This is a genomic window from Paenibacillus sp. S25, from assembly GCF_019454085.1.
GTDB classification, from domain to species: Bacteria; Bacillota; Bacilli; order Paenibacillales; family Paenibacillaceae; genus Paenibacillus; species Paenibacillus polymyxa_B.
The window spans coordinates 1,088,185-2,010,930 of sequence record NZ_CP073683.1 but is presented as its reverse complement, the minus strand read 5'-3'; the positions used below and the strand labels follow the sequence as shown (position 1 = coordinate 2,010,930).

785 protein-coding genes, 11 tRNA genes, 1 other RNA gene, 11 pseudogenes, 6 riboswitches and 1 other annotated feature (2 of these 815 cut by a window edge) are annotated in these 922,746 nt (G+C 45.6%); of the genes and pseudogenes, 216 read left to right on the top strand and 592 right to left on the bottom strand.

Going from position 1 to position 922,746, the window contains the following annotated elements; all coding sequences use genetic code 11:
- Window positions 1-989 carry the 3' portion of an MFS transporter gene (locus KAI37_RS08850; protein ID WP_076292697.1) on the top strand. Its footprint begins 247 nt before the window's first position, so only the last 989 of its 1,236 coding nucleotides appear in the window; its start codon lies off the left edge, out of view; it ends in the stop codon at window positions 987-989.
- A gap of 84 nt (window positions 990-1,073) precedes the next feature.
- Here the strand turns inward: KAI37_RS08850 and KAI37_RS08845 are convergent, their stop codons facing one another.
- From KAI37_RS08845 to fabF, 4 genes are all read right to left on the bottom strand, one after another.
- On the bottom strand, window positions 1,074-1,814 hold the full coding sequence (locus KAI37_RS08845; protein WP_076292577.1) for a zinc ribbon domain-containing protein: 741 nt from the start codon (window positions 1,812-1,814) through the stop codon (window positions 1,074-1,076).
- A gap of 94 nt (window positions 1,815-1,908) precedes the next feature.
- A complete protein-coding gene (locus KAI37_RS08840; RefSeq protein WP_220031083.1) occupies window positions 1,909-2,865 on the bottom strand; it encodes a helix-turn-helix transcriptional regulator in 957 nt (318 codons plus the stop codon).
- Between the two features lie 20 nt (window positions 2,866-2,885).
- Window positions 2,886-3,392 (bottom strand): GNAT family N-acetyltransferase, encoded by a 507-nt coding sequence (locus tag KAI37_RS08835; RefSeq protein ID WP_071640294.1) that lies wholly within the window; start codon window positions 3,390-3,392, stop codon window positions 2,886-2,888.
- 140 nt (window positions 3,393-3,532) lie between these two features.
- Window positions 3,533-4,771, bottom strand: coding sequence for a beta-ketoacyl-ACP synthase II (fabF, locus tag KAI37_RS08830; RefSeq protein ID WP_023988058.1), 1,239 nt, complete (start codon window positions 4,769-4,771; stop codon window positions 3,533-3,535).
- A 163-nt stretch (window positions 4,772-4,934) separates the two neighbouring features.
- Here fabF and KAI37_RS08825 point away from each other — a divergent pair, with 163 nt between their 5' ends.
- The 4 genes from KAI37_RS08825 to KAI37_RS08810 all read left to right on the top strand — a co-directional run bounded on the left by KAI37_RS08825 (window position 4,935) and on the right by KAI37_RS08810 (window position 9,991).
- Entirely contained in the window at window positions 4,935-5,774 is an 840-nt protein-coding gene (locus KAI37_RS08825; protein ID WP_220031082.1) for a helix-turn-helix transcriptional regulator, read from the top strand.
- Between the two features lie 135 nt (window positions 5,775-5,909).
- Window positions 5,910-7,724, top strand: a complete 1,815-nt coding sequence (locus KAI37_RS08820) for a DEAD/DEAH box helicase (RefSeq protein WP_220031081.1) — start codon at window positions 5,910-5,912, stop codon at window positions 7,722-7,724.
- Window position 7,725: 1 nt separating this feature from the next.
- Complete coding sequence (locus KAI37_RS08815) at window positions 7,726-8,676, top strand: YqhG family protein (protein ID WP_071640289.1); 951 nt, start codon at window positions 7,726-7,728, stop codon at window positions 8,674-8,676.
- A gap of 58 nt (window positions 8,677-8,734) precedes the next feature.
- The gene (locus tag KAI37_RS08810; RefSeq protein ID WP_258383057.1) at window positions 8,735-9,991 is read left to right on the top strand and encodes a hypothetical protein; all 1,257 of its coding nucleotides are present in this window, start codon (window positions 8,735-8,737) and stop codon (window positions 9,989-9,991) included.
- A 99-nt stretch (window positions 9,992-10,090) separates the two neighbouring features.
- Here KAI37_RS08810 and KAI37_RS08805 read toward each other — a convergent pair whose 3' ends face one another.
- Entirely contained in the window at window positions 10,091-10,282 is a 192-nt protein-coding gene (locus KAI37_RS08805; protein WP_220031080.1) for a YqzE family protein, read from the bottom strand.
- Between the two features lie 290 nt (window positions 10,283-10,572).
- Here KAI37_RS08805 and KAI37_RS08800 point away from each other — a divergent pair, with 290 nt between their 5' ends.
- Window positions 10,573-11,334 carry an N-acetylmuramoyl-L-alanine amidase gene (locus KAI37_RS08800; protein ID WP_104495931.1) on the top strand — a complete coding sequence of 254 codons (762 nt, stop codon included), beginning with the start codon at window positions 10,573-10,575 and terminating at the stop codon, window positions 11,332-11,334.
- Here the strand turns inward: KAI37_RS08800 and KAI37_RS08795 are convergent.
- The 3 genes from KAI37_RS08795 to KAI37_RS08785 all read right to left on the bottom strand — a co-directional run bounded on the left by KAI37_RS08795 (window position 11,309) and on the right by KAI37_RS08785 (window position 13,245).
- Window positions 11,309-12,244 (bottom strand): divergent polysaccharide deacetylase family protein, encoded by a 936-nt coding sequence (locus KAI37_RS08795; RefSeq protein ID WP_220031079.1) that lies wholly within the window; start codon window positions 12,242-12,244, stop codon window positions 11,309-11,311. The genes KAI37_RS08800 and KAI37_RS08795 overlap by 26 nt on opposite strands.
- Window positions 12,245-12,369: 125 nt before the next feature.
- On the bottom strand, window positions 12,370-12,882 hold the full coding sequence (gene msrA, locus KAI37_RS08790; RefSeq protein WP_220031078.1) for a peptide-methionine (S)-S-oxide reductase MsrA: 513 nt from the start codon (window positions 12,880-12,882) through the stop codon (window positions 12,370-12,372).
- A gap of 279 nt (window positions 12,883-13,161) precedes the next feature.
- A tRNA-Leu gene (locus tag KAI37_RS08785) sits at window positions 13,162-13,245 on the bottom strand.
- A 222-nt stretch (window positions 13,246-13,467) separates the two neighbouring features.
- Here KAI37_RS08785 and KAI37_RS08780 point away from each other — a divergent pair.
- Complete coding sequence (locus tag KAI37_RS08780) at window positions 13,468-14,004, top strand: YhjD family protein (RefSeq protein WP_071640279.1); 537 nt, start codon at window positions 13,468-13,470, stop codon at window positions 14,002-14,004.
- 143 nt (window positions 14,005-14,147) lie between these two features.
- Here KAI37_RS08780 and KAI37_RS08775 read toward each other — a convergent pair whose 3' ends face one another.
- The 5 genes from KAI37_RS08775 to KAI37_RS08755 all read right to left on the bottom strand — a co-directional run bounded on the left by KAI37_RS08775 (window position 14,148) and on the right by KAI37_RS08755 (window position 16,665).
- Window positions 14,148-14,477 carry a carboxymuconolactone decarboxylase family protein gene (locus KAI37_RS08775; protein ID WP_013309744.1) on the bottom strand — a complete coding sequence of 110 codons (330 nt, stop codon included), beginning with the start codon at window positions 14,475-14,477 and terminating at the stop codon, window positions 14,148-14,150.
- A 117-nt stretch (window positions 14,478-14,594) separates the two neighbouring features.
- Complete coding sequence (locus KAI37_RS08770; RefSeq protein ID WP_025720071.1) at window positions 14,595-14,816, bottom strand: hypothetical protein; 222 nt, start codon at window positions 14,814-14,816, stop codon at window positions 14,595-14,597.
- 140 nt (window positions 14,817-14,956) lie between these two features.
- Window positions 14,957-15,301 (bottom strand): hypothetical protein, encoded by a 345-nt coding sequence (locus KAI37_RS08765; RefSeq protein WP_007429850.1) that lies wholly within the window; start codon window positions 15,299-15,301, stop codon window positions 14,957-14,959.
- Window positions 15,302-15,402: 101 nt separating this feature from the next.
- Window positions 15,403-15,975 (bottom strand): xanthine phosphoribosyltransferase, encoded by a 573-nt coding sequence (locus KAI37_RS08760; protein ID WP_013309742.1) that lies wholly within the window; start codon window positions 15,973-15,975, stop codon window positions 15,403-15,405.
- A gap of 84 nt (window positions 15,976-16,059) precedes the next feature.
- Window positions 16,060-16,665, bottom strand: a complete 606-nt coding sequence (locus KAI37_RS08755) for a DedA family protein (protein WP_071640277.1) — start codon at window positions 16,663-16,665, stop codon at window positions 16,060-16,062.
- Between the two features lie 140 nt (window positions 16,666-16,805).
- Between KAI37_RS08755 and KAI37_RS08750 the strand changes: the two genes are divergently transcribed.
- On the top strand, window positions 16,806-17,912 hold the full coding sequence (locus KAI37_RS08750) for a YkvI family membrane protein (RefSeq protein ID WP_023988041.1): 1,107 nt from the start codon (window positions 16,806-16,808) through the stop codon (window positions 17,910-17,912).
- On the opposite strand, the gene KAI37_RS08745 is transcribed toward KAI37_RS08750, so the two are convergent.
- The gene (locus KAI37_RS08745; RefSeq protein WP_023988040.1) at window positions 17,909-19,033 is read right to left on the bottom strand and encodes a glycosyltransferase family 4 protein; all 1,125 of its coding nucleotides are present in this window, start codon (window positions 19,031-19,033) and stop codon (window positions 17,909-17,911) included. The two genes, KAI37_RS08750 and KAI37_RS08745, sit on opposite strands and share 4 nt — an antisense overlap.
- A gap of 206 nt (window positions 19,034-19,239) precedes the next feature.
- Between KAI37_RS08745 and KAI37_RS08740 the strand changes: the two genes are divergently transcribed.
- A complete protein-coding gene (locus tag KAI37_RS08740; protein WP_220031077.1) occupies window positions 19,240-20,421 on the top strand; it encodes a GGDEF domain-containing protein in 1,182 nt (393 codons plus the stop codon).
- A 125-nt stretch (window positions 20,422-20,546) separates the two neighbouring features.
- Here the strand turns inward: KAI37_RS08740 and KAI37_RS08735 are convergent, their stop codons facing one another.
- Both KAI37_RS08735 and KAI37_RS08730 read right to left on the bottom strand, forming a co-directional pair.
- Window positions 20,547-21,329, bottom strand: coding sequence for a pseudouridine synthase (locus KAI37_RS08735; protein WP_220031076.1), 783 nt, complete (start codon window positions 21,327-21,329; stop codon window positions 20,547-20,549).
- Window positions 21,326-22,990 carry an RsmB/NOP family class I SAM-dependent RNA methyltransferase gene (locus KAI37_RS08730; RefSeq protein WP_220031075.1) on the bottom strand — a complete coding sequence of 555 codons (1,665 nt, stop codon included), beginning with the start codon at window positions 22,988-22,990 and terminating at the stop codon, window positions 21,326-21,328. The genes KAI37_RS08735 and KAI37_RS08730 overlap by 4 nt, the downstream gene beginning before the upstream one ends.
- Before the next feature lie 163 nt (window positions 22,991-23,153).
- Here KAI37_RS08730 and KAI37_RS08725 point away from each other — a divergent pair, with 163 nt between their 5' ends.
- Complete coding sequence (locus tag KAI37_RS08725; protein ID WP_013309735.1) at window positions 23,154-23,681, top strand: thioredoxin family protein; 528 nt, start codon at window positions 23,154-23,156, stop codon at window positions 23,679-23,681.
- Window positions 23,682-23,765: 84 nt separating this feature from the next.
- Here the strand turns inward: KAI37_RS08725 and KAI37_RS08720 are convergent, their stop codons facing one another.
- Genes KAI37_RS08720 through KAI37_RS08710 form a run of 3 tightly spaced genes read right to left on the bottom strand, consistent with a single transcriptional unit; the run spans window position 23,766 to window position 26,277 of the window.
- On the bottom strand, window positions 23,766-24,335 hold the full coding sequence (locus tag KAI37_RS08720; protein ID WP_220031074.1) for a DUF309 domain-containing protein: 570 nt from the start codon (window positions 24,333-24,335) through the stop codon (window positions 23,766-23,768).
- Window positions 24,336-25,148: a GTP diphosphokinase gene (gene yjbM / locus KAI37_RS08715; RefSeq protein ID WP_023988035.1), complete on the bottom strand. Its 813-nt coding sequence runs from the start codon at window positions 25,146-25,148 to the stop codon at window positions 24,336-24,338. It abuts the gene before it with no gap.
- A 34-nt stretch (window positions 25,149-25,182) separates the two neighbouring features.
- The gene (locus KAI37_RS08710) at window positions 25,183-26,277 is read right to left on the bottom strand and encodes a quinone-dependent dihydroorotate dehydrogenase (protein WP_025720086.1); all 1,095 of its coding nucleotides are present in this window, start codon (window positions 26,275-26,277) and stop codon (window positions 25,183-25,185) included.
- 218 nt (window positions 26,278-26,495) lie between these two features.
- On the opposite strand from KAI37_RS08710, the gene KAI37_RS08705 reads away from it, so the two are divergent.
- The gene (locus KAI37_RS08705; protein WP_023988033.1) at window positions 26,496-26,642 is read left to right on the top strand and encodes a hypothetical protein; all 147 of its coding nucleotides are present in this window, start codon (window positions 26,496-26,498) and stop codon (window positions 26,640-26,642) included.
- A 27-nt stretch (window positions 26,643-26,669) separates the two neighbouring features.
- Here the strand turns inward: KAI37_RS08705 and KAI37_RS08700 are convergent, their stop codons facing one another.
- From KAI37_RS08700 to KAI37_RS08690, 3 genes are all read right to left on the bottom strand, one after another.
- The gene (locus tag KAI37_RS08700; protein WP_071640268.1) at window positions 26,670-28,094 is read right to left on the bottom strand and encodes a L,D-transpeptidase; all 1,425 of its coding nucleotides are present in this window, start codon (window positions 28,092-28,094) and stop codon (window positions 26,670-26,672) included.
- 267 nt (window positions 28,095-28,361) lie between these two features.
- Window positions 28,362-28,604 (bottom strand): ferredoxin, encoded by a 243-nt coding sequence (locus tag KAI37_RS08695; protein ID WP_023988031.1) that lies wholly within the window; start codon window positions 28,602-28,604, stop codon window positions 28,362-28,364.
- 161 nt (window positions 28,605-28,765) lie between these two features.
- The gene (locus KAI37_RS08690) at window positions 28,766-30,046 is read right to left on the bottom strand and encodes a DNA polymerase IV (protein ID WP_071640266.1); all 1,281 of its coding nucleotides are present in this window, start codon (window positions 30,044-30,046) and stop codon (window positions 28,766-28,768) included.
- Between the two features lie 293 nt (window positions 30,047-30,339).
- Between KAI37_RS08690 and cimA the strand changes: the two genes are divergently transcribed.
- Window positions 30,340-31,956 carry a citramalate synthase gene (cimA, locus tag KAI37_RS08685; protein WP_013309728.1) on the top strand — a complete coding sequence of 539 codons (1,617 nt, stop codon included), beginning with the start codon at window positions 30,340-30,342 and terminating at the stop codon, window positions 31,954-31,956.
- A gap of 38 nt (window positions 31,957-31,994) precedes the next feature.
- Here the strand turns inward: cimA and KAI37_RS08680 are convergent, their stop codons facing one another.
- From KAI37_RS08680 to KAI37_RS08665, 4 genes are all read right to left on the bottom strand, one after another.
- Window positions 31,995-32,639, bottom strand: coding sequence for a TlpA family protein disulfide reductase (locus KAI37_RS08680; RefSeq protein ID WP_071640264.1), 645 nt, complete (start codon window positions 32,637-32,639; stop codon window positions 31,995-31,997).
- A gap of 170 nt (window positions 32,640-32,809) precedes the next feature.
- Entirely contained in the window at window positions 32,810-33,547 is a 738-nt protein-coding gene (locus KAI37_RS08675) for an exonuclease domain-containing protein (protein ID WP_071640262.1), read from the bottom strand.
- Complete coding sequence (locus KAI37_RS08670) at window positions 33,544-34,626, bottom strand: DUF294 nucleotidyltransferase-like domain-containing protein (protein WP_071640260.1); 1,083 nt, start codon at window positions 34,624-34,626, stop codon at window positions 33,544-33,546. The genes KAI37_RS08675 and KAI37_RS08670 overlap by 4 nt, the downstream gene beginning before the upstream one ends.
- 48 nt (window positions 34,627-34,674) lie before the next feature.
- Complete coding sequence (locus KAI37_RS08665) at window positions 34,675-36,078, bottom strand: ammonium transporter (RefSeq protein ID WP_013309724.1); 1,404 nt, start codon at window positions 36,076-36,078, stop codon at window positions 34,675-34,677.
- Between the two features lie 295 nt (window positions 36,079-36,373).
- Here KAI37_RS08665 and KAI37_RS08660 point away from each other — a divergent pair, with 295 nt between their 5' ends.
- Both KAI37_RS08660 and KAI37_RS08655 read left to right on the top strand, forming a co-directional pair.
- The gene (locus tag KAI37_RS08660; protein ID WP_049816952.1) at window positions 36,374-36,805 is read left to right on the top strand and encodes a MerR family transcriptional regulator; all 432 of its coding nucleotides are present in this window, start codon (window positions 36,374-36,376) and stop codon (window positions 36,803-36,805) included.
- A 40-nt stretch (window positions 36,806-36,845) separates the two neighbouring features.
- Window positions 36,846-37,517: a zinc metallopeptidase gene (locus KAI37_RS08655; RefSeq protein ID WP_013309722.1), complete on the top strand. Its 672-nt coding sequence runs from the start codon at window positions 36,846-36,848 to the stop codon at window positions 37,515-37,517.
- Window positions 37,518-37,596: 79 nt separating this feature from the next.
- Here KAI37_RS08655 and gltC read toward each other — a convergent pair whose 3' ends face one another.
- Window positions 37,597-38,535 (bottom strand): glutamate biosynthesis transcriptional regulator GltC, encoded by a 939-nt coding sequence (gene gltC, locus KAI37_RS08650; RefSeq protein WP_071640258.1) that lies wholly within the window; start codon window positions 38,533-38,535, stop codon window positions 37,597-37,599.
- 97 nt (window positions 38,536-38,632) lie between these two features.
- The gene (locus KAI37_RS08645) at window positions 38,633-39,256 is read right to left on the bottom strand and encodes a rhomboid family intramembrane serine protease (RefSeq protein ID WP_023988021.1); all 624 of its coding nucleotides are present in this window, start codon (window positions 39,254-39,256) and stop codon (window positions 38,633-38,635) included.
- Window positions 39,257-39,375: 119 nt separating this feature from the next.
- On the opposite strand from KAI37_RS08645, the gene tpx reads away from it, so the two are divergent.
- The gene (tpx, locus tag KAI37_RS08640) at window positions 39,376-39,894 is read left to right on the top strand and encodes a thiol peroxidase (protein ID WP_220031073.1); all 519 of its coding nucleotides are present in this window, start codon (window positions 39,376-39,378) and stop codon (window positions 39,892-39,894) included.
- A 92-nt stretch (window positions 39,895-39,986) separates the two neighbouring features.
- Here the strand turns inward: tpx and KAI37_RS08635 are convergent, their stop codons facing one another.
- From KAI37_RS08635 to cshA, 4 genes are all read right to left on the bottom strand, one after another.
- On the bottom strand, window positions 39,987-40,379 hold the full coding sequence (locus KAI37_RS08635) for a DUF1499 domain-containing protein (protein ID WP_013309718.1): 393 nt from the start codon (window positions 40,377-40,379) through the stop codon (window positions 39,987-39,989).
- 211 nt (window positions 40,380-40,590) lie between these two features.
- A non-coding RNA gene (gene ssrS / locus KAI37_RS08630) (6S RNA) lies at window positions 40,591-40,785 on the bottom strand.
- 58 nt (window positions 40,786-40,843) lie between these two features.
- Entirely contained in the window at window positions 40,844-41,605 is a 762-nt protein-coding gene (locus KAI37_RS08625; protein WP_220031072.1) for a YesL family protein, read from the bottom strand.
- Window positions 41,606-41,827: 222 nt separating this feature from the next.
- Entirely contained in the window at window positions 41,828-43,417 is a 1,590-nt protein-coding gene (gene cshA / locus KAI37_RS08620; RefSeq protein WP_023988018.1) for a degradosome RNA helicase CshA, read from the bottom strand.
- Window positions 43,418-43,742: 325 nt separating this feature from the next.
- Between cshA and KAI37_RS08615 the strand changes: the two genes are divergently transcribed.
- The 4 genes from KAI37_RS08615 to KAI37_RS08600 all read left to right on the top strand — a co-directional run bounded on the left by KAI37_RS08615 (window position 43,743) and on the right by KAI37_RS08600 (window position 47,887).
- Window positions 43,743-44,564 (top strand): YitT family protein, encoded by an 822-nt coding sequence (locus tag KAI37_RS08615; RefSeq protein ID WP_025722295.1) that lies wholly within the window; start codon window positions 43,743-43,745, stop codon window positions 44,562-44,564.
- Between the two features lie 172 nt (window positions 44,565-44,736).
- A complete protein-coding gene (locus KAI37_RS08610; protein ID WP_080683009.1) occupies window positions 44,737-44,925 on the top strand; it encodes a hypothetical protein in 189 nt (62 codons plus the stop codon).
- Window positions 44,926-45,141: 216 nt separating this feature from the next.
- A complete protein-coding gene (locus KAI37_RS08605) occupies window positions 45,142-46,320 on the top strand; it encodes a putative glycoside hydrolase (protein WP_071640252.1) in 1,179 nt (392 codons plus the stop codon).
- A 196-nt stretch (window positions 46,321-46,516) separates the two neighbouring features.
- The gene (locus tag KAI37_RS08600; protein ID WP_220031071.1) at window positions 46,517-47,887 is read left to right on the top strand and encodes an MATE family efflux transporter; all 1,371 of its coding nucleotides are present in this window, start codon (window positions 46,517-46,519) and stop codon (window positions 47,885-47,887) included.
- Here KAI37_RS08600 and KAI37_RS08595 read toward each other — a convergent pair.
- The 5 genes from KAI37_RS08595 to KAI37_RS08575 form a co-directional block, all read right to left on the bottom strand.
- Window positions 47,884-48,093 carry a DUF3906 family protein gene (locus KAI37_RS08595; RefSeq protein ID WP_220031070.1) on the bottom strand — a complete coding sequence of 70 codons (210 nt, stop codon included), beginning with the start codon at window positions 48,091-48,093 and terminating at the stop codon, window positions 47,884-47,886. The genes KAI37_RS08600 and KAI37_RS08595 overlap by 4 nt on opposite strands.
- Window positions 48,094-48,210: 117 nt before the next feature.
- Window positions 48,211-49,182: a 6-phosphofructokinase gene (gene pfkA / locus KAI37_RS08590; protein WP_023988013.1), complete on the bottom strand. Its 972-nt coding sequence runs from the start codon at window positions 49,180-49,182 to the stop codon at window positions 48,211-48,213.
- A gap of 23 nt (window positions 49,183-49,205) precedes the next feature.
- Window positions 49,206-50,285, bottom strand: coding sequence for a tetraprenyl-beta-curcumene synthase family protein (locus KAI37_RS08585; protein WP_013309708.1), 1,080 nt, complete (start codon window positions 50,283-50,285; stop codon window positions 49,206-49,208).
- A gap of 237 nt (window positions 50,286-50,522) precedes the next feature.
- A complete protein-coding gene (locus tag KAI37_RS08580) occupies window positions 50,523-51,938 on the bottom strand; it encodes an MATE family efflux transporter (protein WP_220031069.1) in 1,416 nt (471 codons plus the stop codon).
- A 208-nt stretch (window positions 51,939-52,146) separates the two neighbouring features.
- On the bottom strand, window positions 52,147-52,344 hold the full coding sequence (locus KAI37_RS08575; protein ID WP_013309706.1) for a cold shock domain-containing protein: 198 nt from the start codon (window positions 52,342-52,344) through the stop codon (window positions 52,147-52,149).
- Window positions 52,345-52,517: 173 nt separating this feature from the next.
- Between KAI37_RS08575 and KAI37_RS08570 the strand changes: the two genes are divergently transcribed.
- The 6 genes from KAI37_RS08570 (at window position 52,518) to KAI37_RS08550 (ending at window position 57,446) form a co-directional block, all read left to right on the top strand.
- Window positions 52,518-52,751 (top strand): hypothetical protein, encoded by a 234-nt coding sequence (locus KAI37_RS08570; RefSeq protein WP_013309704.1) that lies wholly within the window; start codon window positions 52,518-52,520, stop codon window positions 52,749-52,751.
- 7 nt (window positions 52,752-52,758) lie between these two features.
- Complete coding sequence (locus KAI37_RS26315) at window positions 52,759-52,947, top strand: hypothetical protein (RefSeq protein ID WP_025715827.1); 189 nt, start codon at window positions 52,759-52,761, stop codon at window positions 52,945-52,947.
- A 199-nt stretch (window positions 52,948-53,146) separates the two neighbouring features.
- A complete protein-coding gene (pepF, locus tag KAI37_RS08565) occupies window positions 53,147-54,943 on the top strand; it encodes an oligoendopeptidase F (protein ID WP_025722300.1) in 1,797 nt (598 codons plus the stop codon).
- 56 nt (window positions 54,944-54,999) lie between these two features.
- Entirely contained in the window at window positions 55,000-55,422 is a 423-nt protein-coding gene (locus KAI37_RS08560; RefSeq protein ID WP_049827665.1) for a LapA family protein, read from the top strand.
- Window positions 55,423-55,435: 13 nt separating this feature from the next.
- A complete protein-coding gene (locus tag KAI37_RS08555; protein ID WP_025722302.1) occupies window positions 55,436-56,473 on the top strand; it encodes a M42 family metallopeptidase in 1,038 nt (345 codons plus the stop codon).
- Between the two features lie 73 nt (window positions 56,474-56,546).
- A complete protein-coding gene (locus KAI37_RS08550) occupies window positions 56,547-57,446 on the top strand; it encodes a LysR substrate-binding domain-containing protein (protein ID WP_220031068.1) in 900 nt (299 codons plus the stop codon).
- A gap of 19 nt (window positions 57,447-57,465) precedes the next feature.
- On the opposite strand, the gene KAI37_RS08545 is transcribed toward KAI37_RS08550, so the two are convergent.
- From KAI37_RS08545 to hemE, 10 genes are all read right to left on the bottom strand, one after another.
- Window positions 57,466-58,455, bottom strand: coding sequence for an aldo/keto reductase family protein (locus KAI37_RS08545; protein ID WP_071640241.1), 990 nt, complete (start codon window positions 58,453-58,455; stop codon window positions 57,466-57,468).
- A gap of 151 nt (window positions 58,456-58,606) precedes the next feature.
- Window positions 58,607-60,556 carry an ABC-F family ATP-binding cassette domain-containing protein gene (locus KAI37_RS08540; protein WP_025722305.1) on the bottom strand — a complete coding sequence of 650 codons (1,950 nt, stop codon included), beginning with the start codon at window positions 60,554-60,556 and terminating at the stop codon, window positions 58,607-58,609.
- 121 nt (window positions 60,557-60,677) lie between these two features.
- Window positions 60,678-61,256 carry a TetR/AcrR family transcriptional regulator gene (locus KAI37_RS08535; RefSeq protein WP_076292561.1) on the bottom strand — a complete coding sequence of 193 codons (579 nt, stop codon included), beginning with the start codon at window positions 61,254-61,256 and terminating at the stop codon, window positions 60,678-60,680.
- Window positions 61,257-61,338: 82 nt separating this feature from the next.
- Window positions 61,339-62,145, bottom strand: coding sequence for a DUF92 domain-containing protein (locus KAI37_RS08530; protein ID WP_220031067.1), 807 nt, complete (start codon window positions 62,143-62,145; stop codon window positions 61,339-61,341).
- A 214-nt stretch (window positions 62,146-62,359) separates the two neighbouring features.
- The gene (locus tag KAI37_RS08525; RefSeq protein ID WP_220031066.1) at window positions 62,360-62,983 is read right to left on the bottom strand and encodes a fumarylacetoacetate hydrolase family protein; all 624 of its coding nucleotides are present in this window, start codon (window positions 62,981-62,983) and stop codon (window positions 62,360-62,362) included.
- Window positions 62,984-63,022: 39 nt separating this feature from the next.
- Complete coding sequence (locus tag KAI37_RS08520) at window positions 63,023-63,793, bottom strand: glycerophosphodiester phosphodiesterase (protein ID WP_220031065.1); 771 nt, start codon at window positions 63,791-63,793, stop codon at window positions 63,023-63,025.
- Between the two features lie 82 nt (window positions 63,794-63,875).
- Window positions 63,876-65,354 carry a CapA family protein gene (locus KAI37_RS08515; protein ID WP_220031064.1) on the bottom strand — a complete coding sequence of 493 codons (1,479 nt, stop codon included), beginning with the start codon at window positions 65,352-65,354 and terminating at the stop codon, window positions 63,876-63,878.
- Window positions 65,355-65,491: 137 nt separating this feature from the next.
- The gene (gene hemY / locus KAI37_RS08510) at window positions 65,492-66,937 is read right to left on the bottom strand and encodes a protoporphyrinogen oxidase (RefSeq protein WP_076292556.1); all 1,446 of its coding nucleotides are present in this window, start codon (window positions 66,935-66,937) and stop codon (window positions 65,492-65,494) included.
- A 7-nt stretch (window positions 66,938-66,944) separates the two neighbouring features.
- Window positions 66,945-67,886 (bottom strand): ferrochelatase, encoded by a 942-nt coding sequence (gene hemH / locus KAI37_RS08505; RefSeq protein ID WP_220031063.1) that lies wholly within the window; start codon window positions 67,884-67,886, stop codon window positions 66,945-66,947.
- Window positions 67,887-67,917: 31 nt separating this feature from the next.
- On the bottom strand, window positions 67,918-68,964 hold the full coding sequence (gene hemE / locus KAI37_RS08500) for a uroporphyrinogen decarboxylase (RefSeq protein WP_061828618.1): 1,047 nt from the start codon (window positions 68,962-68,964) through the stop codon (window positions 67,918-67,920).
- 233 nt (window positions 68,965-69,197) lie between these two features.
- On the opposite strand from hemE, the gene KAI37_RS08495 reads away from it, so the two are divergent.
- Window positions 69,198-70,418 carry an MFS transporter gene (locus KAI37_RS08495; protein WP_071640232.1) on the top strand — a complete coding sequence of 407 codons (1,221 nt, stop codon included), beginning with the start codon at window positions 69,198-69,200 and terminating at the stop codon, window positions 70,416-70,418.
- A 107-nt stretch (window positions 70,419-70,525) separates the two neighbouring features.
- Here the strand turns inward: KAI37_RS08495 and KAI37_RS08490 are convergent, their stop codons facing one another.
- Window positions 70,526-71,170 (bottom strand): O-methyltransferase, encoded by a 645-nt coding sequence (locus KAI37_RS08490; protein ID WP_023987995.1) that lies wholly within the window; start codon window positions 71,168-71,170, stop codon window positions 70,526-70,528.
- Between the two features lie 157 nt (window positions 71,171-71,327).
- Between KAI37_RS08490 and KAI37_RS08485 the strand changes: the two genes are divergently transcribed.
- Entirely contained in the window at window positions 71,328-72,488 is a 1,161-nt protein-coding gene (locus tag KAI37_RS08485; RefSeq protein ID WP_023987994.1) for a THUMP domain-containing class I SAM-dependent RNA methyltransferase, read from the top strand.
- A gap of 188 nt (window positions 72,489-72,676) precedes the next feature.
- A complete protein-coding gene (locus KAI37_RS08480; RefSeq protein WP_220031062.1) occupies window positions 72,677-74,659 on the top strand; it encodes an LTA synthase family protein in 1,983 nt (660 codons plus the stop codon).
- A 173-nt stretch (window positions 74,660-74,832) separates the two neighbouring features.
- Here the strand turns inward: KAI37_RS08480 and KAI37_RS08475 are convergent, their stop codons facing one another.
- From KAI37_RS08475 to KAI37_RS08415, 13 genes are all read right to left on the bottom strand, one after another.
- The gene (locus KAI37_RS08475; RefSeq protein ID WP_023987992.1) at window positions 74,833-75,102 is read right to left on the bottom strand and encodes a hypothetical protein; all 270 of its coding nucleotides are present in this window, start codon (window positions 75,100-75,102) and stop codon (window positions 74,833-74,835) included.
- Between the two features lie 94 nt (window positions 75,103-75,196).
- Window positions 75,197-75,418, bottom strand: a complete 222-nt coding sequence (locus tag KAI37_RS08470; protein WP_007429791.1) for a YuzB family protein — start codon at window positions 75,416-75,418, stop codon at window positions 75,197-75,199.
- Between the two features lie 23 nt (window positions 75,419-75,441).
- Window positions 75,442-75,744, bottom strand: coding sequence for an iron-sulfur cluster assembly accessory protein (locus KAI37_RS08465; protein ID WP_013309686.1), 303 nt, complete (start codon window positions 75,742-75,744; stop codon window positions 75,442-75,444).
- 261 nt (window positions 75,745-76,005) lie between these two features.
- Complete coding sequence (locus tag KAI37_RS08460) at window positions 76,006-76,272, bottom strand: hypothetical protein (protein WP_071640230.1); 267 nt, start codon at window positions 76,270-76,272, stop codon at window positions 76,006-76,008.
- Window positions 76,273-76,407: 135 nt separating this feature from the next.
- Window positions 76,408-77,628 (bottom strand): M14 family metallopeptidase, encoded by a 1,221-nt coding sequence (locus tag KAI37_RS08455; protein WP_104495898.1) that lies wholly within the window; start codon window positions 77,626-77,628, stop codon window positions 76,408-76,410.
- A gap of 120 nt (window positions 77,629-77,748) precedes the next feature.
- Complete coding sequence (gene racE, locus KAI37_RS08450) at window positions 77,749-78,558, bottom strand: glutamate racemase (RefSeq protein ID WP_023987989.1); 810 nt, start codon at window positions 78,556-78,558, stop codon at window positions 77,749-77,751.
- A gap of 207 nt (window positions 78,559-78,765) precedes the next feature.
- On the bottom strand, window positions 78,766-79,089 hold the full coding sequence (locus KAI37_RS08445; RefSeq protein ID WP_023987988.1) for a YtxH domain-containing protein: 324 nt from the start codon (window positions 79,087-79,089) through the stop codon (window positions 78,766-78,768).
- A gap of 96 nt (window positions 79,090-79,185) precedes the next feature.
- Window positions 79,186-79,833 (bottom strand): helix-turn-helix transcriptional regulator, encoded by a 648-nt coding sequence (locus tag KAI37_RS08440; protein ID WP_023987987.1) that lies wholly within the window; start codon window positions 79,831-79,833, stop codon window positions 79,186-79,188.
- Window positions 79,834-79,841: 8 nt separating this feature from the next.
- On the bottom strand, window positions 79,842-80,282 hold the full coding sequence (locus KAI37_RS08435; protein ID WP_071640228.1) for a DUF86 domain-containing protein: 441 nt from the start codon (window positions 80,280-80,282) through the stop codon (window positions 79,842-79,844).
- A gap of 24 nt (window positions 80,283-80,306) precedes the next feature.
- Window positions 80,307-80,594 (bottom strand): Dabb family protein, encoded by a 288-nt coding sequence (locus KAI37_RS08430; protein WP_220031061.1) that lies wholly within the window; start codon window positions 80,592-80,594, stop codon window positions 80,307-80,309.
- Between the two features lie 80 nt (window positions 80,595-80,674).
- Window positions 80,675-81,100 carry a phage holin family protein gene (locus KAI37_RS08425; protein ID WP_076292550.1) on the bottom strand — a complete coding sequence of 142 codons (426 nt, stop codon included), beginning with the start codon at window positions 81,098-81,100 and terminating at the stop codon, window positions 80,675-80,677.
- A 206-nt stretch (window positions 81,101-81,306) separates the two neighbouring features.
- Window positions 81,307-82,443: a polysaccharide deacetylase family protein gene (locus tag KAI37_RS08420; RefSeq protein ID WP_220031060.1), complete on the bottom strand. Its 1,137-nt coding sequence runs from the start codon at window positions 82,441-82,443 to the stop codon at window positions 81,307-81,309.
- A gap of 599 nt (window positions 82,444-83,042) precedes the next feature.
- The gene (locus KAI37_RS08415; protein ID WP_220031059.1) at window positions 83,043-83,636 is read right to left on the bottom strand and encodes a hypothetical protein; all 594 of its coding nucleotides are present in this window, start codon (window positions 83,634-83,636) and stop codon (window positions 83,043-83,045) included.
- Between the two features lie 502 nt (window positions 83,637-84,138).
- Between KAI37_RS08415 and KAI37_RS08410 the strand changes: the two genes are divergently transcribed.
- On the top strand, window positions 84,139-84,723 hold the full coding sequence (locus KAI37_RS08410; RefSeq protein ID WP_007429779.1) for a helix-turn-helix domain-containing protein: 585 nt from the start codon (window positions 84,139-84,141) through the stop codon (window positions 84,721-84,723).
- Window positions 84,724-84,927: 204 nt separating this feature from the next.
- Here KAI37_RS08410 and KAI37_RS08405 read toward each other — a convergent pair whose 3' ends face one another.
- From KAI37_RS08405 to KAI37_RS08390, 4 genes and pseudogenes are all read right to left on the bottom strand, one after another.
- Window positions 84,928-86,625, bottom strand: coding sequence for a ribulokinase (locus KAI37_RS08405; protein ID WP_220031058.1), 1,698 nt, complete (start codon window positions 86,623-86,625; stop codon window positions 84,928-84,930).
- A 112-nt stretch (window positions 86,626-86,737) separates the two neighbouring features.
- Window positions 86,738-86,874, bottom strand: a pseudogene (locus KAI37_RS26755) (class II aldolase/adducin family protein); the annotation flags it as partial.
- 388 nt (window positions 86,875-87,262) lie between these two features.
- Entirely contained in the window at window positions 87,263-88,369 is a 1,107-nt protein-coding gene (locus KAI37_RS08395; RefSeq protein ID WP_220031057.1) for a GntR family transcriptional regulator, read from the bottom strand.
- A gap of 196 nt (window positions 88,370-88,565) precedes the next feature.
- Window positions 88,566-89,717: a sn-glycerol-1-phosphate dehydrogenase gene (locus tag KAI37_RS08390; protein WP_071640223.1), complete on the bottom strand. Its 1,152-nt coding sequence runs from the start codon at window positions 89,715-89,717 to the stop codon at window positions 88,566-88,568.
- A 168-nt stretch (window positions 89,718-89,885) separates the two neighbouring features.
- On the opposite strand from KAI37_RS08390, the gene KAI37_RS08385 reads away from it, so the two are divergent.
- Complete coding sequence (locus KAI37_RS08385; RefSeq protein ID WP_025719624.1) at window positions 89,886-90,089, top strand: hypothetical protein; 204 nt, start codon at window positions 89,886-89,888, stop codon at window positions 90,087-90,089.
- A 104-nt stretch (window positions 90,090-90,193) separates the two neighbouring features.
- Here KAI37_RS08385 and fabV read toward each other — a convergent pair whose 3' ends face one another.
- Window positions 90,194-91,375 (bottom strand): enoyl-ACP reductase FabV, encoded by a 1,182-nt coding sequence (gene fabV, locus KAI37_RS08380; protein WP_071640221.1) that lies wholly within the window; start codon window positions 91,373-91,375, stop codon window positions 90,194-90,196.
- A gap of 877 nt (window positions 91,376-92,252) precedes the next feature.
- Between fabV and xynC the strand changes: the two are divergent.
- Window positions 92,253-93,512: pseudogene (xynC, locus tag KAI37_RS08375) on the top strand (glucuronoarabinoxylan endo-1,4-beta-xylanase XynC); the annotation flags it as partial.
- Between the two features lie 6 nt (window positions 93,513-93,518).
- Complete coding sequence (locus KAI37_RS26310; RefSeq protein WP_258383083.1) at window positions 93,519-93,926, top strand: carbohydrate-binding protein; 408 nt, start codon at window positions 93,519-93,521, stop codon at window positions 93,924-93,926.
- 443 nt (window positions 93,927-94,369) lie between these two features.
- On the opposite strand, the gene KAI37_RS08370 is transcribed toward KAI37_RS26310, so the two are convergent.
- The 9 genes from KAI37_RS08370 to KAI37_RS08330 all read right to left on the bottom strand — a co-directional run bounded on the left by KAI37_RS08370 (window position 94,370) and on the right by KAI37_RS08330 (window position 108,789).
- The gene (locus KAI37_RS08370) at window positions 94,370-95,395 is read right to left on the bottom strand and encodes an endo-1,4-beta-xylanase (protein WP_076292541.1); all 1,026 of its coding nucleotides are present in this window, start codon (window positions 95,393-95,395) and stop codon (window positions 94,370-94,372) included.
- A gap of 40 nt (window positions 95,396-95,435) precedes the next feature.
- Entirely contained in the window at window positions 95,436-96,995 is a 1,560-nt protein-coding gene (locus KAI37_RS08365) for a glycoside hydrolase family 43 protein (protein WP_220031055.1), read from the bottom strand.
- Window positions 96,996-97,931 carry a carbohydrate ABC transporter permease gene (locus KAI37_RS08360; protein ID WP_372238691.1) on the bottom strand — a complete coding sequence of 312 codons (936 nt, stop codon included), beginning with the start codon at window positions 97,929-97,931 and terminating at the stop codon, window positions 96,996-96,998. It abuts the gene before it with no gap.
- A 17-nt stretch (window positions 97,932-97,948) separates the two neighbouring features.
- A complete protein-coding gene (locus KAI37_RS08355) occupies window positions 97,949-98,923 on the bottom strand; it encodes an ABC transporter permease (RefSeq protein ID WP_220031054.1) in 975 nt (324 codons plus the stop codon).
- 74 nt (window positions 98,924-98,997) lie between these two features.
- Complete coding sequence (locus tag KAI37_RS08350; RefSeq protein ID WP_220031053.1) at window positions 98,998-100,683, bottom strand: ABC transporter substrate-binding protein; 1,686 nt, start codon at window positions 100,681-100,683, stop codon at window positions 98,998-99,000.
- 69 nt (window positions 100,684-100,752) lie between these two features.
- Complete coding sequence (locus tag KAI37_RS08345; RefSeq protein ID WP_076292539.1) at window positions 100,753-102,336, bottom strand: response regulator; 1,584 nt, start codon at window positions 102,334-102,336, stop codon at window positions 100,753-100,755.
- The gene (locus KAI37_RS08340; protein WP_179085890.1) at window positions 102,326-104,164 is read right to left on the bottom strand and encodes a sensor histidine kinase; all 1,839 of its coding nucleotides are present in this window, start codon (window positions 104,162-104,164) and stop codon (window positions 102,326-102,328) included. The genes KAI37_RS08345 and KAI37_RS08340 overlap by 11 nt, the downstream gene beginning before the upstream one ends.
- Window positions 104,165-104,198: 34 nt before the next feature.
- Window positions 104,199-105,725: a response regulator transcription factor gene (locus KAI37_RS08335; protein ID WP_220031052.1), complete on the bottom strand. Its 1,527-nt coding sequence runs from the start codon at window positions 105,723-105,725 to the stop codon at window positions 104,199-104,201.
- Between the two features lie 196 nt (window positions 105,726-105,921).
- Window positions 105,922-108,789, bottom strand: coding sequence for a glycosyl hydrolase 115 family protein (locus KAI37_RS08330; protein ID WP_220031051.1), 2,868 nt, complete (start codon window positions 108,787-108,789; stop codon window positions 105,922-105,924).
- Between the two features lie 177 nt (window positions 108,790-108,966).
- On the opposite strand from KAI37_RS08330, the gene KAI37_RS26750 reads away from it, so the two are divergent.
- From KAI37_RS26750 to KAI37_RS26660, 3 genes are read left to right on the top strand one after another with little or no spacing between them, the layout of a single operon-like run.
- Complete coding sequence (locus KAI37_RS26750) at window positions 108,967-109,254, top strand: cupin domain-containing protein (protein WP_481856593.1); 288 nt, start codon at window positions 108,967-108,969, stop codon at window positions 109,252-109,254.
- Between the two features lie 45 nt (window positions 109,255-109,299).
- Complete coding sequence (locus tag KAI37_RS26665; protein WP_345945620.1) at window positions 109,300-109,545, top strand: hypothetical protein; 246 nt, start codon at window positions 109,300-109,302, stop codon at window positions 109,543-109,545.
- On the top strand, window positions 109,500-109,673 hold the full coding sequence (locus KAI37_RS26660) for a helix-turn-helix domain-containing protein (protein ID WP_345945627.1): 174 nt from the start codon (window positions 109,500-109,502) through the stop codon (window positions 109,671-109,673). The genes KAI37_RS26665 and KAI37_RS26660 overlap by 46 nt, the downstream gene beginning before the upstream one ends.
- Before the next feature lie 22 nt (window positions 109,674-109,695).
- Here KAI37_RS26660 and KAI37_RS08320 read toward each other — a convergent pair whose 3' ends face one another.
- A complete protein-coding gene (locus KAI37_RS08320; RefSeq protein WP_220031050.1) occupies window positions 109,696-111,435 on the bottom strand; it encodes an SGNH/GDSL hydrolase family protein in 1,740 nt (579 codons plus the stop codon).
- A gap of 1,166 nt (window positions 111,436-112,601) precedes the next feature.
- Between KAI37_RS08320 and KAI37_RS08315 the strand changes: the two genes are divergently transcribed.
- Entirely contained in the window at window positions 112,602-113,042 is a 441-nt protein-coding gene (locus KAI37_RS08315; protein WP_104495883.1) for an N-acetyltransferase, read from the top strand.
- Window positions 113,043-113,056: 14 nt separating this feature from the next.
- Here the strand turns inward: KAI37_RS08315 and KAI37_RS08310 are convergent, their stop codons facing one another.
- A complete protein-coding gene (locus tag KAI37_RS08310) occupies window positions 113,057-113,575 on the bottom strand; it encodes a GNAT family N-acetyltransferase (RefSeq protein ID WP_220031049.1) in 519 nt (172 codons plus the stop codon).
- 69 nt (window positions 113,576-113,644) lie between these two features.
- Window positions 113,645-114,160: a hypothetical protein gene (locus tag KAI37_RS08305; RefSeq protein WP_220031048.1), complete on the bottom strand. Its 516-nt coding sequence runs from the start codon at window positions 114,158-114,160 to the stop codon at window positions 113,645-113,647.
- 307 nt (window positions 114,161-114,467) lie between these two features.
- On the opposite strand from KAI37_RS08305, the gene KAI37_RS08300 reads away from it, so the two are divergent.
- Together KAI37_RS08300 and KAI37_RS08295 are read left to right on the top strand one after the other, a co-directional pair.
- Window positions 114,468-114,971, top strand: coding sequence for a hypothetical protein (locus KAI37_RS08300; RefSeq protein WP_220031047.1), 504 nt, complete (start codon window positions 114,468-114,470; stop codon window positions 114,969-114,971).
- A gap of 238 nt (window positions 114,972-115,209) precedes the next feature.
- On the top strand, window positions 115,210-115,707 hold the full coding sequence (locus KAI37_RS08295; protein ID WP_220031046.1) for a hypothetical protein: 498 nt from the start codon (window positions 115,210-115,212) through the stop codon (window positions 115,705-115,707).
- Window positions 115,708-115,946: 239 nt separating this feature from the next.
- Here the strand turns inward: KAI37_RS08295 and nspC are convergent, their stop codons facing one another.
- The 7 genes from nspC to KAI37_RS08260 form a co-directional block, all read right to left on the bottom strand.
- A complete protein-coding gene (gene nspC / locus KAI37_RS08290; protein ID WP_013309650.1) occupies window positions 115,947-117,086 on the bottom strand; it encodes a carboxynorspermidine decarboxylase in 1,140 nt (379 codons plus the stop codon).
- 8 nt (window positions 117,087-117,094) lie between these two features.
- Window positions 117,095-118,294: a saccharopine dehydrogenase family protein gene (locus tag KAI37_RS08285; protein ID WP_013309649.1), complete on the bottom strand. Its 1,200-nt coding sequence runs from the start codon at window positions 118,292-118,294 to the stop codon at window positions 117,095-117,097.
- Window positions 118,295-118,609: 315 nt separating this feature from the next.
- Window positions 118,610-118,870, bottom strand: a complete 261-nt coding sequence (locus KAI37_RS08280; protein WP_071640204.1) for a bacteriocin immunity protein — start codon at window positions 118,868-118,870, stop codon at window positions 118,610-118,612.
- Between the two features lie 154 nt (window positions 118,871-119,024).
- Complete coding sequence (htpG, locus tag KAI37_RS08275) at window positions 119,025-120,905, bottom strand: molecular chaperone HtpG (protein WP_071640203.1); 1,881 nt, start codon at window positions 120,903-120,905, stop codon at window positions 119,025-119,027.
- A 180-nt stretch (window positions 120,906-121,085) separates the two neighbouring features.
- Window positions 121,086-121,709, bottom strand: a complete 624-nt coding sequence (locus tag KAI37_RS08270) for an SMI1/KNR4 family protein (RefSeq protein ID WP_220031045.1) — start codon at window positions 121,707-121,709, stop codon at window positions 121,086-121,088.
- Window positions 121,710-121,864: 155 nt separating this feature from the next.
- On the bottom strand, window positions 121,865-123,178 hold the full coding sequence (locus KAI37_RS08265) for a PQQ-binding-like beta-propeller repeat protein (protein WP_220031044.1): 1,314 nt from the start codon (window positions 123,176-123,178) through the stop codon (window positions 121,865-121,867).
- A gap of 54 nt (window positions 123,179-123,232) precedes the next feature.
- Window positions 123,233-123,703 (bottom strand): DUF7716 domain-containing protein, encoded by a 471-nt coding sequence (locus KAI37_RS08260; protein WP_076292529.1) that lies wholly within the window; start codon window positions 123,701-123,703, stop codon window positions 123,233-123,235.
- 132 nt (window positions 123,704-123,835) lie between these two features.
- On the opposite strand from KAI37_RS08260, the gene KAI37_RS08255 reads away from it, so the two are divergent.
- A complete protein-coding gene (locus tag KAI37_RS08255) occupies window positions 123,836-124,966 on the top strand; it encodes a phosphodiester glycosidase family protein (protein WP_220031043.1) in 1,131 nt (376 codons plus the stop codon).
- A gap of 133 nt (window positions 124,967-125,099) precedes the next feature.
- On the opposite strand, the gene KAI37_RS08250 is transcribed toward KAI37_RS08255, so the two are convergent.
- Both KAI37_RS08250 and KAI37_RS08245 read right to left on the bottom strand, forming a co-directional pair.
- Window positions 125,100-125,549: a DUF6386 family protein gene (locus KAI37_RS08250; protein WP_220031042.1), complete on the bottom strand. Its 450-nt coding sequence runs from the start codon at window positions 125,547-125,549 to the stop codon at window positions 125,100-125,102.
- A 220-nt stretch (window positions 125,550-125,769) separates the two neighbouring features.
- The gene (locus KAI37_RS08245) at window positions 125,770-125,868 is read right to left on the bottom strand and encodes a hypothetical protein (RefSeq protein WP_014599622.1); all 99 of its coding nucleotides are present in this window, start codon (window positions 125,866-125,868) and stop codon (window positions 125,770-125,772) included.
- 724 nt (window positions 125,869-126,592) lie between these two features.
- Here KAI37_RS08245 and KAI37_RS08240 point away from each other — a divergent pair.
- A complete protein-coding gene (locus KAI37_RS08240) occupies window positions 126,593-126,931 on the top strand; it encodes a helix-turn-helix domain-containing protein (protein ID WP_076292525.1) in 339 nt (112 codons plus the stop codon).
- Here KAI37_RS08240 and KAI37_RS08235 read toward each other — a convergent pair.
- A complete protein-coding gene (locus KAI37_RS08235; protein ID WP_220031041.1) occupies window positions 126,928-127,521 on the bottom strand; it encodes a hypothetical protein in 594 nt (197 codons plus the stop codon). The two genes, KAI37_RS08240 and KAI37_RS08235, sit on opposite strands and share 4 nt — an antisense overlap.
- Before the next feature lie 440 nt (window positions 127,522-127,961).
- Between KAI37_RS08235 and KAI37_RS08230 the strand changes: the two genes are divergently transcribed.
- The gene (locus KAI37_RS08230) at window positions 127,962-128,384 is read left to right on the top strand and encodes a transposase (RefSeq protein WP_220031450.1); all 423 of its coding nucleotides are present in this window, start codon (window positions 127,962-127,964) and stop codon (window positions 128,382-128,384) included.
- Between the two features lie 311 nt (window positions 128,385-128,695).
- On the top strand, window positions 128,696-128,965 hold the full coding sequence (locus KAI37_RS26745; RefSeq protein WP_081396520.1) for a helix-turn-helix domain-containing protein: 270 nt from the start codon (window positions 128,696-128,698) through the stop codon (window positions 128,963-128,965).
- Window positions 128,966-129,144: 179 nt separating this feature from the next.
- On the opposite strand, the gene KAI37_RS08220 is transcribed toward KAI37_RS26745, so the two are convergent.
- From KAI37_RS08220 to KAI37_RS08210, 3 genes are read right to left on the bottom strand one after another with little or no spacing between them, the layout of a single operon-like run.
- A complete protein-coding gene (locus KAI37_RS08220; protein WP_220031040.1) occupies window positions 129,145-130,527 on the bottom strand; it encodes a lanthionine synthetase C family protein in 1,383 nt (460 codons plus the stop codon).
- A 16-nt stretch (window positions 130,528-130,543) separates the two neighbouring features.
- Window positions 130,544-132,409 (bottom strand): ABC transporter ATP-binding protein, encoded by a 1,866-nt coding sequence (locus tag KAI37_RS08215; RefSeq protein ID WP_053325124.1) that lies wholly within the window; start codon window positions 132,407-132,409, stop codon window positions 130,544-130,546.
- Window positions 132,406-135,594, bottom strand: coding sequence for a lantibiotic dehydratase (locus tag KAI37_RS08210; RefSeq protein WP_220031039.1), 3,189 nt, complete (start codon window positions 135,592-135,594; stop codon window positions 132,406-132,408). Before KAI37_RS08210 ends, KAI37_RS08215 begins: the two co-directional genes overlap by 4 nt.
- Window positions 135,595-136,127: 533 nt before the next feature.
- On the opposite strand from KAI37_RS08210, the gene KAI37_RS08205 reads away from it, so the two are divergent.
- Complete coding sequence (locus tag KAI37_RS08205; protein WP_220031038.1) at window positions 136,128-136,367, top strand: transposase; 240 nt, start codon at window positions 136,128-136,130, stop codon at window positions 136,365-136,367.
- Window positions 136,368-136,500: 133 nt separating this feature from the next.
- Window positions 136,501-136,617, top strand: a complete 117-nt coding sequence (locus tag KAI37_RS26740; RefSeq protein ID WP_209435656.1) for an IS3 family transposase — start codon at window positions 136,501-136,503, stop codon at window positions 136,615-136,617.
- Between the two features lie 512 nt (window positions 136,618-137,129).
- On the opposite strand, the gene KAI37_RS08195 is transcribed toward KAI37_RS26740, so the two are convergent.
- The 6 genes and pseudogenes from KAI37_RS08195 to KAI37_RS08170 all read right to left on the bottom strand — a co-directional run.
- The gene (locus tag KAI37_RS08195) at window positions 137,130-137,897 is read right to left on the bottom strand and encodes a hypothetical protein (RefSeq protein ID WP_053325122.1); all 768 of its coding nucleotides are present in this window, start codon (window positions 137,895-137,897) and stop codon (window positions 137,130-137,132) included.
- Window positions 137,898-137,909: 12 nt separating this feature from the next.
- Window positions 137,910-138,743 (bottom strand): ABC transporter permease, encoded by an 834-nt coding sequence (locus KAI37_RS08190; RefSeq protein ID WP_053325121.1) that lies wholly within the window; start codon window positions 138,741-138,743, stop codon window positions 137,910-137,912.
- Window positions 138,740-139,468 carry an ABC transporter ATP-binding protein gene (locus KAI37_RS08185; RefSeq protein ID WP_053325120.1) on the bottom strand — a complete coding sequence of 243 codons (729 nt, stop codon included), beginning with the start codon at window positions 139,466-139,468 and terminating at the stop codon, window positions 138,740-138,742. Before KAI37_RS08185 ends, KAI37_RS08190 begins: the two co-directional genes overlap by 4 nt.
- A gap of 156 nt (window positions 139,469-139,624) precedes the next feature.
- On the bottom strand, window positions 139,625-139,798 hold the full coding sequence (locus KAI37_RS08180; RefSeq protein ID WP_081047461.1) for a gallidermin/nisin family lantibiotic: 174 nt from the start codon (window positions 139,796-139,798) through the stop codon (window positions 139,625-139,627).
- 181 nt (window positions 139,799-139,979) lie between these two features.
- Entirely contained in the window at window positions 139,980-140,621 is a 642-nt protein-coding gene (locus KAI37_RS08175; RefSeq protein WP_179085888.1) for a response regulator transcription factor, read from the bottom strand.
- Window positions 140,622-140,867: 246 nt separating this feature from the next.
- Window positions 140,868-141,851: pseudogene (locus KAI37_RS08170) on the bottom strand (helix-turn-helix domain-containing protein); the annotation flags it as partial.
- Between the two features lie 314 nt (window positions 141,852-142,165).
- On the opposite strand from KAI37_RS08170, the pseudogene KAI37_RS26655 reads away from it, so the two are divergent.
- Both KAI37_RS26655 and KAI37_RS08165 read left to right on the top strand, forming a co-directional pair.
- Window positions 142,166-142,288 (top strand): annotated as a pseudogene (locus KAI37_RS26655) (Tn3 family transposase); the annotation flags it as partial.
- 2 nt (window positions 142,289-142,290) lie between these two features.
- Window positions 142,291-142,761, top strand: a pseudogene (locus KAI37_RS08165) (IS3 family transposase); the annotation flags it as partial.
- A gap of 71 nt (window positions 142,762-142,832) precedes the next feature.
- Here KAI37_RS08165 and KAI37_RS08160 read toward each other — a convergent pair.
- From KAI37_RS08160 to garR, 8 genes are all read right to left on the bottom strand, one after another.
- A complete protein-coding gene (locus tag KAI37_RS08160; RefSeq protein WP_076292518.1) occupies window positions 142,833-143,972 on the bottom strand; it encodes a 5-methyltetrahydropteroyltriglutamate--homocysteine S-methyltransferase in 1,140 nt (379 codons plus the stop codon).
- Window positions 143,973-144,095: 123 nt separating this feature from the next.
- Window positions 144,096-144,998 carry a LysR family transcriptional regulator gene (locus KAI37_RS08155; protein ID WP_023987954.1) on the bottom strand — a complete coding sequence of 301 codons (903 nt, stop codon included), beginning with the start codon at window positions 144,996-144,998 and terminating at the stop codon, window positions 144,096-144,098.
- Between the two features lie 180 nt (window positions 144,999-145,178).
- Window positions 145,179-146,588, bottom strand: a complete 1,410-nt coding sequence (locus tag KAI37_RS08150; RefSeq protein WP_076292517.1) for a glycoside hydrolase family 1 protein — start codon at window positions 146,586-146,588, stop codon at window positions 145,179-145,181.
- Window positions 146,589-146,664: 76 nt separating this feature from the next.
- Complete coding sequence (locus KAI37_RS08145; RefSeq protein ID WP_076292516.1) at window positions 146,665-148,545, bottom strand: beta-glucoside-specific PTS transporter subunit IIABC; 1,881 nt, start codon at window positions 148,543-148,545, stop codon at window positions 146,665-146,667.
- A gap of 184 nt (window positions 148,546-148,729) precedes the next feature.
- On the bottom strand, window positions 148,730-149,587 hold the full coding sequence (gene licT / locus KAI37_RS08140; protein WP_076292515.1) for a BglG family transcription antiterminator LicT: 858 nt from the start codon (window positions 149,585-149,587) through the stop codon (window positions 148,730-148,732).
- A gap of 221 nt (window positions 149,588-149,808) precedes the next feature.
- The gene (locus KAI37_RS08135) at window positions 149,809-151,167 is read right to left on the bottom strand and encodes a GntP family permease (RefSeq protein WP_076292514.1); all 1,359 of its coding nucleotides are present in this window, start codon (window positions 151,165-151,167) and stop codon (window positions 149,809-149,811) included.
- A 53-nt stretch (window positions 151,168-151,220) separates the two neighbouring features.
- Complete coding sequence (locus tag KAI37_RS08130; protein ID WP_220031037.1) at window positions 151,221-152,666, bottom strand: four-carbon acid sugar kinase family protein; 1,446 nt, start codon at window positions 152,664-152,666, stop codon at window positions 151,221-151,223.
- Window positions 152,667-152,708: 42 nt separating this feature from the next.
- The gene (garR, locus tag KAI37_RS08125; protein ID WP_053325116.1) at window positions 152,709-153,602 is read right to left on the bottom strand and encodes a 2-hydroxy-3-oxopropionate reductase; all 894 of its coding nucleotides are present in this window, start codon (window positions 153,600-153,602) and stop codon (window positions 152,709-152,711) included.
- A gap of 241 nt (window positions 153,603-153,843) precedes the next feature.
- On the opposite strand from garR, the gene KAI37_RS08120 reads away from it, so the two are divergent.
- Complete coding sequence (locus KAI37_RS08120) at window positions 153,844-154,464, top strand: GntR family transcriptional regulator (protein ID WP_053325115.1); 621 nt, start codon at window positions 153,844-153,846, stop codon at window positions 154,462-154,464.
- Window positions 154,465-154,557: 93 nt separating this feature from the next.
- Here the strand turns inward: KAI37_RS08120 and KAI37_RS08115 are convergent, their stop codons facing one another.
- Window positions 154,558-154,887 (bottom strand): carboxymuconolactone decarboxylase family protein, encoded by a 330-nt coding sequence (locus KAI37_RS08115; RefSeq protein WP_071640188.1) that lies wholly within the window; start codon window positions 154,885-154,887, stop codon window positions 154,558-154,560.
- The gene (locus tag KAI37_RS08110) at window positions 154,884-155,270 is read right to left on the bottom strand and encodes a tautomerase family protein (protein WP_220031036.1); all 387 of its coding nucleotides are present in this window, start codon (window positions 155,268-155,270) and stop codon (window positions 154,884-154,886) included. The genes KAI37_RS08115 and KAI37_RS08110 overlap by 4 nt, the downstream gene beginning before the upstream one ends.
- Before the next feature lie 111 nt (window positions 155,271-155,381).
- On the opposite strand from KAI37_RS08110, the gene KAI37_RS08105 reads away from it, so the two are divergent.
- Window positions 155,382-156,257 (top strand): LysR family transcriptional regulator, encoded by an 876-nt coding sequence (locus KAI37_RS08105; protein ID WP_220031035.1) that lies wholly within the window; start codon window positions 155,382-155,384, stop codon window positions 156,255-156,257.
- Between the two features lie 163 nt (window positions 156,258-156,420).
- Here KAI37_RS08105 and KAI37_RS08100 read toward each other — a convergent pair whose 3' ends face one another.
- The 4 genes and pseudogenes from KAI37_RS08100 to KAI37_RS08085 form a co-directional block, all read right to left on the bottom strand.
- Complete coding sequence (locus KAI37_RS08100; protein WP_220031034.1) at window positions 156,421-158,337, bottom strand: PTS fructose transporter subunit IIABC; 1,917 nt, start codon at window positions 158,335-158,337, stop codon at window positions 156,421-156,423.
- Window positions 158,338-158,404: 67 nt separating this feature from the next.
- Window positions 158,405-159,316 (bottom strand): 1-phosphofructokinase, encoded by a 912-nt coding sequence (pfkB, locus tag KAI37_RS08095; RefSeq protein ID WP_071640184.1) that lies wholly within the window; start codon window positions 159,314-159,316, stop codon window positions 158,405-158,407.
- A 2-nt stretch (window positions 159,317-159,318) separates the two neighbouring features.
- The gene (locus tag KAI37_RS08090; RefSeq protein ID WP_071640183.1) at window positions 159,319-160,065 is read right to left on the bottom strand and encodes a DeoR/GlpR family DNA-binding transcription regulator; all 747 of its coding nucleotides are present in this window, start codon (window positions 160,063-160,065) and stop codon (window positions 159,319-159,321) included.
- 350 nt (window positions 160,066-160,415) lie between these two features.
- Window positions 160,416-160,631, bottom strand: a pseudogene (locus tag KAI37_RS08085) (O-methyltransferase); the annotation flags it as partial.
- On the opposite strand from KAI37_RS08085, the pseudogene KAI37_RS08080 reads away from it, so the two are divergent.
- Window positions 160,630-160,872 (top strand): annotated as a pseudogene (locus KAI37_RS08080) (LysR substrate-binding domain-containing protein); the annotation flags it as partial. The pseudogenes KAI37_RS08085 and KAI37_RS08080 overlap by 2 nt on opposite strands.
- Window positions 160,873-160,961: 89 nt before the next feature.
- Here KAI37_RS08080 and KAI37_RS08075 read toward each other — a convergent pair.
- Window positions 160,962-162,044, bottom strand: coding sequence for an ankyrin repeat domain-containing protein (locus tag KAI37_RS08075; protein WP_076292509.1), 1,083 nt, complete (start codon window positions 162,042-162,044; stop codon window positions 160,962-160,964).
- A gap of 205 nt (window positions 162,045-162,249) precedes the next feature.
- On the opposite strand from KAI37_RS08075, the gene KAI37_RS08070 reads away from it, so the two are divergent.
- The 3 genes from KAI37_RS08070 (at window position 162,250) to KAI37_RS08060 (ending at window position 164,313) form a co-directional block, all read left to right on the top strand.
- Window positions 162,250-162,924, top strand: coding sequence for a Crp/Fnr family transcriptional regulator (locus KAI37_RS08070; RefSeq protein ID WP_071640181.1), 675 nt, complete (start codon window positions 162,250-162,252; stop codon window positions 162,922-162,924).
- 76 nt (window positions 162,925-163,000) lie between these two features.
- Window positions 163,001-163,813 carry a DNA alkylation repair protein gene (locus KAI37_RS08065; RefSeq protein WP_076292508.1) on the top strand — a complete coding sequence of 271 codons (813 nt, stop codon included), beginning with the start codon at window positions 163,001-163,003 and terminating at the stop codon, window positions 163,811-163,813.
- A gap of 89 nt (window positions 163,814-163,902) precedes the next feature.
- Window positions 163,903-164,313 carry a DUF4183 domain-containing protein gene (locus KAI37_RS08060; RefSeq protein ID WP_071640179.1) on the top strand — a complete coding sequence of 137 codons (411 nt, stop codon included), beginning with the start codon at window positions 163,903-163,905 and terminating at the stop codon, window positions 164,311-164,313.
- Window positions 164,314-164,406: 93 nt separating this feature from the next.
- Here the strand turns inward: KAI37_RS08060 and KAI37_RS08055 are convergent, their stop codons facing one another.
- The 3 genes from KAI37_RS08055 to lpdA all read right to left on the bottom strand — a co-directional run bounded on the left by KAI37_RS08055 (window position 164,407) and on the right by lpdA (window position 169,938).
- Window positions 164,407-166,101 carry a methyl-accepting chemotaxis protein gene (locus tag KAI37_RS08055; RefSeq protein ID WP_220031033.1) on the bottom strand — a complete coding sequence of 565 codons (1,695 nt, stop codon included), beginning with the start codon at window positions 166,099-166,101 and terminating at the stop codon, window positions 164,407-164,409.
- 348 nt (window positions 166,102-166,449) lie between these two features.
- Window positions 166,450-168,432 carry an AraC family transcriptional regulator gene (locus tag KAI37_RS08050; RefSeq protein WP_220031032.1) on the bottom strand — a complete coding sequence of 661 codons (1,983 nt, stop codon included), beginning with the start codon at window positions 168,430-168,432 and terminating at the stop codon, window positions 166,450-166,452.
- Window positions 168,433-168,552: 120 nt separating this feature from the next.
- On the bottom strand, window positions 168,553-169,938 hold the full coding sequence (gene lpdA / locus KAI37_RS08045; protein ID WP_076292506.1) for a dihydrolipoyl dehydrogenase: 1,386 nt from the start codon (window positions 169,936-169,938) through the stop codon (window positions 168,553-168,555).
- 196 nt (window positions 169,939-170,134) lie between these two features.
- Here lpdA and KAI37_RS08040 point away from each other — a divergent pair, with 196 nt between their 5' ends.
- Window positions 170,135-170,701, top strand: a complete 567-nt coding sequence (locus KAI37_RS08040) for a TetR/AcrR family transcriptional regulator (RefSeq protein WP_076292505.1) — start codon at window positions 170,135-170,137, stop codon at window positions 170,699-170,701.
- Between the two features lie 143 nt (window positions 170,702-170,844).
- On the opposite strand, the gene KAI37_RS08035 is transcribed toward KAI37_RS08040, so the two are convergent.
- Window positions 170,845-171,723: a radical SAM/SPASM domain-containing protein gene (locus KAI37_RS08035; RefSeq protein ID WP_025719701.1), complete on the bottom strand. Its 879-nt coding sequence runs from the start codon at window positions 171,721-171,723 to the stop codon at window positions 170,845-170,847.
- Window positions 171,724-171,952: 229 nt separating this feature from the next.
- On the opposite strand from KAI37_RS08035, the gene KAI37_RS08030 reads away from it, so the two are divergent.
- Genes KAI37_RS08030 through KAI37_RS08020 form a run of 4 tightly spaced genes read left to right on the top strand, consistent with a single transcriptional unit; the run spans window position 171,953 to window position 174,376 of the window.
- On the top strand, window positions 171,953-172,708 hold the full coding sequence (locus KAI37_RS08030) for a helix-turn-helix domain-containing protein (RefSeq protein WP_103744397.1): 756 nt from the start codon (window positions 171,953-171,955) through the stop codon (window positions 172,706-172,708).
- Between the two features lie 17 nt (window positions 172,709-172,725).
- Window positions 172,726-173,004 (top strand): hypothetical protein, encoded by a 279-nt coding sequence (locus KAI37_RS26305; RefSeq protein ID WP_258383055.1) that lies wholly within the window; start codon window positions 172,726-172,728, stop codon window positions 173,002-173,004.
- Window positions 172,956-173,375 carry a GNAT family N-acetyltransferase gene (locus tag KAI37_RS26300; protein ID WP_345945619.1) on the top strand — a complete coding sequence of 140 codons (420 nt, stop codon included), beginning with the start codon at window positions 172,956-172,958 and terminating at the stop codon, window positions 173,373-173,375. The genes KAI37_RS26305 and KAI37_RS26300 overlap by 49 nt, the downstream gene beginning before the upstream one ends.
- Window positions 173,372-174,376 carry an alpha/beta hydrolase family protein gene (locus tag KAI37_RS08020; protein ID WP_076292504.1) on the top strand — a complete coding sequence of 335 codons (1,005 nt, stop codon included), beginning with the start codon at window positions 173,372-173,374 and terminating at the stop codon, window positions 174,374-174,376. Before KAI37_RS26300 ends, KAI37_RS08020 begins: the two co-directional genes overlap by 4 nt.
- Here KAI37_RS08020 and KAI37_RS08015 read toward each other — a convergent pair.
- The 5 genes from KAI37_RS08015 to nrdR form a co-directional block, all read right to left on the bottom strand.
- Window positions 174,363-174,980, bottom strand: coding sequence for a GNAT family N-acetyltransferase (locus tag KAI37_RS08015; protein WP_076292503.1), 618 nt, complete (start codon window positions 174,978-174,980; stop codon window positions 174,363-174,365). The genes KAI37_RS08020 and KAI37_RS08015 overlap by 14 nt on opposite strands.
- 23 nt (window positions 174,981-175,003) lie before the next feature.
- Window positions 175,004-175,297 carry a hypothetical protein gene (locus tag KAI37_RS08010; RefSeq protein WP_076292502.1) on the bottom strand — a complete coding sequence of 98 codons (294 nt, stop codon included), beginning with the start codon at window positions 175,295-175,297 and terminating at the stop codon, window positions 175,004-175,006.
- A gap of 653 nt (window positions 175,298-175,950) precedes the next feature.
- Window positions 175,951-176,023, bottom strand: a tRNA-Lys gene (locus KAI37_RS08005).
- A gap of 12 nt (window positions 176,024-176,035) precedes the next feature.
- Window positions 176,036-176,111, bottom strand: a tRNA-Ala gene (locus tag KAI37_RS08000).
- 130 nt (window positions 176,112-176,241) lie between these two features.
- Window positions 176,242-176,709, bottom strand: coding sequence for a transcriptional regulator NrdR (nrdR, locus tag KAI37_RS07995; RefSeq protein ID WP_013309614.1), 468 nt, complete (start codon window positions 176,707-176,709; stop codon window positions 176,242-176,244).
- Window positions 176,710-176,814: 105 nt separating this feature from the next.
- On the opposite strand from nrdR, the gene KAI37_RS07990 reads away from it, so the two are divergent.
- Entirely contained in the window at window positions 176,815-177,039 is a 225-nt protein-coding gene (locus tag KAI37_RS07990; RefSeq protein ID WP_013309613.1) for an alpha/beta-type small acid-soluble spore protein, read from the top strand.
- A 118-nt stretch (window positions 177,040-177,157) separates the two neighbouring features.
- Here the strand turns inward: KAI37_RS07990 and KAI37_RS07985 are convergent, their stop codons facing one another.
- From KAI37_RS07985 to citZ, 15 genes are all read right to left on the bottom strand, one after another.
- Window positions 177,158-177,721 (bottom strand): lytic transglycosylase domain-containing protein, encoded by a 564-nt coding sequence (locus tag KAI37_RS07985; protein ID WP_025721988.1) that lies wholly within the window; start codon window positions 177,719-177,721, stop codon window positions 177,158-177,160.
- The gene (coaE, locus tag KAI37_RS07980; protein WP_220031031.1) at window positions 177,718-178,314 is read right to left on the bottom strand and encodes a dephospho-CoA kinase; all 597 of its coding nucleotides are present in this window, start codon (window positions 178,312-178,314) and stop codon (window positions 177,718-177,720) included. Before coaE ends, KAI37_RS07985 begins: the two co-directional genes overlap by 4 nt.
- An 11-nt stretch (window positions 178,315-178,325) precedes the next feature.
- Window positions 178,326-179,117: an MntP/YtaF family protein gene (locus KAI37_RS07975; RefSeq protein WP_104495855.1), complete on the bottom strand. Its 792-nt coding sequence runs from the start codon at window positions 179,115-179,117 to the stop codon at window positions 178,326-178,328.
- Window positions 179,118-179,228: 111 nt separating this feature from the next.
- Window positions 179,229-180,059, bottom strand: coding sequence for a DNA-formamidopyrimidine glycosylase (mutM, locus tag KAI37_RS07970; protein ID WP_076292499.1), 831 nt, complete (start codon window positions 180,057-180,059; stop codon window positions 179,229-179,231).
- A 71-nt stretch (window positions 180,060-180,130) separates the two neighbouring features.
- A complete protein-coding gene (gene polA, locus KAI37_RS07965) occupies window positions 180,131-182,785 on the bottom strand; it encodes a DNA polymerase I (protein ID WP_220031030.1) in 2,655 nt (884 codons plus the stop codon).
- A 177-nt stretch (window positions 182,786-182,962) separates the two neighbouring features.
- Window positions 182,963-183,622 (bottom strand): phosphate signaling complex protein PhoU, encoded by a 660-nt coding sequence (phoU, locus tag KAI37_RS07960; protein WP_023987923.1) that lies wholly within the window; start codon window positions 183,620-183,622, stop codon window positions 182,963-182,965.
- 39 nt (window positions 183,623-183,661) lie between these two features.
- Window positions 183,662-184,420 carry a phosphate ABC transporter ATP-binding protein PstB gene (gene pstB, locus KAI37_RS07955; protein ID WP_220031029.1) on the bottom strand — a complete coding sequence of 253 codons (759 nt, stop codon included), beginning with the start codon at window positions 184,418-184,420 and terminating at the stop codon, window positions 183,662-183,664.
- A gap of 127 nt (window positions 184,421-184,547) precedes the next feature.
- Window positions 184,548-185,672, bottom strand: a complete 1,125-nt coding sequence (locus tag KAI37_RS07950; protein ID WP_076292497.1) for a methyl-accepting chemotaxis protein — start codon at window positions 185,670-185,672, stop codon at window positions 184,548-184,550.
- 159 nt (window positions 185,673-185,831) lie between these two features.
- Entirely contained in the window at window positions 185,832-186,563 is a 732-nt protein-coding gene (locus tag KAI37_RS07945) for a response regulator transcription factor (RefSeq protein WP_013309604.1), read from the bottom strand.
- Window positions 186,564-186,691: 128 nt separating this feature from the next.
- A complete protein-coding gene (gene pnpS / locus KAI37_RS07940) occupies window positions 186,692-188,494 on the bottom strand; it encodes a two-component system histidine kinase PnpS (protein ID WP_025721995.1) in 1,803 nt (600 codons plus the stop codon).
- 120 nt (window positions 188,495-188,614) lie between these two features.
- On the bottom strand, window positions 188,615-189,484 hold the full coding sequence (locus KAI37_RS07935) for an SDR family oxidoreductase (protein ID WP_071640166.1): 870 nt from the start codon (window positions 189,482-189,484) through the stop codon (window positions 188,615-188,617).
- A 214-nt stretch (window positions 189,485-189,698) separates the two neighbouring features.
- Window positions 189,699-190,115, bottom strand: coding sequence for a hypothetical protein (locus KAI37_RS07930; protein WP_023987918.1), 417 nt, complete (start codon window positions 190,113-190,115; stop codon window positions 189,699-189,701).
- 304 nt (window positions 190,116-190,419) lie between these two features.
- The gene (gene mdh / locus KAI37_RS07925; protein ID WP_028542892.1) at window positions 190,420-191,361 is read right to left on the bottom strand and encodes a malate dehydrogenase; all 942 of its coding nucleotides are present in this window, start codon (window positions 191,359-191,361) and stop codon (window positions 190,420-190,422) included.
- A 16-nt stretch (window positions 191,362-191,377) separates the two neighbouring features.
- Window positions 191,378-192,673: an NADP-dependent isocitrate dehydrogenase gene (gene icd, locus KAI37_RS07920; protein ID WP_029516624.1), complete on the bottom strand. Its 1,296-nt coding sequence runs from the start codon at window positions 192,671-192,673 to the stop codon at window positions 191,378-191,380.
- 151 nt (window positions 192,674-192,824) lie between these two features.
- Window positions 192,825-193,937, bottom strand: a complete 1,113-nt coding sequence (gene citZ / locus KAI37_RS07915; protein ID WP_028542893.1) for a citrate synthase — start codon at window positions 193,935-193,937, stop codon at window positions 192,825-192,827.
- 345 nt (window positions 193,938-194,282) lie between these two features.
- Between citZ and ytvI the strand changes: the two genes are divergently transcribed.
- Entirely contained in the window at window positions 194,283-195,401 is a 1,119-nt protein-coding gene (gene ytvI / locus KAI37_RS07910; protein WP_220031028.1) for a sporulation integral membrane protein YtvI, read from the top strand.
- Between the two features lie 29 nt (window positions 195,402-195,430).
- Here ytvI and KAI37_RS07905 read toward each other — a convergent pair whose 3' ends face one another.
- From KAI37_RS07905 to KAI37_RS07875, 7 genes are all read right to left on the bottom strand, one after another.
- Window positions 195,431-195,829: an FxsA family protein gene (locus tag KAI37_RS07905; RefSeq protein ID WP_025722001.1), complete on the bottom strand. Its 399-nt coding sequence runs from the start codon at window positions 195,827-195,829 to the stop codon at window positions 195,431-195,433.
- Entirely contained in the window at window positions 195,826-196,344 is a 519-nt protein-coding gene (locus KAI37_RS07900) for an acyl-CoA thioesterase (RefSeq protein WP_023987913.1), read from the bottom strand. Before KAI37_RS07900 ends, KAI37_RS07905 begins: the two co-directional genes overlap by 4 nt.
- A 134-nt stretch (window positions 196,345-196,478) precedes the next feature.
- Window positions 196,479-197,765 carry a pectate lyase gene (gene pelA / locus KAI37_RS07895; protein ID WP_220031027.1) on the bottom strand — a complete coding sequence of 429 codons (1,287 nt, stop codon included), beginning with the start codon at window positions 197,763-197,765 and terminating at the stop codon, window positions 196,479-196,481.
- Between the two features lie 288 nt (window positions 197,766-198,053).
- On the bottom strand, window positions 198,054-198,896 hold the full coding sequence (gene pstB / locus KAI37_RS07890) for a phosphate ABC transporter ATP-binding protein PstB (RefSeq protein WP_023987911.1): 843 nt from the start codon (window positions 198,894-198,896) through the stop codon (window positions 198,054-198,056).
- A 17-nt stretch (window positions 198,897-198,913) separates the two neighbouring features.
- Window positions 198,914-199,810, bottom strand: coding sequence for a phosphate ABC transporter permease PstA (gene pstA, locus KAI37_RS07885; RefSeq protein ID WP_023987910.1), 897 nt, complete (start codon window positions 199,808-199,810; stop codon window positions 198,914-198,916).
- Entirely contained in the window at window positions 199,810-200,742 is a 933-nt protein-coding gene (pstC, locus tag KAI37_RS07880) for a phosphate ABC transporter permease subunit PstC (protein ID WP_013370343.1), read from the bottom strand. The genes pstA and pstC overlap by 1 nt, the downstream gene beginning before the upstream one ends.
- A gap of 108 nt (window positions 200,743-200,850) precedes the next feature.
- Window positions 200,851-201,774 (bottom strand): phosphate ABC transporter substrate-binding protein PstS family protein, encoded by a 924-nt coding sequence (locus KAI37_RS07875; RefSeq protein WP_025722004.1) that lies wholly within the window; start codon window positions 201,772-201,774, stop codon window positions 200,851-200,853.
- Window positions 201,775-201,981: 207 nt separating this feature from the next.
- Between KAI37_RS07875 and KAI37_RS07870 the strand changes: the two genes are divergently transcribed.
- Window positions 201,982-202,878 carry a LysR family transcriptional regulator gene (locus KAI37_RS07870; protein ID WP_076292495.1) on the top strand — a complete coding sequence of 299 codons (897 nt, stop codon included), beginning with the start codon at window positions 201,982-201,984 and terminating at the stop codon, window positions 202,876-202,878.
- A 98-nt stretch (window positions 202,879-202,976) separates the two neighbouring features.
- Here KAI37_RS07870 and pyk read toward each other — a convergent pair whose 3' ends face one another.
- From pyk to KAI37_RS07840, 6 genes are all read right to left on the bottom strand, one after another.
- Window positions 202,977-204,407, bottom strand: a complete 1,431-nt coding sequence (gene pyk, locus KAI37_RS07865) for a pyruvate kinase (protein ID WP_029516614.1) — start codon at window positions 204,405-204,407, stop codon at window positions 202,977-202,979.
- Window positions 204,408-204,532: 125 nt separating this feature from the next.
- Entirely contained in the window at window positions 204,533-205,516 is a 984-nt protein-coding gene (locus tag KAI37_RS07860) for an acetyl-CoA carboxylase carboxyltransferase subunit alpha (protein ID WP_013309587.1), read from the bottom strand.
- Window positions 205,517-206,410, bottom strand: coding sequence for an acetyl-CoA carboxylase, carboxyltransferase subunit beta (gene accD, locus KAI37_RS07855; RefSeq protein ID WP_071640161.1), 894 nt, complete (start codon window positions 206,408-206,410; stop codon window positions 205,517-205,519). It lies immediately after the preceding gene.
- 180 nt (window positions 206,411-206,590) lie between these two features.
- A complete protein-coding gene (locus KAI37_RS07850; protein WP_013309585.1) occupies window positions 206,591-206,779 on the bottom strand; it encodes a hypothetical protein in 189 nt (62 codons plus the stop codon).
- A gap of 153 nt (window positions 206,780-206,932) precedes the next feature.
- Window positions 206,933-207,430 carry a phosphatidylglycerophosphatase A family protein gene (locus tag KAI37_RS07845; RefSeq protein ID WP_071640160.1) on the bottom strand — a complete coding sequence of 166 codons (498 nt, stop codon included), beginning with the start codon at window positions 207,428-207,430 and terminating at the stop codon, window positions 206,933-206,935.
- Window positions 207,431-207,597: 167 nt separating this feature from the next.
- Window positions 207,598-211,263: a DNA polymerase III subunit alpha gene (locus KAI37_RS07840; RefSeq protein ID WP_220031026.1), complete on the bottom strand. Its 3,666-nt coding sequence runs from the start codon at window positions 211,261-211,263 to the stop codon at window positions 207,598-207,600.
- Between the two features lie 137 nt (window positions 211,264-211,400).
- Between KAI37_RS07840 and KAI37_RS07835 the strand changes: the two genes are divergently transcribed.
- Together KAI37_RS07835 and KAI37_RS07830 are read left to right on the top strand one after the other, a co-directional pair.
- A complete protein-coding gene (locus KAI37_RS07835) occupies window positions 211,401-211,730 on the top strand; it encodes a YtrH family sporulation protein (protein WP_013309582.1) in 330 nt (109 codons plus the stop codon).
- A gap of 12 nt (window positions 211,731-211,742) precedes the next feature.
- Window positions 211,743-212,240 (top strand): sporulation membrane protein YtrI, encoded by a 498-nt coding sequence (locus KAI37_RS07830; RefSeq protein ID WP_220031025.1) that lies wholly within the window; start codon window positions 211,743-211,745, stop codon window positions 212,238-212,240.
- Between the two features lie 44 nt (window positions 212,241-212,284).
- Here the strand turns inward: KAI37_RS07830 and KAI37_RS07825 are convergent, their stop codons facing one another.
- The 3 genes from KAI37_RS07825 to KAI37_RS07815 form a co-directional block, all read right to left on the bottom strand.
- On the bottom strand, window positions 212,285-213,619 hold the full coding sequence (locus tag KAI37_RS07825) for a DRTGG domain-containing protein (protein ID WP_013309580.1): 1,335 nt from the start codon (window positions 213,617-213,619) through the stop codon (window positions 212,285-212,287).
- Window positions 213,620-213,817: 198 nt separating this feature from the next.
- Window positions 213,818-214,102 (bottom strand): hypothetical protein, encoded by a 285-nt coding sequence (locus KAI37_RS07820; protein ID WP_013309579.1) that lies wholly within the window; start codon window positions 214,100-214,102, stop codon window positions 213,818-213,820.
- A 72-nt stretch (window positions 214,103-214,174) separates the two neighbouring features.
- On the bottom strand, window positions 214,175-214,519 hold the full coding sequence (locus KAI37_RS07815; protein ID WP_013309578.1) for a YlbF/YmcA family competence regulator: 345 nt from the start codon (window positions 214,517-214,519) through the stop codon (window positions 214,175-214,177).
- 162 nt (window positions 214,520-214,681) lie between these two features.
- Here KAI37_RS07815 and KAI37_RS07810 point away from each other — a divergent pair, with 162 nt between their 5' ends.
- Genes KAI37_RS07810 through KAI37_RS07785 form a run of 6 tightly spaced genes read left to right on the top strand, consistent with a single transcriptional unit; the run spans window position 214,682 to window position 221,479 of the window.
- Window positions 214,682-216,052, top strand: a complete 1,371-nt coding sequence (locus KAI37_RS07810) for a YheC/YheD family endospore coat-associated protein (RefSeq protein ID WP_220031024.1) — start codon at window positions 214,682-214,684, stop codon at window positions 216,050-216,052.
- Window positions 216,053-216,095: 43 nt separating this feature from the next.
- Entirely contained in the window at window positions 216,096-217,250 is a 1,155-nt protein-coding gene (locus KAI37_RS07805; protein ID WP_220031023.1) for a YheC/YheD family endospore coat-associated protein, read from the top strand.
- A 12-nt stretch (window positions 217,251-217,262) separates the two neighbouring features.
- Window positions 217,263-218,633, top strand: coding sequence for a YheC/YheD family endospore coat-associated protein (locus tag KAI37_RS07800; protein WP_071640156.1), 1,371 nt, complete (start codon window positions 217,263-217,265; stop codon window positions 218,631-218,633).
- Entirely contained in the window at window positions 218,630-219,739 is a 1,110-nt protein-coding gene (locus KAI37_RS07795) for a YheC/YheD family endospore coat-associated protein (protein WP_025722533.1), read from the top strand. Before KAI37_RS07800 ends, KAI37_RS07795 begins: the two co-directional genes overlap by 4 nt.
- 16 nt (window positions 219,740-219,755) lie before the next feature.
- On the top strand, window positions 219,756-220,271 hold the full coding sequence (locus tag KAI37_RS07790) for a GNAT family protein (protein ID WP_071640155.1): 516 nt from the start codon (window positions 219,756-219,758) through the stop codon (window positions 220,269-220,271).
- Window positions 220,253-221,479: a YheC/YheD family endospore coat-associated protein gene (locus tag KAI37_RS07785; protein WP_220031022.1), complete on the top strand. Its 1,227-nt coding sequence runs from the start codon at window positions 220,253-220,255 to the stop codon at window positions 221,477-221,479. The genes KAI37_RS07790 and KAI37_RS07785 overlap by 19 nt, the downstream gene beginning before the upstream one ends.
- A gap of 103 nt (window positions 221,480-221,582) precedes the next feature.
- Here the strand turns inward: KAI37_RS07785 and KAI37_RS07780 are convergent, their stop codons facing one another.
- From KAI37_RS07780 to KAI37_RS07770, 3 genes are all read right to left on the bottom strand, one after another.
- On the bottom strand, window positions 221,583-222,284 hold the full coding sequence (locus tag KAI37_RS07780) for an HAD family hydrolase (RefSeq protein ID WP_013309571.1): 702 nt from the start codon (window positions 222,282-222,284) through the stop codon (window positions 221,583-221,585).
- 84 nt (window positions 222,285-222,368) lie between these two features.
- Complete coding sequence (locus KAI37_RS07775) at window positions 222,369-223,031, bottom strand: class I SAM-dependent methyltransferase (protein WP_071640153.1); 663 nt, start codon at window positions 223,029-223,031, stop codon at window positions 222,369-222,371.
- 25 nt (window positions 223,032-223,056) lie between these two features.
- Window positions 223,057-225,864 carry a bifunctional glycosyltransferase/class I SAM-dependent methyltransferase gene (locus KAI37_RS07770; RefSeq protein WP_071640152.1) on the bottom strand — a complete coding sequence of 936 codons (2,808 nt, stop codon included), beginning with the start codon at window positions 225,862-225,864 and terminating at the stop codon, window positions 223,057-223,059.
- A gap of 430 nt (window positions 225,865-226,294) precedes the next feature.
- On the opposite strand from KAI37_RS07770, the gene KAI37_RS07765 reads away from it, so the two are divergent.
- Window positions 226,295-227,365 carry a glycosyltransferase family 2 protein gene (locus KAI37_RS07765; protein WP_071640151.1) on the top strand — a complete coding sequence of 357 codons (1,071 nt, stop codon included), beginning with the start codon at window positions 226,295-226,297 and terminating at the stop codon, window positions 227,363-227,365.
- A 248-nt stretch (window positions 227,366-227,613) separates the two neighbouring features.
- On the opposite strand, the gene KAI37_RS07760 is transcribed toward KAI37_RS07765, so the two are convergent.
- The 7 genes from KAI37_RS07760 to KAI37_RS07730 all read right to left on the bottom strand — a co-directional run bounded on the left by KAI37_RS07760 (window position 227,614) and on the right by KAI37_RS07730 (window position 234,384).
- On the bottom strand, window positions 227,614-228,183 hold the full coding sequence (locus tag KAI37_RS07760) for a manganese catalase family protein (protein WP_013309567.1): 570 nt from the start codon (window positions 228,181-228,183) through the stop codon (window positions 227,614-227,616).
- A 33-nt stretch (window positions 228,184-228,216) separates the two neighbouring features.
- On the bottom strand, window positions 228,217-228,666 hold the full coding sequence (locus KAI37_RS26630) for a spore coat protein CotJB (RefSeq protein ID WP_275955753.1): 450 nt from the start codon (window positions 228,664-228,666) through the stop codon (window positions 228,217-228,219).
- 1 nt (window position 228,667) lies between these two features.
- Window positions 228,668-228,892 (bottom strand): spore coat associated protein CotJA, encoded by a 225-nt coding sequence (locus tag KAI37_RS07750; protein ID WP_025722540.1) that lies wholly within the window; start codon window positions 228,890-228,892, stop codon window positions 228,668-228,670.
- A 238-nt stretch (window positions 228,893-229,130) separates the two neighbouring features.
- Window positions 229,131-230,480 (bottom strand): hemolysin family protein, encoded by a 1,350-nt coding sequence (locus tag KAI37_RS07745; RefSeq protein ID WP_104495840.1) that lies wholly within the window; start codon window positions 230,478-230,480, stop codon window positions 229,131-229,133.
- 107 nt (window positions 230,481-230,587) lie between these two features.
- On the bottom strand, window positions 230,588-231,718 hold the full coding sequence (gene yfkAB / locus KAI37_RS07740) for a radical SAM/CxCxxxxC motif protein YfkAB (protein WP_220031021.1): 1,131 nt from the start codon (window positions 231,716-231,718) through the stop codon (window positions 230,588-230,590).
- A gap of 97 nt (window positions 231,719-231,815) precedes the next feature.
- Window positions 231,816-232,976, bottom strand: coding sequence for an HD-GYP domain-containing protein (locus KAI37_RS07735; RefSeq protein ID WP_104495838.1), 1,161 nt, complete (start codon window positions 232,974-232,976; stop codon window positions 231,816-231,818).
- Complete coding sequence (locus KAI37_RS07730; RefSeq protein WP_220031020.1) at window positions 232,930-234,384, bottom strand: bifunctional metallophosphatase/5'-nucleotidase; 1,455 nt, start codon at window positions 234,382-234,384, stop codon at window positions 232,930-232,932. Before KAI37_RS07730 ends, KAI37_RS07735 begins: the two co-directional genes overlap by 47 nt.
- Before the next feature lie 318 nt (window positions 234,385-234,702).
- Here KAI37_RS07730 and KAI37_RS07725 point away from each other — a divergent pair, with 318 nt between their 5' ends.
- A complete protein-coding gene (locus KAI37_RS07725; protein ID WP_071640146.1) occupies window positions 234,703-235,767 on the top strand; it encodes an HD-GYP domain-containing protein in 1,065 nt (354 codons plus the stop codon).
- A gap of 213 nt (window positions 235,768-235,980) precedes the next feature.
- Here the strand turns inward: KAI37_RS07725 and KAI37_RS07720 are convergent, their stop codons facing one another.
- From KAI37_RS07720 to KAI37_RS07690, 7 genes are all read right to left on the bottom strand, one after another.
- Window positions 235,981-236,343, bottom strand: coding sequence for a YmaF family protein (locus tag KAI37_RS07720; RefSeq protein ID WP_025722545.1), 363 nt, complete (start codon window positions 236,341-236,343; stop codon window positions 235,981-235,983).
- Window positions 236,344-236,645: 302 nt separating this feature from the next.
- A complete protein-coding gene (gene sufB, locus KAI37_RS07715) occupies window positions 236,646-238,043 on the bottom strand; it encodes a Fe-S cluster assembly protein SufB (protein WP_071640145.1) in 1,398 nt (465 codons plus the stop codon).
- Between the two features lie 30 nt (window positions 238,044-238,073).
- Window positions 238,074-238,496 carry a Fe-S cluster assembly sulfur transfer protein SufU gene (gene sufU, locus KAI37_RS07710; protein ID WP_013309555.1) on the bottom strand — a complete coding sequence of 141 codons (423 nt, stop codon included), beginning with the start codon at window positions 238,494-238,496 and terminating at the stop codon, window positions 238,074-238,076.
- The gene (locus KAI37_RS07705) at window positions 238,486-239,709 is read right to left on the bottom strand and encodes a cysteine desulfurase (protein ID WP_209941536.1); all 1,224 of its coding nucleotides are present in this window, start codon (window positions 239,707-239,709) and stop codon (window positions 238,486-238,488) included. The genes sufU and KAI37_RS07705 overlap by 11 nt, the downstream gene beginning before the upstream one ends.
- Window positions 239,706-241,010 carry a Fe-S cluster assembly protein SufD gene (gene sufD / locus KAI37_RS07700; RefSeq protein ID WP_220031019.1) on the bottom strand — a complete coding sequence of 435 codons (1,305 nt, stop codon included), beginning with the start codon at window positions 241,008-241,010 and terminating at the stop codon, window positions 239,706-239,708. Before sufD ends, KAI37_RS07705 begins: the two co-directional genes overlap by 4 nt.
- A 23-nt stretch (window positions 241,011-241,033) precedes the next feature.
- On the bottom strand, window positions 241,034-241,816 hold the full coding sequence (sufC, locus tag KAI37_RS07695) for a Fe-S cluster assembly ATPase SufC (RefSeq protein ID WP_013309552.1): 783 nt from the start codon (window positions 241,814-241,816) through the stop codon (window positions 241,034-241,036).
- 445 nt (window positions 241,817-242,261) lie between these two features.
- Window positions 242,262-242,732: a Dps family protein gene (locus KAI37_RS07690; protein WP_013309551.1), complete on the bottom strand. Its 471-nt coding sequence runs from the start codon at window positions 242,730-242,732 to the stop codon at window positions 242,262-242,264.
- Window positions 242,733-243,045: 313 nt separating this feature from the next.
- Here KAI37_RS07690 and mtnK point away from each other — a divergent pair, with 313 nt between their 5' ends.
- Both mtnK and mtnA read left to right on the top strand, forming a co-directional pair.
- The gene (mtnK, locus tag KAI37_RS07685; protein WP_220031018.1) at window positions 243,046-244,269 is read left to right on the top strand and encodes an S-methyl-5-thioribose kinase; all 1,224 of its coding nucleotides are present in this window, start codon (window positions 243,046-243,048) and stop codon (window positions 244,267-244,269) included.
- Between the two features lie 5 nt (window positions 244,270-244,274).
- Window positions 244,275-245,384, top strand: coding sequence for an S-methyl-5-thioribose-1-phosphate isomerase (mtnA, locus tag KAI37_RS07680; RefSeq protein ID WP_220031017.1), 1,110 nt, complete (start codon window positions 244,275-244,277; stop codon window positions 245,382-245,384).
- Window positions 245,385-245,535: 151 nt separating this feature from the next.
- Here mtnA and KAI37_RS07675 read toward each other — a convergent pair whose 3' ends face one another.
- The 16 genes from KAI37_RS07675 to KAI37_RS07600 all read right to left on the bottom strand — a co-directional run bounded on the left by KAI37_RS07675 (window position 245,536) and on the right by KAI37_RS07600 (window position 260,573).
- A complete protein-coding gene (locus KAI37_RS07675) occupies window positions 245,536-245,838 on the bottom strand; it encodes a YunC family protein (protein WP_220031449.1) in 303 nt (100 codons plus the stop codon).
- A gap of 439 nt (window positions 245,839-246,277) precedes the next feature.
- Entirely contained in the window at window positions 246,278-246,499 is a 222-nt protein-coding gene (locus KAI37_RS07670) for a hypothetical protein (RefSeq protein ID WP_220031016.1), read from the bottom strand.
- Between the two features lie 402 nt (window positions 246,500-246,901).
- A complete protein-coding gene (locus KAI37_RS07665; RefSeq protein ID WP_220031015.1) occupies window positions 246,902-247,231 on the bottom strand; it encodes a hypothetical protein in 330 nt (109 codons plus the stop codon).
- Window positions 247,232-247,246: 15 nt separating this feature from the next.
- Window positions 247,247-248,374 carry a polymorphic toxin type 50 domain-containing protein gene (locus KAI37_RS07660; RefSeq protein ID WP_220031014.1) on the bottom strand — a complete coding sequence of 376 codons (1,128 nt, stop codon included), beginning with the start codon at window positions 248,372-248,374 and terminating at the stop codon, window positions 247,247-247,249.
- Between the two features lie 360 nt (window positions 248,375-248,734).
- Entirely contained in the window at window positions 248,735-249,280 is a 546-nt protein-coding gene (locus tag KAI37_RS07655; RefSeq protein WP_220031448.1) for an RNA 2'-phosphotransferase, read from the bottom strand.
- A 33-nt stretch (window positions 249,281-249,313) separates the two neighbouring features.
- A complete protein-coding gene (locus tag KAI37_RS07650; RefSeq protein ID WP_023987867.1) occupies window positions 249,314-249,514 on the bottom strand; it encodes a hypothetical protein in 201 nt (66 codons plus the stop codon).
- A gap of 179 nt (window positions 249,515-249,693) precedes the next feature.
- Entirely contained in the window at window positions 249,694-250,239 is a 546-nt protein-coding gene (locus KAI37_RS07645) for a hypothetical protein (protein ID WP_220031013.1), read from the bottom strand.
- A 366-nt stretch (window positions 250,240-250,605) separates the two neighbouring features.
- Window positions 250,606-251,979: a helix-turn-helix domain-containing protein gene (locus tag KAI37_RS07640; RefSeq protein ID WP_220031012.1), complete on the bottom strand. Its 1,374-nt coding sequence runs from the start codon at window positions 251,977-251,979 to the stop codon at window positions 250,606-250,608.
- A 428-nt stretch (window positions 251,980-252,407) separates the two neighbouring features.
- Window positions 252,408-253,775, bottom strand: a complete 1,368-nt coding sequence (locus KAI37_RS07635) for a helix-turn-helix domain-containing protein (protein ID WP_220031011.1) — start codon at window positions 253,773-253,775, stop codon at window positions 252,408-252,410.
- 179 nt (window positions 253,776-253,954) lie between these two features.
- A complete protein-coding gene (locus KAI37_RS07630; protein ID WP_220031010.1) occupies window positions 253,955-254,410 on the bottom strand; it encodes a GNAT family N-acetyltransferase in 456 nt (151 codons plus the stop codon).
- Between the two features lie 82 nt (window positions 254,411-254,492).
- Window positions 254,493-255,167 (bottom strand): VOC family protein, encoded by a 675-nt coding sequence (locus tag KAI37_RS07625; protein ID WP_220031009.1) that lies wholly within the window; start codon window positions 255,165-255,167, stop codon window positions 254,493-254,495.
- 94 nt (window positions 255,168-255,261) lie between these two features.
- The gene (locus KAI37_RS07620; protein WP_220031008.1) at window positions 255,262-255,786 is read right to left on the bottom strand and encodes a hypothetical protein; all 525 of its coding nucleotides are present in this window, start codon (window positions 255,784-255,786) and stop codon (window positions 255,262-255,264) included.
- A 52-nt stretch (window positions 255,787-255,838) separates the two neighbouring features.
- On the bottom strand, window positions 255,839-257,014 hold the full coding sequence (locus tag KAI37_RS07615; protein ID WP_220031007.1) for an MFS transporter: 1,176 nt from the start codon (window positions 257,012-257,014) through the stop codon (window positions 255,839-255,841).
- A 76-nt stretch (window positions 257,015-257,090) separates the two neighbouring features.
- Window positions 257,091-257,402, bottom strand: coding sequence for an ArsR/SmtB family transcription factor (locus KAI37_RS07610; RefSeq protein WP_220031006.1), 312 nt, complete (start codon window positions 257,400-257,402; stop codon window positions 257,091-257,093).
- Between the two features lie 130 nt (window positions 257,403-257,532).
- On the bottom strand, window positions 257,533-259,581 hold the full coding sequence (locus KAI37_RS07605; RefSeq protein ID WP_071640108.1) for an iron ABC transporter permease: 2,049 nt from the start codon (window positions 259,579-259,581) through the stop codon (window positions 257,533-257,535).
- Entirely contained in the window at window positions 259,578-260,573 is a 996-nt protein-coding gene (locus tag KAI37_RS07600) for an ABC transporter substrate-binding protein (RefSeq protein WP_071640107.1), read from the bottom strand. Before KAI37_RS07600 ends, KAI37_RS07605 begins: the two co-directional genes overlap by 4 nt.
- Before the next feature lie 168 nt (window positions 260,574-260,741).
- On the opposite strand from KAI37_RS07600, the gene infC (KAI37_RS07595) reads away from it, so the two are divergent.
- The 3 genes from infC (KAI37_RS07595) to KAI37_RS07585 all read left to right on the top strand — a co-directional run bounded on the left by infC (KAI37_RS07595) (window position 260,742) and on the right by KAI37_RS07585 (window position 263,072).
- On the top strand, window positions 260,742-261,257 hold the full coding sequence (infC, locus tag KAI37_RS07595) for a translation initiation factor IF-3 (protein ID WP_071640106.1): 516 nt from the start codon (window positions 260,742-260,744) through the stop codon (window positions 261,255-261,257).
- A 60-nt stretch (window positions 261,258-261,317) separates the two neighbouring features.
- The gene (locus KAI37_RS07590) at window positions 261,318-262,088 is read left to right on the top strand and encodes an ANT(4')-I family aminoglycoside nucleotidyltransferase (protein ID WP_071640105.1); all 771 of its coding nucleotides are present in this window, start codon (window positions 261,318-261,320) and stop codon (window positions 262,086-262,088) included.
- A 435-nt stretch (window positions 262,089-262,523) separates the two neighbouring features.
- A complete protein-coding gene (locus KAI37_RS07585) occupies window positions 262,524-263,072 on the top strand; it encodes a hypothetical protein (RefSeq protein ID WP_220031005.1) in 549 nt (182 codons plus the stop codon).
- Window positions 263,073-263,178: 106 nt separating this feature from the next.
- On the opposite strand, the gene KAI37_RS07580 is transcribed toward KAI37_RS07585, so the two are convergent.
- Window positions 263,179-263,562 (bottom strand): DUF423 domain-containing protein, encoded by a 384-nt coding sequence (locus KAI37_RS07580; RefSeq protein ID WP_071640103.1) that lies wholly within the window; start codon window positions 263,560-263,562, stop codon window positions 263,179-263,181.
- Between the two features lie 218 nt (window positions 263,563-263,780).
- On the opposite strand from KAI37_RS07580, the gene KAI37_RS07575 reads away from it, so the two are divergent.
- The 3 genes from KAI37_RS07575 to KAI37_RS07565 all read left to right on the top strand — a co-directional run bounded on the left by KAI37_RS07575 (window position 263,781) and on the right by KAI37_RS07565 (window position 266,921).
- Complete coding sequence (locus tag KAI37_RS07575) at window positions 263,781-264,254, top strand: hypothetical protein (protein ID WP_220031004.1); 474 nt, start codon at window positions 263,781-263,783, stop codon at window positions 264,252-264,254.
- A gap of 32 nt (window positions 264,255-264,286) precedes the next feature.
- Window positions 264,287-265,138 carry a DegV family protein gene (locus tag KAI37_RS07570; protein WP_220031003.1) on the top strand — a complete coding sequence of 284 codons (852 nt, stop codon included), beginning with the start codon at window positions 264,287-264,289 and terminating at the stop codon, window positions 265,136-265,138.
- 157 nt (window positions 265,139-265,295) lie between these two features.
- Window positions 265,296-266,921 carry an S-layer homology domain-containing protein gene (locus tag KAI37_RS07565; protein WP_220031002.1) on the top strand — a complete coding sequence of 542 codons (1,626 nt, stop codon included), beginning with the start codon at window positions 265,296-265,298 and terminating at the stop codon, window positions 266,919-266,921.
- Window positions 266,922-266,990: 69 nt separating this feature from the next.
- Here KAI37_RS07565 and KAI37_RS07560 read toward each other — a convergent pair whose 3' ends face one another.
- Together KAI37_RS07560 and KAI37_RS07555 are read right to left on the bottom strand one after the other, a co-directional pair.
- The gene (locus KAI37_RS07560) at window positions 266,991-268,580 is read right to left on the bottom strand and encodes an amidohydrolase (protein ID WP_220031001.1); all 1,590 of its coding nucleotides are present in this window, start codon (window positions 268,578-268,580) and stop codon (window positions 266,991-266,993) included.
- Window positions 268,581-268,625: 45 nt separating this feature from the next.
- Window positions 268,626-269,324 (bottom strand): 4'-phosphopantetheinyl transferase family protein, encoded by a 699-nt coding sequence (locus KAI37_RS07555; protein WP_220031000.1) that lies wholly within the window; start codon window positions 269,322-269,324, stop codon window positions 268,626-268,628.
- A 227-nt stretch (window positions 269,325-269,551) separates the two neighbouring features.
- On the opposite strand from KAI37_RS07555, the gene KAI37_RS07550 reads away from it, so the two are divergent.
- The gene (locus KAI37_RS07550; RefSeq protein ID WP_220030999.1) at window positions 269,552-271,018 is read left to right on the top strand and encodes an RICIN domain-containing protein; all 1,467 of its coding nucleotides are present in this window, start codon (window positions 269,552-269,554) and stop codon (window positions 271,016-271,018) included.
- A 109-nt stretch (window positions 271,019-271,127) separates the two neighbouring features.
- On the opposite strand, the gene KAI37_RS07545 is transcribed toward KAI37_RS07550, so the two are convergent.
- Together KAI37_RS07545 and KAI37_RS07540 are read right to left on the bottom strand one after the other, a co-directional pair.
- Window positions 271,128-271,643 (bottom strand): acyl-CoA thioesterase, encoded by a 516-nt coding sequence (locus KAI37_RS07545; protein WP_220030998.1) that lies wholly within the window; start codon window positions 271,641-271,643, stop codon window positions 271,128-271,130.
- A 100-nt stretch (window positions 271,644-271,743) separates the two neighbouring features.
- Window positions 271,744-272,292 carry a helix-turn-helix domain-containing protein gene (locus KAI37_RS07540; RefSeq protein WP_029516544.1) on the bottom strand — a complete coding sequence of 183 codons (549 nt, stop codon included), beginning with the start codon at window positions 272,290-272,292 and terminating at the stop codon, window positions 271,744-271,746.
- A gap of 407 nt (window positions 272,293-272,699) precedes the next feature.
- Between KAI37_RS07540 and KAI37_RS07535 the strand changes: the two genes are divergently transcribed.
- Window positions 272,700-273,938, top strand: coding sequence for an MFS transporter (locus KAI37_RS07535; protein WP_025723964.1), 1,239 nt, complete (start codon window positions 272,700-272,702; stop codon window positions 273,936-273,938).
- 73 nt (window positions 273,939-274,011) lie between these two features.
- On the opposite strand, the gene KAI37_RS07530 is transcribed toward KAI37_RS07535, so the two are convergent.
- Window positions 274,012-274,185: a hypothetical protein gene (locus tag KAI37_RS07530; RefSeq protein WP_179085935.1), complete on the bottom strand. Its 174-nt coding sequence runs from the start codon at window positions 274,183-274,185 to the stop codon at window positions 274,012-274,014.
- Window positions 274,186-274,339: 154 nt separating this feature from the next.
- Here KAI37_RS07530 and KAI37_RS07525 point away from each other — a divergent pair, with 154 nt between their 5' ends.
- Window positions 274,340-275,065, top strand: coding sequence for an AzlC family ABC transporter permease (locus KAI37_RS07525; protein ID WP_023987840.1), 726 nt, complete (start codon window positions 274,340-274,342; stop codon window positions 275,063-275,065).
- Complete coding sequence (locus tag KAI37_RS07520) at window positions 275,062-275,385, top strand: AzlD domain-containing protein (RefSeq protein WP_025723962.1); 324 nt, start codon at window positions 275,062-275,064, stop codon at window positions 275,383-275,385. The genes KAI37_RS07525 and KAI37_RS07520 overlap by 4 nt, the downstream gene beginning before the upstream one ends.
- A gap of 44 nt (window positions 275,386-275,429) precedes the next feature.
- On the opposite strand, the gene KAI37_RS07515 is transcribed toward KAI37_RS07520, so the two are convergent.
- The 5 genes from KAI37_RS07515 to KAI37_RS07495 all read right to left on the bottom strand — a co-directional run bounded on the left by KAI37_RS07515 (window position 275,430) and on the right by KAI37_RS07495 (window position 282,762).
- Window positions 275,430-277,163 (bottom strand): ABC transporter ATP-binding protein, encoded by a 1,734-nt coding sequence (locus KAI37_RS07515; protein ID WP_258383054.1) that lies wholly within the window; start codon window positions 277,161-277,163, stop codon window positions 275,430-275,432.
- A 154-nt stretch (window positions 277,164-277,317) separates the two neighbouring features.
- The gene (locus KAI37_RS07510) at window positions 277,318-280,419 is read right to left on the bottom strand and encodes a lantibiotic dehydratase (RefSeq protein WP_258383081.1); all 3,102 of its coding nucleotides are present in this window, start codon (window positions 280,417-280,419) and stop codon (window positions 277,318-277,320) included.
- Window positions 280,420-280,546: 127 nt separating this feature from the next.
- Window positions 280,547-281,221: a winged helix-turn-helix domain-containing protein gene (locus KAI37_RS07505; RefSeq protein ID WP_076293730.1), complete on the bottom strand. Its 675-nt coding sequence runs from the start codon at window positions 281,219-281,221 to the stop codon at window positions 280,547-280,549.
- A gap of 49 nt (window positions 281,222-281,270) precedes the next feature.
- Complete coding sequence (locus tag KAI37_RS07500) at window positions 281,271-282,533, bottom strand: lanthionine synthetase C family protein (protein WP_076293731.1); 1,263 nt, start codon at window positions 282,531-282,533, stop codon at window positions 281,271-281,273.
- Window positions 282,534-282,609: 76 nt separating this feature from the next.
- Window positions 282,610-282,762 (bottom strand): FDLD family class I lanthipeptide, encoded by a 153-nt coding sequence (locus KAI37_RS07495; RefSeq protein ID WP_071640090.1) that lies wholly within the window; start codon window positions 282,760-282,762, stop codon window positions 282,610-282,612.
- Between the two features lie 197 nt (window positions 282,763-282,959).
- On the opposite strand from KAI37_RS07495, the gene KAI37_RS07490 reads away from it, so the two are divergent.
- Window positions 282,960-284,321, top strand: a complete 1,362-nt coding sequence (locus KAI37_RS07490) for a lanthionine synthetase C family protein (RefSeq protein WP_220030995.1) — start codon at window positions 282,960-282,962, stop codon at window positions 284,319-284,321.
- On the opposite strand, the gene KAI37_RS07485 is transcribed toward KAI37_RS07490, so the two are convergent.
- From KAI37_RS07485 to KAI37_RS07465, 5 genes are all read right to left on the bottom strand, one after another.
- Window positions 284,322-285,056 (bottom strand): ABC transporter permease, encoded by a 735-nt coding sequence (locus tag KAI37_RS07485; protein WP_025723954.1) that lies wholly within the window; start codon window positions 285,054-285,056, stop codon window positions 284,322-284,324.
- Window positions 285,057-285,070: 14 nt separating this feature from the next.
- Window positions 285,071-285,778, bottom strand: coding sequence for an ABC transporter permease (locus tag KAI37_RS07480; protein ID WP_025723953.1), 708 nt, complete (start codon window positions 285,776-285,778; stop codon window positions 285,071-285,073).
- Window positions 285,775-286,698, bottom strand: a complete 924-nt coding sequence (locus KAI37_RS07475; RefSeq protein WP_029516536.1) for an ABC transporter ATP-binding protein — start codon at window positions 286,696-286,698, stop codon at window positions 285,775-285,777. Before KAI37_RS07475 ends, KAI37_RS07480 begins: the two co-directional genes overlap by 4 nt.
- Window positions 286,699-286,843: 145 nt before the next feature.
- Entirely contained in the window at window positions 286,844-287,914 is a 1,071-nt protein-coding gene (locus KAI37_RS07470) for a sensor histidine kinase (RefSeq protein WP_220030994.1), read from the bottom strand.
- Window positions 287,911-288,630: a response regulator transcription factor gene (locus KAI37_RS07465; protein WP_071640087.1), complete on the bottom strand. Its 720-nt coding sequence runs from the start codon at window positions 288,628-288,630 to the stop codon at window positions 287,911-287,913. The genes KAI37_RS07470 and KAI37_RS07465 overlap by 4 nt, the downstream gene beginning before the upstream one ends.
- 164 nt (window positions 288,631-288,794) lie before the next feature.
- Between KAI37_RS07465 and yhbH the strand changes: the two genes are divergently transcribed.
- The 3 genes from yhbH (at window position 288,795) to KAI37_RS07450 (ending at window position 292,646) form a co-directional block, all read left to right on the top strand.
- Entirely contained in the window at window positions 288,795-289,961 is a 1,167-nt protein-coding gene (yhbH, locus tag KAI37_RS07460) for a sporulation protein YhbH (protein ID WP_025723949.1), read from the top strand.
- Complete coding sequence (locus KAI37_RS07455; RefSeq protein WP_071640086.1) at window positions 289,958-291,400, top strand: SpoVR family protein; 1,443 nt, start codon at window positions 289,958-289,960, stop codon at window positions 291,398-291,400. The genes yhbH and KAI37_RS07455 overlap by 4 nt, the downstream gene beginning before the upstream one ends.
- Before the next feature lie 214 nt (window positions 291,401-291,614).
- Entirely contained in the window at window positions 291,615-292,646 is a 1,032-nt protein-coding gene (locus KAI37_RS07450) for an aromatic ring-hydroxylating oxygenase subunit alpha (RefSeq protein WP_071640085.1), read from the top strand.
- On the opposite strand, the gene KAI37_RS07445 is transcribed toward KAI37_RS07450, so the two are convergent.
- From KAI37_RS07445 to KAI37_RS07415, 7 genes are all read right to left on the bottom strand, one after another.
- A complete protein-coding gene (locus tag KAI37_RS07445; protein WP_069080726.1) occupies window positions 292,633-293,814 on the bottom strand; it encodes a TolB-like translocation protein in 1,182 nt (393 codons plus the stop codon). The genes KAI37_RS07450 and KAI37_RS07445 overlap by 14 nt on opposite strands.
- Before the next feature lie 122 nt (window positions 293,815-293,936).
- Complete coding sequence (locus KAI37_RS07440) at window positions 293,937-295,520, bottom strand: sensor histidine kinase (RefSeq protein WP_053325049.1); 1,584 nt, start codon at window positions 295,518-295,520, stop codon at window positions 293,937-293,939.
- Window positions 295,517-296,203, bottom strand: coding sequence for a response regulator transcription factor (locus KAI37_RS07435; protein ID WP_025723943.1), 687 nt, complete (start codon window positions 296,201-296,203; stop codon window positions 295,517-295,519). The genes KAI37_RS07440 and KAI37_RS07435 overlap by 4 nt, the downstream gene beginning before the upstream one ends.
- Window positions 296,204-296,237: 34 nt before the next feature.
- Window positions 296,238-297,773 carry a PucR family transcriptional regulator gene (locus KAI37_RS07430; protein WP_069080724.1) on the bottom strand — a complete coding sequence of 512 codons (1,536 nt, stop codon included), beginning with the start codon at window positions 297,771-297,773 and terminating at the stop codon, window positions 296,238-296,240.
- A 258-nt stretch (window positions 297,774-298,031) separates the two neighbouring features.
- Complete coding sequence (locus tag KAI37_RS07425) at window positions 298,032-298,658, bottom strand: aspartate/glutamate racemase family protein (protein ID WP_071640083.1); 627 nt, start codon at window positions 298,656-298,658, stop codon at window positions 298,032-298,034.
- 15 nt (window positions 298,659-298,673) lie between these two features.
- Window positions 298,674-299,624 (bottom strand): aminopeptidase, encoded by a 951-nt coding sequence (locus KAI37_RS07420; RefSeq protein WP_220030993.1) that lies wholly within the window; start codon window positions 299,622-299,624, stop codon window positions 298,674-298,676.
- Window positions 299,625-299,650: 26 nt separating this feature from the next.
- Complete coding sequence (locus KAI37_RS07415; protein ID WP_071640081.1) at window positions 299,651-300,346, bottom strand: AroM family protein; 696 nt, start codon at window positions 300,344-300,346, stop codon at window positions 299,651-299,653.
- A 321-nt stretch (window positions 300,347-300,667) separates the two neighbouring features.
- Between KAI37_RS07415 and KAI37_RS07410 the strand changes: the two genes are divergently transcribed.
- The 6 genes from KAI37_RS07410 to KAI37_RS07385 all read left to right on the top strand — a co-directional run bounded on the left by KAI37_RS07410 (window position 300,668) and on the right by KAI37_RS07385 (window position 306,157).
- Window positions 300,668-301,369, top strand: a complete 702-nt coding sequence (locus KAI37_RS07410) for a response regulator transcription factor (RefSeq protein ID WP_076293736.1) — start codon at window positions 300,668-300,670, stop codon at window positions 301,367-301,369.
- On the top strand, window positions 301,366-302,727 hold the full coding sequence (locus KAI37_RS07405; protein ID WP_220030992.1) for a sensor histidine kinase: 1,362 nt from the start codon (window positions 301,366-301,368) through the stop codon (window positions 302,725-302,727). Before KAI37_RS07410 ends, KAI37_RS07405 begins: the two co-directional genes overlap by 4 nt.
- A 22-nt stretch (window positions 302,728-302,749) precedes the next feature.
- Window positions 302,750-303,343, top strand: a complete 594-nt coding sequence (locus tag KAI37_RS07400; RefSeq protein ID WP_071640078.1) for a PepSY domain-containing protein — start codon at window positions 302,750-302,752, stop codon at window positions 303,341-303,343.
- Between the two features lie 130 nt (window positions 303,344-303,473).
- Window positions 303,474-304,025, top strand: coding sequence for a PepSY domain-containing protein (locus KAI37_RS07395; RefSeq protein ID WP_023987815.1), 552 nt, complete (start codon window positions 303,474-303,476; stop codon window positions 304,023-304,025).
- A gap of 206 nt (window positions 304,026-304,231) precedes the next feature.
- Window positions 304,232-305,242, top strand: a complete 1,011-nt coding sequence (locus KAI37_RS07390; protein WP_220030991.1) for an aminoglycoside phosphotransferase family protein — start codon at window positions 304,232-304,234, stop codon at window positions 305,240-305,242.
- An 18-nt stretch (window positions 305,243-305,260) separates the two neighbouring features.
- Complete coding sequence (locus tag KAI37_RS07385; protein ID WP_220030990.1) at window positions 305,261-306,157, top strand: aminoglycoside phosphotransferase family protein; 897 nt, start codon at window positions 305,261-305,263, stop codon at window positions 306,155-306,157.
- 140 nt (window positions 306,158-306,297) lie between these two features.
- Here the strand turns inward: KAI37_RS07385 and KAI37_RS07380 are convergent, their stop codons facing one another.
- Both KAI37_RS07380 and KAI37_RS07375 read right to left on the bottom strand, forming a co-directional pair.
- A complete protein-coding gene (locus tag KAI37_RS07380) occupies window positions 306,298-307,299 on the bottom strand; it encodes a globin-coupled sensor protein (protein WP_220030989.1) in 1,002 nt (333 codons plus the stop codon).
- A gap of 293 nt (window positions 307,300-307,592) precedes the next feature.
- Window positions 307,593-309,488, bottom strand: coding sequence for a PrkA family serine protein kinase (locus KAI37_RS07375; protein WP_023987811.1), 1,896 nt, complete (start codon window positions 309,486-309,488; stop codon window positions 307,593-307,595).
- A gap of 283 nt (window positions 309,489-309,771) precedes the next feature.
- Here KAI37_RS07375 and KAI37_RS07370 point away from each other — a divergent pair, with 283 nt between their 5' ends.
- Entirely contained in the window at window positions 309,772-310,605 is an 834-nt protein-coding gene (locus tag KAI37_RS07370) for a DUF2161 domain-containing phosphodiesterase (protein WP_104495125.1), read from the top strand.
- Between the two features lie 19 nt (window positions 310,606-310,624).
- Here the strand turns inward: KAI37_RS07370 and KAI37_RS07365 are convergent, their stop codons facing one another.
- Both KAI37_RS07365 and KAI37_RS07360 read right to left on the bottom strand, forming a co-directional pair.
- The gene (locus KAI37_RS07365) at window positions 310,625-311,878 is read right to left on the bottom strand and encodes an aminotransferase-like domain-containing protein (RefSeq protein ID WP_029516518.1); all 1,254 of its coding nucleotides are present in this window, start codon (window positions 311,876-311,878) and stop codon (window positions 310,625-310,627) included.
- Window positions 311,879-311,928: 50 nt separating this feature from the next.
- On the bottom strand, window positions 311,929-312,585 hold the full coding sequence (locus KAI37_RS07360) for a response regulator transcription factor (RefSeq protein WP_023987808.1): 657 nt from the start codon (window positions 312,583-312,585) through the stop codon (window positions 311,929-311,931).
- 276 nt (window positions 312,586-312,861) lie between these two features.
- On the opposite strand from KAI37_RS07360, the gene KAI37_RS07355 reads away from it, so the two are divergent.
- Entirely contained in the window at window positions 312,862-313,269 is a 408-nt protein-coding gene (locus KAI37_RS07355) for a hypothetical protein (RefSeq protein WP_071640072.1), read from the top strand.
- Window positions 313,266-314,333 carry a phosphodiester glycosidase family protein gene (locus KAI37_RS07350; protein ID WP_071640071.1) on the top strand — a complete coding sequence of 356 codons (1,068 nt, stop codon included), beginning with the start codon at window positions 313,266-313,268 and terminating at the stop codon, window positions 314,331-314,333. Before KAI37_RS07355 ends, KAI37_RS07350 begins: the two co-directional genes overlap by 4 nt.
- 98 nt (window positions 314,334-314,431) lie before the next feature.
- Here the strand turns inward: KAI37_RS07350 and KAI37_RS07345 are convergent, their stop codons facing one another.
- From KAI37_RS07345 to KAI37_RS07290, 12 genes are all read right to left on the bottom strand, one after another.
- Entirely contained in the window at window positions 314,432-314,680 is a 249-nt protein-coding gene (locus tag KAI37_RS07345) for an AbrB/MazE/SpoVT family DNA-binding domain-containing protein (protein WP_013309439.1), read from the bottom strand.
- Window positions 314,681-315,056: 376 nt separating this feature from the next.
- Complete coding sequence (trmL, locus tag KAI37_RS07340; RefSeq protein ID WP_071640070.1) at window positions 315,057-315,521, bottom strand: tRNA (uridine(34)/cytosine(34)/5-carboxymethylaminomethyluridine(34)-2'-O)-methyltransferase TrmL; 465 nt, start codon at window positions 315,519-315,521, stop codon at window positions 315,057-315,059.
- 239 nt (window positions 315,522-315,760) lie between these two features.
- Window positions 315,761-316,852, bottom strand: coding sequence for a 3-phosphoserine/phosphohydroxythreonine transaminase (gene serC, locus KAI37_RS07335; protein ID WP_028542950.1), 1,092 nt, complete (start codon window positions 316,850-316,852; stop codon window positions 315,761-315,763).
- Window positions 316,853-317,117: 265 nt separating this feature from the next.
- Complete coding sequence (glnA, locus tag KAI37_RS07330; RefSeq protein WP_071640069.1) at window positions 317,118-318,542, bottom strand: type I glutamate--ammonia ligase; 1,425 nt, start codon at window positions 318,540-318,542, stop codon at window positions 317,118-317,120.
- 271 nt (window positions 318,543-318,813) lie between these two features.
- Window positions 318,814-319,851 (bottom strand): 3-deoxy-7-phosphoheptulonate synthase, encoded by a 1,038-nt coding sequence (aroF, locus tag KAI37_RS07325; RefSeq protein WP_023987802.1) that lies wholly within the window; start codon window positions 319,849-319,851, stop codon window positions 318,814-318,816.
- A 263-nt stretch (window positions 319,852-320,114) separates the two neighbouring features.
- Window positions 320,115-321,071: a 4-hydroxy-3-methylbut-2-enyl diphosphate reductase gene (locus tag KAI37_RS07320; RefSeq protein ID WP_013309434.1), complete on the bottom strand. Its 957-nt coding sequence runs from the start codon at window positions 321,069-321,071 to the stop codon at window positions 320,115-320,117.
- 111 nt (window positions 321,072-321,182) lie between these two features.
- On the bottom strand, window positions 321,183-322,661 hold the full coding sequence (locus KAI37_RS07315; RefSeq protein WP_068940117.1) for a sensor histidine kinase: 1,479 nt from the start codon (window positions 322,659-322,661) through the stop codon (window positions 321,183-321,185).
- Window position 322,662: 1 nt separating this feature from the next.
- Complete coding sequence (locus tag KAI37_RS07310; protein ID WP_013309432.1) at window positions 322,663-323,352, bottom strand: response regulator transcription factor; 690 nt, start codon at window positions 323,350-323,352, stop codon at window positions 322,663-322,665.
- A gap of 149 nt (window positions 323,353-323,501) precedes the next feature.
- Window positions 323,502-325,088, bottom strand: coding sequence for a S1C family serine protease (locus KAI37_RS07305; RefSeq protein ID WP_076293744.1), 1,587 nt, complete (start codon window positions 325,086-325,088; stop codon window positions 323,502-323,504).
- A gap of 195 nt (window positions 325,089-325,283) precedes the next feature.
- Window positions 325,284-325,592, bottom strand: coding sequence for a hypothetical protein (locus tag KAI37_RS07300; protein WP_023987799.1), 309 nt, complete (start codon window positions 325,590-325,592; stop codon window positions 325,284-325,286).
- 84 nt (window positions 325,593-325,676) lie between these two features.
- Window positions 325,677-326,252 (bottom strand): 3D domain-containing protein, encoded by a 576-nt coding sequence (locus KAI37_RS07295; RefSeq protein ID WP_025723299.1) that lies wholly within the window; start codon window positions 326,250-326,252, stop codon window positions 325,677-325,679.
- A 61-nt stretch (window positions 326,253-326,313) separates the two neighbouring features.
- The gene (locus tag KAI37_RS07290) at window positions 326,314-327,195 is read right to left on the bottom strand and encodes a putative sporulation protein YtxC (RefSeq protein WP_220030988.1); all 882 of its coding nucleotides are present in this window, start codon (window positions 327,193-327,195) and stop codon (window positions 326,314-326,316) included.
- A 240-nt stretch (window positions 327,196-327,435) separates the two neighbouring features.
- Here KAI37_RS07290 and KAI37_RS07285 point away from each other — a divergent pair, with 240 nt between their 5' ends.
- The 4 genes from KAI37_RS07285 to KAI37_RS07270 all read left to right on the top strand — a co-directional run bounded on the left by KAI37_RS07285 (window position 327,436) and on the right by KAI37_RS07270 (window position 330,712).
- On the top strand, window positions 327,436-327,831 hold the full coding sequence (locus tag KAI37_RS07285; protein WP_025723301.1) for a hypothetical protein: 396 nt from the start codon (window positions 327,436-327,438) through the stop codon (window positions 327,829-327,831).
- A gap of 207 nt (window positions 327,832-328,038) precedes the next feature.
- Window positions 328,039-328,533 carry a cation:proton antiporter regulatory subunit gene (locus KAI37_RS07280; RefSeq protein ID WP_025723302.1) on the top strand — a complete coding sequence of 165 codons (495 nt, stop codon included), beginning with the start codon at window positions 328,039-328,041 and terminating at the stop codon, window positions 328,531-328,533.
- Between the two features lie 4 nt (window positions 328,534-328,537).
- Window positions 328,538-329,764 carry a cation:proton antiporter gene (locus tag KAI37_RS07275; RefSeq protein ID WP_220030987.1) on the top strand — a complete coding sequence of 409 codons (1,227 nt, stop codon included), beginning with the start codon at window positions 328,538-328,540 and terminating at the stop codon, window positions 329,762-329,764.
- Between the two features lie 84 nt (window positions 329,765-329,848).
- A complete protein-coding gene (locus KAI37_RS07270; protein WP_071640064.1) occupies window positions 329,849-330,712 on the top strand; it encodes a YitT family protein in 864 nt (287 codons plus the stop codon).
- Between the two features lie 96 nt (window positions 330,713-330,808).
- Here KAI37_RS07270 and mqnC read toward each other — a convergent pair whose 3' ends face one another.
- The 4 genes from mqnC to metA all read right to left on the bottom strand — a co-directional run bounded on the left by mqnC (window position 330,809) and on the right by metA (window position 335,777).
- Window positions 330,809-331,942 (bottom strand): cyclic dehypoxanthinyl futalosine synthase, encoded by a 1,134-nt coding sequence (gene mqnC, locus KAI37_RS07265; protein ID WP_220030986.1) that lies wholly within the window; start codon window positions 331,940-331,942, stop codon window positions 330,809-330,811.
- A 433-nt stretch (window positions 331,943-332,375) separates the two neighbouring features.
- Window positions 332,376-333,554: an aminotransferase class I/II-fold pyridoxal phosphate-dependent enzyme gene (locus tag KAI37_RS07260; protein WP_071640063.1), complete on the bottom strand. Its 1,179-nt coding sequence runs from the start codon at window positions 333,552-333,554 to the stop codon at window positions 332,376-332,378.
- Window positions 333,551-334,735 carry a PLP-dependent transferase gene (locus KAI37_RS07255; protein WP_071640062.1) on the bottom strand — a complete coding sequence of 395 codons (1,185 nt, stop codon included), beginning with the start codon at window positions 334,733-334,735 and terminating at the stop codon, window positions 333,551-333,553. Before KAI37_RS07255 ends, KAI37_RS07260 begins: the two co-directional genes overlap by 4 nt.
- Window positions 334,736-334,859: 124 nt before the next feature.
- Window positions 334,860-335,777, bottom strand: coding sequence for a homoserine O-acetyltransferase MetA (metA, locus tag KAI37_RS07250; protein ID WP_071640061.1), 918 nt, complete (start codon window positions 335,775-335,777; stop codon window positions 334,860-334,862).
- 118 nt (window positions 335,778-335,895) lie between these two features.
- A riboswitch (SAM riboswitch) is annotated at window positions 335,896-336,021 on the bottom strand.
- Window positions 336,022-336,573: 552 nt separating this feature from the next.
- On the opposite strand from metA, the gene corA reads away from it, so the two are divergent.
- Window positions 336,574-337,509 (top strand): magnesium/cobalt transporter CorA, encoded by a 936-nt coding sequence (gene corA / locus KAI37_RS07245; RefSeq protein ID WP_023987788.1) that lies wholly within the window; start codon window positions 336,574-336,576, stop codon window positions 337,507-337,509.
- A 160-nt stretch (window positions 337,510-337,669) separates the two neighbouring features.
- Here corA and KAI37_RS07240 read toward each other — a convergent pair whose 3' ends face one another.
- The 12 genes from KAI37_RS07240 to KAI37_RS07185 all read right to left on the bottom strand — a co-directional run bounded on the left by KAI37_RS07240 (window position 337,670) and on the right by KAI37_RS07185 (window position 346,404).
- Window positions 337,670-338,677 (bottom strand): HRDC domain-containing protein, encoded by a 1,008-nt coding sequence (locus KAI37_RS07240; protein ID WP_220030985.1) that lies wholly within the window; start codon window positions 338,675-338,677, stop codon window positions 337,670-337,672.
- Window positions 338,678-338,843: 166 nt separating this feature from the next.
- The gene (locus tag KAI37_RS07235; RefSeq protein ID WP_220030984.1) at window positions 338,844-339,722 is read right to left on the bottom strand and encodes an ROK family protein; all 879 of its coding nucleotides are present in this window, start codon (window positions 339,720-339,722) and stop codon (window positions 338,844-338,846) included.
- A gap of 223 nt (window positions 339,723-339,945) precedes the next feature.
- Window positions 339,946-340,842: a 5'-3' exonuclease gene (locus KAI37_RS07230; protein ID WP_081366883.1), complete on the bottom strand. Its 897-nt coding sequence runs from the start codon at window positions 340,840-340,842 to the stop codon at window positions 339,946-339,948.
- Window positions 340,843-340,914: 72 nt separating this feature from the next.
- Entirely contained in the window at window positions 340,915-341,280 is a 366-nt protein-coding gene (locus KAI37_RS07225) for an arsenate reductase family protein (RefSeq protein ID WP_013309414.1), read from the bottom strand.
- 43 nt (window positions 341,281-341,323) lie between these two features.
- On the bottom strand, window positions 341,324-342,283 hold the full coding sequence (locus KAI37_RS07220; protein WP_071640057.1) for an RluA family pseudouridine synthase: 960 nt from the start codon (window positions 342,281-342,283) through the stop codon (window positions 341,324-341,326).
- A gap of 21 nt (window positions 342,284-342,304) precedes the next feature.
- Window positions 342,305-342,868, bottom strand: a complete 564-nt coding sequence (locus KAI37_RS07215) for a cob(I)yrinic acid a,c-diamide adenosyltransferase (RefSeq protein ID WP_220030983.1) — start codon at window positions 342,866-342,868, stop codon at window positions 342,305-342,307.
- 18 nt (window positions 342,869-342,886) lie between these two features.
- Window positions 342,887-343,456 carry a type 2 periplasmic-binding domain-containing protein gene (locus tag KAI37_RS07210; protein ID WP_220030982.1) on the bottom strand — a complete coding sequence of 190 codons (570 nt, stop codon included), beginning with the start codon at window positions 343,454-343,456 and terminating at the stop codon, window positions 342,887-342,889.
- Between the two features lie 101 nt (window positions 343,457-343,557).
- Window positions 343,558-343,764, bottom strand: coding sequence for an aspartyl-phosphate phosphatase Spo0E family protein (locus KAI37_RS07205; RefSeq protein ID WP_025723314.1), 207 nt, complete (start codon window positions 343,762-343,764; stop codon window positions 343,558-343,560).
- Window positions 343,765-343,878: 114 nt separating this feature from the next.
- A complete protein-coding gene (locus tag KAI37_RS07200; protein WP_025723315.1) occupies window positions 343,879-345,090 on the bottom strand; it encodes an aminotransferase class I/II-fold pyridoxal phosphate-dependent enzyme in 1,212 nt (403 codons plus the stop codon).
- Between the two features lie 12 nt (window positions 345,091-345,102).
- On the bottom strand, window positions 345,103-345,603 hold the full coding sequence (locus KAI37_RS07195) for an Lrp/AsnC family transcriptional regulator (protein ID WP_023987779.1): 501 nt from the start codon (window positions 345,601-345,603) through the stop codon (window positions 345,103-345,105).
- A 143-nt stretch (window positions 345,604-345,746) separates the two neighbouring features.
- Window positions 345,747-346,133: a spore coat protein gene (locus KAI37_RS07190; protein WP_013309407.1), complete on the bottom strand. Its 387-nt coding sequence runs from the start codon at window positions 346,131-346,133 to the stop codon at window positions 345,747-345,749.
- A 34-nt stretch (window positions 346,134-346,167) separates the two neighbouring features.
- Entirely contained in the window at window positions 346,168-346,404 is a 237-nt protein-coding gene (locus KAI37_RS07185) for a hypothetical protein (protein WP_013309406.1), read from the bottom strand.
- Between the two features lie 113 nt (window positions 346,405-346,517).
- Here KAI37_RS07185 and KAI37_RS07180 point away from each other — a divergent pair, with 113 nt between their 5' ends.
- Complete coding sequence (locus KAI37_RS07180) at window positions 346,518-347,756, top strand: NAD(P)/FAD-dependent oxidoreductase (protein WP_220030981.1); 1,239 nt, start codon at window positions 346,518-346,520, stop codon at window positions 347,754-347,756.
- A gap of 74 nt (window positions 347,757-347,830) precedes the next feature.
- On the opposite strand, the gene KAI37_RS07175 is transcribed toward KAI37_RS07180, so the two are convergent.
- From KAI37_RS07175 to KAI37_RS07160, 4 genes are all read right to left on the bottom strand, one after another.
- On the bottom strand, window positions 347,831-349,084 hold the full coding sequence (locus KAI37_RS07175) for an MFS transporter (RefSeq protein ID WP_104495099.1): 1,254 nt from the start codon (window positions 349,082-349,084) through the stop codon (window positions 347,831-347,833).
- A 116-nt stretch (window positions 349,085-349,200) separates the two neighbouring features.
- Window positions 349,201-349,908, bottom strand: coding sequence for a hypothetical protein (locus KAI37_RS07170; protein WP_071640052.1), 708 nt, complete (start codon window positions 349,906-349,908; stop codon window positions 349,201-349,203).
- A 54-nt stretch (window positions 349,909-349,962) separates the two neighbouring features.
- A complete protein-coding gene (locus KAI37_RS07165) occupies window positions 349,963-350,376 on the bottom strand; it encodes a DUF350 domain-containing protein (RefSeq protein ID WP_013309402.1) in 414 nt (137 codons plus the stop codon).
- Window positions 350,377-350,434: 58 nt separating this feature from the next.
- Window positions 350,435-352,804 (bottom strand): endonuclease MutS2, encoded by a 2,370-nt coding sequence (locus tag KAI37_RS07160; RefSeq protein WP_220030980.1) that lies wholly within the window; start codon window positions 352,802-352,804, stop codon window positions 350,435-350,437.
- A 152-nt stretch (window positions 352,805-352,956) separates the two neighbouring features.
- Here KAI37_RS07160 and KAI37_RS07155 point away from each other — a divergent pair, with 152 nt between their 5' ends.
- Window positions 352,957-353,316, top strand: a complete 360-nt coding sequence (locus KAI37_RS07155) for a phage holin family protein (RefSeq protein ID WP_220030979.1) — start codon at window positions 352,957-352,959, stop codon at window positions 353,314-353,316.
- Between the two features lie 151 nt (window positions 353,317-353,467).
- Here KAI37_RS07155 and zapA read toward each other — a convergent pair whose 3' ends face one another.
- The 15 genes from zapA to ilvB all read right to left on the bottom strand — a co-directional run bounded on the left by zapA (window position 353,468) and on the right by ilvB (window position 375,162).
- A complete protein-coding gene (gene zapA, locus KAI37_RS07150; RefSeq protein ID WP_220030978.1) occupies window positions 353,468-355,492 on the bottom strand; it encodes a cell division protein ZapA in 2,025 nt (674 codons plus the stop codon).
- 207 nt (window positions 355,493-355,699) lie between these two features.
- Entirely contained in the window at window positions 355,700-358,147 is a 2,448-nt protein-coding gene (gene pheT / locus KAI37_RS07145) for a phenylalanine--tRNA ligase subunit beta (protein ID WP_076293750.1), read from the bottom strand.
- A gap of 28 nt (window positions 358,148-358,175) precedes the next feature.
- Window positions 358,176-359,207: a phenylalanine--tRNA ligase subunit alpha gene (gene pheS, locus KAI37_RS07140; RefSeq protein ID WP_269321413.1), complete on the bottom strand. Its 1,032-nt coding sequence runs from the start codon at window positions 359,205-359,207 to the stop codon at window positions 358,176-358,178.
- 450 nt (window positions 359,208-359,657) lie between these two features.
- Entirely contained in the window at window positions 359,658-361,508 is a 1,851-nt protein-coding gene (gene abc-f, locus KAI37_RS07135; protein ID WP_220030977.1) for a ribosomal protection-like ABC-F family protein, read from the bottom strand.
- 366 nt (window positions 361,509-361,874) lie between these two features.
- Window positions 361,875-362,915: a polysaccharide lyase family 1 protein gene (locus tag KAI37_RS07130; protein WP_220030976.1), complete on the bottom strand. Its 1,041-nt coding sequence runs from the start codon at window positions 362,913-362,915 to the stop codon at window positions 361,875-361,877.
- Between the two features lie 271 nt (window positions 362,916-363,186).
- Window positions 363,187-363,257, bottom strand: a tRNA-Gly gene (locus tag KAI37_RS07125).
- A gap of 107 nt (window positions 363,258-363,364) precedes the next feature.
- A complete protein-coding gene (locus KAI37_RS07120; RefSeq protein WP_071640045.1) occupies window positions 363,365-365,506 on the bottom strand; it encodes a putative bifunctional diguanylate cyclase/phosphodiesterase in 2,142 nt (713 codons plus the stop codon).
- Window positions 365,507-365,847: 341 nt separating this feature from the next.
- Window positions 365,848-366,951 carry an ATP-binding protein gene (locus tag KAI37_RS07115; RefSeq protein ID WP_071640044.1) on the bottom strand — a complete coding sequence of 368 codons (1,104 nt, stop codon included), beginning with the start codon at window positions 366,949-366,951 and terminating at the stop codon, window positions 365,848-365,850.
- Between the two features lie 337 nt (window positions 366,952-367,288).
- Complete coding sequence (locus KAI37_RS07110; RefSeq protein WP_013309391.1) at window positions 367,289-367,705, bottom strand: hypothetical protein; 417 nt, start codon at window positions 367,703-367,705, stop codon at window positions 367,289-367,291.
- Window positions 367,706-367,965: 260 nt separating this feature from the next.
- Window positions 367,966-368,505 (bottom strand): peroxiredoxin, encoded by a 540-nt coding sequence (locus KAI37_RS07105; RefSeq protein ID WP_023987763.1) that lies wholly within the window; start codon window positions 368,503-368,505, stop codon window positions 367,966-367,968.
- A gap of 321 nt (window positions 368,506-368,826) precedes the next feature.
- Entirely contained in the window at window positions 368,827-369,903 is a 1,077-nt protein-coding gene (gene leuB / locus KAI37_RS07100; protein WP_028542967.1) for a 3-isopropylmalate dehydrogenase, read from the bottom strand.
- Window positions 369,904-370,107: 204 nt separating this feature from the next.
- Window positions 370,108-371,649, bottom strand: coding sequence for a 2-isopropylmalate synthase (locus KAI37_RS07095; protein WP_025724101.1), 1,542 nt, complete (start codon window positions 371,647-371,649; stop codon window positions 370,108-370,110).
- A gap of 124 nt (window positions 371,650-371,773) precedes the next feature.
- Window positions 371,774-372,766 carry a ketol-acid reductoisomerase gene (ilvC, locus tag KAI37_RS07090; RefSeq protein WP_013309387.1) on the bottom strand — a complete coding sequence of 331 codons (993 nt, stop codon included), beginning with the start codon at window positions 372,764-372,766 and terminating at the stop codon, window positions 371,774-371,776.
- A 163-nt stretch (window positions 372,767-372,929) separates the two neighbouring features.
- Entirely contained in the window at window positions 372,930-373,415 is a 486-nt protein-coding gene (gene ilvN / locus KAI37_RS07085; RefSeq protein ID WP_023987760.1) for an acetolactate synthase small subunit, read from the bottom strand.
- Window position 373,416: 1 nt separating this feature from the next.
- A complete protein-coding gene (ilvB, locus tag KAI37_RS07080; protein WP_220030975.1) occupies window positions 373,417-375,162 on the bottom strand; it encodes a biosynthetic-type acetolactate synthase large subunit in 1,746 nt (581 codons plus the stop codon).
- A 613-nt stretch (window positions 375,163-375,775) separates the two neighbouring features.
- On the opposite strand from ilvB, the gene KAI37_RS07075 reads away from it, so the two are divergent.
- Window positions 375,776-376,216: a GNAT family N-acetyltransferase gene (locus KAI37_RS07075; protein ID WP_025724102.1), complete on the top strand. Its 441-nt coding sequence runs from the start codon at window positions 375,776-375,778 to the stop codon at window positions 376,214-376,216.
- A gap of 34 nt (window positions 376,217-376,250) precedes the next feature.
- On the opposite strand, the gene KAI37_RS07070 is transcribed toward KAI37_RS07075, so the two are convergent.
- From KAI37_RS07070 to KAI37_RS07030, 9 genes are all read right to left on the bottom strand, one after another.
- On the bottom strand, window positions 376,251-376,598 hold the full coding sequence (locus KAI37_RS07070; RefSeq protein ID WP_023987757.1) for a hypothetical protein: 348 nt from the start codon (window positions 376,596-376,598) through the stop codon (window positions 376,251-376,253).
- 265 nt (window positions 376,599-376,863) lie between these two features.
- The gene (locus KAI37_RS07065) at window positions 376,864-377,823 is read right to left on the bottom strand and encodes an ABC transporter permease (RefSeq protein ID WP_220030974.1); all 960 of its coding nucleotides are present in this window, start codon (window positions 377,821-377,823) and stop codon (window positions 376,864-376,866) included.
- 1 nt (window position 377,824) lies between these two features.
- Window positions 377,825-378,904, bottom strand: coding sequence for an ABC transporter permease (locus KAI37_RS07060; protein WP_013309382.1), 1,080 nt, complete (start codon window positions 378,902-378,904; stop codon window positions 377,825-377,827).
- Window positions 378,897-380,435 (bottom strand): ABC transporter ATP-binding protein, encoded by a 1,539-nt coding sequence (locus KAI37_RS07055; protein ID WP_023987756.1) that lies wholly within the window; start codon window positions 380,433-380,435, stop codon window positions 378,897-378,899. Before KAI37_RS07055 ends, KAI37_RS07060 begins: the two co-directional genes overlap by 8 nt.
- A gap of 141 nt (window positions 380,436-380,576) precedes the next feature.
- The gene (locus tag KAI37_RS07050; protein ID WP_025724105.1) at window positions 380,577-381,614 is read right to left on the bottom strand and encodes a BMP family lipoprotein; all 1,038 of its coding nucleotides are present in this window, start codon (window positions 381,612-381,614) and stop codon (window positions 380,577-380,579) included.
- Window positions 381,615-381,991: 377 nt separating this feature from the next.
- The gene (rplT, locus tag KAI37_RS07045; protein WP_007429517.1) at window positions 381,992-382,351 is read right to left on the bottom strand and encodes a 50S ribosomal protein L20; all 360 of its coding nucleotides are present in this window, start codon (window positions 382,349-382,351) and stop codon (window positions 381,992-381,994) included.
- A 52-nt stretch (window positions 382,352-382,403) separates the two neighbouring features.
- Complete coding sequence (gene rpmI / locus KAI37_RS07040) at window positions 382,404-382,604, bottom strand: 50S ribosomal protein L35 (RefSeq protein WP_013309379.1); 201 nt, start codon at window positions 382,602-382,604, stop codon at window positions 382,404-382,406.
- 20 nt (window positions 382,605-382,624) lie between these two features.
- Window positions 382,625-383,122, bottom strand: a complete 498-nt coding sequence (infC, locus tag KAI37_RS07035) for a translation initiation factor IF-3 (protein WP_013309378.1) — start codon at window positions 383,120-383,122, stop codon at window positions 382,625-382,627.
- A 308-nt stretch (window positions 383,123-383,430) separates the two neighbouring features.
- Window positions 383,431-384,669 (bottom strand): glycosyltransferase family 2 protein, encoded by a 1,239-nt coding sequence (locus KAI37_RS07030; protein WP_071640043.1) that lies wholly within the window; start codon window positions 384,667-384,669, stop codon window positions 383,431-383,433.
- Between the two features lie 610 nt (window positions 384,670-385,279).
- Between KAI37_RS07030 and KAI37_RS07025 the strand changes: the two genes are divergently transcribed.
- Both KAI37_RS07025 and KAI37_RS07020 read left to right on the top strand, forming a co-directional pair.
- Window positions 385,280-385,807 (top strand): phosphatase PAP2 family protein, encoded by a 528-nt coding sequence (locus KAI37_RS07025; protein ID WP_071640042.1) that lies wholly within the window; start codon window positions 385,280-385,282, stop codon window positions 385,805-385,807.
- A 51-nt stretch (window positions 385,808-385,858) separates the two neighbouring features.
- Complete coding sequence (locus KAI37_RS07020) at window positions 385,859-386,992, top strand: MGDG synthase family glycosyltransferase (protein ID WP_023987753.1); 1,134 nt, start codon at window positions 385,859-385,861, stop codon at window positions 386,990-386,992.
- 40 nt (window positions 386,993-387,032) lie between these two features.
- Here the strand turns inward: KAI37_RS07020 and trmB are convergent, their stop codons facing one another.
- Complete coding sequence (gene trmB / locus KAI37_RS07015; protein ID WP_023987752.1) at window positions 387,033-387,746, bottom strand: tRNA (guanosine(46)-N7)-methyltransferase TrmB; 714 nt, start codon at window positions 387,744-387,746, stop codon at window positions 387,033-387,035.
- Window positions 387,747-387,850: 104 nt separating this feature from the next.
- Window positions 387,851-388,048 (bottom strand): hypothetical protein, encoded by a 198-nt coding sequence (locus KAI37_RS07010; RefSeq protein WP_203055902.1) that lies wholly within the window; start codon window positions 388,046-388,048, stop codon window positions 387,851-387,853.
- A 306-nt stretch (window positions 388,049-388,354) separates the two neighbouring features.
- On the opposite strand from KAI37_RS07010, the gene mnmL reads away from it, so the two are divergent.
- The 4 genes from mnmL (at window position 388,355) to KAI37_RS06990 (ending at window position 392,067) form a co-directional block, all read left to right on the top strand.
- Complete coding sequence (mnmL, locus tag KAI37_RS07005; protein WP_071640041.1) at window positions 388,355-389,308, top strand: tRNA modification radical SAM protein MnmL/YtqA; 954 nt, start codon at window positions 388,355-388,357, stop codon at window positions 389,306-389,308.
- Window positions 389,309-389,890, top strand: coding sequence for a tRNA 5-(aminomethyl)-2-thiouridylate-methyltransferase MnmM (gene mnmM / locus KAI37_RS07000; protein WP_220030973.1), 582 nt, complete (start codon window positions 389,309-389,311; stop codon window positions 389,888-389,890).
- Between the two features lie 169 nt (window positions 389,891-390,059).
- Window positions 390,060-391,034 (top strand): type I phosphomannose isomerase catalytic subunit, encoded by a 975-nt coding sequence (locus tag KAI37_RS06995; protein WP_023987749.1) that lies wholly within the window; start codon window positions 390,060-390,062, stop codon window positions 391,032-391,034.
- A 25-nt stretch (window positions 391,035-391,059) separates the two neighbouring features.
- Window positions 391,060-392,067, top strand: coding sequence for an alpha/beta fold hydrolase (locus KAI37_RS06990; protein ID WP_076293757.1), 1,008 nt, complete (start codon window positions 391,060-391,062; stop codon window positions 392,065-392,067).
- 94 nt (window positions 392,068-392,161) lie between these two features.
- Here KAI37_RS06990 and KAI37_RS06985 read toward each other — a convergent pair whose 3' ends face one another.
- The 3 genes from KAI37_RS06985 to KAI37_RS06975 form a co-directional block, all read right to left on the bottom strand.
- Window positions 392,162-392,692 (bottom strand): YfiT family bacillithiol transferase, encoded by a 531-nt coding sequence (locus tag KAI37_RS06985; protein ID WP_071640037.1) that lies wholly within the window; start codon window positions 392,690-392,692, stop codon window positions 392,162-392,164.
- A gap of 136 nt (window positions 392,693-392,828) precedes the next feature.
- Window positions 392,829-394,127, bottom strand: coding sequence for a 2-oxoglutarate dehydrogenase complex dihydrolipoyllysine-residue succinyltransferase (gene odhB / locus KAI37_RS06980; RefSeq protein ID WP_220030972.1), 1,299 nt, complete (start codon window positions 394,125-394,127; stop codon window positions 392,829-392,831).
- A 5-nt stretch (window positions 394,128-394,132) separates the two neighbouring features.
- On the bottom strand, window positions 394,133-397,024 hold the full coding sequence (locus KAI37_RS06975) for a 2-oxoglutarate dehydrogenase E1 component (RefSeq protein WP_220030971.1): 2,892 nt from the start codon (window positions 397,022-397,024) through the stop codon (window positions 394,133-394,135).
- Window positions 397,025-397,732: 708 nt separating this feature from the next.
- Here KAI37_RS06975 and KAI37_RS06970 point away from each other — a divergent pair.
- Window positions 397,733-399,004 (top strand): MFS transporter, encoded by a 1,272-nt coding sequence (locus KAI37_RS06970; protein WP_071640034.1) that lies wholly within the window; start codon window positions 397,733-397,735, stop codon window positions 399,002-399,004.
- Between the two features lie 215 nt (window positions 399,005-399,219).
- Here the strand turns inward: KAI37_RS06970 and KAI37_RS06965 are convergent.
- Window positions 399,220-399,293: transfer RNA gene (locus KAI37_RS06965), tRNA-Pro, on the bottom strand.
- Between the two features lie 164 nt (window positions 399,294-399,457).
- Here KAI37_RS06965 and KAI37_RS06960 point away from each other — a divergent pair.
- A complete protein-coding gene (locus tag KAI37_RS06960; RefSeq protein WP_071640033.1) occupies window positions 399,458-399,763 on the top strand; it encodes a hypothetical protein in 306 nt (101 codons plus the stop codon).
- 47 nt (window positions 399,764-399,810) lie between these two features.
- Here KAI37_RS06960 and KAI37_RS06955 read toward each other — a convergent pair.
- Window positions 399,811-400,210, bottom strand: a pseudogene (locus KAI37_RS06955) (hypothetical protein).
- 284 nt (window positions 400,211-400,494) lie between these two features.
- Here KAI37_RS06955 and KAI37_RS06950 point away from each other — a divergent pair.
- Together KAI37_RS06950 and KAI37_RS06945 are read left to right on the top strand one after the other, a co-directional pair.
- Window positions 400,495-400,707 (top strand): helix-turn-helix domain-containing protein, encoded by a 213-nt coding sequence (locus KAI37_RS06950; RefSeq protein WP_023987741.1) that lies wholly within the window; start codon window positions 400,495-400,497, stop codon window positions 400,705-400,707.
- 151 nt (window positions 400,708-400,858) lie between these two features.
- Window positions 400,859-401,080 carry a helix-turn-helix domain-containing protein gene (locus KAI37_RS06945; RefSeq protein WP_010349271.1) on the top strand — a complete coding sequence of 74 codons (222 nt, stop codon included), beginning with the start codon at window positions 400,859-400,861 and terminating at the stop codon, window positions 401,078-401,080.
- Between the two features lie 105 nt (window positions 401,081-401,185).
- On the opposite strand, the gene KAI37_RS06940 is transcribed toward KAI37_RS06945, so the two are convergent.
- The 5 genes from KAI37_RS06940 to KAI37_RS06920 all read right to left on the bottom strand — a co-directional run bounded on the left by KAI37_RS06940 (window position 401,186) and on the right by KAI37_RS06920 (window position 411,333).
- Window positions 401,186-401,743, bottom strand: a complete 558-nt coding sequence (locus tag KAI37_RS06940) for a hypothetical protein (RefSeq protein WP_071640032.1) — start codon at window positions 401,741-401,743, stop codon at window positions 401,186-401,188.
- A gap of 28 nt (window positions 401,744-401,771) precedes the next feature.
- A complete protein-coding gene (locus KAI37_RS06935; RefSeq protein ID WP_071640031.1) occupies window positions 401,772-402,572 on the bottom strand; it encodes a barstar family protein in 801 nt (266 codons plus the stop codon).
- Window positions 402,573-402,635: 63 nt separating this feature from the next.
- Entirely contained in the window at window positions 402,636-403,280 is a 645-nt protein-coding gene (locus KAI37_RS06930; protein ID WP_071640030.1) for a YfjL-like protein, read from the bottom strand.
- A gap of 114 nt (window positions 403,281-403,394) precedes the next feature.
- Window positions 403,395-409,238 carry an RHS repeat-associated core domain-containing protein gene (locus KAI37_RS06925; protein ID WP_481856614.1) on the bottom strand — a complete coding sequence of 1,948 codons (5,844 nt, stop codon included), beginning with the start codon at window positions 409,236-409,238 and terminating at the stop codon, window positions 403,395-403,397.
- A gap of 79 nt (window positions 409,239-409,317) precedes the next feature.
- Window positions 409,318-411,333 carry a fibronectin type III domain-containing protein gene (locus KAI37_RS06920; RefSeq protein ID WP_220030969.1) on the bottom strand — a complete coding sequence of 672 codons (2,016 nt, stop codon included), beginning with the start codon at window positions 411,331-411,333 and terminating at the stop codon, window positions 409,318-409,320.
- A gap of 358 nt (window positions 411,334-411,691) precedes the next feature.
- On the opposite strand from KAI37_RS06920, the gene KAI37_RS06915 reads away from it, so the two are divergent.
- Window positions 411,692-412,450: a DUF2087 domain-containing protein gene (locus tag KAI37_RS06915; RefSeq protein ID WP_220030968.1), complete on the top strand. Its 759-nt coding sequence runs from the start codon at window positions 411,692-411,694 to the stop codon at window positions 412,448-412,450.
- Between the two features lie 33 nt (window positions 412,451-412,483).
- The gene (locus tag KAI37_RS06910; RefSeq protein WP_104495054.1) at window positions 412,484-412,825 is read left to right on the top strand and encodes a GIY-YIG nuclease family protein; all 342 of its coding nucleotides are present in this window, start codon (window positions 412,484-412,486) and stop codon (window positions 412,823-412,825) included.
- Between the two features lie 2 nt (window positions 412,826-412,827).
- Here KAI37_RS06910 and KAI37_RS06905 read toward each other — a convergent pair whose 3' ends face one another.
- The 10 genes from KAI37_RS06905 to KAI37_RS06860 form a co-directional block, all read right to left on the bottom strand.
- The gene (locus KAI37_RS06905) at window positions 412,828-413,388 is read right to left on the bottom strand and encodes a GNAT family N-acetyltransferase (RefSeq protein ID WP_220031447.1); all 561 of its coding nucleotides are present in this window, start codon (window positions 413,386-413,388) and stop codon (window positions 412,828-412,830) included.
- 29 nt (window positions 413,389-413,417) lie between these two features.
- Window positions 413,418-413,975 carry a hypothetical protein gene (locus KAI37_RS06900; RefSeq protein WP_220030967.1) on the bottom strand — a complete coding sequence of 186 codons (558 nt, stop codon included), beginning with the start codon at window positions 413,973-413,975 and terminating at the stop codon, window positions 413,418-413,420.
- A gap of 309 nt (window positions 413,976-414,284) precedes the next feature.
- Complete coding sequence (locus tag KAI37_RS06895) at window positions 414,285-415,229, bottom strand: class I SAM-dependent methyltransferase (RefSeq protein ID WP_076293765.1); 945 nt, start codon at window positions 415,227-415,229, stop codon at window positions 414,285-414,287.
- 115 nt (window positions 415,230-415,344) lie between these two features.
- Window positions 415,345-416,556, bottom strand: coding sequence for a rhamnogalacturonan acetylesterase (locus tag KAI37_RS06890; protein ID WP_076293766.1), 1,212 nt, complete (start codon window positions 416,554-416,556; stop codon window positions 415,345-415,347).
- 60 nt (window positions 416,557-416,616) lie between these two features.
- Window positions 416,617-417,099: a ribosomal maturation YjgA family protein gene (locus KAI37_RS06885; protein WP_104495044.1), complete on the bottom strand. Its 483-nt coding sequence runs from the start codon at window positions 417,097-417,099 to the stop codon at window positions 416,617-416,619.
- A gap of 217 nt (window positions 417,100-417,316) precedes the next feature.
- On the bottom strand, window positions 417,317-417,904 hold the full coding sequence (locus KAI37_RS06880) for a GNAT family N-acetyltransferase (protein ID WP_220030966.1): 588 nt from the start codon (window positions 417,902-417,904) through the stop codon (window positions 417,317-417,319).
- Complete coding sequence (locus tag KAI37_RS06875) at window positions 417,901-418,614, bottom strand: HAD family hydrolase (RefSeq protein WP_220030965.1); 714 nt, start codon at window positions 418,612-418,614, stop codon at window positions 417,901-417,903. The genes KAI37_RS06880 and KAI37_RS06875 overlap by 4 nt, the downstream gene beginning before the upstream one ends.
- A gap of 250 nt (window positions 418,615-418,864) precedes the next feature.
- Window positions 418,865-419,422 carry an SMI1/KNR4 family protein gene (locus tag KAI37_RS06870; RefSeq protein ID WP_220030964.1) on the bottom strand — a complete coding sequence of 186 codons (558 nt, stop codon included), beginning with the start codon at window positions 419,420-419,422 and terminating at the stop codon, window positions 418,865-418,867.
- 240 nt (window positions 419,423-419,662) lie between these two features.
- Entirely contained in the window at window positions 419,663-420,748 is a 1,086-nt protein-coding gene (locus KAI37_RS06865; RefSeq protein ID WP_220030963.1) for a saccharopine dehydrogenase family protein, read from the bottom strand.
- Window positions 420,735-421,550 (bottom strand): class I SAM-dependent methyltransferase, encoded by an 816-nt coding sequence (locus KAI37_RS06860; protein WP_076293769.1) that lies wholly within the window; start codon window positions 421,548-421,550, stop codon window positions 420,735-420,737. The genes KAI37_RS06865 and KAI37_RS06860 overlap by 14 nt, the downstream gene beginning before the upstream one ends.
- 172 nt (window positions 421,551-421,722) lie before the next feature.
- On the opposite strand from KAI37_RS06860, the gene KAI37_RS06855 reads away from it, so the two are divergent.
- The gene (locus KAI37_RS06855) at window positions 421,723-422,814 is read left to right on the top strand and encodes a LuxR C-terminal-related transcriptional regulator (protein WP_071640015.1); all 1,092 of its coding nucleotides are present in this window, start codon (window positions 421,723-421,725) and stop codon (window positions 422,812-422,814) included.
- A gap of 76 nt (window positions 422,815-422,890) precedes the next feature.
- Here the strand turns inward: KAI37_RS06855 and KAI37_RS06850 are convergent, their stop codons facing one another.
- From KAI37_RS06850 to KAI37_RS06770, 17 genes are all read right to left on the bottom strand, one after another.
- Window positions 422,891-423,070 carry a hypothetical protein gene (locus KAI37_RS06850; protein ID WP_013309345.1) on the bottom strand — a complete coding sequence of 60 codons (180 nt, stop codon included), beginning with the start codon at window positions 423,068-423,070 and terminating at the stop codon, window positions 422,891-422,893.
- A gap of 78 nt (window positions 423,071-423,148) precedes the next feature.
- Window positions 423,149-424,150 (bottom strand): NAD(+)/NADH kinase, encoded by a 1,002-nt coding sequence (locus KAI37_RS06845; protein ID WP_025724282.1) that lies wholly within the window; start codon window positions 424,148-424,150, stop codon window positions 423,149-423,151.
- Window positions 424,147-425,208, bottom strand: a complete 1,062-nt coding sequence (locus KAI37_RS06840; protein ID WP_220030962.1) for an SPFH domain-containing protein — start codon at window positions 425,206-425,208, stop codon at window positions 424,147-424,149. Before KAI37_RS06840 ends, KAI37_RS06845 begins: the two co-directional genes overlap by 4 nt.
- 170 nt (window positions 425,209-425,378) lie before the next feature.
- Window positions 425,379-426,044, bottom strand: coding sequence for an HD domain-containing protein (locus KAI37_RS06835; RefSeq protein WP_220030961.1), 666 nt, complete (start codon window positions 426,042-426,044; stop codon window positions 425,379-425,381).
- 52 nt (window positions 426,045-426,096) lie between these two features.
- Complete coding sequence (locus tag KAI37_RS06830) at window positions 426,097-426,816, bottom strand: HEAT repeat domain-containing protein (RefSeq protein WP_220030960.1); 720 nt, start codon at window positions 426,814-426,816, stop codon at window positions 426,097-426,099.
- Between the two features lie 224 nt (window positions 426,817-427,040).
- Window positions 427,041-428,075, bottom strand: coding sequence for an NAD(P)/FAD-dependent oxidoreductase (locus tag KAI37_RS06825; protein WP_104495019.1), 1,035 nt, complete (start codon window positions 428,073-428,075; stop codon window positions 427,041-427,043).
- A 153-nt stretch (window positions 428,076-428,228) separates the two neighbouring features.
- Window positions 428,229-428,732, bottom strand: coding sequence for a DinB family protein (locus KAI37_RS06820; protein WP_220030959.1), 504 nt, complete (start codon window positions 428,730-428,732; stop codon window positions 428,229-428,231).
- Between the two features lie 24 nt (window positions 428,733-428,756).
- The gene (locus KAI37_RS06815) at window positions 428,757-429,206 is read right to left on the bottom strand and encodes a hypothetical protein (RefSeq protein ID WP_220030958.1); all 450 of its coding nucleotides are present in this window, start codon (window positions 429,204-429,206) and stop codon (window positions 428,757-428,759) included.
- A gap of 28 nt (window positions 429,207-429,234) precedes the next feature.
- Complete coding sequence (locus KAI37_RS06810) at window positions 429,235-429,756, bottom strand: GNAT family N-acetyltransferase (protein WP_220030957.1); 522 nt, start codon at window positions 429,754-429,756, stop codon at window positions 429,235-429,237.
- A gap of 39 nt (window positions 429,757-429,795) precedes the next feature.
- The gene (locus KAI37_RS06805; RefSeq protein ID WP_258383053.1) at window positions 429,796-430,017 is read right to left on the bottom strand and encodes a hypothetical protein; all 222 of its coding nucleotides are present in this window, start codon (window positions 430,015-430,017) and stop codon (window positions 429,796-429,798) included.
- Between the two features lie 15 nt (window positions 430,018-430,032).
- Window positions 430,033-430,524, bottom strand: coding sequence for an 8-oxo-dGTP diphosphatase (locus KAI37_RS06800; protein WP_028542993.1), 492 nt, complete (start codon window positions 430,522-430,524; stop codon window positions 430,033-430,035).
- Between the two features lie 267 nt (window positions 430,525-430,791).
- Complete coding sequence (locus tag KAI37_RS06795; protein WP_071640007.1) at window positions 430,792-431,748, bottom strand: aldo/keto reductase; 957 nt, start codon at window positions 431,746-431,748, stop codon at window positions 430,792-430,794.
- A gap of 108 nt (window positions 431,749-431,856) precedes the next feature.
- On the bottom strand, window positions 431,857-432,663 hold the full coding sequence (locus KAI37_RS06790) for a helix-turn-helix transcriptional regulator (RefSeq protein ID WP_071640006.1): 807 nt from the start codon (window positions 432,661-432,663) through the stop codon (window positions 431,857-431,859).
- A gap of 36 nt (window positions 432,664-432,699) precedes the next feature.
- Entirely contained in the window at window positions 432,700-433,161 is a 462-nt protein-coding gene (locus tag KAI37_RS06785) for a hypothetical protein (protein ID WP_220030956.1), read from the bottom strand.
- Window positions 433,162-433,172: 11 nt separating this feature from the next.
- Window positions 433,173-433,601 (bottom strand): GNAT family N-acetyltransferase, encoded by a 429-nt coding sequence (locus KAI37_RS06780; protein ID WP_071640004.1) that lies wholly within the window; start codon window positions 433,599-433,601, stop codon window positions 433,173-433,175.
- Window positions 433,602-433,888: 287 nt separating this feature from the next.
- A complete protein-coding gene (locus KAI37_RS06775) occupies window positions 433,889-434,242 on the bottom strand; it encodes a FlxA-like family protein (protein ID WP_076293773.1) in 354 nt (117 codons plus the stop codon).
- Between the two features lie 81 nt (window positions 434,243-434,323).
- On the bottom strand, window positions 434,324-435,160 hold the full coding sequence (locus tag KAI37_RS06770) for a hypothetical protein (protein ID WP_220030955.1): 837 nt from the start codon (window positions 435,158-435,160) through the stop codon (window positions 434,324-434,326).
- A 286-nt stretch (window positions 435,161-435,446) separates the two neighbouring features.
- Between KAI37_RS06770 and KAI37_RS06765 the strand changes: the two genes are divergently transcribed.
- The 3 genes from KAI37_RS06765 (at window position 435,447) to KAI37_RS26735 (ending at window position 436,936) form a co-directional block, all read left to right on the top strand.
- Window positions 435,447-436,022, top strand: coding sequence for a class I SAM-dependent methyltransferase (locus KAI37_RS06765; RefSeq protein ID WP_220030954.1), 576 nt, complete (start codon window positions 435,447-435,449; stop codon window positions 436,020-436,022).
- Window positions 436,023-436,037: 15 nt separating this feature from the next.
- Window positions 436,038-436,643, top strand: coding sequence for a DedA family protein (locus tag KAI37_RS06760; RefSeq protein ID WP_071639999.1), 606 nt, complete (start codon window positions 436,038-436,040; stop codon window positions 436,641-436,643).
- A 203-nt stretch (window positions 436,644-436,846) separates the two neighbouring features.
- Window positions 436,847-436,936: a putative holin-like toxin gene (locus KAI37_RS26735; RefSeq protein ID WP_007429455.1), complete on the top strand. Its 90-nt coding sequence runs from the start codon at window positions 436,847-436,849 to the stop codon at window positions 436,934-436,936.
- 210 nt (window positions 436,937-437,146) lie between these two features.
- Here the strand turns inward: KAI37_RS26735 and KAI37_RS06750 are convergent, their stop codons facing one another.
- The 3 genes from KAI37_RS06750 to recQ all read right to left on the bottom strand — a co-directional run bounded on the left by KAI37_RS06750 (window position 437,147) and on the right by recQ (window position 442,466).
- Window positions 437,147-438,460, bottom strand: coding sequence for an alkaline phosphatase (locus tag KAI37_RS06750; RefSeq protein ID WP_071639998.1), 1,314 nt, complete (start codon window positions 438,458-438,460; stop codon window positions 437,147-437,149).
- Between the two features lie 184 nt (window positions 438,461-438,644).
- Entirely contained in the window at window positions 438,645-440,513 is a 1,869-nt protein-coding gene (locus KAI37_RS06745) for a B12-binding domain-containing radical SAM protein (protein WP_071639997.1), read from the bottom strand.
- Between the two features lie 54 nt (window positions 440,514-440,567).
- The gene (gene recQ, locus KAI37_RS06740; RefSeq protein WP_025724305.1) at window positions 440,568-442,466 is read right to left on the bottom strand and encodes a DNA helicase RecQ; all 1,899 of its coding nucleotides are present in this window, start codon (window positions 442,464-442,466) and stop codon (window positions 440,568-440,570) included.
- A gap of 223 nt (window positions 442,467-442,689) precedes the next feature.
- Between recQ and KAI37_RS06735 the strand changes: the two genes are divergently transcribed.
- Complete coding sequence (locus KAI37_RS06735; protein WP_220030953.1) at window positions 442,690-443,703, top strand: RluA family pseudouridine synthase; 1,014 nt, start codon at window positions 442,690-442,692, stop codon at window positions 443,701-443,703.
- An 85-nt stretch (window positions 443,704-443,788) separates the two neighbouring features.
- Here KAI37_RS06735 and KAI37_RS06730 read toward each other — a convergent pair whose 3' ends face one another.
- Window positions 443,789-444,637: a hypothetical protein gene (locus KAI37_RS06730; protein WP_071639994.1), complete on the bottom strand. Its 849-nt coding sequence runs from the start codon at window positions 444,635-444,637 to the stop codon at window positions 443,789-443,791.
- Window positions 444,638-445,444: 807 nt separating this feature from the next.
- On the opposite strand from KAI37_RS06730, the gene speD reads away from it, so the two are divergent.
- Window positions 445,445-446,251, top strand: a complete 807-nt coding sequence (speD, locus tag KAI37_RS06725; RefSeq protein ID WP_013309324.1) for an adenosylmethionine decarboxylase — start codon at window positions 445,445-445,447, stop codon at window positions 446,249-446,251.
- A gap of 272 nt (window positions 446,252-446,523) precedes the next feature.
- Window positions 446,524-447,942 (top strand): NAD-dependent malic enzyme, encoded by a 1,419-nt coding sequence (locus KAI37_RS06720; RefSeq protein ID WP_023987698.1) that lies wholly within the window; start codon window positions 446,524-446,526, stop codon window positions 447,940-447,942.
- Between the two features lie 86 nt (window positions 447,943-448,028).
- On the opposite strand, the gene KAI37_RS06715 is transcribed toward KAI37_RS06720, so the two are convergent.
- The gene (locus tag KAI37_RS06715) at window positions 448,029-448,709 is read right to left on the bottom strand and encodes a serine/threonine-protein kinase (protein ID WP_023987697.1); all 681 of its coding nucleotides are present in this window, start codon (window positions 448,707-448,709) and stop codon (window positions 448,029-448,031) included.
- A 136-nt stretch (window positions 448,710-448,845) separates the two neighbouring features.
- Window positions 448,846-449,577, bottom strand: coding sequence for an HAD family hydrolase (locus KAI37_RS06710; protein WP_076293776.1), 732 nt, complete (start codon window positions 449,575-449,577; stop codon window positions 448,846-448,848).
- 359 nt (window positions 449,578-449,936) lie between these two features.
- Here KAI37_RS06710 and KAI37_RS06705 point away from each other — a divergent pair, with 359 nt between their 5' ends.
- From KAI37_RS06705 to KAI37_RS06695, 3 genes are all read left to right on the top strand, one after another.
- Window positions 449,937-450,791, top strand: coding sequence for a hypothetical protein (locus tag KAI37_RS06705; RefSeq protein WP_071639990.1), 855 nt, complete (start codon window positions 449,937-449,939; stop codon window positions 450,789-450,791).
- A 112-nt stretch (window positions 450,792-450,903) separates the two neighbouring features.
- Window positions 450,904-451,659: a threonine/serine exporter family protein gene (locus KAI37_RS06700; RefSeq protein ID WP_013309319.1), complete on the top strand. Its 756-nt coding sequence runs from the start codon at window positions 450,904-450,906 to the stop codon at window positions 451,657-451,659.
- A gap of 20 nt (window positions 451,660-451,679) precedes the next feature.
- On the top strand, window positions 451,680-452,114 hold the full coding sequence (locus KAI37_RS06695) for a threonine/serine exporter family protein (RefSeq protein WP_104494995.1): 435 nt from the start codon (window positions 451,680-451,682) through the stop codon (window positions 452,112-452,114).
- Between the two features lie 121 nt (window positions 452,115-452,235).
- Here the strand turns inward: KAI37_RS06695 and KAI37_RS06690 are convergent, their stop codons facing one another.
- Complete coding sequence (locus tag KAI37_RS06690) at window positions 452,236-452,748, bottom strand: GNAT family N-acetyltransferase (protein ID WP_068939939.1); 513 nt, start codon at window positions 452,746-452,748, stop codon at window positions 452,236-452,238.
- Between the two features lie 197 nt (window positions 452,749-452,945).
- On the opposite strand from KAI37_RS06690, the gene KAI37_RS06685 reads away from it, so the two are divergent.
- Entirely contained in the window at window positions 452,946-453,674 is a 729-nt protein-coding gene (locus KAI37_RS06685; protein ID WP_220030952.1) for an MBL fold metallo-hydrolase, read from the top strand.
- A gap of 72 nt (window positions 453,675-453,746) precedes the next feature.
- On the top strand, window positions 453,747-454,835 hold the full coding sequence (locus KAI37_RS06680; protein WP_068939934.1) for a M24 family metallopeptidase: 1,089 nt from the start codon (window positions 453,747-453,749) through the stop codon (window positions 454,833-454,835).
- A gap of 65 nt (window positions 454,836-454,900) precedes the next feature.
- Here the strand turns inward: KAI37_RS06680 and KAI37_RS06675 are convergent, their stop codons facing one another.
- From KAI37_RS06675 to KAI37_RS06655, 5 genes are all read right to left on the bottom strand, one after another.
- Window positions 454,901-455,599, bottom strand: coding sequence for a queuosine precursor transporter (locus tag KAI37_RS06675; protein ID WP_023987659.1), 699 nt, complete (start codon window positions 455,597-455,599; stop codon window positions 454,901-454,903).
- A 250-nt stretch (window positions 455,600-455,849) separates the two neighbouring features.
- Entirely contained in the window at window positions 455,850-457,247 is a 1,398-nt protein-coding gene (locus KAI37_RS06670) for an L-cystine transporter (protein WP_025724316.1), read from the bottom strand.
- A gap of 243 nt (window positions 457,248-457,490) precedes the next feature.
- Window positions 457,491-459,395 carry a beta-glucoside-specific PTS transporter subunit IIABC gene (locus KAI37_RS06665; protein WP_220030951.1) on the bottom strand — a complete coding sequence of 635 codons (1,905 nt, stop codon included), beginning with the start codon at window positions 459,393-459,395 and terminating at the stop codon, window positions 457,491-457,493.
- Between the two features lie 170 nt (window positions 459,396-459,565).
- Complete coding sequence (gene licT / locus KAI37_RS06660) at window positions 459,566-460,399, bottom strand: BglG family transcription antiterminator LicT (RefSeq protein WP_076293780.1); 834 nt, start codon at window positions 460,397-460,399, stop codon at window positions 459,566-459,568.
- A gap of 208 nt (window positions 460,400-460,607) precedes the next feature.
- Window positions 460,608-461,873 carry a PTS transporter subunit EIIC gene (locus KAI37_RS06655; protein ID WP_220030950.1) on the bottom strand — a complete coding sequence of 422 codons (1,266 nt, stop codon included), beginning with the start codon at window positions 461,871-461,873 and terminating at the stop codon, window positions 460,608-460,610.
- 502 nt (window positions 461,874-462,375) lie between these two features.
- Here KAI37_RS06655 and KAI37_RS06650 point away from each other — a divergent pair.
- Entirely contained in the window at window positions 462,376-464,076 is a 1,701-nt protein-coding gene (locus KAI37_RS06650) for a methyl-accepting chemotaxis protein (protein WP_220030949.1), read from the top strand.
- 155 nt (window positions 464,077-464,231) lie between these two features.
- Here the strand turns inward: KAI37_RS06650 and KAI37_RS06645 are convergent, their stop codons facing one another.
- The 10 genes from KAI37_RS06645 to cobD form a co-directional block, all read right to left on the bottom strand.
- The gene (locus KAI37_RS06645; protein WP_220030948.1) at window positions 464,232-465,851 is read right to left on the bottom strand and encodes a cobyric acid synthase; all 1,620 of its coding nucleotides are present in this window, start codon (window positions 465,849-465,851) and stop codon (window positions 464,232-464,234) included.
- A gap of 38 nt (window positions 465,852-465,889) precedes the next feature.
- Complete coding sequence (gene cobS / locus KAI37_RS06640; RefSeq protein ID WP_220030947.1) at window positions 465,890-466,759, bottom strand: adenosylcobinamide-GDP ribazoletransferase; 870 nt, start codon at window positions 466,757-466,759, stop codon at window positions 465,890-465,892.
- On the bottom strand, window positions 466,756-467,322 hold the full coding sequence (gene cobU, locus KAI37_RS06635; RefSeq protein ID WP_053324914.1) for a bifunctional adenosylcobinamide kinase/adenosylcobinamide-phosphate guanylyltransferase: 567 nt from the start codon (window positions 467,320-467,322) through the stop codon (window positions 466,756-466,758). The genes cobS and cobU overlap by 4 nt, the downstream gene beginning before the upstream one ends.
- Window positions 467,319-468,389 (bottom strand): nicotinate-nucleotide--dimethylbenzimidazole phosphoribosyltransferase, encoded by a 1,071-nt coding sequence (cobT, locus tag KAI37_RS06630; RefSeq protein WP_220030946.1) that lies wholly within the window; start codon window positions 468,387-468,389, stop codon window positions 467,319-467,321. Before cobT ends, cobU begins: the two co-directional genes overlap by 4 nt.
- 43 nt (window positions 468,390-468,432) lie before the next feature.
- Complete coding sequence (locus KAI37_RS06625; RefSeq protein WP_220030945.1) at window positions 468,433-469,266, bottom strand: ABC transporter ATP-binding protein; 834 nt, start codon at window positions 469,264-469,266, stop codon at window positions 468,433-468,435.
- Window positions 469,263-470,309 (bottom strand): FecCD family ABC transporter permease, encoded by a 1,047-nt coding sequence (locus KAI37_RS06620; RefSeq protein WP_025722675.1) that lies wholly within the window; start codon window positions 470,307-470,309, stop codon window positions 469,263-469,265. Before KAI37_RS06620 ends, KAI37_RS06625 begins: the two co-directional genes overlap by 4 nt.
- A complete protein-coding gene (locus KAI37_RS06615; RefSeq protein WP_220030944.1) occupies window positions 470,306-471,313 on the bottom strand; it encodes an ABC transporter substrate-binding protein in 1,008 nt (335 codons plus the stop codon). The genes KAI37_RS06620 and KAI37_RS06615 overlap by 4 nt, the downstream gene beginning before the upstream one ends.
- A gap of 208 nt (window positions 471,314-471,521) precedes the next feature.
- A riboswitch (cobalamin riboswitch) is annotated at window positions 471,522-471,715 on the bottom strand.
- 122 nt (window positions 471,716-471,837) lie between these two features.
- Window positions 471,838-472,590, bottom strand: coding sequence for a histidine phosphatase family protein (locus KAI37_RS06610; RefSeq protein ID WP_220030943.1), 753 nt, complete (start codon window positions 472,588-472,590; stop codon window positions 471,838-471,840).
- A gap of 43 nt (window positions 472,591-472,633) precedes the next feature.
- Window positions 472,634-473,605: an adenosylcobinamide-phosphate synthase CbiB gene (gene cbiB, locus KAI37_RS06605; protein ID WP_220030942.1), complete on the bottom strand. Its 972-nt coding sequence runs from the start codon at window positions 473,603-473,605 to the stop codon at window positions 472,634-472,636.
- Complete coding sequence (gene cobD, locus KAI37_RS06600) at window positions 473,595-474,698, bottom strand: threonine-phosphate decarboxylase CobD (RefSeq protein WP_076293790.1); 1,104 nt, start codon at window positions 474,696-474,698, stop codon at window positions 473,595-473,597. Before cobD ends, cbiB begins: the two co-directional genes overlap by 11 nt.
- Before the next feature lie 159 nt (window positions 474,699-474,857).
- Here cobD and lplA point away from each other — a divergent pair, with 159 nt between their 5' ends.
- Together lplA and KAI37_RS06590 are read left to right on the top strand one after the other, a co-directional pair.
- Window positions 474,858-475,859 carry a lipoate--protein ligase gene (lplA, locus tag KAI37_RS06595; RefSeq protein WP_071644246.1) on the top strand — a complete coding sequence of 334 codons (1,002 nt, stop codon included), beginning with the start codon at window positions 474,858-474,860 and terminating at the stop codon, window positions 475,857-475,859.
- 162 nt (window positions 475,860-476,021) lie between these two features.
- Window positions 476,022-476,822 carry a Cof-type HAD-IIB family hydrolase gene (locus KAI37_RS06590; protein WP_023987642.1) on the top strand — a complete coding sequence of 267 codons (801 nt, stop codon included), beginning with the start codon at window positions 476,022-476,024 and terminating at the stop codon, window positions 476,820-476,822.
- Between the two features lie 138 nt (window positions 476,823-476,960).
- Here the strand turns inward: KAI37_RS06590 and KAI37_RS06585 are convergent, their stop codons facing one another.
- On the bottom strand, window positions 476,961-477,872 hold the full coding sequence (locus KAI37_RS06585; protein ID WP_013309297.1) for a DMT family transporter: 912 nt from the start codon (window positions 477,870-477,872) through the stop codon (window positions 476,961-476,963).
- A gap of 132 nt (window positions 477,873-478,004) precedes the next feature.
- On the opposite strand from KAI37_RS06585, the gene KAI37_RS06580 reads away from it, so the two are divergent.
- Entirely contained in the window at window positions 478,005-479,498 is a 1,494-nt protein-coding gene (locus tag KAI37_RS06580) for an aminotransferase-like domain-containing protein (protein ID WP_220030941.1), read from the top strand.
- 15 nt (window positions 479,499-479,513) lie between these two features.
- Here the strand turns inward: KAI37_RS06580 and KAI37_RS06575 are convergent, their stop codons facing one another.
- Both KAI37_RS06575 and KAI37_RS06570 read right to left on the bottom strand, forming a co-directional pair.
- Entirely contained in the window at window positions 479,514-480,284 is a 771-nt protein-coding gene (locus tag KAI37_RS06575; RefSeq protein WP_071639972.1) for an MBL fold metallo-hydrolase, read from the bottom strand.
- 165 nt (window positions 480,285-480,449) lie between these two features.
- Entirely contained in the window at window positions 480,450-481,511 is a 1,062-nt protein-coding gene (locus tag KAI37_RS06570; protein ID WP_061829549.1) for a sulfate/molybdate ABC transporter ATP-binding protein, read from the bottom strand.
- Between the two features lie 222 nt (window positions 481,512-481,733).
- On the opposite strand from KAI37_RS06570, the gene KAI37_RS06565 reads away from it, so the two are divergent.
- A complete protein-coding gene (locus KAI37_RS06565; protein ID WP_023987637.1) occupies window positions 481,734-482,135 on the top strand; it encodes a secondary thiamine-phosphate synthase enzyme YjbQ in 402 nt (133 codons plus the stop codon).
- A gap of 173 nt (window positions 482,136-482,308) precedes the next feature.
- On the opposite strand, the gene KAI37_RS06560 is transcribed toward KAI37_RS06565, so the two are convergent.
- The 3 genes from KAI37_RS06560 to KAI37_RS06550 all read right to left on the bottom strand — a co-directional run bounded on the left by KAI37_RS06560 (window position 482,309) and on the right by KAI37_RS06550 (window position 485,025).
- Window positions 482,309-482,890, bottom strand: coding sequence for a TetR/AcrR family transcriptional regulator (locus tag KAI37_RS06560; protein WP_023987636.1), 582 nt, complete (start codon window positions 482,888-482,890; stop codon window positions 482,309-482,311).
- A gap of 5 nt (window positions 482,891-482,895) precedes the next feature.
- The gene (locus tag KAI37_RS06555; protein WP_023987635.1) at window positions 482,896-483,528 is read right to left on the bottom strand and encodes a YigZ family protein; all 633 of its coding nucleotides are present in this window, start codon (window positions 483,526-483,528) and stop codon (window positions 482,896-482,898) included.
- 141 nt (window positions 483,529-483,669) lie between these two features.
- Entirely contained in the window at window positions 483,670-485,025 is a 1,356-nt protein-coding gene (locus tag KAI37_RS06550) for a glucose-6-phosphate isomerase (RefSeq protein WP_013369975.1), read from the bottom strand.
- Between the two features lie 250 nt (window positions 485,026-485,275).
- Here KAI37_RS06550 and KAI37_RS06545 point away from each other — a divergent pair, with 250 nt between their 5' ends.
- Window positions 485,276-486,175 (top strand): NAD(P)-dependent oxidoreductase, encoded by a 900-nt coding sequence (locus KAI37_RS06545; RefSeq protein WP_071639971.1) that lies wholly within the window; start codon window positions 485,276-485,278, stop codon window positions 486,173-486,175.
- Between the two features lie 108 nt (window positions 486,176-486,283).
- Here the strand turns inward: KAI37_RS06545 and ppnP are convergent, their stop codons facing one another.
- The 4 genes from ppnP to KAI37_RS06525 form a co-directional block, all read right to left on the bottom strand.
- Complete coding sequence (gene ppnP / locus KAI37_RS06540; protein ID WP_025722684.1) at window positions 486,284-486,598, bottom strand: pyrimidine/purine nucleoside phosphorylase; 315 nt, start codon at window positions 486,596-486,598, stop codon at window positions 486,284-486,286.
- A gap of 214 nt (window positions 486,599-486,812) precedes the next feature.
- Window positions 486,813-488,858: a transketolase gene (gene tkt / locus KAI37_RS06535; protein WP_069080966.1), complete on the bottom strand. Its 2,046-nt coding sequence runs from the start codon at window positions 488,856-488,858 to the stop codon at window positions 486,813-486,815.
- Between the two features lie 415 nt (window positions 488,859-489,273).
- Window positions 489,274-490,173 carry a formyltetrahydrofolate deformylase gene (gene purU / locus KAI37_RS06530; RefSeq protein WP_220030940.1) on the bottom strand — a complete coding sequence of 300 codons (900 nt, stop codon included), beginning with the start codon at window positions 490,171-490,173 and terminating at the stop codon, window positions 489,274-489,276.
- Between the two features lie 22 nt (window positions 490,174-490,195).
- Window positions 490,196-491,323 carry a deoxyribonuclease IV gene (locus tag KAI37_RS06525; RefSeq protein ID WP_220030939.1) on the bottom strand — a complete coding sequence of 376 codons (1,128 nt, stop codon included), beginning with the start codon at window positions 491,321-491,323 and terminating at the stop codon, window positions 490,196-490,198.
- Between the two features lie 419 nt (window positions 491,324-491,742).
- Between KAI37_RS06525 and KAI37_RS06520 the strand changes: the two genes are divergently transcribed.
- Window positions 491,743-492,657: a TIGR01777 family oxidoreductase gene (locus KAI37_RS06520; RefSeq protein WP_220030938.1), complete on the top strand. Its 915-nt coding sequence runs from the start codon at window positions 491,743-491,745 to the stop codon at window positions 492,655-492,657.
- Window positions 492,658-492,769: 112 nt separating this feature from the next.
- Here KAI37_RS06520 and KAI37_RS06515 read toward each other — a convergent pair whose 3' ends face one another.
- From KAI37_RS06515 to KAI37_RS06430, 18 genes are all read right to left on the bottom strand, one after another.
- A complete protein-coding gene (locus KAI37_RS06515) occupies window positions 492,770-493,291 on the bottom strand; it encodes a hypothetical protein (protein WP_252508776.1) in 522 nt (173 codons plus the stop codon).
- Window positions 493,292-493,488: 197 nt separating this feature from the next.
- Window positions 493,489-493,731, bottom strand: coding sequence for a DUF1871 family protein (locus KAI37_RS06510; protein WP_069080969.1), 243 nt, complete (start codon window positions 493,729-493,731; stop codon window positions 493,489-493,491).
- A 12-nt stretch (window positions 493,732-493,743) separates the two neighbouring features.
- The gene (locus tag KAI37_RS06505) at window positions 493,744-494,898 is read right to left on the bottom strand and encodes a WXG100 family type VII secretion target (protein WP_233901839.1); all 1,155 of its coding nucleotides are present in this window, start codon (window positions 494,896-494,898) and stop codon (window positions 493,744-493,746) included.
- Between the two features lie 306 nt (window positions 494,899-495,204).
- Entirely contained in the window at window positions 495,205-497,019 is a 1,815-nt protein-coding gene (locus KAI37_RS06500) for a DUF6382 domain-containing protein (protein WP_220030937.1), read from the bottom strand.
- Window positions 497,020-497,082: 63 nt separating this feature from the next.
- Window positions 497,083-497,595: an A24 family peptidase gene (locus KAI37_RS06495; RefSeq protein WP_025722689.1), complete on the bottom strand. Its 513-nt coding sequence runs from the start codon at window positions 497,593-497,595 to the stop codon at window positions 497,083-497,085.
- 94 nt (window positions 497,596-497,689) lie between these two features.
- On the bottom strand, window positions 497,690-498,685 hold the full coding sequence (locus tag KAI37_RS06490) for a TadE/TadG family type IV pilus assembly protein (protein ID WP_076292461.1): 996 nt from the start codon (window positions 498,683-498,685) through the stop codon (window positions 497,690-497,692).
- Entirely contained in the window at window positions 498,654-500,870 is a 2,217-nt protein-coding gene (locus KAI37_RS06485; RefSeq protein WP_220030936.1) for a DUF5702 domain-containing protein, read from the bottom strand. The genes KAI37_RS06490 and KAI37_RS06485 overlap by 32 nt, the downstream gene beginning before the upstream one ends.
- Before the next feature lie 40 nt (window positions 500,871-500,910).
- Entirely contained in the window at window positions 500,911-501,579 is a 669-nt protein-coding gene (locus tag KAI37_RS06480; protein ID WP_220030935.1) for a TadE family protein, read from the bottom strand.
- On the bottom strand, window positions 501,579-501,770 hold the full coding sequence (locus KAI37_RS06475; RefSeq protein WP_013309278.1) for a Flp1 family type IVb pilin: 192 nt from the start codon (window positions 501,768-501,770) through the stop codon (window positions 501,579-501,581). Before KAI37_RS06475 ends, KAI37_RS06480 begins: the two co-directional genes overlap by 1 nt.
- Before the next feature lie 13 nt (window positions 501,771-501,783).
- Window positions 501,784-502,656 carry a type II secretion system F family protein gene (locus KAI37_RS06470; protein ID WP_071644244.1) on the bottom strand — a complete coding sequence of 291 codons (873 nt, stop codon included), beginning with the start codon at window positions 502,654-502,656 and terminating at the stop codon, window positions 501,784-501,786.
- Between the two features lie 18 nt (window positions 502,657-502,674).
- Window positions 502,675-503,466: a type II secretion system F family protein gene (locus KAI37_RS06465; protein ID WP_220030934.1), complete on the bottom strand. Its 792-nt coding sequence runs from the start codon at window positions 503,464-503,466 to the stop codon at window positions 502,675-502,677.
- The gene (locus KAI37_RS06460; RefSeq protein WP_071639963.1) at window positions 503,463-504,710 is read right to left on the bottom strand and encodes a TadA family conjugal transfer-associated ATPase; all 1,248 of its coding nucleotides are present in this window, start codon (window positions 504,708-504,710) and stop codon (window positions 503,463-503,465) included. The genes KAI37_RS06465 and KAI37_RS06460 overlap by 4 nt, the downstream gene beginning before the upstream one ends.
- Before the next feature lie 15 nt (window positions 504,711-504,725).
- Window positions 504,726-505,883, bottom strand: a complete 1,158-nt coding sequence (locus KAI37_RS06455) for a P-loop NTPase family protein (RefSeq protein ID WP_076292457.1) — start codon at window positions 505,881-505,883, stop codon at window positions 504,726-504,728.
- Between the two features lie 518 nt (window positions 505,884-506,401).
- Window positions 506,402-508,729 (bottom strand): histidine kinase, encoded by a 2,328-nt coding sequence (locus KAI37_RS06450; RefSeq protein WP_071639961.1) that lies wholly within the window; start codon window positions 508,727-508,729, stop codon window positions 506,402-506,404.
- 215 nt (window positions 508,730-508,944) lie between these two features.
- Window positions 508,945-509,832, bottom strand: coding sequence for a metal ABC transporter permease (locus KAI37_RS06445; protein ID WP_220030933.1), 888 nt, complete (start codon window positions 509,830-509,832; stop codon window positions 508,945-508,947).
- Window positions 509,829-510,758, bottom strand: a complete 930-nt coding sequence (locus KAI37_RS06440; RefSeq protein ID WP_071639959.1) for a metal ABC transporter permease — start codon at window positions 510,756-510,758, stop codon at window positions 509,829-509,831. Before KAI37_RS06440 ends, KAI37_RS06445 begins: the two co-directional genes overlap by 4 nt.
- A 5-nt stretch (window positions 510,759-510,763) precedes the next feature.
- Window positions 510,764-511,528 (bottom strand): metal ABC transporter ATP-binding protein, encoded by a 765-nt coding sequence (locus KAI37_RS06435; RefSeq protein ID WP_023987614.1) that lies wholly within the window; start codon window positions 511,526-511,528, stop codon window positions 510,764-510,766.
- 14 nt (window positions 511,529-511,542) lie between these two features.
- The gene (locus KAI37_RS06430; RefSeq protein WP_068939875.1) at window positions 511,543-512,514 is read right to left on the bottom strand and encodes a metal ABC transporter solute-binding protein, Zn/Mn family; all 972 of its coding nucleotides are present in this window, start codon (window positions 512,512-512,514) and stop codon (window positions 511,543-511,545) included.
- Window positions 512,515-512,749: 235 nt separating this feature from the next.
- Between KAI37_RS06430 and KAI37_RS06425 the strand changes: the two genes are divergently transcribed.
- Complete coding sequence (locus KAI37_RS06425; RefSeq protein ID WP_071639957.1) at window positions 512,750-513,526, top strand: DUF3153 domain-containing protein; 777 nt, start codon at window positions 512,750-512,752, stop codon at window positions 513,524-513,526.
- Between the two features lie 192 nt (window positions 513,527-513,718).
- On the opposite strand, the gene KAI37_RS06420 is transcribed toward KAI37_RS06425, so the two are convergent.
- From KAI37_RS06420 to KAI37_RS06410, 3 genes are all read right to left on the bottom strand, one after another.
- The gene (locus tag KAI37_RS06420) at window positions 513,719-514,144 is read right to left on the bottom strand and encodes a thiol-disulfide oxidoreductase DCC family protein (protein ID WP_076292454.1); all 426 of its coding nucleotides are present in this window, start codon (window positions 514,142-514,144) and stop codon (window positions 513,719-513,721) included.
- Window positions 514,145-514,273: 129 nt separating this feature from the next.
- Complete coding sequence (locus KAI37_RS06415) at window positions 514,274-514,600, bottom strand: hypothetical protein (RefSeq protein WP_013309265.1); 327 nt, start codon at window positions 514,598-514,600, stop codon at window positions 514,274-514,276.
- 123 nt (window positions 514,601-514,723) lie between these two features.
- Window positions 514,724-515,143, bottom strand: coding sequence for an organic hydroperoxide resistance protein (locus tag KAI37_RS06410; RefSeq protein ID WP_013309264.1), 420 nt, complete (start codon window positions 515,141-515,143; stop codon window positions 514,724-514,726).
- Window positions 515,144-515,407: 264 nt separating this feature from the next.
- Between KAI37_RS06410 and KAI37_RS06405 the strand changes: the two are divergent.
- Window positions 515,408-515,700, top strand: a pseudogene (locus tag KAI37_RS06405) (manganese catalase family protein); the annotation flags it as partial.
- Window positions 515,701-515,911: 211 nt separating this feature from the next.
- Complete coding sequence (locus KAI37_RS06400; protein ID WP_071639954.1) at window positions 515,912-517,231, top strand: Nramp family divalent metal transporter; 1,320 nt, start codon at window positions 515,912-515,914, stop codon at window positions 517,229-517,231.
- 76 nt (window positions 517,232-517,307) lie between these two features.
- Here the strand turns inward: KAI37_RS06400 and KAI37_RS06395 are convergent, their stop codons facing one another.
- Genes KAI37_RS06395 through cysE form a run of 5 tightly spaced genes read right to left on the bottom strand, consistent with a single transcriptional unit; the run spans window position 517,308 to window position 540,038 of the window.
- On the bottom strand, window positions 517,308-531,899 hold the full coding sequence (locus tag KAI37_RS06395) for a non-ribosomal peptide synthetase (protein WP_220030932.1): 14,592 nt from the start codon (window positions 531,897-531,899) through the stop codon (window positions 517,308-517,310).
- A gap of 16 nt (window positions 531,900-531,915) precedes the next feature.
- Complete coding sequence (locus KAI37_RS06390) at window positions 531,916-535,191, bottom strand: non-ribosomal peptide synthetase (protein WP_220030931.1); 3,276 nt, start codon at window positions 535,189-535,191, stop codon at window positions 531,916-531,918.
- Window positions 535,192-535,217: 26 nt separating this feature from the next.
- Entirely contained in the window at window positions 535,218-538,397 is a 3,180-nt protein-coding gene (locus KAI37_RS06385) for a non-ribosomal peptide synthetase (protein ID WP_220030930.1), read from the bottom strand.
- A gap of 37 nt (window positions 538,398-538,434) precedes the next feature.
- Window positions 538,435-539,445, bottom strand: coding sequence for a SagB/ThcOx family dehydrogenase (locus KAI37_RS06380; RefSeq protein ID WP_211201801.1), 1,011 nt, complete (start codon window positions 539,443-539,445; stop codon window positions 538,435-538,437).
- 20 nt (window positions 539,446-539,465) lie between these two features.
- Window positions 539,466-540,038 (bottom strand): serine O-acetyltransferase, encoded by a 573-nt coding sequence (gene cysE / locus KAI37_RS06375; RefSeq protein WP_071639949.1) that lies wholly within the window; start codon window positions 540,036-540,038, stop codon window positions 539,466-539,468.
- 514 nt (window positions 540,039-540,552) lie between these two features.
- Here cysE and KAI37_RS06370 point away from each other — a divergent pair.
- Window positions 540,553-541,095: a PadR family transcriptional regulator gene (locus tag KAI37_RS06370; RefSeq protein ID WP_071639948.1), complete on the top strand. Its 543-nt coding sequence runs from the start codon at window positions 540,553-540,555 to the stop codon at window positions 541,093-541,095.
- Between the two features lie 13 nt (window positions 541,096-541,108).
- The gene (locus KAI37_RS06365) at window positions 541,109-542,317 is read left to right on the top strand and encodes an MFS transporter (RefSeq protein WP_071639947.1); all 1,209 of its coding nucleotides are present in this window, start codon (window positions 541,109-541,111) and stop codon (window positions 542,315-542,317) included.
- Window positions 542,318-542,450: 133 nt separating this feature from the next.
- On the opposite strand, the gene kdpC is transcribed toward KAI37_RS06365, so the two are convergent.
- The 5 genes from kdpC to KAI37_RS06340 all read right to left on the bottom strand — a co-directional run bounded on the left by kdpC (window position 542,451) and on the right by KAI37_RS06340 (window position 547,754).
- Entirely contained in the window at window positions 542,451-543,182 is a 732-nt protein-coding gene (kdpC, locus tag KAI37_RS06360) for a potassium-transporting ATPase subunit KdpC (protein WP_071639946.1), read from the bottom strand.
- A 19-nt stretch (window positions 543,183-543,201) separates the two neighbouring features.
- Window positions 543,202-545,232: a potassium-transporting ATPase subunit KdpB gene (gene kdpB / locus KAI37_RS06355; protein WP_071639945.1), complete on the bottom strand. Its 2,031-nt coding sequence runs from the start codon at window positions 545,230-545,232 to the stop codon at window positions 543,202-543,204.
- A gap of 37 nt (window positions 545,233-545,269) precedes the next feature.
- Window positions 545,270-546,946 carry a potassium-transporting ATPase subunit KdpA gene (gene kdpA / locus KAI37_RS06350; protein ID WP_220030929.1) on the bottom strand — a complete coding sequence of 559 codons (1,677 nt, stop codon included), beginning with the start codon at window positions 546,944-546,946 and terminating at the stop codon, window positions 545,270-545,272.
- A gap of 151 nt (window positions 546,947-547,097) precedes the next feature.
- Window positions 547,098-547,175 (bottom strand): potassium-transporting ATPase subunit F, encoded by a 78-nt coding sequence (locus KAI37_RS26730; protein WP_071559652.1) that lies wholly within the window; start codon window positions 547,173-547,175, stop codon window positions 547,098-547,100.
- A 183-nt stretch (window positions 547,176-547,358) separates the two neighbouring features.
- Window positions 547,359-547,754, bottom strand: coding sequence for a hypothetical protein (locus KAI37_RS06340; protein WP_023987603.1), 396 nt, complete (start codon window positions 547,752-547,754; stop codon window positions 547,359-547,361).
- 115 nt (window positions 547,755-547,869) lie between these two features.
- Window positions 547,870-548,042: riboswitch (cyclic di-AMP (ydaO/yuaA leader) on the bottom strand.
- Between the two features lie 466 nt (window positions 548,043-548,508).
- Here KAI37_RS06340 and KAI37_RS06335 point away from each other — a divergent pair.
- Entirely contained in the window at window positions 548,509-548,994 is a 486-nt protein-coding gene (locus KAI37_RS06335; RefSeq protein WP_071639943.1) for a glutathione peroxidase, read from the top strand.
- Between the two features lie 146 nt (window positions 548,995-549,140).
- Here KAI37_RS06335 and KAI37_RS06330 read toward each other — a convergent pair.
- Window positions 549,141-549,223, bottom strand: a tRNA-Leu gene (locus tag KAI37_RS06330).
- 263 nt (window positions 549,224-549,486) lie between these two features.
- On the opposite strand from KAI37_RS06330, the gene KAI37_RS06325 reads away from it, so the two are divergent.
- Window positions 549,487-550,224 (top strand): urease accessory protein UreF, encoded by a 738-nt coding sequence (locus tag KAI37_RS06325; RefSeq protein WP_104496718.1) that lies wholly within the window; start codon window positions 549,487-549,489, stop codon window positions 550,222-550,224.
- 296 nt (window positions 550,225-550,520) lie between these two features.
- Window positions 550,521-550,769 carry a hypothetical protein gene (locus KAI37_RS06320; protein ID WP_013309254.1) on the top strand — a complete coding sequence of 83 codons (249 nt, stop codon included), beginning with the start codon at window positions 550,521-550,523 and terminating at the stop codon, window positions 550,767-550,769.
- Between the two features lie 95 nt (window positions 550,770-550,864).
- Here the strand turns inward: KAI37_RS06320 and KAI37_RS06315 are convergent, their stop codons facing one another.
- From KAI37_RS06315 to KAI37_RS06290, 6 genes are all read right to left on the bottom strand, one after another.
- Window positions 550,865-551,248, bottom strand: coding sequence for a helix-turn-helix domain-containing protein (locus tag KAI37_RS06315; RefSeq protein WP_013309253.1), 384 nt, complete (start codon window positions 551,246-551,248; stop codon window positions 550,865-550,867).
- A 92-nt stretch (window positions 551,249-551,340) separates the two neighbouring features.
- Window positions 551,341-551,715, bottom strand: a complete 375-nt coding sequence (locus KAI37_RS06310; RefSeq protein WP_028543045.1) for a helix-turn-helix domain-containing protein — start codon at window positions 551,713-551,715, stop codon at window positions 551,341-551,343.
- A 185-nt stretch (window positions 551,716-551,900) separates the two neighbouring features.
- A complete protein-coding gene (locus KAI37_RS06305; RefSeq protein ID WP_071639942.1) occupies window positions 551,901-552,356 on the bottom strand; it encodes a MarR family winged helix-turn-helix transcriptional regulator in 456 nt (151 codons plus the stop codon).
- Window positions 552,357-552,519: 163 nt separating this feature from the next.
- A tRNA-Leu gene (locus KAI37_RS06300) sits at window positions 552,520-552,602 on the bottom strand.
- Between the two features lie 15 nt (window positions 552,603-552,617).
- Window positions 552,618-552,693: transfer RNA gene (locus KAI37_RS06295), tRNA-Lys, on the bottom strand.
- A gap of 86 nt (window positions 552,694-552,779) precedes the next feature.
- Window positions 552,780-552,851, bottom strand: a tRNA-Glu gene (locus KAI37_RS06290).
- 244 nt (window positions 552,852-553,095) lie between these two features.
- On the opposite strand from KAI37_RS06290, the gene KAI37_RS06285 reads away from it, so the two are divergent.
- Both KAI37_RS06285 and KAI37_RS06280 read left to right on the top strand, forming a co-directional pair.
- On the top strand, window positions 553,096-553,857 hold the full coding sequence (locus KAI37_RS06285; RefSeq protein ID WP_071639941.1) for a DeoR/GlpR family DNA-binding transcription regulator: 762 nt from the start codon (window positions 553,096-553,098) through the stop codon (window positions 553,855-553,857).
- Between the two features lie 69 nt (window positions 553,858-553,926).
- Window positions 553,927-554,802, top strand: coding sequence for a Cof-type HAD-IIB family hydrolase (locus KAI37_RS06280; protein WP_220030928.1), 876 nt, complete (start codon window positions 553,927-553,929; stop codon window positions 554,800-554,802).
- A 179-nt stretch (window positions 554,803-554,981) separates the two neighbouring features.
- Here the strand turns inward: KAI37_RS06280 and KAI37_RS06275 are convergent.
- The 3 genes from KAI37_RS06275 to KAI37_RS06265 all read right to left on the bottom strand — a co-directional run bounded on the left by KAI37_RS06275 (window position 554,982) and on the right by KAI37_RS06265 (window position 555,704).
- A tRNA-Ser gene (locus tag KAI37_RS06275) sits at window positions 554,982-555,070 on the bottom strand.
- 1 nt (window position 555,071) lies between these two features.
- A tRNA-Asn gene (locus tag KAI37_RS06270) sits at window positions 555,072-555,147 on the bottom strand.
- A gap of 44 nt (window positions 555,148-555,191) precedes the next feature.
- On the bottom strand, window positions 555,192-555,704 hold the full coding sequence (locus KAI37_RS06265; protein WP_071639939.1) for a SprT family protein: 513 nt from the start codon (window positions 555,702-555,704) through the stop codon (window positions 555,192-555,194).
- A gap of 144 nt (window positions 555,705-555,848) precedes the next feature.
- Between KAI37_RS06265 and cmpA the strand changes: the two genes are divergently transcribed.
- Window positions 555,849-555,983: a cortex morphogenetic protein CmpA gene (cmpA, locus tag KAI37_RS06260; protein ID WP_007429337.1), complete on the top strand. Its 135-nt coding sequence runs from the start codon at window positions 555,849-555,851 to the stop codon at window positions 555,981-555,983.
- Window positions 555,984-556,087: 104 nt separating this feature from the next.
- On the opposite strand, the gene KAI37_RS06255 is transcribed toward cmpA, so the two are convergent.
- From KAI37_RS06255 to KAI37_RS06230, 6 genes are all read right to left on the bottom strand, one after another.
- Entirely contained in the window at window positions 556,088-558,310 is a 2,223-nt protein-coding gene (locus KAI37_RS06255) for a Tex family protein (RefSeq protein WP_179085886.1), read from the bottom strand.
- A gap of 179 nt (window positions 558,311-558,489) precedes the next feature.
- Window positions 558,490-558,840 (bottom strand): type II toxin-antitoxin system PemK/MazF family toxin, encoded by a 351-nt coding sequence (locus KAI37_RS06250; protein ID WP_007429335.1) that lies wholly within the window; start codon window positions 558,838-558,840, stop codon window positions 558,490-558,492.
- 6 nt (window positions 558,841-558,846) lie between these two features.
- On the bottom strand, window positions 558,847-559,128 hold the full coding sequence (locus KAI37_RS06245) for a CopG family ribbon-helix-helix protein (protein ID WP_007429334.1): 282 nt from the start codon (window positions 559,126-559,128) through the stop codon (window positions 558,847-558,849).
- Window positions 559,129-559,421: 293 nt separating this feature from the next.
- Entirely contained in the window at window positions 559,422-560,618 is a 1,197-nt protein-coding gene (alr, locus tag KAI37_RS06240; RefSeq protein ID WP_028543050.1) for an alanine racemase, read from the bottom strand.
- A gap of 258 nt (window positions 560,619-560,876) precedes the next feature.
- Window positions 560,877-562,154: an outer membrane lipoprotein-sorting protein gene (locus KAI37_RS06235; RefSeq protein WP_076292444.1), complete on the bottom strand. Its 1,278-nt coding sequence runs from the start codon at window positions 562,152-562,154 to the stop codon at window positions 560,877-560,879.
- Between the two features lie 110 nt (window positions 562,155-562,264).
- A complete protein-coding gene (locus KAI37_RS06230) occupies window positions 562,265-562,897 on the bottom strand; it encodes a LysE family translocator (RefSeq protein WP_220030927.1) in 633 nt (210 codons plus the stop codon).
- A 234-nt stretch (window positions 562,898-563,131) separates the two neighbouring features.
- On the opposite strand from KAI37_RS06230, the gene KAI37_RS06225 reads away from it, so the two are divergent.
- Window positions 563,132-564,124: an ABC transporter substrate-binding protein gene (locus KAI37_RS06225; RefSeq protein WP_220030926.1), complete on the top strand. Its 993-nt coding sequence runs from the start codon at window positions 563,132-563,134 to the stop codon at window positions 564,122-564,124.
- 108 nt (window positions 564,125-564,232) lie between these two features.
- A complete protein-coding gene (locus KAI37_RS06220; protein ID WP_220030925.1) occupies window positions 564,233-565,963 on the top strand; it encodes an ABC transporter substrate-binding protein in 1,731 nt (576 codons plus the stop codon).
- A 24-nt stretch (window positions 565,964-565,987) separates the two neighbouring features.
- On the opposite strand, the gene KAI37_RS06215 is transcribed toward KAI37_RS06220, so the two are convergent.
- From KAI37_RS06215 to KAI37_RS06205, 3 genes are all read right to left on the bottom strand, one after another.
- Window positions 565,988-567,619 (bottom strand): formate--tetrahydrofolate ligase, encoded by a 1,632-nt coding sequence (locus KAI37_RS06215; protein WP_071639934.1) that lies wholly within the window; start codon window positions 567,617-567,619, stop codon window positions 565,988-565,990.
- Between the two features lie 212 nt (window positions 567,620-567,831).
- Window positions 567,832-568,140, bottom strand: a complete 309-nt coding sequence (locus KAI37_RS06210) for a hypothetical protein (RefSeq protein WP_013309242.1) — start codon at window positions 568,138-568,140, stop codon at window positions 567,832-567,834.
- A 100-nt stretch (window positions 568,141-568,240) separates the two neighbouring features.
- Window positions 568,241-568,744, bottom strand: a complete 504-nt coding sequence (locus KAI37_RS06205) for a DUF6933 domain-containing protein (protein WP_023987589.1) — start codon at window positions 568,742-568,744, stop codon at window positions 568,241-568,243.
- 268 nt (window positions 568,745-569,012) lie between these two features.
- Between KAI37_RS06205 and KAI37_RS06200 the strand changes: the two genes are divergently transcribed.
- The 6 genes from KAI37_RS06200 (at window position 569,013) to KAI37_RS06175 (ending at window position 576,050) form a co-directional block, all read left to right on the top strand.
- Window positions 569,013-569,720, top strand: a complete 708-nt coding sequence (locus KAI37_RS06200) for a response regulator transcription factor (RefSeq protein ID WP_220030924.1) — start codon at window positions 569,013-569,015, stop codon at window positions 569,718-569,720.
- A 1-nt stretch (window position 569,721) separates the two neighbouring features.
- Window positions 569,722-570,666 carry a sensor histidine kinase gene (locus tag KAI37_RS06195; RefSeq protein WP_220030923.1) on the top strand — a complete coding sequence of 315 codons (945 nt, stop codon included), beginning with the start codon at window positions 569,722-569,724 and terminating at the stop codon, window positions 570,664-570,666.
- Window positions 570,667-570,774: 108 nt separating this feature from the next.
- Entirely contained in the window at window positions 570,775-571,698 is a 924-nt protein-coding gene (locus KAI37_RS06190; protein ID WP_076292440.1) for an ABC transporter ATP-binding protein, read from the top strand.
- Complete coding sequence (locus KAI37_RS06185; protein ID WP_220030922.1) at window positions 571,691-572,386, top strand: ABC transporter permease; 696 nt, start codon at window positions 571,691-571,693, stop codon at window positions 572,384-572,386. Before KAI37_RS06190 ends, KAI37_RS06185 begins: the two co-directional genes overlap by 8 nt.
- A 121-nt stretch (window positions 572,387-572,507) precedes the next feature.
- Window positions 572,508-572,652: riboswitch (FMN riboswitch) on the top strand.
- A gap of 172 nt (window positions 572,653-572,824) precedes the next feature.
- A complete protein-coding gene (locus KAI37_RS06180) occupies window positions 572,825-573,772 on the top strand; it encodes a DMT family transporter (protein WP_076292438.1) in 948 nt (315 codons plus the stop codon).
- 247 nt (window positions 573,773-574,019) lie between these two features.
- Complete coding sequence (locus tag KAI37_RS06175) at window positions 574,020-576,050, top strand: methyl-accepting chemotaxis protein (RefSeq protein WP_220030921.1); 2,031 nt, start codon at window positions 574,020-574,022, stop codon at window positions 576,048-576,050.
- A 167-nt stretch (window positions 576,051-576,217) separates the two neighbouring features.
- On the opposite strand, the gene KAI37_RS06170 is transcribed toward KAI37_RS06175, so the two are convergent.
- Window positions 576,218-577,699, bottom strand: coding sequence for a carboxylesterase/lipase family protein (locus tag KAI37_RS06170; protein WP_220031446.1), 1,482 nt, complete (start codon window positions 577,697-577,699; stop codon window positions 576,218-576,220).
- A 154-nt stretch (window positions 577,700-577,853) separates the two neighbouring features.
- The gene (locus KAI37_RS06165) at window positions 577,854-578,417 is read right to left on the bottom strand and encodes a GbsR/MarR family transcriptional regulator (RefSeq protein WP_071639926.1); all 564 of its coding nucleotides are present in this window, start codon (window positions 578,415-578,417) and stop codon (window positions 577,854-577,856) included.
- 515 nt (window positions 578,418-578,932) lie between these two features.
- On the opposite strand from KAI37_RS06165, the gene KAI37_RS06160 reads away from it, so the two are divergent.
- Both KAI37_RS06160 and KAI37_RS06155 read left to right on the top strand, forming a co-directional pair.
- Entirely contained in the window at window positions 578,933-580,156 is a 1,224-nt protein-coding gene (locus KAI37_RS06160) for a quaternary amine ABC transporter ATP-binding protein (protein ID WP_029516322.1), read from the top strand.
- A complete protein-coding gene (locus KAI37_RS06155; RefSeq protein ID WP_258383052.1) occupies window positions 580,131-582,728 on the top strand; it encodes a glycine betaine ABC transporter substrate-binding protein in 2,598 nt (865 codons plus the stop codon). Before KAI37_RS06160 ends, KAI37_RS06155 begins: the two co-directional genes overlap by 26 nt.
- A 96-nt stretch (window positions 582,729-582,824) precedes the next feature.
- Here the strand turns inward: KAI37_RS06155 and KAI37_RS06150 are convergent, their stop codons facing one another.
- The 6 genes from KAI37_RS06150 to KAI37_RS06125 form a co-directional block, all read right to left on the bottom strand.
- Entirely contained in the window at window positions 582,825-584,048 is a 1,224-nt protein-coding gene (locus KAI37_RS06150) for an ABC transporter permease (RefSeq protein ID WP_220030919.1), read from the bottom strand.
- Between the two features lies 1 nt (window position 584,049).
- The gene (locus KAI37_RS06145) at window positions 584,050-585,414 is read right to left on the bottom strand and encodes an HlyD family secretion protein (protein WP_076292433.1); all 1,365 of its coding nucleotides are present in this window, start codon (window positions 585,412-585,414) and stop codon (window positions 584,050-584,052) included.
- Between the two features lie 23 nt (window positions 585,415-585,437).
- The gene (locus KAI37_RS06140) at window positions 585,438-586,022 is read right to left on the bottom strand and encodes a TetR/AcrR family transcriptional regulator (protein ID WP_071639923.1); all 585 of its coding nucleotides are present in this window, start codon (window positions 586,020-586,022) and stop codon (window positions 585,438-585,440) included.
- 256 nt (window positions 586,023-586,278) lie between these two features.
- On the bottom strand, window positions 586,279-587,643 hold the full coding sequence (locus KAI37_RS06135; RefSeq protein WP_220030918.1) for an ABC transporter substrate-binding protein: 1,365 nt from the start codon (window positions 587,641-587,643) through the stop codon (window positions 586,279-586,281).
- 125 nt (window positions 587,644-587,768) lie between these two features.
- Window positions 587,769-588,590, bottom strand: a complete 822-nt coding sequence (locus tag KAI37_RS06130) for a carbohydrate ABC transporter permease (protein ID WP_025721535.1) — start codon at window positions 588,588-588,590, stop codon at window positions 587,769-587,771.
- The gene (locus tag KAI37_RS06125; protein ID WP_023987573.1) at window positions 588,587-589,552 is read right to left on the bottom strand and encodes a carbohydrate ABC transporter permease; all 966 of its coding nucleotides are present in this window, start codon (window positions 589,550-589,552) and stop codon (window positions 588,587-588,589) included. Before KAI37_RS06125 ends, KAI37_RS06130 begins: the two co-directional genes overlap by 4 nt.
- A gap of 191 nt (window positions 589,553-589,743) precedes the next feature.
- On the opposite strand from KAI37_RS06125, the gene KAI37_RS06120 reads away from it, so the two are divergent.
- A complete protein-coding gene (locus KAI37_RS06120) occupies window positions 589,744-590,064 on the top strand; it encodes a hypothetical protein (protein WP_071639921.1) in 321 nt (106 codons plus the stop codon).
- A gap of 112 nt (window positions 590,065-590,176) precedes the next feature.
- Here the strand turns inward: KAI37_RS06120 and KAI37_RS06115 are convergent, their stop codons facing one another.
- The gene (locus KAI37_RS06115) at window positions 590,177-590,551 is read right to left on the bottom strand and encodes a PH domain-containing protein (RefSeq protein ID WP_220030917.1); all 375 of its coding nucleotides are present in this window, start codon (window positions 590,549-590,551) and stop codon (window positions 590,177-590,179) included.
- Window positions 590,552-590,922: 371 nt separating this feature from the next.
- Between KAI37_RS06115 and KAI37_RS06110 the strand changes: the two genes are divergently transcribed.
- A complete protein-coding gene (locus KAI37_RS06110; RefSeq protein WP_220030916.1) occupies window positions 590,923-591,711 on the top strand; it encodes a polysaccharide deacetylase family protein in 789 nt (262 codons plus the stop codon).
- 73 nt (window positions 591,712-591,784) lie between these two features.
- Here the strand turns inward: KAI37_RS06110 and KAI37_RS06105 are convergent, their stop codons facing one another.
- A complete protein-coding gene (locus KAI37_RS06105; RefSeq protein WP_220030915.1) occupies window positions 591,785-592,744 on the bottom strand; it encodes a sugar-binding transcriptional regulator in 960 nt (319 codons plus the stop codon).
- 167 nt (window positions 592,745-592,911) lie between these two features.
- On the opposite strand from KAI37_RS06105, the gene KAI37_RS06100 reads away from it, so the two are divergent.
- Window positions 592,912-593,880 (top strand): Gfo/Idh/MocA family protein, encoded by a 969-nt coding sequence (locus KAI37_RS06100; protein WP_220030914.1) that lies wholly within the window; start codon window positions 592,912-592,914, stop codon window positions 593,878-593,880.
- 122 nt (window positions 593,881-594,002) lie between these two features.
- On the opposite strand, the gene KAI37_RS06095 is transcribed toward KAI37_RS06100, so the two are convergent.
- The 5 genes from KAI37_RS06095 to KAI37_RS06075 form a co-directional block, all read right to left on the bottom strand.
- Entirely contained in the window at window positions 594,003-595,331 is a 1,329-nt protein-coding gene (locus KAI37_RS06095) for a prolyl oligopeptidase family serine peptidase (protein ID WP_220030913.1), read from the bottom strand.
- A 101-nt stretch (window positions 595,332-595,432) separates the two neighbouring features.
- Window positions 595,433-596,314, bottom strand: coding sequence for an AraC family transcriptional regulator (locus tag KAI37_RS06090; protein ID WP_220030912.1), 882 nt, complete (start codon window positions 596,312-596,314; stop codon window positions 595,433-595,435).
- Window positions 596,315-596,650: 336 nt separating this feature from the next.
- Window positions 596,651-598,324, bottom strand: a complete 1,674-nt coding sequence (locus tag KAI37_RS06085) for a hypothetical protein (protein ID WP_220030911.1) — start codon at window positions 598,322-598,324, stop codon at window positions 596,651-596,653.
- Window positions 598,325-598,354: 30 nt separating this feature from the next.
- Window positions 598,355-599,383: a LamG domain-containing protein gene (locus KAI37_RS06080; RefSeq protein WP_220030910.1), complete on the bottom strand. Its 1,029-nt coding sequence runs from the start codon at window positions 599,381-599,383 to the stop codon at window positions 598,355-598,357.
- 1,041 nt (window positions 599,384-600,424) lie between these two features.
- Window positions 600,425-601,249 carry a collagen-like domain-containing protein gene (locus KAI37_RS06075; protein WP_220031538.1) on the bottom strand — a complete coding sequence of 275 codons (825 nt, stop codon included), beginning with the start codon at window positions 601,247-601,249 and terminating at the stop codon, window positions 600,425-600,427.
- 377 nt (window positions 601,250-601,626) lie between these two features.
- On the opposite strand from KAI37_RS06075, the gene KAI37_RS06070 reads away from it, so the two are divergent.
- Window positions 601,627-601,854, top strand: coding sequence for a tyrosine-type recombinase/integrase (locus tag KAI37_RS06070; RefSeq protein ID WP_233901837.1), 228 nt, complete (start codon window positions 601,627-601,629; stop codon window positions 601,852-601,854).
- 660 nt (window positions 601,855-602,514) lie between these two features.
- Here the strand turns inward: KAI37_RS06070 and KAI37_RS06065 are convergent.
- Window positions 602,515-603,459, bottom strand: a complete 945-nt coding sequence (locus KAI37_RS06065; RefSeq protein WP_220030909.1) for an MBL fold metallo-hydrolase — start codon at window positions 603,457-603,459, stop codon at window positions 602,515-602,517.
- Between the two features lie 229 nt (window positions 603,460-603,688).
- Between KAI37_RS06065 and KAI37_RS06060 the strand changes: the two genes are divergently transcribed.
- Window positions 603,689-604,099, top strand: coding sequence for a MerR family transcriptional regulator (locus KAI37_RS06060; protein ID WP_071639909.1), 411 nt, complete (start codon window positions 603,689-603,691; stop codon window positions 604,097-604,099).
- A gap of 340 nt (window positions 604,100-604,439) precedes the next feature.
- Here the strand turns inward: KAI37_RS06060 and KAI37_RS06055 are convergent, their stop codons facing one another.
- Together KAI37_RS06055 and KAI37_RS06050 are read right to left on the bottom strand one after the other, a co-directional pair.
- On the bottom strand, window positions 604,440-604,862 hold the full coding sequence (locus KAI37_RS06055; RefSeq protein ID WP_420538174.1) for a hypothetical protein: 423 nt from the start codon (window positions 604,860-604,862) through the stop codon (window positions 604,440-604,442).
- Between the two features lie 73 nt (window positions 604,863-604,935).
- Complete coding sequence (locus KAI37_RS06050; protein ID WP_071639907.1) at window positions 604,936-605,139, bottom strand: hypothetical protein; 204 nt, start codon at window positions 605,137-605,139, stop codon at window positions 604,936-604,938.
- A gap of 382 nt (window positions 605,140-605,521) precedes the next feature.
- Here KAI37_RS06050 and KAI37_RS06045 point away from each other — a divergent pair.
- Window positions 605,522-605,812 (top strand): annotated as a pseudogene (locus KAI37_RS06045) (tyrosine-type recombinase/integrase); the annotation flags it as partial.
- A gap of 99 nt (window positions 605,813-605,911) precedes the next feature.
- Here the strand turns inward: KAI37_RS06045 and groL are convergent.
- The 7 genes from groL to KAI37_RS06010 form a co-directional block, all read right to left on the bottom strand.
- Window positions 605,912-607,540, bottom strand: a complete 1,629-nt coding sequence (groL, locus tag KAI37_RS06040) for a chaperonin GroEL (RefSeq protein WP_013309215.1) — start codon at window positions 607,538-607,540, stop codon at window positions 605,912-605,914.
- Between the two features lie 73 nt (window positions 607,541-607,613).
- Window positions 607,614-607,895 (bottom strand): co-chaperone GroES, encoded by a 282-nt coding sequence (gene groES / locus KAI37_RS06035; RefSeq protein WP_007429271.1) that lies wholly within the window; start codon window positions 607,893-607,895, stop codon window positions 607,614-607,616.
- Between the two features lie 359 nt (window positions 607,896-608,254).
- The gene (gene tatC, locus KAI37_RS06030) at window positions 608,255-609,022 is read right to left on the bottom strand and encodes a twin-arginine translocase subunit TatC (RefSeq protein WP_220030908.1); all 768 of its coding nucleotides are present in this window, start codon (window positions 609,020-609,022) and stop codon (window positions 608,255-608,257) included.
- Between the two features lie 111 nt (window positions 609,023-609,133).
- A complete protein-coding gene (locus KAI37_RS06025) occupies window positions 609,134-609,385 on the bottom strand; it encodes a twin-arginine translocase TatA/TatE family subunit (protein WP_013309213.1) in 252 nt (83 codons plus the stop codon).
- A gap of 103 nt (window positions 609,386-609,488) precedes the next feature.
- On the bottom strand, window positions 609,489-609,971 hold the full coding sequence (locus KAI37_RS06020) for a MogA/MoaB family molybdenum cofactor biosynthesis protein (RefSeq protein ID WP_013309212.1): 483 nt from the start codon (window positions 609,969-609,971) through the stop codon (window positions 609,489-609,491).
- A gap of 113 nt (window positions 609,972-610,084) precedes the next feature.
- Window positions 610,085-610,573, bottom strand: coding sequence for a cyclic pyranopterin monophosphate synthase MoaC (gene moaC, locus KAI37_RS06015; protein ID WP_013309211.1), 489 nt, complete (start codon window positions 610,571-610,573; stop codon window positions 610,085-610,087).
- 38 nt (window positions 610,574-610,611) lie between these two features.
- The gene (locus KAI37_RS06010; protein ID WP_071639900.1) at window positions 610,612-611,265 is read right to left on the bottom strand and encodes a 5-formyltetrahydrofolate cyclo-ligase; all 654 of its coding nucleotides are present in this window, start codon (window positions 611,263-611,265) and stop codon (window positions 610,612-610,614) included.
- A 270-nt stretch (window positions 611,266-611,535) separates the two neighbouring features.
- Between KAI37_RS06010 and KAI37_RS06005 the strand changes: the two genes are divergently transcribed.
- Window positions 611,536-613,500, top strand: a complete 1,965-nt coding sequence (locus KAI37_RS06005) for an ABC-F family ATP-binding cassette domain-containing protein (protein WP_220031444.1) — start codon at window positions 611,536-611,538, stop codon at window positions 613,498-613,500.
- Window positions 613,501-614,046: 546 nt separating this feature from the next.
- On the opposite strand, the gene tsaD is transcribed toward KAI37_RS06005, so the two are convergent.
- From tsaD to tsaE, 4 genes are read right to left on the bottom strand one after another with little or no spacing between them, the layout of a single operon-like run.
- Window positions 614,047-615,111, bottom strand: coding sequence for a tRNA (adenosine(37)-N6)-threonylcarbamoyltransferase complex transferase subunit TsaD (gene tsaD / locus KAI37_RS06000; protein ID WP_023987471.1), 1,065 nt, complete (start codon window positions 615,109-615,111; stop codon window positions 614,047-614,049).
- Window positions 615,108-615,623, bottom strand: coding sequence for a ribosomal protein S18-alanine N-acetyltransferase (gene rimI, locus KAI37_RS05995; protein WP_071639897.1), 516 nt, complete (start codon window positions 615,621-615,623; stop codon window positions 615,108-615,110). Before rimI ends, tsaD begins: the two co-directional genes overlap by 4 nt.
- Window positions 615,624-615,640: 17 nt before the next feature.
- Window positions 615,641-616,477: a tRNA (adenosine(37)-N6)-threonylcarbamoyltransferase complex dimerization subunit type 1 TsaB gene (gene tsaB, locus KAI37_RS05990; protein WP_071639896.1), complete on the bottom strand. Its 837-nt coding sequence runs from the start codon at window positions 616,475-616,477 to the stop codon at window positions 615,641-615,643.
- Between the two features lie 3 nt (window positions 616,478-616,480).
- Window positions 616,481-616,960 carry a tRNA (adenosine(37)-N6)-threonylcarbamoyltransferase complex ATPase subunit type 1 TsaE gene (gene tsaE, locus KAI37_RS05985; RefSeq protein ID WP_071639895.1) on the bottom strand — a complete coding sequence of 160 codons (480 nt, stop codon included), beginning with the start codon at window positions 616,958-616,960 and terminating at the stop codon, window positions 616,481-616,483.
- 134 nt (window positions 616,961-617,094) lie between these two features.
- Here tsaE and KAI37_RS05980 point away from each other — a divergent pair, with 134 nt between their 5' ends.
- The 5 genes from KAI37_RS05980 (at window position 617,095) to KAI37_RS05960 (ending at window position 621,580) form a co-directional block, all read left to right on the top strand.
- A complete protein-coding gene (locus tag KAI37_RS05980) occupies window positions 617,095-617,625 on the top strand; it encodes a cysteine hydrolase family protein (protein WP_025718312.1) in 531 nt (176 codons plus the stop codon).
- 614 nt (window positions 617,626-618,239) lie between these two features.
- Complete coding sequence (locus KAI37_RS05975) at window positions 618,240-619,424, top strand: acetyl-CoA C-acetyltransferase (protein WP_028543085.1); 1,185 nt, start codon at window positions 618,240-618,242, stop codon at window positions 619,422-619,424.
- Window positions 619,425-619,479: 55 nt separating this feature from the next.
- Window positions 619,480-620,220, top strand: coding sequence for an acetoacetate decarboxylase (locus KAI37_RS05970; protein ID WP_071639892.1), 741 nt, complete (start codon window positions 619,480-619,482; stop codon window positions 620,218-620,220).
- A gap of 41 nt (window positions 620,221-620,261) precedes the next feature.
- Window positions 620,262-620,927 carry a CoA transferase subunit A gene (locus KAI37_RS05965; protein WP_071639891.1) on the top strand — a complete coding sequence of 222 codons (666 nt, stop codon included), beginning with the start codon at window positions 620,262-620,264 and terminating at the stop codon, window positions 620,925-620,927.
- Window positions 620,924-621,580: a 3-oxoacid CoA-transferase subunit B gene (locus KAI37_RS05960; RefSeq protein WP_071639890.1), complete on the top strand. Its 657-nt coding sequence runs from the start codon at window positions 620,924-620,926 to the stop codon at window positions 621,578-621,580. The genes KAI37_RS05965 and KAI37_RS05960 overlap by 4 nt, the downstream gene beginning before the upstream one ends.
- A gap of 240 nt (window positions 621,581-621,820) precedes the next feature.
- On the opposite strand, the gene KAI37_RS05955 is transcribed toward KAI37_RS05960, so the two are convergent.
- From KAI37_RS05955 to KAI37_RS05945, 3 genes are all read right to left on the bottom strand, one after another.
- On the bottom strand, window positions 621,821-622,000 hold the full coding sequence (locus KAI37_RS05955) for an H-type small acid-soluble spore protein (RefSeq protein ID WP_023987462.1): 180 nt from the start codon (window positions 621,998-622,000) through the stop codon (window positions 621,821-621,823).
- Between the two features lie 56 nt (window positions 622,001-622,056).
- Entirely contained in the window at window positions 622,057-622,296 is a 240-nt protein-coding gene (locus KAI37_RS05950; RefSeq protein WP_071639889.1) for a hypothetical protein, read from the bottom strand.
- A gap of 334 nt (window positions 622,297-622,630) precedes the next feature.
- Entirely contained in the window at window positions 622,631-623,029 is a 399-nt protein-coding gene (locus KAI37_RS05945; RefSeq protein ID WP_071639888.1) for a RidA family protein, read from the bottom strand.
- A gap of 412 nt (window positions 623,030-623,441) precedes the next feature.
- Between KAI37_RS05945 and ku the strand changes: the two genes are divergently transcribed.
- Window positions 623,442-624,356: a non-homologous end joining protein Ku gene (ku, locus tag KAI37_RS05940; RefSeq protein WP_220030907.1), complete on the top strand. Its 915-nt coding sequence runs from the start codon at window positions 623,442-623,444 to the stop codon at window positions 624,354-624,356.
- Between the two features lie 22 nt (window positions 624,357-624,378).
- Here ku and KAI37_RS05935 read toward each other — a convergent pair whose 3' ends face one another.
- The 8 genes from KAI37_RS05935 to KAI37_RS05900 form a co-directional block, all read right to left on the bottom strand.
- The gene (locus KAI37_RS05935; protein WP_220030906.1) at window positions 624,379-626,184 is read right to left on the bottom strand and encodes an ABC transporter ATP-binding protein; all 1,806 of its coding nucleotides are present in this window, start codon (window positions 626,182-626,184) and stop codon (window positions 624,379-624,381) included.
- Window positions 626,185-626,206: 22 nt separating this feature from the next.
- Entirely contained in the window at window positions 626,207-627,703 is a 1,497-nt protein-coding gene (locus tag KAI37_RS05930; RefSeq protein WP_220030905.1) for a nucleotidyltransferase domain-containing protein, read from the bottom strand.
- A gap of 28 nt (window positions 627,704-627,731) precedes the next feature.
- Complete coding sequence (locus KAI37_RS05925) at window positions 627,732-628,217, bottom strand: lasso peptide biosynthesis B2 protein (protein WP_076292338.1); 486 nt, start codon at window positions 628,215-628,217, stop codon at window positions 627,732-627,734.
- Window position 628,218: 1 nt separating this feature from the next.
- Window positions 628,219-628,521, bottom strand: a complete 303-nt coding sequence (locus KAI37_RS05920; RefSeq protein ID WP_071639883.1) for a lasso peptide biosynthesis PqqD family chaperone — start codon at window positions 628,519-628,521, stop codon at window positions 628,219-628,221.
- Complete coding sequence (locus KAI37_RS05915) at window positions 628,508-629,551, bottom strand: dephospho-CoA kinase (RefSeq protein ID WP_220030904.1); 1,044 nt, start codon at window positions 629,549-629,551, stop codon at window positions 628,508-628,510. The genes KAI37_RS05920 and KAI37_RS05915 overlap by 14 nt, the downstream gene beginning before the upstream one ends.
- Before the next feature lie 190 nt (window positions 629,552-629,741).
- Window positions 629,742-629,870: a paeninodin family lasso peptide gene (locus KAI37_RS05910; RefSeq protein WP_023987454.1), complete on the bottom strand. Its 129-nt coding sequence runs from the start codon at window positions 629,868-629,870 to the stop codon at window positions 629,742-629,744.
- Between the two features lie 52 nt (window positions 629,871-629,922).
- Window positions 629,923-631,848: an asparagine synthase-related protein gene (locus KAI37_RS05905; RefSeq protein ID WP_071639881.1), complete on the bottom strand. Its 1,926-nt coding sequence runs from the start codon at window positions 631,846-631,848 to the stop codon at window positions 629,923-629,925.
- Window positions 631,845-633,113, bottom strand: a complete 1,269-nt coding sequence (locus KAI37_RS05900) for a sulfotransferase family protein (protein ID WP_220030903.1) — start codon at window positions 633,111-633,113, stop codon at window positions 631,845-631,847. Before KAI37_RS05900 ends, KAI37_RS05905 begins: the two co-directional genes overlap by 4 nt.
- Window positions 633,114-633,327: 214 nt before the next feature.
- On the opposite strand from KAI37_RS05900, the gene ligD reads away from it, so the two are divergent.
- Window positions 633,328-634,230, top strand: coding sequence for a non-homologous end-joining DNA ligase (ligD, locus tag KAI37_RS05895; RefSeq protein WP_071639880.1), 903 nt, complete (start codon window positions 633,328-633,330; stop codon window positions 634,228-634,230).
- 69 nt (window positions 634,231-634,299) lie between these two features.
- Here ligD and KAI37_RS05890 read toward each other — a convergent pair whose 3' ends face one another.
- Window positions 634,300-635,244 (bottom strand): YitT family protein, encoded by a 945-nt coding sequence (locus tag KAI37_RS05890; RefSeq protein ID WP_025720446.1) that lies wholly within the window; start codon window positions 635,242-635,244, stop codon window positions 634,300-634,302.
- Window positions 635,245-635,439: 195 nt separating this feature from the next.
- Window positions 635,440-636,870 carry a cardiolipin synthase gene (cls, locus tag KAI37_RS05885; protein ID WP_071639879.1) on the bottom strand — a complete coding sequence of 477 codons (1,431 nt, stop codon included), beginning with the start codon at window positions 636,868-636,870 and terminating at the stop codon, window positions 635,440-635,442.
- Between the two features lie 146 nt (window positions 636,871-637,016).
- On the opposite strand from cls, the gene KAI37_RS05880 reads away from it, so the two are divergent.
- Both KAI37_RS05880 and KAI37_RS05875 read left to right on the top strand, forming a co-directional pair.
- Entirely contained in the window at window positions 637,017-638,048 is a 1,032-nt protein-coding gene (locus KAI37_RS05880) for a M23 family metallopeptidase (protein WP_076292336.1), read from the top strand.
- 45 nt (window positions 638,049-638,093) lie between these two features.
- On the top strand, window positions 638,094-638,555 hold the full coding sequence (locus KAI37_RS05875) for a bactofilin family protein (protein WP_025720451.1): 462 nt from the start codon (window positions 638,094-638,096) through the stop codon (window positions 638,553-638,555).
- Between the two features lie 39 nt (window positions 638,556-638,594).
- On the opposite strand, the gene KAI37_RS05870 is transcribed toward KAI37_RS05875, so the two are convergent.
- The 16 genes from KAI37_RS05870 to KAI37_RS05795 all read right to left on the bottom strand — a co-directional run bounded on the left by KAI37_RS05870 (window position 638,595) and on the right by KAI37_RS05795 (window position 655,552).
- The gene (locus KAI37_RS05870; protein ID WP_071639876.1) at window positions 638,595-639,680 is read right to left on the bottom strand and encodes an AI-2E family transporter; all 1,086 of its coding nucleotides are present in this window, start codon (window positions 639,678-639,680) and stop codon (window positions 638,595-638,597) included.
- Between the two features lie 240 nt (window positions 639,681-639,920).
- Entirely contained in the window at window positions 639,921-640,703 is a 783-nt protein-coding gene (locus tag KAI37_RS05865; protein WP_025720453.1) for an ABC transporter permease, read from the bottom strand.
- Window positions 640,696-641,616 (bottom strand): ABC transporter ATP-binding protein, encoded by a 921-nt coding sequence (locus tag KAI37_RS05860; protein WP_071639875.1) that lies wholly within the window; start codon window positions 641,614-641,616, stop codon window positions 640,696-640,698. Before KAI37_RS05860 ends, KAI37_RS05865 begins: the two co-directional genes overlap by 8 nt.
- Window positions 641,617-641,725: 109 nt before the next feature.
- On the bottom strand, window positions 641,726-642,217 hold the full coding sequence (locus tag KAI37_RS05855) for a hypothetical protein (RefSeq protein WP_071639874.1): 492 nt from the start codon (window positions 642,215-642,217) through the stop codon (window positions 641,726-641,728).
- 131 nt (window positions 642,218-642,348) lie between these two features.
- Window positions 642,349-643,326 (bottom strand): LCP family glycopolymer transferase, encoded by a 978-nt coding sequence (locus KAI37_RS05850; protein ID WP_071639873.1) that lies wholly within the window; start codon window positions 643,324-643,326, stop codon window positions 642,349-642,351.
- 14 nt (window positions 643,327-643,340) lie between these two features.
- Window positions 643,341-644,681, bottom strand: a complete 1,341-nt coding sequence (locus KAI37_RS05845; protein WP_071639872.1) for a UDP-glucose dehydrogenase family protein — start codon at window positions 644,679-644,681, stop codon at window positions 643,341-643,343.
- A 51-nt stretch (window positions 644,682-644,732) separates the two neighbouring features.
- Window positions 644,733-645,542 (bottom strand): WecB/TagA/CpsF family glycosyltransferase, encoded by an 810-nt coding sequence (locus KAI37_RS05840; RefSeq protein ID WP_071639871.1) that lies wholly within the window; start codon window positions 645,540-645,542, stop codon window positions 644,733-644,735.
- Window positions 645,520-646,761 (bottom strand): glycosyltransferase family 4 protein, encoded by a 1,242-nt coding sequence (locus KAI37_RS05835; RefSeq protein WP_220030902.1) that lies wholly within the window; start codon window positions 646,759-646,761, stop codon window positions 645,520-645,522. Before KAI37_RS05835 ends, KAI37_RS05840 begins: the two co-directional genes overlap by 23 nt.
- Window positions 646,758-647,990 carry a glycosyltransferase family 4 protein gene (locus tag KAI37_RS05830; protein WP_076292335.1) on the bottom strand — a complete coding sequence of 411 codons (1,233 nt, stop codon included), beginning with the start codon at window positions 647,988-647,990 and terminating at the stop codon, window positions 646,758-646,760. Before KAI37_RS05830 ends, KAI37_RS05835 begins: the two co-directional genes overlap by 4 nt.
- Before the next feature lie 705 nt (window positions 647,991-648,695).
- The gene (locus KAI37_RS05825) at window positions 648,696-649,958 is read right to left on the bottom strand and encodes a hypothetical protein (RefSeq protein ID WP_071639868.1); all 1,263 of its coding nucleotides are present in this window, start codon (window positions 649,956-649,958) and stop codon (window positions 648,696-648,698) included.
- The gene (locus KAI37_RS05820) at window positions 649,945-651,288 is read right to left on the bottom strand and encodes a flippase (protein ID WP_053324853.1); all 1,344 of its coding nucleotides are present in this window, start codon (window positions 651,286-651,288) and stop codon (window positions 649,945-649,947) included. Before KAI37_RS05820 ends, KAI37_RS05825 begins: the two co-directional genes overlap by 14 nt.
- 77 nt (window positions 651,289-651,365) lie before the next feature.
- On the bottom strand, window positions 651,366-652,355 hold the full coding sequence (gene gmd, locus KAI37_RS05815) for a GDP-mannose 4,6-dehydratase (protein WP_071639867.1): 990 nt from the start codon (window positions 652,353-652,355) through the stop codon (window positions 651,366-651,368).
- A 21-nt stretch (window positions 652,356-652,376) separates the two neighbouring features.
- Window positions 652,377-653,315 carry a GDP-L-fucose synthase gene (gene fcl / locus KAI37_RS05810; RefSeq protein WP_071639866.1) on the bottom strand — a complete coding sequence of 313 codons (939 nt, stop codon included), beginning with the start codon at window positions 653,313-653,315 and terminating at the stop codon, window positions 652,377-652,379.
- 36 nt (window positions 653,316-653,351) lie between these two features.
- The gene (locus KAI37_RS05805) at window positions 653,352-654,050 is read right to left on the bottom strand and encodes a sugar transferase (RefSeq protein WP_023987434.1); all 699 of its coding nucleotides are present in this window, start codon (window positions 654,048-654,050) and stop codon (window positions 653,352-653,354) included.
- Between the two features lie 85 nt (window positions 654,051-654,135).
- The gene (locus KAI37_RS05800; protein ID WP_023987433.1) at window positions 654,136-654,822 is read right to left on the bottom strand and encodes a CpsD/CapB family tyrosine-protein kinase; all 687 of its coding nucleotides are present in this window, start codon (window positions 654,820-654,822) and stop codon (window positions 654,136-654,138) included.
- Window positions 654,803-655,552 carry a YveK family protein gene (locus KAI37_RS05795; protein ID WP_023987432.1) on the bottom strand — a complete coding sequence of 250 codons (750 nt, stop codon included), beginning with the start codon at window positions 655,550-655,552 and terminating at the stop codon, window positions 654,803-654,805. Before KAI37_RS05795 ends, KAI37_RS05800 begins: the two co-directional genes overlap by 20 nt.
- Window positions 655,553-655,879: 327 nt before the next feature.
- Here KAI37_RS05795 and KAI37_RS05790 point away from each other — a divergent pair, with 327 nt between their 5' ends.
- Window positions 655,880-656,248: a helix-turn-helix domain-containing protein gene (locus tag KAI37_RS05790; RefSeq protein WP_025720479.1), complete on the top strand. Its 369-nt coding sequence runs from the start codon at window positions 655,880-655,882 to the stop codon at window positions 656,246-656,248.
- A 53-nt stretch (window positions 656,249-656,301) separates the two neighbouring features.
- Here KAI37_RS05790 and KAI37_RS05785 read toward each other — a convergent pair whose 3' ends face one another.
- The 25 genes from KAI37_RS05785 to thpR form a co-directional block, all read right to left on the bottom strand.
- Complete coding sequence (locus tag KAI37_RS05785; protein ID WP_025720481.1) at window positions 656,302-656,484, bottom strand: hypothetical protein; 183 nt, start codon at window positions 656,482-656,484, stop codon at window positions 656,302-656,304.
- A 311-nt stretch (window positions 656,485-656,795) separates the two neighbouring features.
- Window positions 656,796-659,093, bottom strand: coding sequence for a PD-(D/E)XK nuclease family protein (locus KAI37_RS05780; RefSeq protein ID WP_220030901.1), 2,298 nt, complete (start codon window positions 659,091-659,093; stop codon window positions 656,796-656,798).
- A gap of 48 nt (window positions 659,094-659,141) precedes the next feature.
- Window positions 659,142-660,716 carry a glycosyl hydrolase gene (locus KAI37_RS05775; protein ID WP_071639864.1) on the bottom strand — a complete coding sequence of 525 codons (1,575 nt, stop codon included), beginning with the start codon at window positions 660,714-660,716 and terminating at the stop codon, window positions 659,142-659,144.
- Between the two features lie 13 nt (window positions 660,717-660,729).
- A riboswitch (cyclic di-GMP riboswitch) is annotated at window positions 660,730-660,810 on the bottom strand.
- A gap of 156 nt (window positions 660,811-660,966) precedes the next feature.
- Window positions 660,967-662,343 (bottom strand): sugar phosphate nucleotidyltransferase, encoded by a 1,377-nt coding sequence (locus tag KAI37_RS05770; RefSeq protein ID WP_025720487.1) that lies wholly within the window; start codon window positions 662,341-662,343, stop codon window positions 660,967-660,969.
- 255 nt (window positions 662,344-662,598) lie between these two features.
- Complete coding sequence (locus tag KAI37_RS05765) at window positions 662,599-662,745, bottom strand: hypothetical protein (protein WP_158659097.1); 147 nt, start codon at window positions 662,743-662,745, stop codon at window positions 662,599-662,601.
- Window positions 662,746-662,986: 241 nt separating this feature from the next.
- A complete protein-coding gene (locus tag KAI37_RS05760; protein ID WP_220030900.1) occupies window positions 662,987-664,315 on the bottom strand; it encodes a UDP-glucose dehydrogenase family protein in 1,329 nt (442 codons plus the stop codon).
- 5 nt (window positions 664,316-664,320) lie between these two features.
- Entirely contained in the window at window positions 664,321-665,421 is a 1,101-nt protein-coding gene (locus tag KAI37_RS05755; protein WP_025720491.1) for a glycosyltransferase, read from the bottom strand.
- Window positions 665,422-665,449: 28 nt separating this feature from the next.
- On the bottom strand, window positions 665,450-666,598 hold the full coding sequence (locus KAI37_RS05750; RefSeq protein ID WP_071639862.1) for a glycosyltransferase family 4 protein: 1,149 nt from the start codon (window positions 666,596-666,598) through the stop codon (window positions 665,450-665,452).
- On the bottom strand, window positions 666,595-667,782 hold the full coding sequence (locus tag KAI37_RS05745; protein ID WP_071639861.1) for a glycosyltransferase family 4 protein: 1,188 nt from the start codon (window positions 667,780-667,782) through the stop codon (window positions 666,595-666,597). The genes KAI37_RS05750 and KAI37_RS05745 overlap by 4 nt, the downstream gene beginning before the upstream one ends.
- On the bottom strand, window positions 667,769-668,608 hold the full coding sequence (locus tag KAI37_RS05740) for a glycosyltransferase family 2 protein (protein WP_023987421.1): 840 nt from the start codon (window positions 668,606-668,608) through the stop codon (window positions 667,769-667,771). Before KAI37_RS05740 ends, KAI37_RS05745 begins: the two co-directional genes overlap by 14 nt.
- A 22-nt stretch (window positions 668,609-668,630) precedes the next feature.
- Window positions 668,631-670,010, bottom strand: coding sequence for a lipopolysaccharide biosynthesis protein (locus KAI37_RS05735; RefSeq protein ID WP_013309157.1), 1,380 nt, complete (start codon window positions 670,008-670,010; stop codon window positions 668,631-668,633).
- A 5-nt stretch (window positions 670,011-670,015) separates the two neighbouring features.
- Window positions 670,016-671,458: an O-antigen ligase family protein gene (locus KAI37_RS05730; protein ID WP_220030899.1), complete on the bottom strand. Its 1,443-nt coding sequence runs from the start codon at window positions 671,456-671,458 to the stop codon at window positions 670,016-670,018.
- 5 nt (window positions 671,459-671,463) lie between these two features.
- Window positions 671,464-672,234, bottom strand: coding sequence for a WecB/TagA/CpsF family glycosyltransferase (locus KAI37_RS05725; protein ID WP_013309155.1), 771 nt, complete (start codon window positions 672,232-672,234; stop codon window positions 671,464-671,466).
- Between the two features lie 4 nt (window positions 672,235-672,238).
- A complete protein-coding gene (locus KAI37_RS05720; protein WP_071639860.1) occupies window positions 672,239-673,576 on the bottom strand; it encodes an O-antigen ligase family protein in 1,338 nt (445 codons plus the stop codon).
- A 10-nt stretch (window positions 673,577-673,586) separates the two neighbouring features.
- A complete protein-coding gene (locus tag KAI37_RS05715) occupies window positions 673,587-674,522 on the bottom strand; it encodes a glycosyltransferase (protein WP_061830280.1) in 936 nt (311 codons plus the stop codon).
- Window positions 674,522-675,220: a sugar transferase gene (locus tag KAI37_RS05710; RefSeq protein WP_013309152.1), complete on the bottom strand. Its 699-nt coding sequence runs from the start codon at window positions 675,218-675,220 to the stop codon at window positions 674,522-674,524. Before KAI37_RS05710 ends, KAI37_RS05715 begins: the two co-directional genes overlap by 1 nt.
- A 16-nt stretch (window positions 675,221-675,236) precedes the next feature.
- Window positions 675,237-676,130 carry a UTP--glucose-1-phosphate uridylyltransferase GalU gene (galU, locus tag KAI37_RS05705; protein WP_071639859.1) on the bottom strand — a complete coding sequence of 298 codons (894 nt, stop codon included), beginning with the start codon at window positions 676,128-676,130 and terminating at the stop codon, window positions 675,237-675,239.
- 39 nt (window positions 676,131-676,169) lie between these two features.
- Complete coding sequence (locus KAI37_RS05700) at window positions 676,170-676,808, bottom strand: CpsD/CapB family tyrosine-protein kinase (protein ID WP_013309150.1); 639 nt, start codon at window positions 676,806-676,808, stop codon at window positions 676,170-676,172.
- Window positions 676,792-677,535, bottom strand: a complete 744-nt coding sequence (locus KAI37_RS05695) for a YveK family protein (RefSeq protein ID WP_071639858.1) — start codon at window positions 677,533-677,535, stop codon at window positions 676,792-676,794. The genes KAI37_RS05700 and KAI37_RS05695 overlap by 17 nt, the downstream gene beginning before the upstream one ends.
- Window positions 677,536-677,817: 282 nt before the next feature.
- Window positions 677,818-678,456 carry a response regulator gene (locus tag KAI37_RS05690; protein WP_013309148.1) on the bottom strand — a complete coding sequence of 213 codons (639 nt, stop codon included), beginning with the start codon at window positions 678,454-678,456 and terminating at the stop codon, window positions 677,818-677,820.
- Window positions 678,457-678,572: 116 nt separating this feature from the next.
- Complete coding sequence (locus KAI37_RS05685) at window positions 678,573-680,210, bottom strand: sensor histidine kinase (RefSeq protein ID WP_076292334.1); 1,638 nt, start codon at window positions 680,208-680,210, stop codon at window positions 678,573-678,575.
- Between the two features lie 321 nt (window positions 680,211-680,531).
- A complete protein-coding gene (gene gltB / locus KAI37_RS05680; RefSeq protein WP_068938671.1) occupies window positions 680,532-685,130 on the bottom strand; it encodes a glutamate synthase large subunit in 4,599 nt (1,532 codons plus the stop codon).
- Between the two features lie 464 nt (window positions 685,131-685,594).
- Window positions 685,595-686,278, bottom strand: coding sequence for a metal-dependent hydrolase (locus KAI37_RS05675; RefSeq protein ID WP_071639857.1), 684 nt, complete (start codon window positions 686,276-686,278; stop codon window positions 685,595-685,597).
- Window positions 686,279-686,496: 218 nt separating this feature from the next.
- The gene (locus KAI37_RS05670; protein ID WP_071639856.1) at window positions 686,497-687,309 is read right to left on the bottom strand and encodes a cell wall hydrolase; all 813 of its coding nucleotides are present in this window, start codon (window positions 687,307-687,309) and stop codon (window positions 686,497-686,499) included.
- A 111-nt stretch (window positions 687,310-687,420) separates the two neighbouring features.
- Window positions 687,421-687,987 (bottom strand): RNA 2',3'-cyclic phosphodiesterase, encoded by a 567-nt coding sequence (thpR, locus tag KAI37_RS05665; protein ID WP_071639855.1) that lies wholly within the window; start codon window positions 687,985-687,987, stop codon window positions 687,421-687,423.
- Between the two features lie 227 nt (window positions 687,988-688,214).
- On the opposite strand from thpR, the gene KAI37_RS05660 reads away from it, so the two are divergent.
- Complete coding sequence (locus KAI37_RS05660; RefSeq protein ID WP_071639854.1) at window positions 688,215-689,171, top strand: D-2-hydroxyacid dehydrogenase; 957 nt, start codon at window positions 688,215-688,217, stop codon at window positions 689,169-689,171.
- 4 nt (window positions 689,172-689,175) lie between these two features.
- Here the strand turns inward: KAI37_RS05660 and KAI37_RS05655 are convergent, their stop codons facing one another.
- The 21 genes from KAI37_RS05655 to KAI37_RS05555 form a co-directional block, all read right to left on the bottom strand.
- A complete protein-coding gene (locus KAI37_RS05655; RefSeq protein WP_071639853.1) occupies window positions 689,176-690,162 on the bottom strand; it encodes a TRM11 family SAM-dependent methyltransferase in 987 nt (328 codons plus the stop codon).
- Window positions 690,163-690,175: 13 nt separating this feature from the next.
- Window positions 690,176-691,120: an MsnO8 family LLM class oxidoreductase gene (locus KAI37_RS05650; protein ID WP_071639852.1), complete on the bottom strand. Its 945-nt coding sequence runs from the start codon at window positions 691,118-691,120 to the stop codon at window positions 690,176-690,178.
- Between the two features lie 69 nt (window positions 691,121-691,189).
- Window positions 691,190-692,605, bottom strand: a complete 1,416-nt coding sequence (locus tag KAI37_RS05645) for a deoxyguanosinetriphosphate triphosphohydrolase family protein (protein WP_076292330.1) — start codon at window positions 692,603-692,605, stop codon at window positions 691,190-691,192.
- Window positions 692,606-692,848: 243 nt separating this feature from the next.
- On the bottom strand, window positions 692,849-693,760 hold the full coding sequence (nikC, locus tag KAI37_RS05640; protein ID WP_023987407.1) for a nickel transporter permease: 912 nt from the start codon (window positions 693,758-693,760) through the stop codon (window positions 692,849-692,851).
- Between the two features lie 35 nt (window positions 693,761-693,795).
- Window positions 693,796-694,800, bottom strand: coding sequence for an ABC transporter permease (locus KAI37_RS05635; RefSeq protein ID WP_220030898.1), 1,005 nt, complete (start codon window positions 694,798-694,800; stop codon window positions 693,796-693,798).
- Between the two features lie 29 nt (window positions 694,801-694,829).
- On the bottom strand, window positions 694,830-696,485 hold the full coding sequence (locus KAI37_RS05630; RefSeq protein ID WP_076292329.1) for an ABC transporter substrate-binding protein: 1,656 nt from the start codon (window positions 696,483-696,485) through the stop codon (window positions 694,830-694,832).
- A gap of 497 nt (window positions 696,486-696,982) precedes the next feature.
- Window positions 696,983-700,852 carry a non-ribosomal peptide synthetase gene (locus KAI37_RS05625; protein ID WP_220030897.1) on the bottom strand — a complete coding sequence of 1,290 codons (3,870 nt, stop codon included), beginning with the start codon at window positions 700,850-700,852 and terminating at the stop codon, window positions 696,983-696,985.
- Window positions 700,853-700,856: 4 nt separating this feature from the next.
- A complete protein-coding gene (locus KAI37_RS05620) occupies window positions 700,857-712,172 on the bottom strand; it encodes a hybrid non-ribosomal peptide synthetase/type I polyketide synthase (protein WP_258383051.1) in 11,316 nt (3,771 codons plus the stop codon).
- 33 nt (window positions 712,173-712,205) lie between these two features.
- The gene (gene fabD, locus KAI37_RS05615) at window positions 712,206-713,453 is read right to left on the bottom strand and encodes an ACP S-malonyltransferase (protein ID WP_071639847.1); all 1,248 of its coding nucleotides are present in this window, start codon (window positions 713,451-713,453) and stop codon (window positions 712,206-712,208) included.
- Between the two features lie 13 nt (window positions 713,454-713,466).
- Window positions 713,467-720,600 carry a non-ribosomal peptide synthetase gene (locus KAI37_RS05610; RefSeq protein WP_220030896.1) on the bottom strand — a complete coding sequence of 2,378 codons (7,134 nt, stop codon included), beginning with the start codon at window positions 720,598-720,600 and terminating at the stop codon, window positions 713,467-713,469.
- A 36-nt stretch (window positions 720,601-720,636) separates the two neighbouring features.
- On the bottom strand, window positions 720,637-722,271 hold the full coding sequence (locus KAI37_RS05605) for a carbamoyltransferase N-terminal domain-containing protein (protein WP_220030895.1): 1,635 nt from the start codon (window positions 722,269-722,271) through the stop codon (window positions 720,637-720,639).
- A gap of 41 nt (window positions 722,272-722,312) precedes the next feature.
- Window positions 722,313-726,347 (bottom strand): type I polyketide synthase, encoded by a 4,035-nt coding sequence (locus KAI37_RS05600; RefSeq protein ID WP_220030894.1) that lies wholly within the window; start codon window positions 726,345-726,347, stop codon window positions 722,313-722,315.
- A 3-nt stretch (window positions 726,348-726,350) separates the two neighbouring features.
- Entirely contained in the window at window positions 726,351-728,375 is a 2,025-nt protein-coding gene (locus KAI37_RS05595; RefSeq protein WP_220030893.1) for a non-ribosomal peptide synthetase, read from the bottom strand.
- Window positions 728,376-728,380: 5 nt separating this feature from the next.
- On the bottom strand, window positions 728,381-729,592 hold the full coding sequence (locus KAI37_RS05590) for a pyridoxal phosphate-dependent aminotransferase (RefSeq protein WP_071639842.1): 1,212 nt from the start codon (window positions 729,590-729,592) through the stop codon (window positions 728,381-728,383).
- Window positions 729,593-729,623: 31 nt separating this feature from the next.
- On the bottom strand, window positions 729,624-734,543 hold the full coding sequence (locus KAI37_RS05585) for a condensation domain-containing protein (protein WP_220030892.1): 4,920 nt from the start codon (window positions 734,541-734,543) through the stop codon (window positions 729,624-729,626).
- Window positions 734,540-742,162: an amino acid adenylation domain-containing protein gene (locus tag KAI37_RS05580; RefSeq protein ID WP_220030891.1), complete on the bottom strand. Its 7,623-nt coding sequence runs from the start codon at window positions 742,160-742,162 to the stop codon at window positions 734,540-734,542. Before KAI37_RS05580 ends, KAI37_RS05585 begins: the two co-directional genes overlap by 4 nt.
- An 83-nt stretch (window positions 742,163-742,245) precedes the next feature.
- Complete coding sequence (locus tag KAI37_RS05575; RefSeq protein WP_071639839.1) at window positions 742,246-743,394, bottom strand: archaeosine biosynthesis radical SAM protein RaSEA; 1,149 nt, start codon at window positions 743,392-743,394, stop codon at window positions 742,246-742,248.
- A 2-nt stretch (window positions 743,395-743,396) separates the two neighbouring features.
- A complete protein-coding gene (locus KAI37_RS05570; protein WP_220030890.1) occupies window positions 743,397-744,803 on the bottom strand; it encodes a condensation domain-containing protein in 1,407 nt (468 codons plus the stop codon).
- Window positions 744,804-744,818: 15 nt separating this feature from the next.
- Complete coding sequence (locus KAI37_RS05565; RefSeq protein ID WP_076292320.1) at window positions 744,819-745,850, bottom strand: class I SAM-dependent methyltransferase; 1,032 nt, start codon at window positions 745,848-745,850, stop codon at window positions 744,819-744,821.
- The gene (gene uvrA, locus KAI37_RS05560) at window positions 745,847-748,762 is read right to left on the bottom strand and encodes an excinuclease ABC subunit UvrA (protein WP_220030889.1); all 2,916 of its coding nucleotides are present in this window, start codon (window positions 748,760-748,762) and stop codon (window positions 745,847-745,849) included. Before uvrA ends, KAI37_RS05565 begins: the two co-directional genes overlap by 4 nt.
- A 38-nt stretch (window positions 748,763-748,800) precedes the next feature.
- Window positions 748,801-751,896 (bottom strand): cyclic peptide export ABC transporter, encoded by a 3,096-nt coding sequence (locus KAI37_RS05555; RefSeq protein WP_258383050.1) that lies wholly within the window; start codon window positions 751,894-751,896, stop codon window positions 748,801-748,803.
- A 576-nt stretch (window positions 751,897-752,472) separates the two neighbouring features.
- Here KAI37_RS05555 and KAI37_RS05550 point away from each other — a divergent pair.
- Window positions 752,473-756,963, top strand: a complete 4,491-nt coding sequence (locus KAI37_RS05550; protein WP_220030887.1) for a non-ribosomal peptide synthetase — start codon at window positions 752,473-752,475, stop codon at window positions 756,961-756,963.
- Window positions 756,964-757,080: 117 nt separating this feature from the next.
- Here the strand turns inward: KAI37_RS05550 and KAI37_RS05545 are convergent, their stop codons facing one another.
- From KAI37_RS05545 to KAI37_RS05435, 24 genes are all read right to left on the bottom strand, one after another.
- On the bottom strand, window positions 757,081-758,046 hold the full coding sequence (locus KAI37_RS05545) for a glycoside hydrolase family 25 protein (RefSeq protein WP_220030886.1): 966 nt from the start codon (window positions 758,044-758,046) through the stop codon (window positions 757,081-757,083).
- A gap of 158 nt (window positions 758,047-758,204) precedes the next feature.
- The gene (locus KAI37_RS05540) at window positions 758,205-758,651 is read right to left on the bottom strand and encodes a phage holin family protein (RefSeq protein WP_040101929.1); all 447 of its coding nucleotides are present in this window, start codon (window positions 758,649-758,651) and stop codon (window positions 758,205-758,207) included.
- Window positions 758,652-758,743: 92 nt separating this feature from the next.
- Complete coding sequence (locus tag KAI37_RS05535) at window positions 758,744-758,887, bottom strand: CD1375 family protein (protein ID WP_220030885.1); 144 nt, start codon at window positions 758,885-758,887, stop codon at window positions 758,744-758,746.
- Window positions 758,888-758,946: 59 nt separating this feature from the next.
- Window positions 758,947-759,234 carry a hypothetical protein gene (locus KAI37_RS05530; protein ID WP_061830295.1) on the bottom strand — a complete coding sequence of 96 codons (288 nt, stop codon included), beginning with the start codon at window positions 759,232-759,234 and terminating at the stop codon, window positions 758,947-758,949.
- Between the two features lie 15 nt (window positions 759,235-759,249).
- Window positions 759,250-759,927: a phage tail protein gene (locus KAI37_RS26295; protein WP_258383049.1), complete on the bottom strand. Its 678-nt coding sequence runs from the start codon at window positions 759,925-759,927 to the stop codon at window positions 759,250-759,252.
- 15 nt (window positions 759,928-759,942) lie between these two features.
- On the bottom strand, window positions 759,943-760,332 hold the full coding sequence (locus KAI37_RS05520; RefSeq protein ID WP_220030884.1) for a phage tail-collar fiber domain-containing protein: 390 nt from the start codon (window positions 760,330-760,332) through the stop codon (window positions 759,943-759,945).
- Between the two features lie 42 nt (window positions 760,333-760,374).
- Window positions 760,375-761,142 (bottom strand): putative phage tail protein, encoded by a 768-nt coding sequence (locus tag KAI37_RS05515; protein ID WP_220031442.1) that lies wholly within the window; start codon window positions 761,140-761,142, stop codon window positions 760,375-760,377.
- A 52-nt stretch (window positions 761,143-761,194) separates the two neighbouring features.
- Window positions 761,195-761,326 (bottom strand): hypothetical protein, encoded by a 132-nt coding sequence (locus KAI37_RS26290; RefSeq protein ID WP_258383047.1) that lies wholly within the window; start codon window positions 761,324-761,326, stop codon window positions 761,195-761,197.
- A 69-nt stretch (window positions 761,327-761,395) separates the two neighbouring features.
- A complete protein-coding gene (locus tag KAI37_RS05510; RefSeq protein ID WP_220030883.1) occupies window positions 761,396-761,662 on the bottom strand; it encodes a hypothetical protein in 267 nt (88 codons plus the stop codon).
- A gap of 60 nt (window positions 761,663-761,722) precedes the next feature.
- Window positions 761,723-762,271, bottom strand: a complete 549-nt coding sequence (locus KAI37_RS05505; RefSeq protein WP_220030882.1) for a hypothetical protein — start codon at window positions 762,269-762,271, stop codon at window positions 761,723-761,725.
- Window positions 762,272-762,275: 4 nt separating this feature from the next.
- Window positions 762,276-764,996 carry a hypothetical protein gene (locus KAI37_RS05500; protein WP_220030881.1) on the bottom strand — a complete coding sequence of 907 codons (2,721 nt, stop codon included), beginning with the start codon at window positions 764,994-764,996 and terminating at the stop codon, window positions 762,276-762,278.
- A 1-nt stretch (window position 764,997) separates the two neighbouring features.
- On the bottom strand, window positions 764,998-765,672 hold the full coding sequence (locus tag KAI37_RS05495; protein WP_220030880.1) for a YmfQ family protein: 675 nt from the start codon (window positions 765,670-765,672) through the stop codon (window positions 764,998-765,000).
- Window positions 765,665-766,816 carry a baseplate J/gp47 family protein gene (locus KAI37_RS05490; RefSeq protein WP_220030879.1) on the bottom strand — a complete coding sequence of 384 codons (1,152 nt, stop codon included), beginning with the start codon at window positions 766,814-766,816 and terminating at the stop codon, window positions 765,665-765,667. Before KAI37_RS05490 ends, KAI37_RS05495 begins: the two co-directional genes overlap by 8 nt.
- A complete protein-coding gene (locus KAI37_RS05485; protein ID WP_081047455.1) occupies window positions 766,816-767,286 on the bottom strand; it encodes a DUF2634 domain-containing protein in 471 nt (156 codons plus the stop codon). Before KAI37_RS05485 ends, KAI37_RS05490 begins: the two co-directional genes overlap by 1 nt.
- Window positions 767,273-767,680 carry a hypothetical protein gene (locus KAI37_RS05480; RefSeq protein ID WP_023987380.1) on the bottom strand — a complete coding sequence of 136 codons (408 nt, stop codon included), beginning with the start codon at window positions 767,678-767,680 and terminating at the stop codon, window positions 767,273-767,275. Before KAI37_RS05480 ends, KAI37_RS05485 begins: the two co-directional genes overlap by 14 nt.
- Window positions 767,673-768,650 (bottom strand): XkdQ/YqbQ family protein, encoded by a 978-nt coding sequence (locus tag KAI37_RS05475; RefSeq protein WP_104496537.1) that lies wholly within the window; start codon window positions 768,648-768,650, stop codon window positions 767,673-767,675. Before KAI37_RS05475 ends, KAI37_RS05480 begins: the two co-directional genes overlap by 8 nt.
- Window positions 768,647-769,291, bottom strand: a complete 645-nt coding sequence (locus KAI37_RS05470) for a LysM peptidoglycan-binding domain-containing protein (RefSeq protein ID WP_220030878.1) — start codon at window positions 769,289-769,291, stop codon at window positions 768,647-768,649. Before KAI37_RS05470 ends, KAI37_RS05475 begins: the two co-directional genes overlap by 4 nt.
- Before the next feature lie 36 nt (window positions 769,292-769,327).
- Window positions 769,328-771,121, bottom strand: a complete 1,794-nt coding sequence (locus KAI37_RS05465) for a hypothetical protein (RefSeq protein ID WP_220030877.1) — start codon at window positions 771,119-771,121, stop codon at window positions 769,328-769,330.
- Window positions 771,122-771,297: 176 nt separating this feature from the next.
- On the bottom strand, window positions 771,298-771,732 hold the full coding sequence (locus KAI37_RS05460; protein ID WP_007429164.1) for a phage tail assembly chaperone: 435 nt from the start codon (window positions 771,730-771,732) through the stop codon (window positions 771,298-771,300).
- A 100-nt stretch (window positions 771,733-771,832) separates the two neighbouring features.
- Window positions 771,833-772,240 carry a phage tail tube protein gene (locus tag KAI37_RS05455; RefSeq protein WP_013309122.1) on the bottom strand — a complete coding sequence of 136 codons (408 nt, stop codon included), beginning with the start codon at window positions 772,238-772,240 and terminating at the stop codon, window positions 771,833-771,835.
- A 122-nt stretch (window positions 772,241-772,362) separates the two neighbouring features.
- On the bottom strand, window positions 772,363-773,829 hold the full coding sequence (locus KAI37_RS05450) for a phage tail sheath family protein (RefSeq protein WP_076264413.1): 1,467 nt from the start codon (window positions 773,827-773,829) through the stop codon (window positions 772,363-772,365).
- Between the two features lie 2 nt (window positions 773,830-773,831).
- The gene (locus KAI37_RS05445; RefSeq protein ID WP_013309120.1) at window positions 773,832-774,050 is read right to left on the bottom strand and encodes a YqzN/YkzM domain-containing protein; all 219 of its coding nucleotides are present in this window, start codon (window positions 774,048-774,050) and stop codon (window positions 773,832-773,834) included.
- A 10-nt stretch (window positions 774,051-774,060) separates the two neighbouring features.
- A complete protein-coding gene (locus KAI37_RS05440) occupies window positions 774,061-774,921 on the bottom strand; it encodes a hypothetical protein (protein ID WP_220030876.1) in 861 nt (286 codons plus the stop codon).
- 469 nt (window positions 774,922-775,390) lie between these two features.
- Window positions 775,391-775,867, bottom strand: coding sequence for an ArpU family phage packaging/lysis transcriptional regulator (locus tag KAI37_RS05435; RefSeq protein ID WP_220030875.1), 477 nt, complete (start codon window positions 775,865-775,867; stop codon window positions 775,391-775,393).
- A 328-nt stretch (window positions 775,868-776,195) separates the two neighbouring features.
- Here KAI37_RS05435 and KAI37_RS05430 point away from each other — a divergent pair, with 328 nt between their 5' ends.
- The 4 genes from KAI37_RS05430 (at window position 776,196) to KAI37_RS05415 (ending at window position 780,110) form a co-directional block, all read left to right on the top strand.
- Window positions 776,196-776,669, top strand: coding sequence for a helix-turn-helix domain-containing protein (locus KAI37_RS05430; RefSeq protein WP_220027205.1), 474 nt, complete (start codon window positions 776,196-776,198; stop codon window positions 776,667-776,669).
- An 11-nt stretch (window positions 776,670-776,680) separates the two neighbouring features.
- On the top strand, window positions 776,681-777,106 hold the full coding sequence (locus KAI37_RS05425) for an ImmA/IrrE family metallo-endopeptidase (protein WP_071639820.1): 426 nt from the start codon (window positions 776,681-776,683) through the stop codon (window positions 777,104-777,106).
- 195 nt (window positions 777,107-777,301) lie between these two features.
- Window positions 777,302-779,194 (top strand): 5'-nucleotidase C-terminal domain-containing protein, encoded by a 1,893-nt coding sequence (locus KAI37_RS05420; RefSeq protein WP_220030874.1) that lies wholly within the window; start codon window positions 777,302-777,304, stop codon window positions 779,192-779,194.
- 244 nt (window positions 779,195-779,438) lie between these two features.
- A complete protein-coding gene (locus KAI37_RS05415) occupies window positions 779,439-780,110 on the top strand; it encodes a 3'-5' exonuclease (protein WP_023987369.1) in 672 nt (223 codons plus the stop codon).
- 40 nt (window positions 780,111-780,150) lie between these two features.
- Here KAI37_RS05415 and KAI37_RS05410 read toward each other — a convergent pair whose 3' ends face one another.
- The 3 genes from KAI37_RS05410 to KAI37_RS05400 all read right to left on the bottom strand — a co-directional run bounded on the left by KAI37_RS05410 (window position 780,151) and on the right by KAI37_RS05400 (window position 782,352).
- Complete coding sequence (locus tag KAI37_RS05410; protein WP_013309113.1) at window positions 780,151-781,134, bottom strand: helix-turn-helix transcriptional regulator; 984 nt, start codon at window positions 781,132-781,134, stop codon at window positions 780,151-780,153.
- Window positions 781,135-781,205: 71 nt separating this feature from the next.
- Complete coding sequence (locus tag KAI37_RS05405; protein ID WP_220030873.1) at window positions 781,206-781,973, bottom strand: hypothetical protein; 768 nt, start codon at window positions 781,971-781,973, stop codon at window positions 781,206-781,208.
- 223 nt (window positions 781,974-782,196) lie between these two features.
- Window positions 782,197-782,352, bottom strand: coding sequence for a hypothetical protein (locus tag KAI37_RS05400; protein ID WP_023987366.1), 156 nt, complete (start codon window positions 782,350-782,352; stop codon window positions 782,197-782,199).
- 313 nt (window positions 782,353-782,665) lie between these two features.
- Between KAI37_RS05400 and KAI37_RS05395 the strand changes: the two genes are divergently transcribed.
- From KAI37_RS05395 to queF, 6 genes are all read left to right on the top strand, one after another.
- Window positions 782,666-783,106 (top strand): SH3 domain-containing protein, encoded by a 441-nt coding sequence (locus KAI37_RS05395; protein ID WP_071639817.1) that lies wholly within the window; start codon window positions 782,666-782,668, stop codon window positions 783,104-783,106.
- Window positions 783,107-783,131: 25 nt separating this feature from the next.
- The gene (locus KAI37_RS05390) at window positions 783,132-783,836 is read left to right on the top strand and encodes an AIM24 family protein (protein ID WP_013309110.1); all 705 of its coding nucleotides are present in this window, start codon (window positions 783,132-783,134) and stop codon (window positions 783,834-783,836) included.
- Window positions 783,837-783,915: 79 nt separating this feature from the next.
- Window positions 783,916-783,959, top strand: a riboswitch (PreQ1 riboswitch).
- A 134-nt stretch (window positions 783,960-784,093) separates the two neighbouring features.
- Complete coding sequence (gene queC / locus KAI37_RS05385) at window positions 784,094-784,777, top strand: 7-cyano-7-deazaguanine synthase QueC (RefSeq protein ID WP_220030872.1); 684 nt, start codon at window positions 784,094-784,096, stop codon at window positions 784,775-784,777.
- Entirely contained in the window at window positions 784,770-785,261 is a 492-nt protein-coding gene (gene queD / locus KAI37_RS05380) for a 6-carboxytetrahydropterin synthase QueD (RefSeq protein WP_071639815.1), read from the top strand. Before queC ends, queD begins: the two co-directional genes overlap by 8 nt.
- Window positions 785,254-786,117, top strand: coding sequence for a 7-carboxy-7-deazaguanine synthase QueE (gene queE / locus KAI37_RS05375; RefSeq protein ID WP_220030871.1), 864 nt, complete (start codon window positions 785,254-785,256; stop codon window positions 786,115-786,117). Before queD ends, queE begins: the two co-directional genes overlap by 8 nt.
- Before the next feature lie 414 nt (window positions 786,118-786,531).
- On the top strand, window positions 786,532-787,029 hold the full coding sequence (gene queF, locus KAI37_RS05370; RefSeq protein WP_013309106.1) for a preQ(1) synthase: 498 nt from the start codon (window positions 786,532-786,534) through the stop codon (window positions 787,027-787,029).
- Window positions 787,030-787,141: 112 nt separating this feature from the next.
- On the opposite strand, the gene KAI37_RS05365 is transcribed toward queF, so the two are convergent.
- The 6 genes from KAI37_RS05365 to KAI37_RS05340 form a co-directional block, all read right to left on the bottom strand.
- Window positions 787,142-787,975, bottom strand: coding sequence for a helix-turn-helix domain-containing protein (locus KAI37_RS05365; RefSeq protein ID WP_220030870.1), 834 nt, complete (start codon window positions 787,973-787,975; stop codon window positions 787,142-787,144).
- A 215-nt stretch (window positions 787,976-788,190) separates the two neighbouring features.
- Window positions 788,191-789,570, bottom strand: a complete 1,380-nt coding sequence (locus KAI37_RS05360) for a glycoside hydrolase family 32 protein (RefSeq protein ID WP_071639812.1) — start codon at window positions 789,568-789,570, stop codon at window positions 788,191-788,193.
- Window positions 789,563-791,818, bottom strand: a complete 2,256-nt coding sequence (gene bglX, locus KAI37_RS05355) for a beta-glucosidase BglX (RefSeq protein ID WP_220030869.1) — start codon at window positions 791,816-791,818, stop codon at window positions 789,563-789,565. Before bglX ends, KAI37_RS05360 begins: the two co-directional genes overlap by 8 nt.
- Before the next feature lie 18 nt (window positions 791,819-791,836).
- The gene (locus KAI37_RS05350; RefSeq protein ID WP_220030868.1) at window positions 791,837-793,243 is read right to left on the bottom strand and encodes a sucrose-specific PTS transporter subunit IIBC; all 1,407 of its coding nucleotides are present in this window, start codon (window positions 793,241-793,243) and stop codon (window positions 791,837-791,839) included.
- A 269-nt stretch (window positions 793,244-793,512) separates the two neighbouring features.
- Complete coding sequence (locus KAI37_RS05345) at window positions 793,513-795,282, bottom strand: acid phosphatase (protein ID WP_220031441.1); 1,770 nt, start codon at window positions 795,280-795,282, stop codon at window positions 793,513-793,515.
- Between the two features lie 209 nt (window positions 795,283-795,491).
- On the bottom strand, window positions 795,492-797,483 hold the full coding sequence (locus KAI37_RS05340) for a stalk domain-containing protein (protein WP_220030867.1): 1,992 nt from the start codon (window positions 797,481-797,483) through the stop codon (window positions 795,492-795,494).
- Window positions 797,484-797,838: 355 nt separating this feature from the next.
- Between KAI37_RS05340 and KAI37_RS05335 the strand changes: the two genes are divergently transcribed.
- Entirely contained in the window at window positions 797,839-799,107 is a 1,269-nt protein-coding gene (locus tag KAI37_RS05335) for an MFS transporter (protein ID WP_075153862.1), read from the top strand.
- Window positions 799,108-799,210: 103 nt separating this feature from the next.
- Here the strand turns inward: KAI37_RS05335 and KAI37_RS05330 are convergent, their stop codons facing one another.
- The gene (locus KAI37_RS05330; protein ID WP_220030866.1) at window positions 799,211-800,125 is read right to left on the bottom strand and encodes an EcsC family protein; all 915 of its coding nucleotides are present in this window, start codon (window positions 800,123-800,125) and stop codon (window positions 799,211-799,213) included.
- A 133-nt stretch (window positions 800,126-800,258) separates the two neighbouring features.
- On the opposite strand from KAI37_RS05330, the gene KAI37_RS05325 reads away from it, so the two are divergent.
- Entirely contained in the window at window positions 800,259-800,735 is a 477-nt protein-coding gene (locus KAI37_RS05325; RefSeq protein ID WP_025720599.1) for a GNAT family N-acetyltransferase, read from the top strand.
- A gap of 66 nt (window positions 800,736-800,801) precedes the next feature.
- Here the strand turns inward: KAI37_RS05325 and KAI37_RS05320 are convergent, their stop codons facing one another.
- Window positions 800,802-801,227, bottom strand: a complete 426-nt coding sequence (locus KAI37_RS05320; protein ID WP_071639805.1) for an Lrp/AsnC family transcriptional regulator — start codon at window positions 801,225-801,227, stop codon at window positions 800,802-800,804.
- A 159-nt stretch (window positions 801,228-801,386) separates the two neighbouring features.
- On the opposite strand from KAI37_RS05320, the gene KAI37_RS05315 reads away from it, so the two are divergent.
- Entirely contained in the window at window positions 801,387-802,139 is a 753-nt protein-coding gene (locus KAI37_RS05315; RefSeq protein ID WP_220030865.1) for an MBL fold metallo-hydrolase, read from the top strand.
- Between the two features lie 119 nt (window positions 802,140-802,258).
- On the opposite strand, the gene mmsB is transcribed toward KAI37_RS05315, so the two are convergent.
- The 3 genes from mmsB to chvE are packed head-to-tail and all read right to left on the bottom strand — an operon-like array spanning window position 802,259 to window position 806,074.
- The gene (gene mmsB / locus KAI37_RS05310) at window positions 802,259-803,422 is read right to left on the bottom strand and encodes a multiple monosaccharide ABC transporter permease (protein WP_071639803.1); all 1,164 of its coding nucleotides are present in this window, start codon (window positions 803,420-803,422) and stop codon (window positions 802,259-802,261) included.
- Window positions 803,406-804,956, bottom strand: coding sequence for a multiple monosaccharide ABC transporter ATP-binding protein (mmsA, locus tag KAI37_RS05305; protein WP_025722458.1), 1,551 nt, complete (start codon window positions 804,954-804,956; stop codon window positions 803,406-803,408). Before mmsA ends, mmsB begins: the two co-directional genes overlap by 17 nt.
- Before the next feature lie 32 nt (window positions 804,957-804,988).
- Window positions 804,989-806,074: a multiple monosaccharide ABC transporter substrate-binding protein gene (gene chvE, locus KAI37_RS05300; RefSeq protein ID WP_220030864.1), complete on the bottom strand. Its 1,086-nt coding sequence runs from the start codon at window positions 806,072-806,074 to the stop codon at window positions 804,989-804,991.
- A gap of 365 nt (window positions 806,075-806,439) precedes the next feature.
- On the opposite strand from chvE, the gene dndB reads away from it, so the two are divergent.
- From dndB to KAI37_RS05275, 5 genes are read left to right on the top strand one after another with little or no spacing between them, the layout of a single operon-like run.
- Window positions 806,440-807,534: a DNA sulfur modification protein DndB gene (gene dndB, locus KAI37_RS05295; RefSeq protein WP_345945618.1), complete on the top strand. Its 1,095-nt coding sequence runs from the start codon at window positions 806,440-806,442 to the stop codon at window positions 807,532-807,534.
- Complete coding sequence (gene dndC, locus KAI37_RS05290) at window positions 807,524-809,017, top strand: DNA phosphorothioation system sulfurtransferase DndC (RefSeq protein WP_220030862.1); 1,494 nt, start codon at window positions 807,524-807,526, stop codon at window positions 809,015-809,017. Before dndB ends, dndC begins: the two co-directional genes overlap by 11 nt.
- A gap of 17 nt (window positions 809,018-809,034) precedes the next feature.
- Window positions 809,035-811,032: a DNA sulfur modification protein DndD gene (gene dndD / locus KAI37_RS05285; RefSeq protein ID WP_220030861.1), complete on the top strand. Its 1,998-nt coding sequence runs from the start codon at window positions 809,035-809,037 to the stop codon at window positions 811,030-811,032.
- A complete protein-coding gene (locus KAI37_RS05280) occupies window positions 811,029-811,406 on the top strand; it encodes a DndE family protein (protein ID WP_220030860.1) in 378 nt (125 codons plus the stop codon). Before dndD ends, KAI37_RS05280 begins: the two co-directional genes overlap by 4 nt.
- A 17-nt stretch (window positions 811,407-811,423) precedes the next feature.
- The gene (locus KAI37_RS05275; RefSeq protein ID WP_220030859.1) at window positions 811,424-812,557 is read left to right on the top strand and encodes a cysteine desulfurase family protein; all 1,134 of its coding nucleotides are present in this window, start codon (window positions 811,424-811,426) and stop codon (window positions 812,555-812,557) included.
- A gap of 357 nt (window positions 812,558-812,914) precedes the next feature.
- Here the strand turns inward: KAI37_RS05275 and KAI37_RS05270 are convergent, their stop codons facing one another.
- The 7 genes from KAI37_RS05270 to KAI37_RS05240 form a co-directional block, all read right to left on the bottom strand.
- Entirely contained in the window at window positions 812,915-815,485 is a 2,571-nt protein-coding gene (locus tag KAI37_RS05270) for a DUF4357 domain-containing protein (RefSeq protein WP_220030858.1), read from the bottom strand.
- Window positions 815,455-815,871 carry a GIY-YIG nuclease family protein gene (locus KAI37_RS05265; protein ID WP_220030857.1) on the bottom strand — a complete coding sequence of 139 codons (417 nt, stop codon included), beginning with the start codon at window positions 815,869-815,871 and terminating at the stop codon, window positions 815,455-815,457. Before KAI37_RS05265 ends, KAI37_RS05270 begins: the two co-directional genes overlap by 31 nt.
- A gap of 59 nt (window positions 815,872-815,930) precedes the next feature.
- The gene (gene dptH / locus KAI37_RS05260; protein WP_220030856.1) at window positions 815,931-821,129 is read right to left on the bottom strand and encodes a DNA phosphorothioation-dependent restriction protein DptH; all 5,199 of its coding nucleotides are present in this window, start codon (window positions 821,127-821,129) and stop codon (window positions 815,931-815,933) included.
- Window positions 821,110-822,495 carry a DNA phosphorothioation-dependent restriction protein DptG gene (dptG, locus tag KAI37_RS05255; RefSeq protein ID WP_220030855.1) on the bottom strand — a complete coding sequence of 462 codons (1,386 nt, stop codon included), beginning with the start codon at window positions 822,493-822,495 and terminating at the stop codon, window positions 821,110-821,112. Before dptG ends, dptH begins: the two co-directional genes overlap by 20 nt.
- A 5-nt stretch (window positions 822,496-822,500) precedes the next feature.
- Window positions 822,501-824,309: a DNA phosphorothioation-dependent restriction protein DptF gene (dptF, locus tag KAI37_RS05250; RefSeq protein ID WP_220030854.1), complete on the bottom strand. Its 1,809-nt coding sequence runs from the start codon at window positions 824,307-824,309 to the stop codon at window positions 822,501-822,503.
- Between the two features lie 273 nt (window positions 824,310-824,582).
- On the bottom strand, window positions 824,583-824,921 hold the full coding sequence (locus tag KAI37_RS05245; protein WP_220030853.1) for a nucleoside triphosphate pyrophosphohydrolase: 339 nt from the start codon (window positions 824,919-824,921) through the stop codon (window positions 824,583-824,585).
- Window positions 824,922-824,996: 75 nt separating this feature from the next.
- Window positions 824,997-825,539 (bottom strand): hypothetical protein, encoded by a 543-nt coding sequence (locus KAI37_RS05240; RefSeq protein ID WP_220030852.1) that lies wholly within the window; start codon window positions 825,537-825,539, stop codon window positions 824,997-824,999.
- Window positions 825,540-825,992: 453 nt separating this feature from the next.
- Here KAI37_RS05240 and KAI37_RS05235 point away from each other — a divergent pair, with 453 nt between their 5' ends.
- On the top strand, window positions 825,993-826,340 hold the full coding sequence (locus KAI37_RS05235; protein ID WP_023987345.1) for a helix-turn-helix domain-containing protein: 348 nt from the start codon (window positions 825,993-825,995) through the stop codon (window positions 826,338-826,340).
- 41 nt (window positions 826,341-826,381) lie between these two features.
- Here KAI37_RS05235 and hcp read toward each other — a convergent pair whose 3' ends face one another.
- The 4 genes from hcp to KAI37_RS05215 all read right to left on the bottom strand — a co-directional run bounded on the left by hcp (window position 826,382) and on the right by KAI37_RS05215 (window position 832,111).
- Window positions 826,382-827,674: a hydroxylamine reductase gene (gene hcp, locus KAI37_RS05230; protein WP_220030851.1), complete on the bottom strand. Its 1,293-nt coding sequence runs from the start codon at window positions 827,672-827,674 to the stop codon at window positions 826,382-826,384.
- A gap of 142 nt (window positions 827,675-827,816) precedes the next feature.
- Window positions 827,817-829,118 (bottom strand): response regulator, encoded by a 1,302-nt coding sequence (locus KAI37_RS05225; protein ID WP_071639799.1) that lies wholly within the window; start codon window positions 829,116-829,118, stop codon window positions 827,817-827,819.
- The gene (locus KAI37_RS05220) at window positions 829,069-831,066 is read right to left on the bottom strand and encodes a cache domain-containing sensor histidine kinase (RefSeq protein WP_104411460.1); all 1,998 of its coding nucleotides are present in this window, start codon (window positions 831,064-831,066) and stop codon (window positions 829,069-829,071) included. The genes KAI37_RS05225 and KAI37_RS05220 overlap by 50 nt, the downstream gene beginning before the upstream one ends.
- Window positions 831,067-831,103: 37 nt before the next feature.
- Window positions 831,104-832,111: a substrate-binding domain-containing protein gene (locus tag KAI37_RS05215; protein WP_023987342.1), complete on the bottom strand. Its 1,008-nt coding sequence runs from the start codon at window positions 832,109-832,111 to the stop codon at window positions 831,104-831,106.
- Between the two features lie 218 nt (window positions 832,112-832,329).
- Between KAI37_RS05215 and KAI37_RS05210 the strand changes: the two genes are divergently transcribed.
- Window positions 832,330-833,556, top strand: coding sequence for an acyltransferase (locus KAI37_RS05210; protein ID WP_071639797.1), 1,227 nt, complete (start codon window positions 832,330-832,332; stop codon window positions 833,554-833,556).
- A 268-nt stretch (window positions 833,557-833,824) separates the two neighbouring features.
- Here KAI37_RS05210 and KAI37_RS05205 read toward each other — a convergent pair whose 3' ends face one another.
- Window positions 833,825-834,010, bottom strand: coding sequence for an aspartyl-phosphate phosphatase Spo0E family protein (locus KAI37_RS05205; RefSeq protein WP_076293429.1), 186 nt, complete (start codon window positions 834,008-834,010; stop codon window positions 833,825-833,827).
- Window positions 834,011-834,236: 226 nt separating this feature from the next.
- Window positions 834,237-835,634: a helix-turn-helix domain-containing protein gene (locus KAI37_RS05200; protein ID WP_220030850.1), complete on the bottom strand. Its 1,398-nt coding sequence runs from the start codon at window positions 835,632-835,634 to the stop codon at window positions 834,237-834,239.
- A gap of 198 nt (window positions 835,635-835,832) precedes the next feature.
- Between KAI37_RS05200 and KAI37_RS05195 the strand changes: the two are divergent.
- From KAI37_RS05195 to KAI37_RS05185, 3 genes and pseudogenes are all read left to right on the top strand, one after another.
- Window positions 835,833-836,240: pseudogene (locus tag KAI37_RS05195) on the top strand (AbrB/MazE/SpoVT family DNA-binding domain-containing protein).
- A gap of 207 nt (window positions 836,241-836,447) precedes the next feature.
- Window positions 836,448-836,954 (top strand): DJ-1/PfpI family protein, encoded by a 507-nt coding sequence (locus tag KAI37_RS05190; protein WP_071639794.1) that lies wholly within the window; start codon window positions 836,448-836,450, stop codon window positions 836,952-836,954.
- A gap of 94 nt (window positions 836,955-837,048) precedes the next feature.
- Window positions 837,049-837,543: a hypothetical protein gene (locus KAI37_RS05185; RefSeq protein WP_071639793.1), complete on the top strand. Its 495-nt coding sequence runs from the start codon at window positions 837,049-837,051 to the stop codon at window positions 837,541-837,543.
- A gap of 87 nt (window positions 837,544-837,630) precedes the next feature.
- Here KAI37_RS05185 and KAI37_RS05180 read toward each other — a convergent pair whose 3' ends face one another.
- The gene (locus KAI37_RS05180) at window positions 837,631-838,107 is read right to left on the bottom strand and encodes a hypothetical protein (protein ID WP_071639792.1); all 477 of its coding nucleotides are present in this window, start codon (window positions 838,105-838,107) and stop codon (window positions 837,631-837,633) included.
- A gap of 376 nt (window positions 838,108-838,483) precedes the next feature.
- On the opposite strand from KAI37_RS05180, the gene KAI37_RS05175 reads away from it, so the two are divergent.
- The 4 genes from KAI37_RS05175 to KAI37_RS05160 all read left to right on the top strand — a co-directional run bounded on the left by KAI37_RS05175 (window position 838,484) and on the right by KAI37_RS05160 (window position 842,106).
- Window positions 838,484-839,572, top strand: a complete 1,089-nt coding sequence (locus tag KAI37_RS05175) for a glycoside hydrolase family 11 protein (protein ID WP_220030849.1) — start codon at window positions 838,484-838,486, stop codon at window positions 839,570-839,572.
- Window positions 839,573-839,609: 37 nt separating this feature from the next.
- Window positions 839,610-840,683, top strand: coding sequence for a polysaccharide deacetylase family protein (locus KAI37_RS05170; protein ID WP_220030848.1), 1,074 nt, complete (start codon window positions 839,610-839,612; stop codon window positions 840,681-840,683).
- A 175-nt stretch (window positions 840,684-840,858) separates the two neighbouring features.
- On the top strand, window positions 840,859-841,794 hold the full coding sequence (locus KAI37_RS05165) for a hypothetical protein (protein ID WP_220030847.1): 936 nt from the start codon (window positions 840,859-840,861) through the stop codon (window positions 841,792-841,794).
- Window positions 841,795-841,869: 75 nt separating this feature from the next.
- Window positions 841,870-842,106 carry an NHLP leader peptide family RiPP precursor gene (locus KAI37_RS05160; protein ID WP_013309068.1) on the top strand — a complete coding sequence of 79 codons (237 nt, stop codon included), beginning with the start codon at window positions 841,870-841,872 and terminating at the stop codon, window positions 842,104-842,106.
- A gap of 99 nt (window positions 842,107-842,205) precedes the next feature.
- Here the strand turns inward: KAI37_RS05160 and KAI37_RS05155 are convergent, their stop codons facing one another.
- Both KAI37_RS05155 and KAI37_RS05150 read right to left on the bottom strand, forming a co-directional pair.
- Window positions 842,206-844,095: a sensor histidine kinase gene (locus KAI37_RS05155; protein ID WP_076293425.1), complete on the bottom strand. Its 1,890-nt coding sequence runs from the start codon at window positions 844,093-844,095 to the stop codon at window positions 842,206-842,208.
- A gap of 132 nt (window positions 844,096-844,227) precedes the next feature.
- Complete coding sequence (locus KAI37_RS05150) at window positions 844,228-844,515, bottom strand: hypothetical protein (protein ID WP_023987328.1); 288 nt, start codon at window positions 844,513-844,515, stop codon at window positions 844,228-844,230.
- 183 nt (window positions 844,516-844,698) lie between these two features.
- Between KAI37_RS05150 and KAI37_RS05145 the strand changes: the two genes are divergently transcribed.
- The 3 genes from KAI37_RS05145 (at window position 844,699) to KAI37_RS05135 (ending at window position 848,723) form a co-directional block, all read left to right on the top strand.
- Window positions 844,699-844,959 carry a hypothetical protein gene (locus KAI37_RS05145; RefSeq protein WP_025723196.1) on the top strand — a complete coding sequence of 87 codons (261 nt, stop codon included), beginning with the start codon at window positions 844,699-844,701 and terminating at the stop codon, window positions 844,957-844,959.
- A 464-nt stretch (window positions 844,960-845,423) separates the two neighbouring features.
- Window positions 845,424-845,695 (top strand) — a binding site (T-box leader).
- An 87-nt stretch (window positions 845,696-845,782) separates the two neighbouring features.
- A complete protein-coding gene (locus KAI37_RS05140; protein ID WP_013309063.1) occupies window positions 845,783-846,865 on the top strand; it encodes a bifunctional 3-deoxy-7-phosphoheptulonate synthase/chorismate mutase in 1,083 nt (360 codons plus the stop codon).
- A 235-nt stretch (window positions 846,866-847,100) separates the two neighbouring features.
- A complete protein-coding gene (locus KAI37_RS05135; RefSeq protein WP_104496567.1) occupies window positions 847,101-848,723 on the top strand; it encodes a DUF1593 domain-containing protein in 1,623 nt (540 codons plus the stop codon).
- Window positions 848,724-848,809: 86 nt separating this feature from the next.
- Here KAI37_RS05135 and KAI37_RS05130 read toward each other — a convergent pair whose 3' ends face one another.
- Window positions 848,810-849,670, bottom strand: coding sequence for a TrmB family transcriptional regulator (locus KAI37_RS05130; protein ID WP_071639785.1), 861 nt, complete (start codon window positions 849,668-849,670; stop codon window positions 848,810-848,812).
- A gap of 155 nt (window positions 849,671-849,825) precedes the next feature.
- On the opposite strand from KAI37_RS05130, the gene KAI37_RS05125 reads away from it, so the two are divergent.
- On the top strand, window positions 849,826-850,728 hold the full coding sequence (locus KAI37_RS05125) for a DMT family transporter (protein WP_071639784.1): 903 nt from the start codon (window positions 849,826-849,828) through the stop codon (window positions 850,726-850,728).
- Between the two features lie 116 nt (window positions 850,729-850,844).
- Here KAI37_RS05125 and KAI37_RS05120 read toward each other — a convergent pair whose 3' ends face one another.
- Entirely contained in the window at window positions 850,845-851,024 is a 180-nt protein-coding gene (locus KAI37_RS05120; protein ID WP_023987319.1) for an aspartyl-phosphate phosphatase Spo0E family protein, read from the bottom strand.
- A gap of 150 nt (window positions 851,025-851,174) precedes the next feature.
- Window positions 851,175-852,407 (bottom strand): MFS transporter, encoded by a 1,233-nt coding sequence (locus tag KAI37_RS05115; RefSeq protein WP_071639783.1) that lies wholly within the window; start codon window positions 852,405-852,407, stop codon window positions 851,175-851,177.
- 131 nt (window positions 852,408-852,538) lie between these two features.
- Between KAI37_RS05115 and KAI37_RS05110 the strand changes: the two genes are divergently transcribed.
- Window positions 852,539-852,796: a YqkE family protein gene (locus tag KAI37_RS05110; protein ID WP_023987317.1), complete on the top strand. Its 258-nt coding sequence runs from the start codon at window positions 852,539-852,541 to the stop codon at window positions 852,794-852,796.
- Between the two features lie 330 nt (window positions 852,797-853,126).
- On the top strand, window positions 853,127-853,804 hold the full coding sequence (locus KAI37_RS05105) for a peptidylprolyl isomerase (RefSeq protein WP_071639782.1): 678 nt from the start codon (window positions 853,127-853,129) through the stop codon (window positions 853,802-853,804).
- Between the two features lie 226 nt (window positions 853,805-854,030).
- Here KAI37_RS05105 and KAI37_RS05100 read toward each other — a convergent pair whose 3' ends face one another.
- Together KAI37_RS05100 and KAI37_RS05095 are read right to left on the bottom strand one after the other, a co-directional pair.
- Complete coding sequence (locus KAI37_RS05100) at window positions 854,031-854,702, bottom strand: MgtC/SapB family protein (RefSeq protein ID WP_025723207.1); 672 nt, start codon at window positions 854,700-854,702, stop codon at window positions 854,031-854,033.
- Window positions 854,703-854,823: 121 nt separating this feature from the next.
- Window positions 854,824-856,206, bottom strand: a complete 1,383-nt coding sequence (locus KAI37_RS05095) for an N-acyl-D-glucosamine 2-epimerase (RefSeq protein WP_220031440.1) — start codon at window positions 856,204-856,206, stop codon at window positions 854,824-854,826.
- Window positions 856,207-856,464: 258 nt separating this feature from the next.
- Between KAI37_RS05095 and KAI37_RS05090 the strand changes: the two genes are divergently transcribed.
- Window positions 856,465-857,256: an SDR family oxidoreductase gene (locus KAI37_RS05090; RefSeq protein ID WP_220030846.1), complete on the top strand. Its 792-nt coding sequence runs from the start codon at window positions 856,465-856,467 to the stop codon at window positions 857,254-857,256.
- A 112-nt stretch (window positions 857,257-857,368) separates the two neighbouring features.
- Here the strand turns inward: KAI37_RS05090 and KAI37_RS05085 are convergent, their stop codons facing one another.
- Entirely contained in the window at window positions 857,369-858,151 is a 783-nt protein-coding gene (locus tag KAI37_RS05085) for a YwaF family protein (RefSeq protein ID WP_071639780.1), read from the bottom strand.
- A gap of 140 nt (window positions 858,152-858,291) precedes the next feature.
- Here KAI37_RS05085 and KAI37_RS05080 point away from each other — a divergent pair, with 140 nt between their 5' ends.
- On the top strand, window positions 858,292-858,504 hold the full coding sequence (locus KAI37_RS05080) for a hypothetical protein (protein WP_013309048.1): 213 nt from the start codon (window positions 858,292-858,294) through the stop codon (window positions 858,502-858,504).
- Between the two features lie 93 nt (window positions 858,505-858,597).
- Here the strand turns inward: KAI37_RS05080 and KAI37_RS05075 are convergent, their stop codons facing one another.
- The 7 genes from KAI37_RS05075 to KAI37_RS05045 form a co-directional block, all read right to left on the bottom strand.
- Window positions 858,598-859,869 carry a methyl-accepting chemotaxis protein gene (locus tag KAI37_RS05075; RefSeq protein WP_023987309.1) on the bottom strand — a complete coding sequence of 424 codons (1,272 nt, stop codon included), beginning with the start codon at window positions 859,867-859,869 and terminating at the stop codon, window positions 858,598-858,600.
- A gap of 263 nt (window positions 859,870-860,132) precedes the next feature.
- Window positions 860,133-861,473: a hemolysin family protein gene (locus KAI37_RS05070; RefSeq protein ID WP_220030845.1), complete on the bottom strand. Its 1,341-nt coding sequence runs from the start codon at window positions 861,471-861,473 to the stop codon at window positions 860,133-860,135.
- Window positions 861,474-861,614: 141 nt separating this feature from the next.
- On the bottom strand, window positions 861,615-862,274 hold the full coding sequence (locus tag KAI37_RS05065; RefSeq protein WP_220027167.1) for an SGNH/GDSL hydrolase family protein: 660 nt from the start codon (window positions 862,272-862,274) through the stop codon (window positions 861,615-861,617).
- Between the two features lie 169 nt (window positions 862,275-862,443).
- Window positions 862,444-863,361 carry a PD-(D/E)XK nuclease family protein gene (locus tag KAI37_RS05060; RefSeq protein WP_071639777.1) on the bottom strand — a complete coding sequence of 306 codons (918 nt, stop codon included), beginning with the start codon at window positions 863,359-863,361 and terminating at the stop codon, window positions 862,444-862,446.
- A 131-nt stretch (window positions 863,362-863,492) separates the two neighbouring features.
- Window positions 863,493-864,788 carry a galactokinase gene (locus KAI37_RS05055; RefSeq protein WP_071639776.1) on the bottom strand — a complete coding sequence of 432 codons (1,296 nt, stop codon included), beginning with the start codon at window positions 864,786-864,788 and terminating at the stop codon, window positions 863,493-863,495.
- Between the two features lie 189 nt (window positions 864,789-864,977).
- Window positions 864,978-866,501, bottom strand: a complete 1,524-nt coding sequence (locus KAI37_RS05050; RefSeq protein WP_071639775.1) for a copper amine oxidase N-terminal domain-containing protein — start codon at window positions 866,499-866,501, stop codon at window positions 864,978-864,980.
- Window positions 866,502-866,602: 101 nt separating this feature from the next.
- Window positions 866,603-868,267 carry a PucR family transcriptional regulator gene (locus KAI37_RS05045; RefSeq protein WP_025723746.1) on the bottom strand — a complete coding sequence of 555 codons (1,665 nt, stop codon included), beginning with the start codon at window positions 868,265-868,267 and terminating at the stop codon, window positions 866,603-866,605.
- 244 nt (window positions 868,268-868,511) lie between these two features.
- Between KAI37_RS05045 and ald the strand changes: the two genes are divergently transcribed.
- Window positions 868,512-869,642, top strand: coding sequence for an alanine dehydrogenase (gene ald, locus KAI37_RS05040; RefSeq protein ID WP_071639774.1), 1,131 nt, complete (start codon window positions 868,512-868,514; stop codon window positions 869,640-869,642).
- An 89-nt stretch (window positions 869,643-869,731) separates the two neighbouring features.
- Here ald and KAI37_RS05035 read toward each other — a convergent pair whose 3' ends face one another.
- The 11 genes from KAI37_RS05035 to melA all read right to left on the bottom strand — a co-directional run bounded on the left by KAI37_RS05035 (window position 869,732) and on the right by melA (window position 885,901).
- Window positions 869,732-870,268: a mismatch-specific DNA-glycosylase gene (locus tag KAI37_RS05035; RefSeq protein ID WP_071639773.1), complete on the bottom strand. Its 537-nt coding sequence runs from the start codon at window positions 870,266-870,268 to the stop codon at window positions 869,732-869,734.
- Between the two features lie 14 nt (window positions 870,269-870,282).
- Complete coding sequence (locus KAI37_RS05030) at window positions 870,283-871,146, bottom strand: aldo/keto reductase (protein WP_220030844.1); 864 nt, start codon at window positions 871,144-871,146, stop codon at window positions 870,283-870,285.
- A 13-nt stretch (window positions 871,147-871,159) separates the two neighbouring features.
- Window positions 871,160-872,452: a beta propeller repeat protein gene (locus KAI37_RS05025; protein ID WP_220030843.1), complete on the bottom strand. Its 1,293-nt coding sequence runs from the start codon at window positions 872,450-872,452 to the stop codon at window positions 871,160-871,162.
- 146 nt (window positions 872,453-872,598) lie between these two features.
- A complete protein-coding gene (locus KAI37_RS05020; protein WP_220030842.1) occupies window positions 872,599-874,053 on the bottom strand; it encodes a PstS family phosphate ABC transporter substrate-binding protein in 1,455 nt (484 codons plus the stop codon).
- Between the two features lie 192 nt (window positions 874,054-874,245).
- A complete protein-coding gene (locus KAI37_RS05015; RefSeq protein ID WP_220030841.1) occupies window positions 874,246-876,345 on the bottom strand; it encodes a DUF6449 domain-containing protein in 2,100 nt (699 codons plus the stop codon).
- Entirely contained in the window at window positions 876,320-877,222 is a 903-nt protein-coding gene (locus KAI37_RS05010) for an ABC transporter ATP-binding protein (RefSeq protein ID WP_220030840.1), read from the bottom strand. Before KAI37_RS05010 ends, KAI37_RS05015 begins: the two co-directional genes overlap by 26 nt.
- Window positions 877,215-877,604: a GntR family transcriptional regulator gene (locus KAI37_RS05005; protein WP_025723754.1), complete on the bottom strand. Its 390-nt coding sequence runs from the start codon at window positions 877,602-877,604 to the stop codon at window positions 877,215-877,217. Before KAI37_RS05005 ends, KAI37_RS05010 begins: the two co-directional genes overlap by 8 nt.
- Before the next feature lie 164 nt (window positions 877,605-877,768).
- Window positions 877,769-880,444: a PAS domain S-box protein gene (locus tag KAI37_RS05000; protein WP_071639767.1), complete on the bottom strand. Its 2,676-nt coding sequence runs from the start codon at window positions 880,442-880,444 to the stop codon at window positions 877,769-877,771.
- A 164-nt stretch (window positions 880,445-880,608) separates the two neighbouring features.
- Window positions 880,609-881,544, bottom strand: a complete 936-nt coding sequence (locus KAI37_RS04995; RefSeq protein ID WP_220030839.1) for a nucleoside hydrolase — start codon at window positions 881,542-881,544, stop codon at window positions 880,609-880,611.
- A 175-nt stretch (window positions 881,545-881,719) separates the two neighbouring features.
- On the bottom strand, window positions 881,720-883,858 hold the full coding sequence (locus KAI37_RS04990) for a glycoside hydrolase family 6 protein (protein WP_220030838.1): 2,139 nt from the start codon (window positions 883,856-883,858) through the stop codon (window positions 881,720-881,722).
- Between the two features lie 543 nt (window positions 883,859-884,401).
- The gene (melA, locus tag KAI37_RS04985) at window positions 884,402-885,901 is read right to left on the bottom strand and encodes an alpha-glucosidase/alpha-galactosidase (protein ID WP_071639765.1); all 1,500 of its coding nucleotides are present in this window, start codon (window positions 885,899-885,901) and stop codon (window positions 884,402-884,404) included.
- Between the two features lie 263 nt (window positions 885,902-886,164).
- Between melA and KAI37_RS04980 the strand changes: the two genes are divergently transcribed.
- The 5 genes from KAI37_RS04980 to KAI37_RS04960 all read left to right on the top strand — a co-directional run bounded on the left by KAI37_RS04980 (window position 886,165) and on the right by KAI37_RS04960 (window position 892,718).
- On the top strand, window positions 886,165-887,010 hold the full coding sequence (locus tag KAI37_RS04980) for a Cof-type HAD-IIB family hydrolase (RefSeq protein WP_076293417.1): 846 nt from the start codon (window positions 886,165-886,167) through the stop codon (window positions 887,008-887,010).
- 327 nt (window positions 887,011-887,337) lie between these two features.
- Window positions 887,338-888,336, top strand: coding sequence for a sugar-binding protein (locus KAI37_RS04975; RefSeq protein WP_071639763.1), 999 nt, complete (start codon window positions 887,338-887,340; stop codon window positions 888,334-888,336).
- Window positions 888,333-889,778 (top strand): sensor histidine kinase, encoded by a 1,446-nt coding sequence (locus tag KAI37_RS04970; RefSeq protein WP_071639762.1) that lies wholly within the window; start codon window positions 888,333-888,335, stop codon window positions 889,776-889,778. Before KAI37_RS04975 ends, KAI37_RS04970 begins: the two co-directional genes overlap by 4 nt.
- Window positions 889,753-891,090 carry an AraC family transcriptional regulator gene (locus KAI37_RS04965; RefSeq protein ID WP_025722404.1) on the top strand — a complete coding sequence of 446 codons (1,338 nt, stop codon included), beginning with the start codon at window positions 889,753-889,755 and terminating at the stop codon, window positions 891,088-891,090. Before KAI37_RS04970 ends, KAI37_RS04965 begins: the two co-directional genes overlap by 26 nt.
- Before the next feature lie 227 nt (window positions 891,091-891,317).
- Window positions 891,318-892,718: a sugar porter family MFS transporter gene (locus tag KAI37_RS04960; protein WP_071639760.1), complete on the top strand. Its 1,401-nt coding sequence runs from the start codon at window positions 891,318-891,320 to the stop codon at window positions 892,716-892,718.
- Window positions 892,719-892,826: 108 nt separating this feature from the next.
- On the opposite strand, the gene KAI37_RS04955 is transcribed toward KAI37_RS04960, so the two are convergent.
- The 20 genes from KAI37_RS04955 to KAI37_RS04860 all read right to left on the bottom strand — a co-directional run bounded on the left by KAI37_RS04955 (window position 892,827) and on the right by KAI37_RS04860 (window position 919,627).
- Window positions 892,827-893,738 carry an AraC family transcriptional regulator gene (locus KAI37_RS04955; RefSeq protein WP_071639759.1) on the bottom strand — a complete coding sequence of 304 codons (912 nt, stop codon included), beginning with the start codon at window positions 893,736-893,738 and terminating at the stop codon, window positions 892,827-892,829.
- A gap of 148 nt (window positions 893,739-893,886) precedes the next feature.
- Window positions 893,887-894,546: a TetR/AcrR family transcriptional regulator gene (locus KAI37_RS04950; protein ID WP_220030837.1), complete on the bottom strand. Its 660-nt coding sequence runs from the start codon at window positions 894,544-894,546 to the stop codon at window positions 893,887-893,889.
- Window positions 894,539-895,738, bottom strand: coding sequence for an MFS transporter (locus KAI37_RS04945; protein WP_220030836.1), 1,200 nt, complete (start codon window positions 895,736-895,738; stop codon window positions 894,539-894,541). Before KAI37_RS04945 ends, KAI37_RS04950 begins: the two co-directional genes overlap by 8 nt.
- 143 nt (window positions 895,739-895,881) lie before the next feature.
- Complete coding sequence (locus tag KAI37_RS04940; RefSeq protein WP_220030835.1) at window positions 895,882-896,538, bottom strand: DJ-1/PfpI family protein; 657 nt, start codon at window positions 896,536-896,538, stop codon at window positions 895,882-895,884.
- A gap of 231 nt (window positions 896,539-896,769) precedes the next feature.
- Window positions 896,770-898,608 (bottom strand): ABC transporter ATP-binding protein, encoded by a 1,839-nt coding sequence (locus KAI37_RS04935; protein WP_220030834.1) that lies wholly within the window; start codon window positions 898,606-898,608, stop codon window positions 896,770-896,772.
- A complete protein-coding gene (locus tag KAI37_RS04930; protein WP_220031439.1) occupies window positions 898,589-900,325 on the bottom strand; it encodes an ABC transporter ATP-binding protein in 1,737 nt (578 codons plus the stop codon). Before KAI37_RS04930 ends, KAI37_RS04935 begins: the two co-directional genes overlap by 20 nt.
- Before the next feature lie 244 nt (window positions 900,326-900,569).
- A complete protein-coding gene (locus KAI37_RS04925) occupies window positions 900,570-901,706 on the bottom strand; it encodes a homocitrate synthase/isopropylmalate synthase family protein (RefSeq protein WP_220030833.1) in 1,137 nt (378 codons plus the stop codon).
- The gene (locus KAI37_RS04920) at window positions 901,684-902,448 is read right to left on the bottom strand and encodes a HesA/MoeB/ThiF family protein (protein ID WP_220030832.1); all 765 of its coding nucleotides are present in this window, start codon (window positions 902,446-902,448) and stop codon (window positions 901,684-901,686) included. The genes KAI37_RS04925 and KAI37_RS04920 overlap by 23 nt, the downstream gene beginning before the upstream one ends.
- A 92-nt stretch (window positions 902,449-902,540) precedes the next feature.
- Window positions 902,541-902,930 (bottom strand): NifB/NifX family molybdenum-iron cluster-binding protein, encoded by a 390-nt coding sequence (locus KAI37_RS04915; RefSeq protein WP_220030831.1) that lies wholly within the window; start codon window positions 902,928-902,930, stop codon window positions 902,541-902,543.
- Window positions 902,927-904,234, bottom strand: coding sequence for a nitrogenase iron-molybdenum cofactor biosynthesis protein NifN (gene nifN, locus KAI37_RS04910; protein WP_071639751.1), 1,308 nt, complete (start codon window positions 904,232-904,234; stop codon window positions 902,927-902,929). The genes KAI37_RS04915 and nifN overlap by 4 nt, the downstream gene beginning before the upstream one ends.
- Window positions 904,224-905,585: a nitrogenase iron-molybdenum cofactor biosynthesis protein NifE gene (nifE, locus tag KAI37_RS04905; protein ID WP_220030830.1), complete on the bottom strand. Its 1,362-nt coding sequence runs from the start codon at window positions 905,583-905,585 to the stop codon at window positions 904,224-904,226. The genes nifN and nifE overlap by 11 nt, the downstream gene beginning before the upstream one ends.
- 79 nt (window positions 905,586-905,664) lie before the next feature.
- Entirely contained in the window at window positions 905,665-907,194 is a 1,530-nt protein-coding gene (gene nifK, locus KAI37_RS04900; protein ID WP_076293409.1) for a nitrogenase molybdenum-iron protein subunit beta, read from the bottom strand.
- The gene (gene nifD, locus KAI37_RS04895; RefSeq protein ID WP_025720286.1) at window positions 907,191-908,639 is read right to left on the bottom strand and encodes a nitrogenase molybdenum-iron protein alpha chain; all 1,449 of its coding nucleotides are present in this window, start codon (window positions 908,637-908,639) and stop codon (window positions 907,191-907,193) included. Before nifD ends, nifK begins: the two co-directional genes overlap by 4 nt.
- An 88-nt stretch (window positions 908,640-908,727) precedes the next feature.
- On the bottom strand, window positions 908,728-909,594 hold the full coding sequence (gene nifH, locus KAI37_RS04890; RefSeq protein WP_071639747.1) for a nitrogenase iron protein: 867 nt from the start codon (window positions 909,592-909,594) through the stop codon (window positions 908,728-908,730).
- Window positions 909,595-909,600: 6 nt separating this feature from the next.
- Window positions 909,601-911,100, bottom strand: a complete 1,500-nt coding sequence (gene nifB / locus KAI37_RS04885; RefSeq protein WP_071639746.1) for a nitrogenase cofactor biosynthesis protein NifB — start codon at window positions 911,098-911,100, stop codon at window positions 909,601-909,603.
- A gap of 271 nt (window positions 911,101-911,371) precedes the next feature.
- Window positions 911,372-914,629, bottom strand: coding sequence for a glycoside hydrolase family 32 protein (locus tag KAI37_RS04880; RefSeq protein WP_143756778.1), 3,258 nt, complete (start codon window positions 914,627-914,629; stop codon window positions 911,372-911,374).
- Window positions 914,626-916,092: a glycoside hydrolase family 32 protein gene (locus KAI37_RS04875; protein WP_076293445.1), complete on the bottom strand. Its 1,467-nt coding sequence runs from the start codon at window positions 916,090-916,092 to the stop codon at window positions 914,626-914,628. Before KAI37_RS04875 ends, KAI37_RS04880 begins: the two co-directional genes overlap by 4 nt.
- A gap of 25 nt (window positions 916,093-916,117) precedes the next feature.
- Complete coding sequence (locus KAI37_RS04870) at window positions 916,118-917,707, bottom strand: ABC transporter substrate-binding protein (protein WP_220030829.1); 1,590 nt, start codon at window positions 917,705-917,707, stop codon at window positions 916,118-916,120.
- A gap of 60 nt (window positions 917,708-917,767) precedes the next feature.
- Window positions 917,768-918,649, bottom strand: a complete 882-nt coding sequence (locus KAI37_RS04865; protein ID WP_071639743.1) for a carbohydrate ABC transporter permease — start codon at window positions 918,647-918,649, stop codon at window positions 917,768-917,770.
- A 15-nt stretch (window positions 918,650-918,664) separates the two neighbouring features.
- Complete coding sequence (locus KAI37_RS04860; protein WP_071639742.1) at window positions 918,665-919,627, bottom strand: ABC transporter permease; 963 nt, start codon at window positions 919,625-919,627, stop codon at window positions 918,665-918,667.
- Window positions 919,628-920,036: 409 nt separating this feature from the next.
- Here KAI37_RS04860 and KAI37_RS04855 point away from each other — a divergent pair, with 409 nt between their 5' ends.
- On the top strand, window positions 920,037-921,086 hold the full coding sequence (locus tag KAI37_RS04855; protein WP_076293406.1) for a substrate-binding domain-containing protein: 1,050 nt from the start codon (window positions 920,037-920,039) through the stop codon (window positions 921,084-921,086).
- A gap of 335 nt (window positions 921,087-921,421) precedes the next feature.
- Here the strand turns inward: KAI37_RS04855 and KAI37_RS04850 are convergent, their stop codons facing one another.
- Window positions 921,422-922,746, bottom strand: partial view of a rhamnogalacturonan lyase gene (locus tag KAI37_RS04850; RefSeq protein ID WP_220030828.1) — the 3' portion only. The gene runs 1,216 nt beyond the window's last position; only the last 1,325 of its 2,541 coding nucleotides appear in the window; its start codon lies beyond the right edge, outside the window; the stop codon is at window positions 921,422-921,424.

Here is a 922,746-nt window from a genome sequence, read left to right as displayed (position 1 = left end):
TATTGCTGCTCGTCCCGCTTGGCGATCTTTTGAATCGACGGCGACTGATTACAGGGCAAATGCTGCTATCCGTGCTGGCACTAATCGTGGTTAGCTTTGCTCCTACCCGTACAATACTGCTTATGGGAATGGCAATAGTTGGACTGCTGGCTGTAGTCACTCAAACACTCGTGGCTTTCGCCTCTACCTTGGCTAATCCGACTGAACGTGGGCGTATCGTAGGTCTGGTGACCAGTGGAGTCGTTATCGGCATTCTGCTGGCACGAACCGTGGCCGGTGTATTAACTGATCTGTCAGGCTGGCGTTCAGTTTACCTTGTTTCTGCTATACTTACGCTGTTTATGGCTGTAGCTCTGTTGCGGGTGTTGCCAAAGAACGAACCCACAAGTGTGACACTTTCCTATCCGCAGCTACTCCGCTCGGTTATCGTACTGTTCGTGCAAGAACGAATTCTGCGCATTCGTGCTGTCCTTGCGATGCTCATTTTTACGGCATTCAGCATATTGTGGACTTCGCTTGTGTTACCTCTCAGTGCCCCGCCTCTATCTCTTTCACATACAGCCATCGGAGCCTTTGGCCTGGCTGGAGTCGCCGGGGCATTAGCAGCAGCACGAGCAGGGCGTCTTGCCGATCAGGGCTTGGGACAACGGACAACGGGTATCGCACTAGTTGTATTGCTGCTATCCTGGTTACCTATCCGCTACACCGAGCATTCTTTGTTCGCTTTAGTTCTTGGCGTAATACTTTTGGATTTGGCCGTACAGGCTGTACATGTCACCAACCAAAGCCTGATTTTCAATGTTCGCCCTGAGGCACGGAGCCGACTTACTGCAGGCTACATGATATTTTATTCCATCGGTAGCGCCACCGGGGCCATTGCTTCCACTCATATGTACATCTATGCCGGATGGAACGGGGTGTGTCTATTAGGAGCTGGTGTCAGTGCTCTGGCTCTCATCTTTTGGGCTGTAACTCGACGTTCAACTTGAAGGGGACTGCTATTGATTGAATCAGAAAAAACCGCTTGGTCCACAATAATGGCCAGGCGGTTCTCTTCTGTCACGACAAAATCATCACTTGATTGCAATATAAATCAAAACAGGTTCATCTGGACTGCCATACACTTCAAAATCACCTGTATATGTCCGCTCCCCTTGTCCCATGGCAGCCCACTCCCAAATCGTCTGCCATACACGGAAGACAGAAGAGGGTTCCTGAGTTGCCTGAAAAATAGCATAGCGTGCAGCCGGAATGACAAGTTCTTCAAGATCGTCAGGAGTCTGGAAATCTACAGCCGCTTCCTTCCCGATAAAAAATGTATACTCGCCCAAAGCTCCATTTTCATAGTCAGTATAGCAACCATAGACAGATGCATGTTCTGCTTTTTCCTTTATCCGGCCAGGCACGTCCTCACTCCAAAAACGTTCCCACATGTTTGGAATGATCCCGTGAGATGTTTGTTCATTCTGATTACTTGTACGTGCTTTCAACCCAATCAAACGGATCTCACCTCGATATTCTTCCCGAATGGGTCCATCCAGTGTAAGCCCCGTATCCTCTGAGGACCGCCATCGTTTCAAAAACGGCAGGTAATTACGCAGCATCGAAGTCGCTTCTTCTTCCTGCATTCCCTTCTCTACCAGGAAAGGCACAGACTGCTGAATCATTCCCTCCATAGTCAATTCAGGCTGTACAAATTCGCCTTCCTTGTAACAATACTTGCAATACTCATCCGTTTTATGATGTTGTGCATCCGTTCCATATTGGTCCTCATGCTCCAACGGCATCCCGCAACTTTGACAAGCTTTATCCATCCTCGTAAATCCCCTTTCGCTAACTGATATCAGGTATGCCACCAGTATAACGAAACAAACCTGACAACTATGGGTCAGGTTTGTTTTACTTAATCTAAGATAATTCCCGAACTTCTTCATAATTAGACGCAATACGCAACGCCATCTTATGAATCTTGTCTCGTAAATGAGCTGGCTCCTTGACAACCACATCCGGCCCCAGGCTTAAAATAAATCCGTACGCCCATGCATCCTCGGGAAACGGGACCGAAACCGTATAGATCCCTTCCTCCTGCTCGGTCAATGCTTCTACGCCAAACCAGTCCTCCGCCAAATGCCTTGAGTTACGGTTAAATTGTAGCGTAAATGGTTGTACGGCTCTGGATGCCTCCATCCGTCCCTCATTCCACGGTAGCACTTCATAAGAAAGATCCCTGCGAGCAAAAACAGTCTCTGTAACCACAAGGTCACTCATGCGGGAGAGTTTGAATAGACGAAACTGCTCCCTATCGGGACAATACGCATATACAAACCATTGTTGTCCTTTCAGAACGAGCGTATGCGGTTCAACATTTCGTTCCGTTATGGCTCCTTCTGCATTTCGATAGGTAAAAGCGAGAGTACGCGCTTGGCTCATTGCTTCTTTCACCTTTTTCAATTTGCCTTCCTGTGCAGCTTGATTTCCCCATCCCGAATGATCGACGATAAACTGTGTGGTTCGGACACTAAATCGCTCTTTCCCGGACTCCGGTATAATACTTTCAAATTTATGAAGTAACCGCGACACATTTGGGCCGCCCAACGACGAGGACAAACTCTGCAGCCCCATCACAATGTCCTTGACATCGTTATCCGTCAGCATACTGCGATCCAGGCGGTATCCTTCCATCAGACCGATTCCCCCATTGGCTCCCTGATAAGTCACCACCGGAATACCTGCCATACTAATCGCTTCAATATCTCTATAGATCGTCCGGATCGAAACCTCATATAAATCAGCCAGTTCCTTTGCTTGTACTCTATTTTTCTTTAGCAGCAAAATGACGATAGAAAGTAATCGGTCAATTTTCATTTTTTCAAAACCTTTCACCCTTAGTAAAAATAAGCCATGAGTTCCTCATTATATTCCTGTCCGTGATATTCTAAAGCATTCTTTTCTATACCATAGGTTTCAAATCCCAACTTCCTATACAGCTTAACAGCAGCTTGATTGGTAGTTACCACACTCAGGTTAATTTGCTTCAAACCTTCCAATTTTCTACCTTGGCTGATGACTTCCAATAAAAGTTTTTTAGCGATCCCCTGACCTCGGTAAGTCGATGGTACATAAACTCCCCAAATCGTTCCTTTATGCTGCGTTTTTATTTTTTGCTCTCTTCTAAATCCAGTCATACCAGCCAGCTGATGATCCTTTGTAAATGCGCCAAGTATGTAATGATCTCGTTTATTTTGTATCTGCTTCACCACATCAGATAATGGAACTTGTGCAGCTTCCTCATAGGAGGTTCCAAAAGCTTCAGGGTTCATTTGCAGGGCTTCCAGTCTCAAATTCCAATACGTTTCAGCGTCTGCTGGTTGTATGTTCCTGATTAAAATCATGGTTTCCCGTCCCTCCAAATGTTTTCCTTCATCTTACTCTATCTCTTCTCTAAAATGAATCTGTTATTCTTCGATTAAAATAACCTCAGGTGCTCTATCCAGCCGGATAGAATGCCTGAGGTTTCAATAACTTCTTACAATTATGACTCGTAGCGCTTCAGCACAATCACCGCATTATGACCACCGAAGCCGAAAGAATTAGATAGCCCAATATTTAGTGGAACCTTTCGCGCTTCATGAGGCACATAATCCAGATCGCAAGCAGGGTCTGGATTATCCAGATGCATGGTTGGCGGAATGATACCTTCTCGCAGGCTTTGCACAAGTGCAATCGCTTCAACACCGCCCGCAGCCCCCAGCATATGACCCAGCATGGACTTATTCGCAGTAACCGGAATCTGATAGGCATAATCACCAAAAAGCTTGTGGATTGCAAGGGTCTCAGCGACATCCCCGACAGACGTACTCGTCGCGTGGGCGCTAATCACGTCCACTTCTTCAGGGGAGATGTGAGCCGAACGCAGGGCCGCTTTCATCGCCAAGTAAGCTCCGGTTCCTTCGGGATGCGGTGCAACCATGTGATAAGCATCCGAACTGGCTCCATAACCGATGACCTCACCATAGATTTCCGCACCACGTCGGATAGCGTGTTCCAGTGACTCCAGTACCAGAATACCTGCACCTTCACTCATGACAAAGCCGTCCCGATTCTGATCAAAAGGTCGACTTGCTATAGAAGGCTCCTCGTTACGTGTGGATAAGGCAGTCGCATTAGCGAAACTCGCCAAGGCCAATCTAGTTACCGCCGCTTCAGCCCCACCGGCAAAAATGACATCCGCATCTCCTGTACGAATCGTCCGAAACGCCTCTCCAATTGCTGTATTCCCAATAGAGCAAGCCGTCACGGGTGAAAGCGTAGGTCCCATCGCTCCAAACGCGATACTAATTTGAGCAGCAGCCATATTCGAGATCATCATAGGTACCAGCGTTGGGCTAACTCTACCCGGTCCACGATGTAGCAGCACATCTACATTGTCCACCAACGTATCCAAACCGCCGACTCCCGATCCCACATAAACACCGACACGCTCCAAATCGGTGTGATCCAGTTCCAGACCGGAATCCTTGAGCGCTTGCTCTGCCGCATATAATGCAAACTGAGTAAACCGATCCATTCGTCTAGCATCTTTACGTCCCCATTGCTTTTCTGCATCAAAATCCTGTACCAGTCCAGCAATTTGCGCTTTCAAATCGGACACATCGAATGTATCAATTTTACGTATACCTGAATTGCCTTCCAGCAAATTCTTCCACAACGTGTCCACTTCATTACCCAGTGGGGAAACGACACCCATACCTGTTATCACTACTCTTTGCATAAGCTATTCATTCCTCCTGCTCGGTGACTTACTTATAATCCTCATTTTAACCTTGTCTTATCCTATTACAAGTGTTTGTTTATCCTGGTATAATGAACACTACTATAGTAAACGCATTATTTGCTCACTTCGGATATACCCATTGAATGGAGAGAAAATACCTATGAAAACGGAAGCACGTCTGGAAGCACTATCTGTTTTTCTAAAAACAAAAAGAGCCCGTCTACACCCACATATGGTCGGTCTCCCCCAAGGATCACGTCGCAGAACACCAGGCTTGCGCAGAGAAGAAGTCGCTCAACTGGCAGGTGTCAGTACGACCTGGTATACCTGGCTGGAGCAAGGACGAGATATTAAGGTGTCCGCCTCTGTGTTGGATGCTATTGCTGCCGCATTGCAGTTGAACACAGACGAGCGCAAATATTTGTATGATTTGGCGATCGAGGCCGGGTCTCACAGCCTTCCTGCTCCTGAAGAGCAAGCCGTCATTTCCCCCTCTCTGCAAAAGATCGTACAAGAGCTACACTACTGCCCTGCTATTATTTCAGATCGGCGCTGTCATATTGTCGGCTGGAACGCCGCTGCTGCTCATGTTTTTATGGATTTTGCCGAGCTACCCCATGAGCAACGCAATATGATTGAACTGCTATTCACCAAAAAGGAGTTTAAAAGTCTAGCCGTGAACTGGGAACACTTTGTAAAGGGATTCCTTGCTATTTTCCGCGCTTATTACGGGCAATACGTGACAGACCCCTGGTATGCACAATTTATACAAAGTATGAGCCAGGCCTACCCAGAGTTTAACGAGCTTTGGAATCAGAGCGAAGTAAGCTCCGCACCGGAGGTGCTCATTGAATTTCGACATGCCAAGGCTGGCAAAATGCTATTTGACCTGACTTCTCTTCAGGTACAAGGCAGTGTTGATCTCCGTTGTAGCATTTACACCCCCAATGCGCAAACCTCTACGGAAAGTAAACTCCAAAAGTTAATGGAAGGCAGCTAAAGGATTTCATCCCTCCTGTTATGAAGATATCTTTTTCCGTCCATACTACATCTACGATCTGTGCTAAATAGATGCCACATATGTGACAGAACCAAGAGCTTCAACTGTGCTACTACCAGGAGGGAGGGAATCATCATGAAAGCCAAATCGACAAGTTCCCCGCATATACACAATCAAGCGCCACTGCCTGTTCCGGTGCAATTTGATCGAAGCTGGCAGGATGAGCTGGAGCAACGCCTACGCAAAGGTGGCCCTTGGGGAGATTGGAATCTGTATCAGCTGGCCATTGAGGCTGAAAAAGCCAAGCTGGTGCCGAACTTCGATGAGCTTCAATGTCTACAGCATTTGCAAGACCTCACTCCACTACCCCATCAGCTGGATACCGCTCGGAAGGTACTGTTTCAAATGTCCGGACGTGCCATTCTTGCCGATGAAGTCGGCCTAGGCAAAACGATCGAAGCTGGAATGATCCTAAAAGAATATCTGGTTCGCGGGCTGGCTTCCAAAGTGCTTATTCTTGTACCCGCATCCCTGGTCCTACAATGGGTGCGTGAGCTGAACAGCAAATTCGGTATTCCCGCTGTCGCCCAGAAGAAAGCGTATTCTTGGTCTTCCGAGGTCGTCGTGGCCTCTATGGATACCGCCAAGCGGGAGCCCCATAGTAACATCCTGCTAGATACCGATTATGACCTGCTCATTATAGACGAGGCTCATAAGCTGAAAAATAAAAAGACATCCAACTACCAGTTCATTATGAAGCTGCGTAAAAAATATTGTTTGCTCCTAACAGCAACACCTGTACAAAACGATTTGTCTGAGCTGTTTAACCTGATTACACTGCTCAAGCCCGGTCAATTGGGAAGACATGGCGATTTTTCAGCCAACTTTGTTGTAGATAAACGTCTGCCTAAAAATGAAGATCAGCTCAAGGATGAGCTGTCTAAAGTCATGATCCGTAATCGTCGCGGAGAAGGCCCGGTTCAATTCACCAAACGAAATGTTTCTAACATTCACTTGGAACTTTCGCCGGAAGAGCAAGCGCTGTACGATGGGGTGACCTCTTTTGTCAAAGAGCAATACCAGGCGAATGGTGGAAATTTAAGTAGCATGCTGTCTCTCGTCACCCTTCAACGGGAAGTGTGCAGCAGCCGGGACGCTGTGTTCGTGACGCTGGTCAATTTATCCAAAAAGATGGCCCCAGACTCTCCTCTACGCGATCGTGTCTGGGATTTGGTTGCACACATTAAAGCGATCAAGGCCAATTCCAAAGCAGAAAAAGCGCTTGAGCTTATCCGTCAGATGAACGAAAAAGTGATCATTTTTACAGAATACCGAGCCACACAGGAGTATTTGCTGAACTATTTCCGTGACCGTGGCCTATCTGCTGTTCCTTACCGAGGCGGTATGAACCGTGGACGCAAGGATTGGATGATGGATCTGTTCCGTGGGCGCATTCAGGTCATGATTGCAACTGAAGCGGGTGGTGAAGGCATTAACCTGCAATTTTGTCACCATATGATTAACTTCGATTTACCGTGGAATCCCATGCGCGTGGAGCAGCGGATCGGACGGGTACATCGCCTTGGACAGACGCATGATGTTAATATTTTTAACTTGTCCACAACTGGAACGATTGAGGAGCATATTCTGCATCTGCTGCATGAAAAGATAAATATGTTTGAGATGGTCATTGGCGGATTGGACGTTATTCTGGAGAAGTTTGAGAAGAAAGAATCCATTGAAAAAAGTTTGTATAAAATTATGCTTGAATCCAGTAGCGATGATGAAATTCGCAAAAAAATGCAAAATCTGGGTCACTCGCTGGATTCCATCAAACAGGAAATGGAACAACTGCGCACAGACCAGCCAAACACCGAGGATGTATTAGGCTTAGCAGGCAATACGGTTTCTCCAGGCAAAGCTCGACGCAGTGTGAAGGGAGGTCGCTAGTTTGACCATGAATGCACAGCAAGTCCAACGCTTTGTCCACACCTATCTGGAAGCTACCGGGTGTAGTGTCATCGAGAGGTCGCCCCACCATGTAACCGTTAAGCTTTCTCCAGAAGCGGATAAAGCCTTAACAAACCGCCCCTACTATTGGGGATACGTAGAGCGTACTGGCGTTCCAGCGCAGACGATGTCCTTCACTTTCATCTTTGATAGGGAAGCCTATCGCACAGAACAGGAACGTTTAGCGGATCATACGCCACCAACTCCAGCATCAGGCAACGCAGCACAAGATCAGGTCATGGGGCGTTACTTCGGTCATGTACCAACGTTACCACAATTAGGACCTGGACGTATTTTGCAGGAGGAGCTTCGATATGGAAGCCGTCGGCTGCATCAAATTTTTGAAGCCGCACGGGATGGAGGGAAATATGTTTATTTGTTTGAGCAGCCTGATGCCCGTCAGCTGTCTGCCCGCTCTCCCGTAGTCTATGAAGCTTGGCTCAGCATTTGCTATAAGATTGAATTCGCCTGCGATTTGAAGCGTGAGGAACTTCAGTGGCTAGGTATTTCGCTCAAAAGCGGCACTATTGTAACCGATTTTGGCGCCATGCTCGAAACCCGGCAGCTCAGCCCGCTGCTGGCGGGCAATATGCATGTACAGCCTGCCAAGCTATCTGTCCCTGAAGCTTCTACCTCGCTTGAAAGCTACCTCACTGAACAACTCCGTCAGCAAGATTATGGTTGGGCTGAGCAGGCGAAGGAACGATTGCGCGAGGAATTGGAGGTTATTGACCACTACTACGATGATCTAATCAAAGAGCAGAAAGAGGAAGAGGATAAAAAAGAAGCCATTTCAGAGCAGCATCAAGCCCGCCGTAAAGAAATGGTATGGCAATATGAGCCAAAGGTACTCGTATCCGCCATTAACTGCGGGATATTTCATCTGCGGTAACCGATATCTCTCGCTCCTTCGCAGGAAAGTTGCAGAGGTATCGTCAGCTTGTAACATCTTGCTTCAGCCTACATCAGTTTCCGCTGCTGTAGCCACAAGTTTGGTTAAACATGTCTCCTATGTATCGACAGCAAAAAACGAACCTGGATACGACATTTACGCCGACAAGGTGCAGCAGTCTTTTTATCGGACAGGCTGTATGCTGGATAAAAAAGAATGCCTCCGTCGGGCAATCAAGCCGACAGAAAGGTGGATTACATTGAATAAGAGTCATTCCGGGCACTATAGCATAGGTATGATCGCAGCTGTTCTGATCGGCCTGTCCACAGTCTGTCCGTTCACTTCCATTCATGCGGCTCCCTCAGTCGCACAAGGCAACAATTTAAACTCGGTGTCTCTCTACAACGAAAGCTCGTGGGTTCCTCCATTGAACTCCACGAGTCCTGTTACCCCTTCCCCGGGTGACGTTTCAGCAAGTTTTCCTACTGAGGAGCAAGGCGTGCCCGCAGACGTAAAACAGACTGCGGACAACACGGTACAATCCCTATCGTCGCAGCCCCCTTTTGCCTCGTGGAAAGATGCTGAGCTTAGCTATCATCCGCTCGGACCTGGAACCCATAGTTGGCTTGTTCAAGTAAACCGTGCGGGAGAATACATCGGCTACCTGATTATCGGATCAGACTCCAATGGCGCATTTCAACTCAACGAATACGGGAATGGTCCGGGCGGGCCTTATAGTATGGCTGTACTTCGTCAATCCCTGGTGTCGCTCACAGATACTGATCTTTCATCTATCGACAAGCTGCAAATCACACCTATGTATGAGGAACCGTTACTAGCCTACTGGCTGGTGCGTTCCTCTACAGGCAGCGAAATATGTATTGATGCTGTAACTGGCGATCCGTTACCTGTAGAAGTGGCAGATGGGAGTTGGAAACATAAGCTTCAGAACAACGCATTCTCTTCATCTGTACCCTTTTTGAAAACACAGGCGCAAGCGGTTACAGTCTCGTCTGCTCCTTTTGATCCCTATGACGATCTGGGTTGGCTTCAACCCAAGCAAAAACTTACTGTCCGTAACACAGCCCAATTTATGGATACACTGAGCATTTCACCGCGTATTATATTTTCTGCCACAGGTATCAATTTTGCCTTTGGAGGGCCCTTATCCATTAGTGGGTATCAGTCTTGGATATCCCCAGATCAGCCGTCCCAACCCATTTTATATGCGTTATCCCACCACAATGGACTTTCCCGTTTTGTACCACTAAAACAGTTGTTGTCAGCTGGTGAATTTTATCGTTTGGACTCTTAGTTATTAAGAAACACGCAAAATGATTCGGAATGATCCCTACAACACAAAAAGAGACCTCAAATGGCATACCCTATGCCTCTTGTGGTCTCTTTGGCGAGTTTAATGTCGCTCTTTTCTTTCTCTGCGTGTGGATTTCATCCACATTTTCAGAGCCAGAGGCAACATGCCAAACCATTTGCTCACCCACGGCTCTCTGGCTTGTTTTTGACTGCGCCGGACATCACGCGGCGTTTCCATATAGCGAACAATCCGCTGCGTAATATACGTCACCAGTTCGTCACTCTTCGCCATCCTCCACGACCTCCTCCATTCTGCCCCTATCATGTCCATTCACATTGCTTGGAAATATCGGATTTACACGTTAGGTGCAGATACAACTAGCTTGCTCATTTTCCAAAAGGTCTAACCCCTGTGGGAATAACTATGCATGGTTTCCCTTAAATGGAACATACTATCTTCAACATAACAGTTGCCTCAAGGCTAATTGTTATGTTTGAAGGCAGCTACGCTGCATTAGATTTGATGTCTGTTATGCATGGTTTTTCAGTAAACAATTAATTCGTCCACTGGAGGAATAGAACGTGCGAAAAAAAAAGTTAAACAAGATATGGCTGAAAGGGCTGGGGTTGAGTCTATGCATCCTTTGCAGTGCTGTATTTGCCCCATTTACCTATATAGCTGCTCAGCCCAACGAGAAGAATAGCGAACCGAACAAGTATATAGAGGGTCCATCCAACGTACATTCGTCCTTTCACGCTTTTGCCAAGCCCGTTGTCCTGATTGATGTAGGCCATGGCGGTGTGGATGGTGGAACAAGTCATAAAGGGCTTTTGGAAAAAGATATCAATCTCGCCATTGCTCAAAAGCTGTACTTGATCTTACGCTCCCAGGGCTACCCTGCTGTCCTGAATCGGGACAAGGACTACGCACTGAGTGACGATAACCGTTGGTTGCAGTCCAAATCCCGGCACCTTAAAGACCTGGCTCAACGTAAAAGTCTAACAGAACAACTGCCCACCGCTTTGGTTGTAAGCCTGCATGTCAATTGGACCAAACGTACCGAAAAACGGGGACCCATTGTGCTGTATCAGGATGAAGGCAGCAGCTATCTGTTGGCTGAACGGATTCAACATTCATTAAACCGCTTATTTTGCATGAATAGAGAAACAGTGTACGGAAAACCCTTTTATCTTCTGAATAAAATCCAGCATCCCGCTGTAATTGTGGAAACCGGATTTATAAGTAACGAACAGGACAGAGCTATGCTTTCCGAGGATCGTGGTCAAAAAAGCATTGCTGAAGCTGTTGCCGAAGGCATTATTGCGCATCTGACGGCATGGTAGTGTTGGTGGCTGGGTCTCCAGTCCATCCCCATACAGCACGCACCAAATCGCTAATACCCACAAATTTGGCGTGCTCCTTTAGCTTGGGAACCGATGAATGAAGAGCCGAGGATGTATACATGCCAGACACGCCAACGTGCCCAATCGTTACGCATGTATCGTGCTCGTCCAGCCACTCAACTACTTTTGTAAGTTGCCGATTCACATGAGCGAGTGTATGGACATCATCCAGGAAAACATCATTGCGTACTGGTGGCATTCCCTTTTTAGCGGCAAGTTCAGGCACCACTGACCAATAATTAGTACGGCTGTCGACAAAAAATAGTCCATGCTCCTTACAAACATCAAGAACAATAGACATAATGCGTTTATCCGAAGTGACCTTGGAACCCATGTGGTTGTTCATTCCTATCGCATAAGGAACATCCTTTATAGCTGCTGTCACCTTAGCGCGTACTTCTTCATCCGTCATATTTGCCTTAATTGCTCCGGGTCCAAGCCATTCGGGCTTTCCCTGCTTTGGTTCCATCGGAAGATGGACGATGACATCATGACCACGCTTATGCGCTTCCATAGCGTCCTGCTTGGTTGTAGGCAGGAAAGGCATCACAGCCACGGTAATCTTAACGGGTAAATTTAAAATTTGCTCAGTCCCTTTCATATTATTTCCCAGATCGTCGATAATGACGGCAACCATCTTTTGCGGCACGGCCTGTTTGTCTAATGCTTTTGCAACACCAGTACTATAGACCATGAATAACATGCATACCGAAATACAGAGTACTACGGTTCTCCGAATTTTAGAGCTTGAATGGAATACAGGTACATAAGTTGGCTCTTTCTGGCCGCGAGATGCCTTTAAAGCCTTTTTTATTATGTTTCTCATGTGTAGCTTCCGTCGTGTACTCATTGCGGGTCAGCCTCCTTCTCTGTCCCTTCATTGTGTGAGTAACCTCGTCTAAATATGTATAAGGCAGATCCATGGAATACTCCCTGATCTGCCTTATCGTGCGTAGAAACGTATATTAAAGCTGCTTACCAGTTCTTATCAATAAATTCATCACGGCCTGATTGGGCCCGATCTTCCTTATAGTGCTTCACATTTTTCTTGTGGTAATCCTGATGATAATCCTCTGCCGAATAAAAAATCGAAGCAGGAAGGATCTCCGTTACAATTGGCTTATCAAAGCGTCCACTTTGTGCCAACTGCTCCTTGGACTGTTGCGCAAGCTCACGTTGCTGCTCTGTATGATAAAAAATTGCGGGTTTATACTGTGTACCTCGGTCCTGAAATTGACCTTCCTCGTCGGTAGGATCTGTTTGCGGCCAATATAATTCGAGCAGCTTTTCATAAGGAAACAGCTCAGGCTCAAAAGTAATCTGCACCACCTCGTAGTGACCTGTAGTTCCTGTTTTAACCTGCTCGTAGGTCGGATCGGGAATCGTTCCTCCAGTGTATCCTGACACAATGCCATGAATGCCCGGCTGTTCTTCAAACGGAGTCACCATACACCAGAAGCATCCACCTGCAAAAGTTGCTTTCTCCATCTTACATCCAACCTTTCAAATACTTCATCATAAAGTGCGTTATTTTCTATCATATCTTAAAAGATAACCTTATAAAAGAATTGTTTATAAACTTGAGGATTTTGCAAAATCCTGACTTAAATGAAATCAAGTAATTTGTCAGAATCCTTTATTGAAATCCATAGTTTGCGTGAAGACAAGAAACATGTTCAGCTTAGACTATGAGCAAATCCCCAGAAATATAAGAAAAAGGTCTCTAAAACTGCTACGAGAGCAATTCTATAGACCTTTTCTAATGGATGCGGTCGAGAGGACTCGAACCTCCACGGGGGTTAGCCCACACGGACCTGAACCGTGCGCGTCTGCCAATTCCGCCACGACCGCATATAAGTTGTCTTTTATCCTCGAAAGAGCAATCTTTCTTAGTGACAAGATAGATCATACCATGCCTATATCAAGATGTCAAACCTTTTATGTTCGTTAATTTTCTCTTGATAAAAAAGGAATAATAAACTAAAATAAGAACATAGGTTCCCGGGAACAAAAGTTCCTTTTCTTCAATCGGTTATGAATTATCATCACATTTTCCTAAGGCGGTGAATGGTAATGACCTCTTTAGATACTACTCAGCATGAATGGTCTCTTGTGAAAAGTTATCTGCTCCTTACCTTTATTCAAAAAGTATTTGAGCGGGACAGCCTAATTCTTGAAGAAAGCGGTATGCTGAAAACCCCTGATCTTTATGTCGAAATGGTTAACGCAGGTGTAGATCGTACCGGAATCCTGCTGTCTGAAATAAAACATGAATTTAATAAATATCACATTCATGTTCTGGACATACAACAAAACCACTCCGGCATTCACGCCACCTATATAAGTAAAGGCAATCAAGAGCAGTTCAGTATGGGAATGCCAGCATTCCGCAAAGAAATGTATGAGCGGATGCGAGCATATCTGGGGCTCCCAACCTCTATGCCCCATACAGCTGCCCTTCCTTTACTAGAGAAACATTGCCCCGAATTACCAAACAATTCAACTTCCAAACCTCTACGCATCGTTGAACGAAGTTTGGTTACATCCTCTTTGGCCTATAAGCGTAAAACGTCTCGCCCTGCTACTTTCGCTGCAAGTAGAAGAGCATAATCCCCGCACAACAAACATGAAAAAGAAAAAAAGCTTCCGCAGACACCAACTGTGCTCGGAAGCTCCTTTCCATATTCATCATATATCCAATTCGATCTATAACCGCTATGACGAAGCATAAGCTCATCAATTAATGATTCGCCTTATTGCAACGCCTTCTGTACACGCGTAACCCCTTGACTTAGAGCATGTCCTCCACCTACTGCTGCGGCCACAGCAATGGTCTCCATAATTTCCTGATCACTTGCTCCTTTGGACCGCGCCTCGTCCACGTGATAAAACGTGCATACTTCATTGTTGGCAAATAAGCCAATGCCTAGCGCAATCAGTTGCTTGGTTTTCTCATCTAAGCTGCCGGCTTGAAAGCACTCTCCAGTAAAGCGATGATATGCATGAACTACCTCGGGCAACTGATCTTCCAAATGGCTGATTTGATCCTTGTATGCATGTACTTTTTCGTCCATAACCGTCATTGACACAGCACGTCCTCTCTGTTGGATTTTCCATCATTACTGTGTCCGATTTAGAGTTTCTGTATGCCTAATGAATCACCCAGTTATTTTTATCCAACACCCATTTGGAACCCATTCCTAATCCAGATCTATCGGATTGTGACGCGGCTCGCTGAACGACTGGTATGTATAGCTACGATCCAATTTGACCACACGTCGATTCTGTCGGCGAATAAGCACTTGTTCATCATCCCATGCCAGTACAATACCAACAACATCGTTGGACTCCAATCCATCGCGTACGACACGCACCTTTTCACCGGAGAGTCGATAAGCATCCAATTCTTCGTCCATAATCATCCTTGTCCCCTCCTTTTTTACTTTTTTAACACAGCGACCATGATTCTATATACATGAAAAAAGTTTAAAAAGAGACCTAAACGAATCATTTAGGTCTCTTCTCTCTTACTACTTATATGGATTGCCAACAGAGCGACAAATTATCCCGACTGATTTACACTGTGATCATGTTCTTTTGTATCGTTCTTCTCGTACCAGAAGTCCAGCACTTGTGCAGACAACACTCGCTGATCTACATACTCCACTTGGTGAGCAGTAAATTCTTCTTTCCAAGAGAAGGACAATTCTTCGCATAGGTTAACCAACGTCAACAACTCAGACCAGGCCACATAGCGTTTATACCAAAAAAACTGAGGATGTTCAATCATATAGGGATACAAATCGTCGAATTCCGTATGCTTACAATCCAAGGCACGCTCAAAGTGTACTTTAGCCGCTGCCAGTTTTTCCAGAAAAAACTGTTCGGTCAATTGTTCTTTCCCCATGTTGCTGCCTCCTCTCCAAAACCTTATCTATATTATAAGCGAAATTGAAGCTCATGCAAAGGTTATTATTAGAAATAAGGATCAGGAGTTTTGAATTGTTACTATTCAGCAAACTCAATCTTGCCGTCAGCTAACGACGAAATTTTGACCAATGACTCTACACGAATACCTTGCTCACGGATGGTTCTCGCTCCGGCCTGAAAGCTTTTTTCCACCGCGACACCGAATCCAACCAACTCCGCTCCGGAGCGTTGAATGATTTTAACCATGCCTCGCGCCGCATCACCATTAGCGATAATATCATCAATGAACAGAACACGATCATCTTCGTGAATAAATTGACGAGACAGCATAATATCCGTAACAATACCTTTAGTAAACGAAGGTACGCGTTCACACAGCGCGTCTGGATCAGCTAATAGGGTCTTTTTACGACGAGCGAATACCAACGGTACACCCAATTCCAATGCTGTCGCAAACCCGATGGCAATGCCTGAGGACTCCACGGTCACTACTCTGGTGATTTTCTCTTCCCGGAAACGTGCTGCAAACTCTCGTCCCATTGCCATTGTCAGCTCTGGATCAACCTGGTGATTAAGCAAACCATCCAGCTTCAGCACCTGATCTGATGCAATCACGCCTTCATTTAAAATTCGTTTCTTTAATACTTCCATTACATGACCTCCCACGGCATTCCTATGCGGTAAAAGTACCATACTTCACCCGCCGCTTTCAAGCTATAGCTGCTTTCCATGCGGTCAGTTGACATTTTTTTTACGCTTGTTCCAGAACCATGCGGTGATTCCTCCCACAACGATTAAAAGAATAACGACCAGCCCTATCCGATGCGTCACCTTCTCCATTAGCTTCGCCACCTGCTCCCAATGCATGCCCACCGCATGTCCAATCCCCAAAAATGTACCGCACCACAGCAAAGCTCCTGCTGACGCATAACTGATATAGCGAAAAACGCCTAGACGGGTTGTACCTGCTAGATATGAGGATACATGTCTCAAGCCGGGGACAAAATATCCGAACAGGATTCCCCAGGTACCATAGCGCCCAAACCAATTTTCAGAAGAGGCAATTCTAGAAGGCGTAAGCCTCACCCATTTTCCGTATCGATGCAAAAGTGGTTTGCCCAGCAGACGCCCCAGTGTGTAGCTAAGCATCATACCCGTCATGCTACCGAAAAATGTGACTGCCAGTGCGGCAATGAAGTTGTAGTGCCCTTGAGACACGAGCCCGCCGAAGGCGATCATTAGCACTTCGTCGGGTATAGGCATACCCGCTACTCCAAGTGCAAGCAAGCCGAACATTGCCAAATATCCGTATTCCAGTATCCATGCAAGGATTTGACCCATAAATTACGCTCCCGTCAAGCTATTCATTAATTCACCTTAATTATTTTCAGTCTCATCCAGTCATGTCCTATTTCAGTTGAACATAGTTTGTATTATATGCTCGCTGCAGCGTTATTCAAGCAGGCAAGGAGGGACTGGGGATGAAACGTAATATTCATGTTTTTCAGATTGCTTTTACATACATCGGTACAATCGTCGGTGCCGGCTTTGCTACCGGACAAGAAATTCTGCAATTTTTTACGCAGTACGGTCGTTGGGCTACACTCACTATTATGCTATCCACAATCATATTTGTATGGTTGGGTACGAAAATGATGCTGATCGCTCATGATATTTCAGCCAAATCCTACGAGGACCTGAACAAACATCTTTTTGGCGCCAATGCCGGGAAATGGATTAGCTGGTTCACACTCATCGTGCTGATTGGCGTAAACAGCGTCATGCTGGCAGGAGCCGGCTCTGTTTTTGTAGAACACCTTCACCTGCATTACCAAACCGGACTTCTTATTACACTGATTGGAACTTATTTGCTGCTAAGTAAAGGCATCAAAGCCATCTTGCACATGAACACTGTGGTTGTCCCTTTGATGATCATTATGTCTCTTCTGCTCGTTCACAGCACGCTCTCCATGCCCAATCCTCAGAGTTTTATTACGAATACGACAGATCACAGTACATTTCGAACCTTGCTCTCTCCACTGCTATACACGTCCTTCAACCTAACTATGGCCCAAGCCGTGCTTGTACCACTTGGCAGCCAAACCTTTTCCCGAAGAACCATCCGCTGGGGCGGAGTTTTGGGAGGAATTGGTGTCGGATTTATGCTGATGGCTGCGCACTTTGCCATGTCAGCACATATGCCAGGCATTCAGCAATTTGAAATCCCTATGGGAAGCATTGCTTACCGTCTGGGTGCCTTTGTCGAAATCATATACATTCTACTCATTTTCATGGAAATCTTCAGTACCTTTGTAGCCGACATTTATGGAGTCAGTCTGCAAATTCGTCAGCATGTCCAAATTTCGCCCAAGCTCATCACACTATTCATTATGCTCACCTGTTTTTTAATCAGTCAGTTCGGCTTCAGTTCACTGTTATCTGTCCTTTATCCTATTTTCGGAATGCTCAGTCTGATGTGGGTTAGTAAACTGATCATAGCAGGACGCGGGAGACCTTTCCGTTCCTCACGTCCTCGCTCCAGCTTTCGGCATTCCGATTCCAAACCAGGTGATACTCGTCATGGTTAATGTGGAAATTTCAAATACATTTTCTTCAATTCGTTAACCGCCCGACTTAAAGAATAGCTTGATTTAGCCTTATCGCAGGCAGATCTAGCCAGCTCATAACGATAGGCAGGGTCAGCAATGACCTTCTCTAAAGCGTCTGCCAGTGCCCTCGGATTGTCGGGTGGCACGAGCAGGCCATTTACCCCATCCTCAATCTGCTCCGGTATTCCTCCCACTTCTGTACCTACCAATGCCAGACAACTCAACGCTGCTTCCGCAAATACCGAACCAAAGGCCTCCGCCCGAGAAGGCAAAACAAATACATCAAAGAAAGGCATAAACTCTTCTGGATGAAGGGTATATCCATAAAAAATCGTCTCATGGTATATATCGAGCTGTCGTGCCATCTCTTCCAGCTCAGGGCGAACCGGACCGTCTCCAATAATATGAAGCACAAATTCCAGATTTCTTTTTTTAAGTTCAGCACAGGCCCGCAATAAAATATCTAGTCCTTTCGCCGGAACAAGGCGGCAAACAGTTATGAGCTGTGTCACTTCATTTTCGTGTGGAATGGGCTTGAAGCGCTTCTCATCATATCCGTTCGGAATGACTGCAATGTCTTGCGGATTCTGAACGTAAGGAGTTAAGTAATGCTGAAAAGAATGAGATACCGCTATCAATCGATCCGCCTTCTGCTCCATTTCCCCATACAGTGACACTAAGAATTGGTGTTCAGGCCCGTTCTCCTCTATTTTCCCGTTTAGAATTAACTCCTTCTCATAGGAAGAGTGAATCGTCTGTACGAGCGGAATGTCAGGAAAAACAGTTTTCATGGCGATTCCGGCAATAGGATGATGGGCATGAATGAGGTCATAGGGCTTCTGAATACGAAGCCGTGTCCACCACAAATAGTCACGGTACGTCTGAATATATTTCTGGACGATTGGATATTGTTCATATCTCGTCCAGTCAAAGGTATCAAAAGTTACTTCGTCCCTACCCTTGTTACGAATCCGTTTAGGGATTGAAAATAGCTCCATTTCCCAACGGGGGGATGTAAATCGCTCTTGCAGATATGGAATCATGGATGAAACGCCTCCCGGTTGCTCGGGTGGGAAAAAGAGAGCCTGTAGCAATTTCATGACGTGCTTCCCCTTTCAAGCATTAAACTGCCCGGATCACAGATTGTATGTATAGGTTTCCGGATTTTCTGAAAGATGATATATTGAAAATAAATGTTAGTCACAAAAGAAAATTATAACATTTTAAATGGAATAAATCCTGTCTATTGTATCGGAACGATATCATCCGTTCAATAGATTGACTACTTTTGCAAATGGAGTCGGTGATGTTGACGTTGTTGTCCTTATCGGGAACCTTGGGTTTCCCATCTCTAGCCGGGGCCGTAAGTGCAGCCTGCGGTTTGTATATTATACTCATGATGGCACTGATGTGCGTGATCATATATAGCAGACAACGAAAAAAAGCCTATATCCTTTTTTCGGTTGCCGCTATTATTATTATGACATATGAAGCCATGAATCTCTATTCAGCAGGCGGAGGCAAGATGCAACTCCAAGGAATCGTGTGGAAAAATGCGCTGGAGGCGTCTGCCTTCGTGCTCATCAATGCCGCTGTATTTCAACTCTACCGGAAGCTGAAACGTGTGCAGACATGGACCTTGATGCTGCTGGGTGCGTTATTGATATTGCCGGTTATTGCCTGGACTGCAGGTTTGTTGCCCGCTTGGATCAGCGCAGCGAAACTCGTTGGGTTCACTCTGTTTTATCGAATACTGGTACTTATACTGAGCCTTGTGTTCATAACCCCACGAATCGGGCAGCCAAAGAAGTATGTAGCGGGCTTATTCATGTATTTGCTCTGGCTCGGCTATTTGTGGCTGCGAAATGACATCCCTGAAGAAGCAGGCAGTTCAAACGCTGTCCTATATATGTCATTTTTACCATTGCTGTACTACACTACGTTGTTCATCATCCTGTTTGAACGAATTGTGGAGCTGCTCCAAAGGATTTACCGTTCTTCCATCACCGATGGTCTGACAGGGCTGTACAACCGTAAATACTTTTCGGGCCGACTTCGGCGATATATGGATCAAGGAATCCGCGTGTCGGTCATTTTTTGCGATATTGACAATTTCAAAAAGCTGAATGATACGCAGGGCCATGCTCGTGCGGATGAAGTACTCAAACAGGTCGCACAGATTATGGAGGATGAACTGGATGAAATCGGACTGACCGGACGATACGGTGGCGAGGAACTGGTCGCAATGGTTGTGGACCGACGTGCCAAGGTTGGACATGTTGCAGAACGTATCCGCGAGCGGGTCGCGGAAGAAAGCATTGTCACGATCAGTGTCGGACACAGTATAGTGAAGAAGGAAATGAACCCGGATGAACTGGTCAAGCAGGCCGATCAAGCAATGTACATATCTAAAACGACAGGTAAAAACAAGGTTACAGCTTATAAAGCAGCCGAAGTGAAAAAGAGTCGGGCAGCACGCGCACAATAATTCGTAACCTGCGATTCAGTGTTGAACGTTGAGTTTGAATAATTCTCTGTCTGGTTGCCTATATCATAAAATGACGCACAGGAATCTCATAAGAGCCTGTGCGTCATTTATATTTAATCTGACTATCAAACTTCTGACGTCGCAGATGCTATATCCCGGCCGATCCATGCCAGTTCTTCACTAGTCAGCTCTCGATAGCTGCCCATTGGAAGCTGTTCATCCAGCTTCAATGGCCCCATGGCCGTTCTTTTCAAATAGGTCACCTTTTTACCAACCGCCTCGAACATACGCTTTACTTGATGAAACTTACCCTCATGGATTACAAGCGAAATATAGGAAATAACTTCTCCATCTGCCTGGTACGGATGTTCGTGACGAAGAATGGTCAACTGCGAGGGAAGGGTAACATACCCATCATCCAGTTCCACTCCTGCTGTAAATTGATGAATATCCTCCTCCGTGACATGACCAGACACGGTAGCCTCATACGTTTTAGGGACATGCCGCCGTGGAGAAAGTAGTTCGTGCGCTAGCTTACCATCGTTGGTCAACAACAATAGTCCTTCTGTATCTTTATCTAAGCGTCCTACTGGAAAGGGCTCAAAATGTCGTTCTTCCGCACTCAGCAAATCCAGCACCGTCCGCTCCCTTGTATCTTCAGTTGCAGATATGACGCCCGGTGGCTTGTGCAGCATGATGTAAATATACTCCCGAAAAACAACACGTTCCCCGTTCACTTCAATCTGATCCTGATAGGGATGAACCTGTAAGCCGCTATCCTTAGTGGTTCTCCCGTTTACCGTGATCATCCCTTGCTTCACCAGTCTCTTGATATCACTACGGGAGCCATATCCCATATGGGTTAAAACTTTGTCCAAACGTTGCGTTTGTCTCCCTTTTCCACTCATACCGATGTCCACCTCCAGCCTGTAGGGTATTCATTTTTGAGCATGCCGTCCTGCCATTTGCCCCACCCAGCCGAATAACCATCAATGCACACGAGAGTATAGCCTTTGGGCTGGACTTCGTTCCGCAGTGCCATTCTCTCAACGGGGATGGACAAGGTCTCACCTTTTAAATACCGGATGGCCTCAGCATCTGAACTGGAGAGATTGATGCTTCTAACCGCATCTGAAGGGCGTAATGCCACCGCCAGCGGGTGTGAAGGCACAAAGCGACCATTCTTGTCGGTACCCATAAACCAGCCTGGTCGCACCACCTTAAGGCCATCCAAACGATGTGATGCCAGTGGCGACTGATAAATGCGATCTCCGTAAACCACCGTATAGCCTGTTAAGCACACCTCCAGCTGCTCCTTCACAAATTGGTGATAGGACTCCAGCACATCCTGTGGAGAGCGTGCAGCGGATTTTACATTCTCTTTGCCAGAACGAGACTTATTGCCACCCAAGCCGCGCGCGGACTTTCCTTTACCGGACTTCCCGTTCATTCCTTTACCACTTCGTTTAGGCTCACCAGTCACATGTCTTCCTTGACCGCTTGGCGTCAGCGCTTCCTTGACGGACAAAAGCTGCTTCTTCCGTGGATACGCTGCATCTATGTTCAACGCCCTGTCATCCTTGTCCTCAAATGGAGTCAAATCCTCTGATTCAGTGTGATCTTCTGTCCCAGTGACACGACCACCCTGGTGTTGCAACACAGCGATAAAATGGCCTTCTCCCTCTACGAGATGCGGCCAAAGGCGTGCTGTTCCCCGCAGTTCGGGGTGTGCTGCCGCGACATCTTCACTCATCCATTCCGGGTGGCCTGGTGCAAAGCCTGCTTCCGATGGAACAGGGACTACGTCAAAATCGGGATGAGCCTCCAGAAATTCTGCGATCATTCCTTCATTTTCTTCTGGCGCAAAGGTGCAGGTCGAATAGACAATTCTCCCTCCTGCGCTCAGCATTGAGGCCGCTACACGCAAAATGTCCCGTTGCATGACTACACATTTATCCACCGAATGCGTTTCCCATTGTTTTGCCATATCCTCATCCTTGCGGAACATACCTTCTCCCGAGCAAGGTGCGTCAATTAGTATCTTGTCAAAAAAATGTGGAAAGGCAGCGGCGATTCGATCCGGGCTTTCATTCAGTACCACGGCATTACGCACACCGTACAATTCCACATTTTTAGCCAACGCTTTGGTTCGGTCCGTGCTAATATCATTTGTCACCAATACGCCGCTTCCTTGTAGTTTGGCAGCTATTTGGGTCGATTTGCCGCCCGGTGCAGCACACAAGTCCAATACAGCTTCGTCCTGAGCTACATTGAGCAGCTCAACTGGAGACATTGCACTCGGTTCCTGTACATAGTACAGCCCCGCATGGTAGTAAGGATGTAATCCCGGCTTTGTACCGTGCGGAATGTAAAAACCCGTGGCACACCACGGAATAGGCCGCAGTTCGAAAGGAGAACGTTCCTTAAAGTCCTCCATCGGAATTTTTAACGTATTGACGCGAATCCCGGCATGGGGCATGTGGTCATAGGCGGTCATAAATGCTTCAAATTCGTCGCCGAGCAATTGCTCCATGCGCTTTACAAATGCTGTGGGGAGCTGTACACCCATAATCGTAATCATCCTGTCCTTTTAAAATAAATTTTATTGTACCATATTCAACCTGTTATCCTGCAATATCGGTGTGATTTACAAACTTTCACTACAAGCTGTAATGTTGTATAATAATGAGATTCATAGCTACATATTTTGAATTTTGATAGGAGAGATTGCATTGAACGCACAAAAATCCAACAAAAAAAAGCTTATACCTGTCATCGGCTTTTTTGTTGTGCTGGTCATTTTGCTTGGAGTGCTGCTCGCTTTAAATTCAGGCACTAAAAACAAGCTGTATGGCGTTTCCACAGCCTCGTTAAATCCTGCTACTCAAGAGTTGCTGAATGACCCGAACTATCAACAAATTATTAAGCCGGAAGATCTACAGAGCAAAATTGACAAAAAGGAAAACTTTTTCGTCTATCATTTCGCGTCCGACTGTGTGCATTGCCGCGCCACTACTCCCAAGCTCTTACCTTTGAGCAAGCAGGAGAACATCACGATGCACGAATTTAACCTGCGTGAGTATGAGGATGGCTGGGACAAGTATAAGATTGAGTATACCCCTACGCTCATTTATTACGAAAAAGGCGTGGAAAAGGAACGTATGGTAGGCGGGTTGAAGGAAAGTCCTTCGGACAATGGGTACACACTCGACGATTTCAAAGCCTTCTTTGAGAAATATAAAAAGAACGTAACCTCCTAGTCAAACGTTCACACACCTGAAACGATAAAGCAGCCCGATCCCCATGAAACGGATCGGGCTGCTTGCTTATCATGTGCTTTAAACTCAAGGCGCATCCTTCGTTTCCACCGAGACAGAGCCTGATCCGCCAGCGGCCTGTCTTCGCCTAATTGAAGCTTCCAGCGCCTGCTGACGCTGCTCATGCTTTTCCCCACGCCGAGGACCTCTCTGCTGCGGGATGTTGACTGGAATGGACGACGATGCCTTCTCCACGGCCCGGCGCAACCCGGGCTCGACGATTTCAATCGTCAAATCCCGATAAACCGGCGGTTGGTGCTGAAGCACTTCCGTGCAGGTCATAACAGCTTCAGCAAGCTGACGGGCGCAAACGCGCGCCTCGTCCACCAGTTTCGCCATATTAATGCCCAGCGTCTGCGAAGGAGCATGTTCCAGCCGGTGGACCGCACTATCCAGCATCATATGTCCACCACGATAGTTACCATTTCGAAAATGATACAGTCCTACAGCAACTTGCAGCAAACCTTTATATACAGGGTCACGGTCCAGCTTAAGCCACAGCTCTTCCAGTACCTCATGACATTCAAAGTAATCCCGATCCCGATTGAAGTATACCAAATAAGTCACGTACAGCGGTTCGTAGGAAAGGTTTGCCATTTAATATTCATCCCTGTCTTCTTCCTTGGTAGAGGCTTCTAGCATCTCTTTAACCTCATCGTGAAGCAGCTTGATTCCTTCCATGTCATGCCGTTCCCACAGTTCATTAAATCTGCGCTGCGCATCAATCGTTTCACTGATCTTATGGTAGAAATACAGCCGATGCATACCTGTTAGCACTTTGGATACGATATTGGCTTCATCCTCGAACTTTTTCTGCGCTTCCAATATTTCAAGACGCATGGAAGACATCTCATTATCCAATACAAAAGCTGCCTCAGCTGCCTTTTTCAACCGTGTGCGCATATTATCAGGCAAGCTTTCACGATACTTATAGCTAAGAGAATGCTCTATGGTTGCCCAAAAATTCATAGCCAAAGTACGGATTTGAATCTCTGCCAGCACGATTTTCAGCCCCACTGCTGTTTGAACCGGATACTCCACAATCATATGAAAGCTGCGATAGCCGCTGTCTTTATAATTGGTGATATAGTCCTTTTCATACAGTACGGTCAAATCCTTACGTCTTCTGATATATTCGGCCACCCGCCGAATATCCTCTACAAATTGACACATAATGCGAATGCCTGCAATATCCTCGATTCCCGTCTCCAGCTGATCAGAAGGAACCTGTAATCTCTTCGCCTTATCGAGGATGCTTGATATTTTTTTAACCCGTCCGGTTACGAATTCGATAGGAGCGTATTCCTCGCGCTTTTTCAGCTCCGCACGCATTGTTTTGAACTTGACCTTAAGCTCTTCCACCGCCTGATCGTATGGCAGTAAAAATGTTCCCCAGTCTCTTCCGTCCATCCCCGTACCTCCTGTCTCTTCCGACAACACTTTTTTATCTGTGATCTGCACCAACAGCCTCGTTAATGTGTCTAAAGCCGTCCTTTCGAAGCAGCTCACGCAGGCCAGCATGTATAGCCCTATTCACTTCCGGCCCTTCGTAGATCAATGCTGTATAAATTTCAATCAGGCTTGCGCCTGCTTTAATTTTGTCATAGGCATCACGACTCGTGAAGATGCCGCCTGATCCGATAATAGGCAGCTTACCTTCCGTCTGGCGGTACACCCGTCCGATGACCTCTGTGGAACGGTCACGCAGCGGCTTACCACTCAGCCCTCCTGTTTCACTCGCATTTCGGTGCGTCAGACCAGCTCTGGATATTGTTGTATTGGTCGCAATAATGCCGTCTACTCCACTGGCAGCAATCGCATCTGTCATATATTCCAATTCCTCATCCGATACATCCGGCGCAATTTTAACCAGTACAGACTTGGCATTGCCATACTTTTTCGCCTGGACTCCCATCTCTGCCCGAACCGCTTCCAATAACGACTTCAGTTCATGACCATGCTGGAGCTTTCGTAAATCCGGCGTATTCGGCGAGCTAATATTCACTACAAAGAAGTCCGCATACGGATACAGTGCGGAAATACACTTTTCATAGTCCTTATGAGCATCCTCATTGGGCGTGATTTTATTTTTACCGATATTAACTGCGACCGGAACAGGTCGATGTTTGAGTGCAGCCAGACGTTTGGCCATGCTCTCAGCACCCAGATTGTTAAAGCCCATCCGATTGACTAACGCCTCATCGGGAGGCAGCCGGAACAAACGGGGCCGATCATTGCCGGGCTGTCCCACAGGTGTCACCGTACCCACTTCCATAAATCCAAACCCGATAGAAGAAAAACCAGTAACCGCTTCTGCATTTTTATCCAGTCCTGCAGCCAGTCCAATCGGGTTGGGAAAATGAATGCCAAACAGATCAACGGCAAGATCCTCCGTTTCCTTGACTCCGTACATCCCTCGCAGTGTCGCTGCTCCACCAGGAAGTGAGCCCGCATGTTTTAAGCCGTCAATGACTACATGATGGGCCGTCTCTGGACTCATTTTAAAAAAAACAGGTTTCGCAATCCTTCGATACAACACGATTCATCCACTCCGTTCTATGCCCTTGCACAATCCTAAAAAAACATCTCTACAAAATAGTTTAGCTTTTTCCATACCAAAAAGAAAGTAATTTGCGAGGTGCAGTATCAGAACAATTCAGTTGTCATGGAGATGTCATTGAAAATGTATAATCAAACCATTTACAATGGACATAGTAAGACAAGACCTTAGCCCGTTAGAAAAGAGGGATTGCTGATATGAAGACCAAGCGCAAGCCGCCCAGTCTGCAAAAGAAAAAGGATGAGGTGAACAAGAAAGCGATTGTATGGACCGCCGTCAGCTTTGTTCTCCTCATCATTGTGATTATTCTGGTCATTGTTTTAGCACAAGCAGGAAATCGTTAAACACCAAGTAGCAATAGCATCAAAACGTTAATTTAGCCAGTGATAGGTTTTGCGGGGATTTGTCTGGTCATGCTGCGGCTCACTCGTAAATCGAGAACCAGGCACAAGCACTTGATCAGGCAATCCCCCGTTACCAATGACCACCTCCGTACCCGAAGGTACGAGTGCAAACAATTCCTCCACATCCTCTTTCCCCATTCGGACGCAACCCAACGACTCATTTTTGCCAATGCTGTCCGGCTCGTTCGTGCCATGAATGGCATAATTCGTTGCAGACAGTTGCATTCCACGACTACCAAACTCACCGTTGGATTTGCCGTTCGGATTTACTACTTTATCGGTAATCACAAATTTCCCTTCTGGTGTTCTTTCTCCACCCAAACCGATAGGATAATTTCGAATAAGTACATTGCCACTTACCAGAGCGAGCCTGTGCTTGGATTTGTCCACCACAATTCGCAGCGGTTGCCCTAGAAAAGGTCGTCCGTGCAATGACGATGCCAGTAATGGACTTCTTTCGGCCGACGAGTCAGCGTCTAAATCTACTGCCTTCCCTGTTCCCTGTCCAGGTGAAGCAAGTAAATTACGCATAGGTGTAAAAGCCTTCTTCATCCCGTCTGTCGTACCGTACATCGTGTTAGCGGGAAAGTCTCGAGTTAGTTCATCAAGACTCTGGGGAAGACGTTGATGCTGTGAGCGAAAAGCACGCATGGAGCTATTCAACACAGCTAATTCCTCCTGTCCAGCAGCCCATTTCAGACCTGCTTTGCGAAGATTTTCACTGTCTGACGGCTTGCAAGCACACGCAGCGGCGTCGTAAGACTGAACAGCTAATCCGCCGTTTCCTTTGTTCTGTACACTAAGTAATGGCTTCATACCCTCTCTCCAGAGCAGCCACGAGCCCCCTTGCTCCATGCCCAACACCGTAGTCTTGGACGGCAAGCGGCTAGTCTTAGCCAACATATCAGTAAGCCCCGTTCCAGCTCCACTCCCTTTTCGAGCTTGAGCCGTAAACACACCACCAACCACACCGATCTGGGCCATCCCCTTCGGATCAGCAGTGGCCACTTTCGTAACTTCAATATTATCAATTGCTGCCTGCTCAGTTCCGGATGGAACAGATGTATTTTCATTTGAAGGTCTCGGTGAATTGGCTGAAGGAACCCATATGAGCAGTAGTACCATTAACGCAGTTAACAGGTGGCGTGTTCGAGCCGTCCTTCGCTCCTTCTCCTTGGACATCTGAACCAGTTTATCCTGATATTCCATCCATACGTCTGCCGGAATCTGTTTATGCTCGAAGGCTTCGAACACTTCTCCTGCGCGATTGAAGCAATAATTTGCCTTCCCCTCCTGACCGCTGCTCTCATACTCTTTGCCGAGTAAATACCAGGCCATTTTATTATCAGGGTGTTTTTTTACATACGATTTAAGATGAGGCGAATGGTTCATCGGATCCTCCTGATCGTGTAATCTTGCATACTTCCTATTATGTATATCGGTAAAAATAGACTCGATGAACAGCGCATAAAAAAACGTCTATCGATGAACTTTCACGGAAGCCAGACCCGCGTTTGGCAGAAGTTTTTCTTGTGATTATAGAATGGCTCAGCTCCGCTGAACCATTTATAATCTAAAAAAAACAGCACCAACAGCTTACTTTCACCGTTATACGGCGAAGGGAGCTGTCGGTGCTGTGCCTATCAAAGAAGACTACGCTTAACCTTCTTTATTGAACGGCTCGTCTGCTACTTTAATGGAATCTGTAGGGCAACCGTCACAAGCATCCTGCATATCATCAAACAAATCATCCGAGATTGCCTTGATGCCTTGGTTTGCATCCCCTTCAAAGATCACTTCAGCCAAACCTTCATCATCATAATCATAAATGTCAGGTGCTGTAGCGCCACAGGCTCCGCAAGCAATGCATGTATCTTTTTCTACCCAAGTGTATTTAGCCATAACTTTTCTCTTCCTCCTATACAATCAAACAAACCAGCTTTTACATTCTATTCACATATTAATACAAACCCAATATTATTACAAATTATTTTCCTTTATCCTTCGTGTAAAAAATGCTTATAACGTAAGCTTCTGATGCTTGCAATAATCTATCCAATAGCTCACTCCGGAGTTGGTAGATTGTCTTTTTGCAGCGAAGTTCCGCGCAGCTTGGAGTTGCGAAGAAGTACCGAAGGATCATCTCCCAGCATCCCAGCGGTCAAAATTGCATTTTCACCAAACTTGTCGCGCAGCGCATCCATCGTCTTCAATAAACTTTCTTTCTTAGGCTGATCCTGGTATTCAAATAAATCCATTTGAACGGCCGCTTCCTCCTTTGGAATGAGCTGCTGTAACGTAATCCCCAGTAAGCGCACAGGCTTATCTTCTCCCCAATGGCGACGATACAACGCACAAGCTTCCTTATATATGTCCTCTGCGCTTTCCGTAGGAGTGCTCCTGACTTGAGAACGCGTAAAGGTCTTCATATCCGGCGTCCGAATCGTCAATTGTATACCTCCTGCCAGCATACCGTGTCGTCGAAGCCGCCGGGCTACCTGATCACTAATGTTAAGAAGTACCCGTTGGGCTTCTTCCAGCTTTACCACATCCATAGGCAGGGTAGTCGTGTGACCAATGGACTTGTTTGGCTCCCGTTCAGCGCTGACTGGTGAATGGTTAATTCCGTTAGCGGCCAATTTTAACCACGAACCCGTCACACCAAATACGCCAACCAGCATATGCTCATCGGCCTTAGCCAGTTGCCCAATGGTACGAATATTCATTTGTAGAAGCTTATCTGCCGTTTTGCGGCCCACACCAAACAATTGACCACAAGGAAGATTCCACAAAATATTGGGTACATCACGCAAACGTAGAATAGATATCCCGCGTGGTTTTTTCAGATCAGAAGCCATTTTGGCCAGCAACTTGTTAGGAGCAACTCCAATTGAACAGGGCAGGCCCAGCTCGTCTTCTACTCTGCGCTGGATTTCCTCAGCAATTTCCATAGGTGTTCCAAACTGTTTGGAGCCAGAAATATCCAGATAGCACTCATCAATTGAAGTCGCTTCAAGCATAGGCGTATACGAATATGCAATGCTCATAAATGCTTTGGAATACCGACGATACAAGTGAAAATCAGGCTGTATTACAATGAGCTGTGGACAGATCCGGCGAGCCTGCTGAACGACCATCCCTGTTGAAATGCCCAATCGTCGGGCTTCATAAGAGCAGGTTACAATTACACCTTTGCGCAGCTCACTACTGCCTGCCACCGCGGTAGGCAGTCCCTTATATTTCTCCGGCTCCTCCGCTGCATGAACGGAACAATAAAATGCATTCATATCCACATGCAGAATAACTCGCCCACCAGCCGGATAATAAGCACTGACATCTTTCATGCTCAACCCTTCTTTTTAACTGTAAATTCACCCGTCACCGCGGGAATATGTGTTTTGATTTTATACTTGAGACACCCTTAAATGCTATTTCTATTTTACATAAAAAATAAAGGTTTTGCGGCTAAAAATGATAATTATATATTACAATTGAAGTCATAAGTTGATATAATCGACTAACATACGAACACGACAAACTAACGCTTTCCTGTTTTTAAGCGTTAAACAACTAAATTAATATGCTTAAAAAAGCAGAGCATCACCAATCTGAGCAATCCGCAAAGGAGGAGTCCCTCATGTCCACCGCTATTTCTATCTTTGACACAACGCTGCGAGACGGCACTCAAGGAGAAGGAATTAGCTTGTCTGCTGATGACAAATTGAAAATCGCCAAAAAACTCGATGATCTCGGTGTTCATTATATTGAAGGCGGGATTCCCGGAAGCAACAGCAAGGATATCGAATTTTTCAAACGGGTACAAGAGCTGGGCCTTCAGGCAAAGATTGTCGCCTTCGGTAGCACGCGCCGCAAAGATAGCATCGCAGCACAGGATGTCAATCTGCAACGAATTCTGGAATCCGGCGCTCAGGCTGCTACACTTGTGGGTAAATCATGGGATTTTCATGTGCACACCGCCTTACAGACGACACTGGAGGAAAATCTGTCTATGATTTACGACTCCATTGCCTTTTTAAAGCAAGGGGGCATGGAGGTTATTTTTGATGCCGAACATTTTTTCGACGGATATAAAAACAATCCCGAGTATGCAATGGCCGTTATGAAAAAAGCTGAAGAAGCAGGCGCTGATTGGCTCGTGATGTGCGATACAAACGGCGGTACCCTACCGCATGAGATTCAGGAAATTGTCACTATGCTGCAAAGCCAGATAACGAGGTCACAGTTGGGTATTCATACACACAATGACTGCGAATTGGCAGTAGCGAACTCTCTAAGTGCTGTACAAGCAGGCGCAAGGCAGGTTCAGGGTACCATCAACGGCTACGGTGAACGGTGTGGTAACGCAAACCTGTGCTCCGTCATTCCTAATTTGCAGCTCAAACTGGGCTACGACTGTCTAGATATTGAAAAGTTAAATCAACTCCACAATACAGCCCGCTTTGTCAGCGAAGTCGCCAACGTCAATATGCCTGTGAACCAGCCTTATGTTGGCAATGCAGCTTTTGCCCATAAGGGCGGCATCCACGTGTCAGCCATTCTGCGCGACTCGCGAACTTATGAGCACATCGCTCCTGAACTCGTGGGAAACAAACAGCGGGTTTTGGTCTCCGAACTGGCCGGGCAAAGCAACGTGGTATCCAAAGCGCAAGAGCTGGGCATCACCCTTGACCCATCCAGTGATGAGGCACGTGGCGTAATTAGCCGCATCAAGGAACTGGAGCATCAGGGATACCAGTTTGAAGGCGCGGATGCTTCGCTGGAACTGCTCATTCGTGAAGCAGGCGGTGAAGTGAAGGAAATGTTCTCTTTTGAGTCCTTCAAAGTGCTGGTAGAGAAAACAGCCGGCCGCCCGGTCGTATCCGAGGCATTCTTGAAACTGAATGTCGCAGGGACGAGTGTCTATACCGCAGCTGAAGGCAACGGTCCTGTCAACGCGCTCGATAACGCACTCCGCAAGGCTCTTTCTCAATATTTCCCTGCCTTGCGGGACATGCATTTGGCCGACTACAAGGTACGTGTGCTTGACGAAAAGGATGCCACCGCCGCCAAGGTACGTGTGCTCATTGAGTCTAAAAATTACGAGGACGTCTGGAGTAACGTAGGTGTATCCGAAAATGTAATTGAAGCCAGCTGGGAAGCTCTCTTGGACAGTTTCCGTTACGCATTGTTGGAAGCACCAACTCCAAAAAACGATCAGGCAGAGCTTACTCATCATGGATTAGTTAATCACTAATCAGGTGCTCGCATGAGCTATAAGGTGCCTTTGGCTGTCTACTCGGCTCCCAAAGACACCTTCTTTTTTTGAAGAGTTTCTATTTTGCGTTCCAACTCCTGCTCATCGAGCATGCCAATTATGATTTCGCGGACCTGTCCATGATGATCAACCAGTACATGGGTCGGAAAAGCCACCCCTCCAAATCGTTCAAACAATGCTCCTTGCTCATCAAGTAAAACGGGAAATTGGAGATCCAAAGAGCGGGAAAACTTCTGTACATCCTCCAATCGATCATAGCGAGTTACATTGATACCATAAACATCCACATCATCTTTGTACTTACTATACAACTCATTCAGCATAGGCGCTTCTAATCGGCACGGGTCGCACCACGAAGCCCAAAAGCTAATAACCAAAGCTTTATTGCGCGTGGCCCCTACATCGTAGGACTTGCCATTTAACCCCTTTAAAATCATAGAAGGAAGCCGTTGCCCAGGCTTTATCTTTTTCATTACCTCTACCGCATGTGTTTTAGCTTCTACCTCTTTCTCAGCTTCAAGTCTTTCTCTACCATATTCCTCTTTTAATGGTACATTTTTTAAGGACAGGCTTACTGCATAAGTTGTGTTTGCAATAACTCCACATGAAGCCCCAATCACAACCAGCATAACCATCGCTCTGATGAAAAGAAATCTTTTCACGTCTTATCACCTGTCTTTCATCTAAATGACCCTTACCTTCTCCATAGGATGCCCATACTGTTCCCACCTCTAACCTTCTAAATCTGAACTGGACGCAAAAAAACAGCAAACCCACGAAATCGCGAACTTGCTGTTTTTATGTGTATATGAATGCTATGCCTTGTACTGAATCAGGCATGACTTAGATGCGCGTAGACATCTGCCAAATTGGTCACGTTACGCTTCAGCATTTCCTGAACATACGCAACCCACAGCTTAGCCGTCATTTTCGCATCCTCTAACGCATGGTGCCGTCCTTCAATCGGAATGGATTGGTAGGCCAACAATTCATCCAAACTGTAGGTTTGATGTTGCTGTGGCTCGAGCCATTTGGCAAGCATCATCGTATCCAGAACACGATGAGTCAATTGGACTTTAGATGTTTTCCATAATGCAGCATTCAAAAAGGCCTTATCATGAGCGCTAGCATGTGCTACAAGTACTCGACCACCTACAAAGGACATAAAGTCGTGCAGTCCATTCATAAGTGGTGGAGCTTGATCCGTCATTTCCCGGGTAATCCCAGTTAGCTCGGTAATGTGCTCAGGAATCACAGTCCGTGGATTAACAAGCGTATAAAACTGCTCTTTTTCCATAATCCTGTCCCCGACAACCCGAATCGCCCCGAACGATAAAATCTCATCACCATGCTGTGCTGAAAATCCCGTTGTCTCCAGATCAAAAACTACCGTCTCCAAACGATCCAGCGGGGTCCGCAATACTTCAGAGCGCCGTTGCTCCCGGGTTAAGGAGCGAATAAACGCCATCTGCTGAGCCGTAGGAGCCCCCATTACAGACGCGATCGCAGACGGCACTCCTCCTCTGCGGAGAGCGCTCCAGAAGCCACTTCCCTGCGCTGGTTCCTTCATGACCTTCTCCCTTCCATAAATCGCAACTGCCTTTGCAACGCACGATGCAGCCGTCGTACCGTCGAAAGCGCCTCACGCAACTCATGCCAGCCTTTACCTTGTTTCAGCGGCTTTACAGCCAGGTAGCCATTGCTGACCAGCAACCCATCATTCTCCTTCACTGGCGTAGCCATTCGTAGCTGAAGCGCAATCCGAAAGGCTCGCTCGCAAGCATCGAGTAAAGGCAACGGTGCCGCTTCCAGCGATGCGAGACGACTGAGCCTTTTGAAGGTAGAGGTTTCCTCCACACCATGTTGCAATGCCAAAAAACGGACTGCGTTCACCAGCGGAATGTACAACCCGTATTTCACATCAAAATCGCCCGCATGCTCACCGAAGCGCTCAGTAACGATCTGACCTAAAATATTAAGTGTCGCTTTATGCCTCACTGTGTTCCTAAGTACCGCCGAGGGTAAATCAGGATGTTTTCGGAACAACTCATAAAAACTTCGTTTCCAGTTTGCAGATAATCGCTCATCTCCAGCGATATGCCTCATATCAGACGAGATAATCAGATAACGGATCGGCTCCCAAGCAAAATCATCCGACCATTTCGTTAGCTGTTTTTGCCATTCAGACAATGTTTGACGCCACAAGGGCTCCGAGCACATTACTTTCCCTTCACATTTGGGATATCCCAAATACTCTAACATCGCAGACACTCTGCGACCAAACTCTCTAAAATACAATTCTTTGTCAGCAGATATTGTGTCACTGATAATCATACCGTTATCCTGGTCACTCCACAGCGTCGATTCCGAGCGCCCCATGCTTCCGAAGGCTATAAATGCGTAAGGGACGGGAGGAGGGCCGAAGCCATCCTCAACCATCCCTTTTTCGCACATTTGTACAGCTCTGGCCGCGATGCGGTCATGCATTTCATTCGCCGTTCGTAACCAGTCTGATAACGGAGCGGAGGCTTGGGAAGCCAGCAGCCATTTTTGAGAGTCGACCCTGGCCTGCCTTAGCGATTCAGGTGTATCTGCATGATCAATCGCTTCGGCGGAACTCACCCAAGGGGCCATATTTTGCAGTTCCATACTTCCATCTCCTCCGCTCATCCATACTGGTTCTTTATATTTTACATATTAGTTCACAATTCCAGAACGCTTTTCAGCCTCGGCAACCAACTTCATTTGCTCAGGATAGCCGTACGTACCGTGTTCACTGATATCCAGTCCCATCGTTTCTTCCTCTTCCGTAACGCGAATACCCATAATCGCTTTCATCGCACCCAGAATAATGAAGGAAATGACGAACACGAAAGCCAAGGTGCCTATCAGTCCAAGCAGCTGTACCCCTAATTGTGTAAATCCACCACCATAGAACAGACCCGCTTGACCTACACCTGTTATTTTTACAAGCTCAGGAGTAGCGAACAACCCTGTAGACACTGCGCCCCACATCCCTGCAACACCATGCACGGAGAAAGCATATACCGGGTCATCTACTCTTGCACGCTCGAACCATTGCGCTGTGAAGAAAGTGACGATCCCTGCAACTGCACCAATGACCAGTGCCGCCCAAGGTGCTACAAAGGCACAAGAACCAGTAATGGCAACCAAAGCCGCCAGCACACCGTTTAGCATAGCAGGAATATCTGCCTTTCCGTATACCATCCAGGATACGAGCAAAGCGAAAACCCCACCTGCCGCAGCAGCAATATTGGTAGTCAAGGCCACATATCCAAAGAATCCGTCATTCATAGCCGATACAGCACTACCTGGGTTAAATCCAAACCAACCAAACCAGAGAATAATAACACCCAAGATAGAGTACACCTGATTATGACCAGGGATAATGTTCGGCTTGCCATCTTTATTGAACTTGCCTAGACGCGGTTTGAGCAGCAGTGTAGCGACGAGTGCCGCCGTAGCGCCTGTCAAATGGACTACCGTCGAACCAGCATAATCCTGCATTCCCAACTTACCAAGCCATCCGCCGCCCCACACCCAGTGAGCTACAACCGGATAGATTACGATGGAGAATAAAATACCGAAGATAATGTATACACTTAATTTTGCACGCTCTGCCATCCCCCCGCATGCGATAGAAAGTGATACCGCAGCGAAAGCAAAGTGGAACAAAAACATAATTGTAATCGGAACATCTAAACCTGAAAGAGCATCAAACGATACTGCAGCATCTGTACCACTCATGAAGAAACCCGTCAGTCCCATAAATCCGTTGCCGCCATCATTACCAAAGCCGAATCCAAATCCAAGTGCCCAGAAGGATAAAGCCGCAACACCCGTGGTGAGAATCGTTTTACCAGCGACATGGCCCGCATTCTTCATTCGTGTCGAGCCTGCCTCCAGCAATGCAAATCCCGCTTGCATAAAAAATACAAGTATAAATGCCAAGAACGTAAAGGCCGTGTTTAGCCCAGCTTGAAGTTGAATATTTGTCGGACCGTCAGCAGCAAACGCACCTACCGGAAAAGCTAATACTGTCAGCATGGCCAATAATACAACTAACCACTTTTTTCTCATGAAGCCCACTCCCTCGAATGTTAAGTTTCTTTACATTTCGTGAAATTCTTATTGTCATTATAATCAGAATACATGAAAGTTGACAAGATTTTTTTTATTATGTTAAAAAAACGCGGTCTCAAACACTTCATGTCATATTTACTAACTGTAAAAGTAGCTTGTTTCTATCTAAAAAAAAGCATGACGTTTGACTGTATGGTTGCGAATCATGTAAAATATTCTTTATAAACACTCCGTTTGCAAATGCTAATATTGAAGGTTGAACGAAGAGCGCGAGGTGAAGACAGATGGGGATATGAAGCTGTATCGAATTGGTGAGCTAGCCAAGACGGCTGGTGTCAGCGAACGAACTATTGATTATTACACAAAGCTTGGTTTGATCACACCTGAAGAACGATCATTGAAAAATTATCGGCTCTATAATGATGAAACCTTAAACAGGCTTGAACGTATTAACCAAATGAAACAAGAGAAGTATAGCCTCGAGGAAATCAGACAAACACTGATTAAATGGAACTCGGTCGCAGGGGAAGAGCACGTCACTGACAAACTAACGAGTCTAGAGATGCACATGCAGCGTCTGGAACGTGAAGTCAATGAACTACAGCCTCTTCTGGGGCAGCTCAAGCCCGTTCAAGCGCGCAAGTTGCTTACTGGTCTACTACCACAAAGCGCCGCTTGTATCGAAGCTCTGAAGTATCTGCTGGAGCATAGTTCTATGATGTAGATGCCCGGGCTAGTGATGAACAATAATGGAGGGTTGCTTTATGATGGGTATGTATATATTGATTATTCTTGCGTTCGGATTATCCTTATGGGCGCAATTCCGTGTAAAAGGTACTTTTAATAAATGGTCTGATGTCCCAAACGAAAATGGGTTGACCGGTTATGATGCAGCTCGGCACATGCTGGATCGCAATGGTTTGCATGATGTGCCTATTGAACCAGTACCTGGTGCTTTATCTGACCATTATGATCCAATACAAAGAGTCGTACGGCTGTCCGAGCCCGTTTATTATGAAAAATCCATTTCTGCAGTTGCCGTAGCTTGTCACGAGGTTGGTCATGCCATTCAGCATAAAGAGCATTATCCCATGCTGGCACTCCGTCACCGGATCTTTCCGATCGTAAACTTCGCTTCCGGGATTGCACCGTTTCTGCTGATTGCTGGTTTCTTATTCAGCTACACGAACCTGATTGGCTTGGGTATCATCTTTTTCTCGGCTACTGTTGCTTTTCAATTAATCACATTACCGGTTGAATTTAATGCTTCCAACCGTGCCCGAGAAATTATGGTTTCCGAAGGGTTTATCCGTAGTGACGAAGAACGGGGTATAGCCAAAGTATTAAATGCTGCTGCATTAACTTATGTGGCTGCTGCTCTCGTTTCCTTGCTGGAACTAATCCGCTTAATCGGTATCTTTAACAGCCGGGATTAATTGCTTGTATTACAAAAAAGGTTGTTCCTTCACCAAGAGGAACAACCTTTTTTCTTTATCTAAAACCAATCAGCTATACTCACTGCCCTAAATCCGCTTTAGCAATTCCATTCGGAATAGCAGCACTACCTTTAAGGCCAAAATATTGCAACAAAAAAGTTCGGAATGACTTTGCAACTAATGGTAATTTATCATCTCTGCGATGAATCAAGCCAATAGTACGCGTGACCTCTGGATCAACAATCGACACTCTTGCAGGTTGAAGCGGGTTGGTCTGAAACAACGCCATTTCAGGCAAAAGACTGACTCCCATACCAGCTGCAACTAATCCGCGAATCGTATCTGTCTCTTCACCTTCAAAAGCGATATCCGGCGTAAATCCTGCCTCCAGACAAGCCTGCCAGACAATCGGACGTAACGAATATCCATCTCTGAACAGGATGAATTTTTCTCCTTTAAGCTGACTCAGCGTGATGTGTTTGGCCGTAGCTAAAGGATGATTGGGCGGGAGAACAGCAAACAGCTCCTCGGTTAGTACCACGTCCCCCTCTACATGATCATGACGATCCGGAAAAGGAGATACAAAAGCCAAATCCACCTCCCCCGCTAACACATCACGAATTAAACTCGGGTACATCCCCTGTTTAAATCTGAATTTAACATTGGGATACCGCTTTCGGAATTCAGCCACCACTGTAGGAATAAGATGAATCCCCAAACTGTGCGGAAAACCGATGCGGATTTCGCCCCCCTCAGGATCCAAAAACTCATGAACTTCCAAAACAGCTCGCTCTAGATCTTTTATAATCGTCTCAACCCGTTTGCAAAATAGTTGTCCCACTGGCGTAAGCTGCAAATTGCGACCCTTTTGCATAAAAAGATTGACTCCCAGCTCCTCTTCAAGCTGATGAATTTGCCGACTTACCGCAGATTGCGCCACATGTAACTCCTCGGCTGCCTGAGTGACATGTTCTTTTTGCGCTACCTTCATGAAGTATTGCAACTGTCGTAATTCCACTCCGATATTCGCTCCAATCTGTTTTTCAACATCCGGAAGAAGACGTCAATCGAACATTATCCTCTTTCTTCCCTGCTAACTAACGGTAAAACTGTCTTTAGTGACGTTTGCGTTGGCCAGTCAATCTGATCATTAATCCATAAAGGAAAAACCCACTGAGCAATCCCCCGAAGTGAGCGGTCCAGTTAATGTTCGCTACAGCGAAAGAAAACAGGATACCAAACCCAAGCAGCGTGTACAGCGTTTTGCGCGAGGCGTCATCCATCAATGACCGCTGGAACAGGGCAACGTATAGGAATGCTCCATAGATGCCATAAATCGCTCCTGAAGCTCCCACAGAGACTGTCGTTTCCGTCATCATATTGTAATGCGCGATGGACAGTATGTTCCCTACAATGCCCGTGACCAGATACAATAACACATAGCGGAAGGACCCCAGCAAACGCTCCAGCGGAGGAGCGAAGACGAGTATGGCGAAGGAATTGAACAGAAGATGATCAAACCCTGCATGCAAAAACATGGCTGATACATATCGCCACAGTTGATCAGTGAATGGCGCTTCATTAATCAAAGCTCCATATCGGATCAACGTCAAACTATTTTCCGATCCACCCTGTACGGTGAGTACAATAAACATCACAATATTAATGAGCAGAATCAGACAGGTTACTGGGTAAAACCGCAAATAACTTTTCCAGTTCTCATAACGTAAAAAAATCAAGGCAATCCTTCCTTCATGGGTGTCTCCACCTTATTCAAATTGGACAATGTCTTTTATAAAAGATTATAATAGATTTCGGCAACGATAACCAATGCTAAAAACCAAGGAGGCTATTACATATGGCACAAGAACGTACAGGAGCTGCTACTTTTAAAGGCAATCCTTTGACACTCTTAGGTCCTGAACTGAAGGTTGGAGATCAGGCACCTGATTTCAAATTACAGAAAAACCTGCTAGAAGCAGCTACGCTCCAAGACTTTGCAGGCAAAATCAAATTGATCAGTGTTGTTCCTTCTTTGGATACAGGCGTGTGTGACGCACAGACTCGACGTTTTAACCAGGAAGCTGATTCCCTTGGGGATCAAGTCGTGGTGCTGACTGTCAGCGTCGATCTGCCTTTCGCTCAAGCTCGTTGGTGCGGTGCTGCCGGTATCGACCGCGTATTGACACTGTCCGACTATAAGGATCATTCCTTCGGCGAAGCTTATGGTGTATTCATCAAGGAATTCCATTTGGATCATAGAGCTATTTTTGTGATTGATCAAAATGGCAAAATCGCTTACGTAGAATACTTGAGCGAAATGTCCGAACATCCTGACTATGACCAAGCGATTGCAGCAGTGAAAAAACTCGTCTAAATCAAGACTAAATATTAAAAAAGCGAGTGAAGGGTTGCCTTCCTCGCTTTTTTTGACGTTTGTCTGCCACATCACTGCTCACACATCTACAATTACTGCACGACCTTATGAGCGGACAGCTTCTTGTCAATCACAGCGAACAATTGCAAAATGATGCGGTAATTCGCGCCCAAGTCCCCTAGCGATCCGCGTGAAGCAGAATAAATATCCACTGCACTCCGAACTGGCGAGACGGACAATATAGAAACGGTAATGTCGACGGTTCTACCGAACGCCGTTCGCTTCTCTAACGTAATCTCACCTACAGATGCTACCTCATGGAGTACCTTGTAGCCAGGAATTTTTTTCAAAATAGATGATACTTCTTCCCAAGCCTTGTCTCTCGATAAGTTATAATAGCGTGTCTTCATTTGGGGGTCCTTGACCCGGTCGCTTGTACCTTCTTGGCTGCGCACAATCCCTACCAGAGTCCTCTTCAACGACAAGACATTTCCTCCTTCACGATAATCGTTGCCATAATGCAGCACATCGGTTTTTTTGCTGCAAGCGCTTTATAAAAACGTTAAACAACAAAAAGTTAACCGACCATACCTGTGGTATGCGACCTTAGTACCTCATGTCTTAGTTTAACATTGTTGCATACAAAAAACACCCTGTTTCTGCACGAAGCATAAACAGAGTGTATTCGTTATCTTTGGAGTACCCGCCGATGCCGTCCGACCATAGCGTCTTCTGAACCTGCTTTAGCAGGTGGGTGACCGCAGGATAAACTTTTGAAGTCCCCTTGTCAGGAATTGACAGGGCTTTTCAGCTGTTCATCCGTATAGATCTCCCTAGACATTGTCATTGGTTCAAAACAACAAATGACCGTAACGTGCATCGCAGGATGTGACCTTATTATAGCGCTTCTCACTCAGAAAGTAAATGCTAGGAGAAATATGTTTTATTTTTAGAGGTTATCACTTTTCTTGTCTTCAATGGTTGCCATATCTTCATCTTTCTGCTTCATCTTTTCCATTTGATCCTGCATTTTGAGGAATGTTCCATAAAAATTAAAGAAAGCGAACCAGGCAACCACGCTGCCGATGAAGAATAGGAAAAGCACAGGATATTTGACTCCGATAAATATAACAACGGCGCTGCCGAGCATGGTGGAAAATACACGGAATGGTCGAATCAGCGTCAGTAAAACCGCATTTTTAATAATTTGTCCGGTAGACATATGATAATGAGCCACCATCGAAAAGAAGTTAAACATAGACACAAGCAAAATAATGATAAGAATAAGCATAATAACGCCCACGATTTGCAAGTTGCTGAGTTGTGTCATATATACGGTATAATCTACATACATGATGACAAACAACAATGTGTAAAAGATACCCCCGATCAGACTCTGCTTATAATTCTCTTTATACCCTTTAAAAAAGGTACGAAACACGCCCGTATCGGTATCCCCCATTACCCATTTGCGAACCACTGCGAACATAGCCGATGTGGCTGGAAATAAAGTAAGCGGTGCCAAAACAGCCATCGCCCAATTCATTTGTAAAGACTCATTAGCCAAATTCTGATTCATTACAAGTAGTTTCAGTATGAGGCAGAATACAAAAGGCGACGAACATAACACCCATAACAAATTTGTAGCCGCCAGTCGGGTAATCCACTCGGTCAGGCGGTAAATACCACCCATAGCTCCTTTAAACTCCAATGTCAGTCTCTCCCTCCGCAAGCCTTGGCAGTTCCAAGACTCATGTTGCTATGCCTATAAATTCCGGCTCTTGACTATATCATACCGTATTTCATCCCTAATACGCCAGAGAAATCAATACGTGACCCATTAAAGCAGATCGCTAAAAGGTTCATTCATAATGATCAATCATAACAAAAAAGCCGAAGCTTCATCTGCTTCGACTTTTCATTATTTCATTTCTTATTCGGAAGAGGAATCTTCACGTCTTGCAGGACGACGAGTTTCTCCATTGCTGCTCGGGCGTGGTTTACGATCTCCACTGTAGCGACTTCCGGAATCACGGTTGTAGCCACCGCCTTCTTTGCCACGGTTGTAACCGCCATATCCACCTTTACTTCCACTACCGCCGGTACCGCCAGAACGGTTGGAATTGTAACCACCGTTGCTGCGACCGCTATAGTTGGAAGGCTTGCGACCACCAGAACGCACGTCTGGTTTACGACGTTTTGCACGGATCGGATCTTCTGGAGTCAACTCAATCGATGCTTCTCTTTTCTCACCAGTCATCAGTTTCAGAGCTGCGGAGAGAAGTTGTACAGAATCATATTGCTCCAGCATTTGAATAGCCAAACCTTTGTACTCGTTCAGCTCACCGCTTTCTACAGCCTCTAGGAGACGTTCAGCAATGATACGTTGTTTGCCTTCCAGAGCTTCAGCCAACGTTGGAAGCGGCTTGCGTGGAATGCGGTGACGAGTTACACGTTCGATAAAGTGCAGATGGTCAATTTCACGAGGCGTAACGAAAGACCAAGCTTCCCCTTCTTTACCTGCACGTCCAGTACGTCCAATACGGTGAACATAGCTTTCTGGATCTTGCGGAAGGTCAAAGTTCACAACGTGAGTTACGCCGGAAACGTCCAAACCACGGGCAGCTACGTCAGTCGCTACGAGCACATCGATGCTTCCGTCACGGAATTTACGCATTACAGCATCACGTTGGTTTTGAGACAAGTCACCGTGCAAACCGTCTGCAGAATATCCGCGTTTTTGCAGAGCTTCAGCCAGCTCGTCTACCCGACGCTTAGTACGACCAAATACGATAGCAAGTTCTGGGGATTCCATGTCGATCAAACGGCTCAATGCTTCGAATTTTTGACGCTCAGGAACTTCGATATAGGCCTGATCAATCAGTGGAGCACTAACTTGTTTAGGAATAACTGAAACATGCTCAGGATTTTTGAGGAATTGCTCAGCCAATCTTTTAATATTAGGAGGCATTGTAGCCGAGAAAAGCATCGTTTGGCGCTCGTCTGGAACTTGCTTCAGAATGGATTGAATATCTTCCATGAAGCCCATATCCAACATTTCATCTGCTTCATCCAAAACAACTGTGTTTACATCTTCCAGCTTAATGGTTTTGCGATTAATATGGTCAAGCAAGCGTCCTGGCGTACCAATAATAATTTGAGGTTTCTTTTTCAAAGCACGAATCTGGCGTACGATATCTTGTCCACCATAGATTGGCAAAGTACGAAGACCTTTGAAACGGGATAGTTTTTCGATTTCTTCAGCTACCTGGATAGCAAGCTCACGTGTTGGTGCCATGATCAGGGCTCTGATTTTTTCGTCGCTTCTAGAAATTTTGTTGATCAGCGGAATACCAAACGCAGCAGTTTTACCAGTACCTGTTTGGGCTTGGCCAATCATGTCTCTGCCTTGCAGTGCAATCGGGATGGATTGGGATTGAATTGGTGTTGCTTCTTCAAAACCCAGTTCTGTAATCGCCTGAATTACTTTCGGTTCAAGATCAAATTCTGCAAATGTCGTCAAATTTATTCAAACTCCTTCATAATGGTGGATGTGGTGGACAATCCACAATGTTGTCTGTATTCTTAAGTAGCGATATTATTGTATAAGTTTTCCCCAATACAGTGACAGTTTATTTAGACCTATAACTGCATCTTTCTGTAATGAATTTGGGGAACCTATCCGATACATCTTAAACGAATTTATCCTTTTTAAAACAGTTTAAATTTTAAGTGTTTCTCTGGACATAGGTCCCTACTCAAGAATATCCACATCGCATTATAGCACAGAACAATTCATGAATACCAGCAAGTTGCTTCCCGTATAATTTAAATGAGGTGAAATTAAGTTGTTAAAAATAGTGTTAAACTGCTTAACTGTCATTCTTGGAGCCGCTGCCATTGCATGCGGTTTTAATCTGTTTCTCGTGCCACACCACTTGCTGAGCGGAGGAGTAGCCGGGCTTTCCATGTTAATCGGCTACTTCACAAAATTTGATATCAGCGCGATGTATTTTATTATCAATATCCCGATGCTTATTGCAGGCTGGTTTATTTTAGGCAAGCGTTTTATTAGCCTCAGCATTTTATCCGTTGTCGTTACAACGTGGATTTTGGCGTGGGTACCGGTGCAATCTGTCGTGTCGGACCCCCTGCTGGCCTCCGTTTTTGGTGGGGTAATGATCGGCGTTGGAGCAGGAATTTCCTTTCGGGTAGGGGGGTCTACGGGCGGTTTTGACATTATCGGTTCCATCGTCACTCGTTATCGTGACTTCCCCGTAGGAACTGTACTTGTTGGCATGAATGGACTGGTCATTCTTGCAGCAGGATATTTGAACGATGATTGGAATATTGCACTTGCGTCGATGCTATCTATTTTTGTGACTGGCAAGGTATTGGATCAAATCTATGTCAGTCACACGAAGATTACCGTCTACATTATTACAGAACACACCGACAAGCTACTGGAGCGGATGTTGACCACACCACGCGGTGTTAGCAAAATAAAAATTGAAGGCGCATTTTCACATACCGAAAAGGACATGCTGATGACTGTCACGACACGCTACGAGCTAGTTGAATTAAAACGCATCATTAAAGAAGTGGACCCTTCTGCTTTTGTCAATATTGTGGAAACGGTTGGGGTGATGGGTTCATTTCGCCGAAGATAAGCACAAAGCCAAGTGTCAAAATACAGTTTCTGTGGTACACTATATGTGCGCTGTTCCCATAGTATATAAAGACCAGCTTTACCTGCTATTTCACAGGCACTTTGCTTTTCCGAATCGTATTGGATGATTCTTTTGGAATGATTCCGAGCAGGAAAGGGTGATTTTTGTGGAAATGGAAACGGTAAAACTGTCCGACATTGTCTTAAGATGGTACCCGGAAATGCTCCCTTCTCTCAAAAAGGATGAGCTTAACTCGATGATTGTGCTTCGGGACGGGATGGCCATACTCAAGCCAACGGATGCGCTAGAAATTATTCAGTACAGTATTTGCGAGCATCAAGACAATAATTATCTTCAATAAATTTCTTTACCAAGTGCCGCTTCTTCCGGTTGCATCTACGACCGCGAAGAGAGCGGCATTATTTATGCATTTTTATGGATTCAATGAGCACCGGTTGGGTTAATCATGTAAGACTGTGCCTGATGATTCCAGTATTGGTTACAAGCGTGTTGTTTTTCGATACATAACTTTACGTATAATCAGGTAAGCGACATACATAAGGGAGAGAGTTAGGAAATGAATATGATTTGGGCAATTATGCTATTGGCGATGGGGATAGGCGGAAACGGGGATCAGTCAGCCAACGCTCCAAATGTAAAAGATACGGTGTCAACAACAATTAGCAGCGCCATGATTCAGGCTCAGCACAATAATATGAAGGTGGATGCCTCCAATCCTCCAGTTAAAATTGACCCACAACCGACGACTCCTGCTATCAAGGGCATCTATGTCACGGCTTATAGCGCAGGCGGTTCGCGTATGACCCAGTTGCTTGAACTGCTTGACAAGACAGAGCTCAATTCCATGGTTATTGATATTAAAGACGATGCAGGTTACATCACTTATCCAACGACCACTCCCGAGCTGCTCAAATTGGGCAAGCCGCAAAAATTCATTCGGGATATTTCCGGTTTGATGGACCGACTAAAAAAGCATAATGTTTACCCGATTGCTCGTATTGTCGTATTTAAAGATACGGTACTGGCCAACAAAAATCCCGAGATGTCTTTCCGTAATCCTGACGGCTCTGTCTGGAAAAACGGCAAAGGAGACGGGTTCGTTAATCCCTATAATAAAGAAGTATGGGATTATAATATCGCCATCGCTAAGGAAGCAGCCAAACTTGGTTTTAAGGAAATTCAATTTGACTATGTACGTTTTCCCGAAGGCTTTGAGAAAAGAGCAGACAAGCTGAAATATACCAAATCAGATCAATCCCGCTCGGATGCAGTCGCTGAATTCGTACAATACGCCCGCAAAGAGCTTGCTCCATTAGGTGTACGAGTATCGGTAGATATTTTCGGATATGCTGCATCCGTTCCTGCTGCGGAGGGGATCGGACAGGATTTCACTAAAATCTCCGAAAATGTGGATGTCATTTCACCCATGGTTTATCCAAGTCACTACACCACAGGCTGGTTCGGTGTAAAAGACCCCGATAAGAATCCTTACCAGACGATTAAAGGCTCCATGGCCGATACACACAAAAAGCTCGATCCGACGGGCAAGCTAAAGCCAATTATTCGTCCTTGGATCCAGGATTTTACCGCAAGTTGGTTGGGGAGCGGACATTATGCCAAATATGGGAAAACTCAAGTAGAGGATCAAATTCGAGCGCTTAAGGATATGAAAGTGGATGAATATTTACTCTGGAATGCCACAAACCGCTATACAAGTGGAGTAACTTACAAATAATTTATCTCTCCGGACTTCTCGTTTTCTTATACAAAATTTAGAAATTATATAATTATTTCGAAGGCTGTCCCGTTGTTTGGCGAACGGGTGCAGTCTTTTTTATTACTGTTCAAATGTAGCGGTATCCCTTACAATAAATACTTACATGTTATGATATATACAAATAATCAATCCCTAGTAAATGAGGAAAACAAAAATGCAATTGACACTAACAACGGGGCAGAAATGGAAGCAGCTTTTCTACATTTTGCTCCCTATCCTGATTACCCAGCTTGCACTATCTGCCATGACTTTTTTTGATACGAATATGTCGGGACACTTTTCCCCTGCCGATCTGGCTGGAGTAGCCATTGGAGTAAGCCTATGGATTCCTGTACAAACAGGCCTTAATGGAATACTTATGGCTATCACGCCCATTGTATCTCAATTGGTAGGAGCACAGCGCAAAGATAAAGTCTCCTACTATGTCATTCAAGCACTTTGGCTCTCTCTCGCCCTGTCTATGGTCGTTTTGATTGCTGGCATTATTTTGGTCAAACCTATTTTGAACGGTATGAATTTGGAACTGAGAGTTCATAATGTGGCCCTATACTACCTTTGTGCCATGGCCTTCGGGATTGTTCCTCTATTTGCCTACACTGTGCTCCGAAGCTTTATGGATGCATTGGGACAAACCCGCTTTACGATGTTAATCACGCTCATGTCGTTACCCATCAATGTATTGTTAAATTATCTACTTATTTATGGAAACTGGGGTTTTCCGCGTCTGGGGGGTGTGGGTTCCGGGGTAGCGACGGCGACCACCTACTGGATCATCATGCTGGTTGCCGGTATCACTGCGCATCGTGGAAAAATATTTGCCGAATACCGAATCTTTAGCAAAATATACGGGATTGCTGCTGGTGCTTTGAAAGAGCTCATCAAGATTGGAGTACCGATTGGATTTGCTATATTTTTTGAGACTGCCGTCTTTTCAGCCGTCACTCTCTTCATGAGCAGCTATAATACAGCTACCATAGCCGCACATCAGGCCGCCATGAACTTTGCATCTACGCTGTATATGATCCCACTCAGCATTTGCATGGCACTTACGATTCTGGTTGGCTATGAAACCGGAGCTACTCGCCCGCGGGATGCCAAAGCTTATAGTGTAATGGGTATCAGCAGCGCAGTAGGTTTATCACTGATTACAGCTATTGTACTGCTTATCTGGAGTGAACAGGTCGCTCGACTTTACTCCACCGATCCGCAGGTTATTCAATTGGCACAGCATTTTCTAATCTATGCGATTTTCTTTCAGATATCTGATGCTGTCGCTACACCTACACAAGGAGCGCTACGCGGATATAAAGACGTCAATTCAGCCTTTTTGCTCACATTCCTCTCCTATTGGGTCATTGGGCTTCCTGTAGGATATATACTGGCACGCTGGACTTCACTAGGCCCCTACGGCTACTGGATCGGTTTGATTACAGGATTGGCAGTAGGTGCTATTTTACTTCTCTGGCGTCTGGTGAGAGTACAACGTCGTTTCTCCGAAAAAAAACAACACGCAGAGGCAATTTAGCCTTTGCGTGTCTCGATTACATATGCTGCGCCTAAAGTTATTCGTTTTTTCTCCACAATCGCCACTTCGTTCAGCTTGGGAGGATATAGAAAGTGTCTCTCCACATGTTGTTCAATCTCCTCAAATGCCTGTTCTTCATTTTCAGCAGCGAGAATGACGGTCAGTACTCCTTCCGAACTGTCCACTTCGATTTTGAATAGGTACATGTATGACTACCTCCTGATAGGACTCAAAGCTAAAAAAATAGCGGATGACTCGGGTCATCCGCATAATTTTGATCTTTTCCAATATCAGAGCCGATCTATTTTACATAAAGGCTCTTATTATTGGGACAAACGCAAGGCCAGCTCATAAAGCTCCATATTGAAATCTTTTTTGGTATTTACAACCTTGTCAATATCTGTAGCTACCAACTTACCGTCGATCGTTCCGCAAGCCTTGTCAGATATGCCCTCGATCAATTGGCGAACAGCAAAGTCACCCAAGCGGCTCGCCAGGTTGCGGTCAAACGCTGTTGGTGTACCTCCACGTTGAATGTGTCCAAGCACTGTAACACGAGGCTCATAATCCGGACAGTTTTCTTGGATAACCTGTGCTACTGTTTCGCCTTTGCCTACACCCTCAGCAACGATAATGATACTATGGCGTTTGCCATGCTTAAAGTTTTGTTTCATCCGATCGGAAACTTCATTCAGGTCAAATTCTACCTCAGGCACCAAAATCGTTTCTGCGCCAGAAGCCAGACCTGCATGCAGAGCAATATCGCCACAATGACGTCCCATAACTTCCACAATGGATGAACGTTCATGGGATGACATCGTATCACGCAGTTTGTTGATTGCATCCACTACGATACTAACCGCTGTATCAAAACCAATAGTATAGTCCGTGAAAGAAATGTCATTGTCAATCGTACCCGGAAGACACATGGTTTTAATGCCTTGCTTGGTAAGTTTGTTAGCTCCTTGATAGGAACCGTCTCCACCAATCACGACTACGCCGTCAATTCCACGGTTACGCAAAATTTGAGCGCCTTTTTTCTGCCCTTCTTCAGTCGTAAATTCCAGGCATCTTGCAGATTGAAGTACAGTACCCCCACGTTGGATAATATCTCCGACGCTTCTCAGATCCATTGGAAAAATATCGTCGTTCAAAAGGCCTTGATAACCGCGTTGAATCCCGAATACTTCCAGTCCAAAATACAATCCGCTACGTACGACGGCGCGAACTGCCGCGTTCATCCCTTGTGAATCTCCACCACTTGTTAATACTGCAATTTTCTTAACTGCTGTCATGATTTATGACCTCCTCAAAATAATCATATAAGCCTTCTTATCCATCGACTGTTTAATAAGAAAAACAAACGCATGAGCGGACTATTTTTCATTAAACGTCTCGAAACAGCGCGAACGTCCTGCTGCTCGCTAACTTTAGGGTCGGATAAATATAAAGCCAGCAATCCCTCGATAATCATCCGGTGAAAGGAGCTGGCAGGGACATCTGCAATATCAGCCCGCGCCCGATTCACAACGTAGGCGATCCGGTCTAGCATCATGTCGGTATCTTCATAATAATTGCAAAAGTTAAGATCTCCGCCCTTCCGGTCTTCGTCTTGATCGATTAGATAATCCAGCAAAATATGAAGACTGCACACATGTGGAAAATACGATGCATGTATTGAGGCAGCCCCCGCATCGGTCAGATGCTGGTCGCTGGCAGCAAGAAACAGCATAAAGACCCCCAGAGTTGAACCGGTAGCCGCAGCAAACTCATTCCAGCGCAACTCTGGTGTACGGTCTTTATGAAGCGACCACCAGTCCAAAAGCGCTTGTTCCCGCAGCTCGGGTTTAATATGCTTGTATACTTGCAAATCCGTGTATAATCGCGCCAAATCCTGAACGTAAGGCATTGCCGCCTCATAGCCCGGAAGCCTGCTTACACAAGACTGACAGGTTGTCACCAGCCCGGTCAAATAACCGCCATCCTCCTGCTCACGACGCAACTCATAATAATTCACTGGCCTAGCCGTCGGATTAACCGCATCCAGCATAGCCTGATGCAACAGCCTGAAATCATCCGGGTCCATGGACGTACTGCGATCACACAGGTTGTCCAGATAATCACTAATGGTCTGATACGCTACGATCAGCGGAATTAGCGTCTGCCGGGCAGACATATTGGCTGCGGCATAAACCGCCCCACCCACGCAGTGAAACGTCTTATCCGCTATGCTCGCAAGCGCCTGGCTTCGCAGCTCAGGGTCCGGAATTTGTTCGGCCTTGCTCTTCCAGTTACTCAATTCTAGTTTCGTTTCAGGGAGAATGTGCTTGTACATTCGGCTCATTAGACCTATGGGGCCTCTCGGTACTTGATAACGTCCTTGCTCAACATAACTCAAATGACGGTGCCTCCACATTGTTGTCTACGTAATTATACCTATCCAAACCATATCCATTATAATATGTTCGTCCTTTTAGCACAAATGAACAACCTCACTTTTTTCTTTAAAATTCAAGAAAAATGAGCTATTCTCACAAAAAGACTTTATGCCTGTAATATTTAATTAGTCAAAAATAGGAGTTACACAAAATCTATCCTTATAAGACTTTAATCGCAAATAGTATAAATGGCCTACCTATCCCTTGTCCTCTGCTGGCTTCACGCCTTGGATTCCCTCTCCCATGCTTGCCTGCTTCCATTTCCCGAAAGCATAATAGAAAATGACTGCTATGGCAGAGATAGCAAAACCAACAGGAAAACTCCACCATACAGCATCTAGACCATAATCATCGACAAATGCATAGGCCAAAGGTATACGAATGCCCCATAATGAAATAATGGTAATTAAAAGCGGTATCATTACGGAACCCGTTGATCGAACAACACCTGTAATGACATTGGTAACACCGAATATAACAAAAGACCACAAAGTGATCAGATTAATCCGCATGCCCAATTCCAATGCACCCCCCGTAGAAGGAAGGAACATAAGCAAGGCCTGACGGTTAAACACGTAAATTAATACCACAGCTCCACCAGTCAACACAAAATTATACACAATCCCAATCCAGGTTGTCATGCGCACTCGATCCCAACGTCCGGCTCCGATATTTTGAGCGGCAAAGGAAGATACAGCTGCGCCTAACGCCATTGCCGGCATCTGCACATAGCTGGACAAATTATTGGCTGCTGTATAAGCTGCTGCTGCCACTGTTCCGTAGCCATTAATCAGATTCATTAAAGCAATCGCGCTGGTGGAGACAGCAATCATTTGCAACCCCATCGGCACTCCCTTACGGATTAGGGTCCAAATAATCTTCCAATCAAATCTGAGTAAATGAAGCTCTGAAGAAGTAATGCGCAAAAAATATTTTACTCGATATAGGTAAATGAGGATCAACACAAAGCTGATCCCTTGAGCGATCAGAGTAGCAGTAGCGGAACCTCCAATGCCCATAGCAGGAATCGGTCCCCATCCGAATATTAACAGCGGGTTGAGTAGTACATCCAGTACGACGGAAACAATTAGAAAATAAAATGGTGTTTTGGAATCTCCAGCCCCTCTCATTACAGTCATTATGTAGTTATAGCCGTACAAAAAGGGCATACCTGCGAAAATAATACGTGTATACGTGATCGCCATATCCACCGATTCGGCAGGTGTATTGAGTACATGAAGAATCCAAGGCGCACTCAAAAATCCGATAATACCTATAGCAAAAGCGAGCACCAGAAAAAAGACTGCACTTGTACCTACTACACGCTTTGTTTCAGCTACGTCTCCTGCTCCGATATTTTGTCCGATCATAATAGTGGCCGCCATGGTGACGCCAAAAATCGAACTGATAAGAAAAAACATTATAATATTTCCGTTGGAAGCGGCAGTCAATGCGGCTTCTCCCAGAAACTTTCCAACCCAGATCGAATTAATCGTTCCATTCAGGGATTGCAGAATGTTTCCGAACAGCATCGGCAAAGAGAACATAAACAGCGTTTTGGCAATAGGACCTTCAATCAGGGAAGGCTTACGACTAGCCTCTGCTGCACTCATTTTCTCAACTCCTTCAATTTAAGATGTCTTCTGCTTAGTTTTATTACGTATAATACCCTATTCCTGCTCAATCTTCTCATATCATAAACGTATTTACGCAAAAAAGCGCAGTCCCTTAAATGTAAGGAACTGCGCTCTCAATTCATAGTTTAACCGTAATATATAAGACATCCGTAGAAACGGAACCATTCTTACAATTCAGTTACACTTACAGTTTGATTACGTTAGCTGCTTGGGGTCCACGGTTACCTTCAGTAATTTCGAATTCAACCGCTTGACCTTCTTCCAAAGTTTTAAAGCCGTCGCCTTGGATTGCGGAGAAATGTACGAATACGTCCTCGCCACCATCCATTTGAATGAAGCCATAACCTTTTTCTGCGTTAAACCATTTAACTGTACCTTTCAAGTGAACAACCTCCTAAAAATACCGCCATCTATGGCGAATATCCATATTATACTTCATGCTTTTTCACAATGCAATTGATGTTTTTCCTGGTTTTTCGGGCTGGAATGATTTGCTTTTGCGGCGGAAACTGCGGTATCATGAACCAAAACATCTATAAAATCGGAGACATGCATATGATGAAAAAACACGAAATATACAAAAAAGACAATTGGAACATGATGACTGTCGAGGTGCAGGGCCGTTACATCGTTCTACGGGAAATATCCGATGATTGGGGCGAGGAAGCCCACACGTTTTTAAGCCGTCCGGCGCTGATGCATTGGGCTCAAAATCGGTTTCCCAAGCAGTCCTTTCAAGATAATGAGGAAGAGTGGCAGCGGATCATGAACGCTTTCAAACAGGTCTAGCCTATTCATGGTGTCCAACAGCTATCTCATCTTCATTATTCTGGCCTTCACGCTGGGCGGAGTGCTGATCATGAAGCGTGATACGATACCGACTCCTCTCAAAAAGTGGATGGCCCTCACTGCTGTAATCATGGTTTGCCTTGCCTTTTATCTTATTGTATACAGCTTATTAAATATAGGTTCCAACCCACAGTAAGGAAAATTATACTTTCGGGCGTAAGAGGTCATACTATGGCATAACAAGCCATGGTATAAGGAGGATCTGCCGTTACATGCATCCTGTAAAACCTCTTGCCCTGCTGCTTACGGTAAGCGTGGCGGTTTCTTCGTTTTGGCATCCGTCCCTTACTGCCGCAGCCCTACCCCACATTACGTTCGATCAGAGGAGGCTCTCCATGAGTGAAATTGTAAAACGCGCTGATGCGCCAGTGGAAAATACATGGAAACTGGAAGATTTGTTTCCCAACCGCAAAGCATGGGATCAAGAATACGAAGAAGTCAAACAACTAGCCAAAAAGGCTGAACAATTTCAAGGCAAGCTCAATTCCGCAGAGTCGATTGGCAGCTGCTTTAAATTGGAAGATGAATTATCGCTTAAAACCGAGCGTGTATATGTGTACGCACATCTGCATCATGATGAGGATACAGCTGAACCTACATACCAGGGTCTTTCGCAAAAAGCCAAAAAATTAGGCGTTGAGGTTAGCGAGTCTCTTTCTTTTGTGACGCCTGAAATTTTGGCACTGCCGGATCATCAGCTTGATGCCTTCATTGAAGATCCAAAGCTTGCAGATTATCGGTTTACACTTCAAGAAATGAAGCGGGAAAAAGCACATATTTTGGGGAAGACAGAAGAAGCGCTGCTCGCTCAGGTTGGCAATCTGGCTCAAGCCCCACAAACGATTTTTGGCATGCTCAACAACGCTGATCTGAAGTTTCCAAAAATTAAGGATGAGAACGGCAAAGAGGTTGAGCTGACTCATGGCAGCTACATTCAATTCCTCGAAAGTCCGCACCGCGAAGTACGCGAACGTGCTTTTAAAGCGGTATATGACACATATGCCAAAAATAAAAATACAATTGCTTCTACACTAAGTGCCAATGTAAACAAGAATATTTTTTATTCTCGTGTTCGCAAATACCCTTCTGTACTGGAAATGTCACTGTACGGTGACAATATTCCGAAGGAAGTGTATACGAATCTCATTGACACCATTCATGAAAGCTTACCCCTGCTCCATCGTTACATCAAGCTGCGTAAAAAGTTGTTAGGTGTGGATGAGCTCCATATGTATGATTTGTTCGCTCCGCTTGTGGACGAATACAAGATGGACATTACGTATGAAGACGCCAAAACGCAAACAAAAGAAGGCCTTAAGCCACTGGGCGAGGACTATCTCGCTTCGCTGCAAAAAGGCTATGATGAGCGCTGGATCGATGTATACGAAAACGAAAACAAACGTACTGGTGCATACAGTTGGGGAGCTTATGGTACCCACCCATATGTGCTGCTGAACCATAAAGATAACCTGAACAGCATGTTCACACTAGCTCATGAAATGGGGCATGCGTTGCATTCGTACTATTCAGACAACGCATTGAAGTATAGAGATGCACAGTACACCATTTTCCTAGCTGAAGTGGCATCCACAACCAATGAAGCGTTGCTAATGGACTACCTGCTGAACAAATCAACCGATCCGAAAGAGAAAATGTACCTTCTCACCTACTATGCAGATCAATTCCGCACAACGGTATTCCGTCAAACCATGTTTGCGGAATTTGAGAAAATTGTACATGAACGCGCTGAACAGGGGGAATCCCTTACACCGCAGCTTTTATCGGAAATTTACTATGATCTGAATGTGAAATATCACGGGCCTGGCATGAAGGTAGACAAAGACATTGAAATGGAATGGGCACGGATCCCTCATTTTTATAACAGTTTTTATGTCTACAAATATGCTACTGGCTTCTCGGCAGCAACTAGTTTCTCGAAACAGATTCTGGAAGAAGGCCAACCCGCCGTTGACCGTTACTTGGGCTTCTTAAAGAGCGGTGGCAGTGATTATTCAATTAATATTTTGAAAAAAGCTGGCGTTGACATGTCCTCTCCGCAGCCGATCCGCGAAGCGATGAGCGTATTCGAAGAAGTCATTACAGAAATGGAAAAGCTAACTGAAGGAAAGTAAAACCGTGCGCACTTAAAATCCAGCATTGAAATGATGCACGGATAAATCCCTTGTCCATGGCGGGCAAGGGATTTTATAATGTAACGGGAGGAGGTGGCATTTTGAAAACACAATGGTCTTTGATCGCAGCTCTTGTTATTGCTCTGTTAACAGCTGTATTTGCTGTTATTAATGTGAATTCGGTTCAAGTGAACCTTCTATTCAGTATGGTTAGTATTCCTTTGATTCTGCTTATTCTTGGTTGCACTCTTCTAGGTGGACTTATTGTCGGTTCTTTCGGTATTTTCCGCCAATATAGGCTTCAGAGAGAGATTAAACGTCTGACTACTCAGCTTCATACATTACAAGAAGAGCACACATCCACGGTGGAAGCAAACGCGGATGTGACCTATGACAAGACTGGTTCTTCCAGCACAGGGTCTACTTTCGACCAAGATATAGAGCAACCGTCCTCTAACCCTGATCGGTTGTCCAAATGAGGAGGAGCAACAAATGACGATTCAATTAAATGAAGATTATATGATGAACTTTTTAAATCAGCTACTGAACACGCCCAGTCCCAGTGGGTACACACACCATGTGATGGAGTTGATTCGTAAGGAAGCTGAGAGCCTTGGGGTACCCATCGAATGGAATGCAAAAGGCGGTGCCATCTTGACTCTGGAAGGTCAGGAAACGGACCGTACGGTGGCGCTGAGCGCACATGTGGATACATTGGGCGCGATGGTGCGTTCGATTACAGCACAAGGCACCCTACGTCTGACATCCGTAGGCGGTTTCATGATGAACAGCATTGAGAACGAATACTGCCTTATTCATACCCGAAGCGGACAAACGTATACGGGCACTATTCTGTCCAGCCATCCATCCGTGCACGTCTATGATGATGCACGAAGCTTTGAGCGCAAGGAGAGCCATATGGAGGTTCGGATTGACGAGCTTGTTGAGTCAAAAGAAGACGTGCTTCAGCTCGGTATTGCGGTGGGCGATTTTATCTCGTTCGATGCGCGCCCATTCGTAACACCGAGTGGATTTATCAAGTCACGGCATCTGGATGATAAAGCTAGTGTAGCTGCACTTTTTGGTCTACTGGAATCTGCTGTACATGGAAACTGGAAGCCTCGACATACCGTTAAATTGCTCATTTCCAACTACGAGGAAGTGGGGCACGGAGCGGCTTACATACCTGAAGGAATCAGTGAGATGATAGCTGTCGACATGGGCTGTATGGGTGAAGATCTGAGCTGCAAGGAAACGGATGTTTCTATCTGTGCCAAAGATTCCTCAGGGCCTTACGACTATAATATGACGACCCGTCTGATTGAGCTGGCCAAAGAGCTAAATATTCCGTATGCGGTAGATATTTATCCGCACTACGGTTCGGACGCTTCGGCTGCACTAAGAGCGGGTAATAACATCCGGGCTGCGTTGATCGGCCCTGGCGTACACGCCTCCCATGCAATGGAGCGCACCCACAAGCAGGCCGTGGTGAACACTGCACGTTTGCTTGCAGCTTATGTGACAGTTTAATTCGAACGATAAAAACCGACCTGTTCCACTGGAGAATAGGTCGGGGAAGGCTTAGTGAAAGGAAATCACAGCTATGGATCTGAAAAAACTACGTTACTTTATCGCAGTAGCGGAAGAACTGCATTTTAACCGTGCTGCGAAAAAACTGAATATCACCCAACCTCCCTTGAGCCAACAAATTCAAAGCCTTGAAGAAGAGCTTGGTGTGAAGCTTTTGGAACGAACCAAAAGACAAGTTCGACTTACGTCAGCAGGATCGATATTTTTAGAAGAATCCAGAAATATGGTTGCTCAATTGGAAAGATCTATTAAGATCACACAGCTTGCAAGTCAGGGGAAGTTCGGACATTTATCCATCGCTTTTGTAGATTCAGCCTCTGGCAGTCTGATGGTTAATGCCTTGAAGAAATTCCGAGAGCGCTTCCCAGATGTGAAGCTTACGTTATTTGAAATGACATCTGTCCAACAACTGAAAGCCATACACGATGGCAAAGTTCATGTGGGCTTCCTGCGCAGTGCAGATCCATCTATACATATCACTTCTCGTCTTTACACCAACGAATCGCTCATGGCCGTTCTTCCTCAAACACATCCGTTAGCCCACCATTCAACCTTGTCTTTACGTTCTTTAGCGGACGATTCTTTTATCCTGTCTCCGCCTCATATGGGAGCTTCTTTTCATAATCTCATACTTGACTTTTGCGGACAACACGGATTTCAGCCTCAAATCGTACAGGAAGCCGTTCAAATGTATACGATCGTTAACTTGGTAGCGGCTGGTATAGGTATCTCCATTGTCCCCTCTTCCGTTTCTGTCTTTCAACGCAGTGATGTCGTATTTCGTTCCTTTCAAGAAGAGTCTCCGTCCATACCACTTTATGCTGCATGGAAAACAGGTGCTCATGAAACTGTTCTGACTCATTTTCTGGAAGTGGTTGAAGAAACAGCTTGTAACGAAGAGTTAGACATGTAAATCTCCTTGATCGTATATCTTAACCTGTTTTTCTCGGATCACGTTCAACAATACCATTTAAAATGCTATCCAATTGTCTCATGACCTGTCCATCTAGACGGACACCCGCAGCTTTTACGTTCTCTTTAACCTGCTCGGGCTTGGAAGCACCGATAATAGCTGAGGTCACTTGCGGGTTTTGTAAAACCCATGCGACTGCAAGCTGGGGCAGCGTCAGTCCGCATTCTTCTGCAATCGGCTGAATTTTCTTTACTGCCAAAAGGACTTCTTTACGTAACCATTGTCCAGCCAAACGTTCGAAAAATGGTGACCCTGCTGTCGTAGAAGCTCGTGAACCCTCGGGTAACGGCTTGTCTGCTGCATATTTACCAGAAAGAATACCTTGTGCCAGAGGTGACCAAACCACCTGCCCAATCCCTTCCTGCTCACAAGCGGGAATCACTTCAGCTTCAATGACACGCCATAGCATGGAATATTGGGGCTGACTTGCCACGAAAGGGACCTTTAATTCCCTAGCCAGAGCAGCTCCTTGCTTTATCTGCTCGGCTGTCCACTCGCTTACTCCTACATACAAAACCTTCCCTTGCCGCACCAAGTCGGATAAGGCCAAAAAAGTTTCTTCAAGCGATACGGTTGGATCAAAACGGTGTGCATAATATACATCAATATAATCCGTTTGTAGGCGTCGAAGAGAAGCATGGCAGGCCTCCATGATATGTTTACGAGACAGCCCTTTATCATTCTGTCCGGTACCTGTGGGATGAAAAACCTTAGTACATAGTTCAATACTTTCACGGCGTATTCCCTTTAAAGAATGACCTAAAACCGTTTCCGCCATAGTATCCGAATACACATCAGCGGTGTCAAACGTGGTAATCCCTGAGTCTAGTGCAGCCTTCACGCAGGCTTGCGCTATGGTATCATCCACTTGAGCACCGTGGGTGATCCAGTTTCCCAATGCAATCTCACTTACCATCAAACCACTTTTTCCAAGTTTACGATATTCCATTTTCAATTCCTCCCCTCCATATGCAGTCCATTATACCCACTGTAATTTAATATTAGAAATATATAATTCACTCGCTTTTAATATGAAAAACATATTAATAATTCGATAAAAAAACAAGCCCCCACTCTGAATGGTGACTTGCTTTGTGTTTTTAAGATTTACTTTGTTCAATCTGCTCGGCTAGCTCATTCAGATAAGTCCAGCGTTCCATTTGGTGCTCCAGATGCTGTTCGGCCTTTGCTTGCTCAGCCATGAGCTCCTGTAGTCGTGCTGAATCACTGAAAGACTCTTCCATCTGCCGCTGAATGTCGGCCAACTTCTGTTCAGCTTGTTCAATCAGCTCATCAATTTGCTCATATTCCCGCTGTTCCTTGAAGGTGAATTTAAGCTTGGTTTTACTTGTCTCCTTGACTGAATCGGAAGGCCCCGCAGACTTAGGCGCGGAAGAGCGATTCGAGGAAGCCGTACTCGTCGAGACAGACGTGTTCACAGAAGATTGAGCATTTTTACTGATCCATTCTGCATACTCGCTATAGTCGCCTACATGTACACGTACCTGTCCATCCCCTTCAAACGCCAGTATTTTGTCCACTGTCCGATCCAGGAAATAGCGATCATGAGAAACAATAAACACCACGCCCGGGAATTCATCCAGATAGTCTTCCAAAACGGAAAGGGTTTGAATATCCAGATCATTTGTTGGTTCATCCAGCAATAGCACATTCGGTGCCGACATCAGAACACGAAGCAGATACAAGCGCCGTTTCTCGCCCCCGGACAGCCTGGAAATAACCGTCCATTGCGCGCTTGGTGCAAACAGGAAACGCTCCAGCATTTGTGCAGCTGTAATCGTCGAACCGTCTGCTGTACGAATCACTTCGGCTTCTTCCTTAATATACTCAATAACACGCAGTGATTCGTTCATTTCCTGATGTTCCTGAGTAAAATAGCCTATCTTCACGGTCGGCCCCAGCACAACGCTGCCGGAATCGGGTTCTACACGCTGTGCAATCATTTGGAGCAGGGTGGATTTCCCACTACCGTTAGGACCTAGGATACCAACACGATCACCAGGAACCGCAATGTAGCTCAAATCCTGTATCAGCTTACGGGAATCTACCGATTTGGACAGATGCTCGATCTCCAATATTTTTTTACCCAGACGTGTGGAGGCGACAGACATATCTACAGATCCAGAACGAGCCTCCGGTTGCTGATCCCTAAGCTGCTCATATCGGTCAATACGCGCTTTCTGCTTGGTGGAACGAGCCTTTGCTCCACGACGAATCCAGGCCAGCTCATTTCGCAGCAGGTTCTTCCTTTTTTGTTCCGTAGACGCTTCCCGCTCCTCGCGTTCTGCCTTCAGCTCCAGAAAACGGGTATAGTTAGCCTCATAACGGAAAAGGCGGCCATGATCCAGCTCCAGCATGACATTTGCAACTCTATCCAGAAAATAGCGATCATGCGTGATCATTAACAACGCACCACGTCTTTTTTGCAAATACTGCTCCAACCATTCAACGGACTCATTATCAATATGGTTTGTAGGCTCGTCCAGAATGAGCAACTCGCAGGGTTGGATCAAAGCCGCCGCCAAAGCCACCCGCTTACGCTGCCCGCCGGATAGAACGCCCATACGAGACTCAAACTGGGTGATCCCCAGTCGGGTAAGTATATTTTTGGCCTCACTCTCCAGCTGCCATGCCTGGAACGTATCCATTTGCTGACTCGCTCGCAATAGACGGTTTTGAAGCTCCTCGCTACCCGGATTTAACTCCAGCAACTCCATGATTTCCGTATATTCACGCACCGCTTTCATCTCAGGCTGGTTGCCATGAAAAATATGCTGGAGTACCTTCATTTCGGGATCAAACTCTGGATTTTGTGCTAGATACTGAATTCGCACATCGTTGTTCACTGCAATATTGCCATCATCTGGCGGCTCTAAACCGGAAATTACCCGTAAAAAAGTTGATTTGCCGGTACCATTTACACCGACGACCCCTATTTTGTCACGTTCATCCATACCAAAGGAAGCATCCTCAAACAACATTTTCTCGCCATAGCTTTTCGTTATATGTTCAACGGTCATAATATTCATACGGATTCCCTACTCTTCCCCAATTTTGTGATGCATCCTGTTTATTTTAACACAGACACAGCCAATGATTAAAAAAACCGTTACCTGAACGAAGTCAGTACGGTTTTTTAGCAACAAGATGTCAGGATTTTTGTACCCCCGCTTTACAGCCATGCATAAATAAGTTCGCCGCTAATTCAGCCGTCTGATCCACGTCACATTCACGGAAATCTTTATTCAATAAAATATCCATTTTTAGGCGTTCCAACATACCAATGAATGCCTTCGCATGAAACTCGGACTGCTGTACCCCCTCTGACGCCAGTTTATTTTTGACCAAATCAGTATAGTCCTGAATAAATCCCCACATAAACTCCATTAAATCGGGGTCACTGTTGGGGGTCATAAAAAATAATTTAGTATGCTGCTTGCGCTTGAAATAGTAGTGCAGATGCAAATTTGCCATCCGCAGCAGTCCTTCTCCCAAAGTACGATTGATTAATGCGCCTTGCATTTCGGCTAGGTATTGCTCGCAATCTCTACGTGTGACTGCTGTAAATAGCTGCTCTTTGCTTTTAAAGTACAAGTATACTGTACCTTTGGCAACTCCCGCTTGTTCTGCAATCTCGGAAATTTTGCTTTCATAAAAGCCTTTGGTGCCAAAGACGGTGTAAGCGGCGTCCAAAATAGCTTCATATTTATCTCCGTGTATATCGCCCATCTTAGCACCTCCTTATACAAGGATTAAAACACCGTCAATTCTTATAACAATTTTTTCCTTGTAATGATCTCCAGCCCTGTGTTCAAAGTATAAAAAAAATACCTGCAACAGCGACCAATCCTCCGAAAATAGAACTAATGCTATTCACCCGATCATTGCTCATCCAACGCCAGCCTCGTACATAGACCGTCGTTTGTCCACAATGTGAGTCTACTTCTACTTCCCGTCCGCAAATCGTGCAGGAACGCATCATTTGCACCGTAGCACCTAGATAGGAATCAGCAAAGGCCCCTGCGCTACCAGATATACCTCCAACCAGTGCCCACAGCCATAACGGCAAGCTCGGCGTTCCTATGGCGTGTCCAAAGCCCCATGCACCTATGCCGATCAGTACACCCCCAGCCAAGGCCGCAGCCGTTCCCAATACAGATACTCCTCCTGAGGTTCCGGGTACCAGCACCTTCCCGTTAAGCACCGAACGGGGTGGCCTACGACTCAGGCTGCCAAATTCCGTTGCCCACGTATCGGATGTTACCGTAGCCATGACACCGACAAAAGCCAGCTGCCACGTAACATGAGGCCATATCGCATAGCCCAGGCATAACAGCATACCTAATCCCCCATTGGCCCATACTTGGCCTGCATCCCGGTTTCCGGTTTTGGCATACGATTTTTCCAGCTCAACCTTGCGCTCCTTTTTGAACCTCGACAGGAGGGTCGACGTGATAAAGAACAAGAGCAATGTGCCGAACCAGAACAGGTTACCCGCCCCATAATATACGGTTCCCATCAGTACAGCCGCGGCAAAGCCAGATAAGGTTAAGGATTTTTTATAAAATGCAGCTCCCGCCACCACAGCAGCACAAAGCAATCCGATGATCCAGTCCATGTTATACCCCCGCTTTTGAAATGAATCTCCGTTTTTCTTTTTTCGTTCTGTATATTATTGTACAATGCTCTACGCTTATATAAAAGCCGTGTCCCATGCTTTGGCACAGGACACGGCCTTCACAATGCTTATCTACGGAAATCGCTCTTTACTTCCCAACTACCAAGAACATTCCCTTTTTTTAATCCTCATCCATGAACTGTCATTCCCAAGTTTATGTAATGGTGAAGCTCCCCTGACGATCACTCCCCCAGAAAAGCTCAAAGCGATCCCCGCTTGCTGTAGGCCCTACTCCTGCTGGAGTACCTGTAAAAATAATATCTCCTTCACCCAGCCCATAATGAGTCGCTATATATTCGACGATGTGCTGGATAGAAAAAATCATATCCTTTACATGTCCACGCTGGACTTCCTGTCCATTTTTGAACAAGGAAAAATCCTGCTGCTCCAGCATGTCCAATTTTTCTAAAGGCAGGAATGGTGTCACGGGAGCAGACGATTTAAAGCCTTTGGCGGCGGTCCATGGATGGCCTTTTTTCTTGAGAACACTTTGTACATCACGCAGGGTAAAATCAATACCGATTGCAAATGCGTTCAGACACGTATCTGCAGACATGCCTGGTTCGTATTTACGTCCTACAGCCACGACCAGCTCAGTCTCAAAATGAATATCTCCCTGCCCCTGAGGAAGCTCCAGTGTGGCACCATCCAGCGGCACAACCGCATGAGACGGCTTCAAAAAAATCATCGGTTCTGCGGGAACCTCATTACCCAGCTCCTCCGCATGCAGCTTATAATTGCGCCCAACACAGTAAACATTACGAATTTCCACGTTCATTACGATCCGTCACCCTTCCCGCGTATGTAGTCCAATTGATTAACGAATAAGTTTACGTATATAGTGCCACATCCGGTGCTTGGAAAGCAAAAAAACCTGCTCCCAGCGATCCGGCCAATTAGTGCAAATCATCAATTCAGGATGCAATGAGGACAATTTCCGCATTATACGGCGGTCATCCACCGTCCACGCCATGACAGTAATACCGCGGCCAGTGAGATCTTTCATCAGGTATCGATCCAAACACGGATAGCCCATGGATAAAAAAGTACATTGTAGCTGCTCCAGTTGCTTTGCCAAATCATCTGGACGCGCGTCGATAATCAATCCGGTACGAGTCTCAGGAGAAAGCTCCTTAGCCCGGCGTAATGCGGCACGCTCAAAAGAGGTTAATACCACCTCTCCCTCCATCCCTCTCATCACAATTTCACGGAGTACGGCTTTCTCCAGTCCCGGATACATATCTCCCGCTGTTTTAAGCTCAATATTGAGTGATACGCGGCCACGACATAAATCCAGTACCTGTGCAAGGGAAGGGATCATTTCTCCACGGTATTCTGCACTTTTCCAGCTACCAGCATCAAGTTGTTGCAATGCTTTCCAGTCTGAATCCTTTACTCTCCCTGTACCAGTCGTCGTTCGCTCCAGCGTAAAATCATGAATTACCACCGGAACACCGTCCTTTGACAGCTGTACATCCAGCTCAACCCAGTGTACAAACGGCTGCTCCAACGCAAGCTTAAAGGCTGCCATCGTGTTCTCGGGAGCAATCCCCGAAAAACCGCGGTGAGCCACGCACAAATGATTCATCTTGTTATGACCTCCATCCACAAAGGAGTCCCTCATACGACCATTCCGTCAATTTCCATTTAAAAAATTTCTTTTCGAACTTCTATTGAGCGCTTACTGTACCATCCGTCCCTATCGAGACATTTCCCGGTGACTGTGTCGCCACTCTCTGCAAAATTTTGCTGGCCTCCGTATCCTTCAATGGGATCGGTTGCCCCAGCTCCGCCCGGTAAGGGGTCAGCTTCATTTCGCAAGCCCCTTTTCGGGTACAGATTGCCTGAAAAATTGCCGTATCCCAAGTGGCTGGCACCGTTGATTTAGAAAAAATAAAATTACCTGTGCTGTATGCGATCCATTTACCTTTATATTGCTCCATCCCTTGAAGCACATGTGGATGACCGCCAATGACAAGATCAGCTCCAGCATCAATAAAAGCATGCGATAACTCGGTCTGATGGGGCTCAAGTGCAGTAGCGCGCTCCTTCCCCCAATGGGCAATGACAATCACCAGATCGGCCTGCATTCGTGCCTCACGGATGGACTTTACGATAGCGGACGAATCATAGGCTCCTGCTACTCCGGGCAGTTTGGCGCCCGCATTCCAGTTGGCTTCAGGCATGACACGTGTAGTCCCTAATAACGCAATTTTGATCCCTTTACGTTCAAAATAATGCGGCGCATACGCTTCTTTTGCATTACGTCCGGCTCCAGCATGGGCAATACCTTTTTCATCCAGATATTTCAGTGTATCCAGTAATCCGCCTGTGCCCTGATCCAAAATGTGATTGTTGGCCAAATTGACAGCATCTATCCCTGCCGCAGCCAACGCAGTTAACGCCTTGGGCGAAGATTTATACACATACGTTTTATTTAACGCACCCACACCATTCGTTGTCACGGGCGTTTCCAGATTGGCAATCGTCAGATCGTCTTTATGAAACAAGTTTCCGAGATATTGATACGGAAAATCAAACCCATTCTGTTCCAATCGCTGCTCAACTTTACCGGAAAATTGCACATCCCCTACAAAGTGAAGCGTGACTGTCGGAGAATCTGCATCGTCTGTTTTGGATTTTTTTACATCCTCCGTTCCTCCCTTATCGGCGGATGGATTACCGTCGTATACATCCTTGGACGTATCGTTCCCTGCCTGCCCGTCTTTCCCCGAGGATAATTTTGCTCCTGAAGAGCTGCCTTCGGGAGCATTTGTGTCAGACGTTGCCGCGGGAAGATGGCTTGTGTCTGAAGCAGCAGATTGCTTCGTTTCATTGTCAGCGAATTGCTTATCTGCATGAGGGCCTTCGTCCAGCTGTTTATTTGACAAAGCTGTAACACTTTCACTGACCGAGGGAGTAGGTAGCTCTTCACTAGCAGATCCCGTTTGGATTTTCTTCTCCGTTTGCGAATACCTGGCATTTTCCGCAAGAGAGCCACTGTTGTCGTGTTCAAATATGTAATAATAACCGAAAAGACCTACGATCATAAGCAGCAGGACCAGATTCGTAATGATCCAAACCTTGCCTATTTTTGGTTTTCTTGCTTTCTTGCGACCTTCATTTCTCTGTGATCTGGGAGGGTACATTCTTCACTCCTTCTATGCTATTGCATATGCATAACTTCTTTATTAGCTGGCGAATTTTACACCTTCTCCATTATATATCAAATTTCAATATAAATAGAACCCCTCGCCTGGATCGCGAAGGGTTCATCATTGAACATTTACACCTGTACCTTGACCGCTTCCTGCTGTGTCGTTTGGACGGCATGGGAGGCCCATTCCTTAGCCTGACGGATGCAATCCGGTAAACCAATCGCATCATAGCCAGCACCCAACACATACACTCCTGGCATGGCAGTGCGTAATTCTTCCCGCAAATCAGCTATAGCCTGCGGATGCCCTACCGGATATTGCGGCATGGAGTTGCGAAGACGTGTAATTTCCGTGAACAGCGGAGTTGCTGTAACTCCCATCATCTCTTTCAAATCCTTACGTACCAGTGCAATCAGCTCATCATCCGGTAACTCTACAGTGTCTTCAGCTCCTGCTCGCCCTACATAACAGCGCAACAGCACCTTATCATCCGGGCTAGTATGTAGCCACTTGGCAGACGTCCATGTACAAGCGGTTACGCTGCGTCCTTCTTTGCGAGGGACCAGAAAACCAGAACCGTCAAAGACATTCTCAATATCTGTTTTATCGAAGGCCATGACCACGTTTGCTACGGAGACGTAATTAACGGCTTCCAGTGCAGCCACATTGACATGATCTCGCAATAGCGGCGCAGCAGCAAAGTTGGGAGTCGTTACAAAAATATCATCTGCCTCCAGCGTCTCTCCATTGTCCAGCATAACGCGATATGGGCTGTCTTCACTATCCGTTGTCTTTGTGAATTCTGTAACAGCAATTCCGGTGCGTAAATCACAGTCATACAAATCATTCAGCAACGCATGCACCAAACTTTGCAAACCTTGACGGAAGGTCAAAAAGGCACTTTTTTTCGTACCCGTATGTGTTTCAGCTGGTTTTCGGCCTGTCATCATCCCGTGAATGAGGCTTCCGTATTGTTGCTCTACCTCAGCAAATTGTGGGAAGGTCGCCTGCAAACTTAGTGTCTTCATGTTGGCAGCATAAATCCCCGCCAGCAGTGGCTCGGTTACATTTTCCAGTACTTCTTTGCCCAGTCGGCGTTCAATAAAATCACCCAACGCCTCATCTCCCGGTACACGGCGAGGCGGAATGACAAAATCCATCATAGCCCGCATTTTCCCGCCTAGAGAGATCAAGCCGCTGCGCAAAAAGGGTTTCAGCTCTGTTGGAATCCCAAGCACCAGCCCAGGAGGCATCGGATGAAGCTGTCCTTCATGCAAAATGTATGTCTTTTTAGCCTCAGGATTTGTGCTCACCAACTCATGATCCAACTCCAGCTCTTTTGCCAGGTCTATCATGGCCGTTTTACGGGCCAGAAAGGAATCTGGCCCCTTTTCAATTACAAAACCATCTTTATGCAGCGTCTCAATTTTCCCGCCCAGCACGGAAGCTTTCTCCACCAGCGTAATTCGAGGTGTATAGCCAGCTTCTTTGTACATTTTTCGTGTATAAAAAGCAGTGCTAAGCCCGGTCAAGCCTCCGCCTACAATTACAATATTACGTAACTTTTGCTCCATTATGTCCTCATCCCTTTTTCCATTGGTCTATGATGACATCACTAAGCGTCTCCATGTACAGTGGATCACTGTTGAGTGAATCAATACGCTGAAAACGCATATCCAATTCCTTCGCCAACGCCTGTGCTTCGATATCCAGATCGTATAACACCTCTAAGTGATCAGAAACAAAGCCAACTGGCGCAGCCAGCACATACTCCACTTGCTCCTCTTTAAGACTGTGCATGGTATCCAAAATGTCTGGCCCCAGCCATGGCTCTGCTGTACGACCGGCGCTTTGCCACGTAAACTGCCAGTTGGTAATTCCCGCCTTGTCCGCAACAGCCTGCGATGTAGCCATTAATTGCTCCACATAAGGATCACCCATAGCCAAAATCCGTTCAGGCAAGCTGTGCGCACTAAATAGAACACGAACCTCATCCCGCTTGGCTCCAGCTTCTTCAAAAAGCGCCAGTTTGGCATTTACACGCTCAGTCAGCGTCTTAATCAGCTTTGGATGAAGATAATAGCTCTCCACAAATGATATGGCCAGATCCAGTTCCTGTGCCTTAGCCTGTGCGCGCTTAATATAAGTGCCTACACTCATAACGGAATAATGCGGAGCCAGCACGACACCCACCGCTGCACGAATGCCATCTTGCACCATGGCTTCCACACCGTCCTCAATAAACGGTTTGGCATGTTTGAGCCCCTGATAACAGACAAATTCAATATCAGGGTTGTGATTTTCCCGATTTAAGGTTTCCTGCAGGTTTTGAACCTGCCGATCCGTATTCTGCCGCAACGGAAACACACCGCCCACAATAGCTTCATAACGATCCTTTAATTCCTTTAACTGCTTCGGCGAGGGAGCATTACCGCGACGAATATGTGTATAATAGGCTTCCACCTGATCCAGACTCTCCGGCGTCCCGTAGGACATGACCAGTACACCCACTTTGGTTTTCATTAGCAGATCACCTCTTAACGTTTCTAATGTATTAATTTTTTGACAAAACCGAGCGGGAATACTCATGTACATAGTTAGTAAGCTCTCTTAGCTTATCTAGCGAGGCCTCAGGAAATAAACCATGACCGAGATTGAAAATGTAACCCGGCTCTAAGATGCCTTCATCTACAATGGTTTTTGCATACTGCTTGATAACATCGATTGGTGCAGTAAGCACATAGGGATCCAGATTTCCCTGTACACCAAAACCGTTCCCCAAGCGACGACGTCCTTCAGGTATACTTACCCGCCAGTCCAGTCCAATCACATCGGCTTTTAACCCATTCAAGTGTGGGAGCAATTCACCAGAACTTACGCCCGGGAAATAAATTTTAGGTACATCCAGATCAGATAGTTCATGGAAAATACGTGTGATAGTCGGCAACACAAAAGTTTGAAAATCATAAGGCGAGAGCGCACCTACCCAACTATCAAACAATTGAAAAGCCTTACCGCCATTAGCGATATGGGCACGCACGTATGTAATAACCATGTCCCCTAGCTTATCCATCAGGCGATGCCACAGTTCAGGCTCTCCATACATCATCGCTTTGGTGCGAATATATCCTTTGGAGGGCCTTCCTTCTATTAAATAGCTTGCAATGGTAAAAGGTGCTCCAGCGAACGTAATCAATGGCACGTTTAGTTCACGGTCCAAAATACGGATCGTTTCCAAAATATGACCCAAATCGCGTTCCACATCAATTGGACGCAACTTATCTACGTCTGCGGCTGACCGGATCGGATTATCAATAACCGGGCCAATATTTTTGACAATATCAAAATCAACCCCTAGCGAGGCTACCGGATTCATAATATCAGAATATAAAATTGCAGCGTCCACCCCAAGCTTGCGCACGGGCATCAAAGTCACTTCTGCGGCCAACTCGGGCTGGCGGCATATTTCAAGCAACGTGTATTTTTCTTTAATTTTGCGATACTCAGGGTCATACCTTCCGGCCTGCCGCATGTACCATACGGGAATATGATCCACAGCTTGCTTGCGGCAAGCGCGGATAAAAGTATCATTGTAGGTCATGACTTCAGCCTCCAGTTCGAATCATAAATACTATATTTTATTATGCCCTTTTTCAAGAGTCGTAACAACCGCAGCTCTCGAACAAACCATGACAAACCCATGACATTTGGATAAAGTTTCAATGAAGTGTGCTATACTAGAGAAATGGCTTTTTTAAAGCTCCGGAGAAGTTATGCTTTGATAAGTAGGATTTACAACAGGATGAGAATGGGCAGAAAGGAAGTGAAAGCACATTGAAAACGTGGGAGACGTGGAAAATCAATCTCATTGTGCTTTGGTTCGGTCAGTTTCTGGTCAATGCGGGTATTACGATGATTACTCCGTTCCTCGCCCTGTATCTGGCTCAGGACCTTCATGTGAAGGGAGAGCACGATATTGGTCTATGGGCCGGAGTTATTTTTGCCGCTAACTTTTTGACTTCATTTATGTTCCAGCCTTTGTGGGGCAAGCTGGCTGACCGATATGGACGTAAAGTCATGCTGCTTCGCTCAGGCTTTGGTATGGCTTTGGTCATCGGATGTATGGGTTTGGTCACCCACCCGTGGCAACTGCTGGCGCTTCGCCTGCTGAACGGTACGATTTCGGGTTTCAATCCGGCATCGATTTCCCTAGTGTCGGGTACCACTCCCAAAGAGCGAACCGGATTCGCTATGGGGATTATGCAATCCGGTCAGATGGCTGGCACGATTCTCGGCCCTCTGCTAGGCGGATTTTTGGCTGACTGGGTCGGATTCAGACCGATCTTCTATATTACAGGCTCTCTAATTTTTATAGCCTCGCTCATCGCAATGTTTCTGGTTAAAGAAAATTTTAGCAAAACGGAAGCCGCACGCATACCGCAAATTTCGGTTCTTGCCGGATTAAAGGAGCTTAGCCATACGCCCCAGCTTCCGGCTTTGTTCACCGTAACGTTTCTGCTCCAGTTTGCCATGATCAGTACGGTATCTCTGCTGCCGTTATATGTGCAAAAACTGTATGGGTCGGCAGAAGGAATTGCGTTGATTGCCGGATTCGTTACGGCTATTACAGGCGTATCCAATATGGTTGCTGCACCGCTCCTTGGAAGATTGAGTGACAAGATAGGGGCGCACAAGATTTTGACCATTGCACTGCTCGGAACGGCGGTTATGCTCATTCCGCAGGCTTTTGTCAATGAAGTATGGCAACTTGTCATTATCCGTTTTTTCATGGGTGTATTTATGGGCGGTCTGCTACCAAGCGTAAATGCTTTGATTCGCACGTATACACCGGAAGGAATGGAAAGCCGTTCTTTCGGCTTCAATACCAGTTCGCTAGCGCTCGGAAATATGCTGGGTGCTGTCATTGGCGGGGTGCTATCCGGGTTTATCGGCATCGAAGGACTGTTTATCATGTCAGGTGTCCTGTTAATCGTCAACATATTCTGGGTACGCATGAAGCTCTTTGATCGTAAGGCTACGCCTGATTTCAGGTAAGATAACCTTCGGGTAAGACAAGCCTGCCTTAACAGATAAGAACCTCTTGTCCACGCCACCGTGGACAAGAGGTTCTTATCTGTATAGCTATATATAGGGAATGAACGCTATTTAACTCGAGCTAGCGCCAATCCATCGTAAGCTGGCAATAGCGTGCTGACCAGCCGCGGATCTGTTGCTATCGTTTCGTTAAACCGTCTCACGGCCTGGACGGCAGGGCCATTCTTATCCGTATTCAGCGTCCGTCCCCGAAGGAAACAGTTGTCTCCCGCAATAATGGCACCCGGATTCGCCAGAGCAATCGCATATTCCAGATACACTGGGTAATTTTCCTTATCTGCATCAATGAAGAAAAAATCGAAAGTTCTTCCCTCTTCCTGAAGTTCCTTCAAGCTATCCGCTGCGGGTCCGATACGGTATTCGACACGGTCACCGTAGCCGTTGTTTTCCATATGTCGATGTGCCAGCGCTGCGTACGCTTCTTTTAGCTCGAGTGACACAATGCGGCCCTTTTCTCCCAGCCCACGGGCCAGACATAATCCACTGTAGCCGCCTAATGCGCCGATTTCCAGTACATGCTGTGCGCCAGATACTTCAATTAGAAAGGTCAACAGTTTTCCGTAAGGATGAGCAACGGATACTTCCGGCATACCTTCTTTAACGATAGCCTCCCTAATACTGCGCAGTGCTTCATCTTCTTGTACCAGCTGGTCTACATATTGTTCAGGCGTCATATTTGGTGTAATTTCCACGGTTCATCTCTCCTTCTTGCTTAATCATAGCGCAGGTTGGACGTGGTGTCCTTCGTAAATTTTTCACCTTAATGATTTGTCTCTTCGAGTACAATGACCTATACTATAGGGATTGAACCAAGCTTACATGATTATGGGGACGGAGTGAATACGTTTAATGACTCAACTGCAACTAATTGCAACTGCGCCAATGGGACTTGAAGCCGTCGTGGCCCGGGAACTCAGAGAACTCGGATACGAAGATCTGACCGTTGAAAATGGCCGCGTCGTTTTTACCGGAGATTATATGGATATATGCCGGTGTAACCTGTGGCTTCGCACATCAGACCGCGTGCTTATAAAAATGGGTGAATTTGCTGCAACTACCTTCGACGAGCTGTTCGAGGGTACCAAAGCATTGCCTTGGCAGGATTGGATTCCTGTAGATGGTGAATTTCCCGTAGAGGGACGTTCGCACAAATCACAGCTTAGTAGCGTACCAGCCAGTCAGGGAATCGTCAAGAAGGCGATTGTAGAGAAGCTCAAGGAAACCTACCACACAGATTGGTTTGCTGAAGATGGCCCTCGTTACGTCATTGAGGTTATTCTATTGAATGATCGTGCGTTGCTGACACTTGATACGACTGGTCCAGGACTGCACAAACGCGGCTACCGCAAGCTCGTTACAGAGGCGCCTCTCAAAGAAACAATGGCTTCTGCTCTTATTCAGCTTAGTCGCTGGAGCCCTGACCGACCATTCTATGACCCATGCTGCGGTTCCGGTACTTTGTTGGTCGAAGCTGCCATGCAAGCCTGGAACATTGCGCCAGGCCTGAGACGTACCTTTAACTCGGAAGACTGGCCTGTCATTGGCAGAGAATTATGGGATCAGGCTCGCGACGAAGCGATGGATTTGACCCGCGATGACATTCCTTTTGAGATTGCAGGTAGCGATATCGATCCAAATGCCATACAAGTTGCTGAGGCAGCTGTAAAAGCAGCAGGCTTTGCTAAAGACATCCCTCTTAAGGTAATGCCTGTAACTAAAGTCAGACTCGAAGGACAATATGGTGTGATGATTACAAACCCACCTTATGGCGAGAGACTGAGCGAGCAATCCGAGGTGGAAAAGCTGATCCGTTCACTCGCACGCACGGCAGCCGAGATGAAGACTTGGTCCTTCTTTGCCATCAGCTCCACCAAGCAATTTGAGCATTATTGGGGCCGTAAAGCAGACAAGCGCCGGAAGTTGTTTAACGGCCGGATCGAATGCCAATACTATCAGTATCTGGGCCCTCTGCCTCCGCGCCGCAAAGATACTTCGCCGTTGCAGCCTTAAATATGATGAAGTTTAGGCCAGGAAACGAACCCTCTGTTCGTTCTTCTGGCCTGATTTGTGCTGTATTTTCTTTACTTAATCATTGAAATGCGTGAGATGAGCGCTATAATAATTAAAGGCATTTCGGTTTTAACATTACGTTAATATGTAGTTTATACTAGCCGAACATTTCTGCCGGAGGGGGTAAAGTGTTGGTTATTCGCACGTCCAGTGCAAATCGCACTGGTAACACGTTCAGCAGAATGCTGCTGTCTCGATATTTTGGATTAGGTCTGTTTTTTGTACTTATGATCGGCAAGCTCGTACTGATTCACTATAACTTGCATGCCCAAAATATTGACATGAATCCGCTGGATTATGTCATCGCTATTGGTTCGCTTTTACTTGTGAGCTTCTGGACCTTATGGCTGCCACGTCGCGGACGTTTGATTGCTCTTGTGGTGCTCGATGTTTTGCTCACTGCGCTCATTTATTCCGACATGGTTTATTATCGGTATTTCCAGGATTTCATTACGATTCCCGTCTTACTTCAAGCAGGACAAGTTGATTCTCTGGGCGGAAGTATCGCATCCCTTATGTACTGGTGGGACCTTTTCTTTTTTGCGGACTGGATTCTATTCATTCCGTATGTCATATTTGTGGCTTCCTTACGGCGTCGGTTTACAACAAATGATACTTATTTAGAAGCATCCCGAAGCTCGTTCACAAGGAGGTTCCTGCTTCGCTTCTCCAAAGGAGCATTGGCCTTCCTGATTGGCTATGTATTAACATTTGGACCGATCAAGTATTATACCTCCACGTGGGCAACTGGCATATTTGTCGGCAACTGGTGGTCAATGGCCTTGTACAACGTAACCGGATTGATCGGATTTCATGGATATGACATCTACCGTTATGGTCAGGATCATCTTGGTCCCCAGCCAACATTGGCTCAAGCGGAATCCGATAAGGATAAGGAATGGTTTAATCAGCACCAAAAGTTGCTTCAGGTTAAAAATGATCTATCAGGCAAGTATAAGGGAAAAAACGTGATGGTCATTCAAGCTGAAGCGTTCATGAACTTTTTTATCGGCAAACAGATCAACGGTCAAGCGATTACGCCTAACTTTGACAAACTGACGAAGGAAAGCATGTATTTCAACAATTATTTTCACCAGACTGCGCAGGGTCGTACTTCGGACGCGGACTTCTCTACACATGCTTCGCTGCATCCACTCCCTACTGGCTCGGTATTTATCCGTTATGCGGACCATAAATTCGATACGTTACCTTCCATTTTGAAGGATACTGGGTATAGTCCCAATGCGTTTCACGTGTATGACAGCAGCTTCTGGAACCGTTACACCATGTATAAAGCAATGAACTATGACAAGTTCTACAGTAAAAAAGATTTTAAAATAGATGAGCCACTGGGTTGGTCACTGGGGGATAAATCCTTTTTCCGTCAAACGCTCAATGATCTCACCACCGAAGTTAAGCAGCCGTTCTACGCCTATATGGTCGGTATCTCCAGCCATCATCCGTACAACCTGTCACCTGACGCGGTAGATTTGGACGTTGGCGAGTTTGAAGGTACCATGTTCGGAGACTATCTGAAATCTGTCCATTATGTAGATGAAGCACTGGGCGAATTGGTAGATCAGATGAAGAAAGACGGACTGTGGGATGATACGATCCTGATGTTTTATGGGGATCATGACAATTCTATTAAAGACAAAGCACTGTATGAGAAGTTTTTAGGCAAGCCACTTACGGATCTGGACATGCAGAAAATCATGAATCAAGTGCCATTGCTTGTGCATCTTCCCGACGGAAGTCAGGCGGGCACGTATACGGAACCAGCAGGTCAGTTGGATCTGACGCCTTCCGTAATGCACCTACTTGGGATTTCTACAAAACCATATCATTTTATGGGAAATGATCTGTTTAGCGGGAAGCCTCGTATGGTTGTGCTGCGTACCGGTGCTTTCACAGATGGACGAGTGTACTACATTCCATCTGAAGACGGTACATTCTCCAAAGGGACCTGTTACAACCTGAATACAGGTCAGCCTACAGATGTAAACGCCTGCGGACCGGGCTATACCGAAGCTCTCAATCGGTTGAACATATCCGATCAGGTTATCACATACGATCTTATTCGCGAATGGGAACCACAAACAAAGAAGTAACTCCTTCTGTATCTAATAGACTTTCTGTAGGAGGTTGCTAACATAGCATCCTCCCCGGACTCCTTGAAGGATGTTGATCGCATAACTGCCCTGTATATAACAAAAAAGCACGATCCATCAGCTTGTAAGTGCTGTGGATCGTGCTTTTTTATATGGATTGTCACTCGACTGCACTAGGAACGCAACGTTTTTTTAGCTTGTTCAAGCCGTTGTACCTCTTCACCAAGCATGTCCTCCGCAACTTCTACTGAGTCGTCACCAAGGCTATCCTTTGCCTGCTGTATGGCATGTTCAGCATGAGTGCGAGATTGCTCCGCCTGTTCAATCAGTTGCTCAGCCGGATGTGACAATGCCTGAGAGACGGCATTGTGTAGCCTGTCCACCGAGTTTTGTGTTTGAGCTTCAACACTGTGATTGTCGAGATTAGAATCATATTGGGCCATGAGTCACTCCTCCTTCTGGGCAGTGGTCTACATCCATTAGCATGGATCAGAAGAAGGGGAACTATTCAAAAATTGTGAATGCTGCGTACTGGAACTATTTGATAAAGCGCGCAGCCTTCTCCAATACTTCATCCTCTGTGGCCGCACTCACATAACGTCCGTTCACATATACAAACGCTCGTTTCCCACAAGGACCGCAATACGATTTGCAGCCGATTTTGATCTCGGCATCTGGTGCCATCTTTTGCAACTTGGGCAAGATCGTTTTCAAGCGGATATGATTGCATTCATCACATACGCGAATATCATTGGCCATCTGTCATTCCTCCGAGCTCCGGCTTAGTGGTCGCCGTGATTACCTTGGGAAGGGTTAGTAATGACAAATCCTTCTTCGGGGAAGTACAAGTAATCAATTTTTACACCATCCAGCAGCGGCTGGCCGTTTTCCAAAATTACGTCAATACCTTTATCTGTAGATACGACAGTATCTGTTTCTTTAGGCGTGTCCAAATCCAGCCCGTAATGAGCATGATCTCCATGAGCATGAGTAATAACAACGCGCAGGCTCTTCCCTTGGTTCTCTTCCTTATCCAGTTCAAGTTTCAATACTTTAGCTGCGTTACGAGTAATTTTGCAGTTCATCAAACTTCATCTCCTTCATATTCATTAAATGAAATGTGGTTCATTGGATACATATCCACACCACACAACCTAGCGGGTAAAATCAACAACTCAAATAATTAGCCTCTATCCCAGAGGGAAGGAGGTACTATGGCAGCATAGCTGCGTCTGAAACATCATCATGAGCCAATAGATCACAATTATATTCAGCATAGCAAAAGGCAATATTCCTATTGTAAAGAAAATCGTGAAAAATCGCAATCACGAAATTCATAAGCTTATCTACCGAACACGTACATGCTGCTTTTCAAGCACATCTGGATATTTTCGTTCGGCACGGGTGACAAACCAATTCATAAGCAATAGCGTCACACCAATATCGTCGATGGGCATAAATGGCATGACATCAGGTAATATCCAATAGAGCAATACAGGCACCGCAAAGAGTAACTTTTCTCCCAGCGGAATCCTTGATGAAGTAATAAATCGGGGCATACGACGAAATACATGTGACCATTGACGGAGAGATAGTAATCTTTTCCACTTCATAGTTGTTCACTCCATTTCGAATGCTCCTAAGTATATATCCCCCATTGAAGGGACATGTAAAGAGGAACACTTATAAAAAACGTGTTCCTCCTAATACGCGCAAATGATTCGATACGTTTCAGTAGGCCGAATTTTTCACCATGACAGCACTGTTGCCATTAACATGCCCACTTCTGCTGCAATATCATCGTAATCACGCATGGGCAGCGGATTTACACCTAGACCGACTTCAACGGTAAACCCTGGTTTACCAAATCGCTGTATAAACCAATCCTTGTACCCTGCATCGCTCCCACCCAGCTTTACCGCCCGGTACCCTGTTGCGGCAGCTAGCCGTAAGGCCCAATCTCGGCTCTCCTTAGGCTCTAGATCCCGATAATTCCAATAGATCTCCTGTCCCTGACTGTGTATGGATAACACCATGTCGAACTGTTCGCGCTCCGTCAGATCAGCAAGCGCTTTGGACTCTGGTTCAGACAAAGGTGCAGGTCCTGCATAGTCTCGTCGAGACGGACCTATTTTACCGCGTCTGCGTACCTCCTCTTCCCAATATGCCGGAAATTGATCGTTGAGGTCGACACCACGAATATTGGCCTTCCAACCGCGATAATCAGCACGTCCTTCATTCCACTTTTTGAGGTCATGATACAACGGATGAGTTGGGAGTACACCTTGTTGCACCAGCTCTACCCCATCCGGGTTGACCATCGGAACCACCCATAGGGAAGTATGCTCCAGCAAATCCTGCGGAGAACCTCCATACACCCATTGAGAGGTCCCTATATGTTCTTCAGTCCCATCGATCCCTTGTGCATATTGCTCTATAAAACGCAGCAAACAAGGCGTCGTCAGCCATTCATTAGCATGAACAGAAGCATTGGCATGAATTTTACGCGTTCCCTGCCCAATACGTACATAAGGAATATCCTTCCCCATGACACTGGTGCCAATGCTGCCAACTTCAATAAACGGATATCTGCGGGCCAAGGCCGCTAGGTCTTCCTTTAAATCTTCATATCCATACTCTCCACGTAATCGTACAATCTGATCCTGATGGTCTTCAGGAATAACAATTGTTTTTCCTTCCGTAAAATCATGCTCCGCAAGTCCTGGATTGGCTAGCCGTAACTCATCAAGCTCCACACCAAACTGCTTGGCAATCTGTCTTGCATACTCACCAGGCTGAATAACGTATTTACGATCCGTAGACGGACGAATATATAACACTTGACCACTAATCAGGTAGGGTTGCGTGGCGGCCCACGGATTATCTACGATCAAAGTATCCACCGATAGTTTAAAAGCCGAGGCGACCCGGTGCAATGTATCTCCTTTTTGAACGATATATTCCCTCATCTTACTACGCCCCTTCCATCTGCCTTATTGCATGTTATGCAGACGCGGCGTGTCTTGATGTAGCGAAAAGCAAAACAACCGACTTCTTTTGTCCAATGACAAAAAAAGTCGGCTGTCTCGTTAATCCAAATTGGTGACTTGCCAGACGACAGGCGTTTGGCGAATTTGCTCCCCGAGCCACTGTGCGGCAATGCGCTGGAACAATTCAGGATCGCCGGAACAAAAGAGCTGATGTACCGGCGTTTCGTCCCCAGCTTCCAACTTGCCTTTGTTATACAAAATAGTACTCGTCTCACGCGCCGTTTCATCTGCCGAGCTAATGAGCTTTACTGCAGGCCCCATGACTTCTTGAATCGTTTCCTTCAAAAAGGGATAATGCGTACAACCAAGAATCAGACAATCAATCGGATACGTTTGAATAGGTCTCAATGTCTCCTCCACAACCTGCGATGTCGTCTTGGAGCGGAATAAGCCTTGTTCCACCAATGGAACAAGCGCAGGACAAGCATGGCTCACCACGTCTACATAAGGAGACAATTGCTTGAGCGCAGCTGTATACGCTCCGCTTCGAATCGTACCGACAGTCCCAATCACCCCGACATGCCCGGTAGCAGTCGCACTAATCGCAGCACGAGCCCCAGGGTGAATGACTCCGATCACCGGAATGGATACCTTTTGGCTTATATAGTCCAATGCCGCGGCAGTAGCCGTGTTACAAGCAATAATAATGACTTTCGGATCAAATTGAATCAGAAAATCAACCATTTGCTCTGTAAATTTTTTAACCTCTTCCGATGGTCGGGGGCCATACGGAGTGCGCGCAGTGTCTCCAAAATAAATGATTTTTTCCCGTGGAAGCTGACGCATGACTTCTTTTACAACCGTCAAACCTCCTACACCGGAATCCAAAATTGCAATCGCTTGCTGCACGTACACACCGCTTCCTTTTTGTTCAAATATGAGTTGTTTCATCTCGGAAAGCTATCCGTTGCTACATACCTTATGTCGTATTAATGTAAAAGGTACCCCAAAAGATTACCCTAAAACGAGGAAGTGATCAATAAAAAGGCTCCACCCCAACGGGAGAAGCCACGAATTCAAACTGTATTCAGTGTTTCACCTACGTTTTACAGACCGTTACAGAGCATCTTTTTCCGTATCTTCTTGAACCGTCGCTGATGAAATACTAACCTCAGGAATAATTTCACCCTTTTTACGCCATTGCCCGATTTCATGAATGACGGCTGAGGCTGTCTCCTTAATTTTGTCAGTATACTCAATTGAGGTGTCTGAAATTTTCCCCGCTAGCTCCTGTCCCTTATCACTTACGTTGCGCGCCTGATCTGTAATATTCTGACGCAGCTCGCGACCTGACTTAGGGGCAAATAACAAAGCAGCAACCGAACCAACAATGCTGCCTGCCAACGCGCCTCGGATAAAACTTTTGCAGTTCTCCTTCATCATCATCTCTCCCTTGTGCCCGGGCGAATGCCCATCTGTTAGTGCATTATAAGCATGGAGAGCTTGTCATGATACAGAAAACAAGCCTGAAAAGTTTTACTTTTTTTTAGAGCGGATACGATACAGGCAGCAACGGCCCCCATCCGCCAAGCAATCCTCACGAACAACCTCGGCATCAAGCAGCTCCTCAAACATTTGCTGCTCGCATTCACAAGCCTTGCGATAACGGCCTGCAATTTGAGAGATAGGACAATTGTATTCCACAATAGAGTAGCTACCGTCCTCTTCCTCTCGCCACTCTGCCATATATCCGGAAGCATTTTGAATGCCCGAAAGCTTTTCCACACGTGAAGCCAGTGTAGTCTCCCCCTCCATATGAGGGGCGTAGCGCTTCATCATTTTACGTTTTCTACCATCAAACAGCGAGTAAACAGCTTCCATTCCCTGCTCTTCGTCCAGCTCCTCTAACAGTTCCAGTAACAGATGATCATAATTACGAGGAAACTGCTCGCTTCCCTGCTCGCTCAGGCTGTATAAAAACGTCGGGCGTCCCATCGCCTGTCTCACGATCGTAGCCACGATCAGACCATCCTGCTCCATCAATTTGAGATGCCTGCGCACTCCCATTTCGGTAATGCCCAATTGAGCTGCCAAGCTTCCGACGCCCACAGGTCCCTGGGTTTTCAATAATGTCATGATCATGCGCCTAGTGGGCATTTCGGGTACGATATACTTATCCGTCACTTTTGCCTTTACACTCCCTCGGGCTGGGGACCCAATTCCTTATTTAAATAATCATGCACGTTAGATGCAAAAAGCTCCAGCAACCCAGGCAGCTTTAGTGTAAGCGGGTGAAGGCTTGTCCGGTCCCAATGGAAGTACTCCTGTACTAGGGGTTTACGTAAGCCTACCAGCTCTACTAGCGAATGAAATACGGTATCATCCAGTACACCTTCCTCATGAATGATACCGATAATATCCTCATAGCTACTAGCGTCACGCATAATAAATCCGTCGATGATATAGCTTCCTACGTCCGTTACCGTCTCAATTGCCAGATGAAGGCAGCGCTCCTGCACTAGCCCCTGCAACAGATCGCCGTTCCAGACAGCAGAAGTCTGGCGAAGTCCGGCGACAATGTCGGGAACAGCCCCTAGTCGAAGCTCAATTTGTTCCCGGTTGACATAATACAAGGTCCTGCACCTCCAGTAATCGCTTTAGATTTCATAATCAACTGCGATAGATACATCCTTCACTTCATTCATGTGTACAATAATTTCCTGGTGCACAGGGTGTACCTGATACGTTTGCAAATCCTCCAGTGTTTCGACAACAGCGGTAAGGGAAATATCATAAGAACGTTCCGAACGAATCACATCCGTACCTACTTCGAGTGACAGCAGCTCTTTGATTTTGCCGTTCATGCTGCGCAAGATGGATGCTGTTTGCTCAATGCTTTCGGGGGAGCGGTCTTTCAATTTGAACAAAACAATATGTTTAATCATGCGTATAGGCTCCTTATCTTAAAATGTTCTCTTGAAAATTTTATCATAACGCCCCACATACGGAAAGAAACTTTGTAATTCTAGTGATCTTTTCCGCCATTTTTACCATCAGACTCCTTGTCCTTTAATAGGGCAAAAAAATTCTTGAGCTTCGGTGGGAGCGGCAGACCCATTCGTGAACAGTTTTCCGTAATAGAGATTAATTCATTGGATAAATAAAAATACGTCGCTGCCCCTTTCATGATTTCGGTACCCATCAGGAGATCCACGTGATGCGCCAAAGAAATCACCATTAGCATTAAAGCCTTTCTCGCCAGCCCCCAAAAGCCGGCTTTACTGCTTAAACCTTGCCCAGTCTTAATTGCTGCGGCGACTCCAGTCACATAATCAACAGCCATTGCAACCGTGAATAGCACCATTAGCTGATTCCAGCCGCCAAAGGCAAACGTAATAAGGGCTCCTGCGGTAGCACAAATCATACTAAACATACTCGGATTAATATTCATACCTCTCCTCCTCTCGGGGCGGTTACTGTAATATATGCAGCGACGTGGTAACCCGTAAAGTCATATGACCTGTGCATAGACATGAATTCATAGATTCATATAAAGCATGCTGCAAACTTCACAATTTCGAGCGAATACAACAAAAAGACACCTTTTCAACCACTATACAATGGTTGAAAAGGTGTCTTTTCTTTCATGCTATTCAATTAACGATGATCATTCCAAAAATTAAGCGGAGTCAGGTTATCATTCAACGGCTCGAACGAATATCCTTCTTTCTGCAAAGCGGCCATGATTTGTGGAAGAACCTTGATCGTAGATGGCTTATCATGCATAAGAACGACTGGTGTTCTGCCTTGCTTTTTCAATCTTCTAATATCACTTAGGACAGTCTGTACAAAATGCTCTGGATTTTTAGTATAACGCCAATCATTGGAATCAATGTTCCAGTCCCAAATATGATAGCCTGCACCCGTCAGTTGATCGCGGTATGCTTTCTTCAAATATGGTTTGCTGCCATAAGGTGTACGAATCAAAGAAGTGCGTTTCCCTGTGGCCTGAAATAAAATCTCGTTATCCTGATTCATCTCTGCGAGTGCTGCTGCCGGGGATGCATAGATTTTCTTCACCTGATGCGTCATCCCATGCAGGCCCAAACCATGACCCGCCTCTACCATTCTTTTCATCACTGAGCTATGTTGACGAATCTCAGGTCCCAGCATGAAGAAAGTAGCCTTCGCATTATATTTATCCAAAATATCCAACAGTTGCGAAGTGTGCGCCGTTGGGCCATCATCGAAGCTCAAATAAATCGTACGGCTGGATGATGAGGCGGTCCCCTTGTTGCCTGTATTGCTGGCTTTGCCCGGTTTGACAGCTGCATACTGTTTAATTTCTGTTGCGAATGCATTCAAAAACTGAGCATCAGACAAACTAGCATTTGCGTTCTGAATTCGATATAGATTACTTGTTGGAAGCGTAATAGTGAAGCCGAACGCATCTGTCAAAGTGCGGATAGGCACCATCGTACGTCCTCCACGTTCGAACACATCCTCCTGGTTCAAATTCAGCGTAAAGCTGCGATTATGCCCAGTCAGCACCAATGTATTTCCGTTGGCAGAAGTAGAAATGCCCATCTTTTGCCCTAATGTAACGACAGGTACATACAACTTATTATTTTCCATTACGGGCTGAATCGTATTTGAATCTAGCAACACATCATTGACCCCCAGCAAAGGAGCCTTCGCTTGTGCACTCGCCGTATTCGTATGTATACCTAGCAAACCCAAACAACAGATTGCCATCAAGCATACAGCCATCCATTTTGCATTTAAAAGCTTCATTCATTACACCATCCTGTGCTGTATTTTATAATGTGCGGGAGCTATCTCTAGCTTGTCTATGAAGTTATACAGACATGACGATATGGACATGGCAATATAGACATTCACTCAACATATAGAACATAAACGTATATGAACCGACTGAACCGGACGTCTTTTCGTTCCCCCTATATATATTAATAGATTAACAGACTATAGTAGGTAAATATAGTAAAACAATTTGAAAACAATCTCGCAACCCCCCTGCCAGAGAAGGTTACAAAGTTGTGAATAAATCGACTGTGTTTAGAAGGATAAAAATGAAATGGATTGTATGCCTTCTCCTATGAAGAAGCTATATCCCCCAAATGTCATAGTTATGTTACTAGATTTATAGAATTATACGGAGACGCAAAAAAAAAGCACCTGAAATCACCATAAGGAATTTCAAGTGCTTTATAATTTAGTTTTAAGTTACTCGTATAGTCGTCCTTTGCAGCTTTGATAATGACATAATATACACACGTTGAAAACTGATTATTACTAAAACAAGCTAGAATAGTCTCATTTGTGTTTTAATAAAGCCGCTTCTCGAAAAACGAAATTTTTCATTTTTCTTATTATTTGGCTTCAGGAAAATTATCCTTGATTGGTGGGGTAGAGTCCCAACTTATCAATTTAATACGGTATTTATTAAGTAATTCATTTGAATTGGAAAATTGAGTGTTAATAGTCCTTCCATCATTTTCAAAAACCCTTCCATCTTTTTTAATGATAATGCCTTCTTGTTCAATAAATATAGAGTCAGCAACGGTTTGCTGATACTCGTCGGTACTTTCCAAATCCCCCATATAGTACTCTGCAATCCCTGGATAATAGGATATTTCCATTCTGCTATTGACTTCTAGCAACGGTAGTAGTCTATTTCCGCCGGCTAATACTTCCCTCCACTTACGATATTTTCCGCGACCTTCATTTGAACCAATACCATCATATTCACATATTAACGTATCTTGAATAACCTTTCGTTGCCCGTTAATTTCATATTCCAAACGAAATGGAAATTTCCCATATGTGATTTCAGGGTGTGAAGGATTAGGTTCTAATTGATTCCCTATGAATATTAGAAGCCAAGGTAAAGCAATGAACGCTATGATTGCAAATGCCAACAACAACGGAATGCTTAGTAATAACAATGTTTTTTTCACTTTCATTTATACCTCTTCTCCTGCAAAGCATTTATTACGGAGTCCATTTTATGGTTTCTGACCATTTGCCAAGCCTTATATGCTTTAGAGTGCCACCACTTAATTTTATACTGCGTAGGTAAGTAAACCGTTTTTCCAGTGCCTACTTCACCCAAAGTCTTGTTCAAAATTCCGTCCTTTAACTACATAATTTAATGCGGTTGCGGTATAGTCCTTAACACTTAAACCATATTTACCTAGTGAAGGTACTGCAGGACTAACTGTAATGACATTTTTATTAGTCTCTGTAATCCTACAATCGCAAGAGAAGAACATATTACCTCCATTTCCATTAATAATGTCACGTTTTAATATATCGACACCTTAAAATTCCATTTTTATAGGCCAAATGGACCTTATTTTCCATAAACCGGTTAAGCCCATGGGATTAAAAGAAAATCAGGAGAGGAGTCACTTGCAAACCCCCCTTCGGGTATAGTAGTATGTGGTTAAAAAAATCGGAGGGTATATGCCTAAACAACAAGATAAACATTCCATTCAGGCGTGGTCTCTGATCAATCGCAAATATTTGGGAAAAGGCGTGCGTGTCAAACGTTTTCGTAAACCAACACGCTGTCAAGTGCGCAATCGCGTTTTGCTTGCCGTTTTGATGGCTAATGACATTAAACTGTCCCAACTTGCCGAGGAGCTTTCCATTTCCTCCCGTAGTGTCAGTGCGTGGGTATATGAAGGTCGCATTCCCGGCAACACTAATCTGGAAAAGACGTGTAATACACTTGGTTATCCGCACCATATTCTATTTAATGAAGAGGTTGTCCGGCGTTCACCACTCATCTGTCAACCAGCGCCGTCCCGTTTTATGAAACGGACTGTGACTCGTTCTCCGGTTAAAAATCGGATCTTGGCGGGTCTATGCATGGTACATGATATTTCGGTGACCGATGTGAGTCATTGGATTGGCGTTCACCCCGGTACATTTCGGAAATGGTTGCATCAGGGTACCGTTCCTTCGCAAACCTTCCAGGATCAGGCGGAACAGTTTTTCCGTATTCCAAAATCCATTTTGTTTGCTGATGCCATGCTGAAAAAGTAAAATGTCCGTAAAAGAGAAATGCTTGTGATTTTCATGAAAGTCTTTGAAAGGAACGCATTACCATCTTTCATCCACTGAGACTTTCACATCATGTAATTCACAGAATATAAAATGCAAAAAAGCACAGTCTGCCGATTCCTCGGCGTACTGTGCTTTTTAGATAACAGAGCTTTAAATACTGCTTGCTTATATTTTGTCAGTTTCTTAAGAATGAATGCTTGCCGTTTCAGTTGAACGTTTGGCTTCTTCCTTGATGGACTTTAGCTTTTTCATCATCGGATTGCCTCCACGTCCAAAGTAGTCGTGAAGACGGCTGTATTCATCGTACAGCTTATCATACACGGCCGCGTTCTCAGGGATCGGCTTGAAGCTCTCGTCCCGTACACGTGCCATATGACGCGCTGCTACGACAATATCGTCGTACCCTCCAGTTTCAGCTCCCGCAGCCACTGCTGCGAACATAGCAGCGCCCAACGCAGGAGTTTGGGTGGAAGCAGCAACCTTAATTTCCCGTCCGGTTACGTCGGCATAAATTTGCATCAGCAGTTGATTTTTCTGCGGCAAACCACCGCACGCATACAATACGTGTACTGGCACGCCGTTATGATGGAACGCATCGACAATTTTACGTGTTCCGAACGCAGTTGCTTCCAGCAATGTACGGTACACTTCCTCTGGCTTCGTCAGCAACGTATATCCGACAATCAGCCCCGTCAGGTTGGTGTCGACCAACAGAGAACGATTACCGTTCCACCAATCCAGGGCCAGCAATCCGGTTTCGCCCGGTTTATATTCAGCCGCTTTACGCTCCAGCCATACATGGACGTTCATACCTTCCGCAGCTGCCTGCTCCTTCACTTCGCCCGAAACAGCATGATCCACAAACCATGCGAAAATGTCTCCTACCGCCGATTGTCCAGCCTCATACCCGTAATAGCCCGGAATAATTCCGTTCTCTACAACGCCACACATACCCTCTACTTCTTTTTCTTCCTCACCGAGGAGCATATGGCAAATGGAAGTTCCCATCGCCATCACTAGCTTGCCTGGTGTGACGACGCCTACTGCCGGAACAGCCGCATGTGCATCCACATTGCCTACCGCTACTGCCGTTCCCGGATTCAGTCCGAGTTTTGCGGCCATATCCTCTGTTAATCCACCCGCACGGGCACCCAATTCATAAATCTCACCGCGCAGCTTCGTATCCGTCAAATTTTCTAGACGCGGATCGAGCGCTCTGAAAAATTCACGATCCGGATAACCATCGCGATGATGGTAAATAGACTTGTAGCCAGCTGTACACTGATTACGCTTCAGTTCCCCGCTGAGCTGGGAAATTACCCAGTCAGTCGCTTCTACAAAGCGGTCTGTTTGATTATAAATGTCCGGTGCCTCGTTCAGAATCTGCCAAATTTTTGCGATCATCCATTCGGAAGAAATTTTCCCTCCATAGCGGGGCTGAAACGCCTCTCCGCGCTGCGAGGCAATGTTATTTAAACGGTCCGCTTCATCCTGTGCTGCATGATGCTTCCACAGCTTCACCCAACTATGCGGGTTATCTTTTAGGTTCTCGTCAAAGCACAACGGTTGTCCCTGTGCGTCAATCGGCAGCATCGTACATGCTGTGAAATCAATTCCAATTCCGATGATATCGTCTGGAGAAATCCCAGTCTCCTTCATAACAGCAGGTACGGAAGTAGTAAGCACTTCAATGTAATCAGCCGGATGTTCCAGCGCCCAATCCATATCCAATTTGCGTCCGCTACCAGGCAATACTTCATCAATAACTCCATGACGGTAAAGTGTAACATGTGTAGCAATTTCAGTTCCGTCAGACAGGTCAACAATAACCGCACGGCCGGACTCCGTTCCATAATCGACACCAATAGTATACTTGCTCATTTGTGTGCCTCCTCCTTTATCGTTGACCATCATAAGCGTTCGCCCCATGCTTGCGCAGAAAATGCTTATCCAGCAGCGCCTGATCCATTGAGGTGAATTCTGTATTCAGAACGAAAGAACGGTACAATGCCAGATGTGTAGGCGTATCTGACGAAGGCCGAAGGTCATCTTCGACAATATCGCCTTGTAGATTCATTACAACCAGTTGCTCCGCTCAGTTCTTCATAGGCCGCGCCTTGGAAGAGCCAAATTGGCCTCCCATACTTCCTTTTTCAATTGTTCTACTATGTATAAGGCACACCTTTTACTATCATTTCTGAAATCTGCAATGGAGGAGGTGACTAAAACCAGCTTCATATGGGAAATTATAGGTGGGTTGTAACGACCCTTTATTCTTGGTTCCGCTTTCATTATATGCTTGTACGTACAACTTAGCTAGTCTTTTTTATGTATTTTTTCGATAGATTTTTGTACTCATTTTCAGAAAAAACATAGCAAAAACAGTCTATTTCTGCAATCCAGAAAACAGACTGTTCGGTATCGCGAGAAACATGCCCATCAAATATTAAACGTTGAAGCTGTACACTTACTAACTTGTCCTGACATGTTAAGTAATAAAAGCGACTGGTCTCCTAGCCTAGTGTTCTCCAGGCATGACCTGGACAGGCCCCGTAGATTCACGAACTATGAGCTCAGGCGGTAGAATTAACTGACGATCTTCTTCATGGTACCCCTTCTCTTCAATCATCGACAGCATGGTATCGGCAGCACGTAACCCCAATTCTTCCTTTGGATGCCGAATTGTCGTTAGCTTGATTTCCGTTGCTGTCGCCAAAAATGAATCATCAAACCCAACCAGCGATAGATCATTGGGAATGTTCAGGCCCGCCGAACGTACAATATCCAGGAGTCGAACAGCCAGCTCATCATTATAGGTCACCCATCCAGTAGGACGCTCTCCCGCCTCCATCGCCAGCAGACTCGACGCACGTTGTAGCGGAATCTCATTTTTTTCTTCTGTCCGGTAAGTCGTTACTGCGTTCGGGTGTAATGTCACTCCATATTTGCGGTGAGCAGCCACAAATCCTTTCATACGAAGAATCCCTTGCATATCATCGGTTTTGAAAAATCCGGCCAAGCGTCGGTGTCCCAGCTTAATCAGATGCTCGGCCGCCAAAAAACCACCCTTTTCATCATCTACTCGCAGACATGGCGCATCCATTTCCTCATAACGCGCATTGATCATCAAATAAGGGATTTGGCGATTTTCCACGGTTAAATAATAGTTCAGATTGGGGTTACGCTCTCCACTTTTAGTCGGTTCAATAATAATTCCGCTCAGCGGTTGACTCAACAGCATTTCCAGGCACTGACTTTCTTGCTCAGGGTCATTACCTGTGCTTGACAGCAGCATCTTGTATCCCTGGCGACTCAATTTAGATTCAATTCCCTGTACAATAGATGGGAAAATATAATCCGATATATAGGTTGTAACGACTCCAATCGTCTTTGGATCTTCGGGCTGCTTGCTGTCCCGTGTCGCGACAAAGGTTCCCTTGCCCTGCATCCGAAACAGCCATCCTTCCTGCACCAGCTCACCCAGCGCCTGACGCACCGTTTGCCGACTAACGGCAAATTGTTCAGACATTTCATGCTCAGATGGAAGCTGGCTTTGTGGTTCCAGTTTAGATGAATGAATCCAGGACAAAATTTCCTGTTTAACTTGTATATATTTGGGCGCCATAATTTCCTCCGTACTTGCAATATCGTGTACCTGTTCATATTCCACGATTATAGCATACCGTTCATTTGTACATACAAGTGTTACAGGAGCAGGATATCGTCGTATTGCTGCCGGAGGTGTAAACCCATTCACTTATCCTACCTTGCCACACATAACTGGCCGAATATCTAAGGACAATTTGTGTAGATGTTGCACATTACGAACGAAGCAATTGATGTTCATTCATATACTTGAGTCCAGTATAGCGATCACGTAAGGTATGAGCCGTGCGCAATGCACGAGCAAGCTGTTCCTCCGTAACCCCCAGCTCGGCAATGGTAGATGGGCCTCCAACCTGAGACAGCCATGCACGCATCTGCTCCGACGTAGGCAAAGCCCGATACACCTTAAAAGCCTCTACATCCTGACTGGCTGCTAAATCCCTGTACAGGTCAGACAGCAATGCGGATGCTACGCCTACTTTGGCACCATGCAAAACTTGCTTGCGTCCCTCTGCAATAAAATCCATTTCAATTCGGTGGGAAATATGGTGCTCTCCCCCTGACGCTGGACGAGAATGATCTATCATCAGCATCGAAATACCGGATGCAATCAGCGCATTCATCAATACCTCGACACCAGCCTTGCTGCCTGCCGCAATCTCATCGACATGCTCTACACAGTCACGCAGAGCCTCCTCGGTAATGCGATTAGCCACAGGTGAATACGGCTCGTTTCCCAAATCTCTGGAAACATGCCAGTCCGCTAGTGAGGTGAACTTACCGAGCATATCGCCAAAACCGGCGGCAGTCATCGTCTGTGGCGCATTTGCCAGCACGGACAAATCAGCAAAGATCGCCTCTGGCGGAACTGCTTGGAATGTCTGCTTGCTGCCGTCCACAATTAGTGGTGCGCCTGCGGAGGTAAAACCATCCACCGAAGCAGCCGTCGGTACTGACAAGAACGGACGATTCATTTTATAACATACGAAGCGAACCAGATCATGAATTGTGCCGGAGCCTACAGCAAGTACAGCCTGACTCTTATCCACCACACCCAGCAGCACTTTCATAATATAGGTTTCATCAGCAATGACATCCCCTACAGCATTCGGAGGTAAGCGAACTACATCAACTGTCAGACCTACCTCACGGATCAGCTCAGCCACTTTTTTTCCTGCCGCCGCCGAAGTATGCTCATCTTCTACTAGAGTTACATGACGATAATCCAGTTGGTTCAAATAAGGAACAACAGACTCCAGTGCTCCATCTCGTACCTCGATACACAATTCAACCTTTCGGTGAGGATGGTCAGTGTTACTAGCCTGCGCCTCTTCGTTCCACAACTTGATCTGTTCATTCATATTCATTTCATCAGCCTCCTGAAAAAGGAATAATTTGCACAAGAATGATCCATAATGACTAATAGATTCCGTTTGAAAACGATTACTATTTAATTGTACGCACAAGTGTGTGTCCAAGTCCAGAAAAAAAGTACAAGTTACTTTTTAATTTATATATTCGAAAGGAACATGTTTATGAAATTTGGAACGGATATTGCCTGTGCACTTGGGTTACTGGCAGGTACAACGTTTGGCAGTGGTATTGCTTTTTTGTTCGGCTGGCAAGCTTATCGGGCCCTGACTTCTGTTGCAGTCTTTGGCGTAGCAGGGATTATCATAACCATTGCCATTTTTCGCTTGCTGCACCGTAAGTCACTTTCCACGTCTAATTCTCGATAAATGCTGTTAGTGAACTTGTTTTTTTTGACAGTATACATAAAAAACGGGTCTCTTAAGCAGTTGCATCGCTTGAGAGTACCCGTTTTTGTTTTACAAATATTCACTTATAAAGTTGTATCAACCTCTGGATTAACATCTAATTCATAATCAATTTCATCAAACCCGAATCCAAATAATTGGAGGAAATCCAGACGGTATTGTTCGAGATCACCTAATTCAGATACATTTTCTGTAGTGATTTCGGACCAAGCTGCTTTGACAGCCTGCTGCACATCGTCTCTCATTTCCCAGTTATCCAGGCGGATGCGTCCTTCTTCATCCGTTTCCACAGTGGACCCACTGTATAGCGTCTCAAACAGACGTTGTGCCTGCTCAATACATCCCTCGTGCAGTCCCTTTTCTTTCATGACCTTAAACAACAAAGAAATATACAAAGGCACGACCGGAATAGCCGAACTGGATTGTGTAACCAAAGCTTTATTCACAGAAACATAGGCTTTTCCATGATAACGTTCCAGTTGCTTTGTTAGAGTGTGTGCTGTAGCTTCCAAATCATTTTTAGCTTGGCCAATGGTTCCTTTACGATAGATAGCCTCTGTAATTTCGGGACCAATATACGAGTAAGCCAATGTGGTTACCCCTTCAGCCAGCAGATCAGCTTCTTCCAACGCTTTTAGCCACAAGGACCAATCTTCGCCACCCATTACCGTGATGGTGTTCTCAATTTCCTCCTGCGTAGCCGGTTCTAGCGTAATTTCTGATACGACACCTGTATTGGTATTCACTGTTTTATTCGAAAAAGACTGTCCGATAGGCTTGAGAACGGAATTAAAGGTCTCACCCGTGTCGGGATGTGTCCGTCGCGGTGAAGCGACACTATACACAATCAGGTCTACCTTGCCCAGCTTTTCCTTTACCAGCTTCAACGTCTCCTGCTTAATTTCATGAGAGAAAGCATCTCCGTTAATACTTTCTGCTATGTAGCCAGCTGCTCTGGCCGCTCTTTCAAAGGCTACTGTATTATACCAGCCTGCTGAAGCCGTACGCCCCTCTGATGCGGGACGTTCATAGGATACCCCTATGGTGTCCGCTCCCAGACCGAAGCTCGCAGCAATACGAGAAGCCAGCCCATATCCAGTAGATGCTCCGATCACAAGTACCTTTTTAGCTCCTTGTAGTGATGTGCTGTCTTTGATGTAGTTGATCTGACGATTAACATGAGCCGCGCATCCTGCAGGATGTGCAGTCGTACATATGAAACCACGAATTTTCGGTTTAATAATCATTGCAAGGGTCCCCCTACTTTGGCATTCATTTAATATGGATGGAATGGTTGTCCAGTCACAACTATATAGTAAATCAGCTTGCGGCTCAACCTAGACTGCAGTATATGAAATATCACTAACAACAAAATCAGCATCTCATTATATTATGAGACAATAGAACTACACATTTTTGGTTACGGAGATGCAAGCCGTAATAGTGAATTCGGCCGTCATTAATAGGCGTAACCAGTTAGGTGCTCAGCAAATGTCGAAGAGCTTCTCTATGCTTCTAACAAAAAAACCTAAATATGTTTATATTCATAATTTTTAGTGAATAAAAAAATTCACAAAACAGCAATTTCGTGATATAAATAAGATGAAATAACAGTTTATTATCTTTTTAATAGACTAAATTCAATGTCTCATCACTCGTGTTTAAGAGCTAGAACGTTATCTCGGGCAAAACAACCAGAACAGTAGCAATCCTCCTTTTTAGTAAGCCCCCAGGATTTTACGCAATCAGACTGAATAAACGCTTCCTTTCGGAAATAAAGACCTTTCCCTTCAATATCCAACATCCAGATAAGATTGTAATTAAAGTGCTTTTATATCTATTATAAAGCGCTCTCAATGATTAAAGATCTATTTTAACTGTTATTATTTGCTGCCCTTGGACTAAACCTGTCCTTTGAGGGCTGATCTTGTAGGAAAAGTTCCAAGCGAAACCTCATTTATGGGGGACTTCAATGAAACAAGGTAAGAAATGGGTGACCCGGTGCTCCACAATACGAAAGGGGGTGATCAGAATAGAACGATCGTTTGAACATTCGTAAAATAGAAATTATATTTCCACAGCTACAGGTTTAGGAAATTATTATTTTTATTAGGAGATGAAAGAATGATTTCACGTGTAAAAAAATCAATTTGCGTATTATTGGCATTTGTAACTGCACTACCGCTCATGTTTAGCATATCAGCACCTTCAGAAGTTTCAGCAGCAAGTGATGTAACCATTAACTTATCGGCACAAAAACAAGTGATTCGCGGTTTTGGAGGAATAAACCATCCGGCTTGGATTGGGGATTTGACAGCATCTCAAAGAGAAACAGCTTTTGGTAATGGAAATAATCAGTTAGGTTTTTCAGTGTTAAGAATTTATGTAGACGACAATAAAAATAACTGGTACAAAGAAATACCAACTGCAAAACGTGCGATTCAAAGTGGAGGAATCGTTTTTGCTTCACCATGGAATCCTCCAAGTGACATGACTGAGACCTTTAATCATGAAGGTGATACAAAAGCAAAACGCCTTAAATACGATAAGTACGCTGCATATGCGCAGCATCTTAACGATTTCGTATCTTACATGAAGAATAATGGCGTGGATCTATATGCTATCTCCGTTCAAAATGAACCTGATTATGCACATACTTGGACATGGTGGACTCCAAAAGAAATGCTTCGTTTTATGAAAGAAAATGCTGGATCTATTAACTGCAGAGTTATCGCTCCTGAGTCATTTTCATACTTAAAAAATATGTCAGACCCAATTCTAAACGATCCGCAGGCTCTTGCTAATATGGATATTCTTGGTACTCATACTTATGGTACTAAATTTAGTGACTTCCTTTATCCTCTTTTCAAACAAAAAGGAGCGGGAAAAGAACTTTGGATGACGGAAGTATACTATCCAAATAGCGACAATAACTCGGCAGATCGCTGGCCCGAGGCATTGGATGTTTCATATCATATGCACAATGCTATGGTAGAGGGAGATTTTCAGACATATGTATGGTGGTACATTCGTAGACAATACGGTCCTATGAATGAGGACGGTACAATAAGCAAACGTGGTTATAATATGGCTCATTTCTCGAAATTTGTTCGTCCCGGATATGTACGAGTAGATGCAACGAAGAATCCAAATACAAACATCTACACCTCTGCATATAAAGGTGACAACAAGGTAGTTATTGTTGCAATTAATCGAGGTACTTCAGCAGTAAACCAAAGGTTCGCCCTACAGAACGGGACTGCATCGAGAGTATCTTCATGGGTAACGGACGGCAGTAGAAATCTGGCAGCAGGATCGGCCATTAATCTGTCTGGCGGTGCCTTTACAGCCCAGCTCCCTGCCCAAAGTGTTACAACTTTTGTAGGTGAATTGGGTGGCAAGTCCATCAGCAACACGACTTATGGAGCGGAGGCGGATACAACATTGACCCACTCCGTAGTAGAAGCCACCTATTCGGGTGATGACACTATCCAATATGCCAACTTTAATGCTTCAACCGATGCAACCATACAGTGGAATAGCATCTACTGCGCTGTTAATGGAACTAAAAATGTGAAATTCCGGTATGCGCTAGATACAGGGACTCGAAATCTAGATGTTTATGTTAACGGAACGAAAGTGATCAGTAATGCTGCCTTTACAGCAACTGGTAGCTGGGCAACCTGGGGCGAAAAAACGATCCAGGTACCTATGAATAGCGGAAACAACACTTTTAAAGTGGTAACTACTGGTATGGAAGGACCGAATATAGAAAGTATAAACGTCTCAGCCGAGTAAGTGCATTCGGCGAAAAACTCGAGAACCCGGGTCTTTTCAAAGACTCGGGTTCTCTTTTTCTCAAAAGGATATTGTCTACAAAGACCTAACCAGTCCTTGTTTCTACATTGTTCTACGCCTGATTCAAAGCTGTTTAGAGCTTATCCGGATATTTAGCACGCCTAAATCCTCATCCAATTAAATGGAATTGTTTACTTCAACTGCAACAAGAGGTAGGATAACCGGAACGTTACAACCACTCACCTCTCGTATAAGGAGTAGCTTCTGGAAAATGCTCCCCGCCAAGGGCTCAGGTGATGAGCAATACATTGCAATTTTCCGATGATATCAAAAAACTCCTGATCGCCATAAGGGCAAATTCAGGAGCTATTGCATTAAAGCTTAAATATTTCAACTATTAAAACAGAGAACTTTATCTTTGTACATCTATTTGAGTGGCTTGACTATGGTTGAATCGCCAGCGCAGCAACACGCTCATAAGCCAGCTTCGGACGGTGCGATTGATCGAATAACAAAGGCCAGTTCTTCCGGCCTCTGACCGGAAAGCCGTCCAGCCAGGTATAATCGTCGGCAGCCCCCCAGAATGTGACTGCGCTGATACAGTCGCGGTATTCCCTCAGGAGACGGAAAATCGCCTCGTAAAGCTCCGCTTGCCGTTCCAGCATTTCCTCCGAAGGTTGAAGCAGGTCGGTACGTCTGTCATCAAAGCGAAAAACTGACAGATCCAGTTCCGTTAGTTGGAGCTGAAGTCCCAGCTCTGCATATTTTTCGATGGCTGCGCGGATGTCGTTTAGAGAAGGATCGAACAAATTCCAATGCGCCTGAAGACCCACGCCGTGAATCGGCACTCCCTGGTCCAGCAGCGACCTGACCAGCCGATAGATACGATCCCGTTTATAAGGATGGGACTCATTATAGTCGTTGTAGAACAGCAGAGCCTTGGGATCTGCTTCATGCGCATATTCGAAAGCCTTGGCGATAAAATCAGGTCCGACGATGTCTAGCCATTTCGACGGGCGAAGGAACTCCTCCTTGTCTGACTCCTCGTCCGAGATGACCTCATTCACCACATCCCAGCAGTATACAGTATCCTTATACCGTCCAACCACCGTTTGGATATGCGAGCGGAGCCGCTCCAGCAGCAAGGCACGATCCGCCGGACCGCCTTGTTCATTCTCAAACAGCCAATCCGGCGTTTGATTATGCCAGACCAGGGTGTGACCGCGCATTGCCATCCCATGCTCCTTGGCAAATGCAGCTAGTCGGTCGGCATTCTCGAAGGTATACACCTCCTCCTCTGGATGCAAGCTTGAGAACTTCATTTCATTTTCCGCTGTAATACTGTTAAAGTGGTAAGCAAGCAACGATTTCTGAATCTCAATAGTTAGAGGATTGACCGCCGCTCCGATCTGGAAATCGTCTTTGTATAATTCTTTTAATGAAGCTTCTTTCCGCGTCGATAAATTCATCCTTTTCCTCCTTGGGCAGGCTATCGGTAAACACTTACGGCTACTTAGCCTGATACTTAAACCAATCGAAGTGCGCAGGTACCCCACTTAAGCTGCCATTTCCTGTTGCATACAGCCCAATGACTACCCCAGTAAAGCACATTTTATTTACAAAATCCTCCGGAGACAACGCCCGTGCCGGACCTGTAGCTATACTGGACCAGTTCTCGCCATCCTCCGAATAGGATAGAGCATATTCATCCTCAGTCGCTTCAATTCTTAGCAAAACTCGCTCCGATTCTGTCTCAGCCCCATAGACGATCTGGGATTCTCCGCGAATGGTCAGACGGGCCATGACTCGGTTGCGGTTTCCAGAACGCAACACCCCGATCTCATAATGGGCATCCTCATCCCGGCGTGCACATAATCCGGCCTCTTCACCTTCAGCGGTTGGCGTAAACGACATACGAGTGGTGAAGCTTGCCTGCTTATGCTGCTGTCTTTTGCCTGCAAAAGCAATCCGGCCGACATCCCCGAGTCCCGCCGCCTGTCCATGCAATGTCAAAGACCCAGGAGCTTCATCAAGCGAATAACTACCATCGGCCGGATTTCGCACAAAGATCCACTCGGGTCCGAGATGGTCTGCGGCAAAATCGTCCCGGCCTTCGCCCACAGTGACGCCCGTAGCGTTGGGTGTCGCTGCGGGCAGACGCACAACCGACATTTCCAGCTTGACACAGCCCTCGTTATTGTCGATATACGGCCATTCGTCCTTCCAGATGACCGGAGCCAGAAAGGTTTCACGACCAAGTACGCTGTAACCATCCTCAGTCAACCGAACGCCGAGAAAAACAGCCCACCAATCCCCTTTTACATCTTCTACCAGGTCAGCATGGCCCAAATATTGAATCGGATGATCAAGCCCCCGATGCGTCAGGATCGGCTCCGGATAACGTTCAAACGGACCATAAGGATTGTTGCTCCGTCCGATAATCTCCCTGTGTTCCTTTGCTGTTCCGCCAGAGGCGGACATCATATAATACATTCCATTAATCTTGTATAGATGAGGACCTTCTGTCCATGGACCCCCATCACCATACCAAACCACCTGCGGCTCCGAAAGCGCTTCTCCAGTCACAATATTAATTTCATACTGGATGGCATGGGAGTCGTAGTCCGCTCCCTGCTGCGCGGTGACGTACACCTTGCCGTCATCGTCAAAAAACAGTGAAGGATCAATACCACCGTAAGGAACATGGATCGGATTCGACCAAGGTCCGGCCGGATCGGTCGCTGTAACATAAAAATTCCCGATCCCCCCTACATCGGTTGTAATCATGTAGAAGGTGCCCTCAAAATAACGAATTGATGGTGCATAAATGCCGTCAGAGCTCTTGCGATCCGTCAGATCAAGCTGATTGGGTCGGTTCAGCACATGACCCACTTGTTCCCATTGAATCAGATCCCGACTCCGGAAGATGGGGACACCAGGAAAATATTCAAACGAACTGCAAATCAGATAAAAGTACTCTCCCGCTCTAGTAATGCTAGGATCAGGATAAAAGCCGGGAAGTATGGGATTTGAGTAACGAATAGTTTGCGATACCAATGGGTTATTCATTTATTCCTTCACACTCCCAACGTTAAGCCCAACAACAAAATATTTTTGCATGAACGGATAAACTACCAGGATTGGAATAGAAGCTACTACAGTGACAGCAGCGCGAATTGAAATGGGTGTAACCTGGGTAGCATTCTGCATTCCAACACCATTGGACACTGATGGATTGCTGTTGGCATTCATACTAGAGGAGAGCAGCTTCATTAATTCGTATTGCAGTGTGCTCAGTTCCTGTTGGGACGAGGTATACAAAAAGGCGTCGAACCAAGAGTTCCAGGCACCTACCGCAACAAACAACGCAATAGTAGCCAGCACAGGCTTACAGAGCGGTAAAATAATTCTCCAAAAAATCTTAAAATCTCCTGCCCCATCTATTTTAGCCGATTCCACCAAGCTCTCTGGAATTGTATAGATATAGGTACGGATAACAATTAGGTTAAATGCGCTGATCATTGACGGCAGTACATATACGAAGAAATTATTAATTAAATTCAGGTCCTTCATCAAGAAATAGCCCGGAATCAAACCTGCATTAAAATACATGGTCAGGACAAAAACTGTAGTAATAGGCTTGCGGAACACAAAATTCCGTCGACTAAGTGCATAAGCCAGCATTGTGGTCAAGAAAATATTCAGCAAGGTCGAAAGCACGGTACGTGCAACCGAAATCAGGAATGCATTATAAATAGTGCCCGAAACGAATACCGCTTTATAATTCTGCAACGTGAACTGCCGAGGCCACAGATAGAGACCGCCTCTGATCGTGTCGTTCCCCGCATTAAACGACACTACAATTGTATTTAGGAACGGATATAAGGTAACAATGACCAGGATAATCATAAATATTGTATTAAGTGTGCTGAAAACAAACGGCTCTAATCCCCTGCTTCCTGGACGGCGTCTGGAGATTGCAATTGTACTCTCTGGGCCAGCCATCTGAGTTTTCTTCATCATTATAATAACCTCTCTTCCCCAAGCCGCTTTGCTGTCCAGTTTGCGAGCAGCAACATTGTAATACTGACAATGGTCTTGAATATGCCTCCCGCAGTGGCCAAGGAATAGTTACTTTGCGCAATACCGTATTTGAGAACGAAAATATCAATCGTTTCTGACCAATCCACAATAAGTCCGTTGCCTAGCAAATACTGTACTTCAAAACCAGCTTCTAAAATATGTCCAATTGACATAATCAACAGAATAACAATAGTTGGCTTAATGCCTGGCAAAGTAACGCTCCACATTTTTTGATATCTGTTGGCCCCGTCAATATCAGCGGCTTCATACAAAGCCGGATCAATAGAGGCTATGGCGGCCAAATAAATAATTGTATTCCAGCCAACTTCTTTCCATACGTGTGAGGCTCCCACTACTCCCCAAAAATACTTTCCTTCACTCAACCATAAAATGGGTTTATCAATCAAATGCAGTTTCATCAACATTTCGTTGACAATGCCGTCAGAGGCAAGAGAAGTGGCAACAATTCCCGTAACGATAATCCATGACAAAAAGTGTGGCAAATACGAAATGGTCTGAACGGCTCTCTTCCAGAAAATCTTTTTAATTTCATTAAGCAGCAATGCCAAAATAATGGCAGTGACAAACCCAAAAATCAGGTTGATCATACTCATAGCAAGTGTATTACGAAGGACACGTAAAAAATTATCATCTGTAAACAGGAACTTAAAATGTTTGAAGCCAACCCAGGTTTGTTCATCAAAGCTTCGTGCGGGCTTGTAATCTTGAAATGCCATCGACCAGCCCCAGATCGGCACATAAGCAAATAAGACTATATAAGCAAGCAGAGGAACTGACATATAGATAAGTTGTCTCTGATCCTTGATAATAGCCCAGGTCACGCGTTTGTCGCTGCGTTTCTTCTTCGGGTCTACCTGTTTAACTGGCTTGGTACCAACTGCAATCTCCTCCATAGTATCAAACTCCCTATCCATTCTTATATTTTACGGAAAGGGAGGAGTGCTCCCTTTCCGGTTTAGGAATAGTTCTATTTAGTAGTCCAATGCTCAATTCTCCACTTCAGCACTTCGTTTATTTTGTCTTCATAGGCCTTAATGTCAAGCTTATGAATCTCGGAGGTGTATTCGTTCCATACAGAGTTGAAGCTAGACGGACTTGACAGGATTGCTTTTGGCAGATACTTTGTAGAAACCTCGTTCAGCTTTGTGTTGGCAATCTTGGCCGGAGAACCATCCACGATATCGGCAGACCAAGCCGGGTAGTAGACAGGGTTCTCAGGAGGAGCACTGAAGAAGTCAACGTAGCTATTAATCCCGTATGCCTTTAGAACTTCCTTGTCGAATGGCTTCAAGCTTGCTTGATACTCTTCAGGCTGGTTGGTTGCCGTGGTGGCGTTGCCATCGCTAAAATAACCCTCTAGCTTCGGTGCGGAAGCGTATAAAGCCTCGGCCTTATTGGCGAGCTTCCAGGTAGCATCATCAGTGTTAGTACGCTGCTCTGGTGTTTTCATGAAGCGACCTTGCTTATTGACATAAAAATCTTGGCCTTCAACACCCCAAGTAAATAGCTTTTGCCATTTTTCATCCATTAGTTTATCGAGTACTTTTAGGATTTTTACCGGATCCTTAGCGTTAACCGTAATACCAAAACCATTATTCAGATTAAGCGCTGGACGATCCCGATAGTAATCCTTAATGCTGGAATCATATACCAGAGGGAAGCCTACATATGTCCGCTCCAGCTTCTTCTGCGTCTTCAGTGAATCCTCAGCTTTGAGAAAGTTCCAGTGCTGATCGAACATCCCCAGTACATTACCGTTAGACAACTTCGCCAAGTACTGATCATAGTTCTGTGTAAACGTTTCCTTATCGAGCAAGTCTTGAGCATTAATTTCATTCAGCTTCTGGTAGTACCTCTTAGCGAAATCTTTATCAGCAAAAATTTCTGCCACACCTTTGTTTACAACTACACCGCCATCGTTTGGATGACCAATCAAATGTTGTGGAGGATTCAGCAATCCCCAGGTTTTCCAGTCATAGTTCAGGATTTCAAAACCAATAGTTGGGCTACCATCAATCGTTGGATATTTCTCTTTGTACTTTTTAATCAGATCGAAGTATTCATCTAATGTTTTAGGAGTCGGATAGTTGAACTCCTTGAGAACAGCCTTTTGAATCCAGAAGGCTGGACCACCGTAATAGGTATCAGCAACTTCACCATTGTAGGCACCATAGTTTGGCAAATAGTAAATATGTCCATCATTAGGGTCCTTCATTTGGTTCCAATACTTTGCATAGTGTTTCTTCAGATTAGGCGCATGCTTCTCGATCAGATCTTCCAACGGGATGACGCTTCCCGCAGCGGTCAGCTTTGTATCTGCCGAGATCAGGTCCGGGTAGTCCCCGCCAGCAATCATAACGCCGAGCTTCTGGTTCTTGTCGCCCGCAAGAAATTCAAATTTGAAGGTAACGCCAAGCTCATCCTTCAGCTTTTTGTAAATTTTGTTGTCCGCTGTTGGCTGCTGTCCAGCTTCATTCAAGAAGACTGAGATTTCAATTGGATTTGCCGCTCCAACCTCTCCGCTGTTGACACTGTCCGCTTTGGAATTTCCACCTTTGCTGCTGCCGCTGATTGAGCAGCCAGATAGAACAACGCTCAGTGACAAAAGTGCTACCGCTCCAATACGAAGTAACGATTTTTTTCTGCCCCCCATAAGACACCTCCGAAAGTTTTGTAATACCAATAATGAAAGCCCTTACAATTAACTAATTTTAGTTTAAATTTATATCTGATCGGAAACTATATTCGAATTAAAGCTTTTCACTTGAAAAGCTTTGATTTTCTTATATTCGTTTGGTGACATACCCAAGCGCTTCTCAAATTGCTTCAGAAAATGGTTATAATTGGTATAACCTACCATTTCTGATAGCTCACTATTTTTATATTGATTCATACGAAGCAGGCGACTCGCCTCTTCAATCCTCAGATCATGGAGCAATTCATTGAACCCGATACCGTTTTTGCGTATCAACAATTGTCCCAGATAGGTAGGATGCAGAAAAAATTGCTCTGCCAGTTGTTTAATGGTCAGACTTTCCCGGAAATAACTGCGGATGTAGTCATTGATATCCTGCACGATTCCCTGAGGCTCAATCATGCTCTGTTTGAGAAGAAGTTCAAAGCAAACCTGTCCACAAGAGCGTAGTATCCCAATCATATCGTCAAAGGTCAGCAATGCCTCGTCCATATTGGGAATATCGAACAGATAGTCGGAAGGCTCCCTGTCATTGGTAAAATGCACACTCATATACGCCCTGATTTCGTGAAGGATAAAGACGACAAATTTTTGGACCTCATCAGGATACACTCGCGTATCCCAAAATACTTGCTCCATCGAATCGACAATTGACCGATAGCCAGCATAGTCGATGATTTCAAATGTCTCCAATATGCGTTCCAAAAGTTCCACCTGATTGTAGCAATGTTGAAACACGCTGTCTTTAATCATGTCATAATGAATAATTCCATTATTTTCCGACTCATAAAATGCATGCAGTAGCGCCTTGGACGCTGTCTTGTAGGCGGTTCCAATTTCAGTTAATGAGCCTACCGGGGCACCAACAGCCATGAAGACACGAAAACCCGCCAAGCGACGGGCCAGTGCTTCTATAGTCTTCTCAGCACTGACTCCATCACCTGGATACGCCGAGTCGCCGAACACAATGACGAAATGTTCCATGGACAGATGCACCAAATATGCTGTCTCTAAGTCATCGAGTAATTCAAGTGCAAACTCGCCCAGTCGTGCGGACTGGTCCCGATGCGCCTGCACCAGACAAACATTCCATAAATCGGCGGATTGGGAGACAGATTCCATGAAATCGTTACCCTCCATGGACATCGATTTGCCCAGTAGTACCTCCTTAATCATCTGTAGCACCTCTTCCCGACGAGCAATCTGGCTGATGTAAATGAGCTCCTGTTCCTCCAACAATTCGCGCTGGATTGCCCGAATCTCCAGTTCAGTCTGCTCCTCATCCAAAGGCTTCAGTAAATAACGGGAGACTCTGTATTTGAGAGCCTTTCGAGCGTAATCAAATTCGCTGTACCCGGTAAGAATGATAAATTTCGTGGAGACATTCCCTCTTTGCCGCCATTGCTTTATCATTTCCAAGCCATCCATTATCGGCATATGGATATCCACCATCACCAGGTCTGGGCTCAATTCCTCCATTAGCCTCAAACCATCCATTCCGTTGCCGCAGATACCACACACCTCAAAGCCCATCTCTCCCCAATCAATACAAATCTGCATGCCCTCCAGTGCCCAAGGCTCATCGTCAATCAGCAACACTTTAAACCCCATTTCCATTCCCTCCTTCTCCATTCTGACATTTCAACAACTGCATCGGAATTTCGAAGGACACCTCGGTACCTTCTCCCACCTTGCTAATCAGGTTAAAATTAACCCTGTCATTGTAGTACAACTCCAGCCGTCGGTATACATTACGGATACCGATATTACCTCCTATAGTCTCCTTTTCGCTGCGCATGTTGTACAAAACCTCCTTTAACCGCTCCTCATCAATACCTTTGCCATTATCCGATACAACCACGCGCAGCTGCTCATCAGCTACTTCGGCGCGAATTTTAACAACTCCAAGCCCCTCAATAGCCTGTATACCATACTTGCAGGCGTTCTCCGCGAGTTGTTGAATACTCATTTTCGGTATCTTGTAGTGACGCACTTCCTCGGTGATCTCGATGGAATAATCGAATTTGTCCCGGAACCTAAATTTCTCGATATCAAGATACATTACAGTAAAATTTATCTCTTCCTCCAGCAGCACTAGATCGTCCTTCCAGTTCAGCAAGCGGCGGAGTAGCTTCGATAAGTCCTTGATAATGTCCCTGACATCTGTGTAATTGTTTTTGGTACTGACCACAAGAAGCGCATTCAGCGTATTGAACAGGAAATGGGGATTCATCTGACTCTGAAGCAGATTGAGCTCAGCTCGGACGCGCTCGGTTTCCTGGCTTTTTTGCTGAATTTCCAGCTTATACACATTATTAATCAAAGAATGGATCTGAGAGGTCATCATATTAAAATTGCGGATCAGATGCCCAATTTCGTCACGACCCTCATCCATTTTGATCAATTCGAACTTCTCGTTCCTTACCTTTTGCATATGCCGGGCCAGGCGCTTGACTCGGTGATTATACGAGCGCAGCAGGACGTAAATGAACACCGAGGTAAACAATGTAATCAGGCCGACCAGTATACTAAAATAAATCCGCATATCCATCATGGCCTTGCTAACGCGCGTCCCCTGAGGCACACCAATCAGCTTCCATCCTCGCACATAGCTGGCGTTACCAATTGGCAAGGTGTGCAGATCGTTGTCCGCCTCATTATCCATTTTGAATAAAGGAAAGCTAGAGGTATTTTCACGCCGGTATCCGCTGTCCATAGATACGATGACCTCGTTTTGGTCGTTAACCAAATAGAGATCCAGATAATTCCGCTCGCGGGCGATGACATCGTAAAAGCGGCTGAGATCGAAATCTATCCGCACCAGCTTCTGGTAAGATTTATTGACATCATAATCATCCATTTTCTCAACGACACTGAGATAAGGAGTGGCGGTTGTGGAGATTTTAGCCCCCGTGTCCAGATACGCAGATACCAGCACAGTTCCGTGGAACGACTTCCACTTCTGATACCAGGAACTAGATAAAATCGATTCATTCAAGTAATAGTAGTCACTACCCGGCACAATCGTCGGATTGTCCGTGTAAATACCAATTCGCTTGATCTGATTGTTAACCGGAATATAGGATGTAACACGATGACGGAGCTGTTCGTTGAACGTATTATAGAAATCCAGTGAATCTTTATAATCACGATCCAGAGTCTCGTACAGGAGCTTATCTGTAATCAGGGCATGACTGACCGCAACTCCGCCATCAATCATACCGTGGATATCCTTTCTCGCCCGCTCCAACGAGATTTGCAGATTCTGCTCTTCCCGCTCCTTGATCAGCCAAGACATCCGGTCCATAAATAAATAATTGATTATGACAATAGGTAGTAAAATTGCAATTACATAAATTAGCATGAATTTGTAATTAAGCGGGATATCGTTCACTATACTGCGAAATCTGAATTTTCTAATCACGGCTTCAACCACCATCTCCCATTGAACACTCTTTCGGCCTGAGCCGTCTCTATTCCCGCCGTCTGAATGCAGACGGCGCCATCCCTGTTATCCGTTTGAACTGGCTTTTAAAATAATCAGTGTTGGGATAGCCGGAATTCGCCGCCACCTCGGCTATGCTCAGCTGTCCTTGTCGCAAAAGTCGCTTTGCCTCTTCAATCCGCTTATCGTTCAAATATTCTCGGAACGACTTACCGGTCTGCTGCTTGAACAGCTGCCCCATATATATAGGATTTATATGGAATAGCTGGGCAAGCTCCTGAAGTTGTAGCTTTTCCCGGAATTTCTGGTCCACATGCTGCACTACCCGAAAGATCGTGCGGCACTCGCTACGTTCACGCTGCTCGCAAAGAGCCGCCGCTCCGCTCAGGCATAACGCCAGGGCATACCGACGAAAAGCCGGAAAAGAGGCTGTCTCCGTCAGTGTACCGAGCTCTCCCTGTATGCCCCGCATAAAGGCATCGCCGTCTCCGCCCAGTTCCTTCAGCTTCTTAGAGATACCCATTTCGAGAGCGGACAGCTGAATCCGCACATATTCGATATCCGGTAGCCCGGAGGACGGTGCAGCAAGTAGGATATCCGCCGCAGCCTCAATCTCTTCGAGATGGTCCGAGGAGAGCCGTTCGATCAAGGAATCCAGGGCTGCTTTGTTCACTTCCTTCATGCATTCGCTCCTCGGAAGCTCGTTGCAGGCGATAATACCTCCCTCATTCCAATAGCGTTTCCATTTGAGCGCCGCCAGTGCTTTTTCGTAAATAGACCGAAGTGCAGACGCCCCTCCCTGCCCACAACCCAACGCCGCAATTGCGGGGACTGGAGCCTCACCAGGCCATTCTTCACATAACCGGTGTCCAAGTGCTACAAGCTGTTCTGTAGCATGTGGGTTCCCGGAAGCAATCATCACTACTCTTCCTTCGGGGTCCGTGAACAGCTCCGGCAGTTCCAGACCGGCAAGCTCCGGGATTTGACGCTTCAACTCTTCTTCATTCATTTCAGTATCAATCAGTAGGCAGCTAATCTCCTCACCGCTTCCGATATTTAACAAAGTCGCAGCTTCATTCTCAAGCTCAATACCCACCTCGCCCTGAATCAGCCGATTGAGCAGACTATTGACGTACAGAGAACGGTCGCGGCGGCGGAGCTCCTCCTGGGCCGTCTCTTCCTGGATTTTGCGGCTCACCTGGTCTAACACCGCCTCAATCTCATCCTTGTTAATCGGCTTAAGCAGATAATCATCGACGCGTTGATCAAGCGCCGACACTGCATACTCGAAGTTATTGTACCCGCTCAATACGACAAACCGCGGCGGCTTTGCCAGCTTATGCTGTGAGCGGTCGATAAGCTCTAGCCCGCTCACAGAAGGTATTTGAATATCGGTAAACACTAGTTCGGGCTGAAGCCGCTCAATCAGAGACCAAGCGGAGCTGCCGTTCGAGGCCTCCCCACAGACCCTGAAGCCATATTTATCCCAGTTCACAATTGTGCGCAAGCCCTCAAGAACCCACGGTTCATCGTCTACCAACAGCACATTCATCATCTATCCTTCTCCCCCTTCGTTAAATGAACCTTGCCTTGTATACATGAAAGCGCACTCACTTTTACGGTTCAGATATCAAATTTGCCCCGCGGGTTGAAGTGTCCCGGCCTAGCGTTCCCGCCGTTAATGCAGAGCATTTAGCTGATCAGCTGTATGCCTGTCGACAATACCGCTTACGAAGAAATAGGTATTGATACTAATCTTCCTTACAGAAGCTCTCCTCGGGGCCAAAATAAGAGCAGAGAAGCGGCTCGCGGGACAAGACCAGCTTCTGTAGCACGAGGCCTGCATCCAGCACATACAATCGTAGGGTGTGCATGCCGGCAGTCAATGAATGCTGCGTTGTGGAAGTATGGATATTATTCATAACGGACTCTGACCAATGCCGGGATTCGCCCGCAGCAAACTCCAGAGGCAGCATATCTGTCAAAACCGGTTGAAGACCATCAAAAGCCACCGCATATTTCAGCCGTCTACCCTCTCCCAGGGGATTAGTCGGGGCTGCATAAACCGTTAAGCTATAGATCTGTTCTTCCGCGGTGCAGATACGATATTCCAGATATGGAGCGTCTTCGATCCGCTCAAAAAGAGCTGTTGTCGGGAACAGCTTCATGGAGGACAAGGAGCGTCCATATCCCTTGATTATCTCCCAGCGAAGCTCCCCAGCAGCTTCCCGGCCACAAGTGTGCTCTGCTTCAATTGCAATCACACCGTGTGCTTCAGCAAAGGTCAGATCGGGTAAATTATCGGTGTGTACAACCTCTGCGAAGACCGTTGCCTTTACCCTCTGATCGCCGCAGACAATCATAATTTCCCCCGTTGCCGATGCGTCAAGCCGTCCCCAATCGACATCCACCTCAATGGTTTCCCCGGTCAAAACGCTTCCATGCGTTGGATCAGTCTTGATCCATTCAGCGTCAGTCTCCAGATGATAAGCAAACGCCTGTTTTCCGGCATTACTGACGGTTATACGGTAGCGTTCCTTTTGCAAACTAGTGAATGGCGGGAGCGCTACCGTTCCAGTGGTAAACCCTCCGTTGGTCCCTTCTACATCAACAATCATCATCGCTTTTTCCTTAGGCTCGAAATACTTGAACTCTGGATACTGCCAGCCTTCGTCATTCCAGTTTACATAACCGATATGGGCAGAGGACATCATTCCCTCCCATTTGCCTCTGGAAATTTTTTTATTGTAGTCCTCTTGCATTTGTACATCTTTGGCAATGGCTTCCTCTACCAAAGCCGCATAATGATTGGCAAGAACGCTCTGAGGTTGGAATCCGCTGTATTTGTGATTTAAGCTCGCGTATATCTGCATTTTGGTCACATTGGCCGATGCTACGGCCGGATAATACACAAGCTGATAGTAGGCATCCTTCTGCTCATTTTGCACAAGCTCATAATACGTCTGGGCGTCCTTCTCCAACCGGATCGCTTTCTCCAGCACCCGCTGCGCTTCGTTGTAGTGAAACAAGCTGTATGTGTCAGCATAGGTCACTTCCGGCTTGCGGCTCCCATTCATTTTTGTATAGTCCGCCAAAACCCGGGCAATGCCCTCGGTGGTCTCTTCATCAGCAGCATGACCAAACTGTCGCTCCGTCCATGTCTGCAAAAATTCTCCCGTACGATTGGGATTTCCTGTTCCCCAGGTCTCGAAATCATAGGCTAGCTCCATGAAATAGGAAATGGGCAGTTCCATCGGCTTCAAGTCGCCGACATTCACAATCCAGAGGTCTCGGATTCCATAGTCATAGGCCAGAGACATCTGCTCCCATGTTTTCTCAAGCGGAACCGTATTAACCCATTCATAAGACCGGGGGCCACCATGGTAATCAAAATGATAGTACATCCCCCAGCCAGCTTTGCGTTTCCGATCTGGGGCTTCGGGAAGCTTCCGCATATTGCCGAAGTTATCATCAGACAAAATGATGGTCACATCATCCAGCACCTCCCAATGCTTCAGACCCTGAACCGTATCTGTCCCATGCCAGAATGTCTCCACTTCCTTGTAGATCGTCAATGCTTGCGGTGCATTGTCCAGGCCATACTTATGCAACAAGGCCTTCTGGGTCAAAATGATGTCCTTCAGGCGCTGAATATTCTGCTCCAGGGTGCCACCAAGAGCCGAATCCTGTTCGCCGCGCATTCCCAGCGTAATCATATTGGACAAATGCTTATTACGGATGACACCATCCTCCCAAAATTTCGTAATGGCCTCTGTATTAGCCCAATAATCCCACAAGCCGCTATCCCCATAATGTTGATTTATCTTTCTCCATTCCTCGCCAGCTCGAAACATGGGCTCATGGTGGGAGGTACCCATCACAATGCCGTATGCCTCGGCAAGCTCAGCATTAGCCAGTGGATGACTTTTCCCATCCTCGCTGAAAACAGCGCTCCACATGGCCGGCCATAGATAGTTGCCCTTCAGCCGCAGCAATAGTTCGAATATTTTCTCATACATCCCTTCGTTAAAACCCCCGCAATGATCTCTCGACCATGATCCCAGTGAGGGCCATTCGTCGTTCAGGAAAAAACCTCGGTAACGAATGGAGGGCTCTTTAGAAGTGTATTCCAATTGTTCCTTGGTAAAGACCAGTTCCTGCCGCCTCGAGGGATGTACATCTGCCCAATACACCAAGGGACTGACTCCAATCAGTTCTGAAATATGGTACAGCCCATACAGCGTCCCCCGCTTATCACTACCCACAATAACAATGGCTTTATCTAATTCCGGGCATGGACGCTCTAAAACCCGGATCATATAGGTCTCCCGGCGATTCTGCAAATCTGAAACATCAAGCCTGTATTCTGCAATCAGGGAATCAATGATATCATTATGTCCGGCGGAGCCGACGATGACCGCGATCCCGCTTAACTGCGCCCTGTCTGTAATCAGCTTGGGCAAAACGGCGGTAACCAGCTCAATGTCCTTGGCCAGTGATAAGGAGACACGCCGAATACCGTCATAGTCGTTTCCCTTCGCATCGGTGTATATGGGGGTCGCCTTGCCCTTCTGTACGAAAACGGCCGTTTCCTTTGAGTATTGCTTTGCATCGTTCATAATCACAGCACCTTCGTTTCATTTTCTAGTTCATAATCAACGGTTATGCGCTTCTGACATGCCATAAAAGATACCGCTTTCATCATATGAGGAGGAGATTATTTGAATTTGGCTTATGACGAGCATCTGATCCCCCAAGTATTCCTGTTTGTAGACCGCAAATGCTTTGCAGATTAGTTGATTAGAAAAGCAAAAATAGAGTTTCATGATCTCACCTTCGTTATTAGCGGAAAAGCCTGCTATTACATCAATGAAGAAGAGGTCATCGTTGAAGCAGGCGACTTGTTGTACATTCCAGAAGACTGCACCCGGGAAGCTCATACCTTCAAGGAGTTGCCCATGCATTGGTATCCCTTTAACTTTCATTGGGCTGCTCCGTATAATGACGTCCATCTTCCACTCGAATACGTAAGCAAGAAAATGAGTACTAAAGAGATCCTTGACTATATTCGTGAATTCAAATAAGCATGGATGAATAGGAAGCCGCTCTACACCTTCGAGACCCGTGCATTGTTTGAATTGATTCTTCACCGACTGCTCTCCGATTATCACCTGCTATCAGCGACCACAATTGATCCGAGAATCAAAAACGCAACCTACTACATTAACGAGCACTATCCGGACAATATAACAGTTGGCATCCTGGCTGAACAGGCAAACCTAAATACGGTTTACTTTGGCAAGCTGTTCAAAGAAACTACCGACTCAACCTGCAAGGAATCCTCAATCGCATCCGCATCAACATTGCTGAGATGATGTTGTCCTCAGGCGACTTCAACGTGTCGGAAACAGCCGAGCGCTGCGGCTTTCACGATATTTCTTATTTCAGTAATCTGTTTAAAACGATGAGGGGCTACTCTCCATCCTCAGTAAGAAAAAAATAAGAACTTTGAAATAGATAAATTCTTAAATATATCCGAATCCAAGTATAGTAAAGCGTTTTGTTTCATGTCCGGGAGCCATGCGGATCACCACCGTATGCTCCTTGGACACCTGCTCGTTGTACAATATTACGGCATTGCAATGTGTCCAATTGTTCTCATGGGGATCGGCTGTCTTGAAATATTTTTCATCCACCCAAATATCCGCGCATCCAAAATCGCTATTCCCCGAGTCCTTGAACACCAGGATAAGACGTTTGCTACAAATGGTTATTTTAAATTCGGAGGCACCATTTTCCGGATGATGCATCCAGTTATAAGGAAACTGGGGAGAGCTGTACGGGTGATCATCCATTTCCACCATTTGCAGGTCTGTATCAGTTTCGGTGAAACTACCCATATTGATTGTGGCAATATGCTCCGAATTACTGCGATCAAGCAGCTTTGTTTCGGCAAAATCACAACCAATGACAGGAGGCTTACTGGTATCCACATCCGTCTGATCGGGTGATGCCTCATCTGCTATGTCGAACAGCCATCCCAAACAATCAGCCATTACCCGGTGCCCGGCATTGGCCGGATGGTAGATGTCAAAGAAAAACTGTCGTTTAGAAATCACATTTCCTCCTGCCTTGGAAAGCCGGAACTGCTCCTCTACAGCATCCTTTACGCTGACCATAGGAAGATCATAATGCCAGCCCACAGGTGACAGCCGTTCCTGCAGGTTCCAGTCATTGACAAACACACTGAACAGTAAAATTACCGCAGGTTTATTGGATGCGTTCAAGGCCTTCAATGTCAGGCTTTCATAACAATTTCCCTTTGTCTCATCACCCGCATCATTCACGGCAAATTCGATTACCACAATATCCGGCTCTACTGTTCCTTCCCGAAGCACATCCCGATCATAGCGGACAATACCCAATTCCGATGGGGTACCGCCTACGCCTGCTTTTACCATATGAACCGATTCCCCACCCTTTTTACTAAATTTTTTCTTAAAAAGAGCGTAGGACTGGTATGCATAGCAATTTTCATGAATTGGAACGGCCCCTGCCCCCTGTGTAATGGAGCCTCCAATATAGGCCACAGTCACCTCTTCTCCTCTTTTGGCCTTTTCAATTGCAGCCTTGAGCCTTTTGTTATTGCCTTTATTCAAAAGTGATTTAGCAATCATCTCGCGATAGGCTTGCGAATCGAAATCCACCAGTTCCTCCATGGAAACTTCGGGAACATGGAACCCGTCGTGCAGGTAGAACGTAATGTTGACTGTAGCCAGTTCTCCCACCCGGTCGAAGAGAAAGACGAAGCTTCCTGGAACATCATCATCCAAAGACCAGTCGTATTCCTCCATAACCAGCATAGTTTCAGAGCCATCTGCCGGACAAATAAGCTCAAGGCGGGTGCCGGATTCGTACTTGCTGGTTTTACCCCAGTTATGGTACACAAACCTAACGTCAGCTACTTCCGGATTATGCGCCTTCACGGTAATCCCGATACTATGGACCAATCGGCGCAAGCCTTCGCAATTGGTTAGTAGCCCCAGTATGTCCTCATCTCCAACTCCTCCCGTATACTTGGCCTTATCAGCCAGCCTCCCCTCCAAATAAATCTCCTGGGCAAAGCTTCCGTCTGGCCGAGGGGTTCCTTCGATCATGGTTTCATACATAACGGAAAATCCACTTCGTCTTGTCACCGGGTCTTTAGGCGCCTTGGGGCCTTCCATCTCATCCTGCTGCGTAAGTCCTAAAAAACTGTCATTCATGGAAATGTCTCCTTTTACTTTTTATTAGTGGATAAGGACAATGCTGCTAGTGAGGAGCGTGTTTGAACACACCAATACTCCCTGGAGTACAATCAACTAAACCAGAACCAACCAAAGTCGAAATTAGAGCCCGGCAAAAATATGAACGTAACCTTCTACATTCCCTTTACCGGCTCCAGCATGAATGTCCACTCCTCGTAGCCTTTGTCATATGTAGTCTACAAGTTGTCTCCTTCCCCCTTCTGCTCCTTGTCCGCCACCAGTTGCTTCTTATCCGGCAATACCAGCCGGAGGAGTCTTTGAAACCAGCGGTAATTTTGTAATCGTTTTCACTATAAACTATGGCATTCTCCGACCATTCTGCTGTTTCCAAATCGCTTATTTGCAAATTCCCATTATCATTAAATATTACCTTTGAATTTCTAAACAATTACCTCCCCTCTTTCGGATTATGTTTACCTACAATCTTTCAGATTCTACCTTGTTCATCCATAGTATGGCATATTTCTCCTTTTTCGTCTTTGTAAAAATTAAAGATTTATAGAAAAAAAGGGGGCTTAAGGGACTTGGAAAATAAATACTTGGAAAAACCCAACTATTAAAAAGGCTTTATTTCTAATCAAGTATATGACTTAGCCTTATAAAAGATTAATTATTATAGTCGGGCACAGTTTGGGAATAGCCATTATTCCATGACCGCCAACATCTATGTTCATCTTGAATACAGCTCAAAAATTTCTTCGGCTCAAGTAATAGGGCAATACATTGTAAATTCCTTATGCAAAAAAAGCTCCTAAATCGCCACAAGGACAAATTTAGGAGCTAGTTGATTAGGAATATATCTCCCATGGAACATAAAATCAAGCCAATTTTATATTATAATATCTATGAATCATTTGTATAAATACAAGAAATTCACTGGATATCACAAACCATATATGGTAAAATGGGTCCATCAGGAAAGGAGGTGCGTCAACATCAATAATCACATGTTGAGCGTATCCCTTACCCGGTCCGTTATTCTCTAATTTACAGAGTTGACGGAGGCGCGGGATACGGATCAAAGCTTTAATTAAGCGCCACGGGTAGAGACCGTCCTCGGACGGTCTTTTTTATTTCAACAACATCCATAAGATTACATACTGCACTGTGAAGGAGGAGACACAATGTCGATTAGACCCGCAAATGTGGAAGAGCTCAACGAGTTGGCAGCCATCTGGCTGGATGCTTCCATAGAAGCCCATCATTTTATTGCTCCGCAGTATTGGGCATCACAAGTTACCGAGATGGAAAACAGGTACCTTCCTCTCGCTCAAAACTACGTTATCATACAAGATGATCATAGCATTGGCGGCTTCGTTTCCATGTTGGATGGATACTTGGCGGCTCTGTTTATACGTGTTGATTCTCAAAGAAAAGGCTATGGCAAGTTACTACTAGATTGGATCAAAAAGCAACATAATGAGATTCACTTAAAGGTATACCAGTCGAACACGAAAGCATTCAACTTCTACACTAAAAATGGATTTACCATTCAAGCGGAATCTGTTGATACCGAAACTAACGAGAAAGAATTTGTAATGGCATGGACAAAACATGAACGATAATGAAGCACCTTTAGCTATATAGTCTTCTTATTTAACCCATAGACCTCGGTATATAAAATCTCTTTAAACGGAGCAAAATCCTGTTCAGCCAGCTCACCTGGATAGCTCATAATTTGAAGCCGCAGATCAGCCTGTCCTTCTCTTAAAGGGGGCTGTACATAGTCAAAATGGTTCAGATGAAACCCTAAACGTTCATAAAAACCAATTCTTCTCCGAGTCCATTCATCCACTGGTGGCTCAACCTCCAGTACTACCGGTTTACCGGACTGTGAAATAAACGTGCTCATAAGCTCCTTACCTAACCCGCCACCTCGTATAGCCGAATCTACGGCAATGTGCTCTACAAACCGAAAATCTGTAAACTCCCATCCCGCCAAAAAAGCAATTATTTTCCCTTGTTCGTCCTTTTTGGTAAGTAAACGATAACATGGATGATGAAGCAGAGCCCTCTGTAACTCGGATGTTCTGCATTCCGTTTCAGGAAAAGAAGCCTCCATAATCGCATACACTTGAGAGAATTCAAGTTCATTCATTATACTTTCAACTCCTCTAACGTTAACTTGTTGGTCTACTAATGTCATTTACATTAGGGCCCTAACCCTTTAGACCTTGTTTAATTCCATAAGCGTCAGCAATATGTGTTCCAACAGCTCTGGAATGTCTTCCATCTGATCTTCGTTAATTTGTCTGGAAAATCGGAGTTCAATCCTGTTTTGGTATGTAGACATCTTTTCTCCGTAAATCTGACTAAGCGTTTGTACCGGTCGAAGATCGGGCTTCCAAATTTCGGTCAGTATATTTTCAATCCGGCTGCATTGTGACTCAATCTCACGAATTTCCATGTAAAAACTCAGCAACAAGACACATCCCGGAACTTGATCTTTGATTTCCAAAATTTCCGCAGCCAAGTTGTTTAAATCCGCCTTTAGTTGAATCTCTGCTGTCACACCCGGGTGTTCTCTCAGTCTGAATTGGACAGCAAATTCACGTGACATCACAGACATTTCCAATCTGTCAATCCGCTGTGTAATGTCAATACGTGAATCCAAATTATCCAGATCGTATACTGTATTTTCTATGGCCACTTTTAAATTATCAAAAACCGTCGGGTCGAACATATCTATATTTTTCACCTCCAATTATGGAGTATAACATAACACCTGTTACTCCCAAAATAAAATGCCCCTTTTCACTAAAGCATATTAAGATGGGATTTTATAGTATACAGTAAGTTGGTCGATTCCTATGTCGAAGTTTAGTGAATATATTTGTAAAAACACATAATTGTAACAAAAAATATATTTTTTTGATTATTATCCTATATTATATTCCAATATACTGGAATATAATATATAATATTGGATGGGATTGGTTATACATATTCATATAAATCCCAAAATAAAAAGAAGGGAAGAATTCATAAATATGAAAAAAGCGATTTTTTCCACACTAGGTCTTGCACTTCTATTAAGCACATCCACCGCTGTTGCATCTGCTCAAGAAACAGCACCCACATTACAAAAAGAGCCTATCCAGCTTTTATCTTCATGGTATACCGACGTAGAGCCTAATAACTGGTTTGATCAAGCCACTGGAATAACAGTAGGAGATGGCATCGATATTTATGGGACCTTTGGAAAATTCATTTCTGAAGGCAATATAGGTTATGACTTTGCAGATTATTATAAGTTTACAGCTCCTCGGTCTGGATTTTATGAATTTAACATTCAAGGGAATATATATCCCAAATCATGGATGATGCTTAGTGTGGCTGACAGCAACGGAAGGATCAAAAGAAGTGCAGCAGATCGTCAATACCGTTTAGGTATAAATCTTGAAGCCGGACAAAATTACTATTTATTAGTCGAGGCAACCAATGCTGAGATTGGTCAACTGTTCGACTATAGAGTTACTTCCACGATTAAATAAATCAAACAGCCAATTTGGAGCCTAACAAAAAACGTGATCCTCTTTACAAGGACCAAGTTTTTATATCTTTGAGCACCTATTGTCTTATGACAAACGCAGCTATATCCTCATAGGAGAACACTGTTCCTTTTCTTGTATATCATTTAGCTAGTGAACAATATACAATGATAATTTTAGAATAAATAACTAATATATCATTTAAATAAATATAAATCCTAAAAAGTGAGGTAGTTTATTCATGAAAAAAACGTTGTTAGCTTCATTAGGCCTTACACTTATGCTGAGTGCTACTGCCAGTGTCGCTTTAGCCGAAGAAGCAAATCCTGTACCAGTAGCAAAGGAATCAACTCTAACCTCTGTACTTGAATATAATGAACAGGAGCCAAATGATAGTTTTGAACAAGCTAACTATTTTTTTATAGGTGATGCTGTCATCGGAACCCTTGGTAAAGAGGTTCAAGGAGGCTGGGAAGCCTACGATGTATTTAAAATTAAGGTTTTTAGATCGAACGAAGTTCAGTTTATAATTGAAGGCAACAAATATCCTGATTCTTGGATGGAACTAACTCTTTACGATAGTAATGGTAAACGAATTAAACGTTCAAAAAACTCCCAATATTCTTTGAATGCTGATCTTGAAAAAGGTAAGGAATACTACCTAGCTGTCGATGTACCAGGACTTCAACCTGGAGGAAAGGTATTCGACTATAAAATCTCTACTGAAGTTATAAGGTAGCCTAAATAAATTTATGTAACTTTCCAAATAGTTAAATTATTATTTACTGCCTGCTGTTTGTGTTGGATACATACAAAAGGCGCGTACAAAAATCAAAAAACTCTAACTACACCAAGAGCCTAGCCCCTTTTTTAAGGGGCTAGGCTCTTTTTTAAGGGGCTAGGCTCTTTTTTAAGGGGCTAGGCTCTTTTTTAAGATCATGCAATTAATACACTCTGTTATTTCACATTCCCCTTGTCTTAAGACAAACGTGAGCTAAAGTCCTCGTAGGAGAACTGACGGATTACCTTGATGCCTTCTTCGTCGTTGTAGCTGGCGATGGCTGGCAGGTTGACTCCGTTGAACATGTGGTTTTTGACCATCGTGTAATGGGCCATGTCGCAGAATACAAGCTTGTCTCCTGGCTTCAATGGCTCTTTAAAGGAATAGTCTCCAATCACATCTCCAGCCAAGCACGTAAGTCCACCAAGTCTGTAGGTGTAAGCATACTCACCAGGCTTGCCTGCATCAATGATATTCGGGCGATATGGCATAGCCAGCACATCAGGCATATGACATTCAGCCGAAGTATCCAGAATGGCAATATCCATTCCGTTTTTCATCGTATCCAATACGGTAGCCACCAGATATCCAGTATTCAAAGCAATAGCTTCGCCTGGCTCCAGATAAACCTGCACACCATATTTATCCTGAAAATATTGAATACAGCGTACCAGCGTGTCCAGATCATAGTCTTCTCTGGTAATATGGTGACCGCCGCCGAAATTGAGCCATTTCATGTTCTTAATGTATGGCCCGAATTTCTCATCCACAACTTTAATGGTGCGCTCCAGCGTATCTGAATTCTGTTCACACATCGTATGAAAATGAATACCGTCCACGCCATCCAGATCCTCAGGTCTAAAGTTAGCCAGGGTCACACCCATTCTGGAGTTGTTGTAGCAAGGATCATACAACGGCGTTTCGATTTCCGAATATTCCGGATTAACCCTAATGCCGATGTCAATTTTTTTGGAAGTTACGCCTTGCACTCTGCTTTTGTAGCGTTTCAGTTGATCAAAGGAGTTGAAAACAATATGGTCAACATACTCCAATAGCTCGTCAAATTCACTGTCAACATAAGCAGGTGCGTATACGTGAACCTCCTTGTCCATTTTTTCGCGACCAAGTCGTGCCTCGAACAACGAACTGGAGGTTACGCCTTTTAAGTATTTGCCAACCAGAGGAAAGGTCGAAAACATCGAAAATCCCTTAAGAGCGAGCAAAATACTGCAGCCTGTCCGCTCTTGGACGGAATTTAAAACCTCAAGGTTTTTGACAAGTAGTCTTTCGTCAACAAGATAACAAGGTGATGGAAGTCCTGTAATATCAATATTCATCGCAGGCCTCAATCAAGCAACGTTGGCGTAAAGTTCTCTTGCCATGGCAATCCGTGTTTATTTAGTGCTTCCATAAATGGATCTGGATCAAATTCCTCAACGTTGTAAACGCCTGGTTTTTTCCAGATACCTTTGATGATAAGCATTGCGCCGATCATGGCAGGAACACCAGTTGTGTAAGAAATGGCTTGGGAGCCAACCTCTGCATAACATTCCTCATGATCACAAACATTGTAAACATAATATGTTTTTGGCTTTCCATCTTTTACGCCTTGGATGATGCAACCAATGTTCGTTTTGCCTTTTGTTCTTGGTCCCAGAGAAGCCGGGTCTGGCAAAATAGCTTTCAGGAATTGCAGTGGAATGATTTGTTGTCCTTCGTAATCAATAGGCTCGATCGAAGTCATGCCTACGTTTTGAAGTACATTCAAATGATTCAGATAATTGTCCGAGAACGTCATCCAGAAGCGGATTTTTTTCACGCCTTTAATATTCACTGCAAGAGATTCCAGTTCTTCATGGTACAAAAGATATATATTTTTCGGTCCAATTTCAGGAAGGTCGTATACCTTTTTCTCAGAAAGTGGCTCAGTTTCAATCCATTCTCCGTTTTCAAAGTAACGGCCCTTCGCCGTAATTTCACGAATATTAATTTCCGGATTAAAATTAGTTGCAAAAGGATATCCGTGGTCCCCTGCATTCGCATCCACAATATCAATCGTATGAATTTCATCAAAGTAGTGCTTTTGAGCATAAGCCGTAAATACTCCAGTTACGCCTGGATCAAAACCACTGCCCAGCAGAGCTGTAATTCCTGCTTTTTCGAATCTTTCTTTGTAGGCCCATTGCCAGCTGTATTCAAACTTCGGCGTATCCGGCGGTTCATAGTTCGCCGTATCAACGTAATGAACACCTGTCTCAAGGCAAGCATCCATTATCGTCAAATCCTGATAAGGGAGAGCCACATTGATAACTACATCCGGTTGAAAGCTTCGAATCAAGTCAATGACCATGTCGGTGTTGTCAGCATCAAGCTGAGCCGTTTGTATCTTCGTACGACCTCCACCCAGCTTCTCTTTAAGCGCATCGCATTTCTCAACAGTTCTGCTTGCGATACAAATTTCTTCAAATACATCTGGGTTTTGGCAACATTTATGCACCACAACGCTGGCCACGCCACCGGCGCCAATAATCAATGCTTTTCCCAAAATAAATAACCTCCTTATTCCATACGCTAATCGCTAATCATTCTTGCAAACAAAATGATTATAAAGACATCCCACCAAATAATCAAGAAAAACGACAATTTGCTGTATCAAAATTCACAGGAGCATGTCACAAAAACTTTACAAATCCCAAAATTAGGAATAAAAACTCCGTAAAGTGAGCAGAAAACAAACATTACCCCATACACACCAGGGAAGTCAGCACACGTTTAACGGAAGTTTTTTTGAATATAATGCTCATAGCCCTAAAGAGTTAATATTATCTTATTTCTAAACAAAAGACCACCCCTCCGCATCCTATGAAGAAGATTCATGTGGGGGTAAAATTATGGGCTGATAGCGTAATGCCTCATCTACGATCTCTGCCGCACTCAAATCACGATCATCCCAGTAGATCAAATTACTGATCCCCGGATGGGGCGTATTTTGCATCACTATGGTCAGCATGCTTTCGATTTCCGCTTCTGTTCCCTCACCTCTAATGATTTTTTCCACCAACTGTATAAGCTCACTTCGGTTTAAATTTTGGAGTTCCTCGCTGGCTCGATCTAGACTCATGTAATCGCCCTCCTTTGTATTGAGTATGATCGGCATTGTGTGGGCCCATCCCTTTTTCTGTAAGCGCTATATGACCTATTATGGAGCTTTAAGGAGCGTTTATGATAAATAAAGCCGCCCCCAGTGCGGGAACGGCTCTATACAGTAAAGCTTGTTAAACCATGATTTTGCAAATATCATTCGTGAATTCAACCGGATCTTGCAGCGGCAAGCCTTCGATCAGCAAAGCCTGATTATACAGTAATGCCGTATAGAGGTTTACTTTCTCCTTATCCTCGGCAAAAGCTTCTTTCAAAGAGTTGAACACCGCATGGTTTACGTTGATTTCCAGCACTTTATTCGCTTTGACATCAGCGTTATTAGGCATGGCGTTTAAGATTTTCTCCATCTCAATCGTCACTTCACCGTCTGCGGACAGACATACCGGATGTGTCTTCAAGCGCTTGGAGGCTTTAACACTGGATACCTTGCCTTCCAACAAGCCCTTCATGTACTCGAACAGCTCTTTGTTGTCGTTTTGTTCTGCTTCTGTTTCTTTCTCGTTTTCGTCAGGCTCAATTCCCAGATCGCCGCTAGACACAGATTTGAATTCTTTCTCTTTGTAGCTTAAGAGCATTTTAATAGCGAACTCATCAATATCATCGGTGAAGTACAGAATTTCGTAGCCTTTATCGGCCACCATTTCGGTTTGCGGCAGTTTTTCAATACGCTCGTTGGACTCGCCGGAAGCATAATAAATATACTTCTGATCCTCTGGCATACGTGATACGTATTCGTCCAAAGTAACCTGCTTTTTCTCTGTAGAAGAGTAGAACATGAGCAGATCCTGGAGAGTTTCTTTATGTCTGCCGTAATCGTTATAGACACCAAATTTCAATTGTCTGCCAAATGATTTGTAGAATTGATCATATTTCTCCCGGTCATTTTTGAGCAAGGTCAGCAATTGGCCTTTGATTTTGCTTTCGATATTTTTGGCAATCAGCTTCAACTGACGGTCATGCTGCAACATTTCTCTGGAAATGTTGAGTGATAGGCTTTCGGAGTCAACCATACCTTTGACAAAGCTAAAATAATCCGGCAGCAGGTCAGGAGATTTTTCCATAATCAGCACACCGTTGGCATATAACTCCAGCCCTTTTTCATATTCCTTGGAGTAGAAATCAAACGGGATATTTTCAGGAATAAACAGAATAGCTTGGTACACTACCGCGCCATCCGCGCTGACATGGATATGCTGGAGCGGCTTGTCGTAGCCATAGCGTTTTTCCGCATAGAAATTTTGATAATCCTCGTCGGTCAACTCGCTTTTGTTTTTTCTCCAGATAGGAACCATGCTGTTGATAAGCTGTTCTTCTTCGTAATCCTCGAACTCGTTGTCGCTTCCCTCTTTCAGACGCTTGCCTGTAATATCCATTTTAATCGGATAGCGGATAAAGTCGGAGTATTTTTTAATCAGTGCTTTTAAACGATACTCGTCCAAATATTCGTCGTAGGACTCATCTTCGGTGTTTGCTTTGATTTTCAGAACTATCTCGGTTCCAACCTCGTCCTTCTCAGCTGCTTCAATGGTATACCCGTCTGCACCTGTGGATTCCCATTTATAAGCAGTATCACTTCCCAAAGCCTTGGTAGTCACTGTAACCACATCAGCTACCATAAAAGCTGAATAGAAGCCGACGCCGAATTGACCAATGATGTCATGACCATCCTTGGATTCATTTTCATTTTTGAATGCCAGTGAGCCGCTTTTAGCAATAACACCCAGGTTATTTTCTAGTTCTTCCTTGGTCATACCAATCCCGGTATCACGCAGGGTTAGCGTTCTGTTATCCTTATCGGCAGTTACTTTGATATAATAATTTTCTTTGTCAAAGACCAGTTGATCATCCGTCAATGCTTTGTAATAAATTTTGTCAATCGCATCACTTGCATTGGAGATCAGCTCTCTTAGGAAAATTTCTTTTTGCGTGTAAATCGAGTTAATCATCATTTCTAGCAGACGCTTGGACTCAGCCTGAAACTGTTTTTTCTCCATTCGGATATCTCCTTTCAGATATGAACCTATGTAAGGCCAGCAGATATGAGCTATGCAAACGATTCAACTTTGTTAGCACTCCCATCATTCGAGTGCTAGCCTACCTTTTTTATAACATTCCTCATTTTTTATGTCAATATCTCGGTTGCCTGAGCAGTAAAATTACATTTTAGGAAATCGCTAGTGTCTAATGTGCTTAAACATCACGTTAAACATTTCGACAGAAGATGGAAACAGCCCCTGTACATGGGGAAGCAGATTACTTCTGATTCGTAGCTCATCCTCATCCAAATGCTGTAGGTCCTCATGAAAGAACCAAACAATAGGATAATCGCCGTCCTTATGTCTGCTGCCTGCATTTAAACAAACGGGACCCTGATCGTCCTCTGCTATTGCAAAGGGAATGTAGCCTGCTGACAGCAGAGGTGACCATTGATCGAGCAAATCATAAAATGCCTTTAAGCCCTGACCTACAGGCAGTCGTGGAAACTCAACAAACGTACAATCGCTCCAGTATACTCCCGGAATCGATTCATTATCGAATTGTAAAGATACATAATGGTAGGACATGATAAAGCTCCTCAGCAGGGGCGGTAGCTCAAAATGGTATTTTTCCTCCATCTCCCGAACTTCCTGTTCAGTAATCTGCGAAGGGAGAGGCTTCCACTTGATCCATCCCTCCTCGTCGACATTCCCATCACGCATTTCAATTGGAACATTTTCTTCCACATCCATAAAAAAGGCTTCATCCATCTGAGCAAATAGTTCTTTCATGGAAGTACGAATATCCGCTTTCTTGTCCATGTCCTCACACCTCTTTCCTCTCTATTCACATTTTGCATCATGGGTTAATGCCAAATGCCCTCTATCTGAAAATAGCTTTGTAATCATGTGCTACTACACTTTTTAAGTTCAGCTTATCAGAACTTGCTTTTATCACCATTTGCGGAATATTAGTATTACCAGCGCAATGGCTCGTAGTTCCGCCAGATCACCCAACGCGCTGTCTCGTGAAATGGCGCGGTGCCAATGCTATATTCGTCCTTCGTGCCGCTCTGCAAATCAATCAAATGAAGCATACCGCCATACGTTCCAACCGCTAACATACCTTCATCAGGTGAAACTGCCAGCCCGGATATCGTACTGCCGACAAAATAGCGCCAAAGTTCACGACCCTCCCTGTCAATCAGACGGAGATAACCGTAGGCATCACCCAAAATAGATCCTTGTGTCAGCGCTGTTGCGGCGTATACTCGCATTTCTTCATTCATCATCGGCCATTCTTCCTTATTCTGAGCAAGACCCTGCTCCATCTCAGCAATCGACACTTGAATGGTAGCACCGTTGTAGAAATGACAGGCATTATACCAGACATCCAGATCATCTTTGGAAAACAGAGCATAATGCGGATAACTAGAACTTGGCTCCAATGTATGCACCGTCTTATCGGACAGATCCATAAGCATATGCTCACTCATCTGGCTGCCGTAAGCGATCCAGCGTCCATCCCTCGACACAGCTCCATGGGCCATATCCACAATCGTGTCTTCCAGCTTTAGTTCTCTCCGTTCAGACGCCTTGGGATGAATCAAATCCACCTGATCACCAGCCAGCAAATAAACGCCGTAACCGCAGACCAGCAGAAGTCGCTGTCCATCGCCAAACGGAATCACTTCATCTAATATATCCTCAGGATGATCCTCATCTCCCAAGCACTCCAGATCAGGAATGGATGCTTTTAAGCGTCCTTGTATATCCTTCCACTGAAAATGTGCTGTCTCTTCTCCTTGCAGATTTCGGTCCGGTTGACGAACAATACGAATCCCCTGTCCATCCACCAACGCAAAATAAGTCCCGTCCGGCGAACAGCCTACTCGATGCAGTCCGGGGATTTGCAAGATTCTATCTTTTCCCGTCACATAGATCGTCCCACGTTCCCGAGGATTGCCCGCATGTACAATGATTTCATTGCCTCCATTCACAAAAGCTATCGGCCTAACGGCTTGCAAAGCTTCCTCGAACGCTGGTGTAAGCGGCCAAGACGCGGCTGGAATCTCTCGACGTAACTGCTCCATTTCACCAGCCTGATTTGCCTCCTGAATCATACGAAAAATATCTTTGGCCATCTTGGGGCGTTCGTCCCGCTTTGGCTCTGATTGCTCCTGCTGCCATTCACTTTCCATGCCGACTCTGACAAATTCATTCACATCTGCGGCATACCTTTTCCCTTCCTGTCGCCACTTTGCTGCCATTTCATGATTCAACCAACTCATTTGCTTCCCCCATCCAGTGTATGTATGCCCCGTTTGTTCTACAGGCTTTGTTCATTATGTAAGGTGGTTTCTCACCTTTGTCAGCACAGACCACAGGTCTGTTACTGCCTTCACCTCTTCATAGTCCAGATAGGCATCTCGCTTGTCATAGTATTTTACCGCCATAATCACCATCTGAAGCGTCACTGGCTGTCCGGCAGCCTTAAGGACTTCCACAATACTTTCGAAGGTCGCCAGCTCAAACCAGGTTTGAACCTGACGATCCGACACACACTCGGGAATATACTCGTCCTGTTCGTTGGTTATGGCTGTACCCTTCTCTGCACATTCCTCCAGCCAATGCTCATCCCAATAATAAATCGGTGTGTGAACAGGGTCCTGATCCCATTGATCCACATTCACATATAACCAGTTATTATGCAGTTGCCCCACGCTACGCACCAATTCCTGTAATCCTTCAAATACACGATAGGACGGGCGCTCTCTGCGACGGTAATCCTCAAGTCTTGTCTCATACCTGCTCATCTCCAACCTCCCGCTTCCTATATCAGCTAAACACTCAAAATTCGCATAACATACATTTATAACTTATAAAACCCGATATAATTACAAGCACCTCGTAAAGTGTCAAGACTACATAAGGAGATTGATCTATTCATGAAAAGAATCACCGCACTTGTCATCCTGTCCTTGCTATTACTTGTATCCCCGATCTACGCTGCTGCCCCAGCACCTATGCTGGTCTATGTGGACCAGAGTAACCACTCGTTCATCCCGCTTCGTCTCCTGAACAGCTATGAAGGGATCACACTCAACATGACGGCAGCGGACAAAAAAATAGAAATTGCGCAAGGCAATACTCGGATTACCCTATTTACCGGAAAATCTACTGCCAAAGTGAACGATCAAACGGTCCGTTTGCAAAATGCTCCTTTTAACGATAATGGTTCGACCTATGTACCCTTGCAGTTCATCAGCCAATATCTAAACCTGCAAGTCTCATGGCAAAAGGAAACCTCAGCTGTACGCATTAAGCAGGGTACAACGTCCGTCACGCTTCCGGTACTTACCGGTAAGCTCCCCGGAAATACTACACCCATTACGACGGCTCATAAAAGCTTCAAGGTCGGATCTCGTACCTTTTCCGCTAAGGTGGTCACCATCTCTATGCTCCATCCCAAGGTAAGCCTGGATGTGGCTCTGGCAGGCAATACTATCGGCAAAGTGGAAGACTTGAGCAGTCTCGCCAAACGCAATCAAGCGGTTGTAGCCATAAATGGCACATTCTTTGACGCCTATACCAAAAGCTCCTACAAAACGCCTTACGGCTACCTAGTCAGTCACGGAAAGATATTGAAAAAAAGCTCCGGCGACCAACGGACGGTCTTCACCTACGATGCTAACCATTTATCCGAGCTAATGTCGGGTTCTGCCTTTGAACAAAGATTAAGCCAAGGTAACATCGAAGGTGCCCTGCAAGCTGGGCCTCGTCTGGTCACGAACGGACAGGTTTCCCTAAATGTCAAAGCCGAAGGCTTCAAGGACCCTAAAATATTAACAGGCGGCGGCGCCCGCAGCGCACTCGGAATGAGTCGGGATCATAAGCTGATCCTCCTGACCACAAGTGGAGCGACTATACCGCAGCTCGCCCAAATGATGAAGCAGGCCGGCGCTTATCAGGCCATGAATCTGGACGGCGGTGCTTCCAGCGGGCTGTATTACAACGGCTCCTACCTCACCACACCCGGCCGCCAAATCAGCAATGCCATTATTGTAAAGTATCAATAGACAGATAAAGGGCTATCTTCACGGATGTGTAAGCCGTGGGGATAACCCTTTTTTCATTTTCCCCGGTTTCAGTTGTTCCTGCTTCCACCGGTTCAGGTGGCTTGTATGGGCCGTTACGGGTTGAGCCTGCAACCTACAATCGAATCAGACCTGTAAAGCTATTGCTGCCTTCGCTTCCTTTTTTTAAAGAAAGATAAATACGGTTGCCTTCTTTGCTCGCCAAGCATTCATAAAGTCCCGGTTGCACAGAAAGGAACGTCCCTCCCCATACACATTCAGGCTCCAGTCCACCACCTGTGGCTTCCTCCCCTGCTCCAATAAATAGGTTGCCTGAGGGAACCTTCAAAAACAGCCGTACAGCAGGCTTGTCGATATGATCTGTCATCCCAACCTCATAGGTCCCATCGGCTCCAAGATTCAAAAAAGCTACATTTCCTTTGTTCAACTCGCCCAGCTCGTCCTCTTCGATGGACCACCAATCCGGATCATCGTCCAAGCGGTGCTTAAGAGCTTGCGTATCAAATAAGCAAAGAGTCGCCGTATCTGTTGTAAATTGAAATGGACTGCTTGCCGTATTCATCATGCGATCCTCCTGATTTGGTCAGCGAATTTCTGTTTTTCCACGTCTTACGCTATCCATATTGCAATATACTTGAGGGAAAATCTCCCTGTATGTAAAGTATAGCAATGCTTGCAGGACCAGACAACATGTTGGGCTAACACCCATTCTGCATAAAAAAGCCCTCCCTCACGATGTCGAGAAAGAAGGCGGATTTGTGGATTTAAGCGATGCTAACCTGCTGTTAGATCAGAAAAGACTTAGTAATAATTACCAACAAAATAAACAATACCAAAATCGCTCCTGTGGATGTCCATGCTCCACCGTAACCTACTTCACCCATGTCTGAATCCCTCCTTGCGTTAAAGCTTACTCTTATCGTATGAAGAAACGCGGATAACGACAGGGCGAATCGGCAAGTTTATTTGCCATGGAAGGGCTACTCAGAAAATGGACTGATACGTTTGAGATAGATCGCTAATGACTCTGGATGACAACTGGCAGAGAATGTCGTCCGTTCTTCGCAGTAACCTGCTCACATCCTTGTACTTCATTTTTTGAAGGAGAGAGCTTTCTAGCTGAGATGAAAGAAATTGAGTGGTGCCTATAAATACGACAACATCCAATCCCGGGTTGGTTTCGGTATGTAATAAGTGCAGCAGGTCAGTCATAGACAGGAATCCGGGAGGGAAAAGGCTGTTGTTTTCTTTCATATATATAGCTTTTAACATGGAGGTTAACGCCCAGTCACATAGGATAATGCAGCATTGGACTTGATTGTGCTTGTACAGGATTTGGGCTAGTTTCATGTGGTATTGAGATAGAGTGTGGAAATCGGTTATTGATTTATGTAGGTGTAGTGAGGGTCTGGATGGTTGGGTGGGACTTGGAATAAAGGTAGAAGGAGCTTCTTTCATATCTATTCCTCCAGAGAATTTCAATATTAGTCTTATTATATCCTAAAATAATACTTATAGATATAATGAATGCTAAATATACGATTCTTAATCTCATGTTTACCCAAGAAAATCTTGTCTACACTTTTTAGTATGAAGGGGTGTAGACAAATGCAGGACAAAGAAGTATTAAAGCTAGTTGGGGCTAGAATAAGAGTGTTACGCAAAGAAAAAGGCCTCTCACAAGAAGCTCTTGGAGAAAAAGGTGGATTTCATTTTACATACATTGGACAGATCGAACGTGGAGAAAAGAATGTTTCTTTAATAAATGTAGCTAAGATCGCAAAAGCACTAGACGTAAACTTAATTCAGTTATTTTCATATGTAAGCGAGGACCCTAAAATTATGGAGTCTGATGAAGATGTTATACAAATTATTACGATGCTCAAAAAATCGAGTCCTGAGAAAGTACGTTTGGCGAAGAATGTGATAAGGGAGATTACAAATTAAAAGGATTTTTTTGTTTTCAAAATTGGGGAAGTATCAGGTCGTAGTAACTCTGACTTTACACGGGATAAATTAACGGGTTCTGTTTGTGGTTCTAAAGGTGATAAACTGATCCAACCATTCCCTTTCTCTGTAATTCGAACTTTTTCGTTTTTGGATAGCCCGCGATCCATTTTCTCCAATCCATCTTTCATAGCTTCTTTCAGCATTTCAATAAAGGCATGGGCGTCCAAAGATTGCTTTAGGGCCTTGTAGTTTTCTTCACGTCGTTCCTCAAAATCGGTAGATAAGTCATCATCCGGGTTCCGATATCGGTTCGCACCGACCGCCCATATTTCCTTACAGCGAAGCTTATCTCTTAATGCTTGCAAAACACTGATCTCATAATTCATACGATTTATGCGCTCTTGCCCTTTCTCGTCTTTCTCTACAATGATTTCTCTATTAACGTTACGTATGACTCCATCAATCGGGACATCTTCCAACAGGGGTAAATAGTGTTGGCCTGTATCTGAATACCTTTTGACCAGTTCCAGCGCGAGGATTACTGGCTGATGAACCTCGTTATTGGAGCGGAAGTCCAGGATACCCAATGGCTCCCATAGGAAGCACGGATAATCGTATGAACTTTCTCGCGATAAGCCGGGCCTGTATGCTTGCTCTCTTTTACTAGATCCCTCAATGTTTGCTCGTTGACGATTGGAAAGATCACATCCCGTACAATTCCATCCGGATTATTGACGGCAGATTGTGCTAGGTTAAATAAGATACCGTACTTATTGCCCACTTTCCGCAGGTCGTTCAGCCCGAACGCCGATACAGTGAACAATCTGAATGAGCAGTTCAATTAAATTATCTGTAATCTCCATGCTCTGGAGCCAAAAAAAGGCCGACCAGAAGTTTCTGGCTGACCTAATAATACGAAAAAAAAGCAGAGACGGTAGACGCAGGCCGTTCCGCTCCTTTTACTCTTCTTCTTGTTAGGCATTCTATTTAAGATACCAAAACCCCATTACGCAGATTACCTCGTGGTATTTACGGCGTTGATTTCTTCGCTCATCAGACTAGGGTTTGTCTTCAAACTATAAAACAAGCAAAGAGTCTCAAGGATGAAGATCTGAAAACGGCAAAAGCGTATCACTTGAAGCTCACATTTTCGAAGTTGTGGAAGCAGGAAACGCCTGAGAAAGCGGAAGTGTTCTTGGATAGCTGGTATTTTTGGGCGACACATAATCAAATCCCTGATATGGTGAAATCTGCGAAAACGATTCGTCAGCATGCAACAGGGATCTTAAAGTGGTTTACATCGAAAATAACAAACGGTATTATGGAGGTCATTAACGGTCTTATTCAATGTGCCAAACGACGGGCACACGGCTACAGGTCGCTCAAAAACCTGAAGACGACGATTTATTTGTTCGCTGGCAGACTTAAGCTGAAGAAAGTCGAGATTTAAAACAAAAGAGAACCGCGATCAGTTTGGAGCCACAACCCGCTCATCTCACCGAACACGATTCCCTTGTCCGATTTTTATAGATTTACGTGACCCAAGCTAAACTACGAATAACCCGAAATAACTATAAGGTCATAAAAGCGACGGTGAAAATATGGAACAGACACAAGGATTTATTGAATTGAAGCTTTGATGAAAAAGGAGAAAGATAGGCGTATGTTCGAGCATTATCAAGACATTTATCAGCATTTGAAAGAAAAGAATGCACAAGAGATCTCAGAAATCATCGACAGAACGGAACGAACGGTCTACAAATAAGTAGTCGAACTACAAGTGACTACGCGGTTCCACACGAAGTCGGATTTCTAAAAAAATATTGTTGGGCTCTATCTCTTATTGGCGAATACATCAAGCGGGAGTTTGGTCATCCCTATTCTCTGCGTGGTATTTCTAAAATGGTGCACCGACTTGGACTCAATCACACCAAACCCACATATAACTTGGCCGCGGCGGATGAAGCTAAGCAGAAGATATTTACCGAAGTGACTTTCCCCGGTTTGAAAAACGACGGGGGAACGAGCTGACTGCTCATACTGCCTCTTTTCGACGTTGTCCCTCAACATTCTACGAATGCTTGAAGCTCTAGCCAGACCAATGAAGAATCACATCGTTTGTGAAATACCCATGGATAAAGGGTCTGAAGATTTTTTCCTCAGACCCTTCTGTCATCAGTCCCGGCGGTGTTCGGTAGTATGGTGTTAACCTATCGTATCAACAAAGCCATATCCCAATCCGGGCTTTCCTCGTAAAGCAAAGAAGCTAGCACAAGTGCCACGCCCGCGGCACCCGTCAAAAAGCCCGCTTCATCCACTTGCTCATACTTGCCATTCACAAAATGTTCATCATAATAACCAAACTTCGACTCTGCCGCATACTTATCCAGCACAGCCACAACTAGTTCATCACGCATCACGCCAAGCGTCACATGACCCGTATCCGAATACATACGTTGAATCATATGAAGCAGTCCCCCTACACCGTGGCACAAGGTAGAGGCGGTGAGTCCACCCATAGTCTGGATGCGATTCTCTATCTCTACATACGCCTGCAATCCAATTGCGCTCCATTCCTGATTATCCATCGCTTGCCCAGCTAGCCAGATGGATCGTGCAATCCCAGGCACCCCATAGCACCAGGAGTCCCACGGGTCTCGGATACTGCTCGGATGCAATTCACCCTGAAGTACCTCTTCAACAGCGACTCGCCCCGGCCAGAACGTTCCCGCTTCACCGCTCACTCGCCATCGACATGTCCACTCGGTGAGCCGCCGTAGATCTGCACGCATCGCTTCTGTTGTCATGCCCTGCAATTGCGATAGACTCAGAAAAGCCAGCGGTCCTGAGATACCATGGGATAGACCTACGTTAAAATTCCCATTTGGATACTGCACCTTTTCATGTTCGAGGAACTGATTCGCAGACGGGATATGCCAAGCAGGGATCCGATGTCCTAGATAATCTTTTTCCCCACAGAAGATATGGAATACTTCAACAATCCGTTGCCAGATGATCTTCATCTGCGGTCGATCTGAGAAAGCCAACACAACTCGTCCAATTCCTGTCAAACCTTCGATTGTATCGTACTGACTAATACGCAATTGCCCTTCTTCCCACTGGTTTTTGCATATCTCTACATAATTTAACACGGCTTCCTCGAACCAACTAGCCAGTGTATCTAGCATGCCTTGGTAGCGCGTATTCTTTCGTGACAGAGCACGGACGCCTATCAAAATACCCGCTAACCCACTGTATAAAGATAGAGTATGAATACCTTGCTGTTCGATTACCTGTTGAATCTTTTGCAGGTAACTATGCCCTACCATATCCCAACCTTCATCAGGATATAACTGATCCAGTTGTCCCATTAATACACAAATACCTGTAAATCCACCCGAGAAGCTTGTGTCTGACCATCGTGCTACCTGTTTCCCTTCAATCACTTGCCCAGGAACTTGCTTCATCTGGGCACGTACCTGATCAGGATCCTTATAACGCTGCACAATCGCCTGCAACACTTGTGCTACTTGCTTTCTAACTTCCCCTTTTAAGGGGATCCATTGTGTTGATACCGCACTTGCCGCTTTCACCCTCAATCATCTCCTTCTAATTCACCCCAACTTCTTCTGCAAATGAACTTGCTTGCACTTGATACATCTGCGCATATACCCCACCTAAACGCATCAATTCAGCATGCGATCCCTGCTCAATGATCCGGCCGTCCTCCATGACTAAAATCTGATCCGCTAGACGCGCAGACGAGATACGATGTGTAATGAAAATCCCTATCGTATCTCTCATTAAATGTATGAACAATTGCAGTAAGTCCCGTTCAGCCAATGGATCCAAGAACGAGCTCGGCTCGTCTAGAACATATACATCCGCACTTCGCAGAATGGCTCTTGCAATTGCAATACGTTGCCACTGTCCCCCCGAAAGTTGATGTCCTTCATCGAACCATTTGCCAAGTTGTGTATCGAGACCGCTTGGCAAATTCGCAATCATTTGGTCAATAGCTGCAACTTTGGCTGCATCCATCAATCGCTCATCTTGTTCGAGCTCAGCCAATGAGCCGAAGCCAATATTATGGCGAGCCGACATTTCATAGTGAACAAAATCTTGAAACACAACCCCCATGCGTTCTTGGACTTGTTGCAGATCGTAGTCGAGAACATTACGGCCATTGACTTGGATGGTACCACGATAATCCGTGTACAATTGCATTAACAGCTTCACGAGTGTGGACTTACCCGAACCATTCTTCCCTACAATAGCCACAGTCTGCCCCTTCTTGAATGTCACATCCACTTCTCGAATCGTATCCGAATCTTGTCCTGGATAAGCGAAAGATACCTGATCGAACGAAATCTGTGTAATCTGGATACTTGCATTTGCGTCACACGATAGTTCTGTTGCATTGGGAAACTGTTTCTGTCGATGAACAGGATCTGACGTGGGCAATTGCAAGAACAAGAGCAATTGCTCCATGTAAAGATTGTTCTGTGAGAACTGGACAAGCCCCTGAATAACCCCCTTCGTCTGGTTCTGCGTGAGCATAATCGCTTGGATATACCCATACAAACTCCCGATCATCATCGCTCCTATAAATGTCTCGTGAATTACAAGCCCAATTAACCAGAACAAAGCCACCATTTCTAGCATATCGTACAGAAAAGTAACTCGAATTCGCTTCAACAATATACGACGATCCACAAGGAAGAAGCCGTGCAACAAATCGCGGTATCGGTTTAACAAGTAAGAACCCAATTGGAATATTTTCACTTCCTTAAATGTGCTATCGTTTGTTAATAGATACGTCATGTACCACGATTCTCGATTCTGCGGAGTGCGATCCAAGTAGATTTGGAACTGTTCTCGATTGATTTTGAAAATCGAATAGATAGAAACCGTTGATATCATGAGAATCACGAGCACCACCCACCATTTCCACAGAACAAGTAAGATAGCAGATGAAATAAGTGTAATGAGTCCAGAAGCTATGCCAGCCATCTGGCTATACAATTGATAGGGGCGATAAGTGGCTTCTTGTGAAACCCTTTTTAATTGGTCATTAATCGAAGCATTCTCAAAATCAGCCAATCCCAACGTGGTTGATTTCTCGCAGATCATGACATTCATCGAATTGGAAATGACCGCCTGAAGATTACCCTCCACATAGCTTTGAGCGACGTCGATGAAATTCTTCAAAACATAGATGACGATGAACCAAACAAATTGAGAAAGTACCCAATATTCCCCTTCTTTCCATCCAACGGAAACACTATTCAACAAATTCTGTGTAACCATTAATGTCATCACAGGCACAGCGCCTTGAATGATGTGTAGTATCATACTTGGAATCATATACTGTTTATTCATGTGAAAAATCAATTGGAAGAGTTGCAGCCCGTGTCGAACCGTCTTCCAGAGTGAAGCTAATTCATGCTGACATCCCTTCCAAATAAAGTTCATTGGCTCTTCCTCCAATATTGCAACAAGCTATTAAGGGCATGACGAGCCATAATCATTACCTTACGTTCTTTATCTCGATCAATCCCAATCAAGCGGTTTAAGTACATATGAATCACACTGAATAGGATATCGTCTTTGTTGTTCATAAGAGTGCCCTGCCGCTCATGCTCAAGAAGTGCTTGCTGATAACACTTGACAGCCTCTTCCCTGTGCTGACCAATCTGATGAATCAGCTTACCTTCTTGATGCAATGATACTAATTCGGATGAATCCCTCCCTAACAACTGCAGGAATAAACGCCGTTCATTACGGAAGTCATCCAGATATTCTTTTACATCGAAGCGCTCATTGAGGAGCTCGTAAACCTTCTGCTCGTTGTAACCAAACTGAGTCATGTATTGTATCACACTACACACCGCCACGACCTCCTGACTTAGCTGTATCTGCTTAAATCGAAGCAGCCGAACCAAATTCGCTGTGACATCGCTGTCACAAGCAAACATACGTTCCGCTAATAGCATAAGCTCAGGTCCACCATATCGTTCGATCTCTGGTTCATACGTATCCACAACAACCTTATTTATCATTCCATCTTGAAGTAACATAGTCGTCCATTCATGGAAGATTGGGATGAACGAAGATATGTCATTACCGCTTGGCATGTTGAACCGTACCCGAATATGACGAGTTGGATCGGAGTAACGAATGAAATACGCTTGTTCAATTACACCTGCCTCACGGCATTTCTGAACAAAATCTCCCCACTGACGACCAATGAATTCATCTTGGCGACTGTCTATCCCATAGAACTTGGCATAGAACCACGATCCACCCGGCAACTGCACACGCTGCGATGCATCAACAACAGTCAGGCGAGAGATTTCTGTCTCCTTACTTACCGCCACTTCCGCTTGGGTCAGATCCATCTCTTCCGTGCGTCTAACGAGTGGGAAGACAAATTCCGCCGTCAGGCGCCCATCGCTCCGCTGGATCGGCATATCCTCGAATCCCCCTATATGCTCGATCAGCGTCACTTGACCATTTGATTTCAAGTCTTTGCAGATCTCCTCCACATGCAGAGAATGCTCCATATCGAACAAGATACGATTATCGAATTGGGTCATATACACATACCGAGGTACTTTCCACTGTATACTGAATTCCCTAACCAGAAGCGCCAATTTCTCCTCGCTCTCGCGCTCAGATGTCTTGTCACTCAATTGTATACGCCATGTCGCTGGACTTAACACGATGTTCCCATACCTTAAACGCGGAGTAAAGGGGGATTGATCCATTACTCCCCATTCTAATGTCGACCATTGTCGATATCCTTCCTGACTAACTTCCACCAAAAACCGGTACACATTCGGTGCACCCTGGTAGTTCAGCATATGCCCCGCTGTCGGGATCACTTCGCAATTGTGCTTGCGTGACTTCAAATAAAACTTATCGTCTCGCACCCCAACCATCAGATCGGACACATGAATCTGTTGATCCTCTGGTACAGTGTGATTCGTGCCAATTCCGATTTCATAAGTGCGAAAATTTTCCGTGAGAACGACATTCGTCGATCTGGCTGCACTGGGTAAGTACGAAATCTCTGCAAGTAGTTTACCTGGTGATAGGCGTTGCTCTTCCTCATGAATCTCATTGAACATGTTTTTAAACGAGACACCCATTAAATCAATAAATCGTCCGAACGTTTTCCCCGCGCCACTCGATCCAGGATTCGGTCCAAGTACTAACGTGTACTCTCCGCGATTGAGCGCTTCCTGATCCTGCACAACCATTAAAAAGTAGAGTTCCATTGACGGAGTAGGAATTAACTCACTGGTGGTTTTATCAGATTCATCCTCCAAGATCTGTTGAATCCTTTCGTTCGTGAGAACAATCTCTTGTTCACCCTGATGCATACACGAGACGAACCATTTGAAGAGTAATTGTTCACACTTCGTACTGAATGGCACACTCGGATTCTTCAACTGCCTATGAACGCTGCTCGGATTTTGATAGGTGGCCGGTGCCCCTAACCCAATCTCCTCATCCAGCAACTCCAGAATTGGTATCTCTCGATACGGACCGTATTTCTCTAGGAATTCATTGCAGTATTCCTCCAGGTGTCGGTACTTACGCGTAGAAATTCGACTAAACAAATGTGCAACTTTCTCAACATCCTCACGAACCTGAGAGGGCAAGGTCACGGAACGGTCTTCCAAGGACAAGTCAACCTGTACCGTCGTCTTCACCTCCGCCAAAGCATTCATCATCTGTCGCAACTGAAGTAGTTGCTCCTCGCCCTGCCCAATTGATCGGCTATTATAAGAGCGAATATTCCGACGAATTTCATTGAGAGCAACCTTCCATTCATCTATACCCTCTACCCGATCCAACACAGACAAGATATGATCGAAGGGCTCTATACTCGTCGTCGGAGGTCGCAATTCCGAAATTAAGAATTCTTGTTCAAAAAGCTGCCAAATGTAATGATGAATCGTATCTAATTCTGCCTCCATGAAAGCACTCTTAATCCGGGATACGAGTTCTAGGTACGGAATTGGATTCATACTAGCTTCCATCACTAGATCGAATACTGCAGAGGCTCGTACGGATACGCTATCACTTTCTCCGACGCCGAGATCGCCATATCTCGCTACGTAAGGAATCTTTGCTCGTTCGCCTTGACGGTAGATAAGAGAGTTGCGCTGAATACGAAACTGAACCACAACTTCACGTTGTTTCTCGATCTTATCAACAATCTTTAACAACCATTCCATATCTGGTCGCACGCGTTTGCGATACGTAGCGATGCCTTCTATGTTCATCTGCGACTGTTCGGCGAATTGCCCGTAAGTCACACCGGAAAACAGGCCAAATGGTGTGGGACGCGTCATCATGCGGAGCAGATAGCGCATGAAACCTTTGATAGCCTGCGCTTTCTTTCGTGCATTCTGGTCATTACCAAGATGAGAAAGTGACTCAAGCAAGCTCGGGCTCGCTACCGCAATCGCTTCGCGAATGATCGGGTCATTGGATAATTCGACAAGTTTATTTAGCGAATAACGCTTAAGCTCTTCTTGGTCTTTCCAATCGGAAGGAAAACACTGTATAAACAAATTGAATGGCAAAACAGGCGTACGAATCATAAAAAAATCGAGTGCACGATAAATATTGGGTTCTTTCGTCATGTTTCCTCCTAATTATAGTGGACTAAAAAAAAGATTTAGGGAGTAGTTTTAGAGCCTAAATACTTTCAGACCTCTTTACATTCGACACATACCCGAAATCTTTTATAATCCTAAATTTTGAAAGCACGTAACAGCGTTGAATCAAATAGAAGGATGATCAGTATGACTATAATAAAATGGAAAATATATAAAAAATGTTTATTACCAAAAATGAAGAATATTCACCTCTTCCCCACGAACAGGGCAAAGTAATCTCCATGTTAAATTATGAGTATTATTATTCTAAATCGGCTATGCTGAATTGATGAGCAAGTCAATCTCATCAACGGTAAAGTCACTAGTCGTACCGCATCACCACACTGCTCACATCCAAACTACGGTGCATTGGTTAAATGCTACTAGAGTAGAAAGTGGACATGGAGAACCGAGAATGCGAAAATAAAAAAATCAGCATTCGAGGTGAGCGATATGACTAAGAACTACGACAAAGAATTTAAAATCCAAACCGTACAGATGATGAAGAGAGTAAGTCGGTGGCGCAGGTAGCCCGCGAGCTTGGCATCAGCACGAACACGTTATATCGCTGGAAAGCTGAATATGTACAGCATGGAAAACAGGCTTTCCCAGGCAGCGGGAATTTGTCGCCCGCAGATCAGGCTATGCGTGGTCTGCAGAAGCAGATCCGTGAACTGCAGGAGGAAAACGAAGTCTTAGCACTACTTCGCAAAAGACCAGCGCTAATCTTTTCTTTCATCCACAATCACCACTTCTAGCTCCGTGTCGTGAAGATGTGTATGTATTTAAGGTTTCACGAAGCAATTATTATGAAGGGGTAAAGAACAAGGCAAGGAAACCCTGCGTAAGAAAAAACGGAAGGAGCTCGAGCAACGCATACGCCGAATCTTTTTGGATTCGTGTCGCCTTTACGGTAGCCGAAAAATAAAGGAAGCGCTAGAGCAGCAAGGCGTTTATGTGACGGGAAAAACCGTTGCACGCATCATGAAAGAACTGGGCTTTGCTTGAAATCGCGAACCATCAAGAAGTATAAAGCAACTACGAACTCTAAGCCTAACTTACCCGTACATGAAAACGTGCTGGACCGCGCGGCGAAGTTCTCCACTTTTCAGATCGTGGTAGCCAGTATGCTTTCCTGGAATACCAAGCACGATTGCAGAAATACGGGATGAAAAGCAGCATGAGCCGCAAAGACAATTACTACGATAACGCGTGTACAAGCCAAGAAGAGCATATTCGTGTATATTACCTGCTTCTATAATGGCAAACAAATTCATTCTGCCATCGGGTACTTAACGCCCAACCAATGCGAACGTGTGTACCGTCCCGCGGCGTAATCTTCTCAATTCTATGTGTCCAATCTATTCATTCACCTTTACCACACCCTAAAACAAGCTGCGGATTAACTTTTTTCTGTCTTCCTTTCTTTGGGGCTTCTTCTTTTCATTTGATTGGTTTCACTCCCGGGTTGCTACGAAAGACTATGTGGGTTTTATCTGTATCAACAATAATGCGTGCTTTTACATTCCTCTCTTACTCCAAATCCAGAAACTGATGATTGGACATATCACAACAATCCCGGTTAAGTACACCCAGAAGATCATACTTCCTTGTCCGCAAAGTACTCTCAAAATACTGACAAACGGATCATGCAGAAAACGAAGTTCAGAGACGATGACATAACTGCCAAGCAACCCTAAAATGGTGCATGCATACACAATTGAAACTCGTGTGATAAGGATAGAAAAAACACTGCATATCACAAGCACCGCAATGCTAGTCAGTACAAGAAGGAGATCGTATTGGATCGTTAGCCACAACACATTGCCATATCCAATCGATTCTGGCACTAAGTACACCACTGTCGATTGCGGATGAGAAAAGAACAACCATCCACACGCTAGCGAGACCAGCGTTGTCCCAAAGATAAACGAGACAATCAAAACGATCTGTGTAAGTAATTTAACTAGCCAGTGCTGATAGCGATCGAACGAACGTAACATATATATGCGATACGCACCCGAATGTATCTCATCAGCAAGCGACTCTACAAATAAGCCCGGCAACACAAACAATTGCAACAAGAACGACATATCCTTCATAATGAATACCGGCAGATTTAGTGCATCAACCGAAAACCACGAGCTTAGGTCAATTTTAATACCGCCTGTTAGACGTAAGAATCCAATATCGATCAATAGAGCGAGTAGATAAACGCATCCAAACGCTCGAATCCGCTTCCCCTTCCATATCCGTTCCAGTTCACTGATCCACAAGCCAGTGTTCACACGCCAACACTCCTAATTTAAATAATCTGCTCTCGTAAATTTTCTACGAGCAGCTACAATACATACGAAAAAGTAAATAACTAAACCCACGGCTATTGAAATTTGTGCATATTCATCGCCCGTCAATGCCTTCTCCACACCAACAATCTGCATACCTGGAATTAACCCTGCATAAATCAAGGCAAGCAAGAATGCATTTTCCGTTATTAAAGGACTTCCCGGATCGAAAATACTTGTAGCAAATATTGATATAATGATATAGATCATCGCAATACCAATTGTACGGGCCGCAGTCCTACAGTACATGGCAATCCAAATAAACAAACCGCCCCCCCCGATCAATGTAGCGAAATCAAGTGCATATTGTTTCAAAGTATAGAATAGTATTGCAACATTTGTGGAAGGAATCCTATTCCCTGATATCATTACCTCTGGGGGAGATGGAAGTTTCATTACGCCAAAAATCGTAAACGATACGCCTAAAATAACCATCATCAACAGGATGAATAAATTCATTATCATCCATTTGCTAACAAAGATTTGACCCCGAGAATAGCTTCTTAAAAAAAACATTCGCAATTTACCACCCTGAAACTCTTCTGTGTATAAGAGACCAGCCAACAGCGCGACCATTAAATTCCCAAATAAATATATACTTTCTTTCATCCCTCTCGATGCCGACATGCTCGCAGCTACATAGAATGGGCTATCAGGTAGATGTCGCTGATCAACCCACACAAAATATGTTATCAATGCATAAGCAAACGGAATGCAAGAAACTAATATGAACCATGCCCATTTCTGATGGATCAACTTCTCGAATTCAATCCTGATTAACACTTTCATGACAACATCAACTCCAAGAATGCGTCTTCTAGCCTCTGACCATCCACAATCAAATCATTCACATTCCCCGTCCATATGACCACCCCTGCTCGAATAACAATGAGATGGTCACACATGAGTTGCAGCTCATCTAGAAGGTGGCTGGATACGAAGAATGATAAACCTCGTGATTCCCTCAGCCGGAGGATCAGATTACGAAGTTCCCGCATACCTAGCGGATCAAGTCCATTGGATGGCTCATCCAAAAGCAGCAGGTCGGGGGACCCTAACATAGCTTGCGCGATACCTAATCGTTGCTTCATCCCTAACGAATAAGTCTTCACTTTATCATCTGCTCGGGACTGCAATTCCACACTCTGGAGCAACTGATCGATGTGCTTTTCTCGATCTGCTGAGCGAATTTCAGAGTGCAATCGAGATAAATTTCGAAGCACCTGCCTTCCGGTCATATACTCAAAAAAGATGGGGGATTCTATAATCGCCCCTACATTAGCTAGTGCCTGTTTTCTTTGCTTTTGCACATCATATGTCCCAATGCGAATCGCTCCGCTTGTTGGCTGGATAAGCCCTGTCATTAATCGCATTAATGTTGTTTTTCCTGCTCCATTAGGGCCTATAAATCCGTAGATCATACCTTTTTCCAATTTAAAGGACGTCTCTTGAATAAGAGTCTTATTACCTATTCGCTTCGTCACACGATCCACTTCCAGAATCAGTTCGGTCATCAGTCACACCTCTGTATGCTATATTGGTTACTCTCTTCCTTTCACTACAAAAAAGTGCAGACATCTGTCTTGCATTAGCCCACACGACTAACAACTAGACAGAAGCCTGCAGAACGTTAACATTACTGACTACATATGATCATACTTGGTTTTTTATTAACAAAGTCTCGATGTTGTTTTACCACAAGGCACAGTTCCGCACTCACTAGATCCACAATTCGGTCCAGTAATACATCCTGGAGTGCAAGCAAACACACTGGTAACTTGAGGCTCGATTTTACCAACATTTTTGCTTACTTGTACATCAAGATCAAATTGATTATTAGACATAATAACTACCTCCTCAGATTTTCATTGTCTCTCGGTATTTCACCAAGCTAGACAAATTCCTAATTAGAGAAGCAGTGATAGCAATCTATACCGGCGCCAATACAGATAGCGCGATCCAGCTCCTCTATTACAAATTATATTATAGATTCTATTTTTTACTAGGGTTACATTTTTCTCCCCCCTATCGCATAACGTAATTGTTGTCAAACAATCCTCGCCGTCTTGCTACTTTGACTGCGTCTTTGCAACTACCCACATCTAGCTTTGTGAGTATATGTTTCACATGTGTTTTAATTGTTTCCGGTTCGACATGCAGAACTTCGCTTATTTTTGATTTAGAGTACCCTTCGTGTAGATACACGATTACTTGTCGCTCGGTCCGCGTAAGGGAGCGTTCAAGCTCTTCCAATCTTAGTTTGCGGAACTCATCGCACAGCACGCTAGCAGCGTCAGGATGAATCGCTACGCGATTATGATACGCATCGCGAATAGCCGTAGCAAGATCCGTGTAGTTCTTCTTCATAATATAGTTGACGGCTCCAACGCTAAAGGAGTCTGCAATCACTTCCAAATTATCTACTGAAGATAAGATAATAATGCTAACATGTTTTCTCATCAAAATCTCTCTCACTGCATCCAACCCATCATACTGCGAAGAGGTCAGTGTTACATCCATCACGATAACATCGACTTTATACTGTTCTGCAAAATGAATGGCTTCCTGCTCCGTTGCTATACTTGCGACATATTTCATATCTGGCTGCTGCTTCACATATTTGCAGATTAAATCACGCCATACCGAATCAGTCTCCACATGTAACACACTGATAAACTCCATAATTTGTAATAGCCGCGCAATATTTCCTAACAACAAACCTAAAGGTATACTTTTTAGCGCAGCAAGTACCTCCTTTTCATTTTGTAATTCTTGGTACTAGACAACGTTTTCTTAAACGTACGAGCCTCCTTGAAATACGACGATCAACAGCACCAGAGATGTTACCCATAAAAATACGTTTTTCACATTTCATTTACATGGGGTAGTATCAGCTACGCTGGAACTACCCCATGTTGCAGCGATATATTCAATATAATCATGTAGTACATTTATATCTCCCGACAAAAGCTTATATACGTAAGTATTGCCTTCCGCCCATTGTTGAAACAAACCAATCCAGTGTCGGGTATCCTCATCAGTCTCTATGGCCCAATCTAAATCAGCGTAGTCATATGTATATTGTAGAACTTGTTGATAATCGCCTTGGGCTTCACAGACACTAGCACACAGTAGATCAGCATAAATGATGTACACAAAGATGGGACGACTTAGCTTCTTGGCGGAATCATCATGCTCTCGACTTTCTTGTTGATGTTTCATCGAATATTGGATTTCCGCTTTAGCCCTCATTTCCTCGCCATTTCGTCAAACTTGTCCCATTTACGCAAAGACCTATACATTAGCCAGATCCTTCAATACGTTAAGCTGCTCTATTTCATCCAGTCGTTCGACAAAAGCTTCAAAAACGGCTACTGCCCTGACATTTCGGCTTTGATCGTCTCCAACCTGAATCGTGAATATACGATACTGACAGACTGCCAAGCGCTCGGAGTACTTATATTTTTCTAGTTATGCCACATTATAACAGTTAAATAGTGCAGCGGCATGTTGTCGCTGTGAAAATAATGTTTCTGCAATTTGATATAGTCTGGGAAAGTACATAAGCTTGTCCATAATATGTCCAACCAATCGACGGATCGCTTCCAGCTTGTCCAGCTCCGTACAACGATATAACAATGGTTCAATTCGTCTCATGTTTAGGGGGAGGTCAATGATGTAGTTTTCTATGTATAGATCGTAAAAGTGACCTTCCGATAAACCCATAGTCACAGTGATTCGATCAAGCTGCTGCACGGAAAGTGGACGATGCTGAATAATCCAATTACTAAGTGTTCTTTGATGGACACCTGAATATTCCGCAAATTGAGCCAGTGTCATATCGTTTAGTTTTAGATAATCTTCAAACTTCGCCGGAACTGTAGGTGTATTGTACAAAAATAACCACCCCTTATCAGGAACATATAGAAAATCAACTCATGAAACGAGGACTACTGCAATCAGATGAATCGCATAGACCTTTCCGCAATTCATCATACCATTTTCTAGAATAAAATCACATACATATCAAAATTTACTTAGAATACCTATTTAGATACTTTGCAATGATGTCATTATTAAGGGTATCGCCATTTTTCTTATGTCAGTATTTTCATAATTCAATTTCCAACGCTCGTAGTTACAATATATAGACGAACTAAAACGTTTCGATTTATATATTGCTGATTGGAAAACGCCCCTGGGCTGCTATTAGACCGGAACTAGGCATGACCGATGCTTATCCGAATTTGCAACCGATACTGACTCGCCCGATCAATTGGGAACTGGTTAGGCAGCAGTACAACCAAATGATGAAGTATGCTACTGCTTTACGCCCAAGCTGGTTACCGATATTACATACATACGAGCTGGAGAGCGGTTTGTATATCTCTCTGTCATTCAAGATCTGTTTAGCTATGAAATTGTGGCTTGGCGTCTTTCGGAACGAAATGACCTTGCTCTAGTTAGCGAGACGCTAGACGTTCTAAGTAAGAACGTGAACATGGAGGGTGTCATTCTCCATTCAGACCAGGGGTTTCAGTATACCTCCAAGCCGTTTAACCGCAAACTTAAGCGGCTTGGAATGCTTGGAAGCCATTCAAGGCGTGGAAATTGCCTAGACAATGCCTGTATAGAATCCTTCTTTTCCCATCTTAAAACAGAGAAGATTTATTTAACGAAACCCGGAACCCTAGCGGAGGTAGAACAACACGTACGGGAGTACATCTTATTTTATAATGAAAATAGATTTCAGAAAAAATTAAACAACCGTTCCCCGATTGAATACCGAGAAACGGTTGCCGCTTAAAGATGTCTTTTTAGTTCTGTCTACTTGACAGGGGTATGACCAAATTTCTCCAAGGTATTTCTCCTAAACCCTTACTTCCAAATCTCGTCCGCAATCTCTTTAATGAAAGCAAGCTTTTTCCACTGCTGCTCTTCTGTCAGAACATTGCCCTCTTCTGTCGAAGCAAAACCGCATTGTGGGCTGAGGCAGATGTGGTTGATGTCGACGAATTGAGTCGCTTCCTTAATACGATTAATGACCGTCTGCTTGTCTTCCAGTTCACCCGTTTTGGAGGAAACGAGGCCCAGTACGACCTGCTTTTGATCTTTCAGATGCTTAAGCGGTGTGAAATCACCTGCACGGTCGGTATCGAATTCGAGGTAGTAGCCGTCGATGTTATCGATGCCGAACAGGGTTTCAGCTACAGGCTCATAGCCTCCAGAAGATGCCCAGGTGGAATGGTAGTTACCACGACATACGTGGGTCGTAACGACCAAATCAGCTGGGAGATCCTTCACCGTTTCCTGATTCACACGGGCAAACAGCTTTTTGGTATCTTCCACATTCTCACCCGCATGCTGTCTAGCTTCCCAATAGTTTTTATCACAGAGCATACCCCATGTGCAATCATCCAGTTGCAAACTGCGGCAGCCCTCATTGTACAACGCTTGAATCACGGATTTGTAAGCTTTGGCGATATCCGTCACCAGCTCATCCAGATTGCTGTAATACGTATCGGTTGTTTCTTTATTTTCGCCACGCAACAGCTCGGCCAGGAATTGCGCAGGTGCCGGGATCGTCTGGCGCGCGATCGCATCCTCACCTGCTACTTGCTTCAGGAATTTGAAATCTTCAATGAAAGGATGACGGGAATGTCCGATTTTACCGGACAAGCGTGCGGTTTCCGCTCTTGTTTCCACACCCTGGAATTGGTAGCCGTTCGAAAGCTGTACCTTTTCCACGCCGTCCAGACCCCACATAAAATCAAGATGCCACCAGGAGCGTCTGAATTCACCGTCTGTCACGGCTTGAAGTCCTACGGATTTTTGCTTTTCCACTAGCTTGATAATTTCGTTATCTTCAATCTTTCTCAGCTCGTCCGCAGAGATTTCATTATTTTGAAATTGAATTCTGGCGTCTTTAATCGCTTGCGGGCGCAAAAAGCTGCCGACCATATCATGTCTAAAAGGGGTCACTTTACGTTGGGATGCATTGTCAAGAATGCTGCTCATTAGGGTTATCTCCTTTTTCGCTTCTGTAGTGAAGTTCTTGTAAGAAAGATAACATACATTTTCAGTTATAAGGTAACTCCAATAAACTATAGCTAGTTATAACCTAAGGCTATATCCAATCTTTTATTCCCCTATCGCCTCATGCAGCGCTTCTACATAGACGGTAGCCAGCTTGGAGAGTGCAGCGTTTTTATGGCAAATCCATCCCACATTAATAGACTCATCACATTCCAGAGGGACGGAAATAATGTCGTTACCGTTCAGATCCGCACTGATCACCCCGGTAGAAATCGTATAGCCGTTCAAGCCAATGAGCAAATTAAAAAGGGTCGCCCGATCATGGACACGAATGCTTTTGGGATGTGACAACGTACTGAGAATCTCCTCGGAAAAGTGAAAGGAATTGTACTCCCCTTGTTCAAAGGACAAATACGGATACGGATGAAGCTGATCAATGGTCACGATAGACTGTCGAGATAGCGGATTATTGGCACTGATAAAAATATGCGGCTTGGCCGTAAACAGGCTATTGAATTGCAGATTCGCATCTTTTAGCAGCTTGTTGATGACCTTGGCGTTAAATTCGTTCAGATACAGGATTCCAATCTCACTGCGCAGGCTTTTGACATCCTGTATGATTTCATGGGTTTTGGTCTCTCGTAAAGCCAATTCATACTCTTCTTGACCATATTGATTCACCAGATTCACAAATGCATTTACAGCAAAAGCGTAATGCTGCGTGGACACAGCAAAATGCTGTGGTGAAGGCTTGGCATCCAGATAGCGACTTTCCAGTAACTCCGCCTGCTCAACGACCTGGCGTGCATAACCGAGAAATTCCACGCCTTCCTTGGACAAAGAAATCCCCTTATTGGTACGCTCAAAAATGGTGATATGAATTTCTTCCTCCAAATCACGAATCGCGTTCGACAGACTGGGCTGGGAAATGAACAACCGCTTCGCCGCCTCATTCATGGAGCCACGATTGGCAACCTCAATGACATATTTTAATTGTTGTAAGGTCAATGCATGATGTCCTTTCCGTTTGTGTTTCTTCTATTATATAATACATAATCACACTTCTGGAAAAGGGATAATTGTTGCTTAAATGAAATCAGCCTCTCCCCTAAGGTTTAAAAAAATATAAACACCTCCCTAAATGGAAATCTTCCATTTCAAGGAGGTGCTTTTTCACGGCTGCATTAATTAACGAATTTCACCGTTTGTGGAGATCAGCTTTTGATACCAATAGAAGCTTTGTTTACGAATACGACGCAGATCCTTGAGATCAAACTCCTCACGATCCACATAAATAAACCCGTAACGCTTGCTGGAGCCCTGATGGGTACTAACAAGATCTATTGCAGACCACGGACAGAAGCCGAATACTTCTACACCGTCTGTAATAGCCAGTTGAATCTGCTCAATATGCTTCTTGAAAAAGTCAATGCGGTAAGGATCATTCACTACATCCCCTTCTTCAAGCTTGTCAAAAGCGCCCAAGCCGTTCTCTGTCACGATTAGAGGCAAGTGGTAGCGAGAATAAATTTGGCGTAATGTGGTTCTAAAACCGACCGGATCAATCTCCCAACCAAACTCTGTCGTTTGCAGGTTGGGGTTGACGGAACCTCGATATGCTCCGGGTTCACCCACAATTTCATGCTGATCTCCTGTATGTGAAAAATCATTTCCGTCATCTAAACTTTCTCCTACGGTTTGAGAGGTATAATAGTTAAATGCGATAAAGTCCGGGTTCCCCTTCGCTAAAATGTCCATATCCCCTTCTTCAATGACAGGCTCATAGCCTTTCTCGACCAAATAGCTCCAGGCAATGTGATTGTAACGGCCAAATACAGCCATATCCAGATAGAGCCAGTTGCGAATCGCTGCATAGTTATCAGCCGCCAGTGTATCTTCCGGCTTGGAACTGGCTGGATAGATAACCCCGATATTCGGCGCTGGTCCAATTTTCGCGTCAGGTAGCATTTCATGGCACAATACCATTGCTTTCGCCTGCGCGACTAACATATGATGATTTTGTTGATACAGTATCTTTTGTGGATTTTCCAGACTTGTATCTAATGTGCCAATAGAACCGGGATGGAGAATCAGCATGTTCTGCTCATTAATGGTTAACCAATATTTCACCCTATCTCCAAAGTTCTCAAACAATGTTTTGGCATACTGTTCGAAGGCATCAATCGTCTCCCTCTTCGACCAACCGCCTTGTTTTTCAAGAGCATAAGGCAGATCAAAATGATACATAGTAACAATCGGTTCAATCCCGTATTTAATTAGTTCGTCAATTAATGAGCTGTAAAACGCGATTCCCTTCTGATTAACTTCACCTGCGCCCTGGGGATAAATACGTGTCCAAGCAATAGAGAAACGATATGCTTTAAAGCCCATTTCAGCCATCAGAGCTACGTCTTCTTTGAACATATGGTAATGATCACTGGTTACTTTAAAATCAGTGACCCCTTCGACGTGATTAGCCATATCAATGACAGAAGGTCCTTTTCCATCTTCGTCCCATGCACCCTCTACTTGATAAGCGGAAGTGGAAGCTCCCCAGAAAAAATTTTCAGGAAACGCCTTCAATTGATTATGTTTCATGATATAGTCCCTCCAGTTATAGTTATATCCTTCTGATGTTCGCAATTCATATATGTGATGATGATGCTTGCCAGTATCACACAACCAGAGTTAACAATACTTCATTTTTTTGAATCTGCTCCTGATTTGTCTCAAATACGTCCACTTTATGTTGCGTAAGTGTGACGATGACAGGTGTTACGATTTCGTATCCCGCTTCTATAATCTGTTCCCTGTCAAACTGAATTAGCAAATCGCCCTGTTTCACGCTGTCGCCTTCTTTAACCACTGGATTAAAATGCTTCCCTTTCAGGGCAACGGTGTTAATTCCGATATGAATTAATATCTCTGTACCCGCATTGGAAGTCAATCCTATGGCATGTCCTGTAGGGAACAGCGAGGTTACGACTCCATCTATTGGGGCTACAACCTCACCGACAGACGGTTCAATGGCTAACCCTTTTCCCATGGCCCCTGTAGAAAATGCAGAATCATTTACTTGACTCAATGGTGTGGTCCTGCCTGTGATCGGGCTGTATATCGTTTCTTTCTTGATATCAACGGCCTTGGTTGCTGTAACAACAGGCTCTGGTTCTGCTGTTTTCACGGATTCAACTGTTTCTGGGGCCTCCCCCTTCACCTTGCTTTCATATCCAAAAATAAGGATCAGCATCGTTGCAGCTATAAATGAACATGCAATGGCGATAACGTAAATTAAGGTTGGCGTATATACTGGAATTGCAAAAATGTTGTGAAAAACATAAGCCGTCATTTTCACTCCAAAATGTCCATTGATAGCCCCGCCTAGAGCGCCTGCGATAATGACAATCGGAATGACACGTTTATAACGAAGCACCAGACCATACACAATCGGCTCTGTCACACCAGCCAGCAATCCTGTAATACTCGTGGAACCGGCAAGAGTTCTAAGTGTTTTATCTTTTCTCGCCTTCAGGAAGATACCAAATGCGACACCAATTTGAGCAAATACAGCTGCTGCAGCCATCGCCTCAATCGGATCACCGCCAACACCGATATTTTGAATCGTAATGGGTGTAAAACCCCAGTGAAGTCCGAAGACGACCATAAAGGTCATAAAACCGCCAAGAACAATCCCTGACAAAATTCCACTTACACCGATTAACCATGTCACACCTGAAGAAATCCAATCTCCTACCCCTGTACCGAAAGGTCCGAAAGCCATCGCAGATAGCGGAACCATAATCATTAAAGCCAGCATCGGAACTAAAAATAGTTGTAAATCCTTAAGAATGATCTTCTTCAAAAACTTATCCACCAACGCATATATGCTAATGGATATGAAAATCGGGAAAACACTGGCGGAGTAGTTCATCATGACCACCGGTATTCCCAAGAACGATACATCAGAGCCTTTGTCCATCAGCCCCGTAAAGTTGGGTTCCATGAGAGCCGCACCGATCACACCAGCTACATAAGGATTCGCCTTCAGCTTTATACCAAGCGTGATCCCAAGTAAAATCGGCAAAAAGTAAAACACAGCATTCCCTGCAGCAGACAGGATCATATAAGTATCACTTGTTGCAGACATCCATCCCAGCAAGGTTAGAACCGTCAGGAGTGCTTTTATCATTCCCGAGCCCGCCATCGCCGGAATCAACGGGGAGAAACTGCCGGAAATGACTTCAAAGATTATGGATATGACCGATGTTTTTTTACCACTGGATTCACTGGCTGTAGAGGAATTCGATCCAAAATTCCTGTTTTTCATGATCTCCGCATATACATAGGCAACATGGCTGCCAATAACAACTTGAAATTGTCCTCCGCTTTCAACAACTGTAATGATCCCCTCGTGCTTCTCAAGCGCTTCTCTTTCGGCTTTTCGTGAATCCTTCAGGTCAAATCGGAGTCGTGTAGCACAATGGACAAGCCCATTGATATTTTCTTCTCCTCCAACGAGACGTACGATGTCTTCGCCCATTTTCTTATGGTCCATGTTCATTCTCCTCTTGGGCAGATTGCCAGAAAACAAAAAAATACCTAAACGAAAGGCCTGTATGATCAAAGAAAATGATCACTGCCATTCATTTAGGTATCGCCTGCTTAACCAGTAACAATCCTTATATTTAAGTTGTGAGCCTACTATAAATCACTTAGAAATCGTTTGCAAGCTTTTTTTTCTAAGAAGTAGCCATATCGTTTCTGGAGGTTACACGCTGTATATGAATCGTCAAATACACTTTTTCGTCAATTGACATAGCACTTTCATGCTTTAATTCCAAATATTGATTGATTAATTGGGTGCACTGAAAGGCCCTCTCGTATTTATCTTTGACTTGGTCATACAAGAAATTATCCCCCGAAGCTAGTTGTTCTTGTTCATTGCTCAGCAATCGTTGAGCAAAGTACTGCAAATGAGTAATAAACCGGGAATAATTGAACGAAGTTTCATCCAGTGTAATCTGATAGTAATCGGTTACAATGTTGAAAATGTCATCAATGACCTCGGTAATCTCAACCGTTTGTTTCATTCCCTGACCGTCTTGTCTTGCATTTACAAAATGCATAGCAATAAAGCTTGCTTCATGCTCATCCATTTGGATGCCAAATTGAGCATGGATGATGTCCAATGCATTCATTCCGATCATAAATTCTTTTTTGTAAAATTTTTTAATTTGCCATAACAGTGAATTTTTAAGTCCCACGGATTTTCTGTATCGAGAGATGGCAAATTGAATATGGTCAATCAGAGAAATATAGATATTGTCACTAAAAATATCTCCCATTTCCTTTTTCGCGCTGCCTACAATTTCATCCGCCACCTTTAAATACTCTACAGATGTTTCTCCAATGAGATCAATTAATTTTCGAGGAATTTTATCAGACTTTAATACAAAGGTTTTTTCTATTTTTTCCTCATCAACCCTCTGACCATTTTTCTTTTTAAAGCCTAGACCATTCCCGATGACAACAAATTCATGACCCACCTGATTTTCGGCCCGGATGACATTGTTGTTAAATATTTGCCGGATGATCATTTATCTGCTCACCTCATTGATGTAATGACAAAGTTTGTAATAACAAAAAAACCAAATAACGACTAAATCAATTAGTCATTATTTGGGTATCGCCTGCTAAACAGTAACAATCCCGAAGGGCACTTGACCCTTCATTCAATTACTCTTACTATACCGCTTTCAAAGCAGAATAACAATACAAACATGTTGAAAAGCCTTCTGGAAAGATAGGTTTGACCAAATCAGATAAAAATACTGAGTATCATCACGATGCCAAAAGCACTGAACCCGAGAATGGTTTCCATCACTGTCCACGTTTTCAGCGTTTGAGGTACGGACAGGTTCATGTATTCTTTAACAATCCAGAAGCCGGAGTCATTCACGTGGGACAAAATGATGGAGCCTGCTCCAGTAGCCAACACCAGTAGTTCCGGGCTTACCCCCGGCATCGTGGCTGCAATCGGAGCGACAATACCAGCCGCCGTTGTCATAGCTACCGTAGCGGAACCGACGGCAGCACGGATAAGACCTGCAATCACAAAAGCCAGTACAAGCGGAGATAAATGTGCATGCTGGGCAAAACCTGCAATCGCGTCACCCACACCGCTGGCAGTCAGAATCTTGTTGAAACCACCGCCTGCACCGATCAGCAGGATGATAGAAGCCACCGGACCCAAGCAATCGTTCGTGAATTTCAATAGCTGCTTGCTATCGAAGTTGCGTGCATAACCAAAAGAGTAAAGTGAGAACAGCAAAGCAATCAGCAACGCAATAATCGGACTGCCAATGAAATCAATGACCTGTCTGAAGACGTTGGCTTCTGGCAAAATCAGATCGACAATCGTCGCCAGCAGCATCAGAATGACGGGAAGCATAATGGTGAAGAGTGTAATACCAAAGCCCGGCAATTCTCTTTCTTTCGTTTCCGTAAATTGCTCCATCAATTCACTCGAAGTCTCCACCTTGATACGCTTGGAAATCCAACTTCCATAGATTGGTCCTGCAATCGCTGCAGATGGCAGCGCTACGATGAGCGCAAGAAAGATCGTTTTACCAATATTCGCGTTAAAGATACCTACGGCTAGCATCGCTGCTGGATGTGGCGGAATGAGACTATGCACAACCGCCAATCCAGCCACGAGAGAAATTCCGATTTTGATCAGCGAAGTTCCGGTATGCTTGGCGATAACAAATACGAGCGGAAATAATAGTACAATACCTACTTGAATGAATACCGGAATACCACAAATAACAGCGACCACCATCATGGCCCAGTGGACATTTTTCTCACCAAACACCCGAACCATGGTCTTGGCAATCTGCTCCGCACCACCAGACTCAGCCATCAGCTTACCCAACATCGTACCCAGACCAAGAACAATGGCGATAAATCCGAGCACACTGGCCACACCTTCTTGATAAGCTGTCACAATACTTTTCAGTGGCATACCTGCAATAAGACCCATAAACACAGCACCGACGATGAGCGCGACAAACGGGTTCATTTTGACTTTAGCGATCAGCAGAATCAGTCCAATAATAGAAATAAGTGCATACAATAACAAACTTGCATCATGACTGAGTCCGAATACGGAATACATGTTATAACCCCCTCATTAAGTAAGCGCTCTCTAAGTTTGTTGAAAAACAGGGGTTAACCCTGCTCGTTTTCAATTTTCTCTACGGTTTCCAGCAATGTTCGTTCTCCGCCCACATTACCAGGGAACACGATATACGGAATGCCGCTGAATTTGGCTTCGTCTCCGGTCAGCCACACAGGGATGCCTGCCGCAACCTGGCCGAGTACACGTGCTTTTCGGATAGCAAGACCTTTGGTTGCCACATCACTGGAAGTAATGCCGCCTTTGGCGATGATAAACTTAGGCACCGTCTCAAGCGACTGTACAATTTCGACCAGTGCACTGGATACCGTTTGACTAATTTTGAAATTATCAGCTTTATTATCTACCGCAATGAGTTTGCGGCTACTGTATACCACCACATTGTTGCCCGTAGCCAGTTGTGTATTGGCTTCTGCGATAACGCGGCTTAATTCCTGTGTGTAACCCTCAGAGTCCAACACCCGTTCCACATCAATTTCAAGACCCACAATTTCCGGGTACGTAAGTAACTGTTCCAGCTGTTTTGTTGTTTTTTGAACATAGGAACCGACAACCACAATACCACCGTGACCTTCCTGCCCACTTGCAATCAGTCGTTCCTTTGGCAAATATTCCTGGTCAGATATCCCGGCATACGATTTCACAAAAGAAGCGGCTGTGCGGAAAATAAACGTTTTCCCTTGCTCTTCTGCTTTCAGCAGCCCCAGTGACAGTACATCCATATCCGCATACGAAAGTACGTTGACGATGATCGGTACGTTATCCTTCGCTTCTAGCAATACCTCTTGCACAGAATCCGGGCCCTTGCGAATCTGTTCCAGTGAAATAACAAGACATTCCGAGGCTTGAATACGGCCTTCTGTCTTTTCTTCTACCCAAGCCGTTAAATCGCCGTTTTCATAGCCAAAGACCTTATCCTTAGCAAACTCCGACTCATGTACGGGGATTAGTGTATCGTCCTCCACCATGTAGTGGGTGTTGCCCCCGGTTACTCGTCCAGCTTCGAAAAAGGCTGGAATGATCAAATGACCGTCGTAGCTCCGTCCACTTTGACGCGATCCTTCTTCTGCCAGTACGTTCGTTTCCAGCGGGTAATACCCACGCAACATGGAATCACTACGGCTGACAAAGGTAAATGATTTTCCCTTTTCGGTGGCGACAGCCTGCACGTTGCGAGCAATCTCGCGGTTAATCCGTTCTGCGGTTTGTGCATCAAGTCCGCGTGTATTGGTCAGGATATAAAAAAGCGTTTCCGGTGAGTCGAATGCTTCACGAAGCAATGCTTCATCCCACTGCGTCAAAACGTCGATATCATGAACGGTTTGTACCCCAGTCGGATCATCGTCCAATACGATAATTTTCCGTCCTCTGGCGTCATTAATCCGGCGAATTTCCTGACGCAATCCTTTGCTGTCCCATTCAGGAGGCAATTCTGCTTGAAGAGCTGACAACGAAGTATATCCTGCATTTACATTCATGTGATCTCCACCTTATTCAAATTCTTGATTAGCATGCTCTAGCTACTCTGCTTTTACCTGTACGCCTGCGAGTTTTTCAAAATATTGCACGATTCCGCCGTGATCATCCGCCGCTTTACCATCCACTTTGAGTGCGTGAAATATTTCCAGCAGTTGGCTACTAAGCGGCAACGGTACACCGATGTCATGCGCCGTTTCCATAACGTTCGTGATGTCCTTGAGGTTAATATCAATCCGACCCCCAGCTACAAAATTCCGTTGCAAGATCAAAGGAACTTTAGCATCCAGTACCGCACTACCTGCCAATCCACCACGAATCGCTTGCACCATTTTTTCAATACTAATTCCCGCCTTGGCTGCAAATACAAGCGCTTCGGACATGGCTGCGATATTCAGGTTCACCATGATCTGGTTAGCCAGCTTTGCCGTTGTGCCACAGCCGTTATCACCAACCAAGGTGACATCCTGACCCAGCACATGCAGAACATCCAAGACATGCTCAAACACTGATTCTTTGCCACCAACCATAATCGCCAATGTCCCATCAATTGCTTTCGGTTCGCCACCACTGACAGGGGCATCCAGCATGTGCAGACCAGCCTCAACGGCTTTCACCGACAGCTCTTTGGAGACGACTGGAGAAATCGAGCTCATATCTACGATAACGCTTCCAATACTAGCCCCTTTTAAAATCCCGTTCTCACCCAAAATGACTTCTTTCACATGATTGGAATTCGGCAGCATCGTAAAAATGATTTCACTGCGCTCCGCAACTTCCTTCGGGGATGCCGCTGCATGTGCGCCTGACGCAACCAAAGCAGCGACGGTGTCCTGATTAATATCAAATACGGTCAGCTCATAGTCCGCTTTCAAAAGATTTAACGACATCGGACGACCCATAATACCTAATCCAATAAATCCAATTTTCTTTGTCATGTAAATTCCCTCCATAGCTTTTTGAATTCGATTTCCTATTCAGGATTTTAGATAAATCCATTTGTAAACGCTTTTTATCACATGTAAGCGCTATTAATTCGTTTTTATATCTGCGATTGTACACAATAAATTCGTTTTTGTATACAAAAAAATAAAATTTGTATCAATTTTTATCAAATACATAGGAAAGACATTGTTTAACCTCTATCTTTTCGCTAAAGTAGACGTAGAGGTGAATGACATGCAGTACAGCAGCAATAACTCTCGAACGGCACACCAGCAATCTTATGAAACACTGCGTGATATGATCCTGAACGGAACCATCCCTCAAGGAACCAAGTTGGTCGAGGAAAAGCTTGCCACGCAGCTCGGTGTAAGCCGCACGCCTATCCGTGAATCCATCCGCAAATTGGAGCAGGAAGGGCTTATCGTCAATAAACGTGTAGTCAAGCTATCTGAAACCGATCTGCGTAACACCTTTGAGCTACGGATGCTGCTTGAAGGGCATGCGGCGCGCAGCGCGGCTACCTACTTGTCCGAGACAGAGCTACTGGCTTTGGAGCAATGTGTGGACATCGGGCGTTCCGGCTCGCTGGATGAGGTGATGCATGCGAACAAAGAGTTTCATGAGATCATTATGAAGGCCAGCAATAATTCGATGATGATTGATTTGTTTGATCGGATGCAATCCGTTATTTATTTATTCCGTCATACCGTCGTCTACTATCATCGTCCCTTTCTGATTGATGAGCACCAGCATATTTGTGAGGCTATCCGCGCACATGACGGCGATACAGCAGAACGGCTGATGAAGGAGCATCTCCAGGCCGATCTGGACTTTTGCCTGCATCTGATCAGATAGTCCTTCGCTTCTCCATTTCTATGCCATGCAAAAAAACCGCCAAACACTCGGAATCCCTTGTGCTTAGCGGTTTTTTTAGGTCCATACTTAACTCTATTTCTCTTTACAAAATACCTCTTTGGCAACCTGAATAGCTGAGGCTGCCCGGGGCCACCCTACATAAAAGGCAAGCTGTGTAATGACCTCAACCAGCTCTTCCTCAGAAATCTCGTTCTCCTTGGCCAGTTTCAGATGATACGGAAGTTGATTTACATGCTCACCCGCTACCAATGCGGAGACGGTAATGAGACTCCTTTCTCTGAGAGATAGCTCACTTCTTCTCCATACATCTCCAAAAAGAACATCCTCTGTATAACCTACAAAAGCGGGAGCAAAATCACCGATCGTTTCCCGAACACTCGATCTGATCAATTTATGCTTCATACAATCATCTGGGCAAGTCCGTTGCCAAAGGACCAATCCTCTAATTCAGTCTCTATCAGTGTCACAAATACATCCTCCGGTCTAATCTTACATTTAATAGATAAGAGTTCCGCTAACTTTTGGTAGAAACTCTTTTTTTGTTCCGTAGTTCTACCCGTTCCCATTGTAATTTGGATATACAGCAGCTTGTCTGTTCTGGGTACATTCAAATAATCGGGACTATAATAAAACTCGCTTTGCTTATGAGCATGAAAAACCTGAAAGTAATCTTTTTCCGGAACCTGAAAATGTTCGATCAAAGCGTTCATGATACAACGACTAATCCAAGGCAGCTCTTGCTCTGTGTATTGCTGCTCCATGTATCCAACTCGTACAAATGGCATGTTCATCTCTCCTATCAGTTGGGATAAGATAATTGTACTCCCCTTACTTTCATCTGTATAATTAAAAATAATCATAAATATATTCAATTTCATCGATGGAGATGAGCATGCGTGGATCTGAAAGAATTAACTACATTTCGTACCATAATCGAAGAAGGAACGTTTTCAAAAGCTGCTGCCAAATTAAACTACGCTCAGTCTACAGTCACGAGCCAAATCCAGAGGCTAGAGAAAGAGCTGGGATTTCAGCTTTTTAAAAGGGGTTGGGATGCGGAGTTAACGTCCCCAGGCAAACTATATGCCGAGGAGATAGACGGGCTTATTCAGCATTGGAATTTTGTAATGGACCAGGCGAAGTCTCTGAAAAAGGAGGAGATTGGCACGCTCCATATCGGTGTGATTGAAACGGTGGCGGCTACCGTACTGCCCTTGGTTCTGCGTCAGTTTCGAGAGCATAAACCAAATATTACATGCCATTTTACAGTTGCAAACACGGATGCACTCGCACATGCTTTGGTGGACGGTAAGCTGGATTTTGCAATCTCCGGGGAACCTCACTTGATTCCTTCCTTACACTTTGAACCCTTGTATAACGAACACATCGCCTTTATTGTGTCCCGTAATCACCCTTTTGCAGTAAAAAGTGAGCTTCATCTCGAAGATCTGTACGAGTATCCGCTTATCGTCGGAGGTAAGAACTGCTTGTACCATATACGACTGGAAAAAGAGCTTTCCCGCTTCTCGTCGATGCCGTTTTTTTATACTGTCAGTCAAATCTCGTCGATCCCCACATTCGTAAAAACGATTCCTTCAGTTGGAGTGATTCTATCGTCAATGTCTATGCAGGAGGAACTGGTCACCGTCCCCCTCCAGTTAACAGACCCGAATATTCCTATTGGACTCCTACAAAACACCCATCACCAGCAGTATATGTCTTCGGCCCGAAAGCTGTTTATACAGCTGGTTAAGGAGCTTTGTAGGCTATAGCTCCAATGCAATAACTACTAATAAGCTATATAGACAAAGCCGACATCTCTGCATAAAGAAAAAGCCGCCAAACACTCAGAAACCTGGTGTTTAGCGGCTTTACTATTTTGAAGGCCTAAGGAAATGTGGCCCTCTTTTTATTTTTCCACTCCTGTGATACCCGTTATTTCGCTTCGAGCGGTTTTTTCCACAATCCCAGAATGAGCGCGGAAATCACGGAACCAATCGCGACTGCAAGCAAGAACAACAAAGCATGATTGGCAAGAGCTGCTACAAAAATTCCGCCATGTGGAGCTGGAAGATTGATTTGCCAGAACTGCGTCAGACCACCAGCAATCGCTGAACCTACAATACAAGAGGTCAGGACACGCAGAGGATCAGCAGCTGCGAATGGAATGGCTCCTTCCGTAATGAAGGACAATCCAAGTACATAGTTCGTCAAGCCAGACTTGCGCTCTTGCTCAGTAAACTTATTTTTGAAGAACGTCGAAGCTAATGCGATCGCCAACGGAGGTACCATACCACCCGCCATAACAGCCGCCATCATAGCTCCGTTCGTGTTACCACTGGAAGTAAAGACACCGATCGAAAATGCGTAAGCTGCTTTGTTAAAAGGTCCACCCATGTCGATCGACATCATTCCGCCCAGAATCAGACCCAAAATAACCGCATTACCTGTTCCCAAATTGTTCAGAACATTGACAAGCCACGTATTAATACCACCGAAAATCGGATCGAACAGGTAGAACATAATCGCGCCTGAAATTAGGAGTCCAAATACAGGGTATAACAAGATTGGTTTTAAACCATCCAGTGCTTTCGGCAGACCTGCAAAAGCTTTACGCAGGAAGATCACCACATAACCAGCCATGAAACCAGCTGCCAGACCGCCAAGGAAACCTGCATTAGAGTTTACAGCCATCAGACCCCCAACCATACCTGGCATCAGTGCCGGGCGGTCTCCAATGCTCATCGCGATAAATCCGGCCAGTATCGGAATCAGGAAGTGGAACGCACCTGTTCCGCCGCCAATTGTCTGCAACAGTTGGAACAATACATTGTCTTTTCCTGCCACTTGTTCAATCAAGAAGGAAATTGCTAACAAAATCCCCCCACCTACAACAAATGGCAGCATATGAGAAATACCGTTCATTAAATCCTTGTAGATTTTGCTACCAACGCTGCTCTTCTCCGCTTTCGACTCATCAGCGCTGCCTTTACCTTCACTACGATAAATTGGGGCATCGCCGTTCAGCGCTTTGCGGATCAGTTCCTCAGATTTACGGATACCGTCGCTTACCGGTCTTTGCAATACAGGTTTACCGTCAAATCTGGCCATTTCAACCTTCTTGTCAGCTGCGACGATTACACCTTTGGCACGGCGAATTTCATCCGCTGTCAGTACGTTTTGTGCGCCTTCCGAGCCGTTCGTCTCTACACGGATATTTACACCCATTTCTTTCGCTTTCTTAATGAGAGCATCTTCTGCCATAAACGTGTGTGCAATGCCTGTAGGACAAGCGGTCACTGCAACCACAAACTCGTCAGAATTCGGATTGCCAACGATAACGTCTGGCGTTTGCTGTGCTTTGGCAGCCTCTTTTGCTTTCTTGGCAGCTTCTTCTTCCGCCTGCTTGGTATCAAACAGCATAGCTACTTCATCCGGTGTTTGCGTTTTCATAAGGTTCCCGATAAAATCGGTATCAATCAACAGCCGGGAAAGGGCAGCCAGTGTGCGAAGATGCGTATTTGCTGCTCCCTCCGGAGCCGCAATCATGAAGAATACTTTCGCCGGCTCACCGTCCAACGATTCGAATTCTACGCCTTTACTGCTTTTGGCGAAAACGACGGTCGCTTCATTCACGGCTTTGGTCTTGGCATGCGGCATCGCAATGCCGCCGCCAATTCCAGTGCTGGACTCTGCTTCGCGTTTGTAAATCATTTCTTTAAACAACGCCCGGTCATTAATACGTCCACTTGCTTCGAGACTAGCGATGAGCTCCTCAATCGCCTCGTCTTTTGTCGTCGCCTGCAGGTCCATGATCATCGTTTCTTTAATCATCAGGTCTGTTATTCTCATTTTTCACACTCTCCTAAGTTCGATCAGCGTGTTGACACACGCATAATAAGCTCATGATGCAGATGGATTACCGTTTTGAAATCGTGACTTGCGGCCGTAATTGTTCAATCTTCTCTCTAGTAGCCAGATCATCGGAGAACGCAGTTGCGCTTCCGGATGCCACTCCTGCACGGAATGCTTCGATCGGATCGCCATGAAGAGCCAGCGTACCCACGAATCCAGCAATCATTGAATCACCTGCGCCTACAGAATTTTTCACCGTTCCTGCTGGTACATTTGCGTGATACACTTCATCTGCCGTAATGAACAAAGCCCCTTCTCCTGCCATGGAAATCAGTACATTTTTTGCACCTGCTTCCAGCAGCTTACGACCGTAAGTGACGATCTCCTCCTTTGTATGAATAGTTACGCCAAACAACTCAGCCAGCTCATGGTGATTCGGCTTGATGAGCAGCGGTTTATGAACCAGTGCCTTCATCAGCGCCTCACCTGTGGTGTCGATGACGAATTCAGCTCCAGTTTGCTGGCATACGCTAATCAGCCGATCATAGAAGTCTCCTCCAAGTGACGGCGGGATACTTCCTGACAAGACGACAATGTCATTTTTCTGGAGTCCCGCCAGCCTTTGCACCAACGCATCGGCCTCTTGCTGACGAATCGCAGGTCCCAAACCGTTAATTTCCGTTTCATCGCCATGCTTGAGCTTAATGTTAATCCGTGTGTCATCTTCGATAATTACAAAATCAGTTTTAATGGATTCTTCCCGCAATGTATCGTCGATAAACCTGCCTGTGAATCCTCCGAGAAAACCAATCGCCGTGCTATCTGCTCCCAACTGGTTCAGTACACGTGATACATTAATTCCTTTACCACCTGGCAGTTTTAAATCACGTTTCATCCGGTTCAAATCACCAAGCTTCAAATCGTCAACTTCCACGATATAATCAATGGAAGGGTTCAGCGTTACTGTATATATCATTGTTATCCCTCGATTATCTTAGTTTTCTGAGCGATGGACCGGCGTGAGCGTTCTGGCATCGATTCGGTAATAAGTATAGCTTCCTTGAGCTCGAATAGTTTGGCGAAGGTTACTTCTCCAATTTTGCTGGAATCGGCCAACACATACGTTTTGCCGGACAGCTGGTGGGCTCGCCGCTTGATTAGCGCCTCTTCAGGATCAGGAGTCGTATACCCCATCTCCATATCCACGCCGTTCGTTCCTAGAAAGCACTTGTCGAATCGAAAATTGTCCAAATTTTGTAGAGCAATACTCCCAATTACGGCTTTGGTATGAATTTTCATCATCCCTCCCAGTAGATAGCTTCTGATTCTTTTGCTTACCAGTGCTTCTACGTGAGATAGACCATTCGTCACGACCGTCACGTCTTTAGCTTCAATGTAAGGAATCATCGCCATCGTTGTTGTTCCCGCATCCAGATAAATACATTCGCCATCCAAAATTTCTTTGGCTGCCATACGGGCGACTGCGTTTTTTTGTTGAACGTTTTTGAATGTTTTTTCTTCCATGCCAGGTTCCTGACTTTTCTGATTCAGTAAGGTTGCCCCACCATGAATCCGTTTTAACAACTGACGGCCCTCAAGATCTATCAAATCGCGCCGAATTGTTGATTCAGAAGCTCCCAACAAATCAGCCAATTCCTGCAACTTTACAACACCACGTTCTTGTAAGCGCTGTATTATCAAATTGTATCTTTCTTCCGTCAGCATTTTCATTCCCCCAACTGTTTATATCGTACCATAAACCTGACAAAAAACAATCATTTTTCTTCAAAAAGATTCAAAAAAATTCATATCCGATTCATTTTTTTACAAAATGGTGAATTCCCGCTCCAATCATCATGATTGCGTTTACATTTTAAAGAAAATCCATCTACTTTTATGTAAATTCATTCTTCTTACATAGGAATTCAGCAATAAACGTTCAAAAACGTTCTGATGCTTCCATCAGCACCATTTTACCATTAAGCGCACAAATCGTCCCAACCTTCTCTACTCAGAAAAAAGCTAAACACCGGGAACGCTCTCCTCTGTGTTTAGCTAAACGAGACGCTTCATGCTCAGTCCTTAACGATTCCAATGACGAAACCGTCATACCCCTTGCTCCCCACGGTTTGAATAGCTGTAGCTGTAATTCTTGATTCTTCAGCCAGCATATCATAAAACTTTCTTACTCCCTGCACCCGAGGGTCTGTGCTATAAGCTTGAACTACTTCTCCTTCACGGATAACATTATCACCGATAATAACGGTAACAGGATGCGAGAAGCGAAGTGCCCCCCAAGTCACCCTAAACTTCACAGGGCTGCATGAGGCGATTACCGCAGTTATTGCCGGATATGGTGCCAACTTTGTGTCCTCACTGGTCGTGCGTGAATATGTAGAACGCGGCGAGCTGTGCCGGGTATATGTAGAAGACATCCAGCTTCTCAATTCAATCGCCATCTGTACCCGCAAGAACGAACCCCTATCTACCGCTACTCTAAATCTCATTCAGCTCATACGTAACCATTCCTGATGAGCATTAGGCACCTGTGTACACTAGCGCTGTATTTTAAAATAACAAGAGCCATGACTGCGTGCATACCTCATTCATGGCTCACCTCGTTATGATAAATATTCACCCTCAATAATCTTCTCCAGATAATCTTCCGGGAGTGCAAGAAACTCGGCAAAGCTGCACACATCCGCATATTCCTGATGCTCCTCGTCATAATAACCCAGGCACTTCTGCTTCGGATTCCACACCAATATAATATCCGAGTAATTATCTACTTTTAGAGACAAACGCAACAGCTTTTGCCGACCCACCTTCATCTCAACCGTATCTATGAATGAGAAGAACTCAACAAATTGAATATCAAGATCATTTTCTGACAGGTCCACACGGGGCTGATCCCCCGTCAGAAAGGCTATAAGCTCCTTCGGAAGCTTGTAGCTTTTTAAAGCATGTCGTTTATTTTCCAGATTATGAAATGCTGGAGGCTCTAAGGACTTTAAATACTCAGCCATTTCCACGTTTTTATTACTTAGTGCAATTGTATATGCCCGTTCTCCATCTTTTTCTGCCAGCGTCACATCAGCGCCTTGCTGAACCAAATACTTCACCATCGCAAAATCGTTGTTGCGTGCCGCCACTGTCAAAGGCGTGGCTTTATAAGGATATACCATATTTGGAGCATTGAAATTAATATCTACGCCATGTTCCAATAGTAATGCTACTGTTTTCAGGTCATGCTTACTAACTGCGTTGCGGAGTGTTGCTCCAGCATGCTGCTTCATATCGAGGCCCAACTCATGGATAAGCAACATATTGCTTTTGTTACCGTAGTAGGCTTGCTCATAGGCACCGGATTTGACATGATTTTTCCCGTCCAGCTTGGCGCCATGGGCAACCACATAACGGACAATCTCTTCGGTACCATAGCGAACAGCCGTCAGGAATGCGGGATTATCCTTCACATTAAGTTGAACCCCCTCTTCGACCAGTAGCTTCAAGACTTCCATTTGCTCAGTGATGAGTGTAATATCCAATGGACTTAATGTCGTATATTTGCTGAGTACGATTCCTTGTTCTATATCCCAGCCTTCGGTCAGAGCTTGGCGTAAAGCGGATATATTGCCTTGAACGATATGCATCGCTATCTCAGGAAGAACCTCGAAATTGCCTACATCTTTTAATTTAATCATCGTTATTCCCTCACTCTTTATGTACCTACTATCAAACATGCATATCTATTTTATACCAACCTCCCCTTTACGTAAATCCGACAGATTCCCCAAAATTCATTATTCAATCTAGCGCAAACAAGTGAGTAATAGAGGTCAAAATACCTTAGAGAAGCTATAATTGTATTATGATTCTGTATACCCTGTGCAACGAAAAGGAGAACATATGAATAGCATTCAATACCTGTCCCAATTTAATTTGCTTCATAGTCTCTCATTAGAAGATTTAATTGAAATGGACCAAATGACCTCTATTACGACTATAGCGAAAAAAACCTTTATACAAACCCCAGAGACCTTTTCCGAGGGACTTTATTTTGTGAAAAAGGGAAAAGTACGTCTGTATAAGCTAAACGCTGACGGAAAGCAATTTACTTTGGACATCCTCAGCGAAGGAAATGTATTTGGTGAAATGGATATGATTTCACTAGGGACAAGGGATATGTATATAGAAACGATAGAAGAATGCGATATCTGCCGGATGGACAAAGACCGATTCGAGCATTTTTTAATAGAACATCCCCGGTTCATGATGAACATGATCAAGGTGTTAAGTGACCGAATCTCAGGAATGAGCAGTCTGGCCCAGCATTTAGCTTTGGGAAATTTACAGGATAAAATTTTGTATGTTCTTATGAAATTGTCCGATCAGTTCGCCCTCCAAAGCCGTGAAGAGTATTGCAAAATCAATTTTCCTCTCTCCCATCAGGAAATTGCGAATCTGGTCGGGGCCACCCGTGAGGCTGTAACAACTGCCCTTCAGGAGCTTGTCAAAGAAAAGGTCATTAAAACCGGCTTTAAGACGATTTACATCCATCGCGAAAAGCTAATGAAGTTGTAAACTACATTACATCTATACTCCAACCCAAAAAAGTATCGTATACCTATCAGACAATTTACGATATGGAGTGGATGTAATGTTACAACGTAAAGGTGCTCGCAAAGGAACAGATATTCCTAAGGATGTGCTTCGGCTACTACAGCAGGGGCGGCTTGAGACGGTGAATCTCACCGAATGGCTGGCTGTCGATCATGTTGTACTATTGCAATATACTCTTGATGAATTTGGCTTGCAGCGATCATCCGATGTCTTCATGACCGAATTGAATCAGCTGAAGGAAAAGAAGATCATGAAAATGATACCCGCAATCGCGCGAGCGTGGCTTCATGTGTTTGAGCAACAAGCGATAGAAGAACGTATTCGCATCTTTGATGCGATGGCCTCCCATCTTTCAGACAGCATTCGCTGCTGGGCGGCCTACATCATCGGGGTTGATCCCCGTTTAAGTATAGAGGAAAAATTGGCTGGCATTCGCCCCTTTGCAGCGGATTCCCATTTCGGTGTACGTGAAATGGCCTGGATGGCCGTGAGAGAATCCATATCCTTGCAACTGCTTGAAGGGCTTGCCCTGTTAGACAGTTGGGTGCGAGATGAGGATGCTAACATACGTCGTTTTGCCATTGAACTAATCCGGCCACAAGGCGTTTGGGCCAAGCAAATCCCTGAACTAAAAGAACATCCCGAGCTGGCTCTTCCTCTCTTGGAGGCTGTTCAGTCCGATCCGGCCAAATATGTCCAGGACTCCGTTGGTAATTGGTTGAATGACGCCAGCAAAACCAACCCAGAATGGGTTCTTCAAGTTTGTAATGCTTGGCTGATGATTTCGGATACCAAAGAAACGAAGCGAATAGTAACCCGGGCCCAAAGAAGCTTGAACAAAGAGAAATAATTGGAAGACCCCTCCCCATCCAATCCATATCTAGAATATTCACATAAACTATAATATTTATCTGGAATATTAGGAATGGAGGAATTCCTATGTCTATTATTCGAATCTATCTGGAGGCAGACAGTATCGTATCTGGAAACATTGCTATCACAACAAGTATCAATGTCACTCCAGTGGTTAATCGTTACACAGCTATTGTCGTGCTTGGTAATATATTAGGTGGAGTGACCACTATCCCGGCACAAAGTTTTACGAATGATAGTGGTACTTCAGTCGCGGCAAACAGTCTTGTTGTTCCGACCAGTAGTGGATACTACAATGTATTTGTAAATGGGACGTTGCAGCGAGGCGGCTTAACAACGCTTTCTGCTACAAATCTAATTATAAATACAGGCCTGATTGTTGGTGCAACAGTAGTCGTTGAGGTTGTTAATTTCAACTCTAGTGCTTCCTCAACCTCTGTCAACAATGTCACAGTAACGACTACCATAAGCGACTGAGAGAAAACCTTCGTAAAATTACTATAAAAAAACCGCCAAACACAGGGTTTCCCCTCGTCTTTAGCGGTTTATTTCTCTTTGAACCTCGAATATTTAAATCTTGAAGTTCTCCACAAGCACCTGAAGCTTCTCGGCCAGTGATGAGAGGAGCGCTGCGGAGGATTCCACTTCTTGCATGGCAGCAAGCTGTTGCTCCGAAGAGGCGGACAGGGACTCTGCCCCTTTAGCCGTATGGTTAGAGACCATTACGGTATTCTGAATGGCTTCAACGAGCCCTTCAGAGATCAGCGCCAGATCCCGAACTGTGGCTGATATTTGCTCGCTTTGGGAAGACATGTCGGAGATGGAGACTTCAATCTCAGAGAAGGAGCGCCCGGCTGATACGATCAACTCCTTGCCCTGCATCATTTCGTCCGTGGAACGCTTCATAGTTTCTCCTGCTTTGTCCATTTGGGCGATAATCAGACTGATCAGCTCGCTGATTTGTGTGGCAGAATTGGCAGAACGTTCGGCCAGTTTGCGGACAGAGCCAGCGACAACGGCAAAGCCCTGACCTTCTTCTCCGGCGCGCGCAGCTTCTATCGCTGCATTCAAAGACAGCAAGTTGGTCTCCTCGGCGATGCTGGCAATGGTGCCAACAATGTTCTCAATCTCCTTGGAGTGGCTGCCAAGCGTATGAATAATGCTTGAGAGATCGCCGATGCTTTCGCTGACAACTCCCATTTGGGAGGTGGTGGAATCCATCGATTCCCGGCCAAGGCGTGCTTTCTGGACATTATCCGCGGCCTTGTTCATTGCGATGTCCGCATTGCCAGCAATATCGCTGATGAAGCGGGACATATCCTGAATAGCTTTATAGCTTCCTTCCAGGTTTTGCAGTTGGGTATGCGCCCCATCAGCCAACTCAATCGTAACATTCGCGCTATGCTCTCCAGCACGGTTCGTTGCCTGTGCGCTGGCAGACAGCTCTTGAGAGGAAGAAGCGACCAGCATAGAGGTGTCATTGACCTGAGTAATCAGGTTGCGCAGGTTCATGGTCATATCATTGAAGTCGCGGGCCAGCGTCCCGATTTCATCCTTGTTTTTGAAGAGAAGCGGTTCATGAGTAAGGTCGCCCTTGGTAATGGTGTTCACAGAGGCTGACAGCTTGGTAAGCGGACTTACCATATGGCGAATCAACAGGTAAACAACAAGGATAGCCACGATGAAAATGGAGCCGCCAATAATAAAGGGCTGAACAATAATATCCAACGTCCGTTCCTGAATTAACGAGCCGTCAAAATTGATGGCCATCAGTGCAACAATGGGCTTGGTGGGATCATGGTCCTGATAAATGGGGCCGTATCCAGTTTTGAGCGTGGTTCCTTCATATGTATAAACCTTGGAATATGCTGAATGCTTCATGGTGGTTATCATTTCTTTGTCTTCGTCTGTGAAGTAAAAGGAATCGCCAGCTTGATAGCCTCTTTGCTTGAAGTTGGCATCGGCGGCCAAAATTTTTCCATCCAAAGAGATAATAAAAGCCTCCTTAAAAATAGGCTTATGTGCTACAATCCAGCCGATCCGGTCTTCAATAGCAGCAAGTTTGCTGTTATCTCCACTGACCAGAGCCGATATATCCGCAGGATCTATAAGGCCAGTCGTAATATTGGCGCAACCCACCAGCTCGATCCCAGCAGCTTCATCCACTTGATGATAAGCAGTACGATATCCGAAGTATCCAATGGAGGAGCCTACGAGAAGCAGTATGATGAGCATCATCCAGGTTAATTTTGTTGCCAGCTTCATTATTTGAACCACCAATCCTGACTCTAATAAATTTTTGTGACTATCCGTTTTCACTGCTACGATTATAGCCTATCAACACTTACTATAATATGGCATTCCAGTGTCGGAAGATGTCGTTTTTTGTGAGAATAGTCACTGTTTTTTGTAAATGGGGACGTTGCAGCGAACGGCAGTCATTAATGGCGGCGTGGTGAGGACTACAATAAGCGACTGAGGTGAGTATCTCTGTTGAATTACGACAAAAAAACTGCTAAACACAGAGGTTTACCCTCGTTTTCAGCAGTTTTTTGTCTATGAATCAAGTGTTCCATCGGTAGCGTATTTTCGATTTTATAGCTGTATTCAGCTTTATTTTTTGTGGGCTAATAAGAGATTAACTATGGTATCCAGCTGAAGCTCCAATGAATAAGGGTCTTCCATCACAAACTCATCCCCTTTATCGCTGAATGAACCGTACATATAAACCTGTCCTTTTTTTACAGCCGGAAGGCCTTTCCATAGCTCACTATGCAGAATCTGATTAGCCCCTTCATCTTCTGAACCGTATACAAAGATGTGATCTCCCATATACTCGGGTAAAACCTCAAGCGAAATATTTTCAAATCCTTCTTTCATGTTCAATGCCTTCTTGGTAGGTGGCAGCTTTAGCATCTGATAAATGGTCGGACTTCCGTAATTGCCGCCTTTCGCTGCCAAAACGTATATCGATTTATTGGCGACTTGTACAATTGAAACCGTCTCTCCATCTTTAACGATACCTTGAATTTTCGTTCTAGCCTCTGCAGCTTTCTTCTCATATTCAGTAATCCACTGCTCGGCTTCTTTCTGCTTGCCAAAGATTTCGCTAATTCTGCGGAATTTATCCAGCGGTCCCGCTGTAGATTCTCCCTCCCAATACGGCAGGAACACGGTCGTTCCTACCTTTTGGTAGCTATCGATGTTCTTTTCGATTGAACCGATAATTAAATCCGGTTGCAGAACGGTCAGTTCCTCCAAATCCATAGGAAATTCACCGAGATCCTTGATTCCGGCCAACTTCTCTTTGGGATATCCCGATTGATCAATCCAAGCCTCATTCAGCATAAAGCTTCTGACCCCCACCGGAATAATCCCCAGCTTCAAAAGATGACCCATATACTGATCCGATGCGACTCGTTTCGGGTTTGCAGGTACTTCCACATCGCCTTTTAATGTCTTAACCGTTCTTGTCTGTGCTTGCACTGCCGCTTGTCCATCGCTGTTGGATGTTGTCGCTGTATGATTAGCCTTCGTTTGCGAGCTTCCGTTTGTATTCGTCGAAGCCGAGCAAGCTCCCAGCATCAATGATAAACACAGCATAATCATCATGGCCGTTATTTTAACTCTTCCGTGCATAAACAAATCTCCTTCCGCGTTATACCGATATTGATAATCAATATCAGTATAACGTGCGAAAGATGTCCGCTGAAGGGCATATTTAAGCATCGTTTGGGGCATATCCTGATCTTGCTTCCGGGCATGATGCTCCCGCTCCTTTTTGAATCGTACGGGAGATAGTCCCTTATATTTCTTGAAGCTGCGACTTAAAGAATGGGCATCTGGATATCCCACACGCTCTGCGATCTCCTGCAAAGTGGCGTCCGTCTGCATGAGCAGTTCTGCCGCTCGATCTGCTCTTACTTGGCCCAAGTAATGAATCGGACTGGTATGCATTTTATTTTTGAACAACCTGGATAAATGTCCAGTACTGCATTCTAGCTCCTCCGCAATGGACTCAAGTGTCATAGGCCGACTAAAATGCTCACGAATATAGGCTGCAGCCTGCGATACAAGATCGGGCTTAAGAGGCTCAATGCCCTGTCGATACAACTGCTGCAACAACTCATATACAAATTGTTGAAATAAGGCTTTGACATGCAGTTTGCCAAGTGCAGAAGCTTCACGCCATTCTTGCTCCAACAGCTTCACTTTATCGTACAATGGCAGTGGGTAACGAGGTGCGAAAGCATACTGGTTCTGAAAAGGATTTTCCTTTTCCAGCAATTGTGCAATCTCTTTGCGGCTAGGCAGGGCCAACGTTGCCTTGTACAAAATGATGTAATATTCAAGCACCTCTTCCGCCAGGATACTTAGGCACATTCCTTTTCCGCCATGCAGTACATGAAAACGCTCTACCCTGTGAATACTGTCATCCAACCGTACCCGTGCGTTTCCACGCACGGCATACAAGAACGCACTGGCAGGAAGTCGATAGGTTCGTAGCTCCTCCCCTTTTTCGATCTTCTTATGACGAACATCCATTACCTGTATAAAAACATGATTCCACAGCAAAATGTGATCATTCAACTTCATTGCTTTTGTTCAGCCCCCGATCCAACCATCCACGTACCTGCTCAAACTCATACTCAAACTATAATATATTATAGTTGATAATTATTCTCACAGGCAATGAAGTGATTTCATACGGAGCCTCTACTTTGGACGGTCCATTTTTCTGATCGCATTCTCCGCAGCCTCCATGATTACTTCTCCCAATGTAGGATGGGGATGAATGGTTAGAGCTAAGTCTTCTACGGTTGCTCCCATCTCGATAGCCAGAGCAAGCTCGGAAATGAGTGTTGAAGCTTCGACGCCGACGATTTGCGCCCCCAGTACGATCCCCGACCCCTGCTTCGCTACGATTTTGATGTACCCCTCTGCCGCCCTTAGCGCCAATGCCCTGCCGTTAATTGCAAAGGAAGCTCTGCCAATGACAATCGGTAAGGCTTTTTCCTTTGCTTCTGTTTCACTTAGGCCAACACTAGCCAGCTCTGGTTCAGAAAAGACAACCAACGGCATGGCTTTATAATCCACTTTAGCAGCTTGACCTGCAATCGCTTCTGCCGCAATCTTCGCTTCATAGGAAGCCTTATGGGCAAGGGCTGGACCCTCCGTAATATCTCCAATGGCAAAAATATGCGGAATAGCCGTTCTACACTGCTCGTCTGTCTCGATCAACCCCCTGCTCGTCAGTGGCAAGCCAATGTGCTCCAATCCTAATCTGCCATCCGTATTCGGTTTTCTGCCTACAGTAACTAATACAAACTCAGCGGTGACATGATGCTGCTCTTGATCTTTTGAATAATGCAGCGTAATAGTATCCGTATTCTGCACGACTTTTTCGGCTATCGCCCCGGTTACGATGCTTACACCATCTGTTTTCAATTGCTTAACAACAGGGGCCACAAGGTCCGTCTCAAATCCCGGCAGCACCCGCTCCCCTCCCTCCAGGATCGTTACCTTTGTTCCAAATTTGGCATACATTTGTCCAAGCTCAATGCCAATATATCCACCACCTATCACGATCAGGCTGGACGGAACCGCTGGAAGCGAAAGCGCCTCTGTAGAGGACAAAATACGTCCGCCAAACGGAAATGCTTTCAGCTCGATTGGACGGGAGCCGGTTGCCAATATGGCATACTTAAAGGATATCGTTTGTTCCGCTCCATTTTGATTGATGATGGCTGTATGCCCATCAACCAAGCTTGCCTCCCCTTCCAGAATGCTCACACCTGCCGTTTTCATTAAAAAGCCGACTCCGCCTGCCTGCTTATTCACAATCCCCTGTTTGAAAGCCTGAGCATTCACGAATGACACCGCTGCATCTGCCTGATTTACCTGCCTGAGTATCTCATAGCGATGTGCTTCGGCAATCAAAGCTTTGGATGGAATGCAGCCCACATGCGTGCACACTCCACCTAGCTGACTGCGTTCAACAATCGCCGTTTTCATTCCAAGCTGAGAAGAACGCAATGCCGCCACATAACCTCCTGGCCCTGATCCAATGACCAGTGTTTCTACAGTTTCAAGCTTGCTCATAACTAATACCTCCTGTTAAAATGGCATGATTTAAAATATGATGATTGTAATATATTATAGTCATCATATTTTAAAAGCGTCAATAGTCTTGATCAGCCTTTCTGAAGTTGTCGTTATAGGAAGACAAATTGACACGTTTTATTATGATGATTATAATATTTTGAAGTTAGCATTATGAACCCGTGGAGTGATTACAATGCCTTATCCAAAAGGCCATAAGATGAAAGTGCGGAGTAAGATCGTTGAAAGTGCTGCCCAGGCTTTCCGCGCCAACGGTATTCACGATGTAAGTGTTCCCTTTATTATGAAAGGGGCCGGATTAACTCACGGCGGGTTTTATTCACACTTTGATAACAAAGGACAGCTAGTCGCAGAAGCCTGTCGCTATGCCGTCAGCGATACCCTCGCACTGCTTCAGGAGGCCATTGACCAAGAAAAGCAAGCTCCCAAAATCAATGTTGTCATCGACTACTATTTAAGCACCCATCACCGCGATCGAACCGAAATAGGCTGTATTATTCCTGCCCTTTCCGTAGAAATAGCCCGTTCTTCCGAAGAAATCCGGCAGATATTCACGCAGGAGTTGGAAAGAATGATTACGTTTATCTCCAATTTGGCGGGAATGGATCTATCCAAGAGTAGCGCATTGTTCAGTAGTATGGTTGGTTCTCTTGTGCTTGCACGTTCTGTTAATGATCCTAAACTGAGTGACAGCCTTCTCTCGGCAGGCAAACAGTATGCCAAAGCACTGGTTAATAGTTGAATGTAAGTATGTTTTACGTATGCAAAAAATCCGCTAAACACCAAGAAATCCTTGATGTTTAGCGGATTTTTCCTAAGAATCTAAACTCAAAACGGAGGTAACGATTTGTCAGAGATTCGAGGTCTCCACCTGCCAAATCTCCGTTATGTTCCAAATCGTTTGCGGTACCCGCATTTTCGGCATAACTCTTCTACCGCTTCTCTCTTAGAGAACCCGAAGTACAGACGGTTTGCACGCTCCCCTTCCACAATGTCGGAAAAAGATTGCTCATGCACGTTACCTAAATTAATGACACCTTCTCCATCCAGACAGCAAGGGACCACCGTTCCATCCACCAATACCGCCGCTTGGCTACGGAGTGCATGGCAAAAGCCTTTTCCGTCATCTTCGGGGGCACTGAGGCTTGGCCATTCAAATTCATGGTCTTGATTCAAATAAACGTTTGGTGCGATTTTGACCCCACTGCCCGGTATCACCTTTTCCTCAATCCGATAGTCCAGTCCAAACTCTTGCTCCAGTCGTTCAAGTGTTTCCCGGTTGCGCTGACGCTGCACATTAGTCAAATTATCTTCAGTCAAGTTCCAGAGACGGAACGAAATAATGACATTGTGTTTCACCGCTTCTCTTACAAACGTGAAAATATTACCCAAATATCCTTCTCGATCGACGGAGCCTTCATGCCCGTCAAAACTGTGGAGAGAGAAGTTCATCTGACGCAGCGCTGGTTGCCCAAGCAGCTTATGTCCGGTCTTCGGCAGCAAGGTACCATTGGTGGTTATATTGACCTTCAAGCCTTTCTCATGAGCACTTTCCAGCAAAAGATCAATTTTCGGATGGAGCAACGGCTCTCCTTTTACATGCAAATAGATGTAATCCGTGTGTGGTTTGACCTGATCAAGCACATTTCGAAAGACTTCCGGATCAATAAATTTTTTGACACGCTGTGTTTGAGGACAAAAACTGCATGCGAGATTGCAAATGCTCGTTATCTCAATATATACCTTTTTAAAAGTTTTCAACATGATTTCCCCATTCTAACCTTCATCCGGAGCATCTTGTTTATGCTCACTAATCTTATGATTATAACGGGTTATCACCGACAGGTAAACTCTTCAGTCTCTCCCTTGGTGTGGGCATCAAATGCTCGACACATACGCCTATCCAAGATTTGATTTGATATTTTCTATTGACCCTAGGTCTGACCTAAGGTTTATAGTGGAGTTATTCAACTATCAGTAAGGAGTCCTGCCATTGAAAGAACATATTACGATCAGCCAGCTTGCTCAGCTCATGAATGTGTCTGTACATCAACTGCGTTATTTTGAAGAAAAGGGAGTCCTGTATCCATCACATACAGAAGAAAATCAATATCGAATGTACGGTCTTCATGAGATTTATCAGCTTTCGCATATTTTATTATTACGCAAATTAAATGTCCCTGTCGGTCAGATTCAAGAATGTATGACTTCCTATGCTGCCGATGACTATAACCAGCTTTTAGAGCATTCGTTGCAGAAGGTACAGGCTGAAATAGCTAACTTGAAGATGCATGAACAGTTTATTCACAAAGTGTTAGAAGAACATAATAATCGGACCCAGCAGGACGATGAATATCAGGTCAAACGATTAGGTCCCCGTCATTTAAAGCTATGGTTTGCATTGGAGAATGGTCAAGAGCTCACTGCCGGAAACCTATTTGAACACCGCCCTGCCCCACCTCGATTATTTGAAAATGACCTGCATTACTTGTCTGATGCTGGACAGGCGAAGCTATGTTATGAAACGGCGGATGTGGCTGACTATATTCTGGAAGAGGGCAACTATCTTTATAAGCATCTTTCCGTCATTGAAGAACCGGAGATTGATTATGAAATTAAACAAATGGAACGATATGTAGCTCATCACCAATATAACTGCCAAAGCAAGATTGTTCTAGTAGAAAAATCTTATCTTTCGATGTTCGACAACAACAAGCTGCAATACGAAATTCAGGTTAAAGTAGAATAAATCTTGGAGGGCGTTAAATGAGTGCAAAATCCTTTGACATTGTTGCATACCAGAAACAAGACCATGAAGCTGTTTGCAGACTTTTAGTCGAATCGTTTAAAGCAAAATTCCAATCTCTTGTTACACTGGAGGAGCAAGATATACAGAAGTTGTTAATGCAGGTTTGGGTTCAAAATCCTTATTCTTCATCTATGAAACAATTTGTAGCCAAAGAGAACGAAGATGTTGTCGGTGTTCTTTCCCTCAAATGGAAGGCCCCTCCTCTTCACTTCCTGAAACAAATCCCATTTCTTTAGCTCCGCTCCTAAAACAGTTTGGTTGCTTCAATGTATTTAAATTTTTGACAGGTATGCATGCTCTGGAGTATACCCCCGCTGCAAATGAGTGTTACATTGATCATTTGGCGATTCGTTCAAGTCATCGTAACCAGGGAATAGGACGCCGTCTTCTAGCTTTCGCACAGCAATTTACGGTTGAATCTGGGTTTCATGCATTGACGCTTCATGTAGCGCATAAGAACCAAGGGGCTATCCGTTTGTATCACAAACTGGCGTTTGAAGTAGAACAATCCAAATATAATGGGTTACGGCATTTTTGGTTCAAGGAGCCTGTATGGAATCTGATGAGTTGGAAAGAGAACCTGCATTCGAGGAGAGAACATCGTTGAAAAAAACATTCAAGCTTACTTTTGGTATTGCGGCAGCTCTGGCTGTTGCCTTGATACTAATTGTTCTATATCAAAATTCCTATAAGATGACAGAAGAAAAAATACAAATTAAGACACCTAAAGGGCTGTTAACAGGTACATTAGCTTTGCCTAAGAACTACTCGGGAAAGGTTGGATTGGTTGTTTTTATCCATGGGGATGGTCCTATTAATGACACATATGATGATGGATACAAACCACTGTGGGAAAAGTTCGCTTCCAAGGGTTATGCCTCCCTGTCACTGAATAAGCCCGGTATTAACAGCGCTCCTGGCAATTGGCTCGACCAAAGCATGGAGGACCGTGCACAGGAGATCCGATATGCAATAGACTGGGCAAGAAGCTTACCGATGATTGATAAGCAAAAAATCGGCCTATGGGGAGCCAGTCAAGCAGGATGGGTCATTCCAAAGATCGTTAAAGAGGAGCATGATATTGCATTCAGCATCCTTGTATCGCCTGCCGTGAACTGGATTTCCCAAGGACAATTTAATACCAGAAAAGAAATGGAACAAGAAGGAGCTACTCCGCAAGAAATTCAAAAGACATTGAATTACGATCAAGAAATTCTACAGTTACTGAAAAAACATGCTTCTTATGAAGAATATCTAGGCATAGCCGATCCTGACGATATGATTTCCAAAGAAAGATGGAGCTTTATAGGCAACAATTTTCTGTCTGATTCCACCGAAGAATTAAGTCACTTCCATTCTCCTGTACTCTTGGTTCTGGCTGGCAAAGATATTAATGTTGATGTAAAGGGTACCGAGCGAGTCTATCGCCAGAAAATACCTCCAGAACTGCTGTCCGTGATTCATTTACCTGAAGCCGACCATTCCATGATGGATGAAAAAATCGCGCGTTCAAAATCTCTAACTTTCTTAACAGCCGTATTCGCCCCAAGAAAATTGGTGAATGACGAGTACCTGGAAATCCTTGCTGATTATGTCAGTCAGCGTTAAACAATGATGTTCTTTTTTGCCATACTTCTTTTGAATATGCTAATGAAAACCCCAACGAAAGATAAAAGGGCTGATCGGAACCCACAAAAATTCTTTCTGCACCTTTGTCCTTGACTCTTTTTATGGCTTCATAAATAACGGCTTTTCCAAGCCCCATTTTTCTATACTTAGGTATCGTACCTACCGGCTCCAGTATTCCTATTTTATTTAGCTCGTCGTACCAGAGAGTAGTGAAAGAAGCAACTTCATTGTTTTGATCCAGGATGACTACATCCAATTCCGGTATATAATCAGGGGCATTTCTCAATGATATATAACATCGTTCAGCGACATTATGATCTGGATAATCGCCCTTGTAATACCCAAATGCTCTTCCATGAGCAAACCCTTTTTCAAAATCCCCCACTTCATTCGCATCCGAAATTCTAAACCCTTTTGGTAATTCTACCTTTACATCATGGGGTACATTCATATAGGACGTCGTTTCTTTCCCATCCTGCATGATATAACTTCTTTTTTTCAAAAGCTCCTTAAGTTGTTCTCCCTCCTCGTTTACGATTAAATCTAAAGTGGTTACTCCCTCATTGTGTAAAGCTAATTTCATTTCAGCATAATCTATTAATTCATTTAGTATTCATTTGAAAAATCTCGATCTGCAAGCTGGAAATAGGCTTCACCTATGTTACCTTCTCCTTCCGGGTGAACAACAGCAACAATTTCTTTATGCTCATCCTCCCAAATCCCAACAGTCTCAGGCCACATTTCAAATCTATTGTGCATGATTTGTCCCCAATATCTACAAAAATTCCATCGGTCTATAAACCAATTTTTGAGGTTGGGGCTACTTTTGAGGGAGTGTTTCAAAAAATCTCTAATCCTTAAAAAGTCATGCGTTTCGAATTTTTTCTGAGTATACTTCATTATTTACCTCCTGCTCTTCTGCAATGACCTTATTGTAAAGATTCTGGAAGTTTAGATATATGCCAAGTTCTTTTATCAAATGTTTGTAACATTATACTTATAAGAAGACAACAAAAACCCACAGATCATCTCTGCGGGCACATTTTTTATTTTTTTAATATACGATTTTCTTAATGCGGTCTACAGACAGTCCGTATTGTTCTGAGAGTTCGTCAATGGGCACCCTCTTACATTTTAAGGGCAAAGCCTGCGTCTGCCAATAACTAATCCTTACAGGCGAAATATATTCGCTCCATACCAAGCTTCGCCTTGTTTATTCCGCAGGCTTTGCATGGAGCAGATTGAGTACGAAATCAATGATACGATACATCGTTCCCCCTCCTTTTAGACATCACATTGGTTTTCACTTAGCTCAGTTCAATAATTAGGAACTCAACTCATGTTATTGTAAAATACGAACTGCAATGAAACAACGATTAAAGTTACACTCGTGAACAATGGGTTTCTATTCCAATCGACGTCTATTTCCTGTAGGGTCCGGTTTATGTGCAGTCAGTTACGCGCTCATTCAACCCATAACTGTTCTCGGTTAGACTGGGAATAGATCTATAAACAACAAAAAAACGGCATCTCTGCCGTTTTTTCTAAAAGGATGGACTCTCAGGGACTCGAACCCTGGACCAATTGATTAAGAGTCAACTGCTCTACCAACTGAGCTAAGAGTCCATAATAAAAGTTTGGTGGAGCCTAGGGGGATCGAACCCCTGACCTCATCGCTGCCAGCGATGCGCTCTCCCAGCTGAGCTAAGGCCCCATTATAAGTAAGTTAATCAACGTTTCAAGCGACTTCTATATCATATAAAATTTTTATTCCTGTGTCAATACTTTTATAAAAAAAATATAATCATCTTCTCACCTTGACCCAAGAAAGATACAGTCAGCGATCAGTCGCTGGCTGTATCTTTAGATAACAGTGTTTTCAGTTCCTTCATAAACATATTGATGTCTTTAAACTGACGATAGACGGACGCAAAACGTACGTAGGCGACTTCATCCACTGGGTAAAGCTGTTCCATGACCAGCTCTCCGATCTGCTGGCTATCCACTTCTGTGGCTGCTGTGTTGCGGATAGCGTTCTCCACTTGGGATACGATCATATCCAATTGCTCGACGGATACTGGGCGCTTCTCGCAGGCTCGAATGAGACCGCGCAGCATTTTATCACGACTAAACTCTTCACGGCTGCCGTCTTTTTTGATGACCATGAGTGGGGTTTCCTCCACCATTTCAAAGGTGGTAAAACGCCTGGCACACTGCTCACATTCACGGCGGCGACGGATGGACTTGTTATCATTCGCAGGTCGCGAATCCAACACTTTCGTGCCATTGTAGGCACAATACGGACATTTCATAATCTCACCACTTTCTTTTTCCAATAAATTCCCGAAGATTTTTAGTAATAATTTTGTCAAAACGGATCATAATATGTTTACCACATCGCGAGGAGGTGAACAACAATGGCACAAGGAAACAATGGCAACTCCAACAACCTGGTAGTCAGCAGATCCTCCGGCGCTCTGGAGCAAATGAAATATGAAATCGCTCAAGAGCTGGGTATCAGCATTCCTCAAGATGGATACCAAGGTAACATGACTTCCTATGAGAACGGTTCGATCGGGGGCTACATCACAAAACGCCTCGTAACGATCGCCGAACAACAATTGGCAGGTCAATACCAATAATCGCGGTAATAATGCAGAAATAACAAGAAAAAGTGTATGGACGGGCTGCTAAAAACAGCCTGTCCTGCGCTTTTTTCATTTTAAAGCGAAAAGGCTCATCATGTCATTAACTTGTCATTTAAAAATCATTATAAATTTTCGTGTATTGCCTGTAGTAATAAATGACCCGCTGTACGTAATGTCGTGTCTCACCAAAAGGGATTTGCTTAATGGACTCTTCTTTTCCATCCCACACTCCCTTATCGAGCCACTCTTGAACTTTACCCGGCCCTGCATTGTAAGCAGCTACGATTGCTACAGGATTATCCTGAAACTTCACGGATAGGTTATGCAAATACCAGGTTCCCAGCTCAATATTGGTGCCAGGCTCGTGCTTGACACTGTCCAGCGGAACCTTTTGAATCTGGGCGCTGTCCATAATCCAATTTGCTGTATTCGGCATAATCTGCATCAGGCCTAGTGCACCCTTATGCGATTGCTTGCTGGTTTTAAAATTGGTTTCTACGCGGATAATAGACGCCACTAAAAATGGGTCCACTTCATACGTTTGTGAATACTGCCGAATCTCATCCTTATATTGAATCGGATAGAACCAAGACATCCAATTTGAATTAAGGAACAGAATCAGGACAAACCCGACAAACAAAGTGAGCAGGACTCTTTTCTTTCGCAAAATATTCATGCAAGTCCCTTCCGCTGCCAAAATTGATCAATTTGTCGTTTCGTCTCAGACTGTGTTCCGCTATTATCGATAACGATATCGGCCAAGTTTTTCTTTTGTTCAATATCCATTTGTGCGGACAGCCGAAGTCCAGCTTGCTCCTCCGTCAGACCGTCTCTGAGCATCAGACGCTGGAGCTGAATATCACGTGGTACGTACACAACCATAATTTCCTCGTACAAGCTCTCCAGCCCGGACTCGTACATTAACGGGATATCTGCCAAAACAAGCTTGTCCGGCTGTTCCCGTTCATATGCTTCCATACGCAGTCGCATTTCCTCACGAATAGCAGGATGTGTAATATCGTTAAGTGCCTGCCGCTGGGCAGGGTCTCCGAATACAATCTCACCCAGTTTTTTGCGATGCAGGGTTCCGTCACTGTTCACTATAGCTTGTCCAAAATGCTTTATGACCGCCGCCAGCACCGGATGCCCCGGAAGCATCACTTCCCGGGCAATGGCATCTGCGTCGATCAGCAGCGCACCTTTGGCGACCAAAAGAGCCGACACGGTGCTTTTTCCGGTAGCAATGCCTCCGGTTAATCCGATATTCATGCTCTTTCACCTCATAACAGCTTCAATATGCCCATCATAATCAGTAATAATGCCGGCAATACACCCAGCGCCTTCATAAATCGAAATGCTGATAGAAAGAAGCCTGCCTTCATCCCTGCAATCAAAAATGTTCCACTGAATAACGTAATAGCCAGCGCAGTAGACAGTGGCTGAAAACCAAGCATAGCTGCCCCTAATCCCGCTCCGAACGCATCGACCGATAATGCAATACCCAGCCAAACCGCTTCGGTAGCAGATATACTGCCGGAACGGTCCATGTCCGCAGCAGACGGGCTTCGAAGAATCCGAATAACAAGTCCCCATTTGCGGAACTCCAGATAAAATAGCGTTCTCTCCTGCTGCTCTATAGAAGCTTCTGCCGACAGATCTTTTCTTGAGCTAAGGAAAGACTCTGTATCAGCATCCTCTATACTCTTCTTCTCTCCAAGAACAGATCTGCTCACTGGCTCAGTCTGTTCTGTAAGAAGCAGCCCCCGAGAGGCCTCCGCTGAATCCTCTAGCGAATCCTCTTTGCGGTGCAGAGCTTGAAACAAAGAGTAACAACCGATACAGATCAGGATGACAGCGCCGAAAACGGTCGTATATACAGGAGACAGGACACGAGATAGTAATGCGCCCAATTGCATGGATATGCCAATCACCAAACCTGAACATACAGAGATGATAGCAATCGACAACAGTGGAATTTTCATTTTGCGCAGACCATATGTAACACCGACTCCGAAACTGTCCAAACTTAGCGCAAATGCCAGTAACAGCAGGGCTCCCCAATGATTAGCCACTCCAATTCCCTCCCATTGCGAAGGCAGGGCCTTATAACAACCGAAACCCTCCGCAGTATTGGTACTTGGAACAATATATGAGAGGGATGGGCTTGGGGTGACTGTGCCTGTTTAGCGCAGAGGTTGGCAGACCGGACAATGATGTGTGCCACGTCCGGCTACGACAGATTTTTCGATCAATGTACCACAGTTAATGCAAGGCTTCGCGTTACGTCCATAGATTTGCAATTGATGCTGGAAGTCGCCCGTTTTGCCCTGTCCATTAACGAACGATTTAATGGACGAGCCTCCAACCTGAATCGACGCACCCAACGTGGAGACAATAGCTTCATGCAAGACATGAAATTGGCTATCCGTTAGGCTTTTGGCTGGCTGCGCTGGATGAATCCCCGCCTTAAACAGCGATTCATCTACATAAATATTCCCGATGCCCACCACATATGACTGGTTTAACAGCGCTGCCTTGATCGAAGTCGAACGAGTTCCAACAGCGGCACGCAGCATTTCCGGTGTAAAGGCCTCGTCCATCGGCTCCAAACCAAGCTTGTTCAGCGGCTTTTCTAGCAAATCCTGTCCTGCCGGAAATAAGTGCATCGTGCCAAACTGGCGCACATCCTGATAACGCAGCTCCGTACCATCTTTAAAATGAAAGATGACATGGGTATGCTTTTCCACAGGATCATGTTGTGAATACAATCCATATCGCCCTTCCATTCGAAGATGGGAGACCAACACCAGCCCGTCCAGCAAAATCCGCAGAAACTTTCCGCGTCTCTCCACCCCTGTAATCCGGTGATCGGCCAATTCCATCGCAAAAGCATGGATATCATCGGGCCGTTGAATGATCCGCGGTAAATTAACGGTGACATGATCTATATGTTTATCAACGATAAGCTCGTTTAGCGTTCGTTTAATTGTTTCTACTTCCGGTAATTCCGGCATGATGTCTTCACCTCACCCTATATTATAACGGAAGCAACGTCAAATTGGGACTATCTACTCATTGAAATATCTTACTTGGCCTCATACCAATTGCTTCCATAGCTTACTTCGGCTTTGAGCGGCACAGCCAGCTTTAATGCAGCTTCCATGGTAGCCGGGACAAGCTCTTTCATCGTTTCCATTTCCTCAGGCGGAACCTCGAACACAAGCTCATCATGTACTTGGAGCAGCATTCTGCTGCGAAGATTACGTTCACGTAGCACCTTATCCATCTGTACCATCGCCAACTTGATAATATCGGCAGCGGTACCTTGAATCGGCGTATTCATCGCTGTACGCTCAGCGAATGAACGCAGGTTGAAATTACTGGCGTTAATCTCCGGTAAATAGCGTCTGCGTTCCAACAGCGTTTTTACGTAGCCGTCCCGCTTCGCATCCTTCACAATATCATCCATGTAACGGCGAACGCCTTGGAACACATCAAAATACTGGTCGATAAAGCGAGCCGCTTCCTTCCGCGTAATATTCAAATTTTGTGACAGACCATAATCACTGATTCCGTAGACAATCCCAAAGTTGACTGCCTTCGCAGAACGCCGCATGTTGGAGTCCACATCTTCCGCTGCTACACCAAACACATCGGATGCGGTCTTGGTATGGATGTCCATATCGTGGACAAAGGCTTCCTTCAAACGTTCATCATCCGAAATATCAGCCAGCACTCGCAGCTCAATCTGTGAGTAGTCGGCCGCCAAAATAGACCAGCCCGGTTCGGACGGAACAAACACTTTGCGGATTTTACGACCCTCTTCAAGACGAATCGGAATGTTTTGCAAATTCGGAAATTGACTGCTCAAGCGTCCAGTTGCTGCAACCGTCTGCCGGAAATACGTATGCACCTTACCCGTTTTCTCCGAAATTTCTTTCAGCAATCCTTCGACATACGTCGATTGGAGTTTGGCAATTGTGCGGTACTGCAAAATGTTTTGTACAATATCATGATAGGGGGCCAGCTTTTCCAGAACCTCTGCATCAGTCGAGTAACCCGTTTTCGTCTTTTTAATGACAGGCAAACCCAGTTTATCAAACAAAATCTCACCCAACTGCTTGGGCGAATTTAGATTGAACTCTACTCCGGCAATACTGTAGATTTCATCCACCAACGTTGCAATCTGGGCTTCAAATTCTTTCCCCAAAGCGCGTAGTTCTTCTACGTTCACCAAAATACCCTGCTTCTCCATATCCGCCAAAATGCGGGACAACGGCATCTCCAGCTCATGAAACAGCTTATGCATTTCCGTTTTTTCCAGCTCAGCCTGCTGCACAGGCACCAAAGCTTCAATCACCGCTGCCTTACGCGCCACATGATCGGACAGTACATCCACGTCAGGGACTTTATATTTTGCTCCTTTGCCGAACACTTCTTCGTCTGGACGGATCGAAGACAAGCCATATTTGGCTGCCAATCCGCTCAATGTCTGGTTTGCATCGGTTGGGTCCAGCAAGTACCCTGCCAGTTGCACATCAAACTCGGCACCTGCAAACTCAATTCCATGCCAGTGTAAAGCCAAATCCGTTCGATGCAGATCATGACCGCGTTTTTTGCGTTCAGGGTCAGCAAGCCATGCGCGAATAGGTGTAGCTGCATCGCTTTGCAGTACATCCAGTGTCATAAAAAACTGCTGTCCCGTTGCGGCAAATATCAGACCTACGATGTCAGCATGATGCGGATTATCACCATGCGTCTCAACATGCAGCACATCCACACGATCCAACACTTCTACCAATTCGCTAATTCGCTGCTCATCCAGGACTGTTACGTCAACCGCGGCTTCCTCTACGTCTACCCCAGTACTGCCAACCTCACCTGAAAAGGATAAACGCTCCAGCAAGGACTTGAACTCCAGCTTCGCCAGAGCTGGCCCGGCTGTTTCTGCTTGCAGCCCGCCGAAGGCCACATCATCCAGCTGCTTGTCCAACGTTACATCCCGATAAATGGTCGCTAAATCTTTGCTCATTCGCGCGTCGTCAGCATGTGTCTCTACGCGTTCTTTCATTTTGCCCTTCAGCTCATTCGTGTGCGCCAGCACTTCTTCGACTGAACCGTATTGATGCAGCAGCTTGAGCGCTGTTTTTTCACCCACCCCGGGAATACCAGGAATATTATCCGACGTATCACCCATCAGACCCTTAAGATCAATAATTTGCAGCGGCTTCAGGCCATATCGTTCCTGAATTTGCTCAGGTCCATACGTCTCCACCTCAGTAACCCCTTTGCGGGTCAAGCCGACTGTGACATGGTCTGAAGCCAATTGAAGCATATCCTTGTCCCCGGTCACGACCAGTACATTAAAACCGGCTTCGTCTGCTGTCTTGGACAGGGTGCCTATAATATCGTCCGCCTCATAGCCATCCAGTTCAAACTGAGCAATGCCGAAAGCGGTCAATAGCTCTTTCAGCAACGGAAATTGCTGGGACAGCTCTGGCGGTGTTTTCTCCCGCCCACCTTTGTAATCCTCGTATCCTTTATGGCGAAACGTTATTTTACCGGCATCGAAGGCAACCAGAATATGTGTTGGTTTGTGCTCCTCCAAGAGCCGCAATAACATCGTCGTAAATCCGTACACCGCGTTCGTCTGCTGCCCGCTCGAATTCGTTAACGGTGGCATAGCAAAAAACGCCCGGTAAATGATACTGTTACCATCTATAAGCATGAGTTTATCCATTTAGCACCTCGCAAGTTCATCAATGCATTCGTAACGTTCTTACGTTTTACGCATTCCTCTTCCTATCTTAACATACAAGACTCCTTTTTCAGAAAAAAACGGCTGCTTCCTAACCAAATTTGCCTTTTGCTCAAAGACAAGTCTGGGTCAGAAACAACCGCTATATACCTGAATGCTCTACTGGTTCAAATCTGGCCTCTCCCCTGTCACGAGATATACAGTGCTTTCACCGATATTCGTAGCATGGTCACCAATTCGTTCAATGTATCGTCCTACAAGCAGTTGCAGCATAGCTTGTGAAGCCTCTGCCGGCTTTTCTACCATAAAGGCGTACAGATCGCTGATCATGTGGCTATACATGGAATCCACACGATCATCCTCTTTGGCCATTTTGTAGGCCAGATCTGTATTTTCATCCAAATAGGATTTGATCGCATCATCTATCATTTCTTTAACAATGGAAGCCATGTGCGGAATATCCACCAAAGGCTTAATGATCTGCTGCCCTTCCAAACGAAGTGTCACCTTGGCAATATCAAGTGCCAAATCGCCCATTCGTTCCAGATCACTGGAAATTTTAAATGCAACAATGATCCGGCGCAAATCCTTCGCTACCGGTTGCTGGGTAATAATGAGCTTGGAACCCATATCGAGAATATTCTCTTCCAGCGTATTGAGGGATGCATCATTTTTGACCACCTGCTGAGCCAATTCTATATTTTTGGTCTGCAAACATTCAATGGCCTGATCGAGCGCCTTCGAAACGTGTGCACCCATTTCGCGCAGTACGGCTCTCAGTTCATCTAACCCTTCATCAAAACCTTTTCTACGTATCATTTCGAAGTCACCCCTTCTGGCATATTCATCTGGTAGGCTTTAGCCAAATCGCCCTGAAATATAATCTTCTGTACGTGAATCTTGCGGCGTGGAAAACATCATCTCTGTATCCGCCGCTTCCACCACAACACCATTCAAAAAGAACGCAGTTCGACCGGACACACGCGCTGCCTGATGCATGTTATGCGTCACCATGACGATGGTATATGTGTCTCGTAATTCCTGAACCAGTTCTTCAATTTTCATCGTGGAGATCGGATCTAGCGCAGATGTCGCCTCGTCCATCAGCAAGATATCTGGTTGTACGGCAAGCGCCCGGGCAATGCACAACCGCTGCTGTTGTCCACCGGACAAGCTCAGAGCTGAACGCTTCAGAAAGTCCTTGACCTCTTCCCAGAGTGCCGCCTGCCGTAGGCTTTGCTCGACCAATTCGTCCAACTTGTCCTTTTGCCGAACTCCATGCAGACGTGGGCCGTAGGCCACGTTATCATAAATCGATTTGGGAAATGGGTTAGGCTGTTGAAAAACCATTCCCACCTGCTTACGCAGAGTTTCTACTTCCATAGTATCGCCGTATATATCCTGACCTGCGATACTCACGGTGCCTTCAATACGCGTTCCCGGTATCATGTCATTCATCCGGTTCAGCGTACGCAGCAGGGTCGATTTGCCGCAGCCGGACGGGCCGATAAAGGCAGTTACCGTTTTTTCAGGAATATCGAGGTTTATATGTTTCAGCGCGTGAAATTTCTCATAATATAAATTCAGCTTATCAATCCGGATTACGGAATCATTCATGGATTTATGATCTCCTTCGTGTTGCAGTTATGATCCTCAAGCATTGCACCTGATTTGCACAATATGAAGATTATATAAGCTGTGTGTAAATTTAGTGTGGTGGATTTGTTAACGGTATGTAAAATGATCAAGAACTTAGCATGAGCTCAAGCTCCTGTGCAATTTCGGCTGCATTCAAAGCCGCTTCCTCTGCGGAATGGGCCATTTCGCTGTTTTTGGCTTCAATTTCATCGACAGCCTGCAATAGTTTGGAGAAAGTTTGTGTTCCAGCAGAAATATATTGAGAGCCTGTATGAATCTGCTGCATACTCGTATCCGTCAGTTCAGCAGTGTCACGCAGCATCTGCTCGATATGGGTGAGTAAGCTTGTAATCTGCGTGGAAAAAGCTTTCGTCTGGAGTGACATATTCCGCACCTCCTGAGACACAATCTGGAAGCCTCGTCCGTGTTCGCCAGCATGCGCCGCTTCAATGGACGCATTGATCGCCAGCAGTCCGCTTTGATCTGCCAGTGCACGAATGGATGAGGCCATGCCCGCAATGTCATTCAGCGATTGGGTCAGCGCCGTCATCTGCTCATGCTGGCGCTTCATTTGCTCCGTGACCGCACGATAGGAGAGCAAAACATCCTCCAATTCTACTTTGCCACGGCGGGATAATTCACTCATTGAGCGGGTTAGCCGCACACTGTCATCGGCCTCTTTAGCTGCATCCAGCACGGTCAGCTGAATACGCTGGACTCCGTCATAGCTATGCCGAATCACATCGCCCCGCTCTTCGTCCGCTTCTCTTTGCATTCGCTGCACAACGGACAGGATATCTCGAATCGTGAGTACGCCGAGTAATCGTGTGCCTTCCTTAACCAACACACAATCGTAAAAACGCTGTTCTTCGCGCAACATCGCCAGTTCCACAATGTCCGATGCCCGGCTTTTCAAATCCACAATTAATGTATCGGGGTCAGCAAATATGGCCGCAGGCTTGTCATAGAACAACGCCGCAGCAAATCTGCCGGTAAAATGGCGATTATACGCATCTCTCATAATAATGCCCAGTGGAAGATCATTTTTATCCACAACAATAACACAAGGTATATCTTCCTGTGTTTTCATAAGTGCTAATAGTTCTTTACAAGACATGTCCGTACCAATGATCGGAACCTCCCGGCATGGCACATAGGTAGTAATCGGCTTGTATGCTTCACGTTCAATCACGGCAGTGGAACTCGGCTGGGTCTTTGGTTCCGTTATCATCGTTCTGAAGTCCCCTTTTTTTAACTACTTGGAGTGACGGGAACATCATATCGGTCATTTGTTGATTCTAGCGACTAGTTTTGTTAACGAAATGTAAAATCACGAAATGGACACAAAAGTCGCCGGACACTGCCATGGATAAAGAAAAACGCTCCTCATTTATAATAAATGAGAAGCGCTTCTTTTTTTATTTACAACCAGCTTGTACCCCACTCCACGGATCGAATCAATATGAACCGAGTCGGGATCTAGCTCCAGCTTTTTACGTAAGGAACTGACGTGCACATCCACGGTCCGTTGACCGCCAATGTAGTCAAATCCCCAAACAGCATTCATCAGATCATCCCGGGTCAATACCACACCCGGCTTGCGAGACAAATAAAGAAGTACCTCAAATTCCTTTGGTCTGAGGCTGATGGACTGACCTCCAAGAATGACTTCATATTTTTCGGGGTAAATCTCCAGCTCGCCCAATTGAATTTTGGAGCTATCTTTCTGATCAGACAACACTCCTTCATCCCCGCCGGAAGTTCTTCGCAGCACAGCCGTCACGCGGGCCAACAGCTCAGAAACGCCAAAAGGCTTCGTGATGTAATCATCCGCACCCGACTTCAGCCCTTGGACAACCTCGGCTTCACCGTTTTTGGCTGTTAAGATAATGATAGGCGTCGTCAGCCCTTGATGGCGAAGTCTGCTCAGAATGTCCAGTCCGTTCATTCCTGGCAGCATCAAATCCAGCAGGATCAAATCGTAGGACTCTCTGGAGGCTTTTTCAAAACCGGCACTGCCATGATCCTCCGTGTCCACTTCGAAGCCTTCTTGTATCAAATTGTAGGATAGCAATCTGGCAAGCGTTGGTTCATCCTCAATAACCAGCAAGCGTTGTCCCATAAATAACTTCATCTCCTGTTTACCTGTTAAAGGCGCATTGGTCAAAATCCTGAAACCTTCTCCATACTCATGCGACACCCGTTTATTTTATCACGGCATTGTTAACAGAATGTAAAAAATGTTCTAGTTCATTCTTCCTGTTGCAATAGCGGTAATTCAACTGTAAATGTGGTACCCAATCCAAGCTCACTTTCCACCGAAAGGGTGCCATGATGCAAATCGACCAAGTGTTTGACGATCGACAATCCCAGCCCCGTTCCGCCAGAGTTGCGCGAGCGTCCTTTGTCCACCCGGTAAAAGCGCTCAAAGATACGTGGCAGGTCCTTCTTCGGAATTCCAATACCTGTATCACTGACTGTAAATACGACCTTTTCCGTGTCATTCTCCCGCTGTATCGTTAGAACCTTAATCTTTACCTTGCCACCATCAAGTGTATAGTTGATGCCATTAGACAAAAGGTTCAAGAAAATCTGCTGAAGCTTATCTTCATCTGCCTCCATAAACAACTCATCCGGGATATCCATGTGTAGCGTAATTCTTTTTTTGGCCGCAACATTGTTCAGTTTTTCCAGCAATGATTCTATGAACGACGAAACGTGCACCGGCGAGCAATCCAGCGGAGAACGCTTGGATTCAATTTTGGATAGCTCCAGAATGTCACCGATCAGCCGATTCAATCGTTCGCTTTCATCATATATAATTTGCAAAAATGAACGGGCCGTCTCTTCATCTTTAACCCCGCCACCGAGTAACGTCTCGGCAAAGCCCTTGACCGCGGCAATCGGTGTTTTTAGCTCATGAGAAACGTTAGCCACAAATTCGCTCCGCATATTTTCCAACCGTCGAATGGCCGTAATATCCTGTAAAAGGAACAGCATCCCGCGGTATCCGCCTTCATCCTCATACATCGGGACACCGTCCAGCAACACGAGTCTCTCCTCGGGATTGTACAAATGAACCTCACCATGCAACCTCTCTCGGCTTTGTATGCTGCCCTCAATTAGCTTTGTGAGCTCATAGTGCTTCTTCAGCTCATGATACGGCTTGTCCGTCACCCGTTTACCCACGACACCTAGCATTCGCTCAGACTCACGGTTTACAAGCGCAATACACTCACTTGCGTCAATCATTAGAATCCCGCCTGTCATATTACTCATAACGCTCTGGAGGAGATCCTCATTGTCACGTATCGTTTTCATTTGGTTTTGGAGACTGTCAGCCATACGATTAATGGCTTCACCCAATTGCCCTACCTCATCCCGGCGCTGTACACCGACTCTTGCGTCATAATCCAGCCCTGATATGCGGTTGGCTACCCCTGTAATATGTTCAATAGGCGAGGTCAGACTGCGAGCAATACGATAGCTCACCAATCCGGCAGCAATAAACAGCAGCACAAGACCAATCCCGATGGCCGTCCAGCCGCGTTGCACTCCCTCTTCCACCGCTTTAAGGCTCATGGACAAACGGATATACCCGTCAAAGCCCTTGTCCGATACAACAGGTTCAGCGACGTATAGCATGTTTCGTTGCAGAGTTTCGCTGTAGCGTATTGTCCGACCGATTCCTTCCGCCGTGGCTTGCCGTATTTCATCACGTGATGCGTGGTTTTCCATCTTACGCGGATCACTTAACGAATCGCCAACCACCGTCCCGTCCTTGCGAATGAAGGTAACCCGCGATTCCGTCAGACGAGCAATTTCCTTCGCCTTTTGAGAATAATAAGAGACATAATCCGTGCTGGACAGGGCATCTGCATTTACAAAAGGGAATGTAGCGCGAAGCAGGTCGATCTCCCGTCCCATATTCTCCTCTAGCACCTTCATATTCGAATTTTTAAAAATTTGTCCCATCGTGATTCCAGCAGCAAGGACAGATACGCCAATCAAAATCAGCATGATCAGGGTAAGCCTGAAACGAAACGATTTCATAAAATATGCCCATCCTTTATGTAGGTTAAGTCTCATTCTACAGGCTACCTTCATTATGTTCCACTGTGAAAAGAAAAAAAGGCCAGGGCATAACACGGCCCCAGCCTTTCCTTTATCCTCTTATCCGTTTATAACTTCACCGCCATTGATATGAATAACCTGCCCGCTTACATATGAAGAATCATCAGAAGCAAGGTACACATAGGCTGGCGCCAATTCTTCCGGCTGACCCGGACGCTTCATTGGCTGTGCTCCTCCAAACTCGCTGACCGTCTTGGCATCAAATGTAGACGGGATTAACGGCGTCCAGATTGGCCCTGGTGCTACAGCGTTCACCCGAATACCTTGATCCGCCAAATTGAGTGAAAGCGAACGAGTAAAGGATGTGATTGCCCCTTTGGTCGATGAATAATCAATGAGTGTCTTGTTCCCAGCGTACGCGGTAATCGATGTTGTGTTGACGATAGTGCTCCCTTTCTTCAAATGCGGCAATGCTGCTTGCGTCAGGAAGAACATACCGAAAATGTTCGTACGGAAAGTGCGCTCCAACTGTTCTTTGGTGATATCCTCCAGCTTTTGCTGTGGATGCTGCTCTGCCGCATTGTTCACGACAATGTCGAGCTTGCCCAGCTCGTGAACCGTCTGTTGAACCGCTTTTTTGGCAAATTGGTCATCTCCGATATCGCCAGGAATCAACACGCATTTGCGTCCCTCCTGCTCTACCTGACTTTTTGTTTCTTCCGCGTCCTTATGCTCATTCAAGTAGATGATAGCTACGTCCGCACCTTCTTTGGCATACGTGACAGCTACAGCCCGTCCAATTCCACTGTCTCCACCAGTAATAAGTGCAACTTTACCTGTTAGCTTGCCAGCGGCTTTGTAAGTTGGTTTTTCAAACTGGGGTGCAGGCGACATTTTGGACTCAATCCCCGGTTGCTGGTCCTGATGCTGTGGGGGCAAAGTTTGCTGAGGTTGATTACTTTTAGGCATTATACATTCTCCCTTCAAAATCAGATATTTTTTTAGGATGCAACAATTGCATCCACTCTACTCCTGATTTACCACACAAAGTTATTCGTTAAACGAAAAAGAAAAATGTAGTTATTGAGCGCACAAAAAAAACGGCCTATGCTTATTCAGCACAGACCGTTTTTTCACTTAGCATTTGTCATCATTCGATTATAGGCTCTCACCAAATGCATAATTAAATAATATGGCTGTATACCATTAAAAACGTAATTAAAATCAGGAAGACGGCAAGCAGTGTACTGAACATTCGCATTTTGCCAGCGTATTGCGTAATAGGCTGTTGGCTACGAATCGCTTCCAACGACAGCCGTAACGGCTTACCCATGGCTCCTGCGATACCAGAAATGGCGAGAAACAACAGCAAAACGACAACGATCCATGCTACCGAATAAGAACCCCAGGGAAAAATCATATAGATACCGCTAACAAGCACAAGAATCAGTGCAAATTGAGCCAACCGGTTCAATAGCTGAACAGCCGATATCGTTCCTTCCTGCACGCTAGGAGCCAATTTGTCGATTTTGCCCACAACGAAGGGGAGCAATAAATAAAAACCCATCGCCAGTGATCCAATAATGTGAATAAAAAACATTCTTTACAACCTCCATTTCTTTGTTTTCTCACAAACTCTTTTTCCATAGAACGATCATATTCCAACAAATGACTACCATCTTTTCAGTGTTTTGGGACATGCTTTTCTATGCCAGGATTTTGCAAATCCTCATGTAACTATCAATACATATGAACTCTATTATACCGGGGAAGTGGGTCAAAGCAAAGGAATAAGGAAGAAAACGAATAGATTACTTAAAAATAAAAGAGGTGTCCGGCGGCCATGACTATGGCTTGGGACACCTCTTCAAGTAAAAGTACACCGTTTTAGTAGAAAATTGAATCTATACGGTAACTATTTTAATCACACTGCGGACCGATTCGGCGGATTGATCGAGCGCTGCTTTTTCTTCGGCTGTCAATTCCAACTCGAACACTTTTTCGATGCCATTGCCGCCAAGAAGTGTCGGTACGCCAAGAAATAAATCCTGGTAGCCGTACTCTCCCTCCAGGTAGGCAATGACCGGAATAATCCGTTTTTTATCTTTTACAATCGCTTCTGTCATCTGTGCAAGCGAAGCTGCCGGAGCATAATATGCGCTACCATTACCCAACAGGTTAACGATCTCTCCGCCACCTCCGCGTGTACGTTGTACGATCGCTTCGATACGTTCCTGCGAAATCAGGGTTTCGATAGGTATACCTCCAACGCTGGAATAGCGTACCAAGGGCACCATATCATCACCGTGACCACCCATAACGAAGCCGCGCACGTCTTCGACGGAAACGTTCAGTTCTTGTGCAATAAAGGTACAATATCGCGCTGTGTCCAGCACACCTGATTGGCCAATAACCCGATTTTTCGGGAACCCAAGCGTTTGATAGGCAGTATAGGTCATAGCATCTACCGGATTACTCAGAATAATGACGATAGAATCCGGCGCATACTTCTTCACGTTCTCACAAACGGATTTTACAATTCCTGCGTTCGTATTTACCAAATCATCACGGCTCATACCCGGCTTGCGTGCAATCCCGGCTGTAATAATGACGATATCCGAGTTAGCTGCATCCTCGTAATTGGAAGTGCCCGTGATCTGGCTGTCAAATCCCTGTACCGGACCGGCCTCCAAAATATCAAGCGCCTTGCCTTTGGTCGGATTCTCTAGTTGCGGAATATCGATTAGCACGATATCACCTAGCTCCTTTTGAGCCAGCAGCAATGCGGTAGTGGCACCGGTAAAACCGGCGCCAACAATGGATATTTTTTTACGTTGAATGGACAAGTGGTATTCCCCTTCCTTACAGGTTACTAATAATGGTATCTGCGAACTCGGAGCATTTCACTTGTGTAGCACCATCCATCAGACGAGCAAAGTCATAAGTTACAATCTTCTTATTAATGGACGTCTCCAGCCCTTTGTAGATCAGGTCAGCCGCTTCTTTCCAACCCAAGTGTTCAAGCAACATTACGCCCGACAGAATTACGGAACCAGGGTTCACTACGTCTTTGTCGGCGTATTTTGGAGCTGTACCATGTGTAGCTTCAAAGATAGCATGCCCTGTTACATAGTTAATGTTTGCACCTGGCGCAATACCAATTCCACCAACTTGGGCAGCAAGAGCATCGGACAGATAGTCCCCGTTCAGGTTGAGCGTAGCAATCACATCAAATTCAGAAGGACGAGTCAGTACTTGCTGAAGTGCGATATCAGCAATCGCATCCTTGATAATGATTTTGCCTGCATCTTCAGCTGCTTTTTGAGCTGCATTTGCCGCATCCTCACCATCTTTTTCCTTGATTACATCATATTGAGCCCAAGTAAATACTTTATCTGCAAATTCTTCCTCAGCCACTTCATAACCCCAGTTTTTGAAGGCACCCTCGGTAAATTTCATAATGTTACCTTTGTGTACGAGCGTTACACTCTTGCGTCCGTGGTCAACAGCATACTGAATGGCTGCCCGTACCAGACGCTTTGAACCCTCGGAAGAAACTGGCTTAATTCCAATACCAGAGGTTTCAGGGAAACGGATTTTGTTCACACCCAGCTCTTGCTGGAGGAACTGAATAACCTTTTTCACGTCTTCGGACCCTTCAGCATACTCGATCCCCGCGTAAATATCTTCTGTGTTCTCACGGAAAATAACCATGTCTACCAATTCAGGACGTTTCACTGGAGAAGGAACACCGTTAAAATAACGAACAGGACGCAGACATACGTATAAATCCAGTTCCTGACGCAAGGCCACATTCAACGAACGGATACCACCGCCAATAGGTGTTGTAAGTGGACCTTTGATGGCTACAATATACTCACGGATGGCTTCCAAAGTATCGTTAGGGAGCCATTCGCCGTATGTATTGAAAGCTTTCTCACCAGCGAATACTTCATACCAGGCAATTTTTTTGCTGCCGTTATATGCTTTTTCTACAGCTGCGTCCAGTACGCGCTTGGAAGCTTTCCAGATGTCGCGACCCGTGCCGTCACCTTCGATAAACGGAATTACCGGATGGTTCGGAACCTGTAGTTGACCGTTATCAATTGTAATTTTTTCGCCTTCAGTTGGGAGCTCAAACTTTTCAAATTTCGCCATAAGTTCCTTTTCCTCCTCAGATATGAATGGGTACAGGACGAAAGACATGATCTTTATCACAGACAAAAACGTACATCTCTCGTCGTCCCCTCTATTGTACCTTATTTTTTAAATTCAGGGTATACAACCTCAATCTTCCTTCGACAAAGGGTTAGCGCAACTCTGGTGATACATATTTTTGATCCATTGGACCTGTATATTCGGCGCGAGGACGAATCAGGCGGTTATTTTCATACTGCTCTAAAATGTGTGCAGTCCACCCGGATACACGACTCACAGCAAAAATAGGTGTAAACAGATCTCTCTTGATACCCAGTTGGGTATACACAGAGGCAGAATAAAAATCCACATTGGGCTTCAAGCCTTTTTGCCCTGTTACAATTCCTTCAATTCGAACTGACATATCAAACAACGTTGTGTCACCATTCATTTCCCCCAGCTCGCGGGACATTTTGTGCAAGTGCTTGGCACGCGGATCACCGTTTTTATAGACTCGGTGTCCAAAGCCCATAATTTTTTCGCGGTTATCCAGTTTCGCCTGAATATAGGAGTCCACCTGATCCAAACCACCAATCTCCTCCAGCGTTTTGGCCACAGCCTCATTGGCCCCACCATGCAGTGGTCCTTTTAAAGCTCCAATAGCAGATGTGATTCCGGAATAAATATCCGACAATGTGGCTACCGTTACACGCGCAGCAAAGGTAGAAGCATTCAATTCATGATCGGCGTGCAGCACGAGAGCCTGATTGAACGCTTTAATAGCCGTCTCCTCCGGGTCCTTGCCAGTCAGCTGATACAAAAAGTTTTCAGCGATGGAAATCCCCTTTTTAGGCGCAATCGGCTCCAAGCCCTCGCGTATACGTGCTATGGCTGCCACAATGGTAGGCAATTGCGCCTGAAGCTTGACGGTTTTAGTCACGTTAGACTCTCTCGACATATCATCCGCTTCTGGGTCATACAAAGCGAGAGATGATACGGCTGACCTCAAGGCAGCCATCGTGCTCAAATTTTTCGGGTATAACTTTAATTGAGTAACAATTTCATCCGGAATAGCAGCGTATTCGCTTAACTGGTTGCGAAGCTCCTGCAATTGCTCTTTATCAGGTAATTTTCCAAACCACAACAAATAAGCTACCTCTTCAAAATCGGCGTTAACAGCCAAATCATCAATGTTATAACCCCGGTACGTGAGAACGCCATCTACGATAGAGCTTATGGAGGAAGTGGTCGCTACGATCCCTTCCAGACCTTTAGTCGCTGTCATCGTTACATCTCTCCTTTGTAAAAACATTGTGAACGGACTTGCAATGTAAACATTTTCAAAAGTAAGATATGTCTTTTAAATAGCTGAGTAATGTTAACGCCATATGTCAATATTTAAACCTTCTTTCACTATACTGGATTTTGTCGTTTATGTGAACATTGAGGGCTATTCCAACACATTCAAATGTTTTATCGCTTCCATAAATAAATTTTTGAAACCCCTTACAAAAAATATTGATTTATTTGCACTTTTTTACACAGGTCTTGTCTCCCCCCTTTCCCGCATATGTATAGTAGAGCATTTATTTTATGAAAAACTATCGTAAAAGAAAGGAGCCGTGAGAGCTTGAGCCGGTTAATCCTAAATCGCATATTTCGTGCTCTATGGGTGGCAATCGTGATTGTAGCTCTGTTACTGGGCATATATGCGCTTTTCCCTCTCATCTATCCTTTCCTATTCGCCTGGCTTGTGGCTTATGCCATGAATCCACTAGTTAGTTTTCTGCGTAACAAAGCCCGTATGCCGCGTTGGACGGCTGTCACGGTCTCATTATTTGTATATTTAGGTGGAATTGCAATTATCCTATCTGCAGCAATCACCCGCATGGTCCGAGAAGTTATAAAGTTGGCCATGACTTTCGACGGACATATTGAGCGTTTTAAAAGTCTGTTTATCGATTGGACACAAAGCGATTTGATTCAAAATGTAATTATTGAAATTAACCATTTTATCCGGGATAATCCGGATTATCAACATACCATTAACAGTAATATTGATAAGACAACTCAAACCGTGAGTTCGGCTGTCACTACGCTAGTCGCTCAATTTTTTAATGGAGTTTTGAACTTGCTAACCTCTCTGCCTAATATGGGAGCAGTTATAATGGTTATTGTATTAGCAGCCTTTTTTATTAGTAAGGACTGGGACCGACATAGTCGGATGCTCTCAAATACGATTCCTGATACGATTCGCAAACCATTGTCGGATATATGGCACGATCTGCGTAAAGCACTGTACGGCTATTTGCGTGCACAGTTTATTATCATCTCCATTACGGCATTAACAGTCATTGTTGGGCTGTTCATATTGCGCGTGGAATCCGCCTTTACCATCGGTTTGATGATCGGGCTGGTGGACTTGCTACCTTATTTGGGGGTTGGCATTGTGATGATTCCTTGGATACTGTATGCGTATATGTCTGGTAATTTGGCACTAGGGGTAGGATTGTCGATCCTTTATATCATCCTGTTGATTGGACGACAGATCGTGGAGCCTAAGGTGCTGGCCAGCAGCGTGGGCTTGAACCCGCTTCCCACCCTCATCGGTATGTTCATCGGGCTCAAGCTATTTGGCGTTTTAGGATTAATTATCGGACCTGTATCACTCATTGTCGTTGATGCACTGAATCGCGCGAATGTCATTCAGGACCTGCGCAACTATATTCTCGCTGGAAGAGTCCGCTAGATCATGGATAGGAAAAACGGCAGTTCACGTCAAAACCGCCGAAACGTAATACTGCCGTTTTTCATTTTTTTCTCCAGCCACTTCAATAAAAAGCGCCGGTACAACGCTCGTGTTAAAGGGAAAACCAACGTAAAACCAATAATATCTGTTAAAAATCCCGGGATAAGCAGCAAGCTCCCACCGAAAAAGACACATAATCCATCCAGCATTTTACGGCCGGGCATTTGCCCCCGGTTCATTTCATTTTTCGCATCGGCAATCACCTTACGACCTTCAAATTGCATCATGGCAGCCCCGATTAGGGTCGTCAGAATAATGAGTAAAATCGTTTTGCCCGCTCCAATCCAATGACTTACCCATATAAACCCGTACAGCTCCACCAAAGGAATGAGCAGCAGCAACAGCCACAGACGTTTACGCATCATCATGACTTCTGCCCCTCCCCGCCTGTAAAAGCAAACCTTAATGCAGTGTACAGCTCAGGTAGTGCCTGATCTAGTCGAACAGGCTTCCATTCGGTGTTCAACCATACGTGACGTGTCATCCCTGTGACAAGCAGCTCTCCCGGCAGCGTGTCTGCCTGGGTCCATACCTTTCCCAGATACCTTTGATGCTCATCGTCTGTTACCCGTCGAACCTCATAGGTATAGTTTAGACGTAGTCTGGAGAAGTCCGTAATTGCGGTATAAATGGTAATTAAATCATCATATCGAGCAGGACTCGCATATTTCGCATTGATTTCAATAACTGGCAGCAAGACTCCTCGTTCCTCCATGCTCCGATAGTTAAAACCCGCCTGCCGGATCATTTCGGTGCGCCCGATCTCAAACCAGTTCAAATAATTTGCATGATATACGACCCCCATCTGGTCGCTTTCCTGATAACGGACACGTAGCGGTGCGCCATACCAGCGTAATTCCGTTTGTTTCTCCTCTTGAGTCATACAAGCTCTCCTATCTTTGTGCATCTTTATCTCTATTTTGCCCTCTCTCCATTAAACCATATTTACAGGCCAGGAACAAAAAGAGGGCAGACCGACCGGTCCACCCTCGCCAATCATATATAATAATGCCTTTATTATTGTGGCAACGGCTTGGACAGTTTATAATATCCGCTATCCGAAGCCAGCTTAAGCAAGCTCTTAGCCTGGCTTCCCGCCCAGGCGTAACCAAGTCGTCTTTCCTCACTAATTTTCATGATGTCAGTATACTTTTTGCCATCCCGATCTGAAAAGAAATACTTGTTGTCTTCTACATTATAGAACCGATACCACATTACGCTTGATGCGTCCTTTTGGAAAAACTCCGGACCTTGACGATTGTATTTGATACCGTCGATTCGGTTCGCGTCGAACCATTTCAAAGCGCTCTGAGCCGCTTTTTTCACTTCAGCGGTTTGCGGCTGGGACATGAGAAAAGCAGTAATGCCTACTGATTCCGTAGTTGTTTTGGAAGGTAGCTCAAATGCCCGGGCAGCAACCGATACATAAGTAACTGGATCGTGCTGTGCACCCCAGATTGTTGGTGTACCATTATTTACAATTTGAGATTTAATTGTGTATTGGATACCTTTGTTTAGTGCTTGCTGAAGTCTGGAACGGTAAGCGTTATCCAGAATATCGCTATCAAACGGCTGCTTCTTGTTCACAATATCGTCAGCCAAAACCATAACTCTGACCATCGCATCATCATTGTAAGTTACAGCATCGGAATAATTACCACGTTTAGGGTATACCTGAGGCCAGCCACCGGAGGAATATTGAGAGGTTAGAACGAAGTCAATTGCTTTTTGTACACTGTTCTTAATGTCTTTATTTTTTGTTTTTTTGTATACATCCGCCAAAAAGCGAATCTCGGTTGTCGTGGCCTCGTTATCGAACGTTCCGAGCTCAACACCATCCTTGCTCTTCCATGTGGAGCGTGCAGTTTTGCCATCCCATTTGGATTTATAATTTTTTTCCATAGCTTTGAAGAATCCGCCATGTGGTAATTGCCAGGATACAATATTTAAGGCAAGTGTAGTATCCTTTGAGGTATTCCCCGTTGAGAACTTGCTAAAGTCGCGCATTTTGTTCAGGAGGCTGTCTGTATTCACAACAGCGGTTGGCTTCGCCACAGCCGACAGCCCAAATAATTGCTCGCGATCCAAAACACCTGAATTTACATCACCACCATAAACGTCCCGTCCCACAGCTGAATCTGTGGTAAGTTCATAAGCAGTCGCCGATTCACGTCCTGAATCATATGTAGCCGGCACCATCTCCTGTGCCGCAGCCCATGAGGGACTTAGGAGTCCTGACGTTACTGTAATCGCCAAACTTGAAAGCGCTATCATCTTTGCGGTTGGACACATCTTCTTCTTCATTTGAACCTCTCCCTTATTTTGAGTTGGTTAATTGCGTTCAGTTTAAACCTATATATTCTTGCTGAAGATTCTTTTTGATAGCGAAGGGAACTGAACCACTATTTATGCATCATAAATAGTTAGTTGTATTATATGAAAATATACCCAAACGATCAATATATTTTAATTTACTAATAGATTAAAAAAGTTACAAAACGTTGAAAACAATAAAAATCCTCTTACTAATGCTGGATTAGTAAGAGGATTTTACGTGGAGCTAATATAAAATAGGTCGATGAGCAACATCGCTTAACCAAATCGACCCATGATGTACTCCTGAGTCAGCTCATTTTCAGGATTCGTGAAAATATCATTCGTTTTCCCATGCTCAACCAGACTTCCGATATAAAAATAAGCAGTATAATCGGAAATCCGTGCAGCCTGCTGCATATTGTGCGTCACAATAACGATGCGCAGTTCCTTTTTTAATTCAGTAATGAGCTCTTCTACCTTGCCTGTAGACACAGGGTCCAGCGCGGAGGCTGGCTCGTCAAGCAATAGAATTTTCGGTTGAACGGATAGTGCACGTGCAATGCAAAGCCGCTGCTGTTGCCCGCCAGACAGCGCCAGAGCGGAGTCGTGAAGGCGATCCTTGACCTCATCCCATAATGCTGCTTTACGTAGGCTGCTTTCGACGATTTCATCAAGCTGCTTCTTCTTGCGCACCCCACGGTATTTGGGACCGAAGGCGATATTATTGTAAATGGATTTGTAAAAAGGGTTGGGACGCTGCCACACCATGCCAATTTGCTGACGCAGCTTGATCACGTCCGTTTCCGGTGCCGTCAAATCCTGTCCATCCATCCAGATGTGCCCCGTTGTAGAGGAAGACGCAATCTCATCATTCATCCGATTAAGGGAGCGCAAAAAGGTCGATTTACCGCAGCCGGAGGGCCCGATCAAGGCAGTCACTGTCTGCTCGGGAAAGGCCAGATTCACTTTTTTCACAGCCTCAAAGCTGCCATAATAAATACTCAAATCCTCAGTACTGAACGGATGCGGCGGTTGCCCCGCAAGCTGTTCCGAACGCGTAGACTGAACGGATGTTGCTGGTGCGGCGGTTTTTGCCGTTCGCGTAATCACATGTTCCATTGTTCTCCATCCCCTTTCTAATCCATACGTTTGGCAGCTGTCAGACGGCGGTATACAACTCTTCCGAACCATCTTGCACTCAAGTTGAATGCAAGCACAAGCAGCACCAGTACGGCAGAAGCGCCTGCAGCAATATCTTTGGAGTCAGGAGCAATTCCCTCACTGTTGACCTTCCAAATATGAACAGCCAATGTTTCAGCAGGTCGCATCGGGTTAATAGGCGATCTGGCATGCAATGGATTCCAATCGGTAAAATCAAGCGGCGGCGTACTCATCCCTGCTGTAAACAGCAATGCGGCGGCTTCCCCGAAAATACGGCCTGCGGCCAAAATGGTACCCGTAATCAAGCTTGGCAGCGCAGCTGGCAACAAAATGGAGGTGATAATTTTCCACTTGGACAATCCAAGCGCAAGTCCAGCTTCCTTTTGCTCCTTCGGCACAGCTCGAAAAGCCTGTTCTGTTGTACGAACCATCAGCGGCAGGTTGAATACCGCTAGAGCCAAGGCTCCTGATAAGAGAGAAAAGCCAAAATCAAACGTATTTACGATAAGTAGTAGTCCAAATAATCCGATGACGATAGACGGGAACGAGGACAATACTTCGACGACAAGTCGTATAAAGTCCGTAATTTTCCCCGGCTTTGCATATTGCGCCATGTAAATACCTGCGCCCCAGCCAATCGGAATGGTGATAATCAAAGTTAAGATTAACAAAAATACGGAATTAAATAGTTGTGGGCCAATGCCACCGCCTGCACGTAATGTTTGGGGAGCACTGGTTAAAAAGTCAAAAGAAATATGACTGACTCCGCGGGCCAAAATGAAGCCCAGTAATCCCACCAAAAGTGCAACAATGAACAAGGCGAAGAAACAGATTACAAATGTAGCGATCTTGTCGGTCGTTTTAGCTTTCATCAAACCCGGTTTCTCCTTTCAAGCAGCCTTACCAGCAGCACGAAAATGAATGTCATGAGCAGAAGAACAAGCGCCATGCTCCAGAGAGCATTGTTATGAACGGAGCCCATTGCTGTATTCCCCATGCTAAGTGTAATGACGCTGGTCAAGGTCGAAGCGGATTCCAGCAAGGAATGCGGTATATGCGGAGCATTCCCGATTACCATCTGTACAGCCAACGCTTCTCCGAAGGCACGAGCCATACCGAGAATAATTCCTGTTAAAAGAGCAGGCAACAGCGTCGGAATAATAACACGGGCAATTGTCTGCCAGCGGGTAGCACCCAAAGCATAAGAGGATTCACGCAGCCCCCCCGGTAAGGAAGACAACGCATCCGCCATAATACTCGTAATCGTCGGCAAAATCATGACTGACAACACTAGGCAGCCTGCCAGAATGCCGATACCTTGTCCTCCAAACACGTTCCGCAGCAGCGGGACGATCACGGTCAAGCCAACAAAGCCATATACAACAGACGGAATACCGGATAATAATTCAATCGCGGGTTGAAGGATACGTTTACCCGATTTCGGCACGATTTCCGTCATAAATAAAGCGGCACATAAGCTGAGCGGACTGGCAATTAAAGCCGCCAGTATGGTTACTGCAAAAGAACCCGTAATAAACGGAAGCGCGCCGAAGGACTTAGGCTCGCCATCCGGGCTCCATTTGGTTCCAAAGAAAAACTCTCGCAGACTGACTCCATTCACCGCAAATGTAGCTACACCTTTGGAGGCAACAAAATATACGATGGAGACAATGACCGCAACTAAAAAAACGACACAAACCGACGTATATATGCGGCCGGTCCATTCTTCCCAGTAATGTCTTTCTTTCATAACTCGGGATCGTTTATTCTGTTCCATGTATGCCTTCCCTTCAATTGGTTCCATACTGTAACTCCTTTAACCGAAGAATAGAGGCCGGACGCTAGTCCGCCTCTTCTTCGTGAATATACTCGCGTTAGCTGCGTTCATCCGAACAGGAGGTTGTGGCTCTCCTTATTTCGTGATATTACCGTCAGCATCACGTTTCACTTGCATGCCTGCTACTGGAATGTATCCCAAGTCTACGACATCCGTTTTTTGGATTTCATCAGACAGAATGTAGTCCAGGAATGCTTTCACATGCTCTTTTGGCTCACCTTTAGTGTACATATGCTCGTAAGCCCATACTGGATATTTACCTTGTTCTACATTTTCAACGTTAGCTTCAACGCCATCGTATTTCAAAGTAGTTACTGTGTTGTCGATGTAGGACAGAGCCAGATAACCAATCGCACCCGGTGTTTCAGCAATCAGCTTTTTCACAGTACCGGAGGAATCTTCTTGAATGGAGCCCGGCAGATCTTCCGTTTTTTGTCCCAATGCGTATTTTTCAAATGTTGCACGAGTACCGGAGCTGCTTGGACGGTTTACGATAACGATTTTTTGATCTGCACCGCCAACTTCTTTCCAGTTCGTGATTTTACCTGTAAAGATTTGTACCAATTGATCTTTTTTCAGGTCTGTAACGCCTACTTTAGGATTCGCTACCGCTGACATGGCTACAACAGCTACTTGGTGATCGACCAGCTCATCTGCGCCGCTCTCCAGTTTTTCTTTTGCAAACACGTCGGAGTTACCGATGTCCGCTTGTCCGCCGGAAACCTGAGTCAAGCCAGTACCGCTACCGCCGCCCTGTACTTGAACTGCAATGCCTTTATATTTATCGACAGCCATAAATTTTTGTCCCGCTTGCTCTACCAATGGTTGAAGTGCAGTGGAGCCAACAGCCAGAATATTTCCTGTCAGTTCAGCAGCTGCTTTATTGTCTGTTCCTGTAGCAGCTTCTCCTTGTGGTGCAGCATTGTTACCTGATCCGCAAGCTGCAAGTGCAAATACCATGGTGAGAGTCATCAGAATGAACGGCCATTTTTTCAACATTTTTTATTGTCCTCCCCTTAGTTAAGTGACGGTTTTTTATTTATGACCATCAACACTTTTACATTGTAGGCCTGGAATGTTAGACGAACGACGTGGTTTTGTAAAACAAATATAAAATATTGATAGATAAATTATTTTTCGGTATATAATTAATCTATAGTTTGAAATTCACATATGAATGTCATATAAGGAGAGCTGTTAGATTCCATGAATATTCTAAAATTGCGTATCTTGATGCTGATCGACAAATTCCATAAGGCGACGGATGTGGCCGAAGCTTTGCAAGTTAAACAACCTACCGTCAGCTTTCATATGAAAAGCTTGGAAAAGGAAATGGGTGTTTCCCTATTCTCTCTTCAACAAGGCAGGATTATGCTAACGGAAGCTGGAAAAAAATTATTACCTTACGCAAAGCAGATCATCTCTCTGGAGCAAGAAGCTAGACAAGCTGTAGATGAATGGACAGAAGAGTCACAGGGTCAATTACATCTGAGTGCAGAGTCGATATCAGGTACGTATCTCCTCCCCGCTTTGATGGCTAAGTTTGCTCAACGATATCCAGATTGTCGTATACAGTTGGAGATTCAATCCCCGGATGCCATTAAGCAGCTACTGAAACAGGGAGAAATTGATTTTGCTTTTCTCGACGATAGAGATTCTCTTCCAGAGTTTACGGTGGCAGAGCCAGTGACTTCAGATCAAGTAGGAGTTATCCGTTCTGCATCTGCACTTGCACCTGCATCCAAATCAGAGGAGTTCGATGGACCCGATATGCTGGGCAAGCACACATGGGTAAAATATAGCGGTTCATCAGTTGTAGATCAGTATTCTTCGCTAGTTAACCCTCATCTGGAAATCAACTCTTGGGAAGCGGTAAAGCAAGTCGTAAGCGGCGGAGAAGCGCTTGCCTTCTTTCCTGCAAGTGGAGTCGATAATAATGAAAATGCTGTTCCCTCGGTGGAATGGCTTCCTTATCCCGAGGCTGATAACAAAAAGAGCCATTATCAAATAAACATCGTGTACCAACAAGATATACACATGAACTTGATGCAACAGGCATTCCTTGATTTCATAAGACGAGAAGGACTGGAAATGAACAGCTAGAGAACATAAAAAAAGAGCATCCAAGTCTTATTGACTTGAATGCTCTTTTGCGTGTTGTAACGAATACATACAGCCTCGGTATTATTTCGAGACTTTAATTACGCTTGCGCCGGAACGCAGCTAATTTTGATCAGGTTCGTAGAACCGGAATCACCAAGAGGTACGCCTGCAGTAATCACAACCAAATCGCCCTCTTTAACGAGGCCAGATTTGCGACCACCTTCCAGCGCGTTGTCAAACAGACTGTCTGTTGTGTCAACAATTGGTCTGCCTTGTACTGCATGTACACCCCAGATCAGAGCCAAACGGCGAACTGTTCTTTCCTGTGTTGTAACAGCGACAATCGGAGCTTCTGGACGGTATTTAGAGATCATACGCGCCGTTGTTCCGCTTTGTGTGGACGTCAGGATCGCTTTGGCATGCAGGTCAAGTGCAGAAATAGAAACGGATTGGCTGATTGCTTCTGTGATACTAATTTCTTGAGCCGTTCTTTGTTTTTTGAACAAATCACGGTAGTTCAGAGAAGACTCAGCTTTTTCTGCAATACGTGACATCGTCAATACGGATTCTACCGGATATTTACCCGCAGCTGTTTCGCCGGACAGCATAATTGCGTCTGTTCCGTCAAAAATAGCATTCGCTACGTCACTTGCTTCCGCACGAGTCGGACGCGGGTTACGTTGCATGGAATCCAGCATTTGTGTTGCCGTAATAACAGGCTTGCCAGCTACATTACATTTGTTAATCATCAATTTTTGCGCCAGAGGCACTTCTTCAGCAGGAATTTCCACACCGAGGTCGCCACGAGCAACCATCAGGCCATCCGAAGCTTCCAAAATTTCATCCAGGTTGTCAACACCTTGCTGATTTTCTATTTTGGAGATGATTTGAATATGACTTGCGTTGTGTTTCGCCAGCAATTCGCGGATTTCCAACACATCACTTGCTTTACGAACAAAAGAAGCCGCGATGAAATCAATGTCCTGCTCAATACCGAAAATGATATCATTAGCATCTTTTTCCGTAATACCAGGCAAAGAAATAGCGACGCCAGGAACGTTAACGCCCTTCTTGCTTTTGATGGTTCCGCCATTAACAATGCGGCATTTGATTTCGGTGCCTGATACTTCAATAACAGTGAGTCCAATCAGACCATCGTCGATCAGAATGGTGGAGCCGGGCTCCACGTCCGAGGGAAGATCTTTGTACGTAATAGAAATACGATCTTGCGTACCGAGAATTTCTTCCGTTGTCAGCGTAATGAACTCGTCCTGAACAAGCTCAATAGGTTCAACTTCGAGCTTTCCTGTCCGGATTTCCGGCCCCTTCGTATCGAGCAAAATAGCAACGTTTTTGTTAAGCTCCTTACAAGCTTGACGGATGTTTTTAATCCGGTTGCCATGCTCCTCGAAATCACCGTGAGAGAAATTCAGGCGGGCTACGTTCATACCAGCCAAAATCAGTTTCTTCACATTTTCCAATGACTCACTGGAAGGACCGATGGTACATACAATCTTAGTTTTGCGCATTTGGGTTTTTCCTCCGTTTTCAAAGGTGCTACTCTTTATATCTTTTTCCAACAATTAAATCTACTACACTTTTTCCTATTTGTATAGGAAGTTCGTCATATTTATTGTTACCCGTTTACAGCGTATTACAACATAGGCTCAGATTCCGAAGGCTTCAAGAAGGTGTATTGACCTATTTTTCGGAATTTTTGATACCGATCTTCCCTCAATTCATCGCAGCTCATATTCGTAAGGTCTGCCAAATGACGTTCCAATAGCTCCTTGATTGCGGCAGCGGTCACTTCATAGTTACGATGCGCGCCCCCTTTCGGCTCCGGCACAATATCCTCGATAATTTCCATGCGCAGGAGGTCATTAGCCGTAATCTTCATGGCTTCAGCTGCCTGATCGGCCTTGGAAGCATCTTTCCATAGAATCGAGGCAGCACCGTTTGGAGAAATGGCCGAATAAATGGCATGTTCCAGCATCAGCACACGGTTACCGACTGCAAACGCAAGCGCACCGCCGCTTCCACCCTCGCCGATGACCACACAAATAACAGGCACCGAAAGCTTTGCCATCTCCCGCAAGTTGCGGGCAATCGCTTCCGATTGACCTCTCTCCTCTGCTGTATTACCCGGATAAGCGCCCTTCGTATCAATGAATGTAATAATAGGGCGTTTGAATTTATCAGCCTGCTGCATAAGACGCAAGCCTTTACGAAATCCTTCCGGATGAGCACTACCAAAAAAACGTGCAATGTTATCTTTCGTATCCTTACCACGCTGTTGACCAATGACGGTCACCGGAATACCATTTAGCTTGGCAATTCCGCCCACAACCGCCAGATCGTCTCCAAACAAGCGGTCGCCGTGTAATTCAATAAAGTCCGTAAACACCTGCTCAATCAGATCAAGAGACGTTGGTCTTTGATGATGACGGGCCAAATGCATTTTTTGTGGTGCTGTAATGTTCGAATATATTTCTTCTTCCATCTCGAGATAACGGTCCTCGAGACGGTTGATTTCATCTGTAAAATCAATTTGCTTATCCTGTCCGAATTGCTTGAGTTCTTCGATCTTCTGTCGCATCTCGACCAGGGGCTTTTCATAAGGCAATTCACCAGCCATCTATTCCACCCCTTTCACACTGTGCAGATCAAGCAGTTGCCCGAGGGTATCACGCAGTTCCTTGCGGTGTACAACCATATCCAATTGTCCATGCTGCAAATTAAATTCGGATGTTTGAAAATCATCCGGCAACTTCTGTCTGATTGTCTGTTCAATTACAATACGCCCTGCAAAGCCGAATACAGCTCCTGGCTCCGCAATATTAATATCTCCAAGCGTAGCAAAGCTGGCGGATACTCCGCCTGTAGTCGGGTCGGTGATAACAGAAATATAGAGCAAGCCCTGCTCATCCAGACGAGCAAGAGCAGCACTTGTTTTGGCCATCTGCATCAAGCTTAAAATACTTTCCTGCATACGTGCCCCGCCGGAAGTTGAGAAAATAATTAGTGGCAGACGCTTGTCTATTGCTTGCTCAATGGCGCGGGTAATTTTCTCTCCTACGACCGAACCCATACTGCCAGTAAAAAAGTCAAAGCTCATCACAGCAACGACAACAGGATGTCCATAAATAAGGCCGTCGCCTGTAACGACAGCCTCTCGCAAGCCAGATTTCAGGGTCTGTTGCTCCAGCTTGCTCGCATATCCTGGAAAGTCCAGCGGGTCAACCGAAATCATATCGGCATCATATTCCGTATACGTGTCTTCGTCGAGCACCATGCGAATACGATCCATTGCATTCAAACGCATATGGTATCCGCACACCGGACACACTTTCAAATTTTTCTCTAGTTCTTTGCTGTATTGAATACTTCCGCACTTGCCACATTTGGTCATAAGACCTTCGGGAATTTCCCGTTTGGGACGATCCGGCATGTCCGCTTGATCGCCGCTCAGCGCCCGTTCCGAAGGGATGGTCGCGTATTTACGCTTCTTTTGGAATAAATCTTTAAACACAACTACACCTCTCCAGCCGTTTATTTGTCAGCCGTAACCGATACAAGGTCCTCTGCCGTCTATGCGGCACCTCTAAGCATTATGTTCATACACACGTCAACGCCTGTTACTAAAACATTACCGCCGATCGTGCATCCTTTGTTCCACCCATGCTGCTGTATCACTTCCGCCGTTCCGGACTCAAGGGCGCAAAATCGAATTAAGCACTTCCTGAATTTCTTCGACTTCACCCGAAGGCACAAGTATCTCAAACTGTTGCTTGGATGCGCTGATGGCCCGGGCCTGCACCATAAAACCTTCTTCAGACAGTTTGAGCTTAATCATGTCAGCCAGTCTGGCCGTCGGTGCAATATAAATCACCGTCCACATGCCTTGTTTCTACCCCCTAAGCCTCAAGTTTTGAGCCCATATAATAGACTCATGATAACATACCTTACTTTTTTCCCGCAACAAAAGCCCTCCTGATCATTCAAGTTCCGTCGGAGGGCCTAGAAAATCATCAACTCTGTTTACACAGGTCAATTAAGCGTCCAATGATGCAGGATAGTGCTTGGCATGGAGGCTCCGATGTGCAATGCGCGAAGAAGCAGCGGCAGCCAGTCCAGCGACAAGATCGTCTAAAAACACATGAATACCACTGCCTTTTTGGTTCAGCTGTTCAATAATCCCCGTCTTTTCCTTATCCAGGTAACCAAAACTGGTTAAGCCAATCATGCCGTACACACTCGTAATTCCAAGAGCCAGTGTCTCGTCCACTCCATACAGCGGTTCGTCAGCCTCCATAATGGCTTGCAATGGCTGGGGAAGAAGTTTTTTTTCGGCCAGCTCATCAAGCGCAATACCTGTGAGCAACGTATATTGAACCTCACGTTTTTGCAAAACCGCTTTGACACTGTCTATACATTCTTCCATCGTCAAATGAGGATAATATTTTAGCTGAAGCTGATAAACAATGTCCGCAATGGACTCGATCCGAATGCCTCTGCGATTTAACAAAGTTTCTGCATATTCATAGGACATAATTTCCCTCCCGCTTTCACCGTGCAGTTCTATTCTTTCACCGTACGGGACCTTATGGTGCAGGGTACGTGTTGAATCTCCTGTTCCGCCAGTTTTCCAAGTGTATGCGGGAGGAAAGGAAAATGTTCATTAAACCGTTACAATAAGGGCAGTTTACTGTGTGCCTATCATTTGACTTTCACCGTGCCTTCACCCAACATCGACTCCATTTGATCAAAAAGCTGAGGAGAAGGCTTAATGTTGTAAGCATCGCTCAACGCCAGCAGACGCTGGTTGCTCTCATAAAAAAGTACGGTAGGCATAGCACCGGGATGCTCCTGTAGCAGTGCCTTGAGACTGACCAGCAAGCTGGCGTCCTCCTCGGCCTGGCGGGTGATTTTGACAAACACCCGCTGACGAGTGGTTGGCTCCGAGTTGCGCGGGCCCGGCACCTGCTCACCGCGAACAGCTTCGGCTCCGCGCGGTGAAGCAGCCGTCACGGGACGGGCCGCCTTCGGCTGAGGCGAAGCAGATGCATGGGCTGCCGAAGGCGGGGGCGACACACGTGACGCTCTTCCGCCTGGACCGCCAGCAGCTGGTACGGATGCTCCAGCTATGGCGGACGAGCGCGTACTGGCACGTCGGCGCTGGAGGAGCCGTGCCAGTGAGTCTTCGGCCAGCGGGGCGGTCTCATCCGCAAGGAGCTTGAAGTGCTCGTCCTGCTGCTGCATCTTGGCTCGAAGCGTAAGCAAAGCTCCCTTTTCAATCCACTGCTGGCTTCGCTTCCATACCTCAGGAAACAGCACAACCTCACAGCGCTCAATCTGATCCTCCAGTTCAATAAAGGCCATTGCCTTACCCTGCTTGGTCGTAATCGTTTTGAGTGACACTACCATGCCAGCAGTCACAACAATCGTTTCATCTGGGACATCGCCCAGCTCCATCAAACGATCCGCCTCGCTACTTTCCAACAGCGACTCAAAATCATCCAACGGATGCCCCGATAAATACAGTCCCAGCAGTTCACGTTCCAGCTCTAATTGCTGGCTGGCGCTGAATTGGGGTACATTGGGATATTCGATATCCCAATTGGGCATTTCCACAAAACCAAACATATCAATTTGCAAGTCATCCCGTTCCTTGCGCCATTTGACGGCTGCATCCACCGTTTCATCCAGCATAGCAAGCAACTGTGCCCGATGACCCGTCAACGAATCAAAGGCCCCTGCCTGAATAAGCGATTCAATTACTCTTTTATTACATACCCGTAAATCGACACGTCGACAAAAATCGAGCAGGCTGTCGAAAGGCCGTTCCTTGCGCACAGCGAGAATGCTCTCCATCGCCTGTGTGCCGACATTTTTAATCGCAGCCAGGCCGAAGCGGATGCCTCCCTGCTGTAACGGAGTAAACAGCACCCCGCTCTCATTCACATCAGGTGGCAACACTGCGATATCCATACGACGGCATTCGACGACATATTCAGCCACTTTCCGATGACTTCCCATCACCGCTGTTAGCATTGAAGCCATAAATTGTACCGGATAATGGGCCTTTAAATAAGCCGTCTGAAATGCTAGCACACCATAAGCAGCTGCATGGGCACGTGGGAAGCCGTAGTCAGCAAAACGGACAATCATATCGTAAACCCTTCCGGCCTCCTCCTCCGTGTATCCCTGCTTGATACTGCCTTCGACAAAATGCCCGCGCTCCAGATCCAGCACTTCGCGCTTTTTCTTGGACACAGCCCGGCGCAACAGATCGGCTTCTCCCAGGGAAAAACCCGCCATGCGTGAAGCAATCTGCATGATTTGCTCCTGATACACAATAATACCGTACGTATCCTTTAAGATCGGTTCCAGGTCAGGATGCGGATAAATAATCTCAATCTGACCATGCTTGGCCTGTATAAAGTTAGGAATAAAGCCCATCGGGCCCGGACGATACAAAGCCAGGACAGAAATGATATCCTCGAATACACTCGGCTTCAAATCCTTGAGTACCCGGCGTACACCGGCCGACTCCAGCTGGAATACGCCTCCTGTATCTCCTTTGCCCAGCAAGTCATAGGTATGCGGATCATTATCGGGAATACGGCTAAAATCAGGCGTTTCTTCATGGTCTTCCGCAATCCAGTGTATGCACCGTTCAATAATGGAGAGCGTACGCAGCCCGAGGAAATCCATTTTAAGCAAACCAATGCGCTCTAGATTTTCCATCGAGTACTGCGTCAAAGGTACCCCTTCGCTCCCCTCTTGAAGCGGAACCGCATCGGTCAATGGAGTCCGCGAAATGACAACACCTGCTGCATGTGTCGAAGCATGACGAGGCATTCCTTCAACCTTGATCGCCATATCCAGCAGTTCACGTGTCTTAGGCTTCGTTTCATATAGCGTTTTCAGCTCCGGGGTAATTTCCAACGCATGACGGATATTAATGCCTAGCTGCGCCGGAATCAGCTTGGCTGCCTTGTCCACCTCGCCATATGGCACGTTCAATACACGACCGACGTCACGGACAGCGGCTCTTGCCGCCAGCGTTCCAAAGGTAATAATTTGCGCTACATGCTCATTTCCGTACTTCTGCACTACATAGTCGATAACCTCGTCACGCCGTTCATCACTAAAATCAATATCTATATCCGGCATACTAATTCGTTCGGGATTCAGAAACCGTTCAAAGAGCAGGTTGTATTTCATCGGATCGACATTCGTGATGTTAAGCACATAGGCAACCAAACTGCCTGCTGAGGAACCCCGCCCCGGTCCCGTTGCAATCTTATGCTTATGAGCGAAGGCAATAAAATCCCATACAATCAGGAAATAATCGCTGAAACCCATACTGTCAATGGTATTTAACTCATAGTTCAGTCGTTGGTTCAGCCTTTCCCGTTCCTCCGGCTGCTCCCATCCGGGATCGCTTCCATAGCGACGCTCCAGCCCTTGCACGCACAAATTGCGTAAATAGGACGAAGAGGTCATTCCTTCCGGCAGTGGACGATATTCAGGTAAAATGGATTGACCGAATTCCAGCTCCAGTTCGCATTTTTCAGCAATACGCACCGTGTTGGCGATGGCTTCTGCCACATGTGGGAATAAGCGAGCCATATCCTCCTGACTTTTCAGATACAACTGACGTGTTGGTATACGCAAGCGCTCCTCATCGTCAACTGTCTTCCCTGTCCCGATACAGATCAGAACGTCCTGCACGTCTGCATCTGGCTCAGTCAAGTAATGCACATCATTCGTCGCCACCAGTGGAATATCCAGTTCCTTCGCCAGTGCGATCAAGAGAGGATTTACACGTTTTTGCTCCGAAAGACCATGATCCTGGAGTTCCAGATAAAAATCATCGCCAAAAATGTTACGATATCGCTCCGCTGCTCGTCGTGCTTCAGCTTCCCGACCATGCAGTAAATGCTGTGGCACTTCACCGCCCAAACAAGCGCTCAGGCATATGATGCCTTCATGATGGGCAGCCAAAGCCTCCATGTCGATGCGCGGCTTGTAGTGAAAGCCCTCCAAATGGCCGATGGAGCACAGCTTCATCAGATTTTGATAGCCTGTTTTATTTTTGGCGAGCAAAATTAAATGATATATGGGCTGATCCTTCCGGCTGCCACGCTCCTTGCGCGATCCTGCCGTCATATAGGCCTCACACCCGATAATCGGCTTAATGCCGTTTTCTACACACGCTCTATAAAAAGGAATGGCACCGTACATGACCCCGTGATCTGTAAGGGCCAGCGCCTTCATTCCGTAAGCTGATGCCTGTTTGACCAACTCCGCGGTACGAGCCGCGCCGTCCAGCAGGCTGTACTCGCTATGAACATGCAAATGCACAAATGAACTCATGCGCTTCTCTTCCTTTCACCGCTTGATTTTCTTCAAACTATTTTATCATATCCGCGTTAGTAGCGCCCATAGAATAAAAGTACAGACCTCGGCGGACAAGCGCGGTCCTGATTCGTATACCTAAGGAGGAAAAGAGCATGAGCACTTTTATATCCAAAGCGATTCTCGACTTCTTCATTGCCTTCGGCATCGTGCTCGGGGGAGCCATGCTCGGCGGAATGGGAGCTGTGGTATCGCTTCAGCCGCCTACCCAGACAATGCTGGAGGTTGCTGGAAGAATTAAAATATGGGCGCTTGCCGCCGCTGTGGGGGGGACGATGGACCCGATCCGGGTCATTGAAAGCAATATGTTGGATGGTAATTTGTCACCTGCCATTAAGCAGATATTGTATTTGATTTTCGCCTTTTTAGGCGCTCATATGGGTGCAGAGCTGGTCAAGTGGGTATGCGGCAACGGACGACCGTGAGGTGAAACGACTATGAGAGTCCCCCCTTTTGAGCGCCTGCGCCCTTTTATGCAATTATCCTCCGTCTTTGTACTCGGTATGATTACGGGAGGAATGATCTACAATGCCATCTGGCATGCCAGCTTCAATCACCTATGGACGAACAATCAGGATCTTCAATTCCAGCTCCAGCAAGCCGAGGAGGACAACAAAACATTGCGCAAATACAGCAAGCGCCAAACCGTTGTCAAAGAAATCAAGCTGATTCCGGAGGAAGCTTCGGCCGAAAAAATTGATTCTATCAACCTAAAGGAACTTCTGCGCCGTGTCAGTCGTGATCTGGAGGTGCTGCGTGGCAGAGATATGTTTGAGATTGACTCTGACAGCAAGCTGGTACGTATGTTGCTGCACCAAAAAAAATACACCGTTCGTGACAAGGAGTATACGATCCAGGTCAAAACGATGCTTGTAATGGAAGGTGTGCTGCAAATTTGGCTAGAAGCAAAAGAAAGACTGCCTGAAAGCCACTAAGTCGATCTATTCGACTTCACACCTTGCTCCAATCCATTGGTAGACTAACCATGTTCAATGGATTGAAGCGTCATCACTGCTTTGCATACCAAATGATTTTCCCGTGAAATTGCAATTTCTAGCTTGCAGGTGCGGCGACTCATCTCAAGCAACAACGGACGAAGAACGACAGCATCCTCTATCTGTACGGGTCTAATAAAATAAGTCGTCAAATTGTCCAGCACATAATCCTTGCCGGTCATGTCTCTAGCTGCCCGGTAGCCCGCTTGTGTCATCACGTTGACCAGTACGCCTTCCGAGATCGTACCTAAATTGGTCGCCATCTGCGGAATGATAAAACCGCGGAAAAATAACGATCCATCCTCATTACGCTCTTCAGCAAACCCGTTCCAGATCAGCTGGTCGAACGTCTCGCCAAGTTGTGGCTGCTTTTGGGCGTTACGCAGTGCCTCCAGCACCTCACGCCGTGTAACGGACCCGAGCAGCTTGCGGTTGCGGTCCACGACCGGCAAGTAATCCACACCTTCCCACGCCATCATTTGCGCGGCTGAAGCCAGCGAGGTCTGGTAGGTGACCGTTATCGGATTGCGGATCAGACATTTATCCATCGTATGCTCAGGTTGAAGCCCCTCTACATCTTTGCGGCTGACGATACCAATTAAACGATTCCATTCATCCACTATTGCAAAATGATGATGTCCGGTCGTCACCGAAAGTTCTTCAAACTCGGTAAGCGTGCTGTTGATTTTCAAGGTCAACGTTTTCGGTTTGCCTGCCGCAATGTCTTCAATCAGCATAATTTTCTTTTTGATCAAGCGGTCAAATATGGCTCTATTAATCATAGATGCCACTGTAAAAGTATCATGGCGTGAGGAAATAATCGGCAGACTGATCTTGTCTGCGAGCTGCTTAACCTCTCGGCTCGTACCAAATCCCCCTGTAATCAGCACACCTGCCCCCTGCTCCAATGCAAGTGAATGCGCATCCTCACGGTTACCTACGATCAGCAAACTGCCAGCGTCAATATAACGGGCCATAGCTTCCTCGCGCATCGCTCCGATCACATACTTGTGCAAGGGCTTCTCCAGCCCCTCACTTCCGCCCAGCACATGTCCCTCTACAATATTCACGACATCTGCAAAGGTCAGCTGTTCGGACAAGCCGCGCGGGCGCTTCTCCACTCGTACTGTTCCGATCCGTTCCTTGGTAATGACAATTCCCAGGTTCTCGGCTTCCTTCACGGCCCGATAGGCCGTTCCTTCGCTGACGCTCATTTCTTTAGCCAACCTGCGCACAGAAATTTTGGAGCCTATTTTCAACTGCTCGATATGTCGCAATAGCTGCTCATGCTTCGTAACTGTTTCATCTAGCCCGTCCAACTCTGTTACACCCCCAACGTTCAATCTGTATCATTCTGTATCTATTATAGCACAAAATCCCTTTATTTTAGACCTTTGTTCATTTTGAGTTTTCTGCTTCGGAAATAGCAAAAAAGCGATCCCCTCTATTACAAGGACCGCTTCTTACTATGATTGATTTGTAATCTGGGGGGCAAGCCAGGACAAGCTGAAAAAAACTCACTGCATGCTGCCTTTGTCAGCTTTTTTATCCCATTTCATCTGCCACTGCTGCATTTTGGCCCGCCGCACACGCTCCAGCGTTTTGCGCTTTTCCTCATCCACACCCAGCAAAAAATGCATGTTCGCCCCGATGACTAGCAGCGCAAAAAGTACCCATACTATCCCAAAGCCGTTGACCCAGTTCAAACCGCCTGCAAGCGAGATGCGTGGTAACGCAACCAAGACCATAGCCAGCGCAATCAGTGTGTACAAACCGTGTTTCCATTTTTTAAAAGAACCCAATCGTATCCCTTCCTCTCCCTGTGACTCTATGTATCTAGTCTATGAGAGGACAGGAAGGAATATGAGACAAACTTACAGAGATGAACCGTACAAATCTTGAAGACTGTCTGCAATAATTTTGTTAACGTCCTCAATAATCACGCTCAGGCGGCGTTCAGCGTCGAACAGGCGACGGATGTTGAGGTTCAAGCTAAGTACCTCAAACAACTTCTCCATCTTTTCCATCTCTTCCTGTGCTGGCATATCGCCGCTCATCATCCGTTGCTGTACTTCCATTTGGCGTTCACGGAAATCGTCGAGCATTTTCTTGGCTTCTGGATCGGTTTCGATCAGCTTCATCGCTGACGTAATTTCCTCTACCTCTTTGCTTTCCTTCAATGCTTTCGCTAAATCATGGGCTTTGTCATAGATGTTCATGATTGTTTATTCCTCCAATACAAGTTTAGTGTCAACATTTCACATTGTCCGTCAATCACCAAGGGATATATGTCCTCATATGATGAATCAGTGCTATTACAGCCCATTCACGTTTCCCGTTACTTTCAAGACATCAAGTTGCTGCCCGGAAGGAGATCCACGATGTCCATCAAAAAAACAACGATTCAAATCATCGGATCGGGCATCTTGCAGGATGACGTACTCATGGTCGGCGAGTCCCTGCTTCGCAAATGGAAAATATCCGCTGGCCACCCCGTTCAGCTCGCCTTCGGTTCGTTCCGCCAAGAGGTTACCGTCATATCGGTGCCCCGCTACAGCGGCCTACGTGTGGGAAGCGTGCTAGCCCGAAAAATGGGGCTTCATGCCAATTGTGATCTGCGAGTAACCTACAGCCGAGGTCGCCGGACACTTCGAGTGGGCCCACTTATTAGCGTGCTGGTCAGTCGGGACTATCCCGAACAGCCCGACAAGCCTTTCGGGTCGATCACCCTGTTCTGCCGTGAACTAGTCGGGGAATGCCGCAGACAAGGAGCATATGTGTATTTTTTCACCCCGGAGCATATCGGAAGTCAGCCCGGGCGAGTTCAGGGATGGGTGTATGACGGAGGCTGGAAAAAGACGGTCATGCCCGCCGGCGATGTCGTCAATAACCGTCTTACCTCCCGTAAACTCGAGAACAGAACTAGCGTACAGCATTTCATGAAAGAAGTAAAATCGCAGTACAGCACGACCATCTTTAACGAAAAGTTTCTGGATAAGAATGAAGTTTTTGATGCGCTTAAATCAAATTCTTCCCTGCGCAAGTATTTACCCGAATCCCACTTGCTGCAAACCTTTGCTGTTTTCAAAAAAATGTGCAACCAGTATCCCGCTGTTTTTCTCAAGCCAGTGCGCGGAAGCTTGGGTAAAGGCATAATGCGCATTAACAAGCAAACCGATGGCACCTTTTCGGTGCTATCCACAACAGCGGGTACGCCCCGCAAGCAAACGTATGCCAACGTAGATAAGCTGTACAAAAGCTTAGCGGGAAAAATGAAAACAACACGCTTTCAACTCCAACAGGGACTTACCTTGATTGATCACGGTAAGCGTCCGGTCGACTTTCGTGCGCTTGTACAGAAAAATTCGTCCGGAACCTGGACCGTAACATCCATTGTCGCCCGGATCGCTGGAGGAAGCCACTTTGTGTCCAATCTGGCAAGAGGCGGCACGCTGAGCACAGTCAAGGAAGCACTTGCCAAAACCACGCTGCCCGCAACCGTTAAATCGAATGGGCATACCTCTCTGAAAACAGCAGCACTGGATATCGCAAGCGGAGTGGAAAAAGCAATTCCGGCCCATTTCGCGGAATTTGGTATTGATCTGGCAATAGACAGCACGGGGCGCATCTGGTTGCTGGAGGTCAATTCGAAGCCATCAAAGAATGACAACACGCCGTTAAATGATCAGAAAACTCGCCCGTCCGTTAAAAAAATGATTGAATACTGCTGTTATTCAGCCGGCTTCAAATGAATTCATCTCTTCCAGAGTCTGGCTGCCAAAGGAGCTGTTGTCGGTGTCTCTTGTTGTGCCAGGTACGCTGGGCGTGCTTGTTAGCCGGAATCAGGCCGTCACTCCCCCTATTACCGAAGCCGATTTTTGCCGCAGGCTAAGTCTGTTGGGCAGGCGCTCTGGTCTTAGCGTAATGGCGTTTACCGCCGAAGGAGTCTCACCTGAAGATCACTCCATACGAGGTTATGTTTATCGTAACGGAGTATGGACATCCGGTCGCTTTCCGTTGCCGGACATTGTGTATAACCGCTGTCTCCATATCCACGAGAGCCAGAATGTCAGGCGCACACTGGAAGACATGGCGGAGCAAAAATCGCGCAAGCTCATCTACTGGTCGCGTAACTTGCCTGGCAAATGGCAGGTGTATCGCGCTTTACATGCGGTAGATAAAGTGCGTCCCTTTGTGCCGCCTACGGCGCCTTACCGGGACACGACTCAGCTTGTGGAATGGCTACGACGCCATTCGGAGCTGTTTATGAAGCCACAGACCGGAACACATGGCAAGAGCACACTGTATCTCCGGCTGGCAGAAGGAGGCCAGGGACTACTTGTACAGGGTAGAGACTCCCGTAACCGCCCGTTCCGGCGCTTGTTTTCCGAATTGGATGCAGGATTGTCATGGATCCACGGAATTGCACATAAACGCGCTTATATCGTGCAGCCTTATTTGAAATTAACAAGCCAGAGCAATCATCCCTTTGATGTTCGTGCACTCATGCAAAAGGATGGCAACGGCTATTGGTGCCTGACGGGCTTTGCCGTAAGAGAAGGCAGGAAAGGAACCCTGACTTCTAATCTGCATGGTGGGGGCGAAGCCCATCCGGCTGAGCCTTACCTTCGTGAACAATTTGGCGCGGACACCACGCGTCTCATCATCGGGCAGATGATGGCGCTGTCCTTGACCATTACCAGGGCGCTGGAGGAACGTTATGGCCGCCTTGGCGAGTTGGGAATTGATTACGGTATTGACCGGAGCGGGAACATCTGGCTATTGGAGGTTAATTCCCGACCTGGGCGGGCCTCCTTTTTTCAGACCCGTCAGCCCGAGTGCGCTTTCCAGTCGGTCAACCGCCCGCTCGAATATGCTCGATATTTAATGACCCATTCCAAAGCGACAGGGCCAAAGGGCGCGGACGCCTCCCTTGAACATACGGTATAGGAGGATAAACAGATGAGTTTAACGCATTGTAATGTGCATTTCTCACAGCAGCCCGACAAGGTGGCGTATATATCCACTGCCTTGTTGAAAAGCCTTAAATTATCCGGAGCCAAGTCCGTTCGTCTGCGGCTCGGTAAGGATCAGATCCCCGCTACAGTAAAACCAATTCAGAAGGCGGGACGCCATTTATACTTGACCTCCGGCTTACGTAACGCAATCCGTGTTCCCAAAAGCGGGTCCATCTATTTGCGAAATCTGGATGGTGATATACAGCTAGGGCCGTTGATTGGCGTGCTGTCTGACGGTACCACCTCCACCACTCGCCCTTTCGGATCACGCACAGGCTTTATTAAGCAACTGCTGAAGGAAGGTAGCAAAAAATCTTATATTTTTGCCTTCACCCCACGGGATATCAACTGGCAAAATGATACGATTAACGGCTATTTTCTGTCATCCAACGGGGAATTCACACGTAAACTTGTACCTTTGCCGGACGTGATCTATAACCGTTTGCCGAGCCGTCGCTCTGATTTTTCCCCGGCGATCAATCAACTACGCGAACGCTTTTCCCGCAAACGAATTCCCTTCTTTAACTGGAGCTTTTTCAATAAGTCTGATATCTATAATCTGCTGGAGAATAACCCAGATGTTAACCGCTATGTCCCTGAATCATACACGAATCCCAGCTCTGAACGTATCCGAAGTATGCTGGAGCGACATCAATTTGCTTATTACAAGCCAAGTGGAGGCAGTCTCGGTAAAGGAATCTACCGTCTGTCCCATGTTCCCAAGCAAGGATATTATGTGAGGTACCGTAAGAAAAATAGCAATGTATTGCTAAAATTCACCTCTTTTAACTCCATGCTCAGGATGCTTCACTCCAATCAGGGACAGATGCTAAAGGGTTATGTCATCCAACAGGGCATCCAGCTGATCGAGATTGACAATTGCCCGATTGATTTCCGGTTTCACATGCATAAAAATGGAAATAACCAGTGGGTCGTTGTCGGCATTGGAGCCAAAAAATCCGGACGTGGCAGTGTCACGACCCATATCAAAAATGGCGGCTCTCTTATGACACCTGAACAGGCGTTGAACCGGGTATTCGGAGACCGGGCGGGTGAAGTGCTTCAACGTGCCAAGAACGTAGCAGTTACGCTCGCTGAAGCCATTGAACACCACCACCAGCATCTACTGGGTGAAATCGGCTTTGATCTGGGTATTGATCAGGATGAAAAGGTATGGATGTTTGAAGCCAACTCCAAGCCAGGCCGATCCATTTTTCAGCATCCATCGTTGCGTGCGGAGGGTAAAGCATCCGTGGAGCATATTTTGGACCACTGTCTTTACCTCAGTAAATTCCGCAGAAAAGAGGAACTATGAATACCCGGGCGGAGCATAAGCCAGTCGTTGCTGTATTGACAGTGCACGACGAAGGGCAATTTTTCAAGGGCAATCAGCGCAATTTCAGGGATATTCTTGAAACGGGAACACGGATGGGATATCAGGTGTACATTGTTACCGTCAGGGACCTGAAACTAGCAGATGAGACGGTTAAGGGCTATGTCTACAACAAGAGCTTACAGACGTGGGAGGAACAGAATTTCCCACCTCCACAGGTCATTTATAATCGCATCCCAAACCGTAATTATGAACTTAAAACCTCTGTGCGCACAAAGTTGGATGAAATTTCACATGCCTCAGGCATTGAACTGTACAATCCAGGATTTTTTAACAAATGGGAACTGTTCAAGTGGTTGCGTACCTCGGAAACCACTCGTCAGCTTGTTCCGGCAACCAAACGGTTAAGCAACCTGTCTTCATTAGGAAAAATGCTGTCTGCGTATCCATACCTGTATCTCAAGCCGGAAAACGGTAAGGCCGGAAAAGGGATTATGATTCTTAAATTCCACCCAGACCATCTCATGGCTTACAGACTGACCATTCAGCATGACAAAAAAAGTGTAACCTACAGATCTGTATCGCTATCCCGGCTGTGGGGACGTATCCGCCGGGAAGCAGGCAACTCGCCTTATATCATTCAACAGGGTATCGATCTGGCAACTTATCAGAAAAAACCCTTTGACCTGCGTATCCTGGTACAAAAAAATATCCGTGGCTCCTGGAGTATAACCGGAGTTGGTGCCAGACTGGCGGGTAAGGGGAGCATTACCACACATGTCCCGCGTGGCGGGAGTGTAGAGGACCCGTTCAAGCTACTGTCCTCGCTGTTTGGGCCTGAGGACAGCACGGATCTACTGAACAAAGTTAAAAGTACGGCCATACAGATTGCACGTCAAATTGAACGTGCATCCGGTCTTTCTCATGGCGAAATGTCCATGGATTTGGGCGTGGATACGCTCGGTACACTCTGGTTTTTTGAGGCCAATGCCAAACCGATGAAATTTGACGAGCCGGAAATCCGCCAAAAGTCGCTTAGACGTATATTCCAGTACAGCTCCTTTTTGGCCGGACGAATGAAATCATGATCAAGGAAGTGGAACCATGCCGCAAATTAGCGATGTTCAACATTTGCCTGCCCGGAGCTGGCTGCTGAGACGACGACAGTTGCTGTTTTTGGCCCGCAGCTCAGGGGGCATGCGCATTACTCGTAATGCTCTGCGGCAGTTGGCAGTTTTAACGCCCGAGCAATTGAACACCCCTGGCTCCTCCCTCCTGTGCGCATATGTGCGCACGGAGAAGGGGCTGCGGATTGCGGGATTTTCCCTCGCTCTGAATTACGGGAAGGATGCTTGCATCGTAATTGTTCGTCCGCTTTACCGGGGCCGCAGACTGGGCGCTAGACTGCTGTCCGCCCAGCTCAAACAGCTGCGCCGTCTGACGTGCAGCGTAGCCGCCGACAATATGTCCAGTCTCAAAACCTGTTTCCGCGCTGGACTTGTTGCGCACGAAATGACGACTGGACCGACCGGGAAACCCACGCTGATATTTCACGGGGAGTTATCCCAAGATAAGCAGACGGCAGAGGAAGGTGGAATGCTGTGCCAAAACCTGTCCTAGGCATCATGACCTTGTATTTGAACAACAAGAAGCAATTGGAGGAGCGCGACATATATGAGCGCATGATTGCAGAAGGGAAAAGGCTGGGACTGGATATGTATGTATTCACTCCTGCAGATGTCCATAAGGATCGCAGGCTGCTCCTTGCCCAAATCTATGATCCACACAGCGGAAAATGGACCCGAAAATGGCGAGAGTTTCCAGATATGATTTTTGACCGTTGCCGGGTACAGCGCAGTGAGCGATATCGTCAGTTGAAGCAGTTCCGATTGCAATACACAGACCTTGTATATTTAAACCGACCGCTGAGTAACAAGTGGGTCATTCATCAGCAGCTTGCGAGAAGGTCTGCCTTTCGCGCCCATTTGCCTGCAACAGAGCTGTTCAGTGGATTTCATAGTGTAAAACGGATGCTCAAACAGAATTCACTAGTGTACCTCAAGCCGATTAACGGTACGGGAGGCCGCGGTATTTTACGTATTGAACCTGTTAACAAGCAAGGAGGCCTGTATCTGATTGAGGGCCGCAATCGCAAACGCCATATTATTCCCCAGCAGCGGGTACGTCTAGACCGTCTGGAGCCGCGTCTGAGCAGCTGGAACATGGATAACTACATTGTTCAGGAAGGCATTCCTGTGCAGTTACCGAATGGCAGAGTCCATGATTACCGTATGCTGGTACAGAAAAATAGCCAAGGAGTATGGGAGCTGACCGGATGTGCCGGGCGAATCGGGGCGCATCGGAGTGTCACTTCCAACCTGCATGGTGGAGGCAAGGCGGTACCGATGAGCCAATTGCTGACGCAATGGATTCGTAATGAAAGCCATAGAGAGAAAATCATCAAGCAAGGGGAAAAACTCGGACTGGACATTGCTGCGTATCTGGAAGAAAGCTACGGGGCATTGTGCGAGCTTGCGCTCGATTTGGCAATTAATAAGGACGGTCATATATACGTGCTGGAAGTCAACCCGAAGCCAGCCCGTGAGGTCTTTTCGCGTATTGGTGAAAAAGAAACCTATCGCCGTTCCATCGCCAAGCCCATGGAATATGCTTTGTGGGTCTACCACACACAAATTAATCCTAAGCCTCAGACGGACTACAAAGCAGAAGATAAAACAGAAGATAAAGCAGAAAATAAAGCAGAAAATAAGACAGAGAATAAGACAGAGAATAAGACAGAGAATAAGACAAAGGAAGGCTCCACGTAAAGTGGCTGCCTTCCTTTCTTTTTTCGTCTGTCCGACAGTACCAGCATGTTTTAATTATATGGTGCGTCGAGCCTATTTATAACCAATTACCTGTGTTTCACAGTTACTCGGCGTTTTTATAAAGTGTAAGCAGTTGCGTAAAGTCTGTAATAATCGCATCGGACCCCTTCAACTCATCGTTCACACCAAATCCAGCATAAGCGCAACCAATCACCGTCTGTCCGTTCTTTTTGCCTGCTTCCACATCTGAGGAACGATCTCCTACCATCCATACGTTCGAAATATCGTGCTTGCTCAACAGAATTTCCAGCAAATTCACTTTGGAGAGCGTGCTGTACTCCCCAGCACTGTACAGTCCTTCAAAAATGGGAACCATTTCATACGCAGCAGCGATCCCCTTTACATAGTCCTCCAGCCCGTTACTTGCTACGAACAATCGAACACCTTGCTCATGAAGGGTCTGGAGTGTTTCTTTTACATGTGGATACAAGGCATGACTTCCGTTCTTCAATCCTTCCAGTTCCAGCTGAAGCAGCAGCTCGTCCGCTCTTCTATGGGCCGCTTCGCTGGCTTCCGGCATCACTCTTCTCCAGATTTCATCCAGCAGCATGCCCAAACTATTCAAAATAAGCTCCTCTGGAGGAGTCTCTCCTTCATAAAGCCCTTCGGCGCGCAGCGTATCAAACAGCTTGTGGTACGCGGGAAGCAATAGCGTCTCCGTCTGAAAAAGTGTACCGTCCATATCAAATACCATAGCCTCAGGTTTCTTCAACACAGGTGCATTGTTCATGTAGTTATCAGTCATTCCTTTCCTATGTAGGTTTACAACTCTAACCCCTCTCATGATAAGCAATAAGAGAGGTCCGTGTAAACCTCATTGCGCATACCGCTAACTCTTATATTTTTTTAAAACAGTCCTGAAACAATGCAAACCGCCCCACATATCCGTGTGTAAAGCCCCCCGTGGAAGCTTGAGATCCACACCATTCCAATACGAAAATCCCGCCTGCTCTATCCATTGCTCCATCGCTGACAGATCCACTGTAGGGTAATCAAACGTCAGCAGAAGCATTCCGTCATCGCGTAAGGTCCGGTGAAATTCACGTAAGGCTGCCAAAGATTCATCAGGTGTTAAATGCTCCAGCACCGAAATACATACAATTTTGTCAAAACTGGCCTCCTCATAGGGTAGAGCTGTCAAATTGGCATGTGCGGAGTGAAGCCGAACCGGTAAAATCTCCTGAATGCGCTCGGCGGCCTCCTCTCCGATATCCCGCCGCACCTCGGCCAAAATGGCATCCACGGAAACGATCCGAATATCCAGATCGCAGGCATAGACCTGAGCGCAACGGCGGGCCAACTCAAATTTGAATGGATGTGGGATTCCACATGCTGCGTCCAGCACTGTATCTTGCCCAGACATAAATTGAAGACACCACTCATACTCATAGGGGCGACTCCACCAGCTTTGGGGGAGTCTGTAAATCATGCTGGAGGAGCTGGGATCAGAATATACAAAAAAGCGAGACAGATACGGGTCAGACATGTTCATGGATACTGCCTCCTTTTAGGGATGATTAAATTACTCTTGCGACACAGCACAGTTCATGACCCCGTTTCTCGCCTTGAAGTTTGGCTAACAATCCCATTTGCTCCGTAAGGGTAAGCTCACCGTACAAAGGATGGGCTTGCAGCAAGGCATCCAAACCAGAGGGAAGCTGGCGGGTGAACAAAGCCACCGGGCGCAAGCCAGACTTTGCCAGTAAGAGCGCAAGCGTATGCTCAGAATAATGATACAAATGATCTTCCTCCGTAAATAAAGGCGAATAAACACCATAAGCCTCATTGGTGAACGAGTTTTTGTTAGGCACCGTAATATACAACGTCCCGTCAGGTTGAAGCTGTTCACGTAAATCTGTCAAAAATGTAACAGGGTCCGCAATATGCTCCAGCACATGCCAGCATGCTACGGCCTCGTATTTGTGATCCAGTGATAAGTCAGTATCTTCTTCTGCTTCTTGTTCTTCATTCAATTCCTGTATTTCATGTGCTTCTTCGGTTTGAGTATCTTCTTCGGCTTCATCGTCCCAGTAACCCGGCAATAAATCCACGTCATATTTGTATTTGGCGTAAGCACGCGAGTCTATGGAAGGTTCAATGCCCACTGCATCCCAGCCGGCTTGAAGGGCAGCATGAATAAATTCTCCGGTACCTGATCCAATCTCAAGCAATTTTCCTTTACTGGTACTGAACATATCCAGCAGCATAAGTCCAAAAAGGGCATGATCTCCATAAGTTGAAGCTGCTGCACTATCCCGCATAGCAACCCATTCGGCATTATAAATTTTTGCAATCATATCCTCTGGCTGTATATGATCCACATCATTACGAAAAACCAATCCGCAGGAGCCGCATCCCATCAAGGTAAAGCGTTCATAGCTATGAAATACTGCCGTGTCAGATGAGCCACACAGTTTGCATTTACTATAAAGTAAGTCCTTTGTTTCACTTTTTATTTGTAGGTCGGAATTATTAATAACCTGGACACTCGCAATCTCAGCAACATCCATGGCGTTCACATCATCGGCAGCTTCATACTCTGGTGCAGTTTCTTTTTCTGCATTTATGTTGTCCTGATCTACCCAAAGCGTGAGTCGGGGGTTCGGGTCCAAAATAGATTCATATTGCTCTTTCCAGCCATAACGAGCACTTGGATCAAGCAACTGGTATCGCTGAAATTTGGCCATGCGAATAGCAGGTGTACACCATCCCCAATGCTGGATACGGTAGTTGCTGATTTCACTGGGTAGGTCAAGCACATTTTCGGGAAATCTCCCACAGTGCAAGGACTGCTCCTTCCATTTATAAGAAAACCCTTCCTTATATCGAATTAAAAAAGGACGGTAATACTGATGAGCCTGCCAATAATCATCATCGCGATAATGCGTGGAATTCCACATATCAAACAACCTGAAACAAATCGTATCCGCTTTCGTTCCCGCTAACAACGAATGTACCCCTTGAGCAAAACGGGATTCGAACATTTCGTCAGCGTCCATGTTTAATATCCATTCGGGAGAGGAAGCCAACGTCTCTCTCCACTGCTGTTTTCGCAGCTCTAATTCATTGGTAAAAGAAGCTGTTTCATTGCGTATTAAACGCAACGGGATTCCCTTTAGGATCTCACGGCACAACTCTCCGCTATCATCCTGACTGCCATCATCAATAATGACCGCTTCATCAATATATTCCCGATGACTCCGCAGCACGTCAATGAGCTTGCGATCTGCCTCATTGTATACCGTCATGGTCAGCGTCAATTTGGGTTTGGAGACAGGCGGCGTATGAAGTTCACTTTGTCGTGGACCAGAAAACGTTTGTGATGCAACAGAAGAATCCGCAGTGTACTTGGCAAAGACAGCTGACTCACGGAGATCATACGGTATAACAGGAGGTTCAGGGAACTTAGAGGGACTTGATGATGCAGAACGATTGAAGGCAGGAGAGTTTGTAGAAGTATCGGAGTGACCCAGATATGCTAAATGTTCTGAATGGTCCGTATGAACAGCACTCGTTGTAAAATACTTTAGGGTGAATAGTAGCTGCTCTGCCTTTATTCTGTCCGCTTCCCGGTACAGATGCATCGCCGGATAGTGTGTATCCACAAAAAGTGGAAATCCAAATGCAGCTGCCCGAATACAGAAATGTCGATCTTCTCCCCAATAGGAAACGTTTTTGATTTTACCAAAGTGAATTCCTGCTTCCAGTGCACGTCTGCGGATTAGGGTGCAAGCGCCTAGACCACCCACCTCATACAAACCAGGAACGTGCAATTGGTGTATGAAATGCAACTCGCGTTGCGCTCGCTCCTCTGCCGACAACACTTCGCCTTCTTCACGATGGAACAAATTATATTCATCACTAACCCACACCTGAGGCAATAGAGGCCCCTCCGGCTGCCAGCGTGTCCAGAAAATCTCAGATACAATATCCTTCTCCGCCTCTACCAGTTTACATAAGGTACGGGAATGGAGAATGAGGTCTGAATCGACCAAAAACAGCGCGTCATAATTATGCTGAAGTGCATAATCAATAAGGCGATTTTTAAAATCAGCCACTTTCCAGACGAGGGCAGGCGGCCAATAATGAGTGTGCTCATCACTTCGATTCTCCACTTGCTGTGAGCCTGTCAACAAGGGCAAAACCCTGCCCGGCAGCCGATTGGAAAAATCGGCAAGCCATTGGCTTGAAGTCGGATTGTCATTATCATCGACAAATAAATAATCGGGCAGCACGTCAGGTGCCTCCAGTCGCTCCAAAGCTTGAAGAAATAAAGACAATATTTCCGGTTTCTGGTGCACCGGGCTACCGATTAGTATACGCATGATTCAACGCCTCCATCAGGCAGAAGCCTCATAAACCGTTCTCCCTCCATGTCCTAAGGCATACCTTAATTGCGACCAAGCGATATGGGAGTGAGCGTAGTATGAATGGACTTACACCTGGAAATATCAATGAAAACGACATCAAAACAAAAATACAATCTTAACATCCAGTTAACTGCCTTTTTTCTTTTTTCTGTTTTCCAACTACATTTAGCCATCAAATTTATTTCCCGGTCGCACTTGATAAATTGAATTTCGCACAATCTCCTCCCCCTTCATATCAGACTTTGATTTTCTAATTTATTAGAGCAAGTTTGAATTTATGATCATTACACATCCTCTAAAAGCTCCATCGGAATTACTACATAATGAGCAAGCTATCCTACATAAAATGGAGATTATATCAAGTTTTTTGGGAGGGACAAAGAGCATGGTAACTGTCAGCTTATGTATGATTGTCAAAAATGAAGAAGAAGCACTTCATACCTGTCTGAAATCAGTCCATGACCTGGTAGATGAAATCATTATCGTTGATACTGGCTCTACCGACAGTACCCAAGAGGTAGCTGCATCGTTCAACGCTCGGATATACCCTTTTGAATGGTGTGATGATTTTTCCGCAGCCCGCAATTATGCGTTTGATCAGGCAACACAGGAATATCAATTTTGGCTGGATGCCGACGACATCTTAGAAGAGCAAGACCGACTGGCTTTTCTCGACTGGAAAAAACAAGCCACCGTCTCGTATGACAGCATTACGATGGATTATGTGCTATCTGTAGATGAACAGGGGCAGCCGCTGCATAAGCTCAAAAGAAACCGAATGGTGCGACGTGACCGTAAATTCAGATGGATCGGATTTGTTCACGAATTCCTGAATGTGACAGGCAGTACCTTTCACAGTAATATGGCGGTGACTCATAAAAAGACACGTGCTTACACTGATCGTAATTTGCATATCTATCTCAAGCATCGGGAGCAAGGCACCACATTTTCTGAACGAGATCACTACTACTTCGCTAATGAACTTTATGATAACGGACGCATACTAGAAGCCATCCAGCAGTACAAACACTATCTGGGGCTAGATCTCGGATGGATTGAAGATCGGATTGCTGCTTGCTTTAAGCTAGCGGATTGCTACGCTCACCAGGGTCAAAAACAGGAACAGCGTATGGCTCTGCTTCGCACACTTAACCTTGATGTACCACGCGCCCAGTTCTGCTGTGTCTTTGGCAATTTGTTGATTGAAGACGAACGGTACGCTCTAGCCATTTACTGGTTTCGCCAGGCGACGCTGATAGAGCCTCCACAAGATGTGATGGCCTTAACCAATTCGTCGTACTATACCTGGTTTCCACACTTGCAATTATGCCTGTGTTACGACCGAATCGGTGACATCGAAAAGGCAAAATCGCATCATCGCATAGCAAAGTTGCACCATCCTACCCATCCAAGCGTGTTATATAACGAGCAATATTTTGCACAACTGAAGCAATAGGGATGAGAAAGACGCGCCGGGGAAGATCGTTTAGTGTAGGCGGCCTTTTAGTCATCATGCCGATATGTGCTCGGCACGATACCCGGGCTGACAGCCTGCAATTTTGGGGGCTTTTATTTTTGCCCCCGCTTATATACAAAATGCCCATTGCTACTTCTTGGGAACGACCATTTCATAGCTTAGATGACTTCAAAAGAAAAAGTCTCCTGCAAGCTTAAGCTCACCAAGAGACCTTGTGTATCATTTTCTCAGAACACTTTCTTCCGGTCTCTTTCCCCCTTCAAAATTTCCACAGACTCATGGAAACGGAGCGAATGGATTATTTCGCGTTCACGCAGAAACTTCAGACTATCCTGCAAATCCACATCATCTGTTAAATCAATCAGCCACTGATATGTAGCTCTCGCCTTTTCTTCTGCCGCAATATCCTCATACAAATCCGCAATTGGATCACCCTTGGCTTGAAAATAGGTCGCTGTAAAAGGAACTCCGCCTGCGCTCTGGTAATACAGCGCATGATCATGCGCCGCATAATATTCCCCCAGCCCGGCTGCCTTCATTTGCTCTACACTCGCATCCTTGGTCAGCTTGTAAATCATAGTCGCAATCATTTCGAGGTGCGCAAATTCTTCCGTACCTATATCATTAAGTACGCCGATAACCTTATCCGGAATCGTATACCGCTGATTCAGATACCGCAAAGCCGCCGCCAGCTCGCCATCCGCTCCACCATACTGCTCCATAAGCAGTTTGGCCATATGAGGATCACATTTGCTGACACGTACGGGATATTGCAGTTTTTTCTCATATACCCACATTCATGTTCCTCCTTTATAAAAGGTTGTACCTACCTAGACCTGCCACGGCCAAGGAGTTTGGTTCCATTCCCAAGGATACTTGGAATAGGCACGGCCAAAATTTTGTAAAGGCCCATATAAGATCTGGTACTCGTTAGCAATCGCCGTTCTTTCCTGCGTCAGCTTATTGAACTGTTCGATAGCCTGTAAATCATCCGGGTGTGTATTGAGATACAAATTCAGCTCCACCAACACAAAATCCACTGCTTGGAGCTTCTCCAGCAACGCATAAAACTGGGCATCACCCGGCTTGGTTTGGGGCGTGCAGCCTTGGGCTGGGTTTCCGGCTTGACTATAGTCCTGAGCTTGGCTCTGATACTGATTCTGGTATGGATACGGATTTGAATAAGGGCTTTGATAGGGATTCGGCTGTTGATACCCACTCTCTTGCTGAATTTGCTGTTGGAATGGGTTTGGGGACTGACTCTGTTTTGGATTCTCCATTCTATTCGCCTCCCCCCTGGTTTCTCATAGGCTCATAAGGGCTGTAAAGTAGAGGCCATAGCGTCCCCTTCGTCAGCGCCTCATCTGGACTGAATTGCGGTAGACCAGGGGGCTGAAATTGTACAAATAAGTTTGGCGGAAGCACATAAGTCTTGCACAGGACGGGTGGACACGGATCGAACGGGCCGACAAACGGGGCATACTCACCTTGCTGTGGAAATTTCACGGGCCGGGACCTCCTTTGATTGATCCATCTGCTTTACTATTCAACATATGCCGCATCGCCCAAGTCTCGAACAAAAAATCACAGATAAAAATAATTGTTCAAAGAAATAACTATAGAACTGTTTCTAATCAAAAAAGAGCCTTAAAACCACGGTACGTGGATTTAAAGGCTCTTTCTTCAGCACTCTATAATAACTTACATACCTCAACTGATCTTACCTATCTCTGTGGATCAGGAATCAATCGGTAGAAAGCTCATCTTCAAGCACAGGCTCAGGCTTGCGGTGAATCTTCACTCTCATTATGCGAAGCCTTGTTGCTTCCTCCACCTCAAAGGTAAGGTTATAAAACTCAATTTTCTTCCCTTTTACCGGAATGCCTTCCAATTCCTTGAACAGCCATCCCCCGATGGAATCCACCTCGTCGTCTTCAATATTCACTCCAGTCAAATCATTGACATCCTCAATGAGCATACGACCGTCCACAGAGATGAAGTTCTCCTTCATTTCCACACTCGGGCGTTCATCCTCAAATTCATCATAGAGATCCCCGACGATTTCCTCCAAAATTTCCTCCGCTGTCAGCAGCCCGGCCGTTCCACCGTACTCATCTACCACGAGAGTCATTTGGGAATGTTTTTTCTGCATAAGGCGTAGCACGTGACTCACTTCCATGGACTCCGGCACATTCAAAATAGGACGGACCACCGAAGCCAGATCCAGTTGCTCTCCCTGCTCAGCTAGCAGAAGATCCGTAATATGGACAAAACCGATAATCTGGTCTTTATCCTCAACCGCTACCGGGTAGCGGGAATGCTTGGTCTCGCTGATAATCTTGAGATTTTCCTTAAACGACAAATTCGTGTACAAACAATCCATATCTGTACGCGGCAGCATGATTTCGCGGGCAAGCAAGTCAGAAAAATCAAAAATATTATCCATCAGCTTAATTTCGTCTTTATCAATCACACCGCTTTTGGCGCTCTGATTCATCAATATACGAATCTCTTCCTCCGAATGAGCCGCTTCGGCTTCACTCGCCGGCTGAATGCCGAATGCACGCAACAGTAAGTTTGCCGCAGCATTCAATACCCAGATCACAGGCAGAAAGACCTTATAAAAAAGCAGCAAAGGCGCCGATAAAAACAACGCCACACCTTCGGTCTTCTGAATCGCTAAGGACTTTGGCGCCAGTTCCCCCAATACGATATGCAAAAAGGTAATTACGCAAAATCCGACGATAACGGATACCGTTGTAATCAGTGTACCGTCAGTTACACCGAGTTTGTGCATGAGTGGCTCTATCAGGTAGCCGGATATTGCTGGCTCTCCAATCCAACCTAGGCCCAATGAAGCCAGCGTAATGCCCAATTGGGTGGCGGACAGATAAGCATCCAACTTTTGGTTCACCTTCAGCGCATAGCCTGCCAGGCGATGACCCTCGCTTTGGAGCTGCGTCAATCGGGATTGGCGCATTTTGACCAACGAAAATTCTGCGGCCACAAATACACCATTTAGAAAGACAAGCAGCAGTACCAAGAGGAGATTCACAGCTAGCAATCCCCAATGAAACTCGGTATGACCATCCAATACGAACTCCCCATTTCTATAGTTTGCATTTTGCATCTTTGGTTTGCAAGCATTTCAATCCAAATATTATTGATTGGAAGCTGCTAATTAGAATCATGCAAAAATACTCATAATTGTAATGCTTTTCTTGATTTAAAATCTATTCCTTTGTAGTACATATCTGCCACGAGCAGGTTCGGTCCACAGCAGGCAGCGGCATCACAATGACAGTTCACAGTCTGATTCAACGGATGCTCATTCAGCCATTCACCAAAAATATCGTCCAGACTGTCTTCCTGAATGTTTCCGAAAGCCGGAATGTCTGCAAAATCCGTCACATACACACTACCCGTGAACATATTCACATTCACACGGTTTCTTCCGTCCGGATCATTACGCACCGTAATATTCGGTTCCTGACGCAAGCGGCGAAGCAGTTTGCGGTCTTCTTCCCGATCCGAACAAGCAAAGAACGGTAATGTGCCAAACAACATCCACATGTCCTGATTACGTACATCCAGCAGCTTATGGATAGAGTTTCGCATATCGTCGAGTGAAAGCACAGGCAAAGCAGAGGCAAAATTCGACGCATACATTGGATGAACTTCATGCCGTCGGCATCCCATTTCGTTGATTAACTGATGAATGCCCCCCAGCTTCGTGTGTGTCCGATAATTAATCATGGATTCAGCTGAAATGAACATTCCCATTTCACTCAATCTGCGGGCATTTTCCATCATTTTTTCATACAGACGAACAGCGCCAGCACGTGGAGTCGGCCGGCCGGTATTTGCAAAACCCACTTCATAAAAATCGTCCGCATTCAAATAGTTAAACGAAATATGCATCACATCCAGATAAGGAAGCATCTTCTCATATCTGCGAATATCTAACGTCAAATTGGAGTTGATTTGCGAGCGAATACCGCGCTCTTTGGCATATTTCAGCAGTGGAACGATCACTTCATCCACTGTTTTATCGAGCAAAGCAGGTTCCCCGCCTGTAATACTGATGGTCTCCAGATGCTCGACTTCATCCAGACGCTTCAGCATTAGGTCTAACGGCAGGAAAGGGGCCTCCTTCATAACTAACATGTCGCCAACAGCGCAATGCTCACAGCGCATATTACATAGATGCGTTACGGTCATTTCCACACTCGTTAGCAAATGACGACCATGTGTACGCAGTGAGACAATCGGGTCCCACGGATCATAGGTTGGCGATATTTGGGGGAGCGTGTTATTTTGTAGAACTGTCATTATGTTTTCACCTTATTTCTGTTATTAACCTCAAAAGACGTATAATTATCATATCATGATGTGTAAAGTGTCTGCATGCTTTCTTCCACATCATCTGCTAATCTACGTGTACTCCTCCGAAAGGGGCGGCAGTAGCGCCCAATGTGTTTGTAATCATAACCGAGAGGGACACGGACAAATCCACATCATAAGGTGCCTTCACTTCCTGCCCATCCCGGTCCCTTACAATGCGAATGACGGGTCTTTGTGGGATTTTGGGATGTATACGCACCACGACCCCCTCTTCCCCCGTGTTGAGCACCACAGAGAGTCCCAGGGGGTAAATAGCTACACAGTCACGAAAGGCTTCCAGCATTCGCTGCTCATATAACGTTCCTGCCCCGGCGTACAGCACTTCCATCGCTTCATAAGGCAACAAAGCCTGTTTATATATCCGACTTGCTGTCATTGCGTCGTACGAGTCCGCCAGACCGATCCATTTCGCATATTCGTGGATCTGGTCCTTTTTCCAACCATGTGGGTACCCGCTGCCGTCGATACGCTCATGATGCTGTAATGCACAATGAGCCGACAACAAGGGAATTCCAGGTTCGTCTTTGAGCAGCTTGTAGCCGATCACCGTGTGTGTTTTCATATGCTCATATTCCTCATCCGTCAATTTACCCGGCTTATAGAGTACTTGAGGTGAAATTTTCATTTTACCGATATCGTGCAGTAGTGAACCTATCCCCAGCTCCATGAGCTGGTTATTATCGTAGCCATTGGATATTCCAAGTACTAGTGAATATAAACATACGTTCAAAGAATGATGATACAAATCCTGATCTGCGGCCCCGATATCCATCAACATAATGACGGCGTCCTGACGGCCTCCAATATCGTCCAGAATGGATTCCATCACCTTATAAAATGACTTGCCAAAATATTTGTGCTTATGATCTACGGAGTAGGATGACAACCCTTGAAACTGCTTTTTGATTTCCTGTAGCGCCGCGGCCCTTGTCTGTTCATGGATCATCTCAGGAATGACGATATCTTCTGTCACAGCATCCTCAATGTATACATATCCAATACCGACTTGGCCTAGACGTTCAATCAATCGCGAAGTAAGCTCAACACCTTCCGAGAGCAGCACCATTCCGTTTTCATTGTATATTTTTTTGCCCAGCTTCATGCCGGCTCTCAATAATGTAACAGGTACCAGTCGCAGCTTAATCCTCTCCCGATTGTTTTGATACCTGAAGCCACCTAGCTGCAAAACATTCTTCCATCGCGCCCGGACGCTTCAACTCCATTTCAATCAAATCCCGTAAAAATTCTGGAAGCATAAATCGGAGATCTGTTCCGTTCGCAAGCACTTCATAACCTGCTTTGAAAGTGAACATATCCAACGTGCCCACTGTGTATTCCTCATGCTCTTCCAAAGGTTGACCCGCTACACGGATGTCCGTCACTTTTTCATAAGGAGCACGGCCAGGGTCATACTGAATGGCCATGCCTTCCACACACATCGTGCCAAGCACTTTGCCTCTGAAGCCGAAGCCCGTCATGGGCTTGTCTGTAAATTCAGGCAGCAAGGACTGCTCCAGCGCCAACCGAATATCTCTTCCCCGCAACTTCATAACACAGGCATTAATCGGCGAAGGGCATAAGGAATGTAGTATTCCTTTGCTGATATCCCCTTGAGGTAATGGGCCGAGCAGTTGTCCCGCATTGACGAGGGCAATTTCTGTTCCTGTAAAATGGGACACCGCTTGTGCCAGCATATTCCCAAAAGTGGATTCCTGATCATATGCGATCTCCAGTTTCCGATCCGTCACCGCAATGGTGCTCTCCATGGCGCGCTCTGCTTGTCTGCGATGCACCGCAATGGCCGATGCCACTTTTTCGTCCAGTAGTGTCTGATCTACAGGAACTACGCCGCCTGACGTGACTCGAAACGGTTCGAGGCTATTTTTACGACTTAGTGTCACTTCACCCAGCAGCGTTCCGAACTTACCCGCCCCACATAAAGCTGTTTTTCCGATCCAAAGTGGTTCCTCCAGTACATGATGGGTGTGACCTCCAAGGATAACGTCAATTTCAGGAAACTGTGACGCTAATTTTTGATCGGAAGGTAGACCCAGGTGCGACATCACGACCAAAACATCAACCTGCTTTCTCAGTGCCGCGATCTGCTTCCCCAGCACCTCAAACGGATTGAGCACATCCCAGCCCAGCAATTGATAAAACTCTACAAAAGGAGCCGTCACACCGAGTAAACCGACCTTGATTCCAGCTTTGTCTACGATAAGGGATTCTTTCATCCACGAAGGGCTCATCCCCGTAGCACGCTCTCTCATATTGCCGCATACGACCGGACAATGAATCCCCGCATATGCCTGTTCAATCATATCCGGGGTGAAAGTCAGTCCCTCATTGTTACCGATCGTAATTGCATCGTATCCTGTTAGATTAATCACATCCACATTTGCCCCACCGAGCGTTCCTTCCGTTTCGGGGGCCATCCGGTCCATGTGGTCTCCTATGTCGAGCACAAGCAGCGCATCCCCTGATGCGGCTCTTCGTTCATCAATCATCGCGGCTATCGAAGGCATACTGCCAAAATGACTATGGATATCATTGGTATGCAAAATGGTCAACGTTTGCCGAGTCGTCATCTCCATAACCGCCCTCCTCTATACTTTATATATATCGACTTTGGAGCTTCTAATGTTTAAGCATACCATGTTATTTAGCAATATGGTACATATGAGTGGACATAGTCCTTAAGCTTCGCTGTACTCTCTGAACAATCTCACACCATAAACATAGTGAAAAGCATTGACTTATCTACTGTAGGTATCTGATAGGAAACGGGTTCCTGGGACCTATTTTACAGCTTGGAATAATAGTAATTTAGTCGTTGTCATCCCATATAATTCTTGATATATTAGGGTTGTTTCATATTTTCGACAAATTTACGACAATAAGGAGGTTAGCACATGAGAGTTCACGTTACCGATGCCAAGCCGGGAGATCGCCTCAAATCCGATACATACAACGGGCACGGTGTACCTGTCATGATTCAGGGCACCGAGCTTCAGCATGACGACATTTCCAAACTCATTATGCATGGTGTCGATTATATCGACATTGATGCCGGTTCTGCGAGCATTCCGGTTGACTTTGCCCCCGATGTTCCAGCTTCCCCTGAATCCCTCAAACGCGCCGTTCCCCTCATGGAGCAGACGATCAGTGGCTTTGAAAGCATGTTTCTCGAAGCTTCCTCAACTGGAAAATTTGATGAATATCGAGTTGATGAACTGTTCGGCCCTCTCGTTTCAGAGCTGGCTCGTCAAAAAGATGTCGTATCTCTGCTGTTAATTATGGAGCGGGGAGATCACTATACCTATAATCATTCTCTCCAAGTAGGCGTACTGTCATATTACATTGCCACATGGCTTGGATATACGGAAGAAGAAGCATATGCCGCCGGTAAAGCTGGATATTTACATGATATAGGCAAGTCCATGATACCGGATGAAATTTTGAACAAACCGGATAAACTGACACCCGAAGAATTCCATGAGATGAAAAAACATTCGCTATATGGCTATGATATTATTCGCAATTCAACCAGCGATGAGATTTCTGCAATTGTTGCCTTGCAGCATCACGAGCGTGAAGATGGAAGTGGATATCCCCATGGACTGTTCAAGGAAGAAATTCATCCTTTTGCCAGCATAACAGCTATTGCAGACGTGTATAGCGCGATGATTTCCAATCGTGTGTACCAGACGAAGCAGGAGCTACTCGCCGTATTACGCGAGCTGCACAGCATGAGTTTTGGACATTTAAACCCAGAAGCTACCCAAGTGTTCATCAGACATATGCTTCCTAATTTCATTAATAAGCAGGTTCTGCTGACTACAGGGCAGACAGGAACGATTATTCTGAACAATCCTGCTGATTACTTCAGACCCTTAGTGAGAATTAACGATGATGAATATGTAGATTTGTCTAGGAAACGCCATGTATCCATTGATGAAATCTATTTGGAATCCTGATCCGCTACTGCCTCCCGGCGTTACTTCGGTGGAACGAAATGTTTTGCCGAAGCCCAGGCTACGCGAATAAAAAGAGACTGTCCTTGATTCGTAGGTTCTTCTACGAAGGACAGCCTCTTTTTATGTTAGAGATATTAACCTAGTCACAATTTACAACGATCAAAAACAATAAAAACGCGTTTCTACCACTATATTATTTGCTACATTTGTTTATTAAATAAGAGGTTCCTGAATCAATGTTGCGAAATTGAACTGGTGCACATGACCATCATTTAATGTGGTTTGGCCTGTAACAAAATGTACGTGCTTGCCATTTCCGACTGGAATAGCGGGTCCTGTTCTAATCCTTCTCAGATTATGAAAATGGTTCACGAAATCAGTTTTTGAAAGATCAATTTCATGGACATGACTTCTTCCAACTCGAATCGCTTGCCCAGTAACACCTGCAAAGCGGTGGTTATGTCGGTCTGCGCCTTCTTCAGCCAGTTTGGTACTACCTTCAAATTCATGTACATGCCTCTGTGTCTGTTTAGAAGAGATTGTTTTCTTCTTTACTGTAGGTTTATTCTTCTGCATCCGTTGCCTGCCTCCTTATGTTTTGTGGCTTTACAATATCCTATTAAGCAAACATAGTTAAGTGCTAGGCAATTATCCGCAGTCCTAACAATAATTTTTTAATTCTATCTCCCCTTATAAAAGCGGTTTCATAAAACTGCCGAAGTCTTTTTAGACATTACGGAAAAAATAGAAGAAGACGAACTTAAAAAGTTCGCCTTCTATACTAGTAGGAAATCCGAGTCGGCACAAAATCGGCACGACTCCGATTTAACAGCTTTAGAATACCTCAAAAACCTTGTCACACCAAGGATTACGGCGTTTTAACCGATACTACCTTCCATTTCGAACTTGATCAAACGGTTCATTTCTACCGCATATTCCATCGGCAGCTCTTTGGTGAACGGCTCAATAAAGCCCATAACGATCATTTGCGTTGCCTCTGCTTCAGTCAAACCACGGCTCATCAGATAGAACAGCTGATCTTCCGATACCTTGGAAACCGTTGCTTCGTGCTCAAGCGTGATGTCGTCATTCATGATTTCATTATAAGGAATAGTATCTGAAGTTGATTGATTATCCAAAATCAGCGTATCACACTTGATATTCGATTTTGCACCTTGAGCCTGACGACCGAATGAAGCTAATCCGCGATACGTTACTTTACCGCCGTGCTTACTGATCGACTTGGATACAATTGTGGATGTGGTGTCTGGTGCCAAGTGGATCATTTTCGCACCTGCATCCTGATGCTGGCCTTTGCCTGCAACAGCGATGGACAGGACCATTCCTTTCGCTCCACGGCCTTTCAATACAACGGCTGGATACTTCATCGTCAACTTGGAACCGATGTTACCATCGACCCATTCCATCGTTGCGTTTTCTTCTGCAACCGCACGTTTGGTTACCAGGTTATAGATGTTTGGTGCCCAGTTCTGGATCGTTGTATAACGAACGCGTGCGTTCTTCTTACAAATAATTTCGACCACGGCACTATGCAGCGAGTTCGTGCTGTAAATTGGAGCTGTGCAGCCTTCTACATAATGCACAAAGCTGTCTTCGTCGGCAATAATGAGCGTACGCTCAAATTGACCCATGTTTTCCGAGTTGATACGGAAGTAAGCCTGCAATGGAACTTCACATTTCACACCTTTTGGTACATAGATGAAGCTACCGCCTGACCATACCGCACTGTTCAGTGCAGCAAACTTATTATCCGCAGGAGGTATAACTGTTGCAAAATACTCTTTCAGAATCTCAGGATGCTCACGCAACGCCGTATCGGTATCCATGAAAATAACGCCCTGATCTTCCAGTTCCTTTTGCATACTGTGGTAGACAACCTCGGATTCATACTGTGCGGATACACCAGCCAAAAACTTTTGCTCCGCCTCAGGAATACCCAGTTTATCAAAGGTTTCTTTAATTTCCGTCGGAACTTCTTCCCATGTCTTCCCTTGTTTCTCGGAAGGTCTTACATAGTACTGGATATCGTTGAAATCCAGTTCATCCATATCTCCGCCCCAAGTTGGCATCGGCATTTTTTCAAACTGTTTCAGTGCTTTCAGACGGAACTCCAGCATCCATTCTGGCTCATCCTTAATTTTGGAGATTTCCTTTACAATTTCCGGAGTGAGACCCTTACCTGTTTGGAAAATGGACTTGTGCTCGTCACGAAAGCCATATTTATACTCTTCCATTTCCGGTGCTTTCTTGGCCATGTTTCTCAAACCTCCTCTGTTCTATTTAAATTATTTATCTTCATCAATCCCTTTGCGCAGCGCGTTCCAAGCCAGTGTCGCACATTTGATGCGGGCCGGGAACTTATTTACGCCTGACAAAGCTTCCAATTCTTCATAATCATCGAATTCGACGGCTTCTCCCTTCATTAAAGAAGAGAAGCGGCTCGCCATATCCAGTGCCTGGTCAATCGTTTTTCCTTTGACCGCTTCTGTCATCATCGAAGCTGAGGACATACTTATCGAGCAGCCTTCGCCAGTAAAACGGGCATCTTCAACCACGCCGTCTTTTGTTTTGAGTTGAAGAGAAATCCGGTCACCACACGTAGGATTATTCAAATCCACCGTAACGGCATCGTCCTCAAAACGTCCGCGATTGCGCGGATTTTTATAATGATCCATAATCACGCGTCGGTACAAGTCATCAAGTTGCATCGCCAAAATACTCCTTTGTTTGGATTAAGGCGCTGACCAAAGCGTCGACTTCCTCTTCCGTGTTATAGAGGTAAAAGCTGGCACGTGCAGTCGCACTGGCTTTCAGCCAGCGCATCAATGGCTGGCAGCAATGATGGCCTGCACGTACAGCCACCCCTTTGCTATCCAATACGGTAGCTACATCATGCGGATGCACATCATCCAAGTTGAATGTTACGAGCCCAACATGACGGTCTGCAGGTCCGTAAATCGTCAACCCCTCCACTTCACGGAGACGTTTGAGAGCATAGTCGACCAGACGGCTTTCATGCTGTGCAATGGCGTCCAGTCCGATGCTTTCCAGAAAATCAATGGCAGCTCCCAAGCCAACGGCTCCAGCTATAATCGGGGTTCCACCTTCGAATTTCCAAGGCAGCTCCTTCCATGTGGATTCATACAATCCCACATCGTCGATCATTTCACCGCCGAACTCAATGGGCTCCATGTTTTCCAGCAGCGCCTTCTTGCCGTACAGTGCACCGATCCCAGTAGGAGCACACATTTTGTGACCCGAAAAGGCATAAAAGTCAGCATCGATGTCTTGCACGTCTACTTTCATATGTGGTGTGCTTTGTGCACCATCTATAACGATGACTGCGCCTTTGCGATGCGCAATAGCTGCAATCTCTTTGACAGGGTTCACAACACCAAGCACATTGGAGACATGCGCAATCGCTACAATTTTCGTATTTTCTGTAACGGTATTCTCCACATCAGCAAGATCAACGCTACCATCCTCTTGAAGTGGAATATATTTCAAAGTCGCGCCTGTGGCTTTGGCTACCTGTTGCCACGGAATCAGATTACTGTGATGCTCCATTTGTGTGATGACAATTTCATCACCTGCCTGGCAATTAGCTCTGCCATAGGAAGAAGCGACCAGATTCAGCGCCGTTGTTGTTCCTCTTGTAAAAATAATTTCCTGACTGCGCTTTGCATTCAGAAAGCGGGCTACCTTCTCCCGCGCACCTTCATAAGCATCCGTTGCGCGACTACCCAAGGTATGCACACCACGGTGAACATTTGAATTATCATATTCGTAGTAGTGCTTGATCGCCTCGATGACCGCCAGCGGTTTTTGCGAAGTGGCCGCATTATCCAAATAAACCAGCGGATGACCGTTAATCTCCTGATGTAAAATCGGGAACTGTTCACGGATCAATGCAGTATTCATTGGCCTAACTTCCTTTCAACAAGGCTTTGCAGCTGATGTTGAAGTCCTTCGAGCGGAATTTCAGATACGACAGGTGCCAAGAAGCCATAAATAATCAGACGTTCAGCTTCTGCACGGCAAATCCCGCGGGACATCAAGTAATACACTTGTTCACGGTTAACCTGACCAACCGATGCTGCGTGACCTGCCGTTACATCATCTTCATCAATCAGCAGAATCGGGTTAGCGTCACCACGCGCTTTCGGGCTGAGCATCAGAACACGTTCTGTTTGCTGACCGTCTGCTTTGGTAGCACCTTTTTCAATTTTTGTAATTCCGTTAATGATGGAAGACGCTTCTTCACGCATTACTGCGCGCGTAATCATCTGACTGGCGGAATTTTTACCAAAATGCTGTGCTTGTGTCGTATAGTTCAACTTTTGTGAGCCAGAACCAACAGCAATGATCTTGGCATCCGAATTGGAGCCATTGCCTTTGAGCACGGACATGGTATTGCTTGCTGTATTGCCGTTGTTCATTTCGCCCACAATCCATTCGATAGCTGCGTCATTTCCCAACGTAGCACGACGAATCGAAATATCCGTTACTTGCTCTCCAAACTGATGGACTGTCGCATAACGTACTTTAGCTCCTGCATTTGCAACAACTTCTACCGCACCGTTATGAAGAACAGGTGCCGCCAAATCCGCAGATACATAGTTGTCTACGTAAGTCACGGAACTGTGGCTTTCAACAATGAGCAGCACATGCGGTGCAAACGTTGCAGTCGCATCGTCCGTCAGGAATACAGCTTGAAGCGGGACGTTCAGTTCTACATTTTTAGGCACATAAGCAAATACTCCACCGTTCCAGAGTGCTGCGTGCAATGCAGATAACGAATTTTCTTCAGCCTTAATAACTGTGTTCAGATGAGCTTTAACCAAATCAGCATGCTCTTTAACCGCTGTTTGTAAATCCGTGAAAATGACGCCTTGCGCCGCCAATTCCTCGCTCAGCTTCACATATACCGCGCCGGAGTTGCGCTGAATAATCAGACCGCCCTCCTGTTGCTCTTTGACCAGATCAGCAATGGCTGCAGGAACCTGCCCTACCGATGCAATGACCTCACTCTGTTTATGTTGACCGTAATCGTTTAATTTCCAACGTTCGATTTTTGTTTTTTCAAATACCGGAAGCTCCAGTTTGCCTGCAAGCTCAAGTGCTTTTTGTCTGTCTTCGGCCAACCAAGATGGTTCGCCGTTACGTTCGGACAGAACACGCAGTTGCTCGGAATCTACCGGAAGGATTGTTTGTGTAGTCATTAGTTTTCCTCCTCGCTTCCGGCTTACGCCTCTTGTCCTACAGTTTCATCAACGATACCCAGCTCTTCCTTGATCCAGTCGTAACCGTCCGCTTCCAGACGCTCAGCAAGCTCAGGACCACCGGATTTAACGATACGTCCTTGCATCATCACATGTACATAATCTGGTTTAACGTAGTTTAACAGACGTTGATAGTGAGTAATGATAAGGAAACCACGCTCTTCGGAACGCATAGCATTGACACCGCTAGCCACGATTCTCAAAGCATCGATATCCAGACCGGAGTCGATTTCATCAAGAATGACAATTTTCGGATCAATCATCATCATTTGCAAAATTTCATTCCGTTTTTTCTCACCACCAGAGAAGCCTTCGTTCAGGTAACGGTGAGCAAACTCAGGATTCATTTCGAGCTCTTTCATTTTGCTTTCCATTTGACGGATAAACTTAATCAGGGAGATTTCTTGTCCTTCTTCACGGCGTGCGTTAATCGCGCTACGCAAAAAGTCGGAGTTCGTTACCCCTGCAATTTCACTCGGATACTGCATCGCCAAGAACAATCCTGCACGTGCACGCTCATCCACTTCCATATCCAGCACGTCTTCTCCATCCAAAGTTACTTTACCATCTGTGACTTCATATTTAGGATGACCCATCAAAGCAGACGCGAGTGTACTTTTACCCGTACCGTTAGGACCCATGATGGCATGGATTTCTCCGCCCTTCATTTCGAGGTTAATACCTTTCAAAATTTCCTTGCCTTCAATGGTCGCTTTGAGACCTTCAATCTTAAAGTTTGTAGCCATATTCGCAATACCCTCCAAAAAATGTAGTGTGGTGTCGAAATCAGAAAGTATATTTAAACAGGGGAGCCCCCTGATTTCAAGTAATATTTAAAAATTTATTTATAATCATTCTAAACTGATTCTCAATGATTCTCAAGTTATTTTATAATAAATATCTTGAAGGGTGCAACCAACAGACACACGTTATCCAACTTTCTTCATAAAATGTTCACCCTACCAGGCACACAAATAGCAAAATTCTTCCTGTGGTTGTTCATGTAATTATAAATTTGCACAAAAAACATGGGTTGCATGATCTCTTTCCAGCCATAAAAACGCTACTGACAGCATGACGTCAGTAGCGTTTTACATGTAGAGAGTTTATTTCAGAGCGTAACCCCATCACTATGAAGTGGAATTAATTTCACCGAACTAGGCATTGAGTGATGGAGCGAAATTCTGCCAATTAGCCCAAATAAGAGCGAAGCATCCACATATGTTTCTCCAGATCCGCTTTATAACCAATCAGCAAATCTGCAGTTGGCTGGTCGGAATTGCTTTCCGCCAGTTCGATACCTTCCTGAAACTCCTCGCATACTGTTGCAAAATCCTCGATCAAGGTTTGTACCATCTTAGGAGCATCTTCGTTGCCGGTTGCTTCCTGAATCGACGACAGCTCCAGGTATTCCTTCAACGTTGCGGAAGGAGAACCTTTCAACGCGAGCAAACGCTCGGCGATCTCATCCATTTTCAATGTCACTTCATTGTATAACTCTTCAAATTTAACATGGAGTGTGTAGAAACTAGAGCCTTTCACATACCAGTGATAGTTATGAATTTTTACATATAACACATTGAGGTTAGCGACTTGACGGTTTAAAAGTTCCTCCACCGATTTGGTTTGCGTATTTTTCGAGTTACTTGTTGTTTTAGCCATCATAAATCCCTTCCTTTTTCATCAAATTGATTTTCAGGAACGTTTACGTATCCATCACCGTCATTGCTGACGGTAAGACGCCAGCGGGCATCCTAATATCACCTGCCGGACGTCTGTCTCATATTTACCCTCTCTATACGGAGACGAAACAAAAAAAGAGTACTCCTTTCTTCCTCTTTCAATCCCCATAAAAAAAATGTACAAAACTTCAATGATTTTCGTTATACTTTCTCTATCCCATCAAAATACTTGGTTTAATATTGTGATATTTTTTAAACTATTTACATGCGCACATTTTATGGAGGTGACTTCGTTGTCCCAATATCATCCTTTAACGACTGAAGAAGCAATCGAATTCGTGAAGAGCATCCCCGGATTTTTTAGTCAGGAAGCTCGTCTGGAATGCCGAGAAATCGGTGATGGTAACTTAAATCTGGTTTTTCATATTACGGATTCTGAATCTAACAAGAGTATCATTGCCAAGCAGGCACTTCCCTATGTAAAAATTGTGGGTGAATCCTGGCCGCTTTCACTGGATCGTGCCCGTATTGAACGCGAGGCACTTCAGCAAGAACACCACATTTGCCCCGAATTGGTTCCTGCGGTACTGGCGTATGACGATGAGCTTGCGTTGACCGTGATGGAGGATCTTAGCTCACACACCATCATGCGCAAGGGACTAATAGAAGGAAACACCTATCCATATTTCGCTAATCATATTGGGAAGTTTCTGGCACGTACGCTTTTCTTCACCTCAGATTTGGGCATGAATCAGCAGGATAAAAAAGACCTGGTTAAACGCTTTATCAACCCGGATCTCTGCAAAATAACTGAGGATCTGATTCTGGATGAACCGTATCGGTTCTCAGATAATAACAACTATGGTGCGTACATCGAAGACGAAGCAGAGGCACTACGTACAGATCAAGTGCTTCATCTGGAAGTGGCTTTGCTGCGAGAAAAGTTTTTGACACGAACTGAAGCGCTTCTGCACGGTGACCTTCATACTGGTAGCATTTTTGTAACGACCGACTCGACTAAAGTCATTGATCCTGAATTTGCCTACTACGGACCCATGGGCTTTGATATCGGAGCGGTGATCGCCAATCTGCTGTTGAACTACGCAGCACAACCCGGATGGACTTCTGGCGAGAAGGCTCTAAAGGAAAGGCGTGACTGGGTTCTGGAGACCGCCATTCAGGTATGGGAGCAGTTTGAGCGTAGGTTCCGCAAACTGTGGGATGAGCATGTCACCGATCATATGGCACGTACAGCGGGATATCAGGACTTGTATCTCCAGAAAGTACTGCAAGATACGATTGGTTTTGCAGGGTGCAAAGTGATTCGCCGTATCATCAGCCTGTCGCATGTGGCAGATATCGACACCATTGCCGATCCTGCTATCAAGGAAGCTGCGGAACGTCTGGCGTTATCTATCGGTAAATCCTTGGTTCTTCGCAATCGCGAGCTTCATTCGATTCGGGAACTGGGAGACATTGTTCGGACAGCAACAGCTGCCCAAACTAAAGGAGCTTAATGAATATGAGTGAAAAGAAAGAATCGTCGCCCGTAACCTCTGGGAAAGCTGCAGTGTCCAGTCAGGCTCTATCTTCGCTGGTGTGGAAAGGCAATCGCTTGTCTATGTTGGATCAGCGTCTGCTGCCCGAAACGATTGTCATGCTGGATTTATTCACGTCCGAGGAAGTATGGGATGGCATACATGCCATGAAGGTACGTGGTGCGCCCGCTATCGGGATGGCTGCGGCCTACGGCGTTGTGCTAGGAGCTACCGCCTACGACGGCACCGACGCTGCTGGGTGGCTGCAGCATGTACACGCCGTGTGCGGACATTTGGCTACTTCACGCCCGACGGCAGTGAACCTGTTCTGGGCCTTGGACCGCATGAAGAAGCGGGCTGGGGAACTCATCGTTGAAGCTAGCGGAGGTCAGGTCGAAGACTGGAATGCCGGGCTGGAGCGTGAAGCCACAGCCATTCAGACAGAGGATGAGGAAGTATGTCGCCAGATCGGCATCCATGCTTTACCTCTGTTCGAGGACGGGATGGGCGTACTTACTCACTGCAATGCAGGCGGATTGGCGACAGCGAAATACGGAACAGCGCTCGCGCCGATGTACCTTGCGCAGGAGAACGGCATTCACCTCAAAGTATTTGCCGACGAAACCCGCCCCGTGCTGCAGGGGGCGCGCCTGACCGCTTTCGAGCTTCAGCAGGCAGGAATTGATGTCACCCTGCTCTGTGACAATATGGCGGGCATGGTGATGTCCAAAGGATGGGTACAGGCCGTTATTGTCGGCACAGATAGAGTCGCTGCTAATGGAGATGTTGCCAACAAAATCGGCACCTATAGCCTAGCTGTGCTAGCGAAGGCGCATGGCATTCCTTTTTATGTCGCTTCGCCACTATCTACCATTGATTTGCAGACCGCAACAGGCGCAGATATTCCGATTGAAGAGCGTTCTGCTGAGGAAGTTACCGAAAGCTTTGGTAAAAGGACCGCCCCGCAGGGCATCAAAGTCTACAACCCAGCTTTCGATGTTACACCTCATGAGTACATTACCGCCATCATTACCGAAAAAGGAATTGTACAAGCACCCTTTAGCGAGAACCTGAACAATTTGCTTACCGAATAATTGTTCTTGCAGGTCATATAGTTCGTATATAATTCAAATGATTCTACTCGATAGAATAAAACTTTTCACAGAAAAAAACCGGAGCCAAAAAGTCCGGTTTTTTTTCGTTCTTGTTCCTCTACTTTTATGCAACATATGCACATAGGCTTCATTACACCAGTTTCAAAAGTACTTCGTATCCTGGCATACCTGGCTTAATCCCCAGTTGCTCCGCTTCTGTCGTCACCGATTCCATCGGCGCTTCCAACAATTCTTTCAGCGTTTTTACCCCCACAGCTCGTGCGGCAAGAATTTTCCGATCCGCCAGCCGCTCATTGAGCAGCCCAACATCCAGTGCACCACACATGATGTAACCACGGGAGTTGGAGATAGTTAACAGCGTTGTTTTAGGCAGTTTGACCTCGACTCCAATAAATGTATGCTCACCCACTTGTACGGGTTCCAAGTGTATCATTGTTCTCACATGCACCTCCTCTTAGTTCACCCGGGATATTTTATGCGGCATTTCCGGGTAAGTGTGGACGCCCGTGGATACATTCAAAATTTCAGGTGGTTTATGGGTTTAAATTAGAACGTGAACACCGAGAATACGAGATCAAAATCAAATTCATTCGAGGTGTTTCTTTATGAGTAAAAACTGCGACACGCTTTTATTTTCTCCAATATCGGTAATATCTTTTAGATGGACATTTTATTCATCTGCTTGATTCCCATATCCTTAGCTCAACAATTTGATCATGATTGATATTGGAACATGGTTACCTGAATTTGACGCACCTTCGTTTGAAGCAAGGTGGTTGTAAATATCATCCTCATTTATTCAGATTGGCTAACTATGTAAAAAGGCCCACTCCCGTTTTTATTGTTAAGGAGCAGACTCAAATTGTACTTTTTTAAATCTCTATGCTATCCCACAACTCTAAAATAGTCTTATCATCTATCTTCCCATTAATGAACAACTCTCTTGCTGATTCAAATGATTGCGAAAAACTGTCCCTTTCACGAGTAAGAAAGTAATCTTCTTCATTCTGGCTAATCCAATAGCTATCATTTTTATAGTAGAACTGAAACTCTTCCCCCATTTCAAAACGTTCCACCAATTCATTGTATTCCAAAATAGTCCCCTCCTACTTCTTGTTAACTCTTTTAAATGTCCCATCTTCTTTCCATTCAAAAACATGTTCATGAGGCCACTCTGGATGCTGCTTTGAATTTCCATGATTCGTGTAGTCTACATCGCGTGTAGCGCAATTGTTTTAATTTTCTTAGGTGTAATGGCATCCTACTACTTTATAACGAATGTTAGACCATAGGGGACTATATGCTTTGTCGTGCTTACAATTTATGTGGTACCCATACACAACATCCAGACCACAAAAAGCACTTTAGATGAGGCTTTATTTTTTCAGTTTTAAAAAACATAAATCCTCTCTAACCCACACAAACCAAAAAGGCTAGATGGATAATCCCATCTAGCCTCGATTGAGTGAAAAATACACAATTGAGGATTTCCAGAGTTATTCATATTTCCAAATAATAGATCCATCAGTAGATGTTATCATGCTGGGAGGATCGTTATGGAGAGAAATTTCAATAAAGGGGCTCTTTCCTTTTTGTAACCAATTATATATACTTCCTTCGTCGTTAATCGGCTTAGATACTATCTTTTTAACTTCAATAACCGCAGCATCATATTCAATGAATCCATTATCATCTTCATCTAAACCATTGTTTGTTTCATAAATGGTGTCCCTAGTACCAATAATCTTTAATCCACTTCCCCACTGAATAGTTAATTCTTCTTTCGGTACTGAAATAATGGCTTTAATCAAAGAATCATATCCCATATATTCCTCCTTGGTTTAAGGCGCTGCTGGTACAATATGTGCGCCATCTTTACTGTAATGAATAATTCCTTTTGTTGTTTCTTCGAACATACCAGTATCTCTATTATAGTATTTCCCGATAGGTTTTCCGAAATCAATCCTTTCTCGCCCTGCTTTAAACATAGCACCTTTTCCAGAATAACTATCAAGTAATTCTTGTGCGGTTTTGTTATCACCATAGAAAATACTCTTGTTCTTACCATTGGCTAAGTCTTGTTTGTAGTTGGGCGTCCCAACAATATGCTTCTCCTGATCTCCGTGTTTTACTTTTACAGGGTAACTGTCAACTTCACGATAAGGACCTGCTGGAACAGATTTTTTCCCATAAGAAGGTACACCTTCTCCTTTCGCCATCTGCCACAATTCCGCTGAGCTTTTTCCTATTCCGCTTGCGCCTTTAACTGCGGTTGTACCTCCATGTGCCGCTAAAGCTGCTGAGCCAATCAATCCAGGTATTCCGATAATACTACCAACTCCCGTGGATGAAACAGCAACTGATAATCCTTCTCCACCTATTCCAGCTACTACCTCACCAGCCCCCTGCAATGTCGTAGCTACGTGACCGAGAATTTCACCTACTTTAGCAGCCATAGGATGATCATAATCACGGTCTTTGTCAGGCAGCATCCCCAAGGTTAAATCTTCCTGAATAGCACCTTTCGCTCCCTGAGCAGTATCCCACAAAATTTCCCCTTGAAGCTTACTAGCTTCCATCTGAGCTTCGGCTTTTGTGATCTCAGCTTTACCGATCTGTTCAAAAATTTTATGTAACCAACCTTCACCGCTTGATGCCGTTTTAACAGGCACACCATTCCCCGGCACATCCAGTACGACTTTTTTTCCATCTACCTGTGTGAAGTTTTTTGAAATAAAAATGAGTTCTTGTGCAACCGTAGAAAGTCGTTCAAGCGTCACGCCCATGGATTGTCTAGAGACCTGAAAATCTTGGAAAAACCTCTCTCGGGTAGCACCAGACCAACCTTGTTGGACAAAATCAATTCTTCCATTCAGTAAATTCAACATACGTTCCATTTCGTGTTTACCATGCAAGAACTGGTCAGCCACTTCCATTAGCTTATCAGGTGGAACCAATATTCTCCCCAATTGATCACGTCCATTTTAATTTAGATGGAAATAATCTTATCAGAAGGAGATGTTTAGGGATATCCACCTGTTATCCTGAAATTTCCTTTTATATTATGTGACAAATGGACTGATATAAACGGATTTACTATGTCAAAAGTATTGTATAAATACCTGGCAAAGTAAATGATTTGACTTCACTCTTTTGAGAGCATCCAATTTTATCTTGTTAATTTTGATAAAAGTAATAAATCCATAGCATTTATTTTTTTGTTTATAAAATACACAAATAGCTCCTTATATAAGTTGCCGATAGATGGTGATTCACTAATAGATTCAAGTAATACAACTGACTTTTTAATATAAATGAAAATATCAGTGTTAAATTTTTTTAACATATTGTGGGGGCACAAAATCGGCAAGCCAAACACCATTGTTAGCGATATAGAACTTCACATTGTTAGCCATTGATTTTACTGTATCGATTTCAAGAATGACTAATTCACCACGTCTCTTACCTGCCAATGTTGCAAATTCAAGTGTCTCAGATAGATGAACATACTTTCTCCCCATGGGTTTAATTCCCTCGGTAATAATTTTATCAACTACTTTGCTATTTGTTCCGTGATAAAGAGCAGTTGGCGGAATGGATTCTTCGTAATCTAATCTTCCTGCACTGTGCCCGTAGTTCGCTCGTATGTATCCATTTACCATGTGGTATCGCTTCTTTGGACAATTAGTTACGACTTGATCAATCCCTGCTTCTCCTATATCCGACCATCTATTCTCTGACTTAATTGCTGAAATTAAGTCATGCACGTGACAATAACCTTCATGATCCAACTTAATTCCAAACTGTTCTGGTGTATGCCTAAGAATTTTACTCATAAATTTACTAAGGCTCTCTTCTTGTTTTGGTGATAACATCATATACTCCTTGTAATGAAATATTTGTTTTATCTATAGTAACCAATCTGATGATTCATAGCTTCTTGTGAAATAAAGCACCAATCCCCCGATAAGGAAAAATGTAGCTCCAATTAAAAAACCTCTTAGACTATATCTGCTATAAGCCTCCAATAATACTGCAACTCCCAGCCCACAAGGGAAATACCCGAAAATACCCCTTATCAAAGCCATGATAAAAAACTTACGATTCATAAATTTTTCTCCTCGCTAATCGTACTTCATTATATAAAAACGAACAAATTCATTTCATCCATATCCATATATCCTCTTTGTCCCCATTTCACAGCAATCCAAAGTCGACTAACAATACCTTTCCATTCTAAGCCTAAATTAAAAAGACAACAGGTGATACCTGCTGCCTTTACTCACCATTATTCAGCTTCCGTCAACATTTTTAAAATGCCAGTAAATGAGCCGTCAATCGACATAATATCTCCATTAACTTGTTTGCTAAATTGAGACTCCGTAAGTTTATCTTTTCCTGCTGTGTGATTCTTAATGAATTTTATAAGCTCTGCTTTCTGATTTGCAATATCCTTTAATGCTTGTTCGCTTTCTTTTTTGTAATTTTTAACTGTTTTATTTAGTTCCACTTTAGCCACGCTGAGCTGCTTCTTTAATTTATCATAGTCTGCTTTGGCTTGAGCTATTACCGCTTTACTAGACTTATTTTTCACTTCGTTTTTATAGCGCGCTGATGCTTGACTTAATCTCTGAGTTAGCTCACGAACTTCTGCCCCCAGAACAGCATTAAGTTTTTTTTGTGCAATTTTAATTTCCTTCACACGATCTTTGTAATTCTCAAAGTATATTTTTTCGATTTCACTTGTTGACATTGCTTTTGTAGATGTTGCTGCCAATACTTGTGATGGAATTAAGATAGCAAACATTAATAGTAGTAGAATAGCTTTCTTCATATGTATCTCCTTCTTTGGTAGTAGTGCAATTATCATAAGGGAAATGAAGGGAATAGGCAATATGTCTTGTTATTTAAATACTACTTTCCACATTTTATAATCTTCCAATGATCGAATAAGCATTTGACAGATAAAAGTCCAAGCTAAGTCACTTCTAGAAGCTTATTTATGTAGAGCAAAACAAACGATATAAAAAAAGCTAGACGGATAATTCCATCTAACCTCTTGATCATAGTTAATTTTCTAGGTCTATTGTGATCTTAAACTTGAGATTATTTTATTCCAACATTCCTCCATGTTGTCCAGTTGGATCGTAATTACTAATGCTACTGACATAAAACTGGATACTAGGAGGGTGGAATCAACTTACTCTTCATCTTCATTAACCACTTTAATTAGATTTCCGTAGACTGCCCTCGTATGAGCAGATGCATGTTCTTTAAAATACGTAAACAACCTCATACATCTAATTGCTTGTATTTTATTATTAACTTCAGCAGACTTTTCCAAACAACTTAACAAAAATGTGAAGCCGTCTGAAAACTTCCCTTTACGTAAAAGATAGATTGCCAATTCCCTTGAAAAATGAGTGTATCGCTCCGTTGTGAATCGATGAGAATACAACCCTTCAACTTTTTCCTGCTCCAGAAAGGAGATAATTTCTCTTTCAAATTGCTTTAAAATATCATCTACATCAAAATGGTATCGGTTTGCTGCCTCAATCATAATATCAAGTGCGGGAAGAATCTCATCTTTTCTTGAAGAAATATAAGCTACATAATCAGAAAGAACGCTCTTATCGCCAGAAAGAAGCTTATTAACATACGTGTTTACTACTGCCCAGTCTTCGTACTTTTTTCTCCATTTCAAAGCTTCTTCATCTGTATCAGTAACCCAACTTAAATCAGCGTATTTTTTAATGTGTTGAAGTCCCTTTTCATAGTCTTTCCTCTCACCACATGCTTGTGAACGAAGTAAATGCGAGAATGCCCAATACGCAAACAAAGGAAAATTAGGTTTCTTCGAATTGTCTTTGTGTACATGATGCCGCTGTTGTTGCAGTTTGTATTGAATTTTTGCCTTGTCTCCCATTGCTTTAGCGAATAGTTCTACTTTATCCCATTTTCGTAACGAGCGGTATGTATTCGCCAAGTCTTTTAAGGCATCTAACTGATCTACCTCATCTAATCGATCAACGTAAGGCTCAAATTGAATGGCTGCATCATAGTTTTTCTCTTGATCGTCTCCAATACGAATCGTAAACAATCGATACTGGCAAACCGCCAATCGTTCTGAATACTGATACTTTTCCCCTTCTGACACGTTTTCATAAAGGAACGCCGCTGCTTCAGTATTACCCTTTTTAAAAGAATCCTCGGCTACTTCAAAAAGTGAAGGAAGATAAACAGGATTATCTAGCAACATACCTACAACTCTTCGCAAGCAATCAAGTCGTCCTAACACCACGCATCGGTACAAAAAAGGGCTGATTCTTCGCCAGTTGAGCGGTTCTTCTTCAATACATTCATCAATATAACGTTCATAAAAATAATCCGGTGGCAAATTCATACCCATAGTGATACGATCTAGCTGGTGAACAGAAATAGGTCGGTTGCCCGTCACAATGCCACTAACTGTTCCTACATTCAAATCAATAATGTGACCAAACTCGGTCATGGTTAAGCTTTTTCTTATCAGATAGGTTTGAACTTCTGCTCTAATCGTAGGTGTGATCTCCATAGATAAACCACCCTTTCAACGTAGACTCGGCATATGATACATAATTAAACCATGTAATGAGAAACAGTTAGTAAGAATTACTTTAGCCCATCATTGTCTTTTGGAACAAAGTCATATACCCTTCAGTTGTTTACAACAGCACACATAACATTTTTGCACTTTTTACATATATTTCTCAAAAGAAGATTTCCTCATATTGCTTATATACAGCAAAACGCAATAAAAAGGCTAGACGGATCATTCCGTCTAACCACTTAATAATAGTAATTTTTTAGGTTCTACTGTGCCTTATACTGGAGACTTTTTATTCTTAGATTCCCCCGTGGTGCCCTGTTGGTTCGTATCTAGACCCAAACTCTTGATATTGGAAAGGAGCAACCACTATCGTCATTAATAGAAAGCTAGTCACCAATATGGTTAGAACAATTTTATGCTTCATCTTCCTCCACCTCTTTAATCAAATTTCTATACGCTGTCTTTGTTTCAGGTGATGCATACTCTTGATAGGACTCATAGAGTCTTACACATTTGATTATATATGATTTATTATTAATAGCTGTAGATTTTTCCAAACAACTCAACAAAAAACGAAACCCTTCTGGATATATCCCTTTATTCAAATAGTATTTTGCTAATTCATTGGAGAAATGAGTAAAACGTTCTAAAATAATTTGTTGAGTATATACGCCTACTCGATTTTGTTCATTCAAAAAAGATTGAATTTCTACTTCAAACAATGCAAGTATATGATCTACATTTATATTGTATCGATTAGCCGCCTCGATTATGTTATCTATTGCGGGAAGTATTTCATCTTCCTTCGAAGAAAAATAAGCAACATAATCAGAGAGTACGCTTACATCGCCAGACATAAGCCTATTCACATAAGTATTGGCGTCGGCCCATTCTTTAAATTGATTTTTCCATTTTAAAGTTGTATCATCTTGTTCTTCTACCCAGCTTAAGTCGGCATACTTTTGAATATGCTGAAGCGCTGTCTCATAATCTTTATTAGCATCACAAATTTCAGCACGAATTAAATGCGAAAATGCCCAATAAACAAATGGAGGATAAAAAGGCTTCTTTGTTTGCTCACTCTTTGTATGCTGCTGGTCAATTTTATATTGTATTTCAGCTTTATTGCCCAAAGCCGTAGCAAAGTTATTTGCCTTATCCCACTTTCGCAATGAACGACAAGTATTTACTAAATCTCTTAACGCATCTAACTGGTCCGCTTCATCCAAACGTTCCACGTAAGCCTCAAATTGAACAACCGCATCATAATTTTTTTCTTGATTATCTCCTTGCCTCGTTTGGAACAGTCGATATTGGCAAATTGCTAAACGTTCCGAATACTGTTTTTTCTCACTCATAGCTACATTCTCGTACAGAATAGTTGCCGCTTCATAACATTCTTCTTTAAACAGCTCTTCAGCAAGCTCAAATAAGGATTCTGAATAGCCCAACTTATCCATCAATAGATTGACCACATCATGAATGCAGTCCAGTTTGTTCAATTTCGCACAATTATGTATAAAAGGACTCATTCGACGCCAATTCGGATTAGCCTCTGTTAAATACTCAGACACATACCGTTCGTAGTAATAGCCAACGGGATGCCCCATTGCTTTTGTAATTCGGTCTAGCTGATCCACTGAAAGAGTGCGGTTCCCATTAATAATACTACTCATGGTTCCCGGATTCATTTCTGCCTCTCTGGCAAGATCACTAAGGATTAAATCTTTATCTTTCATATGTTTTGTTATCTCTGTGAGTATCGTGGTTGTGTTGTACAAAAGTAACCACCCCTTATCAGGAACTTGTTAGGATATCAACTCATTAAAAAGAGGACTATTGCAATCCAATGATTGTATAGCCTTTCCGCAATTTATTGTACCATCTTTTGGCACAATATCATATACCTTTCAGAACCTTACTTAAGATACCTTTGAAGGGTTTGCAAAGAAATTAAGCTCTATAAATCCTGAGACATACGAATCATATCTCTACACTGTATGCCATTCTCATAAATTTCTTCTAGATAGTTATGTCTGACAAAGAAATCTAGATCTACACCGACAATTCTGAACCCACATTTTTGGTAGAGAGCTAACTGCCCAATGCTAGAGTTTCCTGTGCCCATTTCCATCGTTTTATAACCTTGTGCCCTAGCTGTTTCAATTGCATGTGTTGCTAATTGTCTGCCTATTCCTTTACCATGCATACCTTCTGATACTGCTATATTCACTAACTCAACTGTTTCAGGTCTTGTAGGTAAAAGAACATAGACTCCAACAATATGATGGTCAATCTCTGCTACAAAACACTGCCCTCTTTTTAAATATTCCTCAACAAGTTGGTGCGATGGATCAGCTAGTAACAAGAGCTCTATTGGATATTTTTCATTTAAATGAAGTAGTCTAATATTCATATATTCTCTCCTGAATGTATTATGGCCCCCCGGATTTCCCCTTTGTGTAGGCTTTATTCCAGAAATCCGGGGAAGTCCTAAATCAGTTTGATCTCAATTCATACAAACCATTGTGAAGCGAAAGACTGGCAGAGCATGGAGCTTCAAACAAGACTCTGGTGTTAAATACGGCCGGAAGCCTATTATCAGGAAACCAAGGCCGTTGCTTGTCTATGACTATAAATGATCCTTCTACATCCCCTAGCGGCGCGAATTTCTGTCCAGCCCCTCCCCATGAATCAAGTTGGAACGTTTCGGTGATTATCCTAGATACTTCGGAGACATCATCGACAGGAAGGCCGATCTCGCTTATACGAAGTAGAGAGTGGGGCCCGAAAGCTTCAGTGACTGCGTTGTTGAGTGTATGGTGAGCGATGAACTCGACAAGGTTATGATCCGGATCATAGAAGTAAAGCGCTGTTGCATTCCAGATTTCGAAAAAAAACTCATCTTCTTGGGGTCTTGAAATCAATGAAATTCCACGGTCGATTATCCACTGTTTTGCTTCTATGAATTTATTCGTTGGAATCGTAACCGCAATATGATAAAATTCATTTTCCATGTGAGAAGATTCCTGAAAAGCAAGAACCGATTCCCCTACTTGTAAAGACAATCGCGAAGGGTTTTCCTCCACAACCTGCAAATCCAAGAGAGAGCCGTAAAAAGCTTTTATCGCTTCGAAACTGTGGGTGCCTAAAAGCACTTCTTTTAATTTCAATGCATTGGTCCTCCTCATAAATAATATTGAAACCCATTTTCCGTCGTATCCAGATCAACATTTTATCTCAGACTGTATGAGGCCATTTCATTGGTTATTGATTATCCTTCAAATCGCTTAGAAGTTTGGCATTCACATCTAACGCCGCAAATTGAAGTAGTATATCCTGTTCATCCAGAGCTTCACTTTTCGCCATTTTGAGATAAAGCTTGGGCTGGTCCCGAAATGCTCTTGCACTCCCAATCGAGTATGCCTTCTGGAGATATTCATAAGCTAATACAGGCTTGCTCTGATGAAGAAGTGTTTCCGCCATCTGGATATAAGGTTCAGCATGTATAATCCGGTACCCTGAACCTTCCAAATCTATAATCTCCCCATTTAAAAGCTCTACTGATCGCTGAGTATGCCCGTTATAATTGAGAATTTGAACGTATTGATGTAGGGTTACACCTGTAATGCCCCATGTATGCTTAGGTTCGGGTATTAGATCCCAGGCCCTCTGTGCTTTTTCCTCAGCTAAGTTGCTATCTAATGGGAGTATATGAGCTGCTTCCTCACCAAGAGCCCAAATTTCCTCTTCCAATTGAGCCTCCAGATCATGATACATTCGAATATTCATCTATTCCTCCCAATACATAATGTAGAGTACTCTTCTAATGTCTATCCATATTTTAACGCACGCTGGCTTCCGTTGCATTCGAATTGAACAATTTTATTTTTATAATCATAGATAAAAACGCTAGCAGTGCAAACATCATTCCGCTCCAGATGAGCTGGTGTATTCCCAAGTGAGAGATAAACCAGCCGCCTATAGCAGCTCCCATCGTAATACCTAGATTAGAAAATGAGACAAACAGGCTGTTACCAAACTCTGGAGCTTCTTTCGCTTCAGTGGTTAACCATGTTTGACTAATAATAAGCCCCCCGGAATGCACGGCCCCCCAAATGAGCACAACCACAATCATCGGTAGGAAAGAAGTCCTCAGAGCATAAGTGAATACGTAAATGACCATATATAGCAATGGGAACATGATGACGGTCTTAGTCAGATTTTTATGTAATAATCCCCCAAATAAAAAGTTTCCAAAAATCATGACGATTCCAAAGACCATCAACATCATACTGATCCATGACCCGTTCATAAGAGTTACTTCTCCAAGATATTCAGCAAAGTAGCTATACACCGAAAACATAGCTGCAAAGATAAAAATAACAGTCACAATGTTGAACCACAATTGAGGTTTACGTAATATACCAAGCTGTTTGCCATAAGACATCTTTTCCTGAACTGGCAGGGAAGGAAGCCATACGAGTATTCCTACAAATGCAATCATGCTTACGACAGCACCAAATAAGAAAGCAGCTTCTAACGATATCTTTTCAGCAAGATAGGAAGTCAAAGGCACGCCAAACGCAAATCCTACTGTAATTCCAGCGAAAACCTTGGTGACCGCTTTACTACTCTTTTCAGGGGGGACAAGATGAGATGCAGTCACGAGAGCGACCGAAAAAAAGACAGGATGAAAAATAGCAGGAAGAACACGAAAAATGAGCATGACCTCAAAATGAGTGGTATAGGCATACACTATATTGGAAATGACAAAACTGAATACAGCGGTTAATAGAATGACTTTACGATTCATGCCGGAAACGAGTAAGGTCAAGAACGGACCTGAAATGGCAACAACTAAAGAAAAAATACTGACGAGCCAACCAGCCTGGGCAGCTGATACATTGAATTTTTGGGTTACTTGAGGAAGAACGCCTATAATCCCCATTTCCGTTGTAATAATGCCGAATACGCCTAAAGCCAGAATGATAATAAGTAACGGGTTAACCTTTTTCATTTTAAGTATATGCCTCCAATTTAATTATATATATAGATTTGTAGATATGTTATGTGAAAAAAAACCTCCTTTCAGTTTATAGTTGCTTTTGAACGTACTCGGCAAATTCCTGGATTGTTTTTTCATTCCGACGATAGTACGTCCACTTCCCAATACGCTCAGACTCTAACAAACCGGATTTTTGCATCGTTAATAAATAACTTGAAATCACAGACTGCGCAAGTCCCGCTTTAGCCTGTATATCTCCCACACATACACCAATTTGAAAATTAAGCCCTTGCTTTAGATAAGCCTGTTCATCAAAAAACTCTTCTGGTTTTTTTAACCACAGCATAATTAGACGACGAGTTTCGTTTGACAATGCTTTATAAATCAATGACGGTTCCATATAAAATATTATATCTATTTTATTAGATTTGTAAATACAAAGCCCAATGACTACGTAGGAGAATTAATAATAAAAGCTGCTTCCCCACAGAAAATCCGCTGGGAAACAGCCTGTTTGTGTACATATTCAACTACACTGACTTACTCTTATTGGAGCGATACATCAAGTACAGGAAATACGGTGCACCGATCAGTGCGATCAGCAATCCGGAAGGAATTTCGGTCGGCGCAAGCACTGTCCGGCCAATCGTATCAGCCAGCACCAGCATCACCGCTCCCAAGATGCTCGACAGAACAATGGAGCGGCGTACATGGTGCCCAATCAACGTACGCACGATATGCGGGGCAATCAGCCCGATGAAGCCAACTGTACCCACACAGGCCACCGCTCCGCCTGCCAGCAGCACACCCACTGCCATGGCCAGCAGCCGGGTGCGGCGCACCGGAAGTCCCAGTCCCATGGCGCTGCTATCGTCAAACACCAAAAGATCGAAGCGGCGAGCTAGCCACCAGGCTATTGGCAACAACACGAGCAGAAAAGCCAGAATCGTCGCCACCTGCCCCCAGTTTCGAGCGTAGGTACTACCGGTCAGCCAAATATAGCCTGTGCTGCCCCAAAGCGAACCTTGGATAATCAGTATCTGAATGCCAGCTGCTCCGATCGCTGATACGGCAATCCCAAGTAGGATGACCACAGACGGGTTTAGGTGCTTGTTCCATGATAAAAAGAAGATCACCGCCGCCGACACCGTCGCTCCGGCAATCGCCGCGATGGGCAGCATATAAACAGGCAGCCCCGGCCAAACGATAATCACTGCAAGCGCGCCGAAACCAGCCCCTGAAGAAACACCAATGATCGAGGCATCCGCTAAGGGATTACGAACAGCTAATTGGATCAAGACACCGCTGACCGCAAGCGCGATACCAGCCCCGGCTGCCACCAGCGTGCGCGGAATTCTAAACTGCAGCAAGGCCGAATTTGCGTTCTCACCGCCGAACAGGCCGGACAACAAATCGCTGACCGGAATTCGCATTCCTCCAAACATCAGGCTGAATACGGTCAACAGCACGGCACCGCACCCTAGCAACATAACGAGCCTGCCATACGGTAATTTCCGAGAGCGCACACCTATGTTCATTGAAGACTGTCCACTAATACCAGAAGGCAGCTTCATCTTCCACAGAATCAACCAAATTAACCAAGGAGCCCCAATCAGGGCCATCATTGCTCCGGTCGGCAGATCCATGCTTGATTGGTGGACCATTTTCGCCAGCACATCAGCGCCGGTCAACAGTAATGCCCCCCACAGGAAGGAACCAGGCAGCACCCAGCGATGCATTTTCAGACCGCTTAAGCGCACCAAATGCGGAGCTACCAAACCCACAAAACCAATGGGTCCAATGACGCTGACTGTAATGGTCGACAGCAGGACAGCCAATACAATTCCCACCGCACGGGTCAAGCTAACCTTTTGTCCGAGTGACGTGGATGTGGACTCATCCAGATCCAGAACATCAAACTGCCGTGACAGCAGAACGGCAATGATCGAGAGTCCTACGACCCAGGGCCAGGCGTAAGTCGTCCCGCTCCAGTCGTTTTGCACAAGCGAGCCAGAACCCCAGAGAAACAATCCTTGCGTTTCAAATGAATAAAAGATATGCAAAGCTCCGGTAAACGAACCGAGAACCATGGATACAATCAAGCCGGCAAGCGCCAACCGAATCGGACTTCCAGCTCGTCCCCCGCCCATGAAGTAAGCCAGCACCGCTGCAAGCAGGCCGCCGACAGCGGCAAATAGAAACGGCGCCTGGTGCAGCAATCCGGGAAACATCACTGCGCCAAGGACGACCACAAAGTAGGCACCGGCGTTAATTCCTAGTGTATCAGAAGCCGCCAGCGGATTTTTGGTGATGGCCTGGAGCAGAGCACCAGCGATGGCCAGCGCACCACCAGCCAGGATTCCGATGACCGTACGCGGCATTCGGAGATCCCACACCATGTTATGATCAAGCGTATTCTGACGCTGGGTCAACGCCTCAATTACTGTATGCAGCGGGATTGAAGCCTCTCCATAACACAAGCTTACAAAAAAAAGCACGATGAGGACGATCAATCCGCCCCCAAAGATGCTTCCTACACGCCAAGTCTTCGATAAACCCGTTGTGCCTGTTCGGGTCATTTCGTTAGAGCTCCGACTACTTGATCAACCAGCACTTTGGATGAGATTGGGCCGCCGAACGTCCATGTTGTACCATCCAGTGGGTAGGTCCGTTTTTCTTTGACAAAGTTCAGTCCGTTCCATACCGAGTTGTTCTTCATCGCGGCTCCAAATACATCGTCCGTCTTTTGTGTAATATAGATAAAATTACTATTCTGAACAGCAGGAAGAGCTTCAATGCCTACGGTGCTAAACCCGTATTTCTCGGTCTTGTCCGACTTCCAGTCGTTCACCATGCCGATTTTCGCAAGCGTTCCCACTACAACCGAATTTTCTTTGAACATTCGCAGACTGGCAGCATTTTGAGCTGTAAAGGCCTGTGTCAGCGCATAGTGAAAGTCTGCTTTGCCTGCCTTCTCCAATGTAGCCTTTGCATCTATATAGTGCTGGTCAAGTTCGCTTAGGACCTTATCAGCCTGTTCCGTTTTTCCGGTAGCCACAGCAACTTGCTTGAAAATTTCGACCATACGGTCGTAATCATAACCGTTCCCCTTATAAGGATCAAATTCTATCGTTGGTGCAATCCCCTTAAGCTGTGCATAGATCGCTGCATTGTTATCGGCGTTAGAGATAATAAGATCCGGCTTGAGCGCTGCAATCGCTTCTAGATTCGGTTCGCCCCGTGTGCCGATATCAGTTACGGTATCAGCCAGCTTTGCCTCCGGTGTTACCCACAGCTTGTAGTTTTCATTGTCCGCATTGCCGACAGGCTGCACGCCAAGTGCAATGAGGTCCTCGGTAAACGTCCATTCGAGTACAACGACCCGTTCCGCTGGCTTGTCCAGCTTGACTTCCCCATGGTCGTCCTTAACCGTAACCGGACCAGCCGTTGTGGATGTCTGCTCAGACCCTGCAGTACCTTCCGTCTTCGAGCTATCCCCAGCCGCACCGCAGCCCGCCAATACAATAGTAAAAACTACAAATAATAATAGGCTATTCAACATCTTTTTCATTTCTCTCAATCACCCCTATATGTATATTACATTGGAAAATGATAATCATTATCAGTAAAAGATTATAGGGCTTAGTGACTTTTGTCAATACGGATAAATCTAAAATTGAATCGCAAACAGGTTCCGTATATGATAGCTTTATCATTGTTTAAGGGAGGCTACATTTACGTGGCAGTATTAATCAACGAGCAAATTAAAGCTGACGAAGTGGTACTCACTGGACTCGCAGGGGAGAAGCTCGGCGTTGTCTCCAAGTCAGAGGCCTTGGCCTTGGCCCGATCTAAAGGGGTGGACCTGGTCTGCACTTCACTGATGAGCAGTCCACCACCCTGTAGTTTGGTCGCAAAGGGCAAAGGAAAAGCGCTTGCGCAAAAAGAAGCCGCAGCAAGCAAAACGAATGTCGGTCGAGCCGCAAGAAACAGCGGCAAAGAAAAGGTCAAGGAGCTTCGCTTCACTGCTCATATTGAGGAGCATGATTACGACACGAAGCTGCGTCAGGCAGACAAACATCTGCGTTCCGGCAAACCGGTGCAGTTGGTCGTTAAAGCGTCTGGTGCAAAAGAAGCACCTGTCGCCAAAGCGGTACTAGAGCGGTTACTAGTCGATCTGAAGGAAGCCGGAGTCAAGGATACTGGAATTCAGACGGGCGGCAAGGGCTCACAAGTGAAATTAAACCCTCGCTGAATGGCAAATCCGTAAATTGGACAAATCACTAAGACCGTAGGAAGCAGAGGGAGATCACTAATGGACATGAATGGACCTGTCAACATTTCTCGAAGTGAGAGACTTCAGACTTGCCACGAAATAGCTGCGAGGTTACATGAAGTATACAGAGACAAAATTCTGGCTATAGGGATCTATGGATCTGTTGCCAAAGGTACTGATAGCCCTTTTTCGGACATTGAAATGTTTTGTGTACTAAGTGAACCAAACGGCCCCGTAGAATTTAGCCATGAATGGTCGGCGGGGCCCTGGAAAGCTGAGGTGAACGTCTGTAGTTCAGACATTCTTCTTAAAATTGCCTCTACTGTTGAGGGCGATTGGCCGTTGACACATGGACCCTTCTTTTCCCCACTTCGTCTGTATGATCCTAAAAACTTTTTTTCTATATTAAAGGAAGCGGCCGAATCCCCAACAAAGGAAGATTTCAGGCATGCCATCAACGAAGTGCTTGTAGGTGAAATGTACGAGTTTATAGGAAAGCTTAGAAATGTCCGTGTAAACGGCCCTCATACCTACTTGCCGTACTTGGTAATGCAGTTTGCCCAATATGGGGCTATGTTAGTTGGGTTGCACAATCAGAAGCTTTTCTCAACGGGTTCAATGGTTCTACCGGAGGCCCTGGAACTGCCGAGTCGTCCAGAAGGATTTGATGATGTAGTTAAGTTGGTGATGTCCGGAGATTTAGCTGAACCAGCGAAGATCATTTCAGCCTGTGAAGATTTCTGGAGTGGTCTTGTGAGTTGGGCAGTCGAACATGACTACCTTATTCGATCACAACGAATCCCATTTTGATCGAAAATAAAATTTACTTTAATTGCGCTTACTATAATATATCATGTTTTTGATATGCCCCCTCCCCCTTTCGTAAAGGGGGATTTTACTTTTCTTCTGGATGGATGATACTGCTTCGTTATATTTTCCCACTGTAATATATTTAAAATTTAAACTACTTGATTTCACCCCCTACCTCCTTTATTCTCTGTATATGTAACTCTGGCTTTGCTTATCTATATCTGGTGCTCACATACTGACCTTATTCGTGTACACATGCAAAAATGTACAATTCCAGTGTACTCCATTAAAATTTTACACATAGGGATTTATATAGATTTTATTTTTGTTAATATCCAACAACAGGGCCTTAGGCACTATGATAGATTACGTTTTAATGATATATTGATAGGTACTATAAAAGACTAATTACCCATGGCTTGGGCTGGAGGATGTATGAAAAAGGAATCAAATCAAGACGAAACCAGTTATTTATTTAATGTAGATGTATTAGTTAAAGGCCGTTCGAATGTAGAGGCCCTTCAGTTCCTGCTTAATCTCTTGAGCCAAAACGAACACATTGCGGATAGCCGGATTCAATCTGGTATCGAACTTGGCAATTTAATTGAAGCTGCACTGTACCTAAAAAAACAGTCAGCCGTGAATAGCCCATCTGATGCAGCCGCTACGCTCGCGGAAAAGTTCTCCAAAAAGAAGTCAGCCGCAGTTACAAACAAGCCGCCAGTCGTTCAAGAGAACAAACAATCCCACGTACAGCCAAAGCCTGCAACACAACAAGAACTTAGTACGTATGAATGGATCAAACGCTATATACAAGATAATACGCTTGTACGGTTAATCGTGAACCGCTATGGCGGACAGCGTAGCATCCCTTGCCGCATCCTCAATCTGGATCATGATAATAGCCTGCTGAGTGTGTATCATGTAGATGAGAAGCAAGTGTACTCCTTTAAAATGAATGAGATCGATGAAATCACATCGTAAATGTAAATACTTCATAAAAAAACGAAGCATAAAAAAAGAGAATGGGCAGGAAAAACATGACGTCTTTCTTACCCATTCTCTTTTTTTGCATTATCCGAAAAGAACTCTAATCCTCTTTCTTCAGACCCATGGCAGCCCATGCCAACAATATCCATCCTGCAATAAAGCACACGCCTCCTAAGGGGGTGATAGCCCCCAGCACACGGATTCCGGTCAAACTTAGCACATACAAGCTGCCGGAAAACAAAATGATACCCGTTAATAACAGACGCGCTGCCCATCTTAAACGGTTGGAAGAACCCCACTGTCCAGCAGCCAACGCAATGATCAGCAAACCGACAGCGTGAATCATATGATATTTTACGCCTGTTTCATACACGGCCAAAGCATCGGCGTCGATCCGAGCTTTCACAATATGTGCCCCGAACGCTCCAATGGCTACCGCCAACATCATCATTATAGATCCCACAAATATCCATTTTCGTTGCATGTTTGTGTACTCCTTTTCATCTCATCCTTTTAGCCGAATGTTCTTCTTATTTTATCGAAACCGTATGAAGTTTACCAGCCAGCGTGTGGAACAGACCACGTAAAGAATTGGATGATTAGACCCTGTCTTTTGAAGGGTAATGTGTAAGGTAGCTTGCTTTTTTGTTTATTTTGTGGAAAATTAGTACCTGTTCGGACTATGTTCAAGGAGTTGAAAAAATGAGTTACCAAGATCCTAATTTGCAAAAGCCTGCTGCGTCTGAGGAGCACCCTGTTTTTTCAGAAGCTCCTGTGTTCCAGCCTCCGGTCAAGCTCAAACATTCCGGTCCCGGGATTGCTTCTTTTATTATGTCGCTTGTCAGCCTGATTGGATATATTATTCTGGCTATTATGGTTATTAATCTGCTGGCTCATTTCGGCCAATACCAAACGATAAACCCGGAAGTCGCTCTGCAACAAACCGGAACGGTACTGCTTCCTTTTATTTTTTTAGGCAGCCTGTTGCTGAATTGTAGCGGACTTGTGGTCGGTATCATTGGAATTGCGTTAAAAAACCGTAAGAAAACCTTTGCTATTACAGGCTTAATCATTAATGCACTTATTATTGTGGGCTTTATTGCACTTCTTGCCATCGGTCTTTCCGTTCCGAATAGCACAGCGGATATCTATCCTTCCTCCGTGCAATCTTTATAATTTTTCTGCATCACACAGAGAGGATTCAATGTATGAACAAAATTAAAATTTTTGCCGACAGTACCAGTGATATTCCTACTCACTGGCGCCAACAGTACGATATTAGCATTGTGCCATTGTATACAGTATTTGGTGATGAAGCATTGCAGGATGGTGTAAACATTCACCCAGAACAATTATTTCAACGTGTAAGCCGCGAGGGACATTTACCGCGTACCGCCGCACCTTCTCCGTCGGATTTTATTCAAGCCTTTGCGCCCTACATAGAACAAGGGGACGACATTTTATATATCAGTCTGTCTTCCGAGCTATCATCGACGTACCAGAATGCGCTACTCGCTGCCTCCGAATTTCCGGAAGGCCGCATTACGGTTTTTGATTCCTTGAATTTGTCGTGCGGCTTTGGCCTGCTTGTGATGAAAGCTGCTCGTGCGGCAGCCAACGGCAATACGATAGAGCAAATTGTAGACATGTTGACAAAAACCAGGCCGTTAATAGACACGGAATTTGTCATTGATACACTTGAATACCTGTATAAAGGCGGAAGATGCTCAGGCATGCAAAACCTGATCGGCAGTCTGCTCAAAATTCGTCCGGTGATCAAAGTGATTGACGGAAAAATGACGCCTGCTTACAAAGTCCGCGGCAAACGTGAAAAAGCACTGGATCAGATGCTGCAAAACGCTCTGAATCAACGAGATCAGATGGATAACGATATCATTATTGTCGTGCACGCTTTGGCCGAGGAAGATGCGCTGATGCTGCAAGCTCGCTTGAAAGAAGAAACGAACGCACAAGAGGTACTGCTAACGACAGCAGGCTGTGTCATTTCCAGTCATTGTGGTCCACAGACTATCGGTATTATGTATGCCAAAAAAGCATAGTTTATCCAATATCAAACCCGTTGCCGCATAGGTAGCGGGTTTTTTGGTATTTTTCCAGCAATTTAGCAATGAATAACTTTCCTCTTTTTGATAGTATTATTCGTCGAGTAACGATATATGAATCTACAATCTATCATAAAAAAGAAGGTTATTTGGTATGAGTTCCAAACGATCACGTTGGTTAACCCGGCTCACCCTATCAGCAACTACAGCCATCACAATATTCACCACATCCACATCATATTTAGCTGCTCCAGCAGCAGCATCTGGTGCTACGTTCCAAGATATTGCACACAGCTATGCCTATCAGTCTATTATTTCCCTGCACGCTAAAGGAATTTTGAACGGTACACAATCTGGTTACTTCTCTCCTAAAAAGGCTATTACCAGAGCCGAATGGGTTACCGCATTGGACCGTACACTCGGTCTGGAGCCTGTACAAGCGGCCGTTTCTTCCTACCGAGATGTTGCCAAAAAGACGTGGTACTATGGATGGATTGAAGCAGCTTCTCAACTCAATATCGTTCAGGGGGGAACATCTGCCACATTTCAACCTAATAGTCCTATAACCCGTCAAGAAGCAGCCTTGATGATCGCACGTCTCATCCGCTCTTCGGGCGGATCAGGAAATGCTACTTCCTCCTTCACAGATACTGGGGAAATTGCAGATTGGGCTCTTGATGCGGTAACCACCGTAAATCGTTACGGCTTTATGAAAGGTGAAAGTAACTATTTTCGCCCAGCATCCTCTCTAACCCGCGAAGAAACAGCGGCATTGCTGGAGCGTCTGCTAACGTATTTAACTAAGCATGCTAACCAAACTGCTTCCACCGCTTCTTCCATCCGAATAGGCTGGCAATATGATCAAACCGTTCAACAGTTTGAAAATACGGTGCTCCAATCCAACATCAACACCCTGTCACCACGTTGGTTTTTTCTAAATGAAACAGGTAGTATAAGCGACTATACCAATTCTTCGCTGCTCACCTGGGCCAAACAGCATCATAAAAATATCTGGGCTATGGTAGGCAACCGTTCCAACCTGGTGCTGACGCACCAAATTCTATCCAGTGAGGTTCTACGGAATAAAACTATAACTCAGCTTGCCAACGCCGTATCTGTATACGGTTTGAACGGACTTGTCATTGATTTTGAAAATGTAGATGGTCCGGATCGTGCCAATTTAACATTGTTCGTCCAACAATTAAAAGCTAAGTTGAAGAGTCAGAATGCGGTACTGGCGATTTGTGTATCTCCTGATTACGGAACGGACTGGACTGCCGCCTTTGATTATAAACAGCTTGGTGCTGCGGCAGACTATCTGATCCTGATGGGATATGACGAGCATTGGGGAGGTAGCTCGATCCCCGGCTCTGTGTCCTCACTGCCATGGCTCCGTGAAAGCGTGCGGCGTTTTGTACAAACCACCTATCCGGAGAAATCGATCTTGGCGTTGCCATTATTTACACGGAACTGGACGCTTAACGCTAGCGGACATTCAATCGCTTCCTCTGATATATCACTAGATCAGCAAAACCAGCTAGTATCCCGTTCCGTCTCCAAACCAATCTGGAATGAGGATATTCAGCAGTATACCGTGTCTTACAAAGACACGCAGCTTCATAAGCTGTGGCTTGAAGAAGGACGATCCTTCACTCGTAAGTATCGCTTGGGGCAGGATGCTGGGTTTGCTGGCTTCGCCTACTGGTATCCGGGCGGAGCAAGCTCTGATCTGTGGTCCAGTGTAAAAAACGCAGACCGATTTATACAGCGTGGTTTATAAAATACAAAGCCTTCAACCTCACGTGAAAAGTGACGTTGAAGGCTTTTGGCATATATACTTATCACCAGCCTATGACCGATATGCAACTTTCCCGTTTACAACTGTCATTCGTACCTTAACATCAAGTAAAGCTTGCGGGCTTTCCGATACATCACGGTCAATGACTGTAAAGTCAGCCGCTTTCCCTTCAGCTATCGCCCCTCTTTCATCAGCTTCCCCGGCTGCTACTGCGCTTCCCGTGGTAAACAGACGAATGGCTTCATGTACATCCAGCTTTTCAGCGGGAAGATAGCCCTCATGCATTTGTTCCGGCTTGGCGCGAGTCACTGCCGCATGAATACCAAGAAAAGGGTTTAACGGCTCAATCGGCGCGTCACTACCTCCAGCACATGGAATGCCTGCTTCCAGCAGCTTTTTCCAGGCATATAAATATTCAGTCCGTTCTTTCCCCACCCGATCCAGTACCCAAGGGAAGTCACTTGCGACAAAACGGGGCTGGATGTCCGCAATCAGCGGCAGCTTCACCATTCTCTTGACCAAATCTCTTCTAAGCAACTGTCCATGGATCAGACGATCTGGCAAACCGCTTTCCTCCGTGAGCACATGGACCTCCATCGCTGTCAGGATCATGTGCGCTGCCCCATCCCCTATAGCATGTACAGCCACCGGAAAGCCTGCGGTCCTGGCAGCTGCCACCATCTGATTCAGCTCTGGCTGCGGTTGAATCGCCATTCCGCAGGTATGTGGAGCATCACTATAAGGTTCAGACAATAATGCCGTTCTTCCACCAATAGCGCCATCGGCAAACATTTTAATCGCACCGATTTTAAACCATTCATTTCCGGTACCTGCACGCAGCCCTTGCACTTTCGCTTCCTCCATAAATGGATGATAGATGAGCTGGTGTGTGCGAAAAACAAGACCTTCTTCCCTCAGCTCCCTGTAAATTCGCTGCATCGTCTCCACGCTGCCTAAAAAACGTAAATCTTCCGTGTGTGCAGCAGTCAGACCAAGCCGTAGCGCATCCAGGCAAGCCCGCCGAATCGTGTCCTTCTTAACCGAATAATCCGGCTCTGGCTGCACGCTAGTAAAGGCAAAGGATGCTTCCTCATAAATTAATCCGTTCAACCGTCCATCTGCGTCTCGTCCATAGGCTCCCGAAGCTGGGTCAGGGGTGTCCTCGCTAATACCTGCACGCCGAAATGCCTCTGAATTGGCCAAGAACGTATGAAAGCACGTACGAGTGAGATATACCGGATGCTGATCTGTAATGGCATCCAGCTCGGCTATACCTGGAATTTCAACAGGAATAAACGCATTTTCATTCCAGTTGAGTCCTAAAATCCACTCTCCCGGCGGTGTTACAGCGACCCGTTTGCGCAGCATAGCCAGCATCTCTTCCTTGGAGGTAGCTGATGTTAAATCCAGCATAGCCAGCTTCATACCATGCATAGACAAATGCATATGTGAATCGGTTAAGCCTGGCAGTACATAGGCGTCTTCCCAATCCACAGTTTCATATTCCTTACCGGTCAACTGCAATTCAAGCTCCCGAGCATATCCGATGGCTTGTATCCGACCCTGCTGTACAACGATGGAGTCTCCTTTGGAAGCCCACTCCCCATACAACCGGCCGTGCTTGAACAAAACAAATGTCAACGCCACTCATCTCCTTTTTTCAACTATACGCATATCCACCTCATATTACGCCTGTGTTGCCACTTCCAAGCGTAGTGTGTTTATATCTAACTGCTGCACCTGCTGGGCAAATTGGTCATGAGCTGCACAGACAGCCATTTTATAATCCTGATCCAGCTCATACTGCTTAAAATGACAATACTCGGTGGTAAAGCCCTCTGTCGTGAAGCCTATGAACGGTTGTGCCTTCAGCTCGAATGAAAAAGACTTCAACGGTAGGGTTAGTCCCTGCCCCTCGGCCTTCACAAAGCTTTCCTTAAGCGTCCATAGATCGTAAAAGTAGGACAATCGGCTGTCTGCGTCCTGACGCATTAACGCATCATACTCTGTGTCCGAAAAGCACACTCTACCTACCTCAAAATCAATAGGACGGAGCTGTTCAATGTCGATTCCAAGCGGGTGATCATCAATAGCGCACACCACCCATTTTCCCGAGTGAGAAACATTAAAATGGAATGCGGGTGCATTTATCAAGGAAGGCTTACCGAATGCATTGTATGTAAATTGAAGACTGGCATTAGATATCTTCAATTGCCGGCAGGCCAACCATCTTAGCAGCACATCGGCATATAAGCCCCTCAAAGCATCTTCCCGATGTAAAAAACGATCTAACTTGTGCTGCTTTTCCAGCGAAACCCGATTTACCAGTATTTCGTAATGCTCCTCAGCCTCCGGCTTGCTCGTATCAATCGCGTATATTTTCATGGTTGCCTCCTGTATACCTAATGAATATCAGCCAGTTAGTAACACTCACCGTTCGATGGAAGTCTGTTAGATATGGATGGCGTGTGCCGTGTACATGGTCAATATACTACTCTAGCACTTTCAATTCAATATGGATACAATTGGGATAAGCATCTCTATTAAAACTACTTCATAGAGCCCATTAATGAAAGCGCTTTAAAATAACGCATACAGAGGAGGACGAAACAATGAAATATGATTTTGCCCGCTTGCTGTGTATTATGCTCTCTATTTTGCTGACGTTGAGCATTTTTCAGATGTTTTCTCCTAAGATCGCTTCAGCCGCTTCAGCGAATGTTGTGAATGGCATTCAGTTTAAAGATACAGATGGAAACGTGGTCCATGCCCATGGGGGTGGTATGATTAAAGTAGACGGTTACTATTATTGGTTTGGTGAAAATCGTAATCCCAACGGCACGTTCAAGGCGGTATCCGCCTACCGTTCCTCTGATTTAAAAAACTGGGAGTTTCGTAAAAACGTACTGACCAGCAGCTCCGCTGTAGAGCTGAATGTTTCGAATATTGAACGTCCGAAAGTGATTTACAATGAAAAAACACGTAAATACGTATTATGGATGCATAAGGAGAATGGGGTTAATTACAACGAGGCCCGAGTGGCTGTTGCTTCTTCCGATACCGTGGACGGCGATTACACCTATCAGGGCAGCTTCCGTCCTCTGGATTACGATTCGCGCGATATGACCGTATACAACGATAACGGTACAGCTTACCTGATTTCGGCTACCCGAGTAAACGCGGATCTGAACATTTATCGTCTGACACCGGATTTTCTGCAAGTTGAATCGCTGGTGACTACACTTTGGCCAGGACAATATCGTGAAGCTCCGGCGATGTTCAAAAAAGGAGACGTCTACTTCCTGATTACATCCGGGGCAACCGGCTGGAATCCCAATCAAGCCAAGTATGCTACCGCATCCAGCATTGAAGGAACCTGGAGTAATACGATAAACTTCGGAGACGGTACGACTTATGGTTCACAGTCGGCTTACGTGATTCCTGTTGAGGGTGCCCAGACAACTTCATACCTGTATTTGGGCGACCGTTGGGCGGGTGCCTGGAGCGGTCCTGTGCAGGATTCTCAATATGTATGGTTGCCACTGCGTTTTCCAACAGCGACTTCATTAGCCATGGATTGGTTCGACAGCATTAATATTGACACCGCCAGTGGTGCGGTCGAGGGGATAACAACGCCAATTGCCATTGATCCGGATGCCTATTATCAGCTAGTGAATCGCAAGAGCAATAAGCCACTAAGCATTATTGGCAATGCAACGACGGACGGCGCAGACCTGGAGCAACGTGCAAATTCCGGAGCAGCAAACCAGCAATGGCAGCTCAAGGATGCAGGCAGCGGATATTATAAAATTGTGAACCGCAACAGCGGAAAGCTAATTGGTGTTGAAAGCGGTACCACAACAGACGGTACAGTTATTGAGCAGTGGAGTGACGGAGGCTGGTCCAGTCAGCATTGGCAATTAGTATCCGTAACCGGTGGTTATTACAAGCTGAAAAATCGGGCAACCGGCAAGCTGATCGATATTTCTGAAGGCGCCACCGCCGATGGAGCCAAAGCCATTCAATGGGGCGATAATGGTGGGACGAATCAGCATTTCCGTGTAGTTAAAGTAGAATAGCTCAAGTTATTTTCAAAAGGAGCCGTATTCCGAGTAGATCATGGTGACTGCTAACGGAAAAGACGGCTCCTTTTTACGTAAAACGATGAAATTGATAATCTCTAGTACGTTACAGTTCCCACGGATAATCTGTGGTCAGAAAACTAGCCAGCTGCTTGCTTTCTTCCCTCCGCTGACGCCGTATGGCTGCACGTGATGGAGCCGTCTGGTGCAATTGTAACTGCTCTTCTGTTTCTGGAATCACCTGCGGGACGGTCACTTTACGGTTGTTCTCGTCCAATGCCACAAAGGTCAGGAAGGCGGTGGCTGCGATTTTACGGTCGCCAGTCATCAGTCCTTCACGAATCACCTTTACGAACACCTCCATCGAGCTGCGGCCTGTCCAGGTTACGAACGCTTCTAGCGTGACAGAATCACTCGGATGGATAGGTAGCAAAAAATCCACCGAATCCGTAGAGGCTGTAACCGTGTTCATACGACACAGCTTAGCAGCTGCAATAGATGCGATATCGTCGATATACGACATCAATCGGCCGCCGAAGAGCGTGTTATGATTGTTGATATCGTTGGGAAATACTCGGGACGTCTTGAAGCAGTAGGTTTCTCGGATGTACTTGCTTTCCATGGGTTCTTTCCTCTCTTTTCCTCGTTGCTCTCTTTTTATATCTCAGGATTTTGCAAAATCCTGATGTGGAAGCCTGTTTTAGACTATGCTAATCATCCCACTAATCCGCATAATAAATCAATACATAAAAATCGGCATCCTCATCCGAATCATTCCGGTAGGTATGTATGTCAGATACTTGAAATTGCACAGCATCCCCTGCACTCAGCTTGAGCTGTTGCCCCTGCATTTCAAAGTACATTTCCCCACGGATCATGAGAATCGTTTCCTCTCCCAAATGCTTCTCTGCCTGGTGTGTAAAGCCTGGCTTCAGACTTACCGTGAACACCTCAAACTTCTTTTCAGCGTGATACGGGAATACAGGGTAAACAAAATAATTACCGTCCTCATCAATAACCGGATGCAGGTCTTCCCTCCGAATCTTCGTGATTTGCGGCGGGTCTTCTTTAAGAAAGGTGGAGAAGGATACGTGCAAACCGTTCGCAATTTTCCAAAGGGTTGTTACCGTAGGATTGGATTTCCCCTTCTCAATCTGAGCCAGCATCCCTTTGCTGACTCCTGTCAGTTCAGCCACCTTATCCAAACTTAATCCTCTAGTCTTCCTGATTTGAGCCAAATTAGAGCCAATAATATACTGCATTGAATCCACGGACGATGCCTCCTTGTATCCAAAAGTCTATATAAGAAGAATACACAAAAGACTGTGTGTTCGCTATATATAGACTGTATCGTAAAATATCATTTATCTTTTGCAATTTTGGATGCACGACTTATTATCCACAGTAAATTAAGTGTAGCCGATCAAGGTAATACAAAGCTTAAACGGGAAGTAGACATGCTACAATTTACTGTAATATGGTCAGGTTCCTCGCTTACTTCAACATGCAATAAAAACATTTGACATTGAATAAAAATGTCCTTAAACTTTTCACTTATTAAAACTTTTTTCAAAACTATTGTAATATCCTGAAGGAGGGCTGCTATCCTATGACTTTTCCGTCCCTGAACACCCAACAGGTGAGAAAATCAAGTTTGGCTATCTAGGAGGGACTAAATTTGAATCTGCAAACCCGCAAGTCCCGCCACATGTATACGATGCAGCTGGCGACAATTTTTATTGGCTTTATTGTATTTGGCATCTCGGAAAATATTAAAGGCCCTGCCATTCCACGCATCCAATTCGACTTCAATCTGGATGAACAGCAGCTCGGAACATTGTTGTCTCTAAACGCACTTGGTTATTTGATTGCCTGCTCGTTCACCGCTGTCCTTGTCCGTAAGTGGGGAATCAAGGCGGTCAGCATCATTTCCTTTGCTTCCATGATCATCTCGGGAGTGTTCATCTACCTGTCGCACACGTATCCGTTCTTCGCCTCGTCCTACTTCTTGATGTATATCGGGAACGGCATGCTGGAGATTGCGCTCGCAATTTTGGGGGCGAGGATTTTTGTGAAAAATACCGGCACGATGATGAATTTGTCCCACTTTTTCTATGGGCTCAGCTCAACAGTCGCCCCTTTGCTGGCGACGGGAGTCATGTCACTGACGGTATTTGGACATATGCTGGACTGGCGGGGGATGTATCTGGCTATGTTGTCGCTCTGCCTGCTGCCGATTGTGGCCGCACTGCTCAGCACCTTCCCGGGTGACGATTTGCAGCATGAGGATCGAACCTCACTCAAGACGCTAACCCGCGATCCAGCACTCTGGATGATGGTAATGATCCTGTCGTTTGGAGTAGTCTCTGAGCTCGCAGTTGGGGGCTGGCTGGTCAACTTTTTAGAGAAAGCGTATTCATGGAGCACGGTGAAGGCGTCCAGCATGCTCTCAGCGTTCTTTCTTACCTTCTCGTTGGGGCGCCTGTTGCTTGGTCCGCTCACAGACCGGATGGGGTTCGTGCTTTCGACGATTCTATTCTCCGCCTTCTCAGCGATATGTACGTTCGCAGCAATCGCGGGTGGAGAGAGACTGGCGTTTCTCTTTGCCGTATCGGGTGCAGGTATTGCAATGATCTATCCGACCGTGATGGCGTTCATAGCAAGGAGATATCCGAAGGACAGTGATACAGCTATTACGTTCGTCGTCACGCTGATGGGCATAGGTAGTGTCATTGGCAACTATGTGATCGGCTGGGTAATCGAAGGAGTCAAGATAGTCTACGGCGCAACCACTGAGCTTGGCATACTGCGCGGGCTTCAGGCGGGTTATGGAGTTATCGGTCTATGCGCAGCCATCTGCGCGATCTCGGGAATTATTCTCTACGGATATCTAAAAAAGCGGCAGGAGCTTATATAAATCATCACCTTAGGGTTGTCCCATAAGTCATGAACTGACTGGGACGCCCTTTTTTTACGAGTTCCCCATTCAGTCAAAACAGCCCTTGTATGAACACATCCGAGCTGCTTTGATTCATCATCAGTTCTTGCCCGTTTGCCATTTCGAAGAACTCATCGGGAGTACATTTGAACACCGCTTTTGGATGACTAGCTGCTGCCAAATCGTCTGGAACCGGAACACGACCGAACCTTATTGGTAAATACATAGCCTTCATTGGGTTGTCAACAGTAAAACAGCTTTTTAAGAGCAATTCTCCTGTAGGAACTATTCAATATAACATACAAACGTATAATATATTGATGCTTTACAATTTACGTTATATACTATTATAAAATTTATACACTGGGGGTAAGGTTAAAATGTCCATAGCTTCGGAGTTGAGCGGAACGAAGCACGATTCACTCAGCTTTTTACAAGGGGTTAAAGATTGTATTCCTACATTGCTCGGTTATGTATGTATTGGGTTCGCGGCAGGCATTGTGGGTGCCTCATCAGGGGTTAGCACCATGGAAATTGCCTTCATGTCGGCGCTTGTATACGCAGGAGCCTCCCAGTTTATTATGTGCTCGATGCTGGCTGCAGCCAGTCCTCCATCCGTCATTATTTTAACGACTTTCATTGTGAATGCTCGTCACCTGCTATTAAGTGCATCGCTGGCTCCTTACTTTTCTAAATATTCATTGTGGAAAAACATAGGCATCGGTGTTCTTTTGACGGACGAATCCTTTGGAGTAGCATCGGATAAATTGGCTAAAGGCGGGCAGGTCAGTGACCGCTGGATGAACGGGCTTAATATTACAGCTTATCTCGCCTGGATTGCATCCTGTGTGGCGGGAGGGGTTCTCGGGAACTGGATTTCCCGACCGGAGGCTTTTGGTCTGGACTTTGCCTTGCCTGCGATGTTTCTTGCCTTACTCATTTCCCAGCTCCAAAGTGTCCAGACCTCCAAACTCAAGCATCGTCTGCTGCTTGTGCTATGTATGGCTGTTCTGATGTACCTTTTGGCCTGGTGGGTGCCATCACATATCGCCGTCATTATAGCGACCATGATCACCGCAACGATTGGAGTGTTAACCGACAAATGAACATTAATCCCAATGTCCTGTATATCATTATCAGTGCCATGATTGTCACGGCGATTCCAAGGATCATTCCCTTTGTCGTGCTGCAAAGGCTGGCGCTACCCAAGCCAGTGCTACAATGGCTTTCCTATATTCCCATCTGCATATTCACGGCCCTCGTGATGGAAAATCTGCTCGTTCGAACCGAGACCTCAGTCACTCTTAATGGGCAAGTGCTTATGGCTGTTCTTCCTACGCTAGTGACCGCCTTGTGGAGCAAAAACCTGCTGGCTACCGTCGTTGTCGGTATTGTGAGTATGGCTGTAGTTCGACTTTTGTGGTGAAGATAAAAATTACCCTCCTACAATAGGAGGGCATCTGTCCTTTCTTATGATCCACCTGTCGTCCTTACTAACGAGGGCGACAGATTTTCTTCCTCAAAACCACGTTCTCGTTGTGAAAGATACGAGGAGGCTTGGAGCCTGAACATTTCTGCATACACTCCGTCTATATCCATTAAGCGTTCATGGCTACCTGCTTCTACAATTCTACCCTCCTCCATTAAAATAATGATATCGGCCATACGTGCAGAGGACAATCTGTGTGAAATAAACACTCCAATTTTCTCATGAATAAGCTGATCAAACTTTTGAAAAACCTCTTTCTCCGCGTGTGGATCCAAAAAAGAGCTCGGTTCATCCAAGACATATATATCGGCATTTCTCATAAAAGCCCTAGCTATTGCAATACGCTGCCATTGTCCTCCAGATAGCTGCTGTCCATCTTCAAACCATTTTCCAAGCAAGCTATTTATTTTATCAGGCAGGCCGACTATCAAATCTGTGATTCCCGCCTTATCTATAGCTGTCCAAATAGCCTCATCATTTTCTCTGGAAGCCACATTACCAAAGCCTATATTATCTCTAACAGCCATCTCATAATGTACAAAATCCTGAAAAACAACGCCTATTTTGGCTCTAAAACTGTCTTTATCCAATTCATGTATAGAGTGTCCATTAATTAAGATTTCTCCCTCAAAATCGGAATACAAATGAGTCATTAACTTCACAATTGTTGATTTACCCGATCCATTTTTCCCTACAATGGCCAGCTTCTCTCCTTGATGAAGCTTGAAGCTAACATTAGAAATGGCATTCTCCTCCGTGTTCGGATATCTAAACGATACATTCCGAAATTCAATACTGTGAATAGCGGACAAAGGCAATTGCTGAACTGATTTTTGTATTTTTGCCTCTTCCGGCATATCCAAAAAGTCAAATAGCTGCTTGATATACAAATTATTTTGACACAAGCTTAAAATCCCTTGTACAATGCTCTGCGATGTTGACTGGGTTAACGTGATACCCTGAATTAAGCTCACCAAGTTCCCCACTAAAATTTGACCAACATAAGTGGCTTGTATGGCCATGAAAATAATAAATGCACACGCACCCTGATTTACAATCTGAAATACAAGAGAAGTATAGGATCTACGAACTGCTAGCACTTTATCCTCGCGATAAAACCCTTCGAGTATCGTTTTGTATCTTTTTCGCAGATAGTCTCCCAATTGAAATATTTTCACTTCTTTAAAACTATTATCTCTTGTCACTAAAAACGACAAATACCAGGATTCACGTTGTCTTCCTGCTCTTTGAAAGTGAACATTAAATTCTCTTTGTCCGATACGTAAAAAAGAATAAAATGATAAGCATGGAATGAGAAAAATGAATAAGAACGCCCACCATCTCCATGCGATGAGAATAGCACCCGTCGAGAATAAGGTTACAACACTGCTAATAATGGCAAGGATTTGAGTAAATATTTCAAACGGCCTAAAATCTGCCTCTCCCTGAGCACGTTGGAGCATATTTTGCACATCTGCATCCTCAAACGACTGCAAAGACATCTTTTGTGCTTTTTCAATAATTCTGATATTTACCTGGTTCGATAGCCGGCTTTGAAACATTTTACGAAAAAAGCTTTCGCCAATATTGATCAGATCGTACAGCAAATTGACACCGATCAAGACGCCAAAAGCTATAAAAACAGGTTGAAAGCTTCCTCCTGACGCTCCGGCCACGACACTGTTGATTAATTCTCTCGTAGTTAAAAGGATCACAGCAGGAATTGCGCCCTTCAATAAATTCGTAATGAGTATAGCAATCAAAAAGGAAGGATGTGTGTCCCAAAGCAGCCTGAATATACGAGGCCAAAATAAAAAGGTACGAAATATATTTTTATAGGACAAAGAGATCAGGTCATTGGTTTGTCCATCAGACTGTGACATAGCTTACCCCTTTCCTATGCAACAGGTTAGCTACTGTATGCTTAGCTAAAGCCATACATTTTATTTCTCGCTCCCTATTTACACCAAGCAGACGATTCAAATGCATATGAATGATACTGCCTAAAATATCATCAGGATGATTGGTAAGTTCGTGATTATTTTTAGCCAGGATTATCGCTTGAGCATACTTCTGAATCATAGTCTGTCTTTTTTCTACAAGCGCTAAGAAAGCAACCTGTGTGTTCGTATCTGCTTGTCCAATCCATTCATAATTCGACTCTACAGCGGTAATCAATGTTTTTTTGACATCCCTGAATGCCTTCATATGAGGCTTGCAATCAATTCTCTCTTCTAGCCATTTCACTTGCTCCTGAATCGTTAAACCAAAACCACTCAGATAATGAATAATGTTCATCACAGCCACAATCTCTATGTCCAGATTGAAAGCATTAGAGCGAATTCCCTTCATATAGGCGATGACCCATTGACTATCCACGTCAAAAACCTGTTCTGCCAGCTCCATAAGTGTCTGTCCTCCATACCTCTCCCATTCAGGATGGTATGTATCTATGACCATATTTGTTATTAGCCCCTCTTCACGTAACTCGGCTGCCCACTGATTTAATTGCGCCAAACCAGCTGTCCATAGCTTATCGGGCTCTCCCTGAAAACGTAAACGGATATGATGTTCAGGATCAACGTATCGCAAAAAGTAAAATTTTTGACTCCAATCCTTAAACCCCGGCTGTTTTAAGAGATGCCCTAGGCTTAAGCCTACCAGGTCAGTCTCTCTTTCCTTGATTCCGTACAATTTAAGGTATAGCCACTCCCCTCCTGGAAATATGCCTCTATGAATGCTGGAAGGAGTATGAGTAATGAAGTTTTGAGAAACAATATGGTTTTGTGAACTAGGGATACTCGGTTTCACCTTTATTTTTTTCTTCTTTAGTGGAAACACAAATTCTCCCATATATCTTCCTGCCGTCCCCTGTACTGGGGTATGGAAGGGATTACCCAAACACTCGGTAAGAAGAAGTTCCTGTCCTTCACGTGTCTTGCTCACCTCATGTAGCAATTCTTTGATATGGAAAAGGTTGCATAGGTCTAATAAAAGGCGATTATCCCCCATCGTTAGGTAAACATAACGCGGTACATTCCATTGTTGTCTCCACACATGGAAAAGTTCTTCTCCTTCTTTGGACTCGCATGATTCTGAAATATTCAATGAAGCTTTGCTCAGTTTCCACTGCGCAGCACTAATAATGATCTTTTTATATACTAGTCTTGGCAAAAAAGGGGATTGCTCTAATGGCCCCCAGTCAAAATAAGACCACGTACCAATCTCTTTATTGGTAATATCCGTTAGAAATCTGAATATATGTGGTGAAAGCTTGTAATTCAGCATGTGTGTTTGCAAGGGGATTATTTCCTTACCCAAACGTCTGGACTTGACATAAAAACGATCATGAGTAGCACCCACCACTAAATCATCAATACAGAGCGTATGGTCCTCATCTTTAGAAGAGGTGGTTCCCGACACAATCTCATATGCCATTAAATTTTTGCTTAATGAGATATTTGATATTTTCCCCTGTTCCGGCATAAAAACCATCTCTGACAATAACGCATCGGGATGAAAGCATCGGTGATGATCATATATTTCAGAGAATTTTTGTACAAACTCCTCACTCAACATATCCAGAAAACGTCCAAAGGTTTTACCCGCTCTATTCGAGCCAGCACTGGCTCCAAGTAAAAGCGAATAGTCTCCAGAATCAACTTTTTCAGGAGAATCAGCAAATATACTGTAATAAATCTCCATTGATTCTGGGGAAGTGTCGTAGTTATCAGAAATCATCAGTTGCTCTAATTGTTCATCTGTAAGGGCGAGTTCTATTTCATGATTAGAAATGGCATCCGAAACCCATTGAAAGAGAACAGCGTTGCGTTTAAAAGCCTCCATGCCCATTGATTTTTTTTCATTTGAACGATACATTTCCGGTATACCCAAACCCCAATCCTCATCAAACAGTTCATGAATAGGAACCTCCTGATACACACCGTACTTTTCCAAGAAACGATTCAAATATTCATCCAATTCGTCCGTTTTGGGGGATGCATACAATTTGCACATGACTTCAGCCCCTAATGAAACCTCATCAAGCACATGTTTCGGCAGCGTTACTTCTTTATCCAATTTAACATCAACTTGTACAGGTGTTTTTACAGAAATGATATCCAGCATTTTGTCACATAATTTCCGGTAGACCTTCTCTCCTTCTCCAATCGTGCACTGATTATATTGAAGTAATAAAGCATCAATTTCGTGTAAAATGTGAATCCAAGGATCGGAAATGTCCAGTTTTTTAATTTTTTCGAATATGTAATGAAAGGGTGAATGATCCATTAACGGAGGTCTAAGCTCGCTCAGAATAAACTCTTGCTCTACTAGTTGCTGCAAATAATCAGCTATGATTTCCAAAGTAGCGTCAGGGAATGCCTTTAATAGTATTTCTTTGAGTTCCATCACCCGAATGGGATGTTCCGCAGCTTCAAACGTCATTCGAACAACGTCAGTAAGCCGAATGGAATTAAAAATTTCTGCCGAATCATCAGCTTCTGCTGCTCCATGCTTAGGTCGGAATGGTAATTTGGCTCGATTCCCTTTGATCATAACCGTTTTGTTTAGGAAGACCTTAAGTTGATTAAATATGGCTGGATCAGCTTCTATTTTTTGAATCAGTTTATATATCCATTCCATGTCGGGTCTGGCTCTCTTCAGATGCTTAGGATAGCTACCAATATCCAGATCGGTAGTCTTCCCGCAAATCCCCTGCCCCACTCCTGAAAATAACCCAAATGGAGTCGTTCGGGTAGTCATCCGAATAAAATAACGATAAAAGCTGTTCAGCGTCTTCTCATACTTTTGTAGCTCTCCTTTATCATCCAAAGCATGACCATCATTCAAGTAATGTAGAAACTGCATTAGGGACGGAGAGGCTAATGATATGGCTTCTTGAACAACAGCTTCTTGGGATATCAACTTTAATCGACGAGTTATTTCCTCCAAAGTAAGCTGGCTGTCCACATCTTGATCCGAAAACACCTGAAAATATTGGTCTAGCGATAGTAATGGAGCTCTGATTAGAAAAAAATCACATGCACTAAACCATCTTTCATCCCGATCTCTCACTTCATTATGTAGTTTATGCGCATCAGTGTAATGCAGTTGTCTCTTCACAACTGACCACCTCCAAGTTTTTAGGAAATATATTCAACTTGTAACCGATTCCATGACATGTTACCAGAATTTTTGGATGACTTGGATCATCTTCTATTTTCTCTCTCAATTTTCGGATGTGCACATACACCGTATTAGACGTAGTAAAAGCATCCACTCCCCAGACTCTGTCTATAATGTGATCAATCGTAGAAGCACACTCTTTTGCAGTAAGAAGATACATTAATAATCGAAATTCCATCATAGTCAGCATATGCTCATGCCCTTGCTTCCAAATAACCTTTCCAGCAGGATCAAAAATGACATTGGGTGATAAACTAATAGCCTGCTGTTCTCTTTCCATTCCATATTTAGATGATGCCATTGAAAACAGTTGTTTGAGGAGATCCAATTGCTGTTGGTCACTATGATAGGAAAGAAAGATAAATGGAACCTTAAATTTTTCTTTAATGCTGTGCCAGTAAGACAAGTCCTCTAGTGTTATATGATCCTGATTCAAAGCTACACCGATACACTGCTCATCAATCTCCGTTATAGCCTGGTAAAGCGAATCATAAAACATGATTTGAATGTTTTCTGGAGTGCTTAAAGTCTCAAAAAAATGCTTGATCTTCCTAAAAGATGATATAACCATAAATTTTTGTTTCATCTAATCCCTCCAAAACCAATGCTTCAGATAAAGCAATAAGGTAGCACCCTTAAGAAATTAGAAACAATTCACTCCATCTCCCTGAATATTTAGGATGTTCTTTCCCAATTCCATAGTCCAGCAAACTTAATGCAATCCCTGTTGCTCCTTGTAGTATTCCTACATTATGAACATGAGTTGTCCCCTCCAAATCCTGGTATCCAAATGGGAGTTCTTCATCGTATAAATTTACTAACTTTAAAGCTATCTGATCGGCAAAGCGTAACGCTGCTATATTATCGGTTAAGCTAGAGAATCTATGGGCCATATGAAGCAAACCAGCCAACCCGTGACAGAAAGTAGGGGATAGCGCGTTTAGTAGCTCATCATCTAAGCAAAATATGGATTCCATAGCTTTTTCCGCTATCTTTTTCCATTCTTCATTACTGCACTCAATTCCTGCTCTGAGTAATGTCCAAGCTATTCCAAAGGTTCCATGACACCAGCCTTCAATTTCTCTCATCCCTACTTTTTTCTCTCTCTTGTTCATTGAAGATGCTTGAGAGTTTACAGGCCAATACCAGCCATATTGATCCTCCTGAATTTGAATAAGCAAAAAATCGGCTATATGTTTTATAGCCTCATGTAGTCCTTCAACTTTGATCTTTTTTTGTAGGGCAGTGACAAGCAGTGCAAGTATTCCGGTGATACCATGCGCCAAACCTAGATCGATTGAAGCCGAATCTTCCCTTGACGATAAATGTATATATTCAGGTATGAAGTGCGTAATGGTGTCTAATAATTGACGAGACAGATCACACATCGTCTTGTCTTCAGCAACCTCCAGAGTGTATCTGCCCACCCCGAGCAGCCCATTAATGATATCCATTTGCCTACTGAACTCTGTAATTGTGCCAATTACAGGTAAATCCCCCCACTTTACTTCAATATACTTATTAAGCTGAGAGATTAGTTTGTTATAATTAGCTCTGTTATTGGAAGCTAATAATATGCCATAAGCTACTCCTGTTGTTCCATAATAAAGAGAAATACGAGGCAATAATAATAGAGAGTTAGCATCTAAGTACCGTAACTGACTATGCACATGCTCTGCCCAATTTTGATCTGGCTCCAGGTAACCCCATTCGGACAACAGCGCAAACACACCCGGAATTCCATCGGCAAGCGAGCCGGGATTCCAAGGGGGATTTCCACGTGAAGGTGAAAGGTTGTTTGTATGATTAACTATCTTTTCTGTATATGATAGGTCTATTAGCTTTTGTGCTATATACTTACTGATTTCAACTGATCTCCCCTTCAAATCTTCAACCATAAATCCTTCCCTCATTTTCATAACTGGAAAAGACACGGTTATAGAAACCGTGCCTTTTTTCCATGTATTTTCGTTATTAACACGTTTTGCAGAAGGTAAGACTAACTTGACAATTCAAAGTACCTGTTGCACATGAAGGAGTACAGATAATACCACTGGCTGGTTGAACCCCTTTTGAAGCAACCTCATCTTTAGCTACTTGCAAGTCCAGATCAAATTGATTTTTCATCTTGTTACCTCCTTTTATTTTTTACATTTTTATTATAAGTTATATAATCTTAACTAGACTTTATATAATTCTTACATTTTTCTTAATTTCAACGAGTACATTTAAGATAAACCTTCATTATTTTTCAGTATTTTTAAGGACAACACACTAGATTTTAGTGACAATATAATGAAGAAAAAAATAATGGAGGCTTTCATATGAAAATTGATAGTTTTGTTATACAACAATCCGACCAAGTTCGTGCAAGAGATATTAGTAAAAAAATTGCTTTACGTCTATGCGAGCCCGAATCCGTCTATGCAGCAGTCCAATCGGAACACAATGTTTCGCCAGAAACAAAGTACCACCCATGGGGAGAAACTTCACTTTCGCATGGTTATCCTGGTAACATTCATTTACTATCGCAATGGCGTGCTACAGACCCTTCGTATGATTGGAATACAGCCATACATTCAAACATGGCTCAGATTCAATCCTCACTCTCTAAAAATGGTCTTCACGATCTCTCTCTTTACAGTGGCTGGGCAGGCATCGCTTCGTCCGTAAGAGAGGCTTCTAATCATGGGAAATACTACAGTAATTTCTTACAGCAAATACATCAATGGATGATGCCTCTTACAGAGCAATGGCTTCAGTCGAACACAGAACAATTAAGCCTTCACGAAGGTATGCCCATGCAAGCCTTTGACACCATTTCGGGAGCTTCAGGGATTGGAAGATATATTTTGATGAACTCAACCGATCCTATCTGTACTCCTCTTGTTGAGCCAATTCTTCAATTTCTTACCGATCTTACACATCCCATACATATTCACAATCGTTATGTCCCAGGGTGGTACTCCCCGCAAAAGTTTCAATTTTTAGACCGGGATAAACGTAACTATCCTCTGGGCAATTTTAATTGTGGAATGGCACACGGTATTCCTGGACCGTTGGCTTTATTATCTGTAGCTTACAGTGCTGGAATTGAAGTAAAAGGCCAATATCAAGCGATTGAAACCATTGCGGAATGGTTGCTTAAGTATAAATATGAAGATGAATATGGTAGCTACTGGCCTCATATTGTTCCATTCGAAGCTGAAACAGGCTCTCTACAGTTTGATTTGGAACGAGCAAGAGAAGCATGGTGTTACGGTACCCCCGGCATTGCCTGTACGCTATTTCTTGCCGGAAAGGCTCTCCATAATGAAGAACTGCAAAAATTGGCTGTGAAAGCTTGTGTCGGTGCAATCTCCCATGAGATAGCTAAGCGGGAAATGGACTCTTCTGCACTCTGTCACGGTCTTGCCGGATTACTTACCATCTCTTGGCGAATGTGGTGTCACAGTAAAGAGCCTGCGTTTTTCCCGCTTATTCAACAGTTAACGAATTGTCTGCTTGATCGCTTTCAAATGGATAGCCCACTTGGATATCTGGACCCCGAGCCAAGGTCAGATGGCTCTTTAACTTGGCTGACAAAAGCGGGCATGCTTGAAGGCGTTGCTGGGATTGCAGCTGCTTTATTAAGTGTTTCTGAGAACAAAGAGATCGGTTGGGATTACATCCTCATGCTATCCTAACTACAACCAGTCTCTATTCACAAACATCTTTCTTCCACCATACAGATAGGCTAAAAACGTAAAAATGACAATCAGTCCGAGACTGTAAGGCTCAACTCTGGGTGCATAAGTCGCTGTTTGCGGCATCATAATATAATAAGGAATCGTAAAAGGAAACCACGCACCTATGGAAGAGTGAAAGCCTGTTATGACAATATTAGGAACCACACAACAAATAGACATTCCCAGAGAAGCTCCAAAATTCCGAATTTTTATCGAGAGCATAAGCTGTAGTGCTGCCAGGGGAAAAATCCCGAGCCACCCTCCCAAACCGGTAGAAAGAACGACAGACCAAGGGATTTCTCCTGGAGCACCTGCTATATTTCCACTTACAAAATAGCCTGCTATAAATATAAGCTGATCCAGACCCAGTATGAGAATGAGCAATATATATTTTGCATAATAAATTTGCTGACGAGGATACGGGCTACTTAATAAAATCTTCCATCCCCCATCCCGATGCTCGTACGCACACAAAAGAGAAGCGATAATTCCACAATAGAGCGGATAAAAAAACATAGAGTGAAATTGCGCTGAATAAGTATATAAAGTTAACCAACTGGGCGAAAAAAACTGTTTCAAATCATTCAGTTCCAGGACTCCCATTAAAGAATTTATGACCGCATCCAATATAATGAGAATCCATACCATGATCCATTGAAGCTTTATTGTCTCCACGCGTAAAATAGAGCCCATGTATCTTCTCCTCTCTATTTGAATTCATGCTTGGTAAACTGTAATGTACCAAGTCCCGTAAAGATGACTCCTGCGCTTAAAGCAACGATCACCCAAATCATGTGTTCCTTCATCAGAGGACTTGATAGTGCAGGGTACGACCAAGGCAATATTTTAATCCACAGAATACTTGTGCGTGCCAAAAACAAGCTTGCAATAGAACCGAATATACCAAACGCTAATGGGAATGCCTGATTAGTGAAAAGCGTAGACAGCCAAAGTTGAATTGCAAGTACTGGTAGGGTAGCCAAGCTTGCATTAATCGGCTGTAACAGCATGATCCGCCAAGGAATGGGTTCGTTTGTATATAACACCCAGATGAGGCTCATACCTGCTACAGTGATCAAGGCGGTACCCAACTGCAGAATCACGATCCATACAATTTTGGATAAATAGATATAACTTCTGGGAACAGGCATGACCATAAGCTGCTTCCATGTTTGAGTATCATGCTCTGTACCAGCCATAATGCTCGCCAAAAGTGTACCGCCAAGCAGCATCACAAACGAAAGGAACATAAACATAACGGCAAAACCAGCATAGACACCTCCTGGTCCTTGCCGAAAGTAAAGATACCATTCCACGGCAGTCATGCCTGTAAGTACACACCCCTGTATAAGAGGAATCCACCAGCATATTTTCTTCAGCTTAAGCCCCTCTGACTTTATAACCCGGAGTATCATAAGCTTCGCTCCTTACCTGTCAGTTCCAGGAATATCTCCTCCAATGTTTTTTTCTTCTCTGTGACCCGATAAATGGGATGATTGTGTTCCACAAGCACCTTGATCATCTCCGAAGATTGTTGCCGATCTACAATAGGAGTCACGACCTCATTTTGTTCAATCGATTCAGCTCCGGCCGTCCACCCATGCTGAATCAGTGCACCGGCAGCCAGAACAGGATCTGGGGTTTCAATGAATAATTGAGGCTTGCTTTTGGCGGTGAGTTCCTTCATCGTTCCCTGGAAGATCATTTCACCCTGATTAATAATTCCTACATAGGTTGCAATCTGCTCAATTTCGCTTAATAAATGGCTCGAAACCAGTACCGTCATTCCGTAAGCACCAGGAAGGCTCATAATTAACTCCCGAATTTCCTGAATACCAGATGGGTCCAAACCATTCGTCGGTTCATCAAGTATCAATAATTTGGGGTTGGCAATAAGCGCCATAGCAATCCCCAGTCTTTGTCGCATCCCCAAGGAATATCCCTTTACCGGACGATACGCATCCTTGGCTAATCTCACTAAATCCAGCACTTCATGAATTCTTCGGGTCGGCAGTCCACGCATGGTTGTAACGATTTCTAAATTTCGATATGCGGATAAATGGGCATAATAGGCAGGTGATTCAACCAAGGAACCAACATCCTTTAATATTTCCATACGCTGATCCTTCAGCTTTTTCCCAAAAATCTCAATTTCTCCGGAGGTGGATTTAATCAGCCCAAGCAGCATACGAATCGTGGTTGTTTTACCCGCCCCATTAGGTCCTAAAAATCCATAAATCTGCTGTCCGGGTACCTGGAGATTTATTCGTTTTACAAATTCCCGTTTTCCAAAACGCCTAGTTAGCTGCTGTGTATGTATTACATATTCAGACATTTCCTGATCTCCTCTCGACTTCTAATGCTGAAGCTTAAGTTACATATAGTTTACTGAAGTAAAGTAAACATCAAGTAAACAGTCCCTAAACAACAGGCAAAAAAAACCGAGCAAACTGCGAAATGTGAGATTAGATGTTAAAAAGTTAGATGTTTAGCGGCAGTGAAATCTCCATCCTAGTACCCGCTTTACTGCCTGAAAGGATATGAAGCGTTCCGTTATGCGCCTCAATAAAGCTTTTGGCAATAGGTATTCCATGCCCTTGGGAATGAGATATCTGCATGTACTCATTGGGATTCATTCCTATTCCGTCATCTTCGATAGAAATATGAAGCTTATCGTTCGTTTTACTTACTTCCATGGAAACGTGTGTACCTGGAGGATTATGAATGATCGCGTTGATCAAAAAATTCTGCAGCGCTCTGCCTAGTAATTTGCTATCGAAGGGCATGATACATGCCGCCTCCATTGACGTAAAAGAAAATTCGTATTGCTCAGCCGAAGGATGGTTAGCGATATCTATGACTGTACTACGGAGAAACTCCACAATGTCCTCCTTCTCCAATTGGATTGGCAATGGACTTTCCTTAAGCTGCATAGAAGCATTCAAATCCTGAATCAACTGCTTCATTTCAGTCACTTTCTCACTGATACTCATACTAAAGCTTCTTCTTTCTTCCTCAGACCAGTCATACTCTTGAGCAGTTAGCATAGCCGCATATCCTTCAATATAAGATAATGGTGTTTTCAGATCATGGCCTACACCTGCTACCCACTGCTGTTTACGTTTCTCTAATTCCACTCTCTCTTCCTCATTGCTGCGCAATTGAGCCGATAAGATGTTCATTTGTTCAAAAACTTCTTTATACAATTGATACGGAGGTTTATAACTATTTTTCTGATTTTTTTTGCCCTCTGGCAGTTCCAGTTCACTTAGCGGCGCTTGGAATTCCCCTGTCGCAATATTTCCAATCCATTTAATTACATACACCAAAGGTTTGCCTATATACCATCCGTAGGCAGCTATGAACACAACACTCTGCACGATACCAAGTCCTGTCCAGAATAGATCAATATTTATATTTTGAGATGCTCCAAATATACTTTTTATAAAAATATATAAGATCGTGCAAATAACAAAACATAGGACATAGGCCAGTACAAAGCATAACGTTACTTTCATAAAGCGAAAGGACATCTTAACCAGAGAGTTCATTCTTGCTCCCCCATCTTGACTGACATCATTTTATAACCAAGCCCTCTTACATTGATTAAAAATTGCGGGTGCTTGGGATCAGGTTCTATTTTTTTCCGCAAACGGGAGATATGAATCACTACGGTCTTCTCATCACCCAAGAAGGCCTCGCTCCATATCGTCTCATAAAGCTGCCGTACACTGAAAATCCGGTTAGGATGCTTGCACAAAAAAACCAGCAGTAGCCATTCACGTGCCGGACAATCGACCTCCTTTCCCTCCACATACAATACACCGGATTCCAGCTCCAGACGAAAATATCCAAAATCTAAAGTGCGTAAGGTCGGTTTCATGGCCACTGTCGAAACTTTCCGATATTTCATTCGAGCTTTCATACGCGCAACGACTTCCAGCGGGTTAAACGGTTTGGTAATATAATCGTCCCCTCCGATACCAAACCCCATTAATTTGTCTAGGTCTGTATCTCTTGCCGTCAAAAAAAGAATAGGGGCATCCGTATATAGACGCATTTGACGACACACCTCAAACCCATCGCTATCAGGCAGCATGACATCAAGTACAATCACATCCATATGAGATTCCATCACGACTTGCAGCGCTTCCCGACCCGTTGCAGCATGCTTGACTTGAAGGAATCCTTCTTTTTTTAACACCGTTGTCAGCATATCCCGCAACCCCTGCTCATCGTCTACTATAAGTACTGCAATTTCTTCCATAACCCAAGGTTCTCCATTCTTTTTTTACATTTTTTACTTTCATTATAAAAGCAAACGGGCAGAATTTAAATCGAGTTCCATCACATATCGTTCATCCCCGTGAATATACTTAATAACCAACAAGGCCAAACTGTGCCGTGTATCCACTTGGGGGGTGCCTAATAATGCCGGAACCACGCCAGCCATATTCATTCGTCGTATCCCGCGAAGATTGGTCGCTGCATCGCAAAGGGTACCAGGACCAGCAACGTCATCAGCAGAAGGTCAAAGATGTCATTAAGCAAAATCTACCCGATCTGATAACGGAAGAAAATATTATTATGTCGGACGGTCAACAGATTATCAAAGTGCCGATTCGCAGTCTGGATGAATATCGCTTCATTTATAACTATCAAAAGCAAAAGCATGTAGGTCAAGGGGATGGAGATAGTCAGGTGGGGGATGTCATCGGACGTGATCCTGCCTCCCAGAAGCCTGGTAAAGGTGAGAAAGCCGGCGATCAGCCGGGACACGATATTATGGAAACGGAAGTCAGCATAGAAGAACTGGAAGATATGCTGTTCGAGGAAATGGAATTGCCGAATTTACAGCAAAAAGACAAGGATCAAATTGAGGTTGAATCTATTGTGTTCAATGATATACGTAAAAAAGGCATGCAAGCGAACATTGACAAGAAACGAACCATTCTCGAAAATCTGCGCCGCAACGCCCGTGAAGGGAAACCGGGCATTCATCATATTAGTCCGGACGATCTTCGCTACAAAACATGGGAAGAGAAGACCATTCCCCAATCCAACGCGGTGATTATAGCCATGATGGATACATCAGGCTCGATGGGCTCTTTTGAAAAATATTGCGCTCGCAGCTTCTTTTTCTGGATGACCCGCTTTTTGCGCCGTCAGTATGAAAAGGTGGAAATTGTCTTTCTCGCGCATCATACCGAGGCTAAAGAGGTTACGGAAGAAGAATTTTTTACCCGCGGAGAAAGTGGCGGCACGATCTGCTCTTCCGCTTATTTGAAAGCACTAGAAATTATCGACAAACGATATCCTCCTTCCAGCTACAATATTTATCCCTTCCATTTCTCGGATGGCGATAACCTGACCTCGGACAATGAGCGGTGTGTGAAGCTAATCGAGGAACTTATAAAGCGGAGTAATATGTTCGGCTATGGAGAAGTGAATCAATATAATCGTAGCAGCACGCTGATGTCAGCCTACAAGAATATTAAAAAGGATCAGTTTATGTACTATGTCATCAAGGAAAAAGGTGAGGTATACCAAGCCTTACGTACCTTTTTTCGCAAACGGGAAGGGGGAACGGTGGGATGAGCACCGACCAGAAGGAGCTAGAATATGCGATATCAGAAATTATGGAGATTGCAGATGGCTTCGGGCTCGACTACTACCCGATGCGGTATGAAATTTGTCCGGCGGACATTGTATACACGTTCGGAGCCTATGGTATGCCCACGCGCTTCAGCCACTGGAGTTTTGGAAAAACATTTCACAAGATGAAAATGCAGTACGATTTTGGATTGAGCAAAATCTATGAGCTGGTCATTAACTCCAATCCCTGCTACGCCTTCCTGCTGGAAGGAAATTCTTTGGTGCAAAATAAACTGATTGTCGCCCATGTACTGGCACACTGTGATTTTTTCAAACACAACGCCCGCTTTTCAGCTTCTAATCGCAATATGGTGGAGAGTATGTCGGCCACAGCAGATCGAATCAACAGCTATGAAATGGAATACGGTTCAAAGGCTGTGGAATCCTTCATTGACTCTGTACTGGCGATACAAGAGCATGTGGATCCACAGATCATCAAACCAAGGCATCTGGATAAACAGCGTTACATGGAGCTCAAAATTCGGGAGCAGAAAGAACCTGGAAAACGCCAACGTCCCCCTGGGCCTTACGATGATCTGTGGTCACTGGACACAGTGAAGCAGCATGATCCGGCCGAGACCGAGGGCATCAAAGTACGCCAGTTTCCACCGGAACCTGAAAAAGATATCGTCTGGTTTATTCAGGAATTCTCAGAGGTGCTGGAGGACTGGCAGCGGGACATTATGACGATGCTGCGGGACGAAATGCTGTATTTCTGGCCCCAAATGGAGACCAAAATAATGAATGAAGGCTGGGCCTCCTATTGGCACCAGCGGATTGTAAGGGAACTGGATTTGACCGGGGAGGAAACCGTTGAATTTGCGATGCTGAACGCCTCTGTCGTACAGCCTTCCAAGCAAAGCCTGAACCCGTACTATTTGGGACTGAAAATATTTGAGGATATTGAAAAACGATGGGATAACCCAACCCGTGAGGAACAAGAGCGACAAGGACGCAAACCGGGCGAAGGACGCGCTAAGATGTTCGAGGTACGAGAGTTCGACTCAGACACTTCTTTTATACGCAATTACATGACCAAGAAACTGACAGAAGATTTGGATCTATACGTGTTTGAGAAACGGGGACCCGATTGGAAAATTACCGATAAATCCTGGGAAAACATACGAGATCAGCTTGTGTTTTCACGTGTGAATGGAGGCTCCCCTTATATCGTCGTCGAGGATGGAGATTACCTGCATACGGGCGAGTTGAAGCTCAAGCACCAGTACGAAGGCATTGAGCTGGATTTAAAATATATGGAGCGCACGCTTCCATATGTATATCAGCTGTGGGGACGCACCGTTCATTTGGAAACATTGATTGAGGGTAAGCTCGCCCTATTCTCATATGACGGTAAGAAACATCATCGTAAGTTTGTATAGTCATACCAAATCAAATAGCCAGCCTAATTTAAAAAAGGTGCATTCCTAAAAAGGATATGCGCCTTTTCTTACTATTTCATACAACCTTAAGCGACCTTCGTTTCTTGCCAATTTCAGGACACCTGTTTCGTTTTGGTTCAGGGGTGTATTATACTAATATGATAAATGACCCACGGGTCATAGTTGAGAAGCAGAACGAGGAGCGTTGATATAGATGAACACCCATCCCAGCTTTCGTGAAGTTCGTGAAAGTGATCAGCAGGTATTCCCAATCGCCTGGTATGCCGTTGGCTGGTCCAAGGAACTAAAGAATAAACCGCTTAAAAAGCGACTGCTTGGCAAAGATATTGTCCTGTACCGTGATGATCATCGTCAGGTACATGCCATCCATGCTTATTGCCCGCACCGAGGAGCTGATTTGTCGCTAGGCTATTGTCAAAACGGGCACATCACATGCCCATATCATGCATGGTCTTTCGATGAGAGTGGGCAGTGTGTCGATATTCCGGCACATCCGGGACGGGCTATTCCTGAGTTTGCTCATACCTATGCCTATCCCGCGACTGAAAAAGCCGGCCTGCTGTGGGTATATCCTCAGGCCGTTGGCTCAAATTCTGAAATAAACTCAGGGTTGGGGACATCCACATCCCCACCTCCTCTGGAGATTTTTCCCGAGCTGGAGGACCCCTCTCTCATTTTGTCTCCCTACGATTCCATGTGGAAGGCACATCTGACGAGAGTTGTGGAAAGCGTGCTGGATGTCGCTCATTTGCCAATTGTCCATAACAAAACAATCGGTAAAAAATCCTCCACCGACATTCATATCGAGTTTGAAGCGGATGACAATCATATTCGAGTGAAAAACGGGAAAGGTCTATTACAATATACCTTTCCACAGCAATGGATTTTGACTCCCGCCAAGGAAGGACGCAGCAAGTTTATTAATTTCGTCACCTTCACTCCGATTGAGCAAGAGTTAACTGCCATCTACGGACTGGCTGGACGTAATTTTGCCAGATTTGTACCGGGCATGAGCCACATTTTTTCGAGATACAGTGGTAAGGTGCTGGAAGAGGATCGGGCCGTGGTGGAAAGCCAGCATCCGCGTCCAATCCCAGAAGCGCTGCGAATGGAGGCACACGTCCCCGCTGATGGACCTCAGGTTCGGTTTCGCAACCGCTGGTATGATTTCCTTGTCAACGATGAGCCTCGTGTACGACTGGGTCCAGAAACTACTTCCTCTTAAATTCGACGATGTAGCTTTGATTGAGCTGTTTTCCACCTTCCGAGATGTTCTGGTACATGGATAGAAACCGGGCGGATGGGCTCCATACCGTTGGGCTGTCATAGGATTGGATATCGGTCGTAACCGGAGTGGTTTTACCCGTGGACTGGTCAAACACATACAGCCCTCTCATGCCTTGCTGATCCTCATCATAAATGGAATAAGCAAGCTTGGACCCGTCGCTGGACCAGCTTCCACGACTCATTAAAGTGCCTTGACCGACGATTCCTTTCTCTTTGCCCTGTTCATCCAAAATGATCATACGGGCTGGTTCGGATGTATTCCATTTCCGCTTTTCAATGGCAATAGACTTACCATCAGGCGACACGGCAAAGGACATGGCCCCCTCTGCAATAGTCACAGCCTGAGGATGATTAAGGGTGAACCGATTCAGCACCGGATACCCTTGTTTATCACTGCCTGTATAAAATATGGCGTTACCCACTTTTTCGACATGAGACATCAATTCAGAGCGATTCGGATCTTGAAAACTCAATTCTTTAGCTTTGCCGTCCAGACCAATCAGCTGGATTTTACCATCCGGTGTGCCTGTAATGAGATCATTCTCATCGCTCCAGCTCACTTCGTTAGTCATATCCAGCTTGCCGATCGGTGTAACCTTACCACTGCTTAGCTCCAAAATGTAGCCCTGGATATCATATTTGCTGCTAGTGCTACCTTCAGTAAAAAAGACATGGCGCTGATCCGGTGATACCACAGCAAGTAACTGCGGAGCCTTACGACCTGGTGTTAAAATCCGCTCCTTGTCCGTCTCTACATTATGAATCCACAGCTGGGTTTTACGCTCCACAATCAGCTCTTCGTCGCTCAGCCAAGACCTCGCGTAGACATCCCCCAGCCTGTCGATAGACGATACCACCAGCTCGTCCGTTACTTGCTGCTGGGCTGCATCCGTGTCAATCACAGTAAGCTGTTGGCCCGGTTTCATACCGGATGCTGGATTTGTCTCTCCTGCGCTTTTCATGCCGCAACCGCTGAGCAATCCCCCGGCGATTAAGCCGGCCATGAGCACCCCCGTAGCTTTCTGTCTGAAAACTCTTGTGCGGGAATCTTCGCGACGAGGGGAGCCGTTCTTTTGCCCATAGCTGTCTATGTTTTTCTTTATCATGTACAACGGCCTCCTTGTTAACGATACCCCCAGTTTAATGCCCGAACATCTCATGAATACATCGGATTGTTTCCAAGTTGTAAACAAGACACCATTTTAGCCCTGTGCTAACAATCGGCCGTTTACAGGGAGCCATCGTGAACCAAGAGAGGGAGTCTAAGCGAAAATTCATTCCCACTTACATTTGTATGCCCGTTGTCATTTTCCAACCCACTATGATCTGAAGCTGTAAGCTGCAACTCTCCCCCCATGCGCTCCGCCAGTCTGCGCGCCAGAGGAAGACCAAGTCCCGTACCGCTGTCCTGACGAGATCGATCACGACTTAAGGTAGCAAACGGCTCAAAAATCATGTCCCATTGCTCCCTAGGAATCCATGGGCCGGAATTGCGTATACACACAATCACGGTGTCCTGTTCTACTCGATTCGATAACGTAATCCATCCACCGTCCCGATTGTACTTCACTGCATTATCCAGCAAATTCAGTACAATATGCATCAGATGCTTAGGGTCTCCCCACACCTGGGCAGGAACGGTATCTATCGAAAAATTCAGTCTACGCGCTGCCGCTTTTCCTCGAATACGGCTCCCTGCATCTTCCAGTAACGAATGCAGTTTCACAGCCTCCGTATGCAATTCAAAATCATATTTATCCAGCACAGATAGCCGCAGCGAGTCCTCGACAAGCTCGTATAACCGTTTTGTTTCCTTACTGATACTTTCTCTCGCTTCACGCACCAGTTCAGGATCATCCCCATACATATCCAGTAAATCAGCATAAGCCTGAATAGAGGTTAATGGAGTCTTCAGTTCATGGCTGATATTTCCAATAAAAGATTTTTGCTGCTGCTCCAGCTCTCTCAAACGCTGAACCGCTTCTTCCAGCCGAAGCTTTTCGTTTTCCAGCGCAGTAATGCTCTCCCGGATCACATGACTCATCTGAAGCATTCCTTCATCCAGTCTTCCCAGCTCATCCTGCCGCCGCAGCAGTCTGGTTTCCGGATAATGCCCTGCCGATATCTGTTCGGAAGCGCGAGTCAGGCGTCCGATATCTCTCGTCTGGCGGCTGACATAGCCTAAGCCCAAAATAAAGCTCAATACCAGCACCGCCCCCCCTGTCCATAGAAACAACTGGGCAATAGCCTGGTAGAACTGCTGCTGCGCTTCTGTTGAGCTATGAAGCTGTACCACTCCCAGTAAGCCGTCCGGACCTTGAAGCGGAGCCAAATAGGTGACTGCGCTACCTTCCGTAATATACGCAATTTTGCCTTGGAGCGCATAGGAAAGGGCCTGGCTGACATTTGTTCTAAAAGCCAGCGGTAGAGAATTGCCAACCTCATGCCCCTGACCATCATATAAAATAACGCGCATATTGCTGGATACGCCCAGTTCCACTGCGAGTTGGGGCGCCTGCTTCTTCATGAAGCCTTCCGGTGATTGGCGTACTCCCAACAGGTAAGACTGTTTTACACGCATTTCTACAATTTCGGCCTGGCGCTTTAAACTGCGTTCCATTTGGTCTGTCTGGTTAGCGCGAATGCCAGTAAGCACGAGCCAGCTCAGCACACCGACAGTAAACAGCAGCAAAGCCGCCAGTACCAGGGGAAATTTCCAACGCAGGCTTAAGCCTGTAGGTTTGCGTTTGCGTTTCTGTTGGTCGGTGGACCGCAAGCTTCCTTGCTGATGGAGTGAATGATGTTCGTTCACGTCATTTTCTCTGCCTTATAGCCGATACCATACACGGTCTGCAATATCGCCTGATGTGGCTCAAGCTTCTTGCGCAAGCGCTGGATATGAATATCCACCGTCCGCGTTCCGCCCACATAATCGAAGCTCCATACCTGCTCCAGCAGCTCGTCCCGTGTATACACCCTCCCGGCATGAGACACCAACAGCGCCAGCACATCAAACTCCTTGGGGGTCAGATCCAGCGCTATGGCTCCAAGTTCAGCCGTTCGGCTGGACGGACGTACCCGTAATGGGCCGAGTACCATTTCTGTTCCTTCCGGGGCAGGCGCTCCTTCTCGCTCCAGTCTCCGTACCAATGCTTTAATACGAGCGAGCAGCTCCCTTAGGTCAAACGGTTTGCTCATAAAATCGTCCGCACCCAGCTCCAGCCCGAGTACCTTATCAACAATATCGTTTTTGGCCGTCAGCAGTAAAATACCGATGCCCTTCCGACTTTCCAAACGGCGGCACACCTCATATCCACCCAGTTTGGGCATCATCACATCCAGTATGAGCACATCCGGGTGGAACAAACGCACTTTTTCCAAGGCGTCCTCCCCATCAACAGCGGTTTCCACCAAAAAACCCTCTCGCTTTAACGCATAAGCCAGCGCATTCCGAATGCTCGCCTCATCGTCCGCTATCAGTATTTTTTTATCCATGTCCTGCCCTCCCTGCATTAAAAAAACGCTCCAGCTACCTATGTTCCCGCAAATAATAATGAATCAGACATGTATGACATATAAACTGCTCACGTGGATCGTTAAGATCAAAATCTGTCATGTCGCGTATCCGTTCCAATCTGTATTTTACTGAGTTACGATGTATAAAAAGATAATTGGCTGTATCTACCAGACTGCCCCTGTTTTCCAAATAATAAAATAACGTTTTGAGTAAGTCACTGCCATGTGAGCGATCATATTGCTGAAGTCTCCCCAGCTTGCGTTCAAACAAATTTGAAAATTCCTCTTTGTCCATCGCTTCTCCAAGCATATAGTGCATCTCTATATCGCTGTATTTGCATACACGTTTATCAGGATACAGCCGCTGGGCTACAGTAATGGCACGACGTGCTTCATTGTAGCTTTGCAGCAGCTCCCATAACTTTTTGGCACTTCCGATGCCTAAATAATAATCGGCGGTACCCCAGGCTTTTTCAGTTGACCAGTTTTTCAGCGTATCACTCCAGGACGTTTCCTGATCAGAGCCGGGTGCGTTCTGATGATCATTCGGCTGAAGAGTCGGCAGAAATAATATCGCACGATTTGAACGGAACTCAATATGAGACACCACACGCCGTCGTGTCGATTCCATACTCAATAACCCAGAAAGAATCTCTTCTGGCGGAGCCGTAGCACTTTCCAGTACAGCCACCTCCCAGTTATATTCCGGGTTGAATCCCAATTGACGACCTCTCCGCTCAACCTCATGCCGCACCGGCAACGGAGGTGTCATGAGCTCATCTATAAAATTCCCCCGTAGTCGGCTTTCCGTATCTTCTACTGCCTTTTCACGCATTAATTCTAACGCCATCACCAGCCGTGCCTGCTCAATACCAACCTGCTCCATATCATCCAGTTCATTGCGGGCAATGACCAACTTGGCGACTGTACGTTTATCCACACTAATGGGAAAATGACGAGCATCTTGTACCTTCGCCCAATCCCAATCTTGTGGTGAAGTGACAATGGCTTGACCACCATTATCAATCAAAGCAACCGGAGCTTTAAAAAGCTCTGCTATATTATCGCTTACAGCCTGTATGCCACTGTTCTCCAGCACCATCGTCGTTAACGTTCGATAGATTTCTTCCGAACGTCGCAGCAGCTCTGCCTGTCGGTTCAACACCATATCCATGACACGCTGCGTAATATCCGTATAGGGAATATCGGCTGGAATCTCAATCACAGGCAGGCCACAGGCATTGCTTTCTTCAAGCGCACTATGGGGAATTTCCGTGAGAAAGCGTGTAGGCTTGATCACAAGCGCCGCCGCCCCGCCCTGATGCAGTAATTGAATAATTTGACACAATACCTCAGGCTCATGACGGATCGAATAAGCCGTTGTCATCAACAATACACCTTCCCGGACCCAGCCTTTCAGGTCAGGGACTTCCATAATGTCAATAAACCGGACAACCCGGCTTAGCCCTTGTTCTCCGCTTAATACCTTCGCCTCCTTCAACACGGGTATTGCCATGAGCTCTTGAACTGTTACACCCGGTATTTTCATAAAGACAGACCACCCTGCTATTTATTTTGCAAAATCCTTAGTTCATCTAATTTTCAGGATAGTGTACCAAAAAAGTCTACAAAACAAAACCTTTTACCGCTTGGTCAAGTCTATCCACACCAGCCCATTCCTATCTTTAGGAGCTCAATGGAACATAAATAAACCGCCCTTTTCTGGAAAAGGCGGTTTATTTTAATATTCTACTATTTATTATGCAGTTTAAGAACTATCCTGCTTGTATCCCACACGAATTGGCTGCTAGCGTACCGAAACAGCTGCACCCAACGCCACAATCGGGTCAATAGCCCGAATCCCTAGTGTACGCTCCAGCTCTGGCGCAAAGTTCATCGTTACAAAACCTGTGCAGGCAAGTACGATTACCTCAGCCCCCTTCTCCTGAAGCCGCAACGCTGCTGCCATAGCTGCCTCTTTACCTTGTGGAGTGTTCAAGTCCAGTGTCGTCTGCACACCTATGGGACGCTCTGTACCGATATAGGAATCGCCCAAAATGCGGCGAATCAGCGGCGGAGCCTCCTCCAAAATGGTCAACACGCCTACACGGCTGGCCGATGTCAGAGCCAAGAGTGCCGCACAGGACCCCGCCCCGTATACAGGTACAGATACAACCTGACGAGTTTCCTCTAGCGCTGGATCAGCCGCGCAGCTAATACCGATAGACGTACAGCCTTGTTCAACGAGTTGTTGCGCCGCGAGCACAATTTTAGGCACCGCTTCCCGGTCTGTGATATCATCGTAGATTCCTTTCGGCTGATCGGGAATACATACACTGGTGACAGGCAGCCCGTAGTGCTGCTCAATGACCCGGCCGTGAAGGTCGATAGCTACTTTGTCCTGCATGGTAAGCACTCTGATCATTCCAAGCATGATAACTTCCTCCCTTTATCGCTCTAGCAACTGACCAGCCTTCATAATCAGACGATCGTCCAGATATACATCCGGTTTTTGTACGACTCCGTCAATATGTACACCCGCAGCGACAGTTCCCCCGAAGGTATTATTGCTGCCAAAAGCGACATGAATCGTGCCATATACTTTCTCGTCCTCTAACACAACACCTGTAATGCGGGCTTTATCATTCGTTCCAATACCAAATTCGGCCAGCATTCTACCATCGCCTTCGCCGAGCATATCCAACAGGGACTGTCCGGCTTCCCCTTCTGCGGCGATTAATCTGCCATTTTGCACCGTCAGCAGCAGCGGGTCTTTTAAGGCACCGATTCCCGCCACAGAACCATCCACCACAATCTGACCTTGTGCCGTTCCTTCCAGCGGAGCAATATACGCTTCACCGGAAGGCAGGTTGCCCGATTCGCCGGGATTCAAATACATACCTGTGCTGGGAACGCCGTTGCGCCCTTCTATGGTAAAGTTCAGACTATTTCCTTCCTTTTCAATCCGTACCTGCTTGGCAGCAGTCAGCAATGCGGTCACCTCTTCGGTCAGCGCCTTGACCTTCGGATAATCAGCAGCAATTGCTCCATTCATGAACATATCGTCTGTCATGCCGGGCATGGTTGCTAGGCGTGCTCCAGCAGCTGCGGCTTGCTTACGGGCACTTGTATGTGTCAGTGAATACCGGGTGACACATACAACAACGTTGGAGCGAAGCATGGCTTCGGCAACAGGGGCCGGAGGCTCCTCGCCCGATTTGGAGCGAACCTTCATCGTCAAAATAGCTGCTTCTGCCCCCAGTGCCTTGCCAGCTTCATATATGGACTCGCCCAATTCTTTTTTATCATCGTCGGTTACGACCAGAAGCGTCTCCCCAGCGGTAAGTCCCAAGCATTTTTGCAATACATTTTTACTGATTTCAATACGTTGTTGACTCATAGTTCTTACCTCCAATTTTTAGCTCCTTACACCATTTCCGATACCAGTTTGCCAATCAAGGCATTGGACAATACAACGGGAACCCCTGAGTAATGCGCCGCTAGCTCTCTATGCGTTTCCGTATAGCCCATGCAATCCAGTACGATCAGATCGGCTTGATTCTTGAACTGTCCTGCTGCTCGGCGAAATTCTTCCTCACTGCCACTGTAAGGCGAGGCCGCCGCAAACTTTGGATTCAATCCATAAGGGCTGAATTTAAGCTTGAGGTTGTTCTTCTGTTCTTCGAGCGGTCCAATGAGACCCAACCTTCTTCCGCTGGACATGGCCTTTAGTACAGGAGGAAGCACATGATCTGGCTCAATTAGAAAAGCGCTTCGGGTATGCAATCCAGGAAACACACCGGTACAGAGTAACAAAATAGTACGTATGCCCTGCTCCTCCAAACGTGTGATTTTGTCCTGGAGCAGTGGCTGGATTTTTTCGCGTGAAATGACCACCGACTCCCCGGTCGTCAAGCGGGAGGTTAATACATATTCTCCTGGTGATGGTGATAGATGCTGTTGTATATAGTCCAATGAGAGCCCATCCAGCGCACCGGCCTGTACCAGCTCTGCCCGTCCTTCCAAGGCCTTTTCTACGATAGGGGCCACATCTGACCGGGGGGCTTGCCCAATCGTAATCATCCCAAGCTTATGCATTTTGAATCCCTGCTTTCGCTTCATTTTACGCTCCTGGCGACAAAGGGCAAGCCCGCGGTCTGCCTTTATTTCGGTTCTGGTGAATAGTTTTAACTTATGTTACTGCAACTTTCCTAACATAAACAATGTTCGTCCTGACCAAAACAAAGGCTTGTTTGTTGTGCATAAAGGATAAAAAAACAAAATCATAGCGCTATTATTACATTTTATCCCTTTATAATGTCAAGAAATATAACGCAGTATAAACATCTCTTCCCTCACTGCCCTGCGCTTTGGAGTGTCTTACCTGTCCGTATATGCTAAAATACTTCCGTATCGGCTATTCGCCTACAGGAGGGCATGATCATGAAACAATCTATTTTGATCGTAGAAGACGAAGAAAAGATTGCTCGGCTTCTAGAGATCGAACTTCAATTTGAAGGCTATCAAGTATGTAAAGAAAAAAACGGAATTGATGGGCTGGAGACGTATTGCAAAGGCAATTGGGATCTAGTGTTGCTGGATATTATGATTCCCGGTCTCAATGGCATTGAGCTACTTCGGAGGATTCGTAAGCATGATACGAACGTTCCTGTCATTTTGCTGACGGCTAAAAGTTCCATTGCAGATAAGGTCGAGGGACTCGATTTGGGAGCCAATGATTATGTTACCAAACCGTTTGTGATCGAAGAGCTGCTTGCACGTGTACGGGCTGCACTCAGAGTGGGTGCAACGATAGACATGGCTCCACAAGTGGTAGATAAGTGGCTTAGTGCCGGGGATTTACGTCTCCATGAAGGTACTCGTGAAGTTCTTCGAGGAGAGCACAACATTGAGCTTACACCGCGAGAGTTTGACTTGCTCGTTCATTTACTCAGACACCAGCGGCAGGTACTTAGCCGTGAACAATTACTGGAGAATGTATGGGGCATAGATTATATGGGCGATACCAATGTGGTCGATGTGTATATTCGCTACGTGCGCAATAAAATCGACCCTACGCGCCAGCTCCCTGAGCTGATCCATACTGTACGCGGAATTGGTTATGTACTGAAGGAATCTTTATGAAGCTACAAAACAAAATCCATACGTACACCTCGTTATTATTCGCGGTCTTACTTGTAGTCATTAATTTTTCGATCTATTTCCTATTCAGCCAACTTTCGATAGACAGTCGAAAAGACCAGGTAGAGGCCGCAGCAGAGAACATGATTCGTGGCATTCAACGCGCTTCGGTATCCGTAGCCGCAGAGGACCTTCTCCGAGCCTATGTACCGCTGGATGGCATGCTTCGGCTGATGAGGCCGGAAGGCGAATTTCTTCCCCCTATCACCTCTTCTTCCGAGCAGTCTCTCAGCTTGATGAAGGGCGTTTTTGATGAAACACGGCAGGTTCGCATGATTACCTATGAAAGCAACCGTTACATTCTTGTATCGGTCCCCATGATTTGGACCAATGGTGAGGTTGTCAATCTCCAAGTGACCGAAAGCCTGCAACCAACGATGCAGACGCTACAGGTACTCAGAATCGTACTTGTTGCTGTCACTGGAATTGCGCTCATTCCTGTCGTGGTATCGGGAAAACTGCTCGGCAGACTGATCACACGTCCAATCACATCTATGATTAGCACGATGAAAGAAATTCAGCGCAGCGGGAAATTTAAACGTCTTCCGCTCAATTCATCATCACGCGACGAACTGGTCGAAATGGGTGAAACATTTAATGACATGATTGAGCTGCTGGAGCGGAATTTCGTCAGGCAAGAACAATTTGTATCTAATGCGTCCCACGAATTGAAGACACCTCTCACCATTATTGAAAGTTATGCCAGCCTGCTCAAACGGCGGGGGTTGCAGCATCCCAACATTTTCGCCGAATCCGTTGAAGCGATCCATTCCGAGGCGATTCGAATGAAGGACATGGCAGAGCAGCTTCTTCTGTTGGCCAGAAACGAAGAACAATGGAATGTCGTGCTGAAGCCTGTACGCCTGACCAGAATAGCGATAGAATTAAAAGCTACATTTGAAAATGCGTTCGCCCGACAAATTCAACTGGATGTACAGGCAGACTGCATTGGCTATACCGATGAAAATAAGCTGAAGCAGCTCCTATTTATCTTTTTGGATAATGCACGCAAATACAGTGACGAGCCGATACACCTGATGATTGATACGGTGGGCGGTACAGCTCAACCCTGCATAAGAATCACAGATCAAGGAATTGGAATCCCGGAAGAAAAGTTATCTAAAGTATTCGACCGCTTCTATCGTGTGGATGAAGCCAGAAGCCGCGAGAAAGGTGGGGCTGGACTAGGCTTATCATTGGCTACAGGAATTGCACAAGCTATACATGCTCAAATCGGGCTAGAAAGTGTAGAGGGGAGCGGAACAACTGCAACGATCATCCTCCCTACCGTTCCAAAATAATAAGCCAAAGGAGGGAATAACGATGAAAGCCATCTATGTGTGGATGATTGGGGGTACGTTGGCGGCTGTATTGATTACAATTTGTCTTTTACAGTGGCCTTGGGCACGGTCGTTAGCAGCTTCTCCATTGGAAGAAAAAGCCGTCATCCAATCCGTTTTGCATCAGTATCCCGGCGAGGTGCTCGAATCCCAACGCTTGGGTGATTTTTATCTGATCAGGCTGGAACGCGCCAAAGGGAAGTACGATATAAAAGCCAATGCCTATGACGGTGTCATCGACTCCATTAAGCGGACACAGGCTTATACAGATGCGAAGCAGGAGCCCCAAGATCATAAGCCCGGTACCTCACCAACCAGAGACACATCGAATCCAGCTAATAAACCTGACCCGGTTTCTCTCGTTATTACAGAGAAAGAAGCAGCCAGGCTTGCTGCCAAAGCAGTTAACGGAACATCCGATGATATTGAGCTTCATCGCAACGACAAAGGCCTCTACTATCTGGTTGAGGTTGAGGTAAAAGATGGGCGTGAAGCAGTAGTGCAGGTCAATGCAGTATCGGGCTCTATCGACTCTATAACTTGGGAAAAAGAAAAACAGGAGCACAACGAATCATGACGACTTGATGATCAACTCAGCTCATGTTTTCTCATGGTTTTCTCATAGTTTTCTCATGATTCTATTATGTTCCTCTCATGTTCAAGAGATAAGCTGTATTCATGCTTATAGCACAAGGAGGAATTATGTAATGAAAAAAAACTATACATTAGGAATTATGGCAGCCACGGTTCTGCTTGGAGTTACGGTTACGGGTGTCTCAGCGAATGCCGTATGGGCCGCTAAACCTACGGGCCTTATTGGAGCGACCGCAGCTGCCAACATTGCCAAGAAGGCTGTGGGGAATAATGCACAAGTTGAAGATGTCGAACTGGAGCGCAAGAACGGAAAAGTCTACTATGAGGTGGATCTCCAGCAAGGGGATAAAGATTGGGATATAGATGTTGATGCTTATACTGGGAAAACCATCCGTTCCCATTCTGAGCTTGATCATGACTCGAATGACGAGTCCTCCCTTAACAAACCAAATCACATCACCCTGACTGAAAAGCAGGCTGGACAAATTGCGCTTAAGCACGTGCCCGGGAGTACCCTTTTGTCTTCTAAATTGGATAAGGAAGATGGACAGTTCATCTACGAGGTAAAGGTACTCACCAACGAAGGAACCGTTGAGCTTGAAATCCATGCATCATCTGGCGCAATCGTGGATACAGACGAAGATGATGATGACAACGAATATTAATCACCCAGGTCATAATCAGGGTAACTAAATACAGAGCTAATTAAAACGGAGCAGCGAACTTTCGCTGCTCCGTTTTTTTGACCAATGTGACACAGGAAAAGAACGAAAATGGCTCCATAAAACTGCACCTATTATTTCTTCACGAATAGACTGATAACTAACAGAGGATTACCTTTTTCTTCAATCCAAAGTCAAGTGAGGTTCTTATGGCGAAATCCTATACTAAAGCACAGATTCGCAAAATTACCCGTCGTTTCGGCCTGATCCCGTTAAAATCAAGCTTAGTCTCCTCATTATACCGAAAAAATGCAGTGATCCAGGTGAAGACGAAAAAGGGAACTTATGCATTAAAGCCCTTTAGTCGTACAAAGATGGTCGGTTCAAATACGATTCAACAGATGGAACGAGCTGCGAGTCATATCAGGCTTTTGAAAAAGAGAAAGTATACCTACATGCCCGCATGGCTCCCCACTCATTCCGGCAAGTTATGGACTCTATATCAAGGGACTCCATTTTATGTAAGTCAGTGGATCAAAGGACGGGGACTGGAGACCGCTGAAGATTTCGAAAAACTGGGGCGGGCACTTGCCACACTTCACGCCACCTCCACCGGCTTGCATCGGATGGATAAAGGAAAGTCCCCTCCGACCATTCAACAATTGCGGATATGGAAAAACCAGGATCGTCTTTTTCAAAGAAAAATGATAAAAAACAGTCGCCATGATAAAACGTACCGCAACTGGTACAATGCTCACGGCGAAGACTGCAAACGTTTATCCATGCGAGCATGGAAGGATTTACAGGATGCATCCATCATAAGGCTGCTTCGGATGGAACATCGGCATCCCTCCTTGATACACAGTGATATCACTACCCCAAATGTCATTATTTCGGATGACGGTCATCTCAAAATCATTGATTGGGATCGGGCTAAGATCGGCTCAATCTATGCTGATTTGGCAAAGGCCCTTATGAATACGACTCAATTCAATCCTGAATTTGTGCAATCCTTGCTGAAGGGATACCAGAAGCGCAAACCACTAAGCCGTACTGAACGGAAGATTGTTACAGCTTTATATAAACTACCACGAGAAGCCTGGCATGCTTCCCGACACCCGAATCGTTCAAGAGATCGCGAAATCCTGGACAATTGGGATCAGTCGTGGCCTCTTCGATTACAAATCATCCATATTTTGCAGGAGTGGGCTCATGTATAAAAGAAAGTGAGGATCAAAATGTCGATTTTATCGAACGTTGAGCAGATGTACGGAATCAAAATTCAGCGTACCCGTCAAATGAAGGACATTCACAAGATTGAGACCGCTAATACGACTTATTGCTTAAAACCCTACAAATTCCCGGAAGAAGAGATCCGTTTTATTACACGTGTCTTGTCCTACTTGGATGAGCGCGGGTTTACACGCAGCCAAAAGGTCTATCCAACAGTACAACAAACGGCTTACATGACCTATGAAGGTGTTTCGTATACATTAACCAATTGGGTTCATGGACTCAGACCAGAATTTACAAAAAGAATAGACTTCAAAAAGGGAATTGCTACTTTAGCCAAATTCCATTCCAGTGCCGTGGGCTTTCCTGTCACCGAAGCTCCGCCATCCAGAATTCGTTATGAAGGCTTGAGCGATGAAATAGCTGGATACAAAAAACGCCTCATCCCATACAGAGGCACAGCACATCTTGTAGCTCTTTGTGAAGAAGTGTCCCATCGCCTACAGCAGCCCAAAGTTAGAGAAGCCATTGCTCAAGAGCAAAAAGCCGCCGCATTTATACACGGTGACTATAATTATCCCAATCTGATTAAAGACAAACAGCTCAAAATCCATTTGATCGACTTTGAAAATTGCTCCCTACATGTAAGGATGAAAGATCTCTCCCATCTTCTTCATCGGAATTGTCTTTGGAATGGGACAAAGATGCTGCGCGCGATAGATTACTATCAACGAAATCGTCCATTGAGCACCCATGATTTGCATCTGCTTCACGCACTATTGATCTCTCCCTATCATGTGGTCCGCAATATCAGAATAGGCGGCTTCCGTTCTGCCAAGCGAGTCATTCCGTCGTTCGTGCATTTGAACAAATACCGACGTGAACTTAGATCATTATTATAATCTGTCAGCTTGGAACTAAACAAAAAAAACAGACCCGATGAAAAGGTCTGTTTTTTTGTGTTCTGACACCGACTACAGGAAAAGCGCATGCCGCTAAAGCCAATCGACTTGCTGTCCCCATAGTACATTCAAGCCACATCTTACACCTGCAGCATTTCCAATTCCTTCACCATGTTTTCGATCAGCTTTGTGAACGAAGCCAATTCCTCTGAGCTGGAAGCCTGTTGCCGGGCACTGGCTGTTGTGGCAGCTGTTTCGGATTGTACACTGTCAAGCATACGGGCAATATCCAGCACCTTGCGCTGAATTTGCTCCTGTGCTTGCTTCGAATTAGATGCAAGCTTTCGCACCTCCTGTGCCACAATTTGAAACCCGCGCCCTGCTTCCTGCGCATGGGCAGCCTCAATCGCCGCATTCAGTCCCAGCAGATGAGTCTGATCAGACAGTTCCCGGATCGTACCGCTCATCTGCTCAATATGCTTAATCTCGTCACTCAAATGCTGTACCAATTCCTCTGTATGTTCCTGCGAAGAAGCAGTGTTGCAGGCACTCTCCGCGATATTATCCGTATTTTCCCTAAGCTCAGCAATCATCCCGGTCAAATTTTGCGCAATTCGGGACACAACGGTCAGCACCTGCGTTTGTTCGTCGGCCAGCTCGTTGATTTGTTCCTTTTCCTTTTCCTGATAAGCTTCCAGTACAAGCTGGGAATCCAGGTTGAACATTTTGGAAAGAGCATGCACAATAGAAAACCAGTCCTCTATCCCCGAACGCTTTAAAATGTCCACTGCAATATCAAGATAAGCAATGTACGTGCCCAAATAATAATCGGAAGACAATCCGATTCGGGAATGTACCTGCCCCACAAAAAGACGGTGTTCGATAAACGGATCATCTATTTTTCCATCTGCGAGAGAAAGCCAGTATTCACGTTGTGTTTGTTTTAGTCGTTCAATATTCGACCATTTGGAAATAATCGACATGAGATGCGGAACCTTTTCTACATGCTCATAAAACCGATCGACCACCTCATTCACAATAGATTGGAATAGTCCCTGATAATGATGCAATAAAGCCAAATCATCATCAGTAATACCAATATATTGTATCTGTTTTAATCTACTCTCCGCGACATGAATCATAAGTTCCTCCAAATAATAGTTTACATAGATTTTACATTACCATATTTATCGGTAACTTTTTAGAAAATGTTAAAAAAGCAGAAGATTGATTATGATTTTTTTCATAGCAATTTCAGAAAATATATAATCACAACTGGCCTGATGATACAAAAAAAGAATCCGACAGCACCTGAAATTCCCTGTGCTTGCCGAATTCCCTCTACGAAACACGTTGATCGGATACCTCACAACCGTGTAGCACCATCCAGATCAACCCATGGTTTCACCATACTGTACTTGTTTATTATTTCGTCTTACCGATTCAGGAGGCTACCTACATACCTCAACAGATCGTTAGCGCTGGCTCCTGTGTAGCCATGCTCCTCAATCAGTCGCTTAATTACTTCATTCATCCGTTTGAGCTGATTAGCGTCAGGCGTTTTGGTCGAAGTCGTAATCTTCACAATATCCTTCAAATCGGCGAACAGCTTCTTCTCAATGGCTTCTCGCAGCCGATCATGATGATGATACTCAAACTTCCGTCCCTTGCGAGAATACGCGGAAATACGGATTAATATTTCTTCACGGAACGCTTTTTTCGCATTTTCCGATACCCCGATTTGCTCCTCAATAGAGCGCATGAGCCGCTCATCCGGGTCGAGTTCCTCATCTGTGAGTGGATCGCGAATTTTCGCCCAATTGCAAAAAGCTTCGATGTTATCCAAGTAGTTGTCAAACAGCGTCTTGGCTGATTCCTCGAAAGAGTACACAAAGGCCTTCTGCACTTCTTTTTTTGCCAATTCGTCATATTCCTTACGAGCCACGGAAATGAAATTCAGATAGCGTTCTCGCTCTTCCTTTGTGATGGAGGCATGCTGATCCAGACCATCCTTAATTGCTCGTAAAATGTCCAGGGCATTGATGGATTCCACATTTTGCTTAATCAATGCACTAGAAATACGATTAATGACGTACCGCGGGTCTACCCCGGACATACCTTCCTCCAGAAACTCACTTTGCATTTCTTTCAGATCGGCTTCCTTGTATCCTTCGACCTCTTCACCGTCATACATGCGCATCTTTTTGACCAGATCCATCCCCTGTTTCTTCGTCTCCTTCAAGCGCGTAAGCACGGAGAAAATGGCAGCCGTTCGCAGCGCATGAGGCGCAATGTGGATATGTTTCATATCACTTTGTTCAATGAGCTTGGCGTAAATCTTTTCTTCCTCAGATACTTTCAGGTTATAAGGAATCGGCATTACAATCATCCGTGATTGCAACGCCTCGTTCTTTTTGTTTGCAATAAAGCTTTTATACTCGGATTCATTGGTGTGAGCCACGATCAGTTCATCTGCACTGATGAGCGCAAACCGCCCAGCCTTGAAGTTTCCCTCTTGGGTCAGAGAAAGCAAATTCCACAAAAACTTCTCATCGCATTTCAGCATTTCCTGAAACTCCATCAGTCCACGATTCGCTTTGTTCAATTCTCCGTCAAACCGATATGCACGCGGGTCGGATTCCGAACCATACTCCGTAATCGTGGAAAAGTCGATGCTGCCCGTCAAATCAGCAATATCCTGTGACTTCGGATCAGAAGGACTGAACGTACCAATACCAATCCGGTTTTCTTCCGATATAAATACCCGCTCCACGCGGACCTTTTCAATATCGCCATCAAATTCCGTGCGCAATCTCATCTGGCAGGATGGGCAGAGATTACCTTCAATCCGTACACCCAGCTCCTTTTCAAAATCGGGACGCAACTCATGGGGAATCAGATGAAGCGGGTCCTCGTGCATGGGGCAGCCTTCAATCGCGTATACAGCTCCCTGATCCGTTCTCGAAAATTTCTCCAGACCACGTTTTAGCAACGTGACCAATGTCGATTTCCCCCCACTGACGGGTCCCATCAAAAGAAGGATACGCTTGCGCACATCGAGCCGCCTGGCTGAGGAATGGAAATATTCCTCCACCAACTTTTCCAGCGCTCGATCCAGTCCAAAGATCTCCTGCTCAAAAAATTTGTATCGCTTATGCCCCCCAACCTCTTCTACACCAAAAGATTCAATCATCTTGTAAACCCGTGCATGAGCTGTCATCGCCGGCGTCGGGTCTTTCTTGAGTATCTCAATATACTCTCTAAAAGTGCCGCTCCAGGCCAGACGGTTGTTTTCCGCCCGGTACTCCGCAACGCGTTCAAAAATATTCATGCTCGGTTCCTCCCATGACTGCGTAATGACTATCCTCCACTCCTGATGATTATGGCTACACTCGTCACGCCTTTCAGGATATGATGCAATCCCCTTAAAAAAAGTGTAATACATACCTATGCAGATTGATTTAAGAATTGACCTATTTTTTATGACAGGTCTCTCTGCTTTTTCGAAAAAAACAAGGGATACACTGTGCTAAAATATACAACAACGACGCGGACCTGACGCATTATGGTACAATATAAGCTCGGAATAATGGGATAAAGGAGCGGAAGAAGTCATGGCGGTTCGGCATGAGACGGAGCTGTACGCTCCGGTGAAAGCCTTTTTTGAGAACTTGGGATATGAAGTCAAAGGAGAGGTGCGCAACTGCGATTTGGTGGGTATCAAGCCAGGGCAGCAGACACCACTGATTGTGGAGATCAAAAAGACGTTTAACCTGGCGCTTGTGCTGCAAGGCATGCAGCGTTTAAAACTAAGCAGCAATGTATATGTAGCTGTGGAACGGAATCGCGCCAAAAAAGGGGCAGTGAATCAGCGCTGGAACGAGCTGGTCGGACTGTGCCGCCAGTTAGGACTTGGCTTGCTCACTGTCACCCATTTTAAAACTAAGCCGCCGCTCGTTGAGGTACTGTGTAAGCCTGCGGCGCCTAGCGACAATGTCCACAATGCAGCAAAGGTACGCCCCGGCTCACGCAAGGAAAAGCTGCTGCGGGAATTTCACGCACGCAGCGGTGACCACAATATCGGCGGCAGCACCCGACGCAAGCTGGTCACTGCCTATCGGGAAAAAGCGCTGCGCGTAGCCGTAGCCTTGCAGAGCTTAGGGGAAGCCGCTCCGGCGCAGCTCGCCCGCATAGCAGCCGTCAGCACAGCTGCTGCCGTACTTCAGCACAACTACTACGGCTGGTTTGAGCGCGTATCCCGCGGCCGCTATCATCTGACTCCGTTTGGCGAAGCTGCCCTGAACGAGTATGCGGCAGTGCTGCAAGAGCATGGCATTAAAACGGCCACTGGTATGGACGCAGAGCTTGACGAGGACAGTGGACAGCGCCAGATTGCGGAAGCGCCAATCACTTACTCCACCGTTGCTGCGGAAGCGGAGGATGACTAACATGGGGCTATGGTTTTTGCTAGCTCCGCGCAGTAAATTCACTGATCGTCTCACCGATCAGATTCATGCCCATAAGCAATTGCTCACGGCCCGGATGGCTAAAATTGAGTCGGATATGGGACGCGCCTTCACTGCCAACCGCACATAGCGCACCTGGCATAAAGGCTACGCCTTTGGGTAACGCCGCCTTTAGCAGCAATGCGCTGTCCAGCCCATCGGGCAACTGCACCCATACATACATGCCACCGGACGGAATATGATATGTCACGTCTTTCCAAAACGGGCGCTTGAGCAGCTCCAAGATTAATTGAAGTCGAGTCGAATATTCCTTGTTCAACATCGCCAAGTGCTCGTGCCATTGAAAACGCGAGCTGGTCAGCAATTGGAACAGCAGCCGTTGGTTCATCGTACTGGATTGCATATCAGCCAACTGTTTTAAGGCGTACATTCCTTCAATCAGCGGCGCAGGACCAGCAGCCCAACCCGTTCTCAGCGCAGGAGCAACTGTTTTATTGAACGAACCGATATAGAGTACTTGACCTCCCTGGCCCGCATGATCCAGCGCAAATAGTGAGGGGTAAGTCTCTGCAAATTTTCGACTCTGACCATGCGGACTCTTGTCATGGGACTCATTTTTTTGCTTCAAATGCAATTCACCATAAGAATCATCCTCAACTACTAGCACCTCATGATGCCTGCACAGATCCAAAATTTCCTGCCGCCTTGCCGCGCTCCACAAGGAGCCCGTCGGGTTTGTAAACGTTGGCGTGGCAAAAAAAAGCTTGGGTCGATAACGGATCATTAAAGCTTCAAGCTTATCAGGAATGACACCTTCCCCATCCGATTCTACAGGAACGATCTGCGCACCCTGCATAGATAGTACTTGTAAACATCCAGGAGATGTAGGGTTTTCAACCAATACCGGATCACGCTCATCCACCATCAGCCTTATGATCAGGTCAATGGCCTGCTGACTGCCTGTCGTGAGAAGGATTTGACCTGGTGGTACTCTTACTCCTTTACGCTGTTCCCACTCTCCCGCAAGCCATGCCCGCAAAGGGAAATAGCCCTCCGGTTCACCATACTGGAGGGCGTCAGGGCCGGAGCCAAACACATCATGGGCCGCTTCTTCCAGCAACTTCACCGGAAACAGCTCTTGTGCAGGTAGTTCTTCAGCCAGAGATATAAAGGAGTGTCTTCTCGCATTTTCCCGGATATGACGCACTGGAGAAGCCAACATCGCAGCCGTTCGTGAAGCAAAGGAATATTGCATGAACATCCTCCTTCTCCTGAAAAATAGGTCATGATCTCCGGGCTGACGCGTCAGGCATATAGCTGCTTCATCTGACGCGCATATAAGGCGTAACGTTCAATCGCCTGCGCCCGGCTGGACACGCCTAATTTCGCATAAATTTTACGTAGATAATTATCAATGGAGCGCCGGCTAACTTCGATCTCGATAGCAATTTTGTCATATGTAATACCTTGTACAATACGTTCCATAATAAACACTTCGGTTTGTGTCAATTCGTCAAAAGGCTCGGATGCCATTAACGGCATAAAGGGCCAGTTTCCACACCGAATCCAGTCCATTGGTAAAGAAGCAAATCCTTCGCGTAAACCGTTGATCAGATGGATTAACTGGCTCGGTGATGCCTGCTTGGATAGCATTCCATTTGCTCCAAGCGAAATTAGCTGCTGAAACAACGTAATATTATCCTCATCCGTCATAATAACAATATGGCTGTCCGGAGACAAGGCCCGCATTTGTGTTAAAAATGGTTCCGCCGTTCCCTCAGGCAACCTGTAGTCCATTAAAATGATTTCCGGTCGAATGGAGCAAGCCAGCTCCAAGCCTTCCGTTCCGGAGGAAGACATCCCTCTGACAAGCAAATCCTGCTGGTCTTCCAAAATAAGCTTTGTTCCCAGCATACTTGTAGGATGGATATCTATGATGACCACCTGCCATACTTTTCTCATATCTAAACCTCCTGATTTTACAAAAAAAATACATAGTTAGTAGCAAAAATAATTTTAAAATTGGGGATTGCATATGTAGAAATTGCGCGAATGTGAACGTATAGGAAGCGAAAAACGTTTAAGGAAATTGTATCCTAGGACTTCCTTCCGATGCAATCTCTTTTTCCAATATTTTTATACGACTATTTCGCTTTTGCGAAATAAATAGGCCCATGATAGAATTGGAACTGCAAATAAAGACTGGAAATTTGACTTTACACGGGAGTTGAAAATCGTATGCAAGCTTCACCTGAACATCCTCCTACCGAAGCTCGGCGGAGCAATTCAAGAAAGGGGTTACCCGTAAAGGCTTTTCTGCTATTTTGGTTCATTCTTATTATACTAGGTGCTCTCGCAACCTATCTGTATAGCAATCACTTGAAGCAGCAAATGCTAAACGAGATGCAAACCCATACAGACCAACAGATTCAAGCACTCAAATCTGACTATGAAAAGCAACTGACTGCTCTTTCCAAGGAAGTTAGCGGATTGCAGGGAAAAGTCCAGTCCTTCAATGAACTACTGACCTTTACGAAGGATAATGCAAACAATAAGACCGATAACAGCAATAAACTGTATACCCAATTAAACGAAGTCAAGCAGCAACTCAATACGCTTCAGAAAAAAATGGACTTGCTAAAATGAATGTAGACGCAAAACAAGTGAACCGGTTCTTTATGTTGGCCCTTGCTCCTTTTATCGGTTTGTTGGGGTGTATTTTGTTAGTGCAACCCTCATTGAGCTTTCCTGGGTCTACTTCTTCGAGTCTGCAAAAAGCTGAAGTCACTCTACAAACGCAATCAGTAGGCAAGCAGCTTGATGAAGCCAAGCAAACGGCAACATACACCTTGTCTACGATTCGCCGGACTTCTGAGCTATACAAGCAAACGACCCAAACGATGAATCAGCTTGTCGTGACTGCCTCTAGGCAGTCCAAGCGGCCCGCGGTCATCTATGATCGACGCATCACCGCCAAACTGGGGGTTCCCTATGAGCGGGTAGATAGCAACCGGATTACCATTGAATTGTTTAAGGTAAACCCGGGAATTTATCATGGCTACGCTATGAAGGTTAAACTTAAAGATCCTACTGCTATGAAAATGTCTTTGGGAAGTGACAAATTGGGTGGCTCCGAAACCACCATGCGTGCAGTCTTGAGACACGGAGCTATTGCAGGCATCAATGCAGGCGGCTTTGCGGATGGAGACGGCAAACGCTATCCATTAAGCACTACTGTCTTGAACGGCCACTACCTTACTGGCTTTCAGTCCAGTTTTAAGGATTTGTCCTTCGTCGGACTGAGTAACGATGGCAAGCTTATCGGTGGCAAATTTTACAGTCAAAGTGCTCTCGACAGCTTAAAGCCTGCCTTTGGGGCTACCTTCGTTCCCGTCCTGCTACAAAGGGGACAAAAAATGCCTATTCCTGACAAATGGAAAGTCTCCCCCAAGCGGGCCCCACGTACGGTCATTGGCAACTATAAAGATGATCAGTTGCTCATTATTGTCGTAGACGGCTACAATGAAAGCGGGGGTTCGGGCGCGACGCTCGAAGAACTGCAAGGGAAAATGTACAATCTAGGTGTTCAAGATGCCTATAATTTGGACGGAGGCGGTTCTTCTTCGCTTATACTAAACGGTCGAGTTGTAAACAAACCGTCAGATGGTAATTTGCGTCCAGTCCCTACTCATTTTTTGTTCTATAAATAGCTACCTGTAGTCTACTACTAAATTAAATATGCTACCCGACGTACGGCTCTATCCGAAAAAAAGCATCACGAACGAATGTCGTGATGCTTTTGCCTCATTTAGGAGGAATACTGTGTCATTTCTGTCAGGCATTGAGCACAAATATAACGGTCTTTGAAATCGTTCACTTGTTCTACTGACCCGCAGAATACACATTTTGGACGGTAACGCTCCAAAATAATGTGGTCACCCTGAACCAAAATTTCGACAGGATCTCCCTCATTCATTTGGTATCTTTTACGCAGTGACTTAGGCAAAACTATTCTCCCCAGCTGATCAACTTTACGTACCACACCGGCAGGTTTCATCGTGATCGTACACCTCTCCTATTGAGTAATAACTTACAAATTTCTTACCATGCGAAAAACTAGGTACAAAGACACTATTCTTTATGTAGTATTCGCTGTCTTTTTGTCGAATCCTGCTGATCACAGGAAATTTTATTACATTTTTTCATAAAATCATGAACCATATCAAAGTATGGTACAGAATGTCTATAATATTTTTATCGACCGGAAAGCCAATTCTCATTAGCCCTCGCTGAGAAATTTCGCAAATTTTCGACCATACAACCTTTATTTAAGCTCCACTGTCATGTACCTTTGAGCAATAAAAGTAAAACTTTTATTAGCAACTAAGGTCCTGGTTCTTTATTCGCATTTATACTTGTTCACTCGATGCTCTTTATGATAAATCCGGAAAATCCATTTGTCTCAGCGCTTCATATACAATAATCGCAGCGGAATTCGACAAGTTTAGAGATCTTACTTTATCAGACATAGGCATCTTGATACATGTATCTGGATTAGCAGCTAGCAGCTCTGGAGGCAAACCTTTCGTTTCTTTACCAAATACCAAGAAGTCTCCATCCTGAAATGCAATATCACTATATCGCTGATTCGCTTTGGTCGTCGCATAAAAAAAGCGGCCTTCCTGATATTTCTCCTGCACTTCAGCAAAAGAATCGTGATATTCAATGTGGACAGCATACCAATAATCAAGTCCAGCCCGTTTTAACGTGGCATCGTCGGTACGGAAGCCCAGCGGCTTTACCAGATGCAGATGAGTTCCGGTTGCAGCACACGTTCTGGCAATATTTCCTGTGTTAGCCGGGATTTCCGGCTCGACAAGCACAATATGTAATGGCATCACGTTTCGTTCCCTTCATCATTAAATTCATCAGACAAATAACCTACAGTTTAACCAAAGTGTATACATTAAAAACATACACATTCTTTTATTTTAACAAAATCAGACAGATATGAACATCAAACGACAAAAATTTCAACCCACACCACTAAAAGCCTTCCCCTATACACATTCAGGGAAGGCTCTACATTTACTTTTTCGATTTTAAATATCGTGTATCGAAATATATGTCCGCGTAATTAACTGTTACGTTGCTTGAATCCGTCCATAAACTCGGCTAATGCTTGACAGTTCTCCAGTGGAACAGCATTGTAGATCGAGGCGCGAAGCCCTCCTACACTGCGATGTCCCTTCAGTCCGATAAATCCGGCCTGTTCGGATTCCTTAATAAATTGTTTTTCCAGATCCTCATTCGCGAGGCGGAAGGTTACATTCATGATAGAGCGATCAGCGCTGTCCACACAACCCCGATAGAAGCCTTCGCTACTGTCAATACGGTCGTATAGCAAAGCAGCTTTCTGCTGGTTCACACGCTCAATGCCTTCCAAACCGCCTTCTTCCTGGATCCATTTCAGCACTTCATTCACCATGTATATGGCAAAGGATGGGGGAGTATTGTAGAGAGAGTTATTTTTTTCATATGTGCTATAACGCAACATCGTAGGAATATTGTCCGGTGAGGAAGTCAGCAACTCTTCACGGGCAATCACGACCGTCACACCAGAAGGTCCCAGATTTTTTTGTGCGCCAGCATAAATCAATCCAAATTGAGTAACATCAAAAGGCTTGCAAAAAATATCGCTGGACATGTCCACAATCAATGGTACGGAACCCGTATCCGGGAATTGCTTAAATTGTGTACCTTCAATCGTTTCGTTGGACGTCATATGCACATAAGCAGTATTCTCAGGCAAGTCCAAGGAATCCACATTCGGAAGACGCATGTACTTCTCATCAGCGGAGGATGCGGCAATATGAGCCTTGCCCAGTAGCTTGGCTTCTTTATATGCCTTGTCCGACCAGCTACCTGTCATTACATAGCTCGCAGTCTGTCCTTCGCGCAAGAAATTTAAAGGTAGCATTGCAAACTGCGTACTTGCGCCCCCTTGTAGGAATAACACCTTGTAGCCTTGTGGATTGCCCAGCAGAGATAACAGACGTTCCTGCGCCTCATTATGAACAGATTCATACACAGCTCCACGGTGAGACATTTCCATGATCGACATCCCTGTTCCCTGGAAATCTACGAATTCAGCTTGTACACGTTCCAGTACTTTGAGCGGCAATGCCGCTGGTCCTGCATTAAAATTGTAGGCTCTCTTACTCAACAAATTCCCATCCCTTCTCTACTCTGGTGTGGATATTATCGCTATGATAGCAGTATTCATAAATGCGTTCAAGACTTGTATAAAAATGTTTTCAATTTCATTTATGATGTGACAAAACTGTGAATGTTAACATATTTAACATCTTTATTTTGTAATTTTCGCTTTAATATTAAAAGGTCCCCGGCATAAGACCGGAGACCTATCTTGATTAACAAATGTTACCCGTAAGCTCATGCTTGTTATTCAAAGCAGCTATGCTATCGATTTATTAGCAGTCAAAATACAGGCTATATTCGTGCGGATGAACACGGATGTTCACCGATTTAGCTTCAGAGCGTTTGAACTCTACATAGTTATCAATAAAGTCCTTCGTAAATACGCCGCCTTCTGTCAAGAATTCGTAGTCAGCTTCCAGAGCGTCCAGAGCCTCATCCAATGAACCAGGTACGCTACGGATTTTACCTTTTTCAGCGTCAGACAGCTCGTAGATGTTGGTGTCAAGTGGACCATAACCCAATTCGATTGGGTTCAATTTGCGCTTGATACCATCCAGACCCGCCATCAGCATCGCTGAGAAGGCAAGGTAAGGGTTAGCAGTGGAGTCTGGTGTACGGAACTCGATCCGACAGCCTTTTGGAGTAACAGCCGCTACTGGAATACGTACAGCCGCAGAACGGTTACCTTTGGAGAATACCAGGTTAACTGGTGCTTCGTAGCCAGGAACGAGACGTTTGAACGAGTTTGTGCTTGGATTTGTCAAAGCGATCAATGCAGGTGCATGGTACAGAATACCGCCAATATAATGAAGGGCCATTTCGCTCAGATTAGCATAAGCACCTTTTTCGTAGAACAAAGGAGTGTCGCCATCGAAAATGGATTGGTGAACGTGCATACCACTTCCGTTGTCTCCGAAAATTGGTTTCGGCATGAATGTTGCTACTTTACCATATTGACGAGCTGTGTTGTGTACAATGTATTTATAAACGAGCAGGTTATCTGCTGTTTTCTTGAGTGTGTCAAAACGGAAGTTGATTTCCGCTTGGCCTGCCGTAGCTACCTCATGGTGATGGCGCTCAATTCTCAGACCTGCTTCTTCAAGCAAACGGCACATTTCACTACGGATATCTTGTTGGGTGTCTACTGGCGCTACAGGTACATATCCGCCCTTCACTCCCACTTTAAAGCCCAGGTTGCCGCCTTCTTCCTTACGGTTCGTGTTCCAAGCTGCTTCCTCGGAATCTACGAAGAAGGAGGAGCTATTCATGCCGCTTTCGTAGCGAACATCATCAAAGATGAAAAACTCGGACTCAGGTGCAAAAAATGCTGCTGTGCCCACTCCTGCGGATTGCAGAAATTCCTCAGCTTTTTTTGCAATGCCGCGAGGATCGCGGTCGTATTTTTCGCCATCTGGCGTAGCAATGTCACACAGAATATTCAGTGTAGGATGCTGAGTGAAAGGGTCGATAAAAACCGCTTCTGGATCGGGCAGCATAACCATGTCGGATTCCTCGATGCCACGATAGCCGGGAATGGAAGAACCGTCGAAAGCAACACCGTTAACAAATGTTTCTGCATCTACTTCGGAAGCTGGCAATGAAATATGGTGAGCACGACCAGACAAATCTACAAAACGAAAATCTACCCACTCAATATTATTTTCCTGAATTGTTTTCAATACGTTTTCAACGGACATGTCTTCTTCCTCCCAATTTTTCCGAACATTAAGTCTTATACAACCCTGAAATGTTCATGATCGAATGTTTTTTTCTGTCGTCATTATAAATCTCAAACATGACACGGGTCAATAGCTATGTAAGGTATTTTTTAAACTAATGTTAGATATGCTTACGCCCTTGATAACATTTGAATAGCACAAAAAGCCCGAAACATCGGGCTTTTAGGTAATTTAAATCTCATTACTGCGTTGCAGCAAAACTTTTATGCATTAATGTTAAACATTGGTTTTAAGCAATGGTACTAGGCGTGTGAAATGTTTTCCCCACAGCAGGAGCCAATATTTCCAAATCTTTCAGCAAATCTGAAAATTGATCTGGGAACAGGGATTGTACGCCGTCACCCGTCATCGAGTTGTCGGGATCTGTATGCATTTCAATAATTAGTCCGTCCGCTCCAGCAGCGACCGAAGCCTTCGTCATAGGAACAACCAATTCACGTCTACCCGTGCCATGGCTAGGATCGGAAATAACCGGCAAATGGCTCAACTGTTGCAACACAGGGATCGCAGACAAATCGAGTGTATTTCTGGTGTAGGTTTCAAATGTGCGGATACCGCGCTCACACAGCATAACATTCGGATTGCCACCTGCCAAGATGTACTCGGCAGCATTCAAGAACTCGTCATAAGTCGAGCTAAAGCCGCGTTTGAGCAACACTGGCTTGCCGCAAGTACCCAACTTGCGCAGCAGATCGAAGTTTTGCATATTACGTGTACCTACTTGCAGGATATCGGCATATTCCGCACAAATGTCTACGTATTCAGGTGTCATGACCTCTGTGATGGTCAGGAGGTCGTGCTTTTGACCTGCCTCAGCCATCATGATCAAACCTTCTACACCAGTTCCCTGGAAGCTGTAAGGCCCTGTACGCGGCTTAAAAGCACCTCCACGGAGAACTTGCGCGCCTGCTGCTTTGACCAATCCGGCAATTTCATCTATCTGTGCAGCAGATTCAACGGCACATGGTCCACCCATAATGACAAGCTCGCCCCCGCCGATATTTACACCTTTAATGGAGATAACCGTATTTTCCGGATGAAAATCACGGCTGGCCAATTTGTAGGACTTCGATATTTTAACCACATTTTCTACGCCTTTCATTTGACGCAGATGTTCAGCCAGTTTGGGCTCTACGCTACCGATCAGTCCGATGATCGTGCGATCCGATCCCCTTGATACATGAGCCTGCAATCCTTCTTTCTCAATAACTTCAACAATAGCTTGAATATGCTCTTCAGGTGTTTGAACACCAGCGATAACGATCATTTTTTTCTTCCTCTCTATGATACATATTTTATTAACCCATTATAGACTGATATTATGACACTTAGACGCTTGTTCGCTTTTAAGCTTTTATTCGTTAAAGCAACTATACCTGTTTTAGCTATACTCGTCAAGGCTTAATTATCCCGAATTATTCAATATTCTAACTTAGTGAAGCTAACCGAATAATATCTATAAATTAAAACAATTTAAAAAGCCGCTATCCGGATGGTTGTATCCGAATAACGGCTGTAATCAATCACATACTATTTCGTCGTTTTTGACTTCTCCCGTACAGGAGGCAGCAGTTTTTTCATATCTATGGTTCGCTGAATCTCCCACGTATCCGGGTTAGCCGCATCATACTGCTCCAAATACGTAATAACCTCTTTGGTAATCAGTGTCGGCGTGGAAGCCCCAGAAGTCACAGCCACTTTGGCTACGCCCTCAAGCCACTCCCTCTTCAGCTCGGTCACATCAGAGATACGATAAGCTGTTGTACCAGCAATTTCCTCCGAAACCTGAGCCAATCGGTTTGAATTGTTACTGCGCGGATCACCGACAACGATCACCAGATCCGCCTGTCCAGCCTGCTCAGCTACCGCTTCCTGACGTACCTGCGTCGCCAAACAGATTTCATTGTGTATCTCAGCACCTGGGAACTTCTCCAGCAGCTTCTTCATAATGTGCTTAATGTCCCATTGACTCATGGTCGTCTGATTCGTGATAAGGATTTTGCCAGCTGGTAACGTAAGACTGTCGATCTCTTCTTCCTTTTCAATCAGATGAACATGGTCAGGAGCAATACCGATAGCTCCCTCCGGCTCTGGATGATTCTTTTTGCCAATATAAACAATCTGATAGCCTTCGGCAGACTTCTCCCGAATCAGATCATGCGTTTTTGTGACGTCAGGGCAAGTCGCGTCTACCGTAGTCAGCCCCTTGTCTCGTGCCAGCTTGCGAACCTCTGGTGATACGCCATGAGCAGTGAAGATAACAGTGCCGCTCTCTACCTGGCTTAAAATCTCCATACGGTTCGGCCCGTCCAGTGTAATAATCCCTTCGTCTTCAAAGGAATTGGTGACATGACTGTTATGCACAATCATGCCTAATATATAAATAGGCCGGGGTAAGTCCAGATTTCTGGCTGCCTGACGTGCCAATACCATGGCATCGACTACGCCGTAGCAGTAACCCCGGGGCGAAATTCTGAGTACTTCCAAAATGAGCCCCCGCTTTCTTCGACACAGTATACAGCTCCGATAACTCGGTAGCTGTGGGCATCCAAGCCTTTACCGGCCAATTCTATGATGTAGTTGCCTTCCTATTATAGCCTATTCCAAAGGCGCGGAAAAGCTGACCGGAAGCCAGATGACAAATGTCGTTCCTTCTCCTTGGCGCGTAACCACTTCCACAGACCCGTGATGTTCATCAATAATCCACTTGGCAATAGATAGCCCCAACCCAATTCCCTCCGTCACCCCGCGTGACTCATCTGCCCGGTAAAAGCGGTCAAAAATAAAGGGAACCTCACTCTTATCCATTCCAATGCCCGTATCACTGATCCGTAGCCCCACCTGTCCTTGATAAATAATGGCATCAAATCGAACTGTGCCTTCAGGTGTATATTTGAATGCATTATCAATGAAGATGAATAGCATTTGCTGCAAATAATCCTTGCTGCCATCCATATAAATACCATTCAGCAACGAAAAATCGCCCACATTCCATTCGGCCGTTCGCTCTAAAAACTGAGCACGACGGGCAACCTCACTTACAAGCGGTTCCAACGCAACGGGAGTCTTATCGAACGTTTTCCCTGTGTCCGCTCTCGCGAGTGACAACATATCACTCACCAAACGGCTCATCCGTTTGCCTTCATCCGCCATGTCATTTAATGCCTCCATAGAAAGCTCGCGAATCATCTCTTCATCCATATTCGGCCGCTCTCCTGGTTCGGTAGTCCACATTTTGAGCAAAAAATCAACGTTGCCACGGATTGTCGTTAGCGGCGTACGAAGCTCATGGGAAGCATCGGCCACAAAACGGCGCTGTGCACCGTACGCATCTTCCAGCTCCTTGTAAAACACCTCTGTACGCCCCAGCATGTTGTTAACCGTCCCGATTAATTGTCCAATTTCATCTGGTGGTCCGTCATATTCAATCCGTACACTCAAATCATTACTGGATTGAATCTGATTGGCCCCCTCAATGACCTTGACCAGCGGCTTCATAGACTTGCGAGCCAGAAAGAGACCTGAAGTCGCAGCAGCGAGTAATGCAAACAACGAACCGTATACAAGCACATTTTGTAACCTGTTCATGAGTCGATCCTGAGAGCCCGTGAATTGTCCTACCTGTAGCAGCCCGACCACCAAGCCCAACTCCTCGGATTTGATCGGCTGTTGAATAATCATAAAGGAATCCCCATTTACGTTCACACGTCGAATCCCCTCATTTTGAACTGCTCCTGCCGCTGTAGATGGAACAGGGAAGGTAATATTGAGGTCTTTCATATTTTGTGTGGTTTTGGTAACCCCGGACGTATAATTGTAAATTTGTACATATAGCTGTGAGTCATCTATTCCACGCCCCTGCTCCAATCCTAAATCCAGGTTAGGGACTTCAAACAATCCCCCTTTAATAATAAGGCGTAATTGCTTGTTAATCTGTGGCGCCTGAGTCATAAGCTGACTTTTCACTTCATTATATGTGTAGTAATATACTAGTCCGTAAATAGCCAGACCAAAAATGACAAGTACAATAGCCAAGATGCTCGAATACCAAGCTGTCAGCCGCCACCGAATAGACATATTACACATCACCTCTTAAAATATAACCAGCTCCCCGAATTGTACGAATGAGTCGTTTACCGCCATCCTGCTCCGTTTTTTGTCGTAGCATGGCAATATATACTTCCAGCACATTCGATTCTCCGCTATAGTCATAGCCCCAAATTTTGTCCATAATCAGATCACGCGACAGAACACGCTTGGGGTTTTGCATGAACAAATGGAGCAGTTCAAATTCTTTGGCTGTCAGTTCCAAGCGTTTGCCGCCACGAACCACTTCACGGGATTCGTTATCCAGTTGTAAATCCTCGAAGGTAAGCCGATTTCCGTTATTGTCCTGTTGTTCGGTTTTACGCCGCAAAAGCGCTCGCACTCGTGCCAGCAACTCCTCTAAAGCAAACGGCTTGACGAGATAATCATCGGCCCCTAGATCCAAGCCCTTAACCCGATTCTCAACCTCATCCTTGGCTGTAAGCATCAGAACAGGTACCGTGCTTCCACCCTCCCGCATGCGACGGCATACCTCAAAACCATCGACCTGCGGCATCATTACGTCCAGCACGACCACATCAGGCTCAGCTGTCAGCATTTTATTTAATCCCTCTGCTCCATTGGCGGCTGTCAGCACTTCATAGCCTTCAAATGCCAGCCCTCTGCGCAGCATGGAAACAATTTTTTCATCGTCATCAATAATCAGAATAGTAGAACGCATACACGATCGAACTCCTTTATCTCTTCTTTTCCCTCTATTGTAGCAGGAGTAGACGCGTGTAGCATCTGGCTGCTCCATACAGCAAGAAACGGAAGGGATCTTCCTTCCGTTTCTTGCGTGCACATGTTCATTTTTGTAGAGTTATCAGCTTATTGCTGAAGCGTCGAGCTAAAGTCATTTTTGTTGCCTATTTTCAGCTGAACATCTTTTTTCTGCCCAGCTCGTTCGATGTTAAGCGTCAGTGCTGTACCCACTTTTTGTTTTTGAATGAACTGGATCAGCTCTTGTGAAGTGCTATAAGGCGTGCCATTGGCTCCGATAATCACATCGTAAGGACGCAGATCAGCCTGATAAGCTGGTGATTTGTATATAATATCCCGTACAACCGAGCCTTCGGTCAGGGATGTACCCAGTTCTTTGGCTACTTCAGGACTCAAATTTAACAGACTTGCACCAATGAAAGGTACAGGCTCTTTGGGGATAGGCTGGTTATTTTTCAGCTTATCGACGACTTCCAAAATTGTATTGGACGGAATCGCAAACCCGATTCCCTGTGCGTCTGCACTAACAGCTACGTTCATACCGATAACCTGCCCTTGCAGATTTAACAGCGGTCCGCCAGAGTTACCAGGGTTAATGGACGCATCCGTCTGAATGAGATGCTTGTATTGCGTCGGTTTTCCAGTCGATTCACTATTAATGGTGATCGTACGTTCTTTCGCACTTAGCACCCCGGCTGTTACCGAATGCTCAAAGCCTTCAGGGTTGCCGATTGCCACCATCCACTCGCCGACTTTAGCGTTATCGGAGTCACCCAAAGTTACTGTCGGAAAGTTGTTTTTGCCTTCAATTTTAAGTACCGCCAAATCAAGATCAGCATTTTTGCCCAAGACTTTGGCTTCGTAAGGCTTATTAGTCCCCTCTACTGTAACCTGAACCACACTCGCGCCTTCAACAACATGGTTGTTGGTTAGGATGTAACCCGATTTATCAAAAATAAAACCGGAACCAATACCAAGCGGAGTCAACTGTCCGCTGTTGCTACCTTCATTTTCATTACTGTTACCGCTGCTGCCACTGTCACCATACTGATTACCGAAAAAGTATTGATACAGTGGGTCATTGTAATAAGGGCTGCTTTGTCTGCCGCTACTGCCACTGGTTTGTTTGGCAAGCGTTTCGATTTTGACGACTGCCGGCCCAGCCTTGGCCACAACAGATTGAACATCAGCGGTACCTGAAGGCATCACAGCCGGAACTGCGCTTGGAGTCGAGCCGGTTGTTCCTGAATTAGTCGTTTCTCCGCTTTCAGCTGCCGCCGAAGTCAACGCCGTCTCGGGTGTGAACATATTTGTTCGGTCAGCTGTGTACATTAATACCGTAATGACCAGCATCCCGGCCAAAAAAGATAAGAAAATTGTTTTCACCTGCGACTTGGGCTTATTCGGTTTGAATTGCCAGTTGCCGCCATTCCGACCCGAACCATCCTGTTGCTCAGGCATAGCGCGATGGTATGAGGGAGGAAGAGGTCTCACTGCCTGTGGTGGCGTAATCTCAACATCCTTTTCCACCGATTGCCCTTCCTTACGTTGTCCGTCCGATTGAACTGAAGAAAAAGGGCCGTAAGAATAATAATATGAGGAACCGTTCGAATCGTTTTGCCGAGTTGCGTTATCGGTATCAACCTGATCGTTGTCGTTCCGGCGTCCGGAGTTATTATTTTTAAATTCGTCCATTGTATATCTCCTCCCAAACCCTATGCTTCAAGGTGGTGTTGTTTAACTGACTTTATTTTGCACTTTAAACCTTAATTCCACCTTAAAAACAATTAAAAAGGAGATAAAACCTTAGACCTATTGTACCTAATCACTTTCACTTAAAACGAAATGCCCCGGATATAATCCGGAGCATTATCAATTGTATATGCTTTTTTATTTCGTGTTAAAGTTTTCGTCGAACTTTTCGTTCGGTGTTTGAGCATTGTTTTGAACTTTGTTGCGACTGGAGTTTTGAACTTTTTGAGCTACAGCACCTGTACCGCCTTGTTCTGTTGCAAATTCTTCATCATACTTCTCATTTGGTGTCTGAAAGTTGTCTTGAATTTTATTTTGTTCAGACTGCTTTACCTTTTGTGAAACGACACCTACCGTATTGTCTTGTGCAAATTCCGCTTTGAACTGATTTCCTGCGCTTGCCTTGAAGCCTTTGTTCGTAAAAGAACTTCCGCCTTGATTTGGCATAATTCTCAACCTCCCAGTATGTTTTGCGGGATAAGCTCATCCCGCAACATAGTATGTGATGTTGGAAAAAACAATATTCAAGGATTATATGGAAGCATCCAGTGTCGCGGTCGGAATAGTTTTATGCGTTTCTATCGCCTTTTGGAGCGATTTGACCATCTTTTCCGTACATTTTCCGTTCCCTTTTTTTATGATTTGAACATCTACATCTTTCTTGCCCCATTCAGAATACACCTGCCGGGTTGTTTTAAAATACAAGTCAATTTTATTGCCCTTAATCGCAGAACCTGTATCTGCTACAATCCCGTATCCATAACCTGGAATGTACAATATGCTTCCCAAAGGAAACGTTTTGGGATCAGCCGCAATCGTAGACAGTGTGTTCTTGTCACGGCGCACTTTTACACCGGAATACGTAATACCGTAACCGGGATGACTTGGCCGTTTGCCAGTCGATTCATAGCCTGCTGTATACCCTGTTGCCGTGACCGTCATGGTCGTAATAACCTGCTCTTCACGTGGAGCTAAAACAGGTGTGGACTGCCATTTTTTATGCTGGATCGGTTCTTTGTGACCGTAAACTTCATTGCCGGGCAATACCAGACAGGTTGCAATTAACACGGTTCCCAAAATCCGTTTCCATACCAACATGGATCTCATAAAAAACCTCCCCTTGAGGCAAAGGCTTTCCAGAAATCCATTAGTTTATACGAACAGATTATTATTTTTGAACATCCTGACCTGGATAAAGTCTACTCAGCTTCACTTTATCTTCAAAAATATGCAGGAGTGTCCGCACTATGGGGGTGTGCTCATCGTCTGTGTGCAATATAATGGAAGCAGGAGAAATCGAAATAAGGGTGCTCACGATTCGATCCTCGACCTCCATTTCCAGTTCAATGCCTGGCATCTCGACAATGATGTCATCTGCATCAGGAGTCGGTATGGGCACCATGGCACTATCTAGAATCGTAAAATTATGTCCGCCTTGGTGAAGTACGTGTACGAGCGGAACTTTGCTTTCCTGAAAAAAAACAAAATATTTAAGCAGCCCCATAAATTCTTCGTATTGCCGATCTGCCCAGAATTCTTCCATAGCATAGTCGACGATTTCTTCAAGCTCTTTTTTATACGCATGGAGCCTAAATTGAATCAGTCCTTCCAAATTGATCACACGAAGCTCCTTGAAATCCTTCTCTAGGAGAGTAGTCAGCTTACCATGACGCTTCAAACGACCTCTGGGGCCATCATCGTTTAACAGTGAACGAATCATACTGCGAATTTGCTCTGTATCCTCTTTCTCCAGCAGCGAACAGGCTTTGGTGAGAATGAGATTGAGCAGCCCCCACTCCTTGACTTCGATAATATAATCCGATATTGCCGAAGACATGATGCTGTATACACAGGGGAGAAAGCTTTCAAACGCCGAATTGCTTTCTGTGCCCTTGCAGGTCCATGCCACTTTGTTATCCAGCTGTCTGAAAGTGAATCGAAATCCGCGCCGTGACATATGTAGTCCCTTTGTTCTACTTTTGACCACTTCGTAAAACCGGTCGGTTTCCTGATCTCCGTCTGTATTGGTCCACACTGTAAACAGTTCCATTGGCTCACTCCTTTCGATCACTGCTTTCAGTATATGGCGGCCTCTGAAGGGTTATACGAAGTGAACGACTGGAAACAGAAAGACATATTCAAAAGAGGATGATCTGGTTTCAAAAAGCCGGTTGGCGTGTTATAAACATTACTGTGATATAGGAAAAAAAACGAAAGACGTTTGAATATTTAGGGTGGGGTATGTTAAGGTTATAGTGATATGAATTTTTCACAAGAGGGAGGAGATAAGATGTCAACGATGCTGAACATGCTGCGTACATTCATGATTGTCATATTGAGCCTCGTTCAGATTTTGTCCCTTCCTGTGACGTTTCATGCGGAGGACACCACTCAATCCCTTCAGTTTACGGCGGGATCTTCTCTTATGCCTCATGCTGATATTTCCTCGTTAGAAACAGACTCTCACGGGCTGGAGCACCATTCCAAACCAGCTATACGCAAATCCTCCCCTTTACTTCATCTGGTGATTGCTGCGGCCAAATCACTTCCCTTTGTCATTTTGATAGCGCTTGTGCTGCTATTGAGCATCCCTAAACTACGTCTGCCTTTTATTCCTGTCATTTGCAAACTAAAGAAGCAATTGTACTTGTTCCCCATCAAATTCACCTCTAGTTATGTGGCTTAACCTCCCTTTGCATGCACATCACCACATTTGCATGTCTATTTGTTAACCTTTCCCAATAAGTGTAATACGTAAAGTGTATTTATCAGGTTTTTTATGTTAATTTATAAAATTTAATACAAAAAGAAAGTTTCCATGTCACTCCCAAAGTATGTGATTTATTTCCCATACCATTCATTTAAATAACGTATCATACAGGAGGCTTTACAAATGGATATTCGAGAGTCTATTTTGCCAGGAATCGGGATTAAGTATCGAATAGATGCAGAAAGTGGCGACCGAATTGTCATTATTATTCATGATGATGGCAGGCGCGAGTTGTATCACTTTGATTACGAGGATCTGGAACAAAGTATTTCTATGACAACCCTGAATGATCAGGAAGCGCGATTGGTAGCCTCCATCATCGGTGGTATGACATATAAGCCCAAACAGCTTGAAAGTGTAGAAATGACGTTTGACGATTTTATTATCGAATGGTATAGAGTGGAATCTCATTATGCAAGTGTCGGTAAATCCATCGGTGAGCTGGATGTAAGACAAAATTCGGGAGCCACTGTTATTGCCATTGTGGAGAAAAAAGGAAAGAAATATGTAAATCCTGGTCCTGAAGTGATTATTAACGATGATGCCACTGTAGTGGTTGTTGGGGAACGCGATCAGCAAAAACGCTTTAAACAAATCCTTATGAACGGAAGCGGGTGATTGGATGGATCATCTGGTATTTGAGGTTGGATTGGCTATTGCTCTCATCGCTGCAGCCGGACTTATTTCCTCCAAACTGCGCTTCTCAGTCATCCCTTTTTATATCCTGATCGGAATGGCAGTTGGACCGCATGCGATGGAGCTATGGCATTTTGATTTTCGCTTTATCGAAAGTGCCCCTTTTATTGATTTTATGGGAAGAATCGGAGTGCTGTTTCTTCTCTTCTACTTGGGTCTCGAGTTCTCAGTAGGTCGGTTAATTAAATCAGGCCGTTCCATTGCCGTGGGCGGTACCATTTATATTGGCATCAATTTTACACTGGGGCTGGCTCTTGGCTTCCTGTGCGGCTTTCCTGTAGCAGAGACACTGGTTATCGCCGGAATTACAACAATATCATCCAGTGCTATTGCTGCGAAAGTGCTGGTAGATCTCAAGCGGACCGCCAATGCTGAAACTGAAATGATTTTGGGCATTATTATGTTCGAGGATGTTTTCCTCGCCGTATACATCTCCATCCTCTCCGGATTGGTTCTTAGCGATTCATCCTCGCTCGGGGGTGTGCTGCTATCAGCGCTAATCGCGCTAGGCTTTATGCTTGCAGTCATTATCATCGGCCGTAAGGCCGTCCCTCTGTTAAATCGAATTCTCCGTATTCGCTCCAATGAGGTATTCGGACTTGTTGTTTTCGGCTCTCTGTTTCTGGTGGCTGGTTTTTCGGAAACGATTCATGTGGCGGAAGCTATCGGCGCCCTGTTGGTCGGTCTGGTACTAGCCGAAACGGAACACGCCAAACGGATCGAGCATTTAATTGTTCCTTTCCGCGATTTCTTTGGCGCCCTGTTTTTCTTCAGCTTTGGACTATCCATTAATCCACTGTCCCTGGGAGGAAACGCGATATGGCTTGCACTGGTAGCAGTCATCCTCACGTTGTTTGGAAACATTTGGGCAGGAATGCTGGCTGGGCGTACAGCCTCCTTATCTCCCAAAGCGTCAGCAAATATCGGCCTGACCATTGTGGCACGGGGTGAATTTTCGATTATCATGGCCAACTTGGGTAAAGAAGGCGGTTTGCTTGATATTGTTCAACCCTTTGCAGCCATCTATGTACTCATACTGGCGATTCTTGGACCACTTCTGACAAAGCAGTCAAAACCTATTTTTAATATGTTAAACAAAATATTTAAGTTCAAGGACCCCCGCCTACGAAAGGAAGAAAGTAACTCGGCGTAACTGTAAAAGCTGGATACGACAATCCATAGGAGGGAAGGCTATGCCGCACGCTGTAAAACATGCCGAAACTCTATGAGGCGGCTTGTGAAGCCCGCTTCAGGAGACGCGAGCAGGTTCCCTGTCTTTTATACGGTGATTGGCGGAATTACGGCATCCGTCGGTCTGGAATTGTTTTTGCATCCGCATGATATGATCGCTGGAGGCGTCACGGGGATCTCCAGACTCATGTCGCTCTATACACAGGAGCATTTTGGGTTACTGCTATTCGTTTTGAACTTGCCACTCATGCTGCTGTATTCTCTGTCTACTCACAAACCCATGCTGCTTCGCGCACTACCCGGCTTGTTCGCCTTTTCGGGCTCAGCCATTATTCTTTCGCCTTTTCCGGCAGTGAGCGGCCATCCGGTCGTATGTGCTTTGGGCGGTGGAATCTGTATAGGGCTTGGCGCAGGGCTGGCAGCTCGTCACGGTGGTCTGCTCGATTCACTAGGACTTAACGAGTCCGAGGATGGCCGTCCATCCACATTATTGCTAACACATCGCAAGATTCCGTTAATACAGATTGTTATGCTATGTAATGGTCTGCTGCTCATTACGGCTGGCTTTGTGCTAGGCTGGGAGCCAGCTCTCTATTCAGCCTTATCCTGCCTCGCCGCCTATGAAACGACCCGGCTGATGTTTACCGGTCTGACGCGTATGGTTTGTGTTGTCAGCAAGAAACAGCAAACCATCGAGAATGCCATATATCGCAGGCTGCGTATACACAGCACGCCTGTGGGAGGCTCTGCCCAGATAGAGGGCAAGATTAAAAGCGAATCTGAGGATAAAAAAGAACAAATGGTCATCGTTTACAGCGTTCATCTGCTGGATTTGCAGCGCTTTAAGGCAGTCATCCAAATGGCAGACCCACAGGCTGAGATCATGTATATGAAACGATGGAAAGCATAGCAAAGTAACACATCAAAAAACGCTTATCCACACTAATCCTTGTACATAGATTAGTGATGGATAAGCGTTTTGTAATTAACAATATATTAACGTATATTAATTTTGCATGATAAAATCATGTTCAATACTACTGGCACTGTCAAAAGTACGAATAATATCATAACGGGTATTGCGCTGTGCCGGAACGTGACCCGTCTCGCGGATCAACTGTAAAATGGATTCAATGTTAACCTTATACGTTGCGCCTGCAGCGGAAACTACGTTTTCCTCAATCATGGTGCTGCCAAAATCATCACAACCGTAGTACAACGATTTTTTACCGATTTCAGGTCCCATGGTTACCCATGAAGACTGAATATGCTTGATGTTATCCAATACAAGACGACTGATCGCAACGGTCTTCAAATATTCCTCCGGCGTCTGGCGTTCCTTCTTCAGATTGGTGTTGTCTGGCTGGAAGGTCCAAGGAATAAAGGCCAAAAATCCTTCAGAATTATATTTGTTTTCAATGCATTCGTCCTGAGCATCACGAACACGCAATAAATGCAGCGCACGCTCTTCCATCAACTCGCCAAAGCCGATAACCATCGTAGCAGTCGTGTTCATCCCGACCTTGTGAGCCGTTTGCATCACATCCATCCAATCACGCCAAGAGCCTTTGAGACGGCTAATTTTGCGGCGTGTGCGGTCATCCAAAATTTCTCCGCCTCCGCCCGGAAGCGAATCCAATCCAGCTTCATGAATGGTTCGAATCGTGTCTTCCATGGATAGACCGGATTTTTCCTTCATTTTATGAATTTCAGCTGGCGAGAAGGAGTGCATCGTAATATCGGGAAAACGCTCCTTGATGGCTTTCAGCAAATCCGTATAATAACTGAACGGCAGATTCGGATTCACACCGCCTTGCATTAGAATTTCGGTGCCACCTACATCCTGCGTTTCCTTGATCTTCTGAAAGATCACTTCATCCGGCAAAACATAACCTTCATCAGAACCCGGTCTACGGTAAAAAGCGCAGAAGCGACAGTATACGTCACATACGTTCGTATAGTTAATATTTCGTCCGATGACGAAGGTTTTAATGGGATCGGGGTGCATGCGATTCATAACTTTATTCGCCGCATGACCTATTTTTTCTACCTCATCTGATTCAAACAAAGCAACGGTATCCTCTAAATTCAGGCGTTCGCCGCGTAGAGCTTTATCTAAAATATGGTCGATTACACTCATGGTGTATCCTCCTTCGCTGTCACAGGGCGACGAAATGAAAGACAGGACTTATGAACGAGAATGCTTTCACAAACCTGCGTTCGAACCCTGCCGTAATGTATGTTCATGACTGGCCTTGTATGTTGTCTGTGCTATTTAGCATAGTAAAACCTAATGATAATACTAACATATCTTTAGGTAAGGAACCATACTTATTCCCGCTTCTTTCTGCTTTTCACCTAGGAAAACAGGCAACTGCCAAGCTTATCTCAACATTGCATATAGCCAAGAAATAAGAAAATAGAACTGAAAAGTGCCTTTTTTCACACTGTCCTTCATGTCATTCTTATAGAAAACAGCAAGCCTCCTGAATGACTGGAAACTTGCTGTTTAGTACTGTACATATTTGCTCCCGGCCTGAAAACGACAAAGATACTACTGATGTGCTAACGCTCTAGCGCAGCGCCTCATCCAGATCACTAATCAGGTCGCCGATATCCTCCAGACCTACGGAGAAACGAAGTAGTCCGTCCGTAATCCCGCGCTCCAATCGTACACTATGAGGCATAGCCGCATGTGACATCATCGCCGGATACGACAAGATGCTTTCCACAGCTCCCAGACTCACCGCTACAATTGGAATACATACGCGACTGAGGACTTTTTTTGCACGCTCACCAGAACCTACATCAAACGATATCACTGCACCATAACCGCTGGATTGACGCTCATGAACTTCACGTCCTGGATGATTCTCCAGCCCCGGGTAGTATACCGCCTCAATGTCCTTGCGCTCGTTCAGCCAGTTAGCGAGCTTCGCTGCACTCTTTTCGCTGTGAGCCATACGAGCCTCCAGCGTCTTCATACCGCGCATGAGCAACCATGACTCCTGCGGAGCCAGCACGGTACCCAGTCCATTTTGAAGCTGCTTGATTTGTCTCCCCAACGATTCGGTACGCGCTACCGCAAGTCCTGCCAGCACATCGCTGTGTCCGCCCAGAAACTTGGTCGCACTGTGCAATACAATATCGACTCCCTGCTCAATCGGACGTTGATAATAAGGTGTCATAAAAGTATTATCCAATAACGTCAAAAGTCCATTATCCCGCGCCCAAGAGGTTATTCCTGCTACATCGGTAATTTTGAGTGTCGGATTGGACGGAGTTTCCATATATACAGCCCTTGTATTCTCTTGCAACGCCTCTTTCACAAGGTTGAGGTCTGTCATGTCGACGAAGGTCGTTTCGATATTCATCCGTTTCAAAATGGAGGTCAGCAGTCGATATGTTCCTCCATATACGTCCTCGGAAACAATGACATGATCTCCAGCAGACAAGAGCATAAATGTAGTAGAGATGGCCGCCATACCTGATGCAAAGGCAAAACCGCTAGCTCCGCCTTCTAATAAGGCGATATAATCCTCCAAAGCTTGTCGTGTCGGATTACCTGAACGGCTATAGTCATGCTGTGGAGGATTAAAAATATCATGATGGTGAAAGGTAGAAGCTTGATAGATCGGGACGCTCGATGCCCCCGTCACACTGTCAATTTCAGAGCCGAAATGCAGCAGCTTGGTAGCAAACTTCCGCTCTTTGTTCAGATCCTGCCCGATCCTCCTCGCATCCTCTATCATTGCAGCTCTCCTCCTTCTACTTCTTGACGTGCCGCTTCCAACGCCGAACGCAAATCTTCAATTAGGTCGTCTGTATGTTCAATGCCTACGGAGAAACGCAACAGCCTGTCATCTACCCCGACTGCATCCCGAATTTCTGCGGGTATGTCCGCATGTGTCTGCACAGCGGGATAGGTCATTAGCGATTCCACACCGCCGAGACTTTCCGCAAACGCAATGAGCTTAATGTGACGAAGCAAAGGCTCCACATAACGAGCATCCTTTACTTTAAAGGAGAAGATACCTGTATTTCCGCTGGATTGTTTATTTTGAATCTCACGACCTGGGTGGCCTTCGAGAGCTGGATAAAATACTTCCGCCACCGCCGGATGCGTCAGTAAATAGTTAGACAGCACTGTTGCATTATGCTGATGTCGGTCCATACGCAGCGCTAACGTCTTCATCCCCTTCATCAACTGATAGCAGTCGCTCGGGGAAAGCACGGCCCCTATGGAATTGTGCAGGAAGGAAATTTCAGCCGATAGCTCTTTGCCTTTGGTTACGATCAACCCTGCCAGCACATCGTTGTGTCCGCCCAAATATTTGGTTGCGCTATGTACCACAATATCCGCGCCCAGCTCCAATGGCCGCTGGAAATATGGGGTTAGCAGCGTATTATCTACAATGGTAAGCAACTGATGTTGTGATGCCCACTCGGCAACCGCTCGAATATCAGTAATCATCATTAACGGATTTGTAGGTGTTTCTATGAATACAGCTTTGGTATTCGGTCGACATGACTGTTCGAGTGCTTCAAGATCATTCGTATCCACATAACTTGCTGTTACACCAAATTTAGATAAAATACGCTCCAGCAAGCGATATGTCCCGCCATACAGATCCAGCGATACAATGAGGTGATCTCCCTGTCCAAACAATGCAAATACCGTTTGCAGCGCCGCCATACCTGAGCTACATGCAAAGCCTGCATCACCAGATTCAAGTGCAGCAGAAGCCTCTTCTAGTACCTTTCGCGTGGGATTGATCGTCCGAATGTAATCAAATCCTGTGCTTTGACCTAGACGGGGATGGCGGAACGCCGTAGATTGGTAAATCGGGTAATTAACAGCCCCGGTTACTGGCTCCTCTACTGAACCGATTTGTGCCAATCTGCTTTCGATTTTCCACTGTTTCTCACTCATATGAATCCTCCTGTTAACTTCCATAGTGGGTGCTATAACATATCCTGCAAAAATGGATGTCAAAGACTATACTGCTGCGCTACTGCAAGGTGGTACTGTACAGGGGTAAACTACAAGCCCCTTTTTAAATCTGGGGCCCGATATCGTAAGGTGTTTCTTGGTATACATAATAGTTCAGCCAATTCGAGAATAATAAATTGGCGTGTGCCCGCCAGATTGAGGGCGGTGTGCGCTTGGGATCATCATTAGGAAAATAATTTTTGGGGACTTCAATATCCATTCCTTTGGCCACATCGCGGTCGTATTCCCATTTCAGGGAAAGCGGGTCATATTCAGAGTGCCCAGTTACAAAAATTTGTTTACCGTCAAGCGTGGCTACGAGGTACACTCCAGCTTCCTCGGATTCGGATAAAACTTCTAATTCGGCAATATGATCAATATCTTCCCGCCGAACCTCCGTATGTCTGGAGTGAGGGGCATAAAACAGTTCATCAAAGCCGCGTAGCAATTTTACCTTAGGTTTAATCACGGTGTGTGGAAATACGCCAAAGCATTTGTAGTCGAGTCCGTATTTAGGGACAGCGAAATGATGGTATAAGCCTGCCTGTGAGGCCCAACAGATATGCATGGTCGAAGTTACATTCGTTTTCGTCCATTCAAAGATTTGCCGGATCTCCTCCCAGTAATTCACATCCTCAAACTCAAGCTGTTCAACCGGGGCTCCTGTAATGACCATGCCGTCAAAACGACTGTTCTTGATCTCGTCAAACGTTTTATAGAACATGTTCAAATATTCTTGCGATGTATTTTTGGATACATGAGACTTCATGTGCACCAGCGTGACGTCCACTTGCAGCGGCGTATTGCCGACCAAGCGCAACAGTTGGGTTTCCGTCGTCTCCTTTGTAGGCATTAAATTCAAAATGGCGATACGCAACGGACGAATATCCTGATGATAAGCTAAGCTTTCATCCATTACGAAAATATTTTCGCCCTCCAGCACTTCCTTTGCAGGTAGCGTGTCTGGGATTTTAATCGGCATGTAAACTCACTCCTTGTTCGGTAAGTTTTGCGAAAATCGTCTTGTTGAGATGCCGGGCATATAATAAAAAGACCTTTCTCAGGTTAGAGAAAGGTCATATTTGTATCCATATGCGCCTCTCTCATCTGTCAGGGCAACGCGCTTTGTACAAAGCGCGCGTCCTGCAAGAATTAGCACCGTGCGATTAAAATCGCCGGTTGCCGGGTATCATCGGGCTAGTCCCTCCACCTGCTCTTGATAAGATTTCGCTATATTCATTTTAAGTTCACAAAGTTCTTGTTGTTCACTTTAATGCATCGGCTGGGCTTCGTCAAGATAGGACTTTTAAATTTGTACCCTGCATTCACATTTTGTCTACCTTTTCCATAGGTTAAATCATATACCTCCTATCGCTGAAGCTCTTGCCACTACTGTTGATTTAGCCCATGATTTTGCGCTTGAAAGGCCGTAGGCCGAGCGTTATACTATACAAGTGCTATTAGGCAAAAATATGGAGCAGTAGTGCAGGATTTGAGTGTTTTCTGCGATACTGTGGCAATCTAAAAAAGAACATTTGAGAGGTGAATCCGGAATGGAAGGCGACCCGAGTCCGAATAGGCGGCGATCCCTGAACAACAGCATAGGAATGACTTCAGCTTGCCGAAAGACGGGACGCCAGGCTCTGCATGCTCCAAAAGCCTCCGGCTTTTGATGGGAGTGCACGCTTACCCGCACCGGCTAACTGGCTAACTGAGTCCATTCCTTATGCTTAAGGTAAACGTATTTCCGTTACGACGGAGCATAAGGAGTGACATATATGAAAATCCGTTTGGTCAACAACGGGGTTTTTACCCCTGTCGAAGAAATTGAAATGGCGCTTACTGCACCGGCAGAAGGTTTTTATTGGATTGATGCCGATGTCGATGATTTGGCAGTGCTCCAGCCTTTATTTTCCATGCATGATCTTGCAGTAGAAGACTGTTTGAGTGAAGAAGAACAGCGTCCGAAGATTGAAATTTATGAAAGCCATTATTTTATCGTTGTAAATAGCATTCGTTTTGATGATGAAGAAATATTTTTGCGAGCTTTGAACATTTTTCTCGGCCGCCATTTTATCATTACGGTGACCAAGCAGAAAATAAATGAGCTTCGTACCCTCAAGCCTATGCTGTGGGAGCAAGAAGTCAGCCAGCCTGACCGTTTTATGTATCTGTTGGTCGACTTGATTGTTGACAACTATTTTCTGGTTGGTGACCGGATTGAGGTTCGCATTGAGAAGCTGGAAGAAGATATTCTAATGCATACGAAAAAGTCGCATTTGAACGAAATCATCGGCTTACGCAGTGAGATTCTGTGGCTGAAAAAAGTGCTGGGTCCGCAAAAAGAAGTCATCAATACCCTGAATAAACGGGATTTGCGGCTCATCGACGATCAATTGCAAAAATATTTCAGCGACATTTATGAAAATGCTGTGAAAATTTCGGAGACTTTTGAAACTTACCGCGACTTGATGGGTAACCTTCGAGAAGCTTATCAATCCAGTATCGCCAACCGTGCCAATGAAATTATGCGTGTGTTTACGGCAATTACGACCGTATTTATGCCATTGACAGTCATTACCGGAATATATGGGATGAACTTCGATAATATGCCTGAGCTTCATACACGTTATGGTTATTTTGTCGTCATTGGTATTATGGTGGCATTAGGTGTCAGTATGTTCTGTATTTTCCGCAAGAAAGACTGGGTTTAAAAAGAAAAGGGGAAAAAGTACCGATTTGGATACTTATTTCGATTTTAAGCTTGGTCATAAAAAGCAGCAGCCGAGTCCTGTGTGGAACTCGCTGCTGCTTTTTAGTATGTTGAACCCTGAATGTACTTTAATACTTTAGCTTTATCCAATCGGTTCTATATTATCCAACATGTCGGTCGGGTACCTGCTGATGACGAAACCGTATACGGATCAGACGCAGACGCTCGTAAATTTGATCCAGTCCTGTTTCGGTTGCCTTTTCTTCCCCATACACTTTCAGCATGACGGGCTTGAGCAGCGTATCCCCCAACTCTTCATAAGCAGACCAGACGGCTGCCTGCTCCTCCTCAGATACATTCACCAACTCCTTGCGGATCAGCTTCTCCATATCAATGCCATCCCTGTCCAAATGCTCCACAGCTTCAATCATCTCTCTACGATGCAAACCTGTCGTCATTCCGATATGCTCCAGTGAAAGACCGTCCGAAATGCCTTCGATAATCGTTCTAGTTAGGCTGAATTTGTTCAGCTCCTGCCTGTACTGGTTCTCTTTTTGCTTGTATAGCCATGACAAAAAAACTTCTTCTTCCAGCGTCTCTGTTACCCAGTTCAACGGAAATGGCGTGGTCCGGTCATTTTGTGTCGTAATAGCCAATAGCTCCGTCCCATATTGCGACACTTTACCCTGACCCATACCAGGCAGCTCCAACAGTTCTTCTTCGGTATGGGGAAGATAGACGCTAATGAGTCGAAGCAGCCGATTCGTAGCGATAAAATAAGGGGCTTTTCGTTCCGTTGCTGCCTTTTGCCGTCTCCACATCGTCAACTGCTCATACACTTCATCACGTGGAAACAAATCACTGTAGCAATACAGCTTTTGCAGCGTTTGTCCTCGTCCTGATGATCCTTCTTGCTCATGAAAAACGCCATGGATTAAGGGCCTGTAACCCTCAGCCATTTTGAGTGCCAGCTCATGACGGTATACATGCAGTAATTCCTGCCACAAGCTGCCCTCATACCAAAGGTCGTCTATACTTTCATCCGGGACATGGTGTGTGCTCCAGCCTGCACTCCATCCCCCTTCATGCTGCCCAATCCATACCTGAGCAAAGTCCTCATAGCCCTGTTCATTCCGTTTGGACAAGCGATTTAAAAATACAATCTCCATGATTTCTTCCTCCCTCATATCGTTGAAAGACAGTCCCGCACAACACAAAAACGCAAAAAAAGCACCTATCCTGCGTATTCGCAAGAAAGGTGCTTCCCTTTTTGAGCCGTACTTATACTGTTGCCTATATAATAACCGTACCTTGGAGTGCCGTCAACCATAATTTCTAATGATTCAGCTTTTCCTTTGCCAATGCCAGAGCACCGCACAATCCAGCATTGTCACCCAATCCCGGAGATACGATATATTGCTCAATATCTGTTGTCAGACTCGAATGCTGTACGTATCCGTTCAAAAGTTCTTGAAGCTTGGTACGAATGAGCGGGAACAGTTGGTCCTGCTTCATCACTCCCCCGCCCATAATAATTTTCTGCGGTGACAGGATTAATACATAGCTCATTAAAGCCTGTGCCAAATAGTACGCTTCCATTTCCCAGGCCGGGTGATCGACAGAAAGCTCATGTCCTTTAACCTTCCATCTTTTTTCGAGCGCAGGACCTGCTGCCAGTCCCTCCAAACAATCTCCGTGATAAGGACATGTCCCCTCGTAAGTATCTTCTGGGTGACGACGTACCAGAATATGCCCCATTTCCGGGTGGGATAATCCATGTATCAGCTTTCCACCAACCAAAGCACCTGCCCCGATGCCTGTACCTATCGTAATATACAGACAGCTGTCCAAGCCTTTGGCAGCACCCCAAATAGACTCACCAAGTGCTGCTCCATTCACATCCGTGTCAAACCCCATAGGCACATCAAAATGCTCTTTCAGTTTGCCAATCAGATTGTAATTTCCCCAATGCGGCTTTGGCGTTGTTGTAATATAGCCATATGTATCACTACCTTCGATAGGATCAATCGGCCCGAACGAGCCTACGCCCAATGCTTCAATGCCCTTGCCTTCAAAAAATGCGATGACATTCTCCATTGTTTCTGCTGGGGTTGTTGTTGGAAAGCTCGCCCGTTCCAGTACCTCCCCATGTTCGTTGCCAATTCCACATACAAATTTGGTACCGCCTGCCTCAATTGCTCCCAATACTGTCATCGTTGCTGTTGTCCCCTTTCGATAATCCGGTTCTCTCTCCACTATATTCACCTGAAATGTACCTGAGGTCAATCCCCTTATTGCAATTGTATATAATCCTTCACATGACCATATAACTCCGTCGACATATGGGTATACAAATAAGGACACTAACGCACCAAGCGTCAGCATCCCTATATTACTTACTTTACCTGAATTGTACGTACCAAGCCTAACAGCTTCATTAAGATCCGGTTGCGACACCCATCAATGTACACAAGCTTTTCATTTCAAGCTGCTCAAACTTGTCTACAATTTGCACGTGATCCAGCGTCAGCAGACAGCTATCCAAAGCACATGCTACAGGTACACCACAGTGAATTTCAGCAAGTTTGCGTGAAAGATGCAGCATATCCAAATCACTCTCAATTTTTTTACGGACCGAGGGTGTTAATTGATCCAGATTCTCCAGAATGCCCTCAATAGAGTCGTATTCCTGAACCAGCTTGAGTGCCGTTTTCTCACCAATACCTCGTACTCCAGGATAATTATCGCTTGCATCCCCCATCAGGCCTTTAAGGTCCACCACTTGACGTGGCTTAAGCCCTTTTTCAGTCAGCAGGGTCTCCGGGGTGTATACCATATAATTGCCGTGCCCTTTTTTCATAATAATGACCCGTGTCCGCTCATCCACTAATTGAAGTAAATCATGATCTCCTGAGAGAATCATTACATCCATATCCTCATTTTGCGAATAATGACGTGCAAGCGTACCGATACAATCATCGGCTTCAAAGCCTGCCGCTCCAATGTTGGGTATGCCGAGGCTGTCCGTCACTTCACGAATCAATGTAAATTGAGGGATCAAATCATCTGGTGCATCGGCTCGGTTTCCTTTATACGCAGCAAAATGCTCCCCACGGAATGTCGTTCCGCCCATATCCCAGCAGCAAATGACATGTGTAGGATTAAACGTTTGGACTGCATCCCAAAAATATCGAATAAAACCATATATGGCGTTCGTTGGCACCCCAGCTTTTGTACGACGGATATAACCGTTTGCGGCGGTTGCATAATAAGCGCGAAATAGCAGGGCCATGCCGTCAACCAGCATTACGGATTGTTCATTGCGTTGTGTCACAGATTGTATTGCTCCCATTCATCATAATATTTAACCCCCACAGTATAACATATCGTGAGTGTAAATTGGGCGTTATTGAGCTCCCCATGTGCCCTCAAATGTTTCCTCTTTGAATCCTATCGTTACTTTGTTCCCGTCGGTTACAATCGGGCGTTTGATTAATCTTCCATTCGAGGATAAAAGCGAAATTTGCTCTTCGCGACTCATGTCTCCAAGCTTATCTTTCAGCTTTAACTCTTTGTACACCTCACCGCTTGTATTAAAAAACTTTTTTAGCTCCAGCCCGCTTTTTCGAATTAAGTCTTCCAATTCCTCCGGGCCGGGCGGCTGTTCAAAAATAGGAATAAGTTCCGTCTCATGTCCCTTGTTTTGCAGCCATTTCACTGCATTACGGCAGGTACTGCATTTAGAATACTGATATACTTTCAGTTGGCTCATCGCTAGATTAACCTCCATTTGGTTTTGATAGCTTATTTATATTTTATTCTGAAAAATATTGCGCTCTTAATAGCTCCTGCATTTCAGCCATATCGTCAGGTAGAGGAGCATAGAACGTCAGCCGCTCCCCGGTTACAGGATGCTCCAAGGACAGTTCTGAGGCATGCAAGGCTTGTCGAGGCATCCTGGCATCAAGCTGATCATATCGCTCACGTTGCGCAGCATCATCGGATGTAATCCGGTACATTTTATCTCCGATCAACGGACAACCGATATAAGTCATATGCACTCGAATTTGGTGCGTACGCCCGGATTCCAACTTTAGTCCGATGCGACTTCCCCCGTTCCACACTTCCTCCAGCTTATACAGCGTAAGGGCAGGATAACCATCCGGGGTTACCATACGTAAATGCGGATTATCCGGGTTGCGGTCAATCGGTCCGTCTACCTTACCTTCCTGCAGCTCAGGACGCCCATGCACCAGAGCCGTATAGCGCTTATCCACCGTTCCCGCAATCATCTGCTCAGAAATATGCTGGTGTACATACGGATTTTTGGCTACTACCAGCACACCCGTTGTCTCTTGATCAAGACGATGAACAGGACGAAACCGGAACAGTTCTCCCTTGGCCTGCCAATAATGCACAACCCCATTAGCCAGTGTTCCTGTGTAATGACCGTGAGTCGGGTGGACAATCATGCCCGCCGCCTTGTTCACCACTAACAAATGTTCATCCTCAAACAAAATCTCAAAAGGAATGGGTTCAGGTAAAATATCATCAGAACGCTCGCGCTCCATGCGAATTTCTACTTGATCCCCGGACTTCACCTTTACGCTGATGTACACACGTGTCCCGTTCAGCATAATACCTTGCTCGGTCAGCTTGAGTTTGGATATTAACTTTCGAGAAATGTTCATACGTTTTTGTAAAATAGTCTTTAACAGCATGCCCTCCTCCTCAGGAGGGATCGTATATACGATAGGTTCATAGTACAAGCTCATCACAAATTCCCGGTTGCCTCCTTATTTGCGGAACACTTTTTTGCTGCGCACATATTCGACATCGGACACACCCTGACGGACATTCGCTGTGCGAGCAACGGCAAAGAAATAATCGGAAAGGCGGTTCAAATACCGACGTACCGCCGGATTAATGTCCGTATGCTTACCTAGTGTAACAGCACGGCGTTCCGCGCGTCGGCAAACCGTGCGGCAAACATGAAGCGTTGAGGACAATGTGCTACCACCCGGTATAATAAAACGCTCCACCTTCGGATTTTCCTCCTGACATGCATCAATCCATCCTTCCAGACGCTCTGCCAGCTCGCCTTTCACCTTATATTTGCTTTCACTGATTTTAACAAACGCCAAGTCAGAACCACAATCAAACAGCTCCTGCTGTATTTCCTCCAATTGAGTCCGAATATCCGCAAACTTTTCCCCTTCGGCAAAGCTGATCGCTTGTCCTACAAAGCTGTTCAGCTCGTCAATTGTACCGTATGCCTCCACACGGTCATCATCTTTGGACACTCGACCTCCAATCACAGAAGTTTGTCCTTCATCACCTGTTCTGGTATAGATCCCCATATTACTCCATCCCCCTTATCATTCCGTAAGTGCTTTCAGCACCTTGATGGCTTCTTCCTTATTGCTTGTACGAGGCGGCACGGTAGCAAATAATGTTTTTGAGTTATATTTTAGATCCTTAAACATCTTCATCTGCTCCACCGGAATTCCGAACAAATGAGTTTCCTTGCTTACATCTGTTTCTTCTTTCTCCTGCCCCTTCTTCTTAAATACGCCGCCCTCGAACACGCCCCGAGCGTACGTCTTTTTGTCAAAAGCATCATCTAACGGCAAATTCGAACCATTCTGTCCATACAGCTTCATGTCCTCTTCCGGCAAAAGAAACAGATCATGCTCCCCAGCCGCATATTCTACAACCAGCTTCTGCTGGTTATACAGCGGACTGACTGAAATCTCAATAGTCGGAGCCTGTTCGCCCAGCTTATCCTTAAGCTTTTGTGCCAGCTCTTCACGGATGACTGAAGCATCCCCTTTATCCATAATAAAAATGGAGAAGCTGTCCTTATCCCGTCCCCCACATCCAGCCAATAATACAAGTGCCAACATTCCGATGATCCATGGCGATAGCCTTTTTAGCCCTGCTCTCATATGTACGCCCCCTCTTCCATGCCATTAATATATCATAAGTTGTGAACGCAAAAAAAGAAGGCACTATGGCCTTCTTCTTACCTTTGGCTGACTTCACACGGTTAAACCTTGCATTCCGTACCATACAGTTTCATGTATTCATTGATTTTCAAATCGAGCTTGCAACTAATCTCGATGACAAGATCAGAGGTGAAGGACTGCTCTTCCTGAAACGTCCGCATCATCTCATTGCGCAGGAACAAAATTTCATCTTCTAGGGAAATGTCGTATCCTATTGAACTAGACGAATTATATCCAACATATGACATGAGCATTCCTCCTACAATTGAAAAATTGAACTTCCTGCTTCCGATTTCAAATTATAGCATAGAAATTTAGAAATAAAAGACTATTTTTTATGAATTACCCATAAAAAAATAATTTTAACCTTCTTTTCTTACTTTTTCTACAAAATGACCAATCCGATCCAGTGCCTCCGTCAGCTGAGCAACAGAAGTCGCGTATGAGCAACGAAGATAGCCTTCGCCTCCCAAACCGAACACATTACCCGGTACAGCCGCAACTTTAGCCTCTGCCAATAGACGCTGTGCAAATTCATCTGAGCTGAGTCCCGTGCTTTGAATACTAGGGAAAACATAAAAAGCCCCTCTTGGCTCATGGCACTCCAGGCCGATTTCCCGGAACCCTTCAACCATCAGACGGCGACGCTGATTATAGGCTTCTACCATACGATCTTTCTCACCCAAACCATTCCGCAAGCCTTCCAGTGCCGCAACTTGCCCCATAGAAGGCGCACACATTACGGTGTACTGATGGATTTTGAGCATAGCCGCAATCAGATCTGGATGTCCGCATGTATATCCAATACGCCAACCTGTCATGGCGAAGGCTTTGGAGAAACCACTGACAAGAATCGTACGATCCATCATACCAGGCATAGCGGCAAAACTAACATGCTTCTCTCCATAATTCAATTCAGCATAAATTTCATCAGAAATGACGATCAAATCATGCTTTTCCACGACTTCGGCAATCGGAAGCCAATCTTCATAAGTCATCGTAGCCCCAGTTGGATTGCTCGGATAGCATAAAATCAGCACCTTGGATTTAGGTGTAATTTTTGCCTCCAACGCCTCAGCCGTCAGCTTAAATTCATCCTTAGCAAATGTTTCAATACCTACCGGAATCCCGCCTCCAATCGAAGTGATTGGAGAATATGAAATGTAGCACGGCTCGGGCACGAGAATTTCGTCGCCAGGTACAATTAACGCACGCAAAGCAAGATCAATCGCCTCGCTTCCCCCAACGGTCACGATAATCTCATTTTTAGGATCATAATTAACTTCAAATTGCTCATTCAGATAATCACTAATCGCTTCACGCAGTTCTGGCGTTCCCGCATTAGACGTATAGCTGGTAAAACCTCGCTCTAATGAATAGACACAGGCTTCCCGCATATGCCAAGGGGTTGTAAAATCCGGTTCGCCTACACCAAGGGTAATAATATCCTTGTTGCCACCCACCAAGTCAAAAAACTTACGAATGCCCGAAGATGGGATTTCGCGCACCAACGGGGACAAATAGGAACTCATGGCTTTGTTACTGTCGGTAAATGTTTCTGTTTTGAGATTCATCATGATCTTCCTTTACGGCGAAATCACCAGACGATTATCTTCCTGATGATCCTCAAAGATAATTCCGTCCTGCTTGTATTTTTTAAGCGTAAAATTAGTCTTGGTGGACAAGACCGAGTCAATAGGAGACAGTTTCTCCGACACAAAATTAGCAACCTCACGGAGGTTGCGGCCTTCAACTTCTACCAGCAAGTCGTATGCTCCGGACATGAGATAAACCGATTTAACTTGCGGATACAAATAAATCCGTTCTGCAATACCTTCAAATCCTCTTCCACGCTCGGGTGTAATCTGTACTTCAATCAAAGCAGTAACCTTTTCGTCGTCGACTTTATCCCAATTGACTACGGCGGCGTACTTAACGATTACATGTTGGTCTTCGAGCTCTTTAATTGAGGTGCGTACATCCTGCTCATCAACCCCCAGTAAAGTAGCCAACAAAGTCGGTGTTCTTCTTGCATCTTCTTTTAACAATTCCAGCACTTTTAATTTCAAACCATTTAGCTCTGTCATTCTACATAAGGCCTCCATCGAAAGAGATTACTATACATCATACAATACGCACTTTAAACCTGCAAAGAAAAACCGTCCGCCCCGGTAAACCCGGCAGACGGACGGCTGTTATGGGAAATTGCTTCAAAAACGGAATATCCCGTTTACATATAGTAAGGGTTGTTTTGGTGAGTAGGCTGCCCTTGCTGATGCATAGGTTGACCATATCCCCCCGCTGATGACGACTTTTGCTGAATGAACTGTTGGCATTCGTGTTGGGTCTTGCGAGCTTCTTGAATCTGTTTGTCCAAATCGATGCGCAGTGCTTTTGACGAAGTGGAGTACATATTGTTCTGACTCATCAGACGATACAAATCACCTTGTAGGCGCAGCGTATCGTTCGTAAGGTCGGTGAACATCTGACGCACAGACGGACAATTGGATTCCGTTGTCGCTGTTGTATACTCTCCCACCGTGCGTTTCATATCGGCAAGAATGGTATAGAGCAAATCTTCTTCGGGCATAAATGACGTATTGTTCTGTGAAAACATCGTGATATTACCTCCTTTATTGGTTAATCCATAATTACTGCTGCGGTTGCATAGGAGCAAGCTGCTGGTGCTGTTGAAGTGCATTGGAAAGCAGGTTCAGGTGGTTCTCATGAGTTCTCGCGAATTGCAGACAAGCTTGCTGAATAGCTGGATGCTGAATGGATGCTGCTGTCGCCGTACATTGCTTGAGCAGCAGTTCTTCATTGGAAATGGAGTCCACGATGTACTCCAGCTCTTTGCCTGTCAAGGGTTGCATGTTGGTAGATTGCATAGTCTCTGTGCCTCCTTAAATGTTTTGTTGCACGCTGGTTATCTTGTCCGTTTGGCGAAATACTATGTACACATAAGAGATACTACATATTGCCTATAAGGAGTGCTGTTTATATGGAATTGATTAGCGGGAATACGTATTGGCCGAGTACCTTGGAGCAAACATCGGATTTTCCGCCTTTGGCAGAGGATTTAAATTGTGATGTACTGATCATCGGAGGCGGGATGGGCGGGTCCATCTGCTCCCGGCTATTGGGAGAACGACAGGTAGACACCGTGGTTATTGACAAACGCAAGCTGGTACATGGAAGTTCTTCGGCCAATACTGGACTGCTGCAATATAGCAATGATAAGACCTTAACCTCCTTCATCAATACGTTTGGTGAAACGAACGGTGTACTGTTTTACCGTATGTGTAAAGATGCTCTGGATCAGTTGGAAAAGCTGTCTACCACCCTGGAAATTGATCCGTCCTTTATACGCCGCAGTAGCCTGTACTATGCAAGTACATCGGAGGATGTGCAGACGCTTCAGGAAGAGTACAAACAGCTAACCCGGTTTGGATTTCCCGTCGAATACTGGGATGAGCAACTGATTGCAGCCCGATTTCCTTTTCGAAAATCAGCAGCCTTGTACACGCACGAAGATGCCGAGGTTAATCCATTTTTGTTTGCCCAAGGACTGTTGCAATCCGCCAGCCGACTCGGTGTACGCTTATATGAGCATACGGAAGCCAAGCATTTTGAATTTAATGAAAATGAAGTTGTTTGTCATACCAGCGGTGGAATTATCCGAGCGAAAAAAATCATTTTTGCAACGGGTTATGAAACACAGGAGATTAAAACAGATCGCGGAGCCGTTCTAGAAAGCTCTTATGCTATCGCCACCAAGCCAATCGGAGATGTTCCCTTGTGGTATGAGCAGTGTTTGATTTGGGAAACTGCTCGTCCTTATCTGTACATACGCTCAACACCGGAAGGACGCATCATTATTGGCGGTTTAGATGAACCTGTACTGGACGCCAATCAACGTGAAATCAGACTGCTACACCAACAGCAAAAGCTACTGCAAACACTAGAGGAGCATTTTCCCGGTGTTCCATTTCAGATCGACTATGCCTGGGCGGCTGTATTCGGCTCCTCTCACGACGGTTTGCCCTATATTGGTCCACATCCACGTTTTCCAAACTGCTATTTTTTGGAGGGTTACGGGGGAAATGGGACGGTTACGAGTATGATGGCCGCACAGCTATTGGCTGATGAACTGACAGGCACACACCGACCTGAAATGGAGCTTTATTCTCTAATTCGCACTACCAAGCCCTCGCCTGAAACAACGGAGCCAATGGTCTAACATATGGAATACAAAAAAGAACCTCCTTCCCCTACTAATTGGGTCTGGAGGTCTTTTTTAAATGTATTTTCAAACTATTCGGTTTGCTTGTGCCAGCGGTGTACATGGGAATGAGATTTGCTCTGCTTCGTCTTTTGTTCCATTTTCAGCACACTTCGCATAAAAAACCATCCGAGCACTGGCATCAATGCAAGGCCAATCAACAACCAGATCATCGCCGTAGGAGCCTTGCTGATACTTAGGACACCCAAGAAAATGAGTGTTCCGGTCAACCGGCCTACCATTAAGCATAGTTCGCGCAATACAACCAGTTCCACTCTCTGATTGGCATCTCCTTTACTCGTACCCATTAAATCAAAGCTCGCAGAAATCATGGGAATTAAATATAAAGGCATAAATAAAGCGGTGCCGATCCCCATAATTAGTAGCGTGCTATACTCCATACGCCACAATAACGGTAATAGCGCGATCACCAACAACACGGCACCCAACAGCATACCCGCCGAACGATAGTGTGGCTTGAGCCATTTTCCGACAGCCCAAAAGCTGAAAAATGATACCGCCGACGTGATAAGTGAAAACTGTGCAAGCTTCCATTCTTGTTGAGTAGCTACATATACGAGCAGCGTAATCAGGAAAGCAAACACCCCTTCACGGATGCCCTGAGCAATAAGCGATAACGACAACGGACGCCACATACTCCCTTTTTGTGACAATCGTTGCTTGGGCTCTTTCCAATTGTAATTTCCTGTCGGCTTACGCTTGCGAAGAAAGAAACTAAGCACCACTCCTACGACATAAAAGGCCAAGGAAATACTGAATATCACGCGATAACCTGCGTCATCCTCCATACGGGCAATAATCCAACCGGATAACCAAGGACCCACTATACCGGAAAATGAGCCCAGCAGACCCACCCATCCGTTAAAATGATCACGGCTTGCCTGATCCGTGACTTCGAAAAAAATCACATTAAACGCCAGCCAGAATAAACCTAATGCTGCACCCAGCAGCATCCCGAGCGGCCATATGTAGTTCACAGCCTGCGGTCCCGTATATAACACGATCAGATAAAATAGGCCTGATAATGCGGTGCCCACGCGTAGGGCATTCATTTTGTTATGTTCCTTGACCCACTTTCCAGCCACCCAGACCATAATTCCCAGTGCAATTTGTTGACTGACATTAAACCAGCCGATCATCGCGTAATCCTGCCTGCTTTTCCACAAATACACGTTAAGAAATGTGCCTGACAATGCTGCTGCAAACACAAACAATCCATTCAAGCTTAATAGCAGAATGGATTGTCCGTTCAGGTTTGATTTCAATGCAGTTCCCCCTAACCGAAAAATCACCAATCAGCTTATTTCAAGCCAGCTTGTTCAAAGATTTCTTCGATTTAAGATGCCCGTATTGAGCTTGGGCCTATCCCGGGGATTGCTATTTAATTGTTGGAAATACCGCTGAGCTTCTCCAGCATCCGCAGTCGGTCATTCTCTGACAGTGTCTGCTGGACATGGAAGCAGCTAGGGCACACATAAACATTCAAGACGAACGGCAAATCCAGAACGGGCTTGCCAAGCGCTGGAGACATCGACGGTTCAAAACCTTCTCTGGTTACGGTTTGCGAACCTGCATGCAGCATGTACTCCCCACATTGAGAACATTCAAGAACCTCATCTTGTCTGTCGAGTATTTGTTCAGCGCCTTGTTCATAAGCCATCAGATCCGCACCGCTTTCTTCAAATTTTTGCAAAGTATGCAGCACGGGCAACTTATGAAGCTCATTGTCCTGCAACAACGGTGCATCAACCGGTTTTTCAACTACGATTTCGTCCTCTGCCTCATATAAAATATCCTGCTCCTCATCATCACCGAGCTGAATACTCAATGTCCGATAACCCTTCAGGTCTTCTTTTCCATGAGAGTGGGGCACCGGGGTTACAGAAGCCACATGATCATGTTTCGTCTCTTCATGTCCATGCTCACCTACATGTCTATGAACAGGTGGAGAAACAGACTCATCTTCATCATCGGTGATGTCAGAGTACCCTTTCAGATCATTATGGCAATAAGGACACTCTTCCTCAGGTCCTAATTCTTCATCCCAAATAATTTCCATGTTACACCATGGACAAATAGTCATTTCCAAGCTTTATCATCCTTCCGTTCCAAGCGTATACCAAGCTCTAGTATACAAGATGTGTCAAGTTACACTGGCGCCGATCACATAAGATAACGATATGGAAATAATCATGGAGAACAAGCCGACAGCACGATTATCCTCTTTAATCTGTTGATCGATAGAAAATACCGGTGTCAGAAACTCAAAAAGAAAGTACGCCGCAAGAAGCAGTAAAAAGCCAACGAACGACCAAATCATCGTATCATACACGCTGGATTTGGCTTCCATTGCAAAGCGGAGTACGTTGCAAATACCGAACATTTTCCCTCCCGTAGCCATGGCTACCGAAACATTACCGCGCTTGATCTCTTCCCAGCATTTATAGCGGGTTACCAGCTCAAAACACGACAAAAATACAATTAGCTCCAGCACCGCCACCGAGAAATAACCCAGCATCATCCCCAACGGATGTGACAGCAATTCATCAATCGCCATCTTCACTTCGTCCCTCCCGTTCTACCAAGCGTTCCCGGGCAAAGCCGGCAACCCATAGCTATTCCAATTCAGCAACTGTTACGCCTGTGCCGCCTTCATTGTAATTACCGATACGGTAGCTTTTCACATGCTTATGCTTGCGGAGGTACTCCTGAATACCGGTTCTCAGGACACCTGTACCTTTGCCATGAATAATGTGTACCTGACCCAGATTGGCTAGAAACGCTTCATCCATGAAGCGGTCCACTTCCATCAAGGCTTCCTCCACGTTAGCCCCCCGAAGATCAAGTTCACTTCGTACGTTATCATCCCGTGTCCGCTTAACGCCAGTCACTGGTTTTTGAACTCTTGGAGTCGTTGTTTGGGCAGGTTGCAGTAGTTCCAGATCATCCAGACTGACCTTCATCTTCATGATTCCCAGTTGAACCACAGCTTCCTTGGTACCGGACAGTTCAACCACGTGGCCTTTTTTATTCAGACTGTGGACGGATACTTCATCGCCAGCCATGATAGAACGAGTACGCGTAGCAGCCGGACGTTTGACGGCACTTTTTTTGCGTTGCTTCGGTTCAGCCTCATCCAGTTCTCTGCGAGCTGCAATCAACTTATGCTCCTTAACCGAGGCCCCTTCTTCCTGAGCCAATTTACGCAAATCAGTAATGATTTTCTCTGCTTCACTACGAGCCTTATCCACGAGAACTCTTGCTTCATCCTCAGCTTTTTCCAGCATACGGTCCCGTTGGGACTCCAGCTTATCCAGCTCCATCTGATGACGGCTACGCAATGCTTCCATTTCCTTACGCAGCTGCTCCGCTTTTTCCCGTTCTTGCTCAGCTGTTAAACGGTTCTGCTCCAGTGACGCGATCATGTGCTCAACGCGCTGGTCTTCTTCCGTTACCTCACCACGGGCATAGTCTAAAATACGCCCTGGCAATCCCAATCGCTCGGCAATGGCAAATGCATTACTTCGTCCGGGTACACCGACCAGAAGGCGGTAAGTCGGGCTTAATGTAGCGACATCAAACTCCATGCTTGCATTAATAATTCCTTTGCGCTCATAGGCATACGCCTTCAATTCACTATAGTGAGTCGTCGCAACCATGCGGCAACCCATGGCATGTATATGCTCCAAAATAGAGACAGCCAGAGCCGAACCTTCCGCGGGGTCCGTTCCTGCCCCCACTTCGTCAAGCAATACAAGACTTTTTGGCGTCATATTTTTCAGGATGCTAATGATATTGGTCATGTGACTGGAAAATGTACTCAAGTTTTGCTCAATGCTCTGCTCGTCACCAATATCGGCATAGATTGCATCAAATACACACAGCTGACTTTCATCCTCAACAGGTACAAACAGTCCAGACATCGCCATCAAACTAAGTAGACCGATGGTTTTCAGAGTAACGGTTTTCCCCCCTGTGTTCGGTCCGGTAACGATAATAGAGGTGTATGAGTTGCCTAACTCCACATCAATGGGAACAACCTGCTCCAACGGAATTAGAGGATGTCTGCCCTTTTTCAGCTTCAAATATCCGCGGTCATTCATTAAAGGCAAGGTTGCCTTCATTTCACGGGCGAGACGCGCTTTGGCAAAAATAAAATCAAGATTGCCCAATATGTCCACATCATACAGCAACATATCTGCTTGTTCTGCGACGAGTGCGGTCAGCTTTTGTAAAATGACTTCAATTTCACGCTCTTCTCTCAGCCTTGTTTCCCTCAACTTATTGTTCATGGCTACGATGGATTCAGGCTCGATAAACAATGTTGCACCAGACCCGGATTGATCATGAACAATTCCGCCAAAATAAGAACGGTATTCGGCCTTAACCGGGATCACAAACCGATCTCCGCGAATCGTAATCAACTGATCTTGAAGCATTTTGGATACAGTTGAGGAACGAATCATGGAATCCAGCTTTTCACGAATACGCACTTCTCCCGAGCGCAGCTCCCGACGGATTTGAGAAAGCTCTGTGCTGGCAGAATCCAGCACCTCCGCATTTTCGTCAATACAGCCTTTAATGGAGTTTTCCAAACCTTTCTGCTCCGAAAGCTGCTCACTCCAATACAGCAATGTTTCGACAGGATTTTCCTCATGCAAACTTGTCACGTATACCTGTATACGGCGTGCGGCCTGAACTGTTGTCCGAATGCCGAGCAACTCCTGCGGGCTTAACGTTCCGCCAATACGGGCACGCTTTACCGCCGGAGTGATATCCACTACTCCGTTAAAAGAAGGCACTCCTTTGAGGCGATCAGCAGCATAGGCCTCATCCGTGCCTTTCAGCATTTTCTTGATATGCTCCAAATCATCGCTGGGCTGTAATCGAAGGGCTGTCTGTTGTCCCGTTGCCGTTTGGGCATAGTGACTTAGTTTATTTAGAATTTTTTGATATTCAAGGGTTTTGAAAATTTTAGAGTCCAACTTCACTACTCCTTTCACTTATATCTATATTATACCGAAAGCAGCAAACTTACGCTATTTGCCAACTCTGTTTTACACATAAGAAAGCTCTTCATGCCACACACTAACCTTTGTCTAACCCTGTAAATTCAAAAAACAAAGGAGGTTATTCCGTGAGCATTCTCGGGCACATTGTACGTTTCATCGTTGCCGCTCTGGTGCTGATGGTCGTAAGCTGGATCGTTCCCGGATTTAGTGTAGGCGGCTTTTGGAGCGCGCTGATTCTTGCCATTGTCATTGCCTTGGTTGGTTACATCATCGAGGCAGTGTTCGGCCGACGCGTTTCTCCATTTGGACGCGGTATCGTAGGTTTTCTAGTGAGCGCTCTGGTTATCTGGATCGCTCAGTATGTGGTGACCAATGTCAGTGTTTCCGTTCTAGGCGCATTGCTCGCTGCATTGGTTATCGGGATTATCGACCTGTTCATTCCGGTATCGACACCGTTTGAAGCCGGTCGCAAAAACGGGAATTAATTTCAGTAATCGCTTCTGGCAAAGCTGTCCCGAAGCAGAATTCATCTGCCAAAGGACAGCTTTTTGTCATTTTCACCTCTGAGTGGATACAATAAACAAACAATCCCCGGCGATGAGCAGCCGGGGATTGCCTTACAATTATAATCCGTATCTACTGATCCTGTTCGATAAGTTCAATCCATTCATTGTACTCCGTTTGAAGCTTAGTGTATTCTTCCTGTAATTGACGTAATTCTGTAGAAATCTTCTCCGTATTTTCCCGATCTACATCCTGTTGTACTTGTAACAAACGAAGCTGATGCGCCGCCATTTCATATTTTTGACCCACTTCGTCCAATTCAGACTGCAAGGCCATTCGTTCCTGCTCTATGGACTGCTGCTCAGCTTTCGCCGTTTTGGCAGCTTCAACCGCCAAACGAGTCTCCTCCTGAAGCTGTTCCTTTTGTTCAACTGTTACCGCTATTTCGCGTTCCCAAGATGCAAATTCTTCCTTACGGGCAGCATCTTCAGCTTCCAGACGTTCCGCTTCTGCCTTCAACTGATCGTATTTAAGTTGCCACTCCAGAGATTCTTCCTCAGCATGTTCCAGCTTACTCCGCCGTTCGTGATCTTCCTGTTGAAGCTGCTTGATATTTTGCTCCAGCTGTCCAGCTCGGCTCTTCATGCTTCCATATTGCTCCTGAAGCGATTGATACGCCTTCGCTCCCTCTTGCTCTCGGACTTTGGCTTTTTCAAGCTCATCCTGAACACGAATCAGCTCAGGTGAAAGCTCCTTGATTCTCGCTTCGAGTTGAACTAGCCGTTGCTGTTGTGAAGCAAATTTATCATTAATAGCTTCGAGCTCAGCTGCTGCGTGCTGTAATTGCTCCTGTATCGCTTCCTTCTGTTCACGTGCTTCCAGCAGGGAGAGCTCCAGCTCATCAACTGCCAACTGGCGTTCTTCTGCAAGTTTCCTCCATGACTTCTCGCTTTCAGCTAGCGTAGCCAGCTCACTTTGCAGCTTGCGAGAAGATACGTGAGCTTGCTCCAGCAGCTTCTGCATCCGCCGCTGTTCTTCCTCCAGCTTAGCCGTCTGCTGCTGCGCAGCCTTGGCTTCAGCTTCTAATTGATCATATCGGCTTTGCAGTTCTTCACGTGCAAGCGTATCTGCCTGCTCTCGCTCTATCGCAACCTGTCGCTGTGTTTCCAGCACAGACTCCAGCTCGGACTGTTGTTGCTTCAGTACTCTTGCTTGCTCTTGAGCCTCTCCCAGACGAGAAGAAAGCTCTGTACTGCCTGCCTGTACTTGTTCTAATTGTTCCTGAAGCTCCTCAACCCGAATCTCCTGCTCCAGTGCAGCTTCATCAGCTCGTTTCTGCGCTTCCTGATGCTGGAGCTTTTCTTCATTCAACGCCAATTCAGCCTGTTTACGTTCCTGCTCCAGCTGCTCATTCAGCCCGGAGCACTTGGTCTGCCATTCGCTTACCTTCTTACTATGCTCTTGCTGCAAAGCAGATCGCAGCTTGTCCAGTTCTGTACGCTTTTGCTCCTGATGAGTCTTCTCTGCAGCTGACAGCTTGGCTTCAGCCTGCTTAGCCGCTTCAGCCACTTCCTTCTTCATCTGCTCTTCTATCTGCCGGATACGAGCATTGGCCGCCTCCTGCTGCTCTTTCAGCTTGCGAGAAGCTTCTTGATGAGACTCCTCTAATTCACGTTTAGCTTGTTTTTGTCCATTTTCAAGTTCAGCCGCTTTTTTCTCCTGCTGTTCCAGCTTTGCCTTCAATTGGGCAATCTCCTTGGCTGATACAGATTCGGTTTCCATCAACTTCTTCTGCGTTGCTTCCTTTTCTTCCTTTAGTTGAATAAGAGATTGATGCATATCTGTATTTTTTTGCTGCTGTTCCCCTAGAGCCGTCTGGAGTTGCGCCAGATCTCCCCGGAGCTCTGCTCGTTCCGCTGCTAAGCGGTTCATATGACTCTGAATTTCCTGGATTTGTACAGCTTCCTCTGCCATATGAACCGCAGCCAGCACGGCAATTCGGGGCATATCCAGACGCGAATGAGCTTGAGAAATGCTGTGCATACGCTCATCCACGTAATTGGCAACCTGCTTCATATAATCGGTATTGCTGCCGACGAGTTTATAAGAAGTACCGTAGATCTCTACAGTGACGCGAGTACGATCTGGTGTAGTCACAATTATGCCCTCCTTCAATACTACTGTATGTTGATTCTAAGGTGTGTCCGGTACTATGGTAACCCGCCTTCCGTGAAGCGTTCAACCTTAAGTCCGGCTTCCCCGCAGCGGGTAAATATCAGAGTAAGAGAGCTCCTATGATGATAGGCCAAAAAGCCGTATCGAACCTCTGTCACTAAGATTCGATACAGCTTCCCGCATTTCCTGCTACTTTCTCAATTCCGCTCCAAAAGTTTGTTCCAGAGACGTAACGACAGGAGTATGCGCCGCATTGATCTCTTCATCCGTCAACGTATGTTCCCAATGACGATAGGTCAGAGAGATAGCTACGCTCTTCTTATCTTCACCAAGCTTACTGCCTGTAAATACATCAAACACTCGCGCATCCTGCAATAGCTCTCCGCCTGCAGCGTGAATAACACGAAGCAGTTCACCTGCCTCAACGTCTTTATTTACCACGAGGGCAATGTCACGTTCCACGGATGGGAAGCGAGCCAGCTCTCTGAACTGAATATGAGAGTTTGCGTGTTCAACGACCTGTTGCAACGCAATTTCCGCTACATACGTATCATTCAGCCCATAAGATTGTTGAAGCTCCGGATGAATCTGCCCAATGGTACCGATCCGTTGAGAGTTCCCATTCACATCCAGCCATACCGAAGCGGAACGGCCCGGATGGTAGCTTTGCGGTTGGTCAGCCACATAACGAATGCTGGCACTCAACCCGAAATAGTCAAACACCGTTTCAAGCGCGCCTTTAATATCAAAGAAATCAACCTTTTCAGCACCAATATTCCATTGTTTTTCACGGCGTACCCCAGTCAGCAGTAGACTAAGCACTTGAATTTCCTGCGGCTGACGGGTTAATGTTTGTTCCTCTGTATAAAATACCGTTCCCATCTCAAAAATCGCCAGATTGTCTTGCTTGCGATTCATGTTGTACACCGCTGTATCCAGCATCTGTGGAATGATACTCGTACGCAAAACACTACGGTCTTCGCTCATAGGCATAGCCAAACGTACCGGATGGCTACCTTCTGTCAGGGCATTAAATAACCCCGTACTTTGCGGATGTACAAAAGAGTAACTGATCGTCTCCTGCCAACCACCATGAGCCAGCAATCTGCGCAGGGAGCGGCGCAATGATTGCGATGCTGTCAAAGCTCCCGGAGTTGTCGGCCCTTCAATCGGCGTGGTCGGGATATTGTCGTATCCATACAGACGAGCTACCTCTTCGATTAAGTCCACGTCAATGGTAATATCTCCACGGCGTGTAGGTACTTCAACTTCCAGTACCCCTTGCTCTGCGTCGCCACATCCGAAATGAAGTCTACCGAAAATCGTTTTCACCTCAAGCAAAGACAGTTCGGTTCCCAAATATCGGTTTATTTTATCTAGCGACAGCTTGATAATGCGGTTTTCAGCTTTTGCAGACGCAGATTCTACGATGCCCTGGTGTACAGTGCCTCCCGCATAACGCTGAATCAGCGCAGCTGCACGATTCACAGCAGGCACGACAGCTCCTGGATCAACCTCTTTTTCAAAACGCAGACTTGCTTCCGAACGCAGTCCAAGTTGACGGGATGTTTTGCGAACTGTACCGCCGTCAAACTTCGCAGATTCCAGCGCAATGCTGACCGTCGCATCCGTAACCTCTGAATTGGCTCCACCCATCACGCCTGCCAATGCAATTGGTTTCACACCGTCTGTAATCAGCAGCATATGCGGCTCCAACTTACGCTCCTGATCGTCAAGGGTAATCAATGTTTCGCCGGCACGAGCGAGTCGAACTTCAATATTTCCATTTTCCAGCTTATCCGCATCAAAAGCATGCAACGGCTGACCGTATTCCAGCATGACGTAGTTCGTAATATCTACGATGTTGTTGATCGGACGAACACCTGCCGCCATCAGACGGTTTTGAATCCATAACGGGGAAGCCCCCACTTTTACACCTGTGATATAACGAGCCGCATAGTGCGTACACAGTTCAGGAGTATCTACCTTCACAGACAGATGATCTGCTGCTGCATCGCTAATTTCCACCAGATCCTTAGCCGGGTCAGTCAGCGAAATGTCACGTCCCAGAATCGCACTCACTTCATATGCTGCTCCGTGCATGCTCAGGCAATCCGAACGGTTGGGTGTTAGATCAAAATCCAGCACCTGATCATCCAGCGCCAGCAGCTTCGTAATTGGCATACCAATTTCAGCATCCTCAGGCAGCACCAAAATACCTTCTTGCAATTCCTTTGGAAGCAGCTTGTCATTCATGCCCAGTTCTTTGGCCGAGCAGATCATGCCCATGGATACAACACCGCGTAGCTTGGCTTTTTTAATGTGGAAATCTCCCGGCAACTTTGCCCCTACAACTGCAACAGGAACCTTTTGACCTGCATCCACGTTTTTGGCACCACACACGATTTGCAGATCTTCCTCTTGACCTGCATCGACAATACATACATTCAGCTTATCAGCATCTGGATGCTTTTCCTTGCTTTTAACATAGCCGACAACGACGCCAGTAATCCCTTGATTGCGCTGCTCGACCTCATCAATTTCTATACCCGAACGGGTGATTTTCTCTGCTAGATCCTCCGCGCTTACCTGATCCAGCGATACATACTCGGACAGCCACTCGAATGATACTTTCATATGGGTTCACTTCCCTTGATATAGTTGTTTATTGACGCGCAAACTGTTTCAGGAACGACAGGTCACTGTTATAAAAATGACGAATATCGTCGATACCGTATTTCAATATAGCAATCCGCTCTACACCCATACCGAATGCAAAACCGCTGTACACCTCAGGATCAAAACCGCCCATCTCCAGCACTTTCGGATGGACCATGCCACAGCCCAAAATTTCGATCCATACACGTTCGCCATTTTTCTTCACAAAAGTCACGTCTACTTCAGCACTCGGCTCTGTGAACGGGAAGAAGCTTGGGCGCAAACGGATTTCGGTCGATTCTCCGAACATTTCGCGTGCAAATTGAAGTAAGGTTCCTTTCAAATCACTCATACGAATGTCTTTTCCAATGACAAGCCCTTCAATTTGGTGGAATTGAAAAGAATGCGTTGCATCGTCATCATCACGTCGGAAAACCGTACCCGGACAGATAACCTTAATAGGCGTTTCGCCCTTCATCGCTTCCATCGCGCGAATCTGAACCGGTGACGTATGGGTACGCATCAACAGATCCTCGGTCAGGTAAAATGAATCCTGCATATCCCGTGCTGGGTGATTTTTAGGCAGGTTCAATGCTTCGAAGTTATAATAATCCGTCTCTGCCTGTGGACCTTCAGCCACTCGATAGCCCATACCTGTAAAAATATCCTCGATTTGCTCAATCACTTTGTTGAGCGGGTGCAGTCCACCTTGCGGCAACGCGCGTCCAGGCAGCGTAACGTCGATCTTTTCCGCTTGCAGACGCTCATTCGTTTCTGCTTTCGTGAACTCGTCCTGCTTACGGTTAACGACTTCTTCAATCGCCTCGCGCACCTCATTGGCTACCTGTCCAACAACCGGACGCTCTTCCGCGCTCAGCTTGCCCATACCGCGCAAGATTTCAGTCAGTGCGCCCTTTTTCCCCGAATATTTGACCCGTAAATCAGCCAGCTCCTTGGGTGTTGCCACTTTCTCCAATACTTCCAGTGCTTCTTCCTTCAAGGCCAGCAAATGTTCCTTCATTTGGATGGTTTCGCTCATCGCCTGTTCAGTCCCCTTTCTTCATATCCAGCTTTTCAGACAACAAAAAAAGGTCTTTTCTCCCGGTAAGGGACGAAAAGACCGTGGTACCACCCTCGTTAGACAATAAGCTCAGCTCACCCGGCGTTCAGCCTTACGGCAACTAGTTACAGGTGATTGTTCATGCTATGCATCATTGTCTCGCTCTGCACGTTGTAACGGTCGTGAACCGGTATCCCCTACTTGCACATTCGCCATTCACATGGCGCCTGAGGTTCAAGGAACTGCTCCGGAGCGAACTTCAACAGCCCAGTATTTGCAGAAACGCTCTCAATCCTACGGCGCTTCCTCCCTGTTCAATCGGACACTGTCTACTCTTCTCCATCAAGACATTTTCAAAAATTCGAACTATTGTTCATTATTATATGCAAACTACCGCGCTTTGGCAAGCAGGGCATACGTTTCATTTCTTTAGATATCGAGATCATCCAACCGCTCCAGATTTGCACGAATGCGCCTGATTTCGCTCAACAACTTCTCATTTTCGTCATTCGTGCCCGTCATTCCCATCAACTCTGTAAGACGCAATTGTAACCGAAGACGTTCCTCACGCCGCTCCTGGTCTTCTGGCTCCCGTTGACGGCTCCGCTCATCTTCTTGCTTTTCGTCGGCTGTCCCCTCATAGATTTCATATCCGCCCCCCGGCTTCATATCGAGTAACCGAGTTGCCGTGCACCTCACCAGCTCCCGATCATGTGAGACGAGCACCAGTGCTCCATCATAGTTACGCAAAGAATCCTCTACAATTTCACGGGTTTCAATGTCAAAATAATTCGTCGGTTCATCCAGCACCAGCAGATTGGCTCCACTAAAGTACAGACGCAGAAAAGCTACCCTGCATTTTTCTCCCATACTGAGTGTCCCTATCCTTTTAAACACGTCCTCTTTCGCAAAAAGAAAGCAGCCCAAAACCGTTCTCGCTTCTGTTTGAGTCATCGTCGGGAGCGCAAGCAGACTGTCCAGCAACGTTCGATCCTCCGGAAGTTGCTCCAACTCCTGTGAAAAATATCCGATGTTCAACTGTGGGTTGGCAGTGATTTTTCCTGTCTGCGGCTCCAGTTGACCTGTTAATAACCGAAGCAGCGTGGTTTTACCAATTCCATTGGGCCCCCGAACAGCCAGACGGTCTCCACGTGCAACGATCAGATTTAGATTTTTCACAATGATACGGTCGTCGTAGCTAAAGTCGACCTGCTCAGCACGCAACAAATATTTTGCCTGAAACCCGCTGTCACTTAATTTCATGTGCAAAGACGCAGCCTCACGCGGTTGCTCTACTCTATTGGCCTCTAGTCGCTCCAGTTCCTTCTCCTTCGCATGATAACGGGAAATATTTTTTTTAGCCTTGGCCTTATAAAAGCTCTGCGTAACGGCCATCTCAACCTTGGATGCGCCACGCTGCGCCTGATGAAACCATTCCCTGTAATTTCGAATCGTTTCCTCCAGCGCCTGTTTCGCCAGCTCCTGCTTTCTATAGCTGGCTTCCTGCTCTCGCAGTTCCCGCTCCTTTTGCGCTTTATATTCCTTATAGCCGCCTTTATAGCGCCCAATACCTGTCGATGTGAGCTCAACTATACTCGTAGCCACCTGATCCAAAAAGGCTCTGTCATGCGATACAAACAGCAGCGTTCCCGGATACGTAGACAGCCACTGCTCCAGCCAAAGCAAGCTTTCGGCATCCAAATGGTTGGTCGGCTCATCCAACACCAGCAGCTTCGGCTGCCTGACCATGAGTCCGGCCAATCGCACTCTCGTCTTCTGCCCGCCACTCAGGTCACCATAAGCAATGGACCACGTCTGAACAGGCATTCCCATTCGAGTGAGCGCCTTTTCCACCTCAGACTCCCAGGCAAAGCCTTGCAGGCGTTCGTATTCATCCATCAGCTCGCCGTAACGCTCCAGATGATGCTCCATATCCTTCCCAGCATCGGCTAGGTCAGCTTCCAGCTGTCCCAACGCTTGCTTGAGACGCCAATGCCGAGGGCTGGCCTGCTGTGCGGCCTCCAGTGCGGTTCGAGACCAAGCCACCGTATCCTGCTGCTTCAGCCAGCCCCGCTCTTCCAGTGGCAAATCATGCTCTACTTGACCATAGGTTGGTGCTTCATCTCCCAGTAATATTCGCAATAGCGTCGTTTTACCTGCTCCATTTCTTCCAAACAGTGCGAGCCGTTCCCCTTCCATAACATCCAGCGACACATTCTCAAATAAAGATGTCCCGTTCCAATCCTTTACTACATTGCGAATACGCAAAATTGTTCTCATACCACGATCATCCTTTCCCAGTCCGGTTTTTTGATCCCGGAAGCAATAAAAAAAGCCGCAGAAGGCTGCGGCTTGCATACAAGGAATATAGAATGACTGTTATGAATCGTTTCAGAACATACGCTTATGAAAAATAACACCGCAAACGAATAAGCCAATCCCGTTTCGGAATAAACGCATACGTCCCTACATTCATTTTCAGACACACTTCTCCCGTTGCAGCTTACAGCCGCCTGCCAGTAACTGTGCAGTTAAGTGGGAAAATCAGTGTGCTTACTTCATCGGACGTATGGTTACCTTCCTTTTCATGGGATACTTACTTGCAGTCAGTATAGCAGATCACAACACATTTGCAAGTAACCCGCGTTATTTTCCAAATACCAAAGTTGTATTAGACGAACCTGCATATTTCGTTACAAACTCTTTAGTATATTCAGGAGTCTGAACCTGATAGCTATAGTTTTTGCTTGGGTTCCAGTTGGTTACACGCGATTTTTGGTTGTTGATAGCGGGAAAACTCCCCACATCTTTAAACTCGCCATTGGCTTTATCATCAAGAATACCGCCCTTTTCACTACCTTTTCCAAAGTAGTTGTACTCAGAATAGATTCTTGCATTCGTAGCAATGGTGTAAGCAAGCTGGAAATTATTAATATAATTATTTTTAACATGGAAATATCCATATCTCATAAGTCCTGGGCCACGTACAAGCAAGTTTTCAAAGTAATTATTAGCGATCGTGATATGGGGCATGCCATCATAATTTTTATTGCCATCATCAGGGTATCCCAAAATGAGACCATATTTATGATTGGCAAATTTGGAGTTACTAATGGTTACATAATCAGCCGATTGACCTATGTACAAAAGTTTGTCCAGATCCGAGCCATTCGCATTATAATTGTGACCTGCAAATGTAACATGATCAATCCAATAATTTGTACCTGCCGTAAGATAAAGTTGGATGTCATCGTTACCGTTAATGTTGGCACTGTGCTCAAAAGTTAAATTTTGAAAGATCACATTTCCCGAATTATTTGTTGTTTTCAAATGAATGTTAACCAGCTTGTTTTGCGCGTAAGAACCAATGAGTGATTTGTTGGAACCAATGTTGACCACGGTTTTAGAGGAGGCAGAAATATTTTTTTCGATTACCAGAATTTTAGAAGTTGAATCCCCTAACTGGTTTTTCAAATCGTTTAGATTATTGATATAGATGACCTGACCACCTTTTCCCCCCGTTGTGGCAGACTTCGTAGCTCCATTTTCACTTTTAGCCTGTCCGGCAAAACCAGTCATTCCATTCGTCGACGTATTTGGAAAATCAGCAGCGGCGAACGTAGAACTTGCTGGAAAAGTAAACAGCAGCAAAGTTAATGCTAAAAACAGAAAAGAAAATTTCCTCATTGCAGCTACACCATCCTTTTTTTAGTTAAATCCCAACAATGCGACTATACTTATTTTTTAGCAATTGGTAAATAGTTCTTTTTATCTGTTTATTTATAGCATATAAGCTAAATATTTTATATTTTATTTTGTACAGCAATGTAAAAATAGTTCGTAAGAACGCAAAAAAGCCGTGATACCCCGTTGGCACCCCGGCTATAATGTATTTATCCAGCTCCAAACAAAACAAAAACCCTTGCGTCACAAGGGTTCCGAACATCTTATAACAGTAAGCGGGTGATGGGAATCGAACCCACGCTATCAGCTTGGAAGGCTGAAGTTCTACCATTGAACTACACCCGCATTTTATAACATCTCGATTCTTATGTATGACACGCTCAACCTATCGTCAAGCAGCTGAATCAGGATGTTATTTAGTATAACTTACCTTTCAGCAAAACGCAAGCATACTACAAACTATCCTGAGCCAGCCAATTCATAGGTTTACGTAAAAACAATTTTTCAAAGACTTCTGCCGGAATGGGGCGACTAAAGTAATATCCCTGACCCTCATGACAATCCTGTGCCTGCAAAAAATGAAGTTGCTCCTCATTTTCCACCCCTTCAGCCGTAACCTTCAGCTTCAAATGGTGAGCCATGGAGGCAATAGTAGATACAATTGCCGCATTTTTGCTGTCGACCAGTACCTCATTTACAAAGGAACGGTCAATTTTTAGACGATCAATCGGGAGATTCTTCAAATAATGCAATGAGCTATAGCCAGTTCCAAAATCATCAATACTGATTGCGACACCAATAGCCTTTATTTTTTTCAACTGTTCAAAGGCCCGATCCTTATCAAAGGTCATACTTTCGGTAATCTCCAGCTCTAGATAGCGTGCTTCAAGTTCCGTATAGGCCAAAATGCCCCGAATTACATCCACCAGCTTTTTTTGCTGAAATTGGCGCATGGATAAATTGACCGAAATCGGGATTGGTGGGTACCCGAGCTCCTGCCACTGCTTATTTTGCAGACAGGCCTCCCTCAACACCCATTCCCCCAAGGGCACAATTAAACCACTTTCTTCAGCCACCGGAATAAAATCGCCCGGCATCACCATCCCACGATGAGGATGATTCCAGCGCACCAGCGCCTCCAAACTCGTGAGCTCGCCACTTTGCAGGTGGACACGTGGTTGATATACCAATGAAAATTCCTCATTTTCAAGCGCTCGCCGCAGATCATTTTCCAGCTGGAGTCTTTCATGCGCTCGCATCTGCATCACGCTGGCATACCGCTGAAAATTCACTCCCTGCTCTTTGGCACTATGGACAGCCGTATCCGCCTGCTGAATAAGCTGTTCACTCTGATTCGCATCCAACGGGTATAAAGCTATACCAACGCTCACCGTCACATGATAAGACTCACCATCAATATCGAAAGGCTGATCGAACAGCTTCACCATATCATCAATACGATTTCTCATAGCATCTGTATCTTCGTATCCCGTTAGAAGAAAGGCAAATTCATCTCCACCCATGCTAAAGACAGCTTCCCCTTCATGGCTAAAATGCCCTAAGCGTTCGCCTACTGCATACAGCAAATAATTCCCTGCCATATGTCCAAGCGAATCATTAATTGCCTTGAAACGATCAATATTTAGCACTAAAAGCGCTACTGTCTCATCCGATTTTAATGATTTGCGCAATATTTTATCTAAGCGTTGGGAAAGGCGACGACGATTGGGGAGTCCTGTTATATCATCATTATAAGCAATGTGATTAAACTCAGATTCTGCTGCCTGCTTTTCACGATAAGGAACCAGAACCATCAACCGAACCAGCCCGCTCAACATATTATAAAATGCTATCGCGTTGGTCAAAAGTCCCAGAAGGTGATTAATATCGCTCATTTGCTCAGCAAATAAATAGAACAACTGACTCACAACACACAGCCCAATCCCACGAATAATAAGCAACATGCCCAACTCTGCCGGGCGGGCTTTCCGATATTTTCTCACCCCGAATATAAAAGTGAGCACAAGCAGTAACATCACAGCCAGATTTAACGTCCAACCCAGGTTGCCTATTTCGTATCGTATACGTAGATCCGGTAAGCCTGCACCAAATGTCTTAATAACTCCTAGAATCAGCAAAGTGCAGCCTATCCCCGCCCACAAAGCCACTGTTTTGTATTCAGACTTCGTCTTGCTAAACGGGAGGAAACAAACACATAAGAGCAAGACAGCGGTAAAGGCACGATTTACAAATAGCAGCCATAACGAAATGCCCGAAGACAAAGCAAAGTCCGTCAGGCTTACGAAACTAAACGAAACAATATGAACAAGGTAAAGCAGACCAGCCACCAAAAACGTCGGGGCAATAAGAAGCCTCTGCAAAGATAACTGTTCCAGTAAAACGGACCAGGATTGATAAAAAATAGAAAAACAAATCGCAGCACAGGCAAATCCTACAATCGGATATAACAAGAAAAAAACATTATGGGAGTATATCTTATTCAAAGTTACGTGAAATAACTGAACCAAGACAAACAAAACTATCGAAGCAATGCCGATACCTATCGTTTTTTTTACTTCCAGCCGTATACTCATTCAGCCTCTTCAGCCCCCTGCATATCGGAGATTCCGATCATCTAAGACGTTTGACAGCTTTGGAAGCCGTTGTTTAAGTCTATAGTATCAAAAATAATGTTGTATTCTGGTATATAATAGCATTTAATCTGTGAAAGGTGAATCATTTTTTTGTCTTAAATTCGTGAATTCATTTTCGCATTTACGCAAATAACCGAGCTTACAGCACCAAAAAAGCGCATCATCTTGTCAGATTATGCGCTTCAGACAACCTTTTCCAAAAAGGTGATACCTATACCCCAACGCTGCACAACATAAAAGAAATAGTATGTACAGGACCCCTCTGCGAAAACCTCCCCATATTAAACTACAGGAAGCGTGATTTTAAATTGTGTGCCACTTCCATGTTTACTGTCTACATGTATGAAGCCTCCGTGATTTTTGATAATTCGATAGCTCACAGCCAATCCCAATCCGGTTCCACTTTCTTTTGTTGTAAAAAAAGGATCAAATAAACGCGCCAAGGTATTATGATCCATACCTAAACCGTTATCTCCAATACAAATGTGAACATAATTGCCCTCAAGCACTGTATGGATATCGATACAGCCCTCTCGCTCCCCACCAATGCTTTCAATGGCATCCATCGCATTTTTAATCATATTGAGGATAACCTGCTTAATCTGCTTCACGTCAATGGAAACCTTCATGAGCTCATTATTTTCGTCCAATGCAATCTGGCAACCCTTCATCAATGCTTCGCTTTCTGTCAGCATCACTACCTCTTTCAGCAGCCCCATCACAGATACAGCCGTTTTTTGCGGAGCCGAAGGCTTGGACGAATTTAAGAACTCATAAATAATGTCGTTCGCACGATCAATTTCTGTTAATATAATGCGAGCATACTCATCCCTGCCCAATTCCACCAAATGCGGTCGAAGCAATTGAATAAAACCCCGGATTGCGGTAAGCGGGTTACGGATTTCATGGGCGATAGAGGCAGAGATGCGTCCCAGCATTGCCAGCTTATCGTTTTGATACGCCGTCTGCTCAATCTGCTTATAATCCGACACATCTTTGACGCTAAACAAAAAATCGCCATCCATCTGATCACCATAGGTCACTGTTATCAACCAATGCCGACCATACTCATCAATCAACTCATGATAGCGCTTTCTATGAAAGATAGTTTCTTTATAAATCCGCATGATTTTCTTCTTCTTAAACCGACTTAACTCAGGATGATGCAAAATTTGCATCAAATTGCGACCTGCTAGCGAACTCCGTGGTAGCTCCAGCAATTTCGCCATTTGCACGTTAATAAAGGTCAGTACCCCGTCACTGTCAAACAGCATGATACCACTATCCAGGTTCTCCAGCACATTTTCATACTTGTTATTGGCGATCTGTGTGGAAGGACAAGCTCCCACGGTATCAAGCAAGGCTTCTTGGAATTCACTGATCATGCCAGGCTTCCCCCTTGTTTCGGAATGACAAACTGGCCGTATCGGACGCGTAATAATCTTGAAGAAGAGAAAGGCATCTATCGACTACCCTTCAATGGTGTAGAAAACAGTTTCACAGAAATCCGACCATCTCTTTCCAATTCGAGTCTTATTTTATGATAGACAAGATTAAGGATCGCAGTCAATCGGAAAAAGTGTCGAATCCACATTTTTATCCTGTTTTCTTTCGTCATAATATCTGCGCAACATTACCAAAATGAAAGATTACGTTAGGAACAAGCGCCCTACACACCAAAGAAGCTCTCCAGAATTGAGAGCTTCTTTGGTGTGTAGGATGTCAACTGCCGCTCTTATTATGTTGAAGCCGGGATCGTCTTTGGCTCATAACGGCCAGTCTTCTCTTAAGCTCTCCCTGCCATTTTTCATCATTCATCTGTTTGGCTACCATCAATAAATCCAGGGATATGTCAATTTGACGCTTCACAATTTCAAACGCATCTTCACTTTCACGATTCACACAATTTTCAAATATCGTATCATCATCTTCCATGACATAATCCTGAAAATCAATCTCGGTTGCTCCATCTCCATGTGCATATTCAGCCAGAATTTCATACTCATTTTCGACTTTATAATGAACTTCAATGCGACGACATACCGGGCAAAACAGCAAAGGAACATTATGAACTTGGGTGCGGTAATGCTTCAGCGTTCCCTTGGTTCCTACCATGCTTGCTCCACAGCAATAACTCATCCGGGCTCAGCCTCCTCTGAACAAAACCTGTTCTGCCTTGTTTATCTTCTACAATACCTTATTCGCTTTCATCAGGCAAAATTCCTCCAGAACACAACAACATTTCCATAATTATTTGTTACTTCACTCTGTAATGTCTCATTTAATCAGGCTATCCTCACATCTTCCGCTGCACAGAGCAGGCAAGCAAGCCCCCAATAACGGCAGAGTAACCGCTAGTTGGGGGCTTGCTTGTTTAATTTTAACTTGTGAAGCTTATATTACAGATTTTGATCGCCTGGTTTCCAGTTCATTGGGCACAAGCCACCGGATTGTAAAGCTTGCAGTACACGCAAAGTTTCTTCCACACTGCGGCCTACGTCGTTGTGGTTAACCACTTGATATTTCAATTCGCCTTCTGGATCAATGATGAACAAGCCGCGCAATGCAACGCCTTCTTCTTCGATCAGAACGCCATAATCGCTTGCTGTTTTTTTCGTGATGTCAGAAGCCAATGGGAAGTTCAGTTTGCCCAGACCGTTGTTTTCTTTAGCTGTGTTAATCCATGCTTTGTGACTGTGCACGGAGTCTACACTGATACCCAGAATTTCAGTATCCAGCTCTTTGAATTGGTCAGCAGCATCGCTCAATGCTGTAATTTCCGTAGGGCACACAAAAGTGAAATCCAGTGGATAGAAGAAAAATACGAGCCACTTGCCACGGTAATCGGAAAGCTTCACCGAACCAAATTCTTGACCGTCTCCAGTCACTGTTTCCAATGCAAAATCAGGGGCGGGTCTTCCTACCAATCTTTCTGCCATAATATGAAATCCTCCTTTAAAATATGTAAGAAAAACACCGAATGTGCTTTCCTCAATCATCTGTATTGTAATGAACAACTTACTTGATAAATGTTATCATTCGCTGAAATCAAAGTCAATATTGTAACCATTACTTTTTTATAATTATTTTAAACTAGCTTAAAAATTCACAACTTATTCACATTTTGAACTTTCGAATATACAAGTAGCTCCTGATTACTCAGGAGCTACTGTGCTAAACATTTGCCGAAAAGGCTGTACTGTATAACCTTACTATATAATAGGAAGCTTTTTTTCAGAACGGGTACATTTACGGAGCTTTTAACGAATAGCTGCTGCGATTAGATCGCCCATTTGAGTTGTCGAGATCGCTTGAGATTTATCCACCGCAATATCCGCCGTACGGTGCCCTGCATCCAGTACCTCAGCTACCGCTTTCTCAATGGCATCAGCTGCCTTCTCGTACCCGAAGGTGAGACGGAACATCAAAGCAACGGACAAAATCGTTGCAATGGGATTCGCCAGCCCTTGACCTGCAATGTCAGGCGCCGAGCCATGTACCGGCTCGTATAGGCCAAAGCTGCCTTGTCCAAGTGATGCGGAGGAGAGCATGCCGATGGATCCGGTCAGCATAGCCGCTTCATCACTGAGAATGTCACCAAACATATTTTCCGTCACGATGACGTCAAAGCTAGATGGACGACGTAGCAATTGCATGGCACAGTTATCAACCAATACATGCTCCAGCTCGACATCCGGGTAGTCTACAGCAACCCGGTTAACTACTTCACGCCATAAACGGGAGGTTTCCAGTACATTAGCCTTATCCACCGATGCAAGTTTTTTGCGACGTTTTTGTGCAATTTCGAAAGATTGGCGCACTATACGCTCTACCTCTGTTACATTATATGCACAAGTATCAACGGCTTCCTCACCTTGAGGACTTTCTCGTCTGAACTTCTCACCGAAATAAATGCCGCCCGTCAGTTCGCGCACCACGATCAGGTCCGTTCCTTCCAACACTTCCGGTTTCAATGTAGACGCGTCCTTGAGGCAGTCGAAGACCACAGCAGGACGAAGATTCGAAAACAGACCAAGCTCTTTGCGAATGCCCAGCAATCCGGTTTCAGGACGAAGTTCCTTTGGATTGTTGTCCCATTGCGGTCCTCCTACCGCCCCCAGCAGAACAGCATCTGCTGATTGACATACTGCCAGTGTTTCTTCTGGCAATGGTGTGCCCTTCTTATCAATGGCAATCCCACCGAACAGCGCATGCTCCGTTTCAAATGAAAGACCGAACACTTCTTCCGTACGTTTCAAAATTTTCTCTGCCTCTGCGACCACTTCCGGTCCAATTCCATCTCCCGCTATTACCGCAATCTTTTTAACGTCTGCCATCACGTACACTCCTCTTGTTATACAGCTATACAACTGTATTTTTCATACCTTCTTTGTAACATACATGGCAGGGCTTTGACCAAGATATAGAATCTATCAATTCAATAGGCACAGCCTATAAGCTTGTTTTTTCATCAGAGAAAAAGAAAACAGGACCGGAAACACCCGATCCTGTATATATCCAACTCTTAAGTCTGCATATAATTAAGATTTATAATCTACTCGATTACTGTAGTTTTTACGCTTGTCGATCAAACCATTCAGCGCATCCACGTAAGCCCGAGCACTTGCTTCCAGAATATCGGTGCTTACCCCGCGTCCCTGTACAGACAGTCCGTTTTGCGTCAGCACCACATGGACTTCACCCAGAGCGTCCTTACCATGGGTAACAGACTTGATGGAGTAATCTGAAAGTACAACGCTCTCGCTGCTGGCTTGGTCAATCGCATTATAGATCGCATCGACTGAACCATTTCCTTCAGCTTCTGTCTCGATAACCTGACCCTCATCGTTAACCAGACGCACTTGTGCGGAAGGCGTAGCCTTGTTCCCATAGGTAACAAAGATGGTTTCCAGCTTGAAGACTTCAGGTGCATCGGCCAATTTTTCTTCCAGCAATGCCAAAATATCATCGTCCGAAACTTCCTTCTTCTTATCAGCCAAATCCTTGAACTGCCCAAAAGCGCGATTCAGATCTTCTTCGTTCAATTCATAGCCCAGCTCGATCAAACGCTCACGGAAAGCATGACGACCTGAGTGCTTACCGAGTACCAGTTTGCTTTCTTTCAGACCGATACTTTCTGGTGTCATGATTTCATAGGTCGTTTTCTCTTTCAGCATACCGTCTTGATGAATACCTGATTCGTGCGCAAAAGCATTGGCTCCAACAATCGCCTTGTTGCCCGGCACTACCATCCCCGTCAAACGGCTAACCAAACGGCTCGTGCGCGCAATTTCAGACAATTGAAGAGACGTTTTGGCCTGAAAAAATTCCTGTCTCGTCTCCAGTGCCATAGCGATTTCCTCAATAGCCGTGTTCCCAGCGCGTTCACCGATACCATTAATGGTTCCCTCGATCTGATCCGCACCGTTCAGAATGGCAGCAAGTGTATTAGCGGTAGCCATTCCGAGGTCATTGTGGCAATGTGCACTCAATTGAATCTTCTCCACATCGACCACATTTTCCTTAATGTGTTTGAATATATTTCCATACTCGTAGGGTGTCAAGTAACCTACCGTATCTGGAATATTGACGACAGAAGCCCCTTCTTGTACAGCCATTGTGACCATTTCAACCACAAAATCAAGCTCTGTACGACCTGCATCCTCCAAAGAAAACTCCACTTTAGGCAAATATTTCAACCCATAGCGTATGGCAGCACGAGCGGTTTCCAATACCTGTGCCTTCTCCATCCGCAGCTTATGCTGACGGTGAATAGGTGAAGTTGCCAAAAAGATATGGATACACGGGTCCTGAGCTCCCTTGAGTGCCTCGCGAACCGCATCAATATCCTGTTCCCTTGCACGTGAAAGGCCAATAACCGTCGAATTTTTTACAGCTTTTGCTACTGCATTAACAGCCGCCAGATCACCCGGAGAAGCAGCCGGGAACCCAGCCTCCATACGATCGATTCCCAGCTTCTCCAACTGATGAGCGATCTCCACTTTCTCACGAGTATTCAAGTTCACGCCAGGTGACTGTTCTCCGTCTCTCAACGTTGTGTCAAATATATATATTTTGCGCAACCTAACGCACCTCCTCAGGATTAGGACCCTTAAATTACAATGCGGCTCACGCAATAAGCAGGGCCGCATTGTAATTAATATTTATAAATAATTCATGTTGTCGAGTTCATAGTACAAAAGATTATTACTTTTTGATCCAGTGCATCATTTCACGCAATTGTCCGCCCACCACTTCAATCGGATGGTTAGCTTCATTACGACGAGTAGCCGTCAGGAATGCACGTCCAGATTGATTTTCAAGGATGAAGTCACGAGCAAATTTACCTTGTTGAATGTCAGTCAATACATCCTTCATGGCTTTCTTCGTATCTTCCGTTACCACGCGTGGTCCAGTTACATAATCGCCATATTCCGCTGTATTACTGATGGAATCACGCATCGTTGCCAATCCACCTTCATACATCAGGTCAACGATCAGTTTAAGCTCATGCAAGCATTCAAAGTATGCCATCTCAGGAGCATAACCTGCTTCAGTCAATGTTTCAAAGCCCGCTTTTACAAGTGCGCTCACGCCGCCACACAATACTGCCTGCTCACCGAACAGATCCGTCTCCGTTTCTTCACGGAAGGAGGTTTCAATTACGCCCGCACGTGTACAGCCAATGCCTTTTGCGTAAGCAAGACCGATTTCTTTGGCTTGACCCGTTGCGTCCTGCTCAATTGCGATCAACCCCGGTACCCCAAACCCTTCTACATAGGTACGACGTACCATATGTCCTGGGGATTTTGGAGCAACCAGCAATACATCGCTATCTTTAGGAGCTACGATTTGTCCAAAATGAACGTTGAAACCATGGGAGAACAGAAGAGCTGCGCCTTTTTTCAGGTTAGGTTCAATTTCATTTTTGTACACAGAAGCTTGAGTTTCATCAGGTAACAAAATTTGAACCACATCTGCACGGCTTGTTGCATCAGCTACGTTCAGAACTTCGAAACCGTCGTTTCTTGCGACATCAGCTGATTTGCCTTCACGCAAACCAATAACAACATTCACACCACTGTCACGCAAGTTTTGTGCTTGAGCATGTCCTTGGCTACCGTAACCGATAACGGCCACTGTCTTTCCTTTCAATACGCTGAGTTCTGCATCTTTTTCGTAGTACGTTGTAACTGCCATGGTTAATTTCCTCCTTTTAATTGGACCCTTCATAATGAGCGGGTACTCCAAGAGACTTTCCCTCGTGATTAGTATCTAAAAATCTCTTCGAGCCCCCGCTCTTATGCGGACGGTTCTTTATTGATGTAATGCGCTATAAGCGGTAATTCGTTAAAGCTCTATATTAAGCATTGCCACGTATCATAGCTGTAACCCCGGTTCGAGTCAACTCCCGAATACCGTAAGGCTTCAACAACTCGATCATGGCATCAATTTTTTCTGTATCGCCAATGACCTGTACGATCAAGCTCGTCGTTCCAACATCAATGACAGCTGCTCTGAATGTTTCTACCACGCCCATGATCTCTGGCCGCTGAGGCGGTTCTGCCTTTACCTTTATCATCGCCAATTCCCGAGCTACCATCGGCTTGGAACTGAGATCAATGACCTTGATCACATCAACCAGCTTGTAAAGCTGCTTTTCAATCTGCTCCAGATTGTTCTCATCCCCTACAGTCACAATGACCATACGAGATAATCCAACTTCTTCCGATTGTCCCACAGTTATGCTCTCAATGTTAAAGCCTCGGCGACCGAACAGGCCGGACACACGTTGCAAAACGCCGGGTTGATCATTTACCAGTACAGCAATGGTATTTTTTGTTGTCATTTTACTCGTCCCCCATCAGCATTTGATCAATTGTCGAACCTTGCGTCACCATCGGATATACATTCTCTTCCTTGCTGACTACAAACTCGACAACGACCGGTCCGGGTGTATCAAGCGCCTCCTGCCAAGCCCGACGTGCCTCTTCCTTATTCGTAGCACGCAGTCCTTTGACACCGTATGCTTCGGCAAGTTTCACAAAATCCGGACTTCCAGCCAGGTCAATGTGACTATACCGATTGTTATAGATCAATTCCTGCCATTGGCGAACCATTCCAAGCACCTGGTTGTTGATAATTACGATTTTAACCGGAATGTTATTGATTGCACAGATGGCTAATTCCTGCGAACACATCTGCATACCGCCGTCCCCGTTAATCGATATTACTAATCTGTCGGGATTGGCCATCTGAGCACCGATTGCAGAAGGGAAACCAAATCCCATCGTACCGAGTCCACCAGAGGTGACCCATGACCGTGGCTGATTGAATTTGTAATACTGCGCTGCCCACATTTGATGCTGTCCCACGTCCGTCGTTACGATTGCACCGCCCTTAGTCGTTTCATCCAACAACTCAACAACCCATTGTGGTTTAAGCACCGTTTCAGAATCCTTATAAGAATAAGGTTTCTCATTCTTCCAATGCTGAATTTGCGCTCTCCATGCATCAGCTCGATCCGCGCGTTTCACATCCTGATTCAGCAATTCCAGCACTGCCTTCACGTCACCCACGATAGGAATATCCGCTGCAACATTTTTTCCAATTTCAGCAGGGTCGATATCAATGTGGACTATTTTAGCTTGAGGAGCAAACCCATCCAACTTGCCTGTTACCCGATCATCGAAGCGGGCTCCGATACAGATCAACAGATCTGACTGTTGAATCGCCTGATTGGAGGTGTATGTTCCATGCATCCCCGGCATCCCCGTCCACAGTTCATGTCCACTTGGGAAACCACCCAATCCGAGCAATGTTGTCGTAATAGGAATTTCCGTTTTACGAACAAACTCGTAAAGTGCTTCATGTCCACCGGAGTATACAACTCCTCCACCTGCCAGAATGAATGGACGTTCTGCTTCGGAAATAGCTTGAGTTAGCTTGTCTAGTTGAATTTTGTTGGGCAGCACTTTCGGGTTATAACCCCGCATGGTCACTGGTCCCGTTTGTGGAACGAACAACGTCTGGGCTGCGGAAATATCCTTCGGAATATCAATCAGCACCGGTCCCTTCCGCCCTGTGTTGGCAATATAAAATGCCTCATGGATGATTCGCGGCAGATCCTCTACATCTCTTACCAGATAGCTGTGCTTCGTAATCGGCATTGTAATTCCCGTGATATCGGCTTCCTGGAAAGCATCCGTACCGATCAGGGAAGATATAACGTTACCCGTGATGACCACCAACGGCACCGAATCCATAAAAGCCGTCGCAATACCAGTTACCAGGTTTGTCGCTCCAGGTCCGGAAGTCGCGATACATACGCCCACTTTACCGCTCGCCCGTGCATAACCATCTGCCGCATGAATAGCTCCTTGCTCGTGACGAGTGAGGACATGCTTGAAATCCTTAAAGCCATACATGGCATCATAGATATAAAGCACTGCACCACCAGGATATCCGAAGACACAATCTACTCCCTCCAGCAATAGGCTACGGAGTAAAATTTCCGAACCTGTAATCACTTCAGGCTTCATCCACTTTTCACGTAATTCATTGGTTGACCTAACTTCAGGAATTTGTGCACTCATTGGTCATCCTCCTTTACAAAATTTACATACATCTGACATTTGTAAAAACAAAAAAACCTTTCATCCCTAGAACAGACTTGCTGTTACTGAGGGACGAAAGGCTGTAGCTTCCGTGGTACCACCCGTGTTTGCCCGATATTTCGCAATATCGAACCTTGGCAGGTACAGAAATCGCAAAGGATCTCCATATCTGGCGTCTGTAACGTAGACCGTACGATTTTCCCTAATAGGTGATTCAGCGCACCGTTAATATTATCGGGCCCAAATACTTTTCAGGAAAACAGCTCCAAGGTGAGCTCGTTAAAAAGGGATTTTGGTGAAGCTTGCAGCTAATGCCTCACTCTCTGAACAAAAGAGCCCTAATCACTTCGTCCTCTTCATTGCCGTTGAGTTCATGTCATTCTTTCAAATGTTTAGACACATTATATGTCTCACATCTGGGATAGTCAATACCCATATTTCATAAAAATTTATGTTTCTTTTCTGAAGCACCTCAGAGTCGCACGCTTGTAAGAGGTACCCGCATATTATAAAAAAGACCACACGGTGAGACAGTGCACTCCTCCAAAGCCACGTCTTATCTTGTTAAAAGGGTAGAAAAGGAGGCCCGTTTATGATTCGAAAACGCAGCTCTCAAGATGACACCATCATCTTTCGTCTCATCGAGCAAGAGCTTGTCCCCCTATCGCATTTAAGTGCCCAAGAAATGGAACAAATACGTAAAGAATTACCCCGGCGCTTAAACCGGGGCATCACTTTTGTAGCTTGCAGACCGGATAATGCACAGGTTGTTGGCTTCATTCATGTTATGCTGCATGGCGAACTATTATACATTGATTTGATCGCAATCTCTTCGGCTCATCAAGGTATGCGATACGGAAAAAAACTGCTGGAGCATGCCGAACACTACGGACGACTGCGTCGCTGCAAGCGGGCTAAAGTTATGGTGGACGAAGACAATATCAGGGGGATCCATTTTTATCTGCGTCATCAATATCAAATGCTGCGATACGTAGCTCTGAGCCGATGCCATGAACTCGAAAAGTCACTGTAAAAAGTATCTTTTTCGGGTCCAAGATTTTGTATGACTAAAATAAATTAGGGTAATACGGATATCCTACCCCGGGGTATCCCCCGTCTGTATACGGGCCTGGCTGCGGACCATATCCTGGTCCTCCATAACCTGGACCGTAGCCACCATATCCCCCACCATAGGCACCAATGTATGGAGCTGTGCCGATGGCAAGCAAGTCAAACAGCACCAGAGGAATAATCGCCTTCGTGTTTACTTTTTTCTTGCGGTTTGGTTGAAGAACCAGTCGGTTACCCGAAATGCGAATCAGCTTGCCGCTGACCTGGGAACCATCCTTGCGAGTAGCGAAGATGACTTTGCCGACAAGCTTCTCCACCTGCTTTCTGGTTACTGCCTGTTTCATCGTATTTCCTCCTTCTTTCTCAACGGATGGACAGATTGAACGGCTCCTTGATAGCTCATCACCACCACAAAATAGACCGGAGCTGACAGGGGCCGAGCGTCCCGTCCAATCTGCATAGCACAGTCTATTCCATTCATGCCAGTAGCGTATGTTTAAATGCCTGCACAATATAAAAAAAAATCTGGTACCTGCACATGCAGATACCAGATTTTTTACACACCATTGTACATATTTCACTGCGTACAGCGTCCGCTGTTGAACCGTTTTAACGCTTGCCTGGATCATAAAGCTGACCCAAGGCGGCCGGAGCGCGTGAACGTCCGACAGCCGCTACCAGTACAATAATCGTCAGGAGATATGGCAACATAAAAATAATTTCCTGGGGAATACTTTGCGACCATGCGAACAGCTGCACATAGTTGCGAATGGCTTGTGAAAAACCAAAAAACACTGCTGCGCCAAAAGCGCCAAGCGGATTCCATTTACCGAAAATCATAGCGGCAATAGCAATATATCCCTGCCCCGAAACTGTATTGTGTGAGAACATGTTGGTTGTAGTCAGGGTTATTGTAGCTCCACCAATCCCAGCCAATGCCCCACTGATCATAACACCAATATAACGAAGACGATTTACTTTAATCCCCACTGTATCGGCCGCTCCTGGATGCTCCCCAACGGAACGCAAACGTAAGCCAAACGGTGTTTTATACAATGTAAAATAGCCAATAATAACTAATAGAATGGCTAAATATGTCGTTGGGTAAGCTTGGAAAAAGGCTTTTCCTGCAATCGGGATATCCACAAGGTAAGGGATGGATATTTCGTTAAAACCCTGAATCCGACCGGTGTCACCATCTCCCTCAAATAAAAGCTTGACCATGTACAGTGTACTACCTGCTGCCAGAAAGTTAATAACTATACCGCTTATTACCTGATCGGCTTTAAACGTAATAGAGGCTACAGCATGAATTAACGAAACCAAAATACCGAACACCGCAGCTGACAGCACACCTACCCAAGCCGCAGAGGTGCCTCCTAGTCCAGCTTGCTCGGCATAAAATCCGCCAACACCCGCTGCAAACGCTCCAAATACCATAAGTCCTTCCAACCCGAGATTCGTTACACCGGATTTCTCTGAAAAAACTCCGCCGAGAGACGCAAAAATAATCGCCGTCGCAAAAACGAGCGTTGTATGGATTAATTCACCAAGTGTTAACCAACTCATTTTACAACACCTTCTCTTTCTTCCGCTTGGAGTAGAGCGGCTTCACAACCCAACGTACGATACCTTGGGCCGCAATGAAGAAAATAATCGAGCCAATGACAACCCGGATAATCTCGGGCGGTACATCTGCGCTAAAGCTCATCCCCGCAGAACCATACGTAAGCGTTCCGAACAAAACAGAACCGAGCAGCACACCGAATGGGTTATTCATCCCAATCAGAGCTACAGCGATACCATCAAAACCCGTTCCCGGTGATCCTGCCATGACAGATTGATAATGGAATACTCCCAGCACTTCAAAGGCGCCTGCCAATCCGGCAAAAACCCCACTAATAAACATCGCTTTTATGATATTACGATTTACATTCATACCTGCATAACGGGATGCATCCTGATTAAATCCGACAGCCCGAAGCTCATAGCCTTGCTTTGTTTTCCACATGAAAATGTAGAAAAAGACTGCCGCCAGCACAGCAATAACTGTGCCCCAATGTACCCGAGCATTCCCCATCATCTGGGACAGCCATTCGATGGAAATTGAAGCAGAAGGCTGAATATCCACAGAACGATTTTCGCCATCCATAAGTGCGAACTGATTGATCACCAAATTAGCCAAATACAGACCGATCCAGTTCATCATAATACATGTAATAACTTCATTCACGCCTCGTTTGGCCTTCAAATAGCCAGCAATCGCAGCCCACAGACCTCCGAAAACTGCACCTGCAATTACAGCTAGCGGTGCATGAATGATAGCTGGCAACCCATGGAGTTTAATACCCACAATCGAAGCAGCTGTCATACCTACCAGAAACTGACCTTCGCCGCCGATATTAAACAATCCGGCGCGGGCCGCAAAAGCAAATGCCAACCCCGTTAAAATCAGCGGAGTCATCTCACGGATAGCCTCTCCAAAGTTGTAGGAATCTCCGTATACACGGCTAAACAATGCAGAATAGGCCACAATAGGGTCATACCCGCCAATCAGCATCACAATAGCACCCAGAAGGAGACCCAAAATAATAGAGACCAGCGCCAGTACAAAGGAGTCTTTTGTGAATATTTTCAATAGATTAGCCATTCTCTACTCCTTTCTTCACTGCACTTCCTGCCATCATGAGTCCCAGTTCCTGGTCATTCGTTTCTTCTGGCAGCACTTCCCCGACAATCTTGCCCTCATAGATGACAGCAATTCGGTCGGATACATTCATAATCTCGTCCAGTTCAAAAGATATGAGCAACACAGCTTTACCTTGGTCCCGTTGGGCAATCAGTTGTTTCTGGACAAACTCAATAGCTCCGACATCCAGACCGCGTGTAGGCTGTGCTGCAATGAGAAGGTCTGGATTTTTATCAATTTCACGCGCAATGATAGCCTTCTGCTGGTTCCCACCAGATAATGCTCTTGCCTTCGTGTGAATATCCGGTGTTCTTACATCAAACTTTTCGATAAGACTTTTGGCCTGTTTCTCTATAGCATCTTTGTTCAAGAAGCCATTTTTACTGTAAGGCGCCTGGTAATACGTCTCCAGCACCATATTTTCACTCATAGAAAAATCGAGCACCAACCCATGCTTATGACGGTCCTCCGGTATATGTGAAACGCCTGCCTCTGAAATTTTGCGTGGTGGCTGATTGGCGACCTCTTGTCCGAGCAAACGAATGCTCCCACCATCCACCTTGCGTAAGCCTGTCAAAGCTTCGATCAGTTCACTCTGTCCATTGCCATCTACTCCGGCAATCCCCAAAATCTCGCCCGCCTTGACCTGCAGGTTCAACTCATTTAGAACGTTAATGCCATCCTTGTTTTTAGAAATTACATTGTTCATTTCCAGTACCGTTTGTCCTGGTTGCGCAAGCTGCTTGTCCACTTTAAAGGACACACGACGACCCACCATTTTCTCAGCCAGCTCATTTGGTGTTGTTTCAGACGTCTTGACCGTATCAATAACCTGACCTCGGCGAATGATCGTAACAGTATCTGCAATTTGCATAATTTCTTTAAGTTTATGAGTAATAAGAATAATTGATTTGCCTTCAGCGACCAAGCGTTTCATAATGTCTAGCAACTCAGTGATCTCCTGCGGTGTCAGTACTGCTGTAGGCTCATCGAAAATCAGAATATCTGCACCACGATAGAGCGTTTTGATAATTTCTACACGCTGCTGCATACCAACAGATATATCCTCAATTTTGGCATTCGGATTTACCTGAAGGCCGTACTGCTCAGACAACCGCTGTACTTCTGCGGCAGCCTTTTTATAATTGATTTTCAGACCCTTACGAGGCTCCGAGCCCAGGACAATATTTTCGGTCACGGTAAATGGCTGTACGAGTTTAAAATGCTGATGCACCATGCCAATCCCCAGATCAATCGCCTTATTTGGACTATCAATCTGTACGGGTTTACCTCCGATTTCAATTGTCCCTTCATCCGGCTGATACAGTCCGAAAAGAATATTCATAAGCGTAGATTTACCCGCGCCATTCTCACCCAAAAGGGCATGAATTTCTCCCTTATGCAGCTTGATGCTGATGGAGTCGTTGGCAACGATGCCGGGGAATCGTTTTGTAATTTGCTTTAACTCAACGACGGGGGTCGCTGCATCCATGAGATCACCCTTATACACTTTATAGTATGTGCTCCAATGAGCTGATTTTGCCCGTTATAATTCATATAACTCCAGACGTAAGAACAAGGCTAGTCTTATGAACCAGCCTTGTCGCCACTTATATGTTCTTCAAGCCAAAACTTATTTCGAAGGAACTGTAATTTCGCCCTTAATAATTTTTTGCTTGTATTGTTCTACAAGATCAAGCACATCTTTAGGTACATTTTTCGTTGATGTGTCTGCCAAACCAATTCCATTATCCTTCAGAGCCAGTGTTTCGATACCGCCCTTGAAATTACCGTCAATTACTTCTTTAGATACGCGTTTTACAGCTTCATCTACACGTTTTACCATCGAAGTCAATGTTACGTCGTCACCAAACTCAAGCGATTGGTCTTTATCTACGCCAATAACCCATACTTGCTGACCTTGTTGCTTACGTGCGAGCGCTTCGTTGAATACACCTGTACCAGATCCGCCAGCTGCATGGAAAATAATATCCGCACCACTGTTGTAGATCGTTGCAGCTGCTGCTTTACCCAGGTCCGGCTTATCAAATGCACCTGTATAGTTAACTTCCAATTTTGCATTTGGATTTACAGCTTTAATTCCTGCTTCGAATCCTTTTTCAAAACGTTTGATCAACGGGCTGTCTTGTCCACCCACAAAACCAATTTTGTTTGTTTTGGTAAGCTTACCAGCTACAACTCCCACCAAGAAGGAACCTTCATTTTCAGCAAAAACAACCGATTTTACGTTAGGCGCATCCACGACACTGTCAATGATCGCCAAGTTTTTGCTTGGGTTGTCTTTCGCTACTTGTCCAATCGCATTCGCCAGATTAAAACCGATTCCCCAAGTCAAGTTAAAATCACCCTTAACAAATTGGTTCAGGTTAGGAATATAATCTTGATCGGATTTACTTTGCAGGTATTTAACTTTAGCGCCTGATTCTTTCTCAGTGGCTTGTAGTGCCTCCCAAGCAGATTGGTTAAACGATTTGTCGTTTACTCCACCCACATCTGTAACCATGCCAATTTGGACATTCGATGTTTTGGCAGAACCACCTGTGTCTCCACCATTTGCGTTGGACGCACCTTGATTTTTGTTACCGCAGCCTGCGAGAATGACCGAGATCGCCAGCAGCATAACCAAAGACATACTGAACATTTTCTTCATGCTGATACTGTTCCCCCTTAGTGTTAGATCCCTGGACTGTCTCTTTTCTTTGAACATGTACATGCTCATACATGTCATTTACTGACGAGACAGATCGTACAGAAGACTTACTTTAGAGATTATACAATTATGATCGGCTAAAATCTAGACAATTAATAACCTTGGGTCAATTTTTTTTAAAAAACCATCAATGTAAGCGCTACAAAGTTAAAAAAAACATACATTCTTCCATCTCACGTCATATTTATTCGTATTTTAGAGAAAACGAAGTCTTTACCGTAACATTGAGTATGTACAAAAAAAGGCATCCCTACACAGCGTACTGCTTGGGATACCTTTTTACCACTTTCGTGGTTTCCACGCTTTATTATTAATAATTAAGCGTTGATTTTGCCTTTAGCAACAGTTGCCAAAGAGTTGAATGCATTAATATCATTGACTGCAAGATCAGCCAAGATTTTGCGGTTAATGTCCACACCAGCCAATTTCAGGCCGTGCATCAATTTGCTGTAAGACAAACCGTTCAAACGAGCTGCTGCGTTGATACGCACGATCCACAGTCTGCGGAAGTTACGTTTCGTCTGACGACGGTCACGGTATGCGTAAACAAGCGATTTCATTACCTGCTCGTTAGCTGTTTTAAAAATGCGGTGTTTGGAACCAAAATAACCTTTAGCAAGCTTCAATACTTTTTTATGACGACGACGAACGACGAATCCGCCCTTTACTCTTGCCATATCAATAGACCTCCCAAATAATGTTTATACTTCATTCATTGCAGTGCTAGTGCTATTTCAGGTTAGCAAGACCTTGTTTCAGACGTTTAACGTCCCCAGGTGCCATCTCAGGGTTAGTACCCAGAACGCGTTTCGCACGTTTGGATTTGTGGGAAAGCAAATGGTTTTTGTAAGCTTTGTAACGCATTACTTTACCAGTACCGGTAATTTTGAAGCGGCCTTTAAGGCTGCTATGTGTTTTCATTTTAGGCATTGAACTTCCTCCTTAATTTGTCATTGACTCTTTGGAGCCAATATCATAATCATGCTGCGTCCTTCGAGCTTGGGTTGGCGCTCCACGGTACAAAGATCAGCAACTTCCAATTTCACACGTTCGAGAATTTTTTGACCCACATTAGCATGAGTAATTTCACGACCGCGGAAACGAACGGAGCATTTCACCTTGTCCCCTTCATTCAGGAACTTCACCACATTGCGAAACTTGGTTTGGTAGTCATGTTCCTCGATGTTGGAACGGAACCATACCTCTTTGATGTCAACGATCTTCTGGTTTTTACGGGCTTCCTTTTCTTTCTTCTGTTGCTCATAGCGGAATTTTCCGTAATCCATAATCCGACACACGGGCGGCTTCGCTTGAGGCGCCACGTTCACGAGATCCAAGTTTGCGTCAATCGCCATTTGCAAAGCTTCACGCGTCGGTGTAATCCCGATTTGTTCACCGTTCGCACCAACTAGACGTACTTCTCTCACTCGAATCTCATCATTGATCATATGTTCCTTACTAATAACCCTCCACCTCCAGAACCTGTTATTGTTGTATTGTGTTTAAGCACAAAAAAGGGATGACGACTACACAGCCGACATCCCTGTTTGATACTCAATTCATCATGAAAGTTCAATTCACAAATCATTGGATCATGACCAGCCGGCAATACCGGACAGGTGAGAAGTCGGACCTTCTACTTGTTAATCCATATTTTCAATTAACATACTCGAATATCTTATCACGTCGCAATTAAGGTGTCAACACTTTTATAAAAGTTGATGACACCGAGCTCTAGCCTTATTCCACAGTCCAATTAACCTTGCTTACTCTGAACCTCTTCCAAACGAACGACACGCGTATGCTGGGTATGGCTCCATTGCTTATTGTTCTGTGTGAAGAACGCATAAACCGTAATCGGATACCACGATATCGCATAGACCGGGAACAGCAATAAGTACAGATATACTTTTTTGAATGTGACCTTTTCCAAAATCATTGCGAGCACAAAAGTAGCTACATTCAGACCAATAGCTATAACACCGGTCCAAGCTGGTAACTGTACATAGATGTTCTCGATATTAGGTCCACCAAAGAAGGCGATATCTATCCACATCGCTACTGTCATCAAGAAGGTGAGCAGTACGATATACACGTTCAGACCATAAAGAGCCATATCGAATTTAATCAGGCTTCTATGCTTGATACTTTGCCACAGCAACGGGAAGAAATAACGACGAGCTACCGTAAAGTGACCTTGCATCCAGCGCAAACGCTGTCTGGACGAAGCTTTGAACGTCAACGGCTTTTCATCATATACCTTGGCATCGTAATTAAATCTTGGATATACGTTGCGTTGTGTGCAGCGCATGGTGAATTCCAAATCCTCTACGAGACTTGTCGCACCCCAGCCCATTTCCTTAAGCAGATTTGTTTCAAAGCACATGCCTGTACCACCGAGGAAATTAGCCATGTTCAGATTGTGACGTGACAGCTGCCACAAACGGTTGATGTACCAATAAGATACCCCGTATGCCGCTGTAATCCAAGAATCCTCAGGATTCTTAGTATCAATGTACCCCTGGATAACACGAGCACCTGTGCACAGATCATTGTTCATTTCACTCAAAAAATTGGTATGCGCCAAATTGTCAGCATCAAACATGACAATGGCATCATATTGGCGCGGCATAGCCCATAATTCCTTGAGCATCCACTCAATAGCGTAGCCTTTACCACGCAGATTCGGATTCGTACGTTCACAAGCATTCATGCCGTGAGCGCGAACGATGTCCGCAGTCTTATCTGTACAGTTATCACAGATTACGAACACATCGTAAAGTTCCTTCGGATAATCAAGTTGCTTCAAATTTTCCATCAATGCTCCGACAACCTGTTCTTCGTTGTGGGCAGCGACTAAAATGGCAAATGATTTTTCTGGAGCCGCGTGCTCTTTCCTTTTCTTGCGAACCAATCCGAACAAGGAGAATGCAAACTGATAGACTGCGATCACCGCCAGTATAATCTGGAGCGTCACGAAAATAGCGTCTAACATGATCTCTTGTTACCCCCTTTTTATACCCCTTAAAATCTTGCGTTTGTTTGTTTTCTATCTGTGTAGCGCAAGTTGCGGCGCTTTGCGCGCCTTTTCTGTAGTTTTTGACCCGACCCTTGCTTTCTTCATTGGCTGTGCGCAGCCCCCTTTTGGCTGACACAGGAATGCCATTACGATTTTCGTTGGTTTTCAATCTTTTGTCAAAGCCCTTAAACCGGTCTCAGCAGCAAAAAAACACAACAAACTCCCGTTTGAACCGGGAATGCGGCGCTGGACTTCTCATTCATGACGCTTAGGTCTTATTTTCATCCATTTGCTAACTTTTTATTTCTTTGGTCCCTCCTTTTTGTGGGCCAATTAGCAACCACTTCTAAACACTCTATCTTATTAGACGGATGAACGCAAAGAAAGTTATACAATTTGGCTTATATTCCATTAACATTTTTGTGTAGAATTGAACCAAGTAAGTTATGAATCTTTAGTGATTCTTGAAATGAACAGCGTTTAAAAATATGATGAGAGCAAGAGAATAATTACTTATGGTCTGATTATGTCAAAATGACTCAAAATATTTGCCGACTGACCTGAACCGGCAACCGGAGGAAACCAAATGCAACGTCTAGTCGTAAAACTTGTAAATCTGGAGCAGCAGTTGTTCAAATGGATCAACGGACGCTTACACAACCGTTTTTTGAACTTCTGGCTTTATTATCTCACACATTTAGGTGGGGCTACCTTTACTATAGCCTCCACACTCCTTATTTGGTGGCTCGCTCCGAATCCGTGGAAAGATTCCGGTATGAAGGGAGCCATCGCTCTCGGGGTCAGTCACATCCCCGTAGCTATCGTTAAAAAGCTGTACCCGCGGATTCGCCCGTATTTGGCGCTACCAGGTACAAATACATTCCGCAACCCCTTGTCGGACCATTCTTTTCCCTCAGGGCACACGACCGCTATTTTTTCAGCTACCGTGCCTTTTATGTTACAGTCACCGATGCTAACACTGCTGCTGTTGCCTGTAGCGACCATTGTAGGTTTTTCTCGGATTTATCTGGGTCTTCACTACCCAACGGATGTACTCGCAGGAGCGGTCATCGGAACGTCTGCAGCAATAGGAACGGTTGCATTCTGGCCTTAAAGCCGATATGGTATGATTGAGAACATCCCAGCAGGAACAGGTGAAATGAGAGTGGCTAAAAAACGAGTGTTATTATTATCGGAAGGTTTCGGTGCCGGACATACTCAAGCTGCCTACGCGCTCTCAAGCAGTTTGCGGAAGCTTTCTCCGAATGTGCAGACAAGAGTGCTGGAGCTGGGGAGTTTTTTGAATCCAAGAATGGCCCCGCTTATTATTACAGCATACAAGAAGACTGTTGTATCGCAGCCTCGCCTAGTCGGATTGGTTTACCGTCATCAGTACAAAAAATCATTAAACCGTCTTACAACGCTCGCTTTGCACCGTCTGTTCTACACGCAGACCCGAAACATTCTCCGGCAGCTTCGTCCCGATTTGGTGGTATGTACTCACCCCATCCCAAGCGCGGTAATTTCACGTTTGAAGCGCTTAGGCTTACATGTTCCGCTTTGTACTGTCATTACAGACTACGATGCACATGGAACATGGATTAGTCCCGAGGTTGACCGGTACTTTGTATCTACGCCTGAAGTCATGCGTAAGCTGCGCGCGCGCGGAGTACCCGTTTCGAAAATCCAGGTGACCGGTATTCCCGTTCATCCAAATTTTTGGGAACATCCTGGGCACGATGAAATTAGAGAACAATTTGGACTTAAACCCATCCCGACCGTACTCGTTATGGGTGGCGGCTGGGGCCTTATGAATGACGAAGTCATACATCGTTCGCTTACTCAGTGGAGAGAAAACATTCAATTTATTTTTTGTTTGGGGCATAATGATAAAATTCGTCGTAAAATGCAATTGGATCCCAGGTTTAATCATCCAAATATTCATATCTTCGGATTTACACGGGAAATCGACAAATTAATGGAGGTATCGAATCTACTCATTACCAAACCCGGCGGAATGACATGCACCGAGGGATTGGCCAAAGGGATTCCGATGCTGTTTCACAAACCTCTCCCTGGACAGGAGGAGGAAAATTGTCAATACTTTACGGCTCAAGGCTTCGGAGAACCGATTACTTCGCTGGATGTTGTCGTTAAATGGATGAACCGACTGCTACACGATTTTCCAGAAATCGTCCGCAAGCGACAGGAGCACGTCCATAATGTAGCGCGATATTATCCTCTTCAGAGCGCACAGAGTATTTTGGATATACTGGAACCGAACAGGGTGCTTTCCTAAAAGGAAGCACCCTGTCTTATTTTATCCGTTTGATCTGTTTTTATTTCCCGTACTTTTCAAGGCGTGTTTTTCCGTACTCTTCCAAAGCATCTTTGCCGATCAGCACCTCGACTCGATGAATATTCATACCTTTGCCCATGAACTTTTGTTCGTATTCTGTCATGACATGCTCCTCGTTGATCCCCTCACGATGAAGGTTTAACGAAATATTCGTCATCTGCAAACCGCTATCGGCAAACGAATTCAGAGAAAACTCAAACAGTGTCTCCGAATCGGTCTTAAAATGAATTTGTCCTTTGCTGTTCAAAAGCTGACGGTACTTGTCCAAAAAACGCGGATGCGTCAAACGACGACGTGCATGCTTGGCTTTAGGCCAGGGATCACTAAAATTCAGATAAATGCGTTCAATCTCTCCTGGTTCAAAAACATTCTCGATCTGTTCAATGTTTGCCAGTGCCAATTTGATATTAGGCGGCGTATCAACCTCTGAATTACTCCAGGCCAGACGAGACTTTTCTGTTGCACGGCGAACCAGCTCATCATACATATCAAAGCCAATATAGTTAACCTCCGGATTCCGGAAGCTCATTTGGCTTATAAATTGCCCTTTACCCATACCGAATTCCACATGAATGGGACGATCATTACCAAAAACCTGCTGCCATTTCCCCTTATACTGTGCTGGCTCCAAGATGACTAGGTCCTGCTGTTCTTCCAGACTTTCCCGTATTCCTTTTCTTCCGCGTAAACGCATGTTACTCCTCCATATACTCTGTTATCAAGGAAAAAGGAATTTCACCCCCGCTTGAAGATACGGAAATGAAATTCCTTTTTCAATATATTTGGATTGGGGTCCAACTAATTTAATTGTTCATAGTCTACCCTATCAGCAGGTGAAAAATCAATTGTCTTTTGGCAAGCCGCTCTGATTTTTTGACGTGCGGTCGTTCCAATCTGACGATCCTGCCCAAAACGGACACCAGTCAATGCCAACGCCTCATCAAAGGTTAACTCAACAGTAACTTTATCCATACGCGTCTTATCCTGCGCATTCATAAAAGATCACCTCACGGGTTATTTGTGATGGAACCGACGTGCACTTACCCTAAAACAGGCGATAGAAACAGCATAGCTGCCTCCCTGAAGAATAATCATCAGCAACGGATAACTTTTATCTTCAGGATCAAAAACAGTCCTTTTATTGTATGTCTGGTACCGCTTACAATATAACACATTGTGTAACCTTTTTCAATCCGCAACGCCATAAAATCCGCACATTTTATTGACTTGTTCGGTCAAATGATTCCCAATGAAGACTGATTTTTGTTACAATAGGGTGATCGTAAAAAAAGGAGTACACCCATGAAAACAGATTTATTGCCTGCTCCTCTCCTGTGGGGAGATAAACGGTTCCATACTTGGAATTACGAAATGCGTGAGCAATTTCAAAATAAAGTGTTCAAAGTCATGCTGGATGCGGGTTTTACCTGTCCGAATCGCGATGGTTCTATCGCTAAAGGGGGTTGCACCTTTTGTAGCGCACGCGGATCGGGTGATTTTGCTGGGCGTCGTCGTGATGATCTGGTCACCCAGTTCAATACGATTCGGGATCGGCAGCATCTAAAATGGCCAAACGCCAAATATATTGGCTATTTCCAAGCCTACACTAATACGTATGCCCCGGTTGAGGAACTGCGAGAATACTTTGAGGTTATTCTGGAGCAGCCCGGCGTTGTCGGTCTGTCCATCGCTACACGTCCTGACTGCCTGCCTGATGATGTAGTGGATTACCTTGCTGAGCTAAACGAACGCACGTACCTGTGGGTCGAAATGGGCCTGCAAACTGTCCATGAATCGACCTCAGAGCTGATTAACCGTGCTCATGATACTCAATGCTATCTGGATGCGGTGGAAAAGCTGCGCAAGCGGAATATTCGTGTGTGCGCCCACATTATTTATGGTCTGCCCCAAGAGACGCATGAAATGATGCTCGATACGGGACGTGCAGTAGCGGCTATGGATGTGCAGGGTATCAAAATCCACCTGCTGCATCTCATGCGCAAAACGCCCATGGTCAAGCAGTATGAAGCGGGATTGCTACGCTTTCTGGAAAAGGACGAATACGTTAAGCTGATAGTTGATACGCTGGAGTTTTTACCTCCCGAAATGATCGTTCATCGGTTAACCGGAGATGCCCCACGCGATTTGCTAGTGGGACCCCTGTGGTCGCTTAAAAAATGGGAAGTGCTTAATGCCATCGATCATGAACTGAAGTCACGTGAAACGTGGCAGGGAAAATACTGGAGGCAACCTTAAATGGGGTTCTTATCCGTTCTTAGCTACGCTCATCAATTGGTGGCTGCGCGGGTGCAGCCAGGTGATACTGCTATAGATGCTACCGTCGGCACAGGAGCAGATACGTTGTTTCTGGCAAAAGCTGCTGGCAAACGGGGCCGTGTCTATGGCTTCGACATCCAGCAAGAAGCACTGCATTGCGCCCGGCGTCGACTGGAAGAAAACGCTTCGCCTTCATTAGCAGAAGTATCGCTACTGCTACAAGGTCACGAGCAAATGCGGGAGGCCGTTCCAGACATGCTGCATGGCAAAGTCGCTGCGGTCATGTTTAACCTCGGCTACTTGCCATCCGAAGGCGCCGATCCGACTGTCATCACGCATACAGACAGCACGCTCGTCGCACTTAATGCTGCCTTACAATTGCTGCGACCACGCGGCATTCTGACTGCCGTACTCTATCCAGGGCATGCTGGAGGCAGCGAAGAAGCAGAAGCCGTCCTTCAATGGGCTTCAGCTCTCCCGGTCTCCAGCGGTCAAAGCATTATTTATCGTCAATTACAACGAGCCGCTTCGCCTTACGTAGTGGCGATTGAAAAGAAATAATGTCGGATTTTAAACTCAGGTTATGAGCGGCTTTTTTAGCCGCCTTACATATATCATTTTTTAAGCTCGTTCGGGCGCTATTCATCCCAGTTTATTGCCCCAGCGGCACGTTATTGATTTCCCTATTCTGTTAGGTCGCACTCATTACTCATTATGGAGGAGAGAAATTATGCTAAAGCCATACCCGCTGCAATTTCAACCTGAGTTCAAAGAGAGAGTTTGGGGAGGACGGGCCTTAGAACAATTTGGTCTAACCCCACCAGAAGGACATATCGGGGAAGGATGGATGATTGCCGATCATCCAAACGGAACAACAACGGTCATCAATGGTGAGCTAGCAGGCAAAGGACTGGATGAAATCCGCGAGACCTACGGGCAGGATTGGCTCGGGGCCAAGGGTGTATCGGAAAAAGGCGGACGATTTCCACTTTTGATCAAACTACTGGATTGTAATGATGACTTATCCGTTCAGGTGCATCCAACAGATGATTACGCAGGACTTCCAGCCGGAGAATTAGGGAAAACTGAAATGTGGTACGTGCTTGATGCCAAGCCAGACGCCAAGATTATTTATGGTCTGACCGAAGGTGTAACTCGCGAGAGTCTGCGCACAGCTCTTGAAAGTGGGGACATCCTCGGCAGTTTGCGTCAGGTTCCAGTCGAAGCAGGCGATACGTTCTTCATCCCCGCCGGAACCGTACATGCACTGTGTGCAGGCGTTGTCGTTGCTGAAATCCAACAAAATTCGGATACTACCTATCGCTTATATGACTACAATCGCCCCGGACTGGACGGCAAGCCTCGTGAGTTGCATATCGAGGATTCCCTCAATGTAACCTCCTACGAGGGTGCAGGCGCAACAACGATGAAAACGGACGGCTTACAGCCTGGTAAATGGCTCCAGTTGGCAGCCTGTGAGTATTTTGTTGTGGAAAAGGGTATCGTAGATGGAAGTTGGGCACTTTCTACAACAGAAGACAGCTTCACCATTCTCGTGATTTGTGAAGGCAGTGGGACCATAACATGGAACAATAATACCGAGTCTCTTTCCTGTAAAGCTGGAGATTGCTTCCTGTTGCCCGCTAACCTGAGCGGTTACACGCTGAATGACGGAATGACCGTACTTAGATCTTATCTTCCTTAAAGCTTAAAGGATGTGATGTCTAATTATGCGGGAATACACCTTCACCATCGCTGAAAATGACGGAACAGAGCTTTTTGCCTACCGCTGGCTGCCTGATCAGAATTTGCCCATTAAGGGGATTGTTCAAATTTCGCATGGTATGTGCGAGACATCCTATCGCTACATTCGATTGGCCGAAAAGCTTACTGGTTGCGGTTATGGTGTGTATGCCAACGATCACATCGGTCACGGGCGTACGGCTGGCGATCCTGATAAGCTGGGTATGCCGGGAGCTAATGCGTTTAATCGAATGGCAAACGGCATGCTGGAGCTAGGCGAAATTGCGGCTAAGGAATTCCCTGATCAGTCTCGTTTTTTGCTGGGTCACAGCATGGGGTCCTTTTTAACCCAGAAAATTATGTATGATGATCGGCAAACGTATCACGGGTTTATTTTATCGGGAACCAACGGACGGCGTGGTCTCCTAAAACTCGGAGAGCAAGTTGCTCTACTGCAAGCCAAGCTGCAAGGAATGGATCATCGCAGCATGCTGCTCAACGCTATGGTCTTTGGCGGCTTTAACCGCGCCTTTCGTCCGGTGCGTACGGCGTTTGACTGGCTGTCCCGTGATCCTGAGGAAGTAGATCAGTTCGTACATGACCCATTATGTGGAGCTATTTGCACGACAGGCTTTTTTCTGGATTTTTTCAGGCTATTGCAAGAAATCCACTGGCCTTCCTCGCTGAAACACATCAACCCCAAGCTACCAGTTTATATTTTTGCCGGGGATCGTGATCCAGTGGGTTTGTTCGGTAAAGGTGTGTTGTCACTAGTGGAAATGTATCGAAGCCTAGAGCTTCAGGACATGGAGTATCGCCTCTATCCTGACGGTCGCCATGAGATGCTTCATGAAACAAACCGCGACGAGGTGATGAGTGACATCGTAGACTGGCTCGACCGTCATGTTAACACAGGGGTGACCTCTGTTTCCGCATTGTCTGGAGCCTCCGAGGCACCTGAACAATCAACCTCGCCCAAGTCATCAGCCTTGTGAGGAAATAAGAAAAGAAACCTTTAAAACCACGATTAAAGTGGGATTGAAGGTTTCTTTTTTTCCTTTATATTTCATTCGGGTATAGTTTTAAAAATCACCATGCATTTCGTTCTCTCAAGGAAGTAATATGAGCTGTATGATGCTTGCCATGCCAGGCATAGATGCCGATGTTTCGTTCCAGGCGGATCGTCTGGCCCGATTCAGGATGAATAAACGATCGGTGTAGCTGATCCTCTCCCAACGATCGCAACACGGTCACCCACCGTTTATGGAGTCCTTCTAGCAATTGCAACGAAGGTTCAAGTGGAAGCTCCCTGGCGTCTGGTATTTCGGCCCAACGTCCCTCATCATATGGCTTGATCGTGGGTGTATCCTCCGTTAGTGCCAGCTTAAAACGGATATAGCTGTTCATATGGCTGTCTGCCACATGATGAACTACCTGCCGAATCGTCCAGCCCCCTTCGCGATAAGGCGTATTTAGCTGCTGCTCATTCAGTCCTTCGACCGCCTGACGCAGCTGTGCAGGCAATTCAGCAATGTCGTGAATCCATGCGATAAGCTGTTCTTCTGTAATGGTATCTGGAACAACGAATGATCCTATCGGATAGCGCAAGTCTTTGTCCAAAACAGTTCCCGCCCTTCTCTACATCTACTACCTGTCATATCAGTTGATTTATGCTATAACTATGCAGGAAAAAAAGCAGACTCGCAAGAGTCTGCTTTTGTCATACACGTAAAGAGAAGATCCACTTACCTTTATTTTATCCTTCCAGTAACAATGATTCCGGATCTTCCAGCAATTCTTTGACCGTTACCAGAAAACGAACCGCCTCACTACCATCTATGATCCGGTGATCGTAGGACAACGCGATATACATCATCGGACGATTTTCCATTCGTTCCTCGTCGATGGCAATCGGTCGAAGTTGGATTTTATGCATTCCCAAAATACCCACTTGCGGCGTATTAAGAATCGGCGTAGACAGCAGGGAACCGAAAATACCTCCATTGGTTATAGTAAAAGTTCCCCCTTGCAAGTCGGCCAGAGAAAGTGAATTGGAGCGAGCTTTGCCAGCCAAATCCGCAATGCTCTTCTCAATTTCAGCAAAGCCGAGACGATCGGCATCCCGCACAACTGGCACGACCAAACCTTCCTTGGCAGATACAGCGATCCCGATATCATAGTATTTTTTCAGTACGATATCATCGCCATTAATTTCTGCATTCACGGTAGGGAAGCGCTTGAGTGCACCAACCACTGCCTTTGTAAAGAAGGACATAAAACCCAAGCCTACATCATGTTTTTCCTTAAACTTATCTTTACGGCGTTTACGCACATCGAGAATGGCGGTCATATCCACTTCATTAAAAGTGGTGAGCATGGCAGCTGTTTGCTGTGCTTCAACAAGACGCTTAGCAATCGTTGCTCTGCGTCGAGACATCCGCTGGCGTTCCACAGGCTTGCTGTACTCCGTTTGAGCTGGAGACGGAGGCGCAGGCTTGCTAGTAGCGGGAGACGCAGGTACAGATGCTGTACGTGACACTTCAGCGCTGTTATGCGTTTTTACGTCCTCCTGGAAAACACGTCCGAGCGGGTCCTTTCCCTGTACCTGCTCAAGATCAATCCCGCGCTCACGCGCCAACTTCCGGGCGGATGGTGATGCCGTCTGGCCATTCCCGTCGCCATTCGATGAAATAGGCGGTGCAGACTTTTCTTCTGCTTTAACCCCGCCTCCTACGGAAGACGGTGAAGTCGCTACGGATGGTGCTTCAGGCGCTTGAGTCGCTGCAACTTCTCCAGCACCGGTTGATTCCGCACCACCACTGCCGCTTCCGATCAAGCCAACAGCTTCACCAATGACCACAGTATCTCCCTCCTGACGAAGGATTTTCTGGACCACACCTGCTTCTTCCGCACTAATTTCCAGATTGACCTTATCGGTTTCCAGCTCCAGTAGAACATCTCCCTGTCCTACGGAATCCCCTTCCTTCACAAGCCATTTGGAGATTGTTCCTTCCGTGATGGATTCTCCCATTGCTGGCACTATAATATCGCTCACAGCCGCTACCTCCCAAGTGTAATATTGTTTTTGGAATCCTGCTTCAACGCCGATTGAATAATTCGCTGTTGTTCTAGGCTGTGTACTTGCTGATAACCGCTGGCCGGGCTTGAACGATCTGGTCTGCCTGCGTAACGAATTTCCGCTCCCTGTGGCACAACATTCCGCAGACGAGGTTCAATGTAACTCCAAGCCCCCATATTTTTAGGTTCTTCCTGAGCCCATACAAACTCTTTAGCATGCGGGAAGCGGCCGAAAATATTCCGAATTTCCTCTTCCGGGAAAGGGTATAACTGTTCCACACGAATAATATGCAGACGCTCTTCTGCCTCATTCTTATCCTTTTCCAATGCTTCTTCGAGATCAATGGCAATCTTGCCACTGCACAGTACAATGCGCTCTACACGATCCGGACGTGCCCCCAGACCAGGCTGTTCCAACACAGGACGGAATGCTCCTTCGCTGAATTCAGAAGCAGGCGAAGCGACACGATTGTTACGAATCAGGCTCTTCGGCGACATCATCACAAGCGGGCGGGCTTCCTCACTTTCGCTTAATGCAGCCTGACGGCGCAGCAGATGGAAATACTGTGAGGCACTGCTCAAATTAGCGACAGTCCAGTTATTTTGTGCGGACAACTGGAGAAAACGCTCCAGACGTGCGCTCGTGTGCTCTGGTCCTTGTCCTTCGCTACCATGCGGTAACAGCATCACCAGACTCGATTTCTGTCTCCATTTAGCACGGCCCGCAGAAATGAATTGATCAAAAATAACCTGTGCACAGTTGGCAAAATCGCCGAATTGCGCTTCCCAAATCACTAACGTTTCAGGAGAATACACGTTATAGCCGTATTCAAAGCCGAGGACAGATGCCTCAGACAATGGACTGTTATGAATACTGAACGAAGCACGTGCTTCTGGCAATGTGTGCAACGGGCAATGTGTACGTCCTGTTTCAGGCTCATGCAGCACGAGGTTACGGTGAGCAAATGTAGCTCGCTCCGCATCCTGACCTGTCATACGAATAGGCTTGCCGTCTGCGAGAATGGTGGCCAAAGCCAGCGTCTCCGCCAAGCTCCAATCTACCTTTTCTCCCTCGTTCAGAGCGGTTTTTCTACGCTGTAAAATTCGATCCAGCTTCGGATATACATGAAAAGCCTGTGGCCATTTGAGCAAGTTTTCATTGATTTGGCGCAGCTTTTTCAATTCCACTGCAGTACGCACCATAGAGCTCTGAATTTTTTTCGCCTTCACAGGTGTCATTTCCGGCTCTTGTTCCGGTTGATTCTTCACATGCTCATGCGCTTCCTTCAGTCTGGTTTGGACCTTTTCAATAAGGCCGGCACTAAACGCTTCATCCACAACCCCCTGCTTCATCAGCTTTTGAGCATACAATTTGCTCACCGTCGGATGATTCTTCACCTTACGATATACCAGTGGTTGTGTTGTTTCCGGGTCATCGGATTCATTGTGACCATAACGACGGTAACCAATCAGATCAATCAGAAAATCCTTTTTGAAACGATTGCGGTATTCGCCAGCCATACGAGCAGCTGCAATACAAGCTTCAGGATTATCCGCGTTCACATGCACAATTGGAATTTCATAGCCTTTAGCCAGATCACTGGCATAACGGGTCGAACGGGAATCGACACTTTCCGTTGTAAAACCCAGACGATTATTCACAATAATATGGACCGTGCCGCCATTACGGAAGCCACGCAAATTGGTGAAATTAAGTGATTCTGCCACGATACCTTCACCTGGGAAAGCCGCATCACCGTGCATAATAATTGTAGCTGCCTTGCTCACATCCAGCTTCGGATATCCAGCCTCACTGCGGTCTTCCTGTGCAGCTCGTGAAAATCCTTGTACCACCGGGTTCACATATTCCAGGTGACTTGGGTTATTCGCCAATGTCAGACGGGCCTGCACCGCTCCCCCATCTTTTACAAAACGATCAGCACCCAGATGATATTTCACATCGCCAGTCCAGCCGTAGTTAATTCCTGTGGAACCTTCTGACGGGATCAAATCTTTATTCGGCGAATGATGAAATTCAGAGAAAATTTTACTGTAAGGCTTGCCCAGCACATGTGCCAGTACATTCAAACGGCCGCGATGCGCCATACCCATCAGGACATGACTTGCTCCTGCATTTGTGGTTAGACGAATAATCTCGTCGAGTACAGGGACAAGCACATCATTACCCTCAATGGAAAAACGTTTCTGTCCGACGAATGTTTTATGCAAAAACTCTTCAAACTGTTCTACTTCTACCAATCTGCCCAGCAACGACTTGCGTTCCTGTGTTGTAAGTGGCTTGGAGGACCAGCCGGATTCTGCATAGCTGTTCAGCCAGCGGCGCTCCTCCTCGTTATGAATATGACTAAATTCATAGGCAATCGGACCTGTGTATGCTACACGTAACCGTTGAATGGCTTCCCATCCGTTAAGTGTTCCCGCAGGAGCGTTATCCCATATTAAAGAGGCTGGAAAAGCCTTTAAGTCTTGTTCAGTTAAACCGTAAGATGCTGGATTAAGCAAGCGAGTATCCTGCTCTGCATCCAGTTCCAGCGGATCGATTTGGGCGGCTAAATGTCCGTATTCACGGATATTCCACACCATTTTCCCCGCTGTAACCGCTTTCTGCAATGTGTTCGAATCAAGGTGCCCCAAAGCACTTGGGGGGGGGCCTTGCAATTTGTTGTCTATCATGGAAGCAGCCGAGTATTCGGATTGTGGCGGCTCACCCCATTGATCAAACAGCTCGCGGTAAGCCGGATCAACCGTTCCGGGGTCCGCTACATACTTTTCATACTGGTCTTGCACATAACCTAGATTAGGTCCGTAATACGCCTGCCAAGGTACCTGTCTGCTGCTCTCTTCCATTGTCATCTCGTTCCCTCCGTCAAATTTTGAAATTCATAGCTGGACGGAAATCATTTTCATTTTTTATTAAGTCTTCAATTTAAGTTGTTCACAATATGCTCACATTATATGAAATCCTTCATCAAAAGTCGAATTTCACAATTCTTATTCCTCTTCCATTGTATAAAGTTTTCTAGCTATGAGCATTTCCTTTTTCTCAACATATCCATGCGTAAATGAGATGAATCGGGCTATTCTGTAATTCTTACACCCTCATTATAGACGATTACCGTATGGATTATTTCAGACAACATATCGGACAATTTAAAGAAGCCATTCCACAAAAAGAAGAAAAACTTTGACTGGTATAAAAAAGAGAGTGCTACAAATGGCAAGGATTTAGCTTCATTAAGATTGAAGATTGACACCCATTTGTGAGTCAGGAATCAAACACCTAGCAACTAAAATAACCAGCCGTCGGATATCAACCGACGGCTGGTTATTTTAGTTTATTGTTGCTTCTCATACTACGCCAAACCATTTTGAAAACAACTTCCCAGTCCACCCCCCTGTGATTATCGTTAACAGCAGAATTTAAAAGGCAGAGGGTCTGATACGATGCAAATTCAAACTTAAAGTGACATTAAAGTCACTTTTCTGTACAATATTCCTACTTTTCACTATTATTTTACTTAGGCATCTAAAAACCGCTTTGAAAGCGAAAGGGATGGAACTGTGACTGGATTAAAACAAGTACTCAGAAACAAGAATTATGTCAGGTTTTTTCTGGCAACCTTCGCCTCACAAATGGGAGGAATTATCGGGGTTACTGCATTCATGTTTTATTTATTGAAACGGTTTACAAATCAGCCATACTATGCAACGCTTGCCGAGTTAATGTATTCGCTCCCGATGCTGGTAGTATTTCTCGTGGTTGGAGTGCTGGCAGATCGGATGGATCGACAAAAAATTGCTGTTAATTGTGACTGGATCAGCGCTTTTTTATCCTTATGTTTGCTTATTTTTATTTGGGTCGATTCGATTCCTTTGATATTTGCTCTCCTCTTTATCCGTAGTGCTGCCTCCAAATTTTTCTTCCCAGCCGAAAGTGCCATTATACAGGGAATATTAAACGAAGATGATTACACTATTGCCGCAGGCCTCAATCAAATGATGGGGAGTCTTTTCATGTTATTTGGAGGAACTCTGGGGGCCGTCGTTTACTGGCACTTTGGAATTACTGGAGCCATCCTAATTGATGCAATTTCTTTTATTGTGTCTGCACTGCTTATTCGTTCCTGCAAAATTCCAAAGGAAGTACGCCTTCCGAACGGGGCACATCAATTCAAACAATTAAAATTCAAACTTGTCATGATCGATTTTAAACAAGGGTTTCTTTACATATTACGCAACAGACTATTGCTTTGGTTGGTTTCAGGCTTTTTTATGTTCGGTATTTTAAATGGTGGATTTAGCGTTTTACCGATGTTTATTCTTAAATATAAGCTAGCTCCAGGCAACTATGAGCAGTATATGGTTTGGACAGGTATTATTTTTGGAGCTGGTGTGTTGCTTGGTACCCTAATCGCGTCCCTCATCTCCGCCAAGCTAAAGCTACACCAAATGATTGCAGCGGGAGTCCTGGTAGCCGGGATGGGTATGTGCACACTTGGATTTGTTAGCCACCTCTATGCTTTTCTGATTATCAACTTTGTCATTGCACTGATACTGCCGTTCATTAACATTGGCATAGGAGGATGGCTTCCTCGTATTGTAGATCCTCAAATGATGGGACGTGTGCAAGGCTTGATTAATCCGTTAATGATGCTGTCCCAGTCTCTTACATTAGGTTTCATTGCTGTAAGCTTTCCTTCATTTATTTCAATTGAAGTCTTGTTTTTATTAGTTGGGGTCTGTACCGTTATTGTAGGAATATACTACACTATTGTGCTTCCCCGTTATGCTGATTACAGCACTTCTTCCAAGGCTCTTCAGGAATCTTTATAGGCAAATTAAAAAAGTCATACATCCGACCATTCCGCCAGCGATTGTTGAATTGCCACTTCTGCCTCCAATTCCAGTGCAGAGGTGGCTTCATACATTCGTTGCATGCAACTAGCTCGTCATAACCCAGTAGAGACAAAAACGATAGGGTATGTAATATTCAAAAAAAAACGCCCGGCAGACGCATTAGCTGCATCAGCAGGACATTTTGATTGAAATCGGAGTAGCGGGATTCGAACCCACGACCTCACCCACCCCAAGGGTGCGCGCTACCTGACTGCGCTATACCCCGATAACCAAGTGTATGTAGATCGATGCTGTTATTTACCATTATATTCTGGTCATAAAATCCTGTAAAGGGATTATTTCCTCATTCTTCCGTTGCATTTTAAGTTCTTTTCATTATGGTAGATACAAAAGTTAAGAGGTCAAAAACAGAGATCATAGGAGCTAGCCATGCAGAGCAAAAAAGTGCTTATACCCGTTGCATTACTTCTTTTAATACAGTTAAGTGTTCCTATCTGCTATACCTGTGCACAGGATAACCTTGTCATAGATCATGAAACGAAAGAGAGAATTAAAGGACAATATGGCTTGGATGAACCGGAATTTCCTTCATCAAAGCAGCAGCAAAACATATTATTGAGAGGTGATTTTGGATTTACTCCCTCTGTTGATGCTGTTGTGGTGGAATTGACCATATTGATTCGATATCCGCTCATTTCCATCAGTCAACAACTGGTACATTCACTGAAATCATAAGTTTTTTTCTATTCGATAAGTTCCATGATATGGAGCATAAGAATCATTTATTTCGTAGCAAGTTGTCTGCCACTTGGGGTCACTTCATCCTTCTTAAAAAGGTTTAATTCAATGGGTCCCCTCCCATGTAGCCACAGCAGTTCATCGAATAAAAATGTCAGTCCATCCTTAGCGCGTAAGCGTTCGATGATCTCCGTGACAACTTGCAAAACTTCCCCTTGTACACCCTCTGCCAGTTGCAAGCCTCCGCTCTCCATCTAGGTAAAGATGTGTATGATATGATTGCTCCACCTTCTTCACATGGCGCAGATACAGTATGCCATTTTCGAGGTAAAAGAAGTATTGATGGTCATAAAGAACCCCTTCGCATATCTCATATGCATGAGGTGAATCATACGGCCCCTGAACCATGGATACCCGTTCCAATCCCATTACCCATTCTGTCATACATCCTCGCTCCATTCCTTTGTTCAAAGTTTCTTATTTGCCAATATACTTTCTTCTACAGGTAGCTTTTCACACTAGGTGATTGAACGATAATTAATTGCTAATTGTAAAACGTTTTGGTACGATAAGCATATTACTACGACGTTCACAAATAACATTTCAATAAACCAAATGCACATTACAGTGTTATTTTTGTTGTTTTCAGAACACATCGAACAGTGTTTATTGTCAATACTTTGATGTTGCTTTTTAACACTATAGAATGCATTTAGCTGGAGGAAAATATGATAAAGATTCATCTTTCCCGTATTATGGGCGAAAAACGAATAAATATTGCCGAGCTTTCCCGCATGACTGGATTACATAGAAACGGAATCACCAAACTTTACAACGAAGAAACAGACGGTGTGAAATTTGATACGCTAGATAAAATCTGTAAAGCTCTAGATTGCCATGTTCAAGATGTTATCGAGTATGTAGAGGATGATACAGACTAGAACTGTTGCTAATTTTAAAACATTTTGATACTATGAAGGCATTAAATTAGTTTACTTATAATCTTGTTAACTAGATTACTTATTTACAAATATATTCCCCCTAATCTACACTTATCAGCTAGTTTACTTGATTACTTTTGGAGGAATTGTTGTGATTAGATTTTCTCTTGATAAAATTATGAAAGACCGTGGGCTCGAACAGAAAGATATTGTTTCTATTACGGGAATTAATAGGAATACGGTTAAAGCTCTGGCCTCCAACGCAAATGCCCGAATTGACTTTCCAACCTTGAATACACTTTGTAGAACCCTTGGCGTACTCCCTGGTGAACTGATCGAATACTTGCCGGAAGACGACGAAGAGAGCCGTTAACATGTTACGGCTCTATGTTTCTTGTATAATATTCAAAATACTTTTTTACCGATCTTCCCACTCAATTAGATTCGATCATCGTTAACCCCTTCATAATTAGCGATTTCAAATAAACTCTTCCCATGTATGATAAATATCAAATAATGCATTAGGGTCACGTTGTCCTTTTAAAATTGAGTACATTTTATTCGTTACGATCATGATCACATCCATATCTTTTTCCTTAGTTAAACCAGTGATAACAGGACGATTTACGCTAATATAAGACTTTGGTTTAAAGACAACTCCCCAGTTCAACCCACTGTGATTACTTTTTACAACCTCTCCTAGATAAATGGCAATATCCAGTGTAAAAGCTTGAGACTTTGTGTCGAGTTTTTTTTCATATATGTAGCTCTTCAACCCTTCTTCGGTTTCTGAATGCTCCTCATCTAATTCTGAAGCACTTTTACTTTGAATCTGTATATTCCCTAGATACCATTCCCAAATATCTATGAGCGAACGATCAGTGTAATCCAGATGTATCTGTGAAAATGCGCCAAGTTGCTCTAAACGCGAAGGTATTTGCTGTTTAAACCAATTAAAATGTTTTTTAGCTTCGTTTTTACTCATTTCAGAGTATTCTTTCATGTCAAAAGGTGGTTGCATTAATTTATATTCCATTTCAAAAATCCCTTCTTGCTTAGCTATCTTAATTCGAAGAAAAATTCACGGTAACACCACCTGATACTAAGATCGTTAGAAGATCCGTAAAATATTGCTGTGGTGAAAATCCATAACATCTCTCTTCTTGATCCCATTCTTCCTCGAATCTTTCCAAGAAATAATGTGCGTTTTCCCAATGGATCGTGAACGGTCCTACTGTCCCAAAACCTCCACAGAGACAGTCCGATATACTGTCCAAGCTAAATCCATAGTACCCTCCGGGGCCATTAATCGCTTCACCAAGTGCTATAAAAAATGTTATAAAATCAGATATGTATTCGCCGTCTAAGGTGTAGACTTCTCCTCGTTTATCCTGTCTGGCAAAATGATTAGATGCAGAATGTATTCTAGTCACGTTTAGCCACCCAGACCGTTCTTCTTTAGAAAAGCCTTGCCATATATTATTTTCAAGCGACTGAGCGCCCTTTAAAAACTCCCATAATCTTAATTCCACAGGGGAGGGCTTCGTTTCAAGTATACCTGTTAACTCCAGATTGAAGTTTCCTTTATTGTGGTTTAGTTTATGGATTATGTAGGATTCAGGTAGGTGATAATGATAGCTTCCAATCACTGTTTCTTCATCATTTAAAATAGCAATGTACAAGTTGTATACAGATTGTTTTGTCTTTGTTATGTTTTCTATGAATTCTTCGTTAAATACAAATTGCTCAAAAATGACCTTTTCATATGTTTCGACAATGATATCACCCGTTAAACCAACCACATCTCTACAATAGCCAACTGTGAGCCCAATTTCATCGTCAATGACAGCAAATCTATATTTCATATCATATCTCCTCACAATAATTTTAAGGAATGTAGAATTTAGCATTTCGGAATAGAGCAATAATCAATTATTTTGAAGCCGATAAGGATTGAGATCCTCTGGCTTTTTAATTTTTTTCAGATCTTCAGTAGGTAAATAGAAGTAAACGTCCTTATCTTTGGGCTCAAACGTTAACGAAGCATCATACTTCTTTTCAACAATCCACTGCTTTATTTCCAACATCTCTTGAAGATAACGAGTGGCTGAAAAGTTACCTTTAATATAAATTGAAGCTTCTGAGGAGAGTTTTTGACTAACCTTAGAATAGCTTGGAACCTCGTCATGGTAGGTTAAAGCATCCCGCCCCATATGAGAAACATTTATGATGACTTCTGCATCTGATCCTGTAACTTGCTTTACTTTTTGGGCCACTGCCGTCTTTAGCTCATCCCTCCAGACGGAAGATGCATAATTATCTATTATCTGCCCGTTAAAGTCTTCTACAATAAAAGAGGTCCCAGATTTAGACGTTACATTAGCCGAAAAATTATCTCTTTTAAAATCATAATCAACTGAATCAATTTTCCAGTTCATAGTGTACGTTTTATGTAGGTAGTCAGTAACATTGCTCCGAAATTGGACTCTTTTTATCGGACTTCCTGTTGTAATTGATACAACTGTATATGCAATTACAATAATGATCACGAATAAAACAGCTTTTTTCACCACTCTATTAAACCCTCCTGTTATAAATACATTGTCGGCAATCTGAGTAGAAGCAATAATTCTACTCAGATTGCCGATTTATTTAGTAATATATTTCTTACTTATGGAGATCACTGTTTAAAGATCAATGGCCCCTGGTAAATCTGTTCTTCCTAATAATATATTAATTCGATACATATTAAATTGAGCAAAGTTCATTTTACTATTTAACCAACCCATACGTGAGTATGAATCATAAGAATCATGCAATTGTTTATTGTAATCACTTATTGTAAAAGCATCGTTATAAAAAGTGCTTTTAAATTCCTTGGCAGCATTATTTGGAATTTGGTCTCCAGTTGTCTCATCACTCCAAATACCATCAAAAAATCTGGATGCACTAGTTCCATTGTACAACTTACCTAGTGAAAGTATTTGTACTGTCATATCAAGACAACTTGATCCTATAAACGCATAATCATTGTTCTTACCATTTTTTAAATGAGTGTTTTCCAAATTAACAGCTTTCTTTGAACTTTCATTAAAATCTCCTTTTATATATGTTGATGTTGTATAACCAGCCTTATCAAATCCAGGCAGCTTTTTTTCGTTTCCCCATTTATTTAAATTTTCCAAGCTTTTTAAAGCTTTAGAATCTTTGATCTGCTCATACTGTACATTTTTATTTCCCCAATAAAAATAAGACCAAATTTTATTCTTATCTTGAATTAATGCCGAAGTATGCCCAAATCCAACTGCAAGTTCAGGATTTGTAATAATAATCGCATCATGCCCATTTGGGTCAACATAGCTCAACGGATTATTTTTCACATACGTATACAAATTCAAACTCAATGTATCATTAATTTCCCCATCGTACGTATCTTCATTAATAAACCTTCCACTATCAGGATCATACCATCTGGCACGTAGGTATTGCAGTTCTGTTGTATCATCCCACAGTTCGCCAGAGTAACGGAATGGATTATGGACTTTTTCTTCCTTGACCTCTTCATTGCCCCAGATATCATACTGATATTGATTCAGCAAGGCTCCAGATGAATCTCTTATTTCAATAATATCTCCGTGACCATTATAGACTGGATAGGCTTTGGTTTGATCCGCATAGGCTATAGCCTCTAATTTCAGACCGCGAATATAATTGGCTTTTAAAACAGGCTTTCCATTTTCAATCGTAGCCTCTGCTATGATTTGGGCACTGTTTCCATCGTAGTAGTATCGGGTATGAGCGCCATCCTGTATACGGTCTGTCAGTAACCCATCCCCGTTGTATTGGTACTCTACGAGCTTTCCATTGACCTTGACTTGAGTCAATCGGTTCTGATCGTCGAAGCGATTCTCACGCGGCTTCGTATGAGGAGCTCTCTCCGTTTCCATCGTAAGACGATTCCCTCTAGCATCATACGAATAAGCATCCTGATTTTCGGTGGAGGTAGCAATCCGATTCAGCTTGTCATACGTAAATGAATCCTCTACACCATTTTGAGTACGTTTCGTAATATTTTTACCAGGATCGTAGCTATATTGAAAGCTGTTCGTTTCCACATCAGATCGTGTGTGCTTTAATTCAACTAACTCAATCCCATTATATTTGTTTTGCTGGCGATAACCATTTGCAGATACTGTTGAATCCAGCAATCCATTCTTGGTGTAAGAATATTCCGAAACAGGCTTATCTTTTGTGCTGCCTACGGTCTTCAATCTGTTCAATTGATCATACGTGTAGTTTACTTGCTCGCCAAATGGTCCTGTCATTTCAGCTCGATTCCCATTAGCATCATACTGATTGGAGAGCTTTAGACCATCCGGGTAAGACAAGGTATCTAATTGCTCCGTATACGGATCATACGCATAGGATGTTGTACCCGTCTGATCTGTCATACTTAGGCGTTTGCCCGCAGCATCATATACGTAGCTGACCGTCTCATCTTTTCCTACACGCGACTTCAAGCGATTACGGCTGTCATATTCAAATGAAGTGACGTTCCCATTGCGGTCTGTTTTCTTGGATAAGTTCCCGTTGGTATCAAAATAACGCTTCTCTACCTGGTTTTTCTCATCCTTGGTTTGAATCACTCTACCCAATTCATCATACGCCTTCACCTTGGCATGACCATCCGGATATGTGATCTGAGTGAGATTCCCCAGCATATCATAAGTGTACTTCGTCGTTTCACCGTTTGGCTCCGTCACAGATGTTTGGTCACCCAAGGCATTATATGAAAATTGAGTCTCATTACCATTGACATCGGTTTGTTTTAAAATCTGATCGTTTACAGCATCATACTCTACTTTGGAAGTTATTTTCTCAATACCGTCCATTGCTGATTTTTCCTTGTTTTGCACCAGACGATTCCATTTATCGTAAATTTGAATTTGTTCATTAAGCTCGCCATCTCGTTGAGTTACTTGACGAAGAGCATCATTATACTCGACTACTGCTTGTGATCCGTCCGCGTAGGCTGTTGACGTTGTACGGCTCCAAGCGTCATAGCCATAACGTGTCAGGTGCCCAAGCGCATCTTCACTGGATACTAATCTGCCATTAGCGTCATAAGCTGATTTGGACTTAATCACGTAATCGTTACCTTCATACAGCCCTGACTCGATATTCCAACCCAAAGCATTGTAACGTGTTTTTGTTCGTATCCCCAGCTCATTCGTAACCGTTACGGTGTTCTCAAGATCATCGTAGGCAACACGGATACTTTTACCGTCCGGATAGGTTACAGCCTTTACGCGATCAAGAGCATCGTATTGATACCCAGTTTTCTGACCTTTCCCATCCAGCGAGGAAGTTATTAAACCAGTTGACTTATCATACTCTGACTGAATGGTTACAATAGATTTTTCTCCATCAATATTTGTAACCCCTACAGTTTGTTGCGTAGGAAAAGCATAATCGTAGGCTGGGCTGTAATCCGTTGTTGTGGTCACGGACTTGTTACCATTTGCAATCGTCTGAATCTTTGTATTTCCGTAAGCATCGTAAACTGCGTAATTTACTTTTTGTAGTAATTCTCCCCCGGAATGATCCTTGTAGACGCTGACCTGCGTTACTTTCCCCTGTGGATTTCGAATGTACTCTGTAACTCCAGTGCTGTTGGAATCAATCGGTTCCGTAACTGTTTTAATCCTATGCTTGTCGTCATACGTGTACGCAGTTTGTGAACCTTTTTCATCCACTGAGCTTGTCATATTGCCGTAATCATCATACTCAACGGCCGTTGTCAAAACGTCTCCATTTTGATTATTGCTGGACGAAGTGCGGGTTGGAACAGGTACCGTATAGGCTTTGCCTGTCACCTGCTTGCCGTATTGATAAGCTGTACTCTTTTCAGAATCTCCTGCTTTTACCACAGATTGATCCAGATAATACTGTGGTGGCGTGTCTGCACTAATAAACTTTTTAGTATAATTGAAGGTCGAGCGAACTAATCCATTGTCAGTTACAGTAGAGAACGAATTATCTTTCACATAGCTCTCAGCCATATCAGAATTATAATGAATCGTTTCCTGATTATAGTTTTCCGTTCGATTATTTTGATATGTGATTTGATCTACACGTGAGACCGCTCTATATGCCTCGTTTACCGAATTGGAGCCAATATAGCGTTTTACTGGCTGGTCTTCGTAAGTATACAAAGTAGAGGCTCCTGTAGGATGAAAGACTTTGGTTAACAAAGCGTACGGATTAGAGATTTGTCTTTCTGGATGTGACGCACTCAAATTAAACTTGGCCGGTGCTAGTGTATAGGAATATGTCGTTTTTCTGCCTTCGGCATCTGTCACTGAATCCAGTAATTCAACACCTTGTTCTGTATGTTTATGATAGACAACTGTGCGGTTTCCTTTAGACAAAGTAACGTCTGTAGCCGTATATTGAATATCAATCGAGTCGCCGATTGCATCTTCTACCTTACTAAGCAATTTACGTTTATAAGTAGCATTGAGTTCATAATTGAACTTTATCGTGTTATGATATGCATCTTCAATTTGTAGCAACTGCCCGTCTTTGGAGAAATATTGTTTTTTCGTTCCATCAACAGAAGTTAATACATAGGCTGAATTTTCTCCATTAACTGTTACTGAAGTATCAGGAGTAAAGGTGAGTCCTTTCCAGTCGTAACCTTTGAGCTGGTCACCCTCAATTTCATAGCTGCCACCATCCCCCAAGTGTATGTACTGCTTGCCCTCCTTGGTTTCTACATAAGGTAAATTCCATGACCACCCCTTGCCAAGAGGGCTCAATTGATCTTCCATGGCAGGATAGGTACGGTTTTGAAAAATAAATGAAGGTTGATAGGCTACAATCTCAGCAAAAACGGTAGCATCCGCATCTGCTGCGATATAATATTTATTCCCATCATCACTCGGAATTTCAGTCTGAGGATTACTGTTAATTAAGTCCCTATAAAGCTCAGCCTCAGCAATCGTTGTGAACAGGGCTGTCTGCCGACGAACAGCCGTTTCGAGCCCCTCTGAAACAATCGTTTCAATTTGCGGTGAGCCCTCCATGGTAAAGGCCGTTCTTGTCCTTCCGCCTTTTCCGTTGCTAGTCCACTCGCTATAACCAATATCGCTGGTATAACCTGGCTTAGTAACGGTTCCGCTGTAATCTTGCCTCCATTCTCGGGTATCATACCCTGGTTTTGAAACAGATCCTTTGTAATATTTAGTGCCTGATACATAGCATATAGAATTTGCTCTAGAACTATCATAACTTGGACAAGTCGAAGAATAATAAGTATTGTAGGCATAAAGTGTCCCACTAAATCCATTAGCAGAAGAGTAAGACATTGAATTACCACAATTTGTAATACTACTACCAGAATAATACCCTTGTGAGTTGTAAGATCCCATACCAAAAAAACTACACGAATCAACTGCACCCATAGAAACAGGCTGAGATTCGCTCCCAGAAATAACATAAGGTGAACCACTTTGAGAAAGAGTCCCTTTAAATCCATGATGATCATATTTTATGGAACTAACAAAATCATTTCTGGATTTACTTCTTCTATAATCTGTTTCTGTTCTGGATTCCGAAGGTGTAGTATAGGTTATTTTTTGCCCCGCTGCTTGACTAGCAGCTTCATAGGTTGTGTATGTGCCTATAACTTTTGTTTCCGGCTGAAGATTATAGGTATTCACATCAACATTCCCATCACCGTCTGTGTCCTCTTGCACCCATCTTTTTTGCTGATAGGCTACCTTGTACGACTTGGTAACAGGTTTCATCATCGCCTTAAAGTAGACATAGTAATTTTGCACAGCAGCACTGTTATCAACAATTTCAGCGCCTTTGTCAAAAAATTGAGCACGATTAGTATCATATTGACGCGTCAAAGAAAAACCCAGTCCGTTTCGTCCAGGCAGCGTTAAATCTGTATTTTGCAGCGATAAGCTGCCTGATAGAGTGGATATCGATTCTTTATCATCGCCAACAGAATAAGGAGCCTCATTAAATGAAGATTTATTGTAAACAGGCGCTTCCTCTCTAATAGGTGGAAGCTGCGGCACATTCGCCATGAGACTTTGTTTGAGGAAATCCGTCTGATATACATCTTCGGTGACTTTGTTCGCAGGATTCGTAGGATCAGGATTAACTGTTGGATAAACATCATCTGTAACACTATGAGAAATCAGGTTATCTAGTGGAGCATCCGATAGCTTATTATATACGTCACTTGTTACAGTCTGTGATTGGTTTTCCTCTGAAGGAAATAACAAAGCTACTGCCTGATCGTAGCTTATATGATCCTGTTCAGCCATATATAACGCTGTATAAATTTGATTTAATGAATAACCTTTCTTTAATTGTTCCGAAAGAAAAGATGATGTGACTCCAAATCGGGCAGCCATTTGATCCGCCGAATATTGCGAATTGTCCTTCCCTGCACCGAATACATTTGGAGGAACAAGGCCGCTAATTGTGCCAAAAATAAATGTAATAATCATGATTATCGCTATATGACGTCTTACTGTTCTAAATCGCAAGTTCTTCTCTCCATTCCCGACTTTAAATTAAATTACTCATTTATTTGGAGCTGCTCACTTTTATAATCTGTATCAGGTTACCATTAGAGTCATATTGATATTGGAAAACAACCTGACCATCCTGTTCAATATGCTCAAGCCTTCCATTAGCGTCATAAATATATTTACATTTTCTGGATAAGCCACTTTTGACACTATTGCTAAACTCCGAATAGTTTCCAGCCGCATCCTTGGCTTTTAATGCGAACATATATATCTTTTGAGGTTCTAATGAGTCTACATGAAAGGTTAAATCCTTAGTAGTGCCTATCATTTGACCATTACGATAAACATCGTAGCCAACGACCCCAACATCATCGGTAGATGCTTCCCATGTTAAAACAATGCTATTCGGCGTAGGTCTGGAGCCTGCTAATTTCTTAGGTTTGGAAGGACTTGTTATATCCTTAGGCAAATCATCAATAGCTGGTATATGATCTAATCGGTCGTTAAGCTGTTGTTTGTCTGCATCATTGAGATTTATTACTAGAGCTCGGGCCATATTAATCTCAGTTTGTAATTTTGAAGCTTCTGCTTTTTCAACTGCCTGCGTAGCTGTCGTTAGCTGTTCAGCATAGGCAGCTTTTGCATCAATGATTTTCTGTAATGCTACTACCCTTTCAACAAGCTTGCCCTTGTCCGGATCACGAAGTTTGTTTATTAACTCTACAGCTGCATTTACATCATTTTGTAATTGGGTTGTCTCGGCTTGCACTACCGTTGCTGTAGCTTTGGCCAATTGTTCTATATATTTGGTATCCAAAACTTTTACAACAAAATTCTGCGTTATAGACTTACCTAATGGGTCTGTAGCTATTACCGTTATTGTGGATTCTCCCGAGCTTTGGGGTTGCAAATTCAGTATTGAGGTACTTCCCTTTGAGTCCTTGACCAATTGATGGGTGACTACGGCTGAGTTGGAATTCGTACACGAATATTGAAGTTGCTGATGGTCAGGGTCTGTAAAATATTCGGATACATCTTTAATTAAGACTCCCTCATCCATTTCAATCGTGGTAGCTGGAATGCTCTTAACCAGTACTGGCGCTCTATTAATCAAATTCAGGACCGATTCCGTGACTTGCGAAATATTTCCGGCACTATCTGTTGCGCGTGCCTGTATGCGCGTTCCATACTCATTGACATCAATGGGAGAGTTATACACCTTCCATTCGCTTTGATTGACACGGTATTCCCTTGTCGCTGCATCAGTAGGATAGTTGATTGTCACTCTGATATTATTTGCTACTTCATTCGGAGGGCTATTACTAAATGACGGTGGGGCAGGTGGTGTTTTATCAATGTTGCTAATCACCAATGAATTCACAGTGCTGAGGTTTCCGTATTTATCTGTACAACGAGCAAAAATAGTAGTGTTTTCAGACACCTGAAATGGATTACTATATGGAGTCCACGTACCATTCACACCGATTTTATACTCGCTTTTAGAATTGGCAGGCACTCCATCCAATTGGATAAGAACATTTTGATTCGTCATCCCTGTAATATTGGAACTTATGTGTGGACTGGCTGGAGTGGTTAAGACAATTCCTGAGTATGTAAAAGTTCCTGAGGATTTGGATCCATTCCACTCATTTATATAAAAGTAATTTACCGTTATAGCATTGGAAGATACCGAGACATTGTAAAATTTAACCGATAATGCAGCCCCAAGATTTTTGGAATAAACGACTACATTGTTTCGAATGAAATTGATATAAGGGGAACTTGCCTGCACATGTACAATCGAACCATCCGACAACGTTACAGTTTCATGTGTAGACGATGGTTCTGAAGGCGTTGGCTTTTCTTCAGGAGGCCCAATTGATCCTCCTCTGTCTGGTGGTGGATACAGATCTGGTATTCCACCCGTAAATGCTGCTGACACTACTGCTTGAGGAAACACAGCTACGCTCCACGGAGATAAAAAAACAAATAAGCAAAGCATGATTAAAAAGAATTGTTTAGCATTCTTTCCTTTCCCTCGCTGCCTCATTTCGTTTAAAAAAAATTTCATTTTTAAAATCATCCTCCTGCATATAGTGGTAATGCCTAGTTAGAAGAATACTGAAATTAAAAATAATTTATAATTCAATCATATTTGGCCCTCTTTCAGAAAAATGTATTTTGATTTACATATGATAACAATGTCGTATTAAATTTGTATATAGCGAAGATTGTCGAAATAAAGGAAAATATATAAATATTTTTAAATTGCCATAAATTATGTTTAAAACAATAACATCCTTTTTTAAACATTATATGAATTTGAATATCCAGTATACTTTTAGAATCCTCCCACTCATTGATTTAAAATAAACAAAATGTTATATTGTCTATAAAATAATCATCATTTAATTGAGGTGTTTGCTAAAATGGATCATTCCGAACTGTTCTGGAATGCTGGTATCGAAGAACTGAAGCGTGGATATATTCGCCAAGGAGAGCAGGTAATTTGCCTGTTGGACGGACAGCGATATGAGCAAGGCATTATATATCAGGATCAAGGGGTATTTTATGATGCCGAGAGGTACATGCGCCTTCATATTGAGCGGACGTATGGTTCAGTCTTTGACTATTTGATCGGCCTGGACAAAAAGTTAACCGGACTGACAGATCATCAGAATCGATTGCTCCAATTATTTTATCAAGGCATGGGCGATGCGGATATTCAAAAGGAAACCGGAATCGGTAGCGCATCCACCATACGCAATCATCGCTTTGGTCTCAAAGAAAAAGAACGGCAAGCCAAGGTATTTCTCACATTAATGGAGCTGCTAAAGGAGAAAGACCGTCACGCTCCCACCATTGTAGAAGTACCCATAGGAGCACGGATGGTGGACGAACGCTACAACATTACGGAAGACGAAAGGCAAAAAGTACTCACGAAGTATTTTCCGAATGGGACAGACGGACGCCTAAAGACCTTTAAAATGCAAGAAAAGCACAAGCTGATTGTGCTGCGTGAAATTTCGGGCCGTTTTGTGAAGGGACAAATATATCATGAGAAGGATATCAATGCGATTTTACAGGAAGTGTATGACGATTATGTCACGGTGCGAAGATATATGATTGAATATAGTCTATTGGATCGCAAGCCGGATGGCAGTGAATATTGGTTGAAGGAATCTTGAATCTCAACGTTTATACAATAGGAGGATTCGACAATGAATCGAAGAAAAGAACTGGTGCAGCAGTACATGGAGATTAAAACGGAAGCAGGAATCTATTGCATTCGCAATACACGTAATGGGAAAATTTTCGTCTCTTCCACACCGAATTTAAAGTCGCTGAATGGACGGCGTTTTGAGCTGAACATGGGTGGATTTAAGAACAAACAACTACAACAGGAATGGAATGAATACGGCGAAGATTCGTTTGAATTTGAAGTGCTGGACGTTTTGAAGAAAAAGGACTCCGTGTTCTTTGATGTCAAAGATGCACTAGCAAAGCTGGAGCAGACCTGGCTTGATCGACTCCAGCCTTACGGGGACAAAGGGTATTTGTAAACTTACCGATCCACAGGATGCTCTTCCCGAAGGTATCCAAAAATAACAGCGTCGACAAATTGACCTTTTTCATAAAAATAGTCTCTTAGGTGACCTTCTTTAGTAAAGCCACTTTTGAGCAGCAGCCATTTGGAGCCTTCGTTATCTGGATCAATGAAGGCTTCTATACGGTGAACATGCGGCAAACGAAAGCCATAATCCACGACCACCTTCATCGCCTCTGTCATCAAACCTTGCCGCCAATATTCCGGTGCCAGCTCATAGCCGATTTCAATACGGGAGTGCTTCTTCTGCCAGTTATGAAATCCAATTGTACCCACGATCCGCTCAGGAGCTTCTTTTAACGTAATCCCCCAACGAAAGCCCTCTTGCTTCTCATATCTGGTTAGCATCGAACGAATAAATTTTTCGGCTTGCTCTACCTCTGTAAAGCTTTCCAAGTCATAATATTGTGTGACCTCATCCTTGGAGAAATAGCCGAACACATCCTCCGCATCCCCAACTGTAAGCTGTCTTAAACGAAGCCTGTCGGTTTCTAAAATCGGAAACGTTTCCATTGATATTATCCATCTCCTCCTTTACATCGAAGAACCTACCTTATCAGCCACCAGCCAATCCCAACCATCACTCCATTTATGAAGAATAATACAATACATGCTCTCCACTTGTTGCTTTCACTTGTTTGAAAAAAAACAGTCACTTTACTACGACACATGAACAACGTAAACAACAAATTCCAAATAATACGCATACCATATTTTACGTAGTATAGAGCAGGGTTTAGCTGTACACCGCCCAACGTTGGAGGGACATCCGGAATAAACAGAATTGCACACGTATAACGCATGGTCTCATATGTAAAATAAAATACTGCGAGCCACCAAGCCCACTTCTTACCAAATAACATGCCGACACCGGCAGTCGTCCCTGCCAAACCGAGTAACGCGATAAACCCTTGAAACATCCCCCTACAAATGCCTACAAACGTAGAAGCCTCATTTAATGCATTAAGCGTCAATAACTGGGTCACCAATAGAAGTGCTCCATTAAAGATCAATAAAATGGCTGAAATGCTTACACCTAAAGGTCGTTCGAAAACCACGTTCGTTACATAATCTTCTACTTCTTTTTTCGTATACAGATCTGACACTTCTTCTACTCTCCTAACCCAAATTATATATATCCATTTTCGGGCGGGTATAATAACAGTATGTTCTCGCCTCATTCCCATATATCGGCTTTTAGGAAAATATGGTTTAATCTTTCCTGAAAATTCCGTTATCCGTAGGCTAATCATTATTATTTAGTGCAGCCATGCTGCTAATGATCATCCTATAATGGTGTCAAATTATCATCATGAGAATCTCTATCATTAACTGAATCCCAAATAGAGTAATATCTATCCTTATACTACCATTCCAAGAATGAATCTGACAAATGAATGGACTACTACTCGCGCTTATGAATGAATACGCGTTATTTTCGTGGCCCTGTAACCTTCAGATGACTGGATATACTCTACTTGATAACCCATTCGAGCATCCAAAAGCTCTTCCATAAATGGAAGGCACGGACTGTAAATAAAACTCCCTCCTGGCCGAATGGCTCTAAGCAATTCCATATATTTGCGAGCGTACTCATGAATATTACCATCTGCCTTCAGATGATGATGTATAAAATGATTGGAGAATGCCATATGTGAAATGATCGTCCCCCATGCACTTTCTCCAAAGGTGGTCTCTAACCAATCTCCTCGAGTGATACAACCTTCTGTTTCAGCCAACCGATCTGTTCCGTAAGCCTCAATTCCACAGGCACGTAAATAAGTAACCAACCGCGCCTCAGATCCGCAACCAACATCTAGAACAGGCTCTTGCACACGAGCAATGTCCAATCCTAGCAGATTGGCTTGCAGCTCCGGCGTATATTCCTCACAAGGTATCCAAAAGGTATACTCACACTCTGCATACTTAGCAAACATTTCACGTCCATTGGTACGAATTAAAAAATCCCTCAAATGCCCGTAATGCTGCTGGAGCAGCAAGTCCAGGGTTGCTCTATCTATAAATTTCTTCTGGAACAGTTTTTCAATCCGAGTAAAGAGTCGATCATACAGCTCCGTAAGCTCCCTCGCATGATCTGTGTGAAAATGTAGATACTGATTGGTATTTACAAACTGGGACAGTATTTTAGCCGCTACATCCTTCACAAAAGCGTTATACATATGCTGGCGCTTCATGCTTTGAAGCATGAGAATCAGTTCTGAGCTTCTCTGCGTCAGCCAGTACGTCATTTCTGATGAAGGTCCTAACAGAACAGAACCCTCGCGCATATAAAATAAACTCCGATGCTGATTGTACAGGAGTTGACCGTTAATAAGATTATGAAGTTGAGCGACTGCCATTCTCGCTTCCTCCTTAAGATCCAGAACATTAAAGCCCTACCCAAGCCTAAACAATGTTATCTTTGGGTAGGGCCAGCTTATTTACTAAGTATACCATGGCTATGGAAATCGTGTTTTATTGCGAATCCTCCGTCTGTACATAAGAGGATAAAGGAATATTCAGCTCACGGATCCCCTGGGCTACCAGGCGAGCTATTTGCTCCGCACCGTATTCCTGAAAATGTGTATCATCCTTCACTCCATCAGGAAATGCAGGATACACCCCTGGCTCCAAGTGTAAAAATAACGGGAGTGTTCCTTCCAGACCAAGTGTATCATAGTACGCTACACTCAAGCGGCTAAGATCGACCAGCGCAACATCTGTCTCCGATGCTGTTTCCTTCATGGCCTGCACATATTCCGGGAAACTAATCCGAAACGAGGCACTTGCCGCATCATAATCCCGGCGGCCAACAGGAGTAATTAGCACAGGTGTTGCACCGCGTTGGATGGCTCCTTGGATGTAGGTTTTTAAGTAAACTTTGTAATCCGCGGGTGAAACATAACGCTCTTGGTTGTTGATCGCGGCATCATTATGCCCAAACTGTATGAGCAGATAATCTCCTGGACGGATATTGCGTAAAATATCATCTAACCGCCCTTGTACCAGAAAGGTTTTCGTGCTTCGTCCACCAATAGAACGGTTCACAAAAATAGGCTCATCAGTGAAGAACGGAGCAATCTTTTGCCCCCAGCCCGCCTGAGGCTTCATCGCGGATTTATAGGTTTGAACCGTAGAATCTCCCGCAAGGTATACCGAAGGGTGTTCTCCAGCCGTTCGAGCATCCTTTGGAGTAATAACCAAAGCGTTAATCTTCGCTTCATTACCTGAGAAATACAATTCGAGCTGACCATCGATGAGTGCAAGTTCAAATCCAGCCTCGACAAATTGTCCTGCTGTTTTGGCAGTAGGTTCTACCTTGACGATGGACTCGGCTTTAACCGTGATGTCTGTGTTTCCGGCAGTATCTCCGGCAATGAGGGAAAGCGTGTAATCCGCAGGTGGTAAATTGACAACAAATGTTGATCCTTGAACACGAACAAAATCTGAGCGTATAGCATCACTTCCACCACGATCCTCTTCATTCACTTTGGAAAGATCGGTAAATCCATAGCCTCGCTCAGGAGTGTAAGCATCCTTGGCAGTGACTTGGGTGTAGCCGTCAGCTACGTTCCCAGGGCCAAAGTCAAATCGAAGAGGCGCCGCAAGCTGTCTTTCGGCCAGTGCCTGCCCTGGGATAAGTATGGTTGCAAACAACAAGCTGAACCCTGCGCATAATCCAATCATCTTACCGAACAACCTGTGACGCTTTCCCTTTTGTTTCAAGCGCAACCCTCGCTTTTCAGGTTATTTGAGTGGTTTGTCATTGTCTATACGTGTATTGATCCCCGCCAGCTTTTGACAGCCTTGGTCCAGCGCCCAGGATACCACAATGCCAACTGTGTACCTGATCAGATCCGCGGTCAGGAACCCTTTCCCAAGCACCAAGCCGCCCAGCGTCGTTGCCCGAATATGGTTAATCCAGGGAGCCTGGTACATCTGGCTGAACTCAATGGCGAAGCAAAACAGTAAGCTGCCCCACAGGGCTACAGACAATTGACGATTCACCCACAACATTCTCAGCCCAAAATAAATCATGCACGCCCACAAGGCATCCCCAAAGTGATCAGCAACGAATTCAGGCAACCGGGAGGAGTAAACCCGGCTTCCCAAACCCAACAAAATCGTGACCAGCACAGCAATTAGGTACGCAGCGCGAGCCTTCCAGCGGAATTCCGCCTTTATTTCCCGATTGGCCTTCCTGATGACGCTCTTACGAACGCTCCTCATGCTAAATCACCTGTCCTAATGCTAGGACATCTCCGCCAAGCTACTGGAAATTCGTAAAGCATCCTCTCTTGGATAGCGCTTGCAAGATTGCTTTTGCTGATGTCATATTGTATGCACACCAGCTTGTCTGTATTTTTCATAATATAATTAATCATAATAAGCCTCCGTAATATCGTACAAACGTATCAGCAACTTCCAAACTGTTCGTGTGAGGATACTAAAATTCAATACCACGCACCTTGGCAAAAACCATTTGGTGTACCATGCTTCCCTCTTCATCATACTCGACGTTTCTTAAAATCCCCTCCAGTGTAAAACCTGCACGTTCCGCTACCTTGGCGCTGCGCGTGTTTCTGGAATCACAACGAATCTCCACCCGATTGGCATGCAAATGCTGTATGGCAAAATCCGTAATACCGTGCACGGCCTCTGTTATAATGCCTTTTCCGGTCCATGATGTTCTGAGCCAATACCCAATTTCAAATCTTCGTGCATCCCAATCAATACGATGCAGACCGCTGCTGGCTACAAATTCTCCCGAAACCGTATCAAATATATACAACATCATATCAGACCGATCCAGAAATTTAAGTCTGGCTTGGCGTGAACGGATTTCAGATTCCTCTGCCGTAGGAAGATTTCTTGCAAACGGAAGCCAAGGCCGCAGTTCATTCGTACTCTCTCGTATCGCCTCATTGACTGCCGCCCCATCCCCCCATTGCGGAGCGCGTATGGTCAATCGTGCCGTCTGGAATTGGTCAGGGAACGATAAGAGAATGGGATTCGGTTGCTGCTCCATACTCATGATGCCCCCTCCTCCTTATTCGTTGAATAACTGCGACGATCCAGCCAACCTGTGATTTCACGCAAACTCCCAATCTGATAGTCCGGTACAATGCCCGTTTCCTGCCACGTCATAAAGCCTTCGAGCCAGATGGTATGCAATCCTGCACTTTGTGCACCACGAATATCATTTGTCGGGTGATCGCCTACATAACAGGCATGGCCGGAATCGACAATGTCCAGCTCATTCAGAGCCAACTCGAAAATTCGAGGATTAGGCTTCTGGATGTTGACGCCGCCCGATACGATAATAGAATCCACATAGTCCCTCAGCATAACTCGGTCGATTTTCGCTTGCTGTGTACGGAGTGAGCCGTTGGTAATAATACCAAGCTTCAAGCCACGCGACCGCAGTTCGGACAGCACTTCCTTGGCCCCGTCCATCAACACCGTAAACTTATGAAATTCACCATACCAAAAGCCCAGCATCTCTTCTACTGACGTATCGGGATTTTTCAGTTCCAAGTCTGCATGCAGCTCGGTATACAGTTCCCTCTTATCCCGGTACCCGTCCTGATCCGCCAAACGTATCCGTTCAACGACAGCCGCGCGGCTCGCCGGTTCTTCTGCCACAATAAATCGTTCTATAAAGCGCTCTGTATATGCCGCAAACGCCTGTTTACGATGAATAAGAGTATTATCCAGATCAAAAATAATCGCTTCTATGGACATAAATAGCTCCCTTCCTTCATCCTCTTGCACCGATTAGGTTGAAACAAATTGAATAATTCCTATTAGAAATAAAAGAAAAAAAATAGACAAGAAAATAATGATCATGTACTTCAAGATTCTCTTGGAGGTCGACTTTTGTTCCAGTTGTGTCTCGATCTGAGTCAACCTTTCTTTGATTTCTTCCAAATCCTGCTCCACCTTCACATCATGCTCCCCTTCCTTCGTTTCGACTTATTCATCTTCCGGACACTCACTCACACAAGTTGCTCCAAAAACGCACTTTTTTTACGGCATTAAAATCAATTTGTTCATAAGGCTTTTCCCCAAATTCCAGCTTGAAATACTCCTGCAAACATTCCCCATACACGATAATATCCGTTTGATACACTGAAAATACCGGATTTCCTTCTTCACATGGCTGCTCTGGGATATATCGATGTCCGTTGATCGGGATTAGCTTGGGCACACGTAAAAACTCACGTTTACATATATCAACGGCTTCCGCCGAATCTGTCGGTTTTTCGCCCCATTCGGGAGGCCAGAATATATGCTGCTCTACATCAAAAATCATACCTTCCAGCGGCCAATCCAACCTTTGCCGAATTACACCCATCCGCTGTGGTGATGTATCTCTCCAAGGGATAAAGCCTTTACCGATGGGAAGAACACTCATCAGAAGCTCCCTCAAATCGGGCGGGAAGTGAATATCATACCTGCCTTCGACGTCGGCAACCTCTTGCATGGATAATCCTGGAGCTAAGGTCACATCGTGTTTACGTAATAAATCTATGATATAAGCGATATCCATCTTTTATCGACTCCTCAGCAGCTAGCTAGTTGACCGGATTGGTCAAGAGGCCTACCAGGCTTGTAACTTCAACTTCACCAACACGGCGGGCCTTCCATAAAATATCCCCTTAGGTCTTTTCCAAAAATATGTACTTCTTTCTAGTGTAATTCAATAGGAAAAGAAATCCAAGACCTATCCGCAATACATTGCTGAATAAGCTTGGATTATATGAAAGTCCTTTATTAGAATGTATGACTTCTATACTTGCTGTCCGTTCACCTGAATATCTACGGCTACTTGCTGCCCCAACCAAGCCTGCATGCGATTCCACGAAAAAACCTGCTCCATGTGAAATACACCATATGGAAGTTCTGAACGGTACAGGGCGAGCGCTGCAAAGACGGTTGCCTTAGCGGTTAAATCAGACTGATGGTGCCCCCTTAGCCGGCATTCGACCTTCGTCTCCTTGCCATTGAGAGTTCCTCGAGCATCTACCTTGACCGCTACAGCATTCCCTCCTATATGTACCTTGCCAAAGCTGCGAACCACTGCATCACGCACGGTTTTCTGTCGGAGTAGACCTGATACTCCTATCGTTCGAAGCCCTGCCAGAAGCCGGGTGGTCAAGCGCGAATCGAAGCAAAGGCGTGTGCTAACCGTAGGAACTTTGAGCGTACGAGGAAGTGTCTGCTGATCCGAAAAAGGAAATCGATACGCCCGATGACGACCCACTCCTGCACCAAAGTCTGCTACTATGCCGTCGGTAAAGCTTTTTCGAGTCACAGAGCGTCCCTGTTCTATAACCTCCAAATCGGCATGAATCTGATCTACTGTCCACTCAATGGCAGCCTGACCGTGTCGATCCCCCAAGCCCAGCATCAAAGATATATTCAACTCATCCGTCTGATCCATGAGCTGTGTCGCTTGCAGTGCCAACAGATTGGTCAGTCCCGGAGCTAATCCTACGCTTAACAGGGCTGTGCCCTGATAAGATCGGGCCTCCTGATGACACTGCTCCACCTGACTCAAAAAGTCCGCATTCGCGGTAATATCCATGTAATGCACCCCATGTTGAAGACAAGCACGTACCAAGGCCGTATTGTCCTGATCCAGACACATGATCACCAATTTGGCTTGCTCTAATATCGACGGGTCCACCGGCTCATGAATATTAAGCTGCAAGGGCCGTATCTTACCATTCGATTGTTGGCTAAATTCAGTGGCCCGCTCCAGGCTACGACCTGCTGCAAATACCTTGCCGGGAAACATTTCACTTAATTCCGTGCATATAATTTTTCCAACATGCCCATACCCACCAATGATGATGATGTTATCCTTTGTCATAAGTCGTCACTCCCTCTTTAACCGCAAACCATGCATTTACTAAAAAAGCGCCATAATACCGGGTGATGTGGGTAAAGCCTGCATCTATCAACAGTTCCTGTATTGCCGCATTGGACACCGGGTTTGACTCACGACCGATGGAAGCAGCGAATCGTTCCCAATCCTCCAGTGAAATGCCCTGACTCAGCATATGACCTTTCCACGCCTGCATTTGGATGGAAAAAGAAGGCTCCTGCGGATTCCCATTAATAGAAGCTAGACAAAAAGGTGCACCCGGCTTGAGTCGAGCGGATATCTGGCGAAGCAATGCCTGCTTACTTTCCAAGCTCTGAAGAAAATGAAGCACCAGCAAGCAGGTAGCAGCGTCATAGACCGATTCTCTGCATGACTCTTCGCCGTGCTTTTCGTGCTGTTCTTCAGGCTGTTCTCCAGACAACTCTTCCAATGTACCTGCAACAAACGATATTTTTGAACTGATGCCCGCATGTGTCACACGCTTACGTGCCAAATCCAGCATGTGCTCAGAGGGATCAACTGCCGTAAAGGACCTTGCTTCATGGCGCCCTCCGAGTGTTATCAATTCCTGACCGCCTCCAGCTCCGACAATTAGCACATTTGGATCTATATTTCTAGTATGAGCCTGTGCCTCAAGCTGTGCGGTTATCAGACAGTCTGTCATCTCATACAAATGAGCATATCCAGGTATTTTTAAAGCAATCGTATCCGCGTACTTATGCACGTTCGGATGATTCCAGCTCATAGGTTGATTTGAGTCCGTATTTCCAATATGGGTATGTCTCATATGTGCTCTCCTCCAACATTTAGCCTTGATCTTCTCAGACCATTCGTTTATTGTAGATTTAATTAAGAATCATTCTCAATTATAAAGACAATACGAATATCCACCATCCCATAAATGTGGGATTTAAATAAGCGCGCTTGAGAATCTCCAGCTTTCACGATAGGAGTAAGTGATGAACGCACACTACACGCAATTTGCACAGCTTAAGGACGCCCGACAGCAAATCATTGATCTGGGGAAAAAAGCCCCCTCATCTCTAACGTACAAGCACACCCTAATCGACCGCTTGCGTACTCAGATTGCTTTCGATGCGGCATGCTGCACCTCAGTAGATCCGCGCACACTGCTTTCCACGGGGGCATTTACAGAGTCGGGTGTGGAGGACATTCATAACAAACTTCTGGAATACGAATATCTGCACGACGATATGATGAACTATGATCATTTGGTGCGAGAAGGACAGTCTGTAGCGACGCTACATGGGTCTACACAAGGCCAACCGGATCGGAGCACACGATATAGAGATGTTTTGCAACCCGCCGGATTCGGGGACGAGCTACGTGTTCCGTTTATGTACAAAGGGAGCTGTTGGGGATTTCTTACGTTGTTCCGTCATCATGGAAAGCCTGTATTCAGCGAGGAAGAGCAACAACTGCTTGAAGCGTTAGCACCGTCCATAGCCTACCATCTGCGTCAGGCCAGTGTCGGTTTATCTCCAGCCCCTGTCATGATCACGGAAAATGAACTTGAGCCAGGGATTCTCATGCTTTCCGATAAGCTAGAACCGGTCTCGTCCAATACAGTAGCAGAGCAGTGGCTACAGCTGCTTCGGCAGCAGGAGGGAATCCATGAAGACAGCCTTCCGGCTCCTGTCCGGGCGGTATGCTTGCGAGCGCTATCCACTGCCACTGCACCAGCCCGACTATGTATCCCCTCCGCAGACGCAGGAACCCCATGGGTAACCATCAGGGCCACCCTTCTGCAAGGCGGACAGGAGCATACGGGCCAGAAGCAGCTAGCCGTATGGTTCGAGGCTGCTAAAGCAACTGACATGCTGCCGCTTATGGCTGAGGTGTACTCATGGTCCGAACGAGAGAGACAAATTGTCCAACTCATTGTTCAGGGCTTTTCGACCAAGGAGCTGGCCAGCGCACTTCATATTACTGCCTACACGGTGCAGGATCATCTGAAAGCAATTTTCTTAAAAACGGATGTAAGCAGCCGTCGTGAGCTAGTATGGAAGGTTTATTCTAGATTCAATTAACCTATGTAAAAAAGACAGATGACCCGATTAGGGATCATCTGTCTTTGCATCACTGCTCTATTGGGACGCAAGAGCCTTATTTCTTCGAAGAGGAGTTCGTATCATCGTATGACACTGGTGAGGGCTTCGCAATCCATTCATCAGCCTCAGGCTCGATATCCACGCCATTTTCCAGCTTCGTTTTCTCCATCAAGGAATCTCCGTCCTCGTCCTTCTTGTTGCGGATTTTCGCTTCGTCTTGAGTGTGGTCGCTCATGTTGATTCCTCCTTTGTTTAATTTCATCTGATGGTTGTACCTTACTCATAATTACCCATTGCCGTCTTGTACAAACCTCTACACGACCAGATGCCCTTTTTTCTCCGCCGGTCCAATGGTCGCCTCAATGCCAGCATTAAACTCCAGAAAGTCGCTTTCTATTCCATCACTGAAAATAACTCCATTTTCCGGCATCTGCGATGCAATCCGTAACGGCTTTTCGGCTGCTACCTGACCAGACACGAGATCCGCAGCAGTCGTTCGACTGGGGAATGGTTCTCTCACCGTAAAATAAAGCGATGGCGAACTCCAGGTTGCACGATGATCATGACTCATTCCGTCTGCTGCCCCTTCCTGAGTGAAGGCTACACCGGGCATCAGCTGGCCTGGAGTCAGCGAGATTGGATGCCGTGTAGCACTGCCGACAATTCCGGCTGCTCCAGCCAGCACACTGGTCAGCCAACCTGTCGCTCCCAATCCGGTTGAAACGATAATGCCGCTGGATGATTGTTGCTCTACCTGATCCTCCAGCCTTAGCTCATATCTCGCGGAGACATGAGTTTTGCGCCCAATGAACAAATCATTTACAGCATACAAGGATTGCCCATCATTTAATTGGGCCTTAGCCAGCGTAACTTCCTTAATTGGCCGTCTGTGCACGAACACATCCGGCACCACCCAGCGCAGGTCGGAAACAGTAAACGGCAGCAATACCCCGTCCCAGCGCAATGGATCTGGATTCACACCGATAAGCGGCTGCTCGGTCAAATATTTTAACGTGTTGGCTACCAGCCCATCCTGACCCAGCACCACCACTGTATCCTGCTCACCAAAAATAAAGTTCGGCACATGCTCTCGCTCCACAATCTGAACACGACCCAAGGCCGTTAACTCCGACGTTGCCGTTGCCACCGCCCTGCGGTAATTTTCGTCCTCCAGCACATAATCACTGAAATCCGCACCCAACCGTTCCATAAAGAAGCGCGCCTGCTGCACCGTATTGTATCGGACAATCAGTTCCTCCAGTCGCGTTTTACGCTTCACCAAAATGATCTTCTGCTCTGTCATTCGGCTACTCATCGTGTTCTTCCTCCAGACCCTCTCGATCCTGCTGATCCGCTAGCTCCCGTATCTGACATGAGACCTTGCAGCAGATCCGGCGTAATATTCAGCTGACCGATTTTGCCTGCATTTTCTGCAAGCTCCTGGAATGCAATCGCAATTAGCTTATCCGGGCTCATATCCATGTTGGCCATAGCTTGAAGTACGTTCGGCTCAACATCCTCCAACGATTTCATGACTGCGGTCAGCTCGTAGGCCTTGGCATCGGCTTCTGCTTTTTTATTCGTTACGGTCAGCTCAATCAGCTCGCGTTTTTTCTCCTCCAAGGCCGTGTCAAATCGTAGCTGCTCCTCTTTCATCTCGCTTTGCTTTTGCTTCACAGAACGCTCGGCAACGAGTTGAGTTTCGCGGATTTGTTTCTTTTTCATCTCCACTGCAATCTCAGTGTTCAGCTCGTTTTCCTTCACACGCCGCTCTTGCTCAATAGATGCATTACGACGTTCATACAAAGCATGATCCGCGTTGCGAAGAATCTCTTCCCTCGCTTGAGCCTCCAGCGCTCTCATCGTCTCTTTATTGGGTAGAATCGCCAAAATCGACAGCCCCATAACCTCAATGCCGAGCTTTTCCATTTCCGTATGCTGAGCAATATCCTTCGTCATGTTTTGGGCCAGACGTTCACTGGACTGAACAGCTTCTTTGAGCGGGACACGCTCCAAATACTTTTTGGTAAGCACCTTGGCGATGTTAATCACCCGTTGGGCCAGCTTGCTCGGATCATCCGAAATGTAGCGTCGTTCCTTCAAGTCATACGTATAGTTTAAAATCTGCGTCGTTCTCCGATAATCCACAATTCGATACGTCAGTTGCCCCTGCACCGTCACCGCCTGAAAATCATTCGTCATGTCCTCAAACATGAACGGCGCATCAATGGAAGAGACGGGCACGACAACAACTGAGGTGGTTGGGGCGTAGTAATAAAAAGATAATCCAACTCCCTCCCGAACCACCTTCCCGTTTTTCACTTTCATCACATATTCACTGGGCTGAAATTTAACAAAATTAAATCCAAACATAGCCGCTTCCCCGCTTTCATTATATTTTATAACATATTGTTATTATCATTTTATTATTAACAATAAAATAACACACATTTTCAATAATATCAATATGACATTTATAAAAAAACAAAGGCCATTTCCCCTCCGATATGCTCGGTTAGAGGAAACAGCCTTATTGAAACACTTTATTTATTATCCACATTCCATTCTCTATAAAATTGCTCCAAGTACATCTCCATCCATTGATGCCGGGCCTCCGCCAGCTCTTGAGCATAAGCGGTATTCATTAAATCCTTGAGCTTGAGCAGCTTTTCGTAAAAATGGTATATGGCACTTTTACCTGCGGCACGATACTCATGCTGTGAAAAGTCTTTATCCGGGTGATGCATCATACTGCCTTTTGAGCCTGCATACATAAAGGTTCTTGCTATCCCAATTGCTCCAAGAGCATCCAACCGATCCGCATCCTGCACAACTTGACCTTCCAGCGTTTCCATAGGCGGGTTTTGTCCACCATTGTAGGACATCGTAGCTATAATAGTCATCACGTGCGTGATCACATCTGGATCACTTACATGCAGAAGCAGCCACTGCTCTACTTTATCCAGGCCCGCTTGCTTGGAATCATTTAATTTTTCATCCGCTACATCATGCAACAGTGCTGCCAGTTCACAAATAAACGAATCTGCGCCCTCTTTGGCAGCAATTTTAAGGGACAGCTTTCTCACCCGGTCTATATGAAACCAATCGTGACCACTATGATCATGCTCCAACTGCTGCTGTACAAAGGGCTCCGCCTTTTGAATAATATCTGCCAAAATCGCTTCCTGTTGCTCCGTTCGTCTCTTCATATGTCACCTTTCAATCCCGTCCATACTTTCTATGGTAGGTTCGTTTAATTTTTTAATGCTTGTCCATTTGCTTACTACGAATCATTGAGAGCGCCTTACGGGCTGCCAGCTTCCCATTCGGGCTTCCATGCTTCACCACTTCTTTTAATAACTCGGTCGCTGGTTCATATCCATGATGTCCAAAAAGGACACATGCTCGTTCCTGTACATACATATCCTCATCGTCCAAATAGGGAAGCAATGAGTCTAGTTCGCAGGTAGGCGTGATCGCCATTAAGCTATAAAGATGCTGACATCTCACATCATCATCTACAGGTGAATCCTTTTCTAGCGAGGCTCTTAGTTCATTCATGCAACGAATATCTTCCGCTAATTGTTCTGTGCTAATGTCATCGCCGGACGGATAATCCTTACGTAGCTGTTCCCACTCCAGTGCTGGATTTTGCTCCAACTCTGCAATCAGAGAAAACGAACTTCTGTACGCCGGTGACAAATCCGTTTCCTCGTGACTTATATAACACAACTTATATGCTAACGGTCCCTCCACATATATGCCAACATAATTAGAATGGTCATCTGTCCATAGAGGGACGATATGTTTAAATACCTCGATCTGCCCCATCCACTTGATGCCCTCGGCAAGCTCTTGCTCATTCATGAGTCGAAGCTTAACGTTCCGTCCCTCTCGTTCCTTGCTATGTACGTGCAAAGCTTCCACCATGTCGTCTGGCAGATGAATTGCTAGCAGTTCAAGTACCTCTTGTAAGCTCATTTTTCACGCTCCTTATCTTCTCTACTTAAAATCTACTATATAAGACCGAAAAGGACAGGCTATCTTCATTTTATTCTATATGGTGTATGCATCCAACCTTTAGAACGAGAAGTCAGTAACCTGACAAAAAAAGAACCTCCAAAACCACATGAATTGTAGTCGCGGAAGTTCTTTTACATTTTCCCTACCCTATCTGTAATCCTATATAACTTATTTCCGTATTCTTACTCCACGACACCAAGCTCGCGGTTTTTTTCCTTGAATCGGCTGTTATGAGAAGATACATATGCCGCTTTGTCAGCTGCTGGATCAATGTACAGCTTGGCGCTGTTCAGTGCAAGGGCGGCATCTGTGAACGTACCAGCAATTAGATACAGTTTGCTTCCGTATTCGACAAAATCGCCTGCCGCGAAAATCCCTGGCAGATTCGTTTCTAGCTTTTCGCTCACTCGGGCATGCCACTCACCCATATCCAGCCCCCAATCCCGAAGCGGGCCGAAGTCGGATTTAAGTCCATGATTCACGATGACGGCATCGACATTCAACACCTGTATTTCGCCCGTATCCACATGACTGATCGTAACCTGTTCAATCGTCTCTCCGTTGTTGCTATGTAGCTGACTCACCGCGTATGGTGTGAGAATACGGACCGAGGATGATTTCATACGAGCTACATTTTTCTCATGTCCGCCAAAGTGATCCCGACGATGTACGACAGTCACACTCGCCGCAATAGACTCCAGCTCATTCGCCCAATCCACTGCCGAGTCGCCTCCACCAGAAATCAGGACGTGCTTGCCCCGGAATGGCTCCAGCTCTTGTACAGTATAATGCAGGTTCGTAACCTCATAGCGGTCCGCCCCCTCAATCTCCAGCTTAGCCATTTTGAGAATACCATAGCCTACTGCCAGAACGATCGTGCGTGTCCAATGCTGTTCCCCTGTGGCAGAAGTTAGCAGGAACGTGCCATCCTCTTGCCGGTCCAAACCAGTGATCTGCTGTCCCAGCACAATGGTAGGCTCGAACGTCCGTGCCTGCTGCTCCAGCTGATCAATCAGCTTTTCACATAAAACCGGGGTAACCCCCCCGACATCCCAAATCATCTTCTCTGGGTATATGCGCATCCGTCCGCCCAGCTCATGCTTGGCTTCGATCAGCTTGGTTTTCATATCTCTCATTCCACTGTAAAATGCGGTATACATACCGGCAGGACCACCGCCGATGATCGTTACATCATATAATTCCAAGGACACTGTCACTCTGCAACTCTCCCTATCATAACGTAATATGTCTGCTCCTATTATAAGTGATAATAATTATCAATATCAATTAAGAAATAAAAACATGACCATTAGAGAGGTTTTTGTGACCTTAGAACTACATTTTATAGGTTTATATAGCTACTGCTTCTGTTATTCTCGTAGATTATGCAAGGTTTGCTGCACTATCGCATGCAATGCTTTTTCATTAAGTCCTGTCTGTACAAATTGAAAACGGTGATCTGCCAATCTCTGAACTCGGTCTATGATCTGCCCCAGATGATAAGCCGTATGCTCCACCACATGGTATACGTCATACATATTCATCGCCCCCGTATGGTCCAATGCTGCACAGAAGGATGAAAAAGCTTCTTCTACCTCATCCATCAGTTGTTCCTTGTTTTGTATGGAAGGTATAAAGCTATCCTCCATTCCTTGCTTGTATGTAATCGTCGGATCTATGAGCTTGGCTGCGTTTCTGCGCACATGTACCATGATATGGTTGATGATCCCACCAATGCTATTCGTTTCCGCCTCACCGACGCGCCATAGCACCTGTTCATCCAAAAGCACAATGCATGCCCGCAACTTTACCAAATATTGATCGTACATTCTGTGCTTGGATATGATTTTAAACTCATGCATGGAAGAATCCATATATTCATTTCCTCCTTCGTCCTATCAAGTGAATTTCTCAAAAAAATCACTTCCATCGATCATCCAATATTGTTCAGGTGAAGGTACCTTGTTCAAAAAGTTTTGATATTCCCCTTTCCACCCCGCTGGGACATAGTGTTCAAACGAAGCTGGCTCAGGAAATAGCGAATAGAGAATTTTCTCGTCAAAGTTAACATAGAGAGCAGGACAGAACTCCAACAATTCATCCTTATGCTGAATAGCATCATTAAGAAATTGGAGCATTGAAGTTAGTTCCCCAGTAGCCACCTTATATTCATAGATGTGATCCAAAAATGCTCCCGCTGTGGTTTCATCCAACATAGGGATACCGAACCGTTCCTCCATCTCGGTATTCAAAAACCAATACTCTCTTTCCGTCACATACCAATTCCATTTCCCTTTAAAAATAACACCAACAATGATGTTTTGCGCATATTCAGGCCATAATTTCATGAGCTTCTCGCGTTCCCCTCTTTCTCACTCACAGTTCGATCCAAAACCGGTTTACACGGTTTCCGTCTTCCTCTATGTAATCCTTGTCCGGCGTTCCGCCATTTTGTATGATTGTTTTTTTGGAGGCAATATTATCGGAGTCGCATACAACCAAGGCACGGGAAATCCCCAGCTCTTTTGCTTTTTCTAACGCCAAGGCCAGCATTGTAACAGCGTACCTGTTCCCTCGTGCAGAAGGACGGATACCGTAACCGATATGACCTCCGGCATTCATTAGGTGTTCGTTAAGGTCATGCCTGATATTTACTGCTCCCACGACCTGTTCATTCGCATTCACAAGCCAGTATGTTGAGCTTTTGACCCAGCCTTCAGACAGGTTGATTCCATTTTCCTGATTACTTAAAACCGTCAGCATACCTTCAAAATCGTACGGTTCTAAAGAAATCACCCAAGGTACCATATGCTCCTGACTCTGTTTCCATTCCTCATAAAATGAAAGATAAGCGACCTTCCAGCTCTGATCCGGCTGTACCAATTTGACGGTCTGCATCCCGCTCACTCCCCCCTCTTTAAACATTCAATTCATCTGCTATTGCTTGTATTCAATATCCATGAATTTTTGCGCCCAAGCTGCAAAAGAGAGCTTATCATCCCAAGTGACTTGCTTCATCGCTTTGGCACATCCCCAGTTTAGAACCTGCTGATGCAGCATATGTACCCGGAAACGCTCAGTAAATCCTTCTTTAGATTTCATCCCTTGTGCGTAAGCAGTAAGAAAACTTTGTGCCAACTCTTCTTCGCCGTTCTCCAAATGCCGTCGTCATCTCTACACACCATAGCTCTTAATCGTTGCTTCTAGGGTTTCATCTGTATCCGCCAGCCAAACGAAACTAACCTCAAACGTTCCCGGCTCAAAAAACAATGGAAATCTCCGCTTAAACCAATCCTGCATCGGCAGATTTAGCGCCTCCTTCATATCCACCCACAGCAATTCTCCCTCAGGGGGATTTTTTAATAGCTCACCTTCAGTGGCTGTAGCCAAATAGTTAAAGACCATATATCTCAGCCCTTGACTTGGGTCACAATATTCGTCGATTCCTTTAAATACAATTTCCGTAACGGTTAAGCCTGTTTCTTCCTTTACTTCACGAATGGCCCCATTCACAATGCTTTCTGGAAACTCTACTTTTCCTCCTGGAGCAATATAACCCGGAAACCCCTTTCGATTTGGTCTATTCATAAGCAATACCTTGCTTCCGTCTTGAATCATACACATGGTATATATTTTGTGTGTCACTTCTGTTGTCAATCCGATCATACCTTTCTTTATTCACGATTCACTATAATCTAGCTTTTAACTTTCACACCGACATACTGTGGTTAAATATGGCATTTCCCATACTTTAACTCGTTATTTTGTAGAGCGCAATAACTCTAACCATAGACTAGATTAGAGAACTCATGCCTAAGTCGGTCAAAACTAGCAAAAAAGACCGCCTTTCTGCAGAGCCGTTGGTACTACCAAGCGACTCCAGAAAGGAACGGTCTTATCCTAAACTTAATCATCATGCCAATACTCAGTTTTCTAGGCACGCCCCGGATAACGAGAACCTGCTGCGAAACCTTTGGGCGAAATACGCTCGATCTCTTGAAGCTCTGCTTCCGACAAGGAGACCTCTAGAGCACCAAGATTTTCACGCACTCTTTCCAGTCTCTTCGTTCCCGGAATCGGGACGATATGGTCGCCTTGCGCCAGCAACCATGCCAGCCCCAACTGAGCAGAAGTACAGCCTTTTTGGGCAGCCAGTTTTTCGATCAGGAGGACAACCTCTAGATTTTTGTTGAAATTCTCGCCTTGGAAGCGAGGGAAATGACGGCGGTAATCATCCTCTGGCAGATCGTCAAATTTCTTGATCTGTCCCGTGAGGAAACCTCGACCCAGTGGACTGTAGGGTACGAAGCCGATTCCCAATTCGTTCAGAAGTGGAAGAACATCATCTTCCACTTCTCTGCTCCACAAGGAATATTCGGTTTCTACTGCGGTAATTGGATGCACCGCATGCGCGCGGCGGATCTGTTCAGCCGACGCTTCTGACAAGCCGATATAACGGATTTTCCCTTCCTTAACCAAATCGGCCATCGTTCCGACGGTCTCTTCAATTGGAGTATTGGGATCAACTCGATGCTGATAATACAGGTCGATATAATCGATCCCCAGATGAAATAGACTGGCGTCCACAGATTTTTTAATATATGCCGGATCTCCCTTGGGTCCCTGAGTGTGCGTGATCCCGAATTTAGTGGCAATCACTACCTCCTCCCGACGACCCTTGAGCGCACGTCCAACCAGCTTCTCATTGCCGCCGAACTTCTGCTGTGCATATTCCTCACCATAAAGATCTGCTGTATCAAACAGCGTTACACCAAGGTCCAGCGCTCCCTGAAGTGTGCGCACCGACTCCTCGTTGTTCGGCATCATCATCGTGCCAAGGCCCAGAGCTGATACCTCCAGCCCTTCACGTCCCAGTTTCCTTTTCAGCATATCATGGTTCCCTCTTTTCTTTGGGTAAATGGATGGAATGAACATGTACTCATTCTAATGGACCCGTATGGAGGCAACCACAGTACGTTTATACTAGTAACAAGATCACTAGGCAGAGGATTGGCTTACTGGCGTGTAGATACAAAAGTGCAGACCCGGTTGGTCCGTAATACTTGCTAAAGAATTAATATCATAAGAAACGGCCTCCACAGCGCCAGGAACTTGAAAGGAAACCCGATTCACTTTTTTGAGCTGGATATGATGCAGCTTCCACATGGTGTCAAACTCCATACTTTCCACACGCAGCCCTTCTACCGTCTCCTCAAACCAAGGATCTCCTAAATACTTGTCATAATAAGTTCTAAAAACAGCCACCGAATAGGACGCAAATTCTTCCCAGTTAACCATTCGACGACGTAATTCGGAATCCACGAACAATAAACGAATCATGACACGTTCAGAAACGGACAGGGAAGAAAAATCGGTAATGACCTCATTCGCCGCGCTATTCCAAGCAAGCACTTCCGCTTTCTCATTGCTGATGAAGGATGGATAGGACAACTGATCAATAATATGTTGCCACTGTGGATTCAGCGTTGTATGGATGGGCGAAATAGCAACCGTCTCATTGGGATTCCACAATTGAATTAGATGTGCTCTCTCATCATGAGTTAATTGTAGAGCTTCTCCTATACTTTCGATAATCTCCTTAGATGCCGTTACTTCTCTACCTTGTTCCAGCCATGTGTAATACGTCGCACTGACACCTGCCAGCATAGCAACTTCTTCTCGGCGAAGCCCCGGTGTTCTTCGCTGACCCTGTGAAAGTCTAAGACCTGCCTGCTCTGGTTGAAGTCGATTTCGACGTGATTTCAGAAAAGCACCCAACGTTTTGGATTTACTATAATCATTCATGTGTCACCTCTTTTCGAATCAATCGCCATAGAACGATCACAGTCCCTCCTCAAACAACTGTAGGCCTATGATTTCAAAGGCGACACCGTCGCCCGCTTTAACGTTGACATCACCATTCATTTCTTCAGAATCCAAAATAAACGTAGTGTCTCCTACTACAATCTCCAGACATTCTATTTCGCCTGCTACGTTGTGCAGCACTTGATGTATCATTCCTTGAATCCAATAGTCGCCTAGCTTGGGTTGAGGCCGAAAAATCCCTGTCTCTTCAGTAGACTTCAGCCTTCTGAACCCTTCTATACTGGATTGAGAAGTCTCGACCGAAATCACACAACCGGGAATCAACTTATCCAAGCTTTGTTCATACGGGACAACATACGCATATCCAGAAGTCAGTTCATGCCAGAAATATGTCCAGTAGCCGTATACTTTTTCCTTGCCAATACTACGAATGATGATATGCTGATCTTTATTTATTTCCTTGATCTGTACGCGCATATATAGAGTCCTCAGTAGATACTTTTCTTATAATAATAGTGTTTAAAGCCTCTTGGAGCATCGTCAATGACACCAACGACTTCATACCCCTGCTTTTCATAGAATTCGGGCGCTTGAAAAGTAAAGGTATTAAGTTGTATAAAATTACACCCTTTATCTTTAGCAATTTGTTCGATTTCACCAAGCAGTTGCGAACCGTAGCCCTTTCCTCTGTAGCGCTGATCTACCCACAAAATGTCAACCTCCACCCAGTTCCAACATAGTACACTTAGGAGACCGCCTATCACCTGACCGACTTCATTTTTAAGCGTAAGATTAATCTCTTCGTATTGGGTTCGAATATCTGCTGGGACGTGTTTCGCATTATACTCAATCAACTTGTTTCTGACTAAACGCGCTTCATCCCTACTACCTCGACTTATTTGAGGTTCCAGCGTCATGGCATAAATCCTCCAATTTAAAATGAATACTAGCACTTACTGATTTAAATATAATGGTTAAAATACCTTCATCTTCTTACTGTTATATATTGTATATACTTTTCTATGTTTAGTCACATGATTCATTTAACGGATAGAATTATTCCGATCTAATTAGCGCTGATTGAAAGTCGCTCCCTGGATTCATGTAAAATATTTAGTAAACGAAAAAAGCAGGCCTCGATGAAACGGAGAGCCTGCTATCGTTTGTATCCATCGTCTGTCCTACAGGAGAAGAGATGCGATGATCAAATTGAAATATCCAGTGATTTCCCCACTCCCGTAATATCACTGCTGTTAGCGCTGTTGATACGAGTTGTTTCCGTGTTACTTGGAGCGGGCTTTTCCATTTTTGGAGCTGACGTGCTGCTGGATTGCGAACTTTGCTGTGCAATTTGAGCTTCAATCTGTTTAATTTGCTGCTGAAGCTGCTTTATTTTTGTTCCTTTTGTATCTTTATTATCCTTACTTTGCTGTACCTTATTGTACTCCGCTTCAAGTTGAGCTTTTTGCTTTTCCAGACTAGCTGTATCGTTGGTACTGGATGAAGATGAAGTGCTTGTAATAGATATTGAACTGCTGGATGTGGATGAAATGTTCATACGAGATTTCCCCTTTATAAAAGTATGAGTTTTACACGTGTGGGCTAACCGGTTCTAAGCTATGGTATTGCACTCTAATGACTATGACGACGATGATACAGATTGTTCAAAAATCTTAGCGATTTTATCGAATAAAGCCGATATTTCTTCATCTGTGGCATTCGATTCATCTGTATTTCCCCACGCTTCTTTTAATGCAGAAAGCAGATCTGTTTCCTGATCTTTGTCCGAAGCTGTTGACCCGGATATAAGACTGGAACTCAGAACGCTTTGCAAATCACTCAGCAAGGATCTTTTTTCATCTACTGTAAGCTCTTTCTCAGATGTAGCACTGTTATCCTCTTGATTGGAAGTCTCTTGGATATTCCAAGCGAATGGAGGCATAATTCCACCCATTGCCTGCATCATAGGAGGCAGAACACTGCTATCCATTTCAGGGTGGGACGGGTCCCCTTCAGGCGGCGGTGCAGGACGATTATTTTGGATCGTTTCTGCTATCTTATCGAATAGCTCCGATACTTCCTCATCTGTTGCCGTCGAAAGATCCACACCGGCTAATAAGTCGCTAACCGAAGCCAACGGATTCTTCGTGCTATTGGTGAGTTCATCTGTATCAGAGGAAGCACTTGAAGACATCAGATAACTTTGCAGGTCAGACAACAGCGTTTTCTGTTGGTCTGCAGTTATTGCAATGGTATCCTGATCGTCGTACTTGTAATCATTACTGTAGTTTTCCGTAGGAAGCGGAGCCTGCATTCCTCCCGTGTATTCCATAAATTCCTTGCTCAATTCGAGTGAATCGTTAGATTTCTTGTGTGTGGTATGACCCGTGGTATTTAGTCCATTCTCATTTGACTTCACCGTATTCGATTGATCATAGGAAGTCGTGATGAGATGCCTGTTAATGGATAGTGGCAAAGTAGATCCCCTCTCAGTGTACATAATGTTTTTAGCTGCCCACCTACCTTTCATCGGCAGCAAATCTGAATGCAACCTGAGGGTATGCTGAATGATAACTGAATACATACAGACTCACTAATACCGTAATCCTTTTTTATTTCCTAGACCATAGTCAAGGAAAATCCCCTCCGCAGGACGGGGGGATTAACCCTACTCGAGACAGGAGTAAGTAAAGGGATAATTTGTTACTCTTAGCAAAGAATAATTGAACGTATTCTAAAAATTGAAAGTAGGGGAATGATGTATGATCCGTATTAGCCATTTGGTTCACGAGAGACTTATGTTCCTATTCAAATTTTTGTACTCGCCTGCATATGTGGGTAGTGTAACACCAAGTTCCAGATTTTTAGCTAAAAATATGATAGAATCCATTCTATGGAGTGAAGTTCATGCTGTTGCCGAGCTTGGTGCTGGCACGGGGGCAATTACTCAATACATCCCGTCTGCTGCCAATTTTCAACCAAAGGTTTTACTCTTTGAAAAGGACCAGGCCATGCAGCAGAATTTAAAAAGAAGATTCCCGAATTATCTGTGCTATTCCGACTCGCGTGAGCTTCAGCTTGCTATGAAAAATGCCCAAATAGAACAGCTTGACTGCATAATTAGCGGGCTGCCATTTTTCAATTTTCCACAAGCGATGCGAAATCAAATTGTAGAACAAATTCATCTATCGCTCAGGGATGGAGGAATGTTTGTGGCCTTTCAATACTCTAAACAGATGAAGCAACAGTTAGGTGAATGGTTTGATATTGAAGAAATTAAGTTTGTGCCTATGAATATTCCACCTGCATTCGTGTATGTATGCCGAAAGAAAGCATAAGAAAGGAGTATAGGTATGGACGTGGAATATTTAATTTCCATCATCGAACAATACGGCTATGCAGCATTATTCTTTTCTCTATGGCTCGGAATTGTGGGTCTGCCCATCCCGGATGAAGTCATTGTGATGACTGGCGGGGCTGTAACAGGCATGGGCATACTTCACCCGTTACCCGCTTTTTTAATTGTATATCTTGGGGTTATATCAGGCTTGTCCTTAGGTTATGTATTGGGGAGAACCGTGGGTACACCGATTCTAGAACGTTTGCGCCGGAAGAAAAAAATGGACAAGTACATTACGTTTTCAGAAAAATTAGTACATAAGTATGGAAACTTCACTATTTGCATCAGTTATTTGCTGCCGATCGTCCGTCACATTATCCCATATATTGTCGGAATCAATAAAATGAGCTTCAAACGCTATGCACTCTTCTCTTATTCAACAGGCTTGATCTGGACGCTAATCTTCTTTCTGCTCGGACGTATCTTTGGCGATCATATACAAGCAGCAGGAGAACTGATCCATCGTTATGGCCTGCAGATGGCATTGCTTCTCATCATGCTGACAATTATATTTTTTACAATGAAATTTGTGTGGGGGAAGAAAACAACGGAGGAGTAAAGGTTGAGTATATTCGGCATGTTCATAATATAAGCGAATTTAAAAGTTACCTTTGGTGCTTCCCATCCGACTGCGCATTGGCACGACAGGTAACTTTTTAGTTCAGGTTTGTCCTTTTTAGCAATACTATCCATATGATATACTATAAACTAACAACAGAATGGCTTAGATGGGCGGCCGGCTAGTCTCCTGCAAAGGAGGTGATGCCTGTGGAGGTTAAAGATACATTAATGTTGATGATTCAATTTGCAACGTTGGTGATCTTGATTATTTCCTTCAACAAAAAGAAATAGACCGCCCTCTGGAAAAGGAATGCGGTCATATTTCGATGACTAAAACTTTTTGAACAGCCACCGCCCTTATAAGCGGCTGTTGTAAAAGAGTGAGGATGTTGGTAGCATCCTTACTCTTTTTTAGTATATACTTATTAGTTTTAGTTTATCACAGGAAAAACCATATTGCCAATATGGCAAATCTTTTTAAGGGGCAGCTTTCACACTACGTTACTTCTTTAATTGAAGTAGCTTAACCAGCTTGTCATGAATGGCAGTATTCGGGTAATTCCCGCTAAACTGAGAAGAGCCGGGGCCCATTGCGGTTAACGCCACATCAACAGATGTATGTCCTCCCGTGGTCCAGTCGATATAAAACTTTTCATTAGAGCCTTTTACAGTAAAAGGACCATCTTCTTTGGAGACGCCTTCACCGGATTCATCCTCCGCATCTTCGCCTTCAATCGCCAAACCGCCCGTTTCATGATCTGCCGTCACCAACACTAATGTATCTGGATGTGCTTTGGCATAATCCTTTGCTACTTTAACAGCCTTATCGAGCTGTTGCCCAGCCTTAATTGTTAACTCACCTTCATTGTCATGCGCCATCTCATCCGTTCCTTCTTCCTCTACCATCAGGAAAAAACCTTTTTGGTTTTTGGAAAGAACATCAATCGCTTTAGCCGTCATATCTGGTAGAGAAACCGTTGGGTTGTAAGAGTTACCCAGCTTGTTGTGAGCTTGAAACATTTCTTCATTGGCGAACAGCCCTAACAACTTAGAACCTTTAGCTGCTTTCATTTCTGTCTGATTTGTCACATAGCTATAACCCAACTTCTTCGCTTGTTCTACCAAATTTCCTTGAGTTCCCTTACTAGCTTCCTCAGGATCTTCTGCCGGTGCATCTGGATGTTTGCCTACTGTTCCGGCAGGGTACCAGAAATCCTCACCACCGCCCAGAATAACGTCCACCTTGCTTTTCTCCAGATACTGCTTGGCAATCTCGCTTTGAGCGGAGCGTTTTTCGACATGCGCACCAAAGGCGGCCCCCGTTGCGTCTGTCACTTGGCTTGTCGTCACGACACCTGTAGACATGCCTGCTTTTTTAGCCAGCTCCATAATCGTTGTCACTGGTTTTTTATTCAAATCCATTCCGATCGCGCCGTTATACGTTTTCACACCTGTTGCAATTGCAGTCGCAGCGGCGGCAGAATCCGTAACCAGATTATCCCCTGAACTTGTGCTAACCAAGCCGGTTACAGGCATGTTGTCCATTTCAAGTAATCCCGATTTCCCTACCGTCGCCAAGCGAATCGCGTTGCGACTTGCTTCTCCCATACCATCGCCGATAAAGAGAATGACATTCTTAGGAGCATCGACTTTCGCTGACGAAGTTTTCAGTCCTTTGGATACCTGTGCGGTAGTAGACTTGGTATTAGATGAGGCTGCAAAAGCGTTGGGGATATTAGCAGATAACAATGGCGCACTCAAAACGGTAATGGCACCTAAAGCAAGGATACTCTTTTTCATCGAACGCTTTTTCACAAGGTCACACTCCAATAAATTTAATATTCATATATGATAAAGTAATCATATATCTGCTTTGTAAAGCATCGTAAAGCAATAGATTACACGAATGTAAAATTTGGAGTGACCACCTATTTTTTATAAAACAAAAGAAGACACCGACTCTTAATTTATCAAAGTCGATGCCCTCTGGCGTTTTTATTTAAATGGCGGCGATATTTTTGCCGATCGGCATGGTGTAGTAGAGCGGTTTTTGCTGTCCATTTTGCTGATAGACTACAAGCAACAGCGTGCGGCCTTCGGCTGTCAATGGGCTTCCCCCACTCAGGATATGATCCAGACTAAACGGCAGTACATCCAGCACAGCGTGCTTTTGCAGTTCCTTTTCACTCAGCTTCAATGAAGCAAAGGCTGGAATAATCTCGCGGTATGGCTGAGGCTGTTGATTGCCTACATTCGCCTCACCTGTACTCTCCTTGCTCGCATCTGCCACTAAATCTGCAACCGCAGGTGACAACAGCGCGTCCGGGTGCTGGAGAATCATTTTCATGTAGCTGGACCAATCGTCCTTCTCCAAGGTATGCTCCCACCAGATTTTACGCGGCTTGTATTTATGGTTCAGGAAATAATCAAGCTTCATCAGTCCAAGCACCATATCCATTCGCTTTGTTCCACGCGATTCCAAGAAGGACTGGAGACGCGTGAACAAATCTTCGAGCTGATGTCCAATTTTTTGCCAGCCCTGTCCTTCCCAGTAGTCTCCGAATTCCTGAAAGAAATCAAAAGCGGACGAGAATTCACGCTCAATCAGATAGTTGACTGTATGATCCATACGATGAGAGTTCCAGTATTTCTCCAATACATCTTCCAAGCGCTTGAGCCGGACGATATCGGCAAAGGAAAGGACGTCATTGCTCAGCATTTCATAAGGCGCCACGTCCATGTACTTGTAGTTGTACTTATCTGCGTCGATACGCAGTCCAGTGCCACGCAGCATTTTAAGGAAGCCAAGTTGAAGCTCTTCCGGGCCGAGCGCAAAAACGTCATTAAACGTTTTACGGAATGTGTTGTAGTCCTCCAAAGGCAATCCGGCGATCAAATCCAAATGCTGGTCGATTTTACCGCTTTGTTTGACCTTGGTAACAGTACGGGAAAGCTTGGTAAAGTTCTGGCGACGTTTAACCAGCTCATTGGTAGGATCATTCGTTGATTGGACGCCGATTTCAAATCGAAATACGCCCGGCGGCGCGTTTTCCGCCAAATAATCCAATACCTCAGGACGCATAATATCTGCCGTAATCTCAAACTGGAAGACACAGCCACGGTGATTTTCAATCAAAAATTTGAACATTTCCAATGCATAATCGCGTTTAATATTAAACGTCCGATCCACGAACTTGATTAGGTTGGCTCCATTGTCGATCAGATACAAAATATCTGACTTTGTGCGCTCGATATCGTAATAACGCACCCCAACCTCAATGCTGGACAGACAAAACTGGCAGCTGAACGGACAGCCCCGGCTCGTTTCAAAATAAACAACCCGTTTCCCGAGTTCCGGTATATCCTCTGCAAAACGATAGGGCGACGGCAGCTCGTTCAAGTCTGCTTTCGGGCGGCCGGGCATCTGAATAACCTCTTCTCCCTTACGGTAAGCCAGTCCATAGACAAAATGGAACTTGCGATCCCCTTCCAGCTCCTGCAGCAGTTGATGGAAGGTTTCCTCTCCTTCACCAACCACGATAAAATCCACATTCGCCAAACGCTTCATCCAGTGATCCGTATCGTAGGATACCTCCGGACCACCCAGAACAATTTTGACCTCGGGCATAATCTTTTTCAACACATCAATGACTTTAATCGTCTCTTCAATGTTCCAAATATAACAGGAAAAGCCGATGACATCTGCCCCCCGTTGAAACAAATCGGATACGATGTTCATCACCGGGTCCTTAATTGTGTATTCCGCCAGCTCGATATCAAAGTCCTTTTCACTGTAGGCTTTGAGGCATCGAATTGCCAGCGAGGTATGAATATATTTTGCATTTAACGTTGATAAAATGACTTTCATAGGTCACAACCTTCTATAGTTTGCATGGACTGTTATAGCCTTACCTTAGTATAGCTATTCAAAATCCTCGTACACATCGTCTGCATAAATCTCGTCCTCGCTTACCGTTCCCCCGATATTCCCCTGATTTTGAAAAAAATCAAGAAACGGCTTGCCGTACTTACGGAACTTCACTTCGCCGACACCCTTGATCCGCAACATGTCTGCCTCGGATTGCGGGCTCGCTACGCTCATCTCACGCAGCGTCGCATCATTAAAAATGATATAAGACGGTACATGCTCCTGGGCGGCCAGATCGCGGCGGATCAGGCGCAATTGCTCAAACACGGTTTCGTTGACTGCAGCCGGGTATGCATCGCGTCCCTGTCTTCCGCGTGAACCTGCTCCACCTGCAAAAGCCGTGGCATGTCGCACCACACGCTGCATGACTTCTCGCTGGCCTTTCAGCACTTCAGCCGCAAGCTGCTGCAAGCGTACGACCGGATATTGTCCCTCGGACAACATCAGATAGCCTTCCGAAACAAGAACATTGATAATTTCAGCAATTTCTTTTTCCGTCCGGTTGCCCATCACGCCATAGGTTGGCAGGCTGTCAAAACCATACTGCAGCACTTTTTTGTTACGCGAGCCTTTCAACACCGAGGCGACCATCGAGACCCCATAACGTTCCCGCATGCGATGAATGCACGAAAAAATCTTTTGCGCATCTATGGTCATATCAACCAGTTCCCGCTCATCTGTACATGAACTACATATGCCGCAAGCTTCATGCTCTTCCGCTTCTCCGAAATACTCAAGCTGTGCCGTACGTAGGCAACGAGTCGTGTAGCAATAATCAACCATCTGCTGGAGCTTGCGGTAGTCGTTACGCTTGCGGTCTTCATCCTGTGGATTTTGCTCAATCAGAAACTTCTGCGTCACAATATCTTGCGGTCCGAACAGCAAAATACATTGACTCGGGTCGCCATCACGTCCTGCGCGTCCCGCCTCTTGCACGTAAGCCTCCATATTTTTAGGCATGTTGTAGTGAATGACATAGCGTACGTTCGATTTATCTATCCCCATGCCGAAGGCATTGGTTGCTACAATGACACGGATATCGTCGTACAGAAACCCTTCCTGGCTATCTGCACGTTCCTGATCTGTCATCCCGGCATGATAACGCCCGGCTGCCATGCCTGCGTCACGCAGCCGTTGGTACAAATCGTCCACGTCCTTACGTGTCGCCGCATAAATAATGCCCGATTCACCCTCATGCTCACGGGCATAATTCAGTAAAAAGCTGCGTTTGTCTTCCCCGCGTAGCACACTGAACGCCAAATTTGGCCGTCCAAGGCCTGTAACGAACGTCTCCGGTGAGCGCAGACGAAGTAGGCGCACGATGTCATCCATGACCTGCGGTGTCGCCGTTGCCGTAAACGCCGCCACGATTGGGCGTTCATACAGCCCGTCCACGAATGGAGCCACAGCCAGATAGCTGGTACGGAAATCATGGCCCCACTGGGATACGCAGTGCGCCTCATCTACCGCAACGCAGGAAATTGGCAACTGAGCCATTTCATCCCGAAACCAGTCCAGTTCCAGTCGTTCCGGTGCGACATACAGCAACTTCAAGTCACCATTTCGTGCGGCTCGTATGCGGTCATTCACTTCTCGACCACTCAACGTACTATTGATGTAGGCAGCAGCAATCCCCATTGTAGTCAGCGCATCCACCTGGTCCTTCATCAGCGAGATGAGCGGTGACACGACAATGGTCAGCCCCTCATGCAGCAACGCGGGGATCTGGTAGCATATCGATTTTCCGCCCCCTGTCGGCATGATGCCCAACGTATCGTTGCCCTCCAGCATACTGGCCACAATTTTCTTTTGTCCCTCCCGGAAATCGGGATAGCCATAAAATTTTTGCAGCAAGTCCTGCGCCCGTTCCAATGTTGGTGCTTGTACACTCATAGTTTCAAAACTCCTCATATTTCTAGCGTCCTTGACGCATATCGGCTTTTCTTTCGTTACCTTTAGTTTACCGGGGTTCAGGGTAATGTTCAACCGCTAGAAGACTGCCAATCTGGTTTAGTCCCTTATGGCGTTCGCTGTTTTCTCATGATATAGTGAACACGGTGCCGCAAATTTGTCCATAACTATGAAGAGACACGGTTCCAAGAAGGAGAAAGAATCCATGAACAATCGGAAACCCCAAAGGAAAAATCATACAAAATCTACGTCAAACGCAAGCCATTCCAAACGCAGTCATAAACCTGCCGGAAGATCTGGCTCCCATAGACCGGAAGCTCAACGGAGAACGAATGCTTTAGATAAAGCCCCTGCCAAAACATACATCGTCCAGGAGCCTGCCGAGCTATTGAGCTTTTTAGTAGAACATGTGACTGGCATGGGTCGTAACTCCATTAAATCAGCACTGGCTCGTGGGCAGGTGTCCGTCAACGGCATCCCGCGTACCGTGCATAATTTTCCACTGGAGCAAGGTCAGACTGTCGCTCTTTCCAAGGAAAAAGTAACTCCCGTTGTACCACTGACTGGGCTACGTATTTTGCATGAGGATGAAGCCATTATCGTTATCCATAAGGATGCCGGGTTGCTGTCCGTGGCTTCAGCGCAGGAGCAGGAAGTAACAGCATATCGCCAGCTTACGGCCCATGTGAGGCGCGAACATCCGTACAATCGTATTTTTGTACTGCATCGTTTGGATCGTGATACGTCAGGAGTGATGATGTTTGCGAAAAGCGAAGCCATACAGCAGGAAATGCAAAAAGCGTGGAAGGAAGTTGTGTATGAACGAACATACATTGCTCTTGTCGAAGGGCAAGTTAAAAAAGCTGAGGGTACAATCACTTCATGGCTGAAAGAAAGCAAGACGCTAAAAATGTATTCCAGTCCTTATCCGAATGACGGACAGCACGCAGTCACTCATTACAAGCTGCTTCAAGCCAATCGGCATTTTTCTTTGCTGGAAGTACGTTTGGAAACCGGACGCAAAAATCAAATCCGCGTACATATGGAGGATATCGGTCATCCAATTGTTGGAGATAAAAAATACGGTTCCAAATCCAAGTCGATTGGGCGCCTTGGCCTACATGCGAGGGTATTGTCATTTATTCATCCCGTCACCGGAGTATTGCTGCGTTTTGAATCCGACATTCCTAAAACCTTTTTGAATCTGTTTCGGGAGTAGAATTGGGCAAAGCATACGGAGATTAGATGGAAAAATATAAGAGGAAATGAGGGGGCTGTAGAAGACAGCACCCTTTTTTGATTGATTAAGCGGTATACCTCCGAACACCATCAGCCATTTTCATCAACTCATCCCATATATATATGGGCGTATTACACACTGGACAATCTACCCAACCGTTTAAATAGGGTAACTGGGCAAGCAGCTTGTTTTCTTCAATTTTTTGGGCATATTCGTGTAACCACTGCATATTAGCACCTCTATGGTCCAATGAACGGGGGCGGATCGGATGGGGAACCAGATTGTCTGAATTTACAGGATCCTTATCATAGACAACCAGGGTGTCATTCTGTTCATCAGGCCAAATATAGAGCGGGGTACCGCAATGGGGACAATCCAGCGTATATTCGTCACCTGTATCGAAGCTTTGTAGCATATAAGCTACGCAGCGATAACCCTGAAAAGCGGCACCCGCAGCCAGAACATAGCGTTTACCGACATCTCCTTCGTGCTCTTTCGCATAGAGCACCATTTCTTCAGTCAATTCTGCAAGTCGGACAATGGCACACCGATATTGTGCATAAATATATTCAGCCAGACTAGAATCCACTTTTACCTGATCCCTTGTAAATTCCAATGGAACTTTGGTATGTAAGGGATTGTTATTCTTCGCTTCGAATATTCCGCAAATGTTATATATATCTGCACGAATCCCTATATCAGAACTTTTTAACGCAATGTCCACAAGGTAAGGTACAGCTGCAAATGTACAAGTATACAACGTATTTTGGTGATACAGTTCCTCCCAATACAAGGTGTCAGCCATTTCGCCGTCATATCCGGCTTGGAGCTGCTTCAACATTTCTGGGACGTATTGAGAAGAACCGTAGGGGCCTTGGAGCAGAGTCCAGACCGGATCGGACAAAGCCAGCATCTTGATACTCCTTCCACCGTTTTTCTTCCAGTAGAGGATTTTGCAAAAATCCAATAAACGACTTCCAATGAATAAGATATAGATCGAAATGGTTTAGTTCGTCTATATCTTGCACTTCGGAGCGACTGGAATCGAATTTTGCAAAATCCTGATAGTAACATGGGATCGGTTTTTAATTTAAATTTTGCTAACAAAATTCATTTTAACTTCATAATTCTCAGCTTCTTACGTTTATTTTATTATACGCATATTATTAGCTGAAGTTGCTTTTCTCGATTTACGCAATATACAAAATCACTATTTTTTCGGGTCTATAATCATATTCGGTTAAGCTTTCTGCATTGTGAAGGTGATACACATTAAATTAATGAATTAATTACCCGGTTTTTATGTTTTACTACGAGTCCTCTGTCCATTCAGTTCCTTCTTCATATACATAGTTCATATTATAAGTCCTGTTACTTAAAAATTGCTGAGTAAGAAATAAAGTATATATACTTTAAAATTTCCATACATGTAAAAACAAAGCCGCTCCCCTGCCTGTTTTTAATTATGCCAAACGGGTAAGACATACTTGTTCAGGCCTTTAATCTAACACTAGAATCAATTTCATAAATGATTAAACCAACGAAGTGTATACTACATATAGACAAATTAAACCATTTTGATCTATATGTACTCTTTATTAAAGCTACTAAAAGTATTATGAAATGGATTCACTACAGAACTGATTTTATGAATCGGTATATGAAAAGGCGTGTTGGGAATATTATGTACGAATACTGCGACTATAAGGGGAAATAGCCTATGACCATAACACCGGAACAGCGGATTACCCTGCACGGATTTAACAATTTGACCAAATCATTAAGCTTCAACATGTACGATATTTGTTATACCAAAACCAAAGAAGAACGCGAGGCGTATATCGAATATATTGATGAACAATACAACTCAGATCGGCTGACAGCTATTTTAAAAAATGTATCTGACATTATCGGCGCCCACGTGCTCAACGTAGCCCAGCAGGATTATGTTCCTCAAGGAGCCAGCGTAACAGTACTTATATCAGAAGGACCCATTGTGGAGGTACCGACTGAATCTTATGCCGAGTCACCAGGCCCCCTACCTGAATCCGTCGTGATACAGCTGGATAAAAGCCACATTACGGTTCACACCTACCCGGAATATCATCCAGACGAGGGGATCAGTACGTTTCGAGCTGATATTGATGTCTCTACCTGTGGGGAAATCTCCCCACTCAAGGCACTCCACTATTTGACTCATTCTTTCGACACCGACATTATGACGATTGATTACCGGGTACGCGGCTTCACACGTGATACGAATGGACATAAGCTTTTCATCGACCATGATATCGCCTCCATTCAAAACTATATTCCAGACGAAGTACGCAGTCAGTATGACATGATCGATGTGAATGTGTATCAGGAAAATATTTTCCATACCAAATGTAAGCTAAAACAATTCGATCTGGACAATTACCTGTTCGGCTACACCAAGGAAAGCCTGAGTGAAAAAGAGCAACAAAATATATCAACACGTCTCAAGATCGAAATGGACGAAATTTACTACGGTAAAAATATGACGTAACAGATCGAATGCGTGAAAATAAAATAGATCATTTTATTGAAAAAAGGATGATCGCTTGGACTGGAATACAGCCGGGCTTTCGTCCTTTTTTCAATACAAAATAATAGATATTACTCAACTTGATCTGTACAAGCGAGAGATTGTTCACTATGATAGGGGAAGAAACCACTAATTTAAAATATCAGCATAGATTTTACATCCGCTTCTTATTGTAAGCGCAATCAATTGATCCTACGTATGATTTTGTTATGGAAGACAAAGGAGGAATTTGTATGCAAGGCGGTATTGGCGGTAAAAACATCATTTTGCGATTGGAAATTTCCACCGGACACATCCAATTTGGTCAATTGATTACGCTGGTAAACGAACATGGCGGAGATGTGATTGCCATTGACGTCATTAGCACCTCTGAGAAGGTCACTGTGAGGGATATTACAGTTACCATTGCCGATCCAGCAGAAATCGACCGAATGATTGCCCGGATTAAAAAAGCACAAGGTGTTAAGGTACTATCCATCTCAGATCGTACCTTCCTATTACACCTCGGGGGCAAAATTGAAATGCAGCCCAAAGTCCCAATTCAAAACCGCGATGACTTATCCCGGGTATATACCCCCGATGTGGCACGCGTATGCATGGCGATTCACGAGGAACCGGACAAAGCTTTCCGTTTGACGATCAAGCGTAACACGGTCGCTGTCGTCTCTGACGGAAGCGCTGTTCTCGGGTTAGGTAACATCGGTCCCTATGCAGCCATGCCGGTTATGGAAGGCAAAGCCATGCTGTTCAAGCAGCTCGGCTCCGTCGATGCCTTTCCAATCTGTCTGGATACGCAGGACACCGAAGAGATCATTAAGGCCATTAAACAAATGGCCCCAGCTTTTGGCGGGATTAATCTGGAGGATATTTCGTCGCCACGATGCTTTGAGATTGAACAGCGGTTACGTAAAGAGCTGGACATACCTGTTTTTCATGACGATCAGCACGGCACAGCTGTCGTTTTATACGCAGGGCTGATCAATGCGCTCAAAGTTGTCGGCAAAGCCCTGTCTGACGTCAAAATTGTCGTCTGTGGTATCGGGGCTGCGGGTGTGGCCTGCACAAAAATATTGCTATCTGCAGGAGCAGTCAACATCATTGGCGTAGATCGTCACGGAGCGCTTACAGCCGATGAAACATACGAGCATCCGATGTGGAACTGGTATGCGCAGCATACCAACCCTGAACGGCTGTCCGGCACGCTGTCCGAGGTTCTGAAGGATGCTGACGTGTTTATCGGACTGTCGGCAGGTGGACTACTGCAACGAGAAGACGTGAAACGTATGAAAGAAGCCCCGGTGCTGTTCACTATGGCTAACCCGGTTCCCGAAATTGCGCCAGAGGACGTCGAGGACATTGCGGGTGTCATCGCCACCGGACGTTCGGACTATCCTAACCAAATTAACAATGTGCTTTGTTTCCCTGGCATCTTTCGAGCGGCGCTCGACTGCCGTGCCCGTGAAATCAACGAAGAGATGAAGCTGGCGGCCGCAGAGGCCATCGCAGGCACGATCCGTCCTGAAGAACTAAACAAGCTGTATATTATCCCTGGCGTATTTAACGAGAGTGCGGTTCAACGGGTGCGTGAAAAGGTGATTCAAGCCGCGATTGCGAGCGGTACAGCCAGAAGAGTGCCTCGGGATTTCAGATAAAAGAAAAGGATTGCTCCCTTAAATGCGGGTGCAATCCTTTTTTGCTATGGAAAGGTCAGTCTTCATATTCGTTATCTTTACAGCGGTTATGACCTCCATTTAGAGAACAATTGACTGGCACGCTGGGCAAACTCCTCCAGATTAAAGTTGGAGTTGTCCAGCTTGTAGTACCATTTTTTAATCGTATCCAAAATCCATGAGGGAACCTTAACCTCCGAGATACCGGAATAAAACGTATGATACGCCCACACCAAATGCTCCCAGCGCTTGTCATCGCCTTCCTTCACGTATTCAGATACGTCCAATACCTTGGCACGCCCGTCTTGCATAAGTACATTCTTGAGGTGAATATCACGGGGATTCAGCCCTTTGGATCGGACGAATTCCCTTGCCTTTTCCACATCCAGAATGACCTGCTCTGGCACAGGAATTCCTTGCAGCAGACAATCCAGCAGCGTAATACCAGATTCATAACTTATGACAATATACTTGTCGCCTTTTCCGTAATAATGAGGAAAAAAGTCAGACCCTCGCAAACGCTCATATACGTCGGCCTCCGCATCTTTCTTCTCGATCGCCATGTCTGAGTATACCTTGAACGCGTAGCCTGGCAACGTATCGAGAGTAAATACGGCCGCATCTGTCCCGATGCCAATACAGCGGACGTCTTGAGTGCCTGTTTTAATGGTAACCGGATCATTATCCTCCGTACTGTATACGGTCACTTGACTTATGATGTCTTCTGCCTGCCTCCATTGTTCTACCATGCGCGATCCCCTCCTTCTCTGTTCTAAACCAATACCAATAAAGTTAGTTCTATAACAGATAAACAGTATTACGGGTTATCTTTTGGAATGGCTTCAAAATAGGTTGATTCTTTTATAAATACGGTATGTACCGTGTCTATCGAGCGTCCGACAGAAGCAACCTTCTTAACTCTGCATAGCTTGCTGCTGTTTTATAGATCCCCAGCACGTCAGTCTCCGGGGGAGCGTTCCTGTGATTGAACCAGATCACCTGCCAATTCGCAGCTATAGCTCCCGCCACGTCATTACGCCAGGAATCCCCAATATAGCAGCAGTGCTCTGCTAACGTTCCTGTCCGTTCGTTCACTACTTCAAAAATGCGCGGATCAGGCTTGGCATAGCCAACGGTCCCAGATACAAAGATATGCTCTGCTGCAACATGATTCTCCAGTGCCATGGCCTTGATCTTGCTCATCTGGTGTTCCTCAAGACCGTTTGTAATTAATCCAACTAAAAAGCCAGCCGAGCTCAAATCATTTATTAACGAGGTCGCCCCCTCAAAAGGCTCAATTCGGTACTGACGATCCAAGTATTCTTGTTGAACATGTACTGCCTGCTCACGGGTAATTTCTACCCCGAATTCTTGTAAAGCCAGAATGAAACGGCCTTCCCTCATCTCATCCAGTTCATCCGGCCCTGCCTTCCCCTCCAATAGTCCTCCTTTAGCCGATAGTACATCGCTGTAATAGCGAATACGATGGTAGGTTTTCTCATAAGGAAAACGGTCACTCAATCCTAATACTGTACGCAATGCATCGCGTGTAGGGTGCAAATGATCGTACATCGTATCATCTACATCAAAAAAAACAGCCTTCTTTTGCATGTTCATATGCCCACTTCTTTCTGTTAAATCTTCGGATGACGCTCCTTTTCACCTTGTCCTGATATTATACCCGTTGGCCTGTTACGTTGCACCTTGTCCTTCACACTGCGCATCCTGCAATCACACTTCACGTTTGCTAACATACACTGAAAAGACCGCATTTTCGCAAACTCACTTTACTTCTCTACCGAGCTAACATAGGTATCTTGTCCTGCTTTGCCCGAAAGCGTTTTATTTGACAACACACGGGTAAAAGGTCACATTTTTGAAAATATTCGTCATACAGGTTTACATTTCGTGTAAAATCACGTACCTTTTAGGGATGAACGCTTTACGGATGTACTTGGATAAGGGAGGCATACACGATGGATTCCGGTTCTAACCTAGCCTATGGATCAGCTACACCTTTGATTGAGGCACTTATAGAATTTGAAAAAGAGCTCGAAGCGAACCGGCATTCTCTGAGTTTTGATTTGGGATTGATTATGGAGCAGGGCCGCGCGCCACGATATATGGCTACACCACCAGATGTTGTTCCTTTTGCCCACGCAGGGGTGGACGGAATACATTATGGCTTTTTAACGGATTTTGGGCTTGAAAAGGACCTTTCCCGGGCCCCTATAGTATGTGTATCTCCCGTCGATTGGACGGGTGTGTGGGTGGTTGCCCGTCATTTGCAGGATTTTTTAAGCGTTGTTTATACAGAGAACAGTTCATTAAAACGATACTACGCCAGTGGAGATGACTATTCTGGACATGCAGGTCAGCGACTGCCTCAGATTGTAGATGAACGCACCGCGTTTGTACGCGAATGCTTTCGAGAACGCTTTGGTATCGAACCGATTCAGGATATGGCTGCGTATATCGACAGCTTGCGAACAGAACGGAAGCACAATGAAGCAGCTCCTACGCTAAACGGGTTGGGCATCCAGTTATCTTCTTCTGCCAAGCATAGCTCTTCTATGGAGAGTGCCCTCTTGACCGTAACGGAGCCTTTCCTTTGGGAACAACAAGGCGAAGCTGTGCGTGAGTTGTTCCACAACGGTTCGCGTGAAGCCAGACTGGCTTTTATTCGGGATGCCCAGACACGGCATCTGTTCACCCATTCTGCCCTTCGTGCTTTTGTAGCTGGACAGCTTAAGTTGATGGGCCTATCTGAGGCCGCAACATATCTGGAAGAGTCCTACTATACCGTTATTCCCGATATGATAGAATCTTGACGAAAACTTCGATTCCCCCTAACATAACCGCCTCTGAAAAGGCGGCTTTTTGTGCTACAATAAATGAAAATAATAGGGTCGAACGGCCCGGTACGAATGAAAGAGAGCGAGTATGAATAATCATTCCTATCCTACTCCTGAAATCATTGAAGTTTGTCTGTTGGCGGGCAAACTGATGATGCAAAATGGAGCCGAAACCTATCGTGTTGAAGACACGATGTCCCGCATTGCTTCAGCCTATGGCATATCCCAGTCCCATAGCTATGTAACACCAACTGGGATTTTTTTTGCCATTAATGATTCGGAGCCTGCCAAGCTCATCCGCATCGTAGAGCGGACCACCGATTTGCACAAGGTGACAGAGGTCAATTCCATTTCACGTAAAATCAGCACAGGTGATTTGTCTCCCCGCGCTGCCGTCAAGGAGCTTTCGGAGATTGAGCGTGGCCCCCTCCGCTATTCCAACCGTGTACAGCTGATGGCTGCTGCGTTGGCCAGCGGTTGCTTTATGATTATGTTTGGTGGTGTCTGGCGAGACTTCCCCGCAGCTGTGTTATGCGGCGGTATCGGATTTGCAGCCGTACAGTATTTTCACAGGCTCGTTAAGGTCAAGTTTTTCTCAGAGTTTTCTGCATCTTTTCTAATCGGCTTGCTGGCGGCTCTGTTAACGATAGTAGGCTGGGGACAGATGATGGATAAAATTATAATTGGCTCTGTCATGCCACTGGTTCCAGGCTTGTTAATTACAAATGCCATCCGTGATTTAATGTCCGGGCACCTTGTTTCGGGTCTTTCCAAGGGAGCCGATGCTTGCCTGACGTCTTTCGGCATTGGAGCTGGCGTTGCGGTTATCATTTCTTATATGTGATTCGGAGGAGATTCAAGTCTATGCTTGCACAATTATTCACAAGCTTTATTGCCACCGCTGCTTTCGGCATACTTTTCCATGCCCCCCGGCGTTCACTACTGCAATGCGGTTTTGTTGGTATGCTAGGCTGGCTTGTCTATTATTCAACCACGGACAGCATGGGACCTGTGAGCGCCAGCCTTTTGGCAACGATTCTCATCGGCATCGTCAGTCAAGGCTTTGCGCGGCTGTACAAAATGCCTGTGATTATTTTCAGTGTGGCAGGCATGATCCCTCTCGTTCCAGGGGGAATGGCCTATAATGCCATGCGCCAGTTCGTACAACATAATTATCCTCAGGCACTGGAGCTGGCCATGAGCACGCTGATGATCGCAGGAGCTATTGCTGTCGGTTTGGTGCTGTCTGAGGTGCTTAATCAAATTTTTCACAGCATACGTTTTAAACCACAGCGCTAAAAGCGATGAAAATAGCAAAGTAAAAGAGGCTGCTCCTAAAATCATCCGCAGTGTTTGAGACGATTTTGGAAACAGCCTTTTTCTGTACACATTACAAAAAATATTTATATGTCATAAGCTATTATTCATCCACTCGCTTACCTAATATCGCCAAATCTCGCTCTATGCTGTCGAGCACAGCTACACGCGGATAGTAACCCCATTGCTCAAAACCAAACTTCCGCAGCAGCCCAATACTTGGCTCATTATGACCAAAAACAAATCCCAACAACGTTGTGATCCCCAGTCTCGGACATTCATTTAGCAAGTGCTGTACCAGTCGACTTCCCGTTCCTGTTCCACGAGAATCCTCATGGACGTAAATGCTAATTTCTGCTGTACCGTTATAAGCTGGACGCCCATAAAAGGACTGAAGGCTGGCCCATCCGGCAATTGCACCCTTTTGTTTTAATACCCACAAAGGGCGGTGATTTTCCTGATGAGCCTCAAACCATGGAATTCTACTCTCCACTGTCACCGGTTCCAGATCTGCCGTGACCATTCGTCCTGCGATCGTAGAATTATAAATGTCCACAATATCGGGAAGATCCTCTTTGCACGCAAATTCAATGGAAAAAGATTGGTCCTTATTCATTATTCGTATCCGCCTCCTATTGTGTGATTTATTTATTGTACAAGACAAGCGCCCGATCAGCCATATCGAGTTGTTTTGCGGATTAGTCCCAAAGGGTTTTATAATAGAGCTTGAAGAAAAACAAAAACGAGGTAAGCGATTTAACACAATGAGACGGGAGGTATGTTTCGGAGTCAGGGATTCTGAAGCAGCTTAATATGAATATTGGAAATCAACTCTTGATTTTGAAAGTACCTATAGAATCTTTTTTTGGAAAAACGACCATTTATCCTGTGCTGCTCAAGGACGAGGATGGACTTACACTGATTGACACGGGAATGCTCGGCCAATTGGAGCCATTACGCAAGGCTATTTCAGATGTGGGTGAGGATATCAGCCGCCTGAAAAGAATTATTTTAACACATCAGGATATTGACCATATCGGAAATGTTCATGCACTACTGGACTTGCTGCCGAATACTGCCCTGTTAGCCCATAAGGATGACGTTCCTTATATGACAGGAGAGCGACCGTTTGTGAAGCTGACGCCGGAACGGATCAAACAGATGGATACTGTGTTCAGGCAGCAAGCAGAGGATATGATTCGCCGACTGCCAGATTTGCGCTTTGCTCATATTCTTGAGGACGGTGAGCATCTGCCTTATGGTGGGGGCATACAGATTATTCATACACCCGGTCACACGCCCGGGCATATCAGCTTGTATGTGCCCGCACAAAAGCTACTGTTAGCAGCAGATGAACTTTTGGTAGTCGAAGGTGAACTGGTCGGTCCCGCTGAGTCAGCTACGCCGGATATGCCATTGGCTCTGAAGAGCCTCGATAAACTAACTGTATTGGATGTCGAGAAGGTACTCTGCTACCATGGTGGTTACTATGATCAGAATGTACAGGCACGACTGCAAACATTGTGTCAGGAAAGAGAATAAGTCATTCAATGCTATAAATAATTATGTATGAAGAGCTATAATGAATAAATAGACAGAAAGGAATGAGACTTTATGAATGAGAAAATAACCCGACTGTATGATGAACTGAAGTCACAGTCTTGGGACGGCCTGCTTGTGACCGATCCTAAACATATTTACTATCTGACGGGCTTTGCCAGTGATCCGCATGAGCGTTTTCTGGGTCTGGTGTTGCTTCGGGACCAAGAACCAGAACTGATCGTACCCGCCCTGGATGCAGAAGCCGCCCAAGCTGCTTCTTCTGTGACTCGTATATCCACCCACACCGATACGGACAATCCATATGATCTGCTGCGTCAACGTACAGGCACCGGAGTGAGAACATTCGCGCTGGAAAAGGAACACGTCTCCGTCCTCCGTTATGAACAGCTACATACTGCTATTGGCGCGGCTCAATATGTGGATCTGGGTCCTGTACTTCAAGAAATGCGTGTGAGAAAAACCCCTGAGGAAATACAACGTCTGAAACATGCAGCTCGTTTGGTGGAAGATGCTCTTCGCCACGGCCTCACCCATGTGCGCGAAGGAGTGACGGAAGTCGAGCTGGTGGCAGAAATCGAATACCAGATGAAAAAAATCGGCGCAGACGGCCCGTCCTTTGACACAACAGTGCTGTCTGGACCCAAAACAGCCTTGCCTCATGGTGTTCCAGGCACCCGCAAGCTACAGCATGGCGATCTGCTCATGTTTGATATGGGCGTATACTCCGATGGCTATGCTTCGGATATTACACGTACTTTTGCTTTTGGAAAGCTATCGGCTGAGCTGGAGACGATTTATAATACGGTTCTTCGCTCGAACGAAGCGGGAATTGCCGCCATTCGCCCGGGAGTTTCCTGCGCATCCGTAGATCAGGCAGCACGGGCTGTTGTTGAAGCCGCTGGATATGGTCCTGCCTTTAACCATCGAGTTGGACACGGCCTTGGCATGAGTGTTCACGAATATCCATCTGTACACGGAGGCAATAGCGATCTACTTCATGAAGGCTTCGTGTTCACAATCGAACCCGGTATCTATGTGCCAGGCCTCGGCGGTGTGCGGATTGAAGATGACGTTCTGGTCACCTCTGATGGTGTTGAAGTGCTTACCTCTTTTCCAAAAGAACTGACAGTGCTGGGATAAAAACATCGCTATTCATTATATCGGTATGTAAAAAGTATGAAAAAAGGAGGGGCAACCCCAAGCCATCATGGCTTGAGGGTTTGCTCCTCCTCTTCTATAAAGCGGAAATTGCGTGCGATGTACAAAATGGGTGTACCCGCCGCGGTCAGTACAAATTTTAAGATGTAGGTGGTGAATAATATCTCGAGCCATATCCCCCACGCATAACCGTAAAAGGCAATAGTACAGAAAATGAGCGTATCTATAAACGAGCTGATCATCGTGCTGCCATTGCCACGAATCCAGAGCTGATGACGTTCCGGAAAAAACTTGCGAATCCAGGCGTACAGACGCACGTCCAGCAATTGACTGACCGCATAGGCTGTCAAGCTGGCAAGCGCAAGCCTTGGCAACAATCCAAACAGCTGTTGCATCGGTGTCTGGGCAAAATCCGTTGCAGTAGGCTGGAACTGCAGCACCATTTGCATCGTTATCGTCGTCATAATCAGAGTGAAAAAGCCGAACCACACAGCTTTACGCGCCTCTTTAGGCCCATATTTTTCATTCAGTAAGTCACTGGCCATATACATAGAAACATACATCGTATTTCCCAATGTCGTGGTAATGCCGACCAGATCAATCGTTTTGGTTACCTGAATGTTGGCTAGTACAGTAGCAACACCAATCCAGGCGTACAGCCCTTTTTTACCGAACAACCGAAAACATAACAAAAAGAACATAAAATTGACGAGGACAAAAGCCGCCCCCCATAACAGATTAAACATGAAATCCTCCTAGTTTTGATAGCGCGGGATGGTTGCGAACCGCGGTTCATCCGAAGCAAGCCGGAAAAACATTATTTTAATGTATCACAGATTAGGATTCGTGAACAGCTATAATTTACACTGTCCTAAACTCAATACAAAGAGCCGACCTTATGGCCGGCTCTTTGTATTGAGTACATTCTGTACGTGTGTTATATAGGCTACAGATGCGATAGGGGAATGCATCGTACACCATTCGTTTATCATTTACTTAGGAGTGTGCCGTTGCATCCAAATCCATGCCATGATTGTTGAACACGTCTTGATCGTTCTCCTTGAGCACCTTGCCTGAAATGAGACCTGCGGTAATAGAATCATTGACATTTAACGCTGTGCGTCCCATATCAATCAACGGTTCGACTGAGATGAGCAATCCTGCCAATGCCACTGGAAGATTCATGGTGGAAAGCACGATCAGGGAAGCGAAAGTGGCACCACCGCCTACACCCGCCACGCCGAACGAGCTGACCGTAACGACCAGAATAAGCGTGAGGATAAAATCCCAGCTCGTTGGATCAATACCCACGGTTGGAGCAATCATAACCGCCAGCATTGCCGGATAAATACCAGCACAGCCGTTTTGCCCAATAGTCGCTCCCAAGGTCGCAGACAGATTCGCGATGCCGTCGGACACACCAAGCTTTTTCGTTTGTGTTTCAACATTTAACGGAATGGTCGCTGCACTGGAACGAGAAGTAAAAGCAAAAACCAGTGTAGGCAATACCTTTTTCACATACGTCACCGGATTGTAGCCGAACAAGGCCAGCAAAATAAGATGAATGATAAACATGACCAACAAAGCCACATAAGAAGCGAGCACAAACTTGATTAGCTTCAAAATTTCATCTGGATTGGTCGTAGCTACTACTTTAGTGATCAGGGCTAAAATGCCGTAAGGTGTCAATCTCAGCACCAGAGTTACAATCCGCATCACTACAGCGTACACTGCATCGATCACTTTACGGAAGGTTTGCGCCTGTTCCGGTTTTTTGCGATCCAATCCGAGCACAGCCACACCGATAAAGGCCGAGAAAATGACTACCGCCAGCGTCGACGTACGACGTGCTCCCGTCATATCCTCAAAAGGATTTGAAGGAATAAATTCCAGCACCTGCTGTGGAATGGTCATGTCCTGAACTGTTCCAAGGCGCTCTTCCATCTTCAAGCCCTGTGCTTGTTCCTTTTCCCCACCTTGAATCTCAATTGCCTTTAGATCAAACGACAAGCTGGTTACAATACTAACTGAAGCAGCAATTGCCGTTGTAATCAGTAGTACTGCAATAATGGACACGCTGATTTTGCCAAGGTTCTGTCTTCCCTTCAAATTCATAATAGCCGAAATAATCGACACCATGATAAGCGGAATAACTACCATTTGCAGCAAACGGACATAACCATTACCTGCGAGGTTGAACCAATCAACTGATTTTGTAATGACCTCTGAGCCTGCCCCATAGGCATATTGTAGAACAGCCCCGTAGATCAGTCCGAAGCCAAGTCCGGCAAATACCCTTTTTGTGAAGGAGATGTGCTTTTTCTGCATCCAGACCAATACGCCTAGCAGCAAAAGCAGCACGATTACATTTAAAATAATAAAGAAGGTATCCATGTATTATTTCCTCCAAACTTATACTTAATATGTTTTATAAGGTGATCCTTCAATCCGAAGATTACTATATCACAAAACCAACTATTTTTGTAGGTTTTCTAACGATAAAATAGTTAAGCAACTTCCACTTTGGATTTTATCGAAAACGCCAAACAGCAAGCCTTCATCTTTCGAAGGCTTGCTGTTTTTTGACCTGAACACAACGACATGTATTCATCTTAGGCGTAAAATTTTTATCAGCCGTTAGACGATCACTGTGTATAACAGTTCCTGTTCCTTAACCACTTTATGCTGATTATCAGCGGACTCCAACTCGCTAAACTGAGCTACATTCGTAACAATAACAGGCGTTATCGTTTCGTAACCAGCCTTGCGGATTTCCACCAGATCAAACTCCAGCACGAGGTCTCCTACCTTCACGCGATCTCCTGCTTTAAGATGAGGCGTAAAATGAAGTCCTTTTAGTTTAACCGTATCCATCCCAACGTGAATGAGCATTTCAAGTCCTGAATCACTCACCAATCCAACAGCATGCCCACTTTTGGAAATGGAGAACACTGTACCATCAACTGGGGAAACAACCCGGCCTTCGGATGGTTCAATAGCCCAACCTCTACCCATGATTTCTTGAGAAAATGCAGGGTCATTGACTTCACTGAGCGGCTTAACTTCACCCATAATCGGGCTGTATACCGGGATTTTCTCACCTTTCGGCAGTGAGGACACAGCAGATTGTGCTATTTCATCAGTAGAGATGTCTCCGGCAGCGTCTGTTGTTGCTTGTGTTGCTTCTTCGTTCTTTTCATCTGTAAAGCCGATCAAATAGGTAACAATCGTAGCAACCACAAATGCAATAATGAGACCAAGGATTGCGTACAAGAAAGTCGGTCCAATAAACATCGCCAGACCAGGCACACCAACTAACCCACCCATGACATACGCTTTTGTACCAAACAAGCTCATGAAGCCCCCGCCGACGGCTCCGCCGATCAACGCAGCAGTAAATGGTTTTTTAAACCGCATATTCACACCATACATTGCAGGCTCAGTTACACCCATAATAGCTGTTAAGCTCGTCGAGAAAGCCACTGTTTTGACTTTGGCATTTTTTGATTTTAAGAATACGCCCAATGCAGCACCAGCCTGTGCCAAGTTGGCTGCTCCCATAATTGGAATCATGTAGTCAAAGCCCAACGTTGCAATCGATCCAATCATAATAGGAACCAACGCATAGTGCATACCTGTCATAATGATCAAGGAGAAGGTACCGCCTAGCAGCAGACCTGCAAGTGCACCTGTATTTTCAAACAACCAAGAGATACCGCCTGACAGGCCATTACCAATAATGGAGCCGAGCGGCCCTACAGCAACCAAAGTCAAAGGTACAATAATCAATAAAGTCAATGTCGGAACAACGAGCAACTTCAGTGATGCATGTGTATACTTATCAATGAATTTTTCAACATAAGATGCCAGCCAGACCGCAATAACGATTGGAATAACGGTCGAAGAATACGTGGCCGCTGTCACCGGAAGACCAATAAAGCTAACCTTCACGTTAGATGCCAGTAATGCTGTAATCGTCGGGTGCAAAATGGAAGCACCAATCGCCGCACCAATAAACATATTACTGCCGAGTTTTCTAGCAGCACTGACAGCCAGAATAATAGGCAGGAAGTAGAACGCACCGTCACCTATTGCCGCTAAAATCGTATAGGTTTGGCTCTTATCGGACATCCAGTTCATGGCCACTAAAAGAGCAATGATCCCTTTGATCATACCTGCGCCGGTGATCGCTGGTAAAATCGGTGTAAACATACCCGCAATAAAGTCAAATAGTTTGCTGATCGGGTTTTGTTTTTTCTTAGATGCAGTGCTTGCTCCTGAGTCACTTTGCGGAGCCTTGGACATGTTGCCCACCAACGATTTGTACACGTTAGCTACATCATTACCGATAATAACCTGAAACTGGCCGCCACTCTCCATGACTCCCATGACGCCATCCGTTTTCTGCAACTGCTCTTTCTGAGCTTTCTTATCATCATGAAGGTTGAAGCGCAAGCGGGTCATGCAGTGAATGACCTGCTGTACGTTTTCTTCACCACCAACTAGTGTAAGTATCTCTTTGGATAATTGATTTCGATCCATGAGGTGTTCCTCTTTTCTTTTAATGTATAAAATAAAATGCGTAAATGGGCAATAAAAAAACCTGAATACAGAAAGCAGACAGCTTTATAAAAAGCCAATCTTCTTTCAGCATTCAGGTTTTGCCTTCTGGTTTAGAAGTAGCAATCCTAAATCCCTGATCATACATAAAATCATTGATTTTTAATGATACGCTCGATATGAATGGTGAGATACAACATCTCATCCTGGGACAAGCCTCGACCATAGATTTTAGTCGTATAATCTCTTATTTTTTCCGCGCAGGCGTAAGCATTCTTATACTGAACCTTAACCATATCATGAAGGGAATTATCTGTATTTTGTACAGGGGTCCCATTCATTACCCGTTGAGCAAAAAATTTGAGATGTGTAATAAAGCGGTAATAGCTTAACGACTCTTCATCCAGATCCATTACAAAAAAGCGACTTACAATATTTATGATATCCTTGACAATGTTAGTCAGGGTTATCGTTTCGCGCATTTCGCTATTAAGCTGTGCATTCACCAAATGTAAGGCGATAAATGCTCCTTCATCATCTGGAAGTGTAACTCCCAGCTTGTCCTGAATCATGTGCAGTGCTTTGGTCCCAATCGTGAATTCCTTGCGGTACATTCGCTTGATTTCCCAGTAAAGTGCATTTTTGATATCCATACCCAAGCGATAACGCTCTATGGCAAAATGGATATGATCCGTCAGCGAAATATAGATGCTGTCATGCAACTCTACACCAAGTATCGTTTTGGCATATTGGATGATTTCATCAGAAATTTCAACATATTCAATAGGGATATCAGACATCAGGGTCATGAGTTTGCGGGAAACCTCGGTACTTTCAAGTTTGAAAATTTTCTCGATTTTCTCTTCTTCAATCTCATCGCCTGTGTTTTTTTTAAAAGCAATTCCTCTTCCCATAATGACTAATTCTTTCTGCTGTTCATCAATGACCGTTACGACGTTATTATTCAGCACCTTTGCTATCTTCATTCCATCACCTTAAGCCGCTTGGAGTAGTTAAAAAAAAGGCAATACCAAAACTGACACATAGTGCCTGCTTATGGTTTTGCCCGATTCGCTCAGTAACAATCCACGATTGTGCAGTTTTGAATAACTGACACTATAATATCATATAAAGACTGAGGTGACAAGTTTTTTTGTAAACACTTTCATGAGGCTTTTGGGCGTTGGCATCGCCTTAGCTGTCAGGGCTCTTTTCCACAACCGAGTTCGGAGAAGCATTCATGCCAGATGTGGACACTCCTTGCGAATGCTCATCTTTTTCATCCACAAAGCCCATAAAATACGTAATTACGCCAGCTGTAACTAATGAGATCAACATTCCCAAAATAGCATATATAAATGTAGGACCGGCGAATAATCCCAAGCTGGGCAGACCTGATATACCACCAATAGCCGTTGCTTCAGTTTCAGATAAACTCATAAATGCACCACCGAGAGCCCCTCCGATCAACGCCGCAACAAAAGGCTTCTTAAAACGCATTGTGACTCCATACATCGCAGGCTCAACCACCCCCATCATGGCAAGCAAGCCTGTCCAAAAGGCCAGCGTCTTCACTTTGACATTTTTGGATTTAAAAAGCACGCCAAATGCTGCACCTGCCTGGGCAAGTACCGCTGCCACTACCACAGGAAAGACATGATCGTAGCCCAGTGTTGCAAGCGAACTGATCATAATCGGTATCATTATATATTGCATACCTGCCATAATAAGCAAAGACATCGCGCCCCCGAGCAGCAGCCCTGCAAACACTCCTGCATTATCAAATAACCATGCGAGTCCATCCGATAAATGTTGACCAAGATACCCCCACAACGGGCCAAGAACGAACATCATCAAAGGTATAAAAATCATCAGAGTCAAAGTCGGGACAGCCACTACTTTAAGCCAATAGGCGGTATGCTTGTCTAACCATTTTTCCACATACGACGCCATCCAAACGACAACAAGCATTAGTATTATGGAAGAAGCAGACTGCCCGTCTATGACTGACAAGTCGCCAAAGCGAACCTCCTCACCAGACTGGAAAAACTCTGTCAGGCGGGGATGCAATACTGATGCTCCGATGGCAGCCGCAACAAACATATTGCTGTTCAACTTTCTTGCCGCACTTGCCGCAAACAGGATGGGCAAAAAATAGAATACCCCATCGCTGATAACCAATAAAATGGTATACGCCTGTTGATCAGATAACAAACTAGTAAATACCTGTTGGTCTGAAAACAAAAAACCTAAGGACATGAAAATAGATATTAATACTTTTATCATTCCCGCCCCAATCATTGCTGGCAAGATCGGAGTGAATACGCCTGATACATAATCTAATAGACGACTTATCGGATTTCTCCCTGTGGCAGATCTGTAACTTCCGGAAGTCTGCTCCTGTTCATCTTCTCCCCTGACCTGCGAAATCATTTCTTTGGAAAGTAAATCCCGATTCATAACTACCTTTTCCCCTTTTTATATGTATATTGAAGAACACTTTCGAACTTACCAAACCAAGCTTAGAAGAATATTGTAATAAAAGTAGTATTCCTTATGCTACTTATATTACTTCTTTTTTACAATAGTTTTAAAGAAGGAGTAATCTATTCGTTTTTATGCACCTGATAATTTACATCTAACTTACATCTAAACACCTAAGACCATAGTTATATATTTTTTGTTTGTTTTTGGGCAAATATGACTATTCAACCGCCTGTTAATTATGTAAAATAGGTCTAACCTACTTTTTAGCAAATCATGGATTACTTCCCTTTCACATTCTTGTCCCTTGAATACAGCTGAAATATACATAGAATCCGAACATTTTCAGTCTTTTCTTCAAGCAAGGAGAGGAAAACAAGTAGATCATGGCGTGTCTAGTATCTTATTGGACAAGCGGCCTACATCAAGCAGGGAAATTCGTCTGATTTTATTACCATCATGTGAGAGGAGAATTTTCATGAAGAGTTTTAATCGTTCCATTGGCGCGAAATTACGAATTATGTTTTTGCTGATTCAGCTCTTTGCATCCCTTTTATTCAGCATCAGTTTCTATGCAATATCCATGAGTATCATTAATAACAGTGTCATGCCTCAAGTAGACCAATTGCTAGAAACTGGAGCTAAAAATGTGTATCAGGATCTCAATATTTCTTTAGCGGTTCAGGCCCAACAAGGAAGCGGTTCTGATTCTGGCTCCGCTATACAGATGGAATCCTATCTTCAGGACAAGGTCGACACTCTCAAATTAGAATCGGCATATATCGCGGTAGTAAAGGATGGTAAAGCCGAAGTCGTCGCAAGGAATGTAAAATCAGTATACAAGGTCAAGGATGTACTCATTCCTGTAGAGGATATTAAAAAAGCAAAACAAGGCGAAATGAATATCAGTGAAATTTACAGCGATTCGTACGGAGTACACAAAACAGCCTTCTTTGCTATATCGGGTAGTAATCTAGTTCTGGGTGTGAACGAGGATGTCGGATTCGTACAGGAAAAATCCCAACAAATTTTATGGATTTGCATAGGTATTACATTGGCAACGCTCCTGCTGGGCGGAATTATTTCTACCCTCGTGATACGTAAAGTTGTAGAACCCATTGCTGAATTGGTTCGTCATAGCGAAAAAATCGCTCAAGGTGATCTTTCACAAGAAGCGAAAGTTCATGGAGTCAATGAAATTGCCCAACTTGCCCGCAGCTTCCAATCCATGTCTCATAACTTGAAAGAAATGATCGGCCACGTGCTTTCTACATCCGGTGCGGTTGTTGAAGGATCGGACGAGCTGCTTCGTCGGACTGAGGCTATGAGTGTAAAAGTGCAGGACTCTACAGTTGCCGCAGAGGAAGTAGCAAAGGGCAGTACCAGCATAGCTACAGCTGCTGCTGAAAATGCACAGGCTATGGAGGAAATCGCTCAAGGTGTTCAGCACATCGCCTCCTCTGCCAATGATGTATCCGATCAAATCAGTGAAGCGACGAAAGAAACGATTAACGGTAATACGCTCGCTCAAAAAGCTGTAGCTCAAATGTCACAAGTTGGACATGCTGCCGATGAATCGCTTCGATACATCCATAGTATGAATGAGCGCTCAGAAGCCATTGGCAGTATCGTTTCGGCTATTTTCGATATTACGAAGCAAATTCAAATGTTGTCCCTGAATGCCTCCATTGAAGCCGCCCGTGCAGGCGAACATGGACGGGGCTTCGCCGTAGTAGCTGGAGAAGTACGCAAGCTTGCCGAGCAATCTAAAGAAGCCACACAAGAAATTTCTGACTATTTGGTTACCATTCAAGAAGTATCGCAACAATCTGTGGACTCTGTGACCCAGGTTAGCCGTGAAATTCATTCGGGAACGGAAATCGTTCAACAAGCGAGCTCAGCCTTTAACCAGCTAAGTGAGCTTATGCAAAAGATCAATGCTACGATTCAAACGGTATCTGCAGCAACGGAGCAAGTATCCGCCAGCTCGGAGGAAGTATCTGCTTCCGTGGAAGAGACAGCTCTCATCGCTGCCAATGCACAGCATATGATTCAAGAAATCGGTTTTAACGCCGATGAGCAACTAAATGAAATGGAAAGCCACAGCGAGGTTGTTCGCCAATTAAGCAAACAAGCAACCGAACTGCAAAAGGCAGTTCAAAAATTTAAAATTACGTAATCCGATACAATAGAGGATTTTGCAAAAATCCCATAAGCGACTGGAATCGAATTTTGCAAACTCCTGAATAAAAAGAGGTATCTCACAGTCTTGAAAATGGCTGTAGAGATACCTCTTTATTTTTTAAAAGCGATTTTAATAATCATCCATGAAGTTTATGAATTCATTCCCATAATACGATAAATTTGCTCCATATCTAAATGATCCCGTACCACCTCTGCGACACGGTCAAACTCTCGTTCCTTGGCTTCACGTACAGTAAAAGTGCTTTCTAAAGGTGCCAAGCCCTTGGTTTGTCGCAATCCATCCAGCCAGCACCGGCGAAAACGGTCATTATCAAACACACCGTGCAAATAGGTTCCCCATACTTTACCGTCTGTCGTACCCCAGCCTTCCTCAAAAGCAGTTCCTTCGCCACGCCGGATATGGAATAACCTTTTCATTTCGCTTAGGTTAAAAGGTATATCTGTAGGTTCGTATGGTTTCGTAACATACTCCGTAACGCCCATATGTATTTCATAGCCTTCAATGCTTAGCTTGGAGGCAGAACCCGAATCAGGCACAGTGCTAAGCAAAAGCGGGCAATGATTAGACAGGGTTCCCTGTACGCGTACGGTTTGCTTTTCCTTTAAAAAGGTCGTGGATAGAGCCAGCCAACCTAACCCTTCTGCCTGCTGCGGCAACCCAGATTCGACGGCTTCGGGATCAAATAGCGCTGTACCCAGCATCTGATAACCTCCACAAATGCCAACTAGCTGTGTGCGTCCGGTATTCATAGCCTGCCGAATGTCTTTCTCCAGACCTCTCTCACGCAATTCCAGCAGGTCTCCAATGGTGTCTTTGGTCCCTGGTAAGATAATGGCGTCCGGTACGCCCAACTGTCCGGCTTCTGTGACATAACGAACACTCACATCCGGCTCTGCGGCCAGAGCATCCGTGTCTGTAAAATTGGAAATCCGCGGATATTGTATCACCACAATATCCAGTTCTTTATCCTTTGCAGATTGCTTGGGCTTCTTGTCCAGTACTACCGAATCCTCTGCTTCAATGCGAATGTCTGGTAGATAGGGCAATACACCGAGTACAGGAATGCCCGTCCGTTCTTCCAGCCAGTCTAATCCCGGTTGAAGCAGAGACAGATCACCTCTGAATTTGTTAATGATAAATCCGCGGATACGCTGTACTTCATGGGGTTCCAGTAACTCGATGGTTCCTACGAGAGAGGCAAAAACACCGCCCCGGTCGATATCTGAAATAAGCAACACTGGAGCATCCGCCCAGCCTGCCAGATTCATATTTACGATATCGCGGTCCTTCAAATTAATCTCTGCCGGGCTGCCCGCCCCTTCCATAAGGACAATATCATAGGTATCACGCAACCGATTCAGAGCAACCATAACGGTCTGTTTGGCTTTTGGCAAAAAATCCTTCCGGTAATCGGAGGCGCTCATATAGGCATAAGGTACACCGTGTACAACAATTTGTGAGTGCATATCTTTGACTGGCTTAATCAGAATCGGATTCATGTCAGTCGTGGCCTCAATACCGCAGGCCTCAGCCTGCACCCCCTGAGCGCGTCCAATTTCCTTGCCGTCCTCGGTAACATAAGAGTTTAACGCCATATTTTGCGACTTAAACGGTGCGGGACGATATCCGTCCTGCGTAAAAATACGGCAAAGCGCAGTTGTCACCACGCTTTTGCCCACATCCGACGCTGTTCCTTGAAGCATCAAAACGGCTGCCGGGTTCGTGCAGGACGGTTCGAAAGTTGACAATTGCCTCTTCCCCTTTAACGAATTCATTTCAAATCTGGTCACAACCCGTACAAAATTACAATAAACAATAATAAAACAGTCTCCAGCAATTCGTTTAAAGTTCCGTATATATCTCCCGTAAGTCCACCCAAGCGGCGGTTAATACGGTTTGCCGTGAAGGTTCCAACACCGTAAGCCAAGACCGGAATCAACACAAAACCTATCGAGATTGGAAGGCTCTCAGAATATGAAAGGAACGTCTGTATGGTTGATCCTGCCAACGACAGATTCCCAGTATCCCTTGTTGCTGTAGCCAAACCTGCCAGAAGATATTGTCCTACGGCAGCACTCAAGGTCACTAATACAGCCCAGAATACGGCTAACCCTACGCGGCCACCACTCATATCAGCAAAACGCGCAGCCAGCCCATCATCATTACGGGCTTTAGGCCAGCGCTTCATTGCATGTACCATAAACCAGCGGCTCCAAACCATCGGAAGCAGCAGCAAGCCAGACACATTCCGTTCAACCAACACCGTATACAGCAAAGAAGCCTTGAGCATGAGTAGCAACACACAAGCAATAACGCCCATCGCTCCTACACGGCTATCCTTCATAATCTCCAGCATCCGCTCACGGGATCGGTAGCTGAACAAGGCATCAGCCGCATCCATCCACCCGTCCAAATGTAATCCGCCCGTCAACCAAACCCAGACAACAAGCGTAAGAATCGCACACGGCAACGGCGGCAACACCATAGAAGTAAGTGCCGCAAAGCCCCAGACAATGATGCCAATAACCACTCCAACCAGCGGATAATAACTTGCACTGCGTTTAAGCAAATTCGGGGAAAAATCCAATTCCGCCTTCACCGGAAGACGCGTTAAAAATTGAAAAGCCGCAGCAACAGCCTGACGTTCGCGGCTCATAGCTTATATTCCAACTGTTTGAGTTCTACGGGAATGCCCGCCGTCACCAAAAATACTTCATCACAAAGACGGGCAATCCGCTGATTCATAACCCCACTCAAATCCCGATACAGCCGACCCAGCGGATATTCGGGCACAATACCGTCACCCACCTCGTTGGTCACGATGACGAGCTGCCCCGGATACTGCTCCACAGCTGCCGCCAGTTCATTAATGGCAGCTCTGGACGCAGCTTCGCCGTCCTCGCCTGCGGCCAGCAGTACGTTCGACAGCCACAGGGTCAGGCAGTCGACTAGCACCATAGGCGCGGGTGATGGCTGCGACGCTTGATCGCCGCCAAGCCGTCGCAGAAGCTCCGGCAGCGCCTGCGCTTCCTCCAGCGTCTGCCAGTCGTATCCGGCAGACTCGCGCTGGACCCGATGAAGGGCGATGCGCTCCTTCATCTCCATGTCATAGGCTTGCGCCGTTGCAATATAGCAGGCGCCAGGCGCGCGCGACATGCATAATCGCTCGGCAAAGCCGCTTTTCCCGCTACGTGCCCCGCCAGTCACGAGCGCTTTCATCGCTGCGCGGCTCCCTGACCGTCCGATACGCCTGCATCGGCAAAGGTCGCCATTTCGCGCATAATGCGGCACGCCGCATCAATCAGGTGCAAGCTAAGCGCACCGCCTGTGCCCTCCCCGAGCCGCATGTCCAAATGAAGCATGGGCTCCAGCTTGAGCTGGCGGAGCACTGCCGCGTGCCCACGCTCGTCCGAGGCGTGCGAAGCGAGCATGTACGCAGCGCTAGCAGGCGCAAGTGCACGCGCTGCGAGGGCGGCTGCGCCTGAAATAAAGCCGTCCAACACAACTGGACAGCGATGTGCGGCTGCCCCGAGGATGACTCCTGCCAAGGCGGCAATCTCCAGACCGCCGACCTTAGTGAGCACGTCGAGCCCATCATTTGCATCTGGCTGGTTCACGTCTAATGCGCGGCAGACAACCGACATTTTACGGGTAAGCCCAGCCATATCTACACCCGTCCCCCGGCCTACGATAACTTCCGGCTCTAGCCCAGTGAGAGCACATACGACCGCAGCGCTGGCTGTCGTATTCCCGATGCCCAGCTCTCCGGTAACGAATAGCCGTGTGCCACCTTTAACCGCTTCTGCTACGGCTTCTGCTCCGGCCAAAACCGCCTGTTCCGCTTCCGTACGCAGCATCGCTGGCCCTTTAGCTATATTCGAAGTACCCATGCGTACCTTACGGTCCACCAGATTCGCGTGAGCGACATCCGCATTCACGCCAACATCTACCACCTTGACATCTGCGCCCGCATGGCGTGCCAGCACATTAATTGCCGCGCCACCTGACAGCATGTTATACAGCATTTGCTGTGTAACCTCAGCCGGAAAGGCACTGACTCCCTCTTCACACACCCCGTGATCCGCAGCCATGACCATAACCGTTTTACGATCAAATTCAGGCTTGTCCACTCCTGTAATTCCTGCTAGCTGAATGGCCACACTTTCCAACTTTCCAAGACTTCCCGGTGGCTTTGTTAATTGGTCCAAATGGGCTGAAGCTGCCGAGGCCGCCACCCCATCCGGCTGGGCAATGCTATCGATCAGCTGACGCAGCTTGTTGTTCATACCTTCCACTCCCTGCTCTTTTTAAGTGTGTTTCATCGTTTATTTAATTTGCTGTATCCGAAGCACTCCTGCGCAGCAAGAGCTGCGGCACACCGCTATCGGGATGCGGAAGCATCACAGGCTCAACACCGTATATTCGTCGAATCCGATCCTCGGTTAATAACTTCGATGAAGCTCCCAATCCTTCAACCATTCCATCCTTGAGTACAAGCAAATCTTCACAAAATTGGGCTGTCAAGTTAAGATCATGCAAGACCGCAATGATCGTCACACCCGTTTCTTGGCGCCAATCTGCCAGTAGTTCCATAAATTCAAGCTGATAGCGCAAGTCCAGATAGGTCGTAGGCTCGTCCAGCAGCAATATTCGTGGCTCCTGCACCATTACTTTTGCCAAAGCTACACGCTGTCGCTGTCCCCCACTCAAGCGGTCCAATGCTCTGTCCGCCAGCGTGGTAAGACCCAATCGCTCCAGCACGCGATCCGTGATCGCCTCCACATCAACATCCTTTTCCCTGCCTAGCCAGTCCTGATGAGGAAAACGTCCCATTTCTACGACTTCCCTGACGGTGTATCCCACTGGAGGAAGCCCTTCCTGTTGGAGTACGGCTATGAGACGGGAAAGCTCTTTTCTGCTGTAGCTACCGACCTTTTTGCCATAGATATGAACGTTTCCCGAAGTTGGGTGATCTACACCCGAAAGCAAATGCAGCAAGGTCGATTTTCCACTGCCGTTCGGACCAATAATCCCCCACCAGGTTCCTTCGTCGACGCTCCAGCTTATATTCTTTAACGCATGGAACTCTCCATAGGCACGTGTCAGACCCGCTACCTCTAATGCCCGATCACGTACCTTCTGTGATTCACTTTGTTCTGTCACAGCAGTTCCCCCCTGCGCAGCTTCTTGTTCCGGTACAGGAGATATGCGAAGAACGGTGCCCCAACAAAGGCCGTCATCACGCCCAGAGGAATTTCCGTGGGGGCTAACAACGTGCGAGCCGCCGTATCTGCCCAGGCCATAAAAATAGCTCCACCGAGCGCAGATAATGGAACAATCATCCGGTAATCAGGCCCTGTCACCAGACGAATGATATGCGGTACAACGAGTCCCACAAAGCCAATCACTCCACATACCGACACAGCGGCTGCTGTCAGCAGCGTGGAAATGATCAGAACAGATAGCTTCGTCGCATCTACATGAACTCCCATGTGAGCCGCCTGACGTTCACCCAAAGCCAAAATATTCAGCACACGTGCCCGGTTCCATAGAAATACCAGTCCTATGACCACATAAGGTAAAAGGATTCCTGTATATGACCAACCTCGCAGACTAAGACTTCCCATCGTCCAGTACAATATTTCATTGACCGTCTCCTTCGACATGGCTGTCAGAAAGGAAACAACCGCTCCCAGAAAGGATTGCATCACCACACCCGACAAAATGAGACTTTGTGTCGGAATTTTTTTACCTTCCCGTGCCAACGTCAGCACCATCCACAGCGTCAGCATTCCGGTCGTAAATGCCACTAGCGGCAGCGTCCATATGCCAACAAATGAAAATTGAAGGCCCCAATAGATCAGTACTGCCGCTCCTACCGAAGCCCCCGAGGATACCCCCAGTGTATACGGATCAGCCAAAGGATTACGCAGCACACCCTGAAATCCGGCTCCCGCCAGCGCCAGCGCTGCTCCTACCAACATTCCCAATAACACTCGTGGTAATCTGACCTTCAAAATAATCTGCTCTGAGGATGTATTCCAATCCGGTGTAAACGTATCGCCTAACCACGGAAGGTGGTTAACCAGTATGCCCGTGATCTGGCTGACCGGAAGCTTGGCCGAGCCGATGCCAAGACAGAGCAGCAGCGTCAGCAACAGCAAGACAAGACCTGTCCCTCCAAAGCCGATCAGTTTACGGTTCATTTGAAAATTTCAGGATACACGCCCTTGGCCACTTCCTTGAGACCTTCCGTTACGCGTGGACCCGGACGACTGATCAAATTATCATCCACGGCAAATACCCGGTTGTGGCGAACAGCCGATATTTGATCCCATCCACTGCGAGCTTTAATGATTTCGCCGAGCGTTTGACCAGTTTTGTCGTCCTTGACACTTTTGCTGTACAAAATCACGTCAGGGTTCGCAGCAATAATATTTTCTTCACTAATTTGGTACCACCCCTTCTGCGTGGCACCTACATTTTCGCCGCCCGCCAACGTAATCAGCTCGTCCATAAACTCGCCTTTACCAACTGTCCAGCCTGGTGAAAACTCGACGTATACCCGCAGCTTCTGCCCTTTACCGATATTTTTAACTCCTTCTTTCACTTCCGCTACATCTGTCCTCATCTTGTCAGTCACCGCTCTCGCTTCCTTCTGATGGTCGGTGATTTTCCCATACAATTCGATATTAGCTATGACATCTTCAACTGTCTTCGGTTCCGTTTTAAAAATCATAATTCCCATGTCACGCAGCTTGGTCGTAGCCTGTTCACTAAGTGATATCCCTGCAAAAACGACTTCCGGGTTAGCAGCAATGATCGCCTCTTCGTTCGGTTTCATAATACCGCCTACTTTAGGCTTTTTCGTAGCTGCTTCCGGGTAATCAGAGTAGTCGGAGACGCCAACTATTTCCTTATCCAGCCCGATGGCGAATAGCGCCTCGGTTTCTGCCGGGGAGACGGAAACGATTTTATCCGGCGCTTTTTTGAATGTAAATTCCTGTCCTGTTGCATCCTTAACCGTGAGTGGGTAAACTGTTTTGCCCGGAGGCTCTTGTGCGGTTACGGTCTGTCCCGGCTGCTGTGAAGAATTCTGGTTCTCTTTATTTTCAGCATTTTTTCCATTAGCGCCACATGCACTCAGCACAACTGCCAAAATCAGAACCAATAGACCTGTTGTCCAAACCTTTATTTTTTTTCCTGCCATGATTTGCACCCCTTCATAAAAAAATCGTTAAGAGCGTTACTTGAACATCATCAGATATCTTCTAAATCCAGCCTTCTTTTCCTATCAAAAAAACCCCGCATCCTCATATCAGGACACAGGGGTCACGTTAGCGCAGATCGTGCGCAGGCGGCAGCTTCTTTCCGCATGGACAGTCACTGCGAACACGTCATCCTTTCCTCGAAGGATTATGGTGACAGGCGGACGGGCAGGTATCCTGACTTATGGTAAAATCCATGTCCTGAAATTCTTTCATATGCTTAGTAGCACATAAAGAAGGACTAACGGGCATGTTTCCATTTACAGTGGCGGGACCGCGCCGGACTCACACCGACTTCCCTTTTAACAGCGCAGGCAAGGGAAACCATAGTTTCATCACGCTGCGCCGACCTCGTCTGCTGGATATTTGATGTAGTGGTAGTCAAGCCGTTCTTTTACTTGATGATTATAGGTTAAAAAGAGGCGGCTTACAACCCAAACAGCCTCTTTATCCGCTGGTGTCTAACCTAATGAGGAAGCATTTCTGCTATGTAATTGTGCCGTCCTGCCGACCTCAATTGAATCCTAAATGATTCTCCCGGCCTCGGATTCAGACTCCAAAAATCATGACCCGGTATCAGCATGCAAGCCAACTGACGAATTACGCCACCATGCGTAACGACCAAAACTGAGGGCGGCGCAGCAGTCAAATCCATGGGTTGAACTTCCATAGCAACACGCCATTCATACAGAGAGTCAAGAAATTTCCGTAGACGATTCACAAAATCTGCCCAAGACTCTCCTCCAGGAGGGGTTATCCGTTGCGGCTCATCAATCCAAGCGCGATACAACGACACATCCTTGAGCATGTCATACGTTTTTCCATCCCACTCGCCAAAATGAAGCTCTCGCAGACGTGGTTCCATTATAGGAGACATAGTAGATAGGGAACCTCCAGACGTCAATTCTGATTCCGGCACAATGATCTGCAGGGTCTGGCGACATCGCATTAAATCGCTGCAATAGATTCGAGCAAAGGACTGCCCTTGCAATTTTTCTTGCAAAGGCTTTAATTCCTGCTCTGCTCCCGGTAGCAAACCTAAGTCGGAGTGTCCCAGATATCGACGTTCCTTATTCCATAAGGTTGTACCGTGACGAACTAACACGAGTTCCATGTCCCAATGCAGATCTTCTTTAGCATCATACGGCACCTTATCCTCCTGTGAGTTCGGACTTTGTGCGTATTCTACCGTCCTTTTTGCTGCTATATCTTGTTTCAAGAAATGTCACTTCCTGCTCGATCATTATTCAGTGTGTCACTCCTCACCGCACCCATCCCAAAGCAAAACAACCTGCGGCTCCTAACAAACACAATCCTACAAACATACTGGACACGGCGAACATCAGCTGGATCGTATGCCGTATATCTTTCGACTCTAGCGGTCGTATCCAATCGCCCATGTATGCACGAAAGGAGCGCACGCCATGATACACATTATAGCCTCCAAGACGAATCCCCAGTGCACCAGCAACAGCCGATTCCGGGAAGCCACTGTTTGGGCTTGGGTGCAGACGAGCGTCTCGCTTGACTGTGCGCCAGCTTCTTGCAGCATCTCGCTTGTACATCCACGCCGCTACCACAAGCATTGCCGCTGTCAGGCGTGCCGGAATGTAGTTAGCGACATCATCCAGACGTGCTGAAGCCCAGCCTAAATGCAGATACTTTTCATTTTTGTAGCCAACCATGGAATCGAGCGTATTCACAGCACGATAAGCCAGCGCCAAGGGTGCTCCCCCGATCAAGGCATAAAAAAGCGGGGAAATAATCGCGTCCACGATATTTTCAGCGACCGTTTCGACGGTACCGCGTACAATCTCAGGCTCATCAAGCTGTTGCGTATCCCGCCCAACTATCATGCCCAGCTCCCGCCGTGCCGCAGCCAGGTCATCCGCCTGCAACGCTCGGTATACTGCCATTCCTGCGTCCTTTAGTCCTTTGGAAGCAATCGTGGTCGCAATCAGCACCATTTCTACGCCGACAGACAACCACGGATGAATCCAGGCAAGCAAGTGTAACAGCGCCCAGGCGAGCGCAAAGGAGCCTCCCGCCACAATGAGCGGAAGCAGTATGCCCGCACGTTTTAGCCCCCGGTCACTTCGGACCTGGCGGCGAATCAATTTTTCCAATGCCGAAATGGCATGTCCCATACCGATGACTGGATGCGGCAACCACCTCGGATCACCGATCAGCCTGTCCAAAAGGTAGGCTGCCAGGATAATCAAGCTAACTGTCACGCCGCTGCTCCTCCTCCAGCACTTCACCCAATACAGACAGCAGCCTGTCGTTGGCTTCTGCATCCTTGACCGCAATCCGAAAATGGCTCGTCGTCAGTCCCGGATACATAGCACAGCTACGTATAAGAATTCCGCGTTGTCCAAGCGCCTGCTGAATAGCCGATGCGCTCCACGTACCCGGCGCCCTTGCCAGCACGTAATTGGCTTCACCGGGAACGACACCGCAGCCCCATTCCGCCAAGGCGGTCAACAGGCGGTTGCGCTCCGCAGCAATCAGCTCCTGTGTTTGGCGCTCATATGCTTGCCCACTTCTCAAACACGCCTCCCCAGCCAGCAACGCCAATCCATTCACACTCCAGGTCACCTGTTTGGCCGTCATTCGCCGGATATAGTCCGGATGAGCAATCGCATAGCCCAATCGCAAGCCAGGAATGGCATAAAATTTGGTCATTGACCGGATCAAAATCACATGAGGATAGCGATCCAGCACAGGCAGCAGTGAGATTCGCCGTTCCATCGGAATAAAATCAATGAATGCTTCATCCACCACCAGCACGGTACCCGTTGTGCCAGCCGCCTCTGCCAGCTCGCACAGCTCCTGCTCACTATATTGCACGCCATTTGGATTATTCGGCTGTCCGAGGAACAAAACATCTACCTGCTCCATGAGCTGAAGGATGTCCTCCACGTCCGCCTTCCATTGAAGCGAGGCCTTCCCATACACCCGGTTGACCTCGGCTCCGAATTTGCCAGCCAGCTCGGCATATTCCGAAAAACACGGCTCCACTGTACCCACACGCTTAGGAGCTAGTCCCAATAGTAGGAGCGCCATGCTTTCAGCCGCTCCGTTTCCGATACTTAGCGACTCCGGTGGAACATGCAGTCGCCGTGCGAGCATATTTTTAAAATTCCGATGCCCGGGGTCTGGATAGCGAATCACAGTGTCAAATGAGTGTTGCAGCGCCTCAAGCACCTCCGGCGGTGGACCAAGTGGATTAATATTTGCACTAAAATCTACAAAATCCGCAGCAGCTCCGCCAAAAGTCGCGGCAGCTGTTTCCCTGTCCCCGCCATGACCATAAACCTCTATCATTGCCTCTCATCCTTTCCGCCCGTTTCCAATCATTTAGCTCCATTATGAGGCTGCTTTTTGCGTCCCGTCAATGCAAATGAGCTTTTGTACATGGCTCACTTGGGTTACAATAGAAGGAGGCACACATAAATTACACAGTTTATATACGGAGGAATGGACATGCTGTTCATCGACAACCAGGGCATACACGATCCAGCCATTAATCTTGCTATTGAGGAATACGCGCTCAAGCATCTACCGCTGGATGACAGCTATTTGCTGTTTTATATTAATCAGCCTTCTATTATTATAGGCAAGCATCAAAACACTATTGAAGAAATCAACGCCGAGTTTGTTAGGGACAACAATATTCAAGTCGTTCGTCGCCTGTCCGGCGGTGGGGCTGTATATCATGATCTCGGTAATTTAAATTTCAGCTTCATTACTAAGGATAACGGGGAGTCCTTTCATAATTTCCTCAAATTTACGCAACCTGTGATTGATGCACTCCGCCAAATGGGAGTAGAAGCTGAAATGACAGGCCGCAACGATCTACAGGTCGGAGAACGTAAAATTTCAGGAAACGCTCAGTTTGCCACACGCGGACGTATGTTCAGCCACGGTACATTGATGTTTAACCTGAATCTGGACAATGTGGCTGCATCGTTGCATGCCAATCCCGAAAAATTCAAATCCAAAAGCACTAAATCCGTCCGCAGTCGCGTGGCTAACATCAGCGAACTGATGGACCGTGAGATGACCATAGAGCAATTTCGCGAGGAACTACTGCGTTTCATATTCGGATCAGAATTGGATCAAGTACCTCAATATAAGCTCACCGATGCCGACTGGGCCAAAATCCATGAAATATCCAAAGAACGCTACCAATCGTGGGATTGGAACTACGGTCTATCCCCCGAGAGCAATATCAAGCACACACGTAAATTTCCGGTCGGTATTATTGATATCCGCATGGATCTTAAGGAAGGCTACATCCGTGATATTAAAATCTATGGGGATTTCTTCGGCGTGGGTGACGTTGCTGATATTGAAAATATCCTGCGCGGCAAGCGCTATGATGAAGGTGAGGTCCGTCAAGCCTTATCCTCTCTCGATTTGAAGCACTATTTTGGTAATATTGAGCTGGACGATTTTGTTGGACTTGTATTTTTGGAAGACTAACCGTTACTTTTTTCCATCGTTTCAAGCCAATACTTCAGTGGTTATAAGGGGACAGGCTCTTATAGGAGCCGTCCCCTTTTCATTGCGATATTGTCATTTTGAATATTATAAGATACAATTTTAACATTGCCCCATGATAGAGATAAAGGAGAGAATACCGATATGTATAAATTAATTGCCATTGATATTGATGATACACTCATTAACGACCAGAAAGAAGTTACACCGGCGACACAACAGGCATTAGAAGCTGCTGTAGCTAAAGGTGTGGTGGTTACCCTCGCTACTGGACGAGCTTATGCCTCCGCCCACAAAATTGCTCGCCAAACTGGTTTGAACGTGCCAATCATTACGTACCAAGGAGCTTTGGTTAAAAACCTGCTGGACGAAAACGTGCTGTATGAGCGTTATGTTCCACTCGTGGCTGCACGTCGCCTGTATGAATTCTGCGTGGAACGCAATCTGCATCTGCAAACGTATATAGATGACAAATTGTACACACGTGAAGATAATCAGAAAATCAAAGATTACACGGAGCTGAACAACACGGAATATTTTGTAGAGCCTGTGTTCAGTAAAGTTATAGAGCAGCCGGCTCCTAAACTGCTAATCATCGACGAGCCGGAAGTATTGGATGAATTAATTCCTGAACTTCGCGAACTGCTTGGCAATGAAGTGCATATTACAAAATCCAAGCCTCATTTTCTGGAAATTATGCATCATGAAGGCACCAAGGGTCACGCGCTTACCTTCCTTGCAAACCATTTTGGCTGTGAACTGTCGGAAACGATTGCCATCGGCGACTCTTGGAACGACCATGAAATGCTTGAATGCGCTGGTCTCGGCATAGCGATGGAGAATGCCATTCCTGATTTGAAAAAGCTGGCTGATTACATCACTCGTAGCAATAACGAAGACGGTGTTAAGCACGCCATCGACAAATTCGTACTCAATGTTGAATAAACAAAAAGTGCCTGCTCCCATAATTCTTAAATGAAGTAATACAACAACAAAGCCTCCAACTGTCGCATGATCAGTAACACACGACAGTTTGGAGGCCTTTTCTGTCAGATCATATAATAACCTGACCGCTATAAAATATCAGGCAGCAGAACGTACCTTACGCCTGTTCACCAGACGGATAATTCCATTGTTCATAAGGATTAATCCGGTCACAATGAGCAGCACCCCAGCCAGCATCCACCAGCTTACATGCTCTCCATACAACAACGCTCCCAAGCCCACCGCAATCGGCGGTGATATATACAGCCACGTCGTCGGAAACAGGGGATTTGTACGCTCCATGAGCCAGTAGAACAGTGTATGTGCAATCATCGAACCAAACAGGATCAGATAAAGTAAAGACCCCATGGCAGGAAGGTACTGCCACCCCTCAGAACTCCACGGTTCCGTGATCGCAGACAGCAACAGCAGCATCCATCCCCCATGGATCATTTGCGCCGCATTCAGGGCAATCGGGTTCGTTTCACGAAATACATCCATCACTCGCTTGGAATAAAGAGCTCCCCCGGAATAACACAGCTCCCCCAGCAAAATGACAAGACATCCCGCCAGCCACAGACCACTGATCTGAACCGCCAATCCGGGCAGCACAACCAGCACCACACCAAGAAAGCTGATCATGCAGCCAACGACCGTAATCCGTGACGTTTTTTGCCGTAGCAGTACAGATTGCAAAATGACGATCATCATCGGCCCGGTAGCTGACAAAATAGCTCCGATCCCCGAGCTGACATATTGTTCTGCCCAATACAAGGCTGAAAATGTACCGAAGGTCGTTCCTGCTCCAATCAGCAACATTTCCTTACGCCATAATAACGACCATCGTACTTTTCCGGTCAGCTTCATAGCAATGAACAATATCGCCCCTGCCGCGAAAAAACGTACACCTGCCGATAGAAATGGCGGAAGTCCGGCTTCCACTCCCACTTTTATGGCCAAAAACGTTGTGCCAAAAATAAGACACATTACTGTAAACGCGATACCTATCATGATACGTCCCTCTCCCTTCAGTTGCTTTTAAGCATACAGGGAGACGAACAGAACAGATGTATAACTACAGAACAGTTGTATACGTTTTTAAAGTGCTATATAGTACAATACACAGAAAGGAGCGTGGACAGCATGGGTAAGAACAACAGCGAACTACTCTTTCCAGCCGATCATGCCTTAAAGCTGTATGAGCAGGTTATCCATTATGTAACTGTGCGGATTGATCGTGGGGATTGGCAAACAGACATGAAGCTGCCGTCCGTACGAAGCTTGGCTCAGGAGCTGAGTGTACATCGGCTAACTGTTTTCCGGGCATATCAGGAGTTGAAGCAACGGGGACTGGTCTATGTAAAGGACAAATCAGGATATTATGTTCATGCTTCGCAAGCGACTGGGCATGCAAAATATGCTGGCTACTCGGGACATTCGTCCATTGACCTCACGATTCACTCCGAATCTGCCCATGCGGCAGATGATCCGTCAGTTTCAGCCTGGAGAGGAATGGATGGACTTAGCCGCGTTCAATCGGTAAATGCGAATTTCCAGTTTTCCAAAGCGCTGATTGACCCCTCTCTCCTGCCCAACCGATTTTGGGGAGAGCTGATGATGCAGGTATTTGAAAAGCATCCAAAAGTAGCGGCCACCTATTCCGCTGTACAGGGCGATGCCGAGCTTCGGGAGGCCATGGCGCAGCATTTTAGCGTGGATAAGCATTTTGCTTTATCACCGGATGAAGTGCTGATTACCTCCGGAGCACAGCAAGCCATTGATTTAATTGCCCGATCTCTGCTCCGTACAGGAGACCGTGTATTGATCGAACGCCCTGCCTATGGCCCCGCTATGGAAATATTCCGTAGACTAGGCGCACGTCTGACTATGACTGATATTCGACCAGAAGGTTATGATATGGACCAGATTGAGTGGTGCATGAAAACGGAAAAACCACGCCTCTTTTATATGAATCCAACATTCCACAACCCGACGGGCTTTACGGTCCCCGATAAGCAGCGCAAACGACTGCCTGAACTAGCTGAGCGCTACGGCTGCCTCATTGTTGAGGATGACAGCACCTATGACATCAGCTTTGGGCAAAAGCCCCCTTCTCCGATTTTCGCCTATGATGTTTCGGGAAGCGTCGTCTACATTCGAAGTTACAGTAAATATGTCGCACCCGGTCTACGAATCGCAGCCGTGACCTGCCGACCACAGCTCATGAACAGCCTGCTGAACATCAAAGCGTTGGTGGACAATGGATCGCCACTGCTGAATCAAAAGCTGTTTTTACAATACTTTCAATCTCCACGTATGCAGCAACATATTAAAAAGCTATGCATTGCGCTCCAGATTCGTAAGGAAACGATGGAAGACAGTCTCCGCGATTCCGGTTGGACATGGACCAGCCCGGCGGGGGGACTCAACCTGTGGCTCCAGCTGCCTTCAACGTTGAAACCTAATGAATTACTTGCCAAAAGTATACAAGAGTCCGTATCCTTTGTTACTGGCAATGTGTTTGATCCCATCGGCGCAGAGGGTAAAACGCATATTCGGCTGTCTTATTCATACGCCAACGAGCTACAAATCAAAGAAGGAATCTCCACACTTCTACGTATCAGTCGAACGATGTAAAGGTAAAGAGCAACCTTATTCTAACGGCAAACTCATGCCGGTGTATGCCAAGCTAATCCCTTCCAGAAGCCCATAGTTGCGTGTGACATCCACATCATGGGACATATGTGTAAATACCGTGCTTTCAGGCTTAAGCCTTCCTATAAGCTCCTGAGCCTCCAGCATGTCATATACGGAACGGGTGGCATACTCGGCCTCCTCATGATAAAAACTCGTTCCCAGGACGAGCAAATTCAGATTGTGCAAGGGCAGAATTTCCGCCTCATTTAATCCAATCGAATCCGAACAGTAAGCCCACGAGAAGCCGTCCTTTTCCAGACGATAAGCGTAGGCATATCCGTTCTTCCCGTGATTCACACGCCACCCCCGGATATTCCATCCCCCAAGTTGGGCACCCTGATCTACTGGAATAAGATCCAAGTTTCCAGAGAGCCAGGAAAATTGACGCAAGATCGTGTCGATCACTTCCTGTGGCGCGTACAAGCGACCTCTGTTCCCAGTCCAGCGACAGGCATCTGCCCATTCTGGTAATCCTCCAATATGGTCAAAATGTGCATGTGTCACAAGGATCGTAGGGATAAAACGCAGACCCCGTAATTCTAGCTGTCTGCGCCAGTCCGGGCCACAATCAATCATAAAGTCCTCCGTCTCGCTTTCGATCAGCACAGACGATCTCAATCTTACATTCGCCCCTGTCGTGCGAGCTTCTGTGCATACGAGACAATCACAATATACACGCGGAACCCCCATTGCATCCCCCGTGCCAAGAAAAATAAGCCGATTCATGGTTTAACTCCTATCTATCTGGGTCTTTTTACTACTATTATAACGAACAGACCGATTCTACGTAAATCATCAGTGTAAATCCTTCCAGCGTCCAACGCCAAAAGGAGCATGCCCAAAGCCGTGAAATCAGGCTAGACATCCCCTCATGCGTGATCGTATTTATTTTTAGATGATGATAGGCATTGGATCTTCCTTCAGACGGTTTTCCACCATCCAGCTGGACTGGTCATTATAAAGATAGGCTCGATGCACCAACACTCGCACTTGCTGACCAGGTTCCAGCGTAGACTTCTCCAGCGAGCGGTATGTCATGAGACGATGATCCCCGACCTGTACTTCAACCATCCACTCACTTCCACGAAAATGCAAATGCTTCACTGTGCCTTCCTCGGTCGCCGACAGAAGCGTAAATTCCTCGCTTGGCCCGACATCAATATACTCCGGACGGATCAAGGCACGTGTTCCCACTCCAGCAGCTTCTTCGAAGCCTCTGAGACTGCCTGCCTGTTCAATCACTGTAGATTCCCCAATAAAGGAAGCCACAAACGGGGTACCCGGTTTTTTATAAATATCCCAAGGCGTTCCCTTCTGCTCCAGTCGTCCCTGATTAATCACCATAATTTCATCCGCTACTTCAATCGCCTCATCCTGATCATGGGTGACAAAAATTGAAGTAATACCCACCCGCTCAATCAACTCTCGCAGCCAGGTTCGCAGCTCCTGACGAATCTTGGCATCAATAGCTGCAAAAGGTTCATCCAGCAGCAGCAGTTGAGGCTCTGGTGCCAAAGCACGCGCAAAAGCAACCCGCTGTCGCTGTCCACCTGACAACTGATGCGGATAACGATGCTCAAAACCTTTGAGCCCCGTTAGTTCGACCAACTCTGTAACCCGTTCCTTGATGCGGGTTTTGGAGCTTTTTTTCACTTTCAGACCAAAGGCAATATTGTCGTAGACGCTCATGTGCTTGAACAAAGCATAGTTTTGAAATACAAATCCGATTCCACGTTCCTGCGGGGACAGCTCGTTTACCCTTTTTCCGTGAAAATGAATTTCTCCTGCATCCGGTTGCTCCAGACCCGCTAAAATACGAAGAATGGAGGTTTTTCCCCCACCACTTGGACCGAGTAAACCAATAAGATGGCCCGCCTGAATATCAAAAGATACGTCCTTTACCGCATGAAAATTACCGAAATGCTTGTTTAATCCTCTTACTTCCACATGCATATCCGTACACTTCCTTTCCGCTTCTGGACCTGTTCAGGCACAACAGCAGCCTTGCTTACCGCAAAGCACGTACCTCATTTGAAATCTTTTAATTATTCCAATGTATATACTATGTTTTTTTCTTATGTGATACTTTATCAAAGGAAAGTAATTTTCGTCAACTCTATATTTTATCTTAGGAATTAAAAGGGTAAAGTATTAAGAAGAAAGGAGATGGAGTCATTGCTGCATACTTTAGAATTATCCACTACACGGCGAGATGAAATGCGAGATATTACACGAGAGGTTGCTTCATTGATCGAAAAAAGCGGGGTACAACAAGGAACCGCACTTGTTTATTGTCCACACACGACAGCCGGCATCGCCATTAATGAAAATGCAGACCCAGACGTCAAACATGATGTGATGTTAAGACTAGATGAAGTTTATCCGTGGGAGCATCCCCAATATCGCCATATGGAGGGAAATACAGCTTCCCACCTAAAATCCATTACGACAGGCCCCTCACAAACGATCATCATCCATGATGGAAAGCTGTTGCTCGGACGATGGCAGGGGCTTTATTTTTGTGAATTCGACGGACCACGCAGACGCCAATACCATGTAAAGATCATGGAGGGTTGACGGACCGGGTAAAAAAAACAGACCATGATGTTTTCCTACTGGATGCATCATCGTCTGTTAAATCCTTAGTCGCTTTCGCAAAGTACCGTAATAATAAGTTACCGTCATGAAGTGCATACACCCAGAAAAGCGCCCTACATGTTCATGGCTGAAGCGTGTGAATGCAGGTATGCTCATAGGTGTCTGCACAGCAGCTTTACATGTGCTAAAGCAGCAGGCCTAATTTCTTCAAATGTTAAACCGTCCTGAATATAAAAGGATACAAAGCCATGCATGGATAAAAACAGGCTTTTCGGTACCCTTGAGCAATCTTCCTCCGAATGCCCCTGTCCACTCAATTCTTGACGGATCATAGACGCAAATAGTTCCACACAACGGTTTTGCTCTGTGCGACAGTATGCAAATAGTTCTTCATCGTGCATCATGAACATAATTTCGTACTGATATGGATTTTCCAAACCAAAACGGATAAATTCCAGCATCAAGTACTCCAGTCTGCTCAAGCCATCATCAGACGTACCTGTTGCTGCTTGCAGTAGAATCCCACGCAATGTATTAAAATCTTCAATCACAATGGCATAGAACAGTTCAGCCTTCTCTTTAAAATGATAATATAACGAACCATGACTGTAACCCAGATGCTGGCCAATGCTGCGCATTGAAATCGCACGGTAGCCCTTGGTAATAAACAAGTGCCTGGCCGCTTCCAGAATCCGCCCTCTTGACAACTCCTGTTCTACTGCTCTTCTAGCCATATTATTTATTCCCCTTCAATAAAGTAAAGCTGCTCTCCCTCCGACACAAGCGATTGCCCCTGCGTCAAGTCTGTTATCCAGTTGCTGAAGGATTCCGCATCACCAGCCAGCGGCAGACAGGTTAAGGTAACTTTATCCGTAAACATTGTTTCTCCAGTGCGGATGCTGCGATTGCGTAATTCATTTTCCACTTTGCCCAACCAGGTATAATCCAATTCTACAAAAACTTCGCGATGCAGCACACGCGTAATTGCATCCCCTGCCTCGATTGCTGCAACAGCACCATCTGAATATGCGCGAATCAGACCGCCTGCTCCCAGCAAAATCCCACCAAAGTAACGGGTAACAACAATAGCGACATTTTTCAGCTTCTGGTTGCGGATCACCTCCAAAATAGGCTTTCCAGCCGTACCACTCGGTTCTCCGTCATCCGATTGCTTTTGGATTTCGTCTCTTTCCCCAATCATGTAAGCAGAACAATTATGGGTAGCGTTCCAATGCTCTTTTTTGATGCGTTCTATGAAAGCAGTTGCTTCTTCCTCAGTTTGAACAGGCTGAATATGTCCGATAAAACGGGATTTTCGGATCACAATTTCCTTGTTGCCGGCACCGCGTACGGTTCGGTATTGTTCCAACATACACGTATAACCTTCCTTACTTCATTTTACAAGAAAGCAGTCCCCCGCTTCTGGCAGCTGGTGAACTGCTTTCCTGTACTTTACTATACACTATAACACTTCTGACCGAAATCCTGTTTCGCATCAGAGATTACAGCACTCTTATTCAGACAATCTCGCTTCAAGCTCAGCTTTTTCTTTTTCGAAGCCTGGTTTGCCGAGCAGCGCAAACATGTTCTTCTTGTAAGCTTCTACGCCCGGTTGATCGAACGGATTTACGCCCAACAGGTAGCCGCTGATACCGCAAGCTTTTTCGAAGAAATAAGCAAGATAGCCGAAAGAGTAAGGGCTCAAGTCAGGAATATTTACAATCAGGTTCGGTACTTGTCCGTCTGTGTGAGCCAGCAATGTACCTTGGAATGCCTTTTTGTTTACAAAATCCACAGTTTTGCCTGCCAGGAAATTCAGTCCGTCCAGATCATCCTCATCTGCTTCGATGGTGATGTGACTAGGTACATTTTCTACTTGAATTACCGTTTCGAAAATGTTGCGGCTGCCTTCCTGAATGAATTGTCCCATGGAGTGCAGGTCTGTCGAGAAATCAACAGAAGCAGGATAAATGCCTTTGTAATCCTTGCCTTCGCTTTCTCCGTACAACTGTTTCCACCACTCGGATACAAAATGAAGAGACGGCTCATAGTTTACGAGAATTTCAATTGCTTTACCTTTGCGGTACAAAGCGTTACGAACAGCTGCATATTGATAAGCCTCGTTCTCAGCTACATTCGGGTTGCTGTACTCTTTGGAAGCGTCTGCCGCCCCCTGCATCATTTCCTCGATGTTAATGCCTGCAGTAGCAATCGGCAACAAGCCTACTGCTGTCAGCACGGAGTAACGACCACCCACATCATCAGGAATAATGAAGGATTCGTATCCTTCCTCGTTAGCCAGTTTTTTCAAAGCGCCACGTTCTTTATCCGTCGTTGCATAAATACGCTTGCGTGCTTCTTCTTTACCGTATTTTTTCTCCAAAGCTGCACGGAATACGCGGAATGCGATAGCTGGCTCTGTTGTCGTACCTGATTTAGAAATGACGTTCACTGAGAAGTCTTTTCCTTCAATCAGTTCCAACAGATGATTTACATATGTAGAGCTGATGTTGTTGCCTGCAAAATAGATAGCTGGACCCTTGCGTTGATCTTTAGGCAGCGCATTGTAGAAAGAATGCGACAGCATTTCGATCGCAGCACGTGCTCCAAGGTAGGAACCGCCGATACCGATTACGATCAGTACCTCGGAATCGCTTTGAATTTTAGCAGCAGCCTTTTGGATGCGCGCAAACTCTTCTTTATCATAATTAGTAGGCAGGTCAATCCAACCCAAGAAATCGGAACCTACACCGGTTTGGTTGTGCAGTTGCTCATGAGCCAACTTGATAGGCTCTGCAAAATAATCAATTTCGTGCTGACCTACAAAGGAGAGTGCTTTAGTGTAATCAAAAATAACTTTTTTAGACATGTTTGGAACCTCCTGTTTGGTATTACTAAGACCATGAATACGAACATAAGGACTTAGGAATAGGATACTTTAATTTGCTGGGCCTGACAAGCTTGCGTTACCTGTGTATCCTGTGCTTGACAGCCCTTCTTGTAGATAGGGTAGCATGCCCATGCTACAATTAACTGAGATCAACCTGTTTCAATATTCAATTCAAGCCGAACTCGCATCTGCATCGGACGGCAACTTCCAACAAGAAAGGTGATTAGCAATGAAAAACATCGGATTTATCGGACTGGGCACCATGGGCGCCCCGATGGCATCCAATCTGCTAAAGCAGGGATTCGGAGTCACAGTTTATAATCGTACCGCTTCTCGCTGTGAACCACTGGCAGAGCAAGGCGCACGTACAGCTTCAACTCCTCGTGAAGCAGCTGAAGGTCAGCACTTGGTCATTACCATGGTCAGCGATGATCATTCCATTCGTGACATCTATTACGGCGAAGACGGCGTGTTTGCCGGTCTTACGGCTGGCATGACTGTGATGGACAACAGCACGATTTCACCTGATCTGGTCAAACAACTGGCCGCCGAAGCGGACAAGCTGGGCTGCTCCTTCATTGATGCTCCCGTAACAGGCAGTAAGCCTGCCGCTGTAGACGGCACACTCGTGTTCATGGTTGGCGGTAATGCAGAAGCCATTGCGGCACAATCAGATGTTTTTGATACGTTGGGCAAAAAGGTACTTCATATGGGACCTAATGGCAGCGGAGCCGTAGCCAAGCTCGCTCATAATACGATGGTTGGTATTCATAACCTCGCTCTGGCTGAAGGCTTTGCTATCGCGGCTAAATCCGGCATCCCGGCAGACAGCTTCCTTGAATTGGTGCAACTCGGATCGGCAGGCAGCAAGGCCGCTGACCTGAAAGGGCGCAAAATCATTGAACATGATTTTAGCAACCAGTTCTCACTTGCCTTGATGCTTAAGGACTTGAAGCTTGCTTCCTCACTAACAGACAGCCTGTCCATCCCTGCACCTATGTTATCCATTGCCAAAAGCCTGTTTCAAGCCGGGCAAACGCAAGGCTACGGCGACGAGGATCTATCCGCTGTCGTGAAGACATACGAAGCATGGATTGGCCGCACCATTGGTGGTCAACCTCTCGAATAAGCTGTACCTTTCTTTGTAACCATACGGCTGTGCTTGTGTACATATGGCATAGCTTTAGGGTAAGCACACTTGGCTTGAAAGCTGAGTGTGCTTACCCGTTTTAGCTTATTATTCAGGATAAGAACAGCAATAATCAGTTACACTTCGTACTTCCAGCTTGAATGAAGACTTTGCAGGTACGTGAAAGGTTGACGTCCCTTGTATTTCCAGCCATTCCTCAGTACCTGGAAGCAACACTCTCAAATCCCCTGCCAAAATCTCCATGATCTCACGGGAATCTGTGCCGAACTCATACGTTCCTGGCAGCATAATACCCAGTGTAACCTTACTGCCGTCACCCAGGATGACTGTACGGCTTGTAACCTGACCATCGTAATAAACATTTGCTTTTTTAACTACGCTTACTCCATCGAACTGTGTCATTCGTTATCCCCTCATCTGCTCTCAATGGTTGAATGAATATTTGTGCATCATAACATAGATTTGATTCCAGCTTCAGTATGAAAATACACACTGTATCACCGTATGCTATACACTGGAATTCAATAGTGATTTTTTTACAAAACATCAACTGTATGAAACAAACAGCCGTAAGCCTTTCTCAGGTTACGACTGTCTGTTTTAGATGCTAGGTGTTTTATTTCAACAAAGCTTTCACACGACTAACAACATTCTCTACCGTAAAGCCGTATTCCTTAATCACGCGGTCGCCAGGTGCGGATGCGCCGAATGTGCTGATACCGAGAATGTCGCCTTGGTCGCCAACATATTTTTCCCAGCCCAGTGGATACGCCATTTCTACAGCCAAACGAGCTTTCACTTCTGGCAGCAGAACGGAATCTTTGTATGCTTTGTCCTGTTTTTCGAACAGATCCCAGCTTGGGAAGCTGATAACACGTACTTGGATACCTTGTTCTGCCAGTGCTTCCTGAGCTTTAACAGCCAATTGTACTTCGGAGCCTGTAGCCAGAATTTGAGCAACCGGTTTGCCGTCTGTTGCATCTGCAACCACATAAGCACCGCGTTTGATACCTTCGCGTGCATGCTCAGCACTAGCAGCCAGGATTGGCAGGTTTTGACGAGTCAATACCAGAGCAACCGGGTTCTTCTTGTTTTCCAGCGTATAAGCCCAAGCAGCAGAAGTTTCATTACCGTCCGCCGGACGAATTACTGTCAGGTTCGGGATAATACGCAGGGAAGCCAATTGTTCGATCGGCTCATGAGTCGGACCATCTTCACCCACAGCGATACTGTCGTGAGTCAAAACGTAGGTTACAGGCAATCCCATCAGAGCTGCCAGACGAACGGCTGGACGCAGATAGTCTGTAAATACGAAGAATGTACCGCCGAATACTTTTACACCTTGGTGCAACGCCATGCCGTTCATCGCAGCAGCCATACCAAATTCGCGGATACCGAAATAGATGTTACGGCCGGCGTAGTCTTCTGGCGTAAAGTTCGTCAGGTTGTTCAAATGTGTCATCGTGGAGCTCTCCAGATCGGCAGATCCGCCTGTCAGGAAAGGTACGTTTGGAGCCAATCCGTTTAGAGCATTACCAGAAGCTACACGAGTCGAAACGGCTTTGTCTCCAGTCGTGTATTTCGGAAGATCACGATCCCAGCCTTCTGGAAGATCGCCGTTTACAGCTGTTTCGAACTGCGCTGCCAAATCAGGGTGAGCAGCTTTATATTTCGCGAACTGTTCATTCCATGCTTTGTTCGCCGCAATACCGCGCTCTTTTACTTTAGCAAAATGCTCGCGAACTTCTTGTGGTACGTGGAAGTCCTCTTCGTATACCCATTTGTAGAAATCTTTAGTCAACTTGGCTTCTTCTGATCCCAGCGGGGAACCATGAGTACCACCGTGTCCGCCTTTACCTTGTTTGTTCGGGCTTCCGTAGCCGATGACTGTTTTCACTTCAATCAGCGTAGGGCGTGTCGAGTCGCCTTGCGCTTCTTCAATGGCTTTTTGGATGGCTGGAAGATCGTTACCATCTTCTACGCGCAGTACTTGCCAGTTGTAAGCTTCAAAGCGTTTGGCAACACTCTCGGAAGAGGACAGATTAAGCTTGCCGTCCAGTGTAATATCATTGGAATCAAACAATACAATCAGCTTACCCAGTTGTAAGCGACCAGCCAGCGAAGCAGCCTCGTGGGAAATACCTTCCATCAGATCGCCATCGCCGCAGATTGCATACGTGAAGTGATCTACAACTTTAAATTCGTCTTTATTGTATGTTGCGCCCAGTTGAGCTTCAGCCATTGCCATACCTACGGACATTGCGAGACCTTGTCCCAGAGGGCCAGTTGTAGCATCTACACCAGCAGTGTGGCCAAACTCAGGGTGACCCGGTGTAAGGCTGCCCCATTGACGGAATTGTTTCAGTTCTTCCATAGGAAGATCATAGCCGCTCAGGTGCAGAAGGCTGTATAGCAACATGGAACCATGTCCTGCGGACAATACAAAACGGTCACGGTTAACCCATGTAGGTTGATCGGGATTATGATTCATCGTTTTAGCAAAAAGTTGGTATCCCATTGGCGCGGAGCCCATCGGCATCCCAGGATGTCCCGAGTTTGCTTTCTCGATGGCGTCAATTGCCAACGTACGAATAGTTGTGATGGACAAATTGTCGATCGTGGAGTTTTCATCCTTTTGAATCGCTTGGTTCTGGTCAGTCATGGTTTGCCTCCTCATATTGTATAAAGTATGTCAATTGCATTCGGTCATACTCTCCAACACCACCGTCCGATATAGAAACGATGTCTATTGAAGTGAGTGAATCTGCTTGAATGTTTCAATATGACTTATACATTCTTAAGTATTGTACCATCTGCCGTGAAAGTTTGCCAGATCGTTTATAAAGATGATTGTGGAAATGTAGTACCGAGTCCTCATATAAATATACCCGTAATGTATTAACCTCATTTAAAAAATTATAAAATCACAAAAAATATTATGTACTGACCGTTTATAAGGCAAATAAACTCACATGAGGATTTTGCAAAAATACTTACATAAAAAAACAAAGCCCGTTATGCGACGGGCTTTGTTTAACAAAAAAATATACTCACAAATTTTTTCTGAAATTTTAAGATTAGTTAAAAACGACCGTTTTGTTCTCATGAACCAGAATACGATCCTCTGCATGCCACTTCACGGCTCTTGCCAAAACGACCCGCTCTATGGTGCGACCGATCCGTTTTAGCTCATTTACATCATCTCCGTGGCTTACACGCTGCACGTCCTGCTCAATGATCGGGCCGCCGTCCAATTCTTCAGTTACATAATGCGCAGTAGCACCAATAATTTTCACACCGCGATTATAGGCTTGGGCATATGGCTTCCCACCCACGAATGCCGGCAGAAAGGAATGATGGATATTGATAATCCGGTTGCGATAATGCTCAATAAACTTGGGTGAAATAATCTGCATATAACGGGCTAAAATGATAACGTCAATGTCTTCGCCAATGACCTCTAGTTGACGGCGCTCTGCCTCCGGTTTGGTATCGGCTGTTACCGGAATATGGTGATACGGGATGCCAAATGATTCCACATACTCCTTCATATCCGGATGATTACTAACCACCAATGAAATATCCGCGTCCAGATCTCCTGCCTGCCATTGCCACAGCAGTTCTACCAAACAGTGATCTTCTTTGGAAACGAAAATAGCCAGTTTTTTCTTGCGGCTAACCGCAGAAATCGTCCACTCCATACGGAATTGCTCAGCAACAGCGGCAAAATCCTGCTCCAACTTTGGCTGGGTTGCACTCAAATTCGGTAGATCAAATTCAATCCGCATAAAAAACATACCGCCGGACGGGTCCATTGTATATTGATCAGATTGAACGATATTGGCCCCATGCTCGTACAAAAAACGGGACACGGCCGCTACAATACCTGGTCCGTCTGGACAAGATACAAGCATACGCGCGCGATTTTCATGGGCTGATAGAGTGCTATTTGGCTGATGTTTTACGTGAATTTCCATGTGGCTATTAATCCCCCTTAGCTTATACCGTCACTGGCAAATGACTGCCGGCAAACCAGGCAATCAACCGTTGATTAATGTGTTCTTCGCTCAAATCTGGAAACAGTGCTACTTCCGTTATCATGTCATACAGACGCTCCAACGGCTCACGTGGATCGGCTTTTCTTGCTTTGGCATCATTTTTTAGCAGAGCCCAGGTGTCCAGCACAAATTTACGGACATCCACATCCTGTTTTTTGAAAAACGAATGCAATTGCTCTACCTGACCCAAAAACTCATCCCCAAAGCGCTCCTTTACATTTCCGCGAAGCAGGGCAATTTCAACCTCATACATCGGACGCTGAGTTTTGGCTTCCTTACCAATCCATGGCGTCTCCAAAATAAACGGACGTCCTTGAAGTGCTTCATGATGCACCACATTATGAATGGTCTGATAGCCAATCCAGCCTGATCCGATCGGAGTATGTCTGTCTTTATGAGAGCCAACTGGATTTTTACTATCATTGATGTGAACAACTGCGATGCGATTCAAGCCGACAATACGGTCGAATTGCTCCAATACACCGTCCAGATCATTTACGATATCATAACCTGCATCGTGAATGTGACAGGTGTCCATACAAACCGTAAGACGCTCGTTATGCTCTACTTTATCAATAATGGAGGCAATCTCCTCAAAGCTACGACCCATTTCCGTTCCTTTGCCTGCCATCGTTTCAAGCGCAATGTTAACATCTGTCTCCTTCACGCCGTTTAGTACCTCGTTCAAACCATCAGCAATACGCCCGATTCCGTATTCTGCATCCTTATCGGTAAAAGCGCCTGGATGCAGCACGATATTTTTCACACCAATCGCGTGTGTGCGTCGAATTTCCTCTTGAAGAAAGCTGACCGCAAGCTCATAGGTATTTTCTTTGTAAGAGCCAAGGTTGATGATATACGGGGCATGCACCACGATATCTTCCATTCCCTTCTCAGCCATTAACTGCTTGCCTTCCTCCAAGTACATGGACTCCATCGGCTTACGACGCGTGTTTTGCGGTGCTCCCGTGTATATCATAAAGGAGCTGGACCCGTAAGAAGACGCTTCTTTTGTAGCGCTGAGCAGACCCTTGTCCGAGAAGGACACATGAGAACCAATTTTCAGCATGATCCTGATTCATCCCCTTATCCTGTTATGCTTGTCTTATTTTAATTTAATCATTTTAACGTGATTATTGAAATCAAACAACATAGCTTTTATGGCAGCTTTCTTAAATGACTCTATTAAGGGAACACGTAGATAAAGTACACATCAGAATATATGTTAGTCAAACGAGGGTAAATAAAATCATGGATTGACATCCTTAACCGTATAAAGGTACATTCATGAATCAATTTCATAACTCATTAAAGCTTGGTGGTTGTAACTAGATATAGACAAATCGAATCATTTTGATCTATTTCTAGTTTTGATTGAAGCAGCTAAAGGTATTATGAAATTGATTCTCATATGAAGTTTTTTTCTCAAAAAGGGTTATATTCTATAACAGATGTATTTTTTTGTGAATTGGAAGGAGAGCTGGCTCCATGAACATCATCGTATGTGGAGGAACTGGATTGGTGGGGAGTGCACTGGTCAAAAGCCTGCTAGACGACGGATACACCGTGAAAGTCGTTACCCGCAAGCCACTGGTAGGGCACGAAGCGAGCCCCCGCTTGCAATATATGAGTTGGAACGAATTAAAACAAAAGCCTGAAGTACTGGAAGGCACAGATGCGGTCGTTAATTTAGCAGGCGAAACGCTGAATCAGCGCTGGACGGATAAGTCCAAACAAAGAATTCTTCAATCACGACTGCTATCTGTTGCCCGGTTGGCTGAAGCATTGAATGCTCTACAAAAAAAACCGAAAGTTATCATTCAGGCTTCGGCTGTTGCCGCCTATGGTACATCCCTGACCGAAACATTCGATGAAACGAGCCCGCGTCGTTCGGAAGATTTTTTGTCTCAGGTGGTTGAGCAATGGGAGGAAGCCGCTAATGCCTACCCTTCTGATGCCCGTTTAATTAAGTTACGCATTAGCCTTGTGCTGGACAGAAAAAAAGGAGCATTCCCACTCATGAAGATACCTTATAGCTTCGGATTCGGCGGCAAAATAGGCAGCGGTCATCAATGGATGAGCTGGATTCATATTGAGGATATTGTTCGTCTGATCACGTACTGCATCCATACGAAGGAAATCGTCGGGGCAGTGAACGCATCATCACCATACCCAGTGACGAACGACCAGTTTGGGAGGACAGTAGCTACGGTATATCACCGTCCGCACTGGTTTCCCGTCCCCAGCATTCTCGTTTCAAAGCTAGTTGGTGAGATGAGCACGCTTGTATTGGATGGTCAAAAGGTAATACCGAGCAAAGCGCTCGAGCACGGATTTAAGTTTAACTATCCTTCACTTAAGGACGCTCTAGAGGAACTCCATTCTTCCCAAAAACAGCATTGAATTTAAAAAGAGGAACTCCAGGCTGGTAGGTAGTGTCACTACCGGCTTAGGTTTCATTTTTTTAGTCAGACACAATCTATCGAGCAGACTGTAAGTTTTTAAGTTGCCTCTTTTATTCTTTTGAATAGTCCACTTCTGAAGTTTTCTCTCTATCTTCGGTAACTCGGTTTCCCACGCTTTTAGATTCTGAGTTTGGAAAAGTCCATCTCCAGTTCTCTTGCCCTTGATCACTCAAATCAGAAGATTGCTTGTCTTGATAATGACGTCCTGCTACGAACCCGGTCAGCTTATCTACCTGATAACGATCATTTTTACGCTGTGCTGGGGGAGAAGTAGGACCTAACCATTCCGAATCCAATACAGGTGCTGAATCGCTGTACATATGAGACGAAGTTCGATTGCGCTCCCATTTCCCCGTCCAGCTTATATAAGCAACAGCTGCAAGTACTAAGGTCAGCACCACGGAGATGATCAACGGTACCGTTTCTGGATGATCCAGATAAATATAACGCCACACAATGGCCGAAGTGAGCAGACATCCGAGAGCAATGTACATTTTATATTTTTGCAATCCAGACTCCACATCTTCCATCTCGAATTCGGCTTCTACCTCTGCATTCTCCTCTGGTTTCACGGACGGTTTGAGCCGATTGATGCGTTTAAGTTCCTGAATCCCCTGCAGAGTCTCCCGGTGATCTCGCCCGTACGTTCCGCCACGTTCTGTATAGTTCCCTTGTGAGGTATGAGAGGATCGAGCAGATAGGCTAGGGTTGGCTGATGAAAAAGCTCGCTCCCATTTTTATAGTTAAAGAAGCAAGCTTCTTGGATTAATTATTTTGTAACATTAATTATTTTTTCAGCGATTAATCGACATTCTTCAATACTTTTATCGAATTCCTTTTTAAAAGAATGAGCAAATACAAAATGAATCTGCTCCGCTAATTCTTCCACAGAATTTGTTATCTTACTTTTTTCATAGATTTTACTTATTTCTGAATAATATTCATCTTCTAATAGAGGATGTATCTCGATTGGATTCCATTCATTAATCATTTGTACGATATCATTGTTCATTTTTATACACTCCTACTCTCCAAATAACGATTTAGATAGTGCTTTATATGCATCATCATACTTACTCTTAGGAATAACTGTAACAAGTGTCCCATCGTTAGCAACTACGGCAGCACCTTCTTTTGAAAAGAACAAATGTTTACTGCCATTATTCTGGGAAAGGGACTTCCCATTTTCCACCCAAGAATCTGCCATTTCTTTTGTTACGCCGCGCTCTTGCATTCTTTCTAAAGCATGATTTGAAGAATTAGACCAATTTATTTGTGTTCCCGGATTCTCAACCAGCGTCCCTGACTTTCCAAAAGTATCACCAACCTGTGCAGTTTCACCTTTTCCCTGATGAGGAGTCGTACTTTCTGCCTTAGCTCCCGAAGATGGAGTAGATTTAGATGAGCCTCCACCTTCCCCTTTCGCCATTTGCCACAATTCCGCTGAGCTTTTCCCTATTCCGCTTGCTCCTTTAACTGCGGTTGTACCTCCATGTGCCGCTAAAGCTGCTGAGCCAATCAATCCAGGTATTCCGATAATACTACCAACTCCCGTGGATGAAACAGCAACTGATAATCCTTCTCCACCTATTCCAGCTACTACCTCACCAGCCCCCTGCAATGTCGTAGCTACGTGACCGAGAATTTCACCTACTTTAGCAGCCATAGGATGATCATAGTCACGGTCTTTGTCAGGCAGCATCCCTAAGGTTAGATCTTCCTGAATAGCACCTTTCGCTCCCTGAGCAGTATCCCAGAGAATTTCTCCTTGAAGCTTGCTAGCTTCCATCTGGGCTTCAGCCTTGGTGATTTCCGCTTTTCCGATCTGTTCAAAAATTTTATGTAACCAACCTTCAACGCTTGATGCCGTTTTAACAGGCACACCATTCCCCGGCACATCCAGTACGACTTTTTCTCCATCTACCTGTGTGAAGTTTTTTGAAATAAAAATGAGTTCTTGTGCAACCGTAGAAAGTCGTTCAAGCGTCACGCCCATGGATTGTCTAGAGACCTGAAAATCTTGGAAAAACCTCTCTCGGGTAGCACCAGACCAACCTTGTTGGACAAAATCAATTCTTCCATTCAGTAAATTCAACATCCGTTCCATTTCGTGTTTACCATGCAAGAACTGGTCAGCCACTTCCATTAGCTTATCAGGTGGAACCAATATTCTCCCCAATTGATCACGTCCATTTTAATTTAGATGGAAATAATCTTATCAGAAGGAGATGTTTAGGGGCATCCATCTATTATCCTGAAATTCCCTTTTTATATTCTGTGACAATTGGACTGAGATAATCAGATTTGCTATGCCTAAAGTATTATAACCCTTGTTATAAGATACATTTTATCAGCGTAGTAGTAGTAATCATCGCCTTCACATTATGTTCCTCAACCATAAATCCTTTCTAGCTCGACAATGCAGTTAGCAAGTTTTTTCATACAATTCAAAAAGGCTAGACGGACAATTCCGTCTAACCTTCATTTATGATGCATTGGAGGATTTAAAAGAGTCCAACCGATAAGTATAAGAGACTCCGGCGATTTTAAAAGTGTCTCCATCCTTCATTGTGTACTCCTTATAAGGCACCATAGGCTCTCCATTCAGAACAGTTCCGTTCGTCGAGGATAAATCCTTAACAATGTGGCTATGTTCTCCTGTAACTATGCAAAGCTCAATATGAGAACGGGAAGCTCCATCCGTATGCTCCACAAACTGGACCAATTGCGGATCTCTCCCGATGATAAAGCTGCCTGCAACGAATTGGTCTGGCTGCAACCGGATGCGCTCGGTCCCTCCACTACCTGGTGGCTTGCGATCTAGGCAAGCAATCGGTGATTGCTGAACAGGTGAAATCTGTATCTCTTGATCTGAACGAAGCAGCATCGTTTCCTGCTTAGATACAGCATTTAGCAGCTCCGTTACCCCGGAGAGAGACTTATAATAAGCCTCACTGGTATCGCTGGCTTCCAATTCATTTCCTCGTTCCGCACCTTTCCACGATGGCTCGTGTAGGTCATAGTTTGCTGAAGTGTTCTCCCTATCTTCCGTAACTCGGTTTCCCACGCTTTTCGATTCTGAGTTTGGAAAAGTCCATCTCCAGCTCTCCTGCCCTTGATCACTCGAATCGAAAGATTGCTTGTCTTGATGATGACGTCCCGCTACAAACCCGGTCAGCTTATCTACTTGATAACGATCATTTTTGCGTTGTGCTGGGGAAGAAGTAGTTCCTAACCATTCCGAATCCAATACAGGTACTGAATCGCTGTACATATGAGATGAAGCTCGATTGCGCTCCCATTTCCCCGTCCAGCTTATATAAGCAACAGCGGCAAGTACCAAGGTCAGCACAACGGAAATGATCAACGGTACCGTCTCTGGATGATCCAGATAAATATAACGCCACACGATGGTCGAAGCGAGCAGACATCCGAGAGTAATGTAGGTTTTATATTTTTGCAATCCAGGCTCCACATCTTCTACTTCGTTTTCTGTTACAAGCTCAGAATTCTCCTCTGGTTTCACGGACGGTTTGAGCCGATTGATCCGTTTAAGCTCCTGAATCTCCTGCAGAGTCTCCCTATGCTCTTGCCCGTATGTTCCGCCACGATCAGTATAATTCCCCTGTGAGGTATGAGATGTATGAGCAGATATGATAGGGTCGGCTGATGAAAAAGCTCGCCCTTCCATACTTTCTCCCTTCACGCTAGCACTCTCTGTACCAGTCTTCATTCCTTGCAATAGCAGTTCCTTTAGCAATCCCAATTCAAATTCATTTCTATCACACAGATCGAGAATGCGTTGTATATATTCTCCCTGAAAGTGGGCTACACGAGTCATTAAACGAATAACCATCTGCTTAAATTGACTGCCTGTTTGCTGCCCTGTATACTGTACACTGCGTAAAGGAACATAGGTTAAACTGGCGGTTTCCCTTGTACCTGAACCACTTAGAAAAATATAATCCTCGTGCAAAATAAACTGGCGGATATCTAACATATATTGCGGGCTGCGATGGAGGGCATCTGCCACTTCAAAAAGAATCCGGTAGAAATCAGAAGTCGACACGCTCCCACCTTTCCATAACTGGGAAAGCATGCGTTGCCCCGAAATGTCGTAATGTAACTCTATCTGAAAATCGACTTCCTTTATTCTAAGTTCCAGCAGACCGGGAATCCGATTACCAGTCATCATGCCGGTCTGTACGGAATTTAAATCATCGGTCTTGAGCCCGTCTTCCTTGTTTAGAATCATAAATGTCCCGCCGTTCCGGGCAAAATCCCTGCTTAAACCAAACAATTCATGACCTCCTTAACAATTTCCTATCTCCGTGAGGTAGCATGATCTCCCCCAGCGGACATGTTATGGCAAGAAGTAAAGATAAGCACTGATCGCTCCCGGAATGACTGCCGTCATAAAAGGAAACCTGAGGTGCGCTTCATTCCCACTGGTCAGCGCTTTGCCGCTGCGAAATAGAAAAAATCCTCCTAAATTAAAAGCCACGCGCCGCAGTCTCATGATGGTTTCCCTCTTCCATAGCAAAATTCCTATGCCAATAATACCTGCAAAAAAAATCGAATATAAAGCTGACTGCCATGCAAAAGCGGCACCTGTCCATGCTCCAATCAAGCCGAACAGCTTTACATCCCCTGCACCAACAGCTCCCATCCAGTACAAAATCAGCATGAAACCAAATCCGGTACCCAGTCCAGCAACAGCAAATAAAAAACCGTGCCACCCTCCAAACAGAGTATTGAACACCAAGCCTACCACTATGCCGGGCAATGTAAGCTTATTAGGGATTTTCATGCTACGTAAATCCGTAACTAACGCGATCGCGAGCAGAACTCCGCATACAATATACATCCACGTCAATGCGATCTTCCCCCTTTATAAAATAGAACTAGCAGACTACCAAATCACTTTCCATCGTAGGTATTCCTGTCCGTCTATGTCGAGTCGATTCTATCTATCCATCAGCTGGCTTTTCCACGGTAAACGGAACTTCTATACGTTGACCATCCTCTGTTTCAATCACAAAGCTCCATTGACCGGGTGTTGTGTTCGTTCCCACAAACCAGTTCCATTCAATAATCCCGTCCGCATTGGCAGAGGTCCAGCCCAAATGCTGGGCCGTGCTTTGGCCCGACTTATAAAGTACAGAAAGATTAGCAGTCGTCCCAGGCTCAATCTTGGCCTTGATCAAATTGTACACACCCTTCACAGCAGGTTCAGGCTTGACGAGCAACTGTATGGAATGCTGCGCATCCTTATCCGCTGTTGCCTCTCCTGTACCTGTCCCCTCCCCTGTGTTCCCAATCCAGAGACGTTCCTCTGCCGCTGCCTGAATCACAATGCTGCGATACAAAAAGGGGACCTTCATCGGCAGTTCATACGATAGCTCTACTCTAAAATAAGGGTCCTTAGTTCCTGTAAGAGCAGGTACATGTACGCTCGTTATATGAATACGGTCATACTCCAGAATGCTTTCCTCCATAAAAGGCTTTAGCATCGGCTTCAGAACAGGATCGAGTGCAGCTTCCGTAAATCGCCCCCGCAGTTCCTCCATCGGCTTTTGACCGCCCTGAACAGCGCTTTCTACCCAATCGCCAATTGGAGGTGGCAACTGGGCAGCGAATTGGCTTGCATATTCACTCATAGATAACTTGGGCAATTCATCCAGCGGTTCACGGACTGCATCTATTTTCGCGGACGCCGCCTCCACGGCTAGAGAAACTGGGTAGATTTTAGTCGAAACCTGCTTGACCGCTTCTGAAGCGGTGTTCTGCAAGGCTGTGGATACCAGCGTCATCTGAACCATATAAATGAGAAAAATAATAAAAAACAGAAACATTGGCAACACCAGTGACGCTTCTAAAACAATACTCCCTTGTTCACATTGCTTCTGCCCACAAACTTTCCGTAAACACCGATTAATAGGAAAAATGCGCTGTTTTCGTGACATAGTACACACTTCCCTTAATACTCTCGCCTTCTTTTGAGGCGGTCCCGAGCATCTTCATTACCCCAGGTAGAAACCACAGCCTCATCCCATTCTTGACCTCACCCGTTGCATACGTTTGCCGCTCAGCAGGATTGACATCTGTATTCAGGCGGATCAGAGCAAGCATACGGGACATTTTTCGTTCATTATTGCTATGGAGCATCAGGAACAATCGCAAATGATCCTTGTATGTCATTCGAAATTTCAGAAAATCAGACAATGGCACGTCCCCCTTTTGTACCAGCATAATCATATCTTCTATTGCTTTTTCTACTCCATATAACAAAGCCGCCGCCAAAACGACCAGCGGATTACCTTTTGAGCTGTTTTTAACCAATCCCTCCATTGTTCGAATGGCAAGTCTCATAGCGAAAATTTCTCCATAGGCGGATGCCAGATTGCCCGTCGGATTATGGAACCCATACAGGATGTACTCAACTTCCTGATTATTCACCTCCAGCTGATCTCCCAAAATCTGTGCAGCATTTCCCACATTTCCACCCGATCCGGTCAAGCTACCAAAACGGCTAAAATCCACATGATGGAAGTAAGATAGCGCATATTCATTCTGGTAAAACTCGTCTCCCAGTTGAGTCAGTAAATTGGATGCCGACCCGTATAGACCATCCATACTATCCATTGAAGCTCCCGCTGCATCATAGGTGTCATAGGGCAAATCAGCGGATACAGATGGACTGGATGTAGACTGGTTAAACGAAATACTTTCATTGTAATAGCGCTCCAGATGTTGGAATTTTTCTGCACTTTGTTTACCTTTGGAAAGAACCTCAATGATCCGATAGGCTTGTTTGAGCTTGTTTTTCGCCTCTTTTTCCATTTTCTTGCGTTCTTTGTCCGGTCCACGTCGCGTATCCATCATTTTGGCTTCACCGTCGAGTACATTGGCAGGTCCCGCCCAAGCATACGCATTCAAGTATTTATCTATCTCTTTGAGCGTTGATGCGACTTCTTGCTTGAGCATGTCTGCATTCAAAAATGGATCTGTATAAAAAGATAAGGTACGCATCATGCTCGTTATTCTATTGTTAGCAGTATTTATAGAAGTCCGTTGCCTTTCGATTTCTGCTTCCCATTGCTCAAATTCCTTATCTGGAATCAACAAATCCTCTGCTTTTTGCCGTGCGCTTCCTACCGACGGATCTGCGTTGGAGCCTGCTCCGCTTGGAGTAGGGGCTGCTGAAACCTCATCGTAGCCTGCATTGGCCGCCCTCTGCTTATATTGGGCAATGACTTTGCGCATCTCTTCATTAATCTGTCGGGCCTCATTTAACGGTTCCTTGGCTTCCAGAAGCAGCTTATCATGTTCTTCTCCAGCCTGAACCATGATCTGACGCAGGCGATCAAGCGCTGCCCTCGCTCTACGTGCATATTTTTCCATCTGCATGATTTTAACGTCGTCCACACTCTTCTTATTGTCTTCATATACATGTACGTAATGCTTATATTGAGCGGCAATATCGGCTACAACCTCAAGCGGGTCCCATATATACTGATTGGGCATATAGGTGCCCCTCTGTTTAATAATCCGCTTGCGAACCTCTTCCATATAAGCTCCTGCCTTACGCTGCTTCTCCAGCATGTCATCCAGTTGGGCCTCTCGTCTGTCGTACAGCTTTTGCAGCCTTTTCAGCAAATCTACCGTATGAGAAGCCTCTTTCATGTTTTGAGAGAGCGGCTTTAGCTTTTCGAGCACTTCAAACGTAAAATCGACAGGTGCTTTATACTTCATCTCTTCACGGATCTGTTCGTTAAATATGGCATATTTACCAAGCTCTCTTTCCATTTGCAGGGAACTTGAATCCAGCTTCGTATTCATCAGCGGGAGTGTATCCGCGTGTGCCGTACGTCGCGCGCTGTCATTCAGCACTTTGACCATAATTTGTTCTCCGCCGCCTTCGCCATAAGCAAACAAACCGTACTCCTGTTGTAATGTCGGATCATAAGCAGACATCACTGAACGAACCGCCGCATGGGTCAGCCGTTCGGTCTGCACATGCAATGCAGCAATTCTCGCGTAATCAATAAATACAGCAATAAAACCGAACATGACCGCCAGAATCAGAATTAAAAAGACCGTGACAGCACCTGATTCCCTGTCCTTTGTATTGTGTCCCTTACCAAACACCTGCTTCCTCCTTTCCAGTTACATTCCCGTTACTTACTTCTCACTGACCGTTTTGACCATATTGCATCAGTACTTTCCCTGCAACTGCCGAATCTACCTTTTCACCTGATCCTCTGCCCATAAACTTCGCACCATAATAACGGACCAACTCCACCGTACGAATCCATTCCACAGGTTCGACCACGCCAGAGCTCATTTCCCCTTGCAAATCTGTCTGATCTAAAAACTGATTCAACAAAGGTACCTTCACTATCTTATTTAACTTTGTGGTCACCTTACGGTGAATCATACTGTTCTCATATGTCATCTGCCCCTGCATGCCCGCAGGCATTCTATTTTCTGCATTGGACAGCTTCTGAGCAGGTAACGAGCCTCCCCCATTGCCGCCCGGAACCTGTACACTTTCCTGATTGTTGGCTCCGGTCCAGCCAAACAGGGCTCCCAGCATACCATCATCCTTCAGGCGCCAATAGAGAGAATCCCGTTGCCCTTGTGTAAATGCTCCCGTACGTGGGTCCTTGAAGCTGTTATCCCAACTGTAAGCGGCCCTTTCCGAAGCAGTAGCAGCGACCTGCACCAATATAGATTTTTGATATATGTACAGGCAAAAAAATAACATCACAAAAATGACCAGCAGTAGAATGGGAAAGACGAGGGAAGCTTCCAAGGAGAAGCTCCCGTCCTCTTTTTGTGCCAATTTGCGCAGCATTATGAATCCATAAAATCGTTACTTTTTTTATCCGCCTTTTTCAAAAGCCCTTCTACAATTTTCTTGATCTGATCCTTGAAAATAATTGCCACCGCAATCAGAATGGCAATGATCAGGATCATTTCTAACGTACCCAGACCATCCTCATCCTTGTACAACTTACGAATACTGCCTGTTACTAATGTCATCATCGTTGTATTCCTCCTACATATTCATCATCATTAAAGCCGGAGCGCCCACCAGCACAATTACCGTTAGCAAAATCAGCGCCATCGGGAATACTAGCTTAGATGAAGCCTGCTCCCCTCTTGTGCGGCTAATTGAAGTCCGCTTGCCCCATAACGTCTGGGATAGCTCACGCAAAGCCATCACGAAATCGCTCCCGCCGCGCCTCATATTCAACAAAACTGTCGTCGTAAATACTGTCATTTCCTGAATACCACAACGTTTGCTCAGGTGCTCAAATGCCTGTTGAAAGGAAAAGCCACTTTCCCATTCCGTCACCGTCTGCCTCAGTTCTCGATACAACGGATGTTTCGTATCCGCTCCTTTACGTTCCACGCAATGGAGCAATGCCCGTTGTACCGTCTCACCTGCACCTACTAAAAGCATCATTTTACTCAGCAGTTCAGGCAATTCCATTAAAATTTGCTGATCCCGCTTCTGTACTTTCCCATGCAAATCCTTGATCAGCGCGATAGGTACCAGAATGCCAAGTCCCAATCCGAGCACCAGCCCGGTCGCATCCCCACCCATCAAGAGCGATATTATAACTCCACCAGCAGCCATCATATATCCGTAACCCAACATTTCTGCCAGAAAAAGCATCGTTTTTTCTCCGCTGTTGCGCATACCATACAGCTTCTGCACCGAACGCTGGAGCTTAAACATCAGCAAAGGCAGCCTGTGAGTAGCACGTGAAGCATGAATCATGTGTACAAATGGGACTGAAAGTCTTTGCAGCCGCAGTCCCTCCAGCTTCATATGGCGAAAATGCGCATACTTAGCACCATGCATCTGGTTCAGCACCACCCAACCTCCCACTTGCAGAACCAGCATGACCAGACAAACCAACATCACCACATCTATCTCTCCTTACACTTCAATCTTCATAATGTGGTTGATCCACACAAGACACCCACCAAGCACCAATAAACAAAAGGTTGATAAAATCATACCTGTACCGCTGTATAAGGGCATCATGTAATCACCCGCTGTCATCGTCATAAACAATACAAAGAAAAAAGGCGCCGCAAACATAACCCTCGATTCAAAACGTTTCTGTGCAATCATTACACCGATCTCCTGCTGAATTTCCAACTTCTCACCAATGACACTTGAAGCTCGTCGTACGACTTCCACCAGATCACCTCCGGTTCGCTTGCAAGCCGCAAATACGTCCGCAAAATTCGTAATATCCTCCATCTGCGCCCGACGGGCCAAATCCTGCAAAGCAGCCTCTACAGGTTGTCCGATTTCGAGACAGGCGGTAATAATGTTAAATTCAAAAATCAGGTCGTGATCTCCATCCGGACTAAGCAATCTCAAATCCTCTACAGCCTCACGAAAACCATTCTCCACCGACCTTCCCGCTGAAAGAGAAGACGAGAGCGAATATAAAGCCTGCTTGAATTGGATGCTTAGAGCAGACCTGCGTCTTTGCAGCAAAAATTGCCTAAAATAACGAGGTGTCACCACAGCCCCGGCAGCGCACAGCAACGATAATATCCATTGGTGATAAAATAGATAGCCGATCATCGCAAACAGCACGCCACTAAAGAATATGCACAGACTTTTTTGTACTGTCGATAATGTATACACCGTATAATCTGGCAGAGAAGGGACTTCACGTGATACTTGCTTGGCAGTCGTTTTTCCTGGCTTCACGCTGATACTCCTCCCCTGTGCCAGTTTTCCGGATTGATCCCGGCCATTTGCAGCTTCAAAGTATGTTGCAGACCCTCGCCACAACGTTCCAGACCTCCTACGATTCGCCCCTTACTTTCTCCTCGTTCCTGAAAACGATAAAGAGGGTTAAGCGTCACCTCACCATTTTCAAAGCCAATCACTTCGCTAATTTCCAGCACTCGTCTAGATTTGTCACGCATCCGTGACAGATGAACGAATATATCAATAGCTGAGCTGATCTGCTGCCGTACTACTCCAAGTGGAAGCTCTGCTCCTCCGAGCACCATCGTTTCCAGCCGGCTGACCATATCGCGGATATTATTTGCGTGGCCAGTTGACAAGCTTCCATCATGGCCAGTATTCATCGCTTGCAGCATATCCAATGCCTCACTTCCCCGGACCTCACCCACCACAATGCGGTTGGGCCGCATACGCAGGGAGGAACGAATCAGATCACGAATTGTGATTTCTCCCTTCCCCTCGGTGTTCGCATTCCTTGTTTCCATGGAAACTAGATTAGGGACCGTCACAATTTGCAGCTCTGCTGAGTCTTCAATGGTAATAATCCGTTCAGACGACGGGATAAACTGGGATAATGCATTCAGAAAAGTTGTTTTACCAGAACCCGTTCCTCCGCTTATAAAAATGTTGTACTTGCTACGTACCAAGTCCTTGAGCATAGCAGCGGTTTCTGCATCAAGCGCACCCATTTGTATCAAGTCATCCATCGTCATAGGACGCTCGGGAAACTTCCGTATTGTCATCGTCGGACCCTTGAGAGCAACTGGAGGCAGCACAATATTTACGCGTGACCCATCCTTTAACCGGGCATCCACAATGGGGGAAGCCTCATTCACAATTCGGTTCACCCCGGCTACAATCGTCTGGATTAAATCCTCCAGCCGCTCGCGAGACTCAAATTGATCAGGTACCTGCATCACTTCACCAGCCCGCTCCACAAAGATTTCCCGGTGACTGTTAATCATAATTTCCGTAACGGTCGGATCGTCAATCAATGGCTGGAGTACATCCAGCCCACGGAAAGAGTTGAAAATCTTGCGGACAAGTGCGTGCTTCTCTCGGGAAGTTAAGCCCACCAGCTCTACATCGTGTAAAATTCGATTTTCAATATGCCGTACCAGATCTGTATCCTTTACCGAAGACGTTACGTCTAACCCGTTTCGGATATCTGCTCGCAATGCCTTAAAACGTTCCTCATTCATGTTCATCAGCCCCTTTTAAGACCAAACGGCGGGCGGATGTGTTACACTGTCCACATTCAGCAGCTCGTGGCACAGATGACGAATTTCCCGCTGATAAATCGGTGAACTAAGCAGTAGCTCACGGTGCTGCATCTGCTTCCATGAAGGTATATAAGGTAACGCTCCGTTTAGCTCCATGAAGTCACGAGGTAATGAGTTGATCATAGTTCCCATATAGCGGTTCACCACAAAGCTGGTTTTGCATATCATGTCTTCAAGCCCTTCAGGCTGCGTGGTTTCTAAAACATCCAGCCATAATCCGCACTTGTGCATGCTCATTAAATCGTCTGCCAGCAGCCAAATCAGCTTATGACTAGCTTCAAGCACGGCTTGAGCCCGATCACCTTTTTCAGAATCGCCATCTACGATCACTACATCATACTGCCCACTTTCGGCAACCGTTCGAATCAGCTCTTTCGCTTCATCACAAGTCATGTCCGTCAGCTCCTTGCGATTATAGACAGGCTGAAAAGTATCCGCCTGAATTTCAGGGCGACGAATACAATAGGAAGCCATGGATAATGGAGTGTCCTCACTCCCCTCCGCCTTGAGATCATAGAGCAGCCTGGACAGCCCTTCTCCTTCTGCTCCGCTAGCACTGCCTGAACCAGTGAACAACGAGCTTGAATCCACCGTCTCCAGATTCAGATAGAATACCGAAAATCCCTCATTCCCCAGCTGTTTGGACATATTGAGTGCGGCCGTTGTCTTACCTAGTCCACCGGAAGCTGCTACCATGCCGATAATCATTCCACCTTCCCGACTGTTTACACTTTTCCGACCGTTCGACCTCTGTCTAGCCGTTTCCAAAATAAAACCGACCAGCTCAGATAAAGGCTGATATTTTAATAAAGGCTGCCCATATTCGCTTACTTGTTCTCCCTCATGCAATACTAAACAAGGAATATCCGCAGCTTCTCTGTCTGTCCATAGATTCAAAAAAGCCGCTTCACCTACCACCACATCCGGTCTTTTCATTCCACTGGTTTCCATCATGTATTGATGAAATGCCTCCGGTTGCGAAAAAGCCGTTATTCTCAGCCTTCTGGCGTACTCGCTTCCGTGAACATAATTCAGCAGCGGCTCAATATAATCCCGGCCTTCTACGGCCAATACCACTTTCACTGGAACCATAACGCTCATCCCTTTCCCTAACACAACAACGCAAAAAAGCACCGTTCATCAATCCGTAAAGTACATACGGTTGGTGAACGGTGCTTCCGTCACGTGCAATCTATTTACTGGTAGAATAGCATAGCGCTTATATTAGAGCAAGTATTTTTTGTGCAAGTATCTTCCAAAATCCTCGTACTAGGAGAAGGCGGGCAGTCTAGCCCCGCCTCCTACTATCTTCATCTTAGTAGAATTTGTGGTGACGACGATGACAGTCATGATGGCGATGATGGCGACGTTTCCGGCAATGACATTTCTTATCAAAATCTTCATGTTTCCGGTGATCATGTTTAAATTTAGGTTTAAACTTAATGACAGTCACCTTAATGATCTTCTTAAAGATACGTTTTTTTGGCTTACGCGAATGACAATGTTTAAACATTTTTAATTCGCCTCCATTTCTTTGAGATAGAATATACTATGGAAGCAGCGAACCATCGGTAACCATCATATGACTATTTATGAATTTACTGGGCTAATTAATGATCTATCTCCAGTTTAATATCCGGATCATAATCCGCCACAATTAGAACATCCATATGACGTGCTTGACGGAGAATCCTCGGCACAACCGCAGCCTTACCCCAACGGCTACTTCGGGAAGACTGCCCCACGATGAGCTGCGTACCTGAATATCCTTCCACTGGAGCAATCAAAATGTCGGCAATTTCGCGTCGGCTGGAAACAAGCCGAATCTCAAAGGTCCCCCCCAGTCGGTGGGTCAGCAACTTTAGTTGTTCCAGACGAGGGTTCAGTCTCTCAGGTATACGCTCACCAACATGAGCATAAGTCACAATCCACACAGCCTTCAGACGAAAGGCGATACGAAAACCGCGGCGAATCAACCTTTCAGCATTTTCGCTTAGCGTCACGCCTACGAAGATCACTTCCTCCCTGCGCCACGGTCCCCGAAGTGATTCGTGTCGATCCCAGGATTCCAGCCGCTCATCTACGTCATCTGCCAATTCCCGCAAAGCAAGTTCACGCAACGCAATCAGATTGCCCAGTTTAAAAAAGTGGCTAAGTGCCTGTTCCACCTTCGCATGATCGTATATTTTGCCCTCACGCATACGCTGCTGCAACGATTTGGGAGCCACATCAACAAGCTGTACTTCATCGGCCAGACGCATCATATGGTCGGGGACAGTCTCTCTCACTCGTATGCCAGTAATCTGTTCTACCGCATCATTCAAGCTCTCCAGATGCTGTACATTCATTGTGGATATCACAGAAATACCTTGTTCCAAAATGGTAAGCACATCCTCATAGCGCTTAGATCTCAGACTTCCGGGCACGTTGGTATGTGCCAGCTCATCAATAAGCACCACCTCGGGATTACGCCTGAGAATCGATTCCGTGTCCATTTCTTCCAAGTGTGCGCCATGCCGCTCGATGGACTGACGGGGTATCATCTTCAGAGATCCTACCTGGGCCAGTGTTTCTGCTCTTCCGTGCGTTTCCAGCAATCCGATAACTACATCGATTCCGCTCTCCAGCAGATCATTCCCCTCTCTCAGCATCGTGTATGTTTTGCCGACCCCCGGAGCAGCGCCAATGTATACCTTGAGCTTGCCCCGCAAGATTTTGGCTGCCTCAGCCTGTGCTTCCTCAACGCTCAAACGATGATACGGATCATTATCTCCCTCCTCCTGTCTCATTGTTGGCAAAATCCGCTCACCCTCCTGCTCGGCCCGGTCCGCAATCAGCAGCAGATCCATATTTTTCATTCGTTTTAAAATCCCGTTCACAAGCGATCCTTTCATCAACTCCTGCCACGGAGTCTGCCGAGAATGCCCCATAACAATTCGGGTAACATTGTGCGTCACCGCATAATGAATCAGTTGACTAGGCAACCTTCTGCGTGAAAAAAGCGGGATTTCTTCAAATGTTGATCCTATCTTGTCAGTCAATTTCTCAATTGAACGCTTGAAGGCTGCTGATTCCTTGGACAGCTTGCGCTTCGAGCTGACAAAGGAGACTACTAGCATATCTCCACCCAACCGCTTGGCGACCTGTTCCCCCCTACGTACATAAATGGACCCATTCCAATGATATTGGACGGGTACCAAAATACGCTCTGCGGCTCCTGACGCCCCGTGCAAGCCTAACTCCTCCCGGTGCCGTTCCAGCGAATCGTTCACATCCTCTGCTACCAATCGCAGGGCTAGCTCACGCAATTTACCCAGATTACCCCGGTGAAACATCTCAGGATTGGGCGTATGCATGTAGCCTTTCGCCAGCCGTTCCAAAATCATCTCCGGGGTGGCATCAATCAGACGAATTTCATCCGCTAGCTCGAGTGTATCAACCGGAACCGTATATTCCGCTTCAAAGCCTGTCAGCTGATATACCCACTCCGTAATTCCTTCGAGTTCATAAACATTGACCGTCGTAATGACGCTAATTCCCTGCTCCAGCAAATACCGAATATCTTCCAGCCGTGTTGGAAATGGGGCGTCTTTCCGGTTATGATGTGCCAAATGATCCACCAGTACCACTTCGGGATTTCGTGCCACCAAAGCTTCCACATTCAGATCCTTTTGCTCCTCACCATCTTTTATCCAATGAATACTAGGCACTCGCTCCAGCGTGCCGACCTGTTCCACGGTCACAGGCCGCTGCATGGTTGAGACCGCACAAATCACAACATCAATACCTTCATGCTGCAGCGATTGCCCCTCCTGCAGCATATGATACGTCTTGCCCGAGCCACTGACCGCACCCATGTATATTTTGAGTCTGCCTCGATGCAGTTTGTTAATCGAATCCAGTATTTCCTCTGGTGATTTACGTTTGAAGCTCTCCACTTTCGTTCCTCCCCACAGCGTGCTTGTTTGTTCCGTCCATTCTTATATGGTTGTAATGAATGTACTCCCGTGTCCCAATCAATTCAAGATGATCAATCAAGCTTGCCTCAAAAAAAGCCGCACAGGGCAGTATAAGCGCAAAAAACGTGCATTCAGGTCTCTTATGCCTGAATGCACGCTATTTTGGGTAACTCATATGGGATCACTTCCTACAATCACTTGCTATCTTCGCCAACGATCCCCCGTTGTTGAAATAACTTTTGCCATACCACACCGTGAGACGGGGAAAAGAGAAATACCAAAAGCAGCAACACACCCGATATACACAGCATACATGCCGCAATAGAAGCATCCAATACACTTGCTGTGTAAAAACCTGCGACCGAGCTGATGGCTCCAAATCCTACGCTGTATACAATCATACGGGACAACTTCTCCGTCAGCAAATAAGCGGTAAGAGGCGGTACAACGAGCATGCCAACCACCAGAATTGCACCCACGCTCTCAAATGACGCCACCGTCGTTAGTGAGACGAGACTCATCAGCAGATAATGAAAAAAAACAACTGGAATGCCTAATGAAGCTGCCAAGGCGGGATCGAAGGAAGTAATTTTAAATTGCTTGAAAAAGCCCCCTATCACGATCAAATTGATCAAAAACATCGCGCCCGTAATCCACACAGCCCTCGGACCGACATCGAAGCCGGCTATCTCTAACGTATTCCACGGCACATAAGCAATTTCCCCATATAAAACGTGATCCATATCCAGATGGACATTGGAAGCAAACACGCTGACCAGCAATACACCGATAGCAAACAATGTCGTAAACACTACCCCAATGGCAGCATCACTTTGCAGACCGCTTTGTTGGAACAGCTGAATCAGGTATACCGATAGAAGACCCAACACTGCCGCACCAAACATCATCCACACCGAATCTCTCGATCCGCTGATGAGAAAGGCAATGACAATCCCCGGCAGTACCGCATGACTGATTGCATCACCGATCATAGCCATTTTTCGGAGCACGAGAAAGCACCCAACGATACTACATCCCCCTGCCACTAACATTCCCGTCAAAATTACATAAAATGAACTCATAGGGCACGCTCCTCCCTTGGCTGTGTACCGACTGCCTGCTCCAGATTTTTTCTGGCGTTCAACCGAACGATAGCCTTGGAGATCATCCCGCGTTGCGGCGCAAAAATCAAGCTCACTCCAAACACCACAGTCGCACACAACACGCATAACGGTCCTGTAGGCAGATTTTGTCCCAGAGAGCTAATGACCGTCCCACCAAGGCCTGCTATAGCACCAAACAAGCCTGATAGGCATACCATGACACCGAGTTTCTCTGTCCAGTATCTTGCTGACACGGCCGGGGTAATCAGCAGAGCAGCCATCATAATGACTCCCACGGCCTGAATGCCAGCAACCACCGCAATGACAATCAATAGCATCAACAACTTATCCAGCAAACCTGCCGGAAAACCAAGTCCGCGGGCAAAGCCGGGATCAAAGCTGAGCAGCTTAAATTCCTTGAAAAATAATATACATATTCCGATGAGAACCACCGAAATTACCGCCATCGTATAAACATCAGACAATACCATTGCCGCAGCTTGACCAAATAGAAATTTATCCAACCCGCTTTGGTTTCCTGCGCCACTATGCTGGATTTCGGTCAACAGCATAATACCGAAGCCAAAAAATACGGACAGCACCGCTGCAATCGCTGAATCACTTTTAATTCGCGAATACCGGGTTAACGCACTGATGGCAAAGGTCGCAACAATCCCTGCAATGGCGGCCCCAATCATAAATCCAAACACGGATTTTGTACCTGTGATCATAAAAGCCACACATACCCCCGGCAAAGCCGCATGTGCCAAAGCATCTCCCATGAGCGACTGCTTGCGCAAATACATAAAACTGCCAATTACCCCGCTGCTTAAACCGAGTAAAATGCATCCCAGCAAAATCCACTGCATGTTTGGGTCGGTCAAAAGCGTTGCCAAGCTTGTCATACTGCTCACCTCACTCCGAGTATCGTACCGGAATCCGGGCCTGTTTTGAGTATACTCAGACGCCCGCCATACGTACGCTGCAGATTTTCCTCGGTAAAAATATCTGTCGTCTCTCCAAACGCCATCAGATGCCCGTTCAACAGCATAACCTGATCAAAATAATCCGTGACTGTAGATAAATCATGATGAACGACAAGCACGGTTTTACCCTGCTGTTTCAGATCGTTGAGCAATGAAATAATGGCTTTTTCTGTTGCAGCGTCCACACCGACAAACGGTTCATCCATAAAATAAAGCTGAGCATCCTGCGCGAGTGCTCTGGCTAAAAAAACACGTTGTTGCTGACCGCCAGACAATTGACTAATCTGTCTGTCTGCATATTTGCTCATTCCAACTTTATCCAAACTCTCCATCGCAGCCTGACGATCTGCTGCTCCCGGACGCTTAAACCAGCCTAATCTGCCATACCGTCCCATCATAACCACATCCAATGCGTTCGTCGGAAAATCCCAATCCACCGACTCCCGCTGTGGTACATAGCCAACCTTGAGTAGCTGTTGCTTATAGGGCTTACCGTAGACCAGCACTTCGCCCCTAAGCTTTGGAATCAGTCCAAGCGCTGCCTTAATCAGCGTAGATTTCCCAGCCCCGTTCGGACCGATAATACCAATCAGCTTGCCTTCTGGCACTTCAAAGGAAACATCGAACAAAACGGGCTTTTTTTGATAAGCTACCGATAAATCACGAACGACAAGTGGTGAATGCCCCATGTATCTTTGCCTCCTTATTTAAGAGCTTTAACAATCGTATTGACGTTATGCTTGACCATTCCAATATATGTTCCATCTTCTGTGCCCTCTTCACCCATGGCATCCGAATAGAGCTCGCCACCAACCTTAATTGTATGGCCTTGCTGAGCGGCCCCCTGAATAACCGCATCTATGGCCTTTCTCGGAACACTAGATTCTACGAATATAGCCTTGATTTTATGCTCCACCAAATAATCTCGCAGCTTGGTCACATCTTGAGAACCCGCTTCTGACTCTGTGCTCATACCTTGAAGTCCTCTCACTTGAATGTGGTAGGCATCTCCGAAATAGCCGAAAGCATCATGTGCTGTGACAAGCACGCGCTGGGCTTCCGGTATACTGGCAATCTGCTCTCTCGTGTAATCGTCCAGCTCTCGCAGCTCAGTGAGATAGGCTTCTGCGTTGGCTTTATACTCCTCCGCATGAACAGCGTCAAGCGCCGATAATTCATCTCTGACGGTTTCTACCGCAGACATCCAGTTCTGTACGTTAAACCAGATATGTGGATCATGCTCAGATCCCATTTCCGGACTACCTGCACGCAACTGATCCTGTGCGATGTTTTTGGACACGGGTATGACGGGTTTTTGCTTGCTGATTTTCTCCAGAATGTCCTGCATTTTTCCTTCCAGATGCAACCCGTTATAAAAAATAACGTCGGCCTGATCCAGCTTGCGCATATCTCCCTGAGAAGCCTTGTACAAATGCGGGTCAACGCCTGACTTCATAATTCCCGTGACCTCCACATGATCACCGCCGACCTTGCCGACAATGTCAGAGATCATACCGATGGTAGCCGTAGCCTTTATTTTTTGTCCAGCCTCTCTCGCAGTTCCCTGCTCCTTCTTCTTAGCATCGGTACATGCAGTCGCTAGAACCAGAGCTAGAGACAATACACCAACTGTCGTTACCCATCGCGGCAAAGCCTTCTTAAACTGCTTGTTCATGTTTTAAAATCCTCCTCTGAATTTCGTCTTGGGACAAACTATTTCCTTGATTCAATTATTTTTTATCAATACTATATTTTAGAGTATACACTAAAGTTTTTACCTAGGGAAACATTTTATAAAATATAATTCTTGTGCATTTCGTTATACCGTTCGATTTTCGTTCTCCCAATGTGTAATATATAGAAGATATCCAGTCGTTAAACCAAAGAATACATATAAAGAGGTGTAGGTCGTGGAGCCAACAGGATACAGCCCTTATCGGAACAAACGTCGGCAAGTTCGGATACGAAAAATACTGCTCATTTTTATGCTGGTGTGCTGTCTGCTTGCCCTAACTTCCTGTGCTCGAGGTGACATCCATGTAGATGTTCATCTCGATCAAAGTGTAGATATGGATGCAACGTTCAGTGTAAACAACCAGACACTGATGATGTTGGACAATCCCGGGCTGCTAGATCGATTAGTCAAGCGTATTCAAAGCAACAATGTAGATGTACAGCCGCTAGCTGAACAGGGAAGAAAGGGATATCAAATCAAGGGACATTATCAAGGAGATTGGAGCACAAACAAAAAAAATCCCAGTCAGGGATTAAATCTACCTGAGGGATTAGAAATAAAGCGCGCTGTGAGCCAACATTTTTTCACAACGAATATTGATCTTACCATGAAGCTCGATCTACCACGCATGCTTCCTGAAGAAGCTCAAGGACTGAGTGACAAATTTGAGCAAATGAATGTGTTAGCGCGCAAATTACTGGAGCGGCAGCTGGATCTTAACTTCAGCCTATCCTTACCCATCCAACCTGCTACCAATAATGCGGACCGTGTGTCGGAAGACGGAAAAACACTGTATTGGGACATTGCTCCTTTGGAATCTAACGAGCTAAAATTGTCTGTTAACGTACCCAATGTACGACATATCGTGTATGTAGCTGTTACGAGCCTGATACTGATCGTGCTCGCTGTGATCTTACTAATTCGTAGACATCGCTCCAAAAAAGAAACTTAAAAAAGCAACTAAAAGTGCGTGTTCAAAAAGTCGGCTTTTCAGGACCGAGAAGGTTGGATGAAGCTAGGGACTGAGTAGCGGAGCGTAGACAGATCTACGTGAGCAACGGAAGGCCCGGCTGAATTCAAGATTCGACGTCGAATCCGCTTCTTGAATAGCTTCGTTATGGAAAGACGACTTTTTGAACAACCTCTAAAAAAATCGTTGTCTAATTTCTGGTGGGGGGATCTGACATTGATCCTCTTCATCCTTGCCAAACCAACGATATCGGTTACGCGCCACCCAGTTATAGACGGCATTGCGCACAAAGCGGGGAACCAGGATGAGCACATAGGCCAGCGGATATGGAAAACGAAGATGTTTGGCAATTCGTAAAGCTGCGGTTGACCTTGTATAATACGTACCGTCTTCAATCAGCACGAACGTATCCAGCTGATCTGTAGATAGTCCTCCTGCACGTAATAGTTCTTGTCCTGCCTCAGATTGCAGGGAACCAAAATGAAATGTTCCCTTAGGGTCACGCTTGATAATAAAGCGTGCCGCTCCCTGACAAAAATGGCATACCCCATCCACCAACACAATGGAGTGATCTGAATGAGCATGATCAGACTGGTTCATAAATCATTTCACCTCCAGGGAAATCAATGGCATGAATACCAACAGCACAACCATATGAATATAAACAAAAAAACGCCGAAAGTATCCGACGCTTGTTTAGAAATGTATAGTCTTTACCTGTTCGAAAAACTAGCTCAATGCTTTCTCAAACAGCTGTTTCGTATTAATTTGCTCTAAAAACTCCTCATGGAACTTATCCATACACTTGCAGATAAAATCCTTATGGCATACCGGGCAAGGCGTCGTTAGCAGTCGACTAATATTCGTCAAGGTCCACTCCGGATGACGTTGAGAAAAAACGCGGCACTCCGTTCCATCGGCCAAACTCATTTTAAACTCATAAAGCCCTTCTTTTTCGTTGCTGCCAGCCAGCGTGAAATTAACAATATTCGGTCTGTAAGACATCATATCACCCGTATTTTTCAAATTTGTTTCGTACCTGATGACCAGAATCACCTAAGCCATCTTAATGAATTTTGGCGATGATGTCAAATGGTCGTGAATCTCAGCGAATCAAGATCTATGCGCAAAGGCCCCCGATAAATCGGCGGCCAGAGTGTAAAAGTTATAGAAATGCAGTCAAATGACATTAAGCTCGACATCAATGTTACCGCGTGTCGCTTTGGAGTACGGACAAAAATCATGCGCTTGGCGTGCCAAATCTTCGGCCTGGGCGCGTTCAATACCGGGTATTTTCACATCCAGACGTACCGCCAGCTGGAAGCCGCCATCACTTGGGTCCTTGCCGATAGATACGTGGCTGGTGACCTCAACATTGTCCACCTTCACCTTAGCCTTTCGGGCTACGTTAGCCAATGCGCTCTCATAGCAGGCACCATAGCCTGCCGCAAACAATTGCTCCGGATTCGTAGCTTCTCCACCTGCGCCACCCAGCTCCTTCGGCGTACTGAGCTTATGCTTCAAAACCCCATCAGATGAAGCGACTGAACCGTCTCTTCCACCATGTACCGTTGCTGATGCCGTGTATAATGCTTCCATGATTTCATCTCTCCTTCTCTATATCATTTTACATTTCGCAGGAATCCATCGTCATGTTAAGACATGATTACCTTCTCGTATGTACTTTAAACGAACTACACAAAATGAATCATTTAAAACATGGAAGTTAACTAATTTATTTACCGTTTAATTCCACCTCACCTTGTTTACACTATATGTTATAAGCCCCTAACTTGATGGGCCGTCTACATTCACCATTTAGGAGGTAAAAGACTATGTTCATGCGCATGAATCGTTTATTGATACGAAATGACTGACAACCCTGTCGCACGCGAGATCGTAGGCTACTTGCTGGTGCGGGGTGAAGTCCATGTGATGGCCTATGTCAAAGCGTTGGAAAAGCTTACAGGCGTAGAAATGACCAAAATGCTTCCGATTCCGAACTTGGAGAATAAGGCCTTTTCTGAAACGCGTAAATTCGAAGAAAAGGATTGCACCGGGCTATTTATCGTTTCAGTCCGAATAACTACAAGGAAATTGATAAAATATGGAGCGGCGTTCACCCGGAAGATGGACAACAATTTAAAAAAATCCAAAACGACCAAGCTGCTCCCCTCAGAGCGATATAGCTTGGTTTTTCTATTGTTCTGCTTTATACGATGGCTATATTGCTTCAAAAATACGATTAACTTGCTTGACCACACAAAAGTTGCACTAGACAAAAACTATTGTGAGTGTACAATAGGGATAACACAATAGTTATGTCACTAATAATATATTTCAACAACAATAAAGAAGGTGAAGCGTATGAAAAATACAAAGGGTAACTTCGCGGAAATCGCTTCACTGTCGGAAGTGAATCGTTCCTTGAGCGTCCCGAAAGACGGGACCTGGTTTCGGAAGTTTCTTGCCTTTGCTGGACCCGGCTATATGGTCGCAGTCGGCTATATGGACCCCGGCAACTGGGCCACAGACATCGCTGGCGGATCAAAATTCGGCTACACGCTGCTTAGTGTCATTCTAATCTCCAACCTGATGGCCATCCTGCTGCAAGCCTTATCCGGCAAGCTTGGCATTGCCACAGGTAAAGATTTGGCTCAAATGTGCCGTGATGCCTATAGTCGTCCTGTCGCCATCGGCTTATGGCTCTTGTGCGAAATTGCCATTGCAGCCATGGATTTGGCCGAGGTCATCGGTTCAGCCATTGCGCTGAAGCTGCTGTTTGGTCTACCGTTACTATACGGAGTCATCATTACCGCATTTGACGTCATGCTTATTTTACTGCTGCAAAACAAAGGTTTTCGGGCATTGGAAACACTCGTCATTGTGCTGATGGCGACGATTGCCGGCTGTTTTGGCATTAATCTCATTTTGGCACAACCGGAATGGGGCGGCGTATTGGGCGGCTTTGTACCAGACTCGCAAATTTTGACGAATCCGAGCATGCTGTATATTGCCATCGGTATTATGGGCGCTACCGTAATGCCGCATAACCTGTATCTGCATTCTTCTATTGTACAAACTCGCAAATTTGAGCAGACTTCAGCAGGTAAACGGGAAGCTATTACATTTGCAACTTGGGATTCCAGTATAGCGCTGATGTTCGCTTTATTTATTAATGCCGCCATCTTGATCGTGGCAGCTGCTGTATTCCATACGGCAGGAAGAACAGATGTAGCCGAAATTAGTGATGCCTATTATCTGCTTTCGCCACTACTGGGAACCACACTGGCGAGCATACTATTTGGGGTGGCGTTACTCGCCTCAGGTCAAAATTCAACCGTAACAGGCACTTTAGCTGGACAAATCGTGATGGAGGGTTTTTTGAATCTTCGTCTTTCACCTTGGTTGCGTCGTCTAGTGACCCGCCTCATCGCGATCATTCCAGCGGTCATCGTCACTGCCATCGCAGGGGAAAAAGGTGCGGAGGAACTGCTTGTACTGAGCCAGGTCATCCTGTCCATCCAGCTTCCCTTTGCCATCATTCCATTACTGCTCTTTACCAGCGACAAAAAGATCATGGGTGAATTCGCAAATAAAATGTGGCAAAAAGTATTAACCTGGATCGTGACCGCTGTCATTATCATCTTGAATGTGGTGCTCATTGTACAAACGATATCAGGTTGACAGACCGTTTGGATACAACCATTAAAAAGAGGTATTCCACAGGCCAAAACAGCCAAGGAACACCTCTTTTTATCGTTTATTTTTCCAATGTGTTTAGAATCAACTCTGCATTCTGTTCAACAAATGTAGCATCAAGCATGCTTTCATGATCTCCATAACCATCACAAATGGAATACTCTCCACTTGTAGAATGCTCCCACATTCGGATATCTCCACGTATATGTTTACTTTGACTCTGAAGAGATTTAATAACATGAATATGAGCGGCAACTTGTCCAGAATTCATTAAATTATCCAAATACGCATAGTATCTTTGAATCTTCTCGCCAACATGGCGATGGAAAAAATCTCCTTCACTTTGCAATTGTGGATATTTTTCTAACATAAGATCTACCGTTTCTTTCGCATATTTACAACTCTCTTCCGTTGTAAGCCGCTCTGAATTTATTTCTGTAATGTAAAATGAGTCCAATAAAATGAGCTGGCGAACCTTATCCCCCTGTTTTTCAAGAGCTTTTGTAATTTCAAAAGCCAAATTGCCTCCCGCTGAAATCCCTAGAAATACGTAAGGTCCCTCTGGCTGAACTTCTTTTATAAGACGGATATATTCTGCAATGAGACGGTTCTGTTCGATCTCAAGAAAGTTGAAACTGTACAATCGATAGGAACCAAGGAATTCAGCAAGCCTTTGATATACAACCCCTAAAGCAACTACCGGCGGAAAACAAAATATGTTTCGGTCTCCTTCTCCCTGTGGATTAAACAACATTCTTTCGTTAGAAAGGTCACTAATCTGCGTCTCAGGTGAAGAAACTAGGGACGCCATCTCTCGAATAGTTGGTGTCACAAATATCTGTCGAATTGGAAGCTCTATTCCGTGCCCTGTAGCTAATCTCGCCACAAATTTAATTACACTTGTCGAATCCACCCCCAGTTCAAATAAAGAATCGTCTATGCTAATGGAACTGTACTCTAAAATCTCTTCCCAGATTCGTACCATAATACACTCCATCTCCGTCACTGGAGCTTCATATTTCTTTTGAAATATGGTTTTAGCCGATGGCTCTGGCAGTGCTTTTCGGTCTAATTTACCATTAGGTGTTAAAGGAATTTGTTCAAGACCAATAAAATGGGTAGGCACCATGTAATTTGGCAATGTATGACTAATACCTTCTTTAATATCCTGGATGCTCAAACTTGGTTGGGTCACAATATACGCGCACAGTATTTTATTTCCTCTCGAATCCGGGGTATACAAAACCACTGCTTCCTTTACTCCAATAATTTGAAGAATTTGATTTTCGATTTCGCCAAGCTCTACACGATAACCACGGATTTTTACTTGCTGATCGTTACGTCCCAAAAATTCGATATATCCATTTGAATTCAGAATTCCTTGGTCTCCGGTGCGATATAACCTACCAAACTTCGGATGGTCTAAGAATGAAGATGCTGTTTTTTCTTCTTCGTGAAGATAACCTTTGGCTAAACCAGCGCCTCCAATGTAAAGCTCACCTTTTACACCTACTGGACAGAGTTCCTGATCGTAATTCAATACATAATAGGTTTGGTTAGCTAATGGCATACCGTAAGGTATGGAGGCCCAGTCTTCATGCACTTCATATACAGGATAATAAATGGACCAAATAGAAGCCTCTGTTGCCCCGCCCATACTTACTACGTTCGCGTGAATAAATTGTCTGCGAATTTTATCCGGTAGACTGAGAGGTACCCAGTCTCCACTAAGAATGACCAAACGCAAAGAACTGTTTTTCTTACGCGATCCAGACGACGAAGGCATATTATTCCAGTAATAACATCTTTCCTCTTCTTCTCCAAGCACATGGTTCAACATCAAGTCCATTATAGCTGGTACGGAGTTCCAAATTGTAATTTTATGTTCCTCGAGTGTCTTTGCAACTTCAGTAATATCACGTTGATCATCAATAAGTACGATAGCCGCTCCAACCGCTAACGCTCCAAATAGATCATAAACCGATAAATCGAAACACATGGATGACAATCCAATTATGCGATCCTGCTCATTCACATTGAATTTACGATTAATATCCTGCACCGTATTAGCTACTGCCCCATGTGTAACAATGACTCCTTTAGGTTGGCCTGTACTGCCTGAAGTATAAATCACGTAGGCTACATCATCAGGATCATGTTCGACCGGGAGTGCTTCACCAGAATAAACTGCTAATCCTTCCTTAACGTATAGATCCGGTTCCAACGTTAATTTACAACCACTGTGATCCCTAATATATTCACGACGTTCCTCCGGATAATCAGGATCAATCGGCACATAAGCCGCTCCGGCCTTCAATATACCTATTATATTCACAATGGTTTCGATACTCCGATTGGCTAATACACTAATAAAATCTCCACGACACACGCCATGTTCATGTAAATAGCGAGCCACCCTATTCGAACGTTCATTTAACTCCTGATAAGTGATGTGGCTGTTCTTATAAATCACCGCAAATGCCTCTGGCCAACGAACAACCTGCTGTTCAAACAAGGAATCGAGTGTAGAGCTTGGAATTTCTTCACAAGTATCATTAAAAGCTGAAATCAGATGATGATTCTCACGTCCCCATGGGAACCTATTTGCCGCATCTGAGTTTAAGGAAAATTCCAGCAGCATAAAGTACTGGTCAAACATCGCTTTAATTAATTCCGAATCAAACAGTTGTTCAACATAATCCCAAGTGATCGTGAGTCCGCCATCTACTTCCAGAACCTGATAATCTAAAAAAACTTGAGAGGTTTGAGAAACCGCTGTCTTTACATCCCCCATAAAATAAATAGACTCATCTGTACCTTTTCCTGTATCCAGTAACATGCTTGTGAATACAATGGGCATCGCTGCCTTATGGGTTTCAGCACCACGTTGGCGTATTATCTCTCTGATAAATTGAATTCCGTCGTAGTGCCTATGTTCGAGCGCCTCCATCAACACGTTTTGCACGGATTCAGCTTGCTCCCAGAAAGATTTTCCTCCTTCAAGCGTGATGTCAAGCAACATAACAGACGTAAAGTCGCCAATCATCTTATATACATCTTTATGAAATGGATAACGATTAAAAATAGTACAATTGAGCGCTAATTGAGATTGATTGCTCCAGTAAGACAACACTTTGGCAAATACAGTACATAGTACTGCAGTTGGTGTCAGGTGATTCTTTTGTGAAACTTGCTTTAGCTTTTCGTATAGTTCCCTATTTAAGTGTTTGGTTGCCCTTTTGAAGCGCGGTTGTACAATCATGCTTGGAAAGGAAATATACGGCAAGGAAGGTGGATCAGGAAAGTTATTCAATTTGTTCATCCAATACTGCCGATCCCTCTTATATATTTCCGAAGATTTGAATGCCGTATAAGCCATCATATAATCTCTGAAAGTAATATCCACACCTGCCAGATCTAAGTCTGGATCATGGTAAAATTTCATAATTTCCTGGTGAATAAATTGAAAGCTCGCCCCATCCGTTATTAACATGTCATAACCAATAAAAAGATAAAACGTTTCTGTAGAACATTGATAAGCCTTATACTCGAATAGAGGCCACTGATCAGTCTTGAAAATGTAGTGAGACATGCGCTCTCTTTCCGTCAGTATTCTCTGTTCCTGAGCTTCCTTGGAGAGATCCTCTATCGGGATAATCTCAATTTGGTATTCTGGCATATGATCTAATATTTTTTGCTGTCCGCTCGGCAAAATAATCGTCCGAAGCATAGTATGACGTTCAATAACTTTTTGTAGAGCTCGATTAAACCGATTCATGTTCAATGAAGTTTCTAACTCAATATATACGTGTGTCGACACTCCACCCATTTCAAAATGGTTCTCGCGTCCCATCAGATAAGCCATCTGTACATCAGTTAACGGAAACGGTTCATACATATGTTCCGGATCAGGTGTTAACTCCGGATACACGATGGCCGCTTGTGTATCTACGCCTTCCTCGATCCGTTCTGACAGCTTCGCTATGGTATAATGCTGCAGAAAGTCTCGTAGATTCAAATCTATTCCCATTTCCCTACTTATTCTTGTTCGGATTTGCACCATCAGAATCGAATTTCCACCCAATTCAAAGAAATGATCATGGATTCCAATTCGTTCGACTCCCAATACCTCTTTCCATATTTTCGTCAGTTTCTGTTCCGTTTCATTTCGTGCTTCTTCGTATTTCAACTCCATTTGCTGCTCCACATTCGGCATCGGCAACTCTCTTCGATTTACCTTGCCATTAGGGGATAATGGTATTTTCTCCAGTTCGATATAATACGACGGCACCATATAATTCGGTAGTTCTCGCTGTAAATATATTCGCAGTTCCTCTGAGGTTACTTCCTCCCCATCTGGAACATAGTATGCACATAGAAATGCGTGATTGCGGTCATCCCTTTGTTCCATCACCACTGCATTTTTGATGAATTCATGTGCTAGCAGACGCCCTTCAATTTCTCCTAACTCTACTCGGTACCCCCGAATCTTTACTTGCTGATCCTTCCGTCCCTGAAATTCGATATAACCTGCCGGACGCCATACTCCATAATCTCCGGTTCGGTATAATCGGCCCAGCTCTGGATGTTCCACGAAAGATTCTTGGGTTTTCCGTTCATCATTCAGATAACCTGCTGCAAGCCCCATCCCACCAATGTACAGTTCCCCTTGTACATGGACTGGGCAAGGCTTTAGCTCATAGTTCAGTACATACACCTGCTGGTTCGCCAGCGGTCTACCATAAGGAATCGAGGCGGTCTGTCCATCCCATTCCCTGATTGGGTAGTAGATGGACCAGATTGAGGCTTCTGTTGCTCCTCCCAGGCTAATCACTTCTGCATGCGGACAATGTCGCTTTATTTTCTCAGGCAGCTGTAGCGGTATCCAGTCCCCGCTGAGTAACACCGTTCGAATTCCATCATTGTAAAAGTCAGCCGTGACGTTGGCGAGTACCATTTCCATAATAGCCGGTACGGAATTCCATAGGGTGATGCCTTGATGCTCTATCGTGTATATTACATCATCGACATCCCGCTGATCGTCAATCAATACCAATGCCGCTCCGGCTGCCAAAGCACCAAATAGATCATACACGGACAGATCAAAACACATAGAGGACAAACCTATCATCCGGTCTTGCTCATGAATACCGAATTTATGATTAATATCCTGAATCGTATTGGCTGCTGCTCCATGAGTTGTGATTACGCCCTTGGGTCGGCCTGTGCTGCCCGACGTATAGATCACATACGCCACATCGTCCGGATGATACTCAGTCGGCAGAGCTTCGTCTGAATATCCTGCTACTCCGGCTGTATCGTACAACTCCGGTTCTACAGTTAGCTTACATTGACTGTGCTCGTGAATGTAGTAGCGCCGTTCTTCCGGATAGTCCGGATCTACCGGTACATAAGCTGCTCCGGCTTTTAAAATACCTATAACGTTAGCAACAGTTGCTATACTCCGACTCGCCAATACGCTAACATAATCACCACGACATACACCCTGCCCTTGCAAGTAACGGGCTATTTGATTTGAACGTTTCTGCAGTTCTCCATACGTAAAGCATTCATCCTTGTGCATTAATGCTACTACTTCTGGAGTGCGTACTGCTTGCTCCTCGAACAGGCCATGCAAGGTGGTGTATGGTATCGGTTTCTCTGTATTATTGTAGCTCTCCATCAACTTCGTTTCTTGTTCAGTAATTCTCATGCAATTAGTATTCAGAGTTAGTGTATCAATATATTGCTTGAACATTGAATGAATTACATTTTCATCAAATAGTTGCTCAACATAGTCCCAAACGATTCTCAACGAACCATTGTCCTCAAAAAGTTGGTGATCCAAATACACTTGAGACGTCTGTCCGGCCCCCAATTGTATCTCACCTAGTTCATACCAACTAACTTCGCCTCTTTCCTTGCTCCCCAGCAGCATGCTTGTAAAAACAACAGGCATAACAGCACGATTACCATAATTATGGTATTTAGATATTTCCCGTATCAATTCAATACCATCATAATGCCGATGCTCAAGTGATTCTAAAAGGCATTCCTGGATCCGTTTAGCTCTCTCCCAATACCCTTTCTCGGATCTGAAATCAATTTCTATTAAAATTACGGAAGTAAAATCCCCAATCATGTCTTTTACGTCTTGATGAAACGGCAGTCTGTTGAAAACGGTCAAACTCACGGCTAAATGAGGCTGATTACTCCAAAAAGCCATCACTTCTGCATAAGCAGTAAGAAGAGCGGCTGTAGGCGTTATATTGTACTGATACGCCTGCTTTTTAATTTTCTCCCAGGTTTCTCTATCGATTTCTTGCTCCAGACGGCAAAAACGAGGCTTAGTCACACCGGACGGATCCGCTTTCAAAGGAAGTTCCGGAGCTGAAGGAAAATCCTCCAATTTATTCAACCAATACAGTTTGTCCTTTGTATAGGTTTCTGAATTTTTAAAATGCTGCAATGCCAAAATATAGTCCCTAAATGTGCTCTGTAACTGTGATGGCATCCAATTGGGCTCATGATAGAATTTAACCAGCAGCTTGCCGATCAGCTGAATACTTGCTCCATCCGTAATCAACATATCGTAGCTGACAAATAAATAATGAATTCCTTCAGATAATTTAAAAGCTTTATATTCAAAGAGCGGCCATTGGTCTGTTGGAAATACATAATGAGACATTCTCTCTCTTTCTGACACTATCCGTTCTTGTTGCTCAGACGAACTCATATGGGTAAGGTCAACCACTGTTATTCGATATTCCGGTACGTTCTCCAGAATAACCTGCTCTCCGGTAGGAAATACGACTGCGCGCATCATGGGTTGATGTTTAATGACCTGTTGTAATGCACAATTAAGTCTGTCTAAATCAAAGTCTGTTTTGATTTCAGTATATCCATGCGTTGACACTCCACCCAGCTCAAAATGGTTTTCGCGTCCCATCAGATAGGCCATTTGCACGTCCGTTAGCGGAAACGGTTCATACATATGCTCCGGATCAGGTATTAACTCCGGATACACGATGGCCGCTTGTGTATCTACACCTTCCTTCATCCGTTCTGACAGCTTCGCTATGGTATAATGCTGCAGAAAGTCTCGTAGATTCAAATCGTTTCCCATTTCCCTGCTTATTCTTGTTCGGATTTGCACCATCAGAATCGAATTTCCACCCAGTTCAAAGAAATGATCATGGATTCCAATTCGTTCGACTCCCAATACCTCTTTCCATATTTCCGTCAGTTTCTGCTCTGTTTCATTACGTGCTTCTTCGTATTTCGAATCCATTTGCTTCTCCACATCCGGGATCGGCAGCTCTCTTCGATTCACCTTGCCATTAGGAGATAACGGTATTTTCTCCAGTTCCATATAATGCGACGGCACCATATAATTCGGCAGTTCCCGTTGTAAATATATTCGCAGTTCCTCCGGGGTCACTTCCTCCTCATCTGGAACATAGTATGCACATAGAAATGCATGATTGCGGTCATCCCTTTGTTCCATCACCACTGCATTTTTGATGAATTCATGTGCCAGCAGGCGTCCTTCAATTTCTCCCAGCTCTACCCGATACCCCCGGATCTTGACCTGCTGATCCTTCCGTCCCTGAAATTCGATATAGCCTGCAGGACGCCATACTCCATAATCTCCGGTTCGGTATAATCGGCCCAGCTCTGGATGTTCCACAAACGATTCCTGGGTTTTCCGTTCATCATTTAAATAACCTACCGCAAGCCCCCTCCCACCAATGTACAGTTCCCCTTGTACATCCGCCGGACAAGGCTTTAACTCATAGTTCAGCACATACATCTGCTGGTTCGCTAGCGGTCTGCCATAAGGTATCGATGCGGTCTGTCTATCCCATTCCTTGATTGGGTAGTAGATGGACCAAATTGAGGCTTCTGTTGCTCCTCCCAGGCTAATCACTTCTGCATGCGGACAATGTCGCTTTATTTTCTCAGGCAGCTGTAGCGGTATCCAGTCCCCACTGAGCAACACCGTTCGAATTCCATTATTGTAAAAGTTAGCCGTGACGTTGGCGAGCACCATTTCCATAATAGCCGGTACGGAATTCCATAGGGTGATCCCTTGATGCTCTATCGTGTAGATGACATCATCAACATCCCGTTGATCGTCAATCAATACCAATGCCGCTCCGGCTGCCAAGGCACCGAACAGATCATATACAGACAGATCAAAACACATGGAGGACAAACCTATCATTCGGTCTTGCTCATGGATTCCGAATTTATGATTTATATCCTGAATCGTATTGGCTGCTGCTCCGTGTGTTGTGATCACGCCCTTCGGTCGGCCTGTACTGCCCGATGTATAGATTACATACGCCACATCGTCTGGATGATAATCCATCGGAAGAGCTTCGTCAGAATATTCTGCTACGCCGGCTGTATCGTACAACTCCGGTTCTACAGTCAGCTTACATTGACTGTGCTCGTGAATGTAGTGGCGCCGTTCTTCCGGATAGTCCGGATCCACCGGTACATAAGCTGCTCCGGCTTTTAAAATACCTATAACGTTAGCAACAGTTGCTATACTTCGGGTTGCCAATACGCTAACATAATCACCACGACATACACCCTGCTCTTGCAAATAGCGGGAAATCTGATTCGAACGTTTCTGCAGTTCTCCATACGTAAGGCATTCATCCTTATGCATTAAGGCCACTGCTTCTGGAGTACGCGCTGCCTGCTCCTCGAACAACCCATGCAAGGTGCTAGGCGGTACAGCCTTGTTCGTATTGTTGTATAATCGGATAGCTTCCTCATTCTCTATTTCAATTTCCAGATTCGAAGAATAAATTGCTTTTAACAAAAGAGAATCAATGATTTGCGTAAACTGTCTGAACATACCTTCAATCATTTCTGGCGAAAACAATTCCTCTACATAATCCCAAAATAACCATAATTCATCCGCTACTAACGTAGCCTGAAAATCAATATAGACCTGTGAGGTTTGCGTTATTCCTGTTTTCAAGTTTCCTAATTGTTCAAGACCGGGTATGCGTTCTGTTTTATTTTCAGAAAGCACAGAGGTAAAAACATACGGAAATACAGCCTTTCCATGTCTAATCCCATGATGTCTCACAATATCCCTAATAAACTCAACACCCTCATAGTGGCGATGCTCCAATGCATCAATTAATACAGACTGAACATCTTTGGCCTTTTCCCACAATGACGTACCAGGTTTAAATGAAATGCCGAGCAACAGGTTTGATGTAAAGTCACCTACAATATGTTCTACCTGTTCATGAAAGGGATAACGATTAAAGACTGTAAGATTAATGGACAAGTTCTCTTGATTGCCCCACATGGAAAGAAGATATGAATAAATGGTCGCAAGCAAAGCAGATGGGGTCACTCCATTTTGTAAAGCCAGCTTTTTTAAAGAAATCCACTGTTGTTGATTGTATATCTTCTCTTTTCTTTGAAATTTTGGTGCTGTTATTTGTTCTGGATTACATTGTAAAGGGAGAACAGGCGCTAATGGAAAATCTTCAATTTTATTAAGCCAGTATTTTCGATCCAGCTCATATATTTCAGAGTGCTTCAAATCTAAATAAGCAAGAACATAATCGCGGAAGCTGAAGTCCAATTGGGGCAATTCGGCATTCGGATTGTGATAGAAATACATCAGATCACGACCGATAATATCCATACTTGCTGCATCAGCAATGAGCAAATCCCTGCCCATACATAATAGACATTTATTATTCTCAAGCTGAAAAGCCTTAAATTCGAACATCGGCCACTGTTCAGGAACAAACACATGGTGTGACATCCGGCTTCGCTCCAGATGAATTCGTTCCTCTTGTTCTCTTCTTGTCAGGAATCGAAGATCTTCTATAGCCATTTGATATTCAGGCACGTCTTTAAGAATAACCTGCTCGCCGCTTGGCATGATAATTGCTCTTAGCATCGGGTGTCTCTGAATGACTTTATTCAAGCATTGATTAAAATGCATCATGTCAACGTCAGTCTCCACCTCGGTATATACATGAGTGGAAACGCCGCCCATTTCAAGCTCATCATTTCGACCTAGAAAATATGCCATCTGAATATCAGTTAGCGCAAAAGGAGCGTATATTTGTGCTAAATCGGGAAGCGCTGTCGGGTATATTTTTTCACTAAGCTCTCTTGTTCCACATGTTATGCAATGATTAATAATTTCTAAGAGATGATTCTTGAAATTCAGGGCAACTTCGGTCAGTGTATCTTCATCATATTCATGCTTATTGTATATAAAAGAAATTCTTAGCTCGTCCTCCATGACTGCTGCCGTTATATCAATGGAATAACTTCGCTCTGATTGCGGATCAAGCATTTGGCCCTGAGACATATCAGAAAGCGTAAAAACTCCCTGATCTATACTTTGGGAAAATTCACCTAAATAGTTAAAGCAAACTTCAGGACGAAGTTTCCACTTCATTACTTTATTGTGTTCCAGAGCAGTAACATATCTTAATAAACCGTATCCGATCCCTTTTTTCGGAATTTGGCGCAATGTTTGTTTTACATGTTGAACAGTATCCTGTACAGAGCAAGATAACGGAAGATCAATTACTACAGGATACATTGTTGTAAACCAACCGATCGTCCGAGAGACATTATTATCAGGGACTATATCTTCTCTCCCATGCCCCTCCAAACCGATAAGAATCTGGGTATGATCTGTCCAATCTCGGAATGCACTCCCTAATGCGGCTAACAATATATCATTAATTTCCGTATTGTAAGCCTGATTGGAATGACGAAGCAGATTGTCTGTGTCCTGCTTGGATAGTTGCATATTAATCGATCTCGTATCCTTGATAAAGTTGGTTGAACATGTGTGATCCTTAGGCAGAGGCTCAATATGCCGCTGATCCATATTCATCCAGTATGGAATCTCATCAAGTAATACCGAACTGTTCGCATACTCCTCCAGTGCGCTAGCCCAGCTCTTATAGGAAGTCGTCCTATACGGTAATGAAGGCTTTTCTCCAGAACTAAGCTGTTTATAAACCTGTGTGATATCTTCCAGCAATATTCGCCAAGAAACACCGTCGATTACTAGATGGTGCGCAACAATAAGGAGATGATCCCCTTCAATGGTTTGGAATAGTCCCAATTTCAGTAGAGGGCCTGTAGTTAAATCCATACTCATATGAATCTTTTCTGAAAAATTTGCGATACGATCCCTTACATCAAATTCACTTGATAGATCTACAACCTGCAACCAAGCTGACCCTTTCATTTCCTGATTTGTTTGTACAATAGAGTCTTGCTCGCTTGCATACATCATACGCAGAGCATCATGATGATAAATAATATAATTCATCGTTTCTTGAAGGATGTCAGGTTCAAATCCTTCTTTTCTATACAACATAAAAGACTGATTCCAATGATGCCGTTGTATCCCCTGATGTTCAAAAAACCACTTTTGAATAGGCGTAAGCGGAACGATCCCTTCAACGACACTCTGATCTACAACTTTTGTTTGTACAGCCAACACCTGAGTTAATTGTGCAATCGTCGGATTCGCAAAAATATCTTTAATTCCGATATGCACCTTATGACGTTGTAAACGTGATGACACTTGAATGGCTTTGATAGAATCTCCCCCAAGCGCAAAAAAATGGTCGTGAATACCCACTTTTTCTACACCCAGAACTTCTTTCCATATCTCTGATGTCACTCTTTCAATATGATTTCTTGGGGGTGTGTAGCCTGTAGATACCTTTACTGTGATGTCCGGTATTGGTAAATTCCTACGATCAATCTTTCCGCTTTGCGATAGTGGGAATCTGTCTAACTTTATAAAATAAGACGGCACCATATAATCTGGAAAAGACTGGACAAGATAGTCTTTTATAGCATTTTCATCAATAGATTGAGATCCAATAATATATGCGCATAAATATCCATTATTTTCGCCATCCATACATAATGTAACTAATACTTGCTGAATACCTGCATATTGTAGGAGAACGTTTTCTATTTCTCCAGTTTCAATTCGGTACCCCCGGATTTTGATCTGAAAGTCTTTTCTCCCCATGTACTCAATATTTCCATCATTCATCCATCTTGTTAAATCGCCTGTTTTGTACATATGTTGACCGATTCTAAATGGATCTCTTACAAATTTCTCTTTTGTTGCTTCAGGAAGATTCACATATCCTGCTGCTACGCCTGTACCCGAAATACATAATTCTCCTGCTACACCAACTGGCTGTAGTTGATCATCCTGGTCTATAATATACATTTGAATATTATCTATCGGCTTGCCGATTGGGATGGAATCCATCTTAAAATCAGAAGGACAATCAAAATAAGAATCGTGTATAGTACCTTCAGTCGGTCCATATAGATTAGAGAAAACAATGCTTTTATCTCTTCTCCATACATCGTTAAACCGTTGAACATGCCTGCATGTCAGTGCTTCTCCACTGGTAAACACTTTTTGTATAGATGATAAACGCTGAATATGTCCTTCCCCATATTCCAAATAGTCTAAAAATGCATGTAACATGGATGGCACAAAGTGGATTACAGTTACTTTTTTTTGTTCAACTGTATGGATTATGCTCTCAGGATCTTTTTCAGCTCCAGGCTCCAACAAACATAGAGTCGCTGCACCCTGAAAATACCACCAGCACAATTCAAACACGGACACATCAAAAGTGTAAGCTGTTTTTTGCATGATAACATCCGCTTCTGTGATCGAATACTTTCGTTGCATCCACAACATATTGTTGACAACGGACCGATGCTGTACTATTACCCCTTTCGGCTTGCCGGTAGAACCTGATGTGTATATGATGTAGGCCACATCATCAGGATGATTAACACAATTAAGATTGGTGTTATCCTCGTTATCAGACAAACTTATATCCATGAGCAGGATTTCTATTTCTAAACCTACAAGGCGTTCATTCCATCTTGTCTTTGTTAAGACAAGGTTAGTTCCACTGTCTTGCAGCATATAACGAACACGGTCTTTGGGATAGTCGGGATCAATAGGTATATAAGCACCACCAGCCTTATGAATCGCCAATATAGCTATGATCATTTCAAATGATCTTTCAACCATTATTCCAACGCTCTGGTTACTACATACTCCCTTGCGTCGTAGTATTCTGGCTAATTGATTGGCACGTTTGTTAACCTCTTCATAGCTCATATTTTCTTCACCAAGGATCAGGGCGGTTTTGTCAGGATAAGCTATAGCTCTGTCCTCAAAAAATTCGTGTAAATTTTTCAGGTCAGAAAAAACATGTTCTGTGTTGTTGAATTCTGTTAATATGCGTTCTTTTTCATCTGGTGTGAGAATTGAAATATTTCTAACAAGTATATGTGGATTTTCAGTGATGGCAGTTGTGACTGCACGAATATGTCCAGCAATCTTTTGAATATCTTCATTTGAATAGCAAAATGCATTATATTTTAAGCATACAGATATTTCCTCAGAGGGTATCACAATGATATTGAAATCATAGTTTGTCTGATCTTTTAATTCAAAATCATAGATTTTCAACTCATGTACATGCTGTCCGTCTAATAAATTGAATTCCAAAGGTACATTTTCAAAAACTACAATATGATTAACTAAATTCTCTTTCAGAGGCGTAGGCGCTTGTATCTTCATCAGAGGATAATGACTATGCTCTTGGGACTCAATCATTTGCTCATGGATTAATGACAACAGGTCTTCAAAATGGATATCTTGCTCGAACTTTATTCTTACTGGATTGGTATTGATAAATATTCCGATCATTTGGTCGATTCCAGAAACCGCTGCATGCCTTCCTGAAACGACTGTCCCAAAAACCACATCATTGGTATTATTATATCTTTTTAGCACGATGCTCCAGATTGCTTGAATAACAGCGTTCATCGTTACACGATAGGCAAGTGCCAATTCCTTAAGTTTTTTAGTCATTTCCCGATCGAAGGTAAACTTAACTTGTTCCTGCAAATAACCTTCCTTTTTCTGTTTTGGTTTCCATGGTAGACCAGTAGACTGTTCAATCCCCTCTAAATACTGGTTCCAGTATAAACTTGCAGAATCTTGATCCTGTTGTTTAAGCCATTCGATATAATTTTGAAAAGAGTGGATTTCCTTTAGATCAGGTGATCGTTGCGCAGATAAGGCACTGTATATTTCAAAAAGCTCTTGTACTATCGCACTCAAGCTCCAACCATCCACAATAATATGATGAAAGCTTAGAAGTAACCGAAAATGTTGCAGGTCCGTCTGAAATACAGTAAGCCGAACAAGCATTTCAGCAGTTACATCGAAACCTTTAATTTTTTCCTCACTAGCATAATGAGATATAAATTCCATCTGACTATTATGATTCATTTCAGTCAAATCTTGAAAAATCATTCTATTTTCCAGATGGTCTACGACCATTTGAATGGGTCGCTTCGCTTTATCAACATTAAAAAGCGTACGGAAAACATCATGTCGCTGTACAAGCAATTGCATACTCTTATTCATAATGTCTAGTGAGAGAGGCCCTTCCACACTGAAAAAAAGCTGAACTATAAAATTACCCTGATTTTCTTCACGCAATGTATGGTACAGAATTCCTTCCTGCATTGGTGTTAGCGAATAAATCTTTTGTAAAAGTTGTTTAGACGACATGACTAGTTCCCTCCTGTTAATTGATCTTAGAATTCAACTCTATTTGAAGTTCGTGCAGATCACTTGCAGAAATCCCTAATTCGTCATAGCCATTTTGAATCGCAGCAGCATTCACAGACTGCATCTGCTTCGATTGTCCTTTTATAATAAAGGTACTTAAGTCTGCTACACTTGGATGCTGAAATATATCTTTGGTAGTTACTTTAATATCTTTCGCTCGGAGTTGCGCTGAAATTTGAATAGCTTTTATTGAATCCCCTCCCAATGCATAAAAGTCTTCGACCACGCTTACGTTCCCAATGCCCAACACCGTTTCCCATACGTGAGCCACCGTCTCTTCAGTGCTGTTTCTTGGAAGTATAGCTTGATCCTGAAAGAGCTGACTTGTATCGGGCATTGTAAGTTTCTTATGATCCACTTTGCCATTTGCGTTTAGAGGTAGCTTCTTAACTTGTACAAAAAAGGCAGGGATCATGTAGTTCGGCAGTCTTTCAGCAACCCAATGCCTGATTTTTTCGGTATTCATTTCTTGATCTGCAGCAAAATACGCACATAAGCGCTTATACCCTTGTTTATCTGACTGCTCCATGATGAATACTTCTTTTACAGCTTGATTTTCAAGAATACACTTTTCAATTTCACCCAATTCAATTCGGAATCCCCTAATCTTTACTTGATGGTCATTACGTCCCAGAAATTCAATTTCTCCGTTTGCAAGCCGTCGCCCTAAGTCACCTGACTTATATAATCGTTTTTCGTACAGATAGAAAAATTTCTCTTGAGTTAATGGGTCATTGTTAAGATATCCTCGTGCGAGACCTTCTCCAGCAATGCACAGTTCCCCAATTGCCCCAATCGGCTGTTGATGATTTTCCCCATTAAGAACAAGCACCTCCGTATTCTTAATGGGTCGCCCGATCGGAATTGTATACATATCCTCATTGACTTCTTGAATTTCATGATACATCGCATAAACCGTACTTTCTGTCGGGCCATATACATGAATAATTTTACCTTTCCCCATTAACTGAAATGCTTTTTTTACATGTGCTACTGATGCTCGCTCGCCACCAAAAAGCACCTTTCTTACATTGGTCAAGCAATGAATTTCAAGGTCAACGAGTGTGTTAAACAGAGCAGTTGTCACAAAAAAAACGGAGACATTCTCTTTTGAAATTAACTGAGCTAACTCAGATGCATTAAGCAATGTCTCTTTGTCTACTAAAACAAGTCTTGCTCCATTCAAAAGACTCCCAAATATATCAAAAACAGAACCATCAAAAGCAAAGTTGGACAATTGAAGAATAGTGTCTTGTGGTGCAATTTGTACATAATCCGAGCCCTTCACAATTCTCATCACATTGATATTTTCAATCATGATCCCTTTAGGTATACCGGTCGAACCGGAAGTATACATCACATAAGCCAAATGGTTAGCCTCTGATATGCGTAGTGGATTACTCTTATCACGATCATTTGTTTGTTCCAGTACGTCCTCAAGAACTAAAATCTGACGTCTTGCGGAACCCTCTAGTTGTTCCATTAGCTTTGTAATTAAAGATAGATTCGATCGCGAAACCACAATGATTGATAAGTTAGCATCCTGCACAATAACCTTTAATCGCTCGATTGTATTTTCAGGATCAAGAGGTGTATAGCCTGCATTTGATTTCAAGATGCCTAGTATCCCAATGATCATCTCTGGTGAACGCTCTGTAAGTAATCCAATTAGTTGATTAGGTTGAACACCCATATCTTGTAAAACGTAGGCAAGCTTGTTGGCTTGCTTATTTAACTCTGCATAAGATATATGTGTTTCTCTACATGTAAGGGCCGTTGCAAATGGCGAAACTTCAACTTGCCTTTCAAATAAATCTGCAAGTGTTTCTTTTCCGTTACTCTCCATAATCTTTGCACTACTCAATGCAATAATTTCGGTCTCCTCTTCAGCACTCAAAATACAAATATCTTTCAAGTAAACGGAAGGCTCACTACAAATTTTCATTGCAACATTATACATATGATTTGCCATTCTTCTCACTGTATCTTCAGAATAAATATTGGAGTTATAGATAAACGTTATATTTGTTTCATCACCCGGAAGCACTGTAATACTTAAGTCATAATTAGTATGTTCTATAACATCAACATCCTTGATGTTTACATTTACTTCAGCTAACATATGTTTCCATGTGGAACTTAAAGGCGTATTATCAAACACATAAATATGATTAAACAAGCTTTGTCCAATCGAATGATTTTGAATCTGTGATAGTGACAAATGCTCGTAGGGCTGGGAATTTAAATTTAGATGATGAATTTGCTGCATTAGTGAAACAAAAGTTAGGTCCCCCGCTGATTGTATACGTACAGGAACTGTATTAATAAACAATCCTATCATTTGCTCAACTGCTGATATTTCCGGGGGCCTTCCTGCTACAACAGAACCAAATACAACATCGTTACTATTATTATATTTTTGTAGCACCATCCCCCACAGACTCTGATAGACTGCGTTTAATGTGACTTGATTGTTTCGGGCCAACTCTTTTAAAAATTCGGACAGCGGATGCTCCAATTGAATAGAATGTTTACCCAAGCTATAATCTTGAATAGATTTTTTTCCATTACTATGTGTTTGACCTAGCAGGACAGAGCATTCTTCAAATCCGTTTAAATAGTCTTTCCAGTATTTAAGTGCACTTTCTTGGTCTTGTTTTTCCAACCATTCTATATACTGACTATAAGACTGCTCCATATAAGTGAATTCGCTTTGTCCTTCAACTAGAGAAGTATAGATCTCAAATAATTCGCAAAGGAGTAAATCTGAACACCATCCATCCATTAGAATATGATGAAAAGTGAGTACACAAATATATTCCCTAGGGCTTGTTTGCAGCATCGATAGCCTAATGAGCGGATCTCTCGTCAAGTTGAATCCTCGCTGACGATCCTTTTCTAAATATTGCTGAATCCACTGTTTTTCATCCAGACTTGATATATCAGCTCTGCTTTCAAAAACAAATTGAAGAGGCCTTTCCGTTAGCACTACCTGAAGTGGTTGTTTGACTTTTTCCAATAAAAAAGTTGTTCTTAATACATTGTGCCGTTGGATGAGTGTCGAAAAACTTTGCCGCATAAGTTCAACTTTAAGATGACCTTCCATAGTTAGGATCAGCTGTACTACATAAGTGTTAGGCTCAGCATCTGATAGAGAATGATATAATATGCCTTCTTGCATAGGTGACAACGCATATATATCCTGAATTTGTTCTTTCGAAAACGGATTCATTCTATTCACCCGCCTAATCTAGTGGTTTAGATATTTAACGAATTGAGTAGCACATCATAAATCATATTTAAATCCTCTTCTTTTAAATTTTTCAATGTAAAATCACTTGGAGTACGCACCTGCTCCTTTTTGTCTATGCAATGCTGAATAATCCTGATAAGCTGCTTTTCATATCCTTCCGCCAAATGTTGGATTTCTTGTACACTAATTCGTGCACTATCATAGCCGATAGAAAGATGCAATTGATCTCCCTCGATATATCCTGTTATTTCAAGTGCATAACACAGTTCATTATTAGGACTGATATTCCCTAATCCCTCAGGTCCAAAGGAAGCTGCACTACTGTAAGGAGAGAGTTGGAAATATGGAGAATTCGAGATTTGGTCAAGTTGACCTAAATAATTAAAATTAATTTCTGGCTCAATAGAAAATATCAAAGGTGCTCTCAGACGTTCCGGGCTAAGATATTTTAGTACCTCATAGTCCAATCCTTTATTTGGAATAGTTCTAAGATTCTCTTTGGTTTTTGTAATCCACTCAGACAAATCGTCAGGATCATGCATGCATAGAAGTACGGGGCACTGAGATGTAAACCAACCCACTGTACGAGTAATATTCATATCAGGTAAAATATCAGTACGACCGTGGGATTCCATATTGATTACAATCTGCCTGATTTCAAGCCAATCATGCAAAGCCATTCCTAAAGCAGATATCAAAACGTCATTTATATCGGTGTTATACGCATGATGAGCTTGACCAAGAAGCCATTTTGTATTTTCTTTTGATAGAGCAAATTTTAAATTACGTTTGTTCCTTTGTGTTGACCTCTGTACTAGTTCTCTCTTCCACAGTATCGATTCCTGATTAACTCTTGCTTCAAAATCCAGCCAATAGGGAATTTGTTTTACTACCTCCTCACTACATGAATAATTTTCTAATGCCTCAGCCCATCTTTGAAATGAATCTGTCTTCTCCTGTAGTACAACCTGTCTCCCCTCAATAAGTTGCTCATAGGACTTTGTCAAATCTTCGATTAATATACGCAGTGAAATTCCGTCCATCACTAAATGATGTATGGACAGCAACAAATGATCTCCTACCTTGGATCTGAACAACTCTAAATGTACTAATGGACCTCTTTCTAGATTTTTACTCCCTTGAATCTCCGAGATTTGGTTGATAATAAATTGTTCTTCATCCTCAGGCGGCACGTTGAGTATATTGAAGCTGAATACTTCAGGATTCATGTCCATGTTCATCTGCTTTAGAATGCCACCCTCCATTTGGTAAGTCATTCTAAGCGCATCGTGATGCTCAACCAACGTTTTCAAAACATTGAACAAAACCTCTGGTTCATAACGTGCTGGATTATAAAACAGAACAGATTGATTCCAATGATGTTTATCAGTTAACTTTTTTAGAAAAAACCAATGCTGAATAGGGGTAAAGCGGACATTCCCCAAAACTTTACCTTGGTCACCTTTACGGAGAATCTGTTGAATGGACTGACCAAATTGTGCAATAGTAGGTTGTTTTAAAAGATGATGGCTACTGAGCTTTAGATTATGAGAGTTCAACTTTGCAGATAATTGAATGGCTTTAATTGAATCACCACCCAAATCATAAAAGTTATCATTTATGCCCACCTGGCCTACACCAAGAACCTCACTCATTAGTAAGCATAAAAGTTTCTCTAAATCAGTGCGAGGCTGCTGATGATTAAGTTGCCCCGATAAATCCCTAGTTGGACTGGGAAGAGCTTTTCGATCCACTTTTCCATTAATGGTCATAGGAAGTTCAGATAAATAAACAAAATAGGTTGGTATCATATAAATCGGCAATTCTTGCTTGATAAACTGACGCAGCTCAGTTGTGTTTATCGCATTTCGAGCTACATAATACGCGCACAACTGCAACTGATCCTGCTCGCCCTGAATAGTCTGCACCACTACTTCTGTGATTTCCTTGTGTTTAAGAAGGATGACTTCAATTTCTTCCAATTCAATTCGATGCCCACGTATTTTTACTTGCTGATCCGTTCTTCCGTGATACTCCAAATTTCCATCAGAAAGCATCCGTACTAAATCTCCGGTTCTATATATTGTTGTTTCTGGAATTGTTGGATGTTGGATGAATTTTTGTTTTGTAAGCTCTGGACGATTCAAATAGCCTCTTGCTAGCCCACACCCGCTTATGAAAAGTTCTCCAATTTCTCCACAATCAACAGGCTTCAGTTGCTCATCAAGAATATAAAAATTCGTATTCGGCAATGACAAGCCTATAGGAACCGAATTACCTTCAAAAAATGCTGAAGGAGCCACCCATAAAGAAGCGCATATGCTCGCTTCGGTGGGTCCATATGCATTCACATAAGTTGTATACGGAATCCATTGATTTACCAAATTACCGGATGATGACGATCCTGCTGTTATCATCAACCTTAAATTCGTAATACGCGAAGCCTCCAAATAAACAGCATAGCTTGGAGGCAATGTTAGTACAGTAATCATATTTTCTAAAACATAGGACTCAAAATCGAGGGTCTGATGTATTATTTCCTGAGGAATAATATATAAGGTTGCCCCATTAAAAAGTGCCATAAAAATTTCCCAAACAGAGGCATCGAAAGAAAAGCTGGCGAACTGACCAATTCGATCTTTTGAAGTAATATGGAATTTATTTGCCCAAATTGACTGTAAATTTTCAATTCCCTTATGTTCTAATAAGGTTCCTTTAGGCTGCCCTGTTGAACCTGATGTATAGATTAGATAGGCGAGATCGCTTGAGCAAATATTCCGCTCCAAATTGTTGGTCGAACAATTGGAATACAGCTGTTCAGTCACTGTTAATTTACTTAGTCCCGGATGATTAGGAGATTTTAAGTGCTGTTGTGTAAGTAGCAACTTCACATTGCTGTCACTCAGCATGAATTCAACTCTCTCCTCAGGGTACCCTGGATCAAGTGCCAAATAAGCTCCTCCAGATTTAAGGACTGCTAATACTGCAATGATCATATCGACGGATCGTTCCATCATAATTCCGACAATACAACCAGTACTAACATTGTGCTCAACCAATATTTCAGCTAATTGATTGGACTTTTCATTTAATTGTCGATAAGTTAGGTATTTTTCACAACTGACAACAGCGAGACGATCTGAATTAGCTACTACTTGCTTTTCAAATAGACTGTGGATAGTCATATTGTTTTTCCTCCCTGCCGAGATTCCATCGTTCTATTTACTTGAGCCCAACTTCAATGGAATGCAGCATAACCTGACTGGAATTTAGTTTGAAATATTTTTTAATTTTACGGAAATTCATATCACCAATAGAACACAACCCCACCTGCTCCAGCTCAGCTACTTGGGTCAACAGTTGCACCATAATTCCACAGTCAATAGCGGCATACAAATAGCCCATTCCACCATATTTCGGCATTGTAACCTCGCTGTTATAAACCATAAATACAGAAAAAGCCGATGTGCTAAATATTTCTTGATTTTGGGCATAATGCGCTTCCTGTGTGATAACACAGGCGCTGCTTACCATTTGAAGCATATTACGTACAGGATTATAGTAATATAAACCAGCCTTTACCTTTTCTATCCGGGCATCTTTTACATAAATGAATATATCAATTGGATATAGGCCGCCATCGGTTGCATAGAAATAGCGAATCTCCCGATCGGTTATAGTCTGTTTAAAAACAGAGATTAGCTTTGAAAATGTTTTAAATGGAAGTTTACGGTTTATATCAAAATTACGAAAAGATCTACGATTTACAATTTCTTCCGGAAAAGAAACATCCTCTAAGGGAAGATCGTACTCCATAACATTCGAAAATGTGCGTTCAAGCTTTTTTTGTTTGAAGCGATTGTATCGTTCCGGATCGATGAAAGTGTCTTCGTGGTGAGGGTTGTGTACGAGATAATTATGTGGATAAAGAAGCTCTTGAGGGGATAATATAGAACTTACTAATATACGTTCATTAATTAGATGTTTAATAAAATCAACAAGAAATTCCTGATTTAAATGAGAATAATGCTCGATAAGAGATTCCAGCTTTATGCCTTTTTGCGTTATGTAGTACAATTCAGGAAATAGTTCAAGTGCTATACCAGAGAATACTGAATGCTCAATTTCAACGGCGTCCTCTGTTTTACACCAACGAACGGATGGAGACCAGAAATAATCAGCTTCATCCTGGATTAATTTAGACAATTGAACAGGGATTTGCTTATGCATCATAGTTCCTCCTCTAAATATGATCATTTAAAATATCTGACCACTGACTTAATATGCTGGTTGTTTTTTATGATTGAATATCCGTTCCATTTCACTATGCCTGCCGAAACACCAACAACGGTACAATTGGCGGGAACATTTTTTAATACTACTGCACCTGCTCCTATTTTTGAGTAATCGCCAATTTTGATAGGGCCCAACACTTTGGCCCCAGCACCTATGACAACCCAGTTTCCAATAGTAGGGTGCCTTTTCCCCACATCTTTCCCCGTGCCTCCTAAAGTAACATTCTGGTATATTGTCACATTGTTCCCTATTACAGCGGTTTCACCTATTACAACTCCAATACCATGATCTATAAAAATCCCATCCCCCATGTTCGCACCTGGATGTATATCGATTCCCGTAAAAAAACGGCCCCAATTAGATAATATTCGTGCAAATAAATACAAATGAACCTCAAAAAGTAAATGGGATAAACGATAGACTATCAAAGCATGAAAACCTGGATAACATAATACTATTTCAATCCAACTATGTGCTGCTGGATCCATTTCTCTAATAAAGCGGATATCCTTGATCACCTTGCTTAACATTTCGGATCACTCCCCTTGCAGAAAGTACCTTTCCGATGTAAATGTAAGCATCATTATAAACTGCTCATATGTTCCCTCCTTTCTAATAGAAAACATTAATAACTATACATTTTTTAAAAAACATAAAATACTAAATATTTAGTATGTTTCACAAGAAATATTCTACCTCCATATTTTCGTAAAGTAAATATGAATTTAATGTTTTCCAGGTTAAATTTATATTCGCAAACTATTATAAATTCATCAGACTTTATCAGTAAAAAACTATCCTATAATAAAGGGATTATTGGGACCGCTTATCTAACTCCGATGTTGAGGCCAACCATAGTGTCTCCAAGGCCAAAGCCGATTAATTTCGTTAGTATGGCTCTCCTTTTGATGAGGTACAGTGAGGAATGTATGTAGGGAATAAACCTTTACATCATTAGATTGTAATGATATAATCCGACTATAATCCTTTACTAAATATTTAGTATAAAACATTTAGCAATAAAGTTATGGAGGAGATGTCATCTTGAGTACGACACGTGTAATGGTTCTTGGGCTCTTGTTACAATATGGAGCAATGTCAGGATATGAAATACAGCAGAAAATGCAATCAGCACAAACGGATAAATGGGCTTATGTGCAACCAGCTTCCATATATCATGCCTTAAAAAAAATGGATTCAGAAGGAATTGTACAGTTAGAAACATTAGAACAGACAGGGAACCGGTCCAAAGCTATATATGCTATCACGAAGGCAGGAAAAAATGAGTTTAGTCGGCTTTTAATCGAATCATTTAAAGAATCTTCTGTTGTGTTTCCAACAGCACTGTACACAGCTTTAACTTTTATGGATGAGGCTGGGCTCCATGAAATTGAAGAAGCTTTAAGTTTTCAGCAGCAAGCCATCGAAAAAATCTATAAGGAAATGAAACTAGGGCAAGAACAAAAAGCTGAAATTATGGATATCCCCGTAAACGTCATGTTAATTTTCAGAAATATTTATGATCAATGCGAGCTTCAATTAAAATTTGTTAAACAAATTAAAGAGGAAATCAGAAGAAATTTATGAGGAGGATGTAATAATGAAACTGAGTAAAGGAGCACAAAATAAGCAAAAAGCTGCACTAATTGTTGTCGGATTAGCTGTATTCATTGATATGTTAATCTATGGATTAGTCGTTCCCATTTTGCCAAGATATGCAGATTCTCTGGGCGCAACTCAAACTGAAATCGGATTTTTATTCAGCAGTTATGCAATCGCATTATTTATAGCTACACCTGTTTTTGGCCTATTAACAGATCGGATTGGGAGAAAGACACCTCTATTATGGGGGTTAATTGGACTCATAGCCTCCACTTTAATGTTTGCCATAGCCCACACGTTCTGGCTGCTTGTAGTGGCACGCGCTTTTCAGGGAATTGCAGCCGCAATGACCTGGACAGCAGGACTCGCTCTCTTGGCTGATCTATACCCTTCTGAAGAACGTGGTAAAGCCATGGGCTTGGCATTATCCGGTCAAGCCGCCGGAACCCTTCTTGGACCGACAATTGGCGGTTGGTTGTATCAATGGGGAAGTTACCAGCTTCCTTTTTACTTTGCCATCTCCTTGGCCGTCATCGATGCTGTACTTCGACTAATCCTCCTGCATGATATTCCGGAAGCGAAAAATGAAAAGTATATTTCCCCTTTCTCGTTCATGAAAAATAAAGATTTGCTTTTGGTTATTGGAGTGGTGATTATCGGCGCATCCATCCCAAGCGTACTTGAGCCAACATTACCGTTACACCTACAGCACAATTTTAGCGCTAACCCAGGAATTATTGGATTATTATTTGCTATTCCCACGCTTGCTTATGGCCTGGCAACACCTTTTATAGGACAGTTTTCTAGTAAAATCGGCTATAAAAATGGAATTCTCCTCGGTCTACTTATGGTATCCATTGCACTTCCTCTGACTGTACTTCCAGCAATATTATCGCTTCAAGCTGTTATTTTAGCTGTTTTAGGAGTTAGCATGGGTATGGTCCTTGCTCCCTGCTTACCTCAACTTGCTGATATCTCTCAACGAAGTGGAATTCATTCTTATGGAATTACTTTTGCACTCTATAACACGGCATACTCAATTGGCCTAATGATCGGCCCTATTTTGAGCAGTACTCTCACGGATCTAATGAATATTAAGTTCTCTTATTTAATCATAGGCATTATTGTATTTATATACATGTTCGTACTCGCTTCAGCCTTAAAGAAAGCCAAAAATTCATCAAGCAATGTAAAGCTAAGTAAATAAGTGAACAAGAATTCATATCCCCATAAGGAATAAAACATTTTCTTGTATATTTTTCTGTTTTAGAGCATTCCAATTCCTGAAAAAAAGGTATCCCTCAAGCTTATCGCTCAGGAATACCTTTTTTTTGATCCATCTATGGCTTGGCAGGCTGCTCTACCTTCATTTGCGCCTCAAGCGCGAGATTCAGCTTGAGCACGTTCACACGCGGCTCACCGAAAACCCCGGCGCTGCGGCCTTCTGTCTGCTCCTGCACCAGTGCTCTCAGTTGATCCTGCGAGATACCCGTCAAGCCACTAATGCGCGGAATTTGCACCCGTGCCGCCTGTGGCGAGATGTGCGGGTCCAGACCGGAGCCGGAGTTCGTAATCAGGTCCACCGGAACCTGACTGACGGGTACATCCGGGTTATGCTTCTGCCAATCCGCAATAGAGTCCTTGACTCGCTGTATCAAGGCTGGATTCGACGGCGCGTAGTTGCTTGAGCCTGAACCAGCCCCATTGTAATTAACGCTCGATACCCGACCTTGAAAAAACGCCGAATCGGCAAAGGACTGCCCAATCAGTTCGGAGCCGACCACCCGCCCCTCCGCGTCACGAAGCATACTGCCGTTTGCTTGCTGTGGAAACAGAACCTGCGCTACTCCTGTACTGACTAGCGGATATGCCAAACCGCACAAGAGAATCATCAGCACTGAAGTTCGCAAAGCCACTCCAATAACTGCACTTCCTCGCATCTCTTGTCTCTCCGGTTGTCCTCCCGACACTGTCCCGGTCCCTGTACGTTTGTTATGACCTTGCCCGCCAAATTCGGCTTTTTCGTGCGCAGCAAATCTGCGTCCAGACATCATCCGATAAAAACCACTCATGTCGTTCACCCTTTCTGCGCTAAATCCACAAATGCACCAGCAAATCAATGGCCTTAATGCCAACAAACGGTACGACCATACCGCCCAGACCGTAAATCAGCAAATTCCGTCCCAGCAGGCGATCCGAGCTCATCGGCTTATACTTCACACCCTTCATGGCCAGCGGAATCAGAAGCGGAATAATAACCGCGTTAAAGATCAGCGCCGACAAAATAGCGGACAGCGGGGAGCCAAGCCCCATGACGTTCAAAGCGCCCATTTGTGGAATGGCCAGCATGAACATCGCCGGGATGATGGCAAAATATTTGGCAACATCGTTCGCAATGCTGAACGTTGTCAATGCTCCGCGCGTCATAAGCAGCTGCTTGCCGATCGCGACCACCTCAATAATTTTGGACGGATCGGAATCCAAGTCCACCATATTAGCCGCTTCTTTGGCCGCGACTGTACCGCTATTCATGGCAAGACCGACATCCGCTTGCGCCAGCGCAGGTGCATCATTGGTGCCGTCTCCGGTCATGGCAACCAGCTTACCCTGTTCCTGCTCACGTCGGATAACCGCGATTTTGTCCTCCGGCTTGCTCTCAGCTACAAAGTCGTCCACACCCGCTTCTCGTGCAATTGTAGCTGCTGTCAGTGGATTATCTCCGGTGCACATGATTGTACGGATACCCATTTCCCGGAGCTGATCAAACCGTTCCTTCATGCCTGGCTTCACTGTATCCTTCAGATAAATAATGCCGTATATCTGATCATCCAGCGCGACTGCCAGCGGTGTACCTCCTTCAGAGGCTACCTGATTCGCTTTTTCCTCCAGATCGGCTGGAACACTGCCGTTTTGCGATACGATCCATTGCCGAACAGAATCCACCGCGCCCTTGCGTACCTTTCGTCCATCGGCCAGATCCAGACCACTCATCCGGGTCTCCGCCTTGAATTCGATAAAAGTTCCACCTGCTGCCAAGGATGCATCCAACGTATGCTCCTGTTTGCGCATCAATTCGAGAACTGAGCGCCCCTCTGGCGTCTCATCCTTCATAGAGCTAATCGCTGCCCACTTCACTAACTCTGCCTTCTCCACGCCCTCTACAGGCACGAATTCACTCGCCATTCGGTTCCCGAAGGTGATTGTACCTGTTTTATCCAGAATCATCGTGTTGATATCCCCAGAAGCTTCTACCGCCTTGCCTGACATGGCCAACACGTTAAACTGGGTGACCCGGTCCATACCGGCAATCCCGATGGCTGACAGCAGTCCTCCAATCGTGGTTGGAATCAGACAGACTAGCAACGAAATCAGCACAGGAACAGGCAAATCAATATTAAAATGACGGGCAATCGGCGCTAGCGTAACCACTACAATTAGAAAAATAATCGTTAAGCTAATCAGCAAAGTGTTCAGTGCAATCTCATTCGGCGTTTTTTGCCGCTGTGCGCCTTCCACGAGCGAAATCATTTTATCAATAAATGTCTCGCCCGGCTCTGTCGTAATCCGCACCTTAATCCGGTCACTGACCACTCGCGTCCCGCCGGTTACCGAGCAAAAGTCACCACCCGATTCCTTGATGACCGGAGCCGATTCGCCCGTAATTGCAGATTCATCCACCGAAGCCAGGCCTTCAATGACCTCACCATCGCTTGGGATCATTTCGCCCTGGGAGACAATAACCACGTCCCCCTTACGCAATTCGGTTGAGCTAACCACCTGAATGTCATTTCCGATGAGCTTGTTAGCTTGCGTATCCTGCTTGGATTTTTTTAAAGAGGCAGCTTGTGCCTTACCCCGCCCCTCCGCGAGCGCTTCGGCAAAATTAGCAAAAAGCAACGTAAACAACAGAATAACAAACACGGCCAGGTTAAAGCCCAATTCCTTGCCAGTTCCAAAATAACCGGGAAACAGTAACATTAGCAGCACGACCAATGTACCGATCTCCACGACGAACATGACAGGATTTTTCATCATAATCATCGGATTTAATTTTATAAAGCTATCCTTGATCGCATGCTTCAAGATGCTTCTGTCCAGCATGTGTTTGCGCTGTTCCTTCATGATCAAACACCCCGTTCATCCATTCTCATTTTCTTCTTCACATGGTCAAAAATTCAGCAACAGGTCCCAATACGATGACGGGTAAAAAGGTCAACGCACCAATCAGCAGCACGACCCCGATCAGAATAGCTCCAAATAACTTGTTGTCCGTGCGCAGTGTCCCCGTCGTCACCGGAGTCGGTGCTTTGGCATTCAACGAAGCCGCCACACCCAACAATGCAATCATAGATACATATCGTCCGAAGAACATAACCATCCCCGTTGTCATATTCCAGAATACGTTGTTATCCGAAAGACCTTCAAATCCCGAACCGTTATTTGCGGCAGATGACGCATATTCATAGAGCACCTGAGTTAACCCGTGATAGCCAGGGTTAGTGACCGCATCGTATCCCCAATGACTCATAAATGCAAGTGCAGTTGGGGCGAGAATGAGAAACGGATGTACCAAAATGGCAATCGCGATCAGCTTCATTTCCTTGCCTTCAATCTTCCTTCCCATAAATTCCGGAGTTCTCCCGACCATCAGTCCGCATATAAACACACCCAGAATCGCATACATCAGCATATTCATCAGCCCGACACCCTTGCCGCCAAAAATGACGTTTAGCATCATTTCTCCCAAAGCAGCCATACCACCCAGTGGGGTTAGTGTATCATGCATATTATTGACCGAACCTGTCGTTGCCGCTGTTGTGACCGCAGTGAATAAAGCCGATTGTCCAATGCCGAAACGAACCTCTTTCCCTTCCATGCTTCCTTGAGAAGCATCCACACCCAGTGTCTGGATTAACGGATTACCTGTCTTTTCAGACACATACGTAATGGATAGAAAAATTAGAAACAATACCATCATGGAGCTAAAAATAATCCAGCCCTGTTTACGATTACGGGCAAACAATCCAAAGGTATACGGCAATGAAGCCGGCATTACCCACATTGCCAAAATTTCCAGCACGTTCGTCCAAGGACTTGGATTTTCAAAAGGATGCGCAGAGTTAGCTCCCGCATAACCGCCCCCGTTTGTCCCCAAATGCTTGATGGACTCCAGAGAAGCAATGGGTCCCATAGAAATCTGCTGCTGTGTTCCGCTCAGTGTCGTAAGATCCGCCGTAGGCTGTAGCGTCTGTGGTACCTTCAATCCAACCAGCACCAGCGTAAGCACAAAGGCCAGCGGCAGGAAAATTCTTATAATGGCTTTAATAAAATCTTGAAAGAAATTGCCCATCCCTTCACCGCGCCGCGTCAATCCCCTCATAAAAGCCGCAGCAACCGCAAAACCGGAAGCAGCCGAAGTGAACATCATCATCGTGACGAACGCCATCTGTGTCAGATACGTAAGCCCGCTTTCTCCGCTATAATGTTGGAGATTCGTATTCGTCATAAAGCTGATTACCGTATTAAAAGCTAGTGATGCTTCCATATTACTGTTTCCCGCAGGATTACCGGGAAGCATTCCCTGTATACGCAACAGCAAGTAGCTGATCGCCACAAGCACGACATTCGTTGCAATGAAACTCATAACATACGTAGTCCAACGCATGCTCTCCAGCTTCTTCAATCCTACTATCTTATAAATCAGCTTTTCTGTTCCGCCAAAAATCCGATCCGTCCGATTGGGTTCATTCGAGAATACATGATACATATAAGTGCCCACTGGCTTTACCAAGAGCAGCAATATGACGATCACAATTCCAATTTGAAGCAGCTCCATCCTTTATTCCTCCTTCAAAATGCTCCTGCGTTTGGAACAACAGACCTGCTTCCAGAGCACCAATTGTGTGCACACGTTTGCGAAAACCTGCTACCTATGATGCTTAATATTCAGATCTGTTGTTCCCGCCCGCTCTATCCCCTATAGCTGACTAGAACTTTTCAGGGTTCAGGAGTGCGTAGATTAAATACATAAACACAATAGCCGTAAGCCCAAGTATAACGATCATCCTCTTCGTCCTCCTTTAGAGGTCTGCGCATCACACCAGCGTACAAACAGCAGTATCACTCCATAACTCACAGCCATGACGAGCAACATGTATATATCCATCATGATTATACCCTCCGTATCGGTCCTCAGATCGCCATTCTTATTTGATCATAAAATCATAAAACAACTATGTTATAAGTGCTTATCCGTTCAGCAGAAAACCCACCTCTCCGTTCAATGTGTAGATCACATGATCCGCTCCCAATCCCCGATAAATTCCTTGTGGATTACAGCCGTGCGTAATAACATAGATCGATTCCGATGTTAGCGGCCGACATATTTGCAGGAAACGGCAAGTTAGATTCAAGCTGTTCTCGAACAAATACACACTACCAATTTCTTTTTTTGGAAAATTCCATTTTCCTGCTTGCATAGTATTGATGCGGACAATGTGCTCCACACCCATTTTTTTGAGCTGTCGTTCCTCCTGGGCGCTATTCGTCAGAACTGCAAACGCCAATTTTTTGAAAATAAGCAATTTCACAAAACTTCTGCCCGCTTCATTCGGTGCAGTGACAATAATTAACCGACCTTCCATCAGTAGCTCCTCTCCCGGTATAAAAAGACAACAAAAAGAAGCCGAAGGAAAAAGGCTTTCCTCCGGCTTCTTACATATCCATGATAAAATAAACCATGGCTGCACACGGCGGTTTGTTGCCTCTCCCTGTACGCTTACGAGGTTAGCTGTCGGATTCGGACGTGAGAGTCGCCCTATTTCTGGCACTTGACCGGAAAATTCACCCCATGAGACACACGGCTTCCGAAGCCGTACAGTCTCGATTGGTTCCCCCGCTTTTGCAACTGCAAAATTCAGCGCTATAGACATTTCGTTGTTGCTTCATTCAAGTTAATTTGAAATTACGTCTTGAATCATACACCCGCGCATGGAAGACTGTAAAGCTCAACTGCGGGGTTATAAATCGGCCTTTAGAGCCTAGGATATTAATAATAGCGCTTACAATACTACTATGCTTATCACAGCTCCTTCAATCTCTGTTTTTCATCCCTTTTCAAAAATGACAAGCATGTCAATATTGGCGTAGGGTAGGGCGTTTTTGGCCTTTTTTTGTAAAAAGAGAAGAAAATACGCTATATGTACCAGCTAAACACCGATTGAACCCGCTTTTATAAGAAGAAACACCTTAATTCGCTCCATTTGCGGTGCGATTTACTGTTTTGAACAAAATACGATTTTACAGCGGCTAAAGGCTTGATACAGCTTTTCAAAACTTGCAACCTCGCTTTTAATTGCTTACAATTTAATTGCTGAATATTGAATAAGGAGAGATACTATGACCGTTTATGAATATGATGCGCAAACCCTGCAAGGGAAACAAATTCCGTTATCCACATATGAAGGGAACGTTCTGCTTATCGTGAACACTGCCAGCAAATGTGGGTTAACCCCCCAATACAAAGCGCTACAAGAGCTATATGACCAGTACCATGAACAGGGGCTCGAAATTTTGGGATTCCCCAGCAACCAATTTGCCAAACAAGAGCCAGGTTCCAGCGAGGAGATTTCCGAGTTTTGCCAGATCAATTATGGTGTTACCTTTCCGATGTTCGCCAAGACAGATGTCAATGGCGATCAAGCGCACCCCTTATTTCGCTACTTGACCCAAACTGCTCCGGGGGTATTAGGGTCTAAAGCGATCAAATGGAATTTTACTAAATTCTTAATTACACGAGAAGGTAACGTATTTAAGCGCTATGCACCGCAAACCACTCCAGATAAGCTGGCGGGAGATATAGAGCAGCTTTTGCAGCAAAACTGACATCCTTCTTTATCACAGTTAATAAATGACCTATTGTCTACCGTTGCTTCTGTGGCTAAAGGATATAACGAAAAATGCTTAACAAAAAAAGCATCCCTTCACGTAAACCGTGTCAGGATGCTTTTTTAACTGAGTCTTGCATATAATGCGGTCGAGAGGACTCGAACCTCCACGGGCGTACGCCCACTACCCCCTCAAGATAGCGTGTCTGCCATTCCACCACGACCGCAAATCATAATGTAATGAGGCAACAGATTTATTATACTCTCTCATCAACTATTTGTAAACAAAAACATAATAATTATTTTATATGTTATTTTAACTAACATATATGAGCGATAAGAATATTTAATTTGACACAAAAGCTATTTAAATGTAAATATATATTACATATATTTCGAATACAGTTTGTTTCCCCAAAGTAAAGAGTTAAATAACATAACATAAGGATTCACTTCGAGGAGGCGAACCACCTTGCATAAAGGCAACCGTTTGCTGAACTATGCATTATTGTTGGACCCTTCCCTACCTGTTGGTGGCTTCACCCGTTTTAACGGACTGGAGAAACTATTCCGTAACGGACATTTGAACAGTCTACAAGACCTGGAACATTACATGCTGGATGATTTGTATCCTCAATTTACAACCGTTGACGGCATGGCTATCAAAAGTCTGTATGTCGCCATCCAGCAGAATGACAGTTGGCGGATCGCCCTCATTGATAAGATGCTGCATACCCAACGTCCCTCCTGGCAGCATGTGAAGGAGTTTCGTCTATCCGGCCAGCGTCTGCTCAAGCTCGCTAAGGCTCTTTATCCTTGGCTTGAATTTGACCAGTTGGAATCCATACTCATTCAATACAATGCGATTGGCACACTCGCTACCGTTCACACCTGGATTAACTTCCTCCTCGGAAACGATGTAGAACAGACCGTTCACGGCTATCTTAGCGCAGCGGTGTCCTCCTGTGTGGAAGATGCCTTCAAATTACTCAATCCTCCTTATGAGGAAAAGAACCCTCTTATGGAGCGTATGACAAGCGAGCTGCTCTCCGCCTGGAAGAAGCTTAACGAGCCTGAGCCAACTGCATTCCAGCGTCGCCTTCTTCACAGACATTGGTCCAGCTCCTACATCACTCTACCTCTTTATACGAGCCATAATAGCCAATCGGATGAACCTAGACTGTTTTCCTCCTCAGGTCTATTCAAACGCCTTCCTGCATCCCCCTGATGCGTCGTTTCGCCAATGTGGTCACAACACCAAAAACACTCTGTCCCTTTCCTCAGGTGGCAGAGTGTTTTTGGTCCACATATAATCGCAATTCACACCATTGGCAGACTCTAGACGGATTATCAGAACCACCTAGCACTTAATTAAGTAATTAATTCAACAAAATGACGCATTTACGATTGTAAAAACACGTATAAAAGTGTATCATAGTGTTAGATGGTTAATTCTAACATGTTTACTGATGATTATTATAACACACCAATTATTCCGCAAGAATCCGTAAGGGGCGATTTCTCTTGAACAACAAAATGCCTGTCACCTCCTTCGGGTGGGCCATCAAACAACGGCTTGTCGAACTTCGACTGGATCAGAAAACATTTTGTGAGACACACAATATTCCGCCTTCACGCTTGTCCAATCTGATTCACGGCACCCGCAAAGCACAAAGGTACAGAAAACAAGTTGCTGCAATTCTGAACATCGACGATAACGATTATAAGGAGGCACCGCACTCTAAACCTAACAAGCATTCCAGTTACATATAGGTCATTCCATATCACCAAGAAACCAAATAAACCCGTAAAGCGAACCCCTCCAGTTCGTTTACGGGTTTTCAACCCAGACATCTTTAGCCAAAAAATTATTCCGGCTTTGTTTTATCCTTCTCACTTTTTTGCTTACGGTATTTCGCAAATTCAACATATTCTAAAATAAAATTCTGTTCTTCCGTCTCAAGATCTTCTGCCTGGCAATTCAGTGGCCCCATCACTCCAAAAAAATAAGCAGCCTTCTGCTCCTGAAGTACGCCTTCTCCTGGCTTAATCCCTTTCATTAACCAATCGAGCGATACATTAAAAAAGTCCGAAATCTGAATCAAATGGGTGGTACCCGGCGTTGTTTTACCCCTTCTCCAATCACCGAGATTCCCTGAACTGATTTTAAGTTTTTCACAAAATGCCTTCTTGGTCATTCCGCGATCCTTAATCAAAGCTTCAATCCGCTGATAAATAGTTTGATCTCCCAAAATGTTTCCCCTCCGACACAGTAACTTTTTCTGAAATAATTTTCATTTTTCAGCCTTACTCATTAGTAATCCTCATCAAATCCTAAGCACCATTACCCCATAGTAGAATTGCGCTGGTTTTTCTCTTTACGAAAGCGGGTAAATTCAATATACTCAAGTATAAAATTTCTTTCCGCCTCACTAAGCGGTTCCCCCTGGCAATTCAGTTGCCCTGAAGCGCCAAAAAAATAAGGGTCTTGCGACTCCTTTAGCACCTCACCCTGTACATCTCGACCCAGCATGATCCAATCCAGACTGGCATCAAAAAATGAAGCAATTTCAATGAGTTTATTCGTCCCCGGCGTCGTTTTTCCTCTTTTCCAATCCCCGAAGTTCCCTGTACTAATGCCTAACTGCTGGCAGAACGCCTTTTTCGTCATTCCCCGTTCCTTGATGAGTTCCTCAATGCGATGGTAAATAGATTGCATAGAAGTTCCTTCCTCCCTAGCAGGCTCTCAAATAACGATATCATGTTCTCTGTTCCCATTTCAAAGATCACGTATGCTAAAATTACCGAATTATGTATGTTGGTTTCCATTATACCACAACACACAACAAAAACCGCCTGTTTTCCGAAGAAAGGGCGGTCTTTAAGCCAGTCCAGTTACGCCAATCACGTAGCAATGTTGTCAATTTTAAGTAAAATATGCTTCAATTCATTCAAAGTTTCACTCAGATGCAATAAATCTTCTTCCGGCAGATACACCAGTCTTTCTTGAATTTTATTGGAGAAGGTATGAAATACCTGTTCACAAAAAGCATCGCCTTCCTGTGTAATCGCCACATTCACGACTCTGCGATCCGAATCACACGACTGGCGGTCAGCCAACCCATGCTCCACCAGTTTGTCCAGAAGAGGAGTCATGTTCGGACGTGAGACGTTGAGCTGTTTGGACAAATCTGATACCGTAGACGAACGCACTTCACGCAGAAGCATTAGCACCTGAAAGTTATTAGGTGACAAGTGTAATGGGAAATCGAGCGGACCGTAGGTGAAAAATTTCTTCTTCACAATCGGAAACAAGCCCAAAATATTTTCTGATATATTTCCTAACAGTTGAGTGTCCATATTTTTCACCGTCACTTCATAAGTTTATACTTATCATTCTATAACATTATGGCGTTATATTATACTATGGAATCATTATTTCATCATAATCATTACTTTATTACATCACTAAACAAATAAAAAAAGCCTCTACCGCGAGAGACTTTTCCGTTTATTCCATTGATGCGGTCGAGAGGACTCGAACCTCCACGAGCGTACGCTCACTACCCCCTCAAGATAGCGTGTCTGCCATTCCACCACGACCGCATAACAAAATATAAATGGTGAGCCATGAAGGACTCGAACCTTCGACACCCTGATTAAAAGTCAGGTGCTCTACCAACTGAGCTAATGGCTCATGCAGTTCATCCAAGCTGTCCGCCATTAGACCAGACCTCAGGAATTTCCCTTAAGCATGCAACATGTAGTCTATAAAGACAACAATGACCCGTAGGGGATTCGAACCCCTGTTACCTCCGTGAAAGGGAGGTGTCTTAACCCCTTGACCAACGGGCCTTATTATTATGCGCCAACTTGGCGACAAGAAAGAGTATACCAAATAGAATAACGGATGGCAATACTTATTTCTAAAATTTTAAAAAAAACAGTTTTTATAAGTACAAAATTCGCATTCACTTACAATGCCTTATCCAAAATCACTAAAATCCTGAAAATAGCGATAAATGATTGCAATATCACTTGAATTTACTTATAATCACTTACGAGATACCGAAATAATTATATATTAGAGGAGCTTTTTATGTATCAGGAAGAACGAATGTTAAAAATCGTTGATTACTTACAGCTTCATAAGCGTATTTCGGTGGATGATATTTGTGAATTTTTCAATGTTTCACGAGATACGGCCCGTCGAGACCTCGTAAAACTTGAAGAGCATCAAAAAATTATTCGCACCCGCGGCGGCGCTCTTCTCCCTACACTTCATCACGATCCAATTGGAAATTATAATGAAAGACTACTTACTGTATCCGAGGAGAAACAAGTGATCGGACAACTGGCTGCCAGCATGGTACGAGATAAGGATCGTATTATATTGGATTCCTCTACTACCGTACAGGCGTGTGCAGAAAGACTGAATGTGCAGGAATGTTCGGTCATCACCAATTCAATCAATCAGGCTGACGTGCTATCTGGAAAAGACGGTGTCTCCATACATCTGCTGGGAGGCCGCCTGCAAAAAGAACACCGATATGTATATGGCTCCTCCGTGATCGCAACTTTGTCTCACTATTTTGTAGACAAAGCCTTTATCGGGATTGGTGGTATATCTGTCCACGGACTAAGCCTGATTCATGAAGAAGACGGTATGTTGAAGCATCAAATGATGAAACAGGCAGATCAGGTGATCGTCCTTGCGGACCATTCGAAATTCGGAATCAATTTTCCATATCGTTTTGCCGATCTGTCTGAAGTTAATATCGTGATCACCGACAGATTGCCAGAACCAGCGATGCTGGAAATTTTGCAACATTATGATGTGGAAGTTGTTGTACCCTCATAAAATACGAAACCGATTAGCTAGAACTCAAGACTTATCACAGAGATATCGAAAGACAGGAGCTGGGGAGAAATGAAACTGTTTGCGATTGATATGGATGGAACACTGCTGAACGAGGAAGGAAAAATAAGCAAAGTGAACGCGGAGGCTATACGCCAAGCACAGCAGCAAGGCGTTCAGGTGACAATTGCCACTGGTAGAGCCGCTTATGACGCCTGGACAAAGCTAGAGGAAGCAGAGCTTGTAACTCCCGTCATTGGAGCAAACGGCGCAACCGTACACGATGTGCATCGTCGTCAGTTAACCTCTACTCCTATGGGCCGCAGTGAAACGTTTGAAGTGCTGAGCTGGCTGCATGACAACGACTTTTACTATGAGGTCATGACAGACCGCGCTATTTATTCTCCACAAAACGGACACCAGCTGCTTGCTGTTGAAATGGACCGCTTGCTGAGCTCCAACCCGGATATTTCGCTGGATACTTTATTACATGCAGCTGAAAAACAATATGAACAGACCGGACATACCCGCATCGCCTCATATGAGGACATTCCACTGGATGTAGAGATTTATAACGCGCTCTGTTTCTCCTTTGATCAAGCCAAATTGGATTGGGGCCGGGAACGTTACCGAAGTTTTCAGGGGCTGAACATGGTCATCTCTTCAGACCGTAACTTTGAAGTCGAGCATAGGGATGCGTCTAAAGGTAATGCATTGCGTTATCTGGCGAATCATCTGAGCATTCCCATGCAAGAAGCTGTAGCGATTGGGGACAGCTACAACGATATCTCCATGCTGACGATGGCAGGAACAGGCATTGCCATGGGCAATGCAAAAGACGACATCAAGGCCGTCTGCTCCGAAGTGACTCTGACTAATGCGGAAGATGGCGTCGCTCATGCTCTGTTGAACATACTCAAGACAGCCGAGGCTGACACCGTGAAATAAGAAGTCATTGGCTGCGTACAAGACAGGCTAACGTCTCTTCATGCTGTACGCAGCACGTCCGCCTCTCCATTTAAACGATTTCAGCCCACCGTTATTCTCAAAGCAGATATAGACGAAAAGGACGCTCGCAAGCATCATTACAATGCACACGAGCGTCCTTTTTCTGCTTAAAATACCAACGGAGAGAGAGGGATTCGAACCCTCGCACCGCTTTCGCAGCCTAACCCCTTAGCAGAGGGTCCCCTTATAGCCACTTGGGTACCTCTCCATGGCTCCCCGAACAGGACTCGAACCTGTGACAACTCGATTAACAGTCGAGTGCTCTACCAACTGAGCTATCAGGGAACATTACTGTAAATTATCATACAGTATGGTTAATTTACCATGATTCAGGGGGTGCCGTCAAGTGCCAACAGGCGAAGCTTACCTCCACATTTCCCACAGCGATACCGCTGAGGATTCATCTTACGCTTGCGCATATACTCCTGTTTACAGGAAACGCATACTAGCTTGTAACGATAAGGCTGAGGCTTGCGTTCCGTTCTTCCCGGCAGAGTCTGACAATGCCTGCTTCCTCCTACACGGGCCAGCCATGCTTTGAAGTCAGCATCTCGATGTTGATAGCCCATCCCGCGTAAATGTAAATGATAATGGCACAGCTCATGCTTAATAATTTTCTCCACCTCAGAACGTCCGTAAGCTGCGAGTTGATGTGGATTAATTTCAATATGATGACTTTTCATAAAATACCTACCGCCTGTGGAAGACAGGCGCGCATTAAAGGTGGCTTGATGTCGAAACGGCACGCCGAAGCTCTCCAGCGAAATGCGCTCTACCCATTCTTGAAGCTCTTCATTACTCATAGAATGGTTCATTGAATTGCTCAGGGACTTAGACTCCATCCTTCCGGTCTCTCCTCCTTTGCTCCTTACTGACAAGCATATTATAAAATAACGGCCGAAGTCTAACCCCTAATTCATAAGCACACTTTAGGTACCCACCCCATATGCTAAACATACAGAAGTAACGCAGAGGAGGAGATCGGCTTGCCTCAATGGCTCAGCAACCAGCTCATGCGGGCCTTTTACAAAAAGGACCGGCGCCAAATTAAACTGTTGAACGATTGTTGGTTTTTTTATCATAAAGCACCTGGCGTGGAGTTCGATGCCAACAACGGGTAGAAGCTAAGGCAATCAAAAATGAAAGCCGGAATCTCCGATGCAGTTCGGAGATTCCGGCTTTTGTTATACCTTCACAAGAAGGTTGTACAGCTTTATTTAAAGTATTATGCCTGCGATTGCGCCTCTGCAGGAGGTTTCATCGTCAGACCAACCCTGCCTTTTTTCAAATCAACATTTAGCACCCACACCGTCACGTTATCACCGACAGATACGACATCCATCGGATGCTTTACGAAGCCACTGCGCAGTTGTGAAATATGAACCAACCCGTCACTTTTAATACCGATATCGACAAACGCGCCGAAATCAATGACATTGCGGACGGTTCCCTGAAGCTCCATACCCGGTGAGAGATCCTCGATCTTCAGCACATCCTTGCGGAATACGGGCAACGGCAGCTCGTCACGCGGGTCACGGCCCGGACGCTGGAGACTGTCCAGAATATCCTTCAGTGTCGGCACGCCGACTTCCAGCTTCGCGGCCAATTCGTCAATGTTGGACACGCTCAGTGCTTCCATTGCAGTCTTAGTACCCAGATCGTGGGCGCTGATGTTCAGTACCGCCAACAGGCGGTCTACGACAGCATACGATTCAGGATGAATCGGTGTACGGTCCAGCGGATTTTCTCCACCCGGTATACGGATAAAGCCTACAGATTGCTCATAGGTTTTTGCACCAAGGCGCGGCACTTTCTGCAACTGACGACGGTTGCTGAATTTACCGTTTTCCTCACGGTACTTAACGATGTTTTTGGCAATCGTCGCATTGATCCCCGCTACATAGGATAACAGCGCAGAGGAAGCCGTGTTCACATCCACACCGACATGGTTAACGGCTGATTCGACAACGTCCTTTAAGCTTTCATCCAGATGTTTCTGCGACACATCATGCTGGTATTGGCCTACACCAATAGCCTTCGGCTCAATTTTGACCAACTCAGCCAGCGGGTCCTGCACACGACGTGCGATGGAAGCCGCACTGCGCTCGGCCACGTCCAAATCAGGAAATTCCTCCTGTGCCAGCTTGGAGGCAGAATATACGCTCGCGCCCGCCTCATTGACGATCAGATACGCTAGACTGCTGTCACCAATGTCCGCGATGACTTCCGCTACGAATTGCTCTGTCTCGCGCGAAGCGGTTCCGTTACCAATGACAATCAATTCGATACCGTATTGGGCAATTAGCTGCTTGAACTTTTCAGCAGCCTCGCGCTTCTTGTTGTTCGGCGGTGTCGGATACGTCACAGCCACTTCCAGCAGCTTGCCGGTGTCATCGACAACCGCCAGCTTACAGCCTGTCCGATAGGCGGGATCGACACCGAGCACACGTCGGCCCTTGATCGGAGCCTGTAGCAACAGGCTGCGCAAGTTGCCTGCAAAGATGGAGATGGCCTGCTGCTCGCCCTTCTCCGTCATTTCAGCGCGTACTTCACGCTCGATAGATGGCGCGATAAGTCTTTTATACGCATCCTCAATGACACTGCGCAGCAGATCTTGCACGACAGACGATCCTTTAATCACTTGGCCGGCCACGTAATTGTAAATGGAATCTGGCGCTACCTCCAGACCAACCTTAAGAATGCCTTCCCGCTCCCCGCGATTAATCGCCAGAATACGGTGAGGTGGCATTTTCTTAGCGAGCTCACGATAGCTGTAGTAGTTTTCATACACGGATTCTTGCTCCGCGTCTTTCGCTTCGGAGGTCAACATACCATGGTCCAGCGTGTATCGGCGTACCCATTGGCGAATAGCCGCATCATCCGCTATATTTTCAGCTAAAATGTCCAAGGCTCCTTGAATGGCCGCCTCGGCGCTGTCCACTCCCAGTTCCGCATTAACATAAGACTCGGCTTCTTTCAGAGCATCTCCCTGCTTCGGCTGGCTCCAGATCCAGATGGACAGCGGCTCCAGTCCCCGTTCCTTCGCTACACTGGCGCGGGTTTTGCGTTTTTGCCTATACGGACGATACAGATCCTCCACTTCCTGAAGTTTAACCGCAGAGGTGATAGCAGCCTGCAGGTCTTCCGTCAGCTTACCCTGCTCATCAATAATGCGGATGACCTCTACCTTACGATCCTCCAGATTACGCAAATACACCACACGATCTTCAATTTCACGCAGCTGATTTTCATCCAGCTCTCCTGTCATTTCCTTACGATAACGCGCGATAAAAGGAATTGTATTCCCTTCATCCAACAAACTGATCGTTGTCCGGATTTGCTTGAGTGCCAGCGACAGCTCTCTCGCCACTTGTTTGACAATCCGCTCTTGGCGTTCTGCTTCGTTCGGCTCCTGCCGGATTTCCGTCTTCGTTTCCTCGTTAGACAAACCTATCCCTTCTTCCTCACAGCTCTTGTCATACACCATGTCTTTCATTATCACAAAAAATGATTCAAAGCGCCAGCAGGTGACGTTAAAGCAAGCCCTACCTGCATTTTTCATTGGACACGCAAAAGGACAGCGCCCAAGCGCTGCCCTTTTCCCGTTTCACTCGTCGTTCCATCACGCTAAAAATCAATCAAACCGAGACTGATTTGTAGCGAATCGCTCACTTTGCGCATGGTTTCTTCATCTAAATGGGTGATTTTGTCGGTAAGCCTTTGCTTGTCGATCGTCCGAATTTGCTCCAGAAGAACAACAGAATCACGATCAAAGCCATGCGTCGCCGCGTCGATTTCCACGTGTGTAGGCAGCTTTGCCTTCTGAATCTGGGCGGTGATGGCTGCTACGATCACAGTAGGACTAAACCGGTTGCCGATATCATTTTGAATGATCAGCACAGGTCTGACGCCACCTTGCTCGGAACCGACTACGGGTGAAAGGTCTGCAAAAAAAACGTCGCCGCGCTTTACGATCAATATGGATTACACCCCGCTAACTGTACGGCCCAAGGTGCTGTTTGCATCTTCCTCCGCGTGAAAGGCTTCGGATGCCATGGTTAAGTTAATTTTAGCCATTTCCATGTATCCACGCTGCATAGCTTCACGAATGTAACGTTTTTTACGTTCGCCTACATACAGCTTCATGGCCTGCCTGATAAATTCACTGCGGTTGGAATTTTCCATAGCTACGATCCCGTCCACTTCCTGCAAGAGATGATCTGGCAAACTGATCATTATTCTTTTGGTGTTCTGCAAATTGGCCAACTTCTCTTCCACCCCCAAAACCTTGTCGCCATTGTACCATTATAACGTTATTCCCGGTAATTTATTCAAACGGAATACAAGAGAATGTATATGATATTCGTATATCATCTATGCTGCATTCCATTATAAACTACGCAGTTCGTTTTCGTACAGGCGTTTGATCCCCGAAATACAAGTGTCAGCGGAGCCTAATGCGTCTTTTGACAGTTATAGCGCTCTTTTCTTTCCTTTGTACATATTTCGGGACGTTCTGCGAAAACTCCTGCTTTTATTCGGTAATTTGCGTTATGAAATTAATTCCAGCGGGTTGGAAGAAGCGAGTTCACTCGAACAACAGGAACATGACCTCGTGTGTATACACGCGGTACCCTGTCTGCGATCATGCAGATCACCTCATAGTGGATCGTACCAAGCTTGGATGCCAGCTCATCCGCCGCGATAGTTTCGCCGGACTGCTGGCCGATGAGAACAACCTCTTCGCCGGTTTGGATTTCTTCCGCATCTTCTGCGAAAGATTGTAAGGATACCATACACTGGTCCATGCAAATCGTACCGAGTACCGGGACGCGGCGACCGCGTATCAACACTTCGATCTTCCCACTCAGCATGCGGGAGTATCCATCCGCATAGCCGATTGGCAGTGTACCGATCCGTTCTTCACTGGAGGTTACATACCGGGTGCCATAACTAACTCCCCAGCCGGGAGGAAGCGTTTTGGTGTAAACCACCGCCGTCTTCAATGACAATACAGGCAGCAGCTCAATGGCTTGCCGATTAACCTCATCAGACGGATACAGACCGTATATACTGATACCAATCCGCACCATATTGGGGGAAAGAGAAGGGGTATCAATGGTGGCGGCGCTATTGCCCGTATGTATAATGGGAATGGTGATACCTTGTTCCCTTAGCGCTTCCGCCACGCCCCGAAACCGATCATATTGTAGCAGTGTATAGCTTTTGTCTTCTTCATCCGCGCGGGCAAAATGGGTGTACATGCCTTCCAGCAGCACCTGCTCTAATTCGTGAGCCTGCCGGACAAAAGCCATAGCCTCTTCTCCAGGCAGCAAACCCAGTCTTCCCATGCCGCTGTCTATTTTGATGTGCACCTTCAGCTTGCGTTCGTTTCCTTGGCGGTCCAGTCTTCGGATACCCTCCAGTACTTCTTCACTGAACACAGTCAATGAGATATCATGCTCCCAAGCCGTTTGTACAGCTTCCGGTGAGGTATAGCCGAGTACAAGAATCGGTAGTTGAACACCCGCATGACGAAGCTCCAACGCTTCATCCAGAAAAGCGACGCTCAAATAATCCGCACCAAGGCGTTCCAATTCCTTTGAAATTTCCACGGCACCGTGTCCGTAGGCATTAGCCTTGACACAGACCAGTATCAGCTTATCCGCTGGCAATGCCTTGCGAAAAGCTTCATAGTTGGCGCCAAGGTGATCCAGGTTGATTTCGGCCCGGGTCGATCTGTATTGTGCTTGCAAATCCAGTCACCTTCTTCAATTGTTAGCCTGTAACATAACCTTTTACCATTCGGAGTGTGGCAAAGTTCTTGCTTCCAAAGGTTAATGGTAATGTTCAAAAACGTGGCTGTCAATGGCAGGAGACGTTTGCCAGCATCCTCTACAATGAACACGACATACAAGCAGTGCACATAATAGACCGCGAATGAACAAAAGACGGATACGGGCGGCAGCAGAGCATTTTTACACTCTAGACCGTCTGCATCCGTCTATAAAGTTTTACTTACCCGATTGGTCCTGTATAGAAGCGGCAATTTGTATCATTTCGCTCACAGGCAGGTCAGCACTGGTGATTCTGAACTCGATTCCATCATTCATCCAGGTCATCGTCTGCTGTTCGCTTCCGGTCAGAACGGCAAAGCTTCCTCCAATATCAACCAGTTCGCCTGCGGCCAGTGCGACCGCCCGATCTTTTGGACGCGCCTCTACAATGGTATAGTTATACGTTCCACTATACCGCAGCATCACCGCATGTGTACCATTATCCTCCAGCTCCGGCGTATCCTTGATCTGTACTCCGGCTGGCGTGTAGGACGGTTCGATCAAGCCGAACTCACCCATCACAGCTTCTGCCGCATTTGTTCCCGCTGACGTTCCGTTTGCGGCATCCGATGTGCCCGGGGTTTGTTGCTGCGCCTCTGCGTTGGCTGCTGCGTCCGGTTTGGATGTATCGTTTGTGGCAGTACCGTCCACCTTCGCTTCCCCTGACGGCTGCGGGACTGCATCCCCTGCTGTTCCCTGCTCTTGTCCGGGTTCACCAGACGTCACGCCAGTCGTCCCATCCATCGCACCGGAAGGATCAAGCTGACCGCTGGAATCTACTGCTCCAGAAGATGGCGCCCCTCCGCTACCCGTACTCGTCTTACCTGAAGCCATGTTCCGCTCCATATCAAAGGAGTCCTTGTCAAACTTCGTATCAAAAGCAAATTGATCGAATTTCAGATCAACAACTACCTTGGCATTCGCATCAGACACCTGTACCTGAGTAGGTGCGTAGTCATTTTTGGACAGCCATATCTTTTGTCTCACCAGCGCATGGCTGTTGTAATTTGCTGCTACATCAAACACATAGGATTTATCGTCGATAGCCAACTGACGGGAGGCATCGCCGATAATACTGCGAACTAACGTTTCATATAAATATACTTGACCCTGATTGTTTGGCCAGTCGCTTTTGAAACGGAAGCTTTTGTTCAAGCTGGGTGTCAGTACAAATACACCCTCATCATTACGAAGCACAATTTGCGTAACATCCTTTTTCTCGTTCGTCATGGCAATTCGGTAATAGGACGGCTTGCGGTAGGAAATATCCACCTTGTATTCCTGCGGCGTGTCGCCGGTATGCAGCGTCATCAAAGCTGTACCGTGGTAGCTGTTCAGGTCGCTCACCACGTCACTCAAATCTTTAACCACATCGTCCGCGCTCTTCTTGCCGCACCCGGCCAGCAGCAGCGTTACACACATGACCATGGCAAGCATCCATGAAATCCGGCGCATGTCATCAACCCCTTCAGCACATGTTTTAAATGAATTAGTACATGTCTATGAAGGACTTGTTCGATTTATGCAGACTGGCATGACAAGCTTGAACGTATCCTTGTGTAATGCTATAAAATCTTTTGGAGAGTGATCATAAATTCATACAGAAAATAAATCGAAAAACCGATCAAAACCACGCCGGCACCGATCGTAACCCACTTGATGGCGGTTCGATTCATCGCTTTTCGTGTTGTCGCTACAAGGATCATCAAGCCTAAATCATGGATAAGAATACCAAACAAAATACCTAAGCCAACAATCAAGAACTGACTTGTATTTGACCGATCAAATGAACTTGCCAGCACAGTTCCAAAAACACTCACCCAAAACACTAAATTTCCTGGTGAAACAGCTACAAGCAGCCCATTTTTATAGGAAGAAAATAATGATTTCGTTTTTTTCTCTCCTTCTATCGCAATACCATGATCTGCATTTTTAATGCTGTCGTACCCCACGTAGCACAAAAATATAGCTCCAATGAGCCACATGATCACCTGTACAACAGATAATGAAAAAACAGAGGCCAGACCAAAATATAAACCAATGATTAATAACAAATCGACGGTCATCCCCCCAAGGCCCACAATCCATCCATGCATGAATCCATTCCTTAGCCCTTGCTTCGTCATTTCAATGGTAATTGTACCTACAGGTAGTGCTATAGAGAAACCTAGTAAAACATATGTAATAAACAATGCCATTTCAAAACCCCTTTCAAATGTATAAAAATGATATTCTATACCATAAAAAATGACAAATCAATAAAATTTGAAGAATAAAATGAGCTAAGAACACATGAGACTTATTTTGTACAAAATCGGATGCATTGACCAAGTTTGTCCATTGAGTATTGAGGGTTCAGCGCTTATCATTGCTTTTGTGATAATAATTCTCATTTACAAAATTCTGAATCATTCTATTATACGGAGGTTGCTATGGTCAACAAGAACTCGACAATCAACAAAAAATCTACTCGACAATACACTGCTCTGATCTGCCTTTTCTTTCTTATGGGGGCATTGCTACTGGGATGCGGCGCATCTGACAATCAGACTGCAAGCAGCAACACGACAGCATCTACAAAAACATCGGAAGCTGCCACAACTCGTGACTACACAGACTATAAGGGACATACAGTGAACATTCCCACGACTCCTGGGCGCATTGCTTACTTCGGAGAAAACTATGGAGATCTATTGGTTTTAGACGTACAAGCTATAGGTACATCGACTTCTATGATTGAAGGCAAGGTTTATGAGAAGCAGGTTCAGAACGTGGCCGATCTGGGGTTCCCGATTAATTTGGAAAAAACCTTGGAACTACAGCCTGACCTGATCATTACCGCCGATACAGATGAAAAACAATACGCAGCGTTAACAAAAATTGCACCTACAATTATGTTCGATACCTTTGCCCCGTTAAACGAACGTTTGCTGCATCTCGGAGACATTGTGAACAAGAAAAAGGCTGCTGAAGATTGGCTTGCCCAATATAAAATAAAGGAAGCGGAGATGTGGACCAAGCTTCACGCAGAGGGTGTTAAGGCGGGGGAAACTGCTTCAGTGTTTACCTACTATCCTGGCGACCGTTTATTCGCAATGGGACGGACAGGACTGTCACAAATACTGTATGAAAAGAATGGTTTCAAGCCTACTCCTCTTATTCAGAAAGCACTGGATGAAGACAAAGGATTTGTACAAATATCTCAGGAGGTTATCGGACAATACGCTGGAGATCGGATTTTCATACTAAGAACTCCAAGTTCAGAAGCCCAACAATCCACCGAACAGTTAATGAAAAGCAAGTTGTGGCTCCAGCTTTCTGCTGTCAAACAGGGGCGTGTGTACACTCAGGATATTGGCAAAACTGAAAGTGATGCTTCCACTCGAGAATGGCTGCTGGAGGAATTGCCCAAGCTCATCAAATAAAATTGGAGAAGCTTATCGACACTTGTTGATAGGCTTCTTTTTTGTTGAACCTAAAGGAGGTATACTTATACATGCATGATAACCATTCTCAATAAAAGGAGCAATACCGTGAACCAGTCTCCGTCGTCCGTATATCCTCCCCCATTCAGCTCACTGCTTTTTCATTTTAAAGAAATTGCGTTGGTTGGTGAGCCTACCGATGAATTATTATCACGTCCCAATTCATATCACTGTCTACTTATATTCATCGGTGAAACAGGTATGGTGGACATTGGCCTAGAGCAGTATCTATCCCATACAGGTCATGGGTATTGGCTAGCTCCAGGTGAATCCTATCAAATCGCTCCTCTGAATGGAACTGTACCCGAATACTACACAATCACGTTTGAGGTCATCGCTTTGCCGTCAGAACCACAAGCGGACATGGCCTTGGCTGAACACGCAGCACGTATGCCATCCCTATATCATGGACCTGTCCTGCCGGGACCGCGCGAATACATCGCCTTCTCTTCTTCCTCCAAACTTATTCAGTTGACTGAAGAGTTATTTCATAGTACCCAACAAACGGTACAGCCGCATAACCAAACATCTGTATTACGGCAGCAAATCATGTTTCAAGAGTTGCTCTTGCTGTGGCAGGAAGACCACACCCATATTGATCAAAATAATACCTCTAATCCGGCATTGCCAGCATCGGTGGAAGGTACTCTTTCATATATGGAAAACCACTATGAAAAGCCCATTACCGTCAAGCAGCTCGCTAAACAAGCGAACGTTTCCATATGGCAATACTCCCAATTGTTTCGTAAAATTACAGGCAAAAAGCCGCTGCATTACCTCACTGAGCTGCGCTTGAACCATGCCAAGCGGCTGCTGCTGGAATGCAAACGGCCTTTACGTGAAATTGCCCGTCAGGTTGGTTTCTCTGACGAATATTATTTTAATCGACGGTTTAGGCAAATGACCGGGATTCCCCCTGGCAAGTACGCACTCTCTGTCTCCGGTTCTGTGCGCGTCAAGGATTGGACGGGTCACCAGATTCACATTCCGCGCCGAGCAAGCCGCATCATCTATCATGGAGAAACGATGGGCGATCTATTGGCATTAGGGGCCAAAGCCATCGGTGGAAGTCTGCGACTCAGTGAATACAGCGTCTATAAACATCGCCTTGTGAATGTCGCCGATGTGGGCCTTCCACTGGATATTCGCTTGACTAGCGCTCTTGATCCCGATCTAATTATCATCGCCAATTCGGATGAACAGGAATATGAGCGCATTGCCAGTATCGCTCCTACCGTCACCTTCAACTCCTTCGCCACGCTGGAGGAACGGATGCGTACACTTGGCACCTGGCTCGGTAAGGAGCGGGAGGCCGAACGCTGGTTGTCTACCTTTACAACCCGCAATCTGGCAATGTGGCAGCAGCTCGGTACACAAATCACAGCCGGAGAAACGGCCTCCGTCTTCATCTTCGATCATGGTGATCGGCTCTTTGTCATGGGTATGTCTGGATTCTCGTCGGCCCTCTACCACCCACAGGGCTTTCAGCCCGTTGAGCCGATCCAAAGGGTGCTCGATGAGGGACACGGATTCGCGGAAATAGATCCAAACGAATTGCCTGATTACGCCGGGGACCGCATTTTTATGCTTGTCCCAACAGCCCCGGAATCCAAACGTGCGCTGGAACGCATGATCAGCAGCCCTCACTGGCGCAGCCTTCCTGCTGTACGTCAAGGTCGGGTATATTTCGTAGAAGCTGACCGCTGGAACTGGAGCGATGCCATGACCCGGCAAAAACTGCTTACTGCACTGCCCAAACTGCTTGGCACTCCATCCTGAGAAGCTGCCATTTTTCTAAAGATACTACATTAGACCCTGAATGCTCCCATCTGCCTCCAGCGACATATGCTCAGCTGCTGGGGATTTGGGCAATCCTGGCATCGTCATAGTATTACCTGTTTCCACGACCACAAAGCCTGCCCCTGCGGACAAAGAAACGCTGGACACGTGAATGGTAAATCCCTCCGGTGCACCTAGCAGAGAAGGTTGATCTGAGAAAGAATACGGCGTTTTGGCCATGCATACAGGCAGTTGTCCAAAACCAAGCTGCTCCATACCGGCCAACGCCCGTTTGGCCGCAGGAGTGTAAGCTACCTCTGCCGCACCGTAAAGCTCCTTCGCAATGGCACTAATTTTCGCTTGCAAATCAAGTGTATGCTCATACAATGGTGCAAAATGGGCTTTGTCCTCCTGGAGCAGGTTGAGCAGACTTTGGGCCAGCTTTTCTCCCCCTTGGCTTCCCTGTGCCCACACCTGTGACAGTTCTGCGGGTACACCCAGCTTGCGGCATTCCGAGAATATTAGTTCCAGCTCGGCTTCGCTATCTGTTACAAAATGGTTGACTGCTACCAGTACTGGCACGCCAAACTTTTGTAAATTCCGTACATGCCGGTTCATGTTGGCTAATCCAAGTTGCAATTGATCCAGATTTTCTGCGTCCAGCTCATTTTTAGCTACACCGCCGTTATATTTCAGCGCTTTGGCGGTTACGACCAACAGAGCCGCATCTGGCTGCAAACCGGATTGACGGCACTTGATGTCAAAAAACTTTTCTGCCCCCAGCTCAGCCCCGAATCCAGCCTCCGTGACGACCACCTCTCCCAGCTTCAGGGCTAGCTTCGTACCGATCAAACTACTGCATCCATGCGCAATATTCGCAAAAGGTCCGCCATGCACAATAACTGGAGTTCCCTCCAACGTTTGCACCAGATTGGGTTTCAATGCTTCCCGAAGCAGCACAGCCATACCTTCCACCGCATGTAGTTCCTCAGCTGTTACCGTTTCGCCATCTACGTTATAACCAATCACCATCCGACCCAATCGCACTTTAAGATCGTCCATATCTTCACTTAAACATAATACCGCCATCACTTCTGAAGCTGAGGTAATCAGAAAGCCACTTTCTCTCACCGCTCCATTACCTGACCCCAATCCGGTCACAATATTTCGTAAACTCCGGTCGTTCATATCGACAGCGCGTTTCCACACGATCCGCTCCGGTTTCAACCGCAAAGCATTTCCATGAAACAAATGGTTATCGATCATCGCTGCCAGCAAATTATGCGCAGCTGAAATCGCGTGAATATCACCTGTAAAATGCAGGTTAATGTCTTCTGCCGGAACAATCTGGGCTTGTCCTCCCCCGGTTGCTCCTCCTTTCATGCCGAAGCAAGGGCCAAGGGACGGTTCACGCAACGCAGCAACGGTTTTATGCCCCAGCGCATTCAGCGCCTGTGACAGCCCGATGGTTGTCAGCGTTTTTCCTTCTCCCGCTGGCGTGGGATTCATCGCTGTAACCAGCACCAGCTTTCCATTCGGGCGATCCTTTAACTGCTCCCACAGGGACGGATTCAGCTTCGCTTTATATTTCCCATACGTCTCCAGATGTTCTTCTTCAATTCCTGCTTCTTTGGCAATATCAATAATCCTCTTCATCTTTCGTTATGTACCCCCCGTTTTATAAGTCTGACCGATGGTGCCAAACCCTGTATCGTTTTATTTTACCAAAGTGTGCCGCTTATTGCGCTATGATTCATTTCATCGCAAGCGTTGCTATCATGTGAGTTATAAAAAAAGAGCATTCCCCGCCCGCATGGACTTTGGTGGATGCTCTTTTGATACGTCTCGTTTAACAAGCAGCTCTCAAATTAACCTGCAAAGTTAGCAGCGTAATTTTCAGCAATAAATCCCTTAGAAATCAGGATAGCTTGGGATTTCTTAGTAGCAGGACCATAGCCTTGGGACAGCAGATCATTAATATGTAAGCGGTTATAAATGAAGCAAAATACAAAGTTGGACGCCCCACTCGTAAGGATCGATACCAGAAAAATAATAACTGCCCACTTCCAATCCCCTCTAAACAACGCAGGGAAAAAACCGAAAAAGAGCGTAGTCCATGAAAAACCTACTTTGCGTTCCTTGATCATTCCAGTTTTATTTCTTAATTTAATCTTCATTTACCCCTTACCTCTCTTTATATAGTCTTTTAGAACTATATTAGATTATATAGGACAGAGGGAATAAATGGAACTTAATTTCGGTAAAATCATAAATTTCTCAAATACTCTCTAGTTTATAATGCTTTTCTAGCATTTCTTTAAAAACATCAACAGGGTACTTGTATTCTACAGTTTTGAAAACAATCCGGTTATTCCACTGGTTTTTTTCCAGCTCGCACCCATGCTCCATATCCAGTTCCTTCATGATAAAAATAATCTCATCCAAGGTTCCCATTACACTATGACTATTCGTCGTCGTAGCCAGCATCTGCTCGCCTTCCTGTGTGTATGCCTTTACGATCTGTTCATCAAAGCCTTCGCTGATCATTAATTCCTTCAAAGCTTGCACAAAAAGAACTGGCAGGTTGTTGTACTGCGATTTTTTAATTCCAAAAAGCGTGATGCTTAAGCGGGATATATCATGCATGAACACTATATTTTTTCTTCGATTAAGTAAAAATAAGCTGGCATGCCAACTATTTAAAGGCGGATAAATATCAACTTGAAGTGGTTCGGTCTCCCATTCCTTCAGCAGTTTTTGTGTTCCTCGTATAACAAACATCGTTGCTCTCCTTTATTGACGGTCCTGTACCGCAGCGTGATTCGACATACCTAATCTCTCACATGAGGCATGTCCCGGATATCATAACACCGTATTCCAAACATCGGATTATAAACTCTTTCAGTATAATATAGGGGAATGATATATTACCAGACACATTAATCTTCCCTTTGGATATTTTTTATGGAAATCCCCTCCACTGCTCTATATAATTCAGGTACAGTTCGTCACGCGAGCTTAATCTAAAAATTAGGGGTGTTCCACACCTATGTCACAGCATATTTTACTTATTGAAGACGATCTATCCATTGCCGAAATGCTACTCAAAGCACTCACTAAGGAAGGATACAGTCTAACCACTGCCTATGACGGGGAAGAGGGTCTTCTTGCCTTTGAACGTCATACCTATGATCTGGTACTGGTGGACTTGATGATGCCGAAGGTGGACGGTATGGAGGTGATCCGCCGGATCCGTACCCACAGCGCCGTACCTATTCTGATTATGTCAGCCAAGGACAGCGATGTGGATAAAGCGCTTGGACTGGGCTTTGGGGCAGACGATTATGTTGCCAAACCTTTTTCAATGCTGGAAATGACGGCTCGTATTCAGTCCGCGATCCGCAGATCTACTACATATGCCCGTCAGCAACAGCAGAAGGAACAGCCGCAAGCACAAGTTTTGACCTACGGCAGTCTGCGCATTGATTTTGATCATTTTACAGTCATACGCAATGAAAATGAAATTCAGCTAACAGCCAAAGAGTCCGATATTTTGAAGCTGTTTGTAGCCAATCCGAATCGGGTATTTACAAAAGCACAATTATACGGATTTATTTGGAAAGACGATTATATGGGCGACGAGAACGTGATTAACGTCCATATTCGCCGCCTGCGTGAGAAAATCGAAGAAGATCCCTCTCATCCTGTCCACATTAAAACGCTATGGGGCATTGGCTACAAATGGGAGAATGGCTGATATGAACATCGAAAACATCTCTCAATGGATTGTCGGCCTCATCATGTCAGTCGTTATAGTATGGCTTTGGCGGGAGCGTATGGCCTATAAGCGCAAAATAAAGGATATCCGAGCCCTACTAGAGCGGATTGTGACGGTGAACCATGCGGAGAAGCTGCTATATGTCACAGGTGACGTTGAACTGCAACGACTCATGACGGAAATTAATCGACTGCTGGACTTGAATCTCAGAGTGTCTGCAGATTACAACCGTAGCCAAATTGCTATGCGCAAAATGATTTCAAACATTTCCCACGATCTCAAGACCCCGCTTACAGTTGTACTTGGATATGCCGAGATGCTGGATGGCGATCCGACTATTTTGCCGGAAGAACGTATAAAGCTGCTATCCAAAATTCATCAAAAGACAAGCGAAGCAATTGAGCTGATCGGCAGCTTTTTTAGCTTGGCGAAGCTGGAGGCTAATGATACGGATATTCCGTTGACTCGACTGGAAGTGGGAGAACTGTGCAGACGCAGCATTTTGGAGTTTTATGACCTGCTGACCGCACGGGGATTTACTGTGCATATTGAAATCCCGGAGCACCCCATTCATGCCTTGGGGAACGAAGGAGCGATTGGGCGGGTGCTAAACAATCTGATCTCGAATGCCATTCGCTATGGGGCAGACGGACGGACGCTGGGTCTGGCTTTATCGGAACAGCAGGATACGGTGCGTATAGAGGTATGGGATCGTGGCAAAGGCATACAGGAATCTGAGCAAGATAAAGTTTTTGAACGCATGTACACACTGGAGGACTCCCGTAATAAGGCGGTACAAGGCAGCGGACTGGGCCTTACGATTGCCAAACGCCTGGTTGAAACGATGAACGGAGAGATTCAATTGACTAGCAGACCTTATGAGCGGACGGTCTTCTCTTTTACATTGAAGAAAATCAACTATTAATCGAACTAAACATGCTCAACTTAATAAATTTGTAAGAATCACGAAAGAAAAATGAACAATTCGCCCTTTATCCTTGAATTATCAGCAGTATACGAAGGGAGAACACCCATGACTTACGTAATACGTACACATCAGTTGACCAAGGCCCTGAAGGGCAACGAAATTGTAGCGGGAGTCAGTATGAATGTGCGCAAGGGAGAAACCTATGGCTTTCTCGGCCCTAACGGAGCAGGCAAGACGACGATGATGAAAATGATTACGAATTTACTCAAGCCGACATCGGGTGAAATTGAATTATTCGGTGAGAAATTAACGCCAAAATCGTATCATCTGCTCGGACGGATGGGTTCGATTATTGAATACCCAATTTTTTATGACAGGCTGACGGCACAGCAAAATCTCGAACTTCATTGTGAATACATGGGCTATTATAATAAGCAGGCTGTTCGGGATGCCCTGGAATTAGTGAATTTGCGAAATGCGGATGACAAGCCGGTAAAGGATTTTTCGCTAGGAATGAAACAACGTCTCGGGATTGCCCGCGCTATTGCAACTAAGCCAGAGCTACTCATTTTGGATGAACCCATTAATGGTCTGGACCCAGTGGGAATCAAGGAAATCCGCCAACTATTCCACATGCTATGCAAGGAATATGGGATGACTCTGCTCGTGTCCAGTCATATTTTAGCGGAAATAGAGCAGATTGCGGATACGGTAGGCGTGATTAATCACGGAAGGCTGATTGAGGAAGTGTCGATGGAGCAGGTGCGGGAAACCAATACGGAATATATCGAATTTACGACCAACGATTGTAAAAAAGCGACCTACGTCCTCTCCCATCATCTGAATCTGAATAATATAAGGGTACTAAATGAACAGAGTATACGTATTTACGATTCAAATGTACCGCAGAAACAAATTATGAAGACGCTCATTTTAAATGATATAGAGGTGGATTCCATTCATCAGAAAAGCAGCACGCTGGAAGACTACTTTTTACGGCTGTTAAACGGAGGTAATCTCCATGCTTAAATTGATGCAGTTAGAACTGAAAAAATTTCATCTGGCGGGTTATATCCGTTCAGCACTGATCGCCAATGCATGCATTCTTGGGCTGATCTGTATTATTGCACTGGACAGTCAAAGCGAAGGAATACCCGAATTCACACATTACACTCAACTTTTGGATATAATAGACATTTTTGTAAGAGCCACATTTATTGTGTTTTCCTCCGTTTTGCTATGCCGCTTTATCGTCGGAGAATTTAAATCCAAATCGATTACGATCTTGTTCATGTATCCGATTCACCGTCAAAAGCTGATGATCGCCAAGCTCTTGGTTGTGCTGCTGTTTACGTTCTTGTCTATTATTATATCGGAAATACTCATTACGGCTGCTATTCATCTGCTCAACCAGTTTGTCTTGATTGTACCGGATAACCTTACTCTTTCCGTACTGGGCCAACAATCAGCACGAACGCTAATCAATGCCGTTGCTGCCAGCTTTATGGGACTGGTTCCGCTGTATATGGGGATGCGAAGATACTCTGTACCCACCACCATTGTCACCTCAATCCTGATTGTAGCATTGCTTTTCTCCAATAATAACGGCGCTACACTTAGCTCCATTGCCCCCGTGCAAATCGGCTTCTCTATACTGGGAATGCTTGTGGCTTATGCGGCGATTCGACGTATTGAGTATAAGGATATTACCTCGTAATATGTAATTTCGTAGAGCGCTTTCAAAAAACAGATGAAAATCATTGTTAGATATACACACATTTTTCACTGGACTTCATTCTAAAACAGGTATATCCTATAGGAGAAATTAAAAACGGAATAAGGATCTTCGGGGTAGGGTGAAATTCCCAACCGGCGGTATGGCTCATGGAGCTAAGCCCGCGACTCTGTATCTGGCAACAGGATACGGACTGATTTGGTGAGATGCCAAAGCCGACGGTAAAGTCCGGATGGAAGAAGATCGAAATATCAACATGCCGCGAAGTGGATGAATACTGCGTTATTGGTTTTGCAGTAACTTCATTTAACTTGCATAAAGCGGCAAGTTTATTTGATCAACCCCCGTCTTGCATGGCCTTTCGCCATGGACGGGGGTTTTTGTGCCACCGGTCCTGTATTCGCAAGGAGCTAATTGAGTATGAGTCAATCTTCTACTGTTCTAACATCCAAAGGTTTTGATCGTAGCTCCCACATGAAAAGCGGTTTTTGGCTGGTCGCAATTGGAGCGGCCTTGTGGGGCGCAGACCCGCTGTTTCGTATTATTTTGTTAAAGTCATTTACTTCAACACAAATTGTACTAATGGAGCATGTGTTGCTCTTCCTCGCTCTGACACCGATGTTGTGGAAGCATCGTGAGGAACTCAAAGCGGTACGGCTTCGTCAAGTTTTCGCTATTTTGTTCGTCTCGTGGGGCGGATCGGCGCTGGCCAGCGTAATTTTCACCATGGCACTCAGCAATGGTGATTTGAATGCTGTACTCTTACTCCAGAAGCTTCAACCACTGGTCGCTATTGTTCTAGCCCGTATTATATTGAAGGAAATGTTGCCGCGTCATTTTGGATTATTAATTGTCGTCGCTCTGTTTGGGACGTATCTTCTGACCTTCGGTTGGTCGCTCCCCTTCGGACATGTTCGTGATTTTGTCCAGGTCGGTAGTCTGCTTGCACTGGGTGCAGCAGTTCTGTGGGGCGGTTCGACAGTCATGGGAAGTTACTTGCTTCGTTCAATGAAATATGAAACGGTAACCTCCCTCCGCTTCATGGTGGCGCTCCCTCTGCTGATTGTCCTCACCTCTGTAGAGCATGCGCCATGGAACATGCCTGCCGGTACATGGGCAGGCGCAGCTGTGATTATCAATCTGCTATTGCAGGCATTGCTTCCGGGCCTTCTTAGCTTATTGCTGTATTACAAAGGCTTAAGTACGACCAAAGCGTCTTATGCTACGATGGCAGAATTAAGCTTTCCCATGGTTGGAGTCGTGATTAACTGGATCGCATTTCAGCAAATTGTCACTGTAGCGCAATTGACTGGTTTTATGCTCATCTGGATTACGCTCTTTATGATTTCACGTCAGCAAAAAAATTAACAGTTCAATGTCCCTTTCATGACTCACCCAAGCCAAATCGTGAAGATGCTTTTGCATCTCCGATTTGGCTTTTTTTTATGTATTCGTATTCATATAAATCATAGTTCTTTAGACCTATTTTCCGAAAAAAGTGTCTAAAACATGCAATTATTCCTCGTTTCTCAAAGACTACATCTATAAAATTCGTCGGTTTATGTCGAATAAAACAATGTAGTGATCATCAGACACAGAGGAGCAATCAATAACTATGACTAAAACAAAACAAACAGTTCCGTGGTGGAACAGGTTTCTCAAGCAGTTTTATTTAATGAGGACAAGATTAATAATATCTTTTTTGGCTGTGTTATTGATTCCGAGCGTACTTATCGGGTACTTTTCCTATCAGGGGGCTACGACACAACTCAGTCAGCAAATGGGCGGTTCCGTATCTACGAATCTGTATCTGATCCGAAGCAATGTTAATCAGTATGTAGCGCCCATTATGAAAGACCTGGACGTGCTTACCAATGAAATCAATTCTGATTCCATTGGTTCCGAGCAAGAGGCTCTTCAGAAAAAGTTGGATGTCATCGTCAAGGCTCATCCCGAGCTAGATGCCGCGCTTCTCGGCAATGCGAAAGGGCAATACATACGTTCGCCGAAAAAACAGGAGGCCGATTATGACCCCCGGGAGAGAAAATGGTACAAAAATGCGATGCTGGAAAAGGGCAAGGTATTCGTCGGTGTTCCAGTTGCCAGCGTCACGACAGGGAATTTAGTCGTTAATATATCGGGAACGCTGGAGGACGGTGAAGGAGCTGTTGCATTGGCTTTGAATCTGGACAAGATGGGTGAAAGTCTGCAGTCTGTTAAGATTGGTGAACGCGGAGGACTCATTATTGTTGATTCTGAACATAAAGTTGTATCTGGGACTGGAACAGCCTTTAACAAGACAGGCAAAAAACCGGCTGACGCCATAGAGGGACTTCCCGAAGTGGCAACAACCGTCGAAAATGATACTCCTTCCATGTCGCAAATTCAATTTATGAATCGAGATATGCTGGCCTTTACACTTAAGGACCCTCTCACCGGTTGGAGCATTGTCGCACTGTCGGATCTGGAGGATTACAGTGATGCAGCCCAACCGATTCTGAAGCAAAGCCTGATTGTGATTGTCATTTCCATACTTGCCGCTGCGATCATCATTGTGCTTATGGTCCGCTCGTTCTTAATTCCGCTGCGCAAGCTGCAAGCAGGAACACGCATCGTCCGTGACGGAAATCTGACCGAACGTGTTAATCTGTCCAGTAAGGACGAGTTCGGCGAACTGGCACAGAATTTTGACCAGATGACGCATTCCTTGCATACGATGGTTTCCGAGGTCAATCAAACGTCCTCCCGACTTGCCTCCTCTTCTCTGATGATCAAGGAAAGCACAGAGCAAACGACAGAGTCCGTACAACACGTAGCGGAAACGGTTATGGAATCCGCGGAAAATGCAGCCACCAGCGCCGAGGCGTCCGAGCAAACCGCTAATGCCGTTGAAGAAATGGCAAAGGGTGTCAGCACCATTGCCGAATCGGCAAGCTCCATCGTGGATTCAGCAGGACAAACCGAGCATGATGTGGCTCAGGGCAGTCAAATGATCAGCCATGTGCGGACACAAATGGACCGTATTCTGGAAGCTGTAAGCCAAACAGCTAGCCTGATGGATGAGCTATCCCAGCTCTCAGACGATGCGAAGCAGATGAATACAGCTATTGCCGCCATTGCCAAGCAAACCAATTTGTTGTCTCTGAACGCGTCTATTGAAGCTTCCAGAGCAGGCGAAGCCGGCCGTGGATTTGCCGTAGTCGCTATAGAGGTACGCAAGCTGTCTGAGCAATCCAAGGAAAGCGCGGATTCCATCAGTCAGATCATTACTCAGATGCTCGATTTGATTCAACGCTCCACCGCCACCATGAACGGTAATGTTCGTAACCAGGTAGGTGAAGGATTACGTATTAGCCAAGATGCAGAAGGTGCATTTACGAATATTGAACGCTCTACATCTCATATCGTGGAACAAATTCAAAGTGTATCCGCTGCGGCTGAACAAATTTCAGCCAGTACAGAGGAAGTTTCCGCTACTGTCACCCATTTGGCAAGTCTGTCTCGCAATTCGGCGGACAGTTCGCAGACAACATCTGCTGCCGCTCAGGAGCAAATGGCGGCTATGGAGGAAATCGCATCTTCGTCTCAGGAGTTGTCCAACATGGCGCAGGATTTGCAACAACTGGTTAAGCGATTTAAGATTTAAGTTACACATAGTATCGTTGCAATTTCATGCAAGTAAGAATGAGCAGCAGTACATCTAACTACTAGAGGATTTTGCAAAATCCTGACTAACAAAAGCCTTCGTCCGTATACAAAGCGGGCGAAGGCTTTTTACATTTGAGTTCTTGGGATGCGCTCTCTCTTGTTTACTTATATGGTCATCTGACCGGTTAACTGACGGCGTCTATCTCCTTCGGGGTCGTGCTCTACTTTAATATCCTGATGGAAAATAGCTGTAGTCCGCTCTTCCCTGTCGTACATCGCCCAAGCCCCCTCAGACAGCACTGGCTTTCCATCACGCGCAAAAGCAACCCATGCCTGCTGCATATCTTGAGCCAGCTTCTGCATCGACGGTTGAATCTCTAATCCAAGCTTACCTAGCAGCTCCAGATTATCGAAAACAAACGCAATTTCTGCACCGTGAACCGCTTGTCCAAAGGTAGGATGCCCCGGCAATGTCCAATCAAAACGATACATCCATACAGGCGTATGCGCCGACTGCGCAACAGCAAGAGCCAACGCAGGACGCCAAAAAAATAGATCAGTCAACATTTGCGCCTGTCCCTCAATCGTAACCGGAAATGGTTCTATCAGGTCGCCGATGTCTGACATGCCCGTCATCATTTCCAAAGCCTGACTCGCTGTTGACTTGTTCATTAGATGGGATTCTTTTCGGATGAAATAGGCCCCCTCATGCAAGTTCGTTCCAATCAAAACGGATACCTGCTTTGCTGAACCTTGCGCGATTGCAGACAGCGGTACATCTGGTAAGGTCACACCGTCCACGACAGGTTGATAGATCATCGCCATCCCAGGTCCGATGACTTCATGCGTCTTCGCCATAGCTAGCATCAGCGCATCTGTCGGTAGCGTAAACAACCGTTCTGGATGCTGAGTGTTCACACCCAGCTGCTGCAGATACACAGCCGTCACTTGTTCGGCCTCTGAAGTTGACAATACCTGCGACGCCCCACTCTGCAAAATCGCACGCTGGAACAGTCCCTCAGCTGCTGGCATCGCCAATAAAGCGGCAATACTCATCGCCCCTGCCGATTCACCGAACACCGTTACTTCGTCCGGGTTACCGCCAAAGGCAGAGATGTGATCCCTAACCCATTCCAGCGCAGCGATCTGATCCAGCAGTCCCGCATTAGAGGTCAGGCCATCTCCCTTTGGAGTCAGATGCAAAAATCCTAACGGCCCCAATCGATAATTGATCGTAACAACCACAACATCGCCATTTTTCGCCATGCGTTCCCCGTCATATAAAGGTATAATCCCGGACCCCGTGACAAAGGCACCGCCATGAATCCACACCATCACCGGGCGTCCCTTCTCAGGTGCCTTCAAAGCAGGTGTCCAAACGTTCAGGTATAAGCAATCCTCTGACTGCTTAGGCGGTTCCACCAGATTTCCAGTCATACTTTCAGCGGATGGCATAGGTTGCGGACAGATTGGCCCAAAACTCGTCGCAGTCCGCACACCCTCCCAAGGCTCCAAAGGCTGGGGTGCGTGAAAACGTAGTTTTCCAACAGGAGGCTGTGCATATGGGATACCTTTCCATACATGATATCCATTCCCCGTTTCCCCACGTAATTGACCTAGACGAGTATGTACCGTAATACTCTCCATCATGAAGCCTCCTTTATCTCATATATTCAACACAACGGATTAATATCAATCTTTACATATCTCTATTATACCCTTTGCACAGGACCAAACCAAAAAATACCGGAAGCACTTTTGCGCCTCCGGCATTTTTATAAACAAGATAGGGAAATAGCGATTAATCCCCAACTTCTTCTTTTGGAATCAGCTTGTAAATTTCTTCGCTTTCCATAGAGTCAATTAATCGGTCTAGCCACTTGTAATAAGCGACGGCCTGCTTCATTTTCAAACGATCTTGCTGAAGAATCGACTTAAATTCCTCGTACTCTTCACCCTGATTCATCAATCTATCCAGCTCATCAATGGCTTTGCGCAGCACCAGTAAATTTGTTTCTACCGCTTTTCTCCATTTAATAGCAAAGAAGTCAGTAAATGTTTGATGCCAGTCATATTCGACTTCATACAAGTCCTTGCGTGAGCCCTTGCTCCATACCTTATTTACCATTTTCAGGTCCAATAATGTTCGAACTCCTGTACTCATACTCGTTTTGCTCATTTCCATTTCACGGCCCATCTCGTCCAGCGTCATCGGTTTATCCGCAAAAAAAAGCAAACCGTATAAATGCCCCGCAGACAAAGTGATCCCATACAGGTCCATGTTTTTACCTATAGCTTCTATGACACGTTTGCGAATTTTTTGCAGCGAAGCCTGCTGCTCATCACCTAACTGGTACAAGCTCATGCTTGCAACCTCCTAATTTTAGAGCATTTTGCACAACCTAGTATGAACGATTTACCCGTAAAAGATTAGCTTTGACGCAATATATGAAATCTTTCAACAATAAATGAAATGTTTCAAAAGCAAAGCTTCTGTCCATATTACAACAGCATGGGTCGTTCAAAATCATAATTCGCAAAATTGCTAATGATAGTAAACTTTTAAAATTATGGATATACATAAATCTTTTTCTTATGGTTATATTTCATTGTCTATTTTAAAAAAAGCACTATCGGTTGTAAAGTTCCGAATGTTTGAGCATTCTATAGAACGAAGGAGCATATCAAAGGAAACTTTGTACAGTTTTTTCTGTACGTACTTTATGAACAGTTTTTTTGTTTGAAATGTAAGCAATGCTTCTGTTACAATTAATTTTGTCATTAACCGTTCAGGATGTTCAGAATTATGATTTTTATACTCAATCCTTAATGCAACATGGGGTTAATACCAAGCAAAGTATAGAAAGAAGAGGTGTATGTATGACGATTTTGGAAGTCAAAAATGTCAGCAAACTCTTTGGTCCTCACGCAGAGCAAGGTGTTCCGCTCCTGGAGCAAGGCTGGGGCAAGGAAAAGTTGGCCAAAGAAAAACAGATTACTGTTGGTGTCAATAAGGCCAACATGGAAATTAAGCAAGGTGAAATTTTCGTAATTATGGGACTCTCGGGCAGTGGCAAGTCCACTTTGGTGCGAATGCTAAATCGCTTGATTGAGCCTACCTCCGGTGAAATTCTGGTCCACGGCAAAGATCTCCGTAAGATGAACAAAGAACAACTTCGCGAAGTTCGTCGTAAAACCATCAGCATGGTTTTTCAAAAATTCGCCCTGTTCCCACATCGGACTGTATTAGAGAATGTAGAATATGGTCTTGAAATTCAAAAGGTAGAAAAAGCACAGCGTCAGGAAAAGGCGCAACAAGCGCTGGAATTGGTTGGTCTTAAAAACTGGGGCGATAAAATGCCCGATGAATTGAGTGGCGGTATGCAGCAGCGTGTCGGTCTGGCACGGGCGCTGGCTAATGACCCTGAAGTGCTCCTGATGGATGAAGCGTTCAGTGCATTGGACCCGCTCATTCGCCGTGACATGCAGGATGAGCTGTTGGAGCTTCAAGATAAAATGAAGAAAACAATTGTGTTTATCACCCATGATCTGGATGAAGCGTTGCGGATTGGTGACCGGATTGCATTGATGCGAGACGGTGCGGTCGTACAAATCGGTACACCGGAAGAAATTATGATCCAACCGGCTAACTCTTACGTAGCCCGCTTCGTCGAGGATGTGGATCTGTCCAAGGTATTGACGGCTGCTCATGTCATGCTTCGTCCAGAAACCATCACCATGGATCGTGGTCCGCGTGTGGCTCTGGAATTGATGCGTGAGCGTGGGATTTCCAATTTGTTCGTCATTGACCGCACTAAAAAGCTACTGGGTGTTATTAACGCCGAGGATGCTGTTCATGCACTGCGCAATAATTTGAAGATTGAAGATATTTTGATCACTGACGGACCGCAGGTTGCTGCTGAGACTGTCATTAATGATTTGTTTGAAATTACAAGCTCGTCCAAGGTACCGCTGGCTGTGGTCGATGACAAGCAAAAGCTGTTGGGCGTTATCGTCCGTGGAGCATTGCTCGGCGCACTTGGTGGAGATGTTACCACTACGAAGGAGGTGAATGCCCATGATACCGAAACTGCCAATCGCTGAGTGGATTCAAGCCATTGTCGACTGGATGGGTATTCATCTGGCTGGATTGTTTAATGTTATTTCTTCCATTATAGAAGCTGTAGTAGGCTTTTTCTCAGGCCTGTTCATGCTTCCGCACCCTCTGGTGTTCATCGTGATCATCGGGATTATCGCCTTTATGATCGGGCGGGTTCAGCTTACGCTGTTTACTGTCATCGGCTTCCTGCTGATTGATAATCTCGGCTATTGGAGTGAAACAATGAATACGCTCGGACTGGTCATCACGTCTGCGCTCGTATCCATTGTGATCGGGATTCCCATCGGGATCTGGTGTGCATACAGTAAATCCGCATCACGCATTATCACGCCTTTACTTGATTTTATGCAGACGATGCCTGCATTCGTGTACTTGCTCCCAGCGGTTACCTTTTTCAGCTTGGGTGTTGTGCCGGGTGTTATCGCATCTGTTATCTTTGCTATCCCCCCAACCATTCGCATGACCAATTTGGGGATTATGCAAGTATCAGGTGAGCTGATCGAAGCCTCAGACGCTTTCGGTTCAACATCTGCGCAAAAGCTGTTCAAAGTTCAGCTTCCACTGGCATTGCCTACCTTAATGGCTGGTATTAACCAGACGATTATGCTGTCACTGTCCATGGTTGTCATTGCTTCCATGATCGGTGCAGAAGGCATCGGTGCTGTTGTGTACCGTGCTGTGACACAGCTGCAAATCGGTAAAGGTTTTGAAGCCGGCTTAGCTGTTGTCGTTCTGGCTATTGTGCTTGACCGTTTTACGCAAAACCTGTTTAAACCTACGCAAAAAGGCAAAGGCCGCGTATCTAGCAAGCAAAAAGTATGGATTACTTCTGCAGTTACAGCTGTCATTTTGATCGCTGGTGCATCCCAATATTTTGTCGGTACAGATCATTCCGCATCTGGCAAAGGTAACGCTGCTGCCAACCCGGTTGGCGAAGAAGTCGGTTACAAAATTATCGGTATTGATGCCGGGGCAGGCATTATGAAATCGACTGCCAAAGCAATTCAAGACTACAATTTGTCTGATTGGAAGCTCGTTGAAGGTTCCGGAGCAGCCATGACAGCCACACTGGACAAAGCCATTAAAGCGAAAAAACCGATCATTATTACAGGTTGGACTCCTCATTGGATGTTCAACAAGTATGATCTCAAATATTTGGAAGACCCTAAGAAGTCTTATGGTGAAGCCGAGGGTATTCATACGATTGCCCGTAAAGGATTGCAACAGGATGCTCCTATCGCTTATGAGTTTCTGAAACGTTTCAAATGGACACCAGAAGATATGGGTGAAATGATGGTCGCCATTCAAGCCGGAACCAGTCCTGAGCAAGCTGCCAAGGATTGGGCGGAGAAACATACTGACAAGGTTCAGGAATGGACTCAAGGACTGCAACCTGTCAATGGTGACACCTTCAAGCTAAGTTATGTGGCTTGGGATTCTGAAATTGCCAGCACGAATTTGCTGAAGTATATTTTGGAAAACAAACTAGGTTATAAAGTAACCGCACTGCAAGTGGAAGCAGGTCCTATGTGGACGGGTGTCGCTAGTGGTGATGTAGATGCTTCACCCGCTGCATGGTTGCCGTTAACACATGCGGATTACTGGGCTAAATACAAGGATAAGCTCGACGATCTTGGGGCTAATATGAGCGGTGTTAAAACCGGATTGGTCGTTCCAGCTTACATGGATGTTAAATCGATTACTGATTTGCAGGATAACGGAGCCGAAGCGGCTCCGGCTTCCGCCACAACTGGGGACTTTGGCAAAGAGGTCGGTTACCGCATTGTCGGTACCGACCCTGGCGCCGGACTAATGAAGCTGACCGCTAAAGCTATGAATGACTATGGCTTATCCGACTGGAAGCTGCTTGAAAGCTCTGGAGCTGCTATGACCGCTACACTGGATAAAGCTATCAAAGCCAAGCAGCCTATCGTCGTAACAGGTTGGACTCCTCACTGGATGTTTAACAAATATGATTTGAAATACTTGAAAGATCCTAAAAAAGCGTACGGTGATAAGGAAGATATTCATACCATCGCCCGCAAAGGCTTGAAGCAGGATGCTCCTGTGGCTTATGAATTTCTAAGCCGATTTAAGTGGACTGCTGAAGATATGGGTGAAGTAATGATCGCGATTCAGGACGGTACTGTCCCACAGCAGGCTGCCAAGAACTGGGCTGATAAACATCCTGACAAGGTACAGGAATGGATCAAGGGCCTACAGCCCGTCAACGGTGATCCTTTGAAGCTGAGCTACGCTGCTTGGGATTCTGAAATTGCCAGTACGAACGTATTGAAATATGTATTGGAACAAAAATTGGGCTATAAAGTAACAGCCCTGCAAGTGGAAATCGGCCCAATGTGGACTGGCGTGGCCGGCGGAAGTGTAGATGCCACTGCTGCCGCTTGGCTTCCATTGACGCATGCTGATTATTGGGCTCAATACAAGGATAAGGTGGATGACATCGGAACCAACATGACCGGCGTTATGTCCGGGCTTGTCGTTCCATCCTATGTGCCGATTGATTCTATCGAGGATCTTAAGGCGCCGCAATAATATTTCTTCCGCTTTTAAACCATACGAATAAGCAAAAGGCAGATCAGGGTTTACTCCTGATCTGCCTTTTTATGATATCCATATTTAAAGTTGCCCTCAGCCTTTTAGCGTGAATCCTTCTTGAGCAGGCACATCGGCATGCTGCCCTGTCGTCTGGTGCTGTCTAAAGAATAACGGATAGATCGCGAAGGACACCAGCAGACTCACACAACCAATGACGCCCAGGGCGATCATATCTTTGAAGATGTATGTGATATCCAGTCCTTTGAGCGTGATGTTCCGTACAGCATCCAAGTAATACGTCAGTGGCAATATTTCAGCAAGCCCCCGCAAGAAGCCGGGCATTGCTTCCAATGGCCACGTATAGCCTGACAGCATAAAGGAAGGAACAGCAATCAGCATCAGAGTTTGGGTCGCATCCACTCTAGTCTTGGAAAAGAGACTGAACAGGAAGCCTAATCCGCACAAGGCAAAGTTAAAGACCAGCGACACCAAAATTAACGGCAGTACCTGTCCCCTAAACGGAATATCGAAGCATAAAGCGCTGATACTGAATACAGTCAGCACATTGAAAGCTCCCGCTGCATAATACGGTGCCAATTTGGCAATAGCCAAACGCCAAGGGGTATTTCTCCATGCGCCAAATCTCCCCCACGTCCCTGCTTCCTTATCACGCGTGCAAGACAATGCAATACCAAGCAGCAAACACTGCTGGAGAGCCGCAGAAATAACCCCTAGTGGCATGAAAAGTTTATAATCATATACCGGGTTAAATAGCACTCTGGATCGGAACGGGATGGTTGTCAGCGTCGAGGCGGCCTGATCGGCGTTCATTCCCTTTTGTTTCATGGAATTGACTGATACTCCGGCACTCACGCTACTAATAACCTGATTCGCAATCCGACTGGCGCTGTTGGAATACATCATATTACTGCCGTCAATCAGCGTTAGCACGGGTGGATTTTCACCATGCTTAAGTCGAGTGGTAAAGTTGTCGGGAATGACGATTCCGACCTTAGCTTCCCCGGTCTCTACCTGACGGACAACATCTTCCTGATTGGTCGCTTGCTGTGTAACGGCAAATGAGTCGGTCGAATCAAACGCCTGAATGATTTGGCGACTAAGCTGCGAATTATCCCCGTCGTACACCGTGACAGGCATCTCGGTAATCCTCTGATGTGAATACAGAAAGCCGAACAGTATCGTATATACAATCGGCGTAATCAGCAGAATAGCCATAAAGCGGCGGTCCCGGAAGATGCTCAGCCATTCCTCGCGAAACACATCGCGGATACGAAGTCTTTCCTGTGAATCCTGCATATTACTGCGCCCCTTTGCCTGTAAACAGAACCGTGGAGCCTGTTGGAACCGAAGCAGCAAGGTCTGGCAATGCTACTTTAACACCGAAGGAACGGACATCCTTGTCACCGGAGCTTTGGCTCGGTTTTTGAATGGCAAAGTCTGCAGCCGATTCTAACAGAATGACTTTCCCCTTAAGTTGCTTACCGCCAGACAGCAATTTAATTTGGACTGTATCCCCTGCTTGAAGACCGTTCAGAGACGTTTCAGGTACATAGAATTTAGCCCAACGTTGTGTCGAAGTTTCAATGGTATAGACCGGGAATCCTGCGCTAGCCATTTCACCTAAGCTAAGCGACTTGGATTTTATGATTCCATCTTCTGACGCATATAGCGTAGTGTAGCTCAAATAGGTCTGAGCCTCTTGAAGCGCAGCTTCCGCTTGGGCTACCTGTGCATTGGCACCTGCAACCGCAGATTGAGCCTGCTCAACTGTGGATTGCGCCGCCTTCACAGCGGATTGCGCTTGCTCTACCGAAGCCTGAGCAGCTTTGACATCTTCCTGTTGTACAGCAACTTTGCCCGCCCCTGCCTGTGCTTCCTTCACCGCAGCCAAGGCTTGACGGTATTGAGCTTCAGCCGCCGTAATTTCCTCCTTGCGGCTTCCCTCCCGTGCCATATCCAATTTTTGTGACTCTGCATTATATTTGGCCACTGCCTGTTGATGTTCCAATGTCGCTTGATCCAAAGATGCCTGGGTTGCTGCTCCGGCTTCTTGAAGCTTTTTGGCACGCTCCAAATTTTTAACGGTCAGGTCCAGCGTTTCCTTGGCTATCTTCACAGATACTTGCAATTGCTCAAGCTCCTGCGGTCTTGCCCCGCTCTTGAGGGCATCCAGTTTTGCCTTGGCGGCGTTCGCAGCCGCTTTGGCCTGTTCAATCTGACTGGAGGAAGCCTCTGCGGTCACACTGACCGATGTCGTACCTTGGCTCTTCTTGGCCTGAGCGGCGCTCACAGTAGCCTGTGCCTGACCTACGCCTGCTTGAGCCTGCAACACACCGGCTTTTGCTTTGGAGACATTACTCTTAGCTGCCAGCAACGCCGCCTGTGCCTGCTTCACCTTATCTTCCAACTCGCGACTTTCCAGATGGGCCAACACCTGCCCCTTTTTAACCTGATCGCCTTCTTTGACGAGCATCTGGTCAATCCGTCCTGCCATTTTAAAGCTGGCATTGAGGGTATCCGACTCCACATAAGCCGTAGGAATGGAAGAAGACTGATCCGCAGACAAGCTGCTTCCACCCCGTGGAAAAGCAGTCAAGGCATATATTCCAACCGCGATTAAAATAATAAGTACGACGTAAATCGTATATTTTTTAGCTTTCATGTTCTCATCACTCCATCTGTCTATTAATGTTGCATGCCCAATGCATTACACACAAATACTTCAATACTTTCACGAACCTCTTGCAGATTCATCGTTTCGCCCCAAACCATAGACCGCATTGGAGCAAAAATATAAATCCCAAATAAGCAATTGGCTGTTGTTTTGGCATCCAGCTTACTTGAAATTTTCCCATATAACTTACCGGAATCGATCTCTGCCTCCATAAAATCAAAATAATCAGCCAGCACCTGCCTAATATTAAAATGCTGCTCTTGCGAAACCCAGCCCTTACTGACCAATAGACGGCAAAAGTCCGGCTCTCTCACAATAAACTCAATATGTACTTGGATCAGCTTACGAATCCTAAGCTCCACCTGATCTTTAGGAGTATGAGCCATTGCTTCATGGATATCCCGGACAAAACGCTCCATCCCCATCTTCAAAATGTAAATGTACAATTCTTGCTTGTTTTTAAAATTGTAATACAGGGTGCCCTTGGCTATGCCGCATACCTTGGCGATTTCCTCCATATTTGTTTCATTAAATCCTCGTTCAGAAAAAGCTTTGAGTGCGCCGTTAAAAATAATTTCCTTTGTCTGCTGTTTCATGCTTCCTCCTTTTTTTGAACTGACCGTCCAGTACAAAAATTATGTATTCATTATAAGCCCATTTTTAGTTATCCAGCAATAGGAAAAATGAAAATAATTCATTTTAGACATTCCGTCTAAACGCTCATTCTAAAAATGAAAATGCAAAAACGGATCGAATAAGTGAGGGGGTCACTCATTCGATCCGTTATGTCATAAAATCGGATGATAAGGGGGCCATTCTACAGATTATCAACCGATTTTAAGGGAAGGCTGACTATTTTTTTACGGTTTGATTGTATTGAGCAATTTTGCCTGTAATTTCTTGTGCAGCTTGATCCAATGCCTGTTTTGGCTGTTGCTGACCACTCAGAACGGCCTCAATTGCACCTTCTACGATTTGACGTGCTTCTGGGAATACACCCATCACTGCGCCCTGTGTAGCGGTGGATTGTGCCGATGCGTGCAATTGGTCAACCGCCGTCTGGAATTGCGGATATATTACCATATTGTCTTTGAGTACCTTCTCTTCATAGGCTGCTTTCGTGATCGGGAAGTACCCGGTATTTACACTCCATTGTGCCTGTACAGCTGGGGAAGCGACGAATTTAATGAACTCCCATGCTGCCTTCTGCTGGGCTTCAGGCTTGTTGTTCATAATGTACAAACTCGCGCCGCCTACAACCACGCCGCCTTCTTTAGCTTCATTGGCTCTTGGTAGGAATCCTGTGCCTACTTCAAATTTATCGCCAACCTGCTCCACAATATTACGCAGCGAAGCGGTGGAATCCAGCGTCATCGCAATTTGTCCTGCGGAAAAAGCCTTTGCCGTATCGTCCGAGTTACGTCCCAGATTGGAAACAACCTTTTCATCGATCATTTTCTTCCACCACGTCAGCGTTTTTACACCGGCATCCGAATTCAGCATGGATTCCGTTGCCGCTTGATCACGACCATTGCCATTATTCACATAATCCGCGTTCTGATTGGCAAACAGTTGCTCCATGAACCAGCCGTAGATGGCAATGGAAGCACCGGATTTACCATCCTTGCTCAAGGCTTTTGCAGCCTTTTCGAACTCATCATACGTTTTCGGAGGATTAGCTGGATCAAGTCCTGCGGCTTTGAATGCGTCCTTGTTGTAATATAAAATCGGGTTTGACGTATTGAACGGCATGGCGTTCAATTTACCATCAATCGTGTAGTATCGTGTAATATTCGGCTCTAGCTGCGACAGATCAAACTTATCTGCATCAATAAATTGTTGTACGGGTGTGATCATTTTGGAGTCGATCATAAATTTACTGCCGATTTCGTATACCTGAATGATGTCCGGTCCGCTGTTGGAACCAAGCGACGCTTTCAACTTGTTCAAGCTATCATCATATTTGCCTTGATATACTGGCTCTACCTGAATGTCCTTATGACTGGCGTTAAAGTCAGCAGCGATCTGCTTGATTGCTTTTTCACCGTTACCCGACATCGAATGCCACCAAGTCAGCTTCACTGGAGAAGCCGCTGCTGCCCCATCACTACCATTACTCGGCTTCTCTGCAGCAGTATTATTGCTACAACCTGCTGCAACCACCATGGCAGTCAGAATAAGCAGGGTCAATGCACTTTTCAGACGAAAAAATCTCATAATCTTTTTTCTCTCCCTTTGATTAAATGATTCTTGAATTGGCATTCTCTTGCGGTATTCTTGTGTGTTGAAGCTCTGTATATGGGCTGCTTGCGCAGGTGTTGCTTTTCATTTGACATATGTGCTCAGCCTTTAAGCGCACCCGCTGCCATTCCACGAACCAACTGTTTTAGTCCAAAGATCAGCAGAAGCAGAGACGGTAAAATGACAAGGGCCGTACCCGCAAATACCAGATTCCATGAAGTCGATTCCTGAAATTCGAGCATGGATATTCCGATCTGTACCGTGCGCATATTCTCACTATTGGTGATCAGTAAAGGCCAGAGGTACGAATTGTACATATTCAGGAACGAATACACAGCCAGTGTTCCGAGCGCAGGGCGCGATAACGGAAGCACATGGAACAGAAAGTAACGGATATGCCCGCACCCATCCATACGAGCCGCCTCAAACAGTTCCTTGGGAAGCTGGAGAAAAAATTGCCTTAACAGGAATGTTCCGAATGCCGTCGCCAGAAAAGGAACAGTCAATCCTTGATATGTATCAAGCCAGTTCCAGCTTCGTACCGTCAGGTAGTTCGGAATAATGGTCACTTCCCAAGGGATCATCATCGTCGCTACAAACATGCTGAAAATGAAGTTTTTCCCCTTGAATTCCATTTTGGCAAAGGCGTAGGCCGCCAAACTGGCTGTAATCAGCTGCCCAATCATGGTCAGACCCGAAATGAGAAATGTATTTCCAATAAAGGCTGCAATCGGAACAATTTCAAACACTTCAGTGAAATTCGCCATATGAAAAGAATGTGGAAGAAAGCTTGGTGGATAAGCGCTTGCTTCCTCCGGCGACATGACTGCCATAAAAAACGTATATATAACCGGATACAAAATGAGAGCAGCTGCAATCGTAAGCAGCACATACAGCAATGTTGAATTCAGGTGTCTTTTCATTGGTAATGCACCTTTCTTTCCACCCATTTGAACTGAATCATCGTGAGCAGCAGAATGACAGCAAACAAGACAATCGCCTGCGCGCTCCCCGTTCCGAACCGGAAATTAACGAAAGCTTCCTGATAGATGGAATACACGAATACATTCGTACTGTTCACCGGGCCACCTTTGGTCAAAATGTTAATTTGAGCAAAAGACTGGAAGGCTCCAATGATGGAAACTACAGTCACAAAAAAGATTGTAGGTGATAACAGTGGCATGGAGATACGCCAGAACGTGACGAGCGGGCCAGCTCCGTCCATTTTGGCACTTTCATACATGTCATCTGGAATCCCTTGAAGTCCGCTTGATAAGATAATGTAATTGAAGCCTAGATTCATCCAGATGGTCATCATGGCTACTGAGAACAGTGCCCAATCCGGGCTGGTCAGCCATGGAACCGGATTGATATGTAGCAGGGAAAGCACATAGTTGAACATCCCCAGTGTCGGATGAAAAAGAAATTTCCAAATGACCGCAGATGAACCGACCGACAACACCATCGGCAGCGAAAAGGCAAACTGGAAGATACGCATTCCCCGTAATTTACTGTGTGTAAGTGCAGCCAGTACCAGCGCCAATAAAATACCTACTGGTACTGTTAGCAGTGCAAATAGGAGTGTCACCTTAATCCCTTGCAGAAACAGTCCCGAGCTGAAAAGTGTAGTGAAATTATCTAACCCCACATAAGCCGCAACGTTTCCTGCGGGATCTGTAGAATGCAAGCTGAGATAAACGGACTTGATCATCGGATAAAACATAAATACAGCAAACAAAATAAGCGATGGAGCCAAAAAGGTATACGCCAGCGCGTTTTCGCGCAGTCTTTGAATTTTTAGCGAACCCGTGCGTATGCGGGCTTTAGACGAAGTCTGTTGCTGACTCCTCGTCCCCAGTCCCATAGATTTGTTAAGCTCACCCAAAACGGAGCGCCCCTTTCTTTTCAAACCAACCTCAGTAAGTGTATCGTTTCGATGTAAAGGGAACGTCAAGTCGGCTGGAGTAAAATGTTAATGTTTTTTCTTTTTGTAAAAGCAACCCTCTATAGGTAGAGCACAAAGACATGGACTCCTGCATACGATGCATCATTACATGGTATGGAGGTTAGAGGCGAATGCCGTACAACACCGTCAGTCCGCAAACTTTATATCAAGCTAGACCAGAATTACAGGCGGAACTCAAAAATATCCGCGATCATTTGCATTATCAATTAAGCCCCTACATGAATCACACAGTTAGGGTACAAACGATGGATCATCAAGTATATGAAGGAACGATTGTGCACATCGATGCGGATCACTTATATCTGAGAGTCCCTCAGGAATATCACTCCCCCTTCTCAGGCACCACAACCCCTGATCGCTCCTATGCCTACAACAATGTCATTCTGCCGCTGGTATTATATAATTTATTGGTTATAACCCTGTTGAGTTAACGCTCGATCCATATCTCTCTAATTAAAAGACAAAAAAACCTCCAAATTCTGTAAGGAGCCTTCTTGGCACATTACGAAGTTGGAGGTTTTAGTTATTTGTTTTCCATAATCATTATTGCTCACAAGAGATACCTGCTTCTTGCTCTAGTACAGCTACAAAGCCCTCTATACAATCTCCACTCGGCAGGTGGGTGAACACCTCGTTCACACCCTGATTAATCAGCGTGATGTTCCCCCTAGGATCCGACAAATCCTTATCTAGCTTAGCCAGTGAAATATGGTGATAATTGATGAACTTGACCCAAGGAGTACCCATAGTGCAGGAATAAAAGATGATTCGTTCGGACGTCACTGCCAGCATTCCATGAAGCGATATCTTCTGGGAGCTCTGTTGCAAATCATACGTACACCCCATATATGATCGGATGTGTTCGCCCGCTTCTAATGTCAGACTAATAGCCCGCAACTCTTTTTCATTTGTTTTCATCCCGTCTCATCTCCTGTTCGAAGTTCAGGAACGAGTCGCAGCTCCTTGACCTCAGATCAGCTTTTGCGGCTTGTCCCGTCGACCTCTTCATTTTTCGTCAGATTAAGACTCTCACGAACTGGACAATGACCTACCTCAACTGCACATTGAAACCAAGGATGGATATGTACAACTTAACATGGGTACAGGATGTTATCAACAAGCAAGCTATCACTATTTTTGAGCATAACTCCGTAATCTGCGCCTTGCTGAAGAAGCAATTAGATCTAATTTTAAGTGATTGGAATGGATGAATTTCAGAAACGAGGAATGGTATATGCTTCTTCTTGGCAAGCTAATGTGAGAATACGTTAGAACGGAGAAGAAGCCTTATGAAATATAACCGTTTGCTGTGCGCTGGAATCGCTGTTTCTTTACTCTGTATCAGCTCTTGTCCCACTCCATCTACCAATGCACAGGCCCCATCATACGCCGCCCCTACTCCTACAAAGGGAAGGGCCTATTACGAAGAACGGGGCGACATTGTATGGGAAGTTCCTACCCATCGTAAGCTTATCGCTCTCACATTCGATGACGGACCGGACGAAAGCAACACGCCTGCCATTTTGGATTTGCTTAAAGAATACGATGCTAAAGCGACATTTTTTGTCGTCGGCAGTCGTGTAGAAAAGCTGCCTCACCTTGTCAAGCGGGAACGAGAAGAAGGGCATGAAGTTGGCAACCATACCTTCCTTCACTCATCCTTTCAGTATATTTCCCGCAACAAAGCTCTGTCCGAATTGGATCAAGCTCAGGCGAGCATTGTTCAGGCAACTGGTACGGGAACACATCTTTTTAGGCCGCCCGGCGGCTCCTATACTGATTCGCTGGTTAAGCTCTCCAAGGAGAAAGGGCTGAAAATTATTTTATGGTCCTGGCATCAGGATACCTTAGATTGGCGAAAGCCTGGTGTGCATCGCATCGCTAATAAGGTCCTTCGCAACGCCCGTAACGGCGACATTGTCCTCATGCACGATTATGTACATCAAAGCACACAAACCGTTGAAGCCTTGAAAATTATTCTACCCGAGCTCAAGAAGAGAGGTTATACCTTCGTTACGGTATCCCAATTACTCTCTAATCGGGAAAAACCGGATGGGCTGATTGAAGTGAATAAGTGAAAGGAAGAATTAAACTCCGTCAATTATTGATTGACGGAGTTTTATATCGTACATATCATGTCATGGACATTTGTTATCGGGAGCTTTGCTCCAGCAGTTTTAATGCTGTCTCTTCCGTTGTGACAAGCACATTCATGTAACCTCCATTCAGTGCACCCAGGATTCCTGGAACCTTTTCTAAAGATTCTGCTACACCAACAGAAAGTTTCGCCTTTTTGATTTGCTCCAGCGAAATGGTAAGTGTCCTATCTTCCAAACTCGTTTTTATTGGAACACCGCTATCGTCAAAAAAACGCGAGCAAATATCTCCGGCCGCCCGTCCATCCTCCAATTCTGTAATAAATGCATCGCCATAAAAGCCTCTCCACTTTTCATGTCCCTGCAACTTCGCTGAGCCAATACCAAATAAAGCAATATCTAACTTATCCCAATATTCTGCGATTGTCTTGAAATAAGGAGACTTTATCAGTTGCTCCCTGGTCTCCCTCTGCTCTGTAATCGCCGGTGCATCAATCATTAATGAACGGGCATTCCACTTAAGCGCCGCTTGATAACAAATAGTGTTCACATGATAGCGGCTCTCCAGTTTTCCTGAGGGACCACCAACCATGGGTATGAATGTTACAAAAGGGCGGCTGTCGGGGGAAAACTCCTCCACTACACTCGCTAGACTGCTACCCCAAGAAAAGCCGATAACATCCTTTTCCTGAACCTTATGCTGTAGCCAGTCTGTGCAAGCCTGACCTATGGCTTTACGCTTAAGGTGGCTTGGCTGAGCTGGATCGGTCATAACAACAATAGCTTCTTGAAGTCCAAAATGCTCGCATAGCTTCTGCTCCAGTGGAAGTTGGCCGGCTGCCCCATAATTAATTGTAATGCTCACGATCCCCTCTTCACGTACCCGCTTCAACATCCGGCTGATTGTTGTCCGATAAATGCCCAGCACTTTAGAAATCTCACTCTGTGTCATGTCCTGCTCATAATACATCTGGGCAACTTTAATTAAAAGTTTCCGGTCTTCTTGCAAATTCATCTTTTCAACCTCTCTTTGCACATCCTGCATTTGACAGAAAAAATAACCGCCGATATACTATAGACGATCATTTTGCACACATTTTATCATAATGCACAAATGTGCAGAAGATCAAATATTACTGGGAGATGATTGGCTTACATCAAACTAAGAGCGGGGGCTTCACAATGGATCACTTGAAGTGGGGTATTATCGGGCCGGGATCGATCGCTGCGGAATTCGCAGCCGCCCTGAATGAGCTTGGCGGAACACTATATGCAGTAGCCTCGCGGACACTGGAGAAAGCTGAGGAATTTGCCAGCCGATACGGCGCCTTGAAGGCTTATGGTGATCACAGCGAAATGCTGCAGGACTCTGAACTGGATGCCGTCTACATCTCCACACCGCACAGTCATCATTATCAATACATTATGGAATGCCTTTTGAAGGGCAAGCATGTTCTCTGCGAAAAGTCCATCACGGTAAACAGTGCACAGCTATGCAAAATTGCCCGTCTGGCCGAAGAAAAACAATTAGTAGTGGCTGAAGCAATGACGATCTACCACATGCCACTTTATAAAAAGCTGCGGCAACTCTTGGACGAAGGGGCCATCGGCCGTTTGAAAATGATTCAGGTCTCTTTCGGCAGTCATAAAGAGTACGATGTGAATAACCGTTTCTTCAGCAAGGATCTGGCCGGAGGGGCACTACTGGATATTGGAACTTATGCCATATCATTTGCCCGTTATTTTCTTTCGGAGAAGCCGCAAGAAATTCTATCGACTGTCAAACGCTTTGAGACGGGCGTGGATGAACAATCTGGTATCATCCTGAATAACAGTGTAGAGGAGATGGCCATCGTCTCTCTGGCTATGAGATCCAAAATGCCCAAGCGGGGTGTTGTGGCGGGAGAATTGGGGTATATCACCGTGGACAATTTCCCTCGGGCCTCCAGCGCCACTGTTCAATATTTGGACGGAACTGTAGAACTCATTGAAGCAGGAGATAGTGACAAAGCACTGCAGTATGAGATTGAAGAAATAGAGAGCCGTATTGCCGGCAAGAGTAACTGCAATACCCTAGCCCTCTCCCTCGACGTTATGGATATCATGAGTCAGATACGAGAGCAGTGGGGAATCAAGTACAGTTTCGAATAACCGGTCTATCCACTGTATAGTCTGGGATGAGATTCTTGGCATTTGGTTTTGAAAAGAATCTCATCCCCCAAAATATAAAAAGCCGCGATTTACGCGGCAATTAATAAGATCATTGCTATACTTTAGTCCAATGTTTTGGAGGCCAGCCATTGCATCATAGTTGTTTTCTTTCCGTCAATCAGCTTCGATACTTCGTTGTTATACACGTAAATCCAGGACCAGTGGCCGTTGTATTCATACGGTGTTTGGTCGCTCTTCTTGTACAAACCAGAGGTATCCACTACGTTATCAAATAACGACATATGAACATCCTTTGCTCCGGCATTCACTAAACGGTTGTAGGTCGGAATAGTATAATCGTTGGGCGGTACTACGGTGTCGGTTTTGGCAGCCACAAACCAGATCGGCAGGTCCTTCATTTCGTTAATCTGTTCATCGGTTATAAGGCTGTCCTTCAAGGCTTCACAGGCCACCACAGCTGCTGCAAAATAATCTTTATAATCACGGATCATCAGCATAGTCATGTAACCACCGTTGGAGTCTCCGCCAATGTAGATTCGATCTGTATCAATGTCTTTGTTCTTGGCCACGTACTCCTTAATTAAGGACATCAATGCTTGCTCGTACTTGGAGGTTCCATCTCCAAAGCCTGTAAAGCCATCCATCCAGTAGGTTGGGGTCTGAGGTGCCAACACATAAGCCCCGCCAAAATAGGATTGGATATCCTTAGAAGCAAAATTCGCTGCTTTATTTCCGGAAATCGGAATCGTCGGATCGGTACCTCCCTCACCCATACCGTGCAGCCAGATCACTAGAGGGTTTTTCACTTTGTCTTGTGCCGGTGCGTAGTCCACATACGTTAAAGTAACACCGTCAAAAGTAGCTTTGCCAGTTGTAAATTGATCAACCAGCTTCCGTATCTCTCCTGCGGAAGTATCAATCTTCAAGCCGGAAATCGTTCCTGATTTGGTTTTAATAACTTTTTGCTGCGTGATCGTGTATTTGTTATCATTCCATGCATTAAACCCAGAGCCTGCCGCATCATAATGAATAGCGGAGCTTAGTGTTAAGGCCGGGCCGATTTCCATTTCCAATACAACGTAGCTTCCGATTTTATTTACAGGGTTGCCACTTTTGTCCGATACATAGGCCTTGGTGACTTTCCGGTTGCCATTCTCAATAAAGGGATTTACCAGTCGGTTGTCGCTTCTTCCCACATGCACCTTAAACGTATCCTTTGTTATCGCATCTTTAGGGACTGGCTTACCCAGGTTAACAATGACCTTTGTAATGGCTGCTCCCCAATCTTTAACCTCTGCAACCGTCCGGTATGAGGTGGGCTGTATCTTTACATCCTTGGCCCATACACCGGAGCTGAAAGCAAGAGTCGTACCGATAGCTAAAGTGAGTAACATAGTTGTTTTAGCAGCCTTTTGAAACCGTTTAAACATGATGTCTTACCTCCCAGGTCCATTAATAAAACGCTTACATTATTTATTTTAATAAATTTTTTTATTTGCATCCTGTCTTTTATTAGCCTAATTCAGGTCAATTACTGACTCCTTGCTCCAGAATGCCTCTTGTTCTCTTTTCGATATTGATGCGGTGTTGCCTGAAAAACCTTCTTAAATACCCTGGCAAAAGACTTCTCGTTCGGAAATCCGTGCTCCAGCGCAATTTGTATAATGGAATGATCCGTATTCATAAGAACACGATAAGATCTCTCCAGACGGATGGCATTGATATATTGAAATAGGGTCATCCCTACATGCTTGACAAAAAAACGGGACAAATATTCGGGAGACAAACTAAAAACCTGGGCTATCGAATCCAAGGATAAGCTTTGATCGTAATTCTCTTTGATATAATTGGTTATCAACGTCAGCCGCTCCAAATATTTATCGGAGTTAAAGCCGCGGATAGACTCATTATCCATTTTAAAATGCATTAATAACAGATACACCAGTTTATAAGATAGCGATGTTAAATGGATATGTGCTAAAGAGTCATTATGCTGGTTGAGATAAGCCACAAATAAGGTGTTTAACAAATCACGCAGCTCCGCAAAATGCTGTAATCTCTGCTCGTTAGTTTCGAAAATGGAGATACAGTCAAATGAAATGGGGTTACTGCCGTTAACATTTGCTCTGATAAATTCAGAAGGAATCAGAACGGTTATAGCCTCTCTTCCTTTTCCCTTAGCTACAGAAAAGGAATGAATGGCATTCGAATTAATGAGCACAATATCTCCTTCTTTGGAGCTATAACTCGCGCCATCAATATAGATATTATCGATTCTTCCTGAAAGCACATAGGATATTTCGATGCTGTCGTGCCAATGCCCAGGTATGTACGCTGGTTCATTTGAGGAATGAACTATAATTTTTAACGGAAAATGATTGTCTGCCTGGACCAGCTCATATTTGTATTCCAAGTTTGTCGCTCCTCTCAGATGTGCTAAATAGAAGAAAATGGCTCCAGCAGAGTGCCGAAACCACTTGTATTTAACCTTCCTCTCTCTATAAACAAAAAAACCTAAGTATAACAAAATACATAAGATCCTTGGATCTTAACATTTTGTTCCTTAGGTTTTGCCCGTGTAACAGTAACAATCCTAATACTATTCATTTAATTAAGCTAAGTATATAGCGGGTTGAAATCCACGTCAACGCTTTCATTTTGGGCGTTCAACCGCCTAATTACCGGTAAAACAATATGGTCTCTAAACTCACCTAAGTAAATTTGCACTAAAATTCCTTAGTAATATAACTCACAATCGAATATTATCGCTCTTTCGGTCAGGATCTGAAATGAACTTGATAAGACGATAGGTATTCCAGTAACCTCTTGAACGCCCGTATTTATCTACACGACGGGTACCACTATCCCATTCACTAGTTGCACGGTGGACAGTTCTAACTCCCCACCGTCCCGAAAAGTTCCACCATGTAGGCATTTCCACAATTGGATTTTCCAATGAAGTCGGTTCAGGTAGTGGATAGCTACTTTCAGGTAATTCAGGATCGAATCCAAATCGATCAATTACTCGAATCATGGCTTTTAGACCTTTGCCCACAGGTGCAACTCCTGGACTTGTTAACGTTGGGAACCCTGAAGGCAATGCCTGTCCTCCACCTCTCCTAGCAACGTCGGTACTGCTCGGAAGTGGTGCCTCTGTAATCGTTGGATCGTCCTTGAGCAACCAAGATAGCACAAACAAAACTAGGCCAATTAAAAATACCACACCAGAAACAACTAAACATACAACGACTGCTGGAGGAATTGACGATGCTATAAAAGCAAGACATATCCCAGCACCGGTGCCAGCTGCTCCCATAATAGCACCTCCAATGGAATTTAGAGTTGGGTCAGGAGGCGAATCCCCAGAAATCACCACTGCTCCTGCAATGTTAAACAAGTTCTTGTGTAGTCCAGCACCGACAAATGCCACAGTATTCGTACCAAACCTGATTACTCCCAAGTTAGGATTGTTGACATTAAAAAGAGGACGTACCTCTGCCGCCAATGGTGAGTCAAGATCTTCACCGGTAGTATAGCCTTTACTAAATACTACAAAGCGGGGCTCAAAATAGTTAATACACTTCTTTACATCGTTCCCATAGAGAAAATCCATACGTTCCCGTCCATCTCGACTCTTACGCATGCCTAGATCATCAAAGATATTTTTAATGAAAATGGTAATCGCTTCCCACTGTCCCTCCCGTTTATGAATCTCGTCATCTTCACTAGATAGGGCCGGTTCCATTGCAGGATAAAGCATATAATAAGTTATAGCAATATAACGATCAAGGTCTAGCATAATGTTATTCTTATCAGGTTCATCTGATTCGATGCTTGGGGGAAAATCACGTTGTTTATTATCTTTTACACTATCCCTCCGTTCTTTATCAAGCCGCGGATATGTTCCAGCCCATTCAACCTCGGCGTAAATGGTCGGGACGCTTAGACGCGGTAAGGTAAATTCGGGCGAGGGTCTAGGTTCATCTAATGGTATTATTGGATTAATATTGCTACTTACTGACCTAAATAGCAAATCAAGATATTGAAGAGAACCTTTTGTGTAGCCTTGATCGTCGGGAGACAGAGCATCATCCCAACCTGCAACATTAATAAACAAATCCCGATTAAATCCAACAGTAAATTCTTGTCCAATACCATTAGGCCCGGTATTACTGAGGACCAAGTGATCACCTGCGGGGTAATGGCTACCTGCTTGAACATCTATATCGCCAAAGCTAGTGGAATTGCGGTCTACCATCATTACTGCACTACCTCGCTTATTAGTTTTACCATTCCATGAATCAGTGGCTAGATGATCCAACCATTCTTCGGCGGCAATTGGGTAAAATCGCTCACTCGGATCGAAAAGCAGGATTGGCTGAAAAGCCAAAGCGAGTTCCACTGAGTTTAAATTCTTAAACATGTTTATCACCCTCCTGTTTTATTCTCAGGTTTACCTAGACAAACGATGAATCTCGTCAACGAGCGCATTCGGATCTATGGTTGTCTTATTAAGGCAAAACGCGCTTAGTACACCTTGAAGTTCATCGAAAGGTAAAGGCATGCTTTTGATGAGATTGTCTCTTTCTCCCTCAATTTCCTTAATCTGATGTGCACTAAGGTTTTGCATTGCGAGTAAAGCAAGCCTAGCCTGAGCCGAAGTGTAAGCTGCCTGGTCGCCTCGCAAAAAGGCTGTAAAAGCTTCAAAAGAGTATTGACGTTGCTGTTTTGTAACTTCAGCATCGTTACCCCTTACTTGGCTCATGATGTCGAGACCAAACTGTAGTATCTCACGCCCTTTAGCTTCTACCGATTCAGGTGTCTCTTTGTACTGTCGTAACTTTTGCACAACAATATCAATGGCTTTACTGTCTTTGCAAGAGGAATTCAGGAGCCCATTAATGTCTTTATATGGATCATATTTAAACAATTTTATTTCACTGATAAGCCCTTTAAAGGTCGAGTTGTTTACTAATTTATCGGCCTCGTGTCCTATGGCAATGCCTCTAGATCCAATAGAACTTACTTGTCCCTCACCATTATATGTTTCGGCAACTTTCACTCCATCAAGATAAAGTTCTGAAGTATTTACTCCATCATATAGGAGTTCTGCTGTATGCCAATTGTCAGTAGTAATAAGCCCTGGCTCGGATCGAACGTTCCAATGGTTGCGATCGGTGAAGATGTTCCCTTGCAATGACCCATCACTTTCAATCCACATTCCAAAACAATGATCACCCCGGATAAGGTTATATGTCCGATTGAAAGCTCCTTCTGGAGACAAATTAAATGAAACGAGGACGCGGATAGACCAAAGATCCTTAAGACTAGGGTTAGGGTCAATTTGAACTATGCTCTCTGGTTTGTCAAAGAAAAAAGCTTCTGGCTGTTGTTTAACATATAATGGCAAGCCATGGTTGCGATTATCAGACAAGTCAAAGGATGAGCGGGAATAGCAATGATGGACAATTAACTTATTCAAAATCCTTCCTCCCCTTTTATCAATAATATATATTCTGAACAAACGATACTTAAATATTCGTAGCTTTTGATACCAATTTGCAGAAGAACTTCTAATTTAGTTTTTGTGCATCAGCATCAAAAAAGCCGATTTCACAATGGAGAATCGACTTCATAAGTATTCTACATACAGATAGGTAAGAGTTTAAAGTTATCGCTCCCTTTTCCCCCTGTTCACACCGTACGTGAGACTTTCATCTCTTACCGAGTTCCAACTAAACCAATTTATTCTATCTATGTATTAAGAAGATAATTGCTATTTTCCCAAAGTTAGATTATTTCATTTTGACATTTCAATCGTAGATTATTCACTTTTTCTTTCTGCTTATTAGCAAACTTTAAATATTGTAAAATTTTCTATTCTATCTTTGTCTTTTTGATGAATTGACTGATGAACTGCTTCATGAACAATAAGCAAGTTCGAATAACTACCGTCTTTCGAAAGATAATAAGGGTTTATGTGATGTCAGTGATGTCAGTGATGTCAGTGCCATTCATGTATCCCTAATTGCTCAAGATGTAGGAAATCATACTTTTGTCGATAGCCTTTAAGCTATTATGGTACAAGTGTATCCCTCGTATTACAAAGACTTTATACCAATTGAGAAAAGGTCTCTCATCATTTCAGTGAAATGATGAGAGACCTTTTCTGATAAGATGGTTTTTGTGAAAAAAGTGAGCATTTTTACTTACTATGAGCAAAAGTATGATCATTTATCTTTATTCCACTTAAAAGCCCCTATATATCAAGGCTTATTGATGTTTATTACATCATTCCGCCCATCTTTGATTAATCCTCGCCGCTAGACATTTCAGAACTTAACTCTTATTTTATAACATGTTTTTTCCCTATTCAGAAAATTTCATTTGCCTATATTCGTCCATATTCGCCGAGATTGTGACTTTTTTGTGATTCAAATAACGAAATATTCACCACACATCGGTTTCATGAACAATTTCCTTCTATTATATATTGAGGCATATGAAGTAGCAATTCTTCTTATTAAGTATTAGCGACTGCTGCCGTAAGAGCTCCCGTATTAATAGTGATTGTCTGTCCGCCAGAAAGGGCGTTTCCAGTAGCCTGTAATGTATAAGTGTGTGCACCTGTTAGTGGGGCTTCGTCACAGGTAGTCAAGGCAGTCGTAATAGGACTGTTTGCTGAAACAGGAGTATCGCTTGCAGTTGCGATTACGGTAGCGTCATCACGGAAGATTCTAAATGTGATCGTCGGATTTGCAGAACTAGGAGTCCATGTCGAGTAAGCGGTAAGCCAAACAGTACTCGTAATAGATGGTACAGTTACAGTTACAGATGCAAGATTCGCCGTCGGGACTTCTGCAGTTAAAGTTGGACCTGAAAATGTAGTACAGTCAAACGCGGTAAAAATACCAGGAGCACCTGTTGCGCCAGTAGCTCCGGCAGGTCCCGTTACGCCTATCGCGCCAGTAGCTCCAGCAGGTCCTGTTGCACCGGCTGAACCTGGCGTTCCTGGTATCCCTTGCGGTCCCTGAGCTCCCAATGGTCCGGCAGGTCCCGGTATCCCTTGTAGTCCTGTTGGTCCTGGAGGACCTAGCACTCCCTGTGTTCCTTGAATCCCTTTCGGCCCGGCAGGTCCCAATGACCCGGGAGGCCCCGGTATTCCTTGAAGGCCTTGTGGAGCATTAACCATAACTTCAGGCTTAACCTTAATCACTTTAACTTTCTTAACGAGGTGGCGTCTGATTTTCTTTGCAAGGTAGCGTCTGACTTTCTTGGCAAGATAGCGTCTGACTTTCTTGGCATGTTTGGACCTTTGCTTTCTCAAATGATACGGTTCACACTTCATAAATTTCACCTCCACAAAAGATACCACATTGTATGTTTGGCATTCGCGGAAGATTGGACACTTGCCTGGGAGATATCTAACATGGGGAACATACCCAATCCAAGAGGTCTTGAATGGGAATCAAGTCAATCATTTTTTTAAGCAGCACTGGCAATCGCATGACTTGAATAATCCCAGTGTAAAAACACTAAAATCCCCGCCGACCAATTAAGGTTGCGGGGATTTTACATACCTAGGAACCTGATTTGATTGAAGATTACACTAACCTCCTAACCATTCAAGAGATAGAAAGAAATAAGCGACCTTCCACATAGCATGACGGGGGATTCGTATTCGCAAAAACTGGTGAATTTGCGGGTTACCCTCAAGTGATAAAAATGGTAGAACTACGGATGAAAAGATTACTTAAGTTAGCTGGACTCAATCAGGAATTAACACCACATTCACTTAGACACACCCATACTTCTCTTCTAGCTGAGGCTGGTATTAGTTTAGAACAAATCATGCACCAACTCAGTCATTCAAGTGATCGAATCACAACAAAATGTATCTCCATATCACGAAACCAAAAAGAAAAGAGGCTTCTCAAAAGTTCGGAGAACTAATGAGAGCCTCTAAAAAACAGACTAATTGTTAACAAATCGTTAACAAATCAATATAGCAACCCTTTAAACCCTTGTTGCACCAAGGTTTTTTGGTTTTATTACTTCATGCCGCCCATCTTTGATTTACTCTCGCAGAGGAACGTCGTAAAACTTATCTTCTATTGTATAGCTTGTTTGGGCTTATCTTCAGAAAGTTTTATTCGTCTACATCCGCCCTCATTCGCCGGAATTGTGATTTTTCATGTGATTTTTTGTGATTCAAATAACCATGTTGCCCCCCACATAATTCATTCTAATCAACAACTTCCTTACAATTGTATAATGGGGTATAGAAAGTAGCAATGATATTTCTGAGAATTTAATTTTCTAAAATATCTCACCTTCTCTTGGCGGCATAGGTATGCTCTATCCCGCTCCCAACTCTCCAGAATGACGATATCTCGTAGTGTAGACTTATCCGGCCCCATAATATAGTTATTTTGCTCTAAAGCAAGCAACTAACTTTTATGCTTTCTGTACACCTCCGCGTCTTTATCTCCAGATCTAACATATTACGGAAGACTGACAATTACGTTCGAAAATACCCAAACGTGCTGCCGGGTTGACATTCAGAACTGGCTTTGTGAATCTGGTGGAGTTAAAGGGAGTGCTAGTTGTGTCTCATCTATTATTTTGAACAAGCATTGTATTGAAGAGCCAGCGAAAATTCCATCTGAAATACTGAGCTAGATGCCAATCTTCATAGCCATTTAATACACCTTCATTTAACCAGTAAGACTCTGGTTTTCCGCTCGTCGCAGCTTCAGACACATAAGCGATCGTTTTTTCTAAAAAGCGAATGACATCTAGGATTTTATCTGGAGTGGACACATCTCCATGCCCGGGAATGACAGTATCTACCTTCAGATCTCTTTGAATGCGTCTAAGGATGCGTATCCAAGCGTAGGGATTACCGTATGGCATGACCGGAATCGTCTTGTTGGTTATTAAATCACCAGCAATCAAGGTTCGTTCTTCAGGCACGTAAATAACGGCATCGCTTAAAGAATGGCCGCCTCCGTAAGATAAAACTTCGACAGTGCGTTTTGCTCCTTTTATAACTAGTTTATCGTCAAAAGTTATCGTGGGTATCACCCTACGAAGGGAAGGGATAGCATCATACAGGGCTCTCTGCACGGAAAGATCATAGCCGATTTCGGTTAACATGTGCGGATTTTTTTCTTGTGAACGTACTTGATGTAGGCTATTTATTAACTTCTGAATGTTTTGTTGCATTAGATCAATATTCACTTTACCCATTTCAGATAGCAAATCTCTTGTCCAAACGGTAGATATAAAATCACTTTCCATGAATTCCTGATTGCCGTTGACATGATCTCCATGGAAATGAGTATTGATCACATATTTAATTGGTTTATTCGTTAATTGTTCTGCGGTTTGACGTAACAAAGCACCAGAATGCGGTAGGTTGGTTGTGTCCACAACAACGGTCAAATCCCCAATGTCAATAATTGCCGCATTCCCCAGCGAACCACTACCAGGTACCGAAATAGCACCCCAGATACCTTCCGCTGCTTGTTGAATCGTGAAATATTGGTTGTTCATTGTTTATGCCTCCATCAAAATAAGTTTGACACCATTTCCTTTTATCTTTAGTTTTTTATGTTTCATGTATATCAATTAGCAACTTTAGCTTACAAGTTAGAGTCAACTAGAAATCAAGCACAAATTTTTGAAATGAAGTTAGAGGTGCAAATATCGACTTCGAGTTGACTTAAAGATGTATAATAGTTTTAAATTTTGGTTTAGAAAAAAGGAGTGACATAAAAAAACAATGCTTACTATAAGTCAAGTATCAGAAAGAACAGGGCTAACTCCTTATACGATTCGCTATTATGAAAAAATTGGAGTGCTACAGGAACCAAATCGAAGAAATGGAAGGACACGCATTTATACCGAAAGTGAGGTTTCATATATACAATGTTTAATTAGATTAAAAAAATTGGGATTGTCGCTTGAGGAGATTACGGAATTTACTCGTGACGGATGTGTACTGGATAAAATTCAAAAAGGGGAAGAAGTTGCTAATTTTACTCCTGCCTTACACATACGGATAGAAATTCTTGAAAAGCATCTGGTGGAACTGGAATCCAAGCGGCAGGAACTTGAGTGCATGATTTCCCTTGCTAACGAGAAGATAGCCCTGTACCAAAAACTTACGAAAGACGATATAGTGACGATATAGTAATGTAGAAGACCTGGTTCACCACCAGCATATACGATGGCAACAGAATTGATTGAACTACCGGGAAACGTTAGTTCAATGAAATAGCGATAGTCTAGGGCTTTATATTCCCGTCCTAGCCTACCGTTGTTTCTTTTATTGTAGTTATCAAAACTTTATTTTCATCGAACATTTAAAAAGTGGATTCATAGCACCTTGAATGTCCGTCTGTAAACAATTTCTTTAATAAAAAAGCTCTGCCGACCAATTAAGGGGGTTAATTCACTTGCTGGCTTGAACAAACACATAATTAATCTTCCTCACCAAATGGCTTGAAGGACAAGTTGTATAGCAGGGTAATTTAGAGGTTTCCAGGCTGTGAATCAGCTATTCCCCATGTTTCCCCATTAACTTTATAATCACTGCCTCTCCACTGAAGTGTGTAGTTTCCAGAACGCAAACCGTTGGTGATACCTTCATCAGTACTTTTCCAAATAACTGTGTCATGAGGAGCAATTACTAATGCTTCAATATATAGTTTGTTTGAACCGTTATGAGTTAAACTTACTTTTACTGGATTATTAGAGTGATTTTTCATACGAAGTTTAACATGCCCCCATCCCTTAGGGACATCAAAGGACTCTCCTACAGTTGCGCCTCCGCTCGATCTTTGATTAATTATGATGTTTTCGTTAGTTTTACTTGTTGAAGCTGAAGTAGCCCCTACCGTAATCGCCATGCTTAAAGACAAAACCGAGAACAGAAATATTCTTTTCTTCATCATTTTCCCCTTCTATTTTTTGATATGGTCTACCTTAAAGAGACTACCGTCTACAATCTGGTAGGTCCTTTCATATCTACTCTAATTCAAACTGATTCCGCATATAATACGCTCCGGCAATCTTAATCGTATCGGGCGAAAACTTTTCTACTGTCCCTCCATAGTCTACAACCGATAGCACGTCTTCTCCCAATGACTGAACAACGTATACTCTTATCTGGCTTAATGCAGCTGCAAACAGTTCTATGTCCGACTTTAACACTTTATATGTATGGTTCATGCTGATCACCTCAGTCATTCATTCGATGAATGTGTGATAATTCCTTCAATGTAACAAATCCCCGCCGACCAACTAAGGTTAGTTAGACAGTTCTCCAATTTGATATTCAGCTTGAACCAAATCTAACAAGCCGAGTATTTGGAAGCTATGAGCTATCTTTTTTATCGCTGCCCTCTGCGTTCAGCAAACGTACTCCCACTAATTGGGTACATGTCGTTCCGGTAACCTTTCCCCATATATGACTGCGCTACAAGGTACCTCGCACCTTTAATATACAAAAGTTCGCTCGTACGGATTAACTAAGTTGTTAATGGAACTCAGTATAATTTGAGAGAGCGTGTTATACAGGAAGTAAAGCTCCGGGCGCATATATTTGAGGATCATAGCCGCCCACAAGAACGGCTACCCACTCATTCAAAAAAATGTTTTAATCCGTATGGAACGTATTCTCAAGAAAACCTCAATTAAAAAGAAAGCTACTCCTCATATTTTTCGACACACTCACATATCGATGCTGACTGAAGCTGAAGTTGATCTCAAAACGATCATGAAGCAAGTTAGCCAAGATGACGCTAAAACTACATTGAAAGTCTATACGCACGTTACGGAGAAAATGAAGAAAAATGCCAATGAGAAGATTAAAAATCACTTCGCAGACATCCTTCAAATCTGACTCGTTGCAGAGAATGTGATTTTTTCGTGATTTAATGAAGAAAGGCTCCCTCTCGGGAGCCTTTTAAATAGCGGTATTACAGGGTTTTTATCCCCTTTGTTACATCATGCCGCCCATTCCACCCATACCGCCCATGTCAGGCATTGCAGCCTTTTCTGGTTCTGGCTTGTCAGCGATAACCGCTTCAGTAGTCAGGAACATTGCTGCTACGGAAGCAGCGTTTTGCAATGCATAACGAGTTACTTTCGCAGGGTCAACGATACCAGCGTCGATCATGTTTACCCAGTCGCCAGTAGCTGCGTTAAAGCCTACGCCAACTTCTTCGCGTTTCAGACGCTCAACGATTACAGAGCCTTCTTCACCTGCGTTAGCAGCGATCGTGCGGATTGGAGCTTCCAGAGCGCGCAACACGATGTTCACGCCTGTTTGCTCGTCGCCTTGCAGTTCAACAGCTGCAACTGCTTTGTATACGTTCAGGAGCGCTACACCACCACCGGATACGATTCCTTCTTCAACCGCAGCACGGGTTGCGTTCAGGGCATCTTCGATGCGCAGTTTGCGTTCTTTCAATTCTGTTTCAGTAGCCGCACCGACTTTGATAACTGCTACGCCGCCGGACAATTTAGCCAGACGCTCTTGCAGTTTCTCTTTGTCGAACTCGGAAGTAGTTTCTTCCAGTTGCGTACGGATTTGACTAACACGAGCGTCGATGTCGGCTTTGTTTCCAGCACCGTCAACTACAATCGTATTTTCTTTTGTGATACGCACTTGACGTGCTGTACCCAGTTGGTCTACGGAAGCTGTTTTCAGGTCCAGACCCAGTTCTTCCGTGATCACTTGACCGCCTGTGAGGGCAGCGATATCTTGCAGCATTGCTTTACGACGGTCACCAAAGCCTGGAGCTTTAACAGCTACAGCGTTGAATGTACCACGCAGTTTGTTAACAACGAGCATAGCCAACGCTTCGCCTTCGATGTCTTCAGCGATCAGAACGAGTGGTTTGCCTTGTTGTACGATTTTTTCAAGCAATGGCAGGATTTCTTGTGTGTTTGTGATTTTTTTGTCTGTGATCAGGATATACGGATTGTCCAGTACAGCTTCCATTTTGTCCGTATCTGTAATCATGTACGGGGAAATGTAGCCACGGTCAAATTGCATACCTTCAACCACTTCCAGCTCTGTTGCAAAACCGCGGGATTCTTCAACAGTGATTACACCGTCTTTACCCACTTTTTCCATAGCTTCAGCGATCAGTTCGCCTACTTCATCATCAGCAGCGGAAATACCAGCTACTTGAGCAATGGATTGTTTGCTTTCGATTGGTTTGGAGATGGCTTGCAGTTCAGCAACAGCCGCTTTAACCGCTTTGTCGATCCCTTTACGGATACCGATTGGGCTTGCGCCAGCAGTTACGTTTTTCAGGCCTTCTGTGATGAGGGCTTGAGCCAAAACAGTAGCAGTAGTCGTACCATCACCAGCTACATCATTCGTTTTGGTTGCTACTTCTTTAACCAGTTGAGCACCCATGTTTTCGAACGCGTCTTCCAGCTCGATTTCTTTTGCAATCGTTACACCGTCATTGGTGATGAGCGGGCTACCAAATTTTTTCTCCAGTACAACGTTACGGCCTTTCGGTCCGAGTGTTACTTTAACAGCGTTAGCCAATGCATCAACCCCGCGCAGCATGGAGCGGCGAGCGTCTTCACTGAATTTAATATCTTTAGCCATTTGTGATAAACCTCCCTATGGATTATGAATGATTTGTTTCAATTCCTATATTCAGGTCTTGTCCGGGTTCCGGTTAACCGATGATCGCGTGGATATCGCTTTCTTTCATAATCAAATATTCTTTACCTTCATATTTGATTTCCGTTCCAGCGTATTTAGAGAAAATGACACGGTCGCCTTCTTTTACTTCCAGAGGAATACGGGCACCGTCTTTCAATGCGCCTGCGCCAACCGCGATAATTTTGCCTTCTTGCGGCTTTTCCTTGGCAGAGTCAGGAAGTACGATCCCGAAGGAAGTCGTTGTCTCTTGCTCAATTGCTTCCACCAATACGCGTTCACCCAAAGGTTTGATCATGAAAAAATAGCCTCCTTATTAAGTGTTTTATCCTGTAATTTGGTTGTTATGTTGTATGTATTAGCACTCGACAGTCGTCAGTGCTAACAACCAACTTTATGATACTCAACTTGAGATTGAATTTCAAGTCCCTAATGTATTTTTTATGGGAATTTTTATGGACAGCCCTTCCCGATTATATCCATCTATCTGAAAAATAAACGTTAACTCAAGGCTAATGGTTACTTTTAAGGCAGCTAAGTTGCTGCTGTTCATACTCTGTAAATAGTTATGAAATACAAATGCTATTCATTATCTGCAAGCTGCCATGTAGCGCGGACCCGAATAAATTGTTTCTGAGCCATTCAGGTCCTGCCTTATTATTCCGAAGCTACACGCAACTGGGCCTCACGTTCCTCCTGCGCACGCAGCTGCCTGCGGTACACGACCGAAGACAAATACACGCTCACTTCATATAGCACCAGCAACGGAATCGCCACCAAAAAATCGGAAATAAAGTCCGGCGGAGTAATGACAACCGCGACGAACACAAGCAGAAAATAAGAAATCTTCCGCCATTTGCGAAGCCGCATTGGTGTTATAACATGAATCCCCGTCAGAAACATGATAAGTAGGGGGAGTTCAAACAACAGCGCTACAGGCAGTACAATATTAAACATAAAGGTAAAATATTGTGCGATCCCGTACGTTTCCTGTAATCCCATACTTTTGGTCACAGACGATGTAAACTGAATCGCCATTGGGAAAATAATGAAATAAGCAAAAGCTGCCCCAATGATGAACAAAAGCAGCACATAAGGCACATACCGCAAAGTCGTACTCCGTTCTTGCGGTCTTAAGCCCGGGCTGACAAACTTCCACAGTTGGTAGCAGGCAAACGGTAGCGCCACCGCAATCCCAATGATCATGGCGATCTTCATGTAGATACCAATCCCGTCCCAAAAGGAAAACGCGTTTAACTGAAAAGCTTGCGCCGAACCGGAGCGAATAAGCCAGTCATAGACAGAGCCCGCCGCGAACAGACCACCAGCCAGTGCCAATACAAATACAATTAGCACATAAATAATTCTGCGGCGAAGCTCTCCCAGATGTTCCATTAGCGGCATTTCATGCTCTGATGGGGTCAAGTCCATTCCTCCTTTCTGAACGGAACGCAGCAGCGCCTCCTAAAAAATAAAGCCCTTCACTGAAGAAGAGGCTCTTGTTTATTGTACACGCATCAAGAATTATAATTAAATCTATGACAAGCGTTTATCCTCAGGCTGAGGTTGAACTTCTGAAGACGTCGTTTGTGATGCTTTGACCACACTATCTTTGCTGTCTTTACGCTCAGTCCGCTCATCTTCTGATAAAATATCGCGTGCCCCGTTTTTAAACTCACGGAATGTACGCCCTACAGCTCGACCCAGCTCAGGCAGCTTGTTTGGACCAAATAACAGTAGCGCCAGAATAATCAACAAAATATAACCCGGTGCTCCAATATTGGGCATGTGTAGTAATCCTCCTTATGTTGACGGACAAAATAAGCATCTTTGCCCGTATACGGCCTTATAAATTCTTATAGGTATCATACCACACACGATGTGCTGCCTTCTACCGGAACTGGCCTGTCACCATAAGCAACGCTTCTGGAAGTTGGTCCATTATCGCTGCCAAATTTTCATGCACACCTTTAGGCGTTCCTGGCAAATTGACGATCAGTGTACGTCCGCGTATTCCCACGATTCCACGGAATAGCATAGCCGCTGGATTTTTCTGCATCACGATCATTCTCATGGCTTCCGCCATGCCTGGCACTTCCCGTTCCACAACCCGCCTAGTCGCCTCGGGTGTCACATCACGGATCGCCAGCTCAGTTCCGCCTGTAGTTAGTACCAGGTCTGCATGAAAATAATCGGTCATTTCGATTAAAGCTGCAATAATTTCATCCGGTTCATCGGGAACGATCCGGTATTCCACAATCTCTCCGCCCAGTTCTTCTTCGATGAGTTCCCGGATGACCTGTGCGCTTGTATCCTCACGCTCTCCCCTTGCCCCTTTATCACTGGCTGTTAGGATCGCCGTTTTCCACACCATAAGATCACCCTTCTCCTATCATGAAAGAATACTTTCTCTTCTGAAAATCAGAAACAGCCACGCTGCATCCTCCATCACATCACAGTACCCTCTCGGCGACAATGTTGTCTATGTCAAGGTTCCCGGTGGTCCTCCCTTTGAAAATCCCCATGCTTGCCACCTGTTTTGGATTGCAGCATGGTAGGGCCGATGATCATATCTTTTTGCAGCGCCTTGCACATATCATACACGGTTAACGCTGCGGCTGAAGCCGCTGTCAAAGCTTCCATTTCTACCCCTGTCTTACCTTCGGTCTTTACTTCAACTTCAATATGAAGCACATCATGTCCATTATCGGAAAAAGTAATGTTCACGCCTGTCAGGGCCAGTGGATGACACATCGGTATCCAGTCTGACGTTTTTTTCGCGCCTTGAATCCCTGCGACCTGAGCCACAGCAAGAACATCACCCTTGCCGATTCTTCCTTCTTTTACAGCCGTCAATGTAGCCGGATTCATCGTAATCTGAGTCACGGCAACTGCTGTACGAATCGTAGACGTTTTACCCGAAATATCTACCATCCGAGCCCGTCCCTGTTCGTTAAAATGAGTAAAGGAATCCACGACTCCCTCACAGCTCCTTTCACATACCCAACTTTACTTCATTCATCATTTGTCAATTTTGCATAATCACAATCTAAGCGTCCATCCAGAGTAAACAGCACGTCCACTCGCAAATCCCTTGGCTCCATGGGCACCTGTGTCAGCAATTGTCCCGGCAGCAGCAGCGAGACATAAAGCGGACCTACGTGGCTGTTGTTACGCTTCTCTGCCTCTACCTGTACGGTAAAGCGGTCATAATAGCCTCCGCCGTAACCAATCCTGCCCCCACGACGATCAAAGGCCAAGCCAGGCACAACAACCCAGTCAATTCCCGCCCACATTTCAGGCAACCATTCCTTGCATGTCAAAGCAGGCTCAGGGATGTTCCAGATGCCGGGTACAATATCTCCGTACTGATCCATCTCCCTCAGCTCCATAGTCCGGGTTACCGGATCCACTCTTGGGGCCAGGACACGATCTCCCTGTGACCAGCAATGCTCAATGAGGGGAGTCGTCGAAATCTCGCTGCCAAAAGAGAGATAACTAAATAATGTTAGCTTATCTCCGTTTCTGTCTATTCTAAGCTGCTCCCATGCCTCGATTGCATGCCGACAGGCCACAGCCGATGCCTTCTGCCTTGTCAGCGGGTCCATGGAGTCACGCGCTTCCCGTTGCTGCAAACGCAGCGCGTTCTTCACATCACAGACATCCATCACATCCGCCCTCCCGCACAATCGTCGATAATCTTTAAAACGTTGCTATTGTCCCATTTGTCAGTAAGTGCTGTACGTTGCAAGTTTTTTTCATTCTTTTTCACTTCTCGTTTAAGTTTATCATTGTTTATACAAATTGACTACACGCGGCTCAAGGGTTTACAGGGTGAAAGCAGTGCAATAGTGGGTAATTTCATGTAAACTGGAAGGAAGGTACCTGCGAAGAAAGCAGGTAGAACTGTGCAAAATGTAATGGAGGAACGATACGCTATGCTATTGCAAGTAACCGGAATTACTAAATCCTATGGAATTGAGCCCGTTCTGGACGGGATTAACCTTCAAATATTGGAACGTGAACGTATTGGACTCGTAGGTGTGAACGGTGCGGGCAAATCGACCCTGCTCAAAATCATTGCTGGTGAAATATCCTATGACAGTGGACAAATTTTCAAGGCGAAGGAGACCAGCATCGGTTATCTGGCGCAAAACAGCGGCTTGAATTCTGATCGTTCTATCTGGGGGGAAATGATGCTGGTGTTCACTCCCCTGATTGAAGCGGAACGGGAACTGCGGCAAATGGAACAGGACATCGCTGACCTGGCCAATGCTCAAAACGAAAAACGCTACGCAGATCTGCTGGAACGCTATGCACGTCGTTCAGACTGGTTCAAGGATCACGGTGGCTATGAAATGGAGACCCGTATTCGCAGCGTGCTGCACGGTATGGGCTTTGGTTCATTTGCACCTGAGACGCCTGTAGCTACTCTGAGCGGAGGACAGAAAACCCGGCTTGCGCTAGCGCGCATCCTACTGCTCGCCCCAGATGTCCTTATGCTCGATGAGCCTACCAACTATCTGGATATTCAAACATTGACCTGGTTGGAGGACTATTTGCGCGGCTATTCCGGTTCTCTGCTGGTTGTATCACATGACCGTTATTTTCTGGACCGACTGGTAACAACGATTATTGAAATCGAACGCCATCGTTCTACCCGATATACAGGCAACTACAGCCGCTACATGGAGTTAAAGGCTGCCGAGTACGAAACGAACCTTAAACATTACGAAAAGCAGCAAGGAGAAATTGCCCGTTTAGAAGCATTCGTACAACGTAATATCGTACGGGCTTCCACGACCAAACGCGCTCAAAGTCGGCGCAAGCAGTTAGATAAAATGGAGCGTATGGATCGGCCCATGGGAGACTTGAAAAAAGCTCATTTTTCCTTTGAAACAGCCCATATGTCAGGTAAGGAAGTGCTGGAGGTACGTGACCTCTCTGTGGGGTATGAAGGTAAAGAGCCTTTATTCCAGCACGCATCGTTCGACTTAAAACGTGGAGATACCGTGGCACTGATTGGTCCGAACGGGATCGGAAAATCGACATTGCTCAAATGTCTGACCGGATCACTTAAACCTGCTGCTGGCTCCATACACTGGGGCACAAAAATCAAAATCGGCCTGTATGATCAGGAGCAGACGAACCTGAACCCCACCAATACCGTATTGGAGGAGTTGTGGAGCGAATACCCTCATATGGAAGAAGCACGTATTCGTACAGTGCTGGGTAATTTCCTGTTTAGCGGTGACGATGTACTGAAAAAGGTAGCTGCATTAAGCGGAGGGGAAAAAGCCCGCGTTTCTCTGGCCAAGCTCATGCTGCGCGAAGCCAACGTATTAATTCTAGATGAGCCTACCAACCATCTGGATCTATTTAGCAAGGAAGTGCTGGAAGCGGCTTTGATGGACTATGACGGTACGCTGTTGTTCATTTCCCATGACCGTTATTTCCTGAACAAAATGGCGGAACGTGTCATCGAGCTACATCCTGAAGGGATAGAACATTTCCTGGGGAATTATGATGACTATGTAGCCAAAAAGCAGGAGTTAGAGGAAATTGCGCAGGAAGCTCTGGAGGCAAATCAGGCCACACGCGGCAAAACATCGGCTACCTCTGCATCCGTGACAGACGAGACCACATCCAAATCACGCGCTGCCACCTATGCGGCAGACAAACAAGCCAAAAGCGAGGAACGCAGCCGTCAACGCAAGCTGGAGGCATTGGAAAACCAGATTAAAACGCTGGAAGAACAAATTTTAGGGCTGGAGGAACAAATGACCCTGCCTGAGATCTATCAGGATTACACAGCGCTTCAGAATATTCAGGCACAACTCGACACCCATAAACAGGAATTGACTGAAACCTATACCGCTTGGGAAGAGCTGTTAGAAGAATAAACAGTACTGCATAAAATCTTAGCCTTAAAAATTTCACATTTTCCTCTTCTGTATTTTTGTACACAAGATTATCCACAGCTTATGTGTATGAATGAGATTGAAAAATGGCCTTTTGGGCCATTTTTTTATTGATAAAAGGCCGTTTTCAAATGAAAACCAAATTTATCCACCTTTTTATCCACATTATCCACAGATTCCACAAGAACTAAAGGTGTTACATATCCCCCAACTTGCTATCTCCAAAAAGTCTTAGCCTGCTTGCTTCGGGATCGGTTATCCACATTCGAATCGGTATATGTGGATAACTTTGTTCACAACTTGACAAATCACATCATTATTCGGGCAGTATCAAAATTCCAGATTTTTTTGATGGATCATGAAAAATCGTGAATAATTGTGACGAATAATGCGACAGAATGAGATGCTGCCATTCATTTGCTCAAACTCCTGTATTTTATCCTCTTGAATTTATATTTTTATGATAGTTATGGAGCGGAACAAAAAAGACACGACTCAACTGTGCCGTGTCTTCTCATTCTTCTTCAATTAAGTTTGGACAGACCATTCTTCCAGAGACAGTCCTGGATCAGCCTTCATATCCAATGAGGTAAATTCCCCACGCTTCCATTTGGCGTAGGCCGCAGCGCCGATCATCGCTGCATTATCTGTGCAATATTTCATCGAGGGTACAAGCAGCTCAATTCCTTCACGCTCACAGCGCTCCCGTAATGCTGTACGCAGTCCGCGATTAGCAGCCACACCGCCACAAAGCAGGAGCTGCTTCGCACCGTATTCACGCATGGCACGAATCGCCTTTTCCACCAGCACCTCGACGACCGACTCTTGAAAGCCTCTTGCGATCGCTCCGACATGAACGGTTTCTCCGCGCATTTTCGTCTGGTTAATTACATTCAGCACCGCAGATTTCAAACCGCTAAAGCTAAAATCATAAGAATCCGGCTCCAGCCATGCACGCGGCAAAGTAACCACTTCCTCCGATTCATGAGCCACACGATCCACATGCGGACCGCCGGGATACGGAAATCCAATGGCTCTCGCTACTTTGTCGTAGGCTTCTCCAACCGCATCATCCCTTGTACGACCAATGAGTTGAAAATGACCTTCGGACTCCATCAGCACCAGCTCTGTATGTCCTCCTGACACAACGAGAGCAATGCACGGATATACAATATCATGCTCCAGCTGATTAGCATAAATATGTCCCGCGATATGATGCGTCCCAATTAACGGCTTGCCGAACGCCAAAGCAGCGCTCTTAGCGGCGACAATACCAACCAGCAATGCACCAACCAGTCCTGGTCCTTGTGTCACGGCAACCGCCGAAATCTCGCGTGGGGTAATTCCTGATGTTTGCATGGCCTCGTCCAGCATATAGGTGATGCTCTCCACATGTTTGCGTGAAGCCACCTCTGGCACAACACCACCAAAGGCTTTGTGTGTTTCAATCTGACTGGAAATCAGATTCGAGAGCACCTCTGTGCCGTTTTTCACGACAGAAACAGCCGTTTCATCACAACTCGTTTCCACTGCCAGTATATAGCAAGGCTCGCCGGAGGCGGAGCCTGTACCTGCTTTTTCCTCTTGCGTCATTGCTTCTGCACGCTTCCTTCCTGTTCACCGGATGCCCCATGCGCGGGAAGATCCGCCCACATGATCACGGCATCCTCGTTATTATCCGAATAATAGCCTTTGCGCACACCTGCGGGCTTAAAGCCTTTTTTCTCATACAAGCCTTGAGCGATCCGGTTCGTTACCCGCACCTCCAGCGTCATACGTTCCATCCCTAAATAAGAGGCGGTCTGCATCAGCTCATCCAACAGCTTGTCTCCAAGCTTACGTCCGCGATAAGCCTCACGAATCGCAATATTCGTAATATGGGCCTCATCCATAATCGTCCACATGCCTGCGTAACCAATGGCTTGTCCGTCTAGCTCCATAATCATATATTTAGCGAAATGATTCATCGTCAGCTCATTGCGGAATGCTTCCTCTGTCCACGGTAGCGTGAACGCTTCATGCTCAATCTCCAGCACATCGGGAATATCATTCAGTTGCATCAAGCGAAACTCAAGTTTCTCTTCCCGCTGTATGTTCTTTGCCATGTTGTTCACCGCTCTCTTCAGCGCTGACGAAGCAGATTGGCTTCCGCCTCCGCCAGCTGGGTATAATTAGGAACCAGCGTATGTAGCTCGTCATGTTCTTGACGAAGCAGCTTATCCGCCCCAAGGCGGCCAACCCATCTTCCTTCCAGCTCATAAGGTACGATACGTAGCTCGCTCCAAGCACGCAGGCGCTCGGCTGTTTCGGCGTGAACCGCCGTTTCACCGACTAGCCAAATGACCGGAGGACGCTCTTCAGAGGGCAAAGCCTCCAGCCGTTGCAGCAGGTCATCGGTCCAAGCAGTCATCAACCGGATTGCATCTGGCTCCAGCCGTTGCTGACTCTCGACGTCGTCAACTGTATTCACGGCGAACAGCCCCGTGTAAACCTGACCACGGCGCGCATCCAGCACAGGCACAATCCAGTCTGCTGCCTGCGCTCCGGACGAACCGTTATTCACAGACTCATTTTTATCTTCTTGTCCCTTCATCTCGATACCACGATTCCAACCACCCCACGCCAAAGCGTGCAAAGTGGATATGGACGTCACCGGGACACCCCAGGCCCAAGCGAGTGTTTTGGCTGCGGTCACGGCAATCCGGATACCGGTATAAGACCCCGGTCCAACACCAACTGCAATACCGTCTACATCATCTCGTGTCAGCCCTTCTTCATTCAGCAGTCGCTCCAGCTCGGAAATCACATGCACGGAGTGATTACGTTCACCATAGACATTGCTTTCTCCCAGCAGTTCTCTTCCGTTCATCAGAGCGGCCGCCATCACGGTCGTCGCTGTATCTAACGTCAAAAACCGCTCACGCGGCTTTACATTCACATCTGTATGCTCTCTTTGCATGGTTCAAACTCCATTCTCCCGCAAACTGCGGCACCATTGTTCATAAGGCTCGCCGTACCCGGTCAGGTGAATCAAGCGCTCCCCGACATCCGTTGTTTCTATATACATGTGAAGCCGCTGCTCCGGCAATATATCCGGTATAATACTCCCCCATTCCACCAGACATACTCCTGTCCCATAAAAATATTCGTCCAGCCCGAGATCCTCCGCCTCGTCCTGGGAAATCCGGTACACATCCATATGATACAAAGGCAATCGGCCCTCGTACTCCTTAATGAGGGTAAAGGTTGGACTATTTACGATACCCGGCACACCTAAATGGCTGGCAAAAGCCTTGGAAAAAGCAGTTTTGCCCGCTCCCAGATCTCCATCCAGCACAATCACCGTTCCGGGAACCGCTTTGGCTGCCAAAAAACCTGCCAATGCCCCGGTCTGTGCCTCTGAGACAGAACGGAACGTAAACTGCTCCTGCGAAATTGTCATATATTTTAATCACCTTTCGTCCGAATCGGACCGTTCCAACTTGTTCTTTATTATATAGTTCACCTTATGTCGCCGCAAGGCATGAAGACATGCTATTGTAAGTTAGATGATACACACAGGGAGGGATTGAAACGATGGGGCAAACTGTTTTACTCATGATTGATGTTCAGCAGGCTATGTTTATGTATGATGAGAAGCTGTATCGTGAACAGGAAGTTGTAGCGCATTTGCAGCAGCTTTTGGACAAAGCCAGAGCTACAGGTACACCGGTGATTTTTGTACAGCATACCGATGAAGCGGATGAGGATTTCCGGGAAAACAGTGTAGGCTGGGCCATCGCCGACGTGGTGCGTCCTCTTCCTCATGAACGAATTGTCCGTAAATCATCTTGGGACAGCTTCTACCAAACTGAATTGGGCCATGTACTAAAGGAACTGGGGGCCGATCAACTCGTAATCGCGGGGATGCAGACCGAGTTTTGCCTCGACACGACTTGCCGAAGCGCCTATAGTCTGGGATACCAGAACAACGTGCTCGTATTGGATGCGCATAGTACATTTGATAGCAAGGTGCTGAGCAGTGAACAAATTGTAGCTCATCATAATGGGATGCTTGGCAATCGTTTTGTGCGTTTACTCGCGACAGCGGATGTAGATTTTTCGTAAGTTGTTGAAGTTTTATATTCCAAGCCGATTGCTTTCAAGCAAGTCGGCTTCTTTTTTTGTTCATGCGAAAAAAGCGCCCTTTCGAGTGACACCGTTAACAAGAAGCAAGCTGGCACAATATGACGAAGATCATGAATATTGAAAGGCAAATCCGTCTTCAGAACATTCTGGAGGCTTTTTTTATTTCCCAGCGATGAGTTAGATGATATTTGCGAAGAAAACTTTTTCACATATGGATTGAAACTTTCATTTTTAACAGAAAATTCAATTTATGATCATGATTTTCAGAAAAATTTAGAAATTAACAGAAAACGTTAGAATGGCCTAATTATTGTGGAGTATATGGCCCTATAAACATCTGTACATAGATATATGTAAATATTTGAACATTGAACAAAATCTGTATTAGAATTATGATAATTCTGGTTTTAATTTCCAGCCAGGAAAGAAGGCGATCGGACCGTCATACTCACTGTCTAGGCACCATGATATGCCCGCATGTAAATGTATCTTGCAGTCGCTGCGTTTCGTAGGTTAAGAGCGGAAATTACGAATTGAAGTGCAATCATGGATGTATTGTGTCTTGAACACAGCGAAAGGAATGTGAGTTTTTAATGAAAAAAGTAGCTTTAGTAAGCCCGTTGAGAACAGCGGTCGGCTCTTTTAACAAAACCCTTGCGCCTCTAAGCGCTCCTGAACTGGGAGCAACTGTGATGACAGCATGCCTTCAGCAAAGTAAATTAGAGCCTTCTTTGATTGATCAAATTTATTTGGGAAATGTTCTTCAGGCGGGCAATGGCCAAAATCCTGCCAGACAGGCGGCACTAAAAGCCGGTATCCCTATTGATGTACCCGAAACAACGATAAACACGGTTTGCGGTTCAGGACTCCATGCCGTTGCTTTAGCTTACAATTCAATATTGGCTGAACAAGGCAACATCGTCTTGGCCGGAGGCATGGAGAGCATGTCGAATGCCCCTTACCTGCTAAGAAATGCAAGAAACGGCTACAAACTTGGCAACGGTGAGTTGGTAGACTCCCTGGTGGCCGACGGTCTTACGTGCCCGATCAACCATTACCATATGGGAATTACCGCAGAAAATGTTGCCGAGAAATATGGAATTTCAAGACTTGAGCAAGATGAATTTTCCTATCAAAGCCAGATAAAGGCCGTAGAAGCTAAAAACAAGAAGCTTTTTGAAGAGCAGATTGTTCCAGTCATGATCAAAAACAAAAAAGAAACTATTTCTTTCACGGAGGACGAACACATAAGAGGAAATACAACGAAAGAAAAACTTTCTCAATTAAAACCTGCGTTTAAGGAAAACGGAACAGTTACCGCCGGAAATGCTTCAGGAATCAATGATGGCGCGGCGGCTATGCTTGTAGTGTCGGAAGACAAATGTAAGGAACATGCGTTAAAGCCGTTGGCATATATCAAGGGTTATTCACTTGTTGGCGTTGACCCTGCATATATGGGAATGGGACCGGTGAAGGCCATTTCGTCACTTCTAAAGCAACAGGGAATGTCTATTGATGACATCGATCTTTTTGAAATTAATGAAGCGTTCGCCGCACAAGCACTAGCGGTATTGAAAGAGCTTGGAATCAATCCGGAGAAGGTAAATGTCAATGGCGGCGCGATCGCGATCGGGCATCCTGTCGGTGCAAGCGGTGCTAGGGTATTAGTTACGCTGGTTCATGAAATGGTGCGAAGATCTTCACGTTACGGCATCGCCTCGTTATGCATCGGAACGGGAATGGGAATAGCGATGCTAGTTGAAAATGCACTCATTTAAAGTGCGAGTTCAGGATGACTTTTAGAACTACCTCTTAAAAGGAAGGGAGATCGCTATGAATCAAAAAGATGTACTTTCACTCCAATCCATGCCTGCGGCCAGCGGCAGTTATGGGCGCCCGCCTTGTCGCTTCATCAACCGGGAATTTTTGATCATTACCTATGAATCCGATCCCGCTGCGATTAGACAAGCGGTCCCGGAACCTCTTCAGCCGGATGGAAGCAATACCGTTTCCTATGAATGGATCAAGATGCCCGATTCATCCGGGTTAGGAAGCTATGAGGAAAGCGGTATTGTCATTCCGTGTACTTTTCATGGAGAACCCTGTAATTTTGTTGCCCAAATGTATTTGGATAACGCGCCTGCTATTCTGGGAGGACGTGAAATCTGGGGATTTCCGAAAAAATGGGCGAAGCCTCGCTTGATCGTTGAGGAGACGGAGACGCTGACGGGTACATTGCATTACAACAACGTCCTGGTGGCCACGGGAACCATGCCTTTCAAATATAACATTCTTGATGAAAAGGAAACGGCTAAAGCCATCGCAAAAACGCAAGTTAATTTGAAATTAATTCCTGACGTTGACGGTACCCCAAAAATCGCTCAGTTAGTAGCGTATAATCTCGAGAACGTTACTGTAAAAGGCGCCTGGTCAGGGCCTGCCAGATTAAGCCTGATCCCCCATGTCAACGCTCCTGTGGCAGATTTGCCGGTTAAAGCTTATATTGGCGGAAAACATTTTATTGCTGATTTAACGCTTCCATATGGAAGAGTCCTCTACGATTATCTCCAATAAAGTTTGCTTTCCTAAAAATATATATATAAGGAGAAGGAACCATGAATAACAAAGTAATCTCCGCTGAAGAAGCAGTTAAGAAGATCAAAGACGGAGACACGGTGATGGTCGGAGGTTTTCTGGCAGGAGGCTTTCCGGAGGACCTAGTGCGTGCGCTTGTCGACACCAATCCCGCCAGCAATCTTACGATTATTTCCAATGACACAGGCACACCGGAATTATCTATTTATAAGCTTGTAAAAAGCGGCAGAGTAAAGCGGATTTTTGCATCCTATATTGGCTCCAATCCAGAAACGGGAAGGCTCCTGATGACGAAAGAAGCAGAGGTCCAACTTTTCCCGCAAGGCACACTCGCTGAAAAAATACGCGCAGGAGGGGCCGGTTTGGGCGGTGTTTTAACACCTGTAGGTGTAGGCACCGTTGTAGAGGAAGGAAAAAAGAAAATAGAAATTGATGAAAGAGAATATTTGCTTGAACTCCCGCTCAAAGCGGATGTGGCGCTAATCAGAGCCCATAAGGCTGATGAAGCTGGGAATCTTGTCATCAACGGCTCTTCACGTAATTTCAATATGGTTATGGCTACAGCGGCAGAGTATGTAGTTGCTCAGATAGACGAATACGTAAAGACGGGAGAAATTGACCCCAATCATGTCAACGTTCCCGGAATATTTGTCGACGCAATTGTAAAGGTGGGTGAAAACGCATGAATAACAGAGAATTCATTGCCCGAAGAATAGCCCAGGAATTCAAAAATGGCGAAGTGGTCAACCTTGGTGTCGGATTGCCTACAATGGTAGTGGACTATATCCCCGAAAACATTCATATTATGCTGCAGGCTGAGAACGGAATCCTCGGTGTAGGCCCCAAAGCGGCTCAGGGAAAAGAAAGGCTCGATTGTATCGATTCAGGCGGAAACTACGTTACAACTATGGAAGGAGCATGCTTTTTTGACAGTGCACTTTCATTTTCCATCATACGCGGAGGGCATGTGGATATCACCGTGTTGGGCGCCCTGGAGGTAGATGAGAAAGGCAACCTTGCAAGCTGGATGATCCCTGGGAAAAAAGTTCCAGGCATGGGGGGAGCCATGGATTTGGTGGTTGGAGCCAAGAGAGTCATTGTAGCCATGGAGCATGTGAACAAAAATGGGGCGCCGAAAATACTGAAACAATGCAAGCTGCCCCTGACTGCTGTAAATGTTGTAAAGACCATAGTAACCGAAAAAGCTGTCATCGATGTTATTCCGGGTAAAGGGCTGATGCTAAAGGAAATTGCTCCGGGTTTGTCGGTGGAAGACGTTCAATTGGCAACAGAGGCTAAGCTGATGGTTTCACCACATTTAAAGGCCATTGCAGTATAAAGGTCATAGAAAGGAGCCAGTTGCACCTTCAAATTAACTTGTCCGGCGTTTAACTGCCCCCTCGACTGCATTTATTATTACAAATAAGGTTCGCTAATTGCTCATTGAGCAATTGCGAGCCTTTTAGGGTTGGAGCGGGACCATTCAAGCAGCATTCTACGATGAAAGCCTACAGCTGTCCAAGATCTTTCTAAAGCTATACCCCATACTATGGGAAAAAATCTGTTTGGTGCCCCTCTCCTATTGTTCTTCCAGACGATCCACACGGACGGTTTGAGTATTTCCTGGTCTGCTACCTATCTGTACCGTTGCCATACCGTTTGCTTGGTCTACATGCTCAATCCAGATCGGTTTACCATCCAATTGTACAGCAATATTTTCGGATGAATCATAAATAGCTTTTGCTCGTTCCACATTCATGCTATTCTTCCCCTCCTGATTGTTGTTGTGTGCATTCATTCAGAAATATAGTTCACCTAGTCTTCATCTATAATCCGTTCAACGTCTAATGAAGGGATGCCATGAGAAGGCGAAGTTGAAACTACAGCCTCCAAATCCACATGAGCCACAGCTACGGGAAATGGCGGACGGATTCCATGTGAAAGAGCAAACTCGGGCGGCAATGCATCCTGTTCGCCTCCAGCTGGGCCCCGAAAGGCGATTTGGCTTTGACCCACACGATGCCTGATTTGCTGAGGATAGGATTTTCCGGACATAAATTGTGTACCCCCTTTTGAATCGGATATGCCTTACTATGTACCAAAATTGCTGTAACCATGCGCACGCGGAAGCAATTCGCAGTCTTCATCCATACCTCATACAATTACTTGTACGAAGCATAAAAATGATTAGCTCACAGCCAAGGCGTTGGAATCGAAGGATGCAGATGCGGATAGCTCATCACTATGCGATGCTCGGTAATTGTTTAGTGCGTTTGCTTGCTACGACGGATGTACATTTTTCGTGAATTTAAACATAAAACAGCCCCAGCTTCTCACGAAGACCGGGGCTATCTATGATTCCATCCCATAAATGAGGTGCGTATTATTTTTATGCTTTAGCTGCCCAAATTTCAATTTCAATTTTTATTTCAGGCAATCCTAGAGCAGTAAGGTAGCCGATAGTCATTGCAGGATAATCATTCCCGAATAACTTTTCCCATTGGGAATACATGTAATCCCAATCTATCTGCTCAGTTGCCCATACATTTACTTTTATAATATTGTCAGCGGTTAATTGTTCGGCGTCCAAAACTGATTTAATGTTATTAAAAGTATTGCTGATTTGTAGGTTAAAGCTTTCTGGGAATTGGCCATTCTGATCTACTCCAACTTGACCCGAAGTCACGAATAGCTCTGAATTTCTGGGAACTTTAGTTATATGTGTGTAATTCCCTACTGGTTTCGGCATACCTGCCGGGTTTTTTCTAGTTATTTTTTCATATTTCATTTAATCGACCTCGTCATTTTTAAATTTTTCTACCGTTTCTTCTAACCACTTTTAGGCAGACTCCACCAATAAAAATGATTTTAGAAAAAAACAGCAGTAGAGTATCCATATCCAAAAGATATAAAGTTTAATGATCTTTTCTTCATGACATGAACACTCCTTTCTTATAAAATGTCAAAATCGTTGATTATCCCTTATCTTAATATAACTAATGTGACTTAACAACTTCATATCATTGTGTTATGCGATGTAGTCACACCTCAGAATGCAGATTAGTTGGCTTGCTCTTTTCTTTACACCTCATACAATCACTTGTACGAAGCATACTAAGTGAAAAATTATATGCTCATATCCCGGGGTGACCGGAAACGAAGGATGCAAAATGCGGATTTAAGAAAAGGAGGACTGCGGTATGCATACGGTCTGGAAAGGTGCGATCAGTTTTGGGCTGGTTCATGTGCCCGTTAAAATGTTTTCTGCGACTGAGGATAAGGACATTTCCATGCGTTATATTCACAAGGAGTGTGGAAGCCCACTTAGCTATGTACGAAAGTGTCCCGTTTGTGATAAGGAGGTCGAGTGGGAGGAAATTGGAAAAGGCTACGAGTATGAAAAAGGAAAATTTGTCATGTTCGACAAGGAGGAACTGGAGCAAGTTAGCGGACAAGCGGATAAAAATATTGTTATTTTAGATTTTGTAGATTTGCAGGAAATTGATCCGATTTACTTTCAGAAAACGTATTATTTGTCCCCGGATCAAGCTGGCTCCAATGCGTATAAGCTGCTCATGAATGCGATGAAGGATACCGGAAAAATCGGGATTGCCCAAATCTCCATCCGCTCTAAAAGCAGCCTGGCGGCTATTCGGGTGTTGGATGAATGTTTGGCGGTGGAGACGATGTTTTACCCCGATGAAATTCGCCCTATTGCTCAAGTGCCTAACTTACCGGGGCAGGAGGAGGTTAAAGAGAAGGAGCTGACCATGGCAAAAATGCTGATCGAGCAGCTATCTACACCTTTTGATGCAGCAAAGTATACGGATCAATACCGCGAGCGTCTGCTGGATCTCATTCAGCATAAAGTGGCTGGTGAAGAGGTGCGAATCGCCCCAACACAGCCTCAGACCAATGTAGTAAATTTAATGGCCGCCCTTCAGGCCAGCATCGAGGCAGTGCAACCTGTCGTTACCGATCCCGGCCCTGCTGCGAAAAAGCGCCCTGCGCGTAAACCAGCAGCCCCATCAGCACAGCAGGCTGTTGCAGGCGAGAACATCTCTCCGACTCCAGCCAAAAAGAAAAGAAGCACTGCCAAACGTAAAGAAACTTAAGCTGAGGTACAGAAAAGTCTGGTTAAGGGGTGGCGGTGACACTGCTTTGATACGATAGTAGCTGACTGAACGCCCCCCGCTCCTCTTGTTCCAGTTGGTGGTAGTTCCCCTGCTGTATGACCTCGCCTTGATCCAGTACGACAATTTGATCCGCATGTCTGATGGTTGACAGGCGGTGTGCAATGACGATCAACGTCATTTGACCTTTCATCCGTTCCAGTGCTGCCTGAATTGCGGCTTCATGCTCACCATCCAGCGCACTTGTCGCTTCATCTAGTATAAGTACCGAAGGATGATGCAAGACAGCCCGTGCTAATACTAGCCGTTGACGTTCTCCTCCAGACAGACGAATCCCGCGATCTCCAATTACTGTGTCCAGCCCTTCGGGCAATCTGGATACAAAGTTGTCTGCGGCGGCAAAATGTAACGCCTCCCATAGCTGCTGCTCACTAGCATCCTTATCTGCCAGCATCAAATTTTCGCGGACAGTCGCATGAAATAAAAAGGGGTCTTGTGACACGTAGCCAAACGACTGCCGCCACTGGAGCAACAATTCGTCGTCCAGCACAAGCCCGTCTATTGTAATCTGTCCCCCAGTTGGACGTAAAAAACCCATCAGGACATCGACCATTGTACTTTTACCTGCTCCCGATTTCCCTACAATGGCTGTCATTCCCCGAGCGGGTATGAACAAGTTAATATTACGCAGCGCAGACTCTGCTGCACCATCGTAGCGATAATCCAGATGGCTGCATTCGATCCCATGACGAAGGGACAGGGGTTGCCGTACAGATGCAGATACAATTAATGAAGGATCTGTGAAAGCTTCGCACTCCTGTTGCACCTTGGTGACACTTTCAAAAGCGGAGATCATAGACATGATGTATTCCAGACTCGCTTGAATAAGAGCAAATCGGGGCCATAAGCGGGAAAATATAAGAATCAGCACAATCAGTTTTTCAGGAGTAACATGCAGCCACTGCAGCGATATAAATATGACACTTGCGACAAAAACAGCTGCCGCTGTACGATGAAAAAACTGTGTGGTCGCATTTTGCCGGACAAATTGGGTCGTATTATCCTCCATGCGTTGTGTCAGGGAACGAAACCAATGGATATTCGCCGCTTCCAACAGATTGCTTTTAATATCTTTCATGCCGTTCATGTGATCCGTAATTCCAGCAAAATAAACCTGCGAAAGCTCAGTGGTACGATCACCTAATTGTTTGGCATTTCGAATGGAGCGGCGGAACACGACAAACAGCCCCAATCCACTCAGAAATACTAGTCCGGTTAAAGAGGGGGATAACCAAAAAGCCAACGCAATCTGGATCATCGTAAACATGACGGCTGTAGTCAGTTGAAGAAGCAAATTCGTTCCCTGACTGACACGCGCCAGCTCGGTCGTCATCACATGGCTAAAATCAGATTTACGCTGACGCAAATAAAATGCCCACTGCGCCTTCATAAAAGAAGTGTACACGTCTATTCGAAGGGAACGCATAAAACGCTGCTGAATCCGCGAATTCAGGATGGATTGGTAACGCTGAAGCATAGCCTGCCCTGTAAGCAGCACTATAAAAACCATCAACATCCCCGGCAACAGCCAGCTTTTAGGAATGAACGGCAAAAAATGTTCCAATCCACCAGACAGAAATGGCATTCCCGAATGACCGACAAATACGCCGATGGCCGCCAGCATAGGAACAAGCATATAAATGCCAAAACCCTCCAGCAGGCTGACAATGATCATACATCCAATATTGAGAAATAACGCACCGCCGTTCACGCTATACAGCTTTGTCATATATAATCGCAGGTGAACCATAATGCACACTCCTTATCGAGAGTCAGTGCTTTGAAAATCGCCGCTTCAGCCAAAGAAATGGACGTAAAGGGATATACAAAAAATGCAGCTGGCGAGGCAGTGGAAAAACGGCCGAATCCCCCGTAGAGGGAAACAAACGGCTGATGAGGTACCATAGTCTGTGTCTTGGCTCTTTTAAGGAAAGCAAGTAAGTGCGACTGACCGGCTGATGGGCAGCCGCCGTGTTTCTGGTCATGACTTGGCTGGAGGCGGCAGCTGGAGTAATGGGGGCACAACTGGTAGCGGTGCTCATCGGGCTATGATCGTCGTTACTGGCATCTTCCGTGATGCTAGTAACGCCACTGGTGGCAAGCATGGCTGCTTCGCCACAGGTATCGCATACTGAAGCACCGCCATTCGGAGGTGCGGCCTCCGCTTGCTCCGCCAAAGCTCTGCTGTACAGCGGCTCTGATGGAGCAAGCCTGCCTGTACCCGACCCGTTGGCAATCGGGTACGGTGCGGGAACGCTGGCCTGCATGAAGGCCAGCGCGCTCAGCGCGAGCCTGTGCGCCTGCCGGGTAGCCGATACCGGACGCATCGGCTCCGGTATCGGCGTACCCAACAGCGCAGCGGCGAGTGCCCAAGCCTGCCCGCCAGCAGGCAGGCCCCCGTAGCGGCGCATCATCGGCAGTAGCGCCTCCCAATCGACAGCACATACCGCAAGCCTGTCGATGTCAACCAGCCAGCGCAGCCTGAACCAGCCGTGACGCGCACCATGCGCACTCAAGTACAGAAATTGATGCTCGCTGCCAAGCGTATACATACAGGACGTCATCACAGTCCTGTTGTCGGCAGATCCCAACGTTACCTGCCGACTGGTTCCTGCAGCTTTGCCTATTTTCCGGCAGTTCCACAGCTCGTCAAAAGAGGGTTCCCCACCCCCATCCGGGTGAAGCCGCCAATGCAGCTCAATCTCTACCCGTTTTTGCAGATGGAGGTAGGATGCATGATGGTCCTTCCATTTCCAACTGCCAAGGACACGCACTTCTCCGCTCTTGGACGCATATCCGGCTTCCTTCATCCAATGCTCAGCCTCATCCATATCGTCAGGGGCAATGAGTAAATCTATATCCTTGGAGGTACGCAGAGAAACATCCCCGTACAATTGCTGCGCTAGAGCAGGACCCTTCAACATAAGCACACGAATTCCATGAGCTATGAGCAGCCTGGTCATACGCTCGGCTTCTGCTTGAAGATGGAGCATGCGAAGCGTGTTTCGATGATACTGCGCCTGAAGGTTTCGCAACAATTCTGCGGGAACGAACGGATGATTCAATGTTTTCAGTTGGAGATACACCGTAGGTACCACTCGATGGTGCTCGGTCAGACGTAAAAAGCGGACCCAATCCATCTCACGCAGCTGGGTAGCAGCAGTCTTATCCTGCCAATGAGAAACGTCTTTCCCCAATAGAGAGAGTAACAACGTTAATTCTTGATCCTCATTCCAATTCGCAAGTTCCAAAACAGACTTGGTGGGCATGCATTCTTCTCCTTCTTGTCTCATCGCATTAAAGCAAAGAACTACCTTTATATTCCATCTTTGTATTTGTATCCGTCACAGCGCGTCTCCCGAATATCCCCACCACCGTAAATGCTTCCATCTCCCGTTTCCCCGTAACATAAATCGGTCCGCTACGTACCCATGCATGTGCGGCCAAGCGGCCAGCGGCATTTTTGGCTGTGCCCAGATACAGCGTGCAGTCCAGTTTTCTGCGCCCCAGCAACGTCATCGCCGCAGCGGCTTGTACAAGACAACTACTGCGCCAAGGAGTATAACGGCTTGCCAGCTCTACAGCGTGCGAAATCTGCTGGATGCACTTCTCCTGCCTGACATCACACTGCCATGGAGTTTCTTCCATACATATGCCCCAAACCCTTGAGTAATCCCCAAAAGAACGACGCTGGCGCAGCCTCGCCCATCCCAGCTCCAACCAGGCTTCCGGCAACAATCTCCTAACCTCTGGAGACAGGAGAAGAAGCCGTTGTATCCGCATGCTATACCGACTCCCGTAGAAGCTTTAAAAGTCCTTCCCGCTCCAACTCAGCCACAAAGGAATGTACCTGCTGTCTGCACTGTTCCTCGTCCACCTCATATTCATTCGTCAGGACAGTTACGATATCGCCAAGGGAAGGACCGGATTCTGCCAGTTCCCAGATTCGTCCTCCTGTGAAGCCTAAGTTATAATATTTACCAGTGTTAATGCTCATCATCACTTTTTCTCCGTCCATATCACTGACATAGACCTCTTCACCGTAAATGACACGATAATGGTCTTTAGCTGGATTAGTGGCTGCCATAACTCTTTTCCTCCTTACGAATGATATCAAGTACCCGTTGTACAACCTCGGACGCAGTAAAGACGGAACTATCCCTCAGCAGCCGCCAGCCCTCTACTTTACGAGCCATCCTAGCCGCTGTATCAAACGACCATTCACTCAAACCCATTCGCGGAAGAATCACCCTACGATATGTATGTTGTAGTAATGTATGCAAGCACTCCAGAACGTTCAAGGGCTGTTCCGTAACCGCCATTAGCTCCCCTTCGCGCATCAACGCACGGATTGGAGAATCTGCCACAAGCTCGAATACGCCCCCTAAGGGCAGCGGATCGTTAAAAAATTCATCTACGGCGGGTACGGCATATTTATTCAGCTCACCTGCAAGCATACGCAGATCTTTGTATTGTGGCATTACAGAATTGCCATCAGTTAGGGACCGTATGTTATTTCTTTTGCGTGCATGCTTGTTCTCCCGCAAAGCCTCCAGTTGGAGCAAGCTATCCAACCCCAGCTTTTGCTGCGGATAAGCTGGATACACGACGGCTGAGGAAGCCGTAGCTTTTACAGCAATCACGTCATCACTAACCATCTGATAACCTGTCTGCCTAAAAGCAGCAGCCAGTGTCGATTTGCCCGTACCCGATTCACCCACAAATGCGTAGGCCTTCCCCCCAATGACGACCGCACTTCCGTGAATAGGTAATATTCGTCTTTGCATCAGCAGAACACCCATGCATGTACCCAGTACAAACAGCCGCACGGTGTCAGGATCGGCCCCGGAGAATATGCTTACCTCGATCTCCTTGCCTTCCCTGACGGCATAAATGGCCGTGCCTGGTATTTGGAACATAAATTGCTCATCTAGCATCACAAAATTGGCCTGCTCCAGCTGATCACTCCATGCAGTTAAATCAGCTTGTCGAATGACTACATCCTCTACTGCTTCCGGTGCTGCCAGGATCAGCTCAGGCAGATTAAGCTCACTGGAAATCCTGAGTCCAAAGGCTATATATTTCGTCCAACTGACATTTGCACTCCTGTCATGCACGATAGGACTCACTCCTCTGTCCTTAAAAATCCCGTCTTTATTTCTTGGGCAATACCTCTAACCCGAAGAAATAAAGACGGCTTTGTATTGAATACGAGTCCAATGGATTATGCTATTCTCGTTCATTTAGTCGTTATCGGACCAGTTTTTTCGCTTCCAGCCCAACATCGGCTGCATGTATAACCATGTGTTAGCTTGGATTATGAAGATCGGCATCGTGGTCAGACACCCAGTCAATCTGTTTCCAGCCTTTACCCGCCATAGTCTGGTTAATATCCAGCACCTCTATCGTCGGTTCCTGCCATTCTTTTTTACTCATCTCATCACCTCCCCTCCAACGAATGGCGGACTGTCTGACCGGATAGGTTCGATCAGTTCAATCTACAGAGAAAACGGTACACGATCAGGCTATGCATTAGTAGTCGTATATTCGGATCAGACGCCTGCTCAGGGCGGGGGTCGTGAAGTTTCGCCATAGCCGTCTTAATAAACTCAATATTGAGATATTCGGCGGCTCGTAAATCATGACACATCAGTTGAAGCTCTCCCATAAACGTATCCCAGCAAGGAAGCATTCGATGTAACCAATCTGCAGGCTGTACACCCCGTACCCGCTGGTTCAACCGAACGTCATCAGGTAGATGATCACGCATGGCCGTACGAATGAGGGCACGGTCCCGACCGTTTTGCACATACTGTTCAAAAGGCACCGATAAGCAAAAGCGAATCACTCGGCTGTCTCCGGTCGGATCACGTTCCCACAGGCCATACTGTAGTGAAAGTTTGGTCGCGACCACACCATTTTTGTTAGCAATCGCCAAATTCGAAAATTTCTCTTTTCTCGTCTGATCGGCGTTTTTCATCCAGCCTGTTCCGCTCAATACAGGAATATCTTCTACATGCATCCGTTTGGCAAACTCCGGGTGGATCAGTGAAGGAACGGGACTTCGATTGCTACGCCGCAGCCATGAACGAGATTCAAGCGAAGTCGCTTTTTTCAACATCACAGGGAGTAGATGAGACATACGCCTGCCCGTAAGCTTGCTGTACCGCCACAATCCCTGAAAGGATTGCAACCAGTGCAAACGACGAAACTGCCGGGCATAATAGTCTAGTGCAGGACCCCACGATACGGTAAAATTGCCTCGTGCCCCGGTCAATAGTACACCGACATTGTGCTCCTGTGCTTTTTCATAAAAACCTCTGATCCAGAAAGAGTTTTCAAAATATTTGTAGGGTGCTTCCATGAGTTCCAGCCAAATATCAATTTCTGAAAACGGACTTTTCCCCTCAAAATCCATATAATTCTCGTGAATGTTTCCTACATAGCGAGCCGTAGACTGAATATAGCTTCGTTCGTTCGCCAGCAATGTAGGCGGTGTCCAGTCTGTAAAATCTTGAACAGGCACATAGCTGTAGGCATGCAGCGGCTTTTGTTGCAAGTGCAGCGATGGCGCGGCAAAGCTGGCAACCGCCCCAGAATCCAGCCCTCCGCTCAAGGCAGCCCCTACAGCGCGATGCGTCCGTAGTCGGGCAGTGACCGCCTGTGTGAACACCTCGCGGAAAGCTTCTATGTACTCGCCTCCTGTTTTGAGCCGCAGTGGCTCTACCTTATCCAGACATGCATATTTATGAAGGGTTCGCTTCCCCTCCTCCATAGTGAACCAATGTGCAGGAGGAAGCTGGTTGATATGCTTGTATGCGGTCGTTCCGATATCGACGGATTCCTGCATGGCACGGATGGACAAAAATTCGGCCAGCCACGGTTCATGCAGTTCTTTTCGCAGAGAGGACAGGGCCAAAAGTGGAGCGACTACCGTGCTAAACGCGAATCCTCGATCATGTTGGTAGATGTACAGCGTACGATTTCCTGTCATATCTCGAGCACCATATAATCGATGTTCCTTGGCATCCCAAATGACAAAGGCAAAATCACCTATCAGATAACTGGCTGCTTCCACTCCCCATTTGTCATATGCCAGCAAAATCAGCTCGCTGTCCGTGATATCTTGCCGCCGTTCCTGCTCAACTCCCAGCCGTTCAAACAGCTCGGAACGATTGTCAATAATCGCATCCGCTGTGATTGCCAAATCTCTTAGCTCATCATAGAAGGGAAGACGCTCATGAACAGATTCCGGGGTCACATGCTGAGCATGACAACCCAAAAAAATTGAGCCTTCGCACCAAGCGCATACGCGGTCAGCGGGATATTTTCGCAGGGCTTGCATCATTTTCCCGCCTTCTTCGGTGCTTACGGACTCATGCCCAAAGCTATAGATTCCGGCAATCGCACTCACGTTCTTCCCCCTTTTTCTTTTCCTATACTTGATAACGCTACAGACGCCAAGCGCCCGAGCTTACGGGCAAAGAGGTTGCGAGATCGGAGACCTTGATCTGGGCGTTGATAGCTTTGGAGCTGAGCGATAAGACGGTTCCGCTCCTCATAGCTATGTGCCAACCTGTTTTCCAGTGATTGAATCCGTCTATCGCTCACGATCTGGTCCACCTGCATCCTTGCTAGATCTTGAGGTACAGTATGACGGGTTGCATTTATCACAAGTTCTCTGTTATCTGCATCCTGGTCTTCCAGCATCCGATAACCTGCCTTCCATTCAAAGCCGCTTTGTTGGAGAAATTGTTGTGTACGTTGACTCAGCAGTTCTATATCCGGCTCATCTTCAAAGCGGACTCCAGTCATCTGCTCAGCCTGCTCCAACGCTTCCGCGTAACCAAGCTGCCTAAACATGCGGGACCCAATGCTTCTGCAATATAGCTCAATTTCCGTTTTACTCAACAAATGTTGCCAGCTATGTACCGAATCCTGATGCGCCTGCTCATGCTCTCCTACGAATGGATCACCCGCTCCCATACTATAAAAAAGACTGGATTTGGGCGTCTCCGCAAAGTCTCCGTACTTTTCCATCCCCGGCTCATACTTGATCCCCAGAAAACTGCACAGCTTCTCGATCTCCATCGTTGGATTGGATACGAGCTGTTCATACCTAAGCGGGTATGCAAGTGGATGAGGTGTAGCAAAATAATGAGCATAACGGAACAAACCAACTGTAATATCCGTCATTTTCATATTAAAATGCGGACTCCCCAGTTCTTCCAGCAGTTGAAAACGTCCATTCCGTAGCTGATTGACCTTTTTAAATGAGGCCACGATGGCCAAAGGATTCCGGATAAGCCACAGCCTGCGGGCAGTAGGGAATAAACGGTCTATAAATTCCAGCACCGTATAGTAACGCGGAGATTTGTCGATAAGCATATCTGCTGTTGTTCCTTGAAGCAGACCATTATATATTTCAAGTGCATACGAACGGGAGGCCTGCTCCAATACGTCGGAGGGAACCATGCCTTTAAAAAATTGCCGAAGTATGCCTGTTCCTCCATATGGCCGTGCATGTGACTGAGGAAGATCATATAAACTGAGCAGAAACCACATTTCCTGTGTGGCAAACAGGCGGGAATGGTTTTGCAAAATGGCGGTAAGCAGCGAGCTTCCACTCCGAGGGACACTTAACAGGAATACCAGCCCTCCGCCTTGCTTTTCAATCAAGCAAACTCCTCCTCTACCTCTGCTCAAGACACTTTAATAGATACATATCGTATTTTTTATTATAAATTTATGATACATAATGTATCTTGTCAATCCCTTTGATGGATAAATTCAGCACTTCACGTTCATGTTAATCCATATGTAGATCTATAAGTTCAACAATCAGTCTGTAAATAAAGATTTTGCTGCATGTTAGACAAAGGAGGATAGCACTATGGGACAAGCCGTTAAAGGTACCATTACCATTGAAGGCCAGGAAATTCCTATCACAAACCCGGATAAACCACTGTGGCCTGAAGCAGGCGTGACTAAGGCGCTATATCTTCGCAAGCTGGCGGTATTAGCTCCCTTCCTGCTCAAATATTGCCATCATCGTCTGCTGACCGTCATTCGCTGGCCACATGGGATTCACGGTGATTTTTTTTATCAGAAAAATGCCCCACGTCCTCGGCCGGACTATATTGAAACCGCTCTGCATGATGGTATTGAATATATCGTGCTCGGCAAATTGCCACAACTTCTCTGGCTTGGTAATCAAGCTGCGTTGGAATTCCACCCCTCTCTGCATGAAGCGGGAAGCAAGCTGCCCTGTGAATGGATGATTGACCTTGATCCATCCAGAGAGGTGGAGCCACGTATTATGGAGGCAGCCTCTATTGTCGGTGAAGTACTAGCTTCGCTTGGTTTGGATTCCGTCCCTAAAACATCTGGGGCCACAGGTGTACAAATTATCGTTCCGATCCGTACAGGCATAACCTTCGACGAACTTCGCAGCATCGGGCTATTAGTTGGACAGTTTGTGACAGAAAAGCACCCGCATCTGTTCACACTCGAACGGTTAAAGAAGGATCGGGGAACAGCCATCTATTTTGATTATTTGCAGCATTATCAGGGAAAAACTTTGGCCGCTCCTTATACCCCGCGGGCACGCCCCGGCGCTACGGTCTCCACTCCGCTAACATGGGAAGAGGTACGGCAAGATGTATCACCACTTGACTACCATTTGCTGAATATTGAGGAACGACTAAACCAGGTAGGCGACTTGATCGACAAGGTTCCTCCCCAGCCCGTAGAAGACGTCCTCAAGCATATGCGCACCAAGGCACACCCAACCTGATCAATGCTTGGAAGAACAAAAAAGGGGACGAACCCCGCAGCCATTAGGCTGAGAAATTGTCCCCTTGCGCTAGTGTATTCCTTTTTTCTTAAAGCGTCCGCCCTTCACATCGTGAATGTTACCGATCGCAACGAAAGCGTGCGGGTCCCAATCTTCAACGATGCTCTTCAGCTTAGCTTCCTCCAGTCGGGTAATGACAACGAAAATCACTTTCTTGCTTTCGCCCGTAAAGCCGCCTTCACCTTCCAGATAAGTTACGCCCCGTCCAAGACGGTCTGTCAGGGCATCCCCGATATCACGGTATTTTTCACTAATAATCCAGACCGATTTGGACTGATCCAGACCCTCAATTGTAATATCAATCATTTTCATGGCGATATAATAAGCAATCATGGAATACAGGGCATTCGGCCAACCGAACACAAAACCTGCACTTCCCAGAATGAAGATATTAACGAACAGTACGATCTCACCGACCGAAAAAGGAGTTTTTTCACTGACGAGAATAGCTACGATCTCTGTTCCATCCAGCGAGCCGCCAGACCGAATCACAAGACCCACCCCAACGCCGAGAATGACGCCCCCAAAGATAGCACCCAATAGTGGTTCGCCAGGAGTCAATGCACTTACATTGTGAAGTAACGCGGTACCGATGGACATCACGATAATGCCAAATAATGTGGATAAAGCGAAGGTTTTACCGATTTGTTTGTATCCGATAAGTAAAAATGGAAGGTTCAACAGGGTCAGGAAAATGCCGAGTGGATAGCCAGTAATCTTGGAGGCCATGATGGAAATACCTGTAACGCCTCCGTCAATAACGCCGTTAGGAACCAGAAATATTTCGAGGCCCACTGCCATAAGCGCCGCACCGAAAATAATCATGGCCGCACGCTGAAACAGGCGTTTTGCTTTGTTCTTCGGATTAGCTGGAATTTTGCTGATCTTGGTCAACTCTCCGGTTACATCTGTGATATCAGACAGATTTTGAACTTCCTTGCTCACTACACTCATATATAAATCCCCCCGTTACAGTATGGTATATTGGACCGAAAAAGGGGCTGCTATCCGCAGTCCCCTCTCCTTTACCGCGCTTGTGTTATATGAATAGTATACCATAAAACTGTGATTTTGCGCAAAAAAGTTAGCAAAGAGCACATAAATCACAATAAAGCGGGATTATATCGATAAAAACGGCGAAAACCGCCTTTAAAGGAGTGGAGAGAGCATGCGAGTTAGAATTTCAGCTATTTTCTGAGATCGAGGCCGTCTGCGGAACACGTTTAAATCTATGCGTGAGGAGTTGGAAATGTCCTCTACAAAATCTTCCGAAAGCCGTTCCAGCGCTGAATTAGCAAAAACTATAGCGGTCAACTCAAAATTATAGAAAAAGCTGCGCATGTCCATATTGGCGGTCCCGACCGAGCCGAGTAAATCATCAACAATCACCACTTTGGCGTGAATAAATCCTTTTCGATATTGGTAGAACTCCACCCCTGCCTCCAGCAGTTCTTGCACATAGGATAAAGACGCCAGATGAACCAGCTTTGAATCGGATTGGTAGGGAATAATAATTTTCACATCTACGCCACTGACTGCTGCCAGCTTGAGCGCCTCATAAATCCCCAGATCGGGAATAAAATACGGCGTCGTAATCCAAATCCGCTTCTTGGCAACTGTGAGCGCTCCAAAACACATTTCCTGAATCGTATCCCAAACCTGATCGGGACCGCTGCTCAAAATCTGTACTTCCTCATCCCCGGTGCAGGTATGTGGAGGAAATAAATTCACATCCATCAGCCTTTCCCCTGAGGCCAGCTTCCAGTCGCTAAGAAATGCATTTTGCAGAAAATAGACGCTATCTCCTTCAATCTGCAAATGCGTATCCCTCCAAAATCCCACTTTGGGATATTTTCCGAGATAATCGTCGCCTACATTAATCCCCCCCACAAATCCGATCATGCCGTCCACCACCACGATTTTCCTGTGATTGCGATAGTTAATCCGGCGGTCCAACGTGGCGAAAAACGGAGGTAGAAAATAATGAAATTCCACTCCCGCCTCACTACAGGTACGAATAAAGGAATAGGGCAAATGGTAGCTTCCTACACCGTCCACAACGAATCGTACCTTTACTCCCTCACGTGCCTTGCGGATCATGACCTCTTGAAACTTTCTTCCGATTTCGTCGGCCCGAAATATGTAAAACTCCACATGGATATGATGTTGCGCATTTTCCATCGCTATCAGCATAGCCTCGAAGGTTTCTTCACCGTTCGTCAGCACACGTGTGCGATTACATCCAGTCAACGGGTTTTCCGACATACGAATTAACTGGTTAAACAGACGCTCCTGATGCTTGAAATGAGGATTATGCATTTGCTCCACCTGTTCAATCACCTTGGATTGCGCCCACAGACGCTCGCGAAATTCACGAAACAGCTGCGATCCCCCTTTTCGAACCATTTTGCGCTTCTGATAATCCTGTGCAACAAAGTAGTACACGACAAAGCCAATGAGCGGGAAGCAAAACAAAATAAAAAGCCAGGCTACCGCTTTGGACGGCTTGCGAAATTCAAAGAGCAGGATCGTCCCGGTCTGAAAAATAAAAACAATTAAAACCAACAGCAACCACAGCATGTCTAAGCCTCCTTATATATCTCAGGATTTTGGAAAATCCTCATCTACGTTTTATACTAAGCTCCAATTTTTTTGACATGTTTGCCTCTTAAGCTGAATAGATAGTAACCAAGCACTATAGGAGCGATGTCCGGAAAGGAGCGATTATGAAAAAAGGAAGCCTAAATCGCCGGATGACCCTGCTTGTTATTCGGGATGCACAGCAACCACCCAAGCAGCTACAATGCTCTACAGCCGCTGTCATTCTCGTCCCAACTCTTGTGATCGCATCTATCTCTACACTTGTGATCGGACTGCAAATCCGTTCTTCCCATATTATCTCCCAAATGGAAACGAATCTTGCTGTCCAGAGTTTGCAGATGGAGGTCACGGTAGCGGACAAGGATGCAGCCATTGGGCGACTACGGCAGGAAGTCATGGAGCTGACGAATCAAGCCACCAATATTCGTGAACGCCTCCAGCGTGTAACGGAGCTGGAACAGCAAATGCAGCAATTCATTCGAAAACACGGAAACTCATCTGCCACAAGTAACCATAAAAAGACCATGACGCCGCTCTCCTTGGATGCTTCCGGCCATATCGGAGGTGAGCTGATCGCAGTGCATGAAAATACTGCCCTCCTAACTCGCAAGGCAATGGATGATTTTCAGGAGATCGAATCTCTGTTGGACACGGTGGAACGTACGGTTCCCCGCTCTATTCAGCAAGCAAATGCCGTACAGCAAAATCTGGAGCGCAAACAAGCCGCACAGCTACTCCAGACTCGTAGGCTGGCTCTTGCCGAGCAAGGGAATCCCTCCGTTTGGCCTGTCGGTTCACGGCGAATGACCTCCAGCTTCGGCTATCGCAGCGACCCTTTTACGGGTAGATCTGCCTTTCATTCAGGCGTGGACATTGCCGGACAAACCGGTGATCCTGTCTATGCAGCTGGGGCGGGCACCGTCTTGGAGGCTGCTTCTAGCGGAGCCCGCGGCAAGTGCATCATCATCCAGCATCCTGACGGGCTCCAGAGCTGGTATATGCACCTGAGCGGCATGCAGGTGGCTCCGGGGGATCGTGTCCACAAAGGACAGACCATCGGTCTGCTGGGAAGTACCGGGAGAAGCACAGGACCTCACCTTCATTTTCAGATCGTCAAGCATAACCAACCTGTCGATCCATTACTGTATGTACAATAAGGATTTTTCAAAATCTTTACAATAAAAGATTGGGGGAAAACCATCATGTTCAAGGAATCCAAAAAAAAGCTCTCCGCCCCAGCTATGGATACACTGCTCGCTAATGGCACCAGCTTTGAAGGTACAGTTGAGGCAGAGGCCAATATTCGGATCGACGGTCATTTTCAGGGCGATATCCGCAGCACTCGTACTGTCGTCATTGGAGAATCTGCTGTTGTACGTTCGGACATCATCGCACGAGACGTCATTCTTGCCGGTAAGGTGTTCGGCAGCATTACTACAGAAGGACGACTGACCATTACGCCGACAGGTGAACTGTACGGAAATACGGCAACCGCTGCATTGGTCATTTCTGAAGGTGGTATACTGGACGGCACAATTCAAATGAACCGAACAAAGGATGTAGAGTTGTCAACTTCTACGGATGAGTCAAACGACGAAACCCAATCTAGTTTCAGCAAAAACAAGGAGGACAGCCAAGCCGCTCTGCAATCCGAAGCAGGATAAAGTCAGTATATACTCCTTTAAATCCAGTGCATTTTCCATTCATTCCATAATATCCTCCACTCTGCGCTCCAAAAATAATTGGTACACCTTGCGTATGACGATTTTTCCGCACATATACAATGGAATCACCAAAATGATACCCAGAATCCCGAGCAGGTCGCCACCAACTAACAGTAAAATAACGACAGTCAACGGATGAATATCCAGCTGCTTGCCAAAAACTATAGGTGACAACCAATTATCCTGAATTTGCTGTGCAGCGATCACCACGACCAGGGACCAGAGTGCCATCGAAGGTGATTCGAGAAATCCAATAATAACCACAGGTATAGAAGCAGCCACTGCCCCCACATAGGGAATAAAATTAAGAAAAATCGAAATAACGGCGAGCAGCAAGGCATAAGGCAAACCAATAATTAAAAATCCAAGGAACATCATCACACCCAACGCGACATTAATCAGCACCCGACTCACGATAAAGCTGCTGAGTGCACTATCGATATCTTCCATAACCTCCAATACGTCCTTGTGATATTTTTTTGGAAAGAAGTTTAGCATTTTAGGGCCAAACTTGCTCCCTTCCTTCAGCATGTAATAGAGCAATATTGGAAAGGTAGCCAATACAATAAAAAAATAGGACACGAACGATACCAGCTTTACCGAATAATCAGACAGTGTCGAAAAAGCTTCGTTCAACGTATCTGACAGTTGTGACAGCGGGTCTTCACCCGGAGGCAGTACTTGTCTCAAGGATTGATTATGCCGCCATTGGCTCAATTGATCAACCAGACTTTTAATGAGCTTCGGCGCATTTTCAAATAAATTGGTAACTTGATCACGCAGCGTAGGCCACACACCCCATGAGAAAACAAACAATAACACTCCAATGACCAAATAAATCAGCAAGATGGAGATAGATCGTTTGATTTTTCTCCGTTCCATTACATCTACAATCGGCCTCAATAAATAATAGAGGAAAAAAGATAGCATTAACGGTACCACCAGCAAGCTGACCAAGGATACGAGAGGACTAAATATAAAACTTACTTTGGTGCCCAAGTAAATGATGAGTAATAGCATGACGATACCTGTAGTCAGACGAAAAAAACGATTATTTTGCAGCATATCATGCGGCCCCCTCTGTTCTGTTTCTCTCTACCTCTTTAAACGTAAAATGACCCTATTGATTGATTCTTGCTGAAAATAGATTACAATATACCCCTGTATGCAGAATGTGTAGCAAAAATAACCTAAATACAGGAAAAATAGTCTTAAATGAGGATTTTGCAAAATCCTCAAATAACAAAAGGACGTCCAAATGCTAGGCATTTGAACGTCCTTTATGTAACTCTAAGACACTTCGATTTAGGTTGAAACATCCCGTTTTACGAAAACCACCCAGGCAATGGCGATAAAAATCACATAATATGCAGCCAGCACGGTGAGCGAAAAGGTTAGACTGGAACTTACCGTACCCGGCGGCATATCTAAATATTTTTTCAGATCCATATGCGTAAATAGAACGTATTTGGTCCATTCAAAACGATCTGTGCTGAACAAGCCAATCGTGTTATAAACTGTTTTGGTGAACATCATGAACAGTGACAGCCCAATCGCCAAGGCACTGGAACGGAAAACAGCGGACAGCATAAAAGCAAAGGCCATCGTCACGAATAAGGCGATATAGCTATACAAGAAGTTCAGCGTTACGTAAGATATCGGATCACTGAACAGCGGAACAGAACCCGCTGGTGCATCCTTGGATAACATCACCCATGAGGACAGCGTAACCATCAAAATCAAAATGATCGTTCCGAGCAAACTGAACAAAATCACGGATATATACTTGGACAACAATATTTTGCTGCGAGTCCAAGGTCGGATGAGCAGCAGTTTAATCGTTCCCCAAGTAAATTCACCAGCCACCGAATCAGCGGCTACAATGACCGTAAACGTCGTATTGAGGAAAAATGTAAATAACGTCGTCAACGCAATCCCATCCCACACACTGACCTGATCGGAAACCAGGGAAATCAGCATAGGAATCGCAGCAGTAATGACCGCCAGCAATCCCAGCATAATCCATGTGCGCACACGCAGGTAAATTTTCAGATTTTCGTTATGTACCAGCTTGAAGAAATCACCCAATGACCCCGCCTCCCGTCACTTCCAAAAATTGATCTTCCAGCGTACGGGCAACCGGGCGAATCGCATATACTTTAATGCCATTTGCAGCCAGCAGGCTGTTCATCTCTGCAATCTGTTCCCGCTCCAGGTGAAGCAGCAGTTGATTACCTTGGACGCGCCCTGCTCCAGCAAGCGCATAAGCTTGTTCGGCATCATTTACCTCAAAAGCAATTTCCGCCTTCTGCACTTCCTCCCCTGTATTCTTCAGTTGCTTGATATCAACCAGCCGTCCGCTCTGAATAATAGCTACACGGTCGCACATCAGCTCCATCTCGGACAACAAATGGCTTGATACGAATACGGTAATTCCTTCCTTACGGGCCAATTGACGCAAATAATCCCGCAGTTCACGAATACCCTGCGGATCCAAGCCATTGGTCGGCTCGTCCAGCACAAGCAGCTTCGGTCGATGCAAAATCGCCTGAGCTACCCCAAGTCGCTGCCGCATCCCGAGCGAATAGGTTTTTACTTTATCATGAATTCGGTTTCCGAGTCCCACCAGACGAATCGCTTCATCCACGCGCTCTTGTGTTACCCCAGGAGACATTCGCGCAAAATGCTGCAAATTTTGATAGCCTGTCAAAAACTTGTACATTTCCGGGTTCTCAACAATCGCGCCGACATGGGAAACAGCCTTTTCAAAATCGGTATTGATGCTGTCTCCACAAATATGAATATCGCCCTTGCTGATCGAAATCAGGCCAACCATCATACGGATGGTGGTCGTTTTACCCGCACCATTGGGTCCAAGGAAACCAAATACCTGCCCCGCCGGAACCTCCAGCGTCAGATCATCCACGATCGCTTTTGAGGAAATGATTTTACTCACACCCTCCATACGTATGACGGGAACCTGTCCTGTCGCTTGCTGCATGCTTTGAAACTCCTTCCATCCGGAGTGAAGCTGTGATCCATTTTACTGTACATTTCCGGTTTTGGAAGTATTGTACCATATTTAACCTTTTAGAAACACCACGCAACCTCTATTCCTTGTCCTTGTATATCCAAAGCACCCGCCACTTCTCATCTTCCTGCGTCAAATAACAAGGCTGTACGATATCAAAATTGCCGAATCGGGTCTTGTAATGCTGAGTGACCGTAATACGGTAAACCTTCCCTAACTCTTCCCCATTCTGATCGGTACGAATGTCATATTCAGCCTGCGGCTCCCCCAGTTCAAACGTGAACGTATCCGTCCCCATATCCTGCATAAAAACGTGCGCACGCTGCTGTACATACGTGGACTTCTCGAATTTCTTTTTCATTTGCGAATGAAAAAACTCCCATGAGCCTCCGAAATTTCCCGATTGCTCCATAGTGTAGAACTCGTTCAGTGCTTCTACCGCTTGATCGCCCTCGCCTGTAGACATCACCCCATGCAGACCCAGCCACAGCAACCATAACAATCCACATATGATTGCAAAATATAATAGCTTACGGACGAACACCGAAGCCGCTCTCCTTCTAAACAGCACACATTGCCCCTCCCTCTGTTGGACTATACCGAATTCTCTACAGATGTATGTGGGACAAGCCTTTTTTAGAAGACTTTATAAGAAAATAACGGGTGACCTCCCAATAGGGCACCCGTCTACATAAGGCTTACCTAAGGCGATATGGCCGTGGTAAGCATGTGCTTCTCCAGCACTCCATGGATACGCTGGCGTTCCTGCTCATCCACAATGTAATAATACACGCCGTTGATTTTACGCCCATGTCCCTTCAGCTCAACGGTATCCGTCTGCTTGAGGGACGGACCGATCCGGGTTAGGAAGGTGGTCATATCGTCAAAGGTAATGTCTGTGCGAATCTGCTCCCCCGCTGCCTCCAGTATCGGTTTTACCCTCAACAGCCCTTCCTTACTGATGGACTGGGCAAGAATTTGCTTGAGTAGCTCCCGCTGGCGAGCATTTCTTCCGAGATCCCCACGTGGATCATCAAAACGCATACGGGCGTAGGCCAATGCCTCAGCCCCGTTCAAGTTCAAATTACCCTGCGCAAAATGATGGCCCTCATATTGAAAATCAAGTGGGTTATGAACCTCGACTCCCCCCACAAGGTCCACCATTTTCGCAAACCCTTCCATGTTCATCTGTACATAGTAATCTATCGGATGGTTCAAAAAATGCTCTACCGTACGGATCGACATATCCACGCCCCCAAAAGCAAAAGCGTGATTGATTTTGTCCTCACGCCCCCTGCCGATCAGCTCTGTTCGCGTATCACGCGGGATGTTGAACATCAACATAGAGCTTTCGGCAGGGTTAACAGACAAAACGATCATCGTATCCGATCGTCCTGGATCGTGAGACCGCCGATCTACGCCCAGTACCAGCACGGTGAACGGCTTGAACTGGGAGATGGCTGCCGGATTGGGTGTACTTGATCCAGAGTCTGTATCTACGGATCGCCCTGCTCCGCCCGTTGCAAGGGTAGAAACCGCCCCAGGTTGCACGATGCTGCGCGGATGATACATCGCATTCGCCGCTGTTTTAAAGGAATGATACACATAAGCGGTGTAGGCAGTAGCCCCTACGACCAATAACGCCGCAGCCCCCAATGTCATCTTCAGCCATCGTTTCATATGCAGCCTCCCCTTTACGGATTTACTACAGACTGATGACGATCTACATCCAGATTGTTCATCTGTGGCCTACCGACAGAATAGTATGCAAAGGCAGATTGTCTGATTTGCTCCTCGCTGTAAACATTGCGTCCGTCGATCATAATAGGATATTTCATAAGCTCATTCAGCTCACCCAGCCCGATTTCACCAAACTCCTCCCATTCTGTCAATAGACACAGTGCGTCGCATCCCTCTGCTGCTTCCCGTGCGCTATCTGCCCACGTTACTTCCGAGCTGTCCAGCAGTCTGCGGAAGTTAGCGGTAGCGATCGGGTCATATGCACGAATTTGCGCCCCTGCTTCCAGCAGCGACTGCATAATATCCAGCGCCGGGGCATCTCTTACGTCATCTGTATTCGGTTTAAAGGCCAGTCCCCATATACCAATCGTAGCTCCTTCCAGATCACCCAGCGCCTCTTTTAGCTTACGAATCACGTTAAAACGTTGCCCCTGATTCACTTCTACCACAGATTTAAGCAGCTTGAATTCATAGTCCACGTTGCCTGCAATTTGGATCAGAGCTTGTGTATCCTTGGGAAAACAGGAACCCCCATAGCCGATACCAGCAGACAAAAAAGAGGAACCGATCCGCTGATCCAGCCCCATACCGTGTGCCACGCGTGTAACGTCTGCGCCCACCTTTTCGCAAATATTTGCAATCTCATTAATAAACGAAATTTTGGTCGCCAAAAAAGCATTCGACGCGTACTTGATCATCTCCGCCGAACGGATATCCGTGGTTACGATATTTGTCGTCAGCGGCTCGTGCAGTGTAGTCAGCACTGCGGACACATGCGGATCGGAAGCTCCGATGATGATTCGATCTGGCTGTAGGGTGTCTATGACTGCTGAGCCTTCGCGTAAAAATTCAGGAACCGAAGCCACACCAAAAGGATAGTTTGTGCGGCTCGCAATCCAATTTTGAATACGTTCGTTCGTTCCGACAGGCACCGTGCTTTTGGTGACAATTACTTTGTAGCCATTCATGGCGTCTGCCACCTCACAGGCGGCTTCTTCAATATAGGACAGGTTCGCTTCCCCGCCCGGCAGTGAAGGCGTGCCGACCGCCAAAATAACAATTTCAGCTGCCTCCACCGAAGCTGCCGTATCTGTTGTAAAGCTTAGTCGACCTTGTTCTACATTATCTTTAATTAGAGCCTTTAATCCCGGTTCATAAATAGGCACCCCACCTGCACGCAGCTCATGAATTTTGTCCTCATTCTGATCTACACAGACGACGGTATTCCCGAGTGCGGCAAAACAGACCCCCGACACCAGCCCGACATACCCTGCACCAATTACACATAGCTTCAAAGCAACTCCCCCTTTTACATGCTGTCTCATTGCATCCTGCTTTTACCGACTTCACTTCTCTATATCTCTTCCTGCAAGCCGATTATGATAAAGCGTAAGCCGTTTGTTTTGCCGATAAGACTTTAGAAAACGGTATACATACGTCGGATTGTTATAGGCATACCTCTTCCATAATCGCTTCGGTTCGCAGACCAGACGATACAGCCACTCCAGCCCCAGCTTTTGTATCGCTAGCGGCGGTCTACGAACCTTTCCAGTGATATAGTCAAAGGCAGCCCCTACTCCAATCATCACGCCACGGATGCAGTCTTTGTTTCGATACATCCATATTTCCTGCTTCGGGCAGCCTAAGCTGACGAATATGATATGCGCGCCGGACGCATTGATTTCATCAATGATCCGCTCCTCCTCATCTGGGTGAAGCTCACGAAATGGTGGTGAAAAGCTGCCCGCGATGCGGATTCCGGGGTAATCCTGTCTTACTCTTTCTTTTAAGCTCTCCAGCGTATCCGGCGTACTGCCGTAAAAATATATACTTACCTTCGTCTGTGGCGCACGTTCGCACAACTTGAGCATCAGGCTGGGACCATCTACCCGATCCTGACGCTCAAATCCGTACAGCTTAAGCGCCCATACCAACGGCATACCATCCGGAGTACACAAATCGGCTTGAGTGAGCGCTTTGTGGAACTCGGAATGATTCCCGGCTGTGACAATGGAATGCGTGTTGCAAATACACACATAGCCGTCCTTTCGTTCGACTGCCCATTGTTCCAGCGTGTGTACCGTTTCTTGAAACGTAAGTGCTGCAATATCGGCATCCGCAATCCTTCCGACTCTATATTGGGGCAGCTGTTTCATAATCACGCTCCTCCATCGCCTCGCTATATATCGCCATCAGCTGCTTTACATTCACTTCTTCCGTATAGCGTGCAGCATAGTTTTCCGACACCTTCTGTCTCATAGCTGCATAGTTTTCATAGGCTACTGCACAGCGAATCACAGTCTTTATATTTTCCAAATCATCATGTTGAAAATGGAAACCCGTCACCCCGTCCTCCACGACTTCCTCCAGTGCGCCGAGCCGGCTGCATAATACCGGAGTTCCAACAGAAAAAGACTCTACAATGGTCATTGGAAATCCTTCATACCAGATGGAAGGTACCATGACATACATAGCCCGGCTCATGCAATCCAGTACCGTGTCTCCATCCTGCTTACCGAGAAAACAAACATCTTCCTGCGGATAAGCAGCGGCCAATTCAGCCTTTTCCGGACCATCCCCAATGATGACCAGTCTCAATCCCCCCCGATCTTCCAACTGTGACCAGGCTTGCAGCAGATTGCGCACCCCTTTTTCGGCTGAAATCCGCCCCACGAACAACAAATAACGATCATTCGGGTCATACTGGGTTTTCACTTTTTTATGATGGATAAAATTCGGCTTTACCGCGATACGATCCAGCGGAATACCGCTTTCGGCAAATTTGTCCCGTGCAAACTCCGTCAGCGCAATATAGCGACTTACCTTGTGCTGCCATGTGCCGATTAGATCGTTGAACTTAATCATCGCCGCCACCGGAATCGTCTGAAGCTGTGAACCTCGATAGCATCCATGACGGATGGAGTGTAGCAGCGTGCCGTGCAGGCATTTTTCACAAACCTTATTCCCTCGCATAAAGGTTGCCGCCGGACAAATCAGCCTGTAATTATGCAGTGTCTGGACAACCGGAATCCCCAGCCGTTCACAAGCATGATAGACCGAAGGGGATATAACCGGGAAAAAATTATGCACATGCACCACATCTGGCTTCACCTGTAAAAGTATCTTCTTGATTCTTTTGAATTCCGGCAGGGACCATGCCGCCTCTACTGCCAGCTTTGCCATGTTCGCTAGCCCTCTGCTTTGAATGCTGTCGTTATGCACATAGTAATGCTCTGTCTCTATTCCTCTGGAACGCAGCATAGCCGATTCTTGCTCCACAACCTTGTCTTCTCCCCCGCTCTGCTGATAAAAGTTATGGATGATCAGCACCTTGCTTACAGGAGGGTTCATCTGTCTGCTGACCTGTTGGCTCACGTGGCTGCCCCTCTTTCCTGCGTTGATTGCATAGCGTGGTTAGAACTTCTGGGCTTGATCCCTTGATGGCTTACTATTTCATCTGCGATGCGATCCCACGACATACGCTCAACCGTAAGGAAGGCCTTCTCCGCCATACTTCGTCTCAGCTCAGCATTATCCAGTAAAGCGCCTATCCGACCAGACCATTCCTCTTCTGAAAAGCTTCTCAGCATCACTCCGCTCACTCCGTCCTCAATCAAGGTAACCGAGCCCCCGTTTACCGAAGAGATAATCGGAACGCGAAATAGCATGCTTTCCAGCAGCACCATACCAAAAATATCGTATTGGGTCGGAAACAGCATCACATCCGCCGCTCCATAAACCTGCCACAGATGACGTTGCTCCACTCTTGAAAAATGTATAATACTGTCCGTGATTCCCAGTTCATGAGCATATGTCCAATAGCGGTCTGTGTCCGTCTTCCGTCCATTCCCGACCATTAACAAAAGGCAGCTAGGATGCTTTTGGAGTACCCTTTTGAACGTACTCAGCATAAAACGTATATTTCTCCGTTCCTCGAGTACACCAACATACAGTAGCACCGGACGATCTCCGATTCGACGCAGCTCATTCGCGACCTCACGGTTTTCCTCACGTTCCCCGCTTATGTCTTCACTGTTGTTACTGATGTCACTGTCGGATGCTCTCTCTACTTTACTGCGATCCAGCCCGACTCCAAGCGTAACCACGTTGTCAAAACCTTTATTCTCTAGATAGTGCTTGGCGAGGTCGGATTTGACATAGGTACGGCGTAGAGATTTTGTTACCTTCGGCAGCAGCATAATATCGTACAGTTTGCGGATCAGCGCGTGCGTGTTATCCCGGTATGGGCCGTGATACAACGCCAGCTTATCAGGACATTTGCGGGAAAGCAGATAGGTCATGATCTGGTTGTATTCTGTAGTAATGACCAGACCATAAGCATCCAGAAAAGAATCTTTGAGAACATCTCTGTAGATGCTGTTGCTTAAGAACTTAAACCCGTGGAGCCAGATAATACGCAAGGTGCATCCTTCATGACGGTAGACCTGTTCCAGATGGGTTTCCTTACGATCGTTGTAGTAAACAATATCGCAATCGTAGCCTTTTCGAACGAGTGCTTTGCCCAAACCGACTTCCTGTAAATTGTATGAGTCCCCGTTCACCTTGCTGGCAAAATTGCGGATATACAATATTTTTTGAATCATCATCAAGGCTCCTGCCATTTCATATTGGGTGAGTTATGGAGCACGGACGGTTCGGAGAACGCTGCGCGTTCCATTTGATCTTCCGATCGCTGTTGCAGTGGGATTCCTGGATATATAAAACATTCCGAGGTAGGAATCCCACTGCAAAGGCGAACGCTAGCACTTCTTCAGATTCAAATGGACCGCTCCGCTGCTGACCGCCGTGTCCATAAAGTCACCCCATTTAAAAAAAGGGAATGCTGGGTATGAAGTGCCCTCGCTGCGTGGATACGAGAGCAAATGCATGCAGGGCGCTGATCTCGTCGAACAGCTTGTGAGCTTGGTACGGTTATGGCAAGCTCACAAAACAACATGGAACTACTACCGCTAGCTGACCAAGATGCCTTAACTATGGCTAGACTGTCGCCTGTCCAGATTGTTATCCACCGGACCCTGTCACCCTGACAGAGAACTGTACAGAGCATTAATTACGCCGGGATGCATGCCCGGCATAGAAGTTCTAGGCGATAGGGCGAAGCTATCGCCAGGCGGCTTTTACCTTCCCCACCCAATAGGCTGGGGGAAATTCTTTTTGGTGACGGCGGGACGTAGCGGAGGGTAGGATTTGAATCTGGAGAAGCGTAGCGTTCACCTTTGACGAGGGATTCCGCCCTCTTGCAGGGCCTATTCAATCCAGGGAATCCCTCGTCAACAGCGATCGGAAGATCAAATCCGTCCCGAAGCGGCTTCCCCCCTCCAACTTGAATGTTCCCGTTGTCCCTCCTCCGTCATCTGCATATTAAAATGATCTGCCCCTTTGAGCTGGGCAGCTGCCATATCTGCCACTAGAGTCACACTCGATTCCATCGGCACAAAGCGGTATTTGTAGGCTGTAAGCCGATGATCCGTTTCGTGAAATAAAATATCCTGAGCGTAATTTCCCCATCGGTCCTTGGGCATCAAATCAATGGTCATGCCGGCATGCGCAGAGGGCAGCAGCATATTAGAACCGTGGATACCGATTACTAATCTGCTGGCTGCGTATACCTCGCAGACCCGCAGCTCACTTTCCCGGTCAAAGCGTGTGACACGCTCATCAGAAATCCATGCCGGGAAGCTCCCGGTACGCCCAAGTCCAGCGACTGTAAAACGATGATCTGGGAAGCTTTCTCTCAGCCTGCGGAACAGCCGTATGATTTTACTGCGCTGATGATAAATGAGCGGTTTTAGCCCACGTTTGAGCTGCGGAAATTTCTGTACCGCTCTTGCGATATGATGGCTGCCGCTCCACAAGCGGTCTTCCCTCCATACAAAGGTAATGCGCGGCTCCAACTCACGCCCCTCGTCATAGCGGGAGACACCTGTAAACTGCTCAATATCAAACTGATTGGGATGTGAATATGCGGGGCTGACATACACCTCATCAAAACGCATCAGTTCCTCAATCATCCTATGATGTAGTACAGGATAAAAGTTTCGTGCCCTGCTGAACGGCACATCAACCGTCCAAATTTCAGACACGTATGCTGGCACCATCCATTCCAGCGACTTTTGCACAATGACGATGATGCCCAGGTCCGGCGATTGCTCGTATTCGCGTTGCACATTGAGCAGCTTGAGCAAAGCATGACCATACAAATAATCCATTGTGTTGATGATAATCACACGTGTAGAAGCTCTCATTTTATGCACAGTCATGCCGACTGCTAAGTCATAGGAAGGATTCATCAACGATTGCCGCAAAGGCTCTCCGAGCCATTTTCTCGACTTCGCATCACCGGTCAGAATATAGTCAGGCATTTCTACACGATAAGGTGAATACGTGGCATGACCGACCCTCATGTCCTCGAGATATTCGCGTCCGCACCCCTCACACGCAGTGCTGACACATACATGGATTCCCTGCCACAGCACCTCTCCACCACGTACCTTACCTCCACAATGTGGGCACTGTTCCTCATGCCGAACAAACGGTTTAATGGGTATCATGATTGTTCTCTCCAACTTTCGGTACTGTAATATGAACACGCCAGAAGGTCAGGATGGACTTCATCATCCAACCCAAATTAGATTTAACTTCCTTAAATAGCAAATCTAATAGAAATACTGATATCGTAAAGGACAAGATCGTCGCCACTAACGACCCTCGAACACCAAGCAACGGGATTAGCGCGTAATTGAAAGCGATATTCGTAACCGCACCCACCACCGAGGTCAGCAGCGTGTATCTGAACAAATTTTCATTGGTAATAAACAAGCTTTTAGCAACACTGAAGTTGGTGAAAAACAGACGAATCGCAAACAGAGACAACAGCGAACCTGCTTCGGTAAATTCTTTCCCATACAGCACAACCACTACCCATTGGGATAGAAAAAATAAAGGTACCGAGGTCACAAGAAAGCATATAAACATCAGGCGATATACCGTAGACAATGTCTGTCTGTATTCGTCGCTTCCTTTCTGCTTGGAGCGGGTTACTACTGGAGCATAGGCCGTTGTCAGAACAACCGGAATGAAGCCCAGCACTTCGATAAGTCGGAGTGCAACGGAGTATTGCCCAACCGCAGCGTTCCCCAGCAGTTCACCGATAATGACTTGATCGATCCGTGCCTGTACATATACAGCGGAGGATGACAGTATTAGCGGCCAGCTGTGATTCATGATTCGCCGAGCTGTGGCTAAACGGAACGTCCATCGGTTTACTCGCCGTCCTTCCTTATGGAAGAAATACAGCAGCAGCAGGCTCCCCAACAGAAACTCTCCATGAGCACACAACGCCACCACCCATATCGGGACACCGGACAACAACAGAATAATTTTGATGGTGGAGCCGAGAACAAAGGCAGTATTCTTGGCAACGACCGTATATTTGGACAGCATCTGCGCACGAAACCAGTAGTCGATGATATCAAACAATTGAAATACCGAGGCCGTAGCCAGGATCAGATTGATCAACCGCACCGAACTGTCTTCCGGTCTGAGCAGTGAAATGAAGGAATAGGACAGTACAATGGCTATCAGAGTACCTACCAATTTCAGCAGAACCGCCGTACCCAATAGCTCATGCTCATCCTTGGGGTCTTTGACAAGATCGCGTACTAATATAGAATCAAAGCCAAGGGTCGTGAAAATCAGAAACATCCCGAAAAAGGATTCCGCATAATTCCACTTTCCCAGTTCCTCTGGTCCCAATACTCTCGCCATGATGATGCTGACTGCCAGGCCGAACACCATGCGAATCATTTTGTCACCGAACAGCCAGGATGTATTCACCAGCAAACTTCTGCGCGGTTTGGCGCGTTTTTCGACTAATGTCATAGGTTTTACTCCATCTTGAAAAATGACCTTGCGTACGGCGAAGAGACCCCCGCCCAGGCGGATGGCCTCTCCATCTCTTACACGACGACAGAAGCTTCAACTGCAGCCTGCCTTTTTATCCGCTCCAAGTCTGTATCCACCATCATATGAATGAGCTGCTCGAAGCCTACTTCCAATCGCCAGCCCAGCTTTTCTTTCGCCTTGGCACAATCGCCGAGCAATAGATCTACCTCTGCCGGACGGACAAATTGAGGATCGATCACGACGTAATCCTCGTAATTTAACCCTACATGGGAAAAGGCAATTTGCAGCAGTTCACGCACAGAATGCATTTCTCCCGTGGAAATGACGTAATCATCCGGTTGATCCTGCTGAAGCATCAGCCACATCGCCTTTACATAATCCCCTGCAAAACCCCAGTCTCGCAGTGAATCCAAATTTCCCATGCGCAGCTCCTGCTGCAACCCCAGCTTGATACGAGCTACCGCATCCGACACCTTACGCGTTACAAATTCCAGTCCTCGGCGTGGGGATTCGTGATTGAACAGAATGCCAGAGCAAGCAAACATATCAAAGCTTTCGCGATAGTTCACTGTAATCCAATGGCCGTACACTTTGGCGACACCGTAGGGACTACGTGGGTAAAACGGAGTCATTTCTGTCTGCGGTGTCTCCAGTACCTTACCGAACATCTCGCTGCTTGACGCCTGATAAAAGCGCGCTTCCGGTTTGGCAATTCGAACCGCCTCCAGCATATTGGTGACAGACAGCGCTGTAATCTGCCCTGTAGCCAACGGCTGCGGCCATGAAGCCGCTACGAAGGATTGAGCAGCCAAGTTGTAGACCTCATCCGGGTCGGACTGACGGACGGCTTCGATCAGTGAAGCCAGATCGGTCATATCACCGGAAAGCCAGTGGATGTCATTCTGGATATGCGCTACATTTTCAAAGTTCGGTGTGCTGGTTCGTCTGCGCACCCCGTACACCTCATAATCCTTGGACAGCAGCAACTCAGCCAGATAGGACCCGTCTTGTCCGGTAATCCCTGTGATCAGCGCTTTTTTCATTCCCATTCCCCCACCGTTTTTTTATTGTTCAACCAGATCCAGACCTTGAAATGCCTGATACACAGACTTTAATCCCTCTTCTAGTGAAATACGCGCCGACCAACCCAGCTCGGAAATTCGGGATACATCTACCAACTTACGCGGCGTTCCATCAGGAGCGGAGGTGTTAAAGGTAATTTCACCCTCATAGCCGACTACATTCTTCACTCGTTCAGCCAGCTCACGAATGGAGATATCCTCACCTACGCCGATATTTACAATTTCATTTCCCTCATAATTGTTCATCAGGAACAGACAGGCTTCAGCCAAATCATCAGAATGAAGAAATTCTCGCCGTGGCGTACCAGAGCCCCATACTTCTACACTCGGAGATTGATTCAGCTTGGCTTCATGAAACTTGCGAATGAGCGCAGGCAGCACATGAGAGGTCTGGAGATCAAAATTGTCGCCCGGACCGTATAAATTCGTCGGCATCACAGAAATAAACCGGGTTCCATACTGACGGTTGTAAGACTGACACATTTTAATCCCGGCAATTTTAGCAATCGCATAGGCCTCATTAGTAGGCTCCAGTTCACCCGTAAGCAGATATTCTTCCCGCAACGGCTGCGGAGCAAATTTAGGATAAATACAAGTAGATCCGAGGAATAACAGCTTGCCTACATTCGCCCGGTATGCCGCATCAATCACATTCGTTTGTATAAGTAGATTGTCACGGATAAAATCAGCCGGATATTCGTTATTCGCCAAAATCCCACCAACCTTGGCCGCTGCCAGAAATACATAATCCACAGGCTCTGTTTCAAAAAAATGATCTACTGCCTCTTTATTGCGTAGATCCAGCTCACGGCTTGTGCGAGTAATAATATGACGGTAACCCGCATCCTGAAGCGCTCGGACAATAGCGGAACCCACCAGTCCGTTATGCCCTGCTACATATATGTTGGAATGAAGATCCATAATTATTCCCTACCTTCTTCGTGAAAATGAAAGACTTTAATACGCATCCTTGGAGCCTAGCAGCACACGAAATGTTTTCAGCATAATGATCATATCTGTGCGGAAACTGCGTCTGGATATGTACTCCAAATCCAGTTCTACCATCTGGTTAAAGCTTAGATGATTACGACCGCTGATCTGCCATAGACCGGTGCAGCCCGGTGTAACCGTCAGACGCAGCTTATCCCTCACAGTGTAATCATGGACTTCTCTTGGCAATGGGGGTCTGGGTCCTACCAGGCTCATCTGCCCACGTAGTACATTGAACAGTTGTGGCAGCTCGTCGATGCTCGTTCTGCGAAGAAAGCGACCCACACGGGTAATTCGGGGATCGTCCCGCATTTTGAACATCGCACCCTCAATTTCATTTTCCACTAGCAGTGCGGACAATCTGGCCTCGGCATCAGACACCATGGAACGAAATTTGATCATGCGAAACGGCCGCTCATTTTTTCCAATACGTACTTGATAAAATATTGCACTTCCTTTTGGGTCCTCCAGCTTAATCAGCAAAATGACAAGCAGAAATACCGGGCATAGCACGATGATTCCAATGAAAGACAATATAATATCCATGCTTCGCTTCACGAACGGGTATACGTTCCATCCTTGCCGCCGTTCAAGCCCATGAGCGACCGAATAAACATCCACTGACGCGCCCAGCACTTCGGCCTCGTTCGAGCGGGAAGAAGACACGTCTCATCACCTCGCTCCTTATTAATAAGTATTATTTATACATTGTTAAAAGAATTTTATATACTATCATTTTCCTCCTTTTTATTCATGTCAGATTGCGTTCCTCCATACCCCGCTCAGCGCGGGTATTCGAACGCTTCACATTATTAAGTACTACACCCAGAATGCGCGCCTTTACTCTTTCCAAATTCGCTTTTGCTTTCTTGACGATATCCTTTTTGACCTTCCCTGCCTGCACCACCAGAATGACTCCGTCACACATGGCACTTATAATTAAGCCATCCGGAAAGGACAGCAACGGCGGCGTATCCATTAAGATCACGTCATAATGTTCTTTTAGGTCAACCAGCAGAGCATTCATTCTGCGGGAACTGAGCATCTCGGACGGATTGGGCGGGTTCGGTCCGGCTGTAATTGCATGCAGATGGTCAATCCCCGTTTCCTGAACCACATCCTGCCATGCCTGTTGATTGGCAAGCACCCGTGTCAGCCCCGTGTGATTACGCAAACCAAACATATGGTGCAAAGAGGAGCGACGCAGATCCATATCCATAATCAGCACTTTTTTCCCCTCTTGCGCATAGGTTACAGCCAAATTGCTAATCGTGACCGTTCTGCCTTCACCCGCCTGAGCGGACGCCACCATCATAACCTCAATCGGCTCGTCTATAGAAGAAAACTGGATGTTAGTACGAAGCATACGGTACTCCTCCGAAACGGAAGACTGAGCATGTAGGGATGTAACGAGCTGATTATTGATTAATCGCGGCATATTGCCCTTCACCTACCTGTTTAGGAGTTGTAGTGGAGCTGTCAGAGCGTTTATCTTCTTTTTTCATTTTCGTAATCAGGGATAGGGTAGGCAGACCGAGTTCTTTTTCAATATCCTCTTCATTCTTAAATGTATCATCCAGTACCTCCAGCAAAAACGCCAAGCCTATTCCCAACAACAAAGAGGTGGCAAAAGCAATAAATATCTGTATAGCGGGATTACTGTTCACGGGAACTGCTGGATCATTCAGACTAGCCTCGCTTAGGATGGTGACATTGTCCATTTTCATGATAGAGGGGATTTGCCGTTTGAATACTTTGGCTACCGCATTGACGGTTTTCACAGCCTTCGTATACGATAAATCGCGGATTGTTACATCCATGACCTGTGAATCACCTGCGGTGTTCACTCTTAATTTTGACGCCAAAGCTGACGGAGTGACCTTAAGGTCGGGGAAGCTGGCGACCACCTGATCCATAATCGCCGAGGAGATCATAATTTGCTTATAGGAGTTCGTTAAGGCTATATTCGTTTGAACTACACTGTAATCAACGACACCTGCACGATCCGGTCGTGGCGTCTGGTTGATAATGAGCTTTGCGGTAGCTTCATAAATCTGCGGGGTAAAATATACATTTTTTATGCCCACTACAGTACATACCAGCAGTACGATGCTACCAATCAACCACATTCTTTTACGGATCAAACGGATGTACTCTTTCAACTGCACAAGACCAGTCCTCCCTGATTGACTTGTTTTCGATGCAATAACGCTTGTACTGATCCTCTGCATAACGGGGAAAAGAACGGTGCATGACCCTCTAATCTATAGTAAAATGTTGTATAATAGCGCATAGAAGGTCCAGCCAGCGAATAAGCACAAAATGCTCAATCATCGGTGGCCTCTTAGGGTATATAAACGAAGACATAAGTGAAAACTATGAAATAAAGATACGTTATGTAACTTACATAACTAATTTATGATACAAAACGTATCTTGTCAAGCGTAAAATTGCTTTTTTACCTTTCTTAACCTTGCCTTCAGGAGGAAAAACAGATGAATTATGGCACCCGCATCGCTGAATTACGAGAACATAAGGGATTAAAACAAGAGGAACTAGCGCAATCCCTCGGAATTACGCGGGCAGCTCTTTCTCACTATGAAAAAAATAGGCGCAAGCCAGATTTTGAGATCCTGACCAAGCTCGCTGATATTTTTGGGGTAACGATTGACTACTTGGTGGGACGTACGAGCCATCCGGCAGCAATATTGGATTCAGATGTGAGGGAATTTGTGGACCAGCTTGAACTGTCCGACGAGGATATTCTGCAACGTTTCAACCTGACCATTGACGGACGCACCTTGTCTGAGGAAGAAGCCAAACGTTTTATTGCATTTGTCCGAATGGAACGAATGATGGAATAAAGAACGCGGTCGACTGCTTTACGTCTCGCTCAAGTAAGACCAGCCGTTGGAATTTACACGCGCTTGTCCTTCCGGTATGTGGTTCCATCAGCGTCGCTTTCTAGCCATTCTGGTATCGTGATACCACATTGGAGCAAAATGTCCCGGATGTCCAAGTGGATGGCAGCTTTGTCTGCTTTCTGTACGTTGTTTCGAAAAAGAGGGTTGTTCACCCCTAATTCTGTCTCCTTGTTCATTCAGCACTAACCTCGCTTTATTATTCTTGGTCACCGGAAAGAGATTTCCTACAAACCATGTATGTATAGTCATGAACAAAACTATTATATATGAATACATACCTGCAATGTTGTCGTCTTATGACGAGAATATAAAAGGATTTTCTTATTTTTTTCTTCATTATACGTAAAGTATTGGCAAATCAGAACGATTTTCCAACAAAAAAGAACCTGTCAGGTCCTATTTTCTCCTGATAGGTTCTTTTTTGTTTTAATTCGAAATGATGTTAGGTATTCGTTATCTAAGGTCCTATATACAATCCGATCTGATATTAAGCGACCTCGGCTGCCTGGGAAACCTGAGTGCCTCCGGTCGCCCGAACTTTGTAGACATAGTGACCTCCGGCTTTTACCGTCCGATCTGTATACGTGCTTCCCGCTACTTGCGAGGCAATCACCTGATAGGCCCCGTCGGTCCCGTCAGCACGCAGCACATCATAGGAAGATACGCCTTCTGCCTGAAGCCAATTAATCTTTACTGCCCCATCCTGAACAGAGGCAGCCTTCACCCCTGTTGGAGCTGAAGCTGCGGTTTGATCTGTACTTTTGAATTCCAAAATATATTGTACCGCTTCGCCAGGACCCAGCTTTTCTTCAAAATCAAGGGCAGGAGAAGCCTTGAGTCCTGATATGGAACGTTGTGCCTGACTGTAAGTAGAACCCGCTCCAAAACGTTCACCCGTGTACAAACCGGCTTTCGGCATCGTTACCCGTACACGAACTGTCTGCGGGGTAGCCTCAAAATTCACTAGATTCACCAGCAATTTGTCTGAAGTAGCGCCGCTACCTGCCAGCGGTTTAAGCTTGGACGTATCCACCGCACGAACATACACCATCTTATCCTTGGTATCCTCTGGATTCAGCACTGTATAAGTCAGAGGTTTTCCATGGGTGGCATAGGCTAAGCTCAAGCGTCTCATGATCTTAACACGGGTGTCCTGCCCTTGCCCGAACGGATAAATTTCTGTGTTGGCCGGGTTATGACTTTGCAGATCAAAGCCTGTTTTAAACAGCGTATAATCTTTATAAAAAGCAGCGTGCTGGATAAACATATCGGCAAACCCAATTTGCGAACGCATAATCCGGTCGAATGCGGCTGCTTGTGGCTGACTAGCCCCGTAATCTGGATTGTCTCGATGCGTATCATTGGTACCGAACTCTGTGTTCAGCATCTTCTTCGCCAATCCATTGCTCGAACCGCCGAAGGTTTTTAAATTTTGGACGAAGCTGCCCCCGCCCTCTTCATTGTACGATTCACCATAGGCGTGTCCATTGGTCAAGTCGGTGACTTCCTCCAGCTGTTTACGTTGCGCTGGGTCCCGTTCCCATCCATCTGGGTCACCGCATTTTTGCGTACCTCCGGTTTGATTTTTGCACGCCTTGGTAGAGTACGTTGGCCAGTAGGCCCAGCCCGGTGCTACGGTTTTGAGATGCGGTGCCAATTGCTTGCCTTCTGTATTCAACCACTTGGCCACAGCCAGATTTACCGCCTTGGAGCGATTAAATAATCCAGGTTCGTTATCTACTTCATAATATTGAAGATAAGAACCGTATTTTTTTACATAATCGCGCAACTTTTGCTTGGCCGTCTCTGGTAGAGAACCATCTTTTTGCAGCTTAATATCACCTGTATATAGATACAAAGCAGACGATTGCATATTATACTGCTTTAACGTTTGATAGTAATCATCCACGTCCGTACAGGCCTTGCCCACATTACTGGCACAGGTGACCCTCATGACGTTGCCACTATAAGCAATGCCCAGCCACTTGAGAACGTATGGTAAATGCTTAACTGCACCCTGATCATAATAAAATTCTTTATTGTTCACATTTGTTCCGGTCAGTACATATTTACCGTGTACCGGTTCGGTCGCAGGTGAAGCTAACGTCTCCAAGCTCAAGTCATCCCAAGTCCACCACACATTTTTATCTTCTGCAGAGGAGCAGTATAGGCAGCGCGCTGTCTTTAGCTTGAGTACGTTAACACCGCTTTGCAATTGCTCTTTGGGTATATACAAATCGTAGTTGTTTTTGAAATTATAAGCACTCCCAGTACCAGATACCCCGGCAATCTGAATAATACCGGACAGCTGATGATTTGAAAATACAGCCATTTGCGGGACTGCTTTGCCCGCATCCAAAATCCGAACACGGAATATCATACCATTGGGAGGAATTTGATTCAGCTTATACTGGAGTGTCAGTTCAGGGTTCGTGGACGCATTCAAACCGGGAGGAATATCTCCACTGCTGAGCAATACCGGAACTGTTGTACTTCTCTCTGCTTCCGACAATGCTGACAATGCTCCTTTAGCAGACGATTCGGTAGAGGCAGCTGCTGCAGAAATATCGATATTTTCCCTACCAACCACACCTTTGAATTCCGCTGAAGAGTCATCCCTCTGACCCAGCTTCCACACTGGACTGGCAGCCGCTACTTTATCCGTCTGCAATTCTGCGCTTCTTGAAGGCGTGTATATAAACCAAGCGATCATCGCTATAGCTACGACCGCTAGTAGTCCAGATAAAACTACTGTATACCTATGGGATAACCATTTTTTTATCATATGATCCACCCTCTCTCCTCAAATTTTTTGACCGGGAAAGAGTATCAATCAAGGAAGAAACAAAGCGTTTTCGGGAATCACCGCTTTCGCTTCATGCTGACTTTCCCACATTAGACGTGCCATCGCATCGCCTTTTTCATCATAGTATTCCACTTTTAAATCTACCATTTTGCCTGCTTCCAAAGTAATACTACCTTTACGCTCTGTCCAGCTTTGTTTGAACCAGCTGTCAATAACCAACTTGCCGTCTACCCATACACGGATACCATCATCAGATATCGTTGTGAACGTATAGGTCTCGCTATATTGCGGTTTGATTTTACCCGTCCAGCGAACCGAGAACTGATCGGCATTCACCTTCGGATCAGCTGCATTGGCACGCCAGTTGTAGTCCAGCTTGCTATCTGTACGGATCAAAGCAGGACTTCCACTCAAATTCATATTGTTAAAATATTCGCCCTGCAGCCCGTTCACATATACCACATCAGGAACGGAAGGAGGAGACGGAGCCGGGATAGGCTCACTTTGTCCCTCGTCCGGTAAGGTCGGTACATCTGTCCCAGGTTGTTCAATTGCTGCCAGCCCATTTTTCACATCATCCCGCGTCAAACTCTTCGAATCATTCATATAATCCTGAATTTGATTTGTAGTGTTATTCTCAGTCAGCATCTTGCCCCAAGTCATGGAATATACCCATTTAGGCTGAGCCTGCAATACCTCAGAACTAGGCATCTCACCGTGCTCCCCAATGGCAATCGGCTTATTCCGTGCCAGCCCAAGCAGACCTTCGTAATGACTTTGCTTAAAATCATTGTTGTAAATGTCTACTGCCAAAATGTCCACTTTGTCATCCCCCGGGTATTTCGGGGTATACGGGACAGTATACGAATTGGGAGCATTCGGACTCCATACCCACAGCAGATTGTTCAATTGATGTGTGTTTGTAAAACGGTCGTACATGATATTCCATAGCTGATTGAAATTAGTTTTGTTTCCCCACCAGAACCAGTCACCATTCATTTCGTGGTAAGGTCTCCACAAAACCGGAACCCCTGCATCACGAAGCTGCTTTAACGATACAGCGACCTTATCCAGATCGGCAATGAGGAGGTTATACTGCGCAGTACCTGGAGTCACGTATTTGTTGAACTCTGTCTGACTTACTTTCGCCTGTACATTGGCCCAAGTCAGTGGCCTACCTGGTAGCGCTTCATGAAAAGTCATCGTCACAATACCACCGGATCTACTCCAACGGATAGCACTATCGACGACATTTTTACGTTGTGCTGCTTCGGTAGCGTCAGATTGACCAGAGATAGCTCCCATCTCATAGCCGTGTACACCTACATATGCCTGACTGATTTTTTGGACCTTGTTACTTAATTCATCCGGACTTTCCAAATAATCATGCTGACCGGTGACTATTTTTTTCCCTGAGATGTTGAGTAAATAATTGTATAGTTCACGGGCCTGAGTAGAAGCGTCCGAATTAACAGGTTGTAATGAAGCGGCATTCGCTACAGACAGAGAATCAACAAAACCGACGGGCAACAATGAAAAAAGCATAACAACGGGGAGTACACGACGTATCAGTCGATACAGAGGAATAAAATTGAATCTCACTTTCGCTCTTCCTTTCGGTAGCCAGGCTGCCATCCTTGTGGAAGGCCCTTTAGCTTTGCGTACCTGCCTTTCGACAGGGCTGCGTTTATCGTTGGAAGGAGTTTGGATTCCTTCTTACCCTAAGTATCGACTTTTATTTACCAAAATTTAATAGGTCATGTTCATGAATTTACAGGTTTTCGCCCAATTTCGACAGTTTGGGCCATGAATTTTCATGAATCCGTCTTTTTTTTCGTTTTTACGAAAATAATTATGAGATAAATTGGTGACGGGAAATTTCATTCCAATCCATACAAAAACGAACAATATCCTCTTCAACCAATTCAGAGCCAGTCTGCACCTCAATAAAATCCACATCGGTCACAGCCAAAATGCTATGCTTCGTCCCTTCAGGAATGCGAACTACATCGCCAGCCTTCACTTTGTGCAGCTTCTCATTCAAAATAATTTCCGCTTCACCGCTAATAATGGTCCAGATTTCACTTCGTTTGAAATGAAGCTGGTAGCTGATATTTTTGCCTTTCCGTACGCGAATTCGTTTGGTCAATACCTCGTTACCCTCGTCATACTTGACATAATCCACAACCCGATACTGCCCCCAACGACGTTCTTCATACATTGGACGCTGATCATGAGCCTTGAGCACTTCCTTAATGCGAGGACTTTCTGCCTTATTGGTCACAAGAATGCCATCCGGGCTAGCGGCTACAATCAGATCATTCGTTCCAATGATCGCCACAGGAATGTCTAACTCGTTAATAAGACTCGTATTGACGCAATCCTCCGTTACTACACCTCTGCCCACTTGTTGATTAGACATTTCTTCTGTGAGCGTATTCCAGGTACCTAAATCCTTCCAAAAACCATCATATGGAAGAACTACAATATCCTTTTCCTTCTCGACTACTTCATAGTCAAAGCTGATTTTTTCCAGAGATGCGTATTGCTTTTGCATTTCTTCATAATTAAGCGGCAACCCCTTGGATGCCAAGATATCCAGCAAATAACTTAATTTGAATGCAAAAACCCCGCAGTTCCATAGAGCATTGCGTTCAATCAGACGCTCCGCCTGCTCCCGGTCGGGTTTCTCTTGAAAATGGCTCACTTCGCGGTAGCCTGTGCTACCTTGAGTGGCATCGTTTTTCGGAATAATGTAACCATATTTCTCTGAAGGATAGGAAGGGACAACCCCGATTAAAGCAAGCTTGCCTTCACTCTCCTGAAGCGTATGTTCCAACTGGGCTACGGAAGCGAAGAAAGCATCCTCAACATAAGGATCTACAGGCAATATTGCTATAATTTCATCAGGTGAAACACCTGCAATGGAATATAGATAAGTCGCTGTCAACGCAATCGCAGGAAAGGTGTCTCTGCGTTCCGGCTCAACAATGATGCGCGTATTCGGTCCGACCTGACTCTGGATCATTTCGACCTGTGCTCTCCCTGTCGCAATAAACGAGGATTCTGATAATCCGTTGTCTCCCAGTTGTCTCCATACCCGCTGTACCATGGATTCCGAAGTCCCCTCCGGGCTCTCCAGTACCTTCAAAAATTGTTTGGAACGGGAATCGTTGGACAAAGGCCATAATCTTTTACCGGAACCACCAGACAAAAGTACGAGCTTCATAACTCTCCACTTCCTCTCTATAATGTATGGGTGATCGGATGGGGCAGGGTTGAGTAGCCCGCTACGGGATGGATTCGATCTTACGATCGCTGTTGGACCGGGATTCATTCGATTATATAAAATCGTATAAAGGTTTGAATCCCGGTCCAAAGGCGAACACTATCGCTTCTCCAGATTCAAATCCAACCCTTCGCTACTCAAAAAATGCATCATATCGATCATACCTTGTGGTGCAAAAGGCACGACCGGACATTATTAAGTCCGGTCAGCCTGTAAAAATCTCACGCCTTCGGCAACAGCAATGGCGTCTTTGCGTCGCAGGAGCAGCATAGCGTATCCGCATGGTAGTGCTTGCTCCACAGGGGCGGCGCAGCGCCGCTTGATCGGAAGGAGCGGCTTCAACCGTGCCGCTCCTTCCGATACGCCCTTCCTGCTCCCACCCCATAAGGTGGGAGATTAAAAATCGTGACTCCACGGCGGAAAGCAGCGGAGCGGGCAGAATTGTTCTGAAGAAGCGCAGCGTTTGCCTTTACCCCCGGATTTTAACCTTTGAATGTTTTACACAATCCAAAAATCCGGGGGTAACAGCAATCGGAAGAACAATCTGCACGTGTAGCGTCTCCACCCCCGCCACAGTCATTTTTTAAACTTCCACTTTATCTCTGTTCCACCCACTCATCCGCGGACGACCCACGGAATGGTATTCCAGCCCGGAGCCTTGAATCTGTTCCTCAGCGAATACGTTACGACCGTCGATGAGAACCGGCTTGTGCAGAATGGAGGCCAGTTGTACGAGATCGACTTTTTTGAACTCTTCCCAATCGGTCAACAGGCACACAGCGTCGCTACCTTCAGCGGCTTGCTGTGGGGATGAGCACCACACAATATTCGGGTGATCCACGCGCTCCTTGAATTTATCCATCGCAATGGGATCATACAGTTTGACAATAGCGCCTGACTGAATGAGCGTTTCTACGATTTCCAGTGCTGGAGCTTCGCGGATGTCATCTGTATTTGGCTTGAAGGCGAGGCCCCAAATACCAATGGACACACCGTTCAGTTGACCCAGCGATTCGCGCAGCTTGGATACAATCATAAAGCGCTGGTCGGTATTCACCTCGACCACCGATTTCAACAACTTAAATTCATAGTCTACATTACCCGCAATTTGGATAAGCGCATTTGTGTCTTTTGGAAAGCAAGACCCACCATACCCGATCCCTGCTTGTAGGAAAGAGGAGCCAATCCGTTTGTCCATACCCATACCATCAGCCACACAGGTTACATCGGCGCCAACCTTTTCGCAAATATTAGCAATTTCGTTAATGAACGAAATTTTAGTTGCCAGAAACGCATTGGACGCGTATTTGATCATTTCAGCACTACGGATATCCGTCACATAGATTTTATCCGTGAACACCTGATGCAGAGTGACCATGGTTTCACGCAATCCTGTATTGTCCAAACCAATAATGATGCGATCCGGATGAAGTGTATCATTGATGGCTGAGCCTTCTCTCAGAAACTCTGGCGCGGAGACGATATCGAAAGACAAACTCGTGTGGCGAGCCAATACGTGCTTAATCTTTTCGTTCGTTCCGACAGGTACAGTGCTCTTGGTCATAATAATCTTATACCCGTTCATGGCTTTACCAACATCAGCAGCCGCCTGTTCAATGTACGACAAATTTGCCTCGCCGTTAGCCAGAGAAGGCGTACCTACCGCCAAAATTACGATATCCGAGCGGCGTACCGCATCGGCCAAATCCGAGGTGAACTCCAAACGGCCGGCTTCCAGATTCAACGCGATCAATTCCTCAATACCCGGTTCATAAATCGGAGATTCCGCCCGGTTCAACATGTCGATTTTGTGCTGCTCCAGATCGACACAAATCACCTCATTACCTTTTTGCGCAAAACATACACCCGAGACGAGCCCAACGTATCCAGTACCGATTACAGCCAGCTTCATTCCGTTCATCCTCCTTTTAGAAAGTTCACATAGGCTTGTTCTACATACTTTTTTAATTGATCCTTGAAGTTATCTTCATCAAATTTGCGGGCATGGGTAATGATATCGTCCACATTCCATGCATGTTGCTCAACCTTTGCGACGGCCTCCAGCACATCCTCTACTTGATGCTTGCGGAAAAATACGCCGTTCACATGAGGAACAATCGTATCCAGCGCTCCCCCACCCTGAAAAGCGATGACAGGCCGTCCGGCCGCATTCGCCTCCAAAGGCGTAATACCGAAGTCCTCTTCACCCGGAAAAACGAGCGCTCGGCATTCTGCCATCAGCTTGTTAACCTCTTCGTCCTCAAGCCTGCCGAGGAACTCAATGTTCGGGGCAGCCATACCTTCGAGTCGTTTACGATCCGGTCCTTCACCCACAATGCGCAGCTTGAGACCGTTACGTTTGAATGCTTCGATCGCGAGATCGATGCGCTTGTAGGACACCAATCGGGATACGATCAGGTAATAGTCACCGATGTTTGTAGCGCGTTTAAAACGGGATGTATTAATAGGTGGGAAAATGACATCCGAATCCCTTTGGTAATAGTGCAAAATTCTTCTTTTAACAACCGAGGAGTTGGCAACAAACTGGTCTACGTTGCGAGAAGTTTTGGCATCCCATGTTTTCAACCGGTTCATGTACAGCTTTAGCATGTTTTTGAGCAGGTTGGATTTGGACTGCCGGGCCATATATGTATCGTAATCCCAGGCAAACCGCATCGGTGTGTGACAATAACAAATGTGAAACGTATGCTTGGGTACCTGGATGCTTTTCATAAATGCGCTGCTGGAGCTTAAAACAATGTCGAAATCCCTGAAATCAAAATCACGGATAGCGATGGGATACAGCGGCAGCACTCCTTTGAAGTTGGCCTTCACTCCTGGGACGTTTTGTAGCCAAGTGGCTCTAATATCCGCATCCTTCAAGTTACGCGACAGGCGGTCGTCGCTGAACACCGTTGTGAAGATAGGAGCCTCCGGATACATATCGTGGAATACCTCTACTACCCTTTCCGCTCCGCCCATTTGGATTAAGTAATCGTGTGCTATCGCTATTTTCATCTGAATCATCCTTTAACGCGAATGTCGGTCAGACTCCTGCCAACAAACCCTTATAGTAATGAACTATATCCTTAACTGTGTTCTCGATGACAAAATGCTTCTTGACCCGCTCCATCCCTCTCTCACCCATCTGCTGACGTTCCTGTGGATGCTCCAACATCCAGCGGATGGCTTCTTCCAGCTTAGCCGGGTCACCCGGTTCAATAAGCAGCCCGGTTTCATGGGGTACCACCGTTTCCTTGGGTCCACCCTCATTGGAAGCAATCACTGGGAGACCCGCAGCCATGCCTTCAATAATGACCTGACCGAATGGTTCTGGTGTAATAGAGGTATGAATCAGCAAATCACAACGCTGCATCAGGCCTTGAATGTCATCGACGTGTCCCAGCAGATTGACGTTAGCCAACCCGTATTCGCGCATCGTGGACTCTAATCGTTGCTTGTATTCCTCTTCTCCGAACAACGCATCTCCAGCCAGCCAGAATTTCACGCGCTGATCCGGTAAAAAGGAGCGTGCCGCTTCCAGTAAAATATGCTGTCCCTTCCATTCCGCCAATCTGCCGACCAATACGACGTTAAACGAGTCATCAGCACGTAAATCCGCAGCCGTGTCACGTGCTGTAATTGCTTTAGCAAAAGCGGAATAAACGACAAGCGTCTTTTTGTCCGGGGGTAACTCCAACGCACTCAGCGTGGACTTGGAATTAGCAATCACTCCGTTGGGCAAAAAGCGGGACATCAGCCGAATCCCTTTGGCTACAATCGGCTTCAGATACGGCGGACCGATGTGGTCACGGATATGCCAGATCAAGGGCAGCTTCGCCGATTTGGCGGCTACTGCACCATACAGTGCAGACTTGAGCGAGTTCGTGTGAACGCACACGACCTTTTCCTCACGCAGCAAGGGCGCAAGTTTTCTACCGTAAGCCAGCAAACGAAAAGCTGCTGCAGGCGCACCTAGATTCACGGCATTTCGTCCCCGATTGCGAATCGAATCGTCCAATGGGATGATGCGCACATCAATATCACGCTGCCGAAGCCGATCTGCCAAATCGCCCTCCTCTGCCAAAATAACGAGTGGGTCGATATGTTCCCCGATATTCGTCAGTATGTTATACAAAGCGACTTCGCCACCGCTCCATCTTGCCGTATGGTCAATATAAGCTACTCTCATCATTTCGCCGCCGCCTTTCTATCAAGGACCTGTCGGAACACCTCTTCCACCTGCTCCGCTACATGTCCCCATGTATATCTGCTCAGGACATGGTCCCGGCATTCCCTTGCATTCGGTAGAAGTTCACGATGATCCAGCACACGCAGCAACCCTTCAGCAATGGCTTCACTATCCGTTCCCTTGAACAAAAGCTCAGGACGGAATCCTCTTAAAATCTCCTTGTTGCCACCCACAGGAGTCGCCAGCACCGGCAGTCCCGAGGCCATCGCCTCCACTGTGATCAGACCGAAGCCTTCCAGTGCCTGTGTGGGTACAACGAACAAATTCGATGCTTGGTGATACAGTGGAAGCTCCTCATCCGACACATAACCGAGCAGCCTTACATGGTTATGAAGATTGTATTCCTCCACCTTGGAAGCCAATTCCTCCATCAAGGGGCCCTTCCCTCCAATCAGCAACAGATGATCAGGATGACGCTCGGTTACTCGTCTCCATGCTTCCAGTAGCTGTAGCAGTCCCATTCGATTAACAAGACGACGAACGGTTAGCACAATCGTCGCGTTTTGCGGCAAATTCAGGCGCTTCCGCACGGCTTCTTGATCCTCTGCCGGGTGGAACCTTTCTACATTCGCCGCACCAGGAATAATATGAATTTTGCTGAGTGGAACCTTATAGTGCTCATGCAAAATATCCCGAAAAGTCTCGCTTAGCACTATAAATTTATCCGACAGACCGTAGGCCTTCATTTCAATGGATTTGGCCAACGTCGTTTTTAGAAAATGCTTGATGCCCTGTCCCTCAATCTTCATTTCCTCCGTCCACGGTCCGTGAAAGGTGGTAACTACCGGGATTCCCCTTTTTTTCGCCTCCAGCGCCGGCCCGACACTATAGGGGGCAAAATGGGAATACAATATATCCATCGGTTGCTTGTCAAACAACTCTGCTGCATATTTTTGCATTAGCTCCCGGCGCTTCCAGATGGATTGCTGCTTGCTGCCAATCGTATGAATCCGAATACGGTCGGGCGCTTGCGGCTGCTCGTCACTACAGATTAGAGCATCCAACGTATTGCGCTCTAGCGTAAGCTGCTCACAGATCGATTTGAAATATGTGTTGAGGCCTCCTGGCTGCAAGGACGGCCAGCTAAGCCCCGTTGCCGCAATACGAAATCCGTTATTGTACGACATAGCTGGTTTCTCCTTTCTGCTCGGTATGTCCGTCATCCACGATTTCTATCTTTTTTCGCCGCTTGGTTAGCTCATAATGCTTGAAGCAGACGAGAAACTCATACATCACCCAGAATACTGCTACGGCAAAACCCGCCAATCCCTTGCGGTATAAGCCTTGGACAAAATACTTCTGCACAAAGCGGGCAGGAGGCCGCCACAATAGTCTGGTAATCCGAAAGGATCTTCCTTTGTTAAATGCCGTCTCTGCTTCCAGATCTGTATATTTGTTAAAACGGGTCATATGATCACTGATGCTGCGGAAGCCATAGTGCCATAACACGCCCTCCAGATTGACAATCTGCGAAGAGGCTACATCCGGCATTTCATGAACAAGACTATTCGTAATGCCATAAATACGCCGATTGTACAAACGAACCAGGTATTCCCCTTTGTTCATCCATTTGCCGAGAAAATCTCCAATCCGAAATACGGAATATGCTTTGGCCGGATCGTGGAGCGTTTCCTTTACTTTCAATAAGTCTCCAAGCAACTCTGCATCCACTACTTCGTCCGTATCAATCAGGAATATCCAATCAAATTCCGCTTTTTCAACACCAAACATGCGCTGTTTGGCATAACCGGGCCACGGGTTAGAAAACACCCGACAGCCCAAGGATTCAGCTACCTGAATCGTATTGTCCTTGCTCCCTCCGTCAATGACGACGATATCGTCCGCAAAGGGCTTGCAGGATTTAATGGCGGCTGTGATTCGAGTGCCATCATCCTGAGCGATAATAACTACGGATATCCGGTTGTCCGCGGGAACGCTAGACATGTGGTTCATTAGCGGGTGCCTCCTTCTTTATCTAACCGTTAACTGGCTTTTTCCGGATGTAGTGTGACATCGTTGATCGGAGCCATTGAAAATCTTGTTTGGAAATAAGCAGTCTTGGAATCTTCATTTTTAGAACGAATTTAACATTACATAAAATGAAAATGAACCGTAGAATTCCCGAAGACAGCATTGCTATGCCTGCACCCGTCAATCCATATTTCGGTACGAGTATGGACAGCAATGGAATGACGAGCGCCAATCCGACACCCTGTAGAATGGTAACCAGTTTGGGCTTACCCAACGCCATAAATTGTTGTGCCAGCACCATGGTCCCTCCACTGATAGCAACCTCAAGCACCAGGAACCGGAATACCGTAAGCGCTTGTTTAAACTCTTGACCATATAACAATGTAAATACGAACGGAGCAATCAGCATCAGCATCACGGCAGCCAGAAAGGTTGCCGTTGATGTCACTCGAAATGCCCGAAATGTTATGGCCACCGCCTCTTCCTTATTCAGACCGGAGGCTTTGGGAAACAGTACGACAATGATCGAGGTAGAAAATACATTCACCATCCTGGCCAAGCTGACCGCTACTGCATATAAACCGAGATCAGCGGGTCTGAGCAGACCCGCAATCAAAATCTGATCAATATAAGTGGAAACCTGCCCCATGAGATCATTTCCGTATGAACCCATACCGTAGGTAAAGAGATTTTTAAATTGCGTCCAGCTGTTCTTTACCTTTGGTTTGTACAGCCGAATCATTCGTATCGTGACACCGATATAAATCGGTAAGCCTGGCAGTAAATAGGCCAATGCCGAGGTGTACGGATTCATATTTCCGGTTAGGATCAGAATCGCTAGACCCAGCAGTGTACTTAGCGGTACCAGATACCGGAATAAATTGTACTGCTTATATTCCGAGCGAACTTGAAGCAATGCATTATTGATCTGTGAAATCGCTATGAGCGGACACATCATCATGGAGCACTGTGCGAAAAGTATGACCGATGAAGAAAAAGAGCGCAGCCAATAAGGAATTAGAAATACTCCGACGAGTGTCGCCAAGCCCCCGAACATGGTAGCCAGCAGCAAGGCCAGACCATACAGCTTGCCCGTTTCCTCCGGTTTCCTTTTCGCATTGTAAATCAATGCAGACGGGACACCGAAGCTCATGCAGAAGGCGAGAAATTGGGACCAGTTCACCATCGCTGTCTGTTCCCCGCGTCCAGTAGGACCCAGGAATCGTGCCGTTAGCACACCAGTCAGCATATTCACGACGAGAATCAGCATACTGAATATCATCGTTTTTACTGCTGCAGAGCTGTTATCCTTGCTTTTGGCAAACCGAATCACCGTGGACCATAGTGTCCGGACAGGTGCGGATAATGCTTGTAAGTTTTGCACAGCCTTTACCTTCTTTCCGCGATGACATCTTTTGCCCATAGTCCTATTCCGATCATCATCCAGATCAGATAGCCGCGCATACCGGGGAAACCATTATCTGATATGAGACTGGCTACAGCTCCGGCCCACGTAGCCAACGCCAGTCTGATATAAGGCTGACTGGCATCTCGTGCGGCAATACGGGCGAGAAGGCGCTTGATGATAACGAACAGACCACCGAAGAAAAAGAATGCCCCGAAAATACCGAAGGTGAGGAAAATGGCGATATATCCATTATCCATAATCCCAAGTTCGCCGAGATCGCCGCCGTTATCAAGCTTGGTTCCGATTCCTACACTCCCGATCCCCTGCCCGACCGGATTGCCAGCAATCGCCGGAAGCATCGTATGCAGTAAATCCAAACGTTCATTGTACGAATGATCCTGCTGAATATCCGTCAGCGTCTGCATGCGTGCCACCAAACCTTCTGCCCCTGGAAGTTTTGGAACAATGATGTAGAGAAGAAGGCCAACTATAGCTAGTTGAAACAAGGTTTTCCACTTTCCCTTGGAAGATGAACTGAGAATGTAAGCCAGCAACATGACGAATGCAATTAGCCAGGCTGAACGTACCAGCGTGATCAAAAGACAAACGACCGTCAGCAGGATTCCGATCCATCCCAAAGTGCCACGCCACCGTTTTTCCATTAGCATGGGTACAAGTGCCATCGCCAGGAAAATAGCGCAGGGACCGGGCGAGTTCATAGAAGAAAACACTCTGATTTGAAGTGGTTCTGGAACACCAATGGAATTCATTTCTACATGATTCATCCAAAATGCATCCCACGGAGGCACCGTCAAGTACTGGATAATGCCGTAAATCGCCACAAGAACAGCAATGTTGGCATATGAATACAGCAGTCGGTCCAGCTCCTTCGCTTTCATGGGCTTAATCGCAAGATATGGCAATAGGATCAAAGGAACCACATAATTGGCTAAATCATAAGCAAAAACAATACCATTTTTGAATAACCCGACCACACTTCCGTAGGCCAGTTCTATGCCGAAAAATACAGCAATTCGGGTCAAGGGTTTTTCCGCCTGATGAATGCCTCGCAACACAGGAATAATCAACATACTGCTTACCAGCAGTGGTGCCACGCTCAACAAGGAAACCGAGTGATACGTTCCCTCCAACCAATCCGCTATGCGGCGGATTTCCGGGCCTACTGCCCACACTGCCAGTGTGTAAGGAATCAGTAGCCGGGATTGCAAGATCGCCAGCAGGAAGGCCGGAAAAACGAGCGCCAGCAATATGGCTCCCTGCTGGCTCATGGTGGGATTCATCTTGGCGCTGACAAATCCGATGGCGAGTGGCAACATACAAGCCAGCAACCCCATGCCGATCATGCCGATTCCACGCCGATTTCCTAGCCGAACGGAAATCTGCTGATCTGCCAACCGACTCATGTTTCTCACCCCTGACCTCCCTTCATCCGCTTCCGCTTGAACATCTCCTTAAACAGCAGAACGAGAAATTGGGAATCCTCAATCAAATATCTTTTCCACAATCGTTTAGGCTCCTGAGACAACCTCCAGAACCATTCAAATCCCGTCTTCTGCATCAGCTCCGGTGCTCTTTTCACATTTCCCGACAGGAAATCAAAGGTCGCTCCCACCCCAATCGAAATTGGAGCGCGGTAAGTCTCATAATATCTATAAATCCATTTTTCCTGTTTAGGGGCGCCTACACCTACAAAAACGATGTCCGGGCGAGCCTCTTGAAGCAATTGGACAATGTGCCTGTTCTCCTCTTCGTTTTTCTCAAAGCCATAAGAAGGAGAATAACAGCCCACCACATTCATGTTCGGATAAGATTCCTGGAGATTGAGCATAGCCTTCTCAGGAATACCGTCAGCTGCACCCAGAAAAAATAACCGATAGCCTCGATCCTCAAAAGCCTCTCCTAACCGAGTGAACAAATCTGATCCGGACACCTTTTGTTTGAGAGGCTTTTTCAGTAACTTGGACGCCCATATGATAGGCATCCCATCGGCCACTACAGCTCCGGCATCCGAATACACCTTGCGGAATTCATCATCCTTGCGAAGCTTGATCACATGATCGACATTACAGGTCAAAATGTAAGAATGACGCTGATGTTCAATAGAAGTATCTATAAATTCGAGTAGATCATTAAAATCGTAATTATCAAAGTTGACATCGAACATGTTCACTCTGCTCATCGTATCACTTCTCTTTGCGAAAATCGGTTTGAGTAGATGTCTGGTATAACGCGTTCAAATACCAGCAAAATGGAATAATCATCTGAACCGTCGACAACGTATTATCTGAAAACGAGTAGATCAGAAAGCCTGCAATTAAGCTTGCAAAATAAGGTTTGATAGACTTGGCAAGCGACCGGTAAATGAGAGCGAACACGATCAGCAATGAAAGCATTAATAGTCCGCAACCGATATATCCCGTGTCAAAATAAAAGCGTATATACTCGTTATGCGGTACAACAAAGCCATTGAATAATGTCCCATCGTTCGCGACCGTTACCGCACCAAGACCTCTCCCTGACCAAGGGTAATCATGTACTCTGTTCAAAAAATATTCCCATGCCTCCGAGCGTCCCGACAGGTCAATGCCTGTATCGGTCTCCCGTTCGAAGGAGCGTTTTTTTAAATTGTTCCATTGCAGGGCCACCGCCCCCAGAGCAACCAAAAACGATCCGGCCAGCGGTAGCAAATAATTGACTTTCCCCTTGAGGTACTGACGGGCAATATCAAACAGATACACAGCAAACATTAATAACAATGCCAGAATCGGTCCACGTGTACCGGTAGCGATCAGAATCAGAAAGTTCAGTGCCAACACAGTGTAATAAAAAGCGGCTTGCTTGGGTTTGCGTTTGACCTCAATTAGAGAGACGGCAATTCCGAGAAAGGAGAGCATTGCCAGATGCGGCGGTATATTCGCTCCTTGTACTCTGACTGCGCCGGTAAATTCCACATCCGTAAACGAATGCAGCCCCAAAACCTGCAAACCCAGTCCAATGACCACACTAATAATTGGCAACAGACTGATCAGTCGGATATGCTTTTCTGCCACATCCTTTTTCCACTGGATCAGTAAAAAAAAGAAAGGGAGTGATAAACCGACGAACGCCTTGACGGCAATCGAGGTCGTTAACAAAGGCAGCCATGCTGAAAATCCAAATGTGATCCCCAGCATGATCACCAATGCCCAGACCGGATAGCTGAACTTGAGACGTATGCCATACACGAGCATGCACGGCACCAGCAGAGCCAAAATGCCCAATTTGTACAATGACAAAATCTCAATACCGAACACGCCACCCTGATACAGAGAATCGACTGAGACTGCTGTACTTAGCAAAACAGCATAGCTGATGCGCTCCGGATGATGGATAGAAACAGCCAGCAAGAGCAGTAAACATACCGCCGCGATACTGACCACCGGCTGATAGGTAGCCGCAATTCCTACAGCAAGAGCGCCCAGTAGAAAAATAAAAACATGCTGTATGGTGTTTATTCTAGTAGTCCAAGGATAGTTACTCATGTTCCATCTTTCACCCCGCAGCTGACTCGCTTTTCCGGTTGCGCAGTGTATCCAACGTCCCACGGATACTTTCAAGCCTGCACCGGTTCAACAGCTTCCTGCCCTCACTACGCGCCAGCAGGGAATCCACAGTGATGTATAACACTTTGGCTGCCGTCTTCGCCATCAGCATCGCGTTGCCGCGCAGACCTACGGCCTGAGCAGCATTAGACATGCCCTGACAATAGTAGCGGTTCATGATCCATTCTTTCGTTAACCGTGAAGCCGGCACAAAATGTTCCACAGACATGTGTGGATGATACATAATCGTTCCACCATTTTTACGGATTTGCTCGAATACCCACGATTCTTCACCTGATAGAAGGATATCTCCCTTTCTGCCTAGATGAAGAGGGAACATAACGGCAGCAAAAGCCGTTTTGCGCATCGCCATATTCGCTCCAAATGGATTCAGTCCCGACGGATATTCACGAACGGCTTTGCCCAGATCAATAATCGTGTAAGGCAGTTCAAGCGGGCCTGTTAGCCAACCCGGTCGTTCCGTCTCAAACATAGGGTCAATTTTCCCACCCATAGCCGTCAGCTCAGGATTGTTCCCGAATGCTGACATAATCGTTTGCAACCATGTAACACACGGAATTGCATCATCATCGAGAAAAGCAATGACTTCCGCTCTTGATAACGTAATGCCTGCATTACGAGCAGCAGACAGTCCTTGTTCGCGCTCATAATGATATCGGAGATGAATATTCTGACCATGGGCGACGGTGAACCTTTTGATCGTCGCTGCTGTATGATCAGTGGATCGGTTATCGACCACTATGATCTCAGCCAGTGCAAGGTCTTCCAGCTCCAGCAGGGACATTAACGTTTTCTCCAGCAGGTCCGCCCGGTTATAGGTGCAAATAACGACGGACACTGCGGGACATCGCTTGAATGCATCCATCAGTAAGCATCCTTGGAGAACAGCATTTTAACGCCTGTTTTCATGATGATTTTCAAATCGAGCCACGTATTGCGAACATGAATATACTTCAAATCCATTTGCACCATTTCTTCGAAGCCTACACTGTTACGTGCGCTCACCTGCCAGTAACCCGTACATCCCGGTGTTACAATCAGGCGTTGCTTATCATAATCGGAATATTGCTCGACCTCGCTGGGCAACGGCGGACGCGGACCGACTAAGGTCATGTCGCCAACCAACACGTTCCACAGCTGCGGAATCTCATCAATACTCGTCTTGCGCAGAAAACTGCCAATTTTCGTGATCCGAGGATCGTTTTTAATTTTGAACATGGCGCCGCTCACTTCATTCAGCTCCATCAAGTCCTTTTTCAGTTCCTCTGCATTGGACACCATTGAACGGAATTTATACATATCGAATAACTTCTCATTCTTGCCCACCCGAGTTTGCTTGAAAAACACGCTTCCCTTTGGGTCTTCGAGCTTAATCAAAACGCCTACCACTACAAAAAGTGGAAGCAAGACGATCAAGCCCACGAACGACAGCAGCATATCAAGGAGGCGTTTTGTGACCAGGTAGGACGTTTTATCCTGAATTTGTGTATTTCCGTATGGCATGTAAAACGCTTTACCTGACATGACAGCCTCGCCGTCCTCCGGTAAATTTTCCATGCTCATGCTGACGTACCCCCTCTCAACCTGCCGTGGTTGCTTTCTCGGTCTTTTTCAACCATTCATGCATGGCCTCCATAACCGGATACTTCAAATCATCGCTGGCAAGTGCAAATTCAAGTGTGGTTAAAATATATCCAAGACGCTCACCCACGTCATAACGTGTGCCTTCAAAATCATAGGCGTACACACGCTCACTCTGATTCAGCTTTTGGATCGCATCCGTCAGCTGAATTTCGCCGCCAGCTCCTTTTTCCTGAAGATCAAGATATTTGAAAATTTTCGGTGAGAACACGTAGCGACCCATAATAGCCAAATCGGATGGCGCTGTACCTGGAGCCGGTTTTTCTATAAAATTATTCACTCGGTACAAGCGTCCGTCCTGCTGATCCGGTTCAATGATGCCGTACCGGTTCGTAAATTCCTGCGGTACCCGCTGCACACCGATAACCGAATTTTGAGTTTCCTCATACTGATCCATCAGCTGGCGCAGGCAAGGTTTCTGACCTGTTACGATATCATCGCCCAGCAGCACACCAAACGGCTCGTCCCCGATAAAGCGTCTTGCGCACCATACCGCATGTCCAAGACCTTTGGGTTCTTTTTGGCGAATGTAGTGGATTTCCACTCCCGAAGAGCGCTGTACTTCCTCCAGAAGCTTCAACTTACCGTCCTCGAGCAGTTTGGATTCCAGCTCAAATGCGTTGTCAAAGTGGTCCTCAATGGCACGTTTGCCTTTACCCGTAACGATAATAATGTCCTCAATACCCGAAGCAATCGCTTCTTCCACGATATATTGAATCGTAGGCTTATTGATAATTGGAAGCATTTCCTTAGGCATCGCTTTTGTGGCAGGGAGGAAGCGCGTACCTAACCCTGCTGCTGGAATAATGGCCTTTTTCACTCTTTTCGTCATCGCACTCATTCTCCTTGCTTCATCGAATTTTGGTGTTGCTTACTTCACCTGATTCATCACAATTCCAACCAGCGTCGCACTGGCCTGCTCCATGAGTTGCTTTGTTTTGCGTAGATCTTCCCGTTTGGTACGACCATGTCTAGCAACGAGAATCACACCATCCGTCAAGCCTGCAATCAAGCGAGCATCCGTATAATTCAACGCCGGAGCCGAATCAAGCAAGATGATGTCATATTCACGTTTGAGCTCTTCCAGCAGCTCAGCCATACGTTCGCTACCGAGCAGATCTGCTGCGTTGTACAGGGTGTCTCCACCGGGAACAACCGATAGCTCCAGCCCACCGTGCCTAACGATAGACTTGGAAGAAGCCCCACCGCGCAAATAAGCCGATAGACCTCCGGTATTCTCCATTCCGAATATCTCGTGCAGCGCTGGTTTATGCAGATTGCAATCCACCAGAGCCACCTTCTTGCCTTCTTGTGCAAAAGAAACTCCGATGTTGGCGAGCAGTGTAGTTTTACCCGCTCCGCTTTCCGGCGAGGTCAACAATAGAACCGTGCCACGGTCCTTTTGCCCAATCACCTGCTGCCGGATGTATGTACGGAGGGATCGAAATGATTCCGAGATATACGATGATGGATTACTTTCTGTAATCAACATGTCATTCAATCGCAGCATATTTACGCTCCCCTACCCGTTCTTTGGAATTTCCGGCTGCTCCATCGACGTCCTTCTTGCGAATGACTGGAATCGATGCGATTACCGGAAGGCCGATGTCCGCGTCCGCTTCTTTCTCCGAGCGCAGCGTGCCGTTAATGCTTTCCAGGAACACAATCGTGCCCAATGCAATCATCAGCGACACGAGAAAACTAATCGCAATATTCATGAGCGGGTTCCCATTAATCGGGTCAGGATTGGCCTGAGGGTCCGCTTCATTTAAAATTTTCACATTATTCAATTCCATCAACCCCGGAACTGTCTGTACGAATTTCTGGGTTACCGCGTTTACAACCGCTGCGGCCTGTGGATAGCTCCCTGCCTCAAACGTCAAACCGATAACCTGACTTTTATCCGAGGATTTAATCTGCAGCTTCTCTGCCAACTTCTGCTGCGTCAAACCGAACTCGGGATGAGTCGCTACAACAGCGTCCATAATTTTAGGTGAAGTGAGAATTTGCTTGTAGCTTTCCACCAAATTAAGACTTGTGTTGACGTCGTTCAGATTGTTGCTCCCCTGCTTGGCGGAAATATGATTAACCAGCAGTTGGCTTGAAGCGGAATAGACTGGCTTCACAACATTGTCGCTCACAAAGTATGTTGTTACACATGAGAGAATGACAAAAATTGCGATCAGCCACAATCTTCTTTTGATCAGGACTAGATAATCCAAAATGGTTTTCTCCACAAAAATCCTCCCTCCTACACATTTTCTCTTCTTATTTTAAGTATGATCTAATTGTAACAATCCGTTGTGTGAACGACATGGAACCGAATGGCACTTTCTCCCTCACTACGGGGGGAGGGAAATGTATACTTTCGGATACGGCATGGTATACTTTTGTACCATGCTTTGTCGATTATGGAAAAAGAAATCGAAAAAAGCCTCAAAATCACCAAGCTTGGTGATTTTGAGGCTTTTCTTTCCACTCGCATATGAAAGTGCAGCGCAGCTTACAGAGTCAGCGCATCATACCATGTTTGTTGGCTCGTACTTCGCCAGACCGATAGCATTGGCATACAATGCTGCCTGCGTACGATCCGCCAGCCGCAGCTTGGCCAAGATCTGACTGACATGCTTTTTGACTGTGAACTCGCTGATAAATAACCGCGATGCAATTTCACGATTGCAAGCTCCTTGTCCCAGCTCGACCAGCACTTCCTTTTCCTTTGGCGTCAGGTCGTCCGACAGATTGCCCGCATCTTCACGCAGCTTGTTTTCGAGAATAGCCGGATCATAATATTTGCGTCCTTTGTTGACAAGATGAATCGCGTAAATTAATTCCTCAGGCAATGCTTCCTTAAGCACATAACCATCCACGGAAGCTTCCTCTGCTTTCAGGAAATCCTCACGTGTTGCGGAAGAGGTCAGCAAAATAAATTTGCTTCTGAAACCACGTCCGCGCGCTATCTTGATAATATCCAGCCCCGATTCATCAGCTAGTTTCAAATCCAGCAGCACCAGATCCGGATCTGTTTCCTCGATCACCACAAGTGCTTCCTGTTGATTCTGGGCCTCTCCCGCAAACTGAACATTGGGCTGCATGGATATAACCGCAGCGAGTCCTTTCCGTACTAAAGGATGATCATCGACAATGACAATTTTCATGATTCGGCCTCCTGTCTACAGTTCAGGATTTGCATAATCCCTATGTATCCGATTGTTACCGCAGATTTTGTATTGCAGAATGTTCACACATTTTATTCGAGGATTTTGCAAAACCCTCATTCATAAGCATTTACCGGAATGGACAATCGGATCTGTGTTCCCTCTCCGATTCGACTTGAAATATCAAATTCGCCTCCCATCGATTGAGCTAAATATTCCATATTCATCATGCCCAGGCCCCCGCCTGCACTGACCGCCTCACCTCCTGCTACCATTCTCGCCGTCTCAAACCCTACTCCGTCGTCATGAATAGACAGTCTAATCACTTGGGGCGTCAATTTTAACTTCACATCAATTCGCTTGGCCAATCCATGACGGATTGCGTTCCCCGCCGCTTCGGAAATGATGCGGAACAAAGCCTTTTGGTACAAATACGGAAGTGAATAATGATCACCATGAATGTCAAAATCAATTTGTACATGGTTCAGCTTGGAGAGTGTATGCAGATGACTTTTCACCGTCCCTAACCAAGTTGAGCCTCCGCTTTTTTTCGAGCTCAAACTATGAATCGCCCCTTTCAGCTCTCTAACCGCTTGGTTGGCAGATTGCTGAATTAGATCAATTTGCTCCTCCACCTGTTCCTTTGGCTGATGACACCAGGTTTGCCGGAGAGAATGCGTTGCGTACACAATACCAAAAAGACTTTGAGAAACATTATCATGCATTTCATTTGCAATCCGGTTCTGCTCATTCGTCACAATCAGCTGATTTTCAATACGCTCCAGCTCATAGCGCTCCAAGAACACAGCGCTCAGCTCAGCCAAGAATATCAGTTGTTGCACCAGCCAGCGTCTTCCTGTCAGACTTTGATCCGGGCCCAGCTTGAGGCCAATCGTCGCTACAAAACGGGTCGTCATCGGTACTGTGATCATGAGGAAATCGCCCCATTCTGGCAGGTGTCTGAAAAATGGTTCACGCTCTTCCCTAAATTCCTCCCGATAATTCCCCAGCTCCTCGAATAGATGCTCCTCCTCCTCTACCGTCCAGCCTGTCTGGCTGCTTTCCGGTGCATCCTCCTCCTGACTATCCAGCCAGAAAAAGGCACGGCTCTGCTTTGTTAGCTTGACCGTATAGTCTGAGATGACCTGGCCGAGATTTAAAGCCTCATTGTGGCTAGTCGTCTCCATGATGTGGTAAATCGACTTGATATGATCCATCGTCTCATTGGCTTGTTCTTTAGCCACCTTCAGTTCGTCCTTCATGACGCCGATAACCTGCATTGCCATCGTAGTTACGATCAGTACCAGAAACAAATTGATGTTCTGCAATATAAGATCCCACAAAAAATATTGACCTGGTGTAAAAAAGATATAACAAAATGTAAGCACCAAGCCGATATAAGAAAGGAGGAGTGTCCAACTGTATCTCATAGACAGATGAGCACAAGCCACCAGCATGGGGGTAATCACATACCATTTGAACGGGCTATCCATCCCTCCGGTTGGGAATAACAACAAAATGATTCCTGCTGTTTCTAGTGCAATGCTGCATTTCAATACCATATCATGAAGTCTGTATTTACGGTAAATCCAAGTAAATGCTGTAACGGATAAAAATAGAAAACCAATCAGTAATAGCTTCTGCCACACGATTAACCTAGATGATTCGAACAGAAAAACAAGTGACGTTAAAGATAGTGATACATAACGGTATAAAAAAATCATTTTGTCTTCTGCTGACTTCCTCAACTTCATCCTGTCACCCTATTCTGTGTTTTGAAGGGACGATGGGCATATTAGGTTTGTTTGTGTACTCTAAAAAAATCATAACCAATCCAAAAATAAATAACAAGACATAAACTCTTACGTAAACGGTTACATTCCAAAAAATTTGGTACTTTTTATAACATATTTACCGTTTCAGGAAAACATTTTGGGGGTAATGTCAGAATTTATGACGTTTGTCAAGGAAATGAATCACATTTTTAGCAACCTAAAAAAGACTTGCTGGTACCACCGTGATTATAACAGCGGTATTCAGCGAGTCCTTTTTTAGTAAATTTGATAGTCTATATTTTAGCCCCCGGCACGCGCCAATTCACGCATATTGGCTTCAAATGCTGCCAACAGAGCTTCATCTCCGCTCAAACCAGTTGCCTCTTCTTTTTGGATCTGTTCAACCATACGCTTGTAATCCTTTGGAATCACCCGTACAAACTGCTGAATCGCAGTCTGCCAATCATCCAAAATACGTTGCCCCGCTTCACTACCCGTGTAAGTGACATGGCGTTGAATCAAGCCGCGCAAATCCGCTGCTTCTGCTGGTTCTTCCACACCTTCCAGCAACACCATTTCCAGATTACAACGGCTCAGGAACGTCCCCTCAGGGTCATAGACATATGCAATACCTCCGGACATTCCGGCTCCAAAATTCCGTCCGGTTCCACCCAATACCGCTACACGTCCGCCCGTCATATATTCGCAACCATGATCCCCAACGCCCTCAACTACAATTCGTGCGCCGGAGTTCCGAACGGCAAAGCGCTCGCCTGCGATTCCGCTAATGTAAGCTTCACCGCTGGTCGCTCCATACAAAGCCGTATTTCCGATAATAATGTTCTCTTCTGCCTTAAAGGTCGCTTTGTGAGACTTTTTCACAATAACCTTACCGCCAGATAGTCCTTTACCGACATAGTCATTGCTATCGCCTTCCACGCTCAGCGTGATGCCTTTCGGAATAAATGCCCCGAAGCTCTGACCTGCCGATCCAATAAAGTTAAAGCGAATCGTATCCTCAGGCAGACCCGCCGCTCCATACTTACGGGTGACCTCGCTGCCCAGAATCGTTCCTACCGCCCGATTCACGTTTGTGATAGGTAAGGTGCCCTCAACAGGCGTTCCGTTCTCCAGCGCTTCCGCAGCCATCGGTACGAGCTGCTGCATGTCGAGTGTTTCTTCCAGACCGTGATTTTGGCGTTGTACGCGGTAACGTACACTCCCTTCTTCCAGCTCAGGAACATGCAACAGCAAGCTCAGGTCAACGCCCTTCTTCTTCCAGTGCGAATCGGCGTTCACGGTATCCAGACAATCCGTACGTCCAATCATTTCCTGAATCGTACGGAAGCCCAATTCCGCCATAATTTCACGGACATCTTCTGCGATGAAACGCATAAAATTCACCACATGAGCAGGATCACCCATATAATTTTTGCGCAGCTCCGGATTCTGCGTAGCCACACCAACCGGACATGTATCCATTTGGCATACCCGCATCATAATACAGCCCAACGCCACGAGCGGCGCTGTAGAGAAGCCATATTCTTCCGCGCCCAACAGGGCAGCTACTACCAAATCGCGGCCAGACAGCATCTTGCCGTCTGTCTCCAATACCACGCGGTCGCGCAGGTTGTTTAACATCAGCGTCTGATGCGTCTCCGCCAGCCCCAGTTCCCAAGGCATACCCGCATGGCGAATGGAGCCTTGCGGGGAAGCGCCTGTACCACCGTCGTAACCGCTGACCAGAATAATGTCAGCACGGCCTTTTGCTACCCCTGTAGCAATCGTGCCTACGCCTACCTCTGACACCAGCTTTACGTTAATGTCAGCACGCGGATTGGCGTTTTTGAGATCATAGATGAGCTCTGCCAAATCCTCGATAGAATAAATATCGTGATGGGGCGGTGGTGAAATCAAACCTACTCCTGGCGTAGAACCACGTACCTCAGCGACCCAAGGGTATACCTTACGTCCTGGCAGTTGTCCACCTTCGCCCGGCTTCGCGCCTTGCGCCATTTTGATCTGAATTTCGTCGGCATTAACCAAGTAATTCGATGTTACACCGAATCGGCCCGACGCTACCTGCTTAATCGAACTGCGACGAGAATCGCCATTGGCATCCGGTATGAAACGTGCAGGGTTCTCCCCACCTTCACCCGTATTGCTCTTGCCACCGATCCGATTCATCGCAATCGCCATATCTTCATGCGCTTCCTGACTGATTGAGCCAAAGGACATGGCTCCTGTCTTGAAGCGACGCATAATGGATGCAGCGGATTCCACTTCTTCCAGCGGCACAGGCTCACCCGTAGGCTTCAACTGAAGCATGGAGCGGATTGTTAAATGCTGTTCCGTTTCGCCCTGCACCAGCTTGGCGTATTTCTTGTATAACTTGTAGTCTCCAGAGCGAACCGACTGCTGGAGCAAATGCACCGTTTGCGGGTTAAACAAATGCTCTTCCCCGTCGTTACGCCATTGATAGTCGCCGCCCGAATCCAACACTTTGTCGTTGCCGTCCTTGTCGGTGAAAGCACGGTTATGATGAACCAGCGCTTCCGTAGTCACTTCCTCCAGACCGATACCACCAATGCGGGAAGGTGTCCAGGTGAAATAACGGTCAACAAAATCCTGCTTCAGACCTACAGCCTCAAAAATTTGTGCTCCACGGTACGACTGAATCGTGGAAATACCCATTTTGGACAATATTTTAACGACACCCTTTGTTGCCGCTTTAATATAATTTTTAACTGCCTTTTCGTGCGAGATGCCGCGCAGCAAGCCCTGCTGAATCATGACATCCAGCGTTTCAAAAGCCAGATAAGGATTAACCGCGCTCACACCGTAGCCAAGCAGCACCGCATAATGGTGAATATCCCTTGGCTCCCCGGACTCCAGCAAAATGCTCACACGTGTACGTGTACCCTGCTTAATCAGATGGTGATGCAGGCTGGAAACAGCTAGCAACGCTGGAATGGCCGCATTTTCCGCATCCACTCCACGGTCGGACAAAATCAGGATGTTATGACCTTTGTCAATGACACGGTCAGCCGCCTCAAACAATCCTTCCAGCGCCTTGCGTAAGCCCTCAGCACCTTCCTTCGCTTCAAAGAAGATCGGAATTGTCATAGATTTGAAGCCCGGACGGTGTACGTGGCGAATTTTGGCAAACTCCTCATTCGACAACACTGGCGAATCCAAACGAATCTGACGACAGCTTTCCGGTTCTGGATGCAGTAAATTGCGCTCTGGCCCAATCGTAGTTGCGGTTGACGTTACAATCTCTTCACGAATGGCGTCAATCGGCGGGTTCGTGACTTGGGCAAACATTTGTTTAAAGTAATTGTACAAACGTTGCGGACGATCAGACAGCACCGCCAATGGTGCGTCGTACCCCATTGAGCCAATCGGTTCTGCACCTGTAAGTGCCATCGGCTCCAGAATTTTGCGCAGTTCTTCAAACGTATATCCAAAAGCGAGCTGAAGCTGATTTACATTTTCATGTTTAGGCTCTGGCTGTTCTAGTGCTTCCGGCAGCTCATCCAGATCAACCAAGTGCTCATCCAGCCATTGCTGATAAGGTTCCTCGGAAGCGATACGTTCCTTTAACTCTTCGTCAGAAACGATACGGCCTTCTTGGGTATCAACCAACAGCATACGACCCGGACGGAGACGATCCTTATAGAGCACATTTTCAGGTGCAATATCCAATACACCCGCCTCTGAAGACAGTGCAATCAGATCGTCCTTGGTCACATAGTAACGTGCAGGACGCAGACCGTTGCGGTCGAGAATCGCCCCGATCTGGATACCGTCTGTAAACGCCATTGCAGCAGGTCCGTCCCACGGTTCCATCATGGTGCTGTGATATTCATAAAATGCGCGTTTCTTCGGGTCCATGGTTTCATGCTTGTTCCAAGGCTCCGGCACCATCATCATGGCTACATGAGGAAGGGAACGTCCGCTCAGATACAGAAACTCCAGCGTATTATCAAACATGGCTGTATCGGAGCCATCTGGGTTAATAACTGGTTTTACCTTCTTGATATCTCCGCCAAACGCTTCACTTTCAAACTGCGCCTGGCGAGCATGCATCCAGTTCACGTTGCCGCGCATAGTATTAATTTCACCGTTGTGAATCATAAAACGATAAGGATGCGCACGGTCCCAGCTCGGGAACGTATTCGTGCTAAAACGGGAATGGACCAGCGCGATCGCCGATGTCACCCGCTCATCCTGCAAATCCAGATAAAATTTGCCTACCTGCTCGGTTGTCAGCATTCCTTTGTATACAACCTTGCGACATGACAAACTTGGAATATAGAACGACTCACCGTTCTCATCCTCTTGGTTATAGCGAATAGCAAGCTCTGCACGTTTACGAATGACGTACAGTTTCCGTTCGAAGTCCAGCTCTTCCTTCAGATCGCTACTGCGACCGATGAATACCTGACGCACGCCCGGTTTAGCTGCTTTTGCCGATTTTCCCAGCATTTCGTCATAAGTTGGAACATCGCGAAAACCCAAACAATTTTGACCTTCGTCCACGATGATATCTCTTAGCTTCTGCTCATGCACCTCACGAACTTTGGGATCATTGGATACAAAAAGCATACCAACGCCATAATGTCCGGCCTTTGGCAATTTGAAACCCAATCGCTCCGCTTCCTCTTGAAAAAACAGATGAGGGACCTGAATCATAATCCCTGCTCCGTCACCGGAGTTTGGTTCACTTCCCTGACCGCCCCGATGCTCCATATTCACGAGCATGGTCAAAGCCTGACTTACAATATCGTGCGATGGTTTTCCCTTGATGTGGGCAACAAAGCCCATGCCGCAGGCGTCTTTTTCGAATTGGGGATCATATAGTCCCTGTTTGGGTGGTAAACCTGTCTGTCTCATGGAACGCAACCTTTCTGTTATAAAGTCATGCTGGCCTGAAATACAGGCGGCCGAATAGAAGACAGTGGCAACAAGAGGTAACTCAAAGAACAACTACGAGGAATGGGGGACAAAACATGTGACGTATTCAAGGCGGTACGGTCCGCTGAATGCGTATGTTTTTCAATAATTATGCAATGGCTTGACTTGAAAAATACGTCGATTCCACTGATGAATCTAATTAGTTCTATCATTTTATCATTGACCTATCATGTTAGCAATTCAAAGTTTTTATGATTGTGATAATAAATCTTTTACATTACAGCTTCAACGTATCAATGCAAAAATATCTCATTTTTATGTATAAATATTCACTTTTTAAAAATAGCCTTTCCTATTCCTCTTAAGGAACAGAAAAGGCTGACAAAGGAGATTTGATGAGTCTATAGACCATCAAATGTTTTCCCGCAAATCAGATATCCGTATTAAAATTCGAGACTTTCGCCGGGCTTCAATGCTTTCCCTTCAATGCCTTCTTTGTGCAGGCGATCACAGAAGCCGTCTCCGTCCTGCTCAATACCCGGGAACGTATTGTAATGCACCGGTATTACGCGGCTTGCACGCAGCCATTTTGCTGCCAGCAGTGCATCCTCCGGTCCCATCGTATAACCATCTCCGATCGGCAATACCGCAGCATCAATGGAGTTAGTTTCCCCAATGAGACGCATGTCGCCAAACAGGCCAGTATCCCCTGCATGAAAAAAGGTTTGGCCTCCCATGGTCAATAAAATCCCCGCAGGCTCTCCCATGTAGATGGTTTTTCCGTCCACCGTCAAAGATGAGCTGTGGAACGCAAGTGTGAATTTCACATGGAAACCGTCAAAGTGGTGCCCCCCACCCAGATTCATACCGTGAGCTTTGGCCCCCAAGGATGAACAATATTCGGCCAGTTCCGCGACTGCGATTACAGGACAATCATTGCGCTTGGCAATTTCAACAGCATCTCCAAAATGATCGGCATGACCGTGTGTCAACAGTACGGCATCCACCTGAATATCCTCGGCCTGTACGGTTGCTTTAGGATTTCCCGTCAAAAAAGGATCAATAATAATCCGTTTCCCCTCTGCCTCTACCAGTACAACTGAATGTCCATAATATGTGATTTTCATATCATCTACGCCTCCTTTGTCACTTTCATTATTTTGGTTACTTTCCTTTACCTATTATACCTCTTTTGCATAATGGCTTCACCTGTACCACAAAATCCGTTCACAAAGCTGAACCCTATTGTTTAGAAAGGGCTGTTATTTGTAGAAGGCTGCCAACTAAACCGTTTCAATCTATACATTTACTGATTTGAAACGCTCATGGGTTTTATGCCAAATGCTCATTTATAAAAGGTATGATGACCGATAGTTTTCACCTTGGTACGCGAATGATGAACCGTAAGGTCCTGGGCCAACGTAAGCGACAGGAAAAAACAGGTGTTATCAGGCACGGCTTTATGGCCGTTCAAAGCAGCAGTAACCGCACGTATGCTGTCCTGGTTGGGCTGAACACGACGAAGACGCCCGTTCGCGACCGGACTAAATTGCGCTTTTTGATAGATCACTGCCTGAATCGTATCGGGAAATGGGGCTGACCGCAGCCGGTTTAAGACAACGTTGGCAACTGCCACTTTGCCTTCGTACGGTTCGCCTTCTGCTTCTGCCATCACTATTTTTTGCAGCAGGAGCAGTTCTTTAGCGGAGACAGGATAGCTCCAGGTAGACAACGCCTTGTCATCCTGAGTGAGCATTTTTGTCTTCGTAAAGTAGATGGTTGTAGGAGGGGTTAGGATTGCGGACTTGCTATGCTGGACCTCAGGCTTTTTCTTGCCTGTAGCAACGTTATTCCGAGCTTGTTCCGCCTGCTTCATCTGGGAAGCGGGTAACGGAGTCGGCATGATTTCTTTCCAGCTTGACTGCCCATGAGCAGCGACAAAGATGGGGCTTGTCCTGTTTGACCCGTTATGGGTCCCCATCCTGTCGCCATATGAAGGAGCCGAAGAGTTCCCTGACCAGCTCAGAGATTGCATAGGTGTATTTTTATGATTGTTCTGTGTTTGCTGAACCTCAGCGTAGAGGCCTATCCCCAATATACAAACAAGCAGCACACTCAAAAGAGGTGCAAACCAACGATGCTCTTTAACGATTTCCATAATGTTCCTCCCGTTAACTTTAAGCACATTCCTCAGATATGTAACCCAAAATGCGCCTTTTGAATAACGCTGAAACACTATATCACTAAATTCGCTGATAGATCAAGGCTTTCACCTCATTAATGGGAATATTTGAATTATTTGGTACATTGGTTTTTGCCCCATTCGAGTTGCATATAAAACAAATTCTCCCACTTCCCACGGCTCGTCGCATCGGTCATTTGGCTGCCAAATAGACGGTGGAATAGGCTGTTCTCCTGTGTACGAACGTGCTAGGGTGATATGAGGTCGATAAGGTCGTTCCTCGGGTTTAAAACCCAGCGGTTCGGTAGCCTGGATTATGGACTGGTACAGTTGATCCAGTGACTCACGCTGCCCGGTCACTCCCCTCCACAATACACGCGGAAATTCTTCACGGCCAAAAAAGCCCGCTTCTCCAATGCCGAGCGTGAACGGGCCATGCTCAGCTGCAGCTTGAACTAAAACCTGCTCAAGTTTTGGTATAGCCGCAGTCTCCACATCACCCAAAAACTGAAGTGTCACGTGATAATCTCTGAAATCACTCCATTTGCGAAAAGACAGGTCATTCAAATCCTGCTCCACCCAATCACGTAACTTCTTCTTATGCTCATTCGGGAGAGCAATAGCTGTAAAAAGTCTTTGCGATTCATTTTTCATCAACCTATACCTCCTTTCCTAATAGATATTTGTGGATATCTCAAAAAGTAGCTGTTTGGATTGTCCCTGATTAGGGTAAAGCCATTTGTTGTTATATATAGTGACACTGCGAGCTCGTTTTTACCCATCTTATGCAATTTTTTCGGCAATCTGTTATTCTTGAAAGGATGGTTCGCCAGAATATATTGGAAACTCCAAGGAATCAAAAATCGAGGAGGCTATGAACTATGGGAAACATTTTAAGCTTACATCAACTTACGGAAGAGCAAAAAAAACAAGTTCGTGCAACGGCTCCGGACTACGAGTTGATTATTGGCAAAGCTCAAGAATTAGAGTCTAAACAAATCCGTGAGGCCGAGGTTATTCTAGGCTGGTCCAAGCATATTGCCGAGGAGGCCTTACATCCAGACAGCAAGCTGAAGTGGATACAAACCTGGTCGGCTGGGATTGATAAGCTCCCGCTTACCAAATTGGAGAAGCGTAACATTTTACTAACGAATACAAGTGGTGTACATGCAATTCCAATTACAGAGCAGATCTTTGGAATGCTGCTATCGCATACACGTTATTTACAGCAAGCAGCTCTCTTGCAACGTCAGAAAACATGGCAGCCACCGAAAGGCCAACTGACGGAATTACGTGGCAAAACGCTGTTGATTACAGGCGTTGGCGAAATTGGCCGTGAAACAGCGCGGATTGCAGAAGCTTTTGGCATGCGGGTGATCGGAGTCCGCCGTTCTGGCAAGGAAGCTCCCCATGTAGAGCACATGTATACTAACGAACAACTACACGAAGCATTGGGAGCAGCGGATATCGTGGTAAATATATTGCCATTCACCGAGGAAACCCATCACTTCTTTGACGAAAAAGCATTTGCAGCTATGCGTAAGGGAGCCTTCTTCATTAATGTAGGCCGCGGTGGCACCGTTCATACGGATGCGCTTGTACGCTCTTTGGAGCAAGAGCATATTGCCTTTGCCGGACTGGATGTATTCGAGGAAGAACCGCTACCTGCTTCACATCCGCTATGGAGTCTGGACCGTGTCTTGATCACACCGCATATTGCAGGCGATACGGACCGATATGCCGAACGGGCGGTAGATATTTTTCTTACTAATTTGAATGCCTATGCCGCTGATCAGGAGCTACCGCTGAATGTGGTTAACTACAAAACTCAGTATTAACTCACTACTTACAGATCCAAATTTCCCGACTCATACCTGGCTTATGTATGCGGCATTGCTCCGTAAGGGTCCAACCTGACTCGGATAACAATGTTTCCATCGGCTCCGTGCTCACGACCACTGCCCGCGCGGCCAAACGTCTCAGACTGCGCAGCATCTTCTTTTGTTCATCAGCCGGGAGCACGGAGCACAGGTTATAGGGCATATCCAATATGGCCGCATCGTATGTGCCTTCGAGCATATTCATATCCCCGAGCCTCACTAGATCTTCTTCATATCCAAAATGACGTAAATTCACTCGTGCCCCACGCACCGCCAACGGGTTGATATCACAACCGCGAATATCCTTTCCCATACTCAAAGCCTCAATCATTACATTGCCCATACCACAACACGGGTCTAGCAGTTTCAATGAGCCTGACTCTCCCTTTGCTGCTGTTAGATCAGTTGCTGCCAAATTCACAAGTGCTCTGGCTACCAGAACGGGTAGTCCAGTAGAATAATTTTGCGGCTTCTGACGACGCTCCTGCCACGATCTGTCGCTATACTGACACGTGCCCAGTAGCCACCGTTCTCCTATCCGAATAACACCAAGGGTGATATCCGGTGTCTTCATTTGCGCCTGCCCATGAATACGTGCACCAATCCGGCGTTCGATCCCGCGCCGCTCGTCATAGTCAGCCTCATGGTCACCTTCTTTAAGGCACAACACCTTGAAAGTCTTTCCTTCCTCAAGTTGTAACATAGAAGCTGCCTCGCATAGCTCTTCCAGCGTTCCCGCATCTGTCATTACATCCAGCCGAAGATGAATAAACGGGCTCGTCTCCGGCTCCAGACGCCGATGGGACAATAGGATGGAGTCCTGCACGGGCGGTTGACCGAACAAGCATTTTAATTCCAAAAGACATAACTCACGCTCTGTTTCATGACACGCATAGGTATAGACGTAGCTTGGTTTCATTTCATCGATATTCGTTTTCTGTTTATTCATGTAAGATCTCTTTTCATTTGGAATCAAGGCTAGAATTTACGGCCTCCGCTATTAGACGGTAGGAGTGAAGCCGCTGCTCATAATCGGGAATCGGTGTGACCAACAGAAACTCATCAGTATCATATTTAATCTGCAAGCCACGTAACCGTTCGGCAATATCCGACGGCGTTCCCACCAGCCAGCTGGCTCGCATTGCCGGGTTGCCCAATGAAATCTGACCAGCCCATTGCTGCGCCAGCTCATCCGTCAAGGCACATACTGCTCCTACAGCAACCATGGTACGTGGCTTGTCCATCCGGTTGGATGGTTGAAAGTTGGAGCGGTAAATGCTTAGCATTTCTTCCGTTTGCTGTTCACTCATAAACTGACCGAATACATAGCCTGTTGAATACTGGGCGGCATATTCGGCACTTTTTCGGTTTGTACCCAGCATCCACACTGCTGGCGGCTGTTCAGGCATTGGTCGGGCAAACACAGGCACCTGTTCATATTCGTAAGTACCTTCCAGCAAAGCCAATAGAGCTTCCATCGTCTGTGGCAGCTCCGTCACATGTTGAAGAAAATTGCCGCTCAGTGCCATCGAAGCATGAGGTCCCCCACCAGGTGCTCTCCCCAGGCCCAATTCGACTCTGCCAGGATATAGAGCTGTCAGCAGATGAAACCATTCCGCGACCTTGACTGGACTATAATGCGGGAGCAAAATAGCCCCCGCACCCAGTTTGATTGTCTTCGTCACCGCTCCGATATGAGACAGCAGCACTTCCGGGCTGGAGGAAGCCAGCCCCTCCATATCATGGTGCTCCGAGGTCCAGTAGCGTGTATATCCCCATGCTTCTGCCCGTCTCGCTAGTTCACCAGCTCGTTGAACCGCCTGCTCCGGACGGTTACCGGGCAGCAACGGCACCATATCGAGCACACCGAGATTCAACCTTTTTATAGATAAAAACTGAGATTGCATAGACACATTCCTCCCTCCTGCTATCCATTACAAACCAGTTCCTTCTACTATATAGGGGGAATTTAAAGGTCAATCCAGATCATAAATGGAACCCACCTTCAGGCCGTATAACTCATTATAGATTTTTTCAGCAAAAGCATCGGTCATGCCTGCAATATAATCTATGACCATATGCTCCCATGTCCAGATCGGTTTCGCCTTGGCTTGGTCGCGCTCAAAGCGCTGGAGCCAGTCGCTTGGAATAATAGATTTGGACGTCTCCGGGTCCAGAAACGCCAACCATAGCCGTCTGAGCATCCACTCACTCCGTTTTTGCAGTCGCTGTACGCGCAGATCGCGGATCATCGTAACCCAAGCAAAGCTTTTCAACACACTCACAGTGCGCAGCATATCCAAATCTTCGCTTCCATCCCGTACGAAGGTCACCTTTTTCCAATTTCCATCATCAATTACACCCAAGCTGCTGACAAACAGGCTGACCCAGTATGCCTTCACTTCACGGCGGGTACGGGAATAATCGTGTTCACACATCGGCATCTTGCCGTTCCACACCTTCAAAAATTCGCTCAGCACAGCCGCTACCTTCTGCTCAATCTGAGCCAGCTGCCAGCCTTGCCAGAAGCTATCCTCCAACGTGGTGATTTTCTCCGTAATCAGACGAATTAAATACGGATCATATAAGAAGTGCTCGTGTACCTCGATTTTTCCAGCCTTAATCCCGTCCTCCAGATCATGCGCAGAATAAGCGATATCGTCGCACAGGTCCATAAGCTGGGCTTCCAACGTTTTTTTACCATCAGGGATACCCCAATCCTCGCGGATGGAACGTATGTATTCCCACTCATGCAGGTACAACCCTTTTTTGTTCAGAATCCCCGGGTACGGGTATTTGTTGATCCCCAATAACACAGCGTCCGACAAATTCAAACCATCCACGTTCTCACGCTTTTCCAAAAACATAATCAGCCGGAAATTGTGCGCGTTCCCTTCAAAATGCTCATAAATTCGTCGCTCACGTGCATAGGCCTCCTGTCCACGCTTAGACTCCGGTGTGAAGCCTCCGGCAGAGGATATCTTTTCTACCTTTGTTTCAATCAGTTGATCCAAAATCCCGTCCAGCACCTCTTCCCCCTTGTGTCCGAACGGTGGATGGCCAAAGTCATGTGCAATGGAAGCACATTCTACCACCTCAGGGTCAATAATCAGTCCTGCGTTATCTGCCTGTTCCAGCTCTACTTCGGGATGGCGGCGCAGCAAGCTTCGTGATGCTTCACGCGCAATTTGCGCTACCTCCAAAGAATGTGTCAGTCGTGTGCGGTAATAATCGCCCGTGCCTGCGCCAAATACCTGTGATTTACCCTGCAACCGACGGAAAGTCGGTGAATGGATCAAACGGGAGTAGTCCCGTTCATATGCGGCCCGTGAAGCGTCGCTTCGTGTCTGTTCCGCAAACTGTCGATGCTCTCTCTTGTCCTGCCATGTCATAAAGCCCACTCCCTACGTACTCAATTGGAGTGATTATACATTTTTTTTGCGCCTCAGGAAAGCTCACATGACTTTCAACTGTAAAAGTTACTTTTAGCGTCACTGCGCAGTCGGATGGTGCTTCCGAAGTGAGCTATCCTACGGAAAGCTCTTAATGTCATATAAAAAAGGTGTTCACCAGCCATTTGATTCAGGCCAGAAAACACCTCTTTACTCAACTTTATATACCTCACCACTTTTGCTCTAACGCTTCGCCCTCGGGTCCAACACATCCCGCAATCCATCACCCATCAGATTAAAGCCCAATACGGTCAGCATGATAGATACCCCCGGAAAAATAACTGTCCACGGCGCGTTCTGGATATATTGCCGCGAATCGGACAACATTTTACCCCACTCTGGCTCAGGAGGTTGTGCACCCAAGCCCAAAAATCCAAGCGCTGCCGCTTCAATGATGGCCGTTCCGATCCCCAACGTTCCCTGTACGATGATCGGCGTCAGGCTGTTAGGCAAAATATAACGGAGGATGATTCGTGTATTGTTGGCTCCAAGCGCTCTGGCAGAAGTGATATACTCCTCCGTTTTGACACTCAGCACCTTAGATCGAACCAACCGTCCATATGTTGGCACATTGACAATGGCAATGGCATACAACGCATTTTCCAATGAAGGTCCTAGAATGGCCACAATAGCAATGGCCAGCAAAATCCCCGGAAATGCCAGTAAAATGTCGAATAGCCGCGAGATGACCATATCTGCCCATTTTCCGTAAAATCCTGCGATTAAACCTAAGGCTGTTCCTACAATCATTGAACCAATAACGGACAAGAAACCGACCCACAACGAGATTCTGGCTCCATACAGCGTGCGAGTCAGTAAATCTCGACCGAGATCATCCGTACCGAACCAATGCTCCGCAGAAGGAGGCTGCAAACGGCTCACCAAATTTTGCTCTTTATAGTCAAAAGGAGCAATCCACGGCGCGATCAAAGCAATGATGACAAAGAAGATAATAATGCTCAGGCCGACGAACGCCATTTTATTGTGACGGAAAGCCCTCCATGCGTCTCTCCAAGGGCCAGTCACGACAGGCAAATGCGCCAATGTGCTGCGTGTCGTCGGTATGTTGTTGGGTTCCATTGAAAATTGTGACATCGGACAAGCTCCCCCTTGAACAATTGGCGACTTGATTACTGATAACGGATACGCCGGTCGAGCACCGCGTACAGCAAATCGACAATCAGATTAATGATGACGAACAGGAACGCAATGATCAGAATTCCGCTTTGAATAACCGGATAGTCACGCGAGCTGATCGCTTCAAAAATGTACCGTCCGATGCCAGGCCAGGCAAAAATGGTTTCTGTCAGTACCGCGCCTCCCAGTAGTGAGCCAGTCTGAAGACCGATGACAGTAAGTACGGGGATCGCAGCATTTTTAAGCGCATGTTTGTATACGACTTGAAAAGATGCCAGCCCCTTCGCCCGAGCTGTACGGATATAGTCCGCATCCATAACCTCCAGCATGCTGGAACGGGTAATGCGCGCAATGACCGCCATTGGAATCGTTCCCAGTGCGATACTGGGCAGGATCAAATGCTTGATGACGGTCCACACCTGATCCATACGTCCACCTATGAACGCATCAATCACGGCTAAATGTGTCACAGCTTCCACCGGATCACGGGAATTCATGCGTCCGATGGAAGGAAGCCAATGCAGTTTATTTGCAAAGATCCACTGCTCCATCAAGCCTAGCCAAAAAATCGGCATCGATACTCCGACCAGGGCAATGACCATACTGACATAGTCAAACCAGGAATTTCGCTTCCAGGCACTCACGATGCCGGCATTCATTCCGACTACAACGGCAAAAAACATGCTTGCTACTGTCAACTCCAGCGTAGCCGCCAGATAAGGGACCATTTCCCGGGCAATCGGCTGCCTGGTGCGAATGGAATCACCCAAGTCCCCTTGTGCCAGCTCACCTAAATAGGTCCCATATTGCTGTAACCACGGCTTATTCAGTCCCAATTGCTCACGTAGCGCCTGCTTGGACTGTTCCGTAGCCTTATCTCCCAGTATGGTTTCCGCCGGATCTCCCGGAATGGCATGAATAATGGAAAAAACGATGAGCGTCATGCCCAGTAATACAGGAATCAATATAGCCAGTCTTTTTACAATATATAAGTTCATATCCTATTCACCGCCTGCTTGCGTTTGGGCTATTCAAAATATATATTTCCGTACGCTTCAATACCTGCCGGAGAAGGTACAAAACCCTTGAGATTCGCTTTACCTGCCATCAGCGGTGTGCTGTGAACCAATGGAATCCACGGCGCATCCTGTTTAATAATCACTTGTGCTTGTTTATACAGTTCCCCACGCTTGTTCTGGTCTACCTCAACCTGAGCCTTCACCAATATTTTATGAAGTTCCTCATTCACATAAAAACTGCGGTTATTGCCTGGAATCGTATCCTTGTCCAGCAATGTATAAAGGAAATTATCCGGGTCACCATTGTCCCCGTTCCATCCCAGCATATACAGATCATCCTTTTCCCCCGCCTTAACATCATCCAGATACGTAGCCCATTCCGGGGATTGGATGTTTACTTTGACGCCTATTTTTTCAAAATCGGCTTGAATGGCCTCTGCCACCTTTTTGCCGTCAGGCATATAAGGACGAGATACGGGCATTGCATAGAAGGTTAATGGCTCGGGAAGCCCGTTAGGAAAGCCCGCTTCTGCTAGCAAAGATTTAGCCTTATCCAGATCATAGGCGTAGTCCTGAATACTATCGTTGTACCCCCATAACGTAGGTGGCATCGGATTGACCGCAGGCTTAGCCTGCCCTGCAAACAATGCATCAATAATGGCCTGCTTGTTCACTGCGTGATTCAGTGCCTGCCGCACCTTGGGATTATTGAAGGTTTTTTTCTTTAAATTAAAGCCAATGTACGCCACATTAAAGGAGGGACGTTCAATTTTGACCAATTCGCTATTACCGTCTAACTGCTTTGCATCATCCGGGTTCAAATCCTCCATCAGGTCAATTTCCCCGTTTTGCAGAGCATTAAATCTCGCGGTATTGTCGGGTATGGAACGAACAATGATCTTTGCCAGCTTCGGCTGCCCCTTTTTCCAATAGTTTGGATTCTTCTCCAGCGTGATGGTATCATTCCGTTTCCATTCCTTAAATACAAAAGGACCCGTGCCGACCGGATTACTCTTGAAATCAGCCTTTTTCTCCTGAATAGCCTTGGGACTTGAAATACTAAAGGACGGCATAGCGATATTTTGTAAAAACGGCGCCTGCGGCTTGTTTAGTGTAAACTGGACGCTGTTCGCATCTACCGCTTTAACCTCCTTAATCACCCTACTTCCTTCAGGACCGAACATAGAATCATAATAGTCAAACGAGTCACCTTCAAATTTGTATGGACTTTTCGGATCAGCCCAGCGGTCAAAGTTAAACACAACCGCATCTGCGTTAAAGTCACTTCCGTCATGGAATTTTACACCCTGACGCAGCTTGAACGTATAGACCAGTCCATCCGGTGATACTTCCCAGCTCTCTGCAAGCCCCGGTTGGATCTCCGTTGTGTTTTCCTTATATTCCAGCAGTGTGTCGAACACTTGCATTCCGATTTTTAGCGACTCGCTTTCAGTCACAATGGCAGGATCTAGCGCCACGGAATCTCCGCCGCGTCCATAAATGAGCGTGTCCTGCACGCCCTCTCCTGCTCCGCTTGGTGTTTTCTCTGCCTCTGGCTTTGCTCCTTCACCTGATCCCCCACAACCGGAAAGCGCCAAAACAGCTCCTAGCGCAAGCACCAGCAGAACGGTCCAGACTTTGTGTTTTGCATACTTTTTGCTCATGCAGCAAACCCCTTTCACACCTTATATATTGTTAATTCATTGATACCGGATGAATGCCAATTCCTTTGGATTGACATGACAAGCTTGTCCTCAAGCTGTGGTCCCAGGTTCCGAGTTCATCAAATAGGTGTAGTAGGGAAGGTATAGGGTTCTATGGACAGGCTTTTATTGAAAATACTGGCACAGAAGTGTTCATAATCTAGTGGTGTAAGAGATGCTGTAGGGTAATGAATAGATGTGATGTAATAAATAGAAAGAGGAGTATGTGAGGTCGTGGTGAAAGTGTGATATATACTCACAAACAGTGAATATTATGCTCAAACAAAGTTGATTATTGGATACTTTACTATAAAATCTGGAAGCAGACAAGGGGGTTTTTCATACATTACGATATGTTTTTATACATCATGTCAATTAATATTACAAACCAACTTACACGATCATATCAAACAAATGCTCCTACTTGGGATCTTCAACCGCCAAGCAGGAGCATAATCTTACCTCAAAAATGTATTCAGCACCAAACCTACAGACACGGCTTGGGCTCCTTTTACGATAGAGAAATGATCGCCAGGCACTTTATGCGTGAACATTTCCCCCTTACAATACAATTCCCATCCTTTATATCCTAATTCCCAGGTATGTTCTGAAATAAACAAACATACGGGGGCCTTTACAGCTCGATCGGGCTGGTAGACATGCTGCATTTTCACCCAATGATTCACACTTTTAAAGCGTTCTAGTAATTCACTCCGTCCCAACTCATTAAATTCCGGTAGCAAGGGGAGTACGCTGGCTGGAAATGCTCGCTTCCACAGCGATAAGTCCAACGTTTCTTCCATCCTCTCCAGTTCCTGAATATGGTGGTCCCAGTGATCTTCCTTGTCATACTTCAAAGGTGGCAGTGTGTCCAGAATGGCCAAAAGTTCGACACGTTCTTCTTGTTCTTCCAATTGTCGGGTTATTTCGAAAGCAAGCGTTCCCCCCATACTCCACCCCGCAACATAATACGGGCCTGTTTCCTGAATACTTTTCAATTGATTCACATATCGGTGTGCCGCTTCCTTCATCCCGGCTGTTTTATTTTCAGCAAGAATCGAAGCATCCATTTTTATGCCCCAATAATTCCAAGTAGCTGTAAGTCCGTTGACCAATTCCATGTAGCAACTGACATCCAAGCTTCCATCATGGATGAAAAAAAGGTGCTTATCCTGCGCTGTGCCGGGCTTTAAGAGGACAAGCGTGTCTGCTCTGGCTGGAAACACACTTCTTTCCTTTCCCTGAAATGCACTTGCCAGTTGGCGAATGGTAGGAAAAGTAAATAATTTGGTGAGCGGCAGGTCTATCCCCAACTCACGCAAAACTAGCGAAACCAGCTTGGTAGCCTTGAGCGAACTCCCTCCCAGGGTAAAAAAATTGTCCGTTACGCCAATGCGATCCGTCGGCAGGTTCGTGGGCAGAACCATCGACCAGATGCGAACCAGCTCCTGTTCCAGTTCATTGCAAGGAGGGACATATTCATTCTCCCGCAGTGCTTCAAGATCAGGCTCTGGCAACGCGTTCCGATCGACTTTGCCATTCACATTCAGTGGCAAACGCGGAAGTCGGATCAGACAGGCAGGAATCATATAATCCGGTAAATATGTAGCCAGCTCCAGCCGGACTTCTGCCTGTGACATTTCTACGTCGGAAACAAAGTAAGCACAGAGGTATTTGATCCCGTCGCTGTGCTGACGAACAAGCACGACTGCTTCCTGAATCCCCTCTATATGTGCAAGCCGAGCCTCAATCTCGCCAGTTTCAATACGAAAGCCCCGAATTTTGACCTGGTGATCCATGCGACCCAAAAATTCAAGCGTTCCGTCAGCCAGCCATCGGGCACAATCTCCAGAACGGTACATACGCTCTTCTGGGAGCCAGGGATGAGAAACAAATTTGGCTGCCGTTAATTCCTCCCGAGCCAAATAGCCACGTGCCAATCCTTCACCTCCAATGCACAGCTCACCCGGTACTCCAATGGGCTGAAGTTGATTGGACGCGCTCAGGATATAGACCTGTGTATTGGCGACAGGCTTGCCAATTGGTACGTTATGGTCATAGTCCTCCTGAATCGTATGGAACGACGTAAAAATTGTATTTTCCGAAGGACCGTAGGCATTGACAATCGTTAAATTCGGCTGGGCGGTGCGAAGGAGCTTAATATGCTGCGGAGACAAGGCGTCTCCCCCGGTCATGATTAATCGAAGTCCAGTAAAGATGGAAGGTTTCTCATCAATCAGCTGATTTAGCAAAGGAGCCGTGAACCATGCCATCGTGATTTCATACTGTGCCATCCTCTTGCCGAGTATGTCGGCAGATAAAAGCTCTTCTTTTTCAATAAGATACAAGGTTGCCCCACTCAGCAGCGTTCCCCACAGTTCAAAAACCGACACATCAAAGGCCAGGGAACACGTCTGCAATATTCGATCCTCTTGCGTAATAGCTAACGGCCCCGGCTCTAACACTAGGCGGGCAAAGGATGGATGCTCAATCATTACCCCCTTCGGTTGTCCTGTAGACCCTGAAGTATAAATAATGTACATCACATTGTGCGCCTGATTGCTGTCCTCCAGATTACGGGGTTCTCCCGTATAGAGACTCTGGTCTGTGAGCAGTAACATGTCCACTCCAGAAAAGCGACTAGTGCTGGCAGTCGGTAGAAGGCATATTTTCGCCTGACTATCCTGTAATAAATATTGAACCCGTTCATCCGGGTAGAGCGGATCAATCGGCAAATAAGCGGCCCCGGCCTTCAAAATAGCTAAAATACCAACAATCATCTCCAACGCAGGCGTAGCTAAAATACCGACTACATCTTCTGCCTGAACTCCCTTTTGCCGTAAAACCCGCGCCAATTGATTGGCACGTTCATTTAATTCATCATACGTTAGTTGCTTTTCTTTCCACCTCACGGCTGGATGATCAGGCGTCCGTATCACTTGCTGTTCGAACAGTCGATGGATGGTTACTCCATGCGAATTTTTTTCGTGTGCATTTTTGCTGTGGGTCTGATTAAAAGTATGAAGTAAAACGGTGCGCTCTTCTTCTGTAACCATATCAATGTCTTCGATTCGAATATCGGGTTGTTCGCCAATGATTTCGACAATTCTGGCAAAATGCAGTAGCATACGGCGGGCGCTTTCCTCCGTAAATAACGCTTTGCGATATTCCAGTTCCAGTCCGATACCCTCCTGCATTTCGTATGCATACAAGGTGATATCAAATTTAGCGATTTTATGTTCAAAAGTATAAGGAGAAAACGTGACCTCTGATGCCTGCACGACAGGCTGCGGTACATTTTCCAATACAAAGCAAGCATCAAATAAGGGATTACGACCACTGATTCGTTCAGGATTGACCTGCTCCACCAGCATATCAAAGGGGTAGTCCTGATGCTCAAATGCAGCAAAAGTTCGGTCTGCCACTTCTTCCAGAAAATCAGAGAACCGCTTGGTTCTCTGCGGTTTTTGGCGCAAGGCGAGCGTGTTCACGAACATGCCCACAATCCCTTCAAACTCGGAATGAGTCCTTCCGGCGACAGGTGTTCCGATGACCAGATCCTCCTGTCCGGCATATTTGGACAGAAGGATGCTGTACGCGGCGAGTAGAACCATATACAACGTAACATTGTGCTGCAAGCATAATGCACGCAAGGAGTGAGCCGTGTTAGCTTCAATCGAGTACGATACGATCCCACCGCTGTAATCGGACCTTAAGCCTTTTCCATCTGTAGGCAGCGACAGCAGAGGAACATCCTCTGTAAATTGGTTCAGCCAAAATTCACCCTGTTTCTGAATATGAATGTCGCTTAATTGATCGTTTTGCCAGATTGTATAATCGACATACTGAAACTCTAATGGAGCAAGCTCCTGTCCCTGATATAGAGCCATCAGCTCTTCAAATATAATGTTGATGGTTACCGCATCCGCGATGATATGGTGGATATCAAACAGGAACAGAATCTCCCCATCAACCAAAGGTACAAGCTCAGCCCGCCAAAGAGGGGCTTCGTTCAGATTGAATGGACGGATAAATTCGTTAACAAGCTTATCCGTACACTGATCCGAACGTTCTCTATAGGGAATCGATACGTCGATGGATTCATGGACGAGTTGTAAAACCTCGCCGTCCTTTTGAGTAAAGGACGTTCGCAAGCCCTCATGACGTTCTGTCAGTCTACACCATGCTCTGTACAGCCGCTCCGGCTCCAGCGCTCCTTTGATGATTCGAATGCTGGGCATGTTATAGATGATGTTAGGTCCGAGAAGATCATGAATCAGATATAGCCGTTTTTGCGCCGAAGATGTTTCATATCCTTCATAATGCATGATGCTAAATCTCCCTCCGTCGGCGTTCTTTTTTCTCTACTTTCACTGATGACAGTGCATGCTGCTGAACTGGGATGACTTCTCTCATAAGCTTTCCATCGCCCCGAAGTATGTTGCTAATCACGGTTTCCTCTGTTCTGAAAAACTCAATGGCAAACGGAACAGATTCATGAATAAGCTGAACAATCTCGCCGTTGATCACATCAAATGTGGTCCTAAAAGCTTCGTGACGCTGAATAAGCGCTTGGAAGGCTCCCTCAAGTCTGGCCATGTCCAGTTCTCCTTCCAGCATCATGGCACCCGGTAGATTGTAGCTTAGATCCTCTGGATTCAGCTCGTGCATCATAAAAAGACGCATTTGAGCAGACGAGGCCGGATAATAGGCGCTTGGAGTCGCAGCAGGGATCAAGGAACGGACTGTCGCTTCATCCTCGTGATGACACTCAACTCTTCTGGAGCTTATGTGATCTGAAAGTTGTCGAATGGTCGGAGCTGCAAAAAGTTCCTTTAAAGTAATCTCGATGGCCAACATTTGACGCACACGCAAAATGAACTGGTAAGCGAGCAATGAATCTCCGCCAAACTCAAAGAAATGATCATCTATACCTACTGCGCCTGTTTTGAAAATGTCCGCCCACAACAGGAGCAGTTGCTGTTCCATTTCGTTGCGGGGCGGTGTATGTTCTTTGCCGGAAGGCAACTCTACCCCCAAGGTATTTAATGCCTTACGGTCCAGCTTTCCGCTTGAACCTAGAGGCATCGTCTCCACCTTCACAAAACGTAAAGGAATCATATATTCCGGCAATCGTTCCAGCAAAAATGCCCGCAGTTTTCGAACTGTACAGTCGGATTGCACAACCAGATAAGCGCACAAATACTTATTGCCCTGCTCATCTGTCAAATCAAGTACAGCCGCCTGCTGAATGTCGTTATTTTGCAAGAGGGCTGTTTCAATTTCACCCGTCTCAATCCGGTAGCCCCCGATTTTCACCATTTGATCCGACCGTCCCAAGTAAACAATCTCGCCACTAGGCAGCATCCGAGCAAGATCGCCTGTCCGATAGATTCGCTCACCTGGTACAAAAGGATTGGAGATAAAACGCTCTGCCGTAAGTCCATCCAGATGTACATACCCGCGTGCCAGATGGCACCCTCCCAGACAAAGCTCTCCTACCTGCCCCAAACCAACCAACGCCAGCTCCTGATTTAAAATATATGCCCGGGTGTTGCCCACAGGCCGCCCGATCGGAATCGGACCTTCGGAAGATACTGATGTACACGTATAGGCTGTTGCAAACACACTGGCTTCCGTAGGCCCATACAGATTAAGTAATCTCGCTTCCGGGAACTTCAGATTAAAACTTCGCACCTGCTCCTGGCCTATCTGTTCGCCACCCGACATGACCCAACGCAAAGTGGCTGCTTGGATCGTATCCTCGACTGAAAGCTCTGACAAAAACATTTGCAGCACGGTAGGAATGAAGAAAGCCACTGTAACCTGATGCCTGTGAATGGTATCCAGCATTTGATGGGTATCCGTTTCTGCACCTGCCTCCAATAACACCAAACGTCCTCCGCCCATGAACCAGCTGAAAAGCTCGACGATGGAACCATCAAAGGTATAGGATGCTTTTTGCAGCACCGTATCCTGCTCCCTTAAACCAAGCTGTTGTGCCAGCCATACCACTCGCGTACTAAAGGCGTGATGCTCCACCATCACCCCTTTGGGCTGCCCGGTTGAGCCGGAGGTGAAGATGACATAAGCCAGATGATCAGGCTGGATGACAAGCTCTGGATTACCTCGTTCTTGCTGATCCTGACACAGTAAGTCAACGTCGATGACCTGCTGGATTCCTTCATCCATCCAGCTGGCATGACACTGCTGATGGGTCAGAATCCATTCAGCCCCAGCGTCTGCCAGGATGTAGCGAATCCGTTCCTTTGGATCGGCTGGATGAATGGGGAGGTACGCCGCCCCTGCTTTTAACACGCCCAATAAGGCAACAATCATTTCCGGTGAGCGTTCCATGACAATAGCTACGACTTGCTCCGGCCGGGTGCCGGAGTCCAATAAGCTATGTGCGACCAGATTCGCCCGTCGATTCACTTCTCCGTAGCTGATCTCCTGTTGACCGGAAATGAGAGCGATCTGCTCAGGGTTTCGGCTTGCTTGATCCTCAAAATATTGATGTAGCAGCTTTACGGAACCCGAATCCATGTCTGTCTGATTGAAATCATGGACGAGTGTCTTCCATTCCGCCTCATTCACCGATTCCGAAGCTGCTATGGCAAGCTCACTCACCCAATCCTCTGCCTTATGGACGCTTGCTGACTCAAGTACTTCCTCTCTGTCCCGCTGATCCGGGTCAACAGCCACCTCTTCTATCCGAAGCTCTCCAATCTTTTGCTGTGGATTGACAAGGACAGTGTGTAAGATTTGAAGGAATTCCCGACTCAAGCGTTCCACCGTCTCTCCGGTAAAGAGATCTACATCGTATTGAAAAATACATTCGATATGCTCGTCGGTCATGGTTGCAGTAAATGTTAAATCGAATTGTGCTCCTGTATACTCCGCTTCATCACATGGAGTCAGTTTCAGGCCGGGTAATTCTACGATGGTACGGGAAGACTCGTTCAATAATGCAAACATGGTATCGAACAGCGGATTGCGGCTTGTTTTGCCAGCTAAATTTAACTTTTCAACCAGTTGCTCAAACGGATAGTCCTGATGCTCAAAAGCCTGAAGAGAACGTTCCTTTACCTGCATTAAAAATTCGTGTACAGTCATGTCCTTCTCCGGTGTGTTGCGAAGGGCCAACGTATTGACGAACATGCCGACGAGAGGACTCAGGCTCGCATGGGTTCTGCCAGATACCGGAATGCCGACGATAATATCTTCCTGCCCGCTGGCTTTGGCCAGCAATAGATTATAGGCCGCCAGTAGAACCATAAATACCGTGACATTTTGCTGCAGGGCAAAGCGTTTTAACTTCCACGTCCATTCCTGATCCAGCTCAAAATGAACGGCTTGCCCTTCACCTCTTCTCACATCAGGACGTGCATAATCCGTAGGCAATTCCAGCTCTGTAATTTCCCCTTGAAAAAGCTCCAGCCAAAACTGCTCCTGCTGACGGAATTCCACACTGTTCAAAAACTCACGCTGCCACACGGCATAGTCTTTATACTGGATCGTCAATTCCGGTAAGTTCATGCCCCCGTATAAACGAGCAAATTCCTCGACGATTATCTCCTGGGAAAGACCGTCCGTAATAATATGATGCATATCAATGAACAGCAAATGACAGTTGGCAGGCTGATGAATAACCTGAACGCGGAACAATGGCTTTTGCCGGAGATTAAAGGGTTTGATTAAACCGTCCTGTTCCACTAATATTCCACGTTCGCGGCCCGATTGAATTTCTTCTATCCATGTCGCTAACCCTTGAACTGTACCTGCCCGGAAGAAGTCGCGCAGTGTCAGATTTACATTCCATTCCTTGTTAATAAGGTAGACCAGCTTGGTTGCCAGCAAGGATTGTCCACCCAGCAGGAAGAAGTCATCCTGTGTACCTATCTGCTTCCGGTGCAGGATTTCCGCCCAAAGCTCAACCAGGCGTTCTTCCAGGGGTGAAGCTGGATGTACATAGGCCGTACCGACCTTGATACTTTCATTAACCAACGGTAAAGCATGACGGTCGATTTTTCCGTGATGTGTTAACGGGATCGCATCGACTCGAACAAAGTAAGACGGAATCATATATTCAGGCAAGGTTACCGACAGATGGGTCTTCAGTTCTGCCACCGACAATTCCTGATCTGCAACGATATAGGCGCATAGCTCATGCATACCAGGCTGGACTTCCTGAACTAACACAACTCCATCCTGTATATGTGGGTGCTGGAGCAACGATTTTTCAATCTCGCCCGGCTCGATGCGGTAACCCCGCACTTTAACCTGCTGATCGACTCTTCCTAAAAATTGAATTTGCCCATCTTCGAGGTATCTGCCCAGATCACCCGTTTTGTACATCCGCTCACCCGGTATCCACGGATTTGCTACAAACTGCTGCTGCGTCAGTTCGGGGCGGTTCATATAGCCGCGTGCAACGCCCCAGCCTGAAATGCATATTTCACCGGGTACCCCGATAGGCATAACATCCGTACCACTGCGATTCATGATGTATACCTCAGCATTGGCTACAGGTCGTCCGACAGGCAATGGATGAACATCTGGAATATCTGGCACACGATAATAGGTAGCACAGACGGTCGCTTCTGTCGGTCCGTACGTATTGTAGACCTTTGCCGAGCGCAACAACTGGGTGACATATTCACTTTTCAACACATCCCCCCCGCTAATATACGTGCGAATATGTGGGAAAGGGGGCAGTTGATTCAGCTCATTTAAAATAAATGGCGATGCGCTAACCACGGTCACTTGCTGCTGGCGAATGAATTGATTCAGCAATTGGATGTCCTTCAGATCATCCCGTGAAACCATAGCCAGCGTTCCCCCTGCTGCCAATGTAGGGTAGATTTCCTCTACGGAAGCATCAAAGGTAATGGCTGCCTGCTGGAGCACAACGTCCTCAGCCGTTAGATGGAACTCATGCTGGAAAGCCGTGATGTAATTCGTTACATTTCTATGCTCAACCATGACTCCTTTGGGCTTACCGGATGATCCTGACGTGTACAAAATATAAGCCAAATGGTGAGGTGCCAGAGGCTCCTTGCCCGCAAGTGCAAAAGCTACATGATCAGCATCTCCGCTGTACAAGGCAGGATCACTTATATCCATGACAGACCCTGTAAATCGAAGCGTGTCGATGCTGACGGTACCCGCAGAAGTTAGGAGCAGAGACACGCCGCTGTCCTCCAGCATGTAGGCCACTCGCTCCGTCGGATGTTCAGGGTCCATAGGGACATAGGCTGCTCCTGCTTTGAGTACGGCAAGCATGCTGGTCAGCATATCCAGCGAACGGGGAACCAGGATGCCGACAGCTTGGTCCGGTACCAAATGATAAGTTAGCAAGTGCCGGGCAAGCTGATTAGCTCTGATATTCAATTGGCTGTAAGTTAGCGAATGCTCTCCGTAGACGGCAGCAATCCGCTCAGGATGCCGTTCGGCCTGCTCTTCAAACCACTGGTGAACCAGCTTTTCCTGTGGGTAATTCACCCGGGTTTCGTTCCACTCGTACAGGGTTCGCTGCTGTTCTTCCGCCTGATTCATGGAAATGAGGCCAATCGGCCGCGAAGCATCCGCACAAACTTCTTGTAAAAGATTCTTGTAATAACTTGCAAGCCGACGTATGGTCTCTCCCTTGAACAGTTGGGTCGCATACTCAAAGTGAAAACGCAGCTTGCCTTCATTTTCAACCCATATGACTGTCAGATCGACTTGTACAGCCTCCATCTTAGCTTCCAACGGAGTAAAGCGAAGCCCGTTGATGCTCATCGGCTCCCCCCTAAAGTTCTGGGAAATAAACTGAACATCAAAAAGTGGGTTCCGGCTCCGGTCTCTTGGTACGTCAAGCTGATTCAGCAGCATTTCAAAGGGATAATCCTCATGCTTATAGGCTTCAAGCGCGTGCTTCTTAACCTCCTGCAAATATGCTGCGAAAGGCTTATCTTCGGCTGGCGCAGTTCGCAGGGCCAGCGTATTGATGAACAGCCCAATCATGTGCTGAACCTCTTCGGACTGACGACCTGCGCTTGGAATGCCAATAATGATATCATCCTGATTCGCATATTTGGCCAATAAAGTACTATAGACAGCGTACAGAAGCATAAAGAGCGTAACCCCATGCTGTACCGCTGTTTTTTTAGCTAAAGCTGTTAATTCCTCATTCAGATCAAATGTATAGACATCCCCGGCATTGCTCATTTGCGCTGCCCGCGGCTCGTCTGTAGGCAGATCAAGTACAGGCAGCGTCCCCTTAAAAACGTCCAGCCAGTATGTCTCCTGCTTTTTCATTTCGGCACTGTCCAGACGCTGATTTTGCCACAATGTAAAATCGGTGTATTGCATAGGCAGTTGCGGTAGATCCTGTCCAGAATAGCCCTGTATCATTTCACTTAATAAAATACCAATTGAGGCTCCATCGGCTGCAATATGATCAACATCGCACAGAAAGAGGTGGGAATCATCCTTCAGCCGGATCAACTTCGCCTTTAACAGCGGCGCACGATTCAGGTCAAAGGGACGGATAAAATCGTCCACATACGCTTCCAGCTCGCGCCCGTCCCCTTCGCTATATTCCAGCGAAAAATCTAACTCCGGGTACACTCTCTGTACCAGTTCGTTATCCCGCAACTCAAAAGCGGTGCGCAGGGAGCTATGACGACGAATCACCGCATATATAGCTTCCTCCAACCGATGATGATCCAGATTACCGGTGATGGTCATCGCACTGCATAGATTATTCAAGGTGCTATGTCCTGCCATTTGACGCATCATATAAAATCGACGCTGCGTCGAGGAAGCTGGGTACACCTCACGTTGTTCCAGCGGATGAATGATCAGATTTTTGTCGGCTGATTGGGGTGCAGGCAGCTCCGTTTCCGTCAGAAGAGGCTGCTTCGCTTCTCCATCCGTATACAGGGCTAATTCGCTGACCGTCATATAGTTGAAGATATCGCTCATATCCACTTTTTTGGACAAGCTTTGATTCATCTGTCCCACCATTTTACTAGCAATCAGGGAGTCTCCTCCCAGCTCATAAAAGCTGTCATAGATGTTCAGCTCATCAAGCCCCAGCACTTCAGCCCATATGCTTGCGATCACTTTTTCAGATGAGCTATATTCTCCTGTCCCTCGACCACGCAGCTGTACAGGACGTCGCACGGCAGCGGATGACGTGACCGCATGGTCATGCAGAAGCCGACGATGACGGTCCAGAATAGCCCGCATTTCAGGAGAAAATCCGAAAGGGATGGCGGCGGAATCCAGTGCGGCCACCTGAGCGTAATTCAAGCCACCCACAATGACACGCGGAACGGGATGAAGCAATAAGTGTTCAAGAGCGGCCAGTCCCTCTTGTGTGGACAGAGCCTGAAATAAGCTCTCCTGGAAATCAACCTCATGCTCAAAAGCCATCCCAACTTCCTGCCAAGGAGCCCAGTTGATGGCAAGCGTACGTCGGCCGGAGTGATTTCGCCACTCGGCAAAGGCATCCAGATAGGCGTTGGCCGCCGTGTAGTCGCTTTGGCCTGGTCCACCCATCAGTGAAGTCACAGATGAAAAAAGAATAAAAAAGTCCAGTGTATCCGCAGCGGTGATTCGGTCAAGCACATGTGTGCCTGTTACCTTCGGAGCCAGTACCTCGGTAAAGCGGTCCTGGCTCTTGAGAGCCATAAAACCGTCTCCAGCCACACCCGCAGCATGGATGATACCGTGAATAGCCCCATACTTGTGGCGAAGTTCATTCAAGGCTTGCTTCATAGCGGTCTCGTCAGCTACATCGACAGCATAATATTCTACCTGCGCTCCCTGCTGCTCCAATTCCAGCAAGGAGGTAACCGTATTCAGCATCCTTGTATTCATATCTGGCTTTAAGTTCTGTCTTACGTTACGGCTTCCGTTCGAATCAGCGTTTGCAATGGCCTTCCATTGCTCCTTGGGTGGCAAAGGCTTGCGACCTATCACTCCCAGTGTGACCTGACCTTTAGAAGCAAGCCATTTACCGATTGCCAATCCCAGCCCGCCAGTACCACCAGTTATGACATAGGTTCCCTGCGGTCTGATCGTAATCGGGTCAGCTTCGCTTTCCGTCAGATCCACAGGTTCAATCTGCTCTACATAACGTTCGCCATTACGCCAAGCGACCAGAAATGTATCATCATCGTGCCGTAGGGAATGAATGAGTTCTGAAGGCTGGGTGCTTGTATCTATATCGAGGCAACGGCAGCTCAGATCAGGGTATTCCTGACCGATGACCCGGGCCAGCCCAAACAAGCCCGCATGTTCTGGATTTAATTCATTTTCCAATTCATTCACTTTATAAGCCTGCTCAGCGATCACCGTCAGTTCCTTAACAGCTGACTTGGTCTCTGCGATTGCCTTAGCCAGATGAAATAGCTGAACCATAGACTGCCCGTTCCAGAGGTATATCAGTTTCTTAGCATTCTGACATCGCATCTCTGTTAACAAGCGTCTATGATGTTCCTCGGAACCAGTAGAGAAGTAAGCATGGTCTGACATTTTAGCAAAGGTGACTCCCCGCTTCACTTCAACCACATCATACCCTTCGTGCGCTAACAATCCACGCAGCGTTACACCGATCGGACGGTTATCTGTGAATAATAAAATCGTTTCCAGCGGTGTGGATAACACTGAATCATTTGCGGTCCGGGTTACTGTATCTTCTTCATACTCGGAGGGTGCTTGTTCTTGCTTTTTCCATACAATCTGATGATATTTATGATGTTCTGTATAGCGGGTTCTTTTAAGATCCGCCTCGTGTACACGTTTGACTGCATAATCTTCAATTTCTACCAGTACCTGACCTTCGGCACCCAGAATGAGCACATCTACCGTTAAAATTTCTCCACTTTCCCTGACCTTGCTTTTTTTGCGCAGATAGCTGTAGCAAAGCCGTGGGAGGGAGTCATAAATGCGCAGCTTGTGATATGAAAAAGGCAGGAACAGGCCATTTCCCAAACTCTGGCTTGCTACCCCGACGGCCACATCCAACAAAGCGGGATGCAGCACATATTGGCTTACATCCATATGATAGGCTGCGGGCAGCTCCAGCTTAGCCAGCACTTGATCTGTTCCAATTGCAATCGTCCGTAGCGTCTCCCACCGCGGCCCGAATGAAAATGCAGCTGCTGCTTCGGCATGATTCTCACCGACTACTACTTCCTGATCGTTGCATTCAGTCCGAATATCGCCCAGACTCATAACAGGATGGGCAGCCTTTACAAACACCGCGCACCCCTGTGCATGCCTTACCCAATTCTGTTCCCACGGCTGAACTGTGGGTCCCGTCCGGCTTAATACCTTAAACGAAAACGTCTCACCCTCCCGTTGCAAAATGGTGTGTACTTCTCTATCTTCTCCTTCATCCACGATGAGTGGAGAAATAAACTGGATATCATATAGCTCCAGCACCTTGCCTGGACGCTTGTATTTTTCCAATCCTGCCCTAACCATTTCCAGATAAGTGGTTCCTGGTACAATACAGTTTTCCATAATCTTATGCTCGCTTAGTACCCAATGACGCCCAACAGAGAAACGGGTCAGGTAAATATCCTGATCCTCGGTTTCTGCCAAACAATAGTCCAAAAGCGGATGTGTTGTTTCCATCTCTGTGAAATCTCGAACTTGGGAAGCCTGAGAAACGACTTCTGCCTTCTCCTCTACCTCTATCCAGCATCGCTTAGGCTCAAAAGGATAGGTGGGAATGCTTCGTCTGTGGCACGCTTTGCCTTCATACAAGCTCCCCCATTCCACATCTGCTCCCTCAACATACATACGGCACAGGGAATCCAGCGTATCGAACTCGAATGAAGACTGGGTCAGTTTCTCTTTGGCTGATGCTGTCAGTCTTCTGGATTCCTCCAGCGTAAGCTCCCCTACTTCTTTTTCCTTCTGTGCAGATACAACCTTATGACGTCCAAAATACACACCCTGTATGAACTCTTCTTGTTGCGCTTGTCCGCTAAAGCCTGAGGTCTGAATTTGAGTCAGCTTTGCTCCCAGATCATCCCAATCCCGGCACAGAATCGCCAGACGAAAGCCATACTGCCCTCGTCCGGTATTGGCGGTATAACAAAGATCGCGTAACGGATAGGTTTTGGGTTCCATGACATATTGCTGATATTGCTTCACATAGGCTGCAAGCACTGTTTCATTTTTAGCAGATAACGTAAAAAGCTGAACCGTTTCCGGTGTTTCATGCTCCAACTGGCCTCCATCTTGCATTTCAGCCCACACCGGGGCCTCTTCCAGAACGACATGGCAGTTCGTACCGCTGAGCCCGAAGGAACTGACTCCGCAGCGTCGCGGAAAATCCTCCTTGGGCCAAGGCTGCAGCTTGTCATTCACATATACAGGCGAATCAATAAAGCTAATATCCGGGTTTGGGCAGGTAAAATGTAGGCTCGCCGGAATTTCTGCATGCTCCAAAGCGAGCACTGCCTTTAAAAAGCCCGTGATTCCCGCACTGTTATCCAGGTGACCTACATTGGTTTTGACCGAGCCTATGGCACAAAATTGATTCCGGTCGGTATACTGCCGAAAAGCTCTCCGTATACCATCAATCTCCACTGGATCACCCAGTTTGGTGCCTGTCCCATGAGCTTCAATATATGTAATGGTATCCGGGTCAATCCCAGCATCCTTCCAGGCCCGTACAATGACATCCTCTCCTGCCAGCGAATTGGGAGCCGTAATTCCGGCCGAAGTCCCGTCATTGTTCACAGCACTGCCTTTAATGACAGCATAAATATGGTCCTGATCCTGAATGGCCCGCTTCAAGGGTTTGAGCAGAACAGCGGCTACACCTTCTCCTCCGCCTGTGCCATCTGAAAAGCTATCGAACGTTCTCGTCCGGTCATCCGAGGAGCCTACACCCAGCCCCCCGCCCTTTCCCTCTTTTATAGGTACGAGTGTGACCTTCACCCCGCCGGCAATCGCCGTATCGCAATCGCCGTGCCGCAAATCCCGGCAGGCCAGGTGAATGGCCACCAAAGATGAAGAACATGCGGTATCCACCAACAGACTGGGCCCTTTTAAATCCAGCAGATAGGCGATCCGACTGGCAATCATGGAATGGATATTACCTGGAATCGCTGAAGAAGCTGATGAAGGAGCCATTTCTGCTATAAACCGCTTGTACTCCTCACCAAAATCACTGCTGTAGCCGACATAGACTCCTGTCCGACTACCGGAAAGCTTTTTACCACCGTACCCCGCATCTTCAACGGCCGCCCAGGCAGACTCCAAAAACAGTCGCTGGTTTGGGTCCATCAATCGCGCTTCAGCCGGAGAAAGTTGAAAAAAGGGATAGTCGAACTTATCAATTTCTTCTAGAAATCCACCTTCATTTAATGCCGTTTGTTCATTCAACAGCCCCGCTTGGAAGAGGCTCTCCAGCTCCCTTTTTCGTCGGGCAGGAAAAGGGCGTATGGCGTCCTGCCCCGCCCGCAGAAGATCCCAAAATTGAGCCGCATTTTCACTTTCGGCAATTTTACAGCTAATCCCGATGACTGCAATATCCGAATCTCGCAGCTCATTAACCGCGATCGGACCCGCGTCCTGAAAATCCTGTTCATTGAATTGAAGAGCCGCCAGATTGAATCCTGTTTTTGTCATCATCGTACTCCCTTCCGTTCCTCGTGTTCGCTGCGATTAGCTGACCTGAAACGCGGGAAATAATTCGCGTGTATGCGTATTGCTGAAAATCTGCTCAAACCGTTCAGCCCGTAATTCCGTTGGTGTTAATTTGGTTGCAAAAATGGACTTTAGCTTGTCCAGAGCTTGCTGCATTTGTTCCAACGTTGGTTCTGTTCCGGTTGTGATCAATTGTTCGCGCAGGTTTTGCAATTCTTTGTATGGAACGACTACACCCTGCTCATACTCATCGTTATTCCAGTTCCGGTTCTGGGTTGAAACCGCAATCGCAATACAGGAGGTCACCAGACCCAAACCATCTGGTTTGCTCTCGATATCAGCATTCCGCAGCAATTCCAGAGTGGAGGGATGCTCAAAAGCAAAGGAATGAGCCGTAGAGGAGATACCAGCCATTAAATTCCTCAATACGGTTTTGGGGCCGATTTCTATAAAATGATTCACACCCTGATTCAGCATGTATTGAACGCTTCTGTGCCATTGCACAGGCCTTGCCATCTGGGACGTAAGGTTAGATAGGATATAACGACGATCCGCATAGGGTGTCGCTGTAACATTAGAGAGCACAGGCCATTGAAAACGGCCATAATCATATCTCTCCAGCTCCTCCCGAAATTTACCCGCAGCGCTCCGCATTAAATTTGTATGAAACGGAAAGTCCACTTTGAGGCGAATCGTCTTGATTCCTCTACGGTTCAGTTCCTCTTCTGCCTTTTCCAGTGCAGGAGTATGACCCGAAATGACGAGCTGCTCAGAGGAATTATAATTCGCAATGCCGACCGATACGCCGGCTGTCGAGGCTTGCTGGCACACCTCATCCACCTCACGCTCATGACTCCCGACTACCGCCAGCATCGCACCTGTACCGGGAGCAACAGCTTCCTGCATCAGAATGCCCCGCTGACGTACTATTTTCACCGCATCCGAAAAAGCAAGCGCCCCTGTACTGACCAATGCCGAGAATTCTCCCAGACTGTGACCCGCTACCAGAGATGGAGCAAGCTTCAATTCCTGCATCAGTACACGAAAAGCTGCGATGCTCACGGTCAAAATAGCAGGCTGGGCATTAGCGGTCAGAGTCAGCTCATCCATGGAACCTGTGAAACAAAGCGTCTTTAGATCAAACCCCAGCGCATCCTCGGCCTCTTCAAAGGTTTCTCTTGCTACTGAATGTTCATCGTATAAGCTTTGACCCATGCCTACATATTGAGAGCCTTGCCCCGGGAATAAAAATCCTAATTTTTTCATCGTTCCATCCTCCTTATAGTAGGTCTGCAATCTTGTGCAGTACGTGGACATAGGCCTTCATCATCTGTTCCGCCCAAGTCTTCCTCAGTTTTCCAGCTTGATATTCGCATAGGAACCGTACCTGCTCCGCGCGCACATCCATATGAAGCACCCAGTCAAATTGTCGGGTCACCTCATGTCCCGCCGGCGTATGATTCAGAAACACACAAGGGAGAAAAACGGATGGATTGGCGTTTCCTGTCCCATTTGGCAACATAACTGGGATCGGGTAAAGGTCGGTCTCTTTCGCTTTTTGACGATGACCGGCAACCTCTATGCACAGGGCGCTAAAATCATCATTTTCCGTCAATCGTACACGCAGCGGATACAAGCTCTCCCCTGTCAGTTGTGATGCGGGGAAAGAGGACTGTCCATGGTGTATGAACTGTTTATGTGGTAATGGGTATCCTTCACCGATGAGCAATACCAGTTCGGACTGACCTGTCATTTGTGACAAAATATACGTATAAACGGCTAGTAACAAGTCTGTTAGGGCAAAATCCTGACTCCAAACTGCTTTCTGTAACGTGGTCAGCAGGTCCGCAGGTAAGGTAAAGGTGAACGTAGCCTGCCCCTCGGCTCCTCCATCTGTCCGCATCACCTCATTCCACGGAATAAAAGATAACGGTTCAGCCAAATAAAGATGCCAGTATTGCTCCTGACGCTCATATCGTTCCTGTTCCGCATCCGTCCATGCTTGTTCTCCTTGCTGCTGCTCCAGAAAACCGGAAAGTCTCGCAATCGTCGGATAGGCAAAGCAGTCTGCAACGCTGATTTTCCCCGGAAAGATTTGCTGAAGACGAACATTCATTTGAATGAGTAGAACCGAGTTGCCCCCCAGCTCAAAGAAATTATCGTGGATGCCAAGCTCATTTCTGTGCAATACCTCTTCCCAAATTTGGCTGACCTGCATTTCCACCTCTGTAGCAGGTGCTGTATACTCCACTCCAAGAAGAGGACGGCTATGATCCGGCTTGGGCAGCATTCTACGGTTTATTTTCCCGTTCGGCGTTAAAGGCATCTCCGACAAGGTAATAAAATGCGACGGAATCATATATTCTGGCAGTCGGGCAAGCAGATGATTGCGCAGCTCACTCACTGATAAAGTCTGCTGGCCTACCCAATAGGCACAAAGGGAGTGGTTCTCCTGTTCATCTGATCGGTCCTGTACAACCACAGCTTCCCGAATGGCAGGGTGAGCCAGCAGCGCCTGTTCAATTTCCCCCAGTTCCACCCGATAGCCACGGACCTTGATCTGATCATCCATCCGGCCCAACACTTCAATCTCGCCGTTAGGCAGCAACCGCGCCAAATCTCCGGTCTTAAACATTCGCTCACCGGACCGGAACGGATTGGCTTTGAACTTCTCCGCTGTCAGCTCAGGGCGCTTGTCATAACCGGATGCAAGTCCCTTGCCTCCAATCCAGAGATCACCCGCTACAAGATCCGGTACAGGCTGGAGCTGCCCATCCAGAATATATACTTGTGTATTCGCTATCGGCGTACCCACTGTCACCCGCTCATGCTGGGTAAGCTCCTGCACAGTTGACCAGACTGTAGTTTCGGTTGGGCCGTACATGTTAAAAATGCGCGCTGTGGTCACGTCCTGCGTCTGGCGAAGCAATGGCTCTGGTAAAGCCTCGCCCCCCACCATCACAACCTGCAACGTGCGCATACTCTCTTTTGCTTCCGGGTGCATAAGCAAAAGCTGAAGCCGCGAGGGTGTCATTTGCAGCAAGTGCGGACCTGTTCGGCGAATCGCCTCCAACAGCAGTTCAGCATTCGTCTGCTCTTCTCCCGTAGATAACACTACCCGTAGCCCCTTCGCCAAAGGCAGTAGCGTTTCCAATACAAAAATATCAAATGCGGCAGTGGTTACCGAAAAGAAGGTCTGACCTTCAGGAAACGGAATTCGCTCGGTAATCCCGTAGATCAGGTTAACAATGGCTTCCTGACGGATCATCACGCCTTTCGGATTTCCAGTCGATCCTGAGGTGAAAATCATATACGCCAAATCATGGGGTCCCGGCTGTGTGATCTTCAGCCTTTTTCCATCCTGACGGTATATACTCTCGTCATTCAACGAAATGACTTCGCCTCTAAAATCCAGTCCATCCAGCAGTGTGTCCCGACTAATAAGCCATTGCGCTTCACTCTCTTCCAGCATGTAGGAAATACGCGCCGCAGGATAGTCGGGATCGATCGGCAAATAGGCAGCACCTGCCTTTAAAATGCCGAGCATCGCCGTCAGCAAATCTACCGACCGTTCCAGCAGCAAGGCAACCACCGTATTCACGTCCGCTCCTTTGCTGCGCAATGTTCTCGCCACCCGATTGGACAGGACATCCAGCTCGCCATAGGTCAAACGTCGGCTCCCACATTCTACCGCTATGGCGTCCGGCATCCGTGCAGCCTGTTCTTCGAACAGGTGATGCATCAGCTTGTCAGCCGGAAGCGCAAGTTCAGTCGCATTGCGGGCGACAAGGATGCGTGATTGCTCCGCAGGAGTCAGCAGGCTGGCAGCATACAGGGGGCGGTCTGGCTGCGAAGTCAGTTGGGCCACCAGCTCTATGAAATGCTGCGCCATCTGGCGAACCGTATGCTCGCGGAACAGTTCCGCGCTGTATTCAAAGGTACAATGCAGCCCATTACGGCGATTATCACCTACACCTTTCGCAGTCGTTATCTCAACCACGGTCAGCATCAAATCAAATGAAGCAAAAGGGCTTTCCAACGGATAAGGCTTCACCTGTAAACCCGGCACTTCCCTGCTGCCATCCATAAAATTTTGCAGCCGAAACATCGTGTCAAACAGCGGATTACGACTCAAATCCCGCTGGAGATGCAAGCGATTGACGAGCATATCAAAGGGGTAATCCTGATGCTCAAACGCATTCAACGCATTGTCTTTGACCTCGTCCAGAAACTGTCGGAAGGTCTTCTCCTGTACGGGAGCATTTCGTAACGTAAGTGTATTTACGAACATACCGAGCATCCGCTCCAGCTGAACATGCGATCTTCCGGCTACTGGCGTACCCACCACGATGTCCTCCTGCCCACTGTAGCGGGACAAGAATACATTGTATGCCGCAAGCAAAACCATAAATAACGTGGCACCACTCTCCGTTGCCAGCTTCCGCAAACTTGTTGCACAGTCTGACGACAGACTAAATTCCAGCGAGCCCCCGGCAAAACTCCGTTGTCTTGGTCTTGGATAATCTCCCGGCAGATTCAGAAGCGGAATTTCCCTTCCAGTGTGCTGTTCGTCGAACATCTTCAGCCAGAACGCTTCCTGTTCTTTCAGATGTTCCCCGCTGAGCTGTGTATGTTGCCAGGCGGCAAAGTCTTTATACTGAATGTGCGGTTTTTCCAGAGCGCTTCCTTCCATCAGGGAGATAAACTCATCAATAAGCACTGTCGCAGAAATTCCATCAAAAATAATATGATGCACATCCAGCAGTAGAACATGGCTCTGCTCCGCTAATCGAACCAGCATTACCCGTAAAAGCGGGGGCTGTTGCAAATCAAAAGGACGCAAAAATGATTGCTGAATCTGCGGCATATCGGCCGCCGTCCCTTCGGTATATTCCATTTTCCAAGCTACATCCGAATGAATCTGCTGTACTACCTCATCCTCCAGCAGGGTAAAGCCCGTTCGAAATACTTCATGCCGGAGCAGTAATGTTCGAAACAGACGTTCAAGCTGCTCTCGTTGGATACTGCCTTCCAAATGCCATGCAGTGAACACGTGATTGCTCAGGCTTTCTCCTTCCAATTGATGCAAAACAAATAATCGTCTTTGAGCGGCGGAAACTGGGTAATACTCCTGCTCAGGCAACGGTTCGATAGAAGCTGCATGAACAGAGGTCTTTTGACGAAGCAAATCTGCCAGCTCACGAATGGTTTGATGATCAAAAAGTTCTTTGAACGTCACTTTCACCTGCAAGCGCTCCTGAATCCGGTAAATCATTTTTGCCATCTTGAGTGAATGTCCACCCAATGCAAAAAAGGGGTCCTGTACACCCACTTGCGCTATATCCAAAATTTCTGCCCAAATAGTCGACAGCTCTTGCTCCATACCGTCCCTTGGAGGTACATATTCTGTTCCTGCAAGACTTCTTCCCTCAGGTTTTGGCATATGTTTACGGTCGATTTTACCGTGTGGGGTCAAAGGCATGACTTCAAGCGGGACCAACAGACCAGGAACCATATAGTCGGGAAGCCGTTCTTTTAGATGTTGGCGTACCCCTTCTGATGTCATTTCCGGCGACTGCAATGTGTAATAGCCGATCAGCCCGGTTAATCCCGTCTCCTCCACATATGCAATCACCGCTGCCTCACGAATAGATGGAAGACTGACCAGCGCCTGCTCAACTTCCTTCATTTCGACGCGAAATCCCCGCACCTGAACCTGATCGTCCTTTCGCCCAAGATACTGAAATTGCCCGTCCGGGGTCTGACAGCCTAAGTCTCCCGTTCGATAAAGCCTTTCTCCGGTCAACGGATGCGTAGTGAAGGCTTGGGCCGTCAAATCCGGCTTGGCCCAATATCCGCTCGCCAGTCCTGTCCCGCCGATACAAATCTCGCCTTGCACCTGGAATCCCGCAAGCTGTCCATCCTGATCCAGCACATACACATGAGTATTCGCAATCGGCAGCCCCAGAGGAATACGTAATGTTCCTGCATCCGGCTTGTGCTGAATGATATGCTGGGTCGCATAGATGGCCGATTCGGTCATGCCATATAGATTGGCGATTTTCGCTGTGCGAAAAAGAGTGTACCATTCCTGCACGATATTCACCGGAAGCGCTTCGCCCCCGTTAAAAATCCACTTTAGATCAGGCAATGGATGAGATTCCCCCGCATTTCGTACGGCACTTAGGAAAACATTCATGAGCGCAGGAACAAATTGAGTAACCGTCACTTTTTCCCGCTCCATAAATGGGTATAGCTGTGCAGGGTCTTTGACGATATCCGTGGGTACAATCGTTAATTTGGCTCCCTCCATCAGCGGCCAGAACCATTCCCACACCGAGTCTGTAAAGCTGGTAGACGTCTTCTGCGCGATGACATCGTCTGCTCCCAGAGCAAAGGTATCCTGCAACCAAAACAACGTATTCAGCACAGCCTTATGGGTCATCATCACCCCTTTGGGCTGTCCCGTGGAGCCAGATGTGTACATGATATACGCCAGGTCTTTTTCATTAGGAATATTTTGCAGACTCAGCTCATCCGTAGACATCCCTTGTGCTTTGACAGGAATAAAATAAGACTCATCCCCTCGCATCTCCCGCAGTCTAACGATCCACTCCGACTCTCCCCATACCGTTTCATCCAGACAAATGACAGTTTCAATACAGTCTGGCAAATGATCTAACGTCCGCCCGAAATAACGTAAATTCGTAACAAGCACGCGGCACGAACTGTCGTCAAGCATATACTTGATTCGGGATTGCGGATAGTCAGGATCAATCGGTACATAGGCACCACCGGCCTTCATAATCCCTAAAATAGCGGTAAGCAATGAGACATCTCTATCCCCCATAATGGCAACCAGCGAGTTCGGACGAACTTCATAACGACTGAAAAGCTGTCCCAATTGGTTGGAGCGAAGGTGCAGCTCCTTATAGGTGACAGCCATGTCGCCGTCCAGAACCCCCACTGCATCAGGGGTACGGAGCGTCTGCTCCTGAATACGAGACGTAATCGTGACTCCACCCGGATAAGCCTTCTGCGTATCATTAACGCGATGGATGACCGCCCGTTCCTCTGCCCCCATGTAATCCATTTTCCACACAGGCTGCTCCGGATCCTGAATGGCACCCGCAATAATGTTACGGAAATACGCTCCGATTCTGGACATCGTTGAGGCTGTAAACAAATCTGTTCCATAGCTAAGCGATATGACCAATTCGTCATTTACGGATTCCACAATTACGGTCAAGTCAAACTCATTCGCGTCGGCACCATTTCCCAGCTTGATTCTTTCCATCGGGATTCCCCCGAAGTTCTCCTCATTTTTGGAGCCGGCTGCAAAATTAATCAGAACGTCAAACAGCGGGGCACGATTTAGACGGCGCGGACGGTTCAATACCTGCAACAGCTTGTCAAAAGGATAGTCCTGATGGGCGTATGCTCCTGCGCACTCATCTTTAACTTGTTGTAACAATCGTGAAAAAGAAATGTCTCGGGAAAGTCGATTCCGCAGCACGAGAGTATTCACAAAAAAACCCATCAGGTTTCGAATCTGCTTTTGATTCCGTCCCGCCACAGGAGTACCAATAATAATGTCCTCCTGCTGAGTAAGCCGGGCTAATAACACATTCAGACTGGCAACGATCGACATGAACATGGTGGTTCCGTACGTGCGGTTCAACCGCTCCAAGCCCGCGCATAATTCCGCATCCAGAATGACCTTTTCCACCGCCGCCGGAGCATGTCGGATGCTCGGACGCGGAAAATCCAAAGGCAATTGAAGACTTGGCAATTCACCATCCAATCGGGATTTCCAGTATTGCTCCTGCGAGCTTAATTTTCCATTAAGCACCTGCTGATTTTGCCAATGTGCATAATCAATATACTGGATCGGCAATTCTGGCAAATGGGGGCTTGTTCCTTGCTCCAACGCCTGATAAATATGAAACAGTTCTTGAAAAAACAGATCCATAGACCAACCATCTTCAATGATGTGGTGCATACAAATATGAAAAACATAGTCATGTGCCGCCAGCATGTAGATCTGTGCCCGCCATAATGGACTCTGCTCCAGATCAAAAGGCTGATTCATCACAGTCTGTATTTCTTTTTGCACCTCTGCCCACGCTGTTTCTTCCCCTGTATCCGATACATCCACAACAGGCACGTTTAAGGTCAATTGCTCAAGCACCACTTGCTTCGGTACACCTTCGACCACCGTGAACACTGTACGAAGGATAAAATGTCTTTCAACGATGGTATGGAGGGCCTGCTGTAAATACGAGGTATTCACAGCTTGTCTGATTCGAACGGCTACCGACTGATTTAAGGCGCTGCTCTGAGCGTCCAGCTGGGACTGAACCCAGAACCGTTTCTGCCCATGAGACAGATCATAGGTCTGCTTCTCTCCCATGTGTAAACCTCCATCTGTACATTATTCGAGGATATGCTACTGCTTTTCGTATAACGTTTCATTGCACCAGACATACCGGGTTCCGTTCCATTCGGTTGCAGAACATACATCCGGGAAAAAGCCGCTGCCGAGCAGATTGGCGCTAGTATTGCACAGCACTGGAATACCGCTCAAATTTGCGTACGCATCCAGCAAATCATAGATCAGCGGATTATCCTCCCGACTCACCGTCTGCAGGCGTGCCGTTCCATCGAGATGACGGATCGCAGGAATGCGTTCCACCCATTCATCACGCAACATATGATCAAAAAGCATATACGGATCACGGGTTCCCGGCGAAAAAATAGCAGGTGCATGCTCCTCCATACAAATCGGTGAGACCGGACGATAGTCTTCCCGCTGCTTGATGGCATTCAGGCGGTCTTTCATGTCCGGTTGAACGGCAGCTGCCAGTATACTCCGGTTGCCCAAAGCACGTGGTCCCAGTTCCGCCCGATCATGCAGCACCACGACTGGTTCATCTGTCGTATGCAGCAACTCCGCGAGCTGTGCTACCGTACAAGCATGTGATTCCCAGCCTTCTGCAGGCTCATTTTGAATGACCATGGGTCCGCTGTACACAGACCAATTCAAATGAGGATGACCTGTCTGATGAATCATTTCACAACAGGCAGCACCAATAGCCGAACCTGTATCATTGGTAAACGGAGAAACAAACACATCGTCAAATAATCCGCTTTCCCGAATCGCACTGTTCCATTTGATATTCAGAGAACAGCCTCCTATAAAGCAAAAGTTACGTGTTTTCCGTCCATGCTTGGTCACACTCGCCTCCAGCGAGGTTACGAGAAGCTGCTCCAAATACTGATGGAAAGACGCCATGGCGTCTGCATGCGGAATACGATGCTCATCTACATATCGCTTGATTTCCTGGGAAAAGGTCCAGTTAAACTCCAGCGAGGGTGAAAAATGCCGTGCATACGTCAGCTCAAACTGTTCGAGCAGCTCTGGACGTACCTGTCCCTTGGCAATGTAGGCCATGACCTTGCCCGCTACCGAAAGATCATCCACGCGCGGTCCTTGCCCTCCGCGAAGAAATGGCTCAAAATGCAGCGAAAACAGTGAATAAATGTTGCCAATGTACATGAAGAGAGGACCCAGATTTTCTAATTTTCCGTTCGCTGGATCAAAGTAATAAAAACGAGGATACATGCCGCCATCGTACACGAGCGCGTAAGACGGCTCCTTGTTCACCGCATAAGGACTCGCACAATAGGTGCTGGCGATATGTGTGGTTGAATGCATATAGCTGGTATAGTCGTAGGTTCTTCCGCCAATGACAAGACCACTGCCCGAATAGGCTTGGAGTGCGTCGGCTGAAAGCGATACTTCGCGGTAAGGTGCAACCGTGAGAGACAGCTCCTGTCCATGGGAACGCGTATCCACCTTGCTTTCCTTCAAACCAGCCCAGCCGTCGATGACAAACCGATCCACATCTGCCGAGGTATAGCCATGCAGATTAAGCACTTCCTCGACAAAATCCAAATCAGGAATTTCGCTGTAGCGTTTGTTGTTATTGAATTTTTCAACCTCGTAGCTGAAAATAAGCTTGTTATCCTCAATCAAAGCCACACTACCATCATGCGTTAATTTCAGTCCGCAGAATAACATGTTCCTTCACTCCTCACCTGTTAGCCCAACACAAAGCCGCTTTATTGTTCAGCCTCAGCAAAATGACGTGGTAATACCGGAATGATATCGGATTCCTCGGAATCGACACGATTGGATTCATCTATCCAGCTTCCCAGCCCGGCCACCGTTGGCTCCTGAAAAAAGACCTGAATCGGTACATCTATGGCCAGCTGGTCTTTAATTTTAGCAATGACACTCATCAGCATCAGCGAATCTCCATTTTCAAAAAAGTCCTGGTGTATGCTAATTTCCTCATGCCCCAGCACCTCGCCCCAAATCTGACCTAGCTGCCGTTCTGTTTTCGAATACACATCTCCATCACGGCCGATCAAGGTCACTTGAATGTGAGAGTTCATGTGCACTCCAGTGTCCGTAGCCTCCGACTTGGGCTGTAGCGTACGAAACAGCTCTTCCTCAAAGGAGACAAATTTAGCACCCAGCTTCACATTTCGCTGGATCATATCGTTCAGTGCCTCATTAGAGGTAATGAACTGCTTCAGCTCTTGATAGGACTCCAGCAGATGACTGTGGGCTTCGGATTCTTGATCGTTGTGCTCCTGCGCTTGCTCTGTAATTTCCTTTGTTAAGTCTGGGGAAAAGCGAACCTTGAGCAGCGTCAGCACTTGAGCCAGCTCCTGGCTGCGAATGTTGGCAATGACCGTTTGGGTCAGTTTATATTGCAAAAGCCGATCAAACAGCTTGCCATAGTCCTCCGACGAAATCGGCTGAGATAACATCCGTTGATCCATCAGCTCGTCCGATGTAGCCCCCATCTCCAGATGCGACCAGTTGATCGCCATCATCTCCATGCCACGACGGCTCTGATAGTGGGCATATTGATCCAAGAATGCATTTGCAGCAGCGTAGCTACCCAAGCCTACACCTCCCAGCTGCGAAGCCACTGACGAGAAAAGAATCCAGAAGTCCAGCGTTTGATCCTTAGTCACCTCGTTTAACACCCATGTTCCTATTACCTTGGCTTCCATGATTCGCTGGAACCCGGCTGCATCCATCTGCTCCAGACGAATTTCCTCCAGATGCATCGCGGCATTCATAACCCCATGAATTGAGCCATAACGTGCATGTACATCATCCACGACCTTCTTCATTGCATCCAGATCCGTGATATCTGCCGCATAGTAGCTCACCTCGGAGCCGAGCTTTTCAATCTCCAACAGTCCACGGATTTTCTTCGTAATTTCAGAGGCATCCAGCTCTGCAGCTCGTTCCTGCCAGCTTTCTCGGTCCGGAAGCACAGTACGATTCACCAGCACGAGCTTAACCTTCGCCTGCCGGGCAAGATAGCGGCAGGTTTCCAGTCCAACTGAACCGGCTCCCCCGGCAATCAGATAGACGCCACCCTCACGGATTGTAATCTTTCGATGTGGAAGAGCTGTAAGCTGCATCCGTTCCAGCTGCTGCGTATACCGCTGACCGCTTCGCCATGCTGAACTCTGATCTGCTTCGTCCCGATTCAATTCCAGCATGATTTCCTGAGCAATGTCAGAATTTTCGCGTCCGATCGTTTCTACATCCATACAGCTACAACGATGCTGGCTATATTCCTGCGAGATGACCTTCATCAATCCCCACAGAGGCGCTTTTTCCGGGAACACATATGTATCCTCCGCTACGACCAGCTGTGCGTAGTTCGAGACGACTTTGATTTCCAATGGACGATGAATCGAGCTTGCCTGAACAGCCTTCATCAAATAAAAAAGACTTAAAGCCCCTTGCTCCTGACTTTCATTCAAATCATCGAGCTGTCGCATGCGACTGCGAATTTCGGTGCAGGTCCACAAGTGGACGATACCGGAAAGCTCTGCTCCCCCTCGCGTCTCAACCTCGGTCACGGCTGCAAGCAGCCTGTTATAGTCCTCCGCATAGCCGGGACGAATCTGATAATGACTCGGATCTATGGCAGCATAATCAGATGCAGCCTCTACGATAATAGGTGCGAGTCCTTGATCCTTCATAAGCTCGCTAAGTGAAGCAGCTACGCCTTCTTCATCCGCCAGAATAAGCCATGACTTACTGGTAACCGACCGTTCTTGGGAGGCAGAAGCCGTCAACGGACTGGCTACCCAATTCAGTTCATAGAACCACTGGTCAACCTGCTTCTCCGGTACCGATCTCAAGGCTGGGGAATCTACTACATGCTCCATCGCATGCTCCGGGATATAATCCACCCAATGCCGCTTTCCTGCAAATGGATATACTGGTAAAGGAACACGATGTCTTTGATCCAAATCATGCAGAGCACTCCAATTGATCTCGCTACCTTGCATATATTCATCCACAACCCGATCCAGGCTGGTGTCAGGCTGTACCTTGAAGCTTTTCTCCTCACGGGTCGTTAGGCGGGTATAATATATCCCCTCTCCCGCTAAAGCTGGACGTGCAGCTTCATCTGCATTTGCAAAACGCTCCAGCCCTTCCTTCAACTCTTCAAGACTTGTAGCTACAATCGCAAGCCGATAAGCATAGTGCCCCCGTCCCTGATTGCTTGTAAAACAAATATCTGGCAGCGCATGAGCCGTGCGATCCAAAAACGTACGATAACGGTCAACCAAAGCACCAAAGGAAGCTTTACTCTTGGCAGACAACGTAAATACATACGGTACGTTTTCTCCGCTGGCGGACTGGCTCTGCTCGTCCTGCTCATATTCCTCCAATATGACATGGCAATTGGTTCCAGCCAATCCAAAAGCACTGACCCCTGCCCGCCGTGGCACTCCTGCCTCCGTCTCCCATGGAACCAACTCTGTATTCACATACACAGGCGATTCGATAAAATTAATGTGCGGATTTGGCTCGTTAAAATGGAGGGTTGCCGGAATTTCCTTCTTTTGCAATAACAGCACCGTTTTGATCAGACCTGCAATACCGGCTGCGGTGTCCAGATGACCTATGTTCGTTTTTACCGCGCCCAAGGCACAAAAATGCCGCTTGTCCGTGTAGCTGCGGAAGGCGTTGGTAATGCCTTCAATCTCAATCGGATCACCTAGACGAGTTCCTGTACCGTGAGCCTCAATATAGGTTACCGTTTCCGGAGAGATGCCCGCATTACGCCAAGCTTCCTTCATCAGCTCCGTCTGAGCCAAGGCACTTGGCGCGGTAATGCCGTTGGACTTTCCGTCCGAATTCATGGAGCTGCCTTTAATGACAGCGTAGATATGATCCCGATCCTTTTTAGCCTTTTCCAGCGTCTTCAGTACGATGACCCCAAATCCCTCGCCCCATACTGTCCCATTCGCTGCGGCATCGAAGGTACGCGCAACAGAGTCGGGCGAAGCAATGCCGATATCGACCAGCCCTTCATCTACGGGAAATAAGGTCAGGTTCAGCCCGCCAGCTACAGCCATATCACAATCGCCAGTAATCAGCCCTTTGACCGCATGATGCACAGCAGCCAAAGATGCCGAGCAGGCGGTATCAATCAGATGGCTGCCGCTGGCGAGATTCAGCAAGTAGGCCACCCGACTGGCTACGACTGAAATGGTATTGCCGGGTAAGGCATACGGCTCCATGTTCTGAATCAGTTGCAAGTAATCGGCATCCGTATCCCCTACGTATACCCCGGTTCGTGAGCCGTACAATTCCTTTTCGGCATAACCGGCATCCTCCAGCGCTTCCCAGGTAACTTCAAGGAAAATGCGCTGCAAAGGGTCCATACACCGGGCTTCTGCAGGAGTAATGTTAAAATATTCCGCATCAAAACGATCAATATGGTCCAAATAGGCTCCTCTGCGATACTTGATCTCCGGCGCATATCGTTTACCTTTAAAATAGTCCCGAATAGGCCGATCCACGTCAGCCTTGCGGCTTTCCGGGAAGTCCCTCACGGCATCCATGCCGTTCACGAGATTATCCCAAAACTCATCTGTTCCATTTGCGCCCGGAAACCGACAGGCCATCCCAACAACGGCAATATCATCAACCTTCACCGTCTTGGCCTCATTTTCGAATAGCTCTTTTAGCATCGGCAGAGCTTCTATCTTGGAGAGATGTTTTGCGGCAACCTGAGCTAGCAAATACTTCTGAACCCGTTTCATATGTTATCCCTCCTTCAGATGGTCCAGCGCCCGTATAGACTCGCTTACATCCAGTGAGCCATCTTCAATTTGATCCAGCAGGCTCATAAGATCCTGATCCAGCTGTTCATCATCCTTGGACTGATTTTCAAAGTGATTCATATACGCTGCAATCGTAGGATAGGAAAACAGCTCAGCTACTGTTGCCTCACTGCCCAGTGCGTGCTTCATCTTTCGATGAAGCCGAACAATCGAGATGGAATTGCCGCCGATTTCAAAAAAGCTGTCATGGATGCCGACGTCCTCCGGGCTTATATTTAAGATTCCGGCCCAGATTTTCGTCAGCATATGCTCTCTTTCATTGCGAGGCGCCACATATGCGGTTGAACGATGAACTCGGCCCTCCGGCTGTGGCAGATTTTTGCGATCAATCTTCCCGTTCGGAGTTAGCGGCATCTCCAGCAGTTCCATGAAAAATCCCGGAATCATATACTCAGGTAATATTTCACGCAGATGAGCTGTCAGATCATCCACTTCGAGTCCTTTTTCCAGCGAAGTAAAATAACATAAGAGATTGGTTACACCAAACTCATCCGTTTGGGCAATCACAGCTGTTTCCTTGATCCCTGGAAAAACGGATACGGCCCGCTCCACTTCTTTGAGTTCTACGCGATACCCCCGCACCTGTACCTGATCATCCTTGCGGCCGCTATACTCTAGAATGCCATCCGGCCGTAACAGTCCCAAATCACCTGTACGATATAGCTGTTCGCCTGTTTTGGGATGCTGGGTAAAAGCCTTGGCAGTTGCTTCTGCCTTATTCCAGTACCCCTCCGTCAGACCAATCCCGCCGATGCATATTTCGCCTTTGACCTCAAAGGGGCACAATTGCCCCTCCTTGTCCAAAATATAAACATGCGTGTTCGCAAGGGGCCTTCCCAACGGAATGCTCAATTCGCCCTCTGCCGGAGATGCATCAATCAGGTAACAGGTTGCATAAATAGCCGACTCGGTCATACCGTAAATGTTGGCAATCTTGGCTTGCTGGAATGTGCTGTACCAGTCCCGCACCCCATTGACGAGCAAGGCTTCGCCTCCATTGAATACCCATTTAAGTTCCGGTAGCGGATGATCCGTCTCTTCGGTCGGAACCGCATCCAGAAAGAGACTCATCTGGGCCGGAACGAACTGGGTGATGGTAATCTTGTCATCCCGGAGCTGTTCATATAGCCGCTGAGGATCTTTGACCGTATCCGAGCTGAATATAGACAGCTTGGCTCCGTATATCAAAGGCCAGAAGAATTCCCATACCGAATCGGTAAAACTGGCAGAAGTCTTCTGCGCAATCACATCTTCTGCGGTCAAACAAAAGGTGTCCTGCAACCAAAAGAGCGTATTTAGCACAGCTTTATGCGTCATCATGACTCCTTTGGGATCTCCCGTAGAGCCTGAGGTGTAAATCAAATACGCAAGATCATTTTCACCGGCAGGACAGGCCCATGAGCCCCGCTCCTGGCGCTCCCAATCCGACCGCTGATACACCTTCAGACGATCTGCTCGCATCTTCGTTTCGTCAAGACAAACAACCGTCGTCATGCTTTCCGGCAAATCTCCCAGCATCGTTTGCAGCTTGGCAGACTCGGTGATCAGCACACCGCAAGCACTGTCGCGCAGCATATATTGAATCCGCTTTTTCGGGTAGTCCGGGTCAATAGGCACGTAGGCTGCACCTGCTTTTAATACGCCGAAAACAGCCACTAAAAGCTCAATTCCCCGTTCCGCTACCACCGCTACCCGCTGGTTAGGCCGGACACCTGCTGCATGCAGCAGGCGGGCCATTCGGTTCGCTTGTTCCTCCAATTCGGCATACGTAATGGAGGAGCCGTATTCATAAATAGCGGTTTGCTGTGGTGTGATTGTGACCTGACGGGCAAACAAATCAGGAATCGTAACATGATCCTCATAAGGCTTTGCAGTCTGATTCATCTCCGCAATGACGCGTTCCTCTTCTGCCGATAGAATTTCAAATGCATCAAAATCCAGATCCATAGGGTCTACTCCCGAACCGGAATTGCAGCAGATACAGCCGATTGACCTACCAAGCTGTTTGTGAAAAAGTCCACTAAGCGATCTATGCCTTCGTTGTATCGCGTTGTAGAGTAGGACAGGCGCAGCATTTTCGGCAATCCAAAATCAGAACCTGGTACAGTCGCCACTTGTTTGGCTTTCATAATTTGTTCAGCCAGCTCCAAACTCGTTTCGATGCCGTGCTCGTCCATGTACTTTTCACAATCGAGTGTGAAGTAAAAGCTACCTTGTGCAGGGATAGCACGTACGAGCGGAACCTCATTGAATTGCTCCACCGTATAATCCCGTCTTGCTTTATACAGGCTGACCAGCTGCTCAATCTCTTCGGGATGTGCCAATGCTTCCAGTGCGCCAAATTGCACGACAGGGTCGGCTGTCAGCAATGTGTGGTGCTGTATGACCGTGAGCGGTGTGACTAGCTCGTCAGGAACGATACAGTAACCCACGCGCCGACTGTACATCCGGTATCCTTTGGAGAAAGCATTCGTCGTAATAAAGGCTGATTTGGTATCCTTCAGCTCCAGTACCGAAGTGCTTCGTTCATCAAAGCAAACATTGGCATAAATCTCATCATTAATGACCACTGCCTGACCGTTGATAATTTCATCAATGGCATACAGCTCGTCTTTCGTTAAGATGTTGCCTAGCGGATTACCAGGCGAATTAATGACTACAATTCTAGTTTTATCCGTGAAATTTTCCTTAAAGGAATCCAGATCCAGTGCCAGCGTCTCCAAATTGATATCATAGTAGCGAACATTCGCCCCTACCAATTGGGCGCAAAAATGATACAGAGAATAGTACGGACGCGGTAAAAGAACCTCATCCCCCTCTTTTGCCAGCAAATAAAACAGATTTCGGAATAAGGCGCTGGTGCCTACATTAATCAGGATATTGTTAGGGTTAATGTCCAGATCATATGTTTTCTTGTATTCCTCCGCGAGTGCTTCCTTTAATTCCGGCAAGCCCGGCGGAAATACAAGCGAGCTTTTTTCAAAGGTGTCCAACGCATCCTTCATCGACTGAATGATATCCTCATGCAAAGGCAGCTCGGATTTTCCCAAGGTCATTCGAATGACCTCTTTGGAGCCGTTTTTCTCAAATTCATAAGCCATTTGATCCAGAACGAACATTAAAAACCGATTGTCATAAAATTCAATAGATGATCTTAATTCCATTTGTAATTGCCTCCTTTGAATGAACCGCACGTTAATGGGATACCTTAGACAGGTTGGACACACTACTAGCAATGGTCTTGATTATTTTGTGATACCTTTCCAGCATGGAGTGAACATAGGAAGATTCCAGCAAAGCGGTATTCCACCTCAGGGAACAGGTCAGTCCGGTTACTGATTTCACGACTGACAGTTGCAGTGCTGCTGGCTCTGAGGGGTATACACGCAATTCCACTGCCCCTACCTCGGGTAAAGATCTAGTCACATCCTCTGTGCAAAAGACGACTTTATAACGGAATGAAGCCTCCGTCCCGCTCTTCAACTCATTAGGGTCCAGCAGCAAATGAAACGGATATAAAACAGCTTGAAGCGCAGCTTGATGTTTGTCCTTCACTTTTTCTAGCAAAGGATTAAACGACGAAAGTCCCTCCATCGAAACTCTGACTGGCACAGGATGCTGGATACGTAAAGGTACTCCGCTCCCCTGAACCGGATGTCCTTCGGAATGTATGACATAGATCAAAAGCTCCTCCGCATGCGTTAATTGCCGCAGCAGCAGGAAATAACAGGCGAATAGAACGTCCGTAACAGAACCTTCATGACTGGAGGCAAAAGCTTTTAGCGCTTCAGTCTCCTCTGTGGCGAGAGGCACTTCAATAGAAGTCCACTCGGATGTTACAAAAGCTTCTTCCCCGCGTTTGAACGGCAATCCGATCAGAGGGAGCGGCTTTTGCAGTACCCCAGTCCAATATGCCTTTTGAGGCTCCAAATATCCTTCCTGCAGCAACCGTTGTTGCCAATAAGTAAAATCAATCTGCGAGATGGACTGAAACATGTGGTCTGTATCCACTGCCGAATCCGTAACAGCAGCGGAATAGCGAATAAACAGTTGTTCCAGCCAATCTTTCAGGTTCAGGCACTCCGTTAGTAATGGATGAACAGCGACGATCAATTGGCATCGTTCGTTGCTGTCACAACCCAAGCGTATCCGGTACAGCGGACCTCGTCGTAACTCGAACGGGTTTTGATACTCCACAGCCACACGGTGTTCCGCCCAAGAAGCTGCATCCCCCTCTATTACATCTGTGAATTTGTAATCCAACGGAAGATACGCCTGCACCTGCTGAGTCGGCCCAGCTGTCTCTTCCCTGAAGATTGTTCTGAGCGTGCTGTGTTCGGCTTGCAGTTCTTCCAGCACTCTGACAAATAACGTCTGATCCACCTTGCCTTTCCACACTGCATGAACGATCACGTGAGGGGTTGATCCTCGATGTCGCCATATCTGCTTTTGGTAAAAAGATAAAGGGTGCTGTTCAGCCTCCGGTGCCGGGCAGATCGCAGGAAGCGCAAAAGTAGAGTCCTTTTCCTGCCGTTTCTGTTTCATCTTCTCCGCTTCCTCAGATGAAAAAATCCGGTACTCCGCTAAAGCTTGCTCAGGCTGGTCCACAATCTGGTCGATCAGGCTGAGCAAATGTCCTGCCAGCGCAGTGATCGTCCGTTCGTGAAACAAGCAGGAGTAATACTCAAAGGTACATTTCAGTTCCCCTTGCGTTCCCTGAAAAATGTCGAGCTTTAAATCCATGGTTGAACTATGCTTGGCCCAGTCCACCATGTTCAGCATCAAATCTCCCATCGTAAATTGGGTTCTCTGCATCCCCTGGTTATGTAAAATAAACATGGTGTCAAAAATAGGGTTGCGTGAAAGATCGCGCTTCTGATCCAGATGCTCCACCATCTTTTCAAATGGATAATCCTGATGATCATACGCGGCTATGGTGCGATGAGCCACCTCCTCTAAGAAGTCCGCAAAGCGACGCTCACCCGCTGGAGTGTTACGAATAGGCAAGTAGTTGGTAAAAAGCCCTATCGTATGCTCTACACCCGCATAACGTCTGCCGGCAATGAGGGAGCCTACAATGATATCCTCCTGCCCTGTGTATTGATAAAGCAGCACATTGTATACAGCAAGAAGCGTCATATACAGCGTAGCGCCATGCTCCTGCCCCATCGCTCGCAAGCGTTCAGCGACCACTTTGTTAATCGTGAACGAGTACACCCCCCCTTCAAAAGTCATCACAGGTGGCCGGGGATAGTCACTGGGCATTTTCAGAACAGGCAATCCTGACTCCGGTCCTTCCGTTAACGTCCTCAGCCAAAATTGCTCCTGTTGCAGCATCTGCTCACTTTGCAGAAAAGCATTTTGCCATACAGCGTAGTCCTTATATTGGATACGCAGCGGCGGCAGGTTCTGCCCGGCATAAAGACTGGTAAATTCCCGAATGAGGATCTCCATGGAAACGCCATCCGAAACAATATGATGCATATCAAACATCAGCAAATGCTTGTCCTCTTCATCACATTCTTCCGTTAATCGCAGCAAGCGTACCCGAAGTAAAGGAGCCTCTCCCAGAGAAAACGGCTGGACAAATTCCTCCATCAGCTTTTGCACATCTGCTCCCTTTGGAGCCACTCCCAGGGATATATCAAGCTCAGCCTGTGGAAGAACACTTTGCACAATTTCATCCTCCGCAACATCAAACACCGTCCGAAAGGATTCATGGCGACGAATGATCGCAGCAAAAGCAGCTTTAAAGCGTTCCACATCCAAGCGTCCCGTGATCGTAGCCGCTCCGGGCATGTTGTAACTCAAATTGCCTTCTGCCAGCTGCTTCAAAATAAACTGACGGCGCTGCGCATTGGATACGGGATAAAATGCTTGTGGAGACACAGGTTCAATGGACTGGTAATCCGATTTTTTTTCGCCTGAAATAAGCTGGGCAAGCTCACGAATGCAGGGATGTCCAAACAAATCAACCAATGTAATTCGTGTATGGAATACCTGGCTTATGGCAGTAATCAGATCTGTTGCCAGCAGAGAATCCCCGCCTAGTTCGAAAAAATCCGCATCCACAGACAGTTTGTCAATGCCTAAAATTCGGCCCCAGATACGTGCCAGCCTGTCTTCTGTTTCCGTTGGAACATATCCGTCACCAAAGGAAACGCGTGCTTCGCTATAAGCTGACACCTGTTCATCGCGGTTGCTGCTTCGACGTTGGATCGGCGGGTCCACCCAATATCGTTGCTTTTCCCAAGCGTATGCAGGCAAGGGTACTTTGACACACCCACCTGCCGGATAATCCTCCGCCCAGCGCCTGTTCTCCCCAGCAACATATCGCCGGGCAATCATCCGGGCATCATCTGCATCCAGCGCCATTTCTGTCAGGGACTCGCTGCAAATGGTACAGAAAATCCCCTGCTGCTCCAGCCCGGTTCCATCCTGACAAACCAAAGCATCGTAAGCCTGTTTGAGCTTTGTCCAAAGACTGCGTCGATCCGTGACCGGAATCGCCAGCCGATAAGCATGATGCTCTCTGCCCGTATTCAGGACGTAACAGATATTTTCCAAAGAGGGAATATCGTCACTCTCCAAAAAATCAATATATCGGGCAGTCAATCTTCGCAGTGAATCCTCACTGTATGCCGAAAGGGTAAATACACGTTCCCCACCGCAGGGTAGATCGGAGGACGAAGAAAGGGAGGGCCTGCTTCCCTGATAATCCTCCAGCACCACATGACAATTTGTTCCGCTTAACCCCCATGAACTGATACCCGCCCTCAGTGGTATTCCGTCCTCACTTCGCCATTCGGTTAGCTTCGTATGGATATAGACCGGAGAACTATGCAAGTTCATCAACGGATTAGGATAAGCAAAATGCAGGGTGGGTGGAAGCTGCTTATGCTGTAAAGCCATGATCATTTTGATTAATCCTGCCATGCCTGAAGCGGAATCAAGATGACCGATATTGCTTTTGACCGAGCCGATACCGCAAAATTGTCTGTTTTGCGTATACCTGCGAAAGGCATTTGTAATCCCCTTAATTTCAATCGGATCTCCAATTTTGGTTCCCGTTCCATGAGCCTCGATGTAAGAGATCGTCGAAGGGTCAATGCCCGCACGCTTCCACGCCTCTACAATCACTTCTTCCTGAGCTCGGGCATTCGGGGAGGCCAATCCGTTGGAGGCACCATCCTGATTGATGGCACTTGCTTTAATCACGGAGTAAATATAATCGTGATCCCTCTCGGCTTGCTCCAGTGGCTTGATTAGAACAACACCACAACCTTCGCCCCATCCCGTACCGTTGGCATCCGCGTCGAAGCTGCGTGATTGTCCTTGCGGAGAAGTAATCCCAAGCCCGCCCGGCTCCATCCTGGTGGGTAACGCACCAATGGCTACTCCACCCACCAACGCCATGCTGCAATCTCCAGCGCGCAATCCCTCACAGGCCAGATGCAAGGCAACCAGGGATGACGAGCAGGCGGTGGCTACACTCAATGCTGGACCGGACAGATTCAGCGCATAAGCGAGACGGCTTGCGATCACTGGCGGGAAGTTCCCGACAAAGGCGGTGGACGACTCATTTTCAATCAGCTCCTTGTATCTCGCTTCGCTATAGCCCACGTATACCCCCACTCGTGAGCCACGAATGCGTTCACCACCATACCCTGCGTCCTCAATGGCCTCATAACCGGTTTCCATGAACATACGCTGCTGCGGGTCCATGTATTTGGCTTCACCCGGAAGAATATTAAAAAATGCCGCGTCAAACGTATCAACTTCCTCCAAATAGCCTGCCGGCATATATGGCCCTTGGTTCTCTTCATCCAAAAAGGGTCGAATCTGCTCCAGACGCGAGCCTGGAAACGTCCGTATCCCATTCAAACCATTGACCAGATTACTCCAATATTGTTCCTTGGTATCTGCTTGCGGGAAACGCCCGGCTACGCCGATGATGGCTATATCCCTGTTGCGGTTTATTCCATCGTGGGCTGCGGACGATGAAGCAGTTTTGAGCCGAACCTGATATTGCTTGATCAGAGAATACGCATGCTCTTCGGATAATTCCTGTTTGGCTACAAGCTGCAAAATGGCTTCAACAAACGTATCCCTCATATGCTTTCATATCCTTTCATAGCTTCATCCACTGAAATAGCGTCCTCCTTTACACGCTTGATCAGGCTTCGTAAATCCTCGTCCGCTTCGTCCGCGCCGGAAACTTCGACCTGTAAGTGCGGTGCTACGTCCGTCACTTCTCTTGTGCTGGCAGCATGCCTGTTTTCCATAAACTGCGCCAGCTGCGCAACTGTACCGTACGAGAACAAATCCCCGGCCTCCACTTCGGGATCAACCCGTTCATTCAGAAGACTCAGCACTTTCAAAATAAGCAAGGAATCTCCGCCGATTTCAAAAAAATGTTGACCTACATCAATTTCCTCATATCCCAGCACCTCTGCCCATATTTGGGCGATCTGCTGTTCCAGCTCTGTGTAAGGCTCTGTCGTTTTCCCTTTCAGACTGACCTTCACATCTGTCACCAAACGGTTAGGATCGACAGATGGCAGAGCTCCTGCTTCCTTGGTGGATTTAGCTACAGCTCGGCGTCGACTCGTCAACATATCCGGCGCAAGCTGAATTTTCATCATCGGCGCCCATTCACGGAGCTTCTGTGTATCAAACTTGCCGATTGCCACCTGATCCAGCGGATAAGACAGACTCATGCGGAAAGCAGCCAGCGCATCTGATACTTGCATATAGTCCATGCACCCTGGTCCTGTGAGTCCCTCCCACGCATACCAGTTGATCGCAAGCGTCGTTTGCCCCCGCATGTTACGCTGTGCGCTGAAGGCATCCATAAACGCATTGGCAGCCGCATAATCCCCACCACCAGCTCCGCCCCATAGCGAGGCTACCGAGGAGTACAGAACAAAGAAATCTGTCTCTTGTTCCGTCAGAAGCTTATCCAATACCAGCGTTCCGTGAATTTTGGGACGAAGTACTTTTCCAAAATCGCCCAAACTCTGAATCTCCAGCGGACGACTGGTGTCGCCGCTAGCTGCCGCACAATGAACCACTCCCTTAACGGGGCCATAACGAGCTTGTACATCGTCAAAAATGTGTTGCATCTGACTATAATCAGCCACATCTCCCGCGTAATAATGCACCTGTGAGCCGTGCTTTTCCATATCTGCAAAGGCCGAAAGCTTACGGTAAATTGCGGTATCAGCTTTCCTTTGCACCGGATCATTTTTGATGTGTGACCATTGCGATTTTTCCGGCAGCTCCGTTCGGTTCAGGATGACTAGATGGATCGGAGCTTGCTCGGCTAAATACCGGCTAACCTCCAGTCCTAATCCCCCTGCGCCTCCAGTGACGATATACACTGCACCCGGACGAACGGTGATGGAACGCCGGGGTGGAATACCCGGATGATTCCGATTATCTGGAGTGCTTACAGTATCCGATTCGAGACGAGACATACCTTGGATGTAACGCTCCTGACGGATGACAACGAATGAATCCGTTTTGTTCTCTTGCAGCTCGGTCATGATCAGATCCGCCACTTGCTCGTTGGTGTGGTGGAGCGTTTCGACATCCAGTCCGAAGCATTGCAATTGTGGATGCTCCTGAGAAATAACTTTGACCAAACCGTGAATCGCCGCTTTTTCAGGTGATACATGCTGCTCGTCCGATATCCGCTGGGTAAAGTTCGAAACCACCCGCAAGTCCAGAGTTTCATACAGACCCTGATGCAGTAATGCTTTAGTCAGAAAATAAAGGCTATAGACACCTGACTCCAAACCTGCATCCACTGTTTCAATGTTGACTGGGGTTGACGGGGTGGCTGTACAGGTCCAGAGATGAACGATACCGTTCAAGCGCTGGTTACGTTGTCCCAGTTCATTCATGAGTTGAATGTAATCTGCTTCTACACCCGGCTGGATGGTGTACTGATGATCGTTCCGTTTTTCAAACCTTTGCCCAGCCTCTACAGTCACCACATGATGACCGGAGTGCGTCAAGCGTTGCACCAGTTCCTCACCAATCCCCAGCTTGTCTTGGAAGATTAGCCAGTTTCCTTGAGCCAGCGCTCCTTCTCTTGTCTTCTTCAGTTCTTTTTTAATCCACCGAACACGGTACATTAAATCTTCAGCCCTGCTCACCTGTTCTTGCTCGCTCATTCGACCGATAATCAGCGAGGTTTCGGCCTCGGCACGGTTTGGCAAATGCATAGGAAAGGTTCGTACCTCCGTGAATCGCTCCTCCTTCAACAACTGCCCCCATGTTTCCGTCGGAACCAGCGGAGAATCCTTTCGTATGTCCTGATCCTCGAACAGCCACCATCCCTCCGTCATCCCCCAGACGAGATTTTCCGCAGGCTCGTTCTGCACTTTTTCGATCATAAACAGGGCTCCACCGGGAGCAAGCAGCTTTTTCAACTGGGACAAGGACGTTCGCAAACGGCTCGTGGCATGAACCACATTCAGGCCAATAATGATATCAAACTGTTCTGGCACAAAGCCTTGTGCCAAAGGATCTTCTTCAATATTAAAGGTCTGATATCGAACAAACGGGTAGGCTGCAAACTGCTTTTGCGCTTCCAAAATGATGCCCCGGCCCAAATCGGTGTAGCAATACTCGACTTGACGATCTGCTATGGCTGGGAAAAGGACCTTGCCCACCGTTCCCGAGCCTGCCCCAACTTCCAGAATGCGGAGCCGTTTTCCCGTTTGTGCTAAAATATGCTGCTTTAATGCGTCCAGCGCCATCGTCTCACACAGATCGCCCAGCGTACGTCCCTGATTGGCAAAGCCCGCCAGGAATTGCGGTGTACCATCGGGAAACAGCACACTAAGGGGTGACCTTTTCCCGGTCAGCACAGCCGGATAGGCGTCGAGACAATACTTCAACACCTTGAAGGTTCCCGCAAATGCCGGATATTGTTCCACGTATTGGGTGTATAAGGCCGACAGATCGGGAGCTGACCCTTCAAGGGTTAGCGTGATATTATCACCGTCAATGCAGATGTAACCCTGTTCCTCTACGAAACGCAGCATGAACCGAAATAGACGCTGATATGTGGAAGTAATCCCTATCGTATGCAACATTTCTGGCTCTTTATATACTTTTCCGGGTTCCGTGAGCGTCTCCCATTGTCTGAATAATCCGATAATAAGCTGGGCCGCAAATTCATCAACCGCCTTTTTATAGCCCTGTTCTACCGCAAAGCCGCTCTCTTTCAATAACCGTTCACCAAATTGGAAAACCGCCTCGGTATCCTGCCAGAAATCAGGAGCTTCCTCCTGCGTGTCAGGGGTCAATTCAGCACTAGTTGGTACATGCGGTGGTTGCTGAACTTTGGGTTCAACCCAGTAGCGCTTCTCTTCAAACGGGTAGCCTGGAAGAGGGACTCGCACCCGGTTTTGTCCGTGATAATAGTCCTCCCACTCCAGTTCCCTTCCTTGCATATACGCCTTCGCCATACGCTCCAGCGATTCCGCAGGCTGTACCCTATACGGCTCAGGGCTGTTCCCTGTTTTTGCTGTCATATTTACGTATATTCGTTCGCGATCCGGTAATGCCGAAGCTGAATCATGATCGCTCTGCTCCACGAACAGCATGAGCTTACGCCGTAATTCTTCCTGGGAGCCGATGACGGTAGCCAAACGGCAGGCGTCGTTTCCACGGCTGATATTGGTGCAGTAACAAATGTCTGCCAAAGCTTCGTTGGTATTTCCCAGATAAGCTGCAAACCTGTTGGCATAAGCGTAGAGCGCTTGTTCAGTCCGGGCTGACAAGGTGAATACATATTCCTCGCCCAGAGAAGGGACTTCTCTTTGGATCGCATATTCCTCCAGCACAACATGGCAGTTCGTTCCGCTCAAGCCAAAGGAGCTTACCCCTGCACGACGAATTCCGCAGTCTGGCGTCCATTCCTGAAGTGACGGAGCAACATAAACCGGAGAATTTGCAAAATCAATATGTGGGTTAGGCACTTTAAAATGAAGGGATGCTGGAATCTGACGCTTGGTGATGGCCAGCACTGCTTTTATAAACCCAGCAATCCCTGCCGCTGAATCCAGATGCCCGATATTGCTTTTGACTGAGCCTACCGCACAGAACTGCTTACGATCTGTGTACCGTCCAAAAGCCCGTGTAATGCCCTCCATTTCAATAGGGTCACCTAGCTTGGTGCCTGTTCCGTGTGTTTCGATATAAGAAACCGTCTGCGGATCAATCTCCGCGCGCTTCCAGGCCTCTTCAATCACTTCAGCCTGCGCTGCCGCATTGGGAGCTGTGATCCCGTTGGAGCGACCATCCGAGTTAGCTGCGCTTCCCTTGATTACTGCGTAAATATAATCACCATCAGCCACCGCCTGCTCCAGTGACTTCAGTACAACAGCGCCAACCCCTTCGCCACCGCCTGTACCATCTGCCGATGCGTCGTACGCTTTCGTCTTTCCATCAGGTGAGGCGATTCCCATATTGAAGAGATTTTCATCCACCATCGACAGATACAGATTGACACCACCAGCCACAGCCATTTCACAACCGCCGGACGTTATCTCCTGTACCGCATGATGCACGGCGATGAGTGAAGAGGAACAGGCTGTATCAATAACCTCCGCCGGGCCTGTCCAATTGAAGGCATAAGCAATCCGTCCAGCAATCACAGCCTGCAAATTCCCTGGAATTGCGGAAGGCTCTACCTGTGGCATAAGGTCCACATATTGCGGTGTGCCTGTCCCTACGAACACTCCTGTCTTCGAGCCATACACCTCTTTTTCCGAGTATCCCGCATTCACCATCGCTTCCCATACAACCTGCAACAGTAGACGCTGCTGCGGGTCCATCATCCGTGCTTCATTAGGGGATATTTGAAAAAACGATGCATCAAAGCCATCAATTCGATCCAAATATGCGCCTTGCGGCAACGATCTTGACTGCCCGACTACATCATCTGAACCCTGAGCAATATCCTGTAACCGATGGGCCGGAATGTCGCGAACGGCATCCACCTCGCGACACAGATTGTCCCAGAAGTCATCGCAATTGTCCGCCATAGGGAAACGGCAAGCCATGCCAATCACAGCAACATCACCGTTTCGCCCCTTGCTTCCAAGCTCAGGTCTGTGGGTATGTAGTCGTTTTGTTTCCGTTTTGCGAAGGACTTCGGTAGGTTGCTCTACACCGCCGAACTGAATGATTTTGGCCTGCATGGCGATCGTATGATGTGTAAAGAGCTGCGGAATCGTCAGCTGAACTTTCAGCAGATGGTGGATTCTGCTTTGCAGTCGCACGATAGACAACGAATTTCCACCTGCTTCAAAAAAGCTTTCCTCCACACTAACGACAGGTACGGCCAGCAGTTTCTTCCAGATCTCCGCCAGCTGTTCTTCCAACTCATTACGTGGTGCCACATATGCACGGGGTTCGGTGATTCCAATCTGGTGCAGAGGCAACGCTTTTTTATCCACCTTGCCGTTCACTGTAACGGGCATGGACTCCAAGCAGACGATATGAGCCGGGACCATATAGCCCGGTACATGCTGCTTCAAGTACGACTGGACATCGCTCGTTCCGATCAGAGAGTCTTGCCTGGCTCCTAATTTCTTTAAGGTATAAAAGGCAGCAAGATCCTCGGTTCGTTCCTCTGATCCATGCGGAATGACCACGGCTTCTTTGACGGACGGATGACTTCTGAGAACAGACTCAATCTCCCCCAGCTCCACACGCATCCCTCGGATCTTAACCTGATCATCGGACCTGCCGACAAACTCCAGATTGCCGTCAGCCAGCCATCTCACCAGATCGCCTGTTTTATACATCCGTTCTGATTCGGTCCCAAACGGATTCGGCACAAAGCGTTCTGCCGTCAAGCGTGGATTGTATAAGTATCCACGCGCCAGTCCAGCGCCAGCGATGAACAGCTCTCCAGTAGCTCCGAAGGGCAGCAAGCGTTGCTGTGGATCCAGAACGTATACCTGATAATTCAGCAGAGGCTTGCCTATAGGTAATGTTGCTCGCTGCTCTACAGGCAGGTATTCATACAGAGTCGTATTAATTGCCGCTTCCGTTGGACCGTAAATATTGAGCAGCTTGTCTATGTTCAACTTATCGCGTAATTGCTGTACCAGCTCGCCGCTGCAAACCTCACCTGCCATCATGATAAAGGCAAAGTGATGTTCGATATCTGTCACCTGTTCCAACAGCACTTCCATCAGTGAAGGTACGGTATTCAACACGTTAATCCGTTCCTTCCGTACCAGTCCCCAAAAGGCGCTTGGATCGGTTTTGGCCTCTTTTGGAATCAGATATAGTGTCCCGCCTGTAGCTAACGGTAAAAAAATCTGCTGCACAGAGGGATCGAATGTGAACGGAGCCATCAAAACATGTCTCAATTGTTCATGGAAGTCATAGTTACGTTTCAGTCCAGCCAATTGATTGACAATATGACGATGCTCTATCACCACCCCTTTGGGCGCTCCCGTCGAGCCTGAAGTGTATATGACATACGCTGTATGATCAGGTCTACCCTCAAACGGTAGATTGGACGGCTCCCCCGCATATACCGCAGGATTGGATAGATCGAGCACTGTTCCTTGAAAAGCATGGGTATCCACATGCTGTGGAGGTGAGATCAACAACTCCATCCGACTATCCGTTAAAAGCTGCTGTACCCGCTCTACTGGAAACGTCGGATCTATCGGACAATACGCCGCTCCAGCCTTTAATACCGCTAAGATGGCAATGATGACCTCCGTCGTCGGCTCAGCCATGATGCCTACGATATCATCCGATCCCACTCCGTGACGTTGTAAAGTACGGGCCAGCTGATTTGCTTTCGCATTTAGCTCTCTATAGCTAATGCGATACCCTGCCTCGACCACAGCAGCTTGTTCAGGCGTTGTCATCACCTGTTCTTCGAACAATTGATGCAGCAAGGTCACACCCGGCAGTTCTACAGCCGTCTGATTTAATCCATGTACCAGAAGCTCTCGTTGCTGTGGAGCCAGCATATTTGCCGCATCATCCTCCAGAGAGACCGCCGATTTCTCAGGCCATTGAGCCAGAACATACAGCAAATTTGCAGCAAAGGATTGGACTAGCGACAACGAATACACCTCAGGCCGATAAACCAGTTGCAGCATTCGGCCTTCTTCGTTTGGAACAAGCTTGATCATCAGATCAAACCGATCCAGGTCCTCAGTCACCGTTTGTAATCCCTCATCCACACATGCCAGTTGCCACAGTTCTTGCAGTTCTCTCCCGTGAACGGATGTCCATTTGTTATAGAGAAGGGGCACAGAAACATCCTGATGATTCATCGTTCGAGAAAACTCGGCCTTCATGTCTTCGTTAAGCTCACGCCAGGTTCGGCTTCCCTGAACTCGCGGCTTGAGAAAAAGCACATTTCCCCGCTTTGGTTCGGACTGTATAAGCGTCGTCGTGCCGATACAAATATCCTCTGACTGCGAATAGCGATAGACCAACCCTGACAGCGCCGTCAGGAACAAAATAAAACGTCCCAACTCCGAGCCCTTCGACATTTGATCCAATTGATGAATCGTTTCCCTGGGAATAACCATTTCGAGCGTTTCCTTGCGAGCCTCCGGCTGATGGTTAGACTTGCTTCTGCTTGTAGGCAGTAATTCCCTCGGCAGGTCTTGAGACCATTTTTTCATCCAATATTCTTCAATGATCCGGCCTTTCAAATGTGTACTTTTGTCCATACACACTCCCCTCTCTGTCAACCGTTCCAGGTCTTCATGAGCTGACGAATCCACCCTATTTTTCAGTTGATAATCTCAATGAATCACTTGATTAATTCACTATTCAAAATGCTCAGTCTTTCCTCAAAAGGAGGATGAACGTGATTCAGTTCCTTCTCCCATTCAGCCTTGCAGCTGCAATCCAGATGTTCCAGAACGCTCGGATCAAGAGTGTGATTATACTCCTTCAACGCCTCCATTACTCGATCACTGCAATGCGGACAATTGTAAGGCACCCCGACAGGAGAAGGATAGAATTGGAACAAGCCGACGATGATCTTGCCCAAATGCGCCGTCCGTTTTACCACCTCAACGATGCTCCAGAGCCATGCCGGTTTATAGGCACCCTGGTCACTTAAATATTGCACCAGTGTATAATCCTGTACGGTACAGCTTTCCAGTGAAACGGTCGTCGTACCGAGCTCAAAAGCATGCTCAATCGTTTGTACGGCATGTTCGATAGCCTCTTGTTCCGTAATAAAAGGCGGCTTCAGCAACACATAGCTGCGTAAATTCAGCTCCTGGGTCACCAAGCGGGCGGCCTTATCAAATTGCTTTAAGGAAAAGCCTTTGTTTATGCATACATACCGCAAAAAGTCGTCAATCATTTCGAGCCCCATAGCGACTTCCACATGCTTATCCGGTAAAAGACGCTTAATTTCCGCCATATTTTCTTTCGTTACAAATTCGGGTCTGGTTTCGATGACCAGCATTTTGATCTCAGGCTTTTCTCCAACCATGCGTATGATTTCCCACAGCGCTTCAGCCGGAACTTCATTGTCGTTGAGAATGGAGCCGTTGTTATACAGATTGAGTAAAGGATATTTGTTAAAATCAATCCGCTTAAATTCCTCACTAAATTGCTCCAAATAATAATGGGCAGAGAGTGGGCCGTCTTTACGTGTTTGCTTAGCCAAATGACCGCACATGGTGCAGCCATTTCCGTTTTTCAGGGCCCACTCACATCCGTTAGACATTAAATACATGACTGCGCGTTGATAGTTTTTTCCCTGAAAGTTTTCCTCACGAATATCCGTTTCTGTCGCTACTTTGTCCAAATGATACTGTTCATCCGGAATTTTGGCGTGAATCTCCTTCATTAAATTGGCGATGAGTCGGTAATAGTGGGCGGTTTCTTTCGTGGTCATCCATTGATAGGAATCCATTTGTTCCCAAGCTTTCGGCTTCTTCATCTTCATACACTCCTTTTCAAAGTATTCGGGCTATAGTCAAATTCAATCGCCCAAACCTCTTCCAGTCTCTTTTCCATCTCCGTCAAGGAGTGAATATTCTGAATGGCATAATCTCTTTCTGTAACGATCAGCCTGAGCAAAGCAACATAACGTTCACATAACAGTTCAATCGCGGACGGCTCATATTTTGAGGGCTGATACATGATTTGGATGGTCGTTTGCTCCATTTGATGAATGCTCACCAGAAGTGAATAATCCGTTACGCTATGGCCAGAAAAGGATTCCAAGGTCAATTCACTCTGTCGATTGATCTCCAGCGGATAATTTTCAATCACAAGCAACGTATCAAAAAGACGCTCTGTGCTTCTGAAATTGCCGTAAGATTGTATATCCACAAGCGGCGTTGTTTCGTAGGGCTGTCTCGCTACGCTGGCTTGCTGAATATCGAGCAAGGCTTGTTGCAGCGTATCTCCATTGCCTGACTGTAACCGTACAGGAACCGTGTTCATCAAAAGCCCCACTACCCGTTCAATTCCAGGCAGGCTGCTAGAGCGACCAGATACCGTCGTGCCGAAAAGCACATCCTGACGTCTGCTAACCTTTTGCAGCAGAATACCCCAGGCCGCTGTAAAAAGGGTACCTACTGTCACGGATTCTTCCTTCGCAACAGCTTCAAGCCCCCTCACCAGCTCCGATTGCAAAACATACGATTCGCAAGCCGTATCGCTTATTTCTGATCCAGCAATTATATCGGGTAAACACAGGGGCTGAACCTCATATCCAGTCAGGTAAGCTTGCCAAAATGCCTTGCTTCCGCTTCTATCCTGCGTACTAAGCCACTTCACGTACTCTCCAAAACGCGGCTTGGCTAATCGTTCTGGCTCCCGGCCTGCACGCAGCGCATCATATGCCCGGATAAACTCACCCAGCACAATGCCATTACTCCAGCCATCCATCACAATATGGTGGTTGCTGACCATCATGATATGACGATCATGCGCCAGCCTAAACACCGTAGTCCGCAATAGGGGGCCCTCAGACAGGTCAAATCCTACAGCACGGTCTGCCTCGCGCAGCTCCTGTAGTACCGTCTCTTGCTCCACATCTTCCATTCCTGTGAGGTCATGGAAAGTGAAAGATAGGACGCGTTCTTTCAGGACAATCTGAACCGGGTTCTGGATCTTTTCCCAGCGGAATACGCTTCTCAGCACTTCATGCTGTTGAATCGTCCATTTCCACGCCTCACAGCAGACAGATAGATCAAGCTGACCCTGCAGCGTATAGCTGTATTGCTCAAAATAAGCTCCTGTATCCTTGTCCCGTAAATAGTGGTAAAGCATTCCTTCCTGCATGGGAGTCAAACCAATGACGTCCTCCACACGTGTTTTGTTCAATGGACGGTGGCTCATGGTTTCTCTCCCCCCTTACAATTGAATGATGGTGCCAATCCCATATGCGAACAGTCCCTCTTGCGGGTGACGAATAAATGGCTCTCGACAGCCCGTTGGGTCTACAAACTCCTCAAAGGAGGGATAACTTTGTTTCACTTCATCCCAGAAAACGCCAACATCATAACCCCTTCCCCACGTTTCAGGCCGCATGCTGATATCATGAAAAGCAATCATGCCGCCCGGTGCCACCAGTTCTTGATACATACGAAAATCCGAACTCACTCCACCGTAGGAATGATCTCCATCAATAAATAGAAGGTCAATCTGCCGTTCTCCTAGAACCTTTTTCAAGTCCTGTTTGGTGGAGCAGTGAAATGAACGGTCTCGAATAAAAGAAAACTGCTGCCCCGTGCTACCAAAGCTGGAATAGAGCTGCACCTCACTGTCATCCTGACCACCTCCATACGGTCCACCTGGATAATCAATACTGACGAGCAACGCGTCCGGATCGGCCAGTTGACTCAGGCAATAAAATACACCGCCGCTGGCTGTCCCGATCTCAACGACTGTTTTAGGCTTTTGGCTCTTCACGACCTCCAGAAAACGACGCAGCTCATAGGGATTCTGAATGGCTGGAAAAACAGGTACATGCTCGGCGACACGCTCCAAAATAGCTCTTAACCGGATAGATTGCGGACTGGTCACGTCTTCTTGAAGATTTTCCGGGGATAGCAGTTCGAATAACTCGGGCACGATGACCTTAGCCAAGAGTCCTTCCACATCAGGTTCATCTTCTCCGTCCAGTAGCCATGATTCTGGTAACCGAGGAAGCTTGTCCTCTGGGTTTTCACCTTTTTCAATGGCTGCTTTGAGAAGATTCGCCTGTTCCCGTGTTAGCTTCACATACCCAGGCTTCCATGCATGAATGAGTATAAAATCACCCTTTACCTTGATGTGATCCAAGCCAAACTTGTGCACCCATGGCAGATCGTTGTATCGCTTTTGCAGATAATAATTTAGGGGGCCTGTCGGGAGAATGCGTAAATGTTCCAATCTGTTGCTCATGCTCTCACCTCGTTCTCGTCGTAATCCATTCCTAAGTTACGTAAAAAAGCTCCGGTATGGGAGTGCTCACAGGTCGCAACCTGCTCAGGCGTTCCAGCTGCCACTAGCTGTCCACCTCGGGTTCCCCCTTCAGGGCCAAGATCTATCACATAATCTGCTGTTTTGATCAGATGCAGGTTATGTTCAATGATGAGTACGGTGTTGCCCTCATCCACGAGCTGTTGGAGGATGGTTAGCAGTCGCTGAATGTCATCGGGATGCAAGCCTGTGGTCGGTTCATCCAAAATGTACAACAGGCTGCGCCCTTTTTTTAACTGACTTAGCTCCTCTACCAGCTTAATACGCTGGGCTTCCCCGCCAGATAATGTCGTTGCAGACTGACCCAGCTTCATATAACCAAGACCCAATTCGTTCATGAGCTTCAACTTGCCGTAAATATCCGGTTGGTCCGCGAAGAAAACAGCAGCTTCTTCAATGCTCATCTCCAATACATCCGCAATATTCTTCTCGTGATATGTAATTGCCAGTATATCCTCGCTGTAGCGTCTGCCCCGGCACGTCTCGCAAACCATTTCAACGTCAGACATAAACTGCATTTCAGTAACGATCACCCCGAGTCCTGAACAAACTTCACAGCGTCCACCCGGTGAATTGAAGCTAAAATGTGCACTCTTTCGTTGGAACTGCCTAGCTATTTCCGTCCTGGCAAATAGCTTTCGAATAGCGTCAAACACCCCCACATAGGTAGCCGGAGTGGATCGCGGTGTCCGTCCAATTGGCTTCTGATCGATACAGATCACCTGATCAATCGACGCTTCTCCTTTCAGCTCTACATTGTGCTTCAGATATGCAGATTTACCATCCAGGCGAGAACGTAATTTTTCATATATTACGTTATGAACCAGCGTGGTTTTCCCTGATCCAGATACCCCTGTAACACAAACCAAACACCCCAATGGAATACGTATATTCAGGTTCTGTAGATTATTCTCCCTGGCTCCTATCACCTCAAGATATTTCCCGTCACGGGCCTTTCTTCGCTGGGTGGGAACAGGAATACCTTGCTTGCCGCTCAAATATTGTCCTGTCAAAGACTTCGAATTGTTCATGACTTCTTCCACCGTACCCTGTGCTACAATTTCACCGCCGAGCAATCCTGCGCCAGGCCCAATATCAACAAGATAATCCGCTTGAACCATAATCTCTTCATCATGTTCGACGACCAAGATGGTATTTCCCAAATCCCGTAGTCTGTGAAGCATAGCTATCATTTTCCCGGTATCTTTCGGGTGTAATCCGACACTGGGTTCATCCAAAATGTAGATCATGCCCATCAGCCCTGAGCTTAGTTGGGTCGTCAAGCGTACGCGCTGTGATTCACCACCCGAGAGCAGGGTCACCGGACGGTTCAGATCTAAATAGTCCAGTCCCATATCCAGCAGTAGCGTCAATCGAGTCTTGATTTCCTGTAAAATGGGCTGGGCCACAGCTGCAAGACTCTCGAAAACTTGAGGTGCCGTTCGCAGTAGTTCATCACAGCCTGCATACAGCTCAACCAACGGCATGTTCGAAAAATCGCGGATCGTTTTGTCCCCCACACGATACAGCAGTCGTTCTGCCTTCAAACGTGTTCCTCCGCAGCTCGGACATACTTGTTCCCGCATCACTTCCTTGTCTTCCGCTTTCGTGGCGCTCATTTCATCCTTGGCATTAGCGTTAAAGCGCTCATAAATAAGATTCACAATACCTGCAAATCTTTCGTGCATCAGCTTGCCACCTGTAGCAGGATTCTCAATTGCAATCTTTTCCCCTTGAGTACCGTATAGCACAGCGTATAACGCCTCATCTGGCAGATCCTTGATCGCCGTATTCAGATCAAAATGATATCGGGTCGCCAGTCCCTCCAAAATTTTTCGATTTTTATGAAATTTCTCTTGCTCACATTGCCAGCCAAGTAGCTGAATCGCTCCTTCAGCTAGAGTTTTGGATCGATCAGGAATCACACGTTCCAGATCTACTTCATAATGAGTGCCCAGTCCTGTACAAGTCGGACAAGCACCCAAAGGACTATTCGACGAGAAAGCCCCTGCCGAAACTTCACTCGCCACCATGCTACAACAGGAGCAGCCAAAATTTGAATTCCATACGAATCGTTTATCAACCATAGGTCGAATTTGAATCCAGCCATCTCCTAAATCCAGTGCTTTATCCACCATAGCTTGGATATCTTTGCGTTGCTCCACGGAAGCTGAAATCGTAATTCTGCCAACCAGTACCCCCAGCTGACTGTCTCCTTTTCCTAGATGTACGGCCTGTAGAGACCTACCGGAAAACAAAACTTCTGCTTGCTCTATATCCAGCATTTTTTGATTCCAGCTTAATTGGGTGTAGCCTTTTTTTTGTATTTCCTTCAGCAACGCGACAGGCCCTTCATGTGGCATGGAAAGGATCGGCGCATAGATTTCTATTGAAGTATCAGGTGAGCATCGGAGTACCTGCTCCGTGATTTTTTTCCTTGTCTGTACAGACAGTGCTTCCTGACAGTAGGGACAAACCGCCCGACTTGTTCGTGAAAACAACAACCGGACAAAAGAGGAGATTTCGGTCAATGTACCCACGGTTGACCTCGGGTTGCGCGACACCGTCTTTTGCTCCATAGCGATTGCCGGAGACAACCCTTCGATCAAGTCCACATCCGCCTCTTCCGTTTTTCGCAAGCCCATTCGTTCATATGCGGACAGCGACTCCATTAAGCGTCGTCGCCCTTCCGCATATAGTGTATTGAAAACAAGCGAGGATTTCCCCGAGCCGCTAACTCCCGTGAAAACAACCAGTTGATCTCGCGGAATCCGCAAAGAGATATTTTTCAAGTTGTGTTGTCTTGCACCTTTGACAACAATGTAGTTTTGCATGCTAAACCCACACTTTTTTATAAATTTTAATGGATTGGTTATGAGCCACTGACTTCAGCACTCAGCACTTCCAGCTCCTTCATCTGCCCCATTTCCATCTTCAGCAGCCGGTCTGCGGTATGGAAATAATGGTCATCATGCGTAATGGCGAAAATAATTTTACCCGCCGCCTTCATTTCAGGCAGAAGTGTATGGTAAAAGAACTTTCGGAATTCCGGATCTTGATCGGCAGCCCATTCGTCAAACAAATATACGGGTCGATCCTCCAGATAACAGATTAAGAGCGCAAGCCGCTTCCGTTGCCCGCCTGATAGCTTGAGCGTACTGAAATATCCATCCTTGACCGTCACTTTTTCCTCTAGTCCCAGTCTTTTCAGATAACGCTCAATGTCAGACTGCTTTTCCTTATAATCAATGTCGTACAAGCGCTCAAACAGATGAAAATCAGAGAAGACGGTGGAAAAATACTCACCCGATGTGCGGGCGTCAATGACTTCTCCATTGATCGTGATGTATCCCGTTTGTGGAGGATAGAGAGCCGTCATTAATTTAGCAAGTGTCGTTTTACCACTGCCGTTGCCGCCTGTGATGAAAATGATCTGTCCTTTAGCCGCTTCCAGTGTAATAGGTCCGACCAGAAAGCTGGACTCTCCAGTCACGTTACTGTACTCGAAGCTAAGATTATGAAAACCAATTCGTTCCACAGCCACTTCTTCATCCACCAAACTCGCAGTATCATACACTTCTCCGCTGTCATCAGTCGGTATTTCCGCAATAAAGGCTTTAATTCTTCGCCAGGAGGTCCGAATCTGGAACAACTCCGGCACAGCCTGCAACAATCCGTTGATGGGTCCAATCAAATAGAGAAACACAACAACAAATTGAATTAATGTGTAATCTTTAATGTTCGGGAAAATCGTCGGGAACACAAAGGTAACTACACCTAAAATTAAAATCAGCAGCGTCTCACCCAGCACCAGCGCATTGGTAAATTTAATGCGGGACACGGAGCGTTTTTGACGATACTGTTCACAGCTATCCTGAATATCGCTGCTAAACTCCGTCTTTTTGCGTCCATGCATACTAAGCTCTTTAAAGCCTTTGAGCATATGGTCGATGAACCCCAAATACACGTTTTGAGTATCCCTCGCCTCTTCCCAATAGCGGTTAGCCGTACCGCTGACGATGCTATAAAATGCGGCAATCACCGCAATGACAGCCAGAGAAAGTATCGTACCCCAAAATGAAATCGTACCGAGATAAACAAAGCAGCAGATGACTGTCAGTAGGCTGGTCGCGAACCCAACCGCCACATTGGCCGAGAAACCCACCATCTCCGTATCATTATTTAAAGTGGCTAAAATTTTGCCATTGTCCATGCGTTCTAATTTGTCATAAGAGCTGTGTAGCACACGTTGAATCAGTTCCATTCGTTTTCGATAAATCATGTTGTAGGTAATCTTCACTAATTTGGTTTCAATCAGCTTGCGACCGAAAATATAAACCGCCAGCGCTAATCCGAAATAATACAGCAGATATTTGAGCGGTATTTCGCTGCCAATTGAGAAATTGACGATAAAAATGACAAAGGCATTCGCCGCCCCGCTCAGCAAGCTCATCATTACCAGTAAAGGAAACGAGCGTTTATTTTCGTCTGTGTTCGGAAAAAGTGTACCCAGCACCAGGTAGCCAAAGCTCAAAAGCAATCCCAGCCCCAAGGCTGCAATCGCAAACGGAAAGCTAAACGGAGACCAGACAATCGCAGTTGTCCAAGAAACGCCCTGCATGGCAGTAGGAACCAGATAAACTCCATACAAAAACGGTGTACTGCAAAGCAAAAACAGCAGCCATGTGAGCAGCTTTTTTGGATTCAAAGGCTTCAAAACACGTTGTTTACGGATGATATCCCGTACCACCGTCATCAACAGGACCACTACCGCCAGCACATAACATGCCAGCATGATCGTAATAACGGACCACGCATTGTCTGTTTTCTGATCTGGCTCATACGGAGACACAGGCTGACGATCTCGTAAAATGTCCATAAGACCATGCCCGGTGATATACGTTAACGTGGTACCGTTGTTTGCCATAATCCCTACAGCAAGCTGATCTTGAGGGCGAAAAACCATATAAGCAGAAAAATTCGGATTTAATCCAGCCTTGGACACCTCTCCGTTTCCGCTTTGATAGTCAGCCCAGCCCATAGCATAAGACGACATATCAAACTTGCTGGGGGTAACGGTGCGGTCAGGCGCATGAGTTTCCATAATTAATGGAGTCATGGGAGATTTCAGGCTGCCCAACTGATATTTGAGCCAAGTGGCGAGGTCATTTCCGTCCATCATGATATAACCAGCGGGACGGTTTCCTCTAAAGACAGGGGATTGATATTCACGTGCTTGAAAAAAGCCGTTCTTGTAGCCTGTTGCCATCGTGGGTGCGGCTTCTGTGGGATAAAGAGTGGTTTTATTCAGACCTAAAGGCTGAAAAATATGGGTCTTCATATAATCTTCGTAAGGCTGCCCTGTGACCTTTTGAATGACAGCCCCCACGATTGCATAGTTAATGGTGGCATATTCAAAGCGTTCGCCAGGACGATTATGTAATTCCAGACCATTCACATTTCGTACAACCTGTTCCAGGGAATCGGAACGGTTGGAGATCGGGATGTCGGTAATTGTGTACCATGGAATGCCACTGGAGTGATGTAACAGCTGCCGCAGTGTAATCTCGACATTTTGGTGCTTATACTTGGCTTGAAACCATGGAAAAAACTTTGAAACGGGATCATCCAGCTTCAACAACCCCTGTTGCTGTAGTTGCAGCACGGCAAGTGCTGTAAATCCTTTGGAGCAAGAGGCAATTTCAAAGCTTGTCTCGGGTGTTACAGGAACCTGCTTGTCCACATTGGCGTACCCAAAACTTTTGAGATAGGCCGTCTCCTTTCCACGAATCACAATAACTGTCATTCCAGGGATATGACCTTCCTGCATCTTCTCGTGAATAAATGCTTCCAAACGCTGAGTGGTGTTTTCATCCAATCCTGCTGCGGCCTCCGCACGACTGGGCGGAATACATGTAGCCACTAAAGCGAAAATCAGGATAACCGCTGCCATTTTTCTCATGATCATCTTTTTACATTCCATAATCGCTCCAGCTTTCTTTGTAATATGTAATCAAAGCTTGCTTGACCAATATATGTAAGACCATTTATCTAGTAATTACATAAAAAAACTAGGATAAACAGTATTCAACATCATGAATAAATATACACAATTTGTATATTTAATTTATGAATAATTAAATAGTTTAATAGTAAATATATGTTAAATATAGATGGATTTATTTAAAGGGAAATTAAGGAAGAATGCCAGGATATTGATTGCGAAATCGGAGAGTCAATTACCAGAAATACTTAATAAATTAATATTTATCAATATTATCGAAATTGTATTAACACCTTAACATTTCATCCATATCGGATGTAGTGAGCTAATTCACACTTTTTAAAAATTCCATTGTAAACCTACGGAAACCTTTTAAAGGGAACTCGCCTTTTTAAATTGGAATAAAATTGTCGAAAATCCGTTTTATTTTTTGTTTAAAAATACATTTTTTCTGCTTGATTGTTTTTATTGGGTCGGCTAGGATCATTTTTATGTAGACTCTATGTTTTTCAATATCTGCATGTATAAGGAGGCTAATGGATGTTCTATGCATTAACGCATTCTCAAAAAAGAGTTTGGTATAACGAGAAAATATATGGCACGACAGCCATGCACAATCTGACCGGACTTGTACGCATTCAAAAGGAACTAGAGTTTGACGCGCTGGAGAAAGCGATTCAACTCTTCATTTCCAAAACGGAAGGCCTCCGCATCCAGATCGAAGAGCAAAATGGAGAACCCGTACAGTACGTAAAGCCCTATGAAAAGGAGCAGATCGCTTGTATTGATTTTAGTCATGAACCCGATCCGTTGCTTCATTTTGAACAATGGCTGAAGGCTGTGAGCGGACAGGCTATGCCTCTGTTGAATGCCAAACTGTATTCTTTTGTTATTTTTAAGCTGGGGCCTGGTGATGTTGGTTATTTGGGTAAATTTCATCATATTATTGCAGACGGTTGGGCCTTACATATCGTGTCTGAACGAATTTCGCAGTATTATACTTTACTGGTTAACCACGCCCCCCTGCCTGATGATGAAGAATATTCCTACATACCGATCATTGATCAAGAACAAGCCTATTTAACATCTGAGCGTTTTATAAAAAATAAAATATTCTGGCATGAAAAATTTCAAACCTTACCCGACATGATACCTATCAACAAAAGCAAAGATATTTCGGCCGTTCGAACTTCCTTTACCATCGACAGTGAAACTTCACGTATTATTCAGACCTTTATCCAAAGCTCCAAACTTTCTGTAAACGTGTTATTCGTATCCGCCCTTCTGCTTTACATTTACCGGACGACTCAAGAAACCGATGTGGTGATCGGGACTCCAGTCCTGAACAGATCGGGAAAAAAACAAAAAAATACATTTGGCATGTTCACCAGCACCATGCCGTTTCGCATCCAACTGGATGAAGCTTTAGACGCCTGCTCTTTGATGAAGCATGTGGGGGCGGAGCTGATGAATTTTTATTTTCACCAAAAATATCCATATGATCTTCTAGCTAGTGACCTGGAGCTTGCTCAAAAAGGACATAACAGTCTGTTTGATATGTGTGTTAATTATTACAATATGAAATTTAGTCCCCAATTTGATGGATGCCCCTATGAAGTTCAGGAGGTTTTCAGTGGTTATCAACCTTATGCGCTGCAACTGGTTATTCGTGACTGGGAGGGGAGCGGAAGAATTACGCTGGACTTTGACTATAAAGTGAATTCTTACAGTGAGACACAGATCGCAAAAATGTTTGAGTATATCATTCATATAGTTAGCGAGATGATCGAGCATCCACAGACCCCGATTGCGGAAATTGAAATGCTATCTCCGCAGGAACAAAATGAGCTGATCTATGGGCTGAATCAAACACGTTCTTCCTATCCCTCGTCCCTAACCATTACTCAGATATTTGAGCAGCAAGTCGTTGAAAAAGCTACTAATATTGCCTGTTACTTTGAAGAGCACACGTTAACCTATCGTGAGTTAAATGAACAAGCTAACCAACTGGCGAGGTTTTTAAAAAGCCGTGGTATTGGGCAAGAGAGTATCGTGGGGATCATGGCTGGGCATTCATTTGAGCTTATCATTTCGATCTTAGCTGTGTTGAAATCAGGTGGGGCCTATCTGCCTATAGATCCTCACTATCCAGCTGACCGTGTTAGCTATATGCTGGAGGATTCCGGGGCTGCTTTGCTTCTTACCGATGCACCTTTGGATGATGATATTTCATTTTCCAGAGGAGTTTATCGTGTAGACGATGCATCCCTGTACCATGGAGATTGCTCGAATTTGAAGCCACAAAGCGGACCGAACCAGCTCGCTTATGTGATTTACACCTCCGGCTCCACAGGCAAACCTAAAGGAGTGGCAGTTCTCCACAGAGGACTTGTTAATTACATATGGTGGGCGAATAAAACCTACTTGTCCGCAACTCATGAAGTCTTTGCCTGTTATTCATCAATAGCCTTCGACCTAACCGTCACTTCCATATTCACCCCATTAATCAGCGGCCATGCCATCAACCTCTATAGGGATAATGATCCCGGGGAATTTGTATTGTTCCGCATGATGAAAGACCAACGTACAACCATTGTAAAGCTAACTCCCGCACACTTGTCCCTTCTACAAGAGTCGGACATTCGTACATCGAGCGTCCGCAAATGCATCGTAGGAGGAGAAGATCTCAAAGTCAGTCTTGCTCACAACATTCATGCCAAGTTTGGCGGAAGTATTGCCCTGTTCAATGAGTACGGACCTACGGAAACCGTTGTAGGCTGCATGATCCATATTTATGATGCAGACCGGGATAGCAGAAGATCCGTTCCCATCGGCGTTCCTTCCGATAACGTGGCTGTATATTTGCTGGATGCGCATTTAAAGCCTGTTCCTATGCAGGTAAAAGGAGAACTCTACATTTCCGGTCATGGAGTGGCAAGGGGATATCTGAACAGACCGGAACTCACAAAAGAAAGGTTTCTCGATAATCCTTTTGTTCCTGGCGAACGAATGTATAAAACCGGTGACATGGGGATACGGCTGGAAAATGGCCTGATCGAATACCTTGGCCGAAATGATCACCAAGTCAAAATCAGAGGCTTTCGTATCGAGCTGGGTGAGATTGAAGGAGCTTTATCCTCCTATCCTGACATCCATCATGTTGTCGTAAACGTTGTGGAAACAGACGATGCAAATAGATATCCCATTTTGTGTGCCTATTATGTATCTGATCGTGCTATCTCTCCCGAGCTTCTCAAAGATTATTTACATGCTTGTCTTCCCCATTATATGGTACCAAGCCACATACTCCAGCTGGAAATCATCCCGCTTACATCCAATGGCAAGGTCGACAAGCAAAAGCTTCCTGTGCCAGACGTGTCCTCTGGATTAACTGACATATATGAGGAAGCCCATAATACGGTGGAAAGCATTCTCGTGCAGGTTTGGGAAGAGCTGTTCCATACGTCTACCATAGGTATCCACGATAATTTCTTTGCACTGGGTGGAGACTCTATTAAAGCGATCCAGATGACATCCAAATTAAATAACTATGATTTGGAAGTGGGTGTACAGGATGTCTTAGCGCATCCCAGTATAGCAGAGCTTGCTCATTACACACGCCAAAAGAGCAGATTGTATGATTCAGTTCCCGTCAGCGGTGAAATTCAGCCTACACCGATCTCCATGTGGTTTATGGAGCAGTCATTTCATAATCCTCATCACTATAATCAATCGGTCTTGCTTCTGCTGAAAAATGAAATGGATCGTTCTGCTCTAGAAAAGGCATTTCACAAGGTAATTGAGCATCACGATGCTTTAAGGATGAACATGCACCCAGATGGCAAGTTATTTTATAACCCGGAACTCACTGCAATCCCGTTCAAGCTGGATTATCATGACATGACGCCTATTTCAGCAGAGGCTCGGCAGCATGAATTCAATAAGCTGGTGCATAGCTTGCAATCCGCTTTCGATTTGTCCCACCGTCTTCCTATTCGAGCAGCTATATTCGATCACGGACAAGGAACTCGGGAATTGTTCATCACTGCGCATCATCTGGTTGTAGATGGAGTTTCCTGGAGAATTATATTGGAGGATTTATTGGAGGCTTATCATGCCTTAGAAGAAGGCAAGGAGGTACATTTCCCGAGAAAAACAGCCTCTGTTCAAACCTTTGCCAGGGAGCTTCATCATTATTCCACTACTGCGGATTTACGGGAGGAGCTTGATTTTTGGAATGAAATGGAGGGCGGCAACGACCATTTTCCAGCATTCATCACAAGCCAGCCATCCACTGCCGTAAACTATGCTTCATGTACAGTCGTCGAAGGAGAACTTTCCCCTGCCCATACGTACAAATTGCTCACCAAGGCGAATCAGGCCTATCATACTGAGCCTGTGGATTTACTGCTGGCTGCCTTGGCGTTAAGTGTAAAGGAATGGATTGGATTAGAAGATTTCACTTATGAGGTTGAGCATCACGGAAGGAGCCTGGATCACGTAGACGTATCCAGAACAGTTGGCTGGTTTACGGCGTTATATCCCTTACGTATTCAAGTGCCAGGCACAGAAATAGGCAGTGTCATTGCATATGTCAAGGAACTGCGCCGACGCATTCCCCAACAGGGTATCGGTTATGGCATTTTAAAATACATGCTAGGAGCTATTGAAAAAAGTAAAGAGATTCGTCCCCTACGCTTCAATTATCTGGGACAGTTCGATCACGAAAGTCAGAGTTCAGACTATGTATATAAGCATACTCCAGGCCTTCAAGATGTGGACTACGCCAATCATCTAACGGCTGGCATTGAAATCAACAGCCTGATTGTTAACGACCAGTTGGTGGTCCATATGATGTACAGCACAGCAATGTTTGAAAAAGAAAGTATAACTGAATTTATGCATATGTATATTCAAACTCTAAACCGCGTGATTGATTTTACGATTAGTCAGCAAAATGTTCACTTCACTCCTTCGGACTTTGAATCTGCTCAGATTAGCGAAGAGGATATTGAATTGCTTTTTGAATAAAAGATTCAATAAGGGCAGGCGGCTCATTTAACCGCCTGTCTATTTGGGCTTTAGAGGTAACTACTGGACTTATTTCATATAAAATTGGGGTTGGCAGTACATGAGTTCTTTCGAAGATCATTTGGTTGTTTTAAACACACCCAGACGGTTCAGTACGACCAGTAAGCGATAAAAATCGTAACTGCTTGGCAGTTTCGCATCCACAATCGGGCTTGCCGGATTAACTGCAACAGCGGCAGCCATCGCTTCCTTCGCCCAGGCCGGTACAGGCATAGCCTGACGCGCCTCCAGTTCTGCTACCCGCTGATCCACTTTTTTAATATAAGCGCTCTGTTCATTCAACGTCTGCTTGAGCGCATCTTTGCTGTTTTCAAAGGCGGCGACCTGCTGCTGCAGGGCCTTAAATGCCGCTTTTTCCTCTGCTGTCATTGGCTCATCCCCCTCTTCTCCTGCAAATGCTTGACGTAGCTCGGCCTCTGTTCCGGCGTATATATTGAGGTCAACCGGCCCTTGAATTCCATCAACCCGTCCACTATCGCTGTATTGCCAAAAGTCCCAGCGCCTCCATGCCGTGGTATCGCTGGGTACCCGTGTACTATAACGCGCAATCCACAGCTTATAACTACCCAATGGCGCTTTGAAATGGGCAGCAAAAGCATTGCCTGTATATACCATCGGCTTACGGCCGCTTACCCGTTCAAATTCCGTTACAAATGCCAACGCAACCTCATGAATCGCGGCCGAGCTAAGCTCTCCCGGATTATTTTCGTAATCCATCACCGCTGGCAAGTCCAGCGCTTTCGCACCACCCACCTGATCCAGCACCTCGGCGAAATGCCTGGCTTCCGCTTTTGCTGCGTTTACACTGGTGGCATCTACAAAATGGTAAGCTCCGAGCAGAATCCCGGCTGCCTTGATCCCTTTTGCATTCGTGATAAATGTCGGATCAACGTAACGCTGTCCTTGACTCGCTTTAATAAATGCAAACGATTTACCATCGGCTCGTACACGTTTCCAATCAATCGTTCCCTGATATCGGGACACGTCAATGCCTTCGGCAGCGTTAGGGCTGCGATTCTGCATAAGGCGTTCCCTCCTTATCATTCATAATGTTGTAGCTCACTCTGTCTCTGTTATCCATATGCTTGGACCATCCATACGGTCTGGGCTTTTCCACTTTTATACCGAAAAAAGGGCAAAAAGGTAGTCTGCCTATTTGGGTAGTGGCTACTGGTGGCACTTTATGAAGCTTTATTTTCTTTGTCGGAAGGATCGGTTGGCTTTATTTTTTCTCCACTCGACTTAGACTCAAAAATAGCTACCGCATTCCGCAAAATATCCGGCATCGGCACTCCCATTCTGCCCACATTTTCAATAATGGACAACAACTCGTTCGCTAAATAAAAGAAAACGACGGCATCCCGGAAGTAATGTGCATCCCCGAGAATACCGTCGATTAGATGAGCTACCGTAATGAGCAAAAACACGGTAACCTTGCGAAAAATACCGTAATACCCCTGGCGACTTTTCAGCTCCCCATTAATCCAGGCCGCTGCCCATCCGGTGAAAAAATCGATCACGACCATCCACCACAGCAACGTCAACATTGTGGTCCACCCCCCAAAAAAATAACCGATCAAGGTCCCCGTGGAAAACCCCAGCCAAATCTGATCGATCTTTTCATGCATGTTTGTTCCCCCTTCTGAACCAAGGTGTAAAATGAATGCCCTTGGACTGATCCAAGGGCGATATAAAAACACGCTCTGCGCAGGCATTCTTTTTATACTTGTTGATTTTTGGCTAAATTCAAATTCGCCTTAACCATGTCTTGGAGCACTACTGGTACATCTTCTATTGAACGACGACCAGATAAAATAAGTTGTACGAAAGTTACTGCGAACGCTTTTTTAATTTTATTATCCAACGTATTACCTCCTCTGGTTATTATATTAAAGTAAATAGTACCTATCTTTAAAATTCTACTTAAACATTCTGCTGTGATATCACGAGCTGAATCAGCCCTGCAATTGTCTCTTTATTATCCAGATCAGCTTGTTTTAATATCTCAATTTCTTTTCGGAGCTGTTCCTCGAAAGTTGGCTTAGGGCTCGGTGCTGGAATCTTTTCGAAATCACCTGTGTCCGGATGGAATTTACTCCCTAATACTTCGTATCCATTAACTTCAATTACTTTATCACCTGCTGGCGCTTCAATACTCTGCGATACTGCGAATATTACGCAATCATTATTATACTGAGCAAAATATTTCATATAAACATCCCCACCTTAATTAAATTCTATGACTTCAAAACTTGCAAAAATATAATAATCTCCGCCTCTTTCATGAGTGAATTTGACTTGCGTTGGGCTTATAATGCTGGCCATATGGCTATGATCATCTCCGTAAGTTGTTAAGTTCAACGTTGCTTTTCCGACATTGACAGGTGCAATATTTACAATACCGTCAGGCACATTACTGGAAATACTAAATCTTTGTATGCTTTTCACAGAACCAGTCTCCTTTACACTATTAATAAGTTGTCTTAATTCATCACCCATTGCCTTTACCGCACTAGGAGTAGCTGCCTGATCTGTAGCTGTGCTCCCTGTAGAAGTATTAAGCTGCACAATCCCTCTCGTCTGTGTTGACGCAGAAGGCAAATCTGATGCCGGGTGACTATGCTGCTTTGGTGCTGCATACTGCTCTGTATACTTCTTGGCATTCCCCTCTGCTGCGCTCCATGCCGCTTGTTTGGCTGACGTCACATGGATCTCTGTATTGCTGGCATGATTGTCTAACGCTTCCTTAGAAGCAACACCGTTTCCAGCTGGATCTTTTTTAATATTTTCAACCAGTGCGGCCAATTCCTGATCGTTTGCGTAAAGTGTATCAATGGGTACATTCAGAACATCCGCATGTCCCTGGTCAGTAGTAACAAATCTGCGTGGTTGTTGTATACTCATACTTCTTCATCCTCCTTAATAAATGTCATCAATTTCAAAAATAAACTCCATATCACTGTCCTTGACCTTATTACTCATCGTACGAACAGCCGTTAGTTTATCAGCCGAATCTACCAGCGCAAGCTCATTAATAGTTTCACCCGCCAATTCATTTTCTGCCAGTGAACAGGTATAGCGGATGGTTGCAGGAGCAATGAATTCTGAATTGGTAATATCCTTCTGAACCAGTTCCTTTTTCAACGCCTGCTCTGTTCCCTCCAAAGGCAGTGGTTTCCCTGCTTGATCCACACCCCCACTACCAAACGCCATTTTTACTACTTTAGTCAGCGTTCCTCCTTCAGCACGGGCACGTGCCATTTGTTCCCTTGCATAAGCAGTTGTGACCGTTAGAACTTGTTCTGCCATACTTACCATCCTTTCTATCTTAGAAATAAAATTTTTATGTTTTTAAATTGAAATGACTTTCTCGGTTGAGCTTAACATCTGACTTCCATCCAGCATCATGCTGCCATCTAACTTCCAATAATGGTTTCGAATTTTCACGTTGCCTTCCTGATGATGATCCATTCGATGCTTGGTGACCAGTTTCGTACGGTTCAAATATCGCATAGGTTCCTCTGTCCACCCGGACAAAGAGGCTATTCCATTCAGTAACTCGACACCATCTAAATACCATGGCTTCCCACCAAAAAAGCGAACTCTCGAACGTAATCGGATACGAGAAACCATTTCAGTCTCATGAAGAAATGCAAGCCTAGTTTTGTTATTCATATAAAATGCAAGATGAGCAGGCTTAATATCCTCTATGATCCTTTTGAAATCAACCATATTTTCAGGAATACGGTTTTCAAAGCTTAAACCGAACTTATACTCCGTCGGATGAAAGCCTACTTCCCCTTCTACACCAAAAGAGTTCATGATTTTCCGTATTAAGTCTCCTGAAAATTTACCACTTCCACGGAGTTTCGACTCCACAACAGAACGTCGCTGTTCCAACGGCTTTTCCAAATCGACCGGGATACCTAACTCCATCTCCCAGCTTTCCAGCGCCCAAGTGGCGGTACGAACAAAAAACTGAGCTAACGTATCATCCAACGCGAGATATAGAGCATCTAGTTCGCTACCCTTTGCATCCATATCGACGTGCATAACACGGGATGCTTCGTAATAGGCAGGAAGATAGGAAAATAGCTCCGGTCCCCGCAAACTGAACATTCGATTACTAAAATCATCGGTTACATCTTGGATAACAGATTCTTTTTTTTCGTCAATATCCATCCACACTCACCATCCCCAGCTCTACCCCCTGACCGAATTGAATCGTTATAAAAGGATTGCTTTGTATGTTCATTTTCAGCTTGGAGAAGCCCATTATAATCAGATCCATTCTTTCATACATGCTCGCTCCTCCTTTGAGTACAGGCATTTTTGCTCTCTGCTCTATACCGTTTTTTTACGAAAAATAGAGCTATACCGTTTTTTTACGAAAAATAGAGCTATACCATTTAGCCGGTTCTCGCTGTGCACTGGAAACCTCTATAGATGACGATTCCTCTACGTTGTCCAATACCAGATCAGAACGATGGTATAAAATCATTTCCTTCACTTGTTTACGTTGTTTTTCATCTAAAGCGTAGCTTCCAATGATAGCTGCTATATTACCTTCTCCCCGATCATAGCGGGTAACACAAGCATAAGCACAAATACGCAATTGAGTCTCTGCTAAAGCAGTCATAGTTATGACTTCACCTCATTTAAATAAGATTTTTGCAGTTAAACAGGAATCAATACTTGGTTATTTTCCTGTGTTACCAAGCATGAACTGGCTCAGCGTTACTTCGAGATCTGCAATACGCTGCTTCAATTGATCTGTCTCACTTGGCTGTTGCTCTGCTTTTTGTGTCAGTTCCTTAATCGCTTCTTCGCTCAATCCTTCACTCCAGAACGTCATTGGATCTCTTCGATCTGGAGCCGTAAATGTATGAGCAAAATATACCGGCTCGTCCTCACGTTTGTTTTCCGGCTTGATTTGCCATTCATCATGTAGCTTCTGAAATGAAGCTTGCGATTCCTTATTAATTTGCTCGTACTTCTTCTGGGCCTCTATCAGAGTTTCGTTATATTCTGCTTCATAGGCCAGCCAGCCTTGGATATCAAAACGAGGATGATATAGACCTGGTGGAACTGGGATACCAACGGTATAGCCAGCAAGTTTTTTTTCCTTCATAGTCTGATCTCTGGTTTCTAAGGAAGCATAAAAAGGGACGACACCCACAAAGGCATCGTCCACAAGCTCGTCTTCTAGATAGAGACCGCTTATATTCACTTTAGGAACTGCTTTCATTTGGTCACTCCCCTTGTTTTGCACGGTATTTAAAATCTAGTATTAAATAAGAATTGTGTACTGCATTATCGCACTGTATACTGCTCTCGCCTACATATATAGTTGAGGGATAAGGGACACTACCTTCAGCAGAAAGCGCCGCAACCTCCATTGGCCTTTCCGCTTCATAACCATCCGGTAATGTAAAAATCTGTGTTCCAAAAGCAGTAGCACCTCCGCGAATAAATCCCTGTACATGTACCCAGCCTTGAGGATCCTTACAGTAGACTACCGGCCTACGAGTATTATCATAGTTAACCCACCCGTTGAGTAATGTAGGAGCTATCCACTTTAAGGTGATATCGTTCTCTACCCTCCCATTTTCAACGACAGACAGACGTGTACTATTCTTTTGAACACTATCTACCAAGTCAAGTAAAAGCGTTTTTTCATTGGCTGTATAAGTTCCGATAAATTTGACAACGGGTGAACGATCAACCATTAGGTAGGTAGTATTGTAAGACGACGATAAATTGAAATTGGCGGTCAAAGTATACACTTGCTCTTTGCCGAAGGTAGATTGGTATTGATCTGAAACTGTGGCAATTATCCATGACGAATCCTTTTTACCATCTCTATAAACGGCTAAGATTTTATTTACTCTATTTTTTAAAATACTCGGATCATCTGTACGACCGTTTATATAGTAAGCTCCATTTGTGTAAACTGCCTTTGATCGTTCACGTAGTATAATCCCCGTACCGACTTCGACCTGATTCCCTCCCTCAATAAAGGATAGCTGTCCCTCGCTAACGATGGGTTCAACAGTAGGCGTCTTAAGCTGATACACGAGTTGTTGCGTTGTCCAAATTCCATATCTTGTGTATGTCAAGGAAGTTATCCCTGTTGTTGGTAATGTTGTAACGAAAAACGTTGCAGATAGCGTACCGTTGGCCACATAAATAGAATCTATTGGGCACCACGCCTTGCCTGCAGATTCGTTATTAAAAGGCTTGCTTACATCTCCTTGTCCAGCAAGATACATCTTCCAACCATTGAAATATGCCTTAATCTCGTCCGATGTCGGTGTATAACTGTCCCCCCATCCGCTGTCTGTAAGCGAGACACCTATTTGAAAATTATCGTACGTGCCATTACTGCTCGATGATCCTATATTGTAACTGTCGGATTGACCAATTGCAGTTGCGTAATTCGACTCTTTAATAACCTTGCCGTTAAATTTGACGAACAACCCCGTACCGTCTATGGCTGGGGTAATTCCATTGTTTAGTGAACCTACCGTTTTATTACCCATTACCGATGTGTAAAACGCGTACTCCCGGTTGCCATCCAGCACTATGGCATTCCACTTCTTAGATTTGAAATACTGGCCCTCTCTCTCAAATACCGTGTCAGCATTTTCGCCCGTAACAGGATCGGCATACAGGTCCGTTTGTAATGCCAGTATGGAGTCCTCACGTGATTTGAATGGTTTGGCAATGCTTCCGATGTTGAGCATCATTTCTGAAAAAACAAACGTACCAAAAACACCTGTATCCGCTCCAACTATAATACGCAATCCAAATGTCCCAATAGGAGTTGTAAACGTCTGTGATAAAGTGTGCTCACCGTTAGCTACTGCGTATGGGCCAGTGTCTAACGGTACCCCAACGTAATTCCCGTACGCATCTAGTGCACGGATATTGTAGTAACCACCTGCACCAATGACTCCCCCGATATTAGATACTGACACTTTCATGGATAGAGTGTAAGCTTTACTAGCTGCAGCCGGGAGGTTCCAGGCATACGAGCTATATCCCGCTGTACTCTTAGTGAGAGTGGCGACATATGGAGCGGTAATTTTTTTTGAACCTGTGGTTACACTGTTTTCAGCTTCGTAAATGCTAGGCAGCATATTCTCCCCATACCGAATCGCATAAGGATTACACACAGGCATTAAGCTGTTCACATATGGATATTCGGCAGCTACCTGTTCAGGTGACATACTTTTAATTGCTGTGGCCTCAGATGAACTCAGTTCGTAAACAGCCATTTCATCAAAGTAAGCATACTGCCCAACAGATCCGCGAGAAACAGCATAAGGAATAGGTGCTTTAGCGGCTTTTCTAGCATCATATACCGCATAACAAAAAGTAAATTCATTTGAATCCGTAGTACTCATATCCACCGCATATGCAATTTCGTCAGTCAATTGAATATATGCCCTAGCATCAGTACCTGAAAGATTCCCATTTTTAACATAACCACGGATCAAATAATACGGCGCCCCCTCTCCAAATTTAAGAGGCAAACCATAAGCTCCAGCTATCCCAACTGGTGCTGTACTAACGGTAACCTCAAGAGCATTGTTACCTGAAAGTTTATTACTTGCGTTTAATTCCAGCTTTGCTGTGTTGTTTACAGCTGACCAACCTGTCAGACTTTCCATCCCTCCAGTGCGTCCCAACAAATTCACCAACATACGCCCGCTCAGCCCTGTCAGCGAAAATGGCGCAGCCTTTTCCGCATGAACAATTTGCACCCCGGGTTCGAGAGTTACCGCCTTACGCTCTGTCGTATCCAGACGCTTCTTGATCTCATTTACACCATCATTCACGTCACCAGCAAATTCATCAACAGCACGCCAGTTTTGGTCCAAATACTTTTCCAGATCAAAATACGTGGTTTTGGGCGATGTGCGGTCAATTTGATTTAAGCCAAGATTTGGTGTTTTTTCGCTTGCCATGCTATGCGCCACCTCCTAAATATCTATCCTGGGTTGTATATTCATTTTCATAGAGGGTCATAGACTCAACTTCGGCAATGGTCAGGTAGCGTAATTTGTACTCTACTGCCATGTGAGCGGGCTTGATCTCCTCAATGGCTGCTTTAAGATCCTCCACGTTGGGCGGAATCCCAATGGTATCTATAAATTTGACCGTAAATCCCCATTCGGCAGGGTGAAAAATAACATCTACCGTACCTCCGTCATACGCCTCTGCTACATTTTTGACAAGCCGGCCGGAAAAAGTTCCTGCCCCTCGCAACTTCGATTCCACCACCGCACGCCGTTGGTCCAATGGCTTCGCCAGGTCGGTTTCGATCCCCAGCTCCATTTCCCAGCGTTCCAACCCCCATGTGGCTGTACGTACGAAAAACTGTCCCACCGTTGCATCCATTGCGAGATACAAGGCGTCCAATTCGCTTCCTTTAGCATCCATATCGGAACGCATCACACGTGAGGTTTCATAATAGGCAGGCAAATAGGAAAGCAGCTCGCGTCCCCGCTCGCTGCTCATTTGGCCCACTGTATCTCCCGCTATAGTTACCCGATTGACAAAAGTGCCACTAAGGTTTGCACGTTTTCCCTGGTCTGGTTTATTCAATAAATCTTCAAAACTGTTCGTTCCATTGTTACTCACTGACGCTCACCGTCCCCAGCACTGCCACCTGACCTGATCCAATCTCAATATTCTGATTGCTCTGTCCATTGATTTTCAGTTGAGAGAAATCAATAATGATCGGAATGTCCAGCAGCACAGCAGAAATCCGGGTATACCGTACCAACGGGTCTTCCTTGTAAAAAGCAAGCTGCTTCAAATACGTCCGCACACCGCTTTCGATCAGCTTTTTGATTTCATCCAGTGTGGACGGCTTCTCTTTGGTACGCTGTACCTTGACTGAGATGTTAATCTCCACTTCTGCCGCTGGCATGATCGTCACCACAGGGCCCGCTGGTGCCAGCCCTTCGCCTTGTCCATCCTGAGTCGGATCAATGTACTTCTGCACCGCAGCCACGATATCCGGGCTGGCCGCGCGTTTATCCGTATCCAGCACATATAACCCTACTGTTCCCGGCCCTTTCCAGAGCGGAACAACTTCTACGCCACCCACTCCAGCAATCTCATTCGCCCACTGGGTATACTGCGCCTTGTTGCCACTGGTACCCTGGTTCCGCACCTTGGCATAAAAACGCTCCAGCAACAGCTGGTCGCTCTCAACGTCTGTACCGCTTTTTGTTTCCTCCGTATTGATCACAGAGGCAACCCCGCTAACCGGAGTTGCCATTACTTGGATGACACCCGCAGGCACATTACCGCTGCGCCCGGGATTGACCGCCCGAATAGTCGCTTCCCCGGCACCTTGTTCATCCAGCGTGACCGATGCCGTGGTCGCATACTCAATGGAAGCTTCCCCGGATACATCATCTGCCGGGGTCGCCACCAACGTTCCCGCCGGGACGGTCGTTCCCGCTGTGCCTGTAAAACTGACCATACCTGAGGCAGCAACCGCTTCTCGCCGTGTCACCCCATGCTCTGCTGTCCGCAAATCCAGCTCCGGCGAGCGAAAATCCGGGTTGTCGCTGGCTGCTGTGCTGGCAAAGCCACGTCGCAGTAGCTCCTGCGCCCAGATTGCCGCTTCGGATAGCATAAACGCTACCGGCGCCTGTGCATCCCAAATAAAAGAGCCCTCGGACTTATCCATATCCGAAGGCACTTTTTCCAGCATCCGATTTAAAATTCCCTCTTCCGTCTGGTCTACCAAATATTCCGGCAAGTCTGCCATTAGATCACCACACTTTCCACAATTTCTGTTTCATCTCGCACGTTCGTAATCTGGCAGCTAAAATGGCACGCTTCACCTTCCCAGCGAAACGTGAACTGATCCACACTAGCCGTACGTGCATCTGCTAGTAATGCCTCCGTGACCATGCGTTTAATTTCGCTTTCTTGCACACCGTGCCCATAGCTGCTGCCAATGAGCTCCTCCAGCTCACTCCCATAGTCAGGTGAATAGATCACATGCCGGTAGCGAGGAGTGCGAATCGCTTTTTCACACCACTGTACCCAGGCTTCTTTCTCGCCTGTAGTCACGATTTTACGGCTAGGGCTCATAACAAACTCACCAGCTTCAAAATCAAACCGCCAGCTTCGCCCAAATACCGCACGGTTATCCTCCAGTACATCCGGGTCGGTCATATCCGTGTCTGTCCAGATCATATCATCTGTTTCGGGGAATAAATTAGCCACGTCCATTCACCACCTTGCACACGACTACCACATCATTGCCGCTATTCACCCGAACCGCCAGTACACGATCTCCGGGCTTGAGTCCTTCGTTCAAACTGAGATTCACATCTTCCAGCTCGTCTTCCCCGATATAAAAGGAAGTTTTCAGCTCTTTGCCTTCCCAATTTTCCGATTCCACTGCGGTTGAGGTGCCTTTATACATATGACGTGGTACAGACAGCAGCCCCGGTAGCTCGGCGACCAGATAATCCTGAAGCTCATGTTTAAAATCGTCCAGCTTGAGTCCCGTGGAGGTGATTGTGCCTAGTACCGCGCCCACTCCACTCAGTGCTTGCTTGGTATGCTTATGAAATGAAGATTGCAGCGCAGTAGCCAAATGCCCATAGGGGTCCTTATTCAAGGTAAAACCTCCTTTTTACATCGTCATACGTTCCGAGCTCCAGCGACATACTGCCGGGGTTACCTAATTCCCTGCTCACTGAAATGACCAACAACTTTATGGAGCCTAACATTACCGCGTCTCCTGCTCGGATCGTGTTCATATCCGGTGCATTTACCGATATCGTTTGTTGTATGCCTCTCAGCTTACTTTTGGCCAACTCACGTGCTGCTGCACCAGACTTGACCTCGTCATCCTGCACAATGACCTGAAGGGTTCCATATTTGGCAATGTCCTTTTCTTCAAGCGCCATCACCTTGGACGGTACCTCATTGCCTGATTCACTAGCCGCCGTAGCCAGTACCTTCACTCTTGTGGCCGCACCTTCCAGCGTACGGGACTGTGTCGTATCAGTTACTCTCTCCAAAACATACACATCTTTGTTCGTTCCCAGCTCGTACAGCTCCAGCCCGGAAGAAATCATCCGTGGATGATACAGCTTCCCCCCCGCCTTTGCCGTTTCGCGCAGATCTCCCAGCATCATAGAATAGATGGACTGTGTGCGGTATACGGCGCGTCCCAGCGTTTTTTTCGTATCTGGCAATGAAGCGATTTTCAGCTTCCAGTCCCTAGCATACTTCTGAAAACGCTGAGTAGCCGTTTGCTTAGCAGGGAGCAGATATTCATCCTCGGACTTGTCCAAATACACCGTACGGTCATATAACGTCAGCGTCATACGTTTGAGCCCGTTGTTAGAAGTTTCTACTTCCCAGATCACTGCTGGAGACAACAAGGGAACATAATCCTTTTTACCATAAGGAATCCCACTAACCCGAATGGACATCCCTGGAGAAATGGGCGGCATATCCGACGTAACGACCAGATTGACCGTTCCCTGATAGGCGATTTGCTCCAGTGAGTCCCTCAAATTAATGTTCTCTACAAGCGGCGACAAATCATATTTATCCTGTAAAATGACTTTATAACTCATGACAGCACCAGCTTTTGCCCCGGTTTAATCGCATTCGGATTTTGTCCAATGACCTTTTTATTAAGCTGATAAATTCGACTCCATTGCGAACTGTCCCCCAACTCCAGCTTGGCAATTTTGGACAAGGAGTCCCCGGACTTAACCGTATATGTTTTTTTCTTTTCTTTCATATCTGTGCGGGGCTTTTTGTTGACCGCAGCTGCCTTACTTCCTGTGCCACCAGCTTTTTTGGCAACTTTCATATCACTCCAAGTCCGCAGTGACAGATCAAAATTCACATCCCCATACTCGCCGCCGCGAAAGATCGAATTATGAGATGCGACAATTACCGGCACATTCACGGCTGTCTCCGTGATGATAAAACGCAGCGGGTTTTTAGATAACAAAAAGCCATTCAACGTGTTCATGGCCTCCTGCGGATCAGGGATATCTTCGTATGTGCAATACGCTGGATTGTATTCTTTCGGAAAAAAAGAAGAGAAGGAGATTTCCTTCACCTTCTCCCCTTGTGGGAAGTCAAACTCCCCATAGGATAAAATCGTCGTTGTATCAAATCCCTTTTGCCGTGATATCGTCACTTCCTCAGGATTTACTGGAAACTGAAATTTTTTTCCTTTACCATCTGTCAAACTAAATTCCATCTCTTTCCTCCTTCCCCATTGCTACCATCTACTGTATTACATAGCTCCAGCGCCCGCTGGCTTGGTGTTCTGTGTTGCACGCAGAATTTCAGCTTTGAGACGGTAGCCAATTTGCGTAATAAGCCCATCCACATCCAGCTTGTTCTCATGTACAGTGACCTGTACAGCCCCCGCAGGAAGATTGAATTGGTTGGTGGTTTCCGTTTTAAAATCCTTCAAAAAGCCAGACAGTGTTCCCATTTGTTCAGGACTGATCTGTACTACTTGAGGTGTCGGATTACCATTACCTTTGCCTTTAGCTTTGGCTCCATTATTCGCATGAGCCGCAGTATTCAGTAGTGGGTTTGGATTGACTCCCTGGTTAGCTATAGCCATCGGTCCGTAAGGATTAGGAACACCTTTTACTCCTGGTTGCGGAGGTACGTTTGCAACTGCACTAGCACTATAATTTATAGCCATAGGCGTTAAGGGCTCAAATGACTTACCTAAATTCGAATGAGGTGGGATTGCTGGTTTAGAGGTAGCTGGTTTAGGAGCTTCAGGTGGCTTAGCTGGCTCTTTCTTAGGTTCATCTTTTTTACCAAAAGAAAAGAAATCAGAAAAGCCTTTACCAAAATCTCCAGCCTTATCAGAAAGCCAACCTGTGACCTGGGAAGCTTTTTCTCCAAGAAATTTACCAGCGGACTTCGCTTTGTCCATCATGGCTGGACCATAATCTGAGACTAATCCACCAATTTTCCCACCAACAAAGTCTCCCGCCATACCCCCAAGTGTAGAACCAACCACAGTACCAATACCCGGAAGCAAAAATGAACCTATAGCTCCGCCTAATGCAGAACCAGCAGTCCCACCAACTGTGGAACCGATAGCTTCTGCCCGTTCTTTACCAGAGGTAGCCTTCGCAATGTTCACAATATCCATTCCATAGCTTAAAGGTCCCAACAGTTTTTTCGCTCCACCTTTTAGAAGGTTTTTGAATAAGCCTGATCCGGCTTCCTCAGCTGCACCAACAACGCTACTGGGTCTGATAATACTTGAGGCTGCATCTGCCGCAGCACTCGAACTTGCAGCGCTAGGTACTACACCAGCAGCTTCGCTTGGATTAATCATCCCCCAGCCTTTAGCCTGATCAAACAATCCCTGTCCACCTTCAATTAAATCTGAAGACCCTCCAAATTTTTCTAAAAACTCACCCCCAGATTTCCCTACATTAAATGCTTTACTAGCAAAATCTTTAAACTTCTCTCTTCGGTTAGCTCCCTGGAGCGGGCCCTTTAAAATACCAAAATCAGTTTTAAATTTTTTAAAAGCTTCAGGAGCTTCAGATATGCTTTTTACCCCTTCACCAACTTTTTTTACATTACCAAGAAAATCCTTTACCTGAGTTAATGCATCCTTAGGCTCTTCTTTTTTCTCGGCAGCTGGTGTCACAGATCCCAACTTAGTACCTAAATCAACAATAGCTGCTGTATTGGCATTTACAGCTACAGTATTCAATTGCACCGCAGTGCTTAGCAAAACGATACTTGGATTATTATCAACCTTCTGCGAGCCTGATCCGTCTTGAGAGCTTACTTTCACATTTACATTCCCCGAGGCGTTAATAATCTGGGATTTGACTCGGTTAATCTTGTTCAACAGATTATCCAAGCCTTTAGAAGCCATATCGTTCAGCACAATTTCCGGGGCCATGCGGGTACGGCCGATTTTCAACACACGTCCTTGAATCCGCTCAAAATAACGTTCCATTGCGCGCAATTCTCTGTTCGCCTTAATGACGTTTTTAGGATCAATCACAAGGTTCATGCGGTAATTTAATGCTTCTGCCATCTATCATGTTCACCTCCTTGTTTATGCTTTTGAAGCTGCTATGCTATCCATTTCCTGTTCGGCAAATGCCAGCAGCAGCATGCGCTCACCGCGGGGAAGCCGCCAAAAGTCTCCGGGGCGGAGGTGGTGCCGGACCCACAAGTGGTACAGCATCGTCGTCATTCCCCCGGAGCCGATTAGTTTTTTAGGTCAGCAATCTCAACACCAAAACCGGACAGTTCCAGCACCTTATCTCCTACTGCATCCAGTTCACCTGCCAGTAGCATACGGCGGACAGACTGTTCGCCACCGGACAGCTTTAAGCGGCTTGTAATCCGGGGATCGCCCCAACCGTTAAGGGACAAGCCTTTTACTTCCAGCTTTCCAGTAGCTTCCGAAATCAACAAGGCGTTGAACGTTTCGGTATCTACCTTTTCATCCACTGCACCTTTCACAGTCCGTCGAATTGTGCAGCGTTCACGAATGCTGTCCACCTTACTGGAGGTCAGGCCGTGCAGCACAATTTTCATATCTAGACGCTTGATGCGGACCGTTTCCTCTGGCAGTTTTTCAGCAGCTTCAAACAGGCTGTCCAAAATTTGTTCTTCTGTCATATTCTCATTTAAGCTCATAAGTCATTCTCCCTTATTTTTAATTTCATGATTTTGTAAAATCCTTATTTGTATTTGGGGAACGGAACGCCTAACAGCATCCCATCCCCCGTTAACCAATTTAGTTTGCTACAATCGGATCAAGCAGCTCATAGCCTTCAAAGGTGAAGGTCGTTTCTTCCTGTACTTCTTCACCTGCTGTCCAGTTGGCCAGTTGAATTTTGTCAGCAGTGCAACGAATGAGACGAATACTTTCATGTCCGAAGGCTTCTGGATCATCCAATTTAGTAATAATCTCAAAACGGTTAAAACCGCGACGAATCATATCGGACGTAACCTTGTAGCCACTCATCGTTCCCGTTCCCTTTTTGATACCGCGCTTGTGTACCTTCCACTCGTTGCCCACGAGATTCAGCTCGCGTTTTTCCATTTCCACGCTGGCTTCCAGCTTATTGATATTCGTCTGCCACACCCCATCCACATGCGCCTGACCATACGTACCTAAAATGACTCTTGAAGCATCCAACATTTCTTTTTCCTCCTCAAAATAATCCATAATATAGTTCGGGATTTCATAAAATCCTCGTTGTTAACAAGCTACTTTAATCCTGCTGATTGCCTGCGAAATACTTATGCACGCAAAATGCTTATTCATTGCACGTAAAATGTGCCGAACAGTTGCTCCATCACGTCGGTAAGCTTCACGTTCCATTGCAGGAACACTTGATCCGGCTCCGGTTTGATGACTGGCGCATCGCCGTAGTAAGCCGGGTCGAGAATGACATCGTAGCCATCTGCTTCGATGACGTTGCTCAGCGACAGCTGTGCCAGGTATTCTTTGATTGCACCGATAAGCGCCAGACGACCTTCCACCGTGTTGTTGATTTTGCCAATGTAAGTCTCTTCGGCTGCACGCTGCAAGTCAGCATTAATAGCATCCATGACACGGATGGAACGAATTTTCTTCCATGCGTTGTTTTGCCCAGCAGCCGGGTTCACCAAGCTGTTGATGCCACGCAGCGCTTTGACCTGACGACCGTCAAAGAACAAAAGGAAGACACCATTACGGACTGCCTGCTCCTGCTCGGAACGTGTCCAGCGACGGGTCACATCCTCAAAAGGCGTAACCGCATACGTCGCCGATTGATTCAGACGTTGGCCTGCAATCAGCCCGGCTACGTAAGCAGCCGTTTGGGCGGAACTGTAGTCCTTTCCTGCCAGACGTACGCCTGTACCGACGTTCACGATACCTTCATGGTTCAGCGCTAAGGAACGTGCAGAGGCCAAGCTGACGGCTGTTTTGGACACATCATCTGCCGCAGAACCGCCGAATACAGCGATAACGCCTTTACCTTCGTTGCGAACACGCTTGATCCAGGCAGCAAAGCTTTGCAGCAATGCCAGATCAGCTGCATAATCCAGAGCCAAGACATTAAATTCCTGTCCTTCAAGTGCCTCCTGCATCGCGATGTAATCGGCATTAACCAGCTTGCTATTGCCGCTGTTGCCGCCAGTAAGGTGTACGCCGCTGACATCCACCGGAATGCCGCCGTCGCCAACAACCTCGGCCTTCACCCATACGTTTTCGCTGTTCTCATTCATGGCTTTGGCAATAGAGGCTGCTGTACCGTCACTGCCTTTGTACGTGCCGAGTAGCTTGGTTCCTTCATAGAGGCGCACCTCACGAGCTTGGTCATCACCCAAAGTTGGCTGTACAGTTACAGCGAAACCATTACCGCGGCTACCTGTGTACAAAGCCTTCAGGCGTAGCACATCCGCCGGGGTCGCACCGCCGCTTTTCAGCGTCACAGATGCTTCAGCAGCTGTATCATCTGCCAAACGGTAGGCTAGAAGCTTTTTCGGACCGCCCAGCAAAGCCAGATACAGCGTCGAATACGCGGTCGCACCGTCCAGACTGTCACCGGAAAAGATTTGGCTGATTGCCGTTTCACTGCCGATCTCTACAAACTCACGTACAGGGCCCCAATTCGCCTTAACGGGTACAACAACCGTACCACGCGACCCACCTTGAATTGCTGAAGCTGCTGCTGCCTGAAAATTCATATACAAACCCGGCAATACCGGTTTATTCGTGTTTTCCCATGTTCCGCCTGCCATAATTAGTCCACCTTCGCTTTCATAAATTGTTCGATTTTAGTGTGTGCTTCTGCTACCGTAAACAGCTTGTCCTGTGTGCCAAAAAAGGCGCCTGCCAGCACTTCTTCTTTCACGGAAAACAATTGTTCTGCGTGCTCCTTTAGCTCCTCCAGCGTATAGCGAGGGCCACTTGCTTCCTGCCCGGCATATACCGGGGCCTTCTCATGGTTTTCCAAGGTCACTCGGACCACCTCATTTCAAAATAGGATGAATTTCCACTCTGCGAATCAACGCCGCTTCCTCAGCCGGGCGCATACGCCGCTGTACCAGCATCAGCCGAAGCTGACCATCTAAAATGGCATCCGCCTGCAAATCGGCTGAAGCTTCAGCTGTAGACATATAACGGCCTTTGTCCTGATCCAGAGGAAGCTGGATTTGAGCGGCAAAGCCCTCGATCAGTGCGGAAGCTGCGCGGTTTTCTTCAGTGGTGTCTGGGGCAGTAATATGCCCGATGAACCGTTTGCGCAGCTCATACATGGAGGCTCCCGCCATCCTAGTTTCGCAGCCGCTCATCCGCCACAGTACCGCGTGCCGTCCCGGCTGTGCGGGCCAAGCGTCGGCGTATACTAACCACGTTTCGCCCAGTTGCTTCTGCGTCCAGCGGACCAGCGCAGCCAGCCACTCTTCCGGCTGTGTAGTACCGTTTGCTGGAACGGCCGAACCACCTTCCGTCTCAGGCACATACACGCCAAAACGCAGCGTTCTATAGGCCTTGCCCGTAACAGTGTCCAGCTTTTCTGCATCCCGCACACCCAAATAGTGCGCGGTAAAAGCCGATGTGTCCTCACCCGCACCTGTCACTGGTTCCCGGTGCAGCCCGGCAATCAGGGCATTCGCCCATACATCAGCCTGCGCCAACCCGGCTTGTCCTGCGTACAGCTTAATGTGAACAACCTGCCGATAGCCGGCCCAGGAAGACTTCCAGATTTCCTCGCCCAGCGCCATAACAGCATACGGCTCCTCTGCCGTCTGCGACGGTGGCTGAACATCGTATACACGCCCTTGTAGCGCTGGAATAATTTCAATGAGCTTTTGCTTAAAGGCTTGTCTCATCCTGCGGCATGCCACCTTTGCGTCCCCTGCGTTCGCATGTTGTGGCTATTCAGACAGGCTTTTTTCCACTTTCGTGTTCTCATCCGGCGCAGCCTCGTACTCATGCATTGCAGCATCCCTTGCTTAGGCAACACGACTCCTCCTTTCTATTCAACGAATTCCCGGGAACCGACAGAGACGATCACCGCATAAAAAGACCGGCCCTAATGGCCGGCTAACGTTTGACTGTGTGTGTCTTCGGTATGTCCTCTTGTCTTGATTCCCGATGATATAATCTTACACTCTAATAACGAATGCGTTGCCGGGGAAATGGACGATAAAAGCAGAGACTAGGGATGATGTTGGGAGGTTTTTAGAGAACGTGTGTTTCTATTATAAAAAAGGCCTTGATCCCTGTTATTACAGGAAATCAAAGCCTTTTAGGAAATCATTTTAAAATAGAAACGAGAACGAATGGATAATTATTACATTAACCCAGTTTTCGATCCGCGCCCTTCTGCAAGCCCGCCAAATTTAAAACGCCTTGGTCCGCCAGTGCAAGCGCCATTTTGTAAAAAGCACGCGTGCGAAGCTTCGTATACGTATCCTTGCTGACTGGCGGGTCTAACACATAATTGTAAACCTTGTAATCAAACACATCGTCATCCTTTAAATAACGTTCACGGATGAGAAGCTGTTCGCGTTCACTCAAGCGACTCACTACGGCATCCACCATTTCGCAGTAGGCCAAGCGGGCGGCAGGAGCATCTACATTATATACGGCTGTCCGGGCCGTTGGATCGCTTGTCACATTCGTTGGGCCGTTCGGGCGATCCGTATAGCCAGCCGTAATAAAGCTCTCCCGATCCATAAAAGTAATCGTTTTATAAATCCGGTATTTCTCAAACACACCCTCCAACGCATTCTGCGTTTTGCGACGGTCCAATTCGGGTAAGTTATTTCTCATGTAAAGCAACACTCCTTATCTTATGCCTTTTGACAATGATGTATTTTTAAATGAGGTTTTTGCAAAAAATCCAATGAGCGAATTTTGCAAAATCCTGAAATAGAAAAACGCTTATGTTTACATTGTGTTCCCCTTTTGTTCGCATCTTGAGTATAACATAACATTATTTAGGATAGGTATCCATCGTCAAAAAAAGCAGTATAGCTCCAAAAACAGGATATTCGCTTTATTTTCCTATGCCTTTTGGCATATTACGTGCTTTTACTATTTACCTAATGGTATAATAAAACTGATATCTATGATTCTCTTGCAGAAAGGAGCCCCCATTGTGGAACAGCCAGCATTCGGAACTTACTTAAAACAGCAGCGTGAGCACAAACAATGGAGCATCAACCAGTTGGCAGATGCTGCAGGTATTAGCAATTCACAAATTTCCCGCATTGAAAATGGACTGCGCGGAATCCCCAAACCCTCCACTCTCCGCAAAATAGCGGACGCGCTTAGCGTATCCTATACCGAAATGATGAAGGCCGCCGGATATTGGGGAGATGATGATTCAATGGAGCAAAATCCACATGAACTTTATCGTTCTACTGTGCCGGAATGGGCAACCTCCAAAGACCGCCGGGATTTTAAAAAAATGCTGGAGGAAGACGACGAATTAATGTTCGATGGCATTCCGCTGGATGAAAAAGATCGCCAACGGATCAAGGACGTGCTGACAGGTCTGTTCTGGGAAGCCAAACAGATGAACAAACATAAAAAGCCCAAAGAGCCCCGAGCGGGCAAAGATCAGGGATAGTAGGTGAGCGCATGAACGAACTCATTCACAAACTTGTCCGAAAACACCGTACCAACTGCCCCTTCAATATTGCGAAAGCTTTGGGTATCCATATCCGATACTGCGATCTAGGCCCCACAACCAAAGGGCTGTATTACCACAAGCTGCGTAGAAGATTTATCGTTATCCACAATGGCCTCACACCCGAATGGGAACGGTTCGTCTGTGCGCATGAATTGGGACATGACCGACTGCATAAAGGCATTAGCCGCTTTTTTATGGAGGAGCACTCCTACTTTTCTCCAGGAAAATTTGAACAGCAGGCCAATCGGTTTGCCGTGCTTCTGCTGAGTGAAGGAAAACCGCCACTAGCTGACGAAACGTTGGATCACTATTTACCCCGGATCGGGCTGCCCAAAGAGACTGCCCTTTTTTTTGACTACAAAACAGAACATTAGTTCCTATTCTATAAGTTGCTGTTTATTACTTCCTCTACAATAATAGGTAACTAGACGATGTATTTAACAACCGATATCTCAAAAAATTTTAGTACTTTGATATAAAATAGAAGTTATTTTTACAATCATCTGATAAAATGTGGTCGTAAGCGGTTTCTCTAATTCATTCATTTTATGGGAGGTTGAAGGAACAACATGAACTCATGGAAAAAACTCTCGTCGATCCTGACGACTGCCGCGCTTCTACTTGGTTGTCTCGGTACAGCAGCAGCAGACCCCGCAACCAATGTGGGAACGGCAACAGCTCCAGTCAGCGGTAAACACATCACCATCCTACATACGAACGATACCCATGCCCACGTGGTCGCGAACGACAAGGAAATGGGATTTGCCAAGCTGGCGGGTATCATTGATCAGTACCGGGCTTCCAATCCCAATACACTGCTGCTAGATGACGGGGATACCGTTCATGGAACGACCTTCGCTACTTTGGTTAACGGTGAGAGCATTGTGAAAGTGATTAACAAGCTGCGTTATGATGCTATGGTTCCGGGTAACCACGAGTTTAATTATGGTTGGAAGCATCTTGTTGAGCTAAGTAAGGAGATTCAGTTCCCTGTGCTCAGCGCCAATATTAAACAAACAGACGGAACACGTTTGTTCAAACCCTATGTTATTAAAGAAATGGACGGCGTTAAAATCGGTATTATCGGTCTGACTACGCCAGAAACAGCATATAAGACTAATCCCAAAAATGTTGAGGGTATTCAATTCACCGATCCTGCGGCTGAGGCCAAAGCGGCTGTTGATGAAATCCGCAGCAAAGTAGATGTGGTTGTTGTTCTTGGTCACCTGGGGCAGGATGCGTCTAGTAAGGACACCAGCCTCAAGGTTGTTAAGGAAGTGCCTGGCATTGATATATTCATCGATGGACACAGCCATACCGTTCTGGAAAAAGGCTTGGTTAGTGACAATGGTACATTGATCGCTAGCGCAGGTGAATACACCAAATATCTGGGTGTTGTAGACTTATGGGTCGACGGAGGTAAGGTTACGCAAAAGCAAGCCAAGCTGATTGATTCGACTCAAGCAGTCGACGTTCAGCCCAACGCTGAGATTGCTGCATTGATCGCCTCCATTCAAAAGGACCAGGAACCTATTCTTAAAGAGGTTGTAACGCAAACGAGCGTGGATCTGGAAGGAGCACGCGAAAAGGTACGTGCAAGTGAAACCAATCTCGGTGACCTGCTCACCGATGCTATGCGTGACGTTTCGGGAGCAGACGTGGCTTTAACGAACGGTGGCGGCATCCGGGCTTCCATCAAGACGGGGACGGTAACCAAGGGAGACATCATCACTGTGCTGCCCTTCGGCAACCAGATCGTAACCCTGAAAGTGAAGGGCTCTGACATTCAGGCCGCACTGGAAAATGGTACAGCCTCCTATCCAGAGCCAAGCGGAGGTTTCCCGCAAGTATCAGGTATCTCCTTCAAAATAGACACATCCGCAGCTAAAGGGAGCCGTGTTCATTCTATCCTGATCGGCGGGAAGACACTTGATCCTGAGGCAACATACACACTGGCCACCAATGATTTTACTGCCGTAGGTGGTGACCAATATACGATGTTCGCTAAATACCCACAGGCAGGTATGTTCGGCTCGCTTGACGAAGCGTTAATTCGCTACATGCAAAAGGTGGGCTCCGCTAGCCTGCAAGTACAAGCAGACGGTCGCATTCAAGAAGCCAAGGCTGACGGTAAAACTTCTGTCCCTGCCACACAAGCTGCGCCATCTGCTTCAACGGCAACACCTGCACCTGTGCAGGAAAAGCCGCAATCCGTCCCTACACCGGCTGCGAAACCAGCACCCGCAAAACCGGCACCGGCAAAGTCTCAAACAGCCAAGCCACAGCAGACATCCGATTCTGCACAAGTTACAAATAGCCATGTATATGTTGTGAAATCCGGGGATACGCTGTATGACATTTCCCGCAAACATGGTACCACCTGGCAACAGCTTCAGCAGTTGAATAAGTTGAAGAATCCTCACCGCATTTATCCGGGACAAAAGTTAGACCTCCCGGCCTAATTCAATAGCTAGCAAAAACAGCGTCCGGAATCCTGGTGATTTCGGATGCTGCTGTATGTCAGACGTTTTTAGATATGCGATAGTCCAAGCTCATTTGGACATCGCATATTTTTTTTTAAAAGCAAACCTTTTAACCGCTGACAAGTTGTGAACCGAGAGGTATGATGGAGAAGAGTCATTCGGGCAGAGAACATTCATCCCGATATCCATCGGGATCAGTTATATGTGTGGAAGGAGTCTAGAAATGCAATACATTATTTACGATCTTGAATTTACCGTTAGCCGTAACGCCAGATATTCCTCCGAAATCATTGATATCGGTGCCGTCAAAGTTGTTCAGGGAGACGATGGCCTATACGTTGCGGATACGTTTCACAGTTTTGTAAGACCCTCGAATCGGCCTGTACTCTCTACAGATACCGTTCAGTTCACGGGTATTACTCAACGAGACATTGATGCCGCCCCACTATTCCCTGAAGCTGTGAAGCAATTCATAGCCTGGCTCGGTACGGATTCCCCTTATTATTTATGCGCATGGGGCCCGGATGACCGTCAGAAGCTGGTATCCCATTGTCGTACCCATCATGTAGATCTCGGATGGATTCATAATACAAATGATATACAGAAGCAGATTTCCCGTCTGTTTAGTTCCAATGGAAAGTACCGTCAGTTGAGCCTGTCTCAGGCGCTGGAATTGTGCAACATTGACTTTGACGGTCAACAACACCGGGCACTGGATGATGCCGTGAACACCGCGCAGGTTTTCATGTACCATTTTGATCGTATTACATTAGTTCATAATGCTGCTGACGATGAGGAAAGCCGTGGATCGAAGCTCGTCTACTCCTCACCAGAAGAAGAACAGGAGCAGTACAGTCCTTTTGGCAATCTCGCCAACCTGTTTAAGGACCGTTAAGCGGATAGCTCCCCGGCCCGTTCCGGGGGATCTCCCCCTGTTATTCTTGATTTCCTGCCTTTTTATCGAAATAGAATGCCCCCCAGGTCCGCAGCATTTCTTGCATTCGTTTGCGGTACCGTAAAGGCTCCAGGATCTCGGCCTCAGCTCCATAGGAAGTGAGCCAATCCAAAAATTCGCGGTCATGATTGACCGTCACCTCAAACAACAAACTTCCATCCGGCAAATCCTTAAGAAAAGGCTTGATGAACAGCTCCTCTTCTTTGACCCGATATACAGACTCGGCAGAAAAACGTACCACAAACCGGATATTCTGATTTCCTTTGGTCACCGACCAGGTCCCTTTAAAAAACATTTCCATTTCAGTTGTATTTTTTTGAAACGTATACGGCAAAATTCTCATGTTTCGAAATCGGCTGATCCGAAAGGTTCTCATAGCGGATTGCTTGTGACAAAAACCAAGCATATAGAATCGCCGATCCTGCGGGACCAAACAATAAGGATCCACCTGAACTAGTGATACATCTTCATTTTGAGGCGAGCTGTATTCCGCTTCAATGGTCTGCTGCGTAAGACTCGCTAAAACAATCAGCCTGAGCAGATAGGGCTGGTTTTCCCGATCAAGTGTCGAGCCGAGCCGGACAATATTTTTCATTTCCTGCGCGAAGCTCGTCTGGTCCATCTTTTTTTTCTGACTAGAGGCCATCACTTTCTCATAAGCACTTTCAAAAGCTGGCGGTAAAAGAGGCTTTACCGTTTCCATAATCTCTCCCAGCTTTGTAAAAGCCTCTGCCTCTTCTTCCGTCCAATTCAAAGGATACAAAGCAAAATTGCTAATAAAAATGTACCCCTTGCCATGCCCCATATTCGTAATCGGTATATGCATAGCGCTTAGCGCCTCCATATCTCGGTATATGGTACGTTCTGATGTTTCACAACGTTCGGCAAGCTCTCTTGCCAATATCCCTGGATTTGCCTGAACAATAGTAATAATCCGCATTAAACGTATCAACCGATCAGTCAAGGAAGTCTCTCCTTTACAAAAAGATAGTAAATTAGACTCACTATATTACACAAATAAACTAGCATAATTGCCTATCTCAAAATATCATTTTCAGTAAAACGAACATCTTCTAGCGGTATTTTCTTATTAAAAAAGACCTTAGAACTATACGCTGTAAATGATACAAAAGTACCACTCCATTTATTACGTATGCCCAGAAGCAACTCGGCTTCCTGCAGGTAGTCCATATCATCGCTTCTTGCTGCACGTATAAGTAATTCATCTGCTTGTCTGGTAAGGATGAACGCCCCTCGCTCATATTCCCCTTTCTCGTACATACGCAATGCTTTTTTTACAATAGGGGACGTCTCATTCAGCTTTATGTATTTTTCCACCTTCGGGTTGGATGGAATGCTCAGCAGACCAAGATGATGCGTGAAATGGATATAGAGCTGGTCTGTCCGGATCAGCGTTCGCTTTTCCTGCGATGGCTTGCGCCAGCTCCACTCCATCATTCCAATCGTATGTCTTCCGGACGAGTGAGCCGGTATAGAAAATGTCAAAATAGCCTGTCTATATTTTCCCCGCCGTACATCACCACAGTGAACAAACATGCAATCTCCGTTTTCCGAGCGTTTAAAACCGAGCCTTACCCCTTCAGCTTTTAATAGACTTACCCCGTTTTCTGGAATGAACTGGAGTTGAAGGTCACAACCCGCTGCTTTCGGTATTAGATTCCCTTTTCTTTTACGTATAGCTCCATAGCCCCATTCTATCAGTAGATTTACTTGTTTGGACCCATTCGCAGATATGGACTCTTTGTCCCATGTGCACGTTACATTGAGCATTGACTTCACCACTGGTAAATTCCCCCTAAAAGAACATGTAACTCTAAATTAACAGTGTTATCTGACACTATATTGTCAGGGAACGTATGTTTGATTGTGAAAATTATACATGGGAATCTTTATGAAGGGGGACCTAGTTTGGTAAATAACATTTTAAACCATTTTAATTACATAAATGCGCAAAAATAGCCCGGCATATGCCGGGCTATATTATAGTCTACTTCTATATTTAAACTTATGAGATTGTAGTTTCTGTTAAAGAAACTTTCGTTTTTGTGCAAATATCAGATATAGGAGCAAAAGTAGTGCTATCTACGACGAGATCCTTTGATAATGGCTTTCCATTTACAGTGATTTTTAAAGTTTTATAGTTTTGTTCTCTCTCATTCATCTTGCAAAATCTCCTTTTATATCAATTTTTAATATATTTCAGTTCATATATTCAACTTAAGCCCTGATCAGGTGCGGATCGTTCTTTACTCGTATGCTGGGAAAAATGCCGGAATGTTGCCGCTTCCTTGATATACCCGTTTTAAGGTACACTTAAACTAATATATCGACTTTTTTTGAGAACTTTTTCTTCGTATTTGTCGTCCGTTTATTCTAAAATCTGCATCCGAATCGTTATATTATACGTAACCATGTCATATGGGTAATGATCTGTATCATCTAACATCTTGGTTTATCAAAAGGGGGAACATCTCTTGGCACGACCAACTTGTCGTTTTGCTTTGTACCGCCGCATTGTCTGCGTTGCTATAGCACTTTTGTTTATTTTTGGGATAACTCGTGTACCCGAAGTACATGCTGCTTATTGGGATGATGTGTACCAAGGCTTCGAGCAATTTTCGCGGTTGCCCGGTGATGTGTACCAGCTCAAGGAAAGCTACCGACAAACACAGGAGGATCTGGAAAGGGCCCGTAACAGCTTAGAAGCCTATCAGGAGCAAAACGCCCAATTGCTGGAGCAAAACCGCAAGCTGACCGACACTGTCACAGAATTAAAAAATCTTCAAACCCAGCGCGATCAGGCTTCACACCGAAATAAAATGCTCATCATCACAGCTATAATTCTGCTGGCCGGTTATTTTATCGGTATCCGACTGTTGCGTTACGGGATGCGTCGACGTTCGGGAAGATACTAACTGTCTGAAAGGATGAAAGGTCTGAATGGACATACAAGCAGGACAACACCATGATGAAAGTGTCGGTTCGGTCGTAACGCTCGATCTGGCGGAAGGAGAAAAGCTGCACGTTCTGCATCCGCAGCAAATCATCGCATACCGCGGACCCAGCTCAGGCCGTAGTGATAAACTGATGAATATTAAGGGCATGTATCGCAAACACAAACTGATTCAGGCCGATTTCACAGGTGCTTGTCGTCTAATTGCCGCACTTCCGCCTGGCTTTAGTCTGAAAATGATTAAGCTTGAAGGGAGCGATGATCTGTTATACGATTTTCGCAACCTGTTCTGGTACAGCTCCGGTATCCAAATGCGGACTAAGCTGCTAAGCATGAAAAACATGTTGTTTAGCCGCGATGTTATAAAAATGAAATTCGACGGTGTTGGTCAAATCGGTCTTTTGACGCAGGGATTGGTATGTCAAGAACAGCTTCATCCCACAGAGCCGATATATGTGGATGCGAGCAGCGTCATTGCCTATCCCGAAAACGCCAAACTGGAGTTGACCGTGTACGGCAACCATCTGGCCAGCCAGCATATGAACTATCATTTTAAAATGACCGGACAGGGTACCGTACTATTTCATGCTGGGGAACATCATCGGCGGCTCCAACAGGATATGAACGACGATGGCGTGATCAAGCGATTTTTAAGGGAAGTCATTCCATTTGGTGGAGTGTTTATCAAATAGCCCTGCCATGCTATAATGGCAATGCTATAGCCGTCTGTCCTCATGGCAGATACTAATGAAGAAAATCCATGCGTCATGCATGGGAGAGGTTCGCGAACTCCCTCTATAAAAAACTAACGATGCTTTGTCCTCCGCAAGAAAAATGATTTCGCGGGGCAAGGCCTGTTTTTTGTTGAAGTCGGTTCAAGAACTCTCCTTCTTCCAAGTGACAAGACTCCATGTCTTGCACCATTCCAAGAAGATCGAGAGGTTTTTTTATGTTTGCAAACGAAAAAGCAGTCGTCGTATTCAGCGGCGGCCAAGACAGCACAACCTGTTTATTTTGGGCAAAAAAACATTTTGCTGAAGTAGAAACCGTGACGTTCGATTACGGTCAACGCCACAAGCAGGAAATCGAAGTAGCCGCTGGAATTACCCGCGAGCTGGGTGTTCCGCAAACGGTACTGGATATGAGCCTGCTTAATCAACTAGCCCCTAATGCCCTCACACGCACCGACATTGACATTACTCAACAGGAAGGCGAACTGCCTAGCACCTTTGTAGACGGTCGTAACCTACTGTTCCTGAGCTTCGCGGGAGTTCTCGCCAAGCAAAAAGGAGCGCGCCACTTGATTACAGGCGTTTGTGAGACGGATTTCAGCGGCTATCCCGATTGCCGGGATTCCTTTATCAAATCGCTGAACGTCACACTGAACCTTTCGATGGACTATCCCTTTGTGATTCATACCCCGCTCATGTGGTTGAACAAGGCCGAAACCTGGCACATGGCCGATGAGCTGAAAGCTTTTGAATTTGTAAGAACACGTACACTAACGTGCTATAACGGCGTCATTGGCGATGGCTGTGGCGAATGCCCTGCTTGCAAACTTCGCCGTGCCGGACTGGAGCAATATCTCGCGGTGCGCGGAGCTTCATCCCAAGGAGTTGAAGGTCATGCGTGAACCAGGTCCCTTTCGCATTGTCGACAAGCTCCAGCAGTTCGGGACAGACATTGAGCACTCTCAGCTGCGTTATCACCGCAAACGTGTACTAGTCAGCAAACAATTTACATTCGATGCAGCACATCATTTGCACTGCTACGAAGGCAAATGCAAAAACCTGCACGGACATACCTATATCGTCGTGTTTGGCATAAGCGGTATACCGGGTGAAACGGGTCTAACGCTGGATTTTGGTGACATCAAAACGATCTGGAAAGAGCGGATTGAGCCTTTTCTGGACCACCGTTACTTGAATGAGACGCTTCCTCCAATGAATACAACGGCGGAAAATATGGTCGTCTGGATCTTTGAACAAATGGAGTCAGCCTTGACCTCGGATGCATACTGCAACCGTGTCGAAGGTGGACGTACCGAGTTTGTACGGTTGTTCGAGACACCTACCAGCTACGCCGAGTTCCGACGGGAGTGGATGCTTGATGAGTAATACCGTGACGACTCACCAACCCATGACAGCCTCCCACGGCACCAAACTAGCCCCTATTCCCGTACTAGAGGTGTTTGGTCCCACTGTACAGGGCGAAGGTATGGTCATTGGTCGTAAAACGATGTTTGTTCGCACCGCAGGCTGCGATTACCATTGCTCGTGGTGCGACTCCGCCTTTACCTGGGACGGCAGCGCCAAGGACCAGATCCGTCGTCTGAGTGCCACTGACATTTGGCAGGAGCTGAAGGCCATCGGTGGCGAACGGTTTTCGCATGTGACCCTTTCTGGAGGCAATCCTGCCCTGCTACCGCAACTTGGGGAGCTAATTACCCTGCTGCGCAGCCAAGGCATTGCTACCGCTGTCGAAACACAAGGCTCCCGTTGGCAGGAATGGCTGTACGATATCGATGAGGTAACCCTATCCCCGAAGCCGCCCAGCTCTGGTATGACGACCAACTGGGACGTGCTGGATGATATCGTCGCCCGTCTATCGAACCGGAAGATGGCTAATGAGTCCCGAGCTACGTCCAACGTCCCAACCCCAACAGGCTTGAAGGAACCCTCTAATGAATCTGCGCGGCTCTATACCGGAGCTTGCAGCTTGAAGGTCGTCATCTTCGATGACACCGATCTTGCCTATGCCCGCATCGTTCACGAGCGCTATCCACACGTACCGCTGTTCCTCCAGACGGGTAATCCAGATGTGAACACGGAGAACACCGGACAGATTGCGGAGTCCCTACTCCATCGTTATGAATGGCTTATCGACTGTGTCATGGACGATTCCCGACTAAACGACGTAAGAGTACTCCCGCAGCTCCACACGCTCGTATGGGGCAACAAACGCGGCGTATAACACTTATATGTAATATATTCCGTATGGGCTGTATGTGATACACAAGATACGCCAAATTAGTCGAAGTACACCCTCGACACCCAAGTTACAAAACAAGAGAAACCCTCGTCCGTGAGGACGGGGTTTCTCGTAAAATAACGCTCCTTTCATATAGGAGCGAGCACTATTCTCTTCTATCCCACGAGCAGGGACTTTATGGTAGTGACGGCGGTCGGCAGCGAAGCGGAGGATTTGAATCTGTAGAAGCGTTAGCGTTCGCCTTTGAAATGGGATTCTAACCTATACATCTTTCAAATCATCAGAATGAATCCCATTTCAACAGCGATCGGAAGATCAAATCATTCGCGGAGCGACCTCCCCATCACCATAACTCCCTCTCTCTTTTACCAAACTAAACTTAAGGAGCCCCATCCAATGACCGGAAGAACACCCGAAGAAATGACTGACGTTACCCTGCTTGGCAATCAAGGCACACAATACACGTTTGCCTATGATCCCGCCATTCTCGAAAGTTTTGATAACAAACATCCGTATCGGGATTATTTTGTAAAGTTCAATTGCCCGGAGTTCACCAGCCTGTGCCCGATTACAGGACAGCCTGATTTTGCAACCATCTACATCAGCTACATTCCCGATATTAAAATGGTAGAAAGCAAATCACTTAAGCTGTACCTGTTCAGCTTCCGTAACCACGGCGATTTCCATGAAGACTGCGTCAATATCATCATGAATGACTTGATTAAGCTGATGGACCCTCGCTACATTGAAGTATGGGGCAAATTCACGCCACGCGGCGGCATCTCTATTGACCCGTACACCAACTACGGCAAGCCAGGAACGAAGTATGAACAGATAGCGGAGCACCGTATGATGAACCATGATATGTACCCGGAAAAGATCGATAACCGTTAAGCGAATAACTCTCCTGACATAGCGTAAATATCAAGGGGTTGTCCTAAAGTCATCAAATGACAAGGGACAGCCCCTTGGTTGTACTGAAAGGATGCTGTGCATGCTCGTGGCGTTACACATCCAGATCAAATCTTGATTTTTTATACTCATACGGTGTTTTACCCATAACTTCTCTAAAAGCTTTTCTGAAAGATTTCTCGTTTGGAAACCCCACCTCGTAAGAAATTTCTGTAAGTGACTTATTGGTTGAATCCAGTAAATCGATTGCCTTCTCCAAACAAAGGATTTGCTTGTATTCGGTAAACGTCTGGCCTGTATATTCATGAAACATTCGCGACAAATAAGCCTCCGAATAACCGCAGATACGGGCCGTTTTGGCCAGGCTAATATTTTCAGTATAATGCTCTTTAATAAAGTCCATGATTGTCTTTATCTTTCGTTGCTTTTCACTAAATACTTCCGGTGGAATGTCTGCTGCCTGACTAAAATGATTGACAAGCAAATATTTCAGTTCAATAATTCGGCTTTGCTCTAAAATGTAGTCGTATTTGCTTTTGGAAATATGTAGATCATATATATCCATAAACAATCCTCTTAATTTAGAGATTATAGTATCGTCAACTTGTTTCTCTTGCGTGTTTAATTGGATGATTACTTGTTCATTGGCAAAGAAAGTGTCTGGAAATTGCAGCACAATGACTTGGTTCTCCGTAATGCTCTGCGTGGAATGCGGGACATTGCTGTTAATGAATAGCGCATCCTTTTCCATCAAAATAGTTATTTTTCCTTCATGCCACACCTTTAGACTTCCACTTGTACAGTAGATCAACTCCATATTGCTGTGAAAATGCATAGGAATGACTCTTTCTGTATCTCTGGATTGGAACATAAAAAGGTTAATCATTTTTTTTCTGTCTATTTCGATATGTTCATATATTTTTTTCATCACCACACCTCATCAGCCAGCCACGAGTGATCCATCTGTATTCTATATTAAGCAATAAACTCTTATACTAATACTCATACTATACCGATAGTAAAATGCTCGGACAAGCAGAATCTATTCAATAGACCAAAATAAAAAAAGAAGGCAGTTCTTCCCGCAAACGGGATAATGAACAGCCTTCCTTAGCCTGCTTGCAACTCGGCAAGCAAAACATGTTACCCTACACATTCCTGCAACTGATACATTCTAACTTCACCTACATTGTCTCCTGCCTCAAGCAATACATTGCGTTGGTCTGCATCTTCTATGAAATAACGCAGGGAAAACACTTCTTCGCCCTCGTTAACAAATAATTCCAAACTTGAGCTTTCAATGAATATTTGCATTTCTGCAAGCCTATTATTTAATGTTGCTTTTCTGTACTCCCTCTCGCCAGTCAACCAGTTTGTTCTCCAAACTGTCAGACTATTTTGTTCCCAATCATAGTCAATTTGTACAGCATCCCTAATGATCATTTTAAAGTTTTCTGTGAGTAAGGAAAAATGAACAATGAGCTCCGCTTGTGTAGAAGGCAGTAACCACTCACTGTTATTTTGAATTTCCCCTTTGTAATGCATGTCATCCAGTCTTAACAATTGTAATTCCGGCAATGGTTTCTGGTACAACACACCGTTCATCAATACCACTTCTCTAGGAAGTGTCAATGCATGAATCCAGCCCTCCTGAATGGTCGGAACAGCTCTCTCCGCTTCCTCATTCATGGCGCTCATCCAACCGAACATAATGGTTCTGTCATTAACCTTAAATGATTGTGGCGCGTAAAAATCAAATCCTCGATCAAGCTCTTTAAAATCGGAAAGGTTGCCGTTGAATTTGCCTGTATTCGATAATTTGCCAACAATATAACCAGATTGATTAGGATTTTTATAATATTCGCCTCTCTCCGGTAAACCCTGAGGAGAGAAAACAAAAACATCATTTTCGGCAAAATGAAGTACATCTGGACATTCCCACATATACCCAAATTGATGATCGTGATCAATAAATGATCCTTGGCATTCCCATTCAGACAAATTTTTAGATTTGTAGATAAGCGTATCTCCAGTCAAATCTTCTCTCTGAGCACCAACAATCAACCACCAGTTCCCGTGTTGGTCTCTCCATACTTTCGGATCTCGAACATGCCGGGTATAACCTTTGGGGTGCTCAAACAAGGGACCTATTTTTTGGAAGTACTCGCCATCCTCCGAAATCGCGGCGCATTGATAGCTTTCTTTTACTCCATCATCTCGGATTACATTTCCTGTATAAAACAGATACAGCTTTTCATTATGAACAATGCCTCCGCCCGAATAAATGCCATCTTTGTCATACCATTCTGAAGGCTCCAGCGCGACACTTTTCCTTTGCCAGTGCACCAGATCGCTGGAAACAACATGGCCCCAGCATTTATTTTTATGCTCAGTTCCTTTTGGATTCCACTGATAGAATACATGATATTGATGATTGAAATAGGCAAGTCCATTAGGGTCATTGAGCAAACCGTAAGGAGGAGTAATATGATATTTCAGGTTATATGCGTCGCTTTTATTCATGCTCATCCTCCGGTGAAAAAACAAAACTAAAACTCAGCAAAATTTCCTGCGAGCTTGACCCGATATAAATATCAAATTCGCCGGGTTCACTTTTGTATTGCATTTCACGATCATAAAATTTAAGCATCTCTTCATGAATTGAAAATTCGATATTTTGGGTCTCGCCACTTTGCAAAAAAACTTTTTTAAAGTCTTTTAATTCTTTCACAGGCCTTGCAACACTTGCAAATTTATCGCGAATGTATAATTGGATCGTTTCCTTTCCATCATAAATTCCAGTGTTGGTGACAGAAATACAGATATCAACTGACTCATTTTTTTTCATTTCTTTTTGGCTAATTGTTAATAGGCTGTATTCAAATGAGGTATAGGATTTACCATAGCCAAACGGATACAAGGGTTCATTCACTTCATCAATATATCGAGACGCAAACCGATAAGAACCATTTTCCTTTAAATTTGGTCTTCCTGTATTCAACTCATTGTAGGATATCGGAATTTGTCCAACGCTTCGTGGAAAGGTCATGGCTAATTTCCCCGATGGATTGACTTCCCCATACAGTATATTGGCCAGTGCTTCTCCGCCCATCGTTCCTGGATACCAGGCTTGAACAATAGCGTCAACTTTTCCGGCTACTTCGGTAAGAATCAAAGGTCTTCCGCTATAAACGATCAGAACCATCTTTTTGCCCAGTAAACTTAATTCATGGAGCAGTTTCATTTGCGGCTTAGGAAGCGTCGGGTTCGTTCGCGATCCCCCTTCTCCGCTCTGATAAATACTTTCTCCCAAGGCAAGGACAATGACATCCGCTTCGTTAGCATTCCGGATCGCTTCGCGCAGCAGAGCCTCCTCATCGACTGTTTCAGCAGTCAGCTTGTCCGCATATTTGCCAAGGGCTTCTCTTGCATTATCGGGGAGCATATGCGCCCCTTTGCAAACCGAGAGATTGTCGGGATCAACATGCTTTAATAATCCCATTTTCAAGTTGACGGTATCCGCCTCATCCCCCTTAATGGCCCACATACCCAGGGTAGAGTTTTCATCTGCGTAAGGACCGATTAAAGCCACTTTGGTATGTTTAAACAATGGCAGCAGTTCATCATCATTTTTCAGCAAGACTACGGATTCTTCAGCCAAGGACAGTGCAGCTTTTTTATGTTCATCTGACAGAATGCTGTTTCTCGACCGTTGAACGGTTTCCTGTAATCCGCGGAACGGGTCCTCAAAAAGCCCCAAATCATTTTTTAGCTTTAAAACACGGTATACAGCTTCATTCAAAAGCTCCAGCATATGCTCGTTATCCGATACTACTTTCTCCAATTGATTGGCATATATCGCTGTCTTCATATCCACATCAACACCAGCCAACAATGCCAGCCTTGCGGCGGAAACCTCATCTTCGGCATAACCGTGCATGATCAGTTCTTCTATAGCGGCGTAATCCGAGATCAACACACCATTAAAATTCATTTCTCGTCTTAGCACGTCGCGGTTAAGCCACTCGTTTCCTGTCGCAGGGACGCCGTTCAAGGTATTAAAGGCCGTCATAACAAGCTTTGCCCCAGCCTCGATTGCAGCTTGATACCCTGGCAAATAATATTCTCGCAGCGTATGCTCCGACATATCCACAGCGTTATACTCACGTCCAGCGACAGGTGCCCCATAAGCGGCAAAATGCTTGACGCAAGCGGCAATTTTATTGGCTGGTATGATCCCTTCCAAGTTTCTTCCCTGTATCCCCTGAACCATGCTTTCAGCGTATTTCTTCGCTAGCAAAGTATCCTCTCCAGGCGATTCCATCACCCGCCCCCAACGGGGATCTCTAACGATATCTACCATGGGGGAAAAGGTCACGTGAACGCCTTCGTCGTAACATTCCTGGGCAGCAATCGAACCCGCATGTTCTATACCCTCATAATTCCAACTACATGCTTGTGCCATCGGAATCGGGAAGATGGTTCGATACCCATAGATAATATCTGCCATGAACAGCAGCGGAATTTTATGAATCGATTTTTCCAAATAATCCGTTTGCAACTGGATAATTTTTTCCGGGTTAGTGATGTTCAATATCGATCCTGTGTTATATATATTGTAGCAGGCGTTTAACCCTAATTTTTTTAAAGGCCCCGTCACAACAGTGTCTATATCCCCTTCAAAAAAATCACCTGTCAGTTGGATGAGCTGGCCTATTTTCTCTTCTATTGAAAGGCTGTCCAATTTCTTAAGCAGTGTGTTGTTGTCCATGATTCTCCCCACATCATTTTATTTGTTATCTGTTTTTTCTTTAAACCCAAAGATCCACGTTAGCACAAATGCTACAGCAAAGCCGATCACACAAACTAAAATATAAAGAAATATCTGATTGTTCAGGTACAATAATATTCCAGGTAGGGCTGTAATCGACATACCCGTTGCTTGAATATTAAATATACGTGCGAAGAAACCACCAACCGCTCCTCCAATTAAGCCCATCATGAACGGTTTGCCATATCGAATGTTCACCCCAAAGATAGCGGGTTCTGTAATGCCCAACAACGCAGACAAGGTAGAAGGATAAGCAATGGATTTGGTTTTTACATTTTTGGATTTTAGACCAACAGCTAGCGCAGCACCCGCTTGTGCGCAAATCGACGCCGAACTGATTGGGTTTACCATATTCCAACCATTGCCCACTAACATCTGTATTTCAATCAGGTTTAAGGCATGGTGCAGTCCGGTAACTACAATAATCTGATTGATGCCACCGTAAATAAATCCGCCGATGCCATATGGTAATTTCAAAATGGCGGTAACAGCCATTAATATTAAAGTTTCCACCTCGTGAAAAATGGGACCAATTACGAACAATCCCAGTACCAGTGTTATTAATAATGTCAAAAACGGTGTTAGAATTAAGTCCAATGCATCGGGGACTGATTTTCTGATTTTCTTCTCCAGCATCGCCCCCACGACACCTATTATGAAAGCAGGCAGAACCGAGCCCTGATAGCCTGCAATTTTAATGAACCCGAAAAACACTAGTGGTTCCTGTACTTTTTGGGCGACATCCCAGGATGTAGGCAACGATGGACTCACTAACATTAATCCAATCAAAATCCCCAATAGTGGCGATCCACCAAACACCCGGAAGGCCGACCAACATACCAACACGGGTAAAAATGCAAAAGCAGTATCAGTCAATATTTGCGTAAACAATATGAAATTCGCAGAAATATGATCAGGTGTAAGTCCAAATAACTGGAGCAGTGCAGGCTGAGTTACTAAGCCTCTAACTCCCATGAATAATCCTGTAGCTACCAATGCGGGCATAATCGGAACAAATACATCCCCGAAAACTCGGATCATTCTTTTGAACCGATTATCATCTTGGGTGGAGGCCATTTCTTTCAAATCAGCTTTTGATGTAGCAGATATGCTTTGACCAACCATGGCATCGTATACTTTATTTACAGTACCGGTTCCAAAAATAATTTGATATTGCCCAGAGGTAAAGAAAACGCCTTTGGCCTTATCAATATTCTCAATAAATTCATCATCAATAATTTCTCTATCTTTTACAATCAGCCTCAGCCGTGTGGCACAATGTGCCATGGAAATAATATTGTCTTCTCCGCCAAGCCCTTTAATGACATCTTGGGCTATTTTAACGTATTCCTTTTCAAGACTCATCAGTCTCTTCCTTTCCTCTGTTCCTCTTAGTTAGTCTGAATCATTTGAAACTTTGATCAAATATGCTTCTTAAGAATATCATGACTGCGCTTTCAAACAGCGGGATTATTTTACTACATTAAGGTCAAATTTTGACCTTTTTATACTCTTGATTAATTATGATGAAACAATAAAGTGCACCCTAGAATACATACTGGAATAACCTTCTGGTTTATTCCCATGTATTTTAAAGGTGCACTTCAATTGTTATATAGAGAGTTAATTACGTTTTACTTAGTGACTTTCAACTGAGCACTGTCAGCTGTATAGATAACCTTCACTTTATAATTGCTTGGTAAACCTACTGTTTCAATCGAAGAAAATGCTCCATTCCGTTTACCATAAGTTAAGATCGTAGCACCATTAGCCGGTACATATTTGTTAGAAAAATTTAGACGTAATTTTCCGTTGAGTATGGCTGTTCCCTTCATTTTGAGCACATCATTTTTACTGCGCAGGTTAAGCTCAAGTGTTCCCTTGGAAGATTGTCTGTAATTTCCGCCAATAATCAGCTTTCCAGAAGCATTTTTAAGAAGAGTTCCCCCGTTATTCGTAATTCCACCACTTCCGAAAGCCGTTTCCGAATTTCCTTCCAGAGTACCTTGTTCGATCTGTGTACCGCCGGAATACGTATTGTTGCCCATTAGCTTCAACGTACCTGTTCCCTTTTTAGTCAGCTTTCCAACGCCGGAGATATTGTTGCGCCAGCGATCCAGTGCATTGAAACCGCCTTTGGAAGCGTCCATATTTACCGCAACATTATTGGTGAAAGCACCGTAGCCATCCGCGGCGGAAAACAGGTTTAATCGTCCCCATCCCTCAGCATCATCAAGTACAGGATAGCCGGAAGGAATCCCTGTAGTAGCCAAAACCCAACGACGTTGTGTGCTATCCAGGTAAGGCAAGCGTGTCTCCAACAGTACCTCAGCTCCCTTAGGCACTGTCATTGGCGTCGTAGTTGGATTAACCTGACTGAATCCGTATGTTAATCGTTGATTATAATTTTTTTTGTTTGTTGCATAATTGCTGAACCGATCTGGAGCTGTACCTTTTTGAGACAGCAGTTGTTTGCGAGCATCCTGATAAGCCGCTTTCTTCAAACTGCTATTGGCTGGATCAGACAGGATAGCAGCCGCCATCGCCGTTGCCATGACACGGCCTCCCATAACATCAAGCGGGGAGTGCATACCGGCAACAACACGGTTATTGCCCAGCTCCGAAGCTCGTGTCAGCAGTTCCTGATAACGCTCCGGCACGGCATAGGCCATAGCAATAGAACTGAGATACGCAGCATTGGTATGACCGCTAGGAAAGCCGCCATCGCTAGTAGCATCAGCTTTGAGAGCGGGAATAAGGCTCGGAACAACCACTGAGTTATCGCTCCAGCGAAACGGACGAGGATAGCTAAAATAAGACTTAGCCGGGTTCGTCGTTGAGTATTCCCCGCGCAAGGTATTTACCAGATTTACAATGTTGCCGAGATTGGAGCTTGTACTCCCTGCATTCGTTCCCTCATCTTCGTATTTCTTAGTCAGGGCATCTGCCGGAATGTCGTTGATCGTTGTCGTGGCACCTGCATTCTTTCGATATACATCAGTGAGCGAACCCAGACCGTCGATCACACTGTAGCTCTGGTTTCTACGATCATCCAAATAAGCCGCATCGGCCTCACTGGAAGTGCGACGGGCAGCCATATCAATCACTTTTTGAATATTGGCATCCAGCACGCTGTTGTTTAGCTTGGTACCTGTATCCCAAGTAGCGCCGGGAGTCCAAAGCTTATTAAATCCGGAGAGCAACCCGAGGGTCGGATTAGAGCTTTCCGTCTTATTTGCAGAACTATTATTTTTATAATGATCTACGAAATATCCCCACGATGGTTCTGTTGGAGTTACCGTTGTTGGTAGGGTTGCCGCACTCGCATAACTTCCACCCAGGGAACCTAGAAGTAATGGTAAAGATAGTAATGCAACTGATAATGGTTTCCTTAGCGATTTCATTCTCAAATCAGATCCTCTCTTCTCTTGTGCTCTTCATACTTTCTCTACGAAGCTATTATCTATACAACAAGATGTATGACATAAAGAATCATATCTTACGTTTGTTAAATCAAAAGCTTAGTTTTGTTAAATGAAAAAAAGGCATCCCTAGAGCCGTATATACGACTCTGGAGACACCTTGTTCAAACCGTTATAGAAAACCAGCTACCCTACAGCCATACTTCTATAACTTTGCCATTCACGAAAGCTACCGCCTTGAAATAAAGACTACGGTTGCCGTACACCCAGGCTTCGACTTGAGTTCCGTTTGAAGCAGCCCCCTTTTCTCTGACTGTTGGATTTCCCCATGCGAACTGCACCTGCGTCGTATTCATGCCCAAGCTTACCTCATTATTTTTAATCTTGTTCCAGATAGCTTGCGACCATTGGTATTTCTTGTACGGATCGTAAGTCAGAAATTGATCGGAATCAGACAGCATTTGTGGAATGCGTGAAGCTCCGATGATGGAATACGTGTCATAAGTTTCGCCATTGGCCCCCTGGAAAATAACTTCGTAAGATTTAACACCGTTCGGGTCCGTGCTGACTTCGATATCTTTAACTGTTACCTTGCCAAATCGCTCTCCAGCGCTATAGAAGTTATTGACCCAATAGGTTTTGCCAATTAATTTGGACAGACTGCCCAGATCAATGGCTCTGATAATTTTTGCCGTTTCTGGCGTCTCAATGACCAGCTTGGTAGCGCCTACAGATAATTCTCCTTGCTGGCGGTCACGATTCCATTTGAATCCGCCCAACTTCAGATCGGTCAGTAATGTTCCCGGGAATACAACCTGTCCGTTAACCGTTTGAACCTTGCCCTTCAGTGCAACAGGTTTACCATTCACCATCGCGGTGGAACTCCCTTTTTGGAGTACGATATTGTTTTTACCCAGCTTGATCGTTAAGGTCTGGTTCGCCACGGTAACAGATCCACCCAGCGTCTTGAACACAGACTGCACAGGTAAATATACATTGCCGTTCAGTATAGCTGCCCCGGTCAAAGTTTGATCGGACGATACCTTTAGTGTAAAAGAAGAGGGTATTCCTTCGGTCCGCAGAGCTACGGATGTGCTTCCAATGCCCCTTACTTTGAGTGTACCCGAACCATTCTGCTGTAGCTCGGCAACCTGCGGTTTCTCTACTTCAATCTCACTAGCTTCGGGATGACGTGTTAGTCGATAACCGTTCGAATATGTCTCTTGTACATTTAATTGAATAGTGTCGCCGATGGCAGCCTCTTTGGAGGTCGTCAACAAGGACATACCCGTTAATGTAGGCAAGCTCAGCGCAGTCGTGATCCCATCCTTATAGCCGACCCAAGAGCCATCCTTTAATTGTGCAAAAAGCTCGTCAGGCGAATCAACCAACCGTGCAACATTAGATAACCCGCTTAGCTGCACAGCTGGATATTTCTTCATTCGGTCATAGCTCCATACAGTCCCATCATGATGTACAGTAATCAAGACATGTGTACCTTTTTTCCATAAAATCGAAGAAATATCACTTCCCACTTCGCGTGGGGGTTCATTGGTCAGCATATCCAGCATCGTGACATGACCATCTTCCTTAAGCACTGCAGCGTACGCCGTACTCATCTTGATATCAAGCGCACCATCTACATGACCTATTTTGCGGGGCTTAGATTCTGCGTACCCTGTGGAATACCATACATCCCCGGATCGAGTAAGAACCGTAAAATAGGTACTTACCTTATCACCGTCTATAGCATCCGATATTCCCTCAACCTGTTCTCTTCCCCAGGAGATCGTCCCATCGGTTTTAATAGCCAGACCCTCTCCGGTAATCTCTTTTACTCCTGAGGATTGAGCCGTCACTTTTGGGTCGGAGTTATCATCCCAGATGGCTACCTTCCCGTCCTCAGTCCAGCCATAATAACCTTGGCTCTCGTTTTTGCTGCCTGTAATGCCTTTCAAATTCAATTTCTCAATAACCGGGCCATCTATACTCTTTCTCCATAAAGAACCGTCATCCAGTATGTAGTTATTCCGGTCGATCACGTCTATAATTTTAGCGTTTTTCCAAGTGTTGTTCGTCGTTACATTTGCCGCTACTGCTGTTTCTCCATTGTTTAACGCAGTTCCCACCACCGCTCCACATACCATGGATACTGCCAGCAAAATCTTCGCTGCTTTTCTCATCGTAGTTCCCCTTTTCTATCTATATTTCCATATCAGTATTTTGCATAATTCCACTCCCAACGCTCAAAAATATAATATATACACGAGCTGGAGCACTTCAATCTCTATATTGCTGATTTGAAAAGCGCTCTTGGGACTTATGCAAAATACTCACATATATATCGGTTTTGAGGGTGATAAACGTTTGAATTTCGATGTGCCATTTTAGAAACCAACTAAATCGAGCAATAAAGAGTATCCAGCAGAATGGGCAAGCAGCAATGAGTAAAATGGGGCTTTATCCCACTTTCAGCCATTTGCTGCAAACGGATCGCTTCCTATATCTTAAAATATACATACATATTCGGAGGTTGCCATGACTAGTAAATCTGCTACAAAAAATGAAACGGGCCAATCGCTTCCCCTCCCGGGGCCGCAAGCGAAAAGCACCGTTTTTGCGATTCTGATTGCGATCAGTTTCGTCCATCTGTTCAATGACTCGATTCAATCGGTCATTCCAGCGATCTTTCCAATCTTAAAGGAATCTATGAGCCTGAGCTATACGCAGATCGGCTGGATTTCATTCGCGATCAATTTTACAGCTTCAATCATGCAGCCTGTGATTGGCTTGTTTTCGGACAAACGACCTACGCCAGCTATCCTTCCCATCGGTATGGGCTTTACGCTGACTGGTATGCTGTTGCTCGCCTATGCTGCCGATTATAAAGCGGTACTGATCGCAGTCATCTTTGTAGGTCTAGGCTCGGCTGCCTTTCACCCTGAAGGCTCGCGCGTATCCCATATGGCGGCAGGATCACGCCGGGGCTTAGCACAATCCATTTTTCAAGTTGGCGGCAATGCGGGCCAATCGCTGGCACCGATGCTCACGAGCTGGATTTTTATCCCGTTGGGACAATTCGGTGCGATCTGGTTCACAGGTATTGCAGCAGCGGGAATTGTGGTGCAATCGTTCATCGCCCGCTGGTACGGTAACGTCCTGCGTACAGAAGGCATTGCACGCAAAAAAGCGGTGGCACGCCGCATGAAGCCCGAAGTGCGTAACCGTGTTATGTTTGCCATGATTGTCCTCATTCTATTGGTATTCGTCCGTTCGTGGTACTCAACCTCGGTCGGAAGCTACTATTCGTTTTACCTGATGGAAGTATTCAAAATGCCATTGGCTGATGCACAGCTTTACATTTTCCTGTTTCTAGGGGCTGGAGCGCTGGGCACCTTCTTTGGCGGTCCGCTGGCGGACCGTTTTGGTAAACGCAATATGATTTTTCTGTCCATGGTATTAGCTGCACCGCTGGCGCTGTTGCTGCCTTATGCCAACCAATTCTGGACGGCAATCCTGCTGGCGATTATCGGATTTATTATGCTGTCTAGCTTTTCGGTCACAGTCGTATATGCACAGATGCTCGTGCCTGGTAAAATCGGGACCGTGTCTGGTCTCATTACGGGCCTCGCTTTTGGCCTTGGCGGTGTGGGCGCACTCGTGCTCGGCAACTGGATCGACAAGGTAGGCATCACCCACATCATGTTCCTGTGTGGCTTTTTGCCACTACTCGGCATCTTAACCTTCCTGCTTCCTACAGATAAAACCCTGAACCGCTGGGCGGAAGAAAATGGAGCCGAAGTGTAACAGGCAAACGTGCAGCGGCCATCTTGGCCGCTGCACACCTTTATAGCCAACTAACGTGTTTCCTCACGAAAAAAATATCCCCTTTTACGCCTAAGTGTTGCAATCAGTTCTCTACTTCTGCCAAACGCATCAAAATACGACGCTTCCGATACAACATTTTCCCTGCTTCAGCTACGTCACTAATAGCGCTTCGATTCGCGATGGAGCCGAACAAAATGCCTGCAATCGGAACCATTTGAAGCAGCTTTTTCCATCCAAACTGATCACGATAGGTGTTAATGACCTCTTTCCATCCCTGCATCTGGGAAAAAATCTGTGCCTGACGTGAAGGATCATCGAACAAAGCCAACTCCTCTAATACAGCCTTTTTACCCACAATATCGGATGAAGCGAATTGCATACACTTAATAATAAAAATACGTTCCTGCTTATCATGGGGATTAAAGCCATAGCATAAGGCTATTTCCTGAAGCACTTTGAGCGACAAGCCGAGCAAAAGAGGAATATCCGCCGCAATCGTAAACACACCGCCAATCCCCGTTGTTGCTCCCTGAGCAGTGGCAAAGGTAATGCGACCCGACGTCATATCGTCAGCAGTCCGATCCATGATTGTTAGCGGGAGATCAGCCGCCTGTTTCAACTCCCACCTAGGTTCGGCACTATGTTCCGAATCAGCGTTTTCCCCAGCACGAGGCAGGTCCTGCGTATCCGAAGCGGAATCTGCACCAGTTTGCTGAATTACATGTTCATGGGCCGTCTTTTTCAGCCTGTTCAGAACCGTTTCTTCTTTCACCAAATATTTGCCGCCGTTCTGAATGAAGCTGCCCAGCTCGTTAAGCAGTTGCTCCAGTTTGTCTTTAATGATTTTGGGCGTCAGCCGATCCAGCAGCATAAAAGGCCATCTGCCGATTTTTTCCCAGAAAAAGATGTCCTTCTGCTCCTTCTCCCATTTTTCAATATTCTTCAACTCATGACGCAATACGTCCTGGCTTTCCCGATATTCTGTAAGCTGCTTCATAACCGTAGACGTCTCCTTTTGACTATGCTAGTTTATGTATGGGTAATACGTAAGCAAGGCGAATTCAGGTTTCTTTTTTTAGCAAACTAGATGATATAGTAAGTTGAAAATCCGTACAGATCGGAGTGTAATGATGAATAATGTAGAGCTTGTCCCTTACCATTGTGGGCATGATGCCATTTTACATACCTTCTACTTACCTGAGGAGCAGAAGCAGTTTACTGGAATGCCGGATGAAATGCTGACACTGGCCAAGGAAGACCCCCACCGCCATCCTGTCGTGATTACGGCTACTAGAAGACCCGTTGGATTTTTCATTTTATACGATGGGGATGAATTAGCGGACTATACGAATACTGCTGAGGCACTGCTGCTGCGCGCGTTCTCTATTCATTACGCAGATCAGGGACAAGGATTCGCTAAAAAAGGGCTGCTTCTACTACCACAGTTCATCGCCAGACACTTCCCACATATTCGAGAGATTGTGCTGGGCGTCAATGCCCGCAATCTGTCTGCCCAAAGTCTGTATCGCAAATGCGGCTTTATCGATGAAGGCAACACTAAAATGGGACAACACGGCTTGCAGCATATATTTAAAATGAGCCTATAACGTTGACCTCGATAGCCCCCGCCCACATAAAAAAGCTTTCGGCACAAACGCCGAAAGCTTTTATCGTTAAATCTCACCAATGGAAAAACTCAATTTGTAATTACCAAACTTCGTAAGCTCATCCAGCATGGTATTTAACTCTGCCTGTGATGACATGCGCAAGCGCATCCAATAACAGCCTTCCCCACTCACCCGATGGATTTCGACAATATAGGGATGCTCCCGGGCAAAAGCCTGGAAAGCACTGTGAGTCGTTCCTGAATTCAAAAAAACCGTAATAAAGGCATGAATCGTCTGTCCAATTTTTTCAGGGTTCCAGCGCAGCGTATAGCCCTCGATAATGCCCGCATCCTGCATTTTTCGAACACGAGCCCCTACGGCTTGGCCTGTCAAATGAACAAGCTGGCCGATCTCCTTGTTCGATAAAGAGCTGTCTTCAATTAAATGATGAAGAATGCGTAGATCGGTGTTATCAGGTACGAATAGTTCCATAGTTATTTTTCCTTTCATGATGAAACGAGAATGCTGGTTTTCCTTTCAACAGGCCGTAGCCTGTAGCTCCTTGCGTCAGATATGATTGTAACAGAAACAAAGAACTACAGAAAATACACTCGGTCAAAAATAACATCCATTACAAAGGAGCTTCCATATATGAAAATCACACTAATCCGCAACGCAACCTTATGGCTGGAATACGCTGGAGTAAAATTTCTGATTGATCCAATGTTAAGCGATGCTGGCGCAAATCCGCCGATTCCCAATACGGAAAATGCCCGCCGTAATCCGCTGGTTCCCTTGCCACCGCAATGGCAGGCGCTCGGACAGCCTGACGTTGTTATCGTCACACATTTACATCTGGATCATTGGGACCCGGCAGCCGTACGCTGGTTGGACAAACAAATTCCCGTCTTCTGTCAGCCCGGAAATGAAGAACAAATCACTGCTGATGGTTTTACACGGGTTAATCCGATTTGGGTGGCTGGTTCTGTGGGAGAAATTGAGATTATCCGTACAGCCGGGCATCACGGAACCGGAGAAATCGGGGAACAGATGGGGTCCGTGTCCGGCTTTGTGTTTCAGGCTCCAGGTGAACCTGTCGTCTATTTGGCTGGGGATACGATCTGGTGCAGTGAAGTCGCGGAAGCACTAGATAAATACCGTCCTGAGTGGACAATTGTGAACGCTGGAGGAGCACGGTTTACGGTAGGTGATCCTATAATTATGACTGCCCAAGATGTAACAGCTGTTGCGCAGCATGCCTCTTATACACAAATCGTGGCTGTCCACATGGAGGCAATCAACCATTGTCTACTAACTCGCTCTGAGCTTACAGAACACATCAACCGTGAAGGTTTGAAGGAACGCGTCCATATTCCGGCAGATGGAGCGACGGTTTCGGGATAATATGTGTGCTGGCATCGGATGATGGTTCCTACATTCCAGACCTAATAAACAAGACACCTCCAGCATCCACATTTTAAATGGGACTGGAGGTGTCTTGTTTTACGATATCGAATTTGAGCTTAAGCAGATCTTTTGTTTTTGTTGTAAATATCGAAGGCAACCGCCAGCAGAAGTACCAAGCCCTTGATGCCTTGCTGCCAGTCAATACCCAGACCGATCAGAGACATGCCGTTATTCAGTACGCCCATGACCAAACCACCGATAATGGCTCCAAAAACGGTTCCGATCCCCCCGGATGCCGAAGCACCGCCGATAAAGCAAGCCGCGATGGCATCCAGCTCAAAGTTCGTACCTGCTCTCGGCGTAGCCGCGTTCAGACGTGCAGCAAAGATCAGACCGGAAATGGCAGCCAGCACGCCCATGTTGACAAATACCCAGAACGTTACTTTTTTCGTTTTGACACCGGACAGACCCGCTGCCTTTTCATTTCCACCCAACGCATACACATGACGGCCCATAATCGTGCGGTTCATGACGAAGGAGTATACAACGATCAGTATGAACAGCAGCACGAGAATGTTAGGTATCCCCGCGTAGCTCGCGAGCATGAAGGTGAACAGATTGATAACCGCAGCCACCACAATCAACTTGAGTACAAATAATGTCTGTGACGGAACCTCGAATCCATATTTAAGCTGAGAACGGCGTTCGCGAATTTCGTTCACGATAAACCATACCGTGAGTGCAATACCGATAATGATGGATACCAGGTTATAACCGGTAGATGAAAAATCCGGCAGGAAGCCTGAACTGATTTTTTGGAAGCCCCCCGGAAATGGAGAGATAGATTGGCCTTCCAGCACGATCATTGTCAATCCGCGAAAGAGCAGCATTCCCGCCAATGTAACGATAAATGCCGGAATCCGTACATAAGCGACCCAGAACCCTTGCCATGCGCCGATTAACGCCCCGACCAGCAAAGATGCAATCACAGCAATCCATGCTGGAAGCTGCCAATCGACCATCATTATGGCGGCAACCGCACCGACAAAAGCGGCTATGGAGCCGACAGACAAATCAATATGTCCAGTGATGATGACCAGCACCATCCCGATAGCCAGCACGAGAATATAGCTGTTTTGCAGAATCAGATTGGTAATATTAATCGGCTTCAACAGCAGGCCGCCCGTCAGCACCTCGAACAAAATCATAATGACGACCAGTGCAATCATCATGCCATATTGGCGGATATTATTTTTAAATAGTTTAGTTATGGTTTCCATGCTTCACGCCTCCTGACTTGGTCATATATCTCATCAACGTTTCCTGCGACGCGTCCTCACGGCTAACCTCTCCAGTGATCCGCCCAGCATTCATGACATAAATCCGGTCACACAAGCCTAGTACCTCTGGCAGCTCGGACGAAATGACCAGCACTCCCTTGCCTTCAGCGGCAAGTCGATGAATAATCGTATAAATTTCATATTTGGCGCCCACATCAATGCCGCGTGTCGGCTCATCCAGAATCAGAATATCCGGCCCGGCGAAAATCCATTTGCTCAGCACCACCTTCTGCTGATTGCCGCCACTCAGATTACCCGTTTTCTGTAAAATGCTCGGCGCTTTGATGTTCATGCTTTTTTTCATTTCCTCTGCAACGACGACTTCCTCCTGCTCATTGACGACAGCGCCCTTCGTCAGCTTGTTCAGGCCAGTCAGCGAAATATTACGCTTGATATCATCCATCAGAATGAGGCCATACTCCTTGCGATCCTCTGTCACATAGGCAAAGCCGTTGTTGATCGCGTCTGTAACCGTGTTGTTCTGGATCGGCTTGCCGTCTTTAATCAGCTGACCGGAAATGTTGCGTCCGTACGACTTGCCAAAAATACTCATCGCCAGCTCGGTCCGTCCCGCCCCCATCAGCCCGGCAATACCGACAATTTCACCACGCCGGATGTTCAAATTCACCTGATCCAGCACCTTGCGGTCTGCATGATGCTCGTGATACACCGTCCAATCCTTCACTTCCAACACGACTTTGCCAATCTCGGCATGGCGCTCTGGATAACGGCTGGTCAGATCACGTCCAACCATCCCGCTAATGATCCGATCCTCCGTAACCTCATCCTTTTTCATATCCAGTGTCTCAATCGTCTTTCCGTCCCGCAAAATCGTGATCGAATCTGATACCTTCGCGACCTCATTCAGCTTGTGGGAGATGAGAATGCAGGAAATGCCCTGTTTTTTAAATTCCAGCATCAAATTAAGCAGATTTTCACTATCATCCTCATTCAACGCCGCTGTCGGTTCATCGAGAATAAGCAGCTTCACCTTTTTTGATAGCGCTTTCGCAATTTCAACTAGTTGTTGCTTCCCGACCCCGATGTTCGTAACTAATGTATTGGGATTTTCACTCAAACCGACCTTGGACAGTAGCTCGCGTGTCCCTACAAAAGTCTCTTTCCAATCAATCACGCCGCCACTGGCGCGTTCGTTGCCCAGATAAATATTTTCCGCAATCGAGAGATACGGGATTAGCGCCAGCTCCTGATGGATAATGACAATGCCCAATTCCTCGCTCTGCTTGATATCCTTGAACTCACATGTTTTGCCCTGGAAAACAATATCCCCTTCATAGGTTCCATGCGGATATACACCGCTCAGTACCTTCATCAGCGTCGATTTGCCTGCACCGTTCTCACCGCACAGGGAATGAATTTCGCCTTCCTTGACCTTGAGATTTACATTTTCCAATGCCTTCACGCCGGGAAAGGTTTTGGTAATTCCCTTCATTTCCAAAATGATTCCAGTCATGGGATACGCTCCTTTCGGTTGGATTCTTACTCTTATTTCAGTCCAATTTGCTCTTTGGTGTAGTAGTGACTGCCGATAATATCCTTTTCCACATTCGTCCGATCCACCGAGATCGGATCAAGCAAGTAAGCAGGAATAACCTTTTTACCGTTGTTATACGATTTGGCATCATTCACTTCCGCTTGCTTACCCTGTAAAATACTGTTGGCCATCACGACCGTTTGCTCCGCCAGCTTGCGGGTATCCTTAAATATAGTTTGCGTCTGCTCCCCGGCCACAATCGACTTGATCGAAGCCAGCTCCGCATCCTGCCCTGTAATGATCGGCAGCGGCTTGTTCGCTGATCCATATCCGACCCCTTTCAGGGATGAAATGATACCGATGCTAATGCCATCATACGGGGATAGTACCGCGTCCAGATTAGCCCCCGAATAGTACGCACTCAGCAGGTTATCCATTCTCGACTGGGCCAAAGCTCCGTCCCACCGCAGTGTAGCGATCTGCGCCATCGTCATCTGCTTGCTGCGCACGACCAGTTTGCCGGAATCCACGTACGGTTTAAGTACAGACATCGCACCATTAAAGAAGAAATAAGCGTTATTGTCATCCGGTGAACCACCGAACAGCTCGATATTGAAAGGGCCTTTGCCTTCCTTGAGTCCCAGCTTTTTCTCAATATATGCCGCCTGTAGCACGCCCACCTTAAAGTTATCGAAGGTCGCATAATACGTCAGATACGGTGTGTTACGAATCAGACGGTCGTAAGAAATGACCTGAATGCCTCGGTCGTGTGCCTTCTGAATCACATCCGTCAGCGTGTTTCCGTCGACCGAAGCGATCACCATAACATTGACGCCCTTGGTGATCATATTTTCGATTTGAGAGATTTGGTTTTCCACCACGTCCTCGGCGTACTGTAAATCCGTTTTATAGCCTTGCTCTTGAAACAACCGGACCATATTTTCTCCGTCTCCTACCCAACGCTCGGACGATTTGGTCGGCATGGAAATGCCTACGTAGCCTTTTTCCTTGCTGCCCGTTCCACTCTCCGCCAAATTACAGGCCGAAAGCATCAGGGCCAAAACCAGAAGCCATACGACAACAGCTCCTTTTTTCATATGAAGTTCCCCTTTCCTCATGTGATGCGGGTCAATTTGAAGGTAAGTGCTGATTAGAGTTGAAATTAGATAGCGCTTACATAAGTGAGGCAACGAGTACCTCTCCTTTTTTTATGTGCAAACACATGGTATCATTCCAGGCCGGGAAAGGTCTTTGCAGGTTTTGAACTTTTTTTATAAAATTTTAACCTTTGTGTGGGGGGAGGGGTTTGCTTTTATAATTCTCTATCATATTATCTAGCCAAATGGGGCTCTATCATAAAAACACAAAATTCTTAACCAGAAGATATTGAACATTCGTTCGCATTAAAGTAAAATTATATTCACATCGTTAAAAATTACGTACGTAACCAAGGAGAATGCTAATGAACTTTAGTTATAGTTTCCCTGCCCTTAGAGGTTTTCAAGCTGGGAGAGAATTTTACACGGTAATGTGTCCTTTACGATTAATCCCTAAGATTTTTTTATTTGATGAGGAAGAAATCCCAGCCGAGCATCGCGCTCAACGCCTTATGAATAAATCTAGGATTCCAGATATAACTAATTATATTCTTGAGAACCCTACAGACTACATATTCTCTTCCTTAACTGCCTCCGTTGATGGCGAGATGATTTTCCAGGAAAGTTCCAAAGAACTTAAAGATATAGGATATCTTACTATTTCGCTCGATTCTAAGTTCTTAATTAATGACGGACAACATCGACGGGCAGCAATTGAGGATGCGTTAAAAATCGCTCCTGAGCTGGGTGATGAAACAATTTCCGTCGTTTTCTTCCAGGATCTAGGACTTATTCGCTCTCAGCAAATGTTTTCGGATTTAAATCGACATGCAGTTAACACAACTTCTTCCATCGGAATTTTATATGATCACCGCGATCAGCTATCAATTATTACTAAAAGTCTGATTGCTGATATCCCTTTACTTGAACGTTATACTGACCGTGAAAGAGTATCTTTATCTAAAAATTCGCCTAAATTATTCGCCTTAAATCATATCTTTAATACAAACTGCCGTCTCTTAGGTAAAGGTAAGGGTCAGATGATCTCAGAACAAGAAAAAGAATTTGTGAATCATTTCTGGCTCCTTCTCTGTGAGTCTATTACAGAATGGGAAGATGTATTAAATAAGAAGACAACCCCCAGAGATCTGAGGGCAACCTCAGTTATTGCTCACGGTGTTTTCTTAGAAGCAGTGGGTATTGTCGGACATTATCTTTACTTCCATCATTCAGATGAATGGCAAGGATTTATTAAAAAGCTTAAACATGTTGACTGGAATCGTGACAATAAAAAAGATTGGCTAGGTCGCGCTTATGGACAAACCGGACGCATCAACAAAACAAATGAAACCATTCAACTGACTGCAAATCTTATTAAATTGAAGATTGGACTCCCATTAACAGAACAAGAACAAAGAATTGAAAATAAAATAAAGGAGGTTCCCCCTCTTGGAACTTAATATATTCAATACAGGAAGTAAATTTATAGAAGCTAAGGAACTGGTTAAAGAAGTTTATTTAGCTGACGAACGGCCTTGGGTAGTTGGGTTTAGTGGAGGTAAAGATTCTACTGCTGTTGTACAGCTAGTATTTCAAGCATTGAGTGAGCTTGATTCTTCCTCTTTGAGTAAAAAAGTGTACGTAATCTCTTCAGACACCCAAGTGGAAACCCCACTTATAATCAATAAAATTACTAGAACGTTAGGACGAATTCAAAGCAGAGCTTTGGAATTAGGATTGCCTATTGAAACCCAAAAGGTTCGTCCTAAAGTAGAACAAACTTTCTGGGCCTCTATTATTGGAAAAGGATATCCAACTCCGCGCCAAAAGTTTAGATGGTGTACAGACCGTCTAAAGATTGATCCAGCAAATCGGTTTATTATAGATAAAGTAGATCAATTTGGTGAAGTCATCATGCTTCTCGGTGTAAGGGATTCTGAAAGTTCGACTCGCGCAGCTGTTATGCAATCACATACTATTGAAGGTAAGAAATTAATGCGACATTCTACTTTACGGAATGCTTTTGTATTTGCTCCGATCCGTGCGTTCAATCTCGATGATGTATGGGAATTTTTGTTGCAGTATGAGTCACCTTGGGGAGACGATAATAATGAGTTGCTTCAATTGTATCAAGATTCGAGCAGTGAATGTCCTCTTGTAGTAGATAAAGAAGTTAAAGAAAGTGCTGGTTCTTGCGGGAATAGCCGATTTGGCTGCTGGACTTGCACTGTTGTTAATGAAGATAAGGCTTTAAGTGGATTTATTAATAGTGGCGTCGATTGGCTTCGTCCACTTTACGAATTCAGAAACTTTTTGGTAGAAATTAGAGAAGATCGTACACAAAGACAAAAACATCGGATGAATGGTGAAGTATACTTAACTTCAAATTTAGACGGAATTTCTGATATTGAAAGTCACCCTAAGATCTATAAATCTGAAATAAAACAATATATTGAAAATAACAATATTAATTTAGCTACAGTTGAAGATCTCGATGTTATTGTAATAGATGATGATGGAAGCAACAAACGATTTGGTGTTGGCCCCTTCACTCTTAACGCTCGAGAGGAAATCTTAAGAAGGCTGCTTCGCACACAGAAGGCCGTACGTAAGCTTCATGACCCCAATATTGAGCTAATCACTATTGAAGAGCTTAAAGCTATTCGTAAGTATTGGCATGATGACTTACAATGGGAAGATCGATTACCTCAAATAGTAAAAGATGAAACTGGTGAAGATTTTGATTGGCAACATGATGACCGCCCAGTTTTCAAGGAAGACCAGTTGACTGACCTTGAGACATTATGCCAAGAAGAAGGAGTTAACCTCAGCCTGCTCAAGCAATTAATCTCTGTTGAAAAAGATTATTCAGGCGTTAAAGTAAGAAGAGGTCTATTTCAATCATTCGATAAAACCCTTAAACAGGATTTCTTACATCTATAGAAGGTGGATAATATTCAATGCAAATTAATAAATTGGTGCTTCGTAATATAGGCGCTTATTACGGAAACCTAAACAAGTTTGATTTTAGAACAACATCTACAAATAATGTTATCTTGCTAGGCGGTAAGAATGGCGCTGGCAAGACTACTATTTTGGAGTCTCTACGAATTGTACTATTTGGTTCGATGGCTTACGGATTTATAACTGATAATGAACCTTATTTTCGCAAAATACGCTCATTATTGAATCGCAGGGCTCTGCAAATAGGTGAGAATGATTTTCAGATTTTACTTGACTATATTTCTACGGAAGACCTCGAGGTCAATCATTACTCCTTAATTCGTAGTTGGAGATTTAAAAATCAAAAAATCAAAGAATACTTTTCAATTCAAAAAAACGGGAAACATTTAAATGCACAAGAAATTTCAGATTTCCAAAATCGACTGCGCGAAGAAATGCCGCCTCGATTATTTGAATTGTGCCTTTTTGATGGTGAAGAAATCTCCAAAATTGTTTCTGAGGAAAAGATTCCTGAATATTTAAGCGAGTCAGGAAAGATCCTTTTTAACTTGGATCTCTTTATGAACCTAGAAAAAGATTTACAAACTTACCGAGTACAATATGCTCAAAAAAATCTGGAAGCAACAAAAGAAATTGATGAGCAGAATAAATTGGGAACTGAAATCAGTGAACTAGAACAGAAGCTAGGAAAGACTGAGGAATTGATTTCATCTAGCGAAGGCGAAATTATAAATTTAATTGATCTGGTTAAAAAAGATAAAAAAGAGTTTGAAATTCATGGTGGTTTAGTTCAAGAAAGACGGCAAGAGCTGGTCACAAAAATAAATTATATTGAAAATACTAGAAAAGCCAACACCGATAAAATTCGTACTTTTGCAAATACATTACTGCCTTTTTATATTGCTCGTACACAATTAAAAGAAGTTGCTCGACAACTTTCCCTAGAGAAAGAGCATGAGTCTTATGAGTTTGTTGCATCAACCTTAGAAAAAAATAAACTTAATGAATTGCTAACCAATCTACAGAAAAATACGACATCTGCAATGATAGATATGGATCAGCTATATGAGGGTATTCTTAATTTAATTCGGCCTGAAAATATTCAATTACTCCACCGGGCTTCCTTTGAACAGCAAAGTGAGATTCATAGCTTGTATAGACAGATTCAAACTTTAGATCCTTCTAGTTTTATCCAATTATTTGATGCGAATACAAAGCTATTAGAAGAAGCACAGAATTTTAGAAAAGCTGTTGAAAGAAACGATCAGGCTAGTGAATTTAAAGATCTACTTGAAAGTATAGAAAATAAGACTAAAAGAATTGAGCAACTAAAGCTTACAATTGAGCTAGCTTCCAGTGAAGTAGACACTTTAAAAGAAAACATTCGAATAAAAACAACCGCTTCTAACAAGATAACAGAAAAAATTAGAGACTTTCATAAAGCTGAGAACTCCTTTGTTATGACTGAAAAACTATTAAATGTGAGCCAACGGTTTAGAGAAAGGCAATGGCGTAAAAAACTAGATGATGTAGCAAAAGAAGCTACAAAAATGATTAACATTCTCTTTAGAAAAAAATCATATATTGAACGGATGCATATAGACCACTCTTCATTCGAATTGCATCTTTACAATAAGGAGAAACAAGAAATTAACAAGGAACGCTTATCTGCTGGGGAAAAAGAAATGCTTATGCTTAGCGTAATTTGGGCAATGTTTCAAGTTTCAGGTTGGAAACTTCCTTTTGTATTTGACACTCTTTTTGGTCGTCTTGATCAAGATCACAAAAGAGCATTGATTCAACATTTTGTACCTAAATGCGGCAATCAAGTTTTGATGTTTACCACAGATTCTGAAATTGCCTCCGAACAATTTGAACTAATTAAAGATATTACTTCAAACTGTTACACGCTGGAATTTAATGAAACTTTGGAAGCAGCAGAAATCGTTCAAGGCCGATACTTTAATTTCACAAGGGAGAACACCCTCTTATGAATTTCACTTTAAAAACTTCCAAATATGCAAAAGATATACTTTTACAACTCCAAGCTTCTACAAGCATTACGCCGAATATATTAATTCGTTATGCAGTAGCTCTCTCTTTAAAGATTGGAGATTCCTCTGCTGAGCTTACACCTATCACAAAAGATTTTACTGATGGGCTTTCTCTTAACCGAAGTACAGTAACTGGCGAATACGATTATATTTTCCGTGCAATGATTACCCAAGCAGCAGGGAAAGAACTCTCAGACGAAGAGTTCTTTCCAGGTTATTTTAATGCTCACCTAGAACGCGGAATTAGAGCACTTGCTGCCGAGTATAAAAGTACTGGAAATTACGAAAAATTTATTCGTGCCTTGCTACTATAATTGAAAGTAGTGATATTATGCTTTATTTAGACAATAGTGCAACGACAAAAATTCATTCTGAAGTTCTAGAAACTATGCTACCTTATTTACGAGAAGAGTATGGTAATCCCTCTAGCAAGTTCTATTTACTGGCCGAAAATGCAAAAAAAGCAGTCTCCAAAGCACGTGAACAAGTTGCCGAACTTCTTGGGTGCGATGCTGATGAAGTTGTTTTCACCAGTGGTGCTACCGAAAGTAACAATATGATCATCAAAGGGATTGCCGACTATTACGGGAGACGAACAGATGTTAACAAAAATATGCTTACTTCAAAAGCAGAACATCCATCAGTTATTGAGACATTTAATTATTTAGAAAAGTATGACTTCCAGATTAATTATTTGGATGTAGATCAATTTGCTAGAGTGGATATTCAAAAAATAAAAGAAGCAGTTGTACATGACAGTCCTATGCTTACTTCAATTATGTGGGGTAATAATGAAATAGGTTCTTTAAATCCAATTGAGGATTTATCGTTAGTATTCGAAGAGAACGGTCTCTTTTTTCACACAGACGCTACCCAAGTTGTAGGAAAAGTTCCAATTTCTTTGAATAAACTTAAAGGTGTTCGACTCTTATCTCTATCTGGCCATAAGATCGGCGGGCCAAAAGGTGTTGGAGCAGCAATAATACGAAAACAATCCAAAGAGATCTTTACACGTCTCACTCCTCTCCTCCACGGGGGAGGACAAGAAAACAATTATCGGAGTGGTACGCTAGCTGTGCACAATATTGTAGGGTTAGGGAAAGCAGCTGAGCTTGCTCATAAAAACCTCTATAAAAATATAAAAAGGTTAAATGATTTAGAAAAGTACCTAACAGACATCTTTAAAACGAATTTAGGAGACAAAGTTAAATTTAATAGCGACGAAAAAAATAAAATTCCCGGCTTGATTAGTTTGCAATTTATTGGTGTTAACAATGAATTGCTTTTAAAAAAGCTCTCCCCTTTTGCAGCCCTTTCCTCTGGCTCCGCTTGCAGTTCTAGCAAACCTAGTCATGTATTAAGTGCTATGGGGAAATCGCTTGAAGAAGTCCGTCAAACAGTCAGAATTACTTTAAGTACGGATGTTAACGAAAATCAACTAGAATTATTTAGAGAAATTAAATAATTCATCAAATTTGTTCTGTACAAAAACCAGGTGAAAATAACTCCGGTAATTATATGACCGATTATTGGTAATTAATAAACAAAATAATAGTAGCTGCAAATTTAGTTCGAAGTGTGGAGTGCTTAGCGAAGCAACTTAAAACTCAGTGTTCCTGTGAGTGAGAAACTATGGGGAAATACTTAGTTTATTTGATTTAAGTGAATGAGTTAATTAAAGCAAAAAGACTCAAGTAGTTCCAAGTCTTTTTGCTTGTTCGCTCTTTTAAATAGAATTTATTAATAAAATATAAACACCTCAAACAGAGTTCTCACTATAAAAACAAACAAACTTAAATGAGATGTTTCGTTTCAAAATGAACTAAGGAAGAAACGATAGTACATCCTTTAAAGAAATAACATATATATCTGAGCTCCTCGACCCAAGGATTCCCAATCTATGTGTGCTTCCATGGAAAATCCTATTAGTCGGATTTACTGGAACAAGAGTATATGAAGTACTAGATATCTGAGGCGGAACCGACGTATCCCAAACCACTAACAAATCAATTTGATTTGGAGCTTTATTGGATTGCCGATTTAATTCGTTTAATAATCCACCAGCTGAGAGTTTGAATTCGACGCACAATTCAGGGTATATAGTTTGTCCAGCGTATAAATGTGCATGGTTATATTCTTCGTATCCCCGTACTCTTAGTTCTTGTTCTCTCAGTCTGCCAAATCCTATTGGATCTACAGGTTCTATGTTCCCCAATAAAGGCAAGTTATAAGTGTAACAAGCATCGTATACTTTTTCAGAGCCAGCTTGGTAAAGAACATTGTACCCCTTAATAATATCCTGAGATAGTAAAGCATAAAATAATGCTACTACTTCCTGTTCTGAATGAGGAATAGACATCAATGGTGAATATTTTTGAATTTTCGTTACTTCATTAGAATATCTTGTGTCATCTACCCTATGTTGTTCCTTAGCATTATTTATATCTAATTGAAAGTCAGGTATATTAAATCCATTTCCGCCGCCGGGAGTCGGGCCACGACCTATGTCTAAATCACGACTTGCATAGCTAGCAAAGCTATCTGATTCTCCAATTTGAGTTTGATTAATCAAGTTAACAACAGAAGAATCAATTAGATCAGCATAGTAACTTGTGATGCCTTTTCGTCCAGAGTCTAATGTATTACTTATATCGAGAGTGCAATCAACTATAACGTAGTACCTTTTGTATGCTCCACCTTTTTTATCCCATGAATCAAGTTTTATTCCAGTCGGCATACCATCAATAGATAAATAAATGCCACAAGAGATCTTTGCACCAGCATCTTGGATTTCATTCAAGCGTAATTGATCCTCTATATTGCCCAATCGTGTAGAACTTATAGCAGATAAATAAATATTACATTTAATAGGTGTTCTTTGGCCTATTGTAAAATCAGGAATATTATGCATCAAACCTCTGAATCCTCTTGTAAAGTTTGCAGCTTGGATTTGTGTAATATAGTTTGCAAATTCAAAAGTATTCAAAGCTATTTCTGGATGCTGAGCTGGATGGTAATATGAGTATGGAACATTTATTGATCCACTTTCTGTACCATTAGGAAACGTTACTTTAAGTGTAATATCAATTGGTACGATAGGTGGTAGTGAGAAAAGGGTTTTAGTATTTCCTATCGCAGTTTTAGTTCTCAAAATATAACAGAATCTTTCTAAATCACTACTATCATTAAGAATATTGTTGACTAGGTCTAATGCTGCAACTGCATCAAATCTCCTTTGATAGTCATCGTCGAACCTAAGGCTAATTTTAGTATTCCACTCCCCCATTTCAGGATCTTCTGATATTATTGCCTGATCAGGAAAGTTTGGAAGCGGCATACCCTCTAAACTTATCCAGTCGAAAATATTTGAAACTTCGTACTCAAAAGCATCTATTTCAGTGAATTTTCTACTTGTAACTGAAAGATGTCGACTAATAAAAGAAACAAATGTTAAACCATATCCCTTAAAACCGTAGTCTTGTTTGATTTTTTTTCCAGAACTTTTTGGTAGTAGAAACTTTACAATATTCTCTGATTCAATCCCAACACCGTTATCTAGAATAGTTAAAGTCTTAGTAATTGTATTAATTCTTATTTCAATCTTGCCAATATAGCTAGTCTCTGAGTATTCAGGGAAGCATTGATGAAATTCATTATATAGGTGATAGGTTGGGTCATTTATTAAACGATATCTTCGATTAATTGCATCCACTGCATTTTGAATTAATTCAGCATGAACATCCCAGAAGTTTCGATAATCTCTAAGAATACTCTTTACCTCTTCTTTAAGAGACATTTCAGGGTCAACCTGAGTTAATTCTTGATACTTAGATAAAAATCCAGATATTTCTGTTCCTTGAGTCAACTTTAATTCCTCCAAAATTTCTATTTTCCATCTTCTAAAACTCAATTTAATTGTCAATTCCCATTCATTTTTTTTGGTTCCATATTTATCTTTCTGGTTATCCTTATAAGTGTTTCCTTTATCATCGATCCATTCTAGTGGGCCAGCTGCCTGCCTTCCCAAAACTGAGGCCGACGCTCCACTAATACTTGAAAATATAGCATCCTCCGTAAATATATAAAAATCTCCATTTTCTTTTAAAACCTTAGAATCCAGAAGTTTCTGTCTCAGTTTTTTCCAACCGTCTGATATTGAATTAGATGTTGTCTTGTTACTTTGAGAGCCTGCTAATACTACATATCCCTGCTGAGACTCGATTAATTTAGCAAAAATATTTTTATTTTTTAATGTGTATACTTTCATCTTTTCTTCATCTTGCAATTCCCTACTTAATGGTTGCGACTCAATAATTCTCACTGTTGAAGGGATCAAAAATCTAAAATTCATTACTGGTAAAATCAATTTAATTTGGTCAAGAAAGTACTCCATATCAGAAATATCTGCTTCAGGTAATGAAGGAAGATCTGGTTGCTTATCGTTTTCAAGTTCTGCATTCTTATGTGTCCCTTTGTTAACATTTCATCTTTACTAATAAATCCGATAAATTCCGTAAATTCTCTGCCTACTAAATGTTGTTTCAACCTATTTCCTAATTTTTCTGCTTCTCCTATATAAATTCTTTCAGTATATATGGATAGCTTAGGATCTGATTTCAAGATATAGATACCTGGCTTTTCAAATTCAAATCTACTAATAACTTTTTGAATGTTTATTCGAGAAGAATATAACGCTTTACCTGACCAATTCCCAATTTCTACAGTTCTTGGGCCAATCTCTGTGCCATCTATTAAATAAATAGTTAATTTTTTCCCCAAAAAAACACCCCTAATAATTGAATGTTTTTCTATTCAATTTAATCGTTATATTTCATAAATTAGCTGTCCAGCTCCCAAAATGCACGATCTCTCATCCATATCGGTTGATCTGAACCTACTTTGACAATACTATAGTGCTTCTGCAAAGATTTAATTCTATTCATAATATTTTCTTCCTCTGCTTTATTTTGAGTACTAAATACCATCCTGATCTCTTTAGCAGACATTTCAGAAACGCTATGAACTATCCAAGTCAAGATATAATTCGCGTAATCGTTATCAGAAGTCGAAAAGTGGCTAAGGAATTGCGTAGATAAAATAGTACCTACACCATATTCTCGGCCTTCTTTAAGGATTTTTTTAATTGAAGTGAAGTTTTTACTCAAGAAGTTATCTGCTTCATCAACCAAAATCATTTTTGTAATTTCACGATAGTTCCCCTTAATCGCACTATGACCTTGCATTTGCATTTGGTTATAGAATACATCTAAAGTTATAGACACTACTAAATTTTGAATACTTTCGTTAAATCCAGACAAGTTAATTACAGTAATTCCTTCAACCATATCAAACAAAGGAATTGTTTGATCAGCAGCAGGCTCAAAAACTTCAGTATCATATAATTCCTTTAATGCAGCATAGAGACTATCGATCTTTACTCCTTCTCTTTGAGAATATAAATCGTAAATATCTTTAAAGGTTGGAGCTGGGTTGCTCCATGTTGAGCGATCCCCTTTAAGTATCCCTTTTTGAGCGTATGCATCCATAATTAAATCTTTCAAAGTAATGGATTGTACTGATCCTAAGTTAAAAGCCCTACTGATAGTATCAGTCAATGAATTGCTGGTGTGCATAGGTAATAAGGGCCTAACTGGTTCAGTAATATACAATGATAGCGGATTATATGGCAAATGATATAAATCATAAACCTTCGCTTTCGTTACATTAACAAAATCTGGTTTAATGTAGTCACCTTTATAGTCAAATATTAAGATTCCAATTGACGTACTGTGAATATTATCTGTACTATTCCGACAAAGTTGAGTAATTAATGATTTTGTAAATTGAGTCTTGCCTGTCCCCATTGTGCCAATAATACCTGTATTCGTATGCATGACTTTATCTGTAGTAGTCGGATACCATTTTATTTCTTCTCCACTCTGTGCATTATGACCAAACAAAATCTCCAATGGTTTTGTAGAAATTGATTTATGAGCGTCTACATCTTTTGACTCTAAGGTAGTTGATGCGACCTCATGATAACTAGATACTCGATATTCACCATTGCCTTCAGCTATTAACCGAATCGAATTTTCCTCGGTCTCATTGGTTTTTACGTAGTCACTTTTGGAATCATATAGATTAGAAAGTAATTGATCCTTGGGAATATCACCGTAATCACTTTGTATATGGTCTTTAATTTCCTCGATACTTTTCACAAGGAAGTCGTACCCGCTTTGTTCGGGATAATTAAATATTAATACATCCTCGGTCTTCTTTATATCAGTAAAAACAACATCTTTCTTAAATGAAATTACTGCACCATGCCCGATATACTCTTGCAGTGTATTACAGATTTGGTAATCATCATTTGAAAGTTTCTCTCTCAGATAGCTACTGGTTATATTTTGCCAATACTGTTCAGGCCAAATACTATAAAGTTTCATTTTTTCAGCACTTGAAATTGCCAATTGGATAAAGAAATTACGATACAATTTCGCTTTAAAAGATTTTTCATCGTTTAAAAATTCTACTAATAGTCCTTTTGTTTCTTTTACTTGATTAATTGCTTTATCATATACAGCAGAGGAGTTATTACCTATTTTCACTTCGACCGGATATAAATGCACAAAAAGTTTACCTTTTTGATCTTCTATACCAACTAATAAAAGATCATCACTATAAGACCCGAATTTCCCCAAATTTTTAGTCGAAAACAATCCTTCAGCTTGCTTTAATCCCGTACCTCCCGAGATTCGAAGTACTTCTTCCATTGAAATCGGAATCCAAATAATATCTCGATGTGCTAATGAGGCAAGCGCCAACTTCACTGCAGACAAAACACTAATTTTCTCTCTTGGAAATTGATTTTTTTGTGCTAGTAATCGTAGCAGCCAGTTTCCGTTTATAGCATTGAAAAAGTTAATGATTGGAGGTAAATCTTCTTTAGTACATTCAATATTTTGAGATTTTAAAAACTCTTCAATAAGACGCTCATATTGTTTAGAACGTTTAGTTACTGTTATAGCGTCAAATCCACTTGATGAAGTATATTGATCACTATAGTGAATAACTAACAAGTCTTTTTGAGCATCATCATTTTTAAAGAAACTTAAGTCGACTTTTGGCTCAATAAAGGTAACCCAGTGTGCTGAATCATACACTAAGTCCAGCTTCTGTTTATGAACAGCTGAAATTGCGGTGACAATATTCATATCTTCTTGGTAGTTGTCCAGCGTACGAGCAACACGTAACAATGAATTTAGCTTTGGAGCAATTGAAAGTAGATGAGTCTCTGATTTTCGGTAATACTTCGTACCGAATCCTGTTTTGTAATCATCATTTATAAATACAGATGGAATACCCGAAACCAACCCAAAAAGTGAAACCCCGGTAATCATTTCTGACGCATTACTCGTCGCGACCTGCTCAATTTTGCTCATTTGATAAAAAGTCACATGACTATATTCATATTCATTGGCTTGAACGTCTTTTGAATAAAACTTAACCTGTTCTCGGAAAATATTAAGAAGTTCTTCTGGATGGTAACCTTCCAAATCTAACTTCAGATTAAAAATCTTCGCTATTTCCTCAGCATCTGAATACTGCGACATTTCTTCAAAAACATTGTTGATTCTTTTTTCAGCATAGATGTGAAGTTCAATAGGTAATAAATCTATTTTTTCAATCTTGTTTTTAAGCTGACGTTTATAATATTCAAATAATCCCTGTAAAATCTCTTGGCAATCTCCCATGTTGATCGTGTTAATTTTTAAAGGAGCCCTATAATCTAATTCGAATAGATAAGAAAAATGCTCTGTAAACTCTACAATTTTCTCCTGCACAAGTTTACTCACAAAAAATTTAGAAGATTCAAATCTTGGTAAACTCTGATCAATATAGGTTAACCATTCAAATGAATCGCTGTTCTCAACAGCTTTAAACAATCTTGAATTATTAAATGAGACGTAAGGTAATAAGTTAGTTGGTCTTAAAGAACGAAGTAGTTCATCATTTATTACCTCTGAACCTATAAGATCGTTTAATTGTAACTGATATGCGATATTTAAGGGATGCAAAGGGGTGAAAAGCCACTCCGGATCTTTAGGACCCTTTTTAATGGTTCCGATCAACGCTAAATCTCTTTGCAAATAATCCAAAGATTGCCCATTCTCCAATTCATTTAACTCTTTTAAAAATGCGTTAACATAATTTCTGGCTAATGCTGTATATTCATCATTAAAAAAAGCCAAGCTCGGAAGCAAATCATTTGCTCTAAAAAATCTTAGTAAATCAAAATAGGAGTCTCTTAAATATTCTGATACTGAAATAACTTCAGGTATAATCTCTCCAGCTTCTTCACAAAAATACATGTGGTTAGACTCAATTAGTTTAAGTTCCCGTTCTAAGTTCTTTTTAAAGTCGCCCTGCGCATATGTCTCACGTGTACCTTGAACAATCTTCATCTTTTCATTCTCAAAGCGGTACACAAAATGCGCTTGTTTTTCCCTTTTTAATTTCCACACACTGAAACCACTTATCGGAGCAGGACGTTCCACTATATCCCTTAATGCAAAAGGAATTTTAGTATAGGGCAATCGTATTTCGAACTGAAGTAATTCTTCTTCATTAGCCATATCTGCATTTTTAAGGATAACTAGCTCATCAGACTCTGTCATATCAAACTGATTACTTCCTATCTCACTGCTAAGCTCTGCTTTTAGTACCTCGGACGCACCTTTATTTAGAATCCACTGATCATCATCAGAGTTTATTAGGATACACGAACCTTTAGATTTAGATAAATTAATTGTAAAAGAGGTTTGAATGGATTGAATTAATTTTTCTTTAGATTCAACGATCGCAATTCTAAAATCATATGTTTGAGATACTTCTGTTTTATACCTTAACCCATAGAAGCTTGTCTGACCGGGTTCATGATGTAAACAAACTTTGATTTTTTTTCCAGACGCTTCTGAGTCCAATTTGTGCTTCATTTCATTTTTATTAATATACTGATTTTTTATAAAATCATTAAAAGGGAATTCTAGTGTAATTGTTTTATTGAACTCAGGATTAAATACAATAATATTTCTTTTTCGTTGCTTACTTTTAGTTTCACCATCTGCTTTCTCCCAATAAGTCAGTCCTTCGAGAGATAACTTCTTATTAGGTTCAATATACTCAAGCCCTTTACCCTCAAGTTTTTTTTGATTAGAACGTCTAACCGTTCCAAAGTCAGTATCCTGCCATTCAGAAACTGATAGTGCTTTTACACCTTGTTCATCAAAATGTCTTTCTAGACCAACATCAATTGGTCCATACTGGTGAATCATTTCGACATCGCTAAACAAAGATTGATTATCTTTCAAGCGTTCTATAATCTGTTTATCCGATCTTGGAGTATGAAACAATTCCGAATCATAAAACAAACTAAATTCTTTATAATCATTTGCTTCTAATTTTTCATTATTTAGAACGTTCATAATATTCTCATAATCAAACAAAGTGATTTGTTCATGTAAGCCTTGTTGAGCCTTATTTGACTCCATAATGAATTGTAAAATTAGTTTTTCTTCTTTGGAAAGATTCGAACCCTTCATCAATTCCTGTAAATTTTTTTCAATAGAGCTAATGTGAAACGGCATTCCTTCTTTTGAAAATGAAGTCATTCCTTGCACCAAACTATCTAAACTAGAATTATGAATAAGCAACATTGCTTTATCAGTAAATTGTTCTTCCTGTGTACCTACTTTATTACGTAGAGTTGTCAAAAAATCCGGCGTAACCTCATGTATATTTGAAGCTATAAGAATTTTCACCGTATCATTCACTAAACATATCGTTTGAAATAACTCTTCCGCTGTTTGCATATAGAAAGGTTCTACATGATCTAATAAACCAACTTGCTCTACAAGATTCTCTACTTGTTCTGTTCGTTCAAATTGAATATGATACTTTTCTCCTGGCTGAACATTAATATCCGAAAAGAATTTTTGGATCTGTTGAGCTAGATAATTATAAAAATGCTTTGACATATATTGCATCCCCACTATCACTTTTTTTCTCAAGCAAATTAAGCTTTTCAAAATAATCTACAATAGCTGTTTGAGTATCACGATCAAAAATAATTCCTCTTGCTTCGAATTCTTCAAACAACTTTTTCAATCTTATTTTAGGCATGTCTTGGATAATCATTTTAGTAAAGAACAAAAGATAATCTGTATCTAAAATAAGCATCTTTCCAGATCTTCCTCGTGATTTAAGAAACGATTTTTGACAGAAATGTACAAACCATTGTTTATAATCATTATAAGGCTTAGAACGACCGGTTTGATTAAATTGATGATCAATCATATTAAAGAACAAATACATATTATTTAATACAGGAATATCATATGGGCGCATCACTGTACCCATAAGCTCCCATTTTATATCCCCAGAAAGCTTATTCTTGTACTCTTCCATCAGTTGAAAAACCTGTTGATCCAATATTTCAAGCTCTTCTTGAGGCATATTACGAATTCTGCAAGCGATATCTTGATAAGTATAAATAGAACCTCCATTAGAGAGATTAAGTACTTTCAAAAAATTAACATGTGAAAAAGTACGATTTATCGTTTTTTCCAATTTTCTCCAACCATACTCATAACTCACACGTGTTTTAGATAGTTTTTCTTCTCCTTCAAAAGTAAAATAAATAGGTTTAATTTCCTTTTCAAAAGGAGTAAACATCGCTTCGTTTCTTAAAGACAATTGACTAACATAGAAAAAATAGTAATAAGAAACCATTTTTTCGACCTGCAAAGTGAATAAATCACTCTTTGTAAGTAACCATTTGAAATCCTGAATAAATAGTTTTGAAATTTCGGGTAATAACATTTCATAATTTTTAGGTTTTTCCGTTATTTCACATAACTCAGGAAGTGATTTAAAAAGCAGATCACTCATAAGATCATAAGAACTTTCTTGGATATTTTCTACTGCTAATGGCTCTTCTTGGTTCCATAAAACATTGTATAGAAATATTGCGAGCTTTTTATTTTCATTTTCAGCAGTATTTATATAATATAAAGTCTTAGGATGAAATAGGTATAATTGATTGTGTTCATCTAAAAACAATGTTTTTATCATTTGCTTAAATACACTACGCTGATTCATATTTTCAAAATCAATCGTATTTAGTACCCTGTCAACCAAATCATCCGAGTTCACATCTTCAGGAAGTTTTTTCTGTCCGACTAATCTAATGAATTCTCCAACTACTTCTCTGAAATTATATTGTCTCTCTTTAAATTTCGTGTTATAAGGAAGAAATTCCAATTCCGTTTTAGGGTTGTGTCTAATAGAAGATGTAAATTTAAATTTTTCCCTAATCAACTCTGTATTTAAATAATAATTCATTATATTCACGTCTCCATAAACGAATATTGATCAAACGTTGAGTCGAATTTCAAACGATACCGAGTTATTTTGCCAAATTGCTTACTCTCAAACACAATCTCCTCTTTCTGATTTCCTATGCTACTTAGCCTACCAATGAACTCAACAAACTTAATAAATTGAAATTTATCTTTCTTATTTGGACGATATCCGTTTTTAATTCGAATTAACAAGGAATACAAAGAAAAATCTATATCAATTGAAGCAATCGAATCTTCTTCAGAGTAAACAGAATTTCTGGCTTTAAACTGTAATGTCATTACTGTTAGAAATTTAGATAACTCTTTTTCCATTAAAATAGTCGATCGATTAACGTGTGGTTCTACCTCTAATTTTTGTAAAGCATAATATTGCGTTTGAGGTTGTCCCACTTGAATATAAATCAGGTCCCCATTGCTTTCGCCATTCCATTTATATATGGCCTCTCTAACGTCTTCTCGATATAACTTAGAGAGCTTACCCCACTCCCGTTTATTCCAGTGGTATAAATTTTTCATGAACTGGTTATAGACATTATCTTGAAAAGAATGATGTTCCTCTTTAGGGATCAGATAATACAAATAAACAAACAATTTTATAATCATTTTTTTATATTGTTGATAATCTTTACTTTCTGTATTTCTCCATGGAGAATTCAATATAAAAGATCTTGCAAAATACGACATTCTATTAATATCTATATATTGTGCAAAAAGGTAGGCTCCATCTTTTCGAGACTTAAATTCAATGAGATATTGATCTAATTTTTCAGTCCTGATTCTTGTTGGATTAATTTGATGTATAGCGCGATGTATAGAGGAAGCATCAGTTTTCTCAAATAATTGGAATGCTAGCAAACAAGCTACATATGACTTAAAATTTTGATTTTGCACATATTCCTTTACTTGCGAATAGTTCATGTTTTCCATAGAAGATGGCACCAAAATGTTATATACAAAATCAAGTAAAGCCCGAGTGGATATAATTAATTTTTCCTTTACCATGGCTTGTATTAATAGATCAATAATCTTTTCCTGTATATCCTCATGCTGAAACAACTCGTAATTTTGTATAATGGGATTTTTCAAGGAAAGTTCTTTATTATTTTCGTAATCCCTTAAATAAGCTTGATAAAATGGATTATCATCAGATTTCTGAGTAATCTTTTGAAAAATACTCTTAATATAACTTGATTTTGGCCTTGCCTCAGTGAGTTCATAAATGTGATAATCGCTAAAATTCACAAATTTAAATGTATCATCATCAACTGCAGGAGTATCTTCGATTACAGTCTCTAGGATCCTTTTTTGATGTACATAATCTCGTAAACGAGAGAAAGATTTTCCTTCTTCGGAATCAATGAAGTTATTTAATGCCCCTAAGTTAATCGCTAAAACAATATTCTGAGCACCTTCTTCTCGAAGACCTTGATCAGAAAACGGTTTAAGTACGTTCGCCAGCGTTTCAATGGATGTCTTACGAGGTGAGAAACTTTCTGTAGCATCATTATGCAAATAAAAGCTACTTTTATCATTTAAGAAATCATATTTATTTTTCAAGTACGAAAGAATATGTGACTTCCCATCCCCTACTCCACCGCAAACCAAAATTAAATGAGCCTTTTCGGTAGAATAGGCATCATTAATCATTGTCTCTAATTCTACTTCTACCGGCCTTTGAACATGCATATATCTTTTAAACTCACTGAATTCATCTAGATTTTCTACAGCTTCTTTTGAAGATTGTTTACATCTTTTTAGAACATCAATAAAGTACTCATTTTTATTAGCATCCATAAATTAATTCCTCCACAGTTATACACTGTTTTCATTCACCTAAAATAATCCATACCGCCTACCAAAACAAGGATAAATTGAATCTAAAGAACTACTATTTCGACATTTTATAGCATATTCCTGCCATAATTTCTCTTTCAATTGAAAATAGGCTTATTTTTTTCATTTCACCATGTGTATCACTTGGCTAGACTTTAAGCGTACTGGAGCAAATAAGCCGATTTCTCATCGATTCACCCCGGACTGCATAATAAAAGAAGTCATAATACAACCTCAGAGGTATGTTGTATCCTCATCCACATCAATTAAAAACACCCGCTCCTGGAATCCGCCCCGTGCCTCGGCTTTGTCCGTCCGCAGCTTGTCCAGCTCTTCTGCATTCGCTCCATGTTCTTCTGCCAGCGCTCGAATGACTTCCAGCATATCCGCCAGCTCTTCCAGCGCATCCTGATCTTTGTCCGCTACAAAATATTCCTCGACTTCTTCACGAAGCTTGGTTCGCAGTTCCTGCTTGTATTCCTCTGGGTCCAAAATGCGTGTCCGACATTCCTTGCCCTGAGACATAATGAGGTGCGGAATTCGATCTCGTACCAGCTTGTTGTATGTAGGCATATGGAATACACCCTTTCTGTTATAGAACTTTAAGCCGTAATCCAACATATTCCTTTTCGTCATTATATCATTGGCTCAAAAAGAATCAGGTATTATTGATAAAAGATCTAACGATTCATTGAATGAATTTTCTTTATAAATAGATGGATACCGCTTAGACGGATCAGCTACGATTCGCTGTGACAGAGACTCTAGAATAGAGTCCGTTTTATAAAGCAACTTGTCTACTTCCCCCAGCTTCATCGGTTCTTTAGATACATCATCTTCTCCTGAAACCAGATAATGTACCGTACCGATAAACAGCACCATATCTAAATTGGGCTCAGCCTCTGTGTGAATTAAAGGAAACAGGTCAGTCACGGATAAACGAATATACAATGGAATGATTTGGTTTCGATGAACATAAATGGCCTTAGCCATAGAAAACATCGCTTGATCACAAAGAATGAGGCAATTTTGAAACTGATTATGGTCGCGCATCATCTGTGCAAGCTTGATCTGGTATTCGGCAAGCTTTTGAAAATCCATCATGCAATTGAATATGTAGGTGTCACTGTACTTAGGCAGTTTGAAATCGGAATCACTATGTAGTTGGGGACTTAAGGAGTAATGTTTCAAGGGGAATCAACTCCTGAATTAAAATTTCATAAACGAGGAATTTGCAAAAATCCCATAAGCGATTTCCAATGAACAAGATATGGATCGAAATGGTTTAGTTCGTCTATATCCTTGCACTTCGGAGCGACTGGTATCGAATTTTGCAAAATCCTGAAACAATGTGAGCAACATAGCACAATTATGTAACCATCAAGATGTATAATTTTCTAGCTACCGGACAAGCTTCATAATAAATATTACTATATAGTAGTTTTTAATTCAATTTACTTACTAACACTTATTAATTAGATGTAACTCTTTCTCTACACTTCTAACTAGAGGATTTTGCAAAATCCAATAAGCGACTTCCAATTAATAATATATAGATTGAGATGATCTCGTTCGTCTATATATTACATTTTGGAGCGATTGGAATCGAATTTTGTGAAATTCTTACTATAGAGAGGTGTAATCATGTCAGAACTTTTAGAATTAGTCGGTACACGTATTCGAGATATTCGAAAGTCTAAAGGGCTTTCCCAAGAAGCTTTAGCCGAAAAAGCAGGATTCAATTCGAGTTATATTGGATTCATTGAGCGAGCGGAGAGAAATATATCTTTGAAAAATCTGGAGAAAATAGCGAAGGCATTGAACGTGGGCGTCTATCAGTTGCTTACATATGTGAAGGACAATGATGAGCTTACCGAAGAAGATTCGAGTATAAAAACCATTTTGACTCTCCTAAGAACTCGTGAATCCAAAGATACTGAGCTGGCATTAAAGATTCTTACGGACATCTTTATAAGAATCGATGAACGATGAAACAAAAAAGGAACTGCGCTTTGCAGTTCCCCACCAACCTCTTACGACAACGCCAACATCGCTTTCATATCTTCCTCTGCGGTAGTAATTAGCTTCAAGCCAAACATCTCCACCAGTACATCCAGTACGCCAGAAGAAATAAACTCAGGCGGCTTCGGCCCAATGCGAATATCCTGAATGCCGAGGCTGAACAAGCCCAGCAGGATGGCGACCGCTTTTTGCTCAAACCAGGACAGAACAATGCTCACAGGCAGCTCGTTCACCGTACAGCCGAAAGCATCCGCTAACGCCAGAGCAATTTTCACAGTAGAACCCGAATTGTTGCATTGTCCCAAATCAATATAACGCGGAATGCCGGTATCTCCAACGGTGCCATAATCCACGTCATTAAAGCGGAATTTACCACAGGACGTGGTCAGAATAACCGTATCGTTCGGCAAGGATGTAGCTAGCTCGCGGTAGTAGTTACCGCCTTTGCCTGGTGCGTCGCAGCCTGCAATGACGAAGAAACGGCGGATATGCCCGTCTTTAACTGCCTGAATAATCTCAGGAGCCAGCCCGATAACCGTCTCATGATGATATCCCGTCGTAAGCACCTGTTCAGACTCTACATCTGCGGCTGGCAGGGCCAACGCGCGCTCGATCAGTGGAGCAAAATCGTCGTTCACAATTTTGGCAACACCCTCTAGTCCAGCAACTTCATAAGAGAAGAAGCGGTCTGCATACGTGCCTTTAATCGGCATAACACAGTTCGTTGTAGCAAGAATTGCTCCCGGGAACTCCTCGAACAGTCTGCGTTGATCGTACCAGGCTTTACCGATATTCCCTTTGAGATGTGAATATTTCTTCAATGCCGGATAGCCGTGAGCAGGCAGCATTTCTGAGTGGGTATAGATGTTGATGCCTTTACCCTCCGTCTGCCGCAGCAATTCCTCCAGCGCATACAAATTATGTCCGGTCACGACGATGCATTGGCCTTCGATTTTATTTTGGCTGACAGTAATCGGCTGCGGAATGCCAAAACGATCCGTATGCGCACGATCCAGCACATCCATGATCCGTACAGCCGCATTTCCGACCTTCATCGCCATTTCCAAATGCTCTTGTACATTAAAGTTAGAATTGGTTAAGGTCATATATAACGCTTCATGCGTGATGCGATCTACCTCAGGATCGCTATAGCCCAACTGACGAGCATGTGTCGCATAGGCAGCAATCCCTTTTAATGCAAAAATCATCGTATCCTGCAAGCTTGCTATCGTCTCATCTTTCCCGCACACCCCAACTACTTTACACCCGCCACTCGGCGTCTGTTCACACTGATAACAAAACATATCGTTTTCCTCCAAATATTGATAGATATTTGTTCGTTATCCCCAGCGTAACAAACCCCTGAATGCGTAGGTGTGATTACACACACATTTTTTCTTACAGTTTATTATGAGACAGTTTGGGACTCATCCCCCGTGCCAATTCCTACTCCACCGTGTCTTCTTGAATTCCACCGCCTTTACGGTACTGCACAGGGGACACACCCATAGTCTTTTTAAAGGCGGTGCTAAAATAGTGCTGACTGTCGTAACCCGTACGTTCTGCTATATCATAGATAGACAACGTCGTGGAATCCAGCAGTTGCACCGCTTTACGGATACGGGCACGCGTGACGAGGGTCACGAAGCTGTCGTTGAGCTCCTTTTTGAGCACACGGCTGAGATATACGGCGGATACTTGTAGCCGCGAAGCAAGGGCTTCCAACGTCAGCTCCCGATCGGCGTAACCTTCCTGAATGAGCTGCCGAGCCCGGCGTACGATGGGAGACAACTGCGATTCGCCATACACACGATCCCGACTCACCCGGTATGCGTCCATTGCGCCTTCCAGTCCACCCGCGTTGGACTCCACATGCGTATGAACCGCTATATTCAGGTAGCGTCCAATCGCCTGCTCCATGGAAGCGCCTATCGTCTCGGGTGCCTCCTGCCACAGGCATATGCCGATCAGTCCGTTCGCATCGCGGAACAACACATGCGGGCAGTCCTCCAGCAGTTCGCCAATAATATTTTCAGCGGCAAAAAGAAACAACTGGCGGTCATTCTCGCGCATAATCGTCTGCCGGGCCTCTGCCGCAGGCCACCGTACGACACCGATCTGAGCAGGCGGCCGCGATGGAAGCCGTAAAAACGCCAACTGCTCCATGACGTCTTTTCCCGTGTGTTGCCCTTCCAGCCATTCCAGGCAAAACCGCTGGCGCAGCAGCGGAATATTCCGTTCAATCTGTCCGGCGGCTTGTTCTACATAGGCGGCACGCTTGTATTCTTCGTCCATTCGCTGACGAAGCCGCAACAACGCAGCATGAAGCTGATCCGCATTTACCGGCTTCAAAATATAATCCTCTACGCCAAGTCGGACAGCCTCCTGCGCATAAGCAAATTCATCATGCCCGGAAATGATCAGACAGCGGCATTCCGGACGCTCTTCCCGCAGTCGCCGAATCAGTTCAATCCCGTCCATGAACGGCATATTCATATCGACCAGCACGATGTCGATATGAAGCTGACCCACCAGCTCCAGTGCTTCTTCTCCGTCCTCCGCCTCTGCTACCACCTCCATGCCCAGTGCCGCCCAATCTATGCAATCTCGTATTCCTTCACGAATGATCGGCTCATCATCTGCGATCAATACTTGGTAACGTTTTGCCGTCCCTATGGTCACTTCCGTTATGGCCTGGTCAATCAGACTCACCGTTGTCGAGTTGTCTGTGGCCTGTGATTTCGTCATCCTGACCCTCTCCTTTTTCATAAGGCTTCTTCAGTTGTGCCATATCCAGCAGCAACGGTTGAGTGATCGTCACGCAGGTACCTGTCCCTTCTTTGCTCTCCAGTACAATTCCATATTCCTCGCCAAAAGACAACCGGATACGCGCTTGTACATTCAGCATGCCATAGCTTCTGCCATGGGTACTAACTCCCTTTTGCTTCTGCTTTCCTTCCATCGCCTCCAGGGGTATTTCCAGCCATTCACGCAGTTCACGCAGACGGTCCGCCGTCATCCCTGCGCCATCGTCACGTACCGTCAGCAGCAGCTTGTCGCCCTCGGCTTTAGCTTCTACCCAAATCGTGCCTGGGCCTCGTCTGGCCTTGATGCCGTGATAAATCGCATTTTCCACTACAGGCTGAAGCATTAACTTCAACACGAACAGATCCTTTAGCTCGTCGGGTACATTCAATTCCCAGCGAAGTCGGTCACGATAGCGGGTTTGCTGGATTTGCATATAGCTCGATATGTGCTCAATCTCGGAGCGCAGCGGAATAAAGTCATCCCCCTTGCTCAGCCCGAGACGGAACAATCTCGATAGCGCCCCCACCATGTCGGACACGTCGTCTGCTCCATTTTTTCGAGCCATCCAGTGAATGGTATCTAGCGTATTGTATAGAAAATGCGGCTTAATATGCTCCTGAAGGCTACGCAGCTCGGCATCCCGTTTTTGTCGTTCCCTCAGTTCGCTAAGTGACATGAGACGGCGAATTTGCTCCAGCATCCGGTTAAAGCTCCGCCCCAGCATTCCAACTTCATCCCCACGGTCACTCCATTGGCGAACTGTAAGATCTCCTGTCTCTGCTGCCCGCATATAGGACATCAGCCGGAAAATCGGCTGCGCAATGGAACTCGACAATCGCAAGGATGCCGTTAATCCAAACAGACATACAATAAAAACAAAACAGACGACATAGAACTTAATTTGCCGCACTTCCAGTGTAGATTCGCGTGCCGGGAATACCCCCACCGTTCTCCAGCCCGTGAATTCGGAAGCCCTGAACATGAACAGCAATTCCCTGCCTCCAGCTTCACGGGTAAACATCCCGCTGTCACCTGCCCCGAACCATTGCGACGGAATGCGCTCAATCAAAGGCATATCCGGCCTGTACACGCTGCGCCCCTCAGCATCTGTCACCATTAAATACCCGCTTTTGCCCAAGGTTACGTCCCTGGCGGCCTGCGACACAGCCCTCAGCTTGAGGTCAATCATAATCACGCCTAACACATGTCCGGTTTCCGAATCCGTAACCGAACGGACGACGGAGACAATTTCACTATCCTTGTACCGGACATGAGTCGTTACATTACGGTGGCTCGGCTGTCCTAGCACAGTGAATATGCCTGCATGCTGCGCCGCCTGTTGGTACCAGCCTTCTTCCGTCAGGCTACGTGTGCTTCTAGCGTACATTTCGTTGCTGATATAGTCGCCTTTTTCGTTTACGATCAGAATCCCTGCAATTTCAGGATATAACGTAGTATAGCCCTGCAAAAATTGCTTCATTTCATATAGCGTATCCTGCTCCTGTACAGAACTTAATGCCTGCTTGGAGCTGAGAGCCTGATTTTGCACCGAGTTCTGTGTCTGCTTCCCCTGGTTTTCCGGCGTTACTATACTCGCATGACCCGCGTGGCCGTCAGCCAGCGTCTTCCCTTTCCAGAACTCTCCGATATCGGGGTTAAAAGCAATCAGATACGTCATGTTTTGCAAATTTTCCATTTTGGTGTCCAGTGCTTCGTTCACCTTGCCAATCAATTGCATCGTATGGTCTTCCACCTGCCGCTCAATAATCCGTTCCACCGTCCAATTGACCAGCAGGCCTAATCCCAGCGAAGGCACAATGCCAAACAACAGGAACAGCAGCATGAGCTGATAGCGTAAAGGCATATTGCGCAAGCGTAAGCGAGGCATCGTTTGGTGCACCCTTAAGTGGATACGCTTCCAAAATTTATTTCGCATAATAATCATCTACATTCGCCCGGGTGACCACGGAAATCCCAGTATCTACCCGCACGGGCAGCGGAGTGTTGTCGCCAGAGGAAGAAGGTGCAGGAATCGTCAAATGATGATGCAGATGGAACAGATATTGAAGCGACCAATAGCCCATATTCCATGTTCCTTGGGCAATTGTTGCCGAGATCGTCCCACCACGAATCATATCCAGTGTCGCTTTATTCGTATCAAAAGAAATGATTTTCAGCGGATGGCTGTTTTTTTGACTCAATACCGCTTCACCCACACCTGTTCCTCCCGTTGCATCGGTCACAAAAATGCCCGCCAGTTTCGGATAAGCTTTCATCAGCCTTTGCGACTCATCCCGGGAGACCATCGCGTCTGCGCGGCCATCTGCGACTTCCACCACCTTCATGGCAGGATACTGCCGTTGAATGGTATCACGAAAGCCACGCGAGCGTTCTTCATGATTTTGCTGTCCAGGCAGTGTCAGAACAGCGACTTGGCCTTCTCGTCCCAACAGCTCTGCCATTTTATCTGCAGCGGTCACGCCCGCCTTATAATTATCCGTGCCCAAAAAAGAATACGCACGACTCCCCGGCGCTCCGGCATCAAACAGCACCACAGGAATGCCCGCATCTAGTGCCTTATTAATCACCGGAATGAGAGAGTGAGGATCAATCGCTGATATGGCAATCCCTGCGGGCTTACGAGCAATCGCCTGCTCAATAACGGTCGTCTGCTCCTGCGCATCATAACGGGTAGCTCCCCGATACTCCACAGTCACCCCCAGCGCATCCCCGGCATCCTCGAAGCCCTTGAGCCCACTTTTCCAATACTCCAAACCAGACTGGAAGGTAATCATCATATAGGTTTCTCCGATGCTGCCTCGTAGCCCCTTATCCTCCCAAGTGCCATTCAACGGGCCCGTTTGTTCATACCTGAACACATAGAGAGCAAAGGCCGCAATCAACAGCATATATACCAGCAGCGTTTTTTTCATCCTTCCTCTCCTCTTCCTGTGTGTATCCTTAAGTTATAAATTCACTTTAATTTATTCTGGTTTTACTTAGATTGTAAACGCAATCATATCAAAATGGAACTACTTCACTCTTCTTACTTTCAGGTGGCGTTAATCCTGCACTAATGTTTCTACGTTACAATACCTACAATTGTGCTAGGAAAAACATGTGCGTATCTTGCGGAAAAGGAGTGATATGGATGAGTAAGCCGCGTATCGCGGAGTGGACAGAACTACGGGGCCTTGCCTACCTCGCTGTTGTGCTTCAGCATTGCATTGGCGAATATATTTATCGCAGCGACATCCAACAGCCAGATTCTGTTATGCTCGCGATGCTGTATCATTTGACACGTTTTGGCACACCAACGTTCGTTTTCCTGTCTGCGGCGCTGCTTTTTTATAACGGCAACAAACCGATTGGCTATCCTCGCTATATTGGCAGGCGGTTTCGAGATATTTATGTTCCTTTCCTTTGCTGGACTGTTATTTATTGGGTATGTACTCAAAACTGGTCAACGGCGCAGTGGGGAAATATTTACTTTTACAAAGGTATGTTCGAGGAAATGATCATCCCCGTCAGCGGATATCATCTATGGTTTGTAGTGATGATCTTTCAGTTTTATATTTTGTTTCCTTTATTTTCAAAAGCAGCCGGGCAGGTTCAAGCGTTTCTACGTCGTTACAGCACGAAAAGACGCAAACAGCTTGTTTTGGCTATTATGCTGATTGCCGCTGCGGTTTATGCTTTGCTGTTACAATGGTCCTACTATGACATGTCTGCATGGAGCACTCGGTTACCGTCCTTTTGGCAGACTCTGCTGGATTATCGCACCTATAACTTTGTCATGTACTTTTTCTATTTTATGCTGGGCGCAGTATGTGCTTACATGACAGACACCTGGCGTGGACTGGCCAAACAGACGTTGCCGTGGAATGTATTTGTCTTTATTGGTTTGTTCATGCTCATGGGTCACACGATGCTGATCCAGTCGGGCGATACGATCAATCTTAATATTTCGACCTATTTGAAGCCAAGTACCTTTGTTCTAATTGTGTCGCAGTTGCTTTTATTGTACGGACTGCTGCTCCATTTGCAAAAAGATACGCGATCCGAGCCGTTTCGCCGTATGCTGAACTGGATCGGACGTTATTCTTTTGGAGGATATCTGGCCCATGCACTCGTGCTGGCCTTCATATCCTACTACACCCGCCCGCTTGCACTGGGCGATCATCATTTTACAGCTACGCTCATTACGTTTATCGTCGTGGCAAGTGTTTCTCTGGGCATAAGCTGGCTCTTTGCCCATCTGCCTGGCGGCAACTGGATTGTTGGCTCTAAAGGCAGACAGCGATTGAATTGGCATTCGTTTCGTTTCCAGTTTCTTTCCTCCAAACGTGCTTCCAAAAGCACGCAGGAGCTTGGCTAATCTTGTGCGTCTGTATTTCAGCATGGGGTTATAATTCCAATGGATTTGGGCAGGGCTCACTTATTGAGCTCTGCTTTTTTTGTTGCCTTAGTATGCCGTCCCCTCAAAAAAAAGATTAACATTTTATGACATGAATATGTATTTTATTTTAAAATAAGTCATTATATAGAATAATCATAAACGTTACGCGGGAAAAGTTACAGTTTTGCATAACAAAGAAGGGAGAGGATGTACTGAACATAATATCGTCGTTGTTAATGATCTAGCCCTAAACATAGTGAGGCAGCTTCTTGGTCTGAAACATACGGTTGTACTGATTAATCAGTTCATCCAAAAGCATAGACTGCTGAAGTACACAAGCATGTCCGAAGCCATACTCTTCGTAAAGATCATGCAATTGTTGTCTGGCGTGTTCCATCTGTTGAATTAACGGCACCGTTTCATACCTGCTCATCCTGCATACCTCCTAATGAATTTCATTTTAAGGAGGGATGTACAAATACGTCATAATCTTTTTTGAGCCGAAAAATTACAAAATAATACAAAAAGAGACCAGCAATAAGCTGGTCCAGGGTAATGAATTAGTGCTTGGTCAAGATCCACCAACGTGTCCTTGTGTTTGGATCGTGTCATGGCTTAGATTTCCAGCTTGGACTGGTACTGTGAATACCAGTAAAAAGCTAGTTACCGCCAAGAAGAAAGCCATCCTTTTGATCATTTTTCTCCCACACCTCCTCATAAATAGATTGGAACTGTGTCTGTGTTTCGGGAGCCGCATGTGTTTTGAAATGAAAAAATAATCCAAAACAATTGGCAATAAGTAGTACATGGTTAATTGTAACAGCTTTTTCAAACGCGTTTATTAAACATTTGAAACCATATGGATATCTACCTTTATATAGGCTATACTTAGCCATTTTATACCAGAAGCGTACGTATTCTTCCGGTAAAACTTGTTGTGTATACATGTCAGAAGACAACGGTTCCTGATACGCTGCAATTTGGGATTCAAAACGCTTAAGGATATGGTCTACATCTACATTGTACCGATTAGCAACTTCAAGGACGTTTAGTAGCTCGGAAAAAATCTCATTTTCAGCAGCCATATGTTCTACGTAATCGGGGAGAACACTAATATCCCCGGACATAAGCCTGTTGACGTACGTATTAATTTTCGCCCATTGTTGATATTGCTTCTTCCAATAAAGTGAATCAGGATCCTTCTCCTTCACCCAACTTAGATCGGCATAACCTCGAATATGTTCTAATGCCTGTTCATGATCACCTTTTGCATCGCAAGCATTAGCACACAGCAACTCGGAGTAAACTATGTATACAAACAGTGGCCTGCTTAGCTTTTTTCGTGGCTCTGTTCCTTTTCGCTTAGAGTTATTAACCAAATTATATTGGATCTTTCCCATTTGACCCATTTGAGATGAAAATTCATACACCTTGTCCCACATGCTTAATGATCTGTACACGTTTGCCAAATCTTTTAATGCATCTAATTGCTCTATCTCGTCTAAACGATCAACAAAAGGGGCAAATTCAATGGCAGCCTGAAGATTTACAGCTCTATCTTGTCCAATATTGATTTGGAACAAACGATACTGGCAGATCGCCAATCGCTCTGAATGCTGCTGCTTCTCACTTTCAGCCACCTTTTTGTAAAGGTATGCCGCTGCTTCATTGTAACCGTCTTTGTATACATTTTCGGCAACTTCAAAGAGTGATGGCAGATAATTAGGGTTATCCAATAACAGAATTACCACTCGCTGTAAGCAGTCCAGTCGTCCTAGTTCAATACATCGGTATAGGAAAGGGCTGATTTTTTTCCAGTTTAGCGGAGATTCTTCAAGGCATTCTTCAATATAACGTTCGTAAAAATAATCCGGTGGTAAATTCATTCCCGCAGTAATACTATCCAGTTGGTGAACAGAAATAGATCGGTTACCGGTCACAATGCTACTAACTGTACCTACATTCAAATCAATCGTGTGACCAAACTTGGTCATCGTTAAACCTTTTCGTTTCAGATAAGTTTGAATTTCTGCCTGTATCGTAGGTGTGATTTCCATGGACAAACCACCCTTTCAGCATTTTCATAGAATTTCAATTTCAATAAACAATATAGTTTGGAAACTAATAGTATAATTATTGATTTTCCTTCACGATAATACCATCTTTTGGAACAAACATAAATGCTTTTACTTTATTGATTTTTATATTTTTATTAGGAGATCATTGGATGTTGGACTATGAAAGGAGAAGATCATTTGAAAAATACAGGCATGACACGTCCATTGGATACGTTAGGTCGAATTGTTATTCCTAAAGAGATGCGAACCTCTATGGGTATTCAAGCTGGTGAGTCTTTAGAATTTTATTTAGATTGTGAAACAGGTTTATTGAGTATGCGGAAGTATATTGGAGTCTGCTGTCACTTATGCTATTCGATCCAGGATTTAAGCTATTTCAGGGATTCATTTTTATGTAAAAAATGCATAAACGATCTGAAGGGAAACATAGGTGTAAGTTAAATAGCACATCGGTCGCCTTCACAACATTTGGTTGAGAAGCTAAGAAGACTTATGCGTGAGCATCCAGCAGCCAAGCAAGGTGAATATGCTGAATGGCTTGGCGTATCCCAAGACCGTATTCCCCAGCTTAAAAAGCTATTATAGGTGCCGCTCAGCTCATATTCTAGCGAAGCTAAATAACCAGTCGCTGGTTGATTTTGTGCGACTGGTTATTTAAACTTTCAACTCTATATTTGCTGTAAATTATGGAATTAAACCTATCTAGGTGATATATTTTCACTATATGTAAACTTCCTAAAGGCGCACTTAACGGACTCAAAGCTAAAAACTAATGTTGAAGTAGGTGTACGAATGAAATCACATGTTCTAATTTATGATGGTTATGTGAGTTTTGAGATTATGTTAGCAACCTATTTTATGAAAACCAAAGGGGACATTGTTACGATTGGGGTAACCAAAGACCCAGTGATTTCCTATGAGGATTTTAAAGTTATGCCTTCGGTGGCCATTGATGAAGTGTCTGCCGAGGATATTCAACTCCTAATTATACCTGGTGGAGATAACACTCAATTAAAGACGAACAAGCAACTCCTAGCTTTAATCAATACACTGAATAATGATAATAAAGTGATAGCGACCATTTGTTCTGCCACTGAATTACTGGAGATAGCAGGTGTCTCCTATAAAAGTCCTGTGAATCATCCAACGGGTCTGGAGATACACAAGAACATCATTGCGGCTAAACCAAATAAGTATGTGGACTTTGCAATTGAAATAGGCAAGGTGATGAACATTTATACGGATGATGAAGATTTAAGAGAAACCATTGATTTTTTTAAGCTCTTTAAAGATAGTTGACTCTTCTGCTCTCCCCCACAACAATCACTTTATGTATGGTGATATTTAGAATATTATTAATAAGGAAATTAGCATACATAAAGGGGTAATTAAAATGAATGACAAATTAAAGGGGCTATTAGTGGGCTTAACCATTGGTACGATGATTACAGGTGCAACCGCAATGGCTGCATCTGGAACAAGCGTAAATGCTGTTGTGAAAAAGTTTGATGTGTTTTTAGAGGGTACAAAAAAGAATACTGCCGAGGCCTTGATTTACAACGGAAACACATACATCTCTGTTAAAGATATTGGAATTGCAGAAGGCAGACAAATCAGCCTCATTGATAATAAACTGTATTTAGGTAAACAGCAAAATATTATTACAGAAAATCAAGCGATCAATATTCTTTTTGATAAAATAAAAAACGAAGCTGTTAAATACAATTTAAATGTAATGGTTGAAGGTTTGGAAGGAACAAAATACTCTTTAAGAGCTTACGAAGATTTCCCTGATCACATTGCAACTTATGGATTCTATTACGTAGACAAATACACTGGCAAAGTAACTAAATATGACATCGTACACGATAAGGAAGTTGCAATTTAAGGATGGGTTTCCCCCATCCTTTTTTTTGTTGTCAAACGATCTGCTCCTCGACTTATTCAAGATGAAGATATGCCACGGTATCCCCTGCTAACGCTTCAATTGAGCTTCATTCGAAGTGCCGGACTTACGATCGAATGTAATTGGCCCTTTGCGGTTGACGAGCCGTTTCAGATCGACGGTCATTTCATTTTTCAGCTTATTTATAAGCTGTTCCTCATTAATTCCTTTGCTTTTAGCGATGTCGGACAACGATTTGCCTTGTCCCAGCTCATTTTCTAAGCGAACAGGAGTGATACCCAATAGTTTGGCTACTTTTTCGTTCAGATGATGGTCCCAGCCTCCAGGCCGTTTGCCATGCCCGTGCTTATAAGCATGTCCTTGTCGATGGCAGTCCTGTGACTGCATGCGCCCTGGATCAGCCTCACCCTGAATAGAGTTACTAGGAGTAAGAGCTTGCATCTGGGGGCTTGTCTTTATACCAGCAGCTTCGATCATCCCTGCACTACCATACATCATCACTCCTCCATACAGGGTAGCAGTGATTAATTTCCATTGTTTTTTCATATTCAGGCCCTTCTTTCACCCTTTTTAATTTAATATTTTCTCTTTCCTGTATTTTTATTCGTATTTTCAACTATTAAGTAGTCACAAGACCGGGAAAATACGAGCTCATGAACATTTCTATCACGGTTACACCCCAATCTTCGATCTGAACGCACTCCTTGGAAACCTTATCATGTAGGGTAAGTAAGAATGAAGTACTAAACTTTCTACAATATAATTCGAAATTTTTCAGGTAAAATATTAGGGCAAATATGATAAAATCCAATTGTAATCGATTACAATTAAATTTTTGGAAGGAAATGTTGTATCAAGCTACTACAGAATGCACTGCATCATAGTCAGACTACATGCAATTACACACAAGGAGGAAAGTCCAATGAAACAAAAAAGAATACGGTTATTTTTATCAATTTTGATTTGTTTTTCGCTTATCTTACCCGCAGTAAATGCACAGGCGGCAACAACGATCACCTCGAACCAAACCGGTACCCATGACAACTACTACTATGAATTGTGGAAAGATCACGGGAACACAAGTATGACTCTTAATAATGGGGGTGCGTTCAGTGCCCAGTGGAGTAACATTGGAAATGCATTATTCCGTAAAGGCAAAAAATTCGACGAAACCAAGACACACCAGCAAATCGGAAATATTTCGGTAAACTACAATGCCGACTACCAGCCAAATGGTAATTCGTATTTGTGCGTTTATGGATGGGCAGTTGATCCGCTCGTAGAATATTACATCGTCGATAGCTGGGGAAGCTGGCGTCCACCAGGTGCAACATCCAAGGGCACCTTTAACGTTGACGGGGGAACATATGATATTTATGAAACCACTCGGGTAGACCAGCCTTCCATTAAAGGAGACAAAACAACTTTCCAACAGTATTGGAGTGTCCGGACATCCAAACGCACAAGCGGAACCATATCGGTTAGCGAGCATTTCAAAAAATGGGAAAGCATGGGCATGAAAGTGGGCAAGTTGTATGAAACTTCACTTACTGTAGAGGGATACCAAAGCAGTGGAAGTGCTAATGTAACTAGTAATACAGTTACAATTGGCGGCAATTCCGGCGGCGGAACTGAAACTCCTCCAGGCACAAGCACAAAAATAGTAGCCCAAAGTATGACCAAAGGTGGTCAGTACACTTCTAATATCAGCTCGCCGTTCAACGGAGTGGCTTTATACGCCAACAATGATTCGGTAAAATTTACGCAAAATTTCACTAGCGGCACCCATAGTTTTTCATTACGTGGTGCCTCGAACAACTCCAACATGGCCAAAGTTGACTTGAAAATCGGTGGACAAACAAAGGGGACCTTCTATTTCGGTGGAAGCAACCCTGCTGTCTATACTCTAAACAATGTCAGTCATGGCACCGGAAACCAAGAAATCGAGCTCGTTGTAACAGCCGATGATGGAACATGGGATGCTTATGTTGATTATTTGGAGATCAACTAACCTTACTATCTATTAAAATTGTTAAGGAGGTACAGCCTTGTTTATAGCTAAAGCAGGAAAATGGACGGCAATTATGTCAATCACCTTGTCTTTATTCACTGGCTCGCTGGTGATCTCGAGCAACCAAGCGCATGCGGCTGATTGCTCGAACGGTTATGTAGCGTTAACCTTTGACGATGGTCCCAATCCCTCTAACACTAAAGCGCTGCTTAGTGCTCTGAAGCAAAACGGTTTACGCGCGACGCTCTTTAATCTTGGACAAAACGCGCAAAACAATTCTTCGCTTGTACGTCAACAGCAGGCAGCAGGCATGTGGATCGGTAACCATTCATGGTCACATCCGCATATGACACAACTGAGCACATCGCAGATGTCATCGGAAATTACACGAACGCAGCAAACGATACAGTCCATTACTGGCACGGCACCAAAGTTGTTCCGTCCTCCGTATGGCGAAACAAACGCAACCCTCAAATCCATCGAGACCCAAAACGGTCTTACCGAAGTATTGTGGAACGTTGACTCCCAAGACTGGAACGGCGCCTCCACTGCACAGATCGTAGCTGCCGCGGGCAACCTTAAAAACGGCGATGTGATGCTGATGCATGATCAGTACCAGACTACACTTCAAGCGATTCCACAAATTGCACAGAACCTCAAAAACCGTAACCTTTGCTCTGGTATGATCTCACCAAGCAATGGCCGGGCGGTAGCGCCTGATGGTGGAGACGGCGAAACGCCGCCAAACAAAGGCACAAAAGTGGAAGCAGAGAATATGACCAAAGGCGGGCAGTACACTTCAAATATCAGCTCGCCGTTCAACGGAGTGGCTTTATACTCCAACAATGATTCAGTGAAATTCACACAGAATTTTACCAGTGGCACCCATAGTTTTTCACTCCGTGGTGCTTCAAATAATTCCAACATGGCCAAAGTTGACTTGAAAATTGGTGGTCAAACGAAGGGTACCTTCTACTTCGGCGGGAGCAGTCCTGCGGTCTATACTTTAAACAATGTCAGCCATGGCACCGGAAATCAAGAGATTGAGCTTGTTGTAACAGCCGATGATGGAACATGGGATGCTTATATTGACTATTTGGAGATCATCTAATTTTAAAAAACAAAATCCCGGCGGGATCTTCCCGGCCGGGATTTTTGTCGATTCCTTTTCACAACATTCTCAATGTAAAAATAACAAAATCTTGAAAATTGCAATCTGTTGTATAATGGCGGATAACAACTAGAAATCGCTATAAAAATATTCATAAGAGATGCAGGTGATAGCGATGGAATGGTATTTTGCATACAAAAACGAATTGGAAAATGTATTTCGTCAAGCGGAGGAACGGACGTCCACGTTTCCAGCTCCCTTTCAGCAAGAGGGTTTGGACTATCTGGCGCGTTTTAATCCGTTGCGGGAAGACAGCACGCGTAATTACATATGCTATTTGCTTCCATTTTGGCTGCAAGAACTCACCGAACTGCCCCCCGAGACATGCCGCAAGCTGTCACTTGGCAACGTGTTCGTCATGGCTCACTATTTAATTCAAGACGATGTGATGGATACAGCAGCAGACAACCGTAAAACGCAACTCGCCTTAAGCCAGCTATTCTATACCGAGTGTCTAAGCGTATATCGGGACCTTTTTCCTGCAACCTCTCCTTTTTGGTCATATGCCCGAGCGTATGTTGATGAATGGGCCGTTAGTGTAACATCCGAAGGAACAGAGGACTATTTTCAAGGAGAAAGAAATAAGGTCGCGCTGAAAGCAAGTCCATTAAAAATGGCTGGAACGGGTGCTTTACTGCTTGCAGGCCGTGCCGATCTGATCCAGATCATTACAGATATGACGGACTTGGCGCTACTCGTGCTTCAAATGTCGGATGATTGGGCGGATTGGTCAGAAGATTTGGTCGAACATAGCTATAACTGTCTTTTGTCCCATATCAGTGCCGAGCAGAAGACGGCTTACTGTGAAGGATTGGGACCCAAACAGATTCAGGAAGCGATTTATGTACGCGGTGCGCTCGCCAGCTATGTGAACATTGCCGATCAAGCAGTCCAACAGTTAGAGACCCTGGAGCCTTCTATCCACGGCCTACGTAGCTTTGCACATTCTATCACAGCAGAACTGGGCGAAGTGGCGGCGGAAATTGAAGGCGGACGCTCGCATTTAAGAAGAGGCGGACTTGATTACTGGCTCTCCAAAAATATGAAATAATGCTAGATTTTTCTGAGTCTTTCGTGGTATACTGACTAGGTAAATATAACCAATTGAATGAGAGGGTGATTTTTGATGGCTACTGAAGTTCTTCAAACACAAGTCATTCAAAAAGCTTGGGAGGATGCCAGTTTCAGAGAGAAACTGATGACAGATCCCAAATCTGCAATTCGTGATGTGTTAGGAGTCGTGATCCCCGATCATATCCAAATCAAAACGTTAGAGGAAACGCCTGATCAGTTTTTTCTGGTAATTCCTCCAGACCCCTCCGGTGTACTCGCTGCATCCCAGAAACCTCGCTCGATGTGGTAAATTGGTTGTTAATGCTTATTTAATCTATACTCCTTAATCTCATGTGGGTGGGCTCAGCAAGCTTCCCTCCGTTTTCTCCGAATGCAAAAAAGCCGGATATTATCCGGCTACGGGGAAGCGGATGGTCGCTTCCGTTCCCACCCCTTTTGCACTTGTAAAAGTTATTTTTCCATTCATCGTTTCAATAATCCGAAAAGTCACCATCATCCCCAAACCCGTGCCTTTTGTCTTATTCGAGAAATAAGGCTCACCTAGTCTGGATAAAGTCTGAGCATCCATCCCTTCACCATTATCCCGAATATGAATGACAGCTTCTCCGTTGTCCACATAAGCCCATATATGAATATGACCCTGGTCTCGCAGCGCTTCAATGCTGTTTTTGATGATATTGATGAACGCCTGCTTGAACTTGGAAGAATTCCCGCGTACTTTGATTTCCTGGGGAATATCCAGTGAAATTTTTCCACCTTGTAAATTAGCCATTGGACTGATGATTCCTTCAATATGTTTGAATTCATCCAATATGGTCAACGTTTTGGTTTGGTCAAACTCTGGCTTGGCAAAAGTCAGAAAATCAGTAATAATCGCGGAAGCTCGATCCAGCTCCTCCAGAGCGATATGTAGATAGTCTTTGTTTTTACCATCCTCCTGCTTGCTCATCAACTGAAGAAATCCACGTGTAACCTGAAGGGGATTACGTACCTCATGAGCTACAGATGCAGCCAGATCGCTAATAATCTCCATTTTCTCCGAACGTTGAAGCTCATTATTGAACATCTCCAGTTCTCTGGAATACCGAACCACCTGCTTGTGCTTTTCTGCCAGTCTTCTGCCCAAAATCGCGATCAACGCCAGTACAAAACCGAACACGCCCCATTTCCACAAAAACATATTGTAGTGTCCGTCCAGAATAAAGAACCAGCTCAGTTCCCCGATAGAGATGACTGCAAAAAATGCAAAGCCTGTCGATAAAATGATCGCTTCGTGATCACCCTTAAGTGCCATGCGAACCGAAGCAAATACCAGCAATATCATTAAGGCGACGAGTAATATACCCAAGATCACTACACTAAAAAAATAATATATATCGTTCAACCGCTCCTGTGCTCCTAAATTTACAATCATCATGGTAAAGCAGAACAAAGAGTAGGCGGTTAACAACTTTCTGAATTTACGAATCAGTATAATCGAATTGATATTTTGCTCAAAAAAGTAGGCTAATGAAGGCAGCAGAATAAATAGTGCCACATCAAAAAGTTGTAAGTACAGCTTTCCATAGCCGCGATAGAATGTATACAAGAATGGTGAATACGTTACGATCATCAGACCAATAGACAATACAATCGCACTTAGGGACAACCACATAGCCATACTCGGACGGAACAGAAAAAACGAGCAGATCAGTAGTACCAGGGCGATAAAGATAAACGTACTGCCCAGTACAATATCTAAAACATCCATTCTGACCAAGGTTCCCAATAAATCACGATAATCACCGGTCATCACATTGCCGATAATGCCCAGTCTATTCTTACTGCTTTCCGTCCATATGTATAATGTTTTACCGCTGTCTTCCGGCTTCAGCGGAATCAGAATACGATTATTCTCATAATTGTACCCACGGTAGGATTCGTAAAAATTGGTCCCATCTTTATACAGCGTAATATGCCTGCCATAAATATTTTCAAAAAGTACCGCTGGCGTTTCGTCATTTAGCGAAGGTAACTTAATACGAATCCAGGCGGAGCCTATATTGCCGGGCTGCCTAAGCAGTTGTGTATCATCTTCAATATGCATCCAGATCTTGCTAGGGTCCTTTACCTCATCTAAAGAGCCATCCTCGTTTACCGCTCCCCATCTCATATCCCAGGAGGGTATTTTATAATCCCTTTCCGGGGTCATTTTGGCCGCATAGGTGGAGTGGCCCAGCGACAACAGCAACACAATGACCGCTAGCAGGGTGGCGACAGCTTTGGGCACATGCCTCATGTTAAGCACCTCAAAGTTACATAGTAGGATTTACAAGTTTGTATACGTTTTAACATTTTTTACGTCCTGAAATTATATTATTCTATACGATGATGTGCATACCTTCTTCATAAGAAGGGTATCATGTTCTTTTTACTCATTTTTTGTAAAATCTTCATATTGATTAATGATCATTTCCTGTTCGCGCCGCTCCTTCTGCTCTCTAAGCCCCAACCATGGTTCACAATCTTCATCTTCATAGATCGTCCAAATATCGGAAAATAAATAATCGCGTATTTCTACTATTTTTCCGGCTTGTCCGCCATCTGTCCAGTATAAGCCTTCTGGGCGCCGAATGAGGGTGCGGGAAAATCCCGGGGTAGATGCCTTTTGACCTACTCGGATACGACTAATCATCGGACCAAACATGTACCATTCCAATTCATATCCCTCCCTATCTTCTTTATCATATCACAGCAGTTACCAAAAAAACGCTAATTGAGAATGGGCATATCCCTATTCGCATGATTTTAACTTCCTACAGACACACTAACTCAAGGTTTAGCCGTTCTTCTGTTTGGGTAAGGTCGGAATAAGCAACAAAAAGTAAAGGAGCTGAGCAGCATGGCCAATCGTGATGATCGAACTACTGAGCTACATGACAATGATTTCGAGCCTTCTCTGCAAAATGCAGAAACCAACTGGGAGAATCTTACTGAAGGGCCGGATACTCCTCTGGAGGACGTCCCCGATGCCGATGAACTGACACCGAACAGTCCTGTCGATCCTTCTGCTCCTGCTGAATTCCTGCATGGTACCGATTTGCTGAATGGTACCGATGGGGACGAAGAAGAGCAACTGGACAGCGACGATATGCTGGATTAACCACTTCATTTTATCGGGTGAAAGAAAACGGTTACCCATTCTGCTATGCGGGTAATGAAGTGTATAACAGAAAGGAGTTGACTGATCTCCTATGTATAAAGATCCGATGTCTCAGGCCGATATGGAGTATAAGCGCTACAAAACCTTGAATCCCGTGGAAGCAGACGAACGTAGGACCGCGGACAAGACAACTACAGATGATATCTCGGCCGAAGATAATCCACGAGGAGTCGCATCTGCGAAGCCCGAACCCAGGGATCAAGGAAAATGAAAGGACAGACAGAGAATGCCAAAAGGGTGCTACCCAAGCCACACAGATGATACACATGGCTTGAGTGCACCCTTTTGAACTTCACATGTTGTAAGGGCAGCAATTCAAGAGCAAAAACTTGAACCTGATAATCAGGGCTTGCCTTCTGCACCTACTTTGTTTAAAATAAGGTCAAATCTTTTGAATACCATGAACAAAGACAGTGACGGAGACAAGTAAACGTCTAACGGATTCCCACAGAAAGGTACGAATTGCTGAGAGCGTACCGCAATCCCGCGTTGAAATTCACTCCCGAGTCGAGCCTTGAACCGACAGACGGATTCATTCCTTTGTCCGCAGTAGAGGTTTCCGGAAGCCCCCGTTACGGGCATCAAGCTCAGAAGTTACTGCCGTCGACTGAACGACGTTGACGATTCGTATGTATACTTCTGTAATTAGGGTGGTACCACGGCATTCGTCCCTTGCGACGAGTGCCTTTTTGTGTTATTTTCTGCAAGAAAAGTTTATGAACTGACAGAAAAAACAAATTTAAATTCGGGAAGGGTGTACTGTATGTCTACAAACGAAAATTCTTTGGAGCTGCTGCGTGAACAGCTCGATGCTACAAATTTGCAATTGCTGGAGCTGCTGTCCCAACGCGCTGAACTGGCGGGACAACTTGGAAAATTGAAGGAAGCTCAAGGGGTACCTGACTTTGATCCGGTACGTGAGCAACAAATGCTGGACAAGCTGATCGCGGCTAACCGTGGGCCTTTTGACGATGCTACGATTCGCCAGCTGTTCAAAAATATTTTCAAGGCTTCTTTGAACTATCAAAAAGAAGAACACAAAAAACATCTGATCGTCAGCCGCAAAAATCAACCAGATAGCACAGTTATTAAGGTTAAAGATACGCTGGTGGGCGGCAAAGCCTCCATCATGGTCGCAGGTCCCTGCTCGGTGGAAAGCTACCAGCAAACTCGTGAAGTAGGTGCGGCTCTCAAGGAAGCCGGTGTGCCGATTCTTCGTGGTGGCGCGTTCAAACCACGTACTTCTCCGTACGATTTCCAAGGACTGGGCGTGGAAGGACTGCAAATTCTCAAACGTGTAGGCGACGAGTTCGGGCTGGCTACAATCAGTGAAATCGTCGATCCAAGACATTTGGAGGAAGCGATCCAATACATCGACATTATTCAAATTGGTGCGCGCAACATGCACAACTTTGAATTGCTCAAAGCTGCAGGTGAAACTAGAACTCCGGTTCTGCTCAAACGCGGACTGGCTGCCACAATGGAAGAGTTCCTTCATGCTGCTGAATACATCGTTTCCCGTGGTAACACGCAAGTCATGCTGATTGAACGCGGTATCCGTACGTACGAAAAATGGACGCGTAACACACTGGATATTTCCGCTGTTCCGATTTTGAAAAAGGAAAGCCATCTACCTGTATTGGTGGACGTGACTCACTCCACAGGACGTAAGGACATCCTGGCCCCTTGCGCCAAAGCTGCCCTGGCTGCTGGAGCTGACGGTATCATGGTGGAAGTCCATCCGAACCCGGCAGTCGCTTTGTCTGATGCTCAGCAACAGCTGAACATTCCTGAGTTCCACAACTTCCTGTCTGAAGTCAAAGAATCCGGTTTATTCAAAGCGTAAAATTAATTTTATGCCCGGATTCATAAACCGCTTTCATTTTCTCGGACAATGATGTAAAATTGAATCAGGATTGTGACTGATCATGCAGGCAAAACCTAAATGTATATATGCTCAACTTTTGTTGAGACACATATACATTTAGGTTTTTTTTATGCCTAATTCTTGAATAAAGAGAATACCTTCATGGTTATAATCCTAAAAAACATCATAGGAACGTTCAGAGAGGGGAACAGAAATGAGAGAAAGAAAAGGGTTAAACATTTTTCTATTAGCCATGATATGTATTCTGATCATCAGTGGCTGCAGTGGTAAGGCGCCCGCCGTTGTGAAAGATGAAAGCGCTGCTCCAACAGAAAAACAAACGGAAAATAAAGCAGAAAATAAAGCGACCAAGGCCAGAACGGTGATCACTACCGATGGAGAAGTAGATGATATGAACTCTGTCATTCGCTTTCTTCTTTACTCCAATGAAATGGATTTGTCCGGGATTGTACTGACTAGCTCCGTATATCATTATGCAGGTGATGAAAAGGCTGGCATCAAGCCATTTAGATGGACCGGAACACAATGGGTAACGGACATGATTGATGCCTACGGAGAGATTTATCCCAACTTAATCAAACATGCCGAGGGATATCCAAAGCCTGAATACATCAAGAGCGTTACCAAAATAGGTAACATTTCAAATAAAGGTGAAATGGACAAAGAAACGGAAGGCTCCAATTTCCTTAAAACACTTTTCCTGGACGATGACAAAAGAGATTTGTACGTACAAACTTGGGGTGGAACCAATACCACGGCCAGAGCTCTAAAGTCCATTGAAGACGAATATAAAAATACAGATCAATGGGAAACGATTCGAAAAAAAGTAAGTGATAAACTCGTACTGTACATCATTCTGGACCAGGACGATAGCTACAATAATTACATCGCTAAAAATTGGCCTGACATCAGAATTATTAATGATCAATCTAACTTCTGGCATTTCGCTTATGCTTGGAAAATGCACACAGAAGAAGTAAACAGCAAGTTGCACGGGGAATGGAACTTCAAAAATATTAAAGATGGTCATGGCAAGTTGCTCAATATGTATGCCTTGATGGGCGATGGCAATATCATCAAAGGCGAGTTGGATGAAGAACAAAGAGGCAGTGAGGCCTACTTAAAGAAAAATCCACAATACGACAAGTATGACTTTATTTCTGAAGGTGATTCTCCATCCTTCTTCTATTTAATTGATAACGGATTGCGGAGTATGGAAAACCCAACCTATGGTGGCTGGGGAGGTCGTTTCGGTGTCGTTAACGATAAATTATTTAGAAATACCGTGTTAGATTATGATGTGCATACGAAAAAATTCGAAGCAGAATATTCTCTGATGCGTTGGTTTGATGATGTTCAAAATGACTTTGCTGCTCGTGCAGATTGGGCTATTGCATCCGACTACAAAGATGCCAACCATAATCCAACGTTGACTATTAAAGAAGGATTAGACCTAACCGCTAGTCCAGGGGAGAAAATAACCCTGCATGCAGAAGGTTCAGATCCCGACGGTAATCAATTGACCTATAAATGGTGGAGATATTTTGAAGCAGACACGTATGAGGATTCTAAAGTAAAACCAGCACAAGTTAAACCTGAATTACTGGGGGATATGCAGCTTGGGCTTCATCGAGAAGTAGCTAAAGGCGAGAAAGTAAACACGATTGACTTGCAAGGTAGTGATACGAATGCAGTTAGTTTCACAGTTCCTGCAGATGCTAAGTCAGGGAATACGCTTCATATCATTGCAGAAGTACAGGACAATGGAAAACATCCTTTAAAGCATTATCAGCGTGTGATTGTAACCGTAAAATAATAGAACACAACATCCACTAAAATTAGGCTCATGGAATAACACTCCATGAGCCTTTTTATTGTTGTACATCGCACCTCGGACAATCTCTATACACGTTTCATGCTTTTTTCAGTCAAAGGAATATAATATCCTTTGCCATTCGGACCCATAGCAAATTTATTGCGAAGATGAATTAGATTAGGGCCAAATTTCGCCTCTAATTGTTCACGGAACTCATATAGGATTTCCATGATATAAATATCATGAATAATTACTTCTGTAATCGGCATCACCAGACCCGGATGTAACGTCCATGCAGCGCGGCTGTCATCACCAAGTGAAAGTATGCCAGCTACGACCTCACGGTCGTCTACGCTAAGTACAATCCACCGACCACCAATTTCAGACGTAATCTCCTCACTCATATCATGGCGGTAAACAGTAGCGAAATCAAAGTTAAGCTCCCCATACGCTACAATGATCACTTCAATTCCTTGTTGAGCGACTTGCTCTAAGGCATCTCGGAACACCTCGGCATCCTCTTTCCAAATTTCCAATAAAATCCGGTGTTTTGCTCCCTTTACCCCTTCATTTATGCGATTGATAATGGCTTCATACCCCGAAATATTCCAAATGTTCTCTCTATTTTGAAATGATGCTGTGTACTGTTCCAAACTCTCTTGCGCCACATTGAAAATCTGCTCTGCTTTGCGTTTTCTCTGAGCAATCAATTCATGTGGCGGGAGCGGCACATACAGAGGCGTATTTTCTTGACTGACCATGATATCCCCACGGTTGACCATTCCAGACAAAACCTCGTAAATTTTGGATCTCGGTACCCCGGAATTCAATGAAACGGCGTATCCCGAAAGTGGAGAGCTTTCCAATAAGGTCACATAAGCCTTGGCTTCATATTCTGTAAAATTCAAATCCCGTAGAATTTCTAATATATTTGGTTTTGGTTTCATGACGTCTTCTCCTCAATTCGTGTTCATCCTTACTATATCACTTCCCCTTGACAAAAACTGATATACACACTATCTTTTTAGTAACGTTTTTATAGTAGTCACTTTAGTAGCTACTATCATCATTTCACAGGGGATTACCTCAGGGAGGATTTAACTTGAACAAAGTCATAGCTCATTACAGCGAAAGCAGCCGGATTTACTATGGTTCTACGATTCTGGCCCTATTGATCTGGAGTACATCGTTTATTGCCACCAAAGCAGCCTACACGACGTTCCCCCCTCTTACCTTGGGTCTATCCAGATTTATTATAGCTTCCGTTGTGCTAGGTATCGTTTTGCTGATTAAAAAAGAACATATCAAAGTAAAGCCAAAAGATTTGGTTACGATTTCGTTTAGTGGTGTTTTGGGAATCACTCTCTATTTTTCAATGGAGAATATAGGGGTTAGTTTGACTACCGCTTCCAACGCAGCATTAATTGTTGCATCATATCCCGCAATTACATCGCTGCTTGAACTTATTTTGTATAAAGTGAAAATATCCAAATATAAAATTTGCGGCATAGCACTGGCTATGATCGGGGTATATTTCTTGACTTCAGTTGGCGAAAGTTCTGATAGTAAGAATCAACTCATCGGAAATTTAATATTGATTGGAACGGGTTTTGCGTGGGCGTTTTACACTTTCATGACGCGCAAGGTAGTAGACAAATATCCGCCTGTGACGTTATCTTTTTATCAAACTGTTGCAGGAAGTATCTTTTTTATACCGTTGGCTCTATTAGAAAAGGATCGTTGGCAGGCTCCGACAACAGGATCGTTTATGTTGTTAGTATATCTGGGCGTATTCTGCTCCGTTATCGCATTTTTGCTTTACAATTACGGATTAATCAAGCTGTCACCGAGCAGTTCCGTTTCTCTGATGAATTTGGTTCCGATATTTGGAGTCTTATTTTCTGTGTTGCTTTTGCAAGAAACGATTACATGGCGCCAAATCATTGGTGGTTTGGTCGTCATTATAGGCGTCCTACTGAGTGCTCATCAAACGAACCGTACCTAAAATGATAGATTGCACAATAGTTATAAAAGTTAAGATAAGCATCGTTGTTATAGGTATAGCGCTACAGTACAAGGGCGAGTGACCTCACCAAAAGTTTCTCGCCCAGTCGGTTGCATTTATGCAGTCGGCTTTTTTTCTTTTATATAAAAAAGGTGGTTATATTGATTGATGAGGTTATCCATAATTACAGACTGTCTGAGCACACTGGCATGATTAAAGCCATGTTTTGCTTGCAAAATATACAGCTTTTGACGAGCATTCTCAAGCTGTTGACGCAAAATGTCGTCTCTTATCATAATATATCCCTCCTTGTCATATTATCAGTGTAGAGGGTTATGAATAAGTATACTAAAAGTAAAGGTTTGGGATAATTATCTAATAACACAAAAAAAGACCTGCTCTATGAGCCTTAAGCTTATGCCGTTAGACAATCCAGTGTCATTCGCCTATCCGGCAGAATGAATATCCTGATCCGTTACGTTCTTCTTGACTGAAACCGGGAAAACGTTTTTTCCCTTCGCCCATAGCAACAACGCTGCAAGCAGCAGTATGCCACCGTTTAACACAAAGATCCAACGGATTGGCATCCAGCTGCCAAGCATACCGCCAATCAACGGCCCCGCCATTGTCGCGAGTTGAGTGGCTGATTGGCTCAGGCTAAAGGCTCGTCCGCGAAACTCCGGCTTGGTAACCTCCACAGTCATTGCGTTGATAGCCGGCATGACGGACGCATAAAACAATCCATATCCAAACCGAAGCGCACCAAAACCAACAAAGTTGGTTACAAAAAATTGTAAGATGTTCCCGATTCCCGAACCGATCAGCCCAATCAGCAGCACGTGTGCGAATCCGGTCCGTCCCCCAATCCGTCCCCATTGGGGAGCCATGAGCACCGCCGCAATACCTACGGCTGAGAATACAATCCCGGAACTTAAAGACGCCCGGCTACGGTCAACTCCCATTTCAAGCACATATACCGTAATTAACGGTTCTAGTATCATGACGGAAAAGGTACTTAATCCCGCCAGAATAAGCAAAAAGCACAAAGGCCGATTAGCAATAGCCTCCTTGATATCATCACGAACATGCGAGCGGGTACTGGTTCCCTTGAAGCTGTCCTCTCTAGCGCCAAAAGTCGCGATTAACGCAGATACCAGCACAAGAGCTGCAGAGAAAAAAAAGGCATTCCGATTGCCATAATAATGGCTCACTACACCGCCAATCAACGGACCTATAATGCTGCCTGTCGCCCCAGCGGTCGCCATAATACCGAGTGCATAGCCGGTTTTCTCCTCAGGCGAACCCGTTCCGACCAGCGCAATCGCAGCAGGAATAAACCCGGATAGAAGGCCTTGAAACAACCGTACTCCTACGAACACATACGGATCTGTCACAAAAGCACATATCAGGTACAACACCGCCAGGCTAAAGCCTGAACGAATCAACATCGGCTTACGTCCATACTTATCTGCAAGCGAACCCCAAAATGGGGCAATCAGCGCGCTGGCTAAAAACGTGACTCCAAAGGCAATCCCCGACCACAGTTCCAGATGATCATTTACGCCCATTTCCGTATTCAGAAAAATAGGTAAAAACGGAATAGAAACGGAATAGGCCATGCTGCAAAACAATACTCCAATCCACAAAATGACCAGGTTTCGCTTCCAATATAGATGCATGATGCCACACGTCCCTTCTGCTCATTTCATTATTACCCTCTAAATTAGAAAAGTCTACCGCCCCGCTCATCCTTCAATCGTGGAACAACCGTGCAGAAGCTGATATAATCGAATGGAATGGAGATGATGACATGGCTAAGAAGAGAAATTCGTCTTCCCCTGCTCCTGCGGCTCAGGACAAACCTGCTACGTTAAAAGATCTGTTGAGCCAGGATGTGCTGAATAAGCTTAAGGCTCAAGCCAATGAAGCCCAAGCAGAACAGGACAAGCGTAAAGAAGACGAACGGCAGCGTGCCGTCGAAGCAAAAAAAGCTGAACAGAAGAAGCTGGATAACAACTTCGAGCATCTACTGAATAACAGCAATTTGGACTGGCACAAATATAAATAAGCCAAAACCACAACGGTTTTGGCCTATCTTTACGTTTTATATTATAGCCAGTCACGAATATGTTGTACTGAGTACAGCACCCCTACCCAAACCGGCAGACTGAACGCCATACCCCATATGAGACCTTTTGCCAGCTTTTTGTCTACCTCCATCATGATCCTGCCCCTTTCCTTGGGAATAGCAGCAGTATGGGTCAAGAATACGGCTTTCAAACCCGTATTTCCTTATCCCCAGCAAAAAAGGTATGATAGAAAATGGAAAAGTGTTCTGCGCTGCCCCCAAACTATAATTTAGGATGTTACATCATCCAACCTTTCAGGAGGAATATCAATGAACCGAAAAACGATACGCCCATGGTACACGCTGTGCCTGCTGGCCATCATGCTCGTGCTGGTTGCTGGATGCGGCACAAAAGCGGCCGATGTGGAAGCTGCCAGCCGGACAAGCACTACAACTCCTGCTGCGACTAAAGACAAAAGCAAGGCTGTCTCCCATCCGATTGTCACGATTGTCATGAATGATGGCAAGAAAATTAAGCTTGAGCTGTATCCGGAAGTAGCACCGAACACGGTTAACAATTTCATCTCTTTGGTGCAAAAGGGAGCCTATAACGGTACCATTTTCCACCGTGTTATCCCAGGCTTTATGATTCAGGGTGGTGATCCGCAAGGTAACGGTACAGGTGGCCCCGGCTACAGTATCAAAGGCGAATTCAAGAGCAATGGTGTTAACAATACACTCAAACATACACGTGGCGTATTATCCATGGCCCGCTCAGCGGATCTGGATTCGGCCGGATCGCAATTTTTCATCATGGTTGCCGATGCGGACTACCTCGACGGTCAATATGCCGCTTTTGGTAAAGTAACGTCCGGGTTGGATGTGGTCGATGCTATCGTCAATTCCAAACGGGATAGCAATGACAAACCGATCCAACCGGCTACGATGAAAAAAGTAACTGTGGATACGCTGGGTAAAAAATATCCAGCTCCAGTCAAAGTAAAGTAAGACATTCAAATCATTCTTTCAAAACGGGATAACAGCAACGACCTTGCGCATACGCGTGAGGTCGTTTTTGCTTATCCCTTGATGCTCTCTAAGCTGCTGCCTCTATGATGTAGTAAGAGTATATACACAAAAGGAAGCGTTTTCAATCATTATTTTTAAAGCTTTTTTCCGTTATAAGAACCGCCAGCGTTCGACAAAAAAGCTACTGTATGAGCAGTAAATTCGTCTAATTGGACTTAGTCTCGACTGAACGAATATCTTCCATCTCTTGAAGCAGTGACAGCAGTTCCTCCACTCCCTCTGATCGGGACAGCTTTAAAAGCATATGAATAACCAACTGCTCACCGTTATTGATGCGCTCGGCGTGAAAGCTGTGAATCGTTAGCTTCTTGTGTTCCAGCAGTTCTTTGATCCGATTCAGTACGCCCGGCTCATTGTCGACCTGAACAACCACTTGTCGCGTAGACGGAGTAGCCATCTGATAAAAACGACTATGGAGCAAGGACTGAGCCGCTAAAATAAACAGCGTTACACCTGCACCAAGCCCATACATCCCTGCGCCTACAGCAATACCAATTCCGGCGGTAGTCCAGATGCCCGCGGCAGTGGTCAGTCCTTTGATTCTATTTTTTTGTGTGAAAATCATCCCTGCGCCGATAAAACCGACTCCACTTATAACCTGTGCTGCTATTCTGGAAGGGTCTAGCGACAGGTTCGACCAGACGGCTTGATCCTGAAAACCATATTTGGATACCACCATCATGAGCGCTGCGCCAATACCGACAATGAAATGCGTGCGAATGCCCGCTTCCTTCATCCGACTTTTGCGCTCATAGCCGATTAAGGCACCGCATAGTCCGGCAAACATGACCCGAATCAGGTAATCCCAATCCCACATACTTTTTTCACTCCACTATAGTTTATGTTTTGAAAGATGCTGTTCCTCAAAAATATACAATTCGAAAATGCTACGGTAAATGAGCCGTTTATACAGCTGTTAATTTGTTATTACCCAAATTTTAAGGAACCCTCACTTCATCCTCTGGCAGATTGCGATGTACCTTCCTCCCCTTGAGCAACCACAGCTCCGGTGTATCCTGCACGCCATCAAGGCGCAAGCTGAACGCCCCCGCTGGTAAATTGCGTATACGCAGCAATAGACGGTTTCCGTCTGCTACGGCATCTTCAAGCTCCAGCAACGTTAGTGAATCGTCCCTTAGGTGGCGGCTCAGGTCGCGTGTTGTACCTGCTCTGTCCTCCCGGCTCCAAATACGCAGCTCATCTACAGACGGTATGGCAATCCGCTTGCTGAAAAAAATAACTACCTCATCTTCGGCTGAGCGTTCCGCCCTAAGCGGTTTGGGTGGCTCATCGTACATGTAACCACCCAAATGGTATTCATAGGCGGTCCAGGCGTCGTAGTCGCCCTCGAGGGCGATAGCCCCAAACCGCTGCGTCCACTCGCGGTCCCGAACCATACGTGCGAGGGAGCCAATATCCGCCTGCACCCCGAGGGGCAGGCCCGGATAAGCGGCCCGGATCGACTGCGCGATGCGAGCATAGCCCCGGGTATCCCGGGTATACTGTGGCGGCAGACGGCGGCGCATCCAGTCCGGCCAATGGGTCTGGAGTACGTGCATATCCGGGGCGACGCACCCGATCATAGCTACCGCGTCCAGACCCTGCCATTCCCGCAGCTGGCCTGGGACATCGCCGCGTCCGCTCACAGCAAGCGACCATGTCGCCACGCAGATGTCCGGCCGGACATCACGCACACCGCCCGCGCCGTTCACCAGCTCGCTGATCAGGCCGTTCACGGCGTCCACACGCAGATCAACCCACTGCGCGTACAGCTTCGGAACCTTCCGGTAATAATTCCGCGCATGCTTGTCGCGGAAATCCGGAATGTCCTCACCGCTACGCTCGCGAAAGGCACGCTGTGCATGCGGCCCAACATCCCCGTACACTCCGCTGCGCAGCCCATTCCATTCGGGGAAATAAGGCTCCGCCACCTCGAACCCGTCGAACGGAATGTCGGTGACGAGCCGGGCAGCGGCTTTCTTTTTCCATTCCACATACTCTTGGGAAAAATGCGAAAGCCGCTGAAATCCGTCGTTCGGTTCGCGCAGCAGCTCCATGCGCCATCTTTTCCACTCTGGCGGCAGCTGGGACACGCCAAAAGAACCGTTGCCTAGTACCATCGCCCACACCGCTATGCCTCTGCGTTGAAAAGCAGCAACAAGTGCTCTATCCACTTCATTTTCACGCACGACAAAATAATGAACGGTCTGGTAGCCCGCAAGGGCGATCTCATCTGCTATACTGTCCCGCGAACGGTTGGCGTAATAGGGAAACAACGGATCGATTTGAATACTGGGGCCGCTCAGTGCCCACGGTTTCATTTTTCCGGTCAGTGCTATAGCGTTTGTCGATTCGGGCCGGTCATTTGCGTTATAGCTCAATTCGATCCACCTCCGTCACTCGGTCTTCTCCATACTTGTTCCTGCTATATGTTTTTGCTATAAGTTCCTGCTGGTTCGCCTATGTTACCATATTTCGCAAATGGGATGAAATCCAGTATGACTGTTTCACCATCAACGTACAGAGGTATGGAATAACGAGTCAGGTTTAGTTTATGAACGGAATGGGAGGAATAGTCAATGGCAGAGCAGAGATTGCAAGGGAAGATAGCAGTGGTCAGTGGTGGAGGTTCAGGGATCGGCAAGGCGACCGCGATCCGTTTTGCAGAACAAGGCGCCAAGGTGGTCATGCTGGATCGGACACCCAAGCATGCAGAGGAGACCAAAGCAATCATTGAGCAGGCTGGCGGCGAGGCACTTGTACTGGAATGTGATATTTCGAAGCCAAATATGATTCAGCAGGGGTTCGCTAAAGTCGTGGAAACGTACGGAAAACTGGATATCGTATTCGCCAACGCAGGCATTAACGGCACCATGGCTCCCATTGAAACACTGGAACTGGAGGAATGGGACCGCACGATGAACATTAATCTTCGCGGCACCTTTGCTACCGTTAAATATGCCGTCCCTTACCTGAAAGAACGCGGCGGCAGCATTATCATTACCAGCTCCATCAACGGTAATCGAACCTTTTCAGGCATTGGATTCTCAGCCTACGCCTCCACCAAGGCAGCTCAGGTTGCTTTTATGAAAATGGCAGCTCTGGAGCTGGCACGTTACAAAATCCGGGTCAACGCGATATGCCCGGGAGCCATCGACACGGAAATTGACGATAACACGTACCCTTCGGAAGACTTGAAGAAGGTACAAATTCCAGTCAAATTTCCGAAGGGCGGAGAGCATCCGCTAGAGGATGCCCCTGGTGAGCCAGAGCAGGTTGCCAATCTGGTCCTGTTTCTCGCCTCAGACGAGTCATCTCATGTATCGGGTACGGAAATTTATGTAGACGGAGCAGAATCACTACTGCGTTAAGTATTAGAATGGGGAACGTTATACCCATACTACTATTTAGGCATTCTTAGCAGCCTTATCCCTGGTCATATACTTGTGGAATAGGCTGCTTTTGTATGGCTTTACAACGGCTTTATATCGACCTGTCAGCACCGTGCGGAGCTCCTTTGCGAAAGCGGACATACAGCCTACCTCCCGGGAGCACCTCGAACAACAGCATCAGAAGCGAAAAGAAAAGCAGTGCAATGGCTTCTTCTGCCAGAATATACAGAGGATATGGCCCCAAAACATCCAATATCGACGGTGTCGACGGCTTTCCAGCTAGAAACATGTAGTTAGCACCGAGAGCATCGTCTACGATCCACACCATCAGCGCCAAGCCATTCAGAAAAAGCATAACTCCCCCCACACTCTTCCATGTCGGTTTGAGTCCTTCTATCCAGGTCATATACAAGGCTGCCAAAATAATAGCACTATGAGCTACGAAAAAATGGATAAAACGATAATGCGGAAATGCGTATGCCAAATTAGGCGTAAGTACGGCTTGGAGCGCCCCTCCAATTCCGGCAAAAAGGATGATCGGATACAACCAGCGGCTTCGAAATATAAGCATCAGGATAGACAGCAGCAGTGTCACGCTGCACAGTTCTAATGGCAATGAGGTCTGGACATCCCAAATATGCTGCATCACATACCAAATATTCAGAGTCAGCTCTGACAGAATGAGGACTGTAATTAACAACCAGCGAATTCCCTCGCTTACAGGCTTGTTCGATCGAATCCATCCCCGAGTCAGCCACAGCATCAAAGCGCATACAATGAGTCCCAATATAGCCAACCCATGTGACGGAGTAAACGCCTCGAACCCTTCTGGCGCATTGGCATCAAACCAAGGCCCTGACCACGACCTATCCATAGTTAGCCCCCTTTGATCTCTTTCTCTCTTCGTTGCATTCTATTTTATACCCAATAGCCGATTATGTTCTAGCCGTGTTTCTTGCTTGTTCAATACCTTACCTTTATGATAAAAGATATTATATTCAAAGGAGAACCCTCATGGCCATTAATCGCCGATTAATTACAGATCAGGATTTCAATGAGGCACTGGAACGTCATCTTCGTGTCCGAGTATTTCAGGATGACCAATTGATTGGCTCTGGCGGAATCATAATCCGTTTTGACGATCAAACCATCGTCGTGCAATCCAGCGTCAGTGATCTGGCTTACCACCCCAGAAAACAATGTGAGTTTTTTGAAATTAAAAAATAGCCACTACACACCGGGGAACCATTTTGCTTCGTTTTCCGGTGTATAGCGGCTATATTTTGTTTGTATATATCATGCCTCACATGACGGTTTCTGTTATAGTTGCATTCCACGTGTTTTCATCATGAGTTTATTCGTAAGCACTTTCAAATCCTCGGAAGAAGACGAAATTTCCTGCATAATTGCTGTCTCCTCATGAGCAGCTGTATAAATTTTGTGAGCTCCTTCAGAGAAGGCCCCTGACATTTGCTGAATACGATGGATCTGCTCAAAGGTTTGATCTACCCGGTTCGTCTGCTCCGTCACGGCTTCTTCCATTAAACGGATGCTCTCAACAAATTCACGTACAATAGCATTCAAACGGTTCAACGTCTGATCCACAGAGCTTGTCCGTTCCGCCTCAGCACTGACCAATGACGTTTGCTGATGCATCAACTGCACTGTCTCTACGATTTGTGACTGGACACGGCTAACGATGGCATTTATTTGCTGCACAGACTCCGTACTTTGGGCAGCAAGTGCGCGAATTTGGTGAGCCACTACAGCAAACCCGTTCCCTTCTTCTCCCGCACGCGCCGCTTCTATGGAAGCATTCAGCGCCAGCAAATGGGTCTGTTCCGCAATATCCTTCACGGTGCTTGTAATCGCTTCAATTTGGGAAGCTTCTTTTTCCAATCGTGCAATCACCTGCTGCGAACGACCATGTGATGCTGTCAGCTCTCCCATTCCATCCATCAGGGATGAAAATACGGTCTGCGTCGAATCTACTGAATGCTCCATATGGCCTGACAGTTCCAGCATATGCCCAGATTTGCTACGCATCATTTTAAAATCGCCCAGCATTCGGTCTGCTGTTTTAATAGATTGGGCAGATGCTTGCTTTTGCTGCTCCACGCCATTCAAAATATCTTCTACCACCGAAGACATGGACTCAATTTGTGTGGTAGCCTGTACAATAGCCAAGCTCAGATTTTCCGCACTTTGCGAAGTTGTTCTGGTGCTGTACGAGATCTCATTGAACATATCTTTAATGTTCAGCATCATATGCCGAAATGCATCATACAGAACTTTAATTTCATCCTCCGAACGACGTTCAGGAATCACAACAGACAGGTTCCCCGCCGAAGCTTCCTCTGCCGCCTTTGCCAACCTAACAATTGGCCGTGTGAGTAATTTTGAGATCAACCAGCCCAAAATGCCACTCCACAGGACACCCAATAACAGAATGATCGAAGTGTACACCCATTCTTGTGTACCTTGAGCAAGCCAGTCCTTGAGTACAAAAATAAAAAAAGCGCTTGTTCCATAGGTTATTGCAGAAATTGAGACAAATGCAGTAACCATTTTCGTACCTAGTGACATCTTCATGTACTGTAGCCCACCCCAAAAAACTCAAATTTGATTCCATTTTACCATAAAATTGCTACATTTCTAGTAGTATTTTTCATAGACAGATATATTCATGAGTACAAAGATACAGAGTCTTAAGTCCCCTACGCTAATTACCAAAAACAATATGTTACCAGGTAGCAGCTTGCATTTTAAAATGGACGAATCGCGCTGCTACAAGCTTTACAGGCCATTCGTCACATTTTAAGCGAGTTGTTACTCGACAAAGTCATTTTCCATTATTAAAAATCATTGTCATTTTTCTGTTCAACGATTGCTTTCTTAATTGCTTCAATTGTGTCTATTTGGTGACTGTTTTTTTCCAGTACAGTAAACTCCCATAAACCGATGGTCAGCTTCTCTCCTTGCTGGATATCAAAGCGCTCAGAAAGCATCCATCCCCCAATTGTATATACGTCCCCGGCCTCAATATCCGTCTCCAAGCGCCGATTGACCTCATGAATGAGCGCCTGTGATTTAAGTATGTAACGATGATCATCTGTTTTTGTAATGAGTGGAGTTAACGCTGCGGGGGTTTCGGTGTCGGTATAGGAAGGAATGTCTCCAACAATCTCCTCCATAATATCCTCCAGTGTGACAAGTCCAGATGTTCCACCATATTCATCCACCAGCACCGCTACTGGAATGCGTCGTTTTTGCATCTGAATCAGCAGATCCCGAGCCTGAACCGTCTCGATAACCTGAAGCACCGGGTGAATATAAGAAGCCATCGTCGTATTCCCTGTGCTGTGCCCACGTGCCAAATCATGCAGGGCTTCCTTGACGCGAATCATACCGATAATACGATCCCGGTCGCCATGTTCAGCTACAGGTAGAAAATTATAAACTTTGTCTTCGATCAGCTCCATAAACTCGGCCACTGTTGCCTGGTGGGAGATGGAACGGATGTGGATGCGCGGTACCATAATTTCCTGTGCCGCACGGTCGTCAAAATCAAATACATTGTTTAGATATCGATATTCTGTCGGTGTAATTTCACCACTACGAAAGCCTTCAGATAAAGCCAAACGAAGCTCGGCTTCACTGAGTGCCACATCTTCTTCAGATACCCTTTTGAGCCCAAAAAGACCCGTAATGACACGCGATGAACGACTGAGCACCCAATTCAGGGGATAGGTCATTTTGTAGAATATCGTGATCGGACGGGCAAAAAACAATGCCATTGGTTCCGCAATCTGTATGGCGAATGTTTTGGGTACTAGCTCCCCAATGACCACCTCGAAATAGGTCAAAATTAGAAAAGCCAGCAAAAAGGAGAGCACTCCCGTCAGGCCTGCTGGAATATGAGCCAACACAAACAGGGGATGTAGCAGATGTTCAACAGTAGATTCCCCTAGCCAGCCTAGCGCCATTGAGGTTAATGTGGTTCCGAGCTGACAAGCAGATAAATACTCGTCCAGCCGAGACAGAATGTTTTTAACGGCTTTCGCATTTTTGTTGCCTTCAGAGGCCAATTGATTGATGCGAGATACCCGCACACGAATAATGGAATACTCCGAGGCCACAAAAAAGGCAGTTAATGCGATAAGTAATATAACCAGAATGATATTTATCGTTTCCATAGCCCTCTCTTGCTCCGTTCATGACGAAGCAAGAAGCACCCCCTTTGACATTCATTTTTGGATGGAACCATAACATAAGTAATGATGTCCATAATCGTGTATTACCCAAAAATGACAAGGAGTAGACTATGTATGACCCTGTTAGCGAATCGCCAGCGGACTCTTTTGCACGATATCTATCCATTGATCAGCTATCAACTGATGCCCAACCGCTGTCGGATGAACCCCGTCATGCAGCCAATAGGAGGCGTCCGCCTTGGTAGCGGCTTCGTTCAACATGCTCTGGAGCGGCACAAATACGGCCCCAAATTCGTCCGCAAGCTGACGTACAATACGCTGGTATCCCGTTATTTTTTCTTGCCAAATATCCCATCGCGCCTCGGTAGCTCCCGTTTTCAAAATAAACGGCTCGCACAGCACGAGTCCCAGATCAGGCATCACTTCACGCGTTTCTTCCAGAAGGTGGCGATAGGCTCGTTCAAATCGGTCCGTCACCCCGGACGGCTCCTGCTCCACGATCCGCCAGGCATCGTTCACTCCGATTAGAATGCTGAGCAGGTTCGGCTTCAGGCTAAACGTGTCCTCATTCCAGCGTGCATACAAATCCGAAACTCGATCCCCCGAAATTCCCCGGTTCACAAATTCTGGCTGTGTGGTAGTTAAACGGCTCCCCAATGCACCTGCAATCAGATACACATAGCTCTGACCCAGCCAATGGTTCGCGTCCTCATTTCGTCCCCTTCCTCCGTCTGTTATAGAATCTCCCTGAAAAAGAATACGTGCATGTTCTGTACTCGTCATCTTCCTAACTTCCCCCTTATCATTTTCCAATAATACCCTTATCATACCTCGCATCATCTAAATTATAAAGCGGTTTCAAAATATAGAAGAATTATAGATTTGCCATATGGCCGGATTCACTAGCTTTAATTATGGTAGGAATCCGGGGGCAACGGCGATTAAGTATTTTTCACACCGCTCGGTACTTACACACCTCACGAAAATTACAGCCTCCGCACGCTCTGCGTGAAGGCATCGGAGTGAAGAAAGACTCGGGCTTGGGGCGGTTATAGTAATCGTCATCAAGACAGGACTTCATTTCATCGATGTATCGTCCGACATTACCAACCACTTTGTCGATATCCTCTTGCGCGGGACGATATACCTCATGCTCTCCTGTCATCAGATACTCGACACGTACCTCGATCTTCTCCAAAGGAAGCTGATAGTGCTCCTGCACATAGGAAGCATACAAAAAAAGTTGGTCGGAAAAATCGCCTTCCTTGCCTGTTTTCCAATCCACGATGACCATGTCTCCATTGTCTCTACGGTAGAGCAAATCCATTTTGACATACACTTTCGTCTCATGAAGGAGCATCGTATCCCACTTCTCCACTTCTACAATTCGGGCCTTTCCCTGTTGCAGTTCATGCCAAACCGCAGTACGGTATAAATTGTGTATCACCGCGTGCTGTCGCTCCTTAATAAGGGCGATCCGTTCCGAAAGCACCTCGTCGTCGTAATAAACCTCCGCCAGCATGACGCGATTTTTTGGATCTTGTAGCCATAGCTCACGGTGTAGCGATTCCTTGTAGCTGTCATTCAACATGTTCTTCATAGCTGTCTCGAGGTATGCTGTGCGAGGGATAGCCCCTTTTTCCATCCATCCACGTATGACTGATTCACACATTTGATGCGTGATATTGCCGAATAAAATATATAAGTTGCTCAGTTGCTTGAGCCGATACAACGTAACTTGCTCTTCAGTGCCCTGTGCCGAATTCCAGCCATTATGCGAGCCGTAATAATGATAATAGTATTTGCGTAAGCATTCATCGAACGTTTGAGCCCTCGATTGCGAATAGGACCAGGACGGGTATATAGCCATGACAGGCCCTCCTTCATTAAAACTATCATCTCTTTATTATAACGCAAACCTAAGCTGTATCGGCGATAAAAAGGACGAAGACTTTAACCCATGGGTTAAAGTCTTCTACTGACTGACTAGTTTGTAAACTCTCAATGAGTCCGTTCAACATTTATCAAATCACTAACATTAACGGCACCGTCCTCACGGACGTTGACAACAAGTACCGGAGTTCCTAGCATTCCGCTGATCCACTCCTTATAATCCTCCACATGATCATTCGGAAGAATCGTCAAGATGACACCAGCGAAGCCACCACCATGTACCCTGCATGCACTGTTATCTATTGATTGTAAATACATTTCTGTTAAAGCCAGTGCAACCGATACGTCTTGTTCCCGCGCAACCCCACTTCTATATACGTTTTGGAGCCATTTCCATGAGGAATTACCAGATTCGGTAATGAGCCTCAGGAAATCAGTAAAGCGTCCCTCCTCAAGTGATTTCACCTGTTCATCCACACGCCTATTTTCTTCAAAGAAATGCAACGCCCGCAATACTGCACGGTCTCCTGCTTTTTCCCTGACCATTTTAAGGTTGGCATATAGATCCTCTGGCAATAAGTCACGGCAAACCGAAGCTTCTAAAGACTGAGCCACTGCAAACATTTCGTTGGGCACCGCCGCGTAATCGTCCGTTAAATCAGCATGATTTCCACCTGTATTTACAATAACGAGGGAATATCCGTTTTGTTCAAAATTCCAATGAACAGGATTTATGATCGGTTCCTTGGGATTTTTAAAGTCAATGGAAATCAAGCCGCCATATGCGCAAGCCATCTGATCGAGCAGCCCCGAGGGCTTGTTCCAATAGCCATTTTCCGCATACTGACCAATTTTGGATTTAGCAACAGCATCTAACGCTCCCTCGTTATAAAAATGATTTAATATCGTACATATCAACATTTCAAAAGAAGCGGAAGAGCTTAAACCTGAAGCAGAGAATACATTACTTGATATATAAGCTTGGAATCCCCCGATACGGTATCCGAATTCAAGTAGACCAGCGGCAATACCACGGACCAACAGCATCGTACTGTCATCCTCCGGTTTTGGCGACAAGTCGGTTAAATCGATGACGTACTTTGTCTTGTAGCCTTCAGAAAAGAATGTAATTACAGACTCCTCCACTTTAGAAGCTGCAGCGATGGTATCGAGTGTTATACTGCCTGCCAGCACCTTCCCGTGATTGTGGTCTGTATGATTTCCACCAATTTCGCAACGCCCCGGAGCACTAAACAGTTCAATATCCCCTACACCAAAATGCTCCCGATACGCCTGTATAAGTGATTCATATCGAGTCGTTTGCTCAGAGATTTGCTGTTGACCGTACATTCGGGCAAGCACCATTTGTCCCTCTCTGGAATTCAATAGCTCCATATCTTTCATCGTATATCCCCCTAATTGTATGTGTTATCCTATGCTGGAATGATACTATCATTATCTCAATTTTCCCTGTATAAAAGTATGGCACTTTTAAAATTTGTAAGCGCTTATTTTAATCGCTTTACTGAGCATTTTACCAATATAACTAAAAAAGAACCAGCCCCTAATTGGGCCGGTTCCTTGAATTTCTTTTTAGTCGCGTTTCAGTACATATTCCCCATCATTATTACGAGTTACAGTGGCGCCAAGCACCCCGGCAACTGATTTGAAAGGAACATACAATGTGCCATATTCATCCGTATATGGAGCTTGTGGCAGCGTCAATGTGCTTCCCTCCAATACAGCCTGTTTGGAGCCACTTTTCAGCTTAATCGTCTTACCTGTAATATCATCAGTTACAGTAGTCTGTTTAGCTGCTGCATCCCATTTTAACTCGGAGTTCAGTTCGCTCGTCAGTTCACGCAATGGAATAAAGGCAGTGCCACCACGATTCTCCAAGACATAGTAATCGTCTTTAGGATCGAAAATGGTTTCTACTTTTGTAATTTCCAAATCATTTTTTAAAATGTTGTAGATCGGAGAATTCGCTTCAAAATTGCGCAGCGTCGCTCCCGGAGTTAATTCAGCTTGTTTATTCAAGTCAATAACACCGTTAGAAATATCCACTTTATCAGCCGTCACACTACCATTGACGTTCCAGGATTGAGTTTCGGTCAGAATTGTGAAGGACTTCACCGGAAGACCGTCCACATCTGGCAAAGCAACCGTCAGGTCTGTCGCCGCTTTGCGAACATTTCCTTTTTCATCAAAATACATGTCGCTTTTCAGAACCGTGTTAGCACTCAGAACCGTTTTGATTTCAGGGGACTGTGCATACATGGTACTAACGCCTACATCAAACTGATCAACGGCCAGATCCAAATACTTTTTAACTTCGGTATAAGCCTCATTGACCATTTTTTCTTTGTTAGCACTCAGTTCCGTTGTTACTTTATCACTACCTTCAATATTCATGCCGGAAGCAATCGTTTTAGTCATATCAATGGCTTGCCCGATCAGCTCTTTCAAGCCTGCTTCGTCCTTCGCCAGATTCGTCAGGAACGGTTTTACCAATGTTACCAGCTCATCACCACGAAGTTCAGCATGCAGATGGGTCAGTTTCACTTTGTCTTTTTCACCGTATACTTCCTCGGTTACAGACGTTGCAGAAATGGTCGAAGGGTTAGGCGCATGCTTGAGCATAAGTGCAGCGGCTGTTTTCGCCAGTTCTCTCACGTCTTTGGAATATACATACGGATCAAATCCAGCAGGCAGACCGCTCAAACTCTCTTGCGAGTTCAAAGATATGTAATAAGGTTTTTTGGCACCTTCCAGTTGAATAGCCAAACCTTGGCGGTCTAAAGCAAGTTCAAACGGCAAATTATACTTATCGATGTGCAATGTACCTTTGGCAGAAGCAAGTTCCTCTGATTGTACCTTGGCTTCATCCACAGTGACAGAAATCGAATTAATCAAATCTACGATTTCTTTATCTCCTTGCGTGATCCCTTCTTTTGGAGTCAATTTAAGAGAGATTTTCTCCGTTGTCTGCTGGGATTTCACATCAAGTGTTCCTAATAAATTTTTACTTACATCAAATCCGCCTACTGCCTGGCAACCTGTCAAAGCTACCATTAACAGAATAAGAGGGACGGCGATCCATTTTTTTATATTCATATTAATCCCCTTTCAATATATTTCCGTAATCTCTTCTATTATCTCAGTGTTAACACGCATTGTAAATGAGTAGAATGGAAAATAGAACTAGTTATTTAGGATCAATTTTCAGCCTGAAGCATCCGGTAAGCCAGTAGTGCCATCTCCAGGCAACGACGTTTGTCAGGGTCTGCCAGATTTCCCTCTATGATTTCATTAATTTTATCCAGCCGATTATAAAGGGTCTGTCTGTGAATGTACAAAATTCCGGCGGTATCACGCTTGGAGCCATGGGATTGAAAATAGGCATCCAGTGTATCCAGAAGCTGCATATGGTGCTCACGATCATGCGCAATCAGCCTGCCCAAATGGTCCTCTACAAACTCTTGTAGAAAAGGAATGCGGGGCACCGCCTTCAACAACTGATAGATTCCGATGCTGTCGTAAAATAACCGATCCTTCATGACTGGGACGCTTCGTGCCACTTCAATGACCTCATATGCCTCTTCAAAACTGCGGTCCGTCCCCGTCATGCGATGCCTTACTTTACCAAAGCCTGCATGAATGCGCACCTTATCAAGCTGTCCTGCGGCATAGTTCTGAATATATTGAACAGTATGGGCAAGCACTTTTTTCATTTGCGCTGCGGAACGCAGTGTTAATTCCTCCTTGGCACAAAGGATGTAGCATTGACTCCCCTTCATCATCAGCAGATTGTGCAACGTTTCTTTTTTCAACAATGAACGAAGCAGCACTAGCACATCCTGATTGATGGATTCCTTGCGTACCTGACTGGCATCCTTGTCCTGATGTTCTACCTCAATGACCCCTGCCCAAAATAAATACTGCCCCTTCGATAACAATCGCAGGCCCATTCGGGTCTGGGCCTGTTCTTCACTGGGAAGCTGTCCGCTCAGTACATCCTGAATCAATTCATTTTGATTTCGCAGCAATCGGTCTTCAAGAAACTGTGTTCTCAGCACCAATGTAGCGGCGGCCTTGGCCGTGTAATCGAGTAGCAGCGACATTTCTTCCGTCGGCATTTCACTATGCAGCACCAAACCTACTGCGGAAAACACCTGACCGAAGCATACAACGGGCTGGAACAAGACGGCAGTGGATTCATTCAGGTGAAACAGCAGGTGTCCCTCCCGATCAGCGGTCATACTAGATTCCACTTCATTGGCATAAAAATCTGCAATACGGTCCGCCAAATCCGGCTGGACGGAAGGTACGAATCGATTGGTGTCAATGGAAGACATGTAGATGACCTGCCGAGCTGCATAGTCATGAAGCACACGCAAGAGGGCGTTCATATCGGTGCTGCGCAGGGTCTCCTGCTGAAGCTGACGTGAAAATCGTTCCAGATCTTTTAAGAGTTCATGATGTCGGTTAATAAGTAGGGAATGAATATCTTGTGTAATTTCAACAAAACGCACTGGCTGCTCAAATACGATGACCGGGAAGTGATGTCGTTCCGCCAACTCCAGAATTTCAGAGGGAATTTCATGAATGCTCGTGCCCAGCTCCACGCACAATCCCGCGGCTTCCGAGCGGATCAGTTGCTCCATATACTCGGCACGCTCTTCCCCCTTCCGAGTGAGCCACAGGCCGGTCGTCAAAATCAAGTCATGACGGCTCACAAACGGAGAAACATTTGTGATTTCTAGTACATGGACCCAACCCACACGGCGATTTACGCCCTGTTCCCCCGCCGCCAGTTTTGCCCGCCGGAAAACGGGACGTTCCAGCACATCCGCAATGGTAAATGTTTTTTTACCGTTCATCGGCATTCTCCTTATGTATATGTCTTTATGTCATTTTATATGACATATATTCATCAAAAAGTCGAGCCTTTGAGTCAGATAATCCGACAAAATGTATGATGTCAAGGAGCTTCACCCCTTGTAAACTGTACCTAATCTAACATGAATTGCATTTATCGGCTTGAGTCCATGTAACTAATCGGCAGGCTGCACAAAAATGATAGTGTAATTTTCTTAACAATTATTTTTAGGAGAGGTGAATGAAATGAAAATTGGGGTTCCGAAAGAGATTAAAAACAATGAAAATCGTGTCGCTCTAACGCCAGCAGGTGCAGCTCAAATGATTCAACACGGACATCACGTATTTGTGGAAAGCCATGCAGGTGTTGAAAGCGGCTTTACGGATGGAGATTATGCCACTGCGGGTGCAACTCTTGTGCAGCAAGCTGCGGACGTGTGGTCCCAGGCGGATCTGATTATCAAGGTAAAAGAGCCGCTCCCCTCTGAATACGGGTATTTTCGACCAGGATTGATTTTATTCACCTATCTGCATTTGGCTGCCGAGCCAGCACTGGCCCGCGCTTTAACAGACAACGGCGTAGCCGCCATTTCCTATGAGACGCTAGATGTTGAAGGCAGCCTCCCGTTGCTTACCCCGATGAGTGAGGTTGCCGGTCGAATGGCTGTACAAATTGGAGCACAACTGCTGGAAAAACCAAAGGGTGGCAAAGGCATCCTGCTGGCAGGTGTGCCGGGGGTCAAACGCGGTAAAGTGACCATTATCGGCGGAGGGGTGGTCGGCACCAATGCTGCCAAGGTCGCCATCGGTCTCGGGGCAGATGTGACACTAATAGACCTGAGCCTGCAAAGACTGCGCCAACTGGACGATATTTTTGGCAATCAGCTCCACACGCTGGTGTCCACCCCGTCCAACATTGCTGAAGCCGTGGCGCAAAGTGATTTGCTGATCGGTGCTGTCCTAATCACTGGTGCCAAAGCCCCGCGGCTCGTAACGGAAGCGATGGTACAGACGATGCAGCCCGGCTCTGTGATTGTGGATGTCGCCATCGACCAAGGCGGCATAGTCGAGACGATTGACCACATCACGACACACGATCAGCCTACCTATGTGAAGCATGGCGTCATTCACTATGCGGTAGCAAACATGCCGGGCGCGGTACCGCAAACCTCGACGCTCGCCCTGACGAACGCGACGCTCCCCTTTGCTCTCCAGCTCGCAGATCTGGGGGTGCAGGAGGCGCTTCGCAGAAGCAAGCCGCTGCTTAGCGGCACCAATGTCCTGAACGGACATATTACCTACGAAGCGGTCGCACGTGATCTGGGATATCCTTATGTTCCCGTGGAACAGGCATGGCAGGCGAAAGCCTTACAATAGTAACAGCTCAAAGAACCACCCGCCTTCCCAGCAGGGACTGAAGCGTGTGGTTCTTTTTGTGCTAGCTGTATTCACCGTACTTATGCATTTCAGACGATTTCTGACGAAAGGAACGTTTGAAGATAGCGATAAATATCTGTGATTTCGTCTAGCGACATGCGCACCAGTCCGCTAGACGAAGGTGCCACAAATTCATGCATCTCGGGAATTAGCGGTTCAGGCTGAAATCCCCAATTTACTTTGGATTTTTTACTGTATTCGGTGTACACGCCTTTGCCGACAAAGCAAGCAACCTTCGGGCGGTATTCCTTTAGCTTCTCGTATAGCTTCAGACGTCCTTCGGCGTATTCCTCGCGTGCAATGTCCTCTACTCCCCTCGTGGGACGGGAAACAATGTTCGTAAATCCGAAGCCCAGCTTCAGCAGCTCCCGATCTTCCGATGGATCGTACAAGCGAGGTGTCAAGCCTGCTCCCTCCAGTATGCGCCAAAAGCGGTTGCGCGGATTCGCATAATGATGTCCTACCTCGCCTGATTTCAAGCTGGGATTAAAGCCGATGAATACAACGGATAATCCATAATCCAGATGATCATCTACCTCATGCAGTTCTGTCTCTCGCTCTGTCATGGGCTCCTCCTTCCTCAAACAATATCCAGCGGCTGCTTCCGCGTTGGCGGAGGAAAAGCTTCGTCTATTTGTTGAAGTTGTTCAGGAGTGAGCCGAATACTGGCTGCCGCTGCATTTTCTCGTACATGCGATTCCTGCACCGCCTTCGGAATTGCCCAGACATCACCATCCCGTATGACCCACGCAAGCGCAACTTGGGATGGAGTTACCCCGTGGCTGGCAGCAATATCTACCATAACAGGATGCTCCAACAGCCCCCGTCGCAGGCGACCACCTTGGGCAATCGGGCAATAGGCCATCACAGGCACCCCATGCGTACGGCTCCAAGGTAGCAGATCATATTCGATGCCCCGCGAAGCTGCGTGATACAGCACTTGGTTGACAGCGCAGGCTTCGCCTCCACTTAGGCTCCATAGCTCCTCCATGTCGGACTTGTCCAGATTGGACACTCCCCAGCTGCGGATTTTGCCCTGCTCACGCAGTTTTTCCATACCTTGTATCGTCTCTTCCAGCGGAATATTCCCACGCCAATGTAACAGATACATGTCCATGTACTCCGTTCCCATTCGGGTTAGGCTCGCTTCGCACGCTTGAGCCAGTCCTTGGCGGTCCGCATGATGAGGGTAAGCCTTGCTAACAAGATAGACATCGTCCCGGCGACCCCGAATGGCCTCTCCGACGATCTCTTCTGCGCCGCCCTCCGCATACATTTCAGCCGTGTCCACCAGCGTCATGCCCAGCTCCAAGCCAAGTTGAAGCGCGCGCACCTCTTCCTGCCGGAGTGACGCTTTTTCACCCATATTCCACGTACCCTGCCCGATTAGCGGTACTTTACGACCGTCAGTCCAAGTAATCACACTTTTCTTATGTTGGCTCATATGCATTCCCTCCTTAGGATCCTGATGCCACAGGCTTGTCAAATACATGGCTCTGCGTCCAATGCTGTCCACCATCCGAGGTGGTGTACATAACTGGGGCCTGCTCTGAATCTGAGAAAATAGCCCAGCCTTCCTTGGCATTTGCCATCCCGATTTGCTGACCGCCATAACCGTCAAAGCCTTGCTTGCCATTGTTCCACGTCTTGCCGCCGTCAGTCGTCCAGCCGATGGTATTGGGCTTGTCGCACGGTGCGCAGTAGCCACCCATCCATGCGGTACTGCTATTAACCGGATAGAGCATACCTGGTGCCGTCCCTTCATTTTTGGCAACCTGGTTGTCTTGCTGGCTAATACCTGGTGCCGGACCGCCGCCAGCAGTGGCATTCGCCAGCACAGCACGCCAGCTTTGTCCGCTATCAGCAGTATGCCAAAGCGAATACGACGTCTGATTCATCCCCGTATCTCCAACCAGCTCGATCCATGCGTTGCCACGTTCTACCGAACGAATAATGGCTCCATTTAGAGGCGCCTCCGTTGTGCGTGACATGACAGTAGTCCACTTTTGGCCCCCGTTAACAGTGTGTAAAATCTGAAACGAACGGTCTGTGTCCTGCGTAACCGCCCAGCCGTTTTGGCGATCATGGTAATATGGCTGTCCTACCATGTGGCCAGGCACGGGGAGCGAAGACCAGCTTTGCCCGCCATCCTTCGTATATTGGCTGCCACTGAATCCTTCCTTGGATGATACAAAGTGTAAAAAGCCCGTTTGTCCTTGCTCAGGTACAGTCCCGACAACCTCCCAGCGTTTGCCGCCATCGCGAGTGCCCAGCAGCGATCCGCTGTCTGCCATAACAGCCCAGGCCTGCTGTCCGTTCAAGGCAAAAATCTGCTGAACCGTACCTTGGCCCTGATATTGCACATTCCACATTGATCCGACTGAACCGGATGCAGCCGCGGCCGTTCGGGCAATCCAGCCATTTCCGCCGATCCAGCCGGATTGACCGTCGATCAAACGCAGCGCGGTAATATTGTCCATGCGGACTTTCGCTATAGTAGAGTCTGTGGTTGCTTGTCCTCCTGTTTCCGTTGCATTGCCAGTACTGGACGGGGATGCGCCATTTTTTCCGTTAACAGCGGTCTGCTGTTCCGGTGTATCTACAGTTGTTCCCGAACCATTCGCTTGTGCCGAGGTGGCACCCTTTTGCTCATTTTGAGCCGTTTGTCCTGTTTGCGAGCCTGTTTCACACCCCGCTGTCACTATGGCTACGGCGAGCAAAAGCACCCATACCGATGTTTTTTTCTTCATTTTCGTTCATCCCCTTATGTTGGTGATATACATGCTGTGTGGGTATTGTATTCACAGCAAAGTATATTCTATGCATTACCCTGCTGTCTTCGTTTCACTCTTAAGGTGAATATACGGGTGACTGTATGCGAACCATCGTTTCAGGTTTACGAGTTTACAGGAACAAAGCCGCCCTTTTCGATGGCCCTGGTTCCTTCTTCGCTTTGCAACCATTCGAGTAATCGTTGCATCGAAGAGCTTGGTTTCTCGCCTTCCCGTGTGACCACAAACAATTGAGCTGTGAATGGATATTGTTTCGAGCGAATGTGTTCTTTGTTCGGCTCTACTCCATCAATAGACAAAAATTTAACCTCTTGACGATTATGCATCACATTTGCAAAATAATAAAATGAATATCCGAGCGCGTTGTGATCCTTGTTAAAATCTGCGACTGCATTAATCATACCACCCATAATGCCAATTTGTAGTTCACGCGGCGGGTCAGCCATCTCATGGCCTGCCATCACTTTCTTTTGCATGTATGTCTGACTGCCTGAATTTTCTTCTCGCTGATAAGCAATGATCGGCTGATCCTTGCCCCCTACTTCATTCCAATTATGGATAGCTCCTTCATATATACGACGAACCTGCTCCGAAGAAAGTCCGTCAACCGGATTGTCTTGATGCACGAGAAAAATAAACGCATCCCACCCAATAGGTGTGAGCTTCATTTGTATTCCCCGACTTTTTGCCAGACGCAGTTCCTCATCGGAAGGACCGGCCACTAGAATCAGATCCGCCTTCTTTTCGATCAAATTGACATATGCCTGATGGGTCGTGTTGAATCTCAGCTCGTGCGCCGCTCGCGCCTTGCTCATTCCAGTCAGTTCATGCAGCATATCCTGCGCAAAAGGAATGGCCGCCGTAGCCCCGTCAACTACCGGAAAATCCTTCTCTGCAATGTACGGGCGTTGAGGAAGCATCAGTGTAATCGTCAGCACAATGACGAGCGCAGCAGATATTGCGGCAACAATCCATTGCCATCTATGATCCACCTTACCATTCTTGTCGGTCACCGCTGGATAACGATTCACCCCAACTCCTACTACCATACCAACTATCGGCAGCAGTGCTGCCAGTAGAAACCAGATTTCACCATGCTGTGTATATGGCCCCAGTACCTCCAACACAGGCTCCGCCCAAGCGTGATAGAGTGAAAAGAGCTCCCAAGCCCCTCCCCACACTTCAGCAGGTTGACCACCAGACCCTTGTATTCCTATAATCCACAACCACAGCCCACATAATAATGATAATAGCCCAGTCAGCATCAGCGAAAGCTTGCCCATGCTGGACATACGTGCACTCAAGGCACCATAAGCTGCAAAGATGAGACCGATAATCCATGCATATAGAAGCAGTATTACAATCACAGTTGTATCCGTCACACCTCCATGCCTCAGCAGAAGCTGCACTTGGGGTGCCACAACCTTACTCCAAACTACATTAAACATGACTGAAAACAATCCAAACATAAACGTACCGCCCAGCCATGGCCAAAACCATGCTATCCGCACAGACTCGTCCTTTTCCGGCTTGGTTATAACTCCCTTTGGATCAGACATGCACATCCCCCTATATCTAATGAATGAAATGAGACTGTAAGCCATTGCTTCTTCATTGTACAATTATGGTAAAGATTAGTATACGAGAGGAGGAAAAAATGTCCTTATCTGATCATCCGAACGAGGAGGCACTCAAGCTACATATGGCAAAAAGGCCTCCCCCCACGGGAAAGGCCTTTTTGGTATCGGATTTTAAGGAACTGTCGGTAAAGCCTTTGCAAGCTCCGGTGTCATTTCGTTTGGAGTTAAATAGCAATAGCGTGTATGGGGGTCTGAACTAAATAAAGGTTTGATCTTGACCTGAACCAGGTAAGTGCCTTTCGCCCTATTTGGAGTATAGCTATAGGGTCTGCGCTTTTCCAGTACAGTGCTCCAGAGCTTCGGATCTTCAATCGTTATTGCTTTATGCTTCTGTTGGATGCTTTTAAATAGCTTATAGTCTTCAATATACTGATTGGGTTGATAAGGTTCAAGCTCTTCAGCAATAATAGGAACAGCCCGTATCGAAAAAATATCCTTGGAATCAATGATCACCTTATCCGCATACCCCTTTTGCTCTAGCCAACCTGTAAGCTTGTGATAGGAAGCCGGCCATTCAAATGAAAATTCACGATGCCAGCTCGGTTCGTTATTGGTAAAGGATGACTCTTTGTTTGTAATAGAAACACTCCCTAGGGGATATCGATGTGATTGCATTTCGCTATAACTCATATTTAATACTTCTTCTCTGAGTATATCTTCAAATTCACGAGTTTCTTTTGGATTGGTTAAAACCACTCGTCTTTCATTATCATCTACGGATTGGATATTAATCGTCTCTGCTTTTCCTTGCAGCTTATCCAGCTCGTATCTTACCGTTTTATAAGGCTCTGCTTCCATCACTTTAGTCAGTTCTGTCCGGAAAGGCTTCTCCGGGAATGTATAGCGGCGAGTCATGGTGGAACCATCATCCAAGCGGTAGATTATGACTGCCCTTTCGACGGCCAGGTTTTTGGACAATGTTTTCTCGCCAGCTGCATGTGCACGTACGAGTTCACGATGTAAATTCAGCACAGAGGCGATATAGGCCCTGTCTTGGGAGTAATAAGCTTCTTTTTCTGCATTTCCCCCTAGAGGCTCCTCTTGCCCGACATAAACTTTTTCTACGGAGTGTGCTGTTGGAATCCGCCCCTCATAACCCAACCAACCTGATATCGGGATATATAGTACCAGCCCCATGATCACACCGTACACGACCATTTCCACCAAAGCTCGAACACGCACAATTTGCCACGTCTTGCGGACGACCATCTCTACAACGATATAGCCTAGAACAGCTCCAAGTGCATACCCAAAAATCGACCAATTTGCTGCTCCTCTTGTACCTGCATTATAAAAATAATCGCCTATTACAAGCATGGCGCATAGTATAACCCCTGCCTTGAACAAAGGTTGAAAGAAAGAAAACGCCATGGCCTGAGTCGCCTTCTCGACCAAGCGTTTACGATACAAACCATAACTCAAGGCAACAAACAACAGAGAGATACCTAAATAGGCAAGTAGCTCCATGTAGGAAAAGGCGCGCTGCGGCAAATTGTCCATAATGCGTACAAACGGCGATAAGTTATCCCAGAGATTATTACTGCTGCGAAACTCCGAGCCGTTAATATATTGAACAATGGTTTCTTGCACTTGCACATAACCGTATAAATTACGTTCCAGAAAACGCCCTATCATCATGGATAGAAACTGAGGCAATAGCAGCAAAACATACACTACTACGATCTGTAGCAACGATTGTCCCACACAAATCCCTACAAACACAGTAAAAGTAAACAGGAAAATCGTAAGGACAGATACGACCAGTGCCCATGATCCAATATCATTGATATGAAAAATATAAGGCAGTTCGACTGACGTGTTAACCCAAGCAGTTACTCCCGCAGTCAGCCATACAGGTACAAGTAAAAGAATAAGACCGCTAATTAAATGTGATGTTAATAAATGCTCTCTACGCAAAGGTAGGCTGTGATACAAATCGGATGACCCCTGTCGCTGAACAAAACGAAGCAGCATCACACCTGCCAGCACGGGTACGGTCGTTAAGATTAATTTTTGCAATTCATTACCTGAGCTTGTGTTATCAAACAAGCTTTTTAAAACCACTCGTGGTTGTTCATCACCAATGCTCATAAACAATGGCAGCAGTACTGTAAACAGCAATCCTACCAAGTACAATAGACCGATCCAGCCATGCTGTCTCAGGCATTGGCGAATTACGCCGCCGCTACAGAAGAATCGGTTGGATGTCATAACCTGCGTCCTCCATTTCATAAATGAAAATTTCTTCAAGCGTCAACGGCAGCAAATCAAACACATGCGGCTCATACGCCTCAATCGTCTCTGCAATCCGCTCTCGTTCCCCCCGGATAATGAGCAGCAGAACACTGCCCCTCCGCTCCTTATGTACAACCGAAAGTTGTCCACATACGGTTTCCTCATGCGTGCTGTCACGAAAGGCAACCTGCACCTTATGCGTATCAGACTTGAGGTCGTCGACCTCTTTTTCCAACAGCATCCGCCCCTGGTGCATAATGCCGACGTGATCACACATGTCTTCTATTTCACGCAAATTATGAGATGAGATCACGACGGTCATCTCGCGTGCAGCGGTTTCCTGGAACAGTAAATTTTTGATCATTCTACGCATCACCGGGTCCAGCCCATCAATCGGTTCATCCAAAATGAGCAGCTCAGGCATACAGCTCAAGGCAAGCAAAAAAGCAGCCTGGCGCTTCATCCCCTTGGAAAAACGGTGGAGCTTTCGTTTAGGATCTAGCTTAAAGATCTCCGTAAGCTGTATGTAGCGTTCCTCGCTCCAGCTCGGATAAATGGAGCGGTAAAACCGGGCCATCTGACGAATTGTCGCTTGCGGAAAAAAATAGGGGGTGTCTGGCATAAACAGAATGTGCTGCTTGACTTCTGGCTGCTCATATACGGACTGTCCGCCAATCAGTACCTTTCCTGCATCCGGTCGGTAAATCCCGGCGATGATTTTGAGCAGTGTTGTTTTCCCAGCCCCGTTTGAGCCCAGCAGTCCAAAAATGGAGCCCTTCTTCACTCTAAGGGCGAGCTGGTCGACAGCCTTTTCTTCTGTAAATGTCTTTGTGACTTCCCTTAATTCAATCAAGGGACATCCCCCTTTCCTTTGTTTGTATAGCTTCCACGTACATGTCGTCCACTTCCTGCTGTGTAAAACCGAAATGGACGGCTACAATCATCTGTTTTAACAACGCCGCCCGAATCTCATCTCGCTTGATTTGTTGTGGCTGATGTTGGGCAGGTGTGACAAAGCTGCCTTTGCCCTGAACGGAATAAATGTATCCTTCTCGTTCCAACTCGCGATACGCCTTCTGAATCGTATTCGGATTCACCGTTAGCTGAGCGGACAATGTCCGCACAGAAGGCAATTGCTCATCCGGCTGAAGTGACCCATACACGATCATTTCCTTTACCCTGTCCATAAGCTGTTCGTAGATCGGCTTGCGGCTGCGGATATCCAGCTCGAACATGGACTTCCTCCTTTCAAGACTTAATCTGATTCATTTGTATATGCTCAGCTGTTCTAACTGTACTATAATTAATAGTACAGTTAGAACAGTTTGTCAATCTTTTCTTTGGGGATTTCTCACAAAAAAAATAGCCGTGATGCATGATGCATCACGGCTATCTCTTTTTAGCCTTCCTTTGACTCATAAGGTTCATCACGGCTTATATTCGCGAGCGTTGAACCATCCGGCAGCTTAAGATCCAGCTGGAACCGGAACGTCGCTCCTCTGGCCTCATCGCTATCCACACCAATGGACCCCCCCATCAGCTTGACCAAGTTTTTACAGATGGACAATCCCAGTCCTGTCCCTCCATATTTTCGGTTCAGTGCCGGATGAAGCTGGGAAAAAGGCTGAAACAATAGATGCTGGCGGTCTGCTGGGATACCGATTCCAGTATCAGTAACACTGAACTCAATCAGGCATCTATTTTTACGACGGCTGTAAGCCTTTCTCTCCACAAAGATATTTACACGCCCTCGCTCCGTAAATTTGATCGCATTGCTCACCAAATTCACCAGCACCTGCCGGATACGCACATGATCACCGACCAGCATCCCCGGCATTTCCTGATCCACATGCCATTCCAGCTCAATGCCTTTTTCCATAGCCTGCGTCATGAATAGGTCAGCCACACTGCCGACCACGTCATCTAGCACAAAGGATTCGTGCAGCAAAGACATTTTACCAGCTTCGATTTTGCTCAAATCCAGTATCTCGTTCAATATCTGCATTAAAGCGCCGCTGCTACTGGTAATAATGTCTATATAGCTACGCTGCTCCTCATCCAATTCAGTATCTGCCAGTAACCCTGCCATGCCTATAATGCCGTTCATCGGCGTACGGAGCTCATGACTCATCACAGAAAGAAACTCTGACTTGGCCCGATCGGCGCGTTCGGCAGACTCCTTGGCCCGAATGATCTCCTTTTCATTCGTCCTGTCTACAAAAACCATCACGGCCCCTTTTCGCTCGCCATTATCCATCAAAGGGCTGATTCGATAGGAGGCCAGAAAGCTGGACCCGCCTTTTTTCCAAAATACAGCTTCTTCTGCCTGATAAGAGGCTCCGCTTCGAATCGCTTGAAGAATAGAGGACTGTTCGTCCGGAAAATGACTGCCAATTTCGTCAGCATGGAGGATCATGTCTATGCATGCGCCATTCAGCGGATTGGCCGATCCTATGCCGAACATCTCGACAGCCGCCGGGTTCATAAAGCGGACATGTCCTTCGGTACTTAAACCTACAATTCCTTCGGATACGGCGTTCAAAATAAGCGAATGCTCATTACTGAGCTTTTCAATTTGAGCAATGTAGCTTTTAAGAGGGGTAACATTTTCTATAATCCCGTAGCAGCCTACAATTTCCTCTTGCACGAAAATCGGGATATTCGTCATCTTGATGAATAGACGCTCCCCCTCCTTATGTATAAATTCCGATTCATAGGTTTGCGTCTCACCCTGCTGGGCCAGCTCCATGTGACGCTTGATTTTGTCCTGTTCCTCAGAGGAAGCCATGATGAGTATGTCAGCTTCAAGCAGCTCATCCTTCGTATAACCCGTAAGCTCCTCCAAGCTCGGATTCACACTCAAGATATGACCTTCCATATTCACGGCGCATATCCCGAGTGGATTATGCTGAAACAGTGACCTATAACGGTTTTCACTTTCGCGCAGACGCAGCTCCATTTCCCGGTGCTCTGTAACATCTTGAATCATACCGATCACTTGAACGGGCTTGCCTGCATGCTCGTCCATTTCAGCTTCCCAGATTGAACGAAGTACCTTTTGTTCCCCATTCGGCAATACAATCCGGTAAAAGGTTTCTTCGTGAACTCCCTTTAATATAACGTTGGTGATAATCTGTTTCATGCGCTCTGTATCTTCTGGATGAACAGCCGCCATGAAGGCGTCAATACTTGTTTCAACCGACTTGACACGATAACCAAAAATGCTGCGAAATTCCTTGGAGAAATGCATAACATTGTTGACCAGATCCCAGTCCCATGAGCCGAACATCGCCAACCGTTGAGCTTTTGCCAAATTCTCCTCGCTTTTCTGGCGCTCTGTGATGTTGCGTCCGATGGACAGTACTCGCTTGATCCTGCCCTGTTCATCCCGAATAATGCGGTACGATACTTCCAGCCACAAATAGTGCCCGTCCTTATGACGAACACGCCGCTTCATGATGCCTGTTTCCTTGAAGAGTCCATGTACACGCATATAATCGGCATCTTCAACATGATAGAATTGGAGCCGCTTTTTGCCGAGCATTTCCTGCTTTGTATAGCCTAGTAGTTTTTCCACCGAAGGAGAAATATATTGGAGTATGCCGTCCGCCGTGCTATATGAGATAACATCCGGCGTATTTTCCGTAATCAGCATGTACAAATCCTCATTATCCGAGAGCACCTGCTCCATATCTTTTTTCTCCGTGATATCCATTGCATACGCAATCAAATAAGATTGTTCGGTAGCCTCATCATCAAATATGGTTAATTCCAGCGATAGCCAGACGGATGTTCCCCTTTTATGTTTCAAACGCAGCTCTGTCTTATAGACTTGATCCGTAGCCTTTAGCCAACCTGCATAAGCCTCCCTCAACCCTTGCTGATCCTGAGCCTCTTTATACAAGAGATGGTAATACCGGATATCCAGTAATTCCTCCTGCTCATATCCGACCATTTTGCAAAAGGCGGGATTGACGTACAGGCACTTCCCCTCCCTCGACAAAATCACGATTCCTGTCGGGGCATGATTATACATATGTTCCAGCAAAGGCAGTCGTCGAGCAGCAGAAAACACAATGAATCTCCTCCTTTGTGGTCCGGCAGTTTTCTAACTATACCTATTCTAACATGATATGGGATTTTTATAGCGGTGAGTCCACCTCTAAATGAATGCCCTTAAAACATGTATGCACAAAAGATTGCCGATGCAGGTTCATCGGCAATCTTCGAATTATTTTTTTATACCACCCGGCTGAGGAAATGACGCAAAAATCGCTCCGCATCGACTTTAAGTGCCACATCAACCGTAGCCAGTGCTTGAACTTCGTTCTCATTTTGCATCTCACGGGTGCGACCAACCTCGGCGGAATCCCCCACCTCAACGGCAATGTGCATTGGACGCGTCTTCACAAAACTGGAATCTATCGCTAATCCTACAGCCAGTGGATCATGCAATGCACAGCCTGCAATACCAGGTCTGAAATTGCGATAGGCTTCCATATAAAAGTCTGTCATATCTGCCATAAACGCGCCCAGCTCGGTCCCTTGCTCACGCCATTTGTCCACATCCTGCTGTGGAAGCAGTGTTTGCATCGTGACATCCAGCCCAACGAGCGTAAGCGGAAAACCCGCTCCCAGCACATAGGCTGCGGCTTCTGGATCGGCATAAATATTCGCTTCAGCCGTCGGAGTTACATTGCCTTTCACTGTGACCGCGCCGCCCATAATGATCAGGCGGTCAAGCAATTGGGGCAATTCGGGACAGCGATCCAATGCAATTGCAAGATTGGTCAGCGGTCCCACAGCTACCAGGGTAAGTTTGCCTTCATAGCGACGAGCCTGTCCGATTATAAAATCAGCGGCATCCCCAGACGCAGCCTGACGGGAGGGCGCTCCTTTCAACTGATTACCAATACCGTCTTCACCGTGAATATGCCGGGAATAAGGTTTGAACAACTCCCGAGCATACGGCTTGTGAGCGCCGGACACGACCGGAGCCTCTACCTCCAATTTTTCCACCAGAACCAGTGAGTTACGTGTTGCCTCCTCCACCGAGATATTACCAAAGGTGGTTGTAATACCGAGTAGCTCCAATTCCGGCGAATGGACCGCGTACGCAATAGCAAGCGCGTCGTCAATGCCAGTATCTACATCTAAGATTAACTTTTTGCTCATGATGATCCTCCACAGTAGAACAGCATTCTTTTTTTTCATTATACACAATTTCAATGCTTATTCCCTTGGTCATCAAATTCTTTATTCGAAGACGTAAAAGAAGGCTACGACAGTTATGCCATAGCCTTCTTTTAATACTTTTCAATCACTCAAGCGCACATGTTCTGTCCAAATCCTAAGGCTCGATTCCCCATACCAGCTTATCATTGTGGAACAACGTTGCTTTGTTCCATTCTGCATAAGAGGTTTTGGTTGGATCGAAGGAGTAGTCATTGGATTCGTCTAGATTAGACCAGTCGCTTTTGTTGATGCGGATCTGAATATCACCGGTTTGCGCTCCGGCAGCAAGCGTACCGGCAGCAGGACTGAAACCAATTTCAATATAGTTGTCAGTAAAGGTACGCAGCACGTTATCATTACCTACTTGCGCATAGTCTACTGCAGATTGCAGCTCCTGGCTGCCATCTTTCGTGAAATAGTAACGAATTTTCAGCTCACTCAGCTTCACGGGTGTTGTTCCTTTATTTTTCAAGTTAAAGAAAGGTTTGGCAGCGTTATTCGCTGGATCAGTGTCCCCGGCCCGGTACATTACAACCAGATCACCCGCTGGTTCTGTAGGATCAGTAGCTTTAGGTGTAGCGCTTACCACTGCGGAATCCTTACTTGTTCCTTTCGCATTCGTAGCACTTACAACATAGAAGTAAGTTGTTCCGTTCGTCAGTCCCTTATCCGTGTACTCTCTTTCCGTTACAAGAGGCGCAACGGCTGTAAAAGGACCTGCTTCGCTAGTGGCACGTTTTACCGTGTAGCTATCGGCACCAGTAGATGCATTCCAAGTCAGCGTTACTTGAGCATTGCCCGCAACTGCCTTTAAGTCTGTCGGTACAGCTGGAGCAGTAGGTAATGGTTCCACACCACCAGTGGAAGGCACGATTACAGGGTACGCATTTTTTACCAGCATCACAAACTGATCATGGAACCATGCTCCTGAAATAGGTGCATTCGGTAAAGCATCTGTTAATGTGCCGTCCTTGGTTGTATAGGTAGGATCACACATACGGTCAAAGCCTTTACCTTCATTGTTCGGAATGAGTGAGCTAGAACCATCGGAATCCCCTGGAGGTTTTGCCCATACGTAAGCGTCAATATGACTAGCTGGGGCCGTTTGTGGCGGTGTTCCCATGCCGGCTCCACTGCTATTACACCAGTTACCACGGTGCGCCCGTTTGTCTACACGGCCTGAATTAACATAGGAGTTAATATCACTGCCGACTGCAGAAGTCGGACGGTTAGGTCCTCCCCATCCATTGCGACTCGTATCAATTAACATACCGAGCGAGCTTGGCCAGCCTGCATTGACAAAATCTTTATGCAATGACTCTGTGAAATGCAATTCATCAAAATTAGGATTCCATTCGTAGAACTTGGACGATTTGATCGGTTGTCCACCGATATTCAAATCTGGATTAGACAAATTTGGTTCTGTCAGCGGTGTAGTATTGGCTGTATTCGTGATAAATCCATCTATACTGGACAGCCCTTTGCTAGTGTCTCCAAAGATAGTTGTATACAGGGATACGGTTGCTGAACGGTTGTTATCCCAACCTAACCAGCCAGAGTGACCGATATCTAAGTATTTGTACACATTCGGAATATTGTTAAGCTTATTGACTGTGTACTTAACGCCAGCTTCATAAATTCCTGTAGATTTGGCTTGAGCACACTGAGGAGTATCCAAGTTGGTTACCAAGTTTGGTAAACTATCCGGTTCAATGATTGCTACAATACGAATATCCTTATATTTGGGATTTGCGAAAATAGTAGCAATTTTGTCGATATAATCTTTTTTATATGTTTCCAAACCTGCCTGGGTCAGCGGTAATTCACCATTAGAGGCCAAGGCATGACAATCCCGTCCGGGCAGATCGTACACAATGAATTCCGCTGTAATCGGTGTGCTGCCTTTCTTTTGCGCCAATACTTGGTCCAAATGTGCTTCCAGGCCAAGTCTACCCCCATCACCATCAATAGCAGCGATACGATCAAGCCACACAGCTGTTGGGAATGTTTTGACCGTTTGCATTTTTGCCTTCAGATCGGCATCCGTAATCTTGGCAATTGATGTGTCAACACTAGCCGCATAATCAGGACTAACATATTTTGTCGCCCCTTGGTAAGGGTTGTCCACATGGGATTCTGCATGTATTTTATCCGTAAATCCTGCACCTGGTAGAAAGCTACTCGCGACGAGTGATAGCGCAAAAGCATACTTCAAGCTTTTACGCAGCACTTGCTTAGTTTTCAATTGCTTCACCTATCTTTCCATGGATTTTGTTGAATCTTCCTATGTCGGCACCTGATTGTTACATGATTAATTGTGAGTTACGCCTACTTTTTTCAAAAAAAACGGCGTTCATAGTTGCAAAAGGTAAGCGCTCTCTATTTATTCGTGCGCTTACTTTTTCCCCTTTTTGTCACCTCCTATGTTAGATTATAGTGAGCTGGAAATCTTCTGTAAATTGAATAAATTAAGGACTACATTATTAATTAGGCATATGAATTGCCATTCTAGTGGTTTATCGCGGCCTCTCTTTTTCTGAAATCGTTTTTTTCATTTGTTGAACATCCCTACTATGACAAGCTTTCAGGAGATTTAGGATCGACAGCAAAAGAGCAAATTCAAAAAAAGCAAGACTGTATCCTTTAATTTCCGTCAGCCTAAATCGACAATGATAAACTCTAGAACACCAACTATGCCAAATCGTTATATCTATCGACAGCAAAAGGGTGTTTTCAGGCCACATGACCGTGAAAACACCCTTTTATTGTTGTGAAGTCAATCTATGCTCTTGTTGTTCTACACTTTTTCACGATCCTTGCCCTTGTCGGATTGCCCTGCATTTTTATTGGCGGCATCCCGATCCAGTTGCATTTCTTCAACCGTCTTCACCTTAAGTCGCGCTGCTCCCTCATAAGGTCGGGTTGGAATCAGATCGCCTGCTGCTAGACGTTGACGCGCCTCGGCAATTGCTGTTCCGTATTGCGGCAGCCATGCTTCCTGGGCCACCAGCATTTCATCGACCATCTGCCAAATTTCTTTTGGATTACACACCGCGCCCACTAGCGGGTCCATCATAAACGCTTGCCGCAGCAGCTTATCATCTCCGTGTACAGCCGCTTCAACAGCCAAACGCTGGACGGAAATACTTACATTGCAGACGGCAGCAAGACCGAGCGGAAGGTCTCCTACATGTGGCATGGAGATACCATTTCGATCCACATATCCAGGTGCTTCAATGATCGCGTCGTCTGGTAAATTGGAAATCACACCGTTATTAACGACATTAAAATGCCCCCGGTATACACGTCCGGTTTCCAGACCTTCGATAATGTATGAACCATGCTCTTCACCGCGATTTTCCGCCTTGTACTCCAATGGATCTTCTTTCATCCAGTTAGGGAAATCTGTTTCAAACCAATTACGTCCTTCTGTACATACACGCAGATAGCCGCCTGTTTCTCCGTTGATCCAGCTGCCTAGATCAATCCAGTCCAGAATTTCATTCGGACGCTTCCGGTACCAAGGTACATATTCACTTAGATGGCCATTCGACTCTGTGCTGTAATAGCCAAAACGACGAAGCATGTCGATGCGCACCTTTTCGGTGCGGCTATATTCGGGATGTTTTTCAAAAGCCTCCAGCAGCCCAGCTGTCAGATCCTTGCCTTCATGTGACGCCTGAATGTACCACGTCTGGTGATTGATTCCGGCGCACACAATGTCCACATCCTGCTTCTCCAGACCATACACCTCGGCAATTTGGTGATGCCCATGCTGGACGCCGTGGCATAGACCGATTGTACGGACACCGCTGTATTTATTGCAGGCCCACGTAATCATCGCCATCGGGTTTGAGTAGTTCAGCAACAATACATCCGGTGCACTTAGCTCGCGGATATCCTTGCAGATGGCCAGCATTTCAGCAATACCACGCTGACCGTACATAATCCCTCCTGCACACAGTGTATCGCCCACGCATTGATCCACGCCATATTTCAGCGGAATATCCACATCGGTTGCAAAGCCCTCCAGCCCGCCTACCCGTATGGTACAAATGACGTATTTGGCATCCTTTAGAGCTATCTTTCGGTCCGTAGAGGACTGTATTTGTATGGACAAACCATTCTCACGAATATCCCGCTGGCAGAGCTCAGTAACCATATCCAGATTGTGCTGACTGATATCCGTAAAAGCCACTTCAATATCGTTAAATTCCGGCACCGATAACAGATCTCGTAAAATTCCACGGGTAAAACCGATGCTTCCTGCTCCAATAAAAGCTACTTTAAATGACACGGCATTCAACCTCCGGTAATTAGAATTGGTATATACCGTCATTGTAGCAATAGCTCTGCGGAAAGCGTTATCAAAATCATGACCAGTTTCGTATTTAGGTGTCAAAAATCCTAACTTTCGCTTTAGCAGAGGGTTGCCAATTTCCATTTTGCTCCATTCGCTTCTCTCTTTCTATCTAGTGTTTTTTCAGTTCAATATGTACTTTAAGTGCGGTAAATGTAGTAACATAAAAGAAAACATTAGAGAGCAAGGAGCAGCCTAAGATGAACAAAAAGATTATCTTTTTAGATATAGATGGAACGCTAGTGGATGATGATGGGATGATTCCCGAATCTGCAAAAACAGCATGTATCGAAGCGAGAAAGAACGGACATCTGATTTATTTATGCACTGGCCGATCCAAAGCGGAGATTTATGATTTTATCATGGAGGTCGGTTTTGACGGGATCATCGGAGCTGGCGGTGGCTTTGTAGAAATCGAAGGCGAGATGTTATATCACCACAAAGTATCGGATGAAGATGTTAAACATATGGTCGATTACTTTGATGAACATGATTTGGACTTTTATTTGGAATCGAACGGGGGACTGTTTGCGAGTAAAAACTTTTTGCCCCATGTGGAACGGCTTATCTATGGTGATGTAGACAATGATCCCGTAGCCAGAGAAAAAAAAGAACAACGCCCACATCCTTTTATCACTGGCCTAACTATAGGAGAGGACAACCTGTACCGTAGTGACGTGAACAAAGCATGCTTTTTGGAAAACAAAAATATTCCTTTCGAACAGATCAAAAAGGAATTTTCAGGGAAATTCGAGGTTATTCAATGTACTGTATCTGCTTTCGGGCAAGACAGCGGCGAGCTAATGGTTCCCGGTATTCACAAAGCCGTAGCTATTGAAAAGCTTATTGAGCATTTGGGAAGATCCCAAGAAGACACCATTGCTATCGGAGACGGGATGAACGATGCTGAAATGATTGAATATTGTGCGCTAGGAATTGCCATGGGAAATGCCAAACCGGGCCTCAAAGCCATTGCAGATGACATTACGGATGCTGTGGATGAAGATGGACTGTTTCATAGCTTTAAAAAGCATGGTCTGATTTAGTTTTTATACTTAAGCCCCTGCAGTAGTTTCTGGACTTAAAAATGTCCTAATTCTACTGGTAGGGGCCTATCTCCAATGCTATCTTTCCACGGAATTCACTTAGTGCTTGCTGCTCGGCTTCCATCTCCTCACTACTTGTAAGATGGGCAAACCATTCTTCAAATATCTGTTGTTGCTTACCCTTCAAGATTCTACTTTGGTCATGTACCTTGATTAAAATATGGAATTCCTCCTCAATAACCGCGCTTATGCTGCCGATAGCTGCGTGCGGTTGTTTTGTTGCTGTATAATGAGTTGAGTCTGTAAATATTTACAAAGGAGCAAGACATGTCAAACCGTAAATGGACATTTATCCTTATCCCAGTCTTCCTGCTATTTGCCTGGCTGCTCTTCCAGTTCACTCTGTCTTCTTTTCAAATTCACCAATTTGCAGAGTTATTGAAGACGGTTTCTCCAAAAGACGGGGTTTCCGCTACAAAAGTCGTACTGATATCACAGGAGTTGGATAATTATTACTGGCGGTCAATCGAACAAGGAGCCCGAAAGGAAGCGGAACAGTACGGTATGCGGCTCGATTATATCGGTCCGGACCGCATTAATCCGTCCGAGCAGGTCAAACTGCTGGATAAAGCGATCGCCAGTAAGGCGGATGCAATTCTGGTTCAAGGGATAAATGATCCAGAGTATCGCCGATTAATCGACAAAGCAGCCGGACTTGGCATCCCCGTCATCACGATCGATACGGATGAACCAGATTCCCGTAGACTAGCTTACGTGGGGACAGATAACGAAGGAGCAGGAAAACGGATGGGCGCGCTGTTAGCAAAAGCCTCTGGAGAGCGTGGCGACATTGGAGTTATGATCAGTAGCGAGCGCGTCGAGAATCAGCGACTCAGGCTTGCTGGATTTCGTTCCGTGATCGGTCGCTATCCCAAGCTCCGCATTGTGGAGATTCGCTCCTCGAATATTTCACGGCTTCAGGCAGCACAGCAAGCTCAGAACATGCTCACCCGGTATCCGCAGATCCGCTACATGGTCGGATTCAGTGCGCTGGACGGCCTTGGCATTCTGGAAGCCTCGGAGCGAGGCAGAGCGCGGAATTTGCAGATTTTCGCTTTTGACGATATGGCCGAGACGTTGAAAGCCATCAGAGATTACAAAATCGAACTGACCATTGTTCAACAGCCAGAGGAAATGGGGGCTAAGTCCATAAAATTACTGAATGATTATCTAAAGGGGAATACCCCCCAGGAATTAACATACACCAGGATATATGAGATGCATGCGGACACTCCCGACAACATGACCGGAGATGACAGACGATGACGATCAGAACGAAGCTGCTTCTGTTCATCCCTCTTCTAGTTGTGTTTGCCAATATCATCGCTTATTTTGTATTCCAAAGCGGAAAGGTCGTACAACAGAGCTACGATGAAATGCTTGGCCGCATTCTTCTCATTGAGCAAACCTCCGAATCGGCGGAGAGCAATTTAAATCTCCTATATGCCTATCTGCTTAATCCAAGAGGCGATAAGGCTGTGCAGGGCCCGACAGAATACCAATTGATGCAGTTGAAAGGCAGAATTCAGGAAGTCTCCGACTCGACCGACCCTTCTTTCGCCGAGGAGGACTACGTGAATCTGTTGGCTACATTTCTTAAAGAGAAACAAGCCGCAGTTCTGGATGCAAAGGCACAAGATCCTCAATCGGCTTTTGAACATTATATTGAAGCGGAGAAAACCGTCAGCTATATTCATGAGGAGGGTCAGCAACTCATCGATGATGAACTGGCTTATTACCGGCCAATCATTGAGAACATCCGGAACAAGAATGAGCGAATGAACGGATGGGGAGTGGCGTTGTTCGGCATGAACGCGCTGATGGGGGTTTTGCTTGCAATCTGGGTCTCGCGCAGCATTACTGGCCCTGTCGGCAGACTTGTCGGACTGGCGAAGCGGATCGCCACAGGTGATCTGAATATCAAGCCCCAACCGCGACGGGATGACGAGCTAGGCGTACTGTCGGACGCCATTTCGCAAATGTCCGCCGATTTGAGTATCCTCATCGAGAAGGATAAACAGAGTCTGGAAATGCGGCGGCTTGTGAAAGAGCTGGAGCTTTTGGCTCTGCAAAATCAAATTAACCCGCACTTTTTATTCAATACCTTAAATGTGCTCTCCAAGCTGGCGATCCTGGAAGGGGCGGAAAAAACCAGCGACCTGATCGTTTCGCTGTCCAATCTGCTACGGTACAGCCTGCAGAAGCTGGACAAACCCGTAACACTCCAGGAGGAACTGGATCATATTCGCGAATACGCAACCATCCAGCAGGCACGCTTTCGGGACAGAATTCGCTTTAATCTTCACTTTGACGCTTCCGTTCTTCAGCAGCAAATTCCGGCCCTGATCATCCAGCCATTTATTGAAAACGCTTTTCTTCATGGTGTAGCAGATATGGAAGACGGAGCCATGATCGCGTTAACGCTGTCGCGAGCGAACGAGGATGTGCTAATTGAAATTTCGGACAACGGAAAGGGGATGACGGAGGAAACCCGACTGTCCGTGCTCCGTCTTGAAGGCGAAGTCGAAAGCGGCAGTTCAACAGGACTTGGAATGCAAAATGTGTTTAGGCGGCTGCAGTTGTTCTACGGAAAGGAAGGAATGGTTGAAATCAATAGCAATATCGGACGAGGTACTACTATAACAATACGAATTCCCGTCAAGAAGGAGAGTGAGCAGACTGATGTATCGGTTGTTGATCGCGGATGACGAGGCTTTGGAGAGAGAAGGACTGGAATTGACAGTGGAACGGGCGATGCCGGGGATATTCCGGTTTATTCATGCCGGCAACGGTCGCATGGCGATTGAATGTGCGGAAGAGCACCGTCCCCATATTGCCATTCTGGATATCAATATGCCTGGAATCGACGGGCTTGCGGCGCTTCGTGAATTAAAGGAACGGCTTCCCGATACCCGATTCGTGCTCGTCACTGCCTATGATTATTTTGCCTATGCCCGGGAGGCGCTCTCTTTGGGTGTAAAAGAATATATTCTGAAGCCGGCGAAGCGAGAACTGATCATCGGTACACTGAAACGACTGATTGAAGAAATTGAGTGCGAGAAGCGGGCACGTACGGAAGAATTGGAGCTTAGGCACAAAATCTCACAGCTGATGCCGCTCGCAGAAAATGAGCTGGCTTTAATGCTTATGGTCGACCAGACAGTGGATTCGAGCGCTTCCCAGCTATCGGAATGGCTGGACTTTCCTCTTGATCAGGGAAGCGCCATCATTGCCGCCTTTGACGGATATACGGACGAGCAGGATAAAAAGAAAATTTACGATCATTTCCGAAGCTATGTAAAAACGCATGGCCCGAATGCCATTGTAAGCTCCTTAATCGACCATCATGTAGCCACTTTTTTACGAAAGCCGCCTGTCACCGGCGAAAACGACTGGCGGCAGTTGGTTAATCACCTTGTTCAGCAGCTCTCCGAGCTTGCCCAGCAGCAACTTGGTATAAAGACGGCCATTGGAATCGGATCGCTGCATAGCGGCGAGGAAGGACTTCGCAAGTCCTATTTCGAAGCCGTTTTTGCCTCCACCCTACGCAAGCGGGATGGAGGTTACTGCCACTTTGACGAACTGAAGTCATCAGAGGCTGGAAACGCTTCTTTGCTTGCCATCAAAGCGGAGAATGGAATGCTTCAGCAGACGTACGTCATGTCAGCACTGCAACGGATACGCGAACAGCGAGAGGTTCAAACACTGACTATGCTGGGTAGGGCGAAAATGTATATCGAGGAACGGTTCAACGATGATCTTTCGCTGGAAGAAGTGGCTGATTTTGTCCATTTGAATCCTCACTACTTCAGCAAAATTTTCAAACAGGAATACGGAGAAACATTTATCGACTTCGTAACCCGGCTGCGGATTGATAAAGCCATCTCTCTGATTAAGGCCGGCAACCTTACTCTTAAGGAAATCAGCTTTGAAGTGGGTTATAAGGACCCGAACTATTTTAGCCGCGTCTTTAAGAAGATAACGGGCGTTCCCCCCACTGAGTTCAAGGGCCAAAAATAGTAGAGATTCATCCATGCCGACTATCGGCATGGATTTTTTTAAGCTCGAATGACAAGGTAATGCTAGGTTCAGCCCCTCCATCTCCGATTCGGGAATCGAAGCCAAAATCGTGCATGAAAAGGTCCGTTTAATGAAGACGATAACCGGCCTTTCTTTTATAAGCGCATGTTATACTTCTCCTCGAAGAATGGAATGAGGTTCCAGAGATCTGGAGGGGAGATGATCATATGGCAGTAATCATCAATAATGAAAGCGCTCAACAGAAAGCGCTTCAATCAGAAAAACCCAATATGCTTTTTGTGACGTTGGTATCCATCGTAGCTGCACTCGGAGGTATCCTGTTCGGTTTTGATATCGCGGTTGTTTCGGGAGCCGTTGAATTTCTACAGCAGCGTTTTTCGCTGAGCGAATTTCAGGTTGGTTGGGCGGTGTCGAGTCTGATTGTAGGGAGTATCACGGGAGCAGCTCTCTCCGGCTACATGAGTGAAAGGATCGGCAGAAAAAAGGTATTACTGGCTGCCGGATTTTTATTCGTCGTCGGCTCAATCTGCTCTGCGCTTCAAGACACGTTCACCGGGTATGTTATCTTTCGCATGATCGGCGGCATTGGCATAGGAATCACTTCCACCGTTTGTCCGGTGTACAACGCGGAGATCGCTCCCGCCAAATACCGGGGCCGTTTGGTTGCTTTAAATCAGTTGGCGATTGTAACAGGCATTTTCCTGGTTTATTTTCAGAATTCGTGGATCGTCAGCCTGGGGGATAAAGCCTGGGGTGTCTCAACGGCCTGGCGCTGGATGTTCGGAGTGGGAGCCGTTCCGGGACTGATCTTTATGCTCTTGATGCTCTTCATACCCGAAAGCCCGAGATGGCTTATTAAACAGAATCGGCCTTATGAAGCGTTGCCGATTTTGCTGAAAATTCACGGTGAAGAAGCCGCGAAGCAGGAAGTGCTTGATATCAAGGAATCATTCAAAAATGAGAACGACTCATTGAAGCAATTGTTCGCTCCCGGTATTCGAGTCGCTCTCTTTATCGGTGTCATGCTCGCCATTATGCAGCATATTACCGGTATCAATGCCATTTTGTACTACGCACCGGTTATTTTTAAGGGAATGGGACTCGGTACGGACGCTTCTTTGACCCAAACCATTTGGATCGGGTTGATCAATGTGTTGTTCACCATCGTATCCGTATGGCTGATCGACAAAGCGGGACGAAAAGTCCTGCTGATAATTGGCACCTCGTTGATGACCCTCTGTTTGGTCATTATTGGAGCCGCATTCAAATTGGGTTTGACCACCGGACCGCTTGTGCTCATCATGATATTGATCTACGTGGCCTCCTTTGCTATATCGCTTGGGCCGATCGTATGGGTTATGATCTCGGAGATCTTTCCGAACCGCATTCGCGGCAAAGCGGTAGCCATCGCTTCGATGGCATTGTGGGCCGGCGATTATGTGGTATCGCAAGCATTCCCTCCTCTGCTGAGTTCAGCCGGTCCGTCCAACACCTTCTGGTTATTCGGAGCCATCTCGTTGTTCGTCGTAATCTTTTTATGGCGCAAGGTTCCCGAAACCAAGGGGAGATCACTTGAACAGATGGAAAATATGTGGCTTGGAAAATGACCCCACTTTAGCTCTCAAGAAGCCCGAACACATGTTATAATGCTTCAAAACACACGTCCTCTGAGTCATACCGACCTAAATCGGCCATGGTTCAGAGGCTTCTTATTATCAGTTCCCATCCTCCTCCGCATAGTTCCTCACATTGCGCTCTACAGCAGAGCGGTATTCAACAGGCGTCTTGCCTGTGTGCTTTTTGAACAACATATGAAAATACTGCCTGCTGGCCACGCCTACATAATCTGCAATTTCTTGAATGGGAATGTCCGTTTGCTGAAGAAGCATACGAGCCTTGTCCATTCGCAGCATCGTTAAATACGCGGTGAGGGTTAGCCCAGTATGTTTTTTAAAAATACGGTGCAAATAACCTGGATGCAGATTCACAGCTGCCGCCATGTCCTTAACCACAATATCTCGGTCATAGTTCAGATGGAGAAATTCAATGCATCGTTTGATGTACAGATCCGTTTGCTGCGTGTTGCTGCGCTCTGCCTCTTCCCGTAGACGTGCAATTCGTACTAGCAATTGCATAAAAAGCATCTCTGCCATTGCACCCGGCTGCTCTTTTCGTTGGTCCAGCTCCAGCACGAGACTTTTCAGCGCATAATATACCTCTTCCGGGTCCGATAGTACCAGATACGGGAACGGACGTGACATGAGAGTCGTGACCTCCTGCTCCTCTGCTGCCATTTGTCGGATAGACGGCCCTACCCTCACTCCCTCCGTAAAACCAAACTCTACATTTAGCATCCGGCACGGTTGTTCTCCTTCCACCACTAGTCGATGCGGTACACCTGCGTCCAGCATAATAAACTCGCCTTTACGCAGCGTGATGCTTTCTTCCACATTCTCTCCCGTTTGTACATCTACCCTGCAAAAGCCGGAAATCATGTACATAATTTCGGTAGAATGATGATCGTGGTAAGACATGGTGTAGTCATGCCATTGCTTGTAATAGTAAGCAAAAAAACGGGGAATATAATCCCCGTCACGTAGCCGTGGCTCAAACAGACTTCCGTTCATCCCCGCACCTCCACAAAATAGATAAGGATAACACGACAACGTATCTGAAACCGCTCTATTTTCACAGTTTAACAGACTGAGTCCTGTACTTCTATTTCACTCCATCGGACGATCTGAAATCCTTTGGAATACGGTAGGCGACTCCTGCCTAAAAGGTTGGGGATTTATCACTTTCTGAACTTAAATACTGAATCAACATTCCCGCAAATCGGTTAGCAATTTCTATATCATCAAGTTCGTTATTCCAATCGTCCTTGGACGTCAGACTCATTTTCTGGAGTATACCCATCATAGACGTAAAGATAAAATGAGCGGTCTTTAAGGGTTCCGTGTCGGAATTTAATGATCCATCTTGGAATCCAACTTCCAGAGCATCCATCAGGAAATGTCGTTCCTTTTCCCGGCTAACAAAATTTTTGTACTGTTCTTTGAGTTCTTGATTTGAATCATAAGCTTCGTAATGCAGATCGAATAGAAGAATAAACTTGATGTATTCCGGATGTTGCCAAGCGTAATCAATCCATGCATCAAGCATCGAAGTAAGCATCTCTTTACCGCTCATTTCGGCTGAAGGTGCCCTTCTAACAAATTCGGTCATGCTCTCAAGGATTTCCATCTGAACCTCAAAGATCAGTTCGTTCATGGACTGAAAGTGCTTATAGAATGTGACCCGACTTACACCAGCCACGTTGCATACATCCTTAATATTAACTTTGAGAAAGCTTTGCTTCATAAAAAGTTCCTTGGCAGCCGCAATGAGTTCTTCCCGATTTTTGTTTTTCAAATTCTGGTGCCAGTTCTCAGTCATTAACAACCATCCGTTTCTCATTTTTCGATTTTTGTAAGGTTAAGAAAAGGGCAGATGCAAGGATAAGTGCACCAAAAATATAAGGAATATGAATGTGTTTGTCAAACATCAAACCCGCTAAAATGGGTCCCAATATGTTGCCTAGGCTGGTATACGTCGTATTCAATCCAGCGGCATATCCTTGACGATCACCAGCTGAGTTCGCGATCATTGTACTTACGGTTGGCCTTAGGAAGGCATTAAAAGCAAAAAACAGAGCCGAAACCGCCAGTAAATAACCTAAATTGACCTTAATTATCATTAACAGTAAAGTGATGGCTGTCATGATCAAAGAAAGACGTATCAGCTTCATTTCACCAAGTCTCTTGATGAGATAATCAAGTAGCCATATCTGCACAACGATGCCTATAATTGCACCAACCGTAATGATCATTGAGATTTTAGTGGCATCAAAACCATATTTTCGTTCCACAAAAAGAGCATACACCGTTTCGTAATTCATCAAACCTAATGTCATGATCAGAATGAGGAGAAGATAACGAAAATAGGATGTCCGAAATGAGTTTAGGATTTGGTTGCGAATTGGCTCCCGGCGGACCCATTGGCTAGCGGGTTTTCGTTTTTCCTTGGGCAGTGTCTCTGGCATATACAAACTAAGCAGCGTAGCTACAAGTCCAAGTCCACCAGCAAAAAAATAGGGCACCCTTATGCCAAACTCAGCAATCATACCGCCTAATCCCGGACCAAGCACCATACCCAAATTCATGGAGGCACCCAAGTATCCCATTCCTTTAGCTCGGGTTTCAGAAGTGGTAATATCAGCGACGTAAGCCATATTAGAAGGAACCATTAAGCCAATACCTATCCCCCCGATAAATCGGGCAATATATAGAAGAGGCAATGTCATAGAAACAGCAAACATTAAATCCGAGATGACGGTTAAAAACAGACCGGTGATGATCATGGATTTTCGACCCCATCTATCCGAAAGCTGCCCACCTAGGGGCGAAAAAATAAACTGTGCTGCTCCAAAAGCGGCAATAAGATACCCCGCAGCAGCTCCTGCCGCATTAAATTGTTTCAGATATTCAGGCAGAATGGGAATCACCATACCTTGACCCAATAAAGCAATAAACAAATTCAGCATCAGAATGAAAAGTGGAAATTTAGCAGACTTAGGTAAGCTGCTCATGTTTGTAACCCCCTTCAACCATTTACACTATGTAATCCTTTACTATGTGTAAACTATATTAGTTGAAATAGGGACCCTTGTAAATAAAATTACAAACCTATTAAGCCAAGCTAATACCGGAAAGAGATCTTATTATTCTTGAGTTACACATTAGGCTCCTGTTTTGCAAACTCTTGTAACATACCTCTTATTTGTTCTACCAATATAGCAGGCGCTTTCTTTGGTGAACCCGTGTCAAATGGAGGCTGAGGATCGTATTCCAAAATCAGCTGAACTCCTTTACTCATATCTTCTCCCAATTCCCATGCCAATAGCTGGAGTGCCATATCAATACCAGAGGAGACACCGGCTGCTGTAACGATTTTGCCCTGACTAACCACTCTCTCATCTGTTGGAATGGCTCCAAGAGATTGGAGCAGGTCTAAGGAACCCCAATGACTGGTGGCTACGGTTCCATTTAACAAGCCTGCGGCGCTCAAAATCAAAGAGCCGTTACAAACCGACGTGGTCCATTTTGTAGTTTCATGTATTTGGCGAATCCAATTTAACGTTTCTTCGTCATTCATTGGAGTTTTATAATTTGGCGGACTGCAACCTGGAACAACAAGAATATCAGCTGAACTAACTTCAGAAAAACTGTAATCGGCATGCAAATAACCCATATTTGAGTCCAGCTTGATTAACCCTTTTTTCTTAGCGACAAACTTCACTTCACATTTCAGTGTAGCAGCAAATACATCGTATGGACCTATTGCATCTAATGCCGTAATTCCATCGAAAAGCATGATTGCGATTTTCATGATGATCTCTCCTTTGAAGTGGGATTTTATTCTTGCACACTCATACTAACATACATATACGGGGTATGGGTATATTTATTGTTATGAAAGCAGTATCTTCATTTCAAACGCCTCTTTAAGAGTACGTACCTGTAAAAAGGCATACTTAAAAAGGGCCACCCCCGGGGTAGTCCTTTTTAGCATCATAATGCTTCTACATCATGCCTACAAATCTGTTTATCCAGAGCCGACTTAAGAGCTTTGCTTCCTCAACTGACCATAATATAAATCACTGTAAAAGCCTTTGTGAGCCAGCAGTTCATCATGAGAACCCTGCTCCTCCAGACGGCCATCCTTCAAGACCAGAATCCGGTCAGCCTGACGAATGGTATTCAGCCGATGCGCGATGACGAAACTTGTTCGACCCTGCATAAGCCGCTCCAGTCCTTCTTGTATCTTCATCTCTGTAATGGTGTCAATGCTGCTGGTTGCCTCGTCGAGTACAAGGATAGAAGGGTTGGCTAAAATAGCACGGGCAATAGCCAGCAGCTGTTTTTGTCCTTGACTGATGCCGCTGCCGTTCACTTCCAGTACCTTGTCGTATCCGTCCTTCATCCGCATGATAAAGGAATGGGCGTTAGCCAGTTTCGATGCTTGTTCAACCTCCTCATCGGTGGCGTCCAGTCTGCCAAAGCGGATATTTTCACGAATCGTCCCCTGAAACAGGAAGGAGTCCTGTAGCACAAATGCCATACGGGAACGCAAGCTTTCACGCCGGATGGTAATAATGTCGCGCCCGTCCAGCGTAATCGTTCCCTTGTCGGGACTATAGAATCTGGAAAGAAGCTGGATCAGTGTCGTTTTCCCTGCCCCGGTCGGGCCGACTAATGCGATCATTTCACCAGGTTTGGCTTCAAAAGAAATACCTTCCAGCGTAACGCTTCCCTCATCATAACCAAAGGAAACATCCGTAAACCGCACCGCCCCCTCCACATGCTCTACCTCCCCTGCACCGCGTTCATCCTTGGACTCTTCATCTTCATCCAATATTTCAAATACACGCTCAGCTCCGGCAATGGCGGACAGCAGGGTGTTCCACTGGTTAGCCAAATCGTTCAGCGGTCTGGTGAACTGGCGGGCATATTCTACGAATACAATAATTGTACCTATAGTGATGGAACCTCGAATGGCCAAAATCCCACCGATCCCCGCTACAATAGCAAAGCTGAGATTATTCAGTCCGTTCATCAGCTTCGGTATAAAGCCTGAAATCGTTTGTGCCCAGAAGCCCGATAGCCGAATACGGTCATTACGCTCGCCAAAACCACGGATGACTCTCTTTTCCTGCGAAAATGCTTTAATAATCTGCTGCCCGGACAGTGTTTCTTCGATGTATCCGTTCAGTTCGCCCAAATTCTTCTGGCGTTCCTTATATAAGGGCCCGGTGCGTCGTGTAATCCAGCGCATCCCGGCAGCCATTAGCGGCACCACGATAAAGGTCAGCAGGGTCATCAGCGGGCTTAACCACAGCATCACCGTGAGTGTACCGATTAGCGTCAATATGCTTGAAAAAATCTGAATGGCGGAGCTGTTAAGCGTAGAACTGACATTTTCGATATCATTGGTCAGACGGCTCATAATCTCTCCCTGCTGACGTTTGCCGTAGAAAGGAATCGGTAGTCGATGCAAATATGAAAACAGATCGAAACGCATGCGGTACACCGTCTCTTGGGCAATCTCAATCATCCAGATATTTTGCAGCCAGGAGGTTAGCGAGTTGAGCAGATATACAGCCCCTAATCCGATGAGAAAATAAATCCACGTGCGTCCACCTGGACCTTCGAGAAAATCATCCACCGCTACGCCGACCAGATATGGACCCAGCAGAGCCAGCCCGGAGCTGAGCAGTACCATGAACAGTACCAGCATCAGTTTGGCCTTACGGCGGGCCAGATAAGCCCATATCCGTCCTAACGTGCCAGACCAGTTCTTCGCCTTGGCCTTGCGGCGTCCTTCAGCTCCCGCCGGATTTCGCAGCACACCGGACGGCGGTGTAGGCTGACGGAACGGTTCAATGAGTTCCTTGAACATGCGACTCCTCCTTTCCGTATTGTGATTCATAGATACGCCGATACAGATCCGAGCTATCCATGAGATGCTCATGGCTTCCACTTGCCATCAGGCGACCCTCATCCAGCAATAAAATCTGATTTGCCGATGCGGTCGAGCTGATCTTCTGCGTAATGAGAAATGTCGTACAGGACAGACCATCAAGTGCATTCAGTAGTGCTGCTTCTGTCCCTACATCCAGCGCACTTGTGCTGTCGTCCAAAATCAGCACTGCCGGCTGACGCACCAGTGCGCGGGCAATCGAAAGCCGCTGTTTCTGTCCACCGGATAGATTGACGCCACGCTGCCCGAGCATCGTGTCATAGCCTTGCGGCAAGCGTTCAATCATATTATGGATTTGCGCCATGCGTGCGGCTTCCTGAATTTGCTCCAGGCTGGCATTCTCCAGCCCCCAAGCAATATTATCCCGAATCGAGCCGGTGAATAGCAGCACCTCCTGAGGGACATAGCCAATCGCCTCTCGCAATATGGATGCATCCAGTTCACGAGCGTCCTTTCCGTCAAAGCGCACATGACCTTCATCTTCTTCATACAGACGTGTAATCAACTGCACAAGTGAGGATTTGCCCGAGCCAGTGGCCCCCATAATAGCTATCCGCTCGCCCGGTCGCGCCTTAAAAGATATATCCTTTAGGACAGCCAGCTCACTGCCCGGATAATGAAAGCTCACCCGGTCCATTTCCACCTGTCCCTCAATCCGTGTATGATGCGTTGAAACAGGCTCCAGCTCTTGCCCATCTTCATTAGATGTTTCCAATACCTCTCGAATCCGCCCGGTAGAGGCAGTTGCCCGGGAAAATACAACAACGATACCCGATAAGGCAGACAAGGCTCCAATCGTCCGCAGTGAATAATTGACGACTGCGACCACCTGTCCTACACTGGCATCCCCAGTGGAAATTTGGCCGCGTCCGAACCAAAGTACTGCAATAATCCCTGCATTCATCGTAAACAAAATGAACGGCATCGTCGTTTCTGTCCAGCGTAGAGCGGACACCGTCCCTTTCATCAACTCGCCTCCGTAATGGGCAAAACGTTCGATTTCATGCCGCATCCGCACAAAAACCCGGATGAGACGGATACCTGTCAGATTCTCCTGGATTACTCCGTTAACGTCATCCAAGCGTCGCTGGACACCTTTAAACAAAGTGACCGTTCGCCGCATCATCACCAACACAAACACGAACAGCACTGGGGCCATAACCGCCAATAGCAGCCCAAGCCTGAAATGTACAACCAGTGCCATGACAATACTGCCGATGACTACAAGCGGAACCCGCGTCATAAAACGCAGGCTCATAAACACCGTATCTTGTACTTGCGTGACATCCCCGGTCAGGCGCGTAATCAGCGACGAAGTGGCAAAACGTTTAAACACAGGATACGAAAAGGATTGCACTTTACGGTATAGCTTTTCTCGCAAATCATAGCCGAAGCCCTGACTTGCATGTGAAGCAAAAAAAGAGCTGGATATCCCCGCCATAAAAGCGATAACGGCACTCCCCACCAGTACACTGCCCCATAACCAGACGACGGACAAATCCTGCTGTCGGATGCCCTCATCAATGATTTTAGAGATCAAATATGGCTGTGATAGCTCTACCGTCAATTCCAGCAACATCATCACGAGCGCTGCGATGGCTGGAACCCGATATTTTTTTAGAAAAGAAAACATCATTCCCACAAGCATTCCTCCAATTGCCCATAGCCGTCCTTCCAGATCAGCGTGTAATGGTTATAAGATTCGAACCTGTCTGCTGTAAAACCATATATACGCACTTTATACAGCACTATATTTTATTATACCCTTCTGAACGGCTTCGTTTAACCAGCAAATTGGAGACTCCGGTTGTGAAATTAAAAGATATACAAGAAAGCGTTCCAGTCACGGTCACACTTACCGGACGGGAACGCCTTTTCGGTTATTTCGGCAGCTCTGCCGGATAATACTGCAGCCAGCGCCTTAAATCCGCGCTATGGATGACACGCTTGGGATCTTCACCGACTAGGCGAAGCCGCTCCAGCAGGAACTTGATTTCACCGGAGCCTGCCTCGATTCCTTCCTGCTTCAGCATATATTGAACTGCACTTCTGCCCGAATGCTTGCCGAGTACAAACGAATGGTCAGCGCCCAGCTCGGTCGGATCAAGGGCCTGATAGGCGGCGCGCTCCTTTAGCAGACCGTTGATATGTATGCCGGATTCATGGGCGAATACCATGTCTCCCACAATCGGTTTGCCTTCGGGAATGATTCGGTTGGAGGCTTTGGACACCAGTGCAGCCAGCGGGTTCAGCATTTCGGGACGGACACTGCAGGTTCCTTGATATAGGTCCCTCCACGACATCACCACTTCCTCCAGCGCCGTATTACCTGCCCTTTCCCCAAGGCCCGACACTGTGGTACTGGCCCAGACAGCTCCCGCCTGCAAAGCTGCCAAAGTATTGGCAAGCGCTAGGCCATAATCATTATGACAGTGAATCTCAAGCTCCACATCCTGTGGCACGCGCGATACAAACCTGTCTATACGGGCAGCTATGGCAGCGGGATGGTGAACGGACAGCGTGTCGGCATATCTGAAGCGCCGGATACCATCTCTATAGAGCTGACTCGTCAACTGCTCAAGGAACAGGTCATCTGCCCTTGAAGCATCCTCAAAGCCTACGGAAACAGTCAATCCTTTACACAGACTGTAATCGACAGACTTGCGGATCAGCTCAGTCACCTGCTCAGGGTTCATACCCAGCTTGGCCTTCATCTGCACCGTCGACACGGGAACCGAAATATGGGCCCAGCCGACACCTGTCGATTCAGCTGCATCAATATCCGTGAACACCGCGCGATTCCAGGTCATTAGCTTCATCTGAAGTCCGAGAGCAGCAATCCTGGCAATAGACCTGCACTCCGCCTTTCCCATTGCCGGAATTCCGATCTCAGCCTGCTCCACCCCCGCCGAGTCCAGCATGATGGCAATTTCAGTTTTTTCCTCGGCCGAAAAGGCAACGCCCGGAGCCTGTTCTCCGTCACGAAGTGTCGTATCACAAATATGCAACTGACTCATCTGTATCCCCTCCCGTTCCGCAGCACGGACAACGCGTGTTGCGTTTGACTGCTATGGTGCAACTACTCATATCGAGCACATTCATACGGTACATGCGGTCAGTGAAGAGATTGCCCGCATCTGTAATCCATTTGACCGCTTCCAGTGCAGCCATACAGCCAATCAAGCCGGAGGTGGCTCCCAGAACCGGGAAGCCCAGAGGCTCCCAAGGCTGTCCGCCTTCCGGGTAGAGACATTCTAGGCATGCCGTCCTACCGGGATCAATGGTCATCAATGATACTTCATAGGCGTACATGGCCGCTTCTATCATCGGTCTGCCATGTCGAACACATAGTCTGTTCAGCGCATATCTTTCTGGAAAGTCATATCGTGCATCAATCACGATATCCGCCGCTTCTACCCATGGTCCAGAGGATTTTTCCGTGATTCTGTCGGCGTGGCCTTCAAGCTGGGTCTCCGGATTAATACGGTGCAAATGCTGCAATGCCGTCTCCATCCGTTCCTCCCCGATCCGTCCGCTGTCCATCAGCACCTGCCGATTCATATCGGGCAGATGGATTACGCCCTCATGGGACAATATCAGCTTTCCCACTCCAGCAGCGGCCAGGTACATGGCCGCTGTCCCTCCCAATCCTCCGATGCCTGCAACCATAACAGTAGCCTGCTTTAGCCTGTTCTGACCTTCCACTCCCAGCAGCTTCAACTGGCGTCCGTATCTACTGTCTTCCAGCAGTTGTACCATTCGTCCACCCCCTCCACATGCGGCCCCGCCTTTAAGATATTCGGTCCGCAGGATCTTGACATCATATATGGTTGCTCTTCCTTACAGAAGGCTCATGATTCGGCTTTGCCGCTACCCTCCTCAGCATGCAGGATTTTGGCAAGCCACATGGGCGGATTACGAGCCAGCATATTCTGGAGACGCTGGACCTGCTCCTCAATGGTGCTACCGGAGGCCACCTTCACAGGCATAATGGTCCGTTTGGTAACCTGTGCGGCGGCCGAAGCGCCAATCTGTACCAGGAAGATCAAGGCACAATCCTCGATCAGGCCAATGCGGCTGGCGATCTTGCCCGCTTCGTTCTCATCGCTCCCCAGGGCTATCCGCCGATGCTCCAGGAACTGGACGCCTGAGTGCCGGAGTTCGAATACAGTGAACATGGGACTCTGCCCAAAATGAGCATTCACATGCACACCGTCTTCCGTCGCAAATGCAACCTTCATCCTCCTCTCCCCCTCTCGGCAAGCAATACATTGCCCACCTTGTTCACCCATTCCATGGTTCCACGGTATCCGACGCTTACGGATGTGTGGGCGCCCAGCTCGTCATACACCGGCAAGCCTGCCGGTACGAATGAGGCCCCGGCCCGTGCCGCTCCCTTTCTTCCATGTGAATTGCTGATCCACAAATCAACGCCCTGCGCGCTCTCCTCTGCATCATCCAGATCACCGATCCAGACTTCCCGTTCTGTCTTTTGCAGTGCAGGCGTGCCGCAGGGTGTAATTAGCCGTTTCAGTTCCACTCCCATCTCCTCCAGCCAGGCTGCGGTCGACAGCATATGATCCGGTTCTAGCGCCACTACAGCGGAAGCGTCGGAATAATAGAAATGGGCATCCAGCATGCTGTCCAACAGATTTTCACGCTGCCAGCGGAAGCGAACAGGGGCTGGCTCGCGGCTGATTTTCTGCAGAAAATGAATGAACGCATCGCTCGCGGCCAAGCCAGACAGACCAGCGAACAAGTGGTAGGGAATGCCTGCGGCATGAGTCAGCCTGCGCGCCGGACGCTCCATGCTCGCGCCAATGGCAATGGTGCAGGAAGACTCCAGCATCTGGCAGGCTGAATCCAGCGGAGTCCCCCCTCTCGTCAAAGGGGAAAAACCTGTCAGCAGATGACCGGACAAGGAAGTGGAGATATCGGGGAGTGTAATAACCTCCAGGCCGAAGGAAGCGATAATATCCTTGATTTCCATAACATCTCCGGCAGTCAGATAAGAAGCCGGCAGCAGATTGACCTGCGTCCGGCGCTGTTTTTTGAGGGACTTGCCTCCGGCCAACCCGAGTACGGCATCCATTAGCGACTCTACTGTACTGCTGTAGCCCGTCTCCAAAGAGCCGTGAAAATCAGGCAGCGATACAGAAAACAGCAGACTATCCTTCAAGGCCCGTTCTCGCTTGAACGCCTTTACCCTAGACTGAAAATCAACGCCTGCCACCTCGGTGAGGGCCGTGCTGATAACGCCAATGACATCTGGATGGTGCTTGGACCAGATATGATCCAGCGCCTCCTCCAGATTCCGGTCTGCATCAAATATAACGTCCATCTCTTGCAGCGCAGAGGTCTGAACGGCAATCGGCTCTCGAAAATGGCGAGTCAGCAGCGCCTTGGAGAAGGCCGAGCAGCCCTGAGCGCCGTGCAGCAAAGGCATCGAGCGATACATCCCTTGCAGAGCCAGCACGCCGCCCAAAGGCTGTCCTACCTTGAGCGGGTTGACACTGACAGGCTTCGTGGCGGATTTAATCGGCAAATTCCGTCTCCTCCTCCCATGGAGCCAATTTGGCGGTCAGCTCCCATACCGGATGCTGTAGCGTATGCACAAGCTGTTTCGCTAGAGACAACAGCCCGTCATAGCCCGCATAGGCTTTGTGTCGTTCTTGATTGATGTCCACAAAAGGAATCTGTTCCTTGAGCGCCATATACATGTTCCGGCCCCCGGCAATGACCATGTCTGCCTTGCGGCTCCGTACGGTCTTGAGAATCTGCCGGGCGCCGCCTTCCGGGATGTATTCCGCATCATCTCCGACACGGTCAGCAATCCGGGATACATCCTCGGTAGTACTCTTGTTCGTGCCTACACCAACTACCTTAATGCCCAGCTCCTGCAAAGCCGTAATGACAGACCAGCTTTTTACACCCCCGGTATAGAGCACTGCCCGCTTTCCTTTTAGCTGCTTGCGGTAGGGCTCCAGCTCCAGCGATAGCCTCATTTCCTCCCGTGCGGCCAGCTTATCCACCCGTCGCTCTACATCACGATCTCCGGTCAGGTAAGCCATCTGCCGCAAGGAATAACTCGTCTCCTTTGCTCCATAAAATGAACCTTCAAAATAAGGAATGCCGTATTTACGCTCCATTTGGACTGCTAGACCCAGCAAGGCCCGGCTGCATACGACCATGTTGGCCTTGGCACGATGCGCCCATCCCACCTCACGGAACCGACCGTCCCCAGTAATTCGGGACAGGATACTCATTCCCGCCTGCTGCATCAGTCGCTCGATATGCCACATCTCGCCCGCAATATTGTATTCCCCAATGAGATTGATATCATGGGAGGTTGTCTGTTCCGGCTCGGTGCTGCCGATAATATGCTGGAACAGCACATCTCCGGCCAGCCGGGTTCCGAGATTCTTGCTGCCCACAAATCCCGGACTGTTCACCGGAATGATCGGCGTCCCCAGCCGCTCCGATTCAGCCTTGCAGACCCCCTCGATATCTTCACCGGTGAGGGCTGTGACACATGTTGTATAGACAAACACAGCGGGAGGAGCAAAGCGGCTGACAATGTAGCGGATCGATTCATGCAGCTTCTGTTCACTACCAAAAATGATGTCCTGTTCTCCAAGATCAGTAGTGAAGCCATACGCCGACAGCTCCGGGCCGCTGGACAGGCTGCCTCTGCTCTCCCAGCTATTGCCGAGACAGGCGATCGGCCCGTGCACCAGATGAGCCGCATCTGCAATGGGGATCAGTGTAATCTGGGCCCCATCAAAGGAGCAGCCACCCGAAGCCTCCCCGGGCACAGGCCGGGGACAGGGCGTGCTTTTGGGAATTTTGTTGCCGCAGGATACCTCCAGCCTTCCGTTAGACACAGCCGGCTCCATCCGCACACCCCCTTATTTCAAATAGAATCCATTGAAATCACAAGCCAAGCTGCTAACTTCCATCTACGCGGTATAGCAATTAGCGCACCAGATCAAAGCTATGATCCGGAGCCTGCTCTTCCATGACATCCAGTACGGTATTCACGAATTGGGTAAGCAGATTCAGCGCACCCTGGTAGCCGATAATCGGATAACGATGCAGATGATGCCTGTCGAAGATCGGAAAGCCCACACGGAGCAAAGGGATTTTCGCCTCTTTGGCCGCGAACTTCAGATGGGAGCTACCAATAGCCAGGTCCACCGGGTCCTGGAACAGCAGCGAACGCATATGCCACAAATCCTGACCGGAATGAACTGTGGCTTCTGCACCGTAAGGACTGGACTTCAGCAGAAGCTCTGCTTCCTTCTCAAATTTCCGGTCCCCATTGGAGCAAACAATATGCACTGGCTCCATACCCAGCTCCAGACAAAAGCCAATCAGGCCGATGAGCATATCCGGGTCTCCCGCCATAGCCACTCGTTTGCCGTGCAGATAAGCATGCGAGTCCATCATGGCATCCACAATTCGGGCGCGCTCCTGCTTCAATGCCTCGGGAATTTCTTTTCCGGACAGACGGCTGATCTCTTCAAGCAAGCAATCTGTAGCGCGGATGCCCAGCGGCGTGGAGATGGAAGACACCTGCTGTCCCCAGGTTCGCTTCATATAGCCTAATGTTTTACGAAGAGAGTACTGCTGGATCGCCAACGTGCCGGCAGCATCTGCGGCCTCGGGCACATCCTTAAGCGGCGTTCCCCCGTAATAGTAGCTGTACTCTCCAGTGGCCCCTGAATCAAAATTACTGCTGTGGTCACCCAAAATGGTATACGTAACGCCGAACATCCCCAGTATGCGCCGCATTTCCGCAAAATTGCCCGTATACCCGTCAAACCCAAGCAGTACATTCAGCTTCAATTCATGACCAGGCTGCGGCGTCCGGCCTGACTTGTTATACAGCGTTTCCAGCACAGAGCGCAGCATGGCGTCATAGCCTGTAATATGTGAACCAGAGAAGCTGGGGGTATTGGCAAAAGGAACCGGCATATCCTCGGGAAGGGCTCCCTCCTGACGGGCATTAGCCAAGAAGGCAGACAGATCATCTCCGATCACCTCTGCCATACAGGTCGTGCATACCGCAATCATCTGCGGCTGATACAAGGCAATGCAGTTCTCTATACCGTCAATGAGGTTGCGCATGCCGCCGAATACGGCGGCATCCTCGGTCATCGAGGTGGAGACGGCAGGAACAGGCTCTTTGAAGTGGCGGGCAAGATGGCTACGGAAATAAGCCGTACAGCCCTGTGAGCCATGAATGAACGGGAGCGTTTTTTCGAAGCCCAGCGCAGCCATAACCGCCCCCAACGGCTGACAAGCCTTGGCCGGGTTCACGACTACAGCTGTACGAGCGAAATTCTTATCCTTGTATTCCTTGGTCTTGGTGTACTCCAGGGTGGCGGTAACCTCCTCTGGAGAGCAAGGGGCCTCGAAGGCCCGTTTCTCCTCACGCTGGCGCACATATTTATCCTGCCGAAACAGCTGATTGTGATCGACAATGTTCAAACGATCGCTCATACCGGCACCTCCGCAGTCTGCCGGGACGGCAGCAGGCTCCATACTGGACTGTTTATGGTCATATCCATATCACGTGCAAAAATCTTGAAGCCGTCAAAACCATGATAAGGCCCGCTGTAATCCCAGGAGTGCATTTGACGGAAGGGAATGCCCATTTTGTGATACACGTATTTCTCCTTGACTCCGGCGCCCATTAAGTCAATATTCAGCCGCTGGGCCAATTCCTCCAGCTCATAGGCAGTTGGATCATCGTACAGAATGGTGCCTTCTTTTACATCGGGAAACGTCTTTTCGTAATCATCCTTATGGGCAAATTCATAGCCTGTAGCCACAATTTCCATACCCAGATCCTCATAGGCACCGATGGTATGCCTTGCCCGCAGCCCGCCAATCAGAAGCATCACCTTTTTGCCTTCCAGACGTGGGCGGTATTTACGGATGACCGCCTCCATCTGCGGCATATATTGGGCGATGACCTGCTCACATTTTTCCTGAATCGTCTCGTCAAAGCGGGCAGCAATCGCTCTTAGACTCTCCATCGTCTTGGTCGGGCCGAAGAAGTTATATTCCATCCAGGGAATTCCGTATTCCTGCTCCATCGTTGTGCACATGTAATTCATGGAACGATGACAATGGATCAGGTTGAGCTTGGATTTATGGGCAATCCCCAGCTCATTGATCGTACCGTCACCCGACCACTGCGCTATGACCCGCAGTCCCATTTCCTCCAGCAAAATGCGCGAAGCCCAGGCATCACCGCCGATATTGTAGTCCCCGATAATGGAGACATCATAAGGCCCGGACTCCTTTAGCTCGCGGCGCCCCATCAGAAAATCGCGGATAGCATCATTGGCAATGTGATGGCCCAGAGACTGACTCACCCCGCGAAAGCCCTCACAGCGTACAGGAATGACCGGAATGCCCAGCTCCTCTGTCATCTTCTTAGCCACGGCCCCGATATCATCACCAATCAGTCCGACCGGACATTCAGATTGCACGGAGATGCCCTTAGCCAGCGGGAACATCTCCTTAATTTCCCTGCAGATCACCTCCAGCTTCTTATCTCCGCCGAACACGATATCCTTTTCCTGAAAATTGCTTGTAATCTGCATGGCGGTAAAGTTATCGATTCCCAATACCCCATTCGCATAATTGCGTCGGGTACCCCAACTGTATTGCCCGCAGCCGATGGGACCATGGCTAATGTGCACCATGTCTTTAATCGGGCCCCATACCACACCCTTGGAGCCTGCATAAGCACAGCCCCTTGCTGTCATAACGCCGGGCCGTGATTTCATGTTGGACTTAATGGAACAGGTTCCGCAGTTCACAAGCTCCTCATCCGCGATCTCAAAATGCTTGGTCCGGTCCTTCTTGGCCTTCTTGGGATATACCTCCAGTATCTCCTCTACGATCTGCTTTCCCTTATCCACAATACTGCTCATTTGGCCTATTCCTCCCTCCTACGAGCTACGCGTTCAGCTCCCCCCATCATCACACGTTGGTTCCATCATTAAGCCTTCTAGCTGGAGCCTACTGTCCGGACGCCTCAGCCTTGTTAATTGCGGTTTCTTCATCCTCAATAATGCCAAACTCCATCAACAGATCCTCCAGATCTTCCATGGAAATGGGAGTGGGAACCGTTAGCATATCGTTATTCAAAATCTTACCTGCCAGCTCTTCATACTCCGCAGCCTGCTTATGTTCCGGGTTATATTGGGTAACAGTCATACGGCGCAACTCAGCGTGCTGCACAACATTGTCACGCGGCAAAAAGTGGATCATCTGCGTGTTCAGCCTTCTTGCAAGCTCCGTAATCAGTTCCGCTTCCCGGTCCGTATTCCGGCTGTTGCAGATTAAGCCGCCCAAACGCACCCCGCCGCTGTTGGCGTACTTCAAGATCCCGCGTGCAATATTGTTGGCAGCGTACATAGCCATCATCTCACCTGAGCATACGATGTAGATTTCCTGCGCCTTCTTTTCCCGAATCGGCATGGCGAACCCCCCACACACAACGTCCCCCAGTACATCGTAGGACACGAAATCCAGCCCTTCGTAGGCGCCCTCTTCCTCCAGAAAATTAATGGCTGTAATGATGCCGCGCCCAGCACAGCCGACACCAGGCTCTGGCCCACCACATTCTACGTTTAGAATGTCACCGAAGCCCTTCTGGACAACGTCCTCCAGCTCCAAGTCCTCCACCGTACCCATTTCAGCCGCCAGATGCAGTACGGTTTGTTGGGCTTTCGTATTCAGAATAAGACGGGTGGAGTCTGCCTTGGGATCACAGCCTACAATCATAATTTTTTGTTTGAATTTGGTCGCGAGCTGAGCCAGTGTATTCTGCGAGGTTGTCGATTTGCCGATACCGCCCTTACCGTAAAACGCAATTTGTCTCATATTTTCTCAGCCTCCAAAATGTTCAATGGGTAAATCCGAATGATTGCCCTTAACTCCCTTATTGCGCTTACTTCCCTTATTGCTCTGCACAGGATACATATAACGTAGAAATTTCACATATTCCAGAACGGATTCTTCAATTTCCCCGCCGCATACAATAGGTAGCACGCCTGCTTCCTGCAATGTCTCTTTGGGGGCTTCGCCTATGCCGGACGACAGCAGCAATGCACAGTCATGCACCATGGAAAGGATCTCCTTCATCGTCTCGGCCTTGTCCCCATTGCAATCGGCTTTCCCATGGCAATAGGATTGCACCTTACGAATGCCTATGAAATTTACGATAGTCCCGTCGCTTTCATAGATCATGAATTCCTTGGCACGACCGAAATGCTGATTCACCTTCCCTCCGCCACGACTGGCCACAGCGATTAGGACTGGCTTTGAGGTAAAGCTTGCTTCAGGCTTATCCTCCGATAACGGGCAGCTACATCCAACCCCGGTTGACGGTTGTTTGTGGTGCGATTGTCCCTCCTTGCGTTCCATTCTCACTCTCACCTTCTCATCCAGTTCTTTCTGAAATTGTGCCCTTGCCTCTTCATCCATGGGAGGAGCAGCCGCAATGTTCTCCCATGTAAAATCCTGATTACGATCCTCGCCCAGCAGTCCAATCGCATCCGCCCTGCACTGACGGCAATGGCGCATAATGACAGCTCCCGCCTCAGCACATTGCTCCTGCAGCTGCCGGACCAGACGGGGACGGGGGGCCCGCATCCCTTCCTGCTCATACCGACTGCCGGGTGCGATGATGAGCGGCATAATGTTGTGCAGTACCGCGCCGTGATCCTTGACCACCCTGGCTACCTCTGGCAGATGGACATCATTGACTTCAGGAATCAGCACCGAGTTTACCTTGCACAATACGCCTCTCGAAGCCAGCATCTTCAAGCCTGCCAGCTGGCGGTCAATCAACAGCCGCGCGGCCTCCTCTCCTGCATAGCGTTTTCCTTCATCGTAGACCCATCCATAAATGCGGCTCCCCACCACCGGATCTACAGCATTGATCGTGATCGTGACATGCGAAATACCTAACTCTACAATCCTGTCAATATGCCTGATCAAGGTAAGGCCATTCGTGCTGAGACAGAATATGACATCCTTAACTGTCTCACGGACCCGGCGGAAGGTATCGAAGGTTGCCTCCGCATTGGCCAGCGGATCTCCAGGTCCCGCAATGCCGACAACGGACAGTTGCATCAGCTGTGCCGCTACGCCATAGGTCTTGCTCGCCGCCTGCTCCGGCGTGAGCAGTTCACTAACAACGCCGGGACGGCTTTCATTGACGCAATCGAATTTGCGGTTGCAATAATGGCACTGAATATTGCATGCCGGGGCTACTGGAAGATGAATGCGCGCAAAATAGCGATGTGCCTCTTCGTTATAACAAGGATGTCGTCTGAGGGTGTCCAATGCTAAGGGGGTTTCCGAGAGATCAGCTAAAGAGTCCATTCATTCCCTCCTCTCCACGTTATATTCCCTTACACAAATCTCTGTTTTTGTCTGGAATATAATTACATCTTAGAGTCAGGGACAAAACCAGTCAATTCACTTCTCCATGAAATCCCTGACATTTATCTTCATTTCACATATGTGTCAAATTTTACGTCAGGTAAGATATCACACTCTTTACATGTGTGCGGTTACATTTTATATTCTCAATAACATCAAAACGTAAAAAAAGAGAGTCCGTTAAGACGGCTCTCCTTTTGAAATAAGAAATTCAAATTGGCTCGATCCTTACATGTTGGTAAAACGCCTGCCCTCCAAATACATTCACACCCACATGTCCCTCGGTGAACGTACTATCTTCCAGGTCGATGACCTGCTCACCGTCTACATCAATACGAATGCGCAGGCCCTCCGCCACGATTTTAATATGATGAAACATTTCGGGCAAAACGAATCTTGGAACCTTAGCAAGCACCTGCTGATCCTCGAAACGTCCGTCTTTTTTATAGAACAGACGAATCAATTTCAGATTGGGGTCCAAATTCAGATAATAGCCACTCGATCCGTCAGCATTGGCGCGGAAGAGCATGGAGCCTGCACTTCCATTTCCATGCAGCTTCATATCAGCCTCATACGTAAAATCTTCCGCCTGCTCAGTAGCCATATAATTCGCATCGCTGATATAGCTTCCTCGTATCCCATCCGTTGTCACGATCCACCGCGATGCGGAAACATCCGGCTTCCAACCTGTAAGGTTGGTATGAAACACCCCACCGTGCACCTTAACCAAGGTACTGCCACGGACCTTATCCTCCGAATCGGAAGCCGTAACAACAGCTTCTCCCGGGGCAATCGCCTCTATTAGCGCACTCCCGTCCTCGGACGCGGTGATCTTTACAATCTCAGGATGGTTAGAGACCCAAATCAGCGAGTTTTCTTTTTCTCCAGACTCATCCTCCACACTCGCGTACAGACGCTTCGTCTGCTCCCTCGCAAGCTCCACATAAGTGTGATCCATGATCACTCTGGTGGACGAAGCATCTGGTAGCCTCCAGCTGTTCCGCAAGGCATAAACATGGAGGGAAACAACCTTCACCTCACCACCCTGGGTGTAAAAGCCCATCCCTCTTCGCGCCGAATCGGGCAAAATAATCTCCGAAAATACGACTTCTCCATCATTCCCAAACACCTCAACCGAGGATTCGTCCACAAATATACGCATTTGAATTCGATTTCCGATAGGTGCAAGTGATGCTTTATGAAGCGTTGAAAATAGAATAGAGAAATCTGTAAGCCCTGAATCAGCACGGTTTACAAACATTTGTTGTATGTCTGTTGTATAGCCGACCGCCGTTCTTTGCTCACCGCCATCCCGCACGTAAAACCCGAATGCTGAAGCAGCCCCAACAGAAGGCAGTTCGAACACCGCTTCAATCTCATAGGCACCTGCATCCAAACCTTCCAGTATATTCGGAGAAGATTCCGTGACACTTTGATTTTCTATCGCAAATAAACGGAAACGCAGCGAAGTCAGCTCGGATATCGGATGCTGTATCAAACGGATGCCTTCACGAGTTGTTTTTAGCGATAACTCTCTCGGGATGCTAAACTGTCCCTTCCAGGGAGAAGTCGGAAAGCTGAACGGATAGTCCCAATTCGTCATCCATGCCAGCATGATACGCCGCCCGTCGGGTACATCGGAGAAGGACATTGAGGCATAGAATTCCTTGCCCCAATCGGTTTTCAACACCTTCCCCGGTGAATGATCGTTTTGAAATTTGCCATCAGACATCAGTTCACCGATAAAATATTCCGCATCCGAGCCTTGAGTGTTTGTGCTGGCTCCAGTGCTAATCATCAGCACCCATTTAGAGGTGTTACCATCGTCTACCGGAAGCCGAAATAGATCCGGGCATTCCCATACCCCACCACGTATATAATCACCATAGCCAAAGTTATCCGTCCAGCGCCAATCTATTAGGTTCGTGGAGGTAAAAAAACGGATATGATCGCCTCCCGACACTACCATAATCCAGCGCTGATAGGCTTCATCCCACACTACTTTAGGATCACGGAAATCCCAATTGCCGGGATCGTTTTCACTTCGACCCGGGTTCTCTATTACAATCGGACGGTCTTTCGGGTATTGCCATGTACGCCCCCGGTCTGTGCTGTAAGCAAGGCCGATTCTCTGGTTTCCCTTGGGCTGATCGGGATTGAAGGAAGTGTAATAGGCAATCAGCCCTGCTCCTCCGTAGTCACCGAACAAGCTGGAAGTATTGGTTAGATCGGCTACAGCCGAGCCTGACCAGATATGACCAAGATCATTCCACTTCAACGCAAACGGAAGCCTTTTCCAATCCAGCAAATTTTGGCTGACCGCATGCGCCCATTGTCCACCATCCTGATGAAACAGGTGATACTCCCCCTCAAAATAAACCAATCCGTTTGGATCACTCGCCGAGCCTCTGGCAGGAGAATAATGATACTGTGGGCGATATTTTTCTGTATAGTAATTGGAGACAGAGGTGAGGTAGATATCCTGAAAATAAGCAGTTCCCCCGGTCACTTTCAAGCCTGTAAAACCGTTGGTATAGCTGCTATCGATGATATCAATTGCCGCAGGAGTATATCCATCTATAAATACCTGAATCCGCTCTCCATGAGCGATGATTTCCAAGTAGTGTTTGCCGCTGAACCCACCCGGATATGTCTGTGCCGACTTTGTAATCAACGTTCCGTCCGCCTTCTTCAGTTGTACGCGAACCTGATTGCCTTCGCCTTGCACAGAAGCAACATATCCATCCTTCCCATCCTGACTCCCTCTGAAAAATAGTCCTACTTCCATCCCCGGTTCGGAAGGATTCAGTGTCACACCGCCTTCCAGCACCAGGTCTGTAGCTGCGGAGCCATATATTTTCAACGCATCTTCTGCACTTGTTCCCTCCGACCTTAGCCCCCGCAGGTCAGGTTGCCATTTTCCACGAATCAGGAGCGGTCCGCTTAGATTCGTATCCATATCACTGACTTGAATGTTCTGAAATAACGCCGATCCATTCCAGACATTCAGCCCCAAATATCCTGATGTATAAGTCGTATCGACCACATCTATAATCGGGTTATATCCCACATCCCAGAACACTTTAAGATGGGAACCCTCCACGCTCACCTTGAGATGATAAATAGCTCCTTTTTTTAAATTGACCTGACGTTCCTCTTTCAGTTTTCCAATATCCCCGGTAGCATCCCGCAGCCGCAACAATCCGACAGCTGGTACGATCTGGAGCATATAAGAAGACCACCCGTCCTCACTGGAACGGAATACTAGCGTAGCATCCGCCTGTGTGTCAGTGACCATCACATCCGCCTCAAAAGTAAAATTCTGAGACGTTGTTCCGGACATAGCCATCACATTTTCCTGCGGCTCCGACCTCAGCAAAAGTCCCTGGATGTTATCTTCTATGTGCCCCTGCCCTGTAACCTTCCAGTCCGTCAGATTCGTTCGAATAGTCGGGAACTCCCACTTCACATCCAACCCTCCAAAGCATAAAGCTCCAGCGAAAACAACGTGATCTGCTCATCCGCTGTGAATATTTCAAGACCCTTAGATTCTGCATCGGGAAATATTAAATCGGTAATTACCACCTGCCCGTGGTTAAAAAACACTTCAATGGACGAACGATCCACATAGATATGAAGGTCCAATCGGTTTTCTGCCGTTTCCAGTGGGACTGCGTGTCTCCCTGCAAAGTCCTCATGAAAATCCGAACAGCCTGACCTTGTCCGGTCTACATATACTTCCTGTGTTTCGGAAGCATAGCCGACGAGCGTATCCTGTTCGTCTGATACCCGCACTTTGAAAGCAAAGTCTCTGTCGGTCGCAACTTCAGCTACAATTTCGTAGCAGTCCAGCCGCAAGTCCGAGAATGCGGCCTGAATTTCAGCCAACGATGGCTCTTTCAGGGATAGGACAGGAGTCCTCAATCCTTCCAGCTCCCGAACAGGACGCTGAATAAGTGCAACTTTGCCGTTTCTCGTTTCCAGCGCGAGTTCTCTCGGAATGGACATGGCTCCTCTCCAGCGTTCAGTTGGTGTAAGGTTGGCATATCTCCAGTTACTCATCCATCCAATAAACAGACGCCGTCCGTCCTCTACCGGGATATTTGACCAGCACACCCCTGCGTAGTTATCTCTGCCATGGTCGAGCCAGCGGACCTTTTCGCTATCCCTATCCGCCACAAATGTCGTCCCATCAAATTCACCTATAAAATACTGTGTTCTAGACCCCGCTCGAATCTCTGGAGTATCGCCAATACTTACGAGCATGACCCACTTCTCCTGTGTTGGCTCTCCATCAACATAAAGCGGAAATAAATCCGGGCATTCCCACACTGCATCATGGCTACCGATGCCATGTCCAAATTCACTGGCAAAGGCCCATTCCTTCAAATTAGGAGAATGATAGATTCGAACCGTCTGCCCACAAGCCAGCACCATCACCCACTGCTCTGTAGGCTTATGCCAAAACACTTTGGGGTCCCGAAAATCAATGCAATGCTCATCCTCCAACACCGGGTTGCCTGTGTATTTAATCCAGCTCTTACCTGAATCGGTACTATAGGCAAGGCTCTGGGACTGCCGTATCTGATCCGTGTCCGGATTCGAACCATGATGAGTGAAAATAGCTACCAAACCCGGTTTGCCTCCAAAAAATCCAGATGTATCCTTCTCATCTACCACGGCGCTCCCCGAAAAAATCATTCCTTGCTCATCCGGCCCCAAAGCAATCGGCTGCTCCTCCCAGGTTACCAAATCAGTGCTGATCGCATGCCCCCAATGCATAGGTCCCCATGTTGTGCCAAATGGGTGATGCTGATAAAACAAATGATAGCGTCCTTCAAAATAAACCATTCCGTTCGGATCATTCAGCCATCCGCTTTTCGGTGAAAAGTGATAGGATGGGCGGTATTCATCTTGTCTAATCATATTCATATACTCCAGCTCCCTCGAAAAAGAATCATTTACTTGCATTTCTGTCATAACCCGCCTGCTTGATTTGCAACCATTCCTGTAGCCCCAGACTGTTCAGCTCCTGCAAATATTCCGGCCACTCCTCCTCTACCTTGCCGTTCTGGTACCATTCCGTACGTTTCCGGAGAACATAGGCGAATAGATCGGTTTCAATGGTCGATAAGCGGTCCAGCTCATCTATAGAGAAAAACACTTTGGGATAATTATGATCCGCCTGCATATGGGGAACCATCACCTTTTTGAGCAAACCTAGTCTCCATGTGGCATCTTCTGGCTGCGTGGTGTATTTTCCGTAGTATTCATCCAATACAGCTAACGGTCCACCAATGTTCGTCTTTTGTCTGATTTCCACCGGAGCTGATCCTTCCAGTGGTAGATGCTTCAGCATTCCCTTTGTCGTATCATACTCAAAAATATTTTTCTGCTTGGTATCCCCGTAAGTTCCCCAATTGTTCTGTATAGACTGGATCGGATCATAGAGCTGGTCAATCCACTTGGCGGTAGCTTCCAATTTCTTATTGGTACTGGTGATCACCATACGCCCCCGATCGAAGCCAATACCATTGGACCGTGTGACATTTACATGTCCATCCGGGCCAGCCAGTGGCGGCATTAGGTCATATTTTTTATTTGTGCCTGTAATATTCGCTTTATCCCATGTAAAGTACAGGCCATAGCGGTGATCCTTCCCTTTGGCTAGATACGTGTTCCAATCCTGCTGGGAAGACTCTATGTCCACCAGCCCTTCCTTGTATAAATCATGAATATATTTGACTGCTTCCTTATATCCGTTATCTGCTGCTGTAAATACGACTTTTCCATCGTTTGTCACCACTGTATGATCCCAGTTCTCTCCAAGGCCAAAGGCTCCGTATAAAAAGGCTAAATCCTCACCCCCCGGTTTATCTATAAACGATAACGGAATTTCGTCCGCCTGCCCGTTGCCGTTGGGATCTTTTATTTTAAAAGCAATTAAGACCTGCTTCAGCTCTTCGGTCGTTTTGGGCATGGACAACCCTAGCTTCTTCAGCCACTCCACATTAATCCACGGCAAATCATCCACGGACTGGATTGCTTCTTTTCCCGTTCCTAATTCTTCAATCCACGGAAAGGAGTAAATATGTCCATCCGGCGCGGTCAACATGGCCTTATATTCTGGTGATTGCTCCAGCACCTTTTTAAAATTCGGCATATGCTGTTCGATTAAATCCTCTACCGGAATAATGACGCCGTCTTTGGCTAGCTTGAGCAGATCATAATCGGAGTACCCCGCATCAAACACTGCATCGGGGAGATCCCCGCTAGCAATAGCCAGATTTCTTTTTTCAACAAACTGGTCACTGGTAAAGTTCTTCCAACGAATATGAATGCCTGTCTTTTCTTCCAGCCGTTTGTTAATCAGCTTGTCGTTCGGGTCTGCCGGAGCAAGCGGTGAGCTTTGGGTTAAAAAGTGAAGCGTCACTTTTCCATTCACATCTGTTGATTCGCTCTCATTAGAGGAACTGCTGCTGCCGCAGCCGGAAAGAATCAAAATCGCCGCTAGTGCGGCAAATGAGGCAGTTTTGAGCATCTTCATCTGGATGACCTCCATGGAATAAAGTAAAGAAGCATGTAGCGTATGGTAAGTGCAGCCCTGTTATTTTAAGGAGCCGACCATAACACCTTTCTCAAAATACTTTTGGAAAAAAGGATACATCACCAGCAACGGCAGGCTTGAAATGACAATAGATGAATATTTGATCATTTCAGAGAGACGTTTTAGCTCTGCCATCGCTAATTGATCACTAATCATGCCTGGCATCGTCTGATTCTGGATCAGGATAGATCTCAGTACCAATTGAAGCGGATGCAGTTGTGGATTATCCAAATAGATCATGGCGTCGAAATACGAATTCCACTGACCGACAAAGGCATATAACGCAATGACAAAAATAATCGGCTTGGACAGCGGCAGCACAATTCTGAAAAATATCGTCCAGTCTGAAGCCCCGTCCACGTTGGCAGCTTCTTTTAATTCATTTGGAACACCTTTAAAGAAGGTTCGCGCCAAAATCAGATCCCACACGTTGATTGCACCGGGAAGGAGAATGGCCCATACGGTATCCAGCATCCCTAAATTCTTGACCAGCAGGTAGGTAGGAATCAGTCCTCCACTGAAAAACATGGTGATGATAAACAATGTCATGAAGAAATTCCGTCCCACTAGGCTGTTCACCGATAAGGCATAGCCAGCGCAAATCGAAACCGTCACAGAGATCAGGGCAAAACATGAAGAATAGAACACCGAATTGGCAAATCCACGGAGCATCGCCGGGTTGGACAAAATTTTCCGATAGCCCTCCACACTCCAATCAGAAATACGAAATGATAGCCCTTTGCTTAACAAAACGGTCGGGTCCATAAATGAGGCAATGACGATATAACCCAAGGGAACTACGATAATCAAAACAGCCAGAGTGAGCACAATGTAATTCACACTTAGGATGAAGCGATCCAGATTGGAATGTTTGACTTGCATAAAGAGGCTCCTTTCCTAATAAAGCCCTTCTCCCTCATTGAGCTTCTTAACGATAAAATTAACGGTCAGCAGCAGCACTACGTTGATCACGGAATTGAATAGCCCGACAGCCGCAGAATAGGCGTAATTGCCAGATTGCAAGCCGACTTTATACACATAAGTAGGAATAATTTCAGAAGTAGGCAAATTCATGGATGTCTGCATGAGATACGCCTTCTCAAATCCAATCGACATGATCCCTCCTGCTGCAAGTATAAAAACAATCGCCATAATCGGTTTAATCGTCGGTAAATCAATATGCCAAATGCGCTGGAGCAGATTAGCCCCGTCCAGACTTGCTGCATTATGTAGCTCAGGGTCCACATTCGCGAGCGCCGCTACATAAATGATTGAAGACCACCCCGCCCCCTGCCAAATGCCAGACAGGATATAAATCCAGCGGAAATATTCAGGCTCTGTCATAAAGATCACAGGGTTGCCGGTCACCGACGCGATGATTTGATTCAGCGGTCCCGTCGGAGACAAGAAAATAAACAACATCCCCACAATAACAACGACAGAGATAAAATTAGGTGCGTACAATACAAGCTGGATATTCTTTTTCAATCCCGCTTTGCGGATTTGGTTCAGCATAACCGCCAACAGGATCGGTACAGGAAAGCCAAGCAAAAGGCCATAGAAGCTCAGCTTCAGCGTATTGAAGAAAATATCCGTAAAATTCGGTGAGTTCAAAAATTTAGCGAAGTATTTCAGCCCGACCCAGTCGCTTCCCCAAATCCCTTTGAGCGGGCTAAAATCCTTGAACGCAATAATCGCCCCATACATCGGGACATATTTGAAAAGAATCGTAAGAATTAGTGCAGGTGCCAGCAGTACATAAAGAAAGTAGTTCTTGTGAATATAGTTTAATTTGCTGACAATGGACCTTTGCTCCCCCAGTTTGGCATTACTTTGAGCTGCCTTAGCCAAGTTCGCCATTTGCATTCCCCCAATCTGTAATCAACGTCTGTACACCAAATGTGAAAAGGCTTACAATTTTCATCTTCAATTTACCAAATCGAAATATCATCCGTCAATAACTTTTGTAAAATAATTTATTTACATTTAACCATAAATATTTGTTTCAAAGCTACATTTTTGTAACAATAAACGATAATAGTCATAGCTCATAACCCAGATTTGAAAGTTATCCATTAACAACGACTACTTACGCTTTACCTTTACATAATTACAAAAGTAAAAATAATTTGCGCATTTGTAATGTTAACATTGCTATTTTATGCGAACTATTATACATTTAGGATACATTTTAGGTCTGTACGGAAAGCCGTAAGAGGACATTGTACCTCTCAGGCAATCCATTTATTAGTGAAGGTGGAACCTGTCTATGAAGAAAGAAAAAGTCACCATTCAAGACATTGCTGACGCTTTGGGAATCTCCCGAAATACCGCGTCCAAAGCGATTAACGGTAGTAATAGCATCCCGATTGATACTAGAAACAAGGTCATTAAAAAAGCGATAGAACTTAAATATAAGCAATTTGCCTATGTGGAAACGGAGAGTATCATCCCGAAAAATCAAGGTAACATTGCTCTGGTCACATGCAATCTGCCGAACAGCTCACATTTTGGCTCCTTGCTCATCAGTGGTCTGGAGAAAAGAATAAGCGCAGAAGGATATAATCTGTCGATTCATATTGTGCGGGAAAATGAAATTCATGCAGGAACACTTCCTAACAATTTTGAAGCCTCCAAGGTGGATGGAATTATTTGTATTGAAATGTTTGATCCACAATATACTGAACTCATTACGGATTTGGGACTGCCTACGATCTTTATTGATTGTTCTGTGGACATTTCTTATCCTGATTTGAAAGCGGATTTATTGCTGATGGAAAATGAACATAGCGTTCATTCTGTCACCAAAAGCCTGATTTATCGTGGATTTACACGGATCGGGTTTGTCGGGGATTATAAGCATTGCAAAAGCTTCAACGAGCGGTGGGTTGGATATAACAGAGCTTTAATCGAAGCAGGTCTACATGTGGATTTATCTTGCTGTATCGTCGATCAGGACCGAAATTTTTTCTCCGAATCGGATTGGATGGATAAACAATTGGAAGGCATGAGCGTGTTACCGTCTGCGTTCGTGTGCGCCAATGATTTTATTGCCGTCAGTGTTATGAAAGCGCTCAAAAATAAAAACTTGAAAATTCCTGACGATATTGCCGTGTTTGGGTTTGATAATGCTCCTGAATCCCGGATTGTGGAACCTCATTTGTCCACCGTGCATATCTACAACAACGAAATGGGCATTACGGCGGCTGAGATGCTACTGGCGCGGGTCAAAAATCCTTCCCGACCTTATCAGATCACGCATATCAGAACAGAGCCGATCTTTAGAGAATCCACTCCAGTGTTACAAATAGAAAAATGAAAAAGGTGTTCTGACGACGCTCCGCGAACGGAACGTTGCTCCAATCGCTGTTGTATCCGGATTTAATTAAATAGCCTAGTGGTAAAAATCCAGATACAAAGGCGACCGCTGACGCTTTTTCGCAATCGTTCCGTCCTCTCCGCTACTTTCAGCAGATTTGCTATTTTAGAGATGTTCTAAAACCAGAAATGCCGACCTTGGATAGAGTCGTCTATACTCTTAAACTTAAGAATACAAAAAGGCAAGCCTCTAAAAATCAGAGGCTTGCCTTTTTTCTAAATCCATTAACTAATCTATACGCCGAAATAGAATCTTAGTCTTCAGCTAGTCGTTTATCAATCCTCTGCTGGAACTACAGGAACTACAGGAACTACAGGAACTACAGGAACTACTGGGGCTGCTGACTCTCCCTCTATTTCCTTCGCATCTATTTCCGCCCCATCGACTTTCGTTTCATCGATTTTCATTTCATCGACTTCTTTTTCATCTACCTCCGCTGCCTTTGCCTCATCCACCTCATCACTGCTCTCTTCCTCCATCAAGGCTTTTGGCGTGTAGAGCTTGGGAATCGGCACATTCGCCCAATCCATATCGGACGCAAAGTAAAAGCTCGTATAGGAAGGTTGATTATACCCGGTATTTTGGCGCGCCACATCCGTGCGATATTGCGGATCATGCATCAACGTGTACAATTTATGCGTCGTAGGCTCTGTGCTCAGATAGATACGGATTGCTGAACTATCCGCTGTGCGGACGAGCATTTCCTCGCGCCAATCTCCGAAAATGTCGGCTACCAGCGATGGAGTTCCTTTCGTATAGTTGTTCGTTTTCGTTCCAGTGGCGGTCAACAATGTACCTCGTTTCCAATCCTCAATGGTTGGAGTTACATCAATTGCGCCGTTTACGATTTGTGTGGTCATATCAGCTGCCCATTTGATACTCATATTGGTACCCGGCATCTTCGTATCCAGCTGTTTACCCGCTGCGGTCCACAGGCCTATGGCCCACGTCTCCAGACCTCGCTGATCCGGATCTATGTCACCGACCATTCCCCGGCCTGTATCCTTGCCGGAATATGCGCCGTAAATGATTTCACCCGTTTTGGCATCCCGCAAAGAATAGCCATATGGAGCGTAGGTGCCACCTTCATGTACCATAAAGATTTCTTTGCCGGGGCGATCCGGGTCAATATCGGTTACATGCAGTGCATCGCCGTGCCCCAATCTGGCGGTTTGACCCGGAGTTGCACTTTCAGGAGGCATGACATCAAATGAGCTGTACAACAGGCTGCCATCATGGTCAATCGTGGCGGAACCGTATACGATTTCGTCCTTGCCATCACCGTCCACATCCACCACGCTCAAAGAATGCGCTCCCTGTGTGGTCAAGGTGCCAAATTTCCGGTCCGTTCCATCACGCCCGTGCGGACTATCGTTAAATGGATTGGTCATCGGTGTCCAGCCACTGTCCACCATCCAATGTTTTTGGAGATGGCGGCCATCCCATGTGTAGGTGGCCAAAGTGGAACGCGTATAATAGCCGCGTGCAAATACGGCGTACGGCTTGCGTCCGTCCAGGTAAGCTACACCTGCCAGGAAGCGGTCTACACGGTTGGCGGGTTCAATTCGGGCCATGGCGTAGTCTCCCCACATGAGACCAT

Bases quoted from the DNA above. Each gene is read 5' to 3' on its own strand.
- KAI37_RS05800 (WP_023987433.1), bottom strand. From the start codon at position 654,822: ATGCCGCGATTAATCAATAATCAGCTCGTTACATCCCTACATGCTCAG.
- KAI37_RS06940 (WP_071640032.1), bottom strand. From the start codon at position 401,743: ATGGAATATAAATTAATGCAACCACCTTTTGACATGAAAGAATACTCT.
- KAI37_RS05145 (WP_025723196.1), top strand. From the start codon at position 844,699: ATGGCCAATCGTGATGATCGAACTACTGAGCTACATGACAATGATTTC.
- KAI37_RS06145 (WP_076292433.1), bottom strand. From the start codon at position 585,414: ATGAAAGCTAAAAAATATACGATTTACGTCGTACTTATTATTTTAATC.
- hemY (WP_076292556.1), bottom strand. From the start codon at position 66,937: ATGGAGCAAAAGTTACGTAATATTGTAATTGTAGGCGGAGGCTTGACC.
- KAI37_RS26290 (WP_258383047.1), bottom strand. From the start codon at position 761,326: ATGTATGAAAGAATGGATCTGATTATAATGGGCTTCTCCAAGCTGAAA.
- KAI37_RS08090 (WP_071640183.1), bottom strand. From the start codon at position 160,065: ATGCTGACGGAAGAAAGATACAATTTGATAATACAGCGCTTACAAGAA.
- KAI37_RS06570 (WP_061829549.1), bottom strand. From the start codon at position 481,511: ATGCATGTGGAAGTAAGAGGATTAAACAAGCATTTCGGTAATTTTCAT.
- KAI37_RS05225 (WP_071639799.1), bottom strand. From the start codon at position 829,118: ATGACGAAATCACAGGCCACAGACAACTCGACAACGGTGAGTCTGATT.
- KAI37_RS06385 (WP_220030930.1), bottom strand. From the start codon at position 538,397: ATGACTATCCACAGTCTATTTGAAAAGCAAGTAGTAGCTAATTCAGAT.
- KAI37_RS07210 (WP_220030982.1), bottom strand. From the start codon at position 343,456: ATGAGAGCAGGGCTAAAAAGGCTATCGCCATGGATCATCGGAATGTTG.
- KAI37_RS06470 (WP_071644244.1), bottom strand. From the start codon at position 502,656: ATGTTGGTTTGTCTGGTCATGCTGGTTCTGCAAGTGGGAGGTTGGGTG.
- KAI37_RS04865 (WP_071639743.1), bottom strand. From the start codon at position 918,649: ATGCAAGTCAAACATTCCAATCTGGATCGCTTCATCCTAAGTGTGAAT.
- KAI37_RS05130 (WP_071639785.1), bottom strand. From the start codon at position 849,670: ATGAAACCAAAACCAAATATATTAGAAATTCTACGGGATTTGAATTTT.
- KAI37_RS05440 (WP_220030876.1), bottom strand. From the start codon at position 774,921: ATGAGACAAGCCTTTAAGCAAAAGCTCATTGAAATTATTCCAGCGCTA.
- KAI37_RS07205 (WP_025723314.1), bottom strand. From the start codon at position 343,764: ATGTCATATGTTGGATATAATTCGTCTAGTTCAATAGGATACGACATT.
- KAI37_RS05610 (WP_220030896.1), bottom strand. From the start codon at position 720,600: ATGGGAGAGAAGCAGACCTATGATCTGTCTCATGGGCAGAAACGGTTC.
- KAI37_RS08120 (WP_053325115.1), top strand. From the start codon at position 153,844: ATGCAGTACAGCAGCAATAACTCTCGAACGGCACACCAGCAATCTTAT.
- KAI37_RS05585 (WP_220030892.1), bottom strand. From the start codon at position 734,543: ATGAGGGATACGTTTGTTGAAGCCATTTTGCAGCTTGTAGCCAAACAG.
- mmsA (WP_025722458.1), bottom strand. From the start codon at position 804,956: ATGACTGGAATCATTTTGGAAATGAAGGGAATTACCAAAACCTTTCCC.
- KAI37_RS08385 (WP_025719624.1), top strand. From the start codon at position 89,886: ATGAAATTTGGAACGGATATTGCCTGTGCACTTGGGTTACTGGCAGGT.
- queE (WP_220030871.1), top strand. From the start codon at position 785,254: ATGAGTAATACCGTGACGACTCACCAACCCATGACAGCCTCCCACGGC.
- KAI37_RS05540 (WP_040101929.1), bottom strand. From the start codon at position 758,651: ATGCATGAAAAGATCGATCAGATTTGGCTGGGGTTTTCCACGGGGACC.
- KAI37_RS04935 (WP_220030834.1), bottom strand. From the start codon at position 898,608: ATGTTCAAGGAACTCATTGAACCGTTCCGTCAGCCTACACCGCCGTCC.
- KAI37_RS07010 (WP_203055902.1), bottom strand. From the start codon at position 388,048: ATGAATGCGCAGGATAAGACGCGTATGGATAAAGTTACTGTTGAGTTA.
- KAI37_RS07225 (WP_013309414.1), bottom strand. From the start codon at position 341,280: ATGAGCCAACTGAAAGTATATCAGTATTCTAAATGCAGTACCTGCCGT.
- htpG (WP_071640203.1), bottom strand. From the start codon at position 120,905: ATGGAGAAAAAACAGTTTCAGGCTGAGTCCAAGCGTCTGCTAGAAATG.
- KAI37_RS06855 (WP_071640015.1), top strand. From the start codon at position 421,723: ATGAACGCACACTACACGCAATTTGCACAGCTTAAGGACGCCCGACAG.
- KAI37_RS06480 (WP_220030935.1), bottom strand. From the start codon at position 501,579: ATGCTGCGCAAATTGGCACAAAAAGAGGACGGGAGCTTCTCCTTGGAA.
- KAI37_RS06690 (WP_068939939.1), bottom strand. From the start codon at position 452,748: ATGAATAAGGACCAATCTTTTTCCATTGAATTTGCGTGCAAAGAGGAT.
- KAI37_RS07875 (WP_025722004.1), bottom strand. From the start codon at position 201,774: ATGTTGAAAAAATGGCCGTTCATTCTGATGACTCTCACCATGGTATTT.
- KAI37_RS05490 (WP_220030879.1), bottom strand. From the start codon at position 766,816: ATGGCAGACTTGCCGGAATATTTGGTAGACCAGACGGAAGAGGGAATT.
- KAI37_RS26730 (WP_071559652.1), bottom strand. From the start codon at position 547,175: ATGATCGTTATACTTGGGCTTACGGCTATTGTGTTTATGTATTTAATC.
- KAI37_RS07780 (WP_013309571.1), bottom strand. From the start codon at position 222,284: ATGACTGATAACTACATGAACAATGCACCTGTGTTGAAGAAACCTGAG.
- KAI37_RS05745 (WP_071639861.1), bottom strand. From the start codon at position 667,782: ATGTCGTACAATAACGGATTTCGTATTGCGGCAACGGGGCTTAGCTGG.
- KAI37_RS07905 (WP_025722001.1), bottom strand. From the start codon at position 195,829: ATGATGATGCGTAAACGTCTGTGGCTGTTGCTGCTGCTCATTCCTTTG.
- cobS (WP_220030947.1), bottom strand. From the start codon at position 466,759: ATGAGCCGCGAACGTCAGGCTGTTGCTGCGGCTTTTCAATTTTTAACG.
- KAI37_RS07935 (WP_071640166.1), bottom strand. From the start codon at position 189,484: ATGCCTAAAAGTAATCAACCTCAGCAAACTTTGCCCCCACAGCATCAG.
- KAI37_RS05045 (WP_025723746.1), bottom strand. From the start codon at position 868,267: ATGAACGGTAAAAAAACATTTACCATTGCGGATGTGCTGGAACGTCCC.
- KAI37_RS06695 (WP_104494995.1), top strand. From the start codon at position 451,680: ATGCTTGCACAATTATTCACAAGCTTTATTGCCACCGCTGCTTTCGGC.
- KAI37_RS07705 (WP_209941536.1), bottom strand. From the start codon at position 239,709: ATGAATACTGCATTGATCCGTGAACAGTTCCCGATTTTACATCAGGAG.
- KAI37_RS07385 (WP_220030990.1), top strand. From the start codon at position 305,261: ATGTCGATTTTATCGAACGTTGAGCAGATGTACGGAATCAAAATTCAG.
- KAI37_RS06525 (WP_220030939.1), bottom strand. From the start codon at position 491,323: ATGCTGAAAATTGGTTCTCATGTGTCCTTCTCGGACAAGGGTCTGCTC.
- KAI37_RS08330 (WP_220031051.1), bottom strand. From the start codon at position 108,789: ATGAACGATGCAAAGCAATACTCAAAGGAAACGGCCGTTTTCGTACAG.
- KAI37_RS07525 (WP_023987840.1), top strand. From the start codon at position 274,340: ATGTCCATAGCTTCGGAGTTGAGCGGAACGAAGCACGATTCACTCAGC.
- KAI37_RS05505 (WP_220030882.1), bottom strand. From the start codon at position 762,271: ATGAAAGCAGTTCCTAAAGTGAATATAAGCGGTCTCTATCTAGAAGAC.
- KAI37_RS06575 (WP_071639972.1), bottom strand. From the start codon at position 480,284: ATGAATCGGCTTATTTTTCTTGGCACGGGGGATGCAATGGGGGTTCCG.
- KAI37_RS07495 (WP_071640090.1), bottom strand. From the start codon at position 282,762: ATGAAAAATCAATTTGATCTGGACTTGCAAGTAGCTAAAGATGAGGTT.
- KAI37_RS06055 (WP_420538174.1), bottom strand. From the start codon at position 604,862: ATGATGAAGAAAAGAATATTTCTGTTCTCGGTTTTGTCTTTAAGCATG.
- KAI37_RS08070 (WP_071640181.1), top strand. From the start codon at position 162,250: ATGAATAGCATTCAATACCTGTCCCAATTTAATTTGCTTCATAGTCTC.
- KAI37_RS07480 (WP_025723953.1), bottom strand. From the start codon at position 285,778: ATGATACTCCGGGTTATAAAGTCAGAGGGGCTTAAGCTGAAGAAAATA.
- lplA (WP_071644246.1), top strand. From the start codon at position 474,858: ATGCTGTTCATCGACAACCAGGGCATACACGATCCAGCCATTAATCTT.
- KAI37_RS08695 (WP_023988031.1), bottom strand. From the start codon at position 28,604: ATGGCTAAATACACTTGGGTAGAAAAAGATACATGCATTGCTTGCGGA.
- KAI37_RS08240 (WP_076292525.1), top strand. From the start codon at position 126,593: ATGCAGGACAAAGAAGTATTAAAGCTAGTTGGGGCTAGAATAAGAGTG.
- KAI37_RS07600 (WP_071640107.1), bottom strand. From the start codon at position 260,573: ATGAAAAAGATGTTGAATAGCCTATTATTATTTGTAGTTTTTACTATT.
- KAI37_RS08540 (WP_025722305.1), bottom strand. From the start codon at position 60,556: ATGAATATTATGACCGTTGAACATATAACGAAAAGCTATGGCGAGAAA.
- KAI37_RS07835 (WP_013309582.1), top strand. From the start codon at position 211,401: ATGAGCACTTTTATATCCAAAGCGATTCTCGACTTCTTCATTGCCTTC.
- KAI37_RS05340 (WP_220030867.1), bottom strand. From the start codon at position 797,483: ATGAGAAAAGCAGCGAAGATTTTGCTGGCAGTATCCATGGTATGTGGA.
- KAI37_RS05075 (WP_023987309.1), bottom strand. From the start codon at position 859,869: ATGAAGATGTCACTAGGTACGAAAATGGTTACTGCATTTGTCTCAATT.
- KAI37_RS07500 (WP_076293731.1), bottom strand. From the start codon at position 282,533: ATGGTTGAAGATTTGAAGGGGAGATCAGTTGAAATCAGTAAGTATATA.
- KAI37_RS06815 (WP_220030958.1), bottom strand. From the start codon at position 429,206: ATGAAATTATGGCCTGAATATGCGCAAAACATCATTGTTGGTGTTATT.
- groL (WP_013309215.1), bottom strand. From the start codon at position 607,540: ATGGCTAAAGATATTAAATTCAGTGAAGACGCTCGCCGCTCCATGCTG.
- KAI37_RS26630 (WP_275955753.1), bottom strand. From the start codon at position 228,666: ATGGAGAATCCAAAACAGAGTCAGTCCCCAAACCCATTCCAACAGCAA.
- KAI37_RS04955 (WP_071639759.1), bottom strand. From the start codon at position 893,738: ATGAACGGAAGTCTGTTTGAGCCACGGCTACGTGACGGGGATTATATT.
- KAI37_RS05575 (WP_071639839.1), bottom strand. From the start codon at position 743,394: ATGAAGAAGCCGAAAGCTTGGGAACAAATGGATTCCTATCAATGGATG.
- ilvC (WP_013309387.1), bottom strand. From the start codon at position 372,766: ATGGCAGTTACAACGTACTACGAAAAAGATGCAGAACTCAGCGTATTG.
- KAI37_RS05530 (WP_061830295.1), bottom strand. From the start codon at position 759,234: ATGAAATATTTTGCTCAGTATAATAATGATTGCGTAATATTCGCAGTA.
- KAI37_RS06655 (WP_220030950.1), bottom strand. From the start codon at position 461,873: ATGAATCGGGATTTACTTTCCAAAGAAATGATTTCGCAGGTCAGGGGA.
- KAI37_RS08755 (WP_071640277.1), bottom strand. From the start codon at position 16,665: ATGGGTCAAATCCTTGCATGGATACTGGAATACGGATATTTGGCAATG.
- KAI37_RS07555 (WP_220031000.1), bottom strand. From the start codon at position 269,324: ATGAAAATATACGCGATTGATACGAGCAAGCCGGAGGCTGAGGAGCAT.
- trmB (WP_023987752.1), bottom strand. From the start codon at position 387,746: ATGCGTTTACGCGGAAGAAAAGGAATACGGGAAAGTCTGGAAGAACAG.
- KAI37_RS06875 (WP_220030965.1), bottom strand. From the start codon at position 418,614: ATGTCCATAGAAGCGATTATTTTTGATCTGGATAATACTCTTATTCAT.
- KAI37_RS08065 (WP_076292508.1), top strand. From the start codon at position 163,001: ATGTTACAACGTAAAGGTGCTCGCAAAGGAACAGATATTCCTAAGGAT.
- KAI37_RS05335 (WP_075153862.1), top strand. From the start codon at position 797,839: ATGACTAGTAAATCTGCTACAAAAAATGAAACGGGCCAATCGCTTCCC.
- KAI37_RS07530 (WP_179085935.1), bottom strand. From the start codon at position 274,185: ATGTATTTACCAATAAGGTTCGGTCGTGTTCCGGTTCCAGACGATTTG.
- queD (WP_071639815.1), top strand. From the start codon at position 784,770: ATGCGTGAACCAGGTCCCTTTCGCATTGTCGACAAGCTCCAGCAGTTC.
- pfkB (WP_071640184.1), bottom strand. From the start codon at position 159,316: ATGATATATACAGTAACGCTGAACCCTTCCATTGATTATATCGTGGAA.
- ku (WP_220030907.1), top strand. From the start codon at position 623,442: ATGCATACGGTCTGGAAAGGTGCGATCAGTTTTGGGCTGGTTCATGTG.
- KAI37_RS05545 (WP_220030886.1), bottom strand. From the start codon at position 758,046: ATGCAGAATCGCAGCCCTAACGCTGCCGAAGGCATTGACGTGTCCCGA.
- KAI37_RS05500 (WP_220030881.1), bottom strand. From the start codon at position 764,996: ATGGCAAGCGAAAAAACACCAAATCTTGGCTTAAATCAAATTGACCGC.
- KAI37_RS04915 (WP_220030831.1), bottom strand. From the start codon at position 902,930: ATGAAGGTTGCATTTGCGACGGAAGACGGTGTGCATGTGAATGCTCAT.
- KAI37_RS05520 (WP_220030884.1), bottom strand. From the start codon at position 760,332: ATGGCAGAACAAGTTCTAACGGTCACAACTGCTTATGCAAGGGAACAA.
- KAI37_RS07630 (WP_220031010.1), bottom strand. From the start codon at position 254,410: ATGAATATTAGACTACTTCATTTAAATGAAAAATATCCAATAGAGCTC.
- KAI37_RS08555 (WP_025722302.1), top strand. From the start codon at position 55,436: ATGACGATTCAATTAAATGAAGATTATATGATGAACTTTTTAAATCAG.
- KAI37_RS07115 (WP_071640044.1), bottom strand. From the start codon at position 366,951: ATGATCAGTGAATTCCAAGAAGCCTTGCTTGATACCGTGGGAGCTTGT.
- ligD (WP_071639880.1), top strand. From the start codon at position 633,328: ATGGGACAAGCCGTTAAAGGTACCATTACCATTGAAGGCCAGGAAATT.
- KAI37_RS07830 (WP_220031025.1), top strand. From the start codon at position 211,743: ATGAGAGTCCCCCCTTTTGAGCGCCTGCGCCCTTTTATGCAATTATCC.
- KAI37_RS05200 (WP_220030850.1), bottom strand. From the start codon at position 835,634: ATGGAAATCACACCTACGATACAGGCAGAAATTCAAACTTATCTGAAA.
- KAI37_RS05980 (WP_025718312.1), top strand. From the start codon at position 617,095: ATGGGGCAAACTGTTTTACTCATGATTGATGTTCAGCAGGCTATGTTT.
- KAI37_RS06550 (WP_013369975.1), bottom strand. From the start codon at position 485,025: ATGTCTAAAAAAGTTATTTTTGATTACACTAAAGCACTCTCCTTTGTA.
- KAI37_RS05345 (WP_220031441.1), bottom strand. From the start codon at position 795,282: ATGAAATCGCTAAGGAAACCATTATCAGTTGCATTACTATCTTTACCA.
- KAI37_RS07220 (WP_071640057.1), bottom strand. From the start codon at position 342,283: ATGAGCTTGTACTATGAACCTATCGTATATACGATCCCTCCTGAGGAG.
- cobU (WP_053324914.1), bottom strand. From the start codon at position 467,322: ATGAAAGCGCTCGTGACTGGCGGGGCACGTAGCGGGAAAAGCGGCTTT.
- KAI37_RS05975 (WP_028543085.1), top strand. From the start codon at position 618,240: ATGAAAAAAGTAGCTTTAGTAAGCCCGTTGAGAACAGCGGTCGGCTCT.
- dptF (WP_220030854.1), bottom strand. From the start codon at position 824,309: ATGGATGCTAATAAAAATGAGTACTTTATTGATGTTCTAAAAAGATGT.
- KAI37_RS06730 (WP_071639994.1), bottom strand. From the start codon at position 444,637: ATGCTGGCTTTGTCCGATCCGGTCTGGACTCTGCTCCAAGGCCCCTAC.
- KAI37_RS07640 (WP_220031012.1), bottom strand. From the start codon at position 251,979: ATGGAGATCACACCTACGATTAGAGCAGAAGTTCAAACCTATCTGATA.
- KAI37_RS06105 (WP_220030915.1), bottom strand. From the start codon at position 592,744: ATGAATTTGCAAGAAGACCGGAAACTTTTAATTAAAGTTGCCCAGATG.
- KAI37_RS06235 (WP_076292444.1), bottom strand. From the start codon at position 562,154: ATGCGCCGGATTTCATGGATGCTTGCCATGGTCATGTGTGTAACGCTG.
- KAI37_RS08775 (WP_013309744.1), bottom strand. From the start codon at position 14,477: ATGACGGTTATGGACGAAAAAGTACATGCATACAAGGATCAAATCAGC.
- KAI37_RS07165 (WP_013309402.1), bottom strand. From the start codon at position 350,376: ATGGCGATTGATGAATTGCTGTCACATCCGTTGGGGATGATGCTGGGT.
- KAI37_RS06210 (WP_013309242.1), bottom strand. From the start codon at position 568,140: ATGAAGATTAAATTAAGAAATAAAACTGGAATGATCAAGGAACGCAAA.
- KAI37_RS06835 (WP_220030961.1), bottom strand. From the start codon at position 426,044: ATGAAGAGACGAACGGAGCAACAGGAAGCGATTTTGGCAGATATTATT.
- KAI37_RS07065 (WP_220030974.1), bottom strand. From the start codon at position 377,823: ATGAGTTGGTTAACACTTGGTGAATTAATCCATACAACGCTCGTTTTT.
- KAI37_RS05485 (WP_081047455.1), bottom strand. From the start codon at position 767,286: ATGGACGTGGCTAATTTATTCCCCGAAACAGATGATATGATCTGGACA.
- KAI37_RS08345 (WP_076292539.1), bottom strand. From the start codon at position 102,336: ATGGGGTTTAAAGTGTTGCTGATTGACGATGAGCCTTGGGCACTGGAG.
- kdpB (WP_071639945.1), bottom strand. From the start codon at position 545,232: ATGAAGGAACAGCGCAAACACATGCTGGACAGAAGCATCTTGAAGCAT.
- fcl (WP_071639866.1), bottom strand. From the start codon at position 653,315: ATGGATCTTCATTCCAACATATATGTAGCAGGGCATAACGGACTGGTG.
- cobD (WP_076293790.1), bottom strand. From the start codon at position 474,698: ATGATAGAGGTTTATGGTCATGGCGGGGACAGGGAAACAGCTGCCGCG.
- KAI37_RS06870 (WP_220030964.1), bottom strand. From the start codon at position 419,422: ATGGATATCGCTTATATCATAGATTTATTACGTAAACACGATGTGACC.
- KAI37_RS05690 (WP_013309148.1), bottom strand. From the start codon at position 678,456: ATGAAAATTGTCATTGTCGATGATCATCCTTTAGTACGGAAAGGACTC.
- KAI37_RS06685 (WP_220030952.1), top strand. From the start codon at position 452,946: ATGAATATTGGAAATCAACTCTTGATTTTGAAAGTACCTATAGAATCT.
- KAI37_RS08425 (WP_076292550.1), bottom strand. From the start codon at position 81,100: ATGAATATTAATCCGAGTATGTTTAGTATGATTTGTGCTACCGCAGGA.
- KAI37_RS06065 (WP_220030909.1), bottom strand. From the start codon at position 603,459: ATGAACAACCAATATTTCACGATTCAACAAGCAGCGGAAGGTATCTGG.
- KAI37_RS08110 (WP_220031036.1), bottom strand. From the start codon at position 155,270: ATGCCATTTGTACGAGTTGGATACATGGAGCAGCAATACACAGAGCAA.
- KAI37_RS04975 (WP_071639763.1), top strand. From the start codon at position 887,338: ATGTCAAACCGTAAATGGACATTTATCCTTATCCCAGTCTTCCTGCTA.
- ppnP (WP_025722684.1), bottom strand. From the start codon at position 486,598: ATGACACAGTTCGATGGAGTAAGCGTAGTTAAAAAAGCAAATGTTTAT.
- KAI37_RS06170 (WP_220031446.1), bottom strand. From the start codon at position 577,699: ATGGAGAGTATTACGGTACATACTCGTCTAGGTCAATTACGTGGGGAA.
- KAI37_RS07290 (WP_220030988.1), bottom strand. From the start codon at position 327,195: ATGGAACTGTTTACAGTGTGGACCAATACAGACGGAGATCAGGAAACC.
- dndD (WP_220030861.1), top strand. From the start codon at position 809,035: ATGCAAATTAATAAATTGGTGCTTCGTAATATAGGCGCTTATTACGGA.
- KAI37_RS06710 (WP_076293776.1), bottom strand. From the start codon at position 449,577: ATGAACATGCAAAAGAAGGCTGTTTTTTTTGATGTAGATGATACGATG.
- KAI37_RS05655 (WP_071639853.1), bottom strand. From the start codon at position 690,162: ATGAATAAACAGAAAACGAATATCGATGAAATGAAACCAAGCTACGTC.
- KAI37_RS08360 (WP_372238691.1), bottom strand. From the start codon at position 97,931: ATGGCTGGCCCAGAGAGTACAATTGCAATCTCCAGACGCCGTCCAGGA.
- KAI37_RS07215 (WP_220030983.1), bottom strand. From the start codon at position 342,868: ATGGGGATCTATACCAGAACAGGTGATGAAGGACAAACTTCTGTGATT.
- KAI37_RS08145 (WP_076292516.1), bottom strand. From the start codon at position 148,545: ATGGACCATAAGAAAATGGGCGAAGACATCGTACGTCTCGTTGGAGGA.
- KAI37_RS05925 (WP_076292338.1), bottom strand. From the start codon at position 628,217: ATGCGGATACAACGGCTTCTTCTCCTGTCTCCAGAGGTTAGGAGATTG.
- KAI37_RS08040 (WP_076292505.1), top strand. From the start codon at position 170,135: ATGCCTTATCCAAAAGGCCATAAGATGAAAGTGCGGAGTAAGATCGTT.
- KAI37_RS07815 (WP_013309578.1), bottom strand. From the start codon at position 214,519: ATGAACATCTATGACAAAGCCCATGATTTAGCGAAAGCATTGAAGGAA.
- KAI37_RS06800 (WP_028542993.1), bottom strand. From the start codon at position 430,524: ATGATCGGATTGACAACAGAAGTGACACACAAAATATATACCATGTGT.
- KAI37_RS26295 (WP_258383049.1), bottom strand. From the start codon at position 759,927: ATGAGTATACAACAACCACGCAGATTTGTTACTACTGACCAGGGACAT.
- KAI37_RS05025 (WP_220030843.1), bottom strand. From the start codon at position 872,452: ATGAAGAAAAAAACATCGGTATGGGTGCTTTTGCTCGCCGTAGCCATA.
- KAI37_RS07390 (WP_220030991.1), top strand. From the start codon at position 304,232: ATGGCGAAATCCTATACTAAAGCACAGATTCGCAAAATTACCCGTCGT.
- tpx (WP_220031073.1), top strand. From the start codon at position 39,376: ATGGCACAAGAACGTACAGGAGCTGCTACTTTTAAAGGCAATCCTTTG.
- KAI37_RS07350 (WP_071640071.1), top strand. From the start codon at position 313,266: ATGAATGTAGACGCAAAACAAGTGAACCGGTTCTTTATGTTGGCCCTT.
- KAI37_RS06095 (WP_220030913.1), bottom strand. From the start codon at position 595,331: ATGTTTAAACGGTTTCAAAAGGCTGCTAAAACAACTATGTTACTCACT.
- KAI37_RS06265 (WP_071639939.1), bottom strand. From the start codon at position 555,704: ATGGAGTCTAAGTCCCTGAGCAATTCAATGAACCATTCTATGAGTAAT.
- KAI37_RS06395 (WP_220030932.1), bottom strand. From the start codon at position 531,899: ATGTCGTCTAAACAACTTTTACAAAAGATTTATTCGCTAACACCAATG.
- KAI37_RS04960 (WP_071639760.1), top strand. From the start codon at position 891,318: ATGGCAGTAATCATCAATAATGAAAGCGCTCAACAGAAAGCGCTTCAA.
- KAI37_RS07435 (WP_025723943.1), bottom strand. From the start codon at position 296,203: ATGGATAAAAAAATACTGATAGCGGACGATGAGGCGAGCATTCGGAAT.
- KAI37_RS05210 (WP_071639797.1), top strand. From the start codon at position 832,330: ATGAGTAAGCCGCGTATCGCGGAGTGGACAGAACTACGGGGCCTTGCC.
- tsaE (WP_071639895.1), bottom strand. From the start codon at position 616,960: ATGACAATTTCGCAGGAGCAGTTTACGTTCCGTTCTGTCTCAGAGGCA.
- KAI37_RS04925 (WP_220030833.1), bottom strand. From the start codon at position 901,706: ATGAGTCAGTTGCATATTTGTGATACGACACTTCGTGACGGAGAACAG.
- KAI37_RS06155 (WP_258383052.1), top strand. From the start codon at position 580,131: ATGATACCGAAACTGCCAATCGCTGAGTGGATTCAAGCCATTGTCGAC.
- KAI37_RS06735 (WP_220030953.1), top strand. From the start codon at position 442,690: ATGAACAATCGGAAACCCCAAAGGAAAAATCATACAAAATCTACGTCA.
- KAI37_RS26300 (WP_345945619.1), top strand. From the start codon at position 172,956: ATGGAAGGCCCCTCCTCTTCACTTCCTGAAACAAATCCCATTTCTTTA.
- KAI37_RS06280 (WP_220030928.1), top strand. From the start codon at position 553,927: ATGAAACTGTTTGCGATTGATATGGATGGAACACTGCTGAACGAGGAA.
- KAI37_RS07810 (WP_220031024.1), top strand. From the start codon at position 214,682: ATGTCCATCAAAAAAACAACGATTCAAATCATCGGATCGGGCATCTTG.
- mqnC (WP_220030986.1), bottom strand. From the start codon at position 331,942: ATGAGTGTAATCGACCATATTTTAGATAAAGCTCTACGCGGCGAACGC.
- ald (WP_071639774.1), top strand. From the start codon at position 868,512: ATGAAAATTGGGGTTCCGAAAGAGATTAAAAACAATGAAAATCGTGTC.
- KAI37_RS05165 (WP_220030847.1), top strand. From the start codon at position 840,859: ATGGAATGGTATTTTGCATACAAAAACGAATTGGAAAATGTATTTCGT.
- hemE (WP_061828618.1), bottom strand. From the start codon at position 68,964: ATGACCTACAATGATACTTTTATCCGCGCTTGCCGCAAGCAAGCTGTG.
- KAI37_RS06810 (WP_220030957.1), bottom strand. From the start codon at position 429,756: ATGCAGACCGTCAAATTGGTACAGCCGGATCAGAGCTGGAAGGTCGCT.
- KAI37_RS07235 (WP_220030984.1), bottom strand. From the start codon at position 339,722: ATGACAGTATTGGGAGCAATTGAGGCAGGCGGTACCAAATTTGTATGT.
- gmd (WP_071639867.1), bottom strand. From the start codon at position 652,355: ATGAAAAAAGCGCTGATCACAGGGATTACCGGACAAGACGGGTCCTAT.
- KAI37_RS06060 (WP_071639909.1), top strand. From the start codon at position 603,689: ATGCTTACTATAAGTCAAGTATCAGAAAGAACAGGGCTAACTCCTTAT.
- KAI37_RS07760 (WP_013309567.1), bottom strand. From the start codon at position 228,183: ATGTGGGTATATGAGAAAAAACTGCAATATCCCGTACGTGTCAGCAAA.
- rplT (WP_007429517.1), bottom strand. From the start codon at position 382,351: ATGGCAAGAGTAAAGGGCGGATTCGTCGTTCGTCGTCGTCATAAAAAA.
- KAI37_RS05710 (WP_013309152.1), bottom strand. From the start codon at position 675,220: ATGAGCATGGAAAATTTACCGGAGGACGGCGAGGCTGTCATGTCAGGT.
- KAI37_RS06190 (WP_076292440.1), top strand. From the start codon at position 570,775: ATGACTTACGTAATACGTACACATCAGTTGACCAAGGCCCTGAAGGGC.
- KAI37_RS08150 (WP_076292517.1), bottom strand. From the start codon at position 146,588: ATGAAACATAATCAATTGAAGGCGTTTCCTGAAAATTTTTTCTGGGGA.
- KAI37_RS05360 (WP_071639812.1), bottom strand. From the start codon at position 789,570: ATGAATAAAAGCGACGCATATAACCTGAAATATCATATTACTCCTCCT.
- KAI37_RS07405 (WP_220030992.1), top strand. From the start codon at position 301,366: ATGAAGCTACAAAACAAAATCCATACGTACACCTCGTTATTATTCGCG.
- purU (WP_220030940.1), bottom strand. From the start codon at position 490,173: ATGGAAATTCACGTAAAACATCAGCCAAATAGCACTCTATCAGCCCAT.
- KAI37_RS05935 (WP_220030906.1), bottom strand. From the start codon at position 626,184: ATGGTTCACCTGCGATTATATATGACAAAGCTGTATAGCGTGAACGGC.
- KAI37_RS08600 (WP_220031071.1), top strand. From the start codon at position 46,517: ATGCAATTGACACTAACAACGGGGCAGAAATGGAAGCAGCTTTTCTAC.
- KAI37_RS05135 (WP_104496567.1), top strand. From the start codon at position 847,101: ATGAGAGAAAGAAAAGGGTTAAACATTTTTCTATTAGCCATGATATGT.
- KAI37_RS07605 (WP_071640108.1), bottom strand. From the start codon at position 259,581: ATGACCCGAACAGGCACAACGGGTTTATCGAAGACTTGGCGTGTAGGA.
- KAI37_RS08415 (WP_220031059.1), bottom strand. From the start codon at position 83,636: ATGAAAGTGAAAAAAACATTGTTATTACTAAGCATTCCGTTGTTGTTG.
- KAI37_RS05645 (WP_076292330.1), bottom strand. From the start codon at position 692,605: ATGACATGGCAGGACAAGAGAGAGCATCGACAGTTTGCGGAACAGACA.
- KAI37_RS07675 (WP_220031449.1), bottom strand. From the start codon at position 245,838: ATGATACACTTGGAACCCGTACAAGTGGGTGAGCATACATTTATTGGA.
- KAI37_RS08655 (WP_013309722.1), top strand. From the start codon at position 36,846: ATGATGGGTATGTATATATTGATTATTCTTGCGTTCGGATTATCCTTA.
- KAI37_RS05475 (WP_104496537.1), bottom strand. From the start codon at position 768,650: ATGAGTTATAAAGTCATTTTACAGGATAAATATGATTTGTCGCCGCTT.
- KAI37_RS06785 (WP_220030956.1), bottom strand. From the start codon at position 433,161: ATGCGCGTACAGATCAAGGAAATAAATAAAGATCAGCATATCATCATT.
- KAI37_RS05825 (WP_071639868.1), bottom strand. From the start codon at position 649,958: ATGATACCCATTAAACCGTTTGTTCGGCATGAGGAACAGTGCCCACAT.
- KAI37_RS05870 (WP_071639876.1), bottom strand. From the start codon at position 639,680: ATGCTGCAAAATAATCGTTTTTTTCGTCTGACTACAGGTATCGTCATG.
- groES (WP_007429271.1), bottom strand. From the start codon at position 607,895: ATGATCAAACCTTTGGGTGAACGCGTATTGGTGGAAGCAATTGAGCAA.
- KAI37_RS04945 (WP_220030836.1), bottom strand. From the start codon at position 895,738: ATGAGCAGCTTACCTAAGTCTGCTAAATTTCCACTTTTCATTCTGATG.
- KAI37_RS06650 (WP_220030949.1), top strand. From the start codon at position 462,376: ATGAAGAGTTTTAATCGTTCCATTGGCGCGAAATTACGAATTATGTTT.
- KAI37_RS07375 (WP_023987811.1), bottom strand. From the start codon at position 309,488: ATGAATATTTTTGAACGCGTTGCGGAGTACCGGGCGGAAAACAACCGT.
- KAI37_RS05105 (WP_071639782.1), top strand. From the start codon at position 853,127: ATGAACCGAAAAACGATACGCCCATGGTACACGCTGTGCCTGCTGGCC.
- gltB (WP_068938671.1), bottom strand. From the start codon at position 685,130: ATGAGACAGACAGGTTTACCACCCAAACAGGGACTATATGATCCCCAA.
- KAI37_RS06340 (WP_023987603.1), bottom strand. From the start codon at position 547,754: ATGGAAGGTCGGTTAATTATTGTCACTGCACCGAATGAAGCGGGCAGA.
- sufB (WP_071640145.1), bottom strand. From the start codon at position 238,043: ATGGCCAAGAAAGCACCGGAAATGGAAGAGTATAAATATGGCTTTCGT.
- KAI37_RS05160 (WP_013309068.1), top strand. From the start codon at position 841,870: ATGGCTACTGAAGTTCTTCAAACACAAGTCATTCAAAAAGCTTGGGAG.
- KAI37_RS08295 (WP_220031046.1), top strand. From the start codon at position 115,210: ATGAAAAAAACGTTGTTAGCTTCATTAGGCCTTACACTTATGCTGAGT.
- KAI37_RS05555 (WP_258383050.1), bottom strand. From the start codon at position 751,896: ATGATCATGAGAAAAATGGCAGCGGTTATCCTGATTTTCGCTTTAGTG.
- pstB (WP_220031029.1), bottom strand. From the start codon at position 184,420: ATGAATGATTCCGTAATCCGGATTGATAAGCTGAATTTATATTATGAG.
- KAI37_RS08730 (WP_220031075.1), bottom strand. From the start codon at position 22,990: ATGGGTGTACAGCTCCCCACAGCATTTGTAAAGCGCATGGAGCAATTG.
- KAI37_RS07400 (WP_071640078.1), top strand. From the start codon at position 302,750: ATGAAAGCCATCTATGTGTGGATGATTGGGGGTACGTTGGCGGCTGTA.
- KAI37_RS08760 (WP_013309742.1), bottom strand. From the start codon at position 15,975: ATGGAAGTATTAAAGAAACGAATTTTAAATGAAGGCGTGATTGCATCA.
- rimI (WP_071639897.1), bottom strand. From the start codon at position 615,623: ATGGCAAAGAACATACAGCGGGAAGAGAAACTTGAGTTTCGCTTGATG.
- KAI37_RS06225 (WP_220030926.1), top strand. From the start codon at position 563,132: ATGGTCAACAAGAACTCGACAATCAACAAAAAATCTACTCGACAATAC.
- KAI37_RS05860 (WP_071639875.1), bottom strand. From the start codon at position 641,616: ATGCAGCAAGCGACAGGACAGGTTCCCGTCATACGTATGGAGGGTGTG.
- KAI37_RS08320 (WP_220031050.1), bottom strand. From the start codon at position 111,435: ATGAATGACAGTTTTTTAGGACTTACGCAGCAGGATGAGATGGAAGGC.
- KAI37_RS08460 (WP_071640230.1), bottom strand. From the start codon at position 76,272: ATGAAGTGGAAAAGATTACTATCTCTCCGTCAATGGTCACATGTATTT.
- KAI37_RS06590 (WP_023987642.1), top strand. From the start codon at position 476,022: ATGTATAAATTAATTGCCATTGATATTGATGATACACTCATTAACGAC.
- KAI37_RS08250 (WP_220031042.1), bottom strand. From the start codon at position 125,549: ATGATGAATACGGCAAGCAGTCCATTTCAATTTACAACAGATACGGCG.
- KAI37_RS06175 (WP_220030921.1), top strand. From the start codon at position 574,020: ATGACTAAAACAAAACAAACAGTTCCGTGGTGGAACAGGTTTCTCAAG.
- KAI37_RS06845 (WP_025724282.1), bottom strand. From the start codon at position 424,150: ATGAGTAGCCGAATGACAGAGCAGAAGATCATTTTGGTGAAGCGTAAA.
- KAI37_RS07455 (WP_071640086.1), top strand. From the start codon at position 289,958: ATGAGCACCGACCAGAAGGAGCTAGAATATGCGATATCAGAAATTATG.
- KAI37_RS05455 (WP_013309122.1), bottom strand. From the start codon at position 772,240: ATGTTGGATGCTTCAAGAGTCATTTTAGGTACGTATGGTCAGGCGCAT.
- KAI37_RS06455 (WP_076292457.1), bottom strand. From the start codon at position 505,883: ATGGTTCCAGTGAAAGTGGTATTGGCCGTAGAAGGCCGGGATTATATT.
- KAI37_RS06140 (WP_071639923.1), bottom strand. From the start codon at position 586,022: ATGAAACAGCAGACAAAGGAAATTATTTTTAACGGCGCACTCAAAGCT.
- KAI37_RS06205 (WP_023987589.1), bottom strand. From the start codon at position 568,744: ATGTTTGTTATACGAGGAACACAAAAACTGCTGAAGGAATGGGAGACC.
- KAI37_RS05650 (WP_071639852.1), bottom strand. From the start codon at position 691,120: ATGCAATCTCAGTTTTTATCTATAAAAAGGTTGAATCTCGGTGTGCTC.
- KAI37_RS07430 (WP_069080724.1), bottom strand. From the start codon at position 297,773: ATGAAAATACCGGGTGTAACAGTTCAAGAGCTCATGGCAATACCCGTG.
- KAI37_RS07615 (WP_220031007.1), bottom strand. From the start codon at position 257,014: ATGAAAAAGGTTAACCCGTTACTTATTATCATTCTGGCTTTAGGCGTA.
- dptG (WP_220030855.1), bottom strand. From the start codon at position 822,495: ATGAATTATTATTTAAATACAGAGTTGATTAGGGAAAAATTTAAATTT.
- KAI37_RS05945 (WP_071639888.1), bottom strand. From the start codon at position 623,029: ATGAAATATGAAAAAATAACTAGAAAAAACCCGGCAGGTATGCCGAAA.
- KAI37_RS06025 (WP_013309213.1), bottom strand. From the start codon at position 609,385: ATGCCCAATATTGGAGCACCGGGTTATATTTTGTTGATTATTCTGGCG.
- KAI37_RS07690 (WP_013309551.1), bottom strand. From the start codon at position 242,732: ATGGCTAAAACAACAAGTAACTCGAAAAATACGCAAACCAAATCGGTG.
- KAI37_RS06285 (WP_071639941.1), top strand. From the start codon at position 553,096: ATGTATCAGGAAGAACGAATGTTAAAAATCGTTGATTACTTACAGCTT.
- KAI37_RS06860 (WP_076293769.1), bottom strand. From the start codon at position 421,550: ATGAGACATACCCATATTGGAAATACGGACTCAAATCAACCTATGAGC.
- KAI37_RS05950 (WP_071639889.1), bottom strand. From the start codon at position 622,296: ATGTCCGGAAAATCCTATCCTCAGCAAATCAGGCATCGTGTGGGTCAA.
- KAI37_RS05725 (WP_013309155.1), bottom strand. From the start codon at position 672,234: ATGAGCAGAGTGAACATGTTCGATGTCAACTTTGATAATTACGATTTT.
- KAI37_RS07130 (WP_220030976.1), bottom strand. From the start codon at position 362,915: ATGAGGAAATTTTCTTTTCTGTTTTTAGCATTAACTTTGCTGCTGTTT.
- KAI37_RS08805 (WP_220031080.1), bottom strand. From the start codon at position 10,282: ATGGCGAAGAGTGACGAACTGGTGACGTATATTACGCAGCGGATTGTT.
- sufD (WP_220031019.1), bottom strand. From the start codon at position 241,010: ATGACTACACAAACAATCCTTCCGGTAGATTCCGAGCAACTGCGTGTT.
- citZ (WP_028542893.1), bottom strand. From the start codon at position 193,937: ATGACAGCGACTAAAGGTCTGGAAGGGATCGTAGCGACCACTTCCTCC.
- KAI37_RS07305 (WP_076293744.1), bottom strand. From the start codon at position 325,088: ATGGACGAATTTAAAAATAATAACTCCGGACGCCGGAACGACAACGAT.
- KAI37_RS08845 (WP_076292577.1), bottom strand. From the start codon at position 1,814: ATGGATAAAGCTTGTCAAAGTTGCGGGATGCCGTTGGAGCATGAGGAC.
- KAI37_RS06865 (WP_220030963.1), bottom strand. From the start codon at position 420,748: ATGACAAAGGATAACATCATCATCATTGGTGGGTATGGGCATGTTGGA.
- pstB (WP_023987911.1), bottom strand. From the start codon at position 198,896: ATGGAACATGTGATTACGCGAACGGCAAAAACCGCCGCACCAGCAACA.
- KAI37_RS05425 (WP_071639820.1), top strand. From the start codon at position 776,681: ATGAACGAACTCATTCACAAACTTGTCCGAAAACACCGTACCAACTGC.
- nikC (WP_023987407.1), bottom strand. From the start codon at position 693,760: ATGTCACAATTTTCAATGGAACCCAACAACATACCGACGACACGCAGC.
- KAI37_RS06960 (WP_071640033.1), top strand. From the start codon at position 399,458: ATGCAGAGCAAAAAAGTGCTTATACCCGTTGCATTACTTCTTTTAATA.
- KAI37_RS06380 (WP_211201801.1), bottom strand. From the start codon at position 539,445: ATGATGCATAAGCAAATCCCTGTTCAATTGTCTAAATTAATCCAGGAT.
- KAI37_RS08835 (WP_071640294.1), bottom strand. From the start codon at position 3,392: ATGATTTTAATCAGGAACATACAACCAGCAGACGCTGAAACGTATTGG.
- recQ (WP_025724305.1), bottom strand. From the start codon at position 442,466: ATGAGTGTACAAGCACCAACATTGGAACGGGCGCAGGACTTGCTGCAA.
- KAI37_RS05005 (WP_025723754.1), bottom strand. From the start codon at position 877,604: ATGTTCGAGCTGGATATCCGCAGCCGCAAGCCGATCTACGAACAGCTT.
- KAI37_RS07380 (WP_220030989.1), bottom strand. From the start codon at position 307,299: ATGATTCATGTCGCGGAGAGTAGATTAAAACAGATACAATATATTGGT.
- KAI37_RS05685 (WP_076292334.1), bottom strand. From the start codon at position 680,210: ATGAAGTTGAGGAAGTCAGCAGAAGACAAAATGATTTTTTTATACCGT.
- KAI37_RS07360 (WP_023987808.1), bottom strand. From the start codon at position 312,585: ATGAGAAAAGTATGGCAGGTGGTCATCATAGATATCCATCCTACAAGT.
- KAI37_RS05820 (WP_053324853.1), bottom strand. From the start codon at position 651,288: ATGACATTAGTCGAAAAACGCGCCAAACCGCGCAGAAGTTTGCTGGTG.
- KAI37_RS06075 (WP_220031538.1), bottom strand. From the start codon at position 601,249: ATGAAGTGTGAACCGTATCATTTGAGAAAGCAAAGGTCCAAACATGCC.
- KAI37_RS08670 (WP_071640260.1), bottom strand. From the start codon at position 34,626: ATGGAACTGCAAAATATGGCCCCTTGGGTGAGTTCCGCCGAAGCGATT.
- KAI37_RS05070 (WP_220030845.1), bottom strand. From the start codon at position 861,473: ATGGAAACGATAAATATCATTCTGGTTATATTACTTATCGCATTAACT.
- KAI37_RS07200 (WP_025723315.1), bottom strand. From the start codon at position 345,090: ATGAATCTCAAAACAGAAACATTTACCGACAGTAACAAAGCCATGAGT.
- KAI37_RS05565 (WP_076292320.1), bottom strand. From the start codon at position 745,850: ATGAGCAACAGATTGGAACATTTACGCATTCTCCCGACAGGCCCCCTA.
- sufC (WP_013309552.1), bottom strand. From the start codon at position 241,816: ATGGCTACAAACTTTAAGATTGAAGGTCTCAAAGCGACCATTGAAGGC.
- KAI37_RS05060 (WP_071639777.1), bottom strand. From the start codon at position 863,361: ATGGCTATATACCCGTCCTGGTCCTATTCGCAATCGAGGGCTCAAACG.
- KAI37_RS05730 (WP_220030899.1), bottom strand. From the start codon at position 671,458: ATGAGTCGGTTGGCAGATCAGCAGATTTCCGTTCGGCTAGGAAATCGG.
- KAI37_RS26735 (WP_007429455.1), top strand. From the start codon at position 436,847: ATGCCTGTGGAGGTTAAAGATACATTAATGTTGATGATTCAATTTGCA.
- fabV (WP_071640221.1), bottom strand. From the start codon at position 91,375: ATGATTATTAAACCGAAAATTCGTGGTTTCATATGTACGACTGCACAT.
- KAI37_RS07840 (WP_220031026.1), bottom strand. From the start codon at position 211,263: ATGAGTTCATTTGTGCATTTGCATGTTCATAGCGAGTACAGCCTGCTG.
- KAI37_RS06580 (WP_220030941.1), top strand. From the start codon at position 478,005: ATGGGTAAGAACAACAGCGAACTACTCTTTCCAGCCGATCATGCCTTA.
- KAI37_RS08520 (WP_220031065.1), bottom strand. From the start codon at position 63,793: ATGAATCATTTGTGCGTGGCTCACCGCGGTTTTTCGGGGATTGCTCCC.
- KAI37_RS05880 (WP_076292336.1), top strand. From the start codon at position 637,017: ATGAAAAAAGGAAGCCTAAATCGCCGGATGACCCTGCTTGTTATTCGG.
- KAI37_RS06620 (WP_025722675.1), bottom strand. From the start codon at position 470,309: ATGAACCGTAAACTGATCGGCTTTGGAGGGACAGGTCTTGTCTTGCTG.
- KAI37_RS08745 (WP_023988040.1), bottom strand. From the start codon at position 19,033: ATGAAATTGCTACAGGCTCTCTTTTTCCCACCCGAGCAACCGGGAGGC.
- KAI37_RS07025 (WP_071640042.1), top strand. From the start codon at position 385,280: ATGCAACGTCTAGTCGTAAAACTTGTAAATCTGGAGCAGCAGTTGTTC.
- KAI37_RS04930 (WP_220031439.1), bottom strand. From the start codon at position 900,325: ATGATGTTTTCTTTTCTAAAAAAATATCGGGTTCCAGCCATCGCAGCG.
- KAI37_RS07185 (WP_013309406.1), bottom strand. From the start codon at position 346,404: ATGCAATCTACCAACATGCAACCCTTGACAGGCAAAGAGCTGGAGTAC.
- KAI37_RS08700 (WP_071640268.1), bottom strand. From the start codon at position 28,094: ATGAACCATTCGCCTCATCTTAAATCGTATGTAAAAAAACACCCTGAT.
- pelA (WP_220031027.1), bottom strand. From the start codon at position 197,765: ATGAAGAAGAAGATGTGTCCAACCGCAAAGATGATAGCGCTTTCAAGT.
- KAI37_RS08470 (WP_007429791.1), bottom strand. From the start codon at position 75,418: ATGGCCAATGATATTCGCGTATGTGATGAATGCAATCATATCCGCTTG.
- icd (WP_029516624.1), bottom strand. From the start codon at position 192,673: ATGGCGAAATTTGAAAAGTTTGAGCTCCCAACTGAAGGCGAAAAAATT.
- KAI37_RS07650 (WP_023987867.1), bottom strand. From the start codon at position 249,514: ATGAATCGTAAGTTTTTTATCATGGCTTTGATAAGGGGTATTTTCGGG.
- pstA (WP_023987910.1), bottom strand. From the start codon at position 199,810: ATGAAAGCTAAAACGACCGACAAGATCGCTACATTTGTAATCTGTTTC.
- KAI37_RS05750 (WP_071639862.1), bottom strand. From the start codon at position 666,598: ATGATGAGAGTAGCTTATATTGACCATACGGCAAGATGGAGCGGTGGC.
- KAI37_RS08445 (WP_023987988.1), bottom strand. From the start codon at position 79,089: ATGAAGGAGAACTGCAAAAGTTTTATCCGAGGCGCGTTGGCAGGCAGC.
- licT (WP_076292515.1), bottom strand. From the start codon at position 149,587: ATGATCATCCGGCAAATATTTAACAACAATGTCATCCGGGCCGAAAAT.
- KAI37_RS08515 (WP_220031064.1), bottom strand. From the start codon at position 65,354: ATGTACCCTCCCAGATCACAGAGAAATGAAGGTCGCAAGAAAGCAAGA.
- KAI37_RS06910 (WP_104495054.1), top strand. From the start codon at position 412,484: ATGAATCGAAGAAAAGAACTGGTGCAGCAGTACATGGAGATTAAAACG.
- KAI37_RS06780 (WP_071640004.1), bottom strand. From the start codon at position 433,601: ATGACGCTGGAACCTCAAATAAGTCGAGGTAGTAGGGATGAAGCGCGT.
- KAI37_RS07420 (WP_220030993.1), bottom strand. From the start codon at position 299,624: ATGAGTCAACAACGTATTGAAATCAGTAAAAATGTATTGCAAAAATGC.
- KAI37_RS07545 (WP_220030998.1), bottom strand. From the start codon at position 271,643: ATGGAAAGCAAGTACATCCGAGAAACCTACTGCTTCAAGACGTCCCGA.
- galU (WP_071639859.1), bottom strand. From the start codon at position 676,130: ATGACGAAAAGAGTGAAAAAGGCCATTATTCCAGCAGCAGGGTTAGGT.
- KAI37_RS07345 (WP_013309439.1), bottom strand. From the start codon at position 314,680: ATGAAACCTGCCGGTGTGGTACGTAAAGTTGATCAGCTGGGGAGAATA.
- KAI37_RS07795 (WP_025722533.1), top strand. From the start codon at position 218,630: ATGAATACCCGGGCGGAGCATAAGCCAGTCGTTGCTGTATTGACAGTG.
- KAI37_RS05205 (WP_076293429.1), bottom strand. From the start codon at position 834,010: ATGAGCAGGTATGAAACGGTGCCGTTAATTCAACAGATGGAACACGCC.
- KAI37_RS07300 (WP_023987799.1), bottom strand. From the start codon at position 325,592: ATGCCAAATCAAGGCGGAAGTTCTTTTACGAACAAAGGCTTCAAGGCA.
- KAI37_RS07475 (WP_029516536.1), bottom strand. From the start codon at position 286,698: ATGTCTGAATATGTAATACATACACAGCAGCTAACTAGGCGTTTTGGA.
- KAI37_RS05140 (WP_013309063.1), top strand. From the start codon at position 845,783: ATGTCTACAAACGAAAATTCTTTGGAGCTGCTGCGTGAACAGCTCGAT.
- KAI37_RS05715 (WP_061830280.1), bottom strand. From the start codon at position 674,522: ATGGATGCATTCAAGCGATGTCCCGCAGTGTCCGTCGTTATTTGCACC.
- yjbM (WP_023988035.1), bottom strand. From the start codon at position 25,148: ATGGACGGAAGAGACTGGGGAACATTTTTACTGCCATACGATCAGGCG.
- KAI37_RS05600 (WP_220030894.1), bottom strand. From the start codon at position 726,347: ATGAAACGGGTTCAGAAGTATTTGCTAGCTCAGGTTGCCGCAAAACAT.
- KAI37_RS06975 (WP_220030971.1), bottom strand. From the start codon at position 397,024: ATGACAATGGAAGAGAGCAGCAGACAGGTACCTTGGCAGGCGTATTAC.
- KAI37_RS04995 (WP_220030839.1), bottom strand. From the start codon at position 881,544: ATGAGCAAAAAGTTAATCTTAGATGTAGATACTGGCATTGACGACGCG.
- KAI37_RS07410 (WP_076293736.1), top strand. From the start codon at position 300,668: ATGAAACAATCTATTTTGATCGTAGAAGACGAAGAAAAGATTGCTCGG.
- KAI37_RS05470 (WP_220030878.1), bottom strand. From the start codon at position 769,291: ATGGAATTTAGTTTGACAGATGGTAAAGGAAAAAAATTTCAGTTTCCA.
- leuB (WP_028542967.1), bottom strand. From the start codon at position 369,903: ATGGCAGACGTTAAAAAGATTGCGGTAATAGCGGGAGATGGAATTGGA.
- KAI37_RS05185 (WP_071639793.1), top strand. From the start codon at position 837,049: ATGAATGACAAATTAAAGGGGCTATTAGTGGGCTTAACCATTGGTACG.
- KAI37_RS08465 (WP_013309686.1), bottom strand. From the start codon at position 75,744: ATGAACTGCAAAATTACTCGTAACGCAGCTAAAGTATTGAAACTTGAA.
- KAI37_RS07565 (WP_220031002.1), top strand. From the start codon at position 265,296: ATGAGTTCCAAACGATCACGTTGGTTAACCCGGCTCACCCTATCAGCA.
- KAI37_RS06545 (WP_071639971.1), top strand. From the start codon at position 485,276: ATGAAAAACATCGGATTTATCGGACTGGGCACCATGGGCGCCCCGATG.
- KAI37_RS08245 (WP_014599622.1), bottom strand. From the start codon at position 125,868: ATGGGTGAAGTAGGTTACGGTGGAGCATGGACATCCACAGGAGCGATT.
- KAI37_RS05155 (WP_076293425.1), bottom strand. From the start codon at position 844,095: ATGAGGCATGTGCCCAAAGCTGTCGCCACCCTGCTAGCGGTCATTGTG.
- KAI37_RS05790 (WP_025720479.1), top strand. From the start codon at position 655,880: ATGAATTATGGCACCCGCATCGCTGAATTACGAGAACATAAGGGATTA.
- KAI37_RS06100 (WP_220030914.1), top strand. From the start codon at position 592,912: ATGGATCACTTGAAGTGGGGTATTATCGGGCCGGGATCGATCGCTGCG.
- KAI37_RS05635 (WP_220030898.1), bottom strand. From the start codon at position 694,800: ATGAACTTATATATTGTAAAAAGACTGGCTATATTGATTCCTGTATTA.
- KAI37_RS07860 (WP_013309587.1), bottom strand. From the start codon at position 205,516: ATGGCTGGTGAATTGCCTTATGAAAAGCCCCTGGTCGAGATGCGACAG.
- KAI37_RS08075 (WP_076292509.1), bottom strand. From the start codon at position 162,044: ATGATTAAATTAAAAGATGTAGGCAATTTCGAGGTTCTTCCTGAGATA.
- KAI37_RS05700 (WP_013309150.1), bottom strand. From the start codon at position 676,808: ATGCTGCGATTGAATGACATGTTGATTACAGAAAGTAATCCATCATCG.
- KAI37_RS05960 (WP_071639890.1), top strand. From the start codon at position 620,924: ATGAATAACAGAGAATTCATTGCCCGAAGAATAGCCCAGGAATTCAAA.
- KAI37_RS06195 (WP_220030923.1), top strand. From the start codon at position 569,722: ATGAACATCGAAAACATCTCTCAATGGATTGTCGGCCTCATCATGTCA.
- pfkA (WP_023988013.1), bottom strand. From the start codon at position 49,182: ATGACAGCAGTTAAGAAAATTGCAGTATTAACAAGTGGTGGAGATTCA.
- KAI37_RS06070 (WP_233901837.1), top strand. From the start codon at position 601,627: ATGGTAGAACTACGGATGAAAAGATTACTTAAGTTAGCTGGACTCAAT.
- KAI37_RS07725 (WP_071640146.1), top strand. From the start codon at position 234,703: ATGAGAGTTCACGTTACCGATGCCAAGCCGGGAGATCGCCTCAAATCC.
- KAI37_RS08675 (WP_071640262.1), bottom strand. From the start codon at position 33,547: ATGAAGGAACCAGCGCAGGGAAGTGGCTTCTGGAGCGCTCTCCGCAGA.
- fabD (WP_071639847.1), bottom strand. From the start codon at position 713,453: ATGAAAAAATTAGGATTTTTATTCCCGGGGCAAGGCTCTCAATATGTA.
- KAI37_RS05955 (WP_023987462.1), bottom strand. From the start codon at position 622,000: ATGAATGTGGAACGAGCAAAAGCTATTTATGATTCATCCGAAAATATT.
- KAI37_RS05435 (WP_220030875.1), bottom strand. From the start codon at position 775,867: ATGAGAAATAACTTACCCGAATTGGACCGTCGCAAAACGCAGAATGCG.
- KAI37_RS08395 (WP_220031057.1), bottom strand. From the start codon at position 88,369: ATGGCGCCCAAATATATACAAGTTAAACAGGAAATTTTGTCCTGGATT.
- pheS (WP_269321413.1), bottom strand. From the start codon at position 359,207: ATGAGCGAAACCATCCAAATGAAGGAACATTTGCTGGCCTTGAAGGAA.
- KAI37_RS08355 (WP_220031054.1), bottom strand. From the start codon at position 98,923: ATGGAGGAGATTGCAGTTGGTACCAAGCCAGTTAAACAGGTAGACCCG.
- KAI37_RS07315 (WP_068940117.1), bottom strand. From the start codon at position 322,661: ATGTCTATTCGGTGGCGGCTGACAGCTTGGTATTCGAGCATCTTGGCT.
- KAI37_RS07570 (WP_220031003.1), top strand. From the start codon at position 264,287: ATGAACAAAATTAAAATTTTTGCCGACAGTACCAGTGATATTCCTACT.
- KAI37_RS06560 (WP_023987636.1), bottom strand. From the start codon at position 482,890: ATGGCTAGAAGAGCAGTAGAACAGGAGTTGTCAAGAGGGCGGATTCTG.
- KAI37_RS26315 (WP_025715827.1), top strand. From the start codon at position 52,759: ATGGTGTCCAACAGCTATCTCATCTTCATTATTCTGGCCTTCACGCTG.
- KAI37_RS08560 (WP_049827665.1), top strand. From the start codon at position 55,000: ATGGCGGGCAAGGGATTTTATAATGTAACGGGAGGAGGTGGCATTTTG.
- KAI37_RS07120 (WP_071640045.1), bottom strand. From the start codon at position 365,506: ATGAGTATACGGCTGGAAGTAAAAAAAACGATAGGTATCGGCATTGCT.
- KAI37_RS05215 (WP_023987342.1), bottom strand. From the start codon at position 832,111: ATGAAAAAAACGCTGCTGGTATATATGCTGTTGATTGCGGCCTTTGCT.
- KAI37_RS05110 (WP_023987317.1), top strand. From the start codon at position 852,539: ATGGCTAAGAAGAGAAATTCGTCTTCCCCTGCTCCTGCGGCTCAGGAC.
- KAI37_RS05830 (WP_076292335.1), bottom strand. From the start codon at position 647,990: ATGATTCAAAAAATATTGTATATCCGCAATTTTGCCAGCAAGGTGAAC.
- KAI37_RS07190 (WP_013309407.1), bottom strand. From the start codon at position 346,133: ATGTTTTCACAGAACAATACGTCATTTATGCCCGAAGAAGATTTGCTC.
- KAI37_RS07110 (WP_013309391.1), bottom strand. From the start codon at position 367,705: ATGAGTTATTGCTGTGGAGCAAGCATGGTAGGAACCAAGGGAACGCTG.
- KAI37_RS07790 (WP_071640155.1), top strand. From the start codon at position 219,756: ATGCCGCAAATTAGCGATGTTCAACATTTGCCTGCCCGGAGCTGGCTG.
- KAI37_RS05770 (WP_025720487.1), bottom strand. From the start codon at position 662,343: ATGAAGCTCGTACTTTTGTCTGGTGGTTCCGGTAAAAGATTATGGCCT.
- KAI37_RS08545 (WP_071640241.1), bottom strand. From the start codon at position 58,455: ATGGAATATCGTAAACTTGGAAAAAGTGGTTTGATGGTAAGTGAGATT.
- KAI37_RS06420 (WP_076292454.1), bottom strand. From the start codon at position 514,144: ATGAACCAGTCTGATCATGCTCATTCAGATCACTCCATTGTGTTGGTG.
- KAI37_RS05065 (WP_220027167.1), bottom strand. From the start codon at position 862,274: ATGACGAGTACAGAACATGCACGTATTCTTTTTCAGGGAGATTCTATA.
- KAI37_RS08010 (WP_076292502.1), bottom strand. From the start codon at position 175,297: ATGAAGTATACTCAGAAAAAATTCGAAACGCATGACTTTTTAAGGATT.
- KAI37_RS08455 (WP_104495898.1), bottom strand. From the start codon at position 77,628: ATGAGGGAATATATCGTTCAAAAAGGAGATACATTGCACCGGGTCGCC.
- KAI37_RS05330 (WP_220030866.1), bottom strand. From the start codon at position 800,125: ATGAAGCAGCTTACAGAATATCGGGAAAGCCAGGACGTATTGCGTCAT.
- mnmM (WP_220030973.1), top strand. From the start codon at position 389,309: ATGGGGTTCTTATCCGTTCTTAGCTACGCTCATCAATTGGTGGCTGCG.
- KAI37_RS05245 (WP_220030853.1), bottom strand. From the start codon at position 824,921: ATGCCTACATACAACAAGCTGGTACGAGATCGAATTCCGCACCTCATT.
- KAI37_RS05720 (WP_071639860.1), bottom strand. From the start codon at position 673,576: ATGAGTAACTATCCTTGGACTACTAGAATAAACACCATACAGCATGTT.
- pnpS (WP_025721995.1), bottom strand. From the start codon at position 188,494: ATGAAATCGTTTCGTTTCAGGCTTACCCTGATCATGCTGATTTTGATT.
- KAI37_RS05275 (WP_220030859.1), top strand. From the start codon at position 811,424: ATGCTTTATTTAGACAATAGTGCAACGACAAAAATTCATTCTGAAGTT.
- KAI37_RS05930 (WP_220030905.1), bottom strand. From the start codon at position 627,703: ATGCCCACCAAGTCTGTTTTGGAACTTGCGAATTGGAATGAGGATCAA.
- abc-f (WP_220030977.1), bottom strand. From the start codon at position 361,508: ATGAGAACAATTTTGCGTATTCGCAATGTAGTAAAGGATTGGAACGGG.
- KAI37_RS05620 (WP_258383051.1), bottom strand. From the start codon at position 712,172: ATGATGACAAAAACAGGATTCAATCTGGCGGCTCTTCAATTCAATGAA.
- KAI37_RS08665 (WP_013309724.1), bottom strand. From the start codon at position 36,078: ATGAGAAAAAAGTGGTTAGTTGTATTATTGGCCATGCTGACAGTATTA.
- cls (WP_071639879.1), bottom strand. From the start codon at position 636,870: ATGCTGTGGTTGCTGTTGGTTTTAATTGTTTTTATTTTTCAGACCGGG.
- KAI37_RS06720 (WP_023987698.1), top strand. From the start codon at position 446,524: ATGCAAGGCGGTATTGGCGGTAAAAACATCATTTTGCGATTGGAAATT.
- cysE (WP_071639949.1), bottom strand. From the start codon at position 540,038: ATGTTAAGCAAGGTGATCAAGGATATCCGCTTTATTAGAGAAATGGAT.
- KAI37_RS07655 (WP_220031448.1), bottom strand. From the start codon at position 249,280: ATGTTATCACCAAAACAAGAAGAGAGCCTTAGTAAATTTATGAGTAAA.
- KAI37_RS06765 (WP_220030954.1), top strand. From the start codon at position 435,447: ATGATCCGTATTAGCCATTTGGTTCACGAGAGACTTATGTTCCTATTC.
- KAI37_RS07050 (WP_025724105.1), bottom strand. From the start codon at position 381,614: ATGAAGAAAATGTTCAGTATGTCTTTGGTTATGCTGCTGGCGATCTCG.
- KAI37_RS07770 (WP_071640152.1), bottom strand. From the start codon at position 225,864: ATGCGTATACTAATCGGTAGCCCGGTGCACCAGAAACCGGAAATATTG.
- KAI37_RS06120 (WP_071639921.1), top strand. From the start codon at position 589,744: ATGCCGTACAACACCGTCAGTCCGCAAACTTTATATCAAGCTAGACCA.
- mtnA (WP_220031017.1), top strand. From the start codon at position 244,275: ATGAGTGAAAAGAAAGAATCGTCGCCCGTAACCTCTGGGAAAGCTGCA.
- KAI37_RS08550 (WP_220031068.1), top strand. From the start codon at position 56,547: ATGGATCTGAAAAAACTACGTTACTTTATCGCAGTAGCGGAAGAACTG.
- KAI37_RS06365 (WP_071639947.1), top strand. From the start codon at position 541,109: ATGAAACTGAGTAAAGGAGCACAAAATAAGCAAAAAGCTGCACTAATT.
- KAI37_RS07465 (WP_071640087.1), bottom strand. From the start codon at position 288,630: ATGGAAGAAATTGCAGTACTTATAGTAGACGATGAGCAGGGGTTGCGG.
- KAI37_RS05235 (WP_023987345.1), top strand. From the start codon at position 825,993: ATGTCAGAACTTTTAGAATTAGTCGGTACACGTATTCGAGATATTCGA.
- KAI37_RS05270 (WP_220030858.1), bottom strand. From the start codon at position 815,485: ATGGAGTACTTTCTTGACCAAATTAAATTGATTTTACCAGTAATGAAT.
- KAI37_RS08740 (WP_220031077.1), top strand. From the start codon at position 19,240: ATGTTGACGTTGTTGTCCTTATCGGGAACCTTGGGTTTCCCATCTCTA.
- KAI37_RS08570 (WP_013309704.1), top strand. From the start codon at position 52,518: ATGATGAAAAAACACGAAATATACAAAAAAGACAATTGGAACATGATG.
- KAI37_RS07765 (WP_071640151.1), top strand. From the start codon at position 226,295: ATGGTAACTGTCAGCTTATGTATGATTGTCAAAAATGAAGAAGAAGCA.
- KAI37_RS06795 (WP_071640007.1), bottom strand. From the start codon at position 431,748: ATGCTGAAAAGGAAACTGGGACGTGAAGGGCTGGAGGTATCAGCTCTG.
- yhbH (WP_025723949.1), top strand. From the start codon at position 288,795: ATGCCGGAACCACGCCAGCCATATTCATTCGTCGTATCCCGCGAAGAT.
- KAI37_RS08825 (WP_220031082.1), top strand. From the start codon at position 4,935: ATGAAAACGGAAGCACGTCTGGAAGCACTATCTGTTTTTCTAAAAACA.
- KAI37_RS08115 (WP_071640188.1), bottom strand. From the start codon at position 154,887: ATGAAGCATAAATTGATCAGATCGAGTGTTCGGGAAACGATCGGTGAT.
- kdpA (WP_220030929.1), bottom strand. From the start codon at position 546,946: ATGGAGCTGCTTCAAATTGGAATTGTGATCGTCATATTGCTGCTCTTG.
- KAI37_RS06840 (WP_220030962.1), bottom strand. From the start codon at position 425,208: ATGTTTGGATTTAATTTTGTTAAATTTCAGCCCAGTGAATATGTGATG.
- KAI37_RS06020 (WP_013309212.1), bottom strand. From the start codon at position 609,971: ATGGTGTGGAAAACGGCGATCCTAACAGCCAGTGATAAAGGGGCAAGG.
- KAI37_RS08690 (WP_071640266.1), bottom strand. From the start codon at position 30,046: ATGAAAGATGTCAGTGCTTATTATCCGGCTGGTGGGCGAGTTATTCTG.
- KAI37_RS05670 (WP_071639856.1), bottom strand. From the start codon at position 687,309: ATGGAAATCGTTAAAGAGCATCGTTGGTTTGCACCTCTTTTGAGTGTG.
- KAI37_RS06585 (WP_013309297.1), bottom strand. From the start codon at position 477,872: ATGATAGGTATCGCGTTTACAGTAATGTGTCTTATTTTTGGCACAACG.
- KAI37_RS08595 (WP_220031070.1), bottom strand. From the start codon at position 48,093: ATGTACCTATTCAAAATCGAAGTGGACAGTTCGGAAGGAGTACTGACC.
- KAI37_RS06310 (WP_028543045.1), bottom strand. From the start codon at position 551,715: ATGCAATCTATTTACCATCGCATTGAGGAACTCATCAAGGAACGGGGA.
- KAI37_RS06680 (WP_068939934.1), top strand. From the start codon at position 453,747: ATGAATGAGAAAATAACCCGACTGTATGATGAACTGAAGTCACAGTCT.
- phoU (WP_023987923.1), bottom strand. From the start codon at position 183,622: ATGATACGTAGAAAAGGTTTTGATGAAGGGTTAGATGAACTGAGAGCC.
- KAI37_RS05740 (WP_023987421.1), bottom strand. From the start codon at position 668,608: ATGAACCACATGTCTAGCGTTCCCGCGGACAACCGGATATCCGTAGTT.
- KAI37_RS07900 (WP_023987913.1), bottom strand. From the start codon at position 196,344: ATGACTCAAGAGGAGAAACAAACGGAATTACGCTGGTATGGCGCACCG.
- KAI37_RS06925 (WP_481856614.1), bottom strand. From the start codon at position 409,238: ATGATTATTACATTTATTTTTGGCACAATTAGCGGCCTTGTTCCTCCA.
- KAI37_RS07370 (WP_104495125.1), top strand. From the start codon at position 309,772: ATGGCGGTTCGGCATGAGACGGAGCTGTACGCTCCGGTGAAAGCCTTT.
- KAI37_RS05570 (WP_220030890.1), bottom strand. From the start codon at position 744,803: ATGAGCCACCGTCCATTGAACAAAACACGTGTGGAGGACGTCATTGGT.
- KAI37_RS08410 (WP_007429779.1), top strand. From the start codon at position 84,139: ATGCCTAAACAACAAGATAAACATTCCATTCAGGCGTGGTCTCTGATC.
- KAI37_RS07030 (WP_071640043.1), bottom strand. From the start codon at position 384,669: ATGTTAGACGCTATTTTCGTGACGCTCCAGATTATACTGGCGGTGATC.
- KAI37_RS07240 (WP_220030985.1), bottom strand. From the start codon at position 338,677: ATGGAGATTGTATTTTTAAATCGCTTGTCCAAACGGAATGAACAGGGC.
- KAI37_RS07355 (WP_071640072.1), top strand. From the start codon at position 312,862: ATGCAAGCTTCACCTGAACATCCTCCTACCGAAGCTCGGCGGAGCAAT.
- KAI37_RS06215 (WP_071639934.1), bottom strand. From the start codon at position 567,619: ATGAAGAGGATTATTGATATTGCCAAAGAAGCAGGAATTGAAGAAGAA.
- pyk (WP_029516614.1), bottom strand. From the start codon at position 204,407: ATGCGCAAAACTAAGATTGTATGTACCATCGGTCCTTCCAGTGAGTCA.
- KAI37_RS05550 (WP_220030887.1), top strand. From the start codon at position 752,473: ATGTTCTATGCATTAACGCATTCTCAAAAAAGAGTTTGGTATAACGAG.
- KAI37_RS05030 (WP_220030844.1), bottom strand. From the start codon at position 871,146: ATGAGCCAACATAAGAAAAGTGTGATTACTTGGACTGACGGTCGTAAA.
- KAI37_RS07055 (WP_023987756.1), bottom strand. From the start codon at position 380,435: ATGGATGCAGCGACCCCCGTCGTTGAGTTAAAGCAAATTACAAAACGA.
- KAI37_RS06335 (WP_071639943.1), top strand. From the start codon at position 548,509: ATGACCGTTTATGAATATGATGCGCAAACCCTGCAAGGGAAACAAATT.
- KAI37_RS07930 (WP_023987918.1), bottom strand. From the start codon at position 190,115: ATGTTTTTTATTCACATTATTGGATCACTGGCGATGGGTTTTTATTTA.
- cobT (WP_220030946.1), bottom strand. From the start codon at position 468,389: ATGAACAACAAGCTGCGTCAGCTGATCGATAGCATTGCCCAGCCGGAT.
- KAI37_RS07505 (WP_076293730.1), bottom strand. From the start codon at position 281,221: ATGAAACAAAAATTTATGGTTATATCATCTTTTAGGAAGATCAAGCAT.
- KAI37_RS08370 (WP_076292541.1), bottom strand. From the start codon at position 95,395: ATGAATTTATCGACGCGGAAAGAAGCTTCATTAAAAGAATTATACAAA.
- KAI37_RS05875 (WP_025720451.1), top strand. From the start codon at position 638,094: ATGTTCAAGGAATCCAAAAAAAAGCTCTCCGCCCCAGCTATGGATACA.
- aroF (WP_023987802.1), bottom strand. From the start codon at position 319,851: ATGATCGTTATCGCTGGTGTTCAAACACCTGAAGAGCATATTCAAGCT.
- KAI37_RS08820 (WP_220031081.1), top strand. From the start codon at position 5,910: ATGAAAGCCAAATCGACAAGTTCCCCGCATATACACAATCAAGCGCCA.
- KAI37_RS07195 (WP_023987779.1), bottom strand. From the start codon at position 345,603: ATGACAGAGCTAAATGGTTTGAAATTAAAAGTGCTGGAATTGTTAAAA.
- KAI37_RS04965 (WP_025722404.1), top strand. From the start codon at position 889,753: ATGTATCGGTTGTTGATCGCGGATGACGAGGCTTTGGAGAGAGAAGGA.
- KAI37_RS08780 (WP_071640279.1), top strand. From the start codon at position 13,468: ATGACCTCTTTAGATACTACTCAGCATGAATGGTCTCTTGTGAAAAGT.
- KAI37_RS06200 (WP_220030924.1), top strand. From the start codon at position 569,013: ATGTCACAGCATATTTTACTTATTGAAGACGATCTATCCATTGCCGAA.
- KAI37_RS08050 (WP_220031032.1), bottom strand. From the start codon at position 168,432: ATGAAGTTGAATGATCACATTTTGCTGTGGAATCATGTTTTTATACAG.
- KAI37_RS05115 (WP_071639783.1), bottom strand. From the start codon at position 852,407: ATGCATCTATATTGGAAGCGAAACCTGGTCATTTTGTGGATTGGAGTA.
- KAI37_RS08335 (WP_220031052.1), bottom strand. From the start codon at position 105,725: ATGATGAATGTGCTGTTGGTAGACGATGAACCGTGGGTTCTTGAGGGC.
- KAI37_RS06935 (WP_071640031.1), bottom strand. From the start codon at position 402,572: ATGAAATATAGATTTGCTGTCATTGACGATGAAATTGGGCTCACAGTT.
- KAI37_RS05590 (WP_071639842.1), bottom strand. From the start codon at position 729,592: ATGGAATTAAGATCATCTATTGAATTTTATGACAATCGGTTTTTAATG.
- KAI37_RS06920 (WP_220030969.1), bottom strand. From the start codon at position 411,333: ATGAAATTTTTTTTAAACGAAATGAGGCAGCGAGGGAAAGGAAAGAAT.
- KAI37_RS06005 (WP_220031444.1), top strand. From the start codon at position 611,536: ATGCTATTGCAAGTAACCGGAATTACTAAATCCTATGGAATTGAGCCC.
- KAI37_RS08135 (WP_076292514.1), bottom strand. From the start codon at position 151,167: ATGTATTCCGTATTCGGACTCAGTCATGATGCAAGTTTGTTATTGTAT.
- KAI37_RS08530 (WP_220031067.1), bottom strand. From the start codon at position 62,145: ATGGACTGGATCATCGGATTGCTTTGTGCTGCTGTGGTGGCGGGAGCT.
- KAI37_RS06445 (WP_220030933.1), bottom strand. From the start codon at position 509,832: ATGAGTTCATTTTATGTAATTTTGACGGGAATGTTAGTGGCAGGGGGA.
- KAI37_RS06665 (WP_220030951.1), bottom strand. From the start codon at position 459,395: ATGGATCGAAATCAATTATCCAAAGAGATACTTACACTAGTTGGTGGT.
- KAI37_RS07550 (WP_220030999.1), top strand. From the start codon at position 269,552: ATGAAATATGATTTTGCCCGCTTGCTGTGTATTATGCTCTCTATTTTG.
- KAI37_RS07275 (WP_220030987.1), top strand. From the start codon at position 328,538: ATGGATCATCTGGTATTTGAGGTTGGATTGGCTATTGCTCTCATCGCT.
- KAI37_RS06950 (WP_023987741.1), top strand. From the start codon at position 400,495: ATGATAAAGATTCATCTTTCCCGTATTATGGGCGAAAAACGAATAAAT.
- KAI37_RS05035 (WP_071639773.1), bottom strand. From the start codon at position 870,268: ATGACAGAGCGAGAGACAGAACTGCATGAGGTAGATGATCATCTGGAT.
- KAI37_RS08365 (WP_220031055.1), bottom strand. From the start codon at position 96,995: ATGAATAACCCATTGGTATCGCAAACTATTCGTTACTCAAATCCCATA.
- KAI37_RS05660 (WP_071639854.1), top strand. From the start codon at position 688,215: ATGGGAAACATTTTAAGCTTACATCAACTTACGGAAGAGCAAAAAAAA.
- KAI37_RS05840 (WP_071639871.1), bottom strand. From the start codon at position 645,542: ATGAAACAGCTGCCCCAATATAGAGTCGGAAGGATTGCGGATGCCGAT.
- KAI37_RS08525 (WP_220031066.1), bottom strand. From the start codon at position 62,983: ATGAACGTGGAAATTCGTAATGTTTACTGTGTTGGGCGCAATTATAAG.
- KAI37_RS06400 (WP_071639954.1), top strand. From the start codon at position 515,912: ATGAAAAATACAAAGGGTAACTTCGCGGAAATCGCTTCACTGTCGGAA.
- hemH (WP_220031063.1), bottom strand. From the start codon at position 67,886: ATGAAAACCAAAGTGGGTGTACTGGTCATGTCCTACGGGACGCCGGAG.
- KAI37_RS06745 (WP_071639997.1), bottom strand. From the start codon at position 440,513: ATGAAAGTCATTTTATCAACGTTAAATGCAAAATATATTCATACCTCG.
- KAI37_RS08580 (WP_220031069.1), bottom strand. From the start codon at position 51,938: ATGAGTGCAGCAGAGGCTAGTCGTAAGCCTTCCCTGATTGAAGGTCCT.
- KAI37_RS06475 (WP_013309278.1), bottom strand. From the start codon at position 501,770: ATGATGACATTAGTAACAGGCAGTATTCGTAAGTTGTACAAGGATGAG.
- KAI37_RS06850 (WP_013309345.1), bottom strand. From the start codon at position 423,070: ATGAGCGACCACACTCAAGACGAAGCGAAAATCCGCAACAAGAAGGAC.
- pstC (WP_013370343.1), bottom strand. From the start codon at position 200,742: ATGGAACCAATTGAAGGGAAGGCATACATGGAACAGAATAAACGATCC.
- KAI37_RS06160 (WP_029516322.1), top strand. From the start codon at position 578,933: ATGACGATTTTGGAAGTCAAAAATGTCAGCAAACTCTTTGGTCCTCAC.
- KAI37_RS06915 (WP_220030968.1), top strand. From the start codon at position 411,692: ATGGATCATTCCGAACTGTTCTGGAATGCTGGTATCGAAGAACTGAAG.
- corA (WP_023987788.1), top strand. From the start codon at position 336,574: ATGAAAATCCGTTTGGTCAACAACGGGGTTTTTACCCCTGTCGAAGAA.
- pheT (WP_076293750.1), bottom strand. From the start codon at position 358,147: ATGAAAGTATCATTCGAGTGGCTGTCCGAGTATGTATCGCTGGATCAG.
- KAI37_RS06830 (WP_220030960.1), bottom strand. From the start codon at position 426,816: ATGAGCTTACAAGAGGTACTTGAACTGCTAGCAATTCATCTGCCAGAC.
- KAI37_RS05595 (WP_220030893.1), bottom strand. From the start codon at position 728,375: ATGGATCTGGATTTTGATGCATTTGAAATTCTATCGGCAGAAGAGGAA.
- KAI37_RS06880 (WP_220030966.1), bottom strand. From the start codon at position 417,904: ATGAGTATGGAGCAGCAACCGAATCCCATTCTCTTATCGTTCCCTGAC.
- KAI37_RS06185 (WP_220030922.1), top strand. From the start codon at position 571,691: ATGCTTAAATTGATGCAGTTAGAACTGAAAAAATTTCATCTGGCGGGT.
- KAI37_RS06555 (WP_023987635.1), bottom strand. From the start codon at position 483,528: ATGTTGGAACAATACCGAACCGTACGCGGTGCCGGCAACAAGGAAATT.
- KAI37_RS05100 (WP_025723207.1), bottom strand. From the start codon at position 854,702: ATGTGGGATTGGGATTACCTGATTCGGGTCATGTTTGCCGGACTATGC.
- KAI37_RS06010 (WP_071639900.1), bottom strand. From the start codon at position 611,265: ATGGATGTCTGTGATGTGAAGAACGCGCTGCGTTTGCAGCAACGGGAA.
- yfkAB (WP_220031021.1), bottom strand. From the start codon at position 231,718: ATGACAGTTCTACAAAATAACACGCTCCCCCAAATATCGCCAACCTAT.
- KAI37_RS06715 (WP_023987697.1), bottom strand. From the start codon at position 448,709: ATGGTAGAACAATGGAGGCAGGCAGAAGACATCATAAGTCAAGTGACC.
- KAI37_RS05760 (WP_220030900.1), bottom strand. From the start codon at position 664,315: ATGAAGCTGGCTGTAATCGGTACTGGATACGTTGGGCTCGTCTCGGGT.
- KAI37_RS06885 (WP_104495044.1), bottom strand. From the start codon at position 417,099: ATGAGGAGCGTTCGTAAGAGCGTCATCAGGAAGGCCAATCGGGAAATA.
- lpdA (WP_076292506.1), bottom strand. From the start codon at position 169,938: ATGAGCAAGCTTGAAACTGTAGAAACACTGGTCATTGGATCAGGGCCA.
- KAI37_RS08405 (WP_220031058.1), bottom strand. From the start codon at position 86,625: ATGAGCAAGTATACTATTGGTGTCGATTATGGAACGGAGTCCGGCCGT.
- KAI37_RS06760 (WP_071639999.1), top strand. From the start codon at position 436,038: ATGGACGTGGAATATTTAATTTCCATCATCGAACAATACGGCTATGCA.
- KAI37_RS08765 (WP_007429850.1), bottom strand. From the start codon at position 15,301: ATGGGGAAAGAACAATTGACCGAACAGTTTTTTCTGGAAAAACTGGCA.
- KAI37_RS06790 (WP_071640006.1), bottom strand. From the start codon at position 432,663: ATGAATGATTATAGTAAATCCAAAACGTTGGGTGCTTTTCTGAAATCA.
- KAI37_RS06050 (WP_071639907.1), bottom strand. From the start codon at position 605,139: ATGAACCATACATATAAAGTGTTAAAGTCGGACATAGAACTGTTTGCA.
- KAI37_RS05050 (WP_071639775.1), bottom strand. From the start codon at position 866,501: ATGAATATAAAAAAATGGATCGCCGTCCCTCTTATTCTGTTAATGGTA.
- KAI37_RS08750 (WP_023988041.1), top strand. From the start codon at position 16,806: ATGAAACGTAATATTCATGTTTTTCAGATTGCTTTTACATACATCGGT.
- KAI37_RS06675 (WP_023987659.1), bottom strand. From the start codon at position 455,599: ATGTTTAATCTGTTATGGGGGGCGGCTTTTGTCCTCGTCAATTTTATG.
- KAI37_RS08055 (WP_220031033.1), bottom strand. From the start codon at position 166,101: ATGAAGCTGGCAACAAAATTAACCTGGATGATGCTCATCATACTGCTT.
- KAI37_RS04860 (WP_071639742.1), bottom strand. From the start codon at position 919,627: ATGGCGAACTTGGCTAAGGCAGCTCAAAGTAATGCCAAACTGGGGGAG.
- KAI37_RS07180 (WP_220030981.1), top strand. From the start codon at position 346,518: ATGGAATTGATTAGCGGGAATACGTATTGGCCGAGTACCTTGGAGCAA.
- KAI37_RS08770 (WP_025720071.1), bottom strand. From the start codon at position 14,816: ATGATTATGGACGAAGAATTGGATGCTTATCGACTCTCCGGTGAAAAG.
- KAI37_RS05190 (WP_071639794.1), top strand. From the start codon at position 836,448: ATGAAATCACATGTTCTAATTTATGATGGTTATGTGAGTTTTGAGATT.
- KAI37_RS05350 (WP_220030868.1), bottom strand. From the start codon at position 793,243: ATGAGTCTTGAAAAGGAATACGTTAAAATAGCCCAAGATGTCATTAAA.
- KAI37_RS08280 (WP_071640204.1), bottom strand. From the start codon at position 118,870: ATGAGTCTAGATCGAGCCAGCGAGGAACTCCAAAATTTAAACCGAAGT.
- KAI37_RS06135 (WP_220030918.1), bottom strand. From the start codon at position 587,643: ATGAGATTTTTTCGTCTGAAAAGTGCATTGACCCTGCTTATTCTGACT.
- cimA (WP_013309728.1), top strand. From the start codon at position 30,340: ATGTCCACCGCTATTTCTATCTTTGACACAACGCTGCGAGACGGCACT.
- dptH (WP_220030856.1), bottom strand. From the start codon at position 821,129: ATGTCAAAGCATTTTTATAATTATCTAGCTCAACAGATCCAAAAATTC.
- KAI37_RS08260 (WP_076292529.1), bottom strand. From the start codon at position 123,703: ATGAGCAGGTATGAGACAAGACTTGAGGATTACCGTCGCAGAGAGCGC.
- KAI37_RS07485 (WP_025723954.1), bottom strand. From the start codon at position 285,056: ATGGGCTCTATTTTACGCGTGGAGACAATAAAGCTTCAATGGATCATG.
- infC (WP_013309378.1), bottom strand. From the start codon at position 383,122: ATGATCAATGATGAGATTCGAGTGAGAGAAGTACGTCTAGTTGGTGCG.
- polA (WP_220031030.1), bottom strand. From the start codon at position 182,785: ATGGATAAACTCATGCTTATAGATGGTAACAGTATCATTTACCGGGCG.
- KAI37_RS05400 (WP_023987366.1), bottom strand. From the start codon at position 782,352: ATGAATGAGAGAGAACAAAACTATAAAACTTTAAAAATCACTGTAAAT.
- KAI37_RS05920 (WP_071639883.1), bottom strand. From the start codon at position 628,521: ATGGCAGCCACTAATCCAGCTAAAGACCATTATCGTGTCATTTACGGT.
- KAI37_RS05415 (WP_023987369.1), top strand. From the start codon at position 779,439: ATGCAATACATTATTTACGATCTTGAATTTACCGTTAGCCGTAACGCC.
- KAI37_RS05180 (WP_071639792.1), bottom strand. From the start codon at position 838,107: ATGAAAAAACAATGGAAATTAATCACTGCTACCCTGTATGGAGGAGTG.
- KAI37_RS06390 (WP_220030931.1), bottom strand. From the start codon at position 535,191: ATGAATCCGTTTTCGAAAGAACAAATTCAGGATATATATGCGTTGTCA.
- KAI37_RS07945 (WP_013309604.1), bottom strand. From the start codon at position 186,563: ATGGGACAACGCTTGCTGGTTATTGAGGATGAACCAACGCTTGCCAGA.
- KAI37_RS06305 (WP_071639942.1), bottom strand. From the start codon at position 552,356: ATGGACACTCAACTGTTAGGAAATATATCAGAAAATATTTTGGGCTTG.
- KAI37_RS05890 (WP_025720446.1), bottom strand. From the start codon at position 635,244: ATGAGTGTAGTGAGCAAGGAAGTTCAAAATCTGTCTGATATCACAGAT.
- KAI37_RS07870 (WP_076292495.1), top strand. From the start codon at position 201,982: ATGAATATTCTAAAATTGCGTATCTTGATGCTGATCGACAAATTCCAT.
- nifD (WP_025720286.1), bottom strand. From the start codon at position 908,639: ATGAGCAGTATTGTGGATAAGGGAAAGCAGATCGTAGAGGAGATACTG.
- KAI37_RS05515 (WP_220031442.1), bottom strand. From the start codon at position 761,142: ATGTTCAGTTTGCGGGGACCGGAGCTATTTTCCTATCTTCCTGCCTAT.
- KAI37_RS05020 (WP_220030842.1), bottom strand. From the start codon at position 874,053: ATGTCTGATCCAAAGGGAGTTATAACCAAGCCGGAAAAGGACGAGTCT.
- KAI37_RS06890 (WP_076293766.1), bottom strand. From the start codon at position 416,556: ATGATTGGATTATGCGCAGGGTTCAGCTTGTTGTTTGCAACCATACTT.
- KAI37_RS08210 (WP_220031039.1), bottom strand. From the start codon at position 135,594: ATGACGAAAGAACCCAATATTTATCGTGCACTCGATTTTTTTATGATT.
- KAI37_RS07990 (WP_013309613.1), top strand. From the start codon at position 176,815: ATGGCACAAGGAAACAATGGCAACTCCAACAACCTGGTAGTCAGCAGA.
- bglX (WP_220030869.1), bottom strand. From the start codon at position 791,818: ATGGACAACAACACACTGCTTAAGAAATTGGACAGCCTTTCAATAGAA.
- KAI37_RS08340 (WP_179085890.1), bottom strand. From the start codon at position 104,164: ATGGTGGTTGAAGCCGTGATTAGAAAATTCAGATTTCGCAGTATAGTG.
- KAI37_RS05605 (WP_220030895.1), bottom strand. From the start codon at position 722,271: ATGTTATTCTGCGGACTGAAATTAACGCATGATGGTAGTGTGGCTTTG.
- KAI37_RS08130 (WP_220031037.1), bottom strand. From the start codon at position 152,666: ATGAATGTAAATGCAGGATATACTTCGTTGTCAGCTCTTCAAGCAGAA.
- KAI37_RS08190 (WP_053325121.1), bottom strand. From the start codon at position 138,743: ATGAAAGTGTTAATCAGGATTGAATTCGAGAAGTTGATCCATCAGAAA.
- metA (WP_071640061.1), bottom strand. From the start codon at position 335,777: ATGCCGATTAAAATCCCAGACACGCTACCTGCAAAGGAAGTGCTGGAG.
- KAI37_RS05320 (WP_071639805.1), bottom strand. From the start codon at position 801,227: ATGGAACTATTCGTACCTGATAACACCGATCTACGCATTCTTCATCAT.
- mmsB (WP_071639803.1), bottom strand. From the start codon at position 803,422: ATGGAAACCATAACTAAACTATTTAAAAATAATATCCGCCAATATGGC.
- KAI37_RS05085 (WP_071639780.1), bottom strand. From the start codon at position 858,151: ATGGATAGGTCGTGGTCAGGGCCTTGGTTTGATGCCAATGCGCCAGAA.
- garR (WP_053325116.1), bottom strand. From the start codon at position 153,602: ATGACAAAGAAAATTGGATTTATTGGATTAGGTATTATGGGTCGTCCG.
- KAI37_RS05850 (WP_071639873.1), bottom strand. From the start codon at position 643,326: ATGAAACGATGGCTGAAGATGACATTGGGGGCTGCGGCGTTATTGGTC.
- KAI37_RS06430 (WP_068939875.1), bottom strand. From the start codon at position 512,514: ATGAACAAGCAGTTTAAGAAGGCTTTGCCGCGATGGGTAACGACAGTT.
- rpmI (WP_013309379.1), bottom strand. From the start codon at position 382,604: ATGCCTAAAATGAAAACACATAGCAGCCTTAAAGGCCGCTTCAAAATT.
- KAI37_RS06440 (WP_071639959.1), bottom strand. From the start codon at position 510,758: ATGACAAGCTTGGCAACGCTTTTGACCGACCCAAACATGCAGTGGATT.
- KAI37_RS07800 (WP_071640156.1), top strand. From the start codon at position 217,263: ATGAGTTTAACGCATTGTAATGTGCATTTCTCACAGCAGCCCGACAAG.
- KAI37_RS07070 (WP_023987757.1), bottom strand. From the start codon at position 376,598: ATGAAACAGGCAGTAACCAGAAAGCAGGTGGAGAAGCTTGTCGGCAAA.
- KAI37_RS08300 (WP_220031047.1), top strand. From the start codon at position 114,468: ATGAAAAAAGCGATTTTTTCCACACTAGGTCTTGCACTTCTATTAAGC.
- ilvB (WP_220030975.1), bottom strand. From the start codon at position 375,162: ATGAGTGCACAAATTCCTGAAGTTAGGTCAACCAATGAATTACGTGAA.
- KAI37_RS07985 (WP_025721988.1), bottom strand. From the start codon at position 177,721: ATGAATATTTTGCGAAAGAAAAGAGTCCTGCTCACTTTGTTTGTCGGG.
- KAI37_RS06820 (WP_220030959.1), bottom strand. From the start codon at position 428,732: ATGGATTCTTCCATGCATGAGTTTAAAATCATATCCAAGCACAGAATG.
- KAI37_RS06615 (WP_220030944.1), bottom strand. From the start codon at position 471,313: ATGGCAGGAAAAAAAATAAAGGTTTGGACAACAGGTCTATTGGTTCTG.
- KAI37_RS05325 (WP_025720599.1), top strand. From the start codon at position 800,259: ATGAATAATGTAGAGCTTGTCCCTTACCATTGTGGGCATGATGCCATT.
- KAI37_RS07575 (WP_220031004.1), top strand. From the start codon at position 263,781: ATGAGTTACCAAGATCCTAATTTGCAAAAGCCTGCTGCGTCTGAGGAG.
- KAI37_RS05120 (WP_023987319.1), bottom strand. From the start codon at position 851,024: ATGATAAGAGACGACATTTTGCGTCAACAGCTTGAGAATGCTCGTCAA.
- KAI37_RS06165 (WP_071639926.1), bottom strand. From the start codon at position 578,417: ATGAGCTTGTACCAGTTAGGTGATGAGCAGCAGGCTTCGCTGCAAAAA.
- KAI37_RS06705 (WP_071639990.1), top strand. From the start codon at position 449,937: ATGGATTCCGGTTCTAACCTAGCCTATGGATCAGCTACACCTTTGATT.
- KAI37_RS05580 (WP_220030891.1), bottom strand. From the start codon at position 742,162: ATGGACAAAAGTACACATTTGAAAGGCCGGATCATTGAAGAATATTGG.
- KAI37_RS07450 (WP_071640085.1), top strand. From the start codon at position 291,615: ATGAACACCCATCCCAGCTTTCGTGAAGTTCGTGAAAGTGATCAGCAG.
- KAI37_RS06230 (WP_220030927.1), bottom strand. From the start codon at position 562,897: ATGGCATTGTTTATTACATATGTTTTACTAGGTTTCTCTATAGCACTA.
- msrA (WP_220031078.1), bottom strand. From the start codon at position 12,882: ATGGAGAAAGCAACTTTTGCAGGTGGATGCTTCTGGTGTATGGTGACT.
- KAI37_RS07490 (WP_220030995.1), top strand. From the start codon at position 282,960: ATGAAAATTGATAGTTTTGTTATACAACAATCCGACCAAGTTCGTGCA.
- KAI37_RS07775 (WP_071640153.1), bottom strand. From the start codon at position 223,031: ATGAACATGTCTGACCCGTATCTGTCTCGCTTTTTTGTATATTCTGAT.
- KAI37_RS05015 (WP_220030841.1), bottom strand. From the start codon at position 876,345: ATGACATCCAACCGATTCTTCTGTAGCGGCGGCGTAATTCGCCAATGC.
- ilvN (WP_023987760.1), bottom strand. From the start codon at position 373,415: ATGACAACAAAAAATACCATTGCTGTACTGGTAAATGATCAACCCGGC.
- KAI37_RS05755 (WP_025720491.1), bottom strand. From the start codon at position 665,421: ATGAAAATAGCGATAGCACACGATTACTTAATCCAAATGGGCGGAGCG.
- KAI37_RS05390 (WP_013309110.1), top strand. From the start codon at position 783,132: ATGGACATACAAGCAGGACAACACCATGATGAAAGTGTCGGTTCGGTC.
- nifH (WP_071639747.1), bottom strand. From the start codon at position 909,594: ATGAGACAAATTGCGTTTTACGGTAAGGGCGGTATCGGCAAATCGACA.
- KAI37_RS07590 (WP_071640105.1), top strand. From the start codon at position 261,318: ATGGACATGAATGGACCTGTCAACATTTCTCGAAGTGAGAGACTTCAG.
- KAI37_RS07295 (WP_025723299.1), bottom strand. From the start codon at position 326,252: ATGAGATCCATGTTGGTATGGAAACGGATTTTGGGAACCGTGTTAATT.
- KAI37_RS08720 (WP_220031074.1), bottom strand. From the start codon at position 24,335: ATGGCAAACCTTTCCTACGAACCGCTGTACGTGACTTATTTGGTATAC.
- licT (WP_076293780.1), bottom strand. From the start codon at position 460,399: ATGAAGATAGCAAAGGTGCTGAATAATAACGTCGTAACGGTCATTGAT.
- KAI37_RS07395 (WP_023987815.1), top strand. From the start codon at position 303,474: ATGAAAAAAAACTATACATTAGGAATTATGGCAGCCACGGTTCTGCTT.
- KAI37_RS07645 (WP_220031013.1), bottom strand. From the start codon at position 250,239: ATGAAGAAAGCTATTCTACTACTATTAATGTTTGCTATCTTAATTCCA.
- nrdR (WP_013309614.1), bottom strand. From the start codon at position 176,709: ATGAAATGTCCGTATTGTGCCTACAATGGCACGAAAGTGTTGGATTCG.
- KAI37_RS05970 (WP_071639892.1), top strand. From the start codon at position 619,480: ATGAATCAAAAAGATGTACTTTCACTCCAATCCATGCCTGCGGCCAGC.
- KAI37_RS08660 (WP_049816952.1), top strand. From the start codon at position 36,374: ATGAAGCTGTATCGAATTGGTGAGCTAGCCAAGACGGCTGGTGTCAGC.
- KAI37_RS08270 (WP_220031045.1), bottom strand. From the start codon at position 121,709: ATGGACAAGAAAGCGGATATTCGTACTTCCATGAAAGAACTATTTGCT.
- chvE (WP_220030864.1), bottom strand. From the start codon at position 806,074: ATGAAAAAAGGAGCTGTTGTCGTATGGCTTCTGGTTTTGGCCCTGATG.
- KAI37_RS05280 (WP_220030860.1), top strand. From the start codon at position 811,029: ATGAATTTCACTTTAAAAACTTCCAAATATGCAAAAGATATACTTTTA.
- KAI37_RS08705 (WP_023988033.1), top strand. From the start codon at position 26,496: ATGAAGACCAAGCGCAAGCCGCCCAGTCTGCAAAAGAAAAAGGATGAG.
- KAI37_RS05465 (WP_220030877.1), bottom strand. From the start codon at position 771,121: ATGGCAGAAGCATTAAATTACCGCATGAACCTTGTGATTGATCCTAAA.
- KAI37_RS08350 (WP_220031053.1), bottom strand. From the start codon at position 100,683: ATGGGGGGCAGAAAAAAATCGTTACTTCGTATTGGAGCGGTAGCACTT.
- KAI37_RS07365 (WP_029516518.1), bottom strand. From the start codon at position 311,878: ATGCAATATTCCTTTGCTTCACGAACGGCTGCGATGTTGGCTTCTCCA.
- KAI37_RS06180 (WP_076292438.1), top strand. From the start codon at position 572,825: ATGAGTCAATCTTCTACTGTTCTAACATCCAAAGGTTTTGATCGTAGC.
- KAI37_RS07610 (WP_220031006.1), bottom strand. From the start codon at position 257,402: ATGGAACCGTCATTGATTTATAAAGCATTGTCAAACGAAACTCGTCGT.
- KAI37_RS08735 (WP_220031076.1), bottom strand. From the start codon at position 21,329: ATGAGTGGAAAAGGGAGACAAACGCAACGTTTGGACAAAGTTTTAACC.
- KAI37_RS04950 (WP_220030837.1), bottom strand. From the start codon at position 894,546: ATGACTGAGAACTGGCACCAGAATTTGAAAAACAAAAATCGGGAAGAA.
- thpR (WP_071639855.1), bottom strand. From the start codon at position 687,987: ATGAAAAATGAATCGCAAAGACTTTTTACAGCTATTGCTCTCCCGAAT.
- KAI37_RS08610 (WP_080683009.1), top strand. From the start codon at position 44,737: ATGGAAACGGTAAAACTGTCCGACATTGTCTTAAGATGGTACCCGGAA.
- queF (WP_013309106.1), top strand. From the start codon at position 786,532: ATGACCGGAAGAACACCCGAAGAAATGACTGACGTTACCCTGCTTGGC.
- nifE (WP_220030830.1), bottom strand. From the start codon at position 905,585: ATGGAGCCGGCTGTGTCTAACGGAAGGCTGGAGGTATCCTGCGGCAAC.
- kdpC (WP_071639946.1), bottom strand. From the start codon at position 543,182: ATGAGTGGTTTTTATCGGATGATGTCTGGACGCAGATTTGCTGCGCAC.
- KAI37_RS08535 (WP_076292561.1), bottom strand. From the start codon at position 61,256: ATGGGCGATATACACGGAGATAAATATGAAGCTATTTTGGACGCCGCT.
- KAI37_RS05630 (WP_076292329.1), bottom strand. From the start codon at position 696,485: ATGAGCAAAAAGTATGCAAAACACAAAGTCTGGACCGTTCTGCTGGTG.
- fabF (WP_023988058.1), bottom strand. From the start codon at position 4,771: ATGCAAAGAGTAGTGATAACAGGTATGGGTGTCGTTTCCCCACTGGGT.
- KAI37_RS06510 (WP_069080969.1), bottom strand. From the start codon at position 493,731: ATGAACAATGATATCGTACAAATGATTAATGAATGGAATCCAATCGAG.
- KAI37_RS06490 (WP_076292461.1), bottom strand. From the start codon at position 498,685: ATGTCACGAAAACAGCGCATTTTTCCTATTAATCGGTGTTTACGGAAA.
- KAI37_RS07280 (WP_025723302.1), top strand. From the start codon at position 328,039: ATGGATATTCGAGAGTCTATTTTGCCAGGAATCGGGATTAAGTATCGA.
- KAI37_RS08265 (WP_220031044.1), bottom strand. From the start codon at position 123,178: ATGAGTTGGTTGAATCATGAAATGGCAGCAAAGTGGCGACAGGAAGGG.
- KAI37_RS07620 (WP_220031008.1), bottom strand. From the start codon at position 255,786: ATGAATATTCGAATGTATCATGATCTGGAGGCTCAATTGGAAGAGGAA.
- KAI37_RS08100 (WP_220031034.1), bottom strand. From the start codon at position 158,337: ATGAGAATAACAGACCTGATGATTAAAGAAACGATGATCATGGACCTG.
- KAI37_RS04875 (WP_076293445.1), bottom strand. From the start codon at position 916,092: ATGAATATGATTAGACAAGATGAATACCGCCCATCCTATCACTTTTCA.
- KAI37_RS07445 (WP_069080726.1), bottom strand. From the start codon at position 293,814: ATGATAAAGAAAAACATAGACAGCTATGGGCAAAAGAACGGCTCCCCT.
- KAI37_RS06775 (WP_076293773.1), bottom strand. From the start codon at position 434,242: ATGAACATTTCATCCACATCCAGCAGTTCAATATCTATTACAAGCACT.
- KAI37_RS05420 (WP_220030874.1), top strand. From the start codon at position 777,302: ATGAACTCATGGAAAAAACTCTCGTCGATCCTGACGACTGCCGCGCTT.
- KAI37_RS08185 (WP_053325120.1), bottom strand. From the start codon at position 139,468: ATGACCGAACTGATTCTGGAAGTGGATCGTGTGACGAAGCGAATAGGT.
- KAI37_RS08840 (WP_220031083.1), bottom strand. From the start codon at position 2,865: ATGAAAATTGACCGATTACTTTCTATCGTCATTTTGCTGCTAAAGAAA.
- tsaD (WP_023987471.1), bottom strand. From the start codon at position 615,111: ATGACGCAAGAGGAAAAAGCAGGTACAGGCTCCGCCTCCGGCGAGCCT.
- KAI37_RS08160 (WP_076292518.1), bottom strand. From the start codon at position 143,972: ATGAGCAGCATTCTTGACAATGCATCCCAACGTAAAGTGACCCCTTTT.
- KAI37_RS08015 (WP_076292503.1), bottom strand. From the start codon at position 174,980: ATGAAATTAGCTTTACACAATGAGGGAGTAACCACTTTAGATTTAATC.
- KAI37_RS07105 (WP_023987763.1), bottom strand. From the start codon at position 368,505: ATGGCAGAAAGATTGGTAGGAAGACCCGCCCCTGATTTTGCATTGGAA.
- nifB (WP_071639746.1), bottom strand. From the start codon at position 911,100: ATGGACTCTTTAGCTGATCTCTCGGAAACCCCCTTAGCATTGGACACC.
- KAI37_RS05450 (WP_076264413.1), bottom strand. From the start codon at position 773,829: ATGGCAGGCGGAACATGGGAAAACACGAATAAACCGGTATTGCCGGGT.
- sufU (WP_013309555.1), bottom strand. From the start codon at position 238,496: ATGCAACTTGATGACTTGTACCGACGCGTGATTATGGATCATTATAAA.
- KAI37_RS07285 (WP_025723301.1), top strand. From the start codon at position 327,436: ATGTCAACGATGCTGAACATGCTGCGTACATTCATGATTGTCATATTG.
- KAI37_RS05080 (WP_013309048.1), top strand. From the start codon at position 858,292: ATGGCCATTAATCGCCGATTAATTACAGATCAGGATTTCAATGAGGCA.
- uvrA (WP_220030889.1), bottom strand. From the start codon at position 748,762: ATGCAAAACTACATTGTTGTCAAAGGTGCAAGACAACACAACTTGAAA.
- KAI37_RS07730 (WP_220031020.1), bottom strand. From the start codon at position 234,384: ATGGAGATGACGACTCGGCAAACGTTGACCATTTTGCATACCAATGAT.
- KAI37_RS05965 (WP_071639891.1), top strand. From the start codon at position 620,262: ATGAATAACAAAGTAATCTCCGCTGAAGAAGCAGTTAAGAAGATCAAA.
- mnmL (WP_071640041.1), top strand. From the start codon at position 388,355: ATGAAAACAGATTTATTGCCTGCTCCTCTCCTGTGGGGAGATAAACGG.
- KAI37_RS06130 (WP_025721535.1), bottom strand. From the start codon at position 588,590: ATGAAAAGACACCTGAATTCAACATTGCTGTATGTGCTGCTTACGATT.
- KAI37_RS07520 (WP_025723962.1), top strand. From the start codon at position 275,062: ATGAACATTAATCCCAATGTCCTGTATATCATTATCAGTGCCATGATT.
- KAI37_RS08305 (WP_220031048.1), bottom strand. From the start codon at position 114,160: ATGTTCGACCCGACGGTTTTTGATAATTTAAAAGTGGCCATAGAAAAT.
- KAI37_RS07720 (WP_025722545.1), bottom strand. From the start codon at position 236,343: ATGCAGAAGAATAAACCTACAGTAAAGAAGAAAACAATCTCTTCTAAA.
- KAI37_RS06410 (WP_013309264.1), bottom strand. From the start codon at position 515,143: ATGGAAGCATTATACACGGCATCAGCAACGGTACATGGTGGAAGAGAC.
- KAI37_RS05675 (WP_071639857.1), bottom strand. From the start codon at position 686,278: ATGAAAATCACATATTATGGACATTCAGTTGTACTGGTAGAGGCAGAG.
- tsaB (WP_071639896.1), bottom strand. From the start codon at position 616,477: ATGCAAAGAGAGCATACAGATGTGAATGTAAAGCCGCGTGAGCGGTTT.
- mutM (WP_076292499.1), bottom strand. From the start codon at position 180,059: ATGCCGGAATTACCGGAAGTAGAAACAATTAAACGAACGCTAAACGAG.
- KAI37_RS04870 (WP_220030829.1), bottom strand. From the start codon at position 917,707: ATGAAGATGCTCAAAACTGCCTCATTTGCCGCACTAGCGGCGATTTTG.
- KAI37_RS06115 (WP_220030917.1), bottom strand. From the start codon at position 590,551: ATGAAAACAAATGAAAAAGAGTTGCGGGCTATTAGTCTGACATTAGAA.
- KAI37_RS05095 (WP_220031440.1), bottom strand. From the start codon at position 856,206: ATGAAACCGTGGGCACTGAGCGGCCCCAGTATTCAAATCGATCCGTTG.
- KAI37_RS08795 (WP_220031079.1), bottom strand. From the start codon at position 12,244: ATGAGTACACGACGGAAGCTACACATGAGAAACATAATAAAAAAGGCT.
- speD (WP_013309324.1), top strand. From the start codon at position 445,445: ATGACCATAACACCGGAACAGCGGATTACCCTGCACGGATTTAACAAT.
- nifK (WP_076293409.1), bottom strand. From the start codon at position 907,194: ATGAGCGATCGTTTGAACATTGTCGATCACAATCAGCTGTTTCGGCAG.
- KAI37_RS04970 (WP_071639762.1), top strand. From the start codon at position 888,333: ATGACGATCAGAACGAAGCTGCTTCTGTTCATCCCTCTTCTAGTTGTG.
- KAI37_RS04980 (WP_076293417.1), top strand. From the start codon at position 886,165: ATGAACAAAAAGATTATCTTTTTAGATATAGATGGAACGCTAGTGGAT.
- KAI37_RS05315 (WP_220030865.1), top strand. From the start codon at position 801,387: ATGAAAATCACACTAATCCGCAACGCAACCTTATGGCTGGAATACGCT.
- KAI37_RS05625 (WP_220030897.1), bottom strand. From the start codon at position 700,852: ATGCATTATGAAGGATATGAAACATCTTCGGCGCAAAAACGGCTATAT.
- KAI37_RS07470 (WP_220030994.1), bottom strand. From the start codon at position 287,914: ATGAACTCTCTGGTTAAGATGTCCTTTCGCTTTATGAAAGTAACGTTA.
- KAI37_RS06990 (WP_076293757.1), top strand. From the start codon at position 391,060: ATGCGGGAATACACCTTCACCATCGCTGAAAATGACGGAACAGAGCTT.
- KAI37_RS06110 (WP_220030916.1), top strand. From the start codon at position 590,923: ATGAAATATAACCGTTTGCTGTGCGCTGGAATCGCTGTTTCTTTACTC.
- KAI37_RS06150 (WP_220030919.1), bottom strand. From the start codon at position 584,048: ATGCAGGATTCACAGGAAAGACTTCGTATCCGCGATGTGTTTCGCGAG.
- KAI37_RS08475 (WP_023987992.1), bottom strand. From the start codon at position 75,102: ATGGCCCAATATGATTCTAATCTCGACAATCACAGTGTTGAAGCTCAA.
- KAI37_RS07845 (WP_071640160.1), bottom strand. From the start codon at position 207,430: ATGTCCTATGAATATGCAGAAACTTTGTTAAATCGCAGAGGCATTCGG.
- KAI37_RS08310 (WP_220031049.1), bottom strand. From the start codon at position 113,575: ATGAATGAACTTGAATTCTCTCAAGTGTATGCGATTATGGAGGCTTCT.
- KAI37_RS04920 (WP_220030832.1), bottom strand. From the start codon at position 902,448: ATGGTACAACTGCTGGAAGACAGTAGATACGGACGCCAGTTGAAGCTG.
- KAI37_RS05510 (WP_220030883.1), bottom strand. From the start codon at position 761,662: ATGACTGCTTTAGCAGAGACTCAATTGCGTATTTGTGCTTATGCTTGT.
- KAI37_RS05910 (WP_023987454.1), bottom strand. From the start codon at position 629,870: ATGAGTAAAAAAGAATGGCAGGAACCGACGATAGAGGTGCTGGATATT.
- KAI37_RS08060 (WP_071640179.1), top strand. From the start codon at position 163,903: ATGTCTATTATTCGAATCTATCTGGAGGCAGACAGTATCGTATCTGGA.
- KAI37_RS08315 (WP_104495883.1), top strand. From the start codon at position 112,602: ATGTCGATTAGACCCGCAAATGTGGAAGAGCTCAACGAGTTGGCAGCC.
- KAI37_RS06895 (WP_076293765.1), bottom strand. From the start codon at position 415,229: ATGGCAGTCGCTCAACTTCATAATCTTATTAACGGTCAACTCCTGTAC.
- dndB (WP_345945618.1), top strand. From the start codon at position 806,440: ATGAACTTTAGTTATAGTTTCCCTGCCCTTAGAGGTTTTCAAGCTGGG.
- KAI37_RS08255 (WP_220031043.1), top strand. From the start codon at position 123,836: ATGAAAAGAATCACCGCACTTGTCATCCTGTCCTTGCTATTACTTGTA.
- queC (WP_220030872.1), top strand. From the start codon at position 784,094: ATGTTTGCAAACGAAAAAGCAGTCGTCGTATTCAGCGGCGGCCAAGAC.
- KAI37_RS26305 (WP_258383055.1), top strand. From the start codon at position 172,726: ATGAGTGCAAAATCCTTTGACATTGTTGCATACCAGAAACAAGACCAT.
- KAI37_RS05055 (WP_071639776.1), bottom strand. From the start codon at position 864,788: ATGAAAGATATGGAGCTATTGAATTCCAGAGAGGGACAAATGGTGCTT.
- KAI37_RS05220 (WP_104411460.1), bottom strand. From the start codon at position 831,066: ATGCCTCGCTTACGCTTGCGCAATATGCCTTTACGCTATCAGCTCATG.
- tkt (WP_069080966.1), bottom strand. From the start codon at position 488,858: ATGACTGACCAGAACCAAGCGATTCAAAAGGATGAAAACTCCACGATC.
- KAI37_RS08035 (WP_025719701.1), bottom strand. From the start codon at position 171,723: ATGTTGAAAACTTTTAAAAAGGTATATATTGAGATAACGAGCATTTGC.
- KAI37_RS06435 (WP_023987614.1), bottom strand. From the start codon at position 511,528: ATGGGGCATTCACCACTTGTCGTTCGTGATTTATCGGTAGCTTATCAA.
- KAI37_RS06670 (WP_025724316.1), bottom strand. From the start codon at position 457,247: ATGGATACCTTCTTTATTATTTTAAATGTAATCGTGCTGCTTTTGCTG.
- KAI37_RS04855 (WP_076293406.1), top strand. From the start codon at position 920,037: ATGAAGAAAGAAAAAGTCACCATTCAAGACATTGCTGACGCTTTGGGA.
- KAI37_RS08430 (WP_220031061.1), bottom strand. From the start codon at position 80,594: ATGATTAAACATATTGTTTTGTTCAAATTGAAAGACCGCTCCCCCGAA.
- KAI37_RS07310 (WP_013309432.1), bottom strand. From the start codon at position 323,352: ATGCGTTCTACTATTCTGATTATTGATGACGATGAAAAAATTGTTTCC.
- KAI37_RS08215 (WP_053325124.1), bottom strand. From the start codon at position 132,409: ATGAACTTTATTTGGAAGGGATGTCAGCATGAATTAGCTTCACTCTGG.
- KAI37_RS06520 (WP_220030938.1), top strand. From the start codon at position 491,743: ATGAACATCATCGTATGTGGAGGAACTGGATTGGTGGGGAGTGCACTG.
- KAI37_RS08180 (WP_081047461.1), bottom strand. From the start codon at position 139,798: ATGTCTAATAATCAATTTGATCTTGATGTACAAGTAAGCAAAAATGTT.
- KAI37_RS07425 (WP_071640083.1), bottom strand. From the start codon at position 298,658: ATGCTTGGAATGATCAGAGTGCTTACCATGCAGGACAAAGTAGCTATC.
- glnA (WP_071640069.1), bottom strand. From the start codon at position 318,542: ATGTCCGTTGAAAACGTATTGAAAACAATTCAGGAAAATAATATTGAG.
- KAI37_RS07950 (WP_076292497.1), bottom strand. From the start codon at position 185,672: ATGATAACGGAACCAAAGACCCAGCCGAGTTCCACTGCCGTGATTGAA.
- hcp (WP_220030851.1), bottom strand. From the start codon at position 827,674: ATGTTTTGTTATCAGTGTGAACAGACGCCGAGTGGCGGGTGTAAAGTA.
- KAI37_RS07075 (WP_025724102.1), top strand. From the start codon at position 375,776: ATGATTCGAAAACGCAGCTCTCAAGATGACACCATCATCTTTCGTCTC.
- KAI37_RS08485 (WP_023987994.1), top strand. From the start codon at position 71,328: ATGACTCAACTGCAACTAATTGCAACTGCGCCAATGGGACTTGAAGCC.
- KAI37_RS06995 (WP_023987749.1), top strand. From the start codon at position 390,060: ATGCTAAAGCCATACCCGCTGCAATTTCAACCTGAGTTCAAAGAGAGA.
- KAI37_RS07580 (WP_071640103.1), bottom strand. From the start codon at position 263,562: ATGCAACGAAAATGGATATTTGTGGGATCTATAATGATGATGTTGGCG.
- trmL (WP_071640070.1), bottom strand. From the start codon at position 315,521: ATGCCATTACATATTGTGCTTGTCGAGCCGGAAATCCCGGCTAACACA.
- KAI37_RS07665 (WP_220031015.1), bottom strand. From the start codon at position 247,231: ATGGGATATGATTCTTTGATTAAAGCCATTATTTCAGTACCGAAAGAA.
- KAI37_RS05460 (WP_007429164.1), bottom strand. From the start codon at position 771,732: ATGAGCTTAAATGAGAATATGACAGAAGAACAAATTTTGGACAGCCTG.
- KAI37_RS05365 (WP_220030870.1), bottom strand. From the start codon at position 787,975: ATGAAAAAAATATATGAACATATCGAAATAGACAGAAAAAAAATGATT.
- KAI37_RS07585 (WP_220031005.1), top strand. From the start codon at position 262,524: ATGAAAAAGGAATCAAATCAAGACGAAACCAGTTATTTATTTAATGTA.
- KAI37_RS05175 (WP_220030849.1), top strand. From the start codon at position 838,484: ATGAAACAAAAAAGAATACGGTTATTTTTATCAATTTTGATTTGTTTT.
- KAI37_RS05090 (WP_220030846.1), top strand. From the start codon at position 856,465: ATGGCAGAGCAGAGATTGCAAGGGAAGATAGCAGTGGTCAGTGGTGGA.
- KAI37_RS06460 (WP_071639963.1), bottom strand. From the start codon at position 504,710: ATGAATGAGGAACGTTTTAAGGCATTGCGAGCAGATATCCGAAACGGG.
- KAI37_RS04940 (WP_220030835.1), bottom strand. From the start codon at position 896,538: ATGAAAATCGCAATCATGCTTTTCGATGGAATTACGGCATTAGATGCA.
- nspC (WP_013309650.1), bottom strand. From the start codon at position 117,086: ATGAATATTGATATTACAGGACTTCCATCACCTTGTTATCTTGTTGAC.
- KAI37_RS08420 (WP_220031060.1), bottom strand. From the start codon at position 82,443: ATGAAGCTTTTAAATGCAAAATGGATGGCTGTATGCTTGATGGCAATC.
- pepF (WP_025722300.1), top strand. From the start codon at position 53,147: ATGAGTGAAATTGTAAAACGCGCTGATGCGCCAGTGGAAAATACATGG.
- KAI37_RS07060 (WP_013309382.1), bottom strand. From the start codon at position 378,904: ATGGCTAATCTATTGAAAATATTCACAAAAGACTCCTTTGTACTGGCG.
- KAI37_RS06085 (WP_220030911.1), bottom strand. From the start codon at position 598,324: ATGTTTAAGAATTTAAACTCAGTGGAACTCGCTTTGGCTTTTCAGCCA.
- KAI37_RS05785 (WP_025720481.1), bottom strand. From the start codon at position 656,484: ATGAACAAGGAGACAGAATTAGGGGTGAACAACCCTCTTTTTCGAAAC.
- KAI37_RS05780 (WP_220030901.1), bottom strand. From the start codon at position 659,093: ATGATAAAAAAATGGTTATCCCATAGGTATACAGTAGTTTTATCTGGA.
- coaE (WP_220031031.1), bottom strand. From the start codon at position 178,314: ATGAATATCGGATTAACCGGAGGCATTGCTACCGGAAAAAGCACCGTG.
- KAI37_RS07850 (WP_013309585.1), bottom strand. From the start codon at position 206,779: ATGTGGACGGTGATTTATATTGCACCGACGGCCAGACTGGCTGACATG.
- KAI37_RS07255 (WP_071640062.1), bottom strand. From the start codon at position 334,735: ATGAGTGAGAAACAGTGGAAAATCGAAAGCAGATTGGCACAAATCGGT.
- KAI37_RS08605 (WP_071640252.1), top strand. From the start codon at position 45,142: ATGAATATGATTTGGGCAATTATGCTATTGGCGATGGGGATAGGCGGA.
- KAI37_RS07260 (WP_071640063.1), bottom strand. From the start codon at position 333,554: ATGATAGAGGATGCGAGGAGGATCGGGCAGGATCTGAACAAAGAGCGG.
- KAI37_RS06700 (WP_013309319.1), top strand. From the start codon at position 450,904: ATGAATAATCATTCCTATCCTACTCCTGAAATCATTGAAGTTTGTCTG.
- KAI37_RS07415 (WP_071640081.1), bottom strand. From the start codon at position 300,346: ATGAAGCGAAAGCAGGGATTCAAAATGCATAAGCTTGGGATGATTACG.
- KAI37_RS08390 (WP_071640223.1), bottom strand. From the start codon at position 89,717: ATGAATATGAATGAACAGATCAAGTTGTGGAACGAAGAGGCGCAGGCT.